The sequence below is a fragment of the Anaerostipes sp. 494a genome, assembly GCF_001940315.1.
Classification (GTDB): domain Bacteria; phylum Bacillota; class Clostridia; order Lachnospirales; family Lachnospiraceae; genus Anaerostipes; species Anaerostipes faecalis.
In genome coordinates, this window is record NZ_MJIF01000001.1 from 15,001 (window position 1) to 937,746 (window position 922,746).

Here is a 922,746-nt window from a genome sequence, read left to right on the forward strand (position 1 = left end):
TCCGAAATCCCAAGCCGCCCAGCAGGATCCAGAGTACCACGAGACACGAGAAACCTTGTGGGAATGAGCGGGGACCACCCCGTAAGGCTAAATACTGCTCAGTGACCGATAGCGCATAGTACTGTGAAGGAAAGGTGAAAAGTACCCCGGGAGGGGAGTGAAAGAGAACCTGAAACCCTGTGTCTACAAGCTGTGGAACCACTGTAAATGTGGAACTGCGTACTTTTTGTAGAACGGTCCGGCGAGTTACCCCGGCCGGCGAGGTTAAGGACTTAAGGTCCGGAGCCGAAGTGAAAGCGAGCGTTAATAGCGCGTATAGTCAGCCAGGGTAGACCCGAAACCGGGTGACCTATCCATGTCCAGGTTGAAGCTTCCGTAAGAGGAAGTGGAGGACCGAACCCACATCCGTTGAAAAGGGTGGGGATGAGGTGTGGATAGCGGAGAAATTCCAATCGAACCCGGAGATAGCTGGTTCTCCTCGAAATAGCTTTAGGGCTAGCCTCATGAGAGTCTGCTGGAGGTAGAGCACTGAATTGCCTAGGGGGCGTCAAAGCTTACCAAAGCATATCAAACTCCGAATGCCAGACAGATGGTTCATGGGAGTCAGACCATACGAGATAAGTTGGATGGTCAAAAGGGAAAGAGCCCAGACCCACAGCTAAGGTCCCAAAGTGCGTGTTAAGTGGAAAAGGATGTGGGGATTCGAAGACAACTAGGACGTTGGCTCAGAAGCAGCCATTCATTGAAAGAGTGCGTAATAGCTCACTAGTCGAGAGTCCCTGCGCCGAAAATGTCCGGGGCTGAAACACGACACCGAAGCTTGGGAATGCGAATGCATTGGTAGAGGAGCATTGCATGAGGGATGAAGCCATACCGAAAGGAGTGGTGGACTTCATGGAAGAGAGAATGCCGGAATGAGTAGCGAGATGAAGGTGAGAATCCTTCAGGCCGAATATCTAAGGTTTCCAGAGTAAAGCTGATCTGCTCTGGGTAAGTCGGGACCTAAGGCGAGGTCGAAAGACGTAGTCGATGGATAACAGGTTGAGATTCCTGTACCACATATGGACAGAACTGTGGGGACACAGACAGGGAATGGAATCCGGGAATGGAGAGCCCGGAGCAAGCGAGGTAGGAGTCAGGCTGGCAAATCCGCCTGATGATCTGAAGACGTGATGCGTACCGAACATAAGTAGGGAAGTCCAGGCCCCTGGCTGTCGAGAAAAGCCGCTATCGTTTCATATGTGCCCGTACCGTAAACCGACACAGGTGGATGAGGAGAGAATCCTAAGGCCGACGGGAGAAGTGTTGTTAAGGAACTCGGCAAAATGACTCCGTAACTTCGGGAGAAGGAGTGCCATGAGAGTGGCCGCAGAGAAATGGCCCAAGCAACTGTTTAGCAAAAACACAGGTCTATGCAAAACCGAAAGGTGAAGTATATGGGCTGACGCCTGCCCGGTGCTGGAAGGTTAAGGGGAGAGGTTAGCGCAAGCGAAGCTTTGAACTTAAGCCCCAGTAAACGGCGGCCGTAACTATAACGGTCCTAAGGTAGCGAAATTCCTTGTCGGGTAAGTTCCGACCCGCACGAAAGGCGTAATGATTTGGGCACTGTCTCAACAACACACCCGGTGAAATTGAAATACCAGTGAAGATGCTGGTTACCTGCGCCAGGACGGAAAGACCCCATGGAGCTTTACTCCAGCTTGATACTGGGATTCGGCATGATATGTACAGGATAGGTGGGAGACTGAGAAGTAAGGACGTCAGTCCTTATGGAGTCGCTGTTGGGATACCACTCTTATCATGTTGGATTTCTAACCATCGGCCGTGATCCGGCCGGGGGACAATGTCAGGTGGGGAGTTTGACTGGGGCGGTCGCCTCCGAAAGGGTATCGGAGGCGCTCAAAGGTTCCCTCAGAATGGTCGGAAACCATTCGAAGAGTGCAAAGGCAGAAGGGAGCTTGACTGTGACACCGACGGGTGGAGCAGGTACGAAAGTAGGACTTAGTGATCCGGTGGTATAACGTGGGATTGCCATCGCTCAACGGATAAAAGCTACCCTGGGGATAACAGGCTTATCACTCCCAAGAGTTCACATCGACGGAGTGGTTTGGCACCTCGATGTCGGCTCATCGCATCCTGGAGCTGTAGCAGGTTCCAAGGGTTGGGCTGTTCGCCCATTAAAGCGGTACGCGAGCTGGGTTCAGAACGTCGTGAGACAGTTCGGTCCCTATCCGGCGCAGGCGGAGGAAATTTGATAGGAGCTGTCCTTAGTACGAGAGGACCGGGATGGACGGACCGCTGGTGTATCTGTTGTACTGCCAAGTGCATGGCAGAGTAGCCAAGTCTGGAAGGGATAAACGCTGAAGGCATCTAAGCGTGAAGCCCCCCTAAAGATAAGATTTCCCATACCATAAGGTAGTAAGACCCCTTGAAGACTACGAGGTTGATAGGGCAGAGGTGGAAGTGTAGCAATACATGGAGCTGACTGTTACTAATCGGTCGAGGCTTTAACCAGAGAAGGCAGAGTGAGGGATGACTTGCAAGAGATCTTGTATGATGTTTTGAAGGCACATTAAATAGGGGCATAGTTCAGTTGGTAGAATAACGGTCTCCAAAACCGCAGGTCGAGGGTTCGAGTCCTTCTGCCCCTGCTAAGAAGTCTAGGAAATAAATTATTTCTTAGGCTTTTTTCTTTTGTAGAAATTTGTGAAAGAAGATATTTTTCCAACGTTAAATGGAAAAAATATTATGAGAGGCTGCCTAAGCAGCCTCATACATACTATTACCAAGGCCAGATATCTCTGTCACGTCTATCTCTGTGCCTATCGAATCTATCATCTCTACGATGATCTTCATGTCTTTCTCTGCGATCGTCACGACGATCACGATCATGATGACATGGGGGACATGGCGGGCAATCACGCCTGCGGCGTTCATCAAAATTATCAGGCATGTAGAAACCTCCTTTTTGTTATAAATATGAATTATAAAACATATTGTGATAAAAAAGAAAAAATGTTACATAAATGTTACAAAAACTCTTTACAATAATTATAAAATATGATATTATTCAATAAAACGTAACAAAAATGTAATAAATTTAACAGAGGAAAAAGCATGGGAAAACAAATGAAAAAAGTTGTAATAATTATTCTGACTTTTTTACTTATATTTACAGCAACTGTTTCAACGTATCCTCAGCAGGAAGTTGCAGCAGCATCTGGTTATAGCGGAAAGATTTTTCGCCACTGGTGTAAATTAAGAACAAAAAAGTCAAAAAGTTCAAAGACAATAATGAAATTAAAAACTGGAACAAAAGTAACAGTTCTTTCAACAAGTGGTCAATGGAGAAAAATTAAAGTAAAAGGGAAAACAGGATATGCATTAAAAAAATATGTTTATATAAATACCAATGCACCACGATTAACTGGGAGTACCTATAATAAAGGGAAAACAGTTGCATCTTTTGCCAAACGTTTTGTAGGAAACCCATATCGCTGGGGTGGTACTAATTTAAACACGGGTGCGGATTGTTCTGGATTTGTAAAGAGCGTTTACAAGGCTTTTGGGTATAGTCTTCCAAGAACTTCTTCATCGCAAAGAAAAGCAGGAAGAAAAGTGTCTTATAAGAATATTCAACCAGGAGATATCATCTGTTATAGTGGACATGTGGCCATTTATATTGGAGGAGGGAAAATTGTTCATGCCAGTACAAAAAGTACTGGAATTAAAATTTCCTCTAATGCAAAATATAGAAAAATATTATCGGTAAGAAGAATTGTAAAATAAGAATCAGATTTTATCTGGTTCTTTTTTTATTGCTCAAATAACAGTAGTCAGATATAATAACAGCAAATCATATAAGGAAGTAGGAATGATATGAGATATGAAGGAATGATTTACAGACCTCCCAGTGAGGCGTACAGTTTGATTTTACAGGTGACAATCGGATGTAGTCAGAATCAATGTATGTTTTGTAATATGTATAAAGAAAAAATATTTCGAATTAGAAAGATAGAAGAAGTTTTAGAAGATCTTGCAGTAGCCCGGGTGACTTATCACCAGGTAAACAAAATTTTTCTGGCAGATGGAGATGCTCTGATCTGCAAAACAGATTATCTGAAAACTATTCTTGAATATATTCGAATGAATTTTCCAGAATGTTATCAGGTTACTTCTTATGCATCACCAAAGAGTGTACTTTTGAAGAATACAGAAGAATTAAAATTATTACGTCAAAGTGGACTTTCTATGGTATATTTAGGACTGGAATCAGGAAATACAGATGTATTAAAATTTATGAAAAAGGGTGTTTCATCAGAAGAAATGATAGAAGCATCTAAGAGGATTCATGATGCTTCTATTAGTCTTTCGGTTACTGCAATTTCAGGATTGGGCGGAAGATATTTATGGAGAGAGCATGCAGAGGATACAGGAAAAGTGCTCTCCATGATGAAACCGGAATATGTAGGACTTCTTACACTAATGATAGAGGAAGATATGCCATTATTTAATGAGATAGAAAAAGGAAAATTTCATTTAATGAGTCCATACGATATTTTAATAGAAACAAAAAAAATGTTGCAGAATATGGATTGCCCAGGATGTATTTTCAGATCCAATCATGCCTCTAATTATTTAAATTTGAGAGGAACATTGAATGATGACAAAAGAAGAATGATTTCTTTGCTGGACGAAGCAATAGAAGGTAATATTCCTCTCAAATCTGAATGGGGAAGAGGTCTCTAAAAAGAAAAAACATCCCTTATTTATGTGTCGAATTGCAGAATAAGGATAATAATAAGAACTAAAAATACACTGAAAGTTATAATTTCAAAAATTCCGGTTTCTGATTTCTAAAAATTGTGTAATAACGAACACCAAGAGAAGATAAATACTCTGGCAATCTGTGAAAATCAAAGGCAATATGTTCTGGACAATGTCCATCAGAACCGATGGTAAGAATTTTACCACCAAGTTCTAAATATCTTTGAAGTATTTCATAATGTGGATTAGGATTAGCCATTCCGTATTTCCATCCTCCGGTATTTACTTCGATTCCTTTTCCATCAGAAATAATCTGTTTTAATATTGCATCAAGAACATCATAATAATCAGCGTATCGAAAATGAAAATCCTGATCTTTAATGTATCTTGCAGCATAATCCAAATGCCCATAAACACAGTAATTTTTATAGTTCCTAACATTGTGTAAGATATCTTCAAAATAGTGTTCTAATCCTTTTTTTGAGGGATAAGTTTCAAAATAAACAGGTTCATATGGATCCATATTGTCAATAATATGGGAAGACCCAATAATAAAGTCAAAGGAATCCTTTAAAGAAAAATCAGCACATTTATCTAGAGTCTGTGGCATAAGACCTAATTCAATTCCATAATTAATCTCAATCTGGTCTTTATATTTTTCTTTTAAATTAAAAAGTCTATCCTTATAAGAAGAAAGATCTACCAAAAAATCAAAATTGTCAGGATTATCAGGATAATCTATATCATGGTGTTCTGTAAAACAAATGGTTTCAAGATTCAAAGAGATTGCCTGACGGATCATAGATTCCATGGGAGCCTCAGAATCAGAGGAAAAACTGGTGTGTAAATGGTAATCTGCTTTTATCATAAATAAACTCCTTTTTTGTATTTATAATGATATTATGATACAAATGTAAAAATAAAGAAAGATATATGTAAAAAGTTCTTTAAATTTTTTCTGCGGTTTGATAAGATATAAAATGAACACAGGAGGATAGAAAAATGAATACACTAACACATGTCGGTAATTTATTTGCATTCATTGGCGGACTTGGAATGTTTCTTTATGGAATGGATATTATGGCATCCGGTCTTCAAAAAGCAGCCGGTAATAAGATGAGAGAACTATTAGGATATCTTACTAATAATCGTTTTCTCGGAGTATTGGTAGGTGCACTAGTAACAGCCATAATTCAGAGTTCATCTGCAACAACAGTCATGGTTGTAGGTTTTGTTAACGCAGGAATCATGAACTTGACGCAGGCAGCGGGAGTAATCATGGGTGCCAATGTTGGAACAACAATTACAGCATGGCTTGTATCAGCAAATGAATGGGCTGGAGCTCTAAAACCAGACTTTTTTGCACCGCTTATTTTAGGTATTGGAGCATTTATTATTACATTTTCCAGCAGACAGAAGTTAACGCAAAAGGCAGAAATAGCCGTTGGATTTGGTATTTTATTTATTGGACTTTCATCCATGTCAAGTTCCATTGGTATGTATCAGGACAGTCCGATTTTTTATAAAGCGTTTCAGGTACTTGGAAATAATCCATTTCTTGGGATTTTAGTCGGAGCATTGGTAACAGCCATAATTCAGAGTTCATCAGCGTCTGTAGGTATTTTACAAACGCTGGCTATGCGAGGAATCGTAAACTGGAGATCTGCTGTCTTTATTACACTTGGACAGAATATTGGTACATGTATTACAGCACTTTTATCCAGTGCAGGAGCAAATAAAACGGCAAAAAGAGCGGCAACTATTCATTTGCTGTTTAATGTAATGGGTGCGGTTATTTATGGAATTATTATGACTATTTTCTTTGGAATTTTTAATGATTTAGCATTACAGCATATTTCCGGTACACAGATTTCAATATTCCATTCAATATTTAATATATCAATTACGATTCTGCTTTTCCCATTTGCAAATGTTCTGGTCAAAATTTCCGGACTTATTATACATGAAGATGCGATAGAGGAAGATGATGATGAAGAAGTGGAAGAAAAAGTTCTTCGGCACCTGGATCCTCGTATTTTGGAAACACCATCATTTGCAGTAGAAAATGCAGTAAAAGAAGTTGTACGTATGGGTGGCATTGCTTTGGGTAATTTAAACAGAATTATGAAGGAAGCAATGAAAGATGAGCCAAGTCAGAAAAAAATTGATAAAGTTTTTCATAATGAACAGGTTATCAATCATTTGGAAACCATGATCACAGGTTATCTTGTTAAAATCAGTCAGCTTGCATTGACAGACAAACAGACTGTAGTTGTTAATAATCTCTTTGACACTATTACAGATATAGAACGTGCGGGAGATCATGTGGAGAATATTGCAGAGTATTTACAGGAAATGAAAGAAGGAAAATCTCATTTTACAAAACAGGCTCAGGAAGAGCTGAAAGAAATGACGGAATATGTGAAAAATGCACTAAATCATGCTATTTGCTCTATTGAAAATGACAGTATAGAGGAAGCTCGCATCGCCACTGAAAATGAAGAAAAAGTAGATAAATTGGAAAAGAAGCTTCGTAAAAGTCATATTCAAAGGCTGAAAACGGAATCATGCGTTCCAGAAGTGGGAGTTTTCTATTTGGATATTATATCAAGTCTTGAACGAATATCAGATCATGCGGATAATATTGCAGGTTATGTTTTAAATCAGAATGATAAATAAAAATGTCAGAATATATAAAGATAATACCTGTAAAAATTTGTTGAAATTGTACAAAAGAATTATATTGTATACATGATAAAATTCTTAAATTTCCCTTGAAATTTTTAGGTGTATTGTTTACAATAAAAAAGAAGTTTGTCAATAGATTAACATTTGGCAAATCCATCAAATTAATTAATCAAGACTTAGGAGGAATTGAGATGGCAGTAAAAGTAGCAATTAACGGATTCGGACGTATTGGACGTCTTGCATTTAGACAGATGTTTGGAGCAGAAGGATATGAAGTTGTAGCAATCAACGACTTAACAAATCCTAAAATGTTAGCTCACTTATTAAAGTATGATTCTGCACAGGGAAAATATGCTTTAGCTGATACAGTAGAAGCTAAAGAATCTTCTATCGTTGTAGACGGTAAAGAAATCGAAATCTATGCAGAAGCAGACGCAACAAAACTTCCATGGGGAGACCTTGATGTAGACGTAGTATTAGAATGTACAGGATTCTATACATCTAAAGAAAAAGCATCTGCTCATATTACAGCAGGAGCTAAGAAAGTTGTTATTTCTGCGCCAGCTGGAAATGATCTTCCAACAATCGTATACAATGTTAACCATGACACATTAACAACAGATGATACAGTTATTTCTGCAGCTTCTTGTACAACAAACTGCTTAGCTCCAATGGCTAAAGCATTAAATGATTTTGCAGCTATTCAGTCTGGAATCATGTTAACAGTACATGCTTATACAGGAGATCAGATGACTCTTGACGGACCACAGAGAAAAGGTGATTTAAGAAGAGCTCGTGCTGCTGCAGTTAACATCGTACCTAACTCTACAGGTGCTGCAAAAGCTATCGGATTAGTTATTCCAGAATTAAATGGTAAATTAATCGGATCTGCTCAGCGTGTACCAGTTCCTACAGGATCTACAACAATCTTAACAGCAGTTGTTAAAGGTGATAACGTTACTGTTGACGGAATCAACGCTGCAATGAAAGCTGCTGCTACAGAATCTTTCGGATACACAGAAGAAGAATTAGTATCTTCTGATATCGTAGGAATCACATATGGTTCTTTATTCGATGCAACTCAGACAATGGTTACTGAAATCGGTGATGGATTATATGAAGTTCAGGTTGTATCTTGGTATGACAATGAAAACTCTTACACAAGCCAGATGGTAAGAACAATCAAATACTTTGCTGAATTAGCTTAATTTGAACAATTTTTGAGGACATGCCTGTAGTAATACAGTGTGATAAGACTCAACGAGGGTCCGGTCTTTTTGGACCGGATCCTCTTTTTTTTAATCAGAATTGCAAATATTTATATTTATATAGGTTGCAATTCTGACCTAATCCAGGAAAATCTTAGGAGGAAACACGAAACATGTTAAATAAAAAATCTGTAGATGACATTAATGTAGCAGGAAAGAAAGTTTTAGTGCGTTGTGATTTTAACGTACCTTTAAAAGACGGAGTAATTACAGATGAAAACCGTCTGGTAGCAGCTCTTCCAACAATCAAAAAACTGATTGCTGATGGTGGAAAAGTAATTCTTTGCTCTCATTTAGGAAAACCAAAAGGAGAACCAAAACCAGAATTATCTCTTGCACCTGTTGCAGTACGTTTAAGTGAACTGTTAGGTCAGGAAGTAAAATTTGCAGCTGATGACAATGTTGTTGGTGAAAATGCAAAAGCAGCTGTTGCTGAAATGAAAGACGGAGAAGTAGTTCTTCTTCAGAATACTCGTTACAGAGCTGAAGAAACAAAGAACGGTGAAGAATTTAGCAAAGATTTGGCAAGTCTGTGTGACGTATTTGTAAATGACGCATTTGGTACAGCTCATAGAGCACACTGTTCTAACGTTGGTGTTACAGAATATGTTGATACTGCTGTAGTGGGATACTTAATGCAGAAAGAAATTGATTTCTTAGGAAATGCAGTTAATAATCCAGAAAGACCTATGGTTGCTATTTTAGGTGGAGCTAAAGTTGCAGACAAATTAAAAGTTATTGATAACCTTCTTGAAAAATGTGATACATTAATTATTGGTGGCGGAATGGCTTATACATTCTTAAAGGCTAAAGGATATGAAGTTGGAACTTCTCTGGTAGATGATGAAAAAATCGACTACTGTAAAGAAATGATGGATAAGGCAGAAAAATTAGGAAAGAACCTGTTCCTGCCTGTTGATACAACAATCGCAAAAGAATTCCCTAATCCAATTGATGCGGAAATCGAAGTATCTGTTGTACCATCTGATGAAATTCCAGCTGACATGATGGGACTTGACATTGGAACAGAAACAGCTGCTAAATTTGCTGAAGCAGTTAAAACAGCAAAAACAGTTGTATGGAATGGACCAATGGGTGTATTTGAAAACCCTATCCTTGCAAAAGGAACTATTGCTGTTGCAGAATCATTAGCAGAAACAGAAGCAACAACAATTATTGGTGGAGGAGACTCTGCAGCTGCTGTTAACCAGTTAGGATTTGGAGATAAGATGACACATATCTCAACAGGTGGTGGAGCATCTCTTGAATTCTTAGAAGGAAAAGACCTTCCAGGTGTAGTAGCAGCAAACGATAAATAGTCATTTAGCATTTAAGTATTTAATGAGAATAAATACAATTACCATATAAAAGTACAATATTAATATTTTAAGAAAGAAGGATAAGTCTCATGCGTAAAACAATCGTAGCAGGAAACTGGAAAATGAACAAAACTCCAAGTGAAGCAAAAGCTTTAATTGAAGAATTAAAACCATTAGTAGCAAGTGAAACTTCTGATGTAGTATTTTGTGTACCAGCTATTGACATTCCAGCAGCTATTGAAGCAGCAGAAGGAAGCAATATCTCTATCGGTGCAGAAAACATGTACTTTGAAGAAAGTGGAGCTTATACAGGAGAAATCGCTCCTAACATGTTAACAGATTTAGGTGTTAAATATGTTATTCTTGGACATTCTGAAAGAAGAGAATACTTTGCTGAAACAGATGAAACTGTAAACAAAAAAGTATTAAAAGCTTTTGAACATGGAATTACACCAATCGTTTGCTGTGGTGAAACTCTTGCTCAGAGAGAACAGGGAGTTACAATTGACTTTGTACGTCAGCAGATTAAGATTGCATTCCAGGGAGTTACAGCTGACCAGGCTAAAACTGCTATCATTGCATATGAACCAATTTGGGCTATTGGAACTGGAAAAGTTGCAACTACAGAACAGGCTCAGGAAGTTTGTGCAGCAATCCGTGCTTGTATTGGTGAAGTATATGATGAAGCTACAGCAGAAGCAATCCGCATTCAGTATGGTGGATCTGTATCTGCAGCTAGTGCTCCAGAATTATTTGCTCAGCCAGATATCGATGGAGGATTAGTTGGTGGTGCATCATTAAAACCAGACTTTGGAAAAATTGTAAATTATAAATAATTTTGATTAATTGATGATGGGTCCCGTAGATACGTTAATCCGCGTATTTACGGGATTTTCTTTTTATGACTCTATATCAGATGAGGGATGACTCCCGCCTCTGTAGGCGGTGAGCAACAATTATGTATCAGTGGCAGGTTTCAATCCCCCCATCTGATATACGCTCCGCGAGGATGCGCAGGAATTCGGATTGGAAGTATGTCTGCTATGCAGACCCGAATTCCGCGCCAAGACTCGCGAGCGAGTCTTGAATCTTAAGTAAAGGATGTATTTAATTTGAGGATATGATAAAATGAAATAAAAGGGGAATCGTATTGATTTATAATCAAGGGAAATGAGGAGAAAAAGAAATGTCATTTTTTGATATGAATGGAGATGGAAAAAAAGATATATGGGATGATATGATAGAAAAAAAGGTCATAGGAGATATATATGAAACGGATGAAAAAATCATATCTGAAACAGTAAAACCCCAAAGGGACTCATTAGGTCTTAGAATATACAATAGTGTATTAATATGTTTTGTTATTGGATTGTGTGCAGTTGTTCCATTGATGCTCTTGCTTATTATATGGCTTAGCAGTCCAAGATACATGATTCCCATATATTTTGTGTGGATGTTATCAACAATAGGATATATATATTTTGGAGAAAAATCAGAAGGAAGGGATTATTTTACCATAGCACTGATTTTTGCTCTAGCATTTACATATGTCTTGATAAAAACTATAATAATTGAAGAGATAACATGGGAACTTTTACATATGTTATATGTTGTGCCCGCATGTTGCATTCCTGCATGGGGATATTTAGGCGTGAAATTATTAAAAATAAAAAAGCCTTATGTTTTGGAAGCCAGGAAGGAAAAAAAGGATGAAGAGAAGGAACCATGGTATTTCAGTTTTCCTGCAGCTATAATTTTCTTAATTATTATGTTTTGGATTACCATTAGAATGAATAATCCTCCCCAATGTGCAGAAGAGGGGTGTTATAGAGATGCGAAAATGGGAAGCGAGTACTGTTATTTGCATGAAGAATAAAAAACTATAGAAATGAAGGGAAATGATATCATGGAAAAAGAGAAAAAAGCATATGAGATTGTTATGGATCATATTAAACAGAAGATCATGAATGAGGAGCTTGTTCTTGGAGAAACTCTCCCACCAGAGAGAGAATTATCAGAACAACTGGGTGTCAGTAGAAATTCTGTTCGTGAAGCATTAAAGATCCTTAGTGTTGTTGGTGTTATTTCCAGTAAACATGGTGCGGGAAATTATATCTCCTGTGATTTTGAATCCTATCTGGTAGATACAATGTCTATGATGTTCAGGTTAAATGAGCTGGATTATGAACAGGTTAATCAGCTTCGTATTGGTCTGGAGATGCAGGCCTATGCACTTGCCATAAAGAATGCAGAAGATGAAGAAATTATGAGGATGAAGGAATATGTTTTAAAACTGGACCAGAGTAAAGATGTTGATGAAAAAACAATGCTGGATAAAAAAATTCATTATGCAATTGCAAAGGCCTCAGGAAATATATTAATTTTGCATATTTTAAATGCGTTATCAAAGGTTATGGATGTGTTTATCAAAGATATGCGTCGTGAAATTTTAAGAACCGAAAGGCGTAAGGGTATGTTGCAGGAAGCACATAAAGAAATGGTGGAATGTCTTATGAAAAGAGATTTAGTTAATGGACAGAAGGCAATGATACGTCACTTTGATATGATTAATAAAATTATTAACAAAGAATTGTAAGGATATGTGAGTAAATCAACATATCCTTTGTTTAATTTTAACAAAATTATAAGAAGATACTAGACAAAAATAGTAATATTGACTATAATAAAACACAGAAATTGGTACTACCAATATAAAAATTAAAATCAGATGCGCGGAGACATCTTTATTTTTTACCATTAAAATTGGTACTACCAATATAGAGAAATGTGAAAAAGTGTTTAAACAGGAGGGAATATTATGGATATTTTAGTATGCATCAAGCAAGTACCGGCTTCCAACAAAGTAGAAGTAGACCCGGTAACGGGGGTGCTATTAAGAAACGGAGCAGATTCTAAAATGAATCCATATGATCTGTATGCATTGGAGACTGCATTACAGATTCGGGAGAAGACCGGAGGAACAATCAGTGTAATTAGTATGGGACCGCCACAGGCAATGGCAGTTATTCGTGAAGCTTTTGCTATGGGAGCAGATAAAGGGGCGTTGCTATCTGATCGTAGATTTGGCGGAGCTGATGTGCTGGCAACCAGTTATACTCTGGCACAGGGTATTCGGAAAATGGGAACATTTGATTTGATCCTATGTGGAAAGCAGACAACAGATGGAGATACGGCTCAGGTTGGATCCGAGGTTTCAGAATGGCTGAATATACCAAGTGTTTCAAATGTTAAAAAAATAAAAGACATCGATTCCAATGGAATTACCATTGAGATGGATCTTCCAAATGAGCTGGAAATTGCAAAAGTTTCTTATCCATGTTTATTGTCAGTGGATAAAGATATCTTCCAGCCAAGACTTCCATCTTATGTGAAAAAAACAGAGACAAAAGATAGGGAAATAGAAGTTTATTCTTTGGATGATATGGAAGACACAGATGAGACTCATTATGGTTTGAACGGTTCACCAACTCAGGTAAAACGCATTTTCCCACCAGAGACAAATGATCATAGAGAAGTATGGAATGAGAATAGCGACGTAATTGCAGATAAATTATTTCATATGATCTCAGAATTAAAATTTATTTAAAAAGGGGGAGAAAGCGATGGCAAAATTAATCATTCATCAGGAAAAAATAAAAGATCCTAAAGAGTTAACAACAATCTGTCCTTTCGGAGCTATGGAAGAAAAGGATGGGAAAGTCAGTATCAATGCTGCATGTAAAATGTGCAGACTGTGTGTAAAAAAAGGTCCGGCAGGTGCTGTAGAGTATGTAGAAGAAAAAGAAAAGAAAACCATTGATAAAAGTCAATGGAATGGAATTGCTGTATATGTGGATCATGTTGACGGAGAAATTCATCCAGTTACATATGAATTAATTGGAAAGGCAAGAGAATTGGCGGCGGTCATTAAACATCCGGTTTATGCTCTTTTTATGGGAAGTAAAATAAAAGAAAAAGCGGAAGAATTACTTCACTATGGAGTTGATAAAGTTTTTGTATATGATAATCCTCAACTGGATCGGTTTAAGATTGAACCATATACAGCGGTATTTGAGGATTTTATTGAAAAACAGAAACCATCTGCCATTTTAACAGGTGCAACAACGGTGGGAAGACAGCTTGCTCCAAGAGTTGCGGCAAGAATGAAGACAGGACTGACAGCAGATTGTACTATTCTTGAAATGGATAAAAATACAGATCTTTCTCAGATTCGTCCGGCTTTTGGCGGAAATATTATGGCACATATTCTGACACCAAATAACCGTCCACAAATGGCAACAGTGCGTTATAAAGTTATGAATGCACCAGAGCGTATGGAAGAGACAAGTGGAGAGATTATTTCATGTGAGATCGATGAAGAGAAACTGAAATCCAATGTGGAGGTACTTGATATTGTATTGAAAGAACAGGAGCAGTTTATTGAATCAGCAGATGTACTTGTTGTTGCCGGACGAGGAGTAAAAAAAGAAGAAGATCTTGCAATGATTCAGGAGCTGGCGGATCTTATGAAGGGTCAGCTGGCATGTACAAGACCATTGGTAGAAGCCGGATGGGTGGATGCAAAACGCCAGGTTGGATTAAGCGGAAGAACGGTTCGTCCTAAATTAATTATTACATGTGGTGTATCTGGTGCAATTCAGTTTGTTGCAGGAATGAATCATTCTGATTGTATCATTTCCATAGATTCTGATGAAAAAGCACCAATTTTCAAAACGGCACATTATTGTCTGGTAGGAGATCTTTACGAAATCATACCAAAGCTCATTGAAAAAGTGAAAGCAGCGAAAGGGGCATAGGATATGGATTATAAGAAATTTGATAAAGCGGATCTGGAAGCAATTCAAAATATTGTAAAGGATTCTGAGAGAATATTATTTGGGGAAAATATCAATGAAGAATATAGCCATGACGAACTAAGTGGTACCAAGAGTTATCCTGATGTAGTTGTAAAAGTATTATCTTCTCAGGAAATATCAGAAATTATGAAATATGCTTATGAAAACAATATTCCGGTAACGCCAAGAGGTGCAGGAACAGGTCTTGTTGGTTCTTCTGTTGCTATGGAACATGGTATTATGCTGGATTCCAGTCTGATGAACCATATTCTGGAGCTGGACGAGGAAAATCTGACGATCACGGTTGAACCGGGTGTTCTGCTTATGGAATTATCAGCCTTCGTTGAAGAACATGATTTATTTTATCCGCCAGATCCAGGGGAAAAATCTGCAACCATTGGTGGAAATATCAGCACCAACGCAGGAGGAATGCGTGCAGTAAAATATGGAGTCACCAGAGATTATGTACGTGGACTGGAAGTGGTACTTCCAAATGGAAATATTGTTGAATTTGGAGGTAAGGTCGTAAAAAACAGTTCCGGATATTCACTGAAAGATCTGATGATAGGTTCAGAAGGAACCCTTGGATTCATTACAAAAGCTATATTAAAATTGCTCCCTCTGCCGAAAAAGGCAATTAGTTTATTGATACCTTTTCCTACTCTTAAGCAGGCAATTGATACAGTGCCGCTAATAATTAAATCAAAAGCAATACCAACAGCCATTGAATTTATGCAAAGGGAAGTCATTATTGATGCAGAAGAGTATCTTGGGAAAAAATTTCCTGATTCCCAGTCGGATGCATATCTTCTGCTAAAGTTTGATGGAAATTCAACAGAAGAGATTGAGGCAGCATATGATAAAGTAGCAAAACTTTGTCTGGAACAGGGTGCACTGGATGTTCTGATTTCTGATACGGAAGAAAGAGAAGAATCCATCTGGAAGGCCAGAGGAGCATTTCTGGAAGCAATTAAAGGGTCAACTACCTATATGGATGAAGTAGACATGGTTGTTCCGAGAAACAAGGTGAATGAAATGGTAGATTATCTTCATAATCTGCATACAGAAGTAGATATCCGAATTAAAAGTTTTGGTCATGCAGGAGATGGAAACCTTCATTCTTATATTCTGAGAGATGATTTAAGCCAGGAGGAATTTGAAAAACGTATGGGAATTGCCATGGAGAAAATATATCGGAAGGCAAAAGAACTTGGAGGAAAGGTATCAGGAGAGCATGGAATTGGTTTTGCAAAGAAACCATATTTACAAGAGTCTCTGAATCCTGAAACAATTGAATTAATGAATGGAATTAAAAAGGCATTTGATCCAAAAAATATTTTGAATCCTCATAAAGTATTTCAGGCATAGTGTTGAACTTTAATAATTAAGTAATTGTTATAATAAAGTGGATATAGTATAATGGACAAACAGAGTAAAATTTGTAGAAAGCGAGGAGTCAAAATGAACATAATCAGTACAGATAAAGCACCAGGAGCCATTGGACCATATTCACAGGGATACGAAGTAAATGGAATTATTTTTGCTTCCGGACAGATTCCTGTAAATCCTGAAACTGGTGAGATTCCAGAAGGAATTGAAGCTCAGACAGAGCAGAGCTGTAAGAATGCAGGAGCTATCATTGAAGCAGCAGGAAGCGGTTATGATAAAGTGGTTAAGACCACATGTTTCTTGGCAGATATTGCTGATTTTACCGCATTCAATGAAGTATATGCAAAATATTTTGTATCTAAACCGGCAAGAAGCTGTGTTGCAGTAAAGGATTTACCAAAAGGCGTTCTTTGTGAGATTGAAGTTATCGCAGTAAAATAGTCTGGATTGGATAAAATTCTTAATTATCAAAAACCGCTTTTGACTGTAATGAGGGTGAAGCGACTCCTCAAAACAGATCAGAAGCGGTTTTTCATTGTAGTATTTACAGACAAATGCTTATTTATTAATGTCTACATAACTGTAAAGGGTGTATTTTGAGATTCCAAAATATTTTGCTACCTTGTCTCCAGATTTCGTAATGAGAAAAGCACCTGCATCATTTAGAAAATGGATTGCTTTGATTTTATCATTTTTTGTCATTAATGGGACTGGTATTCCAACCAATGCTACAGATTGTTCAATTAATTCATCAAGAAGTTCATTAACATTATGAGTATTTTTCGGAGCATAATTTTTTCTTCTTGAATCAGTATTGCACTCGGTAAGAGAATGGATACTTTTTTCTAAAGCAAGAAGATTGGTAATATCAAAATTAATAGAAAAAATGTAGCGTGGTTTTTCGGTATCATCTTTTATATAGATGGTACTGGATTTAAGTATTCTGCCAGTATCAGTCTTTGTTAAATAGGCTAAATGATCCGTTGGAAGATTATTCATATGACGTATATTATTTAAAACGATACCAGATGATTCGTCACCAATTTTCTTTCCGCTGACGTGTCCATTTTCAATGTGTACAATAGAACATTCTGAAGAGTTATGAGCAATATCCTGAATGATAACTTCGCAATTACTTCCAAATTGGGCGGCTAGACCGGCAGCTATTTGTTTTAATATATTTAATTGAAAATCAGCCATATCAATACCTCCTGATTTAGTTTCATTGTCTTTTTAAATTTATAATAGCAGAATAGTCTGAAAAATCAATAAAAAAAATTAGGTGGAAAAAATCTTTTTGAACAAAAAAGCACTATCATTTTTATATAAGATTATCCATAAAATCAATAATACCGGATTCAACATCGTCTTTGATGTCATTATAATTATGAATTTCATGACGGTATCCGGAATAAACTTTAGTTTTTACTGTGTGTCCTGTGCTGCAGAGCCAATTGGTAACCTGATAAATTCCCTCTGCATATTCGCCGACAGGATCCTGATCACCACCAATATTATAAATAGGAAGAGAGGTCGGGATTTTCTGAGCCCACTGGGTTCCCCTGATAGCTTCCATCATTTGGGTAAAATAAAGCATAGACTGGTTTGTGGTTGGCTTTGTAAAGGCATCAAAAGGATCTTGAGCATGGTCTTTCTGAACATAAGGATCTGCACAGATCCATTCATTTCCGATGGATATTTCACCACAACGCTCGCACATCCATCCCATTAAAGAAACTGTGTATTCAGGATTAGATTCCTTTCCTTTCCCTTCCGCAACTGCCTTTTCCAGTTCTTTGGAAGCTTCTGAAGCTCCGCGGAAAATTCCTGTGGTTCCACATATGGTAATACCAGTCAGGTCATGACCATATTTTGCCGCATAATCTCTGGTAATGAAAGATCCCATGCTGTGACCAAACAGGAAATAAGGAAGATCAGGATATTTTTGACACACAATTTCTTTTAAAGTATGCTCATCCTCCATCATGGTATGGAAACCTTTATCACCCCAGTCACCCCAGGTATCATTCATCATAGCGGTTTTACCATGTCCTACATGGTCATCAGCAGCTACGATATAGCCTGCATCCATGAATTTAACGATCATGTGAAGATATCTTCTGGAATGTTCACCGAAGCCATGGATGATCTGGACAATTCCCTTAGGGTTTGCAGCAGGTACATAAATCCATCCCTGTACCATATCACGTTCATTAAAGGACTGAAAACTTACTTCATGTAACATAAAAAGCACCTCCTAATTCTGTATGAAATTAAACCGAACATAATTATATATTTATTATAACGCAATGATATTGTAATATCTACAAAAGGAGAAGAGTTCTTTTAAATAATATATTGAATTCATTGAAAAAAATCGTTATAATATTAACGGACTATAAAAGGATAATTAATTAAGATAAAGGAGATAAAGATGAGTAAAAAACCAACCGTTCTTATGATTTTAGATGGATATGGATTAAATGACAAACAGGAAGCCAATGCAGTTGCAGAAGCAAAAACTCCTGTTATGGATAAATTAATGAAAGAATATCCGTTTGTTCCAGGAAATGCCTCAGGTATGGCTGTAGGACTTCCAGAAGGACAGATGGGTAACTCTGAAGTAGGTCACTTGAATATGGGTGCAGGACGTATCGTGTATCAGGAACTTACAAGAATCACAAAAGAAATTGAAGATGGAACATTCTTTGACAATGAAGCATTATTAGAAGCTATGGAAAACTGCAAGAAGAATGATTCTGCATTACATTGTTTCGGATTATTATCAGACGGTGGAGTACACAGTCACAATACACATCTGTATGGAGTTCTTGAAATGGCTAAGAGAAACGGACTGGACAAAGTATATGTTCATCTGTTCCTGGATGGTCGTGACACAGCACCTACATCTGGAAAAGGTTATGCTGAAGAATTAGTTGCTAAAATGAAAGAAATCGGTGTAGGTAAGATTGCATCTGTTTCCGGACGTTATTATGCAATGGACCGTGACAACCGCTGGGATCGTGTGCAGAAAGCATACAATGCCATTGTTATGGGACAGGGTAATACAGCAGAAGATGGTGTAGAAGCAATCGCAGCATCATATAAAGAAGATGTAACAGACGAATTTGTTGTACCAACTGTTATTATGGAAGATGGTGCTCCAGTGGCAACCTTAAAAGAAAATGATTCTGTAATATTCTATAACTTCAGACCAGACCGTGCGAGAGAAATCACCCGTTCAATCTGTGATGACAAGTTTGACAGCTTTGAACGTCCAAATGGATATTTTAAAACAACATTTGTATGCTTTACAGAATATGATGTAACAATTCCTAACAAATTAGTTGCATTCCATAAAGTGGAAATCAAGAATACATTTGGTGAGTTCCTTGCCAAGAACGGATTGAAACAGCTTCGTCTGGCAGAGACAGAAAAATATGCTCATGTAACATTCTTCTTCAATGGTGGTGTAGAAGAACCAAATGAAAACGAAGAAAGAATCCTGGTAAAATCACCTGCAGTAGCAACTTATGATCTTCAGCCTGAGATGAGTGCTCCTGAAGTTGGAGAAAAACTGGTAGAGGCAATCAAATCTGATAAATATGATGTTATCATTGTTAACTTTGCAAACAGTGATATGGTTGGACATACAGGAATTGAAGAAGCAGCAATTAAAGCTGTAGAAGCAGTTGATACATGTGTTGGAAACGCTGTAGAAGCAATTAAAGAAGTAGATGGACAGATGTTTATCTGTGCTGACCATGGAAATGCAGAGCAGCTGGTAGATTATGAAACAGGAGCTCCATTTACAGCACATACAACAAATCCAGTACCATTTATTCTTGTAAATTATGATGAAGGTGTGAAATTAAGAGAAGGTGGATGCCTTGCTGATATCGTACCTACATTAATTGAAATGATGGGAATGGAAAAACCAGAAGATATGACAGGAACATCTCTGTTAGTAAAATAATAAAATCATTTTGTAAGACAAAGGCGTCTGTGTGATAACACGGACGCTTTTGTTGCTTTGTATTATGAATACAAACATTTTAATAAAGGAGGTACCACTATGGATGTATATGAAATGTTAGAGGAACTGCAGGAAAAAGCGCTACATGATGAAAAGTTAAAAAGCGCTTTGCTAGCAACAAAGGATGACAAGGAACCCATAGTTGCTTTCTGTAAGATTTGCAGGGAAAATGGTTATGAGATTTATCCTATGGAACTGATCAATGCAGGAGAAGAATTTTATGCCACCATGAGGAGAAGTACTAATGGAGGAGGAGAAAATTCTCCAATGCTAGAAGGTGAAGATGATATGTATGAACTATGCCTTGCAGCATTGGAGAGAAATCAATCTATGGAGTTGTCCTGATATTGCCTGTCATATGAAATAGTATAAAAACTACTGCAGATAAAGAAAAATTATCTGCAGTAGTTTTTTTGTCTTGTAATATCTAAGAAAATACCGTAGATGTTCTTTTTTGTATAGCATCTCATATTCTTGGAAATAATAGCAGTATTATTGATGAAGGATGTGATTTTGTTGAAATATCGTTTGTGTATTGAAAATGTAATTGGCAGAGAAGTGCTGGATTCCAGAGGCAATCCAACGGTTGAAGTTGAGGTGGTACTGGAAGGGGGAGCCAGAGGAAGAGCCATTGTGCCATCTGGTGCATCTACAGGAAAATTTGAGGCACTGGAACTTCGCGACAGAGAAAAACGTTATGGAGGATTTGGAGTAGAAACGGCAGTGAATCATGTAAATCACAGGATTGCAGATCGTTTGATTGGAAAAAATGCTTTAAATCAGATTGAAATTGATGAAATTATGCTGGAAGCAGATGGAACACCTAATAAGGGTAAATTTGGTGCCAATGCTATTCTGGGGGCTTCACTGGCTACAGCAAAAGCGGCGGCAAGCGGACTTGGTATTCCTTTTTATCAGTATCTGGGTGGAAGCTTTGCATGTAAACTTCCGGTTCCTATGATGAATATTTTAAACGGAGGAAAACATGCAGACAATACGGTAGACTTTCAGGAATTTATGATTGCACCGGTAGGTGCGGATTCATTTAAGGATGCGCTGATGATGGGAACAGAAATATATCATAATCTAAAAGGCATTTTAAAATCAAATAATTTAAGTACAGGTGTAGGAGATGAAGGAGGATTTGCTCCAAATCTGGAAAGCTCCGAGCAAGCTTTGGAATTGCTGGTAAACGCCATTGAGACAGCAGGTTATAAACCAAAAGAAGAGGTGGCCATTGCATTGGATTGTGCAGCATCTGAAATTTATGATGAAGATGAAGATGTGTATTTTTTTGCTGGTGAAAGTAAAATGGCAGGAAAAGAAATCAGGAGAAATTCAGAGGAAATGGTACAATACTATGAAAAACTGGTGGAACAATATCCTATTTTCTCCATTGAGGATGGCCTGAATGAAGAAGATATGCCTGGTTGGAAAGTATTGACATATCGGCTAGGTGAAAAGATTCTTCTGGTGGGGGATGATTTGTTTGTTACCAATGTAGGCAGGTTGAGAGATGGAATTCAGGAAGAAATTGCAAACAGTATTCTTATAAAACCAAATCAGATAGGAACACTGACAGAAACTCTGGATGCGGTGGAAGTGGCAAAAAATGCAGGGTACAGAACCATCATATCTCATCGGTCTGGAGAAACAGAAGATACTACCATTGCGGATATTGCAGTTGCGGTAAACAGCGGACTAATAAAAACCGGTGCACCATGTCGTTCAGACAGGACAGCAAAATATAATCAGCTTCTGAGGATAGAGGAACAGTTGGGAAGCAGCAGAAGATATGGACTATGTTAGATTTTTGTAAAACGGGAGTTTTTCTTGCATCTTATTTACTTCTATGTTAGAATAATTCACAGTGAATAGAAGATTATTAGGAGGCATATTGTGAAAACAGCATTAACCGTTATTTTTATCATAGCATCAATTTTATTAATTATATTAGTACTAATGCAAGAAGGGAAAGAAGCCGGGCTGGGTTCTTTAACAGGAGCAGCAGATTCCGGGACATACTGGAGCAAAAACAAAGGACGTTCTAAGGAAGGAACATTAATTAAATTAACAACATTTTTTACAGTTATTTTCTTTGTAACAGCAGCTATTTTATGTTCCAGATTTATTTAAGAAATTTGAGCACTTCTTAAACTTGTTTAAGAGGTGCTTTATTATTCTGTGGGAAATAACGTTAAATTTCCTGATATGGGAGAAATAAGATGACAGATAAGAGATTTGAAAGAAAAAAGAGAATAAAGGCATTAATCTACGATAAACATTATAAACCGATGAAACAAAAAGAAATCGGATATCTGATGCAGGTTGATCCGGATGACAGAGAAGAATTTGTCAGTATCCTGAAAGAACTGGTAGAAGAAGGAAGTATTGAGGTTACAAAACGAGGAAAATATAAACCGATTTCAAAGGAAATCCTGGAAGGGACTTTTACCTGTACACAGAATGGTTTTGGGTTTGTAACAGTGGAAGGCATGAAAGAAGATTTTTATATACATGAGAAGAATATGAATGGTGCTTTTCATGATGACAAGGTTCTGATGGAAGTGCTAAATGATCTGCCAAAGACCGGACGCAGAAAAGAAGGAAAAATCGTCAAGATTTTAGAACGGGGAATAACGACTATTGTTGGAACTCTTCAGAAAAATCAGAATTTTGGTTTTGTTATACCGGATAATCAGCGATTCGACAGTGATATTTTTATTTCCAAAGAAGAATGCAAAAATCTTACCAATGGATTTAAGGTTCTTGTGGAAATTACAGATTATGGAGATGAGAGACATAGTCCTGAGGGGAAAATTATTGAAGTGCTTGGGCATAAAAATGATCCAAGAGTTGATATTTTATCCATTGTGAAAGCATATGGTATTCCCACAGAATTTGATGAGGATGTGCAAAGGCAGGTGAAGCAGATTCCTGATGAGGTTCATGCAGCTGATTATAAAGATAGAATGGATATTCGTGGCTGGCCAACAGTTACTATAGATGGGGAAGATGCAAAAGATCTGGATGACGCTATTACATTGACAAAAAAAGGAGATCATTATCTTCTTGGAGTGCACATAGCCGATGTTTCTGAGTATGTTACAGAATATTCTCCGTTAGATAAAGAAGCGTTAAAACGGGGAACCAGTGTGTATCTTGTAGACAGAGTGATACCTATGCTGCCTTATCAGTTATCCAATGGAATCTGTTCATTAAATGCAGGATGTGACCGGCTGGCATTAAGCTGTATTATGGAGATTGATTCAAAGGGAAAAGTGATAGATTATCAGATTGCTGAGACATTGATCAATGTTGATGAAAGAATGACTTATACCAGCGTGGCTGCAATTTTAGATGGAGATGAGCAGGAGCGAAATCGTTATAAAGATTTTGTGGACATGTTTGAATTGATGAAAGAACTTTCTGATATTTTAAGAGAACGAAGACATGAAAGAGGAAGTATTGATTTTGACTTTCCTGAATCTAAAATCATCTTAAATGAAAATGGACGACCGATTGATATTTTTCCACAAGTACGTAATGCAGCAACAAAAATCATTGAAGATTTTATGCTGTGTGCTAATGAAACTGTAGCGGAAGATTTTTATTGGAGAGAGATTCCGTTTTTATATCGTACCCATGATATTCCTGATGGAGAAAAAATAGACAGATTGCAGGCATTTCTGCAAAATTTCGGAATATACCTTAAAATTAACCGTGAAGAGCTTCATCCAATGGAAGTACAGAAATTATTAACAAAGATTGAAGGAACTCCAGAGGAGCCGTTAATCAGCAGGCTGACCCTCAGATCCATGAAACAGGCAAAATATACCGTACAGTGTTCGTTGCACTTTGGACTTTCAACCAGATACTACTGCCATTTTACTTCTCCGATCCGTCGATATCCGGACCTTCAGATTCATCGTATTATAAAGGAAAATCTTCATGGCGATTTTACAGGCAAACGATATGCTCATTATGAAGGAATTTTACCTAAGGTGGCAGAACAGACATCCAAAACGGAACGTCGTGCAGATGAAGTAGAACGTGAAGTGGAGAAATTGAAAAAAGCAGAATATATGAAAAATCGCATCGGGGAAATACACAAAGGTGTTATTTCCGGAGTCACAGGATGGGGTATTTATGTGGAACTGCCTGATACGGTAGAAGGAATGGTTCATGTATCTACACTTCCTGGAGATTATTACTATTATAATGAAGCTACCTATTCTATGATTGGGGAAAGAACAGGAAAAGAATTTAAACTGGGTCAGCATGTAACAATTAAAGTCAAGGGAGTAGATATGCTCCTTAAAAATATTGATTTTGAATTAGTGGAGGATGAGGAAAATGGCCAAAACCAGTGGGACAAAACTAATTGCAAATAATAAAAAGGCAAGACATGATTATTTTGTGGAAGATGCTTTTGAAGCAGGAATTGTACTGCATGGAACAGAAGTGAAATCTTTACGTATGGGGCATTGCAGCATAAAGGAAGCTTTTATTGGTATTGAAAAAGGGGAAGCATACATCCACCAGATGCATATCAGTCCTTATGAAAAGGGAAATATTTTTAATAAGGATCCCCTTAGAGTGCGTAAGCTTCTTCTACACCATTCTGAAATATCCAAAATGGTAGGACAGATGAAACAAAAGGGATACACACTGATTCCATTGAAAGTATATTTTAAAGGAAGTCTGGTAAAAGTTGAAGTAGGTCTTTGTCGTGGAAAGAAATTATATGATAAGCGACAGGATATATCAAAAAGGGATCAGCTTCGTGAAGCACAAAGAGATTTTAAAGTACGTAATTTTGGTTAAACCGGCTGTTGCTTGACAGGAGTTTATTCAAGATATATAATAAGAACCCGAGACTGGATATAAAAATTCAGTCTCGGTAAAAGTTTCTTTATTTCTGGGCCAGTACTGGTTTCGACAGGGATCTAGAAGCTTGAGGAGCCATTGGGAGGGACCACCTTACGGTACAAACTTAAATATAAACGCAGATAATAAATTAGCGTACGCTGCCTAGTTTGCAGCAGTCAGCTCCGGATCACCTACAGTCTGTGAGTCCTGGCTTCAAATAATGTAGGACCCTCATTTGCCTAAGCTTTGCGGCAGATGAAGTATTTATGAAGCTACTAAAGCAGTGATCCTGTCTGTCGGAGCACTGTGGAGGGAATGTAAAAAGACAGACTGTAATGGGAGAGCCTCATGTGGAAAGGTTTTTGGACGCGGGTTCGATTCCCGCCTGGTCCATTATCAGACTCACGTTTTTACGTGGGTCTTTTATTTTTTGTGTTTTTCTTGTACGGCAACAAAAAAGAAAAATGTGTTATAATAACTCTAATGTAACATTAGAGTTATTATGGAGAAAGTGTAAAGAAAATTATATGAGTGATATGGGTGAAAAAAAGCTGAAATATATCGGGATTGGTGAAATGGCGAAGTTGAACCGTACAACAGTTCCAACGCTTAGACTATATGATTCAATGGGGCTGTTAAAGCCATGCTATGTAGATGAGAAGACTCATTACAGGTATTATGATATCAAACAGAATGCACGACTGGATATGATTCAGTACATGAAAGAACTGGGTATGGAACTGAAAGAGATTAAAGAAGTGCTGGATCAGAAAGATATTGATCAGATTGAAAAAATACTGCAATGGAAGAAAGTGCAGACAATACAGCAGCAGAAGGAGTTGCAGTATAAGATGGAAGCAATCAATCGTACCATGTCTAATATTAAAAGATATAAGAAATCTCCTAAAAGCGGAACAATCACGTTGGAATATATACCGGAACGGATTATTTATGCCATGGATGTGGATATGAATTTCTATGATTACATTCAAGACTCGCTCGCGAGTCTTGGCGCGGAATTCGGGTCTGCATAGCAGACATACTTCCAATCCGAATTCCTGCGCATCCTCGCGGAGCGTATATCAGATGGGGGATTGAAACCCGCCACTGATACATAATTGTTGCTCACCGCCTACAGAGGCGGGAGTCATCCCTCATCTGATATACACTAAGATATTTGTATGAGACAGGATGTCAGATAGTCGGTGCCATTGACAGCAATCCGGCAATCGTGGGAATGGATGTTGGTGATTATGCGGGACTTGGCATAAAAACAGGTATTCTGATCAGTGACAATGCGGATGAATTTGAGAAGCAGATTGCACACCCAGAGGAGATAGAGCCTTCTTATGTATGGAATTCCAATGAAGCACTTGCATCTAAGATGGGATGGACGATTAAGAGTCAGACCCAGAAGTGTATACCGTACTTCCATGATACAGATCTTTTCTCATCTACAATGAATGCAACGATTCCAAAAGGAAACTGTATTGGTATGTCTGCTGTTGTGACAACAGAAACATTCCAGGGTCCTGTAATCGAGACAAGCTGTATTGGTAAAGTTTACGGACCAGAAGATGGGGATATGTGTGACTGGAAAATCACAGGTGAACCGGATACAGAGTTTCATGTTGTAAAACCTGCAACAGTTGAGCACACCTGTGCTACGATTGTAAATAGAATTCCATCCGTACTTCGTGCACCTGCAGGATTGGTTACGATGGATCAGCTGGATGAAATCGAGTATCCAACTTCTCCAATGGAATTTTATCTGTAAACAACAAGATAAAAGATAGAAAAACTATGTTTAACATTAAGACATAAACTTAGAAGAGTCTGTTCATATATAAATGAGCAGATTCTTTTTATTATTTTATAGAAAGACTTTATTCTTTCATTAGGAAAGAGCCGGACAGTAAATACTTGAAAAAAAGGTTTAAATGCGCTATCTTTAATCAAAGAATGAGTTTAAGCATTTTTTAATGATGAATAAAGACAATTCAAAGGTATTAATTTATTAGGAGATTTACATGGGACATTTGTATTTTGTACGACACGGTCAGACTGTGTGGAATGTGGAAAATAAGATCTGTGGAGCAACAGATATTGCTCTGACAGAGTTTGGTCATCAGCAGGCCATAGAGACAGGAAAGAAAATCTTAAAGGAGGGAATTACAGCGGATGAGATTTTGTATTCTCCTCTGGTTCGGGCAGCAGATACTGCAAAGCATATTTCTGAGATTACAGGAATACCGGCACATATGGAACCAAGGCTGATCGAGCAGAACTTTGGAAAATGGGAGTCTACCCCAAGAGATGGTGAAGATTTCAAAAAGGCCAAAGAGTTTTTTGCCTGCAGTCATGAAGGTGGTGAATCTACTTTGCGTCTGGCACAGAGAATATACAATCTGCTGGATGATATCAAGGCGGAATCTGACGAAAAAACTTATATTCTGGTGGCTCATAATGGTATTGCACGTGTAGTACAGTCTTATTTTACTGATATGACAAATGAAGAGTATGCAGCTTTTGGAGTAAAGAACTGTGCTATTGTAAGATATGATTTTTAGGAGAGTATGAAAAACAAGGATTTCATATTCAGATAGTTTCATAGATATAAGAAAGCAGGTGAGATCTATTAATAGAGAAAATAAGAGAAATACGACACTTGTTGCATGCTCCAACGGTTTATCAGTGGAAAAAACATTAGAAATACAATTATTAAGAGATACATTAAAAAAACTTGATATTTGCACAAAAACCAGTAAGTATATTTTTGAAAAACAGCAGGGGATTAGTGGAACAGGAAAAGAAAAAGCGGAAAATCTGATGGAATTCTTTTGTGATAAAAAGATAGAAGATATTTTTGATATTTCTGGTGGAGATTTGGCAAATGAGCTTCTGCCGTATCTGGATTTTGAAAAAATTAAGGACAGCAAAGCAACTTTTTGGGGATATAGTGATCTGACAACAATTATTAATGCAATTTATACTAAAACTGGAAAAGAATCTGTTTTATATCAGATAAGAAATTTGATATATGATTATGGAAAGAAGCAAAAGGAAGAATTTTCACAAAGTTTTTTGTATAATAAATCGGATCTGTTTTCAGTGAGAGGGCAGTTTGTTCAAGGGGAAAAAATGCAGGGGATTTTAGTGGGTGGCAATATTCGCTGTTTTCTTAAATTAGCAGGAACGGAATTTTTTCCGGATATGAAAGATAAAGTATTGCTGCTGGAAGCAAGAAGCGGCAAGGTTCCGCAGATGATTACCTATCTTAGCCATCTGAAGATGCTAGGAGTATTTGAAAAAATAAGCGGACTGGTTCTCGGTACATTTACACAAATGGAACAGGAAAAATGTAAGCCTGATATGATAAAAATCGTTTTAGATTATGTAAAGGAAAGTACACCGGTTTTTAAAACAGATCAGATTGGTCATGGAACAGATTCCAAAGCGGTAGTCATTGGCCGGGAAGTATTGATTAGCAGAAACCTGTTTTTACAATAATATAACGAAAATCATAAAAGAACTATAAATTCATATGATATATTAAAGACAACAAAAGAGTACTAGAAAAGAGGGATATATATGAATCATAGTTTAGGTGACACAGAGTTTGATGAAGAATACTATGGAAATACAATTAAGGTGCTTTCTATAGTTACAATGTTTTTAGTTGTAATATTTTTTTCTATGATGTAGATGAAGCAGAATAATAAAAAACTTCTTTCCAGAAAAATGTTTTTTCTGGAAAGAAGTTTTTTATTTCAACAGGAAAGGTTTTAATACACACCAGGATAACTTTTATAATTCTTTATGATTCATAATATGTGTACTGATTATGGCTGAGATGCACAAAACAGCAGCAGATACAAGGAAAAGAATCATAATTAAAGCAGGAAACATCAAGGAAGAAAATGAGTTGATGAATTGATTAAATGAAGCGTTTAATTCTTCTTTTGATGAAACAGATGAAATAACAAATGAAGAGGCAAAAACCAATCCGAAAAAAATCATCAATGCAACCCTGGCACGTTCATTTCCAAATTTTAAGTGTACAGGAATGAAAATGGATAATATCAAAAGTAGCAGAATGTATAAGATAATATGAGATAGCCAGAATTCTGTTATATTTAGCAAAGAGTTTCTTTGAAGTGATAAAGCAAAATATAAAGTTGTGAAAACCAGCCAGATCAGGAAGGAGAATCCTGCTCCCAATATATATTTTTCCTGGATATATATTTTTCTGCTGACAGGTAAAGTGAATAAAAATGAAAAACCATGGTCAAGGTCATCATAACTGATAGTAGAAAGCGCCAGGAATCCGCTGATAAAAGTGAAATATCCCACAGCAAAGGAAGGCCCTTCACCAGGTGAAAATGAAAATATTATAGCAATAATAGCTAAAATATATAAGAAACTTTTCTGATTCTTCAATAATTTTATATCTTTGATTAATAAGCCTTTCATAATTCTTCACCTCGTATCATAATCATCATTAATTCGTCAATGGTTCCATTCTCGATGATAATATCCGGATAATTGTCCAGATAATACTGTTTTTCGTTTGTCAGGCAGCAATAACCAAAAGCTTCTTTTTGTATTTTTAGTATATATTGCTGATCTATCTGATGCAGTTTTTCTTTAGAAACTTTTAAAACAGCATATTCACTTAACAATTTATCGGTGTCTTCATGAAAAATAATATTACCTTCATGAATCATATAGAGATCATCACAAAGTCCCTCCAGATCAGAGGATATATGAGAGCTGATAAGAATCCCGTTTTCTTCATTCTCTTCCATAAAGACACGAAGAAGATTCAGTATTTCATCACGGGCGATGACATCCAGCCCCGCCGTTGGTTCATCTAATATCAGTAAAGATGCATGATGGGACAAGGCTATGATGACTTTTAGTTTAGCTTTCATTCCAGTAGAAAAATCTTTGATTTTCTTTTTTAATGGAAGAGAAAAATGAGAGCACTCTGTTAGAAAGAAGTCTTTATCGAATCTGCTGTACAGGTTACTTAAAATAGGAATTAAATCATAAATTGATAAATAATTACTGAACCCGGAATCAGATAATACTACTCCCAGCTGCTCCCGGTCTTTTGCGGAAAAATCATCAATATTTTTCCCTAATATAGAAATAGATCCGCTATCAATGGGAATAAGTCCCAGGGAAGCTTTAAATGATGTTGTTTTTCCAGAACCATTTTGTCCGATCAATCCTGTAATATATCCAGGTTTAACCTGGAGTGTGCAATCTAGATGGAATTTTGAATAATTTTTATTTACATGATTCATTTTTAACATATCTTAATCCTCCAAAATGAGATAAAACAAATCTGTTAATTCTTCTTTTGTTAATCCGTATCGTTTTCCTTTTTGGATGGCCATTTCCAAATCATTTTCAATTTCTTTTCGTTGTTCCTCCAGTAATAATTCTTTGTTTGTAGCAGCCACATAGGTACCTTTTCCATGAACGGTTACAGTAAAACCTTCCTGTTCCAGATGGTCATAGGCCTTTTTGACAGTTAGAGCACTGATTTTTAATTCCTTTGACAAAGAACGAACGGAAGGAAGCGCATCATTTTCTATCAGTTCACCGTTTCGGATCATGGCTTTGATTTGATCCATGATCTGCTCGTAAATTGGAACCATGGAAGATCCGTTGATTATCAGTTTCATATTACTCCTCCTTGTATTAACAGTATATAACAGTGAATAACTGTTGTCAACTGTTATATACTGTTTGTGAAGAAAAAGTTGATTATGAGAAAATTCTAAGTTATATTATTGAGAGAAGGTGGTGAAAAAATGGAGAAAAAATATTTCTTTTTTGATATTGATGGGACATTGGCAGTAGGAGAGCCTGGAAAGGGGTATATTCCTGAATCTGCCAAAATAGCGTTGAATCAGCTGAAAGAACAGGGACATTTTCTGGCATTGGCAACTGGGAGAAGCCAGGCTATGGCGGAAGGATATCTGAAAGAATTTGGTTTTGAAAATATGGTACATGATGGTGGAAATGGAATTACCATTAATCATAAAATCATAGATATTAAGCCGTTGGATTATGATAAGTGTATTCGTCTGATTGACGAATGTGAAGAAAAAGGATTTGTGTGGGCTTTTCAGCCGGATAATACAACCAGGAGACTGGCACCGGATGATAGATTTTATGAATTGACCAGAGATGTATATATGGATACGGTTGTAGAAAAAGATCTGAATCCAAGAGATTATGATAAAATTTTCAAGGTTTATGTTGTATGTAATGAAGGAGAAGAAGAAAAACTGGAAAATTTAAAAGGTTTGCCATGGTTTAGATTTCACAAAGAATATTTTTTTGTTGAACCTGGTAATAAGTCTGTTGGAATAAAAGCTGTGATGGACTATTTCGGTGCTGATTACAAAAATGTTGTAGTATTTGGAGATAATAGGAATGATTTGAGCATGTTCAGAGATGAATGGATCAGTATTGCCATGGGAAATGCGGTGGATGAACTAAAGGAAAAGGCTTCATACATTACCACCAATGCATGGGAAGATGGAATCTACAATGCATGCAGACATTTTGGATGGATTGAATAAAATGATTTTTTCAGAAAAACTTGAGTTTTATTCCTGCTTTTTATATTATGGAATGAGAATTGAAAATTAAGTGGAAGGAGACAGTACACAATGGAGGAATTTTTACAGGTTGGCGCTATTTCCAATACACATGGGATTGCCGGGGAAGTGAAAGTTTTCCCAATGACAGACGATATCAGACGTTTTAAAAAATTGAAGGAAGTGTATCTTGATACAGGAAAAGAGCGTATTCTGCTGCATGTGGTTTCCTGTAAGTTTATGAAAAATCAGCCGATTCTTAAATTTAAAGAGTTTGATAATATTAACCAGGTGGAAATGTATAAACGCTGTGGTTTATTTGTCACAAGGGATCAGGCGGTACCTTTGGGAAAAGATGAATATTTTATAGTTGATCTGATCGGTCTTACAGTGATTCGTGAAGATAACGGAGAGGTTCTTGGAGAATTGACAGATGTTCTTCAGACAGGAGCTAATGATGTCTATGTAGTTACTATGGAAGACGGAAAAGAAGTGCTTTTGCCGGTAATCCGAGAGTGTGTAAAAAAGGTTGATCTTGATAACGGACAGGTAACTGTCAATGTGATGAAAGGATTGCTGGATGAATAGATTTCATATTTTAACATTATTTCCTGATATGGTAAGAGATGGATTGAATACCAGTATTATTGGAAGAGCGATAGAGTCAGGATGTCTGGATATCCATGCAGTAAATATCAGAGATTATTCAACTAATAAACATATGAAAGTTGATGATTATCCTTATGGAGGAGGAGCAGGCCTTGTAATGCAGCCTGAGCCTATATACCGTGCATATGAAGATCTGGTAAAGCATATGGAAAAGAGACCGAGAGTTATCTATATGACGCCTCAGGGGACGGTTTTTAATCAAAATATGGCAAAGGAACTGGCAAAGGAAGAGGAACTTGTTTTTCTGTGCGGACATTATGAAGGCATCGATGAGAGAGTTTTGGAAGAAATTGTAACAGATTACGTTTCTATCGGAGATTATGTTCTTACAGGAGGAGAACTTCCTGCCATGGTAATGATAGATGCTATTTCCAGACTGGTACCAGGTGTTTTGAATAATGATGATTCTGCCGGTGAGGAATCCTTTGAAAATGGATTGCTGGAATATCCTCAGTATACAAGACCTCCTGTTTTTTTGGATAAGGAGGTTCCGGATGTATTATTGTCCGGTCATCATGAGAATATTCGAAAATGGCGTCTAGAACAGTCAATAAAGCGTACAAAAGAAAGAAGGCCTGATTTGTGGGAAGCATATCAGAAGGAAACAGGAGAAAAAATTGAAACATAGAATAAAGCTGGTTGCAGCAGATATGGATGGCACTTTATTAAATGGGGATCGTGTCATAACAAAACATACCAGAGAAGTGATAGAAGAAGTATTGGATCAGGGAGTACATTTTGTAGCAGCTACAGGAAGAGCCGTAAATGCTCTTCCAGAAGAATTATCATCAATGGGAAAAATTCGTTACGGAATTTTTAGTAATGGAGCCACAATTTATGATATTAGAGAAAAAAAGGTTCTTTATAAAAATCATTTTTCGTCGGAAAGGGTTTTGGAACTGATAAAATATCTTAGACAGTTTGATCTGATGATCAGTGTAAGTCAGAATGGACAATCCTATGGGGAAAGAAAAGCCATGGAGAATCTGGATTATTATCAATTAGATGATAATACAAGGGCTATTGTAAAGGGGTCCAGAAAAATAGTAGAAAATGTGGAAGATTTTATAGAAGAGCATAAAGATACCGTAGAGAAAATGACTTTGATTTTTCGAACAATGGAAGAGAGAGCAAAAGTTTGGGAGGATTTGAAAAGGTTTTCCGATATACAGTATTCAAGTTCATTGCCTAAGAATCTTGAAATTTCTCCAAAAGGATGTAATAAAGGAGATGGATTGAAGCATCTGGCACAGATACTGGGTATAAAGCAGCAGGAAACAATGGCTTTTGGTGATGCAGATAATGATATGGAAATGCTTGAAGAGGCTGGATTATCTGTGGTTATGGAAAATGGCCTGGATTCTGTAAAAAAAATAGCAGATTATATTACCGATACAAATAATCATGATGGTGTGGCAAAAGCCATGGAGAAGTTTATTCTTGAAAAAAATTCTGAGTAGTTTAAAAAAAATCTTGCCATAGACATAAAAATATGCTAAGATATTCGAGTTGTTATAAATAGGATGGTCCTCTGTTACAAAAGGTATTAAGAACATCTAAATCAGTTCAAGGAGGAACAACAATGAACGCACAGGATATTATTAAGAGCATCGAAGATGCACAGTTAAAAGAAGTAGCTGAATTCAGAACAGGAGATACTGTAAGAGTTCATGCAAAAGTAAAAGAAGGAAACCGTGAAAGAATTCAGGTATTTGAAGGAACTGTTATTAAAAGACAGAACGGTGGAGCTCGTGAAACATTCACAGTCAGAAAACAGGCTAGTGGTGTAGGAGTTGAAAAAACTTGGCCAGTTCACTCTCCAATCATCGAAAAGATTGAAGTTGTAAGACGTGGTAAAGTAAGACGTGCTAAATTATACTACTTACGTGACCGTGTAGGTAAAGCTGCAAAAGTTAAAGAAAGAGTATAATCAAAACAGATTACAGGGAAGAGGGATAGGCGTATAGCTTATCCCTGTTTTGTTTCATAGGAGTATGATGATATGAGGAATGGATATACCGTAACTTATCAGATGCGAAAACAGCAGCGTCAGAGAAGGGAAAAAATTATTCAGTATATACTGAAATTTGTAACAGCTGTATTTTTTGCTTTCATTATTGTTCGTTTTATATGTTTTAGTTACACGATTCAAGGGGATTCTATGGCACCGACTTTTGAGAAAGGTGAAAAGCATTTGGTAAATAGAATCATCTATCAAGTGAAAAAGCCAAGCCGATATGATATAATCGTATTTAGATTGGATGATGAGAAGAATAAGAGTTATTATGTGAAACGTGTTGTTGGATTGCCGGGAGAAACAGTGGAAGTAAAGGATGGAAGAATTTATATCAATGGAAAAAGGACTCAGGCATTTTCAAAAGAAAAAATTCTTTCACCAGGACTTGCTTCTGATAAAATCACATTAAAGAAAAATCAGTACTTTGTAATAGGTGATAATTATAATAATAGTGAGGATTCTCGCAGTGCAAGTATTGGAAATGTTAAAAGGGAAAATATTATTGGCAAAGTAAGCTTTAAATACTGGCCATGGGGATAAGTAAAAGGAGAAAGAAACATGGATTTTCAATGGTATCCTGGTCATATGACCAAAGCAAAGCGTATGATGCAGGAAAATATGAAATTAATCGATATTATGATTGAACTGGTAGATGCACGAATTCCTTTGAGCAGTCGAAATCCAGATATTGATCAGCTGGCGGCCAATAAGTTTCGCCTGATTTTGTTAAATAAATCAGATATGGCAGATGAAAAAGTTACAGCTATGTGGGAAGATTATTTCAAATCAAAAGGATTTTTTGTGGCAAAAACCAATTCCAAGGCTGGGAAAGGTGTGAAAGCTACACAATCTATTATAATGGATGCCTGCAAGGAAAAACTTGAAAGAGATCGAAAAAGAGGAATAAAAAACAGACCGATTCGTGCCATGATCGCAGGAATTCCTAATGTCGGGAAATCAACATTTATTAACAGCCTTGTTGGAAAAGCCTGTACAAAGACAGGAAATAAGCCAGGAGTAACCAAGGGAAAACAATGGATAAAGTTAAATAAGAATATTGAACTTCTTGACACCCCTGGAATATTATGGCCTAAATTTGAAGATCAGACAGTGGGTCTTCGTCTGGCATTGATTGGCTCTATACGTGATGAAATTCTGAATCAGGATGAAATGGCACTGGAGCTGATTGAATTTCTTACAATGAATTATGAGGGTATTCTGAATCAGCGCTATCAGGTTGATGAAACAATGGATAGAGTAAAGATTTTAGAAGCAATTGCTCTAAACCGTAACTGCAAGTTAAAAGGAGATGAGCTGGATTATACTAAGGCAGCCAATATTCTGCTGGAAGAGTTCAGAAATGGTAAGTTAGGAAAAATATCACTGGAGATCCCGGAAGAGGAGTAAGGTTTAATATGTCATTTCGCGTCAGAAGACGAAAAAACCGAGACAGAAGAGAGTTGTTTCTCTGGCTGGTTACATTTGCTATGGCGGCAATAGTTGCTGCAGGAGTCATCATTTTTGTCGGTGAGCGTACAAAAATAACAGGAAGCTCCATGGAGCCCGTGCTGTCAGATGGTGATCAGGTTATACTGGATAAACTGACCTATCGTTTCAAAGCTCCGGAAAGGTTTGATATTGTTGTATTTCCGGGACCGGGAGATCAGAAAAGATTATTTGTAAAACGTATTATCGGGTTACCAGGAGAGATAATCAGAATCGCTAACGGTGTTGTGTATATTAATGATAGAGAAATTTCATGGGATTATGCGAAAGATTACTATACTCATCAGGGTACTATGACTAAAACAGTGAAACTGGGAAAAGATGAGTATTTTGTTCTGGGAGATAATCGGGAAAACAGTCTGGACAGCCGTTATAAGGAAGTTGGATCGGTTCGCCGGGATGAAATAATCGGCAGAGTTATTTTCAGAATATATCCGTGGAAACAGGCAGGAAGGATTCAGAAGGAATAAAAATGACAAAAAAAGAAGAAAGAGAAGCAAGAAAAGCTGAAAAATTAAAGCAGGAAAAAGAAAGAATGTATCAAATGTTCTCTTATGAAAGAGAACATGGTGATTGTTCATATATATGTGGAATCGATGAGGTTGGAAGAGGACCTTTTGCCGGTCCGGTTGTGGCAGCAGCAGTGATTCTTCCAAAGGACTGTGATATTTTGTATTTAAATGATTCTAAAAAGCTTTCTGAGAAAAAAGAGAAATGCTTTATGATGAAATAAATGAAAAGGCAGTTGCAGTTGGTATCGGCATGGCATCAGAAAAAGTGATTGATGATATAAACATTCTGCAGGCTACATATCAGGCAATGCGCTCTGCAATTTCAAGTTTGACTGTACAGCCTGATCTTTTGTTAAATGATGCGGTAACAATACCTGAAGTTGATATTCCTCAGATTCCGATTATCAAAGGTGATGCACAAAGTGCATCCATTGCTGCAGCCAGTATTGTTGCAAAAGTAACCAGGGATCGTATGATGAAAGAATATGACGATGTATATCCAGGCTATGATTTTGCAAAAAATAAAGGATATGGAACAAAGGCGCATATTCAGGGTATTAAAGAGCATGGAATCTGTGATATTCATCGAAAAACCTTTGTAAAGAAGTATATATAATGAATCAGAGGAAAAAGGGAATGGCAGCTGAAAAAGTTGCAGCAGAATTTTTGAAACTGCAGGGATATGTGATTCTGGAACAGAATTATGGAATTCGTACCGGAGAAATTGATATTATAGCAATGGATTCAGAGGTGCTGGTCTTTGTAGAAGTGAAATATCGGAAAGATTCCTGTTATGGATATCCCGGGGAGTCAGTTGACCAAAAGAAACAGGCTAAAATAAGAAAAACAGCTATGGTTTATATGAAGCAGCATTCTATTTCATTTGATAAAGCCATACGTTTTGATGTAGTTGAAATATTAGGAAAGAAAATAAGAGTGATAAAACATGCATTTTAAGAAGTCAAATCAAAATCATTCTACGGTGCTTCACCAGGGTGAAGTGCCATATATTACTTTTAAAAAATTAGATAAAGCGGGAGTTACACATGGATTTTCTACCAGAATTGGAGGAGTCAGTAAAGGTATTTTTTCATCTCTGAATTTAAGCTATACCAGAGGAGATGACAAAAATGCAGTAGATGAGAATTTCCGCAGAATTGGAAAAGCTATTGGGTTTGATTCCCAAAAACTGGTTTTTTCAAATCAGATCCATGAAACAAGCATTCATAAAGTTACAGAAGAAGATTGTGGTAAAGTAATGACACATATGGATGGACTGGTGACAAATATAAAAGGAATTCCAATGTATACCAGTTATGCAGATTGTGTTCCGTTATTTTTTTACGATCCGATCAAAGAAGTGGCAGCAATGGCACATTCCGGATGGCGGGGGACTGTCGGAAGGATCGGGGCTAAAATGGTAAGCGTCATGGAAAAAGATTATGGATGTGAGAGAAAAGATATTATTGCAGCAGTTGGACCGTCCATTTGTCAGGACTGTTATGAAATCAGTGAGGATGTTGCAATAGAATTTAAAAAGGAATTTAAGGAATGCCCATGGGAAGATTATCTGATAGATAAAGGAAATGGGAAATACCAGCTGGATTTATGGAAAGTAAATGAAATCATTTTACTTGAGGCAGGGATTTTAAAAGAACATCTGGATGTGACAGATATTTGTACCTGCTGTAATTCTGAATTATTATTTTCTCATAGAGCCAGTCATGGAAAAAGAGGTAATTTAGGAGCATTTATCGTATTGTAATTAAAAGGATATTATTTTATACTATACATGAATATCTGTTTTTTATGAATATTAAGAGAGGAATATAGATTATGAGTAAACCAATTGTAGCTATTGTGGGAAGACCAAACGTTGGTAAATCTACATTGTTTAATGCATTGGCGGGAGAAGATATTTCTATTGTTAAGGATACTCCTGGAGTAACAAGAGACAGAATTTATGCGGATATTTCCTGGCTGGATTATCAGTTTACAATGATTGATACAGGAGGAATTGAACCGGATACAGGAGATTTGCTGTTGTCTCGTATGAGGGATCAGGCGGAGATTGCCATTGAAACAGCAGATGTGATTATTTTTCTGACTGATGTGAGACAGGGTCTGGTGGATGCAGATTATCAGGTCGCAGATATGCTGCGTCGTTCACAGAAACCAGTGGTGCTTGCAGTAAACAAGGTTGATAACTATGAAAAATTTATCATGGATACCTATGAGTTTTATAACCTTGGTTTAGGAACACCGTTTCCGGTTTCTGCAAATTCCAAGATTGGTTTTGGAGATTTGTTAGATGAGGTTATCGCCAACTGTGATCCTGAGAGCCTTAAGGAAGAGGATGATGAACGTCCGAAAATAGCGATTATCGGAAAGCCAAATGCAGGAAAATCTTCTATGATCAATAAGATGCTGGGAGAAGAAAGACTGATTGTTTCTGATATTGCAGGGACTACCCGAGATGCTATCGACACGGTAATCCGCAGGGGAGATAAGGAATATGTGTTTATTGATACTGCAGGTCTGAGAAGAAAAAGCCGTATCAAGGAAGATCTTGAGCGATATAGTGTCATTCGTACGGTTGCAGCGGTAGAACGCTGTGATGTTGCGATTCTTGTAATTGATGCAGAAGAAGGAATTACAGAGCAGGATGCGAAGATTGCAGGAATAGCCCATGAACGAGGAAAAGGAATGATCATTGCGGTAAATAAATGGGATTTAATTGAAAAAGATGATAAAACAATATATAAATATACAAACAAAGTAAGAGAAGTGCTTGCATATATGTCTTATGCGGAGTTGGTATTTGTATCGGCAAAAACAGGACAAAGATTCAATAAGATTTTTGATTTGCTGGATGTTGTAATTGAAAATCATGCACTTCGTGTGCAGACCGGTGTATTAAATGAAATTCTTGCAGAGGCAGTGGCAATGAAACAGCCTCCATCTGATAAAGGAAAACGTCTGAAACTTTATTATATGACGCAGGTTTCTGTAAAACCTCCGACATTTGTGGTATTTATCAATGATAGACAGCTGATGCATTTTTCATATACAAGATATCTGGAAAATCAGATTCGAAATACATTCGGTTTCCGTGGAACTCCAATCCATATTATTGCCAGGGAAAGGAAGGAAAGATAATGATAGTTTGTATGGCAGTATGTATGTTAATAGGATATTTGTTTGGATGTATCCAGACAGGATATATTGTTGGAAAAGTTAATAAAATAGATATTCGTGATTACGGAAGTGGAAATTCCGGAACAACAAACGCTTTAAGAACACTTGGCAAGAGAGCAGCAATCGTGACATTTTTAGGTGATGCGGCGAAGGGACTGGTTGCAGTGAATCTTGCCAGATACATAATCATTCCGGCATTTGGAGTTGACGGACAGGCGGCATTGTGGCTTTTGACTGGATTCGCGGTAGTGCTTGGTCATAACTTCCCATTTTATCTTGGATTTAAAGGAGGTAAGGGAATTGCAACTACCGGAGGTGTTATCTTTGCATTCCACTGGCAGTTAGGACTTTTATGTGCACTTGTTTTCCTTGTTGTGACGATTATTACCAAATATGTATCACTTGGATCCATATGTATGGTATTGATTATCCCGTTTATTCTGTATTTTAATAGCCCACATGATACAGCACTTGTAGTTGTGGGATGCATTTTTACTATTATGGCAATTTGGAGACATCGTGCGAATATTGACAGATTAATTCATGGAACTGAAAATAAATTAGGTCAAAAGGTTGATCGTTAGGAGGAATAAATGAAAAAAGTTAGTGTTATTGGTGCAGGAAGCTGGGGAACTGCCCTTGCTGTACTATTGGCAAACAACGGACATGAAGTAATGCTGTGGTCAGTAGATTCTCATGAGATTGAAATGCTGACAACAAAAAGAGAGCAAGAAGATAAGCTTCCAGGAGTCATACTGCCTGAAAATATTACAGTGGAAGCAGATCTTGAAACCAGTCTGAAAGATAAAGATATTGTCGTAATGGCAGTTCCATCACCGGTTGTTCGTACGATGGCAAAACAGATGGCATCTTTTATTGAAGACGGACAGGTTATTGTGAATGTGGCAAAAGGAATCGAAGATGTCACATATATGACATTATCTGAAATCATCGAAGAAGAAATTCCAAATGCCGAAGTCTGTGTGCTTTCGGGACCAAGTCATGCAGAAGAAGTTGGAAAAGGAATTCCGACAACAGTTGTAGTATCATCCAGAAAAAAAGAAATTGCAGAAATGCTTCAGGATACCTTTATGAGTGAAGTGTTCCGTGTGTATACCAATCCGGATATAATAGGAATTGAATTGGGAGGGGCATTAAAGAATGTTATCGCTCTGGCAGCCGGAACCACAGATGGTCTTGGATATGGTGATAATACGAAGGCAGCATTAATGACAAGAGGAATTGCTGAACTTTCACGCCTGGGAGTTGCTCTTGGAGGAAAACCTGAGACTTTCTCAGGACTGACAGGAGTAGGTGATCTGATCGTAACCTGTACCAGTGTCCACAGCCGTAACCGAAAAGCTGGATATTTGATCGGAAAAGGAATGACAGCTGATGAGGCAATGAAAGAGGTTAAAATGGTAGTTGAGGGTGTATATTCAGCAAAAGCTGCTCTTGGACTGGCTAAAAAATGCGGAGTATCTGTGCCGATTGTTGAAGCTGTGAATCGGGTATTGTTTGAAAATGCAGATCCAAAAGAAGAAGTAACCAACTTACTGGTTCGCGAACCTAAAAAGGAATATAATAGTTTGGAATGGGATAAGACAGAATAGATTATAGGAAGGAAGAAAAAGACAAATGGAATCATTTACGCAAAAAACAAAAGAAGAACTTCAGGTATTAAAAGAAGAAGTTGATAAGAAATATCAGGAATTTAAGGACATGAACCTTTCCTTGGATATGTCCAGAGGAAAACCTGCACCAAGTCAGGTTGATTGTTCCAATGGAATGTTAAAAGAAATGACAGATTTCCACACAGAAGCTGGGATGGACGTACGAAACTATGGTGTGCTGGATGGAATTCCTGAAATGAAAAGACTTTTCAGTGAATTACTTGATATTCCGGCAGATCAGCTGATTATTGGTGGAAATGCCAGCTTAAATCTGATGTTTGATGCAATGATGCGTCTTTTTGTATTTGGTACCATGGGTGAAAAACCTTGGGGACAGCTGGATAAAGTAAAATTCCTTTGTCCGGCACCAGGATATGACAGACATTTTACCATTTGTGAAACCCTCGGAATGGAAATGATTCCGGTTACTATGACAAATGATGGTCCTGATATGGATCAGGTAGAAAAACTTGTAGCAGAAGATGATTCTATTAAAGGAATCTGGTGTGTACCAAAATTCTCTAATCCACAGGGTATCTGTTACAGTGATGAAACAGTAGATCGTCTGGCTTCCATGAAGACAGCTGCAAAAGATTTTAAAATATTCTGGGACAATGCATATGGTGTGCATCCGATATTTGAAGATGTAAAAGTAAAGAATATTTTAGATGCGTGTGAAGAGGCAGGAACAAAGAACCGTCCTTATTATTTCTTCTCAACTTCCAAAATTTCTTTCCCTGGGGCAGGTGTTTCTCTGGTTGCAGCCAGTGATGAAAATATTGCTGAAATTAAAAAAATCATGGGCGCACAGACTATTGGATTTGATAAAATCAATCAGCTTCGCCATGTACAGTTCTTTAAAGATGCTCAGGGACTTCGCAATCATATGCAGATTCTTGCAGATTGTATGAAACCTAAATTTGAAACAGTGTTAAATACTTTGGAAAAAGAGCTGGCAGGAAGTGGTCTGATCACATGGGAAAATCCGAAAGGCGGATACTTTGTTTCTGTTGATGTTCTTCCAGGATGTGCAAAAGAAGTTGTACGTCTTGCCAAAGAAGCAGGTGTTGTTCTGACAGGAGCGGGGGCAACTTATCCATATAAAAACGATCCAATGGACAGTAATTTAAGAATTGCTCCAACCTATCCTACAGTTGAAGAACTCCAGCAGGCAATGGATTTATTCTGTGTCTGTGTAAAGAAGGCTGGAATTGAAAAACTGTTAGAAGCATAATATATACAAATTGCGAAAAAGAAAACTGCGTTTTCAGGTAATCTGAAAGCGCAGTTTTTTCTCTGTGGAATAAAATAGTGCTTGTTATGAATGAGAACAAGAATTGGTAGACTTTAATAATGCCCTTGTGATAGAATAATAAAAAAGTGAAAAAAGGAGTGATTACATGAAATTTACAAAAATGCACGGTTGTGGAAATGACTACGTATATGTAAACTGTTTTGAAGAAACCATAGATGACCCGAACAAGGTGGCAAAATTTGTTAGTGACCGTCATTTTGGAATTGGTTCTGACGGAATGATATGTATTTGTCCATCAGATAAAGCTGATTTTAGGATGGCCATGTATAACTCTGATGGATCAGAAGGTGCCATGTGTGGCAATGGAGTGCGCTGTATTGCCAAATATGTTTATGATTATGGATTGACAGATAAAACAACAATTACCATTGAAACCAAAGGTGGAATTAAAGAATTAGATCTTACGGTGGAAGATGGAAAGGTGACATGGGTTAAAGTTGATATGGAGGCACCTATTACAGACGCTGCTAAAATACCGGCAATTTATGATGATCTGGATGAAATCATTGATCAGCCTGTGATTGTAGATGGAAAAGAATACAATATTACCTGTGTTTCTATGGGAAATCCTCACGGAGTTGTATTCGTAGATTCTGTAGATAATCTAGATCTTGAAAAAATCGGGCCAAAGTTTGAAAATCATCCGATGTTCCCTGACAGAGTCAATACAGAGTTTATTGAAGTGGTGGATGAAAATACCATTAAAATGCGCGTGTGGGAACGTGGAGCAGGAGAGACTCTGGCATGTGGTACAGGAGCATGTGCCAGTGCATATGCATCTTATCTGAATCACAAGACAGGAAAGAAAGTTCTGGTGCATTTATTAGGTGGAGATCTTCAGATAGAATATGATGAAGATAAAAACACTATTTTTATGACAGGACCAGCAACTAAGGTATTTGACGGGGAGATTGAACTTTAATTTTGGAGGAAAAGATGAAATTAAAAGACTTATTAGAACGATCAGAATTTGAATGTATCCAGGGAGATGCAGAAATAGAAATATCTACACTGGTTTATGATTCCAGAAAAGTTGAAAAAGGAAGTGTGTTTGTATGTATTTCAGGAGCAGCTTTTGACGGACATAAATTTGTTGCACAGGTTGCTGAAAATGGTGCAGCAGCAGTGGTGGTAGAGAAAGATACAGAAATGCCGGAAGGGCTGACCGTTATTAAGGTGAAGGATACAAGACTGGCGCTGGCAGAGATGTCAGCAGCATATTTTGGATATCCTGCAGAAGAACTTACCACTATTGGAATTACAGGAACCAAAGGGAAAACAACTATTACTTATATGATTCGTTCCGTGCTGGAGCATGCAGGACAGAAAACAGGTTTGATCGGAACCATTGAGACGATTATTGGTGATGATAAGATTCCTTCTGTAAATACGACACCGGAGTCTTATGTGATTCAGGAATCATTTCGTAAGATGGCAGATGCAGGATGTAAAAATGTAGTTATGGAAGTATCTTCACAGGGACTTATGCTCCACAGAGTTGGTGGATTCACTTTTGATTATGGATTATTTACCAATCTGGCAGAAGACCATATCGGGGAAAACGAACATAAGGATATGGATGATTATATTCATTGCAAGAGCCTTCTGTTTCAGCAATGTAAACAGGGAATTGTCAATGGAGATGATGAGTATGTAGATCGTATCATCAAAGACCATACCTGTGATATTGAGACATTTGGCATGAAAGATACCAATGATGTGTATGCCCAGAATGTAAAGCGTATACAGGAACCTGGATATCTGGGAGTATCCTATGATCTGAAAGGAAAACAGGAATACAATGTTCATGTAGACATTCCGGGAGATTTTACAGTATATAATTCCCTTGCAGCGATTTCTCTTTGCCGCCATATGGGAATTGTAAAAGAGGATGTACTATCTGCATTGAATACCATTCAGGTAAAAGGAAGACTGGAGATTGTAAAAACTCCAGGAGAATATACATTAATGATTGATTATGCTCACAATGCCATGAGTCTGGAAAGTCTTTTGACAACCATTAGAAAATACAATCCAAAAAAGATTTACTGCTTATTTGGATGTGGTGGAAATCGTGCAAAAGCCAGACGTTATGAAATGGGAGAGGTTTCTTCAAATCTTGCAGATCTTACAGTGGTAACTTCCGATAATCCAAGAAATGAAGAACCAATGGATATTATCAATGACATTTTGATTGGTGTTCATAAAGGTCCGGGTGAATATGTAACTATTCCGGATCGTAAAGAAGCCATTCGATATTGTATGGAACATGCTGGAAGCGGGGACATCGTAATACTTGCAGGGAAGGGACATGAAGATTATCAGGAAATAAAAGGTGTAAAACACCATATGGATGAAAGAGATCTGATTCAGGAAATCATCGAAGGAAGATAGAATCATCTCTGCAAAGGAGAATCGTTTATGGAACACAAATATATGATGGCCCTGGATGCAGGGACAACCAGCTCCCGTTGTGTGCTGTTTAATGAAAAAGGTGAAATCTGCAGTATGGCACAACAGGAATTTACTCAGTATTTCCCAAAACCAGGATGGGTGGAACATGACCCTGTGGAAATCTGGGAAACACAAAAAAAGGTTATGATTTATGCTGTAGAAAAAATAGGGATTGAAGCAGAAGATGTGGTTGGAATTGGTATCACCAATCAGAGAGAAACAACTATTTTATGGGACAGGAATACCGGACAGCCCATTTATAATGCTATTGTATGGCAATGCAGGAGAACGTCAGGATATTGTGACCAGTTAAAAAATCAGGGATTGGAAGAAATGATTCAGAGAAAAACAGGACTTCCGATCGATGCGTATTTTTCAGGTACGAAGATTAAATGGATTCTTGATCATGTAGAAGGTGCAAGAGAGAAGGCTCAAAAGGGAGATATTCTGTTCGGAACCGTAGAAACATGGTTAATATGGAATTTAACTGGTGGAAAAGTTCATGTAACGGATTATACTAATGCGGCAAGAACTATGATTTTTAATATCAATGATCTGTGCTGGGATGAGGAAATTCTGAAGATTTTGGATATTCCCAAAGAAATTCTCCCTGAAGTTGTTTCGTGCAGTGAAATTTATGGATATCTGGATAAAGATATTATGAGTTGTGAAATTCCTATTGCCGGTGCAGCCGGAGATCAACAGGCCGCTTTGTTTGGTCAGACCTGCTTTGAACCAGGAGAAGCAAAGAATACATATGGGACAGGATGTTTTATGCTGATGAATACAGGGAAAATGCCTGTAAATTCCAAGAACGGGCTGATAACAACCATTGCCTGTGGAATGGATGGAAAAATTGATTATGCATTGGAAGGCTCAATATTTGTGGCAGGAGCAGCGATTCAGTGGCTGCGAGATGAATTAGGATTATTTGAGAAGGCATCTGAAAGTGAAGCCATGGCAGTATCTGTACCGGATACCAATGGATGTTATGTGGTTCCGGCTTTTACAGGACTTGGAGCTCCATATTGGGATCAGTATGCCAGAGGAAGCATTCAGGGATTGACCAGAGGAGTTAACAAAAAACATATCGTTAGAGCAACTTTGGAAGCTCTGGCATATCAGACGCTGGATGTATTGAAGGCTATGGAAGAAGACAGTGGAATCCATCTTGAATCATTAAAAGTTGATGGAGGAGCTTGTGCCAATAACTTTTTAATGCAGTTTCAGTCAGATATGATCAATGCTCCGGTACATCGACCTGAATGTGTGGAGACAACAGCAATGGGAGCTGCCTATCTGGCAGGTCTTGCAGTAGGATACTGGAAAGATAAAGATGAAATTAAAAAGAACTGGAAATTAGATCAGATCTTTCAACCGGATATGGAAGATACAATACGCAGCGAGAAACTTACTGGATGGCAGAAAGCTGTTAAGAGAAGTTTAGGCTGGGAAAAAGAATAGGAGAATTAGCATAATGGAAGCGAGAATTACAGGAACAACAAAGTTATACGGATTAATCGGGTCGCCAGTAGGACATTCAGGATCACCGGCAATGCAAAATTATGGTTTTCAGGCATGTGATGTGGATGGAGCATACCTTGCATTTGATATTAAAGAAGATCAGGTGCCTGAATTTGTAAAAACCATGCGTTTATTAAATATACAGGGATGTAATGTAACAATGCCATGTAAAACAGCAGCAGCGCAGAATATGGATGAATTATCACCGGCATCTGAACTGATCGGAGCAGTTAACACTATTGTGAATCGTGATGGAAAACTGTATGGACATATTACAGATGGTGAAGGATTTGTTGCCAATTTAAAAGACCATGGTGTAGAAGTAAAAGATAAAAATATCGTGATCTTTGGTGCAGGTGGAGCAGCAACAGCCATTCAGGTACAATGTGCACTGGATGGAGCAGCATCAATTACAATTTTTAATCCTAGAGATCCGTTCTTCGAAAGAGCAGAAAAAATGGTTGAAAAGATTATGGCAAAAGTTCCGGAGTGTCAGGTAGAATTGTATGATCTGGATGCGAAAGATATTATGCGTGAGAAAATTGATGCAGCAGATATTCTGGTTAATGGAACTCTTCTTGGAATGAAACCGAAAGAAGATACAACAGTTATCATGGATACAAGTCTGTTTCATGAAGGACTGGTAGTAGCAGATGTTGTTTATAATCCGAAAGAAACAAGGCTGTTAAGAGAAGCTAAAGAACATGGATGTATCACAGTTCCAGGGAATGGAATGCTTTTATGGCAGGGAGTTGCATCTTTTAAACTGTTTACCGGAAAAGAAATGCCGGTGGAAGAAGTGAAGGCTAAATTTTTCAGTGAAGTATAAAGGATAAAGACAAAAGGGATTTGTTTCTGTGAAAATTGGAACAGGTCCTTTTTGCATAAAGGGAATATTTTCAAAAATCCTGCATATACTGTAACAGTCTATCCAAGGAGGATATTATGGATCAGTTTAATGTATATAAGGATATGAAAGCAAGAACCAATGGGGAAATGTATATTGGCGTTGTCGGACCTGTTCGAACGGGAAAAAGTACATTTATCAAACGGTTTATGAATCTGATGGTACTTCCGAATATGGAAAATGAAAATGAGAGAAATCGTGCAAATGATGAATTGCCACAGTCTTCCAGCGGTAAAACCATAATGACCACAGAACCTAAATTTGTGCCCAATGAAGCAGTTTCTATTAAAGTTGAGGATGAAATAGAATTAAGTGTTCGTCTGATTGATTGTGTTGGCTATATGGTGGATGGAGCTACAGGACATATGGAAGGGGAGGAAGAACGTTTGGTAAAGACTCCGTGGTTTGATTATGAAATTCCCTTTACCAAAGCAGCTGCCATAGGAACCAGAAAAGTTATTACGGAACATTCAACCATAGGTGTAGTAGTCACATGTGATGGATCTTTTGGGGATATACCGGCCAGGCAGTATGAGGAACCGGAAGAGGAAACTGTCTCTCAGCTTAAAAATCTAAAAAAACCCTTTGTAGTATTATTAAATACGGTACATCCATATTCAGAGGAAACTATTGCGCTGGCAAAGGAAAAAGAAGAAAAATATCAGGCGAAGGTAATTCCGTTAAATCTGGAACAGCTGAAAAAGGAAGATATATATTTGATTTTAAAAAGCATTCTGATGGAATTTCCAATTTCCTATATTGGATTTTATGTTCCAAAATGGACAGAAACTTTATCAAAAAGTCATCCTGTGAAAAGGGAATTGTTAGAGACTGCTGCAGAAATCATGAAAGAAAAATCCACTATGAAAGATGTTTATGAGAAAATGACTCCGGAAAATCAGTACATAAAGGCATGGAAACTGGATTCGGTTGCCATGGATACCGGAAAAGTAACAGTACAGGTGACAATAGACGATAAATATTATTACGACTTCCTAAGTGAAACCATCGGATTTCCAATTAAAAACGAGTATGAATTCATTAGGATTATGAGAGAGCTGGCGAGAAAGAAAAAGGAATATGAGGAAGTAGGGGAAGCATTAAATGCTGTAAAACAAAGGGGATATGGAGTTGTAACTCCTACAAAAGAAGATATTACATTAGAAGAACCTAAGATTGTGAAACATGGAAATAAATATGGAGTAAAGATTAAAGCCAGTGCACCTTCTATTCATATGATTCGTGCAAATATTTCCACCGAGCTTGCGCCTATTGTAGGAGAAGAATATCAGGCAAAAGATTTAATGGAATATATTGAAAAAGGATCAGGAGAGCCTGGAGAAAGTATGTGGGATGTGAATATTTTTGGTAAAACACTGGAGCAGCTGGTCGGAGACGGTATGCAGGCAAAAGCTTTGAAAATGACTGATGAAAGTCAGCAAAAGCTCCAGGAAACCATGGAAAAAATTATTAATGAAAGTAATGGCGGATTAGTTTGTATCATCATCTGAGATACATTGACAAATGGAGAAAAAAAGAATATACTTTGATAGACAAAGTAATTTAAAATCAAAAGAATAAATGGAGTTATTATGGCTGTTAAAATATTAGGAACAGGAAGTTTCCTTCCGGAGAGAAATGTAACCAATGATGATCTTGCGAAGGTGATGGATACCAGTGATGAATGGATTTCGTCAAGAACGGGTATTAGATCAAGACATATTTCTGTAGAGGATACAACATCTTCTATGGCAGTAAAAGCTGCCAGGATTGCATTAGAGGATGCAGGAATTTCTCCAGAAGAGCTGGATCATATTTTTGTAGCTACTTTATCTGGAGATCATGCTACACCAAGTACATCCTGTCAGGTTCAGAAGGGAATTGAAGCTGTAAATGCAGTTTGTATGGATATTAATGCAGCATGTTCAGGATTTATTTTCGGACTTCAGACAGCTATGGCATATGCCAAGGCAGGGATGGGTAAGAAAATGATGGTCATTGGTGTGGAAACACTTTCAAAACTTATGGACTGGAATGATCGGAGCACTTGTGTTCTGTTTGGTGATGGCGCCGGATGTGCTATTGTTGAAGCTGATCCTGAAAGAGAAATTTTTATTGAAGCAGGATCTAATGGCAGTATGGGAGATGTACTGACTTGTGGTGAAAGAAAGCTGAATAACCTTCTTGTGAAAGATGATAGTCCTTTAGAGCAGGTTTCCATGAATGGTCAGGAAGTGTTTAAATTTGCAGTGAAGAAAATTCCGGCAAGTATAAATAAAGTCTTGGAGACAGCGGGAATATCCAAAGACGAAATTAAATATTATGTTCTTCATCAGGCAAATCGCAGAATTATTGAATCTGCGTCAAAACGATTGAAAGAACCAATTGAGAAGTTCCCGATGAATCTGGATCACTGTGCAAATACTTCTTCAGCAACAGTGCCTATTCTTTTGGATGAGATGAATAGAAAAGGTATGCTGCAACCAGGAGACAAGATCGTGCTCTGTGGTTTCGGAGGAGGATTAACCTGGGGAGCAGTATATCTGGAGTGGTAACAAAAGATTAAACTCATAAGATGGGATAAGGAATAGTCAGCTTTATGTAATATCAACGAAAGTTGGCTATTTTTCTATGCAAAAATATGTTATAATAGAATGATAAACAGGAGGTTATACATGGAAATACAATTGTGGAGAGAAATGCTTAGCCCATACGAGTTGGCGGTAGATGAACTGGTTTTGAAATTTCACCATATCATTGCAGAATACCGGCAAGCGGGAAGGTATTCGCCTATTGAACAGGTGGATGGAAGAGTGAAGACCATATCAAGTATTCTGGATAAGATGCAGCGAAAAAAAATCAATGTTAACCACATAGAGACGGAGTTGGAAGATATTGCAGGAGTACGCCTTACTTGTCAGTTTGTGGAAGATATCGAGAAAGTTGTTGAGATTATCGAGAATCGTTCAGATATGGAGATTAAAAGCCATAAAGACTATATTTCCCATTCGAAAGATAGCGGATATAGAAGCTATCATCTGATTATTTATTATGAAGTTAATACCATTTATGGCAAAAAACGTCTGCAGGCAGAGATACAGATCAGAACTCTTGCCATGAATTTCTGGGCAACAGTGGAACATTCCCTGCAGTATAAATACAAAGGAAATATTCCCGATCATGTAACAGAAAAGCTGCTTCGTGCATCAAACGCAATTGTTATGCTGGATCGTGAAATGTCTTCTGTTCGTGATGAGATAATGGATGCGCAGAATTCATTTCGAAAGAAGGCCAATGTTGTATCTGAGATCCTTCATACGATGCAGAATCTGTACAAGGTTGCAAATAAGCATGAAGTAATTAAAATACAGGATGAATTTTATAAAATCTACGAGACAGGAGATATGGAAAGCCTGGAGCATTTTAACAAACAGCTGGATATTATAGCAGAGGGTTATCGTGCACAGAGTATTTCATAAAAGAAATATGGAATTACCAATTGAATTTGAAAAAAAAATGAAAGGTCTTTTAAAGGAAGACTTTGCGGAATATGAGAGACATTTAGATGATCCGGCATACTATGGAATCAGAGTAAACACTTTGAAAATTTCAGTGGAAGAATTCTTAAAGATTTGTCCGTTTCATGTTACAAAAGTTCCATGGACCGAAAACGGATTTTATGTTGACAGAGAAGAAAAACCTTCTAAGCATCCGTTTTATCATGCAGGACTTTATTACATCCAGGAACCTAGTGCCATGACACCGGCGGCTTATCTGCCGGTGAATCCAGGGGACAGGGTCCTGGATTTGTGTGCTGCACCGGGAGGCAAATCAACAGAACTGGGAGCGAAGCTTAAAGGAGAAGGTCTTCTTGTATCAAATGATGTGAGCATTTCAAGAACAAAAGCATTAATTCGAAATATTGAAATGTTTGGGATCCGAAATAGTATAGTTCTTTGTACAGAAGCAAAATATATGGTACCGTCACTGACAGGATTTTTTGATAAGATTCTGGTGGATGCTCCATGCTCTGGAGAGGGAATGTTTCGAAAGGGCAATAATGAAATCAAAAACTGGGAGCAAAAGGGAAGTGAACCTTATGCCAGATTACAAAGAGAAATTGTTGATGATGCCATAAAGCTTTTAAAGCCAGGCGGGATGATGTTATATTCCACCTGCACTTTTTCTCCGGAAGAAAACGAACAGGTAATAGAATATTTACTTGAAAAAAATGAGGATTTATCATTGGTTCCAATGAAAATGTGTGAAGGATTTGATCAGGGACATCCTGAATGGACGTTGACAGGAAGAGAGGATATTAAGAATTGTATCAGACTCTGGCCTCATAAGATTAAAGGAGAAGGTCATTTTCTGGCATTACTTATGAAAGCCCCAGGTCAGGAACCGGAATTCACATATGAACGTATTCGAAAACCAAAACTTACAGATGAAACAAAGAAATTTTTTAAACAATGTAAGATGGATATAGACTGGAATCATGTGAGAGAGCATCAGGGGAAACTTTTTTATCTGAAAGAAGATATTCCTGAACTTTCCAAGGTCCGTATTTTAAGAAAAGGATTATTTCTGGGAGAAATGAAGAAAGGCAGATTTGAGCCAAGTCAGTCATTTGCAGTTGCTCTTCGCCCGGAAGAATATCCGGCGTATATATCTTTTGAAGAAAATGATGAGCAGACAATAAAATATTTAAAATGTGAGACTCTGGATGTTGATACCAGCTCTGAAGGAATTCATCTGATTGGAACAGGACAGTTTCCTTTAGGTTGGGGTAAGATAAAAAAAGGAAGAATGAAAAATAAGTACGCATCCAGTTGGAGATGGTTATAATGGGAAAACAGGTACGTTTGGATAAATATCTGTGCAGCTGTCTGGATATTACCAGAAAAGAAGCTAAGGAATTCCTGAAAAAAGGGAAAGTACAGGTTAAGGATCAGATTATAAAAAAACCTGAATATAAAATACAGCCGGAGACAGAGCAGGTTTTACTTGATGGGAAGAAATTATCCTATGAAGAGTTTCATTATCTGATGCTTCATAAACCGGCAGGAGTGGTTTCTGCTACTAAAGACCGGCAGGATTCAACAGTTTTGGATCTGATTAGTGAATCTTATAAAAATAAACTGTTTCCTGTGGGAAGACTAGATAAAGATACAGAAGGATTGTTATTACTGACGGATGATGGAGAATTGGCTCATAATCTGCTTTCACCCAAAAAGCATGTGAAAAAAGTCTATTTTGCCAGAGTTTCCGGGTGTATAGATAAAAAAACTGTGGAGCTGTTTTCAAATGGGATATCCATAGGAAATGGTGAAGTGGCAAAACCGGCGGAACTTAAGATAATTGAGGCAAATGAAAAGGAATCTCTGATTTTAATAACCATAACAGAAGGAAAGTATCATCAGGTAAAGAGAATGGTAAAATCTGCCGGAAGCGAGGTTTTATACCTGAAACGTTTGTCTATGGGAAAACTCGTATTGGATGAGAATCTATCATTGGGAGAATACAGAACATTAACATCGGAAGAAATCAGACAGTTAAAGGAGCATACATGTTAACAGATAAAAAAGCAGTAATATTTGATCTGGATGGAACGTTAGTTGATTCCATGTGGATCTGGAAAGAAATTGATATCCGTTTTCTCGGAAAATATGGAATGACTGTTCCGGAAGGATTAAATGATGCACTGGAAGGATTTAGTTTTCGTGAAACGGCAGTATATTTTAAAGAACACTTTCCATTACCACTTTCTATTGAAGAAATCATGGATACATGGAATCAAATGGCATCTCAGATGTATATACATGAAATTCCTTTAAAAGATGGAGCCCGTGAATTTATTTCCATGTTGAAACAACAGAAATATTCTTTGGGAATTGCAACCAGTAATTCAAGAGAACTGACAAAAGCATGTCTGAAAGCAAATGGTATTATGGATGCCTTTGATTATATCTGTACATCCAATGAGGTTCCCAAGGGAAAGCCGGAGCCCGATGTCTATCTCCATGCGGCAAGGAACCTTAATGTAGAACCAGAACAGGTGCTGGTGTTCGAAGATATTCCTTATGGACTGATGGCGGGTAACCGGGCCAATATGACTACCTGTGCAGTAAAGGATCCTTATTCAGAACGGGTGATGGAACAAAAACTGCAGCTGGCAGATTATTACATAGAATCCTATTATGATGTTCTCAATGGGACATATCAGAAATTATGATTACAGGCAGATTTCAGTGATATGAGGAAAGTAAGATGAAAAAAATTGCAATTGTGACAGGTGCATCTTCCGGTATGGGCAGAGAATTTATTTTGCAGATTGTAAAAAAATATCCGGTACTTGAAGAAATATGGGTTATTGCACGAAGAGAAGATAGATTAATTGCTCTGAAAGAGCAGATAAAGGATGTTGAAATACGTCCTTTTGTTTTTGATTTAAGAAACAATGATAGTTTTGAAAAATTAAAAGTGACTCTACAAAAAGAAAAACCAAGGGTCGGTATTTTAGCAAATAGTTCAGGAATAGGAATCTCAGGAAATTTTGAGACTTTGTCAGAAGAGGAAATAGTTAATATGATAGAGCTTAATTGTACTGCACTGTCCAGAATGACATATATGGTACTTCCCTATATGGAAAAGGGAGCACATATTTTTCAATTTGCTTCATCAGCAGCTTTCTGTCCTCAGCCGGGATTTTCAATATATGCGGCAACAAAAGCTTATGTATTAAGCTTTACCATGGCACTTCGCCAGGAAGTGGCTGCTAGAGGTATCAAAGTAACAGCTATTTGCCCGGGACCTGTAAAAACAGAATTTTTTGAAACGGCATATCAGCATCAGGAAATGAAATTTTACAAAAAATTTGTTATGGCAGATTCAAAAAAAGTTGTAAAAAAAGCATTAGAGGATGGAAAGCGGAATAAAGCGGTTTCCGTTTATGGATTTACTATGAAAGTAATGAGAATCCTTTGTGCGATTCTGCCCGAAGAACTGATTATAAAATTTATTGGTTAGAAGGAACTATATGAGAGAAATACATGTGACATCAAAAGAGGAGGGACAGCGTCTGGATAAGATGCTGGGGAAATATTTAAACCAGGCTCCTAAAAGCTTTTTATATAAAATGCTTAGAAAAAAGAATATAAAATTAAATGGTAAAAAGGCTTCAGGCAACGAAAAGCTGGTCAATGGAGATCTGATACAGATTTATCTGGCTGAAGATACTATTATAAATTTTCAAAAGGAAGTTAAAGTTCAGAAGCAGACATTATCTCTGGATGTGCTTTATGAAGATCAGAATGTAATATTTATTAATAAACCATGGGGTGTTTTATCCCAGAAATCCAAAGCATCAGATGTTTCTATCAATGAACAGATTGCTCCCTATGCATTGGAGAAAGGCCTGATCACAAAACAGGATTTACAGATGGTAACACCGTCAATCTGTAACCGGCTGGACCGAAATACCACGGGAATTATTATCGGCGGGATTTCTCTGGAGGGATTGCAGACAATGGCGCATATGTTAAAAGAACGAACGATTGATAAATATTATCTTTGTATCGTAAAAGGGAGAATCGATCAGTCCAGAAAAGTATCGGGATTTCTTGTAAAAAATCATAAAAATAATAAGGTTATGGTTTCAGGGAAAAAAGGAGCAGATGGCGTTGAAATTGAAACATTTTATGAACCGGTTTTAACAAAAGATGAGTGTACATTGCTTCGTGTTAAACTGATTACCGGAAAAACTCATCAGATCAGGGCACATCTTGCCAGTACTGGACATCCCCTTTTGGGAGATTTTAAATATGGTCATAAATCATGGAATCAGTGGGCAAAAGATAAATATGGAATTACAAGTCAGCTGTTGCACTGCAGTGAATTGAAATTTCCTGATCAGATGGATGGATGTAGAAATCTTCAGGGAAAAATAATTAAAGCTCCTCTGCCGGAAATGTTTTGTAAAATTAAAAAAGATTTATTTGGGAGATAATTATGGGAAGCTGGAATGTAAAAGGGTTGAGAGGTTCTGTTCTGGAAGAACTTATTAATTATACCAATGAAAAATACAGACAACAGAAACTGGCTCTGGTCCAGAAAATTCCAACATCTATTAAGCCGGTTCGTTTTGATAAGACAAAAAGGCAAATAACACTTGCATATTTTGATCAGAAGAGCACTGTGGATTATATAGGTGTAGTACAGGGAATTCCCATCTGTTTTGATGCTAAAGAATGTGCATCAGATGTTTTTCCGCTTCAAAATATTCACGAGCATCAGATTGATTTTATGAAACAATTTCAAGAGCAGGGCGGAATCAGTTTCCTTCTGATTTATTTTACCAATCGACATGCCTGTTATTTTCTTTCTTTTGAAGAGATGATGACCTATTGGAATCGTGGAAAAAAGGGAGGTCCCAAACATTTCAAGTATGAAGAACTGGATATAGGTTTTTTTGTTCCGCTGAAAAAAGGGATGATTCTTCATTATCTGGAATGTCTTCAAAAGGTATTGCAGACAAATGATTGACGAAAAGTCTATATTTGCGTATAATAAAATTCACTGACAAAATTTATAATCCGGAAACCCGGATAGATTACATATAGAAGAAGGATAGATGTATGATAAAGAGTATGACAGGGTTTGGACATGGAGAAATGTCCAATACCAATAATCAAAAAGTCACGGTTGAAATGAAATCAGTAAATCATAGATATTGTGATCTGTCTTTAAAACTTCCAAAAAAATTCTCAATGTTTGAAGCAAAGATTCGAAACATTATGAAAGAATATGTCAGCAGAGGAAAGATTGATATCTATGTATCCTTTGAGGATTTATCTGAAACAGGAGTCGGACTTTACTATAACAAGGAAATGGCTCGTGAATATATGGAAGTTTTTCAGAAAATGAAAGAAGAATTTCAAATAGAAATGGATATTACCGCTTCCAGTCTGGCAAGATTTCCAGAAGTTGTTACAATTGAAGAGAAACAACAGGATGAGGAAGTGTGGTGGGCGCTGATTGAAGGTGCATTACGCCAGGCAGCAGAAAATTTTGTAGAGACAAGAACTGCAGAGGGATCTAATTTAAAAGCAGATCTTCTTGGAAAATTAAAACAGATGGAAGAGGACGTTTTGTTTATTGAAAAACGTTCACCGGACATTATCAGGGAATATCGTGTAAAACTGGAAGAAAAAGTGAAAGATTTTCTGGAGGATTCTGGTATAGAAGAAAGCAGAATTGCTGCGGAGGTAACATTATATGCTGATAAGATTGCAGTAGATGAAGAGATTGTCAGACTGCAGAGTCATATTCGCTCCATGAGAGATGTTCTGGATTCAGATGAAAGTATTGGACGAAAACTTGATTTCATGGCCCAGGAAATGAATCGTGAGGCAAATACAATCCTGTCAAAATCAAGTGATGTTGCATTATCTGAGCATGCAATCGAGTTAAAGACCAATGTGGAAAAAGTCAGAGAGCAGATTCAGAATATAGAATAAGAAGGGATATGAAGATGGGAAAAAGAGGTTCATTGCTGGTAATTTCCGGATTTTCAGGTGTTGGAAAGGGAACAGTAGCAAAAAAGCTGGTTGATAAGTATGGATACAGTCTGTCTATTTCTGCTACAACACGAAGCCCTCGCATTGGAGAAGAGAACGGAAGAGAATATTTTTTTAAGACAGAGGCAGAATTTAAGAATCTTATTGATTATAATGGATTTATAGAGTATGCTAGATATGTTGATAATTATTATGGGACACCTCGTAAATTTGTAGAAGAGGAACTTAAAGCGGGACATAATGTCATTCTTGAGATTGAGGTTCAGGGAGCATTTAATATAAAAAATCAGTATAAAGATGCACTTTTGATTTTTATTACAGCTCCAAGTGCAGCAGCCATTAAAGAACGGTTAGTTGGAAGAGGAACAGAATCTGAGGAAATCATACAGAAAAGACTGAATCGTGCAAAAGAAGAATCCGAAGATATGTCAAAATATGACTATATAGTCGTTAATGATGATTTAGAGGAATGTGTTGACCGGGTTCATGCAATCGTTCAGGCAAAGGAATGTCTGCTTGCAAATAATCTTGAGTTTATTGAAGAAACAAAAAAAGGATTAAATGAATTATAGGAGGAATGATTATGTTACATCCATCATATACAGAATTAATGAAAGTTATCAATGGGGACAGTGAAGATGAAAAGGTTATTTCCAGCCGTTATTCTGTTGTACTTGCAAGTGCAAAACGTGCTAGACAGATTATTGCAGGAGATATGCCACTGGTTGAAGATGCAGATGAAGAAAAACCATTATCGACAGCTGTAGAAGAATTAAGACAGGAAAAAGTCAAAATTCTTGGAGATGACGACGCAGAAGAATAGAACATAGGACAAAGGGTGGTTAGGTTTTCCTAAGCACCCTTGTTTCCACTTTGAAGATTATTACATCTAAGGGAGAAGAATATGGACATTTTATTATTAGTAAAAACAATCATACTTGGTATTGTGGAAGGAATTACAGAGTGGCTTCCAATCAGCAGTACCGGACACTTGATTCTTGCAGATGAATTTATCAAATTGAACATGTCTGCAGAGTTTATGGAGATGTTTAATGTGGTCATTCAGCTTGGGGCTATTATGGCTGTTGTGGTTTTGTATTTTCATAAATTGAATCCTTTTTCACCTAGCAAAAGTCGTACAGAAAAAGGAGAAACCATGATTTTATGGTCAAAGGTTATTTTGGCTGTCCTTCCTGCAGCAGTAATAGGTATTCCTTTGGATGACTGGCTGGATGAACATCTTTATAACCCTCCGGTTGTTGCAGCGATGCTGATTATTTATGGTATTTTGTTTATTGTGATTGAAAACAGAAATCGAAAGAACAGGCGCAGACCGATGAATGATCTTGGCAGACTTAGTTATCCAATGGCTCTGGCCATCGGAGTTTTTCAGGTATTATCACTGATTCCTGGAACATCAAGATCAGGTGCAACTATTCTTGGAGGAATATTGATTGGATGCTCCAGAACAGTTGCAGCGGAATTTTCATTTTTCCTGGGAATACCAGTTATGTTTGGTGCAAGTTTTATAAAAATACTGAAATTCGGATTGAATTTTACAAGTATGGAAGCGATTGTTTTAATAACAGGAATGGCAGTATCGTTCATTGTGTCTGTTATTGCAATTAAATTCTTACTTGGCTATATTAAAAATAATGATTTTAAAGCTTTCGGGGTATACAGAATTATTCTTGGTATTCTTGTGATTGCTTATTTTGCATTAGCATAAAGGGAGATAGTTCATGGATAAAAATGCATTTTTAAAAGGAATGGAAGAAATGTTGGCGGTTGCAAAAACCAATGGCAACCAGATTACAAAAGAGGAACTGATTACATATTTTAGTGATTATTCACTGGATGAAGAAGCGCAGAAACTTTTATTTGACAGTTATGTAGAGGCAGGCATTCGAGTGATTGGTTATGAAGGAACATCCGGGAATTCTGAGAATGAAGAAGCGGAGGAAGAAAGTGCCGCCATTCATTTTTATGAAGAGGAACTGAGAAATATGGATCTTCCAGGTGAAGAAGAACAGAAAGCAATGCTTCAGGCATGGTTTCAGGGAGAAGATAATGGAGATATGGTGATTTCCTGTCTGCTTCCTGCTGTAGTTGAAATTGCTAAAAACCATAGAGGGAAGGGAGTCTTATTTGCTGATTTGATTCAAGAGGGAAATATCGGGCTTCTTGAAGCTATGGCTGCTTATCGTGGTAATGATGAAGAAGGATTTCTCCGTCATGCCAGAAAGGCAATTGAGGATTCCATATTGGATGCTATTGCACTGCAAAGAGGTTCAGATAGTGTAAGCCAGCAGATGGCATTAAAAGCCAATCGGCTGGATGAAGCATCCACTCATTTGTCAAAAGAGTTAGGAAGAGAACCCAAGGCAGAGGAACTGGCTGATTATTTATCCATGACAGTGGAAGAGATTAAGGACATAATGAAAATATCATTAGATGCACTTTCTGTAATGGAAACAGATATTACACCAGATGTGAGATAATTCTCGATTTTAAGGATTCAAAATGCCAGGTGGTGTATGCTATATAGTCAGGAGGGTCCGTGTATGAATATCAGAGAAAAGCAGGAACAGTCTGAAAAAGATTTTTTAAGTGTCTATGCGACATTAAGTATAAATACAAAAGGAAGAAAAAGGCCTGAGGTGGAGTGTGAGATCCGGACATGTTTTCAGCGAGACCGGGATCGGATACTGCATTGTAAGGCTTTTCGCCGTTTAAAAGATAAAACACAGGTTTTTCTATCACCGAAAGGTGACCATTACAGGACAAGACTGACTCATACACTGGAAGTTTCACAGAATGCCAGAACTATTGCCTGTGCCCTTAACTTAAATGAAGTGCTGACAGAAGCTATTGCACTGGGGCATGATCTGGGACATACACCTTTTGGTCATGCAGGGGAACGTGTATTAAATGACATGCATCCAATGGGATTCAAACATAGTATGCAAAGTGTGCGGATAGCTCAGTATCTGGAAAAAAACGGGAAGGGGCTGAATCTTACATGGGAAGTGCTGGATGGTATGGAAAATCATTCAACCGCCAGCAATCCGTCTACTTTAGAAGGAAAAATTGTACGCCTTGCAGATAAGATAGCCTATATCAATCATGATGTGGATGATGCTATTAGAGCAAAAGTAATTACAGAAGAGGATCTCCCTATGGAATACACAGATATTCTGGGTCATACGGTCAGGGAACGAATGAATACTATGATTCTTGATATTGTCAATGAAAGTGAAGGCAGGAATGATATTATCATGTCAGAAAAAGTACATAATGCCATGTTTGGTCTGAGAAGATTTATGTTTGAAAACGTTTATCAGGATCCGGCAACAAAGAGGGAAGAACAAAAGGTTTCACATATTATCGAGCCATTATATGAATATTTTCTCTTTCACATTGAAAAACTTCCAGAATATAATCTTTTAAGAATTGAAAATGAGGGAGAGACAAAAGAACAGGCAGTATGTGATTATATAGCCGGAATGACGGATCATTTTGCAATAGAAACATACAAAGAGATTTTTATTCCAAAATTCTGGATAGGAAAATAGAAATTCATATTTTTATGTAAAATAAAAAGGAAACAGAGAAAATATGTAGAATAATATATATGGAGAGAACTTTTAAGGAGGGACAAATGTGATTTATGGAGAAGATATTATTGAAGAGGTGCGAAGCCGCAATGACATCGTAGATCTTATCTCTTCATATGTATCGTTAAAGAAAAAGGGCAGCTCTTATTTTGGCTTGTGTCCTTTTCACAATGAAAAGTCTCCTTCTTTTTCTGTGAGCAGGGACAAGCAGATGTATTACTGTTTTGGATGTGGAGCCGGAGGAAACATTTATACGTTTCTGATGGAATATGAAAATTTCTCATTTCCAGAGGCTGTCAGATTTCTGGCAGACCGTGCAGGTATGGAACTGCCAGAGGAAGAATTAGATGATGAAGCTAAAAAACAGATGGATGAAAAAGCAAGATTAAGGGAAATGAATAAGCTTGCAGCCAATTATTTCTATTATCTGCTTCATCAGAAGCGGGGAGAAAAGGGACTTGAATATTTGAAGAAACGTGGCATTACAGAAGAGACTATTCGACGATTTGGACTTGGGTATGCAGATATTTATAACGATGATCTGTATCGTTTCTTAAAAAGCAAGGGATATAGTGATGAGGAGTTAAAAGATTCTGCACTGGTAAATATTGATGAACAGCGGGGAGGAAGTGATAAATTCTGGAACCGGGTCATGTTTCCGATTGTGGATGTCAATAACCGTGTGATAGGCTTTGGAGGAAGAGTTATGGGCGATGGAACACCTAAGTACCTAAACTCCAAAGAAACAAAACTCTTTGATAAAAGCCGAAATCTTTATGGATTAAATTTCGCAAGAAGTTCCAGGAAGAATGAAATTATTCTTTGTGAAGGATATATGGATGTGATATCCATGCATCAGGCAGGGTTTACCAATGCGGTAGCAGCATTGGGAACAGCATTTACCAGTGGACATGGAACACTTCTTCGCAGATATACGGAAAATGTCATTTTATCTTTTGATAGTGATGAAGCCGGTCAGAGGGCAATTCTAAGGGCGATTCCTATTTTGAAAGATGCTGGACTGACAGTGAAGGTGTTGGATTTAACTCCATATAAGGATCCGGATGAATTTATTAAAGAGCTGGGCGCTGAGGCTCTGGAAGAGCGAATCAGGAAAGCTGTAAGCAGTTTTATGTTTCAGGTAAAAGTTCTTTCAAAAAAATATAATCAGGATGATCCGGAAGAGAAAACAAAGTTTCAGCATGAAGCAGCCAAGCTTCTGGCAGTAATTGAAGAACCGCTGGAGCGAAAGAATTATATTGATGCAGTTTCCCGTGAATACTATATGGCACAGAAAGAATTTTCTGATTTGGTCAATTATTATGGAACCAGTGGCTATGTACAAAGACAGGAAGTGCAAAAGAAAGAAAATGAAGAAAAAAGTATCCGAAGAGAGGATATCAGAGAGAGTAAAAAGAAACAACCGCAAAAGCTTTTGCTTACATGGCTGGTCAATGAACCAATTCTGTTTGAAAAGCTTCGGGGACTCATAGGTCCGGATGATTTTTATGATCCAATTTATCATGGTGCCGCACTGATGCTTTTTTCACAATATGAAGAAGAGAGGAAAGTAATTCCTGCGAAGATCATGAATCAGTATACGGATCCTGAGGATCAGAATAAAATAGCAGAGCTGTTTAATACTAAATTAAAAATGGAACCTTCGCCGGAAGATAATGATAAAGCACTGACAGATATCGTTCGACGGGTCAAAGAAGACAGCATCGAACAACAGATGAATTCAACCAGCGATATTTTGAAATGGCAGGAGCTGATTAAGGAAAAAGGCAGATTGTCAAAATTGCATATTTCATTATAGGTTGGTTAAAATAGGAGAGAGAAGAAAGGACGAATTATGGAAGGTACAATGGAACAATTCAGTGAAAAACTGGCTGGATTAGTAGAATTAGGAAAAAAGAATAAGAATTTTCTGGAGTATGCACAGATTGAGACATATTTTAAGGATATGAAGCTTACTTCTGATATGATGGAGGCTATTTATGATTATCTGGAGCAGAATGGAATCGATGTGCTGACTCTGGCAGCGGTAGAAGATACTGACGATGATCTGGAAGATAACTTAGATGATGAAACAGAAATCGCTGTGCCTGATGGAATCAGTATTGAAGATCCGGTACGTATGTATCTGAAAGAAATTGGAAAGGTACCTCTTTTAAGTGCAGATGAAGAAATTGAGCTTGCGAAACGTATGGAAGAAGGAGATGAAGCTGCTAAGAAAAAACTGGCAGAAGCAAACCTTCGACTGGTGGTCAGTATTGCAAAACGTTATGTAGGACGTGGTATGCTGTTTCTTGATCTGATTCAGGAAGGAAACCTGGGACTTATTAAAGCTGTTGAAAAATTTGATTATCGAAAAGGGTATAAATTCAGTACCTATGCAACATGGTGGATTCGTCAGGCAATCACAAGAGCGATTGCCGATCAGGCAAGAACCATTCGAATTCCTGTGCATATGGTGGAAACAATCAACAAATTAATTCGTGTATCCAGACAGCTGCTTCAGGAGCTGGGAAGAGAACCATCTCCAGAGGAAATTGCAGAAGAAATGGATATTCCGGTTGACAGGGTTCGGGAAATCCTGAAAATTTCTCAGGAACCGGTTTCTCTGGAAACTCCAATTGGAGAAGAGGAAGACAGTCATCTTGGAGATTTTATTCAGGATGAAAATGTACCAGTACCTGCAGACGCAGCTGCTTTTACTCTCTTAAAAGAACAGTTGGATGAAGTTTTGGGTACTCTTACTGAAAGAGAACAGAAAGTTCTTCGTCTTCGTTTTGGATTAGATGACAGCAGAGCACGTACTTTGGAAGAAGTCGGTAAAGAATTTAATGTAACAAGAGAGCGTATTCGTCAGATCGAGGCGAAGGCATTAAGAAAATTAAGACATCCAAGCCGTAGCAGAAAATTGAAAGATTATTTGGATTAAGGTGTAGAAATGGAATTATCAAACCGTTTAAAAACGATTGCTTCTTTTGTAACAGAAGGTTATTGTGCAGCAGATATTGGAACGGATCATGGATACATACCAATTTATTTGACGGAGATGGGACATTGTCCAAAGGCATATGCTATGGATGTGAATCAGGAGCCGTTAAATCGCGCAAAACAACATATTGCAGAGAGTACTGCAGTAGATAAAGTTACCTGCATTCTTTCTGATGGATTGGATCAACTTCCTATAGGGGAAGTTGATTCTGTTGTAATCACAGGTATGGGTGGAGATCTCGTGGTTCGTATTCTGGAACAGGATTTAGATAAGCTTGATTCGGTGAAAGAGCTTATTCTTTCTCCTCAGTCTCATCTTGAAAAAGTAAGGCATTTTCTTCATGATCATAACTTTCGCATTTTAGAAGAAGAGATGCTTTGTGAAGATGGAAAATATTATATGATCATGAGAGCTGTTCATGGACATGAAGAGTATAAAAAAGAATGTTTTTATTTGTTTGGCCAGAATCTGATTCTAGACAAACATCCAGTACTTTTGGAATACCTGGATCTGGAATATCAGAAATATGAAAAAATATGTGCAACATTAACCGATGAATCAAAGGAACATATAAAAATCAGAAAAAAAGAAGTTAAAACCATGCTTTGTAATATAAGGGAGGCATTGGGATATTATGAAATGTAGAGATGTGGTAGAATTTCTGGAGAGGGAAGTGCCTTTAGATGGAGCAGAAAGCTGGGATAATCCGGGATTTCTTGTGGGAGATATGGAACAGGAAGTAAGGAAAATTCTTGTAGTCTTAGATATAACCAATGAAGTGGTGGAAATGGCTGTAAAAGAAAATGTTGATTTTATTCTTGCACACCATCCGGTAATATTTTCCAAAATTCAAAAATGTACCAGTGATGATTTCCTCCAGAAGAAATTGCTAACACTGATTCGCAATGATATTTGCTGTTATGGAATGCATACCAATTATGATGTTTACAGAATGTGTGATGCTGTAGGAAGACGACTTTGTCTTACTGCAGATGCACCAGTGGAAATTTCATCTAATCCTGCATTGGCATCAGATAATAAAGGAATTGGTTTTATTAGTACATTTAAAGAAAAAAAATCATTACAGGAATTTGCAAAAAAAGTGAAAAATGATTTTGGACTTGATTCAGTTATGATTTATGGAGATCCACAGCAGCAAATAGAGAAAGTTGCAGTTGTTCCAGGTTCTGGAAAAAGTCTAATGAAAGAGGCAATGGAAAAAGAGGCCGATGTACTTGTTACAGGAGATTTTGGACATCATGAAGGATTAGATGCTGTTGATATGGGATTGACAGTTATCGATGCGGGACATTATGGACTGGAACAGGTTTTTATTGATGATATGGAAGAGCTTTTAAAGAAAAAACTTCCGGAATGTGAAATAATTTCTTTGAAAGCAGGAAGTCCGTTTAAAGTTATAATATAAACACGCAAAAAGAAAGTCAAAGACATTCTAAAAAGGGGTGATGTTTATGATACATGTTACAGTCAATCAGACAGTCTATCAGGTAGAGCAGGGGACTACGCTGGCTCAATTGGCAAAGGTCGTTCAAAAACCAGAAGAGTCTGAAATTTTACTGGCCTATGCAGATGGAAAGTTAAAAGAGCTGTTTTATCCGCTGGTAAAAGATAGTTATGTCAGATTTGTAACATTGGAGGAACAGGCTGGATATATGACCTATAAGAGAACAGCAATGTTTATGTTTTTAAAAGCATGTGAAGATGTTCTTGGAAAGGGTGCAGCAGATGATATTGCCATTAATTATTCCATAGGGAACAGTACTTTTTGTGAGTTTTTAATGGATGGAGTGACGGTAGATAAAGAACTGGCAGATAAAATTCAAAGACGAATGCAGGAATTATATAAGGCAGATCTTTCTATTGAAAAGAAATCCGTTGACACATCTCAGGCAAGGAAGTATTTTGCCCAAGCCGGTTTAAGGGAAAAGCAGAGACTGTTTCGTTTTAGAAGAGAATCCAGGACCAATATTTATTCCTTAGATGGATATGATAACTATTTTTACGGATATATGGCACCTTCTACAGGCTATATCGGAACGTTTCTTGTGTCTTCATATCAGGATGGAATGGTACTTCAGACACCGAAGCGTCATCAAACAGAAGAAATTGCCCGTTTTTATCCTCAGCCTAAATTATTTCGTGTTATGCAGAGATCCCGTGAATGGTGTAAGACTTTAGGTGTTGATACGGTTGGTGCATTAAATGAAGTAATTACAGAAGGTAAGACCAGTCATTTGATTCTTCTTCAGGAAGGATTACAGGAAAAACTGCTATCAGATATTGCAGATAAAATTGTCCAGCAGAAAAAACGAATTGTATTAATTGCCGGTCCATCTTCTTCCGGCAAGACCACTTTTTCTCACAGACTATCGATTCAGCTGGAAATTGCAGGAAAACATCCCCACCCCATTGCTTTGGATGATTATTTTTATGATCGTGAAAAATCTCCAAAAGATGAAAAAGGAAATTATAATTTTGAAACTATAGCATCTCTGGATGTGGAATTGTTTTCAGAACATATAAATCGCTTGCTGAATGGAGAAAAAATATCCATGCCAACATATAACTTTATTACCGGAAAGCGTGAATACAGAGGAAATCAACTGCAGATCGGATCAGATGATATTCTGGTAATCGAAGGAATCCATGGATTAAATGGTATTCTTTCTGCCAATATTCCTGAAGAAAATAAATACAAAATTTATGTAAGTGCATTAAGCCAGATAAACCTGGATGAGCACAATCGTATTCCAAGTTCTGATGGAAGGCTTCTTCGGAGGATTGTAAGAGATGCCATGCGCCGTGGGAATGATGCAAGAGACACCATTGCCCGTTGGGATTCTGTTAGAAAAGGGGAAGAAGATAATATTTTTCCTTATCAGGAAGAAGCGGATATTATGTTTAATTCTGCACAGATTTATGAGCTTGCAGTGTTAAAACAATATGCAGAGCCTTTGTTATTTGCTGTGCCACAGGATTGTCCGGAGTATCAGGAAGCCAAGAGGCTGTTGAATTTTCTGGATTATTTTATGAATATTAAAAGCGAGGATATCCCAAAAAGCTCTCTTTTGCGGGAGTTTATTGGTGGAAGCTGTTTTGAAACTTAACTTGCACTAAATGACAAGGTATGTTATGATGACGTTTGTGTTTAGTCAGACAAATGGTCGCGCCATTTCAGACGAAAGGGAAATGGTGAGGAAAGTCCGGGCTTCACAGGGCAGGATGCCGGATAACGTCCGGTAGGGGTGACCCTCAAGCTAGTGCAACAGAAATAAACCGCCATTTTTATGGTAAGGGTGGAAAGGCAAGGTAAGAGCTTACCGCCTGTCTGGTAACAGACAGGGCACATGTAAACCTCATCCGAAGCAAGACCGAAATGAAAACTATAAATTGGCCCGATTTGTTTTCAGGTGGGTCGCTGGAGCTTGCTGGTAACAGTAAGTCGAGATAGATGACCATTCAACGACAGAACCCGGCTTATCGGCTGGCTAAACATATGAAGAAAGGACATCTGCTGAAATAATGGCAGATGTCTTTTTTATTTCTTTATTATATTGGTAAGGTATCAGATAAAAATATTGATAAATTATGCAAATATGCAAGAAACATCTTAGGTAATGGTATTACTTAAGAGGTTTTTTACAAATCGTAGTTTTATCGAAAGAAATTGCAGAAACCGAGAGAATGTTTTATAAAATTCAGCAAAAAATCAGGAGTAAAGTTTATAAAATTTAAAAAAAAGAAAGTACTTTCAGAATTGGCATAAACTATTGAAAATAAAATCAAATATAAATATAATGCAGATAAAGGAGGTAAGAGAGATGAATGATAAAGTAGAACGATTAAAAGGCAAGTTAATCGTTTCCTGCCAGGCTTTGCCGGAAGAACCGTTACATTCTTCTTTTATAATGGGAAGAATGGCATTAGCTGCAAAAGAAGGCGGTGCCGTTGGGATTCGTGCAAACACCAGGGAAGACATCAAAGAGATTCAATCTCAGGTAGATTTACCAGTGATAGGAATTGTAAAGCGAAATTACGAAGACTGTAAAGTGTATATTACACCAACTATGAAAGAAGTCGACGAATTAATGGAAGTGAAACCTGAAATTATTGCATTGGATGCAACTGGCTCAGTCAGACCGGATGGACAAACTATAGATGAGTTTTTTCATCAGATAAAAGAAAAATATCCGGATCAGCTTTTAATGGCAGATTGTTCTACGGTGGAAGAAGCAATCCATGCAGATGAGCTAGGTTTTGATTTTATTGGGACAACTTTAGTCGGATATACAGAACAAAGTAAACATCTGAAGATAGACGAAAATGATTTTGAAGTTTTAAGAAAGATTCTTGAAAATGTAAAACATCGTGTGATTGCCGAGGGGAATATCAATACTCCGCAAAAAGCAAAAAGGGTCATAGATCTCGGTGCCTTCAGTGTAGTGGTAGGTTCTATTATAACCAGACCACAGTTGATTACAAAATCCTTCGTAGAAGCTTTGTAATTTAAACAGGAGAGATGATATGGAATATTATGTGAAATCAGTTGTACCGGTTATTGAATCTAATTATGAAAATTTTACACCAATGGAAAAGGTGATTGCAGATTTTTTTATGAAAAATCAGGAACAAGTTGATTTCTCAGCCAGATCCATTTCGGAGAGGCTATTTGTGTCAGAAGCATCACTTTCCAGATTTTCACAAAAATGCGGATACCGGGGATATCGGGAATTTATTTACCAATATGAACAGACTTTTGTTGAAAAAAATGAGTCCATTGCAAATCATACCAGAATGGTATTAAATGCGTATCAGGAATTACTAAATAAAACATACAGCCTGATGGATGAAGAGCAGATTGTAAGAATTTGTGATAGCCTGAATAAGGCCAAAAGAGTTTTTGTATGTGGTAAAGGAAGTTCTGGAATTGCGGCCAAAGAAATGGAATTAAGATTCATGAGAATAGGAGTGGACATTAATTCCATACAGGATACAGATTTAATGAAAATGCAGGCAGTATTTCAAAAAGAAAGCAATCTTGTCATTGGCATCAGCATTAGCGGTGATACAGTAGGCGTATTGAATATGTTGCAGGAATCGCGCAGGCGAAAAGCAAAGACTATTTTGATTACTGGAAAAAATAAGGAAGACTATAGTGAATTTTGTGATGAAATGGTATTGATTCCGTCATTAAAATATTTAAATTATGGAAATATTATTTCACCGCAGTTTCCAATTTTAATTATGCTGGATTTGATTTATTCTTATTATGTAAAACAAGATAAAATAAAAAAAGCAGCATTACATGATAACACAGTAAAAGCATTAAAAGGAGAAAAAGATGAGAATTATTAAAGCAAAAGATTACAAGGAAATGAGCAGACAGGGAGCAAATATTATTTCTGCACAGGTTATCATGAAACCAGACTGTGTTTTAGGACTGGCAACAGGTTCCTCACCAGAAGGAATTTATGCTCAGCTGGTAGAATGGTATAACAAAGGGGATATAGACTTTTCAGAAGTAACTACAGTAAACCTGGATGAATACAAAGGTCTGAATAAAGAAAATGATCAGAGCTACTACTATTTCATGCATAAACATTTATTTGATAAAGTAAATATTAATTCGGATAACACATATCTTCCAAATGGTATTGCTGAAGATCCAGATGCAGAATGTGTTCGATATGAAAAGCTTATTCGATCTTTTGGCGGAGCAGACCTTCAGTTATTAGGTATTGGACGTAACGGTCATATTGGATTTAATGAGCCATCTGATTCATTTGATAAAGCAGTTCATTGTGTAGATTTATTGGAAAGCACTATTGATGCAAATAAGAGATTCTTTGCTTCTGCAGATGACGTTCCAAAACAGGCTTATTCTATGGGAATCGGAACAATTTTAAGTGCGAAGAAAATTCTGCTGGTAGCAAGTGGTGAAGAAAAAGCAGAAGCAGTGAGAGCATCTGTTTGCGGACCAATTACTCCAGAAGTACCAGGTTCTATTCTTCAGCTTCATCCAGATGTAACATTGGTTGCAGACGAAGCAGCGTTATCTAAAATGCCAAAATAAATGAAAGAACGCCTTTGGCGTTTTTTCTGCTATATGGAATAAAAAATGACTGTGGGGATAGTGAAAATGATTATAAAAAATATAAAAGTATATACAGAAAAAAATAAATTTGAAGACGGAATCATAATCACAAAATCTGATAGAATTGAACAGGTAATGCAGGGGGTTGAACCTCAATGCATAAATAATGAAAATGAAGAAATTATTGATGGACAAGGATGTTATTGTATTCCTGGAATGATCGATCTGCATTTTCACGGATGTAAAGGCTATGATTTTTGCGATGGAACCCTGGAAGCAATAGACCAGATTGCCAGATATGAGGCTTCTATCGGCGTTACCTCCATTGCTCCGGCTACAATGACATTGCCGGTAGCAGAACTGGAACAGATTCTAAAGACAGGGGCAGATTACAGAAAGAAACAGCTGGAAGAGAATATGATTTCCAGAGCAGATCTGGTAGGAATCAATATGGAAGGTCCTTTTATAAGCAAAATCAAAAAGGGAGCTCAGGATGAAAGAAACATTGTTCCCTGTGATATAGATGTATACCGAAGATTTCAAAAAGCTGCAGATGGACTGGTAAAATTCATTGGAATTGCACCAGAAGAAAGTGATACAGATGAGTTTATCAAGACTGTAAAAGGAGAAGTATCAGTTTCTCTTGCTCATACCAATGCAGACTATGATAAGGCAAAAAAAGCATTTGACGCAGGGGCAAATCATGCAGTTCATCTGTATAATGCAATGCCTCCATTTACTCATCGGGAACCGGGTGTTGTTGGTGCAGTAGCTGACAGTAAACATGTAATGGCAGAAATTATCTGTGATGGTATTCATATTCATCCAGCAACTGTAAGAGCAACTTTTGAAATGCTAGGTAAAGAACGAATGGTCTTAATAAGTGATAGTATGAGAGCAGCAGGTATGCCGGACGGACAGTATACTTTAGGTGGGCTGGATGTAAAAGTAAAGGGAAAGCATGCAACTTTAGTATCAGATGGAGCGTTGGCAGGTTCAGTGACTACACTGCCTGATTGTGTCAGAACAGTTGTCAGGGAAATGCAGATTCCGCTGGAAACAGCAATAGCATGTGCAACTATTAATCCTGCCAAGAGTCTTGGAATTGATAAACTGTATGGTTCGATTCAACAAGGCAAAAAAGCAAATCTTGTTTTATGGGATAAAGAGTTGAATTTGAAAGCTGTAATAAAAGATGGAAAATTGTTAGAATAATTTATTTTTCTGTAAGAATATTTTTTTCAAAGATGCATACACTATATTAAAGGAGCGTATGTGATATTGAAGAAAAAAATAGAAATTGCAGCCATTGTATGTTCTATTGGGCTATGCAGTTTTGGACAGAATGTCTGTGCCAGTGAGTTTATGCGGCTGCCTAAGGAAAGTAATGAAAAAATGGAACATCTGGTACAGACGAGACTTTTAAAAGAACAGAGAGATTATTTGCTACATGCACAGCTGATAACAAAAATTAATCTGGAAAAGAAAATTTTGGAAAAACCTGTTTTTATTCCAGGTACCAGTCATCAGATAACTACCAGAGAACGAGCTGTTTTGGAACGAATTGTGGAAGCAGAAGCTACGGACAAAGATATAAAAAGTAAGATTTTAGTTGCTAATGTTATATTAAACAGAGTTCGTTCCAAGGAATTTCCTGATTCTATTGAAAAAGTTGTGTTTCAGAGAGAAAATGGAAAAGTTCAGTTTTCACCTACAGCAGATGGAAGATATGATGCTGTTCATGTAACAAAGAGTTCCAGAGAAAGTGTAAAACGAGCATTAGAAGGAGAAGATTACTCAGAAGGGGCATTATATTTTGTAGAAAAAACAATGGCAAATCCACGAAATGTATCTTGGTTTGAAAACAATCTGACCATGCTGTTTACTTATGAGGGACATTCTTTTTATAAATAATGTAAAAAATTTTCTTGACATCATTCTCCAAAAGTATTATGATTTTAAACAAATAGAAAAAAAACCGTTGAGAAAGAGTAGTAAGCAGGATTTGAAGGAATCTCAGAGAGCTGCAGGTGGTGGGATTGCAGCATGACTTCCCTGATGAATGGACTTTCGAGGGTGATTCTGAAGTAGCAGTAGGAGTCGCCGGGCACCCGACCCGTTATCACAGTGGGCATATATGATAGTATATGATGAGAGTGGACATGTTTTATGATGTCAATTTGAGTGGTACCGCGGATATTTCGCCTCAAGCAGATGATGCTTGGGGCTTTTTATTTTTCTATTTTTCAATTTGATTTAGTAAACTGGAATAAAAAGGAGAACAGAACAATGAGAAATATGAAAAAAATTTTAGCAGCAGGACTTGCAACCGTTATGGCAATGACAATGATGACAGGATGTGGAAGTAAAAAAGAGGAAAGTAAAGATAAGAATTATAAAATCGGAATTCTTCAGTTTGCAGAACATGGATCTCTGGATAACTGTAGAAAAGGATTTGTACAAGGATTAGAAAATGAGGGAATTAAGGAAGGTGAGAATTTAACCATAACCTATAAAAATTCTCAGGCAGATACAGCAACAGATAATCAGATTGCATCCAGCTTTGCATCAAAGGAACTGGATATGATTTGTGCCATTGCAACACCAAGTGCGCAAAGTGCATATAATGCAGTAAAAGATGGAGATACACCGGTTGTTTATACAGCGATTACTTCTCCAGAGGCAGCAGGATTTGTAGACAAAGATGGAAACAACGTTGGAAATATTACAGGAACATCTGACATGGTTCTGGCAGATAAACAGCTGAAATTAATTCGCCAGATGATGCCAAAAGCAAAGAATGTTGGAATTTTATATAGTACAAATGAGGCAAATTCTAAAGCGGGTATTGAAGCTTATGAAAAAGTAGCAGACAAATATGGATTCAAGATCATCACACAGGGAATTTCAGCATCTGCTGATATGCCAATGGCAGCAGACAGCCTGATCAAAAAGGTAGATTGTATAACAAACCTGACAGACAATCTTGTTGTCAGCAATATGCAGACATATCTGGAAAAAGCAAACAAAGCAAAGATTCCAGTATTTGGTTCTGAAGTAGAACAGGTAAAACTAGGATGTGTAGCTTGTGTCGGAATTGACTTCATTAAATTAGGGGAACAGACAGGAGAAATGGCTGCAAAAATCTTAAAAGGTGAAAAAGAAGCAAAAGAAATGAAGTATGAATCTTTTAAAGATGGAGATGTTATTATTAATACAGCGGCAGCTAAAAAAATCGGCATGACCATTGGAAAAGACGTACAGAAACAGGCAAAGCAGACTTTTAATAAAATTGAAGCTGCAAAATAATTAGGAGATGTTGAGCACTATGGAACAATTAATTATCGGCGTATTTGAGCAGGGATTTATCTATGCGATTATGGCGCTGGGAGTATATATTACATATAAAATACTGGATTTTCCTGATCTATCTGTCGACAGCACCTTCCCATTGGGAGCTGCGATTACGACAGTCATGGTATCATCTGGAAAAAGCCCATTTCTGGCATTGCTGGCTGCAACTGCAGCTGGTGCATTAGCTGGAATCGTTACAGGACTGATTCATGTAAAATGCAAGGTACGAGATCTTTTATCAGGTATTATTGTCATGACAGCACTTTATACACTAAACTTAAGGATTGTTGGCGGAAGTGCCAATGTGCCTCTATTTAATTACCAGTCCATTTTTGATAATGATGTTGTAAATGGATTATTTCCTGAAGTATTGATGCCTTATAAGACTGTGATTATTATTTTTATTGTAATGGTAATTGCGAAAGTGCTTTTAGATCTTTATTTAAAAACAAAATCAGGATATTTACTTCGGGCAGTAGGTGACAATCCGACAATTGTAACATCTTTAGCAAAAGATAGCGGATTTGTAAAAATTGTAGGTTTGGCAATTTCCAACGGACTTGTGTCTCTGGCAGGTAGTGTTATGTGTCAGCAGCAGAGGTTTTTTGAAATTTCCATGGGAACTGGAACCATCGTTATTGGCCTGGCTAGTGTTATTATTGGAACCAATGTATTTAAAGGAAATTTATTGAAAGCTACCACTGCGGTTGTGATTGGTTCTGTAATTTATAAAGCCTGTGTAGCAATTGCAATTGAAGTTGGTCTTCCGGCTTCAGATCTGAAAATGATTACAGCGGCATTGTTCCTGATTATTCTGGTTATCAGCATGGACCGCAAGAAGAAGGTGAAAGCATGATTGAATTACAGCATATTGATAAATATTATAATATTGGAACAGTAAATGAGGTTTGTCTATTTAAGGATTTTAATTTAACCATTCAGGATGGAGATTTTATTTCTGTTATTGGAAGTAATGGTTCTGGAAAAACTTCTATGCTGAATTTAATTTGTGGAAGTCTTGAGGCAGAGGCTGGAAACATTATGTTAAATGGAGAAGATATTACTCATCAGAAAGAATTTGTCCGTCAGCGGAAAATAGGGCGCGTATACCAGAATCCTGCTATGGGAACCTGTCCATCGATGACAATTCTTGAAAATATGTCTTTAGCAGATAATAAAGGAAAACCTTTCGGCCTTGGTTTTGGAACAAATAAAAAGCGTATCGATTATTATCGTGAGTTGTTGAGTCAGTTAGGTCTTGGTCTGGAAGATATGATGGGAAGCAAAGTTGGTGCATTATCCGGAGGACAAAGACAGGCGATGGCACTGCTTATGACAACTATGACACCTATCGAATTTCTGATTTTAGATGAACATACCGCTGCGCTGGACCCCAAAACGGCAGAGCTGATTATGGAACTTACTGGAAAGGTTGTAAAAGAAAAGGGATTAACAACCATTATGGTAACTCACAATCTTCGTTATGCAATAGAATACGGAAACCGTTTGATCATGATGCATCAAGGTCAGGCGATTCTTGACAAAGCAGGGAAAGATAAAGATAATCTGAATGTGGATGATCTTTTGGATCAGTTTAATCAGATTAGTATTGAAACAGGAAATTAAAGGAAAGATTTTCATATATGTAAGGAAAAGGCGACAAAGAATAACTCTTGTCGCCTTTTTAAGTGGTTTTTCATTTCATTAGAAAAGACCGTGTTATGCTAAATCATTTCCTGCTGTTTCTTTTTCATATCATCAATGATTGATTGTATTGTAACAGATTTCATACTGTTCTCCATTTCCTGCTGAATAAGTGCAAGGCGGTCATCCAATACAGCATGAATGATATGTCCGACTTTACATTCTGGATTAGGGTTTTCATGGAAATGGAAGAGTGTTTCTTCACCAGAGTATCAGTGGATACACCTTAGCGGGAAGGCAGAATTTGTAGATGATAAAGCAATCAAGGAAGCAGAACTTGAGAACCCGATCGTAAAGAGCAATTATCAGACTGCAGATAATCCGGCATTTGAAGTATTCTATCTTGAGGATGCTCATGGTGTAATTGCAGACTTCTCAGGCAATCCACCTTATGAATTCTAGTCATAGAAGCAGGAAAAATTGATTCATATAGATGCAGGTGAAAGCATGGCATTTGGGTAAATCAGATTTGAGAGGAGCAGGTATATGACATTTCAGGAGTTTTTATGTGGAGTACCCGCAGGAGATTATATTTTTCAGAAAACAGAATATGATGAACAGATTGCACAGGCTGCAAAAGTCATTGAAGAAGCAGACTATATCCTGATCGGTGCAGGGGCAGGTCTTTCTGCGGCAGCAGGTCTTACTTATAGTGGAAAAAGATTTACGGATAATTTTGCTGAGTTTATTGAAAAGTATGGAATGACAGATATGTACAGCGCGGGATTTTATCCATTTCAAAGTGAAGAGGCAAGATGGGGGTACTGGTCTAAGCATGTGTATGTAAATAGGATAGAGCCGCAGGCTTTGGAACTTTATCAGATTTTATATAAACTTGTAAAGGATAAGCCATATTTTGCACTTACCACCAATGCAGATCACCAGTTTTATAAAGCTGGTTTTGGAAAAGACCATATTTTTGCTGTTCAAGGCGATTACGGTTATATTCAGTGTCTTAAAGGATGTCATAAGAAAATCTATGATGATGAAAAGATGATGATCCAGATGCATCAGGCTAGAAAAAACTGCCTGGTACCTTCATACATGGTACCTAAATGTCCTGTGTGCGGGGGACCAATGACTATGAATTTAAGATGTGATCAGTATTTTGTTGAGGATGATACATGGCATCAGGCAGAGGAAAACTTTGAAAAATTCTTAGAGAAATGTGAAAATAAGAAAACCGTGCTGTTTGAACTTGGAATCGGTTTCAATACACCTGCAATTATAAGATTTCCATTTGAGTATCTTGCATCTAGAAAAGAAAATAAGATTCTGATCCGATTGAACAGAGATGAGGCAGTCGTGCCGGAAAGTCTTGGAAAACAGGCAATTGGAATTAATAAGGATATGCAGAATAGTGTGAAAGATATTGCGATTAAAGTCGGAATGAAAAATAAAATTGACAAAAGAGTAAGATAAAACTCTAGCATATTTCAAACAGAAATCCATCGGACATATGATAAGTCTGATGGATTTTTGATTTTCTATAGAATACTTTTATGATAGTTATGTTAAAATATATTGACAGTAGAGGGAAATATATTACATATTATCTATATGACCAAAAAAGACAGTAAATGCAGAAAAATATTAAAAAAATATAGAAAAGAGGATATTATGGAAAATCAGGAAAAGAAGCATAAACGTCGTGTTCGTTATAAAGGGACACATCCACGAAAGTTTGAAGAAAAATATAAAGAATTAAATCCTGAAAAATATCAGGATACAGTTGAGAAGGTGATTCGAAAAGGCGGTACACCGGCAGGAATGCATATTTCCATTTGTGTGAAAGAAATACTGGAGTTTTTTGATATTCATCCAGGACAGGTAGGTTTAGATGCTACTTTAGGATATGGAGGGCATACAAGAAAGATGCTGGAATGCTTAAAAGGAAAAGGACATATTTATGCATTGGATGTTGATCCTATCGAATCGGTAAAAACTGAAAAACGATTAAAAGATGCAGGATTTGGGGAAGATATTTTAACTATTCGACGAACCAATTTTGCTAATATCGATCAGGTTGCCGAAGATGTTGGCCCATTTGATTTTATTTTGGCGGATCTAGGTGTTTCGTCCATGCAAATTGATAATCCGGAGAGAGGATTTTCCTATAAATATGAAGGACCATTGGATTTGAGGTTAAATCCCGAAAAAGGAATATCAGCGGCAGAACGTCTGGAAGATATTACAAAAGACGAATTAGAAGGAATGCTAATAGAAAATGCAGATGAACCATATGCAAAACAAATTGCAAAAAAAGTGGTTCAGGAGATCAGAAAAGGAAAGAAAATCAAAACAACAACACAGCTGCATGATGTTATTTGGCAGGCACTTTCCTTCATTCCTGAAAATGAGCGAAAACAGGCTGTTAGAAAATCCTGCCAGAGGACATTCCAGGCATTGCGAATAGATGTAAATAGTGAATTTGAAGTATTGGAAGAATTTTTGGAAAAACTTCCAGGTGCGTTAAAGCCAGGTGGACGTGTTGCAGTTTTAACATTTCACTCTGGTGAGGACCGTTTGGTCAAATACGCATTTAAAGAAGGGAAAAAAGCGGGAATATATCAGGAAATTGCAAAGGATGTAATCCGTCCGTCGAAAGAAGAATGTATAAAAAACGGAAGAGCTCGTTCTACAAAAATGAGATGGGCTATCAGAAATTATGATTAGTAAATGGAGATATATGAAGTTTTTGTTGCATATTTTTTTGAAAATGAGTAAAATAATCTACTGGAACCTAAAATTTGTAAAAGGTGGATTTGATTATGTTAGAAACATTTGTGAAAAATATTATTGATATGATACAGGGGAATTTATGGATTGGACCTCTTTTTGCATTAATTGCAGGAATCTTTACATCGTTGACTCCTTGTGCAATGTCTAATATTCCGTTGGTAACCGGTTATGTGACGGCTGATGGAGATGAGATTAAAGATACCAAAAGAGCACTATTACTGTCATTGACTTTTGCTGCAGGCTCAGCATTCACTTTTATTTGCCTTGGATTTATTGCATCTATTGTAGGGCATGTGGTAGGTCATTCTGAAATTCTTCATATTCTGCTGGGAGTATTAATGATTTTGATGGCACTGCAGATGTGGGATGTGATTCATTTGATTCCTCATGTTCATGGACTTGCGGGAAATGGAAAACAAGGCTTGGTTGGAGCGTTCTTTATTGGAATGATTGGAGGAATTTTTTCTTCCCATTGCGCAGCACCGGTCATTCTTATGCTTTTGACAATTGCGACACAAAGTGGAAATTATTTTCTTGGTGCAGTTTTGCTGTTCTGTTATTCTGTAGGACATGGAATGATTATTATTGCAGCAGGAACTTCTGTAGGTTTTGCCAATCGATTGGAAGATGGAAGTACAGATATTGCTTCAAAACTTTTCAAATTTGTTCTTGGATTGTTTATGCTTGCAATCGGAATATATATGCTGCTGGGAGATTAAGTTAAAAAGTAATTTTTTAATGACAAAAAATGAAAATAGAATTAAAAAAAATCATCTTTTTTTTCAAAATGTTAAATTTGTTTAGAAATGAATGAAATGATTGACTTTGACTGAAATCATGTTATAATCAATTAAAACAGTAAAATTCACTCATAAATTTGAACAGTAAATGACTGATTTTGATTGTAATTTGAAAAAGGAGGATTTTTATGAGAATTACTGAGTTACTGCAGGATGCAACTATTGACTTAGGTGTAAAAGTTAATAGTAAAGAAGAAGCTATTGATCACTTAGTTGATCTGATGATGAAAGGCGGGAATATTTCTGACAGAGAAGAATACAAAAAGGGAATTCTTGCCAGAGAAGCAGGTGGAACTACAGGTATCGGAGGAGGAATTGCAATTCCTCATGCCAAAAATGCAGCAGTTAAAACAGCAGGACTTGCTTCTATGACTGTTCCGGAAGGTGTTGATTATGAAGCAATGGATGGAGAACCATCTGATGTGTTTTTTATGATTGCAGCACCGGCAGAAGGAAGTGATGTTCATTTAGAGGCATTGTCAAGATTATCAACAATGCTGATGGATCCGTCTTTTAAAGATAGTTTGTTAAAGGCTTCATCAAAAGAAGAGTATTTGAAGTTAATTGATGAAAAGGAAAGCGAAAGATTTCCTGAAGAAGAGAAAGAAGAAGTAAAAGAAGAAAAAAAGGAAGATAAAAAAGAGGGATATCAGGTACTGGCTGTAACTGCATGTCCAACAGGAATTGCTCATACATTTATGGCAGCAGAATCACTGGAAAATAAAGCAAAAGAAATGGGAATTGCGCTGAAGGCTGAAACTAATGGTTCAGGAGGAGCAAAAAATATTCTTACAAAAGAAGAAATCGCAAATTGTGATGGAATTATTGTTGCAGCAGATAAAAATGTTGAAATGGCTCGTTTTGATGGAAAACAGGTACTTCAGACAAAAGTTGCAGACGGAATCAATAAGCCTGAAGAGCTGATTCAGACAATCTTAGATAAAAAAGCTCCTACATATCATCACGCAGGTGGGGCACAGGAAGAAGAAAATACAGAAGGTGAAAGTGTCGGACGTCAGATTTACAAACATTTGATGAACGGTGTATCACATATGCTCCCATTTGTTATCGGTGGTGGTATTCTGATTGCCCTTGCATTTTTATTTGATAATCAGGAAATCAACCCTGCAAACTTTGGAAAGAATACTCCGCTTGCGGCAACATTAAAGACCATTGGTGAACAGGCTTTTGGATTTATGCTTCCAATTCTTGCTGGTTTTATTTCAATGAGTATTGCAGATCGTCCGGGACTTGCCGTTGGATTTGTCGGTGGAGCTCTTGCTAATGGCGGATATACATTTGCTAATATTATGTCTTATGATTCTGCTACAGCAGTTTCATCTGGTTTTGTCGGTGCGCTGCTTGCAGGTTTCCTTGGTGGATATATTATGGTTGCATTAAGAAAAATCTTTGATAAGCTTCCAAGTGCATTAGAGGGATTAAAACCAATTTTATTGTATCCGGTTTGCGGTATTTTGATTATGGGCGTTGTTATGATTGCAATCAATCCTGTGATGGGTGCAATTAATACAGGACTTAATAATTTCCTGTCTTCCATGAGTGGAACAAGTTCTATTTTATTAGGTGCTGTCCTTGGTGGAATGATGTCTGTTGACATGGGCGGACCTTTCAATAAAGCTGCTTATGTTTTTGGTACAGCACAGTTAACAGTAGCAGATGCAGGACCAGAACAATACGCAATTATGGCAGCAGTAATGGCCGGTGGTATGGTTCCACCACTTGCAATTGCACTTTGTACAACTTTCTTTAAAAATCGCTTTACAGAAAGTGAAAGAAAATCAGGTGTTGTAAATTATGTTATGGGATTATCTTTTATTACAGAAGGAGCAATTCCGTTTGCAGCAGGAGATCCTATCCATATTCTTCCTCCATGTATTATTGGTTCAGCAATAGCAGGAGCATTATCTATGGCATTTGGATGCGGACTTCCAGCTCCTCATGGTGGAATCTTTGTAATTGGAGTTATCACAAATCCATTAATGTATATGGTAGCTGTTCTTGTAGGAGCAGTGGTTGGAATGCTGATTATGTCAGTGACTAAAAAACCGTTAAATAAATAAAAATTAAGTAGAGATTGCGATGAAAATCGCAATCTCTGTTTGCTATTTTGCTAAAAGGATGCTATACTTAGTAGGATTAGGTGAATAAGACAGTTCATTCGTACCATCCTGTCTATAAATAAAACTAGGACTTGAAAGAATTTGATTTTTCAGGATACAGGTGCGTTTATCTGTATCTTTTTTATTTTATTAGGAAAGACCTTGCTACACCAAAGTGTAAAAGTCTTTCCTAACGAAACAAAAACGCTCCGCGCGAATATACATTAGAAAAATAAAACAGAAAGGGAATTATATGTACCGATTAACAACACATGCGTCTTTTGACTCGGCTCATTTTCTCGCTGGTTATGACGGAAAATGCAGTAATCTCCATGGGCATCGATGGAAACTGGAAGTGACGGTGGAAAGTGAAAAGCTTGAGGAGAATGGGCAGATTCGAGGGATGATTGTAGATTTTGGCAAGTTAAAACAAGATGTAAAAATGCTGGCAGATGAGTTTGATCACTGTCTGATCGTTGAGAAAAATACATTAAAATCAAAAACCATGGAAGCTTTGCTGGAAGAGAAATTTAAAATTATCACGGTAGAGTTTCGTCCTACGGCTGAAAATTTTGCTAAATATTTCTTTGACAGGATGAAGGCACAAGGATATCAGGTATCATTTGTTAATGTATATGAAACACCAAATAATATGGCGGGATATGGAGAAGGGTAATGGAAGAATATCAGGTAGTAGAAACCTTTATAAGTATTAATGGAGAAGGGAAAAAAGCCGGTCGACTTGCCATGTTCATACGATTGAAAGGATGTAATCTTGATTGCTCCTATTGTGATACAAAGTGGGCTAATGAAAGAAAAGCACCTTTTGAATGGATGACGTCAAAGCAGATTACAGATAGAATTGTAGAATCGGGTGTTCAACTGGTAACTTTGACTGGTGGAGAACCTTTGATGAATGACAATATTGGAGAATTGATCGGAAGTATATTAATGATTCCCCAGGTGGAACTGGAAATTGAAACCAATGGAAGCATGCCTATTCGTTTTTATAAAGAAAGGGATGCCCGACTTTCCATGACTATGGATTATAAACTTCCATCCAGTTTTATGGAAGAGTCTATGTGTCTGGAAAATATGGAATATTTAAAGCCATGGGATGTGGTGAAATTTGTAATAGGAAGCAGAGAAGATCTGGAGCGGGCAAAGGAGATAATTGAACGATTTTCTCTTTGTGAAAAAGCAATTGTCTATTTTAGCCCGGTATTTGGGCAAATAGAACCAGTGGAAATAGTAGAATTTATGAAAGAAGAGCACTTAAATAAAGTTAGATTTCAAATCCAGATACATAAAGTAGTCTGGGATCCGGAAAAAACCGGAGTGTAGGAGGATGTTATGGCAATTGACAGAGAAGCAATCAAAGAGCATATCAAAGGAATTTTAATTGCTTTGGGAGATGATCCAGAGAGAGAAGGACTTGTGGAAACACCAGAACGTGTGGCAAAAATGTATGAAGAAGTGTTTGAAGGTATGAATTATTCTAATCATCAAGTGGCACAGATGTTTTCAAAAACCTTTGAAGATGATCTGACAGTAAAAGATTATCGTGATATGGTCATTGTAAAGGATATAGATATTTTCAGCTACTGTGAGCATCATATGGCATTGATGTATGATATGAAAGTGGCAGTGGCATATTTACCTAATCAAAAAGTTTTAGGATTAAGTAAAATTGCCAGAATTTGTGACATGGTTGGAAAGCGCCTGCAGCTTCAGGAAAGAATTGGAAGTGATATCGCTGAAATTATTATGGAAGTGGCAGAATGTGAAGATGTGGCAGTTTATATTGAAGGATGTCATAGCTGTATGAGTGCAAGAGGAATCAAAAAGAACAATGCGAAAACTGTTACGACTACGTTAAGAGGGGCATTTGAAAAAGATGATACATTGAAATGGCATTTTATGATGCAGGCAGGGAAATAGAATAGCTATAGGGAAGGTGGCAGTTTTATCTTCCTGATTGAGTTTTTTCAAAATTTTTGAGACTGGAGGAAAAGAATCATGAGTAAACCAACGAAAGCAGTGGTAGTCTTTAGCGGAGGACAAGACAGTACGACCTGTTTATTCTGGGCAAAAAAGAAATATGATGAAGTAATCGCTTTGTCATTTGATTATGGACAGAGACATTCTCTGGAGCTTGAATGTGCAAAAGATATATGTAATAAGTATGAAATTGAACATCATATTCTTAATATGGAACTATTAAATCAGCTGGCTCCAAATTCTTTGACAAGAATGGATATGGAGGTGGATCACGATGCACCGGAAAAAGGTACTCCAAATACATTTGTAGATGGAAGAAATATGCTATTTTTAACTTTTGCTGCAGTATTCGCAAAACAAAGAGATATTCACGTTCTGGTGACAGGGGTTTCACAAAGTGATTTCAGTGGATATCCAGATTGTCGTCATGTGTTTATTTCTTCTTTGGAGACGACTCTTACTCTGGCTATGGATTATGAGTTTGAGATTATAACTCCGATGATGTGGATCGATAAAAAGGAAACCTGGGAAATGGCTGATAAGCTTGGGGTTTTTGATATTATCAGAAATGAAACGCTTACCTGTTATAATGGTGTTATGGGAGATGGATGCGGTGAATGTCCATCCTGTAAACTGAGAAAAAAAGGTTTAGATGAATATTTAAAAATCAGAACAAAAAATGATTAGAAAAATATAAAATTTTTGTAAAAAATCACGAAGAATATTGATAATATTTTAACATAAATATATAATGAACCTGTAGCAATAAGAAGGATGAGTTATTATCCAATAAAAAAGGAGATGTTGTTATGGGAAGATTTACATTACCAAGAGATTTGTATTTTGGTGAAGGTTCACTGGAGACACTGAAAACATTAAAAGGGAAAAAGGCAGTTCTCTGTCTGGGCGGTGGATCCATGAAACGTTTTGGATTTGTTGATCAGGTTATTGATTATTTAAAAGAAGCTGGAATTGAAACACAGCTTATTGAAGGCATAGAACCGGATCCGTCTGTGGAAACCGTAATGAAAGGTGCCGAAGTCATGAAAGAATTTGAGCCTGATCTGATTATTGCAATGGGTGGAGGTTCTCCAATTGATGCAGCAAAAGCAATGTGGGTATTTTATGAACATCCGGAAACAACCTTTGATGATATTAAGGATCCATTTACTATACCAGAATTAAGAAATAAGGCAAAATTTATTGCAATTCCATCAACATCAGGTACCGCAACTGAAGTTACAGCATTTTCTGTTATTACAGATTATAGTACAGGAATCAAATATCCATTAGCTGATTTTGAAATTACACCGGATATTGCAATTGTAGATCCGGCATTAGCTGAAACAATGCCACAGACATTGACAGCTCATACAGGAATGGATGCATTGACACATGCAATCGAAGCCTATGTGGCAGGATTACATTCTCCATTTTCAGATCCTCTGGCTATTCAGGCTATAGAAATGATTTTTGATAATCTGAAAGCTTCTTATGAGGGAGATATGGAAGCAAGAGGAAACATGCATATTGCACAGTGTCTTGCAGGTATGGCATTCTCCAATGCTCTGCTGGGAATCGTACATTCTCTTGCACATAAAACAGGAGCTGTGTTTGATACAGGACATATTCCTCATGGATGTGCAAATGCCATTTATCTTCCATATGTTATCCAGTATAATGCAAAAGTGTGTTCAGACCGTTTTGCGATGATTGCAAAAAAATTAGGACTGCCGGGAATGACAGATAAAGCACTTACATTATCACTGATCAAGGCAGTGAAAGAATTAAGAGCAGATTTGAATATTGTTTCCAATCTGAAAGATTTTGGAGTTAAGGAAGATGAATTCCTTGAGAAGAAGCATATGATTGCGGAAAGAGCTGTGGGCGATGCATGTACAGGTTCAAACCCAAGAGAAACTTCTGTAGAAGATATGGAAAAGATCCTGGAATGTATTTACTATGGAAAAGATGTAACGTTTTAATAAAAAGCGGATAGATATATTTTAATTTAAAATTCGCTCATGAGTCTTGGTGCGGAATTTATTTCACATCTGATATAAATTCTCTTTAAGTAGATAAGGTATATAACCGAAATTACTTAAGGAGGATTTATTTTTTATTACATAGGAAATTACTTTGAATTTCCTATGTAACAAAAAACGCTCCGCGCGGATGTGCACGATGTACAAAGGAAAGCAGTTAAAACTGCTGCACATATCGGCACGCAAAGAGGAGCAAGTCCCTCATGATTGAGGGATACAGGGAGTTGATAGCGGACTTGTCCGCTTTCTTCTTACATATAAATGGGATAGCTTCTAAGTTCACGTAAGGCAAATGTGATTGCAAAGACTGCAGCAATGGCATCTGCAATCGGTGCAGAGAACATAATGCCGTCAATTCCCAAGAAAATCGGCAGAATAATTAAAAGTGGAAGAAGGAAGATTATCTGCCTGGTCAGAGAAATGAAAATACCTCGATTTGCTTTCCCGATTGCAGTGAAGAAATTGGAAGTAATCGGCTGAATTCCGTTAATGAAAGTACAAAACAGGAAAATACGGAAAAACTTTTCTGCAAATTGATAATAAGCTTCACTTTCTGAACCGAAAAACCCGATGATTTCTCTTGGAAACATCTGAAAACACAAAAAAGCGATTGTACTGATTGTTGTGGCGGAAACAATGGCTTTTAAATAAGCCTCTTTCACTCTATGATATTTCTTAGCACCATAGTTGAAGCTGATAATCGGCTGGAGTCCTTGGGAAATACCGATATTGACAGAAAAGAAGATCATATTCACTTTCATGATGATTCCGGCACATGCAAGAGGTATATCACTTCCATAAACAGAAGAAGCACCATATAAAATAAGAACATTGTTCATTACAATCTGGACGATCATCATTGCCAGCTGGTTAAAGCAGGGTGCCATTCCTAAAGTGATGATTTTTTTACAATTTTCAGGTTTTGGAATAAGGGTATCTTTTGTAAGGGAAACTGTATGAAACTGCCTTAGATAACCAAGAACCATAAGTCCTGAAATAACCTGTCCAATAACCGTTGCCCATGCGGCACCGGATATTCCCATATGAAAAACAAATATAAATAATGGATCTAAAACAGTATTAATAATAGCTCCTGTAATAGTGCAGATCATAGAAAATCTGGGACTGCCATCAGCTCTTACAAGATTTGTTCCACCTGTGGTCAATATTAAAAAAGGAAACCCAAAAGATGTAATACTGGTATATATTAAAGAATAATTTAAGACATCGGTTGTAGCGCCAAATAAAAGCATCATTGGTTTAAGAAATATTTTTGTGATTATGCATAAAAGAATGCCTAAAGTAAATAGCATAGTAATAGCATTTCCTGCGAATCCTGCAGCTTTATCTTTTTCTCCCCTTCCCATGGATAAATTAAAATTAGCCGCACCGCCAATTCCACACATCAAAGCAATAGCGGTACAGGTCATGACCAGAGGAAAAGCTACGTTTGTAGCAGCATTTCCAAGCATTCCTACGCTTCGTCCTATGAAGAACTGATCTACCATATTGTATAATGCACTGACCAGCATAGCGATAATACTAGGAATAGCAAATCTAAGCAATAAAGTACTGATTTTCTCAGTGCCCAAAGGATTGTTTTTCTTTTCTTGTAACATTTCAATTATATCCTCAACTTTCTATTAATAGGCTGTAAATAAGTATAATATAAAACAAGATTCGACACAACTAACAGAAAAAAATTTTGCAATAAAATGTCTTGTTCTTGAGAAAATAAGAGAAAATTCAAAACATTATCTGAAAACAATATTTATATAATTAAATAATCTAATAATCAGATAACTTAAGAAAATTTCCTCTTTACAAGAGAAGATTATTTATGTATTATAAAAAACAACATAAAGGAAAGAATTTGACGAAAGGATGAAGGAAGATGATGAATCAGGATAAACAGATGCCAGGATTATATGATCCAAGCTTCGAGCATGACAACTGTGGTATTGGTGCATGTGTAAACATCAAAGGTGTAAAAAATCATCAGACAGTTGATAATGCCCTGAAGATCGTTGAAACATTAGAACATAGAGCTGGTAAAGATGCAGCGGGAGAAACTGGAGATGGTGTAGGTATCATGCTTCAGATTTCACATAAATTTTTTACAAAAGCCTGTAAAGAAGCCCAGATTGACATTGGAGATGAGAGAGAATACGGAATTGGTATGTTCTTTTTTCCTAATGATGAATTAAGACTTCGTCAGGCTAAAAAGATGTTTGAAATCATAGTTGAGAAAGAAGGAATGACATTCCTGGGATGGAGAGAGGTTCCTACAGATCCAGGAGTTCTTGGTAAAAAGGCACTGGAATGTATGCCTAAGATTCTGCAGGGATTTGTAAAGAAACCTGCAGATGTGGAAAAAGGACTTGCTTTTGATCGTAAGTTATATATAGCACGAAAGGTATTTGAACAGAGTAATGAAGAATCATATGTTGTCTCTTTATCAAGCCGTACCATAGTATATAAAGGTATGTTTCTGGTTGGACAGCTTCGTACATTCTTTAAAGATTTACAGGATGTATCCTATGAATCTGCTATTGCACTTGTTCATTCCAGATTTAGTACAAATACAACACCAAGCTGGGAAAAAGCGCATCCATATCGTTTTATTGTTCATAATGGTGAAATTAATACCATCCGTGGAAATGCTGATAAGATGCTTGCCCGTGAAGAAAATATGGAATCTGAATATCTTAAAAATGAGATGCATAAACTGATTCCTGTAGTAAATCCAAACGGATCAGATTCAGCGAGACTGGACAATACATTGGAATTTCTGGTAATGAGTGGTATGGACCTTCCTCATGCAGTTATGATTACAATTCCAGAGCCATGGGAAAATAATAAAGTTATAACACAGGAAAAGAAAGACTTTTATCAGTATTATGCAACTATGATGGAACCGTGGGATGGACCTGCATCTATTTTGTTCACAGATGGGGATCAGGTTGGTGCCGTTCTGGATCGTAATGGATTACGTCCATCAAGATACTATATTACAGATGATGATCAGTTGATCCTTTCTTCTGAAATTGGTGTTTTAGATATTGATCCGACAAAAATTGTAGTAAAAGAAAGACTTCGTCCTGGAAAGATGCTTCTGGTAGATACTATCCAGGGAAAAGTAATTGCAGACGATGTAGTAAAAGAAAAATACGCAAAGAAAGAACCTTATGGTGAATGGCTGGACAGCAATCTGTTAGAATTAAAAGACTTAAAGATTCCAAATGAGCCAGTTCCTTCTTATGGAAAAGAAGAACGAGAAAAAATGATGAAAGCATTTGGATATACTTATGAAGAAATCAAAACAACTATTCAGCCAATGGCGTTAAATGGAACAGAAGCTATTGCTGCAATGGGTACAGATACACCATTGGCAGTATTATCTAAAAAACATCAGCCGTTGTTTAATTATTTTAAACAGTTGTTTGCACAGGTTACAAATCCGCCTATTGATGCAATTCGTGAGGAACTTGTAACATCCACCACGATTTATGTTGGTAAAGAAGGAAACATTCTTGATGAAAAACCGGAAAACTGTCGAGTATTAAAAGTTCATAATCCAATCCTTACAGATACAGATTTGTTAAAAATCAAGAACATGAAAAAAGAAGGATTTAAGGTTGTAGAACTTCCTATTATATATTATAAAAATACATCACTTGAAAAAGCACTGGATCGTCTTTTTGTAGAAGTGGACAGAGCTTATCGTGATGGTGCCAATATTATTATTTTATCTGACCGTGGTGTGGATGAAAACCATGTGGCAATTCCATCATTACTGGCTGTTTCAGCAATGCATCAGCATCTGATCAGAACGAAAAAACGTACTTCTGTTGCATTGATTCTGGAAAGTGGTGAACCAAGAGAAGTACATCATTTTGCTACACTTCTTGGATATGGTGCATGTGCCGTGAATCCATATCTTGCACTGCAGAGTATTCAGAAGCTGATTGATGATGAATTGCTTCACAAAGATTATTATGCAGCAGTAAATGATTATACAAATGCCATACTTCATGGAATTGTTAAGATTGCATCTAAGATGGGTATTTCAACAATTCAGTCTTATCAGGGATCTCAGATTTTTGAAGCTATTGGTATTAACTCTGATGTGGTAAATAAATATTTTACAAATACTGTCAGTCGTGTGGAAGGAATTTCATTAAAAGATCTTGAAGAAGATGTGGATGCACGACATGCATCGGCATTTGATCCTCTTGGACTGGAAAATGATATGACTCTTGAAAGTGCAGGAAGTCATAAATATAGAAGTGGAAAAGAACAGCATCTGTATAATCCAAGAACAATTCATACATTACAAACTGCAACAAGAACTGGAAATTATGAGTTGTTTAAAGAATATACACATATGATCGATCAGGAATTAGAACCTGGAAATTTAAGAGGATTAATGGAATTTAATTATCCTAAAAAAGGAATTCCGATTGAAAAAGTTGAAAGTGTTGATTCCATTGTAAAACGTTTTAAAACGGGAGCTATGTCTTATGGATCTATTTCCGGAGAAGCTCATGAAACCCTTGCCATTGCTATGAATAAACTGGGTGGTAAATCTAATAGTGGTGAAGGTGGAGAAAGACCGGAACGTTTAACAATTGGAAGAGATGGTTTGAATCGCTGTTCTGCAATCAAACAGATTGCATCTGGACGATTTGGTGTAACCAGTGAATATCTGGTAAGTGCAAAAGAAATTCAGATTAAAATGGCTCAGGGAGCTAAACCTGGAGAAGGTGGTCATCTTCCAGGAAAGAAAGTTTACCCTTGGATTGCAAAAACACGTCATTCAACAGCTGGTGTAGGATTGATTTCACCACCACCTCATCATGACATTTATTCAATCGAGGATTTGGCACAATTGATCTATGACTGTAAGAATGCAAATAAAGATGCAAGAATTTCTGTCAAACTGGTATCTGAAGCAGGAGTTGGTACTGTTGCTTCTGGTGTTGCAAAAGCAGGAGCACAGGTTATCCTGATTTCCGGATATGATGGTGGTACTGGAGCAGCACCTAGAAATTCTATCTATAATGCAGGGCTTCCTTGGGAACTTGGTTTGGCAGAGGCACATCAGAATCTTATGATGAATGATTTACGTAACAAAGTTATCGTAGAAACAGATGGAAAACTGATGAGCGGACGTGATGTTGCCATTGCAGCAATGCTTGGTGCAGAAGAATTTGGATTTGCAACAGCGCCACTTGTAACACTTGGTTGTGTTATGATGCGTGTTTGTAATCTGGATACATGTCCTGTTGGTGTTGCGACACAGAATCCGGAATTAAGAAAACGTTTTAAAGGTAAACCGGAATATGTAATGAATTTCATGAGATTTATTGCTCAGGAATTAAGAGAATATATGGCAAAATTAGGTGTTGCCACAGTGGATGAACTGGTAGGGCGTACAGATTTGTTAAGACCAAATCATGTAGCCGAGGAAAAACATGTGGATTTATCACGTATCTTAGATCCAACTTTTGTAAATGCAGAAAAGATGGATTACAATCATAAGAAAGTTTATGACTTTAAACTGGAACAGACAGCAGATGAAAAAGTTCTGATGAAACAGTTAAAGACTGCACTGGATAAAAAGCAGAAGAAGAGTATTGAAATTGATGTAACAAACATTGATCGTACATTTGGAACAATGTTTGGAGCTGAGATTACAAGAAAATGGGGAGAACAGACACTGGAAGACGATACATATACAGTAAAATGTAATGGTGCCGGCGGACAGAGTTTTGGAGCATTTATCCCGAAAGGACTGACTTTACAGCTGGTGGGAGACAGTAACGACTATTTTGGAAAAGGTTTATCCGGTGGTAAATTAGTGCTTTGTCCACCAAAAGGAGTGAAATTTAAAGCCGAAGAAAATATTATCGTAGGTAACGTTGCATTATATGGAGCAACAAGTGGTAAAGCATATATTAACGGTATTGCAGGTGAACGTTTCTGTGTACGTAACTCTGGAGCAACAGCTGTTGTAGAAGGTGTTGGTGATCATGGATGTGAATATATGACTGGAGGACGTGTGCTGGTTCTCGGACCAACCGGTAAAAACTTTGCTGCAGGTATGAGTGGTGGAGTTGCATATGTTCTGGATGAAGAAAGCAAGTTATATATGAATCTGAATAAAGAAATGGTTTCAATTGAACCGGTTACCTCTAAATATGATGTTATGGAAGTAAAAGAAATGCTGAAAGAACATGTAGCATATACAAATTCTGAAAAAGGTAAGGAAATTCTCAAGAATCTTGGAAAATATTTGCCAAAATTCAAAAAGATTATGCCAAATGATTACAAGAAGATGCAGAATCTGATCGTGCAGATGGAAGAACGTGGATTAAGTAGTGAACAGGCACAGATTGAAGCGTTTTACATGAATGCCAATGGACAGAATTAGGAGGAGGAAATTATGGGAAAACCAACTGGATTTTTAGATTATGTGAGAGAAGATGCCCAGGCTGAATCTCCAAAAGAAAGAATCAAACATTATAATGAATTTCATGTTCCTCTTCCAAAAGAGGAACAGCAGAAACAGGGAGCTAGATGTATGGACTGTGGAGTGCCGTTCTGCCAGTCCGGACAGGTGTTAAACGGAATGGCTTCAGGATGTCCGTTAAACAATCTTGTTCCGGAATGGAACGACCTGATTTGTACAGGAAACTGGAAGCAGGCCTATCGCAGATTGAAAAAGACTAATCCATTTCCTGAATTTACAGGACGTGTTTGTCCGGCTCTTTGTGAAAATGCATGTACCTGTGGACTGGATGGAGATCCGGTCTGCTCAAAACAAAATGAGTTAAGTATTGTTGAATATGGATATGCCAATGGTCTTGCAAAAGCAATGCCTCCAAAATTCCGTACAGGAAAGAAAGTTGCAGTGATAGGTTCTGGACCGGCAGGTTTATCAGCAGCAAATTCTTTAAATAAACGCGGGCATGAAGTGACTGTATATGAACGTTCTGATCGCTTTGGCGGATTGTTAATGTATGGTATTCCAAATATGAAACTGGAAAAACATATTGTAGAACGTAAATTGAAAATCATGGAAGAAGAAGGGATTCATTTCGTTGCCAATACAAATGTTGGAAAAGACATCAAACCAGAACAGTTAAAGAAAGAGTATGATGCGATTGTACTTGCCTGTGGTTCTTCTAATCCAAGAAATATTGAAGTACCTGGACGTGAAGCAAAGGGAATTTATTTTGCAGTAGATTTCTTAAAGGCAACTACAAAAAGTCTTCTTGATTCTGAACTGAAAGATAATAAATATATTTCTGCAAAAGGAAAAAATGTTATTGTTATCGGTGGTGGAGATACTGGAAATGACTGTGTGGGAACATCCATCCGTCATGGTGCTAAAAGTGTTACACAGCTGGAAATGATGCCAAAACTTCCGGATCAGCGTACAGAAGACAATCCATGGCCAGAATGGCCTAGAATCTGTAAGACAGATTATGGTCAGGAAGAAGCTATAGCAGTTTTTGGACATGACCCAAGAATTTATCAGACAACAGTAAAAGAATTTAAGATGAATAAAAAAGGCGAAGTATGTAAAGCTGTACTTGTTTCATTAGAAAGTAAAAAGGACGAAAAAACAGGAAGAATGGCAATGGTTCCTGTAGAAGGTTCAGAAAAAGAGATACCTGCAGATTTAGTATTAATTGCAGCAGGATTCTTAGGAAGTGAAAAGTATGTTACAGATGCCTTTGGAGTAAAGGTAAATGCAAGAACCAATGTGGAAACAGAGCAGAATAGTTTTGCCACAAGTGTAAAAAATGTATTTGTAGCAGGTGATATGCATCGTGGACAGTCTCTGGTTGTATGGGCAATTCGTGAAGGACGAGATGTTGCCAGAGAAGTAGATTATCAGCTGATGGGTTATACAAATTTATAATCTTTGCCGGGCTTGAATTACCAATCATAATAGTGAACAGCATCTTCAAATGGGAATGTTTGGAGATGCTGTTTTAAAAAATGTACTTTTCTTTAATCGGGGTTTTTGCTATAGTAATATGGAAGAAATTTGTATTTGCAGTAGGAGTTGGATGATATGAATATTCTTGGACATTTTAAAACGATTACACGGCATAAAATACTTGTGGCAAAGGGATGCTTCCGGCTGGGATTATATCGGCAGGGATTGATGCATGATATGTCAAAGTATTCTCCGGCTGAATTTATTCCTGGAATTCTTTATTATAAAGGAACGCAGAGCCCTAACAATGGTGAGCGTCTGAAAAATGGTGTATCTATGGCATGGCTTCATCACAAAGGAAGAAATAAACATCATTTTGAGTATTGGATTGATTATAGTCTTGATGTACATCATCAAGGACTTGTGGGAATGAAGATTCCAAAAAAATACATGGCAGAAATGTTTGTAGACAGAGTAAGTGCCGGGAAGATATACAATGGAAATAAATTTACAAAAGAAAGTCCGTTGGAATATTTTAATCATGGAATAGGAGCAACGATTATGAATGATGCATCCAGGGATTATCTGACTATGCTTCTGACTATGTATGCCAAGAAAGGTGAAGATGAAACCTTTCAATATTTAAAAAGAGATTTGAGAGATGATATTAGTGGTTATGACAGGATATCACCATTTCAGAAAACAAGTACAATTCATATTGGATAGAATTTCATGTATGGGTGTCTTGCAAAATAAACATACTTAAAGTATAATTAATGTAAAGTTAAAAGCCTGGGGTGTGCGATAACTTGCTATTTTGAACCTACATTTACTTGTCACGGGACATCGTATAATGAACTGGATGTCATGCCCTCTTTTTGTAAGGGACGGCAGAAGGTTTGTTGAGATGACCCACCTAGCTTAGCTAGGCGTCAAAATTGCGAGACCGGCATTCCCGGGTATTACAAAAGATAAAATAATAATATGCATAAGATAACAGAGGAGACAGGATACTGTCTCCTTTGATGTTTTCTATCTTTTACAAAAGGAGAATTTAAAAGATGAAATTTTTTAAAGAAAATGATAAAACCCCTTTTCTTGTGGTGGCATTTGGTATCGTTTTATATTTGGGGTTGAGTAATATACAGCTAATGATTAAGGGGATATCTTATGTATCTTCTGTTGCGTTTCCTTTTATTCTAGGAAGCTGTCTGGCATTTATTATAAATGTTCCTATGAGTTTTTTTGAAAGAAAAGTTTTTTCAAAAGTGAAGAAAGGGAAAAGAGCATTAAGTATCGTCAGCGCCATTGCATGTATTATAGGGGTAATTTTGCTCGTTCTTGGACTGATCATTCCGGAACTTGTGGATACTTTATATAAACTATCAAACAGTATTCCGGGATTTGCCAGACAGATACAGGATGTGCTTAATCAAATGACAAAGAATAATCCTGCCATACATAAATATATTGAACAGATGGAAATTGATTGGAATAAGGTTAGTGGAGAGCTGATGAATTATCTGCAGACCTGGGCAACCGGTCTTCTTAATTCTACAGTTAGCGTTATTTCCGGTGCAGTACAGGCGGTGATAAGTTTTGCCTTAGGTCTGGTATTTGCTTTGAATGCACTGCTTAAGAAAGAAATTCTGGCAAATCAGATAAAAAAACTGCTATTTGCGATTCTTCCAGTGAGAATTGTAGAAAACATGATTAAAGTTGGAAGATTATCAGTTCAGACGTTTTCCAATTTCCTGTCAGGACAATGTATGGAGGCTGTTATTTTAGGAATGCTGATATTTATCAGTATGCAGCTTTTTGGAATACCGTATGCAATTTTGATTGCAGTGTTTATTGGAGTTACATCTTTGATACCAATTGTTGGAGGTTTTATAGGCTGCTGGGTAGGTGTATTTCTGATTCTAATGGTAGACTGGAAACAGGCAATTATTTTTATTGTGGTATTTGTGGTTATACAGGAGATTGAAGGTAATCTGATCTATCCTCATGTGGTTGGCAATTCTGTGGGATTACCGGCAATCTGGGTACTGGTTGCAGTTACAGTTGGAGGAAATATTTCCGGAGTTGTTGGAATGATTTTCAGTATTCCAATCTGTTCAGTGCTTTATCAGCTGCTTGCTCAGTTTGTAAATAAACAGATTCGAAAGAGAGGATTGGAAAATATCATAAAAAATGTATAGAAAATCACAAAAAGCCTATAATAGCTTATGAAGTCCTGTAATAGGGCTCTAGATTATAGTTATTAGGAGGTATTGATTATGGACAGAGAACAGATGATTTGTCCTTGTCTGGATGTAACAGCAGGGCAGATTATGGATGCTTATGAAGAAGGTGCAACAACAGTTGATGCAATTAAAGATATAACAGGTGCAGGAAGTGTATGTGGCGCCTGTATAGATCAGATTGAAGATCTGTTAATTGAATTAAAAGGATAATAAGTTTGCAGGGCATATAAATGTATGACCCTGCTGTTTCTTTTTATACACTTTGTGTATCTTTTCGGAATGTTTTTGAGGAAATGGTAATCAAAGGTAATCACTCTTTTAAGAAAGAAAAAAGTGAAATATCCATATAGAATGGACATTTCACCATAACTGACAAATGCCGATGGTGGGACTCGAACCCCATATAATAATTCTAAACATATAGTGTTTAAGCCAAATATTCTATTTTCGTGTTGCATTCGTGTTGCATATTTTTTCAAAATGATTATTTATATCTTTGTTTACTTCTTTTTGCTTATCTTCTAATGCGTGTCTATATACATTTTTCAAAACAGCTTCTGACTTCCAACCTCCACGTTGCATTATGTAAGCATCAGGAACACCTAAAGCGTGTTGAATAGATGCACAGTAGTGACGCAAATCATGAAATCTAAATTTTTTTAATCCGTGTTTTTTTATTAATCGTTCAAATCTTAATGTGATTTGTGCAGGATTTATGCTTACTACTTTTTCTGGGTAATCGTCAAATTTTTCTGCGACAAAATGAGGAAATTGAATAAAACGATCTCCAGCAAAAGACTTCGTTCGTTTAAGAACCCATTCATTTTTATAATTCTGCACCATAGCATATTTAACGTGTACAATATCACCATTAATTTCTTTTTTATGCAATCCACAAATTTCTGACCTTCGCATAGGGCCGAAAGCAGCTAACAATATTGCAATTTCTAAATCTTTGTCTTTTCCTTCATTTGATATAATTTCAATTAGTTTTCTTACATCTGCATCTAATGGAATAGTGAGGTCAATTTGCTCTTTCTGTGGGAGAGTCGTCCTGATCAAGAAGTTTGGTCGATACATTGCAAACACAGAAGAAAGCAATCCGTGTTTGTTCCTAGTTGTCTTTGCAGAGTTTTTTGCTGATATACGATTGATTTCTGCTTGGATTTCGTTTGACGTGATCGAGTTGATATTTTTTTTCATAATTGATTTAAAATCATTTTTTGCTATGCTTTTGTATGCCTTGATTGTAGACGGAGATAGTATGTTTTCTTTTAATTTAATGTAACCATCGAATGCTTCTTTTAATGTGATTTCTATGGGTGCGTTGCCGTTGTCTTTATCTTTGTTTAGCAAAAACTCATTTGCAAGGTTTTCAACTTCTATTTTCCCTTTTCTGGTTTTGTCTTGGCTTGTGAATGATTTATATATTCGTTTTTCTTTTTCGTTTCCGTCTTTATCAGTAGTTTTTTCTGTGTGGCTATAAACCTGACAGCGCCAGGAGCCGCTTGGTAATCGTTTTGCTGTTGGCATATAACATCATCCTTTCTAAAAAAGGGTGCAAAAAATACACCCTATCCATTTGTAATTTGTGTAGGATGTATGATATAATTCTGTTGTTCATGCAGAACTGTATCAATCATCCTTGGTTGATAGGTTTCTAAAATTCCGTCCGGTTGGAAGCTGGGCGGTTTTTTATTTGATAAATTCTTACAAAGCTATAATCTTTCTATATATTTCCAATTCTTTGGAAAGCCCATCTCGTTTAGAATTTCATCTTTTTCTAAAATATCTAATTTTTGATAAAGTATACCAAAATTTCGATACAATTCTTTTGATATGCGTTTAATATCATTTTTTGACAATAATATTTTTAATGCAATGACAGCAGCAAACAAGTCGCGCTTTCCTAATAAAAATTCACCAGACTTATTTTGTTCTATTTGTAAATCACGATGATAAATTGTATCAATAATTGGTCTTTTTGTCCGATAACAATAAAGACGATTATCATGTGCACAGAAGTTTCTAATGCCTGATAAATAAAATAATAAATTTTCTAATTCATTATCTTGTATTCCAAATTGTCTTGATACAGCTTGGCGTTCTTGAGTGTTCATAAGGCTATAAAATTTACTAATCGTTCCAAATGTTAAAATATTGTTCAGGACCCAAAGAGGGATATAACCATATTCCTTAAGATAATGTTGTATGCTTGGGTCGGAACTTCGTGAGGCAATTTGGTTTTGTATATTAGCAATTAAATCTGGAATTTGTTTGTGGGCATTTTTAACATGTGTGTTGAAATTATTATAGATTAAATAGTTTTTGTGCCCATGTTCTTTCGAGAAAAAGTAAGCAATTAAATTTTTGATATGAGTTTCTACACTCAAAATATATTTCATGAATATGCTTCTTAATTTTTTATCAAATTGATATAATGCGTGAATTTCTTGCAAAGTTGTTCCAGAACGATATAAGTCTGTATCCGAGTTGTTTTGTTCTAAAAACATTTTGTTATAGCCGTTTATCAGATTATAGTATCCAATTTGAGACAAAACTTGCTTAGCAAAGGCTATATCTTCATCAGTTGTGATAACAAGACCTCTAGAATTAAGAATTTCAATTAAATCATCATGGGTTCTAAAAATTTTATCTGTCATAAGTACCTCAAAAATAAAAAAAGACCCAGGGCCCGAAGGTCACCTGAGTACGTTCCAAATTAATATATGCAAATAAAAGAAATAAAATTCAAATTACTTGTATATACTATATCATTTTAGGTGTACGGGTGTCAACGAGTTTTTATAAAAGTACAATATACTATACATAAATCTCTTAAATTCCGCCCAGTTGCAGCCGGGCGGTTTTCTTTTTGGTTATTGATTTAATATTTTAATTTTTTCCGCTGTAGCTGCTGGGATTGTTATATTCCCTCCCATAGTTGACTCATAGGTTATAAGTCCAACGGATATTCCGTAAAATCTAATGACATCATCTTCTAACACTCTTGTTTTTATTATACTTCGATTAAAGGCTACAAGAATAACATCATCATATCCATCTTTTGTTGCAAGACGAATTTGCGTTTGATTGTTCGCATCATCTTCCATTACCTGTATTACTTTCCCCTGAAAAGTGATTCGTTTATATTTATACTTATCCGGAGTTCTGGCTAAATCATTATAAGTAATTTGAGGGTTATAGTCCTTTTTTGTAAGCTTTTTCTTTGCTGTAGTTGCTTTTGTAGTTGCCGCTGTAGTTGCTTTTGTAGTTGCTTCTGTGGTCGCTTTTGTAGTTGCTTCTGTGGTCGCTTCTGTAGTTGCTTCTGTGGTCGCCTCTGTAGATGATGAATCTGTACTGTCAGAATCATCGCTTAAATATGATACAAGACAAAAAAATACAAGTAAAACTGTAATTATAATTCTTGCAATTTTGTTAAATTTCTTATACTTCCACATGGTAAAAAGACCAACTGGAAAGAATAAAATAAGAAATAAAACAGTGAACCATGTTTTTTGATAAAATTTTTCTTTTTCCATACCTAAATCCTCCGTTGTAAAAAATATAATTAATTGGTATAATATACTTTGTTTATAGGCAGAGGATTATCCGATGCTTTCATGCCGCCTGGTTGCCGCCGGGCGGCTTTTTATTTTATAGGTTTAACAGCTCTTTTTTCTTTGTTTCAAATTCTTTTTCTGTTATTGCTCCAATGTCTAAAAGTTGTTTGAATTTTAAAATTTCATCTGCAACAGAAATTGTTTTGGCAGGATTATTTTTAGGTAAGCATTTTTCGTTAATCTTATATACTATTTCTCTGTTAGAATCTTCAGTTATATATTCAATTTTATTTATACACAGTTTTTCATTTATAATTTTCAATGTTATATGGTACATTGTTCTTTTAATCCAAAAAATCATTTTTGCTTTCCCAATATCTCCATTTTGTAAATAGTAAATATCACCAAAATAGTTTTTAACTGGTTCAGAAGAAGAATAATCTTTGGTGCGATAATAAAATACTTTTTTGAATTTTGGTTGTTTTCCGGTTTTGGTTAGTGGTACCAATTCAAAATGTGATGGATTTTGACCTGAATATACAAAATCTTCTGGATCTATTTCTAATTTAGGAAGTCCAAGAGAGGAAGTATATAGACTTATAATTTCATTTAATTTTTTAAAATCAGAAATTATATCACTATAATTTAAAGGTAATAATTGAACGTCGTTTGTATTGTTTTCAATATTTTTGTGGGATTTTTTCTTTTTTCGAATTTCTGCCAATTCTTTTTTTGTATCTTTATGCGCTTTGTCCAATAAAGTAAATATAGTTCCCATAAAATTTGATGCCTTAGTTATATCAGGGATGGATACATCTTTTTCACGTATTGATACGTTAGCAAAGACAGGAATCGTTTTTGTATTTAAAAAATCTGATTCAGTAAAATAAATCTTAGCATTAAGTAAATCGTTTCCGTTATTTATTTCGATAATATTGTTGGTAAGGTTTTTGATAAACAAATCATAATTATTTTTTATGTATCGATTATTAGAGAATCCAAAAAATTTATGAAATTTTACAATATCATAAGCAGTGATTGGGATATTTAATCCCAATTTACATAAAAAATATAGTTCTCCTGGCATTTGAAATTCATATTCTTTATCTAATGAGTTCATGAATTTTTTCGCACAGTCTGCTCGCTTATGTATCATTGAAGATAAAATAAGTGCACTGGCAGAGTAATTTTGGAATGAACGATTATTATAAACATCTCTTAATTTTAAGATAATATCAAATGCTTGATCAAAATTTCCATATAAAAGATGACGTTCTAGTCCATAATAAAAAATAAATGCATAACCAATATCATTAGAAGGATTATATGGATCACTTAAAAATTTCCAGTACAGGTATTTTTGTTTTGGTGTTAGTTCACTATAAAAAGGATAATATGGCGGCCTTTCAACTAATTCTGATGGTTCAGGTTGTTCAATTGGAAATTTTAAATAAAGTAAGCTTGGTTCATTAGGACCAAAAGCGGATATTTTGATAGCAAATCCTTCATAAGGATAGGTCATATTTGATTGAGGTTGATTGCTATAGTTTTTGTATTTACCATCTCCGATCCAAACTAAATCGATCAAATCAGGATGTATAGAAAAATTAGATTTTACTATTTCAGTTTGCGACATTAGTTCTTGGCCGGCAGTATTAACTTTGGGTTCATCTGATAGAAAGCTTTTAAATTTATTAAATAACCCCATAATATGTCTCCTTTGTTTAAATAACTTTCATAACCGAAAGATTTGGATTGAATCTCACGACATATTCTTTAAATCGAATTTGTGTGCCATATTTTTGTTCATAGGCTTCCAGAGCATCCCAAACAAATCTTTCTGTTACATCCAGGTATTCTGCCATTTCGTGTATATTTGTGCATCCGTATTCATAACAATCTATGAGCCCCTGGATACCAATTAATTTGTTATAAGCATACATTCTTGCTTGAAATTCTTGTTTCCTGTTCTCGGCAACACGTTGATCTAAAATATCCCCAAAAGATGTTTCATGATGTCCAATTTCTTCAGCAATTAAACATGCTCTTTTTTTAGTAGAACGGACCTTTGGTGATATTGCGATATTATTGTCCATGTATAATGCGTCAAGCCCTTCACCTAGATAGTAATCATGGACAGTAATTTGGTTATCACTAGCTTCTTGTAATAGTTCTTCATAATTATTCAAATTATCGCCCCTTAATTTTTATTTATCTTCACTTTTTATAAATGCTGCAAACGCCTTTATTCTCTCAAGTTGTTCTTCTGTAAATTCAGCGCCGTCAAAATGAGCTGCGACAGTAGAAATTTCAGATTCCCTTTTTTCTATACGCCCATCAACCAATGCATCCGCACTTATATTAAGAGAATTGCAGATTTTTATTAAATTATCAACACTTGCCTTTCTGATACCTCTTTTAAAAATACTATCAAGTGTGGAATATGGCATATTTATTTCATTTGTATATTCCCTAATACTTTTATATTTTGATAAAATCAATTCTTTTAATTTATCCTCTGAAATTCCCATGTAGTACACCTCCTTTATATGGGAATATAATATCATCTAATTAACGAAAATTCAACAAAAAATTATGAAAATTCAAAAATAATTGTTGACATTTACGAAATATCGTGTATACTGAAAGAGTATTAACGAAAATTCGTAAAAGAAAGGAGGGAACGCATTGTATGCAACTTTAATCGGAGAAATGGCAAAGAAGAAGGTAAAAAAAGAAGATGTCGCAAAACTATTAGGAAGACATTGGAATAGCGTAGCAAATAAGCTAAATGGCATTAGCTCTTTCTCCGTAGAGGAATCAATTTTGATAAGAGACAGATATTTTCCTGAATGGAAAATAGAAGACTTATTTAAGAAAGAGTAATGTGATGCTCGAAATTAAAGCAATCAAAGGAAGGAGTGATGTAGATTTTGACCATAAAAGAGATGAATACTCCATTTAGTGATGGAGTAGCCAGAATCATAAAAGAAAAAGGATTAAAGCAAGTTTATGTTGCAAAAAGAGCTGGATTCACATCACAGGAATTATGCGATATGTTGAACGGGCGAAAATTGATTAAAGCTTGTGATATCCCTAAGCTTGCTAATGTACTTGGAGTAACTGTAAACGATATCTATGAAACAGGGAAAGGAGGGGCCTATGCCAAGATTAGCATCTACTGATGTAGAAAAGAAAACAGCTGCAGTAACTGGAACAATAGTGCAGTATATGACAGAAAGAAAAGTTGACTATGACTATATGGCAAAAAAACTAGGAATTACTAAAGAGACATTCTGTAAGAAAATGAAGAACTCTGGGAAATTCACCATAGAGCAGTTGATTATGATCTCTAATATTTTGCAGATACCAACAAGCGTGAATTTCTTTATTGGGGCAAAACCTCAGAATGAGGATCTGGCTTATAGAATAGCAGGATTCATAATGGGAGCAGAAAGGAGCATGAAATGAATAAAAACTTAGGACGAGCATTGATCATTACCGGTATTTTATTGCAGACGTTTGTTGAAACACCGTTTTGGCTGACGATGTGCCTTGTGATAGGTGGCTTTGCATGGATGTCAGAGAAAGATTTTGAGGAGGATGATGATTGAAAAAGAAAATAAAAAAATGCCACGGAAGTGGAAACTTCCAATGGCAAAGTAACATTATAACACACAGACATTATAACACAAGATGGAAGGTAAAACAATGATATGTTACGAATATGAAGGAGAATACATAAAAAAAGAAGATGCGTGGAAGGACATAAAAAACAGATGTTTCGCAAGTTTGAGCGAACGCCAGGCACTAGAGGAAATCATAGAAGATGAAATTTCATGTGACGATGATTTGAGAAAGAGGATTATAGAATCTTTTTACGGATGCCCTGCACACGACGTAGATTTTGAAGATGTTCATCTAGGCAATAGGATAGACAACGACTTTGACATGAGGAGGTGCGAAAATGAAATTTAGAGATCTAAGAGCCGATGAAGTAGAGTGCAGAGTGTCAACATGTAAATCAACCGGATGCAGCTTATTGCTGTACAAGGACGCTCGGTGTGATATGAACATATTAGATGAGACAGTCGGGATCATGGGATGGAAAAGACATCATGAATTAATAAACGGAAACCTGTTTTGCACTGTGGAATTGTATGATTCAGAGAAAGGAGAGTGGATCTCCAAACAGGACGTTGGAACAGAGTCTTATACAGAACGTGAGAAAGGACAAGCAAGCGACTCTTTTAAGCGTGCCTGTTTTAATCTAGGAATCGGAAGAGAACTTTACACTGCTCCATTTATATGGATTCCGAATGGTGCGGTAAAAATGATAAAGCAGGGAGACCGTTACACAACATATGATAAATTCAAGGTCTCAGAAATGGAAGTGATTGGTAAAAAGATTACATCTCTTACAATCAATGGAGAAAAGAGCAACGAAATTGTTTTTAAATGGAGTGAAAAACAGAATGATACATCATCACAGAAGATCACGGATGTAAAACAGAGAGCACTGCTAGATTTTTGTGACGAAAACGGTCTTGATATCAACAAGATTTTGGAATCATACCACTTAAAAGAAATTTGCGACATCACGGAACGACAACACCTTGCCATTATTAAATACGGAAATCAATACAAAGATAAATGGGGTGTTTCATAATGGAATGCATAGGCAGGCTCAAGGGTCTGGGCATCGACTTGATGTCCAGGATATAAAGTTATACTTAAGTATGTACAATAAATATTAAATAAGAATGTACAAATGTTATGATATATGAGTTACAAGGAGGAACTCATAATGATATTAAAGAATCAGATCATAACAAACATAAAAATAGAAAGTGTCAATGACCTGTACAAACTAAAACCATTTTTGGAGGATGGGACATTGAAAATCAATAAAAGTCAAATAGCAAGAGAATTGGAGGTAGACAGACGTACAGTAGATAAATATATAAACGGATATACGAAACCAGAAACAAGGAACTGTAATGATTGCATTACACCATTTTATGATATTATTGCTGAATTGTTATCAGACAGAAACCAACAGGTATTTTACTACAGAAAAGTTTTATGGCAGTATCTTGTAGATAACCATGGCTTTACAGGTGTTTACTGCAACTTCTGCCATTACCTTAGAAAATATCCTGAATTCGATTCATATTTCAGAAAAGGCAGACCTTCCAACACTAATCAGGTAACCGTTCGATATGAAACGCCTATGGGTAAGCAGGCTCAGCTAGATTGGAAAGAGTCGATTCCGTTTACTCTTTCTTCTGGAGAAACTATAGATGTAAATGTTTTTGTTTTATTGCTTTCATATTCAAGATTCAGGGTATACAGAGTATCACTTTCCAAGACGCAGGATATACTCTTCTCGTTTCTTGATGATGCATTTGAAACATTTGGTGGTGTACCGGCTGAAATAGTTACAGATAATATGAAAACTGTTATGGATGAAGCAAGAACAGAATATTCTGCCGGCAAAGTAAATAATAAGTTTCAGCAATTCGCTGATGATTATGGTTTTAAAGTTCAGCCGTGCATTGCAGGGCATCCCCATACGAAGGCCAAGGTTGAGGCTCCTATGAAGATACTTGATGAAATAAGGGCTTATAATGGAAAGTTAAATTACCAAGAACTGGTTGAACTAGTAACAAGAATTAACAATCGTGTGAATGCACAGGTGAACCAGGGAACCGGAAGAATTCCGCTGATGTATTTTAACAGAGAAAAGGCTTTCCTAAACAGCCTACCCGCTGATACCATAAGAAAGCCTTATCAAATCACCACAAATACCGTAAAAGTCAATCATTCAAGCATGTTTTATTACAAAGGATGCCAGTACTCTGTCCCACCAGAGTACGTAGGAAAGATTGTTTCTTTACAGGTATATGATGGTTATATACATGTGTATTGTAACACAGAATTAATAACCATTCATCAATTAAGTTCAAAAAAATTGAATTATATTTCTGAACATTATGCTGCAATTGCTAGAAAATCCCATATTTTCAAAGATGAACACATAATGGACAGAGCAAAAGAAAATCTTGAGATAATAGGAAAGGTTTATGATTATGAGTAATAGTACATACAATCAGTTAACAGCAAATCTGGAATTGTTAAAGTTAACCCAGATGAAACTTCATCTTGATGAAATAAGAGATTTTGTAACAACAAACGGATTATCATTTACGGAGGGTCTGTTAAAGCTCAGTAATTATGAAGTGGATTTTAAAGAACAGAATGCTTCACGGTCTATGATAAAGGCCGCAGCATTTCCATTTGTAAAAGAGCTTAAAGATTACGACTTTGGATTTCAGCCAAGTGTGAATGAACAGGAAATGAGGGAGCTTGCAAGTCTTGGCTTCCTCGAAAAGAATGAAAATATAGTATTTCTTGGACCGAGTGGAGTCGGAAAGACACATCTTGCAACTTCTATCGGTATTGCAGCCGCAAAAAAGCGAGTAAGCACATATTTTATAAAGTGCAATGATCTGCTCCAACAGCTAAAGCGGGCAAAACTGGAAAACAGGCTTGATGCAAGATTAAAGCATTTTTGTCATTACCGCCTGCTTATCATTGACGAGCTTGGATATCTGCCTATTGATAAAGAGGATTCAAATCTATTCTTTCAGCTTATAGATATGCGATATGAAAAGAAAAGCACTATATTAACAACAAATATGAACTTTAATGAGTGGGATGGAATATTTTATGATGCGGTTGTTGCAAATGCCATTATGGACAGAGTTTTGCATCATGCACATGTAATACCAATATCAGGAAAGTCATACAGGTTAAAAGACCACTTAAAACAAACAGACTAATTGTACATTTTTATATAATATTTTTTGTACATTAGGTCTTGACATTTTATATCCAGACACCAGAAGTTGGAGATCGAGGTAGACAGCGATATCCGGAAAGAATACGACAAGCTAAAGGGTAAAGATAAGCTGCGGATCCGTATTGTGCAGTACAGAAAGAAGCGTTCCCTGGATGCCAATGCCTATTATTGGACACTTATTACTAAGTTTGCGGATGTGATAGGATTGAGCAACCCGGAAGCCCACAACATGATGCTTCGTGGATACGGACAATCGGAAATTTTTGACGGAAAAGCGGTCTATGTGACGATACCGGACACCGAAGAGGCGGAGAAGAAGGTAAATAATGCGACAGATTATCATCTTGCACCTACATCTCAGGTAAGAACCGGTAATGATGGAGTGATGTACCGTACATACCGCCTGTTAAGGGGCTCCAGGACCTATGACACAAAGGAGATGTCAAGATTGATTGACGGACTGATTACTTGTTGCAAAGAAGCAGGGATCCCGGAAACAGAGATCGTGACACAAAATGAAAGAGAACTATTAAAAGAAAGGTATGGGATAAATGTCTAAAAGATTATGGAGTGCATTTACAGATAACATGGACTGCTGCATATTCACGGGTTCTTACAATGTCGAACGGCATCATATCTTCGGAGGCGCAAACAGGAAGATATCCGAGAAATACGGCTTCGTTGTCCCCTTTAAGGCCTGACTATCATCCGAATGGAGTTCATTTCGACAGAAGAAACGGGAATGTCGATATCAAACTAAAAGAAATGGCACAGAAATATTATGAGAACCATATCGGCACAAGAGAGCAGTTTAGGAAGGAGTTTGGAAGATCATGGCTATAAACAGTAGGTATAAGGGTAAAAAAGGAGAATTAGAGCTTTCAGGGATACTCAAAGAGCATGGTTATAGTACGCGCAGAGGACAGCAGTATTGTGGAGCTAACGGCGATGCTGATGTTGTAGGACTTCCTTATATACATATTGAATGTAAGAGGGTTGAGAAATTAAATCTCGACAAGGCAATGAAGCAAAGCATAACTGAAGCAAAAGAAGACGAATTTCCATGCGTTATGCATAGGAAGAACCGTGAAGATTGGAAGGTAACAATGCTTTTAGATGACTGGATAGAGCTATACCGGGAATGGGGAGCAGGAAAAGAGTTAGAGGGCAGGTGATAATATCGAGACGTTTATTAAACTGTTCCGGAAATTTACAGAGTGGGAATGGTATGACGATATAAATGTCAGCCGCGTATTTCTACACCTTTTAATCACTGTCAATTGGACGGATAAAAAATGGAAGGGTCAGGTAGTGAAACGTGGCTCGATAGTATCGTCTTACGAAAAACTGGCAGCAGAAACAGGATTATCTGTGATGCAGGTTAGAACCTCTGTAAAAAAATTAAAATCAACAGGCGAGATAACATGCAAAAGTAGTAACAAAAACACCGTATTTACGGTAGTTAAGTATGATTTATACCAGTCTGATAACAAACAGAATAACAGACAGTTAACAGACAAACAACAAACAGATAACAATCAAATAACAACAACTAAAGAAAGAAAAGAAGGTAAGAAAGAAAAGAATAATAATATAAAGCGTTTCACGCCACCTACATACGAGCAAGTCTCCAGTTATTGTTTGGAACGAAACAACAGCGTTGATGCAAATGTATTTATTGATTTTTACGAGTCAAAAGGCTGGATGGTTGGTAAAAACAAGATGAAAGACTGGAAGGCAGCAGTACGGAACTGGGAACGGAATAGGTGCAACGGAGCGAAAGCAGCAGTGACTAACAATAACCCTGGTCACTTAGACTGCGAAAGAAATTATGATTTTGATTCTTTGGAGCAACAGCTTTTGCAGAAGCAGTTTGGAGGATAAGAAAGATGGAGCAGATGAACTTTTTCGGATGCGAGACTGCATATCGGAGCAGTAGGATAACAAAGCAAACAAGAAGAGAATCCAATAGCACAGTAAGCAAAAACAAGTTATACAGCATGATTCTTGAACAGTTAAAGTATCAGGATATGACCGCGAGAGAAATTGCAGTTGTGCTGCACAGGCATAGGTTAGTGCTATCTCCGTCAAGACAGCAGGTACAGCCTCGTCTTACCGAGCTGATGCAGAATGGAAGAGTCGAGGTTGTTGGGAAACGGTTAGACACACTTACTGGCAAGAGAGTTGCAATTTACAGATTGGTGGAGGGAAAAGATGGATAAAGAAGATGCAGTAAAAAGATACATAGCAGGAGAGAAATTAAAAGATATAGCAAAAGATTACGGAGTTGCAGAGTCGACTATTAAAGTGTGGGCGAATAAGTGAGGGTATTACAGAAGAAAGACCGCAAGGAGTTTTAGCAAAGAGGAAAGGCGGTTGGTATGCAAGGACTATGCAGACGGAATGTCTGCTGCTGGAATTGCAGAAAAATATTGTATCTCGAAATCGACCGTAAGAGACTGGGCGAAGCAAAGAGGATTGTACGTAGGCAGGAGAATCAAACATCCGATATCTGTTTTTAGACATGAAGAAACTAAACAAAAAACGAAAAATCTTGAATTTATAAGGACAGAATCCGGAGCAGGATATTGGGGATATCATTATGGCACTAACTGATTGCTGTAGGTCAGTTTTTATATACCACATGTAACTATAGCATAAGAAACAAGCCAATGCATAAGCCATGAGCCTGCTGCCTTTTTGGCAGCGGGCAGAAAGGAGAAAATAAGTGGGGAAAATAGATGCGCAGATGCAGGACAGGATGAATGGCATGGCATACGCTTTAAGGGTAGCACAAAAAGAAGGCGTAGAAGGCTTAGAAAAAGAGCTTAAGCGAAGAGGAATTACTGGAATCAATCTTCCAGTATCGCATAAAGAAATAGACAAGGAACTGGACAAGATTAAGATGCAGGTATTAGACACAGTGCTTGCAATGTCGTTCCTGGTACTCCGGAATGAGTTTTGTTTTGGAGAAAAGAGACTTAATAGATTTAAGGAGCGGTTCAATTTTGAGACATCGTGCTTGGAAGATGGGCATACAACATGGGCAGATGTCTTGGAGATGATCCGGAATGAAACAGGGATAGAACTACAGATTAGGGAAAACAAGTAAATTAAGAAAAGTTAAGGAGAACAATCATGAAGAACAGAGAAAAATTCAGAGAAGAAATTTTAAAACCATACTTAAATTTTTGTGATGATTTTATTAAGAAAGAAATCTTAAACCCACTAGGGGTTATGTGCAGCGACATTATTTGCGAACAATGCCGTTTAATCCGTGAGATGTGGCTGGAAGAAGAATACAAGGAACCGGAGTATGAAGTTGACTGGAGCAAGGTTGCTGTGGATACACCGATATTGGTTAGAGATTCAGAAAACCGTGGATGGCACAAAAGACATTTTGCAAAATATAAGAATGGAAAAGTTTTTACATGGGGCAGTGGTCAAACATCATGGTCAAATTACGATAGATGTATGTATGAGTGGGATTATGCAAAACTAGCAGATATTAAGGAGAAAGAAGAATGGGTAAAGTAAGACAAAGATTAGGTAAAGCCTACATCCATACAAAAGAAATAGGTATCCAGAGTATCATCATTGATGCTCTGGCGAATCACGGTTACGATGTGGACGTTGAAGTAACAGATAATGGAACAGGAAACGAAGTAGTATCATGCGAGATTTACGATGTTGGGGGCAGTAAGAACAATGGTTAATTTTTTAGCAGGAACATTTTTAGGAACTGTATGCGGAGTCGTAGTAATGGCACTGTGTCAGGCAGCGAAAGAGAGGGATGATTAAATGATTTATGAAAAGAGTTATGGAAAATGTCACGAATGTAAGAAATTCGGTACGGTTGACTGTCCTACAAGTTCTAAGTGCTTGGCTTTTGATGAACGTCCTTTCTTTGAACCTAAGAAAGGAACAAAAAAGTGGTGGATGAAATTACTATCGTTATTTAAATAAAGGAGACTATAAAATGGAAAGATTAACAGAGTATCATGCAGGAGTTGCGGTAATCAAAAATAAAGACCTGCTGCCGCAGGCAATGAAAAAACTTGCAGAAATCGAAGATGAAGAAGAAAAAGAAAAGGAGCAAGAAGAGGTGTTGAAAGACTTTGAAGAAGATATTGCGTTTATTGCACACCATTACGGATACGAGTCGCAGAGCCGACAGTTAATTGAAGAAATGGCAGAACTTACACAGGCAATCAATAAAAAGTGGAGAGCAGAGAACAACGGTTTATATCGTGGCTACTATGATGATTTTAAAGCAATTATAGAAGAACTTGCAGACGTACAGATATGCATTGAGCAGGTAAGGTTATTACTTGGCATTAAGGATAAACAGATTGAGAACGCAATGGAATCTAAAATTATAAGAGAAAAAGCAAGGATTCTGAAGAACAACAAAAATAAACCACAATGGAAAGAAAATTTCATGAACCGTTTTGAAAGGAGACAGTAGTATGGCAGGAACAGGACCGTGTTTTAATTGCAAAGACAGACATGTGGCATGCAGCGATACATGCGATACATATAAAAGCTGGATAGCGGACTTAAAAACCGAACATAACAAGAAAAAGCAAAATGCAATGATGTATTCCTACACAAAAGAGAAGAACATTGCCAAGAAAGCAATGAGGAAACGATGAGAAATCCATGTAAAACCTGTGCAGAACCAATCTGCATGGGCATCTGTAAAGATAAAGTCAGATATCGGGAGTACTTAAACAGGATAAGATGGCAGATCATAGAACTTAACAGGAGGGGAGAACGTGGACAAGAGCGTATTGATCCAATATTGCGATATGAAGCAGAGAATCAAAATAATTAGAGAGAGGATAAGAAAGCTTGAAAAAGAAATAGCAGATTTGAGAAAAATGCAGGTTGTAGATACTGTGACTGGTGGATATGGTGGAACGCAGCACTTTGTCATCGAGGGCAGACCTGACGGAATTATTGGTAAAAAAGAACAATTGCTTACGAAACGTTACAATCTGCTAAAAGAGGAAGAATTAGAGCTGCTCACTCTGACAAATGAAGCAGAAGAATATATACATAGCATTGAATCCATAGAGTTGAGGAATATGTTTGATTTTTACTATTTGCAGGATTTAAATTGGGCAAAGGTAGCATATCAGATGAATCTGCTGTATCCGAATCGGAATACACCTTATACAGATGAGAACTGCAGACAGAGAAATAAAAGATATTTTGATAAAAATGAATGAATGTCACGCACTGTCACGAGAAAATGACTTATTATTATACTCGGACAAAGTGTAAAGCAACAGAACACCAGTCCTAGACAAGTTTATCACAATGGAAGTTCTTATGACCTGGAGCTTCCATTGAGGGATTTTCATTGGAATCCTCCCTTACATTTTTCGGCATCCAGTAATGGGTGCTGTTTTTATGTCACAATTTGTAGATTATACTGGTAAATTGTGGTATAATTTATAAAGAAAGTACGGAGGGAAAGTTAATGGCAAATATAATAGCAATCGTTTGGGACTTTGATAAGACATTGGTAGATGGTTATATGCAAGATCCAATATTTAAGCATTATGATGTAAATGCGAAAGATTTTTGGGATGAAGTGAATAGTTTGCCTCATAAATATCAAGAAGAACAAGGAGTATTAGTAAATCCAGATACCATATATTTAAACCAGTTTATTTATTATGCTAAAAATGGGAAATTTAAAGGACTGACTAATAAAAAGTTAGAAGAATTTGGAAAGGAATTAAAGTTTTATCCAGGAGTTCCAGAGATTTTTAAGGAAACTAAAAAATTGATTGAGGAAAATCCAATCTACAAGGAATACGATATTCATGTTGAACATTATATAGTGAGTACAGGAATGACACAGATTATTAGAGGGTCTTCGGTAATGCCGTATGTCGAGCATGTTTGGGGATGTGAATTGATCGAGGGCAAAGATAAGGATGGAGATCCGTGCATTTCTGAAATAGGCTATACGATAGATAACACTAGCAAAACGCGAGCATTATTTGAAATCAATAAGGGGGTTCATCGACAAGATGCTGATGGCGTTGATGTGAATACAAAGATACCGGAAGAAGCGAGAAGAGTTCATTTTATTAATATGATGTATGTTGCGGATGGGCCAAGTGATATACCGGCATTTTCGGTTATAAATCAATATGGCGGGGCGACATTTGCGATATATCCTAAAGGAAATATGGAAGCAATGAAGCAAGTGGAGCAAATGAGAGCTGATGGAAGAATTAATATGTATGCGGAAGCAAATTATACTGAGGGGACAACGGCGTATATGTGGATTTGTAATAAAATAACAGAATTTGCAGATCGGATTAGAGAAGATGAAAAGAATAAACTTGCTAAGTTTGCAGCTGCTGGAACTCCCAAGCATTTAGTTGATAATTAGAACTAAATAATATGTTTTAAGTGTTCCTGTATAATATTAGCGCACCCTTCGGGGTGCTTTTTTCATACGCAAATTTAAGAAAGGAAGGTAAAGAACATGAAATACAGAAAGAAACCAGTAACAATTGAAGCGTTTCAGTATGATGGAGATTTAAAAAGGGCAGATGGTAAATATTATGTTCCAGAATGGGCAGTGAAAGCATTCTCGGAAGGTATTATGTTTTATGATGCCCATGATCCAATATCCCCACCGACAGAATTGTATATTAAAACATTAGAAGGCGTTCATCATGCAAGTGTTGGGGATTACATCATCAAAGGTATGAATGGAGAACTTTACCCATGTAAGCCGGATATATTTGAAAAGACTTATGAAATAGCAGAATAACATTGCCGGTATATCCGGCATAAGGACCATTAGCTCAGTTGGTCAGAGCAGTCGGCTCATACCCGATCGGTCCAGGGTTCGAGTCCCTGGAGGTCCATTTAAAAGAAAGGAGTGAGTCTGAATGACGGAAAAACAAAAAAGATTTTGTGACGAATATCTGATTGATTGTAATGCCACTCGGGCTTACAAGGCAGTTTATAAAAATATAAAAAATGATGGAGTAGCAAGAAGGAATGGAAGTAGATTGCTGACAAATGCTGACATCAAAAAATATATAGATGCCCGAATGGAAGAACTTCACAATGAGAAGACGGCAGATGCTCAGGAAGTAATCGAGTATCTGTCTGCTGTCCTTCGCGGAGAGAGTACCGCACAGGAAATTGTAGTTGTGGGAACTGGTGACGGCTGTAGTAAAGCAAAGACTGTAGAGAAAGCGCCATCAGAAAAAGAACGATTAAAGGCTGCGGAGCTTCTTGGTAAGCGGTATGCGCTATTCACCGACAGGGTTGACATGGATACCGATATGGATCTGAATATCACAATTGATTATGGAGATAATGACAATGAAGAAAGTTAATATTTTAGGAACGTTATATACGATATATTTTGATGCGCCAGATGAAAAACTTCCAGAGGGTTGTGATGGATGTATGGATCAGAGTATTCATCAGATTAGGATCGCGAAGTTAGAATCCAGTAGAAACTCTTTAAGGAATTTGAAAGAGTACAAGAAGAAGGTACTCAGGCATGAAATTATTCACGCGTTTCTGTACGAGTCTGGATTATGGAATAACAGTGGCGGTGCCGAAAGCTGGGGACGGAACGAGGAGATTACAGACTGGATTGCTATTCAGTCACCGAAACTTTTCAAAGCCTTTAAAGAAGCTGATTGCCTGTGAAAATAAATGTTCAAGCTAATCCATGCTTTAAAGAGGTTGACCGCAGTAAAAAACGATACATCGTGATGAAAGGCTCTGCCGGATCCGGAAAGAGTATGGATACAGCACAGCATTATATCCTAAGGCTCATGAGTGATCCTGGCCGAAATCTTTTATGTGTCCGAAAAGCGGATGTAACAAATAGAGATAGCACTTTTGCAGAATTGCAGGGTGCTATTTTTCGTATGTTCGGAGAACAGTATAAACGATACTGGTACATCAATGCATCAAATATGATTATAGAATGCAAGAGTAATCATAATCAGATTATATTCAGAGGTGTGAATGATGAAAGGCAGAGAGAAAAGCTGAAATCAATCACATTCAAGCGAGGAAAACTTACCGATGTTTGGATAGAAGAAGCAACAGAGATTACACAGTCAGATTTTGAAATTATCGATGACCGACTAAGAGGCGAATTGCCAGAAGGACAGTTCTATCAGATTAGAATGACATTTAACCCTGTATCAGCACACCACTGGATCAAGAAAGTGTTCTTTGATCGTACTGATCCTGATGTACTCACACACCAGTCAACTTACGAAAAGAACCGATTCATCGATGAAGCATATCACAGACGAATGCTAAGACGTAAAGAGGTAGACCCAGAAGGATACAGAGTTTATGGCCTTGGAGAGTGGGGAGAAGTTGCAGGTTTGATCCTTAAAAATTATGTCATAGAAGAATTTGATCGTACACCAGAACGCTTTGATTACATGGTAAATGCACAGGACTTTGGATTTAACCATGCAAACTGTATTGGGGAGGTTGGGTTCAAAGATGGCGATCTGTACTTATGCCAGGAACTCTATGTCTACGAAATGGACACAGAAGAAATTATCAAAAAGGCAGCAGGGAGATTCAACAAGAAACTTCGTATGTGGTGTGACTCTGCGGAACCAGATCGTATCAAGATGTGGAAGAAAGCAGGATATAGGGCAAAAGGAGTAAAGAAAGAGCTAAACAGTGTCAGTGCACAGATTGACTATTTGAAACAGCACAGAATACACATCTATCCAAGCTGTGTAAACACAATTAAAGAAATACAACAATGGAAGTGGAAGAAAGATGAGAGAACAAATACTTATCTGGATGAACCAGTTCCATTTTTTGATGATGCAATGGCTATGCTGCGTTATTCGATTGAAGAAGAACGAAAGCAGAAACCAAGACTAAACACAAAAGTGAAAGGAGGAATATGATGCGTAAAGAAATTTATAGGATATCGCCAGACGAAGAACTAACAGATGCGAAGTTGAGTCGGTTTATCGCAAGGCATGCTGCAGAAAGCACGTTTCGGTATAAACAATTACAGGATGCATACGAAACAGATTTCCCAATCTTTCACGAAAAACCAAAACCAGAGTGGAAACCCGATAATCGTATTGCTGTAAACTTTGCAAAATACATTGTAGACACAATGAACGGGTATTTCATTGGAAATCCAATCAAAATCACAGTAGATGATGGAGAGGAAACGATTGAAAAATACATAGAATTTCTTGATCAGTACAATGATCAGGATGACAACAATGCAGAATTGTCTAAGATTTGCTCTATTTATGGAAAAGGGTACGAAATGTATTATAACGATGAAGAAGGAAACGTCGGAATTATATATTTAAATCCAACAGAAGCGTTTATGATCTATGATGATTCGGTACTTAAACGTGAACGCTATTTTGTTCGGCTATATAGGGATGAGGATAATGTCTTGCATGGAAGTGTATCGGACCAAGAAAAAGTTCGATGGTTTACTATAAAAGGGAAGATTGTTTGGAATGAACAAGAACAATTACATTACTTTAATGGAGTGCCAGCAACAGAGTACCGGGAAAATAAAGAATGCCAGGGAATCTTTGAACCAGTGATGTCTATGATCAATGCATATAATAAAGCAATCAGTGAAAAAGCGAATGATGTAGATTATTTTGCGGATGCATATTTGAAAATTATAGGGACTTTATTGGATGAGGATGAATTGAAACATATTAGATCAGATCGCGTGATCAACTTCGATGGAGATGCAGAGAATCTGATGATTGATTTTTTACAGAAGCCGGATGGAGATGTAACACAGGAACATTTGATTGATCGCTTGGAAAAATTGATATTTCAGATTGCTATGGTGGCAAACATCAGTGATGAGAACTTTGGTACAAGCTCCGGTATTGCGATGAGTTATAAATTGCAGGCAATGAATAATCTTAGAAAAACCAAAGAGCGTAAATTTACATCTGGGATGAATCGAAGATACAAACTGATCTTTAGTAATCCTGGAAACGCTATGAAAAAAGATGATTGGGTGAAGTTGCATTATAAATTCACACCAAATGTTCCAGCAAACCTATTAGAAGAAAGTCAGATCGCACAAAATCTTTCTGGTGTTGTGTCACAAGAAACACAGCTCGGAGTCTTAAGTGTTGTGGATAATCCGAAGACAGAGATTGAGCGTATAGACAAAGAAGAGGAGAAGCCAAGAGATGTAGTGATGCAGCAGATGTTTGGAGACAAGACAGATGAGCAGTAAAAATTACTGGAGAGAGCGAGAAGAACGTCAGAGAAAATTGAATATCAAAAATGAAGCTGAGTATCAAAAGAAATTAGATGATATTTATGCGGATATGCTTGAAAATATAGAAAAGGAGATCAACGGATTCTATGTGAAGTATGCTAAAGCAGAGGGAATCACGATGGCAGAAGCCAAGAAGCGGATCGCCAAGATTGATATTGAAGCATATGCCAAGAAAGCAAAACGTTATGTTAAGAATAAGGACCTCTCGAAGAAAGCCAATGATGAGATGCGATATTATAATGCAGCAATGAAGATCAATCGATTAGAATTGTTAAAAGCCAACATAGGAATGCATTTGGTAGGCGGCTATGATGAGATAGAGAAGATGTTTGGAGATGTGTTCACACAGCGAACTGAGGAAGAAATGCGGAAACAAGCAGGTATACTAGGAAAGACGATTAATGATAATGCGAAAAAGGCAAGAGTGATCGTTGACGCATCTTATAAAAACGCAACGTGGTCCGAACGTATCTGGGCGCACCAGTCAATGCTGAAATCAGAAATCGACAAGCTTCTTCAGGAAGGGTTGATCCAAGGGAAACACCCAAGCGTACTTGCGAGACATTTAGAAAAACTATTTGGAGTCAGCAAGAGTAACGCAATGAGACTGATGGTTACAGAACTTGCAAGAGTTCAGACAGAAGCCCAGAAGCAGTCGTACATAGAGAATGGTTTTGATCATTATCAGTATATAGCGTGTCAGAAGTTAGATGCCTGCAGTGAATGTAAGAGACTGGATGAGAAAGTGTTCAAAGTAATTGATATGATGCCAGGAGAAAATGCTCCTCCGATGCATCCGTATTGTCATTGTAGTACAGCGGCTCATATGGATGATAATGATTATGAGAAATGGCTAGATACGTATTCGGAGCATGGACTTGATTTTGAATCGTGGCAGCAGTTGAAAGCACAAAGCAGAAATGATAAAATTCAATTAGATGAAGATGAATTGAGCGCTTTAATGAAATATAAAAGTTTTGAGTCTTATACAATCAATGATCTGCTGAGAAGATGTGAAGACCCACAGAAACTTCCAGAAAAAGATCAACAATTTGTCAGTCATTTAGACTCGGCATTAACGAAAGTTCCACAATACGAAGGGGATTTAGTTAGAGCGGTTGATTTTTCTAGTTATGCAGATTGTGAAGAAAGAATAATAAAATGCGTGGAAGAATTTGTTGAAAAGAAAGAAATCATTATAGATCAATACTGGAGTACATCGAAAGAGGAAGGATATAATGAAGAAGCTAAAATTGTGATTTATATTCAAAATTCAAAGAAAGGAAGGGACATTAGTCAGCTCGGACTAGATGAAAAAGAAGTTTTATATGAACGAAAATCAGGGTTTAAAGTTTTAAGTAAAAAGAAAGTAGATGGAGTTTGGTATATTCTTTTACGAGAGGTATAGATATGGCGTATGAAGATATTTATAAAGGATTAACAGAAGAAGAAAAACAAAGAATGATAAAGGATGACATTCCAAAATTTCGAGTTATAGGAGACGCTAATTTATCGGAAGAAGAGTTGGTACAAGCCGAACAAGATTTAAACAAAATAATTAAAAGACTTCGAAAGAGAGCTAAAAACAAAAAATGATGTTGTCAATATTACTTTACACTTTTTTCTCAAGGATATTCGACCTATGCTGCCTCCTGCAATGAATCATAGTATTGCTGTCTCTTAATCATAGGGGGTAAACCTCCATTAGCAGAACAGATTCTCCTATTGTTCCAATAACTGATGAAGTATCTCCAGATAAGTGTTTTTAATTGTTCTACTGTCATTGTAGTAGTGTTGTAGCGTCCATAGAATAATTCCTCTTTAAATCTTGCCCACATGCTTTCGCATCTGGCATTGTCATGACATCGGCCGCCTGCACTGTTCATGCTTTGCAGAATGCCATATTTATTGATTGCTTTACGGTATAATTCGCTTGTGTACTGTGTTCCTCTGTCGCTGTGAAGGATTGCACCACAAAGTGCCGGATATGCTTTAACAGCATTTTCAAGTGTCTGCTCGCACAGGGTTGCTTTCATGTTTGTATCCATGGCTAACCCCAATACTGCTAGATCATAACAGTCAAAGATGGCAGAAACATAGAGTTTTCCATCAGCGGCTTTTATTTCTGTCATATCAGTTACACATTTTTCAAGCGGTTTTTTTGCTGTAAAGTCGCGTTTTATTAAATCATCTGATTTACGGGCTTTTTTGTCCGCTTTGGTAATGCCGTTTGGCTTGCGTTTTGGTTTATGATTAAGACCAATTTCTTCCATGACGCGATAAACAGTTCTCTCGCTTGGAATATGAACTCCATCGGGCTGTTTAAGCTGTAATGCCTGATACATACGGATTCTTCCATAAGTATCATTGCATTCATCTTCGTTGCAGATATCCAGCATAGCATCTGCTAGTGACTGATATTTCCATGGAGCAACCTTTGTTTTCAGATAATGATTGAATGCCTGCCTGGAAACTTTGAGAGCCTTACAATAGAAAGAAATTTTACCCTTAATCCTGCCGTCATCCGTTTTGAGTGCAATAAACATTAGTCTCTGTTTTTTGCGGACTTCCGACGGCTGGCTGCGAAAAAAGCACTAGCTTCTTCAAGGAATTCGTTTTCTTCCTTTAAATGACGAATTTCTTTATCCTGTTCCTTAACACGCTTTCTAAGCTCGATAAGTTCATCGTTAAGGGATAATGCTGCCTTAGGTGAGTGGACAGCTTCATTTGCGCTGAGTCGCCCTTCTTTGAAGGCTTTTATCCAACAGTAAATAGTTCCATCAGGAACACCTAATTCTTTCGCTGCTTTATGCCCACCTATTTCCTGAGCAAGCTTTACAGCCTGTGCTTTAAATTCGTTGTCATAAGATTTTTGCGTACGTTTTGCTGACATAATAATTCACTCCTTATTCTCTACTGATTATATATCAAAATCCTTGAGAATAGGGTGTCAACTTTTTTTATACCACATCAGTGCGTGATCATGAAATCACAGTAGTAGGCCATGCAAATTATGCAGAGTATGGCAGAGACATTATATGTGCATCGGTGTCGATGTTATTGCAGAACCTAGTAAAGTCAATTCATGATCTAACCGACGACAAAATAGAATACGATTTAAAAGCTGGACAGGCTTTTATCAGATACAGGGATTTATCAGAGAAATCAAAAACTTTGATAGATTCCTTTTTTATTGGCATTTGTAGCGTTGCAGATGCTTATCCGGATTATGTCCGGATCGTGTAACTGTTGTGACCGAAATGTCGTTAAACTAAGTTTTTATTAGCAATGATCTGGAAAGAGACGGATCAGGGCGAAAGGAGCAAATATGGAGAAATACAAGTTATTTTTACAGCTGTTCACAGAAGGAGATGACGGTGGGACCGGTGACGGGAATGGCGATGGATCCGGAGCAGAAGGTGGAAATAATGAACCAATGTCGTTTGATGACTTCTTAGGCCTAGAAGGAAATCAGGCAGAATTTGACCGCAGACTGAACAAAGCGGTAAAAACAGCAGTGACCAATGCAGAAGAAAAATGGAAGGCACTGACTGACGACAAGCTGACAGAAGCAGAAAAGCTCGCCAAAATGACCAAAGAAGAAAAAGCGGAATATCGTGCAAAGAAAGCAGAAAAAGAACTGGCAGATCTGAAAAAGATGAATGCCAGAACCGAACTGGCTAAAACAGCACGAAAGATGTTAGCGGATGAATGCATCAATATTCCAGATGAACTTCTTAGCAATTTGGTAACAGACGATGCAGATGGAACTAATACCGCGGTTAAATCGTTTGCAAAAATGTATAAGGAAGCAGTGCAGGCAGCAGTCAAAGAAGCAATCAAAGGAAAACCACCAAAAGCAGGAACAGGCGGTGGAAATACGATCACAAAAGAACAGATCATGGACATCAAAGACCCGATCGAACGTCAGAAGATGATCCGAGAAAATATCAATCTGTTCCAGTAAAGAAAGGAGAAGAAATGGGAAAATATAAATTAGACCTGCAGTTATTTGCAGCACCAGATGGAATGACTGGACATGGAAACTTAGAAGTAAAGGCAAGGGAAATTGACTTTGTAACATCTTTCGGAAAGAATATTCAGGCATTATTAGATGTACTTGGTATCGCAAGGATGATCAGAAAAGAGAATGGAAGTGCCTTAAAAACAAAAGAAGTAGCAGGAGAACTGAAATCAGGAGATATTGGAGAGGGAGAAGAAATCCCATATTCTCAGTACAAAGTAACAGAAAAGGTATTCGATACGATTAAGATTGAAAAGTATCGAAAAGGCGTATCCTTGGAAGCAATTGCAGAAAAAGGATATGATGTTGCTGTCAATGATACAGACGAAGAATTTAAATCAGATCTTCAAAATAAGGTTAGTGATAAATTCTACAAGCAGTTAAAAGCTGGATCACTCACAGGAGCAGAAACAACATGGCAGATGGCAGTTGCAATGTCCATCGGAAGAGTGAAAGACAAATTTAAGAAGATGAAAAGAACCGCAACAGGTGTAGCCGTATGGGTTAACACACTCGATGTATACAAATATGTAGGTGCAGCAGATATCACACTGCAGACAGCATTCGGATTTGAGTACATGAAGAATTTCTTAGGCGCTGATGTTGTATTCATCAGTTCCGAGATCCCAGAAGGTGTTGTAATTGCTACTCCGCTGAACAACATTGTAGCTTACTATGTTGATCCAGGGGACAGTGAGTTTGTAAAAGCTGGATTATCCTACACAACAGACCCAACGACAGGGTTTATCGGATTCCATGCACAGGGAACCTATGAAAGAGCAATCTCTGACTTATTTGCGATCATGGGGTTACGTCTTTTCTGTGAATATCTCGATGCGATCGCCTATACAAGTGTTGGAAGCAAAGATACGCAGACTCTTGGAGAATTACATCTTACAGCAACAGAAGGTACAAATGATGGCGATACAGTGATCATGGTAGATGAACAGCTTATGTCTATGAAAAATATGTTCAAATATAAGGTAAACGCATCTGCAGCAACAGCCGTAACTTATGGCATGGATGTAAAGAACTGGTCTAAATGGGATGGAGTATCAGAGATCACAGCAGCAAAAGGCAATCATGTGACAATCGTTGAGTGTGATCGTAACTACAAAGCAGTAAGATCAGGGGATGTAGTATCCGCTGCAAAAGAGTAGTGAGGTGTTGATATGACTTATGAAGTAGTAAAAGCATTTCATGATTTGCAGGATTATAAAGATGTCAAAGGCGGTAAAGTATATCATCACTATGATGTCGGGGATACCTATCCAAGACAGGGATTAAGTCCAACACCAAACAAAACAAGAATCGAGGAACTTCTTAGCAGCGGAAACGCTCAGGGAGTTCCTTTAATTGCAGAAGTAAAGGAGAAAGCGAATGCTGGAAAAGCTTAAGACAATGCTTGGTTTTGAGGATTCCACGCAGGATGAAAAACTGATGTTGATCTTAGATTCTGTAGAATCAAGGCTTCGATTACTGCTTGGCGGCACAGATCCACCAGATGAGATGGAACACATCATTATCGAAGTAGCGATCATTCGTTTTAATCGTATCGGATCCGAAGGATTGGCAAGTCACAATGTGGAAGGAGAAACACAGTCGTATGCATCTGCAAATGATTTTGCTCCGTTTATGGATGAAATCGAAGCATATTTGCAGATGCAAAAGGATGCAAAGCGAGGAAAGCTGAGGTTTCTATGAGATATGATACAATGATTTACTTTCAAAAGTTGACACAAGGAGAATATGATCAGGAAACAGGGGATTATAAAGAAGATTCTGTAAGCGAAGATCAAAAACAAGCATCGGTTATGGATACAACAACACAGATGATGCAGGTTGTTTATGGAATGATCAAACAAGGAAGCTTGACAATTCAGTTACAGAATCACTATGATCAGCCATTTGATCAGATCAGAACTGGAAACAAGATCTATAAAGTTGATTATTCAAGGAAACTTCGAACAAAACAGACTTTTATTGTATCGGAGGTGCAGTGATGAGTGGTCTTAAGGTAAATGGATTAGATCAACTTAATGCAAAATTAAGGAAAAACATGGATCCTAATGTAGTAAAGACAGTGGTTAAAAAGAATGGGGCAGATCTTCAGAAAAAGGCACAGAGATATGCGCCAGTAGATACTGGAACGTTAAAGAGAAGCATTGATCTTAATATTAAAGATGGTGGTTTAACTGCGGTTGTAGCACCAACGACAGATTATGCAGAATATGTTGAGTATGGAACACGTTTCATGGAATCACAGCCATATATGCGCCCAGCACTGGGTGAGCAGAAGCAGATTTTTAAAAGAGACTTAGAAAAGATAATGAGGTGATTATGGACCCACAGCAGGAGTTATTTACTGAGCTGCTGTTAGAATTAAAGGAAAAATATCAGGATACGGGAATTGGTGTGTACGATACGTTCTTGCCACCGGATAAAACCCCGTATCCTTTTGTTTACCTTGCAGACAGCACACAGGATGATCAAGCAAATAAAACAACAGTCTTTGGAGCAGTCAGCCAGGTAATCCATGTCTGGCATAACAATCCAAGACAGAGAGGAACACTATCGAAGATATTGTTAGAAATCAAAGATATGTGCTACAAGATCGGAGAAACAAAAAACTTTGGTTGGAGTCTTGTAAGAGTGAACCAAAGAATCCTCTCGGATACAACAACAAAAGAACCCCTTATGCATGGGGTTTTAGAATTAGAATTTACATTTAATTAGGAGGTAGCAATGTTAAATTTACAGCTTTTTGGAAACGAAGCGGTACAAGGTAAGAAGATTGTTTATCTGTATCGAATTTTATCTGAATCAGCAACACAAGCGGGTGCGACACTTGCGTTTACAACAGAAAACGGCCGTACAAAGTCAAAGGATGCAGATTCTACAGCAACAAAGGATGGTTCTATCAGAACACCAGGTGCAGCAGAAGTAGAAATTACTGCAACTTCAATTCTGAAGAAAGACGATGAATTAGTGGATAAGCTTGAAAAGGCTTTAGATGATGATGAACTGATTGAGATTTGGGAAGCTAATTTAGCGGAACCAGTTGGATCAGGAAGTAATAAATTTAAAGGAAAATATTTTCAGGGGTATCTGACAGAAATTGAACGAACAGCGAATGCAGATGAGTTTGTAGAGATTTCTTTAACATTCGGTATTAACGGAACAGGTGTAGACGGAGATGTAACTGTGACAGCACAGCAGCAGGAACAGGCATATGCATTTGTGGATACACCAAAAACAGGAGCTTAGGAGGTAACACATGTACGAATTACAGATTAATGGAACAACATACGAATTTAACTTTGGAATGGGATTTATGAGAGAAATCAATAAAACAATCGCTGTTCCAGTAGAAAATATTAAAGGGAAAACAAAAGATATTGGACTTCAGTATAAAGTTGCAGAAATGTTGGATGGAGATCTTGATGCATTAGAAGATGTCTTACTGGTAGCGAACAAAGGATTTTTACCACGGCTTGAACGAACAGAACTGGATAAGCACATCGAAGATGAAAACACAGATATCGATGAATTATTTGATACGGTACTGGGTTTCTTAGAGAGTGCAAATGCTACGAAGAAAACGACACGAGAACTCAAGGAAGAAGTGGAGAAGCAGAAAAAGAAACAACAGGAAGAATAAAAAATTTTGAAGAAATATACCGGGAACTAGCGATTGACTGTTTCCGGTATTTTGGTTTTACGTCGTTTGATCAAGTAGATCAATTGACGATTGCGCAATATGAGATCATGGCCGAAGCAGCAAGGTTAAAAGAAGTAGACAAAGATTATCGAAATCATTTGCAAGCATTCCTTAATTTTGCGGTACGTGCAAAGAAGAAAGCTGGAAAGAATAAGCAGAAACCAGTTTATCCAACATTTAAGAGGTTTTATGACTATGAAGATGCGATCGAACAGGTAAAACAAAAGAACAAGCCAGATCGCTTTGAAAAGATGAAGAGATTGTTAAGAAGGAGGGAGAGCTGATGGCAGAATCATATAGTGTTGAAGCAATATTAACAGCAAGAGATGCTGGATTTGAAGCCGGAATGAAAGCAGCTCAAAAATCCACACTATCTTTAGGAAAAGTTCTTAAAAGCGGAATCGGTTTCGGGGCAATGGCAGCAGTAGGAAGTAAGGCCGTATCTGTAGTTACTTCTGGTCTTTCAGAAGTTGTAGGTGGTTTAAATGAATCGAGTGCTGCATGGAAAACTTTCGAAGGCAATATGAGCATGAATGGCCATTCAAAAAAAGAAATAGCAAGTACCAAAAAGGAACTTCAAAAATTTGCAGAGCAAACAATTTATAGCTCTTCTGATATGGCATCTACATATGCACAGTTAGATGCAGTTGGAACCAAAAGCACAACAAAACTTGTGAAAGGTTTTGGAGGTTTAGCGGCAGCAGCAGAAAATCCACAGCAAGCAATGAAGACCTTGTCTCAGCAGGCTACACAGATGGCTGCGAAACCTAAAATACAGTGGGAAGATTTCAAATTGATGGTTGAACAGACACCTGCAGGTATTGCGGCTGTTGCAAAAACGATGGGAAGATCTACACAGCAGTTAATTAAGGATGTTCAGGATGGCAAAGTAAAAACCGAAGACTTCTTTGCAGCGATCGCTAAGACAGGAACCAATAAACAATTTACAAAACTTGCAACAGAATATAAAACTGTTGGCCAGGCGATGGATGGTTTAACAGAGACAGCAGCAAATAAACTGCAGCCTGTGTTTGACAAAGTATCCAGCATTGCGATTAAAGGAGTAAGCGATGTAACAAATCTTTTAGATAATGTCGATGGAAATAAGATAGCAAACAAGATCGGTGGATTTGCAACAAAGGCAGGGAAATATTTTTCAGTTTTTAAGGCAGATGCAAAAGAAGTAGGACAAGCATTTGGTTCGGCAGTAGATGCTGTTGGCAAAAGCTTTGGGAAATTAAATGGTTCATTTGGTTCTGCAAAATCTATATCTGGATTTAAAAGTATATTTGGTGGAATTACCGGAGGATTAAAAAGTTTTGCTGGATTTTGTGAAGATCATTCAGATGCAATTGCATCACTGATAACGCAATTACCAAAATTATTAGTAGCTTACAAAGGTTTTAAAATTGTAAAAACTCTTGCACCTGGGATAGGAAGCTTTACGAAATCAATTTTATCGTTAGCTGGAAAAGGAATTACAGGACTTGCAGCAAAGCTTTTTGGGGTAGCTGCAGGTGAGGTGGCTACAGGAAATTCGGCTAAAGTAAGCAATAAGTCAGTTTTAGCGATGGCAAAAAGTACAATGATGTTAGGCGTAGGAGTTTTAATGGTTGCAACTGGATTTGGGATTATGGCACAAGCAAGTATTGCACTAGCTAATTCCGGCGGATTGGCAATAGGGATAATGCTTGGGATGACTGGTGCATTGGCTGCACTTGTAATTGGCGGAATGGCTGCAATGAAGATATTTTCTCAAACACCAGCAAGAGCACAAGCTGGAGCAGTAGCTTTACTCGCTTTAGGAGCAGGAATATTAATGGTTGCAGCAGGTCTAGCAATCATGGCAGCAGCAAGTATCGCACTTGCTAATGCAGGAACACCAGCGATTGCTTGCATGGCAGGAATGGTTGTAGCAGTTGGAGCATTAATGGCAATCGCAGGAGCGGTTGGACCAGCGATGACAGCAGGGGCAGTTGGATTTATAGCTTTTGGAGCAGCAATTGTCCTTGTTGGAGCAGGAGCATTATTAGCAGCTGCATCGTTAGCGGTTGTTGCAGGAGTTCTTCCAACAGTGGTGCAATATGGAACTGCAGGAGCCGTGGCTATAGCATCACTTGGAGCAAGTATGATAGTATTCGGAGCAGGAGCGGCAGTCGCAGGAGCTGGCTGTATTGTACTTGGAGCTGGATTACTAGCAGTTGGAGTTGGTGCAACAGCTGCGGGAGGCGGACTTTTAATACTTGGAACCGTATTGCTTGTAACAAGTAAAGGATTCACAACATTTGCACAAGTGATCAAAACAGTTGTAGATGCAATCAGTGGTGGTCTAAGGACAGTATTAGACGGAATTGCAAATGTGATCAAATCCGTTGGAGACTCCGCTAAGAATGCAGGAATTGGTTTTAAAAGCGTAGCTGAAGGAATCAAGATGATCTCTGGATTATCAATCGGATCAATAGCAAAAAGCCTCGGAGCGGTAGCAATTGGAATTGGGAAGATTTCAAGAAAAGGCTCTGATATCCAACAGACCGCAAATGGCATGAAAACTTTATCCGCAGCGTCTGTTTCTGTAAATTCAAGTTTTGGATCCATGGGAGCGAAAGCAACATCAGCGCTATCTGGAATCAAAAAATCAATGTCCAGTACGGCCAATGCTGCAAAATCATCTGGAAAGAAGATGGGAAGCGGGTTCACCTCTTCCATGCAAAGTGGATTAAGCAAAGGACCAGGTATTGCCTCAAAAGCTGTATCTAGCACAAATTCAAGATTACGTTCAGGACGATCTGGAGCATACAGTGCAGGTGCTTATATCAGTCAAGGGTTTGCACAAGGAATGAGTTCATGTCTGGGACAGATCGAAGCCGCAGCATCCAGAATGGTATCAGCAGCAGAAAAAGCGATCAGGGCAAAAGCTCAGATCCATTCGCCATCCAGAATGACGAAAAAAGATGGTCGTTACATAGCGGCAGGTCTTGCAATTGGTATCAGAAATGGTATCAGCAGCGTGAAATCTGCAAGTAAAACTTTAGCAAAAACAGCGATAAACACAATGAAGAAAGCAACAAAATCTCGTAAATACGAAGATGCAGCAAGTAATGCGATCGACAAATACAAGACATCAATGAACAATAAGGTGTCCAGCATTACAAAATCTTTAAACAATAAGATCAATGCAGGTATCAAGAAGCTTAAGAAACAACATCCGAAATTGAAAAAAGCTTATACGAAGGTTGGAAAAATTCTGAAATCCGATATGAGCAAAACGATCAAAAAACAAGGTCAGAAAGCGATCAACGCAGTAGATAAGGCATTAACAGCTCTTGGAAAGAAGTACCAAGAAAAATACGATGCAATTGCGGAGGATAGAGATAATTATAAGAGCAAATTAGCAGACTATGGCGATCTGTTCAGTTCCGATAATTATGGATATATCTCTTTGGTAGACTTTAAAGCTCAGAAGAAACAGGCTGACCAGCTTGCGAAGAACATGGAGAAACTAAAAAATGTACTTCCATATGATCTTATGAGAGATATTCAGGATCTCGACACAGCGCAGGGACTGAAATATACAAATGAGCTTTTAAAGAAAAGTGACTCTTGGCTGAAGCAGTATGGAAAAGACTACAGCTCATTCATGAGTAGTGCAAATAAAAACGCAAAAGCATACTATAAGCCATACATTGATTCTTTAGACAAGGATTATAATAGCGAAGTTACAAAAGTACTGAAAAAACTTAAGAAGCAGATGAATACGATCGCACAGGATGCCACAAAAGGATTTGTCAAAGGGCTAACATCTAAGTCGAACAAGAAAGCTTTAAATAAGGCGGCGAAAGACTTGGCAAACATCCTTACCAAAGCCGTAAAAGGGAAATTAAAAATCCATTCGCCATCCCGTGTTATGAAAGCCTTAGGAGTATTCGTTGTAAAGGGATTTGTCAATGGAATCTCTTCTATGGCAAATACATTAGATAAAACGATGGATAGTATAATTACAATTCCAAACTTTAACAACCTTGCGATCGCAGGAGATGTTGGAGGAAGTCTTAACAGTGATTATGACTATTACACACAGGCAGAATACACGATTATTGTCCCAGTTGATCTTGATGGGAAAGAGGTTGCAAGAGTAACAGCACCATACACAGAAGCAGAGCTAAACAAACGACAGACAAGGCAGAACAGAAAACTTGGAAGAAAGTAAGGAGGGATAGGAAATGTATAATTTTATTGACACAAACGAATATATGAGTGAAGCAGTCCTGCCCTCCGAAGCCTTAAAAATAAATGGAGAGTATATCGAGGATCTGATTAAAGGATATAGGACACTTTATGTATCCGGAAGAGAAGGACTGGCTCAGGAGCTTAGCACATATGAAGTTGGAAACAGAAATGGATCCGGAGTGAATTACAGGAGATACCCGATACGAACGATTGTTGTCGGGTACCAGCTTGTATCAGACTCTCCTGGTGCGTTTCGGTCTGCTTACAATAAGCTTGCAAGTATCTTAGATACAGAGGACGCAGAGCTTATATTTAACGACGAACCGGATAAATTCTTTACTGGTACGCCGTCTGGATTGGGCGAAGTTGAACCAGGAAAAAATGCAATCACGAGTGAAATTGAATTTACATGCGTGGACCCGTTTAAATATTCCGTCGAAGAATACGAGGTAACTCCTACAATAGACAGTGGCGGTACGTTCGCTGTTGACTACAACGGAACATACAAGGCGTTTCCGACGTTTGAAGCCGATTTTTATCAGGATGAAAGTGGAGAAGAACATGACAATGGACGTTGTGGGTATGTTGCATTTTTCAATGACAATGAAAAGATTCTGCAATTTGGAAATCCAGAAGAATTGTCAGAAGAGGCAATCGAGGTCGTAAATACAGAAACAAATACTTATTTAGTACCAACAACGAAAGTGTTGCAAAATCACGTATTTACAAAATCGAGCAACTGGAACTCTGTAAAGTCAAAATATACATTAAACAATGGAGTTGTTTATAAAAATCACACCAAAACCGGTACGATAGGAGAAAAACACTCATATAACACGACACAGGAAGGCACATATTATCTTGCGGCTACAGGATACGGTTCCGGAAAGTCATGGCATGGACCGACGGCAACATATGCACTAAGCGAGTCAGCAACAGATTTTGAATTTACATACAGCCAGAAACTTGCAGTCGGAAGTGCAAAAGCAGATAAAAAACAGTGCGGTGCATTTCAGATGATTCTATCGGATTCCAGTGGGGCAATTATTGCCGGTGTTGATATATTCAAAGGAGCAGACGGAACCAAAGGAACCTGCAGGATGATTGTGAATGGAAAAGTGATGAAAGAAGCATCACTTGACTTGTCATATCATAATAAATGTTTCGGAAACAACAGGTCTGCAGATAAAAAGAAGAAGATAACAGCAATTAATACAGTAAAGGCATCGAGCATTACAAAAAAAGGAAGTACGATTACTTTTAATATTGGTGGAATCAAAAAAACTTTTACCGTTAGTGCAGTAAAAAGTAAATCAGTAACAAAAGTTACAGTCGCATTTCTTGCAAAAGGAAGCTCAAAAACATTAAGTTTTAACGGTCTTTATCGCATGAAAATGGTTAAAGATTACAAAAAGACTGTGAATGAAACGATAGAAACGATAACAACAGAGTATCACGATGTGCAGAATAAGTTTAATGTGAATGACGTTTTGCTTGTTAATTGCAGCGATGGTAGTGTTACACTTAATGACCTTGACCGTCCTGATCTCGGAGCACTCGGAAATGACTGGGAGGAATTTTGCTTGATTCCAGGGACGAATCAAATCGGGACAAGCTATTCAGACTGGGTAGATTCGTCCTATGCCCCGTCCTTTAAGATGCGGTATCGGGAGGTATTTATATGATTCTTTATTTTGCAAACAGAAAAATGGAAATACTGGGAAGTGCTGCTACAAATCTGCCGAATGGTATTAAGATTCTGGAAGACGTCAAAACTGAAGAAACCGAAACAGGAGTTGCGACATTTAGTTGCAAAATACCGTTTACGAAAAAGACAAGAAAAAAAGCAGAAGAATATACAGAGGTTGGCAATTATCTTTTGCGAAGCAATGGAGACGAAAACGAATTTTATACCATCATCGATGCAGAAATCGATACAGAAACTCGTGATATCTATGTTTACGCAGAAGATGCAGGTCTTGAACTGTTAAATGATATTGCATTAAAGGTTTCTTATGACTCTGCGCATAACCAGACATGGTATGTTTCAGAGACAATAAAAGACACAGGATTTGAAATTGGCATTGATGAGTCGGATGATGCTGAAAAGCAGTTATCCTTTGATGAAGAAACAATTACAAAAAGACTTAATTCCATCACAGAAGAATTTAGCTATGAACTTTCTTTTAGCTTTTCTGTTGAAAACTTATCTATCACGCACAAATACGTGAATATATATAAAAAACGAGGAAAAGATACTGGTATACAGTTAAGGCTAAACAGGGACATCAATAAGATAATTACTAAAAAATCTGTAGCAGATTTGGCAACAGCACTTTTAGTAACAGGTGCTACACCGGACGGAACGGATATTCCGGTAACTTTAGACGGTTATCAATACGATGATGGAGATTTCTATGTTGATGGTCATTACCTAAAATCAAGAAATGCATTTGACCGCTGGGGAAGAGTTGTATGGAAAAACGATTCTGGGAAAATGACAGAAAGTGAACGGCATATCGTAAAGACATTTACATATGACACAGTAAATCAGGAAGAATTGTGCAAGCAGTCCATTGCGGAATTAAAAAAAGTGTGTGATATTTCTGCAAATTACGAGGTAGATATTGCAAAATTGCCTGACGATGTAAAAATCGGCGATACTGTTAATATCGTTGATGACGAAGGTGAACTTTATCTATCTGCAAGGGTTTTGAAGCTAGAAAAAAGTGTTGCAGATAAGTCAAATGTGGCAACTCTCGGAGACTATCTGATAAAAGAAAACGGAATCAGTCAAAAAGTCGAGGAGCTTGCGGCACAATTTTCTGAGATTGCAAAAAACAGGACACTTTATACGTGGATTGCATATGCGGATGACAAATATGGTTCAGGAATTACACTTGATCCGGACAATAAACCATATATAGGTATCACAACAAATAAATTAAAAAAAGAAGTAGATATTTCTGACCCTTCGATTTTTGCGTGGTCTAAAATTGAGGGTGGACAGGGAGAACCTGGAAGAAGTCAGGAAAAAGTAGAGGACCAGTATTATCTTTCTACGTCGAATACAGAAGCAATCGGCGGAGAATGGTCTTTTAAAATGCCGGAATGGGAAAGTGGAAAATATATCTGGAAGCGGTATGCTGTGACGTGGTCAGATGGAGCTGTGACTTATACAAGCCCTGTCCTTGACAGCGCAATTAATCATGCAAACGAAGCATCTGATTACGCTATACAGCAGGCAGGCGTTGCGAAAGATTCGGCAGATAATGCCAAAAACGCAGCAATTTCGGCTGAAAATAATGCAAAAACAGCTTCCGACGCATCAATAAAGGCGCAAAATACAGCGAATGAAGCTAATGCTATTGCATCTACAGCACAAAGTGTTGCAAATGCCGCTCAGAAAGCTGCAGACGAAGCAAATGCAGATGTTGCAGTCATTAGCAAAGAAGTATCAAACATCAGAGAAGATGTTGCTATAGTAAGAGATGACCTTCAAGACAAGGTAACAACTGTAAAAGAAACGATGGAGGCGTTTTATGCGAAGAAAACAGATGTATCTGATACAGAGGCAACAATAAGGGCGGAAATTAGCAAGAGTGTCGCAGAAATCCAGACGACAATGGAATCTGATTACGCAAAGAAAACCGAACTTACAGAAGTCCAGTCAAATTTACAGACTCAAGTAACCCAAAATGCCACAAACATAACTTCCACAGCATCAGCGGTAGAAGAAGTAAGAATTGACGCATCGAATGCTCAAAATAAAGCAGCAGAGGCTACAGTGACAGCAGGTAATGCACAGAGTGCTGCAGACGAAGCAATACAAAAAGCTAATGATGCACAGGTGTCCGCAACGCAGTCTGTACAAGCCGCACAGGCGGCACAGGAAAAAGCTAATGATGCACAGACATCTGCTGATACAGCACAAAAAGCCGCTGAAAATGCTAACGTAATAGCTCAAGCTGCACAGAAAGATTTAGATACTGCAAAAGAAAATCTTGAAACAGTAAAAAATAGAGTAGGTGCTACAGAAGAAGATATTGCAGCAGCACAGGCTGCCGTTGATACAGCGCAAAAAGCTGCGGACTCTGCGAAAGCAGATGCTACAAATGCAAGTTCTGCAGCTGCGGCTGCGCAGAAAGTAGCAGATAAAGCAAAGTCAGATGCCGCAACAGCCCAAAGTGCAGCCGATATCGCACAGAAAAATGCACAAAATGCTAAAACTGCAGCGGATAATGCTCAAAAGTCTGCCGATGAAGCCAATGCCGCTATTGGTAATCTTGCAAATACTGTTACCACAATGAGTACAAAAGTAGACCAAAACGCAGAGGCAATTACTCTTGCTGCGACAAAAAAAGAAGTGGAAAACAAGCTATCTGGATATTCAACTACTTCTGAAATGAACAGTGCGATAAATCAGAGTGCAAGCAGTGTGCTTACGACAGTAGAAGGAATATATACGACAAAGACTGATACGGAAGAACAGATCAATGCTGTTAAAGCATCCTTGGAGTTAAAAGTTGATAAGGATACTTTAATTTCCGAGATCAATGCCAGTGCGGATGTGATCACGCTGACTGGAAACCGTTTTATCGTTAATTCGGATAATTTTAAACTGACAGCTGATGGAACGATGACGGCTAACAACGGAATATTTGGTGGTACTTTAAACGGTGCAACCGGTAGCTTTAGTGGAAATATTTCGGCAAGTAGCGGAATGATAGGAGCAAATGGAGAAGGATTCTATATTTCTAATTCTGGATTATACGCAACATATTCTTCTAATATTCGTGAAAAATCAACAAGATATTTTTCATTTTCAAAACCGTCTACAAATAACTTTGATTTTGTGTTCACGTATGACAATATAGATAATGATATCGTCGATAAAAATAATGGAATAAAAGAATCTCACATAAACTATTTTCGAGTCAACATTGAATATTCATACTCTCGAACAGTAACAAATTCAGAAAGTAAGAATGATTCAAACGGAGATGAAACGGTAACTGATACAGATACAACAGAAACCGTAACGGATTCGATGACAGTTGATATCGATACTAGCAAGTTGGTCTTATTAAGCACAAATGTTTCTGAGTCCGAAAATATCCTTACCTATACACTATCGTATTGTGTGAATTTCGAAAGCGGATACAGTAGTCTTGACGCATATATACAGAGTTTGCTTTCTTCATATTCAAGTGACTATGTATTGCAAGATTATTCTTTTTCTTCAAGTGCTTATGTTGTATTTAATAACATAAATACCTATGCTTGTATTAGTACGAAACAGCTAAAATATGGTCAGGTATTTGAAATCGACGAAGATAAAGTTACTGCTAAAAATCTTAAGATAAAGGACAGTACCATCGCTGTTATAAACAATGGTTATCAATCGGAACTTTCTAACAATTACCTTACGCTACAATCACTTACAGTTAACAGTAATTCTTATAATTCGGTAGGGGTAAATCCGTCTATTTTATTTAAAAATAACAACGGTAGCCAGAATCTTGCACTTATATATACGGATTATGATTCAGTAAAGGCTCCTGCGTCCTTGACTCTTGTCGGAAATCAAGGAGGAGAATATTTTATAGCTCCTAATGTGCAGGTAAGAAATAAGTTGTATGTAGGTAACGGCGGGTCAAATATCTATTACGGTCAATATAATAAAACGAAGAATTTATATTATGCAACGCAAGGATACCATGCATTTTATATAAACGGCAAAGGGGTCGCATATATACAGTACAACGGCATCAACATGAATAAAAATATAATGTTTCGTGACAATCAAGGTATTACTGCTTACGACCATTCAAACTGGTATATGCTTAGATGCTACGATGCTGCAAATCATACGAATACAGTTGCATTGGGTAATTCTCATTTAAGTACATCAGTATATACGACTTCGTCTGTTTGGTACAATGGTTCGTCTAGTACAAAATTATCTACCACTTCTTCGGACAAACGATTGAAAGAGGATTTCGTTGATATTGAAAAATACGAAGATATGTTTATGGATTTGAAGCCTGTTACATATAAATTCCATGATGGATTGTATAATGTAAAAGGCACTAAGCCATTAAGAACATGGGGATTTGTTGCAAATGAGGTTATTGATGCGTTTGAAAAAAATGGGCTTGATTGGAAAGACGAAGAGCTTGTAACAATAGACCGCGATGGTGAATATACGGATGAAGAGTTAAAATATGTTGATAATCATACAATGTTAAAAATGAATTATCAGAACATGATATCCTTAAATACACATATGATTCAAAAGACGCGAAAGGAAATGCTATATCAAACAGGATGCATAGATTTACACGAGACAATCATTCAGGATTTGCAAAATCGAATCTATCATTTAGAAAAGCAAATAAAAGAACTCAGACAGGCAGTAGTTTAGGCTATTGTCTGTTTTTAATTATTTTAAGAAAGGAGCAAGATTATGCTTACAACAAAAAAATCTACAACTTTGACAGGAACAATTACGGTAAAAGACGGGGATATGGAAAAACAGGTGGTTTATTTAAATGCCAGCGTATCTTCTGACGGTGGCTCTGATAATATCAATCAGACTATCCAAGACAAAGATCTGTATGCAGCGAACAAAGCTGAAATCAGAAAAGATATTGCTGCGTTTACAGAAAAATTTTATGCATTACAGGACGCAGAAGTAATTACAGAGTAGGGAAAGAGAGGTATTGAATTATGAATATGAAATTAGGAGAAATCAGAGGAAACTTACAAGGACTGTTGAACATTGCAGGGAAGAGATTCCCTGCTAAAGTTTGTTATGCAATCTCAAAAAATGCTAAAAAACTGGAAAAGGAATATAAGGAATTGGAAGAGCAGCGTTTAAAAATCTGCGAATCCTATGCTGACAAGGATGAGGACGGAAAAGCAATGACCCAGGAGAAAGATGGAAATAAAATATATGTATTTTCCGACGGAAATAAAAAACTTTACAATAAGGAATATGAAGAGTTGCTGGAAGAAACAATAGACATAGATATACATACTGTAGATGCATCTGAGATGGATAAATGTGACGGAAACGAACGCTTTGATATTCCTACTGGAGCAGATTACATGGCTATGGAATTTATGTTTAAGTAGAGGTGAGGAAATGACAATATTAGAGGTAGTAAATAATGTTCGGACAGCTATATTTGGAAAAGATGTCCGAGAATCAATTGCTGCTGGGTTTGAAACAATCGATTCTTTTACGACAGAATCAGTCGAGAAAATGGAAGTATCCGTAAGGGATACACAGCAAAGGCAGGAAGATTTAAATGCCCGCTTTGATGAATATATCAAAAACATGTCCTCTGAAAACCCATCGATTGCAGAGGTTATAGATGCCAGAACCGATGCAGATGGAAACGTGTCTGAAACTTTAAAAATACGTTTGGACGAGATGGATACGCTCATAAAATCCGTAAGAGAGGGCTTATTGGATTCAACATATCCAGTAGGTTCTCTTTTTCTTACAACGTCGGAAATCCCACCGGAAAATTTGCTGGGCGGGAAATGGGAAGTGTATGGACAGGGCAGAACAATCGTGGGTGTGGATCCAGATGTTGAAAAATACAATGTCCCAGGGAAAATGGGAGGAGCAGAAACAGTAACATTGACGGCAGAGCAGATGCCATCTCATGGGCACGATGTAAAAGTGAACAGTAGTGGAAAATGTTCTATTTCTAAGTCCGGAGGACACGCACATAAGTTTAAGGTATTAAAGAATCAAACTAAAACCGATGGTGCACGAGATGTGATTCACGTGGATGGAACCGGATCATCTTGGAGCGGCGTTATCACAGATAATGGGGAGCATACACATACTGTTCCAAATCATACACATACACTAACTCAAAGTAACGTCGGCGATGGACAAGAACATAATAATATGCAACCATATGTAACTGTATATATGTGGGTTAGGATATCGTAGAAAGGAAAGTGAGGGAAATGAAGAAAATGGTGAATGGTGCAATTGATACATATAACATGGTTACTGGTGCTGTTGTAGCTGTTCTGTCCTATATTTTGGGAGAACATTGGATTTTATTTGTAGGATTTCTTATGTTGAATGTGGCGGATTGGCTGTCCGGATGGCTAAAAAGCAAGATTTTAGGTAAGACAAGCTCAAAAACAGGGTTAAAAGGTATACTTAAAAAACTTGGATATTGGTTAATGGTTATGGTAGCATTTGGATCAAGTGCAATTTTTATTGAGATTGGAAAAGTAATTGGAGTGAATCTCGGTATTACGACATTGCTTGGATGGTTTGTACTGGCATCTTTGCTTGTAAACGAAATACGAAGCATCGTAGAGAATTTTGTAGAAGCAGGGTTTAATGTACCAACAGTGCTGGTAAAAGGCTTGGAAGTAGCAGATAAAGTAGTAAATAAGGATACAGAGGGCGAATAATCGTCCTCTTTTGAAAGGAGAAAAGCATGAAAACAGTAGTATTAGATGCAGGACACGGTGGAAAAGACAGTGGTGCAGTTGGATATGGACGCAAGGAAAAAGACGATGTTTTAAAGCTCGTGTTAGCTGTAGGAAAAAAATTAGATGATTATGTAGATGTGGAATATACAAGAAAGACAGATATTTATGAGAGCGTAAGCAAGAAAGCATCAGACGCAAACGCATATAAAGCTGATCTGTTTGTATCGTTTCATCGAAACAGCGCAGATGATAAGAACGCGAACGGGTATGAATCATTAGTGTATTTAAACAGCGGAAAAGCAAAACAATTTGCTGAACTAATGAATCGAGACATGGAAAAGCTAGAATTTAAGAACAGAGGAACAAAAGTAAGAAAAGACTTATGCGTCCTTCGGAAAACAACAATGACTGCGGCACTGTGTGAGTTTGGATTCATCTCGAACGAACACGACAATTCCCTGTTCACGAAATATTTTGATGACATTGTAAAATTAACTGTTAACAACATCCTGGAAGTATTGGGTGTATCAACCAAAAAATCGACTGTAAAGAAAAAGAAAGGATTAGTTAACACGAAGAGCAGTCCTTTAATGTTAAGAGCGAAAGCAAGTACTACAGCAAGCATTAAAGCGAGAATGCAAAAAGGTTGTGTTGTGGAAGTATTAAAAACAGGTGACAAATGGCACAAGGTAAAATACGGAAGCGAGACAGGATACTGTTCTGCGAAATATATTAAGATGCTGTAAATAAAAAAGGCCGGCAGAGATGCTGGTCTTTCTTTTTGTGATTTTATTTCCAATATTTTACATAAAAGTATTGACAATACGCACAATGTGTGATATACTATAACCATAGTAAAGGAAAGGAGGTAAGATAATTGAAGATAAATAACTTAATAGACGTAGTCGCCACTATTATCTCATCTATATGTACTGTAGTCACTACCTACATAGCATACAAGATTTATAAGCGAGATAACGATGACGACAATAAAAAAGCTAAATAAGCAGTCGGGAGTGAAAGCTCCCTTCTGTATCTTCAATTATAAAAGAGTTATGAAGAAAAATCAAATGGTAATCATATTATTAGCTTTTACAATGATATTGGAAGTATTGTTTCTTGTTTCAAGAAATATAATAATTGTTATGGGGCAAATGTGTATTACGGCCACTATGGTGATTTTATATGTAAAAGGCAACAAAAGAAAGGAGTAGGTCAAAAATGTGGAAAGACGAAGTAAAGGCTGCCAGAAAGGCAGCAGGATTGACGCAAGCAAAAATGAATCAGTTTATGAAAGTTCCAATGAGGACAATTCAGAGTTGGGAAGCAGGAGATAGGGTTCCGCCGGAGTATGTTCAGATTCTAGTGCTAGAGAAATTGGGGCAGATAAAAAATGACATAGGATAGGTGGTAGAAGATGTGCCTTGTTCGTGTTGCATTCGTGTTGCATTTTTAATAAATAACATTCAAAATATCGTTTTTATTTCATATATTGAAAAAATTAACGCACGAAAAAATGGCTTAAATACGTTACTTCTGAGAAAACAACGATTTTAAGCCATTCTTCTTTTAATGCCGATGGTGGGACTCGAACCCACACGCCCACAGGAGCAACAGATTTTGAGTCTGTCTCGTCTGCCAGTTCCGACACATCGGCTTATGTAATTTTTTGACCTCGATTATAATATCATTAATGGGTGAACCTGTCAATAACTTTTTGGTTTTTCTTGATTTTTTTATCATTACATTTATAATAGAAGAAAAAATATCAGGATAAGGAGAACAGCTATGGAATTACATAAGGGAAGACCTGAAAATACAGATGGTAGACTGGAACGGGAAGTGAAAGTCTATGATCTGCTGGATGAACTGAATATAAAATTTGAGAGAACCGATCATGAAGAAGCCAATACAATGGAAGCTTGCAATGAAATTGATAAGATTTTAGATACTATTATTTGTAAAAATTTATTTCTTTGTAATCGTCAGAAAACAAAATTTTATCTTTTGATGATGCCTGGAGAAAAACCTTTTAAAACCAAAGAGTTATCCAAACAGATTGATAGTGCCAGATTATCCTTTGCAGATTCGGAGCATATGGAAGAATTTCTTCATATCAAACCTGGAGCAGTATCTATAATGGGACTGATGAATGATAAAAATAATCAGGTGCAGCTTCTGATAGATCAGACAGTACTTGATAGCGAATATATAGGATGTCATCCGTGTGTAAGTACATCAAGTTTAAAAATAAAGACAAGGGATATTTTAGAAAAATTTCTTCCAGCAGTACATCATGAACCAATAGTTGTAGATTTACCTATGCCGGTGAAGTAAAGAACAAAGCGGATAAGTCTGCTACAAACTCCCTATATACCAAAATCATGAGAGATTCGCTCCGCTTTGCGTGCCGATGTGCTATAGCTTTCACTGTTTTCCATTGCACATCATGTACATACGCGCGGAGCGTTTTTTGTTTTAAATGTTTAAAAATTCAAAAGGATGTTCCGGATTGCTATGTAAAAAGTGAAGTAAAAGATAATATGCTTTAACAGATAGGTGTTCTTCTTTTAAAATTCTTTTCGCTTCTTTTTTATCAACGAGATGAACGGATAAGTCTTCGTTTGGTTCTAAATGATCAAGATTAGGTTTTCCGGATGCATATCCGTAAACAGTACAGTTTGTTTCGTCTGTCATTCCGGCAGAAGAAAAATGAGGTCGATTTAAAAAGTTTTTACATTCAACTGGAGTAAAGGAAAGACCAGTCTCTTCCATCATCTCACGTATGGCGGTTTCTCTGGCAGATTCACCTGGATCGATCAGACCGGCAGGAAATTCATAAACATAAGAATTCAGAGGGAAACGGAACTGACGTATCATAATGACTTTGTCATGGTTCTCACCAAAAACACTGTAAATAATACATCCGTCGGGATCTGCTTTTTTAGTGGCAGCCATCATATGTTGGGAATCTTTACGGCTTGCCACATAATATGGATGAGTTTTTCCAAATTTGTTCTCAGCCTCTAATTCATATAAATTCAAATATTTTACATTGGTAAGTGGTGTGATTTTATTAACTTTACTCATAGTGATAACCTCCTGTAGGTTCTATTTTAAATGATTTGAAGATAATTGACAATAGATGGAAAAACAAGTAAAATATCAGAGAGGAAATGTAGGAAAAAGGAGTTGTGTTATGAAAAAAGCAAAATGGCAGATACCAACATGGCTGATTACAGTAGCGGCTCTTGTGGTTAGTATCGTTCTTGCAGCAAATTTTATCAAAGCTAACAAAGACACCATTGAGCAGACTAAAAATTCAGACTCTGATGAAAAAATACTAATCGTTGTAAAAACAAATTTTAAGGAGATTGAAAGTGCACTCAAACAGTACCCGGATGATCTAAGTGCAAAAGAGGCTCTGGATAGTGGTTTTATTGTTGTAGAAAACCGGCAGATGAAAGGGGAAAGTGCAAAACTATGGAAGTCTTTCTGCAATAAGATTAAAAAGAAAAAAGAAGGTGCAGTTCTTATCAGTCAATTTACTGTTGAAGGAGATCCTATTTTAAATTATATTGCATACAAAGATGGAAAGTATTATTACGTCGAGGATACCTCAAGAGACCAATTTGGAGATCAGAGATATAGTCATCATGTATATAATACGATGAAACGTTTTGAGGAAAATGATAGTTATGTGGCAGTTCTGACAACGGAAAATAAACTGTCATATAAGGATGTTCAACAATCAGATGATGATAGCAAAATAGTAGAAATACTTGAAGTAAATGCCGAAGAATTAAAATAGACAGGGAGTGAAATTATGAAGATATCCACAAAAGGAAGATATGCTGTTCGATTAATGTATGATTTGGCCATTCACCATACTGGTGATTGGATTGCTTTAAAAGACGTGTCAAAAAGGCAGAATATTTCAGTGAAATATCTGGAACAGATAGTGCGTCAACTGGGAATTTGTGGATATTTGAAGAGCCTTCGCGGACCTTATGGAGGATATCAGCTGGCAAGAAAACCAGAAGATTACACAATATATGAGATTCTCAAGATTACTGAAGGAAGTCTTCAGCCAGTTGCCTGCTTAGATGATCCTGTGAACCAGTGTGAACGTTACCGTGATTGTCCAACTATTGAAATCTGGGAAGGACTTGGTAAAGTGGTATATGAATATTTAAATAATATTACTTTACAGGAACTTGTGGATCATGCAAAATTGAAGGGTGAAAATGATTTTGTGATTTAATGTAAAAATACAGTTTGTTTTTGGAATCCTATATGTTATGGAATGAAATCCCGTGCATATAGGATTTCTTTGTGTTACAATGTTTCAGAAGAATCGAAAAGGAGATCTCCGGTATGGAAAATAAATTATTATTAATTGACGGAAACAGTATTTTAAACAGAGCATTTTATGGACTTCCTGAAATGACAAACAGCCAGGGACTTCATACCAATGCAATTTTAGGTTTTTTAAATATCATGTTCAAATTTTTAGAAGAAGAACATCCTACACATCTGGCTGTTGCATTTGATTTAAAGGCACCCACTTTTCGTCATAAAATGTTTGATGACTATAAAGGAACAAGAAAAGGAATGCCTGATGAACTTGCTGAGCAGGTTCCGGTTATAAAAGAAGTACTAAAGGCAATGGATATTCCAATGATGATGAAAGAAGGTTTTGAGGCGGATGATCTGCTGGGGACCATGTCTGTTTTGGGGGAAGAACAGGGATTTGATGTACGGATTATTTCAGGAGACAGAGACTTGCTTCAGCTTGCTACAGAAAAAGTTCAGATAAGAATTCCTAAAACAAACCGTTCAGGAACCATCGTGGAAGATTATTTTGCAAAAGATGTGCTGGATAAATATGAAGTGACACCAAAAGAATTTATTGATCTAAAAGCTTTGATGGGGGATGCTTCAGACAATATTCCTGGAATTCCTGGAATTGGTGAAAAAACAGCCACAAAACTCATAAAAGAGTTTAAAAGCATCGAAAATGCTTATGAGCATATAGAAGAAGTGAAACCAAACCGTGCGAAAAATAATCTTCAGGAATATTATGAACAGGGAGTTTTAAGCAAGGAACTTGCTACGATTAAACTGGATAGTCCTGTAGATATAACTATAGAAGAAACAGAAATTCAGGATATTTATACAAAAGAAGCATATCAGCTGTTAAAACAGCTGGAGTTCAAATCTATTCTTAAGCGATTTGACGGGGAAAGTCAGGAAGAATTCAAACTGGAAACAGAAATCATAACGGATCTTGCAGAAACAGAAGAATTATTTGAGCTGACAGTAAAACAAAAGAATATTGGAATTGCAATATACGCAGAAGAAGAAAATATGTGGGTGTCCATTTGCTATGATAAAGGGAAAATAGCATTGATTCCGGCAGAAGGTTTTATAACAAAAGATTTTCTTTTCGACAAAATCAGCATGCTCTATGAAAATGTAGAAAAAGTGGCAATGATGGAAGTGAAGAAGTATTTGTCATTTTTAAAAATCCATGAGAAAACAGAAAGTATTTTTGACGTGTCATTGGCCGCTTACCTTTTAAATCCTTTAAAAAGCACTTATGAATATGATGATATTTCCAGAGATTATCTGGGATTGATGCTGCCTTCAAGGAAAGAGCTTTTGGATAAAAAAACACCGATGGTAAAAAATGGGGAGCTTACCCAGGAAGGCATAAAGATTTTAGGATATGAAGCTTATGTATCAGGAGAAGCTGTTGAAATTCTCATAAATCAGCTGAAAGACAAAGATATGGCCGATTTATATTCTCAGATTGAAATTCCTACTATTTTTGCATTGCATGATATGGAAGTCAGAGGAATACATGTGAACCGGACAGCTTTGAAAGAGTATGGTGATCAGCTGGTTGGCAGAATTGATCAGCTGCAGACATCTATATATAAGGAAGCAGGAGAAGAATTTAATATCAATTCACCAAAACAGCTGGGAGTTGTTTTGTTTGAACATATGAAGCTGGAGGGTGGTAAAAAAACAAAAACAGGTTATTCCACCAGTGTGGATGTTTTAGAAAAAATAGAACATCTTTATCCGATTGTTCCTATGATTCTGGAGTATCGTCAGCTGACTAAGTTAAAATCAACCTATGCAGATGGACTCGCTAATTATATTGGAGAAGATGAAAGAATTCATGGTAAATTTAATCAGACTATTACGGCTACAGGTCGTATCAGCAGTACAGAACCGAATCTTCAGAATATACCGGTCCGCATGGATCTTGGAAGAAAAATACGAAAAGTTTTTCTTCCGGAAGAAGGATATATTTTCCTTGATGCGGATTATTCTCAGATTGAACTGCGTGTACTGGCTCATTTATCAAAGGATGAAAATCTGATTCATGCATATGAAGAAAATCAGGATATCCATGCAAAAACGGCATCAGAGGTTTTTGGTGTTCCAATGGATCAGGTTTCCGGAGGACAGCGAAGAGATGCAAAGGCAGTAAACTTTGGAATTATATATGGGTTAAGTGCTTTCGGATTAAGTCAGGATTTAAAAATTACCAGAAAACAGGCACAGGAATATATAGATAAATATTTTGAGACATATCCGAAAGTAAAAGAATTTCTAGATGGTGAAGTGGAAAAAGGAAAGAACGATGGATATGTGACAACTATGTTCCATCGGATACGTCCGATTCCAGAGCTTAAGTCCAATAATTTTATGCAGAGGAATTTTGGAGAACGTGTTGCAATGAATTCTCCAATCCAGGGAACGGCAGCAGATATCATAAAGATAGCAATGATTCGTGTGAATATGAAATTAAAGGAGAAGCAGATGAAATCCAGACTGATTTTGCAGATTCACGATGAATTACTGATAGAAGCACATTTAGATGAATTGGATGAAGTGAAACAGATTTTAACAGAAGAAATGGTAAATGCAGCCAGTCTTAAAGTACCTTTAGTTGTGGATATGAATACTGGAGAAAACTGGTATGATGCGAAATAGGAGTTGAAGAAAATGATTATTGGAATTACCGGAGGAGTAGGATCTGGGAAAAGTGAAGTACTTAATATCCTAAAAGAAGATTACAAGGCGGATATTATCATTGCAGATCAGGTAGCACATGAACTGATGGAACCAGGTGCTGTAAGCTATAATGGAATCGTAGAGTATTTTGGAAAAACAATTTTAAAAGAAGATAAAACCATTGACAGAGGAATTCTTGGAGAAATTGTTTTTCAGAATCCGGAAAAACTGCAAAAACTTAATCAGATTACCCATAAAAATGTAGATAAGGAAATTCTTAAACGTATAGAAGATATCCAGAAGAAAAATCCGGAAGGATTTATTGTGTGTGAAGCAGCATTGCTGGTGGGGGCAGAATACGAAAGTCTTTTTCAGCAGCTGTGGTATATTTTTACAAGAGAGAATATACGCTTTGAAAGATTGAAGAAATCCAGAGGATATTCAGATGAAAAGATACGTCAGATGATCAGCAGTCAGAAAAGTGAAGAAGAATTCAAGAGACAGGCAACCCATTTAATTGATAATTCTGGGAAGATAGAAGATACCAGAAGACAAATTATGGAAATTTTAGGGGAACCCATGGGATTTAAGTGTCTCTTAACACATCTGATGTACGAAAAATAAAAATAGTAGATTCTCATATACCCTTATGATATACTGTAGATTAAGACAAATTTGTTAAAGAAACATTGAGGTAGATTTAATGAAGTTAACAAGTATTGCAAGCAGTAGTGAAGGTAACTCTATATTTGTAGGGACTGATAAAACAAAACTGCTGGTAGATTGTGGAATCAGTGCTAAAAGAATAGAGAGTGCACTGAAGGAACTGGATTTGACGGTTCCCGATTTTGATGGCATTTTGATTACTCATGAACATTCTGATCATATCAAAGGACTGGGAGTAATATCTCGAAGATATGGTATTCCTGTGTTTGCGACCAGTAAAACCATTGATGCAATCTTTGAATATAAGAATCTCGGGAAGGTTGAAAAAGATTTGTTTCATTCCATTGATGCAGACAGGCCGTTTTTGATTGGCGATATAACAGTGGAAGCATCCAGGGTCTGGCATGATGCGGCAGATCCGGTGTGTTATTCGTTCTGTTCCGATGGGGTGAAAGCAAGTATTGCAACAGACCTCGGAGATTATGATGAATATCTGGTAGAGAAAATATATGGTTCAGATATATTGTTTGTGGAAGCTAATCATGATGTCAATATGCTTCAGGTTGGACGGTATCCTTACTATTTAAAAAGGAGAATTCTGGGAAGACACGGGCATTTATCAAATGAACGGTGTGCTCAGCTGATTGAAGATACAGCTACATCAGATACCCGGAAAGTTTATCTGGGGCATTTAAGTAAAGAAAATAACTATGAAAAACTGGCTTATGAAACTGTAAAAGTATCATTACATAATATGGAAGGACTTCCTTTGGAAGTTGCCAAACGTGATGCAGTTTCAACAGTAACCAGTGTGTAAACAACATTTTAGGAGGAAAATATGGAAAAAACAGTTATTACAGTAGTAGGAAAAGACGGAGTTGGTATTATTGCAAAAGTATGTAATTATCTTGCAAATAATAATGTAAATATCCTGGATATTTCACAGACAATTACAGGAGGATTCTTTAATATGATGATGGTTGTTGATCCTCAGAATTCATCTAAGGAAACAGCTTTGATGTCTGAAGAATTGAAACAGATCGGCGAAGAAATCGGTGTTGTTATCCAGACACAGAACGAAAAAATCTTTGACATTATGCATAGAATTTAGTGAGGTGGCAACATGATTAATCTTAATGAAGTATTTGAAACAAATAAGATGATCCATGAGATGAATCTGGATGTTCGTACAATTACAATTGGTATCAGTCTTTTGGATTGCGTTGCAAATACATTGGATGAAGTAAAAGAAAATGTATATAACAAAATAACAACCGTTGCCAGGGATCTGGTTCAGACAGGAAAAGATATAGAAAAAGAATTTGGAATTCCTATTGTTAATAAGAGAATTTCTATTACACCAATCTCTTTGATCGGTGGAAACGTATGTGAAACACCGGATGATTTTGTGGAACTGGCTAAAACACTGGATAAGGCTGCAAAGAAAGTTGGGGTAAACTTCCTTGGAGGTTATTCTGCTCTTGTAAGTAAAGGTATGACAAAAGCTGATGAATTACTGATTCGTTCCATTCCAAAAGCACTGGCTGAAACAGATTTTGTTTGTTCTTCTGTCAATGTAGGTTCTACAAAGACTGGGATTAACATGGATGCGGTAAAACTGATTGGAGAGATGATCAAAGAAACAGCAGAACTGACAAAAGACAATCAGTGTCTTGGATGTGCAAAATTTGTAGTATTTTGTAATGCACCGGATGATAATCCATTTATGGCAGGTGCATTTCATGGAGTAACAGAGGCAGATGCAATTATTAATGTAGGTGTCAGTGGTCCTGGAGTTGTAAAACGTGCTATCGAAAAAGTCAGAGGAGAGAATTTTGAAGTTCTTTGTGAGACAATTAAGAAAACAGCATTTAAAGTAACTCGTGTTGGACAGCTGGTTGCTAAAGAAGCGTCCAGAAGACTTGGAATTCCTTTTGGAATTATCGACCTGTCCCTGGCTCCAACACCAGCAGCCGGTGACAGTGTTGGTGAAATCCTGGAAGAAATCGGTCTGGAATATGCTGGTGCCCCAGGAACAACAGCAGCTCTTGCCATGTTAAATGACCAGGTGAAGAAAGGTGGAGTTATGGCTTCATCTTATGTTGGCGGATTAAGCGGGGCGTTTATTCCTGTCAGTGAAGACCAGAGAATGATTGATGCTGTTAATGCAGGAGCTTTAACTCTGGAAAAATTAGAAGCAATGACCTGTGTATGTTCTGTAGGTCTTGATATGATTGCTATTCCTGGAAAAACAAAAGCAACTACCATTGCAGGTCTGATTGCAGATGAAATGGCACTGGGAATGATTAATCAGAAAACAACAGCAGTTCGTGTTATTCCGGCAATTGGTAAAGATGTCGGAGATCAGGTGGAATTTGGAGGATTATTAGGATATGCTCCAATTATGCCAGTAAATGAATTTTCCTGTGATGCATTTGTAAACAGAGGAGGAAGAATTCCGGCTCCTATTCATAGCTTTAAAAATTAATTATAGAGGTTTTCTATTAAAAAATATTGAAGAATTTCCATAAAATGTGTATTCTTATATAAGTGACATGGATAAGAAATGAAGGAGTTTAATAGTAAGATGAGTAGAAATGTATATGATATTTTACAGGAACGTGGCTTTATTGCCCAGACAACGCACGAGGAATTAAGAGACCTTCTAGGAAAAGAAAAAGTTACTTTTTATATTGGATTTGATGCAACAGCAGACAGTCTGACAGCGGGACATTTTCTGACGATTATGGCAATGATGCATATGCAGAAAGCAGGGCATCGTCCAATTGCACTGCTTGGTGGCGGGACAACTATGATCGGAGATCCATCAGGAAAATCTGATATGAGAAATATGCTGACCATTGATACAATCAATCATAATGCAGCTCGTTTTAAAGAGCAGTTATCAAGGTTTATTGACTTTGATGATGATAAAGCGATTATTGCCAATAATGCAGACTGGCTTTTGAATTTAAAATATGTAGATTTTTTAAGAGAAATTGCAGTACATTTTTCTGTAAATAAAATGCTGACAGCAGAATGCTATAAACAGCGTATGGAAAGAGGACTGACATTATTTGAATTCAATTACATGCTGATGCAGGCATATGATTTCCTTGTACTAAATAGAAAATATGGATGTAAGCTGGAAATGGGTGGAAATGACCAGTGGTCTAATATTCTTGCGGGTGCCGACCTGATCAGAAGAAAAGAACAGGAAGATGCCTATGGACTTACATTAACTCTGTTAACAAGAAGTGATGGAGTGAAAATGGGAAAAACCATGGCTGGTGCTGTATGGCTTGATCCTGAAAAAACATCTCCATATGATTTCTATCAGTATTGGAGAAATATTGAAGATGTAAAAGTTGAAGAGTGCCTTGGTTTATTGACATTCCTTCCTATGGAAGAAGTTCGCAGATTAGGTGCGTTAGAAGGAGCAGAAATTAATAAAGCCAAAGAAGTACTGGCATATGAAGTGACTAAGATTGTTCATGGAGAAGAAGAAGCCAAGAAAGCACAGACAGCAGCCAAAGCAATGTTTGTCAGTGGTGGAGCCAATGATGATGCACCAACATTTGAATATGAAACAGCACAGTTGGAAGAAGGAATCGATATTTTGACACTTCTTGTTGATTCCAAATTGTGTACGACACGTTCCGATGCAAGAAGAATGGTTCAGCAAGGAGGAGTATCTGTAAACGGAGAAAAGGTTACAGATATAAAAGCAGTCTTTGGAAAAGCTGATTTTGATGATAAAAACAGAATCCTTCTGAAAAAAGGCAAGAAAAAATTCTGCCAGATCATAGAAAAATAAATTTTATGATTAAAAAAATGACAAAAGACCCTGGTTTTCAAAAATCAGGGTCTTTGCTATAATATATAGAAGAAAAGGAGATGATTGTTTGAGGAAAATGTGTATAAGAATTATAATTTATATAATTGGATTGATTACTCTGGCTTTGGGAATTGTCTTAAATACTAAGACATTACTGGGAGTTTCCCCGATTATTTCAGTGCCATATTGTATCAGTCAGATTGGACAGTGGAACTTAGGAATGGTAACATTCTTTTTTTATTGCGTTTGTGTAGCGGTGGAAGCTTTTTTTAAGGGCAGAGAATTTCACTTTTATGAACTTTTGCAGATTCCAATGAGTCTGGTAACCAGTATATTTATCAATATTTTTAATGATTTTCTTGTGATACAGCCGGAAAATACACTGGAAAAAGTGGTTGTGTTAATTGCAGGGATTCTTGTGACGGGAGTTGGAGTGGCAACAATGGTGAATATGAAACTGGTGCCAAATCCGGCAGATGCACTGGCAGCAGTGATTGGAGAAAAATTAGGAAAAGACATGGGACTTGGTAAAAATGTGTTTGATTTTACCAGTTTCTGTATTTCATGTATCATTGGAATTGTAATTACACATCAAATCATCGGAATCGGTGCTGGAACGATTGTTGTGGTAATTTTTACTGGTCGTGTCATTGCTGTTTATAATAAATTCTGTAAAGAAAAAATGCAGAAAGTGGCAGGTTTGGCATAAAGATAAATTTTTTTAAGGACAAGGCTTGTCAAATAATATGGAATGAGTATAAAATAGCAGATACCAGACTGATTTGAAATCGGAAAGCGAAAGGAGAATTTAGGAATGAAAATAGGTATTTTAGGATATGGAAACCTTGGTAGAGGAATCGAATGTGGTATCCGTCAGAACGATGACATGGAATTGGCAGCAGTGTTTACGAGAAGAAATCCAGCGGATGTGACGATTTTAACCGAAGGAGTTCCAGTCTATTCTGTTGACGAAATCGAAAACATGAAAGATCAGATTGATGTTTTGGTACTTTGTGGAGGAAGTGCAACAGATCTTCCAAAGCAAACACCGGAATACGCAAAATATTTTAACGTAATTGATAGTTTTGATACACATGCAAGAATTCCGGAACATTTTGCAAATGTAGATGCAGCAGCGAAAGAAAGCGGACATACTGCATTGATTTCCTGTGGATGGGATCCGGGAATGTTTTCATTAAACCGCTTATATGCAAATGCAATTCTTCCGGAAGGTAATGATTATACTTTCTGGGGAAAGGGAGTTAGTCAGGGACATTCTGATGCTATCCGCCGGGTAGAAGGTGTAAAAGACGGAAAACAGTATACAATACCTGTAGAAGAAGCTTTAGAGGTAGTCCGCAGCGGAAGCAATCCACAACTAACAACAAGACAGAAACATACAAGAGAGTGTTTTGTGGTGCCTGAAGAAGGTGCAGATCTTCAGAAGATTGAAGAAACCATTAAGAATATGCCAAATTATTTCTCTGATTATGATACAACGGTTCATTTTATCAGTGAAGAGGAACTGAAAAGAGATCATAGCGGGATCCCTCATGGGGGATTTGTTTTCAGAACCGGCGTAACAGGATGGGAAAAAGAGCATAAGCATGTCATTGAATACAGTTTGAAATTAGATTCTAATCCGGAATTTACATCATCTGTTTTGCTTGCTTATGCAAGAGCCGTTTATCGTTTACAGACAGAAGGGCAAACAGGATGCAAGACAGTGTTCGATATTGCACCTGCATATTTAAGTCCAAAATCAGGAGAAGAATTAAGAAAGCATTTATTATAAAAATATGAATATTGAAAGGGATGCACAAAATTTGTGTATCCCTTATTTGTTTGGAAAAGAAATAGAAGATTTTAATTTATCTAATGCTTTTTGTGTATAGGGATCTCTTTGATTGATCTGTTTTAATACATGTTGTACTTTTTTGGTTTCTGAGGAATCAAAAGCTTTTAAAGAAGTCACAATAAAGAACAGCAGCAAAAGAGAAAATCCGATTCTGAGTTTTAAAAAAGACCAGTAAGAAGGTTGTTCATTTTCTTCTTGTATGTAATTTTTGCCGGAATTTATTTGCTGGTATTTATTTTGTAATTTTAATCTCTCCAATTCCAAATTTGCATTTTGATTCATTGTATTCCTCCTTCGTTTTATTCTATGAAGAAAGTCAATAAAAATTGCACAAAAAATCAAAAGATTTTGTGGAAATATTTTATATGTCTAAAAATTTAGTTGTAATGATAAAAAAGCAATGATATAATAAAAGGATAAAATATATAGGAGGAAGTAAAAATAGAAAAATTAACGGATGTAGAACAGCTAATTATGCGGTGTATTTGGGAATACGAAGGTGAAATGCCGTTTTTGGAGCTGGGAAAGAAATTAAAAGAAAATTTTCATAAGGATTATAAAAGAACAAGTATTCGAACATATTTATTTCGATTAGAGGAAAAAGGATATATTAATGTCGAAAAGAGAGGAAGGCAGTCTTATATTCAAACTTTGATTCCGGTGGAAACTTATAAAAAAGAGCAGGCAGCGGAAATTCTGGATATATGGTTTGATGGTTCGGCAAAGCAGTTTCTCAGTGCGTTAGGAGGAAGGCTGTCAGAAGATGAAAGTCAGGAACTGAAAGGATTATTAGATGATATGGACTTTGATTAAGATAGTAATAGAAATATTTAGTGCAATTTTTTTATGTGCAGTACAGGGAACGATTTTATATTTATTATGGAAAACTGTTGGAAAGTATATGGAAAGAAAAGATTATGTAGAAGTCAGTTATTGGATGTGGAAAGCTGTACTACTTGTTTTCTTTTTTCCAATTACATGGATTTATATGCTGAATATGGAAACAAAACGATGGCTGTTTTGGCCGACAAAAACATTAGGTATTGTTTTTGGGATTTTAGGAATTCTATGGCTGCTGGGTTGTTTTACAGCGGTGATACAGCTATTCAAACAATACCGGAGAATTCAAAAAGATGTAAGAGAAAGTCTGCCGTGTCTGCCACAGACGGAAGAAGTTTTGGCAGAAGTGAAACGAAAATTGGGAATCCGAACACATATTTCTGCAGTTATACAACAAAAAGCCGGAAGTCCTATGCTATATGGAATTTTTCAGCCGAAAGTCATTCTTCCGAAGGAGTATAAAAAAGAAGAATTGGAGGTTATTTTTTATCATGAATTGATGCATGTAAAACATCATGATCTGATATGGAAACAATGGACGAATGTTACCTGTTGCATCTACTGGTTTCAACCGATGGTAAAAAATTTGTTTGAACAAATGGATCAGTGGGGAGAGACCTATTGTGATATGGCGGTTAGCGAAAGAATCCGGGATATTAAATATTATTTTACCGTGATTATAGATATTTCTATGGAAGTACCGGTATATGGAGTTTATACAACTGCCGGACTGTATGAAAATAAAGAATTGCTAAAATTGCGAATGAAGCGAATGCAGTCTTACCGAAAGCAAAAGGTACATAAAAAAGGAGTGGCAGCACTTTTACTGTTCGTGGTTCTGGGAATCAGTGCAGGAACCGTGACGGTATCGGGGGCGGCATTTGTAGAGGGATATAATATTGTATATGAAAAGACGGATATTGATTTAGAAGAAGCCGGGTTTGTAGAAGTAAAAGACACACCGAGAATCCGGGGCGGGAAAGAACGGAATCATCCGAATCCGGGAATTCGAAAAGTGACGACGCGGAAAGAAAAACCAAGACCGGAAAAGGCAGAATCAGTAGTTTGGGATGTGGTACCGGGAGAAAGAATACAGACGGAACCGGGATATTTGAAAAAAGGAATGGAAGTAGAAATTGCTGTATCGACCGGTTTTGAGGAAGAGAACCCTGAGACGCAGGTATCTATCGGAATTATTGATTCTCAAGGAAAGGAAACTTATGCAGAAAAAGGATTTGACTTTTGTAGAATATTTACAATAAAAAAAGACGGTTATTATAGAGTTTTTATGGAAAATTGGGGAAAACAAATGGGAGATTTTGGAGGATATTATTGCGTCAATGTGAAACAGAAATAAAAAAGGAGATAGGTATGAGGTGGAAAAAAGGATTATGTATTATGATGTCAGTATTATGTTTCTTTGGAATAGGGAATAAGGTAAGTGCAGCGGAGAATTCTAATGCGGATTTGGAGTATTCTTCGGTGATTCTGGAAGATGGATTTACGGAAGAATGGACAGAAGATACAGGGATTTCTCCGTTTGCCGTAAAGACAGGAGTGAATTGGACGGTAAAGCCAAAAACTTTGAAAAAGAGCGGGGGATTTAAGAAAAAGGCAGGAAGCACAATTGAAATTAAAATTAGTGTGAAGCCGGAGAAAAAGGTTTTGATTGGTATTATAAGAGGAAATACACAAAAAATTTATCAATCTACGACAATGGGAGTTTATAAAACATTTAAAATTAAGGAAACGGATACATATCATGTGTTTGTTCAAAATTGCTCATCTGGCAGTATTCAGGCGATTGGATATTATAGGAAATAATGATATAGTACTGTTCAAAATACAACAAGTAAAGTGACTAAAATTTTAGTTGTGTTAACTGGAGGATAATGTTATAATAAAGAAAATAAATGAAATTTAGGAAAGAATGAAGAATATTACGAATAAAATATTTAACTCCTGTGCATTTCAGGGTACCAGTATCATAGATGGAGATGCATTGAAAACCTATGTGAATATAATGAGAATGGTGGAGAATATGAAAGGATTATTAAGAATCAAAAACTGTAAAGGTATTTTTTGTGGTAACGTTTTTATTTATCTGTGGAACTAAAATTGGATTTTTTTGTGATATTTTGATGGAAATTGGGTGCATATGGATTGCCTGAGTGGCATTTTGTTTAGAAGAAGAAAGGAATGGTGATGCATATGATTGATAGAAAATCCATGTAATACAAAGGGTGCCAGCCTATTTTGTATCAAATAGATACAAACAACGTATCACATGGATACTCATATTGTAACAGAAAGTTTGAAAAATACAAATGTAAAAAAGATACTTTTTGACTGTATGATAGGAGAAAGATTATGAATAAGAAAAAATAATATCTTTTATAATAGCTGTATTTGTAAGTTTTACATCTGTGCCAGTTGCAGCAAATGTGGAACAGGAAAACGAGACAATAGTTCAAACAACTCATTCAATAAATACAATTTCTGCTTCTGCGGATTTAGTCTATCAATTAAACAAAGCATCGATTATGTTAGGAAATGGAACTATTAGCGAGGAAGAATATGCAGCCATACTTATTGATATCTATAATTTGGATAATAATATTATTAACAAAGAGAATGTGCTAAAAAGAGCTAGTAGTTCATACTATCCAGAAGTTCAATGTGGATACATTAATTATTCGGGTGTGAAATACTTATATAAAACAGGATTAAAAAAAGCTAAGACTGCTTCAGGTGCTATTTCCTTGTTGATTAGTGCAATACCTGGATGTGGATGGGGACTTTCAGCTGTTGCTGTAGCTTCTTCATATGGGGGCTACTCATCCTTGGAGAAAGCAGTTCATAAAGCTTATAGTAAAAAAAAGGGAATAAAAGTATACTATAAAATTCATAAAGCAGTTACAAGTATGAATAAGGTTAGATATGTTGTTGGATAAGATAGGGAGATGGTTATTATGAAAAATGTATTTAAGTTTAAAACATTTCGAAAAAATAGTATTTTTTTATGTTGTTTTCTAGTTGTGATTTCCTTATTGGACTATTTTGACAAAACAATTCCATCTACTATCGATGAAATCATAACAAAAGACATATTACTTTTTATTCTGTATTTTTTACTATGTTTTATGATTGATGTGGTAAAAGAGAAAAGGAATAAGAAAAATAAAAAAAGTAAAGAATAGAAAATGAAGAAATTAGCTGCCACAGTCCTTGGTTTTAAGGACTGTGGCAGCTTGTTGTATTCTAAAGTTTTATGTCTGAACGCAAATATCATTTTATGCTTCAGAATAGATTAGAAAAATTTCAAAAAAATGTTTAGAAAAGGTTGACAATAAAAAACAAAAGTGATACCTTAAACATAGATGTTAGCACTCAGTGTTATTGAGTGCTAATAACAGGGAGGGAAAGATATGGAATTGAATGATCGTAAAAAGTTAATATTAAAAGCGATTATTGCCAATTATCTCGAAACTGGTGAGCCGGTAGGATCAAGAACCATTTCCAAACATCCGGATCTGAAGCTTAGCTCAGCTACCATTCGTAATGAGATGGCGGATCTGGAGGATATGGGATTTATTCTGCAGCCTCACACGTCAGCAGGTAGGATTCCTTCCGATGCAGGATATCGTTTTTATGTAGATCAGCTGATGATGGAGAGAGAAACTGATCATGAAGAAAAACAGGCATTAATTCAAAAAGTAGATAAGATGGAAGTCTTATTGAAACAGGTGGCTAATGTACTGGCAAGCAATACGAATTATGCAACAATGGTTTCTTCGCCTCATTATCAGAATGTAACATTAAAATTCGTACAGCTGTCTCAGGTAGATCACAGACATTTGCTGGCAGTTATAGTGACACAAGGGAACATTGTGAAGAATAAAATGATTTCTGTAGAGGAACCATTGTCTAATGAAGATGTTTTGAAGCTGAATGTATTGTTGAATACATTTCTGCAGGGACTTTCTTTACGAGATATTAATCTGGAACTGATTCAGACGATGCGTGATCAGGCTGGAATCCGACAGGATGTTTTGGAGCGGATTTTAGAAGAAGTTGCCAAAACGATTCATGAAGCAGACCGAATGGAAATATACACAGGAGGTGCTTCCAATATCCTGAGATATCCTGAACTTGGTAATCCGGATCGGGCAACAGAGATTCTGGACACATTAGTGGAGAAAAAGGCATTAACGAAGCTGGTGGATACTACATTAGGTCAGGATGACAATCATCATGGAATACAGGTATACATCGGAGAAGAATCACCGGTACAGAATATGAAAGACTGCAGCATTGTAACTGCAACCTATGAGCTTGCAGAGGGCGGCACAGGAACGGTGGGAATCATCGGACCAAAACGTATGGATTACCGAAAGGTTGTAAAGACTTTGAAGGATCTTACAGAAGAACTTGACGATATTTTTAGAGAAAAAACCTGAGAAAGGAAGTGAAGGAATGAAAGAACAAGAAAAGAATATTCAGGAAGAAGAAAAAGACGTAGAAGAAACTGCGAAAAATATAGAAGAACCAGAAACAGTAAAAGAAGATTCCAAGGAGGAAACTCCAAAGGAAGAAACTGAGGAAGATCAGACAGCAAAACTGGAAGCAGAAATTGCTGACTGGAAAGACAAATATCAGAGACTGATGGCAGAATTTGAAAATGCTAGAAAGCGTACAGCAAAGGAAGCAACACAGCGCTATGATATGGGCGCTATGGGAGTCCTGGAAAAACTTCTTCCAGTAATCGACAATTTTGAGCGAGGGCTGGATGCAGTTTCTGAAGAAGAAAAAGATACAGCATTTGTTCAGGGAATACAGCAGATTTACAAACAGTTAATGTCTGTATTTGATGATCTTGGAGTTTCTGCCATGGATGCAGAAGGAAAAGAATTTGATGCAAATCTCCACAATGCAGTGATGCATATAGAAGATGAAGCATATGGCGAGAATGTTGTAGCAGAAGAATTGCAAAAAGGATACATGTACAAAGAAAACGTACTTCGCCACAGTATGGTAAAAGTAGCAAATTAAAGCCGTCAGGCGATATATTGTTTTATAAATTTTAGATAGATTTTAGGAGGAAATAGATCATGGGTAAAATTATTGGTATTGACTTAGGAACAACAAACAGTTGTGTAGCAGTTATGGAAGGTGGAAAACCTACCGTTATTACAAATGCAGAAGGAATGAGAACAACACCATCTGTTGTAGCATTTACAAAAACAGGAGAACGTGCAATTGGTGAACCTGCAAAACGTCAGGCAGTTACAAATGCAGAAAAGACAATCTCATCCATTAAAAGACATATGGGAACAGATTATAAAGTAACAATTGATGACAAAGCATATTCTCCACAGGAAATCTCTGCAATGATTCTTCAGAAATTAAAATCTGATGCAGAAAACTATCTGGGAGAAAAAGTTACAGAAGCTGTAATTACAGTTCCTGCATACTTCAATGATGCACAGCGTCAGGCAACAAAAGATGCTGGTAAGATTGCAGGACTTGATGTAAAACGTATTATTAATGAACCAACAGCAGCGGCTTTATCTTATGGACTTGATAATGAAGATGAACAGAAAATCATGGTATATGACTTAGGTGGTGGTACATTTGATGTATCTATCATTGAAATCGGTGATGGAGTTATTGAAGTATTATCTACAGCCGGAGATAATAAATTAGGTGGAGATGACTTTGATAATGTAATTACACAGTATATGTTAGATGAGTTCAAGAAACAGGAAGGTGTAGACTTATCTGGAGATAAGATGGCTATGCAGAGATTAAAAGAAGCTGCTGAAAAAGCTAAAAAAGAATTATCTTCTTCTACAACAACAAACATTAACCTTCCATTCATCACTGCAACAGCTGAAGGACCAAAACACTTTGATATGAACCTGACAAGAGCTAAATTTGATGAACTGACAGCAAGCCTTGTTGAAAGAACAGCAGGTCCTGTAAATGCTGCTTTAAATGATGCTGGAATGACAGCTTCTGAATTAAGCAAAGTATTATTAGTTGGTGGTTCTACACGTATCCCTGCAGTACAGGATAAAGTACAGCAGTTAACAGGAAAAGAACCTTTCAAAGGAATCAACCCAGACGAATGTGTAGCAATCGGTGCATCTATCCAGGGTGGTAAATTAGCAGGAGACGCAGGTGCGGGAGACATTCTGTTACTGGATGTAACACCATTATCACTTTCTATCGAAACAATGGGTGGTGTGGCAACAAGACTGATTGAACGTAATACAACAATCCCTACTAAGAAGAGTCAGATTTTCTCAACAGCAGAAGATAATCAGAGTGCAGTAGATATTAACGTTGTTCAGGGTGAAAGACAGTTTGCAAAAGATAATAAATCTTTAGGAAGATTCAGACTGGATGGTATCGCACCTGCAAGACGTGGAGTGCCTCAGATTGAAGTTACATTTGATATTGATGCAAATGGTATCGTAAATGTATCTGCAAAAGATTTAGGAACAGGAAAAGAACAGCACATTACAATTACAGCCGGATCTAACATGTCTGATGAAGATATCGATAAAGCTGTAAAAGAAGCTGCTGAATTTGAAGCACAGGATAAAAAACGTAAAGAAGCAATTGATGCAAGAAATGAAGCTGATTCTATGGTATTCCAGACAGAAAAAGCTCTGGAAGAAGCAGGAGACAAAGTAGATCCAACAGAAAAAGCAGCAGTTGAAGAAGACCTGAAGGCATTAAAAGACCTGGTAGAACAGACAAAAGATCAGGAAATGACAGATGCACAGGTTGAAGATATGAAAGCTAAAAAGGAAAAATTAATGACAAGTGCACAGAATCTGTTCGCTAAAATGTATGAAGCAGCTGCTCAGGCTCAGCAGGGAGCACCAGAAGGTGCAGCAGATGCAGGGCAGACAGCAGGTGGAGCAGATGATAATGTAGTCGATGGTGATTACAAAGAGGTTTAAGATAAAGAGAAGGTAGACGAATATGGCAGATAAAAGAGATTATTATGAAGTACTTGGTGTAGACCGGAATGCTTCACAGTCAGACATTAAAAAAGCCTACCGAAAACTTGCAAAGAAATATCATCCTGATACTAATCCAGGAGACAAAGAAGCAGAAGCAAAATTTAAAGAAGCTTCTGAAGCATATGAAGTGTTAAGTGATTCTGAGAAAAAAGCGCAGTATGACCAGTTTGGTCATGCTGCCTTTGAACAGGGAGCCGGCGGATTTAACGGTGGCGGATTCGGCGGATTTGATTTCGGCGGAGACATGGGTGATATTTTTGGTGATATTTTCGGAAGTATGTTTGGCGGCGGTCAGAGAGGCGGTGCCAGACAGCAGAATCGTCCTGCACAGGGTGCACATGTCCGTGCAAGAATTCATGTTACTTTTGAAGAAGCCGTTTTTGGTACATCAAAGAAAATTGAAATCACATTAAAGGATGAATGTAGTTCCTGTCATGGAACAGGAGCGAAAGCCGGAACAAGTCCGGAAACCTGTCCGAAATGTGGAGGCCGAGGTCAGATAGTTTATACTCAGCAGTCAATGTTTGGAACTGTTCAGAATGTACAGACCTGTCCGGAATGTCATGGAACAGGAAAAGTCATAAAAGAAAAATGTCCGGAATGTCATGGAACAGGATATACCAGCAGTCGTAAGACCATAGAGGTTACTGTGCCGGCAGGTATCGATAATGGGCAGAGTATCAGAATTCGTGGAAAAGGAGAGCCTGGAGTAAATGGAGGACCAAGAGGAGACCTTCTGGTAGAAGTTATTGTAGAACGTCATCCTAAATTCCAGCGTCAGGATGCAACCATTTATTCTACAGAGCCAATTTCCTTTACGCAGGCTGCACTGGGAGCTACAATAAAAATTCCTACAGTGGATGGCCCATATGAATATACCATCAAACCTGGAACTCAGACGGACACAAGAATCCGATTAAAAGGTAAAGGTGTGCCAGCGGTTCGAAATAAAAATGTTCGAGGAGATCACTATGTTACATTAGTTGTTCAGGTACCAGAACATTTAAGTGGAGAGCAGAGAGCAGCACTTCAGAAATTCCAGGAAGCTATGGGAGAAGTTCCTAAAAAGGAAGAGCATAAAGGATTTTTTGGAAAACATAAAAAATAAACCAAAAGATGATGACTCCTCACAGATATTAATCTGTGAGGAGTTTTATATTTTCATATTATATGATGACATGTATAAATTTCCTTTATATGGAAATAATCTGATGTAAATCATAATTTCTTAAGAAAAATTTTAAAAAGAGATAATCTTTATGACACAAATTGTATACAATAATAGGTTATAATGCCAATAATCCAAAATGAAAGGAGATTATAACGATGTTGCATATAAAAGGAAATTATTATATACAGATTAAGAAGGAAACATATATATTATTAGTCAAAACATATGATGCTGAACTTCATCGAAATATTTATGAAATCATTGGAAAGTATTCATCTATGAAAGCTGCATTTGATGCAGTAATCAAGGAAATGGTTAAGAAAGAAGTCAGGCAGCAGGATCCTGTATCTCTCCATGAAATTGTTCATATTATGAGAAGAAAATATAAAGAACTATATGGTCAGATAGGGCGTTGTAGAATGAACTACATTTAAGGAAAAGAAATTAATTTATTGTTTAAAAATGGTGTGATAATTAAATATCATGCCATTTTTATGTTATAGTTAACATAAGTTGACTTAAGAGCAGACTAGATAAAATGGAGCAAATCTCTTGTTTCCAATTCTCTTTTATGTTACACTTTTAAATTGATATATTATGATTTCGAGAAACTTTAAAGGAGTAATATCTCATGGGATGGAATAAGATTACGATTGATACGCTGACATCAGCAGAAGATATGATTAGTTATGAACTGACTGAATTAGGAGCAACAGGAGTAGAAGTTGAAGATCATGTATCATTGACAGAAGAAGAAATGAAAGTAATGTATGTAGATCTTCTGCCAGATGATATTGCACCTGATGACGGAACAGCTAAAATCAGCTGTTATTTTGATGAGGAAGAGAATCTGGAAGCAATCACTATGGAGATTCGTCAGATGCTGGAACGTCTGAAAGAATTTATGGATATTGGGCCGGGAACTATCTCTTTTGATAAGACCAAAGAAGAAGACTGGGTCAATAACTGGAAAAAGTTTTTTAAACCAATCCAGCTGGATGACCAGATTGTGATAAAACCGACCTGGGAAACTTTGGAAAATGTGAAAGATAACCAGATTGTTGTAGAAATTGATCCTGGAACAGCTTTTGGAACAGGTTCTCATGAAACAACAAAGCTTTGTATCGAAGGAATGAAATCTTATATTAAGGAAGATACAAAGATTTTAGATGTTGGATGCGGAAGTGGTATTTTATCTATTATCGGAATGAAACTGGGAGCCAGTCATGCAGTATTGACAGACATAGATCCTCATGCTATCACTGCCACAATGGAAAACTTTGAAGTGAACCATTTATCAAAAGACTGTTATGATGTATATCAGGGAAATATTCTGGAAGATGATGATTTTGCAAAATCACTGGGAAGTAAATGTTATCCTGTAGTTGTTGCTAATATTTTAGCAGATGTCATTTCTCCATTGATTGAGATTGTAGATCAGTTTATGACAGAAGATGGAGTTTTTGTAATTTCCGGAATAATAGATTCAAAAGAACAGGAAATAGCCGATAAACTGAATACTTTTGGCTTTGAAATCGTGGAAACAAGAAGAATGAAAGACTGGGTTTCCATGACTGCCAAGAAGAGGTAAATGTATGTACCGTTTTTTTATCAAGAAAGATCAGATACAGGATGGATATGTATTGATTCTCGGGGAAGATGTGAATCATATAAAAAATGTTCTTCGAATGAAAGAAGGAGATAAGGTATTTTTAAGCTGTGAAACAGATTTAGAATATGAATGCAGTCTGGAAGAATTTGCATCTGATAAAATCAAGGCGAGAATTCTGGATATTCACGGGATAGAAACAGAATTAGGAACTGAGATAATTTTATATCAGGGTCTGCCTAAAGGAGATAAGATGGAATTCATTATTCAAAAGGCAGTTGAACTAGGAGTGACAAAGATTGTTCCGGTACGGATGAAACGATGTGTTGTAAAGCTGGATGAGAAGAAAGCAAAAAAGAAGACAGAACGTTGGAATGGGATTGCACTAAGTGCAGCAAAGCAGTCAAAAAGAGGAATTATTCCAGAAGTATCTCAGGTAAAATCATATAAAGAAGCCTTGGAGGAGGCAAAAGAACTGGATATGTTATTAGTTCCATATGAAGAAGCAAAAGGAATAACATATTCAAAAGAACTTCTTTTACAGGCAAAAAAGAAGAAATCCATTGGAATCATCATTGGCCCGGAAGGCGGTTTTGAAGAAGAAGAAATTGCTGCAGCAAGAGAGACAGGAGGGAAAACTATGACCCTTGGGAAAAGAATTCTTCGAACAGAAACTGCTGGAATGGCTATGTTATCGATTCTGATGTTTACACTGGAAGAAGATAAATCTTCCATAGGTTTGGAGGAATCAAGATGAGCATTTATTTTGACAATGCGGCAACAACAAAAGTATTTCCAGAGGTAATGACTGCCATGGAGCAGGCAATGGAAGTCACATACGGAAATCCATCTGCAAAGCATTTAAAAGGAATTGAAGCAGAAAATATTATAAAAGGGGCCCAGGATATTATAGCAAAATCATTAAAAGCTAAGCCTAAGGAAATCCTTTTTACATCAGGCGGGACAGAATCTAACAATACGGCCATTATAGGTACAGCAATGGCAAATCATAGAAAAGGAAAGCATATTATCACGACTAGGATTGAACATGCTTCTGTATATGAGCCAATGTTTCATCTGGAAGAACAGGGATTTGAAGTTACCTATCTGGATGTGGATGAAAAAGGAATCGTAAAAATTGATCAATTGAAAGAAGCCATTCGGCCAGATACAATTCTGGTTTCCTGTATGATGGTAAATAATGAAATCGGTGCTGTAGAGCCGATTGAGGAAATAGGGAAAATCATAAAATCCGTAAATCCGGGAACGATTTTCCATGTGGATGCCATTCAGGCATATGGGAAAATACCGGTTATTCCTAAGAATATGAATATTGATCTATTGTCCATGAGTGGACATAAGATTCATGGTCCAAAAGGTATCGGGTTCTTATATATAAAAGAAGGGACTAAGATACAGCCTATTATTTTTGGCGGAGGCCAGCAAAAGGGAATGCGTTCAGGAACAGAAAATGTACCTGGAATTGCAGGACTAGGATGTGCATGCGAGAAAATGATAGCTAATCATTATGAAAATGCTGATAAAATCCGTCAGGTCAAAGAGTATTTTCAGGAAAAAGTTAAAGAGATTGATGATATCAAAGACAATTCAGGTGAGGCTCCTCATGTGGCAAGTATCAGTTTCAAAGGACTTCGAAGTGAAGTTCTTTTACATGCTCTGGAGGATAGAGGTGTCTATGTTTCGTCAGGTTCTGCCTGTTCTTCCAATAAAAAGCAGGCAGTCAGCGGTACTTTAAATGCTATAGGAATTTCTGATGATTTTAAAGATGGAACGTTGAGATTTAGTTTTTCTGTAGAAAATACAAAAGAAGAAGTAGATGAAACCATAGAAGCGTTAAAGGAACTGGTTCCAATGCTTCGAAGATTTGTGAGAAGATAGAAAGGAAGAAAAAATGCAGGTAACAGCCTTTTTGATTAAATATGGCGAGATTGGTATCAAGGGGAAAAACAGATACATGTTTGAAGATGCCTTGATGAAACAGATTCGTTATGCCATGAAACCGGTAGGAGAATTTGAAGTTCGAAAAGAATCCGGCCGTATGTTTGTGGAAGGACGAAGTGAATTTGACTATGATGAAGCTGTAGAAGCTTTACAGAAAGTGTTTGGTATCGTTGGAATCTGTCCGATGGTCGTAGAAGAAACCAAAGATATTGAGAATCTTAGAAAAACTGTACTTACATTTATCGATGAACAATATCCGGTAAAGAATTTTACATTTAAAGTTCATGCAAGAAGAGGGGACAAACAGTTTCCGATGAATTCCATGGCAATTAATATGGATATTGGAGAAAAAATGCTGGAAGCCTTTGATGGTGTTAAAGTTGATGTTCATAATCCAGATGTAATGGTAAATATTGAAGTGCGCAAATATATTTATATTTATTCTCAGGAGATTAAAGGTCCGGGTGGAATGCCGGTTGGAACAAACGGGAAAGCAATGCTTCTGTTATCAGGAGGAATTGACAGTCCGGTGGCTGGATATATGATTGCGAAACGTGGAGTCAGAATTGATGCAACATATTTCCACGCACCACCATATACAAGCGAAAGAGCTAAGCAAAAAGTTGTTGATCTTGCAAAGATTGTTGCAAAATATGCAGGGCCAATCAATCTTCATGTTGTTAATTTTACAGATATCCAGCTTGCAATATATGAAAAATGTCCACATGATGAATTAACAATTATCATGCGACGTTATATGATGAAGATCGCAGAGCATTTTGCAAATGAAAATGATGGTCTGGCGCTGATTACAGGAGAAAGTATCGGACAGGTTGCAAGTCAGACAATTCATAACCTTGCAATTACAAATGAAGTGTGTCATATGCCGGTATTTCGTCCTTGTATTGGAATGGACAAACAGGAAATAGTTGATATTTCTGAAAAAATCGGTACATTTGAAACATCAATCCAGCCGTTTGAAGATTGCTGTACCATTTTTGTTGCAAAACATCCTGTGACAAAAGGAAATATAAAGAGAATCAGAAAATCAGAAGAGCATCTGAAAGATGTTATAGATGATTTGATGAAAAAAGCCATTGAAACGACAGAAGTTATTCATGTAAAATAAAAGGCTGAATAGCACGAAGAATATCATCGGCGTGTTCAGAATCCAGAATAAGTTTTAATGGATTGGAAAGATTCATACTAAGGATATTCAAAAGTGATTTTGCATTTATCACATGATGACCGTCTATGATCTCATAATCGCCAGGAAATTGATTGATGATATCGATAAATGAATATACATCGTTCATGGAATTAAATTTTATAAGTGCGTAACACATAACAAAACTCCTTAAAAAGAAATGCATCAGCAGATATCTTGAATAAGGACAGTGTACTCGTATTTTAAAGAAAAGTCAATAGAAAGGGAACTTATGAATTTACAGGGAAAAAAGGCAGCAATTGTTACTTTAGGCTGTAAAGTGAATCAGTATGAAACGGATGCCATGTGGGGAATGCTTCTAGAAGCAGGAGTGGTTATGGTATCTCCAAAAGAAGCTGCAGATATTTATATCGTAAATACTTGTTCTGTAACAAATATGGCTGAGCGAAAATCCAGACAAATGCTGCATCGGGCTAAAAAGATGAATCCTGATGTTGTAGTAGTTGCAGTTGGTTGTTACGCGCAGGTTGGAAAAGACGAGCTATCAAAAGATACAAATATTGATCTTATTATTGGAAATAATAAGAAAAAGGAGCTTGTGCATATTTTAGAAAGTTATGCTCCGGAAAGGATCCAGAGTCCGGAAGTTCTTGATATTGCAAAGGACAGAGAATATGAGTCATTGCATATTGATCATTTGAATGATCATACAAGAGCGTATATTAAAGTACAGGATGGATGTAATCAGTTCTGTTCTTACTGTATTATTCCTTATGCCAGAGGGAGAGTCCGAAGCAGGAGTCAGGAAGAGATTCTGGAAGAAATCAGTCAGTTATGTGAAAACGGGTGTCAGGAATTCGTGATTACAGGAATTCATGTTACCTCATACGGTGTGGATATCGGGAATACATCTTTAATTGATCTGCTGGAAGCTATTTCAGAGATTTCTCAGGTGAAAAGAATCCGTCTTGGTTCACTTGAACCTGGATTTATTACGCCTGAAGTTGTAAAACGATTAAGCAAAATTCAAAGTTTTTGTCCTCATTTCCATTTATCTTTACAAAGTGGATGCGATGCAACATTAAAAAGAATGAACAGAAAATATACAACACAGGAAATACGGCAGAAATGTAAACTGATTAGACAGTATTTTGATAATCCGGCTTTAACTACCGATATTATTGTGGGATTTCCAGGGGAAACAGAAGAAGAATTTCAACAGACAAGAGATTTTCTGGAAGAGATAAATCTTTATGAAATGCATATTTTTAAATATTCAATAAGAAAAGGAACTAAGGCAGCTCAAATGGATCATCAGGTAAATGATCAGATAAAAACAAAGCGCAGTAATATCCTTCTTGAAATGTCCCAAAAACATCAGCAGGAGTTTGAAGAAGCACAGCTTGATATGACAAAAGAAATTCTGATTGAGGAATCTCTTCATGGTAAAGAGAATTTCTATACAGGTCATACAAGAGAATATATTAAGACAGCAGTTTATAGTGAAATACCATTGGAAAATCAGATCATTCATGCACAATTAAAGAGAATTTCTCCAGATGGATATGTTGAAGGAGATGTAATCTAAAGAGTTTGATATGTAAAAGCTTTGTGAAATTTATGATTACCATTGATATTTTAAATATTTTATATTAGAATGATACTAAATGAAAGGGACGTGATAATATGGATAATAATCGTACACAACATTTTTCAGTTGTAAAAGAAGAATTAGATGTATACATGATTCTGGAACGTGTATACGAAGCTTTACAGGAAAAAGGATATAATCCTGTAAACCAGATGGTTGGTTATATTATGTCAGGAGATCCCACCTATATTACCAGTCATAAGAATGCCAGAAGTATAATTAATAAAGTCGAGAGAGACGAGATCATAGAAGCTTTGTTTGAAAACTATATTGAGACAAAGTTAAAGTAAGACAGGTTGCTATGAGAATATTAGGTTTAGACTATGGAACAAGAACAGTAGGAGTGGCTATTAGTGATGAGCTGGGAATTACAGCACAGCCATTGGAAACCATTGTTCGAAAAGATGCCAACAAACTCCGAAAAACCTATGCAAGGATTGAAGAGCTGGTACGGGAATATGGGGTGGAAACTATTGTTCTTGGTTTTCCAAAGAATATGAATAATACAATAGGCGAACGGGGAAATGATACGATAGATTTCCGCGATGCTTTAGTGCGTCGTACAAACGTAGAAGTTATTCTATGGGATGAACGTTTAACGACGGTAGCGTCAGAAAAAGTACTGATGGAAAGTGGAGTGAGACGAGAAAACCGTAAAAAAGTAATCGATCAGATTGCTGCGTCTTTGATTTTACAAGGATATTTAGATTCTCAACAGGAAGGATGAATTTAAGATGAAAGAAAAAGACAATACAATCCTTTGTCTGGATGAAGATGGAAATGAAATCCAATTACTTGTTTTAGAGCAGACAACACTGGCAGGGATAAATTATCTTCTGGTGGCAGACTCTATGGAAGATGACGGAATCGTTTTAATCATGAAGGAGATTAGTCTGGAAGATGACTATGCATCTTATGAAGTAGTAGATGATGATGAAGAACTAAAGATAATTTCCAGTATTTTTAATGAACTGGTAGATGATTTTGAAGTGAGTTTATAATAAAAAGGAGTTACGACACAGTCGTACAAAACAATCGATTGTCAGAACGGAAGAAAATGGAGGAATTAGTTTGAAAGACAATCAACAACAAAGACAACAGGTTAGACCAAAGAACAATAATACAAAAGACAGAAGAATGTATAGCAGAAACACAGCTAATAATTATCAGTCAAAAGGACGCCGTGGACAGACACCCCGTAAGAAACCAAATTCTGTAAAGATTATACCTTTGGGTGGTCTGGGACAGATCGGAATGAATATCACAGCGTTCGAGTGCAATAACCAGATACTGATCGTAGACTGTGGATTGGCTTTTCCTGATGAAGATATGTTAGGAATTGATCTTGTTATTCCAGATATCACTTACTTGAAGGAAAACGCAAACAAGATTCGTGGATTAGTCATTACCCATGGACATGAAGATCATATCGGGGCCATACCATATTTTGAAAAGGAATTAAATGTTCCTATTTATGCTACAAAACTTACTATGGCACTGATTGACAATAAGCTGAGAGAACATGGATTATCTAATACTGTATCCAAGAATATTGTAACCCATGGTGATAAGATCAAATTGGGTGTTTTTGAAGTAGAATTTATTAAGACAAATCATAGTATCGCAGATGCGGCAGCGTTGGCAATCACAACACCAGCAGGAGTTATTGTTCATACAGGTGACTTTAAGGTGGATCATACTCCGTTATTCGGAGAGGCAATCGACCTTGCCAAATTTGCTGAACTGGGAAGTAAAGGGGTTCTGGCACTGATGGCTGATAGTACCAATGTAGAGCGTCAGGGCTATACACTTTCTGAAAAGAACGTTGGGAAACGTTTGGATGGTATATTTGCGGAACATTTAAAAGGACGCATGATTATCGCAACATTTGCTTCCAATGTTGACCGTGTGCAGCATATTATTAATTCTGCTCATAAATATGGAAGGAAAGTTGCAGTAGAAGGAAGAAGTATGGTAAATATTATTGCCACTGCTTCAGAACTGGGATATATCAAAATTCCAAAGAACACATTAATTGAAACGGATCAAATCAAAAATTATCCGGATGATCAGATTGTTTTAATTACTACAGGCAGCCAGGGAGAGACCATGGCAGCCTTGTCACGTATGGCTAACTCAACTCACAGAAAAGTTTCTATTGTTCCATCAGATACTATTATTTTCAGTTCCAGTCCAATTCCGGGGAATGAAAAGAATATATCAAAAATCATGAATGAACTGGCAATGAAAGGTGCTAAGGTTGTATTTGAAGATACCCATGTATCAGGACATGCATGTCGTGAGGAATTACGCCTTATTTATGCATTAACAAAACCAAAGTATGCGATTCCGGTTCATGGAGAATATAGACATTTGATGCGTCACAGGGAGCTGGCGATAGAAATGGGAATTCCAAAGGAAAATGCATTTGTTCTTGCTGAAGGAGATGTATTGGAACTGAACAAACGTCAGGGAAAAGTAACAGGAAAAGTTCAGGCAGGAGGAATTCTTGTAGATGGACTTGGTGTTGGTGATGTAGGAAATATCGTCCTCAATGATCGTAAATTACTATCACAGAATGGATTGATCATTGCTACGGTAACTTTACAGAGACATGCAACACAGATTCTTGCAGGACCAGATATTGTTTCAAGAGGATTTGTCTATGTAAGAGAATCAGAATCATTAATGGAAGGTGCCAGAGAGGTTGTGCTAAAATCCATTGAAGAATGTATCGATCGTAACATATCAGACTGGGCAAGAATTAAGGCAAGTATTAAAGAAGCATTAAGTAACTATATCTGGACGAAGACAAAACGTAACCCAATGATTCTTCCAATTATTACAGAGGTATAAAACATGAACGATGCTGAAGAAAAAAAGCTTTATAAATCTGAGTCATTTAGGTTGTTTTTTAAAACAATGATAAGGGTATTTTCGATTTTCGTCATATTTCTTGTGTTTTATGGAGCTTATTTTATGGCAGAACAGACCTTTTCAAATCCGGCATATGATGCCAAAGGCACAAACAAAATAAAAATTGTTGTGAAAAGCAATGATTCTGAAAAGGATGTTGCTCAGCAGTTGGAAGAGAAAAAATTAATATACGGATCATATAGATTCAGAGTTCGAAAGTTTTTTTCGAAATATAAAAATCAGGCATTCATCCCTGGGGAGTATCAGTTTACACAAAACCAGGGATTGGATGATATCATGGGAATACTGTGTGGAGATGATGATTCAAAGGAGATCAGGCAATGATAGTGGATCAGAATATAACTGATTATATCCGCTCATTAATGAAAGAAGAGAAAAATTTACTTGGAGAAATTGAATACGAGGCCAGACAAAATCATGTTCCGATTGTTAAACCTGAAACAAAGGAATTACTTAGAATGCTGGTTCTTTTGAAACAACCGATGAAAATCCTGGAAGTTGGTGCAGCTGTAGGATTTTCTTCTCTTTATATGAATAAATATCAGCCGACAGGCGGTAATATTATTACCATTGAGCGAAATGAAAAAAGAATAAAAAAGGCAAAAGAAAATATCCATAAAATGGGAAAAGAGGAGCAGATTACACTTTTAGAAGGAGATGCAATTGAAATTTTAAAATCTCTGGATGGTTCCTATGATTTTATTTTTGTGGATGCTGCCAAAGGACAGTACATTCATTTTCTGGATGATGTGTTAAGACTGCTGTCTCCTAAAGGATTACTTGTGTCAGATAATGTTCTCCAGGATGGAGATGTGGCCAAATCCCGATATGCAATTGAGAGAAGAGACAGAACCATTCACAAAAGAATGAGAGACTTTTTATATACAATTAAAAATCATCCCCAATTGGAAACAACGATTCTTCCAGTTGGAGATGGGGTAGCAATAAGTATGAAGACAGGAGAAACCAATGAGAGAGATTGAATTATTAATTCCTGCAAGTAATCTGGAAGTTTTAAAAGTAGCCGTATTATATGGTGCAGATGCAGTATATATTGGTGGTGAAATGTATGGATTACGTGCAAAAGCTAAAAACTTTTCCATGGAAGACGTAAAAGAAGGAATTGAATTTGCGCATAAACATGGAGTAAAGGTTTATATTACAGCCAATATCGTGGCTCATAATGGAGATTTGGAAGGAATCCGTGAATATTTTAAAGAGTTAAATGAAATTAAACCAGATGGTCTGATTATTTCTGATCCAGGTGTATTTATGATTGCTAAAGAAGTATGTCCATCTATTGACAGACATATCAGTACACAGGCAAACAGTACTAATTATGCAACCTATCAGTTCTGGTATGAACAGGGGGCATCTCGTGTTGTATCAGCAAGAGAATTATCTTTAGAGGAAATAAAAGAAATTCGTGCTAATATTCCGGATGATATGGAAATTGAGTCATTTATTCACGGTGCCATGTGTATTTCACATTCCGGAAGATGCCTCCTGAGCAATTATTTTACGGGAAGAAATGCAAATAGTGGAGAGTGTACTCATCCCTGCAGATGGAAATATGCTGTCATGGAAGAAACAAGACCGGGAGAGTACATGCCGGTATATGAAAATGAGCGAGGAACATATATTTTCAACTCTAAAGATTTGAACATGATTGAATATATCGATCAGATTCTGGATGCTGGAATTGATAGTTTAAAAATTGAAGGAAGAATGAAAACGGCATTATATGTTGCTACTGTTGCAAGAACTTATAGAAGAGCCATTGACGATTGTATGGAATCTGTAGAGAAGTACAGAGCAAATATGGATTATTACAAGGATGAAATCGCAAAATGTACTTATAGACAGTTTACTACAGGTTTTTATTTTGGAAAAACGGATGAAAATTCACAAATTTATGACAGCAACACATATATTAAAAATTATACTTATATTGGAATTGTTCAGGGATATAATGAAAAAGGATATGCACTTCTGGAACAGAAAAATAAGTTTTCAGTAGGAGAGACTATAGAAGTAATGATTCCTGATGGAACCAATAAAGAGGTGGTAGTAAAAGCAATTGAGAATGAAAAGGGAGAATCAATGGATTGTGCACCACATCCAAAACAGATGATATATGTGGATTTTGGAGAAAAAATTGAAGAAGGCTATTTGCTAAGAAGAAAAGAATAGGAAAAGCACTTTTCTAGGCAGGTTATCATATTATGATAAAAAGGCTTAGAAGGGTGCTTTTCTTTTGCAGGCATTTTTGGAACCATTAACACTGGAAGAAGAACAACACTATCTGAAGCTAAGCCATCAAGGGGATATGATAGCACGGAATCTGCTGGTGGAACATAATTTACGTTTGGTTGCGCATATTGTAAAAAAGTATAATAATTTTGATCGAGATAAGGATGATCTGATTTCCATAGGTACCATTGGATTAATCAAGGCAATCAACACATACAATGCGGAGAAAGGACATCGACTGGTCACATATGCATCCAGATGTATTGAGAATGAGTTGTTAATGATGCTGCGTCAGGAACGGAAAACAGCTAAAGATACGTCATTATATGAACCCATAGGTGTTGATAAAGAAGGTAATGAAATTCATTTGCTTGATATATTAGGAGCAGATGAGGTCGATATTGTTCAAAAGATAGATCAGGAAGAAAATATCAGGAAACTCTATAGATGTTTAAATAGAATGGAAGCTTCCAGAGAAAAAGATACATTAATTATGCGCTATGGTCTGTATGGAAGAGAACCTATGACACAAAAGGAAGTTGCCCAAAAACTACAGATTTCCAGATCCTATGTCAGTCGTATTGAAAAAAAAGCAGTAAAAACAGTAAAAAGGATGATGGAGACCAGATTATAAATATATCTGTAAACTCTTCTGATAAGATAAATAATAAGACGACATTAGTTCCCCCCGGCTATGTCGTCTTGTTTTTTTGACAAATTTAGTAGGAAATTATAAAATAGGATAAGAAGTATTTAAAAGGAGCAGAATATGACATTAACACAGTTAAAATATGTAATTACCATTGCAGATACAGGTTCTATGAATGAGGCAGCAAAATCTTTATTTATTTCACAGCCTAGTTTATCTCTTGCTGTAAAAGAACTGGAACAGGAAATAGGTGTAGAGTTATTTCGCAGAAGTAACAGAGGAGTATCTCTGACTGTTGAAGGAAATGAATTTTTAAGTTATGCCAGACAGGTTGTGGAACAATATCAGCTGATGGAATCAAGATATATTGAGAAGAAAGATGTGAAAAAGAAATTTGCGGTTTCCATGCAGCATTATACATTTGCAGTTAATGCATTTGTTGAGATGGTCAAACAATTTGGAATGGATGAATATGAATTTGCAGTAAGAGAAACGAAAACATATGAAGTTATAGAAGATGTAAAAGATTTTCGAAGTGAAATTGGAATACTGTATCTCAACGACTTTAATCGTAAAGTATTAGAAAAGTTATTTCATGAATCAAATCTGGAATTTCATCCGCTTTTGAATTGTGGAATATATGTATATCTCTGGAAAGGGCATCCACTGGCAGATAGGAATGAGATTTCCATTGAGGAATTATCAGAATACCCATGTCTTTCATTTGAACAGGGTAATTATAATTCTTTTTATTTTGCGGAGGAAGTGTTAAGTACCTATGAATATAAGAGACTGATCAAGGCCAACGACAGAGCAACTCTCCTAAATCTTATGGTAGGTCTGAATGGGTATACATTATGTTCCGGCATTATCTGTGAAAGTCTTAATGGATCAGATTATTGTGCTATTAAACTGAAGTCTGACGAAGTAATGACCATTGGATATATTAAGAGAAAAGGAATTGCCATTAGTCCTTTAGGACAAAAATATCTAGAGGAAATCAGAAAATTTGAAAGTATGGACAGCTTGTTATAGTCAAAAACTATAATAGGCTGTATTTTTTATTTATTGGACGAAAGGCATAACCTGTGATAATATACTAGTAAAGAGATAGGAAATATATGATATAAAAATAAGATGAAAGTGAGATGAAAAAATGAAACAGATATTATGCTTTGGAGATTCCAATACCTACGGATTGATTCCGGGAACCAGTGAACGCTACAATTGGAGTGTAAGATGGACAGGAATACTAGATCAGTCATTAAGTCAAAAAGGATATAGAATTATAGAAGAAGGATTATGCGGAAGAACTACTGTATTTGAAGATCCTTTAAGAGATGGCAGAAAGGGAACAGCGATTTTTCCTACTGTTCTGGAGACACATCAGCCACTGGAACTTGTTGTTTTGATGCTTGGCACCAATGATTGTAAAACGGTTTATGATGCGTCTTCCAATGTGATTGGAAAAGGAATGGAACGGTTAGTGGATCAGGTTCATCAGAAACAGCCATAGGCAAAAATTCTGCTGGTTTCTCCTATTCATCTTGGAAATGGTGTATGGGAGGAGGGTTATGATCCTGAATTTAATCAGCAATCAGTGAAGACCAGCAAGGAACTTCCTGCTATATATAAAGAAATAGCCAGGCGTAAAAAAATTGATTATCTTGCTGCTTCAGATTATGCATTACCAAGTGAAGAGGACAGAGAACATTTGAATGTTGAAGGACATGAAAAACTGGCATTGGCGCTAAAAGATTATATTGAAAAAATGATTGCATGATTTGCTATAGAAGAAACTTATAACCAGACTTATCTTTTTCATATTAGACAGGTAGGAAAAACTATGATAATATAATACCTGTAAACAGATAGGAAATAAATGAAAAATAATTATAGAGAAGGAGAATTACATTATGAGCAAAAAGATTTCAAGAGAGGATAGAAACTTAAAATTTGAAACATTACAGTTACACGTGGGACAGGAAACACCAGATCCTGCAAGCGATGCAAGAGCGGTTCCGATTTACCAGACAACATCTTATGTATTTCATAATTCTAAGCATGCAGCAGATCGTTTTGGCTTAGCAGATGCAGGAAATATTTACGGAAGACTTACAAATTCTACACAAGGTGTATTTGAAGACAGAATTGCAGCTTTAGAGGGTGGTGTTGCAGGTCTTGCAGTTGCTTCTGGAGCAGCAGCTATTACATATACCATTCAGGCATTGGCTGCACAGGGAGAACATATTGTTGCGCAAAAAACCATTTATGGGGGAACATCAAACCTTCTTGCCCATACACTTCCTTTATATGGCATCAGTGCTACTTTTGTTGATGCACATAATCTGGAAGAAGTCGAAGGTGCCATTCAGGATAATACAAAAGCGATTTACTTAGAAACCCTGGGAAATCCAAACAGTGATATTCCTGATCTTGATGCAATTGCTGAAATTGCTCATAAGCATGGACTTCCAGTGGTTGTTGATAATACCTTTGGTACACCATATCTGATTCGACCAATTGAACATGGGGCAGACATTGTTGTTCATTCTGCAACAAAATTTATTGGAGGACATGGAACATCACTTGGTGGTGTCATTGTTGATGGAGGAACATTTGACTGGGCAGCAAGCGGAAGATATCCTTGGATTTCTGAGCCAAACCCAAGTTATCATGGAGTGCGTTTTACTGAGGCAGCAGGTCCTGCAGCATTTGCTACTTATATTCGTGCAATCTTACTTCGTGATACAGGTGCTACAATATCTCCATTTAATGCGTTTATACTTTTGCAGGGAACAGAGACACTCTCTCTTCGTATCGAACGTCATAATGAAAACACAAAGAAAGTTGTAGAATATTTAGCAAATCATCCACTGGTGGAAAGTGTAAATCATCCTTCACTGCCAGATCATCCGGATCATGCATTATATGAGAGATATTTCCCTAATGGTGGTGCAAGTATCTTCACATTTAATATTAAAGGTGGTCAGGAAGAAGCACATAAATTTATCGATAATTTGGAAATCTTCTCCCTGCTGGCAAATGTAGCCGATGTAAAATCTTTAGTTATCCATCCTGCAACAACAACACACAGCCAGTGCACAGAAGAAGAATTATTAGATCAGGGAATCAAACCAAATACGATTCGTTTATCTATCGGTACAGAAAATATCGATGATATTATCCAGGATCTGGATGAAGCGTTTAAAGCACTTCAGTAAGAAATGATAAACAGATAAACCATAAGGAGCGGGTATCAGTCCGCTCTTTGCCATTTTTTTAAGAAAGGATTGATACATATGACAAGAGAAGAAGCATGGGATTTACTGATAGAATACAATAAAGATGAATTTCATTTGCAACATGCACAGATTGTAGAAAATACAATGAAATATTTTGCCAGAGAACTTGGCTATGGAGATGAGGAAGAATTCTGGGGAATTGTAGGATTACTTCATGACCTGGACTTTGAACAGTATCCAGAAGAACATTGTATAAAATCTCAGGAAATTATGAAAAAACTTGGAATTGATGAGAAAATCATTCATGCTACAGCCAGCCATGGATATGCGATTACGGTTGATATAAAACCGGAACACGAAATGGAAAAAGTATTATATGCAGTGGATGAATTAACTGGTTTGATTGGAGCTGTTGTTTTGATGCGTCCATCCAAAAGTGTACAGGATCTGACCTTAAAATCTGTAAAGAAAAAATATAAAAGCAAAAATTTTGCAGCAGGATGTGATAGAGAAGTAATTCAAAGAGGAGCAGATATGCTGGGATGGACGTTGGAAGAATTGATAGAAAGAACTATCGAGGCGTTAAAGACGTTTCAGGATTAGTATTTTTAAATGTTTACAGGAAACTGAAAGAATTAAGGATAGAAATATAAAAGGTAAGAGGATATTGTAATTGTAGCAATATCCTCTTACTGTTTATGTTATATTTGTTCTATTGTGTTACAGATTGTGTTCAAAATATAATCTGTACCTAATGATGTATCCAATGTAAGGTGATATTTTTTTGCCAGTCCCCATGCCTGATGGGTGTAATAGTGATAATAATCTGCTCTCTGATGATTCATCTGCTGGATTTTTGCAGCAGCTTCTTTTTCAGAGAGATGCTCTGTGCTCATAATTCTTTTAATACGGTAATCTGATGGTGCATGAAGAAAAACTTTCAGACAGGAGGTATTGTTCTTTAATATGTAATCGGCACATCGCCCCATAATGACACAGTTTCCTTTGGAAGCAATTTTTTGGATGATAGAGCTTTCGGCTTCAAAAATTGCATCTTTTGGAGCGGGATTTTTTGAAGAGTATGCATACATTTGAGTAACCAGATCATAAATAAGACTATTGGTCATGGATTCATCATTTTTTTCAATATAATCTATGGTATATCCTGTGGACTTGGCAGCCTGCTGGATAATTTCATTATCATAAAATGTAAATCCTAGTTTTTCTGCCAGCTTTTTGCCAATCTCTCTTCCGCCACTTCCATATTGACGGTCAATGGTAATGATATAAGAAGTTTGCAGGTTTTCTGTAACTTCATTTTCCATATCAGCTTTTTGAAAGAAAACAGGTTCCAGAAAGGAAAGCCATCTGCCAAATAATCGGGCGATTAAACCTACAAGCAAAGCAGCAATAATGGTTCCTTCCCGTACACCATGAAGCTGCTGGGTAAACAGGAAAGATAATAGTCCTGCAATGACGGTCATGGATACATCAAAGATAATTTTTGTTGTACCAAATTCCGTGTGCCATACAAAAACAACAGCACGTACAAAAGACTCTCCAGGAAGCATGGCAACGTCTGCAAATACTTCGGAAAAAACACCAAAACCAAGGATGATACATCCAATCAGCAGATAAATAATTTTTTGTATATAGGTAGAGGGATTTATAAAACCAAGTAATATCATAGATATGTCAATAAAATATCCAAAAGCAATGGAAATAGGAATCTGAAGCAAATGTTCCAGCTTAAAATTTTTCCGAAGGATAAATAGTTGAAGCAAAATCAGCAGCAGACTGAAATAAATGGTAAATTCACCTAATGTAAAAGGAAAATTAAGACTTAATACATAAGGGATAGATGAAATTGGAGAAGTACCAAGATCTGCTTTTGTGATCATGGCAACTCCTAATGAATTGATAAATAGTCCAATAAAGAAAATAATATATCGTTTTAGTTTCTCGTGCATTTTTTATTCTCTCCTTTTTCTCATATTTTCATATATTTTTGCAAATGTATTCATAAATGCAGTTTTTTCTGCATCGGGAATATTTTCAAATATTTCAGATTCTAAAGTCTCAAAAGAATCTGAAACAATATGTGATAGCTTTTCTCCTTTTGGTGTTAGGAAGACATAGAGGGAGCGACGGTTTCCATTAAGATTTTTTCGGTGGATGATTTCCTGTTTTTCCATACGATTTAATATAGATGTTAAAGATGCAGGCTCAATGTGACATGCAGATGCAATTTCTTTTTGTCCGGCACCGTTATGGTCTTTTAGATAATCTAAAACTTTGGGCTGTCCTAAAGAGAGTTCAGTATTTTTTAAAGATGTAAGCAAATCTTTCTGAAGCATCATATGATTTGCCATAAGAAGATAGTGAAAAGTATAATTCATAAAGGCTCCTTTCAAAATTAGAAAACTAATAATTAGAATTCTAACTATTAACATTTGATATTATAAAATGAAACAAGAATAAGGTCAAGAGAAAAAATTTATAAAGAAAAAAGAACATGATTGAATCATGTCCTTTTTTAAATGGTATTTATATTGAAGGTTTACAGATAATCAAGGTCTGCAAGAGTACTTAAAATGTTGTGTCCTTCCTGCACACCATCAATGATTCTTCTTGCACGAACGCTGTCTCCGATGTTGAGAATTTCAACGTCTGTGTCAGAGAATGCTTCGCGAATTTCATCAAGGATTGGAGTGTTTGCTCTCATACCAAGACACACGAATCCATAATCAAATGGAAGTTCTTTTTCCTCTCCATCTGCTTTTACAACAAAACAGTCACTGTTAACCTGGCAAAGAGCAGTATTTGGCATCTGCTTAACATTGTATTTATTCATTAAAGCAGTGGTACCTGCTTTAGATACAGGATCAAGATCTTTTCCAATCTGTGGCATCATTTCAACGATACTAACCTGAGCACCTTTTGGGGCGAAATATTCAACTACATCAAGTCCTACAGCTCCACCACCGATAACAACAACTTTCTTATCGGAACAATCTTCTGGATAGTTAGAAAGATTGTTAATCATTCCTGAAATAGACGATACTTTAGAACCTTCTTTGTCAATATGATCATGAAGACCTTTGATTGGCGGAAGTAAAGGATTAGATCCTGTTGCATTTACGATAATATTTGGATGTAATGCCTGAATCAGTGGTAAAGTAGCTTCCTGGCCTTTAAAAATAAACAGGTTAGTCAGTTTGGAAGCACGATTAATAAGGTAAGTTGGGAAGTCTCCCAGACGTTTTTTGTCTGGAATCTTTGAAATTTCAACAGATAATCCACCTAAATGATCTTCTTTCTCAAATAAGAATGTTGTACAGCCAACTTCTGCTGCAGTACAAGCTGCTTCCAGACCGGCAGTTCCACCACCAATAACAATAACATTACAAGGTTTATTTATTTTTTTCTTTTTATAATCAAATCCAGAGTTAACAGTTGGATTAATGGTACAACGGATTGGACGGTTAACTCCAATACGGTTTCCTGCACATCCTATGTTACAGGAGATACATTTACGAAGCTCATCTTCGCGTCCTGTGGCAACTTTTTTTACCCAGTGAGGATCAGCAATCAGTCCACGACCCATACCGATAATATCTGCATCTCCGCGACCAAGAATATCATCAGCGATACGAGGATCACGGATGTTCCCCATGGTAACACAAGGTTTTTCAAATTTTTCTTTGACAGCTTTTGCCATATAGGAACGCCATCCGTCTTTTAAATAGTTTGCATCAATCTGGTACTGGATAGAACTGTTTAATCCGGCGGATACATCAAAAGCATCCACTTCATCCTGAAAATAAGAGAGAAGTTCTAAAGTATCTTCTAAAGTATTACCACCTTCTACAAACTCATCTGCACTGATACGGACAAAAATCGGGAACATAGGTCCGACATGTTTTCTGACCTCTTCTATAACTAATTTTGCAAAACGTGCGCGATTCTCTGGACATCCACCAAATTCATCGGTTCTTTTATTAGTTGTAGGGGAGAGAAACTGACTGATTAAGTAAGAATGTCCAGCATGAATCTCAACACAATCAAATCCGGCAGCCTGTGCACGTGCAGCAGCTTCACCGTATTTTTTTGCAATAGCTATAATTTCATCTTTTTCCAGAGGGCGAGGAATTTCTCCACCGGTTTTTGATGGAATATCAGAAGCAGAAACCGGTTGCATATTTGTTCTTTTTGATTGTGCAGATGCTCCGGCATGGTTTAACTGAAGGCCGATACATGCACCGTGAGAATGTACTGTCTCACACAATTTAAAGAAACGAGGCATATAATTGTCATGATCGATACGAATCTGTGTTGTACCATTTGATCCAAGAGGAGAGTCAACACTTGCATTTTCAACCATGATTAATCCAACGCCGCCTTTTGCTCTTTCTGTATAATAATCAATGTGTAAAAAACTCATTTCACCAGTCTGTTCACCATAGTTGGTTCCCATAGGAGTCATCATAATACGATTTCTCATGGTCATTGTTTTAATGGTTAGTGGTGAAAAAATATTCTTATAATTGCATTTCATAAAATAAAAACCTCCAAATAATTACATCTTCCATAAGTGAGGTTGTTATCATTAAATTTGGGTGTGATTTTTAATGATGACTGTATTATACCATCCAGACAAATATTTAACAAATTGATATTTTGTGAGAAATTAATAAAATCTATCTATGGTTTTTTTAACAAAGTCAATGAAATTCTGGACAGATGGAAGCATTATAGAATTTTTCAGATATGCCATGTAAACTGTATGGTATGGTTTTACGTTAGCCAGATGTAGAATTTCAACATTATAGTCACGTAAAGATTCTACATGAGCGACGAATCCAATACCAAAATTCTCAGCTACAAGGGAAGCAATGGCATTTTCATCTGGGGTTTCAAAGGCAATGGAAGGTTTCATGTGATTCTGCCGGTAAATGGAATTGGTAAATCGTCCAAGACCAGAAGTATGATCATATCCTATAACAGGGTAATCTAACAAATCTTCTATTATAATAGGCTTTTTATTTTTGAGAGGGTGTCCTACCGGGGTAATGATAACCATTTCCTGATTAATAATAGGAATAAATTCAATTTCAGGTTCATCGGGAACATAAGATCCGAAAATAATATCATATTTTTCGGACTTTAAACCGGAGATGAGTTTTTTTGTAATATCCTGATTAAGAGAAAAAGTGACATCTTTATTCTGCTCAGTATTTAGAAAGTTGCGAACCATATGAGGAATATAAGATTTTGCCAGAGGAAACACATAACCGATATCAATATGTCCTCCAGAAGCATTTGATAAAGCTTTCATTTTTGTTTCGGCAACTTTTATTTCTTCCAGAATCCGGTTTACATGTTCAAGAAAAATCTGCCCATATTTTGTCAGTTTAATATTACGTCCGTTTTTTTTAAATAAAGGGATTCCAAGTTCATCTTCCAGATTTGCGATAGACCGGCTTAAACTTGGCTGGGATATATTTAATGCAGTTGCAGCCTGATGATAATGCTGTAATTGAGCAACTTTTTGAAAATAATATAATTGATTTAAATTCATAACTCCTCCAGAAAAATATTTCTTTATTATAATGTGAATATCTAATAATATTTTAACACGATTAATAGCAAAAAGCTATCAATTATTTGCAAAAGATATATTAGAAGTATCAATAAAAGTGATGTATAATATAGCCATAAGGTTGTTAAAAAATTAACTTTTGGGTGAACACAACAAACTATAAAGAATTTATAAGGAGAAAAAATATGGCAGAAAGAATCACAGGTCATACAGAATTAATTGGATTAATGGCTTATCCAATCAGACATTCCAGCTCACCAGCAATGCATAATGAAGCATTTGCAACTTTAGGACTTGACTATGCATACCTTGCATTTGAAGTTGATAATGATACTTTGGAAGATGCGGTAAAAGGGCTTCGTGCTTTAAAAATGGTAGGTTCTAATGTATCTATGCCAAATAAAACAGTTGTAGGACAGTATCTTGATGAGTTATCTCCAGCAGCTGAAATGGCAGGAGCAGTTAACACAATTGTCAACGACAATGGAAAATTAATTGGACATATTACAGACGGTATCGGATATATGCAGTCTTTAAAAGACAATGATATTGATGTGATTGGTAAGAAAATGACAATCACAGGAGCCGGTGGTGCAGCAACAGCAATTGAAATCCAGGCAGCATTAGATGGTGTCAAAGAAATGTCAATCTTTAATATTAAAGATAAATTCTGGGAAAATGCGGAAAAGACAGTTGAAAAGATTCGTGCTAACACTGACTGTATCGTTAATCTTTATGATTTGGATGATAAAGAAAAATTAAGAGAAGAAATTGCAGACAGTTATTTATTTGCACAGGCAACTGGTGTTGGAATGAAGCCATTAGAAGGACAGTCAGTTGTACCTGATAAATCTTTCTTCCGTCCAGACCTCATTGTAACAGATACAATCTATGCTCCAAGAGAAACTGCTTTATTAAAAATGGCAAAAGAAGTTGGATGTAAAACAATGAATGGACTTGGAATGATGTTATTCCAGGGAGATGCAGCTTTCCATTTATGGACAGGAAAACATATGCCAATTGATCATATGAAAGAAGTATTAGATATTAAATACGATTAAGAATAAGATAAATATTTACTGAGAGGAAATAATAATGAATAAAAAATATTTACCAAGTGCCCTAATTTTATATTTAAACTATTTTATCCATGGAATCGGTTGTTCCATTTTAAGTCAGCAGGTAGTAAAAGAAATGCTGGCAGCCCAGTGGGGATTGTCTGATGTTATGGCAGTTACATCCATTGCAGCAGCTTTAGGTTTAGGACGTCTGATTTCCCTTCCGTTTGCAGGACCTTTATCTGACAAATTAGGACGTCGTTTATCAGTGATCATCGGATGTGCTTCTTACGTGATCTTCTTAGTGGGAATTGCATTTTCACCAAACACAACAATTGCGTACATCGCAGCAGTTCTTGGTGGTATCGCTAACTCATTCCTGGATACTGCGACATATCCTGCAGTTGCAGAAATTATTGATAAATATACAGGGATTGCAACAATGGGAATCAAATTCTTTATTTCTATTGCACAGTTACTGATGCCTTTCTTCTTAGGTGTTGTTGCCGGATCAAGCCTGTCATACCTGATGCTTCCAGTTGTAGCAGGTGTTGCAATCGGAGTTCTTGGAATCCTTGCAATTTTTGCACCGTTCCCAGCAGCATCTGAAAGTGGAAAATCTGAATCACTGATTCAGAATATTAAAAATGCAAATTTCTCTATTGAAAGTATTGCATTGATCTTAATTGGTTTTACAAGTACAGCTACATTCCAGTTATGGTTAAACTGTGCTCAGACATTTGGAACAGAAATCGCCAAAATCCCGTCAGAATCCGTATCTGTTATGCAGACATACTATTCTGCTGGAACAATGGTAGCACTGGTAGTTACAAGTTTATTAATTACAAAATTTAAACAGGTTCGCTTCCTGGTAATCTATCCGGCAATTTCTGTAGTGATGCTTGCTCTTGTATATGTGATTAAAACACCTGTAATCTGTTATATTGGTGCATTTGTTATTGGTTATTCTGCAGCTGGTGGAGTTCTTCAGATGGCTACAGCAACTGTAAATGACCTGTTCCCTAAAATCAAAGGTACAATTACAAGTTTAGTTATGATTGCATCCAGCTTGTGTAACTATACAATCTTAACAGCAGCAGCAAAAATGACATCTAGTCAGGTAATCGTTATGAATCTTGTAATTACTATTATTGGTGTGGTACTTGCTTTATTTGTAAATATGAGATATGGTACATTATTGAAGAATGTTGATGCAGAATAATAAAGTAAGACAATAGGAGGTATTGTCAATGAATCCGGTAGAAGTAAGAAATATTAAAATCGGCGAAGGGGTACCAAAAATCTGTGTCCCTATCGTTGGTGTAACAAAAGATGAAATTATTGCAGAGGCAAAAACATTTGACAGCATTCCGGTAGATGTTGTGGAATGGCGTGTTGACTGGTTTGAAGGTGTTTTTGATTTTGCTAAGGTTGAGGATGTATTAAAAGATTTAAGAGATGCTTTAGGTGATACTCCAATTCTTTTTACTTTCCGTACATCTAAAGAAGGTGGAGAGAAAGCAATTGAAGCCGAACCATATAAAGAATTAAATATTGCAGCAGCTAAAACAGGATATGTAGATCTTGTGGATGTGGAAGTATTTACTGGAGATGATATTGTTAAAGATATCGTTGCAGCTGCACATGAATGTGGTGTTAAAGTAGTTGCATCTAATCATGACTTTGATAAAACTCCAGACAAAGATGATATTGTAGGAAGACTTCGTAAAATGCAGGATTTAGGTGCTGATATTCCGAAAATTGCTGTTATGCCTCAGAATAAGAAAGATGTTCTCACATTACTGGCTGCAACAGAAGAAATGAGCAACGAATATGCAGATCGTCCGATTATTACAATGTCTATGGCAGGAACAGGTGTAATCAGCCGCCTTTGTGGAGAAGTGTTTGGTTCAGCATTGACTTTTGGTGCTGCGAAAAAAGCATCTGCACCAGGACAGATGGGTGTTGATGATTTGAAGACAGTATTAGAGTTATTACATAAAAGTCTTTAAGGGCCATGTATTTAAATAGACTTGAAAGAGTCAGCAAGCAGTGCTGACTCTTTTGAATATATAGAGAAATATTATGGAAATAATAGATAGGATTTATTTGTGCTGTTTGCATATTCCTAGTATAATTATGTATGGTTGTTAAAAGAATAACTTTTTGGAAAATGATATTTTTTTCAAAAAGGGAGAGAGGAAAAAGATGTTAAAATGGCTTGATGAAAATTTAGAAGAATTTTTAATGGTTATGTTGCTTATAGCTATGACCCTGATTATGGGAATTCAGGTTTTTGCAAGATATGCTCTGGGTGCATCATTATCTTGGTCTGAAGAAATAACCAGATACTTGTTTATCTGGTCAGGATTTATCAGTGTCAGTTATTGTACGAGAAAATGTATTTCCATTAAGATCGAACAGTTTGTTGGAATGTTCTCAAGAAGAGGACAGGCAATTTTTAAAGTAATTAATCATACTATTGAACTGGCTTTGTTCTTCTATTTAATTCCGTACGCAGTACTTTATTTAAAAAGTGCATTTGAAAGTGGACAGGTAAGTCCCGCATGTGGAATTCCAATGTATTATATCCAGGCAGCACCGTTGGTAAGTTTTGTTTTAGTTGCATTTCGTATTATTCAGCGATGGATCATAGAATTCCGTATTGCAATAAAGAAAGATAAGGGGGAAGAAGAATGTCAGCATTAGTTGTATTTATTATCTTTTTTGTATGTTTAATCATTGCGATACCTATTTCCATTGGTCTTGGAATTGTATCTGTGCTCCCTGGAGCTTTTGATCCATCATTTACTGCCAGTGGACAGTTTGTTATTAGATCTATGCTAGGTGGAATTGATAGTTTTCCTCTTCTTGCTGTTCCAATGTTCGTTTTATCTGGAATGATTATGGCAAAAGGTGGAATTTCAAAAAAGATTTTTGATGTATTTGTTTATTTTATAGGAAAATTAACAGCAGGAATGCCATGTGCAGTTATTGTTACCTGTCTGTTTTATGGAGCAATTTCAGGATCCGCTCCTGCAACAGTGGCGGCAGTAGGCAGTATGACAATTCCGATTCTTGTAAAACTTGGATATGACAAAGTATTTGCTACATCCATTGTTGCAGTAGCCGGAGGACTTGGAGTCATTATTCCTCCAAGTATTCCGTTTATTATGTTTGGAATGGCATCTGGAGAATCTGTCAGTGACCTGTTTATTGCAGGAATTGTCCCTGGAGTTTTTATAGGGCTTTTACTAATGCTCTATGCAGTTTTTTATTGCAGAATACATGGTGAAGATAAAGAAAAAATTAGTGAAGCAGTAGATGAGCTTCATCAGAAGGGATTTTTAAAAGTATTTAAAGAAAGCTTTTTTGCTTTATTAAGTCCTGTAATTATTTTGGGATGCATCTATTCAGGAGTTGCATCGCCTACAGAAGCAGCAGTTATTTCTGTATTTTACTCTGTGGCAGTAAGTCTGTTTGTATATAAATCTATTAAGGTAAAAGATTTGTGGCAGGTTATGGTGGAAGGAGTCAGAACTTATGCACCGATTTTATTTATTCTGGCAGCATCAGTTGCATTTTCCAGAGTTTTAACGTTGATGAGAGTACCTCAGTCCGTTAGTGAATGGATTTTAGGAAACTTTACCAATAAAATTATTGTTCTTCTTGTTATTAATATCTTCCTGCTGATTGTAGGAATGGTAATGGATACAACACCGGCAATCCTGATTTTAACACCGATTTTATTACCGATTGCTACTGCTATTGGAATGAATCCGATTCATTTTGGAATTATGATGGTTGTTAACCTTGCCATTGGATTTGTTACCCCTCCGATTGGAGTTAATCTGTTTGTGGCCTCATCTTTGACAGATATCCCGGTGATGGAAATTGCCAAAAAGGCATTGCCTTTAATTATTTGTTTTCTGGTTGCGTTATTGCTGATTACATTTATTCCTCAGATTAGTCTTGTATTATTAGGAGGTGCATAAGATGAAATTATGGAAAAAAGGACTTGTACTTCTTTGTACTGTTGCACTGGTATTTGGAATGACAGGATGCAAGCAAAAGCAATCTTCAGATGAAGTACAAAGATATGCATGGCCTCTGGGAACTTCAAGTCCGGAAGATACAGTAACGCAGATCTATGCAGAAAAATTTGCTCAGGAAGTAAAAAGGTTAAGTAACGGGAAAATGAAAATAGAAGTATATCCCAATAGTACACTTGGTGGAGATCGAGAACTTTTGGAAAGCTGTAAAGATGGAGATATTCCTTTTGTCGTGCAGAATACAGCACCTCAGGTAACATTTTTGCCAGATACTGCAGTATTTGATTTGCCAAGTGCTTTTTCCAATATTGAAGATGCCAGAGCAGCTGTTGATAACCCTCTGTTTTATAGTAAAATGGAAAAGGTGTATGAAAAAGGCGGATATAAATTGCTTGGTTATGCTGATCAGGGATTCCGTGTTATGTCAACGAATAAAGAAGTGAAAGATATTAGTGATTTTAAAGGACAGAAAATTCGTACTATGGAAAATAGTTATCATTTGGCATTTTGGAAATCTTTAGGATCAAATCCAACACCTATGACCTTCAGCGAAGTTTATATTGGACTACAGCAGGGAACCATTGATGCACAGGAAAATCCATATGAAGTTATTGTATCCAGCAAATTATATGAACAACAGGATTATGTGGTAGAAACTAATCATCTGCCTCATTATATTTCTTTAATCGTTAGCGATGAATTTTACAACAGTCTTTCCAAAGAGCAGCAGAAAATCATTGATGAAGCATCTGAAACAGCAAAAGTTTATGCGAGAAAAACATCTGATGCGAGAATTGCGGATCGAATGAAAATTATTAAAGACAGTGGAACAAAAATTATAAAGCTGGATGAGAAGACACAAAAACAGATTCGTAAAGAGGCATCTGGTGTTTATGAAAGTATCAGAAAAAGTGTCTCAGATGATATTGTGAAAGCATACTTAAATGAAAAATAATATATAAGCTGGAAAGATTTTTACACTTTAGAATAACAGATTTTTCCTAATGAAATAAAAAACGCATGTTACAATCAGTGACATGCGTTTTGCTACAAAAAAGAATAAATTTTAATTTGTATTGCACAATAAAGCATACTGTTATAAAATGAAGAAATAAAAGGAAAAGAATGGAGATAAGTAATGTTTCAGAAATTTTATCCATCTGAGGATATAAGAAGTACATATGACATTGATTTTGAACGATATTATCAGGAAGGCTATCGTGGAGTGATTTTTGATGTTGACAATACATTGGTTCCACATAATGCACCAGCAGATGACAAAGCCAAAGCTTTATTTCAAAAGCTGAAACATATAGGTTTTGAGTTTTGTTTTACCAGTAATAACAAGGAACCTCGTGTGAAGAAATTCTGCCAGGATGTAGGAGGGCGGAATTATATATATAAGGCCAATAAACCGAGTGTAAAAGGATACCAGAAAGCAATGAAGAAGATGGGGACCAATAAAAATAATACTTTGTTTGTTGGAGATCAGTTGTTCACAGATGTATATGGAGCAAATCGAACAGGAATTCATAGTATTCTGGTGAAACCGATTCATCCAAAAGAAGAGATACAGATTGTATTAAAACGATATCTGGAAAAAATAGTTTTATGGCAATATCGAAGAAAGAAATAAACTCTGATTTTATTGAGTAATAAGTAAAAAGAATAAAACCGTTGGAATTCATTAAAATTCCAACGGTTTTCACTTTTATATCAATCAAATTCTAAATAAAATTCTGTCTTTCTAAAGCAAGGAGAATATCTCGTCCTTCTTTTACACCTTCGATCATACGACGTGTCTGAGCACTGTCTCCAATATTAAGAACTTCGATTCCTTCATAAATAAAGTGATCATATAATTCTTTCAAAGCAGGAGTTGCAGATTCCATTCCAAGACAGATAAATCCAAAATCAAAATCTAATTCAAGATCTTTATAATCATGTCTTACAATGAAGCTGTTTTCCTTTACTTCCAGAAGAGAAGCATTTGGATACTGATGAACTCCATATTTGCTTAACATTGCAAGTGATCCGGTTCTTGTGATAAAATCAAGATTTTCTCCAAAATGAGCTTTCTGTTCAACAATAGTAACATCAGCTTTTCTTGGAGCAAAGAATTCAACAACATCCAGACCAACATTTCCGCCACCGATGATGACAACTTTCTTTCCAGACAGATCTTCTTCATAAGAATCAACGTTATCAACAAGGTCAAAAATTGTAGATACATTTTTAGCTGCAAGATTATCTTTCAAACCTTTGATGTCTGGAAGACGAGGGTTGGATCCTGTTGCATTGACAACGATATCCGGTTTGAATCCTTCAACAAGATCGATGGATGCTTCCATATTCTTACAGATAAATAAGTTCTTAAGTTTTGATGCACGATGTTCCAGATATTGAGGGAAATAACCAAGACGACGTTTGTTAGGCATCTTACCAACACGTCTTGCAAGACCGCCAAGCTGGTTTGTTTTTTCAATCAGTACAGTTGCACATCCAACTTCTGCCGCGGTACATGCAGCTTCCAGTCCGGCGGTTCCTCCACCAATAACAACCACATTACAAGGTTTCTTTAAAGTATGTTTCTTGTAGTATTCACCAGAAACAATAGACGGATTGATAGTACAACGAATTGGTTCATCACTTAATGTTGCAGTACATCCATTGTTACAGGAAATACAGCGGTTGATATCATCGGTGTTTCCAAACTGAACTTTATTGACCCATTCAGGATCTGCAATCAATCCACGTCCGATAGCGATCAGATCGGCTTCACCATCTTCAAGAATGCGATTGGCAATTTCCGGTTCACGAATATTTCCACTTGTCAGACATGGCTTTCCGGTGGATTCCTTCAATTCTTTTGCCATATAGGATTTCCATCCGTCAGGAAGGTAATCAGCATCATTCTGATACTGGATAGAGCATGTAAGACCGGCAGATACACAGAACACATCTACATAATCTTTGAAAAATTCGACGATTTCTTTTGTATCGTCTAATGTATTTCCGCCTTCAGCAAGTTCATCAGCACTGATACTTAAAAAGATAGGAACATTTTCACCAACTGCCTCACGAACAGCTTTTAAAACCAAAGTTGTAAAGCGGGCACGGTTTTCTTTTGAACCTCCAAATTCATCTGTACGATCATTAGTAAGAGGAGAGAGAAACTGATTTAACAGATAACCATGACCAGCCTGAATTTCAACAGCATCAAAACCAGCTGTAACAGCACGTTTTGCAGCCTGTGCAAATTTATCGACGATAGTATAGATTTCATCTGTTGTCAAAGGTCTTGGAATATCTCCATCTGCACTTGATGGAATATCGGAAGCAGAAACGGGCTGGATATTTGTCAAGCGTCCATTTGCAGCTGCGCCTGCGTGATTTAATAAAATACTGATCTTAGAACCATATTCATGAACTTTTTCACAAAGTCTGTATAGTCCAGGAATATAAGTATCATGGTCAATTCGAAGCTGATAAGATCCAGCTGCACCCTGTGGAGAATAGACACTGGTACCTTCAATAATAATAAGGCTGGCACCACCTTTTGCTCTTTGTTTATAATATTCAATAACTTTTTCGTTTACTTCACCAGTATGTTCAGCAAAATTTGTTCCAATCGGGGTCATGACGATTCTGTTTTTCAAAGTCATGGATTTTACTGTATAAGGTTCAAATAATTTACGAAAATTTTTTGCTGCCATAATTATGATTCCTCCAAATCGTTTTGTAATTTCTTAATAATAATTATAACAAGGTTTGTATACAAATGCAATGAAGAATATGCTATACTATCCATAAAGAAAACTGATAGATTCAAAGGGAAAAGGTTATGAATTTAAATCATTTGTATTATTTTCGAGCACTTGCCAAAGAAGAACATTATACACGTACAGCAGATAATCTTTCTATTACGCAGCCCAGCCTGAGTCATGCCATATCATGCCTTGAAGGTGAGCTGGGAGTGAAGCTTTTTGAGAAACAGGGAAGAAATGCAAAATTAACAAAATATGGGCAGCTGTTTTTAAGGTATGTGGAACAGTCATTGGCTATGCTGGATGAAGGAAAACGAATCTTGACAGAAGCATCGGGACTTGACGGAGGTTATATAGATATAGGATATATTTACACTCTGGGAAGCCATTTTATTCCACAGGTTATTAATCATTATATGGAGAAGAAAGGAGAGAATCATATCCGGTTTTCTTTTGGACAGGGGACAACAAAAAGAATTATACAAGGTTTGAAAGAGGGGAAATACGATTTCGTTTTCTCTTCTTATATAAAGGATGAGGAAAATCTTGAGTTCATTCCGGTTGCAGAAGAAGAACTTGTGCTGATTACTCCAAAGGACCACCCGCTGGCAGATGAGAAATCGGTAAATCTTGGGGATACAACCCAGTATGATTATATTTATTTTTCCAAAAACAGTGGACTTCGAAATGTGATTGACCAGCTGTTTTCAAAAGTTAAGGGTTATCCCAAAATTGCTTATGAAGGAGAAGAAGATTCTACGGTTGCGGGACTTGTGGCGGCAGGATTTGGCATTGCCATTGTTCCTAATATCCCGCTTTTAAATACGATGGATGTATCAGTAATTCCTATCAGTTCACCGGAAATCCATCGTTATATTTATCTGGTAACTTTAAAGAAGAAATATCTTGCACCGGTTGCAGAAGAGTTTGTGGAGTTTGTTAAAAATAACTATTCAGTAAAAGGATAATAATTGAAAAATAACAAGCGCTTATGATATACTTAAAAAAGGAGTGTCTATTTGGCACTTAAAGATAAATAGAAAAGGAAAAACAGCAATGAATCAGTTAGATGAAATCAGAGAGAGACTGGATATTTGTGATAAGAAAATTGTTTCTGTTTTAGAGGAACGAATGGATATCATTAAAGAAATCATGGTCTACAAAAAAGAAAACGGTTTGCCGATTTTGCAGCCAGAACAGGAAAAAAGACAACGAAAGATGTTGTTGACCCATGTTAGTGATAATACATATAAGGATGAGATTCTTGATATTTTTACTTATATTGTTGAAAACAGCCGTCGTATTCAGGCAAGAACATTATTTACCCATAATATTCTGCTGATTGGTTTTATGGGTGTAGGAAAAAGTACAGTATCTGATTATTTAAGTAAGATTCTGGCATCTCCTCAGGTCGAAATGGATCAGGAAATTGTCGATAAAGAAGGGATGTCCATAAATAAGATTTTTGAGGAATATGGAGAGACTTACTTCCGGAACTGTGAAACAAATCTTTTGATTGAACTTCAGAAGAAAAATAATCAGATCATCTCCTGTGGAGGAGGGGTCGCTCTTCGTGACGAAAATGTCAGAGAAATGAAAAAGAACGGAAAAGTTGTACTTTTAACAGCTTCTCCAGAGATTATTCTGGAACGTGTCAGAGACAATGATGACAGACCGCTGCTTCGTGGTAATAAAAATACAGAGTTTATTTCAAAAATGATGGAGGAGAGACGCCCCAAATATGAAGCTGCAGCCGATGTGATTGTTAATACAGATAAAAAGACTGTTGAAGAGATTGCAGAAGAGATTGTTGTGAAATTAACCAGAAAAGTTTAATGATTTATCAGGAATATCTGAGAGTTCTTGAATTTGTTCATTGGTAACTATATTTTATTTAGAAATGGAGGGAAAAATATGCATTCATTTACTCAGTATACACCGACTAAAATTGTTTTTGGTAAGGAAACGGAGAAGCAGGTAGGAGATCTTGCTCTGCAATATGGTGCATCAAAAGTTTTTGTAGTATATGGTGGCGGAAGTGTTGTTAAAAGCGGACTTTTAGATCGAGTAACAGATGCGCTAAAAGAGGCAGGCATAGATTATATGACTATTGGAGGAGTAAAACCTAATCCAAGATTATCTTTTGCCAGAGAAGCGGTGGCAAAAGCAAAAGACTTTGGAACAGATTTTGTCCTTGCTGTTGGCGGTGGAAGTGTTATTGATACTTCTAAAGCAGTGGCTCATGGTGTTGCAAATCCAGATACAGACATCTGGGAATTCTGGTCAAGAGTTAAGACAGTTGAAAAAACAATTCCTGTAGGTGTTGTGTTAACACTTGCAGCAGCAGGAAGCGAAACAAGCAATTCTGCAGTACTTACAAATGAAGAGACAAAGATCAAAAGAGGATTGAGTACGGACTTAAACCGCCCGGTTTTTGCAATTATGAATCCTGAACTGACTTATACACTTCCGAAATACCAGATTGGATGTGGAGTTGTTGATATTATGATGCATACACTGGATCGTTATTTTACAAAAACGGAACATAATGAGATGACAGATGAAATTGCTGAAGGGTTATTGAGAACAGTGATTAAAAACGGAGCAATTGCGATCAACGATTCACATGATTATAACGCCATGAGTGAGATCATGTGGGCAGGAAGTCTTTCTCACAATGGATTGACAGGTCTTGGAGCCGTTACAGACTTTGCAGTTCATCAGCTTGGACATGAATTAAGTGCCAAATTTGATATTGCCCATGGAGCAAGTTTATCTGCTGTATGGGGTGCCTGGGCAACTTATGTGTATCCTGAAAAGCCAGAACGTTTTGCTCAGTACGCAAAGAGAGTATGGGGTATTGATACAGAAGATCCGAAAGAAGCTGCAAAGGAGGCTATTGCTAAAACTGTAGCATATTTTAAATCTTTGGATATGCCAACATGTTTCAGTGAAGCGAAAGAAATCGGGCTGAAAACAGATGAAGAAGTACATAAGATGGCTTATGGATGCTCCTATGAAGGAACAAGAACCATTGGTAATTTCAAAACATGTGATATTGATGATATGTACGAAATTTATAAACTGTCAAATAAATAGTTGAATCTAAGCTACATTTATTATAAAATAATGTAAGATTATGAAGGAGGACGAATAAAAAAATGATATTAGCAGGAAAGATAAGTAATAAACAGACAATAGAATACGAAGGTGCAATTTACGAAGTTATTGAGTTCCAGCACGTAAAACCTGGAAAGGGATCACCATTCGTTAGAATTAAATTAAAAAATATCAAAACTGGAGCAATTGTAGAAAATACATTCCGTCCAGATGAGAAATTTAAGAAAGCTCATATCGAAAGAAAAGAAATGCAGTATCTGTATAATGATGGAGATTTATATTATTTCATGGACAATGAAACATTTGATCAGATTTCCATTGAAAAATCTATGGCAGAAGATTCAATGAAATTTGTTAAAGAAAATGAAAATGTTACCATCGTTTCTCATGCAGGAACACCATTCCAGGTTGAACCACCAATTTCTGTTGAACTTCTGGTTACAGAATGTGAACCAGGAGTAAAAGGAAATACTGCACAGGGAGCTACAAAACCATGTATCGTAGAAACAGGTGCTAAAGTTATGGTTCCATTATTTGTTAACGAAGGCGATACGTTAAAAATCGATACAAGAACCGGAGAATATTCTTCCAGAGTATAATGTCTGCTCAGAAGAACCGAGGGATCATATGTATCATTCTGTCAGCATGTTCTTTTGCTCTTATGAGTTTTTTTCTAAAGCTGGCAGGTGATTTACCATCGATTGAAAAAAGCTTTTTCAGGAATCTTGTTGCAGCTGTGATTGCCCTTATAATGCTGGTGCGCAGTGGCGAGAAGTTCTATTTACAAAAAAAGAATTTACATTGGTTTGTTCTAAGGTCCCTTTTTGGGACCTTAGGTATTTTCTGCAACTTTTACGCAGTGGACCATATGCTGCTTGCAGATGCTTCCTGTCTGAATAAATTATCGCCGTTTTTTGTTATAGTATTTTCTTATTTTATTCTGAAAGAACGTATTACCATACCACAGTTTTGTTGTGTGATTACTGCGTTTGTTGGAAGCATGTTCATTGTGAAACCATCCTTTGCTTCTGGATCTCTCGGAGCATCTTTTATAGGATTTATGGGTGGAATGTTTGCAGGATTGGCATATACCTGTGTCAGAAAACTTGGATTAAGAGGAGAAAGAGGTCCAATGATCGTATTTTTCTTCTCCACTTTCTCCATGCTTGCATGTATTCCGTTTATGATTGCAGATTTTAAACCTATTTCACCAGTACAGCTGATGTATCTCATGTTAACGGGTCTTGCAGCAGCAGGAGGGCAGTTTGGAATAACAGCCGCTTACACTTATGCACCGGCAAAAGAAATATCCGTATATGATTATACACAGATTATTTTCTCTGCACTTCTGGGATTGCTATTCTTTGGACAGATTCCGGATGGATGGAGTTTCCTTGGATATGTAGCAATTATAGGAGCTGCAGTAGTGATGTTTATTTATAATAAAAACCGTGGAGGAAATTAGATGAAATTTATTTCATGGAATGTTAACGGAATTCGTGCCTGCGTAAAAAAGGGTTTCCTTGATTTTTTCAATGAAACTGATGCAGATATTTTCTGTATTCAGGAAAGTAAAATGCAGGAAGGACAATTGGAACTTGATCTGGAAGGATATTATCAGTATTGGAATTACGCTGAAAGAAAAGGCTATTCCGGGACCGGGATATTTACAAAAATCAAGCCTATATCTGTTTCCTATGGAATGGGAATTGAAGAACATGATCATGAGGGAAGAGTTATTACCCTTGAATTTGAAGATTACTATTTTATTACAGTTTATACACCAAATTCTCAAAGTGAATTAAAACGTTTGGAGTATCGAATGAAATGGGAAGAAGACTTCCTGCGTTTTCTAAAAAAACTAGAAGAAGATAAACCGGTTATCGTTTGCGGAGATCTTAATGTGGCGCATTCGGAAATTGATTTGAAAAATCCAAAGACAAATAGAAAAAATGCCGGATTTACAGATGAAGAAAGAGAAAAAATGACTGTTTTTCTGGATGCCGGTTTTATTGATACATTCCGATATTTTTATCCTGACAAAGAAGGAATATATTCCTGGTGGTCTTATCGTTTTAATGCACGGAAGAATAATGCAGGATGGAGAATTGATTACTTTATTGTTTCAGATGTTTTAAAAGATCGACTGCAGGATGCTAAAATATTGACAGATGTTATGGGCTCTGATCACTGTCCTATTGAACTTGATTTCATTTAAGGAGGCAAAAAGTGAATAACAAGCTCAGAAATATTTTCTGTGGAATCGGGGTTATTGCAATATCGCTAGTAGTTGTATTTGGGACTATGCTGATATATTTATCTATTAGGGAGTATAAACCCGAACGGAAAGAGATAATCCAGATAAAAAATCAGGAGACAGGTGAAAAGTTAAAAAAAGATCAGGAGATATCTGTTTTGACATGGAATGTGGGTTATGGTGCATTAAGTGAAACAGAGGATTTCTTTATGGATGGAGGGAAAGATGTCCGTCCGGAAAGCAGGATACTGGTTCAAAATAATTTGAATCAGATGAAAGACGTAATAAAAAAGACTAATTCAAAGGTTGTTTTTTTACAGGAAATCGATAAGAATTCCAAAAGATCCTATCATATAAATGAAGTTAATACACTTGCAAAGGGATGGAAAGGAAACTGGGCATATGCAAGGAATTTTCTCTGTGATTATATTCCATATCCTATGCCGACGATCGGTCAGGTGGATGCAGGTCTTGTTACGCTGAATCGCTTTCAGGTATCAGAAGCTGTAAGATACTCTTTGCCTACACCTTTTTCATGGCCATTGAGAGTATGCCAGCTGAAAAGATGTCTTCTTATGGAGAGGGTTCCGATTAATGGAAGTCAAAAGGAAGTTGTTTTTGTAAATCTGCATTTAGAAGCATATGATAATGGAAGTGGAAAAAAAGCACAGACCAGAATACTGGCAGAAATTCTTCAAAAGGAGTACGATAAAGGAAATTACGTTATTGCTGGAGGTGATTTTAATCAGACATTTCAGCAGGTAGATCAAAGAAAATATCCAATATGGGATGATGAGAATTTCCAGGCAGGAGAAGTTGATGAAGCTGTTTTTCAAAATGGCTGGAAGTTTGCGACGGATGACAGTTTTCCAACATGCAGGCTTTTAAATCGACCATATGACCGAAAAGATGAAAAGACACAGTTTTATGTTATAGATGGATTTATTGTTTCACCAAATGTGGAAATTTGTAATGTGACTACATTAAATGAAGATTTTAAAAACAGTGACCATAATCCGGTACAGATTAAGATAAAATTGAAATAGGAGGCTTTCTTTTATGTATGTGGAAAGTATGTTAGATTTAATTGGAAATACACCTCTCATAAGTTTTGAAAAAACAATGGGATATAAAATATTTGCAAAAGCGGAATTCTTAAATCCGGGAGGAAGTATCAAAGACCGTGTTGCAAAGAATATGCTGGAGGAAGCACAAAAGCAGGGACGATTAAAACCAGGGATGACGATTATTGAGCCAACATCAGGAAATACTGGAATCGGTTTGGCGTTTTGCGGCATTAGAATGGGATATAAAGTTATGATTGTTATGCCGGAAAATATGAGTGAAGAACGCAGGAAGCTGATTCAGGCACTTGGAGCAGATCTGGTTCTTACACCGGCAGAAGAAAATGTTGATGGTGCTGTCAGAAAAGCCCAGGAAATCGCCAATTCTTCTGATGAGTATTTTATGCCGCAGCAGTTTGAAAATATTGCCAATACAGAAGCACATTATAAAACAACAGCACGAGAATTATGTGAGCAGATTGGTCAAAAAGTGGATATTTTCGTTTCCGGAATCGGAAGTGGAGGAACTATGGCCGGTATGGCAAAATATCTTTTGGAACAAAATCCTGATACAAAAATTATCGCTGCAGAACCAAAAGGTGTTTCAGCAATTCTTGGTCAGAAACCAGGGTTGCATCAGATTCAGGGAATCGGTGATGGATTTATTCCTGCAATTCTTGATGTAGATATCATCTCAGAAGTTGTAGAAGTATCTGATGAAGATGCCATAAATACAGCCAGAGAACTGGCGAGAGTCCAGGGAATTCTTTGTGGAACTTCATCAGGTGCAAATATTTATACAGCTAAAAAGATGGCAGAAAAATATGGGAAAGACAAGGTAATTGCAACTGTTCTTCCAGATCGTGCGGAACGTTATTTCAGTGTTGGGTTAGTTTAAAAAGAATAGATATCCGAAAGGAGTATGAAGATGGAACAATTAAAAAATCAGAGTTTATTTTTGAATATGGATCAGACCATTGCAGGAGAATTGTTTGAGCATACTACATATCCATGGGAGATTCTTCCTTTGATCAAAGATTTTATTTTAAAGAAAGGACCAGAACTTCCAGCAGATGAGTATGATCAGGTTCAGGATGATGTCTGGATTGCCAAGACAGCAACCATTGCCAGGACAGCAACCATCAATGGGCCGGCAATCATAGGACCGGGAACAGAGGTTCGTCCAGGAGCTTTTATTCGTGGAAATGCACTTATTGGAGCTGATTGTGTGGTAGGCAATTCAACAGAAATAAAAAATGATATTTTATTTAATAATGTGCAGGTTCCCCATTATAATTATGTTGGAGACTCTATTCTTGGATATAAATCGCACATGGGTGCAGGTTCTATCACATCTAATGTAAAATCTGACAAAACAAATGTAGTTATTAAGTGTGGTGATAAAGGAATTGAAACCGGAAGGAAAAAAATCGGGGCCATTCTTGGAGATCGAGTGGAAGTAGGATGTGGTACAATCCTCAATCCTGGATCTGTAGTTGGACATGATACAAATATTTATCCATTATCCATGGTCCGAGGTTATATTAAACCGGAAAGTATTTATAAGAGGGCAGGAGAAGTTGCAGAAAAATACTAAATCTGGAAAGGAAATGCATATGAAGAATAGAAAGTATGTTTTGACATTTGCAGCCGCACTCTGTTTATCCATAGGTTTAACCGGATGTAAACCTTCGAAAGAAGATGTTGTGGAATCTGATTATTATCAGGAATTAAAAGAAGAAAACAGCAAACTTTTCAATCAGCTGAAAGCAGAAAAGAAACAGACCAGTTCTCTTGAAAAAAAGATTGAAGCGATTCATGAAACCTCTGGTGATCAGAAGCTGGCGGAATACAAAAAAAAGGTTGCGGATAGTAATATTGTTAAAGTTGTATTTGGATCAAAAGAGACAAAAGAGAGGAATTTTGCTGTCACTAATACGCCGGTTTGCAATTATGTGAAAAATATTGTTGCTGATTGTTATCGTATGATCGGTATTTCGGCTAACGACCTGGAAAAGGAATATGATCAGGCTTATTCTTATGCATTGGTTGATGAAGATAATACCACATATGAGTTTAATGTATATGGAAACAGCTATATTGTGTTTGACGCAATTCCGGCGAATGTTTATGCTTTTAATAATGCTTCTGTAGTAGGAGATGGTTTGATAGATGCAAAGCTTCAGAAAAAATATTCAGACATTTGGCAACACATGGCAGATGCGCAGATTGTTGTATCAGATGAAAAAATGAAATTTAACAGTACAGCTATCCGGGTTTCAAAACTTCTTAAAGGAGCCGAAAAGTATGAGTCAGATAATGCTGAACTGAATACAGATGACTGGAATGAATACCGTTTTTATACATACGGAACTGTAATCAAACTTCGGCTGGGAAATGATAATATCATATGTGTTGAGAAAAAAAACGAGAAGAAAAGTTATTATCAGTTATCAGATAAGAACATGAAAAAGCTTGAAAAAATTTTAAAGTAGAATTTCCTATGTAATAAAAAATCTCCAAAAAACTTTGGAGATTTTTATTTTGTCTTATTTTAAGAAAGACGGATTTAATTCCTGAATCTGATCCATTTCATCAACAATTGGCTGAATTTTATCTTTATAATAGCTGCAGGATGTTTTACAGTATTCGCCGTTGAAAACAGTTATGTATTGGCAGTTAGTCTGAGAAAGATTAAAACCATCAGGAATATGTTTTAGTTCTGTACATCTGGTTTTCAGAAGTTCATCTTTTCTATTTTTTAATTCATGCCATCGATTCTTTAAGGATCTTTCGTTGCTGTTTTGATATTCTGGTGTTATCATTTCAATTCCTCCTCACCCTGTCATTTATTATACAGTATATAAAATGAAAAATAAAAGGTTTATACAAAAGAAAGTATTAAATTTTTATTAATTAATCTGATAATTAAAGGTGAAAACTTATTTTTATTGATAAATTAAATATTTAGAAGTGATAATTTCATGAAATATGGAAAAACTTTTATGCTTTAGCGTAATAAGTTCTTTCCTAATGAAAGAAAAATAAAATCGCTTGACTTTAAGAATAAATTAACCATTCCTAAAAGTTAAGCGATTTTTTAATTAAAGATCTTTTCCTGTTAATAATTTGTAAGCCTGAAGGTATTTATCAATTGTTTTATCTACAATATCCTGTGGCAGCTTCCAGTCATGATCATTTTGTTTTAACCAGTCACGGGCAAACTGCTTGTCAAAAGATGGCTGGCCATGTCCTGGTTCATAACCATCAGCAGGCCAGAAACGGGAACTGTCAGGGGTCAGCATTTCATCTCCAAGGACGATATTTCCTTCTTCATCTAAACCAAATTCAAATTTTGTATCAGCAATGATAATTCCACGGCTTAATGCATAATCCGCACATTTTTTGTAAAGTGCGATGGTGTAGTCACGTAGTTTTGTTGCATATTCTTCACCTTTACCAGGGAATTGTTTTTCCAAAACATCAATGCTTTGTTCGAAGGAGATATTTTCATCATGATCTCCGATTTCTGCTTTTGTGGATGGTGTATAAATCGGTTCCGGAAGTTTATCAGATTCTTTTAAACCTTCAGGAAGGGTGATTCCACATACAGTACCATTTTCCTGATAGCTTCCCCATCCGCTTCCTGTGATATATCCGCGAACGATACATTCGATTGGAAGCATATTTAATTTACGGCACATCATACTGTTTCCGTCAAATTTTTCCTGCTGGAAAAATTCAGGCATGTCTTTTACGTCAACGGAGATCATATGGTTTGGAAGAATATCCTGTGTCATATCAAACCAGAATTTAGACATTTGAGTCAGTACAGTTCCCTTTTTTGTGACATCATTTTTCAAAATGACATCAAAACAGCTAATACGGTCCGTTGCAACCATGATCAGGCTATCCCCGTTATCATAGATTTCGCGAACTTTTCCTTCTTTAATAGGTTTCATCTCATTCATTCATTTTTACCTCGCTATTAGATTATTAAAAGTTTAAGAACATGTTTCATTCTTTCCTTAATAATATAATATTAATTGGCAAAAAAATAAAGCCCCGATTGAATTAAGGGCGGAAAAATTTTACATAGGCTTTACCAGATCGTAACAGACAAAACTCCATATATCAGTTCCATCATAAAAACTTATAATGGGAAATAGCCCGTTGAAGAAATTTTTCACAGGAGCGTGTTGTATCCAATTAAAATTACTGTTATAATTTAAAAAGTCGGTTAAGACCGGCCAAGTAACTACATTCTCAAATAAGTATGAAAGATCGGAGGCATATAAAATGAGAAATTTTGAAGAATGGGAAGGCTTTGGTGGCCGTCTTTGGAAAGAAGAAATTAACACCAGAGATTTCATTCAGGAAAATTATGAACCTTATGATGGAGATGAGAGTTTCTTAGCAGACCCTACTGAAGCAACAGATAAGTTATGGGGAATCCTTCAGCAGTTACAGAAGGAAGAACGTGCTAAGGGTGGTGTATTGGATATGGATACAGATATTGTATCATCCCTGACTTCTCATGGCCCTGGATATATTAGTGAAGAAACAAAAGATTTGGAAAAAGTTGTTGGACTTCAGACTGACAAACCTTTAAAACGTGCCTTTATGCCATTTGGTGGAATCAAAATGGCAGAAGAAGCATGCCGAAATTACGGATATGAGCCAAGTCCTGAATTGCATAAGATTTTTACAGAATATGCAAGAACACATAACCAGGGTGTATTTGATACATACACACCGGAAATGAAAAAAGCACGTCATAATAAGATCATCACAGGACTTCCGGATACATACGGACGTGGACGTATTGTTGGTGATTATCGTCGTGTAGCTTTGTATGGTATTGATGTTTTATTAGAAGAAAAAGAAGCAGATTTTGCAAACTGTGGGTCAGGTTCTATGACAGAAGATATTGTACGTCAGCGTGAAGAACTGGCATTACAGAAAAATGCATTAAAAGGCATGAAGGAAATGGCCAAGATTTATGGATATGATATTTCCAGACCTGCAAAAAATGCAAAAGAAGCTTTCCAGTGGGTATATTTTGCTTATTTAGCTGCCATTAAAACACAAAATGGTGCTGCAATGAGTATCGGTCGTGTATCAACATTCCTTGATATCTATATCCAGAGAGACTTGAAAAAAGGTATTTTAACAGAAAAAGAAGCACAGGAACTGGTTGACCATATGACGATGAAATTCAGAATGGTTAAATTTGCACGTATTCCATCTTATAACCAGTTGTTCTCCGGAGACCCTGTCTGGGCAACCCTTGACCTGGCCGGAATTGGAGTAGATGGTCGTTCTATGGTTACAAAAACAGATTTCCGATTCCTGCATACTCTGGAAAATATGGGACCTTCTCCGGAACCAAATATTACAATTTTATATTCTTCTGCATTACCGGAGAACTTTAAGAAATATGCAGCAGATATTTCAATCAAAACAAGTTCTGTGCAGTATGAAAATGATGATGTAATGAAACCTATCTGGGGTGATGATTATGCAATCTGCTGCTGCGTATCTGCAACACAGACAGGAAAAGAAATGCAGTTCTTCGGAGCAAGAGCTAACCTTGCAAAATGCCTGCTTTATGCGATCAACGGTGGAGTCGATGAAAAGACAGGACAGCAGGTAGGACCTGAATATAAACCAATTTCTTCTGAATACTTAGATTATGATGAAGTTATGGAAAAATATGACATGATGATGGACTGGCTGGTTGATCTTTATGTAAATACATTGAATCTGATCCAGTATATGCATGATAAATATTACTATGAATCAGCATTGATGGCATTGATCGATACAGATGTCCGCAGAACATTTGCAACAGGTATCGCAGGATTCTCACATGCAGTAGATTCTTTAAGTGCCATTAAGTATGCAAAAGTTAAAACAATTCGTAATGAATCCGGAATTGCTGTAGATTATGAAATTGAAGGAGATTTCCCTAAATATGGAAATGATGATGACCGTGCCGATGAAATTGCGGTATGGCTGTTAAGAACATTTTTAGCTAAGATTAAAAAACATCATACATATCGTGATTCTGAGCCAACAACTTCTATTCTTACGATTACATCTAACGTTGTATATGGAAAAGCAACAGGAAGTATGCCGGATGGAAGACCGGCAGGAAAACCATTATCACCAGGAGCAAATCCAAGCTATGGTGCAGAACAAAATGGATTACTGGCATCTTTGAACTCTGTGGCAAAACTTCCATATGAGTGGGCATTGGATGGTATTTCTAATACACAGACCATCAATCCGGATGCGTTAGGACATGAAGACCAGGAAAGAATTGACAATCTGGTTCGAGTAATGGATGGATATTTCAATCAGGGTGCTCATCATCTGAATGTAAACGTATTTGGAAAAGAAAAACTGATCGATGCAATGGAACATCCGGAAAAAGAAGAATATGCAAACTTTACAATCCGTGTTTCAGGATATGCAGTTAAATTCATCGATCTGACAAGAGAGCAACAGATGGATGTTATTTCCAGAACATGCCATAAAACAATGTAACGGATGGAAATGAATCATATGACTACAGGGAAAATTCATTCTTTGGAAACTTTTGGATTGGTGGATGGTCCCGGAGTAAGATTTGTGATCTTTATGCAAGGGTGCCATATGCGATGTCAATATTGTCATAATCCGGAAACCTGGGCAGAAGATGCGGGGGAAGAATGGACACCGAAAGATTTGATCGACCGGGCATGTCGATACAAGATGTATTGGGGAGATAATGGAGGAATTACTGTCAGTGGCGGGGAACCGCTACTGCAGTTAGACTTCCTGACAGAGTTTTTCCGCCTGGCGAAAGAAAGAGGGATCCATACAACCATTGACACTTCCGGCAATCCATTTACAAAAGAAGAACCTTTTTACAGCAAATGGCTGGAATTAATGAAATATACGGATCTCGTTATGTTGGATATAAAGGAAATGGACAACCAGAAACATAAAAAGTTAACGGGATGGGAAAATTCTAATATTCTGGAAATGGCAGAAGAATTATCAAAATTAAACATTGATTTATGGATTCGACATGTACTGGTTCCAGGCCTGACAGATGATGAAACAGGTCTGCTGGAATTAAAAGAGTTCATGGAACATCTTCATAATGTAAAGAAATTTGAAATTCTGCCTTATCACACACTAGGTGTGTTTAAATGGAGAAATCTTGGGATATCTTATCCTCTGGAAGATGTACCACAGCCGACAGAAGCCGAAGTCCAGAGCGCACAGAAAATCTTTAACAACTGATAAATTTTCTTATTACATTATAATAAGTGGACAATTAGAAAGAGATTTTATATAATAGGGGTGGTTAGTTTGGACTAATCACCCTTGTTAAAATAAAAAAACAAAGCCAGAAAAATCAACCGTACTTCCTTCCGGTTGATTTTTTATTATTCTTTATTTATAGTATAATGTACAAGAATATAAGGCAATAGAATAAAAAGATATCAGATTCGAGATAGTAAAAAGGCAGGATTTTTATGCAGATAATTACAAAAAAAGATATAATAACAAATCTTAATAAACAATACGGTATAAAAAAAGGGCGACGTGCCAAGATTATGATGGCTTGTGGAGTGATAGTGGCTTTATTGTGTTTATGTACCGGCTATTTTCTTGGAGCCATTTTAGCAATAGTTTTTTTCCTTTGTGGATTGTCTGACCGAATCAGAAGTGATCATAATAGAAAGAAAATCGAAGCAGGAGATTTTGTTGTAAAAAAAGGAATTTGTATTTCGAAGAATATTCATGGAAATGCCAGTGGTATCAGGAGGAATATCTATTTTAATAATGGAGATGTCTATAGAGTTCCTCAGGAAGATAAAATACTATGGGAGAAAGCTAAAAGAGGAGATTTTTTTTATTTGGTCTATTTCCGGGAATCTGGAGAGATTAAGAAGGTATATCCAGGCAGTGTTGTTGTATATGAAGAGGTGGAATAAGATGAAAGACAATTATAACAATATTATTATTAGAAATGCGCAAATATCTGATGCAGAAGAATTATTGGAAATATATAGACCTTATGTTGAAAACACTGCCATATCTTTTGAATACGAAGTTCCTTCTGTTGAGGAGTTTAAAAACAGAATACAAAAAATTATACGAACATATCCATATCTGGTTGCAATAGAAAATGACCATATTGTTGGATATGCTTATGCATCGCCTTTTCATGTGCGTAAAGCATATCAGTGGTCTGTGGAGACATCTATTTATATAAAAGAAGGAGAGCATCGAAAAGGATATGGGAAAATGATATACTATGCATTAGAAAATGTTTTGAAAAAGCAAAATATTTTAAATCTTAATGCATGTATCGCTTATACAGAAAAAGAGGATCAGTATTTAACCAATGGAAGTAAAAGATTTCATGAACAAATGGGATTCCGGCTTGCGGGTCGATTTCATGAATCCGGTTATAAATTCGGAACATGGTATGATATGATATGGATGGAAAAAATCATAGGTGAACATTTAAATTCACCTATGTCTGTTTTAAAATTTTCAGAAATTCAATAGGAAAGGATATTATATGGTCAGAGCGGTTAATTTAATGGATGATATAGGAACTGATAATGGATGTGTTTGTGAACATGGGCTTAGCTTTTATATAGAAACTCCAAAACATAAACTGTTGGTTGATACAGGAGCTTCTGATAAGTTTTTGAAAAATGCAGAAAAATTATCCATTGATTTAAAGAAAGTTGATACTGTAATATTAAGCCATGGACATTATGATCACGGAGGAGGGATACTTTCTTTTGTCAGAATAAATCCTACAGCAAAAATATATATAAGAGAGAATGCTTTGGAGTGTTATTGTCACGGGGAAAGATATATTGGTATTGATTCTGATATCGGGGCATTACCTCAGGTGGTAATGGTGTCTGGAAATTTGAAAATTGATGAAGAACTGTTTTTGTATACAAATGTAACGGAAAGAAGATTGTGGCCCTCAGGGAATCGGGAATTAATCTGTAAAAAAGAGGGAAAAGTGGTACAAGATGATTTTTCTCATGAACAGTATCTGGTAATACAATGTGAAGAAAAAAGTATTCTGATTTCCGGATGTGCCCACAATGGAATGCTAAATATTTTAAAAAAATATGAAAATATTACAGGAGGAGTTCCGGATTATGTAATCAGTGGATTCCATATGGTGAAAAAACATGGATACAAGGAAGAAGATTTTGAAGTAATTATACAGACAGCAGAAGAATTAAAAAAACTTCCTACAAAGTTTTATACGGGACATTGCACCGGAGAAATTCCGTATAATATTATGAAAGAGATCATGGGAGATCAGATTCAATACATACATTGTGGAGAGCCTGTTTTTTAATTTATCCTTTTTTATATTAATCAAAAGCCCAATCATGGTTTATATGCAAATAGTAAATTTTGTATGATCATGATTGGGCTTTTAATAAATAATAGTTAATGATTGATTTAGAAAAATGCGTGTATGTTATTATCAAGGAAAATCTGCTGAAATTCTTTCAGGTCTTCCTCGTGAAGTGCCGGAACATTTTTATAAACATAATCTTTATCAAGCATTTCATATTTCTTTTCTCCAAATTGGTGGAATGGAAGAAGCTGTACCTTATGAGCCCCTAAAGAAAGAAGCAAATGAGAGAATTCTCTGGCGTCAGAAATAGAATTGTTATATCCGGGGATAACAGGAAGTCTTGGAAGAACTTCTTTTCCAGAATCAATAGCCCATTTCAGATTTTGGAGAATATGTTCATTAGAAACTCCTGTTCCTTCTTTGTGTTTGATACAATCCCAGTGTTTTACATCAAAAAGGAAAAGATCGATATAGGGGGTAATCTTCTGAAAAACCTCAGAGGGAGTAAATCCTGTAGTTTCTATGGCTGTATGAATTCCTTTCGTTTTTAATTCTCTTAAAAGTGTCAGAGCAAATGATGGGTGCATAAAAGCTTCTCCGCCAGATAGAGTAACACCTCCTCCGCTTTCTTCGTAAAAATCTACATCCTGAAGACAAATGTTAATGACTTGCTCTACAGACATAAATTTTCCTTCTTTTATATATTCATTTGAAGTTTCATCCCATAAAGACTGTATTGTCGGATCTTGGCTTTCTGGATTTGCACACCACTTACATCTTAAAGGGCATCCTTTAAAAAATACAACGGTTCGAATCCCTGGTCCGTCATTTAAACTAAATTTTTGAATATTAAAAATAATGCCGGATTCATTTTTCTGTTTCATACCAATGATTCCTTTCTTAGTGTGATTTTCAGATTTTTTACATAAGTTTATCATATCATGATAATCAGGAAACGTAAATAAAAAGTTACGAATGAAATAATACTTACTTTTATCTAAAAATATATTGACATAATTGTCAGAAAACAATATCATATACTTACGAATGAAATGTATAAAAGGTTTAAATCGTAAGGAGAAAACATATGAATAATTATTTTGGTGATCTAACTCCAAGAATGGAAGATTTTCGTGAAGAATTACTCAATGTAAAACCACATGTTTGTGTGGAACGAGCTGTAATTACAACACAGACATATAAGGAAAATCAGGATCAGCCATTGGCAATAAAGCGAGCCTTAATGCTGAAAAACGTATTGGAACAGATGACTATTTTTATTGAGCCACAGACTATGATTGCTGGTAATCAGGCATCCACAAACCGAAGTGCTCCTATTTTCCCTGAATATGCTATGAAATGGGTTATTGATGAATTGGATGAGTTTGAACATCGAGATGGAGATGTTTTCTATATATCAGAAGAGAATAAGCAGAAGTTAAGGGATATTGCACCTTTCTGGGAGCATAATACTTTACTGGACAGAGGATTAGCAGCTTTTCCGCCTCATTCTAAACAGTATTATGATCTTGGAATTATCAAATCTGAAGGAAATATTACTTCAGGAGATGCTCATTGTGCTGTTGATTATGGAAAAATGATGCAGGTAGGTTTAAAAGACTATGCTAGAAGAGCAGAAGAAAAATTAGAATCATTGGATTTAACAGATTATAAAAATATCCAGAAAAGTTTTTTTTATCGTGGAATTATAATTGTTGTTGATGCGGTTCGAACCTTTGCCAATCGTTATGCACAGCTGGCATTACAGACTGCAAAAACAGAAGCAGATTCAAAGAGAAAAGAAGAACTTATGGAAATGAGCCGTATTTTATGCAAGGTTCCATATGAACCGGCTGAAACTTTCCGTGAAGCCGTACAAAGTTTGTGGTTGGTCCATTTGATTCTTCAAATTGAATCCAATGGTCATAGTTTATCTTATGGAAGAATGGATCAGTATCTAGATCCTTATTATGAAGCAGATTTAAAATCTGGAAGAATTACAGAAGATGAAGCATGTGAGCTGATGTGTAATCTCTGGCTGAAAACATACACCATTAACAAAATCCGTTCATGGAGTCATACACAGTTTTCTGCAGGTTCTCCGTTATATCAGAATGTTACGGTTGGAGGACAGACAGTCGATGGAAAAGATGCTACCAATCCAATGTCATGGCTGATTTTAAAAAGTGTTGCAAAATGTCATCTGACTCAGCCAAACCTGACAGTTCGATATCACCATGGATTAAGCGATGCCTTTATGAAAGAATGCGTGGAAGTGGTCCGCTGTGGATTTGGTATGCCTGCTTTCAATAATGATGAAATCATTATTCCAAGTTTTATTGAAAAAGGTGTGAAACCGGAGGATGCTTATAATTACAGTGCCATTGGATGTGTGGAAACAGCAGTCCCTGGAAAATGGGGTTATCGCTGTACGGGAATGAGTTTCTTAAACTTTCCCAAAGCACTGTTGATTGCCATGAATGATGGTGTAGATCCGGGTTCAGGTACCAGGCTTTGTGAGGGAATAGGACATTTCAAAGATTTCGTATCTTTTGATCAGGTCCTGGAATGCTGGAATAAAGTTATCCGTGAAATGTGTCGCCAATGCACGATCATTGATGCCACCTGTGATATGGTTCTGGAACAGGATACGGCAGATATTCTCTGTTCTGCACTGACAGATGATTGTATTGAGCGAGGACTGAATATGAAAGAAGGCGGCGCTGTGTATGATTTCATCAGTGATCTTCAGGTTGGAATTGCTAATCTGGCAGACAGTCTTGCAGCGATTAAAAAAGTTGTTTTTGAGGACAAAGAGATTACTCCGGCTCAATTATGGGATGCTTTGCAGTCTGATTTTTCCGGAGAGGAAAATGAAAAAATCCGTAAGATGCTCCAGGATGCACCTAAATATGGAAATGATGATGATTATGTAGACCATCTGGTTGTTGATGCGTATAATATATATATTGATGAAATGAAAAAATATCATAATAACCGCTATGGGAGGGGACCGATTGGTGGAATTTATTATGCCGGTACATCCTCTATTTCAGCAAACGTGCCTCAAGGTGCAGGTACTCTTGCAACGCCAGATGGAAGAAAGGCTGGAGAACCTCTTGCAGAAGGATGTTCCCCAAGTCATGCAGCAGATAAAAATGGTCCGACAGCGGTTTTAAAAAGTGTTGCCAAACTTCCAACCAGGGAAATCACAGGGGGTGTACTGTTAAATCAGAAAGTTACACCACAAATGTTGTCAAAGGAAGAAAACAAGCAGAAACTAATTATGCTGCTTCATACATTTTTTCACAGATTATATGGATATCATATCCAGTTTAATGTAGTCAGTCGTGAAACGTTGATTGATGCGCAGAAACATCCAGAGAAACATAAAAATTTAATTGTCCGTGTAGCAGGATATAGTGCCTTCTTTCATGTTCTTTCCAAAAAGACACAAGATGATATTATTGAGCGCACGGAGCAGACTTTATAAAAGTAAAACTCCACATGTCATTTTTGAAATGGCTTGTGGAGTTTCACTTTCAAGACTCGCTCGCGAGTCTTGGCGCGGAATTCGGGTCTGCATAGCAGACATACTTCCAATCCTAATTCCTGCGCATCCTCGCGGAGCGTATATCAGATGGGGGATTGAAACCCGCCATTGATACATAATTGTTGCTCACCGCCTACAGAGGCGGGAGTCATCCCTCATCTGATATAAACAAGGATTAAACTGTGATAACTTCAATATTCTGTGCGTCTAACTCTTCAGCTGTCTGTTTAGGGAGCTGTTTATCTGTGATTACAGTCTTTTTCTGATTTTTTAAGTTTAATGGAACAATACCATGCTTTGAAAATTTTTCGCTTTCCGTTAAAATCACAACCTGCTCCGCTTGAGGAGCCATATCGCGAACAGCCTGAGCACGCATCTGATCCCGATTGGTAAAACCTGTTCGAAGAGAATAGCCATCAGTTCCAATAAAAAATAAATCCACACAAAAATTTTCAGCACACTGACGAATCATAGGTCCAACCATAACCTGCGCATCCTGCTGATATATGCCCCCAAGCAAAATGATTTGAAAGCTGGATTTTCCACGGATATAATCAGCAATAAATCCGCTGTTGGTAATAATAGTAAGATCTTTTTTTGATGTTGTTAAGACTTCGGCTAATAAAGCACAGCAGCTTCCGCTTTCAATCATGATCGTATCTCCATTGGAAATAAGAGAAGCTGCTTTAACAGCAATATTTCGTTTTGCTTCGTAATGATAAGCGATCCGGCCATTGATATCGTCACTGCTGCGTAAAATAGCAGAACCGTGTTCGCGAATGATAATTCCTTTTTCTTCTAATTCATCCAGATCTTTTCGGATAGTGACCTGGGAAACGCCTAATTTTTCTGATAAGGCAGAGACTTCTATTTTATGTTCATTGGTTAATAATTCCAATATCTGATGCATACGTTTTTTCATCTCGCAAAACTCCTGTATTTCAAAATGATTTAATACTACCACTATATCATGAAAAAATAAATGAATCAAACACGGAATGCTTTCGAATGAAAGTAAAATCTTGACTTATTCTTATCAGTTGTTTCTCATAGAAAAATATATTTTTTTATTGACTCTGGTATAATACTGTAGTTTAATATAAAATAGTACAAAGAGGTACGGGAATACGCTCTTCTCGTGCTTTTTTTGTGCTGTCTCACAAGGAATAAAGCAGATATGTATGATTTGTTGTGAAAGAGAAAGGAATGTATATATGGATTTAAAAAGACAAAATTATTTTTCTGGTGCTCCAATGGAATTGGTAGATGGATACAGCAGAATGGTACAGACCGGGCCTTTTTTGTTTTGTGGTGGAACTACTAGTGTTCAGCCAGATGGTTCTATGGTTGCGGAAGGAGATTCTTACGGACAAGTTAAATATGTTCTGGAAAAATTAATTAAAATAATTGAAAAAGCAGGTGGAACCAAAGAGGATGTCTATTCTGTGAAAATTTATGCAACACCGAAATTTGATGTAAAGGAAGGATTGCTTGCATATTCAGAGTTTTTTAAGGATGTAAAGCCTTTGTTAAATTGTATTACGATTCAAAAGTTGACACGACCGGCTCAGCTGGTGGAAATTGAAATGAATGCTATTGCAGGATGCAGTAAAGGCTTGAAATGGGAAGGCATTTCCATGGAACGTACCAATTATTTATCTGGATTATCTATCGAAGAAGAAGTTGGATACAGCAGAATGGTAAAAATAGGTCCATTTATATATCTGGGTGGTCTTTCCAGTGAACTTCTGGACGGAACGGTTTACGGAAAAGATGATGCCTGCATCCAAAGTAAATATATTTATCGGAAACAGTTCCAGTGGCTGGCCAAAGCAGGTGCTGCTCCGGAAGATATTGTAAAAGTTAAGAAATATATTACAGAAAAAAATATGAGAACATGGAGAAATTCAAAGGATTTGGAAGATCTTCCAAGAAAATCGGCAGTTTTTTCAAGTGCTATTGTGGAAAAATTAAGACATCCTGATGCAATGGTTCAAACTGAAATTTTTGCAATAGAAGGATGTGGAAAGAATAAAATAAGAGAATCCTGGGGAAATATTGATTTTCGAAAAGAACCAGGAAAAACACAAAATCATGGCTGGGCAGATATAGTAAAAACAGGGCCTTTCCTTTATGGAGGAACCATGCGAAGTCTGGATGAAGAAGGTGTTGTGGTAGGGATTGGAGATTCAGAACGCCAGGAATCATATGTTGTAAAAAGTTTTACAGACTTAATGAATGAAATGGGATTTAAACCGGAAGAAATGGTAAAATTCAAAGCCTATTATACTGCGGATTTTGATTCTTTATATGGTGAAACAGAGACACCGTTTTATGAACGGATTTATAAACCTGTCAAACCATTGTATACAGGTGTTTATGTGTCCAGGGTAGGAACAAAAAGCGAAATTTTTGAGATGGAAATGATGGCGGTAAAAGGCTGTGCGAATGAATAAAAAGGAAAAACTGTTTTAATTTGTCCTGTGGTCATGTTATGATAAAATATATCAGAAAAATTTATACAAAAGGAGATTTATATGAAAAAGAAAGGATTTATTAAAGAATTCCAGGAATTCATAAGTCGTGGAAATGTCATTGACATGGCAGTCGGTGTTATTATCGGAGGTGCTTTCCAGACAATCATTTCTTCTTTGGTAAATGATGTGATAATGCCTTTGATTTCTGTGATTACCGGAGGGATTGATTTTACCATGTGGAAATTAAAACTTGGAGCAGGAGCTGATGCACCGGTTGTTCATTATGGAAATTTGATTACAGCGATTATTAACTTCCTTCTGATGGCATTTGTTATCTTTACATTTATCAAGATTATGAATAACTTAAGAGACAGATTCAGTAAAACTGAAGAAGAAGTACCGGCAGCTCCAGAGACAAAGATTTGTCCATTTTGTTTATCAGAGATTCCTGCAGATGCTGTAAAATGTGCTCATTGCACTTCAGATTTATCAGAAGGTGGTGCAATATGAATTTGAGAAAATTAACGGTTGCTGGGATGTTAGTTGCTTTGTCGGTCATATTATCGACATTTTCCATTCCTATTGGTGCATCCAGATGTTTCCCGATTCAGCATATGGTAAATGTCATAGCAGCAGTTTTCTTAGGACCTTTATATGGTGTTTCCATGGCATTTTGTACATCTCTGATTCGAAATATGATTGGAACCGGAAGTTTACTGGCTTTTCCTGGAAGCATGGCGGGTGCTTTTATCTGTGGATTAGTGTTCTATTATACACATAGAGTTTCTTTGACATGCTTTGGTGAAATCATTGGAACCGGAATTATCGGTGGTATGTTAGCATATCCTATTGCATCATTGATGATGGGACAGGAAGCAGCTTTATTTACTTTTGTAGTGCCGTTTTTAATGAGTACAACAGTTGGAACGATCATAGCATCTGTTATTATTGGAGCACTATATAAAACAAAGGCATATCAGGTTATTGAACAAGTTCTCAAAGAAGAAAATCATTAGGTAAATTATACAAATAATGAGTTCAGGTTTTTTGTAATATTAACTAAAAAATAGAAAAGAGAAAAATAATATTAGCAATAAATATAATAATCTGCTAAAATATAACTAAGAAATAAAAAACCGTTTCACATTATGTGGCATGGTTTTTTTATTATTCAGAACAAAGCGGACAAGTCCGCTTCAACTCCCTCTATCTCTCACTTATGAGGGACTTACTCCGTTACACAGGAGTACCTGAAGATCTGTAAATGAAACAAATATGCATAAAAGCAAAGAAAGGAAGAAAACAATGTTTAAAAAAGGTGACTGCATCGTTTACGGAAGTACTGGTATTTGTGAAGTTTTGGATGTAACGACAATGGATATGGAAGGAATTCCAAATAATAAACTATATTATATTCTAAAGCCGTATCTGAAAAAAGGAAGCGAAATATTTACTCCGGTAGATAACAAAAAAACGGTAATCAGAGACCTGATTTCTGTTAAAGAAGCAAAAGAGCTTCTGCAATGTATAGAAAGTTTAGGTGAATTTAAGGTTACCAATGAGAAATTCAGAGAAGATTGCTACAAACAATGTGTGAGAGGAAGTGACTGTATGGAGATCATGAAGTTAATTAAAACATTACATCTCCGTAAATATAGTCGATTGGTTCAGGGAAAAAATTTCCCTTCCACAGATGAAAGATATTTAAAATTAGCAGAAGATAATTTGTATGCAGAACTGGCTTTTGTTCTGAATAAAGATTCAAAACAAATCAGTGATTATATTGAACAACAGATACATTCCTGTATTCCGGTTTAATCTCCAGCTCATCTCCTTCAGGTCCAGAGCAGATTTCTTGACCTTTTCATCCTTTTATGTTAAGATTTTTTTGCTGACAGAATGTATAATAAGGATGGATTATAATGAAAAAAAATATTTTATTGAAAATCGTATCAGCGATTGTTCTTCTTCAGGGTATATTTCAACTGGTGAACACAGCGCTGATTCTTGGAAATGGAACATCAGGAATTAAGATTTCAATGACTATGTTCTATTTAAGTCTTGTATTCACTTTATTGTATGGGATTGTTGCTTTGATTGGAGGAGTAGCAGGACTGTTCCATGGAAGTGAAATGGATGGGTGTAAAAAGAGTTTTTACTGTGGTCTCGGTTTGATTATATTAAATATCGGTATGCTGTTTATTAATTTTGCAACCGGATCTTTTGATGTTATGCAGTTAGAAGCTTTTATTACTCCGGGATTATATACTATTGTAGCTGTAATAAGCGGACGTTCAAATTAGATTGTTATATGATAGACAATAAAAGAAGGTCGTGTTGCAGAAGCTGATTAAAAATCAGCTTCTCACACGTCCTTTTTATTACATAGAAAATTTAACTTGTTGTGCGATTCCAGTTTTATATAGTTGTTCTTTTTTTTTCAATATGATATAATTTTTCATAGTGATTTTGTAAAAATAAGCAAAAGAGGTAAAACAATGAAAAGTTTAAAAGATATGAACAGAGTACTTTTAAAGCTCAGCGGAGAAGCACTTGCCGGAGACAAAAAAACAGGATTTGATGAAGCTACATGTGTTGATGTGGCTCGTCAGGTTAAAACGCTTGTGGATGAAGGATTACAGGTGGCTATTGTTATTGGCGGAGGTAATTTCTGGCGTGGACGTACCAGTGACAGTATGGAAAGAACAAAAGCTGATCAGATTGGTATGCTTGCAACAGTTATGAACTGTATTTATGTATCTGATGCATTCCGCAGTGCAGGAATGGAAACAGAGGTTTATACACCGTTTGTCTGTGGAGCTTTTACAGAGATGTTTTCAAAGGATAAAGCGGTTCGTGATCTGAATGCAGGTAAAGTTGTATTTTTCGCAGGTGGTACAGGTCATCCATATTTTTCAACAGATACTTCCACAGCATTACGTGCAATTGAGATTGAAGCAGATGCTATTTTACTGGCTAAGTCTATAGATGGTGTTTATGACAGTGATCCTGCTGTTAATAAAGATGCGGTAAAATATGATACATTGACAATGGACGAAGTACTTGAACAGAAACTTGGAGTAATCGATCTTACAGCAACCATTATGTGTCTTGAAAATAAAATGCCATTGGCGGTATTTGGTTTAAATGAAGAAAATAGTATTGAAAATTTAATGAAGGGTGAATTTAACGGTACATATGTTACTGTTTCATAATAGGAGGACAAAAGACTATGTTAAAACAATTTGAAGAAAAAATGGAAAAATCATATGACAGTATGATGAGCGACTTTTTAACAATCCGTGCAGGACGTGCAAATCCACATGTTCTGGACAATGTTAAAGTTGATTATTATGGAGTTGCAACTCCTGTACAGCAGGTTGGAAATATTTCTATTCCGGAGGCAAGAATGATTGTAATCCAGCCATGGGAATCAAATTTATTAAAGGAAATTGAAAAAGCCATTTTAACGTCAGATATTGGAATCACTCCAACAAATGATGGAACTGCAATTCGTCTTAATTTCCCTGAACTGACAGAAGAACGCAGAAAAGATCTGGCAAAAGATGTAAAAAAACGTGGTGAAGCTGCTAAAGTCGCAGTCCGTAATATTCGTCGTGATGCAAATGATTTCCTGAAAAAGCAGAATAAAGCCGGTGAATTAAATGACGATCAGCAGAAAGATTATGAAGATGATGTTCAGAAAATGACAGATAAATTTGTAAAGAAAATTGATGCATCAGTAGAAGCAAAATCAAAAGAAATCATGACAGTTTAATATTGAACAGGGTTGGCATTTCCGTGCCCAGCCCTGTTTAAATTTTTGTAGGCGCTAGATGATGAATCAATTCTTTAGACGGAGGTTATATGGAAAATTTAAATGTTCCACAGCATGTTGCGATTATTCTGGATGGTAATGGGAGATGGGCAAAAAAGAAGCATCTTCCTCGAAATATGGGACATGTTCAGGGAAGTAAAACGGTTGAGAAGATTATTGAGGATGCATATAATTTAGGAATAAAATACCTGACAGTTTATGCTTTTTCTACTGAAAACTGGAAACGTCCGCAGAGTGAAGTGGATGCCCTGATGAAATTGTTGCGTGACTATTTGAAAAATTGTATAAAACGTGCCAATAAAAATAATATGAAAGTCCGTGTTATAGGTGATATTACAGGGCTTTCTGAGGATCTCCAGGATAAGATTGTTGAACTGGAAGAGGCCTCAAAAAATAATACAGGAATTAATTTTACCATTGCGTTAAATTATGGAAGTCGTGATGAGATGGTTCGTGCCATGAAACATATGGCAGAGGATCTGGAATCCGGGAAATTATCAAAAGAAGATATCAGTGAAAGAATATTTAATGATTATCTGGATACAAAAGGTCTTCCTGACCCTGATTTGATGATCCGTACCAGTGGAGAGGAAAGGCTCTCTAATTTCATGCTTTGGCAGCTGGCATATACTGAATTTTATTTTACTGATGTACTCTGGCCTGATTTTAATAAAAAGGAACTTGAAAAAGCGATTGAATACTATAATGGAAGAGATCGCAGATTTGGAGGAATATAAGTTTTATGTTTAAACAAAGATTATTAAGCGGAATTGTACTTGTTATTATTGCTGCTGTAGGTTTGTATATGGGAGGTATAGTGACATTTGGTCTGACATTGATTGTTGCATTGATTGGATACAGTGAGATTCTAAAGATTTTCCATATTGAAAAATCTTCTTTTGCAGTTATCGGTTATACTGGTACCATATTGTATTTTGTTGCATTATTTTTTGATTTAGCTCAATGGACTTCATCTATCATTATTTTATTCTTGATTTTCTTATTAGGGTGTTACGTTATACGTTTTCCTAAATATAAAATGGATCAGATGATGGGCTGTTTCTTCGGATTTGTATATGTTGGTGTTATGCTTTCTTATATATATCAGCTCCGTGTTCTTCAAAATGGAGGAGAGTTTGTTGTACTTTTATTCCTTGCCGCATGGGGAAATGATACATTAGCATATTGTACTGGAATGTTAATCGGTAAACATAAAATGTCACCGGTTTTAAGTCCTAAGAAAAGTGTAGAAGGTTTAATTGGAGGAATTGTTGGTGCTGCAGTTCTTGGAGCAGTTTATGGTATTTATCTGAAATCAACCATTCGTTTTTCATTTAATCCTGTTACAATGTTTGCGTTAATCTGCGCAATTGGTGCTGTTATTTCTGTAATTGGAGATTTGGCAGCATCTGCTATTAAACGTGATGCAGGAATTAAAGATTATGGAACTCTTATTCCTGGTCATGGTGGAATTTTGGATCGATTTGACAGTATTATTTTAATTGCCCCGGTTATTTATTATCTTACGGTTATGATTTCAGGAGGAACCATTTAAGATGAAATATATTTCTATTATTGGATCAACAGGGTCCATAGGAACTCAGACCCTGGACATTGTTCGAAATAATAAAGATATCAAAGTAACTGCTCTTGCAGCGGGAACCAATATCGATCTGCTGGAAAAACAGATTCGTGAATTTTCACCTAAAATTGCTGCTGTTTATGATAAACAGAGAGCAGAGGAGTTAAAACTTCGATTAAAGGATATAACTATAAAGGTGGTTTCCGGGATGGATGGACTGTTGGAGGCTGCCACAGAATCTGAATGTTCCATTGTAGTTACAGCAATCGTTGGCATGATTGGTATCCGGCCAACGATTGCAGCTATGAATGCAGGAAAAGATATTGCACTTGCAAACAAGGAGACTCTGGTTACAGCCGGACATATTATTATGCCGCTGGCTAAGAAACTGGGAGTACGGATTTATCCCGTGGATAGTGAACATTCTGCAATTTTCCAATGTCTTGAAAGTGGCAGGAGAGATGATTTGGATTCTCTTATTATCACTGCTTCCGGAGGACCATTCCGTAAAAAAACCACAGAAGACCTGAAGCAGGTAACAGTTGAAGATGCTCTAAATCATCCTAACTGGTCTATGGGTCGTAAGATAACTATAGATTCAGCAACTCTGGTTAATAAAGGGCTGGAAGTAATCGAAGCAAAATGGTTATTTGATGTTGATTTTGATCATATTCATGTAGTAGTTCAGCCTAAAAGTGTGATACATTCCATGATTCAGTTTCAGGATGGAAGTGTCATTGCCCAGCTTGGAACACCTGACATGAAACTTCCAATTCAGTATGCACTATATTATCCGGAGCATCGTCCTTTACCTGGAGAAAGACTGGATTTTGCAGCATTGAAACAGATCGCTTTTGAGGAGCCACCGGTTGATGTGCTAAAAGGACTTCCTTATGCATATGATGCAGGAAGAATCGGAGGAAGTATGCCGACAGTATTAAATGCAGCCAATGAAAAAGCAGTTGCGATGTTTTTAGACAGAAAAATCCGATTTTTAGATATTTATGATATTATTGAGGATACGATGAATGCTCATACCGTTATAAATGATCCTTCTTTAGATGAAGTACTTGAAACAGAGCAATGGGTATACGATCATATACTGAGAAAGTATCCTGTTGACTGATTGAAGTTTCAATTCTATGACATTTTTAAATTTACAAAATAGAAAGCAGGTAGTTTATTGAACATTATTATTGCAATTTTAATATTTGGTATTATCATTATCGTCCATGAACTTGGGCATTTCCTGATTGCCAAGAAAAATGGTATTCAGGTTGATGAATTTTGTATAGGTTTAGGACCGACGATTATTGGAAAACAGGTAGGAGATACTTTTTATTCAATTAAATTACTGCCTTTTGGCGGTGCATGTATGATGGGTGAGGATGAAGAACGACAGGAGAAAAATGCTTTCAATAATAAATCTGTCTGGGCAAGGATGGCAGTGATTTTTGGCGGGCCTTTCTTTAATTTTGTTTTTGCTTTTATTTTATCACTAATTATGATCGGAATATCCGGTGTTGATATTCCAAAAATTTATTCTGTAGAAAAAAGTTCTCCAGCTGCACAGGCAGGAATAAAAGCCGGAGATATTATGACTGCCGTAGATCATAAAAAAATTCATAATTATCGTGAATTTTCTTATTATATGTTTTTGGATTATAAGCAGGGAGATAAAATTCCGATTACTATAGAACGTAATGGAAGAGAAATAGATATTCAGGTTACTCCGGTTTATAATCAGCAGGAAAATAAGTATATGATCGGTATTACATGGCCTGGATATCAGAAAGTGGGACCATTAAAAACGATCGGATATAGTATTCGTGAAGTTGGTCTTCAGGTGAAACTTACAGTGAAAAGTATTAAAATGCTGATTGGACGACAGCTTGGAATGAAAGATCTTTCCGGCCCTGTTGGTATAGTTAAAACAGTTGGAGATCAATATACACAAGCTTCGCATTATGGCTTTTTAGCTGTATTCTTGACAATGATTAATATGGCGATTCTGATTAGTTCCAATTTAGGAGTTATGAATCTTTTACCACTTCCTGCACTGGATGGTGGTCGATTATTATTTCTGATTATTGAGGCTGTTTGCGGAAAACCTGTTCCAAGAAATCTGGAAGCTGCTGTTCATACGGCGGGACTGATGATTTTAATGGCGTTGATGATTTTTGTTATGTATCAGGATATCACAAAGATTTTCCTCTAAAGGAGGTTATATATGTATACAAGGAACCAGACAAAGGTAATACAGATTGGTAATGTAAAGATTGGAGGCGGTCATCCGGTTGCTATTCAGTCAATGACCAATACAAAAACTGAAGACGTTGAGGCGACGGTAAAGCAGATCCTGGCATTGGAAAAAGCAGGATGTGACATCGTGCGCTGTACTGTGCCCACACAGGAAGCTGCAAATGCTTTAGAAGAAATAAAAAAACAGATTCATATTCCTTTGGTTGCTGATATTCATTTTAATTATATGCTTGCAATTGAAGCTATGAAGCATGGTGCTGATAAAATCCGCATTAATCCGGGAAACATAGGCGGGGAAGAAAACATTCAAAAGGTTGTTGAAACTGCCAAAGAATATCATGTTCCAATTCGTGTTGGAGTAAATAGTGGATCTTTGGAAAAACCCCTGGTAGAAAAATATAATGGAGTTACAGCAGAAGGTCTGGTAGAAAGTGCTTTGGATAAGGTTTCTATGCTGGAGAAATTTGATTTTCATGATATCGTTGTCAGCATTAAATCATCCGATGTACTTATGTGTGCAAAAGCATATCAGCTGGTTGCAGATAAAATTGATTATCCTCTTCATGTGGGAATTACGGAAGCAGGAACATTATACAGTGGAAATATTAAATCAGCTGTTGGTCTCGGAATAATTTTAAATCAGGGCATTGGTGATACGATCCGTGTATCCCTCACAGGTGATCCGGTAAATGAAATTGCCAGTGCAAAACTGATTTTAAAAACTTTAGGATTACGTCAGGGCGGAATAGAAGTGGTTTCCTGTCCTACATGCGGTCGTACGAATATTGATCTGATTTCTTTAGCAAATCAGGTAGAAACTATGGCAAGTGATTTTGAACATCTGAATATTAAGGTGGCTGTCATGGGCTGCGTTGTAAATGGACCTGGTGAGGCAAAAGAGGCAGATGTAGGGATTGCAGGTGGTATTGGAGAAGGTCTTCTGATCAAAAAAGGTGAAGTGATTCGAAAAGTAAAAGAAGAAGATCTTTTAGATACTTTACGAAATGAACTTGAACATTGGGGTGAATCATAATGGTAGAACAAGGAAAGCTGTTTTTTCGTGTGTTTCCTGATCTTAAAGTTTCAGATGAATTCCATTCTTTATTTGAATCTGTAAAAATATATGATATTACCCTGAAAAAGAGAGAAAATATGCTCCGTATTTCTTTTATCTGTGATCATCTGATTTCAAGAATTGATACATGGAGAATGGAACAGCAGATCCGTGAACAGCTGTTTTCAAAACGCTTTGTCAAAATACGGTTTCATGAGGTCTATGAGCTTTCTGACCAGTACAATCTTACATATTTGATGGAACATTATATGAAAAGCTTCCTCTTTGAGTTAAAAGGCAAAGGGGAGGTTATTTTTAATGTTGTCAGAAAAGGTGATTACAAAGTTGAGGATAATATACTTACTTTTTATTTTGAGAATACATTTGTAAATAAAAATAAGGCTCCGGAAATTAAAGATTATTTTGAAACAGTTTTAAAAGACAGGTTTCATATGGATATCAAAGTCGGATTTGATTTTTCAAAAAGTATGGACAAAAGCCTGAAAGAAGAAAGCCGTTATCGTTTGCAACAGGAAATACATGCCATTGTGGAACATGCTGATACCATTGAGAAAGAACAAAAAGAGGAAAAGAAAGCACGCAGGAAAGCTGCTGCCGTGAAAAAGGAACAAACCTTTCGGAGAAAACCTAAAACTCAGGATGATCCCACATTATTATATGGACGAAATTGTGATGGTGAACTGACAGAGATAAAAGATATTCAGGATGAAATCGGTGAAGTTGTCATTCATGGTCAGATTACTTTCCTTGAAACAAGGGAAATCAGAAATGAAAAGACCATCATTATATTTCATGTGACAGACTTTACAGATACTATCAGCTGTAAGATTTTTGTCCGAAATGAGCAGCTTCCAGATGTATTGGGAGCATTAAAAAAGGGTGGATTTTATCGAATAAAAGCTGTTGCTATTTATGATAAATTTGACCACGAAATAGGATTAGGATCTGTTGCTGGAATAAAAGCTATCACAGATTTTAGAAAAAAGAGACAGGATAACTCCATGGAAAAAAGAGTAGAACTCCATCTTCATACTGTAATGAGTGATAATGACAGTGTTGTACAGATTAAAGATATTGTAAAACGTGCCCATGATTGGGGACATCCTGCCGTTGCTATTACGGATCATGGGGTTTTACAGGGATTTCCTATTGCAAGACATGCTTATGAAGATTTAAGGCTTCCTGAAGATGATCCGTTTAAGATTATCTATGGAGTGGAAGCATATTTTGTAGATGATTTGGGGGATCTGGTGGTTGACTCAAAAGGACAGTCATTAGATGACACTTTTGTAGTTTTCGATATTGAAACAACAGGATTTAACAGTGAAAATGATCGTATAATTGAAATCGGTGCAGTAAGAGTGGAGCATGGAGAAATTACAGATACTTTTAGTGAATTTGTGAATCCTCAAATGCCAATACCATATAAAATTACTCAATTGACAACCATTACAGATGATATGGTTAAAAATGCACCATCTATTGAAACTATTTTACCAATGTTTTTGGAATTTTGTAAGGACAGTATTCTTGTTGCTCACAATGCTGATTTTGATACCGGTTTTATTAAAGAAAACTGTCATCGGTTGAATCTGCCTTATGATTACACTGTTGTAGACACATTGGGACTGGCACGCTGTTTAATGGGACATCTTGGAAAATATACTTTGGATAATATCTGTAAGCATTTAAATATTGTTCTGGAAACCCATCATCGAGCAGTTGATGATGCAACAGCAACAGGAAAAATCTTTGTAGAATTTATTTCCATGCTGAAAAATAAAGATATTATGAATCTGGATCAGGTAAATGAATATGCAGGCGAAAGTGTAGATCTTATAAAAAAAGGACGAACTTACCATGGTATTATTTTAGTAAAAAATAATACAGGTCGTGTGAACCTGAATCGTCTGGTATCCGAATCTCATTTGAATTACTTTAACCGTCGTCCACGTATGCCAAAATCATTGATTAATAAATACAGAGACGGATTGATTATCGGTTCCGCATGTGAAGCAGGTGAACTATACAATGCTCTGGTAGATCAGCGTTCAGATGAAACTATAGCTAAAATCGTATCTTTTTATGATTATCTGGAAATTCAGCCTGTTGGAAATAATGAATTCATGATTCATTCTGAAAAAATAGAAAATATTCAGTCAATAGAGGATATACAGAAAGTAAATCAACGAATTGTTGATTTGGGAGAAGAATTTCATAAGCCTGTAGTTGCCACATGTGATGTACATTTTATGGATCCTGATGATTCTATTTACCGTGCAATTCTTATGGCGGGAAAAGGATTTAAAGACGCAGATTCACAGCCGCCTCTTTATTTTAGGACCACAGAAGAGATGATGGATGAGTTTGCCTATCTGGGAAGTGAGAAAGCGAAAGAAGTGGTTATTACAAATCCCAATAAGATCAATGAGATGATCGAGAATATTTCTCCAATCCATCCGGATAAATGTCCTCCGGTCATTCCTGACTCTGATAAGACATTACGTGAAATCTGTTATAACAGAGCACATGAAATATATGGACCTGATCTTCCGGAACGTGTTACCAGCCGATTAGAAAGAGAACTGAATTCTATCATTGGAAATGGGTATGCTGTTATGTATATTATTGCCCAGAAGCTGGTGTGGGATTCCAATGACCATGGATATCTGGTTGGATCCCGTGGTTCTGTAGGTTCATCTTTTGCTGCAACCATGTCTGGTATTACAGAAGTAAATCCTCTTCCGGCTCATTACATCTGTCCGGAATGTCATTATGTGGACTTTGATTCAGAACAGGTGCAAAAGTATGCCAAAATGGGTATGTCAGGATTTGATATGCCAGATGCTGTATGTCCAGAATGTGGCACAAAACTGATTAAAGAAGGACAGGATATTCCTTTTGAAACTTTCCTTGGGTTTAAAGGAAACAAGGAACCGGATATAGACTTAAACTTTTCAGGAGAATATCAGGGGAAAGCACATGCTTATGTAGAAGTTATTTTTGGAAAGGGAAAAGCCTTTCGAGCAGGGACAATCGGTACTCTTGCAGAAAAAACCGCATATGGTTATGTCCTCAAATATCTGGAGGAGAGGGGCATTAGTAAAAGACGTTGTGAGATTGAACGTCTGGCTCTTGGATGTACTGGTGTAAAAAGAACCACCGGTCAGCATCCAGGAGGAATCATTGTTGTACCTCATGATAAAGAAATATATGATTTTACAGCAGTACAGCATCCTGCCAATGATACCAGTACACCAATTATCACAACTCATTTTGAATATCATTCCATTGACCAGAACCTTTTAAAACTTGATATTCTGGGGCATGATGATCCTTCCATGATACGACGGATGGAAGATATTACAGGAATTGATGCACATACGATTCCAATGGATGATAAAGGTGTTATGGGGCTGTTTCATGGAACAGAAACTCTTGGAATCAAGCCGGAAGACATTGATGGGACACCTTTAGGATCCTTAGGTGTTCCGGAATTCGGTACGGATTTTGTTATCCAGATGCTTCAGGATACACATCCTCAAAGCTTTTCGGATCTTGTCCGTATTTCTGGTTTGTCTCATGGGACTGATGTGTGGCTTGGCAATGCCCAGACACTGATTGAAAATGGTGATGCAGTTATTTCTACAGCCATTTGTTGTCGAGATGATATTATGGTATATCTGATTAATCAGGGACTGGAACAGGAAGCATCCTTTAAGATTATGGAAGGTGTTCGAAAAGGGAAAGGTCTGACACAAGAGCAGGAACAAATGATGCGTGATAATAATGTACCGGACTGGTATATCTGGTCATGCAAACGTATCAAATATATGTTTCCAAAGGCTCATGCCGCTGCGTATGTTATGATGGCATGGCGCATTGCATGGTATAAAGTGTACTATCCACTGGCTTATTATGCAGCGTATTTTAGCATTCGTGCAAAAGCTTTTTCTTATGAAGATATGTGCCTTGGAAAAGAGCATTTAAATGAGAGAATGCGTCAGATCAAGAATACACCAAAAAATGAAGTGAAAAATGCTGACCTTGATTTGTTAAGAGAAATGAAAATTGCTGATGAGATGTATGCAAGAGGATACGAATTTATGCCACTGGATATTTATAAAGCGAAAGCAAAAGATTTTCAGGTAATAGATGGCAAAATCATGCCTGCATTAACAAGTATCGACGGTATGGGGGAAAAAGCAGCTTTGCAGGTAGAAGAAGCAGCCAAAGGTGAACCTTTCACATCTTTGGAAAACTTTAGAAATCGTACCAAAGCACCACAGACCGCAATTGATAAAATGAAAGAACTTGGAATTATGGGAGATTTAGAGGAAACTGATCAATTATCCTTTAATTTTCTTTAAAATATCAGATAATTTTGAAATAGTCTGATATAATAAAGAAAGGTATTTCATATTGGCACTCAAAAACTACAAGAAAGAGAGGAAGGAAACTATGAATTTGGAAAAAATTTTTCATTTGAAAGAAAATGGCACAGATGTGAAAACAGAAATTATTGCTGGAGTTACCACCTTTATGACCATGGCGTACATACTTGCGGTAAATCCGAATATCTTATCTGCTTCCGGAATGGACCGGGGAGCAATCTTCACGGCTACGGCTCTTGCATCTTTTATTGCCACATGTTTGATGGCTATTTTGTCTAACTATCCATTTGTACTTGCTCCTGGAATGGGATTAAATGCATACTTTGCTTACACAGTGGTTCTTGGAATGGGTTATACATGGCATCAGGCATTGGCAGCGGTATTTTTTCTTTTAAAGGTTCTGTCACAGCAGGAACATTTCACTATGAAGGAATTACGGTACTGTTAGCTTTGATTGGATTGTTGTTAACTGCAATTTTTCTTATAAAAAATATAAAGGGAGGAATTCTTTGGGGAATCCTCATCACTTGGATCCTTGGAATCCTCTGTCAGTTTACAGGATTATATGTTCCAAATCCTGATGCAGGATTTTACAGCCTTCTGCCTGACTTTTCAGGAGGAATTACGGTTCCTAGCCTGGCTCCAACCTTTATGAAGATGGACTTTTCTATTGTATTCACTCTGGACTTCTTTGTTATTATGTTTGCATTTTTGTTTGTGGATATGTTTGATACGCTTGGAACCTTGATTGGAGTTGCATCCAAAGCGGACATGTTGGATAAGAACGGAAAACTTCCTAAGATTAAAGGAGCACTTCTGGCAGATTCTGTTGGAACATCTGTTGGAGCAATCTGTGGAACGTCAACGGTTACAACATTTGTGGAAAGTGCTTCAGGAGTTGCCGAAGGCGGACGAACAGGTCTGACATCTATTGTTGCAGCTATTTTATTTGCAGTGTCCCTGTTCTTGTCACCGATTTTTTTGGCAATTCCATCCTTTGCAACAGCACCTGCACTGATCATGGTAGGATTTCTTATGATTACATCAATTACAAAGATTGATTTTAAAGATTATACAGAAGCAATTCCTTGCTTCATTGCCATTATTGCAATGCCATTCTTGTATAGCATTTCTGAAGGTATTTCCATGGGTGTTATCTCATATGTGGTAATCAATCTGGTTTGTGGAAAAGCAAAAGAAAAGAAAATCAGCCTTTTGATGTATATCTTGGCAGTATTGTTTGTATTAAAGTATGTTTTCTTGTAGGTTTTCATCCAGAGCATCATTGAAGATGGAATCTTTTTCCAAGCCATTCCACCTGGTGCAGAACATATTTCTTTCAAGACTCGCGAGCGAGTCTTGAATTAAAATAGCCGAAATAAGGGGTGAAAAGCAATGAAGCAGGAAATGTTTTCAAATTTCATGAAGCAAGCTGTACTGTATCAAGGAACTTCCGCGCAGGAGTATCATCGGATCCTGGGATGTCTTGAAAAAAATCATATAAAATACAAAAAATGATTTTAGATAATGGCAGTCAACAGAAGCTTCCTCCATATATGTTTTTTCTTATGCCAAAAATGTATTTGGCACCTAGAGCTTTTCGTACGACAAGAAATATAGATGGAGAGTGTTTAAAGAGATATGTGATATTAATTCGAAATAAAGATTTCGAAATTGCAAAAAAATGTATAAATAGGCCGGAAATCAATTAATAAATTGTAAAAACATCTTGTCAAGTACTTTTTTTCGTGGTAGAATAAAAACAGCATAAAAGATTACTTAGGAGTGGGCGCAAGTCCACTCTTATTGTTTGTGTTGAGACAGGAATGCCTGAATGCAGGCGGAAACAAGGCATAGAAAGGATTGATATTTTGGCAAAACGTACAGAAATTGAAGCAAAGGTTGAAAAGATGGTTTTACCTATTATTGAAGAAAATCATTTTGAACTGGTAGATGTTGAATATGTGAAAGAGGGAGCTAACTGGTATCTTCGTGTATTTGCAGATAAAGAAGGCGGTATCAATATCAATGATTGTGTCTTGATCAGTCGTGCTCTGGAAGAAAAATTAGATGCAGATGATTTTATCGAGGAAGCTTATATTCTGGAAGTAAGTTCTCCAGGACTGGGACGCCCGTTGAAAAAAGAAAAAGACTATATTAGAAGCATTGGCAAATCTATTGACATAAAATTGTACAAAGCTATTGATAAGCAAAAGGAGTTTACAGGAATACTGAAAGAGTATTCCAGTGAACAAGTCGTAATTACTATAGAAGATGAAGATGTTACATTTGAAACCAGGAGTATTGCAAGTGCTCGTTTGTCGTTAGATTTTTAAAGGAGGAAAAAGGAAAATGAGTGAATTAATTGCAGCGTTAAATCAATTAGAAAAAGAAAAAGGTATTGATAAAGATGTTATCATGGAAGCCATTGAAAATTCTCTGCTTGCTGCATGCAAAAGAGATTTTGGAAGTGCTGATAATGTAGTAGTAAATATGGATCGTGAAACAGGCGATATTTACGTTTATGCAGTAAAAGAGGTAGTTGATGAGGTGGAAGATCCTGCACTTGAAATCAGTCTTGCCAAGGCAAAAGCAATTGATATGCATTATGAGTTAGGTGATCACATAAGAATCGAAATTACACCAAAAGATTTTGGGCGTATTGCTGCCATGCATGCAAGAAGTGTTATCGTTCAGAAGATTAAAGAAGAAGAAAGAAGAGTTGTTTACGATCATTTCTATTGTAAAGAAAAAGATATCGTTACAGGTGTTGTTCAGAGATATGTTGGTGATAATGTTAGTGTCAGCCTGGATGATAAGACAGATGCACTTTTAATGAAATCTGAGCAGATTAGAGGAGAAGTATTTAAACCGACAGAAAGAATTAAACTGTATATTGTTGAAGTTAAAGAAACCAGTCGTGGACCTCGAATTCTTGTATCCAGAACACATCCTGATCTTGTAAAAAGGCTGTTTGAAAAAGAAGTTGCAGAAATCCAGGATGGAACAGTGGAGATTAAGAATATTGTCCGTGAAGCCGGATCCAGAACAAAGATGGCTGTATGGTCAAATGATGAAAATGTTGATCCTGTAGGAGCATGTGTTGGTTTAAATGGTGCTCGTGTAAATGCCATCGTAAATGATTTAAAAGGTGAGAAAATTGATATTATCAACTGGAATGAAGATCCTTGTATTTTCATTGAAAATGCATTGAGCCCATCAAAGGTTGTCTCTGTAGCAGTGGATGTCGAAGAAAAAAGTGCAGAAGTTGTTGTGCCGGATTATCAGTTATCTCTTGCAATTGGTAAGGAAGGACAGAATGCACGTCTTGCAGCACGTCTGACAGGATTTAAAATTGATATCAAGAGTGAATCACAGGCTCAGAAGGAATCTGCAAAAGCAGTTTCTGAAGATATGAAAACAGAAGAATTACAGGATATTACAGAAGATATCGCAGAAGATATTTTTGACGAGGATATCGCAGAAGAAATTTTAGAATCTGAAATCGAAGAATAGACAGAAAGTGAAGTGATAAAATGAATCGAAAGGTGCCTACAAGAAGATGTATCGGCTGTGGTGAATCAAAAGAAAAAAGAGATCTGGTACGTATCGTTCGTTCAAAGGACGGAGATATTTCGGTAGACGCAACAGGCAAGAAGAATGGTCGCGGGGCATATATCTGTAAATCAACAGAATGTCTGAAAAAAGCGATTAAAACAAAAGGCCTGGATCGTTCATTTAAAACTGCGATACCGGAATCTGTTTATGAATTATTAGAAAAGGAGATGGAAGAACTTGAGTAAAGTACTATCTCTGCTTGGCCTTGCAGTCAGATCAAGAAATCTGGTCAGTGGTGAATTTGCTGTTTGCGAGGCTGTTCGGAAAAATAACGCATATCTGGTCATTGTTTCCAGAGATGCTTCAGATAATACAAAAAAAATGTATCGTAACTTATGTAATCATTATCAAGTACCTCTTTATGTCTGGTATGATAAAGAACAGCTGGGTCATGCCATTGGCAAAGAATTCAGAGTATCGGTTGCAGTAACGGATCAGGGTTTTGCTGATACCATCTGCAAACAACTTGATAAGAAAGAATCAATGGAGGTGTAATATATGGCAAAATTCAGAGTTTATGAAATAGCAAAAAAATTCGGAAAAGAAAATAAAGAAATCCTGGAGATTCTCAAATCCAATCATATAGATGTAAAAAATCACATGAGTACCATTGAAGATGCACAGGTAAAAATTGTTGAAAAAGCCCTGGCACCAAAAAAAGATAATAATGCACCAAAGAAACAGAATATAAAATCAAAAGCTCCCAAAAAAGAGAGTAAAGAGCAGACTAAAGAAAAAACTATGGAAAACAAAAAGAATTTTACAAAGAATGAGAATAACAAGTCTCAGAATAACGAAAATAAGAATAATAAAAACAATAAGAATAAAAAACAGGATGGCGGAAAGAAGATTTTAAGAAAAGAAAATCCTCAGAATTCCCAGAAATTTAATAAGAATAAAAAGAATAAGAAATTTAATAATAAAAATCAGCAGGAGCAGAAAAAGAAGAAAACTGGTCCAGGAGCTTTTATTAAACCTGAACCAGTAAAAAAAGTAGAGGTTGATCTGGATGCTCCAGTTAAAATTCCACCAACACTGACTTTAAAAGAATTTGCTGATGCATTATCTATTCCTGCCAACGATATTATCAAAAAACTGCTGATCAGTGGAGGCGGAATGCTGAATCTGAATTCTGAACTTGATTTTGACAGAGCAGAAGAAATCGCTTTAGAATTTGACCGTATCGTTGAAATGGAAGAACAGGTTGATGTAATCGAAGAAATTCTGAAAGACGATGAAGAGGATGATGAAGAAAACATGATCGTCAGACCTCCTGTTGTATGTGTTATGGGTCACGTTGACCATGGAAAAACATCTCTTTTGGATAAAATCCGTTCTACACATGTAACAACTGGAGAAGCAGGTGGTATCACACAGCATATCGGTGCTTATACTGTAGAAACAGCCAATGGACAGATTACATTCCTTGACACACCGGGACATGAAGCATTTACATCCATGCGTATGCGTGGTGCTCAGTCAACTGATATTGCAATTCTTGTAGTTGCAGCTGATGATGGTGTTATGCCTCAGACCATTGAAGCCATCAACCATGCAAAAGCAGCAGAAATTGAAATTATTGTTGCTGTAAATAAAATTGATAAAGAAAGTGCTAATATTGAGCGTGTAAAACAGGAAATGACTGAATATGAACTGATTCCGGAAGACTGGGGTGGAAGTACGATCTTCTGTCCGGTATCTGCTCATACAGGAGAAGGAATCGACGAACTTCTTGATATGGTATCTTTAACTGCAGAAGTACTGGAATTAAAAGCAAATCCAGATCGTAAAGCAAGAGGTATCGTTTTAGAGGCTCAGCTTGATAAAGGACGTGGACCTGTTGCAACTGTTCTGGTTCAGAAAGGTACCCTTCATGTTGGTGATGCAATTGCCGTGGGAAATGCACATGGTAAGGTTCGTGCCATGATCAATGACAAAGGAAAACGAATTAAATCTGCCGGACCTTCAACTCCTGTAGAAATCCTTGGTTTAAGTGAAGTACCTTTTGCGGGAGAAGTTTGTATGGCAATGGATAATGAAAGAGAAGCAAGATCTGTTGCTGAAAAATTCATTGCATATGGACGTGAAAAAATGCTGTCTGAAACAAAAAGCCAGCTTTCTCTGGATGATCTCTTTAATCAGATTCAGGCAGGTAGTGTAAAAGAACTGAATATTATCGTAAAAGCAGACGTTCAGGGTTCAGTAGAAGCTGTCAAACAGAGTCTTACAAAGCTTTCCAATGATGAAGTGGCAGTTAAGGTTATTCATGGTGGAGTAGGTGCAATCAATGAATCTGATGTAATGCTTGCTTCAGCATCCAATGCGATCATTATCGGATTTAATGTTCGTCCGGAACCTGCGGCAAAAGATGCTGCTACAGCAGAAAAAGTTGATTTACGTCTGTATCGTGTCATCTATAATGCTATTGAAGATATTGAAGCAGCAATGAAAGGTATGCTGGATCCTGAATTCGTGGAAAAAGTTACCGGTCATGCAGAAGTTCGTCAGATTTTCAAAGCTTCCGGAGTTGGTACAATTGCAGGTTCTTACGTTACCGATGGAAATATTCAGCGTGACAGTTCAGCAAGAGTCATTCGAGACGGCATTGTTGTTCACGAAGGAAAACTGGCATCTATCCAGCGTGGTAAAGATGCGGTAAAAGAAGTTCGTAATGGATTTGAATGCGGACTGGTTATGGAAAACTTCAATGATATCAAAGAAGGTGACCAGATTGAAGCCTTCATCATGGAAGAAGTTCCAAGATAAATCCTGAAAAGAGGTATAATTATGAGAAAAAACAGCATTAAGAATACTAGAATCAATGGCGAAGTTCAAAGAGAACTGAGCCGAATTATCAGCAGAGAAATTAAAGACCCGAGAATTGCTCCAATGACATCTGTAGTTGATGCAGTTGTTACATCTGATTTAAAGCAATGCAAGGTATATATTAGTGTTTTGGGAAGTCAGGAAGAAAAAGAACAGACAATGGAAGGATTAAATAGTGCGGTAGGATATGTCCGACGTGAACTGGCACACTCCATTAATCTTAGAAATACACCGGAAATCACATTTATTTTAGATGACTCCATTGAATATGGTGTAGAAATGTCAAGAAAAATTGATGAATTAAATCGTTAGGAGCAGACATGAGCCATTTTACCAAACAGATTCATTCCGCTAAGACAATTGCCATAACAGGCCACATCCATCCGGATGGGGACTGTATTGGCAGCTGCCTTGGTCTGCGACAATATATATTAGATCATGACCCAAACAAGCAGGTTGATGTATATCTGGAATCAGTTCCTGCAGAATTTTTATTCTTAAAAGGAGCGGAAAATATTTTTTTAGAACCGCAGGACAAAGAATATGACTTGTTTTTTGTACTGGATTGCAGTTCTGTAGATCGATTTGTTCCTTTTGCCGATATGGTAGATAAAGCAAAGATTCTTTTTTGTATTGATCATCATATCAGCAATCAGGGTCTAGGCGATTTTTGCCTGGTTGATCCGCAAGCAAGTGCTACCTGCGAAGTGTTGTGTCAGATATTTGATATGAACGAAATATCTCTTTCTTGTGCAGAATGTCTTTACACAGGCATTGTGCATGATACAGGAGTTTTTAAACATTCCAACACAACAAAAGCAACTATGACATATGCAGGTAATCTTTTGGAAAAAGGTGTGAATTGTTCGAAAATTATAGATGAAACTTTTTACCAGAAAACATTTGTACAGAATCTTGCTTTAGGAAAAGCGTTATTAAACAGCAGTCTGGAAGTTGACGGGCAGATTATTGTTTCCTTTTTGACTCAGGAAAATCTAACGGAAATTAGTGCTTCATCTGCAGATTTAAATGGTATCATTGATCAGCTGCGTATTACAAAAGGTGTGGAAACAGCAGTATTTTTATATCCGATGACACCAGAAAGTTATAAAGTCAGTATGAGATCTAATACAAAAGTAAATGTATCTTCTATTGCACAGGAATTCCAGGGAGGCGGACATATCCGTGCTGCCGGATGTACTATGCATGGAACAATTGAAGATATAAAACAGCAGATAATATCCAGAATACAGCAACAGTTATAGAGGTTTATATGTTAAATGGAATTATAAATGTTTATAAAGAACAGGATTTTACTTCCCATGATGTGGTTGCAAAATTGAGAGGTATTCTTCATCAGAGAAAAATTGGTCATACAGGAACTCTTGATCCTAATGCGACAGGGGTATTGCCGGTATGCCTTGGAAGAGGAACAAAGCTATGTGATATGCTGACTGCTACAAAAAAGCAGTATAAAGTCACTTTTATTTTTGGAAAAGAAACGGATACAGAAGATATCTGGGGAACGGTTACAAAAACATTTGAAGAGAAAATTTCCGAAGATCAGATTGAAGATACGATTCTTTCTTTTGTTGGAGATTATATGCAGATACCTCCAATGTATTCTGCAAAAAAAATTCAAGGGAAAAAACTATATGAACTTGCCAGGGAAGGTAAGACTGTAGAGAGAAAGCCTCAGCTGGTGAAAATATATGATATATGTGATATTGTAATTGACTATCCGCAGGTAACAATGACAGTAACCTGCAGTAAAGGAACCTACATTCGAAGCCTGTGCAGGGATATAGGTTATAAGCTTCATAATGGAGCATGTATGACGGAACTGATTCGAACAAAATCCAGTGGTTTTTCCATTGAAAATTCTCATACACTGGCAGAAATAGAAGAAATAATGAAAAATGGGGATATTGAAAATATCATTATTCCAGTAGAGCGGGTTTTCTTAAATTATCAAAAAGCTACGGTAAAAAAGAATCATTACAAATTATTGTACAACGGAAATCCCTTAAAGTATTCATGCTTTCATGAAAGCAATATTGATACTGGAAAGAAAATTCGTGTTTATGATGAAGAAGAACATTTTATTGGAATATACTACTGGAAAAATAATCTGTTCTTTCCTGATAAAATTTTTTATTCTGGTGAATAAAAACCCTTCACGGGGATGTACACGGTGTGCAAAGACAGACAGCTTAAAGCTAACGAGAGGAAATCATGGAATACATTCATAATACAGAAAAATTTCAATTTCATAATACGGTTGTTGCTCTTGGAAAATTTGACGGAATACATAGAGGGCATCAGTTGATTTTTGATCAGTTGTTAAAATATAAAAAAGAGGGGTATCTGGCAACAGTTTTTTCTTTTGACCGTCCCCCTGCTAATATGTTGAAACATAAAGATATTAGTGTAATATATACACACACAGAAAAATCAAAGCTTCTTTCTCAGTATGGAATTGATGTTTATATTGAACATCCATTTACAGATGCATTTTCTCATCTTTCTCCAGAAGACTTCGTAAAAAAAATACTTTTGGAAAAGACAGGAATGAAAATACTCGTGGTAGGGGATGATTGTGGTTTTGGATATAAACGTCGAGGAAATGTTGAACTTCTTGAGAAAATGTCTAAGGAATATAATTTTAAATTAATTGTTATTCCAAAGTTAGAAATGGATGGTGGAATCGTATCCAGTACAAGAATCAGAACCTTGCTAAGAGAAGGGAAAATTACTGAAGCCAACAAACTTTTAGGGGCACCATTTGTAATTTATGGACCGGTGGTTCATGGAAATCATATGGGAAAAGATATCCTTGGAATGCCTACAGCCAATCAGGTTCCTGAAAATGATAAGTTGCTTCCTCCAAACGGTGTCTATGTCTCACGAGTAAAATATAAAGATAAAATTTATATGGGCATCAGCAATATTGGTACAAAGCCAACCATTGAAGGAAAGAAACATATGGGCGTTGAGACATATATTCTTGATTTTCATAAAGATATTTATCATAAAAATCTTAGGGTGGAATTACTATATTATAAGCGCCCTGAGATGAAATTTGATTCTTTAGATGCACTAAGCCAGCAGATGCACAAAGATGCGGATTTCGCAAGAAAATACCAAATGACGGATTTATAAAACAATTGTTAAAATTGACCATTTTGGTTGTGCTATTTCAGAGAATAATGTATAATATACACAAGAAGTAATGACTTGATTTTACCCTTTTTGGGGAAGGGAGCGATTAATATGAGCACAAAAACAATTATTACCATTGAAAGACAATATGGAAGTGGAGGTCATCTGATCGGACAAAAACTGGCTGAAGAACTGGGAATTCCATTTTATGATGGTGAGTTAATTAAAGTAGCAGCAAAGGAAAGTGGTATATGCGAAGAGATTTTTGAGAGTTTTGATGAAAAACCAACAACAAGTTTTTTATATTCTCTGGTTATGGATCCATACTCACTAGGATATAACTCTAATTCTTTTGATCTGCCATTGAATCATAAAGTATTTCTCGCAGCCTTTGATACGATCAAAGATATTGCTTCAAAAGGACCATGTGTATTTGTAGGTCGATGTGCTGATTATGCATTAGAGGATTTCGATAATTGTCTGAGCGTATATATTCATGCACCATTTGAAGATAGAATCAAACGAATTGAGGAAGTATATGAGATTCCATCTGGAAAAAGCAAGGAAGCACTGTTAAAGAAAGATAAACAGCGATCCAGTTACTATAATTACTACAGTTCTAATAAATGGGGAGATGCAAAATCTTATGATTTATGTTTAGATAGTAGCTATCTTGGTATTGAGGGAGCAGTAGAACTTATAAAACAGGTTATCAAGATGAAAGAATCCGAATAATTGAATAATTTAGAGCGACTGATGTAGGATCAGGGTATGAGGAGGAGTATATTATGAATCATACGGGAAATTCAAATAATAAGAAAATCATTGATCCTGATAAGACAAAGGAACTTCAAAAAGACTGGCAGGGTTATGGAAAATCAATGACCTATTTTGGCCTGGTCGTACTGGTTATTTTTATAGTATCTGTTCTATATCATCTTTTATTCTAAATTGATATTATAGTACGTCATAGAGAGGCTGTTGCACTGATTTTATAATTCAGTGTAACAGCCTTTTTCTCTTTTTAATAAACAAAGAATCCCGACTGCTTGTATTTTGAAACAACCTACCATATAATTATAGCAGATATTATAAATAAGATTGGAGTCTGATATGAATACTTTTTACGGAATTATGCTTCCTTTTCTGGGAACAATTCTTGGTGCAGCATGTGTTCTTTTTATGAAAGGGACCTTACATTTTAAAGTACAGAAAGCATTGACTGGTTTTGCAGCAGGGGTAATGGTAGCTGCATCTATATGGAGTCTTTTGATCCCGGCAATGGATCAATCTCAACATATGGGAAAATGGTCTTTTCTTCCTGCCGGAACTGGATTCTGGATTGGAATTTTGTTTCTGCTTTTTTTAGATCATATCATACCTCATATTCATATGAATAGTGATGATATAGAAGGACCTAAGACAAACCTTCCCAAAAATATGATGATGCTTTTTGCAGTCACACTGCATAATATTCCTGAAGGAATGGCAGTTGGAGTGGTATATGCAGGATTGCAAACAGAGAATGCTCCTATATCTCTATTGGGAGCTCTTGCATTATCCATTGGAATCGCAATACAGAATTTCCCGGAAGGTGCTATTGTTTCCATGCCTTTGAAAGCAAACGGGTTAAGCCGGACAAAAGCTTTTTTATATGGGGCTTTATCCGGTGCGGTAGAACCAGTTGCAGCACTGGTTACGATTGCTGCATCAAAATTCATTATTCCATTGCTTCCATATCTTCTTAGTTTTGCAGCAGGAGCCATGATGTATGTTGTAGTTGAAGAATTAATACCAGAAATGTCAGAAGGAAAACATTCAAACATAGGTACTGTATTTTTTGCAGCAGGATTTGTACTTATGATGATCTTAGATGTGGCATTGGGATAAAAGGAATTGAAAAAAATCAATAAATACTTATTGACATATACCCCCCACAGGTATAAGGTAAATATACCTGCAGGGGGTATATATGTTTTTGGAGGTGATAAAATTCTATGGAAGAAAAATTTGAGAATTCATGTTGTTTAAAATCAACCCAGCGTTCTGAGGAGGAGCAGAAAAAACTGATTCATCGCCTGAATCGAATCGAAGGTCAGATTCGAGGAATTAAGAAAATGATTGAGCGTGATGCTTATTGTACAGATATACTGACACAATCTGCTGCCGTAACAGCTGCAATGAATGGTTTTAACAAAGAATTATTAGCACGTCATATTCGTTCCTGTGTTGCTGATAAAATCAGAGAGGGTAATGACGAAATAATTGATGAACTTTTGGATATACTAAAAAAATTAATGAAATAGTATGATTTTACAGAAGGAGTTTAAGTAGAAATGAAACAATATACAGTAACCGGTATGAGCTGTGCTGCCTGTAGTACACGGGTGGAAAAAGCAGTTTCTAAAGTTCCAGGGGTTACATCATGTTCTGTAAGTCTACTGACCAATTCTATGGGAGTGGATGGGAATGCATCTCCAGAAGATATTATTCTGGCTGTAGAGGAAGCTGGATATGGAGCTTCTCTTAAGGATAAGAATTCTGATTCCATACAGTCAGCCTCAAGACATGATGATTCTTTAGACGATAAAGAAACCCCTGTGTTAAAAAGAAGACTGATGGCATCTCTGATCTTTTTGATCATTTTGATGTATATTTCCATGGGACATATGATGTGGGGATGGCCACTTCCTTCCTGGCTTCAGGGAAATCACATAGCCATGGGCTTATTACAGCTTTTATTGTCAGGAATTATCATGGTGATTAATCAGAAATTTTTTATCAGTGGCTTTAAAAGCCTTTGGCACCTGGCACCAAATATGGATACACTGGTTGCCCTTGGATCTGCAGCTTCGTTTATTTACAGCACCTATGCATTATTTGCTATGACAGATGCCCAGGTCAAGGGAGATATGACTGGTGTCATGCATTACATGCACGAGTTTTATTTTGAATCTGCAGCTATGATCCTGACATTGATCACTGTAGGGAAAATGCTGGAAGCACGTTCAAAGGGTAAGACAACGGATGCGTTGAAAGGCTTAATGCAGCTTGCGCCAAAAACAGCTGTTATTATAAAAAACAATAAAGAAATGACGGTTCCTGTTGAACAGGTTAAAAAAGGGGATATTTTTGTTGTCCGTCCTGGTGAGAATATTCCGGTGGACGGAGTCATCATGAAAGGAACTACAGCGGTAGATGAAGCTGCTTTAACAGGAGAAAGCCTTCCGGTGGATAAACAAGAGGGAGATTTAGTATCTGCAGCTACGGTAAATCAATCTGGTTATATTCATTGTGAGGCAACCAGGGTTGGAGAAGATACCACTTTGTCACAGATTATCAAAATGGTCAGTGATGCTGCCGCTACCAAAGCACCAATTGCTAAGATCGCAGATAAAGTTTCCGGAGTATTTGTACCAGCAGTTATTGCTATTGCATTGATAACGATAATCATATGGATGCTTACCGGGCAATCCTTTGGCTATGCGCTTGCAAGAGGAATTTCTGTCCTTGTGATCAGCTGTCCTTGTGCTCTTGGATTGGCAACACCGGTAGCGATCATGGTGGGAAATGGTGTTGGAGCTAAAAATGGTATTCTTTTTAAAACTGCTGTATCCCTGGAAGAAGCCGGAAAAGTTCAGATTGTTGCTTTGGATAAAACAGGAACCATAACAAGTGGTGAACCTAAAGTAACCGATATTCTACCGGCAGATGGTTTTACAGAAAAAACTTTACTGGAAACTGCATTGGCTCTGGAAAAGAAAAGTGAGCATCCTCTTGCAAAAGCGATCATAAAAGAAGCAGATGTTCTTCAGTTGTCTGCCAAAGAAGTGACAGATTTTAAAGCTTTGCCAGGTCATGGGTTATCTGCTGTATCGGAAAACGAAATCTTATTGGGTGGAAGCCTTAAATTCATTTCAGAGAAAATCCATATAGAAGATTCTATAAGGCAAACAGCATATAAGCTGGCTGAATTAGGAAAAACGCCATTATTATTTATGAAAGGTGAACAACTGGCTGGTATTATTGCCGTTGCAGATGTAATCAAAGAAGATAGTCCTCAGGCAATCGCTGAACTTCAGAATATGGGAATTCGTGTTGTTATGCTTACCGGAGATAATGAAAGAACTGCAAAAGCCATCGGTTCTCAAGTCGGCGTGAATCATGTCATAGCAGGCGTTTTACCGGATGGAAAAGAAAATGTCATAAAATCCCTGCAAAAAGAAGGAAAAACTGCAATGGTAGGAGATGGAATCAATGATGCACCGGCACTTACCCGTGCAGATATTGGAATTGCAATTGGGGCTGGTACAGATATCGCCATTGACGTAGCAGACATTGTATTAATGAAAAATGAATTGGGAGATGTTCCTGCTGCCATTCGTTTAAGCCGTGCATCTCTTCGAAATATCCATGAAAATCTATTCTGGGCATTTTTCTATAATGTGATGGGTATTCCTTTGGCAGCAGGTGTGTGGATTCCACTTTTTGGATGGAAATTAAATCCAATGTTTGCAGCCGCTGCCATGAGTTTATCAAGTTTTTGTGTGGTATCCAATGCTCTGCGCTTAAATTTATTCAGATTATATGATGCCCATAAAGATAAAAAAATAAAGAATAACAAAAAAATAACAAAAAAGGAGAAAACATTTATGAAAAAAACAATGAACATTGAAGGAATGATGTGTCCACACTGTGAAGCCACAGTAAAAAAAGTATTAGAATCTCTTCCAGAAGTAGAAGAAGCAGTCGTAAGCCATAAAAACGGAACTGCCGTTTTAACTTTAAATAAAGAGATTACCAATGAAGTACTGAAAGAAACCGTTGAGGAGCAGGGTTACAAAGTTCTTGCGGTACAATAAAAAAGAAAATAAGAAAAGAAAGAAGTCTTATATTAGATTTCTTTCTTTTCTCTTAAAACAACTTTTCCTGCTGCCTGACGACGTCTTGTATCAGACATGGCTGCGTAATGTTTTCTTGTAGTATTGACATCAGAGTGACCTAAAACCTCTGCAACCAGATAAATATCATCTGTTTCCTGATAAAGGGCCGTACCATAAGTACTGCGAAGTTTATGAGGAGTGATCTTCTTTAATGGAGTTACTTCTTTTGCGTACTTTTTAACCAGATTCTGGACTGCCTGTACACCAATCCTTTTTCTTTGCATGGAATAAAACAGTGCATCTTCATGTCCTTCTTTTGGAATGATGTGACTCCTGCTACCTTCGATATATTGCTCTAGTGCATCTGCAACTTCATTACCAAAATAAACGGTCATTTCTTTACGTCCTTTTCGGATCAGATGTAACCCATTGTTTCGAAAATCAATATCATCCAGGTTCAGACCAACTAATTCCGATACACGGATACCGGTACCTAACAGTAATGTGATAATGGCAAGATCTCTTTCTTTTGTTTTTTCATAATAAGCTTTTTTCTGACCGGTCAGATGGTCACCCCCGTGTTCAACAAAGTCCAGAAGGGAAGCAACTTCATCTGCCTCCAGACGGATGATCTCTTTTTCACGGATCTTAGGCATATCGATCAGTAAAGTTGGATTTTTTTCAATCAGCTGACGCTTGTAAAAATAGGCATAAAAGGAACGGAGAGCTGACATTTTACGAAATACACCCTGTTCGGTATTCTGCATATGCTTATCATCATTTTCATATACTTTTAAATACTCCATATATTCTTCCAGATCCACAGATTCTATACGATCCAGATCAGAGACTTTAAAGTCAGTTATCTTATAATTTTTATAAACCGGATTTTCATCCATTAAAAAATGAAAGAAAACTCTCAGATCATAGGCATATGCAATCCGCGTACGAACCTGTGTAGTGGAATCAATAGCCCGAAAAAATTCTTTTGCAAATGGTGGTAATGTTTTGATCAATTCTCTTAATTTTATGGTCTGTTTTGCAGTTAGATCATCGTAGTATGTTAAAGGCTTCATTATATGATTCCTCCAGTCTTTCGTTTTTTCTTTTTATCATAGTATAACATAAAGAATGATAGAATAAATCATCAAATTGTATTATAATAAGAGAAAGAAGATCAGTTGTATCAGTGAAAATCCAAACCTTTTCAATTACTTATTATTTAGCATATACAAATATGCAGAAGGAGGAAGTTATGAAAAATAAAAATGCTATGTACAAATTAAGTTATGGTCTGTTTGTTCTTTCCGCGAAAAATGGAGAAAAGGATAATGGCTGTATTGTAAATACAGTGCAGCAGGTGACCACATCTCCTAACCGTATTCTTGTAGCAGTTAACAAAGGAAACTTTACCCATGATATGATCATGGAAACCGGAACTTTTAACGTTTCAATTTTATCAGAAGAAGCCACGTTTGATACATTTAAACATTTTGGATTCCAAAGTGGAAGAGATGTAGATAAACTGGAAAAATTTGATGATTATCAGCGTGCTGATAACGGTATTATATATCTGACAAAAGGTGCTAATGCATATTTATGTGCCAAAGTATTCCATTCCATCGATATGGGAAGTCACACACTATTTCTTGCTGATGTGACAGATGGTGATGTTCTTAATGATACAGAATCTGTAACTTATGCATATTATCATAAGAATATCAAGCCAAAACCGGAAAAAACCAAAAAGACAGGATGGAGATGTAAAATCTGTGGTTATGTATATGAGGGAGAAGAACTTCCGGCAGATTTCATATGTCCTATCTGCAAACATGGAGCTGAGGATTTTGAAAAGATATCTTGACATTTAAAATCAGATAATTTATTATATATTCAAACAAAGCAAAGACGTTCTGTTAATCTAACAGAGCGTCTTTTTTATTATAAAAAAGACGTTGTTACGCTAAAGTGTAAAAGTCTTTGCTAATTACAAAAAAGGAGGCAGATATATGGACAAACTGGTTCAATTTAAAGATGAAATAAATCAGCTGCTTGCACGATATGGCGTGAAATTCGGCATCTATAAAAACAATGAATTTCATGAGCAGCTATTTCCTTTTGATCCTATTCCAAGAGTAATTGAACATGAAGAATTTCTAGAACTGGAAAAAGGACTGATACAAAGAGTAAATGCATTAAATTGCTTTCTGCTTGATATCTACACAGAACAAAAAATTGTAAAAGATGGTGTAGTACCGGAAGAATTTATTTTTGCTTCTCCTGGTTTTTTGGCAGAATGTCAGGGAATCGTTCCTCCTGAAAATATTTTTGCTCATATTGCAGGAATTGATCTTGTAAAAGGAAAGAATGGTATCTGGTATGTATTAGAAGATAATCTAAGAGTTCCATCAGGAGCTTCTTATCCAATGATTGCCAGAAACTTATGCAGAAAGGCAAGCCCGAATACATTTCGTGAAAACGCTGTAGAAGATAATCGAAATTATGGTTCTCTGCTTCGTAAAGTCATGGATGATGTAAATACCGGAGGTGTTAATGTTGTATTTACACCTGGAAGATACAATGCTGCGTTTTTTGAACATTCTCTGCTGGCAGAAAAAACCGGATCTGTATTAGCCTTCCCTAACGATCTGGAAGTACATGGTGACTATCTTTACTATAAAACATACAGCGGCGTAAAACAAAAGGTTGGAGCGATTTATCGTCGTATATCCGACGATTTCCTGGATCCAATGACATTCCGTGAAGACTCACTGATTGGTATACCTCATATCATGGATGTATATCGCAAAGGAAACGTTGCTTTAATCAATGCTCCTGGAAATGGAATTGCTGATGATAAAGGTATTTACTATTTTGTACCCAAAATGATAGAATACTATTTGAAGGAAACACCAATTCTTCATAACGCACCTACATATCTTCCATTTTTTGAAGAAGATCGGGATTATGTCTTGAAAAATTTTGAAAATCTTGTTATTAAAGATGTTGCAGAAGCTGGTGGATACGGAGTTGTTTTTGGTAATAAATTAACTCCGGAAGAAGCTGTTACCATGAAAGAAAAGATTAAATCTGAATCCAGACGTTTCATTGCACAGGAAGTCATTGATTTTCAGGACATGGAAATCGTTGATGGCGATTCTATTGTTGAAAGAAAAGCAGATTTACGTGTTTTTGTGTTATCAGGAAAAGAAACAAAAGTATGGAAGAGCGGATTGACACGTTATACCAGAGATCCAGATTCTTTTGTTGTTAACTCATCTCAGGGAGGAGGTTTTAAAGATACATGGATATTATCTCAGTAGTTGAAATGAATCACATATACTGGCTTGGACGTTATACAGAACGTGTTTATACAACCATTCGTCAGTATTTTGAAGGAAATGACCGGATGATTGAAGATCCGGGATATTATATTACATATTGTAACAATTTCACAATACCAAACTGCTACGAATCAGCAGAAGATTTTACGCAAAAATACGTTTTTGATGAAACAAATCCGGATTCCATCATTTCAAATTTGGAATATGCATATGATAATGCTATCGTTCTTAGACATAGCCTTGGAACAGAAACATTATCTTATATGGAACTGGCTGTGAATCAGCTGAAAAATTCCAAAGGAAGTTCTGTCATGATGGTAGACTTGCAGAAAGTTCTGGATTATATATTGGCATTCTGGGCATGCATCGATGATTATATCGATAGTGACCAAATTCGCAGCGTTATCAAAATCGGTCGTCACGTTGAGCGTCTGAATTTATATCTGAGACTGCGAATGGATCATGAGCAGCTGATCAAACCTTTTCATATGCTGGTTGCGCGACTGCGCAGAGGATATATTGAATATGATAAAGATGCAGTTGATCACCTGGGAATGATCGTTACATCCAAGGATGATATTGATTATATCGATGCGGTTCAGACAAGTGAAGCAATTATTAAGGAGAAATATCGTTGCATAATTTAAAATTTTCTTATGAACAGAAAATTCATTTTCAAGAAGCAGTGAATCGACATCAGTTCGCTTATCGTTGTACTCCCAAAACAGAACCAAGACAGGAAATCACAGATTTACATGTTGAGGTTTCTCCATGTGATTATTGGTCCTTTGGACAAGATGGTTTTGGAAACAAAACCATCTATGGGACTATGACAAAGCCGCATCGGGAATTTTATATCTGCGTCTCAGGGACTGCCAGGGTAGACTGGAGGATTTATGACGGAGATCAGCATTTCTTAAATCTTCTACGAACACAAACGCCCTTGACTGTTCCGGGACCTTCCATGCTAAGCTATTTGGAACGAATTGCCCCTTATGTAAATAAAAAAATAAGAGATTATGGAAAAGCCTGTGAAATTATGGATTGGACTTATGATTACTTTAGCTACACAAAAGGTGTAACAGGTATTTATACGACAGCCGAACAGGCTTTTACTTTTGGAAAAGGTGTTTGTCAGGATTATGCACATGTGATGATCGGCATGTGCCGTTATTTTGGAATTCCGGCACAATACATTTCAGGGGCCATGATTGGAGAAGGATTTTCCCATGCCTGGGTAGAAATATTCAGTGATGGAAAATGGTACGGGTTTGATCCTACCAATCATCTTCTTGTGGATGATATGTATATCGTATTTGCCCGCGGACGGGATAGTTCTGATTGTGTAATAAACAAAGGAACTTATTTCGGTCTGAGTCAGGAGGCACAAGAAATAAAAGTATTAGTGGAGGAAATCAAATGATACAGACAGTAGCAACGGCCCCGCTTCCGGCGGCCGAAAATTATATTGTAAAGAAACAGCGTTTACAGCCAGAAACATTATCTGGAACCGAAAAAAGAATCAGTGTTGTAACAGGAATTCATGGCGATGAACTGGAAGGCCAGTATGTATGCTATGAAATCCAAAGGCGAATCAAAGAGCATCCGGAATTACTGACAGGGATTGTTGATATTTATCCGGCACTTAACCCTCTTGGAATTGACTCCATTATAAGAGGAATTCCTCATTTTGATCTGGATATGAATCGTATTTTCCCTGGGAACAGTGAAGGATCCATGGCGGAATATATCGCATCTGAAATTATTGATGATGTTAAAGGTTCCGATTTGTGTATTGATATTCATGCAAGTAATATTTTTCTTCGTGAAATACCGCAGGTTCGGATCAACGAGCTATGTGCAGATACACTGGTTCCTTTTGCAAAGCGATTGAATGTTGATTATATATGGGTTCATGGTGCAGCAACTGTATTGGAAGCAACCTTTGCTCATTCTCTTAATACCATCGGAACTCCTGTTCTTGTTGTGGAAATGGGGGTTGGAATGCGTCTGACAAAAGATTATTGCAATGAGCTGGTAGATGGTATTTTCGTAGAAATGAAAGATCTGGGAATCTGGCAAGGTGACGTTATTGAACCAAAGAAAGCAATTGTTTCTACCGATGGAGAAGTCCACTATCTTAACGCTGAATATGCAGGTGTCTTTGTTCCAACAGTGGAACACTGGACTTCTGTAAAAAAAGGTGATAAGATTGGTGAAATAATTAATCCTTTAGAAGGTGTCATCAAAGAAGAAATCTTCTCAGACTGTGATGGGATTTTATTTACTCTTAGAGAATATCCAATTGTAAGTGAAGGATCGTTACTTGGAAGAATTCTGGAAAGAAATGGGGCAGCGTCATGAAGAAAGTACAGTTATACGAATTAAAATCATTATATAGAGATTCTTTAGAAATATTTGGCTATCAGTTTGGTGGCAATGAAAAAACAGTCTGTATTGTTGGAGCAATCCGTGGTAATGAAGTACAGCAGCTTTATATGTGTTCAAAACTGGTTCATATTTTAAGTCTTCTGGAAGAAAGAGGGCAGATTAATAAAAAATTGGGAATTATGGTAGTACCATCTGTAAATCCATATTCCTTAAATACAAATACACGATTCTGGGCAACAGATAATACTGATATTAACCGTATGTTTCCAGGATATGACCTCGGAGAGACAACGCAAAGAATTGCAGGTGGATTCTTTAAACAGGTAAATGATTATAAATATGGTATTCATTTTACAAGCTTTTACCTGGAAGGGAACTTCACTCCTCATGTAAGGATTATGAAAACCGGATTTGAGGATGCCGAACTGGCGAAAGAATTTGGCATGCCTTATATCATGTTAAGAAATCCAAAGCCTTATGACACCACGACATTAAATTATGAATGGCAGTTTTGGGGCACGAAAGCATTTTCTGTTTATACTCCTGGTACGGATCGTATTGATAAGAGCCAGGCAAACGAAGGTATCAATGCTGTGTTACGTTTCCTTGCCAGCCAAGGATTGATCAATATATATCAGGATGGAGGATATCGTTCCAGAATTATTGAAGAAAGCGAACTTGTAACTGTTCGTACTAAAAAATCTGGAATTCTCTTCTTAAGTAAAAAATGTGGAGATCATATTCGTGAGGGACAGATCATGGGAGAAATTCTGGACACCTATGAAGGGAATGTCATCGAACAGATTACGGCACCTTGTGGCGGTAGAATCTTTTACCATGGTTCTAATCCATTGATTTATTCCAATACTGCAGTGGTAAAAATCATTCGTGATCCGGAGGCAGAATATTTTCAACAACAATAGGATGTTGTCCCTATTACTAAGATATAGTATTTGCCGGCAGTGAAATAGCTGCCGGTGTTTTTATTGTATAAGAAATATCAACGATAAAGGATGATTTATTATGAATATTATTTTAACAGCAATCAATGCCAAATACATTCACTCTAATCTGGCAGTTTACTGTCTTCGTGCCTATGCAAAACCATATAAGGAAGACATTCAGATAGCCGAATATACCATCAACCAGCAGATAGACGATATGATAATGGATTTATACAAAAGGAAACCGGATATTCTATGTTTTTCCTGCTATATATGGAATATCGAATATGTAGAACGTGTTCTCAGGGAAATAAAAAAACTTTTTCCATCTTTACCTATATGGCTGGGCGGTCCGGAGGTTTCCTACGATTCCCATAATGTTTTAGAACGACTCCCAGAGGTAACTGGAGTTATAAAGGGGGAAGGGGAACAGACCTTTCTGGAAGTCATGGGTTATTACCATGGAAAAATTCATGATTTATCTGAAATTGATGGTATTACTTATCGGAATCAAGATAAAATCATAGAAAATCCCTGGAGATCCGTGATTGATTTAAGCAGTGTTCCATTTGTCTATGATCATATGGAAGATTTTGAGCATAAAATCATTTATTATGAATCCAGCCGTGGCTGTCCTTTTTCCTGCAGTTATTGTTTGTCTTCGATTGATAAATGTCTTCGTTTTCGGAATCTTTCTCTGGTAAAAAAAGAACTGCAATTTTTTATTGACCATAAAGTTCCCCAGGTAAAATTCGTAGATCGAACCTTTAACTGTAATCATCAACATGCATTGGAAATCTGGCGCTTTATAAAAGAACACGATAATGGTATTACCAATTTTCATTTTGAAGTGGCAGCAGATTTACTTAATGAAGAAGAATTGACATTAATATCAGACATGCGTCCGGGGCTGATTCAGCTGGAAATAGGTGTTCAGTCAACAAATCCAAAGACTATTAACGAAATCCATCGAAAAATGGATTTTCAGAAGGTTGCCAAGATCGTTGACCGTATCAATGCTGGACATAATATCCATCAGCATTTGGATTTAATCGCAGGTCTTCCTTATGAAGATTTGGAAAGTTTTCAGAAGTCTTTTAATGATGTATATGCTGTAAAACCAGAGCAGTTACAGCTTGGCTTTTTGAAAGTTTTGAAAGGTTCTTATATGGAACAGCAAAAAGATGCCTATGGATTAGTTTTTAAAGACATCCCGCCATATGAGGTTTTATATACGAACTGGCTTCCATATGATCAAATGTTGATTCTTAAATCCATTGAAAATATAGTGGAAATCTATTATAACAGCGGACAGTTTTCTTATACAATGAGATATCTGGAACATGAATTTTCTTCAGCTTTTGAAATGTATCGGAAATTGGGAGAATTTTATGAATCAGAAGGTTATCATAAAATGAATCATTCCAGAATATCACGTTATGAAATTTTATTTCAATTTATTAAAAGACATAGTTCAAAAGAAAAACTGCCATTTTATCAGGAACTTCTGACATTTGATTTGTATTTGCGGGAAAACATAAAAAATCGTCCTGATTTTGCAGGAGAATATTCCATAGGAAAAGAAGAATTATATTATTTATATGATGAAGTTTTGTCAAAGGATCCGGTGTTAAATGTATATGCAAAAAAGAATATGCGTAAAATGATGCATATAGAGAAGTTCCATTATGCAGTCCATACAGATGGCAAGCCGGCCGAAACCATTTTATTGTTTGATTATCTGGAACGAAATCCGTTAAATCATCAGGCCAAAATCATTTCTGTGAAATAAATTTATTTTTTATGTGGAGTGCCGCATTATGGTCTTGATCTAATACAAAACCGCAGTCACATTTCATAAATAGCACCACAGCAATGACAGATTTGGCTTGATGGAAATCACTTGACTTAAAAACACCTGGATATCCTTATCCATAGGAAAATTAAACGGTAAGATACATATAGTTTTCTCCTTTCGTAGACTCGGAGTCAGGACTCCTGTATGTATTCTAAATCTGACGCCAGAAAACCCACGGTCTAAAGACCAATGGCATTAAGTTAGTGTGGGTTTAAGAGAAGTTTGTAGTGTAAGAACTGCAAACTTCTCTTTTCTTTTACTGTGCAAATGAGAGATAGATGATTTTTGACACGCCAAATAAGCAAGGATGATTTCCTTGCTGAAAAGGTATATTTTTATAAGAGATTATGCTACTCTATACATGAAGCTGATTGCTTGTTTGATCCGTATATCTCGTGGTCTTGAACGCCCAGGGCGAATAGGCGTTATATATCTTGCAATTATTGCTTCAATATTAGACGGAATACATTTTCCTAATAGAAATTCTCGACAAATATGTGTGGCAACAGAAAAATTCACTTTGTAAGTATGTTTTCTATTTCTCTTTTCTAAGATTACGTGCGAGGTAATCAGTTCAGAAAAGTTGTACATCGTAAGTCGAGCAAAGATTTCTTGGTGATGTTGTCAATATTACTTTACACTTTTTTCTCAAGGATATTCGACCTATGCTGCCTCCTGCAATGAATCATAGTATTGCTGTCTCTTAATCATAGGGGGTAAACCTCCATTAGCAGAACAGATTCTCCTATTGTTCCAATAACTGATGAAGTATCTCCAGATAAGTGTTTTTAATTGTTCTACTGTCATTGTAGTAGTGTTGTAGCGTCCATAGAATAATTCCTCTTTAAATCTTGCCCACATGCTTTCGCATCTGGCATTGTCATGACATCGGCCGCCTGCACTGTTCATGCTTTGCAGAATGCCATATTTATTGATTGCTTTACGGTATAATTCGCTTGTGTACTGTGTTCCTCTGTCGCTGTGAAGGATTGCACCACAAAGTGCCGGATATGCTTTAACAGCATTTTCAAGTGTCTGCTCGCACAGGGTTGCTTTCATGTTTGTATCCATGGCTAACCCCAATACTGCTAGATCATAACAGTCAAAGATGGCAGAAACATAGAGTTTTCCATCAGCGGCTTTTATTTCTGTCATATCAGTTACACATTTTTCAAGCGGTTTTTTTGCTGTAAAGTCGCGTTTTATTAAATCATCTGATTTACGGGCTTTTTTGTCCGCTTTGGTAATGCCGTTTGGCTTGCGTTTTGGTTTATGATTAAGACCAATTTCTTCCATGACGCGATAAACAGTTCTCTCGCTTGGAATATGAACTCCATCGGGCTGTTTAAGCTGTAATGCCTGATACATACGGATTCTTCCATAAGTATCATTGCATTCATCTTCGTTGCAGATATCCAGCATAGCATCTGCTAGTGACTGATATTTCCATGGAGCAACCTTTGTTTTCAGATAATGATTGAATGCCTGCCTGGAAACTTTGAGAGCCTTACAATAGAAAGAAATTTTACCCTTAATCCTGCCGTCATCCGTTTTGAGTGCAATAAACATTAGTCTCTGTTTTTTGCGGACTTCCGACGGCTGGCTGCGAAAAAAGCACTAGCTTCTTCAAGGAATTCGTTTTCTTCCTTTAAATGACGAATTTCTTTATCCTGTTCCTTAACACGCTTTCTAAGCTCGATAAGTTCATCGTTAAGGGATAATGCTGCCTTAGGTGAGTGGACAGCTTCATTTGCGCTGAGTCGCCCTTCTTTGAAGGCTTTTATCCAACAGTAAATAGTTCCATCAGGAACACCTAATTCTTTCGCTGCTTTATGCCCACCTATTTCCTGAGCAAGCTTTACAGCCTGTGCTTTAAATTCGTTGTCATAAGATTTTTGCGTACGTTTTGCTGACATAATAATTCACTCCTTATTCTCTACTGATTATATATCAAAATCCTTGAGAATAGGGTGTCAACTTTTTTTATACCACATCAGAAGCATTATTTTCCAAAAGAGTTGACACAAGAGACTCCTGTGCTCATGGAAAACGGAAAGTATGAGATTTCCTTCGCTCCAATCTATGGTAAGCAAACAAAGACCAACAATCAGGCAGGGACTGTGGAGCAGTCGTTACGAGCAGCGGAGGACGCTGTGGAAGGGGTATCCGTTGAAACATCAAAACAGGAGAAGACAGTGGATGTAAATAGGGAAAGTAATTCGGCTTTTTTCTCCATCAATCAACTGGAACGGTCAGAAGTAGAAGATGAGAAAGTATTGACAGCGGAAGACACAAAAGAAGATCTTCCGGTCAAGGTATCCTATGTATCTAAGGATCAGGGAGTGGACTTTAGCTATCAGTCTCTGGATACTGGGATCAAGGAGACCATCACTCTATCAGAAAAACCAAAAAGTGGACGGATGACATTCAAATTTTATGCCAAAGGTTTGGAAATTAGGGAGAATGCACTTGATGGAGGTATCACGCTGATCGATAAGAAAACGGACGATATCATTGCGTCTTTAGAAGCACCAAACATGAACGATGCCACGGGAAATGCCTATAGTGAAAAGGCATGTTATGAGGTGGAAAAGGCCGGAGGGGAAGAGGATACGTATATCTTGACTCTGGTAGTAGATGAGGATTATCTAAAAGACAAAGACCGGAAATATCCAGTGGCGATCGATCCTACAGTCACATGGAAGGGATCCACGGATTTCTGGGATGTCTATGTGATTAATGGAAGTTATAAGGATACCAACTTTTATGACAGTGGTGTCACGGTGATGATGGCAGGAAATGCTAAACAGGGAGTTTATCGTACCTATCTGAGGTTTAAGGATTTTACAGCAAAGATCAAAGGAAAATATGTAGAATCTGCCACCCTTACCATGTATGAGACCGGGAATAGTCAGAGTTCACAATCGATCCAAGCCAGAAGAGTCACATCTAACTGGTCGAGACCAGGACTCACATGGAGCAACCGACCAGGATATTCAACGACATATGGAAGTGTGATAACGACAGGGACAGCTCATAAAGCAAGGAACATCAACCTGACATCCTATGCAAGGGACTGTGCCAGTGGGTCTATCACATCCTATGGGGTCATGCTTCGCAATGCAGATGAGACCAAAAGTTATGGACAGTTCTACAGTTCCCGTGCATCCAGTACCAGTTACCGCCCCAAAATGAGTGTTACATATTATGATGGACCGACAACACCGGAAGATGCTTTCGTTACACCGGAATATTTAAGGAAAGGAAATATGTTGACGGCACATTGGAAAGGAATTATTTCCAAATCCTTAAACCGTGTAGAATATAGGGTCGCGACCTATGATCCAGTAAAGAAGCAGGAAATCAATTCTTCGTATCGAAAATATGACGATTCAACGAAATTGGATACGGGACCTTCTGGGAGTAAGATAGTAACGGATAGCAAGAACTGGGCAGAAGGGTGTTATAAATTTGTTATCCGTGGAGTGGATAACGGAAAGATTGCAGGTGTTGGAAAAGGCGATATTTTTTACATTGATGGCACAATCCCGGTACTTTCCAATGTTAAGGTCCTTGGAGACGGGACGACAGAAACAACGGAAGATGCACCATCCAGTGATGGAAGCCCAAAACTTTCCTATACATTGAAGGAGACTTATCCGGATAAGGTTCTCTACAGTCTGGATGGCAAAACTTATCTTAATCTGCCATCCGATGGCAATATCCCGGAGGAAACCTTTAAGGGCAGCGGAGAATATACCATTTTTGTAAAAGCGAAAGATAAAGCAGGAAATGAAAGCAGTATTGTGAAGGCAATGTATCATTATATCGATAATTCAAAGGCATCGGATTATCAACCAACAGATGGAAAGGCTATCAAATCTTATGGAAAGGCTGTTATTTCATGGAAACAGGCTCAGGAGACCTTGCCGGGAAGCATCTATTATGAAGTACATCGTGGAAGCACGGAAGATTTCACGCCAAGTGATAGTACTCTGATCCAGAGTGCTATCAAAAATACATACTGTGCAGATACAAAAGCTGGGGACGGAAAAACCTACTATTATAAAGTCCGGGCTGTAAAGCTTGCTAAAACTGGAAGAGTACTGCAAACTAGTACTACCGTTTCTGCAGGAGGAATCAGACAAGATCAAAAGAGCGAATACGAACAGTATCTTGGAAGCAAAGATTACCGAGATACGGCAGAGATCTCCACACCGAACGGCAGCGGAGCCATCGATAAAGCCAGCGGGAACCTGACTTATGCAGTAGATGATTTTGATATCTCTGTGGGACAGATGGGACTGTCCCTTACCCGGACTTATAACAGCCAGACAGATAAGGCGGGAATGCTTGGAAACGGATGGTATGACACCTTCCACAAACAACTGTACCAGGTCGGAGACGATATTGTCTTCCAAGATAGTGACGGGACCTATGTAACCTTTGAAAAAGACGGCGATTCCTATGTATCCAAAGAGACCAAAGACTATGTGTTAAAACTGGAAGACATCACAAACGGCGGTTTTAAAGAAGTATCTCCAAATGAATCCAGTGACCTGGTACTGGCAAACACCGGGGAGACGGAAGAAGCATACCAGCCGAGCCACAATGTAACCGTCGCCGGGGAAGACGGGACCAAAGAAAAAGAGAAGGAAACTTCACAAAAGACGATCGCTGTGGCCTGCACCCTGACAGATAAAAATCATACGGTCTATAAGTTTGATGCCAATGGATTTTTGACGGCACAGGAGGACGCCAACGGAAACTATCTGCTTTATGAGTATGACAAGACCGGACGTCTGGACCGTGTAACGACCAGCAAGAATCAGGTTCTTTCCATGGAATACAACGACCAGGACTTGCTGAAAGAAATTTCCCTGCCGGATGGCACCAAGATGGACTATGTCTATGACAACACCGGAGATCTGACGAAAGCAGAGCATCAATCTTTTGATGGAACTCAGTCTGTCAGTTATCCGTATATCTACGACATCGATGGATGGCTGACCGGAATCCAGGATGCCAAAGGAAACAGCTATCATATCTCTTATGAAAACAACTATAAAATGTCAAGACCTAATGTACAAAAAATATTATATAAAAATGTACAATTAGTCTGTTTGTTTTAAGTGGTCTTTTAACCTGTATGACTTTCCTGATATTGGTATTACATGTGCATGATGCAAAACTCTGTCCATAATGGCATTTGCAACAACCGCATCATAAAATATTCCATCCCACTCATTAAAGTTCATATTTGTTGTTAATATAGTGCTTTTCTTTTCATATCGCATATCTATAAGCTGAAAGAATAGATTTGAATCCTCTTTATCAATAGGCAGATATCCAAGCTCGTCAATGATAAGCAGGCGGTAATGACAAAAATGCTTTAATCTTGCATCAAGCCTGTTTTCCAGTTTTGCCCGCTTTAGCTGTTGGAGCAGATCATTGCACTTTATAAAATATGTGCTTACTCGCTTTTTTGCGGCTGCAATACCGATAGAAGTTGCAAGATGTGTCTTTCCGACTCCACTCGGTCCAAGAAATACTATATTTTCATTCTTTTCGAGGAAGCCAAGACTTGCAAGCTCCCTCATTTCCTGTTCATTCACACTTGGCTGAAATCCAAAGTCGTAATCTTTAAGCTCTTTTACAAATGGAAATGCTGCGGCCTTTATCATAGACCGTGAAGCATTCTGTTCTTTAAAATCCACTTCATAATTACTGAGCTTTAACAGACCCTCCGTAAATGATAATCCGTTTGTTGTTACAAAATCTCTTATTTCATCAAGATGAAGTTTCATCTGGGTTAACTTTAACAATTCCAGATTTGCTGTTAACTGATTGTATGTACTATTACTCATAATCATAAACCTTTCCTATTATCTCAAGATTTTCTTTTGCTCTGTCCATTATGTGTTCATCTTTGAAAATATGGGATTTTCTAGCAATTGCAGCATAATGTTCAGAAATATAATTCAATTTTTTTGAACTTAATTGATGAATGGTTATTAATTCTGTGTTACAATACACATGTATATAACCATCATATACCTGTAAAGAAACAATCTTTCCTACGTACTCTGGTGGGACAGAGTACTGGCATCCTTTGTAATAAAACATGCTTGAATGATTGACTTTTACGGTATTTGTGGTGATTTGATAAGGCTTTCTTATGGTATCAGCGGGTAGGCTGTTTAGGAAAGCCTTTTCTCTGTTAAAATACATCAGCGGAATTCTTCCGGTTCCCTGGTTCACCTGTGCATTCACACGATTGTTAATTCTTGTTACTAGTTCAACCAGTTCTTGGTAATTTAACTTTCCATTATAAGCCCTTATTTCATCAAGTATCTTCATAGGAGCCTCAACCTTGGCCTTCGTATGGGGATGCCCTGCAATGCACGGCTGAACTTTAAAACCATAATCATCAGCGAATTGCTGAAACTTATTATTTACTTTGCCGGCAGAATATTCTGTTCTTGCTTCATCCATAACAGTTTTCATATTATCTGTAACTATTTCAGCCGGTACACCACCAAATGTTTCAAATGCATCATCAAGAAACGAGAAGAGTATATCCTGCGTCTTGGAAAGTGATACTCTGTATACCCTGAATCTTGAATATGAAAGCAATAAAACAAAAACATTTACATCTATAGTTTCTCCAGAAGAAAGAGTAAACGGAATCGACTCTTTCCAATCTAGCTGAGCCTGCTTACCCATAGGCGTTTCATATCGAACGGTTACCTGATTAGTGTTGGAAGGTCTGCCTTTTCTGAAATATGAATCGAATTCAGGATATTTTCTAAGGTAATGGCAGAAGTTGCAGTAAACACCTGTAAAGCCATGGTTATCTACAAGATACTGCCATAAAACTTTTCTGTAGTAAAATACCTGTTGGTTTCTGTCTGATAACAATTCAGCAATAATATCATAAAATGGTGTAATGCAATCATTACAGTTCCTTGTTTCTGGTTTCGTATATCCGTTTATATATTTATCTACTGTACGTCTGTCTACCTCCAATTCTCTTGCTATTTGACTTTTATTGATTTTCAATGTCCCATCCTCCAAAAATGGTTTTAGTTTGTACAGGTCATTGACACTTTCTATTTTTATGTTTGTTATGATCTGATTCTTTAATATCATTATGAGTTCCTCCTTGTAACTCATATATCATAACATTTGTACATTCTTATTTAATATTTATTGTACATACTTAAGTATAACTTTATAAACAACAAAGCTGTGAAATTTACCAAACCAAACGGAGAATATGAATGGGTGGACTATGGAGACGGAACGACATCCGTATCTTCCCATAAAAGTGATGGGACAGAATTAGCGAAAGATTCCATCACCTATGAAAAGAGCACCGGAAAGCTGTTATCCGCAACCAATGCCAATGGGATCAAGACTGCATACAGTTATGGGGATGCTGCGAATCCGTTCTTGCAGACAGGAACAGAAACGAAAGTGTTCTATCAGGACCTGGCAGATGGAACCGTGAAATTTTTATCAGATGCCAAGGTGACGACGACCACGGCCTATGATGCCAATGGAAATGTCACAAAAGAAGTGGATGAGACCGGAGAGACCACGACGACAACATATGGCACCGGGGATGAGAAAAATCTTGTGCAGACCGCAGTCACGACCAACCGTGACGGAGACAAGGTGTCTGATCTCACCTATGATTATGATGAAAATGGAAATACCACGCTGGAGTATGAGGATGTGGCAGATACTTTGAGCGAGTATGTCTATAATGAAGACGGAGAAGTCATCGAGGAGTCTGAGTATGAGGATGCCAAATCTGCAGACAGCAAAGGAGTGTTGGTATCCAAGACTGTCAGCGAACTGGAAGAAGCAGATCATGAAGTAGAAGAATCCAGTACGGTGACACAGGGAAGTGTGGAAGAAGTTTCCACGACCCAGTATGATGCCATGGGCCGGGAGACAGAAAGTACCGATGAGAATACCGGAGAGGTGACAAAGACTTCCTATGATTTCATGGGACGTGCGGTCAAGACTGTGAAAACACTGGACGGGAACAGCCAGACGGAGACCAAAGTTTATGATGCCAATGGAACAATCACATCCGAGACTTCCAGTGCAGGTGTCACGACAGCTTATGTTTATGACAGATTAAACCGTGTGGTGGAAACAAAAGAAACTGCAGACGGGACCACAAAGACGACAGAAACTGCGTATGGATATGCGGATGCCCAAATCCATACGCTGTCCGGCACAAAAGTTTATAAAGATCTTTCGGTGGAAACAACGACAGTGAATGGGAAAATTACTAGAAAAACCTGGACGGACGGGGCAGGAAATGCAGTCCGCACGTTTGACGGCGGGATTTATACTGACCATGTATTTACAGACGATGGGAAAGAGACTGCATCCATCCTCCTTGGGACCGGCACCGGTGGAGAAGAGAAGATCTCCATCAGCCTATTTGATAAGGAGGGAAAACAGACCCATACGATCCAAAATCCAAAAGTGGATCATGGAGCCGTCACCGTGGATGATACATCCATCGTCACAAAGACATCCTACGATGCCAATGGAAATGAGATTTCTGCTATTGATGGAAACGGAAATACGACCGGTTATGCTTACGATGACCAGAACCGAGTGACAAAAGTCACACAGGATAATATCAGTAGCACCATCGCTTACAGCATTGGAGAAGACGGAAAGACCACGACCAGCGTGACCGATGCCAAAGGACACATCAACCGGGAAGTCACCAATGAAGCAGGACTGACAGAAAGCACCACCGATCTCGGAGACGGCAGTGAACGTATCTCCACAACTTATACGTACGATGAAAATGGAAATAAAATAAAAGAAACTTATGAAAACGGCGGATACAAAACCTTTGCTTATGATAAGAAAAACCGTTTGGTGAAAACAGAATCTTATAATGCACCAGATGTGGGAGAGAACACCGGAGAAAGGACACTAAAATCTGTCTATAGCTATGACATCCATGACCAGCTGGTGGAAATGGTGGATTATAAAGTCACAGGAAATACGGAGACTGCTTACCGGTATACCGAATATCGTTATGACAGCCGGGGACAGATGACAGGGTACGCAGAATTAAGTCAGGAAGGACAGCCGACAGCCGATGATGTATCCTCACATCAGATCACCTATACCTATGATGCCGACGGAAATCTGGAAAAAGTCACCTATCCATCAGAAAAGAACGGAGTAAAGAGCCTTTCCTACACCTATAACAAAGACGGATGGCTCACGGAGATCAAAGCAGCCGTAAGATCCGGAAGTTCCACGACAGAAAAGGTGGTCCGCACCTATACGTATGATGCTTACGGCAGAGTCAAAGAGATCAAAGATTATCGGAACATCCTGGGAAGCGGAGACAAGGCCGTAAAGAAAGTCTATGGTTATGACAGCTTTGACCGCGTCAAAGAGATATCTTCTACGGATCTGGAGACCGGAAAAGAGATGGAATCTTACCATTATGAATATGACAAGAATTCCAACATCACGAAAAAGACAGAGATCAACAACTATCCAAAAGAAGATGGAAAGAAGGTCAACGAGACCAAAGCATATACGTATGACAAACTGGGAAGGCTGACAAAAACTGTTACTACAGACCATAAAAATGACGACAGCCAAAAGACGGTTACCTATACTTATGACAATGTGGGAAACCGGATGTCTGAGGATGACGGAACGACGCAGACAACGTATGTTTATAATGGACTGGATCAGATCAAGACTGCCACGAAAGCCAAGGGAACTGCTGTGGATGAGGTGAGACAGTATACTTATGATGCCAATGGAAATCAGATAAGCATCAAGAGTACCAAGACTGGAGAGACAGAGACGTATGATTACGATGCCGAAAATCGCTTGAGTGAGGTATCTGCCACAAAAGATGGGAAAACATCTGTGGTTCAGCAAAATATCTATAATGGAGACGGTCAGAGAATCCAGAAAACAGAAGGAAATCAGACAACCAACTACTATTATCAGGATGGCGTCGTATCTTACACCACCGATGAAACCGGGAAACAGACCAGTCAGAATCTCATTGGAACGGAAGGAAACATCATTGGAACCCAGCGTTATAATGGTGATAACATTTCTTATTATCTGTACAATAAGGATATTCAGGGAAGTACCACAAGTCTTGTAAAAGAAGATGGAAGTGCAGATGCAGTCTATCAATATACGGATTTTGGGGAAACCACAGTCACCGGAGAAAATGCAGCAGGAAATGAAGTATGTTATACCGGAGGAATCTATGACAGTACCACGGGACTGTATTATTTGAATGCCAGATATTTTAATCCGGAAGATGGAAGATTCCTGACGGAGGATACCTATCGTGGAGAAGTCAATGAACCGGATACCTGGCATCTGTATGCGTATTGTAAGAATAACCCGGTGAACTATACGGATCCAAGTGGACATAAAGCTAAAAGAGTAATTTATTATAATAAAAAAGGGCATGGTTTTAAGAAACAAGCAATGCATTCTCCATATTATAAGAATAGCCAAGTTACATTTAAATCTGTGATTAAAAAAGCACAATTTAAAAAAGAATGGAATAAAATACCAAAAGGAACATCTGAATTATATTTATATTTACATGGTGGAGTTAGTTGTTTGTATTTTGATGGTTCTGATTTGAAATTAAAGGAGTTATTAGCTTTAAAAAAGAAGAAAATAAAAAAGAAAATAGTATTGCTTTCATGTAAGGGAGGAATAGGAGACAAGAATAGTGTGGCTAAAATTATGGCTAAAAAATGTCAATGTGTTGTGTATGCATCTAATTATCCATATGGATTATCTTATAGATATGATAAAAAGAAAAAAGTGTATTATCCTAGATATGGAGGAAAACAAAATTATTATAATCATGAAAATCCATTAAAAAAATATAAACCTTAGTGGCGCTATTGAAGCATAAAAAGAGGAGGTACAGAGATGGAGAAAATTGTAATGTATTTAAAAAGAGTAATTATTTTGCTGTGTGGGATTGTACTAGGATATTTAACATCAAAAAGAACAGATATGTCAATCAGTTTAGAATGTATTTTCGGGGATGGTATTTTGATTGTGTTATGTATTACAATCATCATGGTTATAACTAAGGAGAAAATAAAATTAGGTATAAACTGTGCCATATTTGGACTATCATTGGTTATTGGTGCAACATGGATTAAGAATATAGAACTTTTTTGGGGATTTGGAAAACAGAATTATGATTATATTTTATATGGATTAGGTGAAGCAATTATTATTCCTGTAATTTTTTGGGGGCTGGGAATGATTCTATATTATTATCATAAAGAAGGTATTTTATCATTAATTTTATCAGGATTACCTGTCATGTATTGTTCATTTACTTTGATTTCTTATCAGTGGGAGAATCAATTTCTGTTAGGAATTATTATCAATTTATTAACTTTGATAATTGTTTTTTGCTTCACAGGTAAGAAATATATGAAGTATAAAATAATATTCATAGTTTTAGGAGGAATGCTAGGTTTTTTCTATTTTGTTTGAATATATTAGTTGCTTTTTATGTAAAGGAAATACAATAGCTTTTATGAAAGAAGATAGAAAATTATTTACATTATAAGTTATGCTAACTGAAGCAGGAAAATTTAAGAAAATAAAATCACCGGAAATACGGAGACTGTTTACCTCTATACCGAATACCATTATGACAGCTGGGGACAGATGACGGAATTTGCAGAATTAAAACAGGAAGTCCCACGACAGAAAAGACGGTTTGCACCTATACATATGATGCTTACGGCAAAGTCAAAGAGATGTCTCCTACGAATCTAGAGACCGGAAAAGAGATGGAAAGTTTCTTTGTAATCTAACGTGTAAAAAATTACACAAAAAGTAATAAATAACAATATGAAATATCTAAACCTACAATATGCAAAAATATTTACAAGTCAAATCCTTTTAGATATAGTATAAATGTAAACAAGAGATGCAAACAAATTCGTAAATAAATCTGGCCGGATATCTTGCGAACGCACTAAAAAAGGAGAATTCAAAAATGAAAAAATATAACGTATGTATCGTAGGTGGAGGAAGCACATACACACTTGGATTTTTAAAATCTTTTGCACGTATGCAGGAAGAATTTCCATTAAACAGACTTGTCTTATTTGATATCGATGGAGAAAGACAGAAACCAATCGGACAATACGGAGACATCATGTTTGGTGAGAGATATCCGGAATTAGATTTTTCTTATACAACAGACCCAGAAGAAGCATATCAGGATATGGACTTTATCTTCATGCAGATGCGTGCCGGTGGACTTCAGATGAGACAGAAAGATGAACATATTCCACTAAGCTTCGGAAAGATCGGACAGGAAACATGTGGAGCAGGTGGTATGGCTTACGGACTTCGTTCTTGCGTAGACATGATCGAAGCAATTCATCAGATCCGTCAGTATTCCCCAGAAGCATGGATCTTAAATTACTCAAATCCGGCAGCGATCGTAGCTGAAGCACTAAGAAGAGAATTTCCAGATGATAAAAAAATCCTTAACATCTGTGATCAGCCAGAAAACGTTGTACGTTCCACAAGCCGTCTGTTAGGATATGACTGGGAAGATCTTGATCCAGTGTACTTTGGATTAAATCATTATGGATGGTTCACCCATATTTATGATCGTAACACAGGAGAAGATTTACTTCCAAAAGTTCGTCAGATTGTAAAAGAAAAAGGATTCCTTCCGCAGGACGCAGAACAGAGAGATCAGTCATGGCTTGATACTTATGGATTTGTTCAGACAATGTTAGAAGACTTCCCAGATTATCTGCCAAATACATATGACGGATATTATCTGTATCCAGAATATAAAGCAAGTCATTTAAATCCAGATTACACTCGTGCAGATGAAGTAATTGATGGACGTGAAACTCGTGTATTTAAAGAATGTGCAGAAGTCATCAAAGAAGGAAAATTAGGAGATAAATTCCACGCTATTTCTGATGCACATGCAGAAATGATGATCAAAGTTGCAGAAGCAATTGCATTCAACACATTAGGACGTTTCATCCTGATTGTTGAAAATAATGGAGCAATCGCTAATATGCAGGATGACGCGATGGTAGAAGTGGTTTGTGAACTTGGAATCAACGGACCACGTCCAATGAGAGTTGGAAATATCCCTCAGTTCTATTTAGGACTTTTAGTACAGCAGGTGTCTTGCGAAAAACTTCTCGTTGATGCATTCTATGAGAATTCATATCAGAAAGCATTAGAGGCATTTACATTAAACCGTCTGGTTAATGATGCGAAGATGGCAAGAAAGATCTTAGATGCTTTAATTGAAGCAAACAAAGGTATGTGGCCAGAATTAAGATAACAGGATTATTCATAAGAAAAGAGATATAAATGTATTGTAAGACAGGGAATGGTGTTTGATATGAAAAATAAAATTATGAATTTCTTCTCCGATTTAGGAAGAAGCCTTATGATGCCGATCGCAGCGCTTGCTGCGTGCGGTATCGTGCTTGGACTGACGTCTGCGTTAATGAAGCCTCAGGTGCAGGGAGCGCTACCACTGTTAGCAACAGGTGTACCTTTCTTCATTATTTCAACATTAAATAAAGTTTCTGGTATCGTATTTACATTGATGCCTGTATTATTCTCAATTTCAATTGCAATGGGACTTGCAAAAGAAGATAAAGGTGTTGCAGCATTTGCAGGATTTTTAGGATATTATGCTTTTTTAGTAGCCAGCAGCTGTATCATTGGAACAGGTATCATAGATTTCAGTGCAATGAAAATTTCTCCAACATTAGGAGTAGAAACTGTCGATATGGGTGCAACAGCAGGTATTCTTTCAGGACTTGTAACAGCATGGTTACACAATAAGTATCATAAAATACAGTTTCCAGCTGCGATTGCATTTTATGGAGGAAAAAGATTTGTAGCGTTGATCGTTATTGTAACTATGTCACTGATCGGATTAGTAATGCCCCTAATCTGGGAGCCAATCTCCGTTGGAATCAATGGACTTGGTGCACTGATCCATTCAGCGGGAGCATTTGGAGTATTCATTTTTGGTACACTAGAACGATTACTGATTCCAACAGGACTTCATCATGTATTAAACTCATTATTTAGAACAACACCATTAGGTGGGACATTTAAAGGTGTGGAAGGATGCTTAAATATTTTCTTACAATATGTAGATAAAGTACCACTGACAGACCTTCAGCAATATACACAGTTCCTTGGACAAGGGAAAATGCCATTTATGATGTTTGGACTTCCAGGAGCAGCACTTGCAATTTATCAGACTTCTCCAGAGGAAAAGAAGAAAAAAGTAAAAGCATTAATGATCGCCGGAGTGGCAGCAAGTTTTGTATCCGGTATTACAGAACCAATGGAATTCTCCTTTATGTTCATTGCACCAATGCTGTTTTTATTCCATTCCATCATGGGCGGTATTTCTTTCATGCTGATGTCAGTATTAGGAGTTATCGTTGGAAATACTGGTGGAGGAATCATTGACTTCTTCATCTGGGGTGTATTCCAGCCAGGTTCTCACTGGTATTGGATTCCAGTTGTTGGAGTATTCTACGCAGTGATCTACTATGTTGTATTTAAATGGTATTTATCACGCAAAAACATTTCAATTGATGTAGCTGATGATGAGGAAGAAGACGATTCTACAGGATTAAGTGTTGATGAAAAGATGAAGAATCTTGCAACTACGATTATTGATGGTCTTGGTGGATTTGACAACATTGAAGTTGTAAACAACTGCATTTCAAGATTACGTGTAGATGTAAACGATATGTCAATCGTAAATGAAGATACATTAAAGAAAACAGGCTGTCTTGGAATTGTAAAACCGAGCGAATCACATATACAGGTTATTTATGGACCGCAAGTAGAAAAAATAGCTGATGCAGTAAGGACAGTATTAAAATATTAACAAAAAATGCAGGAAGACTATTTAACGAGGGTCTTCCTGCTTTTTGATATTGTGGCGAAGATATTCTACAATGAGCTGGACAACAAGAAATGAAGTCATTTTCGTACGAAGATGAACATGTTCAAGTGGAAGTTCCTGCGTCCAGATATAAGTATCTGAAGGAGCGATCATTGAAGGTTCAATTTCAGAACTAGAGATCCAAATGATATTTGCATGATTGCGATGACAAGAGTCTATGATTGACTGATAGATAGATTTTTCTCCATAGTTTGTAAGAATAATAAGCGTAGCATTTTGGGGTAATGACTTTGAAAGTGCACGAAGAAAATCAATCCAGTCAATATAAATGCACGGAATATCCATGGAATTTAACATGGAATATAAATATTTTGCAGGAAGCGAAGACATATTACGTCCATAGATGTAAAGAGATTCGCTTTCCAAAATCTGAGAACATATATTTTTGATTCTTAAAGAATCAATATTATCAATAAAATCTTTCAAAACAGCAGTGCGACGTTGCAATATCTTCCATGAATTGGAAAAGTCAGAAGAAGAATTTAATTCATTTCGAAGAGTATATTTTAATTCATTAAATCCTTTGAATCCAAGTTTCTGACAAAACCTTACGATGGTTGCATTGGAAAGATATAAATCCTTACAAATATCACTTAATGAAAAATAAGGAAGATGATTTTTATGTTCAATGAAATAATCGAAGATTAGTTTATCGTTTTCGGTAAATTTTGAGGAATCAATCTGATTCAGAAAAGTTTTCATGTTCAAGGCCTTTCTTATAGAAACTAAAGTATTCAATAAATGAGCTCAATACAAAGAAAGAGCTGAGTCTGGAAGTAAGATCCGCACCATCATTCTCATGTTTCTTTGAGAAGAAACGGAGATTATAATTTGATACTTCAGCCAGATCATTATTTTCAATGGACGAAATTGAGATCACGGTCATGCCATGAAGTCTTGCTTCTTTCGCAAGGTTCAGTGTCGATTCAAATCGGCCGGAATTACTGATAAAGATAAAAATACTTTCTTTCTTAGCTGTCTGTATAAAATGTCGTAGAGCTTTGGATGCAGTAGTTTTATATACTTTCTGACAGTCAGAGATAAATAACATACTTTCAAGGTAACTGACAGCAATATCGGTAAGACCTGCAGGACTGTAAAGATAAATTGGTGGATTGCTTGCAAAAAGTCTGGCAATCTGAAAGATATCATCGGAATTTAACAGACTTGAAGTACTTTCAAGATCAGCTTTAATGGAATTCTTGATCGATTCGATTGAGATATCAGAGGATACAGGATTTGAATCTTTTTGAATGTTCAGGTTTTTGAGATAATATTTAAATTCAGGGAAACCACTAAAGCCAATTTTCCTGCAGAAACGAATCACAGTTGATGTGGAATAATTGATTTTTTTAGCAAATGTCTGGATGCTCATAGAAGTAACTTCATCTGAGTGGTCGTGGACGTACTGCATGATCTCAAGCTCTTTGGGTGTCAGTGACTGCAGTGGAAAATTTAAATTCAGATTCATTAGAAAAGGATGCTCCTTTCGGCCACGAATATACAGGATAGTTAAAAATCCTGTGTTATGGACATAAATTTTAATTTAATTATAAGATAATTTTTAGGAGGTGTAAATATGTTTTTTTTCAAGAAAAATAAAAATTTGAAGGCGTTTTTAACAGGAAAATTAGTAAGCATTGATCAGGTAAATGACGATGTATTTTCACAGAAAATGATGGGAGATGGAATAGCAATCAAACCTAGTGATGACAAGATTTATTCTCCTTGTGATGGTACGGTTGAGGTCGTCTTTGAAGGATCAGAACATGCGATAGGAATCGTCATGGATAATGGTGTGCAGGTGATGATTCACTGTGGACTTAATACAGTAAATCTAACAGGGATCTGTAGTTCAAAGGTAAAAAAAGGCGATAAAGTTAAAGCAGGGCAGTTGATCATGACATTTGACAGAGAAAAGTTAAAAGCAGGAAATTATGATGATATTACGATGATGGTTGTTCTTGATCAGGGAAATGCAAAGAAGATTACATTTGTGAATGATCAGGATGTTGTGGCAAAAGAAACAGACATAGCACAGATTATATAAATTTATAATTAAGGATTGATTTAAGAATTTAACAGTGCTATAATGTGTGAGAAATAGGAAAAGCGTTGAAGAGAAGAGTAATCTGCGAAAAACTTCCAGAGAGAGATACATTTTGCTGAGAGTATCTTAAGTGTCATAGCAGATGAAGACCACCTCCAAGTGGCTGTAAACCAGCCCGGCCGACACCGTTATCGTCATAATGAGAGGTCTGTATATATTTACAGATAACCAGGGTGGAACCGCGATGATACGTCCCATGGATTTTTTAATCCATGGGCTTTTTTTTCCTAAAAAACCATATGAAGAAAGGAAGCATAAAAATGAAGATTACATTAAAAGATGGATCCGTAAAGGAATACGGAGAAAGCATGTCAGTCATTGATATTGCAAAAGATATCAGTGAAGGTCTTGCAAGAGTAGCATGTGCAGGAGAAGTGAATGGAGAAGTCGTTGATCTGAGAACTGTGCTTGACAGCGACTGTGAATTAAATATTTTAACCTTTGATTCTGACAAGGGGAAACACGCTTTCCGTCATACAGCCTCCCATATTTTAGCGCAGGCGGTCAAACGTTTATATCCTGAAACAAAACTGGCAATTGGGCCATCTATTGACAATGGTTTTTATTATGACATGGAGAAAGATACTCCTTTCACACAGGATGACCTTGAAAAAATCGAAGCAGAGATGAAAAAGATCGTAAAAGAAGATCTGGAGATTACATGTTTTACAAAACCAAGAGAAGAAGCAATTGCGTTTATGAAAGAACGTAATGAACCATATAAGGTAGAATTAATTGAGGATCTGCCGGAAGATGCTGTCATCAGTTTTTATCAGCAGGGAGAGTTTGTAGATTTATGTGCCGGACCACATTTAATGACAACGAAACCTGTCAAAGCATTTAAATTAACAAGTATCGCTGGTGCTTACTGGCGTGGTGATGAGAAAAACCAGATGCTTACAAGAATTTACGGAACTGCTTTTTCAAAGAAATCTGAATTAAAAGATTATCTGACTATGATGGAAGAAGCAAAGAAACGTGATCATAGAAAACTGGGAAAAGAATTGGGACTTTTTATGATGCGTGAAGAAGGACCTGGATTCCCATTCTTCCTTCCAAAAGGAATGGTTTTGAAAAATACATTGCTGAATTACTGGAGAGAAATCCATGAAAAAGCAGGATATGTTGAAATATCAACTCCTATTATGTTAAGCAGACATTTGTGGGAAACTTCCGGTCATTGGGATCATTATAAAGAGAATATGTATACAACCGTCATTGATGAGGAAGATTTTGCGATTAAACCAATGAACTGTCCGGGAGGCGTTCTTGTATATGAGTCTGAACCTCGTTCTTATCGTGATCTTCCATTGCGTATGGGAGAATTAGGACTGGTACATCGTCATGAAAAATCCGGTCAGCTTCATGGATTGATGCGTGTTCGCTGTTTCACTCAGGATGATGCCCATATCTTTATGACACCGGAGCAGATCAAAGATGAAATCAAAGGGGTTGCAGCATTGATCGATCAGGTATACAGCCTGTTTGGATTTAAATATCATGTGGAATTATCTACACGTCCGGAAGACAGTATGGGAAGTGATGAAGATTGGGAATTAGCAACAGAATCTCTTCGTGGTGCGTTGGATGATCTTGGATTAGATTATGTGGTAAATGAAGGAGACGGAGCTTTCTATGGACCAAAAATCGATTTCCATCTGGAAGACTCCATTGGAAGAACATGGCAGTGCGGAACGATTCAGTTAGACTTCCAGCTTCCATTAAGATTTGACTTAAAATATATTGGTGCAGATGGTGAAAAACATCGTCCAATCATGATCCACCGTGTAGCATTTGGTTCTATCGAACGTTTTATCGGTATTCTGATCGAACATTTTGCAGGTGCTTTCCCAACATGGCTGGCTCCTGTTCAGGTACAGGTAATCCCTATTTCTGATAAACATCTTGATTATGCCAATAAAGTGCTAGATGCATTGAAGAATGCAGGTATTCGTGCTGATATTGATACAAGAGCAGAAAAAATGGGATATAAGATTCGTGAGGCACAGCTTCACAAGATTCCATATATGCTGGTTGTAGGTGGTAAAGAAGAGGAAAATCAGGTTGTTTCTGTCAGAAGCCGTTTCAAAGGAGACGAAGGTCAGATGTCCATGGATGATTTCTTAACAGCGATTCAAAAAGAAATTGACACAAAAGAAATTCGTCCGGTAGAAAAAGAAGAAAAATAAATGTAGTGGTATAATAAATTTGTAACAACTTGATTTGAATAATATAGTATTATATTATTCAAATCAAGGAGGAAATCACTATGTCAGTACGTTACAACGAAGACTTCAAAAAAGAAGTAGTTAGAACCTACATGGCTGGCAATAAATCAACAGTTCAGATTGCTGCTGATTATAATATTGCCAAAAGTACTGTTAGCTAATGGGTTAACCAGTACAAGGAAGAATGCCTTTATACCACTAGCACAACATCTGAATCCAATGAAGCCAAGGAAATCCGAAGATTAAATCAGCTTCTCAACGAAAAAGATAAAGAGATTGCTTTCCTAAAAAAAGCAGCGGCATTCTTCGCGAAGGAAATCGATTAGTGGTATATCGATTCATTGATGAAAACAAAAATGTATTTGGTTTAAGATGGTTATGTAAACAGTTTGGTATTAGTCCCAACTGTTATTACAGTTACAAAAAGGATGCAAAGCGAGAATATCGCAAGCGTTTGGCACACATTTTTGAACTTATAAAGTACGTTTATTACAATAATAATCGTGTTATAGGTTATAGGGCTATGCGCATTTTTATTAAACGCTACGGGTATGAAGTTAGTAATACCACTATGCATAAATACATGAACAAAGAACTTAATCTGTGTGCTGTAATTATGCATTCTAAGCCTGGATATAAAACAGGCAAGAAACACAAAATATTTGATAATCTCTTAAACCAAAACTTCACAGTCGATTGTAAAAACAAAGTTTGGTGTACGGATTTTACTTATATGCGCCAGCCAAACGGAAAATTCAGATATAACTGCTCTATCATTGATTTATTTGACAGATCAGCAGTAGCATCGTTAAACAGTAATTATATAAATACTGATTTGGCAATAGAAACTCTCAAAAAAGCTTTGGAGCAGGAAGCAGGAACATTATCCTAAAGTGATTCTGCATTCAGATCAAGGTGTACAGTTTACTTCATGGGATTTTGTAAATTTCTGCAAAGATAATAATGTTACTCAAAGTATGAGCAAGGCAGGATGTCCTTATGATAATGCACCTATGGAGGCTCGTTACAGTTAAATATTTATCGAACAAAGTGTTACAAAAAAGCTTGACCAGTACAGATGCTATTTTCGATAGTGGCGCAGATGCCGAGCAGTTCTTTTATCGTCTGGGCCTTAAGGATGGAATCCGGTTGCATAAGATTGTAAAAAGCATCGTCAAGGAAATATCTTAAATAAATACAAACATGTTTTTTAAATGATTGACTTGATGAACGAAGTATTATCATAGCTTGAAAAGTAAGTATATGTAATAAGGGATTTTGTGATATACTGTGGTATAAATTGATATTTAGGACAATATGTACACAAAAATAAGAGTGAAGATATCTCTTAATACGAAATTATCTTCACTCTTTTATATTACATTTTTTTATAGGCATTCCCCCACTCAACCATGGAATCAAAGATTGGCTTAAGGGACTTGCCCAAATCACTTAAGGCATATTCTACTCTTGGCGGAACTTCCGGATAGACAGTTCTTGTAATCAAGCCATCACTTTCCATGGAGCGGAGGCTGTCGGTGAGAACCTTCTGGCTGATAACTTCTAAATCCTTCTTAAGTTCATTGAAACGCCAGGGGCGTTCTAACAGATTTCTTATGATAAGCAACTTCCATTTACTTCCAATCAGGGCGACGGTAGTGGCAACCGGACATTCTGGCAATTCTTCTTTTGTCAGCATAGAATCAACTCCTTATATTAGATGCATTTTGATTGTTATATCAAATTATAATGTAGCACTCATAGAACTGTCAATCAGTTACAAAAAGGTGACCTGGGTTACTTTTTTGTGCCTCTGTAATAAAAATGTGCGTACTTTTTTTTGAAGCCCGGTCTTGCTATTCTAAAGGTGCAACAGGGCAAAGCCCCAAAATAATATTGCAGGAGGTAACTAAAATGTCATTAACAAACATTGCAGGATGGAACGAAGACGAGAACAAACAGACAAGCGCAGCATGCGGGACAGCATGTGGAGCAGCTGACAAATCAGAAGACAAGCCAGCAGCATGCGGAAGTGCATGTGGAGCAGCTGATAAGCCAACAGCATGTGGAACAGCGTGCGGAGTAGCTGACAAACCGGAAGAGAAACCGGCAGCATGTGGAACAGCATGCGGAGCATCTGATAAGTAAGTAGAAATCAAGGGAAGGGAGTGAGATAGGATGAGCCAGTATTTTGCTTTTCAATGGCATATTACAGATGAATGTGATCAGCGTTGCAAGCACTGCTATATTTTCTCGGGAAAAGGTTGCAGGGAACTTAAGAGCATGACCTGGGAACAGATGCAGGAGGTGGTAGCGAATTGTGAGGATTTCTGTAAAGTGTACAATAGAGTGCCATACTTCTACATTACCGGGGGAGATCCTATCCTTCATCCTGATTTCTGGAAATTGATGGTATTGTTAAAGAGTAAGGATATACCATTTACGCTTATGGGTAATCCGTTCCACCTAGATTATGAAATCTGCAGAATGCTGAAAGTCTGTGGCTGTGAAAAATATCAGATGTCACTGGATGGAATGAGAGAAACGCACGATTGGTTCAGAAAGCCCGGGAGCTTTGATCTTACCTTGGAAAAAGTTGGCTGCCTGAATCGTGCTGGGATAAAAAGTATTATTATGAGTACTGTTTCAAAGACAAATATGGATGAGATACCAGATGTTATTGATGCAGTTGTAAAAGCGAATGTTAAGGTCTTTGCATTTTCCCGTTATGTGCCGACTGGTGGAGAAGTGGATACCAGCATGACACCACAGGAATACAGAAATCTTCTGGAAATATGCGATGCAAAGTATAAGGTATATGAAGCAGCGGGATGTGAGACCTATTTTAATAAAAAAGACCACCTGTGGACTCTTTACAAATATGAGACAGGACAGTTTAAACTGCCTTCAAATGCAAAAGAAGGGATGATTTACGGCGGCTGTAATTGTGGTAATTGCCATATCACGATTTCGTCAAATGGTCATGTGATGGCGTGCAGAAGGGTTACGAATAGTAAGGTGGCAAATGTGTTTGAAGACAGGTTGGCAGATGTATGGATCTGTCAGATGGAAAACTATAGAGAGTATGATAAATTCACGAAGTGCAGTAAGTGCGAATTAAAATCATGGTGCAGAGGCTGCCCTGATGTTGCCAATGGAACAAATGGAGATTTCTATGGAGCAGATCCGCAGTGCTGGAAAACGAAGAATGAAATAACCGGGGAGGAACTATCATGTTAATGGATTTGATCAAGGCATTCTATCAGAAAATATACGAATGAGCAGATAAGCAGAGAGAAACTTGAGACAATTTTGGAAGCTGGTAATTTTGCTCCAAATGCAGGCGGTGGGCAGAGAAGCATGATGGTTGCGATTCATGACAAAGAACTGGCGTCTCATGTAGGAAAAATGAATATGGCTAATTTTGACCGTACAAATTTAGGCGGAAGCTTTGTCTCGAAAGAGCAGTCGCACAGTAAACCAAGAAAACCCGGCAGAATAAAGGCTATTGAGTAGGAGGTGCCATATGGATCTGGCAACATGTCTTAAGAAAATGGAATTGGTCGGTGTGCTCGCGTTTGCAACAGTAGACAGCGATGGTGCACCTCAGATCAGAAATATCAGCGCCATCCATTATGAACCGGATGCGTTATATTTTTTTACAGCAAAGGGAAAGAATTTTTGTAAAGAACTGCTGGAGGATGGAAGAGTTCAGATACTATGCTATACCAAATACAAAGAAATGATCCGTTTGTCAGGAAAAGCATATGCTGTTCCCGAAGAGGAACAGATTAAGTGGAGGGATAAAATCTTTGAGGAACAGCCGTATCTTGCAAATGTGTATCCGGGAGATACCAGAAACATTGGAATCATCTTTTGCATTGATACTGCTGAAATCGAGTATTTTAATCTCGGTGTGAATCCAATTTTTCGGGAGACATACCGATTAGGAGATGTTAAACTGAAAGAAAAAGGATATTTCATAACCGAAAATTGCATTGGCTGCGGAACCTGCAGGGAAATGTGTCCCCAGAGGTGTATAGAGGATGGTTCTCCTTTTAAGATCCGACAGAATCATTGCCTTCACTGCGGAAACTGTTATGAAAACTGTCCGATAAAAGCTATTGAAAGAAGATGAAGAGATGAATCAGAGTGAAAAACGTTTATTTCTGATTAAGAGATTATTAAAGGAACAGCCGAGATATAGCAATATACAGATACCGGTAGGTACCGATGAGCAGAAAGCTATGCTCCGATCCCTAATGAATATCAGAATGCCTGGCACAATGGATGAAGATTTTTTAAGTGTTCAGGATGAATATTTACGGCAGATTAATGCAGAAAAAGGTGTTGTCACACTTTCGGATATGGAAGAGATACAGCAGGATATCTATATCTGGAAGGGAGATATCACAAGGCTTAAGGTTGGGGCCATTGTAAATGCGGCAAACAGCGGCATGACAGGATGTTATCAGCCATGTCATAACTGTATTGATAACTGTATCCATACCTATGCCGGGATCCAACTGAGGCTTACATGTGCTGAAATCATGGAAGAGCAAGGGTATCAAGAGCCAACCGGTCAGGCAAAGATTACACCGTCATATAATCTTCCATGTGACTATGTGATCCATACGGTAGGTCCGATCGTTCAGGGAAAATTGACGAAAAAGCATGAGGAATTGCTGGAGTCATGCTATAAATCCTGCGTTGAAATTGCAAATGAAAATGGAGTGGACTCCATTGCGTTCTGCTGTATTTCAACAGGGGTATTTATGTTTCCAAATGAACGGGCAGCCGAGATTGCTGTGAAAACAATCAAAGAATATAAAGAGAAAACAAACAGTTCCATTAAGGTGGTTTTTAATGTGTTCAAAGATCAGGATGAAGAAATCTACAGGGAACTGTTAAGATAGAAGGTGATGCTTTTGAAATGGATGAAGTTTCCCAACAAGAAAATGACATTTGAATCTTTCCTCTGCGGGATACCTGCAAGGGACTATATCAATCAATACACCCCTTATGACCAGCAGATAAAAGACGCTGCCGAAATGATACGAAATGCAGAGTATGTTTTGATCGGGGCTGGAGCCGGAATGAGTACGGCTGCCGGAGCACAGTACGGCGGCAAGTTCTTTGAAGAGAACTTCGGAGAGTTTCAGAAAAAATATGGGAAAGGTCCGTACATGCAGGATATGTATTCTGCAGGCTTTTATCCGTTCCCAGATGAGGAAAGCTATTGGGGATACTGGTCGAAACAGGCATTGCTCGCCGGAATAACTCTTAATGTAACACCACTTCATAGACTACTTTTGGAATCGTTATCTGACAAGAAGCTATTTGTATTAAGCACAAATGCAGATGCACAGTTCGTAAAAGCAGGCCTGCCGGATGAAAAGATTTTCTGTACCCAGGGGGATTATTTTCATATCCAGTGTGGCAAAGGCTGTCATGATAAAACTTATGATGCGGTTGAGCTGTTTTGCCAGATGGATCAGGCAAGAACTGACTGCAAGATTCCATCCTCCATGGTACCAAAGTGTCCTGTTTGTGGAGGACCTATGGATATGAATCTCCGTAAGGATAACTTTTTTGTTCAGGATGTTGCCTGGTATGAGGCAGAAGAAAGATTTTCTAATTATTTGTCAGAAGCAATTAATAAGAAGTTGGTTCTTCTGGAACTGGGAGTAGGATTTAATACACCGACAATTATCCGGTTTCCGTTTGAAAAACTTGTAAGAGAACATGATAATATCAGTCTGATAAGACTGAATCTTGACCAGGCAGTTGTACCGGAGAGTTTTGGAGAAAGAGCAGTAGGTATTAATGCGGATATGGCTGAGAGCATCAAAGATATCGTGAAGGAAGTGTTGGGTAAGTGATTATTCCGTCATACAGATTGAAATGACGTTGTTTTTTTAACCTGACAAATTCCAGTGATACCCAGAGCAGAATTTGAAGACTGGTTAAATTACAGAGAGAATATGGAGGCGAAATAATACATGGCATCAATTAAAAAACGGGGAAACAAGTTTTGTGTGATCTATCATTACAATGACAGTGAGGGAAAACGCAGACAGAAATGGGAAACATATGACACGAAGGCAGAGGCAAAGAAAAGAGCGAAAGAGATTGAATATCGAGCGTTTTACAACCGATTTCTGGGCATCAATAGATTCCTTTAATTCTGATTTCTGAGATTTCAGTGTCTTCATTGACAACATCTTTCCGTCAGGATAGAACGCTTTTAACCAGTCGCGGGCTTCCTCATAGGATCTGATTTCTGAAGAATGCTCTTGCCGGAATTTCTTTTTATTTCGTGATTTTAGAAATTCTGCATACACTGATTTGGAAGCAAAATACTGACCGGTGTAGTGGATCTGTGAGTTCAGCGTTTTCATTTTGGAAGTGAGTTCAGAAAGCTGATCCTGAGCATCTTCCATTTTTTCCTGAATATCTGAGGCCTGCTTTTCCAGATCATCTCTGGTGTCATAACCATGATCCTGGATAAAAATCAGGGTATTTGCCATTTGTTGGAGATTGCCGATTTTTACCTTCTGAGCATAAGCCTGATTCTGCATAGCCTTTACATTTGTCTGGAGATCTGTCACGAGACGAAGCTCTGATTTTATGTAAAAGATGAAAAATGGATTTGTATGATAATCGGCTTTTGAAGCACTCTCCGATTTGCGCGTCCTTTCGTGAGAAAGATCTTTCCTGTTTTCATGATTCTGAAATACCTGTTCCAGAAAGTCTTTTCCATAGTTGGCACCCAGAGATTCTGCAGAGATTCGTCTGTCTCTGTCCGGATGAAGGTAACGGTAACTTTCTCTTTTCTCGATGACAGAAATATTGTACCTGTCCAAAAGCAGTGACTGGAATTCATCAAAACTTCTGGATATCTTAGAACATTCATCAATCGCATCCCGCAGAAACTGTTTTTGTGTCTGGAATACGGTGGAAGTCGGTTTCAGTCCGGCAGCACGGATTTTCTCATTCACTTTATCCAGTTCATCCTGCCCATGCGCCTTTGCCCAGTATTCTCCTCTGGTCATTTTTGTGGAAGCCGGAGAAAGCAGATCTACCTGATGCAGTCCTTCCTGGTTGCACATATCCATGACTTCCTGTTTCAGATGATTCAATAATTTGTTTGTGGACCGATGCTTATAACCGGCTTCCTGCTCATGAGGCTTGTCCATGTAGTTTTGTCGTTCAACCGCATATTTGCGGACACTGTTGATGACGATATGGGTATGAATATTACCGGAGCCATTGTGTCCATCCGTATGAGTGACTACCAATGCCTGATAGCCGGGAAAGTTTTTGCGGGCAAATTCCAGACAAAGAGCCTGGGCTTTTTCGCCGTTAAGTCCACATTCTGTTGTATCTGCCGGATCAAAACTGATGATGTAATGATGGCTTTTGATATCTCCTCTTTTCTGATTTTTGTGAAAAAACTGATTAGTCTTCTCGCACTCTTTGTCAAAAGACATCGGATCACAGTTTAGTCCATCCATATAAAATTCTTCCCGCAGGATCTTTCTGCCGGAATCATCCAGAACCGGTTTTCCTGTTTTTTCATTGTGTTGAAAAAGCAAATATTCCAGAGCATCAGAATAGTTCGCATTTCTGCTTTTAATGTGTTTGATTATGGCCATGTAATTCACCTGCCATTCGTAATACTTCTTTTCTCAAAGAGAACAGTTCGGAAATACATTGCCGGATTTCATCCTTTATTTCCTCAGACCATTCTCCGCCGGTGTTAAAATACCTTGCAATCTGATTGAGATTCGATCCGATTTTTCCGTATTCACTGACCAGCTTCCGAAGTTCATCCATGTCAGCTATTACCTCGATCGTGTTTGTAATTTCCTTTTCAAGAAGTAATTTTCTTAGATACTCTGATCTGGAAATCCCAAGCATAGATGCTCCCTGGTCTAAAAGAGCCATCTCTGCATCAGTAAGTCGTACAGCTACAAAATGTGGATGTGTAACTTCTTTTCTTTTATTTTTTCTCTCCATATTCCTCCCTTCCAACGGAATCTTTCATCACATTGTGATGCCAACATAGATATAAATGGCTGTCCCTTCCATTTGTACTATTGTTGCTGCGACCACTTTTTCAGTGGAAGCCAAAAGACATCTGTGATGTCAAAAACGAGGGCATGGGGAAACGGAATCCCCATCAAGATGAAAACCCGTAAGTGTAACAGTTGCCAAAATGGCACTACTGTTAAACACGGGTGGATCTTGCTCTTAGAAAAAGAACCTCTCACTTATATGGGAAAAGAGAGCCCCTTATACAACATGGAAATGAAAAAACCTCGCTATGGTAGAAATATGATTTTGTTGAAATAGTCAAAATTTTGGCTTTGCGGAATTAGAAACGGAGTGGATCAATTTGTTACAATGAAAATTCATGTATTAAAAAGTTTACTTATTAGAGCTACTTTGTTGGAGTACCTGTTCTTGGGCATTGCAAAGGTGTTTGCCTATTGTCGTTGGGAGGATATCTGATATGCTGAAATAGAGGGTACTTGAAATAATGCATAGGAAATTTAAAAGTATATTTCTAGAGATAAGAAACAAGGAGGCAGTATAATGAAGGAATTATATATACCATCCTCAGATGGAAAGAATCAGTTGCATGTTGTTATTTGGGAACCCAATATTACAGTAATTGGAATTGTTCAGATTTCTCATGGAATGATTGAATACATAAAACGCTATGATGAATTTGCAAGGTACTTAAACCAATATGGTATTCTTGTAATTGGGAATGACCATCTTGGTCATGGAGAAACGGCAAAAATAGATGACGATTTGGGGTATTTTTGTCCAAGCAACATGAGTGAAACTGTCGTTGCAGATTTATATGAAGTAACCCGTTTTGCAAAGAAAAATTACCCTAATGTTCCTTACTTCTTGTTTGGACACAGTATGGGGTCATTTATGGCAAGGCGCTATATAATGACATATGGAAATGAGTTGGATGGAGTGATTATTTCCGGAACAGGCAACCAGTCTGGAAGTGTACTGAAAGCTGGTAAAATAATGGTATCGCTGACTAAATTCTTTAAGGGAGACCGCTATAGATCCAAGATGCTGAAAAATATGTTTTTCAGCAAATTTAATAATCATATTCCAAACGTCAGGACATCAAATGATTGGCTTACAAAGGATGAAACTATTGTTGATAGATATAACACAGATAAGTATTGTACATATTCCTTCACGATAAATGGATACCGTACTTTATTGGACGTGCTGTCATTCATACAGAATTCAAATAATATTGCAAAAATACCGAAGAACCTTTCTGTATTTTTGATTGCAGGAGAAGAAGACCCTGTTGGTAATTATGGAAAAGCAGTTAAAAATGTTTATGAAATCTACAAAAAAGCAGGAATTAAGGATATTTCGATAAAACTTTATAAAAATGACAGACATGAATTGATCAATGAGACAGACAAAGAAGACGTTTATGACGATATCAGGCATTGGCTGATTTGTCATTTGTAATTTGATTTATTTTTTGTTCATTGTGGAAAATATGCGAGTTTGGTATAATATTTTTCAAACGAATGGAATGATATACAGAATAGGAGGGATTGATAAGTGTCGGATATTACAAAAAGAGCATTAGAGGCATCTCTTAAAAAGATGTTACTGAAAAAACCGGTTACCAAAATTACAATTAGTGATATTACAGAAGACTGCGGTGTCAACCGTGCAACTTTTTATTATCATTTCAAAGATATTTATGACCTCATTGAATGGTCCTGTGAGGAGGATTCCCGCATAGCAGCAAATGGAAATACTACATATGATACATGGGAACAGGGATTTCTGTATATTTTTCAAGCCGTAGAAGAAAACAAGCCTTTTATACTTAATGTTTACCGTCATGTGAGTCAGGAACAGATTATTCAATATCTGTACAGGGTTGTTTATCAATTGATTATTAACGTTGTTGAAGAATGTGCACAAGGCATGAGTGTCAGGGAGGAGGATAAAAAATTTATTGCCGATTTTTACAAGTATGCTTTTGTAGGTATGATGCTGGACTGGATACGGCAGGACATGAAACCATCACCGGAAAAGATGATTTTCAGACTGAGTAATTTAATAGAGGGAGATATCATTCGTATGCTTGAAAAATGCCGGATTGATAAGCCATATGATAATATCAACAAATGATGGAGTTTGTCGAAAAAAACAACAATATAGCCCTGTCATCGAAGAATTCGATGATGGGGCTATTCTGTTGATTGAGAGTAATTATCATACAATGTATATTGAGGATGTAATTGAAAAACATATATAACGAATTGAAATTCAGGAGGTATGATTATGTATTATTCAAGTGGAAACTATGAAGCTTTTGCTCATCCGAAGAAACCAGAAGGAGTAGATCACAAGTCAGCTTATATTATTGGTACAGGGCTGGCAGCACTTTCAGCCGCATGTTACCTTGTCCGTGATGGTCAGATGAAAGGTGAACGTATACACATTTTTGAAAAAGATCCGATTCCTGGTGGTGCCTGTGATGGGTTTGAGTATCCGGGTGTAGGTTATGTAATGCGTGGCGGACGTGAAATGGATAACCATTTTGAAGTTATGTGGGATTTGTTCCATTCTATCCCATCTATTGAAACCGAGGGAGTCAGTGTACTGGATGAGTATTATTGGCTCAATAAAGAAGATCCGAATTACTCCCTTTGCCGTGCTACTGTCAACCGGGGACAGGATGCACATACAGATAAGAAATTTGCAGTTTCAGACAAAGCACAGATGGAGATCATGAGGCTGTTTTTCACGCCGGATGAAGAATTGTATGATAAACGTATTGATGAATATTTTGACGATGAAGTATTTGATTCAAACTTCTGGCTGTACTGGCGGACGATGTTTGCGTTTGAAAACTGGCACAGCGCACTGGAAATGAAGCGTTACATTAAGCGGTATATTCACCATATTGGAGGGCTTCCTGATTTCACCGCTCTGCGCTTTACAAAATATAATCAGTATGAGAGTATGATCCTTCCGATGGTAAAATATCTGGAAAATGCCGGTGTCGTATTCCACTATAATACAAAGGTTGTAAATGTTGAGTTTGATGTTACATCCAACAGAAAGCAGGCTACCCGTATTGAACTTGAGGCGGAAGGTGAAACACGTTTCGTAGACCTCACAGAGGATGATCTTGTGTTCATCACAAATGGTGGATGTGTGGAAAACTCTGCAATGGGATCCCAGAATACGCCGGCTCCATATAATCCGGAAATTAAGCCAGGTGGCGGATGGGATATGTGGAGACGTATTGCCGCCCAAAGCCCTGACTTTGGAAATCCGGATAAATTCTGTTATGACAGTGAGCTGTGCAACTGGATGAGTGCCACTGTGGAGACACTTGATCAAAGAATTATTCCATATATCACAAATATCTGTAAACGAGATCCGTTTACTGGTAAAGTGGTCACCGGCGGTATTGTATCTGTAAAAGATTCCAGCTGGCTTTTGAGTTGGACGATTAACCGTCAGCCACAGTTCCGTTCCCAGCCAAAAGACCATTGTCTCGTTTGGGTATATGCGCTCTTTAATGACAGACCTGGTGACTATGTCAAAAAGCCAATGAGAGATTGTACAGGAAAAGAGATCTGTATGGAATGGCTGTACCATATTGGTGTGCCGGAAAACGAGATCGAAGAACTGGCTGAGAACAGTGCAAACACAGTTCCAGTTATGATGCCTTATATTGATGCCTTTTTCATGCCTCGTAATGATACGGATCGTCCAAAAGTTGTGCCTGATGGAGCAGTAAACTTTGCATTTATTGGCCAGTTTGCCGAGACCGCAAGGGATACTATTTTTACAACAGAGTATTCCATGCGTACCGGTATGGAAGCTGTTTATACCTTGCTTAATGTAGACCGTGGAGTTCCGGAGGTTTGGTGCAGCACATATGATGTGAGAGATCTTTTGAATGCGACTGTCAAATTGCGTGATGGAGAACCACTGACTCAGATGAAGCTGGGAATCAAGGAAAAGATTGCTGTTAAAAAGGCTTTAGACTTTATCAAAAACACAGATGTGGAAAAACTGCTGAAAGAATATCATGTTATTTGAGTTTGAAAAAATTGAAATAATCATATTCTTTTCCATGATAAACAAATAAGCAAAAGCTTTCCGTTGTCGACATTTATGTCGGCAATGGGAAGCTTTTATTGATCTTGGACTTTGAATGAATCCAGACAAACATGTTAAGATTGCCTAGTTTTTGGATATATAGAAGACGTTTGCCCATAGAAGAAGAATGAAATAGTATGTAGAATTTAGGCAAGAAAAAGAGAATGGAGGTGAAAATATTGAAAAAGATTCGTATGGCAAGAGATGGGTATGTTTTGATTTCAATTATTTTCTATATAGCTGGAATCGTATGTATGACAATACCATCTATATCCCCACTGGTGCTATGTATCACAGGGGGCATCATCTTAGTTGCTTATGGAATTGTTAAGATTATTGGATATCTTTCAGATGATTTGTATGATCTGGCTTTCCAATATGATCTGGCTTGTGGAATATTCCTGATAGTGCTTGGTGTGATAGTGCTTGGATGCAATTTGCGTATCCGTTCATATCTTTCACCAGGACTTGGATTGTTGATTTTGCTTGATGCTGTATTAAAAGTTCAGACTGCAAAAGACGCAAAAGTATTTGGACTTGAAATATGGAAATGGATATTGACACTTTCCATCATTGTAGCTGCTTTTGGTATCTTAATTATAATAAAGCCTTTTCAAGAAAGTCAAATCAGTCATGTCATTATTGGATGCGGTTTCTTTGCAGAAGGTCTCATGAACCATCTCACGGTCAAGGAGACGGTGAAGATTGCAAAACAAATCCAAGGACAGGAAAAGAACGAGGAAGATACTGACTGGGAAGAATAGCATGTTTAAGTAAAATTTATTATTAACAAATATAAAATCTTAGGAGGAACTCTATTATGAACGCATCAAATACTTTAAAGAAACTGGGAATTGAGCAGACATTCAATTATATTTACAAGGACCCGGATAAGCATATGCCGAAGATGATGGACTGGGCGGATAAATTTGCTGATGGTGAATTTATTTCTCAGAGAAAAATAATTCGGGAAGCAATTACAGATCCGGAACATCCTTATTATAGCTATATCCGCCGTCTTTTTGAAGAGGTAGATCCCAATGTGACTAAGACACTTGCCGTGAATCTTTTTATTAATGCCAGTCTGGTTGGCTGGAAGAAGGAAGAAGAACTGAGAAAGAAGTATAACTGTAATATTCCATGGGCTATCCTTCTGGATCCCACATCGGCCTGTAATCTGCACTGTACGGGTTGTTGGGCAGCGGAATATGGACACAAATTAAATCTTACTTATGATGAGATTGATGATATTATCTGCCAGGGAAAAGAATTGGGCGTTTATTTTTATATTTACACTGGCGGCGAGCCACTGGTTCGTAAAAAAGACTTGATTCGGATCTGTGAAAAGCATTCGGATTGCGTATTCCTCTGCTTTACAAATTCCACATTAATTGACGAAGAATTTGCGGATGAAATGCTCCGTGTAGGTAATTTTGTACCAGCCATTTCTCTGGAAGGATTTGAAGAGGCAACTGATGGACGACGTGGAACTGGTGTATATCAGAAAGTACGTAAAGCAATGGAACTTCTCAGAAGAAAGAAACTGATTTATGGAATCTCTTGCTGCTATACCAGCGCTAATTATGATTCAATTACATCAGAGGAATTCTATGATACATTGATTGAAATGGGTGCCTATTTTGTATGGTATTTCCATTATATGCCGGTAGGAAACGATGCCGTTCCAGAGTTGATGCCTACACCGCAGCAGCGTACCGGAGTTTATGAGAAAATCCGTCGTTATCGTGCCACAAAGCCATTGTTTGCACTGGATTTTCAGAATGATGCAGAATATGTTGGCGGATGTATCGCCGGTGGTCATCGCTACTTACATATAAATGCTAACGGTGATATCGATCCATGCGTATTTATCCATTATTCAGATTCTAATATTCGGGAAAAGACGCTTCTGGAAGCACTGCAGTCACCGATGATGATGGCTTACCATGATAATCAGCCATTTAATGAAAATATGCTTCGTCCGTGTCCTATGCTGGAAAATCCTGACAAGCTTCGTGCAATGGTTGAAAAATCAGGTGCTCACTCAACAGATCTTCAATCTCCAGAAACGGCAGAACATCTTTGTGCAAAATGTGACCAGTATGCGAAGAATTGGAAGCCGGTTGCAGATGAACTTTGGAAAGAGAACAGGGCGAAAAAGAAAATTGCAGATTAAAGAAAAACTATAAATTTGAACATTGAAGTATTTATTCAGGTAATCGAAATAAATGAAAGGAAATAAAAAATGAACAAAAGTAAACGATTTTTTACATCAGAGTCTGTCACAGAAGGGCATCCAGATAAAATGTGTGATGCTATTTCAGATGCCGTGCTGGATGAATTATTGAAGCAGGATCCTATGAGTCGGGTGGCGTGTGAGACGATAACGACTACAGGTCTTGTTATGGTAATGGGAGAAATTACTTCCAATGCATATGTAGATATCCAGAAGGTGGTTCGAGATACAATCAGGGAAATTGGATATACAAATGCAGAGTATGGTTTTGATGCAGAAACCTGTGGTGTGTTGACAGCCATTGATGAACAGTCGGCAGATATAGCAATGGGTGTGGATAGGGCTCTCGAGGCAAAAGAACATAATTTGTCAGATGAAGAGATTGAAGCTATCGGAGCAGGGGATCAGGGAATGATGTTTGGATATGCGACGAATGAGACTAAGACGTATATGCCCTATCCCATTGAGCTTGCACATAAGCTGGCCTTGCAGCTGACAAAAGTACGAAAAGATGGAATACTTCCATATTTGAGACCAGATGGAAAAACCCAGGTAACTGTAGAGTATGATGAAAAGGACAAACCATTCAGACTGGATGCCGTAGTGCTTTCTACACAGCATGATCCAGACATAACACAGGAACAGATTCAGTTGGATATTAAAAAATATGTGTTTGATGAAATCCTGCCTGGTGAAATGGTGGACGAGAATACAAAATTCTATATCAATCCAACAGGCCGTTTTGTAATAGGTGGACCGCATGGAGACAGTGGATTGACAGGCCGTAAGATTATTGTAGATACATATGGAGGATATGCGCGGCATGGTGGCGGAGCTTTTTCGGGAAAGGATTGTACCAAGGTGGACCGTTCTGCATCATATGCTGCCCGTTATGCGGCAAAAAACATTGTAGCGTCAGGGTTGGCTGAAAAATGTGAGGTGCAGCTTTCCTATGCTATTGGTGTAGCACAGCCCACCTCAATTATGGTGGACACGTTTGGAACAGGAAAACTTTCAGATGAGAGAATTACGGAGATTGTAAGAGAGAACTTTGATTTTCGCCCAGCTGGTATTATCAAAGAATTGACTTTAAGAAGACCTATTTACAGACAGACAGCTGCTTATGGACATTTTGGAAGGGAAGATGTGGATCTTCCATGGGAAAGGTTGGATAAAGCCAATGAATTAAAGAAATATTTGTAATAGTATAAAAATGGCACAGGAGGATTATGAGATGAACGTTGCGATTGTAACAGACAGCAACAGTGGGATCTTTGAACAAGAAGGAAAGATTCTAGGTGTCCATGTCATTCCAATGCCGGTGATTCTGGAAGGGAAAACATATTATGAAGGCATTGATTTAATTCATGAGGAGTTTTATCAATGCCTTGAGGAAAACAGAGAAGTTTTTAGTTCACAGCCTTCGCCGGCAGAAGTGACAGACATGTGGGATAAGCTGCTATTATCTGAATATGATGAAATTGTATATATTCCAATGTCCAGTGGACTCAGTGGATCCTATCAGACAGCTCAGGCCCTGGCGCAGGATTATGAAGAAAAAGTACAGGTGGTTGATAATCATCGTATTTCTGTTACCCAGAGGCAGTCTGTGTTGGATGCACTGGTGCTGAAAGAAAAAGGGTGTTCTGCAAAAGAAATAAAAGAAGCTTTAGAACAAACTGCTTATGAATCCATTATCTATGTAGGCGTGGAAACCTTAGAATATTTGAAAAAGGGAGGACGTGTTACTCCGGCGGGAGCTGCCATGGGCACATTATTAAGTATAAAACCACTGCTCGTAATTGCTGGAGAACGTTTAGATGCCTATGCAAAAGTTCGTGGAACAAAAAGCTGTAAAAAGCGTCTGCTTATGGAAATGAATACAATTGCAGATGAATTTCTTAAAAATAGTGATGAGATATATGTTGGCGTCGCAGGGAGCTTCGGAAAAAAAGAAGAACATCAGGAATGGATGGAAATGGCCCAAGAGATGTTTCCTTGGGAAGATGTTAAATACGATCCGCTGACTTTCAGTATCAGCTGTCATGTAGGACCAGGGGCTTTCGGTATGGGGATAAGTAGAAAAATAAGAATTTAGAATAAGTGGGGAATCAAATGAAGCGTTCATGGTTTAGAGCATTGCTCTTGAGACGAGTACAAGTATTATATCTGTACGCCATATTTGATTGTCGATGACAGCATGGTATCTGCATTGTGCTTAGCGGCTAAAAGCGGTGTAGATGTGCGGATTATCACTCCTCATATTTATGACAAGGCCTTGATTCATTTGACTACACGATCATTTTACAGGGAATTGATATATGGTGGTGTGAAAATATATGAATATTCAAAAAGATTTATGCATTCTAAAATATTTGTTTCCGATGACCAGATAGCGACTGTAGGAACAACGAATTTAGATTTTAGAAGCCTCTATCTGCATTTCGAATGTGGAGTATGGATGTATAACAGTAAGGCAGTATTACAAATTAAAAAAGATTATTTTGATACATTGAATGAGTGCACGCAGATTACATTAGAAGAGTGTATAGAAAGGTTGCCAATAAGGGTATTTCAGGAAATCTTGAGAATATTTGCCCCACTAATGTAAAGAGCACCGTCAAGTTGAAGCGGTGCTCAATCTAATCGGGTATTATGTCCTTGAAGATTCGGACAATTCAAGAAATGCCTGCTTCAAAGAATCTCCAATCAAATCAGTAATACGAGTAACTGACTTCAAAAGGTCAAAGTTCATGTTTTTGTCCAGCCAATCTAATGTGTATCCAAGAAGGCAACATTTATAGTACTGTATTAGGATAGTTTTATCTTCAGAAGGAATATTCAAATCTTTGGTAACAGTATGTACATATTGAGTTACTGTGTAGAGTATGATTCTTTCTAATTCGCTTTGGAATATATCTCGTTTCACAGAACGGTATATATGGAGCATGGCTTTTTTACGTTTTAAGCAACGCTCAACAATTGGAATCAAGCAATCCGTCGGTGAACCAAAATGTCCGTTAGTCTGGATGATTTGATCTACATCAGATTTTATCGTAGTTTCCAGAAGCTCAGGAATGTCATGAAAATGATAGTAAAAGGTGTTTCGATTGACTTGGCAGAGTTCTACGATATCCCTTACAGTAATCTTGGTGTAGGGACGTTCTTCCAACAACTGCCAGAAAGCATCTATGATGGCAGATTTTGTATGGTTCATATATATCAACTCGCTTTTTGTTTTTTTATATCGTAGCATAAAATGTCGAAGGATACAATGGTGTAGAATAATGAAAAAATTCGGAAAGATGATAAAAGGTATTTTGAGAATATGGTTCTTTTATTTGATAGTATGTCTGGTGATCCCGCCGCTGTATCACAAACGAGCTGATGAAGAAAACAGAGAGTGTGAAAGGGCGTTAAATATGGCTGGACAGGAGAGGATATTAAATATAGAAAATAATGTGGATGCGTTGGTGTGGCGGCTCCGTTTAATCGAATCGGCAAAAGAAAATATCGTGCTTGCAACTTTTGATTTTCGTGACGATAACAGTGGTCAGGATATGATGGCTGCACTATTAAATGCTGCAGATAGAGGTGTAAAGGTTCAGATATTAGTTGATGGCATAAATGGAACATTATATTTGAGAGGAAGTAGAAATTTTCGGGAACTTACGTCGCATGAAAATGTGGAGGTTAAGCTATACAATCCTATTACGCTGATAAAACCGTGGAAAAATAATTACAGAATGCATGACAAATATTTGATTGCAGATGATTTTGCATATATCCTTGGCGGAAGAAACACAGATGATTTATTTCTTGGTAATTATATCGACTCATATAATGAGGATAGGGATATTCTGGTCTATGAAACGGTTCCGGGTGAGGGTAATTCTTACAATCAGATTCAAGATTATTTCAAAAATATATGGAATCTTTCCTGCTGTAGAATGTCTGGAAAACATGAAGGAATTAATGGCAGATTAAGAGAACACTATCAGGAAGTCAGAGAAAAATATCCAGAAGCTTTTTGTGAAATCGATTGGTTTGAAGAAACGATTGAGACAGAAAGTATTGAACTTTGCACCAACCCTTTAGATCCGTATAATAAACAGCCACAGGTTTGGGACAGGATGGTAAATAAGATGAAAGAAGCGGACAACATTGTGATACAAACCCCTTATGTTATATGCAATCAGAAAATGTATGGTGATTTGAAAGCAATATGTTCGAAAAGTGTGAAGACAGAGTTGATAATCAATGCGGTAGAAAGTGGTGCCAATCCTTTCGGATGTACGGATTATTTGAATCAGAAGAAAGCTGTGAGGCAAACAGGAAGTTATGTGTATGAATATGTTGGAACCCAGGCATTACATACAAAGACTGTATTGGCAGGAGATACGCTCAGTATAGTAGGATCCTGCAATCTTGATATGAGGAGTGTGTATCTTGATACAGAAATGATGCTGTTTATAGAATGCAAGGAACTTAATGAAACTCTCCGTGGACATACAGAGAAGTTGAAACTGAAAAGTAGACAAGTTGCTCCGGACGGAACGATTATTGATGGAGAAAATTATCAAATAATAGAACAGAGTGTAGGAAAAAGGATTTTTTATGGAATCCTGCGCATTTTAATTATTCCGTTTCGACATTTGCTATAAAAAGCAGAAATAGTAAATATTATTGATGAATGTGAGAGTTTACTAAAACTGGGAGGAGTAAAATATGAAAACGTTGAAAAAAATAAAGCTGGATATGTGGATAAATGCAATCATGACGGTATTGCTTGGAGTTTTATTCATAATAAAGCCCTATGATTCATTTAAAGTGATTGCAGTGATTGCAGGTATTATGATTTTGTGCAGTGGGATTTTTGATTTGTTCTATGATTTAAAATTTCGGTTGAATACTTATTTTATGCAGGGATTGTTATTTGAAGGCATTTTGAAATGTATTTTGGGAATCTTTATCATTACACATGCTGGAATTACAATAGTGTTGTTTTCTTACGTGTTTAGTATTTTCATCATAATCAATGGAGTAATCTGTATGGAGACGGCTGTTTGTATGAAAGACATATTTCATGTGCGCTGTACATCATATGTTATTCTATCATGTATTATTATTCTGGCTGGAATTAGTATGATGTTCTTTTCACCGGATACAGTTTCAGCCGCTGCATTAATGGCAGGAATTATCTTCATTTTAAATGGCATTATTGACATTATTATATTATACCGATTGAGTAAAATAGGTAAAAAATATGCTCTTGAAATGAAGGATGTGTTTGATGAAGTAAATGGAAATATAATAGACGAATAGATATAAGAAATATCTTGTGATTATAATTATGAATGAGAAAAGTTGGATGAAAATCAGAAACAAAGAAAAAAAACAAAAGAGTGAGAAAAAGTCAGAAATAAAGCTAAAGAAACTCACTCCTTTAGCAGCAATTATTCTGATGACATTGATTCTTTTTGTGATTGTAAGAAAATCAGAAGAACCTTTGTCTGTAAAAACGATATTGAGGTATACACCTGAAAATATGATTTTGGCTGCGTGTGTTTTAGTTTTGTTCTTTGCTCTCAAAAGCCTTACAATTATGTTTCCATTGTCGATTTTATATTTGAGCAGTGGAGTTCTGTTTACACCATTTATAGCTGTGATGGTAAGTATGGTTGGATTGGCGACAACCATTACAATTCCTTATTGGATCGGAAGATACAGCGGTGAGGATATTATACAGTATATTGGGACTAGATATCCCAAGGTTCAACAATTGGCAGGATATCAGAATGAAAATGCTTTTTTTGTATGCTTTATAACCAGAATTGTTGGATTTTTGCCAGGTGACATTGTCAGCCTGTATTTTGGCGCTTGTGGAGTGAAATTCACCACTTATCTGACAGCAGGAATAAGCGGTTCTTTGCTCAGTATTGTTACTACTACTTTGCTTGGAACTAAGTTGAGCAATCCGTTTTCAATAGAGTTTATCATGGTATTATTATTAAGAATTTTGGTTGCTGCCGGAACTGTTGTCTTGAAACACTATATGAATAAAAGAACAGGAGAGAAATGAGAAAAATGAATAGAATATTAAAAGTCAAGAGTATATTGTTTCCATCTCTAGGATTAATCTGTATTTTGTTTTCTGATAGAGTAACTCTTCTGTTGCCTTATTTATTAGGAAGTGCTATGGTACTTGTAGGCACGCTGATGGTAGTAAGCTATTTTAAGGAAAAAAAGTTCTTTGAAAAGCAGGCAGACGAATTAGCATATAGTATTATGATGTTTATTATGGGGATTGCATTTCTACTGAAAGGCTCCAGTTCGTTGGAGGCATTAGGAATTACTTGGGCAATTATCGGTATAAGAAAGGCATCTAAATCATTGAATGCGGCAATTAGGCAGTTCTTTTGTAGAAATAATAATTGTGTTATACCAATGATAGAATTTTTCGTACGAATCACGCTAGCATTACTCCTTCTGTTTAATCCGATTGAAAAGATATCCAATCATGTAATTATATTAGGATTGGAAATAATAGCAGTTAGTTTTCCATTTTGTAATATATCCCATTCAGGATAATTGATGATGATAAGTATATTGATCCTTCGTATGATTCAATTCATACGGAGGTTTCTTTTTGCCCTTTTTCTCATCTTGACATTTTTTTACTAAAACATGTTGTATAAGCCCCTCTGAAACTTTGGATATATAGAGGGACATTTATATCCGCGAGCAACGAGCCAAGCGGACATGCTTGCATGTCCATTTGGCGACTGCCGCGAGAGCCAAATGCCCCGTCACTTGCGGGAGTATTTGGAATGCCGCCTCCAAAATAATGAAATGTGAGGTAATGACATATGTCAGAGAAAAGATGTTATACAGTAAAAGAGTTACAGGAAATTCTTGGAGTCAGCAGACCGACAATATATAACCTTCTGAAGAAAAATGAGTTCCGGTGGATCCAGCTGGATGGCGGAAAGTACCGTATTTCCAAAAAAAGCTTTGATGACTGGCTGGATAAGTTGCCGGAATCTTCCAACTAATCTCCTATCCGGATGAAAAATCGACATCCTAAATTTTTTTGAAAAAGTGCGGTATGGTATGGGAAGAAGGAGGAAAGCTTCATGGATGAGAAGGGAAAAATGAATACCAAGGAATACGAAGAACTGATAAAGGAAGTGAAAGCAAACAGCCCATACAAGAGGCTGTCTTCTGCGAAAAAGAAATGGATGAGTGTTTCTGAGATGGGCGAGCTCCTGGGACTTAAAAAGACGGATCGGTATTGGCTGGTACATAAAAACTTTTTTGAGACCAAAGAGATTGCCGGAAAGATGCGGGTCAATATTGAGAGTTTTGAAAAGTGGTATGCGAATCAGATTAAATATCATAAAGTCAACGGAGAAGAACCGGGAAAGGAATTGAAAGAATGGTCTTATTCTGTTCCGGAACTTGCAGAAATGCTGGAGCTTACGGATGGTGTCATTTATGACCTGATCAAGCAGAATAAGATTGAGGTTGTGATTGTGGACTACTGGAAACGTGTACCAAAAGCTGCATTTCAGAAATGGTATGACGGACAGTCCAGATACCGCACGAAGGAGGATAAAAAGAGGGATGCGGAAATGGAGGCCGCTACTCTCACTATGCCGGAAATGGCCAGACAGCTGGGAATCACCAGAAATCAGGTATATGGCATCCTGAATAGTCAAAAGTATCAGCATTTCTTTGAGCTCGTCACGATCGCTGATCGAAAAAGAATCACGAAAGAAAGCTTTCAGAAGTTTCTGGAAGGGCAGGATGAATATCATCTGGATCCGGCGAACGATTATGAAGAACTGGCAATGGAAGAAAATGTGGCACTGGCGAATTATCGGAGAAAGAAACTGGCACAGACCGGGGAACGAGGAAGGAATGGCAATCTGCAGTATCTTACTATAGATGAAGCAGCCTTTATGGCAAAGGTCAGCCGGTCCATGATAAATGTCTGGTACACAAAAGGATATTTTCCGGTTGTAAAAATAAGGAACCATGTTCGGATCAAACGAAAAGAATTTGAAGCGTGGCTGGAAAAGAGAAATACAGAAAGGGGCTGTTAAATTATGGCATCGATCAGAGAACGAAATGGAAAATTTAATGTAATCTATTCCTATACTGATGCAGACGGGAAACGGAAGCAGAAATGGGAAACTTATGCTACAAAGGCAGAGGCAAAGAAACGCAAGAAAGAAATTGAATATAAAGAAGAAATGGGATCCATGATAATCCCGCAGTGTAAAACCATGAAGGATCTTCTGGCAGAATATGTTGCCCTGTATGGGAAGGACAACTGGGCATTATCTACGTATGATGGAAATGTTTCTCTCATAAATAATTATATCCTTCCGATCATCGGGGATGAAAAACTGTCGGAGATCAATACCCGTTTTATTGAAAAATATTATCAAAGATTGTTGAAAGCTCCGGCTGTGGTCAATCCTATGATTGGGAAAAGAAAGAATGAATATGTATCTACCAGTACCATCAGAGATATCCATAAACTCCTCCGAAGCTGTTTTAAACAGGCTGTCAAATGGGAACTGATGGAGAAGAATCCTTGTATCTATGCGACCGTACCAAAACATAAAACAAAGAAACGTGAGATTTGGACTGCAGAAACTCTGATGTACGCACTGGAAGTATGTGAGGATGATCGGCTAAAGCTGGCAATGAATCTTTCCTTCTCCTGCTCTCTCCGGATCAGTGAGCTTCTGGGGCTTACCTGGGATTGTGTGGACATCTCGGAGGAAGCAATTGAGGAAAACCGGGCATATCTGTTTATTAATAAGGAATCCCAGCGAGTGAGCAAATCCGCTTTAAAAGAGTTGGATGCAAAAGATGTGCTGCTGATATTTCCGGAAAAAAGCAAGACCAATAAAACAGTCCGTGTTTTGAAAACACCGAAGACAGACAGCAGTGTCCGAAAGGTTTTCCTTCCAAAGTCTGTCGCAAAGATGCTGATCGAGTGGAAAGAAAAACAGGATGAGACAAAGGAAGTTCTTGGAGATGAATACATGGACTATAACCTGGTCATGGCAAGTACGTTTGGTCTTCCTTTGGGGGATGGCGCGATCCGGAAGCCATTAAATCAGTTGATTAAAGACTATGATCTCCCACCGGTTGTTTTCCACAGTCTCAGACACAGCAGTGTTACCTATAAGCTGAAACTGAATGGTGGAGATATCAAGGCAGTTCAGGGCGACTCCGGACATGCTCAGGTCAGCATGGTTACGGATGTATATTCCCACATCCTGGATGACGACCGGAAGAAAAATGCAGAATTATTTGAAGAGGCATTTTATGAGAAAAAAGATCTGGATCCGCAGATGCATCCGAATACAGCACAAAACACGGTAGCGGTTCCGGAAGGCGTGGATGCAGAGCTGCTTACAAAGGTCCTTAATAATCCTGAGATGGCAGCACTTCTTACGTCACTGGCGAAGACAATGAAGTGAAAAATAGTGTAATTTTAGTGAAAAAACGGGTTTCGTTAAAAGGAATGTTAAAAATATATCTCCATCATGCTAATTGATATCACCGTCATTTGATGGTAAAATGATGGAGATAATATTAAAATGAAGGAGATTTCGATGAGAAGTTTTGATTATATAAAAACTCCGGAGCAATTGCTAAAACCTGAAATTGTTCAGATGGTCGGAAGCATTCATGAGCATAAAGGTAAGCAGGAATTGTTCCTTGAAGCCAATATAGACGAATTGAAAACTCTGCTGGAAGTTGCTTTGATTCAAAGTACAGGGGCTTCTAACAGGATTGAAGGTATTTATACTACCGACAAACGTTTGGAAGAATTAGTAAGACAGAAAGCCGAACCGCGTGACCGGTCTGAACAGGAAATATCCGGATACCGGGAAGTTCTTGCCACTATCCATGAAAGTTATGAGTATATTAATCCGAGACCCAATATTATTTTACAATTGCATCGGGATTTATACTCATATTCCGGAGGAAATGCTGGTGGAAATTATAAAAATTCGGATAATGTAATTGCAGAAACAGATGCAGAAGGTCATCAAAAAGCGCGTTTTATCCCGGTGCCGGCATTTCAGACTCCAGAAGCTATGAATGAACTTTGTACAAATTTTCTGGAAGCATGGGAAGCAGATCGAATAGATAAGTTGATTCTTATCCCTATGTTTATTCTTGACTTTCTGTGTATCCATCCATTTAATGATGGAAATGGGCGAATGAGCCGCCTGTTAACACTTCTTTTGTTTTATAAAGCCGGCTATATTGTCGGAAAGTATGTCAGTGTTGAAATGCTGATTGAAAAGACAAAAGAAACTTATTATGAGGCATTACAGGAAAGTTCCAATGGATGGCACGAAAATGAAAACAGTTATGAGTCATTTGTAAAATATTATCTGGGAATTATACTGAAAGCATACAGTGAGTTTGAGGGGCGTGTAGAGCACCTGAAAAACAGAAGCCTTTCAAAGCCGGATCGTATAAAGGCAGTGATTGATAATAAGGTAGGAAAAATTACCAAAAAAGAAATCATGGAGTTATGTCCGGATATAAGCAAGGTAACTGTAGAAAGGACCCTGACGGAACTGGTTAAAAGTGGATATATCGCAAAAGTAGGTGCCGGGCCGGCAACTGGATATGTTCGTATTTAAATCGGCTGTCGTGGTCGAAACACCATAGACAAATTTTCAATAACGGTGTATAGTAATAATAGAAATCTGGTCAATTGAATATTGTTTATCATTCCCGCTTGTAAGGGGATGGTAGCCGGAAGATGATATCTGTCAGTAACAACAGAGCTTTCCCCGGATGTTAGCAGCTGCAAAGAATCTGCTAATTTTCAGGTCTTATCTGGTCTTGACAGAAAGGGTATTCAGATTACCAGAATTTGATTCGAAAATAAAAAAAGTCCTTGATAATAAAGGGCTAAATATATCAGTTCTTGACAGGGATTAACAGAACCACAGAGCTCTCCTAATCGCTAGCTGTGGGTTCGATTCCAGCAGGGGACGGTTGCAAACAAAGCGGTAGTGATTAGCAGAAAATGCTATGTCATGAACCGCTTTTTTGTTTTCATCAAATAAGAAAAAAGCAGGTTGGGAACGAATTTCCAGCTAACTTGAAGTGATTTCTGTTAGCTGACAGCTAATCAAAAATAGTGTTTTAAAAACCAATAAAAATGAACTTCCTGCTAACATTGAGGTTCGCTCTTGTTGTTACCTGAGTTCGGCGATGTAAAACAGAGTAAAAAGGAATCAAGTCCTTCTTATTGATGCAGATTCTCAGGGAAATCTAACTTATGTAAATGAAAGAAAAAATCTCGGTTATATGAGTATGAATGGTCATTCCTTTGGAGATGGCTATGGATCTATATGGAATAATTTTCAGCCAGACAGATGCATTGCTAAACCAAAGATTATTGCCATTCATTTAAAGATGTTTATGAAGATTATCCTTTTATGATGATAATTGGTGTGTCATGCGCCATAAAAAAAATAAAAAGACATTCGCATTCATTTATGATAAAGATGAGTTTGTATGGATTAATGTGAAGTGTGATCCGGAGTGGAGAGAATTCTGACGCAATGCTTTCTCATCCGTAGTCCCTGCGTACCATATGAATAAGGCACATTGGAATTCAATCATTTTACATTTTAGATGGAGCTGTTCCAAAAAAGGATATCAGGCGGATGATTGGTGAAAACTATGATCTGGCGAAAAGAAAAGATGGGTGATAGAGAAGAAAAGTTTGAAAAAATGATGGCTGCTATTTTAAACAGTTATGATGATACTATTAAAAAGATGGAAAAGTTAAAATTGGAAGGAAAGGTGAAATTGTGTTACAATTATTTTGATTTCCTGTAAGAAGAAATTGACAAATAAGAATTTGTAGGGGGTGATTTAATTATGAATCCATGGGAAGAAATCAGCCTGTCTGATTATGAAAATCACATGAGCCTTGACTCTGTAAAATAGCTTCAGGCGATGAATGAAATGATGAAGAAACAGTTTGCGGCTTATCCGGTAACAACTGCTATGGTATTTGGAATTGCAGGTGGAAACGGTCTGGAACATGTGAATCAAGGAAAGTATAAGAAAATTTACGGGATTGATATTAACGAAGAGTATCTTGCTACGGTAAAAGAACGATATTCTGATGTGGGGGACATTCTCGAATGCCGCAGGATTGATATTATTGGCGAATCAGACAAACTGCCGGAGGCGGAACTGGTTATCGCAAATCTGTTCATTGAATATGTCGGATACGAGGCGTTTAAGAAAGGTGTTTTGAAATCCGGAGCTAAATATGTGTCCTGTATTATTCAGATAAATACAGACGAAGAAACTTGGGTTTCTGACTCACCATATCTTCATGCCTTTGATGGTCTGGATGTAGTACATCACCAGATGGAGGAAAAAGCTCTTATCAAGGCAATGAACGAAATCGGATTCAGGCCGTTAAAAACGGACGAGTACCCGTTGCCAAACGGAAAGAAGCTCGTTATGCTAGATTTTGAACGCTAAATTTCAGTAAGTCGGTGTGCTTAACTGATAGACGAATTTAAATTTTCTTAATAGATAACAAAGGAAATATTATCATAATTATTATTTATACATCTCAAACTGAATCTACAAAAAATATTTTGACTGGATTGCAGGTGAAATCCGATATATTATTTCTTATGAAAGGATAGAAGATGAAGATACGTTTTATTGAGCCTGGTAACAGACCTTACCGCAGGACAATTTTAAATTATTTTGTATATGACAGATATATCAGGACACCATCGGTAGGATTGAATACGCTGGCGACTATTGTAAAAAGAGAATATCCGGATACCTATATGTATAGTGAAGCTATTTCAAAAATCAATATGAAAGATGTTCTTGATGCCAATATTATATTTATCGGTTTTTTCACATATGCGGCGATAAGAGGATATGAATTGGCAAAATATTTTAAGAATCACACAAATGCAACAATCGTTCTTGGAGGGCTGCACCCTTCCATGAATGCTGAAGAAGCAGTAAACTATTGCGATTATGTGATGCTTGGAGAGGGGGACGAAACAATCCTTCCTTTGATTCATGCTATTTGTGAAGGGAGAAAACCGGATTTTCCTGGAATATCATGGCTGGAGAGGGGCGAGCAAAAGACAACAGGTATGCCGATTCCGCCTGTTAATCTGGATATCGTAGCAGATAGAAGCCTGATTCATAATTATAAGAAGATGACAGGGCACCTTACTATATGGCCACAGGTACATGCATCAAGAGGATGTCCATATCAATGTGATTATTGTGCACTGGTAAGGCATTTTGGAAGAAATGTGCGAACCAGGTCTCCGGAGAATGTTGTGGAAGATATTAAGTATTCCATAGATTTTTTTCACAAAAATAAATTCAGACTGATAAAGGATCTTTGGATTACAGATGACAATTTTTTTGCAGATCGGCAGTGGGCAATGGATGTTCTCCATGCAATAATTGACAGTGGAATAAAGTATCGATTCAATGTACAGGCTCGTTATGAAGTGGGATTTGATGATGAAATGCTTGATTTACTGAAACAGGCAGGCTTTTTTGAGCTTGATATGGGAATTGAATTTGTAGATGATCAATCGTTTTCCACATATCATAAAAAAAGTACGGTTGCAGAGATTGAGGAGTCCATTCGGAATATGCAGAAACATGGTTTAAGTGTCAGAGGGTTGTTTATTCTTGGATCAGATAATCAAAAGAAGGGCTGCGGAAAAGAACTGGCTGATTTTGTAATAAGAAATCACATCCAGGGTGTGTTGATTCAATGTATGTATTTTATTCCGGGAACCCCAGCTTATGAAAGAAACAAAGACAGGCTGTTGCATAAGAACTGGAGTAAATATAACGGAAACACTGTGCATTGGCCTAGAAATATGTCACCCTATGAACTGCAGCTTGAACATATATATGCAAGCGGAAAAATTTATTCGCTCCGAAGATTGATAAAGGCATTGTTTTTTGAAGATCGGGTTCATAAAGTGTTATTTCTGGGTGAATTTCTATGGCATTGGAGTATCCGAAAGGATCTGAAAAAAGAACTGAAGAATCTTCCAAAGGAAAAATTTTGCCAGACAGAAACGTAAAGTTGTAAGGAAAGGAAAAGAAGTCTGCTGATTATTTTGCACCCTTTGATGCCATTATTTATGCGGTTGTTACGAAGTGTGTCATGTATGTGACAGTGCGTTTCTTACAATTTTCTATGTTCTTTGATACACAGCATGCTCGTTCATACTAAGCATTTTGATTGTGCTGTTTTTAGGTATGGCGAGACAGCCGTATGCAATTACCGTAGCGTTTTTGTTGTTTATATTGAAGGGAGTTTTGATTTTAAAATATATTAAAAATGAATGTAATTGCAGTTTATGAAATAGATATTGAACGATAGATTTCTCCACTTTTCAGTGGAGATTATGATTTATCGTTCATTTTTTTCTCATAGTCTTTTAAACTGCTTAATGCATGTCTGGATAATGGAATCAATGCAATCATATTAAAAATTGTCATCAGACCTACCCCGATATCACCCAGATCCCATACAAATGTGTATGCGGCAAGGCCACCAATAAACAGCATAATAAGTGCAACAACTTTATATAAGGTCTGTGCAATCCAGTGATCCCCAAAAAGATATGCAATATTTGATCGTGCATAAAAAAGAATTCCTATAAATGTAGAAAAACTGAACATCCATAAAATAACCGCAATGAAAATGACACCTGTTTCGCCTAGGTGATATCTCATGGCAGTCTGTAATAAATCCATTCCTGCAAGACCTTTTGTTAGTTTTTCTGGAGTTAATAGCATAATCATAGCTGAACAGCTGCAGATTAAAATCGTGTCAATAAACACTCCCAGTGCCTGCAGAAGTCCTTCTTTTGCAGGATGACTGATATCTGCAGCAGCTGCTGCACAAGGTGCTGAACCAGAACCGGCTTCATTGGAAAATAAACCTCGCTTGGCTCCATTCATAAGAACAGCTCCAAAACCTCCCGCAGCTACCTGCCGAAACCCGAACGCTTCTGAAAAAATCCGTTGGAATACACCAGGCAGATACTGAACATTTTTTACAATAATAAATATAGTAATAAAAAAGTAGCATCCTGCCATTACTGGAACGACCACATCCAGTACTTTTACCGTTGCATTCTTTCGAAGAACAATAACTGCGGCAACAAGGACGAGAGCCGTAGTTGTATATATAGGCGGAATTTGAAATGCATTGTTAAAAGCAGATGAAACAGAATTTCCGATGACCTGACTGATCCCGCACCAGCAGATTAATCCAGAAATAGCAAATAGTACTGCAATGAGAGAATGTTTCCTCCTGGATTCTTTTTTTATGAAAAGACTATGAATATAATAAGCCGGTCCGCCTCTGTATCCTCCATATAATGGATCTTTTTCTTTGTAAAGCTGTGCCAGTGTTCCTTCAATAAATGCTGTAGAAGAACCTAATAATGCAGTAATCCACATCCAGAATACTGCCCCTGCACCGCCTGCTGAAATTGCAGCTACTACACCTACCAGATTTCCCATCCCAACTCTTGTGGCAGTTGAAATAATTAACGCCTGTAATCCGGAAATGGAATCTTTATGAGATGCATTTCGTTTTTCTGTTGCAATTCGCAGCATATCTGGAAATAAACGAAATGGAAGAAATTTTGTCCTGATTGTAAAATAAATTCCTGACGGTATCAGAATAAGGACTAAAAGAGATAAGCCGATGGAACTGCCGCCTGGTAATGGAAGTTTAATCAAATCTCCCCATAATAATTCATATATTTTTTTTATCATTTCCATGTTTCTTTTCTCCTCAATACGATTGTTTTTCTCCATAAATTAGTATATAGTAGAAACAAACATCTGTAAAATTGATAATTATAATATAAAGCATCGAAATATTAGATAAATTAAGAAGAGGACAGAATGGATTTTAAAAATTTAAATACCTTTATTCATGTAGCGGAATTAAATAGCTTTACAAAAGCAGCAGAAGTACTTGGCTATTCCCAATCAACGATATCATTTCAAATTAAACAATTGGAATCCGAATTAAATGTACAATTGTTTGAGCGAATCAATCATACCATTGCTTTAACAGAAAAAGGAAAAGAAGTACTAAACTATGCCCATCAAATGAAAAAGTTAACCCAGGAAATAAAAGAAACCATGCAGACCGAACAGGAAATTAAAGGTAATGTTCGACTTGCCATGGCAGATTCTTTATGTAATTCTTTATTTAGTGATAATTTTCTGGATTTTAGAAAACAGCATCCTGGAATTTCTCTTAAAATCATTCCTGCTGGTACAGAAGAAATGTTTCGACTTATCAACCACAATGAAGTGGATGCAATTCTGACTTTGGATAATCATATTTACAATACGGAATATAAAATTGTAAAAGAGGAAAAAGTGGGAGTACATTTTGTAGCAGGTGCGAACTCTTCATTAGCTCAGTCAAAATCAATTTCCATTCCGGAATTGATTCGATATCCATTTATTTTAACAGAAAAAGGTATGAGTTATCGAAGATTAATGGATGAAAAGCTAGCTGAAATATCTTTGGAAATACAGCCGGTATTAGAAATTGGAAGTACAAGCCTGATATGTTCTCTCATTGAACAAGGTGCAGGAATTTCATTTTTACCAGATTATGTCACAGCAAAAAGTATTGCTGATGGAAAGATGGTATATTTAAATGTAGATGATTTTGAAATTGAAGTATGGAAACAATTATTATATCACAGGGATAAATGGGTTTCACCTCAGATGGAATCTGTGATACAGTACTGTGTAACCAGAGAATTTTCCTAGAAAAATACCATTAAGAAGATGTATGTATAATGATTCCAATTTGGGGATAAAGAAGTTGATTTGGTGAAGATTACATTTTATAATAACTTATAAGTGTACATATAGGATGATCAGAAATAATTACTTCTTATGACCATGAGGAGTATAGGAGAGCAGACATGTCAAAAAAGAATCTGATGATAAAGATAAGGATTAATTTACAGATGGGGAAGAAATAGAAAATTGAATTTGGAGGAAATGACAATGTCCGAATGCATTCCAAAAAGAGCAATAAGTGCATTGAGTATAACTGCAGTTTTACTGTTTATGTTACCTGTTATTTTATATCTAAAAAAATGATGGTATCATATATCAGGTGAATTAAAAATTTTTTGACAGAGGGGTACGCAGGATCAAGAGCTGTCTTGCAGAGAGATAAAAGTATAATAAATAATGAATAGAGGTTTTTAATAATGATAGAAAAGACATATCAAACAAGTAAAGGAATCATTCATTACTGGATTTCAAATGAAGTGAAAAAAGAGTTGGTTACACTTGTTTTTTTGCCGGGATTAACGGCAGACCACAGATTATTTGATAAACAGATTAAAGAATTTGAAAATAAGTATAATGTATTTGTCTGGGATGCTCCGGGACATGCTGCATCATGGCCGTTTGAACTGGATTTTTCGTTAATGGATAAGGCCGTATGGTTGAATGAAATTTTGGATTTGGAGAACGTTGACAAACCTGTTATCATCGGACAATCTATGGGCGGTTATGTAGGACAGGCATATTCTGAGAAATACCCGGATAAACTAAAAGGATTTATTTCGATAGACTCTGCACCGTTACAGCGGGAGTATGTTACTGCCGCTGAAATTTGGCTGTTGAAAAGAATGGAACCGGTATATCGGCATTATCCATGGAAATCCCTCTTGAACTCCGGAACAAAGGGAGTTGCAACTACTGAATATGGACGAAAACTGATGTATGACATCATGATGGTATACGACGGAGATCAGGAACGATATGCAAAACTGTCAGGACATGGTTTTCATATGCTGGCGGATGCCATGGAAGCAGATTTGCCTTATAAGATAAAATGCCCTGCCCTTTTGATATGCGGGGAAAAAGATCATGCGGGCTCCTGCATTAGATATAATAAAGCATGGAATAAGAAAACGGGAATTCCGATTCAGTGGATTAAAAATGCAGGACATAATTCTAACACGGATGCTCCTGAGGAAATAAATCAATTGATAGAAAAATTAGTGGAGACAATACATACGAATTGAAATAATCATTTATAAAGATGAAAAAGTATGTAGAATGTTGTGATAGTTGCAGTTAGTGTGGGATTAGGATGGAGTACAGATTTGTTGCGAAGAGATTTGTATCCAGCCAGAGAAGATTTTATGGATGAAAGGTATTAAGTCGTATGGAGATGCAGCTTAGAAAACTTGAAGTTTACAAATACATAATATGACCGGGAAAATGCTCAAATAGTCAAGAGAGTAATTCTTGACAGTGATACACTTGAATAACTTCTCGGAATCTCAATGAATGAGATTCCAACCGAAAATTGACAACTTCAAAAAAGAATCAGAAAAAAGAAGTTGTTACCCATTATGATATTGGAAATGATTTCTACAGGCTTTGGCTGGATGAGACAATGAGTTACTCCTGTGCATATTTCAAGAGCTCAAGTGACTCCCTATATGAAGCGCAGAAGAATAAAGTTGAGCATATTTTGCAAAAGTTATATTTGGAGGAAGGCATGACACTTTTGGATATTGGCTGCGGATGGGGGTTCCTGTTAATAGAGGCTGCAAAAAAATACAAAATTCGCGGGACAGGAATTACATTAAGCAGAGAACAATATAAAGCTTTTAAACAGAAAATACAGGAGGAAAGTCTGGAAAATTACCTTACGGTAGAGTTGATGGATTACCGAGATCTTCCAAAGATGGGAAAACAATTCGACCGCGTAGTCAGCATCGGTATGGTAGAACACGTAGGCAGGGAGAATTACCAGCTTTTTAATGATTGCATAAACAAGGTATTAAAAGATGGAGGGCTGTATCTTCTTCACTATATCAGTGCCTTAAAAGAATACCCTGGAGATGCATGGATTAAAAAATATATTTTCCCAGGGGGAGTGATACCAAGCTTGCGGGAAATGCTATATTGTGCCGCTGAGGATAACTTTCATACGATAGATGTGGAAAATCTGCGCTTGCACTATAATCGTACCTTGCTATGTTGGGAAAAAAATTTCAAAGATCACATTAATGAGGTGCGCAAGATGTTTGATGAACGTTTTGTACGAATGTGGGATTTGTATTTATCGGCGTGTGCGGCAACTTTTCATAACGGTATTATAGATGTACACCAGATTTTATTTTCGAAGGGAATAAATAACGAACTACCGATGGTTCGATGGTATTAATGGATAATTTAAAAAAGAAAATAATAATAAAATGATAAGGAAACTAATATCTTTATTTGGAGCAATGCAATTAATCCCAGAGGAGTCAAATCTTCTGGGATTTTGTTGTTTGGGAAAAAAAGGGATTCGTACAGATAATCTCAAATGAAAAGAACAGAAAAAAGCATTGAAAGTTGAGATAATAAATACAAAAGCATTTAAGAAACTTAACAGGTAGTGTAGGATGTAAAAATGTGGTATGATTATTGTCAAGATACAAGAACATTCAGGGGTGAGTAGATAGTGGATAGAGAAAAAATCTTTGAATATGTGAAGGAGCAGTACGGAACATTGCCGGAGTACTTATGGCGCAGTTCTCCAGATAGTGCTGTGCTACGTCACAAAAATGGAAAATGGTATGCAGCTGTTATGAGTGTTGAGAAATCAAAGCTTGGGTTGGATGGAAATGATATCGTAGAGATCCTGAATGTAAAGTGCGATCCGGAAATGGTAGGCGTGATTATCCAGACCTATGGTTTTCTGCCGGGATATCATATGAATAAGCAGCATTGGATCACGATTTTGCTTGATGGAACAGTAGATGAATCAAAGATTTTGGACTTCCTTGATATGAGTTATAATTTGATTGATGGAATGCGGAAATGATAAGAAGATTTGAACATAATGATTTGGATGAAGTAATGTCCATATGGTTCCATGCCAACACGGAAGCACATTCTTTTATAGAATCAGATTATTGGAGAAGTAATTATGAATTTGTCAAAGAGATGATACCAAAAGCCGAAGTATTTGTGGCAGAAGCAGATGGTAAGATCAGAGGATTTATTGGTTTGATCGATACTTATATCGCAGGAATATTTGTGAAGAATACGGAGCAATCCCAAGGTATCGGAACGGAGCTGCTTCAAGCTGTTATGGAGACAAGAGATATTTTGAGTTTAAATGTCTATAAGAAAAATGCAAGGGCAGTAATGTTTTATCAGTATTGCGGATTCAGAATTGTAAATCAGGTAATAGATGAAAATACATCAGAGGAAGAATATACAATGGAATGGATTAAAAATGCAGGACACAATTCCAATACGGATGTCCCTGATGAGATCAATCGGTCGATAGAAGATCTGGTAGAGAAAATAGACACGAATGACGATAGTAAAAACTAAATATTTTTGAAATCAGTGAAGACTAAGTAAACACTGGAACAAATGAATCGAAAGAATTATTGCCCCAAAAGCATCGGTCTATTATAATGTCTATGAGGTGATTTCATGGAGATTAGAGTATTACGGTACTTTTTAACAGTAGTTCGAGAAGAAAGCATAACAAAGGCGGCGGATGTACTACACATTACACAACCTACATTAAGTCGTCAGTTGTCAGCATTAGAAGAAGAAATTGGTGTGACACTGTTTTATAGAGGTTCAAGAAAAATTACCTTAACGAATGAGGGGCTTTTACTTAGACGAAGGGCAGAGGAAATCCTTGATTTGGTGGATAAGACAACTGAGGAACTTTTGCTACAGGATGATCAGATAGAAGGTAAGATTACGATTGGTGCAGGAGAACTTGCATCCATGCAGGTTGTATCAGAACTAATTGGTAACTTTCAAAAGAAATATCCCAGAGTACAATTTGAGATATATACTGCGACAGCAGACCAGGTTAAAAATCGAATGGAAAGAGGGCTTGTGGATGTAGGACTTCTTCTTGAACCAGTAGATGGGCAGTATGGAAAACTGTAATTGATAATTTTGAAAGCGGGTGTAAAAATGAGCAAAATATTAGTAGCATATTTCAGTGCAAGTGGTACAACGGGTAACGTAGCCAGGAATCTAGCTGAGGCAGCTGGTGCTGATATTTATGAAATCAGACCAGAAGTTCCATATACAAAAGCGGATCTTAACTGGATGGACAAAGAGTCTCGCAGCAGTATTGAGATGAATGATAAGAATTTCAGACCGGATATTGCTGATAAAAACGCAAATATCGCAGATTATGATACAATCTTTTTAGGATTTCCGATTTGGTGGTATGTGGCACCAACAATTATCAATACATTTCTTGAAAGTTATGATTTCTCCGGGAAAAAGATTATCCTGTTTGCTACATCCGGTGGAAGTGGATTTGGGGAAACCATTGATGGATTAAAAAAGTCTGTTGCTACAGATACAGTCATTTTGAAAGGAAAACTCTTGAATGGAAGAAATTCAGCAGATGATCTTAAGAGATGGGTTCAGGAAGTATTATAAAGAAGATAATGGATAAAAATAAGTAAAGGAGAAAAAGAACGTATGTTAGGTGATTTTATTTATGAAAATCCAACGAAATTATATTTTGGAGAGGATGCACTTAAAAATTTAGGATCAGAGCTTGAAAAATACGGAAAGAATGTTCAGCTTATTTATGGTGGAGGGTCCATTAAGAAAAATGGTATTTATGATCAGGTTGTATCAATCCTTAAAGCTAATGGCAAGGAGATATATGAGGATGGTGGTGTTATGCCGAATCCTACAGTCGAAAAGCTGTACGAAGGAATAAAGATTGCAAGAGATAACAAAGTGGATTTACTTCTTGCAGTTGGTGGTGGTTCCTGCTGTGATTATGCAAAGGCGGTATCAGTATCTGTAAACTGCAGCGAGGACCCTTGGGAGAAATATTATATCAAATTTGATGAGCCTGACTGTGAGATACTTCCGGTTGGATGTGTGCTTACAATGGCTGGAACAGGTTCTGAAATGAATGCTGGTGCGGTTATTACAAATCATAAACAGAATCTTAAAATTGGTCATGTGTTTGCTGATCCGAAGATTATGCCCAAATTTGCAGTCTTAAATCCTAAATTCACTTATTCTTTGCCAAAGAAACAGATGGTTGCAGGTATCTATGATATTTTCAATCATATCTGTGAGCAGTACTTCTCCGGAAACGATGACAATACCAGTGATTACATCAGTGAAGGATTAATGAGAGGACTCATCAAATCATCACGTATGGCTGTAGAAAATCCTGAGGATTATGAGGCTCGTTCCAATATTATGTGGACAGCAAAGTACAGTTTACAAGGGACTACACAGGGTAGGTATCTGACGGGAGGGGTGCCGCCAGTCAGATTTTCCATGTGATGTTCAAGCTGTCGCTTGTGGCGGCTATGGTGGTGATCATCAAATCCACCACACGCCGCTTGTCATCAAAAGATACATTCTCCCAGGTATCGAGGTAGCCGGAAATCTGGCTGACCTGTTCCGGGCTGATGGCCTCCACAGTCAACTCCGCTATCCTTGCCAGAAGTTCCTGCTTGCGCCCGTCCAGTTCCGCTATCTTCACATTCACATAGGAGAACAGGACATTGTTTGCCCCCGTCAGACTGTCCACCAGCTTTTCAATCTCGCTGTCTACATGGGCAAGTTCCACTTGCAGGGCGGTGATTTTCGGGTTTGCCTTTGCCGCTTTCTTTTTTCCTGTCAGCGTCTTGTAGCTTGCCAGCTTCTTTACCATCTGCTGATAAACAACCGCTTCCAGTTCCGAAGTGATGATTTTCCCACAGCCAGGACAGCTTTTATTGTCCAGCCGTTTCGTGCAGCGGAGATACTGTTTGCCGGAGGGATTGTAGATACTCATAAGAGCATACCCGCAATTCCCGCACTTGATTTTTCCTGCCAGCCATGTGTGGGTGGCTTTCCGGGCAGACTGGATTTTCATGTTGTTCATCAGCTTCTTGCGGCAGGTCAGCCAGGTGTCGGAGGGGACGATACCCTCATGGGGAGCCAGTACCAGCATTTGGTCTTTTAAGTCGTTTTTCTTGCTGGCCTTTACATCTCGCCCTTGATACAGATAGCAGCCGTTCATGCCCGTAAAATCGGCAACGTCATTGACAATGACTGTACCTTGACTTTTGAAAAATTCGTACACATCAAGGTCTGCCTGCACATAGACAGGATTGCGTAACATCTGCGCCAGCGTGGGGCGTATCAGCTCTTTGCCATGGAACAAAATCCCCTGTTCGGCAAAGTACCGGGTAATGTCCCCGTAGGAAGTTGTGGGCTGGGCGTACATCTCAAACATCAGCCGGATATTGGCCGCTTCCTCCGGGTTTACCACCAGCTTCTTTGTGTTGATACCGTCCATCTTGATAGGCTCCGTATGGAAGCCGTAAGGGGCTTTCCCGCCCATCTTAAAGCCCCGCTGACTGCGGGAGTAGTAAGCGTCCGTTACCCGCTTCTGTATCGTTTCCCGTTCAAGCTGGGCGAACACGATACAGATATTCAGCATGGCCCGTCCCATCGGCGTGGAGGTATCAAACTTTTCCGTAGAGGACACAAACTCCACATTGTACTGCTGGAACAGCTCCATCATGTTGGCAAAGTCCAGAATGGAACGGCTGATACGGTCGAGCTTGTAAACCACGACCTTTGCAATCAAGCCCCGCTTGATGTCCCGCACCAGTTCTTGAAACTTCGGACGGTCTGTGTTCTTGCCGCTGTACCCTTTGTCTGTGTATTCCTTGCAGTTACCGCCTTTCAACTCGTATTTGCAAAATTCAATCTGGCTTTCAATGGAAATGCTGTCCTTTTTGTCTACCGATTGTCTTGCATAGATTGCGTCTATCCGATTGTTCATATTGTCGCTCCTTTTCTTAAAAAAGAAACGGAGCTGCTGACAGTTCTATTATACCGCCAGCAGCCCCGCAAATCAATGATGGGTTTGGAAAACCTTATGTCCCGGCTTCCTCACTCTCCCGCTTGTCGGCGTACTTGCGGAACACCTCATAAAGCTGCTGTTCCAGTTCCCGGCGTTTGGCTGCTTCCTGTTCCGGCGTGAACACCGGGGAGAGATTTTCCAGTGTGATTTCCTTTCCTATAAAGTTATACTTAAGTATGTACAATAAATATTAAATAAGAATGTACAAATGTTATGATATATGAGTTACAAGGAGGAACTCATAATGATATTAAAGAATCAGATCATAACAAACATAAAAATAGAAAGTGTCAATGACCTGTACAAACTAAAACCATTTTTGGAGGATGGGACATTGAAAATCAATAAAAGTCAAATAGCAAGAGAATTGGAGGTAGACAGACGTACAGTAGATAAATATATAAACGGATATACGAAACCAGAAACAAGGAACTGTAATGATTGCATTACACCATTTTATGATATTATTGCTGAATTGTTATCAGACAGAAACCAACAGGTATTTTACTACAGAAAAGTTTTATGGCAGTATCTTGTAGATAACCATGGCTTTACAGGTGTTTACTGCAACTTCTGCCATTACCTTAGAAAATATCCTGAATTCGATTCATATTTCAGAAAAGGCAGACCTTCCAACACTAATCAGGTAACCGTTCGATATGAAACGCCTATGGGTAAGCAGGCTCAGCTAGATTGGAAAGAGTCGATTCCGTTTACTCTTTCTTCTGGAGAAACTATAGATGTAAATGTTTTTGTTTTATTGCTTTCATATTCAAGATTCAGGGTATACAGAGTATCCCTTTCCAAGACGCAGGATATACTCTTCTCGTTTCTTGATGATGCATTTGAAACATTTGGTGGTGTACCCGCTGAAATAGTTACAGATAATATGAAAACTGTTATGGATGAAGCAAGAACAGAATATTCTGCCGGTAAAGTAAATAATAAGTTTCAGCAATTCGCTGATGATTATGGTTTTAAAGTTCAGCCGTGCATTGCAGGGCATCCCCATACGAAGGCCAAGGTTGAGGCTCCTATGAAGATACTTGATGAAATAAGGGCTTATAATGGAAAGTTAAATTACCAAGAACTGGTTGAACTAGTAACAAGAATTAACAATCGTGTGAATGCACAGGTGAACCAGGGAACCGGAAGAATTCCGCTGATGTATTTTAACAGAGAAAAGGCTTTCCTAAACAGCCTACCCGCTGATACCATAAGAAAGCCTTATCAAATCACCACAAATACCGTAAAAGTCAATCATTCAAGCATGTTTTATTACAAAGGATGCCAGTACTCTGTCCCACCAGAGTACGTAGGAAAGATTGTTTCTTTACAGGTATATGATGGTTATATACATGTGCATTGTAACACAGAATTAATAACCATTCATCAATTAAGTTCAAAAAAATTGAATTATATTTCTGAACATTATGCTGCAATTGCTAGAAAATCCCATATTTTCAAAGATGAACACATAATGGACAGAGCAAAAGAAAATCTTGAGATAATAGGAAAGGTTTATGATTATGAGTAATAGTACATACAATCAGTTAACAGCAAATCTGGAATTGTTAAAGTTAACCCAGATGAAACTTCATCTTGATGAAATAAGAGATTTTGTAACAACAAACGGATTATCATTTACGGAGGGTCTGTTAAAGCTCAGTAATTATGAAGTGGATTTTAAAGAACAGAATGCTTCACGGTCTATGATAAAGGCCGCAGCATTTCCATTTGTAAAAGAGCTTAAAGATTACGACTTTGAATTTCAGCCAAGTGTGAATGAACAGGAAATGAGGGAGCTTGCAAGTCTTGGCTTCCTCGAAAAGAATGAAAATATAGTATTTCTTGGACCGAGTGGCGTCGGAAAGACACATCTTGCAACTTCTATCGGTATTGCAGCCGCAAAAAAGCGAGTAAGCACATATTTTATAAAGTGCAATGATCTGCTCCAACAGCTAAAGCGGGCAAAACTGGAAAACAGGCTTGATGCAAGATTAAAGCATTTTTGTCATTACCGCCTGCTTATCATTGACGAGCTTGGATATCTGCCTATTGATAAAGAGGATTCAAATCTATTCTTTCAGCTTATAGATATGCGATATGAAAAGAAAAGCACTATATTAACAACAAATATGAACTTTAATGAGTGGGATGGAATATTTTATGATGCGGTTGTTGCAAATGCCATTATGGACAGAGTTTTGCATCATGCACATGTAATACCAATATCAGGAAAGTCATACAGGTTAAAAGACCACTTAAAACAAACAGACTAATTGTACATTTTTATATAATATTTTTTGTACATTAGGTCTTGACATTTTATACCTTTCCCTGAAAAGTCACGATTTCGATTTCCTTTTTGTATCTGATATTACTTATAAGATCACCTTTCCTTTCCATGCTGCCGCTGTTGCCGTTTCAGTTCCGCTAAAATCTCCGGCGGGATACGGTCAACCAGCCGCCGCATATCGTCCAGTTCGCTTTTTAACTTCGCCCGTTCCATCGTGTCATTCATCTTGCCTTTTTCGCTGGCCTTTGCCCTGACTTCCAGCTTTTCATTTTCCGCTAACAAGTCATTGATTGTGACCTTGTATTTTTTCAGTTGCCCGGAGAAGTTCTCCATCTGCGGAAACCACTTTTTCAGCATGGAGAGGGCTTCCTCTTTCTTCTTTCCGGCGTTCAGCGGGGTAATGCCGGAGAGAACCGCTTCAATGGCCCTCGCCTGTTTGGAGAGGTTGACCGCCTGTTTGAACAGCCGGGTGGGGATATGCTTCCGGCCCGTCTTGCTGGCGCTTTCCCCACGCTCCAGGTCGGGGTACTGCTCCACCATACAGGCGTGAAAATCGTCCTGCCACTTCGTCAGATTGGCCCGGTTGCCGATAATTTCTTTGGCGCACAGGCGGTTGTCCTTTGTCAGCGGCACAAAGACCAAGTGCAGATGGGGCGTTTTTTCATCCATGTGTACCATAGCCGAAACGATGTTCTCCCGGCCCACCCGGTCAATGAGGAAGTCCGCCGCCCTCTGGAAGTAGGCCGCTATCTCCTTTGGGGACTTGCCCTTGAAAAACTCCGGGCTGGCGGTAATCAGCGTGTCCACAAACCGAGTGCTGTCCTTGCGGGTGCGGCATCTGGCCTGCTCGATGCGGCTCTGAATGAAATGGTAGTAGCGGCCATCCGGCTTGACGATGTGGAAATTGTACTTGCTCCGGCTGGTGTCAATGTCCGGGTTGCTGGCGTACTGCTCCTTTTTCCGTTCATGGTGGGCTTCCAGCGGCCCCGCCGGGTGGCCCTTGTGCTTCTCAAATCGCAAAATTGCGTGTTGTGCCATTGAACTCCTTTCCCCATTCCATTCCTTTCCGGCGGGTTTTCCCGCCGAAAATATCTCTGATAGGATTGGAATGGAATGAATGTAAATAGATGGTTTTAATCTCTGTATTTCTATATACCGTCAGATTTCCGTACTTCAAGAGGATTGATTTTCGTACTCGCCAAGTACGGTTTTCAGCCCTCCGGCGTACCATAACCGGATTTCTTGAAGTCGGTGTTTGGAACCGCTTCATAGGATTTCGGGTAAATGCGGTTGGGTTTTCCACAGCCCTGTTTCTGGATTTCCACCAGCCCCGCATACTGCAACTCCCGCAGGGTGTTGACCGCTTTCTGCCGCCCGCAGCGGAGCAAAGCGACCACCTCGCAGATGGGGTAGTACAGGTAGACCCGCCCGTACTCGTCCGCCCAGCCGTTCTTCCGGGACAACTCCGCCCGGCGCAGGACAAAGGCATACAGCACCTTCGCTTCGTTGCTCAAGGGCTGGAATGTGGGTGCTTCAAAAAGGAAATTGGGGAGCCGGGTGAAACTGAACGCCTTTTCCGGCTGGTGAATATAAATCGTGTTTGTCATAGCGTGTTTTGTGGACGGTTAGAGGCCCGTTTTCCGGGGCGAATGATAAATGATACCAGCCGCCCCGGTTGAGGGCTTGCGGAGCCTTGCAAATCAAGGCTTTTCCCGCTCTTAACTGTCCACAGCAGACCTCCTTTTCCGTTCACTTTCTGTTTTCTGCCGCCTGTGAACTCTGGCGGCGCAGTCCGGGCAGTATTTGCCCCGGTATAAAATGTCAAGACCTAATGTACAAAAAATATTATATAAAAATGTACAATTAGTCTGTTTGTTTTAAGTGGTCTTTTAACCTGTATGACTTTCCTGATATTGGTATTACATGTGCATGATGCAAAACTCTGTCCATAATGGCATTTGCAACAACCGCATCATAAAATATTCCATCCCACTCATTAAAGTTCATATTTGTTGTTAATATAGTGCTTTTCTTTTCATATCGCATATCTATAAGCTGAAAGAATAGATTTGAATCCTCTTTATCAATAGGCAGATATCCAAGCTCGTCAATGATAAGCAGGCGGTAATGACAAAAATGCTTTAATCTTGCATCAAGCCTGTTTTCCAGTTTTGCCCGCTTTAGCTGTTGGAGCAGATCATTGCACTTTATAAAATATGTGCTTACTCGCTTTTTTGCGGCTGCAATACCGATAGAAGTTGCAAGATGTGTCTTTCCGACGCCACTCGGTCCAAGAAATACTATATTTTCATTCTTTTCGAGGAAGCCAAGACTTGCAAGCTCCCTCATTTCCTGTTCATTCACACTTGGCTGAAATTCAAAGTCGTAATCTTTAAGCTCTTTTACAAATGGAAATGCTGCGGCCTTTATCATAGACCGTGAAGCATTCTGTTCTTTAAAATCCACTTCATAATTACTGAGCTTTAACAGACCCTCCGTAAATGATAATCCGTTTGTTGTTACAAAATCTCTTATTTCATCAAGATGAAGTTTCATCTGGGTTAACTTTAACAATTCCAGATTTGCTGTTAACTGATTGTATGTACTATTACTCATAATCATAAACCTTTCCTATTATCTCAAGATTTTCTTTTGCTCTGTCCATTATGTGTTCATCTTTGAAAATATGGGATTTTCTAGCAATTGCAGCATAATGTTCAGAAATATAATTCAATTTTTTTGAACTTAATTGATGAATGGTTATTAATTCTGTGTTACAATGCACATGTATATAACCATCATATACCTGTAAAGAAACAATCTTTCCTACGTACTCTGGTGGGACAGAGTACTGGCATCCTTTGTAATAAAACATGCTTGAATGATTGACTTTTACGGTATTTGTGGTGATTTGATAAGGCTTTCTTATGGTATCAGCGGGTAGGCTGTTTAGGAAAGCCTTTTCTCTGTTAAAATACATCAGCGGAATTCTTCCGGTTCCCTGGTTCACCTGTGCATTCACACGATTGTTAATTCTTGTTACTAGTTCAACCAGTTCTTGGTAATTTAACTTTCCATTATAAGCCCTTATTTCATCAAGTATCTTCATAGGAGCCTCAACCTTGGCCTTCGTATGGGGATGCCCTGCAATGCACGGCTGAACTTTAAAACCATAATCATCAGCGAATTGCTGAAACTTATTATTTACTTTACCGGCAGAATATTCTGTTCTTGCTTCATCCATAACAGTTTTCATATTATCTGTAACTATTTCAGCGGGTACACCACCAAATGTTTCAAATGCATCATCAAGAAACGAGAAGAGTATATCCTGCGTCTTGGAAAGGGATACTCTGTATACCCTGAATCTTGAATATGAAAGCAATAAAACAAAAACATTTACATCTATAGTTTCTCCAGAAGAAAGAGTAAACGGAATCGACTCTTTCCAATCTAGCTGAGCCTGCTTACCCATAGGCGTTTCATATCGAACGGTTACCTGATTAGTGTTGGAAGGTCTGCCTTTTCTGAAATATGAATCGAATTCAGGATATTTTCTAAGGTAATGGCAGAAGTTGCAGTAAACACCTGTAAAGCCATGGTTATCTACAAGATACTGCCATAAAACTTTTCTGTAGTAAAATACCTGTTGGTTTCTGTCTGATAACAATTCAGCAATAATATCATAAAATGGTGTAATGCAATCATTACAGTTCCTTGTTTCTGGTTTCGTATATCCGTTTATATATTTATCTACTGTACGTCTGTCTACCTCCAATTCTCTTGCTATTTGACTTTTATTGATTTTCAATGTCCCATCCTCCAAAAATGGTTTTAGTTTGTACAGGTCATTGACACTTTCTATTTTTATGTTTGTTATGATCTGATTCTTTAATATCATTATGAGTTCCTCCTTGTAACTCATATATCATAACATTTGTACATTCTTATTTAATATTTATTGTACATACTTAAGTATAACTTTATACCCCGGTTGGACTTCGGGACGAACACACCGCCGCACTCCGCACAGCGTTTCAAGTCCCTGTCCCGGTAAATCTCCGCTTCCAGCGTCCTGTCCAGCGGCAAGACCGCCCAGCGGAACCACTTGCAGCAGACGGAGAACGAAATCATCTGCGGACAGGCGCAGGTGTCGCCATCGTCCAGCGCAAGGCAGTTTCCGTCCTCGCAGTTGCAGCACTCCCGGCGTATCAGGCCGCTGGCTCGTCTCTTCTGGGGCGGGGTTATGCGGTAGGGGGAGCCGTCCGGCCTGTGTTCCAGCGGCGGCAGGTGTTGATAGGGTCTTTTGCTCATGCGTCCCTCCGTTTTCTTTGGCGTGTTCTGTTTCCAAGGTGCTTGTCCATCGATGAACTATCCCAAGTCTACACCTTTTTGACCGCCTGTGCCGTATATCCAAGAGGTAGGAAATCAGCCTGAAAAACTCCCTATTTCCACGCTCTCGGATTTGTGATATAATCAAAAAAAGATAAAAGACAAATTCAGGTTTCTGGTCTTCTTGCACAAAATAAAGGAGGAGCTATTATGCAAATTGTTTATATTCCAAGCGAATCAATGTCTGTTCAAGGTAAAAAAGATGAAATCTATAAAAGATATGGGAAAGACTGGAATATTAGAGAACAGGGAGGAGGTAACGGAAATTGGTTGTTGACCAGAAAAAGTGATGTGCTTGTAGATGGAAAAAGTTATCGTACTTTTGTACTTGAACACTACGGTAAATCCAAGCTGACAGCGAAGCTTGTTGATAAATTTCGTGAAGATGTAGCAAATGGTAAAATAAAACTGTAAATGCCTATGCCGTTATGCTATGAGCATAGTACATAGCATAACGGCTTCTCTTTCGTTGAGCTAGCAAGGAGGGTGAATATGTCTTTATCCATACAAGAGCGATTAAAAGACCTACGTGTGGAGCGTGGCTTGACGCTGGGGCAGCTTGCGGAGCAGACCGGGCTTTCCAAGTCTGCGCTGGGCAGTTACGAAACGGAAGACTTCAAGGACATCAGCCACTATGCCCTTATCCGGCTGGCGAAGTTTTACGGTGTGACCGCTGATTATCTGCTGGGGCTGTCTGAAATGAAAAATCACCCAAACGCCGATCTTGCAGACCTGCGTTTGAGTGATGAAATGATTGACCTGCTGAAAAGCGGGAGGATAGACAATACCCTGCTGTGTGAGCTGGCGGCGCACCCGGATTTCCCCCGGCTGATGGCTGACCTTGAAATCTATGTGAACGGAACGGCACTGAAACAGGCGCAGGGTGCAAACGCCATAGTGGACACGATGAGCGCAACTGTTATAAAAAAGCATAATCCTGGCATGAGTGATACGCAGTTAAGACAGCTTATCACCGCCCATATTGATGAGGACGAGTTTTGCCGCTATGTGATACAACGGGACATAAACGGGATTGCCCTTGCTCTGCGGGAAACACACAAGGACGATTTTTTCAGCGTCCCAGAGGATAACCCGCTAAAAGAAATGCTGGAAACTGCTGGTGAAATCGTCAGCCAGGACAGCGACACGGAACAAGCGTACTTGGCGTTTATCTGCAAACGGCTCAAGCTGAATTTTAGGAAGCTGTCAGTAGAAGAACGGAAGTGGCTGAAAAAGATTGCGGAAAAATCCGACTTGCTGAAGAATCCAAAACCGCAGAGAGGACGAAGATAAAAAATGCCTGAACGGCGGTTCTGGTTTTTCAGAACCACCATCCAGGCATTTTGTTTAGTAATAGAAAAAGGTGCAGTTGATTATTGCGTATTGTCAATCTCTCTCAAACCGGGTAGTAAAAATACGGCAAGCGCAACGATGATAATGCCAATTCCGCAAATGACAAACCATTTCTCAACTCCCAGCCGCTCCGCCAGAGGCCCGGAAATGACAAGGCCAAACGGCATGGCGAGGGAAGCGGCGCTTGTCAGTAGAGAAAAAACTCTCCCCAGATATTCTGGTTTGACCGTTTCTTGAAAAATCGCATTTTGCACACCGTAAAATGGAGCGGAAATTCCCATAACAGTACAGCACACAACAAAGACAAGAAATGCGTCTGGCGGCAAAAGCCCGGAGAGCATATTGCTAACGCCCATCAGGAGAACGGAAAGACCGATGGTGTACCGCCGTTTCTTAAAACCGCCCCAAATGCTCAGAATGACTCCGCCAAGCAGCATACCAACCGCAAAAGCAATTTCAGCGGCAGAGGCATGGGCCGGTGTTCCTTTGAAGTATGACATACAGATGAGAGGAAAAAGCGTACTGATTGGCATATAAAAGAACATATAAATTACACCAATCCAGAGCAGAGCAAAGAGGCCCCTGTTTTGCTTTAATACCACATACCCCTCTTTCATATCCTGTAAAAACTGTTGTCTTTTCGTTTCTGGACATAGTTCAGGCGTTGGTATGGACGAAATCGCAACAGTCACACAGGCAAGGATTGCACCCACAATATCTAACAATATAATTGCATTAAGAGGCCAAACAGCATATAAAAACGCTGCGGCAGCTGGACTGATAATCGCACTTACTGCTTGCATGGTCTGCGTGTAACCAGCGCATTTTGTAAGTTCCTCTTTTGGCACAATCATAGGTGTTGCTGCGCTGAATGCTGGAGAATGAAAAGCAGTTCCCGCACTTCGGATTAACAGGACAACCATAATAGACCATACGGGCAATTCCATGTAAAACGCCACCAGCGCCAGAATACCGCCAGCGGCGGCAATTATCAAATCCGCACCAATCATTACGCTTTTACGGCTGTGCCGGTCAACAAAAGCACCTGCAAACGGGCCTAAACAGGCTTGCGGCAAAAATCCAATCAGTGTTGCCGCCGTCAATATGATTGCAGAATTAGTTTTCGCAACCAAATAAAAGATAATGGCCATTTGCAAAATACCGCTGCTAATAAAGGATATTGCTTGTCCGGCAAGAAGTGTAAAATAAGTTTTTCTCCATGAATTGTTGTTTTGGGTCATAATGCGAACCTCCTTTTTTATTGCATTGTTCCTTTGTTTCTGCAATAAAAAGCAGGCGTTGTCCCACAGAGAGGGCAGACGCCTGCATAACAACAAAGCACGAAAAAACACCACGATACAGTTCAAAGACTGCTCGTGTCAAACCTACGTGTTCCTTTGCATACGCACGCAAAAAAAGCCCACCATCATGTGGAAAGGTACTTCTACTTTTTATTGCTTATTAGCGTACACAAATTAACACACGTAAGCCTCCTTCCAATCTCAAACTGTCGCACAGTATAACACACATCCGATAGACTTGTCAACCATTTTTAACCTTGTTTTCCATCTTGTTTTTCCATCTCTTACGGGCAGTAGCAAAGCCAGGCGAGCCAGTCAACGGTCAAGATGAACGGCGCTTTCAGCGCCGCCGTTGACAGTCTCGCCCGTCTTTGCTAATGGGTAATCAAGGCGGGAAAGCCATTTTAGGGCTTTCCCGCCCATTTCAATTTTGGGAGAAGAAAGGCCCCAAAATGAACGAGTGCGGCCAAACACTTTTAGGGATTGGCCACCTTGTCCACCCATCCAGCGGGGCGGCGGGGAACGGTCAAGGCCGGGCGTCAGCCCATTCATTTCAGCCTTGACGGTTTCCTGCCGTCCTGCTACTTTTCCCGGAGTGTGGCCACACATCTGGTCACGGTGTCCAGAGCTTTGGGACTTTTTGTCCCATAGGCCGGGGGCGGAGGACGAGGGACGGGGGCTTTCATAATACGCCCTGTCTGCTGCTGAAATCAGCCCTTTGTTTCCGGCTTACCAGCCCCAAACAAAGCCCTGCTTTCCTGCCGCGTCAAATGCCCTTGCCCTCCCCGGCGGCAACGGTATTTTCAGGGCAACGCCGACAGAGCGTATAACACACTACACTTTGCTCCGCAAAGTCGTGTGCCAAATGGGGCGCTGCCCCCTTTGGAAACCCCCGCAACAAACAGGTGCTATGCACCCAGCCGGGAGCATAGCGCCGTTTGTTGTCAGCAGCCCGTTTCACGGTCTGCGTGTAGTTCCTTGTAAACTGACCTAACCTGGGCACTAAATACTTTGGTTTCCAAAGGAAAGAGCACGGACTGGATGGTACATATGATGGGACAGGCTGTAGGAGCATATACAAATGCTACACATGGAATGACACTTTCAGCAGTATCTTTACCGTACTATCGATTTATTATGCCATACGGAATTGCTAAATTTGTAAGATTTGCAGAAGAAGTTTGGAAGGTGGATGGAGAAGGCAAAACAGATACTCAGATTGCAGAGGAAGGACTTAATGCGATGGAGAAATGGATGAAGGAACTTGGGCTTTCTATGAACATTTCAGAACTTGGGGTAAATGTGGAAATGATTGATGGAATCACAGAAGCGACTTTGATTTTAACCGGCGGATATAAGGTACTTGATAAAGATGAGATTGCAGGAATATTAAGACAGTGTTTATAAAATGAAAAAATACTTTGTTCATTAACTTAATAAAGTATTAACAAATAATCATATTTTTTTTATAAACAAAACATATGTAAATCACATGTTTCTGATAAGATAGAACTATCAGAAAGGAGTGATACCTACATGGAGAAACACAACAATCTAACAATTGATGAACTTATGAAAAAAAGTTTAACTTTCGCATTGACAGCAACGCTAATTGCAGGTACATCCAATGTTTCAGTTATAAAAGATAAAATTCAAATCAGTAAGAGTAATCGAGGTACAATTGTTATTCATCAAAGATAAATATGATGAAAGAAACTGTATTATATTGGACTTTAAGATTCATTTATATCAGATGAGGGATGACTCCCGCCTCTGTAGGCGGTGAGCAACAATTATGTATCAGTGGCGGGTTTCAATCCCCCATCTGATATACGCTCCGCGAGGATGCGCAGGAATTCGGATTGGAAGTATGTCTGCTATGCAGACCCGAATTCCGCGCCAAGACTCGCGAGCGAGTCTTGAATTATATATAAAAAATCGCAGGGAAGATTATCCTGCGATTTTTTTCATTAGAAACGATTTTGTTACGCTAAAGCGTAAAAGTTATTCCATAAAATAAAAACGCGCTGAACGGATGTCAATAGAATTTTATGTTTTTTTGAAAAAAGTTATCAAAAACCTGTCATATTCTGCTATAATAGGATACGGTTAGATAGAACTAATCGGATAGGAGGACAAATAATTGAATGATCAGCTTGAATTGAGTCATGGAAAAATCGGAGGTCAGTACATAATTGAACATATGGATCTGCCTATGAATATAGAAAAACGCCTTGAAGCTCTTGGTATGACTCATGGAACATGTATCTCTATTTTAAACAGCAAAAGTCATGGAGTCTTAATTGTTAAAGTCCGTGGAACACGTTTTGCTTTAGGACGGAATATTACAAGGAACATCCAGGTAAGGAGTGAACAATGAAACAGGATTTAACCATCGGATTTATTGGAAATCCCAATTGCGGGAAAACAACGTTATTTAATGCTTATACAGGTGCTAATTTAAAAGTCGCAAACTGGCCGGGAGTTACTGTTGAGCGAATGGAGGGAGCTATTCGTGATCATGACTTAAGTATTCGGCTTGTGGATCTTCCGGGTACATATAGTCTTACTTCCTATACAATGGAAGAACAGGTTTCCAGACAGTTTATTTTAAGTGATGAAGTAGATGTAATCGTAGATGTGGCAGATGCTTCATCTTTGGAGCGAAATCTCTATCTTACATTACAGTTACTTGAACTTGGAAAACCGGTTGTGCTTGCACTGAATATGATGGATATTGTACAAAAAAGAGGTATGGAGATTGATACACATCGTTTACCGGAAATGCTTGGTATTCCGGTTATCCCGGTTTCTGCCAGAAAACGTACAGGACTGGATACATTACTTCATGCCGCGGCACATCATCAGGGAAGAGGGAAAGCAACTGACAATCTGGTTCATGATCATAAAACAGTTTCACATCATGCCCATGATCATCATTCTGAGTATGCCATGGTTTATTCAGATAAAATTGAAGATAAAATCGATCTGATCATGAATTACATGGAAGAACATTATCCTGGACTAGATAATTATCGCTGGCTGTCAATCAAACAACTGGAAATGGATAAAGAAGTTATGGAAAAATATCCAGTTGATATGCCAGACGTTTTAGATAAGAATTATGAGTCAGAAATTATTAATGAAAAATATGACTTTATTCAGGAAATAATAGATGAAGTATTATTTAATAAAAATCGTCAGGAAGCATTTACAGACAAAGTAGACCGATTACTTACTCATCGTATCTGGAGTATTCCAATTTTCCTTGGTATTATGGCATTGGTATTCTTTTTAACCTTTACCATTGGTGACTGGTTAAAAGGATATTTTGAAGCTGGTCTGGAATATTTTTCAGCAACCGTTTCTCAGGCGTTAACATCAATAAAAGTCAGTGCCATGCTTCAATCATTGATTGTAGATGGGATTATTTCCGGAGTAGGAGGGATATTGACGTTTCTCCCTAATATTTTTATTTTATTCCTTGCCCTTGCATTTCTTGAAGACAGCGGATATATGTCAAGAGTTGCTTATGTAATGGATGGAATTATGGGGAAATTAGGTTTATCCGGAAGGGCATTTATTCCTATGATTTTAGGATTTGGATGTACTGTTCCTGCAATTATGGCATCAAGAGCTTTGGAAAATCCAAGAGATCGATATAAAGTCATGCTTATCACTCCATTTATGAGCTGTAGTGCAAGACTTCCAATCTATATTTTATTTGCAGGAGTATTTTTCCCGGAGCATGCGATGATTGTATCATATTCTATGTATTTAATTGGATTAGTGGTGGCAATTATTATTGCTGCAATTATACACTTGATTGATCGAAAAAGCAGTCCAAATTATTTACTGATTGAATTGCCTGAATATAAAGCACCAAGTGCAAGAACCATTGCAATCTATGTATGGGAAAAAGTTAAAGATTATTTAACAAAAGCCGGAACTACCATTTTTATCGCTTCCATTATTATGTGGTTTATATTAAACTTCGGTGCAAATGGCTACACTACGAATATGGCAACAAGTTTCGGTGCCTCCATCGGAAAAATTCTTGTCCCATTTTTCGCACCAATCGGGTTAGGTATATGGCAGATTGCAGTAGCATTGATTGCCGGAATATCTGCAAAAGAAGTAGTTGTATCAAGTTGCGCTGTATTATTTGGAATTCCAAATATTAATTCAGGAGAAGGTATGCTACAGTTCGCAGACGTTCTGGGAAATCTGGGATTTGAATCATTAAATGCATTTTGTCTGATGGTATTTTGTCTTTTATACATACCATGTGCAGCAACACTTGCAACAATAAGAAAAGAGGCAGGAAGTACCAGATGGATGGTATTTGCAGCGTGCTTCCAGTTAGCAACTGCATGGATTTTAACATTTTTAATCTATCAGATTGGTAATATAATTTTATAAAATTTTCGTTTATCAGGAAATTTATCATATATGAATATAACCAGGTTTTTTGTAATATAAAATCCTGGTTATATCTTTTTTTTATACCAAATTCTAAGAAAAAAGTATAATCTTTGGATTTTTTTCATTATTGACATAAACTATCCGTAGAAATATAATATCATATATCATATTTTACATGTGGGAAATATATAGAATTTACAAAAAGGGAGGAGATAAAAATGGATGAAAATTTCTTTAAAGGAGAATTGGGATTGGAAAAGGAGTCCCTTCGAGTAGATGCTTATGGATTTCTCCCAAAGACAAAACATCCTTTTCCTAATCATCCAAACATCGAACGGGATTTTTGTGAAAATCAAATAGAGATTATAACTGATGTTTTCTACAGTATACCAGAAGTTTACCAGCAGCTTTTAAGTATCCAGCAATTTATATTAAAGGAATTAGCTAATTTAAATACAGGGCCTGAATTTTTATGGCCATTTTCAAATCCACCTTATATTAGAAATGAAGATGATATTCATATTGCAACCTATAGTAATCATTGGAAGACAAAAGAAGAATATCGTAAATATCTTGCAAAAAAATATGGGAAAAGAAAAATGCTGTTTTCTGGCATTCATTTTAATTTTTCTTTTGAATCGACTTTTCTGGAATCCCAATTTAAATCAAGTGCTTATGAATCTTTTTTTGAATACAAAAACCAATTATACCTTAATCTTGCAAAAAAAATAACTCAATATGCATGGTTATTAGTATATTTAACATCTGCCAGTCCTGTAGCTGATGGATCCCTCATAAATGATGAGAGTATAGGAAAAGATCTTAAAGGGGAGTATGCATCGTTTCGATGCAGTGAAATTGGATACTGGAATTCATTTGTGCCGATCCTAAACTATAGCTCATTAAAAGATTATATTAATAGTATACAAGTATATATTCAAAATGGGAAGCTGAAATTCCTATCGGAATTGTATTATCCAGTTCGTCTTAAAACTAAAGGAGAAAATAGTCTTGAGCGCTTGCTAACAGATGGTATTAATCATATAGAACTGCGTATGTTTGATTTAAATCCGTTGGATCCGGCAGGTATTAAAGAACTAGACTTTACATTTGTATATTATTTTATTTTTTATCTGACACAGCTTCCTGAGATAGATTTCGGAAGAGAGGAGCAAGTAATTGCAATTGAAAATGAAAAAAATGCAGCAAAATTTCATCCCGATCATATATGGATTAAAGAGCATGGGAAAATGGTTCCTATTCTAAAAGCTGCAGAAGCCTTTCTAATTAAAATGAAAGCTTTCTACAAGAAACATAATAGACTGGATATTTTAGAATGTATTGATTTTCAATTGGATAAAGTTCTCAAACCTGATCATCGTTATAGTGCAATCATAAAAAAACAATATGGCTATGATTTTGTCCATGCAGGAATAGAGCAAATGAAGAAATATACAAGAGAAGCGGAGGGAAGTATGGATGTGTGAAATTTTTGGAGCAAGTTTAAAGTATAAAACCGAAATAAATAGATATTTGAAAGAATTTTTCAGTCATAGTAATCATCATCCTCATGGATGGGGACTGGCATTTATGGATCATACAGATACAATGATTGAAAAAGAACCTTTGCAGGCATCAAAAAGTCATTATTTAAAATCGCGTTTAACAGTACCTATAGTGGTAAGAACAGCACTTGCCCATATCCGGTACGCAACCGTTGGTAATGTAGAATACTGTAATTGTCATCCTTATTCAATGAAAGACAACAGCAATAGGAGATGGACCATGGTTCATAATGGCACGATTTTTGAATTTGATCCACTGAGCAAATTCTATCAATTTCAAACAGGAAATACCGATAGTGAACGTATCTTATATTATATTATTGAACAGATAAATAAAAAAGAAGAATCAGGTACTAAATTAACTTTTAGAGAACGCTTTGAACTATTAGATTCAATTTTTATAGAGTTATCAAAAGGAAATAAAGTAAATGTTCTTTTATATGATGGAGAATACCTGTACGTTCATACAAATTACAAAGAATCCTTATTCTATTTGGAAAAGGAAGAGGGAATTCTTTTTTCAACCAAACCTTTAAGCCAGGAATCATGGAAACCAGTGACATTTACGACATTACTAGCTTTTCAAGACGGAAAACAAATTTTATCAGGAACTAATCATAAAAATGAGTTTATTGAAAGTGAAGAAAATCTTCGATATCTGTATCAGATCTTCTCAAATTTATAAGGAGTTAGTATGATTGAAGAAAAATTAATTGAGGAAGAATTATACAAAAAATATATTGAACCTACAAAGAAAAAACGTAATGATTATATTGGGATTGAAATTGAAATACCAATTTTAAATTACAAGAAGCAAGCTGTTAATTTTCAAACAGTATTTGAAGTGACTGATCAGTTTATGAAAGAATTTGGATTTAGAGCAGAAGGCATTGATGATGAAGGACATATTTATTCTGCTGTAAATCCTCAGAATGGAGATATTTTATCCTATGATTGTTCTTACAATAACTTGGAATTATCTCTTGGAAAAGAAGTAGATCTTCATACTCTTTATCAGAGATTTCAGAAATATTATCGGTTCCTTCAAAAAAAATTTAACCAGAACCAGCATAGATTAACTGGAATGGGTGTAAATCCTTATCGCATCTATAACCATAACGTACCAATTCCAAATGGTCGTTATCGTATGTTATTTCTTCATCTTGGTTCTTATAAAAAATATCAGCTTCCAATGTATTTTCATGATTATCCGGAATTTGGAACATTTTCAAGTGCATCTCAAGTACAATTGGATATTTCTTACGATAAACTATTGGAAACTTTAGAAGCCTTTTCAAAATTAGAGCCAATAAAAGCTTTACTTTTTTCCAACTCCGTTTTGCTAGATTCACCATTTAGTGATTTACTTTGCTGCCGGGATATGTTTTGGGAACAAAGTACACTTGGCATAAATCCGCATAATATTGGAATGTATGACTGCAGTCTGGAATCCATAGATGATTTATTGGCTTATATTGAATCAACGAGTATTTATTGTTTGGAAAGAGATGGAAAATATATTAATTTTTCACCGATTCGCATTATGGAATATTTTAAACAATCAGAGGTGACAGGCGAATATTTTGATGGAAATCAGTATCGAGAAATTCAGATTATACCTAGGATAGAAGATATCAACTATTTAAGAACCTTTAAATTTGAAGATTTAACTTTTCGGGGAACTGTGGAATTTAGAAGTGTATGTTGTCAGCCAATTCAGGATTGCATGACAGTATCAGCGTTTCATCTGGGGCTTAAAAACCATGTAGAAGAGCTGAATTCAATTTTACAAAACGATCATGTTCTTTATCACAAAGGTTATACAGCAACAGAACTGCGGAAAATGTTAGTTAAACGGGAACTTCCTGATTTTGTATGCCAAGATCAATTATATACTTTGGCAGAAAAAATTGTAGATTTATCCAAAAAAGGATTGAAACAGCGAGGATTTCATGAAGAAGTATTTCTGAATCCACTATATGAAAGAATTCAAAATCATACAAATCCGGCAAAAGCGATGTTAGAACATATAGAACAAGGTGGAAACCTAGAAAGTGTAATTGAATCTTATGGAAAGTTATAGTAAATATGTAATTTTCCTCAATCTATAATTTAAATCGGTATTTTGCGTATAGATTGATTTATCTACTTATAGATCTCTTCTTACGCTGTATCTTATCTTGTATGGGAACAAACCTTATTATATTTTTATAATAAAGTTTGCTCCCATCTTTCTTTTTATAAATATCTATTCTGTTTCTTCTACAGGCATTCCGGTGGTTACTGGTTCAATTGTTTGTTTAATAATTTTTGTAAATATAGATGCCAGATTTTTTCCATGAATGCCTGATAAAATCGGATGTTCAGTAATGGATCCGGCAACAGATTCCAGACCCTCTAAAATCAATTCAGCTCCAGGAGATTCCATCCATTGGATTTCCAGCTGCTCCATATCTGAATCATTCCAGAAAAACTTTATGATCCTGTTGGAAGCCTCTTCCAAAAATGCAATGTTCAACTTTAATACTGTCCGATCGTCTTCGTCTTTCGTTGCCTGTACCATAGCAGCTACACGATAAATTTCACCTTTAAGGTTCAATTCTGTTTCTTTCCAGCATAGAATTCCAGCATAAATTGTGTGAGTAAATTCTCCATCTTTTAACTGTATACAAAATTTGTCTTCTGTTTTCATAAAATGAATCATGGAAATTCCTTCTTCAAAATTATTATGAACTACCTGAAGCATTAGAGGAAACAAACTTACGCTGGTATCATTTAATTTATAAGATCTTCCATATAGTTTTCGTATGAGAGCTTCTGTATTTTTTTTCTTATTATTCCATTTTTTCCAACAAGACCATCCATCTTTATAGATTTTAGGCTTCTGCTCTCTCTCCTCCAGTTTTTCTATTTTTTTCTGAAGTTTATGATAAGTATATTTATAATACATCATACTATGATTCTTTGTTATTTCATCTTTTGCAAATATATTATGGATAATGTCTAACATTTCGCATTTTTGAAACAATACACTGTTTCCTGCGTTGGTTACAATTATCATTTGAATATCAGGATATATGAGAACATTTTGACCAAGCATACCATTAAAAACATAGCTGCCTGATCGTTTTCCCATCCATATCTGATAACCATAACCACCAAAACCCATTTCAGAAGGAACCTGGGTTTTAGGACTTGTGGCTTCTTCTATCCATTCCTTAGAAATAATCTGAGTATTATCCCACTTTCCTTTTTGCAGAAAAAGCTGTCCTATTTTTCCAGCATCTTCCGGACATATAAATAATCCCCATCCGCCTTTTGTAATTCCTTTGGGACATGTTTCCCAAAAGACATTGGTTATTCCCAATGGTGCCCACAATCTTTTTCTTAGATATTCCATCATGGTTTCCCCTGTAATTTCTGATACAATGGCTGATAGCATATAGCTATTCATACTGTTGTATTCAAATTGACTTCCGGGTGTGAACTTTACAGATGATTCTAAGAATCCTTTAACCCAATCATTTCCTGTTACTGCTCCAGCTTCATTAAAAGACACTCCACTGGTCATGGTAAGAAGATGTTTTACGGTAATGTCTCTTTGACGAAAAATTGTCATAAAATTCTTCTGACGTTTAAAGATATCCACCAGTCTGTCATCAACATGAAGCTTTCCTTCATCTATCAGCATACCTATAGCGATTCCTGTAATACTTTTGCATAACGAATAGGAAGCATGCCATAGGTTTCTTGTATATGGTGCAAAACCACATTCTGTGATAATCTTTCCGTTTTTTATGATCATTAGCTGATGCATATGTGTATGACTGCTCTCTGATAACTGATCCAATAAATCTATTATGCTTTTTGGTGAAATTCCTTGTGAATAAGGAGTTGCCCTTGGAAAAGCTTCATTTTGTGAAAATTGCGGATATACAGGTTTTTGAGGAAAATAATCTACTTTGCTGATTTCTTTTGTATTCCTGCTGATTAGATTCCATATAAATTCTAAAATTGGCTTTTGTTCCATTGCCACATACTTCTCCTCTTTTATCTTCCTAAAAAGTCTCTATAGATTAACAAAAGAAACATTTTCCTTTACTTATCCCAGTATTGGAAAATGTTTCTTACTTTAATTCTTTTTAAATACATTTACTGATGATGTTTAGAAACTAATTCGATTCTTCTTTCTTAATAAATTAGCTCCGGTTACAATTAAAATGATTCCTGAAACGATCCCAAAAGTAATTGACAGTACTCCTAAAGCAATATTTCCTGCGCCTGATCTTTTCATCGTCAAATAAACTTTTTCCATATCCATGGCCTTACCTCCATTTTTTTATGTTATTTCTTTTACTATACAACGTAATGAAATGAGATACAAGGAATAAAAGATTATTTTTTGGTGTCCTGGTATTTAAAATATTCAGCCTCTATTACAGATTCTCCAGAAGAATAGTGAAAGGACCATCGTTTACCAGGGAAACTTTCATATCTGCACCAAAACTTCCTGTTTCTACAACAGAAAGTTTCTGTTTGCATTCAGCAATCATATATTCATATAAATCTTCTGCATGTTCAGGATCTCCTGCTTCAATAAAACTTGGACGATTACCTTTCTTACAGTTGGCATATAGTGTAAACTGAGAAACCAGCAAAAGCTGTCCATCTACATCTTTAAGAGAAAGATTTGTTTTCCCATTTTCATCCTCAAAAATGCGAAGCCCCAGCATTTTTTTAATATATTTATCAGCAGTATCCTTCGTATCATTCTGTCCTATTCCTATAAAAACCAGAAACCCCTTTTCGATTTGACCGATAACTTTTTTATCTACTGTAACAGAAGCTTCAGTTACTCTTTGTATTACTAGTTTCATATAATCTATTATTCCTCTCTTTTGCTTTTTGTTCGAATTCTTGGGGGATTTTTTTCAGGCCATCCTTGTAAATTTCCATCAATAATGGCTTTAAACATATGATCTTTTGCACCAGGATGATCTCTATCAAGCTGCTTAACAAGATCTTTTGCATATTCTCTCTTGGTATATCCATCCATTGGACAAGGACTTTTTGCAACCGGCAGTTCCATTTTATGCTGAAATCCAATAATATCTTCCTCGTCCATATACATTAATGGACGTATAACCGTTAAGTCCATACGATCCAGATAGGTCACGGGAGAAAAACAATGAATTCTGCTTTCGAAAATCATGGACATTAAAACAGTCTCTACCATATCATTTTTATGGTGCCCATAAGCAACCTTATTGCATCCTAATTCTTTAATCTTTTCATTTAATGCGCCTTTACGCATTTTTGCACAAAGAGAACAAGGATTCGTTTCTTTTCTACGCTTAAATACAATATCTGCTATTTCTGTAGAAACTACAGTATATTCTACATTTAATTTTCTGCACAAATCTTTGATTTTATCCAAATCAAAATTTCCAAATCCAAGATCTACGGTAATTGCATGAATATCGAACTTATTTGGATAAAATATTCTTAAATGTGCTAATGCATATAACAAAGTTAAACTGTCCTTTCCACCAGAAATCCCGACAGCGATTTTATCTCCTTCCTGAATCATTCCATAATCATCAACTGCTTTTCTGACACGGCTTAAAACTTGCTGTAATTTCAATCTTCTTTCCTCCTTCGTTTCCTATTTATCGTATCATATAGAAGAAAGGAGTTCAATCACATAAAGAAATTGATTAATGATGTAAATAATAAATATATATTATAAAAGCCCGAATTAAAATTCGGGCTTTTATGTATCGTATACCAAAATTAGTTGTTGATTAATTTATCTTCATTACTCCAGCTGTATAATTTACGTACTTCTTCTCCAACTACTTCTGATGGATGTTCTGCAGCTAATTTTCTCATAGCTTTAAAGTGTACCTGTGATCCGGCATCAGACATATCTAATAAGAAGTCTTTTGCAAATGTTCCATCCTGGATATCAGTAAGAATCTGTTTCATTGCTTTCTTAGTATCTTCTGTAATGATCTTTGATCCTGTAATGTAGTCACCATATTCTGCTGTGTTGGAAATAGAGTATCTCATTCCTGCAAATCCTGACTGGTAAATCAGGTCAACGATCAGTTTCATTTCATGGATACATTCAAAGTATGCATTTCTTGGATCATATCCAGCTTCTACTAATGTTTCGAAACCTGCCTGCATTAATGCGCAAACTCCACCACAAAGTACTGCCTGTTCTCCGAAAAGGTCTGTTTCTGTTTCTGTTCTGAAAGTTGTTTCAAGAACACCGGCTCTAGCTCCACCAATTCCAAGTCCGTACGCAAGAGCTAAGTCTAAAGCTTTTCCTGTAGCATCCTGTTCAACAGCTACTAAACAAGGAGTTCCTTTTCCTGCCTGATACTCACTTCTTACAGTATGTCCTGGTGCCTTTGGAGCGATCATTGTTACGTCAACATCTTTTGGAGGTGTGATACATCCAAAGTGAATGTTGAAACCGTGAGCGAACATTAACATGTTTCCAGCTTCCAGATTTGGTTCGATGGATTCTTTGTATAATTTTGCCTGTTTTTCATCATTGATCAGGATCATGATAATATCAGCTTTTTTAGCAGCTTCTGCAGAAGTATAAACTTTAAATCCCTGTTTTTCAGCTTTTTCCCAGGATCTGCTTCCTTCATACAGACCAATGATAACGTTACATCCAGATTCTTTTAAGTTAAGGGCATGTGCATGTCCCTGACTTCCATAACCGATGATAGCGATGGTTTTTCCATCTAAAAGTGATAAGTTACAGTCTTCTTGATAATAAATCTTTGCCATTTTTTTGCTACCTCCATTTTTTGGCTTTATAGTAAGGGCAAATTATCCCTGTACTGTCATAATTAATCATTACATTGTTGCAGGATTATCTTCACCTCTTGTTAAACCAGTCATACCTGTTCGAACAATTTCAATAATCTCAAAATCTTCAATCAGATTAATAAATGCTTCAATTTTGTTAACATTACCTGTTAATTCAATTATTAAGCTGTCTTTGGCAACATCAACAACTTTTGCTCTGAAAATATCAGCAATTGTAATGATTTCCTGTTTTTCAGCTTTTGAAGCTCTGACTTTTGCTAAAATTAGTTCTCTGCAAACAGATTCATTACTTTTTAATTCATAAATCTTCACTACATCTTCCAGTTTTGAAATCTGATTTTTGATCTGCATCAAAATCATATCATCTCCACTGACAGCAATAGTCATTCTGGTAAACTTCTCATCCTGCGTTGTACATGCTGTAATACTGTCGATGTTATAACCTCTTCGTGTAAATAAACCGGAAACACGGCTTAATACACCGGGAGTGTTCTCTACTAATATAGAAAGAACTATCTGTTTCATACTGCACATTCCTTTCTGTATACCTCTGTATTGCATGTATACAGGGTATCTATAACTTTTTTTATTCTACCAATTCTACCTATATGTGTCAAGAAATAATCCTGCGCTACAAGATTCTACATAAAAAATTCATTTTAATATTTTTTGTGTATTTTCATTCACTTTATTATACTATTTTTGTTTTTCAGTGGTACTGGATTCTTCAAAAATGCTTCCTGCATCTTCTTCCGCACGGTTACTGTCATAATGAGAATCATATCCAAAAGTCTCAATAGCATCTGTTCCACCATAATTTTTAGCAAAGTCCTGCTGTTTTCCCTGGTTAAACATAAAATATTTCAAAGCTTCCTGATTTGCTTTAAAGTTTACAAAAAACACAAACATTCCACTTTGTGCATTGCCAGGTTTATATGTATTCTCAATAGGAATTCTCAGCTGATCTATCTCTGTTGTTCCCATTTTTGCAACATTATAGATAAGTTTTTTTAGATAAGTGGCATCTATATCTGTGGAAACATCACCTAATGCATCTATTGCAATATCTAAAACATTCAGAGGATTCTGCTGAAGCATTTTATTAAAAGTTGCCTGCATGACAGCTCTTTGTCTTCCGGTACGTCCAAATTCTCCTACCCCGTATTTTTCAGAAGTGACATAGCGCACACGGGCATATCCCAGAGCCTGGTTTCCATTGAGAGTCTGTTTTCCGGCTTTAACATTACGATATTTTTTCTTGGAAATATAATTGGTTGAATTTAGATATTCTGCCTCTTTTTCCTCTAGTGTCATTTCAATGCCGCCTAATCGGTTGATAACCTTTTCGAAAGCTGATAAATCTACTACACAGAATTTATCAATTTTTATATTAAAGTTTTGGGCAAGAGTATCATAAAGCAACTGTTCTCCACCAAAAGCATACGCTGCATTTAGTTTATTTTTCCCATGATCTGGAATCTCAACATACATATCTCTTAAAAAAGAGGTGATTTTCAATTCCTTGGTTTTAAAATTCACTGTAGCAACCATCATACTATCAGAACGTCCATGGTCACCCTCTTCAGCACCTTGTGCACCATGATCAGAACCAATCAGAAGAATATTAACAACGTCTTTATCAAAATTCAGGTTTTCCTTATTTTCTGAAGTATCCAATTTTTTTCCAGGTTCAATCGCTGCCTCAAGTTTTGCATCGTAATAGCCAAGTCCACCACCCAATGTCAATGCAATTACCAGGAAAATACTAAATATAATAGTAAATTTCTTTGAAAACATATTTTATACTTCCTTTTCCTTATTCAGCTTCTGTTGCAGGTGCTTCTGTAGCTGGGGCAGCTGTTGTAGGTGCTTCCGTGGTTGGAGCAGCTGTTGTAGCTTTCGGTCTTGAGGTTGTGGTTGATTTTGAGGTGCTTGTGGATTCACTTCGAGTACTCTGTGTACTGCTGGTACTTCTTGTCTGGGAAGTATTATATGATGTTGAATCACTGTTAGAGGAACCTCCTGATGAAGAAGAATAACCTGAATATCCAAAGGTTTCAACTCCTGAAACTCCTCCATATTCTTTTGCCCAGTCTTCTTCTGTTCCTTTGTTAAACAGGAAATATTCTAATGCAGCTTTATTGGCATCAAAATTAATGAAGAAAACAAACATATTATTCTGTGCACGTCCCATTTTATAAGTGCTTTCCAGTGGAACTCTTAGCTGATCAATCTCTGTGGTTCCCATTTGGGCTACCTTAAGCACCAGACTTTTTAAATATTTTGCTGACATGTCTGTGGAGACATCGTTCAGTGCATCTAAAGCAATATTAGCTATCGTAACAGGATTTTGCTCCAGTACCTTATTAAGTGCTGCCTGCAAAACAGCTCTCTGTCTTCCCGTACGTCCAAAGTCTCCATCACCATATTTTTTAGAAACAACGTAACGTATACGGGCATATCCCAGAGCCTGATTTCCATTGAGGGTCTGTTTTCCGGCTTTAACATTGCGATATTTTTTCTTGGAAATATAGTTGGTTGAGTTAAGATATTCAGCCTCTTTTTCCTCTAATGTAATTTCCACACCACCAACTTTATTGATAACTTTTTCAAATGTTGAAAAGTCAACAACACAATAATGATCAATCTTTATTCCAAAATTCTTTGCAATAGTCTGATATAAAAGATTTACTCCTCCATATGCGTAGGCTGCATTCAGTTTATCATGACCATGTCCTGGGATTTCTACATACATATCACGCATCAGAGATGTTAATTTTAATTCTTTTGTTTTTAGATTTGCTGTTCCAATCATAATACTATCAGAACGTCCATGATCACCTTTGATTGCTCCATGGTCTGAACCAACAAGTAAAACATTGATAACATCTGCATCTGAAAGCAGATCACCTTCATTTTCAACAGTCAGTTTCTTTTCCTGGTTTACAGATGCTTCCAGACGAGCATCATAGTATCCCAAAATGCCTCCGGCAGCGATTCCAATAATTAGAAATATACTTAAAATTATCTTAAATTGTTTGATCCTCATTTGTGTCCTCCTAAAACTATCTACTAATAGTTAATTATTATACCATATAAACCGGGAAATCAATAGATGATTTTATTAAGTTTTCATGAAAAACGTGTGTCCTTATGATTCCCAATAGGTAGGATTCATTGTTAATTTTAATATCAGCCATTGCGGAAGTTCATGATAATTTCTTCCAAGCTTGAATCCTATATACTTACATCCTGTATGGATAATATATTTTGGAATGAGATATGCTTTACCTTTTGACAACAAATGTTTTAACGTTGAAATTACCATTTTAATACCTTCAGATTCGGATTTGACTTTTAAAAACAGTCCTCCATAATCCACCTGAGATACTGCCAGATCAAAATTTCTATGCAGCTGTTCCATTGCTTTGTAGTCATGCCAATGCCAAACTGCTGCATCAGCGACATAGGCAATTGCTTTTCCAGCTTCGATCATTTTAGATGCCATGATCATATCTTCATTGAATATTGTTTTGTGAATAAAACCACCCATAGCATCATAATCACTTTTTCTATAGGCACTACATACATTAGAGCAAAAAAATGTTTTAATTCCCAAAGTATCTAAATCATCTATAGTCTTTAATCTGCTTTCAGATGGATAATTGAAAATTCTGGTATAGTACTCAATATAGTTTTTTTTGGCATCTGCAAGTTGTCGCCCATATGCTGCGCCAACCTGAGAGTTTTCAAAAGCTTTTACCAGGTTTTCTACCACGTGTTTATCTTTTGGAATAGCATCGTCTGTCATAAACATAAGAATATCTGCATTGGATAAGGATGCTCCATAATCTCTGGTTTTTCCATGATCAAAATCTTTTTTTTCAATATGGTGAACTTCTACATTATCATATTCCTCAATCCATTGCTCATGGAAATACTCTTTTTCCGTATTAATGATAATAATTCGATCAGGTCTACGAGTTTGTACAGACAATCTTCGAAGAGATTCTTTAAATTTCTCTCCTGGTTTATAAGTTGGAATAATCAGATCAACTTTCATACATTTGTCATCCTTTCTTATCGTCGGATTTTAGAACCTTTTGTATCTCGTTTAGCAAGCTTTAATTTGTTAAACTCTAATTTTTTCTTTTTATATATGATAGAATTAATATTTTCGATTCCCATGACATAAATATTTGTTATTTCATCATCTTGTAACAATTTCATTCCACGCACACCTAAAGCACCTTTTTTCTTTGTAGGAATTTCATTGAGCAAGAATTTCAGAAAAATGCCTTCTTTTGTTTGAAGGACGATTTTTTCTTCAGGATCTGCTGCAGCTACCGGCACAACTGCAATAAGTTCATCTTCTGATAATTTTGTTGCAGTAACGGTTCTTTTTGTAACCTTAAATTCACTTCCGTCGACAATTTTAAGCATACTTTTTGCCGTTGCAAACAACAGTTTCTCATGAATAATATTTTCTGCAGCTATTACGGTGACAATAGATTCTTTCGAACTGTCATAATTTCCAAGATTATCAATAGGTGTACCCTTATCTCTATATTTTCCAGCTGGAATATCCAAAGCTTTTATCTGATGCATAGTTCCCTGATTTGTAAAAAAACAAATTTTATCTGTATTCATACATGGCACAATGTATTTATAATCTTTCACCACATTTTCTTTATTTCTTTCATAAATCGCTTTATCAAAAGTCTTGGAATACCCAAACCGATCCATTACAAAGTAAATCTGCTCCTCTTTTAATGGTGCTTCCACATACACAGCTTCTTTTCCATTTTCAATAAGGGTCTTTCTTGGACGGGAAAATTCTTTTTTTATTGCATCAAGCTCTTTTCTGATTACCTTCTTCATGGAAGCTGGATTCTCAAGAATATCCTCATATTCTTCTATTTTAGCAAGAATTTCTTCATATTCTTCCTGGAGAGCAAGAATTTCCAGACCAATCAATCGATATAATTTCAAGTCAAGGATTGCTGTTGCCTGTTTATCTGTAAATTTAAGTTTTGTAGCTTCTATCATAGAATCTGAAGATTTAAATCGGATGTTTCCAGTGTCTCCTTTTGTCAGACATGCCTTTACTTCTTTCTGATTCTGGCTTCCGCGGATAATCTCAATAATAAGATCAATCATATCACATGCTTTGATTAAACCTTCTTTAATTTCACGTTGCTCATATAATTTGTTCAGTAATGTAAGATATTTTCTTCTATTAACTTCATAATGAAATTCTGTATGATGAGCAATAATATCTCTAAGGCTTAAAGTTTCAGGTTTACCATCTACGATTGCCAGCATATTAACTCCAAATGTGTCTTCCAGCTTTGTTTTTTTATACAGGAGATTTTTCAGTCGTTCAATATCTGTACCTTTTTTTAATTCCAGAACAATCCGAATACCATCCTTTGATGATTCATTGGAAATATCAATAATATCTGTGGTCTTCTTTGTTTCAATCAGACTTACTACATCTGACAAAAATTTTGAAATATTATTTCCAATCATAGTATATGGTATCTCAGTGATAACCAGTTTATCTTTTTCTCCTCTTTTTTTCCCAGGTTCAAAAACAATTTTTCCTCTTAATTTCAGTTTACCAGTACCTGAGGAATAAATATCAAGTAATTCTTTTTTATTTACTACAAGACCTCCCGTTGGAAAATCTGGACCAGGAAGATATTCCATAAGTTCTTCATTGGTAATACTTTCTTTTTTCATATAAGCTTTTACAGCATCTACCACTTCTCCAAGATTATGAGGTGGAATGCTGGTCGTCATTCCTACAGCAATTCCATCAGCTCCATTTACGAGGAGATTCGGTATTTTAACTGGAAGCACTTCTGGTTCTTTTTCTGTTTCATCAAAGTTAGAGACAAAATCCACAACATTTTTATCTAAATCTGCCAGATAAGCTTCCTGCGTAATTTTTTGAAGTCTTGCTTCTGTATAACGCATAGCAGCTGCTCCGTCACCTTCTATAGAGCCAAAATTTCCGTGACCATCAACCAGTGGAAGCCCCTTTTTAAAATCCTGGGACATTACGACAAGTGATTCATAAATAGAGCTGTCTCCATGGGGGTGATATTTACCCATAGTATCTCCAACAATTCTTGCAGATTTTCTATGAGGTCTGTCGTATCGAAGCCCAAGCTCATTCATTGCATACAATACACGTCGTTGTACGGGTTTCAAACCGTCTCTTGCATCTGGAAGTGCTCTGGAGCAAATAACGCTCATGGCATAATCAATATAAGATTTTTGCATTACTTCAGAAAATTCTGCTTTTATAATCTGTTCTGACATAACAATTCCTTTCTGATCATTTTACAAAAAGACTAGATATCTAAAGTTGCATCATTTGCATTTTCATAGATAAACTGTCTTCTTGGCGGAACATCACTTCCCATAAGCATGGAAGTAACATCGGATGCCATTCGTGCATCTTCTATCTCAATCTGTTTTAATGTTCTTGTTTCAGGATTTAATGTTGTTTCCCATAGCTGCTGGGCATCCATTTCTCCAAGACCCTTATATCTCTGTAATGTAAAGGACCCTTTCTGTCTGGCACGATATTTTGACAGTGCTGCATCATCATACAAATACATTTCCTGTCCTTTTTTAGGGATTACTTTATAAAGAGGAGGTGTTGCCAGATAAATATGTCCATGAGAAATCAGTTCTGGCATAAATCGATAAAAGAATGTTAATAGGAGGGTTGCAATATGCGCACCATCTACATCAGCATCCGTCATGATAATAATCTTGTGATAACGTAATTTACTGATATCAAAATCGTTCCCATAACCTTCTGAAAATCCACACCCAAATGAATTGATCATTGTTTTAATTTCTGCATTTGCCAGTACTTTATCCATAGTTGCTTTTTCAACATTTAATATCTTACCTCTGATTGGAAGAATGGCTTGAGTTTTCCTATTTCTGGCTGTTTTGGCTGATCCGCCTGCGGAATCTCCTTCCACAATAAAAATCTCACATTCCTGTGGTTTACGGCTTTCACAATTGGAAAGCTTTCCGTTACTATCGATAGATAGTTTCTGTTTTACAAGCATATTTGTTTTGGCTTTTTCTTCTGCTTTACGGATTTTGGCAGATTTTTCTGCACATGCAAGTACTTTTTTTAAGGTATCCAGATTTTTATCAAAAAACAGGACAGCTTCTTCTCCGGTTATTTCCCCTACAGCTTTTCCTGCATCAGGATTATCAAGTTTGGTCTTTGTCTGACCTTCAAATCTTGGGTCTGGATGTTTTACAGATATAATAGCTGTCATTCCATTTCTAACGTCTGTTCCCGTAAAATTGGCATCCTTGTCCTTCAGTATTCCGATTTCTCTTGCATATTGATTCATTACAGCTGTAAACTTAGCTTTAAAACCTGTTATATGAGTACCACCTTCAATGGTGTAAATATTATTACAAAATCCTAAAATATTTTCTCCAAATTCTTCTGTATATTGAAAAGCTATTTCTGCCTCGATTCCATCAACTGTTCTCTTAAAATAAATAGGTTTATGAAGGACATTCTTTCCTTCATTCATTTTCTTTACATAAGCACAGATTCCTTCTGGTTCATGATAATCAACAGTAGTTTCTTCACCTTTTCTTCGATTAATATAATGAATTGTTAGCATTGGATTCAAGTATGCTGTCTCATGAAGACGATTTCGTACCATTGCAGCTTTAAAGTAGGTTTTATCAAAAATTTCCGGATCCGGCAGAAATTGTACTTTAGTTCCTGTATCTGATTTCCGGCATGATCCTATGACTTTAAGCGGACTTATTATTTTACCTTGTGCATATTTTTGCTGAAACACTTTTCCATCTTGTTTTATGGTAACTGTAAGCCATGTAGACAGAGCATTTACAACAGATGCTCCCACTCCATGGAGCCCTCCGGAAATCTTATATCCGCCATCACCAAACTTTCCGCCGGCATGAAGCATAGTAAATACCATCTCTACTGCAGGCATTCCGGTTTTCTCATTTATTCCAACAGGAATTCCACGTCCATTATCTGATATTACAGCTGTGCCATCATCTTCCAGTGACACGGTAATATCATCACAATATCCTGCAAGAAATTCATCAACTGCATTATCAACTATTTCATATATTAAATGATTCAGACCTTTTGTAGAAACACTCCCTATATACATACCGGGACGCTTCCTTACAGCTTCCAATCCTTCCAGAACAGAAATACTGTTGGCATCGTATGTATTCTTTACCATTTTAGATAACTCTCCTCCTCACTACTAAAAAAGTAATTTTCAATAGTTTATCATAGAAATTTTAGATTGACAAACCGATGATTATAATCGACTCAAGTTGACATTATACCTCAAAAATTTTATAATTACAAAGGAATAAAAGAAAGGAAAAAGCAAAATGAAAAGTATGATTTTAAAAAAAGCTTTAGCATGTGTTATTTTAAGCTCTCTGCTTTTATTTTCTCTTAACGGATGTGGGGCCAGAAACATCAAAGATCCTGATAAGACTATGGATGCATTTTATCAGATGATGATTTATCAGGACTGTAATGCTATGACTGATCTTGGAATTGATGCAAAAGAATCAAAGGCTACTGTAGAGGAATATCAGTCTGCAATGATTTCAACTTTTCAAAAAGAATTCTCTGCAGCAGGTGTTGCCATTACTAAAGATCAGGCTAATGATATTCTGGATGCTATTAAGGATAAATTCAGTCAGTTGGATTATAAGATCTCTATTCTGAAAGAGGGAAAAAAAGAAGCAACTGTAAGAGTATCAAGCCACTATATTGATTACCTTAAAATCTTCAAAGAAGCTAAAATAGAAACTATCAACCAATTAAAGCCACAGCATATTGAAAAACTCTCAGATGCAAAGAAACAGTTAGTATCAAATATTATAACAGGATTTCATAATGCAGAGATTTCATCTAATATGCACAGTAAAATCTTTCATCTGAAACTTCAAAAAATCAAAACCGGAAAAGAAACGGTGAAAGTATTTTTCCCAACAGATTATGAGAAAACAGGTTCAGATTTAATCAGATTGGTTACAAAACAGTAAGTAAAAAAAGCGGAGTGTTTTTTATTACATAGAAAATTCAAAGAAATTTCCTATGTAACAAAAATAAAGGTCAATGGTATCATTAAACCATTGGCCTTTTGTTTATTCTATATATTCTCCATCTTCAATCAGAAGCTTTTTTAAATTCTTTCTGGCATCATGACACCTGCTCTTTACAGTACGTTCTGACATTTGAAATAAATCTGCAATTTCTTTGCACTTAAATCCGTATACGTATCGAAAGATTAATATGTCCCTATGATGTTCAGGCAATTTTGCAAATTTTTCTTTCAACAGATGCAGATCAATCATCTGAAGATAACCATTGACTGGATCTTCCACATAATCACCTTCATCACCGTCATCATAAACCAGACTCTCATGTGCATTTTTCTTTTCTGATTCGATAAGAGAGTATGCAGTATTTTTGACCATTGCCTTTAGAAAGTATTGTACTTCATTCTCTGGAACATTTAAAATACTATTGGGATATAACAATGCCTTTTCAAATACTGTCTGCACAATATCCTCTGCCAAATCCGCATTCTTCACATATTGTTTTGCAACGTAAAATAATCTCTTTGAATATGAAACATATAATTGTTCTATGTATCTAACTGTCTTTTTACCTACAGGTTTTCTTTTTCTTAGTTTCATTAATAATCTTCTCTCTCATTTTCAATTTTTACACTTATGCACTATCATTATAAAGTTATATGTACTAATTGTAAATAAGCCAGTGAAAAAATCTTCATATTATTACCAGTTTTTTTATATTTATGTTAAGTTCTTAAAAAGATTCAAATAATATTTCGTCAAATATAATTTCCTGATTTTCATCTGAATATTCGACTTCTTTGGAATAAAGCCGTGGGATATCTTCTTTTATTAACCCCATATTATTTAAATCATTTTCCTGAATAATACGAGCAATTATATGACAACTAATAACTGCAAATTTTACTTTATCAATCATGTTTTTATCATTTATAGCATGCATAAAATGTCGATAAATAAAATAAACAAGAAGCTGTTCATAAAAGATGTCATTGATTTGTATATTCTTTTGTGAATCAGTATTCATTAAAAGCTTCTTCCATGTATCATCCAGGATTTCCAGATTTAATAAGATTGTTTTCCATTGTTTCCAGGACTCTGCAGACGAAGCTTTCTTCCAATGCTTTTGTGTGTTGTCCTGTATATTTATTTCAATCAGATCTAAAGAATGTTTTCCCTGATTTACATAATTTTGCATTTTTTGTGTAAATTCCAGCATAAGGTTAATTCTTTGGCTCATATCTAGTTTCCTATTTTGCAGAATCTCAAATATTTTATTCCTGACATAAAAAATAAACATTTCTTCAAGATTTCCCAAATTATTTCCAGTTTCTAAAAAAGAAACAGGTTCTTTTTGATTTAATATAAGATCTGCAGCTACTTCACAAGACAATCCAATGCCTATTTCTTTTATATCTGCAAATTCATTATAAAATCTTGGATGATCTGTACATATCTGACACAGATGATTTTCTCCCAGTTTAGTAAAAATATCACACAAATTATTTTTATTAAGGAAAGCGCAGCGCCCTTTTTTATCCATTTTAAAGTATGCTGAATCTTCATGAATGATATTATCACATAGTCTTTTGCCAAATTCTCCTTCTACCTGATAGTAATCTTTCAGTGTTTTATCATCGATGTCAATTTCCCATCCTATACAACAATTATTTTTACATTTTGATCCAATACACGAAAAATCTTTATAATAATCTGGTACTCTATATTTCATATCGTTCCTCATTTCTAATGAATCTGCTCAAATGCTTCTGAAAAGTGTTTGATAACTTCATCATAAGTATAAAAATCTGCGTTGGCAAGTCCTTTTTGTACACTTGATTGCGTAATTCCAAGTCTTTTTGCACAGGCTGTCTGTCCGTCATGAAATTCCATATAATCTTTTATAATCTCATGTTGTCTTCTACTCCACCTTTGTTTCATGGAAGTCAGCAGCATAAAAGACATATTCAGTACACTGGTTACTGCTTCATTATCTCCATCACAGATAATATGGTAATTACTTCTTGCAGTTGCACTTTTCATATTTTTTTCTTTTAAGTATTCAATTGCTGTCCATGCATTTTTGAAAGCTTTATTATCAGCTTCCCATAAAGCCGTTTGAGACAAAGTATGCGATGATTTTCCTATCCCGATTCCCCAAATGATTTTTAATGGATATATTTCTTCTTCCAATCCCATTAATATTTCCATCAAATGACTTCCACAATTAAGAAGACCATGAAATTCATCTTCATGAATCATCTTCATGGGTTTTACAAAATCTTTTGAATACTTTTTATTATACCTTTCCAGACTTTGGCTGATTTCCTTATGACAGCCTTTTTTTTCTGCTATCCCTATAATTGCAATATATGGCTCAAAATAAAAAAGGAATAATTTTCTTTTATTCATTATATTAAACATAAAGAAAGGGAGCTGGAAATTTCCAGCTCCTTCTTGGATTCATTTTATAATTTATAATGTGTTATAAATATCTACTACCTGTTCTAATACTGTTTCATTATTAATTCCTGAAATCTCTTTCAATGCGTCTTTTACTCCAAGAGTTTTGATCTTATCCTGAAGTTCTACACTCTGAGGATCATCGGCATTATTATATTTTAATGCTGCTGCAATTCCTGTAAGTAATGCATCTACTGGAAGATTATATTCCAATGCTGTCATTGTAGGTTTTGCCAATCTATCTGTTGCACTTAATTTTCTTAATGGTTCTCTTCCTACACGTGCAGTATCATCAACTAAATATGGATTTTTAAAACGGCTGATAATCTTTTCAATATATTTGAAATGTGCCTCTTTATCAAATCCATATTTGTTTACAAGAGCCATTCCACTCTGTTCCATGGCTTTCTTTACAATTGTGTAGATTTCTTCATCTGCAATACTTTCATCAATTGTTTTGTAACCTTTATAATTTCCAAGGTATGCTGTAATACAATGACCTGTATTTAATGTAAATAATTTTCTTTCGATGTATGCCATTAAATTATCAGCAAGATTCATTCCTTCAATTTTTGGAACTTCTCCTTTGAAAGAAGCCTCTTCTACATTCCATTCGTAGTAGTTTTCAACAACCACATCGATTGGATTATCCAGGCGTACCGGAGGTACAATACGGTCTACAGAACAATCAGGGAATCCCACATATTTATCTGCATATGATTTTTCATCATCATTTAAATGCTCATAAACAGCTTCTTTTAACTGAGAACTTCCTTTAATTGCATTTTCACATGCGATAATGTTTAAATATGCTTCGGAACCAGCTTCTTTTCTTGCAATAATTCCTTTTGCAACAGATGGTGCAATAATTGGAAGAATTCTTAATCCTACAGCTGTTGTAATGATTTCAGCTTCTTTGATTTCATCAATCAATTCTGGTTTTGTAGAATTTACACCGCTAATATCTGTAATTACCTGTTCTTTACTTTCCACATCTTTTACAAAGATTGTATATTTTCCATCTTCATTGATTTTATCAATGATTGTATCATTAACATCTGCAAATACCACATGATATCCGGCTCCGGAAAGTAAACCTCCGATAAATCCACGTCCAATGTTTCCTGCTCCGAACTGTATTGCTTTCTTCATTTTGCTCCTCCTTTTTGAAAAAAAATTCTGATTTCAACTTAAATTCAATCATTTTCGGTTATTTTCGTTCAATTTTGATCAATTTTGAGTATATTAAAAGTGCATCTATATAAAGTGATGCACTTTTAAATAAATACGGAAGTTTTTCCTACTTGAAAATTTCCATGATTTCATCAACATTCTTTGTTGTCTTCATCATTTCCAGACATTCTGCATCATCAAGAACTTCTGTAATTCTTCCTAAGATTGATAAATGTTCATCTCCAACACCAGCGATACCGATGACTAACTGTGCTTTTTCTCCGCCAAAATCAACGCCATCTGGATACTGAAGAATAACGATACCGCTCTTTTTAACTTTGTTTTTTGCATCTATTGTACCATGAGGAATTGCAATTCCCATTCCCATGTATACAGAAGCTTCTTCGTTACGTTTTATCATTGCCGGAATGTATTCTTCATCTACATATCCTAATTCATTTAACAACTTACCAGCAGCTGTGATTGCATCATTCATAGGAACTGTTTTTAATCCGGTTTTAATACCTTCTTCTACTAAAATCTTGCTGTTGGCTGTTATTGTTTCTTCTGCTGCAGAAGCTGTTTCTTCTACTGCTGGAGCCTCTGATTCAACTGATGTTACCTGAGCATATAACTGATCTAATTGAGGGTCAGCAAGGAAGTTTCCGATGGTAACCATCTGAGCCTGTGGTGCTGCTTTTACTGCACGATCAACTAATATTTCCTGTACAACTGCAATATCACAATCAGCAGGGATATTATCTACAGATGTGTTTGTAACTGTGATATCAGGACGTTGTCCTTTGATACGATTACGGAATTTTGTTGCACCCATTGCAGATGATCCCATACCGGCATCACATGCAAAGATAATCTTCTTGATTTCACCAGCTTTTTTAGGTTCACCATTTGATGCAGGAACAGTCATTCCTTTTGATTCTGCTTTTGCAGCAGCCATATCATTTTGTGCTTCTTCTAAGCTCTTACCGTTTGACATCTTAATAATTGGTGAAGCAACAAGGAAAGATACTCCAGCTGCGATTAAAACACCAATCAGTGTAAATAAAATCTGACTCTTAGGTGACATTGACAGATAAGTGATAATGGAACCTGGAGAAGCAGGTCCTACAAGACCACATCCTGTAATTGTAAACCATGCAATTGCACAAACATTACCAGCGATTGGTGCAATAATTACCAGTGGATTCATCAATACATATGGGAAGTAAATTTCATGAATACCACCAAATAAATGGATGATAATTGCTCCAGGAGCTGAATCTTTTGTTGTTTTATCTTTACAGAATAACCAGTATGCAACTAATACACCAAGACCTGGACCTGGATTAGGCTCTAACATGTACATGATAGATTTACCAGCCTGTGCTGCCTGTTCGATTGCGATTGGTGTAAAAATACCGTGGTTAATTGCATTGTTCAGGAACAATACTTTTGCAGGTTCGATAAAGATTGCTGCCAATGGAAGCATTTTCGCTTTAATCAATACATTTACACCTGCTGTTAAGATTGCTAAAATAGCACTCATAAATGGTCCGATTAAGTAATATCCGATAATTGCTACAAGCATACCAAGGATACCAACAGAGAAGTTATTGATTAACATCTCAAATCCAGCTGGCATACGAGTTTCCATAAATTTATCAAATTTCTTGATAACCCATCCAGCGAAAGGTCCCATAACCATGGCGCCCATCAGCATCGGCTGTCCGTCTAAACCACCAACACCGGCAATACAACCCATAACGGCAATTGCACCCATAACACCGCCACGATCTCCACCTACCATTTTACCACCAGTATAAGCAATTAATGCTGGTAAAAGGAAATACAGCATATAAGGCTGAATAGATGCAAGTTTTTCATTAGGAAGCCATCCATCAGCAATAAATAAAGCTGTGATAAGACCCCATGCGATAAATGCACCAATGTTTGGCATAACCATGGCACTCAAAAATTTACCAAACTTTTGTACTTTGTTCTTCATGTTTGTGTTCCTCCTTCTTTTCCCTTTCTTCTCATGATCTTTTCATAGTAGTTTCCAAGGCATATTTCCAGCTGTGCCTCAACAGCATTACGATTTTTATTCATCAAATATGTAATAATCTGATCTTTTTCAGCCAGGGCACCGCTGATTTCACTCATAATCTCCCTGTATACTGCATGATTATTTACAGATGGGATCAACATAATAATTGCTCCACAGATTGTCTGTCCTCCCTCACTGAAATCCTGTTTCAATGAAATATATCCAAATCTACAGTGCTTCACACCTTTTGTTTCACAATGCAAAAACAGTATATTTACAGTTGGAATATAGGTTGTGGAAATATCCTCTCTCTTCTTCAAATCCCTTTTGATCATATCTGCAAGTTCCTCACTCCTTGCAAATAAATTTCCAGCACACATAATCAAATTTTCTTTACTTTTTACGGATTCTTCTGAAGATATTTTGATATTATCCAATACCTGTAATATTTCCTGTCCAAGAAGCACCATATAATCAATGTCAGCTCTTCTTATTTTATGTCTGCTTTTTGCCTGTTTTTGCTTCTTTAAAGGTTTTGATTTCTTCACTCCCTTTAATGCTTTTCGAATCAGAAGCTTATCTGGTTCCGGAAGCACTGAATTTACAAATACATTGGGAAATGAAGTCTCTAACTCTGCTGTTGAAATAATAAGGTCAATATTCTGCTCTTCAAGTTTGAATGGATCAATATCTGCTGTTGAAATAATCTGTCGTACCATAATTTCAGGAAATTCTTTTTGAAGATGCACAGAAAGCATATGTGATGTTCCTACTCCATGAGGACATGCTATACAAACTGATACTTTTTCTTCTTCTGCATACTTCTTTTCCATAGCAACAGAAAAATATAGTGCGATAAATCCTAATTCACCTTCTGAAATTTGATCAACTTCCAGTTCATTTTTAAGAAATTCACAAGCTGTAATAGTTGCTTCATAGATTTCTTTATATTTTTCTTTCAGTATTTCAAGATGTCCATTTTCTGTAAACAGATTCATCTTTATTCGATTTAATGCCGGTCTCATATGGTTACATAAACCATCAATCAGCACAGGATTATCTAAAAAATCTGTTTCCAGCAACTTCTCCATGTTCAGAACAATTTTTATTACAATTTGTCTGACATGAAAGTTTTCTTCGTCATATTTACTGTCATTCTTATTTTTCCATATTTTTGCACATAAAAGCTGAAGTGTAATATTATAAACTTCTCCATCAGAAACCTGATTTCCTGTCAGCATTCCGATTTTACTGCCAATCCAATTAGCAACCTGACATTCTGGAAGGTGCATCATGGACAATAAATCTTTTCCGTCTTCCCTGATTTCCCATCCTCTGCTGATCCGGCAAATCGTAAGAATAAAATATAAGGATAAATGAATTTCTGATCGTTCAGTATACTGAATATGCAAAACATTTTGAGTCTCTCTGATAATCAGCTGTACTTCCTGTAAAATCTGTTCACTTAATCCATGAAATAATTTTTCTTCTGGAATTTCATCATTGTCCAGCAAGCTTTTTAAATGTTTATTTGTCAGCATTCTTCTTAAAAGAATGATAACCGTCTGGCGGAAATCTTCTTCTTTGCCTTCCCAATAGATTCCGATTCCTGCTTTTCTATACAGTCTCAGATTATAATGATTTATCCATTGTTCTATCTCATCCAAATCATTAGTAAGTGTTCCATCTGAAATATGAAAAAGGGATGTAAAATAAAAATATTTTAATGGTTGGTTTTCTGACAAAATTTCCAGTAAAATCCTATCCTGGCGTTGACTTTTCGTATAACCAGACTGATTCTGATCCATCTGAAGAAGTTCCTGAAGGAATTGTCTCGTTTCCTTATCCTCGTCTACATAAAGACCTACTCTAGGTTTTTTTACAAGATGAAAATCATTTTCTTCAAACCATGCATCGATTTGATTCATCTCTCTTAGAATTGTACGTGAGCTGAGTTTTAACTTCTCCGAAATAGCTTGAACTGTTACGGGATTATCTGCTGTAAACTGAGCCAGTATTTCAATGATCATTTTTTGTCTCTGGGTTAATCCGGATTTTTTTTTCAATTATTTCCACCCCTTTCATGTATAATTATATATATATGTTCGCATCTGCACAACTAATTGATATAGCAATTTTGTCTGTATAAAATAGTGACATGAAATGGTGACATTTTTGAATCATGACACAAAAAAATCCCCTTTCGCAAAACCAAAAGGGGATTTGAATAAATTTTTTAAAATTTTATTTTTGAAAGAGCTTCCGCAAATGCATTATTAATTGGTGCTTCTGACTCTTTTTGCTGTTTTTTCAGATAGCGATTTACTTCTTTCCTGCTCATTCCAGCTCCTTCTTTTTTCTTTCGTTCCTGGAATGCAGATAATTTTTCTTTGTGTCCACATATACAAACAAATTTCTTATTATCTCCTTCTCCTACCAGTTCCATCTTCTTATGACAAACAGGACAGCGAGCATTAGTTGTTTTAGACACGGTTTTTTTATATCCGCAGTTTCGATCCTGACAAACCAGAAGTTTTCCATGTTTTCCTTGAACTGAGAGAAGGAATTTCCCGCATTCCGGACACTTATGACGGGTTACATTATCATGGCGGAATTTTCCATCAGATGATTTAATGTCCTGGATCAATGCTTCTGTATAATTCCTGATTTCTTTCATGAATTTCTGATCATTTTCTTTTCCTTTGGAAATTGCTGTAAGCTTCTGTTCCCAATCTGCCGTCAGATCAGCTTTTTTCAAATCATCTGGCACCAGCTCAAGAAGCTGCTTCCCTTTAGAAGTAATAATAATATCGTTACCCTTCTTTTCTAATAAATAACTTCGAAATAATTTATCAATGATATCCGCTCTGGTGGCAACAGTTCCCAGTCCTTTTTTATCCATCTGATCAATTAATGTTCCTTCTGTATACCTGGCAGGTGCATTTGTTTTACCCTCTGTCATTAAAATTGAACCTACTATATACTGTTTTCCTTTGGCTGGAAGTTCCGGAATTTCGGTAATGATATTTCCATCTTTTTCTTCTTCCTGATAAAGTTCCTTCCATCCAGGATTTTTCATTAATATTACTTTTGACCGAAGACGTTGTCCCTGGATTTCTCCATAAATCTGAATCTGCTCAGAAATTGAAGGTTCCATAAGAACAGCCATAAATCTTTTTACTACCATATCATATATTTTCCTTTCATCTGCCGACATGGAAGATAACTGCACATATTGTTCAGTAGGAATGATTGCATGATGATCAGATACCTTTGCATTATTTATAAAACGTTTATTAGATTTTATATCTTTTCTCATTAATTTTGCTGCTGCTTTTTTGTATGGACCAACACCACATGCTTTTATTCTTTCTTTTAAGGTATCTGTCATGTCACTGGTCAGATACCTGGAATCTGTTCTTGGATAAGTCAGAACTTTATGATGTTCATAAAGAGACTGCATAAGATTTAAAGTCTGTTTTGGTGAAAATCCATATTTTCTGCTTGCCTCTTTTTGCAAGGTAGTCAGATCATACAGCTCTGGTCCATAGGATTTCTTCTCTTTCCGACTGACTTCTTTTACAGTTAGATTACCGCTTTTTAATACTTTGCCAATCTCTTCTGATTTCTTTTTATCAAATATTCTTTGATTTCCATTGGAATTTTCCCATATAAAGCTCATACCAGAGGCTGTCACTTTCCATCCATAATATATCTCTGGTTTAAAAGTCCGGATTTCCTTTTCACGTTCTTCAATCATTGCCAATGTTGGAGTTTGGACACGACCACAGGATAGCTGTGCATTATATTTGCAGGTTAAAGCTCTGGTTGCATTGATTCCAACAAGCCAGTCTGCCTCTGCACGTGATCGTGCTGCACGAAAAAGCGCATCATAATCTTTTCCGTTTTTTAAATGGGCAAACCCATCCTTGATTGCCTTGTCTGTTACAGAAGATATCCATAAACGATAAATTGGTTTCTTATTACCAGACATCTGCAAAATCCATCTTGCCACCAGTTCACCCTCTCTTCCGGCATCTGTCGCAATAACGATATCAGAAATGTCATTTCTTAATATCAGCTTTTTCACTGCCTGAAACTGTTTTGATGTCTGACGTAATACTGTAAGCTTCCAATGCTTTGGCATCATAGGCAAAGTTTCCAAATTCCAGGTTTTGTATTCATTACCATACTGTTCAGGATCAGCCAGAGATACGAGATGTCCCAGTGCCCATGTGACAATGTAGTTCTTCCCTTCAATATAACTATGTGATTGGTTATTACATCCCAGTACCCTTGCAATATCCCTTGCAACAGATGGTTTTTCAGCTAAAACAAGTCGTTTCATTGTTATTTCCCTTCCTAAACTGGTATTTTTTTATAATCTTTATTATAATAATAGAAATTATAAAAATAATCTACAGAAGAGGTGAAATTTATGAGACTTATGATTGCATCGGATATTCATGGTTCTGCCTATTATTGCCAAAAACTAATGGCTGCTTTTGAAAAAGAAACACCTGATAAGCTTTTGCTTTTAGGAGATCTTTTATATCATGGCCCGAGAAACGATCTTCCCAGAGATTATCAGCCTAAGGAAGTAATTTCCATGCTAAATACACATTGTCAGCAAATTATCTGTGTCAGAGGGAATTGTGAAGCGGAAGTTGATCAGATGGTTCTTGAATTTCCTATTATGAGTGATTCCTGCATTTTATTTCACGAACATCATATGATATTTGCTACTCACGGACATATTTATAATCCACAGCATCCACCAAAACTTCATTCGGGAGATATTCTTTTAAACGGACATACCCATGTATCCTGCTGCAAAGAATATGATGATTTTCTCTATATCAATCCAGGCTCTGTCTCCATTCCAAAAGAAGATACTCCAAATGGATATATTCTTTTCAATGATGAAGAAATCTTATGGAAAAATTTAGATGGAAAAATTTATAAAACATATAGGATTTAAAAACAAAAAAGAGGGCAAAAGCGCCCTCTTTTTAACAAAAATCAATTGATATTAAATACTACTATATAATTACAGTTTACAGATATCAGCTATTGTATCAAATGGAATCCCTTCATTTTCTCCATTTTCATCTTTATGCACAAATACAATATCATCTTCTTCTGTATAGCGTGCATACTCAATCTGCATAAAATCTCCTTTGATTTTTCTTCCGTTTAATGTTTCTACTATAATTTTATCATTCTGAGAAATAAACAGTTCTTCTTCTTTCCCTGTTTCATCCTCTTTTACAATTTTTACTCCTGGCAATACACTTTTAAAATCAATCATTTTATTTTCTCCTTTGTAATTTTTAATATTTTATCAAATGGCGCATGGTCCATTCTTTGATTTTTCCGTAAGGCTGATATCTTACCGGCACATCAAATTTTTGTGATTTCCTGACGATGCTCTTTTTGTGACTGAATGTATCAAAGCTAGATTTACCATGGTAAGCACCCATACCACTTTCTCCAACACCACCAAATCCTAATTCAGAAGATGCCAGATGAATGATTGTATCATTGATACATCCGCCACCAAATGGAATATGCTCCATAATATCTTTTTCCATTTTTTTGTTTTTAGTAAAAAGATATAATGCCAGAGGTTTTGGCTGTGATCTCAAGTATTTTTTTACTTCCTGAATTTTATTGTATGAAAGAATAGGAAGTACTGGACCAAAAATTTCCTCCTTCATGATAGCAGAGTCCTTCTCTATCCGGGTAAGTATTGTAGGTGCAATTTTTCTGGTCAAACCATCTCCATAACCACCTTCCACTATAAAGCCGCTTTTCATAAGTCTGATAATTCGTTGATAATGTCTGGAATTTATAATTCTTGGATAATCAGAATTCGTCAACGGGTTGGCGCCATACATTTTATGAATCCAATATCTTAAATAGACAATAAGCTCTTTTTCCACTTTTTGATTCACCAGGATATAATCCGGAGCGACACATGTCTGCCCTGCATTCAGATATTTCCCAAATACAATCCGCTTAGCAGCCAATTTTAGATTTGCTGTTTCATCCACAATACAGGGACTCTTACCGCCCAATTCTAAAGTAACTGGTGTCAGATTTACAGAAGATTTCTCCATGACTAATTTTCCAACGGCTACACTTCCAGTAAAGAAAATATAATCAAACTTCTGATTCAGCAACTCCTGACTTTCCTTCTGTCCACCAGTGACCACTGTTACAAAACTCTCTGGAAATATGTCCTCTATCATATTCTCTATTACCTTGGATGTATTTTGAGAATACTCTGATGGCTTTAAAATACAGCAGTTTCCCGCCCCGATAGCTCCTATCAATGGTTCCAGTGTCAAAAGTAACGGATAATTCCATGGAGACATAATCAAGACAACTCCGTACGGCTCGGATATAATAAAGCTTTTTGCCGGGAATTGAGCCAACGGTGTTTTAACTGATTTTGGTTTCATCCATGATTTTAGATGTTTCTTTACATAACGAATTTCATTGAGCACCATAGCAATCTCTGTCATATAAGATTCATAAGGGGATTTATTCAGATCTTGTCTTAGTGCTTTATAGAACTGCTTCTCATACTTATGAATCCCATATTCCAAACGATTTAAGGCCCTGATTCGAAATTCGTAGGAATTTGTTTTTCCTTTGTTATAAAATTGTCTTTGCTTATTAATGATATTTTTTATGCTCATAAAACTATTCTAGCATGAATTATTTAATATTCAATGTCCTTTTTATTATTCTGGTTTACTATTTTACAAAACCTAGCTGCCAGAACGCAACTGCACTTGCTGCTGCTACATTCAGCGAATCTACACCATGAGACATTGGTATCCGAATGGTATAATCACAATTAGCAATGGTATCGGAGACCAGTCCATCTCCTTCTGTTCCAAGAATAATCGCCAGCTTTTCTTCAGACATAACTTCTGGATCATTAATTGGAACCGAATGATCACTCAGCGCCATGGCTGCAGTTTTAAAATTCATATTATTCAGCAGGTGAATCCCATCTTCCGGCCATATAGATTGTTCGTCAAAAAAAGTCCAGGGAATCTGGAATACCGTTCCCATGCTGACTCTGATTGATCGTCGATATAACGGATTACTGCAGCCTTTTGTCAGTAAAATTCCATCCATATTCAATGCAGCAGCAGAACGGAAAATCGCTCCTACATTGGTAGGATTCATGACATTTTCTAAAACAACGATACGCCTTGCATTTTTGCATACCTGTTCTACCGTTGGTAATTTAGGACGATACATGGCACATAACATGCCGCGGGTTAATTTGAAACCGGTAAGTCTGGTCAATATATCAAATTCTGCTGTATAAACAGGGATGTCACCGCATCGTTCAATCAAAGTCTTTGCCTGGGTTTCTAAATGTTTCCGTTCACATAAAAACGAAATAGGAACACATCCGGCATCCAATGCAGTTTCAATGACTTTGGGACTTTCTGCGATAAATATCCCCTTTTCCGGTTCATGACGATTTAAAAGCTGTGCTTCGGTAAATCTTGCATAAATGTCAAGTTCTTTTGCGGTAAAATCAGTTATTTCTATAATATTAGACATAAATATCTCCCTTATATGATTCTTATCATCTTTATTATAAAATTATTCTAGCATGATTTACTTAATTTTCAACTTTCTTTGTGCTAAAATATTTTGGATGATAAACATGAAAGGAAAATCTTACAAATGACGATTCAGGAATATTTAAAGCATCATAAACTGATTACCGATGGTGCTTTTGGAACCTATTATTCAAATAAGTACTCTACTCAGGAAATCCCGGAAACTGCAAATATCACACATCCGGACAGAGTTCTGGACATCCATAGATCTTACATAAATGCTGGAGCCAGGCTCATTCGTACCAATACATTTGCCGCAAATACTTTATTACTGCAGACGGACTTGCAAAAAGTCAAAGAAAATATCCGTGCTGCTGTAAAAATTGCAAATGATGCAATTCAGGAATCAGAACATACTGTTTACATTGCAGGTGATATTGGTCCAATTCCAAATTATCAATATGCCCAGGAGCAATATCTGGAAATTGCAAAAACGTTTCTGGAAGAAGGTGTTGATATCTTATCATTTGAAACCTTTGCTGATATGGAACAAATTCTTCCTGTGATTCAAAAGATAAAACATAAAGATTTATTTATCATGGTACAGTTTAGTGTCAATCAGTTTGGTTACAGCAATTCCGGTTTAAGTGCCCGAAGATTAATTCAGGAAGCTTCCTGCGTTGATGAAATAGATGCCGTAGGATTAAATTGCGGTGTGGGTCCCGGACACATGGCACAGATTTTAGATAAAATAAATTTAGATCATGGGAAATTTGCAATTGCTCTGCCTAATGCCGGATATCCAAAACTGATTCGGAATCATATGCAATTTACAGATAATCAACATTATTTTGTCTTAAAAGTCCAGGAGATGGCAGAAAAAGGAATGGATATTGTTGGAGGATGCTGTGGTACCAATCCAGACTATATTCAAAAATTATCTGCAATTCTAGATATTGCCCAAAACCCCAAAAAAACTTCCACAGCACAAAACAAATCGCCGGAAAAACAAATGATAAAACATGGTTTCTTCTGTAATCCGGATGGCTCGTTGAAAAAGAAAAAACTAATTGCTGTAGAGCTGGCTCCTCCAGCTAATGTCGATGATGAAAAAATAATGGATGCTGCTCATATTTTGAAAAAATCCGGTGTAGATGTTGTTACCTTCCCAGATTCACCTTCTGGACGTACCCGTATTGATTCTGTCCTTATGGCAGAAAAAGTCAAACGGGAAACCAATTTAAATGTTATGCCTCATATCTGCTGCCGGGATAAAAATGCTATTGCCATACGTTCTCTTTTAATGGGGGCACAAATTAACGATATAGACAATATGCTGGTTATTACCGGTGACCCTATTCCGGTGGTCATAAGACAAACAGTCAAAGGTGTTTTTAACTTTGATGCCGTCGGACTTATGAACATTATCAAAGATATGAATGAGGAAATTTTTACAAATCATTCGATTGTCTATGGAGGTGCTATCAATCAGGGACGGCCAAATCTGGAAGTAGAAATCAAACGAGTCAGACGAAAAATAGATGCAGGCGCAGAATTCTTCTTTACACAGCCGGTATTCTCCAAAGCCGAAGCTGACCGCATCCATACGATCAAAAAAGAAACCGGAGCAAGAATCCTGTGCGGTATTATGCCATTGATCAGCCGACGAAATGCATTATTTATGAAAAATGAAATTGCCGGAATTGCTGTTACCGATGAAATTGTAAACCGTTATCCGGAAAACGGTACCAGAGAAGAAGGAGAATCTGTCGGAATATCTATTGCCAAAGAAGTCATTTCTTATACAGAAGATTTTGTCGATGGATATTACTTCTCCTTCCCATTCAACAAAGTCTATTTACTTGATAAAATCCTATAATATAAAAACAAGCGATGCTTCATGACTTTATGTTACATCGCTTGTTTTTATTATGACTTTATTTTATTATTTGTTTTTATAAAATATTCTTTCCCAAAATACTTCACCTTGTCAAATTTTCGAAATCCACATATCTTACCCGTAGTAATCGTTTGTTCTGAGCGAATCCCTTTTGTTTGCTGATAGTCGCCTTTCGATATACATTTCTTTACATACAGCCGGTTTGCTTTGATATGGATTGGATTTAATCCTATTGCTATTACACAAGCATCTATATGATGGTCTTTTGCTAATCCCATAGACAGTCTGTTTGCTTTTGTGACCATATCACATCAAACTATTTAACAGAAGCCCATTCCCTTTAGGGGATGGGTAGTTCACTTTCTGGACTATATAATCCTTCTTGGATTATTTGCTCCCATAATTTCTGCCTTACAGCTTTCCAGAGAATATTCAATCATATCACTAACTGCTTCATCGGTAAAAAATGCCGTATGTGGTGTCATTAGAACATTGGGCATTGTACTTAAAATTGCCATATCATGATTGGCAGTTACCGTATACTTATAATCTTTATAATAAATTTTTCCTTCATTTTCAATAACATCCAAAGCCGCTGCTGCAACTTTCCCTGATTCTAACGCCTCTACCAAAGCATCTGTATCAATCAGGGAACCTCGTGCCATGTTAATCAGCATGACTCCTTTTTTCATTTTTTTCAGTGATTCCTGATTTACCATATGATATGTACTTTCCACCGCTGGAGTATGGAAAGTGATGATATCTGAACTTTTCCATATCCCATCTAAATCCACATAATCCGCATAATGTTTAACAGATTCTTTTTCATAAGGATCATAAGCTAAAATTTTACATCCAAAACCACTAAGATTCTGAATTACCATTTCACCGATTTTACCGATTCCTACAACTCCAACGGTCATATTTCTTAACTCTCTTCCACGGACTTCCAATAAGGAATAATCCTGAACCTGATATCTGGTCAGAATTGTTTTCATTTTTCGAATCGTCATTAAAATAGTCATAACCGTATATTCTGCCACCGTATGTGGTGTATAACTGACATTGGATATTGTAATTCCCAGCTTTCTTGCATAATCCAGATCAATATGATCATATCCCACGGTTCTGGTAGAAATCGTACGAATTCCACGCATTTTCCATGCATCTAATAATTCTTTGCCAATTGGTGTGGTAATGACACTGGCTGCCTGACAATTTTCAACGACTTGAAGATTCTCTAAGGTTGGTGGTTCCGATGTTATGGATAATTCTACATGAAATTTCCTTGCATACTCATTAAAAAATTCTTTCTCATCCGGTCGACAACTAAAAACTGCTACTTTCAATGATTTCATCCCCTAATCTCTATATCTCTAATTTTCAATACATGACTCCACAAAAATCTAAAATAATCTTTGTATATCTTTCTTTTGTTTATAAATAAACTCCGGATGCCACTGTACTTGCTTTACCAATAACATATATTATGATAAGATGACATCATAAAAAAATCAATAAGAAGGAAGAATATTATGACACGAAATATCAGATTAACCATAGAATATGACGGTTCACGCTACCAAGGCTGGCAGCGTCTCGGAGGTGATTCCAATGCCAATACCATACAGGGAAAACTGGAAACAGTTCTAAGCAAAATGACAGGAGAAGAAATACAGATCACAGGATCCGGACGAACAGATGCTGGTGTTCATGCATATGGACAGGTTGCAAATTTTCATACAGAATGCACCTTACCCTGTCAGGATATTAAGAATTATCTGGATTCCTATCTTCCAAAAGATATTGGTATTCTAGAAGTATCTAATGTTTCCCAACGTTTTCACAGCCGGTTAAATGCTAAATCTAAAACTTATCTGTATCGTATAGCACTTCCTGGCATTCCTCATGTATTTGATCGAAAATATCTCTGGAATTTTCCGGATTCTCTAAATATCCAACGAATGAAAAAAGCTTCCTCTCTTCTTATTGGAAGTCATGATTTTAAAGGATTTTCCTCATTGAAGAAGACAAAAAAATCTACCATTCGTGAAATATATTCCATTATGATCAAACAGACAGAACGTGAAATCCAGATTACCTATAAGGGAAATGGCTTTCTCCACAACATGGTCCGTATTCTTACCGGAACTTTAGTAGAAATCGGGGCTGGAACTATGGAACCGGAAGATATTCTAAAAGTATTTGACAGTAAAAACAGAAAAGATGCAGGAATCACAGCACCTCCTCAAGGTCTTTTTCTTGTAGATGTAGCCTACTGATTTTATAACAATATTATCTTTTTTATCTAAATTTATTGGTTATTCTGTCTGTTTTTATAACTATCTTCTATTTTAATTCGCTGGACAGTTGTTTCTGACTTTTGCTCCATTAACTGTTCCTCTTTTTTTAGTGCTTCTCTGAATCCTTTCAGTGCATCAAAAGAAGCGAATTGTTTCGCACGGTCTGCGTATCTTTTATAGCCCACTGTTATGCCCTCCGATTTGATGATTTCTAATAAAGGCTGTACTTTTCTCCTGAAGATTCATACCTTTGAAAAGTGCATCCTTTCCATATTTTTTCTGTATCTGCAAAACTGTCTTTTGTATCTGCTGATCTTTTTCCTCCAATGCCGGGTTCATGAAAAAACTGTATTGTTCATAAATATCATTGCGCACATTTTGAAATGCAATGGTAATTCTTCGAACAGGTATGCAGGGATTCACATGCTGTTGATATAACTTTACAAAATACTTCATCAGGATTCTTACAGAACTGGTTATAACAGGGATTTTGCTGGAACACTGGACAGACTTCATTGCATATTTTTTTGAATATCCTACATGAAGCCCGATGGTATCTGTTACCAGACATCTATCCACCAATTCAAGGCACAGACTATCTACCATCTCTTTAACAATCAGCAGCCCATCTTCATATTTATAATCTTCCATCAGTACCTGTCCGCTGGATAATGAATTCTCCTTTGGTTTGTAAGCTTTAATATCAGAAATAGTTGTAGGTTCCCTTCCCCAGGCGTGATCAATCAGCAATTCTGCATCAACTCCAAAAATCTTATACAAACTGCGCTCATCGGCCCTGGTAATATCCCCCATGGTTTCAATTCCCATATTCGCAAGTCTCTGTGCTGTTCCCGGACCAACTCTCCAGAAATCTGTAATAGGTCTGTGATTCCATAAAGTTTCACGATAAATCTTTTCATTGAGAAATCCAATGTTGTCTTTTACATGTTTCGCCGTAATGTCCAATGCAATCTTGCACAGATATAAATTGGTTCCTATTCCGCATGATGCTGTAATCCCGAAAGAATCTTTAATATCATCCATGATCATAACAGCAAGCTCCTTTGCTGAAACATGATAGAAGTCCAGATAATCGGTCACATCAAGAAAAGCTTCATCTATGGAATAAACATGAATATCTTCTTTGGCAATGTACTTTAAATAAATACCATAGATTCCTGCAGAATAATCAATGTATTTCTGCATCTGGGGTGGTGCCGTAATATAATTGATATTCTTTGGAATTTCGAACACTCTGCAGCGATTCCGTACTCCTAATGCTTTCATAGAAGGTGACACTGCCAGACATATGGTTCCATTCCCGCGTTTGGGGTCAGCAACAACAAGATTTGTCGTCATGGCATCCATCCTGCGTTCTACACATTCTACAGATGCATAAAAACTTTTCAGATCAATACATAAATACAGATGCTGCTTCAATCCTTACGCCTCCTTTTTAAAACTAGAACATCTGTTCGATATACCGATATTATATTACTGTTTCAAATGGAAAGCAAGTGGAAAATATAGCTATTACTCTATATACAATTTCTTGTCCGTCATTCAAATACAGATTTCTTTGTTAAAAAGACATTTTTTTTATTGACGTTAATGACTTAAAAAACTATAATGGGTAACATGTTGGTTATAGCTATATAAAAAATAACAAAATAAAATGAAGGAGAAAAATAATGAAAAGCATAATAGCAAAATGGAATAGCTTAGGGCTGATTACCCGAATAGTAATTGGTCTGATTATTGGTGCCATTCTTGGAATTGTTGCACCAAAGGCAACGGTACTTACAATTCTGGGAGATTTATTTGTAGGTGCACTTCGTGCAGTGGCTCCAATCCTGGTGTTCTTCCTGGTTATGTCCTCTTTGGCAAACGCAAAAAAAGGTGCTGCAAAGAATATGAGAACCGTTATGATACTTTACATGACAACAACTTTAATTGGAGCACTGGTTGCTGTTATTGGAAGTTTTGTCTTTCCACAGACAATTATCTTAACCAAGGCTGCTGCAACTGAAGTTGCACCACCAAGCGGCATCGGAGAAGTATTAAAAAATCTGTTATTAAACATCGTATCAAACCCTGTTGATTCTCTGGTAAACGCAAATTATATTGGTATTTTGTTCTGGGCTGTTATTTTAGGAATGGCATTTAAGCATGCTTCCACTGGAACAAAACAGTTTTTACAAGATGCTGCCGAGGCAGTTACAAAGGCAGTTCACTGGATTATTTCCTGTGCTCCGTTTGGTATTTTAGGTTTGGTATTCAATACCGTATCTACCAACGGACTGGGTATTTTCAAAAACTATGGAACTCTTTTAGCTTTACTTGTTGGATGTATGCTGTTTACTGTATTTGTTACAAATCCGGCACTGGTATTTGTATTACTTCGTAAAAATCCATATCCATTGGTATTCAAATGTTTAAAAGAAAGTGGTCTGACTGCATTCTTTACACGAAGTTCTGCTGCCAATATTCCAATGAATATGGCTTTGTGCGAGCGTCTTGGATTAAATAAAGATAATTATTCTGTTTCTATCCCTCTGGGATCAACCATTAACATGGATGGAGCGGCAATTACCATTACAGTTATGACTCTCGCAACCGCACATACTTTGGGAATTTCTGTAGATTTACCAACAGCATTTATCTTGAGTGTCTTATCTGCTATCTCTGCCTGTGGTGCATCTGGAGTTGCCGGTGGTTCTCTGCTTCTGATTCCATTGGCATGTTCTTTATTTGGAATTCCAAATGATGTTGCAATGCAGACCGTCGGTGTTGGATTTATTATCGGAGTTATTCAGGACTCTGTAGAAACTGCTCTGAACTCTTCTTCTGACGTTGTTATGACAGCAACTGCAGAATGGTATCAGAGAAAGAAAGCCGGTGAAGAAGTCATTCTTGTTCCAAAAAACAATTAAGAAAGTAATAGAAAGCAAGGAGCTATGCTTTTTATTAAAAAATCCGGCTAAGAAACCGCGCAGCGGTTCTTTCGCCGGATTTTTGCCGTATTTATACCCGCATTTTAACACAATGCTCTTAATGAACCTTTAATATTGAATATGAAGAATACATATAAATTGAATAAAACATTATTTATGCCTATAATCATAAACATCTCTGTGTATATTCATTTTCTTTTTTGTTAATTTTTCTTCTACTTCTACAATTACGGAATCATCAACAGTCGCCCCTCCTGTTCCATTATATATATTAGCAGTGTATTTGCCCTTAGGAGAATTAACTTTTCGAATTAATTCTCCTTTCTAGCAGAAACCAACATTGTACCAAATTTAATATATTTTTTACTTTTTTTATACAAAGAACTACCTGTTCGATGATACAAAGAATTTCCATATCGTATCATACTTGTATCATGCGGATCATCTCCATAAGATAAGGCATACTTCGTTATCAGCTTTATTATCCCATTACTCATCTATTTTGCAACGCCCCCTTATTCATGAATCGGAATAAACAATATTTCGTTTTTCCCTCCACAAATCATACCTAATTTAGCACTTTCCGAATTGGATAGATCATATGTTTCTTTGCAAATAGTTTTTTTGCTTTTTGCCTCTTCTATTACTGTTTTTTCCAGAATACCTCCTCCTATACTTCCAATAATTCCATCGGAAGTAACTAACATCATACTTCCGACTCCCCTTGGTGAAGAACCTGATTTATTTGTGATAACACACAGAAGTCCATTTTGATCTGTCTCTAAAAGTTCTTTTGTCATAGTACTGATTGTTCCAAGATTTTTACATTGAATCAGCTCAGCGGCAATACTGACAGCAATTTCTTCTGGTGTCCTTGCACCAATTTTCAGTCCAATAGGTGCATGAATGGTTTTTATCTGTTCCTGAGAAAATCCATCCTTTTTTAACGCCTCAAAAGTTGTTGTTACTTTTTTCTTACTTCCAATCATTCCCAGATATTCATAAGAGCGATTTAAAACTTTTTCTACGCAGATTCGATCTGCCGCATGTCCACGGGTTACTACTACATAATAATTCCAGTCTCCATATGGCAATACATTCTCAACCTGATCAAATTCACAACAGTATATTTCATCCGCTTCCGGAAGATTTAAAATATTTGCAAATTCCTCTCTGTCATCGATAACCACCGTATAAAAACCAAGAAACTTTGCCAGTTTTAAAAGTTTACCGGATACATGACCTCCTCCAAAAATAATAAGCTGTGGCTGCAGCTGAAACCATTCTTTCTGAATAACTGACACATCCTTTTCCTCCCGTAAGAATTCAGCCACAATTTTCTCATAAAGAGTATTTACCTGACCGGGACAGATTTTTACTTTTACTTCTGGATATTTTTTTCTTAAAGGTTTCACATATCCTTCCATTGCCAGCTGTTGTAAATGTTTAGGTTCAACCAAAGTTTCTTCTGAAATCTTAAGACATTCTTTTACCAGAGATAACCTGTGACTCACTTTTCCAAACATCTTATCCAGTGCTGAAAGACCGGTAACTACATGGATCTCATCAATTTCTTCTGGAATAACAGGTTCATTTTCTCCAGGGAATTTTATTGGAAGTCCTTTTGACCCGTCTGCTTCTATAAGAACAACATCTGCAATCTGATTAACCTCTTTCAATAATTTCTCAGGTAAAGGTCCTATTTTTCCGTTGGAAGTACAGGTACCTGCCATACAATACCCTTTTGTCTCCAGTTCTCTTTGGATTACATCTAATGAATCTGTAATCAGGGTATCCTCTTCTTTTAACATATGGGTTGTAGTTGTTACAAATACTGTTTTCTCCTGTTTTATATATTCTTCTGCAAGATTATGAATTCTGGTTGTTTTCCCTCCAGATCCTACTACTGCAATTATCATATTGTCCTCCTTATTCCCGTGCCAGCAATTTTAGCATATCTGCAGCATATCTAATTTGATTGGATGTTGTATCATGTCCAAAACTAAACCTGACCATACCTTGTTCCTCTGTATGGAAATATTTATGAACTAATGGAGCACAATGTGCACCAGATCTCGTTTCAATTTTAAATCTCTGCATCAGTTCATCGCTGACTGCAGAAGAATCAATCCCTTTAATGTTACATGAAAGAATAGCTGTCCGTTTTTTAAAATCTGTTAAATTATCTGTTCCATAAATTTGAATTTTTTCTTCATCTTTTATCATCTCATAAAACTGTCTTATATTTTTCTGTTCTTTCTGGCGAATAATATCCATACCGTTTTCATAGATATACTCAATTCCAGCTGTTATTCCTGCAATTCCAGGTCCATTTAATGTTCCAGCTTCCAGTGCTGTCGGCATTTGTACAGGATGAGTTTTTGAAAAAGATTGTACTCCACTTCCGCCAGTTATGAGCGGTCGTATGTTCAGACCGGTTCTTACACACATGCCACCGATTCCCTGTGGTCCCAGCAGACCTTTATGTCCTGTAAAGCATAATACATCTATAAAATCTTTTTTCATAGATACAGGGAATATACCAGCAGTCTGGGCACAGTCTACGATAAACAAAATACCTTTTTCCCGGCAGAATTTTCCAATATTTTCAATATCAAAAACTTCTCCCGTTACATTGGATCCATGTGTCATGACCAAAGCTTTTGTTTTTTCCCCAACAGCTTTCTTAATATCCTCAAGCACCGGATTTGTAATCGTTATTTCTGTGCCTTTTTGTTCCATTTCATATAAAGGTCTTAGCACACTATTATGTTCCATCCATGTGGTAATTACCTGATCCTCTGGATTAATCAACCCTTTTATCGCTATATTAAGACTTTCTGTAACTCCGCTGGTAAAGACAACCTGCTCAGGAGAATCTGCATCAAAAAAATCACAGAGAATCTCTCTTGCTTTATAAATACTTCTTGCAGATTTCAAAGCAGATTCATGAACTCCACGTCCTGCGTTTCCATACTCCATGGCACGCTCCATGGCTTCCTTTACCTGTAGGGGTTTATGGATACTGGTTGCTGCACAATCAGCATAAACCTGTGAAGATTGATCCAAATGAGTACATTTTTCCATCTGAAGAGATAACAAAGCCTCTAAAACTCCTCCAGCTATGCAACGTGCCTTATCAGAAATAGTAAAACAATTATCGTATTCTTCTGCTCTTGGATCAATATCAGCAATTTTAAATCCCTTTGCAACCGGGTATCCATCACGGATTAAACCTCTTAATAATCCATCAATGGTTGCAGGCACCTGTACATTTCCGTTTTTTGTTTCAATCCATGCGATGGATTCTCCTTTTTCCACCATATCTGTTATATGATGGATATTTCGAAGAATTCCTTCTGCCGGCGAATGTATTACACGCTCTTTACTGACTCCTGCAATATTTCCGGGAATTCCCGTATTGGGAATTGCAGATCCTTTATATATCACTCGTCCAAGTTTATGGCCTCTCATGGTTTCAATGACTGCATCCACATCTTTTCCTGCTGTAAACCCAGGCCCCAGACCAATGGTAACAGGTGCCATTTCCCTGCTGGTTCCAAGATTTCTTTTTGCAAGAATTCCATCGATAACAGCCATTGGTTTTATTTCTTCGATACATTTTCCATGGGGATCCACCAGTAATGCGGGATTTCCACAATCCATGATCCTATATGCTTCTTTCAGATTTTCTGCCCGATAACAGGTCATGTCCTCAACCCGCCATTTTCCCTCATATACAGCTTCTGAAAAAGCTACATTCCTTCGGATTGCCGATGGAGAATCAATCTCCAGTACCAATACACGAAATCCACTTTTTACCAGCTTGTAAATGGTACCGGTTGCAATATCTCCGCCACCTCTTACAACAACCAGATTTTTCATTTTTTATCTCCTATGGTTTAATAATTTTATCTGCGCTTTCCATCATTTCTACAATATCATACATATTGCTGACAGAACCAACAGAAAGCTTTTTGGTCAGTTCATAATAATTCAGGCACGTTCCACAGGTGAATATTTCAACACCTTCTGCTTCAAGACTTTTCAAATCTTCCAGAGAGTCAGATCCTTCACAGGATAGAAAAGCCCCTGAATTGTATAAAAGAATTGTTTTAGGGAGTATATCCTGCTTTGTCAAAGCAAAAATAAATGCTTTCATCAGTGTTTTTCCCAGTTCATCTTCTCCTTCTCCCATCTTATTTGAAGATAGTATGACCACAAGATTTTCTCTACGTCCATCAGGATAACAGGAAATCTCTTCATTATTTTGCTTTTCAGGTCCATGATCATAAGTATCTTCCGACAAGGTAATTAAAATTCGATATTCCTTTTCCCCTGCCTTTTCACTGAATACATTTAAATTTTTGCCATTTGCAAATTTGGTTACATTTTGCACTGCGATTTCATTATCGACTAAAATCTCTATCTGAGTTTCACCATTTATCTCATCTAATGCCTTTTTTGTATTAACTACTGGTAACGGACATACCAGTCCTCTTGCATCTACTTTTTTCATGCTATTTTTCTCCTTTTAAATCAATACAGTATAAATTCCTTCCCAAATAATCTTTTGTTTTAACATAAATTCTTTCAGATTTTTTTCTTTTTCAGGTTCTGTACACCATGCCATTCCACATCCTGCCGTGATTTGTTTTGGCACAGGTATCAGTCTGCCTGAAATATTATGTTCTTTACAAAGAGTTTCCATTTTTATGGCGCCTGTGGTAGTTTCAAAAGTTACCACCAGCTTTTTTGTTTTCTCTCTCATATTTCTATCCTATCTTCACGAAAATACTTATGAAAGGCTTCTTGTGCTGCTTTCTCAACTTCTTTTTGAAAAGCCATATATCTTTCCATCATATCCTTTCCCTCCGGTGTCAAAGTTGAATAGCCGCCCTTTTTTCCTCCAGCTTTTCGTTCTACCAAACGTACACCCAGATCATGTTCTGCCCGATTTAAAATTTTCCATGCTTTACTGGCAGCCATTCCCATCTCATTATAGGCAGCAGAAAGAGAACCTTTTTGCTCTATCAGTGCTAAAAGCTGAGTAACACCTTTTCCAAAATCAGGTTCTTCCTTAAATACCCTTAATTTAACATCAAACTGTTGAGGCAGATATTGTTTCATTTTTTACCATCCTTTTCCGAATCCACAATTAGGATAAGTGCATATGTTACAGTTAAGACATAGACCACCTTCTCCAAGAGCTGCCAGTTCACTGGACGTTACCGGATCATCTGCCATAATTCTAGGAAGGACCAGATCAAAGATTGTTCGTTTTGCATACATTACGCATCCAGGAAGTCCTATGATTGGTATATTCTCTTTTGTATATGCCAGCATAAACATAGCTCCCGGCAATACAGGTGATCCATAAGAAACCACCTGAGCACCTGTATTTTTAATGGCAAGAGGTGTTCTGTCATCAGGGTCTACACTCATTCCGCCGGTACATAATACCATCTCTGCACCATCTTCTATTGCCTTTAAAATAGCTTCTGTCACCTTTTCATGATTATCTGGAAGTTTTACATGATGGAATACTTTTGCACCATACTCTTCTATTTTTTGTATGACGACAGGAGTAAACGTATCTTCGATTCTTCCATAAAACACCTCATTTCCTGTAGTAATGACAGCTGCTTTTTTAGGTTTATATGGCAACAATGATAGAATCGGCTGATTACCTGCCAGTTTTTTTACATCATCCATTTTTTCTTTCTCAATCACAAGTGGAATAATGCGGGTACCTGCCAGTTTGTCTCCTTTTTTTACTGGTGTATTCCCATGACGGGCAGCTATCATCATCTGCCCATAGGAATTTATCTGTAGAAGCTTTTCTTTCCTGATTTTGAAAAGACCGTCATATGCAGCAGACAGTTCAATTTTTCCTTCTTTAACCTCAGATTCTATCATACCATCATTTTTACAGATATCACAAAGAATTCTGGCGGCATCATTTTCATGTAGCATATTTTCTCCTGGTTCCCATACATATAAATGATCTTTTCCCAGAGATAAAAGTACTGGAATATCTTCTTTGGTTACCACATGTCCTTTTCGAAATCTTGCATCTTTTGTAACTCCTTTGATAATCTGCGTCATATCATGACAAAGAACAGCACCCTCTGCATTTTTTGTGTCAATTAATTTCAAAAAATATCCCTCCTATTTTTGAATGGTAAAGCCATAATCCTCAAATACTTCTAATGCTTCTTTGGATTGCAAAAATTCTACAAATTTGTCTGCCGCATCCTTATGTTTGCTGTTTTTCAATGAAGCAACAGGATAAATAACAGGTGTTTTTAACATCTTGTCTGAAGCTTCTGCTATGACTTTTACATCCTTTGTACTTGCTGCATCTGTTGCATATACAACTCCACAGTCAGCACTTCCTTTTGCTACCCAGTTTAATACCTCTGTTACGTTGGTACCGAGGCTTGCCTTTTTCTGAACCTGATCCCAGTTTTTAAGATTTTTAAAAACCTCCTGAGCATATTGTCCGGCAGAAACACTTTTAGGATCACCGATGGCAATGGTTTCTGCTTTTGTTATATCTTCATAAGATGTGATTTTTACATTCCCTTCTTTTGGTACGATTAATACCAGTTTGTTTTCCAGCAGATTTACAACATCATTTTTTGCTATGTAATCTTCTTTTACCAGCTGATCCATTTGTTCGGTGGCTGCTGACATGAAAACATCTGCCTCCATTCCCTGTTCAATCTGAGTCTGCAGTTTTCCTGAGCTGTCATAACTTCCTTCAACCTTAATACCTTCATTTTCTTTTTCAAACATGGGGATTAGCTTTTCCGTATAACATTTTTCAAGACTTGCCGCTACTGCAAGAGATAATGTAACTGTCTCCTTTTTCTTCGCTGTTTCTTTTGAACCGCATCCTCCAACACTACAAGCCATAACGGCTGCCAGTAATCCTGCAAATAACTTTTTACCTTTCATCTTTTTTACCTCACTTTCAAATGATATTGATTTATTGTATCTGACCCCTTATGATTTGATATTTCTTATTACAGAGATTATTAATTTCTTTGCTGTTATGACTTACCAATATGGAAGGTCTATGAAAATCTGCAAGCATATTTCGGATTTCATGCTGCAGTTCTTCCCGTAAATCTTCATCTAATGCTGAAAATGGCTCATCTAGCAATATAACTTCCGGTTCATATGCCATTAATCTGGCAAGAGCTGCTCTTTGCTTTTGTCCCCCGGATAGCTGCCTTGGGTAACGATTCTGTAATTCTTCAATATGAAAGCGTTTTAACATCTCCATTGTCCTGTTCTCTATTTCCTGCTTTGACATTTTTCTCGCTTTCAATCCTGTATGTATATTTTCCTCCACAGTCATATTGGGAAATAATGCATATCCCTGAAAAAGGTATCCTATTTTTCTTTCCTGTGGTGTCAAATTAATGTTCTTATCCGAATCAAATAATACTTTTCCATCTAAGATTATTTTCCCTTTGTCTGGTGTTTCAATTCCGGCAATGCATTTTAAAGTCATGCTTTTTCCACTACCAGATGGTCCCATCAGCCCTAAACACTCTGCATCAGCTTTTAATTGGGCTTTTAGAGTAAATTCTTTTAAAATTTTTTCAATGCTGACTACAAGCCCCATAGATTTTCCTCTCATTTTTCCTGTTTTTTCTTTTCTAAAAATAAATAAATATTCATTGCCATTACCATAACAAAACTAATAATTATAATCACCAGCACATACTGATATGCAAGATCCATATTTCCTGCAGCAACCTCTGCATAAACTGCCAATGGCAATGTTCGTGTTCTTCCTGGAATGTTTCCTGCAATCATAGCTGTAGCCCCAAATTCTCCCAGCCCTCTGGCAAATGCCAGAACACCTCCGGAAATAATACCGGGCAAGCCATTGGGAATCATGATTTTCCAGAAAATTGTCCATTCGCCCATTCCAAGTGTTCGCGCTGCATAAATTAAATCTTTATCAATCTGCTCCAATGCTCCTCTGGCAGAACGATACATCAATGGAAAAGAAATAACAACTGCTGCCAGGACTGTCGCACCCCAGGAGAATGCAATCTTAATATGTAAATTGTGGTAAAAAAATTTCCCAACAGGTCCATAAGAGCCAAAAATATATAAAAGAAAAAATCCGGCTACTGTTGGAGGCAATACCAGTGGCATGGTTAAAATCCCATCCAATATTACTTTAGTCTTTTCACTTTTTCGACATAAAACCCATCTTGCAGCCAAAATTCCCAGAAAAAATGTAATAAAGATTGTCACTATAGATGTTTTCATAGATATCCAGATTGGTGATGTATCCATTTTTAAACTCCTTTAGAATGATTTCCGCATTCAGATACTGTTCCCCTTAAAATATTAAGTCCATGTTCCAATTCACTAATGATAAAAGACAAGCTTTCTTCCACTGCTTTTTCGCTTCCGGGAAGATTAATAATCAATGTCTGTTTTCGAATAACAGATACTCCTCTGGATAGCATAGCTCTTTTAGTTATGCTCATGGACCCTGCACGGATAGCCTCTGCAATTCCAGGAACATTTCGCTCTGCCACTGCCATAGTTGCTTCCGGTGTGCAATCTCTTTCAGAAAATCCTGTTCCTCCTGTTGTAAGAATAAGATTTACCTGACGACTGTCACACAATCGAATCAGCTGTTTTTCAATCAATTCTTTTTGGTCAGGAAGGAGAATCTGCTCCACCACATGATAACCTTCCAGTGTTAAAATTTCAGCTGCCTTAGGACCGCTGGTATCTTTCCTTAATCCTGCAGCACCCTTGTCACTAAGGGTAATTACTGCTGCGGTTAAAGGTGTATCCGCAGCAGGCAGTTCCACATACATATGATCTCCTGTGGAAATACTTCCACCAGACAAAACTTCCGCAAACACCCCTTCTCTTGGCATAATACAATCTCCTACTCTTTTATATATTTCGCAATGATTATGACATTCTTTTCCAATTTGTGTCATCCGAAGAATCACATCTTTACATTTCAAAATCGTTCCCACAGGAAGATGTTTAAAATCAATACCTTCCACTAGAATATTTTCACCAAAGGCACCCTCTGCTGCATTTCCCCCTTTGTTATTAAATTCTTCTACTTTATCATAACTTAGCAGACTAACCTGCCGATGCCAATGTCCTGCATGAGCATCTTTATCAATTCCATAATCTTTTATCAGCTTTACTGTCTGAACATTTCTTTTTGCTGTTCCTCGCTTGTCACTGATGCACACAGCTCTTACGATTCCTTCCATTGAAAATCACCACTCTTTCCTCCTGTTTTTTTCAATAAATGAATTTCATTTATCATCATTGATTTATCCACAGCTTTGCACATATCGTAAATTGTAAGTAAAGCTATTTGAACTCCTGTTAATGCTTCCATTTCAACTCCTGTTTTTCCTGTGGTTTTTACTGTGCATTTTGCCTGAATTTCCAGGTCTTTCTCCATCATTTCAAAGTCAACGGTACATTTTGTCAGCATTAGAATATGACACAGGGGAATCAATTCAAATGTCTTTTTTGCCGCCATAATTCCTGCTATCCTTGCAGTTCCAAGAACATCTCCCTTTCCAATTTTTCCTTCTTTAATTTTCGTAAAAACTTCCTGGCTAACCTGAATTTTCCCTACAGCAACCGCAGTTCTCACAGTTTCGTTTTTATTTGTAACATCAACCATTATTGCATTTCCCTGTTGATCAAAGTGTGTTAATTCGCCCATAATCTATCCTTTCATTATCCTCCAATGGAAGACATATTAACTTCAGAAGGTTCCTTTTCAAAATCATGTGATTTTGGTTTTTCATAAATTGCCTTTTTAATTTCCTGCATCATTTCATCTTCATCATATTTATTTCGAATCATATCCCGCAAATTCAAAGTTTCCGGATAATACAGACACGGTTTTAACTGACCGGCAGAAGTAAGCCTGATCCGGTTGCACATATGACAAAACTTACCATGAAGTGCTTCTATGAATCCAATCAATCCATCGTACCCATCTAATTTATAATACGTTGCAGGACCATTTCCAATAGAGGAAGTATCTGAAATTTTTTCAATCCGTATACCTTTTTTAATAATTTTTGTTAAAATCGCTTCTTTATCCAGAATTGAAAAATCTTCATATTCAAATCCCATTGGCATACGTTCAATAAATCGAACAGGAACTCTGTGGTTTTTTACAAAATCTATAAAAGCCCATATATCCTCCATAGAAGTTTCTGATTCCAGTACCGTATTAATCTTCACCGAAAGTCCTGCTTCTGATGCAGCAATGATAGCATCTTTTACAATTTCAACCACATCTGTTCCGGTAATCTTTTTATAGGTTTGTGAATTCAGTGAATCCAGGCTTACATTCACACCATCAATTTCTGACTCTGCTAATTCTTTTATAGAATCTTTCAACTTTATACCATTGGTCGTTAAGGTTACAGAAGATACTCCAGGAAGTTTTTTCAACTGCCTGATAAAAGAAATGCAATCTTTTCTTACTAAAGGTTCTCCACCGGTAATTTTAAATTTATGAATACCAAGTTTTACAAAAATTCTACATAAGGTAAGAATCTCTTCATATGTTAAAATATCATTGTGGGATAAATGATCTATATGATCCGGCCTGCAGTATCTGCAGCAAAGATTACATCGATCTGTAATCGAAATCCTAATATAATCGATTTCTCTTTGAAACTGATCTTTCATAATACCTCCTGAATGGTTATTCTTAAGTGAGAGTAACGACTTTTAAAAAATAACCCTTTCACAGGGCATTTTTTATATGAAACTGACTTTATTATAACATAGAAATTTCTTTAAGCGATTTATAGAGATATTTTTTCTACTCAACTTTAATACTATTTCCTTCTTCCGGGGTTACATAACCAATAATCCTGGCACAAGGTATTTCACTTTGCAGCTGTCTCAGCATGTCTTTAGCCTCATCTTCTGGTACTGCTATCATCAACCCTCCTGAGGTCTGCGGATCATAAAGAATATCCTGCATAGCTTCTGAAATATTTGGGGAAAATGTCACTCCACTCTGGGCATATTTACGATTTCTATAAGCACCTTCAGGTATCATGCCCATCAGCGCCATTTCAAAAGCTTCTGAGTGATATGGTATCTGATCTGCCATAAAGTGAATCGTTACACCACTTCCCTGAGCCATTTCATATCCATGTCCCAGAAGGCCAAATCCAGTAACATCTGTACAGCTGTGAGGATGGAATTTCACCATAATATCTCGGGCCTTCTTATTTAATGTTGCCATTTGTTTATAAATTTTATCCATGATTTTCATATCAATAAATTCAGCTTTTGCAGCTGTAGTCAGAATTCCCACACCTAAAGGCTTGGTTAAAATTAAAACATCTCCAGGTTTTGCCCCTGCATTAGTAAGCACTTTCTCTGGATGTACAAAACCAGATACAGATAGCCCATATTTCGGCTCCTGATCCTGAATGGTATGTCCTCCTGTAATAATAACACCTGCTTCATAGGCTTTTTTGTATCCACCTCGCAATATGCTCTGAATAGACTTCTGGTCCATTTCTTTTGTGACACACATGACGTTTAATGCCAATTTGGGGTCACCTCCCATAGCATAAATATCGCTAATGGAATTGGCAGCAGCAATCTCACCAAACAATTCCGGATCATCTACAATAGGAGGGAAAAAATCGATGGTCTGTACCAGGGCCGTCTCGTCATTGATCACATATACAGAAGCATCATCACTTTTGTCATATCCCACAATCAGTCGTTCATCATATCTGGTGGGAATATCCTGAAGCAATCTGGCAAGAGTTCCTGCTCCTACTTTTGCGCCACATCCTGCACACTGGGCCAGTTTTGTTAATTTTACTTCTGTTTCCATATCTACACTCCTTCTGCCATGTCTCTTGTTACATTTCTCAGCCACTTGTAGCTTTTGAATCTTATCCATGTAACTGGCACTTTGATTAATTCATCACTCATTAAAATCACATATACCACAGGTACACTTGCATGAAATACAAAAGCTGCCAGTGCGCCAAATAAAATAGAGCATCCCCACATTGTTGACATATCTAGAATAAGTCCAAAACGAGTATCTCCTCCTGAACGAAAAGTTCCAACAATCATTGTTGTATTAAAAGCCTGTGCCACAACAAAATAAGACATAACAAAAAACATGAATCTTAAATATTCTTTTGCCATTGGTGTCAATGCAAGGAGAGATGTGGCAACAGGAGCTGCTATCAGAATCATTCCTCCACCTATAAGTCCCATTAGAACACTTAAAACCAAGAATCGCTGTGCATAGGCTTTGGCATGTTCAGGTTTCTGCTCTCCAATGGTTTTTCCAAGATAAATTGCTGTTGCACTTGCCAGTCCAAATGCAACAACTGTTGCCAGCTGCCTTGCAACCTGTGCAACAGAATTTGCTGCTACGGCTGCACTTCCCATATGTCCAAGAATGGCGGTATTGGCTGCAGTTCCCATTCCCCACATAACTTCATTTAAAACTACAGGAAGTGCATATTTCAGAAAGTCTTTTAACAGCACAGAATCCAGATGAAGAAAATATCTGAACCGAAATAAAATATCCCGGTTAAATTTTTTTGCATAAATAAATACCAGAAAAAGTTCCAAGATTCTGGAAATCAGTGTTGCTAAAGCTGCGCCACGGATACCCATCGCCGGACATCCAAACAATCCGAAAATAAAAATCCCATTAAGAATTACATTACATATTAAAGATATCAGATATACTACCGTTGCAACAACTACTCTTTCAACACTGCGCATAATATACAGATAAACCTGTGTAATGCCCATCATAACATAAGAAAAAGCAACGATTTTTAAATACTTGATTCCTTCTGTAATTACCAGAGGATCACTTGTGAAAATTTTCATAAGTAACCCTGGAATGGTCAATGCTGCAATTGTAAAAATCAGGGTAATAGTAACAGCTGCACGGATTCCCATTCCTAAAATTTTCTCAATGGTCTTTTTATCCCCTTTTCCCCAATACTGGGCAGTTAGGACCGTCGCTCCTGAAGTCAGTCCAAAAAGAAACAGTACCATAATATATTGAACCTGCCCTGCAAGCGAAGAACCTGACAGTACTTTTTCTCCAACTTTTCCAAGCATCATAACATCCGCAGCGGTCACTCCCACATTGATTAAATTCTGCAATGCCATAGGAACTACCAGGGCAAATACATTTCCATAAAAAGTTTTCCAGTCTATTCCAAGTTCACGATTATTTTGTCTAATAAACATTTTATATACCTCTCTTTAAAAAATCTGCTTTTATATCTTTTCGTAATTAATATTCCATAAAATCAGATGCTTACTTTTATTATACCTGTATTCGTTTAAATATCTACTATATTTTTTTCGTATTCATAAGAATCAAAAAAGTGAAAATTAATTATCCATAAATTCCCAAAAACTTGATATTCAGGGGCTTCTATGCTATATTTACCAATAGAAATTAATAAGATGTGTATTGGTAAATATACATAGAATTGGAGAAAATTATGATTTACAAATGGGATATTACTATTCCGGAACTAACTGGAGCAGAACCGCGCAGTGCATACATATACCTTCCAGAATCTTATAACGATAATCCAGAAAGGCACTATCCTGTACTCTACATGTTTGACGGACACAATGTTTTTTTTGATTCTGATGCAACTTACGGCAAATGCTGGGGAATGAAAGAATACATGGATCAGACCAGCACCCAGTTAATCGTTGCAGCTGTAGAATGCAATCATAGTCCGGATAACGGGCGTCTGCGGGAATACTCGCCCTTCACATTCAAGGATTCTAATTTTGGTAAAATAACCGGTCTTGGAAAACTGACAATGGAGTGGCTGATTAATGATTTTAAAAAAGATATTGATTCCCGTTTCCGAACAATTCCTGACAGAGAGCATACATATATTGCCGGAAGTTCTATGGGCGGACTTATGAGTTTATACGCTTTAATGGAATACAACAATGTTTTTTCCAAAGCAGCAGCACTGTCCCCTTCTTTATGGACAGCACCAAAAAAGATTATTTCGCTTATAAAAAATTCCATGATCCAGCCGGATACTGTTCTTTATATGGATTATGGTTCCAATGAACTGAATCATCATGATAATATGTTGCTGATTTATGAAAAAATAGCGAGAAATCTTTTACACTGTGGTGTTTTGTTAAACAGCCGGATCGTTCCTGGTGGTGATCATTGCGAAGCCAGCTGGGAACAGCAAATTCCGTTTTTTATGCATACATTATTATACTAACAAGAAAAATTGGAGGTTTTTATGGAAATTCATTATTTTAAACAGTACAGCCCTGCACTGAATCGAGATATGGAATGTAAAGTATATGGACATGGAGGACGTCCAGTCTTATTTATTCCTTGTCAGGATGGGCATTTTTATGATTTTGAAAATTTTAAAATGACCGATGTCTGGTCACCATGGATTGAATCTGGACAGGTCATGGTATTTTCCATTGACACTATTGATGAAGAAACCTGGTCAAACAAAAGCGGAGATCCTCACTGGAGGATTGATCGTTATGAGCAGTGGATCAAATACATTGTTGATGAAATGGTTCCTTTCATGCGTGCAACTGTTAACCAGCGAAACGGATGGGACGGCTATCCTGGTATTATTGCATTTGGCTGCAGCCTTGGTGCAACACATGCTGTAAATCTTTACTATCGCTTTCCTGATATTTTTGATGGACTTCTTGCTTTAAGCGGTATTTACACAGCTGATTATGGATGGGATGGATATATGGATGAAATGGTTTACAACAACTCCCCTGTTCACTATCTTGGAAATATGTCACCAGATCATCCTTATATTGAAAAATATAATTCCGGGAAATCCATCATTTGCGTCGGTCAGGGTGCATGGGAAGAACCTGAAACAACCCGACAGCTTGCTTCTATTTTTGCAGATAAAGGAATCCATACATGGGTAGATTTCTGGGGATTTGATGTAAACCATGATTGGGACTGGTGGTATAAACAGGTAACATATTTTGTCCCTTATTTACTTAATGATTAAATTTCAATGATTTTTAGAAAGAAGGTATATATGAAAAACTTTATTTTTATCTCTCCAAATTTTCCTACAAACTACTGGCAGTTTTGTAAAGAACTAAAAAACAATGGATTAAATGTACTTGGAATTGGAGATCAGCCTTATGATGATTTAAGCAATGACTTAAAGGAAAGCCTGAATGAGTATTACAAAGTAGATAGTCTTGAAAATTATGATGAAGTATATCGTGCTGTTGCATTCTTTATTCATAAATATGGACCAATCGACTGGTTAGAATCCAATAATGAATACTGGCTGGAGCGGGATGCAAAACTTCGTACTGCATATCATATCACAAGCGGGTTCCAGGAAGAAGATATTCCTCGCATCAAATTCAAATCCAAAATGAAGGAATTCTACATAAAAGCAGGAATTCCTGTAGCTCGTTATCATTTGGTTGATACCATTGAGAACTGCAAGAAATTTATTAAAAAAGTGGGATACCCAGTTATTACAAAACCAGACAATGGTGTTGGTGCTGCTGATACATATAAAATCAGTAATGACAGTGAATTAGCTTCATTTTTTGAAATAAAACAGGAAAATGTTCAATATATTATGGAAGAATTTATTAATGCTGAAATAAATTCTTACGATGCCATTATTGACGCTGATGGTAATCCTATGTTTGAAACAGGAAATGTAACTCCAATGTCTGTTATGGATATTGTAAATAATGCTGACAATTCCATTTATTATATCGTAAATAAGCTTCCTGCTGACACAAGAAAAGCAGGACGCGCAACAGTGAAAAGTTTTGGTGTAAAAAGCCGTTTTATACACTTTGAATTTTTCCGTCTTTTGGAAGATCATGAAGGAATGGGGAAAAAAGGTGATATTGTGGCTTTGGAAGTTAACATGCGTCCATGTGGAGGATTCACTCCAGACATGATCAATTTTGCTCACAGCACAAATGTATACAAAATCTGGGCAGATATGATTGCTTTCAATAAATCCACTCTTCCTGTCGGAAACCACTCTTATTGTGCATTTGCAGGATTAAGAGATGGTAAGAAATTTGTAATGACCCACGAAGATATTATGAATAAATACGGAGAGCATATGAAAATGGTAGACCGCATTCCTGATGTTTTTTCAGGAGCCATGGGAAACCAGATGTATGTGGCAACTTTTGCAACAAAAAGGGAAATGAATAGTTTTTACAATAATGTATTAAAATGTGAAGAATAATTCATTTGCAAAAAAGCAGATTATCAGACTTTAGAAGCTTGATATCTGCTTTTTTACTACTATACTACTATCTTTTATACTACTATCTTTTTTTTACAAATTTGATCTTTTCATCCCAGAAATCAGGCTGTACTTTTATTTCTAACTGTTTCCAATCTTTAGGTACCTGGTAAGCAATAATACCATTCATTTTTTTACCTGCACTAAGATCTCCATCTAGCTGATTTTTCTCTTGAAACTCATCTAAAGAAAGGGCCATAAAATCCTGATTTAATGAATAATCATCTATATATGCCTCAAAATTTAATTCTGAACTTATGGCAATATCATGATCAGATTTATTATCAATCTGGAATTCACATACCATAAATATCTTATTTTTATCTGGCTTGTTATATTCTTCCCCTCGTGAAGTCTTCACACTTTTTAATGTAATCTCAATATCATTCTGTGTTGCTGTTTCCCCTATTTTATATGAAGTTTTCTTAGGCTTTTCTTCTTCTCCTCCTATAAAACTTAAAGCAACAATGATTACAATCAGTGTCAACAAAATCCATTTAAGTTTTCCTCCTTGCTTTTTCCTGCAGTTAGGACAAACTTTGGCTCCCGCCGGTATCTCGCTTTTACAATGTCTGCATAGTTTTGTGCCTGTTTTCTCCTTTTTCATATATCTCCTCCTGTGTATTTATTCCTGATAATCATATCAAATATGATTTTCTTCCTGTTCCGCTGACAGCGTAAAAAAATATAACGGCTGTTACAACAATGGAAAGAAAAAAAGGATATTGTTTTAGACAGGCCTAATTCAAATAATATTAATTTTTAATATTTTACTTCTGGTTTATTGAAAACTCTTTTTACCGGTTCAAAGTTTCTTTTTAGCTTTTTCACCATAATATTCCGATCTGAATCTTCCACATATACATCATATTTCTCTTTCAGACTTCCAAAAGTGACTACCTTATGTATATCCAGTATTTCTAAAAGTCTCTCCAGCATATGCTCTCGTGTTGCATCACGATGATACAGCTTAATATAAGTATATCCTGGATAATCCACAGAATCATACATTACAATTCTATACTCGTTTATCCATTGCTGCTCCAAAAGTCTCTGATGCAGCTTTTCAATCTTGCCTCTTTCATCTATGATCGTAAAATAAACTACATTTTCACCTTTAGGTAAAGAATGTTTAATATAATTACGAAAAGGTGATTTTTTCATTTGCTGATAAATTTTCAATACTGCTTCATTGTTTAGTTCTTCATAATAAATAATCAGAGAATCATCGATTACTACATTTGTAAAATATGCTACATGCTCTTCTTTCATAATATCTATAATTCTTTTAGCTTGTTCATATGTCATATGATAAGACATAAGGTATGAATTATTTTCTATATCATATAGAACTGCTCCATTCATTGCAATGATTGGAAGTTTTAAATTCACCCCGTCTAACGATTCTCTTACAGACGCTGGAGTACGAATAGTTGACACTGTAAACATAGCACCTTGTTCAATCATTCGGTTTAATTCCACTTTACTAAATGGTGTTAATTCATCATTCTTCGTCAGTATTGTGTCATCCACCCCTGAAACAAACAGCACATCTCTCCTCTTTTCCCGCGGAAGATGGAAAGAGTTAACTAATATGGCAATTACCACACCAAGCAAGGTGTCCCATACTCTGTCAAGCACGAATAAAAAAGGATTTTTATCAAAAATATGCATAACTGTAATGCTCAGAAAAACCACACAGGAAAAATATGATGCATTTTTACATTCTAATAAAACTGTAGTATATAAAACAACTCCTGTAAAAAATGAAATCATTAAATAGTAGAAAAAACTTCCAAAACTCCAGAGTTGAAGCCCATATACTTCTATTATGATTACAATCAGTCCCCAAAAAGCTCCTATAAAAGTTCCTATGGTTCTTTTTCTTGCCATCTTCATACTGCTACCATGGTAGGGCTGAATACATTGCAGCACGGCTAATGCCGAATAAAAAGGAATTCCTGTCTTTCCCATACAAAAATAGACAGCAAAACATAATATTACAGCACATACAGAACGTACGATTCTCTGTCCCACAGGAGGTATTTTTAAATTAAGTCTCATCTTCTAACCCTTACTTTTTCAGCTATTATAAGCATTCTGTCAATCGTTTTAATACTTCTTTTAACAATTTATAAAAACGTTCAAAGGAGTCCAGCGGAAGGCATTCTTTTGGAGTATGACATTCGTAGATGGCCGGACCGACTGCTATGGCATCCAATCCTGGAAGGGCATCCGAAAACAGACCACACTCCAGTCCTGCATGAATCGCTTCTATTTTCAATTCTTCATGAAATAATTCTTTATAACTTTCTTTAAAAATCTCTCGAATCGGAGATTTATCAACATAACTCCATCCAGGATATTCCCCCATGAAATCACATTGAAATCCGAATATATCTGCCAGTAATATAATCTTCTGCTTCATATTGTCCATTAAAGAAGCTACAGAAGATCTTGGAGAAAAAACTATTGTAACAGAATTTTTTGAAGTTGCTACAATCCCCATATTGGAAGAAGTTTCAATAAATCCATCCATTGTCATATTTCTTTTTTGAACTCCATTCGGAGCCAGATACATGGCATTGACCGCATCTGTTCCATCTTTTTTAGAAAGAGCTGCTGCCTTCCCTTTTTTTAATGATATTTTGCAGGAAAAATCCGGTTCGCTGGCAATAACTTCTTTTGTTATTATTTCTGCCATATCCAATGCCAGTTTTTCGGCTTTTGCAGCTTCCTGATAATCTGTATAGATTAGAACTGCATCACATTTTCTTGGAATAGCATTATCCTTATTACCGCCATTAATACTGACAATATTCCCATCCGTATCTTTTAGTAATCTATATAATATTCTAGCCATTAAAAGATTAGCATTCTCCCGTCCTTTACCAATATCTGAACCCGAATGTCCACCCGTCAGGTGATCTATAGATATCTGTAGCAGTATTCCTTCTAAGGATTCTGTCTCTACATTCTTTGAACAATTGATACGTAATCCTCCGGCACAGCTAACTGTTGCAATTCCTTCTTCCTCAGAATCCATATTAATCATTGTTCTGGCATGGATCAAAGATTTGTCCAGAAATGCTGCTCCATTAAGACCAATTTCTTCCTGTGTTGTAAATACGCACTCTAATGGCGGGTGTACGATATTATCATCATCCATAACCATTAACATCAATGCAACGGCAACACCGTTATCGGCACCAAGAGTTGTTCCTTTTGCCATCAGATTTCCATCTTTTATCATTAAATCTAATCCGTCCTTAAGGAAATCATGGTCTACATCAGAATTTTTTTCACATACCATATCAATATGCCCCTGAAGCATAACTGCCGGAAGATTTTCTTTTCCTTTACTTCCTTCTTTTTTGATAATCACATTATAAAATGAATCCTGATGATACCATAATCCTCTCTCCTGGGCAAATTTGACAAGATAATCACTGATTTCCTTTTCGTTTTCAGATCCACGTGGAATTGCACTGATTTCTTCAAAAAAATGAAATAATTTTTCCGGTTCATAACCTGTGATCTTATAATCCATAATGTATCACCTATTCCTTCCTGGTTTTTGTACTTTTATGTAAATATTTTTTCCTGTTGATAAACTTGCTCCATATTTATGATGTATTATTCCATTATAGACATTATACCTGCAAAAATAAATACAATCAGGAATACAATCAGTATCTGCAGCAGCCAGCTCCATGGTTTTTTATCTTTCCATTTCCCAAGGATTATTGTTTTTATATCCATATAATCCGAACAAAAGAGAATGGAAATAAAAAAACACAAGAAAAGGGCACTTCGTTGTAACCACAATGTTTTTCCTGTCAATATATTACCTGCTACATCTGTAAGTTCTATGGTAAAACAGAACCATCCAAGAAAAAAGTATCCGAAAACAGCAGAAATCATTTTTACTGGATGACCTGATCTAAAACCTGGAAAATTCAAAATATTTCTTTTTTTCTTCATAATCCCCATGGATATTTGAATATCTTTCTGCAATTCCCTCACATCCTGGTATCTTGAATTTACATCAAGTTTTATACATTTTTCTATAATCTTCCTATATTTACCAGATGGTGCTTTTTCATGCGGAAATTTACCAGTCATCATCCTGTGAAATGTAATTCCAGCCGCATATATATCTGAACGTGCATCAGACTGTCCAAAACCATACTGCTCAGGAGCTGCATACTCTTCTGTTCCTAGTAATTCTGTATCTCTGCTTTGCCCTGGTTCATAGTTTCTAGCAGCATTAAAATCAATTAAATATAAAGTTCCTTCATTACTTATCATAATATTTAGAGGCTTTATATCTCTATGAATCACCGAAACTTCTAAATGATGAATCTGATCTAGGATTTTGCAAAGATCTAACATCAGTTTTGCTGCCGTATCTTCATCTAAGGGACCTTCGTTTTTCAAAAATTGTTCTAGATTCCGTCCATGAATATATTCCTCAATAATAATGGCATTGGCTTGATCACAATAAATATGATAAACTTCTGGAATTCCTTTTATATGATTGCCCATTATCTGCTGATAAACTTCTTTTGAATACCAGCTTGTTGTTTTCTTTACAAAAATTTCTCCTGTATCTTTTTGTTTTACCAAATACACTTTCCCTGATTCATCCAATGGTGTTAGTTCATCATAACATGATAATTGGTATTCCTCTTCTATTGTCATAAAACAATCCCCTATCACTCTTGTATAATTACTTCACCTATTGTATCATAACAAAAGATAAAAGAAAAATGCGAGGTAATCATCATGTCAAATCCATCAACAGAACAACTGAATCACAGATTAAAATCTGCAACTTTAGCTTCCTTTCCATCTTATCTAAAAGAATTATCTGCTGCTCCAGATTTACAGGAATTTTTTTCCTGCTATATTTCTCAAAATAATATAACACCTGCAGAGATTATTAGAAATAGCGGCATATCTCAAAGTTATGCCCATGAAATATTAAATGGCAAGAAGCCTCATCCCTCCAGGGATTATCTCCTTGCCCTTTGTCTTGGTGCGAATATGGATTTAAATACAACGCAACATGCGTTAAGAATTGCACAATTAGGTGAATTATATTCAAAAGTTCCAAGAGATGCTGCCATTATGCTTCATATTAACCAGAAACAATGGAATATTACAAAACTTAATCTTTTTCTAACAGAGCATAATCTTGATATCATTCATTATGCCAAAAATCTGACAGACAACTCTGAGTTTTAAATTATTTTTTATTATTATAAATAATATAAAAACCTAATCCGATTCCTGCTCCGGTAATAATCGGTATGATCATTTCATTTGTTATTATTCCAGTTGTCATTCCAATTATAAATATGATAACCAGAGCACATAATGTTCTTAAAACTAATTTGATTATATTCATATTCTGTCTCCTTTTATTGTCCTTCATTAGTTTTTATATCACAACTATTCATGGTCAAAACCAAATACAATAACAATACTTATATAAATAACTGTATGTTTGGTCTCTATTATGTAGTTTAAAATATAAGTTATCTGGATTATAGCATGTGGATTTACAGATTACAATTCTAATTTTATGAAGTAAAAAGAATATCCCTTCTTTTGATTTATACCATCTTTAGTATTTTATTTTACAGATTTAGCATTTGGATAAATTCTTTCCAGACGCTCATCATTATAATGTTCATCCACCCACATCTGCCAGCTGTCACTTGCCTGAATTCCATCCTTTCTTTGAGCAGATCCTGCTAAAGCCATACATGAAACTACAATATTACAACTCATAAATAGAATCAATATCCATGTGAAGATTTTTCCCCATGATAAAGGAAGCTTCTCTATTATTTTAGAAAAGAACGGATAAAGATGTTTGATCCAGACCACAGCTGCAATTCCCCAAAAAAAGCAGTATAGTAGATTAATCCTGCCTCCAAGATTAAAAGGAATCTTGCTGTAATCCCAGAACACAGTACCAAATATCATCTCGGTAAAGACACTGCAGAAATATTCATATGCACCTCCTAAAACGGTTCCTACAATAAACAAAAAACCATCCGAACGGTCTTTATATTTATATAACATTGCAGTTACAGCTGCAATTGCGAGACCCCAGGCACTTGAAGATCATCGCAAACAAATCTGCAGTTATGCTCTTGAGCAAGTAGTTCTGGCAATCGTTGTCACAACCGGAATTGCTTCCATTTTCTTGACCCGTGACTTTACACCTGATTATAACAGTGGTCTTGCCCATGCGATTTTCTATGCTTTGACCAAGTACCCTGTCATAGAGGAAAAGCATCTCCATGGTGAAGTCGTTGGATTTGGAGTATTATTTGCGCTACTCTGTGATGAACAAGAGGAAGAATTTCTCAAAATATATAAGCTCAATAAACAACTTGGTCTCCAGACAAAACTTTCTGAGATTGATATCACACCGGATGAATTTAGAGAAACGATTACACGGATTCCTTTCATGTCTGATGTCAACCATTATCCTTATCCGATTACAGAAGATATGCTTTACCAGGCATGGAACAGATTGAAAAAAATGTCTGTTCTATAGAAGACGGCTCATTTAGGCGACTCACATTTATTTCTATGTTCATACAATTAGAATGACAATCGCAACAAAAAATATGCATAACTTATATAACATAATTTACACAGATAAGTTTTTTGTGTTATACTATTTTTACAAGAAGAGCTTTCGCTCTCCTTGGCTAATGTAATAGCTTGTGGATAATCAATAAGATTATCCCGATGATTAAGTCCGTCAGTGCCTGTCGCAACCAGTCTCTATCGGGCTTTTTCTTTTTAATATCTAAAAAATGGACCATCCAGGACTCGAACCTGGGACCATATATCAGTACTTCTTGAATCAGAAGATCTCTTTTTATTTCTCTTAAGGGATCTTCTTTTATGCTCTTCCATGCTTTAATAAGTACAATTATTTCCAGAATAAGAACCCCGACTATTACTAATTTTGTCATCTATATATTTCATCTTTCTCACTTCCTGGTTATTCAACCAATCCTCTTAATTGAATCTCTATTGAAGGTTTTGGAAATAAAATCGGCGTTCAGAATTATCTAATGTCTACTCGTTTGCTTGAACTATGTCATAAATGGCTTTCTGAACAGCTTTAGCAAAAGTTTTTCAACACCAACTCTTCTAAAATACTTTTTAGTACTTTCACATCTACATCCCTCCTTCCTTTGATTTTTTTATTTATCTCTGATTTGCCTTAACTCTACTCTTTGTAGAGTAGCATGGTAAAAAATATTGTCTTGCAGAATCCTATAGATTCTACTTAACATCTCCATTTCTGGAATCCATGGAACAATTTTTCCTTTTTCCCAAGATATAATCGCGGCCCTTGTAACCTCCTTTTTTTCAGCTACTTTTTCCTGTACTAGTTCAGCATTTACTATTGCTGTAGCTAAACTAACCTGTATTGCTTTCAAATGTTTACCACTTTTCTCAACTTTTTGTAGATATTGTAATTATATAAAAAGTAGATATCAATACATTTTGTAGATTATTTTTACAATTTATATTGTCCTTTTCTACTTAAAGTAGTATGCTTTAAATAAGTTATTTATCTCAAAGAAAGAGGTGAACATATGGGGAACGATTATTATAAAGATATTTTTTCAAAAAACTTAACAAAGTACATGGAACTCAATGAAAAAGATCAAATGGATTTAATTAATGATTTAGGATTTAACAAATCTTCTGTATCGGCTTGGTGCAATGGAACAAGATTACCGCGAATGGATAAAGTTGATGCTCTAGCTAAGTATTTTGAAATTAATCGTTCTGATTTAATAGAAGAAAAGGACGAAAATGCATCAACTTATTATCTAAACAACGAAACAAAACAAATTGCTCAAGAAATATACGAAAATCCAGATTTACGAATTTTATTTGATGCATCAAAGAACGCTTCTCCGGAAGATTTAAAATTTGTAATTGAAATGGTAAAGAGAATGAAGGGTGATGACTAGATGTCCGTACTTTTGGACAGCCAGCGTAAATTACGTTGGAGTGATTTTATTTGACATATGAAAATATAATCGTAATTTACAAAGATATGCCAGCAAAGATAAAAAGTTTTGTTATGCCAGATGGATTAGAAAATTATGCAATCGTTTTAAATTCTTGCCTAAGCTTTGAACAGAAGCGTATATCTACACAACATGAAATAGAGCATATCGAACGCGGTGATTACGATGATATTCAAAATGTAGATATTTTAGAATATTACCGACATAATATTAAAAATTTAAGCTAAATTCAATATTGATAATTTTGACCATGAAAGGGGTTGTGCAATTATGAAATTTGGAATGAGGAAGCCAAGTTTAAAAAAATCCATTAAGGCAAGAACTACAGCTAAAGCCAAACGCGCAATTAAAAGGGCTGTTATTCCTGGATATGGGAAAAAAGGAACTGGCTGGATAAAAGATCCAAAAAAGTCTGCATATAATAAAGTTTATAACAAGACTACATTCGGATTAAAAGATTTACTTAAATGAAATAGAAAACCGCCCGGCGGCAACCAGGCGGCAAAAATAGCAGAGAATAATCCTCCATCTATAAACAAATTATATTATACCAATTAATTATATTTTTTACAATTACAATGGAGGAAAAAGTATGAAAAAGAAACTACTATGTATTCTACTAACATTTGCATTACTATTACCTGTAATGCCAGTTCAGGCAGACGAGACACCTGTGAACATAATTGGAGCAACTGGTCCACAGATTATGAAGCAACATGCGGAGATACAGGAGAAGAATCCCGTTACTGCTATAATTGCTATGAAACTCAAACCAGAGACATTCCCGCCACAGGAAATCATGACTGGGACGATTGGTATGTTGTAAAAAGTGCCACCATCTACAAAACAGGATTGAAAGAACGCGAATGCTGGTATTGCTACACAACACAAACAGCTACAATCCAAAAATTAAAACCTTTTGTTAAATTTACTAAAAAGACCGTAAAGATAAAAGCAGGAAAAACTTATAAATTAAAATTAAAATATGCCAAAGGTGATTCTGCAAAGAAATGGAAATCTAGCAATAAAAAAGTTGTTACTGTATATAAATCAGGAAAAATTAAGGCCAAAAAGAAGGGGACTGCAAAAATTACAGTTACGATGAAATCTGGCAAAAAAGCAACATGCACAATTAAAGTATCTGCAAAAAAGAAGTCTTCTTCAGCTAAGAAATCTAACAAGGGTGGAACTGTTTATTGGGTACCAAACGGATCCGTGTATCATTGTACTAAAAATTGTCCTACATTGAGTCGTTCTCGTACAATTTATAGCTGTTCAAAATCTAAATGCCCTAAAAAGCGAGCATGTAAGGTTTGTTATTAACTTGTTTTTCTGCAAAAGTTAATAAATCAAAATAAAAAACCACCCAGCATAGCTGGGCGACGGAACCTATCAACCAAGGATGTTGATATAGTCCTACTTCGCAACTAGAATTATATCATACATCCTACACAAATTACAAATGGATAGGGTGTATTTTTTGCACCTTCACTAAAAGGAAGCCAGAATGCTTAATGGCAGAAATCATGAAAATCACATAAATTTATACAAAAAAAAGAGCTAAGATATGATATACATTCTTAACTCTTTTTTTGTTTATTCACTTGTAGCAACGAGTTGTAGCAATGTTGTAGTAACGATCTACTTTTCGCTACTTTTTACTACTTTTATCGTTCCAAAAAAACCACGAATTTTAGCGGTTTCTTAGAATTTACCTGCTTTAGCAGCTTCTTCAATGGATACTGCAACAGCTACTGTAGCACCAACCATTGGGTTGTTACCCATACCGATTAATCCCATCATTTCTACATGGGCTGGTACTGAAGAAGATCCTGCGAACTGAGCATCACTATGCATACGTCCCATAGTATCTGTCATTCCGTAAGAAGCTGGTCCTGCAGCCATGTTATCTGGATGAAGTGTACGTCCTGTACCACCACCAGAAGCTACAGAGAAGTATTTTTTACCCTGTTCGATACATTCTTTTTTGTATGTACCTGCAACTGGGTGCTGGAAACGAGTTGGGTTTGTAGAGTTACCTGTGATAGATACGTCTACACCTTCTTTGTGCATGATTGCAACACCTTCTGTTACATCATTAGCACCATAGCAGTTAACCTTAGCTCTTAATCCTTCAGAATAAGATTTTCTGAATACTTCTTTAACTTCTCCTGTGTAGTAGTCCATTTCAGTTTCAACATATGTAAATCCGTTAATTCTGGAAATGATCTGAGCAGCATCTTTTCCTAATCCGTTTAAGATAACTCTTAAAGGTTTCTGACGAACTTTGTTAGCTTTTTCAGCGATTCCGATAGCTCCTTCAGCAGCTGCGAAAGATTCATGTCCTGCTAAGAATGCAAAACATTCTGTTTCTTCTTCAAGAAGCATCTTTCCTAAGTTACCATGTCCAAGACCTACTTTACGCTGGTCAGCTACAGATCCAGGAATACAGAAAGCCTGAAGACCTTCACCGATAGCAGCAGCAGCATCTGCAGCTCTTCTACAATCTTTTTTGATTGCGATAGCAGCACCTACTGTGTAAGCCCATTTTGCATTTTCGAAACAGATTGGCTGAATTCCTTCAACCTGAGCATAAACATCTAATCCAGCAGCTTTTGTAATTTCAGCAGCTTCTTCGATAGAATTGATTCCATACTCTTTTAAAACAGCAAGAATCTGTTTTTCTCTTCTTTCATATGATTCAAATAAAGCCATTATTCGCTACCTCCTATTCCTTTCTTGGATCAATAATCTTAACAGCGTCATCAACGCGTCCATACTGACCTTTGGCCTTGTCCATTGCTGTCTGAGCATCGTCTCCAGCTTTGATGAAGTCCATCATTCTACCAAAGTTAATAAACTGGTATCCAATAATTTCATCGTCAGCATCAAGAGCAATACCTGTAACGTATCCTTCAGCCATTTCAAGGTAACGAGGACCTTTTTTGAGTGTTCCGTACATTGTACCAACCTGAGATCTTAATCCTTTACCTAAGTCTTCAAGTCCAGCACCAATTGGAAGTCCTTCTTCAGAGAATGCACTCTGAGTTCTTCCGTATACGATCTGTAAGAATAATTCTCTCATTGCTGTATTGATAGCATCACAAACTAAGTCTGTATTTAATGCTTCTAAGATTGTTCTTCCTGGTAAGATTTCAGATGCCATAGCAGCTGAATGTGTCATTCCTGAACATCCGATTGTTTCTACTAATGCTTCCTGAATGATACCTTCTTTAACGTTAAGAGTTAATTTACATCCTCCCTGCTGAGGTGCACACCAACCAATACCATGTGTCAATCCTGAGATGTCAGTTACATCTTTTGCTTTCACCCATTTTGCTTCTTCAGGAATTGGTGCAGCTCCATGGTTTACACCCTGAGCTACTGTACACATTTGTTCTACTTCATGTGAATAAATCATGTTGAAACTCCTTTCAGTATTAAAAATAACAATTTTATTTTAGCACATTGTTAAAAATAACACAACCTGCTAAAAAGAAAAATATTTATATCTTTACATATCGTTATATATCATTACATATCATTACATGAAAATCTCAAAAAATGGTGTAGTAATGGTGTAGTAAATATAAAAAACGATACTCATAAAGCAAACATTGTCAGTCAATCAAGTTTTTCCAGCTCTTTTTTTCTGCTATTTTCGTTCGTCAATCTATCAATCATTTGATTTACCCTATCAATTAGATCATTTATTTCTTCCTTCTCTTGTCTCAATTTCTCCACTTTTTGTTCGAGAGCGGCATTTATCACAATGCTTGATGCATCAATGATGACTGTGATTTCTTTAATTGTAAATCCTAACTGTTGATAAAACTTTATTGGTGTAATTCTCAATTTAGCAGTATCATCATAAAATAAATGTCCATACTTATTTCGACCTGTCGTAGTTACAAGTCCTGCTTTCTCATATCCTTGAAGCGCTCTCCTGGATATCTCAAGTGTTTCACAGATTTCCCGTATTTTCATATAATCCATATCTTCCATTTCCACTCTATAACTGCACATTACGTGCAGTCAAAGACTTTTATATTAGAAAAGCAAGCTACATTTCCCACTCTTCCATAAAAAGAAATGTTTTTTTCGCGAGTCCACAATTCAACGAAAATACATAAAATAAAACCCCTGCATCCGCTAATTTCTACCAGGCACAAAGGTTTCAATCGTTTCATGATATTAAATTTTTTTCATTCATTAAAAGCAAAATCCGCCAGTTAATACATTATCACAACTTCAACATCAACATGATTTCTTTGTTAAAAATGCTTGCTTGAATACGGAATTGTTATCTGTTTATTTCCAATTCAACTTAAGCATTATCAAGAAGAAAAAAACTTATATTAGTTTTCTTTACATAGATTTTCTTTTTCTATTTTGTTTAATCCTTGCATTTTTCCCTTCAAAGGAACTGGAATTGTTATATTGAACAGAAACTTGACAAACCAAATCACTACTAGAAATACAATAACTGGAATTGCACAATATGCAATTATAAATAAAGCCATTGTATCAATAAAACTATTCAAAATCTGTTTTGCTTTTTCACTGGCATCTGATGCTCCCTTTTCAATTTTATCGGTAAAAATCTCCCACCATTTTTTACTTTCTTTCTCTTCCTTCTTTGACTTTTCTATCTCTTTAGTTTTCTCTGTCAGCTCCGTCAACATAGTCTCATTTGTTTCATATATCATATCACTAATCTTTAAACTAAACGGGATAATAGTTGCAATCACAAATGCAAATACCACAAATTTTATCCCTAACACTTTTAGTAATGAGCGCTTTGTAAAGATTGAAATAGCGAACAATACACAAGCAAATGGAACCAAAATTTTAAATGCTAAAAACCCCAATACTGTCAGCAACGATTTTTCTAGTACTAATGCACACACCACAATCAACAGATACGAACTGATATCCATAATCTGATTTGCAATTGGAGTTGTCGCATCTCCCGGTATAGCAGCCAGACCTGTTGACACCGCTGCCGCTGTGGCGGTCACTCCCATTACCGTTGCCTTTTTCTCATCAATTGACTGAATTGTATTCTTGTAACTCTCCGGATTTGTTGTGTATTTTGCAACTACAAATATTGATAGTAATGCTATTACCAGACAAACTATCACCATTAGAACTTTCTTCACTATTTTCTTTGATATCCAATCATGTACTTTCATTTTCTTTAGTCTCCTTCCCTTAATTCATCCTTAACTTTCCGAACGAAATTTACAATGCATTCTTCCGATTTATCATTTATGTATATATTACAATATTAACTTTCACCTATCAACTCAGACATTGATTTAATCAATTCAGTATTGTCACACATAGTTTTTTACATATCTTACTCAATGTCTTCGCATTCATATTATTCTCTCCTTCATGTTATAACTGCACGTAACGTACAGTCAACATTTTAGTTATCGAAAGCGCTTAGTTTCGGGATATCAAGAAATATAATTGTAAAAGGTAAATGCTGATTCTCCTAACAAAAAAAGGGCACTTAATGAACCTGTATGGATAATACTTTGATTTTAAGCAACTGATTCTTTACGTTACTTTTTATTATGATATTTATAACGATTAAAACCACGAGAAATCAGTGTAAGTTCCAGAATTACGTTTTTCTTTCCTCTGCGAAATAATCTTTTGTAAGACTTATTCCATTTTAAAACACCAAATGTTCCCTCCGCTTGTATACTGCGATTCATTCTTAAAAATACCCCATATACAGATTCAAGATTCATAATTACTTCCTGATAAATAGAAGTAAGTTCCTGATTCATACGAATCGTTCTGTTGCCTGATGTCTTAGGGCTGCATTCTCTTTTATGTAAAGAACGTTCGCACGATTCTCATTCATAGATTTCTTCGGTTCTTCCATATTTATTCTTATACAGCTGAATGCTTTTTCTGTGGTCACAGCCAAAAACAAAAGTAGCTTCATGACATAGATCAAATGAGATATCTTGTGAAAGACTTTTTCTCGGTTCTTTGTACAGAATCTGTTCCATACTCAGGTATAGTGGTTTACATTAGCTTCGATTTTTTCCTATCAATATAGGCATAATCTAAGTCAACATAATCCTTTTCCAAAATATATGCATTCACATCCATAAAAATCAGTTCTATTGATTCTGTCAGTTCATTTCGACTGAAGTTGCCTTCATACCATCGAGAAGATACATATATCGGATATGGTTTCTACAGAGTTTTTGAATTTTTCTCAAAGAACAGATACCATGTGCCAGAGTGTATCTGGTAATTTATTATTTTCCACCATATTGTCACCTGCTTTCCATATAAGCGATTTCTATTACCAACCAACCTGCTTACCTACTTCATCACCTACAACAAATCCCAGTAATGCTGCAAAATAATTGATGTTCTTAGTCATTAAGCCAATTACGCAAATTACAATAATCGCTCTAGTTCCAACCCATATTGCGAAACTTCCCTGATTATGATTTTTACGTACTTTAAATAACAGCTATTGCAAAAAGGATAGTACTGATAAAAAATCCTACTACATATAAAATAATCTCAAGCATAGCCTACCGCCTTCCGCTAAATCTCATCTGGCTTCAAAAAGTGTCCGCAATTACATCTGATATATGGTCCATACTTGCCTAAACCACCTTTTAACTCGCCACCATCTTTTTTCGGACATTTTACATTATGTGAATTAATATACCAATTCATTAAATCAACCGTAAGATATTTTGTCTCTTTACAAGCTTTATTGGAGCATTTCAGATATGCCGTTCCCCTTACATTTTTTGCAAGCACCATATGACTCTTACATGCAGGGCAAAATTCTTTTTCTTCGACAAATTTTCCAAGTCCATAATTTGCCATTGAGCCACTATCAACACTTCCACCGCTACTTGCTACCATAGGTTTTGTAACTAATATTCCCTTTTTCTTTACTAGTTTTTTTGTATTCTGACCTACTACAATAGTTTCTAATTCTGTCAGTGCCTTAATCATCTCAATAGTATTCTTTCCTTTGATTCTAACCATAGTATGTACAACAGTCATCATTGAAGTAGTCTTGTCCACTTGGAATTTCCATTTTGCTGTAGGAAGTCCATACCATGCAAGCTCATCATCAATTATAATCAATGGGAATGTCGCATTCTCTGTTCCCCAGCAATACTCTTTCCACTGTTTCGGAAGATTTGCGTACTCATTGGACTTCATCAGAATATCAATTCCCCTACTGTCTGCATCATCCAACATTTCAAAAATCTGATTTTCCGTTTCTCTCAATTCTCCACTAGGAAGAGATATTACAACTTGCCATTTTGCCTTCCTCATATCCTGCTCGAACATAGAAATAGCATCCTGTTCATTCATAAATATATTAATCATCCTGTCCGGAGTTATCGACTCAATATATGGCTGAAGAGTTTTATCATAGTTCTCAATCACATGATGTTTTCCATTCTTTATATGCTGTAGCAATTTATAGAATACGTGGTTCGTACCCTTGAATACATTCCCCCAAAATCTTTCGTTTGCAACTGTTATCACCTTTCCCTTACCTCGTGTGATAGCTACATTAATCAATCGAACGACCTGATTAGGATTTTTTCCCATCAAATAGCCAACTGCACTCTTTGGGTAACTCTCAACTGCATCAAACACAATAACATCTGATTCAGAACCTTGGAACTGATGAACTGTTGCGCAGCTTACTATTGTTGTTCCCTTTGTATAATAATCTTTAATCATTGCCCTTATTAATCTGGTTTGTGCTGCGTAAGGAGTAATAATTCCGACTGCTTCTATGTTATTTTGTTCTGCCTTCACCGCAGTTGAAAAAGATATAATTGCACTTAGGATATTAAATCTGGAACCATCGGTATTCTTATCAGCTGCACAATATGTTCCTGCAAGGTTAACAAGATTCATTGCATCTCCTGGTAATGGTTCACTCTTAATAACGGCATCCTCTTTATGTAATACACTTGGATGATTTTTCAACAGCTTGTTATAAATGAATTTATTAGGGAACTCTGAAATTGCTGGTGCCATACGTCTTTGTTCATTAAGCATGACAAGCCAAGGGTGCCAGTACATATTTCCCTTGCCATCCACAATCTGCAAGTATGAGAATATATCTACCTGTAACACATGCGCATCCGGACACTGCGAAATCGGTGCAAGCTGCCTAAAGTCACCTACACACATAAATTTTTCTCTGGCAAGTGCCGCTGCCGAGATCACCTGTGGTACATATGCCATTGAGACCTCATCAAACATTACAAGGTCAAACTGTCTTTTCTCAAACATCGGATCAACCGTTGCTCTTGAAATTGTCGTTCCAATCACCTGTGCTCTCTGCACATATTTTCTCTCTTCTTTTCTTATCTCACTACGAAGATCCTTTATTTTAAGCTCAATGTTATTGTACTCTCTTGACTTTGTACTATTCTGAGCACGAAGTTCATCTCTTTTGGCATTCAAATGTTCAAGCTGCCTCGCATAACTATCGCTCTTACTGAGTGTATAATTGAATGAAGTAGCATACGAATTCTGCGAAAGTTCATCATCTCTTACATAACCAAAACGCAAAATTTTTCCATCTTCAAGATATGACTGCATGTCTGTATTAAGCATTCCCACGACTTTTTTGATTACACCATCCACTGATACATTACTATGAGACACAATAAGTACTGACTTATTCTTTGCAATATACTTCTTTGCAATCTTCGCCATAGTATATGTTTTACCAGTTCCTGGAGGTCCCCATACTGTCACGATATCATCTGTCTCCAATTTTCTTTCTACTGCATCCTGTCCTTTTGGTACACCTGCAATATCTGTATCAGTTGATAAAGCAGGTCCTTGTTCCATAATTTTAATTGCGAGTTTATTGACATTTGGATTAAGAGAAGTCATTCTCTTATTTAAGGCTTCAAGCAATTTCCATGGTTCTACCATCAAATGAGCAGAACTTACTTTATCATTCAGATCGCTATCCAATAATAAAGTCATCTGAAAATCTTCACATAAGAGTACGGTTCCGACAGCCCTAAGACCACCAGAAGTTTCCACAACGATAGGTGCATCATCTGGCAGATGCAATTCAGTCTCCATCTCAAATGAATAAGTATAGATTCCTTTATCACTTCTATTCAGTTTAACACCATTTACAATCTTATATCTCTTACCTTTACCAAGCTTGAGATAGTGAATTTCTCTTCTCAATGCATCGGAATATTCCTTAATATCCGAAGATGTATAAGCTGGTTGCTCATTCGTTGCTGAGTAAGTACTGCTCTCTGCTATTGTCTTTATCACTGGCTTAACCACACTATCCATTGTCTTAAGAAGTAAACCGACAATATCAATCGTTCTATTATATTCTGCTTCCGTCATCTGACAAATTGCTACCTGATTCAACATACTTATTTTAGAATTATTAATCTTGTACGAAGTTGTAATCATTTTATGATTACTGCATAAAAATATAAATTCAATATTTGCTCCAGCAAAATATATCTTTTTATCTTCTACAGGAATACTGATTGTTACATTCTTTGACTTATTATGTGTTAATAATTCATAATCCATCCTTGAAGAATGGATTTTCCCGAATTTATCAGTTATAATACACTTTTCTAATACTGTGTCTACCTCTTCACCCTTGTTGACATATATGAATTTAAATGATGCATCCACTCTGTCTGTAAATTCTTTAATCACTGGCAATGTCATCTTAAAATGTGAATCATTAAAGTTTTTAGAAATTACAGGCTGATATGCACTCTTGACATTAGAATTGACTTCCTTATCCATAAATGCCAATCGCATAACTTCTAATATATTTTCTCTGACACTAATTTCTATTCCCTGTGCCACCAAAAACTTATCGATATTAGAAAGTCCCATTTTAAGCTCTCTTTCATTCTTAAATGGGACTCCTTTCATAGCCTCTCCAAGACCTGCTTGAAAAAGCATCTGCATAATATTCTTTTCAACTGAATAATCGACAAATAAATCATTACATAATGCGACACATAACTTTCTATTCTGATATATATCATATCCATATGCATCTGTCATTTTTTCAAATATCTTCACAAGTTCTGTTGTATGCCACATAAAATTCACTCTCCAATACTTAGTATATTCTAATCCAGTAAGTTCCCACATATTCATTAGGAACCTGCTGAACTTTGACTGTTCTACTCATCCTTCCTGCTGCAATCTTTGCAACAATTCCTGTAAGTTCTGACCTTCTCATTTTCATAAACACACCATCCATCCGAAAATAAAATTTTGTCTGTTCTTGCTCTACAACTTTTTCAATTTCTCCTCACATTGTGCCTTTTGCTTAGCAAAAACACCTATGATGTTATGCGAGAGAACCAATCATGAACTCTTATTTTTTACTACTCTATGTAACAGATACTGGAACAGCACGGTAATCAAAAAGAAGCCGATAGCATAGAATACTATTTTAAAGATATACTTTTCCTCAATAAATCTTTATCCAGCAAGTTCCTATTTTGTCATTTACAATCCGTTTTACTCTTTTTCCTGTAATTTCTTGTTCAGAAAAAAATACAGATATCAAATTATAGATTTCTTCCTCTACATTAGAAGCTTTTCTTCTTCCATCTAACCGAAAGTAAAACTCTGTACATCCTCCTTGCAGTGCTTTATCAATATATGACAACAGTCGTTTTTTCATCCGAAATGTCATTTTATTTGCTGTAAAAAAATTATGTTGCATAAAAGAACACTCCGGTAAGCGAGTATCCGCTTTATGTTCTTTCTCAATCAATTGATCGGTCACATTAAAATAATCATACGGAATCCTCTGAAAAGATGATCCAATAGCACCGATATCCCACGTTACATCCAAATGATACGGATGACCCTCAATATTTACCAAATTCCATGCGTGTGGAACTCTCTTTCCATTTTTGAGTGCATCGCCAAACACAACAATGCATTTGACATCAACTGCATTTAGCAATACCTTAACCGCCTTTGCTATTCCTTCACATTGTGCCAGATGATGGGCGAATACTCCTACAATATTATGAGATGCTATCATTCTCACAGGTTTGCTCTGATCCGCACCATCCATATCATATGAAATATTTCTGCACATCCAATCATGGACTTTCATTTCTTTTTCGTAGTCTGATCCTTCAGTCAGTTTCAATTCAGCAGCAAGCCGGTTAACTTCTTTTTCTATCTTTCGGTTATAATCCTTTACCTTTTCTTTTGAAAAAAAATATTGTGGACAAATTGCATTATGTCCGAACACATCGCTTGCCAAGCTACAGGCTGACTGATTCAAATAATAAATCAGCGGATTATCTTTCGTCACTGCCTCGAAAATTCGTTCAAACGTTTCCTTTGGAAAGTTTCCTTTTACTGGTATAGGAATGATGTCCTGGTGTGCCATTACTCCATCATAAAACGCACGATATACTGCCTGATCCTGTTTATTCAGTTGGTGATAATAATAGCGGTCTACAATCACCAGAACACCTTCTCTCATTTACTCTTTACTAAAATATGCCATGATAACAGTAATATCATCACCACATCCAAGTTCACTGGTTTCAACTAGCCATTTTTTTAAATTGGCCTGTACAATCTGTGCTCCATGTGTCTGGAGCATCTCCAGATAATCGCTGCAGGTTTTCTGAAACTCCGTATCTGTAGTATAGCTGTTTGCAAATCCATCTGTAGAAAGCATATACATACAGGACGTTTCCTCTTCTCCATCTCTTCGTCTTACAGAAGTAACCGCTTTCCGCCATGCATCTGGTTTTGACAAAGAGTGTGTCTCTGTGCCCAAAAACTTTTCTGATTCCACCAATGCAAAAACACCATCTTCCGTAACTAGATTGATATCACCATCTCCAATCTGAAACGAAAAAACAAAAGAATTCGTAATCAGTACTCCTAACAGTGTTGTACCATAGAGCGAATAAACTGACGACCATTTGATATTACCATCTTCATCCACGAGACCTTCCACTTTATTTTTGTAATAAGAGTGCTTTACTCTTGCCTGCCATTCTTCACAAATATCCTGCGCAAATCGCATATCACCTTCCCGATTTAGAAATGTAATCAGATTCGACAAACCATTTTCATCTGTTCCGTAACTTTGCAAATAGTTTTTCATCACTTCACAGAATGTATTTACCGCAATGACCGAACCTCTGTCACTTCTTGGACATTTATCGCTTCCATGACCATCCGCAACTCCAATAATTACAATATCATCCGATATTTCAACGATTTTTTTACTGTCCTGGCAGGGCAATCCATTTCTCTGGTGTGTAGCACCTTTGACGATTCCGTCACATAAATAGCGCTTCATCCAATTCCTCCTTGTCCTTTACCAAACGGCTCCCTCATCAAAATCATCCGGATTGGGGATATTACTCATATCAAGCACTAATGGTGCCCCATTATTCGCAGGTGCAAACGGATCATCTGCAGGTACTGAAGCCGATACAAATGCTGCTGGTGCAGATACTGGTACTGAATTCATCGGTTTACTGGACGGTGCAGATACCATAGATGCTGTAGTAGATGCCCATTTGATCATCTTTGCAAGTGCAGTTGCATTATTTGCTTGAAGAACAAGCTCTTTATTTCCGGTAAACTCAATCAGAACGTCATCGTCCGCATCCTGCCCGATAGAAATCGCAATCTTCACTGCTTTGCGAAACCATGGCATTCCTTTTAAGTTTTCCAAGCTTTTCTTATAATCATCTGTCGGCTGACCATCAGAAAGAAGTACAATAACTGGTGGTAATGCTCTTGCCGGCATTGGAGGTATCGAAAGCTGTGCAGCAAGAAGATCAAACGCCTTTCCAAGTTCTGTCAGGCCACTTGCTTCCATATCCTCCCAACCGTAATTTTCCACCGGCACAGGACTGGTTGTAATCCAGCTTGCTCCAGACGAAAACTGAAGTGACCGGATCAACAGCTGTGCATTTGGGTTATTATCGGCGGAATTTCTCATCTCTGGAATACATTCCTGAATGGTATTATTCACAATCCCTATTTTTTCTCCATACATCGAACCAGAACAATCCACTACCCAAAAGAAATGGATCGGTCTTGTTGCCAGTTCTCCACCTGGTCTTTGTAATTCCTGCATAATCTTATCCTCCTTCATCGATCCTTATCTAAATTCACCCGTTGTCTGCGGGAAAATAATTTTTACTCCTTTTACAATACCTGCTGTCCGCCCAGGTTCCACCGGTATCTGCGTTCCATCTACCTTCTGATATGTCCAGTTCACTTTGTCTTCATTTCGGATTCCCCAAAGGGCTGGATTCTTTGGATTCTGTACCACACTTCCCACTATCGTATCCATATCGAAGTCCTCATACACATGATGATGCAGTAACTTTGTATCCTGATGCAACAATACACGGTTCTTCCCAACAATAAGTTTTTTCGGTACCGGAACAGCATTTTGACAATTCCAACAGATATGAGCTGCCCCTTTCGCCTCCAGGTCTTCATCATAAAAGAGCTGTGCCCCACAGGAACAACGCAGCATCCCACTCATCATATTGGAAAACAAAGTCATCCATTCAGGCTCTGTGATACGTTTGCTTGGCTCATTCAATCCTACCGTAAAGGCTTTTGTAAACATCTGACGGAGCTTTTCCGGATATAATGGCCAATAAATATTAGCATTGTCATGGATTCCTTTTACTGGTCTGTTAGACTTATTATTCGGATCAAAAATGAAAACAGGATCCGTTCCATACAGCTTCACTCTGGCAGCCATATCCATGCATTTGATACTTGCTTCCAGCTTTCCTTCCAGGGGATGATTAACCATAAAAAGGTAAAACAGCAATACAGACAAAGAGTACCGATCTGTATCCTTCGATGGTCTTTTCTCTCCCCGAACAATTTCCGGAGCCATAAAACCAGGTGTGCCAAGTACTCCGCCCGGCTTGCTGTTATCGAAAGAAACATTGTCATTATCACAAATCAGCACATCACCATTATCCGGATTGAAAAACAGATTACCAAATGAAATATCCTGATATTTTGCTCCCATAGCATGTAATTTCTGGTATCCTCTGGTCAGATTAAACGCCGTCCTGCAAAGTGTATAGAAAGATGGATTAACTCTCTTCTTCATCAGATCCACAATGCTCTTATAATTCTTTGGTCTAAGAGGCATTACATATCCAAATAGTTCTCCATGGGCCGGGACAATCATCTCCATGGGCCACAGAAAACACGGATCCGGAGAGCCTTTTGCAACGATGGTTTCCAGGATTTTCTTCTGTCTGGCTGTGGCACTCCCTTTGAAATACCATTTCAGTGCATAATGACTACCACCGCATGTCACATCATACACTTCCCCCTGACCGCCAGCTCCCAGAAGGCTTACAATTTCATATTTATTCCCACATTCTGATGTGAGGATGGTTCCATTTTTTAACTGTCCTTCCATTACGGTATCTGCCTCCTCTGCTTTATCAACTGTAATGCCTGATACAATACATTTCCGTCTGCAACTACCAAGCAATAACTTTTATTTCCAAATTGCATCTCACAGGCATTACTATATGGTGTAATTGCTGTGAGATAACGATACGTCTTATCAAATCCCCATTCCTTAGCCTGAAATACGATCCTCTGGTTGGTTATGTACAGAATTCCCCGGTGCTGCACCAGCTCTGTATGTTCAATGGTTTTTCCCTGACCAGAACTCCATCTTGTCCCTTTAAACAATCCAGGACTGCTGTGCCCATAATGGCGATACTGCTTCACCGTTTTTTCTTCCAGATTGACCGCTTTGTCAATAAAATGAATCTTTTCACCACGTTTCAGGAACAACTGATCTGTATTCAGGATTGGAAGTCTTCCGGACATGATCTCGTTCTTTGCCGCTGCCGGAAGAATAGATGTAACTGTCGGAATCTGATTTTTATTTCCAAACAGGGCATCGAAAAATCCCATACACCTCACCTCTTTCCTCTTATCCTACTGCTTGTTTTATTCAGTATGGCCGCATCACAGGCGACATCTTATACGAGCTGATATTTGATCTTATTCTTTCTAGCATATTCCTCTGCATAAGAGCCAAAGGAACATTGAATAATAAACTGCTTATTCGTTCCGGTAAATGCATCCTGCCCAATTTTAGTTACACTGTCTGGAATAATCAGCAAATCAAGAGAACCGCATCCAAAGAATGCCCTGTCTCCAATCTCATTTAACTGATCACTCAAAACTACCTTTTTTAAGTGCTACATCCTTCAAACATACGATTCGGTATCCGATCCACATTCTCTGGAATAGAAATATTCTCTAATTCCAAACACTCTGCTAAAATACAATCTCCAATCCAATACACGCTCTTAGGGATAGCTAGTGTTTTTAGTCCGCTTCCCTTAAATGCAGCTTCGCCAATACGTTCCAACTGCATCGGTAAGGAAATCGATTTAAAGTTTGGACACTCTGAAAAGGCCGCATCTCCAATTTCTTTCATGGAAACCGGAAGCACTGCCTGATGAAGCCGGTTACATTCTGCAAATGCACTTCTTCCAATATAGGCAATCCCTTCTGTCAAAATTACTTCTTCCACCACTTCCTTGGTGAAACTATTATCTGCAATTTCGATTACCGGTGTATTACCCGACTTATTCTGAAAAATAACCGTCCGTTTATTGTCTCCCCGGAAGCCAGTTACTGCCAGACCAGCGCTATGACTACTTCTGCAATATGTAAAAAGATCTCCATACTGTTTGCCAGAGGTCGGCTGTTCCTCTTTTATCGCTGGTCCTGTTCCCTGCCTTTGCACCGAAATGTCGCATATCTTTCCTAAAACCTTATCTCCATAACAGGAGCACCATACAGATACAATCCAGTCTACATTTACCCGGCTAAGTCCATAATCATCCATCAGCCGCTTCACATACCGATATGCAAACGTATTATTGATTCTTGCTATACTCTGAATATCCTGGGCAATCCCCATGTTATATGCCATCAAAAGCAGATTTACATTTTTCGCCTGATCTGGGAACAGGTCTTTTACAAGAGCTGTAAATCTTTTTTTATCATCCAGTGATGATTCATACTTTCGCAGCATTATTTCAAAATCCTGTTCAAACAACAGGCTCACCACCTCTCATTACTTATTCCACTCCAAGTTCTTTAAACACTGCCTCCTGTGGAGTAGAGTAAAAGATTAAGCTAAATGCACCTACAAGATCGGAAGGCACCGTTCCAATATCTCCTGCAGAAGTAATCGGAAGCAATACTTTCTTTGCCCCACTATCCAGACATACCTGTAGTACATTTGCCAGTTCTTCCACCTTTATCAGCGTTCCTCTGATGCTGATCTCACCAAGTACTGCCAGACTGCTAAGAGTTGGTTTTCCTAAAGCTGCACAACAGATTGCAATCATAACCTCCACTGACAAGTGGAGGTTTGCTCTGTCCCTGTAAGGGACTTTTACCTGCTTAGGTCTCAAAGACCTCTCGAATAAAAAGCCTCAACCGCACCATATTTACATGGCTAATCCTTAAAGGATTTCCTATTTGCCTTTTATTACTGGCTCACCCGTAAACGGGTCAATATATTCTTTTAGACTTAACTGATCATATGCTTGATCATCCTGCAGTTGATTCTTTATATATTCTTGTATTTTTTTCGCATTCTTTCCTACTGTATCTACATAATACCCCCTGCACCAGAATTTTCGATTTCCATATTTATATTTTAAATTCGCATGTCGATCGAATATCATTAGAGAACTTTTTCCTTTTAAATATCCCATAAAAGATGAAATACTTAAATTGGGTGGAATTCTCACAAACATATGAATATGATCTATACAACATTCTGCCTCTATGATTTCGACACCTTTTCTTTTACAGAGTATTCCTAGAATTCTTCCTACATCTTCCCTGATATTCCCATATACAATCTGTCTTCTATATTTTGGTGCAAATACAATATGATATTTGCATTCCCACTTTGTATGTGATAATGTTTTCTTATCCATTTGGATATTCCTCCTTTGTTCTTTTGTGCGGTTTGAGACCCACACAAATTATAGAACATTGGAGGTTTTTTATATACGGCTAAAGCCAAAATCGTGCTCCACCAGCAGAGCTGGTGGTTTATTATTTCGTGCCGGAGCATTCTCCTTCTGAAGAACACTCCAGCACTCAACAGACTAAAGTCACCAATCAAAGTTTGTTTAATATCTTTCCATAGGTTACGCACCACGTTGAAACTGCCCATATAGCATTTTCTTTGCTAATCCCCAGTTCATCGACCATCCGCTTTTCAAAACGATAAGTAAATATATCATTTATTTCAGCAATATGTTCGATTTCTTCGTGAATATTCATTTTATATAAAGCAATCATCAAATTTAATTGTTTAGGATAATCATTTAACAAATCTTTCATAATCCCAATAAACCGCCGTTTCTCTGTTAATTGTGAAGAAAAGCTTTCTAATAATTGTTCAAACTTGAAGTCAAATCCTTTATCCTCATCTTGTAAAACACCGACTGTTATCATCCCTTGCGGATTAGATGCCGTCAACGTTTCAAATGTTTTGATAGAGCTTAAATTGTCATCAAAGAAATCATCAAGAAATTCTAAGACGTATCGCCTCTGCAAAATATCATGAACTCTCTGATTGGAGTAACTTTTCAAACACTGATAGCATGCAGTATCCATCATTGCTCCACCACAAGTACATCCTCTCACAATGCGTCTTGTCTCACTGAGAACCTTCTCAAAAATGTGAGGATTATTCAATCTTTTTACATGTCCAGCTCCTCCTGGGGTCTTATCATATAATATAATCATAAAATTTCCACTTCTCGTTGCCTTATTATAAAAATAGCGCAAACACCCTGCAATATCGTTCTCTTCTATGCTTAGGTAAGAACATGTACCTTTCATAATCCCATACAAAATAGATACAGCCTGTTCATACAATGTAATCTGTGGCCAGCAAAAACGAATCTGTATCACATCAGTCTCAAAACGATAACCCAGCGCATATTTGTGAAGATTCTTATTTTCACATTTCATTCCATTTAATTTGCGATGCTCCTTTGGATATATCGTCCGAAAGCCTTTGCTTGACAAATGTGCATATCCGCATGTATTACAGACATAAAAATTAGATTGGTTTAATACTGCCATTTCGTCATTTTGGCTATATGCTATCTCATATTCTCTATTCCCTTTTTTGAAATGATCATATTGAATATCGTTACGATAACCAACATAAGCCACCTCACTATTGAAGGTTCTCTGTGGTCTTATTAATCCAGCCTTTTCCACTTTTCCAGCTTCAAATCCAAATTCAGGTACAATAAATGTTCCCATGAGATCTTTTGAAAGTTTTTCACCACAGACACGACAATACTGCAAATGCTCCTCGTCTCTATGCTCAATATGTGGCTCAATATTCAAAGTTTTACAATCACAATAAATATAGTCGAAACGTCTCCAATCCATATTGGGAACTTTCTTTATGTAATGGCTTGTAATCAAATTTCCATCTGCTACAATTTGCGATCCTGGAGCATACTCTGATATTGCCATTGCAAGATCTCTTTGAAGATCTAGATCCAATTTGTTTTTTGATTTTGAATCCCAGATTGCAAGTTCAACGGTGTCAATTGGAAAACCGTACTTTGGTAATATGCTTTTTCTTGACAAAAAAGAAAGAACACTTTCTTTTTTATAATTATTGATGCGATAACGCAAGTAATCCACTTTTCCACCAGATATTAACGCTTCCTGTAAAGATTTTTCCAAAATATTAATTTCATATGTATAATCATTTACCGCTCTGGTGAGAGCTCCCTTTTCTTCTAATAATTTCAGCACCCATCCAAAATGTTCTACATCATACTTATTTATCAGTTCTTCCGGTAGAAACTCTATCAGGAATTTTTTTAAATTATCCGGTTGGGTATCCAGATACTCTTTCAACCTTTCTAATCCACTAACTCCATCCTTTTTTTCAATAAGTGTTTCAACTGTCGAAAAGTAATCTGGATATTTCTTCCAGAAAAAGGCAAATGCTGAAGCAAATACATGTCTAATTCCAATCTTATCATTTTCCACTTTAAATACCGGCGGTTTAACATTGCCACGAATCATGGATTCAGGTTGGTTAAAATACATAAAGTCATGATTCCCTTTGTTACAAAATGTAAGAGCATATGCTACTGATTTAATACTTCGGCCTGCCCGCCCCGCACGCTGTGCATAATTAGCCGGCGATGGAGGCATATTACGCATAAATACAGTCTCTAAGCTTCCAACATCAACCCCCATTTCAAAGGTAGTTGAACAACTCAAGACATCTATCTTTTTTTCTTTAAATAGATTTTGGTAATGATATGCTTTTTCCTTACTTAACTGCGCTGTATGCTCTACCACCCTTAACGATCTTATTTCCATATCCTGGTACATTCTATAATAATGATTATCATTAAGCGCAGATTTCAAATCAATTTCCTGAAGTATTCCATTGCATTTGTATGTTGGACAAATATTTTTTATATTATACGGGGTAATCTTTTTGCACACTGGACAACGGTAAAATTTTACTTTTGAATGCAAGTGTATTTTTTTTACATTGACTTTATACTCGACTCCCTCATTTATAATAATTTCTTTTTTTATCATTAAGTTCCAAAAGCTCTCAAGGAAATTTCGTGCATCATCTCTAGTCTTATCTGGAACAATTATCGCAAATAATTTTTCAACAAAATCAATCCGTTTATTGCTCCTTCCACTTTTGGATGGCAAAAAAGAGCTGCACCGTTTATTCTTAGATGAATCCGATAGCGTAAAGCCTCCCTCATGTCCATTGTAGGTAAAAAACTCCTTATCTACCTGATTCAATAAAATGGGATATGCAATCGCTGCATCCTGCATCATACTTTGTATAAAAATATTTATAAGATTTGCAACATCTGTCTGGGACAAATCCATTTTCTGCATTCCCGGACACAAATCCTTGGAAACTGTCATTTCATAAAATCCAAGATTTTGCAATGCATTTTCTGAATAATTGTTTACCATCTCATTCAAGATAGCTTTCCAGGCTTCCTTTTCAGCAGACATTCCTTCATCGGTTAATATATGATTGTTCTCAAATTCTGCCTGTAAAACTCCAGCAAACTGTTGCAAATTTCCAGAAAATTCTGTTTTTCGCAAAGCCTCTACAATCAACCGTTTATACAAAATCGTAGTATATGTTTTTTCAAGGTAACTTGCATAGAATGCTGCTGCTTGTCTACTGTCCGAAAAAGCAATAAACTGTTTTGCACTTTCCTCTTCTTTTTTCACTATATATGTATCTTCTGTCTCTTCATCATCAAACGAAAATTCATTCTGATCCATCACAATTTTTTCTTTCATGATCTTATAAGATGGAAGTTCCTCAAATAATGCTGTTCCTAGGACACTTGTTACAGCCTCCTGTCCAGCAAAAAATTGTCTTAAAATTCCCTTCGTATTCACATTTTCACAAGCTACACATTTAGTCAACACTTTTCCTTTTTTTTGAACGCGAAAGACTTTTATAAAATCATGATTTGTATGCTCACACTTTTCACTTGAAGAGGCATTGAGAGGCATTAGCTTCCCGCAACGAGAACATAGTTTATACTCCTCGACCTTTAACTTCATTTTTTCAAAACTATTTTCATCATCTTCATCCGATATGGTATTTCCCAGATATAATATCTCCTTATCATCAACACTGTCATTCATACTTTTTTGAACAAAATATCCCTGTGCATCCACTCTTCCTATCAGATATACAGAATGACAGAAAGTACATACTGCTATTTCAAACACAGCATATTCCAGTCCATGTTCAAACACTTGACGATTTCTGGTAAGCATTAACTTTTTGGATTTACCAAGTGTTACAAAGGCACTGTCGCAGGCTTTTATAAACATATGATATTTGGCATCAAATAACTGTGCGTTGTTCTTTATAGCATATGCCGCAACTGTCACATAATTTTCTATATGATGATTTTCACAACCCATAGCATTTGCCAAATAATATATTGTTTGTGGCTTCTTTTCTAACAATACGCGAATATCCCAATAATTTGAATCACAAAGTAACAAATCATAAACATCACTATGCAAATTTCCTAAACATTTCCCGCCTAATGCGACAATCTCTTGTGAAATACGATCTTTATCTTCTTCAATAATAGCTTTCGCCAAATTTTCATAATCTGATATATTTCTTTTTAATATTGCCTCCATCATTTTTTCCGGTTGTTGACGAGTAGCACGGATAACGTCATTCTCATTGAATACACTATCGCAGAGCCTGGATGCAAATTCAGCTACTTCTGGATTCTGATTTTCATTTCCAAGCGTTGCACTTGTAAGAATATACTGCAACTTTTTCACAGGAATACTACTTTTTAATCTTCTTAGAAGCATAGAAACTTCAATTCCTGTCGATCCATTATAAATATGTGCCTCATCTAATACAATAAATTTCCAATGATTGGCATATATTCCCTCAAAAAAAGAGTTTTCCTTTGGTCTTATCATTAAATACTCCAACATTGCATAATTTGTAATTAGAATGTTCGGAGGATTATCTATCATCTGTTCTCTGCTAATCAATTCGTTTTTAAGTGGGCTTTTCCCATCATTTAACATACGGTATTCCTGTAATGCTTTGGAATAGTCATTTTTTGTCTGACCTGTGTAACTTCCATAAGTGATTTGCGGATAATTGTATAATACCTCACGCAAACGTTCCATTTGGTCATTTGCCAAGGCATTCATTGGATAAATAATCAGTGCACGTACACCCGAAGATAATGTGCCGTTCTCATCTTCTAAAGTTAACTCTCTCAAAATTGGGATTAAAAAGCTTTCTGTTTTACCTGATCCAGTACCAGTAGAAACAACAATATTTTTTCCTTCTGCACATCTTTTTATTGCCTCTTCTTGATGCAAATAAAGTGGCCGGTCCATAATAAAACCACACTCTTGGAATGATTCTGGAAGAAGTCCACTTTCTATCAACTGTTTTAAGGTTCTTCCTTTTTTAAATGAATCAACCACATCTAAGTAAGGTCCCTTTGCAAAACTCTCTTTTGCTTCCAATTCCTGTTTGAACTGTGCAGAATACTCTTCATCTGCTATTTCAAAAATAGTTCTTAGGTATCTCTTATATTTTTTTGTTATTTCTTCTGAGGCCTTTATAGGGGAAAATTTCATTAGTATAACCTCTTTCTCAAGAATTATGCTTACGCTCCTTGTTCTTTCATTTTTTTTTGATTTCCTGTGTATCTCTTAATTCAAAATTTCTAATCTATAATATTGATTCTTTCTATAAGCTATTATAGCTGTTGCAATATATCAATACTAGATTTTTTAAATAATTGTATCTGCAATCTCATACTTAACTAATCAATAGGTATATCTTCAAATATGAGATCTTTTTTCCAAATACTTCTATTTTCTTTAATGGTCTGATGGTTTTTAATCCAACCATATCCCTTATCCATAATATCTTTATTTTTTTCTATAAACTGCACATTCCACAAATATGCATCACTGTACAGAACATGCTCGTACCTTCTGTATGCCTCCGATTTGCTGTACCTCGGATTCTCATTCTCAACAATTCGCTTAGAATAACTATCATACAAAAATTCATACTCATCACCATCTTTATTATCAACAAACACTATCGTCATGCATGTTGCTACATTCAAATTCGGAATGTCAATCATAACAACTGACGCATTCTTAATATTGTTCTTGTGAAATAGCTCCACCATCATCCCCAAGTATTTGTGACCACTAACTCTTTTTTTAACAAAAAACATATATTCATAACTTAATTCCAAATGTTGATCTTGATTATTTGCTAAAATAATGCTATTGAGTCTAATGCATGTACCTTCTAATTCTTTCGGGTCAACCAATTTAACTGTATTTTCCCCGATAAGAGTATATTCTTCATCAAAAGAAAACTCATCTCCTTCTATCTCATATACCCTAACCATATACATTGCTGAACGAATTGGAATGTTTAATTCTATAGCATTTCCGTCAATATATCTCTTTTCCACCAGTAATTCTTTCTCACATAATATATCTACATAATATTCTCCTTTTCCGATAATATCAAATGTACCCAAGACACAATCTTTTTCATAATCAACCTCCAATAAGGCAGATTTTAGAAAACTCCTCATAACAATACGTAAAACATCATACTCATTTCCTTGGCATACCATCGTAATAGTCTGCATCATTTTATTCTTGTCCAGATAAGTTTTTAATTTTGTAAGATCACACTCAAACAAATCTTCTAAATTTCTATTGAACACAATATATGGTTTATCTTCCTCTCGCCCTCGTATACTTAATGCAATTCGAGTCGCAGGATAATTTATATACACTGTATCCCTCATCTCTGAATGCCAAATGTCCCTTGCCCTTTGCAACGACCATATTTCTTTATCCCAGCTATACAAAAAGACAGGCACTTTAAACTCTGCGTCCACGATACCCTTCTTGAACTGTACAGGCATAACAAGACAGTTTGATTTTATAACATCTAACTCAAAATCATATTTCTGATTTTCTTCTTCTGAATTTGCAAAAATCATTCCCTTTTCCAGTTTTCTATTGAACGATAATGTTCCACGGTTCATATATATGTATGGTGCATCCTCAAACATATACTTAAACTCTGGAAAATAACCAAATTCGCAACAAATTTTTCTGGTACTTGCTGGAAAATCTATTACTATTTTATTTATGCCCTCGCAGATTCCTTCCATTGATTTTAAATCAATATAGTAAAATTTCCTGCTATCTTGCTTTCCATGACTAATACGAAAGAATTTTTTTTCTGAAAGCTTTGTTATTTTATCATTGATGATGACAGCTGTCCCATTAAACTTATTATCTTCAACATCAATGATCAAAGTCGGAAGTCTGTTATAAACTGATACTTTCTTTCCCTCATTTTCAAAAAGCATTCCATCTATTTTGTATTCGTTCAATAATCCTGTAGATTGAATTTCTCCTACATAATAATTCTCACCACCTGCTACACTAATCAGATCTCCAGCAGTCAGATTAAATTCATAAAAATTTAATCCCTGACGAACAGAAACATTTAATAATCCATCTGCCTCGATCTGTGTCCCTGCTTCTGCAAATGCATAAATCATTCCTTCCGGCAAATTCTCTCCCTTGATCCATTCTCCTTCTGCATGAAAAAAATTCAGAATATGCTTTTTCCACACAAAATTTCGAACTTCTTGATTGTTTACAAATAATGTAAACTTAAAAGGAGAGAAAATTTCATTGTTTTCAATCGGTATCGCTATTTCCTTTGTTTTTTTACCCAAATAACCCTCTTGGATATCACATGGAACTGTCCTGCATTTTTTACTGTTTATTTGCCATTCCACCTGAACATCTCCTATATCAATAGGCAAATTCTGTGCAGGTAAAATAACCTGGAATTTTATAGATTCCATATCACATACCAAATGTGGGGACCTGAAATTTTTTATCCTTTTATTAGCGGCTATACTATTCCGCAATTTTCTTTTTTCATCTCGAAAATAGTTCGTTTCTAATTTCCACTTTTCAAAATTATCAATAATTCTACAATTATCAACTTCTTCTATGTATTCATCCCAAAAGCTTTGATCAATCAATTTTAATAGGCTTCCTATCAACTTTTGACAATATATTTGATTTCCTCTTACAGTCAAATACAAATAATTTGACAAAAACTGTTTCCTTTTTGCATATGGATTTTTTATGCTGTCACAAATATACCTACTTTCTTCTTCGACTCCAGATGAAATATCACGTTCCATATCCAAATTATAATACTGGAACAAATATTCGAAAAATTTCGGTAAGAACTTATCAGCCACAAAACAATGCATCATAATATTAGTTACATATTCTGTTTCCTTAAATATAGGCTTCCCAAATCCCATCATTGTTTCCGTGAAAGTACCGCCAATCCATGTTCTCTGATTGACTGGAATATTTTTATCGTCCTTATCCCAGAGAACTTTTGCAATATGTTTCCAGAAATTCCCATCGTAATTTCGTATTCCAATTTGAACCAGGGCAACTGAAAATAAAACATCAATTATCGAATGTCCAACATCCCGTCTTATAAATAAATATTGTTTTTTAAAATAATCACATAGAATTTCATACTCTTTATCATTAATCTCTATCTCACACAGCAGTTTAACATCCAAAAATTCTTGCAAAATGCGATTTCGAAGATGCGTATACTCATTTTTATCCTCCACCATATGAAGAAGTTTTAGATTAATAGAATTGAGTGGATGTACAATAAGTTTAATTTCATCCTGATACATTTTCTCCAATTCTTTTCTACTGTAAGTAGATACATTTTTATCTACAAGTACTTCATCCAGCGTTTTCTCTTCGTCCTTGTGAAAATCTTCCTCAATTAAATCTGTATTTGACTTAGCAATGACTTCCTCATCAAGATCCGCTTTCTCACTAACCATCGCCTCTGCATCACCTACAACGTTTTCTGACGAAAGCAACTTTTCTAGTTCTATTACATCCGAGTTTTTTTGAATTTCAAAAGATTCTATAGGAGTTTCAGAAGCACAGTCATCCATATCAGTCTCTAGCAACATAATATTATCGTCTTCTGGTAACACGGTTTCATTTTTTACAATAAATGTCGAATCAGACTCAATATTTTGAGATACACCAGAATCATTGTCTGAGAAAACTTCTTTTGAAACCGCCAACTGCCTACTATCTTTTACCTTTTTTTCTGTTGAATGCCAAAAAATTGTTTTTATCTTTTTTATTAATTCAAAAATTATAAATGATCTCATTCGTATCCCCCAAAAAGATGTTTTAATATTAACCAATCATATAATTACCTTTTTCTTAAGGTCAATAATAACTCTTACACACCTCTGCCTAACTTGCAATAATTCCTATACTTGACGAGATGTTATAATCTTATTCTTCATCACACTTTCGGACACTCATCAAATAAAATCAAACAAATGCTCATCATCTAATGGGACTAATATCCTAAAAATATCGCCTTTCCTCGCTCGAAGCACGGTTTGCATTTTCCACATACATACAATCTTTTTTTAATCACAAATTTAGCAGTATAACTACTTGTAAACCCTTGATACATCAATGTATGTGTTCCAATCATTTCACGTACAATGGACTTCTTATTCATCATGTATCACTTGGTTTTGTTGAATATAAGAACAGTTCTCTTTTTTACAACACTCCATAATAAAATACGGCGAACTCTCATTCATACACCTTTCAGTCTTATAATTATAATCGTCACAAATTTCTTGCATATCTAATACTTTCGTTGTTAATGTATCTTTTGTACTGATATCATTAAGCTTATCCTCTTCTATGTGGAGAGGATTTAAATCCTTACTAAGGTAAATCTGATAAGTGGCATGAGGAATTCTATATTTATCCAACATTCTTACAATCAAATCGCGAATACTATTTGCACTCAAATTGGTTTCCACAAATATTTTTGTTCCATTAACCAACTCGGCTTCCACATAGTTTCTTTATCTCTTGAAAAATAAGTTCTGGTTTTTCCTGCATAAATTTATCATCCACAAAATTCTAAAAAATACTATAATTTTTTCCCATAACAATTTACACGTTTTCAATAACACTAATTTCCACAAACGTGCCGGATACCTTACCCCATCTAAAGAAGAAGCAGCTGGCCTCATATAGCGAAAATCTGTCATTAAATCATAAGCCACATTCTCATCTACTCGAAAGTTTTCATAATTAATACGTTTTTCCCCGATTGACAATATCTCCATATCATCTTTCAGCAATACGTTTATTATCTCCAATTTTTCTTCCGGACACTCGGCTAAAGCCTGTTCATCATCTAAACCATATTTATTAATCATCTCATTTACATAAGAAAATATCTCTGATACAGTTTTAGACATTTTTACATACTCACTAACAAGGAGTAATTTTTGATGATGTCAACATTTGGGGTTTGCTTTCAATAAAATTAAACACCCTTATCAAATCTTTCGCATTCCATATTCTCTCGAAGAACCTTATCAATTTCTGTGATTTTAATCATACTTTCATATATTTTATGTGTCGTATAGAATCTTGTTATCGCCAATAAATCCTTTCCTCTGTATCCAAACCTTATGTTGCATGACCGTGTCCTGCTACATAGTTTTAGGATTTTTTCCATAATAAAATCCAACCATAATTTTGCGAAATTCCATAAACCAGAAGGAGTGTTTTACTGCACCTGCACTATACTGATTTCTATTCATTCTCATTCCTCCGTATATTTTTCTCATTAGCCTTTGTTTCATCCGGCAGGAATTCACATATATTATCAATCGTACAATTCAGACCCCTACAGATTTTTTCTATTACGGTTACATTATCCCCATTTGCCAATTTACTGACAGTATTGGCACTCACACCAGTCAATTCTCTGAAGTCTTTTTTCTTCATATCCCAATCAATCAGCATTTTAAATAATTTCTTATAAGATACTGCCATATCTTCTCCTTATAATCTGTTATAAACACTTATATTTACGTCTATGGGCTACAAATAAGTTACTGTAAATAGTATATCATAAGGTTATTACAATGAATACAATATTTTTTGCGTTCGGGGATTTTTTTACCGTTTTGAGTAATAATTCAAAACTGATATTCTGGTAAATAAGGAACTAAGGAGTCTAAAACGGTCTAAAATAACGCCGTTCTAGACTCCTCATAAAAGTGTCTATACAGAAATACAAAATTCTTCGTTTTAATCTTCCAGATACATTTTTATCGCATCATAACACTTTACTGTTTCCGAATCTGCATTATTAAAATTGGATGAAAATGTCTGCAGACTACCCGTAGGATCTATTGCTAGATTTGTCAAAGTGAGATACGCATCATACAACTCCGTAACGGCTTCGTATGCATCCTCATATTCATCTGGCGGATTTTTCAGCTTTTTCATCTGAGTATTTACCGTATCCTGATTATCCTCGATACCACTTACCTGAAGACTGAATGAAGAATCTGAGTATAAATTCTGTAATGCATCGTTAAAATCTGATACAAAATAACCATTCGGTCTAGTATATTTATCTGTAGAATCATTCCGTTCTTCATAAATTGCGTTATACCATACCTTTTTGATTAGATTTCCACATTTTTCCGCATCTCCAGCTCCAGAAATCATAGAATACGTTACAAGTTCCAGATTGGAAGAATACTCTTTGATTCTCTTTGCTGCGTCTTCCGCTTCTTTTTTCTTTTGCCCCTGTACAACAGAAACTGCAATCAATGCAGCCATCAATAACGCCATTGCCACAATCGCTATTATTTTCTTTGATTTTCCATCTATCTTTACGCCAGTCACTTCCACCTGTTGCGGTGCTGTTTCACTGTTTTCTATATTTTCTACGGGGCATCCACATTTCGGACATACATCCACTCCATCTTCCAATTCTATCCCACATTCCTGACAGTATCTTTTTTCTTCTGGAATCAGGATTTCTCCACAATGCATACATTTTTTTGCCTTGTCTGATACCTGTTCGCCACAATTCGGGCATTCCATGATTGCCATAATTACTTTCCTCCCTGACTATTTCTCTTATGTTTTACAATTTCCTCTGACCAGTCACCGTCAAACACATCTTCCATGTTTTCTGCCTGTACTGCTTTGGATACCGCCCTACCCACTGCTTTAAAATTGATGGCAACACCCTCCGGATCATTTTCATAAGTCACAGAGCGGTTACGGGCGATACCAATCTTTTCTGCCTCTCTTTCAGCGTCAATATTCGCGCCAAGGAATAGAAATTCCCATCCGCACTCTTTCTTTGCACTGATCATTTTCCGAATTTGCTCGTAGGTATAATTCTCACTAGAATTTTCCAGACCATCCGTGGTAATGACAAATATAACTTTTACTGCTTTGTGGGCTTCTGGCAGATGTTTCTGGACATTATCAATTTTTTCGATAGCAGCACCCACAGCATCCAAAAGAGCCGTACACCCTCGCACATAATACTCTTTTTCCGTTAGAGGTTCGATAATCTCAATCAGAAATCTATCGTGAATAATCTCTACTTCATCATCAAACAACACCGTCGTCACATTTACCTTGTTCCCTTCTGCTTTCTGTCTGGCTATCATCCCGTTGAAACCACCGATCGTATCGCTCTCCAGTCCCCCCATAGAACCACTTCTATCCAAAACAAAAACCAACTCAGTTAATCCTGTATTCATGTGATTACCTCCTTCAATCATTTATAATCACATTTTATATACAGAACCAACTGAGTTGGTCGCATAGCAGGCGACATTGTATTTCGCCCTCTTTTTATTACCCAAATACTGGTTGTCCATAAGCATACAGCACATCATTGATTTCAAACATATCGTATATTTTATTCTGCAGGAAATATGCCACAATGATGTCCATCTTGGAACTTCTAGACAAAGCAAATCCTGCACTTCGAAGTAAATCCTTAGCTTCATCCAACGACAGTTCTAATGCTATGGTAAATGCCAGTACTGTTTTTTTATTTGGTGTATAGTAGACATCTTTGCGAATTTTCGAGAAATGTCTCCGATCCACATAGGCCTTTGTATAAACTTCAGAATCTGTCATTCCCCTCTCATCGATCATACGGAGTAATCTTTGAGAAAATGTCTCTTCCATCTGACTCATAAGGTCATCAATATTTCGGTTTGTCGATATGGTCTGGGACATTCCTTTAGTAATTTTTGTTTTCTTCATACTGGATGAGTCAAATTCTTTTGGTGCTGATACATCCAGTTCATAATCAGCCTGAGAGTCTTGTAGATTCTTTACCTTTTTATCTTTTCCACGTCTTTTGCGAAAGTTAGTAATCTTATCAAATATAGATTTCATTTCTTTATCCATTTTAATATCATCATTTTCTGGTTCATAGTATTTATCTATATACTTTCCAACTTCTTCCATCAGTTTTTCATTTGCCATTTTTTCGACTTCCTCTCTATACATAGTACATTCATTATAAACCACATCTGTAAATTACACATCTATTTTCAATTATCATAATAGTGTTTGCTCATTTCTTGGTCGCATAACAGGCGACATTCCCGATAATTACACATAAAAAATAGCCTAAAGCCAACCATATCAATCTAGTCAGCTTCAAGCTTTACTTCAAAACCAATATTTACGAATTTATACCAGCTTCATTGAGGACAACGATATCACTGACCGATAAGAAATGACCGATATAATCTGCAGGGTGGGCAATATTGAATTTCTCATACAAGGAATCCAGCATATCTCCCTGCCATTGGAGGAATCAAATTATCATTTTCTACATAACTTTTTATCTGTCTGGAGCAGTTTCGTTCTGTGCTGAAAAAGTTCCGAAATATATGTGCTCATGAAAAATGCCTCTTTACATACCGTGCAATGGATATATCTCTGATCTTCCATTATTAAAGCATAAACCCCCGATGCATCTTTTTTATGATAGGGAAAATACCTTTTTCCAGCATCATATGAAAAACTGCTTTATAATATTGTTTTGAGCATCTGTTATTACAAAGATTTCATCAATATTTTCAGGAATCTCTTCAATAAGCTGTTCTATCTTCTTCATATCAATATGTTCCGCAAAACGAAGTAGTGCTTTTGTACAATCCGGATTCTGCATGCTCTCAATATACTGAAAAGGATGAATGTTCTTATCATTTTCATCTGTAAAAAAAGAAACTCCAGTACCCAGTGCATCCTGATATATGTCATTCTTAGGAAACTTTATCATCCATCGTTCGCTATCCATGATAATAGCATATTTTGAACTACTTCTCCCACCATAATAAGTAGAAAAATCACGTTCATATTTATTGAAATTGTCCTCTTGTATACTGAGTCCTAGATTGCTATGCAGGATAATCCCTGATGGGCCAGATACATTCAGACAAGCATTTTAAACAGCTTTAACTATTAATTCGGCCGTCATGTATGAATATAGGTGATGTCTGTGCAGCATTTTAGATTGATTAGAATCTTATTGTTAAGACATCTTTTCTACGATAAATTTTACTGTATGGAACTTTTCGTGTCCACTAATTTATACTAACATCAAGAAGAATTTACTTTTCAAAGCAGAAATAAAAGAAGCTGTGCACCAGCCGATTATAAATCAGATAGTTCACAGCCCTGTAGAGAAAGAAAAATACTTACTTTTTCCAATCTGTTTTTATATTCCTTTTCTTATAGTTTTTTATATTTTAGTTTTCTGGCAAAATACCGTAACGTAAAGAATACAGCAATAAGAAGAGCCACAACATATCCAACAAATCCAAGGACAGGAATGTGTAAAATTTTCGGATTCATGTCTGTCATGCAGATTACACTGGAACTGATCAGCAGTGCAGCTACACACAGCCCGATTACAGTATTGCGCACAGCCCGGTCAATCAGCATTCTAAACTCCAAGGACGCTTTTAAATTCAGATTTACTTCTGTCCTTCCTTTTACGAAATCATTCAGGACATCTGCAGTTAGAGAAGGGATATCAGCTCCTTTTGAAACAGCCCGATACAATTTCTTTCCATTCTTTTCCAGTTCTTTTTTCCAATCTATCTGCTGTAGATAATCTTCCATAAAACGTGATATGGCAATGTCAACCATGTTCAGCTCTGGACTGATTACAGATAAAACTCCTTCCATATGTGCAAGCCCTCTGGCAAGCATCGTCATTCCATGAGGCATACTGATATGATTTTTCTTCATGATTTCCATCAGTTCTCCCAGAATCTCTGGCAGATTGACTCCACCCATGGAAACTGTACCATAATCATCAAGAAACTGTCTAACATCATGATATAGCCGCTCCCGGTCTGGTGTCCCTCTATAGGATCCGAATCCAAGAACTGCATTCACAATCCCCTGAACATCATGTCTGGCCACACTTCGTACGCCTTCTCCCATAATCTTTCGGTCTTTTTCACTCAGCCGTCCCATCATGCCCATATCAATCCAGATAATTTTCCCGTCATGAATTTTCACATTTCCAGGATGTGGATCCGCATGAAAAAATCCATCATCCATCACTTGCTTAATAAAATGATTGATAAATTTCCGCCCTACCTCATCTAGATCATAACCATTTTCTTTCAGGCCATCAACATCATCGATTGATAAACCGTCGATGTATTCCATAACAAGCACATGGCTTGTAGTATACTCTTTAAACAGTTTTGGACATCCAGCATATGCCACTCCTGCATTATTTCTGCAAAATTCCTCCATATTGGAAGCTTCTGTAAGGAAGTCCATTTCCTCCTGTGCCGTCTGCCAGAGTTCATCCAGAACCATCTGCGGATCCACAAGATCCTTTAATCCCGTTGCAACTCCTGCCACTGGCATAATCAGTCTGGCTGCATGTTTTAAAAGACCAATATCACGGGACATGGTATCATGGATCCCTTTTCTCTGAACTTTTATAATCACATTCTCACCAGTCTTCAGCTTTGCCCGGTGAACCTGGGCGATTGATGCTGAACCGAGCGTCTTTTCTTCAATAAAAGAGAAGATTTCCTGGGATCTGCAGCCATATGCCTCTTCCAGCACTTCCTCTACCATATGAAAAGGCATGGGAGGTACATTGGAATTCAGCTTCATAAGTTCTTCACAGTAACTTTTCGGAAGAATGTCTGAGTGCAGTGCCATAATCTGTCCAAGTTTGATATAAGTAGGTCCAAGCTCCTCCAGTATCTGTCGCAGCTTTTCCGGATTTATCCCCTGCATAATCTTGTATTTCCGTAAAATGGCAGTCATCTCAGGCAAGCGGCTTCCAGATTCATTTCTGACTGAATCATTCGTTTTCAGCACGGCTCATCTGCTCCTTTAATTTTGAGAATTCTTCCGGTGACAGACTCTTGACAAACTCTTCGAAATCAACTTCCTTATCCTGCACATCCTCTTTATCTTTTTTCTGTGTTGTTTCACGGACAGTACGTTTCAATTCCTGATTTAGGATTTTTCCCTGTTCCACGGTCAGCTCTCCCTTGCGTATTAAATCATCTAGAATTTCTTCTGATTTTTCCACAGTCGTAGCTGCTGCGCCAATACCTGCAAGCAATAATTTCTTTACTTCTTCACCCAAATTAATCTTTGACATAATCATGACCTCCTTAAAAACGTAATATTTCCAACAGCTTTGGTATAAAAATTTTAAATCCAATGCCTGCTGCAATCATTGCAGAAAAAAGAACTGCCCCCGCTGCTGCATCCTTTGCCTTTTTTGCAAGAGGCTTTCTTTCTTCGGTGACCAGATCAACCACTGCTTCAACTGCTGTATTTACAAGTTCAAGGCTAATGACCAGCCCGAAAAGTAAAAAACAAATCAGCCACTCTATTTCCGAAATTGAAAGAAGAATTCCAAACAGAATAACCAGTACCACCACAGTAAGGTGAATCTTTATATTTCGTTCTTCATGGATAGTTCTTCCAATCCCTTCAAATGCATATCCAAAACTCTTATACAGCGGAGATCTTTTCTTTTTCATTCTCTTTAGTCCCCTCTTCCAATATCATCCATAAATAATTACTATTTTTACATGTCTATTATAACATAGTCATGATTAAATTTATTGTTTTAGTAACATTAAAATCAAAAAAATAATTTATAAATTGCAAGTCTGCTTTCCATATCAGAACCTTACTTTCTTGTTTTCCCCCATACCACTTCATACCCGCCATATCAAATTTTCCGCCAATATAGGCTGGCATAGCCATAAATCTGCAATCCGTATCATTTTTTGACATATTAGGAAATTAGGGTTCATCTTATTGTTTTTCAATCGAAGTAAGAGGAATTTGTTCAATGTCATAACTGCTATCCTTATGAACCGTGATTAATGTTCCGCCTCTTTGCTTTGTATCATTCTCAATTCCCGGCATAGCAAGGTAATCAATACTCATGCCATAAGTTAATCTGATTCCTTTATATTCTAAAGACATATTATTATAGTGATCATGTCCACAGAAAAATGCCTTCGTACTTCCCAGTTTTAAAGCTGTGTCAAAAATCTTACTCGGATAATTAGAAGCACATACTTTATTTATCATTTTCTCATCATTTGACCCAAAATAGTAAGTTACTTCCTTACTGCCCTTTTCATACAATTCATAAGCTGTACGATATTGCTGCAGCGGGATATGGAAAAATAACATAGAAGAAATAGCTTTTCTTTCTTGCTTTTCTAATCTTTTTATATTTTCCTGATACCAATCTACTTGATCATCATGAATATAATCATAGCTATTGATTGATCCCTCTGTATAAGCATTGGAATCTATTAGGAAAATTGCCTGATTGAAAGAACCATCCACATTTCTAAATTCAATTAATTGATTATTTCTACCCGTAACGTGAGGCTGTCTGTAAGGATATAACAAATTTTTAGAAGTCTTATAAGATAAAGCTTCATATAGAGAATTTAAATCTTGTTCCGAATAAGTGGCAATAGATTCTGTATCATGATTCCCATTGGAAAAGTTAGATCTCCAGTTACTATTACAAAATCAGGATCTGTATGGTCAATCAGTTCATATACAGCTTTTAGTGCTTTCATATCCTTCCTGTACGAGAAAACACTACCCCCTAAATGAATATCCGTTAATTGCAATATTTTAAAATCATCTTTATTATCGTTGGTTATTGTATAGACTCCCGTTTCCTCATTATATTCGATTTTATTTGCCTTATCATATATATTGGGAACAGAATTAATATATGGTTGTGTTAGCCAAAAATCTCTTTGCATAAATTGATATCCACTAAAAATAAAGATAATTACGAAATAAATAATTGCTCTTTTTTTATTGATTACAAGATTGTGATAAACAATCTTCTTACGATATATTAAATTATAAACCAGTATTCCTATGGCATAGAGAACAGCGGCAATAAGAAAGACATTAGCATAGTACGCGTTCTGAAATACGATAATAAGAAGCAAAAAAATCATCCAATAAAAAACGGATAAGACAATAATTCTTTTAAGGTGCTGATAGAATTTTTTTACTTTGGCATCTTGAATCATATTGCCAAGCCACCTGGTTAACAGAAGGTTTTTTCCGAAAATCAGAAAAATAATTTCCACATAAAATAGATTCGTATAAACAAACTCTAATATTTCAGATGTTTTAGAATTTTGTTTTAATCCGATAATAAAGACAGCAAAATAGATAAATATTGTTAAGCCAAGAAAAATGCTATTGATTGTTCTCTTGCTATATTGGTCATATAACTTTTCAGGTAAGAAATAGAATCAGCAGAACAATGCCCTGTTTTCTGATTTCGCTTTTTGTAACTTTGATGCACCAAAATAGCCAATCCAGATAATAGAATTGCCATGAATAAATATAAAACATTAAAATCTACTGCTGCATTAAAGAAATAGACAAGAGAAAAAATCACTAGAATTAGAAAAATATAGTAATGCCTTCTTTCCTTTTTAAATTTTCTTTTCAATTCATCTAAGGAAACAACGTCATCACTGATTTTATATTTTGTATTATTCTTATTCAAAATTATCCGATGTCCTTTCAAGTTCATTTTTTAGTTCTCATTATAGCATAATAGAACAATAAATTAAATGGAAAACATTCCAGGTATTTTTCTTCCTGTAGAATCTATTTCCAAGGTCGCCTATTTCCATGCCACCCACGTTCTTCCCAGTAGGAATAGTCCGGGTTCATATGGTCAGAAGATGCTTTGTGCATCAGCCGAACCAGATAAAACCAAAAGCGACCTTTCAGTGTCACACCAGATTTTCCTTTATTTTTTCGTATTTTCTTTGCCAATTGATCGGTCTTCTTATGAATTTTTGATTGAATTCTTTGTGGAATTTCAGCAGGCTTTGTTGCCTGTACTCCAATACCCAAACGGTACACATGAGACAGTCCCCAAAATACAAGACTGTCACCCATATCCTTATTTGTGCTCTTCATTCCTCCGCCTGCTGCAGTTGAAATGCAGACACCCTGCTTGTAAAACATCTTTTCGTTTGGCCGGTGTACCATCCAGCGAGTGCCATAGTGATCAAGAAACGACATCATCTGACCGGTAGCATGAAACACATAGACGGGACTTGCCAGAATAATCAGATCTGCTTCTTCCATAGACTTTGTAATAGGTCGCAATTTCTCATAGTGCGGGCAGTGGTTCATGTCTTTTTTGAAACAAGTCCAGCATCCGAGACATGGCTCATCAAAATCCCTCGGCAGGAAAAACTCTTTAATCTCTCCTCCAACTTTTTCTGCCAGTTCACGAGCAACCATACGAGTGCTGCCCTTATGATTCTGTCCATTGATAATTACGATTTTCATAGGTTTTTCCTCCTTGTCATGATTAAACTATTATTCGTTTTCTTATCTGGTCTGTTCTTTCTTACACCGAAAATCCAATGATGTGGTATAAAAAAAGTTGACACCCTATTCTCAAGGATTTTGATATATAATCAGTAGAGAATAAGGAGTGAATTATTATGTCAGCAAAACGTACGCAAAAATCTTATGACAACGAATTTAAAGCACAGGCTGTAAAGCTTGCTCAGGAAATAGGTGGGCATAAAGCAGCGAAAGAATTAGGTGTTCCTGATGGAACTATTTACTGTTGGATAAAAGCCTTCAAAGAAGGGCGACTCAGCGCAAATGAAGCTGTCCACTCACCTAAGGCAGCATTATCCCTTAACGATGAACTTATCGAGCTTAGAAAGCGTGTTAAGGAACAGGATAAAGAAATTCGTCATTTAAAGGAAGAAAACGAATTCCTTGAAGAAGCTAGTGCTTTTTTCGCAGCCAGCCGTCGGAAGTCCGCAAAAAACAGAGACTAATGTTTATTGCACTCAAAACGGATGACGGCAGGATTAAGGGTAAAATTTCTTTCTATTGTAAGGCTCTCAAAGTTTCCAGGCAGGCATTCAATCATTATCTGAAAACAAAGGTTGCTCCATGGAAATATCAGTCACTAGCAGATGCTATGCTGGATATCTGCAACGAAGATGAATGCAATGATACTTATGGAAGAATCCGTATGTATCAGGCATTACAGCTTAAACAGCCCGATGGAGTTCATATTCCAAGCGAGAGAACTGTTTATCGCGTCATGGAAGAAATTGGTCTTAATCATAAACCAAAACGCAAGCCAAACGGCATTACCAAAGCGGACAAAAAAGCCCGTAAATCAGATGATTTAATAAAACGCGACTTTACAGCAAAAAAACCGCTTGAAAAATGTGTAACTGATATGACAGAAATAAAAGCCGCTGATGGAAAACTCTATGTTTCTGCCATCTTTGACTGTTATGATCTAGCAGTATTGGGGTTAGCCATGGATACAAACATGAAAGCAACCCTGTGCGAGCAGACACTTGAAAATGCTGTTAAAGCATATCCGGCACTTTGTGGTGCAATCCTTCACAGCGACAGAGGAACACAGTACACAAGCGAATTATACCGTAAAGCAATCAATAAATATGGCATTCTGCAAAGCATGAACAGTGCAGGCGGCCGATGTCATGACAATGCCAGATGCGAAAGCATGTGGGCAAGATTTAAAGAGGAATTATTCTATGGACGCTACAACACTACTACAATGACAGTAGAACAATTAAAAACACTTATCTGGAGATACTTCATCAGTTATTGGAACAATAGGAGAATCTGTTCTGCTAATGGAGGTTTACCCCCTATGATTAAGAGACAGCAATACTATGATTCATTGCAGGAGGCAGCATAGGTCGAATATCCTTGAGAAAAAAGTGTAAAGTAATATTGACAACATCAATATTATTGTAATAGTAAAAACTATGGAAAATCACAACCAGAAGAATCGTAATCCAGCGAATATTATCTAAATATAGTTTTCTCATAAAATCACATCTCCTCATTTCCCTTTTTTAAGGCCTTTTGAATAAATTCCATCATTTCTTCTGCTTTTAGTAAAGCAATTCCCTGTGTTTCATCTCCTAACACAACAATGGAATCACCTCCTTCAATATGAAAAATCTCTCGTGCTTTTTTTGGTAGAACAATCTGCCCTCTGGTTCCCACTGTAACAGTTCCAAACAAGTGCTTTCCTTTTGGCGGAAATGGTAAAAGATTTGCCTTTTCATCATAATGAAGCAAATCATCCAGTGTTACCCCAAATGCATTTGCCATCTTGTCGCAGGCAAGCACATCTGGTACGCTTTCACCCGTTTCCCATTTTGAAAATGTCTGTCTGCTCGTTCCAGCAATATCTGCCACCTCTTCCTGGGTCAATCCTGCTCGTTTTCTTAATAACTGGATATTTTCTGCTATCATAAAAATACCTCTTTTCTTTTTTATAAATCATATTTTTCATATCTTTCATGTTTATTGTAATGAAAAAAAGTACTAGTTTCCACCAGTACTTTTAACATAAATTGAATTCGTATGTGAATTATTTTAACATGATCTATCTCGTTATTTCACTGGAAGCTGAATCTCTGTCAGCCAGTCTTCTACTGACTCCTTATTCCAAATTCCGTCGATGTAACACTCGCGGGCAAGACCAGACACTTCGTATCCATTCTCTTCTGCATATTTCATAATATACGCATAAGCTTCACCAATCTGGTCATATGCACCCTTATGGAAAATACTAATGACCTTTGTTTCCGGAATTTCACGAAACTTAATGTTTTCACTTTCTACGCCACGACTTACAACGGCTTCACTGTGTCTAATCTGGATATCTGTTTCCTTATGTTCACCATCTGGATACTCACAAAACTCATACGGTGGTTCTGTACATTTTAAATTCGGATTCAGTTTTCTGCATTCTTCTCCAACTGTAGGAATCCACTGTATGCTGTCGGAATACCTATTCAGAACTGTTTCTGCGTAATAAACGATTGCTGCTGGAATTATTTTTTCTGTAACCTGATACTTCATCTCTTCTTCCTCCAAAATATGATTGATTATGGAGAGGCGAATTTCAATGTCATCTTTTTGTGTCTGCAATGCTTTTGCTTTTTCTGTAAAGATACTTCTCGTATCTTTGCCATTTAATATATCCCGTATCTCATTAATGGAAAAACCAAGTTGTCTATATGACTTGATCTTTGCAGCACTCTTCAGCTGACTAGTTTCATAAAACCGATATCCGTTCCACGAATCAATCGATGCCGGTATCAGAAGGCCTTCTTTCTCATAAAATCTGAGTGCTTTCACTGTAAGATGGGATAGTTTTGAAAATTCACCGATTTTCATCATCTAACATTCACCTCCTCGTTACAAACCCTATTTTGTGGCCTCCTCTAAAGGGAGAGTCAACAGGTATTTTCGTTTTTTTACAGAAAAATATGATTTAATTGCCGATTTTCCTTATCAGAATATTGTTCCTTCATAAAATTCTCTACGATACTGTAATGGAGTCATGCCCTCGTTTTTCTTAAAGACTTTGGTAAAAGCTCTATAATCATTATACCCTACGGAACCCGCAACTTCTGCAATAGGCATAGCAGTGGTCGCTAGAAGTTTTCTTGCCTTCTCCATACGAAGGTTCGTAAGATATGCGAGAAAATTCACTCCGATTTCATTCTTAAACAACTGACTGATATACTGTGCACTCAAATGAAACTGTTCCGCCAAATATGTAAGGCTGATTTCCTCATCCAGATGTTCCTGCAAATGTTTTGTAATATGAACAATCATTCTCATATCCTGTCCATGGTTCTCCTCTTCCACATGAATCTTAGACTTATAGAATGCCATTTTTAATCGGTCAATACATGTCCCGAATTCTTCAAAATTGACTGGTTTTAAGATGTAATCCGTTATCTGCAGACGTAATGCCTGCTGACAATAAGCGAAATCATCATAACCGGATACAATAACAAATGCCATAGATGGATATTTCATTCGGCTCAGCTCTATTACTTTAAGCCCATTCATGATTGGAATATTGATATCCATAATCACAATATCCGGTTTTAAAAGTTCAATCTGATTGATTGCTTCCATTCCATCTGCTGCTTCTCCTACAACTTCACATCCATGTTTTTCCCAGTCAAACAGCTTCTTAAATCCTTCTCTGATTTTGATTTCATCATCCACTAATAATACATTCAACTTCTTCACAGCTTCACCTTCCATTCATAGGGAGCAGCATATGAGCTGTTGCTCCACCGTTTTCATTTTCTGTATACCAAAGACCGTATTCTTTTCCGCAAAGAAGTTTTATTCTCTTCTGTACATTGAGAACACCGATGCTGTTTCCTTCCAGTTTCTGTTCCTTTTCCCTGTAATGTATCAACATATCTTGTATTTTTTCTTTTGTTGCTTTATCAAATCCACTCCCCGAATCTGCAATCTGTATTTCTATAGCAGGAAACTCTCCCTGATGCTCTTTTGCAATAATCTTTAATTCACCATGATATCCTTTATTTTTAAGGCCGTGGAGAAGACTATTCTCCACCAGTGGCTGTAAAATAAAGTTTGGCACCATCACCTCTCCAGTTTGAGGTGCAATATCATAACTTACTTTAAGTTCTGGATAACGATAGCACATCAGTTCCAGATAAGCATCCAAAAGTTCCAGCTCCTCTTCCAACGATACCATTTGTCTGTCGACCTTTACACTCAATCTGAAAAAATCCACCAGATGCATTAATTGTTCCGCTGTTTCCTTGTCATGATTTAGCTCTGCCTGAATACGTATGGTGTCCAGTGTATTGTATAAAAAATGCGGATTAATCTGACTTTTCAGATACAGCATGGATAACTTCTGTTCTGTCAGCTCTCCCCGAAGAATATCCGGATTTTCCAGAGTCAGATAAAAAGACAAGATCATCAGCGTAATACCCATTCCACTAATTAAGCTTGTTGGAAACATAGCCTGAACAACCGATACACATAATTCAACAATCAGAGCCGCCATAATCATCCATTTCTTCTTTTTATTGATCTGCTTCCAGTAAAAAACAAGTATGCCTAAACACAGAGTAAGATAGAAGGTCACACTTATATAAATCACGGATACATGAATCCCATCGGAATAGTTTCCCTGGGAGGTTACTGCATAATGTACCGGTAAAACCATTGCTCCAACCTCGGCCAGAAAAAGAACAATATTTGCCAGCCAGATCAATCGCATTTTTTTACCCGTCTCTTCTTCAATTAAAAAAGATATATACCGGTAAAAGAGATATACAACCACAACCATAGTTCCTATAAAAAAACGGTGCAGAATATCATTGAGCCATACTGGTACACAATCCAAATGATTCACTGTATAAACAGTAGATGCATCTGATACCAGATGTACTAATGCTACAATCAGAATCATTGAAAAGGTCTTATGTAATGATGTATGCTTTTGCCCTGCCAGAAAATAGATAAATGCAATAAATCCTAATATTAAAAAGCAGGCAATTTCCATTCGAATCATAAACTTCCTCCCAGCATAAGTTATCACCTTAGTTCTTAAATAGGATTTTTATAGAACCGATACCTCCGTCAATAGAGATTCTATTTTCACCGTCTCCATATATACTATCATCTGACATTGCTTTCCCATCAAGGTTTGCACTGCCAATTCCTTTATCAAGTTCTATCTGATAATCCTCTTTTTTTCCAATGAGAGAAAGCTTCGTTTCACCTATTCCATAATCAAGTTTGGATTTTCCCGTGAGTCTGCTTTCAAGATTAAGTTCACCGATACCCATATCCATATTTAAATTGTGAAGCTCACCGCCTCTTATTGTAAGTTCTCCTGCTCCTCCATCAATTTTTGCTCTGGATAAAGCACTTAGATGTTTTATATCAACTTCACCTGCACCAAAATTAAGATATATCGTATTCGCACACAGTGTATCCACAGATACTTTACCTGCTCCTGTGGAAATAGCCACATCTTCAAATATAGAATTTTCCGGTATTGTCACAATCAGTTTAGCTTTTGCATAGTTTCTTAATCCCATTTTCTCTTCAGAAATAGAAAGTTTTCCTTCTTTTTCTCTCACCAACAGATCTTTATGATTGCTTTCCACACCAAATCTATCTCCACACACAATTTTCAAGGATGAAGCATTAATATCAAGATCAAGGTTCTTTATATTTCCACTGATTGAATATTTCTGCATATCACCAGAAATATCATCACCAACAAAAAACGATACAGATGAAATTGCTCCAACGATTCCACCAATAATGCTTACTGTTAAAAAGACAGCAAAGGCGATGGCACAATATTTTATAATTTTTTGAATACTTGTCATTTGATATCAACTCCTCCGAACATGCAGGTAGCATTTATATAAATTGTTACAGTTCCTTCTGTTCTAATATTCATGTGTTTATTGGAGACACCTCCAAAAAGAGAATTTGAAGTAACCTTCACATTGACATTTTCAGGTACATAAATATCAATTCCGCCAAAAATCGCAGATGCCTGAATCACTACATCTTCTTGAATCACAGCCCCTCTAAGATCACATTTTGCACCGCCAAAAACAGCATTTATCTCTGCCCCATGAAAAATCTCATTATCATAATTTAAATTTGCACTTGAAAATACAGCTGCTTCGGTTTTCATTTTATCTCTATTTACTTTGTTCATTGCTTCCGTTCTTCTTTTATCAAACATCCCGCCAAAAATCAGTTTGAGACCTACGATAATAATAACAACAGGGAACAGCAGCTTCCACATCAGATCAAAATCCAAAACATCCTGACAGCATAGAAGCAAAAATACCCCGATACAAATGCCAATAATATTTCCTGTTTTTTCATGTTCATTAAACAATCCGATCACACAAGGTATGATAATAAAGAAAGTCCACCAGCCATCAAAGAACAGTTCAATATTTGTAATACCAAATATATTCAGTGCTAAAATGCATCCAATAATAATCAAAATAACACCCAGTAAAATATTTCCGCCTTTTTTCATAATCTCTTACTCCTCCATTTCATTTCTTCTATTATAATAGACCATCTTTTTATGTTCTTATTATAATAAAATTCCACTGAAACAGATAGGTGAATTTTTCACATAAATGTGTCTAAAATATATGTCATCTCTTACGCAGTCAATATTATAATTTTCTATAAAACACCCGTTATAAATATTTCCAGACCTATTACTATTAATATCACACCTCCAAATATGGTTGCTCTATTTGAAAATTTTGTTCCAAATTTCTTACCAATTATTAATCCTGTTATACAGATTACAAAGGTCACGATTGCAATAATAACGACACATACAATTGCCATAGATAGACTATATTCTGCAATGGTAAATCCAACAGATAATGCATCTATTGATGTTGCCACACCTTGTACAAAAAGGGCAGTCAGCCCAACCTCTGGTTTTTCGATTTCTTTATTTTTACTCTTGATTCCTTCCCAAAGCATTTTACCACCAACAAAAAGCAGTAAAATCAGTGCAATCCAAGGAATAAAACTTTCAAATACCTTAAAATATTGAATAATTGTATATACACATATCCATCCAATCATTGGCATTATTGCCTGAAAAAGAGCAAATATTCCTGCAACTCCGCACATCTTTTTCTTTTTCATTGTTGGTTCATTTAATCCGTTTGCAAGCGACACTGAAAAAGCATCCATCGCAAGCCCGACACCTAGCAGTACACTATTAAAGAAAAATAACATATTCCATTTCATCTTTCGTATCTCCTATCTTCATTAAAATTACCGTATACATATGTAAAACATATATATTGCATATAACGCTATCATGCATATACCTTCTTTGCGTTTAAGTCCTTTATTTTTCCATCCCAGGCACCACACTATGATACTAAATACAAAAAGTACAGAAATATCAATTATGTTTTCTGTTATAAATTCAATAGGACTGATGGCTCCTGTTATTCCAATCACCATTAATATGTTGAATATATTAGAACCGATTGCATTTCCCAGTGCCATATCCACTTCATTTTTTCTAGCTGCAACTACAGATGTTACAAGTTCTGGAAGGGAAGTTCCCATTGCTACAATGGTTAATCCGATTATAACAGATGGAACCTTAAGTCTTTTTGCTACACCTGAACTCCCTTCTACAAAAAAATCAGCTCCCTTTACCAAAAAATAAAACCTACTATCAAAACAACAATCGCCATAGGTACATTTTGAATCATCTTTTGCATAATTAATCTCACTTCCTTTAAATTATCTTGTTTTATACTACTTTCTTTTGCACATCCGCGCGGAATTTTTTTATTTCATGGAAAGACTTTTACGCTTTAGCATAACAAAATCTTTCCTAATGAAACAAAAAAGACTCAAGTATATTGCTTTTAACAACATACTTGAGTCTCATTCTGATATTGTCAATATTGGTTTACACTTTTTTCTCAAGGATGTTCAACCTATGCTGCCTCCCGTAATGAATCATAGTACTGTTGACGCTTAATCATCGGAAGCAAACCACCATTAGCAGAACAGATTCTCCGGTTATTCCAGTAGCTCATGAAATATCTCCAGATTAGTGTTTTCAGTTCATCTGTAGTCATCTTCTCCGTATCATAACGGTCATATAACCGTTCGGATTTCATTCTGGCCCACATGCTTTCGCAGCGGGCATTGTCATGGCATCTTCCACCTGCTCTGTTCATGCTTTGCTGAATGCCATATTTATAGATCGCTTCCCGGTAAATCCGGCTGGTATACTGGCTCCCTCTGTCACTGTGGATGATTGCTCCCCGCAGATCCGGATAGGCTTTGCTGGCATTTTCCAGTGTTTGTACACATAACGGGGCTTTCATGTTTGTATCCATTGCCAGTCCGATCACACTGGAATCGAAACAGTCAAAAACAGCGGAAACATATAGCTTTCCATCGCTGGCTTTGATCTCTGTTATGTCTGTTACACATTTGGTCAGCGGCTCCTCCGAACTGAAATCACGTTTTAAGAGATCCTCTGACTTCCTGGCTTCCCGGTCTTCTTTCGTAATCCCGTTCGGTTTCCGTCTGGGATAATGCTTCAGACCAATCTCTTCCATGACACGATAAACAGTGCGTTCACTTGGGATATCAACATTTTCAGGCTGTTTCAGGATCAATGCCTGGTACATCCGGATTCGCCCATAGGTGTCATTGCATTCGTCTTCCTTATAGATTTCTATCATAGCATCTGCCAGCGGCTGATACTTCCATGGTCGGTCTTTATTCGCAAGATACTGATAAAATCCCTGCCTGCTGACATGCAGAACCCTACAGCAAAAGGAGATATTCCCCTTCCATTCGCCGTCTTTCGTTTTTAAGGCAATAAACTTCATTCTTTCGTTTTTGCTGACTTCAGACGGCTCGCAGCGAAAAAAGCGCTGGCTTCCTCTAGAAAGTCGTTTTCCTTCTTTAAACGACGGTTCTCTTTCTCCAGTTCTTTCACCTGCTGGCGAAGACGGATAAGTTCCTCATTAAGTGTCATGGCGCTTTGTGGAGTCTGTGAGCCTGCTCCCAGATCAAGATTGCCAAGCCGGTTGGCTCTTACCCAGCCATACATGGTATTCTTGGGAACCCCAAGCTCTTTGGCTGCCTTAGCTTGTCCGATTTCCTTTGCAAGTTTCACTGCCTGTACTTTGTATTCATGATCATATTTCCTGTTTTCTGCCATTTTTGTTCACTCCTTATTCTCTTGATTATATATCAAATCCTTGAGAATGGGGTGTCAACTTTTTTTATACCACATCAATTGAACCTTTTTCTCCCTTTAGGGACTTCCTAAGAAAACGATCCATATCCTGATAATTTTTCATATCAGAATACAATACCGTTGTAGTTACCGGACATTGTGCATTTTTAATTTTATTCTGCATCTTTAAAACAGTCTCATCAGATAAAACTACATTCAATGCTGTTCCTTTATCTGCAGTTTTATAAAGATCTTTTGTAAGTTCCATGGCTTTTTTACAATCCTGTTCTGATTCTTTCTTTTCTTTATCCTTGATTGGAATATCATATCCCCGTTTCTTTGCTTTTCTTATTTTTTCCTATAAAATAATCTTCCTTGATATTTGTACTTTTTTTGATAAATACATAGGAAAGCACCAGCTATTAGTATTATAATCGATAAAAATACTACTCTCCTATATCTGTTTTTTCTTTTCATTATGACCTCCATTTCTCTTTAAATCTCACATATGTAAGATTTAAATCTGCAAAACAACTAATTTTATCTCTTTCTTTTAATATCTATATCTTACAAGCGTAAGATATGGAAGTCAAGTCATATTTTCTCTTGACTTTTTCTTTATTAATTTTACAATAGTATTATTAAGAACTGTTCTTTTTAGAACTTTTAAGGAGTGGTATCATGCAACGAGCAACAGATTATCTTATGTCGCTACGAAAAACAATTAAATTATATGATCTCAATCTGAAAGAAGCCTGCAAAAGCTACGGGCTTACCCAGATTGAAATTACGATCATCAGCTTTCTTCACAATAATCCTGGAAAAGATACGGCTGCAGATATTGTAGAGTTAAGAATGCTGAGCAAGGGAAATGTATCACAGGCTGTGGAATCCCTAATCAAAAAATCAATGCTGATACGCCATCCGGATGAAAAAGACCGAAGAAAGATTCATCTTTCTCTAACTTCAGAGGCACTTCCTCTGGTGGAGCAAGTAGAAAAAGCAAAGAAAACTTTTCTGGATCAGATTTTTTCTGGTGTGACTTCTGAAGAATATGAACAATATATATTAATAACAGACAAGATTATGAATAATATAAAAAATGATTTAGAAAGGAAAACATCTCACCATGAATGACAACAAAAACTTTTTAGGTACAGAACCAATTGGAAAACTTTTATTTAAACTGGCTGTTCCAACTTTGGCAGCTCAGCTCATCAATATGCTTTATAACATCGTAGACCGTATTTACATCGGTCATATCCCAGGAGATGGTGCTCTGGCCCTGACCGGTGTTGGTGTATGCATGCCTATTATTATGATTGTATCAGCTTTTGCTGCTTTAGTTGGATATGGCGGTGCTCCTAGAGCCTCTATTTTTATGGGAAAAAACGATAATGAATCTGCTGAAAAAACACTGGGAAACTGTTTTACTCTTCAGATTCTGATTTCTCTGGCTCTGACTGTATTCCTTCTTCTTTTCAGCAGAAACCTTCTGTTGACCTTCGGTGCCAGTGAAAACACCATTGACTATGCTGTTGCATACATGAATATCTATGCTGTTGGAACGATTTTCGTAGAACTGACACTTGGAATGAATGCTTTTATTACCACACAGGGGTTTGCAAAAACCGGTATGCTTTCTGTACTGATCGGAGCAATTTGCAATATCATCCTAGATCCTATTTTCATCTATGGATTCCATCTGGGTGTGCGTGGTGCAGCACTGGCAACGATTACCTCCCAGGCAATTTCCTGTATCTGGGTTGTTTCTTTCCTGTCAGGCAAAAAAACAATTTTAAAGATCCGGAAAGCGAATCTCCGATTACGTGCAAAAATCATCCTTCCTTGTCTTGCCCTTGGTCTTGCCACCTTTATTATGCAGGCCAGCGAAAGTGTTATCTCCGTCTGCTTTAATTCTTCTCTATTAAAATATGGCGGTGACATTGCCGTTGGTGCCATGACGATTTTAACCAGTGTTATGCAATTTGCAATGCTACCTCTTCAGGGTCTTGGACAGGGTGCCCAGCCTATTATGAGCTACAACTATGGAGCAAAAAATAAAGACCGTGTAAAAGGGACCTATCATATGCTTCTAAAATCCAGTTTGATTTATTCCACTTTACTCTGGCTGTGCATTATGCTGTTCCCTCAGGTTTTTGTATCCATGTTTACCTCTGACCCAGCTTTAATTGTATTTACAAAAACTGCTCTCAGAATCTATGTGGCATCTATGTTCCTATTTGGTATCCAGATTGCATGTCAGATGACTTTTACTTCTCTTGGAAATGCAAAAGCATCAATTATTGTAGCAGTAACAAGAAAATTCATCCTTTTGCTTCCGCTTATTTATCTGATGCCACACTTATATACAGCCAATCAAACAATTGCCGTATATATGGCTGAACCTATTGCAGATGCCATTGCTGTTACCTTTACTGCAATTTTGTTCTTTTTCCAGTTTAGAAAAGCAATGGAGCAGATTTCAGATAAAAATAATTAATAAAAAAGCTCTTGGCAGTATCAGCACTAGATATGCCATATGATCCATGCAGGAAAGTAAATAAGGGTAGAACGGCTCTTTATGCCATTTAGCCCTTATCTTTTCTTTGATTCCATAAAAAACAATTAATGTCAATGAGATATGTATCGCCATACACAGGATTCTTTCTATCACGTGAACTACCCCCACTTATAGAAGTGGGGGCTTCATGAGAACAGCGCATGGCAATTAAGCCATACATATTCTCATAGGCGTTGCCACGACGCCTCTACTATAAAACGTGAAACCGGTGTATCTAATACAATGCAAAACATATGAACCTCAAGCTCCAGCACTCTTGCGGATACAATAAATCCAATGGCACCAATGAGAATCGGCTTCCATGATACTCTCCTTTTGAGAATATATTCAGGCATTGTCATTTCCTCCAAATTCAATCTTGCTTCTCTTTCTGATCATCTGAGCTGCCATCACCACAACACAGAGTCCGGTGATAATCCATGGATATGCTGCCATAAAAAAATCTTTCATATTTTGTCTCCTTTGTATAATTTATCATTATGGTAACAATAACACGATTCCTATCCTGTTTCTATAAAGTGACGATGAGATGCATGATACGTACGATAACATGCAAAAAAAGATCCTGCATTACAACACAGGATCCTTTAATGTATCTATTATTTCTTTGTAATATGCTCGACTGGCTATAATAGTCTCTCCATTCATCATTCTTAATCTGCCTCTTCCACCCGATTCCGGTATCACAGATGAAATCTTTTTTATACTTACCAGCAATGATTTTGATGCCCTGATAAATGCAAACGGTTTTACTTGTTCCTCTACCTGGTAAAGTCGCTGCCTGATCTCATACACATGCTGCTTCGTATAAGCAAAAACTTTTTCTCCCACTGCTTCAAAGTACAATACAGCATCGAGACGTATTTGAAACATTTCCCTGTCAGCATTATAACCAATGATCATGTTTTTCTTTCCTTTAACATATTCTTCAATCCTTCCTAATTCCTTTATGTTTTGATCCGGTATGGTTTCCACACGTTCATCCTCTGGAGCCTCTAGCTGCATCATCAGCCCTCTGCACACACTGCCCAGACTCCTGCTTATTTCTTCAACAGACATAATACAGGTGCTATTTACCAAAAGAGAGCCGATTCCAAGTGTATAGATTACCATGTTGGTAATAAGCCACCTGGCATCCTGATTATTTAACTCCAAGCTATCTCTGACATAAGGCAAAATTTTTTCTATCTCCACCCTTTCATTAAAAAAATCCGAAGTAAACATATCACATTGGCACATGAAATGAATCCGGTAAAGCTCCGGCTCATCAATAGCAAACTGTATAGTCTTTATTCCATACCCTTTAAAAGGTGGAAACATTTTCAGTCCTGCCTCCATGTATTCCTCATATTTTAATTTTGCCTCTTCCGCATACTTAATTCCACAATAACATCCCTCATCCTTTTTCTATATGTAGTATATCACAGCCCTTGTATAAGATTAAGTATTCTCTTGTATATTGTACAATTCATCTCACAACTATAAAATCAATATGCTATACCTCTCCTTTTTTATTCTTGTTCTAGAAACCCAAATATTTCATTCCAAAATTTTTCAATAGTTTCTTCCGTATCATTAAACAATTCATGCTTTCCCTCATGAAACAATACATATTTTGTGTTATCCTGTCGTATTGCATATTTCATTGTTTCTTTTGGTACAACCATATCATCACACTCAGCAATAAGTATTAACATTTTTACTCTTAATCTAGATATGAATGTAATATCTCTTGTATTTTCTCCGGCAGCTTTTATCCATCCATAGGATGCACCCCATGTCTGAAACAATGTATCATCCAATCTCTTCTCATAATAATATCTCTGTCTTTCTGTCATCTTGCTTTCATAAAGGAATAACTGATCTCATCGTATTTTTCAAGAAATTCACTAAATCCATGAATCACAAGTATGCTCCTATGCGAAAACTCGACTTTATAATGCTTATATCTGAGATGTGATCTATCAGCATTATAAAAATATTGCTCCTCACACCGCTTTGTAATGTATGGATACACCACTTTTTCCATTTTCTTTTCAAAATCACTCATTACAAATACATCTCTGGCTCATTCAGAAAAACATCTGTAATACCAGCCTCCTCTAGTTTTCTTATCTCTATTACTTTCCCTGTCTGTTTTTCCGGATACAAATCTTCCGTCAGCCATGCTCTTACATTGATATCCTCAAGATCTTTTCTATCTAAATCTATGGCACCGGCATATGGATGAATTGCATTGGCCCCGCATTTACCGTTCATTTTATAGATACAATCTGATGCTTTTGTATCCAAGATTCCAATCTCTGCTTTAGGAAGCAGTTTTCTAATCTGTTCAAGGGACTTTGCATAAAAACTAGAGTATACGACTCGATCTTCAAATCCATATTTATTAATAACATTAATGACCTTCTCTTCCATTCCGTGATACATGACTTTACTGTTTTTTAGCTCTATATTAAGTTTTACTCTTTTTTTCTGTAACAGCTCCATAACCTCATTTAATGTTGGAATTGTTTCAGATAATTCATTATTTATCGTTTTAATATGAAATTTCTTTAATTCCGACAGCGTATAGTCTTTTACAAACCCAGTTCCATCCGTTGTTCTATCCAGTTGTTCATCATGTATAATGACTAACCCTCCGTCTTTGGACATCTGTACATCAAGTTCTATTCCTTCAAGTCCATCCAGATTAGCCGCTTTTTCAAAAGCAAGTAATGTATTCTCCGGATAACGTAAACTACAACCTCTATGTGCCCAGATTTTCATAAAACCATCATCTCCTTATATACTAGTTTTCTTTCCTGGAGTTTTCTCTGTAATCTGCATAAATACATATCCTAAAATAAAAAATACTGCCAGCGAAGCAACAGCAATATTTATAGTGCCTCCTACTAACTTTACAAAACCCAAAACGGCCGAACCAAGGAACGAAGCCCCTTTGGAAAAAATATCATAAATACCAAAATATTCCCCTGATTTATCTGCAGGTATTATTTTTGTATAATAGCTTCTTGATAAGGCCTGTATTGATCCTTGAAACATACCTACTGCCAAAGCAAGTATCGCAAATCCGATTAAACTGTGTAAAATAAGTGCATATAAACATATGCATAAATATCCAAGAATGCAAATCTTAATAAGTGTTACTGTTTTGTATTTTTGAGTCAGTCTTACAAATAACATGGAAAAAGAAAATGCAACTATCTGTGTTCCAACAAGCGTTACTACTTGACCCACTGTGTCCAATCCCAGATCTGTTCCAATATTTACGCAATTATCTATAATTGTTTCAACACCGTCAATATATAAGAAAAATGCAATAAGAAAAAATAGAACCTTTTTATCTTCAAAACATATGTTTTGAATGGTGTTTCCAACTCTTGAAAGAGCATTTTTTACAACGCCTTTTTCCCTTTCCGTATAATGAATCTGACGATAATTTTTTATCAATGGATGGTTACAACAAACCGCCATATTGCTGTAATTCCAAAGCCTATTAACATAGACAGACCGTTTGAAATAATATCAAGTATATCAGGTCCCATAATATAAGCTGCCAAAGCAATCAAAAACGGGATACACGATCCAAGATATCCCCATCCAAATCCGTAGGTTGAGACAACATCCAGACGATCCTCCGTAGTAACATCTCCAAGCATTGCATCATATACCAACAGTGATATAGAATAAGCAATTCTACTTATCACATAGACAGCAGCAAACATAATCCATGATGTGACAAACCCTGTTAACAAACATGTCACCGCACCGATAGCAACTGAAGCTACAAAGAATTTCTTTTTCTTACCCTTAAAATCCATAAAAGCTCCAAGTATCGGTCCAAGTATTGCCGTAATAATCGTCACTGCCGATGCAATAAGTGCCCAATATGCTGTTGCCTGATCCGATGTTATCTGACCATTCCCATTACCCATTGCTAATTTCTTAAACCAAATCGGTATCAGTGCGCAAGCCAGCATTGTAAATGCCGAATTTCCAACATCATATAATATCCAGGATATTTCAAGCTTTGTAAGTTTATCTTTCTTGTTTTGATTTTTTCCCACCTATTTTGCCTCCACTTTAATTTTTCCAGCGTATAGACTGACCATGATATAAAAATTCTTTTATATATTACCACTGTACTGTATAATCTAATGTCTATTATTGTAAAATCTATACAAAATTTAAACCCTATTATCTTCCTCTGTTTGGTCTTAAATCAACATAGTATCACGCAAACGAAGAGCGTCAGGAAAATGCATCTGCCCTTCGTGCCGTCTTAAATCAACATAGTATCACGCAAACCCCTTTTATCTCTTATCCCATTTTTTACGATTTTATTTTTAGTTGATATTTGTATGTTTTAGATTAACAATGGGCAAAAAAAATTAAGGCAGACACAATCAGTATCTACCTTAATAGTTAAATATAATATTTAGTTAATGAAATACATAAGTTTATTATAATTATATTTGAAAGTTACATTTTTGGTCAACTTTGCAGAAGGGTACCATTTTTAGATTTGACCAAAAACACTGACCAAAATTTGACCAAAAAGTGATCAATAACTTATGATAATATATGATAGTTTATGATAGCATCGTATATGCCATATATTGATTAAAAAGCTTTAAAAATGGCTTAAATACGTGGTTTCTACGATATATACATAAAATTATATATATTTATGAGTTACTGCATCTGTTTTGCAACTTCTTCAGCGAAGTTTTCTTCTTTCTTTTCGATTCCTTCACCTGTTTCGAAACGAACGAATCCTTTGATTGTTACGTTAGCATTGTTAGCTTTAGCAACCTGCTGTACATATTTTCCAACAGCCTGTTTTCCATCTTCTGCTTTAACGTAAACCTGATCTAAAAGACATACTTCTTTTAATTCTTTGTTCAGACGACCAATGATCATCTTTTCGATGATGTTTTCTGGTTTGTCTGGGTTTTCATTCATAGCCTGAACTTTTAAGATTTCTGTTTCATGATCGATATAGTCTTTAGAAACTTCATCTCTGCTTGTGTATTTAGGAGCAATAGCTGCAACCTGCATTGCAACGTTTTTACCCATTTCTTTGATTTCGTCATTTACTACATCTGTAGCAACTTCAACTAATACACCAATTTTTCCACCAGCGTGAATATAAGAAGCAACAAATCCATCTTCAGCTGCAACTTTGCTGAATCTGCGGATATTTAAGTTTTCACCAATTACAGCGATTTTTCCGTCTAATGCTTCTTTTACAGTTTTTCCAGCTTCTGCTTTAGATTCTTCTGCCATGAATCCTTCAAGATCTGCTGCACCAGTTGTAAGAGCCTGATCTGCAACTTCTGCAACATATGCCTGGAATGTTTCGTTCTTAGCAACAAAGTCTGTTTCAGAGTTAACTTCAACAATTGCTGCTTCTTTTGCATCATCAGACATTGCAACTGCAACTAATCCTTCTGCTGCAATACGTCCAGCTTTTTTAGCTGCTTTAGCAAGACCGTTTTCTCTTAAAAATTCTACCGCTGCATCCATATCTCCTTCTGTTTTTGTAAGAGCTTTCTTACAATCCATCATACCTGCACCGGTCATTTCTCTTAATTCTTTTACCATTGCTGCTGTAATAGCCATGATTTCTTCCTCCTAAACAAATTAAAATTATTCTTCTTCTGCAGCTTCTTCAGCTTCAGCATCAATTCCCTGGTTAGCTTCAATAACAGCATCAGCCATTGCAGATGTAATCAGTTTTACTGCACGAATAGCATCATCATTTCCTGGGATGATATAATCTAATTCTTCAGGATCGCTGTTTGTATCTGCGATTCCAACAAGAGGAATTCCTAAAGTATGTGCTTCCTGAACACAGATACTTTCTTTCTTAGGGTCTACAACAAAGATCATGTCTGGAAGTCCACCCATTTCTTCGATTCCGCCTAAGTTCTTCTGTAATTTGTCTTTTTCTTTGTTAAGTTCTAAAACTTCTTTCTTTGGAAGTACATCAAATGTTCCGTCTTCTTCCATTTCTTTGATTTTCTTAAGTCTTGCAATTCTTGATTCAATTGTCTTGAAGTTGGTCATCATTCCACCTAACCATCTGTTGTTAACGTAGAACATTCCACAACGTTCAGCTTCTGCCTGGATAGAATCCTGTGCCTGTTTTTTTGTACCTACAAACAGAATTTTTCCACCCTGAGCTACACAGTCTTTTACTGCATTGTATGCATCGTCAACCATTCCAACAGATTTCTGTAAATCGATAATATGGATTCCGTTACGTTCTGTGTAGATGTATGGTGCCATTTTAGGGTTCCATCTTCTTGTCTGATGTCCGAAATGAACACCTGCTTCAAGTAACTGTTTCATTGAAATTACGCTCATTATAAAATCTCCTTTAGTTTGTGCTTCCGCTGCTTTCATCGTTTCGGCAAACCTGTCGGCACTTACCGAAATTCCAACAGCGTGTTTATTTTTACCTATGACAGTATATCAGACCTTCTGCTTAATTGCAAGTATTTTCCTGTCTGATAACATCATTATCTTTGTTTTGTGATTTCATCAAATACGAAATCATTGGTTACCTTTATGTATGTTCCTTTCATTCCAGAAGATCTTGTCTCAATAACACCGGCACTTTCAAGTTTACGCAGTGCATTAACTACAACAGATCTTGTAATTCCAAACCGGTCCGCAATCTTACTTGCCACCAGAATACCTTCATTTCCATCCAGCTCTTCTAAAATATGTATGACTGCTTTATGTTCTGTAAAAGATAAAGTACTGATTGCTGAATCAACAATATGTTTCTTTCTGCGCTCCATTTCCATCTCCTCACTGACGGAACGAAGCATCTCAAGTCCAACCACGGTTGTTCCATATTCTGCAAGAATAATATCATCAATAGAATACTGTTTATTCTGGCGATACATAAACAATGTACCAAATCTTTCTCCTGCAATATCAATTGGAGCAATGATTGCAAAATAATCATCAATATCTGATTCAAAGCCCAGAGTTGACAAGCTGACATTTTCATTTGTTGATAGAATTGTCAGCAGTCTCTCATTCAGATAATGATCCACATAATCCTTTACATTTCCTGAAATCAGCTGATGAAGCACCTCAATATGAGGTTCCTCGTTTTTTCCAAGAATTTTCCCTTTTTTACTGATTACAAGAACATTGGAATCCATAACTTCTGTCAGCACTTTACAAATGTCGTTAAAAACCACTTTTTGGGAATTATTGTTATGCAACAGTTTATTGATTTTTCTTGTTTTATCTAATAACTGTATACTACTCATTTTATATACTCTCCTTATTTGGCGGAAACTTCTTTAGAAACCTCTTCTTCATCTGGACGGTTACATACATAACCACATTCTTTGTTTGAACAAACAAGCTTCTTGCCTTTTTCAATCATATAACTTCCACAACGCTCACATTTTACAGTAGATGGCTTCTGCCATGAGATAAAATCACATTCCGGATTATTTTCGCATCCATAATATTTGCGGCCTTTTTTCGTTTTCTTTAGAACAACTTCACCGCCACAGATCGGGCATGGTACTCCTACTTTTTCAAAATGCGGTTTTGTATTTCTGCATTCAGGAAATCCCGGGCAGGCAAGAAATTTACCATATGGACCATATTTTACTACCATGTTTCTTCCGCACTGATCACAGATAACATCTGTAACTTCATCTGCAATATCAACTTTTTCCAGTTCTTTCTCTGCATTTTTTACAGCAATGTTAAAATCAGGGTAGAAGTTCTCAATAATAGATTTCCAATGAACTTTTCCTTCTTCTACCATGTCAAGAAGGCCTTCCATCATTGCCGTAAAATTCACATCTACAATCGAAGAAAATGCTTTTTTCATCATTGAGTTTACGGCTTCTCCAAGTTCTGTTACATAAAGATTTTTCTTTTCTTTTACAACATAACGTCTTGCAACAATGGTTGAAATAGTTGGTGCATAGGTACTTGGACGACCGATTCCCAGTTCTTCTAAAGTTTTAACCAGGGAAGCTTCTGTATAATGTGCTGGCGGCTGAGTAAAATGCTGCTTGCTTTCAAAATCATTTAATGACAGCTGTGTATCTTCATCAATGGATTTTAACATAACATTTCCTTCAGATTTCTCATTATTTATATTATAAACAGATAAATATCCATCAAAAACAATTTTTGAAGCTGATGCTGAAAAACGATATTCACCTGCACTGATTTTTACTGAAGTATTTTCATACTTTGCAGGTGCCATACGGCTTGCAATAAATCGGTTCCAAATCAGCTGATACAGACGAAACTGATCTCTGGACAGCTGATCTTTTATACTTGCAGGAGAATTCTCCATATAGGTTGGACGGATAGCTTCATGGGCATCCTGAACCTTTTTATCGTTTTTCTTAGATATATTTCCATTACCAACATATGCTTCACCATATGTTTTTGCTATATACTCTTTTGCATTGGTATCTGCTTCTTCAGAAATACGTGTGGAATCTGTACGAAGATAAGTTATAAGACCAACGGTTCCTTTTCCTTTAATGTCTATACCTTCATACAGCTGCTGAGCAATCCTCATGGTCTTCTGAGTTGGAAAATTCAACTTGCTGGAAGCATCCTGCTGTAAAGTACTTGTAGTGAAAGGAAGAGGATTTTTCTTTAAACGTTCAGTGACTTTGACCGAATCCACCTTGAAATCTTTTCCGTTCAGGTCATTCAGAATTCTATCAAGTTCTTCTTTACTGTGTATCTCAAGCTTCTTATCCTTTGTTCCTGTAAATTTTGCAACTAAAGGTTTTTTACTGCCTTTCATATCCAGTAAAGCATCCAATGACCAGTATTCCTGAGGAATAAAAAGACTGATTTCTTCTTCCCGGTCACAAATCAAACGAAGTGCTACAGACTGCACTCTTCCTGCACTGAGCCCCCTTTTGATCTTAGCCCATAAAATAGGACTGATTTGATATCCAACAATACGGTCCAATACTCTTCTCGCCTGCTGGGCATCTACAAGATTCATATCAATCTCTCGGGCATGTTTGATAGAATCTTTTACTGCATTTTTTGTTATTTCATTAAAGGTAATTCTACTGCAGTTTTTATTCTCAAGCTTTAATGCATGATATAAATGCCAGGAAATAGCCTCTCCCTCACGGTCCGGGTCAGTTGCAAGATAAACTTTATCAGCTTTTTTCACCGCTTTACGAAGAGTTGCCAGTACCTCTCCCTTTCCTCTGATGGTAATATACTTTGGTTCAAAATCATTTTCCAGATCAATTCCCAAGGTACTTTTCGGAAGATCCCTGACATGTCCGTTTGATGCAATTACCTCGTAATTCTTACCAAGAAATTTTTTAATTGTTTTTGCTTTCGCTGGTGATTCAACGATTACTAGATATTTTGGCATATTATACTTACCCCTTGCTAAGATTTTTATTCAAGAATGCCTCCTTCTAAACAGTTGGCATCTCACATCTTATATATATATTATGGTGTACCTGTTTCACATAGCCATCCGATTCCAAATGAAACAATACTTCCAGGGTTTTTTCAAATGATAGCCCTGATAAATATACGATTTCATTTAAATGTTTCGGATACAAATCTAACACATCATACACCTTTTTTTCTGTAACCGCAAGACATTTTCCCATAAATTGACTGAAATTTCCTGAATATTTTGTGAAATCCGGGAATTCTGTCAGAATATCTTCAACAGATTCTGTTAGCTTTGCACCTTCTTTTATCAATCTATGACAACCCTCATGCTTTTTTTGTGTAACCGGTCCCGGCACTGCAAATATCTCTTTATTTTGTTCCAGTCCACAGTCTGCTGTAATCAATGAACCGCTTTTTTTCTCAGCTTCTACAACAACAACTCCGTCACTTAATCCACTGATCAGTCTGTTCCTTTTTGGAAAATTCCATGAATATGGAGGTACTCCAGGTGGATATTCTGATAGGACTGTTTGGGTTAAATACATTTCATGAAATAACTGATAATTATCTTTTGGATAAATTTTATCAATTCCACACCCAAGAATACCTGTTGTCATTCCGGTTTGAGACATTGCTCCTCTATGAGCTGCTCCATCGATTCCCTTTGCAAGTCCACTTATGACCCCAACGTTATAAGATGCCAGCTCCTTAGCAAATCTCCTGGCAATTTCTATTCCATAAGATGTAGGAAACCTTGTACCAACGATTGCTATATTAAGAGACTTTTCTTTATAAGGTTGTCCTTTTTGAAAAAATACATAAGGAAAATCGTAGATTTTTTTTAGACGCGACGGGTATGTCGCTTCCTGAAACATAGTACATATAATTTCCTGTTTTTCTAATTGCTCATATTGTTCTTGAATAAAAGATATATTTCTTGTTTTTATAAATGTCTCCAGTTGGCTTTTTGAAAACTTTTCTTCTATTATATTAGGTTTTACCAAAAATAATTCTCTGGGATGACAGAAAATCTCCATGAGCTGATGCTGTTTTACGGAACTGATACCAGACAAAGCTGAAAACCAATACCAATATAATTTATCTGTCATCGCCAAGCACCTCTTTTAAAAAGCTATCATTTCGATAAGATAAAGCCTCTATGATATGATATGGCTGAATTTGTTCCTGGTCATCCATAAGTGCAATGGTCATTGATAACTTTTTTATTTTGTCAACACCCCTCTTAGAAATCTTTCCATCTTTGTAAATATTACAAATCAGAGCTTCTCCATCTTTTGATATATTACATAGTTTCTTCATATCAAAAGCTTTTATTTCACTAAAAAAAGAATATCCTGTTTTTCTTAGCAGCTGTTTCTCTTTATTTACATTTTCAACAATTCTGTTCTTTATGGTTTTCGATGATTCACTTTGATTAATTTCTATAGCTGTCTTTTCTTCCACTGCAGATAATATCATATCAAACCTATCCAGAAGAGGCCCTGATAATTTCTTCAGATATCTCCGTTTTTCGTAGTAAGAACACCTGCATTTTCCTTCTTCCAGTCCATATCCGCAAGGACACGGATTCATGATACCAATTAATTGAAAATCCGCTGGAAATATGTAGTTTTTCCCAAGACGATTCATAATAATCTCATTATCTTCCAATGGCTGCTTTAAAGCTTCCAGACATTCAGTCCGAAAATCCATCATTTCATCTAAAAATAAAATTCCCAGATGCGCAAGTGTAATTTCTCCTGCCTTTGGATTTTTCCCTCCTCCTGTAAAAGCAGCCTTAGAAATAGATGAATGTGGAATTCGAAAAGGCCTGTCTGTATCCATGATATTCCTTGGAACACCTGTTGCATCATATATACTTTGTACTTCCAATCTCTCATCATCTGTTAATGGATATAATATAGAAGGAATTCTTTTTACTGCCATTGTCTTGCCTGAACCTGGTGACCCTGCAATTAACATATGATGTTTTCCGGTCACTGCGATCTCAATGGCACGTTTTAAATGTTCCTGACCTTTTATATCAATATAGTCTTCAGGATACTCTCTGTTCTCCCATTCTATCTTTCTTTTGAAATGATTCTTTTTAAGTTTTCCATGAAAAAAGTCTATGACATTTTCCAAAGTTTTCATATAAAATATTTCAATTCCTTCAATGGAATCCAGAGAATCTCGATCATCTTCTGCAACAAAAAATTTCTTTATTCCCTGCTTCCTTGCTTCTAAAATAATGGGAAGACAATTTCCAACACCATGAATTCTCCCATTAAGACCCAGTTCTCCAAGCACACAAAAGTTATGTAATTGATCGGATGGTATTAAGCCCAGACATGCTAAAAAGGCTACAGCAATGGGAAAATCAAATGCTGTGCCGCTTTTTCTGATATTTGCAGGGGATAAATTAACTGTGATTTTCATAGATGGCAATGGATGCCCGATAGATCGAAGTGCAGAGGCAACTCGCTCTCGTGCCTCTGCGGCTTCCTTGGATAAATAGCCTACCATAGTAAAATAGGGAAGACCATTTCTGATTTCAACTTCTACATGAATTAAATGTCCCGTGACACCTGAAACAATGCCACTTTGCACTTCCTGATAAATCATAACTGACTCCTTCTTCTCAGGAAGGTTTTCCAAAATGATAGGATTATCATACCATAATTGGAAATTATTTCAAGAGCTTCTTTAATTCATTCATAAAAGTATTTACATCTTTAAATTCGCGATAGATTGCAGCAAAACGCACATATGCCACTTCATCCAGATCTTTGATTTTGTCCATGACAATTTCTCCTATAAGAGATGTTTCAACTTCCCTGAATCCCAGGTTAAAAATCTTTGTCTCAATCTCATCCACTGCCTGATCAATCTGAGCCATGGAAATAGGTAATTTATGACATGACTGAACAATTCCATGACGTATCTTGTTTCTATCATATAACTGCCTTGTTTTATCCTTTTTGATTACTGATAATGGCTCTGTTTCAATCTTTTCATATGTGGTAAAACGTTTACTGCAGTCATCACATTGTCTTCTCCGACGAATGGCATTATTATCGTCCGCTGGTCTTGAATCAATAACTCTGGAACTTTCACTTCCACAATATGGACACTTCATCTTTCGCTACCTCCGTTTCTTTTGCTTGCAGTATAACATTTTTTATATTCTACTTCAAACATTCTTTTTCATTTATATCTACAAGAATTGTATCATGCCCAATTTTGACAATTTTTTTATATGGTATTCTATATATCTGATTTTTTCCAAAGCAACGGATTAGTTTTTCCGCTTTTGGAACAATTAAAAAGCATATACATCCGTTTTCAAGCTCAAATTCCAGATCAATCACAAAACCAAGTCTTTCTCCAGTCTTACAATTGATTACATCCTTTTGCCGCAGCTCAAGAAAATTCATAAAAACACCTTTTTTTCATTTATATTCAAAACCAAAGCATCTTATACAAAAAGACAGGAAGAAAATTCTCCCTGTCTTGTGCACCCAGACATCTCAAAAGTCTAGGCTTCTTTCTTAACTTCTTTTTTTCCTGTAATAATGCCCTTTGGACATTTATTTGCACATAATCCGCATCCAACACATTTGTCATAATCGATCTTGGCAATATTATTTTCAACGGTAATAGCTCCCAGTTTACAAGCCTTTTCACAGGCTTTACAACCGATACATCCGGCCTTACATACAGACATAACGGCTTTTCCAAAGTCTTTAGAACTACATTGTACTTTACATTTTTTATCATATGGTACAAGCTCAATCAATCCTTTCGGACAGATTTCTGTACATTTACCACATGCAACACATGCTTCTTTGTCAATATAAGCAATTCCGTTTACAATAGAAATTGCATCTTCCGGGCAAACATTTGCACAGCTTCCAAAACCAAGACATCCATATTCGCAGGCTTTTGGTCCCGCACCTGGCACTGTCATAGCTTCAATACAGCTCTGTGTTCCACTATACTTATATTTATCAGCTGCTTTTTCACAAGTTCCGGCACATTTTACAAATGCCACTTTCTTTACAAATTCTCCTGCTTCAACTCCCATGATTGCACTGATTTTTTCTGCAGCTGCTGGTCCACCAACAGGACATCCGTTAACCGGTGCTTCACCATTTGCGATTGCTTTTGCAAGGCCATCACAACCTGCATAGCCACATCCACCACAGTTGTTTCCAGGAAGTTCTGCTCTGATTGCGACTTCTTTTTCGTCAACAGGAACTTTAAATTTCTCAGAGGCAATTCCAAGTAAGATGGCAATTACCAGTCCAGTTCCTCCTACAACGACGGCCGCAAGAATAATTGCTGTAACGTCCATTCCTACTACCTCCTATATGATTCCTGAGAATCCAAAGAAAGCAATTGCCATCAACCCTGCAGTTACAAGAGTAATTGGCATTCCTTTAAAAGATTCCGGTATATTATTATGTTCCATTCTTTCACGAATACCAGCCAGGATTACGATAGCAACGGTAAATCCAATGGAAGTACCAATACCATTTACAACACTGGTAACAAAACTATAGCTGTTCTGCACATTAGTTAAAGCCACACCAAGTACAGCACAGTTTGTTGTAATCAGAGGAAGATATACTCCCAATGCTTCATACAATGCCGGCATGGATTTTTTCAATACTAATTCTACGAACTGTACTAATGCTGCAATTACCAGAATAAATACGATAGTCTGCAGATATTCCAGTCCTGTTGGAACTAAAATAAACGAATAAATTAAATTAGTTACGGCTGATGCGATGGTAATAACGAAGATGACCGCTGCACCCATTCCGCCAGCAGTTTCAACTTTTTTAGAAACTCCAAGGAAAGGACACAAACCAAGGAACTGGCTTAATACGACGTTATTTACCAGGGCGGACCCAATGGCAATTAACAATAAATCCTTCATAATAATCCTCCTTATTTATCATCGACTGTTGTATCAAAAAAGCTTCTGGAGCCACATGCACTATTTCCACAGTTGGCACAATCTCCACATCCTGTAGATGCAGGTGCTTTCTTTCCAGGTTTTTTACTTCTGATCTTATTCTGAGCTGCAACCAGACAAGCTAATACAAAGAATGCTCCTGGAGCAAGAATAAAGATTGTAATTGGTTCATAGGATGCTGGCATAACCTGCATTCCAAAAATCTGTCCTGCTCCCAGTAATTCACGGAAAGCACCGATTAATGTCAATGCAATAGTAAAACCAAGTCCCATTCCAAGTCCATCAAAAAATGATACAATAGGACCATTTTTTGCTGCAAATGATTCAGCACGTCCAAGGATGATACAGTTAACTACGATCAGAGGAATGTAAAGTCCCAATGCTGCATTTACAGATGGCACATAACCCTGAAGTAAAAACTGAACAATTGTTACCAGGGAAGCGATAACAACAATATATCCTGGAATTCTGACTCTGTCTGGAATTATATTTCTTAATGCTGAAATAATCAGATTGGAAAACATTAATACAGCTGTTGTTGATAAGCCCATTCCTGCACCATTGATTGCTGATGTTGTTACAGCAAGTGTCGGACACATACCTAACATTAATACGAAGGTTGGGTTTTCTTTTACGATACCATTAATCAAACGTTCTATTGGATTTGGTTTCATCTTACTTACCTCCCTTCAGGCTCTTTGCATATGCAACACAGCTGTTGACACCGCTTGTTACAGCACGGCTTGTAATTGTTGCACCACTGATAGCATCAACTTTTGCATCATCATTTTTTCCAGAACCATCTTTTACAACTTCAAATTTATCTGCTTTTTTATTTTTGAAATTACTTTTGAACTCATCTTCTGTAGCTTTCATACCAAGTCCGGCTGTTTCACTAATAGATAATGTTTCATATCCATTTACTGTTCCATCATTACGAACACCAACAGATAATGATACATTTCCGCCATATCCTTCCGGATTTGTGACAGAAAATACATAACCAAGTTCTTTTCCATTGCTGTCTACTGCTTTTGCTGCTTCACTGATTGTGTTCTGACCAAGATCATTTGCTTTTAATACTTTCGCAACTTCTTTCTGATCTAACTTCACATTTTCAAATTTTGCTGCATCAGCAAATACTGCTTTATAAGCTTCCTGTTTTGTCTTTTCTTCCTGGGCTGCAATCGGAGCTTTTGTAATGTTATATACAAATCCAAGAAGGAGACCGGCAATCAGAGTGATAACACATAATTTGATACAATCTGTAATCAGATTCTTATTCATTGCTCTTACCTCCTTTTGCTTTAACGATTCCAAATGGAGTAGGAACGGTTACTTTCTCAATCAACGGAACAAGTAAGTTCGCAATAATGATGGAATATGATACTCCTTCAGACATTGGTCCAAACAGACGGAATGTTCCGGTAAGAATACCGAGAAGTAATGCATAGATTACTTTTCCCTTATCTGTAATCGGGGATGTTACGTAGTCTGTTGCCATAAAGATAGCACCTAACATAAGTCCTCCACCAAATAAGTGAGAAGCAATAAAGTTAATATCCAGTCCATGTCCTCCAAACAGCGCCACAAACACTGCTACTGTTGCGATATAGACACATGGAATGATTGGAGAAATAACTTTACGGATAACAAGATAAATTCCTCCAATAATCAGCAGTATTGCAGAAGTCTCTCCAATAGTACCTGGAATGAACCCTTCAAATAATTTTAATACGTCTACAGTTTTTCCTGCTTTTAATGCTGCCATAGGTGTTGCTGTTGTCACACCGTCATATGTAAATGTTGTCATTCTTGCAGCAAAGGAAATCATCAGGAAACATCTTGCACCAAGTGCAGGGTTCATGAAATTCTGTCCTAAGCCACCGAAAAGCTGTTTTACGACAATGATTGCAAAAATACCACCTAAGATTGGAAGCCAGAAAGGAACTTCTGCAGGCAGGTTTAACGCAAGTAATAATCCGGTAAGAACAGCACTAAGATCACTGATAGTCACCGGCTGTTTCATAAGTTTCTGGTATGCATATTCTGCTACAACACAAGTAACAACCGTAATTGCAATTGTAATTGCCGCAGGAACACCAAAGATATAGATACCAAAAATAGTAGCGGGTAATAATGCAATTATTACATCCAGCATAATCTTCTGTGTTGAGCCATTATCTCTTACATGAGGGTTGGCAGACACATGATATAATGATTCGCTCATATGTATCTCTCCTTTATTTCTTTCTACGGTTTGCTAATACCTGTTTACGTCCTGTTTTCATTGACTGTGCAAGATTACGTTTTGCAGGACAAATGTAGGAACAGCATCCACATTCTACACATTCTGCTCCATAGAGCTTTTCAAATTCATCAAACTGGTTGTTGTCTGCAAGAACAGATAATTTTGCTGGCATCAGTTTCTGTGGACAGACTCTGACACAGCGGCCACATCTGATACAGTTACTTGGCTCATTGGCAGCAACCTCATCCTTTGAAAGTGCAAGGAATGATGAAAATGTCTTGACTGCAGGAACATCTGTAGTAAACATTGCCATACCCATCATAGGTCCTCCGGAGATAATCTTTTCCGGCTGAACTTTAAATCCACCGGCAGCTTCAATCAGTTCATTGACATTTGTACCTGTACGAACCATAAAGTTGCTTGGATTTGCAATTGCATCTCCTGTTACAGTTACTAAACGCTGGTATAATGGTTTACCATCTTTAACTGCTTCTTTAATTGCTACGATTGTTGCAACGTTATCAACGATACATCCTGCATCAGCTGGAAGCATACTTGAATTAATACTTCTTCCTGTTGTTGCATAAATCAGAGAACGTTCTGCTCCCTGAGGATATTTTGTCTTTAATGAGGCAACACTGATACGTGAATCTCCTTTTACAAGTGCTTCTACTTTTGCAATTGCATCTTTTTTATTATCTTCGATTCCGATAATTCCCTTTGCTTTAGGGAACATATCCAGGACAATATTCAATCCTTCGATCAATAATTCAGGTGTTTCCATCATAATACGGTAATCTCCGGTAATATAAGGTTCACACTCTGCACCATTTACGATAATATATTCAATTGCCTCTGGATCTTTTGGAGCAAGTTTTACATGTGTAGGGAATCCAGCACCCCCAAGTCCAACAATTCCTGCTTCTTTGATTGCTCCAAGTACTTCTTCTTTTGACATGGATTCATAAGGTTTTGTCTCGAACGCAACCTCTTTAAATTCTCCGTCATTTTCGATTACAATTGAGTTTACTTTCGCTCCTGCTGGAGTAATTCTCGGTTCAATTGCTTTTACTGTTCCTGAAACAGAGCTGAAAATATTTGCAGATACAAATCCACCAGCTTCTGCAACCTTCTGACCTACAAGTACTTTGTCACCCTTGTTTACGATTGGTTTCGCAGGGGCGCCAATGTGCTGGCCTACAGGTAAAACAACATCTCCTTTTGGCAGATATTCGGTGATAGGTGAATCTTTTGCATATTCTTTTCCATCATCCGGATGAACTCCACCGCTAAATGTAAACAATGCCATTTTAAGCCTTCCTTTCTTATTCATTATTTTTCCATTAAACTATATCATAAGTTTTTTCTTAAGGAAAATCAACAAATGTACTGGATTTCAAACAATTTTCTTTTCTTTTCGATAAACTTCTTATGATATCTGATTGTGGTTTTAATCCCATATTTTTTGGAATTATTTCCCAAAACAAAAAGAGTTTCCACCTAGAAACATGAAAACTCCTTTGCACATATGGAAATATAACACAATTTAAAAAATTTTTCAATAGTTTTATTTTCTAATCTGTCCATTACCATAAATAATAAATTTTGTTGTAGTTAAAGCATTTAATCCCATTGGTCCGCGTGCATGTATTTTCTGGGTACTGATTCCGATTTCAGCACCAAAACCAAATTCAAAACCATCAGTAAAACGTGTTGAAGCATTGACATATACCGCTGCTGCATCAATTTTTTCAAGAAATGCCTGCGCATTCTGGTAGGAATCTGTCACGATTGCTTCTGAATGTCCAGTATTATAATGATTGATATGAGCAATTGCCTCATCAAAATCATTCACTGTCTTAACTGAAATGATTGCATCCAGATATTCTGTTCCCCAGTCTTCTTCCACAGCGGAAATCACAGATGAATTTAATGCACAAATCTCTTTGTCGCCTCGAATCTGAACTCCTTTTTCCAGCAACGCCTCGATAATAGCCGGTCCATGACTCTTAACAATATTTTTATGTAAAACCAGTGACTCGCATGTATTACATGTTCCTAATCTCTGGGTTTTAGCATTCACGATTATTTTTACCGCCATATCTTTTTGTGCAAATTCATCTACATAAACATGACAGTTTCCTGTTCCAGTCTCAATAACCGGAACTGTGCTGTTTTTTACCACCGCCTGTATAAGCCCGGCTCCACCTCTTGGAATCAGAACATCAAGATATTCATTTAACTGCATCATTTTTGTGGCAGTTTCCCTGCTGGTATCCGTAAGAAGCTGAATACTGTACTTTGGCATTCCACATATTTCCAGTGTCTTCTGAATCACATTTGTAATGGCAAGATTAGAATTCAATGCATCACTGCCTCCGCGAAGCAGACATGCATTTCCTGTTTTAAAGCAAAGGGCAAATGCATCAGCTGTAACGTTTGGTCTGGATTCATAAATAATACCTACAACCCCCAATGGGACTACCTTTTTTCCTATTAGAAGACCATTTGGAGTTCGCTGCATATGTTCTACCGCTCCAATAGGATCTCCCAGATCAGATACCTGGCGAAGTCCTTCTGCCATTCCTGCAATACGTTCTGCCGTCAGAGTCAGACGGTCAACTAACGCTTCTGTCATTCCATTTTCTCTTGCAGCTTTTACATCTTTTGCATTTTCCAAAAGAATATAATCATGATTTTCCACAAGACTTTTCGCTGCTTCTTTTAAAACGCTGTTTTTTTCCTGTGTCCCGGCTATTGCAAGAATCGCTGCTGCTTCTTTTGCCTGTTTACCTAACTGCTCTAACATAATTTTCCTCCTCTTAATGTTTTCCTTTAGGGCGAAGTGGCGTAATAGTGCCATCTTCATTTTGGATACTGATATTATTTAACTGCCCTCTTAAATTAGCACGAACAGACTGAATATATTCTGCCCGCAGTTTCTTCTGTTCTTTTTTTTGCTCTGCAGTTAATCCTACAGATTTTTCCAAATGATATAATTCATTGATTCTTTGAATTTTCTTCTCGTCCATTTCTCAGCCTTTCTTAAAATATGGTCTTTCTGTCAGATATGTCTTAAAATTAAAATCTTCTCTTTTATGAGCCAGGAATAAAGTCCCAAGATTATTTCCAGCCATCACTTTATTTACATTATTCAAATTGTCACTATTTAAAATGATCATATCTGCTCCGGCATCTGTTACAATATTAGCCGCGGCAATCTTCGTAGCCATTCCGCCGGTTCCAACCTTTGTCACTGCTCCTTTTGCCATGTTTTCAATTGTATCATTGATTACCGGAACCTCAGAAATCAATTCTGCCTCCGGATTTTTATGGGGATCGTCAGTATATAATCCATCTATATCTGTTAGAAGAATTAAAAGATCACCCTGTACCACAGCTGTTACCACTGCAGATAATGTATCATTATCTCCAAATTCAATTTCTTCAGTTGAAACCGTATCATTTTCATTTACGATTGGAATCACACCCAGTTTAAGCAGCTGCTCAAATGTATTTTTTGCATTGCGTCTTCTTTCATCATTAAGCATTGTTTCTTTTGTAATAAGAATCTGTGCAGATCCCTGATTATATTCTGCAAAAAGTTTCTGATAAATCATCATCAGCTGCCCCTGTCCAACTGCAGAACATGCCTGTTTCATCGGCAATGACTCTGGTCGTCCTGATAATCCCAATGCTTTAAATCCTACACCAATTGCCCCGGAAGAAACAAGTATAACGTCTTTCCCACTATTATGTAAATCTGTCAGCACTCTGACCAGTTTTTCCAGACGAAACAGATTAATATTTCCAGTGCTTTTGTGAATTAAAGAAGAAGTTCCCACTTTTACTACAATTCGTTTTTTATCTCTGAGTTTTTCACGATAGTTCATCTTTCTCTCCTTGTAACCTGCATTTAAAGGTATTTTACACTGTTTACCAATGCTTCTGCAACCTTTATTCCATCCATTGCTGCAGAAGTAATTCCTCCTGCATATCCTGCTCCTTCACCACAGGGATATAATCCTCTGATATTACTTTGATAGTCTTTGGATCTTTCCATACGTACCGGTGAAGAAGTTCTGGCTTCAATTCCCGATAAAACAGTATCATTTCTGTTAAATCCCTGAATCTTCCTCTGAAAATATTCCATACCCTCACAGATAGCCTCTGACACTTCTTCTGGAAGACATTCTCTTATATTCGCAAAAATGGTTTCTCCTTTGGAATTTGGAAGAATCTCCCCATATTCTTGAGAAATCCTGTTTTTTCTAAAATCTTCTAAAAGCTGTACCGGTATTTTCCCGTTTCCTGCCTGAAAAGCTTTTTCTTCCCATTTTCTCTGAAATTCCACGCCTGCAAGGGGACTGTTATTACCAAAATCATCTGGAGTAACACTCACAATAATGGCACTGTTGGAATTGGATCCCATACGATCATGATTACTCATCCCGTTTACAGTTAAATGCCCTTCCTCAGAAGACGCATTTACAACAAAGCCTCCTGGACACATACAAAATGAATAAACACTTCTTCCATTTTGTGCATGGTATGTAAGCTTATAAGATGCGGTAGGAAGATCATGCCTTTCATAATCATCACCATACTGCGACTGATTGATCATCTCTCTCGGATGCTCTACTCTGACACCCATGGCAAATGCCTTGGCAGTCATATTCATTCCCTTTTCCAGAAGAGTATAGAAAGTATCTCTGGCACTATGTCCTGGTGCAAGTATGACAGCATCTGCAGGTACTTTTTCGCGACCATTTATAATAACCCCTTTAATAACATCCTTATCTATTATAAAATCGGAAACTTTAGCCCCAAAACGCACCCGTCCTCCCAGTCTCTCTATTTCATGTCTCATATTGGCAACAACATGACATAATAAATCTGTTCCAATATGTGGTTTGTTTTCATATAATATTTCCTCAGGAGCACCAAACTCAACAAATGTTTCCAGAACAAAATGATTTCTTCCAAATTTATCCTTGACCAGTGTGTTCAGTTTTCCATCAGAAAAAGTACCGGCTCCTCCTTCTCCAAACTGAACATTTGATTCAGTATTTAACTTTCCTGTTTTCCAAAAATGTTCCACATCAGCTGTTCTTTGCTCCACAGACTGTCCTCGTTCCAGTACAACAGGATTCATTCCTGATCGCGCAAGCATAAGAGCTGCAAAAAGACCTGCAGGTCCCATACCGATCACTACAGGTGGATTTTTTGTTTTTCTTTTATTTACCGGAAAACAATATTTTTTTTGCTGAACCTTGATAATATTTCGATTTTTATTTTTCTTTAAAAATAATGTTTCCTGTTCATGCCCCATCTCCACATCAACAGCATAAACATATAAAATAGCATCCTTTTTTCTGGCATCAATGGATTTCTTTTGAATAGTCCAGCTCTTAATCTGAATATTATGTAATACCTTTTTAATTTTTTGTTCCAGCTGCCCCTTACTATGATTTACCGGCAGCTTTATCTGATTGATTCTGATCATATTTTTCCTATCTGGCTTCCTGCAATAAATCCGGATGTAAATGCCCATTGCAGATTATATCCCCCGCACGTGCCATCTACATCCAGCAGTTCACCAGTTACATATAGTCCTTTCAATATTTTTGATTCCAGAGTTCCCTGGATAATTTCCTTTGTTGATACACCTCCAGCGGTAACCTGAGCCATATCAAAGCCTTTATAACCGATGATTTCAATTTCAAACGACTGTATCATTCCTATAATACGATGAAACTCATCTTCCGTCATTTTCTTTACAGATTTATCAGGTGAGACATTTAAACGTTTCAAAATCCCAAAAACCAGCTTCTTATTTAAAAATCCCTGAAAAAACTCTTCTACTGTCTTATACTGACAGTTCTTTAAAAACAGCCTTGCCGTTTCCTGCAGGGTCATTTGATCCGGCATGAGATCTAGAAAAATTTTAACCTTTTTTCTCCTCCTCAGTGCATCGATGGCAAACCGACTGATCTGAAAAACAGGTATCCCTGATATTCCATATTTAGTAAACTGAACTTCTCCATATTCCTCTGCAATCAATTCGTTATTGGCAAAAACTTTGAGTCTGCACACATTCCTTACCCCGGAAATCAACGAAAAATAATTTCCCTTTCCTTCTAATGCAACCAGTGCAGGAAAGGTGTCTGTGATTCTGTGATGAAATCCTTTTGCAAGCTTATAACCACTTCCGTTGCTTCCAAGCTTCTCCTGGGCACATCCTCCCGTGGCAAGAATCAGATTTTTCCCCTGAAAAGTTTTTTCGTTGCCATAGACATAAAATGTATCTTTAATTTTCTCTGCTTTTTGGACCTCAAACCCTGTTATAACATCAATTGCTAAACTGTTTATTTTGGCAGTCAGAACATCTACAACAGTGGAAGCCTGAAAAGATGCCGGGTAATAATATCCGTTCTGTTGAGTCATCAGCATTCCCAGTGATTCAAAAAAACGGATTAGTTCCGGCAGACCAAACATCTCTAGCATTCCGTATGGAAAATGCGGAAGATTTCCTCGATATGACATCTGATCCATATGATCATTGGAAAGATTACATCTTCCATTACCTGTAGCAAGGATTTTTTTTCCCAGCTTATCCATTCGTTCTAAAAGAAGCACTCTGTTTCCATTGGACGCTGCTGAAATCGCAGCCATCATTCCAGATGCACCTCCACCTGTAATTATTACATCATACTTCATTTATTTCCTCCCATTTATGTCTATTACGTTTTATTATAATGCTAACTGCTGCAAGACTCAAGAAAATGATACACTTCTTCACGGGTTCTAAATATTTTTTTCCCCTTTAAAAGTTTTAAAACATCCTGAGGCAGTTCATCCTTTTTCAAATCTGTATATTCAAATACTTCTTTTGTCTGATTATTGATTACTACCAGATTCCCATCTCTTACATCCAGCCCATAAGTTGTTTTTGCCTTTTTTTCAATTTTCTTTTCTTCTTTTTCCTGTTGAGTTATAGTAGATTGAACCTGATGAATTAATTTTTCCTTTTCCATATCTTTCCGGTAAAAAGCCACATAATACATATATCCGCAAAGGCCTGTAATTACAAGCATATATATAAGTAAAAATCGATTAATTTTATTCATAGAAACACTCCTTTTGCTTAAGTGTCCCCCCAAATAATATAAAATATACAAAAAGGGAAGTGAAATATTTTCATTCTACCCACTTCCACACACCATTGTACTATACTATATTCCAAAGCAAATCAGAGAATTGCCTCCGTTTATAAGAACTTTATTATCTCGAACTATATAGGAATTCTTATTTCCACGTCCCAATTCCGTATAATCAACATCGTAGGCTGCAATCCATTTGCCATCTTCTTTTCGTAAATCAATATTACATTCAATATTTGAAACATACCAGCTCTTTAATTTGTCATAACTGATTCCAAGAATAGGGACTTTTTTAAAATTCCCCTGATAAGTATCTGAATCGCATTGAAATTTGATATTATAATTTCCCTGCTTTCTTCCAGATAAATCGAAATAGTATGCTCCGTCTTTTTCTTTTACAACAAATTCATTATCTGACTTTTCCCCCTCAAATTGACTTCTAAGAAATAAAGTCGATATGGTATCACACTCTTTTCCATTTACAGTTAAATAGATCTTGATATGGATACGTTCCCTTAATATTAATTCCGGCAGATAAAAAAAGGACAAGAAAACGATCGCAAACAGGCTTATTAATACAAAACTTAAATAAATAACACGTTTCTTCATCATACTATCCCCCTTCGGACATCATCTAACGTCCTGGCAATTATTTTTCCTTATCTAGTAATACCATTTTATCTGGGAAAACATACTATTTATTGTAATAAATCTTACGTTTTTCTGAATATTACAATTTAGAAACGTGTTTTATTTCCTTTATAATAATTTTAGTTTTTTTGCAAATTTAATAATCAAATGTCCTTTTGGCACATTACGTAGTTCTTCTTCCGTAAATACTTTCATTCCAATGATTGCAGCAAAGTATACAATGACTCCCACCGGAATTGCAATTACCAGACAAACAGCAAAGCCCAGACGTCCAAATGGAAGAACTTTCATTAGTACAAAACGAACGATACCAACTACAACCCCCATTATAATTGCACCAATTCCCGGTTTAATAAAGGTTTTAGAAAATTCCTGTTTAAAACCTGTATATTTTTTAATGGACAATGCATTTAAAATGCACATTACAAAAGAAAATGCCATTGTTGCAAATACCAATCCATAAGTTTTGCAGTTTGTAAAACTTAATAGCGCCCACAAAACAACAATATTCACAACAACTGATATTGCCGCATGTCTTACTGGAACTTTCATTTTTCCCATACCTTGAAGAATTCCATTGGTGAGGGTCGATAAGCAATAGAAGATAACAGATACAGCCCCTACTCTTAACATATTTGCACCAAGTCCTTTTCCGTATTTTGCACCAAAAAGCAGTCCATTGATTGGTCCATTTAAAACTCCAAGCCCGACAGCACATGGAATAGCTATCATCATAGTAACTTTAATTGCCATCTGAATGCTATCATTCATTTTATCGGTTTTTCCCAAAGCATATGCACCAGACACATTTGGAACAATGGCATTGGATAAAGCGGAAGCCATAGCTACAGGAACATTGATCAATACATTGTACTGCCCTGCAAAAATACCGTATACAGAAGAAACTGTTTTGGGCACCATACCTTTTCCTGCCATAATATTACTAAAAATGGTCTGGTCTATGGTTGCACTGCAATTATAAATGGCAGTGCTAAAAATAACAGGTGTAATGGTCAGCAGTAGAATTTTTAGTACATTTCCATAAGATTCTACATATTTTGTCCGATCATGACGCATCTGTATTTTGATTTTCGGCTGATATAGCTTGTACACAATCACGCAGAATACAAGTCCTGTTAAAACCCCTACTTCGGTACCAATGGCACTTCCGGCAGCACCATGTCTGGCAATCTGATAGGTAATTTCTTTTGATGGCAGATATGGTAAAATTAATACATAAGCCATTAAAATACTGAAAATAGCATTTAAAATCTGCTCAATGATCTGCGAAATCGAAGTAGGAACCATAGTATTATGTCCTTGGAAGTATCCGCGAAATACGCCAAGAATTCCAGAAAAGAATATGGTCGGTGATATGGTTTGCAGTGCCAGCTGTGCTCCCTTCTGGTGTCCTACAAAATAAGGTGCTCCAAAATACGCTATCAAAGAGGCAGCACCACCTACTATAACCGCATAAATCAAAGCTCCGCGAAAAATACGTTGTGCATTAATATATTCACGCTTGGCTAATCTTGCAGCAATTGCTTTTGATACAGCCAGCGGAATACTAAAAGATGCAATCAGCAGGATAATATTATAAATATTATAAGCAAAGCTATAATATCCCATTCCCTCTTCGCCAATAATGCTAAACAGAGGGCTGCGATATAATAATCCAATGATACGGCAAACTATGGATGCTCCTGCTAAAATCATTCCCTGGACTAAAAATGAATTTTTTCTGCTCTTACTCATACTAAACCTCTTTCATCTCTTGTATATCGGGTTTTTACAAGAATTTCTTCCTGCTTTTCCTCCATCTCTTTTCGTTCATCTTCTTCCATATGGTCATATCCAAACAAATGCAGCATACTGTGGGCAATCAGAAAAGCATATTCTCTTTCTCTACTGTGACCGTATGCATCTGCCTGCTCCCATACTTTATCCATTGATATCACAATATCTCCAAGAAGAAACTCCCCGGTTTCGGGATGAAACAGCATATCATCTTCTTCAATTTCTGAAAAGTCCCCCGGTGCCGGATAATCTGCCATCGGAAATGATAATACATCTGTCGGTCTGTCAATTTCTCTTTGTTCTTTATTGATCTGATGAATGGTATCATTATCAACTAATAATACATTAACTTCACATTCATAAGGACAGTCAACATAATCTATAGCTGCCTCAATTACTTCATGTGCAATTTTTTCATAAGGAATATCAATTTTACCCTGATATTCATTTTCTAATATTATACTCATAATCTACCTGTCTTTTGTTTTCTTCCGACTACTTTTATTTTTTCGTGATTCTTTTGCTTCCTCATATTTATCATAGGCAGCAACAATCTGCTGTACCAGCGGATGACGTACGACATCTTTATTGGTTAAGTGAGAAATTCCTATATCTTTTACTTTTCCCAATACCTGAAGCGCTTCCTCTAAACCTGAAATACTGTCAAATGGCAGATCTTTCTGGGTCATATCTCCTGTTATGATAGCCTTGGATCCGAAACCAATTCTTGTGAGGAACATCTTCATCTGAGCCGGAGTTGTATTCTGTGCTTCATCCAAAATAATATAAGCATTATCCAGTGTACGTCCTCTCATATAGGCTAAAGGTGCCACCTCGATTAATCCCTTTTCCATATTTTTCATAAATGCATCTGCTCCCAGAATCTCATATAATGCATCATATAGAGGCCGAAGATATGGGTCAACTTTGCTTTGAAGATCACCAGGAAGAAATCCTAATTTTTCTCCTGCTTCAATGGCTGGCCTTGTAAGAATAATTCTATTCACTTCATCATTTTTAAAAGCTGTAATTGCCATTGCCATTGCAAGATATGTTTTTCCTGTTCCGGCAGGACCTACTCCAAAAGTAATCATTTTATCTTTTATCTGCTCCACATACTTCTTTTGCCCCAGAGTTTTTGGCTTTACCGCCTTTCCCTGAATTGTATGACAGATTACGTCCTTATCAAGTCCAATTAGATGTGCAGGCTGATCATCCATAGATAAAGATAATGCATAATTAACATTTTGTTCTGTGATAGCATTTCCTCTCCTGGACAGCTCCAATAGCTCTTCAATCACTGAAACAGCGTGGTTTACTGCCTGCTGACTTCCGATACATTTAAGTTTATCACCTCTAAGAATCAGACTGACGTGTAGTGTTTTTTCTATTTTTTTCATGTATACGTCAAACTGCCCAAACACATTTCCGCCGTGTTCTGCAGGAAAATTCATTTCTATCTCTATAGGATTCATTCATGCTGCTCCTTTCCCTATATTCTTATGGTATTTTACCATTAGCATCAAAGTTTTTCAACTACTGGGATGCAGTGGTAGGCATGATCTTTTCTTCCTGCTTCTTCGTTAAAGCCTTAATATTCCTGATTTTCCCGACTTTTTCTTCCTGAATAATATACCCTTCTGCTGTATATCCATTTCCTTTTTTCTTGTAACAAATCTCCTGATGAAGAATTTTGATACCCATATTTTCTTTTTTCTTCAAAAAACCATTCAACCTGCTTTTTAGTTTCATTTCAGCCTGCTTTTTGCTATTTTTCTTCATCACTGACTGATATGATTGCATGGTTTGAAGATAAAATCCTGCCGGAAGATAAAAAGAACTCCCAATTTTTAATGGATATCTTTTTTCTATAATATTTGTATGAATATCCTTTTTCTTTTTAGGAAAATTTAAATGGTATGATCCCATATAAATACTTTTTATATAATGTTTAGTCTTTACAATTTTCTTTTCATAATAATCTTCTGGAATGGTTTCTTTATATGCTTCTCTGGTTTTCATGTAGATTTCTCCATCCGCTGTAATTTTATCAGTTTCTGTAACCTGAAAATCATCACTATAATAATAGATTAATCCAGAAATCAATGTGGTCCCTTTTTTTATTCGATCGCCTGCTGATACCAGTGGTGTCCCGCTTTTCACTGACAATTTAGTAATAATTCCATCTTTGTTTGCCACAATATCACATGGCTTTTTAGAGTTTTGTTTTGTTTCTCGATCCAAAGTTTCTTTTATTTCAATATGAAGTTGTGTTCCCTGAAGAGAGCATGACACCCAGGCTATATCCTCATAATCTTCTCTTAAACGATCTTCCAGCTGATTACAATCTATTTTCTTTTTGTAAGTTCCGGGTTTATAGTAATTGGATGTTACATATTTTAAAATATCATTTTCTGAATAAATTTCACTTCCTGAAACAGTAATCTCCCATATAAACTGACTTAACAGAAAAATCAAAAACAAACCCATTGATACTGAAAAAAAGAATGCTTTACGCTTTCTGTGTTCCAGTAAAAAAAAAGGGAGTCCAGTTCCCCCACAATTTTTCAAAACAGTATGTGTCTTTTGAGCCAGATTCTGAACTGAAGAACTGGCACTTTTCCGAACATAAAAGCAATACCCTTTTTCATCTGGCTTTAAATCCCATAAAACAATATCATTTTTTGCACAAAGATTTAGAAATCTTTCTACATTCTGTCCTGATATTTCATAATAAAGACATCCAAACAAAAAGTGTAAAATCTTTTCCAATTATTTTCTCCCTTTACACATATTCCAATCGTTCAATTCTACCAGTAATTTTCATTCCATTCTGTGAATAATAATCAATGACAAGTTCTTTTCCATAAATACGAAGAGCCACATGATTTCCCTGAACCATAATCTGGTCATCTTCATATGCTAATATCCCCTTATAATTTTCAACAAAAATTTCTCTATTTCCTGTAACTGTTATAATAAAATCTCCAAATATCACATCTCTTGGCAGGGAAAGACCTTGAACAATAGCTTCTTTGGTTTTTTTTCTCATAAAATCTTCTCCTGCGGCATTTGGTTAAATATATGCAGAAAAAAAGCATCATATACCTATTACAGTAAATGATGCTTTATCATCCATTCATTATTTAGATTTTCTCTTACGAGCAGCTTCAGACTTTTTCTTACGTCTTACACTTGGCTTTTCGTAATGTTCTCTTTTGCGGATTTCCTGCTGAATTCCTGCTTTAGCACAGTTTCTCTTAAATCTGCGAAGAGCGCTATCTAAAGATTCATTTTCTTTAACGATTACGTTAGACATTCTTATTCCTGACCTCCCCTCCAGTCTTGTACTTGTGCATAGGACTGTTTGGGTATTATTTTCTTGCACTAGACTATTATACCATATTTTTGCATTTCGTCAACTAGGAAATTTGACTTTCTAAAACTTCTTTTACTTTTGCCACAGCATCCTGAATTCCTGCTGGATTTTTTCCTCCTGCCTGTGCCATATTAGGACGACCTCCGCCGCCTCCGCCAACACATCCTGCAATTTCTTTAATCAGATTTCCTGCATGAGCACCTTCCTTCTGTGCTCCATCTGTCACCATTGCAACAAGGAATACTTTGCCACCTTTAGATGACGCCAGAACAATGACTCCATCACCCAGTTTTTCTTTCAGGTTATCTCCCAGTTCCCGAAGTCCATTCATATCTACATCTTCTACCGCTGTTGCAAGAAGTTTTACTCCATTGACCTCTGTTACCTGATCCATAACATCTCCTAAAGCATCTTTTGCAAGTTTGCTCTTAAGAGATTCATTTTCACTTTTTAACTCTTTTACTTCTGCAAGCAAAGCCTCAATTCTCTTCATTAATCCTGCAGGAGTTGATTTTAACATGGTAGCTGCCATATTCAGCTCTTCTTCAATTTTATCATAATAATCAAAAACGCCCTGATCTGTAATAGCTTCAATTCGACGTACTCCGGATGCTACTCCGCTTTCTGATAAAATCTTAAATGCTGTAATTGTACCTGTATTACTTACATGAGTACCACCACAAAGTTCTACAGAAAAGTCTCCCATAGAGACAACTCTTACCTCATCTCCGTATTTTTCACCAAACAGTGCCATAGCACCTGTTTTCTTTGCATCTTCCATAGACATAACCTTCGTACTAACTGGGAGATTTTCTGCAATTTTACTGTTAACGATTTCTTCTACTTTTTTAATCTCTTCATCAGTCATTGGTGAAAAATGTGTAAAGTCAAATCTTAAATGCTTTGCATTATTTAAAGAACCTGCCTGTTCTACATGAGTTCCCAGAACTTCACGTAAGGCTTTCTGAAGAAGATGAGTTGCACTGTGATTCTTTTGTGCCAGTTTACGGTTCTTTTCATCTACATTGAATACAACCTTATCACCCATTTTAAAGGTTCCTTCAACTACATGTCCCACATGTCCGATTTTACCACCGGAAAGTTTGATAACATCTTCTACTTCAAAAGATGCATTGTCACTTAAAATCACACCTTTGTCTGCTTCCTGACCACCACTGGTAGCATAAAAAGTTGTCTGATCTGCAACGATTGTTCCTACCTGACCTTTTGATAATTCCTCTACCACTTCTTTATCAGTTGTCATAGCTGTAATGGTACCATCACAGGTTAATGCATCATATCCAAGGAAAATAGATGTCATTGCAGGATCCAGCTGCTCATAAACTGTAACATCTGCGCCCATATAATTGGTAACTTTTCTTGCTTTTCTGGCAGTTTCTCTCTGAATCTGCATTTCTTTCTCAAAACCATCCTGATCAACTGTAAATCCTTTTTCTTCAAGAATCTCAATTGTTAAATCCAGCGGGAATCCATAGGTATCATACAATTTAAATGCATCACTTCCAGGCAGTTCTTTCTTTCCTTCTGCTTCCATAGATTTTTCCATATCTGCAAGAATAGAAAGTCCCTGATCGATTGTCTTATTAAACTGTTTTTCTTCCTGAGATAGGTGATTAAAGATAAATTCAGCTTTTTCTTCCAGTTCCGGATAACCATCTTTGGATTCCTGAATGACTACTTTACTGATATCTGTCAGGAATAAGTGATTGATGCCAAGAAGTCTGCCATGTCTTGCTGCACGACGAATCAGTCTGCGCAGCACATATCCACGTCCTTCATTGGAAGGCATAATTCCATCAGAAAGCATGAAAGTTGCAGAACGAATATGGTCTGTGATAACACGTACAGACACGTCTGTATCATAATCTTCACCATAGACTACTCCTGCCACCTGACAGATCTTATCACGAATGGCTTTGATGGAATCTACATCAAAAATAGAATCCACTTCCTGTACCACAACCGCCAGACGTTCAAGACCCATTCCTGTATCAATATTCTTATTTTCCAATTCTGTGTAATTATTATGTCCGTCATTATCAAACTGAGTAAATACGTTATTCCACACTTCCATGTAACGGTCACAGTCACATCCTACAGTACAATCAGGTTTACCACATCCGTATTTTTCTCCACGGTCATAGTAAATTTCAGAACATGGTCCACAAGGTCCTGCTCCATGTTCCCAGAAATTATCTTCTTTTCCAAAACGGAAAATACGCTCTGGTGCAATCCCGATTTCTTTTTCCCAGATTTCAAATGCTTCATCATCATCCTGATAGACAGAAGGATATAATCTATCCGGATCAAGTCCGATTACTTCTGTTAAAAATTCCCATGACCAGGCAATAGCTTCATGTTTAAAATAATCTCCAAAAGAGAAATTCCCAAGCATTTCAAAAAATGTACCATGTCTTGCTGTTTTTCCAACATTTTCAATATCTCCGGTACGAATACACTTCTGACAGGTTGTAACTCTTTTTCTTGGTGGTACTTCCTGTCCTGTAAAATATGGTTTTAATGGCGCCATTCCCGCATTAATCAACAGTAAACTGTTATCATTTTTTGGTACCAGAGAAAAACTCTTCAATGCCAAATGATCTTTACTCTCAAAAAACTCAAGATACATCTTTCTGAGTTCATTCACTCCGTATGCTTTCAATTATTTGTCCTCCTAATGTTAAGTTCTATATCTCCAGACATCATGTGATAGCTTTCTTCTGTTCATAAGAATTCATTTTACGAAATAAAAGAAAACCTTAAATAAGGTCTTCTTCCATTTCCAGAACAAAGCGGACAAGTCCGCTGTTAACTCCCTGTAATCCTCTATCATGAGGGACTATTACGCTTTAGCGTAGCAAGGTTTTTCCTAATGAAATAATAAATAAGTTCAAGCCTGTCACAGGTTATGCTTTATTTCTCTTTTTCTTTGCCGCAAGATATCTGCCAAAGAATGCTCCCCCAACAGACACTGCCAAAAGGAAAATAAACTTTATTCCATATGAGACTAGCTCTGATAAAAATGCTGTCATATCATGCCTCCTTATCTTATAAAGATGATTATATCAAATCATACAGTGAAAGACAATTATTTTCTTTCCATAAGTTCATTGGTTACCTGTTCCCAGGTCATACCTCTTTCTGCCATCAGAACCATCAGATGATACAGGAAATCTGAAATTTCATATTTCATTTCTTCAGGGTCCGGATTCTTAGCTGCAATAACGATCTCTGTACATTCTTCTCCAACTTTTTTAAGGATTTTATCAATTCCTTTATCAAAGAGGTAATTGGTATATGATCCTTCCTTAGGATGAGCTTTGCGATCCATAATAACATCATATACATCCTGAAATACATTCATTGGATTATCATCTTTAAAATCTTTCTTTATTAAATCTGTAAAGAAACAGGAATAACTACCTGTATGACAGGCATTTCCAACCTGTCTGACTTTTGCCAGCAACGTATCCTTATCACAATCTATAGTTAGCGATTTTACATACTGATAATGACCGGATGTATCTCCTTTGACCCATAATTCTTTACGACTTCTGCTGTAATATGTCATAACTCCAGTTTCAATGGTTTGCTCAAATGCCTCTTTTGTCATATATGCAACCATTAAAACTTCGTTTGTTTTATAATCTTGTGTAACTACAGTCAACATTCCGTCACTGTTTAGCTTAAATTCTTCAAAAGGAATCGGACTTTCAAAAGTCTGAACATCAACACCCTGAGCCTGTAATTCCTTTTTCACACCAAGGACTGAAAATGTGCCGGCATCATGAATAGAAATACTTTCTGCATTTGTCACTTCCAATGTTTCCACAATATCATCTGTAGAAGCCACACTTACAATAACAGGAAGAGTCACCTGACTTTTAACTGCTTTCACTGCTTCTTCAGTTTTATCATACCCATGATTGGCTAAAAGTAATAATTCTCCTGCCCCAAGGCGCTCCATTTCTTTTGCAAATTCATCTGGTGCATCCATCTGTTCCAAATCCATGGAAACAATAACCTGACTTTTTCCAAAACGATCAGATGCTTTCTTTACGATATCTTTATCAACAAGAACTGTAGCCCCAAGGCAGATTTTATCAGCCCCTGCATATAAAACTTTTTTAACATCCTCCAGATCTTTGATGCCGCCGCCTGCATATAACGGTACATCTATTACTTCTTTGATTGCCTTGATAGTGTCAATGGACACTTCTTTATCATAATATGCAATAGCATCTGCTCCGGTATGATTATAATGTTTTGCAGACTCCACCGGTCTGGTTATATCAACACATGGAATCATTGTAATTTTGCTCATTTTATAATGCTCCTTTCGTGGATAGCACATCCGTAATTCTTGGATCCATCATAGTTGCCTCATCTAATGCCTTTGCAAATGCTTTAAATGCTGCTTCAATAATGTGATGATTGTTTTCGCCATCCAGTTTTTTCAAATATAAATTCATGGCACTGCTATACGAAATCGCATAGAAAAATTCTTTTACCATCTCTGTATCAAATTCTCCAACACGATCAACCGTAAACTCACAATCCATGTTAAAATACGGTCTTCCAGACAAATCTATGGCACAAAGCATCAAAGTTTCATCCATTGGAAGCATAAAAGAGCCATAACGTTTTATTCCTTTCTTATCTCCAACTGCCTTTTTGATGGCTTCTCCAAGTACAATTCCAACATCTTCAATAGTATGATGGCAGTCAACCCAAAGATCCCCTTCCACCTGCACATCAAGATTAAAAAAACCATGACGGGCAAAACTATTTAACATATGATCAAAAAAACCCACACCTGTATGAATATTCGTTTTTCCATTTCCATCCAGATTTAATGTTAGTTTGATTTTTGTTTCGCTGGTATTCCTTTCAAGGGATGCACTTCTATTCATAAATTCTATCCTTCCTGTTCATTTTCAAATCTAACTTTCATTGAGTTTGCATGAGCTGTTAATTTCTCCTGATTTGCAAAAAATTCAATATCTTTGTGAACCGGCTCCAATGCTTCTCTTGAATAATATATCACACTTGACTTCTTAATAAAATCATCCACACTTAATGGTGAGAAAAATTTTGCTGTTCCATTGGTTGGAAGTACATGGTTTGGTCCTGCAAAATAATCTCCAAGTGGTTCGCAGCTATATTGTCCAATAAAGATCGCACCTGCATTTTTCACTCTTGTCATAACATCAAATGGATTTTCCGTCATTATTTCCATATGTTCAGACGCAATGGCATTGGCCACATCCACAGCTTCTTTCATATCCTTGGCAATAAGGATATATCCAAAAGATTCCAGGGATTTTTCCATAATTTCTTTTCTGGAAAGTTCATTTAAAAATCCATCAATTTCATCTGATACTTTCTGTGCCAGTTCTTCACTTGTTGTCACCAGAATTGCACTGGCCATCTCATCATGTTCAGCCTGAGAAAGCAGATCTGCTGCAACATATCTTGGATTAGCACTATCATCAGCCAAAACAAGAATCTCGCTAGGTCCTGCAATTGAATCGATACTGACATTTCCATAGACAGCTTTTTTTGCCAGTGCAACGAAAATATTACCTGGTCCTACAATTTTATCAACTTTAGGAATAGATTCTGTTCCAAAGGCCAGAGCCGCAATAGCCTGCGCTCCGCCAACTTTATATACTGCAGTGGCACCTGCTTCCTTTGCAGCAACAAGTGTATTGGCAGTTACTTTCCCATCTTTTCCAGGCGGTGTTGTCATAATGATATTTTTAACACCTGCTACATGTGCAGGAACAATATTCATCAATACAGAAGACGGATATACCGCTTTTCCACCAGGAACATAAACCCCGCAGCTTTCCATAGGAGTCACTTTTTGTCCCAGCATAACTCCATCTTCTCTTGTTTCAAACCAGCTGTTCTGAAGCTGCTTTTCATGGAAATCTCTGATATTTTTTATTGCTTTTCGAATAACCTCAATAAGCTTGTCATCAACCTGCTCATATGCTTCTTTTATTTCTTCTTCTGTTACCAGTATATTATCCGCATGAATGTCTGCACCATCAAACTGTCTGGTGTAATCAAACACAGCCTGATCGCCATTCTCTTTTACATTGGCAATAATCCCATCAACTTTTTCCTGAAATCCATCATAGTGATTTGGACTTCTCTTTAACAAGTCAGATAAAATATTATCTATGGAATCCTGATTTACTTTTACAATTCTCATATGTGCCCCCTATTTCTTCTCGTCTAATAATTTCTTTAATTCAAATATGATTTTACTGATTCTTTCCTGTTCCATTTTCTGGCTTACCTGGTTTACCACCATTCTTGCAGACAACGGACATACTTCCTCCAGTACTTCCAGACCGTTTTCCTTTAACGTGGTTCCGGTTTCAACAATATCAACAATAACTTCAGAAAGTCCCACAATTGGTGCTAATTCAACAGAACCATTTAATTTCACAATTTCAACTGTCTGAAGTTTCTGATTATTAAAATATTCTTTCGCAATATGCGGATATTTTGATGCAACGCGAATAATCTCGTTACCATTTAAATACTTCTTAGCCTCTTTAGGCCCGCAAACGCACATTTTACATGCACCGAATTTCAAATCCAGCACTTCATAGAGATTTCTTCCTTCTTCAAGAATGGTATCCTTTCCCACAACCCCAATATCGGCTGCACCATATTCCACATATGTAGGAACATCACTGGCTTTTGAAAGGAAAAACTTTAATTTCAGTTCTTCATTCACAAAAATCAGTTTTCGTGTTTTCTCATCTTTCATCTCTTCACAGGTAATACCAATCTGTTCCAGCAAAGATAATGTTTTTTTAGCAAGCCGGCCTTTCGCCAAAGCAAATGTAATATATCTCATCTATCCTATGTCCTTTCTAAATAAAATATAAAATTTCACCAAGATGATGATCTTTTGCAAATTTTTGATAATCATCTTTGCTGCAGGCAGTATTTTTTCTTTCTAAAATAACTGTCTTTCCCTGTTTACGAAGTTCTTTGGCTTTCAAAATTGCATCCTTTATTAAATCTTCGCTATATACAATCATCACATCTGTATGTCTTGCTTCCATAGGAATTTCCTGTCGGCTTAAAGCCATCATCAATTCATCAAGCACTATGGCAAACCCTACAGAAGGTGCCTTTTTCCCAAACTGCTCTATCAGATTATCATAGCGGCCACCTTTCAGAACGGCATCACCTGTTCCATAAGTATATCCTTTGAAAATAATCCCTGTATAGTAATTGTGGCGATTAAGCATACCAAGATCAAAACTTATATATTTTTCTTTTCCATATAATTTTAAAATTTCATAAACATTACGAAGACGTGCCAAAGCTTTTTTTGAAGTTTCATTTTCAACCATCTCTTCTGCCTGATTAAGAATCGTCACATCTCCATTTAACTCATTGAACCTTAAAAATACAGATTTTACCTTTTCAGGAATATCCAGATTCTCCACATATTCCATCAATCCAAAATAATTCTTGTTAAGAATAAAATCTCTCAATTCATTTTTTATATCTTCATCACAAATAGACTCCGTCAGCCCCTGGAAAAATTCTACTTCTCCGATTGATATACGGAAATCTTTTAATCCTGATGCCAGAAAACAATCCACTGCCATTGCAATCACTTCACTGTCAGCCTGTGCAGAGTCATCATTTACCAGCTCTGCTCCCAGCTGGCATGTTTCTTTTAATTTTAACTGATAGCTGGAATTGTTTAAGAAAACATTCCCTGCATATGAGAGACGGATTCCCATTTTCTCTTCACTAAAATATTTTGCCACGCACCTTGCAATAGAAGGCGTAACATCAGGACGCAGAACCAGAGTATTTCCTTCTCTGTCAAAAAATTTGTACATTTCCCTGGAAGAAACTGTACCTTTTTCACTGTTAAATACATCAAAGAATTCAAAACCCGGAGTACGGATATTTTCATAACCATACAAAGCAAAAACCTTGTTTAACTTCTCCTTCAGTTTAATTCTCTGTCTGCATTCTATTCCATAAACATCTCTTACACCTTCAGGTGTATGAACTCTCTTTTTGTTCATCTTCTATTTCTCCTTGATACTTTATCGAATTAAAGTGCTAATTCGCTAACACACAAAACTATCTAGTATTCTAACAAGCATTTTCTTCTTTGTCAACTATCTCTGTTTTCTAAAAGTTTTATGGTGATATCTTATAAATCTCCATCATACTCATCCAGATGACTGCTTGCACCGTACATATCTCTTCCTGTAACCCTTTTTGCTTCTCGTTCTTCTTCCACCCACTGACTCAGTGTGTCTTTTACATTTTTTGAGTCAGCAATATTTTCCAGTAAAATAACCGGACTGGATGCATCCTTTGTTGTCATTCGAATCGTACCTGTACCACAGATTTTATTTCCCAGAGTTCTTTCAAATGTTATATCCATAATACGATATAAGAGACACTCTTCTTCTTTGGTTGAAAATAATCCGGTTGTTAAATAGATTCTTCCATTTTCAATGCGGTATTTTGTAAAAGTAATAGGCCACCACAGAAAATGTTTACGATCCTCCCAGGTTTTTTTATCTTTATTCAGCATAACTTAGCCTCCTTGATTTCATTCTGTCCTTGTATTATATAAAGAAGTGCCGGAAAATGCAAAAACATTCCCCGACATAGACTTTTTTATAGCTTTGCTGCACGTTCTGCAACATTTTTTTGAAAATCCATCACCTGATGCTGGTATTCTTCATCCATATATTTTGATGTAATCAGGAAATCTGCTGTTGCTTTATTGTTTGCAATGGGAATATCATACACTTGTGCAATCCTAAGTAATGCCTTTACATCAGGATCATGAGGCTGTGCTGTTAATGGATCAGAAAAGAAGATGACAAGATCCACCTTTCCTTCCACAATCTGTGCTCCTATCTGCTGATCCCCTCCAAGAGGTCCGCTGTTATAACCTTTCACAGAAAGACCTGTTTTCATAGAAACCATTCTGGCAGTTGTCCCTGTTCCACAAAGAGAATGTTTTTGTAATATTTCTTTATGCTCTTCACACCACTGTATCAGTGAATGTTTCATTCCATCATGAGCAATTAATGCAATATGTTTCTTTTTGTCTATTTTTAATGTTATAAACTGATCACTCATAAAAAGACCTCCTAATTAAAAATATTAAATATACAGATTTTTCTCCAACCTGTGACACCATCTGAACAAGAATGGAATAAATCACAATAGCAAAACTCACCCCTGATGCATTTTTAGAGTCATTAAAAATACAAGAAGATGCAAAGCACATTCCTCCAAAAAACAACAGTAATCCTATCCATCCAACATTTAAACGTATAAATCCGTTAATATCCAATTCTCCCGGAAACATTATCTGTCCTGTAATTATTATAAGTGCTGTCACATAAAAAACAAGCAGTAAAGTAAAAAATATCAGTACAAACTGCTGGGTCATTGCAATTTTTCTTCTCTTATCAGGACCTGACAGCAGATATACCATGGAGCCTGATCCACATATTTTACAATCAGCCGATTAGTAAGAATTATGATAAATACTCCCGGAAAGTTACATTGAAAATTCCTTTTCCATTTCCATAATCTTTGGTTACACCATGAATTTCAATCAGATTCATCATACCGCTCCTTATTAATATGCCAGAATTTCATATCCATCTTCTGTTACCAGAACCTGCACCTCCCATTGAGCAGAAGGTTTTCCATCATCTGTATAAATCGTCCAGTCATCTTCATCATCCACAAAAATTTTGTCTGTCCCCATATTTACCATAGGTTCAATGGTAAATATCATTCCTGGTGCCATAACCATACCTGTTCCTTCTCTTGAAACATAACTGACATAGGGATCTTCATGAAATTCAATTCCAACACCATGTCCACCAATTTCTTTTACAACTGAATATCCGTTTTTTATTGCATGTTCATGCACTGCATGTCCCATATCGCCAAGAAGACCCCATGGTTTTACATTCTTTAAACCTATTTCTATACATTCCTTTGTGACATCTACTAGTTTCTTCTTCTCTTCTGAAACTTTTCCAATACAAAACATGCGTGAAGAATCTGAGAAATATCCATGGTAAATCGTTGATACATCAACATTTATGATATCTCCTTCTTTTAAAATGACATCCTCTGAAGGAATTCCATGGCAAACCTGTTCATTTACAGATGTACATACACTTTTTGGAAATCCTTCATAATTAAGTGGTGCAGGAATAGCTCCTCTGGATGTAGTCTGCTCATATACCCAGTCATCGATCTGCTGGGTTGAAATACCTTCCTTTATATGTTCTGCTACATAATCCAACACCGCAATATTAATTTTCCCGCTTTCACGAATTCCCTGTATCTGTTCTGGAGTTTTGATTATCTTATGAGGCGGTACAATATACCCTTCTTGCTTCATCTCCTGAATTTTTTCATCAAAATGACTATGGCATTTTTTATATTTTTTTCCACTTCCACACCAGCATGGATCATTTCTTCCTATAGTTATCATAATAATACCAAATCCTTTCATTGATTATTTTTCATTTATTTTAACACACTTTTTATCATTTTTACATTTTTTATCCATATACAACTTAAACCTTTAAATGGTTTCCCTTTATACTTTTCTTTCTATCTGTTATAATTGTGGACGAACAAAAATTCTACAATCAGGAGGTAAGTTATGGCATTTGATGGATTTGTCATTTCAAATATAGTAACCGAATTGAATCAACAGATTATCGGTGGAAGAATTTATAAAATTTATCAGCCGGAAGCTGACGAAATAACTCTAGTAATAAAGAAAGACAGAGATACAAAACGTCTGCATTTATCTGCAAGTGCTTCTCTTCCTTTAGTTTACCTGTCAAGAGAATCAAAATCGAATCCTATGCAGGCACCTAATTTCTGCATGCTTTTAAGAAAACATATCAGCAATGGCCGTATTGTATCCATTAAACAGCCGAATTTCGAAAGAATTATTGAAATTACTGTTGAGCATCTTGACGAGCTGGGAGATCTTTGCCAAAAGCGACTTGTCATCGAGATCATGGGAAAACACAGCAATATTATTTTTGTAGATCAGCAAAATATGATTTTGGACAGTATTAAACATATTTCAGCCAATATCAGCTCTGTTCGTGAAGTACTTCCCGGGAGAATATATACTTTCCCTCCTTCTAAGGGAAAAATACCCCTAAGCAGTTTAACTTATGATTATTATTATCAGAACATCCTGTCAAAACCTTTGAATCTTTGTAAAGCGCTATATACTTCAATTACCGGAATGAGCCCACTGATTGCCAATGAAATCTGTTTTCGATCCGGTCTGGATGGAAATGCTTCTACAGATTCTCTTACAGAAGATGCTATGGCCGGACTATACGGTCAACTGGTCAAACTTAATACTTTAATAGAAGATCATGCATATACGCCCAATATCATATATTCCGGAGAAGAACCAAAAGAATTCTCATGTATCTGTTTAACATCTTTTTCAGATTGTACTCAGAAGAAGTTTGATTCCATATTTGATGTTTTGATTGGATATTATGCTGAGAAAGAAAAATTCACCCGAATGAAACAGAAATCTGCAGACTTAAGAAAAATTGTTCAAACTGCATTAGAAAGAACAAGTAAAAAATATGATCTTCAGATTCGCCAGCTTAAAGATACAGAGAAGCGTGACAAATTCAAAATATATGGTGAGCTCATTCAGACATACGGATATGGTCTTGAACCTGAGGCTAAATCTCTTACATGTATGAATTACTATACAAACGAAGAGGTTACGATTCCTTTAGATCCGACGAAAACACCTTTGGATAATTCCCAAAAATATTTCGCAAAATATAATAAATTAAAGCGGACATACGAAGCACTTTCAGAACTGATTCTCGAAACAAAATCTGATATGGATCATCTGGATTCCATTATGGCATCTTTGATTCTTTCTGAGGATGAAAAAGATTTATCTATTATCAAAGATGAACTAACAGATTACGGATATATTAAAAGCCACGGAAAAAAAGGAAATAAACGTCCTGGAAAATCAAAGCCTCTTCATTATATTTCTTCTGATGGATTTCATATGTATGTTGGAAAAAATAATTATCAAAACGATGAATTAACTTTTAAATTTGCCAATGGAGGAGACTGGTGGTTCCATGCTAAAAATATGGCAGGTTCCCATGTAATCGTCCGTAAAGAACAAGCTGATACCTTACCTGATGCAACTTTCGAAGAAGCCGGTCGTCTTGCTGCATACTATTCAAAAGGCCGCCAGGCTCCAAAAGTCGAAATTGATTACATTCAGCGAAAAGAACTGAAAAAGCCTCCGAAAGCAAAACCCGGATTTGTCATTTATCATACAAATTACTCCATGATGTGCATTCCCGACATCCAGGGAATCACTGAGGCTAATTCATAAAAAACGAAACTGCTTCAATTTTCATGGAAAGACTTTTGCACTTTAGGATAACAATGTCTTTTCTAATAAAAAGGATAGAGCAACATTTTATTTGCTCTATCCTTTTTATTCGTTTTATGATGCGTGTATCTGGTAATCCAGTCTAAGCTTATCTGCTATCAGTGCGATAAATTCTGAATTTGTTGGTTTTCCCTTTCCAGCACTAATGGTATAACCAAACATTTCCTCCAGAAGTTCCACTTTTCCTCGATTCCAGGCAACTTCAATGGCATGTCGAATAGCTCTTTCAACACTGCTTGAGGTTGTCTTATACTTTTTAGCAATAGATGGATATAGAAGCTTTGTTATGTAATTCATCATATTTACGTCTTCAATAGCCATTATTATTCCTTCTCTTATATATTGATATCCTTTAATATGGGCAGGAATACCCAAATCTCTTATAATTTTAGTCACATCCTGACGAATATCATATTGATTAGAAACTATTAGTCCCTGATCTGCTTTTACCTCCATCTGTCCATATTGAATCTGCTGATTTACATAGTGCAATCTGGTAATCTGTTCGATTCGATGACGAAGTATCTCTGTTTGAAATGGTTTCATGATACAGTAATCTATATCCATATGATTAATACATTCAATAAGCTTCTGATTTCCAATACAGGTTGTCACTATAAATGATGGCATTTTTTCATTTTTTAAATCTTCTCTACATTTTTCTATTACCCCTAAACCATCGATTACCGGAAGCATAATATCTATAACCACGACATCCGGACACAATCTCCTGATGGACTCCAATGCCATTACTCCATCAAACACGGTCGCCACAACTTCAAGACTTTGAGAAAGTTCCTCTGCAAGTTTTTCTGTTTCTGTCTGATTACTATCTGCAATTAAAACCTTTAGTTTCCTATCCATATTATTTTATCCTCCTCTGGCAAAATTCACCTAACCACTCATTAATATCTATCTCTATTCTACTGATTTATCTGATTCCCATATTCCAATCTGATTTTGTCAGCAATTAATGCAATAAACTCTGAATTTGTTGGTTTTCCTTTTCCTGCATGTACTGTGTAGCCGAATAAGGCATCAATAGTATCCATCTTTCCTCTTCCCCAGGCAACTTCAATGGCATGTCGAATAGCTCTCTCAACTCTGCTGGATGTTGTTTGAAATTTTTCTGCAATCGCAGGATATAGCTGTTTGGTAATGGAATTGAGAATATCCATATCGTAAATTGCAAGCATAATGGAATCTCTTAGATACTGATAACCTTTAATATGTGCCGGGACTCCTATTTCGTGGATCATGTTGGTCACGATGATTTCCAGCTGATTTTCTGTAATTCCTTTTTGCTGCTCTCTTACAGAAACAAAAGGTTTAGAATGATTCTGCCCATTTTTTATCTGCTTGATCTTTCGTATCATCATTCTGGAATCAAATGGCTTTAAGATATAATAAGATGCCCCAAGCTCCATGGCCTCTTCACATACATTTTCCTGCCCCATAGCAGATACCATTATAATTTCAGGTTTTTTATTCACCGGCTCTTCATTTAATTTTTCCAAAACTCCTATTCCATCTAATTTTGGCATTATGATATCAAGCAATACTACATCCGGCTGTTTCTCCTTAATGATTTCTAATACATCTTCACCATTATCTGTACTTCCAACTACATTTATATCATCTTCCTGCTCTAACAGTCTGGTCATCATTTCAACCATCCTTTGATTATCATCTGCTATTGCCACGTTAATCTTTTCCATTTAAAGTCCTCCAATTCTGTTTTTATGATTAAAATAAAGATAACTTCACACAGAAAACGACGGCTTTCCATGTGACAAGATAATTATATATTTTATTTATCTTTACAAACAACCCACTATCCGTCGCAAGTTTTTGTCAAAAACCAAATGATTCAACACTTTTTGAGAACAATATTTTACAGCAAGGCAAAAATCTGTCGAATAAAGTATTTGATTGTCAAATATAGTTTTCTATACATGGTACCAAGCGGCAAGTCCGCTATCAACTCCCTATATTCCCTAATCACAAGTAACTTTTATGCGCTAGTGTAGCAGAGTCTCTCGGTATAAAATAAAGACGAAGAAGGCTCTTCGTCTTTATTCCCGAATGGATAATTTAATAAATACTGCGGTATTCTTTGTCTCCAAACTCTATACTGCCAAAATATTTTTCGAAATCCATGTTAAGATAATCACTCATCTGTTTCATTTCCTGCACAGTCTTCACATCAACAGCTACACCTTCTGTTTTTGTTCTTTCAATTGCAAGTATTTCTTTTTCACCGTGAGTATAGACTTTATCATGTCCTTCTGCCTTTGGTGTATCTCTTAACTCCTGTAAAAATCTTGAAAAATTCTCTTTGATTGCTTCAGTGTCACCAAAAACTGCTGGATTGATTGCAATAAATCCATGACAGGTTCCACCCTTTCCATTTATATGTGTATGATTTGATGTCAATCCCTGTGACAAGATAGAACAGAAAATTTCACAAATCATTCCATAACCGTAACCCTTATGGCTTCCAGTCAGCTCTTCACTTCCTCCCAGCGGCATAATTCCGCCACCAGCCTTGCTTAAAATATTACCCAGGACATCCGGTGCATCATTGGATGGATTTCCGTCTTTATCAAGTGCCCATCCATCTGGAAGTGGTTTTTCCGCTTTTCGATACATTTCCAGCTTTCCTCTGGTTACAACTGTTGTTGACGCATCAAAGAAAAACGGATATGGATCTGCCGGCATTGCAATAGCTATAGGATTACTTCCCAGCATAGCTTTTCTTGCAAAAGTCGGAACCATAATAGCCTCTGAGTTTGTAAATGACATACCAATTAATCCCTGATCACATGCCATCTTTGCATAATATCCTGCAATTCCATAATGATTGGAATTACGGACACTGACAATTGCCATTCCTGTTGTTTTTGCTTTTTCAATTGCGATTTTCATTGCTTTATTACCGATTAGCTGCCCCATACCATCATGTCCATCAATAACTGCTGATACCGGAGTTTCAAATACCACTTCTGGTTTTGCATCAACTTTAATCAGACCATTTTCAATTCCTTTGTGATATCTTGATAATCTCTGCATTCCGTGAGACTCAATTCCATAAATATCAGACATTAATAAAACATCTGTAATGATTTTACTTTCATCCATTGAAAATCCAAATTTCAAAAATGCCTCATTACAAAAATCTTCCAGTACTTTTACATCAAACTTTAAGTGTGCCATTAAACATCTCCTCTCTTGTGATAGAAATGATTAAATTATACAATAAAGAAGATTATTCTACAAGATTATCCAGCATATTTTCGATAAAAATTCCATATCCTCTAGCTGGTTCATTAACAAAAACATGTGTTATGGCTCCAATCAATTTCCCATTCTGGATAATCGGCGAACCAGACATTCCCTGAACAATTCCATTGGTAAGTTTTAAAAGCTTTTCATCTGTAATCTCTATTTCCATTCCTTTTGTTCCCTGATTTTCAGCATGATTAATTTTTCGAATCATTATTTCATATTTTTCTTTTGTTCCACTTATGTCTGAAATAATATAGGCTTTTCCCTTTTTTATATCCTGTTTGTAACCTATAGGATATTCTTTACTTTTTGTATCTGCTAAACTTCCATAAATTCCCTCATCCGTATTCTTTTCAATAGAACCTATCACATTTTCCTCTTTATAATATAATGTTCCAACTATTTCACCCGGTGACCCGGATTTTCCCTTAACAATCGTGTCAATCTGAGGTTCTAGAAGTAAACCGCCTTTAATATCCATTAATTCTCCTGTATCCATATCGCAGATACCATGTCCCAAACCTCCAAAACTGCTTTTCTGAGTGTAAGTCAGTGTTCCTATACCCTGGGTATTATCCCGGACCCACACTCCTATTTTATATTGATGATCTGTTGATGCCATGACTGGTTTCACTTTAATTCTAATTTTTTTATTTTTTCTCCTGACCATCAACGTTATCTCATTGCCTTCACATTCATTTATCATTTTCATAAATTCAACTTTAGTCTGTACTGTCTTTCCATTGAGAGTAAGAATGTAATCACCTTTATAAAGCTTGTTGTTTCCCGGAGAATGATTTGCTCCATCAATTCCTGTAAATGAATCAGTTTCCAGTACAAGTAACCCTTTTGTTTCTACATATATTCCAATTACTTTTCCGCTTGGAGTTACTTTTTTAGTCGAGGAGACATAAACATGAATTTTTTTCAAAGGGATTTTTCCAAACAAACTTGCCTGCATTTCATAATGTCCTGTTTTTTCTTCTTCTACAACAAAAGGCTCATTAAGTTTAATTGTCTGCCTGTTGACTGTTGCTGTTGCAGGAACATCATATTGTAAACAAGTCTTGGTTCCACGGTGAATATGAATAACCGAAGGAATCTGATTCTTACAATATTTAAAATATGCTGCTGCAATTACGATCAGATTTACAAAAAAAAGCAAAACCAGTATTTTACGATAATAATATTTCCGCATAAATTTACCTCCTAAAAAAGGACGTATCTTCTTTTGTGATACATCCTTTTTATTATGTGTAAATTATCATATTAAAAATCAGTATAATTTTGCGTCATTTGCTAAACTTTTCATTTCCTGTGCGTTATTTAATGATGTTGCTGTACGCTCATTACCACTGATCATTCTGGAAATTTCTTCAAGAGACTCCTGCTCTTTCAGCTCTCTTATAACTGTTGTTGTTTTATTTTGATCTGAATGCTTTTCAATAAAATAATGACTGTCTGCCATTGCTGCAATCTGAGGCAAATGCGTGATTGCAATCACTTGATGATTTCTTGAAATAACTGCCATTTTTTTTGCCACACGATTTGCTGTTTCTCCGCTGATTCCTGTATCTATTTCATCAAAAATCAACGTTCCAACATTATCAACCTGGGCAAGGACAGATTTCATAGCCAGCATTATTCTCGACAATTCTCCTCCTGAAGCAACCTCTTGAACCGGACGAAGAGGAAGTCCTGGATTTGTAGAAATCATAAAGCAGATTTTATTTATACCTTCTGGTGTTATCTGCGCTTCTTCAGTGACCTGAATCTCAAAAACAACAGATAAAAAATTCAAATCTTCTAAAGCATCCGTTATATCCTTTTGTAGCTTTTTAGCAATTGTTTTTCTTGCCAAAGACAATCTCAATGCTTCTGCATTATAGGCTTCTTCTGCTTTATGTCTCTTTCTCTTCAGTTCCTCTATTCTATTTTCTGCATCCTGAAGAACCTCAAGACGCTCCATTGCATTATTCTCATATTGTAAAACAGCATCTATAGTTGAACCATATTTATCTTTTAATCCGTTAATAATGTTCAATCGTTCCTCTGTTTCAAAATACGTCTGTTCATCAAACTCCATCTGGTCCATATATCCTGTAATCTCCTGATGAAATCCGCTTAACAAATCTTCTATCTGGAGCAGTTGTTCATAATATCCCATGACCTCTTTATCAAGATGACTGACTTCCTGAAGCTTTCGAATACTTTCCGTTAACTGATTTCCTATGGATATATCTTCCTCGTAACCAGTCAAGCGTGCTGCAACATCACAAGAGGCTGCGATTTCCCTGCTATGAACCATTTTCCGATAAATCTGTTCTAATTCTTCATCCTCACCTTTTACCAGATTAACTCCCTGAATTTCATGAATTTCATGCTCAAGAAAACCAATTTCCCTTAGTCTCTGTTGATCATCCATTGCTAATTCATCTATTTCTCTGGAAATATCAGAAATTTTTTTATAAAACTTTTTACAATTATCTAAAGCCTGTTTTTCTTTTGTTCCCAGAAAATGATCCAGCATTGCCAAATGATTTTTTTCTTTCAAAAGAGTCTGATGTTCCTGCTGCCCATGAAGATCAAACAAACGATGTGATACTTCCCTTAATGTATTTAACGTTACGGTACTATCATTAATCTTATTTATACTTCTTTTTTCGTTTATTACCCTTTTTATAAAAATCTGTCCTTCTTCAACCGTCAGATCAAAACTTTCAATTTCATGAATAATTTTCTGATCATCGGTCCAAAATAACAATTCAATGACAGCTTCTTTTGAACCAGGACGAATCATATCCTTTGATACTTTTTTACCTAACGCACTCTCTATGGAACCAATTAAAATTGACTTTCCTGCTCCAGTTTCTCCTGTAAGGATATTCAGATGTTCATTGAAAGAAATCTCAACCTCATCAATTAAAGCCAGATTTTTAACATGTAAATACTGTAACATAAATTGCCTTTCTGTTTATTCTTCTGTATTCTTTGTCCATTGTTTTATTTCTGCAATAGCTGATTTTCCAATATTTTTATCTTTCATAACACACATAATAGTATCATCCCCGGCAATCGTCCCAACCATTCCAGTAATCTCTAAAGAATCCAATGCTGCCGCAGATGCCATAGCCATACCGGAAACAGTCTTTACCACCAGCATATTTTCAGCAAGTTCCATTGATATGATTGCTTCTGACAATATCCTCTGATACCTCTTAGCAGTCTTATCATTCTGATTAATCAAACTATAAGTCTGTTTCCCATTAGCTGCTGGACGTTTTGTCAGCTGCAGCTCTCTTATGTCTCTTGAAATAGTAGCCTGTGTTGTTTTAAATCCCAGATGGTTCAGCCTTGAGAGCAATTCTTCCTGTGTTTCAATCGGATATTTCTGTATTAATTCTATGATTGCATCCTGCCTCTTCTTCTTCATTGCTTCCCCCAACTTTCATTCTTAGCGTTTTATAAAAACTATCTCCTTCTAACTTGATTACCTTGGCAATCTTATAGGAAGTTTTTACTTTCAATACATCTCCTGGATGAAGTTTCTGGGCAACCTGCCCATCAAACGTAACATATGCTTCCTCCAGCTGACTTTCACTGACATTTTCTATATAAATCTCAATCTCATCCTGCTGTGAAAGAACAATACTTTTGGCACTCATTGTGTGTGGACATATTGGAGTTAATAAAATTACACTGGCACTTGGATTTACCACTGGTCCCCCCGCAGATAGATTATACCCTGTAGACCCGGTTGGAGTAGAAATAATAACTCCATCTGCAGGATATATATCCAAAAGTTTCCCATTAACTATGATGCGATAAGAAATAATCCTGGAAAACCCGCTTCTAGAAATAACAACATCATTTAATGCAGAATGATGATAGGTTAATTCATTGTTGTGAATAACTCCTCCATCCAGCATCATTCGCTGCTCAATGATGAAATTATCATGTAAGAGGCAGTCCAGTCCCTGATATAATTTTTCCAGTTCAATTTCTGTTAAAAAACCAAGAGTCCCCAGATTCACTCCAACCATCGGTAAATCGTGTTTCACAACAAGCCGGGCTGCATGGAGCATGGTACCATCACCACCTAGAACGATCACGCACTCTGTATCCTTTGTTATACATCCAATATTCTCCTGAATATCCCTGTTAAAATCACACATCCGATAGCTTGTGCCACCTGATTTCCCAATATATTCCTGAATACTCTTTGAAATTCTAAGCCCTGGATCTTTCTTTTCATTGGTTAAAATTAAAAAATTCTTCATGTCTATTCCTTGTTTTTAGCTAAATCCTGATGAGATGCTTCTACCACTTTCATAATCTGTTTCTCAAGATCGTGTGCATTTTCCATAGTTTCTGTTTTCTGCATATGAAGCAGATACTCAATATTTCCTTCTGGTCCTTTGATTGGAGAATAATCCAGGTGTAATAGTTTAAACCCGTTAGAAGAAGCGTAACTGCATATTTTTTCAATCACTTCTTCATGAACTTTAGGATCCCTTACAACTCCTTTTTTTCCTACCTTTTCTCTGCCTGCTTCAAACTGGGGTTTGATCAGCGCAACAACCTGTCCTCCGTTTTCCAGAATACGATATACTGCAGGCAGAATTTTGGTCAAAGAAATAAAAGATACATCAATGGATACAAAAGAAGCCAGTTCATCTATATCCTCCTCGGTCACATATCTCATATTGGTTCGTTCCATGCATACTACACGCTCATCGTTTCTAAGACTCCAGTCAAGTTGCCCATGTCCAACATCCACCGAATAAACTTTTACAGCTCCATTTAACAGCATGCAATGTGTAAATCCTCCAGTAGATGCCCCTACATCCATACACACTTTACCTTCCAATTGAATATCAAAGTTCTTCATTGCCTTTTCAAGTTTTAATCCGCCTCTGCTGACATATTTCAATGTCTTACCCTTTATTACAATTTCCTTACTCTCATCAAAAGTAGAGCCTGCTTTATCTTCTCTTTGCCCATCCACAAAAACAATCCCAGACATAATAATCGCTTTTGCTTTCTCTCTGGATGTGGCCAGTCCTTTTTTTACTAATAATACATCTAAACGTTCTTTCATTTCCTATTCCTTTATCCATTTTTCTATGGATGATGCAATGTTTTCTCCATCAATCCCTAGCATATGACGAAGTTCTTTTACTGAACCATGTTCAACAAACTGATCTTTAATTCCAATATTTCTTATCTTACCAGAATATCCCTTCTGATACAAATATTGCATAACCATTGCACCAAATCCACCATTTAACATGCCTTCTTCCACCGTCACGATTAAAGAGTACTTTTCTGCCAGCTGATCCAGCAGGGTTTCATCCATTGGTTTTACAAACCTTGGATTCACCAAACCAACATCAAGTCCTTTTTCTCTCAGTATTTTTTCAGCTTTATCAGTTTCTGAAATCATGTTTCCAACACTGATAATAACAGCATCTTTTCCATCTTTCAAAATCTGACCTTTTCCATATGTGATTTCATCAAAAGAATCCTCATATAAATGTTCAGCCTCTCCACGGGAATATTTGATTGCTGTTGGTCCTTTTGCTTCTTTTAATGCTTTTAACAGCATCTCTCTTAATTCTTTTCCGTTGATCGGAGCCATAATTGTCATATTAGGAATCAGTGACAGATAAGGAATATCAAATACTCCCTGATGTGTTTCTCCATCTGCCCCAACCAGTCCGGAACGATCCAGTCCAAAAATCACTGGATAATTTCCCAATGCTGTATCATGAAGGACCTGATCAAATCCCCTCTGTAAAAATGTTGAATATACAGCAAACACTGGTTTTAAGCCATTTGCTGCCATCCCGGCACAAAATGTTACCGCATGTTCTTCTGCAATCCCCACATCAAAAAAACGCTCTGGAAATATATCTGCAAATTTCTGGAGACCTGTCCCATCCGGCATGGCTGCTGTCACTGCTGTAATCATATCATCTTCCCTGGCAGCCTCTACTAATGTATCAGAAAAAATATCTGTATTGGATGGTCCACTGTTTTTGGATAATACCTCTCCGGTCTTTAAAGAAAAGGAACTAATTCCATGGAATTTTGCCGGATTTTCCTCTGCCAGACGATATCCCTTTCCTTTTTTTGTTACCACATGAATAATAATTGGTTCAGGTAGTCGTTTTGCTCTCTGAAGAATCTCCACCAGTAATGGTATATTATGTCCATCGATAGGACCGGTATAAGTTAATCCCATATCTTCAAAAAACATTCCTGGAACAAACAACTGTTTAATAGAATCTTTTGCTTTTTTCAAAAATAATGTTACAGGTTTTCCAATTCCCGGAACCTTTAACAATGATTGTTCCAGATTTCCTTTAAATTCCACATACCCCTGCTGAGTACGAACTCTGTCAAGATATGCTGACATTCCTCCTACATTCTCAGCAATGGACATTTTGTTATCATTCAAGATAATAATCAGATTTTTCTTTTCTCTTCTAAGCCGTGACATATTATTCAACGCTTCATATGCCATTCCTCCGGACAGGGCACCATCACCGATCACAGCTACAATGGTCTCATCTGTATGATGGGCATCTCGTGCTGCTGCAAGTCCCAAAGCTGCCGATAAAGACATGGAACTATGTCCACTATGAAAAGCATCACAATTACTTTCTTTTCTTTTGGGGAATCCGCTCATTCCATGGAATTGTCTTAAATGACTGAATCCGTCTTTTCTTCCTGTTAATATTTTATGCACATAAGACTGATGTCCCACATCAAAAATCAGCTGGTCTTTAGGAAAATCCAGTACAAGATGTAAAGCCATGGTAAGCTCAACGATACCAAGATTTGATGCCAGATGTCCCCCTGTCTTACTGACATTTTGAAGTAAAAATCGTCTGATTTCTTTTGCCAGTATTCTATAGTCATCCGGATTTATATTTTTTATATCATTTGGCTGATTAATTTTCTCTAACATCCTAACTCCTCCCCAGATCTCCGGGTATTTTATTCTTTTAGTATGTGCGGTTGATCAGGTATTCAACCAGTTGTGTCAGATATCCGTTCTCTTCATCATAATTTTTTAAAATATCAACCGCTTTCATGGAAATATCTTTGACGTCTTTCTTTGACTGTTCCAATCCTTTCAAAGTTACATAGGTCACCTTGTGATTTTTTTCATCACTTCCTACTGGTTTCCCAATTTCTTTTTCATCTCCAATCAAATCCAGAATATCATCCTGAATCTGAAATGCCAGACCAATGAATTCCCCACAAAGCTCCATCTGTGCTACAGCATCTGCTTTAGCTCCTGCAAGAATGGCCCCGATCATCATACAAGTCTCAATGAGCGCAGAAGTTTTATTTTTATGAATGAAGAGGATCTGATCCATGGTAAGCGGTGTACCTTCCAGTTCCACATCGGCAACCTGCCCGCCGATCATTCCATATATCCCCGGTTTGGAAGATAAAATCTTTACGGCATCAATCACACGAAATACTTCATCACCTTCTGCCATATCAAATGCTTTCGCTGCTGTTTCATAGGCATAATTTAACAAGGCATCTCCTGCAAGAATGGCCATATCTTCTCCGTATACAATATGACAGGTTTTTTGTCCTCTACGGTAATCATCATTATCCAAAGCAGGAAGATCATCGTGAATCAGAGAATATGTATGAATCATCTCAATAGCTGCCATAAAAGGCTCAATGATTTTACTTTCTCCACCAAACATATGATACGTTTCTTCCATAAGCATTGGACGAAGCCTTTTTCCACCTGCTTTCACTGTAGTATTCATTGCTGTCAGCACAGTCTGTTGCAGTCCTTCCGGCTGTGGAAGATACTGATCTAAAATCTGCTCAATATGACAGACTCTTTCTTTCATTCCTTCTTTAAAGCTCATGTTCCTCTCCGTTTTCATCTAATATGATTAATTCTTTTTCTACCTTATCTAATGAATCTTTGCATTTTTTTACGACTGTAACACCTTCTGAGTATAATTTTACTGCATCAGAAAGCTTAATCTCATCGCTTCCAAGCTTTTCTATAATCTGATCCAGTTGTTCAAATCCCTGATCTATATTAAATTCTTTCTTTGCCATAAGATTCTCCTTATTTTTCTAATAATTATATTCCGTTTTATTATAGCATAGAAAAAAGCAGATACAACAATTTAAAATTATATCTGCCAATTCTTTTTTCTTACCATCGCCATCTTTATCTATGGAGGCATCTAAATTTCTAAGCTACAAAAAAGTCAAAAAAATAAGTATGCAATCATCAGATTTTATATTTCCTACATACTTACTCTTTTCATTTCTTTATCAATCCATTGCATAATTACATCCACAATATATTCCTGCTGCCTTGGAGTCAGTTCTCTTCCTGAACGGATCTTATGCCATTTCTGAAGACATCCACGGCAGCAAGTTGCCGTCGCATGCTGAGCAATAAAAACAGGATGACCACGCATAGGAGTCTGCTTCCCATCATTTGGGAGATTTGCTGGCGCAAGTCTCTGACTGACAAAATCCTCTGCGTGATTTCGAATCTTCTCCATACCTTTTTCCTTGATATATTGCTTCTCTTTCTCTTTTAAATGGAAACGGCTGCGGAATGATGACCTGGAAAGCCTTTCCCACAGCTGTTTCATCCACTGTTCTTCTGTCATTGTCTTCCTTCTTATAAAGAGATTTCTTCCATTTGATATGGTATTATATCTTCTACCACTGTTTTTATCAAACCATCAGATACCGTTACCGAGATATGATCTCCCTTTTTTACTTTTTCAGATGAAGTCAAAGGAATTCCTTCTTCATCCTCCAGGTATCCAAATCCATTGATCAGCTTTGCTGTAGGAGATGCCCCGTGGAGACGTCCTGCATATAATTCCAGCTGATGCTTATACCAGGTCATCGTTTCTTTCATTCTGATTGTAAGCTTTTCTTCCAGCTCTGCCAGCCGCATTTTCTGCTCCTGTAGTTGAAATTTAGGATCATATCCGGCAATTATTAACTGATATTGCTTTAATTTTAACTGATATCGCCGCAATACCTGTTTTAATAAGGTGTCTAACGTATAGGCACGATTCTGGATTCCATCGACAATTTCCCTGATATCCGGTACTGCCAGTTCACAGGCTGCCGTTGGTGTGGCTGCCCTTAAATCTGCCGCATAATCTGCAATAGTAGTGTCCACTTCATGACCTGTTCCAGAAATGATCGGTGTTTTCGCTTCATAAATGGCTCTGGCGACTATTTCCTCATTAAATGCCCATAAATCTTCGATGGAGCCACCGCCTCGACCAATGATAATGGTATCAACATTTAACCGGTCCAACGCCTTTATTCCCTTTACAATGGTTTGGGCTGCTCCATCCCCCTGAACTTTTGCCGGGTATAAAATCAGCTGAACATAAGGATTCCTTCTTTTCGCTGTACTGATGATATCATGAATGGCTGCTCCTGTTTTTGCCGTTACAATTCCAATTCTTTTGGGATTTGAAGGAATCGGCTTTTTTATTTCATGGTCAAACAATCCTTCTTCATACAATTTTTGTTTTAATTGTTCATAAATAATATATAACTCCCCAATTCCGTCCAGACGGATTTCATCTGCATACAGCTGATAACTTCCATTACGTTCATACACACTGATATTTCCACTGACAATCACTTCCTGTCCATCTTCCATATCAAATTTCAGTCCCTGAAATCTGGAATTGGCAAACATTACGCAGGATATCTGACTTCCCTCATCTTTTAAGGAAAAGTAAATATGTCCTGACGAATGATATTTACAGTTGGACACCTGACCTTTTATAGAAATTTTTCTTAAAGCATAATCGCTTTGAAACATTCTCTTTATATAAGAATTAATTTGTGTGACAGAGAAAACTCTACTCTTCATCTTCCTTCGTTCCGACCCTTCCAAGGATTCCATTGATAAAAGGAGCTGCCTTTTCATTACAATACTTTTTAGCCAGCTCAACAGCTTCATTGATTGCGACTTTCTGAGGAACATCCTCATCCATAATTATTTCATAGACTGCCAGACGTAAAATTGATAATTCTGCTTTTCCTAATCTGGACAAATTCCATGCCTTTGCATGTTTCCCAATTTCCTGATCAATAGCATCCAGATGCGCTATTAAATCTAAAACCTTATCATATATTTCATTCTGATTTTTTTTATTTATATTTGCATGCCCCTGAAAATATAAATCTACCTGGTCTTTAAATTCATCGATTTCACAAAATTCTACTGAGAACAGAATTCTGAAAATATGTTCTCTTACTTCACTTCTTGTCATTTGATTTCCTTTCTACGATACAAAGACGGAACTGAACCAACAGTCCCGTCTGTTTTAACTAACTACTTCTACAAAGTTTTTATTCATCTTCCATTGCAACTCCTGCAACTCTTACATTTACAGAATTAACCTGAAGACCTGTCATATTCTCAATAGCCGTTTTTACACGATCCTGTACTTTTGTTGAAATTGCAGGAATGCTTACACCATAATCCAGTTCCAATGCCAGATCTACATCTACCTGATTATTCTCAACAGAAACACGAACTCCTTTAGACAGTTTATTCATACCAAGCTTGCTTACAAGTTCATTTGTAATATTACCAGACATTCTTGCAACACCTGTCACCTCTGTTGCTGCCAACGCGGCAATAATTGCTATAACATCATCTGCAATTTTAACTTCTCCCAGCAACCCCTTCTCTTTTATCTTATAACTACTTTTATTTTCCATAAGAAGCCTCCTGTACTTTCACATACTCTTTAATTGATTATATCAAAAATGTATTTTTTATTCAAACTTATTTTATGTATTGTTGGTATCTTATAAACATTTTTTATTTAATCATCCGTTTTAATGGATGTAATAACTATATCTTCCATTTGAAAACCTGTTTTTCGAACTACGATATCCTCTATCTGGCTTCTTTCTATTTTTGACAGATTTTTCTTATTAACTAAAACATCTACATTTCCATTACTGATTGTTACGATCGAATTTAAAAATCCTTTTGCTCCCAGAAGATTTTCCGTTGCAGTCTCCATTTCCATTTGCTCTGCCAAAGAAGATAGTTTGTCTACAGCATCCTGTTTTACACTGTCTTTTACAGTTTTATCATTAATAATTTCTTCCAATGTATCCTTTGCTTTACTATGAGTCTGTTCTCGTTCCAATTTTGCTTTAGCTACATAATTACTAACCTGGGCATTGGTAAGCACAGCTTCTCCTATGTCTGTGATATCATCTTTTACCTGTCCGGAAGTTTCCTTTACTGTGTTCGATACTGTTTTGGTTTTTGATTTTGAAACCGATTCGTATTTTCCACTATAATTTACATAACCTGCAACTGCTATAATAACTGCAAGTGTCATAATGATCATTTGATTTTTTCTGATTATCTTTTTCATTATGAATCCCCCATTTTTAAGACTTTAACTTTATAAGAAGAAATATGAAATAAAACTGACACTGCTTCAACAATATTCTGATTTACAATATCATTTCCTCCTCCCTGTGCAACAACGACCACCCCTTCAACTTCAGGCTCTACTTCTTTTAATACATATGGAATTTTTTCTCCATTTTCTTCTATTAAAACAGTTTCTTCACCTTCCTTTATGGTTTTTTCATTTTCATTTGAACTTTCTTCATAAGGGCTATCTTTATTAATAACTGCCTCTTTTGAAGATTTTACTGTAATCATGACTTTCACCTTACCAACACCTTCCACATGACTTAAAGCTTTTACCAGTCTTTTTTCCTGTTTTTTTATATATAAATCTGTAGAATCACTTTCTTGTGTTATCTGAGTTGTTTTTGTATTTTGCTTTTTTTCTGAAGATGGGAAACTTAAAAAAATGAAAAATAGTCCCAGCACAAATAAAAGTACTGCTTTTTTCATTCCTATGGTCTCTATGAATTTCTGCAGCCTGTTTTTATCAATCATATTTCCTCTACTCACTTATATTTATATTAGATTCTTTCACATTATAGAATTCTAAAAGTATGGTTTTTATCATCTTTTCGTCTTTTTTTGCCTGTCCTGTTTTAATATATATTTCTTTGATTTCATCTTTTTGATCTATTTGTATTTTTATTGACTCAATCTGAATTTTTTTGCTTTTTAAAATTTTTTCCATCTCTGCTTCCAGTTGTTTTTCTTTCTCTTCTAAAGCATCACTCTGAAAAGATATATTCGATTGTTCTTCTGATATTTTAAACAAAGCAGTTTCCACCAGTTTATCATTCCCTGTAAAAGAAAGTATCGGACGAATCATTAAAGACAGTAACATAAATCCTATCACCAGATTTACATACGGTTTATAGCCGGTTCCATCAACCAGCTGTTCAACCAGAGTTGATAATATGCAAAAAAATACAATAGATCTGACCGTTTCCATTCAGTCACTCCTTTCCATTTAACCGGTGTAGTAATTGACATTGGTTGAAAACGCAATGATTACTATGGACAAAATAAACAATACCATTATTGTTATAATCATGCGAAGCATCAGTTTTCCACTTTGAATTATTGCATCTATTGCACCTGTTATCCTTTTATCCGAAATCGGCTGCAATAACACCCCCGCTGCCACATATGAAATTACAACCCCTCCTATCTGAAGAATGGGTGGCACTGTTAGAACTACCAAAATTAAAATTCCAGCTGCCCCGATACTATTTTTTATCACCACCGCTGAGCCAAGAATGGTTGACATTACAGTTGCGATTCCCCCTCCTATCCCCGGTATTGCAGAAAAACCTTTTTTTAACGTATTATTCCTTAATGAATCAATTGCCGGAAGAAGCATTGACTGAATCATTTGTATTCCAAGTACAATAGACAGAAAACTTTTTAAAGCAAGTCCAATTCCCCATTCCAAAGTTTTACAAAGTCTTGAAAAATGCTCTTCATCTGAAATATGATTAATTATTTTTAAAACAAATAAAATTCTTATCATTGGAAAAATAACAGAATTGGTTAATAAAGATATTCCATAAATCATCATTAGATAAAATTCATATATAGCTGTAGATGTTGATACACCTGTTGTTGATACTATTGCCATAGAATAAGCCGTAATCATTCCCTTCATATAATCAATCATCATTTCAACAAAATTTACAGCTGTTTTATTAAGAAAATAAAAAGAATCTGACATAAGTCCAACAAAAATAACATATGTCACATAAAAAGCAGTTTTTCCTGTACTTCCCTGAAAAAAAGCATCTGAAAGATTTTTAAATACTGCTGCAATCATCGCAACAATGATAATCTGTCTTAAAAACCGATAATTCATCATTACAGAATTTCTAATCTTTCCAAAAAGTTCTTTTCCGATAAGTTTCAATACACTTTTAAGTTTTCCCTGCATAAGCTGCTTTACGATTTGCGTATAAGAAATATCACTTTCCTCTTCTCTCAGTACTTTCTCAACACCATTTAACGAATCTTGATTTAATTCTGTTTCCTTTCCATAAACCGGAATCTGAAAAATCATACCAGATATAATCAAAAGAATAATAACCCTGATTCTCATTTTCCATTCCCTATCAGTTTTTGAATGGTTTCCAACAAGGCCTGAAAAATCGGAATACTTACAATAAGAATGGACATCTTTCCAATAAATTCTATCTGCTTTCCAATGGTAGTCTGTCCAGAATCTTTACATATGTCAGATGTAAATTCACACAGAAATGATATGCCTATTAATTTCAGCAGTATCTGAAAATAACTTTTGGGAATTCCTGAATATGCTCGAATGGTCTCGAAAACATTTAAAATCTGTTTCATTTCCTTCAGACCATAAAGTGCCAGTATCAAACTCGCTGCTATTCCAAGAGCAAGTGCGATTTCCGGCCTTATGCTTTTTAATTTTAATATTGCAATACTGGCAATAATTCCGAAAAGAGCTGCCTGTATCATCTTCTACCTCCTTTTTAAGAAATCGTAAAAAGGGTTTGAACACTTTCAAATAAATCATAAATATAAGGAATCACCCAGGACAATACTAGGATCAGCCCTGCAAGAGTAATTAAAAACGCCTGTTCATCCCTCCCTGAATGTTTTAATACCTGAACCAGAATAGTTACAAGAATACCAACTGCTGCAATTCGAAAAATAATATTTACACTCATTTTTTCCTCCCAGACATAAAAAATTTTTTGTTCATAAAAGTATTATTACGATTAAGAGACTAAAGGATATTCCAAAAGAACGATACATTTTACAATTTCTTATTACCTGCTCCTTTATCTGCAAAATAATATCTTCCACCTGCTCTATTGCAAAACTGATGGTCTTTAACTGCATTTCTTTATCCAGGTATCCTATTGTTTCTCCCATTGTCAGTATTGGTTCCATAAAACTTTTTTCTAAGATTATCGGAGACAGATTCTCTTCCATAGAATTTTTCCATATTGATGCAAAAGAATCTTCTGAATGTGTATCCATCCTGTCTGCGGCATTTTGTAGAAAGGGAGCAAACTCCTGTACTGTTTTTTTTGAAATCGCTCGAATAGCTTCTGGAAGAGGTGTAAATCCATATCTGATTTCTCCCTGCAGAAGATATAACATTCTTTTTAATGCAATTCCCTGCTCCAGTTTTTTTTGTTCCTTTGCTGCTTTAATAAATCCAAAAGATATTCCCGAAGCAATAATCATACAGGCACCTATTATCTTAATCATTTAATTCAACCCCGTTTTCATCTAATATTTTTTTTACAGTTCCCGGTTTCCCAAGATTGTCCAGCAAAACGTATCTTTGAAACATTTTTTTATCGGAAATCTCTTTCATGTAAGGATTTCTCAACAATGATTCCCGACTTTTTCCATGAGCAGTTGCAAGCATAGTGCACCCGCGAAATGCACAGAAAATCAATGCTTCCACATCTTCTTTACTCCCAACTTCATCTACTGCAATAACTTCTGGAGCCATAGACCGAATCAGCATATTCATACCTTCATCTTTTCTGCATCCGTCCATAATATCCGTACGTATTCCAAGATCATTTTGAGGAATTCCCTGATAGGAGGCACCAATCTCACTTCTTTCATCTGCCACTCCTACAGTTTGTCCATGCAGGGATATGAGGCGGATTAAATCTCTTAATAATGTTGTTTTCCCGCACCCGGGGGGCGATAAAATCAGAGTTGGAAGTATTTTCCCGTTCTTACTGCATCCTTTGTAAATCGGTAATGCGCAATTTTTTACCTGATGAGCCACACGGATATTAAGACTTGAAATATACTTCAGATTTTTTACTCTTCCACGATCAATGACTGCACTTCCTGACAGTCCCACTCTATGTCCACCACGAACAGTTATAAACCCCTGTTTAATTTGCTCTTCATATGCATACAATGAATAGCTGCTTATGTATTCTAATGTTTGTCTTAAATCTTCTATTAAAAAAATATATCTTTTATTCTTTTCATTTGTAAAACCATTTTTCTCAGATAGAAATATTTCGCATCCGTCATACTTAACGATTACCGGCTGATTGATTCTTAATCTTACTTCCTGTAATTTTGAAAAATCTATATTGGAATTTATGAAGCTTTCCCTGATTTTCAACGGAAGTATCTGAAATATCTCAGAACCTTCTTTCATATACACCTCCAAATAATCTGTATAATCAAATATATGGAAAAGCATTAAAAATATGCATAATAAAAAGAACAAACATCTTATATGCCTGTTCTCTTATAACGAATCTTATTTATTTTTTTTGTAATATGGAGCAATCTGATCAAATGACTGTCTCAATTGATACTGATAATTATTTTGTTTTACGATATTAGTTTTCTGGGATACAAATCTGTCCAGTTTCTCCATATATTCTTCTTCTGTGACAGTTCCTTCTGCAACATACGTTAACCCTTTTTCCCAGCTGGCTGTTAATTCCGGATTCAGCAATGACCCAATGGAAGCACTGACAACATTTACGATCATTTCTCCTGTCAATGTAGGAGTCACGATCTGAGTCTTTTTGTTCAATGCAATATATTTATTAGTGATCAGTTTTTTCACAATTTCTGCTCTTGTTGCACTTGTTCCTATTCCGCTTCCTTTTATCTGTTCCCTGAGATCTTCATCTTCGATCAGCTGTCCTGCATTTTCCATTGCAAGAATCAGAGATCCGGAATTATATCGTTTAGGTGGAGTTGTTGTTCCATTTTTAATTTTATAACTTTTTACAGGAAGTTTCCCTCCTTTTTTTAAGGATGTAATTGCATCCATCTGCTCCTGGGTCAAACCATCCTCTTTTTTAGAATTTCCCGTTCCTGCAACTTTTAAATAACCAGGATCTTTCAATATTTTAAAATTAGCGAAAAATGTTTCTCCTTTTGTTTCTGTTTCCAATTTAATCTTTGTATATACTGCAGGCGGCATAAAAATACTTAAAAATCTCCTGACGATTACATCATATACTTTCTGTCCAAGCTGTGAAATACTTCCCAGCCCGGATATAGCCTGACCAGTAGGAATAATTGCATAATGATCTGTTATTTTTTTATCATCTACATATTTTGTTCTACTGATACCCTGATATATTTTTTGTTCCAGAATCTCAGATGCATATGTACTTAACGGTGCATAACCGGTCAGTCCTTTTATATTCTTATATATTTCTTTGCTAACAGCAGTGGATAATACTCTTGCATCGGTTCTCGGGTAGGTAACAAGTTTTCTTTCATACAGCTCTTGTACGATCTTTAATGTTTCATCGGGACTCAATTTGAACATTTTGGAACACTGATTCTGAAGTTCAGCCAGATTATATAATAATGGGGGATTTTTCTTTTCTGTACGCCTGGTGGATGATTTCACAATGGTTTCTCCATTAGATCCATCCTCCAAAAACTCAATAAAATCCCGGGCTTCTTTCTTGTCTAAAAATCCATTATCCTTATACAGCTTGGAAGATTCATAGTATCTTGAACCTTTCACTGCCTTCCATTCAGCTTCCACTTCAAAGCCCTGACAGTTCAAATGTGCAATCACCCGATAAAAAGATGTTGGAACAAAATTTCTTATTTCTCGTTCTCTTTTTACGATCATCCCAAGAACACAAGTCATAACACGTCCCACTGCGACTACCAGGCTCTTCTTCTGATTAAGATAATTTCCCAAAGTCCATCCGTATTTTAATGTCAGAACCCTGGAAAAATTTATTCCCATAAGATAATCTTCTTTGGCTCTTAAATAAGCCGCAGATGCAAGATTATCATATTCACTGAGATCTTTTGCTTCTCTGACTCCTCGGATTACCTCTTCTTTTGTCTGAGAATCAATCCACACTCTTTTCCTTATTTTATTTTCGACCTTTGCTTCCTGCTCCACCAGCCTGTAAATATATTCTCCTTCACGTCCAGAGTCAGTACAAACATATATAGTGTCAATATCTTTTCGATTTAAAAGCATACTTACAATATCAAACTGCTTCTTTACAGAAGGAATAATTTCATATTTAAATTCTTTGGGTATGAAAGGAATCGTCTCTAAATCCCATTTTTTCAATGCAGGATCATATTTATCCGGATAAGACATTGTAACCAGATGACCGACACACCATGTAATCACTGCCTTCTCCCCTTCCATGTAACCATCTTTATTTTGTGCATTTATATTTAGTGCAGCAGCAAATTCTCTGGCTACACTGGGTTTTTCTGTTATAAATAGTGATTTCAAAACAATACCTGCCTTCGAAAAATTTCTGCAAATCCTGTTCATGCAGACTCTGTTTATGATATACTAAATAACAACATAAATCAAGAAAGGATGATTATATGAGTTTACAAAAAGCAAATGAGCGTAAAGCCGCAACCATTATCAAAAACCTGAAAAAACGGAATATTCAAGGTGTCTATTGTGCTACAAAAAAAGATGCCCTGAAGCAGGCATTATCTTACATAGAAAAAGGGTCTGTTGTATCATGGGGAGGATCTGAGAGTATAATAGAGCTAGGCTTAATGGATGCTGTTACTTCTGGAGATTATAAGATCATTGATCGTTCCGTTGCAAAAAATTATGATGAACAACGTGAAATTTTTAGCAAATCAGTGTTATCTGATTATTATCTGATGAGTAGCAATGCTATTACTTTAGACGGAGAACTGATTAACATTGACGGAACCGGAAACAGGGTTGCCTCTCTAATCTATGGTCCGAAACACATTATCATGGTTATCGGAATGAATAAAGTGGTAAACAATGTAGAAGATGGAGTTGCCCGTGTCAGAAACTTTGCTTCACCTCCAAATACCATTCGTCTGGGACTGGAGACTCCTTGTTCTCTCAATGGACGATGCGGTGACTGCTATGGAGATAGCTGTATTTGCAGCCAGATTGTAGTCACAAGACGTCAAAGTGCAGCTATGAAAGATCGAATTAAGATCATCTTAGTTGGTGAAGAATTAGGTTACTAATTCAATTTTATTATGAGGTGTTTTCATGAAGCAAATTAAACAACATCCGGTTAAATTTGATTTCAACGATAGATCTGTTCCTTCTGAAACATTTTCTTTTGAAGGAAACATATATGATATCCAAACGCTTCCCGGAAAAATTATATTTCCCCATTGGCAGGAGGATTTTGAATTTATTTTTGTGTGTTCCGGTAAATTAGAGTTCCATATTAATCAGAAAGGTTATATCATCTCCAAAGGAGAAGGATTGTTTATCAATGCCGGACAAATTCACTATGCCATGTCCTATCAGAAATATAATTGTTGTTTTCTTTCCATATGTGTTGGAAAGCACATGCTTTATCAAAATGAAAGTGATAGCATTTATCAGAAATACATTTTACCGATTTCTGAAAATCCTTCATTTTCCCATATTCCTCTAATTCCAAGAATTCCATGGCAGAAATATATTCTGGAATTACTAAAAAAAATAACAGCTATATGCGAGACAAAAAATTTTGGCTATGAATTAAAAATCCAGCACTTTGTCCCAGAAATATTTTATTATATTCTTCAAAATATTTCCTCTCTGTCACCTATGGCTAAAAAAGACCAAAAAGATATTCAACGCATAAAAATAATGATGCAGTACCTGGATGAAACTTATTCCCAAAAACATACTTTAGCAGATATAGCTGCTTCCTGTTCTTTGAGTAACAGTGAATGTAGCCGCATATTCCAGCGAATCCTTCCCTACAGTCCTGTTGACTATTTGATTCGTCTTCGAATATGGAAAAGTTTCCCCCTAATTTTAGCTCACGAAAAATCAATGACAGTGATTGCAAAAGAAGTTGGATTTTCTGGAAGCAGCTATTTTTCTGAGACATTTAAAAAAGTTCTTGGATACACTCCCAGAGAATTTTATAAAGTATGGAATTCAAAACAATTTCCTATGTAAAAACAAAGTACCAGAAGGACTCTATAATCCTCTGGTACTTATTTTTTTAATAATGAATAAAGACCGGATCACCAATCTTTGTCAAACGATAGATTGCTTCAGCATTTTCCAATGTGAGATTTACACATCCATGGGATCCTGCAGTTTTATAATATGTAGTAGACCATCTGCCCCAGTCGCCTCGACTGCTGTAATGGTATCCTGTTCCAGTCCACATGATTCTGGTCCAGTATTTTGTTTCTACACTGTAATCTGCTCCTGTTAAAGTTTTGGTCAGCTTCTTTTCTTTAATATCATAAACTCCTGTCCTTGTTATTCTGTCAGGAGTTGCCTTACCGGTAATACAAATACAGCTAAATACCATTTTTCCATTTCTATATACATAAACCTGCTGAGCTGAAAGATCCACTTCACTATAGTTCTTGGTATCCCAGTCATTCTGCTTATTCTGATAATCCATCCGATAACCTTTGTGACTATATACAGGCTTTAATGAAGTTATCAGTGCTTTTTCATTATCCGCAGATGGCTTCTTCTTATAGGCTTCTATAGCTTTCGTGTCAGGAGCTTTTTTCAGGATCTTTAACACCTGTTTAATAACCTTATCGTAATCTATTCTCCATCCGTAATCACCGCCACTGATCTTAATTTTTTTACCGGAATGGGTTTTAAATGTTCTTGTAATTCCCTGTGTCTTATATTTAAGGCAAAATGATTCAATCCATTTTTCAACTGCTTTTTTGCTGATTTTCACTGTGTGCTTTTGAGTATCAATCTTAATACAGTTTTTTAATGTATCTGGTCCTAATGTTTCTGTAACATTATTACCCATATCCCACTGAATCCAGTGAAGAAGAATCTGATTATACGTTTCCTGCATATCCTTTAGTTCTTTATCATCTTCATATAATCCAGGTTTTTTATAAACATTAGGATATTTTTTCTCATCTGTTAGATTTATATTCTCTGACAGAGATTCAACTGCCTGTTTTCCGGCAGAAAGAAATTGTGCTTCATCCAGCTGATTTCCTTCATTTTCTTTCTGAATGACTCCATACTTTTTCTTCTCTGAGTAAACAATAGTCGCATCCTGTGGTTTTATAATCTTATACTGATCACTTCCCTTAAAAATCTGGGAAGATTTTAATATATTGTTTAATTTTTTTTCTGAATATGAAACTGCATTCACAGATGTTTCATCACCACTATCAAAAAATGAAACAATCACACTTTTTTCGTGCTGACCGTCAAACATTTTTTTTAAAACTTCTTCTGATGTAAATGCAAGTTCAATATCTTTTCCTGAAACTGTCAGACTTCCTTTATTTCTTGCTTTTATTTTTAATTTATAATCTGCAACAGATTCTTTAATTTCTCTTACAGACTCCTCGTATGTCATTCCTGATACATCTACCTGATTAAATGTACTTCCCGGAAACCAACGATCCAGATAATATATATGTACTCCTGCTGCAATAGCAATAAATAGAGCCACTATTCCACAGGCAATCATCAGCTTTTGTTTTTTCTTCATTTTATGAACTCCTCCACAATGTAAAAACTTAGTAAAAATCCGATAGGTATTATTCTAACTCATATTGATGACTAATGCAATGGATATTTTTTCTATATTTTGTCTAAAAATATAGAAAAAAACGGAAAGTTCTTTTAAGGAATTCCCGTTTTTTGCTCTATAGGTCATTACAGCGTTTTATCCGCTTCTTTCCTATTCATATAATGGATATTTATCTGTCAGATCTTTTACCATTGCTGCTGCTTCATCCAGCTTCTTATCTAATAATGTCAGACGAATGGCTTTGGCAATCACTGCCATATCTTCTTCCTTCAATCCTCTTGTTGTAACTGCTGGTGTTCCAAGACGTAATCCAGATGTTACAAATGGAGATTTTGGATCATTTGGTACTGTATTCTTATTACATGTAATATGAACAGAATCCAGAACTTTTTCTGCTTCTTTTCCAGTCAGATCATATTTTTTCAGGTCAACAAGCATCAAATGGTTGTCTGTTCCTCCAGAAACGATATCAAATCCTTCTGCGATTAATGCTTTAGCCAAGGCATCTGCATTTTTTACAACCTGTCCAATATATGTTTTATATTCATCTGATAATGCTTCTTTAAAAGATACTGCCTTTGCTGCAATAACATGCATCAGCGGTCCACCTTGAATTCCAGGGAATATTGCTTTGTTAAAGTTATATTTTTCATTAACTTCATTACTACACATAATCATACCACCACGTGGTCCTCTTAATGTTTTATGAGTTGTGGTTGTTGTTACATGTGCATATGGAATCGGGCTCTGATGATATCCTGCAGCTACAAGCCCTGCAATATGAGCCATATCTACCATTAAAACAGCTCCAACTTTGTCTGCAATCTCACGGAAACGCTTAAAATCAATAGCTCTTGCATAAGCACTTGCTCCGGCAATAATCATCTTAGGTTTACATTCCAGTGCGATTCTTTCAACTTCATCGTAATCAATGAATCCTTCATCATTAACACCATATGGTACACAATGATAGTTTTTACCAGACATGTTGACAGGACTTCCATGTGTTAAATGTCCGCCATGATCCAGACTCATACCCATATAAGTATCACCAAGATTCATAACTGCAAAAAATACTGCCATATTTGCCTGTGCTCCAGAATGAGGCTGAACATTTACATATTCACATCCAAATAATTTTTTTGCACGTTCTCTTGCAAGGTTTTCTACAACATCTACGTATTCGCATCCACCATAATAACGTTTTCCAGGATACCCTTCAGCATACTTGTTTGTTAAATGGCTTCCCATTGCTGCCATAACTGCTTTGGACACCAGATTTTCAGAGGCAATCAGTTCCAGATTACTTCTCTGTCTCGTGAGTTCATCTTCCATTGCTGCTGCTACTTCGCTGTCATAATTTTTTACTTCACTAAAATCAAACATCTGTGTTCTCCTTTCGTACTTTCCTATTATTCCTGGAATTGTTCTTTTAATGCTTCAACTGCACGTTCTACACGACTTTCTTTAATCAATACTGTAATTTTAATTTCAGATGTATAAATCATCTTAATATTGATTCCTTTATTATACAATGCTTCAAACATTTTTGAAGCTGCTCCAGAATTGGACATCATACCTGCACCAACAATAGATACGATTCCAACTGCTGTATCACATACGATTTCATCATAATCATCTTCTGAAAAAGCTTTTTTCAGAGTATCAACAGCTGCCTGTGCGTCATCTTTACCTACAACAAAAGAGATATCTTTTTTATCTCCTCGTCCAATAGACTGAAGAATCAGCTCCACATTAATGTGTTCCTCAGCAATTGATCCAAATACTTTCGCTGCAATCCCTGGCTGATTCTTAATTCCTTTAATTGCAATCAGTGCAACATCAGAATTAGACTGAACACCACTAAATAACATTTTCTCCATCTTATTTCTCCTCTTCTTCGCTAGAGAGCTGAATTCCAAGCTCTTCCAACTGTACTTCATCCACAGCTCCCGGTGCTTCTGTCATAAGACATGACGCATCTTTAACTTTCGGGAATGCAATGACATCACGGATACTGTCTTCTCCGGTCAGCCACATAACCAGTCGATCCAAACCATATGCAAGTCCTGCATGAGGTGGTACACCATATTTAAATGCATCCAACAGGAAACCAAATCGACTGTATGCATCTTCCTTGGTAAATCCAAGAGCCTCAAACATTTTTTCCTGTATATCATCCTGATGGATTCTGATAGAACCTCCTCCAAGCTCTGTACCATTTAAAACAATATCATACGCCTTTGCACGGACTTTGCCCGGATCAGAATCAATAAATTCAAGATCTTCTTCAAATGGCATAGTAAACGGATGATGCATTGCTGTATACCGGTTCTGTTCTTCACTCCACTCCAACAGAGGGAATTCTGTTACCCACAGGAAATTATATAGTGTTTCATCTATCATATCATATTTTTTACCAATTTCAAGACGAAGATTTCCTAAAACATCAAAGACTACCTTATCTTTATCTGCTGCAAACAACAGTAAATCTCCTGCCTGTCCATCCATTGCCTGAATCAGTGCATCCATTTCTTCTTCTTTCATAAATTTAGCAAAAGAAGATTTTACAGTTCCATCTGTCTTAAGCTGAATATATGCCAGTCCTTTTGCACCAAAATCTTTTGCAAAGTCAACAAAGGCATCAATTTTCTTTCTTCCAAGATCTCCTAAACCTTTTGCATTTAATCCACGTACGGAACCTCCATTTTCCAGAGCTCCTTTAAATACCATAAAGTCACATCCAGACACTGTATCTGAAACATTAACAAGTTCCATTCCGAAACGTGTATCCGGTTTATCAGATCCAAATCGATCCATAGCCTCCTTATATGTAAGACGCTTCATTGGAAGTTCAATATCAATATCGAGAACTTCCTTGAATACCTTCTGCATCAGACGTTCATTAACATCTATTACATCATCTACATCGACAAATGAAAGTTCCATGTCAATCTGCGTAAATTCCGGCTGACGATCTGCACGTAAATCTTCATCACGGAAACACTTTGCAATCTGGTAATATCTGTCAAATCCTGAACACATCAAAAGCTGCTTAAACAGCTGAGGGGATTGAGGCAGTCCATAAAAATTTCCTGGGTGAACACGACTCGGCACAAGATAATCTCTTGCTCCTTCTGGAGTACTTTTCCCGAGAATCGGTGTTTCAATTTCTAAAAATCCTTCATCTGCAAGAAAATTACGTACAATTCGTGTAACATTATTACGAATCATAAGATTTTTCTGAAGATTTGGTCTGCGAAGATCCAAATAACGATATTTTAATCTCAATTCATCTTTCACAGTTTTATCTGCATCAATTGGAAACGGAGGAGTTTCGGATTCAGAGAGAATTCTCAAGGTATGTACCTTAACTTCAATATCCCCTGTTTTCAAATTTTCATTGATTGCCGCACTTCTCTTTTGAACAGTACCTACTGCCGCAACTACAAACTCACTTCTTAATGAATTAGCTTTTTCATAATCTTCTGCAGAAAGGGTTTCCTGATCAAAAACCAGCTGCAATATGCCGGAACGATCTCTTAAATCTATAAAAATAAGACTTCCTAAATTTCTTCTTTTCTGTACCCATCCCATAACAGTGACTTCTGTTCCAACAAGCTGATTGCTTACTTCTGTACATCGATGGGATCTGGATAAACCTGACATTGATTCTGCCATGATATTTCCTCCTTCATAATTCACTGTCAGTCATTATAGCACAGATAAGTATTTTACTGCAAGTAAAGGCAGAACCTTTTGTAGTTCTGCCTTTAGATTTAAACTTTATGAATCCTGTCTAACTAAAATCTGTTCGATTTCTGCTACGTACATGACATGATAATCCTTACCTGGATACCATTCATCATCCAGATTAGCTCCTGCTTCAACAAATCCTGCCGGATCCATCTGATGTGCATATAATTTCTTACAGATTAAAACAATCTTAGCTTCTTCAAAATATGGAATGCCATTTGCATCTGTTGGTGTCAGACGGGTCTTAGAAATCTTATCTTCATCCTTTCCTGAAACACTTCCAAGATATGATAAATCTTTCTTAAATGTATCATCATAAAATGATAATGTAAAAGAGTCGGACTGATCAATGAATTCTTTTGTATAACGCTGTGGTCTAATCACAGTCACCGCAACGTTCTTTCCCCACATTACACCAAATCCTCCCCAGGATGCGGTCATGGTATTAACTTTTCCTTCCTGATTCTTCGCAGTAACAAGCATCCATTCCTTTCCAATTAATCGAAATGCACTCTGATCAAAATCCTCTGGTGCTACTATTGCATATTCGCTCACGCTTTGCTACCTCCTTTCACTTAACTATATTATTATAAATGATTTTTTGTTAAATGTCACGAAAGACAGTTATTGTTTTACTTTTAATCCAGACAGCTTTGAATATCATCCAGAGAAACCTGAACATTTTCCCCTGTTTCCATATTTTTAACCTGTCCCTGGTTCTTTTCAAGTTCATCCTCTCCAATAATAATCGTATTTTTGGCATGAATTTTATTTGCATATTTCATCTGCGCTTTTACGCTTCTAGAAAGATAATCTGTTTCAACTACATATCCTTTGTTACGAAGTCCGGTAACGATTTTATATGCTTTTGCCTTAGCCTGGTCACCAAGGATTCCAACATACAGATCAATATCTCTATGACATGGAAGATCAACACCTTCTTCTTCCAGGAAATAAATGATTCTCTCCACGCCCATTCCAAAACCAACAGACGGCATAGAAACTTTTCCATCAATTTCATGAACAAGATTATCATAACGGCCACCGCCACATAATGTGAAGCCATCTTCATTGACAAACTCAAACACTGTCTTTGTATAATAATCTAACCCGCGGACAATTCCTGTATCAACCTCATAAGGAATCTCAAGACTTTCTAAAAGAGATTTCAATTCTTCAAAATGATTTCTGCACTCTTCATCCAGATAATCAATAGTTCTTGGTGCATCTTTTACGATTTCCTTACATTCCGGTACTTTACAGTCTATAACACGCAATGGATTTTTTTCCATTCTTTCACGACATGTTGGACATAACTGTTCTTCATGCTCCTTCAGGTATGCCAGCAGAGCTTTATTGTAATCTGCACGACATTTTTCACATCCAATACTGTTAATATGAAGTTTCGCATCTTTTAAACCGATTTTTTTGATAAAAGAAGAGACTAATGTAATTAGTTCAACCTCGGCCAATGGACTTTGAGATCCTACAAACTCTATTCCAAACTGATGATGCTGTCTTAAACGACCACTCTGAGGTTTTTCATAACGAAATGCAGGTGTAACATAAAACATTTTAATTGGCTGCGGTTCATTTTGCATTCCATGCTCAAGATATGCACGAATTGCCCCTGCTGTTCCCTCTGGCTTTAATGTGATACTGCGTTTTCCTTTATCCTCAAATGTATACATTTCTTTTTGAACAACATCAGTAGTTTCGCCCACACTTCTCTGAAATAGTACTGTATGTTCGAATACCGGTGTAATTATTTCATGAATATTATAAGAAGCACACAATTCTTTAAACATGTTTTCCAAATATGTGCGCTGATCCATTTCCTTTCCAAACCAGTCTTTTGTTCCTCTTGGTGCCTGTGTAATCATGATTCATTTTCCTCCTCTATTTCTTCCAGATTTCCTTTTTCAATTACTTTCTCCATTTTTTCAGAAAAAGCAACTCTCTGAAATGCCAGAAATACTTTCATATCAAAATTTTTTACATCATCAATAATAATATCCAGTGCTGTTTCCACATCAAAACCTTTTCTGTAATCTCTGTTGGAAATCAGTGCTCCAAAAATATCACAGACGTGCATAATCCTACCTACCAGCGGTATATTCTTTCCTCTGATATTATGAGGATAACCAGTTCCATCATAATGCTCATGGTGATAAAGAACAGCATCCAGTACTGTCTGATTATATCCATACTCAATCAGCATTGCATATCCGATGGATGGATGCATTCTCATATATCTTGTTTCATCTACAGCCAGAATGTCTTCTTCCTTTTCATTCATATAAAAATTAAGACGGACCTTTCCAATATCATGTACCATTCCCGCTACAGCAAGATCATAACAGGTTTTTTCATCAAGTCCCATCTCACATCCCACAAGATATGCCAGATTACTAACAACAATTCCATGACTGATGTAATCACTTAATTCTGCCTGAATAGGTGTCTCAATATCTGTTTTTCCATATTTGACTGCCATAATACTTACAACTCCTGTCTGAGGTTCATCTTTTCTTCTTTTCTATGAATCATCTCATCAATTCGTGCAGTATAGCGAATTACATCTTTCAGATTTTCAATTCTTGAAATTGAGTTCAGTTTCTGATTGATAATCTTAGATGAAGTACCTGCACCAATTGCTATAATATCATGTAATTCCTCCATAATCAAAATATTGTATAAACATTCTTTTGATTTTTTTGAAAAGCCTACATTTTCTAAATTACCTGGAATATTTTTCTGCCGATACATATAATAAGGACTCATATTCATTTCTCCGGCACAATGATTTGCAAATGAAACCATTTCTTCTGTAGCTCCAAAATGATATTCGTCTCTCATATGATTCAGTTTTGAAGTACGTTTTACCGCTAGTGAATGTACTGTAAGACTCTCCGGATCCAACTTTTTAATTTCCTGACAGGTGGTTTCCAGCTCTTCAATTCCTTCCTCTGGCAGCCCGCAAATAATATCCATATTAATATTATGAAAACCGACTTCTCTTGCCAGATAAAATTTCTCTTTTACATCCTTTACAGAATGATTTCTCCCAATCAGCTTTAATGTTTTATCATTCATGGTCTGCGGATTGATACTAATTCTTGTTACTCCATACCTTTTCAGTACCTGAAGCTTTTCTTTGGTAATACTATCCGGACGACCTGCTTCCACCGTCAGTTCCAGCAACTCTGAAAACGGGAAATACTTATTTAACCTGTCCAATAAATAGTCAAGCTCTGATGCAGAAAGTGAAGTAGGTGTACCTCCTCCAATATACATTGTCTGCAGCTTCTTCCACTTATATCGTTCTTTGACAAAAGCTGCCTCTTTCAACAAGGCTTCCAGATATCCATTTACTCTGCTCTGAAAGGTTTTTACAGGATATGAAGTAAAAGAACAATACAAACAGGTACTTGGACAAAAAGGAATTCCCACATATAAACTATATCCATCCTTGTATGGAAAAGTTTCCAGCAATTTCCGTTCCTTTGCAGCTACTTCTGTGCATAAAGAAGCTTTTTCTTGTGATGCCAGATATTCTGTCTGGAAATTTTCTATGATCTGTTTCCGGGACTTTCCCTGTTCAAAGCCGTCAAAAACAATCTTAGTTGGACGAATACCTGTTAGTGTTCCCCATGGCAGCTCTCTTTTTAATTCTTCTGACAATAAAAGATATACTCCTCTTTTAATTCTGTTCTTAAAGGACTTCTTATCTTTATAATCACCTGGAATCAGTTCCCGGGAAACTTTAATTCCTTTTTTATATAATGTCAAATGCGTTACATCTGTCTGATAGGAAACTCTCAGAATAAAATCATAGATAGAATCAACGGAATCCGTTAATTCTATCTTCTCACCTAACATAAAAGCCAATATTAAACTTCTCAAATCATATTCATATATTGTTTCGTTTTGAATTAATCCAATCATATTCTTATATCAAAAAAGGATTACTCCTGTTTTCCTCTCCAATAGTTGTTGGTGGCGTATGTCCTGAAAAAACCTGTGTCTCAAATGGAAGCTTAAATAATTTTGTCCGGATTCCATGAATCAAAGCCTGAAAATCTCCTGTAGGAAAATCAGTTCTTCCAATACTTTGCTGGAATAATGTATCACCGGAAATCAGCCACTCATCATCTTCAAAATAATAACACACTCCACCTTTAGTATGTCCCGGTACATGAATACATGTAACTTTTGTACCAAGAATTTCTATTTTGTCTCCATCTTTTACAAAATGATTTGCCTTAAATGAAAGATTCATCCCCATCATAGATGAAAGATTCAGATCAGGATTTTCTAATATTTCCTCTTCATCCTCATGAATATAAATTGGCAAATCATCTTTTTGCTGCATTAAATATGGCAAAGCCATGATATGATCAAAATGAGCATGTGTCAGACATACTCCTGCCAGAGAAACTCCTTCCTTTTTCAGAAAATCCATAATTCTGTCTCCCTGATCTCCCGGATCAAAAACAAATGCTTCTTTTGTCTCTGTATTTTCAATTATATAACAGTTTGTCTGCATCTGTCCCAGACAAACACTAATCAATTTTAAATGTTCGCTCATTTTCTTCACCTATCCTGCCGTTCGTTCTATGTCTATTACACCTTCAATATTTCTGATTTTTGCAATAATCCGATTCAGCTGACTTACTCCTGTTATATCAAATGACATACTTAAAGTTGCCCTTCCTTTTTTATTGTTTGATACATTGATCGTAATAATATCAATATCAAGCTCAAGGAAAATACGAGACACATCTGCAAGAAGTCCTTTTCGATTATTAGCATAAATATTAATTTCTGTTGTATATGTCTGTGTTGAATCACCTTCACTGACCTGCCATTCCGCTTCAATAAGCCTGGCTCTGTCTGTCTCAGACATACTCAGGAGATTTACACAGTCAGTACGATGAATGGATATTCCTCTTCCTCTGGTAATAAATCCAACAATCTCATCTCCCGGAACAGGGTTACAGCATTTGGAGAAACGCACTGCTACATCATGGGTGCCTTTTACAACAATTCCTCCTTTAGATTTACCCTCTTTTTCCTTTTCAACTGAAGAAGAATCCAATGTTTTTTCAAACACCTGCTCATCTGTAATAGTACGTTTCTGCATCTTATGGTCTTCATCCAGCATCTTATTGATGACCTGGCCTTCCTTCAGACCTCCATGGCCCACTGCGGCGCAAACAGAATCCCAGTCTTTGAAGCCATATTTCAGCTGAACTTTCTTTATATACTCAGGCTTCATAAGCTTCGGCAGATTAATACTTTTACTTTTACAATATTTTTCCAGAAGTTCTTTGCCTCGTATAATATTTTCTTCTTTAAACTGGTGTTTAAACCATTGATTGATTTTACTTCGTGCCTGAGCAGATTTTACGATGTTAAGCCAGTCTCTGCTTGGTCCCTTTGAATTCTGTGATGTAATAATCTCTACCCGATCTCCGTTTTGGAGTTTATATTCAAACGGAACCTGCTTTCCATTTACTCTGGCTCCAACCATCTTATTTCCGACTGCACTATGAATAGAATATGCAAAATCAATTGGTGTGGAACCATTTGCCAGATTCTTCACATCTCCATTCGGTGTAAAGCAATACACCTGTTCTGCAAATAAATCCAGATTTGTCTTTAACAGGCTGAGAAATTCCTTATTGTCATCCATATCTCTCTGCCATTCCAAAACTTCTCGAAGCCAGCTTAATTTTTCTTCTTCTTTATTTAAACCTGGAGTATTTTTATTTTCTTTATATTTCCAGTGGGCAGCAATACCATATTCAGCCACTCTATGCATCTCAAAAGTTCGAATCTGAATTTCAAAAGGATGTCCTTCCGGTCCAATCAATGTAGTATGCAAAGATTGATACATATTCTGCTTCGGCATAGCTATATAATCCTTAAATCTTCCAGGAATCGGCTTATACATTTCATGAATAACACCTAGCGCCGCATAACAGTCTTTTACCGTATCCACTTTGATTCTTACCGCAAATAAATCATAAATCTGATCAATAGTCTTTTTCTGATTAACCATTTTTTTATATATACTAAAAAAATGTTTTACGCGGCCATCAATCTCGGCTTTAATTCCTGCTCTCTCAATATGCCCGCCCACTTCTTCAACGATTTCTTTAATAAATGCTTCTCTCTCTTCTTTTCTCGAATTAAGTGAACGTTCCAGCTCTTCATATACATCTGGTTTTAAATATCTTAATGACAAATCATCCAGTTCCACTTTAATTTTGGAAATTCCAAGCCGATGGGCAATTGGTGCATAAATGTCCATGGTCTCTCTGGATTTTTCTTTTTGTTTTTCCGGCCGCATAAACTGCATGGTACGCATATTATGAAGACGGTCAGCCAATTTTATCAGAATGACCCTGATATCTTTTGCCATAGCCAGAAACATCTTTCTTAGATTTTCTGCCTGCACTTCTATTTTATCCTTAGAATAGCTCAACTGTCCCAATTTAGTTACACCATCAACCAGTAATGCAACTTCTTCGCCAAACTGACTAACGATATCTTCATAAGTGGTTTCCGTATCTTCTACAACATCATGGAGCAGCCCTGCCATAACTGTTTCCTTATCAAGTTCAAGTTCGGCAAGAATAATGGCAACACAAATAGGATGAATGATATATGGTTCGCCAGACTTTCGCTTCTGCCCATCATGTGCCTTGTATGCCACATCATAAGCTTCCCTTACCTTTTCCACATCTTCTTCTTCATAAATATCCTTCATAGTCGAGATCAGCTGTTCTTTTAGCTCCTCCGGCGGAGTAAAACTCTTTGGACTGCTGATGTCTTTTTTCACCCTGTTTATGCTTGTTTTGTTCTCCTGTTCCATGTAAAACCCTCTTTGCCTTTTAGTTCTTTTTCAATTTTGACTCACAATAAATACAACGATAAATCTGTTTTTCTTTATCGACTAATTTGAACACATGATCGATTTCCTGCTCAATTGATGTGATACATCTTGGATTTTTGCATTTAGCAATATTTTTTATCGTCTGTGGAAGTTCAACTTTATGTTTTGATTTTACTCCACCATTTTCAATAACACAAACTGTTACTTCCGGATCAATATATCCAAGTACATCGAAATTAACTTCAAAATTATCGGAAATTTTAATAATATCTTTCTTTCCCATCTTACTGCTCTTAACATTTTTGATAATTGCAATACTGCAATCAAGTTTGTCCAACCCGAGACTCTTATAAATCTCCATTCCACGACCAGCAGTAATATGATCTAATACAATTCCATTTTTTATACTATCAATGTTCATCTACACTTACCCCCAACAAATCCATAATCAAAGCCATTCTTACATGTTTTCCATTTAATGCCTGTCTGAAGTAACATGCTCTAGGATCGCTGTCAACTTTTACAGATATTTCATTTACACGAGGCAACGGATGAAGAATTGATAAATCTTTTTTTGCATTCTTCAATTTATCCAAATCCAGAATATAACTATCTTTTAGACGAACATAATCTGCTTCATTAAAGAAACGTTCTCTCTGAACTCTAGTCATATAGATAATGTCAAGTTCTGGCATTACATCTTCCATACGCTCAACTTCCCTGAAGGAAATCCCCTTTTTCTCAAAAACATCCTTTTTAAGATATTCCGGTATCTGAAGTTCTTCCGGTGAAATCATAACATAATTAATATTATCATATCTTGATAGTGCCTTAATCAAGGAATGAACTGTACGCCCAAACTTCAAGTCCCCGCAGAACCCGATGGTAAAATTATTCAGACGTCCTTTTTCTCTATGGATTGTAAGCAGGTCGGTTAATGTCTGTGTCGGATGATTATGACCCCCGTCCCCCGCATTAATTATAGGTATATCGACAAACTGTGATGCAACATATGGTGCCCCTTCTTTTGGATGTCTCATAGCAATGATATCCGCATAACAAGCTACTGTTCTGGCAGTATCCGCAATACTTTCCCCTTTTGCTGCTGAAGATGAATCCGCAGAAGAAAAACCAAGTACGCTACCGCCTAATTCCAACATTGCTGCTTCAAAGCTCAATCTTGTTCTTGTACTTGGTTCAAAGAATAATGTAGCAAGTTTCTTATGCTTACACACCTCCTGATATTTTTCAGGATTACCAGAGATATCATCCGCCAGATTTAACAGGCGATCGATATCTTCCATACTTAAATCCATTGGATCAATCAAATGTCTCATAGCAATTTCCTCCTAAAAGCTTATAATTTAATTCTACATTTTTAGACTCTTAGTGTCAATTAATTTACTTATTATTTTGTATTATATGTTAATAAGACTTTACTTAAATCTCAAAAAACCTTTTTCAAGCATATATGCAGGTCGATATGACATCTTTGCTTTACGAAGACCTTCTTCACCAAGATCTTCCTCTCTGTTAACATATTTATAACCTTCCATTTCGTGTATAACGAACTGCTGATTGATCATAGGATATGCTCCCTGAACATTTGCAAAAGCTTTTTCTATATGAACCACAAAGGTGTCCGGATTCAATGCCGGTTCTCCAAGAGAAAATCCCACAATTTTACCATCTGCACGAAGAATTCCTCCTGTCAGTCCAAACTCTTTATAGTAGATCAGACTATTTTTAGACACACATACTTCTTCATGTTTTTCAACATCTTCCGGTGAACAATTCTGCATTTTCCATTCCATTAACATCGTGATTGCTTCCAGCTGATTCTCATCATTCAGTTTTTCATAAGACCACTGATGATTTTCCTTAAACCGGTTAATGTGATTTCTTTTTCCATGCAGTTTTTTCCCTTTCAATGTTGCAAGACTTTCTCTTTCATATATATAATCTGCTTCATCCCGGTCATATTCCACTTTAAAAATATCCCCAAACATAGCTATCATTTCCTCTTCTGCTTCATGGGTAATTCCATGCATAATAAAAGGAATTTCTTTTTCTTTACAATATTTCATGATAGTTTCAACTGCTTTTTTCTTATCTCCATTTCCCATCGGATAGGAAAAGGATGTCCCTTCTTCATCCGTTTTTACTACAACACAGTTCTCAATAATCGTATACTGACATTTATAAAAACTATTCCATAAAATAATGTTTGCAGAATTGAAATCACAGCTTCTTGTCGAATCCTTTAACAAATAATAATCCAGTTCTTTTTTATCTTCCAGCGTTGGTGTCTTAAATTCCATGATGGTCTCCTTATTTATGATATGGTTGATTGTTTATAATGCGGTAAGCCCTGTAAATCTGTTCCAGCAATACAACGACAGTTAATGACGTATTCATAGAAAAAGATGAGATGTTCAATTGCTCTAATGGCTCAGATATATTTCCAATATAAAAATTAAGTTCTGATTCTCCCTGTACGGATAAATCTTTGATTGTCTCTGCAAATTCAGGACTTGTTTTACTTTTTTTCCCTGGTACAACAAGGAATTTCTTTCCGCCTTTTTCTACGTTCTTCTTCATTTGCTTGTCATTCTTTATATAATTTACAGAAACATTTCCATATGCCTGCAGCCTTTTTAAATATTCATCCATGGCCTGCTGATACACAGGTTCTGCTTTTTTCTGAAGTATATAAATATTAAATTTCATCATAATTACTGGCTTTCCTTCAAAAAATCCTTTAGCTTATTGTCTTTTTTTACTGCCCTCTCATATTCCTTATTCATTTTATCCGTCAACTGTCTGACGTTCTGATGATTAAGACTTTTATTTTTGGCATTTATCATCTCGTCTGTATAATGATCCTCATTATTATAAATCATAAAAGAATCACCTTTTTTCACAAGATAATATGGTGTCATACCAGGTGCAGGAGTGTCAATATCCTTTATCTTTATCTGATATGTAACATATACAATAAAAGAAGATTCATCTGCTCCCTGTTCCACATAATATGAAAGATTTTGATACTCTTCTACATATTTGCTCAGACTTTCCTGTTTCTGAAGCAGCTGACTGGTATCTTCCACCATACTTTTTAATGCTTGGACATTATCGCTTTGGATATAATGATAGTATTCTTTCATAAATGCTTTTACATCTGCAAAATCATCTTCTTTTTTCTCTTCTGTATCTTGTTCCAATGTAATATTCTCTTTTGTATTTCCTTCCTGGAATATTTTTTCATTTGTAATCTCTTCTGTATGAATCTGGTCCATTTTCATAAGCAAGCAAAAACATGCCACAAAAAACAAAACCCAGCTTAACACGATGATAACAACAGTTGATCTTTTCAATTTCAAAATAATTCCTCCAGTCTGTGGAAATATCACCTGAGATTTCTCTATATTATATCATTTTTCAAAATAAAGGCAAACATAAATAGTTAAATTGACATTAAGCAGAGAAAAATATAACATAGAGATTATAATAGATATTATACCATTTTTAAATCAACCCAGGAGATTACTATGAAACTTCAGATTATTTGTGTAGGTAAATTAAAAGAAACCTATTTAAAAAACCTTATTACATCATACTCTAAAATCATCCAAAAAAAATATGATTTTGAGATTATAGAACTGCCAGACGAAAAAACCCCGGATCATGCCAGTGAAAAGGAAGAATTAAAAATAAAAGAAACCGAAGGAAAACGCATTCTTTCGAGAATTCCTTCGGACAGTTATGTAATTCCATTATGTATTGAAGGAAAATCCCTTTCCACAGAAGAATTCCATCAGAAATGGCAGCAGTTAAAACATGACTCCATATCCTGCGTTACCTTTATCATTGGAGGTTCTCTTGGATTATCAAAAGAAGTCATTTCCCGTGGTAAACTGAAACTGAGTTTTAGTCATATGACCTTTCCCCACCAGCTGATGCGTTTAATTTTAATTGAACAGTTAAGCCTGCTCTAATGCAGCCTCAAACATCCGGTAAATTTCCGGGTGTTCTTTTTTTACATTGACTGGTTTTAAATCTTTAGACACCATTCCATGAGTTGTTTTTCCTGTTGCAATCAGGTCATTTCCTCGTGTTACTTCATAAGAAAATTCCAGTCTTACCGGTGTTAATCTAGTAAGCTTTGCATGTATCTGAAGACAGTCTTCATATAATGCAGCTATTTTATACTGACATTCAAGACTGGTCAGCGGCGTAATAATTCCCTGTTTTTCAACATCCGTATATGTAATTCCTGCAGCTTTGATAAAATCTGTACGCGCTACTTCAAACCAGATGGGATAATTACTGTGATGTGCGATTCCCATCTGATCCGTTTCCGCATATCTTACCTGAATCTCTGAAATATGCTCCATAATTATTCCTCCTCTTTAAAATAAATCATTAAAAAATTGCATGTATTCTATTTTAATGTGTTTAGCAGACTAATGTCCAGTCTTTCCAGCATATTTTGTACAGAACTGCCATTTTACTGTCTCAGCTCAAATCTAACTTAATAAATCTCATCACCTCTGCACATACTACTCTTGAAAGGAGTGTATGCATATGGAAAAGAAGAAAAACCTTCCACCAGTGGACCCATCTTCCAATGACGGATATGATGATGACAGCATCCCGGAAATTGATCTCCCAAAGAAAACCAACGCAACAAATGTGATTCCGGATGAAATCCCTCGCCATGATGGTCCTGGTGGTGAATAATTCCATCTTCAACCGGTTTTGATTATATTTCAGAACCGGTTGTATCATTTATATTTTTCCTTAAGATTTCTTAACAATCATCTTTTATCTCACATTTCTATTTTCTATGTCATATCATAAAAAAAGGAGATTTGCAATGTACACTAAACCATATGACTGCAGAAAACAGAAACATGTCCATGAAATAACCGGCAGCACCAAGATTTTTAATGAATGTGATGACTGTCACAATCATAGATTCTGCACAGTATCTGGAGAAGCCATATACACAAACGACAAACGTGATCATTTTCACGAAGTTAAATTTCATACTGACTTTTCTGATGAACATTTTCATGAGTTTTGTGGAAAAACTTCTGGTGCCATTAATGTTGGTAATGGCAAACACGTACACTTCCTTAAGGATTTTACGGAAGAAGAAGATGGTCACAAGCATGAATTTCAGGTTGCAACAGTGATTGAAAGTCCTATTGATTTCAAAAAACATTAAAGTGTCAACGTACTTTTAATCCGTACAGCCTGCTGGTAAACATATATAATCGTCACCGGCAGGCTGTAATGTATGTAGCACTGCCTAGTCTGAAATAAATAAAATGTCAGTCTAATTCATCATACAGCACAGTGAGGTGATTTTATGGAATCTTGCAATTTAGTTGTGGCTATTTCTGCACTTGCCTGCTCCATTACCGATGGAAAAACCTCTGAAGAAATTGACCTAATGGCAGCATTTTTTGCACAGCTAGATGATACCCTTGCAACTCTATCGGCACAAAGAGCATTTTGCGAATCTAAGGAGACGGATGAATCATAATCTGTCTCCTCTTTCATTACTATTAATCTTTTTAATCTAAAGATGAGGATTTTTTTGTATCGCACACAACGCCCAGCAGATAATGGCCGTTGCTCCAAAAAATGTTCCTGCTAAAAATGCAATTACGATTACCATATATTTCTCCTTAATTTAACAAGTTGTATTTATAACACATTCTTCCCCATTTTGTTGTTTTAAATACTCAGTTACTTCACAATCTGGATATTACACCAGTCTGAATTTTCATGGCAGATTTCCTGGTTACTTTACCCTAAATGAATAAAATAACATTTATTACATATTCTGAAATGAGGTGATTACTATGAATCAATTAAAAAAGTATACAATTATCGGCATAATTTTTGTTTTAATTACCGGAACCCTTTCTCACTTTATTTATGACTGGAGCGGAAAAAACTTTATAGTAGGTTTCTTCTGTCCTGTAAATGAATCAACATGGGAACACATGAAATTAGTATTTTTTCCAATGTTAGTCTATTCCCTTTTTATGTACAGAAAACTAAGTAAATATTATCCCTGTATTTTTGCCTCTTTATCCCTGGGAATTTTAATTGGAACATTCCTGATTCCAGTTATATTTTATACGTATACCGGAATTCTGGGATACAACCTTTTTATTCTGGACATCACAACGTTTGCATTAAGTTCGATATTTGCTTTTTATTCTATTTATAAAATCACAAAGTCTTATAAAAGAAAGTATTGTATTTCACTATTATGCATCGTTGTATTTGTTGTCATGCTATGCTTTATGGCATTTACCTATCATCCACCTCAAATCGGTTTGTTTGCTGTTCCTGTCACATAGAGGCAAAATAAAAAACCCACGTAAAAACGTGGGTTTTATAATGCACCAGGCGGGAGTCGAACCCGCGGCCAACAGCTTCGGAGGCTGCCACTCTATCCACTGAGTTACTGGTACATAAGCTATATTATATTACAATAACTCTAATTATTTTGCAAGTCCTTTTTCTTTAACCACAATGGACCTTCTCCTGGCACAAAACTTCCATCTCCAATACCCAGTGCTGATTTTGCCAACATATCTGCCATATCATTATACTTGTCATTGGAATGCCCTTTAACTTTTATAAATTTTACCTGCAGTTTCTTTTCTATTTCCTGATAAAACTCCCGATAAGCACGTGTACCCTCTTTGTTTGTTTTCCATTCCCCGATACACCATTTCTCAATACCTTCATAATCATAATAAATGGCAATTTTTTGAAATCCATTCTCCAGTGCATATGTCATAGCAGACTGGGCTCCTTTAATTTCTCCAGCTACATTTCGCATGGTTGCAAGATCTTGATCATTATATTTCTCGGCAAAATATTTTTCATTTCCTTTATATAAAAGAACCATTCCATAGGAAAATGCTTTTACTGTCTGATCAAAACTCCCATCCACATAAGCAATTAAAGTATCATCATCTATTATCATCTGTTTATGAGAATCTATATTCATAAATTCTCTTGCTTCATCCAAAGTTTTAAAACTTTTATAACGAGCACCTTTAAAGCCAGATGTCTGCGCCTTACACTCATCCCATGTTTCATAAATCCCAGGAGTTCTTCCTGCTTTTACTGCATAATATTTTTTTCCCATAATTTCCTTATCCTGTTTTTCTGTAATAAATCGAAAGCTGCAATATCCAATGACATTACAGCTTTATTTTACAGAGAATTCAGTGGACAAATCCACTTTTCCATTCCATTATTACCACAATTTACTTTCCATTTCAGATTAATTGTTAATCCCTGTCATTTCCTCCAAACAGAAGTACCAGTCTTAACAAACTCAGCAATGCTGATGCTGCTCCTGCCACATAAGTTAATGCTGCCGCTGATAATACTTTTCTTGTCTGATCAACTTCCTCACCATACATAATCCCTGTATTACCTAAAATTTTTAAAGCTCTTCCTGATGCATTAAATTCTACCGGGAGCGTAATCAACTGAAAAATAACTGCAAATGAAAATAAAATAATTCCAACATTAATCAATGTCTGATTCATACTCAAAAAGATTCCTGCAATAATAAAAACCCATGACAAATTAGATCCAATATTAACAATAGGAACCAATGCACCTCTAACCGTTAACGGAACATAACCTTTCTGATGCTGTATGGCATGACCACATTCATGAGCTGCAACTCCAATAGCAGCAATGGAATCAGAACCGTATGTTACGTCTGAAAGACGAAGAGTCTTACTTCTTGGATCATAATGATCTGTAAGATTTCCTCTTACTCTTTCCACAGAAACATCATAAATACCTGCCTGGTTTAATATTCTTTCTGCCGCCTGAGAACCTGTTAATCCACAATGACATCTCACTCTTGAATATCTGCGAAATGTTGAATTCATTTTAGAGGATGCAATCATACAGATAACAGCACCAATAATGATTAAAATATACGTTTTATCAAAATAAAAACCATATGGGTAGTACATAATCGTTTCCTTCTTTCTTTAACTTCTTTTGCAATTATACCGTTAGTATATAACTAAATCAATAGAGTTTATACTTATTTTAGAATCCTTTCATATATTATCATAATTTTAATACTTTCATAAAATATTTATATCAAAAATAATCTTCATGATATTCCAATTATTCAAGACTCGCTCGCGAGTCTTGGCGCGGAATTCGGGTCTGCATAGCAGACATACTTCCAATCCGAATTCCTGCGCATCCTCGCGGAGCGTATATCAGATGGGGGATTGAAACCCACCACTGATACATAATTGTTGCTCACCGCCTACAGAGGCGGGAGTCATCCCTCATCTGATATACCATGCAAAAATCAGGTGTGCAAAGCACACCTGATTATGAGCTAATTTTTTAACTTCCCCGATTCTTGATTTCCTGTTCGCTTCGCTCCCCTGCTTCGCAGTGCTCGGTACACCGAGACAGGAAATCAATTATGGTTCCTCGTAATTTTGCCTGCAAATACAACACTTCGTGTTCTGCTTGCGCAAAATTACTCGTCCCAGTTGTGATATACTTCCTGAACGTCGTCGTCTTCATCAAGTAAATCCAGTGTCTTCTGGATGTTTTTGATGTCTTCTTCACTGGTTAATTCTACCATTGTTCCTGGAATCATGGTTACATTGGCATCTGCCATCGGAATTCCTTCTGCTTCTAATGCTTCACGTACAGTGCTGAAATCATCTGGTGTTGTTAATACTTCAAAACTGTCTTCTTCTTCAACAAAATCTTCTGCTCCTGCATCCAGTGCGATCATCATTAAATCATCTGATTCCATTTCGCATTCTTCTTTGTCAATAATGATCTGTCCTTTTTTCTCAAACATATAAGATACACATCCTGGTGTTCCTACATTTCCATTTCCTTTTGTAAAAGCATTTCTAACGTTTGAAGCTGTACGGTTTTTATTATCTGTTAATGTTGCAACGATAATAGCTACTCCGCTTGGTCCGTATCCTTCATATGTAATCTGTTCATAATTAACAGAATCAGCATCTCCTGCTGCTTTTTTAATTCCACGTTCGATAGTGTCATTTGGCATATTATTTGCTTTTGCCTTTGCAATTACATCACGAAGTCTGCTGTTATTATCTGGATCTGGTCCTCCTTCTTTTACTGCAACAGCAATTTCTCTACCGATTACTGTAAAGATTTTTCCTTTCTTTGCATCATTTTTTTCTTTTTTGTGCTTAATGTTTGCAAATTTACTGTGTCCTGACATCTGTATCTTCCTTCCTTTTCCTTTTTTCTACTTTTACCTGTTTAATCATTTTTTCATGGATATCTACAGATTTGAATGAATATCCTTCGTAAATGATTTCTATTTCTTCATTGTCTTCTGGTAAATGTCCCAGCTGATCAATTAAAAAGCCATTTAGTGTTTCAATATCATCTGTATGAAATTCTATATTTAATAATTCTTCAACTTCTTCCAGTCGAGTGCTTCCTCGCATAAGATAAAGATCCGCCCATCCAAGCTTGGTAATATCCTTATCCTCAACATCATACTCATCCAAAATATTTCCTACAATAACCTCCAGCATATCCTCCATAGATACAATTCCTTCGGTCTGGCTGTATTCATCGATAATAATAGCCATGTGAATTTTCTTTGTCTGCATTTCCTGGAATAAATCAGACAAATTCATGGTTTGATGCACATAAAATGGCTCCCTGGCAATCTCAGAAAGCTTTTCTTTTCTTTTATTTAAATATGCATCCATAACATCTTTTAAATATAAAACTCCAATGATATTATCAATATCATCTTCATACAATGGGTATCTGGAATAAGGTTCATCAATCATATAGTTTAAAGCCTTTTCAATAGGCATGGAAACATCAATTGCTGAAATCTTCTTTCTTGATGTCATTACATCTGTGACATCCTTATCTCCAAATTCAAAAATATTTGTTATCATTTTTGCTTCATCTTCCAGAATTGCCCCCTGCTCATGACCTTCATTGACAATATTCATGATTTCTTCTTCAAATTCATTATCCTCTTCTTCGTCATGTTCCTGTTCAGAAGCTTTTACTTTCTTTTTTTGTTCTTTTAAACTGTCTTTTTGCTTCCAAAAAATACACCCCAGTGCAAATCCTATTACTGCAGCTGCCAGTATCAAAATCAATAGCATCGAGGCATTCATTTCTCCCATAATTATTTTCTCCTTCTTGCGAAAAATTAATTTTTGGTATCGGTTACCAAAAGTAAGACTTAGATAAATATACCATTTTCGCAGAAAAAGGTCAATGTTCCCACATTATGTATCAAGACTCAGACTGATTCGTAATGCTCGATCCACCTGGTCCAAAAAAGAACAGCTCAGGTGACAGACCTTTTCCCGAAGTCTGCTTTTATCTATTGTTCGAATTTGTTCCAGCAGAATGACCGAATCCTTTTCCAGCTGACATCTTCTGCAGTCCAGCGGCACATGAGTTGGTAGCTTTGCCTTATTCATCTTACTTGTAATGGCTGCGCAAATTACCGTTGGGCTGTACCTGTTTCCGGCATCATTCTGCAAAATGATTACTGGGCGAATTCCACCTTGTTCAGATCCGATAACAGGTCTCAAATCAGCATAAAATATATCTCCTCGCTTAATTACCATAAGCTATCACACTCTCCATTTCTTTCTTTTTATTATTTTATGAAGAGTATTCTCTTTTCTTTCAAAAGTATTCAAAAAAAACTTTTGATTTTAAAAAATCTTTAATACCGGAACCAATCGACATATTCTTACATATATTCGATGGCTTCTTTCATCTCACCGTTCTGAATATAGACTCTTGGTACTCTCTTACTTATGCCACAAACAAATTCATAGTTGAATGATCCTGCCATATTTGCAACTTCTTCAACAGAAATATGGTTTTCGCCATCATTTCCAACTAAGGTGACATCATCCATAACAGATACTCCTTCAATATCTGTTACATCTACCATAAACTGATCCATACAGATTCTTCCGATAATCGGAGCATACTGTCCATGTATCAAAACCCGTCCTTTGGAAGACAAAGCTCTTGGATATCCATCCGCATATCCAACTGGAATTGTAGCAATCTTTGTTTTTCTTTTTGTAATAAACGTATGATTATAGCTGACTCCTTCACCAGGTTCCACTTCCTTTACATGTACAATATGTGTCTTTAAGGACATAGCCGGTTTTAAATTTAAGACATCCTTAGCCACTTCTTCTGACGGATATAAACCATAGGTAATAATACCTGAACGTACCATATCCATTCTCCACTGATCCATATCAATAATGGAAGCGCTGTTGGAAACATGTTTAACCGGAATATCAATATTCTGTTCTTCCAGCCACCCTATAAATTTATCATATTCAGCTTTTTGTTTTTTTGCAGAATCCTTATTTTCTTCATCTGCACAGGCAAAATGTGTAAAAATACCTTCAATTTTAATATTAGGAAGCTTAGAGATCTTTATAACAGTTTCCAGAGATTCTTTTGTAGGCTTAAATCCAATGCGATTCATTCCAGTATCAAGTTTAATATGCACTTTTGCATCTTTTCCCAGTGCAACTGCTATTTTTGACAAGGATTCTGCCATTTCATAACAAAATACCGTTGGCTGGATTTCATATTGAATCAAAGCACCATATTGATACTCAGAGGTATATCCTAAAATTACGATAGGCTGTTTAATTCCATGATTTCTAAGAGTAATTCCTTCTTCAATGATGGCAACTGCAAATGCATCTACACCAATTTCATTTAAGGCTTTTGCAATAGGCACTGCTCCATGTCCATATCCGTCAGCTTTAATAACTGGCATAACTTTTACATCTGGTCCTATTACTCTTTTTACTTCGTTTATATTATTGCAGATTGCATCCAGATCGATAACTGCATGCACCCGGTAATACTGATTCATATTCTCCTCCTGTTACATCTTTTATGTGTTTTAAAATATCTGACGCTATCATGCTATATGGACCCTTTTCATCTCTTGCGGCATTTCCTGCAAGTCCATGAAGATACACACCCTTTATGGCTGCCTCATAGGAAGACATTCCAGAACCAAGAAGCCCGGCAATCATTCCAGCCAGAACATCTCCGCTTCCGCCTGTTGCCATTCCATGATTTCCACTTTGATTGATATATAGCAAATGAGATTTTTCTGTCACTACTGTTGCTGCATCTTTTAACACAGCCGTTCCATGGTACTTTCGGGCAATGTCCTCTGCTGCCTGACAGATATCTTTTTTTATTTCTTCCAGCGGCTTTGACAACAGTCTGGCACCTTCCATAAGATGAGGTGTCAAAATAAGACCGTATTCATATTGTACATCCATTTGATACCTGCTGATAGTATTCAACCCATCTGCATCGATGATCAATGGCTTTTTCCCATGCTCCATTATATACTGTAGCATATCTCTGGTCTGTTCTGATACCCCGATTCCCGGTCCAAACAAAATACAGTCACACCATTCCAAAGATTCTTTCAGCTGGTTTCTTGTTCCAAAAAGGCACTCTGGCAGCCTTGTTTGTAATATTCCTCGGTTTGATTCGTCAGAAAGAATCTTTACCAGTCCGGCTCCCATTCTTAAAGCAGCTTCTCCTGCAAAAGCCGCTGCTCCTGACATGGTTTCATTACCTGTTATCATAAGGATTTTACCATAAGTTCCTTTATTGGAATCATTGGCCCTCGGCGGCATTATATTCCTTTCATCCGCAAATGTAAAGGCACTTGCATATTCTTGTATGGTCTGATCATGAAATCCAATAGATACCAGTTTTGTAATACCACAATAATCTTTGCCCGGATACAGCAAATGACCTCTTTTTAATCCTCCAAATGTCACTGTTACATCAGCATTCACTGCACAGCCAAGAACTTTCCCGCTGTCTCCGCTGATTCCAGAAGGAATATCAATGGAAATAACTTTCTTTCCAGACTGATTAATCTGTTGAATTACCTCTTTGAAAATGCCTCCTACTTCTCTTGATAGACCCACACCAAAGATTCCTTCAACCAAAAAATCATATTTTTCATATTTCACATCATCAACAGGATAAAATCCTAGATTTTCTAAAATTGAAAGTTGCAGTTTTAAATCTTTTGAAGCCTTTTCTACATTTCCAACAATAGTAAAATCTATCCTATATTTCTGTTCAAGGAGAATCCTTGCCGCAGCCAGTGCATCTCCTCCATTATTTCCTGTACCTGCAATTATCAAAATACGACTTTCTTTTTTCGCATATTCTTTCACCACATTTGCCACAGCCTCTGAAGCTCTCTCCATTAACACTAAGCCCGGAATTCCTATTTGATCAATAGTTTTTCTATCAATATCCTGCATTTCTTTATTTGTCAAAACATATTTCATAAGCACTCTCCTATCGCAAATGCCTGTGTATATTTCCCTGTATTTGTAATGGAAATATGAATTTTTTCAATTTTAAGATTTTCCGCCATTTTTTCTGCCTGTCCATACAATTTTACATATGGTTTACCTTTATGATCTCTAAGTACTTCTATCTCATTTGCTTCTACACCGAAAAAGCCGGTCCCAAATACTTTGGAAACGGCTTCCTTTACAGCAAAATTACCAGCTAAAGTCGTAGCATTATTATTTGCATCGGATAATTCATTTGTCGTAAATATTCGATTCAGAGTTTTATGCCTTGAGATCATTTTCTGAATCCTGCTGATTTCTACCAGATCTGTTCCTATCCCGACAATCATCTTTCTTACTCTCCATTCTCTTCCCGATTATGTATATTGTAAGTCAATGTCATTAAACTTTCAGCAAGATGTACATTTTCTACTGTAACATTTTCCGGAAGATGCAAATCCACTGGAGCGAAGTTCCAAAATCCTCGAATACCCCATTCAACCATCTTTTTAGCTATACTTGGAGCCTGGTCTTTTGGAAGTGTCAATGCTGCAATCTTGATATTATGGTGTTTGATATAATCTTCCATATCATCAATATCCAGCACTTTAACTCCACGAACAGAAATACCTATCAGTTTTGGATTGACATCAAATAACGCCATTACTTTGTATCCATAATCTTCATTGAATGACTGATAATTCGCAAGGGCCTGTCCCAGGTTTCCTGCTCCGACAATGATCATATCATTTCTCTTATCCAGCCCTAAAATTTTTCCAATTTCGGTGTACAGATTTTCCACATTATATCCGTAGCCCTGTTGTCCAAATCCTCCAAAATTATTTAAATCCTGGCGTATCTGAGATGCTGTTACCATCATACGTTCACTCAGTTCCTTAGAAGAAATTCTGGTAATATTTTTTGCCTTTAATGCACCAAGATATCGGAAATATCTTGGAAGACGTTTTATTACAGCTGATGAAATATTTTTATTTGTATTTCCCATTTTATTTCCTCCAAACTTTATTTCTATTTTAATTATATAAGATTGTCTAATAACTGTCAATCTTTCTCATTAGTTTCCAAATGAAAATTATTCCATTTTATATGAAAATATGATATTCTGAATTCTAGTGTCTTCATTGAAAATAATATTTTATATAATAGAAGGAGTTATTGACTTATGATTTTATCATGCCAGAATATTTGTAAAACATTTGTCGAAAAACCTGTTTTACAGAATATTTCATTCCACTTAAATGAAAATGACCGACTGGCGATTATCGGATATAACGGTGCAGGAAAATCCACATTATTAAAAATTCTCGTTGGAGAAATAAGTGCAGATGACGGAGAAGTATCCATGAAAAAAGATACATCTCTAGGATATCTGGCACAGCATCAGAATCATAGCTTTCACCATACAATCTTTGATGAACTGCTTTCCGTAAAGCAGGAAATAATTGAACTGGACCATGAAATGCGAACATGCGAACACGAAATGCAACATTTAAGTGGTGAAGAACTTGAGCAGAAAATGAAACAATATACCAATGCCACCCATCGTTTTGAACAGTTAAATGGATTTGCATACAAAAGTGAAATTACCGGGATTTTAAAAGGACTTGGATTTTGTGAAGAAGATTTCCAGAAACAGATCAGTACATTATCAGGAGGGCAAATGACACGTGTAGCCCTCGGAAAACTTCTATTGAAAAATCCTGATGTTTTATTACTGGACGAGCCTACCAATCATCTGGATGTAGAATCCATTCGATGGCTGGAAAATTACCTGTCCCATTATAACGGAGCGGTGATTATCGTATCCCATGACCGCTATTTTCTTGACAAGATTGTCAACAAAGTTATGGAAATCGAACTGGGAAAATCTATGCTTTTTGATGGAAATTATTCTCAATTTATTCAAAAACGAGATCAGATCAAAGCTATCCGCCAAAAGGAATATGAAAATCAGCAGCAGGAAATTAAACACCAGCAGGAAGTTATCAAAAAACTAAAGCAATTTAATCGCGAAAAATCCATTCGACGTGCTGAAAGTCGCGAAAAAGCCTTAAATAAGATGGAAATTCTTGAGAAACCAATGGAATATAATTCTGATATGCGTCTTATCATTGAACCTGAAGTAATCAGCGGTAATGATGTTCTGACATTAAAAGATGTGAAAAAATCATTCGGCTCAAAGCCTCTGTTTGATCATATCAGCTGTAATATTTTTAGAGGTGAACGTGTTGCTCTGATCGGACCAAATGGTACTGGAAAAACAACATTATTGAAAATCATATGTAAAAAGATCAGTAAAAACAGTGGTCTGATTCAGCTTGGGGCTGGTGTATCTATCGGATATTATGACCAGGCTCAAGATAACCTGGACGATTCAAAAACAATTTTTGATGAAATATCCGACTCATATCCAGACCTTACAAATACAAAAATACGAAATACTCTGGCAGCATTTCTGTTTTATGGAGAAGATGTTTTTCGACCGATATCTTCTTTAAGCGGAGGAGAAAAAGGGCGTGTATCTCTGGCAAAACTAATGCTTTCTCATGCCAATTTTCTGATTCTGGACGAGCCTACAAACCATTTGGATATCCATTCAAAAGAAATATTGGAATCTGCCATGAACGCTTATACAGGAACAATTTTTTACGTTTCTCATGATCGCTATTTTATTAACAAAACATCTACCCGTATTCTTGAAATTTCTGATAGCGGATTGACATCTTATACTGGTAATTATCAGGATTATTTAAAACAAAAAGAAAAAGAAGCCATTATTACTGCAGATAATAACCCGGCAGAAGAAATCACGGAATCCAAGCTTGACTGGCAGCAGCAGAAAGAACTTCAGGCAAAACAGCGGAAAAAGGAAAATCGCCTAAAAAAAGTCGAAGAACAAATCACACAGCTAGAAGAACGCCAGTCTGAGATTGAAGAACAAATGGCACTGCCAGAAATTGCTACAGATGTTGCAAAACTAATGGAGCTCGGTAATGAGCAGGCTTCTATTACTGATTCTCTGGAAGAATTGTATGAAGAATGGGAAACCCTTTGCTAATTTTGTAAAAAGGGGTATAATTAGAGAAATCATAATAATTATATGGAGGTTATCATGAAATTATTATCCTTTGTAGTACCTTGCTATAACTCTCAGGAATATATGCGTCACTGCATTGACACACTTTTACCAGGTGGCGAAAATGTTGAAATTTTAATCGTTAATGATGGTTCTTCTGATCATACTGCAGCAATTGCAGATGAATATCAGAGAAAATATCCTACTATTTGCCGTGCCATCCACCAGGAGAATAAAGGACACGGCGGCGCAGTCAATGCCGGAATTGCCAATGCCACCGGCATATACTTAAAAGTTGTAGACAGCGATGACTGGGTTAATCAGGCAGCCTATGACAAAATCATGGATACTTTATCTAGTTTCTATGAAAAAGGAACTGTTCTTGACATGCTTCTTGCAAACTATGTTTACGAAAAACAGGGTGCCAGAAAAAAAACTGTTATCCATTATCGTCATGCCATTCCTCACAATAAAGTATTCTGCTGGAATGATGTAAAACGATTTCCTATTGGACAGTATATTCTTATGCATTCTGTTATTTATCGTACAGCACTGCTTCGGGAATGCCAGCTAAAACTTCCAGAACATACATTTTATGTTGACAACATTTATGTATATAAACCACTTCCATATGTAAAAAACATGTATTATCTGGATGTAAATTTCTACCGCTATTTTATCGGTCGAGATGATCAGTCTGTAAACGAAATAAATATGATTAAGAGAATCGATCAGCAGTTTTTAGTTACAAAAATCATGATTGATTATATGGCTGGTTTCAACATCACCACCAAACCTCTTGCCCGTTATATGCGGCATTATCTGTCTATCATCATGTGTATTTCTTCTATTATTGCCTTGAAATCAGGCAAGCCGGAGCATATTCAGATGAAGAAAGAATTATGGAAATATCTATATGATAAAGATAAATCTCTTTATCGTAAAATTCGCCACAGCATTGTTGGCTATGCAGTAAATCTTCCAGGAAGAGGCGGAAGAAAAACAACCATTGGTATATACAAAGCCGCGAGAAAATTTATCGGTTTTAATTAATTTTCTCACCCCACATCTGATGTATCCTTTTTCTCTGCTGTACGTATTCTATAATATAACAGTAGGGAGAAATCTATGTTACAATCCATCTCAGAACAAATTCATGCAGATCTTGCTCATAAACAGGGTCTTATGGGAAAAGGAATCGGTATTGCTTTTCTGGATACCGGTCTTTTTCCCCATAAAGACTTTGCTCCAGCTGATCATCGTATTGCTGCATTTATTGACTTTGTTAATCATAAAACCAAATACTATGACGACAATGGACATGGTACTCATATTACCGGAATAGCAGCTTCTTCCTGTCCTTATGGCAATGATATTCTTGGGATTGCTCCGAAATCACACATTATCTCATTAAAAGTTTTAAATTCTTTTGGAAATGGTATTCCATCCGCTTTTATCCGCGGTCTGGATTGGATTCATACAAACTATCAGAGTTATGATATTCGAATCGTAAACATCTCCATAGGCACTGCGCAAACCAACGAAGATGAATCTTCCAGAGAGATTCTTCGCTATGTGGATCAATTATGGGATGATGGTCTTATCGTTTGTATTGCCGGAGGCAATCACGGTCCAGGTCCTCAGAGTATCTCTATTCCCGGAAACAGCAGAAAAATCATCACCGTTGGTTCCAGCGATGACTTTATGAAAATCATAGGTAATTACCGTTTTTCCAGTCACTATTCCGGAAGAGGACCAACTCGTTCTTGTGTTATGAAACCTGATGTTGTAGCACCAGGAACAAATATTTATTCCTGCAGTATCAACAACCACTACACTATAAAAAGCGGTACTTCAATGGCAACCCCTGTGGTTTCCGGTGCAATGGCACTTTTAATCGAAAAATATCCATATTACACCAATAAAGACGCAAAACTAAAATTAAAAAACAATTGCGACCAATTAAAAACCCCCAGACACCATCAGGGCTGGGGGAAAATCAATCTAAAAAAATTATTAGACCTATAACAGGAATTCACACAATACCTGATTGCTGATAAGAATTCCTTTTTCCGTCAATGATAACATATCATCCTTTTCTTTCATCCATCCGCAGCCTATGGCTTTCTCTATTACATTCCTATAAAAATAATTCATAGGCTGATGGAATTTTTGCCTAAATTCTGTTCTTGATACCCCTTTGGTTTTACGAAGCCCCAAAAACATAAATTCTTCTATTTGTGCTTCCAAGGTTAAGGGTTTGGTTTCTTCAAACACTTTTGGAAAATAATCGGTTGCCAGATATTCATTCATAGAAAAAGAATTTTCAAAACGTTTTTCATCCAGATATGAAGCTGCATTAAGTCCTACTCCCAGATAAGGAATCTGTGACCAGTAACCCAGATTATGTATACACTCATAGCCCGGCTTGGCATAGTTAGATATCTCATACTTTTCATAACCATACTCTACAAGAATTTCTCCAGTCATCTTGTACATGGAAACTTCGTCTTCTTCTGACGGCAAATATAATCCAATAGATTCATCTTGTGCAAACCTTGTTCCCTCTTCAATGATCAGACTATATGCAGAAATATGCTCAGGCTTCAATTCTGCTACATTTCTAAGTGTTTCCTCATAAGATTTTATCGTTTGTTTTGGAATTGCACTCATCAGATCTACATTAATATTCTCAAACCCGGCTTTTCGTGCATCATAATAGCTTTCAAGAAACTCCTCATAAGTATGAATTCTTCCAAGATAAGAAAGTTCTTCCTGCCTTGTACTTTGAAGTCCAAAACTGATTCTACTAATTCCCGCATCATAATACATTCTTAATTTTTCAGCATCTACCGTTCCTGGATTAGCTTCTATGGTAACTTCTGCATTTTCCATGACAGAAAAGGATTGTCTGATAATCTGACACAATTTCTGAATATAAACTGCATCAATGGAAGATGGGGTCCCTCCTCCAATAAAAATTGTAGAAATCTTTCTGTCGCCGTCCAAATGATTGCCCCATTGTTCCAGTTCCTGATAAAGCTTTTCCATATATAACTTGACTGTAGTTTCTGATGCCTGAAAAGAACAAAAATCACAATAATTGCATTTTTGTATACAAAAAGGAATATGAACATATAATTCCAATTCTTTAGTCTTCATCCAGTTTTAACACACTCATAAATGCTTCCTGTGGAATTTCTACACTTCCAACCTGACGCATTCTCTTCTTTCCTTTCTTCTGTTTTTCCAACAGCTTTCTTTTTCTTGAAATATCTCCTCCATAACATTTTGCAAGAACGTCTTTTCTCATTGCCTTCACCGTTTCACGGGCAATAATTTTGCTTCCAATAGCTGCCTGAATAGGTATTTCAAATAAATGTCTTGGTATTTCTTCTTTTAATTTTGAACACATCTTTCTTCCACGTTCATAAGCAGTATCTTCGTGAACAATAAAAGATAAAGCATCCACTTCTTCTTTATTTATGAGAATATCCAATTTCACCAGTCTGGCTGTTTCATAACCCTTCATTTCATAATCCAGAGAGGCATATCCTCTGGAACGTGATTTTAAAGCATCAAAGAAATCATAAATAATCTCATTTAAAGGCAGTTCATATCGAAGAAGCGCTCTCGTTTCTTCCATATATTCCATTCCAAGATATACACCTCTTCGTTCCTGGCAAAGTCCCATAATGGCACCAACAAACTCAGAAGTCACCATGATTTCAGCCGTAACAATCGGTTCCTCCATATGATCAATCTCTGATGGATCCGGCAGATTGGATGGATTAGTCAATTCAATCATCGTTCCATCTGTCTTATATACACGGTAAATAACACCTGGTGCTGTAGTCACCAGATCCAGATTATATTCTCTCTCCAGACGTTCCTGAATGATTTCCAGATGTAGTAATCCTAAAAATCCACATCGGAATCCAAATCCAAGTGCAATGGAAGTTTCCGGTTCAAACTGAAGTGCAGCATCATTTAACTGAAGCTTTTCCAATGCATCTCTTAAATCCGGATATTTTGCTCCATCTGTTGGATATAATCCACAGTAAACCATTGGATTGACCTTTTTGTATCCAGGCAACGGCTCTGCACATGGATCATTCAAGTCAGTAATGGTATCACCCACTCTGGTTCCCTGTACATCTTTAAGACTTGCCGTCACATACCCTACCATTCCTGCTGTTAACTCATCACATGGAATAAACTGTCCTGCACCAAAGGTACCTACTTCTACAACTTCTGCAGATGCACCTGTGGCCATCATTTTCATCTTGGTTCCTGCTTTAATTGTCCCTTCCTTAATTCGTGTGAAAATAATAACCCCTTTGTATGCATCATAAATACTATCAAAAATCAATCCCTGCAAAGGTCCCTTTGAATCTCCTTTTGGAGCTGGAATTTTTGTTACAATCTGTTCAAGAACCTGCTCCACATTCAGCCCGCTTTTCGCTGATACCAATGGAGCATCTTCGGCATCAATTCCAATAACATCTTCAATTTCAGCTTTAACTCTCTCTGGATCTGCACTTGGTAAATCTATTTTATTGATAACAGGCATAATCTCCAGATCATGGTCCAATGCCAGATAAACATTTGCCAGTGTCTGTGCCTCTATTCCCTGCGCCGCATCAACAACTAAAATAGCACCTTCACATGCTGCAAGGCTTCGAGATACTTCATAGTTAAAATCAACATGTCCCGGAGTATCAATAAGATTAAAGATATATTCTTCTCCATCATCAGCCTTATATACAATACGTACTGCCTGAGACTTAATTGTAATTCCTCTTTCTCTTTCCAGATCCATATTATCCAGAACCTGTTCCTGCATTTCTCGATCGGTTAATGTTCCCGTCATCTGAATAATACGATCAGCTAACGTCGATTTCCCATGATCTATATGTGCAATAATACAAAAATTTCGAATCTTACTCTGATCTATAGCCATATGTTCCTCCTAAATAAATCAAGTACGCCCCGGCGTACCTGCCGTGAATGGCGTTAACTTATTTAGTATAACACATCATTTAATAATTCAGCAAGTAAACTCATAGATGCTTTTGCCTGCTTTACTGTATTGTTTTGTGCTCCAACCTCTACAAGAAGACTTCTTCCTCGATAATGCAGATTATATCGATATCCTTTAATATATATTTTTCTCGTGAATCCTGGATATTTCCTTGCTGCCTGTGCCTGAAGCTGCAAACTAAATGCAAGATTTTTTTTCTTATTTATATTTTTTAAATACTTTATATCACCATTACTTGCAGTACGGCTAATTCCATTAAAAAACATAATCTGTGCCATTTTTCTGCCATTTTGAGTAGTAATAAGTTTTGTGCTTTCTTTCACTCCATCTCTGTGAAGATCAATGATAACCTGTATTTCAGGATATTTTTTTAAATATTTTTCAATAGATACTGCTGCATAATTATATGCTCTGGAACGCTCTTCTTTTCCATTTTGCATATCATAAATCCTTCGATCATGTATTACACTGATACCTTTCTTTTTTAGATTTTGAGCCAGCGCATCACCTACACCTATTACTGTATCACTTTTTTTCCCTGGCCTGCTGTCTTTATACTGCTCGCTTCCATGAGTATGATAAATAAGGACCTGAGGAGACGAGGTTTTTTTCAGACTTAAATCCATATTCATTAATTGTTTTCCATTTATCTCACTATTTGTAACGGTTGTCGTACTGTCAATCTGATAAATGTACTTTCGCAAATACTGAGAATTTTCCCAATTTTTTATATGAAATTTTTTGCCGGATGTCTCAACCTCCTCTACGTGACCATCCGTTTCCTCATCGTCTTCAAAATAATAATAATTTTCTGATACCAGATCCAGCCCGGATGTTTTTTTATAATCTTCACTAAATTGAAGTACAGGTGCAGCCTCTTCCTTATACATGGCAATAATTTCGGACAATACGTCTCCATACAGGGACTGCTCTTTTTTATAAAGCACTGGAAACATTTCCCTTTCAAGACAATGGTAGAACCCATTTATCACCTCTGATATAAATTCCTGATGAGCGAACACTTTTATAAAAAAAATTATTATGATACACATCAGAGAAAAAATTGTAACTAACTTCCTTTTTTTATCCATATTTTCATTCTATTCATAATTTCCATGAATATGCAGTAATTGGTTAATTCCTTCAGAAATGGTATAGCTGATTCTTCTCATGGACTCATCTATATTTTTAGGAGTCACATGCATAGATATAAATTCTTCATCCAGTCTCTGGTAAGCTTTTTCCTGATTTTCTTCTTCTAATAGATCATTAATAATTGCAGGAACCGATATTACCGTAGGAACTCCTACTGCAAGAACCGGAATTCCTACAGTTCTTCTTGTAATTTCATTGCGGTGATTCCCTACCCCGGAGCCAGGTGCAATTCCTGTATCACTAATTTGTATTGTACGATTTAACCTATATGAACTTCTAGCAGCCAGTGCATCAATGGCTATCACATAATCAGGTTTTGTTTTATCAACCAGTGCCTCTAAAATTTCGCTTGTTTCAATTCCAGTCTGCGCCATCACACCAGGAGCAATAGCACTTAATTCCATAGCCGAATTTAACAGTCCCTCTTTCTTTAAATGTCTTGTTACATAAAGCTGTTCTACCACCTTAGGTCCAAGAGAATCTGCTGTTACGCCAGCATTTCCAAGTCCTGCCACCAGTACCTTGGCATTTCTTGGAATCATTTCCTTCAAATTGTCACATAACGCCTTACTCATTTCACGATGAAAATCACCATCATTTCGCGAAAGATTTTTTGCTTCAATGGTAATATACTGCCCTATAGGCTTTCCCAAAGCTTCTTCACCTTTTTTATTCTTGATAATGATCTTTGTTTCTTTCATATGATTGGCAGTATCAATTCTCGTCTTTACTGCCACTCCTGATAACAAAGATTCTTCTGTCATATCCTCTTTTAATTCCAGTGCCAAATCTGTACGGTTTTGCATACTCTTCTCCTTTTTTGTTAGTATTGTACTTTTTCAAAAAAATATGTGATTTTTAGTTTTTCTTATTGACAAAATTTACTTTCTTCTATAAAATATAACAGTATGTTTGTCTATGGCTTAACCGTGTCTCGCTGTAGACGAATACCGAAACGAATAGATATTATAAAGTTTTTTATATTGGAGGTGCCCACATTGGCAAACATTAAATCAGCAAAAAAAAGAATTAAAGTTATCGAAACAAAGACAGCTAGAAACAAAGCAATCAAAACTAAAGTTAAAACTTACATTAAAAAAGTTGACGCAGCTATCGCAGTTGGAGATAAAGCAGCAGCTGATGCAGCATTAACAGCATGCATTTCAGAAATCAACAAAGCAGCTTCTAAAGGAATTTTCCACAAAAACACAGCTGCAAGAAAAATTTCTCGTTTAACAAAAGCTGTAAACAAAGTAGCTTAATTTCAGATTATATATATAAAAAAAGAAGAGCAACCGTCAGCTCTTCTTTTTTTATTTCATCCCTGATTTCTCTAGCTTTCCTTGCATACTTCAACCCAACTCTTACAATTTGAACATTTCTCCTATTGGCTAAATTCAATTAATAATAGCTCTACTCCAACTCTATCGCTGATAATACCACTCTTAATCTGTTCATCGGTTTTTGCACAAGCTTCCACCATCTGATATAAAGTATCCATTCGAAACAATTTTGCCTGCTCTTTTAATTTTCCAACAACAAATGGCGGTACTTTTATTTTCTTTGCAATTGTACTATTGTTCTGTCCCCTGCTTTCAAGATCCTTAACCTGCAGCAACTGATTACACTGTCTTACCAGAAGAGCCAAAATACCAAAAGGTGATTCCTTTAACTCAATAAGATCATAATACAAAGTCAATACCTTATCCCTTTGTTTTCGGGCAATGGCCTCCAGCATAACAAAAATCTGGTTTGTTGTTTGAGAAGATGTTAATGCATCCAAATCTTTCTGTGTTATTTCAGTTCTGTCATCTGTATACGAAACCAGTTTTTCCAATTCATTTTTTAAAGTAAACATATCAGAACCACATCGATACAAAAAGCTGCGAAGTACAGGAGAAGACATCTGTTTCTGTTCTCTTTTCAGCAGTGACTGAATCCATTTAGCCAGGTCTTTATCACTTGCCGCCTCGAAAGATACAACATGCCCTTCTTTTGATAAATACTTGTAAATTTTGGATCTTTTATCCACATCATCTTCAATAAAAATCATAACTGTTGTATCAGCACATTCCTTCAATTGTTCCAGGAATTTATCATCTGTCTTTTTCCCAAGTCCCGTCTGATCCAGAATGATCAACCTGTGATCACTGAAAAAAGGAAGTGTTTTAGCCAGCTCTGCCACCTCCAGGGAGTCTGTTTTTTTTCCTTCAAAATATGAGTAATTCATGGTATCTTCCTTGGAAACTAGAGCATTTTTAAGCTGTTCCTTCATCTGAGATACCATATACTTCTCACTACCATAGAACAGATAGAATTTCGGATATGTATTTGTTTTAATATGTTCTAATATTTTTTTCATTTCATTCACTCACTTCAACTTTTGTAATAGTATGTTATCATATATTATAGTATTTTTCAGCATCTAATTTCGTCCTTTTATTATAACTGCACCTTCTTGATCCGTTCTTCGAATCTTTATATGATATTCCTTTAATCTTTTCATCACCTCCTGATGAGGGTGTCCATATCTGTTATTTTTTCCACATGAAATAATCCCTGTCAAAGGCTTTACAATATCCAGAAATTCCTTAGAGGTAGAATTTTTTGAGCCATGATGTGCAATTTTTACTATCTCTGTATTTTTAAGTCCTTCTTCCTTCAGTACTTTTTCTCCTTCTTTTTCCACATCCCCGGTAAGTAAAATTTTATATCCAAATACTTCTCCTTGCATCACCAGTGAAGCTGCATTTTTCTCTAGAGAACTATTCTTTTGAGGGTGAATGATATCCAGATAAAAATCCTGACCAGATATCTTATTTCCTTTTGATAAATAAAATACTTTGGCATTCATTCTTTCAGCTATTTTTTCTATTTTCATGTAATTTTGATCTTTCGGCACCGCAGGAAGTCCAAGGTATTCTATTTTCCCCATTTCCAGTAATTCCAGAATCCCAGAATAATGATCTGAATCCAAATGTGTTATAACTGCAATTTTCACTTTACGATACCCATAATATTTCAGACATGGTAACATCTGATACTTCCCAACATGATCCTTACTTGAACTTCCACCATCTATCACTACCATGCCGCCTTTTGTATTCATCATCACACAATCCCCTTGCCCAATATCCATGAAAACAATTGCCGGCATACGGATCATTGGTGTTATCAGAAGAATAAGGATTCCTGAATAAATCCCAATCATTTTAAAAGTAAAATTCTTTTTTAAATTTCCATTGATTATAATGCCTAATATTCCATAATAAATAAACACCCAAAACAATGGTACTTTTCCGACAGTAATCATTCCATATTTCAGCCTTGATAACCAGATTACAAAACGGAACATTGTATCTGATACTCGATGTATAGGAACATATGGTACCCACAAGAAACATACAGCAATTTCAAATGCCATAGATGCAACAGGTATTGCCACACAATTGGAAAGAAATGATAAAACCGGCGATTCATACTGAATGTAAATCATCATTGGCAACATTCCCATCTGAATATACAACGGAAACTTTACACTATTTAGAAATTTCTGAACATAATTTTTATATTGATTTTCCATCTGCTGAATAGATCCGATAGTAAAAACAGCTGTAAATGATAATAAAAATCCTGTATCCAAAATATAAAACGGTCTTTTCAGCAGTAATAAAATACCTGCAAAAGCACCTGCTGATAGAAGATCATATGGTCTCCCTGTTATTTGTGCCAGAAAATATACTCCTAGCATAATCCATGCACGAATTGCTGAAACAGAAAGTCCTGTAAGGATACAATAAAATCCTGCCGTTAAAAATCCTACAAAACTGCTTATAAGAAAGTTGATTCCCATTTTTCGGAGAATATTATAAATACTTCTTCCTGCCATGGAAATATGAAGCCCTGAGACTGCTAATAAATGAATCAATCCACTTTCTCTGAATTCATCTTTCTGGACATCCGAAATTTCTGATTTATCTCCAAGAAGCATCCCCTGTACTAACGGAATCGTATCTTTAGAGTACTGTTTTTGAATTTGATCCTTGAAATACTGCCGGCACTTCATAAAATAGTATTCCATTCCACCGGAACTGTAATTTAAGATTTGAATATGATCTGAAAAAGATGTGAAATAAATTCCCTTGCTAAGATAATAGTTTTTCAACGAAAACTCTCCAGGATTAGAACTGTTCTCCCAAAATTCCAGAGACCCCCATACGCCTATTTTATCTCCAGGATAAATATCTTCATCCCCGGAATAATAAAGGAGAATTTTCCCTTCATATCCCTGCCGTTTTAAAAGGCAGGTGAGACCTTTGTCTCTATTTGTCACTTTAATAACTTCTGACTGATAATAATTCTGCTGTTCATTTAAGACTTTCATCCATTCCTTCTGTGCCGAATATTTCTGCATTCCCATGACTGATAATCCCAGACACAGACCGGCAATGATTAACAGATAATTTTTACTTTTTCTGATAAGAACAGCGAAAACGATAGCTGACAAAAGAAAATAAAAAACCGCTGTTATGGACATTTCATTCCACACAGCGGCCACACCGGTCATACATCCGGCAAATATTAAAACCATCGGTCTGTTTTTCATAAAATCATTTCATTGGCAGTTCACCAAAGACAAAACTGTCACGTCCTAAAGCTCCAATAGCTTTTCCATCCGTATCCAGCATAGCTTTCCCGGAAACAGAAAAAGACACATAATTAATATCCTCCAGCTGAGTCAGTGTATAAACAATCCCTGCACGACAAATTAAATCTTCGTTTTCCGCAATTTTCTTATATCCCGTTGAAAAATCAATAGAAACAACATTACTGCTGACTGTCACGTTGTTCATAATTACTCTTTTGGGAATTGCTGATTTATACATGCTGTCTTTACGGTTGGTCTGCATCTCTTTTAAGAGAAGTTCCACTTTTTGCTGTCGATTATCTGTAGATGAAATTTTCTTTTTCACAGAAATTAAACGAGTACAGTCTTTATCAGTATAGTAAACAGCCACTCCTTCTTGCTTATCTGTTTTCTTTGTTTTCTTCTCTGACCGACATCCCGAAAATACAAACATTAGACAAAGACAGCACAAAAAAGCTATAATTTTTTTCTTTTTCATCATGATGTCATCCTCCTATACGTTGTATTTTAAAGGAATTCTAAAGGTAAATGTTGTTCCCTCTCCCACCTTGCTGTAAAGTTTGATTTCACCATTGTGCATCAGTACAGCATTATGAGCAATGGCAAGACCGAGTCCCGTTCCTCCGGTATCTCTGGATCTTGCTTTGTCAACACGGAAGAATCTGTCAAAAACTTTGTCCTGACAATCTTCCGGAATACCGACACCTGAATCAGCTACCTTCACATAAAAATATTTATGATCAGCATTCAGTGTCACACGTATCCATCCATCATCTTTATTATACTTGATTCCGTTTTCTATAATATTAGAAAGTGCCAGTGTCAATTTTACTTCATCGATTTCTGCTGTTACCGGTCGAAAACTTTCAAAAATCAGCTCGATATTACGCTGCTTTGCAATAGGTTTCAATCGTTTCATGATAATTTCCAGCAGTTCATTGATATTCACATTTGAAATCTCCAGTTTTGCTGCTTTTTTATCCATTTTAACAAGCGACAGCAGGTCTGAAATAATCACATTCTCCCTGTCAATTTCCGCAACAATATCTTCCATAAATTCCCGATACAATTCAACCGGAACCTGATCACCCTGCTGAAGAAGTGAATCCGCCAGAACTTTCATAGATGTCATTGGTGTCTTCAGCTCGTGAGATACATTGGATACAAATTCCTGCCTGGAATCCTCTAAGGTCTGCATCCTGGACAAAATCTCGTTAAAACGATGTACAATTTCCTGGACTTCAGTAAAACCTGACTCCCCGACAGAAGCATCTTCATGACCTGCAGCAATATAGTCAACATCTTTCTGAATCTTACGAAAATCTCTTGTAAGCAAATAACTTAAAACTACAGAAAAAGACAACCCGAAGATAATAAATGCAACCAAAAGCATATTCCTTCTTTCGCTCATGTCAGAAATTGCAGCCATAATATCCTTCTGAGGAACAGTACAGATTACTGCTCCTAAAACATCATCTCTACCTTCTGCCTCTGACACAATAGGAACCATGACTTCTGCATAATCGCCTTTTTCTCTGACAATACGTTTCTTTTTACCATCCATAATCTTCAGAATATCCTTATTCAAAAAATATCTGTCCTGAAAATCTGTATGAGTATCTTTTATGATTTTATAATTACTTTTTATGACTATGATTCGCCCGTTCATACTGGCAGCCAGCTGGTCTGTTTGCGTAGAAAGAGAGTTGGAGCTGCCATCTAAAATAAAATCAACTCCAACTACCTGATTGCCCAGCCATTTACACTGGTTTTCAATATGATCTATCTTCTGATCCAGTACTTTTTCACTATAACCGTCATTTAAGAATTTGCTAAATAATAATGAAATAAACACGGATAGAGAAAATACCGCAATTAATACGATAAACTGCATACTATGTAAGAAGGCGAACCTGTCCTTCTTACGCTTGAAAATAGTAACCTACCCCCCACTTTGTATGTACATAATCCGGTACACCTGGATTAACTTCAATCTTTTCTCTCAGTCTACGTATATGCACATCGACAGTTCTTGCATCTCCCGGATAATCATATCCCCATACAGTATTTAGCAAATCTTCTCTGCTATATACCTTGTTTGGATGAAACACTAATAATTCCAGCAAATCAAATTCTTTTGCTGTCAAATTCACCTCTTTACCATGAATATGAACTCTCCGACTCTCGCAGTCAATCTTCAGACCTCTTGACTCTATAACTTTTGGTGATTCTTCCACATGGGCATCATGATGTGCACTTCGACGCATAATCGCCTTGATTCTGGCTTTCACCTCAAGAATGTTAAATGGTTTTGTAATATAATCATCCGCACCATATTCCAATCCAAGGATCTTATCCATATCCTCACCCTTAGCTGTCAGCATCATAATTGGAACATTAGAAAATTCACGAATTGCCTGACACACTTCAAATCCTGTTAATCCCGGAAGCATAACATCCAAAAGGATAATATCATACTTTTTTTCTTTGGCCATTGCCAATGCTTCTTCACCATCGTAGGCACAATCAACCTGCATTTCATCTTGCTCAAGGCTGAATTTAAGTCCTTTAACGATTGATTTTTCATCATCAACAACTAATACCTTTCTCATTTTTCACACCTCTATATATTTTAAATTGTTATTTTGTCTTTTAATTTATCATAGATTCCCTCTTTTATCCCCTGGATTTTCATAATATCTTCGGCATTTGAAAAAGGACCATGTTCCTCTCTATATGAAATGATGGACTGTGCCTTGGATTCTCCTATTCCAGGCAATGTCATCAATTCTTCCTTTCCTGCAGTATTAATATCGATCTTTCCAGATTTGGATGTCTCTATATTTCCCTGTTTTTCTGGTACACTCTTACTGGTCTCTTTCTTTGATGGTACATAAATCTGCTGTCCGTCTTTCATCTTTTCTGCCTGATTAATGCTTTCTATTGAGGCCTTTGAAGTAAATCCTCCTGCTGCTTCTACAGCTGACACAATCCTTGCATCCTTAGGAAAACGATATACTCCTGGCTGCTTCACCTGACCGCAGATATAGACATAAATCTTCGATTCCTGCACAGACGAACTGGCCGCTGTCGTCTTCTCCTGTCGAATCTTTACATCTGACGTATCCGCGCACCCTGTCAAAAGAGTGAAAAACGACAGTAAAACAATAACTATCTGGACTCTTTTTAACAACATAAACCTCCCGGTCATTACAAAGAGTTCGGAACATGAAAATCTATCTATTATTGTAACTAAAATAATATTACTTTACAAGTGATATTTAAGATTTCCATTTAAATATTATAATACCTGCTACGAACAAAACAACTCCTGCTATTTTCATCCATTGAAAGCCGGACTTTTCAACCCCAAACAGTCCAAACACTTCAATCAGATAGGAAGCAATAATCTGTGATGACACAATCATCATGGCAGACTGTGCCGGTCCAAGTGCAGCAACACTTTTTATGACTGTAAATGTTATACCTGCACCAAAAATTCCTCCCAATAAAAGATATTTAGGTGATACTTTGGCAAGCATCATAAAGCTTTGATCTCTTTCCGTAAACAGCCAAATCAGAATACATGCGAGAAATCCTGTAAATTGCACAAATGTACTTGCTGTCCATATACTGCTTTGTTTTGTTACTTCCGTATTAAAGACCCCTTGTATACTCATTAACATTCCGGAAATCAATGCAATAATAAATCCAAACATAAAAAAAACCTCCATTTCTAAACTCAGACTTTTTTCATATCCATTAGTTTTTCCATGAAGATTTTTTCTATTCATTTCTCTTTATTCAAAACTTTCTTTCAGGATTTCTATCATTTCATCCACATGTTCTTTTTCAATAACAAGCGGCGGAACAAATCGGATTACATTATTTCCTGCCGAAATAAGAATCAACCCTTTTTCCAAAGCTTTTTTAACAATTTCACCTACCGGTTTTTCAGGTGCAAATTCAAGCCCCTGCATCAATGCAATACCACGATGTGCCGTAATAAAATCATATGAGTCTTTCAGCTCTTCCAGTTTTTCAAAAAGATAAGAACCGATTTCCCTTGCATGTTCTGGAATCTTCAATTCTTCAAACTGGTCAAACACTGCATTCACTGCTGCACAAGCCAATGGATTGCCTCCATAAGTTGTACCATGATCCCCAGGAACCAGTGCACCATCTGCTTTTTTATTCACAACAAATGCACCAACCGGAACTCCGCATCCTAATGCCTTTGCCACGGCAAGTACATCAGGTTTTACACCATAAAGATCATGTGCAAACATGGATCCGCATCGACCCATTCCACATTGCACTTCATCAAAAATCAGAAGAATATCTTTTTCATCACAGACTTTTCTTAATCCTTCAAGGAACTCTGGATCAGCAGGATAAATTCCCCCTTCACCTTGTACGACCTCACAAATAATTCCACATGTCTTATCTGTAATTTTTGAAACCACATCTTCCAGATTATTATACTCTGCAAATACTGCACGGAACTGCTCTGGCACAAATCCATCCTGATAATGTGCATTTCCTGTAACCGATAATGCTCCCTGGCTTCTTCCATGGAAAGAATGATTCATTGCAATAAATTCATAATCTTTAGAATTATCTTTATTATATGCATATTTTCTTGCAACCTTCAAAGCTCCTTCAATTGCCTCTGTCCCACTATTGGTAAAAAATACTTTTTCCATCTTAGAAGCTTCCACAATTTTTTTTGCTGCTTCTACTGCAGGAATATTATAATATAAATTGGAAGTATGAATCAGTTTGTCAATCTGATCTTTTAACGCATTATTATAAGCCTGATTTCCATAACCCAATGCAAACACTGCAATTCCAGCACCAAAGTCTAAATATTTCTTATGATCCACATCATATAAATAGACTCCTTCTCCTTTTTCAAAAACCACTGGAAAACGATTATATGTTTTTAATATGTACTGTTCTCCCTGGTTCATATAATCCTTTTGTGTCATAATTCCTCCTAATTAAAATAATGGTTTATCAAATAACGGTTCTTTCAAAATAGCTGTTCCAATACCTTTTTCTGTGAAAAATTCCAGCAACAGACAGTTGTGAACACGTCCATCCAGAATATGGACTCTTGCAACACCATTCTCAATCGCATCAATACAGTTGTTCAGTTTTGGAAGCATTCCTCCTCCAACAACCCCATTGTCAATAAACTCTCTTGCCTGTGCCAGATCCATTTCAGAAATTAAAGTTGATTTATCTTCAGGATCAACAAATACACCTTCTATATCAGTTAAAAATACCAGTTTTTCTGCGTTTAATGCAGTGGCAACTGCACATGCAGTATCATCTGCATTAATATTATATCCTTCATAATTTTCACCCAGTCCGATTGGGGAAATTACAGGGACAAAATCATCTTCAATCAATGCTTCCAGAAGTTCTGTATTAACTTCTGTTACTTCTCCAACATATCCCAGATCTTTTCCTGGCATCTCTTTTTTCTTGACACGAATCATTTCCGCATCTTTTCCTGATAATCCAACTGCTTTTACACCCATTTCTGCCATCATGGCAACAAGCTGCTGATTCACTTTAAAAAGTACCATTTCTGCCACTTCCATAGTTTCTTTATCAGTTACACGTAAACCATGATAAAATTCAGGTTCTTTTCCAGACATACGTACCCACTTACTGATTTCTTTTCCTCCACCGTGTACGATAATAGGTTTCATACCAATCAGTTTTAACAGTGCCACATCACGAATCACACTTTTTTGTAATTCTTTGTCTTTCATTGCACTTCCGCCGTATTTTACAACAACATAGCAGTTATTAAATCTACGGATATATGGTAATGCTTCAATTAAAACTTTCGCTTTTTCCTGGGATTCTTCAATTACATTTAACTGTTTCTGAGTCATCTTTTTTCTCCTTTTTATGATCTATAGTCTGCATTGATGCTGACATAATCATGTGTCAGATCACATCCCCATGCAGTTGCTTCTTTATTTCCATTATGTACATCAATATCTGCTGTTACCACATCTCCTGAAAGAATTTCTGTTGCGTAGTCCTCAGAATAATCTGTGGCTATTCCATCTTTTACAATATCAACAGAGCCTGCTTCACTTTTTAAAGTAATATCAACCTTTTCAGGATCAAATTCAACTCCTGAATAACCTAGCGCACAAAGAATTCTTCCCCAGTTGGCATCTTTTCCATAAATAGCTGCTTTTGTAAGACTGGATGTGACCACAGATTTACTAAGAATCTTAGCATTTTCTTTTGTATCCGCACCTGCCACATGAACTTCAAATAATCTGGTACATCCTTCACCATCTGCTGCAATCTGCTTGGCCAATGCCTGATTTACATATAAAAGACCTTCCTTAAATGCATTATAATCTGCATTTTTCTCTGTAATTTTCGCATTTTCAGCCATACCATTTGCCATAACAAATACAGTATCATTGGTAGATGTATCTCCATCTACGGAAATCATATTAAAAGTATCCTCAATCAATTCTCTCTGCAATTCCAAAAGCAGTGATTTTTCAATATTCGCATCTGTTGTAATAAAACCAAGCATTGTACCCATATTCGGATGAATCATTCCTGATCCTTTACACATTCCTGCAATCGTCACTTCTTTTCCTGCAACCTCAACAACAACTGCTGCTTCTTTCGGTTTTGTATCTGTTGTAAGAATAGCCCAGGAAGCATCCTTACTGCTTTCCCTGTCATGCTTTAGCTCTGGAACCAGCTTCTTGATGCCATCCTCAATGATCTCCATAGGCAGTTGCTGACCAATGACCCCTGTAGATCCAACAACAACTTCCTCTGGTTTGATTTTCAGAAGTTCCGCAACCAGTTCTGCTTCTTTTTCTACATTTCCATATCCCTGTGTTCCGGTACATGCATTTGCGATTCCTGTATTTACCACAGCCGCTCTTACGTTTTCCTGCTCTGCAACAATCTTCTGCCCCCACAAGACAGGTGCCGCTTTTACGATATTCTTTGTAAAGGTACCTGCAATAGCAGCCGGCTGTTCACTAAAAATCATTGCCATATCTTTATTTGTTTTTCCAGATTTAATTCCCACACGAAGACCTGCTGCCAGAAATCCCTTCGGGGAAGTAACCCCACCTTCTATCACTTTCATAGGTTTCTTTTCCTTTCTTTATCCATATCCTCTTTCATATTCTATCTTCTCTTTGACACAAACTATTCTTACAAATCGGATCTGATAAATATTATATTTCTATGGGAACATTGGTACCAGTTCCAGACCCTCTGTTTCTTTCAATCCAAACATAATGTTCATATTCTGTACCGCCTGTCCTGCCGCACCTTTCACAAGATTATCCATAGCTCCCATCATAATGATTCTGTTTGTTCTCTGATCGATTTTGAAGTTTACATCTACATAATTACTGCCTTCTACCCATCGTGTTTCAGGGCAGACATCTTTGTCCAGTACTCTTACGAAATATTCATCTTTATAATAGGAATCGTAAATTGCTTTTACTTCCTCATATGATACATCTTTCTTTAATGTCGCATATGCTGTAACAAGAATTCCACGATTCATTGGTACAAGATGAGGAGTAAAGTTTAATAAAACTTTTTCTCCAGATGCATAGCTTAACTGATCTTCAATTTCCGGTGTGTGTCTATGGGTTGCAACACCATATGCTTTAATATTTTCATTGACTTCACAGTACAGATTATTTACTTTTGCTCCTCGACCTGCTCCTGATGTACCTGATTTTGCATCAATAATAACTGAATTCATATCAATCAATCCTTCTTTTGCCATTGGATAGATTGACAGTGTAGAGCATGTTGGATAGCATCCAGGGTTTGCGATCAATCGAGCTTTAGCCACATCTTTTCTATTTATTTCACAAAGGCCATATACTGCCTCATCTATAAACTCAGGACTCTGATGCTTGATTCCATACCATTCTTCATATCGATTTACATCTTTTATACGAAAATCCGCACTTAAATCAATAATTTTTACTTTAGATAACACTTCTTCTGATACTAAAGAGCTGCACAGTCCCTGAGGTGTTGCCGTAAATATTACATCAACCTTTTCTGCAAGTTCATCCATATTATCATCCAGACATTTATCATCAACAATCTGGAACATATTATGAAAAACATCATAATATTTCTGATCTATGTAACTTCTGGATCCATACCAGACAACTTCTGCATCTTTATGCTGGGTCAATAATCTTACCAGCTCCTGCCCCGCATATCCTGTGGATCCGATAATTCCTGCTTTTATCATCTTAAACTCCTCTTTCATCTTCTATATTATATGTAAATTTAAAGTCATGCAATTTAGTATACAACTCCATTTTAAAATATGCAACACTTTTGTATAAATATACATATATTTTTTGTTTTATGCATATTTCTTTCGTGAATATTCATTGAAAATGTAAAAAACCCCTTGCAAAACGTAAGAATATAACGTATATTATTAATCAGTGATTAGATAACACATTTAGGAGGACATATTTAAGATGAAAGAAAAGGTTATTTTAGCATATTCAGGCGGACTTGATACAACAGCAATTATTCCATGGTTAAAAGAAAATTATGATTATGAAGTTATCTGCTGCTGTGTTGACTGTGGACAGGAAGAAGAATTAGATGGTCTGGAAGAAAGAGCAAAATATTCAGGCGCTTCTAAATTATATATTGTTGATATTACTGATGAATTCTGTGATGATTATATTGTTCCATGTGTACAGGCTGGTGCAGTCTATGAAAACAAATATTTACTTGGTACTTCTATGGCTCGTCCAGGTATTGCAAAAGCATTGGTTGATATTGCACGTAAAGAAGGTGCTTCTGCTATCTGCCATGGAGCAACAGGAAAAGGTAATGACCAGATTCGTTTTGAATTAGGTATCAAAGCACTTGCTCCAGATTTAAAAATCATTGCTGCATGGAGAGATGACAAATGGAATATGGATTCTCGTGAATCTGAAATCGAATATTGCAAAGCTCATGGAATCGATCTTCCATTCTCTGCTGATCAGAGTTACAGCCGTGACCGTAACTTATGGCACATCAGCCATGAAGGTCTGGAATTAGAAGATCCTGCAAATGAACCAGACTATGACCATTTATTAGTATTAGGAGTTTCTCCTGAAAAGGCACCAGATGAAGGTGAATATGTAACCATGACCTTTGAAAAGGGTGTACCTACTTCTATTAATGGTGAAGAAATGAAAGTTTCTGATATTATCCGTAAATTAAATGAATTAGGTGGAAAACATGGTATCGGTATCGTAGATATCGTTGAAAACCGTGTTGTTGGTATGAAATCCCGTGGTGTATACGAAACTCCAGGTGGAACCATCCTGATGGAAGCTCATGATCAGCTGGAAGAACTGGTTTTAGATCGTGCTACAATGGAAGTAAAAAAAGATATGGCAAACAAACTTGCTCAGATCGTTTATGAAGGTAAATGGTTTACTCCTCTTCGTGAAGCAGTTCAGGCTTTTGTTGAGTCAACACAGGAATATGTAACTGGTGAAGTAAAATTCAAACTGTATAAAGGTAACATTATCAAAGCCGGTACTACTTCTCCATATTCTTTATATAGTGAATCTCTCGCATCTTTTACAACTGGTGACTTATATGATCATCATGATGCAGAAGGATTTATCACATTATTCGGACTTCCATTAAAAGTTCGTGCAATGAAAATGCAGGCATTAAAGGAAGATAAATAGTTAACAACTCAAACTTTTTTAATAGCAAAAACCACTAGAAGTCATTTTTTGACCGCTGGTGGTTTTTCTTATCATATAAATTGTAAACCATATTTGTGCCATATGTTTATAAGATTTTATAATGAGGTTTTTCTTCCTGGAACAATTTATATCGCAAATAATCATCCAGCACAATGGCGATACCTGATACCAGAAACCATAATACAGTATAAAGCAGGCATATCTGCCCCATGAAATTATATGGCAGATGTGAATAATCCCATATGTCCATTTTCAGCCAGACATTCACAATTAGTCCAGTAATAAATTCTAATGTTGTAATAATCAAGGATGACAGTACCATCTGACTAATAAAACTCATTTCTATTTTTACATTTTCATTTAAAAGACCGCAGCAAAGGAAACAGGCGCCTCCACAAAGAAACATCGAGTAATGTGAATATCCTCTAACTAAAATTTCCAAAAAGAAATATGCCATTCCACCAATTGCAAACAAAATCACATGTTTTTCGATTTCAAGTTTTTTTTCCATTTTCTCTCCTATACCCGATTTTCTCCAACTAAATTATATTTTGCACTTTTTCATTTACTTATATTCTTAAGAAAATCAAAAAAATATGGTAAACACCTTCTATTTCGTGTAAAATAGTGAAAGTAAGTACATTTATTTTTCAGATGTTCTTTCAACCATAAAAATGATGTAAATCATAAAATAAATATACAGAAAAGAGGATTTTATTTATGGCACAATTATGGGGTGGTCGTTTTACAAAGGAAACTGACCAGTTAGTTTACAACTTTAATGCATCAATCTCTTTTGATCAGAAATTTTATAAACAGGATATTCAGGGAAGTATTGCTCATGTAACAATGCTTGCCAGCGTTGGCGTTCTTACAGATGCGGAACGAGATCAGATCATTGATGGATTACATAGTATTTTAAATGATATTGAGACAGGTGCAGTTGAAATCACCAGCGAATATGAAGATATCCATAGTTTTGTTGAAGCAAACTTAATTGACCGTATCGGGGATGTAGGTAAAAAACTTCATACAGGACGCAGCCGTAACGACCAGGTTGCACTGGATATGAAACTGTATACACGAGATGAAATCGTAGAAATCAAAGGTCTTGTAAAAGATCTGATGGTAACCCTTCATAATATTATGAAAGAAAATATTGATGCTTTTATGCCAGGTTTTACCCATCTTCAGAAAGCACAGCCTGTTACCCTTGCACATCATGTAGGAGCTTATATGGAAATGTTCAAAAGGGATTACAGCCGCCTGTGTGATATCTATGACAGAATGAATTACTGTCCTTTAGGTTCTGGTGCTCTTGCAGGAACCACTTACCCTCTGGACAGAGAACAGACTGCACAACTGCTCGGTTTTTACGGACCTACATTAAACAGTATGGATTCTGTGTCTGACCGTGATTATGTTATTGAGCTCCTTTCTGCATTGTCTACCATTATGATGCATTTAAGCCGTTTCAGTGAAGAAATCATCATCTGGAATTCCAATGAATATCAGTTTGTTTCCATTGATGATGGGTTCAGTACCGGAAGCAGTATCATGCCTCAGAAAAAAAATCCTGACATTGCAGAACTGGTCCGTGGAAAAACCGGCAGAGTTTATGGTGCTCTAACTACAATTCTGACCACTATGAAAGGTATTCCTCTTGCTTATAACAAAGATATGCAGGAGGACAAGGAATTAACATTCGATGCTATTGATACAGTAAAAGGATGTATTTCTCTGTTTAATGGTATGATGAAAACCATGACTTTCAACTATTCTAATATGGAATCTAGTGCGAAAAACGGTTTCACTAATGCTACTGATGCTGCCGACTATCTTGTAAACCATGGTGTTCCTTTCCGTGATGCCCATGGAATCGTTGGACAGCTTGTTCTTCTTTGTATCGAGAAAAATATTTCTCTGGACGAATTACCTCTTATAGAGTATAAAGCAATCAGTCCGGTATTTGAGGAAGATATCTATGAAGCAATCAGTATGAAGACCTGTGTTGAAAAGCGTAATACCATTGGTGCCCCTGGCCATGATGCAATGGAAAAAGTTATCGCACTAAACGAAACATATCTGACTGATTTAAAATAAATAAGGAGTCTTTATGAAAAAAAGATGTCTTCTTGCAGCATTTCTTCTATCCTTAACTTTTTTATGTGGATGCGGCATAGAACTTACAAGCAAAGTAAAACTTAATAAAAATTTTTCAGGTACAAGAATCATGTCTTGTACCTTTTCTTCCAATGATTTCACCCGTTTCTTTCAAGGGACTGAAGAGGATTTAGATCTGCTTATCAAAAATTCCTGTCCATCCCAGCTCAGCTATAAAAAATCTTCCAGGGATAGTCAGAAAATCTACACATTTACGTTGACGTTTTCATCTTTAAAAGACTATAAAGAAAAAACAGAAGCAATCCTTAATTTTGCACCAGAGATTACCTATCAATACGGTGATTCTCCATTTGTACAAGGATTGATTTACAAAGAAAATTTTTCATCTAAAGATTTAATGGCATGGCTTTATACAGCCTTATATGAGAAAAAATATGTTGATAAACAATCTGTAGATGAATTGTGGAATTTGAAAGAAACAACAATTTCATTTTCTGGAAAGACTTATGAAACGGAAGATAAAATTTCTATTGATGAAATGCAATATGCTGAACTTTCTTCCATTCACATCGATACCGAAGTAAAAAGAAATGGACAGCTTTCACGAAAGATTGCATTGTACATTCCCAAAAAAACTTTAGATCAGAATTCCGGAAAAATTCAATCTTACTTTGACAATGAAAATACAACATGGTCCAACTGGAAAGACGGAAAAATATTGATAATTTCGTTTTCTGAAGACAATTTCATGGATCTTGCCGCAAAAACCAGAGAAATCTTTCATTCAAAACAATGGTCTGGAACTTATAATGTTCAATGTAAATCCGGTAATCCTTTTTCTTTTGACTATGATTATAAAGAATCCATGGACTTTTCCAATTTTGTTCAAAAGTCTGGAACAGTTCCTGTCACCTTTACTTTCAATAAAAAGAAAATACTGGATTCTTCTGTGAATACAAAAACTCTCCAGTTTTCATCCAGACAAAAACAGCAGATTATAAATTATAATATTATTACGGTATGGAAAAGCGAAAAAGATATCCGTCGTAAAATTTCCTTTACTTTTGATGCAGGTAGCAATAAACGCCAATTATCCAAATTAAAAAAAGCTTTTTCCGGGAAAACAATTTCTAATGTATCCTTAGTCAAAGAAGATCAAATAATGGTACTTTCAATGATACAATCTGGAACTGTTAAAGATTGTAATGACGATATTTCCAGTATTTTTCATGACTCTTTCATGAATGCTTCTGTAAAAAACTCCTTTTTCCGGGGTAATATGACATATTTTGAAGATACAATTGCCTTTTCTTCTGGAAATAAACAAATTCATGGAACTTATACATTTGTATCTGTAAATCATCAGCAATCTGTTAAAGTATCTGTAACACCAAAAAAACAGGTAAAAAGTACTATATCACAGAACCTTTCCAGCCGGCAGGCATCTGAACTGATTCATTCTGACGAAACTGTCCGGGATTTATACCAGTATCAATTAACCGGAGATCATTTTAAAGTATCTTATCAGGGAAGCAGTGCTGCCAGCTATTGGACATCTTTACTGAAAATTATTATTCCTCTTATATTTCTTGCCGTAACAGGTATTTTCATTTATGTAAAACAAAGCTGGATTTTAATGTATGCACAAAAAATAAAAACTATCATTGAAAATTATATAGAAAAGAGAAAATAAGAAAAAAGGCTTATGATATTTTTTTCATAAGCCTTTTCTCATATTTTCATTTTACTCTTGTATAGAATCTATTTCTGATTTAATACACACATCGAGTTTCTGATATGGAATTTCAATTCCTTCCTCATCAAATCGCAATTTAATTTGTTCATTTAATCTCCATTTTGCAGATATATATTCCTGCGTTGGAACCCAGCAGCGAACTCCTAATGTAACTGCACTGTCATCTAAACTGCTGACAAAAATATCGACTCCTTCCTGATCCATGATTTTCTTTTCCTGCTCAACAATGTCAGATAAAATTTCTTTTGCTTTTCTTATATCTGTATCATAGCTGACACCTACCGTTATATCAATCAGACGACGATCCTGATTTGTATTATTGATTAAATTAGAATTACTTAATGTTCCATTAGGAATCACAATCACTCGATTATCAACCGTCTTCAATTTCGTATAAAAAATATCCATTGCAGCAACCACACCTTCACATCCGGTACCATCAACTACAATATAATCACCTACCTGAAATGGTTTTAATACAAGTAACAAAACGCCTCCTGCAATGTTAGACAGACTTCCCTGCAATGCCAGACCAACTGCAACACCAGCAGAACCCAGAATAGCAATGAAAGAGCTTACTTCTATACCCATATGCGCTACCGCCATAAAAATAACAACAGCACGTAAGGCAATTTTTATGAAAGAACAGGAAAATGAAATCACTCCATAGTCAATTTCACTTTTTTCTAATGTAGTTTTTATAATCGTTATCAATAGTTTAATCAGTTTAAAGCCAATGATAACCATTAAAAATGCTACAACAATTTTCCCTGCAAGTCCTAACCCAGCATCAATATATTTTTCCAATAATCGACTCCAGTCTACATTTGCTTTTAATAACATTCTTATGCTCCTCTTGTGTTTTATAGTATTTTATATTTGTTAAAAAAACGGAGCTTCCGTTTCCAGAATCTCCGTTCTCATCTGCATTTAAAAATTATTTTTTCGTAATATATCCTTTTGCCTTTAATGTTTCAGCACATAAAACAGCTCCACCTGCTGCTCCACGAACAGTATTGTGAGATAATCCTACAAATTTATAATCGTAAACTGTATCTTCGCGTAAACGACCAACAGAAACACCCATTCCATTTTCATAATCAACATCCATGGTTACCTGTGGACGATTATCTTCTTCGATATACTGAATCATCTGTTTTGGTGCACTTGGTAAATCAAGTTCCTGAGGTAAACCGCTAAAGTTCACTAATTTTTCAATCAGCTGCTCTTTTGTTGGCTTCTTTCTGAATTTAACAAATACAGCTGCTGTATGACCATTTAATACCGGCACGCGGATACACTGTGTTGTAATAACTGGAGATTCTGCTTTTACGATAACACCATCTTCAATATGTCCCCATAAACGAAGCGGTTCCTGTTCACTTTTTTCTTCTTCTCCTCCAATGTATGGAATAATATTTCCATTCATTTCAGGCCAGTCTTTAAATGTTTTTCCTGCCCCTGAAATTGCCTGATAAGTAGTTGCAACAACTTCATATGGCTCAAATTCTTTCCATGCAGTCAGTACAGGTGCATAACTTTGGATAGAACAATTTGGTTTAACAGCCACAAAACCTTTTGTTGTTCCAAGACGTTTCTTCTGACTTTCAATAACTTCAAAATGTTCTGGATTGATTTCAGGTACTACCATTGGAACATCAGGTGTCCATCGATGAGCACTATTGTTAGAAACAACTGGTGTTTCTGTTTTAGCATACTCTTCTTCGATTTTTTTAATTTCTTCTTTAGACATATCAACTGCACTAAATACAAAATCAACAGAAGATGCAACTTCCTCAACTTCATTTACATTTTTTACTATAATATTTTTTACTGCTTCCGGCATTGGAGTATCCATTTTCCATCGTCCGCCTACTGCTTCTTCATATGTCTTTCCAGCAGAACGTGGACTTGCTGCCAATGTTTTCACTTCAAACCATGGATGATTTTCCAAAAGTGCAATGAATCTCTGTCCAACCATTCCTGTTGCACCCAGAATACCTACCTGTAATTTTTCAATCATTTTTTCTCTCCTATAATACTCTCACACGAACTACACCATCAATATTCTTCATTTTTTCAATGATTTCTTTTGAAGGTTTTTTCTCAACATCGAGCATAGAATATGCCCAGTCACCCCTTGATTTATTTAACATATTTTCAATATTATAGTTTTCCCCTGCAAGAATAGCAGTCAACTGACCAATCATATTTGGAAGATTTTTATGATGAACTGTAATTCTTGCTGCCACTTCCTTATCGCCTAAATCGCAGTTTGGATAATTTACAGAATTAATAATATTACCATTTTCCAGATAATTCATTAACTGATCAACTGCCATTTCTGCACAATTATCTTCTGATTCCTCTGTAGATGCTCCAAGATGTGGAATTGTGATAACTCCATCTACCCCTGCGATAGTTTCATTTGGGAAGTCTGTTACATACTTGCTGACTTTACCTGATGCAAGTCCTTCAATCATTGCCTCATCTTCAACCAGTTCTCCTCTGGCAAAATTAAGGATTTTTACACCGTCTTTCATTTTGTAAATTGCTTCCTTGTTAATCATTCCTCTTGTAGAATCAATACAAGGAACATGAATTGTAATATAATCACATTTAGAAAAAATTTCATCTAAAGAGCTGCTATGATTAACCATCCGTGAAAGACTCCATGCTGAACGAACAGATACATATGGGTCATATCCATATACTTTCATTCCAAGGCGATTACAAATATTTGCAACCAATACACCAATTGCTCCAAGACCGATGACACCGATACTCTTACCTTTTAATTCATTACCTGCATAAGCTTTTTTCTGTTTTTCAACAACCTTGCCTAAATCTTCAGTTTTTGCATTTTCTTTTACCCAGTTGTATCCTCCGATAATATCACGAGAAGCAAGTAAAAGACCCGCAACAACTAATTCCTTTACACCATTTGCATTTGCACCTGGTGTATTGAATACAGTAATACCTTTTTCGGCATATTCTTCTAAAGGAATATTATTAACACCGGCACCTGCTCTTGCAACAGCAATCATACTTTCTGGTACTTCCAGATCATGCATTTTGGCACTTCTTACCAAAACCGCATCTGCCGCACTTAAATCTTCAACAACTTCAAACTCACTTGTAAACAAATCCAATCCCTGTTTAGAAATAGGATTTAAACATTTTACTGTATACATGACTTCTCCTTATTTGTTCTCTTCTTCAAATTTTTTCATAAATGCAACTAATTTTTCAACACCCTCTTTAGGCATAGCATTGTAAATACTTGCACGCATTCCACCAACTGTTCTATGACCTTTCAGGTTTTCAAATCCAGCTTCTTTTGCTTCTGCAACAAATTTAGCATCTAAATCTTTATCCCCTGTTACAAATGGAACATTCATCAGAGAACGATCTTTCTTTTCAACAGTTCCTCTAAATAATTCGCTCTGATCAAGGAAATCATATAAGATTTTTGCTTTTTCTTCATTGCGTTTCTGCATTGCTTCCAGTCCACCCTGATCTTTCAGCCATTTAAATACCTTTCCACAGATATAAATACCATAACATGGAGGTGTATTATATAAAGAATTGGCATCTGCCTGAGTTTTCCATTTTAACATGGTTGGTGTTCCAGGAAGAACATCATCTGTAATCAGATCTTCACGAATAATACATACAACAACTCCGGCTGGTCCAACATTTTTCTGCACTCCAAAGTAAATGACACCAAAATCTTCAACATTCACTGGTTCAGATAAAATGCAGGAAGACATATCAGCTACAAGAATTTTTCCTTTTGTATTTGGAAGATTCCAGTATTTTGTTCCATAAATTGTATTATTATAACATACATATACATAATCTGCATCTTCTGAAACAGGAAGATCACTGCAATCTGGAATATATGAAAATGTTTTATCTTCTGATGATGCTAAAATATTAGCTTTTCCATATCTGCTTGCTTCCTGGTATGCTTTTTTTGCCCACTGTCCTGTAATAATGAAATCTGCAACTTTGTTTTTCATAAGATTCATAGGAATTGCAGAAAATTGCTGAGAAGCTCCTCCCTGAAGGAATAATACTTTGTAATTATCCGGAATATTCATCAGTTCTCTCAAATCTGCTTCTGCAGTTTCAATAATATCTGCAAACATTTTAGATCTGTGGCTCATTTCCATTACAGACATTCCACATCCTCTATAATCTAACATTTCTTCTGCTGCTTCTTTCAGTACTTCTTCTGGCAGAACTGCAGGTCCTGCTGAAAAATTATAAACTCTTGACATCATTCTCTCCTTTTATTATAAAACTTCTTATTTATTAATTTGCTTCCCTCTCCTCAAGATCCGCTTTATCAAATGCATCTTCAATAGATCCTCCCGGATTAACCATTGGCCATACTTTATCATCTAAATCAATATGACAATCAAGCACAACAGGTCTTCCTGCATCCAGTGCATCTTCAAATGCATATTCAAATTCTTCCATATTTGTAACTTTTTTAGCAATAACGCCAAATCCCTCTGAAACTTTCACAAAATCAACAGGATCCTCAAAAGTCGTATAAGAATAACGCTCTTCATAGAATAAATCCTGCCATTGTCTGACCATTCCAAGTACACTATTATTGATAATAACCTCTATAATTGGAATATTATATCTGGAAGCTGTTGCCAGTTCATTTAAATTCATTCGGAAACATCCATCCCCAGCAATATTAATGACCGTCTTGTCAGGATTTCCCATTTTAGCTCCAAGACTGGCGCCTAAACCATATCCCATGGTTCCTAAGCCTCCAGAAGTTAAAAATTTTCTAGGTTTATCATATTTAAAAAACTGTGCTGCCCACATCTGATGCTGTCCAACTTCTGTTGTGATAATAGCGTCACCCTTTGTTCTCTCATAAATCTTTTCGATAATCTGAGGACAAGTTAATCTTCCCTTATCATAGGTTAATGGATATTTTACTTTATACTCCATAACTTTTTTTACCCAGGCATTATGATTCTGCTGAGTCAGACGTCGATTCATAACGGTCAGTACCGCTTTAATATCGCCCACAATATAAGCGTTTGTCATAATATTCTTATTAATTTCAACCGGATCAATATCAATCTGTAAAATTGTCGCATTCTTTGCAAATGTATTTGGATTTCCTAAAACACGATCACTGAATCTTGTACCAATAGCAATCAGAAGATCTGCTTCCGACACTCCAAGATTGGAGGCTTTGGTTCCGTGCATTCCGATCATTCCAGTATATAATGCATTTGTTCCATCAAAAGCACCTTTTCCCATAAGTGTATCACAAACAGGACAATGTACTTTCTCTACGAATTCATTAACTTCATCGGCTGCATCTGAAATAACCGCACCACCACCAACAAGAACAAAAGGTTTTTTTGCTTCTTCAATCATCTGAATTGCAGTCTGGATATCCAGCTCACGAATATGTTCACTGGATCTGATGATCTTAGCAGGAACAACTTTTTCATACATTGCTTTAGCCGCTGTAACATCTTTTGGAATATCAATCAACACCGGTCCTGGTCTACCTGATTCTGCAATACGAAAAGCTCTTCGAATAGTATCTGCCAGGTCATGTACATCTTTTACAATAAAATTGTGCTTTGTAATAGGTAGTGTTATTCCTGAAATATCCACTTCCTGAAAGCTGTCTTTTCCAAGGAGACTCACTCCAACATTACAGGTAATGACCACCATAGGTACTGAATCCATATACGCTGTTGCAATTCCTGTTACTGTATTTGTGGCTCCAGGACCAGAAGTTGCAAAACATACTCCGACTTTTCCTGTTGATCTTGCATATCCGTCTGCCGCATGAGAAGCTCCCTGCTCATGGGAAGTTAAAATATGTGTAAAATCCTCTTTCTGTTTATATAATTCATCGTAAATATTTAAAATAGCACCACCAGGATACCCAAAAACAGTATCAACTCCCTGCTCCTTTAAACATTCTAAAACAATCTGAGCACCAGTCAATTGTTTCATTTGTTGACCTTCTTTCTATTTATTGATTTCTAATATTGCACCACGATTTCCTGAGGTAACTAAAGATGCATATCTGGCTAAATATCCGGTCGTAACCTTTGGTGTTCGTGGCTGCCATTTTTCTTTACGCTCTTTTAATTCCTCATCTGATACTTTAAGATTTAATGTATTTGCATCAATATCGATTGCAATAATATCTCCTTCTTCAACTAATGCAATAGGTCCTCCTACTGCTGCCTCTGGAGAAACATGTCCAATACATGCACCTCTGGATGCTCCTGAAAAACGTCCATCTGTAATAAGAGCAACACTGGAACCTAATCCCATACCCATAATAGCAGAAGTTGGATTTAACATTTCACGCATACCAGGTCCACCCTTTGGTCCTTCGTAACGAATAACTACGACGTCACCTGGATGGATTTCTCCACCTTTAATGGCTTTAATTGCATCTTCTTCACAGTCAAATACTCTGGCTGGTCCTTCCATCTTCAGCATTTCAGGTGCAACAGCAGAACGTTTTACAACACCTGAATCTGGTGCCAGATTTCCTTTTAATACTGCAATTCCACCAGTTTCACTGTATGGATGATCTATAGGACGAATAATTTCTGGATTTCTGTTAACACATCCTTCAATGTTTTCTTTTACAGTTTTTCCTGTTACTGTAATCAGATCTGTATGAAGCAGATTCTTTTTATTTAATTCATTCATTACGGCATAAACACCACCTGCTTCATTTAAATCTTCCATATAAGTATGTCCTGCAGGTGCAAGATGACATAAATTAGGAGTCTTTGCACTGATTGCATTTGCTTTATCCAGATCAAGATCAATCCCTGCTTCATGTGCAATTGCCGGCAGATGTAACATACTGTTTGTACTGCATCCAAGTGCCATATCAACAGTTAATGCATTTTCAAATGCTTCTTCTGTTAAAATATCTCTTGGTCTGATATTCTTTTCAAGCAATTCCATAACCTTCATACCTGCATGTTTTGCCAGACGGATTCTTTCAGAATATACTGCTGGAATTGTTCCATTTCCACGAAGTCCCATTCCAAGTACTTCTGTCAGACAGTTCATGGAATTGGCTGTATACATCCCAGAACAAGATCCACATGTTGGACATGTTTTATTTTCAAATTCATCCAGCTCATCTTTTGTGATGGTTCCTGCTGCATAAGAACCTACTGCTTCGAACATACTAGATAAGCTTGTTTTCTTTCCTTTTACGTGTCCCGCGAGCATTGGTCCGCCACTGACGAACACTGTAGGTACATTGACACGAGCCGCAGCCATAAGAAGCCCCGGAACATTTTTATCACAGTTTGGTACCATTACCAGTGCATCGAACTGATGTGCAAGTGCCATACATTCTGTGGAGTCAGCAATCAGATCACGAGTTACCAGAGAATATTTCATTCCAACATGTCCCATGGCGATTCCATCACATACTGCAATTGCCGGGAAAACAACTGGTGTTCCACCTGCCATTGCTACACCCATTTTAACAGCTTCTACAATCTTGTCAATATTCATATGACCAGGAACAATTTCGTTGTATGAACTGACAATCCCAACCAATGGTTTTTTCATTTCTTCTTTTGTGTACCCTAAGGCATTAAATAAAGATCTCTGAGGTGCAAATGCATCTCCTTCTGTGTAAGTATTACCCATAACTACCTCCTATTGTGATGGAAAACAGAAAGAAGAAAAAAACTCCCTCTCCATTTTCTATCACCATCTCCTGTATTTATTTGATTTTTTCAATAATTAACTGACCCATTTCTTTACAGCCAACCTGTTTCATACCTTCTGACATAATATCCACTGTACGATATCCATCAGAAAGTACTTCTTTAACAGCGTTTTCAATTTCTTCTGCTTCTTTATCTAGATCAAAAGAATATCGAAGCATCATGGCCGCTGATAAGATTGTCGCTATTGGATTGGCTATATCCTGTCCTGCAATATCTGGTGCTGAGCCATGACTAGGTTCATATAATCCAAATTTACCTTCAGCAAGACTTGCAGATGAAAGCATACCTATAGAACCTGTAATCATACTTGCTTCATCTGATAAAATATCGCCAAACATATTTTCTGTCAAGATAACATCAAACTGTTTTGGATTATTTACAAGCTGCATAGCACAATTATCTACCAGCATATGTTCATATGTAACATCTTCATAATCTTTTGCAACTTCTTCAACAACACTTCTCCATAATCTGGAAGAATCCAAAACATTAGCTTTATCCACACTGATTACATGTTTTTTTCTTTTTCTTGCAATATCAAATGCTTTAATTGCAATTCTGCGAATTTCTTCTTCACTGTATGTCAGGGTATCTGTAGCTACTCTGATGCCATCCACTTCCTCGGTATGCCTTTCTCCAAAATAAAGACCACCAGTCAGTTCTCGCATAATTACCATATCAAATCCATCACCAATCACTTCATCTCGTAAAGGACATGCTTTTTTTAATTCTTCATATAAATATGCAGGTCTTATATTTGCAAATAATCCTAAAGCCTTACGAAGTGCAAGCAATCCTGCTTCTGGTCTTAAATCAGCCGGAAGTTTATACCATGGAGAGGTACTTGTATTTCCACCAATAGATCCCATTAACACTGCATCACTGTTTCTAGCAATTTCCAATGCTTCTTCTGTTAATGGCTTACCATGTACATCAATGGAAGCTCCACCCATCAAAATCTGTTCATAAGAAAATGTATGACCATATTTCTTTCCGACAGCATCCAAAACATTCATTGCTTCGGTAACAATTTCTGGTCCAATTCCGTCACCTTTAATGACCGCTAAATTACAATTCATATTGTCCTCCTTATATTAAGCGGATAATTCCGCATAATTTATATATTATTAAGTCCACTTTAATGTAAACAAGGTTTTTCCTAATAAAATTAAAACACCAGTGTCAGAAAAGCTGCAATACAGCTTACGCATGCCACTGTCACAATATTCTTTTCAAAATATGCAAATATCATTGCTACAATAAATCCTACTACAGATGACTTATAATCTCCAGTTGCATAAAACACCGCCGGCATAATCATAGCAGCTAATACTGCATATGGTACATAATATAAAAACGATCGAAAAAACCGATTTTGAATCTTTTTCTGGATAGCAACCAAGGGAATCATCCTTATTAAATAAGTAGAAACTGCAGTAACAATAATATAAACCAGCAATTTAGTTATGTTCATAATCATCCTCCTGTTCTACCGGAAAAACTGCTGCTCCAATTGTCGCTGCAATCAAAGTACATATGATAATAGAAAATCCACTGGAAATAAAAGATAAAGCTTTCACATAATGGAAAGCCAGGCTTATTACCATGGAAATAATAATTACAATTAAAATGTTTCGATCCTTTTTAGCAGGTGGAATTATAATACCTATCAGCATTCCATATATTGCAATCCCTAATGCATTCCTGATAACAACCGGTAAAATTCTACTTGCTGTTGCGCCAAGAAAAGTACCAAGTGTCCAACTAATCCATGGAATCGTCATCAATGCATAAAAATATTTGGGGGTGATTTCTCCTGGTCGTCCACAGGAAACAGCAAAAATCTCATCTGTTACTCCAAATGCCATGGAAATGCGATTCCAGATATTAGCTTTCTCAATCAATTTTTGTCCTATTGCTATAGACATAATAGAATATCTTAAATTAATAATAAACTGGGACAAAATCAATTCAACAAGGGATCCCCCTGCAGTCATAGAAATAATCGCCGCAAATTGTCCGGCTGACGTCAGACATGTTGCCGAAATCAAAGTCACTGCCCATACTGGAATTCCCTTTGCCACACCTGCAATTCCAAATGCAAATGAGACTGCTACATATGCAAGACCTATTGGAATTCCATCAATCAGGCCTTGCTTAAAGTCATCATGTGCTTTCATTTCTTACTCCTTGATATTTAATTCAGGAATACTCGATTGTTTAGTTAATTTAACAAAATTCCCTAAAAATCGTGCTTATATAATAGAATACCACATTTAATTTCAGAATGGAAACAATTTTTCATGAAAGTATTGGTAAAATCTTCATTTCGTTGAATTCTCACAAAAATTATAATATAATATTTTTATAATTTATAAAAAGGGGAGACATTTTATGTATCAAAAAAAAATTATTTGTATGGGACTTGCTGTCAGTATGATGTTCAGCAGCTGCTGTCAAACATTTGCTTCTATAAAAGCTGGTCAGTATTACAAAATCCAATATACACATAACAAAAAATATTATTCTAAAAAAGCAATTGATGCAAGATATAATAATTCTATTATAAAAACCAATATGCCTGGTTTTATTGAAGGATCTACTTCATTATATTCTGCATACTGGATTTTTGGACGTTGTACATCTCTGGGCACCAAATATACATATAATAGTAAAAATAATTCTGTTGTTCTAAAACGCGGCTCCAATACAATTATCATGAAACTAAATAGTAAAACTGCTACATTAAACGGAAAGAAATTCACTCTCCCTGCAGCACCTCGTAAAATCCGCTATGTGGCAAAGAAAAAAAATTATATCATGGTTCCTGGTGAAATTCTTTCCAAAAAGCTGGGACTGAACTATACCTGGAATAACAGACTGTTATGTGGATTGATTACAAAAAAGACTACTACTTCATCTAACACTACTACAAATTTAAATAATAGTACTTCATCATCCAATTCAATAGTACCTGTCTCTAAGATTACCGCTTCATCTACGAATTATTCAATTCGAATAAAAAAGCCTTCTGGACTGAACAGTTCCAATATAACATCCGATGATGATTATTGGAATAAACGATTAAGACTGATTATTTCCGGAAATTATAAGACACACTTTTCTTCTGCCTCAAATCGTACTATTAAGGATTCCCTTACTTACAGTGTATCTTACAGTAACGGAAAAACATATATTGATTTGAAAACCTCTACTATTAAAGGATTCAGCATCACACAAACAGCTTCGTATATCTATGTGAAATATGCGGCTCCAAAAAGTATGTTTCAACGTGTAATTGTTGTAGATGCCGGGCATGGCGGCTCTGATTCCGGTGCTGTTGGAAGTGGATATTATGAGAAAAACATGACATTAAAAATTGTACAAAGTATGAAGAAAAACTTTGATAACAATTCCACATATAAAGTATATTACACCAGGTTATCTGACTGGTATCCAAGCCTTTCCTACAGATATAAGATGGCAAATGAGGTAAAAGCTGATCGATTTTTAAGTGTACATATTAATTCTGCTTCTCCTTCTGCAAAAGGAACAGAAACACTATATAAAACTTATAAAACCTATGCTTCCAATATACAAGATTATGCATTGCAGGGTATGGGATATACCAAAAAAGGATCTTTTGATCGCGGTTTAAAATATCGTTCTGATCTTGCTGTATTAAATGGTCCAAACATGACAACTGCTCTTGTAGAAATGGGATTTATCACAAACAGCACAGAAGCCAACCGTATTAATTCTCGTACAAGCATTATTGGAAACAAATTGTATCTGGCATTGTGTAATTCTTTTTAAATAAATTATTCAGACAAGTCGTATCTTTTGATACGGCTTTTTTCATTTTTATTGCGAATATATTACATTTATGATACAATTTTGTAAAAGAAAGGAGATTATATATGCGATCAAAAAAAGCAGTATTTATTTTTATTGTTTTTCTATTCATAACAGGCAATTTTCTTTCTGCATCCGCTTATGACTATGCAGTTACCGGCAATACTTATACACTTAGAATTGCCGGAAAGAAACAACAAAAAAAATCCATTGGTGCCGCATGGACTGGAACAACAATTAAAACTCGTGCACCTGGATATATAGAATCTAACACATCTATGTATTCAGCATATTATATTTTTAAACAGACCAAAACTCTCGGTACTTCTTATTCTTATTCTTCGAAGAATAAGAAGATTATACTTAAACGTGGATTAAATACAATTACCTTCACTTTAGACAGCAAATATGCTTATGTAAACGGAGTAAAAAAGGTCCTTCCTGCACCTGCACGAAAAGTCTATTCATATAGAAACAAAAAAAATTATATTTATGTTCCTGGAGAATTTTCTGCAAAATATCTGGGATTAGGATACTATTGGAAAAACAGTAAACGAATCGGTAATTTTTACTCTAAATCTTCAGTAAATCCTGGAAACTATATTAAAGTCAAATATTGCAGTACTGGAAAAATTTATCAAAAAAAGGTAGTTCAGGCACGATATAATTCAACTGTGATTCCTACGAATATGCCAGGCTTCCTTGATGGATCCACATCTCTATATTCCGCATACTGGATTTATGGAAAATATTCATACTTAGGAACAAAATATTCTTATTCAAGTAAAACAAAAAAAATTACAATTAAAAGAGGATCCAACACCATTACTATGACATTGGATAAAAAAACAGCTTATTTAAATGGAAAAGCTTTCTCTCTTCCTGCCGCACCAAGAAAAGTATATTATTATAACCGCATGACCAATTACATAATGGTACCGGGAGAAATTATTTCCAAAAAATTAGGATTAAATTATAGCTGGAATAATAGACTTTTATCTGGAGTTATTTCAAAAACAGCTTCGTCTGCCAGTAATAATACCAGTTCAAGTTCAAGTTCAAGTTCAAGTTCAAGTTCCATTATAAATCCTTATACAAAAATAACAGCTTCATCCAGCAATTATTCTATTCGAATAAAGAAACCATCAGGACTATCCGCATCCAAAATAACAGCAAATGATGATTATTGGAACAAGCGGCTTCAGTTAATTATCCAGGGGAATTATAAAACTCATTTTTCTGCCACTAACAATCGAACTATTCAAGACAGTCTATCATATAGTGTTTCTTATAGTGGTGGCAATACATATATTAATTTAAAGACAGCTACTATTAAAGGATTTAGTGTCACACAAACTTCTTCCTATATATATGTAAAATATGCAGCTCCAAAAAGTATGTTTCAACGTGTAATCGTTGTAGATGCAGGTCATGGCGGCTCTGATTCCGGTGCTGTCGGAAATGGATATTACGAGAAAAACATGACATTAAAAATTGTACAAAATATAAAAAAATACTTTGATGGAAATTCTACATATAAGGTTTATTACACTAGATTATCTGACTGGTATCCAAGCCTTTCATATCGATATACCATGGCAAATGAAGTAAAGGCTGATCGATTTTTAAGTGTACATATTAATTCTGCTTCTGCTTCCGCAAAAGGAACCGAAACATTATATAAGAACTATAAAACATATGCTAACACCGTTCAATCATATGCACTGAATGGTATGGGTTACTCCAGCAACAGCTCTTACAACCGTGGATTAAAGTATCGAACAGACCTCGCTGTTTTAAATGGTCCATCTATGACCACTGCTTTGGTTGAAATGGGATTTATTACAAATAGTACAGAAGCTAACCGCATTAATTCCAGATCATCTACAATTGGATACAATCTCTACAATGCTATCATTCATTCTTTTTAATAATATTTTACTGCCAGATTTATTACAGAAAATTATCTAATTATGAAAAACAGTTTATAACGGAATTGTTGAATTCTTCCGTAGATACCAAAACAAACGATTAACACCCGGTATAGTTTGATTGTTTATAACATAATTCACAAAAAACCTTCTCTTAAAATATCCCTTTGATTATAACTGTGGATAATTAAACAATAGAGAAGGTTTTATTTTTCTTATGAAAGTAATTCACCCGTTTTGCTTCTAGATATCTATATAATAGGGAATAACCAGATACATATCTTCTGTTATAACCTGATCATAAATATGATTTGTCTCACATACTTCATCTATATATTGATCCATAGATTCATATTCATCGCTAATATGCTCTTCTGCAATAGACCACAAGGAATCTCCTTTCTCAACCTGAATACTTGTAAATCTTTTCTCACGGCGATCTTTCGCATCAACAACAGATCTGCTTCTCGTGAACAATACTCCCGATATAAACAAAGCAATAGCTATTAATATGATAAATAAAATAATTCTTCCTTTATTGATTCTCATCTGTATCCCTCCACTCGTATCGAACATTTGTTTGTAGCTTTATTATACAATTCGAACATCCGTTTGTCAATGCTATTTCGAAAATTTGTTCGGGAACACTTGTTTTGATACTATTATTATGGTATTATATTGATAAGAATTTAATGGAGGATATATTATGTCAAGAGAACAGTTAAGTGATAAACAGCAGCAGATTCTTGAATTTATCAAACAACGTATATTAGAAAAAGGTTATCCGCCTGCTGTTCGTGAAATATGCGAAGCAGTACATTTAAGATCTACATCTTCTGTCCATTCTCATCTTGAGACACTGGAACGTAAAGGATATATTCGCAGAGATCCAACAAAGCCTCGTGCTATTGAAATAATTGATGACGATTTTAATTTATCCCGACGTGAAATTGTTCATATCCCGATTGTCGGTACTATTACTGCAGGCGAACCTATTCTCGCCGTTGAAAATATCGAAGATTATTTTCCAATGCAGCCTGAATTCGTCAGCAACAAAAAAACCTTTATGCTTCATGTAAAAGGTGAAAGCATGATCAATGCCGGCATTTTAGATGGAGATATGGTAATTGTTGAACAGCAGTCAACTGCATCTAATGGTGATATTGTTGTTGCCCTGATTGAAGACTCTGCCACTGTAAAAACTTTTTATAAAGAAGATGGATTTTATCGATTACAACCTGAAAACGATTTTATGGATCCCATTATCGTTCAGGAAGTTTCCATAATCGGAATAGTTGTTGGTCTATATCGCTCTATGAAATAATTCAAGACTCGCTCGCGAGTCTTGGCGCGGAATTCGGGTCTGCATAGCAGACATACTTCCAATCCGAATTCCTGCGCATCCTCGCGGAGCGTATATCAGATGGGGGATTGAAACCCGCCACTGATACATAATTGTTGCTCACCGCCTACAGAGGCGGGAGTCATCCCTCATCTGATATAATATTAAAGCCTCAGACATCTGTATTTCAGATATCTGAGGCTTTTACTTATAGGTTATTATTCTCCTATTTCTTCAATATTTACTTCCACTCCGTCTTTCCATATTCTCTCTAAATCATAAAAAAGACGATTTTCCCTATCAAATACATGAATAATAATATCATGAAAATCAAGAAGCACCCAGCTTCCATCTCTGTATCCTTCCATTTGTTTCATGGAATATCCTGCTTTTTCAAGTTCTTCCTGAACATTATCTACCATTGCCTGTACCTGATTTTTATTACTACCATCTGCAATAATAAAATAATCTGCAATTGTAGAAATTCCACGAATATCAATAACCTTAATATCTTCACCCAACTTATCATCCAGTGCCTGATAAGCAATTTTAACCATATTTAATGCCTGTTCCATTATAATCTCCTTATGCTTTTTTTCCGTCATTTATTGATTTGTAATACTCATAGGTCTCCATGGTACTGCCACCAATAGACTGGCCTATATCATTCAGATAACCAATTGTATTTTCAAGAATCTGAAATACACATACATCTAAATCTAAAAAAGCCAGTTTTCGAACTTCTTTTAATCCAGGTATATCTTTACGATTAGGTTCCATATAATCTGCAATAAAAACAATTTTCTCCAGAATACTCATTGCTGGTTTTCCTGTAGTATGGCATTCTATTGCATTTAAAATCTCCGGATCCTGTTCTCCATAATATTCTCTTGCAACATAAGGAGCCAATGCAGAATGTATCAGCTGAGGACTGTCCTTATAAGTTTGATCTATCAAAATTCCATATTTTTCACATAGATCTTTCTGCTGTGCTATAGAATATCCTTTTGCACAGTCGTGAAGCAATCCTGCCCTGTATGCCTTGTGAATATCTATGTCAAACACCATTGCCATAGATGCCGCTGTATAGGCAACACCAAGTGTATGTCGATATCTTTCCGGTTTTAATTCCTTCGAAAGTTTTTCTTCTATTTTATTTGTGCTCATATAATCCATTTCTTTCTATATAACCAATGATACTTTCCGGCAGGAAAAAATGAATGCTCTGACCGGCAATATTTCTTTTCCTTATTTCGTGAGAGGAAATTTCAATACTTGGACTATTTAAATGATAAATTTTTCCATCATATTTATCTTCAAGATAATCAATCTGAGCATCCAGTGCACTTCTTGAATCGTTTCTTGTAGCAACAAGTATATTTGCCATACTAAAAATCTGATCCGGGTCTTTCCATGTCTCAATCTGATACAATGAATCCGCTCCCATAATAAAATAATATTTACTATCAGGATTTTGTTTTGTCAGTTCTTTCAGTGTATCAACAGTATATGTGGTACCTTCCCGTCGTAACTCCAAATCACTAAATTCAAAAAAAGGAAAATCTTTAATCGCCAGTTTTATCATATCTGTTCGGTTCTGCTCCGTAACGCTTCCTGAAATGGTTTTATATGCAGGATTTTTGGTTGGCATTACAAGAATCTTATCCAGTCCGAATTCCTCTTTTGCTGATTGTCCTAAAATCAAATGTCCAAAATGTATAGGATTAAATGTTCCTCCAAGTATCCCTATTTTTTTCATAAATGCCTCCAGTAATTATTTTTTTACCTTTGGAAGTTCAATTCTTTTATGCTTTTTGGATTCCTTATATAATACAATTTTCTTTCCAATTACCTGTACCACCTGGGATCTGGTTCTTTCTGCAAGAATTTCAGCCAGATCTTTGGGATCATCCATGCAGTTCTGCAGAACTCCAATTTTTACAAGTTCTCTGGCCTCCAGTGCATCTCTTACTCCTGCAACAAGTTCAGGTGAAATACTTCCTTTTCCTATGTTATAAATAGGATCAAGCTTCATGGCAAGACTTTTTAAATATGCTCTTTGTTTGCTTGTCATTTTTCCCTCCATTATTTCTCATTATTTATAATAATCAAACTCCAGATCAAACAGACGAACCGTGTCTCCTTCTTCGATTCCCATTTCTGTCAGACGTTCAATAACACCATTTTCTCTCATAAATTTCTGGAAGAAGTCAAATCCTCTCTCAGATTCAAGGTTTGTGTAGCCAAGCATTCTTTCGACTTTAGGCCCTTCCACAGTAAATACTCCTTCTTCCGGATTTTCAATTATAATTCCGCCTTCCTCTTCAGCAAAATTTAATTCATATTCCTGTTCAAATTCCGTGGCTCCTTCCGGAAGTTCATCCAGCATTCCCTGAATATGCCATAATAATTCTTTCAATCCAATACCACTCACTGCTGAGATTGGAAATACTTTAATTCCTTTTGGCTCAAATTCCTCTTTTAAAAGATCTAGAACTGTTTCCTTATCTTCTTCTGTCATCGCATCCATTTTGTTTGCTGCAATAACCTGTGGACGATCAAGAATATCTGCATTATACTTCTTCAATTCATCTGTAATTGCATAAATATCTGCAATCGGATCCCTTCCTTCAACAGATGCAGCATCAACCATATGCACCATCACCTTTGTACGTTCAATATGTCTCAGGAATTCAAATCCAAGACCAACACCTTCTGAAGCTCCTTCGATAATACCAGGAATATCTGCAATAACAAATCCTTTTCCCTGTCCCATATCTACTACCCCGAGATTTGGATTTAATGTGGTAAAATGATAATTTGCAATCTTTGGATTTGCATTGGTAACTCTGGACAGAAATGTAGATTTACCAACATTAGGAAAACCTACAAGCCCTACGTCAGCAATAACTTTTAACTCCAGCATAACCTCAATTTCCTGAGCTTTACCACCTGGCTGAGCGTATTTAGGCGCCTGCATGGTAGGAGTTGCATAATGCTGATTTCCCTTTCCGCCACGTCCACCTTTTAATAAAACAACAGGTTCTTTTTTATTGGACATATCAAGAATAACTTTTCCTGATTCTTTCTCTTTTACAATAGTTCCCGGTGGAACTTTTAAAACGATGTCTGCACCATCAGCACCATGACATCTTCTTCTACCGCCTTCCTGACCATCACCAGCTTTAAATTTTCTTCTGTGACGATAGTCGGATAAAGTATTCATTCCTTCATCAACAACGAAAATAACATCTCCACCACGTCCGCCATCTCCGCCATCAGGTCCACCGTTAGGCACATAAAGTTCCCGGCGAAAACTGACATGCCCATTTCCGCCTTTTCCAGATCTGATAATAATATTAGCTCTATCTGCAAACATTGTTTTTCCTTCCTATCCTGTATAAAGCGCAATGTGTTTTTTCCTCATAAATAATCCCGTTATAGAACCATTTATGAGAAAAAAACGGCCTCAAATATGAATTTGAAGCCGTAATTGCTGCATGTCTCTGTCTCTACATCCGACTGTGATTATGCAACTGGATGTACAGAACACTGTTTCTTATCTTTACCTTTTCTTTCGAAACGTACAATACCATCTACTAATGCAAATAATGTATCATCTCCACCACGTCCTACGTTAACTCCTGGATGGATTTTTGTTCCTCTCTGTCTGTAAAGAATATTACCAGCTTTTACAAACTGTCCGTCAGCTCTTTTCGCACCTAATCTCTTAGATTCTGAGTCTCTACCGTTCTTTGTAGAACCCATTCCCTTTTTATGAGCGAAAAATTGAAGGTTCATTTTCATCATTTTGTTACACCTCCTTAAAAATTACATCTAAATACTGTTCCTGCTCTTCCTCAATTCCACTAAGACCAAGAATCAGTGAATTTAATAACAAACTTCCTTCGGCAGAAAGTTTTTCCGTAAATACTACGTTAATTCTCGCATTCTCCTGATCCACATCTACCTGATAGTTATCATCGGTAAACTGATCCAGTGAGTTAACGAAATTTATTACCAGTGCAGAAACCGCTGAACAGACAATATCTTGTCCTTCAACGTCATATCCTGCATGGTCCTGTGAATCGAATCCAGAAAAAGATCCGTCTTCACTCTGATAGAATGTTATCTTTGTCATAACTCTATCTCCGGATATTATCCAACGATACTATCGATTTTTACCTGTGTAAATAATTGTCTATGTCCGTTTTTCTTATGGTATCCAGTTTTTCTCTTATATTTGTAAACGATGACTTTTTTGTCTTTTCCTTCGCTTACAACAGAAGCTTCAACTTTCGCACCATCAACGGTAGGTGTTCCAACTTTAACAGTATCTCCACCAACTAAAAGTACATTATCAAATGTAACTTTAGCTCCAACTTCAGCGTCAAGTTTTTCAACTTTGATCACATCGCCTTCGCTTACTTTATACTGTTTTCCACCTGTTGCGATAATTGCGTACATCACGGCACCTCCTATTATCAATCTCGCCAGCTATGGTGATTTCCATGCTTATACCTCGCTGTGCGGCATACCTTGTTATAATATCAAAGTTTCTCTATTTTGTCAATATTTATTTGACATAATAATGGATTTCTTTCTTTTTTTCTGGTTAATTCCATTAATCCCAATTTTGTTATATCGACTGCAACAGCTTTTTTGGAGTCTTCATTAAGATATCCCTGCATCACCCGCAGCAATGTGTCCTTATCATATTCAGATTCCATATCAATAAAATCAATAACAATAATACCTGATAAATTTCTCAGCCTGATCTGCCTGGCTGCCTCTTTAGCCGCCTCCATATTGATTTTACGAACATGATCTGCTTTATTTCCTTTTCCAATAGATTTCCCGGAATTAACATCGATTACCGCCATTGCTTCTGTCTGTTCAATATAGAGAAATCCGCCTGATTTCATCCAGATTTTTTTTGATAATGCTTCTTTTAAAAAATGTTTCAAGCGATAACGCCGTTCAATATCATGTGCTTCTTCTGATAATATTTCAACACAGATTTCTTCATTTAGAAACAAATCCTCAATATCTGTCTGATCAGTAATAATTTTATCAATCTGACTTATATCTTTTCCAAATAAAATCAAGTCTTTCATATTCTGATTTGTATCCAGCAATACAAACGGCTGTCTATACTGCTTTTTTCTTATTATTTCCTGATATCTTTCAGCGAGAATTGCAGCCTCTTCCAAAACTGCTTCCTTTGAAACCCTGGCAGCATTTGTCCTTAATATAAATCCAAAATCATCTGTCACCAGCGATTCTGTAAATATTTTCAGCTGCTGTCTGGTTTCCTTTTTCCTTATTTTATTAGAAACACCTATGGATGTTTTATCAGAAGTTAACACCAGATATTTTCCGGTCAGTTCAATCCGATCAGAAAGCATGGGTCTTTTTTCCTCTGTAGCTTCCCTTTTTACCTGAACCAGAATCTCATCATCTATCTTTAATTTATCATTACGAAGAGGAAGGTAACCCAATTCTCCCTTTTGGAATTCAACAAATGCTCCTCGTATATTTTTTACGATATTTTTAACCTTGCCAATATAAATGTTGCCAACAAGACTTTTTTCTTGGGATGATATACATTGAAATTCAACAATTTTATGATTTTCCAGCCATGCACTGACTATCTGATAGTCGATTTTTGTTACAATGATTTCTGTAGACATATCTATCCTTCGATACTTGCTACCGGAACTACCGGATCAACATCTGCTTCATAGTCTACACCTTCTTCATCAAATCCAAACATTTGATAGAAGTCTTCCCAGTATCCATCAATATCAGCCATTTCTTTTACATTATCTGAATTAAGATCTTCCCATCTTCTTTTCACTTCTTCCTGAACATCATCTCTAAGTTCCCAGTCATCCAATCGAATCCATCCATTTTCATCTGTCACTGCATCTGTCAGAAGTTTTTTCTGAGCAAACAGCCTTTCAATCTGTTCGATACATCCTTCATGGACATTTTTTTCTTTCATTACTTTATAGAGAACAGACATATATAATGGAACAATTGGAATCGCTGAGCTTGCCTGAGTAACTAATCCCTTATTAACAGAAACATAAGCCTTCACACCCTGTTCCTTATAATCATCACAGATTTCATCTGCGGTCTTATGTAAATGCTTTTTAGCAGCACCAATGGTTCCTTCAAAATAAATCGGATAAGTCAGTTCAGAACCAATGTAGGAGTAAGCTACTGTTACAGCATTTTCTGCCAGTACTCCTGCTTCACTTAATGCATCGATCCAAAGCTTCCAGTCTTCACCACCCATAACTTTAACTGTGGCATTAATTTCATCTTCATTTGCAGCAGTAATCGTCTTCATTCCAATGGTATTGTCTTTCAGATTCAGATTTTTATTGGTAAAATCCTCTCCTGTTGTTTTTAACACAGAACGGTATGTTATTCCGTCCGGTGCAGTTCTTCTTGGTGCGGCAAGACTGTAAATTACAGTGTCAACCTGTCCCATATCCTTACGAATCGTCTCTATGGTCAGATCCTTTATTTCTTTTGAAAAGGCATCTCCGTTAATAGTTTTTGCGTAATAACCTTCTTTTCCTGCAAATTCTTCAAATGCTGCTGTATTATACCATCCAGGTGTTGCGGTCTTCTTTCCATTAGATGGTCTTTCAAACATAATTCCCAATGTATCTGCATGACATCCAAAAGTTGCTACGATTCTGGATGCAAGTCCATACCCGGTAGAGCATCCGATAACCAGTACTTTTTTTGCTGTTCCAGGAATTGCTGAATTCTTTGAACAGACATAGGAAATCTGATTTTCAACATTCTTTTTACATCCTTCTGGATGAGCAGTCAGACATAAGAAATCTTTTACTTTTGGACTAATAACCATAATATTCTCCCTTTCATTTACTGTAATCATTTATTTTAAATATCAAAGTATTCTATAAAATTATAATATGTTCACCTTTATGCTGTCAAGCAAGAGAAAACCTTATAAACATTAACATGTCTATAAGGTTTCATTCTTTATCTTCTTATTAAAAAATTCTTCTGACTGTAACAATCTTTCTGTATCTTGCATTATTTGAAATTTTAATTCCACCTCTTGGATATGGAGCAGAATTGCTAGCATGAACAATTTTGTTATTTCCAATATAAATCGCCACATGTCCGCTGTAACAAATGATATCTCCTGGTTTAGCATTTTTCAATCCGCCTTTAACCTTCTTACCAACACTTCTCTGTCCACTGGATGAATGAGGAAGTCTTTTCCCAAATTTACGGTATACAGACATTGTAAATCCGGAACAATCTGTTCCTCTTGTTAAACTGGAACCACCATATTTATACTTATTTCCAACAAATTTCTTTGCATAATTAACAACTTTCTGTCCTTTTGATGCTGCCTGTGCATCTGCTTCACTAGTATGTACTGTCATTGTAAAAGTTGCTGCCGCCATCATAACCAAAACTAATGTTTTTGCAAATAATCGTTTCATACTTTCTCCTGATATATTGTTATTCTTGTAGAATTTGTTTCTTTTGTTTCTCTTAACATTTAATATTCTACACTATAACTCAATAATTTGTCAAGAGTTTTTTAAGTTTTTTTCATCATTCGTAACATTTATGTAATATTTATTTCTTTTTTTGTACATTCACATAGCGTTTCATAAACCTTACCTCTTCATCAGTTATATCCAACTGACTGAATTTTGCTTTCTGAATGATTTCATAAGCAAGTCTATTCACCATTTTACTTTGTTTTGCAGCATTTTTATCGTTTAGTCTGCTTTCATAATAAATTATTTTCTCTCGATTATTTAACTTTTTCCACTGATATTTTTTTTGTAACATTTTAGTTATAATAAGCAGAACTGTAATACAACCAGCTATCAAAATAAATGTTACAATATCCTTAACATTACTGATAATTTCTCTTTTTGACCTCCTGATAAACTTTGTTTCTTCCTCTTTTTTTTGTAAACTCTGATAGTTTTTTTCTCCAGTGAATGTACCAGTGACATCTATCGGAATCCATCCCACATTTGTAACATAAACTTCTGCCCATGCATGAGCATCATAATCAGTCACCTGAGCTTTTCCGTTAATCCATTGTTCCTTTCTTATTTTATAACCTTCCACATACCTTGCCGGAACTCCAGCACTTCGCAGGAGAAAGACTGCTGCTGAAGCATACTGGGTACAGAATCCTTTTTTCTTTTCATCTAGAAAGAAAAGAACCGGATCCTTTCCATCAGGTGTCAAACCAGGACGATAGGTATATTGATAATTTTCTTTTAAAAATGTCCGAACATTATCAATGATTTCATATTTGCTGTTTCCAGAAATCTGGTTTAAGTATTTATTCTGAAGTTTTTCTTTAATGTTTTGGGGCACATCCAGATATTTTTCTTCTATATAACACTGATATTCTTCCATAGCGCGAAAATAATTTTCTTCTAAAACAGTGTCTTTTAAATCAAAAATCAGTTCTTCTTGAACCATTCCTTCCTGTTTTACTAAAAGATCCCAGTTTTTCACACTATAATATCTGACATTATACGAGCTTTCTGCTACATTTTTTGTCATCATCCTGTCACCGGATATTTCTCCATTTAATTGATTCAAATCTGCATAATACGGTATCAGCAATGCATGATCATTTATTTTCTGATATTTGATACTAAGATTGGAATCTCCTGTAAATAACTCTCTCTGACTTTTTAAAGGCATTAACTGATTAATCTTTAATTCCGGGAACAAAAACGGAAGTCCTATTGCCGGTTCTCCTGCAAAAATTAATGTGTCTTCCTTTTTCTTCATCCATTGTCCATTTTGATAATCTCCACTTACGAAACTTTTCAAATATAACGTATTTTCATCATCTGATGAAGCCTCAAAAAGTTTGACACCCGATGGAGAAACAGCCCCAACTCCACCAATCTTACCATTTCCAACTCCACCATTCACTTCATAATCATTACCTTGCATCACTTTTCGAATTTTTAATAGCGACCATCGCTTTGCAGATGTTTCTTTTGGAATTGAAATCTGTTCATAAAAATAAAGTGGAATCACAGCCAGTATAAACAAACTGAATATTATAATTCCAAAATATACTTTATTATTTTTCAAATTATAATATCCTATCCATGCACCAAGAAATAACAAAAAAGGAGAAGTTACTCCATATGGGGCCATAATCATTATAATTATCTGAAAAATACATGTAACAATAAAAAGAGGAAAAGGTTTTCGTCTCATAAGTCCTATCAGTAATCCCGCACATACAAAGAAGAAAATAATTGCAATCACACTATCAATTCTGCTATGCTCTAAATCAACAGAAATATAATAATAAAATCCCAAATCCATATTCTGATTAATTGCATCAACTATCTTGTTAATTATAATCTGAAATCCATTAAGCAATTCTGATTTTTTCAAAGCGATCATTCCTGAAATTAAAAATATGTAACACGGAACAATCCATGAAAAATAATCCATCAAAATGCAAGAAACCAAAAGAACTGCCATACCTGAAAAAGCCAGAATCCAGTGATACTGTTTAATAGAAAATCCATCAAAAATACTTTGAATCATTGCAAAAAAAATCAATGCAAACATAATATATTCAGCTATTTCATTTTTACTAATCTTCATTTATATCTCCATGTCGTATGCATAATCTTCAACCGTTTGTCTACCCTTTGAAACAAATATCTGTAATCCATCAGCTTCATCTGTACACTTATCTACCCATAAGTCCTCACAAAAAATTTTTGTAAATAATTCTTCGTATTGATCTATTGATTCCAATTTCATAAATGAATTACCAAAATAAATATTTAAATGAATATTGTAATCAAGGAAAAACTGGGCAACAGAATAAAAAGTTGAAAAATAATCCGAATACTGATTTTGCTTTACTTTTCTAAGACTCAATACAATATTAGCTGTTTCCGATTTTTCTTCTCCTGACTCTCTTACAAACAAATCACCTTTACCTGCAAATATTTTCCAATGAATTCTTGAAAGCTTATCACCAGGGTGATAAGCTCTGATTCCGTCGTATTCAAAAGGACTCTGTTGTTCTTCCTTCATCTGGTATTGATTATTCATGTTTTCCATAGAAAATTTTTTTGGCATCACAAGAAAATCCTCGACGTTATTTATAGTTTTTTTTACTGCATAAAGACCAGTTAGATCTTTCCATTTCAATTCTGTAAATCTAATTCTGTAAAAATCACATTCTGTACATAATTCATCTATGATAACTGGTCTTATTTCACTTTTCCCCCACAAAAAACAAAATTTCCTTTTTTCCTTTTTTTTACCTAAAGAAGATTCTACAATGTATTCTACTTCACAATATCTTGAATTTCGGAAAAGCTTTCCTGTCAGTTCTATTATCATTTCCATTTTTTCTTCTTCGCTAATGATCCGTTCTTTTGGTTCCACCGACAGATTAATAATATTCTTTTCCCGTTTTGCAAAACAGATAGAAAAAAAGAGAACAAGAAACAGGGATGCCGTCAGACATCCCCCAATCAAGTTCCCATATATTACCCAATAAATTATGCAAAGTATCATTATAATGAAATACATAATCTACCTCACTGGTTCCCTTTTGGTAACGGAACCGATTTCATAATTTCTTTTAATATATCTCCGTTGGCCTTTCTCTGAATTTTAGCCTCTTTACTTTTTATCACACGATGACCGGCTGTTACAAAAAACACCTGTTTAATGTCTTCCGGAATCAAATATGTGCGATTGGAGAGATACGCATTCGCCTTGGCCATCCGAAGCAAAGCAATCGTTCCTCTTGGACTTAAGCCAAGATCAAGATTTCTGGAATTTCTTGTGGCGTTGGCAAGAGTAACAATATATCGATATATATCCTCATGAACATATATTTCTTCAACTTCCTGCCGAATTTCCATCAACTCTTCTGCCGTTATCTTTTCTATGATCTGATCAATTGCCACATTGACTCTTCCTTGTTTTAACATGGATACTTCACTTTCATAATCAGGATAACCCATAGAAATACGGATCATAAAGCGATCCATCTGAGATTCAGGAAGAGAATGTGTTCCGATGGAACCAATTGGATTCTGTGTTGCAATAACTACATAAGGCTGTGGTAATTCTCTGGTAATTCCATCGACGGTTATCTTTCCTTCTTCCATGGCCTCCAGAAGAGCTGACTGTGTTTTAGGTGAAGTACGGTTGATTTCATCAGCCAAAAGCAAATTGGTCATTGCCCCACCCTTCTGATATTCAAATGAACCTATTTCAGGCTTGTACACAGAAAACCCTACAATATCCACCGGCATGACATCTGGAGTAAACTGAATTCTCTGGTAATCCAATCCAAGCACTTTTGAAAATGCCAAAGCCAGAGTTGTCTTACCGACTCCAGGAATATCTTCAATCAGAATATGTCCGCTTGCAATAATAGCAGTCATAACCTGACGAATAATCCTGCTTTTTCCTATGATCACTTTTTCTATCTCACCCATGGCTCTTTGGGCCTTCTGACAGATGTATATCTCTTTCATACTCTATCCCCGATCTTTTTTAAATAAAATAACTCCCATAACCAAAGCAAGAAATACTGCCGAAACGGCAAGTCCGATAAATCCATTTAATGTTATACCTGCCGTTACATATCCTGCTGCTGCACATCCCGCAACAGTAAATGCATATGGCATCTGTGTCGAAACATGATCAATATGCTTACATTGTGCTCCGGCGGATGATAAAATCGTTGTATCGGAAATTGGAGAAATATGATCTCCACATACCGCACCTGCTAAAATAGAACCAACACAGACTGACATCATCATCATATTTCCGCCTAAGATTGTAACAGAAATCGGAATAAGAATTCCAAAAGTTCCCCATGAAGTACCTGTTGCAAAGGCAAGACCTAACGCTATAAGGAAAAATGCCAATGGCATAACAACGACCGCCATAGTACTTCCACCAATCGCCGTTTTAACAAATCCCTGAATATTTAAATATTGTTCACTGCAAATTCCTGACAGGGACCAGGCAAGACACAAAATCATAATTGCTGATGTCATAGCCTTAAATCCCTGTACAAAACTTCCGCAATAGTCAACAAAAGCAATGATTTTCCTAGGAATATATAAAATAAAAGTAAAAATCAATGTAAGAAACGAGCCAAGTACAAGACTTCTTGCACTGGAACAATTGGCAAATGCATCAACAACAGACGCCCCTTTAAAAAATCCACCTGTATATAGCATAAATGTAATACAGGATAAAATCAGAAAAGCAATAGGCAAAATTAGATCAATTACTTTTCCCTGTCCCACAATCTGAACTTCATCTTCTTTATTCACTGCAAGTTCTTCTGTCTCATGTGTCATTTCATACTGCTTCATCTTAGAATAATCAGCATTGGTTATAATCATAAATATAAGAAAAGCCAATGTAAGCAGTGCATAATAATTAAATGGAATAGCTTTGATAAACAAAGAAAAGCCATCAATATTACATCCTTCCGGAAGTGAAGAACCAACTGCCGCTGCCCAGCTGGATATTGGTGCAATTATACACACTGGTGCTGCAGTTGCATCAATAACATATGCCAGTTTTGCTCTCGTAATTTTATATTTATCAGTTACCGGGCGCATAACAGTTCCTACTGTAAGACAATTAAAATAATCATCAACAAAAATTACCACCCCGAGACAAACTGTTGCAAACAGTGCCTGTCTTTTTGTCCGGATTGCCCTGGAAGCCCATTTTCCATAGGCTCTGGATGCCCCTGATTTTGTAATCAGAGCAACCAAAATACCAAGCAGTACGAGAAAAATCAGTATATCACAGTTATCCCCAATCTTACCGGACATAATCGTAAAGATTGTGTCCATTGCCTTAATTGGATGAAATCCATGGTACATAAGGGCACCTGATGCGATCCCTATCATCAGGGATAAATATACCTCCTTTGTTATTAATGCCAAAACAATGGCAATTACCGGTGGCAATATTGCCCAAAACGTACCTGTCATTTGTAATTTACTCCTTAATCTCTATAATAGTTTATCAAACATCCTTTCAGGATGATTTCTCTTTCATCATCGGTTAATTCACCGAGTGTCAAAGTAATTTCTTTCATTCCTTCATTTACTACAAAAGCAGGAATTTCTGTCAATTTATCTTCGATTGCTTTCTTAATTTCAGGAATAAAGATATAATCTTTGTTCTTAAACGGAAGTTCTCCTCTCTCAATGGTAAATGGAACCATTCCCCAGTTGATCAGATTTGAACGATATCTCTTTGTTGCATATTCATTTGCAATATTAGCCCATCCGCCTAATACTTTCTGGCAGGATGCTGCCTGCTCACGAGCAGAACCATCTCCCGGTTTTACTGCAAAGATCGTACTTCCAATACCCAGATTTGTATTATCCACATCCGGATATTTTTCTGTTACTGCTGCCATAATATCTTTTACTTCAGGGAATACTTCTGCCGGACATTTTCCTGCTTCAATGGCTTTCTGTGCAGTCTGCACTTCTTTTGCCAAACCTACATATGCAGGATCTTTTCTGGATAATGCAAATTCTGCAAGCCCCAAAGGATTTGAACGATAAGAAGATGTTTCTCCTGATGGAATCAGTTCATCTGTTGTTGTAACAGGATCGTGAATCTCAGAAACAACCTTTAACAGCATATTTTCCGGCAAAGCAGACATTTCCGGCCAGTCTTTGATATTTGGTCCAAACTGAATTTCAACAGATGGATCCGCAACACCTTTACTGTCAAATACACGATTTTCATAAATTGTTTTATCAAAATGGTATTTTGGAATAAAATCGCTTGCTTCAATATCTGTAGCTGGTGTTAAATATCCCTGATTTGCTGCTGTTGCCGCAATAGAACGAGCATCCATCAATGCAACAGACGAAATTTGTCCACTCTGAAGTTTAGATCCTTCTCTGTTAGGGAAGTTTCTTGTAGAATGACGGATACTAAATGCATTATTTGCAGGAGTATCTCCAGCTCCAAAGCATGGTCCGCAGAATGCTGTTTTTACAATAGCTCCTGTAGCCATAAGATCTGCAACTGCTCCATTCTTAACCAGTTCCATATAAATAGGAGTACTTGCCGGATAAACGCTTAATGTAAATTCATTGGATCCGATACTTGCACCTTTCAGAATATTAGCTGCAGCACAGATATTTTCATATCCACCACCGGCACATCCTGCAATAATTCCCTGATCAACGTATAATTTTCCATCACGAATCTTACTCTGAAGAGAGTAATCTACTGCTCCATCCAGACTGACTAATGCACGTTTTTCAACATCTGCAAGAATATCCTCCAGATTTGCATTCACTTCTTCGATTGTATATGTATTACTAGGATGGAACGGCATAGCAATCATAGGTTTTACTTTATCCAGGTCAACTTCTACGATTCCATCATAGTATGCAACAGAACCAGGATTTAATTCTTTATATTCCTCTTCACGACCATGAATCTCATAAAATTCTTTAATCACATCATCTGTTCTCCAAATAGAAGAAAGACATGTTGTTTCTGTTGTCATAACATCCACGCCAATACGGAAATCGGCACTTAAGTTTGAAACTCCAGGTCCAACAAATTCCATGACCTTGTTGTTCACATATCCTTTTTCGAATACAGCACCGATAATGGCAAGAGCAACGTCCTGAGGTCCAACACCTTTTACAGGTTTACCTTTCAGATAAATACCAACAACGCCTGGCATATTGATATCATATGTTCTGTTTAAGAGCTGTTTTACCAGTTCCGGTCCACCTTCACCCATAGCCATTGTACCAAGAGCACCATAACGGGTATGACTGTCAGAACCAAGAATCATCTTACCTCCGCCTGCAAGCATTTCTCTTGCAAACTGATGAATAACTGCCTGATGAGGTGGCACATACATTCCACCGTATTTTTTAGCCGCTGTCAGACCAAACATATGGTCATCTTCATTAATAGTACCTCCAACGGCACAAAGGCTGTTGTGACAGTTTGTTAATACATAAGGAACAGGGAACTTTTCAATTCCTGAAGCTCTAGCAGTCTGAATAATACCTACAAATGTAATGTCATGAGATGTAAGCTTATCAAACTTAATCTGAAGCTTTTCCATATTTCCCGATGTATTATGATCTTTTAAAATGCCATAGGCAATTGTGTTCTTTGCTGCTTCTTCTTTTGCAGGAATATTTCCTAAAATCTGATTTAACTGTTCTTTTTCGGACTCTTTTACAAGTGTTGTTCCATTTACAAGATATGCACCTTCTGAATATAACTGAATCATGTCTCTCTCCTCCTGTGGTAAAATGCAATGTTTCTAGTTATTATAACATAAAAGTTTAAATTAGAAAAGTCCAGAACAAAAAAGCACACGATCTACAGGTAATCATCCTTCAAAAAATTATTCTGGATGTTTTACTTAAACCGTGTGTTTTTTATTATAATTCTTTATGAAAATTCAGATTCTGCCAATATTAAATAATCAGCATATATACTGTTGCAATTGAAATAACAATCTGAATAATAGCAAAACGGAATACAGTCTGTGTATTAGACCACCCGATTGTTTTCCTTACATGATCATGTAATGGCATAGTCGTATTCTTAAAAATATGTATCTTTAAAAATCGAAGAAGTGCTACCTTAATTAAGCCAAGACCACCATCAACAATCAGAACCGCCGCTACCAGCAGAAACAGGAATGGACTTCCTGTTTTTAAAACTGCAATACTGATAAAAATTCCCATGGCACGGGAACCTGCATCTCCCATCATTAATTTACTTGGTGTAGCATTGTACCAAAGATATCCAAGAATACAAACCACAAATAATAATATTATATAAGAAAATTCTGAATAAAGTCCCTGTGGTTTCAATGTTACTTCATTTACCACATAAATTGTCATCAATGTGATAATAGTCAGTGTTCCAGAAAGTCCATCTACCCCATCGGAGCAATTGGTTACATTAATTGCCCCCCACACGAGTATAATGGTTAAAACAAAAAACACTACCGGATGAAGAACCACATCTATGTCAAGTGTAGCAATTTCAATTCTGGTACCATTAAAATGAATATAATTTAATGCAACAACTGCCGCAACCATAAAGTCAAGAATTCCTTTTTTATATTCATTCCATGGCTCATCTGCTGCATCATCCATAAAACCTGTGAACATTTCAACAAAAACAAGCAACAGGTAAATAACTGTTTCCGGTGATATTTCTCCGAATAAAAGAGCTGCTACTGTAAACACAGAAACAAAAATAATGCCTGCGCCTCTTGGTTTTCCTGCAGATAATTTTCCGTTGTGGGCAAAATCTCGTCCAATATCTTTTGGTAAATAATTATTTAATTTTGATGTTAAAATACAAGTCATTACAAATGCAACAAGTACTCCAATAAAAGCCGTAATAGATAAGACATCTCCTGTCATCCAATTTATCATTGGTTTATCCTCCTGTTAAATTTATCCTTCAACATTTCTTTATAACACAATTATTTAGTATATCACGAATTTCCATGAATTTAAATATGAATCTTTTACATATTTTTTTCTTTTAATTTCATCTCTTTTGTGATTTCTAACAATTCTTTTGCAGCTTTTCTAATATTCTTTGCACCGAAAATACCAGAAACAACAGCCACTCCATCTACACCTGTTCCTTTTAACTTCATAATCGTATCTTTATTAATTCCACCAATTGCAACAACTGGAATAGATACCGACTGACAAATTTTACTCATTTCTTCCATTGTAACAACGGTTGCCTCACTTTTCGTTGACGTTGCACAAACAGCTCCGACACCAAGATAATCTGCACCACCTTCTTCGGCTTTCATAGCTTCTTCCACATTATGGGCTGAAACTCCAATAATCTTATTTTCACCTAATAATTTCCTTACTTCTTCCACTGGCATATCATCCTGTCCCACATGGACTCCATCTGCATTAACTTTTCTTGCTATTTCTATATTATCATTTATAACGAAAGGAACCTTATACTGATCGGCAAGTTTTTTGATTTCTACCGCCTCTTTCAGAAAATCTTCTTCTGACAGTTTTTTTTCTCTAAGCTGCAGAAAAGAAATACCTCCTTCAAGTGCTTCTCTTACCTGTTCAATTAATGTCTGATCACCTGTCCATGCTGCATCTGTCACAGCATACAAAGTCATTGTTTCAGAATTTACTTTCAATTTTATTACCTCTTTCTATTTTTTTTGATGTGATGTTACTTATTTCATCGATCAGATTCATTCGAAATGATGATGTTCCTTTACTTTTTTTCTGTGCGTATTCTCCACTGACCCCCATTGTAATAACAGATGTTACGGCAGCCTCAAAAACATACTCCTGATTTGCCCCTGCAAAACTGCCCAGAATTCCATCCATCATACATCCTGTGCCGGTAATCCTTGCCATTTCCGGGGTTCCATTATAAATTACTACTGCCTTATCCTTATTTACCACTAAATCCACAGCTCCAGTAACCACAATCACCGCATTAGTTTCTTTTGATAACTTTCTTCCAATGTGAATCAGATCATCTATATTTTTTTCATCTGTTGCATCTACCTGACTTACATCTACTCCTAAAGCAGTTCCAGTTCCTTCACACACTGTTTTAATTTCTGAAACATTCCCTCGAATCACTGAAAATTTTACTTCTTTTAGTAATCTTTGTACAGCTTCTCTCCGAAATTTCGAAGCTCCGGCTCCCACAGGATCCAGTATCACAGGATGACCCAGAACATTTGCCCTTTTACCGGCAAGTATCATTGCTTCTAATTTATTTTTATTTAACGTACCCATATTAAGAACCAAAGACGTGCAATGCTCAGTGATCTCTTCCACCTCGTGAATATCTTCCGCCATAATCGGGGATGCCCCAATGGCCAAGATAACATTTGCCACATCATTTGCTGTAACATAATTTGTAATACAATGTACCAATGTCGGTCTTTCCTTAATATTTTGTAATAGTTTATCAACTATAAGGGATTCCATTAACTTCCTCCTCCCATTTTCCAATTCTCATATACTTAATGAATTATAGCACACTCACAAAAGGATTCACATCTTTTTCCTTTCCGAATAATATAAACTGTAAATAAATCTAGGAGGATTTAACATGAGTGATTTAGCTGCAACCGGCTGTGGAAGCTCCTGTAGTTCAGGATTCGGAGGAAACGGATGTCTTCTTTTGATCATCCTGCTTTTCTGCTGTGGAGGATGCGGAGATGGCTTTGGAGGAGATGGATGCGGATGCGATAATATCATCTGGATCATCATCCTTCTCTGCTGCTGCGGTAATGGTTTTGGAAGTTCACATGGATGTGGATGCGGATGCTAATTTCTGCAGTAAACTAACAAAAGGGTGTCACCAACAGGTGGCACCTTTCCTTTTTAACAATATCCTTGCATTTCATCAGAAAATCTCTGATTTGAAATTGAAAACAGTCGGAGATTTTCTCCGACTGAAATATTTATCTAAAACATAAAATAATAATCAGTAAAACTAACCATGAAGATTTCTCTATACTTTGACATTTACAGTTACTATTTCTGCTCTTTTTCTGTCTCTCTATCTCCTGATGTTTTTTTCTTAAACATTCTTCATCCATCTCATAAACTGTATTTTCCTCTTCTACAAAAATTTCACTCATATTTTTTCTCACCTCCTAATACTATAGGATATGAGAGAAAAACCTAAGGTTGTGACAAAAATGGATCAAAAAAACAAGTCATGGGATCATTTTTTCCGAAATGACTCTTCAAATATGCTGGAAGACGCCCTTCCTTATCTTCCTTCCAGTTTAAAAAAGACAGCAGCTATCTATATCAAATTAACCGAACTTTTAAAGATCACCAGTGAATTTGATAATCAGCAAACCTTATCTGCCTGTGGTCTGGATCAAAACAATGCATCCATAGAGATGATTTTAAACGCCATGAAATTAAGGGCACCTAAAGAAACTGCTGCTCAAATTGATCAATTGCTTCAAATGATGCAATTGATGAAAGTTTATCAAACCTATCAGAATTTTGTTAACTCCAATCCTAATTTGGCATCATCTCTGTCATCTAATCAGGATAATGACATTCTTTCCAAACTTATGCCAATGCTAATGTCTGGAAACACATCTACTCCAAATTCTTCTACACAAAAGTCTTCCAATACAGATTTTATGGACCAGTTAAATCAAATTCTAAATAAATAAAAGGAGTTTATATTATGATGAATCAATCATGGAAAAATCATCCGGCATTAAAACAAATCGATCCAAGAAAACTGGAAATTATGGAACTTCTGATAAAACAATGTCAGGGAAAATCTCTGGAAACGATTCTCCCTGATTTAATGGCTGCCTCCAGCCGCATGTCTGAACAAGGACTGTCTTTTACAAATGAAGAAACTGCCATCATCATCGATGCGCTGAAATCAAATATGAGTCCTCAGGAACAGCAACGCATCGATATGCTTCGAAATTTTATTATGTAGATTAAATCAAAAAAGAACTGCTAATTCCTCCATCCACAACCAAATCAATTCCTGTAATAAACCTGGCTGCATCCGATGCCAGAAATGCCGCCGCCATACCAAGATCCTTTTCCTGGGTAAAACCTCGCATCGGAGTGCGGTCTTCAATTTCTTTCAATCGTTCTGGAGTTTTTAAATTTGTATTTTTCAGCATGTCTGTATATACAAAGCCAGGATTCAGACTATTCACGCGAATACCATAAGGACCCAAATCACGTGCTAGACTTCTGGCTAATCCTTTCATTCCACTTTTACAAACAGTATATGCCTGTATCTGATGCATACCAAGAATAGCAGCCAAAGAAGAAATAAAAATAATACACCCTGATCTTCTTTCTTTCATATGCTTTGCCACTGTTTGTGATAACATAAATGGTGCTTTTGCCTGAGTTTCAACTACCGTATCGAATTCTTCTGATTTAAAATCAAAATAATCTTTTTTAATATTGATTCCGGCATTATTTACAAGAATATCAATCGCTGATATTTTTTCCACCATCTCAATAAACTCTTCATGCTGTTTTGTATTAGTTACATCAAATTTATGCCAGCTACATCGTTCTCCAAGTTTTGCAGACGCTTCTTTCAATTTTTCTTCTCTGCGACCTACAATAACAATATCAGCTCCTGCATCATACATCTGTTCTGCGATAGCGAAACCAATCCCTGTGGCTCCTCCAGTAATCAGAGCCTTTTTCCCTTTTAAAGAAATTTCCTGAATCATTTGAAATCCTCCTTTATTCTAGTAACAATTCAGCCTGTGAAAGATACCCTCGAACTACATCACAGGAGTGATTAAATTCCTTCTTTTCACTGGAATTTAATTCAATTTCAATAATTTCTTCAATACCATTTCTTCCAATGACTGCAGGTACACCTGCTGCCACATCTCTTTGTCCATATTCGCCCTCCAAATGAACAGATAATGGCCAGATTCTTTTCTGGTCATGAAAAATAGCATTTACAATTTCACAAAAAGCAATGCCGATTCCAAATTCTGTACTCTTTTTCCCTTCAATAACCGTCATCCCCGCTTCACGTACCTGCTGCTGAAGATCCTCCAAAGTTATCTTACCAATCGTATCCGGATGTTCTTCCATAAGTTTATAAAATGGTTTCCCTCCAATGGTTACATGAGATAGTGGCACCATCTGAGAATCTCCATGTTCTCCCATACAAAAAGCACTAATGGAATTACGATCATATCCTGTTTTTTCCTCCAAAATTCGTTTTATTCGAAGGCTGTCCAAACTGGTCCCGGTACTAAAACATCGAAAACGTTCCATATGGAGTTTTTTTCTGAGGCACTCTCCAACCACATCTGCCGGATTGGTAATACTGATCAGAATACCTTTAAATGACACATCTTTTATTTTAGGAATAATATCTTTTAAGCGTTCCATGGAGTCACCAAACATATCCAACCTTGTTTCTCCGGGACGACGGCTTCTTCCAACTGCATTGACAAGAATCTGAGAATCCTCTAAATCCTCATAATTTCCGGCTCGCACAATGGTTTTTGTTGTTAAACATGCCCCCATATCATTTAAATCCAGCGCCTGACTTTCTGACTTTTTAACATCTGTATCAATAAATACAATTTCATCAGCAAGCCCTCTAAACATTAAGCTTGATGCACAGTGGGTTCCTACATGTCCAGCTCCTAAAATCGTGATTTTTCTTTTCTCCATCGTTTTCTCCTTTTGGTCCATTGCTTTTTCTGTCGTTTTTTATTATAAGCACAAAAAAAGCAGAATTCAAGACAGTCCTCTGCCTGAACGCTGCTTATATATTCCTTATTGATATTCTACTACTGCATATGGTTTTCCGTTTTCATCACATAAAGCTACAACTATTCTTCCATCTTCTTTTGCAGTTTTAGGGTATATAACATCCCCTTCCAACGCCTGCTTCTTATATTCCACACGAATCTGGCTGTATTTTTCTTCTACAGATATTTCATTACATGCAATTTTAATATACTCATTATTATTTACATGATGATTACTATCTATCCAGTCCCTTTGAACTCTTAACGGTTCTCGTTTTTCCCATTCTTTTGGCAGTTTAATCTTTCTGGACTGATAATCCATTTCCAGTGGTTTTTCCGGCTGATATATATTAACCTCTTCTTTAGAAGGAATTTCCGGTCTTCCTGTTTTCATATCCACATAGACCCAAATAGAATTGGCATAAGCCAGTATTTCTCCATTTTTTGTTTTTAGTGTAAAATTTCTTGTGGCATGAAATTTATTAAATCCTGATGCCCATGTACTTACCTTGACAATATCACACTCCAAAGGCAACTGCCTGATTACAACCTGCCATGCATTTAACACCCATGTTTTTCCTTTTTGTTCCAGATAATCCACTCCTACGCCCAGCTCTTCTGACTGAAAAGAGCTGCAATCCTGAAAATAATTAAATACTCCCGGTACCGATAATTTCCCTGATGGATCTAATTCACTATATCGAATCCTGCTTTCAAATGTATACATTATATTTCCTCATTTCTACATAAGATTTTAAATAATCATTAACAATGTTCCTGCAGTAATTAAGATTGCTCCCAAACATGACTTTAACGTAAATTGCTCATGTAAGAATACAACAGCCATAATCAGTGTAATCACAACACTAAATTTATCAACTGCTACCACCTTAGATGCTGCTCCAATCTGTAAAGCCTTATAATAACACAGCCATGATGAGCCTGTAGCCAGACCGGACAATATTAAAAATATCCAGCTTTTTCTACTTATTCCCATAATTCCACCCTGTGTATTGGTCAGAAAAACCATTCCCCATGCCATGATAACAACTACAACAGTCCGAACTGCTGTTGCAAGATTAGAATTCACACCATCAATTCCAACCTTGGCAAGAATCGAAGTCAATGCTGCAAATATTGCAGACATAAGTGCAAATATAAACCACATATGAATCCCTTCTTTCTTTTTCTTTTGTTTTCTATTTTATCATAAAATCCTTTTAACTCTCAATCAGGTCAATCCTATTGTTTCTCTTGAAAAGAACAAATCTCAAGTGTATACTTTCAATATGTATTCAAAAGAAACGGAGACAATAACTTATGTCATTTACAGGTATTTTTAAAGCTAAAGATGGATTAGTTGCAGTTGCAGATTCTAAAGCATCCATTGAAGATAACGGTAAGTTAGTAGAAGATATCAATCGAAATCCTGAAAAACTATTTCCTTTTACCAATGGAGTTGCTGTCACATTTGGTTCTAACCAGATTCTGGTTCAGAATTCTACAAAACTTTTTTCAACAAAAATCAATATCGAAGATCTGGTTTATGATTATTTAAACCAGAAACACACTCTTGATATGAATTTTTTTCAAACACTATTAATAAAAATGGGCACCAATCCATCCAATAAAGATCCTGTAAATTTTCTGATCGGACGTAAAATCCGTGCAGGTGAATATCGAATAGAACATCATCAGATTGGATATAACTACTATGCTGAACGCATCGGATCCAAAACGGATTTCTATTTCACCGGAGGAGAGGAATTATACCGCCGAGCATTTGATCAGATTGATTTTTTATCACATATTACTTCTGCAGATATTTTACAGAAATTTGTTGCAGCTAAACTGGAACAATTTATTAATTTCTATGATGAAACTTTATCATATAATCCAGTAGGAGGCATAGTAAAATCCTATATTTTAAGATAATAAAATTTAAAGACAGCGCAGACAATTAATATTAAATATCTGTGCTGTCTTTTACTTTTTCTATTTTACAACAATATTTACAATTCGTCCTGGTACATAGATTTCTTTCACGATATTTCCGGTAATTTTATCTCCAAGAGCTTCTTTTGCTTTGGCAAGAACAGAATCTTTTGCTTCATCTACACCAATAGTAACTTTTCCTCTGGCTTTTCCATTTATCTGAATAGCTATTTCAATTTCATCGTCTTTCATTGCTTCTTCATCATATGTTGGCCATGTTTGAGCGAATACGCTTTCTTCATGTCCCATTGCCTCCCATAATTCTTCTGCAATATGAGGAGCAAATGGTGCCAGAAGCACAATAGCTGCTTCCAGAGTTTCTTTATCAATTCCATTCTTCTTAGCCATTGCTGTCATTGTATTTGTATGTTCCATAAATCCACTGACAACAGTATTCAGGCTGAAGTTATCTAAACGTGTTGTAATATCATAAATCAGTTTGTTACGTTCCTTGATCAGTTCTTTATCTTCAGTAACTTCTTTGTCTTTCTGATCCATTACCAGTTTATAGAATTTTGTCAGGAAACGATATACACCATCAATACCTCTTTCGTCCCATTCTGCATCCAGTTCTGGTGGTCCCACAAATAATTCATACATACGTAATGAATCACATCCGTAATCTCTTACCAGATCATCAGGTGACACAACATTACCCTTGGATTTACTCATCTTAATACCATTCTTACCAGTAATCATTCCCTGATTAAATAATTTGTGGAATGGTTCATCAAAATCTACAACTCCAATATCATACAGGAACTTTGTATAGAATCTTGAATACAGAAGATGTAAAACTGCATGCTCAACTCCACCGATATACATATCAACCGGCAGATACTTGTCTGCTTTTTCTCTTGATACTAATTCTTCATTATTCTTATTATCAATATATCTCAAGAAATACCATGAAGATCCTGCCCACTGAGGCATTGTATTTGTTTCTCTTTTCGCTGGTTTGCCACATACAGGACATTTACAGTTTACCCATTCTTCAATATCTGCCAACGGAGATTCTCCTGTTCCTGTTGGTTCATATTTTTCAACTTCTGGTAATTCCAGAGGCAGTTCTTCTTCTGGTACAGGTACCGCACCACAATCAGGACAATGAACAATCGGAATTGGTTCACCCCAGTAACGCTGACGGCTGAATACCCAGTCACGAAGCTTGTAGTTTGTAGTCTTTCTTCCAACACCCATTTCTTCGATAATTTCAGGAGCTTCTTCCTTCAGTTCTGCTGATTCTCTTCCGTTCCATTCACCGGAATTGATCATTACACCAGACGCATCTGTATATGCTGCTTCCATATTTTCAATTTCTTTTCCATCTTTGGAAATAACCTGAATAATCGGAATATCAAATTTTTTCGCAAATTCAAAGTCACGATCATCATGGGCAGGTACACACATGATTGCTCCTGTACCGTAATCAGCCAGTACATAATCGGATAACCAGATTGGTACTTTCTTTCCATTGATTGGATTGATAGCATAACTTCCTGTAAATACACCTGTTTTTTCTTTATCCTGCATACGATCTACAGAAGATTTTAATGATGCCTGATAAATATATTCTTCAACTGCATCTTTTGTTTCTTCTGTTGCCAGACCTTTTGCAAGTTCATGTTCTGGAGCTAATACCATAAAAGTTGCACCATGTAATGTATCTGGACGTGTTGTATAAACTGTGATTGTCTCATCAGTTCCATCAACTTTAAAATCAACTTCTGCACCGTGGCTCTTTCCAATCCATTCAGCCTGCATTTTTTTAACTTTTTCCGGCCAGTCAAGTTTATTAAGATCTTCTAACAGACGATCTGCATAAGCAGTAATCTTTAACATCCACTGTCTTAAATTCTTCTTTGTTACATCTGCTCCACAACGTTCACATTTTCCATTGACTACTTCTTCATTTGCAAGACCTGTCTTACATGAAGGGCACCAGTTGATTGGCATCTGTTTTTCATATGCCAGACCTTTTTTAAACATCTTTACGAAAATCCACTGTGTCCATTTATAGAAATCAGGATCTGTTGTATTTACTTCCATATCCCAGTCATAAATAGCTGCGATTTCATTAATCTGACGCTTGATATTTTTAATATTTGCTTCTGTGGAAATACGAGGGTGGGTTCCCATCTTGATTGCATAGTTTTCTGCCGGAAGTCCGAATGCATCCCATCCCATTGGATGAATAATGTAATAACCGTTTAATAATTTGTAACGGCTCCATACATCACTGATTACATATCCTCTCCAGTGACCTACATGAAGTCCGCTTCCTGATGGATATGGAAACATATCCAGACAATAATATTTAGGTTTTTTCCCATCATTTACATTAACAGGATTTTCTTCCCAGCGTTTTCTCCATTTTTGTTCGATTGCCTTATGATTATAAGGTGTTGCCATACTTTTGTTCCTCCTAGCCGTAATATATTTATTCAAAAACGTCTGATCGCTTTGATAAGTTTTTCTAACTAATTTATTTTATCATATTGAAAATATGTGTCAACTGCACGGCATGGAAAATATTGAAAAAAGGACGTAATCTTAAAGCATTACGTCCCTGTTTTCTTTATTCTGCTGCTGTCGTTGTTTCAGTCTGTTCCGTTGTTGTCGGTTGTTCTGTTACCGGTTCTGATTTCTTAATATCAATTCTGATTTTGATTTTTTTAGATATCTTAACTTTATTTAATCCCGTAACACAAACTGTCACTTCATATGATCCAGGAATATTCATTTTGTCAGATAATAATTCTAAATCAGAAATAGTAACTTTACCATATAAACTTGTTTTTCCATCATAATCATACGCTGTAATTCCCGCATCCTGCTTTATTTCGTCCACTGTAGGTAAGACTGATCCCTGATCATAAAAAACTGTTGGGTTCTCTATATTCAGCGTTGCATTAGCATATTTAACAACCACTTTAATTGTTTTCTCTGCATAAACAGAAGTCTTATACTTATTGGTTACTTTGTACTTAATATAATAATTTCCTGCTTTCTTAAATTGATAAGCCTTTGCCTTACTATAAGAAGAGAATTTTGTGTACTTAGAAGCACCTGGGGTTTTAATATAAATGCTCATTGCACCGGTTCTTGATGCACCGCTTCTCTGTTTTGCTGTAACTCCAGATACTGCATTGGTTGGAACCGTCTTTCCAATCGTAAGTGTACGGTTCTTAGCTGTAATGATAGGAGCTCGCGTATCTACAACTTTTACTTTAAAGTCTTTGTATACTGTGGTTCCACCCTTGCTGGTAACTTTATATGTAATCTTGTAAGTTCCAAGACTCTTTGTAGAGAATTTCGCTTTTACATATTTCTTTTGCTTGCTGCTGTACTTTTTAACAGAATACTTGATTTTACTTGTTAAACTAACTTTGTTCTTCTGTTTTGCAGTAACACCTGACTTGATGCTGTATTTTTCTCCATATTGAACCGTCTTTTTCTTTTTCTTAGAAATGGTTATAGATGGTTTCAGCTTATTGTATGGATTATTTTTATCCGGATCTGTTGGATCCCAGTACATTTTTCTTGCAGTTGAAACTTTAATCCCTTTTGGTTTTCCAAGAGGGCCTGGATTCTTGCTGCTGTAAATGGTAACTTTAGTTCCCAGTGCACAATGATCATAAATCCATTTGGCATCTATAACAGACAATCTGACACATCCATGAGATGCTGTTGTCCCAAGTTTATTAAATTCTACTGTTGACTGACTTGCCTTACTATGGGAATAATACCAGACAGAATGGAATAATATTCCTCCATGGATTCTTGTACAATATTGTCCATAACTTGGACCATCCAATGTATGCCAGCGATACTTGGCAGGTGTATAAAATGTTCCTGCAGGAGTATTAGATCCTCCACAAGATACCAGAAAAGCTTTTACCGGTTTATATTTTCCGCTTTTCAACTGATAAACAGTAGCTACGTTTGCCTGCTTATTAACCTTGATCCAATATTTCGTTGCCGCCTTAACCTGAGTCTTTGGAGTGACAAATACCAAGCCAAATGCCATAACCAAAGCTAATAGCAATGCGCAGATCTTTTTACTTCGTATAATAAAATCTCTCATATATCTTCCTTTCATATTAATTTTTATCCAAATTTCTTTATCTATTATATATTCCTAATTTGGACTTGTAAATACTAAACAGTGTGATATTATTATTTTAAAAAAATTATATTTTATAAAGGAGGTCTTTATGATCACATTCAATCATTTCAATTTTAATGTTTTAGACCTGGAGAAAAGTCTGAAATTTTATAAAGAAGCATTAAATCTTACTCCTGTTCGTGAAAAAAATGCTTCTGACGGAAGTTTCAAACTTGTTTATCTAGGAGATGGTATTACTGATTTTCGTCTTGAACTGACCTGGCTAAAAGACCGTAAAGAACCATATAATCTGGGAGATGAGGAATTTCATCTGGCTATGGCCGTTGATAATTACGATGAACTTCATACAAAACATAAAGAAATGCAATGTATCTGTTATGAAAATCCTGATATGGGAATTTATTTTATCAATGACCCTGATGGTTACTGGATTGAAATTGTACCTGCAAAATAACAAAACAGACAATGCCGCCGGTTAATCTATCGGCGGCATTACTGGTTCTAATCTATTCACATTTTTTCAAAAAAGCTTCATATCCTTTTTTCACTTCATAAATATCAGATTTACTTGTAATTTCCCAAGGGGCATGCATATTTAATACTGCTACTCCACAGTCAATGACATTCATCCCATAAGCTGCCGGAATATAAGCAATAGTTCCTCCTCCTCCAGCATCAACTTTTCCTAACTCTGCCGTTTGGAATGCTACTTTCTGATCATCAAATATTTTACGAAGTTTTGCAATATACTCTGGACTTGCATCATTAGAACCAGATTTACCTCTTGCTCCTGTATATTTATTCAACACCAGTCCTTTCCCGAAATATGCTGCATTTTTCTTTTCCATTACACTCGGATAATTAGGATCAAAGGCTGCACTAACATCTGAAGAAAGCATAAAAGAATGTTGTAATGTCCTTCTCAATAAAAGATCATTGTATTGTCCAGTTAGTGCAAGAATTTCAGCTACTGTATTTTCAAAAAATCTGGAATGCATTCCTGTTGCTCCCACACTTCCGATTTCTTCTTTATCTACTAAAATACAGCATGCGGTTCTCTTTGGCGCTTCCACATTTAACATTGCTGCCAGAGATGTATAAGCACAGACTCTGTCATCCTGTCCATAAGACATAATCATGCTTCGATCCAATCCAAAATCCCTTGCTTTTCCAGCAGGTACTACCTCGATTTCTGCTGATAGGAAATCATCTTCTTCAATGTTATATTCTTCTTTTAAAAGATCAAGTATCTGTTTTTTCACTGCATCTTTTTCTTCATCTTTTGCAGGCCTGCTTCCAATCAGTACATTTAAGTCTTCACCTTCTACAACAACACTAGCCTTTTTCTCCATCTGTTTAGCGGATAAATGAACCAAAAGATCTGTAATTCCAACTACTGGTTCATCATCTTTTTCACCAATACATACAGAAACTTTTGTTCCGTCTTTTTTCACTACAACTCCATGCAATGCCATAGGAAGTGTTACCCATTGATATTTTTTCACACCACCATAATAGTGCGTATCAAGAAGTGCCATTTCTGTATCTTCGTATAAAGGATTCTGTTTCAGATCCAATCGCGGAGAATCAATATGAGCACCTAAAATATTCATTCCTGACTCCATTGAGTCTTGTCCTAATTGAAACAAAATAATTGCTTTTTCCATCCAGGTACGATAAACCTTATCTCCTGGTTTCAAAACAGTTCCTTCATCAATACATTGATCCAGATTTTTATATCCAGCCTTTCGGGCAAGTATGACAGACTGATCTACACATTCTCTTTCTGTCTTCCCATTGGATAAAAAGTCCTTATAATCTTCTGCCAGTGCAGTTAATTCCACCAGATCTTTTCCTTCATAAGTTGTCCATGCATTTTTTCTGTCCATTACAAAAATTCCTCCCATTCTTTTTCCTTAAATCCTACTAAAACAAAATGATCACCAATAACCAGTGGTCTCTTCACCAGCATTCCATCTGATGCCAGAAGATCATACTGCTCCTCTTCAGACATTTCAGGCAGACGATTCTTTAACTGAAGCTCTCTATATCTCATTCCACTGGTATTAAAAAAACGTTTCAGTGGCAAACCGCTTTTTTGATGCCATTGTTTTAATTCCTCTGCTGTAGGATTGTTTTCCACAATATGTCGATCTTCATATTCTTTTCCATTTTCATCTAACCATTTCTTTGCTTTTTTACAGGTTGAACATTTGGGATATTCTAAAAATAACATTTTTGTCTCCTTTCCATTTTCTTTGTTGTTTATCTTATCACATCATAGAAAAAAAATACAGACAGGAACTATTTCCTGTCTGCTTATATCATAAAGTCTTTCAATAATTCTCCAAAATACCACCAATAATCTTTTCCTGCTATATTTTCCCTTGAAATGATCATAGTCTCATGAACACATTTTTTGTTCTTATTATATTGTATTTTTCCTATGACATCTCCCTTTTTTATCGGAGCATCTATACTTGGTATGATTTTACAGCTGATTTCAATTTTATCTTTTTTCCTGAGAAAAAGTTTGACTTCATCCTCAGATAGTCTGACGGAAACATATTTTTTTGTGCCATGATTCACAGGAATCTTCCTTATTTTGCTAATATCCGGTTTAACATTTCTATATTCATATTGACTTGTTCCATAATTTATCAAACTTTTCACATCGCTCCATTTATAGCTTTTATGAGGCGGCCATCCACTTCCTAAAACTACCACAATCATTTTTATTCCATCTTTTTCCACTGCGCCTACATAACAATAACCAGCTTTTGATGTATATCCGGTCTTTCCGGATATTACCCCATCCATGGATCGCAGTAATGCATTATGATTCACACAGGTGAATTCCCTTTTTCCAGAACTATCTTGAAATGAATAACTTTCCTTCCTTGTAATATTTAAAAAACTCTGATTTTTTATACATTTACTCATAATTATTGCAAGATCATATGCCGTTGTACCATGAGCACCTTCAGCATTAGATGCATCCAATCCATTAGGGGTAACAAAATGTGTAGATTTCGCTCCCATTTTAGTGGCTTCCCTATTTATCTTCTTTGAAAAATTTTCAACACTTCCTGCAGCATACTCTGCAAGTACTACTGCACAATCATTAAATGATTCCAGCATCATGCCATATAGCATATCTTTTACTCTATATTTCTCTCCTGCATGCACACCAAGCCTGACTCTGGGCTGGGATGCTGCGTTGGAAGATACCTTTGCCCAGTCATTTATATTACAGTGATTCAGTATATATATACATGTCATAATCTTTGTTGTGCTTGCGTTTTGCATAAACACCTTTTCTGATTTTCCATACATAATTTCCTCAGTTTCTACTTCCATCAAAATTGCAGACTTGGCATATAATCTGATATCATCTGCATCAACAGGATTAACAGTAAAAAATGTTAAAAAAATAACTAAAAAAAATGAAATGATTTTTTTCATATTTCTTCCTTTCTTCCATCATCAAAAAGCACCTTCATATTTTTTGATGAGAGAGTATCTCATATCTGATATATGAAAAATATCATCTCATTATTCTTATAATTTTATAATAAATACGGGCATTGGAGGACAATTTGATTTATTGCAGAAATCCTGTCGCACAATAAAATATTGTCGGTCGTCAAGATTTTTCAAAAATTCCAATACCTGATCCCTCTCCTCAAATCCACTGTCTCCTCCGCTGTAAATACAAATACTCATGATTCCACCTGTCTTTAACAGACGAAATCCTTCCTGAAATGCCTGGATACTGCTTTCTGCCTTTGTTGCCAGACTATGATCTCCTCCTGGCAGATATCCCAGATTAAACATTATACATTGCACCGTTTCTGGTTCAGCATAGTTTCCCATATTTTCATGCCCATCTTGAATCAGTCTTGCCTCTACCAAATTACGTTCAAGTTTTTCCTTTGTAAGGTTTAGTGCTTCCTCCTGAATATCGAACGCTATAACCTTTCCTTCATTTCCCGTCTTCCTGCATAAAAATAAGGTATCATTGCCCTTCCCCATGGTCGCATCTATGCAAATATCCCCTGGCGAAATATATGAATCCAAAACTTTATGAACCCATTCTGTAATCGTAATTCGCATTTTATCTCCTTTTCTATCTAGTGAAAGAACAAAAAAGCTTCTCTTTCGAGAAGCCTTTCTTCTTAACTGCCATTAATAATATACAACAACAGGGTCTCCCTTTTCCACCATATTATATAGTGCTGATGCTGAATACGTAGGAAGATTTACGCATCCATGAGATCCATTGGAAATATATTCACTTCCACCAAATGAACTTCTCCATGGTGCAGAATGGAATCCAACATTTCCGATAAACGGCATCCAGTATTTTACATCTGAACTATATCCCTGACCAACTAATGTTGCACTAGGATCTTTGTAAAGAATATATGCAACACATTCTGGTGTTTTACGATCAGCTGTCATCTTTCCTGTTACACATGAAGTTGCGAATTTCTGTTTACCATTTTTATAATAGTACACAGTCTGCGCGCTGATATCCACTTCCACATATGTATCACCAATATCACCATTTATTCCATCGTATACTTTCCCCTTTGATCTCCAGTAAGGTTCTCTTGTCTCTTTCGTTCCATTTTGAAGCATCTTCTTAATTGCTGCTTCTTCCTTATCTTTACTGATTCTCCATCCATAAGGGCCGCCATAAATTTTTTTAACACGCCCATCATGAGTTTTAAATTTATGCCATCCATACTGAGTATTATATTTATACATAAATTTCAAAAGCCAGTTTTCCATTGAATTTTTATCAATGGTATATTCTACTTTATTTTTCTTAATCTTCATCCATTTATTATATGTATTCTTATCAAGTACAACTGTCCTCTTTCCAAATTTGTATGTAATACTTCCCTTAATTGCCTGATTCATTTTTTCTGTAAGATCTTTAATTTCTTTACTCTTGCTTGTATATTCAGGATTGTAATAACATTTTTCCTTTTCAAGATCAATGGTACTGATTCCATCACGAATATATTCATCCACTTTCTTTGACGTCTGTGTCAGATTTAACTCTGTTCCTTCTTCTTCTTTTTGAATAATGAATTTACCATCTTTGTATACCGGTTTAGCATCTGCAATTTTTATAATCTTTTTCTCATTAAAACAATTCAGCTTTTTGTATGCTTTTAAGAAAGTGTTCTGATTATAGGAAAACATTGTAACATCATTATATTTTTCCCCTCCCAGCAAACCTTTAATCCACATAAATGAATTCTGCTGGTCTTTGATCAGCTGAATATCATCAGCCCCTTCAAAATTTGCCTGAATCTGATTCTTTGTTAATACTTCTTTTTGATTCTTTCGTTCTTTTATTGTAAGATTGTAAGTCTCTGCTTTTTTATCGAAGATTTCAACAACTTCTTTAACTGTAAGACCTGATACATCAACACCATTAATTTCTGTTCCGCACACAAAACTCTTGCTATAATAAAAAGCAACTATGCAGTAAATCACTACAAGAATACCAAGACCAATCCCTGTATAGTGTTTCCATGTTAATTTCTTCTCTTTCATAGTTAACCTCCTAAATCTAATAAATTATTATAATACAAATAACTTGAAATAACCATAGTTTTTTCCAGTTTCTTTTTTTAGAACATTGATAAATTTTTCACATTTTACTTGTCTTTAATCTTCCATGATGTTAAAATAATTATATTGGGTTAATCAAAGAAACTTAAAGTTTTGTTTTATATTTAGGAGGGACAATCATTATGTCATTTACTCAAGAATATCAGAAGAAATTAACTACAGCTTCTGAAGCAGTAAAAGTTATTAAATCAGGAGATCGTTTGGAATATGGGTGGTGTGTTAATACACCAGTTGCTTTAGATAAAGCACTTGCAGAACGTATGCCTGAACTGGAAAATATTCAGATTCACGGTGGAATTATCATGTGGCCTCTGGCAATTACCCAGATTGAAAATCCTGCTGATCATTTTACATGGAATTCCTGGCATATGTCCGGTCTGGAGAGAAAATGGATTAACGAAGGATTCTCTTTCTATGCACCAATTCGTTATTCAGAACTTCCAAGTTATTACCGCAACTGTCTTCCTAGAACAAATGTTGCAATGATGCAGGTTGCTCCTATGGATGAGCACGGATATTTCAATTTTGGACCTAGTGCATCTCATTTAGCTGCAATGCTTGAAAAAGCTGACTGTGTTATTGTAGAAGTTAATGAAAATATGCCTCGCTGCCTTGGTGGTTTTGAAGAAGGTGTTCATATTTCAAAAGTTGATATGATTGTAGAAGGAGATAATCCTGCTATTGCTGAAATGGGTGGTGGTGGAGCCGCTACTGATGTTGATAAGGCAGTGGCTAAATTAATCGTTGAACAGATTCCTAATGGTGCCTGCCTTCAGTTAGGTATTGGTGGTATGCCAAATGCTGTTGGTTCAATGATTGCTGAATCTGACTTAAAAGATCTTGGTGTTCATACCGAAATGTACGTTGATGCTTTTGTTGATATTGCAAAAGCGGGAAAAATAACCGGTGCAAACAAAAACATTGACCGTTATCGTCAGACATATGCATTTGCTGCAGGAACAAAGAAACTTTATGACTATATTGACAATAATCCTGCCTGCATGAGTGCACCTGTTGATTATACCAACAGTATTGCTACTGTATCATCTTTAGACAATTTCATTTCCATTAACAATGCTGTTGATGTTGACCTTTATGGACAGATTAGTTCTGAATCTTCAGGAATTAGACAAATCAGTGGTGCAGGCGGACAGCTTGATTTTGTAATGGGTGCATACTTATCTAAAGGTGGAAAGAGTTTTGTATGTTTATCTTCAACATTCACAAATAAAAAAGGAGAAACATTCTCAAGAATTCTCCCTACATTACATAATGGTTCTATTGTTACAGATACACGCGCAAATTCTCATTACATTGTCACTGAGTATGGTATGGTAAACTTAAAAGGATTATCCACATGGGAACGTGCTGAAGCATTAATCAGTATTGCTCATCCTGATTTCAGAGATCAGCTGATCAAAGATGCTGAAGCTGCTAACATCTGGAGAAGATCTAACAAATAATCTTAAATAGCCCAAAACATATTTTATGTATATCTATGCCTCCTTTTTTTCATAATAATAACATGGAGAAAAGGAGGCATCTTTATGTTAAATTCAAGAAAAGCAGCCATCATAGGGTGTGGTTTTGTCGGTGCAACAACCGCTTTTAGTCTTATGCACCAGGGATTATTCAGTGAACTGGTTTTAATTGATGTTGATCATAATAAAGCACAAGGTGAAGCCATGGACTTAAGCCATGGAAGACCTTATGTTGATACAGCAAAAATTTATTCTGGTTCCTATGATGACATTATCGACTGTTCTATTATCATCATTACCGCTGGTGCAAACCAAAAACCAAATGAAACTCGTCTAGACCTTGTCCAGAAAAATGTAAAAATATTTAAATCCATTATCCCGGAAATTACAAAAAGAAACTATGAAGGTATTCTTCTTATTGTTGCGAATCCTGTAGATATTCTTACTTACACAGCATATCGTCTGTCCGGTTTTCCAAGTAATCGGGTGTTTGGCTCTGGAACGGTTCTTGATTCTGCCCGTTTCCGCTATCTACTCAGTGAACATCTGGAAGTTGATACAGATAGCATCCATGCTTTCATTATAGGAGAACATGGAGATAGCGAACTAGCCGTTTGGAGTGGTGCTAATATAGCAGGGATTCCAATACATGATTTTTGCGAATTACGAGGATATTACAATCATCAGGATGCTATGGATGAAATCTATCAAAATGTTAAAAACAGTGCTTATCATATTATAGACAAAAAAGGAGCCACATATTATGGCGTTGCCATGGCAATTGGTCACATTGTCGAAAGTATTATAAGAAACAAAAATTCTGTACTTCCTGTTTCAAGCCTGTTAACAGGTCAGTATGGTCTTGAAGATTTATATCTTAGTATCCCGTCAATTGTAAATCGCACAGGCTCAGCACAAGTTCTTGAGATTGAATTAAATCATCAGGAGCAAAAACAATTAGAAGAATCTGCAAAAACTTTAAAATCCATCATAAATAAGCTGGATTTTTCTTAAATTCATGTAAAAATAAAATAAGGATGGATATCATCCTTATTTTATTTTTACTTGTTCAATATTTTTAATAATAATGGTACTTCCACCACCAGGCTCTTCAACAATTTCTATATTGTCTTTTGTATTATATTCTTCCATTGGAATCTTTATCTCAATTCCTGTATCAGTTTCTATCATCTGATATTCCAGCTTTCGTACAGTATTCTCTTTTGCTACTGTAAAAGTATCATATTGCATTTCATATCGTTCAATTTTCTCATCAAATTCCTGCTTCTTTCCCTGATGATCTCCAAATAACTTATCTCCAATCTCACTGACTTTAAATGCCTGATTTTCTTCAAATTCATTCCTTAATCGGCTCTTAGCTTCCAGACGCTTTGCAACACCATCCTCAGGATAACGATTATTAATGTCATTAATTACTTTATTTAAAATCTGAAACTTTTTCTTTGGGGCCATTTCAGCATAACATTGCAAAAACCGTTCTGACAGATAGTTAATCTTGTCTCCATTTAACATTTCATATTTCTTTTCAACAAGTTTTACCTTATACTCCATCAGATCAATAATCACGGCTTCCGTCAATTTTGCCGAATCTGTCGGCATTACCCTCTGTTTTACAATATCATTAACATCATTTTCATCCTGTTTATGTATGTATGTTACTTTATAATTCATCTTCAATAACGCAAGATGAACTACACTTTGCACCTGAAATGTTACACACAATAAATCTGCAGCAGGAATAGTTATGCTATCACACATAATATCAAAAAGATTTTCCGCTAATACTCTAGTTGCCTCAACAAAACTCTCATCATCGGTTTCTTCCATAGTCTCCAGAAGACTCAGCACTGGAGAGATACTTCCATCAAATTGACATTTTTTTGTATCATCACTTTCAAGAATCTTAAAAATATGACCTCTGACAAATTCCATTAAATCTGGCCCCATATCCAGCAAGTCATTGGATAATCCAAGGTAACCATTATGACTGTCTAATATATGCAAAATACCTTTCCTGATAATAATATCATCTCGCTGTATTTTTATCATTTTACACCTCTCCTTTTATCTTTTACACGCAATCATATAATTCATATTAACAATTGAAGAAGCCATGGTTCCCTACTCCATGGCTTCCCGATGTATATGGTTGATTCCCCTAAACTCCCGCTTATTTGTAGAAATGTGACAGATACTTCATGGCCTGTTCCCTTAAGAACATCTTCAAAAAAAGATTTAGGACCCGAGGAATATTAAACAAATTCCATATGATCACTCAGCCATAGTCTTATCATTTGGTATCATTAAATCTCTCTACCTTCCTGGTAAAAAAAATCCATCCCTTGGATTACTCCTAGTGATGGCTACCTTATCAAGATATAATAAATATCCATTCACATCATCAATAATGTGGCAACCGGCTGTCATAGTTAATAACCTTAGACCCTTATGGCTTTGCGTCCTTATCTTTCAATAAGTTTGCCAATGAATATATATGAAAATCTCTACTTAATCATGCTATCATATTAAACTCTTTTTGTCAATTATCTGTTCTTAAACAGCAACATTTATTAATATATTTTATATCATTTTACTGGATTATGTTTTGCAGATATCTGGTCATACTATATACCAGATGTTTTATTATTTAATATAAATAAATAGTCCTGCGGAAAACCGCAGGACTATAAGGATTAAATTCAAAAAGTTGATTATTTAACAACTGCTTTTAACTTTTCTGTAAGTGCTGGAACGATTTTATTTAAATCTCCAACGATTCCATAATCAGCTACATCAAAGATTGGTGCAGTTTCATCTTTGTTAATTGCAATGATGATATCAGATTCTTCCATACCTGCTACGTGCTGGATTGCTCCTGAAATACCAATAGCGAAGTATACGTTTGGACGTACAGTTTTTCCTGTCTGTCCTACCTGGATATCTCTTGGCTGCCATCCGTTATCTACAACAGCACGAGAGCAGCTTACTTCTCCTCCAAGTACTTCTGCCAGTTCTTTTAACATTCCGAATCCTTCTTCACCAACACCACGTCCACCAGATACAAGAATCTTAGCATCCATAATGTCAACTGTTTCAGAAACAGATTTTACAACTTCCATGATTTCAACATATTTGTTATCTGGAGTAAATCCTGGATTGTATTCGATAACTTCTGCTTCAGCTCCTTCGATCGGATCAATCTTCTGCATTACACCTGGACGTACAGTTGCCATCTGAGGACGGTTGTCTGGACAAGCGATTGTTGCGATTGTATTTCCACCGAATGCTGGACGAGTCATTAATAACTGATTGTGTTTCTGTTCTTTTCCTGGGATTGCTACTAATGGGAAATCACCAATTTCAAGAACTGTACAGTCAGCTGTCAGACCTGTCTGAACTCTTGCAGATACGCGAGGTCCAAGGTCACGTCCGATTGCTGTTGCACCTACTAACATGATTTCTGGTTTGAATTCATTGATTACAGATGCCAATGCATGTGTATATGGTTCTGTTCTGTATTCTTTTAATTCTGGATCATCTACTACGATAACTTTATCTGCACCGTATTTTGCAAGATCTCCTGTCAGTCCTTTTACATCAGAACCAACCAGAACAGCTGTTACGTCTGTATCTAAGTCTTTTGCCAAGTCTTTTGCTTTGCCAAGTAATTCAAAAGCGATGCCGCTTAATTCGTTGTCTACCTGCTGTGCAAAGACAAATACTCCTCTATATTCTTCTAAACCCATTTTATTCACCACTTTTCCTTTTTACTAAATTACATGTTTTTCAGCTAATTTATCCATGATATAATCTACTGCTTCTTCTGGATCAAGTGTAACTTTTTCTCCAGCACCTTTTCTTACTTTGTCAGATGCTTTTGCAATCTTAGTAGGAGATCCAGCAAGACCAATGTTAGAATCATCTACATCTTTCAGGTCTTTTCTTCCCCAAACAGTTACTTCTGCATCATATGCATCAAAGATTCCACCTGGTGTCATGTAACGTGGCTCATTTAATTCAGCTAATGCTGTAACCAGACATGGCATTTTAGCTTTTAATACATGATATCTGTCTTCATACTGACGCTGTACGATAACACTGTCTCCTTCAATTTTGATATCTTCTGCATAAGAGATTACAGGGATATCAAGATGTTCAGAAATCTGTGGTCCTACCTGAGCAGTATCTCCATCAATTGCCTGACGTCCTGTGATGATCAGATCATAGTCAAGGTTTCTGATAGCACCAGCAAGAGTTGTGGATGTAGCCCATGTATCAGCTCCTCCTAAAACTCTGTCTGTTACAAGGATTCCCTTGTCAGCTCCCATTGCCATTGCTTCACGAAGAACTTCATCAGCTTTTGGAAGTCCCATTGTTACAACTGTAACTTCTGCTCCATGTTCTTCTTTTAATCTAAGTGCTGCTTCCAGTCCAGCTTTGTCATCTGGGTTCATGATAGTAAGCATTGCACCTCTGTCTAATGTACCATCTGGGTTAAATTTAACTCCACCTTTTGTATCTGGTACCTGTTTTACACAAACAACTATCTTCACGGTATGTACCCTCCTTATTTCAATAAGTTTCCAGAAATAACCATACGCTGAACTTCAGATGTTCCTTCGTAGATTTCTGTGATCTTAGCATCGCGCATCATACGTTCTACATCGTATTCTCTGATGTATCCGTAACCACCATGTAACTGAACAGCTTTTGTTGTTACTTCCATAGCAACTTCTGCTGCATATAATTTAGCCATAGCAGCTTCTACACTGTAAACTTTCTGTGTAGCTTTTGCCATTGCAGCTTTGTATACTAAGTTCTTAGCTGCTTCTACTTTTGTAGCCATGTCAGCTAACTGGAACTGTGTATTCTGGAACTGTCCAATAGAACGTCCGAACTGTTTTCTTTCTTTTACATATTCGATTGTTCTTTCAAGAGCACCTTCTGCAAGTCCAAGAGCCTGAGAAGCGATACCGATACGTCCACCATCAAGAGTATGCATTGCGATACCAAATCCTCTTCCCTGTTTTCCTAACAGGTTTTCTTTTGGAATACGGCAGTCTTCGAAGATTAATTCATATGTAGCTGATCCACGGATACCCATTTTCTTTTCTTTTGTTCCGAATGTGAATCCTGGTGTTCCTTTTTCAACGATGAATGCAGAGATTTCTTTCATCTTTCTTCCACGTTTTTCAACTACACCTGTTACAGCGATTACGATATAAACGTCTGCATAGCTACCGTTTGTGATGAAACATTTAGATCCGTTAATTACCCATTCATCACCATCTAAAACAGCTTTTGTCTGCTGTCCCTGAGCATCTGTACCAGCACCAGGTTCTGTCAGACCGAAAGCACCTAATTTTTTACCAGAAGCTAAATCTGGAACATATTTCTGTTTCTGTTCTTCTGTACCATATGTCATGATAGGATCGATACATAAAGAAGTATGAGCAGATACAACTACACCTGTTGTACCACAAACTTTTGATAATTCTTCTACACACATAACGTATGTAAGAGGGTCACATCCCTGTCCGCCATATTCTTTAGGAACTGGAATACCCATGAAGCCGTTTTTAGCCATTTTTTTCACAGTTTCCACTGGGAACTGTTCATTTTCATCAGTTTCCTGTGCAAGAGGCTTAACTTCGTTTTCAGCAAACTCTTTGAACAGAGTTCTAGCCATTTCATGTTTTTTACTTAATGTGAAATCCATTCTTTATTCCTCCATAAATTTCATAATTACTTGCTGTAATCATAGAATCCTTTACCAGTTTTACGTCCTAATAATCCTCCACGAACCATTTTTCTTAATAATGGATGAGGACGATATTTTGGATCACCAAATTCTGCATAAAGAACTTCCATAATAGCCAGGCATACATCTAATCCAATCAAATCACCTAAAGCTAAAGGTCCCATTGGATGATTTGCACCAAGTTTCATTGCTGTATCAATACCTTCAACAGATGCAACACCATCAGCATAAATTCCGATTGCTTCGTTTACCATTGGGATTAAGATTCTGTTTACTACGAATCCAGCACCTTCTTCAACCTGTACAGGTGTTTTTCCGATTTCTTCAGAAATTGCAATGATCTTATCTACTGTTTCCTGTGGTGTATTGATACCAGCAATAACTTCAACAAGCTTCATAACTGGAGCTGGGTTAAAGAAATGCATACCGATCATTGGACGATCCAGTCCTGCACCAATTTCTGTAATAGATAAAGAAGATGTATTTGTAGCAAAGATTGCTTCTGGTTTACAGATTTCCTGTAATTCTTTGAATGTCTGTTTTTTGATTTCCATGTTTTCGATTGCAGCTTCTACGATCAAATCACAATCTCCACAGATTTCTTTTGTTCCAGTTGTAATTTTAGCTAAAATTGCATCAGCTTTTTCCTGATCCATTTTACCTTTTGCAACACGTTTTTCAAATCCTTTTGCAATTCTTGCTTTTCCGTTTGCAGCAAATTCATCATTGATATCACAAAGACATACTTCATAACCTTCTGTCTGTGCAAATGCCTGGGCAATTCCGCCACCCATTGTTCCAGCACCGATAACTCCAACTTTCATCGTAATTCCTCCTGAAAATTAATAAAATTTAAAATGGTTATCCTGCCGGATATCCGGCAGGAATTTCCTAACCATATGACTTACTATTTATTTTTGAATCCTTCAACTTTTGTTTTATTTAAGAATGCTTCCATTCCAGCTTTCTGATCTTCTGTTTCAAAACAGCTTCCAAAAGCTTTTTCTTCAATAACAATTGCCTGATCCATATCTACATCTAAACCTTCGTTAATTGCTTTTTTACATGCACGAACTGCAATTGGTGCATTTTTAGCAATCTTAGCAGCCATCTTTTTAGCTGCATCCATTAATTCAGCCTGTGGATATACTGCATTTACAAGACCGATTCTTAATGCTTCGTCAGCTTTGATATTGAATGCTGTGTAAATCATTTCTTTTGCTTTTCCAGCCCCTACTAAACGTGCAAGTCTCTGAGTTCCACCGAATCCAGGTGTAATTCCAAGACCTACCTCAGGCTGTCCAAAGATTGCATTATCAGAGCAAAGTCTGATATCACAACTCATGGAGATTTCACATCCTCCACCTAATGCAAATCCATTTACTGCAGCAATTACAGGAATAGGGAATGTTTCGATCTTACGGAATACATCATTACCTACTTTACCAAAAGCTTCTCCTTCTTCAACTGTTAATGTGCTCATTTCTCCGATATCAGCACCAGCTACGAAAGATTTTTCTCCTGCACCTGTTAAGATGACAGCTCTTGTCGCATCTAAATCGATAGCGTCAAATGTTGCTTCGATTTCTTTTAATACTGTACTATTTAATGCATTTAATGCTTTAGGACGATTGATTGTAACAATACCTACAAAACCATCCTGTTCATATGTAACGAATTCCATCTTAGAATTCTCCTTTCCTGAAATTAGTCTCTTTCAACGATTGTTGTACAACCCATTCCACCACCGATACACAGAGTAGCAAGACCTTTCTTAGCGTCTCTCTTCTGCATTTCATGAAGCAGTGTAACAAGAATACGGCATCCAGAAGCTCCTACAGGATGTCCAAGAGCAATAGCTCCACCGTTTACGTTTACTTTACTCATATCAAATTTCAGATCTCTTGCAACTGCTAAAGACTGTGTTGCAAAAGCTTCATTTGCTTCGATTAAATCCATATCATCAATTGTTAAATCTGCTTTAGCTAAAGCTTTTGTTGTAGATGCAACTGGTCCAACACCCATGATCTTAGGATCAACACCACCAAGTGCTCCTGTTACATATGTAGCCATAGGAGTTACTCCTAATTCTTTAGCTTTTTCTTCACTCATTACTACAACTGCTGCTGCACCATCATTGATTCCTGATGCATTACCAGCTGTAACAACACCATCAGGTTTTCCTGAGCAGCATCTTAATCCTGATAAAGATTCTGCTGTTGTTCCTGCTCTTGGTCCTTCATCTGTATCAACAATGATTGTTTTCTTTCTTGATTTAACTTCAACTGGAACGATTTCATCTTTAAATCTTCCGCTTTCCTGAGCTGCTACAGCTTTCTGCTGAGATGAAGCTGCAAATGCATCTAATTCTTCACGTTTCAGATCCCACTGTTCTGCAACATTTTCTGCTGTAATCATCATATGGTAGTTGTTAAATGCATCTGTTAATGCGTCATTTACCATTGTATCAACAGCAACTCCATTGTTCATACGATATCCAAAACGTGCATTCATTAATGCATATGGAGCCATTGACATGTTTTCCATTCCACCTGCAACAACGATATCAGCATCTCCTGCCTGAATCATCTGTGCAGCCATATTTACACAGTTCAGTCCTGAACCACAAACAACGTTAACTGTAACTGCTGGTACTTCGATTGGAAGTCCTGCTTTAATGGATGCCTGACGAGCTACGTTCTGCCCTAATCCTGCCTGGATTACACATCCCATATATACATGATCAACCTGATCAGCTGGAACGCCTGCTCTGTTAAGAGCTTCTTTAATAACGATAGATCCTAAAACTGGTGCTGGAGTTGTGCTTAATGCTCCGCCCATTTTACCAATAGCTGTACGACATGCACCCGCAATAACTACTTTCTTTGCCATATCAATTCTCCTCCATAAATATGATTATTGTGCTGGGGTGGTATTACCACCGATATGTTAATAGTATCACAATCTTTATTTCATTTCAATTAATAATTTAAGAAAAGGCTACGAAGAATTATCTTACATATAAAAAAATCGCATAAAAACGCGGTTTTTAAGTGTATACACCATTCATGCCAGATTGTATTTTTTTTAACACAATTTGCTTTCATTGATAAATATTTTTTTATCAATTAATAAATTCCTCCCATTAGTCCATAATTCCTGCAATATTTTCGTGAAAAAAATAACAAAACATCTTTTCATATGCAAATATATATTTTAGTGTAACAAAGTCTTTCCTTTGCACATCCGTGCGGAACATTTCTTATTACATAGGAAATTCAAAAGAATTTTCTATGTAATAAAAAAAGAGCAGAAAACTGCTCTCTTTTACCGATCCTGCATACTGATGCATTCAATTGCAACCGGACCACCGCGTACAACTTCAATATTAGTAAAACGATCTTTAAATACTTTTAAAATTGAATCATTTTTTGTTTCGGTACGAACTGCTTCTATTAATACGCTATCTTTATCCATGTCTTTGATCAGGAAACGAAAGACTTCTGCCATCTGAAAAATTTCAGCTCTTTGACGTTCAGTAATTCCTTTTACCTTTATATACATAATCTCCTTGGTTCTAATTGAAACATCTGTATAATCTATAACCTTAATTACTTCTACACTTCTGTTGAGCTGTTTTTTTATCTGTTCAAATGTTTTATCATCTGCATCTGTACAGATTGTCATACGTGACATAGTTGGATCTTCTGTCTCTCCAACTGTAAGACTATGAATATTGTATGATTTTCCTGAGAATAAACCAGAAATTCTTGCAAGAACACCTACACGGTTCTCAACAAATAAAGATAACCATTTTCTTTTCATCTTTTCCCCTCCTATCGACTCATGATCAAATCTGTAATTGATCCATTTGGTTTTACCATCGGCATAACCAGTTCTTCATCTTCTATAATAAATTCAATAATCGTTGGACCATCTTTCTTTTCTTTTGCTTTTTCAAACGCAGGGATTATTTCCTCTTTATTAAATACCCGAATTCCCTGTGCACCATAACTTTCAGCCAGCTTTACAAAATCCGGAGTATAAGGAGGGCATTCTGCATTACGATTGCCACAGAAATGTTCACAGCTTTTTCTTCTTCTTAAACATGTACCAGCGTATTTCTTTCCGTAAAACAGATCCTGCCACTGCCGCACCATTCCAAGATATCCATTATTTAAAATACACACTGTAATAGGTAGTTCCTGGATTACCGCTGTTGCAATTTCCTGAGAATTCATCTGAAATCCACCATCACCACAAACAGCTACAACTTCTCTTCCTGGATTTCCAATAGCTGCACCAATAGCCGCTGGCAATCCATAACCCATTGTACCAAGACCTCCGGATGTTAGCATCTGACGTTGTCCAAACAATTGAAGAAACTGAGTTGTCCACATCTGATTCTGTCCAACATCTGTTGTTACGATTGGTTCCGTATAAAACTGGTTAATTGCATCAATAATCTGTTTTGGTATCAGTTTATCTTTTTCCTCCATCACAAGAGGATTTTTTCTATTCCAGCTATCCAACGTCTCCAGCCATCGCTCTGTATCACAAGAAGACTCGTTTTCTGCAACATTTAACATTAGTTCAATTGCTTCTTTAGCATCTCCTACAATCGGTACATCAACTGTAACATTTTTTGAAATAGCGGCAGTATCAATGTCAATATGAATAATTTTTGCTTTTGAAGCAAAGGTTCCCAGCTTGCCGGTAATACGGTCATTAAATCTTGTACCAATGGAGATCAGCAGATCACAATTGTTAACAGCTTCATTTGCCGCATAATTTCCATGCATACCAATGTTACCGAAATATAATGGATGATTTGTAGGCACTGTTCCTCTTCCCATAATTGTAGTTACAACTGGAATTTTCAGCATTTCCATCAATTTTGTCATTTCTTCTGCTGATCCTGAAATCTTCGCTCCACCACCAATTAAAAATAATGGTTTCTTTGCCTTGTAGATCATCTCCATAGCTCTCATAATCTGTCCATGATGAACCTTTGTATTTGGTTTATATCCACGAATATTAACTTCTTCTGGATATTCATCACTTCCAAGCTCTGCCATAACATCTTTCGGAAGATCCAGAAGTACAGGACCTGGTTTTCCTGAACGTGCAATATAAAAAGCTTCCTTAATCAGGCGGTTAAGATCCTCTCTTTTACGAACCACAATTACAAATTTTGCAATATTTCTTGTTACTCCAACAATATCAACTTCCTGGAAAGTATCATTTCCAATCAGACTGGTTGCAACCTGTCCGGTAAAACATACAAGAGGAACACTGTCATAATTGGCTGTAGCAATACCTGTTACAAGATTGGTCGCACCAGGACCACTGGTTGCAAGACAGACTCCAACTTTTCCTGTTGATCTTGCATATCCGTCAGCCGCATGGATCAATCCCTGCTCATGTCTTGGAAGAACCAGCTCTATCTGATCCTGCTTATATATTTCGTCAAATATATCAATAACGCATGCCCCCGGATAACCAAATATTTTTTCAACACCTTCTTCCTGAAGTGCTTTTACCAAAAACTCATTTCCTGTCATTTTACCCATACTACTTCTCCTCCATCATTTCATTTTCTGCTTCTTCCAAAGCATATTTCACTTCTTCCTGTGCCTCCATTTTAAAATCTTCCACTTTATCTTTTTGGATAACCGGAAGTTCTTTCACTGATGACACACCAAAGCATCGTAAAAATTCTTCTGTTGTTTTAAAAAGAATCGGACGTCCCACAGCATCCAGGCGTCCGGCCTCACAGATTAAATTATATTCCAAAAGCTTATTCACCGGATGATCACATTTCACACCGCGAATAGCTTCTATTTCCTGTTTGGTCACCGGTTGCTTATAAGCAATGATTGATAATGTTTCTAGCATAACATCTGTAAGTTTCGGTTTTTTAGGATGTTTTACTATTTTAATCAGCTGCTCATAATATTCCGTTTTTGTACATAGCTGATATCCATCATTTAACTCTAAAATCCGGATTCCTCTTTCTTGTCTTTCATATTCTTTTTTCAATTGATCTATTAGATATGTAAGTACATCTTCATTTATCTCAAGGGCATCTAGCAGCTGCTTTTTTGACACTGTTCCTCCCATAGAAAATAAAATGCCTTCAATCATCCCCTGTTTTTGCTTCATTCTTTCAATTACTCCAATGTCTTTATTATAATATCTCCACCAATACAATCCTGATTGGCATGGATTTTCCCCATTTTCATTAATTCTAAAATCGATAGAAATGTTACCACAACTTCTTCTTTAGATTTCTGACTATCCAGTAATTCCAAAAAGCTGATCTCTCCATGCTGTATAATAAACATTTCCACCTGATAAATCTTATCTTCCAGTTTAATCTCTTCCTGCTGGATTTCACCAAAATTACTTCGGATAGGATCCACCTTATTCTCACGTTTTCGCATAACAAACTGAAAAATCTCCCCAAGTTTTTCCAGTGTCACATCTCCAATAACCTGCGAAGGGTCTATTGGTTCCCGATAGGCAACCACCTCTTCGGGAATCTGCTGCTCTCTAAAGAAACTTTTCCCGGCTTCTTCCTTTTGCTTATTAAGCTCACAGGCTGCATATTTATAAATCTTATATTCTATCAATCTGCGTACAAGTTCTTCTCTCGGATCGCCCTCTTCTCCTTCTTCTTCCTGTACAGGAAGAAGCATCTTGGCCTTGATTTTCAAAAGTGTCGCTGCCATCACAAGAAACTCACTCATAACATCCAGATCTTCCTCTTCCATCTCCCGGATATAATCTAAATACTGTTCTGTAATTTCCGAAATGGGAATATCATAAATATCAACTTTGTTTTTCTCTATTAAATGAAGAAGAAGATCCAAAGGACCCTCAAATACATTCAATTTAACATCAATTGCCATCTGCATTCTCCTGTCTTTTTAATATAATGCAGGATATCTCCGGTTTATTGAATAAGCGCAGTTTAATAGAATGATTTCCAAGTCCCCGACTTAAAATCATTGTACTGTCTCCCAGGTGATATTCTCCTGCATCATATTTGGGAAACAGCTGAAATTGTGGCGAAATAACTCCGCCAATGCCCGGTATACGAATCATTCCTCCATGAAAATGTCCTGAAAGAACAACATCACTTCCCCACTGGGCATATGCTTTAAAATAGTTTGGATTATGTGCAAGAAGAATCCGAAATAACCTATCCGGTTCTTTCCCAATCACTTCCACTATATCTTCCCTGGTCATATCTGGAATCCGGAACCTCTGGTAAAACCTTTTGTCCAGATCTAATGCTGTCAGTGAAATATATCCTCCATCCTGCTCCAATACAATTGTCTCATTGGAAATATGCTGGACACCATACTCTTTCAGCTGATGAACATATTCTTTATACCGGAGGCCAAATATTTCTTCATTGCGCATCAGTTTCATCTCATGATTCCCATCAGCATAATAAACCAGATATTTTTCTGCCAGATTTCTCATCAGCCTCAACGGAACATCTGTAGACTGATTCTCTTTTCCAACAACCATATCACCACCTACTAAAATCAAGTTGGGGCAACATTGATCAATTTTCGCGATCAATCGTGAATTGTCTGTTCCAAATTCATTACAATGCAAATCCGTCAAGAAAACAATCCTGAATCCATCAAAGGATCTGGGAATCTTAATAGATGAAATTGTATAATTCTCCACTGTAAGTTTTTTATTCTCGATGTTACTGACAATTACCATCACCGTAACAACGGATACAAAAAAAACTACAGCAACTACTGTTAATAAAGGAATCATAAACACTCCTTTTCATGTCATTCTTAAATTTTTCGTCTTTTGTTATTGTACTAAATGTATGAAAAAAATACAACCCATAGCCCCTGGCGGATTGATTTTATTATATAGAAAATTCAAAGGAATTTCCTATGTAATAAAAAAGCTGATGAAAAGTAGATAATTAAAACTCATCTACATTTACATCAGCCTATAAAAGATGTTTATTTTCTTTTAAGTCAGGAAAATAGCCTATTCAACGATTGCAATGGTGCTTCCGATATCAAGAGCCGGAAGCTCTGCCTTTTCAACACAGATTGTTCCTGGAAGACATTCTCCATCAATTCCATTAAAGTTATATGTAACATGTCCTAAATTTGCAAGGTTTTCATTTGCAACTTCTCCGACTTTGACAATTTCAAATTCTTTTCCATCAATAACAAGTTTGCAGCCTGGTTTTACTTCTCCATTTACCGGGGCCACATCAATAGAATAACAAAAATCTTTTAGTGTGTCCGGAGCATTATCACCAAATGTAACAAAGATACCTTCGCCACAAAACGCATCAACCATAGCTCCTTTTCCTTTAATCGTTACCTGATACATCATACTATTTTCCTTTCTTTTAACTTAATTTATTATTTACTATAAAGTCCAAAACTTGCTACAAAAGCAACCAAAACTCTAGGTACACCGGTAATAAATCTTGAATATAATACAGATGGAACACCAACTTCTACTGTTTCCGGATCTGCTTCTGCAAGACCAAGTCCTACTGGAACAAAGTCACATGCACACTGTGTATTTATTGCAAACAGCGCTGGAAGTGCCAGACTTGGATCAATATTTCCTTTTCCAATTTCAACACCGATCAAAGTTCCAACGATCTGAGCAATTACAGCTCCTGGTCCAAGGAGACAGCTTAAAAACGGAATAGAACAAATAAATCCAAGAATTACTAAACCAATAATATTTCCGCATAATGGCTGCAAAAGTTTTGCAAACCAGTTTCCAAATCCAGATCCCTGAATGATACCAATCAGAAGAGATACGAATCCCATAAATGGAAGAATTGTATGTAACACTGTATTTACAGATTCTTTAGCGGCACTGTTAAAGGTTGCAACTACTTTTCCTGCGCCCATACCGATTTTCTGAATAATACTTGAATTTGAAGATCCACCCATAGTTTCAGATACCTTTTTATCTGCACTATATTTAAATTCTTTTTCTTCTTTTGCAGGCGCTGCTTCCTTTATTGGTTCGGCTTCTCCATCTGCAGATACTATTTCTTTATTTGTTACTCCAGAAACATAAATATCTTCTGTTATATACTTAGCCATTGGACCAGATTTTCCAACAGGGTTAATATTGATCGTTGGAATTCTCTTCTGAGGATAAATTCCACAACGAAGGGTTCCACCACAGTCAATGATTACAAGAAAAATTTCTTCTTCTGGAACTGTTGTTTTAAATCCATTTACAGGTCGACATCCTGTTAATTCTACGATTTTCTGTAAAATATCTGGTTCAGCTCCACCCCCTGTAATATATAATAATACATCTTTTCCCTCTTGCGGTTTTACAGTTAAAGGTCCACCAAACCCTCCGCTACCTTGTTTGATTGTAATTGCTCTATATTCTGACATAGTTTTCCTCCTATACGATTTGCTCCTATTTCAATTCATTACTTAATTCAATGCCCTGCTGTTTCATAACAATCTTTGTTGTAAAATCAGTTGCCCATCCTGAGAAAAAGTTCATTACCAGACCTACCAGCATATAACGCAGTCCTAATTCTGTCATATCCAGGCCAAGAGTCTGAATTCCCTGAGCAATTCCCAGATAAATAAAGATTTCACCTGGATTAATATGAGAAAAAATACCGCTATTTGTATGACAATGATAAGATGCTGAAGCATAGTAGCTTGGCTTCATTCTCTCCGGTAAAAATTTTCCCATAGATAATGCCATAGGATTTCCCAGCATAAATGCTGAAATGAATGGTAAAACACCATATGCTAAAATAACATTTTTGGAACAAACTTTTGCGAATTTATTGACACGATCCTGTCCAATTAATGCAATAATTGTATTCATCAAAATTAACAGCAGCAATACTTTTGGCACAATTCCAGACACCCAGCTGATAAAAGTTTCAGCTCCTGTATCGAATAATCCCATAAATCCTGACGCAGCTTTTATAATAGCATTCATAAAATAACTCCTTTCATTCAGGCTTTTTTCTTATTTATACCGTAGATTTTATCTCCGATTCTCGTTAAAAGTCCCGGTTTTTCTAAGATTTCGCCTCCACTCATAATCGTGTTATAATTGGAAGAAGCGTCTAAGACAGCTCTTCTTAACGATACTCCGATGGTACTACAATGTTCTTTTTTAATAGATCCAACATTTACTCCGTTAAAGAAACTCCATTCTTTAAATTTTGCCAACATTGTAAATCCTCTCATAAAACAGCCATCCAGTATCATTCCGTCCTGATCGATTGCAAACATGACAATAGCACCAGCATAAAATCCACCTTTTGCTTTACCAATAGCAACCCTTCCCATTTTCCGAAGCTTACTATAATATTTGTTAAAACTTTTCATCTGAATCATCTGCAGCAAAAACTGCAGCATTAATGCGACAAAAAAGCCAACTGCAACGATCATAAAATAAGACATCTTCTTCCTCCTTTTTCATTATCTAAAAATATTATTTTCTTCTGCAATATACAATAATAATTCTCTGTAGCTTTTCATTGTTTGAATTTTTTCTATTATATGATAATCCTTTGTTACGGTCAGAATATCATCATAAAGTCTTACAAGAACCATGTCATTCTCCATTTCTTCCGGAATCCCCAGCATAATAACCAATTTTACATCTTTATATTCTTCATCGGTAAGTTTCTCCGGAAATACACCTAATGCCAATGTTAATTTATTTAACATATTCTTTGTATGAGGGAACGCAACATACTGATCTAAAATCATTGTTGAATACTGTTCTCTCTGATGAATTCTTTCTGCAAAATCCTTATCAAGCTCTCCCTGCATGATTAAAGTTGTAGCCATACTATCAACATTTTCTTCATAAGATTTTTGAGAATCCAGTATAAAAAAGCTTCCATCATCTAATAGATTTAAGAAAAGAGAATCAATTCCTCTCCGGATATCTCTTCCTGCATCAGACAGATATTTAATGTTCTCAAATTTTCTTTGAATATATTCTTTATCAAATACTTCTTCCATAAAAATAACAGGAGCTTTTGTATCCATATCAATTTCTGTTGTTGTAACCACAAAATCAAAAGGATCATTTTTATCTTCCTGAAAATTTCCGTTATAGAAAAACTCAAATTCAGGTTCTACATCAAATAATTTTTTCAACTGAATTTCTAACAATCTTCCAATGATCTTACCTGAACCACAAACAATCGCAATCTTACATCTCTTTTGTTCTGGTTCCTGCTCAATCAAAAATACTCCGAAATATGCTGCAAGAAAAGCCATTTCATCTTCCGTTATCTTAATGCCTTCTCTCTCCTCAATAACCTCTTTCCCTATTTCTGCCATCTTAAAAGCAACACTGTATTTGTCTTTAAAATCATCTGTCATTGAATTATGTATATGAAACCCATATTTTAACCGGTTGATCATGAAAAAAACATGATACACAAAATCATCAAACAATTCATTGGCAATTACCGTTACATTCATTTCTGACTTAATTCTGTCGAGCATCTCAATAATAAGTTCTGCCACATCTTCTGAAATATTAATTCTTTGTTCAATTTCTTTTATGTTTGCCGGTGTTCTCATTCCCGCCACTGAAATACATAGAAAAATCCTTTCTTCTTTTGGTATACTATAGCCTTTAACTTTTTCTATCTCATTTAAAAAATCATCTACGATTTCATATGCCTGATTTTGATATAATTCCAAATACTTATCTTCTAAATTGGTTATTAGGTGTCCACTTTCCATCCGATGTATCATAACAACAAAAAAACGGAAGAAAAAACTAAATCCTAAAGCATCCAGAGAAAGCTTTTTTTGAAATTCAAACAATTTTTCTCTTACTACTTGTCCCAATGGAAAGTTTAAATATAATTGTTCATAAATATTTTCCATCAGGAACATTCGTATTTGCAGTTCATCGCCAATCAAGGTTAATCCTGTATTAGCTTTTCCTTTAATCTTTAACTGATATTTATCGATAATCTTACGAAGCCTGTTCAAGTCACCAATAGTTGTCGTCCGTGCAACTTTCATCTCTTCAGACAAATCATCTGTAAGATATGGTTCTTTAGCATCCATTAGCTGCCAGAACAGATAAGCCATTCTGATCTGTGCTGAATTAAACAAATCATCCTGCTGATATATTTTGTTTCGAATTTCTTTATAACCTTTTTGCTCAAAAACAATTAATTTATAATTACCCTTTTGACTGCTAATACATGCATATCCTCCCAGAAGACAATTCAATTCTTTAATATCATTTCGGATAGTCTTTGACGACACATTCAACTTTCCTGCAAGTGTTTCCACATTACAAACAGACTGCATCTCAATATTTTTTAGAATTGATGATATTCTGTTTTCTTCTAAAAAAAGCTTCATATTTATCCTTTCAGTTAAATTTCTTATCCTCTGGTTTTTCCTCCAGCAACATTGACTGTAACACCATGAACATAAGATGCTCTTTCACTTGCCAGGTATACACACATATCTGCAACTTCAGAAAGTTTGCCTGAACGCCCAAGTGGTGTTGTTGATGTTTTTGCATATCCAGCTCTTAAGTCGTCTACTGTAATACCTCTGGTATATGCCAATGCAGATTCATAAGCTATTGTACGAAGACCTGTAGCTTCCATGATTCCAGGTGCAACTCCAACAACTCTGACTCCCTGTTTTCCAAGTTCTTTCGCCCAAGATCTTGTCAATGAATTTACCGCATTTTTGGATGCTGCATATACACTTTGTCCTTCAGAACCTTCCAGACCACTTTCAGAAGACATGTTAATGATAACTCCTTCTCCCTTTTCTACCAGCACTCTGCCAACGGCCTGTGCACAAAAAAATACACCTTTTAAGTTAACATTACAAACTTTGTCCCAAACTGCTTCATCCAATTCATACTGTCCTTTCGGATCCTTTGGATCAACCAGAAGTCTAGGGATATTAATTCCTGCATTATTGATCAGCACGTCAATTGTTCCAAATGTTTCTTTTGTTTTTTCAACCATTGCCTCAACATCTGCAACTTTTGTTACGTCAGTCTTTACATACAGAAGTTTTCCTTCTGCTTCATCCATTTCGGGAGCCTCAGGAGCCATGTCAGAAATCACCACATTGGCTCCCACATTCAGAAATCCCTGTGCCACTGCTTTTCCAATACCAGAAGCACCTCCAGTAACAATTACTGTCTTACCTTCAAGTTTTAACCAAGATTCGCTCATTATAATCCTCCTTTAAAAACCTGCGTTTCTTTGTTTCATGAGCTTATTATAATGAGCGAATACAGAATAATTAATGTTGTCATTTTCCAGCCAGAAGAAATTTAGTGTATTGTTTTAAAAAAAGTTTTCTGCAACTTTCAAAAGGCAACTAAGGTAGTTCATCTTTTCCACATTTTCAGTAGCTTTGATATCCTTTTTAATTAGAACATCTTCTCCTCTTTTATATATAATTATTCCAATCCTCTGTCCTTTTTTTACAGGAGCTGTTATTGGATATATTTTTATCTCCTTTTTGATTTTCTTTTGATCACCCTTAATATTTATAATTTTTGTTTTAATTTCAGATGGATAGGACACTGTCTCTTTTTTTCCTTTTATGACTGGAATTTTCCCAATTTCTTTTGCTGAAATAGTGTCTTCAACAACCTGACAATTAGCAAATCCATAATCTAGCAGTGCACTTGCATCTTTTATTCTTGCCTTTGAATCATCACTTGCCATAACCACTGCGATCATATCTACTCCATTTCTGGTGGCAGTTGCACTAAGACAGAATTTTGCAACACTGGTACTTCCTGTTTTTAATCCCGTGCATCCATTATACTGTCGAATCATCTTATTAGTATTACTAAGACTAAACTCCTTTGTTCCTTTTCTTGTGGTATGTGTAAAAGAATCCATCCATATTTTTGTATATTTGAAAATATCCGGATGCTTTGTTGTTAATTCTCTTGACATAAGTGCGATATCATATGCAGTTGTTACATGACCTTTCTCATCTAAACCACAGGCATTCTTAAAAGTTGTATGATTCATTCCAAGCTTTTTTGCTTCTTTATTCATTCTTTTAACAAAACCTTCCTCACTTCCTGCGATATGTTCTGCCAATGCAACAACTGCATCGTTAGCACTGGATATTACCACACATTTAATCAGTGTTTCCACTTTTTGTACTTCTGAAGGCTCTAAAAATACCTGTGATCCACCCATAGATGCTGCATGTTCACTGACCGTTACCTCATCTCCAAGTTTCAGACGCCCACTGTCGATTTCTTGAAATATTAAAAGCAACGACATAACTTTGGTTACACTCGCCGGCGGAAGTTTTTTATCTTTTTCTTTCTCATAAATTATTGTGCCGCTTCCTGCCTCCATCACAACCGCAGATTTTGCCGATAAAGATAGCGTTGGTACCGTAGAAGTTACAATTGCTTCTGGCTGATTTCCATAGACAAAGGTGGATGTCATCACTATAAATGCCACAAAAATCCCCATAATTCGTTGTTTCATTCATATACCTCTAACATCTTATGTTACAGTTTAGTATCTGGTAAAATTTTTTATACACACAAAAATATATTTTATGCATTTGTATTTATACGAAATTTTATTTTGTGCTTTGATTATAAAATTTTCGTACTATTTTGTCAATAAAAACAAGGCAGATAAGTTCTTTCCCAATGTAAAAAAACTGCTGTAAAACAACTGATCTGTCAGTTGCTTCACAACAGTTTTCTTAATAATACTATCTGCTTCCCCATCGGTTAGAAGATTTTAACCTTTTATATTCTTCATATGCTTCTTTCAAAATCTCCTTCTCATTTGGGAATTTTAATAAGTGGTAAGCCTCGTGAAATTTGTAGTACCCTGAGTCCACGAAAAACTCTTCTTTCTGCGGTTTGGAATGATAATTTCCCGCTTCCATTAAATACCAGTGAACACTTTTCACAATCTGTTCATGAAAAGAATAAAAAGAATATTCACTTTTTCCAACATATTTAACAATCAAAGCATCCACATCCGTCTCTTCTTTTACTTCCCTGAGAGCGGTCTCCTCGTGTGTTTCTCCTTTCTCAACAGTACCTTTTGGAAGTACCCAGCCATCGTAACGGTTCTTGTAGCTTTTGTACAACAGCAAAATCTTTCCTCTAAATATTACGACACCACCACAGCTCGTTGCCTTTGTCATAACAACCTCCTGTCTTCAGAACATTCTTTTTGGTTCTGACCAATGTGTGTCCTTATCTCTGAGAATATTATACCGTGATTATTAGATGATTTCAACTGTCCATCAGTCAAAAAAAGCATGGAAAACTTTATCAGCCACTGGTGCTGCAACTCGTCCTCCAGAATCACCATCTTCCACAAGTACACTGACAACAATCTTTTTCCCGCTTTTCTCCGCACATCCAATAAACCATGCATGAGAATCCTTTGCACTGTTATATTCAGCAGAACCTGTTTTTCCATAAACCAGATATTGTGATGAATAAGCTCTGGTTCCAGTTCCCTGGGTAATAACCTTTCGAAGCATTTTCTTTAACTTTGTACATTCTGTTTCTGTTAAAGGATTGGATATTTCTTTTGTTTTTGTCTCTTTAATTACACCACCATCAATATTTTTTACCTGATTCAACAGATATGGCTGCATCATAACACCATTATTGGCAATTGCACACATGACCATAGCATTCTGGAGAGGTGTAATCAATGTCTCACCCTGACCAATTGCCGTATGCGCCAACTCATTGATACCAGAATTCTTGTTAAAAGAAAAACGACTTTTATTTGCCAGTAAATTTATTGGTACTCTGGAATCAAACATCAAATCTTTTGCCAGTTCTGAAAATTTTCCTTTATTTAAAGACTGTGCCATATGCACAAATGCAGTATTACAGGATTTCTCCATAGCTTCTTCCAAATCCACTGTTCCATGAACTGCTCCTCCATAACAATGAATAGTCAGATCACCTACCTGTGTTGATCCATTACATGTATATCTGAAATCCTGATAATCGTCTTCATGTTCTCTCATATATTCCAAAGCTGTTACTACTTTAAAGGTGGATCCCGGTGGATAAAGTCCCTGAGTTGCACGATTTAACAAAAGAGAACTCTCACTCTCATTTAATTCCTGCCAGTTTTCCTTTACCAGCCCCGGACGAAAGTCCGGTTTAGAAACCATGGCATATATCTTTCCACTTTCCGGATCCATAGCTACCACTGCTCCTTTTTGTCCCTGAAGAGCATTGTAGGCAGCTTTTTGAACTTTGGTATCCAATGTGGTATATACATTATCTCCAATACTTTTTTGTCCACTTAAATTACTTGTAATCTGTGAAAAAATATTTGCATTGGATGTTAACAGATCAAAGTTACACTTTGATTCCAGCCCCGATTTCCCTTTATCATTGTATCCAACAACATGTGCAAACATTCGACCATAAGGATAATCTCTCACTTCTTCACCATTTTCTGTAATAGTCTGAGCAAGTACCTGTCCATCACTACTGATGATTTTCCCGCGAACAACTGTTTTTTCTAGTTCCTGAAGTCTCAGATTGTGAGAGTCCGTGATAACTTCTTTACTGTCAATTGCAACAAAATGAATAATATAACCAATCAGTGCCAGAAATAATCCAACAAAAATATAGGTTATCTGCAAGATTTGACGGTTAGCTCTTCTTTTCTTTCCTGGTTTTTCCCATTGGTCTTTCTGTAACGGATTCTCTTCCATATTCTTTTGCTTCTTCCGCTTTAATACGTTCATGTTCTTCTTCCTCGCTATCTGCTAACATATGCAATCCCTGAATAATATTCAGAATAATCAATGTACTAACAACTGAAGTTCCTCCATAGCTTACCAAAGGAATGGTAACCCCTGTTGATGGAATAAATTTTGTAACACCACCAATACTTAAAAATACCTGAAACAGAAAACATACTCCAAATCCAAGGCAGAGTAATTTATTAAATAACTTTCTGCTTCTGGTAGAAATATCCATAAATAATATGAAACAGCTAATCAATACAAAAATCAGACATAGTCCAAAAATCGCACCGAATTCTTCGCTAATAACCGAGAATATAAAATCTGATTCTCGTACCGGTATATCAAATGGACGCCCCATACCAAGGCCCATGCCAAACCATCCTCCTGTACCTATGGCAAAAAGAGACTGACAAACCTGTGTTCCTCGTCCTTCAATCATAGAAAAAGGATCTCTCCAGACTGCCACCCGAATCTGAACATGAGAGAATAAAAGATTGGCAATCACTGCTGCCAGTGAGCCTGCCGCCAGTCCTCCTAACAGATAAGATGGTTTTGCAGTGGCAACATACAGCATCATAAGATATATTACAAAATATAATAATGCTCCACCTAAGTCTTTTTCAACTACCAGAACAAGGACATATAACGCAGCAATTACAGTTATTTTGACTAAATCTCTAAACTCTTTTGCCTTTGATAACAGTGCTGCCGAAAAGAAAACAAATATAATTTTTACAAATTCTGATGGCTGAAACGCCAAAGGTCCGATACGAACCCAATTATAGGAGCCATTTTTCTGAACCCCTATTACAAAAACTGATGCAAGGAGTACAAACCCTGCAATAGCATAAAACCATCCCAGTTTACTCCAAAACGATATTTTTTGCATCATTAAAGGAATAAGTGAAGTGACAATAAGACTTATCGCTGCAATAGCAAATTGTTTCATGGCCAGTTCAAATGATAACCTTGTTAAAATAACAAATCCTACTCCAAGCAAAAAACAGGTATTATTAATCAGCAGTCTGGAACATCGCTTATAGATTTTAGGAAATAAAATCATCATAATTTCAAAAAATACGACCTGAGCTGCAAAAAATATTAAAATTTTCAAATCAAAACTTCTTAAAAATAAAACTGCATAGCACAGAAACAGGAAAATAAACATATAAATCACCTGGTTATCAAGAAGATCTCCCTGTCTTTCCCTGTTTTTAGGTCTAAACATAGTAAAACAGGATAATGTATAAACCAGACACATGATTAAAATTAAATATTTTGCAATGACCGTGACAATCTGTATCATACCTTCACCTACAAAATTCCTCTATTCATATGACCCTTTGTATAATCACTGAGTGGAGAAACATTTTTTCCTTTCTGTATTTCTTCTATGGTATTTAAAATATAATCTGCTTCCTCTGGTGTTTCTTTTGTAAAATGAAACCGACATGCTTCTGGCTGCAGATCTTCCACCAATTCCTGCTCTGTTCCAAGCCAAATCGGTTGTCCATTATAGATTTCATTTATACAGTCGCTACAACAAGTCTTAACGTAGAACTCCTTTTGATATCGATCGGTTAAGGTTAACCATTCTTCTTTCTGATCACATCCTAGAAGATTATTTTTTACACACTGGGCTGAAACCATCAACGGAAGATAACCATAAAAAATCAGTTCCCCATTGTAACATTCTAAATCCTTTAATTCCTGTCGATTACATTCCACTGAATATGTGATGCGAACCTCACCTGGATACATTTTCATTAATGTGTCCACTGCTTTTTTATTGTATCCATATACCATATAATCCAACACCAGTTTCCCGTTATAAGACTCTTGTAGAAGCCATGATAATTCCTCAATATTACGTACCACCAATCCTTTGACATTTTTTGAAAAAAGCAGCCGTTTTTTATTTTGAATTTCCTCCATCTGCTGCTTTCTTGCAATTTGAGGTAGCATTATATAACATGATTTTCCTGATTGACATATCTGTTCCACAATCTGCTTTGGCTGTTTCTTCTGTTTTAGATTCATCCATGACAGATACACATTCTGTACGTTAGAATATTTTAAAACAGTCGGAACAAGATTGACATTTTCAAGAGAAACCGTAATCTCTGGCTCAGAATAACAAGATCCCAGCTGTCTGATTACTTCTTCATCCGTTTTTTTGTAACTTCGTCGATATGCTTGTATCTGCTTTTTATCTAATGCATCAAAAGCATCTCTTCTTAATTTTTTCAATAGTGAACCTGGTACAAAAATATCTGAATCCATTTCTACCTGTAAATCAGTGAAATGATAATGAGTTTCTCCTGTTTTGGATAGCTGTTTCATAATTTGCTGTTTATCTGCTGTCTGTTTTTGAGCCTTTTCTATCATTGGTCCTTCTGCACAAACAGCCTTTCTTCCATTTTCTATCCATAATTTAGCACATTCGCCTGAATGAAGTATGATTTTTCCCTTAAGATTTTCTTGCTTTTTTAATTTCAGACTCTTATCAATCTTCTGTGTTAACTGCTGATTTCTGGTTCTGAAAATTTCCATACCACAATACAGTTTTTTCATTTTCTGTCCATTTAGGGTGACAAAACTTCCTTTTTCCCAATCTGATGGACTGGTCAATTCTACCTTCTCTGTAGAAGATATCCTTAATTCCATAATATCTCCCTTGTGTATTTCCTCTTTTGCAGTAAAAGCAAGTTTTCCTTTATTTATTTTTTTAATTTTCCCAACAAGCATTCCCTGATGATCCGGACGCTTCATACTCATCATTTGTCTGCCATGATACTGACCATAGTAACCATCGGTAAATCCGCCACGATTAAACAATTCCATTAAGATTTTTTTGTCTTGATCCTCTACAATATAAGTATTGCCTGAAAGATATAAATCTACATATTTTCTGTAAATCCTTGTTACTTCACCTACATATCTGGCACCTTTCATTCGTCCTTCAATTTTTAAAGAATCAACTCCATGATTCAGTATTTCCGGAAGATTCTCTATGGTACATAAATCTTTCAGACTAAGTGGATACGAATTCTTTGTATGTTTTTTCCCTTTCATCTGAAAAGGCAAACGACACGTTCCTGCACATCTGCCTCGATTTCCACTTCTCCCTCCAAGCATACTACTCATAAAACACTGTCCAGAGTATCCATAACAAAGAGCTCCATGAACAAAGCACTCCATATCCAGCCCTGTATCATCTTTTATTTCTTTAATTTCTTCCAGCGACAGTTCTCTTGCTGGAACGACCCTTTTGGCTCCCATTTTTTTTACTAATCTTGCACCATTTATTCCTGTAATTGTCATCTGGGTACTGGCATGAATTTCCAAATCAGGAAAATGTCTGCGAACAGTTGCAAACACTCCGAAATCCTGAACAATAACAGCATCCAGACCTTGTTCATAGTAAGGCTTTAAGAAGTCTACCAATAAAGGGAGTTCTTTTTCCTTTACTAATGTATTAATTGTCAGAAATATCTTTTTTCCAAATAAGTGTGCATAATCAATAGCCTCACATAATTCTTCCTGAGAAAAATTTCCAGCATATGCTCTTGCACCAAACATTTCTCCACCAAGATATACTGCATCCGCTCCGTTTACAATTGCTGCTTTCATGCATTCCATGGAACCTGCAGGTGCTAATACCTCAATTTCTCTTTTCATTTTTATTTCCCTTCTGGTACGGTTTTTCCAAAATGTTCATATGCACATCTGGTCAGCATTCTTCCTCTTGGAGTCCGCTGAATTAATCCATTTTGAATCAAATACGGTTCATAAACATCCTCTATAGTACCTGAATCCTCACCTATTGCTGCAGCCAATGTATCTAAACCGACAGGTTTTCCTTCAAAAGTATCCATCATTGTCAGCAATAATGTACGGTCTGTCTGATCCAACCCCATTGTATCAACCTCTAAATGATTCAATGCATCAACTGCCACTTCCAGTGTGATCTTTCCATCGTATTTTACCTGCGCAAAATCTCTAACCCTTTTTAACAGCCTGTTGGCAAGTCTCGGCGTTCCCCTCGATCTTCGTGCTATTTCCAATGCCCCTTGCTGGTCTATTTCAATATTAAGTACCTGAGCTGATCTTTGAACAATCGTCTTTAACTCTTCACTATTATAAAAATTCAGACGATTTACTACACCAAATCGATCTCTTAAAGGAGCTGTCAGCATACCAGCTCTGGTTGTAGCCCCAACCAGAGTAAATTTAGGCAGTTCCAGACGAATAGATCTGGCTGCCTGTCCTTTTCCAACCAAAATATCTATTGCATAATCCTCCATTGCCGGATAAAGTACTTCTTCTACCTGGCGATTCAGACGATGAATCTCATCGATAAACAATACATCACCTTCCTGAAGATTATTAAGTAATGCTGCGATTTCTCCCGGCTTTTCAATTGCAGGTCCACTGGTTACCTTTAGGTGAACCCCCATTTCATTGGCAACGATTCCAGCAAGAGTGGTTTTCCCAAGTCCTGGCGGTCCATAAAACAATACATGATCTAAAGACTCACCACGGCTTTTGGCTGCTTCAATAAAAATCTTCAGATTCTCCTTTACTTTTTCCTGTCCAATGTAATCTGTCAGTTTCTGCGGACGCAGATGATTTTCAATTGTAATATCTTCCTCCACTAATTCTGTGGAAATCACTCGATCCATCATATTTCCCACCTATATCATGATATTTTTTAATGCCTTCTTTAACAATTCCTCCGGTTCATAGGATGCTGCGTCCTCAACTTTTTTCACAGCCATCGCAGCTTCTGTTTTAGAATATCCAAGACTAACAAGTCCTTCAATAGTAACCATAACAGAATCATTTTCATCTGCCGGTTCCTGAAATATTTCCATACCAGACCCATCCTCTTCCATCTCTTCAAAATCCAGCTTATCTTTTAACTCTAAAATCAGCTTTTTCGCACCTTTAGGTCCAAGACCTGGTGTAGTAGAAATCGTTTTAACATCTTCACTCATGACCGCTATCTTTAATTCATATACAGTTAACGTAGAAAGAACCGATAATCCCACTTTAGGACCAATTCCATTAACTCCTATCAGCAATTCAAAGGCCTCCAGCTCTTCTTTAGAACGAAAACCAAAAAGACTAATATCATCTTCTCTTACATGCATATGGGTATAAACTTTCATTTCTTGACCAATCCCAGGAAAACGCTCCATATTCATAGGCATCATCAAACGATATCCTATCCCCTGATTTTCAAGAATAATACCATCTGAATGAACAGCCGCCAGTATCCCCTTAATATATGAAATCACAACAGTTCCTCCTTCGCATATAATTCACCCATTCTAGGTATTATACCTTATCGAGCGAAGCGAGTCCAGTCTGAAGGACTATGAATTGCTGTTATGGGATTGCAAAATATAATTTATAAGTCTATAATTAGAAACGCATGTGCAGGAGGAAATCTTTATGTTTAACGAAAAAAAATATTTATTTTTTGATATTGAAACAACCGGTCTTAGTCCTGATGTTTCAGCAATTACTCTCATTGGCTGCTGCCATTTTGATGGTACTATCCTGCAATGGTTTAATAAAGACGGTTTTTCACAAAAGGAGATTCTTAAAGATTTTCTTGATTATATTGTTTCCTATGATACTTTAATATCTTATAATGGAACCACATTTGATCTTCCTTTTTTAGAATCTAAAATCAGAGAATATCATTTGGATAATCCACTGGATCATATGAAACACATAGATCTCTATCAGGTTCTTTCACCTTTTCGCCATCTTTTCCCAATGAAGAGATTCAGACAAAAAGATTTAGAAAATTATTTAGGGATTATACGAAATGATAATCTGACAGGAAAAAAAATCATTAAAACTTATCAGACATTTCTGGAAACGGGGAATACTGAATTAAAAGAACTGCTTTTACTCCATAATAGAGAGGATTTAACCGGTTTAGTATCAGTCTCATCACTGACATGTTATCTCTCTTTAGAAAAAGGTGAATTTCAGATTACCAGATGTAAACAGAAAGAAGATTGTCTGGAAATTAGTATATCTTTAAAACAGCCCTGGTCAAAACCTTTAGTATTAGAAAAGGATTGTATGAACTTATCAATCAAAGATACTTCTGCCACCTTTATCTGCTATTACCAGAATGGATTACTTAAACATTATTATCCAAATCCAGAAGACTATTATTACTTGCCTGAAGAAGATATTGTTCTTCCAAAAGCCATGGGATCAATGGTAGATAAGAGTATCAGAATTCCCGCAACAGCAGATAAATGTTATTCCAAATTTGTCCCTGGAAAAGATTTCGTTAATCATAATGAAGACCTGTATATTTTCTGCAAACACAACATTTACTATTTACTTAGAAAGGAACACAAATGAAACACTTATTTCAATTGAGCATTTTATTTTTTATCTGTATTTTAGGGGATTTTCTTGCAAAACTCCTTCCATTTACATTTCCAGGCACTATCATGAGTATGTTTCTCGTATTATTCTTTTTACTATCTCACATATTAAAAGAAGAACACATTTCAGATGCAGCAGATTTTCTTCTTCAAAATATGGCTTTTTTATTTCTTCCTGCCGGTATTGCCATTATGGAAAAATATGATTTATTAAAAGGAAAAATGATTATTTTTTTGTTTATTTGTTTTATCACTACAATTTTTACATTTCTTGCAACTGCGTATACAATGAAACTAGTTATCAAATTACAAAAGAAAGAAGGTAAATAATATGAATCTTATAAAAGAATTCATGGAAAATCCTTTGTTTTCCATCGGTTTATCCGTAATGATTTTTGAATTATTTTCGCTTATAAATAAAAAAACAAAGCTTGCAATTTTAAATCCTCTCCTTTTAACTATCGGATTTATGATTTTACTGCTTAAGCTTTGTTCTATTCCTTTTAACACATATAATGAAGGCGGACAGTTTATTAGTATGTTTCTTGCTCCTGCAACTGCTGCTCTTGGATTATCCATCTTTCGACAGTTTCCGCTATTAAAGAAAAACCTGATTCCTGTACTGACAGGATGTCTTGCAGGTGCTCTGACTTCCACGTTCAGTGTTCATTTTTTATGTAAATTATTTCAGATTGATGAATCTCTTAGATTCTCACTTCTGCCAAAATCCGTTACAACACCTATTGCCATGGAAATCAGCTCTCAGCTATCCGGAATTCCTTCTATTACAGTTGCTGCTGTTGTAATAACAGGAATCCTTGGTTCTATCCTTTGTCCTTATCTAATCAAAATCTTCAGAATAGATAATGCAACCATCGCCGGTGTATCTATTGGAGCCTGCAGCCATGCAGTCGGTACTTCCAAAGCTGTAGAACTTGGCGATGTAGAAGGTGCAATGAGTGGCATTGCCATTGGCATTTCCGGTATTATAACTGTTATTCTTGCATTAATATTTTTCTAATTATCATAAACCTGTTTTCCAATTTTCCGGATGGTCCTGTGTTTTTGAATCTGTTCCTTTAATGCTTCAACGGAACGATTTACAACCAGTTCCTCCGGAAATTTTGTTTCTTCCAGTAAAACACTAACATGATCAAAAATCCCCACTGCATCTGTAAAATGTGAGTCTGTATTAGCAATAACAGGTACTTTTTTTTCTTCACATAATCTCAGCATAATCTGAAGATTATCCCACGCTCCTACTCTAGAAGACAGACAGTCCAAAGAACTATTATTTAATTCAAGTAATGTATGATTTTCTTTTGCTGCATCAACGATGGTTTCATAATCAATCGGTATTCTTGAATCATCTGGATGACTGATAATATCAATCTGAGGATTCTCAATTGCCTTCACATAAGCATTGGTATTTTGTGCAACTGTACCAACTTCATAGCATAAATCATGAATTCCTGCAATTCGAATATCCAGACAGCGATCAATTAGTTCTGAACTCATACTTAATGTTCCATTACTATCCAGAATATTGATTTCCGAACCAAACATTAATTCAATACCAAACATTTTTCTTGGTATAATGCGCATATTCATAAAATAAATATCATCACATGTACCAGGAATACCTTTAGCATGTTCTGTTATTCCAAGAAGCTCCAGTCCATGATCTGCTGCTGCCTTTGCCATTTCACTAACGGTTCCGTATGCATGTCCACTTGCTACAGTATGTGTATGTACATCAAATTTAAATTTCATCATAAAACCTCACTTTCATTCACATTATACTTCCAAACAAATAGTTTTATCAAGATATTAAATCAGGTGAAAATGTTTTAATCCATTCTTAATTCCATTTTCACTAATCGAAGATGTAACATAATCAGACGCATCCTTCGCTTCCTTTGATGCATTTCCCATAGCAATACCAAATTGCACATAATTTAACATATCAACATCATTGGCACTGTCTCCAAATGCATATGTGTTACTATGGGAAATATCAAGCAATTCACATACTTTTTTAATTCCCGTTGCTTTCGAAAAGCCTTTAGGCACCATTTCTATAATAGTATCTGTATGAAAAATAACATCACAATAATTTCTCATTTCTTTCTGAAATTTATCTTTCTTTTCCAGATTACAAATACCACACATCTTATTGACTACACTCTTTTCATTTAGTGCATCTAGAGGTTTTAGATTTTCTCCTAATTCTTTTTTTAAGTATTCAATATATGCATCTCCACCAAAAGCTTCCACATCTGTATATAAATAACGACTCCCTTCAAAAATAAACGGCATCCGGCATTCCTTAAAAATACAGATGATTTCTTTCAATTCATCATATTTCATTTTTTTATTAAAAATCTCTCGATTTTCATATTCAAAATATGTTCCACATCCTGCAACCATTCCATCAAATCCAATATCAAACAATTTCTGAGATTGAATAGCTGCCCGACTTCTCCCACTGCATAAAAACGCATAATTTCCATCTTCCCTGAGTTTCTTCACTGCTGTAACAGTGCTTTCAGGCACAATCATATCTTCATCCCATAAAGTCCCATCAATATCAAAGAATACTGCATTTTTCATAAAACTGCCCTTTCCTCCTTTTATAAACTGCCTTTAGATTTCAAAATAAAATAGAAAAAAGAAAAAACCCACGTAAAAACGCAGGTTTTATAATGACTCCAACGGGAATCGAACCCGTGACTCGACCTTGAGAGGGTCACGTCTTAACCTCTTGACCATGGAGCCATATGATAAAGGTAACAATTAAGCTACCTCTATCTATTATGAAGATTTTTCAAAAAAAGTCAAGCTTTTTCTACAATTATTTATATATTTGCCAAAGCCTGCTCAACATCAGCAATAATATCGTCTGCATTTTCAATACCAACACTGAATCGAATCAGATCAGGCTGAACTCCTGCTTCCAGAAGTTCCTGTTCATTCATCTGACGATGAGTATGACTTGCAGGATGAAGCACACAACTTCTTGCATCCGCCACATGTGTTACAATTGCAACCATTTTCAAGCTATCCATCATTTTAATAGATGCATCTCTTCCACCTTTTAATCCAAAAGTGATAACGCCACATGTGCCATTTGGCATATATTTCTGAGCTAATTCATAATTTTTATCACTTTCCAAGGCAGGTGTATGAACCCATGCAACTTTTTCATGGTTTAATAAATACTCTGCAACCTTCTTTGCATTTTCACAATGTCTTGGTACCCGCAAATGCAATGTCTCCAGACCAAGATTGAGTAAAAATGCATTTTGAGGAGACTGAATAGACCCAAGATCTCGCATCAATTGTACCGTAGCTTTTGTAATATATGCACCTTTTCCAAATTTTTGTGTATATACAACTCCATGATATGTTTCATCCGGTTCTGTCAGACATGCAAACTTATCTCCATATGCTTCCCAGTCAAAATTACCACTGTCAACAATAGCTCCACCTACGCATGCTGCATGTCCATCCATATATTTTGTTGTGGAGTGGGTAACAATATCTACTCCCCATTCAAACGGACGGCAGTTAATAGGTGTTGCAAAAGTATTATCAACAATCATCGGAACCTGATGATCATGTGCAGCTTTGACAAACTTTTCAAAATCCAGTACATCCAGTGATGGATTAGAAATAGTTTCCCCAAATACTGCCTTTGTATTTTCTTTAAAAGCTGCATTTAATTCATCCTCACTTACATTCGGCTCCACAAAAGTTGCCTCTACTCCCATCTTGCGAATTGTATGGGCAAATAAATTATATGTACCACCATAAATTGCAGAAGAACATACGATATGATCCCCGGCTTCACAAATATTCATAATGGCATAAAAATTTGCTGCCTGTCCAGAAGATGTCAGCATAGCTGCTACTCCACCTTCAAGATCACAAATCTTAGATGCTACTGCATCATTTGTAGGATTCTGAAGTCTTGTATAAAAATATCCAGAGTCTTCCAAGTCAAACAAACGTCCCATCTGATCGCTGGTATCATATTTAAATGTTGTACTCTGATAAATTGGAAGAACTCTTGGTTCTCCTTTTTTTGGTGTCCATCCGGACTGGATACATTTTGTCTCCATTCTAAAATCACTCATATTTTTCCTCTTTTCTTATTCTTTATGATAATAACATTCTATCATTTGCAAATGCCTCGCCACTGACTTCTTCAAATTTCTTCAAAAGATCAGCTACTTTTAGATTTTTCTTTTCTTCACCTTTAACATCATAAATAACTTTACCATCACTCATCATGATCAAACGATTTCCAATATGAATGGCATCTTTCATGTTATGGGTTACCATCAAAGTTGTCAAATTATCTTTTTCAACAATCTTCTGGGTGATATCCAAAACTTTTTTTGCAGTTTTAGGATCTAATGCTGCTGTATGCTCGTCCAAAAGCAACAGGCTAGGTTTCCGTAATGTTGCCATAAGGAGTGTCAATGCCTGTCTCTGTCCTCCTGATAACAAACCAACTTTAGATGTCATACGATCTTCCAGCCCCAGATCAAGCATCATCAGTTTCTCTTTAAATATTTTCTTTTCTTTCTTGGTAATTCCCCAGCTTAAACCTCTTTTTTTACCACGACGATATGCCATAGCCATATTTTCCTGAATTTCCATTCCCGCTGCTGTTCCCATCATAGGATCCTGAAATACTCTTCCCAGCATATATGCTCTTTTATATTCAGGAAGATCAGAAATATCTTTTCCATCTAAGATAATGGTTCCCTGATCAATAGGATATACTCCTGAAATCATATTTAACATTGTTGATTTTCCTGCACCGTTTCCACCAATGATCGTTACAAAGTCTCCTGGATCCAGATGCAGTTCTACACCATTTAGTGCCTTTTTTTCATTTATTGTTCCTTTATTAAAGGTCTTATGGACATTTCTTATTTCTAACATATACATAATCCTTTCTTCTATGCTGGTATTCTTCGCTGTGAATATTTCGCTTTTATTGCAGGAATTCCAAGTGAAAGTGCAACGATAATCGCCGTAAACAGTTTCATATCATCTGTACTTAATCCTAAATGAAGTACCAGAGAAATAATCATTCGATATACAATGGAACCTCCGATAATAGACCCTAAAATATATGCGAAATTAAAACGTTTTCCAAAAATAACTTCTCCGATTACAATGGAAGCCAGACCAATAACGATTGCACCTGTTCCCATTTTGATATCGCCATATCCCTGATTTTGTGCAACTAATGCTCCAGAAACAGCAATCATTCCATTGGAAATAATAAGTGCAATAGCTTTTGTAGTATCTGTATTTCCGCCTAAAGCACGAACCATATATTCATTATTTCCTGTAGCTCGAAGTGCTGAACCTATTTCTGTACCGAAAAACCAGTATAACATGGCAATCACAATGATACCAATTCCAATACCCACAATCAGTGTTGCCAACGTCTGATCAATACCAAAAGTATCCATAATAATTGTAAAAACAGTATCTTCACCAAGAAGAGATACATTTGGCCCTCCCATAACACGAATATTAACAGACCATAAAGCAATCATTGTTAAGATACCTGCCAGAATTGCCGGAATCATAAGTCTGGTATGTAATATTCCTGTTGCCAGACCTGCAACCATTCCTCCTGCCATAGCAATCAGTAATGTTAAAAATGGATTGATTCCCTTTATAATACAAATTGCTGTAATACATCCTCCCAATGCAAAGCTTCCTTCACAGGACAAATCTGCAATATCCATAATTCTAAAAGTAATATACACACCCAGAGCCATAATTCCCCACAGTGTCCCCTGGGCAAGAGCACTGTAAAGATTTGTAATTAAGTTCATATTCTTTTACCTCAATTAATCGTATATTAATAAGCAGTAAAACCGATATTCATACTCCATTTCGTTGTATCCAAATAATGTCAGACAACACACAAAAGTGCCTTCTTTTTTCTAAGAAGGCACCTTGTAATTCATTTAGAGCAGAATCAAATTACTCTTTATCCGTGTTTTTCTGTGTTGTAACCATCTTTGCTTTTTTCTGTAATTTTTCCGGAATTTTGATTCCTAATTTTTTTACAGTATCTTTATTGATGATAAGATCAGCATTTTCCTGATATTCAATCGGCATATCTTTTGGTTCTGCCTTACCTTCTAAGATTTTTACAGCCTGAGCTGCAGTCTGCTTACCTAATTCGTAGTAATTTACTCCATAAGTTGCCAGTCCGCCTCCTACACACATTCCTTCTTCTCCGACAATGAAAGGAATCTTAGCTTCATTTGCTACCATAGATACAGTATTAATACCAGCTGCGATCATGTTATCTGTTGGAGAGTAGATTGCATCTACTTTACCTTTCAGAGACTCTACTACCTGACGAATTTCACTGGATTCAGATACTGTTGCATCTACAGATTGAAGATCAAGTTTTTTGGCTTCTTTCTTTGCGATTTCTACCTGGAATTTTGAATTTGCTTCAGCTGAACAGTATAACATGGCAACTTTTTTTGCACCTGGCACTAATTCTTTTAATAATCCCATCTGTTCTTTTACAGGTGTTAAATCAGATGTTCCTGAAACATTGGTTCCTGGTTTCTCGTTGGATTTAACCAGTTTTGCATCCTTAGGATCTGTAACAGCTGTTACAAGAATAGGAATATCTTTTGTTTCATTTGCCATTGCCTGTGCTGCTGGTGTAGCAATTGCAAGTACAAGATCACATTTGTCATTTGCAAACTGTTCTGCAATTGTCTGACAATTTGACTGCTCATTCTGTGCATTCTTATATTCGATTTTGATCTTATCTCCATCTTTATATCCTGCTTCTTCCAATCCTTCCTTAAACCCTTTGTATGCAGCATCTAAAGCATCATGTTCAACTAACTGAACAACTCCAATCTTCTTCTGATCTTTGCTGTCATCTTTCTTTGAACATCCTGTCAATACTGACATTGCCATTACTGCTGTCATACCCGCTGCTATCACTTTTTTTAAGGTCATACTTTTTTCCTCCTATACCCTGTGCTACGTTGATACTTCAACGCTTTTATGTGCTAAATTATATCACCATAATAGGAGGAGTGTCAAGGAAAAGGCATGGTGTACCTTTTACCATATAGGAAGTATAAAAAGGGAGATATTTTTAAAAAAATTTATATTTGTAATTTTCTTATAATCGTCCATATTTTTAACCGGACTATAAATATAGTATCCTGATGATGCAAGTCCACCTGATTCCAGGCGATGTTTTAAAAACCAGTTTCCAAAAGGATTCGTTGGACGTTTCTGGATCGGATGAGAATCCAGAACCAGATATTTCTTATTTTTGGGGTTAAAATCTGCTATGGTAACATAATGTCCCGGTACATGGGAAACAGCTACACAACCCCTTTTCAGATAATCTTTCATACGTAATGTACTATGCGTTGTTCCCACATAATAGAATCCGTAAGCATCACCATACTGTCTGGCAGCTGCCTGGAATATTCCATCATCTGTTCCTGATCCTATAATCCGATATTCTTTTTCCACTGCATAATCTGCTAAAAGCATTGGATCAATAAATTGTCCATTGAGGGCATAAACTGCATTGGTAATGGCAACAACTCCACAACCTGCTGCAGCCATTTTCCCACTGTAATCACTCACATTACCATAATCTTTTCTTGCCCAGGCAGGATCATATTGTAAAAAATTGCGGTATGGTTTTACATTCTTCCCATTTCTTTTTACTTTCCATTGACATGTTACCGGTCCTTGATCATCTGTCTTTCCGAACCTATTGCTTATATTTTGCTTCAAGCCTACCAGTTTAATTTGGTTCTCCTGGTTTTCTGACAAATATTTTCCTGTTTTTACGTCCTGTATATAAAAATGATCATATTCTCTTACTAACTTCCATTGTTTTAAAGAAAAATCATTCTTATCATCAGAAAAATTTATAACATACTGTTGATTTCCCTGAAATTTCAAGACAGTCTCCAGATCATTATCTGAATTGACATTATAAAAAATATAGGCTCCATCTGCCAACAGCTGCTTTTCAGCACCATTATATAAACTTGAGATTTCCTTATATTTTTTACGTTTCATCCACCCGATTCCATAGCCCTTTTTCTTCTCAAAGATTACCTGGACATAGGCATCTGTTCCACTAACCACCATAACTCCGGAATATTTAGGAGCTCTCCCTATTTTTTCTGAACCATATAAGTCACTATACACAGGAGCACTTTCTTTTAAAAAAGCATATTTCACCTGATACTGTTGGTTATATATCTGCTTCTCAAATTTTTTGTAAATATTATTGGGATTTTCAAAATAATCTGGTGTCGCTCCAACGGCTTCCTGCGGAAATATAACAATCATCATAATACACAGATAAATAATTACTGCTTTTTTCATTATTTTTTTCATTTTCCATTTATTTCCTTGATTTTACTCTAATTTATCCATTAGTTTATATCCATAATTTGTCACTGCTGCTGCCCATTCATCGCCAACACAATAATGGTAATTTACTCCCACAAGACTTGGATTTTCATGGTAATAGACACTTCCAGGAATCAGGTATTTCTCTTTTAATAATTTAGCTGTCATCAATAGATTCTGTTCCTTAGTTTGCGCATTTATTCCCTTTGCACTATCTGACGTTACTCCATATCCTGTCAGGTTATTATCTTCTCTCGCTCTCCTGCTGGTACCCCATGCACTTTCATGAATAGCAATCCCCATAATCGCTACTGCATTTACACCATACACATCTTCACATTTATAAAATGCCGGAGCCAGCTGTTCCAAAGCTGTTCCCTTTAACATCCATTCTATTTCTTCAACAGACAAATTGCTTGGTTCCAGGAGATTGGTCGGACAAAATACTCTGTCTTCTCCCTCTTTCAGATTTCGAATATCCCTTTTTTTCTTTTCAATCTTTTGATTCAGTTGCTGAATTGTCTGTTCTCTTTGCTTCAATCCTCGACCTGTTTCAAAAAACTGTCGATCCAGATACGGTTTCAAATGAATAACCTGATCCTCTTTCATAGCGTTAATACCGGAAAGTCCGCTCTGAAACCCAAATGTATACTTCTTTAATACGGAGTTTAAGTAATCATCTTTCAGTATGGCAACTTTAAACAATTCTCTATTCACATTATAATCAATAGATGTTGTATTTTTCTTTTCCACACCCGTTAAAAGAATTTCCAGCGGAAAAGCTTCCTTTCTGGAAATTGATTCCAGTTTTTGATATAGCCGGCTTATTGCATCATGTACTTCTTTTGCATGTATAAGATTATTTTTTTCTGCTTCCAGTTGTCGAATATCGTTTAACAGTTTTATCTTGATTTTACCTGTCATTACCGAAGATTTCGTAACAGTATTCTCTGGTGCCTGAATATTTCTCTGTGTTTCTTCTTTTTTCTTTTTATTTTTATGTTCTATTCCATCAATTGATTCTACATAAGGATCCATATCTGGAACCTGAATACTTTGTTCCTGCTCTGTAGTTGTACTTCCTATCTGCCCACTGCTTTCTGCTGCCATAACAGGCTGGTTTACAAGGAAAATCAATCCTAGTACAAAGACGAGAATTTTTCTAAGCTTTACTCTTATCATATTTTACTCCTTTTCCTCATTCCCTATCCTTATTCCTTTAACCCAAATACAGTATATATTTATTTCCTTTTAAAATCAAATAATTGCGCAAGCTTTTTTATTACATAGAATATTCAAGGAAATTTCCTATGTAATAAAAAATGACCAAAACACCGCATAAATTCGATGTTTCAGCCATCTATACATTCAAGCTGCTGACGGGAGTTGAACCCGTGACCTCCTCACTACCAATGAGGTGCGCTACCTCCTGTGCCACAGCAGCATAACCGTTGACTAATTTATCATATTTTTTTCTTTATGTCAACGGGTTTCCAAAAGTTTTTTACTCTTTATATATTTTTACATAAAATTGTTCCATATCATTTAAACGCAGACATCCAAGATTCTTTCCATAAGCAGCTCCACAGTCAATACCTATTCTATTATTCCAGAATACCAGATGAAACTGTTTACCGTTTTCCTGCTGAATCTCTGGCAACGTATGACAATATCTGATCAATGCTCCCGTAGGTGTGTGTCCAAAAATAATATAAAATGGAGGTATAATATCTGAATTGAAGAAAGGCTCACGAATCCACAGTGCATCATCTATATCCAGATTCATACAGGTCTCTTCCAATGATTCATTTTTCATCTCCAATCCTGCATGAACAAGAAAATACTCTACTCCTCCTATATTCAGGATTTTAAACAAAGGAAGACTTTTAATATATGCAAGACATTCCGCCTGTTCTCCCAATGACATCTTCTTAAATTCCCGAAGAGTCGTTCCTCCTCCATTAAACATCCATGTATCAATCCATAATTTACTTGTTTCCCTGGCAAAGGATTTTAACATCATATCTTCATGGTTTCCCAGCATCAGTTCCATATTATCCTGATTTTTTATAAATTGAAGAAGTTTGATACCATCAGGTCCACGATCAATCACGTCTCCAATAATATACATCTTATCCTGACTGGAAAAATTTATTTTGTCAAGCATCTGAAAAAATGCTGCCCCTTGTCCATGAAGATCTGATATCACATAAATATTTTCCATACTCATCCCTTACCTTTCCATCCTAAGAATCCTGATTTAACTTTCTTCGAATCCTCTGAATGGCATTATCAATGGATTTATCCGTCCGCCCCAGTTTTTTGGCAATTTGGGTATAATCATCACCATTAAGATAATGCTCCATGACCTGTTTTTCATAATCACTTAACTTTTCATTTATTATATCATAATAATTCCGGATTTTCTCTTTTCTCAACAAAAGTTCTTCCGGATTTTCCAACGAATCCTCCAAAACTTCATTGAGCTTTCCATTTTCTTCTGTAAAACTGCCAAAAATAGAAATATAATTGTTCAACGGGCCATGTTTTTTTCGATTTGATGCAGTCACAGTAGAATAAATCTGTCTGCGTACACAAATCGTTGCAAATGTTGAAAATGCTGCATCTCTCTCTTCCTGATAACTTCGGACAGCCTTAAACAATCCGATCATTCCTTCCTGAATCAAATCTTCTTCGTCCCCACCGGTCAGAAAAAACTTTCTTGCCTCAGTTCTTACCAGGCCCCGGTACTTTTCCATCAGGTATTCCATGGCTTCATCATCACCACTTCTGATTTTAATTAAAAGTTCCTGATCCAAACACTGATCATATTTTTTCATTTTTTATTTTCCCATCCGCTGTCTGACAATTTCAAAAGCAAGAACTCCTGCTGCTACTGATGCATTTAAGGAGTCAATGTCTCCTTTCATCGGGATTGATGTGATAAAATCACATTTTTCTTTAACAAGACGACTCACCCCTGATCCCTCATTTCCAATAACCAAGCCTATAGATCCAGTCAGATTTTGATCATACATAGTATCTCCATCCATATCGGCACACACAAACCACATGCCACGCTCTTTCAACTCTTCCATTGTCCTGGCGATATTTGTTACTTTTACAACTGGTGTATAATTGATTGCACCAGCAGATGTTTTTGCAACTGTTGGCGTCAATCCAACAGCACGATGTTTTGGAATAATAACTCCGTGGGCACCTGCCAGATTAGCTGTACGGATAATTGCGCCAAGATTATGAGGATCTTCAATTCCATCAAGAAGAATGAAAAAAGGAGATTCTCCCTTTTCCTCTGCTTTTTCAAACAAGTCGTCAATTGATGCATACTCATATGCCGCTACCATGGCAACAACGCCCTGATGATGTTCATTTGTCAATTGATTTAAACGATCCTTATCCACAAACTTTAATATAGCATCTGTTTTTTTTGCTTCTCTTACAATAGTTCGAATAGGTCCATCCTGACAACCATCCAAAATAAATATCTTATCAATTGTTTTTTTTGCTCGTAATGCTTCAATCACTGCATTACGCCCTGCAATTAAATATTCTTTATGATTCATGTTTCTCTCCCAAATCAAAACCTTTTCCTACCAGTTCTATCAAACGATCCATCTGTCCATTTAAATACAAGTACCCCATTAATGCTTCAAATCCTGTGGCTTTACGATAATCCATCATTGATGCATTCTTTGCAATAGTACCTGACTTTGCATTTCTTCCTCGCTTGTAAACTGCCACTTCTTCTTCTGTAAGATTTTTTTCAATTTTTTTATATAATGCTGCCTGCGCTGAAGCTTTTGCCATACTACTGGATTTTTTATGATACTTATTTACACTCATATTTCCATCTGCAAGCACAATAGTACGAATAATAATTTCATAAATCGCATCACCGATATATGCCAATCCAAGTGGAGAATAACTTTTAGGATCCAGATTTGAAAGGTCCAGTTTTCCTTGTATCTTCTTAACTAAGCTCTGCTCCATTTTACACCTTCTCTTGTATCTTTTAATACGATTCCCTGTTCAAGGAGCTGATCACGTATTTCATCTGCACGTGCAAAATTCTTTTCTTTACGTGCCTGCTGACGTTCTTCGATCAGCTTTTCAATTTCCTCATCCAGTATTTCCTCTTCTTTTTTTGTTTCAATTCCCAATACTCCGCATAAGGTTTCAAACGTATTAAGAACAGAAGCTGCATATGCTGATCCATATTTTTTCACAGTTGAATTGGACTCTCTTACAATTTCAAAAATTGCTGCCACTGCATCTGCTGTATTAAAATCATCTTCCATGGCATCTTCAAATTTCTTTACAAGTTCTTTTATAATATCCAGATGCTCCAAAGCTTCTGGTGAAATATCATCAGTGTCTTTTTTCGCTGCCGCATCACGACAGATATCTACTGCGTTTAATATTCTTTCCAAACCTGTTTTCGCACTTTCAACCAGAGTATCACTGAAATTTAATGGAGTACGGTAATGTGCGCTTAACATAAAAAATCGAATAACCTGTAAAGGATATTTCTCACTGATTTCTCTTACAGTAAAGAAATTTCCTGCAGATTTGGACATTTTTTTATTATCAATATTTAAAAATCCATTATGCATCCAATATTTTGAAAAACATTCTCCATTACATGCCTCACTTTGTGCAATTTCATTTTCGTGATGAGGGAAAATCAAATCTTCTCCTCCTGCATGAATATCAATGGTATCTCCAATATATTTTTTGGACATTTCTGAGCATTCTATATGCCATCCCGGACGACCTTCTCCCCATGGAGAGTTCCATGCAATTTCTCCTTCTTTTTTAGGCTTCCATAACACAAAATCAAGAGGATCTTTTTTTCCTTCCTCTCCAGTTACTTTAATCTCACGATGCCCTGCTTCCAGATCATCAATATTCTTTTTTGAAAGTTTTCCATAATCTTTAAAAGATCGTGTTTTAAAATAAACAGTTCCATCAACCTCATAGGCATGACCTTTTTCAATCAGTTTCTGAATCATCGCAATCATGCCATCAATTTCTTCTGTTGCTCTTGGCTGATGTGTTGCGGGTTTAATATTCAGACCTTCCATATCCTGTTTGCATTCTTTAATATAACGTTCTGCAATCTCCATTGCACTAACGCCTTCTTCATTTGCTTTTTTAATGATCTTATCGTCTACATCTGTAAAATTTGATACATAATTCACATCATATCCTTTGTACTCAAAATAACGTCGAACAGTATCAAAAATAATCATCGGTCTGGCATTTCCAATATGGATAAAATTATATACTGTTGGCCCACATACATACATACCAACCTTTCCTGGTTTTACTGGAACAAATTCTTCTTTTTGTCTTGTTAGGGTATTATAAATTTTCATCTGTTATTTTTCCTTTCTTATATGTTCAAACTTTTCGCAATGTGCAATAAAAGTCTGCAATGCCTGACGTAATTCAGCATTTTCCTTCGCAAGTTTTTCCAGATCCAGATCAATTGGATTTGGAAGATCCATCTGATCCAGATCAAAACTTTGTATACGATTGACTCTTTCGCCATCTCTCTTAATAACCTTACCAGGTACACCGACAACCGTTGAATTAGGCGGTACATCAGATACAACAACACTTCCCGCACCAATCTTTGAGTTTTCTCCAATTGTAATAGAACCTAAAACCTTTGCTCCGGAACTAACCATTACATTATCTTCAATCGTCGGATGACGTTTTCCTGTCTCATGACCTGTACCTCCAAGAGTAACTCCCTGATACAATGTAACATTATTCCCGATAATGGTAGTTTCTCCTATTACAACTCCATGACCATGATCGATGAAAAATCCTTCTCCAATCTGTGCACCCGGATGTATCTCAATCCCAGTTTTTCGTGCCATTTTCTGTGAAATCTTTCGTGCAGTATAAAAATGTCCTTTTTCATATAATTTATGTGCAATGCGGTACCAATAAAGTGCTTTTACATAAGGATACAGAAATACTTCCTTTTCTTCCTTTAATGCCGGATCCCTCATTTTAATCGTATCGTACTGGCTTTTCGCAAACTTTCGAAAACCCATCATATTACATTACCTCCCAAATTCTGCTTAATAATATTCATGGAAAGACTTTTACTCTTTAGCGTAACAAGGTCTTTCCTGGTAAAAGAACAACACGGACAAGTCTGTTTTCGCAGAGCTTTTTTTATTACATAGGAAATTCAAGGGAATTTCCTATGTAATAAAAAAACTCCGTCTCATAAAAGAGACGAAGTAATCCGCGGTTCCACTCTTTATAGAAGCTCTATCACTACCAGTGAAAAGCTTCCTCTCAAAAATCCGTTAACGCCGGCAACGTACGAAACTACTTTAACTGTTCGTTTCGTCTGCTCCCAGATGCATTCCCAAAATCTTTCCTCAAAACTGCTTTCAGCCGGTGACAGTTTCTCTCTGACAGTTCCAATAATGGTACTAATTCTGCTCTCAGCATTTGACTATGATTAGTTTATGCTTTTTCCAATGAAATGTCAACCGACATTTTGGGTTTTCTATGATGCCATTTCCATTTTGCCAACAGTTTTTTTAACTGCACTTCCCAAAATTACAGCAATGATCATCTTAATAAAATCTCCTGGAAGATAAGGAATCACTCCTTCATAAAGCCCCTGAATAAATGTGAGATGCATCTGATAACATAACCACAAAGTGCCAAATGCATATGTAACAGCTGTTCCAATAATCATTCCTATAACTGATGCCACTGGATTTCCATTAAATTTTTCAACAAACCATCCACTAATAATTGCCATAAATATAAAACCTATCAAATATCCACCTGTTGGTCCTGCCAATTTTGCCAGTCCACCACTGAAAGCTGAAAAAACAGGAAGTCCAACTGCACCTAGAAGCAGATATACAAGATAACTGATGGTACCTCTTTTCCATCCAATGACCATTGCGATAAAATAAATAGCCAGGTTCGTAAAAGAAATAGGAACCGGTGTAAATGGAAGCGTTATTGACAAGGGTCCTAAGATGCATGTCAATGCTGCCATTAAGCCAATGATTGTAATATCCTTTGTTTGTAATTGATGTTTTTCCATAATATTTTTCCTTTCATTTTTTGCCAGATTATATAGTATATCCTGCCTCTAGCAGCATATCAATATCCTGTTTTGTATTATTTCCGCTGGTTGTGAGCATATCACCAGTTAGAGCTGCATTGGCTCCTGATAAAAATGCCCTTTTACCGGAATGTTCCATCAGCAGCCTTCCTGCTGCAAGCCGTATATCAGCTTCCGGATTAATCAGACGAAAAATAGCGATAATTCTTAATATTTCATCTTCACATAAAGATTCTCTATTTTCTAACATAGTACCCTTAATCGGAATCAGCATATTTAAAGGTATAGAATCAACACCAAGCTCCTGCAGGGAAATCGCCATATCAATTCGATCCTGCCAGGTTTCTCCCATTCCGAAGATTCCACCAGAACAAATTTTTAATCCTGCCTTTTTTGCTCTTTTTATATTCTCCACCTTTTCTTCCCATGTATGTGTTGTACAGATATAAGGAAAAAATCTTTTTGATGTTTCCAGGTTACAATGATAATATTTTACGCCACTATTGTAAAGTTCATAAAACTGTTCTTGGGTTAATAAGCCATGAGATGCACACAAATGAATTCCGCAGGTTTCTGCAATCATACGGTAAGCTTCCAAAGCTTTTTCAAACTCATTTCCTGTAAGGCTTCGTCCGGCTGTAACTATTGAATATCGATGAACACCCTTCTCTTCCTGCTTTTTACAGTCTTCTCTAATAACTTCAGGTTGAAGAAATCCATAACTTTCAACTCCCGTATCATGGCAATGAGACTGTGCACAAAATTTACAATCCTCTCCACATCTTCCACTTTTCCCATTAATGATCGTACATAAATTAGCCTGATTACCTTTAAAATATTTTCTTACTTCATCTGCGCATTGACATAACCATTCTAAATCTCCCTCCAGCAAAAAAGATAAATCATCTTTACGTCCAAGTCTTTTTCCTGCTGTTATTTCTTCCACTATTTGTTTATTCATAGTAATTTCCTCCCTGCTTTCTGAAGTATACACAGGATTCGTTATATTGTCAACCTTATTTTAAATAGTGGTTAACAATTATTTAAAATATAAAGCAGTTTTTCACTGCTTTATTTATCCAAAAAAAATAGAATATTCTGTTATATTTTCCGTATCTCTTTACATGGATTTCCTGCTGCAACAACCCCTGACGGAATATCTTTTGTTACAACACTTCCTGCACCTATAGTGACATTATCTCCTATAGTTACTCCCGGAAGAATAGTCACATTTCCACCAATCCATACATTATCTCCTATGGTAACAGGCAAGGCCCATTCCAAGCCCATATTCCTTCGTTTTATATCTGTTGGATGTTGTGCTGTATAAATATTCACGTTAGGAGCAATGTATACATTGCTTCCAATGGTAACCCCTCCTCCATCCAGAATTGTCAGATTAAAATTAGAGAAAAAATTTTCTCCAATTTGGGTTCTGTATCCATAATCAAAGTACAACGGAGATTCTAAATGAAAATTCTTTCCTGTTTTTCCAATTAATTGCTTTATGATTTTTTTTCGTTGTTCCTTGTTATCAATCTGAAGCTGATTGTACTGGTAAGTTAGTTTTTTTGCAGCAGTTCTCTCCGCAATCAATGCCTCATCGTCTGCATGATACATAATTCCCAATAACATCTTTTGCTTTTCTGTCATTTTGTGTCCCTCCGATTATAATATTTTACCATAAATGATTCATTGGCAAAAGGAATTTGACTTTCTTTTAAGAAAATTGTAGGATGAATACAAAATATGAAGAAAAGGAAGGATTACCCATGAAAAAGAACTATACAATTTTATTAGATTCGATTAACAGCGTTAAAGATTTTGCCGATATGATTGCTCGATTTGATTCTGAAATTACCCTAGCCTCAGGAAGATATATTGTTAATGCCAAATCTATTATGGGAATTTTCAGTTTGGAATTAAACGGCCCATTAAAGTTAACTATATATGGTGAAAAAGAGATTGATAAACTAGATGAAGCTATAAAACCTTTTTTATATCATGAAAAAACAAACGATAATTAAAATCAAAGTAATACTTAAATAATTTCCCCCATAAATTAGATATCTGATCTGGTTTATGGGGGATTTATTATTCCTATGCTTTTTTCAGTCTGCATATGATGGCCTTTAAACACTGGATAATCGGAAGATTTAAAAATGCAAGACCATATACCATCAATAATTGCCAGATTCCCAATGTCTGTACTTTAAACATAGCATGCAATCCTGGCACCATAACAACTGTTGTAATCAATATTGTCCCGACTAAAAATGCTCCTGCAAGATATTTATTATTTAAAAATCTTTTTGTAAAAATAACCGGTGAATCTGATTTGCTGTTATAACCATGTACAAGGCGTGACATACACAATGTGGCAAACGCCATTGTCCGTGCAAGCAATGGATTCCCTATTCTTAACCCAATCATATATGCAATCATTGTCATAACAGATATTACAAAGCCTTCCATACCGATTCTTAATAGAAAATCTTTTGTAAGAATAGATTCATTCATCGGTCGCGGTTTTTGTTCCATTACCTTATCGGTATGAGGTTCCAGTCCAAGAGCAATTGCAGGAAGACTATCCGTCAGCAAATTGATAAACAGCAGATGTACTGCTGAAAATGGAACCGGCAAAGCCAGAACAGATGCATACAACACCACAAGAATCCCTCCAAAATTTCCAGATAGCAGAAACTGGATTGAATGTTTTATATTTTCATATACATTCCTTCCATTTTCCACAGCCTTAATGATGGTGGCAAAATTATCATCTGTCAAAATCATAGAAGATGCATCTTTTGATACCTCAGTTCCGGTAATCCCCATTGCCACACCGATATCAGCCTGCTTCAATGCTGGAGCATCATTAACTCCATCCCCCGTCATTGCAACAATATTCCCTTTTTCCTGCCACGCACGGACAATACGGATCTTATGTTCCGGAGATACTCTTGCGTATACAGAGATTCCTTCTACAAAATCCTGCAACTCTTCATCTGATAAAGCATCGATTTCCATTCCCTCACAGGCTTCTTTTTCATCTTTCAGAATACCAATTCGTTTAGCAATGGCTGCGGCAGTTACCTTATGATCACCTGTAATCATGACAGGTTTCATTCCTGCCCTGATACATTCAGCCACTGCCATTTTGGATTCTTTTCTTGGAGGATCCATCATGGAGATGAGACCTAGGAATATATAATCAGTTTCATCTTCATCAGTAATTTCTTCTATGCTATCCATTTTCTTATAAGCAAAAGCCAATACCCTTAATCCTTTTTTTGAAAATTCCTGATTTTGTCTCTGAATTTCTTTTTTATCTTCTTCTGTAATCGGACAGACATTTCCTTTAATCTGTATCTGCGTAAGACGATCTAAAAGTACATCCACTGCACCTTTCGTAATCATAATTCGTCCCTGATTCAGATTATGAAGAGTTGACATTAATTTTCGATCACTATCAAAAGGAACTTCTGAAATTCTCGGGTATTTCCCCCTGATTTTCTCTGCATTTGTTCCAAGTCTATTTCCAAGACTGATCAAAGCTGTCTCTGTAGGATCTCCGATTTCCTTTTCATCTATAACTGTTGCATCAGAACATAAAATACTTGCATTCAGCAACTGTTGTATTAATGGATTTTCTTTTGTCAGAACATCCGCAGAATAACACTTTTTCTCTACATAATAGTGTTCCACAGTCATTTTATTCTGTGTTAACGTTCCTGTTTTATCAGAACATATAACAGATACACTTCCAAGACCTTCAACCGCCTGCAGCTTTCTTATAATTGCTCCTTCTTTTGCCATTTTTCTTGTTCCAAATGACAAAACAATAGTAACTATAGAACTTAATGCCTCAGGAATTGCGGCAACAGCCAAAGCTACTGCAAACATAAATGCATCACCTATTGGTTTCCCCTGCCATACATTGATTCCAAATAAAAGAGCACAGAAAGCCATGATAATAATTGATAATTTTTGTCCGAACTGATCCAGATTCACCTGCAACGGAGTTCTTTTTTCTGATGTATTTTTTAATAAAGCCGCAATCTTCCCGACTTCTGTTTCCATTCCGGTTGCTGTCACCAGGAAAGAACCTCTCCCATATGTTACAAAGCTTCCAGAAAACAGCATATTCTTCTGATCTCCTAATGCTACTGTTTCATCTAAAACCAAATCTTCTTTATCAACAGCAACACTTTCTCCAGTCAATGCGCTTTCATCTACTTTCAGACTTGCACTAGTAAGAATACGTCCATCAGCCGGTATCTGATCTCCTGCCTCAAGGACGATTTCATCTCCAACTGTAACATCTCTGGATGGAATTTTTACAATCTGACCGTTACGCAAAACTTTTGCACTTGGAGATGATAATTTTTTTAACCCTGCAAGAGACTGTTCTGCCTTAAGAGTTTGAACGGTCCCTAAAATCGCATTCACTGTAATAACAATCAAAATAACCAATGCACTTTCAATATCACCTAAAAAGCCGGAAATCACCGCAGCAACTATCAGGATAACTACAAGAAAATCTTTGTATTGTTCCAGAAAGATCTGAAATGTGCTTTTCTTTTTTCCTTCCACCAGTTCATTTTTCCCATATTGCTCCTGATGTGCTTTAACTTGTTCATCTGTCAACGGTTTTAGAGAACCATTGAGCTGTTTTCGGACTTCTGTTTTCGTCTGTTGATAGAACTCTTTCATAAACACTTCTCCTTCTTTCTATATTGTTATTTTTTATTGAACGGTTATCGGTATTTATTACATAGGAAATTCAAAAGAATTTCCTATGTAATAAAAAAAGACCTTTATTGCATCTAAATAAATGCAATAAAAGTCTCGCTGTTTCATTACGATACGGGCAAAAATTCTGCCGAGTTTGACGACACCGCAAACGCCTGCTGCGCCAGCTACTCCCTTTTATTTGAAAATATAATAATCAAATATTTTTCATATGTCAATCATTTTTTCAAAATAATTGACATACAAGTGAGCGTGCGGGGATTCGAACCCCGGACAACTTGATTAAAAGTCAAGTGCTCTACCACCTGAGCTACACACCCTTAAAACTGGGCTAGCTGGATTCGAACCAGCGAATGCAGCAGTCAAAGTGCTGTGCCTTACCGCTTGGCGATAGCCCATTATTATTTTATAAAAAAAAGGTGGGTAATGGGATTCGAACCCACGGCCTCCAGAGCCACAATCTGGCGCGCTAACCAGCTGCGCTATACCCACCGTAATACTTCTTCATTTCTTTCTAAAAAAAGAAAAACGAGCCTGAAGGGATTCGAACCCCCGACCCACGGCTTAGAAGGCCGTTGCTCTATCCAGCTGAGCTACAGACTCAAAAAAAGCGGGTGATGGGAATCGAACCCACGTGATCAGCTTGGAAGGCTGGAGTTCTACCATTGAACTACACCCGCATAATCGGGGTGACAGGATTCGAACCTGCGACCTCTTGATCCCAAATCAAGCGCTCTAGCCAAGCTGAGCCACACCCCGTTGGTATATTTAAGTGTTAACTATTCTTCACTCACAACAAAATTAATTATACGCTAGTTCGAATCATTTGTCAACACTTTTTTTATTTTTTTAATGCGGATAACAGGAGTTGAACCTGCACGTCCTAAGACACTAGAACCTAAATCTAGCGCGTCTGCCAATTCCGCCATATCCGCACATTTGGATAAATCCAAAAGTGAGCGTGCGGGGATTCGAACCCCGGACAACTTGATTAAAAGTCAAGTGCTCTACCACCTGAGCTACACACCCTTAATACTGCTATAAGCATAAATATAAGGTGGGTAATGGGATTCGAACCCACGGCCTCCAGAGCCACAATCTGGCGCGCTAACCAGCTGCGCTATACCCACCATAATATCTGTTCATTTCTTTCTTAAAAAGAAAAACGAGCCTGAAGGGATTCGAACCCCCGACCCACGGCTTAGAAGGCCGTTGCTCTATCCAGCTGAGCTACAGACTCAAAAAGCGGGTGATGGGAATCGAACCCACGTGATCAGCTTGGAAGGCTGGAGTTCTACCATTGAACTACACCCGCATAATCGGGGTGACAGGATTCGAACCTGCGACCTCTTGATCCCAAATCAAGCGCTCTAGCCAAGCTGAGCCACACCCCGGAATTACACTGAGATTTTCTCTCGTTTAACTGTTTTCCTCAACAGCAAGATTTATTATACAGAAGGTCTCTGCAAATGTCAACATTTTTTTTAATTTTTTTATAACTTATAAAAAATGTCGATTTTATGCGGTTTTAACTGCTTTCCTGTCAAAAAAATATAATAGAGCATCTGATTTTTCAGATGCTCTATTGTCAGACTTTTTTATTCTACTTCGTCAATGTCATCTTCCGTTACATCAAGTTCTTCATCATCGAAGAAATCTTCATCAAAATCATCATCGAAATCTTCATCAAAATCATCCATATAATCAGGTGTCAGATATTTATAAACTGCATATGCAATTCCTGCTACGGCTGCAATTGCACCGATAATAGCAAGAGCCCACACAATCTTATTTTCTTCTTTCTCCTTCTTGCCGATCATATCGGATACCTTGGCAACACTTAATAATTCCTCTAAATTTTTCATGTCATTCACCCTTTCTTATGTGTTTTTTTTATTATATCACTTATTCTGTTTCATTACTAACTTTTTTAATGATTTTCATCCACTTTTTTCAATTTTGCAAAAGAGGCAAACATTTTCTTTACTCCACATTTTTCAAAATCTACTGTTACTTCAAAATCACGACCTCCAGAAACAATTTCCGTCACTTTTCCACATCCAAATTTCATGTGCTTAACATAGTCTCCCACATTGTAAGATAGAGATTCTATCTGTGTAGAAGAAAAGGATTTTGCCTGATAGGGCTTTCTAAATTTTTGATTCCTGTTAGAAGAAAACAAAGCTTTTTCCGGACGCTTATCTTTCAAATTAATTCCTTGATCCAGTTTCAAGAGCTCTTTTGGTATCTCATCTACAAAACGAGACACCTTATTAAATTGTGTTCTTCCCTGCATCATTCTTCTCTGTGCGGCACTCAAAAACAATTTATCCTTGGCACGGGTAATACCTACATAACATAAACGACGTTCTTCCTCCATCTCTTCCTCATCTTCCGACATGATCGTCATATATCCTGGAAAAATACCGTCTTCCATACCACAAATAAATACATAAGGAAATTCAAGTCCTTTTGCACTATGTAATGTCATCAGTACCACTCTATTATCTGATTCTTCCAGATTATCAATATCAGCTACAAGGGCTATTTCCTCCAAAAGTCCAGAAAGATCCGATTCTTCAGCTTCTTTTTCATAAGTTACGATTTTATTTAGAAGTTCATTGATATTTTCAATTCTTCCTTCTGCTTCCTCTGTTCCTTCTGCTTTCAATCCTTCTACATAACCTGTCTGCTCAATTATATAATGAAACAATTCCTCCAGAGAACTTTCCTGCTGTTTTCTCCTGAAATCACTTATTAAATCTGCAAAAGTCTGTATCTTCTTTTTAGCATTTCCTAAAGTGGTAATGTCCGCCGCAGAAAAACAGGCATCCAAAAATCCCATATTATGTTCCATAGCATATGTCTGAATTTTATCAATGGATGCGGCCCCAATTCCTCTACGCGGAACATTTATGATTCGTTTTGCTGCCAGGTCATCCATACCATTGTCAACTGCTTTCAGATAACAAATCATATCTTTTATTTCTTTTCTCTGATAGAAATTAGTTCCTCCAACAATTCTATAAGGAATATTTTTCAGCATAAAACGCTCTTCAAATACACGGGACTGAGCATTGGTCCTGTATAATACAGCCATATTTTTAAATTCATAACCATCATTGGATAATTCTTCTATTTTATTTACAATCTGCCCTGCTTCTTCATATTCTGTCCCATACTGATGAAATTCAATTAAATCTCCTTCTTCATTCTCTGTCCATAGTTTTTTTTCTTTTCTTCCCTCATTGTTGGCAATTACCTCATTGGCAGCATTCAGGATATTTTTTGTAGACCTGTAATTTTGTTCAAGCTTTATTGTAACTGCATCAGGAAATACATTCTCAAAATTCAGAATATTCTTAACATTGGCACCGCGAAATTTATAAATTGACTGATCATCATCACCTACAACACAAAGATTACGATATTTCCTTGCCAGCATGCTTATCAGCTGAAACTGAATAGTATTGGTATCCTGATACTCGTCCACCATTATATAACGAAATCTTTCCTGATAATAATCTAAAATTTCCGGATGAAACTGAAACAGTTCAACAGTTTTAAACAGCAAATCATCAAAATCCAATGCATTATTAGATTTTAACTGTTTTTGATACTCTTTGTATATTTCCGCAATCTTTTTCTTTTTAAAATCAAACTGATATTTCATTTCATATTCAGAAGGTGTAATAAACTCATCTTTTGCAGAAGAAATTGCATTCATGATCCGTCTTTCCGGCATCAGTTTAGTATCCACTTTAAAACGTTTGCAAATATCTTTAATTAAAGATTTCTGATCATCAGCATCATAAATCGTAAAGCTATTTCCATAACCAAGTTTATCAATATGGCGTCTTAAGATTCTGACACAGGTGGAATGAAATGTACTGACCCAGATATGTTCAGCTCCATATCCAACCAGATTATCCACTCGTTCTCTCATTTCTCTTGCTGCTTTATTAGTAAATGTTATCGCCATTATATGATACGGGTTTACTCCCTGCTCAATTAAATAAGCAATTCTGTGAGTGAGTACTCTTGTTTTACCGGAGCCCGCTCCTGCCAGTAACAATAACGGTCCTTCCGTACAAAAAACAGCCTCTCTCTGCTGTTCATTTAATGTATCATAATTCCCCATAATTTTATCCCTTTCTAAATTCTAATTGGAATGATTTTTAGTATATCATATCCGTAGTCAAAATGCATCGAGCTCTTGTCAGATAGTTTAAATAACCGTATAATGTAATTACGAAATAAGGAGAAGACTATGGAATTCGAAAACAAATTAGAAAAATGGATGAAACTTGATTATGTACTGCCCGAAGATATTCCTAATATTGATCTTTACATGGATCAGGTTACAACTTTTCTTGAGGAACAGCTTTTAAATACAAAGCGATTTGATACAGATAAAATTTTTACAAAAACAATGATAAACAATTATTCAAAGAATCAGCTTTTACCACCTTCTTACAAAAAGAAGTACTCTAAAAACCATATAATTCTTTTGATTTATATTTATTATCTCAAAAATTTTCTGTCAATATCTGATATTAAATCCATTTTAGATCCCCTCACAGAACATTTTTATGACAGCAAGGACAAGAATGCATTTTATAAAATTTATGAGGAATTATATAGCATAGAACACGATCATACCACGGCCATAAAGCAATCTATTTTAGATACTGCCCAAAAAGCCCAGGAAACATTTTCCGGTATTTCTGAGGACTCTGAAAAAAAATTTTTACAACAGTTTTCTTTTATCGCTTTACTGGGATATGATATTTATCTTCGAAAGCAAGTCATTGAAAAAATGATTGATGAACTGTATCAGCCCGAGGAAAACAGAAAAAAAGGTGAAAAAAAGAAGAAATAGGAAAATCCTATTTCTTCATTTTTTTAAATACCATATCGTAGCCGTCACTTCCATAATTCAGTGAACGATTTACCCTGCTGATAGTTGCTGTAGAGGCACCTGTCTTCTCTGCAACTTCCAGATAAGTATGCTTGTCCCTCAGCATAGATGCAACTTCAAATCTCTGGGCCAACGATTCTAATTCATTTACTGTGCATAAATCCTCAAAAAATGTAAAACATTCTTCTTCTGTCTCCAACGTTAAAACAGCCTGAAACAATCTTTTCACAGCCTCTGTCTTAATCTTCTTACTCATTGGCTTTTACTTCCTTTCTATGCTTCTATTCCAAATATACAGCATCAGCACGCTAAAGTAAAGAAGTATTTTATCCCTTTATATTTTTTAATCTCGTAAAATAACTTTTAGTTTCCGATACCACATCTCCATTTAGAGCCAGCAAGGCAATCAGGTTCGGAAATGCCATCAATCCATTACAAATATCTGCAATTGTCCAGACTGCTTCCAGAGTCATAAATGGTCCAATAAATACAGCCAGAATATACAACCACTTGAATACTGTTACAAAAATTTGTTTTCCATTGGTCAAATATTCCAGACAACGTTCACTATAATAGTCCCATCCAAGAATAGTCGTAAATGCAAAAAATACCAGACACATCATCAGTAAGAAGGTTGATACTCTTTCAGGAAACGGAAGTCCCAAGGAAAAAGCTCTGGTAGTTACATCAACACCATCCAGACCAACATTCCAGCTTCCGGTAATCACAATCGTCAAACCTGTCATTGTACATACAACAATTGTGTCAATAAACGTTCCTGTCATTGATACCAATCCCTGACGCACAGGTTCATTGGTCTGAGCTGCAGCAGCTGCAATCGGTGCAGAACCAAGCCCTGCTTCATTTGAGAAAATCCCGCGTGCAATTCCCTTCTGCATTGCAACCATCATAGCTCCCATTGCTCCTCCAACTGCTGCCCTTAATCCGAATGCAGACTGAACAATTTCCACAAAAGCTCCCGGAACCTGAGGAAGATGTGTTACAACGACCAAAAGACATATTGTAATATATGTAACTGCCATAAACGGCACAATAACTTCAGATACTTTGGAAATACGCTTAATTCCACCAATAACAACCATTCCTACACAAACAGTTAGAATAATTCCTGCAATGATGATGCTCCATGAATAATCCATTCCAAACAGTTTCACTGTATGTACATTATTGGGATCAAAGAAATTTCGCACAGCAGTAGTAATCCCATTCACCTGTGTAAATGTACCAATTCCAAATAAACCAACCATGGTACCGAAGATACAGAATAGTTTTGCCAGCCACTTCCAGTTTTTTCCCATTCCTTTTTCAATGTAGTAAAATGGTCCGCCTAAAGCATGTCCATCTTCATCAATTTCACGATATTTTACAGCAAGCATTCCTTCCGCATATTTTGTAGCCATTCCAAAAAAAGCAGCCAGCCACATCCAGAATAAAGCTCCTGGACCTCCTGCTACAATTGCAGTAGCACATCCTACGATATTTCCAGTTCCAATGGTTGCAGAAAGTGCTGTACATAATGCTCCAAAACTGCTTACTTCTCCCTTTCCATCTTCTTCATTGTGAAAAATATAATGCAATGCTTTTCCAAGATGTTTCACTTGAAGGCCTCTCAAACGCAGCGTTAGAAAAATTCCCGTTGCCAAAATTAATATAATCAGGGGCAGCCCCCAAACAAGGTTGTCAATGCTCACCAGAGCATCATTTAATGTTTTAAACATTGTTTTTCCTCCCAAAAATTAAAATTTATCATACGAATATATTTCTGATAACTTCTTTTACGCATAAAATAACTTTCAAGTCTTCCCGGTTGCCGCAACGCAAAAAAAGAGCTGATAAAACATCAGCCCCTAAAGAGTATCTACACATTACATTGCTTATAAAGCTCTGTCCTTTTGCCTGAGAGATTGGCTGTTCTTTCTTATAGCCGTACACCTTCGGCGCTCACTTATGAGACTCTCCAGAGATTTTGTTTTCATTTTTCTGAAAACCATGTTCATCATTTTTAATCCGCAATGTATACTTTATCGAAAATATACTGTTTTTGCAAGTATTTTTTGTTTTTTTCAACGATTTTTATTCTAATATGTACATATTGTTTAAATACATCCAATTTGCACGAAAAGGGCGCATCAGATTCCAGTATCCTGCTCCCAAAAAACCATAAGATGTAATCAGCTGAATTTTTGCTTCAATACTCCTTACATCTTCAAACCATACTTCATGTTCTATATTATCTGCCTTGTAATGGAAATATGGAGATTTTGCTATTTCATCAAATTCTATGACTGCCTCATACTCCAGTGCACGTTCTACTGCCTGAACATTTCCTATGGTCTCTGCTTTTGTAATACCTGATTCATATGGCAATGGCCAGTCATATCCATAATTTGGAATCCCCATTAAAATTTTTTCTTCTGGTATTTCTGTTACTGCATAATCCAAAACCTGACGAACTTTGTTTAATGGTGCCACAGCCATAGGCGGCCCATATGTATATCCCCACTCGTAAGTCATTAAAAATACAGTATTTGCAGCCTCTCCTAAAGCCTTATAATCTACTCCCTCATATAGCAATCCCGGCTGGTTTTTCGAAATCTTCGGTGCCAGTGCCACTGATACCTGATATCCCTTTGCTGACATAACTTCCCTTAAATTTCTCACAAAAGCAGCATAACCATCTCGGTTTTCTGCCAGAATATACTCAAAATCTATATCTACACTTCTATATTTTTTACTTTCCACTTCTAAAAGAAGATTTTCAATCAATCGTTCCTGCATGGGAAGATCTTCTACTACTGCCTTTACTAGTTGATTACTAAAAGTTCCATTTTCAGAGAAAGGTGTCAAAACCAAAATCGGGTCTACACCCATTTTAATTGCCTTCTGAATCAAACGTTCTTCTCCATGAGGAGGTATAAGATCCCCCATTCTTGTAAATCCATATGAAAAAATCAACAGCTTTCCCACATATAAAAGAATTTCATTTAATATTTCTTCTAAGATAAACGGATATGCATATCCCATAATCTGTAAAATTTCTTTCTTCGATTCCTCATAAGATATAACCAGTACATCTCCTGGATGCAGTGAATCCTGCAATATCCATAGATTATTTCTTAAAATTTGTTTTATTGAAATTCCATACTTCTGGCTGATAGAAAACAAAGAATCCCCAGCAGAAACTTCATATACAATTTCCGGAATTAAAATTAACAGCGCCTGCCCAATAACCAGTTTTTCATTCCTCAATTGATTGTTGAAAATAATACTTTGAGAAGATACTCCATATCTATATGCAATAGATTCTATCGTTTCTCCTGCTTCTGTTACATGTATCATGGAAACATCCTTTTTCTTTCATTCTATAAATATTTTTTAACAACTATACTTACGAAATTCAGATTTTATATATTTTTCAAAAAAAAATTTCACAACATATTTTTATCAAATTATTATCACATTTTTTTCACATTTTATGGTTAAACTATGACTATAGCAAGTAGCTAATATACATTGCTAACTTTGCTAAAACTTTTTTTCATACTTTTTCATAATGCCGGAAGTTAATTCTTCCGGCTCCTCTTTTTTTCTCCGTTAAACACAATTAATAATCTCTTCTATATCCACTCAATAGCTTTTCACATTTTACTCTATTTCTTCATATACTATACCAACGTATATTTTAAGGAGCATTTATGAGATTTCGAAAAATCTTCGCATTACTGCTTTCAGTCTCCATAGTCTGTATCTTTTCTACCGGCTGTGATCCAAAGGATAAAAAAACTGACAAACTGACAAAAGTCACCTTAAACGAAGTTACACACTCTATTTTTTATGCCCCTCAATATGTTGCAATTGAAAAAGGATATTTTAAAGAAGAAGGAATAGATTTAAAAGTTGATACAGGTTTTGGTGCAGATAAAACAATGACTGCCGTTATTTCTGATAATGCAGATATTGGTTTTATGGGACCGGAAGCTGCTATATATCAATATAATGAAGGTAATAAAGACTATGCTGTCTGTTTTGCTCAGTTAACCCAGCGTGCCGGCAATTTTCTCGTATCCAGAAAAAAAATCAAAGATTTTCACTGGACAGATTTAAAAGGAAAAAATTTAATTGGCGGTAGAAAAGGTGGTATGCCACAGATGATTCTTGAATATATTTTAAAACAAAATGGGTTAAATCCAGAAAAAGATGTAAATCTAATTCAAAATATTGATTTTGCCAATACCTCTGGGGCATTTGCAGGAGGTACTGGTGATTTTACTGTAGAATTTGAACCTAATGCAACAGCTCTTGAAAAACAAGGTGCCGGATATGTAGTTTCTTCCCTTGGGGTAGAAAGCGGATTTGTACCATATACAGCCTACTGTGCCAAAAAAAGCTACCTGAAAAAAAATCCGAATATCATTCAGGGTTTTACCAATGCCATTGCAAAAGGCCAATCCTATGTCGAAAAACATTCTCCAGAAGATATTGCAGAAGTCATCGGCAATCAATTTCCTGATGTATCCAAGAACGACCTGACAAAGATCATAAAGCGTTATAAAAAACAGGACACTTATAAAACAACTCCAGATTTTTCCAAAGATGGTTTCAACCTGCTCCAGGATATTTTAAAAGATGCCGGTGAGTTAAAAGAAAATGTTCCATTTGATAAACTTATTGATCAATCTTTTGCAAAAAAAGCATCTTACTGATCATTTTAAATGATAAAAGCCGGAAGTCTCAACAACTTCCGGCAACATTTTAACATTTCACTTATGTTGTCCGGGATATCGTCTCCGCTCCTACACAAGACAATATCCTCTAAACAAACATCCTTGTACCATATTGATTTATGACATACCGTACCGTGGCATCTATACTTTCTAATTCCCCTTTGATGAATTATCCTCCCCTGACGCACATTTATATTATACTTCACTTTATCTATAAAATCTTTTCCAGTTTTGTCATTTTTTTGTCTAATTTTGCATATATTGACTCTCATTGCAAATTTAGAATAAATGTGACTCGAACCACTGCAGATACTTTTCACGTACTTCTTTCTGATATCTGCGGCTGACTGGAATTTTAGTACCATCCTTTACAAGAATCTCTTCTCTCTGGAATCTTATGATATGACACATTCCAACCATAAAACTTGCATGACATCGAACAATCTTCGACTCATCTAGAATTTCTTCCAGTTCCACTATCTTCATTTTTGTCTGAATAACCTTCTTCTCTGTAAAAATATATGTTATTCTGTTCTTTCGTTCTGCATATAAAATATCTTTTAATCGCACAATTTCAAATCCACTGTTCTTTATTGGAATCTGAACTTTTTCATTATATTCCTGATTTAAATGCAGCCATTTCTGGTAGATTTCCGGAAGACGTTGCTTTAATTCATATTTCATTACATAATATATATGATCCGTAGTATATACTTCTGTGGCATATTCCAGATAATTCGTCATATAAACCACAGAACATTGCGGTATAGATTGATTAATGTACTTTACAGTTTCAATACCCGTCAGACCATTCATTTCAATATCAATAAATAATATATCGGGATATATTTTCCCATTCTGGCAATCTTCAACAAGACTTTGTCCACTCCTATATTGTGTAATCTCTATATCTTTTTTTATTTCATCAAAAAATTCCCGAATAAGCCTTGCGGCATCCTCCAGTTCTTTTTTATTATCATCGCATATGACAATTCTTTGGACCACTGATATAACCCTCACTTTATTACTTTAACTCATAGAATCAAAATCTATGTTAATGATAACATATTTTTACTATATTTTCAGTACAAAAAAGAAGTATTCTACATTTTCATGCAAAATACTTCTTTTTCTAATTATTTATCTCTATAATCCTCTGATTTCTGCTCCCTCTAAACTGCAGGGAAATATCTTTTTCTTCTTCAATAAACTGTCCATCTACAAGTATATCAATATATGATAGCATTTCTTTAGTATTTTCTGTATATTTTTTTCCACCTTCCTGCAGATCAGAATCAAATGTGTATCCTGTATAACACCATACAGTTTTATCTGGATAAAAGGTCTTGATCTTCTTTAACAGCTTACACAAAACTTCCTGATTTTCTTCCTCAAATGGTTCCCCTCCCAAAAGAGAAAATCCTTCAATATAATCAGGTCTCAGCATTTTAATAATCTGATCTTCCGTTTCTTGTGTGTAAGGCTGTCCATATTGAAAATCCCAGGTTTCCCTATTAAAACATCCAGGGCAGCAATTTCGACAGCCTGATACAAAAAGGCTGACCCTAACTCCTGGTCCATTGGCAATATCACACTTTTTTATATTCCCATAATACATATTATCACCTTTTATAAATGAAGAACTCTATCTTTTATTTCCTGTGTACGACCCTGATTCCAGAATTGAGTTCCTATATAACCACATGTCCGCCGTGCAACAAACATATGATCCTGATCAGTATTTCCACAGTTTGGACATTTCCAAATTAATTTCCCGGATTCATCTTTCTCTATCTTAATTTCTCCATCATAACCGCATACTTCACAATAATCGCTTTTAGTATTTAATTCCGCATACATAATATTATCATAAATAAACTGCATGACAGTCAGTACTGCCTGAATATTATTCTGCATATTAGGGACTTCAATATAACTGATAGCTCCTCCCGGAGATAATTTCTGGAATTCTGATTCAAATTCCAATTTGGTAAATGCATCGATTTCCTCCGTTACATGAACATGATAACTATTTGTAATATAATTTTTATCTGTAACTCCTTCAATAATTCCAAATCGTTTCTGAAGACACTTGGCAAATTTATATGTGGTAGATTCCATTGGAGTTCCATATACAGAATAACTGATATTTTCTGCTTCTTTCCATTCTTTACATTTATCATTAAGTTTTTGCATTACCTTTAATGCAAATTCTTTTCCAGCAGGATCAGTGTGTGATTTACCCGTCATTCTGACGCACATTTCATAAAGACCCGCGTATCCAAGAGAAATAGTTGAGTATCCATTGTATAACAATTTGTCAATTTTTTCTCCTTTTTTCAAACGTGCAAGTGCTCCATGCTGCCATAAAATCGGTGCAACATCTGAAACAGTTCCTAACAGCCTTTCATGGCGACATCTTAAAGCACGATGGCATAATTCCAGACGTTCTTCTAGAATTTCCCAGAATCTACTCATATCTCCATAAGAAGAACATGCCACATCAACAAGATTGATCGTAACAACCCCCTGATTAAAACGTCCATAATATTTATGACTTCCATCAGGATTTCTCTGTGAATCTTCCACTGTAAGGAAAGAACGGCATCCCATACAGGTATACACATCTCCCTGTTTTAACTGCCGCATTACTTTTGCTGATATATAATCCGGAACCATACGTTTTGCTGTACATTTGGCTGCCAGCTCTGTTAAATACCAGTATTTTGAATCCGGTGTAATATTATCATCATCCAATGCATAAATCAGCTTTGGAAAGGCAGGTGTAATCCATACACCTTTTTCATTTTTTACTCCCTGGATTCTCTGTTTCAGCACTTCTTCAATAACAAGTGCAAGATCGTCTCTTATCTGTCCTTCCGGCACTTCATCCAGATACATAAAAACAGTAACAAATGGTGCCTGTCCATTACATGTCATCAATGTAACAAGCTGATACTGAATAGTTTGAATTCCCTGTTTGACTTCATCATAAAGACGCATCTCAGTAATCTTATCAATAATCGTTTCATCCATGCTTTCACCAGATGCTTTTCTTTCTCGAATAACATTTTGACGAAGTTTCTTACGACTAATATCTACAAATGGGGCAAGATGAGCAAGTGTAAATGACTGTCCTCCATATTGGTTACTTGCAACCTGAGCAACGATCTGTGTAGTCACATTACATGCTGTAAAAAATGAATGGGGTTTTTCAATCATAGTTTCACTAATAACTGTCCCATTCTGGAGCATATCTTCCAAATTGATCAAATCGCAATTATGTTCTTTCTGAGCAAAGTAATCAGAATCATGAAAATGGATGATACCTTCTTCATGAGCTTTGACGATTTCATCTGGAAGCAGAACACGTTTGGATAAATCCTTACTGACTTCTCCAGCCATATAATCTCTCTGCGTTGAATTGATTACTGGATTCTTATTAGAATTTTCCTGATTAACCTCTTCGTTTATGTTCTCCAGCAATGACAAAATTCCATCATCTGTTGTATTTGATTTTCTGGAGATTTCTCTCTTATAACGGTATCTCACATATTTCTGTGCTACCTCATAACCTCTCATCTCCATGATTCCTGTTTCAACCATATTCTGGATATCTTCCACGTTAACCGCGTGGGAAGATGTTTTTACCTGCTGTGCAACATTATCTGCAATGGCAACAATCTGATATTTATTCATTTGATGAATCTTTGGCACTTCTTTATTTGCTTTGCCTATGGCATTACTGATTTTCTCAATATTAAACTCTACCTCTTCTCCATTTCGTTTGATTATCTTCGTTTTTACTTCAGAATTCATATTTTCCACCTCATATATTTTATACCAAATATTGTTATTAGTTCATTCTTCAGACACAACATATTGTGCTGCATCCCTATCATACACCGTTTTATGAAAAAAAGAAAGGAAATCTTTCATCTTTTTATAATTCTTTATAACACTCCTAAATGCTCCAAAAGAATCTTCATACCTAAAAGTATCAGAATTACTCCTCCTGCCAGTTCTGCTTTAGATTTATATTTTGTCCCAAATAGATTCCCGATTTTTACTCCTGCTGCAGATATAACAAATGTGCTGATTCCAATCGTAGAAGCTGCTTCAACAATATTTACCTTTAAAAAAGCAAACGTGATTCCAACAGCTAAAGCATCAATGCTGGTGGCAACTGCTAAAAGAAACATTTCCTTAACAGCCAGCGAATCATCTGCTTCTTCATCTTCAGATTCTGCTTCTTTTATCATATTCATTCCGATCATTCCCAGAAGGATAAAAGCAATCCAGTGATCTACCCTTGTAATCTGCTCTTTGAACTGTGTCCCTAATAAGTATCCTAAAACGGGCATTCCGGCCTGAAAAACTCCAAACCACAATCCTACCACAGAAGCTTTTTCAATAGTTGCCCTTTTCATAGCAAGTCCTTTACAAATCGATACTGCAAAAGCATCCATTGCCAGTCCTACTGATAAAATCAACAGTGTCAAAAAATCCATGTTTTTTCTCCTATCTTATGTAATGTATTATATGATGATTAATTCTTCGGTAAAAAAATGTACTTACTGCCACAGAAGCAATTTCTGCAACTGGATAAGCAAACCAAACCATGGATAATTCCCCAATCCTTGAAAATAAAAATGCTACTGGAAGCAATACTATTAACTGCCTTGCAACAGAAACCATCATACTGTAGATTCCATTTCCCAAAGCCTGAAATACCCCTGATAAAATAACGCAATATCCTGCAAAAACAAAGCTCAGACTAATAATTCTTAAGGCCGGAACACCAATCTGCAACATCGTTTCCGAAGCATCAAACAGCATTAATAGCCTTCCAGGTATCGTTTGGATAATAACCAATCCAACTGCCATAATTCCAACTGCATAACAGACCCGATGGACTGCATAATAAAACATAGCGAGAATCCAAGCTGCATTCTGTCCAATAACAGTTGCAGTTGCTGCTCCTGCTATTCCCATTTTAGGCAAACCAAAATATCCAAAAATAAGAATAGGATCCAGAATAATATTGATCAGTGCTCCCATTCCCTGAGTAATCATAGTATAAATAGTTCTTCCTGTAGACTGAAGAAGTCTTTCAAAAGTCATCTGCCCCATAAGTCCGAAGGAACAGATACAACATATTCTCAGATACATTGTTCCTCCTTAAACAATGGTCGGAATATTTGTTTGCTTTACCATAAATCCATGGACAAAAATAGACCTGTACATAAAAAAATCAAATAACCAATAGACACCAGAAACAACCCATGATCAGCACAGCTATTTACTTTTTCCTGATTCCCTTCTCCCAGACTTCTGGAAAGAAGAGAATTAATTCCGACAGCCAGTCCTGCTACAACAGCAATCATCAAATTCTGTATGGGGAATGCCATTGATACTGCTGTCAATGCATGCTCGCTTAATCTGGATACAAAAATACTATCTACAACATTATATAATGCCTGAACAGTCATTGAAATCATCATGGGAAATGACATAGAAATTACCAGCTTAGATACCGGCATAGTTCCCATTTTATTTTCTTCTATATTCTCTTTTTTCCCTTTCATATCTTTCTTTCCCTTTTTGCCTCTTATCTTATTAATAACCGAAACGTTGCTGCTCATAATACACAACTTCTTATTGTATAAATAAAAGGAATATTATGTCAAGACATAATACTCCTTCTCTTAATAAATCACCTGGAAAAGACGATTAAAGTGCATGTTCCAATTCTAAAAGAAATTCTTTTAAATCCAGTCCTCCTGAATATCCAGTTAAAGATCCATTAATTCCAATTACTCTGTGGCATGGCACCACTATAGCTATTGGATTCTGATTATTCGCCATTCCAACCGCCCTGCAGCCCTTTGGAATTCCAATCTTCTCTGCAATATCCTTATATGTACAAGTCTGTCCGTAAGGTATCTCACACAATGCTTTCCAAACCTTCTGTTGAAATTCTGTTCCATGAAAAGATAAGGGAAGATCAAATTCTGTTCTCTCTCCAGCAAAATATTCCGTCAGCTGATATGCAGTATTCTGAATATTTGGGGTTTCTCTTTTCATTCCGACGTCTCTTCCTTGTGTGTGGAAATGTATGCCACATATGCCATGCCCGTCATCCACAATTGTTAATCTTCCGATTGGAAAATTATAATCGTAATAGTATCTCATATGCCCATCTCCTTTACATATACATTGTATCAGATTGAATAGAGTTGACAAGTCTTAATTTCTTTCGTAAAATTGTGGTAATTGAACATGAAAACAATTTTTTAATTTTATCTAGGAGGGATTTTAATTTGGACCCCAGTGTCATATTCCAGCTTATAGGAATTATTATTTTATTAGCTCTTTCTGCTTATTTTTCTTCAGCAGAAACTGCCTTAACAACAGTTAACCAGCATGCAGTTCGTGCAATAGCAGAAGATGGTGATAAGCGGGCAGAAACCGTTTTGAAGCTTATCGAGAATCCCAGTCAGATGCTTTCCAGCATTCTGGTTGGAAATAACCTTGTAAATATATCTGTTACATCTTTATCTACAACCCTGGCCATTGAAATTTTCGGCAATATGGGAGCTGGTATTGCAACTGGTATTTTGACTGTTCTTGTTTTAATTTTTGGTGAAATTACACCAAAGACTTATGCAACTATTAAGAACACAAAGCTTGCGTTATCTTATGCTTCCAGCATTTATTTTATTACCAGACTTTTAACTCCTGTTGTTTTTATCATCAATAAACTTTCAACAGGGCTGCTGATTCTGCTTCATATTGATTCTAAACAATCCAAACAAATTATGACTGAGAGGGAGCTGCGCACCATTGTAGATGTCAGTCATGAAGACGGGGTTATTGAAGATGATGAAAAGGATATGTTAAACAATGTTTTTGATTTTAAGGATGCAATTGCCAAAGACATAATGATTCCAAGAATCGATGTATCCTTCGTCTCTATTGATTCCTCATATGATGAAGTTATGGAAACATTTACAGAAGCACGTTTTTCCAGACTCCCAGTCTACGAAGGAAGCAAAGATAAAGTTGTTGGCATCGTATATTTAAAAGATGTATATTTTTACAGAACAAAACATCGTGATGAAGTTTTCCAGCTAAAAGATGTTCTAAGAGAACCTTTTTTTACTTATGAAACACAAAAAGTTTCCAGCCTTTTATCTCAAATGCGGGAAAAATCTGTTAGTTTCTCTATTGTATTAGATGAATATGGAATTACTGCTGGACTTATTACATTAGAAGATATTGTAGAAGAAATTTTTGGTGAAATCCGTGATGAATATGACCAAGATGAAATGAACAGTTTCCAGCAGCTGGATGATGGATCCTATCTTGTAGATGCTTCCATGAAACTGGACGATCTAAATGATCTGATTGATACTGATATTACATCTGAAGACTACGATTCACTTGGCGGTTATATGATCGAACTACTGGATCACCTCCCAGAAGAAGGGGAAACCGCTGAAGATCAACAGTTTATTTTTCAGATTGATCATGTTGAAAAAAATCGCATGGAAACGATTCACATGAAAAGAAAATCTCATACTGAAACTGAATAAGAAATATGTTATGTAATGAATAAGACCATGACTTCAATTTGAGAGTCATGGTCTTATTTTTTTTCTATCTAAAATAATCTACACCAGATTCAAAGATTTTCTGATCCTTATCTCCATAGATATTAATTCCAACATAACTATCACGTCTTTCAGAATGTCCCATCTTTCCAAGAACTCTTCCATCTGGACTTGTAATACCTTCAATTGCAAAGTAAGAACCATTTGGATTATAATCTTCATCCATAGTTGGATCTCCACTTAAATCAACATACTGTGTTGCAACCTGACCATTTGCAAAAAGTTCTTCAATAACATCATAGTTTGCTACAAAACGTCCTTCTCCATGAGATACAGGAATACTAAATGTATCTCCTACATTTACTTTGTTAAACCATGGAGACAGATTAGATACAACTTTTGTATATGCAATCTTTGAAATATGTCGTCCAATACGGTTCATAGTTAATGTTGGAGCGTCTGCTGTCTGTTCTACAATCTTTCCTTGTGGAACAAGACCAAGTTTAATCAGTGCCTGGAATCCATTACAGATACCAAGAACCAATCCATCTCTGTTTTCTAACAGATCCATAACAGATTCTTTCAGCTTTTCATTTCTAAATGCTGTTGCAAAGAATTTTGCTGAACCTTCTGGTTCATCACCGGCACTAAATCCACCAGGGAACATAATCATCTGTGATTCTTTAATTGCTTTTTCGAATACCTCTACAGAATCACGAATTCCCTGAGCATCCAGATTCTTAAATACCTTTGTAATTACATTGGCTCCTGCACGCTCAAAAGCTCGTGCAGAATCATATTCACAGTTTGTACCTGGGAATACAGGAATAAATACATTTGGTTTGGCAACCTTATTCTTGCATACATATATATTACCTTTATTGTAAGTACGGGAAATATTTAATGTATCCTGACTTCCTTCTGATTTTGTTGGGAATACACTCTCTAATGGTTTTTTCCATGTATTCAGTGCATCTTCAAGAGTTACCACTTCATCTCCAAATACAAACTCATGTTTTTTAGTTACTTCACCAATCAAAAGTCCTGGAATACCAAGTTTATGAACATCCCTCGTGTCTGTTTCAACAACAAAAGAGCCAAAATGAGGATCTGTTAAATCTTCTAACGTGATTTCACTATCAAAGATAACTCCTAAGTGGTTACCAAATGCCATCTTGGCAACAGCTTCCATTGTTCCGCCTGAGCCAATTGCATAAGCAGATTTAATAACACCCTGTTTTATTAATTTATGAATTCGTCTATAAATCTTCTTCACTTCACTGTAAACCGGAAGGTTATACGCATCCGTTGGAATACATAAGCGTATCAGTCTATTTCCAGGTTTCTTCAATTCTGGAGTAATAACATTTTTTACATTTGCAACATCTACTGCAAAAGATACTAATGTTGGTGGTACATCAATATCATTAAAGGTTCCTGACATACTGTCTTTACCTCCAATGGATGCAAGACCAAATCCAAGCTGTGCCTGATATGCACCTAACAGTGCTGCAACAGGCTGTCCCCAACGTTCCTTATCATTACCAAGACGTTTAAAGTATTCCTGGAATGTTAAACGGATATCTCTATAATCTCCACCAGAAGCAACAATTTTTGCAATAGATTCTGTAATCGCATAAACAGCTCCATGGAACGGACTCCATTTGGAAAGATACGGATCAAATCCATAACTCATCATTGTAACCGTATCAGACTCACCTTTTAACAACGGAAGTTTTGCGATCATTGTCTGAATTGGTGTCAACTGATATTTTCCACCATATGGCATGGTTACTGTTGCTGCTCCGATAGAGCTGTCGAACATTTCAACCAGACCTTTCTGAGAACATACATTCAAATCAGATAATACATTCTTACACATTTCTTTGAAAGATTCAGCTTCATCTTTTCGGTTAAAGTATGATTCCACACGATGAGGAATCTCAACATATACTTCAGTTTCCTGATGTGCACCATTTGTATCCAGGAATGCTCTGGAAAGATTAACAATTTCCTTTCCTCTCCATGATAAAACAAGCCTTGGTTCTTCTGTTACAGTAGCAACTGCAACAGCTTCCAGGTTTTCTTCTGCAGAATATTCAAGGAATTTATCTACATCCTTTGGATCTACAACAACAGCCATACGTTCCTGAGACTCAGAAATTGCCAATTCAGTTCCATCAAGACCGGCATATTTTTTAGGTACTTTGTCCAGATTTACTGTTAATCCATCAGCAAGTTCTCCAATTGCCACAGATACTCCACCTGCACCAAAGTCATTACATTTCTTAATCAGACGGCTTACTTCTTCTCTACGGAATAAACGCTGAATTTTACGTTCTGTTGGAGGATTACCTTTCTGTACTTCTGCACCACATGTTTCTATAGACTCTTCTGTATGAACTTTAGATGAGCCTGTTGCTCCTCCACATCCATCACGACCTGTTCTTCCTCCAAGAAGAATAATAATATCACCAGGATCAGAATTCTCACGCACTACATTCTTTCTTGGTGCCGCACCCATAACTGCACCAATTTCCATACGTTTTGCCACATAATCAGGATGATAGATTTCATTAACCATTCCTGTAGCCAGCCCAATCTGATTTCCATAAGAACTGTAACCATGAGCTGCCCCTGTAACAATTTTTCTCTGTGGAAGTTTTCCCTTTAATGTTTCCTTTAATGAAACTGTCGGATCTGCTGCTCCTGTGACACGCATTGCCTGATAAACATAAGAACGTCCAGAAAGAGGATCACGGATAGCACCTCCCAGACAGGTTGCAGCACCACCAAATGGTTCAATTTCTGTTGGGTGGTTATGTGTTTCATTTTTAAAACTAATAAGCCACTCTTCCTCTTCCTGACCATCAATGGAAACAGGTACAACAATGCTACATGCATTGATTTCATCACTTTCTTCCATATTGTCCAGCATTCCATCTTTTTTCAGACGACGCATGGCCATTAATGCCATATCCATCAGACATACAAACTTATCATCTCTTCCTGCAAAAATACTTTTATGATCTTCCATATACTGATCATATGCATCCTGAAGAGGTGCACGATAAAATCCATCCTGAAATTCAATATTGGTAAGTTCTGTGGAAAAAGTTGTATGACGACAGTGATCAGACCAATATGTATCCAACACACGAATTTCTGTCATAGACGGATCTCTTTTTTCTTCTCCCGCAAAATAATTCTGGATGTGAAGAAAATCTTTAAATGTCATTGCCAGATTCAGTGAATCATACAATTCTTTTAATTTTCCTTCTTCCATCCCCTGAAAACCTTCAATAATCTTAACATCTTCCGGTTCATCAAATTCCATAACCAGGGTATCCGGTTTTTCTTCCCCTGCTTCTCTGGAATCTACAGGGTTGATACAATAACTTTTTATCTCTTCCAACTGCTCTGAAGTTAAATTTCCTTTTACTACATAAGTAGTTGCACTGCGAATGACAGCTTCCTCATCTTCATTTAAAAGTTTTACACATTGTTCTGCTGAATCTGCTCTCTGGTCAAACTGTCCAGGAAGAAATTCCACACTAAAACATACTTCATTCTCACCGCAAGGAAATGTTTCTTCATAAACATCATCGACCGGAGGTTCACTAAATACCGTTCCTAATGCTTTTTGATAACTTGCATCTGAAAGATTCTCAATGTCATAGCGAATCAGAACACGGATGTCTTCGATTTCAAGTCCCAGATACTGCCGTAGTTCTTCCAACAGTTCTTTTGCTTTAACTGCATAGTCTTTTTTCTTTTCTACATAGACTCTTTTAACTTTTCCCATGTTTCCCTCCCATATTTACTCATGTAGTTTCTTTATCACTTGAAATGCTGTCGCATTTTCTAATATTGTTGGCTGGTTCGATGCATAAAAGATAATTCCATCAACACTTGCTCGAACCTCTGACAAAATGGTTCCCTCATAAGGATCTAAGATTTCTCCCAGCAACTGTCCACGTTTTATTTCTTCATTCACTCCCGCAAACCTTCGAAAAAAGCCTGCACTTTCCGCTTTGATTAAAATCATATCCTCTTCTTCTATAATACTCGCAATATACCCATTATGACAATTATATTTTAAAATTCCCATACGGGTCAAAAACCGAAGAACAGCAGATACTGCTTGTTTTGCCAGGACTTCATCTATATTTCCTGTTTCTCCCGAATATATAGAAAAAGCATCTGTCCCATTAATCTGCCAGTTATAATTTAAAGTTGTTTTATCAAAATTCCTTTGTTTACTTGTAATTACATAAGGAAGTCCAAACAAATTTGCAAGACTGGTGCTTTCTTTTCCCGTAGAAGGCATTCTGACATGAGGAATAAAATCACCTTTTCGATAAAAAGATGGAAAATGTATTCCATAACGAAAACCCTTTACCTTATCAAAAAAATTAGCTGCCAGCCGGCTGGTGGGTTCACCATCAAAATTTCCAGGAAACTGCCTGTTAATATCACTATTATCTGACACCCAGTATTTTTTCCCAACATTCATGGAAAAATTATTAATACATGGTATAATCAGAATCTCATTATTACCTACAATTGCCCCGTGGTTTTCCAGTTCTTTCAGTCGCTTTACCAATAAAGAGCAAATATACATCTGCTGATATTCATTTCCTCTCATTGATCCTACAATACAGGCTGCCGGCTCAGACATATCATCATTTTTCCCAAAACGATAAGCTACTATATTAAAGTCGTCTCTCAGATAGCTGCTTGCGGAGTATAATATTTCTTTTTTCATAAATGCTTCCCTCCTGCAATTCTTGCCACAAGAGAACCTTCTGTAACTCCCGGATGTTCTCGTAACGTCATAATCAAACCTTCTACAGGTGCAATTATCTCTTCTTCCACAGCTCCAAATAAAGGATTAGTTATAGTCCCGATAACTTCCCCCTGTTTTACATATTCATTTAGTTTTTTTCTTGATACAAAGATTCCACTGGATTCACAATTCAGATAGGAAATCTCATCTTCTTTTATAATAGGAACCTTTTTTCTCGAATGGCCTTTTCCCTTCCATATTCCTAACTCATTCATTATAGTAAATATCCCATCAATAATCTGCTCACAATAATCATATTTTATACGAAAGGCTCCCCCGGACTCTGTTACAAGAGTCGGTATCCCTTTTTTATTCAATGCGTACGCAAGACTTCCTTCATTAACTGTTGCAGATGGATGAATCCACACCAGATTTGTATTCATCAACCTGGATAAATGCAATAGTCTGTCATCAAAGTCATCATTAAGGCGCACTTGTGGCAGTTCCTGAAGAAAAATATTACTGGAATGAATATCAATACAGCAGGCAGCACCTTCCATATCTTCCATCAGTTTTGCTGCTGTATATTCTTCCATTCCTCCATTAATATCTCCGGGAAAAACTGTACTATAATCTATATCAGTAATAGGCACAACTCTGGTTCGTGCATCTAATCCCAATGGATTAATTGCCGGATAAACATCAACAATTCCTGTCAGCAAAGAATAATCTTCTTTGATCCTTTTTATAACCTGTCCACAGATATACTGTCCCCCAAGTTCATCTCCATATATTCCTGATACCAGACAAATTCTTTTTTCTTGTCCATTCATCTGATCTGGAAGTAAAGAGTTCTTTTTAATTTTTAACATTTCCCCAATTGGTAATTTTACAGATACCACTGTCTCTATCATGTTTAAGCCTCTTTTCTCTATTCTGTAAATAGAACTTTTAACAAAATTGGTGAAAGTAATGTTGTAACCAATACCATAATTACAACCGGTGCAAAATAAGTCTCAGATAATAATCCTACTCCGATTCCCTTCTGTGCAACAATCAGTGCCACTTCTCCTCGACATACCATTCCTGCTCCAATCTGCAGAGATTCTCTGATATTATATCTACATAATAATCCACCAATACCACATCCTAATATTTTACTAGCTACTGCAGCTACACAAAGGATAACGGTAAATATAATCAGAGCATTGCTCATTCCATGAACATCTACTTTTAATCCTATACTTGCAAAGAAAATCGGTGTCACCAGCATATAAGACATAATATCTATTTTTCTATGTATATAATAATTTTGTGGTGTTCTGCATAATATTATACCTGCAAGATATGCACCTGTGATATCTGCAATTCCAAATAATTCTGCCAGGAATGCAAGTCCGAAGCAAAATGCCAAAGCAAATACAGCTACTCTGCGTCGGTTTCTCTGAACACTCTGATCTTTGTATCCAGCCATCCATTCAAAGAATTTCTCCACAAAGAATCCTCCAATTCCTGCAATAGCGAAAAATGCTGCCATCTTTCCTATGATCAGCATAATAGAACCAAGATTAAAACTTCCAGAATTACCCACACTTGTCATCATTGAAAGAAGAATAATTCCCAAGATATCATCGATAATTGCTGCACCAAGAATTGCAGTTCCTACTCTTCCTTTTAATTTTCCCATATCCTGCAAAGTTTCTACAGTAATACTTACGGAAGTTGCCGTAAGCACAACACCCATAAATACAGATTCCATAACATTCTTATCAAGGACATAAGTTACTGCTGCACCCATAATCAGTGGAACCATTACTCCACATAATGCAATAATAAAAGCAGATAGACCACTCCGTTTCAACTCGTTAATGTCTGTTTCCAGACCTGCTTCAAACATCAATACAACCACACCGACTTCCGCCAGATTCAGTATTGTCTCAGAAGGTGTTACAACATCTAAAACAACAGGCCCTAGTATAATACCTGCCAGCAACGCTCCCACTACCGGCGGCATATTAAACTTCCTTGAAATCAAACTAAATGACTTTGTCAGTGCCAGAATAATTGCAAAATCCAGCAAAAATTTGTATTCTTCCATTTTCTTCTCCTTCTTTTCATGTCATCTCTTTTCCGTCATCTTTTTTGTCAATTCTTCTCTACCGTCTCGTATCGTATCATACAAAAAATATGTTGTCAATTATAGACGACACCAGATACTTTTCTTGCTTTTTTCTTCTATATTTAGTATAGTGAAAAAAAAGAAATGAGGTGTAATAATGAGCGAATTTGAAGAAGATGTTTACGTAGAAGAAGAAAATCCTATCCTACATCTGGAACTGGAAGATGGATCTATCCTTGATTGTGCTGTTATCAGTCTGTTTGAAGTAGACGGTCAGGATTACATTGCCCTTGTATCCATTGAAGATCTGGAAAGTGATGAGGAAGAAAGTGCTTTACTTATTTATCGTTATATAACTTCTCCAGATGATGAGGATTCTTTCAGTCTGGATAACATTGACAGCGATGAAGAATACCAGATGGTAACAGATGCTCTGGATGCCATTCTTGATGAAGAAGATGAAGAAGCATAAGTATTCTTCTCCTACTTCCTTACACATCAGCCCTGATTATCGGGGCTTTTTTTCATATTGGATCTTTGTCTGAAGAATCTTATCCAATTCATAAAACTTTTCTTCTTTTCCTTTACCATTTAAAACACAATCCATGGATATTCCCATAGAATCAAGCATCACTTCGGTCAGATCTTCCTTATACTGGATCAATATATTTCGCTTTTCCTGATGGTCTGAGGCATCTAAAAAAGCAGATAACGGCTTTATACTGCTTTCAGCGTCTTGTCTGTCATTCATCTTATTACTGAATTTTTCCTCTTCTGATTTCCATGTATGTATATTTGATTTTTCTTTTACAGCTGAGGAATCCATAGCCAGTTTTTCAAAACGATATTTGGCTTTTACCTCCGGATATTTTTTATGGTCAACTTCACTTAAAAACATGGAAACAGGTCTTGCATATATTTGAAAATCTCCATAAAGAGCCTGATAAATAACCAGCTTCTCTTCCGTCTCAGTATGTGTTGCAACTGTAACAATCTGATATAATTTATCTTTAAAATGCCGATAAAATTCACCTGGTCTTGGTATCTCTCTATCTTCCATCATGTTCCTTCCTCCTTTGATTTTTATACTCATTAAGTTCTGTCAGGAACCTTGATTCATTACTATCTTTATTATACATCTTTTTTACAGAAAGTACATGTAAATTTTTCTTTGTTCTTGTTACTGCAACATAAAACATTCTTCGCTCTTCTTCTATATCCTCTTCTTTTATCGCCTTTTTATGAGGCAAAATACCTTCATTTATATCAGGAAGAAATACCCTGTCAAATTCAAGTCCTTTAGCGCCATGCATGGTGCAAATAACAACGCCTTTTTTCTCCTCCTGGTTGCTTTTTGACTGACGGTTAAGTTCTTCAGTAAATTCCCGGATATATTCAAACCATTCTTCATATGTATCATATCCTCTAGCCGAATCACTTAGCTCTTCCAGCACCTGCATTAATTCTTCTTCACGCAGTTTTCGAAAGCGTGCGTATTCTGCTATATATGCATTATATCCAATGGACTTTCGAATATAAGTTATTGCAGTTGCCGGCGTCATGGTTGATAAAATACGTATATCCTCCTGCATTTCTTCAATATACTCTACAAGCCATGGTTTGTCTTCTGCCTTCTCCAAAAGACTTTCAAAAGAAACTTCCGGTTCTGTCAGTAGTTCTCTGCTAATATAACGCTTGGGACGGTTCATGACCCGTAAAAATGTACTTCGTCTTCTATCCCCTAATGCCAGTTTCATGTAATCCATGATATTCCTGGAAATCCAGTGATCAAATAGATTGGGAACAGTATCTTTCATATAAAACGGAATATTGTATGCCATTAAAGCACTTATCAGCGATCTTGGTCCCTGATTTGTTCTTGTTAGGATAGCTATCTGAGAAAGGGGTTTCTGTTTTGCCATTTCCTCTCTAATTGTATAAACAATATGCTTATTTTCTTCCCTTTGATCTTTAAATGTGCGAATTTCCACCGGATATTCAGTTCCACGATATGATTGCATCTCTTTTGGAAAACGTTTTTTATTGTGTTTTATGATGCATTCTGAAAATTCTACGATTTCTTTTCCCGAACGGTAATTTACATTTAAAATCACCTTTTTTGTTTCTGGAAAATCTTTTGGAAATCCAAGCATCAGCTCTGGACGGGCACCTCGAAACTTATAAATTGACTGATCATCATCTCCCACAATAAAAAGATTTTTCTGTTTTCCCATCATCATTTTGACAATTTCATACTGAATTTTATTAATGTCTTGAAATTCATCTATTAATATATATTGAAATCTCTGCTGCCATGCCTTTCTTATATCTGCTCGTTCTTTTAATAGTTCATATGTATATATGAGAATATCATCAAAATCAATCCAATGATTTTGATGCAGCATTTTCTCATATTCATTAAATACCCATTGAAAAATATCATCTGAACAGCTGGTACTATGATAATATTCCAATGTAAGCATCTGACTTTTCACCAGACTGATCTCCTGTATGATCCCTCTGATAAAATCGCCTTCATCATCAATTTCTAAATGTCTGTTATATATAATCTCACGAATCAAATCATACTTCTTATGTTCGGGCAATATATTATCCACCTGATAATGATATGCATATTTTAGAATTGTAAAGAATACAGAATGAAAGGTTCCAAAGGAAACCGGCAGGAATTTTCCTGCCACCCTTTGGAACCTCTCTTTCATTTCTCCAGCAGCTGCCCTGGTAAATGTAACAACCAGAATTCGCTCTGGTTTTATATGATATTTTTCAATCAGATACTGAACTCTTTTGGTAATAACAGTGGTTTTTCCTGAACCTGGACCTGCCAGAACCATCATTGGACCATTATTATGTTCCACGGCTTCCTTTTGTGCTTTGCTTAAGCCTGACACGGTATCTCTGCCTCCAGTTTTCCAATTGCTTTCTGTATACGTTTTACAGATTCTTCTTTTCCAAGAAGTTCCATTAACTCTGTAGCTCCTCCTGGTGTCATCTGCTTTCCGGAAACTGCAGTACGAACCGGCCACATAACATACCCGTTTTTATATTCATGACCTTTAGCAAAAGCAAGAAGCATCTCATACAGAGCATCATTTGTAAAATCTTCCTGTGCCTGAATAACCGGAAGAATTTCCTTTAATACATCCAAAGAAGATTCTGGTGTTGTTTTCATCTTTTTATGTTTATACATGGAAATATCATATTCTGGAACTTTTTCAAAGAAATCAATATGTCCAGAAATCTCTGTAAACAATTCAATTCTTGTTTTTACCATTGAAAGGATCTTATCAAAATCCATCTCTCTATGGATGGTTTCTTTAACATATGGCATAGCCATCTCTTTAAAACGATCAAAATCCATCGCTTTAATATATTCTCCATTCATCCATGCAATTTTCTTTGTATCAAAAACTGCAGGAGTTTTGGACATGTGAGTATAATCAAAGATTTCTTCCAGTTCTTTTAATGAGAATATTTCTTTTTCGCCCCCTGGACTCCATCCAAGAAGTGCAACAAAGTTTACGATTGTTTCTGGTAAAAATCCCTGATCCAGTAAATCTTCAAAGGAAGAGTGTCCTTTTCTCTTGCTTAATTTATGATGATCCTCATCTGTAATCAGCGGGCAATGGATATAGACTGGCTTCTCCCATCCAAATGCATCGTAAAGCCGATTGTATTTTGGTGTGGAAGATAAATATTCATTTCCACGAACTACATGAGTAATTCCCATTAAATGGTCATCTACAACATTAGCAAAATTATATGTTGGATATCCATCTGATTTGATCAGAATCATATCATCCAGCTCAATGTTATCTACTGTAATTTCTCCATAAATTTCATCCACAAAAGATGTTGTTCCCTCTGTCGGATTATTCTGGCGAATAACATATGGAACTCCTGCATCCAGTTTTTCCTGTACCTCTTCTTTGCTCAGTCCAAGACAATGCTTATCATAATGACTGATAACCACATCTCCTGACTTAACCTTTAAAGTATCCAGACGTTCCTGATCACAGAAACAGTAATATGCTTCCCCTTTTTCAATTAATTTTTTTGCATATTCCAGATAAAGTCCCTGTGCCTGACGTTCACTCTGAACATATGGACCTACTCCGCCATCCTTATCCGGTCCCTCGTCATGATTCATTCCAGCTTTTTCCAAAGTATTATAAATAATCTCTTCTGCTCCCTCGACCTGTCTTACCTGATCTGTATCTTCAATTCTTAAAATAAAATCTCCACCTGCATGACGTGCAATTAAATATGCATATAAGGCAGTTCTTAAGTTTCCAACATGCATCCTTCCGGTAGGACTCGGTGCAAATCTTGTTCTTACTTTGCTCATTGTTTTCTCCTATTCTAAAAATTCTGTAATTAGAACTTTCTATATTAAATTCTTTTCTTATTCTACTGAAATTCTTCTTCTTTGTAAAGAGGAAACGGTTCTAAGCTTCTCTTCAAAATACCCTGAATGGCTGCAATTAACACTCCATAATTTACAATTGGAACACCTGCTGCCTTGACACGGGCAATCCGGCTTTTCATTTCCCTTCGGTTTAAAGTGCATCCTCCGCAGTGAATCACCAAATCATAAGTCTCAAGATCCTCTGGAAATGAATTTCCGCTACTGGTATAAAAATTAAAATCTTTTCCTGTATACTGGCGAAGCCATCTTGGAATTTTGACTGTTCCTATATCATCACACTGTCTGTGATGGGTACATCCTTCTGCAATCAGAATCTTAGCTCCATCATTAAGGGTGTCTAACACTTTAACCCCTTTTATTTCTTCTCCCAGATCTCCTTTATACCGTGCAAAAAGAATAGAAAATGATGTAAGTGGAATATCTTTTGGAACATCCGCAGCAACTTTTGAAAACACCTGGGAATCTGTAATTACCAAAGCTGGTTTTTTTCCAAGATTTTCCAATGTTTCTTTCAGCTCATATTCTTTTACCACGATTGCTGTGGCATCCGCTTCCAGAATATCTCGAATCGTCTGCTGCTGTGGTAAAATGAGCCTTCCCTTTGGAGCAGCTTTGTCGATTGGCACCACCAATACAACAAAATCTGATGGTTGTATCAAATCTCCTACAATCTGAAATTTTTCTTCCTCTTGTGGTAATAACTTCCCTATGTTCTCTTTTAATTCTTCAATTCCTGTTCCATCAGCAGCACTGACAAAAATCGCATGATTCTCCTTCCATGGCATGATTCCAAGATCAATCTTATTGTAAACTTTAATATAAGGCAGATTCTTTTTCTCAATGATTTCTATCATCTGTTTTTCAAAAGATGATATTCCCTGTGCCGCATCTACTACGATTAAAGCAATATCTGCTTTGTTTAATACTTCTTTTGCTTTTTTTACACGTTTTTCTCCCAGCTCTCCTTCGTCATCCAGACCTGGAGTATCAATCATAACAACGGGACCCAAAGGAAGAAGTTCCATTGCCTTATATACAGGATCTGTTGTAGTTCCTTTTATATCTGATACAATTGCAAGCTCCTGATTGGTCAGAGCATTTACAAGACTAGATTTTCCTGCATTTCTCTTTCCTAAAAGTGCAATATGTATTCGATCACCTCTTGGTGTCTGATTTAAACTCATTTACATTCCTCCTTTTCTTATCTCTGTGCCTTACGATACCCTGCTTTTTTTGCCTCTTTCTCACTATGAAAAATTACAAGATACTTGGAATCTGCCATATTCTCATAATCTTTCTGACCAGGACAGTGATAAACTTTAGATCTTTTATTCCCTCGAATAACAACTGAAGAATTATCTGTCGTTTTGCTTTTCTCCGAAGAAAGAGAGCTTTCTCCGGTTTCATAATCTATATCTACTCCATCCTGCACATTATATACGAATACATTGAATTCAATATCTTTTCCTTTATCCTCCACAGACATAGCTTCCATCTGAACCCCTTTAGCAACCAGATTATCACCTTCAAAAACCGGAGTCACACGATAAAGCACATGATTACCAGTTTCACGAACATAATCGCCAACCATTTCCTCATATGGCAGCATTCCGTCCACATTAAAAGATCTGGTTCCTGTAATCAGATTTTTTTCATTGGCATTTTCACCAGTTAACTGGTGTGCGATTAAATGACACCGATTATATAAATATTTTCCATCCACACTATCATATTTTACAGTATGCCATCCTGTTGGTTTAATCATTCCAATAGCTTCACGCTTCTTAGTTGGCATAATATCCTTCCCGATACATGCCTGGGCTGTCTGACATCTTCCCTCGGAATCCAGATTACTGTAGGATTCATAAGAATCTTTTGTCATTTCCTCTTCTGAAAAATCTGGTTCATTATTGTTAAGCGCAATTGTCATCTCTCCTGAATAAGCAGGAATATCTTTTTCCGAAATAGTTTTCTCTGAATTAATATTCTGATGATTACCTGTCTGACTTTCTACTTCACTGCATCCTGTCATGAAAACAGCCAGTAATACTGCCATGATTACAGCATAAATCTGTTTCTTCAACCTCATTTTATAATTCTCCTTTTCACTGATATACTTGTTTTAAAATTAAATGAGAAGATCCTTCTATCTCCTCCTGTTCAATCAGATTCCAGCTTTCCAGATTCAAATCCAGTTTCATATCAGCCGGATATTTCTTTTGCCACCGAAATATGATGAGCTTTTCTATCTTATCCTTCAATGGAGCAATTTTCTGATCTTCTACTATGCAGTAATCTCCATGTTCTGCCTGATAAAGAAAATCTTCGCAAACTTCTGCATGAGAAAAATCCTGATATAATGCCCTGGAATAATTATTCATCCATACTTTATCATCTATGGTCATTTCTTTAATATACTGTCGCAAAGCTCTATCCTGACTCTGCCGCCTATGATTGAACATCATTCCATTTTGATCATCCAGACACAAAATTATCTTCAAAATCCCACTCCTTTCCCTCTTGATAGTATATATCATTTTCTTTAGAAATCCTAGAAATTTTCATGACTTGTCTGTATAATATCATCCAAAGGAGGTTACTTACATGAATGAAACACAAAAAGCCTATGAAAACTTTAAATTAAACGACCGTACAGTGCATCCTTCTTTGATTCAGGCTATCATAACAGTAAAATCCGCTGCAGTACATACTATGAAAGAACTCCAATTAATGGATAGCCAGAAAGCAGATTATATTCTCAGTGCCTGTCAGAATATTTTATCAAAGAATGATATGTCGCCATTTATCACTCACCCTCTGCAAGGTGGAGCCGGCACATCAACTCATATGAATGTTAATGAAGTTCTTGCAGAACATGCGATGGAGTTATCAGGTCATATAATAACAATTGATCCTCTAGATGATGTCAATCGTTTCCAGTCTACCAATGATATCTATCCAACTGCGTTACGAATTGCCTCCATCCAATGGATTCGTAAACTAAGCAAAGAAGTTTCAAAACTTCAGGAAAGTTTACAGCAGAAAGAAAATATGTTTGATTCCATAAAAAAAATGGGGAGAACTCAGCTACAAGATGCTCTTCCTATAACCTTAGGGAATGAATTCGGATGTTATGCCCAGGCTATTTCCAGAGACCGATGGCGCATATATAAAGTTGAAGAACGTCTCCGCCAGGTAAATTTAGGTGGAACCGCTGTAGGAACAGGCAGCAACGCCAACCGAAAATACACATTCAGAGTCATTGAGCATCTGAGAGACATAACAGGCATAGGTTTATCCAGAGCAGAATATCCTATGGATTTAACTCAAAATCAGGACGTTTTTGTAGAAGTATCCGGTTTGCTAAAGGGTCTTGCAGTGAATCTTATGAAGATCAGTAATGATCTTCGTCTTATGAATTCCTCTCCATATGGTGAAATCCATTTAAAACCGTTACAAAAAGGTTCCACCATCATGCCAGGAAAAGTAAATCCTGTTCTTCCTGAAATGATCAGTCAGGTGGCAATTCAGGTTATGGCAAATGACTCTGCCATTTCTATTGCTGCAGCAAATGGACAATTCGAATTAAATGCCTTTTTACCTCTAATTGCTGACAATTTGTTAACCAGCCTGGAACTTCTCACAAATGGCGTCTCACTTTTTCGTGAAAAATGTATTGTCCCTCTTACAGCCAGTGAAAAAGGATGCGAAAAACATCTTCATTCTGTTACGTCTGCCCTCACTCAGCTTGTACCTGTCATTGGTTACGATCTGGCAGAAAAAATCTCCATCGAATGTGATGGAGATCTGGAAAAAATGCATACATTATTAAAAAAGTACCTGACACCTAAACAACAAGAGAATCTTTTAAATTTATGAAACCGCTTTTATTCTATTATTTTCATATTTTGGTTCCGTCATATTTTCCGGCTTCAAAATCTGAATCAATTGGTTTTTTTCTATTAAACCACTTTCTAAAACCAGTTCTGAAACTGTTTTATTAGTTTTTAATGATTTCTTAGCAATTTCTGCTGCCTTTTTATAACCAATATACGGACAAAGGGCAGTAGAAATTCCTACACTTGCTTCAACATACTTTCTACACTGTTTCTTATTTGCTGTAATTCCCACAATACAATGTTCCACAAAAGTTTTTACTGCTTCTCCAAGAGTATCTACAGATTCAAATAAATGATAAAAAAGTACAGGCTCAAAAGCATTTAATTCCAGCTGTCCGGCTTCTGCTGCCATTGTAATTGTACAATCATGGCCAATTATCAGATATGCAACCTGAGATACCACTTCCGGTATGACCGGATTTACTTTTCCCGGCATAATAGATGAGCCATTCTGTCTTGCCGGAAGCTGAATTTCTGCAATTCCTGTCTTAGGTCCGGAAGACAATAGTCTTAGATCATTGGCTATTTTTGATAAATTTACTGCACATGTTTTTAATGCATTGGAGACAGTGACAAAACCATCCAAATTCTGGGTTGCATCAACGAGGTCCTCTGACTGTCTCAATGTCATTCCAGTTATGACATTTAACTGATAGATAATATTGGATAAGTAGTATGAATCAACATTAATCGCCGTTCCTATAGCTGTACCTCCCAGATTCACTGTTTTCATTTCTTCCATAGCTGATTCCAATCGATGGATATCTCTTTCCACAACAGTCGCATATGCATGAAAACTCTGTCCGAGTTTCATTGGTACAGCATCTTGAAGCTGTGTCCTGCCCATTTTTACAACATCATCAAACTCTGTCGCTTTTATCAATAATATATCTTTAAGTCTTCGCAGCCAGTCGATGGTCCCTGGCAAAATCTTCAGAATTGTTAACTTTCCCGCTGTTGGTATAACATCATTAGTTGACTGAGACATATTTACATGATCATTTGGATGCACAATGCTGTAGTCGCCCTTTTCTCCTCCCAGAAGTTCAATTGCTCTGTTGGCTATAACTTCATTCACATTCATATTTGCTGATGTTCCTGCACCTCCCTGAATTGCGTCAACAATAAACTGATCCCGAAACATTCCCTTTAAAATTTCATCACACGCGGTCACGATGGCTGTTTCAATTTCAACCGATAATTTTCCAGCTTTTCTGTTGGTAATTGCTGCTGCTTTTTTTATATTTACAATACAATCAATAAAAACCGGATGCATAGGCTGGTGAGTGATTTGAAAATTTTCTGCTGCCCGCATACTTTGTACACCATAATATGCTTCTTTAGGTACATTTAAAGTTCCAATTGAATCACTTTCCATTCTCGTTAACATCATCATATCCTCTTTTCTGTATACTGTGTTTATGTCTTCATTTCATGTAAACGAGCATATCATCGAAAAATTTTTCCGTAAATACTTTTTCCTCATGAATTATAATTTTAATTGAATTCATAACATTCACTTAATAATTTGAAACAAATTTTGTATACACTTAAAATAATTAAGGAAAGATATTTGAAATCAGCCAAAAACTGTATTATACTTTAAAAGACTTTATATTTTATTTACTTGCAAAGGAGACATCGTATGGACGCTATCGACAGAAAAATCATCAGCATTCTTCAAAAGGATGCACGAACCCCTATAAAAGCTATTGCCTCAGAAGTATTTCTAACTTCTCCTGCTGTTTCATCCAGAATTGAACGTCTGGAGAAAGATGGCATCTTGACAGGATATCAAGCCATTGTGAATCCTCTAAAACTAGGCTATCATATCAAAGCTTATGTAAACTTGGAAATCAGCCCTTCACAGAAACCAGAAGTTTATCCATATCTGGATGCACATCCAAACGTTTTAGAATGCGACTGTGTAACCGGCAACTATTCTGTATTAATAAAAGTAGCCTTTCCAAGTACCATGGAACTTGATCTGTTCATTGGCGAACTTCAGCATTTCGGTAAAACCAACACATTCATTGTATTTTCAACCATTGTAGAAAATCGGGGAGTATCTTCTAGAAAATATAAAAATAAATCTGAATAATTCAAGACTCGCTCAAAAAGTACTTGTTACATTTTAGTGTAACAAGATCTTTAGTAACAAAAAATATCTCCAGCCATATAATATGTCTGGAGATATTTTTCATTTTGTTTGAAGAATTAATATTAGCTTCTTGCTCTTTCCTCTAATAATGCCTTAACTTCGGCTTCTGTATCTAACTGCATTACTTCTTCAGCTAATGCTTTACATTCGTCCATTGTCCATAAAGACATAACTTTTCTTGTTGCAAGAATTGCTGTAGCACTTACAGAGAATTCATTTAATCCAAATGCCAGTAATACTGGAACTAATAATGGATCACTTGCTGCTTCTCCACACATACCTGCCATAATTCCTTCTTTGTTAGCAGCTCCAATAATGTTCTTAATAGAACGAAGAACTGCTGGATTATATGCAGAGTACAGATAAGCAACATCAGGATTACCTCTGTCAGCTGCCATTGTATAACCTGTCAAGTCATTAGTTCCGATACTGAAGAAATCTGCTTCTTTTGCAAGAATATCTGCAATTAAACTTGCAGCAGCAGTTTCCATCATAACTCCGACTTCAATGTCTTTGTCATATGCAATTCCTTCTGCATCCAAATCAGCTTTGATTTCTTCAATCAGAGCTTTTACAGCACGAAGCTCATCAACACATGTTACCAATGGTACCATGATACGAATCTTACCAAATGCACTTGCACGAAGCAGCGCTCTTAATTGTGGTTTATAGATATCCGGTCTCTTTAAGCAGAAACGTACTGCTCTGAATCCTAAGAAAGGATTCTCTTCAGTTGGGAGTCCAAGATATGGAAGAGCTTTGTCTCCACCAATATCTAATGTACGGATGATAACTGGTTTTCCTTCCAGAGTTGTTGCAACTTTTTTGTATGCTTCAAACTGAGATTCTTCAGATGGAACATCATTACTTTCCATAAATAAGAATTCTGTTCTAAACAGACCAACACCTTCTCCGTCGCGTTCTAAAACACCAGGTGCTTCTTCTGGTCCACCAATATTTGCAACCAGTTCCACAACATGTCCGTCTGCAGTCTGAGATTTCTGACCAACAAATTTAGCTAAAGCTGCTTTTTCTTCTAAATATTTTGCTTTCTTAGCCTTATATTCTTCTACAACAGAAGCTTCTGGTTTTACATATGCATCACCAGTAGCACCATCTAATACAACTTCGTCACCGTCTTTAACGATAGTTGTAATATTTTCAATACTAAGAACCGCTGGAATTTCCATAGATCTGCAGATAATAGCAGAGTGAGATGTTTTACCACCGATTTCTGTTAAAACACCTTCTACATTTTCAGGTTTAATTCCTGCTGTCATAGATGGAGTTAAATCTTCTGCTACCAGAATTGTTCCTGCTGGAACTGCACTGATATCAACTTCTTCAATACCAAGTAAGATCTTGATCAATCTTGTCTTGATATCTCCCAAGTCAGAAGCTCTCTGCTGTGTTAATTCATCTTCTGCCATTGCAAAAATCTGTGCAAAGAAATCACATGCTTCTTCTACTGCAGCTTCTGCATTGATTTTTTCGCCATCAATCTTGGCTTCAATCTGCTCTGCGATTGCTGGGTCCTGAATCATCAGAATGTGGCCTTCTAAAATCTCAGCTTCCTGTTCACCTGCTGTGACTTTCATTGTTTCAACTAATGCAGTTGTTTTTTCAATGAATACTTCAATAGCATCACTTAAACGTTTCTTTTCTGCTTCAGTATCTTCAATAGTAACTTTTTTGTAATCCAGTTCCTGTTCTTTGATTACAACGACTTTACCAATACCGATTCCTGCAGATGCGCCTATACCTTTATACATATTGCCACCTGTCCTTTATCAAATATTTGTTCTTATTCACCTAATCCAGATTCGATTAATTCTGTTGCATGTGCAAGAGCTGCTTCTTCATCAGGACCTTCACATACTAATTCGATTTCAGAACCACATTTGATACAAGCACCAATAATGTTCAGTAAGCTTTTTGCGTTGATTTTCTTATCTTCGAATACAATTGTTACATCAGATTCAAATTTAGTAACTGCTTTAGCAAGAACTCCTGCTGGTCTCATGTGTAATCCCTGTTCATTTTCGATGACAAATTTCTTTGATACCATAATTCTTCTCCTTCTCTACTTTAAAATATAATGTATCTTGTGTTTAGATTGTATACATGAAAAAGCACAAAAAAAGACCTATTAACAAATGTAAAACACTTATTAAATAGGTCTTGCCTGCCTTACCAGTCACAATCCAATCTCAATACATAAATAATACCAAATCTATGGTTATAAGTCAATAAAATTTCGTCCTTTCTGGTCTATTTCCAGAATTAATCTTTTCACATAAATAATTAGATACATTTTCTCATCTGCTGACAACTTACACTGATAATGTCCTTCAATATGCTCTACGATTTTCTGACTGCATACATAGGCTTCCGGATATTTTTTCTGATTTCTTTCATAAAATTCTACATCATCTTCTTCATCCTCTTCGACCACATAATTTTGTGACCGAATCCCTGATTCCAGATACTCAAGATGAGTTGCAAATCTCTGATAAGAAGGGTTTTCCGGGTTTAACGGAATCTCATAAAATTCCTGAATAATCGCCATTACCTCCTGTACAAATGGGGAATTTGCTCTCTGATCAAGAGTAAATATTTTTTCAATCTTATTTTTATCCAGCTCATCTCCTGCTTTTTTTCGGAATCCTATTCCCTTTCCCATCAGGATTACTTCTCTATTATTTGTATCAAAAGTGCTGACCACATTATTATTAATCACCTTTTGAATTATCATTTACTCATCCTCCTAAATAACACCAAGAATCTCTTTTGGAATATAGGCTTCAATATAAATTCCATCATCCCTGTATTCTTCTTTTATCAACTGTCCATGATTTCGAATAATCTGTATTTTCCCTGCTTCGTTATATTCATAAAGTTTTTCCAGATACAATTTCTGCTTTTGCAGCATCTGTTCAATAACATCCAAAAGAATATCTGTACCTTCCCCTGTTTTTCCAGAAATTTTTACAACGGCTTCCGCCATCGGATCTTTGAGGATCTCATCCTCTTCTACCAAATCCATCTTGTTAAACGCCGTAATTACAGTTGAATCTTTTGCTCCCAGCTGCTCCAATGTTTCATATACTGCTTCCATCTGTTTGTCCTTCTGCGGATTGGAAGCATCTACAACATGTACGATCAGATCACTGTATTTTGCTTCCTCCAACGTACTTTTAAAGGCGTCTACCAGATGATGTGGAAGCTTTCTGATAAAACCAACAGTATCCGTCATTAAAATTGTCTGTCCACTATCCAGTAAAACATTTTTTGTTGTAGGATCCAAAGTGGCAAATAGCTGATTTTCTTCCAGGACACCTGCATCTGTATAATAATTGAGCAATGTGGATTTTCCAGCATTGGTATATCCAACAATACACACAACCGGCATATGATTTCTCTGTCTTTGTTTCCTTTGGACCTCGCGATGTTTTACAACAGCCCTTAATTCAGCTTTTAAATGAGAAATCCTGGTCCGAATCAGACGACGATCCATTTCCAGTTTCTTTTCTCCCGGACCTCTGGTTCCAATTCCGCCACCTAATCTTGACAACGCTGTTCCCTGCCCTGTAAGCTTGGAAGCTCTATATTTTAGCTGAGCCAGCTCTACCTGAATCTTCCCTTCTCTGGTAAATGCTCTTTTAGCAAAAATATCAAGTATTACCAAGGTACGATCCATGACTTTTGTATCCAAAAATCTTTCCAGATTACTAATCTGTGCCGGTGAAAGCTCATCATCACATACAATTCCTGTAGCATCTGTTCCAAACAGTAATGCCTGAACCTCATCCACTTTCCCTTTTCCAATATACGTCCCGGGATGAGGAGTTTCTCTTATTTGAATTACTCTAGCTGCAACTTCTGCCCCTGCCGTCTTTACCAATTCCGCCAGTTCATCCAGCGATTCTTCCGTATCGTGAACATCTTCAGTTGCAACCGCTACTAATATAACTTTTTCTTTAAACTCTTTTATAATTTCTTCCATCTATAATTTATCCTCTGCCACTGACTCTTCATGTAGTGCTACATTCTTAAAAGAATCACATTTTGTTGAAAACAAAAATAAAAACAAGCTATCTATAACTGCCATGGCTGCCATTCTGGTAAAGCTTACCTGATCATAAAAAATATGTTCTCTTGTTGCTGTGAGAATCGTATAATCGCATTCTTCTGCCAAAGGGGATTTTCCCTGGTTGGTTATACCAATAGTCTTTACGTTATTTTCCTTAGCAATATTTACAATTTTCATCAGTCTTCTGGATGCTCCAGATGCCGAAAGAGCAAACAAAACATCTCCTTCCTGCAAGGTCCTTGCAAAAGCCTCCTGAGTTTCCCATATAGTCGAAGTTACAGCTTTAAGACCAAGCTGATTGAATTTATAAGTCCCATCCAGTGCAATAGGAACAGTATTTCCCATCGCAGCAAATTCTATCATATTTGCATGTAAAATAATGTCTATAATTTCTCTTAATTCCTGCGGATCAAAATTATGAAACGTAGCATTAAGTTCTTCTATCTTACTCCCCAGAATATTCTGTATGGATTGTTCCATATCATTTAAATTGATTTCATTGGAGATTACCTGATCTTCCTGCTGTCTTTGTTCCCCCGCCATTTTTATTTTTAGCTGATGAAATCCCTTACATCCGATTTTCTTACAAAAACGTACGATCGTAGCCTGACTGGCCTCACAGCATGCTGCCAGTTCAGACACCGACATTTCTATTGCTTCTGATGGATGATTGATCAGATAATCTGCGACCTTCTTTTCTGCATCATATAAACTATCATATGTAGAAAAGATTTGATCTCTAACAGATATTTTTGTTTGCATATTTCCCTCCATAGGTTTATCTTGTTTCAAGAAAAGTCAGCTCTTTTTTTCCTCTAGTATCTTTAGGATATTTCTTTACATATTCTTTTGCATATTTATATGCTGTATCATACTGAAACATAGATTCATATGCACTGATTCGTGTAAACATAACTTCGTCTTCATTTTTAAGATTAACCTGTTTCAATGCCGTCTCAAGAACATTTAATCCTTCTTTATATTTCTTCTGCTTTGCATAAATTGCATACTTAGTACAGTAAATATCTCCTGCGTCAGGTATCTCTTTGATACCTTCATCACAAATCTGTTTTGCCTTCTCTTCCTGACCTTTTCCTACATAACAAAATGCTTTAAAAGAATAGGCACGGCTTTCCCCTTTTTTTATCAATTTATCATAAACTTTAACCGCATCATCATATCGTTCCAGCTGATACAATGCTTCTCCCTTATAAAATAAAACATTGGTTTTTTGTTTTGTCCATAATAATGTAAATTTTTCTGAGGCCTGATAAAATTTTTCATAGGCTTTTTGGTATTCTTTTTTGTTTAAATGCTCAATTCCCTGATTTGCCGTTATTTTCTGTGAAATATATCCATACCCACAGAAACCTGTTAAAATCAAAAGAAAAATTATCCCTGCAATTATTAATCCTTTTATTTTACTATTCATAATTACTCTCCCGCTTTTTGTATATCTTATAACATTTGTAGATAAGTATAGCACAAAAAAAGAACTTTTTTAATTGCATTTTTCAAATGCAATTAGATTGGAAGACTCTTCTCCACACAAAGTGCCCCATAACCCACCTGTGAATTGGGATATACCGAAAAACCTCTCATTGCTCTTGCTCCTCTATGAAAATATGCTTTTACCTTTTCTCCATACAAATATAAATCATTTTCTTTCACAATCCCCCATTCCATCAAAAGAGCTGCAGAGCCTGTTACAAATGGTGTCGCCATGGAAGTTCCGGACATTAATGTATCTCCACCTCCAGGAGATGCTCCTAGGATTCCAACCCCAGGTGCCACAAGATCAGGTTTTTCTACACATAGTTCCTCATCACCTCTTCCAGAAAAGACTGCATAGGAGTCATACTGTACATTATAGGCCCCCACCGCAATGATTTTATCTGCTGTTGATGGAATCGTTAACGTCATAGTCGTACTTGGTTCCAAAAATCTTGTTGCTGCATTAGTCCCGCTGGAAACAGGAAGCCAGAAATAATATCTTCCATTGACCAGTCTTTCCGGTGACAAAAGAATTTTCCATTGCCCGCTTTCCATTGCCTTTGTTTTTGGCACAAAAGCAAAAAAAATTTCCTGCCATTGGTTATAAGGCGTTGGTGTCCCGTAAAAAACATATACCAGTGTACTTCCAAAGTCATAACTCATTTTCCCGTTCTGTCTCTGTATCTGATGAACAGTTCCCGATGGCGACATAAGAACTATCGAAAAATCATCCACAAAATGTTTCCATAACTGCAGATTCATATTTTGTTCATATGGAGCAATATTAAATATAATTTCTTCAGAACCTTTACTTAATTTTCCTCTTTTATGTCTTCCGGTATCTCCTTCATTTCCAGTCCCAATACAAATAGTATTCTTCCATTTTCCTGAAATCTGCGTTATAAATGTTTCTAACAGTGATCCTCCTCTATGGTCTCCATAATTATTTCCATAACTGATATTTACTGCAACAGGTACCCCTCTCTTCTGAGCATAATCTATAACAAATTCCAATGCCATCATCAGCTGAGATGTCCTCGGAAATCCACGTTCATTTAAATTTCCAAGTTTTACAACAAGAAGCTCTGATGAAGAAGCAACGCCCTGATTCCCTGCACAAATAGATGCCACATGAGTACCGTGTCCTCCTGGATCATTTCCGGGTATCACTTTCCACTGTTCTGTTCCACGAAGAATTCGGTTAATCTGTTCTTTTTCAACTATTGTTCCTGACGAAAAAGGCTCCGGAGGATTACCTGGAATTGTCTGGTCCCACAAAGCAGCAATCCTTGTATTCCCCTCAGAGTCTATAAAATCCGGATGAAATATATCAATTCCTGTATCAATTACCGCCACATATACCCCTCTTCCTGTCAGAGATAATGGTGCTCTTTTCACAGGCAAAAGACAAGAAGCTGCAATTCCTCTTTCCTGTGAAAGCAGCAATGCTTTTGGCTTTTCCACATATACAATCTGAGGAAGTGAAGCAAAAGCCTGTAATTGCTCTTCCGGCACAAAACCAATAGCATATCCGTTGCTTAACGGTTCTATTTTTATTCCCTGTCCCCTCTTTATATCCTGGAGATTTCCTGTATACTGAAAAATTACTTCCCATACATTATCCTGCATATTATAACCAACATCCAGATCCATTGTTTTTTCCCGTTCCTCAGGGCTCAGGTCCAAAGCCAGATTAAACTGATTTTCCAGTTTTTCATCTTCATCCATATTTCATTTTCTTTCTTTTTCTTTACTCTATGATTTTATTTTTATAAAAATGAATCATTTCTATGAAAAGTCTGCAAAGAGATGATGCCATCATAATACCACAGGCAATAGCTGCAGCTGCAACAATTGTTTTTTGTGAATAAATATAAAACATCACTCCATTTTTTGCAATGGCATATTGCATTGCATAATACAGATATCCTCCTGGAACCAACGGAATGATCGCACTGATCAAATGTACGGTTGCTGGTGTTTTTAAAAATCTTGCCATCAATTCTGCATACAATATAGCTACTACAGCTGCTGCCATATTCATCAGGAAAAAACTATTTGTTATCTGCTCCATGATCAGATAACAAATCCAGCATACCATCCCGCCTAATCCACAGGTCCATACCTTTTTTCCTCTAAGATTATAGAGCATGGCAAATCCAACACTTCCTGCAAAGCTTGCAATAATCTGCAATATTACTTTTTCCATCTGCTACATCCCTCCCAATATCAACAAAGCTGTAAAAGAACCACCGGCAAGAAAAATCGTTAACATGATAGATTCACATACACGCAAGATTCCGGACATGATATCTCCTCCTATCATATCTCGAAGAGCATTGACAAATCCAACTCCCGGAACCAGGAACATAATATTCCCAATGATAACTTTTCCAAAATCACTGGCAACCCCTGTCTGTGCGATGGTCCATGCTAATAAAGCTACAAAAAATGAGGACATAAATCTTAAAAACATATAATTTATCGTAAATTTATTCATATACTGCTCAAAAGATTTTATGAAAGCTCCTGTAAAAGCTGCAACCAATCCTTCCTGTATACCTCCGCCGAAGAAAAGCGCAAAAAAACCTGCGATCATTGCCGAGGCAATCAATTCTCTTTTAAAACCAATTGTTTCTCCATTTTTTATCTCTATCAGCCGTCTTTCAATTTCTTCGATTTCTGGAAGTTCCTGACACATATATCGTGATAAAGAATTTAGCTGATCCAGTTTTGTAAAATCTGTATGATAATTACGGATTCTTTTTGTCTGTGTTATGACAGTTCCATTTTCATCTTTAATGGAAGTTACGATACTGGAAGTAATGGAAAATACGTTGGTCTCACAGGCTCCATATGCCTTACAGATCCGCTCAATGGTATCTTCTACTCTGGACACTCCAGCACCCGCTATTAACATTTCTTTTCCAATTTCCATGGAAAAATTCAATATTTTATTTAAATTCATCTTTCTTCACCTTTGACCAAATTGATATCCGGAGCTATCTTAACACAAAAAAAATCCTTATACTATAATGCATAAGGATTTTTAACTTATTTTTTATTTAATCTTATGTGTCCATGCAACAGCCAGTGCTCCATATCCAATATGGCATGCAACACTTAATGACAATGGATCCATATGGAATTCCATTCCTGGGAATTCCTCCTGAAGTTCCTTTGCCCATTCCATGGCAATCTCTTTATTACCGGTATAAGCAGCCTCTAAATAGGCATGCTCTGCAAAATTGCCATCTGGAAATCGTTTCTCAAGTTCTTTTCGTATTGCAGCAATCATTTTTTTCTTGGCCATTTTAACTCCACGGGTCTTAGCAAAAGCATCCAGTTTCTCTCCATGGATCTGCAGAACCGGTTTAATACTTAAAACAGTTCCTATGGCTGCTGCCCCAGGTGTAATTCTTCCACCTTTTTTCAAATACTTTAAGGTATCAACCACAATATATATTCCCGTGTCAAACTTTTCTTTTTCGAGAATATCTTTTATCTCTTCGGCAGATTTTCCTGTCTCTGCCAGTTTCACAGCATCCAGTACTGACTGCCTCTGTGTAACGGAAATTCTCTGATTATTTACTACCTGAACCCGTCCATCATAATCCTCTGCCAGCATCATTGCTGTTTCACAGGAACTACTTAACCCACTGGACATTGGAATATGCACAATCTTATCATAATCATTCAACAACTTTTCCCATAAGTCAATAACATCTCCAGGTGCTGGCTGTGAAGTTTTAATATCCCTATCTTCCGCAAGCTTTTTATAAAACTCTTCCTGCGTAAGTGTTATATCTTCATAAAATAATTCTTCATCAATATAAAACGGCATTGGAAGCACAGATATTCCCAGTTCTTTCCCTTGCTGCTGTGTGATTCCGCTGTTGCTATCTGTTACAATTGCTATTTTATCCATTTTTGTATCCCTTTCTTTTTAATAGGAATTTTCTCCTATTTTGTATCATATCAAAAATTCAGGGATGCCGTCAAAGGTTTTCCATAGCTTTTTATAATTTCTTTCTATTTTTTTTGTATAAAAAAATTCCAAAACATATAACTGCAAAAATAATTCCAACAGGATATCCGATCTTCGAAGATAAATGGAATCCCTCAGGAGCAATCATAATATATGTAGCTGTTACTGCTGACATAAAGGTTGCCGGAATAACCGTCATGATCCACATCTTTCCGTTCTTAACCAAATACATGGAAGCTGCCCACAACGCAATCATTGCCAGCGTCTGGTTGCTCCATGAAAAATATCTCCAGACAATCTGAAAATCAATCTGTGATAACAATGCACCAACTGCCAAAATAGGAACACTTAATGCTAATCTAGGTTTTGTAGCTTTCTGATCAATCTTAAACCAATCAGATAATGTTAATCTTGCACTTCTAAACGCAGTATCTCCAGAAGAAATCGGACAGGCAATAACACCGATCATTGCCAGTACGGCACCAACAGGCCCTAATAATGTATGACATATTTCATATACAACTCCATTTTGTGTTAATTTTGCAAGAGCTACAGACAAACCTCCTGTTCCGTTATAAAAACTTACACCTGCTGCTGCCCAGATCAATGCAATGACACCTTCAGAAACCATTGCACCGTAAAATATCTTTCTTCCATCTTTTTCGCTGGTATAACATCTTGCAATCATTGGTGATTGTGTTGCATGAAATCCTGAAATTGCACCACAGGCTACTGTTATGAACATAAAAGGCCATATAGACTGATGTGCCGGATGAAGATTTGCAAGCGTCATTTCCGGTAAATGATATCCTTTTACAATTAACCCTCCAGCAACGCCTATTGCCATAATAATCAGGCAGATACCAAAAATCGGATAAAGTTTTCCGATTACTTTATCAATCGGAAGTAATGTCGCCAGAAAATAATATATAAGTACCACTACGAGCCAAAATTTTGCATCAAATGTTTTTGGTGTAAGCATTGCCAGAAGATTTGCAGGTCCCGTAGCAAAGACTGTTCCTACTAAAACAAGAAGGATAACAGAAAAAACTCTCATGACATTTTTCATTCCACCGCCAAGATAAATTCCAACAATTTCTGAAACACTGGCTCCATCATGTCTGGTAGAAATCATTCCAGTCATATAATCATGCACACCACCAGCAAAAATTGTTCCTAAAACAATCCAGAAATATACGATAGGTCCCCATTCAGCTCCAAGAAGTGCGCCAAAAATCGGCCCAAGTCCGGCAATATTTAACAGCTGAATCAGAAAGCAACGCCATGTTTTCATTGGAACAAAATCAATTCCATCCTGTATTCTCAAAGATGGAGTCTGCCGATCATCTGGTCCAAAGTTCTTTTCTACTATCTTTCCATAGATAAGATAGCCTACAATCAGTAACAGTAATGCAATGAAAAAAGTAATCATAATATTTCACCTCTTCTTTCAAAACTTCCTTTTACGGTTCCTTTTTTCTGTTATTAATTGTACGGCTTTTTGTGCAATTTATATATATTATTTGTTTTATCTGTATATATAGAGGTATAAACTGTCAATTTTTGTGCACGAAATGTAAAAAAATCAAGCAGAAAATAATTGTTTCAACTCATGGATTTTATTTCTGCTGACCGGGATTTCCAAATCACCCATTCCTTCCATTTTTACGCTAACTGCATTATGAAAAGATGTTACAATTTCTGTTACATAATTTAAATTAATTAAAATTCCTTTATGGCATCGAAAAAAACCTCTTGGACTTAACTTTTGTTCAAACCATCCTATAGATTGAGATACCTTGTACTGCTCTCTTTTTGTATGTATCAGACAATTTCTCTGTTCCGTTTCAATGTAAATAATTTTCCGAATATCAATTATAATGTTTTTCTTATCAGCCATTACAGCAATCCTGTGATTTCCCTCCCCTTGAAAATTTGTTTCTCTTTTAATATTTTGTTCTGCACGTTCTAGTGCACGTTTAACTCTTGACGGATCAAAAGGTTTCAAAATATAATCTGTTACATCTATATCAAAAGCCTCAACAGCATAATCTTCGTAAGCTGTTGCCATGATAATCTGCACCTCAGAGTCAATTTTTTTCAATGTCCTGGCTATAACAGTTCCTTCAATATCATTCATCTGAACATCCACAAAAACAACATCATATTTTTTCTGAACAGCCATTTGTAAAGCTTCACCGCCACTGGATGCTTCTTCGATTACTGCCTCCTGCAGGATTTTTTCTATTTCATAATTCAATTCACTTCTTGCCGGTTCTTCATCATCAACAATCAATATTCTCATGAATACTCCCTCCTTCATTTCAATCATTTAATATTTTAATACTGATTTTTGTTCCTGTCTCATGAGAAATTATCTGAAATATACACTGATTTCCATATATGCTCAATAAACGATGGTATACGTTCTGCATACCTACATGTCTGCTGTCAATGTCACCTTTGTAAAGCTTTTGTATGACTTCTTTCTCAATTCCCGGTCCATTATCGCAAACAGCAATTTCCACCCCTTGTTTCTTTCGTTTTATTGTAATCCATATTTTCCCAGTCCCCTCCCTGCTTTTTCTTGCTCCATGCTTCACAGCATTTTCTACAATAGGCTGCAGTGAAAATGAAGGAATCATTACCTCCAGATTCTCCTGAATATCTTCATTAATTTCCAGTGAATCTCCAAATCTTGCTTTTTCCAGTTTCAAATAAGCATGGACATGATCCATTTCTTCTTCAATAGTTACCATGGCATTCGGGTGATTCAATGACTTCCGGAAACATTCTGCCAGAGCAATCAGTAATTCTCTTGCCTTATCTGGATCCCTTCTGCAAAATGAACTGATTGTATTAATTGAATTAAATAAAAAATGCGGATTAATCTGACTCTGCAGTGCTCCATACTCAGCTTGTTTTCTTAATTTCTGCTCATATTCCAGTTGGGATAATTCAAGCTGCGTAGAAAAAATACTGGAAAGACCCATCGCGAATTCTTTCATTTGCTCTATATTCCATCGTATTTTCTCACTACATAAAATCAAAGTACCAACTATCTGATTTTCCTTTTGGATTGGTGTACTAAACCAGAAATACTTTTGATTTTCTTTATTGTTTTGAGGCAGAAAAACTTTTGCCAGCCCTGACTTTTGAATTTTCAAATAATCATCATTCAGCTTTACTGCAATACCGGATGCTGTGAGGATCCTGGACGTATCGGCAATCGCAACACCTGATACTGATGAATTACATATAACGATTTCTGACACTTTTTCCAATGCCTTTTTATCATATAAGCCTTTTCTCAGATAAGGCAGACATAACTGTGCAATGTGAAATACATCCTTCACACTTCTGGCATTTACCTGATCCTGTTCATTGCAGCCTGACTCCATCATTGTTATAAATAAAACAACACCTGTAGAATTAACAAGCACCATTGGTACAAAAATCGTTTTCACCAGATAAAGTGCATCTGCGAAAGGCTTTGTAAACAGCAGAATAATAACCATCTGAAGTATTTCTTCAAATACGGTAATAAAAAATATTTCGCAGTGATAAAATCTTATACGTCTCAAATGATGATAAAACAGACCTCCTGTCATTCCTCCTATAATGGTGGATACCATACAGGCAACAGACGTAAATCCGCCAACATCTATAAGGTATCTGTGGATTCCGGCAATCAGACCAGCCACAGTTCCGGTAACCGGTCCTCCGATCAGACCGGCTGACATCACTCCGATCACACGTGTATTTGCAATAGCTCCGTGTATATTGACACCCATATATGTAGATACTATTCCAATTCCTCCAAGTAAGACTGCCACTTCCATTTTTTCTTTTAAACCAGTTTCCCAGGAAATCATCATATGTCGAATAATTGAAGTCTTAGCAAGAAAAAAACCCAAGATTATAATAATACTCACATTCCACAAAACATTTTTAAATAACTCTATCTGCACCCCATCACCTTCTTCATTTCCTGAAGAAATCGGCCAATCGGAAAACCTACTACATTATAATAATCTCCTTCTATACTTTTAATAAACGGTGCTGCTTTCCCCTGAATTCCATAAGCTCCTGCTTTATCCATCGGCTCTCCTGTCTGAATATATGTCTGAATTTCATTCTGGTTCAAAGGATAAAACTGAACTTTTGTTTCTTCATAAAAGTTCCATTCCTTTTCCTTGTAAATAACCGATACTCCTGTATACACCTGATGTGTATTTCCACTAAGCATGGAAAGCATCCTTGCTGCATCCTCTTTATCTTCTGGCTTTCCAAGAATCTTCCCATCATAGGCAACAACTGTATCGGCTCCTACAATGATTTGCTTTCCCCCCGTTTGTTTCCATACATCCCATGCTTTTTGTGATGCCAGTTCCATGACAACTTCCCATGTTTTTTCTTTAGTAATCACCTCTTCCACCTGACTGGGCACAATATCAAACGATAACCCTGCCAGCTCAAATAATTCTTTTCTCCGTGGTGATGCCGATGCCAGTACTATTTTCTCCATAAATTTTTCCCTTCTGCATATATTAACAAATTTCTATTTTAGAACAAAGCGGACAAGTCCGCTATCAACTCCCTGTATCCCTCAATCATGAGGGACTTGCTCCGCTTTGCGTGCCGATGCGCAGCAGCTTTAACTGCTTTCCTTTGCACATCCGCGCGGAGCGTTTTTTATTACATAGGAAATTCAAAGGAATTTCCTATGTAATGAAAAAAGGAAGGTTTCTCTGTTGCAAGAAATCCTTCCTTCTACCTTTCAATAATTAATCATCAATTTTTTCTTCTAATTTCAGGTTAATTCTTCCCATCTTATCAATCTCTAACACTTTTACTGCCACTTTGTCTCCGATATTTACCACATCTTCAACCTTTTCAACTCTTTCTTTTGATAATTTGGATATATGAACCATTCCATCTTTATTTGGAGACAGCTGGACAAATGCGCCAAACGGCATGATTCTTACAACTTCACCTTCATAGATATCTCCCACATTTAATGGTTCCACAATTGACTTGATAATACTGATTGCTTTATCAATCATTGCCTGGTCTTCACTGAGAATATCAATTCTTCCGCTTTCATCAATATCAATCTTAACACCTGTTTCGTCAATAATTGCATTGATTGTTTTACCCTGTTTTCCAATAACTTCAGAAATCTTTTCAGGATCAATGGTGTACTGAGAAATTTTTGGTGCATATTTTCCTACATGATCTCTTGCTGTTCCAATAACAGGATTCATAACTTCATGAAGAATATAAGTTCTTGCTTCTTTTGTTCTTGCAATAGCTTCTCTAATAATCTGCTCTGTCAAACCATGGATTTTAATATCCATCTGAATGGCAGTAATACCCTTATCTGTACCTGCAACCTTAAAGTCCATATCTCCAAAGAAATCTTCCAGTCCCTGAATATCTGTGAGAATAATATAATCATCATCAGTTTCTCCTGTTACAAGACCAACAGAAATACCAGCTACAGGTGCTTTAATCGGTACACCGGATGCCATCAGTGATAAAGAAGATGCGCAAATACTTCCCTGAGAAGTTGAACCATTTGATTCCATAATCTCAGAAACTGTACGAATAGCATAAGGAAATTCCTCTTCAGTTGGAAGAACAGGTACCAGCGCTCTCTCTGCCAGTGCTCCATGTCCAATTTCACGACGTCCAGGACCTCTGCTAGGACGTGTTTCCCCAACAGAATATGATGGGAAATTATAATGATGCATATATCTCTTTCCTGTCTCTGTTACATCAATTCCATCAAGACGCTGTGCTTCAGATAATGATCCTAAAGTTGTCACTGTCATAACCTGAGTCTGTCCACGCTGGAACATTGCAGATCCATGAACTCGTGGCAGACAATCGACCTCTGCATGTAGTGGACGAATCTGTTTAATATCTCGACCATCCGGACGTTTCTGATCCTTTAAGATCATTTTACGAACAGTCTTTTTCTGGAATGCATATACAGCTTCTCTAATCTGCTCTAGCCATTCTTCATTTTCGGCATAACGTTCTTCTAATTTTTCTTCAATTGCACGAATATTAGCTTCTCTGGTCTGTTTATCATCTGTAAATACAGCTTCTTCCATTGCTTCTGGTGTAATAAATGCAACCATGTCATCATACATTTCAGGATTAACCACATGATGTTCATAATCATGCTTTTCTTTTCCACATTCAGCTACAATGGTATCAATAAATTTAATAATCTCCTGATTTACTTCATGAGCTTTAAAAATGGCTTCCAGCATAACATCTTCCGGAACTTCATTGGCTCCAGCTTCGATCATAATAACTTTTTCTCTTGTTGATGCTACTGTTAATGCCATGTCAGAAACTTCTTTCTGCGCTGCTGTTGGGTTAATTACAAACTCACCATCTACCAAACCAACCATTGTTGAAGCTGTTGGTCCATCAAACGGAATATCTGAAATAGCTGTTGCAATTGCAGATCCAAGCATAGCTGTAAGCTCAGGACTGCAATCAGGATCAACAGACATTACCAGATTATTTAACGCAACATCATTACGATAATCTTTCGGGAATAACGGTCTCATAGGACGGTCGATTACACGATCTGTAAGAATTGCATTTTCAGAAGGTTTTCCTTCTCTCTTTAAATATCCTCCCGGAATCTTTCCTACAGCATATAATTTTTCTTCATACTCTACACTCAATGGAAAAAAGTCAATTCCATCCCTTGGTTTCTCAGATGCAGTTGCTGTAGATAAAACAACTGTATCCCCATAATGCATAAATGCTGCACCATTGGCCTGTGCTGCAACACGTCCTACTTCAACCATTAAAGTACGACCTGCCAGCTCCATGCTAAACTGCTTTGTCATCTTTTCGTCTCCTTTAAAAAACATATATTATTTATCATAAGGCGCCGAAACAACTGAAAAAACAGCTGCCCTATTCTGATAACTGGCTTTTCAGTAGTCTCGGGAAACGCCTCAATAACTTATTAAGTATATCATAGTTTTTGTCAAAAGAAAACACCTTTCCTCACACTATGTGAAGAAAGGTGCCTGTTTTTAAAATTATCTTCTTAATCCTAATCTTTCGATTAATGAACGATATCTTTCAACATCTTTGCTCTTTAAGTATGCTAATAAGTTACGTCTTTTACCAACCATCTTTAAAAGACCTCTTCTTGAATGATGATCTTTTGGATGTTTGTCAAAATGTTCCTGAAGTTCCTGAATTCTTGCTGTTAAAATAGCAACCTGAACCTCTGGTGAACCTGTGTCTTTTGCATCTTTACCGTATTCTGCTACGATAGCTGCTTTCTTTTCTGCTGAAATCATGTTTCTTCCTCCTTAAATCTATCCTATGACGCCAGATACCAGGAAAGGGTTGGAGTGCCCAAATCTGAGTATCGGTCAAACAACTTTTATAATATATCATATATGTATCTTATTGTAAACAGTTATTTCCCCATTTCCTTGCTTTTTTCACTGGCACTATTTACTGCTTCGATCACAGCACTACGCATACCCTTCTCTTCTAAAACTCTGACTGCCTCAATAGTAGTACCTGCTGGTGAACAGACAGCATCTTTTAAAGCTCCTGGATGTTCTCCTGTCTCAAGAACCATTTTGGCACTTCCTAAAACTGATTGAGCAGCAAATGTGTAAGCCTTATTTCTCGGAATCCCCTGCATAACTGCTGCATCTGCCAAAGCCTCGATAAACATATATACATATGCAGGTGAACTTCCGCTGACACCTACCACTGCATCCATCAGGTTTTCTGTAACCTCTTCGACTTTTCCGAAGCTTTCAAACAAACTGCGAACTTTTTCGAACTCTTCATTTTCCACATAATCATTGCAACACATACCCACCATAGCTTCCCCCACAAGAGCTGGAGTATTAGGCATTGTACGAATAATCTTTATTTCCTGACCAAACTGTCTTTCTACCTGATTCATTGTAACTCCCGCTGCAATAGTTACAATAATCTGATCTTTTCTTACATCTTCTTTTATTTCTTTAATCACAGTTTCATACATTTGAGGTTTAACAGACAACACCAGTATATCTGCTTCTAATGCTACTCTGTGATTATCTGTTGTTGAAATAATACCAAATTTCTCTTTTACCTGCTCCATTTTAGACGCTGTAGGTCCTGAGGCAATCAATTCTTCTTTTGTAACAACCTGCTGTTTTAAAATTCCTGTAATCATGGCCTGTGCCATATTTCCACATCCGATAAATCCAAGTTTCATTATGCTTTCCTCCTGTTGCTAATCAAGTTTTTCAAGTAGTTCTTTAAAATAATCTGGTAACGGAACTTCAAATTCCATGTATTTCTTCGTTCTTGGATGTATAAAGCCTAAAACTTTTGCATGAAGACATTGTCCCTCCAGAGAATATTTTTGTTTTTTAGGTCCATATACATCATCTCCCAGCAAAGGATGTTTTATGGATGCCATATGGACACGAATCTGATGAGTCCTTCCCGTCTCCAATTGACATTCAATATACGTGAACCCTTTTTTTAAACGACGAAGTACCTTATAATGGGTCACTGCATGTCTTCCAGCAGGATTAACGGCCATCTTTTTTCTATCTCTTTGACTTCTTCCAACGGGAGCATTTATGGTTCCTTCATCTTCCTTTATATTGTCATATACAATGGCATGATATTTTCGTGTTATAGAGTGTTCTTTCAGCTGTTTTGCAATACTCTTATGTGCCATATCATTTTTGCATACAATAAGAATTCCTGTGGTATCTTTATCAATCCTGTGGACAATCCCGGGTCTTAAGACTCCATTGATTCCAGATAATCCATCCTTACAATGAGCCATGAGTCCATTTACAAGAGTTCCTGTATAATGACCTGCCGCCGGATGGACCACCATGTTCTTAGGTTTATTTATAAGAATTACATCCTGATCTTCATAAACAATATCCAGTTCCATCTCTTCTGGCTCTATGGAAAGTTCCTCCGGTTCTGGAATCATCAGACTGATCCGATCACCTTTTTTACATTTATAATTTCCTTTGGAAACTTTTTCGTTTACAAAAGCCTTTTTATCTTTACACAGCTTCTGAATATAGCTTCTGGTAAACTCCTGACATTCCTCACTTAATACCAGATCCAGCCTTTTACCTGACTGTTCATCTGCTATGATGATTTCTATCTTATCTTCCATCTTTCCCTTTCCGACTTAAAAAATCCAGTTCATTATCTTTATAGTAAAACAGCAGCAAAACAATTAAAACTGCCATAGATATTGTCACATAAATATCTGCCACATTAAAAATAGGAAAATCAATCAGCTTAAAATAGAAAAAGTCAATAACATATCCATTCATCATACGATCAATAAAGTTCCCTATGGCTCCCGCTGTCAAAAATACATAGCATCCCTTTAACGGCAAATATCTCCTGTTTTCCGGCAATTTAAAATATATCCAGGTTAATACAGCCAGTGCCATAATTGTAATAATGGCAAATATCCATTGCTGATTTTGAAGAATTCCAAAAGCGGCTCCATGATTTTCCAAATAACGTAATTCAAAAATATCCGGAATCACAGAAATAGCATTTTTATCTTTCAGTTCATTTAATCCCCATATTTTTGAAATCTGGTCTATCATCACCAGTCCTGCCACTGCACCAAAAATCCTTATATGCTTTTTCATCTTTAATTCCATTTATCTAACACTGCTTTCATTTCATCATCTGTCACACTACGATCAATATAGGCTTCCCCGATTTTGTCCAGCAATACAAACTTAATCTGTTTTCCTTCCATTTTTTTATCAGATTTTGTTGCCGCGATAATATCTTCTGCCAATAATCCATCAATAGATTTCCAAAGGCCAAACTCTTTAAATACATGACCGATATCTTCCATCTCCTGTAAGGTAATATTCCCTTTTATCTTTGAAATCATAGCAGCCATTTGACATCCTACACCAACACATTCCCCATGAAGCCATGTGAAATTCTTGAGTTTTTCTATAGCATGTCCCAAAGTATGCCCAAAATTCAAAAGTGCACGTTCTCCTTTTTCCTTTGGATCCCGTTCCACCACTCCGCCTTTGATCAGACAGCTTCTATAAATCATTTCTTTTAAAATTTCATCATCTCTTGCCTTAATTTTCTCAACATGATTTTTAATCCATTGATAATAATTGCTGTCTTTGATCAGACCATGTTTGATAACCTCACCCATACCAGAAAAATACTCCCTTTCTGGTAGCGATTTTAACGTTGAAGTATTAATATAAACAAGCTTTGGCTGATGAAACGCACCAACCATATTTTTGTACTGAAGAAAGTCCACTCCGGTTTTTCCTCCAATACTGCTATCAACCTGAGATAGCAAAGTAGTTGGAATCTGTACAAATTCAATTCCCCTTAAATACGTTGCTGCTGCGAAACCTGTCATATCGCCTACAACTCCACCGCCCAGCGCTACCAGCAAATCCTTTCTATCAAAATGATGTTTAATCAGATGTTCATATAAAGATTCAATAGTTCTTAACTGTTTGTTGGCCTCTCCTGCAGAAAAACTGAAAGTTATCGTTTTTGCTGCCTTTGAAGAAATCCTCTGATACATCTCTTTTAAGTAAATTGGAGCCACATTACTTTCTGTTACTATGCAAACTTTACGATTCTCCAATTCCATAAAATCCATTGTTTCCAGTAAATCACCAAAAGAATCTTTCAAATAGATATCATAAGCCTTTTTTCCTTCATTCTTTATTTCTATTTTATGATTCAATTCCAAATTGCACATATTCCTCATCCTGTTCTTTCTCTTGTTCTCCAGCTACCTGAAACTCCATTTCATACACCGGGTTATTTAATATATCCAGCTGTCCGTTGATAAATTGCAGTATTCTTGATTTATAACTGCAGTAATCACTTTCCAGTTTATGTATCAATTTTTTATAATTATTAATCTGCTGGAGAAATTCAGCTTTTTCCTCCTGAAAATCCTCCTGTGCACTGGTACGGATGTGTTCTGCCTCTTTTTCAGCCTGACGAATCATCTCATCTGATTTAGCAATAGCTTCATTCTCCATCATTTTGGCAGTTTTAGAAGCATTTTCAATAGTTTCCTTTGATGTCTCTTCGGCTAGAACAAGTGCTTTTTTTAGTGATTCCTCAATAGTTCGATAGTGACTGAGGTTTTCTGTCAAAGCTGCCACCTTCTCTTTAAGCTCATTGTTCTCCTTATAAATGATTTCATAGTCTCTGGCAAGTTCTTCCAGGAATTCATCCACTTCAACTGCTTTATATCCAAAGCCTCTTTTTATTTCTTTCCCTAATACTTCAACCGGCGTAATCATGTTATCCTCCTATTTAAAGATCTTTAATACTACAAACTGCCGTCCTTTTTTGGACTGTTTTCCTAATTCCTTTACCAGAAATTTACCATACCCTCTGACTGATATTACATCTCCTGGTTTTATCTTTTGGTCACCCTTTTGCAGTATTTTACCGTTCAAAAATACTTTTTGACTTTTGTAAAGACTTTCGCTGACTTTTCTTGAAATTCCAAATGCCATGGAAATTAATGCATCGAGACGCATGGATGCAACAAATCCTTCTTTTTCCATAAATTTTTGTAAAAATCCCATTTCCTTCCAGGGAATAATTTCTGTTTTTACCTGCGTATGTCGCACTTTCGTGAAATTTTCCTCAAGAAATTCACCTATGTGCCGAAAACAAAACACATATGCAGTCTTTCCATCTACCAGAATATCACCTGTCTGATGTCTTTCTATTCCAAGATTCATCATGGCACCAAGATAATCTCGATGAGACAGATTCTCAGCATATTTATCAAAAAGAGGTGAGACTTTGGCACATGCCAAAGGAATCTCACCTTCATATCCAAACATATCCTCTGAACCAAATACTACAAAAGCTCTGGTATAATACTCATGTCCTCCCTCCAGATGAGAGTCCACAAATGCTAATTCCTTCTGCATTTCTTTATAAATACTCTGTTCATATTCACTTAGGAAATGAGTATACGTATATATATTTTGAGAAAATGCCTTTTCTGCAAGTTCTGAAAGTCTTTTTTTTAATAATTCTTCTTCCTTCATAACTTCCTACTTTAATTGTGGAGAAATAGTATTCTCATTCATAATCTCGTTTTTTAAATCACCACTAACTTCAATACTATCTGGTGCAGCAATAAAAATATTACTGGAAACAGCCTGAAGAGATCCGTTGATCGCATATGTTGCTCCACCAATAAAATCAATACTTCTCTGAGCAACAGTAAGTTCTATGCCTTCCAGATTAATCACAACTGTTCTTCCTTCTTTCAGAAGATCCGCTGCTGTCTGTGCCTCTGCAAAATCCTGAGGTTTTATAACATACACTTCTACTCCTCTTCCATTCATCGAAACCACCTTACTGCTTCCTGCACTGGTAAATCTACGTTTTTTTGCTTCTCTGTTTGGTTCAACAGGCTGGCTGACAACCTCTGGTTCTTCAGCTGCAGATTCTTTTTTCTTAAAAAATGAGAATTTCTCTGGTCTTACTTCTTCCTCATCATCTTCTTCATATTCTTCGTATTCTTCATCATACTCTTCATCTTCTGTCAGCTTCATAAAATTTAGTAATTTGTCGACCGTACCCTTCATTTCTTTTCCTCCGCTATATATTATAATTCCTCTCACCAAAGATTCCTGTTCCAACCCTTATCATAGTTGAACCTTCCTCAACCGCAACTTCATAATCGTTAGTCATTCCCATTGAGAGTATACTCATATCTACATTATTAAAGTTTTTTTCTTTGATGTCAACAGATAATTGTTTCATAGCAGCAAAATAAGGGCGATTTTCCTCTGGATTTTCAACAAAAGGAGCTATCTGCATTAACCCTTTAATCTTTACATGTTCGAGTTTTGATATTTCATTAACCACATCAAATACATCTTTAGGATCTAATCCAAATTTTGTATCTTCTGCAGCAAAATTGACCTGAATAAGAATAGGCACTTCTTTTACATTATGTTTCTGTGCCTCTTTATCAATCTGGCTTGCGAGTTTTACAGAATCTACAGAATGAATCAGGGCAACCTTATCAACAATATATTTTACTTTATTTGTCTGAAGATGGCCAATCAAATGCCAGCGAACCGGCCAGCTGATCTGCTCATATTTGTCTTTCAGCTCCTGAACCTTATTTTCACCAAAATCCATTACCTTATCTTTTCGGAGCTCTTCTACCATACTTAAAGGCTTCGTTTTGCTGACTGCAATAATAGTAACTTCTCTGGGATCCCTTCCTGCCCTTTTGCATGCCAGTTCAACATTTTTCTTTACTTGATTGTAGTTTTCGATTAACATTCTCCCACTTCCTTCTTTGTCAATATATAATTTGGTTTTCCTTAATGGTGGTACTGTCTAATACGATAAAATCATAAAGATCTACCCCATTTTTTGTATTCTCTTTAATAATGGAATAATTATCTTTTCTTATAACCAGTTCTACCGGTCTGAAATCTGCATATCCCTGATTTGTACAATACACTCCATAAAGCGATTTTGTTTTTTCTATCAAAAAAGTCTTATCCGAATCCATTGATTGAAGCATAATATTTTCTCCAACTTCTTCAGGATCCAGATAACAATACTTCTCTGTCTTTTTATAAATCTTATAATCCTTTTGTTCAACTTTAACTTCACCATTATCATTTGTAGTCCGAACGCTAAATCCCTCCTGTTTCCCATCATTTCCCTTAGAAAGGAAAGAGTTTGGCACCTGATAGAATTCCTTTTTTACTAAAGCAGTATTAGGAATCTTCAGCCCTTTATAAGAATCTAACGTAATATCAAGATCCAAATACCGTTCATTAATATAACGAATACAGCAATCATCAAATTTTAGGTATCCATAATATTGACTATTTATTTTCTTCACATTAATATCTGCAGAAGTTGTATTCTGATCCAACATAAATTTCACTGTTACACGATCTGTTTTTTTCAACTGATCATATTGAGATTTTGTAAGTGAAACTACCACTGTCCAGTTTTCACTTTCGCTGACCCTTCCAACCACATTGTTTTTTTTGACTTTATCAGATGAGTTATATTTTATTTTTCGATAATTATCCTGTATAAAGTCAGATTGTCTTATATCATCAGGCTCTTTTCCATCAAAATTGTCTGAATAAAATGTTACAATTCCACTGGCAGGACTCTTTTGTGTTTTAAATTCCTCTGATCCGATTTTTTCCCCTACAGCATCTACAACTTTCTTCATAGATGATTCACTAATATTTAAAATTACATTCTTCAGATCATATTTCAGATCATATACATCCGAAAAATGATTATCATCGTAGACAGACTGATACTCCACAATCTTTTGTCGAACTTCACTGTCATCTGTTACTGTTCCTCTATCATGCATAGCTTCACGCTGTTTCGCAAAAATATCCTGTGCCTTTCCCTCTTTGTCCAAAATAAACACTGTTCCATTTTTTTTGATTCGCCTGCCTTCCTCCACATAATATGTAATATATCCTTTGTGTGATGCTTTTAATAATACTTCCTTTCTTATTGCAATACCTGTAAGCGAAAAAGTATTGGTAATCCTATCCTCTGTGACTTTATAAACTGTCAGCTTCTTCTTTCCAAAAAAAATCAGCACATTGATGATCACATATATAAAAATTATCAAGAAAACTATCATGCCGATATTCCAACGAACTTTTTCCCTTTTTCTTGCCATCTACTCCATCCTCCATCGGTCTAATGCTGCCCCATTGAGATAATTACACTTACAACCTTGAATATACCCCTTATCTTCCATTAATCTGTCAAACATGTCGCGAAGTTTCCACCAGCTGATTCCCCAGTTAGAAAAACTTGCATCCTCTTTTGGAACTCTGCTGAAAAGTCTCTCAATAACCATATCCTTACGAACATGACAGATAAACTCTGTCAAACGGTTTAAATACTCTTCTTCTGTGCATAAAGTTATTTTACCATGTTCATATTCCTCATACAATGTTGAACCTTTTGGAATATATAATGAATGAAGTTTTACAATCTGTACCGGGAGTGCAGAGACTATTTTAGCTGTCTCTATAACATCCTCCATAGAATCTCCCGGCAAATTTAAAATAAGATGAGTACAGATTTCAAAATTGTATGAAGCTGTCATCAGAACAGCATCCAGATATTCCGCAAGAGTATGGCCTCGATTTATCTGATTTAATGTATGATAATTTACAGTCTGAAGACCATATTCCATACTGATTCTAATGTTATACTGATCTGAAATATCACTAAGTACCTGAAGATAATCACGGTTGATACAATCTGGTCTTGTTGAAACAGAAATCCCGACAATATCTTTAACCTGCGCAGCCTCTTCTATATATTTTTTAAAATCAGACAATGGAAGAAATGTGTTGGTATAATTTTGAAAATAAGCAATAAATTTCTTTGCCTTATAACGTCGCTTTATTTTTTCTTTTGTTGTCATTAATTGTTCATTTACAGGAACCATAGCACTCATTGCTTCAAATCCGGTTCCCACACCCCCACAAAAAGTACACCCATTTCCATCCATTCGATTGGGACAGGAAACAGGAAGATTTACTGGAAGCTTATATACTTTTTCTCCATATATTTTTTTCAAATGACTACTGTAAGTCTGATATCGTTCCATTTTAATTTTCCTTTGACAAAATCTTTGACATCGTATGATAGAGAGAAGATTTATCTTTTCCTTTTAATATAACAGAAATAAATTCTTCACCTTTTTTATTTTTGGTTAAAATAATCAGACAAGAACCCGCCTGTGTTGTTGTTCCTGTTTTTCCTCCAATCATAAATACCTGATGAGGCAGTGTATAGTTTCCAAGTATATACTGATTGGTTGCTGCCATATCATATGTCTGCAGCTGATTTTTCTTATTGGTATATTCTATATAACTGCTGGATTTTCCTGCAATATCAAAATATTCATTATGTTTCGTAAGTTCTTTAAATATTAAATACAGGTCATAAGCAGTGGTATAATGATTTTCAAGATGCAATCCATTTGGATTGGCAAAATGCGTATTAGTAGCTCCCAGCTCTTTAGCTCTCTGATTCATCATTTTTACAAATGCTTTTTCGCTTCCTGCAATTTCTTCTCCAAGAGCAATCGCTGCATCATTAGCGGACATAACAATCAAAGCATTTAATAATGCTTCCACCGTAATCTTATCGCCTGCTTTTAAATGCAATGCCACTGCCGCTCCATCTTTAAACTTAATATCTTTTTTTATAGTCACTATCTTATTCAAGTCACAATTTTCCAGTGTCAGTAACGCTGTCATGATTTTTGTTGTACTTGCAGGAAATGCCTGATCAAATACTTTCTGCGCTACCAGAACTTCATTTGTTTCATTATTTACGAGCAAAGCTTCTTTTACATTCGAATATGTGACATGATCTGCATCTTTTTTTGAAACAACTCCAACCTGAGCAGCTTTTGACTGCCACATGGTATCCAATGTTTTTTCTTTAATTTCTGTTTCATTCTTCTCGTAATGGCTCTCATATGAAGTTGTTAAACTTCCATCATTGCCAAATATCTGGCAACCTGAAAGAGTCATTAAAATGACAGACATAAAAATACAAACTAATTTCTTCATATACGTTTTTTTGTAAAAAAAGACCGTCTGATGACAGTCTATTTGTACATATTCCTCCAATCTAAATCTCCTCTGTCCAGCGCCAGGATCAAAACTTCCGCTGTAGGAAGATTTGTGGCGCATGGAATATTATATTTATCACAAAGATTTAATACATTATAGAAATCAGGTGTCCTCTTTTTATTAGAAGGATCTTGAAGAAAAATCAGAAGGTCTATTTCATTGTTGGCAATCTTAGAACCCATTTGCTGCATCCCGCCAAAATGGCCAATTAAAAGCTTATGAATTTTCAAATTTGTCACATCTTCAATGACACGTCCAGTAGTACTGGTCGCATAAATCTTATGTTTCCTTAAAATATCCTGATATGCAATACACAAATTCTGCATAAGATTTTTCTTTCCATCGTGAGCAACTAATCCTACATTCATATTAACCTCCTAATATCTTTTTCCTTGCAAATGAATATTTAACAACAGCCCTATTCCTATAGAAGCTGAAAGTATCGAACTTAAACCGTAACTGATAAATGGTAATGGCAATCCGGTATTTGGCAATGTTCCAGTTGCAACACCAATATTAATAAACGACTGAAATCCCATATAACTGGCAACTCCCGTTGCTACATACATTCCAATAAGATTATCTGCTTTTCTTGCAATCCCAATACACTGGAGAACCAGTATAAAGAGAACCGCCATTACGACGATACATCCCACAAAACCAAATTCTTCACCGACAGCAGAAAAAATAAAATCAGTCTGCTGTTCAGAAACCAGATTTACATCACTGGCTGATACATTAGAAATGGTACTGCTGCCAAATCCTTTTCCAAATAATCCTCCAGATCCTATTGCCATTACAGAATTGCTTGTCTGCAGTGCTGTTGAATCAGCATAATCTTCCGGATGAAGAAAAGAGACAATTCTCTCCACCTGATGAGGTCTTAACAATATCTGTCCAGGCGTCTGAACATACCATAAAAAGATTGCCAAAAGCGGAATTCCAATCGCAAGCACTCTAATAATCAGTTTTGAATCCAGCCCCGCCACAAACACCATGGCAATAATAATAAAACAAATATCAAGTGTAGTAGACAGATTAGGCTGACTTAATATGAGATATAAAGGAGGTGCACATAATAACGCAAGTTTTCCAAGTACCTTTGGCTCATTTAAATCATACTGATGCTTTACGAGATAAACAGCTACTACAATGATCATAATAATTTTTGTCAACTCTGAAGGCTGGAATGTTCCCAGGGGTCCTAAGGAAAACCATCGTTTTGCATTGTTAACTTCTTTTCCGAAAAATTTTACCCCCAACAATAATACAAGATTCAAAATATACAATAATTCTGAATTTCTTGTAAAAAACTGAAAATCAATCATAGAAACAGCTACAATAACTATAATTCCCATCACAATTCCCAACGCCTGTTTTACTACAAAAGAAGGATTTGCACTATGAATAAATACCAGTCCCATGGCAGAAAGGACTAAAACTGTCAAAATAAGTTTAAAATTATAATTTTTCAGTCGATAGTTTCGAAACATTTTTCACTCCATGCTATTTCTTTAGTTCTCGAATCGGAATATTGGCATATAAGGCCGGTCCTTCCGATTCTTCACTGTTTTGCGTAATCTGAATATCCAATCCCTCTGGATCAATTTCCATATATTTTGAAATTACTTTGATAATATCATTTTTGATCAATTCCATAGTTTCAGGTGAACAATTGGAACGATCCGAAACCAATAAAAGTTTTAAACGATCTTTTGCAACTTCTCCTGAACTTTTTTTCTTAAAAAAATTATCAAATATTCCCATATTCCTCGCTTCCTTCCTTATTTCTTAAATACACTGGCAAGCTTCTGGAAAAATGTTGGTCCAGTAATTTCCATAAAAGGGACATTTTCCCCCAGGACACGTTTGCATATATTTTCATAAGCTTTACCTGCCGGAGTTGAAGTTCCCACCAGTGGCTCCCCTTGATTTGTGGAAATAACAATATTTTCGTCATCCGGTACAATTCCAATAAGATTAATTGCAAGAATATCAAGAACATCATCTTTTGAAAGCATATCTCCACGGTTTACCATATCCATACGGATTCGATTGATTACAAGATCAATCTTATGTATTTCATTTGCTTCTAACAGACCAATGATCCGGTCTGCGTCACGAATTGCAGAAACTTCCGGTGTTGTCACCACTAAAGCTCTGTCTGCACCAGATATAGCATTCTTAAATCCCTGCTCGATTCCTGCAGGACAATCCAGAATGATATAATCAAACTCTTCTTTCAAATCTTCCACCAGTTTTCCCATCTGTTCCGGAGAAACAGAAGTCTTGTCCCTTGTCTGTGCAGAAGGAAGTAAAAATAAATTTGGATATTTTTTATCTTTGATCAATGCCTGTTTCATACGACAGTTACCCTCAACAACATCTACAAGATTATATACAATTCTGTTTTCCAGCCCCATAACCACATCCAGATTGCGAAGTCCTATATCCGTATCAATCAGTACTACTTTTTTCCCTTCTTTAGCAAGACCGGTTCCAACATTTGCTGTTGTTGTAGTTTTTCCTACCCCACCTTTTCCGGATGTAATGACAATAACTTCACTCATTTTTATTTCCTCCATTCACTAAACTGTAATCTCACTTAAAAGCGCTTTTGATATTGGTTCAATATATATCTTTCCATCTTCAACAAATGCAATCTGCGCTTCCATTATCTGTGAGTCATTTTTGCTTCTGCCAAATTTCTTTCTCTTCCTATCTTTTTCTTCATCAGAGCATCTGGCTATCATATTTCCTATCCTTACCTGCATAGGCTGCATATCCAGCGCAGCTATAAATGATTTCTCATCTCCATCTGTTCCTGCATAAACATACCCCTTAGCACAACCAAGTATAACCACATTCCCTTTAGCCATCACTGTTGCTCCAGGATTAACATCACCCACAACAACAACACTTGAATCTGATTCAAGACTTTGTCCTGATCGAAGGGTTCCTTTATAAAACTGTCCAGAAGTAACATTAGCCTCTTCCTGCTTTTTTTCTTTTAAATGGATATATTGATCCATTGTTTCTTTAAAAATGTTATCTGCCAGTTTATCATCTTCAATAATATATGCGATTTCTAAAGAACTGTTTTCTGAAATAATATCCAGCAACTCTCTCATTTGTATGGAATTGAGTTTTCTCCCTTCAATTTTAACAGCTATCTGCTTCTTACTGTTAAAAAAATCCTTTGCCTGTATAAACTTTTCTTTTACGACCTGTTTTAATTTTCGAAAATCCATCTCTGAATCCAGTACAATTGTCAGACCATAATTATTTCCCTTTAATAATACAGGATCTTTCATATAATCCCTCACCTTTCCCTTAATCTCCTGCAACACTTGAAGCTGCCTCAGTGGCAATATTATTTTTCTTCTCCAGCTGTGCTTTTTTCTTATCTCCCGCAAAATAATATTCATAAACATCTTTTGCTACAGATGCTGCATTGGAAGATGTATATCCATACGGTATTACCACAGTTACAGAAATTTCCGGATCTTTATATGGCGCAAAAGAAATGAATAACGCATGGTTTGGACGTTTCTTATCTTCCTGTGCCGTTCCGGTTTTACCTGCAATCTCAACCTTTGTTCCATTAAAAATACTGCTTACAGAACTGTCTTTTCCTGTTACTACTCGACGCATACCGGATTGGACTGCATCCCAGTATTCTGTTTTGTATGTTACTTTTCCTTTTTTCTTTACATTATATTTCTTTATGGTTTTTCCATTATCATTTGTAATCTTATCAAGAATACTCAAATCGAAGACTGTACCCCTGTTTGACAGAGTCGTCACATAATTGGAAATCTGACTTGGAGTAAAACTGTTTCGCCCCTGTCCGATAGCCGAACGAACAGATGTCTCATCTGACACCTGAGGTGAAGCTTCATCCAGCTCAATACCTGATTTTTTATTTAATCCAAGTTCCGTTGCATACTTCTCCAGATATTTAAGTCCTTGTTTACTACTGTATGTTCCAGATTTATTTCCTAATTGATATCCTACCTCATAAAAGAAATAATTACAAGATGCTTCTATTGCACCTGAAACATTTTTTGAACCATGCTTGTCCGGATATTTCCAGCACTTAGCTGCTGGAGTAATTTTATCATATAATCCGGTACAATTAATCGTCGTTCCGGTAGTAATCACTTTTTCATTTAATCCCGCCAAAGCGGACAATGGTTTAAATGTAGATCCTGGAGCAGTTTTATGATTTAACACCTGATTATATAATGGTGTTGATGTGGAATTGGCAAGCTGTCTGTAATATCCTGAATCTGTTCCATTTGAAAGCCTGTTACTATCATATCCCGGGTAACTTACCATTGCTTTAACTTTTCCCGTTTTTGAATCTGTAATTACTATAGAACCAGAACAAGGATCTAATCCCAGCTGTGCAGGTGTAATCTCCAGTTTCTTTAATTTATTGTAAATAAAAGAATAACTGCTCAAAGAACCTGACTTAAGTCCTGTATAATCACTATCACCTTTTTTCTTAAGAATTCCCTGTTCATACAGCAATAAACAAACTTCTCTTCCAGATAATTTTCCTGTATCAATCTTTTGTTCACAAACAGTCATATCAAAATCATCTGCTTCTATCAACTGATCTTCAATATATGATGCAAGTGCTTTCATTATCTCTTCAGTATCATTATATTTACTTTTAATACTCAGATTAGAAATATCAATCCATTCCTTATTTATTGCATATCGAAGAAATTCTCCCAAACCTATTTTTTCATTTTTCCATTTCTGGTATGTCTTATCTTTAGTATCAATTGAACTGCTTAATAAAATCTTTTTACTGGTCAGCAATTTATACACATAAGTTGCATATGCCTGTCTTTCATCACTTTCACTCTTGTAAGATTTGTGACTGTTCATAATCATATCAACTGTTGAATCAATAGCTGAATCTTTTAATTTCTGAATCTTTTTATATATTTTCTTCTCATAAGGCGTCGCATCATTGCCATTTAAATTTTCCAGATCAATGATTCCATTTCCAATCAATGCATAGTAAGTATCTTTAATTGGAATTTTAATATTCTCACGATTTGTTCCTTTACTATCGGAAGGTGTCAACTTTGAAAGAACGATTCCGGCAATTTTTTTCTCCAGAAGATTATACACATATTCCTGAAGTTCACTGTCTATTGACAACGTTACATTATTACCTGTCCCTGCCTTAACCGTCTTTGTGGTATCTACAATTTTCCCAATATTATTTACAATAAGTGTCTGACTTCCACTATCTCCATGAAGATAAGATTCCAGTTCCTTCTCAATCCCGGCTTTTCCAACAGTTTCATCCATGGAATAATAATCCTTATCATCTTCGCTTTTTCCTTTATTGTACTCTTCCAGTTCATCTGTATTAACCGTTCCTGTATAACCTACCACATGGGACATTGCCTCACTTTTATTATAAACACGAATAGATTTTGTAGAAATATCTATTCCCGGTAAATTTCCACTTCGTTCCTCGATTTCCGCAATACTCTTGTTACTGATTTCACTGGCGATGGTTACCTTCATATATTGAGAATACCTGCTTAAAAAAGCACTATAACGAACAGACATGATTTTCAGAGCATCTTTATTCGAATACTTTTTATCAATGTCAAACATTTTTCCGGTTCCTGCTGAACCAAGAGTTCCATTTCTTAAATATTCAAACACTTCTTTGGCTGATGCATTCAGCTGTTTTTCTCTTAATTCTTTTTCAGAAGCTGATAAATCGGATGTATCTTTACCAATTCCGAATACATCTCTTTTGAATTTTTCCAGCCGAGATCCGGTTTCTGTGAAACGAAACTTGCCACTGCCTGTAATTTCTATTGGGATATCATTGATAAATGTATCTCCATTACTTTCCAGTATTTTAATCACTTCATAAATAATACGGTTTTTTTCGTAGTTTTCAGAAGTGTCATTTTTTTCTGCAAGAGTCTTAAATGCATTATCATTCTGAAATGTCACTGTATAAACAAGCTTATTATAAGCCAGCAGCTTTCCATTGCTGTCATAGATATTTCCTCTTGTCCCGGAAATCTTCACTGTCTTTTCAACTTTATATGTAAAATCCTGTCTATGAGATTCCCCTTGAACAATCTGGAGAATAAAAACTCTGTAAACAAGAATACAAAAAAGCACTCCAAATAAAACCGTCAGGACTAACAGACGATTTTCCAGTAATTTTTCTGCTTTTTGATAAACTTTTCGTAACATTTAGAACATACTCCTTTTTTCACCATCGCTGATTCGAACATCAATTGCCAAAAGTATTTTATAAATTACCAATGCCACAATCGCTGTATAAACTGCTTCAGGAATCATAATGTGCCACAGATATGAGAAAAAATGAAATCTTCCTCTCAATGCAAAAAAGAAAAAGAAAATCACAACACTGTAAGCCAATGAATTTACTGCCAGAAGCCCCATAGGAAGTAAAATATCATCCTCATAAAAATGTGTATGAAACCATCCATTGGCATATCCAAACAACAAATAAACCAGTGCATACTGTCCCAGAACATCACCTGAAAAAATATCAATCAATAACCCGCATATAAAACCGATTACGATTCCCTCTTTTTTACCTCGGATAAATCCCATGGTAACAGTCAGAATCAATAAGATATTAGGTACTACATCTGCCAGTTTCAGAAAATCAAAAACTGTTGTCTGCAAAAGGAAGCAGGTAATCACTGATATAATATAAAATACAATTCTTTTTATACTCATTTGATTTCACCTGCTATTCTTTCGTTCCTTCGTCTAATGATTCTGTCTTCTTAATATCCGTAATTACCAAAACTTCTTTTAAATGTTTAAAATCAACAATCGGGGTTACTCTGGCTGTTTTTGTAAGCTTTGTTGAATCCAGTTTAATATCGGATACTTTTCCAATGGTGATACCTTCATTAAATTTTGAACTGATATAAGAAGTAACCAGTTCATCCCCATTTTTCACTTTTGCATCTTTATCAATATATACAACTTCCAGATACCCGTCTGCCATAGTATCCAGACTTCCTTTCACGATACAGTTATCTTTTGTTTTTAAAAACATGGCACTTACCATACTTGTATCATTTATGATTGTTCTTACTTTCGCAGAATGAGATGTTACATCATATACGATACCTACCAGTCCGTTATCTGCAATAACGTTCATATCTTTCTTGATTCCATCTTTACTACCTTTGTCTATCGCAAAAATCTCAAACCAGTTTCCTGAACCTTTACTGATTACTCTGGCACCCACAGTGTGATATTTTTTATATTTTGCCTTTAATTTAAGCAGGTCCTGAAGTCTCTCCAGCTCTACCTGATCCTGCTGCAGAATCCGATTCTGCATCTTCATTGCATTAAGTTTTTCCTGGAGCAGTTCATTTTCAGCTTTCAGCTGTTTTTTTGTCTTAATATCTTCATTCCATGAAAACACCGAATTTCCCACTGAATTAATACCTTTCTGCATTGGTGACAGAATCATTGTAACAACATTTTTAACCGGTGTAAGTACACCTCCTGCAAATACACTGACACCAATCAGTAATCCGCAGACAGCAATAAAAATCACCAGATAATGGGTTGAATTCATTTTTTTCCTTTGCAACTTCATACAACTATCCTCGTTTCATTATTTACATTCATCAATGAGTATCTTCAGGCCACGTATAACACTATCTTCTGGTTCTTTCATGCTATGCACCTGAATGCCCAATTCCTCTTCCATCCAGCTTTCTGCTTTGGAAAATGCTGCTCCACCACCTGAAGTATATATACCATGAGCCATAATATCTGAAGCAAGCTCCGGTGGAACAATCTCAAGCAGAGCTTTTGTCTCCATGGTTATTTCATGAATATAGTCCCTGACTTTCTTCTCTGCAGCAAGTACTGGAACCCAGGTTTTTCTAGGTAATCCACTGACCAGATCCCTTCCTTTGATTATCACAGATTTATCATTCTCACATTTGGAATATTGCATTTTTAAACGTTCTGCACTTTTCTTTCCAATATTTATATTATACTCTCGTTTCATCTGATGGACAAGCCATTGATCAATCTGATTTCCCCCAAAAGGAATCAAACGGCTGCTTACAATTCCTCCCAAAGAAATAACTGATATTTCTGTTGTTCCAGCGCCAAAATCAACTATCAGATTTCCAGAGGGTTTAGAAACATCTATTCCATTTCCCATGGCAGCAAGTACCGGTTTGGGAATAAGATGCACTTCTCTCAAATGTCGTACAGATTCCCATATTAAATCAGAAAATGCTCTTCTCTCAACTCCTGTAATATCTACAGGTATAGCAACATTTACCGTATATTTTCGGAAATGGCGAAAATACTTTCGAAATACTGAAGTAAGCAAAAGACGCATATTGGTATAATCCCCTATCACACCACAATGAACAGGCGCGATCATCTGAATCTCCCGCGGTTCCTTCTCCAGCATCAGAAAAGCTTCATTTCCTATTGCAGAAATCTTTCCATAACAATCCATTGCAATTAGATTCTTCATTTTAAGAAACTGTTCTTTGCCCTGTATACAAATTCTCAAATTTCTTGTTCCCAATTCGATTCCTATCTGACCTTTTTTCATATTAATCTCCTTACATCATCTGTTCTTCGCGAAAACTCACATAAGAATGATCTCCGATGATAATATGGTCAGACAGTGGAATTCCGACAAATTCTCCAATTTCTTTCATTCTCTTAGTCGTCAGAATATCCTGTCTGCTTGGAGTAGGATCACCTGACGGATGATTATGGACCATGATAACAGATACTGCTTCACAGCGAAATGCTTCTACAAATAACTCTCTTGGAGATGCCACCGTCTGATTTACTGTACCAACGGAAATCGTTAGCTCTTTGATGACCTTATTCTTCCCATTAAAAAAAATTAAAATCATCTTTTCACGATTCAGGTGTCGCATCTTTTCCATATAATAGTCTGCAATAGATCCAGGCGAATGGAAACTAATCTTATCTTGTGCTTTCGATGCAGAAAGACGTTTAGATAATTCAGCAATACATTGAACCTGCACTGCTTTTACAATTCCTATTCCATCAATCCTTTTTAATTCCTCCAGAGACAAATGGAAAATACCGAGAATTCCCTGATAATATGGATGTAATGATATAATTTCTCTCGCTAGCTCAATTGCCGTTTTATCTCTGGTTCCATTCCTAAGAATCACCGCAAGAAGCTCTGCATCAGACAGCATTTCAGGTCCATACTTTTCACATTTTTCATAAGGTCTTTCAGATACTGGTATCTCTTTTAGGGTTTGATGTTTTTTCTTCATTTTCTATTCCTTTCCAACCGGAAAAGAACACAAAAACATTTCTCATCTATAAATATTACCATAAGTTCCAATGGATGTATAGAAAACCATCTGGGGTTTTCCTTAAAATTTTCTTAGTATTTTATCAAATTTCTAACAACCCTTTTTCTACCATCCTCTGTAATGACATAATAATTCCATATTTTGCATGAGGATAGGTAAGTCCCCCCTGGAAGTATACTGCATATGGCTCTTTCATCGGTCCATCTGCACTTAATTCAATAGACGCTCCTGATACAAATGTCCCCGCTGCCATAATAACTTCACTATCATATCCCGGCATATCCCATGGTACAGGTGTCACATAACTGTCAATTGGAGAGGCTTTTTGAATTCCTTCACAGAAAGCAATCAGTTTTTCCGGATCATTTAATTCTACTGCCTGGATAATATCATGTCTGCTTTCCGTTCCATCAGGAATTACACGAAATCCCAGTTTTTCATAAAGATTCGCCGCAAAAACCGCACCTTTTACTGCTGCATTTACAACAGTCGGAGCCATAAACAGTCCCTGGAAAAACTGTCGGTTTACTCCAAGAGTCGCCCCAACTTCTTTTCCAAGCCCTGGTGTTGTTAATCGATAAGAACATTGTTCGATCAGATCTTTTCTTCCACAGATATATCCTCCAATTGGTGCTAAACCTCCACCCGGATTTTTTATCAAAGAGCCTACGACCATATCCGCTCCTACATTAGATGGCTCTGTTTCTTCAACAAATTCACCATAACAATTGTCGACCATTACAATCAGATTCTTATCTGTCTTTTTTATAAATTCAATTGCTTCACCAATCTGCTTTACAGATAAAGTTGGTCTTGTGGCATATCCTTTAGAACGCTGAATATGAACCAGCTTTGTATTCTTGTTAATCGCTTTTTTTATAGCTTCATAATCAAAACTTCCATCAGAAAGAAGATCCACCTGTGAATATGTGATACCATATTCTGCCAGGGATCCTTTTGATTCCCTGATTCCGATTACTTCTTCCAACGTATCATAAGGTTTTCCAGAAATAGCCAGTATTTCATCTCCCGGACGTAAATTAGCTGAAAGCGCTAATCCTAACGCATGTGTTCCACATGTAATCTGCGGTCGAACCAGTGCATCTTCTGTACCAAATACATCTGCATATACAGCTTCCAAAGCCTCTCTTCCTGCATCGTTATATCCATATCCGGTTGTTGCCCCTAAATGCACTTCTGCAATTTTATATTTTTGGAACGCCTTAAGTATTTTCAGCTGATTTAATTCTGCGATTCCATCAATTTCTGCAAAACGTTCTTTTAACCCATCTTCTATCTTATTTACAAAATCATAAACTTTTCCGTCTACACCTAATTCCTGGTAATATTTCTTTAAATTATCCATGATATATGCCTTTCTCTTTTAATGTCTTTAATATATCTTGTAATATTTCCTTCTCTGACTGATATTGGGATTTATCAATCATAGTTACTTCCTTTTCTCTTCCAAACCATGTTAATTGCCTTTTAGCAAAATGTCTGGTATCTTTTTTTATTTTTTCTATGGTCTCTTTCAGAGACATATTCCCTTCCAGATAGTCAAATACCTGTCTGTATCCTATCCCCTGCATGGAAACCATGGATTTCTCATATCCTTCCTGTTTCAGGTTTTTTACCTCTTCAATCAGCCCTTCCTGAACCATCAAATCCACTCTTTGATTGATTCTTTCGTATAATATTTCTCTTTTATCATTCAGAACAAAATAAGCAAAATTATAAGGTGATTGTTTTCCGGCTTCTTCTTCATTATGTTTGGATATAGGATATCCATTCATTTTATAAAATTCCAATGCCCGAATAACTCTTTTTACATTGTTTTTATGAATTTTTCCGGCAGATACCGGGTCAATTTCAAAAAGCATTTTATGTAAAACTTCTTTTCCCTCTGTTTCCGCTTTACAAATCAGCGATTCCCGATAACTATGGTCTGATTCTTCCTTTGTAAAATCTATATCATATAACAAGCTTTGTATATAAAATCCTGTTCCTCCCACAATCAATGGAACCTTGCCTTTTGCATATATTTTTTTCAATGCATCTTTTGCCATTCGCTGAAATCTCTCCACATGGAATTCTTCCGCCGGATCCAGTTCATCTATTAAATAATGTGGCACTCCTTTCATTTCCTCTGGTCGGATTTTGGCTGTTCCTATATTCATTTTCTTATAAACCTGCATGGAATCAGCAGAAATTATTTCTCCATCAATGGCTTGAGCAAGTCCTATAGATAATTCTGTTTTTCCCACAGCAGTTGGTCCTGTTAAAATTACCATTGGTTTCATTTATTAAAATCCTTTCGGCATTAATTCTGATAATCGATAAACTTCATATCCATTGTTGCTTTGACATATAACTTTAATATCCGGACAAAATTCATGAAGAACCTGTCTGCAGATCCCACATGGATATACTGTTCCTTCTCCATTTGATGCAATGGCAATAGCTTCAAAATCCTGTTTTCCAAAGCTAACTGCCTGTACCACAACAGAGCGTTCTGCACAAATAGCTGCTCCGTAGGAAGAATTTTCTACATTGCATCCGGTAAAAACCTGACCATCTTTCGTTAACAATGCTGCTCCAACCTGAAACTTTGAATAAGGGGCATAAGCATTTTTTTTAGCCTGATCTGCCATTTTCAACAACTCTCTGTCTTCCATATACGCCTCCTAAATAATACGCTTAAACTTCTTTTCAATTTCATATTTAGTCATTTTTATAATCGTTGGTCTGCCATGAGGACACTGATATGGATTTTCCAAAGTCATCAGCTGATCCAGCAGATGTTCAACTTCCCACGATGACATTTTCTGATTCCCCTTTACAGACATTTTACAAGCCATGGAAGCAATTTTATTGGTAATCATTTCTATTCCTGTATTTCCATGCTCCTTACTTATAGAATCCAGAAGTTCTATAAAAATATCTTTTTCACCAAGGCCATATAAATTTGCCGGCACCTCACGGATACAAAATTCATTTCCCCCAAAAGCCTCAATGGAAAAGCCAAGTTGTGCAAAAACATCCTTATATTTCGATAATATTTCTGCTTCTGTCATTGAAACAGTTATAACCATTGGTGGTTCCAGTCCCTGACTGTATATATCTTTATTTTTAAAATCCCTGATCAGCTTTTCATAATTAACTTTCTCATGTGCCGCATGTTGATCCATGATAAATAACTGATCTTCAAATTCAATCAGCCAGTATGTCTGAAACAATTGTCCAATAACTCTTCTGTCCGATCTGGCTTTCTCCTCTAAAATTGATGTTTCATTCAACGTCATCTGAACAGGTGGAGTTTTTTCCATATTTTCTGAAATGGATTGTTTTTGAATATTATAATTTATACCGGCAAAAACTGATTTTTTTTGTTCTTCCTTTGCTCTTCTGACAGATTCAAAAGGTTCTGGCATCTTTTGAATCGAAGAAGTAGTTTTATCCTTTTGGGATAATTCAGTTTTCTTTTCAATCTTCTTTTCTTTTACCACTTCTACTTGAGGGATCAGATCCTGGGAAAGGAGACATTCTCTAATCTTCTCAACTAAAAGATCATATATCTCGCTTCCATTTCGGAAACGCATTTCCATTTTAGTCGGATGGACATTGACATCCAGTAATTCCGAACGGACTTTGATATCCAGACATACAAAAGGATATTTATGAGTCATGGTAAATGTTTTATATGCTTCTTCTACTGCTTTATATATTAATGAACTTTTTATATATCTTCCATTGATAAAATAGCTTTCATAATTTCTATTTCCTCTGGAAATATAAGGCTTACCTGCAAATCCCGATAAGGATACATTTTCCGACTCTCCATTGACCGGAATCAATGCCCCCGCAATATCTCTTCCGTAAATATGGTATATGATATCCTTAACATTCCCATTTCCTGAAGTATATATCTTGTTCTTATTATTATGAATGAATTTAAAAGATACTTCCGGATGACTTAATGCCATATGAACCATGATCTGTTCTACATAACCCGCTTCTGTAGCAGCACTTTTTAAGAACTTTCTTCTTGCCGGTGTATTATAAAAGAGATTTTTCACAAGAAATGTTGTTCCGTCCGGCGCTCCGATATCAGAAAATCCTTCTTCTTCTCCACCATAAATCTTATAAGATACTCCACTAAATCCTTCTGATGTTTTGGTAACCAGTTCAACCTGAGCTACTGCACTGATACTTGATAAAGCCTCCCCTCGAAATCCCAGAGAAGAAACTGTCATCAAATCTTCCACAGATTGGATTTTACTTGTTGCATGGCGCAAAAAAGCAGTTTTTACCTGATCCTTTGGAATTCCACATCCATTATCTGTTACTCTGATTAATGTCATTCCACCGTCTTTGATTTCAACAGTTATAGCATTAGCCTTGGCGTCAATAGAATTTTCCACCAGCTCTTTTACTACAGAAGCAGGACGTTCAATAACCTCTCCCGCTGCAATATTATCAATTGTCTTTTGATCCAGTAATTGTATTTTTGCCATAATTATTCCTCATTTTTCAGCTTATCCTGTAAAAGGTAAAGATAATTCAGAGCTTCTAACGGAGTCATATCAGACAAATCTTTTTCTCTCAATTCTGCCATAAACGGATGTTCCATTGTCGGTTCATCACTTTGCTGGAAAAAGGACAGCTGTTCTGCCTCTCCATAAGGCTGAATATTCTGTGCGGCAGATGCAATGTCATGATCACTTAATTCTCTGGATATTTCTTTCGCTCTTTGAATCACGGCATCCGGTACCCCTGCAAGTTTTGCCACCTGCACGCCATAACTTTTATCTGCTCCACCCTTTATAATCTTTCTCAGAAAGACAATATTATCACCCTGTTCTTTTACTGCGATACAATAATTATTTACACTGTCAATTTTTCCTTCCAATTCCGTCAGTTCATGATAATGAGTTGCAAACAAGGTTTTTGCACCTAATAATTTAGGATTACTTATGTATTCCACTACAGCCCATGCAATCGACAGGCCATCATACGTACTGGTTCCTCTTCCTATTTCATCCAAAATCAATAAACTATTTTTAGTTGCATTTCTCAATATATTGGCAACTTCACTCATTTCGACCATGAATGTACTTTGTCCGGAAGCCAGATCATCAGATGCCCCAACTCTTGTGAAAATACGATCAACAATTCCAATATTTGCTTTTGCCGCCGGGACAAAAGAGCCAACCTGTGCCATCAGCACGATTAATGCACTCTGTCTCATATAGGTTGATTTTCCTGCCATATTAGGTCCTGTAATGATAGAAACTCGATTTTTTCGATTATCCAGATATGTATCATTTGCGATGAACATATCATTCTGAATCATCTGTTCTACCACAGGATGTCTTCCATCTTTTATATCAATAGTTCCACGAATATTTAATTTGGGTCTGACATAATGATTTCGTTCTGCCACATATGCTAGTGATGCCAACGCATCTATCTGAGCAATCACATGTGCTGTTTGGGCAATTCGTTCCATCTCTCCAGCAAGTGTTTCACGAATAATCACAAAAGTCTCATATTCCAGTGCATACAGACGATCTTCAGATCCGAGAATTGTATCTGCAAGCTGATTCAGTTCTTCTGTTGTATAACGTTCAGAGTTTGCCAGAGTCTGTTTACGAATATAGTGATCAGGAACCAGATTTTTATATGAATTAGTTACATCAAGATAATATCCGAATACTTTATTGAATTTTATCTTAAGATTTTTTATTCCCGTTGCCTTCCGCTCTCGTTCTTCCAGGTCAATCAGCCATTGTTTTCCCTCTGTTTTTGCCCTCTTCAATTTATCAATATCTTCTTTAAATCCATCTTTGATAATACCACCTTCCTTAATGGCAATTGGCGGTTCTTCCACAATAGAATCTTCCAGAAGCTGATAAATATCTTCCAATGTATCCAGATTTTCTTTTAAACGAGTCAGCAAAGGATCTTTGCATTCTTCCAATATGGTTTTAATAGGGGTAAGCCAGCGAAGGGAAGTCTTAAATGCTATCATATCTCTTGGATTGGCTGTTTTATAGCTGACTTTCGTCATAAGACGTTCCAGGTCATAAATAGGATTGAGATATTCTCTTAACTCCTCTCTGACAATTGCCTGCTTGGTCAGCGAAGTCAGAGCATCGTAACGCTCTTCTATTTTACTCTTATCAACAAGCGGCTGTTCCAGCATACTTCTCAACATTCTGGCACCCATTGCAGTTTTTGTTTTATCAAGGACCCATAAGAGGGACCCTTTTTTCTGCTTATCCCTCAATGTCTCACATAGCTCCAGATTTCTTCTGCTAGAACTGTCAATAATCATAAATTGACTTGTCTCATAAGGTGTAATATGCATAAGATGATCCAGAGAACTTTTTTGAGTTTCATGAAGATATCCAAGAAGAGCACCTGTCGCAATAATTCCCATAGGATAATCATTCAATCCAAGGCCTTCCAGATTTCCAACCTTAAACTGCTCTTTAATTCTCTCTACTGCCTGATCTTCATCAAAATAGAAATGTTCAATTCCGGAAATCATAACAGACATCTTATCTCTTAGATAATCCAGATCAATCCCGCTGATAAAAAATGCATCGTTACAAATAATTTCTGCAGGAGCAAATTTAAAAATTTCATCCTGCACTTTAGAAAGACTGTCCATAGACGTGGTACGGAAATCTCCTGTTGTTATATCTACCAGTGAAACTCCATAACTTCCATCATTACAAAAAATGCACATTAGATAATTATTTTTTTCATCATCTAAGCTCTGTTGGGAAATATTGGTTCCTGGCGTTACAATTCTAACTATTTCTCTTTTTACGATTCCTTTTGCCTGACTTGGATCTTCTACCTGCTCACAAATTCCAACTTTATATCCCTTTTCCACCAGCTTATTTAAATAGGAATCGGCCGCATGATAAGGAACACCGCACATAGGTGCCCGCTCTTCCAATCCGCAGTTTTTTCCAGTCAGTGTGATTTCCAGTTCTCTGGATGCAGTGATTGCATCATCAAAAAACATTTCATAAAAATCCCCCAGACGATAAAACAGTATGCAGTCTTTATTTTCCTCTTTTATTTTCATATACTGTTGCATCATTGGTGTTAATTTAGCCATTCACCTGTTCTCCCATATAATAAAAGCCTTTTTCTTCCATAAGTTTTACTTTCACAATTGATCCTATCTGCTCCTTACATCCTTTAAAATGAACCAGAAGATTATTTTCCAGTCTACCAGTAATCATTCCATCCTCATGGGTATTTTCCTCTTCCACCAGAACTTCTTCGATAGCTCCAACTTTTTTCTTACAATTTATTGCAGATGTTTCCTTTAACAATGCTAAAAGTCGGTCAAACCGTTCTTTGATGACATCTTTATCCACCTGATGCTCCATAGTTGCTGCAGGAGTACCAGTGCGCTTAGAATATACATAAGTATAAGCACTATCAAAACCTACTTTTTTTACAACGTCTAAAGTATCTTCAAAATCTTCTTCTGTTTCTCCCGGAAATCCAACAATAATATCCGTTGTGAAAGATACTCCAGGAATTCTGTCTTTGATTTTCTGCGCCAGTTTAAGATATTCTTCCTTTGTATAATGGCGATTCATCTCTTTTAACAATCGGGTACTTCCTGACTGCATTGGCAGATGCATATGACTGCATATTTTTTTTGAGTGAGCCATTACATCAATCAGTTCATCTGACAGATCTTTTGGATGAGGTGTCATAAAACGAATTCTTTCAAGTCCTTCAACTTTTTCAATTTCACCAAGCAGCTGAGCAAATGTCATTGGTTTTTCCAGAGTTTTTCCATAAGAATTTACATTCTGTCCAAGAAGCATTACTTCTTTCACGCCTTCTGATACTACCTGTTCTATTTCTTTGATAATATCTTCCGGTTTACGACTACGTTCCCTGCCTCTTACATACGGAACAATACAATAACTGCAAAAATTATTGCATCCATACATGATATTTACTCCACATTTAAAAGAAAATTTACGATCACTTGGTAAGTCTTCCACAATCTGATTAGTATCTTTCCATATATCAACGATCAGACTTCCTGCGTCAACTCTCTCTTTTAACAACTCTGCCAATTTAAAAATATTATGTGTACCAAAAATTACGTCAACAAAACGATAGCTTGTTCTTATTTTCTCAATAACATGCGGCTCCTGCATCATACATCCGCATAATCCTATCATCATATGAGGATTTTTTTCCTTCATCTTTTTTACCTGTCCTAAATGTCCATAAAGTTTGGTATTGGCATTTTCACGGACTGTACAGGTATTAAACAGCAGTAAATCCGCCTCTTCTGTTTCTACTTCCTGATAACCCATGGTTTCCAAAATTCCAAGTAGTTTTTCAGAATCCTTTTCATTCATCTGACACCCAAAGGTTGTTACATGACAAGTCAGTGGACGTCCCAATTCTTCCGTCTTTTCCTGCACCCATTTTTTCATCTCATCCATAAAATGCATCTGACGCTGTGTCTCATTTTTATATTCTAAAATACTCATTTTTATCTCCTTCTGATTCATTGCATACAGATTTAATTATACCCTACCAGGCAAAGTTCGTCCAGCCTGAAAGACCAGAATTTCCTAACTAAACAAAGCGGTCAATATCTTTCCTAATGAAACAAAAAAAGAATCTGAGAAATATTTTCTCAGACTCTTCATAAAATAATTATTATTAATTTGAGGTCAAATTCTTCTATAATTTTTCCTTTACAAATTTTAATGCAGATTCAATAACTTTATCCATATCATAATATTTATATTCACCTAAGCGTCCACCAAACCATACCTTTTCCTCTTTATCTCCAAGAGCTTTATATTTTTCATATAGTTCACTGTTCTTCTCATCATTTACAGGATAATATGGCTCCATTCCATCTTCCCACTCTGCCGGATATTCTTTGGATATAACTGTCTTCTCCTGAGTTCCAAATTCAAAATGTTTATGCTCAATTTTACGGGTATACGGAGTCTCTCCATCTGTATAATTCATAACAGCAACTCCCTGATGATTTTCCTCATTCAATAATTCATGCTCAAATCTTAAACTTCGATATTCCAATTTACCATAACAATAATCATAATAAGAATCTATTGTTCCTGTGTAAACTACCTTTTCAGCCATATCCATATATTTTTCTTTATCTTCAAGGAAATCTTTTCCCAGAACAACATCACAATCTTCATAAAGCTTGTCGATCAATACATTATATCCACCTTTAGGAATCCCCTGATGAGGATCATTAAAATAATTATTATCATAAATATAGCGTACAGGAAGTCTCTTAATAATTGATGCAGGTAAATCCTTACATTCCCTTCCCCACTGTTTCATTGTATAACCCTTAATCAGTTTCTCATAAACATCTGTACCTACAAGACTGATGGCCTGTTCTTCCAGATTTTTTGGTTCTCCTTTGATAGCTTTTCTCTGCTCTTCAATGATTTTTTTAGCTTCATCTGGTTTTGAAATTCCCCACATTTTGCTAAATGTATTCATGTTAAATGGAAGATTATAAGTTTCTCCATAATAATTTGCAACCGGTGAATTGACATAATGATTAAATTCTACCAGATTACATACGTAATTCCAAACTTCTTCATTACTGGTATGGAAAATATGAGCTCCATATTCATGAACCATAATTCCTTCAACTTCTCTACAGTAAATATTTCCTCCTAATACATCTCTCTTTTCTATAACCAGACATTTTTTTCCTGCTTTTTTTGCTTCATATGCTATTACTCCGTTAAAAAGTCCTCCACCTACGAGCAAAAAATCGTATTTTTTCATTATTCTCTCCTTATCGACATGTTAAATATCTCTCATTATTAGTTATTATACTGAATATCCAAAAAAATAACAACGTTTTCCTTGTATCGCCGCTGGTATTAAAGTAAAATATAAGTAAAGTTTACGTTAAGATAACGTTAAGAAGGAGAAACTACATTATGGATTACACAATTATTTTATCAATGATTGGAGGTCTTGGCCTCTTCCTGTATGGAATGAAACTGATGAGTGACGGACTTGAAAAAGCTGCTGGCGCAAAACTTCGCCGAATTCTTGAAATTTTTACAACAAATCGTCTGACAGCTATGATCGTAGGTATCATATTTACCGGTATTATCCAATCATCCAGTGCAACAACTGTTATGGTTGTAAGTTTTGTAAATGCAGGATTAATGAACCTGTCCCAGGCTGCCGGAGTTATCCTTGGTGCTAACATTGGTACTACGGTTACTTCCCAGCTGGTATCCTTTAACCTTTCTGAGGTTGCCCCTGTTTTCTTAATGACTGGTGTCATTATGGTTATGTTTATTGATAACCCCACAATCAAGAAATTCGGAGAAGTTATTTTAGGTTTTGGTGTTTTATTCATGGGATTAACCACAATGTCTGGTTCTATGTCTGTACTGAAAGAATCTCCCATCATTATGAATGCATTGAAAAGTCTTGATAATCATTTTCTGGGAGTATTGTTTGGATTTATTATTACAGCTATCCTCCAAAGTTCTTCTGTTACAGTAAGCATCGTCCTTTTAATGGCCTCTCAAGGTTTATTAGAACTACCAATTTGCTTCTTTATTATTTTAGGATGTAATATCGGATCCTGTGTTTCTGCATTGCTGGCAAGTTTAGGTGGAAACAAAGGTGCTAAGCGTGCAGCTATGATCCATTTTCTGTTTAATATTTTCGGCAGCATCGTTATCTTTATCGGATTGACCTTTGCCCTTGAACCTATCACAAACTTTTTCCTGAATATTTCCGGTGGTAATCTGGGCCGTGGTGTTGCAAATGCACATACAACGTTTAAAGTAATCGAAGTAATTCTAATGTTCCCGCTGACCAATTTTGTTGTTAATCTTACAACTAAGATTATTCCAGGAACAGATGAAAAAGTTCATCATAACGAATTGCAATATATTGGCGAACATAGTATGAATACACCTGCTGCTGTTATTCCGCAAGCAAAAAAAGAAATCAAACGCTTAGCTGATATGGCAAAAGATAATTTGGAATTATCTATGGAAGGCTTTTTGAATGCAGATGATTCAAATATTGAAAAAGTATATAAACGAGAGGAAGATATAAACTTTATCAGTCATGCCATTACAGATTATCTGGTAAAATCCAATCAGCTGACTCTTCCTGTTGCTGACCGTGCAATTCTTGGTTCCATGTTCCATGTGGTAAATGATATTGAACGTATCGGAGATCACGCTGAGAATTTTGCAGATTTCACCAAAACCGAAGTAAAACACAATGCAGCATTAAGTATCAATGCAAAAAAAGAAATTGCTATGATGTATGGTTCTGTTGCCGAACTATTAATTCTTTCCATTGAAGCTTTTATGAATGATGACTCCGATAAATATCTTCCTAGAATTAACGAGCTTGAAACATCAGTCGATTCTATGGAACGAAAATATCAAAAGCATCATATTAAACGTATGGCAAAGGGTGATTGCGATCCACAGGCCGGCCTTTTGTTTTCTGATATGTTATCTGCTTTAGAAAGAATTGCAGATCATGGTATGAATATTGCTCTTTCTATCAATGATGATTATGATAGCGAAGAAGATATTGTAGAATAGTACGAAAAAACATCTGGATTGAATCATCCCTGTCTATTAACAAGGGAAAAGTTCAATCCAGATGTTTTTTATTTTCAGATTAAGCTCCGTCTTTTCATGATAATTCAATTATTTTGTAATCAAATGGGGCTACTTCTTCACGAATCACTTTATTTTCTAAATTCTGAATTAATGCCTTATGTTCTTTTTCTGGCACCCCTTCTTTTTTCATCCGTAAGTCAAATACTACTTTTTCTTTTTGATCTGTGGGATTTACCAACATCAGAAGTGCTTTATTTCCACATTTTTCTCCGAATACATCCTTTTGATTTGCTACAAAACGTACCATAGCGAGAACATTTTTATTAACAGCAAAATACAATGCATAACCAGTTTGTAAAACTTTTTCCTTAGACCTTAAACTGGTTATCTCTTTCAATTCCTGATATATCTGAACATCATTTTTATAAAATGTTTCTCGGTTAAATGGATCCATAAAACCGTGCATTCCATATTCATCTCCGTAATAAATACATGGCATTCCAGGAATAAAAAACTGTATAGCCATTGCAAGACGTGTCAGCCGCGCACCCTGTTTATCCATTTTCGATGTAATAACATATTCAGCCTGTTTTTCTCTTGATGGAAGCGTTTCATTCATTCCAGATGCAAATGTTGTACGTATTCTTGGAATATCATGAGAAGATAACAAATTCATAACAGCATAATAAAACGGTTTAGGATAATTACACTGTTGTCCCAGCAGAAATTCCTGCATGGCATAAGCATCCACATATCCAAGAAGATAATTAGTAGTATTTACCTTAAATGGATAATTCATAGCACTATCCAGTCCATCTCCCAATGCGTACTTTCTTTTGATGCCATAACTTTCTTTTGTGGTAACATCTTCCCATACTTCTCCAAGAAGAACATGATTCTTAAAAACGCTCTTTAGTGTCTTTCTCATGAGGAAAATAAATTCATCTGGAAGTTCATCTGCTACATCCAGCCGAAAACCTGAAGCACCTAAAGACAACCAATGTTTTAAAACAGAATTCTTTCCTGTGATAATATAGTTCACGAATTTATCATTCATTTCCTTCACTTCCGGCAGTGACTGGAATCCCCACCAGCTTTCATAGGTTCCATCTTCATGAAAAGTATACCAGTCATAATACGGTGACTCAGGTCCCTGATACGCACCATACCCTGGATAATTGCCTTTCTTATTAAAATAAACACTATCATCACCTGTATGGGAATATACTCCATCCAAAATTACATGAATTCTTTTTTCTTTTGCAATTTTACAAAGGCGTTTAAAATCTTCATTAGTTCCTAAAAACGGATCCACCTTTTTATAATCAGAAGTATTATATCTGTGATTAGAGGCAGCCTCTCCAATTGGATTTAAATAAATACAGGTTACCCCTAATTTTTTCAATTCATCCAGTTGTGAAATTATTCCTTCCAAATCTCCTCCGAAATAGTCACATGGATCATAAAACTGTTTCCCCGGCAACGGACCAAATAATGGTCGTTCTTCCCATTCTTTATGAATATAGACATCTCTGCCCATTCTTCGATGATGATTTTCACCACGCTCAAGATTTCTTGGATTACCTTTACAAAAACGATCTGGAAAAATCTGATACATAATCCCTTTTGACATCCATCTTGGTGTGTCAAAACCTTTTTCATACACTGTTATCTGAAAACATCCCGGAGACTCACCATATGTTGTTCCTTCTCCCTGTGTAACTCCTGGTTTTGCTCCATAAAAATAGCAATGATCAGCTTCCCAAATACGAAAATAATACCAGATTATACAACACTCTTCTGGCATGGTTATTACCTTTTCACAGCAATCTCCCCTCTGTTTCATCCTAAGCTCCCGATGAAAATTCTCCGAATAATATATGACATCTACACTGTCTGTATTCTTTGGTAATCCAAAAAGGCGAAGTGTAATGTCTTCGCCTTTTTCAACTGCACCAATAGGAGCTCTATATTTTTCTATTGAAGCATTATGAATCATAATTTTGTCTCTACTCTTTTCCTATTTTACAGTCTTAAGTTTCCAAATCTTTTCGTTATATTCTGCAATTGTTCTATCAGATGAGAAGAATCCAGATTTTGCAGTATTAACAACTGCCATTTTAACCCATTCATCATGATGATTTACATAACTGTCATACACTTTATCATAAACTTCGATATATGATGGTAAATCGTACAATACAAAATACTGATCTGGCTGTCCAAATTCACCAAACAGTAGTGACTGATAAATATCAGAGTATTTTCTCTTACCATATCTTGGAAGATCTCCATCAACCAGACAGTTACATACGTCTCTGATCTGAGGATTCTTCTCAAAGATTGTTCCAGGATTATAAGTATGATAACGTTTCATGTTGTTGATCTCATCAACAGTTGCACCAAAGATAAAGATATTATCTTCTCCCACCTGTTCATAAATCTCAACATTGGCACCATCCATTGTTCCCAATGTAATTGCACCATTCATCATGAATTTCATATTTCCTGTTCCTGAAGCTTCCAATCCTGCAGTTGACAGCTGTTCACTGATATCAGCTGCTGGAATCAGCATTTCTGCAACAGATACAGAATAGTTTTCTACAAAAACAACCTGCATTTTATCTTTAACTGCTGGATCGCTGTTGACCATATCACCAATAGAATTAATCAGACGGATAATGTCTTTTGCTCTTACATATCCTGGTGCTGCTTTTGCTCCAAAAATAAATGTAATTGGTGTTGTGATATAATCAGGGTTCTTCTTAACCTGCTGATACATATAAATAATGTGCAGACATTTCAGAAGCTGACGTTTATACTCATGAAGTCGTTTACACTGTACATCGAAAATAGAATTTGGATTAATTTTGATTCCCTGTTTTTCTTCCAGATATTTTGCAAAACGTACTTTATTTTTCTGTTTGATTTCATCATATTTTTTACAGAAGACAGGATCATCTTTTAATGGAAGTACTTCTTCAAAATGATGATAATCTTTCAAAATATCACCTTTTACATTTTCCTGTACCAGTTCACACAATTCCGGATTTGCCAGAGCAAACCATCTTCTATGTGTAATACCATTGGTAATCGCAAGGTATTTCTGAGGATAAATATTATAAGAATCATGGAAAAGCTGCTGTTTGATGATATCTCCATGAAGCTGAGATACACCATTTACACGATGACAAACAGCTACACATAAGTTTGCCATACGAATCTGTCCATTTCCAATAATTGCCATGTATGCAATCTTTCCTTCATCATTTCCATAATAAGTACGAAGCTTATTACAGTATTTTTCATTCATAATACAAATAATCTGGTAAATACGTGGAAGCAGAAGCTTAAACATATTTTCATCCCAGCATTCCAATGCTTCTGACATAATAGTATGATTTGTATAATTGAAAATCTTACTTACAATATCATAAGCTTCATCCCATCCAAAACCTTCTTCATCCATAAGTATTCTCATTAATTCAGGAATAGCCAGAGTTGGATGTGTATCATTAATCTGTACTACTGCATAATCAGGAAGTGTATGTAAATCTCCTCTATGCTCTTTGTGATGTCTTACAGCAAGCTGCATTGTAGCAGATGTAAGGAAATAGAACTGTTTCAAACGAAGCATCTTTCCTTGCATATGATCATCTGCAGGATACAGCACTTTTGAAATAACTTCAGCAAATGCCTGATCTGCCATAGCTTTATCATAAATACCTTCATTAAAGGAATGGAAGTCAAAACGTTGTTTACTTCTTGCACTCCAAAGACGTAAAGTTGCTGGTGTATTACTCTTATAACCAATAACTGGTACATCATATGGAACTGCAACAACTGTATTATAGTCTTTATGTTCAATCTTAAGACCATCTTCTGTCCAGTGTTCTTCAATTGTTCCGTTAAAGTGCACTTCAACACTCAGTTCCGGACGTTCAACTTCCCAGATATGTCCATCTCGAAGCCAGTCATCTTCTACTTCAATCTGTGTTCCATCAATAATTTTCTGTTTAAATAATCCAAATTCATATCGGATACCACATCCAATAACCGGAAGATCCAATGTTGCAAGAGATTCAAGGAAACATGCAGCAAGTCTTCCCAGACCACCATTTCCTAATCCTGCATCCTGTTCTTCATCAACGATTACATCAAAATCAATTCCCATTTGTTCAAATGCGGCTTTATAATCGTTGTATAGACCTTCATTAATCAGATTATTCGAAAAAGCACGTCCCATCAGAAACTCTGCTGACATATAATACAGTTTCTTAGCTCCCGTATCTTCTACTTTTTTTCGGCTTGCTGCCCACTGAGTCATAATATCATCACGTATACATCCTGCTGCTGCTTTATAAATTTCATCATTGGTAGCATCTTCTAGAGTAGTACCCAAGGTGTTAATTAACTTATTCTCTATCTTTGTAACAATGCCTTTTACCTTATTGTTACTGTGTCCTTTCATAGTTTTTCTCTCCTTTCAAACTGATGTATCTATTCTACAAGATGCTTTTATACATTTCAAGATATTTTTTAGCAGATTTTGAAAAACTGTTATCAGATTCCATAGCTCTTTTTATTAATCCCTGCTTTCTTTTTGGACTCTCAAGAGTTCTTAAAGCATAACGAATTGCATTGAGCATCTCATGTGCATTATAGTTTGCAAAGGAAAAACCATTTCCGGTATCTTCGTACTCATTATAACTTTGCACTGTATCTCTAAGACCACCTGTTTCACGAACAATAGGCAATGATCCATATCTTAATGCTATCATCTGTGAAATACCACATGGTTCAAACTTAGATGGCATCAGGAATAAATCACTTCCTGCATAGATCAGATGTGCAATTTCATTGTCATATGCAATATAAGAGCATACTCTGCCTTTATATTTTCCTTCCATATAACGGAAGAATTCTTCATACTCATAATCTCCAGTTCCAAGAATAACAACTGCCACATCTTCTGTACAGACAATTTCATCCAGCATGTATTTAACCAAATCAAGACCTTTTTGCTCTGTCAGACGTGAAACCATACCAATGACCGGTACTTCAGGTGTAATGGAAAGACCAAGTCTACTGATCAATTTCTCTTTATTTTTCTTCTTTCCTGAAAGATCATCTTTATTAAAATGGTAAGGGATCAGAGGATCTGTTTCCGGATCAAACTCTTCAACATTCATTCCGTTTAAGATTCCCCATGTATCTCCAGCTCTTGCATTTAAAATACCTTCCTGACGATAAGCAAAAGCCGGATTCCTGATTTCCTGTGCATAAGTAGGGCTAACTGTACTTAACCGATCTGCAAAGACCAGGGCTGCCTTCATAAAACTTGCACATTCATAATTATGCATGAATTCAGGGGTATCATATCTAGGATCAATTCCAAGCCACTGCTGGAACAGATCAAATCCAAATTCTCCCTGATACATCATATTATGAATTGTAAAAATAGTCTTTGAACGACCAATATCCCAATGTCCATATTGTGTTCTCAGCAGAATAGGAATTAATCCTGTCTGCCAGTCATTACAGTGAATCACATCTGGAATAAATACACGGCTTGCAGCTTCGATTACAGCACGGCAGAAGAAAGCATACTGCTCTCCTTCTGCAACTCCGCCTCTATAAACAGCATCTCCAAAATATCCTTCATTATCAATCAGATAATAAACAACTTCATTATAAACCAGTTCTTCAACTCCCACATAAACATGTGATCCGTTAAATACAATATAAAAATCTGTTAAATGTCTGGTCCGACCTGCATATTTATATTTCATCTGGCTATGAAAAGGCATCATAACTCTGGCATCTGCACCTATTTTGTTTAATTCTTTCGGAAGAGTTCCCATAACATCGGCAAGTCCTCCAAGTTTTACAAAAGGCGCACATTCTGCTGCAACCAATAGAACGTTTACTGCATTACTCATTAATACTAGCTCCTTTCGGAATAAATACAGGATGATTAGATGAACCTGCCAAATGAGCATTAGAGTAAACTTTTACATGACGATCTAATATTGTATGATCAATTTCAGCACCTTTGGCAATGAATCCTTCTGCCATAACGATAGAATTCTTGACAACTGCACCTTCAGAAATCTGAGATCCACGGAAAACAATAGAATTTTCAACTTTTCCATCAATTTCACATCCGCTACAGATGAGGCTGTTACTAACATCAGCTGTTTTTCCATATTTGGCAGGAGAACCATCAGCTGTTCTGGTATAAATTGGTCTTCCATGGAATAATTCTTCAATAACTTCTGGTTTTAATAAATCCATATTAACATTATAATATGCTTCCACTGAAGTAATGCATCCTACATATCCTTTAAATTCATATCCTTGAATTTTCAGACGATCAAAATTAGGAATGATTACATCAAAGAAGAAATGTTTCTTATTATGTGCCACTGCATCTTCAATCAGATCAATCAGCAGTGTTCTCTTCATAATATAAACATCCATGTTTTTCTTATTGGAACGCTGTTTTCCGTCAGAATAGCACATATTGATAATCTGTCCGCTTTCATCATCTGTTTTCATGTAAACTCCGTCATAGTCTACATTTGTTTCATCCCCATCAATATCAAAATACATTACTGAAATATCTGCATCTGATTTGATATGTTTATCCAGCATATCATTAAAATCTGCATTGAAGACCACATAAGAACGTCCCAAAAGCACATATTCTTCCTTTGCTTTTCTCAGGAAGTTCAGTGTTCCACGTAATCCATCCATAACGCTGGTATATTCTCCAGTCACAGATGCTCCTGTAATATATGGAGGGAAAATATACAATCCGTCATTTTTACGGTTTAATCCGTAAGCTTTACCGGATCCAACATGATTTAAAAGAGAATCATAATTTTTTCTTGTTAACAATCCAATATTTTTAATACCGGCATTTACCATATTACTTATTAAGAAATCTACTGCACGGTAACGTCCGCCAACTGGAAGTGCAGATGTACTTCTGCTACGAACCAAATCTCTTAATTTTCTATTTTCTTCCCCTGCATTAATAATTCCTAACATACGATTATTCATATTTCAATCCTCCTAGTGTAAGATGCTATCTGGGTAAACCATTGCACCGTCTTCGATAGTTGCATTTTCCAAAGCTACACTGCGATATCCTATAACAGTTACATTATCACCTTCACCTACAGTGCATCCTTTTTCAACAACAACCTCTTCGTCAATCAGTGCTTTGTCAATTGTACAGTTCTCACGAATTACTGTATTAGACATAATTACACTGTTTTTAACAACACTACCTTTTCCAATTTTAACGCCAGGATGAATAACACAATTTTCAACGTCACCTTCAACTACACATCCATCTGCTAAAATACTATTTTTAACTGTTGCATCTTTTGTAACAAAATGAGGAGGTAATGCATAATTTCTTGTGTAGATTTTCATTTTATCATCATCCAGATCTACCGGAGAATTTGGATCTAGCAATTCCATATTTGCTTCCCATAAACTGTCGATAGTTCCTACATCTCTCCAGTATCCTTCAAAATCATAAGCATACATTTTCTTACCTTCTTCCAATAGACGAGGAATAATATTCATTCCAAAGTCATGTGCAGAATCAGGATCATTTGCATCATCGATCAGGTACTGACGAATCAATTTATAATTGAAGATATAAAGACCCATTGAAGCTTTTGTACTCTTAGGCTCTGCAGGTTTTTCTTCAAATTCATAAATACGGTTATCTTCATCTGTATTCATGATTCCGAAACGTTTTGCTTCTTCATATGTAACATTCAATACAGAAATTGTACAATCTGCACCTTTTTCTTTGTGATATGCAAGCATTTTATTATAATCCATTGTACAAATCTGGTCACCAGATAATACAATAATATATTCTGGATCATAATTATCAATGAAATTAATATTCTGATAAATTGCATCGGCTGTTCCACGATACCAGTTACCCTGTTCTCCTCTTACATATGGAGGTAATACATATGCTCCACCTGTGATACTGTCAAGATCCCATGGTCCTCCAGTTCCAATATAAGAGTTTAACTCTAATGGTTCATACTGTGTCAGAACACCTACTGTATCAATTCCTGAATTGGAACAGTTTGATAATGGAAAATCGATAATTTTATATTTTCCACCGTATGAAACTGCAGGTTTTGCCTTTTTCTGAGTTAAAGCATACAGTCTGCTTCCCTGACCTCCAGCGAGCAGCATTGCAACAATCTCTTTTTTGTTAATCATAACTCTTTTTCCTCCTAATATTTTGATCCTTGATCATTATTTATTTCTTACTTTTAGTAGTTGTTTTATTGCTTTTTGTTTTCTCCTTTTCTATTTTGGCTTTGGCTTCCTGTTCTTTTTTATCATTTCCAGCTGCCGGTGCCTCCTGGATATCATTAGCTGCCTTTTTCACTTCTTTTTTTACTTCCTTTATTTCAGCTTTTTCCTTTTGATTCACCTGTGCTTTTACTGGTTTTTTACTCTTTTTTTCTGCTGCTTTTGCTGTCGCAGCTTTTTTCGTTTCTGTTTTTTTATCTGCCTCTTTTTTTCCTGTAGACTTTTTAGGTTTTGTTTCAACTTCCTCAACTTTATAGAAAACAACACTTAATGGTTTCAAAGAAATCAATGCTGTATCCTGATATGCTGACTTGCCCTTTCCGCCTTTGACTCTGATACGTTTCGTATTTACTTTACCCTCGCTGACATCACCGTCTCCACCAAAACTCAGATCATTACTGTCAAGAATCTTTGTAAGCTTTGCTTTTGTTGCCATCGGAATATGATATTTATCCCGTTCTATCGGAGTAAAATTACATACACACAGAATCTGCTCCTGTTTTTTCCCTCTGCGTTTCTTTCCTTTTCTGATAAATGCAACAACACCATGGTCTGCATCTCTTTGAAGTCTCCATTCAAATCCTTCAGGGCTCATATCCATCTCATATAATGCCGGCTCATCTTTATACAGATTATTTAATTTCATCACATACTGATTAAATGAACGATGCATCTCAAAATCATCGATCAGGAACCAGTCAAGCTGTTCTTTGTCTCTCCATTCAACAAACTGTGCAAACTCTCCACCCATGAATAATAATTTTTTCCCTGGATGTGCATATGTAAATCCATACAGAGTTCTTAAAGAAGCAAATTTTTCATCATATGAACCATACATTTTATTGATCATGGAACCTTTTCCATGAACCACTTCATCATGAGAGTATGGAAGAATATAATTCTCGCTATATGCATAATCCATAGAAAATGTTATTGCTCCATGATTATCTTTTCTAAACAGGGGATCAAGCTCCATATAATACAGAGTATCATGCATATATCCCATATTCCATTTATATACAAACCCAAGTCCGTCCGGATCATCAATATCACTGGTAACTTTAGGGAATGCTGTGGATTCCTCCGCAATAGTTAAAAATCCTTCATAGCTGGTACGTAATGCCTTATTCAGATTTCTAAGGAAATCAATAGATTCATAGTTAATATTTGTTCCATCCTCATTTGGTACAAACTCTCCTTGCTGTTTTCCAAAATCCAAATACAACATAGCACTTACAGCATCAATTCGAATTCCATCAACATGATACACATCTGCAAAAAATACTGCACTGGAAACAAGAAAACTCTGAACTTCCGGCTTACCATAATTAAACAGCAATGTTCCCCAGTCAGGCTGACTGCCCTTTCTAGGATCTGCATGATCATAAATATGAGTTCCATCAAACATTGCCAGTCCATGCTCATCTCTAGGAAAATGTGCAGGTACCCAGTCCAGGATAACTCCGATTCCTGCTTTGTGCATTTCATTTACAAAATAATTAAAATCTTCTGGAGTTCCATATCTAGATGTAACACTATAATATCCTGTTACCTGATATCCCCATGAAGGATCAAATGGATATTCTGTAATCGGCATCAGCTCAACATGTGTATATCCCATCTTCTGCAAGTATGGTATCAGCAAATCTGCAATCTCACGATAATTATAAAACTCCCGATCCTCCTCTTCCGGCATTTTCCATGTTCCCAGATGAATTTCATAAATAGACATTGGCTGGTTCAATGCCTGCCTTTTCTTACGCTGATTAATAAATCTTTTATCCGCCCATTTAAAATCATCAAAATCCCATACTTTAGATGCTGTATCAGGACGACATTCTGAACAGAACGCAAACGGATCACTTTTATAGCGGCATTTTCCGTCATACCCCTCAACATAATATTTGTACAAGTCACCTTTTTTCAGGCCTGCTATTTCAATCGTATAAATTCCATCCTTGTCACGCTTCATCGGATGTGCCAATGGATTCCAAAAGTTAAAATCCCCAACAACGCTTACTGATTTCGCATTTGGTGCCCATACAGCAAATCTGTGAGTCTTGCTTTCTTCTAGATAATGACACCCAAACGTAAGGTACGCTTTCTGTGCTTTCCCAGTCTGAAATAAGTACAAGTCATCACGACTAATAGCTTCATTCATAGTACAAGTTCCTCCTTCTCAATTGTTCATCTTGAAACAAGACACTGTTATCTCAGCTACTGCCTCTCTTTTTATGGCAATAATACTGTGATTCGTTCATACAATAAGGCTGTTAGCATCCAAAACCAAACGGAATACTGTTGTTATATACGAAAAGTCACCCCCGGCAAGTGAAACGTCAACTTCTCATAAAACAAAAAAGCGTAAATGCTCCCTCTGCTTATTCTTGCAAGGGGCATTTACGCCGAAAATCCATCTATGTTTATACAGTGTATAGCAAAGAATGTGACATGATGTCCGATTACAAGACACTACTAATTCCTTATTGTTTCCATATCTTTACTATACCAAATTTCAGAGAATAATTCAACAAATTGCACAAATTTTAAAACAATAAACTAAGAATATTTTGTCAAAAATCTATTATATTAAAATACTGATTTTGAGTCTCTGATTTTAGGTTCATAGCCTTTTTCTTTTAGTGATTCAATAATCTTCTCTTTATGGTCTGTTCCAAAGGCTTCCATGGTAATTGTAAGTTCCACTGCACTGTTTCTATTAATGCTAACAAACTGGTTATGCTCCAGCTTTATTATATTTCCCTGTGCATTTGCTATCACCTGAGAAACCCTTGTCAATTCTCCTGGTTTATCTGGGAGAAATACTGAAACTGTAAAAATTCGGTTTCTCATGATCAATCCATGCTGCACCAGAGATGCAATGGTAATAACGTCCATATTACCTCCACTGATGATTGATACAACTTTTTTATTCTTTACATTCAGGTGTTTTAGTGCTGCAATAGTTAACAGCCCTGAATTCTCTGCCAGCATTTTATGATTTTCCAGCAGATCAAGAAAACAAGGAATCAATTCTTCATCTTTTATGGTTATAACTCTGTCCAGATTTTCCTGAATAAATGGGAAGATCAACTTTCCTGGAGTCTGTACTGCAGTACCATCAGCAATAGTATTTACACGATCGCATGAAACAACCTTTCCTGCTTTCAATGATGCTTTCATACAAGCTGCACCTTCCGGTTCAACACCGATTACTTTAATCTTTGGATTTAAAAGTTTGGCCAGTGTTGAAACGCCTGTTGCCAGTCCTCCTCCTCCAATTGGTACCAGAATATAATCCACTGTTGGAAGTTCCTTGAAAATATCCATAGCAATGGTTCCCTGTCCGGTAGCAACCGTCAGATCATCAAATGGATGAACAAAAGTATACCCTTTTTCAGCCGCCAATGCAAGAGCATGTTCACATGCCTGGTCATAAACATCTCCATGCAATACAACTTCCGCTCCAAGATCCTTGGTTCTGTTAACTTTTAACAGCGGGGTTGTTGTAGGCATAACAATTGTCGCCTTTACTCCCTGTTTAGCGGCTGCTAACGCAACTCCCTGTGCATGATTTCCCGCCGACGCCGTGATCAGACCTTTTTTCTTTTCATCTTCTGACAGTTTACTGATTTTATAATATGCTCCTCTGATTTTATAAGCTCCTGTAAGCTGCATATTCTCAGGTTTTAAATAAACCTGATTCCCTGTCTGTTCAGAAAAATAATCACTTTTGATCAGTTTTGTAGGAAGCACAACCTCCTGTACTTTATCATATGCTTCTTCAAAATCATATAATTCTAACATTTTAATCTTCTCCTCTTTCAAACAATGCATTGACGAACATATCTGAATCAAATTCCTGTAAATCATCCACCTGCTCACCAATTCCAATATATTTTACCGGTATTCCCAATTCAGATTGAATAGCAATGGCAATACCACCTTTTGCTGTTCCATCAAGTTTTGTAAGAATTATACCTGAAATATCCATTGCTTCTTTAAATTGCTTTGCCTGAGCCAGTGCATTTTGTCCTGTAGTTCCATCTAAAACAATCAAAGTCTCAAGATATGCTTCACTATATTCTTTCTGGATAATTCGATTAATCTTGCTTAATTCGTTCATCAGATTCTTTTTATTATGAAGACGTCCTGCAGTATCACAAAGCAGAATATCAACATCACGTGCTTTTGCCGCAGCTATCGCATCATATACTACTGCAGCAGGATCAGCTCCTTCTGACTGGCTGATAATATCAACACCTGCACGATTTGCCCATTCTTTCAGCTGATCTATAGCACCTGCACGAAAGGTATCTGCTGCGGCCAGAAGAACTTTCTTACCCTGTCCTTTCAGTATTGCTGCAAGTTTTCCAACAGAAGTGGTTTTCCCAACTCCGTTAACACCAATTACAAGTACTACACTTTTTTTATTCTGATATTCGTATGCATCTTTATCCAGCTTCATCTGATCCTTTATTGAATCGATCAGAAGCTTCCTGCATTCTTCAGGTTCTTTAATTTTTTGTTCCTTTACTTTAACTTTCAAATCCTCAATGATATTCATGGTTGTATCAATTCCCATGTCACTCATAATCAGAATTTCTTCCAACTCTTCATAAAAATCATCATCTATTCCAGAAAATCCACTGAAAATAGAATCAAATCCTGCCGCAATATTATTTCTGGTCTTAGACAACCCTTGCGCAAGTCTGCTAAAAAAACCTTTTTTCTCTGCCATTCCATTTCCTCCTATTATTCTTCTAGATCCTTTTCTATCAGATTCACAGAAACCTGTGTTGATACACCTTTTTCCTGCATTGTAATTCCATAAAGAACATCTGCTGCCATCATGGTTCCTCTTCTATGTGTTATTACGATAAACTGTGTTTCTTTCGTAAGTTTGTGTAAATATCTTGCAAATCTTGTAACATTAGAATCATCCAATGCTGCCTCGATTTCATCTAACAGACAAAATGGAGAAGGCTTCAGATTCTGAATTGCAAACAGAAGTGAAATTGCCGTTAAAGCTTTCTCACCACCGGAAAGCTGCATCATATTCTGCAGTTTTTTCCCTGGTGGCTGTGCAATAATACGAATGCCTGATTCAAGAACATCATCATCTGTCAGTTCCAATTTTGCAACTCCTCCGCCAAATAGTTCAACAAACACTTTCTGAAACATATCCTGAATATCTTTAAATTTTTCGTCAAACTGTCTTCGCATGGCATCTTCCAGTTCCTTAATCAGAGATGTTAGATGCGCTTCTGCTTTCACAATATCTTCGTGCTGCCGTTGTAAAAATTCATAACGTTCCGAAATTTCCCTGTAATCTTCAATGGCATTGACATTAACCGGCCCCAATGTACGAATATTGCTCTTAATATCCGTTATTTCTTCTTTCAACCGGGTAAGACTTTCTGTTATTTCTTCTGTAATCGTTACCTTTGCCTGATTATAGGTAATTTCATAATTATCCCACATGTAATCCAGCAATTCCTGCTGTTTTTCTTCCTGCTTCTCTTTTGCACCTGTAAGACGAAAAACTTCTTTATCATAACCGCTGGCACGTTCCATAATTTCTTCCCGTTCCTGCATGGTTTTCTTATAAATCTCTGTTCGGGCTTCCACTTCTGTTTTCATCTTTTCCAGATTTTCTTTTTTCATTTCAACAGCATCGGATGTTTCCCGGATGTACATTTTCAGCTGTCTGATCTGATCTTCTATTTTCTGAACTGTTCCAGTGGTATTTCTTGCATTTTCATCATTCAGTTTCAGACCAGATACCAATTTTTCCACTTCAAAACGCACTCTGGCATGATTGCTTTCTTCAAATTCCAGTTTTTGTTTCAGCTGTCCGGATTTCATATGAATTTCTGCGATAATCCGGGACTGCTCATCAGCTTTTTTATGAAGAACAGCAAGTTTATTTTCTATTTCCTCAATTTTTTGCTCGTCCGTTTTATTGGCAATCTCCAAATCATTTTTCTTATCAAGAAGTTCTCTGGCATCAACAACAGCATTTTCTTTTTCTGTTTCCAATACTTCTATCTGCTGTTTAAGAGTTCCAATTCTATTCGTAAGATCTTCCTCCTGATGAGAAAAAGCTGACAGCGACATTTCCTGAGTATTCAGTTCCAATAATATCTGCTGATATTCTTTGTTTAATCTTACCACAGTTTCCTGATATTCTCTGACTCTTTTTTCATTTTCATAACATTTGTCTTCATTTTCCTGAAGTACTACCCGTATTTTTTCAAGCTTTTCTTTTAAATCTTTTACTTCCCGATTTCTCCCAAGCAAATTCCCTTTATTTTTAAATGCGCCACCAGACATGGAACCCCCACGGTTTAATCCGTCACCATCCAAGGTAACAATACGGACAGAATGATGGTACTTATTTGCAATACTAATTCCTGCATCCATATCCTTTACGACCAGCACCTGTCCCAGCAGAGATGCAAATAAATCAGAATACCTTTGATCATAAGATACCAGTTCATTGGCCGGGCCAACTACACCCGGTTCAGAAAGTATCTCGCGCCTGGCAAATGATTTTCCTTTGACAGCATCCAAAGGAAGAAAAGTAACCCTTCCATATCGATTTCTTTTTAAGAACTCTATCAATTCCTTAGCAGTATTCTGCGTATCCGTTACAATATTTTGGATACTTCCGCCTAATGCAGTTTCAATAGCTGACTCATACATAGAATCCACCTTAACAATATCTGCAACAGCACCAATAATACCAGGAACTTTATGTTTCTGCTCCATTACTTTTTTTATGCCATATCCATATCCGTCATAACGCTCTGACATATTTCTCAATGTTTCATAATTAGACTGCATTCGATGAAACTTTTCTTTTTTTTGTGCCAGAATATGATTCAGTTCCTGTCCCTCTTTTTCCAAAGTTTCTGTAATTCTCTGACTATTTCTTATTTGTATTGTCAGTGATTCTTTCTCTCTTTTTAAATCCGCTATTTTATTTTCCAATTGCTGACGACTAACATGTCCACCTGATAATTCCTGCTCAAGCATGATTTTCTGATGTTTTAAATTTTCGATTTGAACCTGTAGTTGTTCTTCTACGGTATGAAATCTTTCCAGCTGACTGGAAACTTTCATCTGATTGCTATTAAAGTCACTGATCTGTTCCTGTAAACCAGATAATTCTTCCTCCAGTTCCTGAATTTCTTTCTGATAAAGAGCAGCTTCACTTTCTCTTTCTACACGTATCCGGGTAGTATCTTCGAACTGCCTGCGAATCATATCAGCTTCTGCCTGGATTTCTTCAATTTGGTGCTTTTTTTCGTTTATTTCTTCTTCAATACGCTCTTTTTCTTCCAAATGATAGGTGTGTTTTGTTCTTTCGGTATTGATTTGTTCTTCCAGAACTTTTATCTCACCTTCATGACGTTGTACATTCACTTTATCTTCAGAAATATCACTGGTTGTCTGAGAGATCTTATCATTAAGATTCTTTAACTGCCGATCTTCCTTTTCATACTTTTCCTTCGCCTTTTCCATTTTAACATTGGCTTCATTCATCTCTCTTGTGGCAATTTCAATTTTTCCATCCAGCAACTGAAGCTCTTCTGATATTTTTTTATTTTCCAGTAAAAAAAGCTTGATATCCCTTTCCTTTAACTGATCTCTATAAATCAGATATTCCTTCGCCTTTTCAGACTGTTTTTTGAGCGGTCCAATCTGACGCTCCAATTCGGTAAGAATATCCGTTACTCTAACAAGATTTTCTCTTTCCGCATCAAGCGATTTTTGAGTTTCTGCCTTATTCTTTTTATATTTTACAATTCCAGCAGCCTCATCAAAAAGTTCTCTTCTATCTTCAGGTTTTCCACTTAAAATCTGATCGATCTGACCCTGTCCAATGATTGAATATCCTTCTTTACCAACACCAGTGTCAAAAAAAAGTTCTACAATATCTTTCCTTCTACATGGACTTCCATTAATCAAATATTCACTTTCTCCTGAGCGATAGACTCTTCTTGCAACTGTTACTTCTTCAAATTGTATAGGTAGACTTCCGTCACTGTTATCCATTGTAATAGCCACATATGCTGAACCCATAGGTTTTCTTAATTCCGTTCCTGAGAAAATAACATCCTCCATTTTAGCACCACGCAACTGCTTGGCACTCTGTTCACCTAAAACCCATCGGACCGCATCTGCCACATTGCTTTTCCCGCTGCCATTTGGACCAACAATTCCAGTAATACCATTATTAAATTGAAAAATCATCTTATGGGCAAAAGATTTAAAACCATTGACTTCAATACTTTTTAAATACATGTCCATCCTCTACTTTTTATATTTATTTATCGCTTCAAATGCCGCATGCTGTTCTGCAGTCTTTTTACTTCCTCCAACACCTGTTCCAATTACTGTATTTCCCAGTCTTGCTTCAATGGTAAACTGCTTTTTATGATCCGGACCTTCTTCTTTTACAAGGACATACTGCAGTGTTTCATTTCCCTCTCCCTGAACAATTTCCTGAAGATGTGTCTTTGCATCAAAAAATAAAACTTTATTTTCCACATCTTTCATTAAATATGTTTCTATAAATGTTCTTGCCGCTTCCAATCCCTGATCCAGATAAATAGCTCCAATTACAGCTTCGAATGCATCCGACAGAATAGAATCCCTTTCCCTTCCGCCTGTCATATCTTCTCCTCTGCTTAAAAGCAGATAATCTCCTAAAGAAATATCTTTGGCACACATTGCCAGTGTTGGCTCACATACAAGGCTTGCACGTAATTTTGTAAGCTTTCCCTCCGGCTCTTTCTTATATATTCGAAACAGATAATCACTTGTAACTAATTCCAGAACCGCATCTCCTAAAAACTCCAAACGTTCATTATTCTTGTCTTTACTCATTTTTCGTTCATTTGCATAAGAACTGTGTATCAAAGCATGAGTAAGAAGTTTCTGATTATGGAATTTTATTCCAATTTTATTCTGTAATTCCTCCACTTTTTTTTCTTTCATTACTTCTGTCCTTTTTCCCTTGTAATTTCAGCCTTTATTTTTTCATTTATCTCCTGTTCTGAAAATGTAATACATTGAATAATTGCATTTTTCATTTCTTTTGCAGTAGCAGACCCATGTACTTTCACTACCAATCCATTCAATCCAAGAAGTGGTGCACCGCCATATTCAGATGCATCAAATCTTTTTAATGTTTTTTTCAATGCAGGCTTAGCCAAAAGAGCACCTATTTTACTTTTTAAAGTACTCATCATTCCTGCCTTAATCTCTTTAACAAGTACTCCTGATAATCCTTCTGATAATTTTAATATGGTATTTCCAACAAAAGCATCACATAATACTACATCTGCCGCACCATATGGCACATCTCTTGGCTCAATACTTCCGGTATAATTTAATCCTTCACAGGCCTTTAACAAAGGAGCTGTCTCTTTTACCAGCTGATTTCCTTTTGCTTCTTCCACACCTACATTAACCAATGCAACTTTTGGAGATTGAACTCCAATTACATGTTCCATATAAATAGATCCCATTTTGGCAAATTCCACCAGATATTCCGGCTTGGCATCCATATTTGCTCCTGCATCAATCAAAAGCATAACTCCCTTAGCTGTAGGCATAATTGCACCAAGAGGTGCTCGCTTTACCCCTTTTATTCGTCCCACCAGGAACTGACCTCCTACCAGTACAGCTCCAGAACTTCCAGCAGAAACAAATGCATCTGCAGTCTGATCTTTAACCATCTTCATTGCAACTACCATGGAAGAATCTTTCTTCTTACGAATCGCTTCCACCGGTGATTCGTCACAAGAAATTTCTTCTTCTGCATTTACCACTTCTATCTGCTCGCTTTTATAACGATATTTTTTTAATTCTTCATGGATTTTTGCTGACTTTCCAACTAGAAATACTTTAATATTATTTCTTTCATTTACTGCATCAACAGCACCTTTTACGATTTCCCCTGGCGCATTGTCTCCACCCATTGCATCCAGTGCAACTTTCACTAATTTCTCCATAATTGATTTACTCCTTTTCTAGAAATCTTTACTAATTCAAAGTGGCAATTTCCTATGAAACAAAAAAGTTCTTTGAGATAAGGAAAGCACCATACGCCTAAACGTATGATGCTTTCACCGAAAGTACGCTTCCACGTACAAATTATTCAGCATGTGCTGCAACAATTTCTTTTTTATTGTAAGATCCGCAGGCTTTACATACTCTGTGAGGCATCATCAGCGCACCACATTTGCTGCATTTAACAAGTGTTGGAGCAGTCATCTTCCAGTTTGCTCTACGTTTGTTTCTTCTTCCTTTGGATGATTTATTCTTTGGACAAATTGACATTGGTTTACACCTCCTTAAAATTCTTAAAAATATCCTGAATAGCTGCCATACGAGGGTCTGCCACCGTACGATCGCAGCCACACTCTTTTTTATTCAGATTTGTTCCACATACCGGACAAAGTCCTTTACAGTCTTCTCTGCATAAAAGCTTTGACGGAAGCTTCGGAACAACTTCATCGAAGATCAGTAAATCCATATCCAGTTCTCTGTCCTCAATATATGAGAACTCGCCATCTTCCTGATTCAGATGATCAAAATCCACTTCTTCCATTACATCTACAGTGACGGTATACAACACTTCATCCAGGCATCGATCACATGGAATCCCAAGAATCATCTCCGTCTTAAAACTCCAGGAAACCGTATTCTTCCCAGTATTCTGAAATGTAACCGGAAACTTATCTTTCTTACGGATGGGATAAGACACACCTTTTAGCTTAATCTCATCCATATCAACATATGCTTCCTGTGTTTCTGCATAATTTGGTGTCGAAATAAATTTTGATAACTGTAATTTCATACTATCTCCTAAAAAATCATACCGTACTATTATACGAATGCAACAACAGTTTGTCAAGGAATTTCCCTTACTTTTTTGTCAGGAAACTATTTTACCAATGCAACTGTATCTCTGGCAATCATTAATTCTTCATTTGTTGGAACACAAAGAAGTGCAACTTTAGAGTCATCAGCAGAAATTACTGCATTTTCTCCATGAACATCATTCTTTTTATCATCCAGCTTTGCACCAAGATATCCAAGATAATCACAAATCGCTGCTCGTGTAATATCATCGTTTTCACCAAGACCAGCTGTAAATGCAATTGCATCTACTCCATTCATTGCCGCTGTATATGCCCCAATGTATTTTGCCACACGATAAACATATGCATCTAATGCTGCTGTTGCAGCTTCATTTCCTTCTGCTCTTGCTGCTTTTACATCTCTGAAATCAGAGGATACTCCTGATAATCCGTATACTCCTGACTCTTTATTAAGAATATTTAATACTTCAGAAGCTGTTTTATTTTCTTTATTTGCAATAAATTCAATAATTGCAGGATCTAAATCTCCGGAACGAGTTCCCATAATCAATCCTTCCAATGGTGTCAATCCCATGGAAGTGTCTACAGATTTTCCGCCTTCCACTGCTGTTACACTTGCTCCGTTTCCAAGGTGACATACAATAATCTTTAAATCTTTAATATCTTTTCCTAACATCTTTGCAGCTTCTGTTGAAACAAACTGATGAGAAGTTCCATGAAAACCATAGCGACGAATTCCGTCTTCATCATAATATTTACGAGGAATTCCATATAAATAAGCTTTTTCAGGCATTGTCTGATGAAATGCTGTATCAAATACTGCCACCATTGGAAGATTTGGCATTAATTCCTGACATGCACGTACACCAATTAATCCGGCAGGATTATGAAGCGGTGCAAATACACTACATTCTTCAACTTCTTTTATAACTTCATCTGTAATGATACAGGATTTTGTAAATTTTTCTCCACCATGTACAATACGATGTCCAACTGCTTCAATTTCATCAAGACTTTCTACAACACCATTTTCCTTATCTGTCAGCTGGTCCAGCACAATTCCGATTGCTGTCTTGTGATCTGGCATTGCAGGTGTAGATTTGATTTTATCTTTTCCTGCAGGCTGATGTGTTAATGCACCATCAATTCCAATTCTTTCACACAGTCCTTTTGCCAGTACAGTTTCTGTATCAGAATCGATTAACTGATATTTTAATGATGAACTTCCACAGTTAATTACTAAAACTTTCATTTACTATTCTCCTTACTTGTCTGATTTCTATTTATCCTCTTCTAATGCCGCTGCCTGCACACATGTAATTGCAACCGCACCTACGATATCAGATGCTACGCATCCTCTTGATAAGTCATTTACAGGTTTTGCAATTCCCTGAGTAATAGGGCCGTATGCCTGAGCATTACCCAGTCTCTGTACCAGCTTATAACCGATATTTCCAGCATCAAGGTCTGGGAATACTAAAACATTTGCTTTTCCTGCGACTTCACTTCTTGGTGCCTTTGTTGCTGCAACTTCAGGTACAATAGCTGCATCCAGCTGTAATTCACCACAAATCAGATACTCCGGATATTTTTCTTTTGCAATATTTGTTGCTTCTACTACTTTAGTTACATCATCATGTTTTGCACTTCCACATGTTGAATGAGAAAGCATGGCCACTCTTGGTACATCCCCAATCAGCTGTTTAAATGTTTTTGCAGAACTTGATGCAATTGCTGCCAGCTGTTCCGGATTAGGATTCTGGTTCAGACCACAGTCTGCAAACACAAAACATCCGTTTGACCCCATATCTTTTGCCTGAGTATCCATTAACATAAATGCAGAAACAATTTCAGTATTTGGTGCTGTTTTTACAACCTGCAGTGCTGCACGAAGTACATTTGCTGATGAATTAATGGCCCCTGCCACCATACCGTCTGCATGTCCTGCGCGAACCATTGTAGCTCCAAAAAATAAAGGATTAGAGAGAAGAATTTCCTTGGCATCTTCCGGAAGTAATCCCTTACTTTTTCTTGCTTCACATAGAGATTCAATATATGTATTGAGATTTTCACAATTTGCAGGATCGACAAAAACAGCTTTTGAAATATCCAATTCTCCTGCTTTTGCCAGAATATCTTCTTTCTTTCCCACTAAAATGACATCTGCAATTCCTTCTTCCAGCACTTCTGCTGCTGCAGTTAAAGTTCTAATGTCTGTTGTCTCAGGCAATACGACTGTCTTTTTGTTAGCCTTTGCCTTTTTCTTGATTTCATCAATAACACTCATTTGCGTTGCTCCTTTCAACTTTCCACAAAGATGAATTTAATCCTTTCAAATTATACAACATCATCATCTTGTATACAACATTTGCATATGTATTTTTCGTTGTACATTTTAGTTCAAACCGTATTTATAAAACCGGTTCCGTTTATTACATAACTATATTCATTCTACATTCTTTTGTTTTATATGACAAGATGTTCAATCTTTATTTTTCATTTTTTGTGCAGTTTTACTTTTTTTTCATTCTCATTTATAATACAATTACTGAAAAAAATATGAAAGAAAGGACAGGTCTATGAAAACCGCCGCAATAATTTGTGAATACAACCCTTTTCATAACGGACATGCATACCATATCCAGAAAACAAAAGAAGAAACAGGTGCAGAATATATTGTTGCATTAATGAGTGGAAACTATGTTCAAAGAGGTACTCCTGCCATTCTGGAAAAACAGATTCGAACCCAGATGGCATTACAAAATGGTGCTGATCTGGTCATTGAACTTCCTTTATATTTCGCATGCGGTTCAGCTCCGTATTTTGCTTCGGGAAGTGTTTCTCTTCTAAATCATTTGGGCATCATTGATACATTATCATTTGGAAGTGAATGCGGAAATATTTCCCTTTTAAAGGAAATCGCTTCTTTTCTACTAGAATACGAAAACACAATTTCATCAGAAACATCCCAGTTAATAAAACTCGGCCATCCGTTTCCAAAAGCACAGGAAATAGCTTTCACCAAACACTGCCCGGATTCATCATGGCTTCCCGTTATAAGAGAACCAAATAATATTCTTGGACTGGAATATCTTAAAGCATTGCTTTCCAGTAAAAGTTCTATAAAACCTTTTAGTCTTTCACGTACCGGCAGTGGTCATCATGAAAATCAGCTGACCTCTAAAATAAGTTCTGCCTCTGCTATTCGAAATATAATAGAAAAAGAGCCTGACAATCCGTCAATTTTTTCACAAATTCCTGAAAACTGTAAATGTATATTAAAAGAGCATCTTCAATCTGATGCTCCAGTTACAATGGATGATTTTTCAGAAATTTTAAAAACATTGCTGATTCTCCACCCCAACCTTACTGATTTCTGGGAAATATCATCGGACTTCCAGGATATGCTTCACAAATATTATCGTCCGGATATTACATGCACAGAGCTAATAGCTGACTGTAAAAGCAAACATCTTACCTGGACACGCATCAGCAGAAACCTGTTGCACATTATACTAAATATTACAAAATCACATTATCAAATAATTAACAATCTGGATTATTCTCTTTACTATCAGATTTTGGGGTTTAAAAAAGAATCCTCCTTTTTGATTTCTGAAATGAAAAGAAACGCTTCTGTTCCAATGGTTCGGCATCTTCGTCCGTGGAAAGATGCTCTATCTCCTGAACAGAATTTTCTTTTAAGTTCCGAAAGACAGGCCGATTCTCTATACAAAATGATTCTAGGTGAAAAATTCGGTATCTGCTGGAAAGATCAGCAAATTATCGTCTAGTTTTCTCTCCTGCCACATAAAATATATTATATGTGGCAGGAGGTTCTATATGAAAAAAATAGTTTCCCAGATTCTTTTTTTATGCTTCACAGCTATTCTTCTTTTTTTCCCGGAACAATCCATTGAAGGTGCCCGAAACGGTCTTCTTCTTTGGTCCGGAACTATTGTCCCTACCTTGCTTCCCTTTTTACTTCTTACCGGTTTCATGAATAAATATCATACTCTTCATTATGTTTCATGGCTGTTTTTCCCGATTTACCGGTTATTTCCTCTTTTAAACAGAGATTTGGCCTACACTCTCATTCTTGGCTTTTTCTGCGGGTATCCTCTAGGCGGAAAAATCATTAATGATCTTGTGCTATCCGGTTCCTACACAAAAAAAGAAGGGCAGTTCCTTCTTGCAGTATGTAACAATGTAAGTCCAATGTTCACCATTGGTTATACTTTAACTTTAATATTACATAGCAGGGTACCTGTCCCTCTTTTCTTTTTTTGCCTTTATGCACCAAATATATGCTTTTTTCTGTTTCTTCTCAACTTAAGCCGAGAAAAGCAATTTCTCTATATCCATCAACAGCCAGAGGGATTTGCCCCTAAAAAAACTACTGATGAAATCATTTTCGATGCTTTACACTCAATTTTTGCTATTGGGATTTATATTATGCTGTTTTCCATTGGTACAAATCTTTTAACTTCCTTTAGACCCTTTGGGGTTTTTTCTGATATTATTATTGGATGTCTGGAAATCACTACCGGAATTACTTACTGGGGATCCCTTCCAATTCCTCTTTCTGTAAAAATCGCCATCCTCTGTGCTATCAGTTCTTTTGGCGGCATCTGTAGCATAATGCAGACCAAAAGCGTATGTAAAGAAAGTCAGCTTTCACTTTTTCCTTATGTGTTCCTAAAATCCTTTTTTGCTGTTATCAGCGGTATCTTAGCTTTATTGCTCTTTTGACAGAAAGTCTTCAACAGTTCTGGTCTTGACACGTGGCATAGTCACTCCTGAAAGCTGTTCATCTATTTCCTGCCCATTAACTTTAATAGATTCCAGATCAGAATCTAAAGTTGATAACAATTGGTCAAAAACACTTTTCTGTGCATCTCTTACACTTTCCACATATCCTTGGACATCTTCCATAATTTCTCTGGCATATTGTAATGCTCCAACACGTATTTGATCAGCTTCTTCATTAGCATTATGAATCAGTCCCTGAGCATGATTCTGGGCGGTTGTTTCAATTTCATCCGCTCTCATTTTTGCCATTTCAACAATTTCATTTTCATCAATCAGAGTTCCTGCCTCCGAAGCAGCCTGATTAAGCATTTCCTGAGCTTTTACTCTTGCATCTTCCAAAATAGACTCTTTATTCATAATAATCTTATGACTTCTCTCAATCTCACCTGGAATCTGTTTTCTCAATTCCTCAATTACAGTCATCAAAACATCTTTATCCATGATAACCTTGCCAGGACTAAATCGTGCAGGCTTTGCCTCATCAATCAGTACTTCAATATCATCTATCATTTCATGTAAATACTTCTCACTCATTTTTTGCAGTCCCTCCTATTTTTCAAACTTCTTTTTCAGACATTTTTCTACAGACGCAGGTACCATATCTGATACATCTCCTCCATATGAAGCAATTTCCTTTACAATAGTCGAACTCACATATGAATAATCAATGCTTGTAGTAAAAAACATAGTATCCAGTTCTTTATTCAGTTTACTGTTAATCTGTGCAATCTGAAGCTCATATTCAAAATCTGTCACGGCACGTAATCCACGAACAGAAACATTGGCATTATGTTCTTTGGCAAAATCAACCAGTAATCCTGAAAAAGAGGTTACTTCAACATTATCCAAATGTTTAGTTACATCTTTAATCATTTGAACTTTTTCTTCTGTTGTAAATAAAGGGGTTTTGGCACTGTTTACCAAAACGGCAATTATTAATTTGTCAAATACCTTTGCAGAACGTTCAATAATATCTAAATGCCCATAAGTTACCGGATCAAAACTTCCGGGATAAACGGCAATACTCATCTTCCTCTTCCTCCTAAGCTTTCCTCAGAAATGTATGTTTGTTTGTTTTATAGTCTTTCTCACGTATAATCTTAAGATTCTCAAACCATTCTTCTGAAATTTCTGTATCAAGAGACGATTCCACGATCACAATAGTATCCTGCCCACAAATTGATGACTGATCTAAAAGTGTCAGAATCTTTTTTTCAAATCCTTTAGCATATGGAGGATCCATAAAAATAAAATCAAACACTTTGCCTGAAAGTTTTCCAATAGCAGAGGACACATCTGTAGCCATAACTGTAGCATACTCATTTAAATGAGTATGTCTCAGGTTTTCTTTAATACACCGGATTGGCTTTCCTGCACTTTCAACAAAATATGCTTCCCTTGCTCCTCTGCTTAGTGCTTCAATTCCTATTCCGCCACTTCCTGCAAATAAATCCAGAAACAAACAGCCAGGGATATCATACTGAATCATATTGAACAGAGTTTCTTTTATTCGATCCTGTGTAGGTCTTGTCTCCATTCCTTCTATAGTCTTTAATTTTAAACTTTTTGCACTTCCTGCTATAACTCTCATCTAACAAACATTCCTTATTTTTTACTTTTCTTTATTTTATTATATACACAGATTTTGTCAACTAAATTTCAGCAGGTTCAATACTTCATACAATCTGTTTTTACAAAAAAGGAAAAGCATTTTTATACTTCTTGTATCTGCCATTACAAAATTTTCTTCCGGGAACAAAACGGACAAGGCCTTTCCATGAACTAAAAATAATTAAGCGGGCTACAGATTTTTCATCTGCAGCCCGCCAGTTTACATAACTGATTTGTCTTTTGTTTTCCTTATCGGGACATTTCTTCTTCCTGTCTGCGGATCATTTTACGGACCATTTCTCCTCCTACAGAACCAGCCTGAGCTGTTGTCAGATGTCCATTATATCCTTCTTTTAAGTCTACCCCGATTTCATTTGCTACTTCAAACTTAAATCTGTCTAATGCCCCTCTTGCTTCTGGCACTTCAACTCTGTTTGATCCTTTGCTTCTTGCTGAAGTTCGTTCTTCCATTTGAATTTCCTCCATTTCTTTTGTAGTTATTTGTTACGCTGATAGTATGTGCCAACAAACAAAAGATACACTAGGAGTTTTTACATAAACTAACATTTTTTTCAAATTTCAATAACGAACTCTAAATCCTTTTTCATTTTCACACAATGGGCTTTCTTCAACTTCAATATCATCCACTCTAACAAATCGATTTCCATATTTAATTGTCTCTAAAAACTGCTGCACCTGAAGTCTTGTCCCTTGAACTTCTGCAGTTACTGAACCATCATACATATTTTTCACCCATCCAGTTAAATGATATCGTTCTGCATTCATATTGACAAAGAAACGAAATCCGACACCTTGAACTCTTCCTGTAAATCTCAAATAATATCGTACCATCTTAATATCCTCCCTATAATTTGTGTGCAAGGCTGATCTGTTTTTCTAAACGACTATTTTTTAACTGTGAAAAATCAAAATTATCTTCCTCCAGTTGTTTCACCGCATCTGATGCCTGCTTCATAATATCTGCATTTGTATATATATCTGCCAGAACAAAATCCATCATCCCGCTTTGTCTCACTCCAAAAAAATCACCTGGTCCACGTAATTTTAAATCTTCATTTGCAATATAAAAACCATCATTGGATTTATTGAGTACTTCCAGCCTTTCCATCGTTTCTTTCTTTTTAGATCCGGTCATAAAAATACAGTAAGATTGATGTTTTCCCCGTCCAACACGACCTCTCAACTGATGAAGCTGAGCAAGTCCGAAACGCTCTGCATTTTCAACCATCATTACTGTGGCATTAGGAACATTAACTCCTACTTCCACTACCGTTGTTGAAACTAAAATATCAATATTTCCTTCTGAAAAGTCATCCATAATTTTCTGTTTTTCAGCTGGTTTCATTTTACCATGTAAATAGCTGATTCGTACAGATGGAGAGAAATTTTTTTCCAGTATTTTTGCATACTGAATGACATTCTCTCCTTCCATTGCTTCACTCTCTTCCACCATGGGACATATTACATATACCTGTCGCCCTTCTTTCACCTGTTTTTCCATAAATCTATATGCCGTAGGGCGATAACTTATATTAACAACACAATTTTTAATCGGTAACCGATTTGAAGGAAGTTCATCTACAATAGATACATCCAGATCACCATACAGAATAATGGCTAAAGTCCTGGGGATTGGTGTTGCACTCATAACAAGAACATGTGGTTTTTCACCTTTCATAGATAATTTTTCTCTTTGTCTTACTCCAAATCTGTGCTGTTCATCTGTAATAACCAATGCCAGCTGGTCATATTCAACCTTGTCCTGTATTAAAGCATGAGTTCCAATAATTATATCAGCCTCATGTTTCTTAATCTGTTCATACCGCTCTTTCTTTTCCTTTTGCTTTGTTGATCCTGTTAAAAGAACTGTCTTTATACCCAAAGGATTTAACAGTTCTTCAAAAGTCTCAAAATGCTGATTAGCCAGCACTTCCGTAGGTGCCATTAAAACTCCTTGATATCCTGCTTTTGCACACATTAAAAGCAAAATCACTGCCAGAATTGTTTTTCCTGAACCTACATCACCCTGAACAAGACGGTTCATAATCTTCCCTGAATTTAAATCCTCTGTCATTTCCTTTAACGCCCGTTTCTGTGCTCCAGTCAGCTGGTAAGGCAAACCTTCTATCAGCTGTTTTACTTCTTTACAAACAGGAATTCTATAACCATGCTCTCCGCCTTCTTCATTTTGTGACAACATTTTCATTGCAGAAATAAAAATAAAAAATTCATCAAATATCAGTCTTTTTTTTGCTGCAATCAGCTGTTCTCTGGATTCAGGGAAATGGATATTCCAAATTGCTTCACTATAATCCATAGGATGATAACAGGATAATATCTGTTCGGGAAGGTATTCTGGGATTGTCCTGATATAACTTTCTGTCTGTTTAACAGCCTTAGAGACAATCTTATTGGTAAGTCCTGTAGTCATTGGATATACCGGTTGTAATGTCTGCTTCTGTGCCTGATAAGTTTCCTGTGTGAAAATTTCCGGGTGTTCCATAGTTAGTCGTCCATTTTTAAAAACAGGAGTACCTGTCAATATATAATCTTCTCCTCGGTGAAGCTGTTTTTTCAAATACGGCATATTAAACCATGTAAAAGTCATTGTTCCCGTATGATCCTTTCCAAGGCATGTTACAATTTTCATCTTTCTGATATAACGTATATTTATCTCAGAACTGATTCTTACAAAAACAGAGGCTCGTTGTCCCACTTGAAGTTCTGAAATATCAATGGGATCTTCATAGGTAAGATAATACCTTGGATACATAGAAATCAAACTGTCAATATTCCTCACGCCAAGCTTTGCAAATGCAGCTCCTGTTTTTTCTCCAATTCCCTTTAATTCTATTATGCTCGTTGTCCCATCCATTAACTTTTCCTCTCTATATTTGAGAACTTTCTCTTCTTTGATACATCGAAAAAAGGAGGAGCCTGACATGCTCCTCCTTTCCTGATTCTTTTACTCTACAGATAACAGGAAATAATAGATTGGCTGTCCACCATACTCAAGCTGAACATCACAATCTTCATACTTTTCTTCAACCTTTTCAAGAAGCGCCTGTGCATCTTCTTCTTTCATATCCTGTCCATAATAAATGCAGATTAATTCACTGTCTTCATCAACCATATCATTAATAAGATCTAATGTAACGGTCTCAATACTGCTTCCCACTTCCTGAATTCCATCATCATCAATTCCCATGATATCATCAATTTTGATTTCTTTTCCATTGATAGAAGTATCACGAACTGCATAGGTTACTTCACCGGTCTTTACACATTCGATAATTTCCTTCATATTTTCTTCATTAGTTTCAACATCCTGTTCCGCCTCGAAACCTATAAACGCAGAAATTCCCTGCGGTACTGTGGTTGTCGGTATAATAATAATATTCTTATCTTCCACCAGCGACTGTGCCTGTGTTGCTGCAAGAATAATATTTTTATTATTTGGTAAAATGAAGATTGTATCTGCGTTCACCTGATCAATGGCATTGAGCATATCTTCTGTACTAGGATTCATAGTCTGTCCGCCTTCAATCAGATAATCAACACCTAATCCACGAAAAATCTCATTTAATCCTTCTCCAATTGAAACAGCCACAAATCCATATGGTTTCCGAGGTTCTTCTTTTTTGGATTCCTCCGCCTGAAGCTGAAGACGTTCTTCATGTTCCTCTCTCATATTATCAATTTTCATACTTGTCAGAGCACCATAGGACAATCCTTTTTCAATAGCCTTTCCAGGATGATTGGTATGAACATGAACTTTCACTATATCTTCATCCCCTACTACAACTACACAATCTCCTATTCCTGACAAATATTTTTTGAAATCCTGTTCGTTCTCATCTGTCCATTCTTTTTCTGTCATGACAATAAATTCTGTACAATATCCAAATTTAATATCTTCTCCCTGAGAAGGAACATCTGAAGTGGACACTTTCCCCGTTGTTTTTGGTACATCTGAAAGATCAATTTCTTTACCAAGCAGAACATCAACGGTTCCCTGTAAAAATTCTACCAGTCCCTGTCCTCCAGAATCCACAACACCTGCTTCTTTTAAAACAGGAAGCATTTCTGGTGTTTTCTTAAGAATATCGTTTGCTTCTTCCATTACAATCTCAGCAAACTTTTCAAATTCTTCTTCTTTTCTCGCGATTCTTACAGCCTTTTCTGCAGTAACCTTTGCAACGGTCAGAATCGTTCCCTCTTTGGGTTTCATTACTGCTTTATAAGCTGTACTAACAGCATGTTTGAATCCTTCGGCTACTGCTTTTGTATCAAGAACCTCTTTATCCTTCACACCTTTATAAAAGCCACGAAACAGCTGTGATAAAATTACACCTGAGTTTCCTCTTGCTCCTCGAAGCGATCCACCAGATAATCCTCTTGTCACTTCTTTAATAGTCACTTCCATGACATTTCCAACTTCTTTGGCTGCTGCCATGGCTGTCATAGTCATATTCGTACCTGTATCTCCATCAGGAACAGGAAATACATTCAGTTCATTGATATATTCTTTATGTGCCTCTAATCGTTTTGCACCGCCAATTAACATCTTTTGTAACAAAGACGCATCTATTTGCTTCATATTCTTTCTGCCTCCATCATTTATCCTATATCTTTTACGCCCTCAACGTAAATATTAATTCTTTCTACTTCCAGACTGGTAAACTCTTCGACTCTGTATTTTACAGATTCCATTAAATTATTAGCTACAGTGGAAATGGAAACTCCATAAGATACAATAATATGAAAATCTATCGTGATCTTGTTATTCTTTACAGAAACAAATACACCTTTTCTTATATTATCTCTGGTAAGCAGTTTTACGATTCCGTCTTTTACATTGACCATGGCCATTCCAACGATGCCAAAACATCCAAGGGCACAAATTCCTGCATATTTTGCAATTACCTGATTTTCAATGGAGATTTCTCCATTTTTTGTATTCATATGTCCTTTCATAAATTATTACCTCCAACCGAGAATTCATATATCATGATTATACATTATCCAGTGAAACTCGTCTAGTCCTGAAGAAATATTGAAATATTACTCCTTCTAAATAATATCGTTCAAAAATAAAAGCAATTTTATTCTTGATTTTTATAATTCAATCTGTTAAAATGAAATAGTTGTCGAGCCCGGAATAAAAAAGGGAAAAGATTTGAAGAAGGAGGTGCTAACATGGCAAAATGTGCTATTTGTGGAAAAGGCGCTCATTTTGGAAATGCAGTCAGTCACTCACATAGAAGATCAAACAAAATGTGGAAATCAAATATTAAATCTGTAAGAGTTAAAACAGAAGGCGGAGCAAAGAAAATGTACGTTTGTACTTCTTGCTTAAGATCTGGTAAGGTTGAACGTGCTTAATCTGTTATGATTTATTTAATATAAAACCACAAAGAACTGGACATTGTCCAGTTCTTTTTTAATGAAAGAACAAACAATATCCAAACATCCAGCTTACCAGACACACCATAACTCTCGTAAACTCCTGATTGATAAAAAAGCCTGTCAGGAGCCCTATCCCAAAGAAAAAAAAAGCAATTCCCCATACCCGTTTCATAAATGCTTCCCCATATTTCCTATCATATAATTTATGCACAACAAAGAAATAAGGAACCTGTCTTTCCACAGATTCCTCAGGTTATAATATTATTATTTACTCTTCTTTTTCTAAATCCTCAACAATATCCTCAAGAGTTTCTTCTTTTTTTGTAAATTTATCGATCACGTCCGGAACCATATCCAGAAGTTTTACGATTGTTTCCTGATTCTTAACATTTACAAGTTTAGTCTGTCCATCACGAATAACTAAAACAGCACTAGGAGTCAGCTTACCTCCGATTCCTCCACCGCTTTTATTCTTCTTGTCAGCTTCAAATGCTCCTGCGCCCATTCCAAAAGACACATCCACCAATGGCAGAATGATTGTATCTTTGATATAAATCGGCTCTCCTACTACGGTCTTGGATGTTAAAAACCCCTCCATTCCGTTAAATAAAGAGCTAACAGTTTCATTAAAATTTTCTTTGCTCATATGACTAACCTCCTATCATTTCTACCACACGATCTTTTTGTTTTAATAAATCTTTATCCCGGAAAACGATCCACGCAAGCTTTAACAATTTATATTTTCTGATTCGTCCTGATATCAGAAGATGACCTTTCAAAATACTCTGAGTAAAATCCGGTGTTATCTCCAGATGATCTTCATACAACGGAATCAACACAGCCAGATAACCAAGGACCTTACCTGTTTCCGCAGGATCATCCAGTCCAAATTTTAAAACACCTTTTACTTTTTGAGGAAGCAGATATCTAATTCCATCTGTTCCATATTTTTTTACTCTGGATAACGCCAGACGAATCTCTTTATCTTCAAAAAAGAATTCTTTCATTGTATAAATCTTGTCTAAACCATCCTGTAACTTCCTTATAAACACTTTACACTTATGATACCATGTTTTTATAAATCTGACGATTCTTTTACCAATAAACTTCTTCTTTTTCTCATTTTCCTTTTTTATCAGTTCCTTTGAATCATTTTCTTCTTCAAACTCTTCATCCCATGGAAGATCCAGAATATCTTCAACAGGACTTTGAGATTTTTGTACAGAGTTCTCTGTTTCACGCGAAATATGATGAGCTATTTTTTCAGAAATATCTTTTTGAGATTTTTTTTCCTTATTTTGAGGTGCTGATACTTCATTTACTATCACCGGCTTTTTTTTATCATTTCTTCCTAAAATCGCCCATTTCCCATCGGTTCGATATACTGGAAGCCCAAAAATCCGGACAATAATCCCTGGTTGTTCCTCATACCATCCTTTTATTCGCAAGAAAAACAACGCCCATGATACTCTTCCTTTTATTTTAGGATTTTCTCCATCAAATTCCCCTTCCAACCGATAACAGATCGGACAGATGAAAAGAATCAGTAGCAATATAACTGGTATTAATAAAATGATTCCCAATATTTTTAAAATCAAAAATATAATACTCATACTTTTTCTCCACAAAAGAATTTCCCTACGTCATTTATCATTCCAGAATGAAACATGTCATCCACCATCCGCCGGAGCAAAACTATTGCATCATCTTTTCCAGCAGCAAGTCCAACAATTATTATATCACATGATTCGTAAAAAGGAGAAATCAAATCCTCATATGAATAAATCTCCAGAATTCCAGACTTCCACTGAGACAAGGTAATACAATACAATCCAGGAATTCCTTTTTTCTCCCTGATTCTACTTTTTATTATTTTTTGTCCAGATCTTAAAATTTCTGATATGTATAACTGCTCAGCTATTTCCATTACTCTCCCTCCCGATACCTTCACATCCGCCAAGAGTATTTTAATTTTAAGAAATTAAAATAAGGGATGTATTACTACATCCCCATTTTACCATATATTACTGTCGATTATTCACCAATTTTAACAACTTTCAGCATGTTTGTAACACCTTTTCCACGGTGATCAGCTGGGCCTCCACCTGTTAATACAAGGATATCATCCTGTTCAGCAAGTCCTGCATCTAATACAATATCTGTTGCTTCATCCAGTAAATCTTTTGTTGTTTCTGCTTTATGAGATTTGAATGGACGTACACCCCAGTATAACTGCATCTTACGCACGATGGATTCATCTGGAGATAATCCGATAATCTGTGCATCTGGTTTGAATTTTGATACGATTCTTGCTGTAAATCCTGACATACTGGAAGCCAGGATACATTTTGCACTGATATTATGTGCTGTCTGTACTGCTGAGTATGCTACAGCAGCAGAGATTCCACGATTCACATAAACAGAACGGTAATCCTGAATCTTTGTATCAAGATGGAGTTCTGTTGAAATTGCGATCTGGTTCATCATACGAACTGCTTCAACCGGATGTTTTCCTTTTGCTGTTTCACCAGATAACATGATTGCGTCTGTTCCATCATAGATCGCATTGGCAACGTCTGTTACTTCTGCTCTTGTCGGACGTGGGTTACGGATCATGGAATCCAGCATCTGTGTTGCAGTAACAACTGGTTTAAATGCCTTATTACATTTTTTAATGATCGCTTTCTGTAAGAATGGTACTTCTTCTGCAGGGATTTCAACACCAAGGTCACCACGCGCGATCATAACACCTTCAGAAGCTTCGATGATGGCATCGATATTTTCAACACCTTCAATGTTCTCGATCTTGGAGATAACCCCAACGTTCATTTTATATTTATCAATGATTGCCTTGATCTCATTTACAGCATCCGCATTACGGATAAAGGAAGCTGCAATGAAATCGATTCCGTTTTCCAGACCAAATTCAATATCAGCTTTATCCTTTTCTGTGATAGAAGGAAGGTTTACTTTTACATTTGGTACATTAACACCTTTACGGCTTCCAAGCAGACCACCATTTACTACCTCACATACGATGTCTGTCCCATCCTTGATCTCTTTTACACGAACTTCAATCAATCCGTCATCAATCAGAATGGTATTTCCTGGTTCTACATCATTTGGAAGTTCAGCATATGTAATGCTTACGATAGTATTTGTACCTTCCACTTCTCTTGTTGTAAGGACAAATTCCTGTCCTTCCTTCAATTCAACATCGCCATCTGTTGAAAGTAATCCTGTTCGGATCTCAGGCCCTTTTGTATCAAGCAGGATAGCAATCGGCAATCCTAATTCTTCTCTAAATTTTTTGATTCTTTTGATTCTGCCTAACTGTTCCTCGTGGTCACCATGAGAGAAATTCAGACGAGCAATATCCATTCCTTCCAGCATCAGCTGTTTTAAAACGGCATCATCATCTGTTGCCGGTCCCATAGTACAAATAATTTTAGTCTTTTTGGTTAGCATAATTTTCTCCTTTAAATCTCATATATAATATTAACAACTCACTTCTTTACGTGTTTATGGGTAAACAAATGATCCTGACAATATTCGTAATCCCCATCACACTTGGAACAATAACGAAATTCCAATGTTGGATCGTCCAGTTCCGTACGATGGCATATAGCACATTCATGCACAGCCCCGTTCTTTTTTCTTCCCTTAGGATTAGTCTTGTTTTTAAATTCCCTGTGCCGTCTCTGTCCAGATACTCTGCTGACAAAAGACGCCCCCCGGCTTCGAATCTTCTTCATTGAGAAAAAGAACAACAGGAAATTTAATAACGCCACTACAATTGATACTTTAACCGAAATTCCGTAAACTGTAAAGCCTGATGTTAAAAAAATGTAGCCCAGATATATCCCATCCAGATACGCAAGCCATTTTACGCGGATTGGCAATATCATGTATAGATATACCTGCATATTCGGAAACATCATGGCATATGCCAGAAACAATGTAATATTCAGATAAAAAGTATCCATATATACTGCAGCTCCTGCCAGTTCACCTTGTGAAAATCTAAGTGCTGCATATGTAAGGAACGCTCCAAGGATTGTTCCTAACACTCCAATAAAATAGTACATATTAAACCGAAATGTTCCCCAGACCTGTTCTAGAGAAGAACCAACGGAATAATAAAACAGAAGAACAAATATAATAAAAATTAAACTTGTACTAGGTCCTACCATTAAAAATGTAAAAAGTCGCCAAATCTGTCCATGCATAATCAGATACGGATTTAATTGCATCAAATCAAATAAATCCGGAGAAATCATCTGAATCACATATCCAATTGCATATAATATTACAATAATCTTTGGAAGATTGGGAATCGCATATTTTCCAAATTTTTCCTCAAGTTTATTCAGCCACATAACAAACCTTTCTTATTTTTTTAAAACATCTTTTTTCTTCCTAATATAAATCCACCAATAACAGTAAGAATTAAAGAAGATATTACCAATATCAAGAAACCATAAGGGGATTTCGCCATAGGAACCGGAACATTCATCCCCCAGAAACTTGCAATCATAGTCGGAATGGACATTACAATGGTAATAACCGCCAAAACCTTCATAACAATATTCAGATTGTTGGATATAACTGAAGCATAGGCATCCATAGTTCCGCTTAAGATATTACTGTAGATATCTGCCATTTCGATTGCCTGCTTATTTTCGATGATAACATCATCCAAAAGCTCTTCATCTTCCGGATACTGCTTAATCTTTTCAATTTTTAATAACTTTTCCAGAACCAGCTCATTACCCCGCAGGGATGTGGAAAAGTAAACCAAACTCTTTTCCAGCTCTAAAAGCTCAATTAACTCCTGGTTCTTAGTGGAGATATGGAGCTGTTTTTCAACCTCATCACTTTTCTTGTCAATAGAACGAAGATACTGCAGATATAATGATGCATTCCGGTACAGCATCTGAAGAATAAACCTTGTCCGTTTAAATGTCCAGAAATTGCGTACTCTGCCATCACGAAAGTCAGATAACACTGGTGTATCCATCAGACAAACTGTAATGATCACATCCTGTCCCAAAATAATACCACATGGTATCGTAAGAAAATACTCTTTCTCTTTACGCTCTTCAGTTACCGGAATATCTACGATGATCAGTGTGTAATCATCTTCCACCTCAATACGTGATCGTTCTTCTTCATCTAAAGGAGCTTTTAAATGATCAAGATCGATTTTATGTTCCCTGGAAATCTGAACCAGCTCTGCAGCAGTGGGATGTATCAACGATATCCAGGTTCCCTCCATAGATTCACTGATTTCATTAATTTGATTGTCCATGGTCCGATAATATTTAATCATCTTTAACTCCTCTCCTGCCAGCGGTGCGTATGCTCCAGGGCAAGGCACCGCTTTTTGCATATCTTATTTCATTATAAATAACTCAATTTGCTTTGTCAATTAACAGTACTGTACCAACTGGAAGGGTCAAATCTCTTATTTTTTTGTTAGATTTTGCTAAATTTTCAACTGTTGTTTTGTTAGATTTCGCTATATCAAGAATGGTATCTCCCTTTTTTACCACATATGGAATAAATGCTCCAGATATAACCGGAGTAAATCCCGGAACACATAACTCATCTCCCGGCTGAAGATTATATACATTGACATAAGGATTTTGACGCATGATATCCTTTACCCGAATTCCATAGGCTCCTGCAATCTGGTATAAAGTATCATTTTCCTTCACAACATAAATACTTCCGTTACACTTTTTCTGATCTGCCATGACATTACCTTTACTTTTTTATTAGACTATTCAAATCTCAATATTTGTTTCCATTATTCTCACCTAAAAAAAATATTCTATTCCTCTTTGCAAATATTTGTTTTTCTATTATAATAAGGAATAATGCAAATTTAGAAAGTAGGTATACGAAAAGATGAAACGATTAGGAATTGATATTGGCTCTACAACAGTCAAAGTCGCCGTTATCGACGAACAACATAATATACTTTTCTCAGATTACCAAAGACATTTTGCAAAAATTCAGGAAACTTTAGCTTCCTTATTAAAAAAAGCAAAAGACCAAATCGGAGAAACAACTTTTGCTCCAACCGTTACAGGTTCTGGAGGTCTTTCTATTTCTTCTTATCTAGAAATTCCTTTCTGTCAGGAAGTGGTCTGTGTATCCACAGCCTTGCAGGATTATGCACCTCATACTGATGTTGCAATAGAACTTGGCGGAGAAGATGCAAAAATAATTTACTTTACCAATGGAATTGATCAGAGAATGAACGGAGTTTGTGCTGGAGGTACTGGTTCTTTTATTGACCAGATGGCCTCTCTTCTGCAGACAGATGCTTCTGGTTTAAATGAATATGCTAAAAACTTTGATACCATTTATCCAATTGCTGCACGTTGTGGTGTATTTGCTAAAACCGATATTCAGCCACTGATCAACGAAGGAGCAACCAAAGAAAATCTTGCAGCTTCTATTTTTCAGGCAGTTGTTAATCAGACCGTCAGTGGACTTGCCTGCGGAAAACCAATCCGTGGAAATGTTGCATTTTTAGGAGGTCCTCTTCATTTCCTTCCAGAATTGAAAAATGCATTTATCCGTACTCTGGAATTAAAAGATGAAGAAATTATTGCTCCAACCCATTCTCATTTATTTGCAGCCGTTGGTGCTGCTTTAAATGCCAAAGAAGATGTTACAACAAATTTTACAGATTTATTAAAACAGTTTGAGAAAAAAATTGAACTGAAACAGGAAGTTGACCGTTTAGAACCACTCTTTGCAAACGAACAGGAATATAAAGGTTTTGTAAAGGATCATAACCGTCATGTTGTAAAACGTGGAAATCTTTCTACATATAAGGGAAACTGTTATCTTGGAATCGATGCCGGCTCAACTACCACAAAAGTTGCTCTGGCTGGTGAAGATGGAGAATTATTGTACAGCTACTACAATAATAACAACGGAAGTCCTTTACATGCAGTTATCGAATCTCTTCATGAAATAGATGAGCAGATGCCGGATACTGCAAAGATTGTATCTTCCTGCTCAACCGGTTATGGAGAACATTTGATAAAAGCAGCATTAAATCTTGATTTCGGTGAAGTTGAAACCATCGCTCATTACTATGCAGCGGCATTTTTTGAACCGAATGTTGATTGTATTCTTGACATCGGTGGTCAGGATATGAAATGTATTCGTATTAAAAACGGTGTTGTAGATGATGTTCAGTTAAATGAAGCATGTTCTTCCGGATGTGGATCATTTATTGAAACTTTTGCAAAGTCATTAAATCATTCTGTTGAGGAATTCGCAAAAGTTGCCCTGACAGCTAAAAATCCAATTGATCTTGGTTCCCGATGTACAGTATTTATGAACTCCAAAGTTAAACAGGCACAAAAAGAGGGAGCAAGTGTTGGAGACATTTCAGCAGGTCTTGCTTATTCTGTTATTAAAAATGCTTTATATAAAGTTATCAAATTAACAGATCCAAGCGATCTTGGAAAACACATTGTGGTTCAGGGTGGAACCTTCTATAATGATGCTGTTCTTAGAAGTTTTGAACGTATTTCCGGATGTAATGCTGTACGACCGGATATTGCCGGAATTATGGGAGCTTTTGGATCTGCTCTTATTGCCAGAGAACGCTATGAAAAGGGACATAAAACATCCATGCTTCCACTGGAAGAAATTTTTGCCATGAGTGTTGATACTTCTATGACAAGATGTAAAGGATGTACCAACCATTGTCTGCTTACCATCAACAAGTTTTCCAATGGTCGCCGATACATTACAGGTAACCGCTGTGAAAGAGGCATTGGAAAAGAGCCAAATGCTGACCATGTACCTAACCTGTATGATTATAAACTCCACCGTACCTTTGATTATGAACCTTTATCTGATGAAAAAGCCGTTCGTGGCGTCATTGGTATTCCTAGAGTTTTAAATATTTATGAAAATTATCCTTTCTGGTTTACATTCTTCACGGAACTTGGGTTCAAAGTTGTGGTTTCTCCGGAATCATCCCGAAAAATCTACGAACTGGGAATTGAATCCATTCCAAGCGAATCAGAATGTTACCCTGCGAAGCTTGCTCATGGGCATGTCATGTGGCTGATCAAACAGGGAGTTAAAGATATTTTCTATCCATGTATTCCGTATGAACGTGACGAAACAGAGGGGGCAAACAATCATTATAACTGTCCGATTGTTACGTCCTATGCAGAAAATATTAAAAATAATATGGAGGAACTTCAAACGAAGGGTATAAACTTCATGAATCCTTTCCTTGCACTGGATAATGAAGATGCATTAAAATCCCGCCTCTTTGAAGAAATGAAAAAGCATTTTACTGTATCATCCAATGAAGTGGAACATGCAGTTACTAAGGCTTATGATGAACTGGAAGCTGTAAGAAAAGACATTCAGACCAAAGGTGAAGAAGTACTGGCATATCTGGCAGAATCCGGAAGAACAGGTATTGTTTTGTGCGGTCGACCATACCATATCGATCCTGAGATTAATCACGGTATTCCGGAATTAATCAACTCCTATGGTATTGCTGTACTAACGGAAGATTCTATTTCTCATTTGTCCAATGTAGAGCGTCCGTTAAATGTATCCGACCAATGGATGTATCACTCCAGACTGTATGCAGCTGCCAACTATGCAAAATCCAACAAACAGTTAGAGGTTATTCAGCTGAATTCCTTTGGATGTGGTCTGGATGCTGTTACAACAGATACTGTAAAAGATATCTTAACTAAATCCGGACGTATTTACACTGTACTGAAAATCGATGAAGTTAATAATTTAGGTGCTGCAAGAATCCGTATCCGTTCTTTGATCAGTGCTGTCCGAGTTCGAAAAAAACACAAAATTACACCAAAACCGGTATCTGCTGCCATTAAACGTATAGAATTTACAAAAGAAATGGCCAAGGACTATACAATCCTTGTTCCTCAGATGTCTCCAATTCATTTTACTTTCTTGGAACCTGCTTTGAAATCATGTGGATATAACGTCAAGATTCTGGAACAAAATGGAATGAAAGATGTAAATACAGGACTTAAATATGTAAACAATGATGCCTGTTATCCTTCCTTGATTGTAATTGGACAGCTGATGAATGCATTATTGTCAGGAAAATATGATACTGACAAAATCGCTCTGGCAATTTCACAGACAGGTGGTGGATGCCGCGCAACAAACTATATCAGCTTTATCCGTCGTGCTCTTGAAAAAGCCGGCTATGGCCATATCCCGGTTATTGGTATCAGTACACAGGGAATTGAGAAAAACAGTGGATTTAAATTAACTCCAAGTCTCCTGAACCGTGCTGTTCAGGCAATCGTTTACGGAGATGTATTTATGAGAGTTGTCTACCGTACCAGACCTTATGAAAAGAAAAAAGGATCTGTCAATCGACTCCACAAACGATGGGAAGCAAAATGTAAACAGGATATTGTCAAAGGAAACTTCTTGACTTTCCAGAAAAATATCCGTGGTATCATCCGTGATTTCGATCGTATTCCTTTAAAAGATATTCAGAAACCTCGCGTTGGTATCGTTGGAGAAATTCTTGTTAAATTCCTTCCAGATGCAAACAATCATCTTGTGGAACTTCTGGAGCGTGAGGGTGCAGAAGCTGTTGTACCTGATTTACTTGACTTCTTCATGTATGGTTTTTATAACAGTAATTTTAAATACCGTTATCTTGGAAAATCCAAGAGTACTGCTATTGTATGTAATGCCGCAATCAAAATTGTGGAAACATATAGAAAAACCTTAAGAAAAGAACTTGCAAAAAGCAAACGTTTTGAAGCTCCTGCCTATATCAAAGATCTGGCTGCTTATGCGAAACCATTTGTATCCATCGGAAACCAGACCGGTGAAGGGTGGTTCCTGACTGGTGAGATGGTAGAACTGATTCATAGCGGGGCACCAAATATTGTATGTACCCAGCCATTTGCATGCCTGCCAAACCACGTGGTTGGAAAAGGTGTTATTAAAGAAATTCGTCAGGCATTCCCTGAAGCAAATATCGTAGCCATTGATTACGATCCGGGAGCCAGCGAAGTCAACCAGGTTAACCGAATCAAACTGATGCTCTCTGCAGCAGAAAAGAATTTAGAATCATAAAGGAAATATAAAAACACATGCCCGCAACCGCCTTCCTGGCCTAACGGCCTGGGCTGGATGGTTTGTGGTCCATGTGTTTTTTATTCTCAACTTTTTCATTAAAAACTTCTAATAATTTGAAAAGATACAAAATTATGATTCTTTGACATACATATATATCGTATATTTTTCCAAAAGACAACTCATACTGTAACCGAGGTGATAGAAATGCATTCAAATAATGAAATGCCTGTGGGACTTGCCATGGAATTAGCAAAGAACTCAAAAGCCATGGAACAGTTTTCTTCCCTTTCTAAATCAGAACAAGATGCTGTTATTGAACAGGCCCGCCATATCAGCAGCAGAGAAGAAATGAGACATTATGTATCAACCCTTGCAGTTTTTGACCATTACAGTTAAAATTACTCTTTTCTGAAAATGGAATATTAGAAAATATGCTCTAAAAAAATTATACCACAGACGTCATATGGCATCTGTGGTATAGTATTTTTATTTTAATATATTGCTATTACTTTTTCAAAATATCTGCCAGAATAGTAGCTGCATCTTCAATACATCCCGGACAGCTTCTTACCATTTTTCCTGTCTCAACACCTTTTAAATCTTTACAGGCAATGGCACCATTTTTCTCCTGAAATTGTTCTACCAATTCTTTAGACAATTTGTAAGTATCAGATTTAGAAACCGGATGTTCTAAATCTCCATTACTGTTTACAGCTCCTAAAACCGCTACTGCTCCTGTAATGGCACCGCAGGTTCCCTGCATACCACCCATTCCCAGCCCATGGCCTTCCATCATACGAAACATTGTCTTTTCATCAATTCCTGTTTCATCACAAAATGCACACGCAACTGCCTGAGCGCAATTATAGCCTTTTTTATGATTTTCATCGGCTTTTTTTGCTTTTGAATTCATATGATCGTCTCCTTTTTTCTATCAAAATTTATCTTCTGACACTGATTCCCCGACCAGCCAGATAATCTTTCAGATCAGTTATCTTTAGCTCATTAAAATGGAACAAAGATGCCGCCAGTGCTGCATCTGCTTTTCCTTCTGTTAAAGTATCATAAAAATGTTCTTTTGTTCCGGCTCCGCCGGATGCAATAACCGGAATATCAACATTTTCAGCAATAATTCTGGTTAATTCATTATCATACCCTGCTTTTGTTCCATCACAATCCATACTGGTCAGCAAAATTTCTCCTGCACCACGACGGTTAGCTTCCATAGCCCATTCCACAGCATCAAGTCCAACATCAATTCGTCCACCATTTTTATAAACATTCCATCCGGAACCATCTGCTCTTCTCTTGGCATCAATGGCAACAACAACACACTGGCTTCCAAACTTATCCGCTGCATCATTGATCAGATTCGGTGTATTGATTGCAGAAGAGTTGATAGAAATCTTATCGGCACCCTCCCTGAGAATTGCCTTGAAATCATCCACGGTACGAATCCCGCCACCAACAGTAAATGGAATAAATACTGTTTCTGCAACCTTTCTTACCATGTCAATCATAATATTTCTTGCATCTGATGATGCTGTAATATCAAGAAATACCAGTTCATCTGCTCCTGCTTTATCATAAGCAGCTCCAATAGCCACAGGATCCCCTGCATCAATTAAATTAACAAAATTTACACCTTTTACAACACGTCCGCCTTTTACATCCAGACATGGAATAATTCTTTTTGTATGCATGCCATTCCTCCTATAGTGAAATAAAATTCTTAAGTATCTGAAGTCCTACCGTACTGCTCTTTTCCGGATGGAACTGGCAGGCAAAGACGTTATCTTTCTCAACAGAGGCGTGAATTGTTACTCCATACTCTGTTGTTGCTGCAACAATGTTCTCGTCATCTGCTTCCAGATAATAGGAATGAACAAAATATACATATGGATCTTTTTCCAATCCTTTAAATAATTTTGCCCCATCTTTTATTTTAATATTATTCCAGCCCATATGAGGTATCTTCATATCTTCCTGTTTAGGAATTCTCAAAATTTTTCCAGGTAAAATACCCAGTCCCTTCACTCCTGGAGCCTCATCACTGCTTTCAAACATCAGCTGAAGTCCAAGACATATTCCAAGAAACGGTATACCCTTTTCTACAACCTGTCCAATTGTATCAACCAGACCATATTTGTGAAGCTTTTCCATGGCATCTCCAAAAGCCCCGACTCCAGGAAGAATCACTTTATCGCTTTTAAGTATTTCATCGTGGTCCCGTGTTATCACTGCTTCTTCTCCCAGAAAATTCAAAGCCTTTTCAACGCTTTTTATATTTCCGGCATCATAATCAATAATTGCAATCATACGCTGCCTCCTCTTATGTTTTATTATTACAGACCCAGAAACTCCTTACTGTCCATCTGTACTGCTATCCCTTTACCTTTTAATTCCTTGTTCATCTGATACAGAGATTTATGTACTCTTACAAAAGTTGCCTTTTCATTATAAAATGCAACTTTCTCAAAAGGCCAGCGGAACAGACTTGGTGTTTCGAACCCTTCCCCTAATTCTAATATAAAAATCTTTTTATTTAAAGTCCCTTGAAGCCATTTTGTATAATTCGCCCAGGAAGTTAAATAAGCACCTTCAATATAAACATCCTTTGTATCTTCTGTGCGGACATTAAAAATAAATTGCTGACCACATTTAGGACATTCCAATGTTTCAATTTTACCGGTTGACTCATAATAGGAAATTAAATCTTCCAGTCCGGGTTTTGCAGGATACAACTGTTCACTACATGGCTTGCTACACTGAAAAAAATCACCGTTTCCACATGGAGATGTAATTCGATCTTTTTTTAATCTGGAATGATAGACAAGACCATCATCGTTACTTGTAACAACAAAATAATTCTTATTCTCCAGCACTTCCTCCAGTGCTTTAAAATAATCTACATCTCCAAGTGTCAGAAGATAATATCTCTCATATACATTTCTCATCCAAACTGATTTCTCATCTTCCTTTCCCAGAAGATTCTGATAATAGGAATTATCTATTTCTTTTTCATAATCAATCAAACGATTGGCATGAAGCTCTTTTCCTATTCCCACCAGTACTAAATCAGCATCTTTTATTTGTTCACAATAATCTTTTAACATTTTATCATCCTATCCTTCAATATTATTCTTATCTAATTCTACTTCAAAATAGAATTCTACGCCACCTGAAATATTAGAAACTCCATAATCTTTTCCATGAGCTTTCATAGTAGCCTCAACAATAGATAATCCAACACCGCTTCCGCCATACTCTCTTGTTCTGGCTTTGTCCACCTTGTAAAATTTTATCCACAGTTTATCCAGATCTTCTTCCGGGATATGTTTTCCACTATTAAATACTTTTACACGGAGATTATCACCATGATAACAATAACTGATTTGAATGACTCCATTTTCACTGACATGATTTCTGGCATTACTTAGATAATTGCTGACCACTTCTTCTATCATAAATTCATCCGCCCATACAGTAACCGGACCTTCATTAAATACTATGGAAACGTTATCTTTTTCCAATAATATTTTATTGGAATCCACCATATTTTGAATCAGTTCAGAGATATTAAATCGTTCCATTTCCACCTGATTATTTCCAAATTCTATTTGATTTAATGTCATAAGTTTCTGAACCATTCGATTCATTTTCTGTGCTTCGTCAGCAATAACATCACAATAAAAATTTTTACTTTCCTCATCATCAAAAATATTATCTTTCAAACCTTCAGAATATCCCTGAATTAATGCAATTGGTGTTTTTAATTCGTGAGATACATGAGACAGAAACTCTTTTCTCATCTCATCAATCTGAATCTTTTGTTCGATATCTTTTTGAAGTTCATTATTAGCTGTTTTTAATTCTGAAATAGTCATTTCCAGTTTCCCGGATAAGTCATTTAAACTATTACCTAACTTACCTATCTCATCTTCTCCGTAAGGTTTAACCCTGACATCAAAATCGAGATTGGACATTCTATTTGCCACCCTTGCCATTTCCTCAATAGGTTCTGTAAAATTTTTACTATAAATGTACATGGCAATTCCGCTTGCAATAATCAGCATTATTCCAACATAGGCAGTAAACCTTCCTGATAGGGCTGCACTGGTTTTTATACTTTCCATGGGAGTATTAAGAATAACCGTATACTGACCATCCAGATATCCTATCAGATTAATACCTGTTCCAGAGCTTTTATTTGATATAGTAGTAACTGCATATCCTTTTTTTTCAACCTGACTTTGAATTCTATCAAAATTCTTTAGGATATTCTTCATATCTTTATACATAACGCCCCGTTCATCCTCAGAACTATATATCATCTGATTCACCGGATCACTGATCAGAACCCTGTAATTATATTTTCGTGCAACCTGGTCAATTTCCTCCTTTTTCACTGTATCCTTTTGAAAAAGCGACTGTATTTCCTCATATGCTGATGTAATATTTTTCTTTTCTTTCAAAATATAATAAGGTTTTAACATTGTAAGATTAATAAGTATTGACATTAATATTGTTACAGTCATAATAATAATCAGCATTAAAGTCATCTTTATTTTTATTGACTGATTTTTCATTATTTTATTCTTCAATTTCTATTCAACCTCAAATTTGTATCCCATACCCCATATGGTATGAATATACTTTCCTTTTTCTCCTAATTTACTACGCAGCTTCTTTACATGTGTATCAATAGTTCTGGCATCTCCAAAATAATCATAGTTCCAGACCTGATTCAAAATATACTCTCTTGTTAACGCCCTTCCCTCATTGGTCATAAAAAACTGAAGAAGCTCAAATTCCTTAAAGCTTAATTCAATTGTTTTTCCGTCAATCAATACATGATGTGCTCCCACATCCATAACAATTCCACCAGATTCAATATTTTCTCCTTCTATCTGACTGGTCCTTCTCAAAATTGCACCTATTCTGGCAACTAATATTTTAGGGCTAAAAGGCTTCGAAATATATTCGTCTACCCCGAGATCAAATCCCTGCAGTTCATCTTGTTCCTGATCTTTGGCTGTTAACATAATGATAGGAACTTTTGATACTTTTCGTACCTCTTTTACAACTTCCCATCCATCCATTTTAGGCATCATAACATCTAAAACAAGTAAATCTATTCCTTTTGTACTAAAAAAAATATCAACAGCCTCTTCACCATCTGCAGCTTCCAATACCTGATATCCCGCTCTTATAAGAAAATCCTTAACCAGTTTACGCATTCTGCTTTCGTCATCTACAACTAATATTTTTAAATCACCCATTTTTTTCTTCCTCCAGTCTACTTTCCCCTTATTTTAAATTTATTTTATCACACTATTATGTAAAAAATGTGAATCTTTCTACTTTTCTGACACTCTTTTTTATTAAATTACATAGGAAATTCAAAGGAATTTCCTATGTAATAAAAAAAGAACCATGCATTAGCACAGTTCTTTCTCAATACTTTTTTATTAGATAAATGGATTTTCCGTTGGATACAACATTCCTTTTGGCTGATTAAATCCAATTTCTGAAACATCGACTCCTATATATTTAAATACTTCAAACAGGGCTTTGCCAAAATGACCAAAAGCAACCGCTCCATGATGTGGGAAATTTTTTTCAATTAATACATGACGATAAAATCTTCCCATCTCTGGAATTGCAAATACTCCAATTCCTCCAAAAGATTTTGTTGCAACCGGTAGAACTTCACCTTGTGCTATATAAGCTCTCAGTTTTGTATCTGCCGTACTCTGCAAACGGAAGAAAGTAATATCACCAGGAATTATATCACCTTCCAGTGTTCCCTGAGTATTTTCTTCCGGCAAAGTTCTTGCCATAATTTTCTGATACTTCATTTCACAGAAAGATAGTTTGCTGGAAGCAGTATTTCCACAATGGAATCCCATAAATGTTTCCTTTTGGTCATATCCATATGTATCTTTGATGCTATCTTCATACATATCCGCAGGTACTGTATTATTAATATCCAGCAATGTTACAGTGTCTTCGCTTACAACAGTTCCAATAAACTCACTCAATGCCCCATAAATATCAACTTCACAGGATACCGGAATACCTTGTGCAGTCAGACGACTGTTAACATAACATGGGACAAAACCAAACTGAGTCTGAAATGCCGGCCAGCATTTTCCCGCTATAGCTACATATTTACGATAACCTTTGTGTTCTTCAATCCAATCTTTTAATGTCAGCTCATACTGAGCCAATTTAGAAAGAATTTCCGGTTTTTTATTTCCCTCTCCAAGTTCTTCTTCCATTTCTTTCACGATTTCTGGTATTCTCTCATCTCTATCATGATTTTTGAAAGCTTCAAATAAGTCAAGTTCGGAATTTTCTTCAATTTCAATATTTAAATTATATAATGCTTTTATAGGTGCATTGCATGCGAGAAAATTTAATGGACGTGGTCCAAAACTGATAATCTTCAGTTCACTTAAAGCCTTGACAGTTCTTGCAATCGGAACAAAATCATGTATCATATCTGCACATTCTTCGGCTGTTCCTACCGGATATTCCGGAATATATGCTTTTATATTCCGAAGTTTCAGATTATAACTGGCATTTAACATTCCGCAGAAAGCATCTCCACGACCATCCAAAAGATCATCTCCACTTTCCTCTGCTGCCGCAATAAACATCTTTGGCCCTTCAAAATGCTTTGCCAGAAGAGTCTCTGATATTTCCGGTCCAAAATTTCCAAGATATACCACCAAAGCATTACATCCTGCCTGTTTTATATCTTCCAGTGCCTGCACCATATGAATCTCACTTTCTACAATACACACCGGACACTCATAGATATCTGATTCATCATATTTTTCCTTATATGCTGCAACAAGTGCTTTTCGTCTGTTCACAGACAAGCTCTCCGGGAAACAGTCACGACTGACTGCAACAATTCCCACTTTAATTTTAGGCATGTTATTCATTCTGCTACCTCCTTGTAAAATACACTCATTATATAATTTTCTTCGTTTACTTTCATTTATTGTCCATAATATGCATTTTCCCCATGTTTACGAAAAAAATGTTTGTCCTGTAAATACTGTGGGGCCTGATTTGCTTCTCCATTTAAAAATTCTGTTCTATATGCCATTTTAGCAATTTCTTCTAATACCACTGCATTATGAACTGCTTCTGCCGCATCTTTCCCCCATGTGAATGGTCCATGATTTATACACAGCACTCCTGGCACAGATTCAGGATTTTTATTTTGAATGGCTTCTATGATAACTAACCCTGTATTTTTCTCATATGCTTCTTCTGTTTCCTTCTTAGTTAAAGATCTCGCACATGGAATTTCTCCATAAAAATAGTCAGCATGAGTTGTTCCATAACAGGGAATATTTCGTCCTGCCTGTGCCCATGATGTTGCCCATGGAGAATGTGTATGTACAATTCCACCTAATTCCTTAAATGCTTTATATAACTCCAAATGTGTAGGCATATCAGAAGATGGATTTAGCTTTCCCTCGACCCTATTTCCAGCCAGATCCATAACAACCATATCCTCTGGAGTAAGCTTATCATAATCTACTCCACTTGGTTTAATAACAAACAATTGTTTTTTTCTGTCAATTCCACTGACATTGCCCCATGTATAGGTAATCAATTTTCTCCGGGGAAGCTCTATATTTGCCTCATACACCTGCTGTTTTAATTGTTCTAACATATTTTACCTTTCCATTATTAATGTATCAACAGCTGCTCTTTCAATTGGTATTCCTTTGATATACTGTTCCATAAATAGATTGAATCCTTTTACATCTTTTTCATCTGGTAGAATCTCCTTTCCTTTATTTCCCGTAAATACCTTCTCTGCAAGATAATCATCCAGAATCTCTCTTTCTGCTTTTCTCATCATATATGAAGCAAGAAGAGCCATACCCCAGGCGCCACCTTCTCCGGCAGTCTCCATTACTGCAACTGGTGCGTTAATTGCTGCCGCCATTATCTTTTGACCTACATCTTTAGTCTTAAACAATCCTCCATGTCCAAAAAGCTGATCAACTTTCACACCTTCCTGCTTCATTAAAATATCAAACCCAATTTTCAGAGCACCAAGAGCGGTAAATAGATGCACCCTCATAAAATTGGCAAGATTAAATCTACTATCTGGACGGCGTACAAATAATGGCCTTCCTTCTTCTAATCCTGTAATATGCTCACCAGAAAAGTAATTGTAAGCCAGAAGTCCTCCACAATCAGAGTCCCCTTCCAAAGCTTTATTATATAAAATTTCAAACAACCTATTTTTATGCAAATTTTCTATTCCAAGACTTTCAGCAACTTCCTTAAACAAATTTATCCATGCATTCAAATCCGATGTGCAGTTATTACAATGTACCATTGCAACAAGATTTCCTGTTGGTGTTGTTACAAGATCAATTTCCTCATAAACTTTGGATAATTCTTTCTCTAAAACAATCATTGCAAATACACTGGTTCCTGCAGATACATTTCCCGTCCTTCTGGCAATACTGTTCGTTGCCACCATTCCTGTTCCCGCATCACCTTCCGGAGGACAAAGTGGCACTCCTGCTTTTAATTTTCCTGAAGGATCAAGAAGTTTAGCCCCTTCTTCCGTCAATGTTCCGGCCCTGTCTCCTGCCATTAAAACTTCCGGAAGTATATCTTTCAGCTTCCATTGATAATCTTTATCTGCTATCAGTTTATCAAATTCCGTCATCATATCTTTATTATAATTATGAGTCTCTACATTGATCGGAAACATTCCTGATGCCTCACCTATACCAAGAACTTTTTTTCCAGTAAGCTTCCAGTGAACATATCCTGCCAGAGTTGTCAGATATGAAATATCCTTAACATGCTCTTCTCCATTTAAGATTGCCTGATACAGATGGGCAATGCTCCATCTCTGAGGAATATGATACTGAAATACTTCTGTCAGTTTTAATGAAGCCGCCTCAGTCATTGTATTACGCCAGGTACGAAATGGTACAAGAATATTGCCCTTATAATCAAAAGCCATATACCCATGCATCATGGCACTAAAACCAATTGCCCCAATAGTTTTAAGTTCCACCTGATACTGCTTTTTAACATCTTCCGACATTTTTTCATAACTATCCTGGAGTCCTTTCCAGATATCCTCCAAACGATATGTCCAGATATTATTTTCCAAACGATTTTCCCAGTCATGACTTCCAGACGCAATTGGTACATTATTTTCATCAACAAGAACCGCTTTAATTCTCGTAGATCCAAATTCAATTCCCAATGCTGTTTTTCCGCTTACAATCGATTCTTTCAGCTCGTTTTTTCCCAATTTGAAGCCTCCTTTTCAGACGTTTTACTACTACGGCATCTCATTCTTTTTTTCATGGATCTTTATCTTCTCATGCAGGATTTTCCAATGATTAACTCCGGTTCAATCAATCGTGGAATTGCAGACTGTTCTTCTGGAATGCCTTTAATTTTTTCCAGTAAAAGCTGTCCTGCCATTTCTCCAAGTTTTTCCTGTGGATGTGCAATGGTTGTCAATGGAATCGAATTAAACTGCGCCAAAAAGGAATTATCATACCCCGTAATGGAAATATTCTGAGGAACGGAAATTCCGTTTTTTTGCAGCTTCATCATAACAGATAATGCAATCTGATCATTGTAACAAACTACCGCATCCATTTCTTTTCCTGATTGCTTCATCTGTAAAATCATATTGGCTGGTTTAATTTCTCTGTCTTCTGTATGAAACCATACGACCATATCAGGATCATAGGCATAACCTGCTTCCTGTAAGGCTTTAACATATCCTTTATGGCGTTCTTTTCCCTGATAATCATCAGCTTTAAAGACACCAGCAATATGTTTGTGTCCCAGTTGTATTAAATAAGCTGTAAGTAAATATCCTCCTTTGCAATCATTCATCAAAATATGTGGTTTATCCTTCATTTCCGCATATACTCCATGAATAAACACATAAGGAATTTCATAACTGTCAAAAGTTTCAAAAAGCTTTGGATGGCGACATATAAGTTCACTTTTACTGGGCTCGATAATCATTCCATCAATATCCTTTGTGAGAACATCTTCCAGACATGCCGTTTCTCCTCTGCGGCTATTTCCAGTCGTTTTAAAAATCAAGCTGTATCCATGCCTGGCAAGCACTTGATTAATTCCCTGAATCAACCTTGGAAAAATATAATCAGATATGTAAGTTGTCACCACTGCAATGTTCATAGATTCTTTTTTATGAATTACTCTCTCTGTACAAAATGTCCCTTTTCCATGTTTGGCTATGATATATCCCTCATCTTCCAAAATAGAAAGGGCTTTTCGAATGGTATGACGACTTACACCAAAAAAATCTACCAGCTGATACTCTGAAGGCATCTTCTCTCCAGGCTGATAAACACCTGACAAAATATCGTTTTTTAAAGATTCTTTTATTGAATAATATTTCATTTCTCCTGATATTTTTTCCATGATATCCTCCTATAAATCCATTATAAAACTTGTACGGTCATAGCGACAAGTTGTTGCATCTGACACTTTTTACAAAATTCTATCATCGATTTTGTTAATAATTTACAAAAAAAAGCGATATGATACACGTATCATATCGCCTTTCTTAAAATTTAATTATCTGTAGAAATTGTTTTAAATCTTTCTAATCCAAATATAATTACTGCTCCAATAATAAAAAATATTGGTTTAAATGTGCTCATATCCATTGCAGGCTTTGTATTCTCAAGAGTAGTAGGACCCATAATAATTGCATATAATGATCCCATCATCATTCCAATAATAAAATAAATCATCTGGGATCTGTGCTTATCCAGAGCATTTTTAATTATTTTAATGACTAATGCAATTCCGGTAAGCACACCAAGTCCAAAAATAATCAATACAGGAAGGTAAGATAAATTCAAATGAAGCAATTCCTTTACCGCTGAAATAATGGGAATATATAATCCAAAGATTAATAACATGGTAGAACCTGAAATTCCAGGTAGTACCATTGCAGAAATAGCAACCATAGCTACAGCAAAAATATAAATTGCCAGTGTAATAGTCAGATGCTCCACGCTAACACTGATTCCTTTTCCAGAAACCGGATTAAAATAAGTAATTGCTGCAACAAGAATAATTCCAAGTATTGCCCATGGAATATTCTGATATTTTCCCTGAAGTGATTCCTTTTCTTCTTTCCAGATAATTGGAATTGCAAAAATAATCAAACCAAGAAACACAGAACTGATTTCATAGATTCTATCATCAAAAATACTTGCCAGAACAGATACTGCTGCACCCATTCCTATAACCCATCCAATACCGATCTTTATGAGAAATTTAATTGCTTCCATCCTCTGCTGCCTGGTTCCAGACATTAAATAATCCAGAGAAGTAATAAACTTATCATAAAATCCCAGCAGAAATGCTATTGTTCCTCCTGATACACCAGGAACACTGTCTGCCAATGCCATACAAAAACCTCGTATAAAATTAATTATCATACTCCTATCTCCTAATTAAAAATTAATAACTCAGTTATTGTATCACACCTTTTTGTCCTATTAAAGTATTTCATTTATATTTTTATTGTCTTTTAACAATTCCCATATTTTATTTTTACTTAAATCAACGCAATAACTATGTAGATTTTTATTTTTTGCTCATTCTATTTTTTATATAATTGAGGATTTCCTGATTTCTTTTTGCATGAATTCTAGGAAACGCCTTAAGCAAACGCTGGTTGTTTTGTTGAATCATTTCAGATATTTCATGATATCTATCTATCAATTCCTGTCTGCGCTGATCTCTCTCCGCTTTCATTTTCTTTTTACGCTGCTCAAATTCATCTGTTATCTCTTTTCTCTTCTGTTCCATACCGTCAGATAACTCTTTAGACTTTTGTTTTATCTCATTATGATGATCCATGGCATCTTTAACATTTTCATAAATATTTTCACCAATCTCATCAGATATTCTATGCAATTCCTGTGCAATTTCCTGCATAGCAGCAAGGCGTTTGTTCATCTTCAGAATAGATGCAACTGTTACATATAGATCAGCAAACATTCCGATCATGAATAAAACAAGAGCTGCACACCCTGCATAATATGGAATCCAAGAAAGAAGCTTCATTGTCACAGGATGTATAAAATCAACAATTAATACACAGGCAACACCCCAGATTAAAGAAAACAACAGGCAAACATATCCTCCAATATTCAAAGGCATCTCCGAATAATCCCACCATCTGGCATGAAAAATCTTTTCCATCAGCCATCCGGTAAGTCCCTCCAGAACTGTTACCAGAACAACTGATGCAATATAAAGAAGCAGAAGATTTTCTCGATACCTTGTCAAAAAAAATACAACTGCTGTTACTCCCAGTCCATAAATCGGGCAAATTGGACCATTTAAAAATCCACGGTTTACAAAATAGCGCTCCTTTACAGCTGCAAATGCAACTTCCGTACACCATCCTAAAAATCCATATACAAAAAATGATAAAACCACATAATAAACTGACATAGATTATCCTCGCTCTTTCTATTTTTATTCGTTAGCGCCTTTCAATATCGTCGCACCTCCCACAACCATGTCATTATCATAAAACACAACTGCCTGACCTGGTGCAACTGCTCTCTGGGGCTGATCAAATAAAACTTTTATTTTGTCAGCATCTACCATAGAAATAGTACATGGAACCTCTGGACTATTATAACGGATTTTTGCATTTACTCTTAATTCCCCCGTAAGTTCCGGTACAGACATAAAATTCACATGATCTGCATACAAAACATTGGAAAACAGTTCTTCCTTTGTTCCGATAATCACTTCATTGGTATCTTTATCAACTCTGATGACATATCCCGGCTGTTTTAGTGATAATCCCAATCCTCGTCTCTGTCCAACTGTATAATAAATAATTCCTTTGTGTTCTCCAAGAATATTTCCCTGAGTATCTACAAAATTTCCTTTTGGAATAGATATTCCTGTATTGTCCTGAATAAATTTGCCATAATCATCTTCTACAAAACAAATATCCTGACTATCTGGTTTTCCTGCAACAGGAAGACCTATTTTGCCTGCTATCTCGCGAATCTCATCTTTTGAATACTGTCCTACTGGCATCAAAGTTCTGGACATCTGATTTTGAGTTAAATTATACAAAGCATATGTCTGGTCCTTTGCCAGTGTTTTTGATCTTTTTAAAGTATATCTGCCATTATCTAACTGTATAATCCGAGCATAGTGGCCAGTGGCAATATAATCTGCTCCAATATCCAGACAACGTTTTAATAAAGATTCCCATTTTACATAACGATTGCATGCAATACAGGGATTTGGAGTTCTCCCATTGAGATATTCATCACAAAAATAATCAATCACTTTCTCTTTAAAATCCTGCCGGAAATTCATTACATAATAAGGAATCTCCAGTGTCTGTGCAACTCTTCTGGCATCGTCCACTGCTGAAAGTCCACAGCATCCGCCGTTTTCTTCCTGAACAATTTCCTCTTCCTCCTGCCAGATCTGCATGGTTACACCAATGACATCATATCCTTGTTCTTTTAACAAATATGCTGCCACAGAGGAATCAACTCCTCCCGACATTCCAACCACTACTTTTTCTTTCACAATCTCCTCCTAATATTCTTCCTCTTCTTCTCCTTCACTGATATCTGACTTAGGTTTATCCAGACCTTCAATTTTTATTCCGTGTTTTTCTGCATAATCCCAAAGTGCTGCATGAATTGCTTCCTCCGCTAATAGGGAACAATGAACTTTTACTGGTGGAAGCCCATCAAGAGCTTCCATTACAGCTTTATTGGTTACCTGTAAAGCTTCCTGAATTGTCTTCCCTTTTACCAGTTCTGTTGCCATACTACTTGTGGCAACCGCAGCACCACATCCAAAGGTTTTGAATTTGACATCCTGGATAATTCCATTATCGTCAATATCCAGATACATTCTCATAATATCTCCACATTTTGCATTTCCAACTGTTCCAACACCACTTGCATTTTCAATTTCTCCAACATTTCTAGGATTCTGGAAATGGTCCATTACTTTTTCGCTGTACATAATCAATTCCTCCTGTTATCTCATACTTATCTTTTTAGCTGTTTTTCTTTACAAAATCTTCATATAAAGGTGACATTGTTCTCAACTTTTCTACGATTTCTTTCAATTTGTCTACAACAAAATCCATATCTTCTTTTGTATTCTCTTCACCCAGTGTCATTCTCAATGATCCATGAGCAATTTCATGAGGAAGTCCAATTGCCAGAAGTACATGGGAAGGGTCTAAAGATCCTGATGTACAAGCAGAACCACTGGAAGCACAAATTCCAGCCATATCAAGCATAATAAGCAATGATTCTCCTTCAATAAACTGTACACTAATATTAATATTATTAGGAAGACGTCTCTTTCTGTCTCCATTCAAACGGCAATATGGTACTTCAGAGAGAATACGGTCAATAGTATAGTCTCTCAGCTCTGTTTCCTTAGCTGTTCGTTGTTCCATTGTATCAAAAGCGATTTCCACCGCTTTACCAAGTCCCACGATTCCTGTCACATTCTCTGTTCCGGCACGACGTTTTCTTTCCTGTGCACCCCCATGAACAAAAGATCTAAGTTTTAATCCTTTGCGAATATACAAAAATCCTATACCTTTTGGTCCATTTAATTTATGACCACTTGCACTTAACATATCAATATGATACTCATCAACATTAATCGGAACCTGTCCATATGCCTGCACAGCGTCTGTATGAAAGATTATACCATGTTTTTGAGCAATTTCACCAATTTCTTTTATTGGCTGTATTGTTCCAATCTCATTATTTGCAAACATTACAGATATTAATATCGTATCCGGACGGATTGCGGCTTCCAGCTCATCCAGCTTTAATATCCCATTTTCATCGACATTAACATAAGTTATCTCAAATCCTTTTTTCTCTAGATATTCACAAGTATGAAGAATTGCATGATGCTCAATGGTGCTGGTGATAATATGTTTCCCTTTGTCCTGATAAGCTTCTGCTGTTGCTTTTAATGCCCAGTTATCTGATTCTGAACCTCCAGCTGTAAAATAAATATTTGCAGCATCTGTTCCCAATGAATCGGCAATAATTTCTCTGCTGTTATCAACTGCCTTTCTATTTTGTGCTGCTGGTGTATACACACTAGATGGATTCCAGAAATTTTCTGTAAAATATGGAAGCATTGCCTCGACAACTTCCGGCCTTGCTGCTGTTGTTGCTGCATGATCTAAATAAATTAATTTACCCATAATTTATATTCCTACCTTTCTGTTTTGCAATTATTATGTATTTCTTTTGACTCTTCTACCAATTCTTTTAAGCAGATGGAATCAACGGTTTCTCTGATACTATCGTTAATCTTCTTCCAGACAGTCTTCGTCACACAATATTTTGATCCAACACACTCTTTCCCATCTCCTGTAATCTCGGAACATTCCACAAGATTCAGATCTCCTTCCAAACTCCGAAGTACATCTCCAACTGAAATATCTTCCAACGGCTTAGCAAGATAATATCCACCTTGTGCTCCACGAATGCTTTTTATAATTCCTGCTTTTTTAAGTTTTGGGAGAAGCTGTTCCAAATATCGTATTGTGATATTTTGTCTTTTTGAAACGGCACTGATTGACACCGGCCCTTCCTCGCTGTAAACAGCAATGTCCACCAATGCACGCAATCCATACCGTCCTTTTGTTGATAATTTCATTGCCTCACCTCAATCCCGACTATTTAACTAGGATTTCCATTGATATAGTATCACTGACATTTTTTAATGTCAACTAAAAATGGTCATATACTATTTTTTATTTTCATACAATTAAAAAAAGTATATCAGGTATCTTTATGAAAAAGTCGAGTCCTTTCATCCATGGAACTTTGATCTTAACTACAGCCAACCTGTTTTCCCGTTTTATTGGATTCTATAATAGAATATTTCTGGCAGGTCTGATTGGTGCTCATCAAATGGGAGTATACCAGCTGATTTTTCCAATTTATCTTGTAGGTTTTTCTGTCTGCTTTCAAGGATTCCAAACTGCCCTTTCTAATATTGCTGCATCAAGAAAAGCTCAGGGACAAGAATCAGAAGGAAGAAAAGTCCTTCAAATCGCAACTATTTTTACCGTTACACTTTCCATTATTTTTTCTATTACTATCTTTTTTACGGCAGATGATATCGGACACATTTTCCTGAAAGAAGATGATTGTATCCCATGTTTAAAGATTGCTGTTTTTGCACTGCCTTTTGTAGGCATCAAAGCATGTATCCACAGTTACTCTCTTGGTATTGGAAAGTCAGAACTGCCTGCTCTTTCTCTATGTATTGAGCAAATATCCAGAGTTCTGAGTATTTTTCTGATTTCCATAACCTTTTATGCCGAACTTCCTGTTCCTGCAATGATTGCTGTTCTTGGAATGGTAATTGGAGAACTGGTGTCTTTCATCCTTACTCTCTATTTTCATTTTTCCAGTAATAATATAAAAAAACAGCCTGTGCATTCATCCGCTTCTCTCTTTAAGGAACTTCTCACTTTAGGTATTCCACTAACCTGTAACGCATTATCTGTCACACTTCTCCAAAGTGTTGAAAGCATTCTTATTCCGATGATGATGACTCGTTTTTGTGGAAATCAGCATAATGCTATTGAAACTTATGGAATCCTCACTGGTATGGCACTGCCTTTTATTTTATTTCCATCAACAATTACAAACTCTCTAGCTGTAATGCTTCTTCCAAAAGTTTCGGCTGCAAAAGCAGAAAAAAATATTCTTTCTCTCCATCGAGCTTCAAAATACCCTCTTCTTTTTTGTACGCTTCTTGGATTCTTCGGCTTTATTGGCTTCTTCACAATGGGGCCATGGATTGGAAAAGTTGTTTTTCACAATAGTTCCTGTGGGGCTTACCTGCGTTCTCTCTCTTTCTTATGTCCATTCTTATATCTTTCAGGAACTTTAACCAGCATCTTAAATGGTCTTGGAAAAACCAAAATTACCTTTGCTCACAATAGTATTTCTTTGATTATTCGAATTATTTTTGTTGTTTTCATTATACCAATTGAGGGGATTTACGGATATCTTTGGGGATTAATGGCAAGTTCCATTACACTTGTTACATTAAACTTTCATTATCTAAAAAAAGAATTATACAATTTTTAGAGTGGAGAAAATCATTCCTCCACTCTTTTTCTTCATCCACTTACCTTATTCTTAAAAACGTTTCATAAAGATTCACTGTTCCATATCCCCACTCCTGATTAGGATAACTCCGGTTCGCATCTCGATCAGCTCCCCGAATCAGATAATTTTTTATCCTGGTTGTATTTATTTCCACATCGTTTTTTTCCACATATCCCCATTCCAGCATTAATGCTGCCATCCCGGCAACAATTGCCCCTGATACACTGGTCCCTGTTTTTCTTCCAAATCGGCCTTTAGGAAGCGGTCCCAATACCTCCACTCCTGGAGCCGCAAAATCTGGTTTTATAGCATTTCTTGGAAATCCACGACTGCTATCAATATAAATACTCTCATTATTCTGATTATAATTGGATACACACATCAGTAAATCCATATTTCCAGGTGCCACCAACGTATTATATGGTGTTGATTCTAAGAAAAATGTATCTTCCGATAAAAAATTAGTCAATGGCAGCCATAAATCAAATTCCCTGCTGCCCATTCCGTCATCACTTACATAAATATTCCATACGCCTTCTGCAGGTTTGCAAAATCTCATAACAATAACCGGAGCCCCTGCAGATGTATCAACAGTAAAATAATCTACATACAGCCTGGTTCTTTCCAGTAAAAATGTTACTTCCCTTTGCCCTCGAATTCCTCCGGCAATTCTTCCTGTTCTCTGTCCAGAAGGTGATTCAATGTCCACATAATATCCATTAGGTGGCATTCCCCACAATTCCAGTGTAAAGCCATATTCTGAACTTCCAACTTTCAGTTCCACTTTACTTGCACTATTTGAAACCGTTCCAGAATAATGATGTCTTGCCTGCCCCTCATTTCCTCCACTTGTTACCACTGCTGCTCCTTTTAACGGGGCAATCGTACCAAGATACTGATCTAGAGGTCCGGTGCCAAGATGGGATGCCTGGCTTGTTCCTATCCCCATATAAATAACCAGTGGTTTTCGCAAAGCTTCTGCTATAATTGATATATACCGGACACCAAGCATTATATCAGTTTCCGAATAAGCTTCAAAAGAAGGATCCAGACAATAATATTCTTTTAAATACTGCCTTGCCTGCCGAAGCTTAACCACAATCAGCTGAACATTGGGAGCAACTCCTGAAAATCCTTCTTCTGATACCTCATTTCCGGCAATTAACCCAGCTAAAAAAGTACCATGTCCGGATTCATCCGTCGATGGTACTTTTGTCATTGGTTTTTCACTTTGAAGTGCTTTTTCGATTTCTTCTTTTGAAAATTCTTTACCATATCCGAGAATAGATTTTTTTTCTTCATCTTTGATAGTCTGATCCCATATGGAATATATTTTGGTTGTCCCATCATCATATTGAAAAACAGAATTCTGATAATCTATTCCTGTATCGACAATTCCTACTAAAACACCATTTCCATATAAATCCAGACCGGATCTTCGAACCGGTGCCACTCCTGCATCTTCCATTACGGAAAGATCCATAAGTCCAAAACACCGTGGGATGGCATTATACTGATAATCGCCACTGCGAAATAAATCCATTCCCCTGCGAGGAACATAAGCAATGGAAAATCGATTATTAATTACCGTTACACATTCTGTCTGCATCTGCTCTTTTACATCTTCCAATACCCCGCTGTATTCTGCAATAAACTCAAAATAATCATCATTTTCCGCTACTCCGTAACAGTCCATTTTCCACCTCATTTTTTTATAAATATATGATGGAATCTTGTCCTTTATATCTGTTCTTTCAAAAGACCTTTCTGATATGCCCAAAGCAGCTGTTCCAGATCTGCCACTTTTCCTTTAATCTCTTTTCCAATATCTGTATCTTCAACACATTTTCGTCTGGTAACTTTTTTTATAACAATTGTATCAGAATGAATATCTGTTTCTTCTCTAATGGCCACACTTCTTGATACAAACGGTTCATGAGCAACCAGCTTCAATCCATATGAATTAGATACCAACGTGTATCCTGCTATCCCTGTTGTTTTTTGATATGCTTTTGAAAACCCGCCATCAATAACAAACAATTTGCCACCACATTTAATTGGGCTCTCGCCTTTCTTCACTGCCACCGGCATATGCCCGTTTACGATTTTCCCTGTTTCAGGATCTAAGCCAAATTCCTTTAAAATCTGATTGATAACTTCTTCATTTTCATACCATTGATAATAATAATCTTTTTTCTCTTTTTTAATATCTGAATCTTCCAGAAAATATCTCTCGAACGTAGCCATCTTGGCTTTTCCATAAACTGGAGAATTCTCATTAGACCAGATAAACCACATAATATCCTGTCCATATCGGCGGGAATCTATGTCTTTATCTTCATAGTATCCTTGTCGTGCCAAATGATCAAGAACATCATACAGGGCTTTCCCTGAATAGCTATTTCCCTGAATCTGGACTTCTCTAAATGTTCCATCCTCATTTAACGGAACACATCCATGATATAACAACATATCATTGCAGACTTTATATAAATTACCCTTTGAAAACAAAAATCTAACGTGCTCCTGAAGATAAGCACAATATTTAAATGCAGTTACCATATGCTCCATAACATATTCTTCTTCTTTTGTCAGCTTATATGGATCTTTAGGATCAATAGTTGGAAAATTTGTATCATTCAGCTTATATTCCTGTCCATCAATCATAATCGTGCCTTTTTTATAATCTACTTTATCTAGCAGCAGACGTTCATCCATAAGAAAATCCGGACGTCTTTTGATCAGCTGTCCTTCTACTTTAAACTGCATAATGGCAATAGCTTTATGCATTTTTTTATTCAATTCCGCTTCTCTGATATTCTCCTGGTTTACTTCTCCGGATACATGGAATACATCACACGGATCATCTTTATAACATTCCAGTGCAAATCTTGCCAACGGAATCAGATTGATTCCATATCCATTTTCCAATACATCCAGATTATTATATCTCGCACAAATTCTTACAACATTACAAATACATGCCCTATGACCAGAAGCTGCTCCCATCCACAGCATATCATGATTTCCCCACTGTATATCCACGTTAGCAGATTTCATAATACAATCCATAATTCGATGTGGTCCTGGTCCTCTATCATATATATCACCTATAACATGTAACTGATCAACAGATAGTTTTTGAATTAAATGTGCCATTGCTGCAATAAACTGACGTACTCTTCCTGTTGTGATGATAGTTTCAAGAATCTGTTCAACATACTTTTTCTTATCTGCTGTTCGATGCTCCACCATCAATTCTTCCATTACATAAGCAAATTCCGGTGACATTGCCTTACGGACTTTAGAACGTGTATATTTATTCCCGACAGCTCTAGCCACATGGACCAGACGCACCATTGTATCATGATGCCATTCTAACAATTCATTTCTTGGAAGTTTTTCTTCCATTATATCCATCTTCTGTTCCGGATAATAAATAACAGATGCCAGATTTTTCTTTTCTTCTGTTGTCAATGTATTTCCAAATTCATCTTCAATTTTACTTCTTATTGCTCCAGATCCATTACGTATAATATGACTGAATTTTTCATATTCTCCATGAACATCTGATATATAATGCTCTGTACCTTTCGGAAGATGCAATATAGCCTGAAGATTGATAATTTCTGTGGATGCTGCCGCAACATTTGGATAACGCACAGCAAGTTCTTTTAAGTACTTGATTTGATCCATAAAGTAACCTCCCATTATTAAAAAATAAAAAAAGCAACAATTGGAAAAACTCACCCTCAAAACTCCTTGCTGCCTTACTTTAATATTATAACATATTTTCATTTAAGAAAAATGAAAATATGTGTAAAAAAACGGACAGGTTTCTGTTATAAATAGAAACCTGTCTGTTTGATATTTTACTGATCTCTCAGCTGAATCACTGGACTTCCATGATTTTCAATATATTCTCTGGTAATGACTACCTTTCCAATAGAATCATCTTTTGGAATCTCATACATTATATCCAGCATAAATTTTTCTATAATAGCTCTCAGTGCCCTTGCTCCTGTTTTCTTTTCCAATGCCCTCTCTGCAATTGCTTCCAGCGCACCATCATCAAATTCCAATTTTACCTCGTCTAACTCCAGTAACTTCTGATACTGTTTTAAAATCGCATTCTTTGGTTCTTTCAGAATCTGGACCAGCATATCTTTCGTCAATCCTTCTAAAGTAAATACCATCGGAAGTCTTCCTATAAATTCAGGAATCATACCGTATTCCCTTAAATCTTCATTGGTTACATTGGCAATGATATTCTCCTCTTTATCAAAACGATCTTTTAAATCAGCCTCAAAACCAATGGATGTTTTCCTTCTCATACGTTTTTTAATGATTCCCTCAAGATTTGGAAAAGCACCTCCACAAATAAATAAAATATTTTTAGTATTCATCGTTGTAAGCGGTACCATAGCATTTTTGCTGGTTGCTCCTACAGGAACTTCAACTTCTGCACCTTCAAGCAATTTCAGAAGTGCCTGCTGGACAGATTCTCCGCTGACATCTCTACTGTTAGTATTCTGTTTTTTTGCAATTTTATCAATCTCATCAATAAAAATGATACCATGCTCTGCTTCTTCCACATCATTATCTGCAGCCTGAAGTAATTTTGATAAAACACTTTCCACATCATCTCCGATATAGCCTGCTTCTGTCAGCGATGTTGCATCTGTAATGGCAAGCGGCACCTGAAGCAGCCTTGCCAGTGTTTTCACAAGATATGTCTTACCACTTCCTGTTGGTCCGATCATCAGCATATTAGACTTATCGATTTCAATCTCATCCATTGTGTTGGTCACCACACGTTTATAATGATTATAAACTGCCACAGACATTACTTTTTTTGCATAATCCTGACCAATTACATATTCATCCAGCATTGCCTTAATTTTATGAGGTGCTGGAATATTCTGAAGATTTAATGGCTGTTTTTCCTTCTTGTCTTTCTTTTTCTTCTTAACCGCAGGTTTTGGCTGCATATTTTGAAAATCTCCCATCAATTTGGAAATATCCATTTGATCCAGATCCATATTTCTTGCATCAATAAAACTGAATTGTCCCTGACTCATTGAGTCTAAAGTCCTTTGCATACAATCAGTACAAATATAAATATCATTTGGAAGTGTCAGCATTTTTCCTGTAACTGATTCCGGACGTCTGCAAAGATAACAGTAATGCTCTAATTCCTTATGATCATCTTCATTGACTACTTCTTCTATTATTTCATTGCTATTCTTTTCTTCTGACATGTTCGGTTCCTCATTTCTTAGTTTAACTGGAATAGTACTTCTTTCATCTTCCTAGTTCCTTCTATGATATCCTTTTTCTCCATTCTAGTAAAGCCTAAAATATACTGTTCTTTTTCCGGTTTCCCCTGGATATAATATTTTGACAATGGATATATTTTTACACCTTCTGCTTCCAGTTTCTGTTGAAAGGATACATCATTGCTTATATTAAAATCAGCAATTACATGCAGTCCTGATCCCTGTCCTGAAATTTTTGTATCCACCAGCATTTCCTTCATACATTTTAATAAACAATCGTGTTTTTCTTTATAAATATTTCTCATTCGATTCAGATGCTTTTCAAAATGTCCTTCTGAAAGAAATAATGTCAGAATCCTCTGGTCTATTCTGGATACAGAACATGAAAATGCACTGCATTTTTCTTTATAAACAGGCACTAATTTTTGGGGAAGCACCATATAACTGATACGAATCGCCGGTGCAATCGCCTTTGAAAATGTTCCCATGTAAATTACTTTATCACTTTGATCCAGTCCCTGCAAAGCTGGTATAGGTTTTCCATGATAACGAAATTCGCTATCATAATCATCTTCTATTATATAACGTTCTTCTTTCTCTTTTGCCCAGTGAATCAGCTGACTACGTCTGCCTACAGGCATAACAACACCTGTCGGATACTGATGTGCTGGCGTGACATAGGCAAGATTTGCACAGGTTTTCTCCAGTTCACTCACACTAAGTCCATCTTCATCCATAGAAACAGGCTGAATTCCAAATCCAAGTTCATTTAATATAGCATATGCATTGGGATAAACAGGATTTTCTATTCCAACAATCTGATGATTTCCAAGCATTTGTCGAAGGTCAAAAAGAAGATTTTCCATTCCTGCACCAAGAACAATTTGATTGGTATTTACATGTACTCCACGAGACTGTCTTAAATAATACATGATAGCTCGACGAAGTTCCAGATCTCCCTGATAGTTTCCTTTTTGAAATAACTCACTGTTGTCATCAATCATTATTTCCTTTAAAATTTTTCTCCATATATGATATGGGAATTGTGTCATATCAACACCATTAGGTGAGAAATCAAAAGGAATGATTTCTTCCTTAACTTCCGTCTCTTCTTCCTCTTTCTTTATTGGAATATTTAAAGCTGCCAGTTCTTCCACCTGACAAACATAAAATCCTCGTTTGGGTTTAGATTCAATATAACCTTCAGCCACCAGCTGTCCATATGCCAGATCCACTGTATTTCTACTTACATCTAAGTGTTTCGCCATCCTTCTAGCAGAAGGGAGCTTCGACCCAAAGGGCAAAGCTCCTGTTCTGATTTCTTCTTTAATACAAGTGTAAATCTGTTCATACAGTGGTTCTTTTTTAGATGGATCCAATCCAACAATTAACATAAAACCACCTGCTTATTTTGCACTTTCAATTGTTATTTTTTCAATTACCACGTCTTTTGTCGGATGACTGACTTCTCCGCTGCCTGAATCCTGTGTCTCAACAGCAGCAATTTTATCCAGTATATCATATCCTTCAATCATCTGTCCAAATACTGTATAGCTTCCTGTAAGTGAAGGATATCCTCCTTGTTCTCTAAACAGTTTTTCCTGTTTTTCTGTTAATTTTATAGTTCCTGCATCTAAAGCTTCTTCTGCAGTATCAGATTTTGCCTGTACAATAAAAAACTGACTCCCATTGGTATCCGGTCCTGCATTTGCCATGCAGATAGAGCCTCTTAAAGGAAGAAGATCACCTGACGTTTCATTTTCAAACTCTTTTCCCCAGATACTTTCTCCGCCTGTTCCTGTTCCCGTAGGGTCTCCGCTCTGAATCATAAAATCATTTATAACTCTATGGAATATCTGACCATCATAGTATCCATTAGCTGCCAATGTCACAAAATTTTTCACTGCCAGAGGTGCTTTTTTCAAAAAGAATTTGAATTTCATTTCACCAAATCCTTTAACTTTCATTACCGCAATGGTTTCTCCTTTTGATACTTCTCCCAGCTGATCTGTCTTTTTTGCACCATTGATTTCAGGAACTTTATATTTATCTAAAACCTTATCTTCCTTCTTTTTTTCCGTCGTTGTTTTGGATGAATCTTCACTTTTTGCTGTACTGCAGCCTGCACAGAATATCATTGTAAACATAAGACATCCTGCAATTAGTCTCTTTTTCATAACTGAATGTCTCCTTTTATTGTTCTCTAATCTTGTCTGCCGGAAAAACAATTCCATTTTGTCTTCTCACTTCATCTGTAATATCCATTTCGATGCAGGAAGATTTCAGGAATTCATGATCCACATTATTTTCTTCAATTAATTTTATAAAATCCATTGTTTCATAAATCATTGGATTGTCTCTTCCTTCAAATTCAAGTTCTTCTCTATTTCCGTCTCTATAAATAATAGTAATTTTCTTAATTATAGGACATTGTTCAATTATCATACATCCCTTTTCACCCTGAATCTGTGTTGGAAGTTTGGAATCTGTAATCTTAGAGTACATTAACTCTGCCTGTTTATCCCCATAAGATGCTATAATACTTCCTGCTCCATCAATACCATTTTCCAGAATAATACTATCTGATAGTATTTTTTCCGGTGCTCCAAAAAGACTGGCAAGGAAATGAATGCAATAAGAGCCTATATCCATCAATGCCCCATTTGACATTTTAGGATTAAATGCATTTTCAATAATCCCATTTTTAAACTTGTCATATCTTGAAGAATATTGACAATACTGAATGGTTGCACGCCGAACAGTTCCTATTTTATGGAGATTATCCATCATTGCATAGAATCCTGGTGAATGGACATTTTTCATTGCTTCCATAAATATAACGCCATTATCCTTTGCAGCCTGAATCAAAAGATCCAGTTCTTTACGATTCGAACAAACTGGTTTTTCACATAATACATGCTTACCATAGTTCATCATTGTAATGGAATGTATATAATGACAGCATGTAGGACTTGCCACATATACTGCGTCAATTTCAGGATCTTTCGCCATTTCTTCATAGTTATCATAAACTTTTTCTACTCCATATTTGGCAGCAAATTCCTTGCCCTTTTCCATACTCCTTGAATATACTGCTACTAATTCAATATCTGGAAGCTCTAAAACTCCTTCCATAAGCCAATCTGTAATAAAATTTGTACCAATAGTTGCCAGACGTACCATAATCATCCTCCTTATATCGAATACTGACATAAACAGTTTTTCTATTCAGACTTTAAGCACTCTCAAACTGACTGTTATAAAGATCTGCATAAAAGCCACCTTTGGCAAGAAGTTCCTCGTGGTTTCCCTGTTCAACAATATCTCCGTGATTCATTACAAGGATAACATCTGCATCTCGAATGGTTGATAATCGATGTGCTATGATAAAACTGGTTCGTCCTTCCATCAGATTATCCATTGCCATTTGAATCCGCTCCTCTGTTCTTGTATCAACAGAGCTGGTTGCTTCATCCAGTATCAGTATTTTCGGGTCTGCCAGAATTGCTCTTGCAATTGTTAATAACTGTTTTTGTCCCTGAGAAACATTATTACTTTCTTCATTTATTACCATATCATATCCACCTGGCTGTGTCACGATAAAATGATGAGCAAATGCAGCTCTGGCTGCGCCCTGTATTTCTTCTTCTGTTGCATCCAGTTTTCCATATCGAATATTATCACGAATGGATGCATTATAAAGCCATGTATCCTGAAGAACCATTCCAAACATCTGACGTATATCACTTCTGATAAATTCTCTTATATCATGTCCGTCAATCTTAATTGCTCCTCCATTAACATCATAAAATCTCATTAAAAGTTTAATCAATGTGGTCTTTCCTGCTCCTGTTGGTCCGACAATGGCCACTTTTTGTCCTTCTTTTACGTCTACAGAAAAATCATTGATAATTGTCTGTTCCGGATTATATCCAAAATGAACATGCTCGAAAGTTACATTTCCATTTAGAGATTCAATTGGCACCAGATTTTCTGCTACCTCTTTTTCTTCCTCTTCCTCCAGAAATTCAAAAACACGTTCTGCTGCAGCTGCAGTTGTCTGCATCATATTCCCAACCTGTGCCAGCTGGGTAATTGGCTGATTAAAGCTTCTTACATATTGTATGAAAGACTGAATCTGTCCTACTTCAATTGTATTTTTAACAACCATAAATCCGCCAAGAATTGCCACCAGTACATAACCAAGGTTTCCTACGAACTGCATTAACGGCATCATTGCACCTGAGAAAAATTGTGATTTCCAGGCAGAATGATACAGCTGCCCATTGACTTCCTCAAAATCTTTAATAACACTTTTTTCTTTATTAAAGGCTTTCACTATATTATGTCCACTGTAAATTTCTTCAACCTGCCCATTTAATTCTCCAAGATGCTTTTGCTGTGCCTTGAAATATGGCTGGGATTTTCCCATTATTGCTCCAATCAGCCCCATAGACAATGGCAATGTTAAAAGTACCACAACTGTCATTGGAATATTAATACGAACCATCATAATAACAACACCTATAATCTGTGTTGCAGATGTAATAATCTGTGTCATACTCTGGTTCAAACTCTGACCAAGTGTATCAATATCATTGGTTACACGAGAAAGTACCTCTCCATAAGTTCTACTTTCAAAATATTTCATCGGCATTCTGTGAATTTTCTCTGAAATATCCTTTCTCATCTGATAAGTAATATTATTGGATACATGAGTCATGATCAGTCCCTGAACAAATGAGAACACTGCACTGATTACATATAATCCCATAAGTGTCATCAGAATCCCGGTTACTTTATCAAAATCAATTCCACCGCTTCCACTGACTTTTCTCATCAATCCATTAAATATTTCTGTTGTAGCATCTCCTAAAATAGTTGGTCCAACAATATTAAATATTGTACTTGCAATTGCGAAAACAATAACAAACAAAATAGGCACATAATATTTTCGAATATATTTCAGCAGCTTCACCATAGTTCCTTTTAGGTCTTTCGCTTTTTCACCTGCCATTGCCGGTCCATGTCCATGACCCATCGGTCCTCTTCTTCTTCCATTACTCATGTGCTGACACCCCCTTTGCCTTCTTAAGATCATCTTCAGACAATTGTGATTTTGCAATCTGCTGATATACCGGACATGTTTCCAGTAATTCCTCATGGGTACCTTTTCCCACGATATTTCCTTCATCAAGAACAATAATCTGATCCGCATGAAGAATGGTGCTAATTCTTTGTGCAACAATTAACTTTGTACTTCCATGGGTTTCCTTCTCCAATGCATTTCGCAGTGCTAAATCTGTCTTATAATCCAGTGCAGAAAAACTATCATCAAAAATATATATTTCCGGATCTTTTGCTACTGCTCTTGCAATAGACAAACGCTGCTTCTGTCCACCAGATACATTGGTTCCTCCCTGTGCAATCGGAGACTTATATTTTTCTTCTTTTTCTTCAATAAAATCTGTTGCCTGAGCAATCTGGGCTGCACGTTTTACTTCCTCTTGTGTTGCATCCTCTTTTCCATATTTAAGATTTGACTCAATAGTTCCAGAGAATAAAACACCCTTCTGAGGTACATATCCGATTTTCTCACACAAATCCTCATGCTTTACTTCTCGAATATCCCTTCCATCAACTAAAATACTTCCTCTTGTTACATCAAAAAATCTTGGAATCAGATTAATCAATGTAGATTTACCACTTCCTGTACTTCCAATAAATGCAGTAGTTTTCCCTGCCGGTGCTACAAAACTGATATTATGTAAAACTGCTTCGTCAGCATCCGGATAGCAGAAATAAACTTCCTTAAACTCTACTTCTCCCTTCTTTTCAGGGATAAACTCTTTTGGTTCTTCTGGATTTTTGATCATAATCTCCATATCCAGCACCTCATTAACACGTTCTGCAGCTACCTGTGCACGCGGCATCATAATGGAAACCATAGAAATAAACAAAAATGACATAATAATCTGCATTGCATACTGGATAAATGCCATCAAATCTCCTACCTGCATCCTTCCGAGATCAATGTTTCCTGCACCTACATACACAATCAAAACTGTCAGTCCGTTCATGATTAACATCATAACCGGCATCATAAAAGTCATTGCACGATTTACAAAAAGATTGGTTTTCATCAAATCCATATTGGCTTTATCAAAACGTTTCTGTTCATGCTTTTCTGTACTGAATGCACGAATAACAGGCAACCCTGTCAAGATTTCTCTTGTTACAAGATTCAACCGGTCAATTAACTTCTGTAGAATTTTAAATTTTGGCATAGCAACCGTAAATAAAACAAAGATTACCATCATAATGGCTGCTACTCCAATTGCTATAGTCCATGTCATCTGTGCATTGGTGGTCAATACTTTAAAAATCCCTCCAATCCCCATGACCGGTGCAAATACAACTATTCGGAACATCATTGTCACAAACATCTGAATCTGCTGAACATCATTGGTACTTCTGGTAATTAATGAAGCTGTTGAAAATTTATCGAATTCTGAATTAGTAAAATCCATAACTTTTTTGAAAATCTTATCTCTTATAATACGACTTAATTTTGCTGCAAGTCTCGCAGACAATAAAGTTACAGATACTGCGGCTGCCATGGCAAGAAGAGCAATACCAATCATTATTGCACCTGTTTTCAGCATATATTTTGTCTGAATATCTTCAAGATTCATTCCAATAGCCTTATATTCTGATTTTACAAAAGAGATGGCTGCCTGACTGATAATACTGTCTGGCATATCATCAACATTCATATTTTCCATCTGTTTCATCATTATTTTCTGACTTTTACTCAAACCTGCTTCTGCCTGAGGATTAGCAGCCATCTGTTTTGCCATCTGAGATGACATTGTCAGCATACCTTTTGCCATAGACTTATCCAGGTTTGCTCTTTCTTTTGCAGAAATTTTTTTACGAACATATAACTTTCCTTCTTTATATGTTTTATATTTTGAATCACTTACCTGCTTTTTACTATAAAGCTCATAAGCTTTTCTCATTTTATCTGCATCTTTCTCTTTCATTACCATTGAAAGTCCCTGAAAAGTTTCTTCTCTCATTACTTCAGGCACCGCATCTTCAATACCACCCTGCTGGATACCTACATTTACTATAGAAGACGTATAGGTTGGCAATGATAGTTCGCATGTTGCCTGCATAATCAACAGAATCACAATTCCTGCAATAGGCAGATATGCTTTTTCTAAATATCGAAATAATTTAAGCATTGTTTTCTTCCTTTCCAAATTCAAGTTCTATTCGCTGCTTTAAACAATCATCTAATTTTGTAAGAAGCCTTCTAAGCTCTTTTTTCTCCTCTTCCGTAAGGAAATCTTCCACATGTGTATTTATGTTATCAGCCCTCTCTTTGATGGACTCCACAATGGATCTTCCTTTTTCGGAAATGAAAATCCGACTCTTTCTCTGGTCATCGGGATCCTGCTTTTTAATAATCATTCCGTTTTTTTCAAGCCTCCCTACCATTACATTTAATGTTGACGGTTTCACACCCAGTTTTCTTGCCAGCTCTCTTTGGACAAGTCCGTCTTTGTTACTAAGGGTAACAAGTAATGGCATCTGACCTGGATGAACATTTTCTCCTTTTAAAAGGCGCATGCCATATACAAAATTTCTATGATTTATTTTCCCTAATAATGAAAAAATACCATCCTTGCGATACATCTTATCTCCTTTCCAAAATTGATTAGGCATCTAATAGTTAGTCGACTAATATACTATCACAGTGTATACATTGTTTCAACTATAAAATTATGAACTTTTTATAAAAAATACACTGTAATCTTTTTTTGATTACAGTGCATCTTTCCTGATAAATTACAATATTATTTACTATTTATGCATTTTTACCGCAGCATTTTTTGTATTTCTTTCCACTTCCACATGGACATGGATCATTACGGCCAATTTTTTTACCTTTTACAACAGTTGTTGAATTTCTTGATTCTTTGTAAAGTTCTTTTCGTCTTTCTTCTGTAAGAATATCATCCCATGCATCTAATGTATATAACCACTCTGCACGGCATCCAACCATATTGTAATACAATTTTTCAAAATCGATATCTAAAGAAACCTGTGTATCTTCTTCCATTGTATCAATTGGGTTTGGTTCTTTTAAACTGTCGTTGATTCCATCTAAAAATCCAACAAACATCTGTAAATCTGTCTCAAACTTTTCTGCCAACTCTTTAACAGTTCCTGTTACAACAACATCTTTATCTGCCAGAATCTTTTCATAGATCCCTTTTTCAATATTAAAATATGTCAGCCAGAACTGCTGTCCTTCTTTTGTTCTGTCATCGAATTTATATGCGTAATCACGCCAATCCTGTAATAATGCCATTAATCTTTCCACCTTTTCTCTTAAAAATGTTATTTACTCTTGCTACTATAACAAATTTTATATATTTTTTCAATACAAAAACCCCTATTCTGCATCTTTGCAGAACAGGGGCTTCTTAAAGGGGAGGATAAGTATTTCTCATCCAATCTCTGATTGGATATTTGTATTATCTCCTCATTTTATATTTCTATACATTTTCTTATCCAGAAACATGGATATATTATAAAAAATATGATAGGATAGCAAAAAGTATGATCTTTACAATATGATCAGCACTGATATGTTGTCAAAATTTAATTTGAAAGGATAAAAAATGAAATCTATTTTAAAACAAATATTTGCAGTTATTCTTATAATATCACTGATCGCAGTCGTTGGCCTGACATTATTTTTTGCCATTACCGGAAACGAATATTTCTGGGGAATGATGGTATTAATGTTTTTCTATCCTATTTTTCTCTGGGCAATGTCCTTTGTTTATAAATGGAGTAAAAACAACAAGGATACAGACAAATAAAAGCATATTATTCATAATCTCTGTTTTTTATAAATTTCAAATATTCTTTGATTTTTTTTTCGTATCCATTTTCTGTCGGCTCATAAAACCGGGTTCCAAGGAGATTATCCGGCAAATATTGTTGTTTCACATAATGATCCGGATAATCGTGGGCATACCGATATCCTATTCCATGTCCCAATTTCGATGCGCCTTTATAATGGGCATCTTTTAGATGATTAGGCACTTCTCCATTCTTATGATTTCTAACACTCTCCAGCGCTTTATCTACTGCCATATATGCAGCATTACTCTTTGGTGCACTGGCAACATAAGTTACTGCCTGTGCAAGAAGAATCCTTGCTTCCGGAAGACCGATTCTTTCCACAGCCTGGGCTGCTGCAACAGCTACCTGAATTGCTTGAGGATCTGCATTCCCAACATCTTCTGATGCACAGATCATGATTCTCCTTGCAATAAATGTAACACTTTCTCCAGCATCAATCATTCTTGCCAGATAATACACTGCCGCATCAGGATCTGATCCCCTCATGCTTTTGATGAAAGCTGAAATCACATCATAGTGATTATCTCCATCTTTATCGTATCTGGTAACCCTTTTTTGAATACACTCCTGTGCAACATCAATATTAATAATAATATCACCATTTTTATTTGGCTCAGTGGTTAATATACCAAGTTCAATTGCATTCAAAGCACTTCTTGCGTCTCCTTCTGCCATATCCGCAAGAAAATCCAGTGCATCTTCGTCTATAGATGCATGATAAATACCCATTCCTTTTTCTTCGTCGTATACCGCTCTACAAATTAACTTTTTAATATCTTCTTTTTCAAGAGAATACAATTGAAAAACATTAGACCTGGAAATCAAAGCCTGATTCACTTCAAAATATGGATTTTCCGTTGTTGCACCTATTAATATAATCGTTCCATCTTCTACAAACGGAAGAAGATAGTCCTGCTGTGCCTTATTAAAACGATGGATTTCATCAATAAATAAAATGGTTTTCTTCTGAAACATACCAAGAGCTTCTTTTGCATCTTTTACCGCCTCCTGCATATCCTTCTTTCCCGAAGTTGTTGCATTCATCTGAACAAAATTTGCTTTGGTCGTATTGGCTATAACTTTTGCCAGAGTAGTCTTTCCTGTTCCCGGCGGTCCATAAAAAATAATTGAACTGAGCTTATCTGCCTGAATAGCACGATACAGAAGTTTATCTTTTCCAATAATATGAGACTGTCCCACTACTTCATCCAGGGTAGCAGGACGCATCCTTCCAGCCAGGGGTGCCTCTTTATCTTTATTTAGTTCTCTTGCATAATCAAATAAATCCATAATATTCCTCCAGAAAAATATCTTAACACAGCACTTTCACAAAATCTATGAATTCTTAAGAGTTTTTTTATAAATAGGACATGATTTTATCATATGTCTCTGATATAATAAAACAAGTAGAAAAACAAGCAATGACGGGAGTTATTATGGGAAAAATATTAGTTGAAAAAATTTCTTATACAGAAGTTACAAAAAACATCAGTCAGACTGAATATAATAAAACTCAGGAAGAATATATTTTATCTAAATCTCCGGAAAAATATATGATCAGTCTTCCAATCCGTGTATTAATGTTTAAAGGAGTCGAAGAGGATCCTCAGTTTGTTTATTACTTTTACGAAGAAAATCATGATGATCTATATCTTGTTCAGCGCCAGCGTAAAGGAGGCGTTGTTTTTAAAACAAAATATTCTTTGACAAAAGAACAAGGCCGTATGATTTTAAATGGCGATTATCAGTTTCTTTTAGACAATGACGATCCGTCTTTTAATTCACTGTATTTTCAATTTACTGTGAATAAACTTCATCCGACTTATAAGAAAGAATGTATCCGTAAAATTTTTCATCAGAATCGTTTTCTTGATGAAATTGTTGATATTTCTATTGTTCGAACACCTTACACAGGAGAAGATTTTTTTGCAGATGAGCCACCAAAACTTAAGTCAGTTAAAGCCAACAGTCTACGTCGTAACACAAGACAATATTTAACCTTATCAAAACCTATGGAGAGTCTTTTAAACTTTCAGAATACATTATTAGCACAATAAAAGTGCCGGACATTGTCCGACACTTTTTTAATACATAACACAGCGGACAAGTCCGCTTAACGCCTCTATTCCTTATTCATTAGAGACCTTTTATTCTTTCTTATTTCTGTAATTCTGGTACTTTTCTTTTGTAGCTAGTCCACCTCTAATATGACGTTCTGATTTATTAAGATCCAGAACTTCCCTGACACATCCTGCCAAAGATCGATTGATCTGCTCCAGACGTTCTGTGACATCCTTATGCACAGTACTTTTGCTGATTCCAAATACTTTAGCAGTTTGTCTCACAGTGGCATTGTTTTGTACAATATAATCAGCAATTTTTACAGCTCTTTGAGCGATATAATCTTTCAAAAAAAATCCCCTGGAAATATTGTTTTTACAATGTATGCTGATATTCCTTCTGGTATGTATAGCATATTATTTCATTATGCATTATACTGTTTTTATATGGTTACAATAAAAAAATGTATTTTTCATAGTAGTCTTATTGTGCTATACTCTCTGAAAAGAAAGGTAGATGTATTGATGAAAATATTATTGGATTTATTTTTAACTTTTGTACAAATCGGTGGGTTGACCTTTGGAGGTGGATATGCCATGCTCCCTATGCTTCAAAAAGAAGTCGTTGATAAGAAAAAATGGGCTTCTGAGGAAGAACTAATGGATTATTATGCAATCGGACAATGTACACCGGGAGTTATTGCAGTTAACACTGCAACCTTTATTGGATACAAAATATCCGGTATTTCAGGAGCAGTTTTTGCAACTTTAGGAGTAATTTTCCCCTCTTTTGTGATTATTACCGTTGTAGCTTTATTTCTTAGAAATTTTGCACAGTACCCAATTGTTCAGCATGCTTTCAGCGGGATTACAGTATGTGTATGTGTTCTGATATTAAATGCAGTCATCCGTTTAGGGAAAAAATCCATAACTGATGCTGCTGGTGTTTTTATTTTCTTATTAACCTTTTTATTATCTATCATTTTTGATTTATCACCAACTTATCTGATTATCATTGCCGGGCTTTTAGGCATTATCTTCAGTCTTGTAAAAACAAAGGCTCTGAAAGGAGGTCATATTTCATGATCTTCCTTCGATTGTTTATTGAATTTTTAAAAGCCGGACTTTTTGCTGTTGGCGGCGGTCTGGCAACTTTGCCATTTTTATATGACATAATGCATGAAACCGGATGGTTTACCATGCAGGATCTTACCAATTTGATTGCGGTTTCCGAATGTACCCCGGGGCCTCTTGGAGTTAATATGGCAACTTATGTAGGAAATCTCACCGCAGGACCTATAGGAGGAATTATCGCCACCATCGGATTGGTTACTCCTTCCATTATCATCATTATTATTGTTGCAAATTTTCTTCAACGATTTAAAGATGCAAAACTTGTACAGAACATTTTTTATGGTCTGCGGCCCGCCTCCACAGCATTGATTGCCTGTGCCCTGTGTCTGGTTGCAAAAACAGCTTTTTTACAGCTGAATGTATTCGAAAAAACCGGACATTATCTGGATTTACTAAACTGGAAACATCTGCTCCTTGGTATTATTCTTTATATTGCTTTGGTTAAATTCAAGAAGCATCCTGTAATCTATATTGCAATTGGGGCAGTTTGCGGCATAATATTCCAGTTATAACAAAGCGGACAAGTCCATTCCAACTCCTGTAACAAAAAGTGTGCCTGTAGTATTTTATTACAGACACTTTTTTTAAAAATAAATTAAAGCTTGTTTTGGCGGTTCTGCTTTTTCGATACGACTTGCATATAATACCGGTGCCTTTCGCCCATATCCATCATTATATTCTATATGAATTTCAGCTGTAACCATCACCCATTCTTTATTTAAAACACGTTTTAACGTTTTAGATTTAGTTTTACTAAGTTTACATAGATATCCAATGAATGTAATATCGTCTTCACAGCAGGTCATTGCTTTACGCCCGGGAATAATCAATCCTCCTGGCATTTTCGGACTTCTTCGGACTTCTCCTTTAAATTCCACTGTCTTTCCTTCATATACTTCTGGTCTCTCCATAGCATCAATGTACCAGATACCATAATCCTCATCCTTTATCTCAATGACGTCTTCATTTAGATCATAAGGCAGGATCTCCTCCATTTCCATTTCTCTTCCATCTGCCCGTTCGAACCCAACCTGAGCTCTTGGATTCACTGCTTTAATACTTCGTCGATAACTTCCAATACTCGTATTATCATCACAGCGATTAAAAATAACCAAATCTGCCATTTTAAACATTTCAACAAAAATCGATCTCATGTTTTTAAGATACATATCTGCAGTAGAAGCATCTACTGTGACAATCGCCTGATATAATTCAAGATCTGTTTCATCGACCACATCCATAAATTCTTCAATGGAATACATACCATTATATTCTACCATCACTCTATCAGGATAATAGTTTTTTTGACAGGATATAATAAAATCTTTTGTAAAATCTTCGATATTATCCAGCTGAATAACAAAAGAATTAGTCTTTTCAAGCATTTGAGCATCATATTCTACTTCTCCTTCTTCGAAGGTCAGTATCATTGTCCTCTCTCCATCATTAAAATAATCCTGACTTAATGTATCTTTAATCAACGTTGTTTTTCCACTTTCCAAAAATCCCCAGAAAAGATAAACCGGAAGTTCATACATATCAATGTTGCCCCCTTATGCTCCTATCATAAACAAAGTTTCCAAATCAGATTCTTTCAATTTTGAACCAATAACACAAATTCTTCCTGTATAGTCAGCACTTCCCTTACGAATTTCATACTCTCCGGGAACCATATCAAATTGAATCCAGCTTCCATCTGTCAACTGTAAAATGCCTTTGGATCTGAGAATGATTCCAAAGTCTTCACTTTGTGATAATTTTTTCAAAATATCTTCCAATTCTTCCTTTTTATATTTTTTTGGTGTTTCTTTACCCCAGCTGATAAATACTTCATCTGCATGATGATGATCGTGGTCGTGATGATGATCATGGTGATCATGATGATGATCGTGGTCGCATCCGCATTCATGGTCATGGTGATGGTCATGGTCGTGATGATGATCATGGTCGTGATGATGTCCACCACACACCGGGCAGATATCCTCTTCCTCCATTAATTCTTTTCCCAAATCGTTTCCTTCTTCCATTACTCCAAGGATCTGTTTTCCTGAAAGTTCTGTCCAAGGTGTTGTTATAATGGCTGCTGTTCCATTATGTTTTCTTAAAAGCGATACACATGTTCCAAGATTATCTTCTGCCATAGCATCAGTTCTGCTTAAAATAATAGATCCGGCATACTCTACCTGGTTATTATAAAACTCTCCAAAATTTTTCATATACATTTTACATTTTTTTGCATCTGCAACTGTAACAAAACTATTTAATATAAGATCTGTGTCTTCTGCAACATCCTGAACCGCTTTTATGACATCAGAAAGCTTTCCAACACCAGACGGTTCAATGATAATACGATCTGGATGGTACTGAGAAACAACTTCTCTAAGAGCTGTTCCAAAATCACCTACCAGAGAACAGCAAATACAGCCTGAATTCATTTCTGTTACCTGAATTCCTGCATCTTTCAGAAATCCTCCATCGATACCTATTTCGCCAAACTCATTTTCTATTAAAACAACTTGCTCTTCTGATAAAGCTTCTTTTAATAATTTCTGGATTAAAGTTGTTTTTCCTGCACCTAAAAATCCTGAAATAATATCAATCTTTGTCATGGATTTATCCTTCTTTCTTTAATTTATTCATCATTTAAAGTTTATTGTACTACTTCTAAGTCTTTCATTTCAAGTGTGGTATACCCATAAAATACATATAATCTTAAATTCGTCCACATTTGTCTGATTTCTTCCACTGTTAATTTATTATACAACTCTTCCTTACTTTCCTGCTAAATATCAGAAAAATAAATAAGATTATCCTTCATTTTTTAATCCTCTACATATTTTTTAAAAGGTCTTGGCGTCATAAAGGTTCCCGTTGCACTTCCCACCAGTTTATCTTCTACATATGCTTTTCCCATAAAATTCATAATCGTTTTCCCTGTGGATACTGCTTCTGCTTTTACACGAACCAGAGAACCTGTTGGAATCCCTTTCAGAAAATTCGTAGACAGCTGTACCGTTGGTGCAACATCATAATCTCCCAGACCTGCAGTTAAAGTTCCAAAGGTAATATCAAACATTCCAGCCAGAGATCCTCCAAACATAATTCCAAAAGCATTTTCATGAAAATCTGTTGCTTCATACTCCATTATCAGGCTTTTATTATCGTAATCATAATCTATGATTTTTCCTTTTAATTCATTAAAAATACTATTATCTTTTATATGATTTATTGCCTCTATTCTTCTTTTAATATTTGTTTCAAATGTCTCTTTACTCATAATCCCTCCAGAAATTTCTGCAAATATTCTATCATATTTCATTTTTATTGTATAGAATCATCCTCCAATTGGCAAACTAATGAAAAAGGAGTGTAATTATGGATAACGAACAATTATTAAACAGCATTTATCAAAATATCCAGATGGTTTTGGAAACAATTCCTGAAATTCGTAAAGTAACTACGGACTGTGATTTTAAAGAGGTTCTTAATTCTCACGAACAAACTTATCAAAATCTACTTTCCGTAACCCGTCAGCGACTGGATGCAGAAGGTTATACACCTGAAGAAATAAATGAACTTTTAAAAAACTATTCTGAATGGATGACAAAACTAAAAGCAATGACTGATAAATCTACCAGCCATCTTTCAGAAATGTGCATTACCGGATATACCATGGGAATGATCCAGTCTATTCAGAAATGGCGTCAATATTGTGATGCTTCAAAAGATACTCTTTTACTTGCTCAGCAGCTTTCTATTCAGCATCAAAAAAGTATTGATAGCCTAAAAAAATATTTGTAAATTATTTCAGGTTGTGCTATGATTGAAACTGTTATTGATAGATGTAATGTTCACGACCGAGAAAGGCTGCATTCAATTCTATGAATGCATAGCTGTAGTATCCGGTTGTATTTTTTTACCCAAAATTTGTTTACATCTTTAATGATCTATCAATTTATAGCAGAAAAAAATGGAGGTACCCAAATGAACACTGGTACAGTAAAATGGTTTAACTCAGAAAAAGGTTATGGATTTATTTCCCAGGCTGAAGGAGACGATGTATTTGTACACTTCTCAGCCATTCAGGGAGAAGGATTCAAAACTCTGGAAGAAGGACAGAAAGTAAGCTTTGATATTGCAGAAGGCCCTCGTGGAAAACAGGCCGAAAATGTAGCAAAACTTGCTTAATGAAAGAAATTTTATAGATTTTCTAAATTATAAGAGCAACTTTGATTTTATATCTGATTCTGATTCAGACACTAATCATCAAAGTTGCTTTTATTTTTTAGATTAACACTCTATGATTTATTTAAATCCACGCAGACGGACTTGCGTCACTTGGCATTCTTAAATCTCCTCTTGGAGATACTGCCACACTTCCAACTTTAGGTCCATCTGGCAGACAGGAACGTTTAAATTGCTGGCTGAAAAATCTCCAGTAGAATTTATCCAGCCACTTTTTAATTGTTTCATCGCCATATACACCATCAAAAGTCTGTTTTGCCATTCGATATAATTTTGATTTAGGGAATCCAAAACGCATCATATAGTATAAGAAGAAATCGTGAAGTTCGTATGGACCAACCAGATCTTCCGTTTTCTGAGAAATCACACCATCTACAGGTGGTAACAGTTCTGGACTTACTGGTGTATCAAGAACATCCATTAATACCTCTGATAATTTCTTATTTTCAACAGTGTCTGCATAATATAATACCAGATATCTCACCAGAGTTTTTGGCACTGAACAGTTTACAGCATACATTGACATATGGTCACCATTATATGTTGCCCATCCTAGAGCCAGCTCTGACATATCTCCAGTTCCAATAACCATTCCATTATACTTATTTGCAATATCCATTAAAATCTGTGTACGTTCTCTTGCCTGGGAATTTTCATAAGTAACGTCGTGCACATTTTCATCATGGCCAATATCTTCAAAATGCTGGCGTACTGCCTTTTCAATATTTACTTCTTTTAGGGTTGCCCCAAGCTCATGAATCAGTGAAACTGCATTCTGATAGGTGCGGTCTGTTGTGCCAAAACAAGGCATAGTAACACAGATTAGATTTTCTCTTGGAATATTCAGCATATCAAATGCTCTGGCTGTAACCAGTACAGCCAATGTGGAATCCAGTCCACCTGATATTCCTACCACCGCATGCTGGCAATGGGTATGTTCCAGACGTTTCTTCAGACCCATAGACTGGAGAGACAAAATTTCATTACATCGTTTTTCTCTCTCCTCTTTATTATCCGGTACAAACGGTGCTCTTGGGAATGTTCTGGAAATATTATTATCTTTAATTTCTAATGAAAAAAGAACTTCTTCATAATCTTCTGTCTCTCCACCTGGGAAAGAAGTCATCTTTCTTCGTTCTGCTGCCAGTTTATGAACATCAATATCCGCATAAATGATTTCATTGGTAAATCTTTCAGCTTCTGCAAGAACAGAACCATTTTCACAGATTAAATGATGTCCGCTATATACAACATCCTGTGTAGATTCTCCCTCTCCTGCATTGGCATACACATAAGCGGCTAAAAGTCTTGCAGACTGATTGGCAACCAGACTTCTTCTGTAAACTTCCTTGGTTGTTGTTTCTACGCTGGCAGATGGATTACAGATTACTGTTGCCCCAGCCATTGCATGAAAAGTGCTTGGCGGCAATGGAACCCATAAATCCTCACAAACCTCACAGGCAATCACTAATTCCGGAATCTCCTCACAGACAAACAACTGATTGGTACAGACACTTACCGGATTATCACCAAACCATATCATTTCATCTATATCTTTTCCAGATGTGAAGTGACGCAGTTCATAAAATTCCCCATAATTTGGCAAATGGGTCTTTGGTACGATTCCAAGAATTTCTCCATCATGCAAAACAGCTGCACAATTATATAATTTATGTTTAACAACCAATGGACATCCTACTACTACGACCATATTCATATCTTTTGTTGATCTGGCTATGTTTATTAACTGTTCTTTACATGCTTTCAACAATGGTTCCTGTAAAAATAAATCGCCACATGTGTAACCACTAATGGTTAGCTCTGAAAACACCAAAAGACTGGCCCCATTGGCTCCAGTCTCTTTGATGATCTTTATAATTTCTTCGGCATTATATACAGGATCTGCTACTTTAACTTTTGGTGTTGCACAAGCAACTTTTATAAATCCATCTTTCATCATACACCTCAGATTTTATTATTCTTAATCTTCATTCATATTTGCAAGCTTTGCTGCCTGATCTGCTGCAGTCAGACTATCAATCAACTCATCCAGATCCCCATTCATAATCGAATCCAGTTTATGGAGTGTCAGCTTAATTCTATGATCTGTAACACGTCCCTGTGGATAATTGTAGGTACGAATCTTTTCAGAACGATCTCCTGTACCAATCTGACTTTTACGTTTTGCTGCTTCTTCATCGTGGGCTTTCTGCTGCTCCAGCTCATACAGACGAGAACGAAGTACTTTTAAAGCTTTATCCTTATTCTTTAACTGGGATTTTTCATCCTGACAGGATACTACGATTCCCGTTGGTATATGAGTCAGTCTTACTGCGGAATCAGTTGTATTGACACACTGTCCACCGTTTCCTGATGCACGGAATACATCAAAACGACAATCATTTAAATCAATTTCAACTTCAACTTCTTCCACTTCAGGCATAATTGCCACTGTAATTGTAGAAGTATGAATTCTTCCTCCTGATTCTGTGGCTGGAATTCTCTGCACACGGTGAACACCACTTTCATATTTGAAACGTGAATATGCACCCTGACCAGAAACCATAAACACCAGTTCCTTAAATCCACCAATACCACTTTCATTAAAACTTAATGTATTGACTTTCCATCTGCGTCCTTCTGCATAGCTTCGATACATTCTTGCAACGTCAGCAACAAACAGTCCAGCTTCATCTCCACCTGCACCTGCACGCATTTCCACGATGATATTTTTATCATCATTTGGATCCTTTGGTATCAGGAGAATTTTTAATTCTTCTTCCAGACGTTCAACATTTGCCTTGGATTCTGCCAATTCCTCTTTTGCAAGTTCTTTCATTTCTTCATCTGTTTCTTCATCCAATAGTTCCAGACTTTCTTCTACATTTTGTTTTTCTGCCTGGTACTCTTTAAATTTTTCCACAATTGGGGTTAAATCATTCTGTTCTTTCATCAAATCACGAAAACGATTTGGATCAGATGCCACATCAGGATCATTTAACTCCTGAAGTACTGTATCCAGACGATCTACCAAACTTTCTAATTTATCAAACATGTTTCTCTCCTTCTCTTGCGTTTCCAAAGACCAGTCGGTCCAGTCCTGCCAGATCTTTCTTTATTGTAACGGAAACAAATCCCTCTGCTTCCATTAATTTCTTCACTGCTTCTCCCTGATCATATCCAATCTCAAAAGCAAGCATTCCTCCTGGTTCCAGATAATCCATTGCTTCTTTTATTATTTTCCTGTAAAAGTACTGTCCATCCTCTTTTCCATCCAATGCCAGCATGGGTTCATGATCTCTGACTTCTGGCATTAATTTTTCACATTCTTTTGTTGTAATATAAGGAGGATTGGAGATAATCAAATCATACGTTCCTGTTACATTCTCAAAAAGGTCACTTTGAATAAATTTTACCATAGGAGACAGATTTTCGCCATTATCTTTCGCAATCTTTAATGCTTTTTCACTTATGTCTGTTCCTATGCATAATCCTGGTTTTAAAATCAATGATAAACTAATGGCAATACAACCAGAACCCGTACACATATCAAGAATCTTCTCAGGGCGAATTCCTGTAGCTATCACTTCTTCTAAAACAGTTTCCGTATCTGCTCTTGGAATCAGTACATCTGGAGTTACTAAAAAAGTATACCCCATAAATTCCTGTGTTCCAATCAAATATTGTAACGGGATTCTTTCTTCTGCACGTTTTCTTATCATATCCTGATATTTTATCAGTCCTTTTTCATCTAATACCTCTTCTGTCATTCCAAACAGATAATCTTCTCTGGATACATTCAGGCAATGGGAAAACATATACCATGCTTCTCCTGAAGCATTGTCGATATTTTGCTCTTCCAGAATTTTCTGCCCATGTTGGACCCATTCTCTTCTATTCATGGTTCTCCCGTTCCTTTTCTAAATATTCTCTCCAGTCAAAAACACCCTCTACCGATGCAATAGCAACTTCTATCATTGATTCATCAGGTTCTCTGGTAGTCAGTTTCTGCAGATATAATCCTGGCTTACTTAATTTTTCTATCACCTTACTGTCACTTCTCCCGGCCAAACGAATAAATTCATAGGATACTCCTGCTACAGCTGGCAAAAGAAGCAATCTTGATACTACCCTAAGCCAGATGGTATCTACACGAATAAAGAAGAAAAACACCATACTGATAATCATAACAATGAACAGGAAGCTGGTTCCACATCTTTTATGAAGCCGTGTATATTTCATAACATTCTGTGGAGTCAGATCTTCTCCCGCTTCCAGGCAATTAATCGTTTTATGCTCTGCTCCATGATACATAAATACACGCTTAATATCCTTCATTTTTGAAATCAGAACAATATAACCAAGGAAAATGCCGACTCTTACTATTCCTTCTATTAATAGTATAATATATTTATTTTTAATCCAGTAACTCACACCTTCTGAAACAAGATATGGAAGTACCATGAATAATCCAATGGATATCGCAAAAGAAATCAACATGATGATTCCCATCATGACTTTTTCACCTTTTCCTGAAAAAAGCTTTTCTACTATTTCTTCAAATTTTCCTGATTCTTCCTCTTCCTCATCTTCAAAAAAAGAAGCAGAATAATTCAAAGTCTTCATTCCGATGACCATGGATTCTACAAAATTTACCATTCCCCGAAGAATTGGCAGCTTAAATAACGGATGCTTATCTGAAAAACTAACACAATCATCCACTTTTGTTTCTATTTCACCATTGGGTTTTCTTACAGAAACAGCATAACGATTCATATTCTTCATCATTACACCTTCCATAACCGCCTGACCGCCAATTAAAACCGCCATATTTTATCTCCCTTTTACTACTAAACAAAGCGGACAAGTCCGCATTAACTTCCTAAATCCTCCATTTTTAAAGGACCTGCATCTAATCGCATCCTCACGGAGCGTTTTTTATTATATAGAAATTCTCTGTACAATAAAAAAAGAAAAGGTTGAGATTAATGATAACCTCAACCTGATTCCTTACTTTTCTACTTAACACCATATTTACGATTGAACTTATCAATACGTCCACGAGCCTGAGTAGCTTTCTGCTGACCTGTGTAGAATGAGTGACATTTTGAACAAATTTCTACGTGGATATCTTCTTTTGTAGATCCTGTTACAAATTCGTTTCCACAGTTGCATACTACTTTAGCCTGATAATAATTTGGATGAATTCCTTCACGCATGTTATCTATCTCCTCTTCTAAAACAAATTCGTTGGATTTTGCCAACGTACACATACTTCGACTTTCGTCACTGTTATTTTACAAACAGCTTTTTTATTTTATCATAGTAATATTTAAATTGCAATGATTTTTTCATTATTATAAAAAAACACTTTTATTTGCTTCGTAATAATGATTTTTTGGTATACTGAACAAATTCTTTGTTATCTTTTGTTCTTTTAAACAGATCCATCATTTGCTCTAAAAATTCTTCGGATTTATTACCGGATAATTCTTTATGAAGAGCCGTTACAACTTCTAATTCCTCATTTGTAAGTAATAATTCTTCTCTTCGCGTACCGGATTTGGCAATGTCAACAGCAGGAAAAATTCTTTTTTCTGCCAGTTTTCGACTTAAAACAACTTCCATGTTACCAGTTCCTTTAAATTCTTCAAAAATAACATCATCCATACGGCTTCCGGTTTCTACCAGTGCTGTTGCGAGAATTGTCAGACTTCCGCCTTCTCTCATATTTCTCGCTGCACCAAAAAATTTCTTTGGCATATAAAGTGCCGCCGGATCAAGACCACCTGTCAGAGTTCTTCCACTTGGCGGAACTGTCAGATTATAAGCTCTGGCAAGACGTGTAATACTATCCAGCAGAATAACCACATCTTCTTTATGTTCTACCAGTCTTTTTGCACGTTCTAAAACCATTTCAGATACACGCTTATGATGCTCTGGAAGTTCATCAAAAGTTGAATAAATTACCTCTACATTTTCTCCTTCAATAGACTCCTTAAAATCAGTTACTTCTTCAGGACGCTCATCAATAAGTAATACGATTAATTTGATATCTTTATAATTATTGCTGATGCTTTGTGCAATTTGTTTCAACAGTGTTGTTTTTCCTGTCTTCGGAGGAGAAACAATCATTCCTCTCTGTCCTTTCCCAATTGGAGACAATAAATCAACCATTCTCATTGGCAATGAAGATTTTCTTGTTTCCATTCCTAATCTTACATCTGGGAAAATTGGAGTCAAATCCTCAAAATGCTGTCTTTTTGCTGCAATATCCGGCTTATAGCCATTTACCGATTCCACAAAAAGTAACGCACTGAATTTTTCACTTTGAGTCTTTACGCGAATTGCTCCTGATAAAATATCTCCCGTCTTCAAATTAAATTTACGAATCTGCGCCGGAGAGACATAAATATCATTATCTCCTGGAAGATAATTTTCACATCGAATAAATCCATAACCATCTGGCATAACTTCCAGAATTCCATTGGCCTTTTCACCGCTATCCAGACTTTTCATATTTTTAGGAAATTCTTTTCCTGTTGTTTTTTTAGGGCTGTTCTTTTTATCATACTCTTCTAAAGTCTCAATCAATTCACTTTTTTTAAGAGCAGATATTCCCGATATGTTTCGTTCTTTGGCAATTTCACGCAGTTCCACCACCGATTTTTCCTGATATATCATAAGTTGTTCTCCTTTGTTTGGGAAAATGGATGAATTATCCACAGACTTGATTAATTTCATACTAATTTATCTTATTCTAACACATTTTCCCTGAATGTCCAACGATTTGTTCTTTCAAACGTCGTAATACCTTTTTTTCCATCCTGGATACCTGAACCTGAGAAATCTGTAGAATTTCTGCAATTTCCTGCTGTGTCTTTCCACAAAAATATCTATATTTAATTAACTTTCGTTCTTCTTCTTTAAGACATTTTAATGATTCTTCAAGCAGCACATGATTTAAAATCATTTCTTCCTGATTTTCATCTTTTGTTAATCGATCTAACAGCTGAATTTCATTCCCGTCTCCTTGAAAAGTTGTCTGATGCAAAGATTCCACTTCTTTATTAGACTCCAATGCTACAACAATTTCTTCTCGACCCAGACATGTTTCTTTCTCAATTTCTTCTATCGTTGCTTCTCTCTGATATTTCATTGAAATCTGTTCTCTTGCCTGTTTTATTTTATATGCATTTTCTTTTAAAGAACGACTGACCTTAATCATTCCATCATCTCTTAAAAATCTTTTTATCTCCCCTGTAATCATAGGTACTGCGTAGGTAGAAAATTTAACATCATAAGCAAGATCAAATTTATCCACTGCTTTTAACAGGCCGATACTTCCAATCTGGAATAAATCTTCAGGATCATATCCTCTGTTGGTGAACCTTTTAACCACACTCCATATTAATCCCATATTATCTAAAATCAATTTCTCTCTGGCATGTACATCTCCATCTTTTGTAAGCCTCAAAAGATTTCTTGTCTCATCCATGTATATTATCATTTCCTCCAAAAGTTTTTGACATCTCTACTCTTGTACCTTTTCCTTCCTTAGAAAAAACTTCTACCTTATCCATAAAAGCCTCCATAAAAGAAAATCCCATGCCTGTTCTTTCATCTTCCGGTTTTGTTGTATACATTGGTTCCATAGCTTTTTGAACGTCCTTAATACCAATACCAAAATCTTCAACCGCAAGATAAAGGGTCTTATCTTTATTCCATAAATCAAATTGAATCATTCCCTCTGAGTCATTATAAGCATGTACAATACAATTTGTCACAGCTTCTGAAACAGCTGTTTTTACATCTGCCATTTCTTCTACTGTGGGATCAAACTTCATTATAAATGCTGCTGTAACCACTCGTGCAATTCCTTCATTCTCAGATTCACTGTTAAATTCTAAATGTACCATAATATTCCTCCCTTATATTTCTATTACCAGTTTCTCAAGACCCGCCATATGAACAATTCGCTGAATAACAGCATTCATATGACTTAAATACACTTTGCCTCCCATTGGCTGAATCTGTTTATATCTTCCAAGAATTACTCCTATTCCTGAACTATCCATAAAATCTGATTTTTCAAAATCAAATTCTATATCCTGAATCGGATAAGATTTTAATATAATTTCACATTGATGCCGGACTTTCTCCGCCATATGATGATCTAGTTCTCCATCAAGCTTAATGCATAATTTCCTGTTTTCTATCTGATATTCTGTTGCCATTTTTCTCTCTCCTTCCAATCTATTATGCTTTAGCATCAGTTCATACAAGTTCTTTCATAGTGAAATTTCCTATGTAATAAAAAAAGATAAAAGAGAAGAAGGATTCTTCCAGATCATCCTTCTTTCTTTTATCTTTTGTGTAGTTCAAATAATGATGTATATTCTTTAACAAAAACAAACTATAAATTCTTGCTTGTTTTCTGCTGTAATGCATTCATACGATTCTGTGAATTAGTAGCACTTCTTGTTCCAGGGAATTTTTTAATTATTTTCTCATAAGTGCTAATGGCACTTTTCGTATTTCCATTGTCTTCATAAGCTCTTGCAAGATAATAATAAGAGTTTACATCTGTACCACTGATCTTGATTGCTTTTTTAAAATAATCAACTGCCTTTTTATAATCTTTTGCATAATATGCATTCAATCCTTCTGTATAAAGCCCTTTTTGTGCATTTGGATAAACTTTAGTTTTTAAATCATCATAAATACTCTTCATATTCTTTGTAGTAAGCTTTTTACGATCTATATCCAAAAGTGCATTTGCAGATTCAGTGTAATTCTTATCACTATACTGCTGTAAAGCTTTTAAAAGAAGATCATAAATACCATCTTTTTTACTGGTACCAATATACTCTTCCAGCTCATCTTCTGCTTTTTTCTGTGCTTCCTGTGCCTCTTTAATCTTCTTTTCTCCTGCTTTAAGCTGTGTGTCCTTTGCAAGAATCTGCTCTTTATAATCTTCCACCTGTGTAGATGTTTTGTGAGAAAAACTTGCTTTTACTGTTGGATAAATCAACGCTACAGATACAATCACTCCAATGATCAGACCTGTTACCATGTAAAACATCGGTCCTTTAGAAGAATCAGTATTATCAAATGATTTTGCTTTAAATGGATTTTTTATTCCTTTTGCAGTCTCTGTTGACTTTTTACTCTTTTCTTTTTCTTCAGACTCATGTTCAACATCTTCTGGATTCTTAATTTCTGCATTAAATTCCTTCATATATTCCTTTGCAGATTCATTTTCCGGATCAACTTTAAAAATATTATTAACAGCTTCCTGGGCTGTTTCAAAATCTTCTGCTTTCACAGATAACAATGCCATTAAAAGATATGCATCTACAAAATTAGGAATCGCAGATACTACATTCTTTAACTGGAGCATTGCCAGGTCATCATTTCCCTGTTTAGCATAATTTAATGCCTGATTATACTTTTTTATAATCTGATTTGCCTTATATAATTCTGTTTTATTCTTTTTAATTTCTTTTAATTCATCGCCATAAATATTTTCCACTGCCTGTTCTAAATCTGCACAAGGCTGAAATTTTTCTAATTCTTCATTAAAATTTAACATATTCTTTCCTCCTGGATATATACTGTTTGGTTATTCCAACCAGATAAAATGATCCTACTACAAAACAAATGGTTTCTTTATCTTTTACTCTTATCATTTCTTCAAATGCGTTCTGAAATTCTTTTTCATCTACAACCCTTCCATTAATGGAAATTGTCTGGAATGATTCTAGTCCATTCATTGATTCCAGAATATGGCGCATATGATCTTCTTCATTCTTATGGGAAGCTCCAAATATTATTCTCTTTCTGCCTTTAAAGTGTTCCTCAACGGTAGCACAGAAAGCTTCAATCCCCTGTATATTATGTGCCACATCCACATAAACCCCAGGCAGTACTTCTTCCATACGTCCTGGCATTCTGATTTTTTCCAATGCATGAAAAATTACCGGTTCTTCAAATGTTCCTAAAATACATTCTGCCGCTTTCAGGGCAAGAGCTAGATTCTCTCTCTGGAATTTTCCCGCAACATTTTTACCAGTAACTCTCTTCTTATCATACGCACTGGAATTTAAAAAATCAATATATTTCCCATATTTTTCTATAAAATTAAGATTATCTTCAGAAAGTATTTCCAACGGCGCATTTTTCTTTTCTGCTTCTTCCTGTATAACTCTCATACATTGCTTTTCCTGTTTTGCAGAAATTACAGGAACTCCTTCTTTTATGATTCCTGCCTTATGATAAGCAATTTTATCAAGTGACTCTCCAAGAAATTCCATATGGTCCATACTGATTGTTGTTAATATACTTACTTTAGGTAAAATCATATTGGTGGCATCATATCTTCCACCCATTCCCGTCTCCACAATACAATAATCCAGTTTTTCTTTTTGAAATGATACCATTGCCATTAAAAAAAGCATTTCAAAAAACGAGGGATGCTGTCTCCCATCTCCTATTGCTTTTTTTACAGCTTCTGATACCTCTTTAAAGACTTCTGAAAATAACTGATTTTCAATATTCTCTCCATTGATACGAATACGTTCATTGACACATAGCAAATGAGGAGAAGAAAACACTCCTGTTCTCATGCCTTTTTCCTTTAGTAACGCTTCCAGGAACATGCATGTAGAGCCTTTGCCATTAGTTCCTGCCACATGAATCAGTCGTAAGCTATCTTGAGGATTTCCAAGACACTCCAGAAGATATTCTATATTATTAATCGGTGATTTCTTGGCGAATCCTGCTGTTTTATTTAAATAATTTATTGATTCTTCATATGTCATGAATCTTCTTCCTTTTATTTTATATAAAACCCATTGGTTTTTCGTTCTGTGATATTTCCAGATTTATCAATAAATCTTACATATACTCTGACTTTTTTCTTTTTGGTCTTATAAGTTACACTATTTCCTGTCTTCCACTTATATCCGGATGCACTTTTTCCTTTTGGTACGATTTTATATTTTGTGCAATATTTGCCGCTTGTTCCATAGGAGGCAGAGAAATATAACTTAATATATTTTTTAAATTTTGTATTGTAACTGTTTTTTGAAGATAGAGATAATGTTTTGATCCCTTTTTTATTTCCTTTGATTTTAGCCGATACAGGTGCCTTGGTATCCACAGTAAATCCCGGCAATTTCATGACTGTTGAGCCAAGAGGTGTCACAAATCTGACATAAATACGCCCACAGAATCCATCCCCTATAGTTACCTGATTTCCATTTTTATAAGACACTTTTGTATTGCTACAGCCTTTATTTACCACTTTATACTGAATTGCCGTCAGGTCAGTAAATGAACGTGCTGTTGCTGAAAAACTCACTGTAACTGGTTTTTTCTCATATAAGTTATATGTATTGGCTGCATCACTTCTTGTAGGATTCAACGTTTTTGCCCCTGTTGTCTTAACATTTACAGCACTTAAAAGCCGTGAGCTTCTTGTTTTTGGTATATATTCTCCATATTCTTCTGCAGTTGACGACTTGCTGCCTTCAATAGAAAGTTTCTTTCCATCAGAAACAACCTTTATGCTTCCGTTATGGCTGGTGGTATATATGTTATACTCTCCAAGATCCCGTACCGTTCTGTCCAGTGGTGATCTGTTTGCGTTTTTATATCCATTACTTACAATAGCCAATGCTCCTTGTGTACGGTCAAACAGCAGCTTATGATCTGATGTGTAATCTCCTTTTTTGTTTTCCTCTGTAACGTCCTGCATACCATGATGAGGTACTTTCAAAACCTGTGCCTGAAGATTTTTACCTTTTGATATCATATCCTGTACAGGCTCTTTCTGTGTATCTCCGGTCATTAAAAACGTATTCGTTCCATATGTCAGTTTACAGACTACTGAATATTTATTTACCTGTCGGGCTACAAGACTTACCGCACGTCCAAAAATAAAATCTGTATCAACCGGTCCAAGTATTTCCATAAGCATACCTTCACCCTCCGGTCCAAGCCATACCTTCTTCCCTGCAACAGGTTCTTCTACAACAAATTCTTCCAGTTTCTTTTCTTTGGATTTCCTCTGTCTTTTTTCTAAAGCTTCATCAAATCTTCGGATAATATCTGTATCATAAAGATTATCTGTTGTAGAAAAATTTGGATTATTCAGATTGATGGTATTTTGATTCACATAAATCTTTTTTATATGGATATCATCATCTTCAAAAATAGATAAAAATCCTCCCATATGATCTACATGGGGATGCGTTACCAATGCAAATTCAAGTTCTGTAATATTATGTTTTTTTAAATAGTTTAAAACTATCTTGCTTGTATTGACCCATGCGTCATCTGTTCTTTCATATTCTATTGGACCTGCATCAATTAAAGCATATTTTGCATTTTCTCCTTCCCCATATTGAAGTAATGCTCCGTCTCCCGCCCCTACATCAATATAATGTACAGTAAATTTTACATTGTCTGAAACTGCTTTCACCTGATTTACTGATAAAAAAGAAACTCCAAATCCAACGATGAAAAGAAATACAAGTTTTAATAATTGTTTCCTATTATTTTTCACAATTATTCTCCCACTTTCTGGCATAATTTTAGATTTACGTCTTCCATGGTTTCCACAATATAATCTGCATTTTCCAGTGCCTGATTACCAAAATCAGGATTTCGATATCCTATTACCTTCATTTCCGCTCTTTTTGCAGCAAGTGCTCCATTATCGGAATCTTCAATCACAAGACATCGATCAGGTCTGATTCCCAGTTTATCTGCTGCCTTTAAAAATACATCTGGAAAAGGTTTCGCATTTTCACATTCATCTATCCCAGATACAATATCTTTAAAGCAATCTCTGATACCGAAATATTTTGTAATTTCTTCAATATCTTTCAAAGCAGAAGAAGATGCCACTGCCATTGGAATCCCTGCTTCATGCAATTCTTTAATCAATGAAACGGTTCCCTTAATTGGAGCATAACCTTCTTCTTTAATAATCTGATTTCGTATTTGCATCATTCCCTGCACGCATTCTTCAACAGAAACATTTTCCAGGGCAAAATCCTTTTTAATGGTTGACCATGCATCATAAGAAGAAACTCCAAAAAATTTTTCATTATATTTTTTATCCATATGATATCCAAATTGATTCAAAAAACCATTAATTGCTCTAAAATAAACAGGTTCTGTATCAACAATAACACCATCCATATCAAATATAACAGCTTCTAACATAATTCACCTCTTAATACTGCTTTTAATACCTGTAACACACCATCTTCTTTATAGGAAGGTGCTATAAAATTAGCAGCAGCCTTTACTTCATCTCTTGCATTCGCTACAGCAAAACTATGACTTGCCCTCTGCAGCATTTCTATATCATTGAGATTATCACCGAATGCCAGCGTTTCATCTGGAGTAATATGATAATCATCCTGAAAATGTTTCAGCGCTGAGCCTTTTGTCACACCTTTATTAGAGCAGTCAATCCAGAACTTCCCTGAGAAAGTTACATGCATAATCCTGTTCCATCGTTCCAGAAAATCCTGTCCAACAACTTTTTCAATATCACGGTGGTGAAACATTGAAATTTTACAAACGTCTTCTGCGTATTCTCCTATATCATCTACCATTTTCCCACGATATCCATAATCATTCACTAAATGATTATAGACTCCATAGTTCTCAAAATAACCCATATTATCTTTGTTAATAGATACTTCGCATCCTGGAAATCTTCTTGCTTCATCAATATAAGCACGTACCACTTCCGGCTGGATTACATCAACATATTGATAATCTTTTGAATGAATACATGTCCCATTTTCTGAAATAAAAGCAATATCATCCTTTACCGGTGTAAACACTTTTGTAATACTTTCTCTCTGACGTCCACTTGCTGCCAGAAATAAAACGCCTCTGCTTCTTAATTGGCGAATCACATCAAAATATTCCGGATTCAAATCCAGTGTTCCGTCTTTTACTAATGTTCCATCAATATCTGTGGCAATTAATCTGATCATAAAAATTCCTTTCATCTACAGCTCATACGGAGTTACCTGATAAACATAATAATTCAGCCAGTTATAGTACATTGCATTTGCATGACATCTCCATGATTTTACCGGTCCCTTTTTCGGATCATCATCTTTATAATAATTTTTAGGTATGTCCGGATTTAATCCTTTTTTCATATCTCTGACATATTCCTGATGAAGTGACATCACATCATATTCTGGATGTCCTGTTACAAAAATCTGACTTCCATCATGATTTAAAATCAAATAAGGACCTGTTTCTTCTGATTCTGCTGCAATTGTAAGTTCTTTGTTAGCTCTGATTGCATCACCATCTACCCCGGTATTCCTTGAATGTGGAACATAAAATTTATCATCAAATCCTCTTACCAAAGGAATTTTATTATGTACCGGATGGTGTTCATATACCCCTGAAATCTTTTTATTCAGAATGTTCTTTTTAATTCCATAGTGATAATATAAACCGGCCTGTGCCGCCCAGCAAATATGTAAAGTCGATGTTACATGGGTTTTGGACCATTCCATGATTTCTGCAACTTCATCCCAGTATGCAACTTCTTCGAATTCTTTTAGCTCAACAGGTGCTCCGGTAATAATAAGTCCATCAAATTTTTTATCTCTGATTTCTGAAAAGTAATTATAAAACTTTTCAAGATGTGATTCTGGAACATGCGTTGGAACATAAGACTCTGTTTGTAAAAAAACAATATCCAGCTGCAAAGGAGTATTAGAAAGACTTCTTAATAGATGAAGTTCTGTATCCAGTTTATTTGGCATAAGATTTAAGATTGCAATGCGCAGCGGACGAATATCCTGTGTACATGCCCTCTCATTGTCCATAACAAAAACATTTTCTTCCTCCAAAATAGCCTTTGCAGGCAAATCACTATCAATACGTATTGGCATAGTGTTTCATCTCCTTCATTTTATAAAACTCTATTTTTCAATCATCTGCAAAAAATCTTCCTCACTAATAATAGGAATTCCAAGATCTTTTGCCTTTTTATTTTTTGATGATGTTGATTCTTTATCATTATTAATTAAAAAGCTGGTCTTTTTAGATACAGATCCTGTTGCTTTCCCTCCAAGAGACTCTATCCTCTCCTGAAGTTTTTTTCTGTTTTCAAAATGATTCAAGGAACCTGTAATTACAAAAATCCGGCCCTCTAGAATCTGTTCCTTGGACTGCTCTTCATTTTTTTCAAACCTGATCCATTCCAGCAGCTTATCTATAACCATCCTGTTGTGCTCTGTTCTAAAATATGCTGTTATGGCTTCTCCAATCATTGGTCCTATCTGATCTATTGCAATAAAATCTTCAACTTCTGCTTTTCTAATAGCATTGAAATCATCCTGAAAATGTCTGCATATAAGTTTTGCATTAGACAATCCCACATTTGATATACCAAGACTATAAATAAAGTTTGCCAGAAGTACATCTCTGGATTTTTCAATAGACTGAATGAGCTTCTCATAAGACTTTTCTCCAAAGCCCTCCATTTCCAATATCTCATCTTTATACTGACTTAACGTGAACAAATCATATAGCTCTTTTAAAAATCCCTGATGAATCATTTTTTCCAGGGTTGCTTCTGATAAGCCATCTACATTCATTGCATCACGAGAAACAAAATGAGAAAAAGACTTTATCTTTTTGGCACTGCAAAATTCATTGGTACAGATTAGAGTTTTGATACCATTTTCATTTTGAACTTTTGTCTCTCCTCCACATGCAGGGCAATGTTCAGGAATATGAATTTTTCCGCTTCTTGTTTTATTTTCTGCCAGCTGCGGAATAATCATATTTGCCTTGTACACTGTAATCTCGTCTCCAATACCTAATTCCAGTTCTTCCATTACACTGATATTATGAAGGCTTGCACGACTTACTGTAGTACCTTCCAGTTCTACCGGTTCAAATATGGCTACAGGATTAATTAATCCTGTTCTAGATGGACTCCATTCTATCTCCTTTAATTTTGTATCTGCTGTTTCATCCGCCCATTTAAAAGCTATGGAATCTTTAGGAAATTTTGCTGTTCTTCCCAGACTTTTTCCATATGCAATATCATCATATGCCAAAACCAGACCATCTGACGGCAAATCAAAACCAGCTATTTTTTCTGCAAATTTCTGGATTGCTTCTTGGATATTATCACGATTTACTCTTACATACTCCACCATATCAAATCCAAGATTTTCAGCCCATTGTATTTTTTCTTCCAGAGAATTGTGAAAATCCACATCTTCCACATCACCAATGCTAAATCCATAAAAGTGAACATTTCTTTTTGCAGTGATTTCATTATTCAGTTGTCTTACTGAACCACTGCATAAATTTCTTGGATTTTTATACTGACTATCCACATTTTCAATTTCTTCATTCATTTTTTTAAAAACAGAATACGGAATAACTGCCTCGCCACGAATAACCAATGTTCCTTGATATTTGATTTTCCTTGGAATATTAACAAATACTTTTGCATTGTTGGTTACAACTTCTCCAACTTCGCCATTTCCTCTTGTTACTGCTTTTACCAGGTCGCCATTTTCATAAGTCAGCACAATTGTCAATCCATCCAGTTTCCACGACAGCAGCCCTTCTTTTTCTCCAAGCCAGGATGCCAGCTGCTGTGGTTCCTTTGTCTTATCAAGAGACAACATTGGAGATGGATGATCTTCTTTTTCCAGCGCAGTCATTAGCTCATAACCAACATGGATGGTTGGGCTGTTAGACAATATTGTCCCTGTATCCTTTTCTAATGCAAGAAGCTCATCGTATAATTTATCATATTCATAATTACTGATAATTTCATGGTTCTCCTGATAATAGGCTTTTCCTGCTTTATTTAGAATCTCTATTAATTCTTTCATTCGTTTTAAATCACTCACGATTAAGCTCCTTTTTTAACTGATGCAATTCGTCAGAAGTTAATTCTCTATATTCTCCTTCTTTTAAATCTCCCAGATGTATATTCATTATTCTAACCCTTTTTAATTTTGTCACACGATATCCAAAATATTCACACATTCTTCGAATCTGACGATTTAATCCCTGTGTCAAAATAATACGAAACTGATTTGGTCCCTCTTTTCTCACCTGACAGCTTCTGGTCACCGCTCCTATTTCATCAAGTGGTACCGGTCTTCTCATTCCATCAATAAATTCTTTTTCAATTCTTTTATTTACCGTTACTTCATATTCTTTTTCATGATAATTTCTTGCTTTCATAATCTTATTAGCAGCTTCACCGTCATTGGTGAGTAGAATCAATCCCTGAGAGTCTTTATCCAGTCTCCCTACAGGATATATTCTTACGGGATAATTTATATAATCGATAATATTATTTTTTTCAATTTTACTTGATGTACATACAACTCCTTTAGGTTTATGAAAAGCCAGAAATACCAGATCTTCCTGTATGGAAATCGGTTTTCCTTCAAATGTCACTTTTTGTCCCGGCAATACCCGGGTTCCACTGACAGCTGGTATTCCATCAACCAAAACCTTCCCTTGTTCAACATAAACATCTGCCTGTCTTCTGGAACAGACTCCCGCCTGACTTAAATACTTGTTAATCCGAACGGATTCTTCTGATTTTCTTTTTGTCTCTTTCATAATCTGCTCCTTTTATACAGAACTTTTTCTTTCTTAATTTATCCTAGCATACCATATTAGATAGTAACACACTCTTTCTGAAAATGCAAAAAGGGTATTACATCCGCAATACCCTTTTTTATTATAATTCTACTCCAGTTCAAATCTCTTCTGCAAAAAACCCCAGGTCTCCAAGAATATCTTTTGCCTTTTCAACATCTTTATCATCACCATCGATGGAAACTGTTTTTTCACTTAAATCAACTTCCACCTGTATTCCTTCATCTTCTAATCCATTCTTGATTCTTTCCACACAATGGTCACACATCATATCTTCTGCTTTTAATACTGTCATATTTAAACTCTTCCTCCTACTGTTCCATAGACATAAAGCATTTACAACATTCCGCCGCCTAACATCATAACAGATTTCTTCCCTTTTGGATAGTCCCATATAAAACTTCCGGCTTTTGATACACGATGTTTCTACCTTTCCCATTTTTCACAAAGAGCCAGAATCTGATCAGCAAATTTGGCAAGATCTTTATTTGTGCCATTTTCATTATGATCAATTACTACCTGAAGCCGTTCTCCTGCAGTTTTCAGACGGATAAATGCACTGCTTGCCGGATGTGCTTTTTTCTTAACCAGTTCTTTTGTTCCCCATGCAATCCATCTTCCTGATATCAAATCAAAAACATCTCCACTGAAAGGTGCCTGGGCATCAATCCCATGTTCATCTTTCAAACATTCTGCGAACATATCACAAACTTTATCTTCACCATGGACAACAAATACTTTTTCCGGTTTCTTTTTAAACTCTTCCACCCATCGAATCAATCCATTTTTATCTGCATGCCCGCTAATTCCTTCCAGACGTAATATTTCTGCTTTTACAGAAATATTTTCTCCGAAGAGTTTTACCTCTTTAACACCTTCCACCAAAGCTCTTCCTAATGTTCCATAAGCCTGATAACCTACAAACACAATACAGTTTTCAGTTTTCCAAAGATTATGCTTCAGATGATGTCTGATTCTTCCTGCATCGCACATTCCAGATGCTGAAATGATTACTTTAGGCTCCTGGTCAAAATTTATGGCTTTGGATTCATCTGTGGTAATGGATAAATGAAGATTTGAAAACGTAATAGGATTGATTCCTTTTTGTACCAATTCCATGGCTTCTTCATCATAGGTGTCTTCCACATCACTGTTAAAAATCTGAGTAGCTTCAACTGCCAAAGGACTATCTACGATTACTTTAAAATCTCCATGATTTTTTACCAGATTATCCTCTTTAATCTGTCTGATATAATATAACAATTCCTGCGTTCTTCCAACTGCAAATGATGGAATCACCACATTTCCTCCCCGATCAAAGGTTCTTTGGATAACTTCCGCCAATTCATCTACATAATTAGGATGTTTTCCATGAAACCGATCACCATAGGTAGATTCCATAATAATATAATCGGCTGAGTCTGTATAGTGCGGATCCTTGATCAGCGGTTGATTATAATTCCCAATATCGCCAGAAAACACAAGTTTTCGTTCATTATCCTCTTCCCTAAGCCATACTTCAATACTAGAAGACCCTAAAAGATGCCCTATGTCGGTAAATCTTATCTCTATTCCATCATACAGCGAAATTTTTTTATCATATGGACAAGCCACAAAATAATTCATGACATTTATTGCATCTTCAACAGTATAAACCGGAACAACTTCAGCTTTTCCTGATCTTCTGGCTTTTCTGTTTCTCCACTCTGCTTCAAATTCCTGAATATGTGCACTATCACGAAGCATAATCTGACATAAATCTGTCGTTGCTTTAGTTGCATATATTTTCCCACGAAATCCTTTTGCATAAAGCATTGGCAACATTCCTGAATGATCAATATGAGCATGGGTCAGAAGAACAAAATCTATTTTTGCCGCACTAACCGGCAGTTCAGCATTTTCATAGATATTCTGTCCCTGCTCCATTCCAAAATCAACAACAAATTTCTTGCCGCAGGCTTCCACATAGTGACAGCTACCTGTAACTTCATGATCAGCTCCAATAAACATCAGTTTCATAAGTCATACCTCCTCGGAAATATAAACTGGACCAACTGGTATTATACTGCGCAGGCATTCATACTGTTCTAAAATTTTTTCCGCATGATACCCAAAAAATACCTGTGTCAAATCACCAATAGATATTTTGGAAATCCCTTCTTTCTCCTCGATTCTTCTAATTGTCATTTTCTGTTCCGTATCCTGATATTCAAATTGGAAAGTTCCCTGATTATCTTTTATCAAAGAATCTTCCACTAATATCTGAAACCGAAAACTTTCGTCTCCTTTCAAGTACTTTTCCCATGATTGTAATGATGTAATTCGTGCCATAATTTTGGGATTATTTTCTCCCTGAAGCAAATTTCCACCTGTTATTTCAATTTCACGACCTGGATAATACATTTGAATCTGTTGTAACATCTTCTCCGGCTTAATTGAAAATGCCCAGCGAAGAAAAACCGTATCCTCTTCCAGCCCCTGTGCGAAAACTCCGGCTATTTCTCCGTTTCTTTTCCAGACCATCAGGCCTCCATCACAGCTATTACTTTCTTTCTCAGTTAATTTTAGATATTTTATATCCGGTATTGTATATACTCCGTATTCTTCCATAAATGAGGTTAAAAAGATTGATATATCCTCATACTCTTCTTTTGCCGCTGGAAGAATTTCTCCCTCTCGTTTTGCTTCTTTTCCTTTTACGACAGTTTCATTCCAATCCATAATAAACACAAAATCAAACGGCTCATAATAAGCTCTATTTGCAGGCATTAAATAAGTAAAAGGCTGCCTTTGTCCTGCCATATCATTCAAACACTTTTTAAGCATTTTTGCCATGATTCCCTGTCTTCGAAATTCTTCTCTGACAGCAACTGCAACAATATAATTTAATTTCTGTTCTTCAATTCCAATCTTTATATTATATGGATTTAAATGTATCATCCCCTTAATTTCATCATCTTCTGCAGCTAGCAAAACCTGATTATGTGGATAAATCTCTCTAAAATAATATTGGGCAAACGCTTCTGGATCTTCAAATATTTGCTGATACATCTGATAAATTGATTCTTTATTTTCTTTCCTGTCATAAAATAAATTCATGTCATTTCCTTTCTGTCAAAAGACAGACTGCATTTGAACTAATTCCCAGTCCTTCTCCTGTAAATCCCAAATGTTCTTCCGTTGTTGCCTTCACATTCACCTGATCTTCTGTCACCTTTAATACTTTACTGATGTTTTTCTTCATATCAGGAATAAATGATGCAAGTTTTGGTTTTTGCGCAATAACTGTTGCATCAACATTTTCTATTTTATATCCTTTTTCTTCCACAAGCCGTACTACTTCTTCCAAAAGCTTCATACTGTCTGCATTATGAAATGCCGGATCCGTGTCTGGAAAATGCTTTCCGATATCACCTAATGCTGCCGCTCCCAGCAATGCATCACTAATGGCATGCAGCAGTACATCTGCATCAGAATGTCCCAAAAGACCTTTTTCATAAGGCACATGAATTCCGCCAAGAATTAAATCTCTGCCTTCAACCAGTTTGTGTACATCGTATCCCATTCCAATCCGCATATTCCTTCTCCTTCTAAATGATTTTTTATATATTTTATTATACCACACATCTACCAATAAAAAGAAAAAAGATGTATTCTTATGAATACATCCTCTGTTAGTAGCGATGAGCAGATTCGAACTGCTGACACTACGGGTATGAACCGTATGCTCTAGCCAACTGAGCTACATCGCCATATTAAATTATAAATCCACTTTCATGGAGTGGGACCAACAGGGCTCGAACCTGTGACCCCCTGCTTGTAAGGCAGGTGCTCTCCCAGCTGAGCTATGATCCCATCGACTTAATGTCTCTCTTGCCTCGCGACAAATAATAATATACATTTTTTTCATTCAAATGTCAACACTTTTTTTCATTTTTTTTAGTTTTTTTAATTTTAATCTTAGAAATGGCAGAAACACGTGGTTTCTGCCATATTTATTTTTATTTCATCCGATTCATTTTATTTGGTTCAATGGTAACTGTTTTTGAAAAAGAACAATTTATAGCTTCTTTTTTTACTTCTTCTATCACATTTTTCAATCCTACATCAAATTTTATTCCATTATGGATGTCGCAAACTATAACTTTATCATTAATATCCAAAGAAGAAACTGTCACAAATTGATCTTCCTGTACCAATTTCCCCTTTTTTAACGGAACAACTAACTGATAATTCTTTTGCAGAACTGATTTCATATCATTATATAAAAAAATAAATTCTTTGCTTGGCTGTTCAGGTATCTTCTTTTTATGTTTCACCTGTTTGAATATTTCCCAGAACGGTCCTCCTGCAGATGCTTCTTTTGCCTGTTTTATAATGCTTTTCAAAGGATATTTATAATTGCATCTCTGTCTGCTGCCTACATCTGCCACTGTAACCTGGTCATTCTTATCAATTCCAACTAAAACAATAAAATGTCCATTATTGGTAAAATATCCCGGACCCATCAATGCTACTACCGGATGTTTTTTTAATAATGCCTTTCGAATCGCTTCATAATCAGTTCCAAGACCTTTACATTTCAGCTTGTATTCTTCGGCCATTTGGGGCACCATCTCATGTACGGCTCCATCACCGCTGTAATAGCCATGCTTATACGCCCAGATAGTTGTATCCAACGGGGTAATCCATTTCCCTGTTAAAGAAGAAATACAAACAGCCATTGCTGTTGGCCCACATCCGCTGCTACGGATTTGATATCCATTTTCATTCCATGCCTGATCTGCCTGATTAAAATAAACAAATCCATTAATATATTCTTTATAATCCTTCATCTTCAATCTTGTATCATTGTAAATCCTAGGAATAACCTTCTTAACTTTTTTGTTATCTTCCTTTGTTTTAACTTTTTTGGTTTTAACTTTTTTTGAAGATGCTATATTGGCTGAATGTTTTTTCCTTTCTGTTGTTTTTGTTTCCGTTGTTACCTTTGATTCTGACTGTGTTGTTGATTCTTTTTTCTGTTCCGTTGTTACCTCTGTTGTGACTTTCTCCTCTTCTGTTGTCTGATATTCTGTTGTTGCATCTGCCTCAGAAATCTCCTGTGCATTTGCAATATATTTTGAGTTTAAAGCCATAATCATGCATAAAGCCAGACATACTCCTGCTTTTAAAAATCTATTCATAAGTCTCCCCCTTGTTTATCAATGGCTATCATACCACTATTACTTTTTCTGTCAAGTTTTCATTGTAATATAATCAACTGCTGATAATCTGACTGCCTTCCTTTTTCTTTTTAATAATAATCTGCCGATCAATTCTTTCTTTTAATTCTTCTACATGAGAAATGATTCCAATCATTCTCTGCTCTCCTGCAAGATGTACTAAAGTATCAATTGCCTGATTCAAACTCTCATGATCAAGTGCACCAAACCCTTCATCTACAAAAAGAATATCTATCTGAATTCCACCTGCATAACTTTGAATCACGTCTGACAACCCCAAAGCCAGACATAACGCCGCTTTAAATGATTCTCCTCCTGAAAGTGTCCGAACAGATCTTTTCTTTCCTGTGTAATAATCCAATACTTCTATTTCCAAATGATCTTTTTTTCTACCGTCGCTGACATTTTCCTGACGATACATCTCATACCTTCCATTTGTCATTTTCCGAAGTCTTAAATTAGCAGCTTTCAATACATCCTTGAAATATGAAATCAATACAAATTGTTCCAAATTAAGCTTTAAATGATTCGAACCATTAATTAATCGATCCACATCTCCTATTATTCCATATTTCTTTTCCAGATTATCTCGTTTTTTTAGTTTTTCTTTTAATGAACTTCCCGCCAGACAAAGTCGATCTAAGTATACCAGTTTTTCTTCTTTCTGTTTTTTTAGCTTAAACTGCTCTTGATGCAATTGCTCTCTCTGCAGTTTTTGATTTTCAACAAAAGACTGTTCAGGAAGTTGTTTTTGCAGATGTTCCAGTTTAAGCTGGGCATCTTCAAGCAAAACTTTTTTCCTTGCGTAATCGACTGTATCATTCTCTGCATTTTTCAAAACCTTTTCAAGTTCCTTTTCAAAAGATTCTATTTCCTTCGATAACTGCGCATCTTCCCTTCGCATTTTATCTTCCTCTTTTAAAAGTTCCTTGATTTCCATAGGAAGTCCATCTATTTTACCGCATAACAGTGCAAACTCTCTTTGTATCTGCTGATATAAAGACTCTTCATCTGCTACATTAAGTTTCTCCCTTCTATTCCATCCATCATTCCATTCTGGTTCTTCCGGTATATCTTTTTGCAGCTCTATTAACATCCGTTCTTCAACTGAAATTTTTTCCTGATATTCCATTAACTTCTGATAACATTCATGAAAATCTTTCTGGATCGTTTCAACCAGGAGAGCCTGTTGTTCCACATCCTTCTGCTTTGGTGCATTCTCAACTGTGTTTGCCTTTTGGGGATGATGAATCGAACCACAGACAGGACAGGGTTGTCCGTCTTTCAATTCTGCTGCAAGAATTCCCACATTTGCTGCAAAATATCTGGACTGCATTTTAGACAGCTTATTTTTTTCTGATAATAAATTCTCATCAGCATTCTGATATTTTTCTTTCCATCGGTCTAACTGTTGTTTGTCTGTTAGCAATTGTTGCTGCATCTGCTGTTGCTTTTTAACTATTTCTTCCCACTTCTGGTGCTTTGCAACAGCACATCGTATTTTTTGCTGTTCCAGTTTCTTTTCTATTTCTCCTTTTTGAACTATCAGCAATTTTCCTTTTTCCACCCGTCTAAAAGCATCTCCTAAAATCATTCTCCGTTCTTTCTTTTTTTGGATTTCAATCATCTCAGTTTTCATTAATTCAGCTTTTTCTTTGGAATGATTTTTTCGGTCCTTAGCCTCTTCTGCCTCAATTTTCAAATAATCTGCTTCAGATTCTGTTTTACGGACCTGCTCTTGTAAGTCTACAACAGATTGACAAAATTGTTCAATTTTTCTTAACTTCTCCTCTGTTTTTTGGAGTTCTTTTTCTATTTTTTGTTCCTCTGCCGAAATCTGTTTTTTAATAACCTGAACTCTGGAAAAAGCACCATAATAGTCCTTCTTTTCCAACTCAGCATGTATCAGAGGGTCTTCTTCAATCCCGGAAACTGCTTCCTCAATTTTATTTTCCAGTTGAATGATATCATTTTTCAGGCTCCTTGCTTTTTCACCTGCCAGAGTCTGCATTTTCTCATAAATCTGTGTATGAAAAATTGAACGAAAGATTTCTACTCTATCTTTTGATTTTGTTATCAGTAAATCCATAAATTCTCCCTGTGCCAGCATAGATAACTGCTTAAACTGCTGATAATCTACTGACAGAATTTCCCGGATTTTCTGATTTACCTGATTAACCCCTGAAATAACAGAACCATCTTCTAGATATAATACCGCATCCTCTTTTTCTGCAATCATTCCTTCGCCTCTTTTTTTCGGTCTCATATATTTAGGATGTCGTTCCACTTTATATACATTTCTTCCATGAGAAAATTCCAGTATCACATATGTTTCGGTCTGAGGCATAGCAAAATCACTGCGGAGACCGTCTTTTAAACGGGTCTTCCCGCTTACCTCTCCATAAAGCGCATAAGTAATCCCATCAAAAACCGTAGTTTTTCCTGCCCCTGTGGGTCCTGTAATTAAAAACAACTCACCCTTTTGTATTTTGGAGAAATCTATTTTATTGACAGACGGATATGGTCCCCATCCAGATAATTCTAATAATAAAGGTTTCATAATTCTTGCCTTCCTTCCTCAAGAAGTGCCTGCAGACATTTCATTCTTTCCTCTTCAGCCTCACCAAATGTTAATTTCAAAAAACTTTCTGCCATTTCCATTGGTGTTTTCTCTTTTCTTCCGATAATATAATCTTTTTCTTCCGATACCTGATTTTTTTCCATGGTTAATTCCATGAGATTCGGATAAACCATTCTCAGTTTTGCTGCAGGATCCACCAATTCTTCTCGATCTGTCAGACATACCCTAAGATAATCTTCCACATTTTCCTGTCCTGACACCTCAGGGTCAAGCAATTTCTTTATGGGGCCTTTTATGGTTCGCATATCATGTAAAAAACTTAAAGATCTGCTATGAATTTCCATGTTTCCCTTTTCCTTTATATTCACTATTACCACAGATTTTTTTTGAAACTCTTCAGAAAAAGAATATTTTAATGGTGAACCACTGTACCGGATTTCTTCTCTTCCGGCTTTTTGCGGACCATGCAGATGTCCCAAGGCTACATAATCAAATCCAGAAAACAACTCATATGAAATCTGTCCCATACCACCTACAAGTATTTCCTGCTCAGATTCTGATGTTTCCATTGTATTTGCCCCAGTCACAAACTGGTGAGTTACAAGAATATTCCTTGTATCCTTTTTCACACTATGCTCCTCTAGCAGCACTCTCATAGCAGTCTCAGGGCTATCTATTTTTTTATCCTGATAATATGCCTTCACCTGAATTGGTTTAAAAAAAGGAAGCAAATGGATATAAATACTTCCATATGCATCCCTCTTTTCTATTACTTTGATTTTACCGGAAAACATACCTTCTATATAAACATCTCTGTTTTCAAAAAAGTGTTTTCCAAAATCCAACCTTTCTCCAGAGTCATGATTGCCGCCAATGCAACAGACAAATATACCTTTTTCCGACAGTTCTGTAAGAAAACGATCAAAAATAACAACAGCCTCTGCCGGTGGAATACTTCGGTCATAAATATCGCCTGCAATCAATATTCCATCAGCCTCTTCTTCCACTGTAATTTTCAAAATCTGCTGTAAAATGTATTCCTGATCTTTTAACAGATTTATTTCATTCACTGTTTTACCCAGATGTAAATCTGCAACATGAACAAGCTTCATACTTCTCCTTTCTGACTCTATAAAACATATTTTTCAATCGCATATGCTACTCCATCTTCATCATTGGTTTTTGTAACAAAATCAGCAATTGCCTTTAATTCTTCCCTTCCATTTTCCATAACAACACCTATTCCTGCCACTTCGATCATTTTTGTATCATTACCGGCATCTCCGCAGGCCATAATCTGATTCATTGGAATATTAAGATATTGTGCCAGATGAGTCAATCCATCACCCTTGTCACACCCAAACTGATTCACTTCGATATTATTTGTCAGAGAGCTGACAACACTGGCAATATTTAATCCGGTTAATTCATCTATACATTTTTCCCGCTCTTCCATATCATCAAAGAAACCTTGAATTTTTTCAATTCCTTCAGGGTCCTTCTCTATGTATTCTCTAAGGTTATCCACTTCCAGACGAGTCTCATGAACCATTTTATAAATATGCTTTTCTACATTGTAATCCTCCAAATGATTCAGGAATCTTCCTTCCATATAACCCTGTCCATTTTTATAAATATCCTGCGTACAATGATATTTATCCATAACATCAAACAGCTGAAATACTGTTTCTTTCGATAGGTGGTTGGTATAAATAATTTTATCTTCTTCCTTATCATATACTGTAGCCCCATTACAACAAAGTGCAAATCGCACTCCTTCTATATTACGCAGCTCTTCTGGAATCGCCTTAAAAATCCTTCCTGTAGCTGGTACTATCTGTACCCCTTTTGCAATAGCCGCTTTCAATACATCCTTAGTATGCTCTGAAATCTGCTTGTCGCTGTCCAGCAAAGTATTGTCCAAATCCATAGCAATTAATTTAATTTCGCTCATAATCATTCCTCCGTAAAAAAGTAGTTCTGAATATTAATCTGAAGGCTAATATATCCCTGATATTCATTGATCACAGGATAATATGTACACGTAATCAATCGCTTATCCCCCATTTTTTCCCGGAAACTGTCCTCTTCCTCAAAAATCATACCATCAATTCTGGTACCTTGGCTACTCTTTAACGATAATTTAATTACATTTTTACCTTTTCCAAATACCATAACCTTTTCAATTCTTAGTTTTCGATGAGCAAACAGTGGTTTTTTATTTTCTTTCCCAAAAGGCTCCAAAATTGAAAGCTGCTGAATCAAATCTAAATTCAGATAATCTATCGGCATATCAATATCAATATGAACTTTTTTTATAAAATCTTCTTCCTTCAGGCTGCAATTCTCATTGATTTTATCGCGAAATATATTAATCATTTCTTTTTCCATAGAACATCCTGCAGCCATTGGATGCCCTCCAAACTTTGTAAAAACATCACCTATTTTCATCATTTCCTCAAACATGGAATACTGTTCGATTGAACGCCCCGAACCTTTGATTCCTTCTTCAGCATCTGTCAAGACAAAAACAGGATGATGTACACGATCCTTTACACGTCCTGCTATAATTCCCGCGATACTCTCATGGCATTGAGGCAGATAAATTACCAATACCTTGTCCCCTGATTCCAGATATTTTTCTGCCTGTTCAAGAGACTGCTCCACTCCTTCCTCTGTCAGTCTCTTTCTCTGTTCATTTAAGTCCTTTAATTCTTGTGCCGTAACAAGTGCCGTCTCCATATCATTTTCCAGGAACAGGTACATGACTCTCTCTGCTGTATCCAAACGTCCGCTGGCATTCATACATGGACCGATAACAAATCCAAGATCATATGATTTTAAATCTTTATGTTCCATCTCATGCACTTTCAGCAATGCTCTCAGCCCTGTATTTTGAGTTTCAGAAATTCTTTTTAAGCCTTCTTTGACAAAAATACGATTTTCACCTGTCAGATCTACTACATCACATACAGTTGCAATTGCGAGAAAAGCCAGTAATGGTTCCAGCTCCTTCTGATCCTTTCCCATCTCATGATACAATGCACGCATAAACTGAAAAGCCACACCTGCTCCGCACAGATAAGGATATGGATAACTGCACTCTTTTTGCTTCGGATCAATAACCACATCTGCCGGCGGCAAAATTTCTCTTCTGCTTCCATCTTTAAGGATTTCAAAAGGAACCTCATGATGATCTGTTATGATCATAGTAAGTCCATTGCTTTTTCCAAAGGAAACTGCCTCTTTTGCAGCTATGCCATTATCACATGTTATAATAGTATCTACCTGATCCTTTAGAGCTTTCTCTATTAAATGTTCATTAATCCCATACCCGTCTGTCACTCTGTTTGGAATCGTAAAATCAATTCTTCCACCCAGATTATCAATTCCTTTTAACAAAATGTAATTAGATACAATCCCGTCTACATCATAATCAGAAATAATCCGAATTTTCTTCTTTTCATGAATTTTTTGTTTTAGGATTTCTATTCCTTCCCGTATTCCCTTCATCAGAAAAGGATTCGAGATTTCAGATAAATTTCCATACAAATATTTTCTGATTTCATCTTCCTGGATAATTTCTCTATTACGTATAAGTCTTGCAATTACAGGATCTATATGAAATTGTTTAGCAATCTTCTGAAAATCTGCCTTTTTTTTATATATAAACCACTGTTCCATTTTTCTTCTCCATCATGTCAGAAAAAGAGCACTTAGATATTTCTAAATACTCTTTCTGATACAATTTTTATTTTCTTTTTTTCTTTTTCTTTTTTTTACGATTAGGATTTGCTGTTATTTTTTTAGGCATTTGCTGTTCATCCTGCTGCTTTTCCGGTCTGGCCTGATATTTATCTTTTTCCTTTCCTATTCTGGTTTTCATAAAATACCAAAGCGGACCTGTAAGAAATACAGATGAAAAAGCTCCGCCTATAACACCTACCATTAATGTCAGAGAGAATTCTTTTAATGAAGAAACACCAAGCACAAATAAAACAAATACCATAACAAATGTTGTCAAAGATGTATTAATTGTACGTGTTAATGTCTGACAGATACTGCTATTTACAACATCTTTAACCTGATATGGTTTTGCAGTCTTCAGATTTTCTCTGATACGGTCAAATATTACAATGGTTGAGTTAATGGAATAACCTATGATTGTCAGCATGCAGGCAATAAAAGTACCTCCAACAGCCAGTTTTCCAATGGAATAGGCTGCAAACACAACAAGCACATCATTAATCAGTGCAATAATCGCACTTGATCCAAACTTCACATCTTTAAATCTGATTGCAATATAAATTAACATACATACTGTAGAAATCAAAACTGAAATAAACGCATCTCTCTGCATCTCACTACTGATTGTTGAGCTGATATTTTCTGTAGCTACAGATGTAGCATTGTAATCGGTTTTTAATGTTTTCTCAATTTGTTTTCTCTGATTTAAACTTAATTCCACGCTTTTGATTACCATCTGATTATTTGCCTTCACCTTCTGGCTCTGAACAGATGAAGATTTGCTTACTTTTTCATAGGCAGCAACCACTTTTTTCTCTAAAGAATCATTAACTTTTTGGTTTTTGTCAAAAGTAATAGTTGAAGCTGTTCCTCCTGAAAATTCCAGATCGTAGTTCAATACAGTACCAATCTGACTTTTATTGATTGGCAAAAATGCCAGTCCTGCAACAATGATAACTGCTGCCACTGCTACATATTTCTTTCCTGCTTTTACAAAATCACGCTTCTTGATTGTTCTTGCTTTTCCATATAATTTTGGATTACGCAATCCAAATGTATATGCCGAATTTATAAGAAGTCTGCTGATCACCAGTGCTGTAAACATGGAAATTGCCACACTCATTCCAAGAGTCTGTGCAAATCCTTTAACTGTACCTGATCCTTTAAACCAAAGTACCAGTACTGCAATCAAAGTGGTCACATTTCCATCGATAATGGCAGAAGCAGCTTTACCGAATCCCGATTTAATTGCTGCGCCAACACTTTTACCTGCTGCAATTTCCTCCTGGATTCTTGCATAAATGATAACATTGGCATCCACTGCCATTCCGATACCTAAGATAATACCTGCCAGACCTGGCAATGTCAGTGTAACATTGAATCCATTTAATGCCAGAAGAGTCATCAGCAGATAAATTGACAGAGTTACACAGGCAATCGCACCTGGAAGTGCATAAAATCCAATCATGATAAGACACACTATTCCAAATCCTATGATACCTGCTTTAACTGTAGTCTCAATGGCATCCACTCCAAGTTTTGCAGATACAACATTTGAGCGCAGTTCTTTTAATTCTACAGGTAATGATCCAATTCGAATAGATGATGCAAGATTCTCTGCTGCCTCATAACTTTCCATTCCATCAATGGTACATTCTCCTTTTGTAATTGCTTCCTTAACATTCGGAGCACTGATAATCTGGTTATCATAAATAATATAGATTGGTTTTCCAATATTTTCTTTTGTAGCTTTTGCAAAGGCTTTTGTCCCTTTAGCATCAAATTCCAATGCAACCAGATATTCTTTCTGTCCTGTAGTCTGATCTTCGTTCGTTACTGCTTTTGCACGTTTAACATTCTGTCCTGTCAATATTGTAGACATTTGATTCTGGGTTGTAGTTTTACCGTTTTCTTTTACTTTTACTTCTTTCATTGTTGCAAAAGAAAGACTTCCCGGTTTCCCCAGCTCATCAAGAATTTTATTTGCATCTGAGACACCAGGAATTTCAATATTGATCCGGTCTTTACCCTCTCTATAAACCTCAGCTTCCGTACTGTATCCTTCCACACGTTTCTGAAGCTTATAAACAGTATCTTTCATATCACTTTCAGATACATTTTTTCCATCTACTTCATAAGTGATGCTAACTCCTCCGGCAAGATCCAATCCAAGTTCAATATTACTTGCACGTCCAATCTTTTCCTTTGTGATACCTTTCGTTGTAATAAAAACTCCAAATGCACATAAAACGATCAAGGCCACGAGACCTGCAATATATCTTCCCTTCTTATTCTGCTTCTTCATTTTCTGTCTCCTCTTCCAGTGCAAGTGCTGCTTTTACCATCAGTGCACATTCCACACGTTTACGCTCCAACTGACATCCAATTTCATAGGTTCCATTAATTGTCCCATTAAAATTATAGGAATTAGCACTGCATCCTCCACTGCAATAAAATCTCGCAAAACACTTTTTACATTCATCTTTTGTATATACACAACTTGCTTTAAAGTCTTTTACGATATCTTCTCTGGAAATTCCATCAAAGACATTTCCCATGCAAAATTCTTCCTGACCTACAAACTGATGACATGGATAAAGATCTCCCCATGGAGTAACTGCAAGATATTCAGTTCCTGAACCACATCCTGATAAACGTTTTGCCACACAAGGGCCGCCTGTCAAGTCAATCATAAAATGGAAAAATGTAAAGCCTCTGCCTTCCTTCTCACGTTTGACCATTTCCTTTGCAAGTTTATCATATTCTTTCATGATTTTTGGCAGATCCTCTTCTGTAATAGCATAGTCTTCCGTTTCAGGTGCAACTACAGGTTCCACAGAAATTTGCTGGAATCCTTCATCTGCCAGATGAAATACATCTTTTGAAAAATCCAGATTATGGTGTGTAAAAGTTCCTCTTACATAATATTTCTGCTGATTTCTGCTATCAGCAAATTTTTTAAACTTGTCTATGACAAAATCATAACTACCTTTTCCATTTCTAAACGGACGCATAAAATCATGAACTTCTTTTCTTCCATCCACACTTAATACTACATTATCCATTTCCTTATTGGCAAATTCCATAATATCATCGTTGAGGAGTACACCATTGGTTGTGAGAGTGAATCTGAACTTCTTATTATTAGCTTCTTCTAAAGAACGTCCATAAGCAACTATTTCTTTTACTACATCAAAATTCATTAATGGCTCTCCACCGAAAAAATCCACTTCCAGATTGCGCCTGTTTCCTGAACTTTTTACAAGAAAATCCAATGCCTTTTTTCCAACTTCTGCACTCATAAGTGCACGACGCCCTTTGTATTCTCCCTCTTCTGCAAAACAATATCTGCATGCCAGATTACAATCATGAGCAATATGAAGACATAACGCCTTTACAACAGTTGGACGTTCTTTAAATTCACAAATATACTGTTCATAACAGTCTTCTGTAAATAAAACTCCTGCCTCTTTTAATTCTGTCACTTCTTTATATGCTTCTCTAATGTCCGCTTCATCATATTGTGTAAGCTTTTCCTGGATCTCTTCCAGGGAATAATCCTCGTATAAAGCAATAACTTCATAACTAAGATCATCAACAACATGAACAGAACCGCTGGCAACATCGAGAACCATGTTGTATCCATTGTTCTTATACTGATGAACCACTTTCTTTATTCTCCCTTTATTCTATATATTCTTACAATAATATCTGTACATAAGGAAATGAGGCGGCCCTCACGGAACGCCTCACCTTACAAATCATTATTTGATTATTTACTGTGTTCGCAAGTCTGATTTCCTACTGTACAAGATGTTTTACAAGCTGACTGGCAAGATGTCTGGCATTCTCCACATCCACCTTTTTTCACAGTATTTTGTAAAGTTTTATTTGTCAGAGTTTTAATATGTTTCATCTTATCTTCCTCCTATTATCTAATAAATAACTTGGAATATTATATCATATCCTTTTATAGTTGACAATGGCTATTTCTTTCTTATAACTTTTTATTGGCAGGTTCCATATTAATGGTTTTCCCTTTTATTTTAGCTCTTTTCATGCTATACATTACCTCTCTGGCAACATCCTTTGGCACTTCTACAAAGGTATATTTATCATGCATATCGATTGCACCTACCAAATCTCCTGAAATATTTGATTCTCCTGCAATTGCACCAAGAATATCTCCTGGTCTTGCACCATTTTTTCTTCCAATATTTATAAAAAGACGGGCCATTCCTGTTTCTGCACCTGTGTCCTCAAATTCATCATAGTTTATTTCTGTATCATTTTCCTGGAGATTTTTCTTCAAAAAGGCAGCGGCTATCTCAAGAGCTGTATAATCACTTTCGTTAATAAACCCATCAACCATTTCTACATATTTGTCCATATGATTATCATCAATAATTCCTGAGATTTCCTGAAGCAGATTTTCAGATTTAGTCATCTGCACATCATTATAACTTGGAATTGGCATCGCTTTAATTTTTGTTTTGCAGTAACGCATAATATCCCGAAGTTTATATATTTCTTTTCCTGCTACAAAAGTAAATGCATTACCTGTTCTTCCTGCACGTCCTGTTCTTCCAATTCGATGAACATAAAACTCATCATCCTGGGGAAGGTCATAATTAAATACCGCATCCACATCATCAACATCAATTCCTCTTGCGGCTACATCTGTTGCCACGAGAATATCCACGCGTCCTGTTCGAAAACTTTTCATAACTCTGTCACGCTGGCTCTGCTTCAAATCTCCATGAAGACCTTCAGCAAAATATCCCCTGTCCTTTAGCTGCTGTGCCACTTCATCTGCCATACGCTTTGTATTACAAAATACTACAGATAACTTTGGAGCATACATATCCAGCAGTCTGCAAAGAACTTCGAGTTTTTTCTTAGGACGAACCTCATAGTAATACTGCTCAATATTAGGTACAGTTAATTCTTTTCGAACAACTTTTATTACCTTGGCATTATTCTGATATTTTTTTCTCAAGTCCATTATTGGTTTTGGCATAGTTGCAGAAAATAACAATGTTTGACGTTCCTCTGGCAATTGTTCAAGAATCGTCTCAATATCCTCACGAAATCCCATATTTAACATTTCATCTGCTTCATCTAAAATGACTGTTTTTATAAAATCTGTTTTTAACGTATGACGCCTCAAATGATCCATAACTCTTCCAGGGGTTCCAACAACAATATTCACTCCATTTTTTAATGAACGAATCTGATTGGTTATATTCTGACCTCCATATATTGGCAACACCTTTGCTCCATGCATAAATTTTGCCAATTTTCGAAGTTCATCTGCAACCTGAATTGCCAGTTCCCTCGTTGGACATAAAATAATAGCCTGCGGCTTTTTCAACTTGGTATCCAGCAGTTCCAATACCGGGATTCCAAAAGCCGCCGTTTTCCCTGTTCCTGTCTGTGCCTGTCCCACAAGATCTTTTCCTTCTAATGCCAAAGGAATGGTTTTTGCCTGAATTGGTGAAGCCGCTTCAAATCCCATTTCTTTCACTGCTCTTAATATTTTCTCATTTAAATTTAAGTCATTAAACTGAATTGTTTCCATAATACCTTCTTGTCTTTCTTATTTGATCGTAAAATAACAAAGCGAATAAGTCCCTAGATGTTCTCCATCTTCCAAACTTTTGAAAATAAAGACTTATCCGCTTTGAGTAACGTTATCAAATATATCATATTATTTTCAGGCACGTCAAGGAAATATCTTCATGCTATCATTCCACCCAGCATACCACCTGCTGTGCATAATAAAAATACGGTTATTTTTTCTCCTGACAACAGCAGTGTATTTTCATGAATCAGCAGAGAAACTCCTAATAAAATCAGAAAATACAGCATACCGGTTATAAGTCCCCATACAAATTTTCTTTTTCCTATCTTTTTACCAACCATGGCTCCCGCTAAAACAGAAGAAATAATATAGGTTATCGTAATACCAACATTTGCAATCTTATCTCCACTTCTTAACTGATACATAAGAAAGGCCAAAATACATAAAATAATCCCTGCAATAATATAAGAAATAACCAGGCTCTGAACTACAATAAAACTTTTTTTTCCTGCTTCCATAAACCATCCTCCTCATATCATCAATTTATGCTATTATTTTGGCATCTATTCCTTTTTGTGTTAGACTAAGAATATAAAATCTAAAATAAAGGAGGCACTATGATAGATTTGCATATTCATTCCACCTATTCCGATGGAACTTGTTCACCTGCTGACATTATTAAAAAGGTAACAGAAAAAGGACTTTATGGATTTTCCCTCACCGATCACGACACTACTGAAGGAATTCCTAAAATTATTGAGTGTAGCATTCCCCAAAAAATTCATTTCCTTCCTGGTATCGAAATTTCCTGTGATACTCCTAAGCATGAAATTCATATATTAGGATATGGAATTAATTATAAAAGTGAAACTTTAAACCAGACTCTCTCTGATCTTCGACAAAAGAGAATGCAGAGAAATCTTGATATGATTGCTCTGTTTCAAAAAGACGGATACCCTATAACTTTAGAAAAATTGCAAAACGGAAATCCTAATACAGTAATTACCCGTGCCCATTTCTCCAGAGTTCTTATTGAAGAAGGTATTTGTAAAAATTCTGATCAGGCATTTAAAAAATATTTAGGAGATACTTGTAAATATTATCTTCCAAAACCTTTTTTTCATCCTAAAGATGCTTTAAAACTTATACTGGATGCAAATGGTATTCCCGTTCTGGCACATCCCTTTCAATATCATTTCTCAAGTCTTGAAATTGAGAATCTTATCAGAGAATTAATGACCTACGGGTTAAAAGGACTGGAAATATATCATTCCACACATCATCTGGGGCAGATAACAAAACTGCTGGAATGGCAGAAAAAATATCACCTTTTAGGTTCCGGAGGTTCTGACTTTCACGGAAACAACAAACCGGATATTGTCATAGGAACCGGAAGAGGTGGTATGTATGTTCCAGATCATCTATTTAATCTTCTGGAGCATGCATCTGCCGGCACCTTATAAATAAAAGAAAAAAAGGAACCTGTTATTTCAGGTTCCTTTTTTCTACGCTTCTTCCTGCTGAGCATTTGCCTTTTCAACTGCGGAAATTGCTGCTTTCTCCATTGGAATTCGACAATGTTTATCATTTCCAAATTCTACGATGATTGTACTATCATCTACAGTATCCACAATAACCCCGTAAAAACCACTAACAGTCAAAACACTATCTCCTACCTCTAGAGATCCCATTAATTCTTTCTTTTCCTGTTCCTGTTTTTTCTGTGGACGAATCATTAAAAAGTACATCATTCCAAACAGTAAAACAAGCATTAAAATTGTTGACCCTGTTCCGTTCATTTGTTTCCTCCATAATTAAAGATATCATTAACCCATCATGCCTTCGAGTTTTTGACTTTTATATTCTTTGTATCTTCCTTCCTCTATGGCATCACGAATCTCACCCATCATTGTATTATAAAAATATAAGTTATGCAAGACACATAATCGCATTCCTAACATTTCTTTCGCTTTTAACAGATGCCGTATATACGCTCTGCTATAACTTTTACACGCCGGACACTGACATCCTTCTTCTATAGGGCGATGATCCAGTTCATATTTCTTATTAAACAAATTCAGCTTTCCATGATTAGTATACACATGTCCATGTCGTCCATTTCTTGTTGGATATACACAATCAAAAAAATCCACTCCACGGTCTACTGCTTCCAGAATATTGGCAGGTGTCCCTACCCCCATAAGATACGTAGGTTTATTTTCCGGAAGGTATGGTACTGTCTCATCCAAAATACGGTACATTTCCTCATGGCTTTCTCCTACGGCAAGACCCCCAAGAGCATATCCGTCCAGATTCATATCTGAAATCGTCTTTGCGTGAGCAATTCTAATATCCTCAAAGGTTCCACCTTGATTTATTCCAAATAACATCTGATTAGGATTTACAGTGCCTTCCAATGAATTAAGACGATTCATTTCTTTTTTACAACGCTCAAGCCATCTTGTAGTTCGATCCACTGAATTTTGCATATACTCTCTTGTCGCAGGATGTGGCGGACATTCATCAAACGCCATGGCAATTGTTGAGCCGAGATTTGATTGGATCTGCATACTTTCCTCAGGACCCATAAATATTTTTCTTCCATCGATGTGAGAAGAAAATGAAACTCCCTCTTCTTTAATTTTTCTAAGTTTTGCAAGTGAAAATACCTGGAATCCTCCAGAATCTGTAAGAATCGGCCGATCCCAATTCATAAATTTGTGAAGTCCTCCATATTCTTTAATCAACTTATCTCCAGTTCGCACATGAAGATGATAGGTATTAGATAATTCAACCTGTGTTCCAATCGCCCTTAGATCATCTGTACTTACTGCACCTTTAATCGCTGCCACTGTTCCTACATTCATAAAAACAGGTGTCTCAATTGTGCCATGAACAGTTTTAAGACGTCCTCGCTTTGCTCTTCCATCTTTTGCTATTAATTCATACATTATTTCACCATTATTCATAAAGTTTTTTTACATTATCCATTGTTGCTGCAAGATTCTTCAATAATCCATCCAGAATTGTAATAGCTGCCATAGATTCTACCACAACAACTGCACGCGGGACAATCATTGGATCATGTCGTCCATGAATCTCAATTTCCACATCCTGACCATCTCTGTTTACTGTTTTCTGAGTCTGTGCAATAGAAGGAGTTGGCTTTACTGCCGCTCTGAATAAAATTGTACTTCCATCACTGATTCCCCCTAAAATACCGCCTGAATGATTGGTACATTTAAGAACATTCTCTCCCTGCATCATAAAAGCATCATTATTTTCTGATCCTTTTGCATCTGCCACCTGAAATCCATCTCCGATTTCAAATCCTTTTACAGCACCAATTGATAAAACTGCTTTTCCAAGCTGTGCACTTAATTTATCAAAGACCGGATCTCCTATTCCTGGTTTCATTCCTGTAATAACACATTCAATGGTTCCACCTACAGAATCCATCTCCTTTATCATCCGATCTGCTTTTTCCTGCACTTTAGCAGCTGCCTGTGCATCTGGCATATAAAAAGGATTATTTTGAATTTCATCTTTATTGAAATGATCACGGGAAATCTTGATTCCGGCAATAGACTCAGCATAGGCTGTAATCTGAATTCCAAGTTCACTAAGGACTTTTGCTGCAATTGCTCCTGCTGCCACACGCCCAATGGTTTCTCTTCCTGAAGAACGACCTCCTCCTCTGTAATCACGGAAACCATATTTCATATCATAAGTATAATCTGCATGTCCAGGTCGATAAACATCCTTTATATTACTATAATCTCTGGATTTCTGATTTTCATTGTAAACAACCATAGAAATTGGTGTTCCTGTAGTTCTACCTTCAAAAACACCTGACAAAATAGAAACTCTGTCCCCTTCTTTTCTCTGAGTTGTATATCGGGACTGTCCTGGTTTTCTTCGATCCAGATATTTCTGTATATCATCTTCACAGAGTTCTAAACCTGCCGGACATCCATCAACCACAACGCCAAGACCGGCACCATGAGTTTCTCCCCATGTGGTTATCTGAAATAATGTTCCAAAACTTGATCCTGCCATATGTAATCCCCTCTATAACTTAATATTAGCCAACAAATCTCCAAGACTTGTTCCTGCTGCCTCTTTCTCTGTATATTCTATACCTGTTTCTTTTGCTTTCTTTTCTTCTTCAGCATCTTCTTCTAAAGCTTTCATGCTCAGACTTACTTTTCCATCAGCAACTTTTATAATTTTAACTGTTACCTTCTGTCCTTCTTTTACCATCTCTTCCGGACTTTTAATTCTTTTTTTACTGAACTGGGAAATATGGATTAATCCGCTGATTCCATCACCAATATCAACAAACGCACCATATGGCATAAGATTTTCTACAGTACCTTCTACCACTGTTCCAACTTTCAGCTGCTGAATTTTTTCCTGTAAAGCTGCATGTTCTTTCTCAATTTCCACAGCCTTTGCTGATAAAACAAGTCTCTGATTTTCTTCTTCAACTGTGATAATCTTTGCCTCTACCTCTTTCTGAAGCCACACATTTAAATCCTCCACATACTTTGTGGATAATAAAGAAGCTGGAATAAATCCTCGAACACCTTCCACGTAAACGATTACTCCTCCATTTACTACTCCACCAACAGTCAGGGAAAGAACTGTACCTTCTTCTTTCATCTGTTCCAGATTTGCCCATACCATTGCTTCACTGTTTTCTGCTTTCTCTAAAGATTCTTCCAGTGCTTTTCCAAAGTCTTCATTTGTTTCTTTTATTTCTTCTGCCATAATTCTTTTCCTCCATCTAATAAAACATACATGAATAATATTATAGCATAGATTTATTAAGATTATAACCTTGTAACTTCCTTTTTTCTAATTCTTACAGCCAGCCACAAAAAAACAAATAATATTACCAATAAGCATCGATCATCATCTTTATGCTGTTTTCTCTGTTTCCCTTTTACCACTTTGACCATCTGTTTTGGCGTAATCTTTTTAACCGCAAACTTCATGGTTAAATTTGTTAGATTTCCTGCTCTGTCTGTAGATTTAACATGAATCAGATGTTTACCTGGTTCTAATATCTTTAAAATCACCAGATTTCTTTTAAACTTTATTGGAACTCCATCTAAAATTATTCTGACAAACTTATCTTCTTTCTTTTTAGTCTGGATCCGAATCTTCTGACCATACCAGCTGTTATGGTTACTATCTATTCCATTCGTCATAATCTCAGGTGCTTCTGTATCATAAACAAATTTCATTTTTTCTGACTCTGCCGTATTTCCAGAGGAATCAATCAATAATGCTTCTATTATATATTTCCCATCACTTTTTATCGGTTCCCTTGCTTCCAGTAAATTACCGTTCCATCTATATTCCTTATTTTCCCCGTTTATTTTATATTTTACTACTTGAACAGGTTCTAGACTTTCCACCTTAAAAGCCGGAATAAATTTTTTCTTTCGAATATAGCTATTTTGAAGATTTTTATCTGATAATTGTATTTTAATTCCCTTTTTATTTACAATAAAATGTCTTTTGACTTTCGAAAAATTCCCTGCATAATCTTTTGCATATATTTCCAGACAATAATAGCCATCTTTTTTTATTGTAGCTGGTATCCATCTGTCTCCATTAAGATAAATTCTTTCACTATCTTTTTTTCGATTGGAATCTGATATCATTATCTTAATTTTTACATTATTTTTATATGAATCATAATCTCTGATTCCATCAAGAATAATCTTAGGTCTCTCATTATCAATTTGAAATTGTTTTTTTATGGTATTGCTTTGATTTCCTGCATAATCTTTTGCTTTGATACTTAAATACTGTTTCCCTTCTGAAGAAAAGTCTACAACAATACTATATCCATTTGAAAAATTTTTCCACTGAGAACCTATTCTCCCAGTTGTCTCTATCTGAACATCTTGTTTATTCAGATTTAAATCTCTGATATATATTTTTACTTTTTGTTTTTTACAATATTCAGAATTTCTAAATGGATATATATATTTCACTTTTATCTGCGGTTCTAACCGATCAATCTTCACATAATCAGTTTCCGACTGATTTGATATATTTCCAGCTTCATCAACGCACCACCCATACCATTTATATATTCCATCTTCTTTCGCTTGTGGAATCTTATTTTTCATAGTACAGGTTTCGCCTGTTGTTACATTTTTCATTTTTGCAAAAAAGAAAACTTCAGGACCTTTTTCCTTTAAAATCCTACATTTTATTTCTGGAATTTTTTGATACCATCTATTTTCCTTAAAATGATTCTGCACAAATTCAGGTGGATCAGGTGAAGTTTTCCACAATCGAACAGGTATTGTAACTATGCTTCCCTCTTGTCCTGCATTGGAAACAGTCCGAAAGGAAATGACACCTTCAAAATTTTCATCAAGAGTCAGCTGACCATCTTTCATAGTTGTCCATGATTGTCCAAAAAATTTATACTCATACCGTGAAACTCCTGACAAAGATTCCCCTTTTCTAGCTTTTATATTAATATTTTTTGAAGTCCACGTTCCCAGATTATAATCCCCAACATCAATTTCCGGTCTTTCCGGAGAATTTATTTCAACATATATGGTTTTTATTTCTTCTTGTCCACTTTCATGCTCTATTTTAATAGAATAGATTCCTTCTTTTTCGAAATACAATTCTGCCATTGTTTCATCCTGCCATTCAACGTCCTGCTCCTGATGATTCACAAACAGTTTAATATCATCTGGTAAAACATTTTCTACTAATTGTATCTCTAATTTTACACTACTTTGAAAATATGGTGCATTTCCACCTCCTGTAAATTTCAAATCCCATAATTTTTCATCCCCTTTCACCTGTATCCCTGTCCAAAAGGCAAGACATAAAACAACGAACAATCCAAATATTATTTCCCCTTTGATCTTTAATACACTCATAATCCCAATCTCTCCTTTAACTTTGATGCCTTATTACCAGTAATATCTGCCTTCTTCTTTCCTTTTCTATATATCTGTTTTGCTTTTTCCCACTGGTTATAACGGCACAGATATATACAATAATCAATATATGCATCTGGAAAATGAGGATACTTTTTTATAAATATTTCATAATCAGAGTATATCTTTTTACCATGTTCTTCTTGAAAAAGCAGATATCGCCGATAATAATTCCATGCCCTGTAAGGCTCTTCTTCCTTTTTCATATATCTTTGAATAAAAGATACAAAAAGCTCTTTCTCACCTTTATTGGCAAGTCTTTCATAAATTTCCACTTTCTCATTCAATAAAAACTCTTTCTCTGACTTTTTTTGTTGTATCTCCATATCTTCAATTATTTTCAGGGCTTTTTTCAATGGACTTCCATACTTTTCAAGATAATCTTCATAGGTAATGTACATTTTTAAAATATATTTCTTCCTGAAAAAACTTTTGGAATCTTTCTCACAAAGATAAAGATTTCTCCATAAATCTTTATAATCTTTTTTACCTTCTTCATCATTTTCCCATTTTTCCAGACTTTTCCATGGTGATATAAAAGAAACATTTTCTTTCTTTTCAGGTTTCCACAAAATCTGAATAAAAATAATCAGAATACCGGCACAAAAAATCTGTTTTTTTACCCTTTCTTTTTTTACCAGTTTTAATAACTCCATTTCCACATCTTTTACATCCTTATAACGCTTATCCAAACTTTTAGATGTACAGATACCTATAATATTCCCCATCTTTTTCCTCATTTTTTCAGGACAGCAGTAATCTAATATTTTCCCTAAGCTAAATATATCTGCCTTTACATCAGCTTTATGTCCTGGAATATATTGTTCTGGAGCAGCAAAACCTTTAGTTCCACAGCCAGTATTATTCTCTCCAAAATAGACAGAAGCACCAAAATCCACAAGATATAGTTTTTTTGAAGAATGTATCATAATATTTTCTGGTTTCAAATCCATATATACTATCTTGTTTTTTCCCTTATGTATCCACTCCAGTATCTGACACAACTGTATGCCCCACTTAAGATACCGTTTGCAATTTGGCATACCATGAACTCTAATGTATTCTCTCATATTCATTCCCTGAAGATATTCCATAATTAAATATAATTTTCCATCTTCTATCTCATAACCGTAATAATCAGGAATTCCATCATTACCTGATACCTCCTCAAAAACACTTTTTTCCTTCCATCCCTGTAAATTATAATCAATAGATTTTATGGCATATTTTTTTCCTGTACCCTGTTCACGGACTAAAAAGACTTTCCCCATTCCTCCTTCTCCCAGCAAAGACAATATTTGAAATCTTTTTAATATTATTTTTCCGGAACTTTTATTAAAATACATGAAAGATTATCCAGCTCCCCCCTCTCCTTTACTTTTTGAAAACATCTTTCCACCCATATTTTCATTATTTCCTCTGATGCATCTACCTGATATATTTCTTCTTCCTCAAGCAAACTATAAAAACCATCGGTACAGAGTAAAAACTCCATCCCAGGTCGAAGTCGTCCATTATAACAATCCACTCGTATATCTTTTGTAACACCAACACATTGTATCAAAATATGTCTTCTTGGATCTTTTCGTGCCTGTTCTTTACTTAAATGTCCTGCTTTAACTTCAAGCTGAACCAACGTATGATCCGTTGTTACATACTTTCTTCTGTGGTCAAACCAATATGTTCTGGAATCTCCCACATTTAATACAAAAAACTGATGATCCATAACAAACAGCAACGTTAATGTACTTCCCATGGCATCCTCTACTCCCTGGCTCATAAGTAAAAGATTGCTATTTGCTTTTTTTATTAAACGAATCAACTCCTTTTGTATATCTTTTATATTTCCATTCTCCAGAAAAGCAGGAAGTGATTCTTCAAACCACTGTTTTAGTATTTCAATAATATATCTGCTTGCTATTTCTCCCCGACGTAATCCTCCCATTCCATCACATACCGCAGCCAGTAAATACAATCTTCCTTTATATTCTCTTTGTTTTAACAAATAAGCGTCCTGATTTGTCGGACGCCCATTTCCAATATCTGTCATTTCAACTGAATGAATCATATATACTCCTTTCAAAGACCAAGGGAAATCATTTTGCTTTCCCTGCATAGAAAAAACCTTGCAAAGAATTACTCTCTGCAAGGTCTTTCTTATTCTTCTGTATCTTCTTCTCCATCGATTTCTTTTTGAAGAATCTCAATATCACCACGAAGCTTTTCAATCAGATTAAATAAATCAATATAATCCGCCTGAGGATAATCCATGGTTTCCTCAAAATACATCTTTCCTACCTGTTGATACAGATCATTGAGCTGTTTTTTTGCTACACGAATATCATTGTGTCTTTTGGCTGAATCAGCTACTTCTTTCGCCTTATTAGCAGCGACCTTCCCTTTTGTGGAAATAGTCTCTTCCAGCCGACCAAAAAAATCTTTTGCCATAAGCGCTCACTCCTATTATTTTTTTCTATTATACCTTTTTCCGCAAGAAAAAACAAGGGAAGCGCCTGCGACGATTAATAGAACAAGCCACGGTATCCAGCTCTTTTCTCCTGTTTTCGGCACCTCGGTATTCTGACCTGAAGTTCCATTTACATAAGATTCTTTTTGCAATTTCACCGTATTTTTTGCACTGACTTTTTTTGTATTATCTCCCTTTGCAGATGCTATATTGATAAGTTTTTTGCTTTTAACTTTTAAAATTTTAACTTTATAAGAAACAACCATTTTCTGATCATAAGAGAGATTCTGCCCTGTCTGGATAATATAACTGTTTTCATCTGCGTTAATTTTACAGTTTTTAGTAATATCTCTTCCTTCAGGATCTGTTACTCGTATTGTATCTGTGCAGATTACTACTCCTTCTTGATATAATTTGTCTGAAATAACCACATTTTTAGCAATGGCATCTTTTATTGTCTGTAACACAGTAACCTGATATTCACTAATATCTCCCTTCTTTAAAACAGATTTTGAAGAGCTCTTAAATATAGATAATTCAGGTACGACAACATCCATTGTAACAATATTTTTATCCTGACACATATCTGCATCTTTTCCATAGGTTTTTGCTGTATTTAATATATTGCCGAAAATCATTTTCTTAAATAGAACACGATAAGTTATCAATATACGATCTTTGTCACTTAAATCTTTTCCTGTATAGATTTGAAATTGATTTTGTCCTTCAGATAAAATAATTTCACAATCTTTTGTAATATCTGTCCCATTATATTTTACTTTGATTCCTGAAATCTCCATTCCTTCTTTCTCAAAAGAATCCTCAATAACAACCTGATGAGCTATCATTCCTTTATTCTTTTGCGTAACTTTGAGCTGATAGATTCCCATCTGTCCCTCTTTGTAAACAGTATTGTCTGAATCTTTCTCAATGTCCAATACAGGCGACTGAAGGGTAACAATATTTTCATCCTGAACTTTTAAAGTATTATCACTTTCTGCAACAGCTGTGTTCTTTATTTCCCCGACAATCTTTTCTTTAAAATATACTTTATATGTAATCTTTAAAATATCATCTTCTCCAAGATTTTTCCCTGTTTCTATACAAAAAGACTGGCTCATATGATTTATTCTGCAATCATCTGTAATATCCTTATCATTTAGAAGCACTTTTATTTCCGATGTCTCCATACCTGTTTGAGCAAATGTATCTGTCACTTTAACATTACAGGCTATCAGATTTTCTTTTTTCTGGGTTATTTTTAAAGTATACAGCCCCTTTTCCCCTACTCCATATTCCTTTTTGTCTGATTCTTTTACAATCTGAAGCTGTGGCGCTTTCACTTTTACAGTTTCCTCTGCTTTCCCTCCGCCTGAAGGAATTTCCTGATCTTCTTTAATAAGATCACCATTTGTATTTTTTGTAGCCGGAGCTACAAAAGTATTTAAAATACTGGCACCTTCTAATCCATCTTTCTCAATCAGTGTCTGATAAGTAACCTGTATATTATCTGATAACCATAAATCATCATAATCTCCTGTACTCCTTCCCGTCTCAGATTCAATAGCTGGAATAGAACCATTTTTCAACTCCACTGGTGTTGAAACACGATAGCTTCTTCCGTCTTTACTATATGAAATGTTACAATCCTTTGTAATATCTTTTTCTCCTGACATAATTGCAAGACTTCCAGGGACAAGGCGAACCCCATCCGTTCGAATCTGATCAGAGAATTCTATATTTTGCATAAAAGTTCCTGGATTTTTATTGGTAAGCTCAATTTTATACGATATATGGTCTCCCTGTTTATAGACCTTTTCAGGAGCAGACTTTACAACTTCTGTCTTTGGTGAATTAATATAAACCTGACAATCATCATATGTCTGTGGAATTCCTGCTGCCCATGCGGACGCTGTATTATCCACTAATGTTCCATTGGTGGACACCTCTGCAACAGCTGTATATGAAATCACAATATCCTTATTCCATGGCTGAGCATAATCTCCTTTTGATTTTAAGATCCATCCGTTTTTCACCTCTTCCAGTATATACTGCCCCTCTTCAATTCCGGTGACTTTAACAGAATCCTTTTGAATTTTCATATTACCCGGCAATGAAATATCCTGAATAGTAAAATATGCAGTGTCAGCATTTTCATTGGTATTTTTTACAGTAACTTTGTAATTCACCTTATCTTTTGCCTGATATTCATACTTAGGTGTTTCCTTAATTATTTTTAACCCCGGAACATCTTTCTCTTCTTCCGGCAATTCAATCTCTGTTATTACCTGATTGGTTGGTGCTGTCCTTTCATCTACAATGGTTTCAGCTTTATTTGTTTCTGTTAATACAGTACTTGTAGAGTCATAATGGCCATGCTGTTTCCATATTTCCCGTAGATTGTCTAACTGTTGCTTCCCTACATTTTCCGGTATATCCATTTTTACTTTAATTTTCATCGTATAAAGACTTTTCTCATAAAAAGAAGGGTCTTTTGGATTTTTTAATAGAGCTGTTACCTGATTATCTTTTGTTTCAATTGAAAAATCATCGGTAACATCTTTACCATCTCCCATTATTTTCACATTCAAAATTTTCAAACATTTTTCAATCTGATCTTTAAACATGAATTTTTTAAAATAATGTGCCTGTGGTATTTCACCTGCTACTGCCTGATCAATTTCATATGTCCATGAATCTCCAAGACTCCTACCCTGATACTTTTCAGTTCTGTTTCCATCTTCATCAGAAATATACTTCCTTGGATCAGGTGAATCAAATTTTACCATATTTTGTCCAGATCCCACATATTGCTCCTGTCTTGTCGGCTGACGATTCAGATTCCTTCCAAAGGTATATTCAAAACAGCTGGAAATAAAAGTAAAACCTGCACACGTGAAATCTTCACTGTCATAATCTGTTTCAAAATCTGCATAGTAAATATTCATACCATTTGTTTTTTTGTAACTGAGTTTTGTATTTCCTGATACATACTGTCCATGAATACTATCTGCTTTCACGCCGATATACTGTTTTGTATCAATATCTTTTAACGTCACATTACTTTTTATTGTCACAGGTGTTTGCGTTCCTGCTTTAAAAAATTGACTTTTCATAGTCATTTCTTCAATACCAATATAGGAACAGCCGCTTATTCCATTTCCTATTGCCACATATCCATCCTGATTTTCATATTTTTCTATGGCGGATACTGTCATCAAAAGATCGATTTTTTCCCAATGTCCCTTACTTCCGTCTGCTTCACATTGATATATTTCCATATTGGTTTTTTTCACTGCTATGCTTCCTGGTTTGTTTTCACTTGTTTTAAACCATGTAAATTTTCTTAGTTCATCCGGAATACTAATATCCGGAAGATCCGTTGTGGTTTTTCCCACTGTTACGATTGTTTTAGTCTCACTGGTCATTTTCAATTTAAATCCATAGGATGCATCGACCTTCAATGCATCTTCATCATCAAACGATGAAAACTGATGATGTTCATCTTTCCATCCTGCATTGATTTTCTCTGCACCATCTGTATTTAACTGAGCATATACTCTGATGGACGAATATAACCATGATAAAAAAACGCCTGCTATCAAAATAAAAACTTTCCATTTTTTCCTTAAAACTTTCATTTTCATAATAAGTCTCCTTTGTTCTGTCTAAACCTCAGTTTTTCCTCATTTCCCGACAGACAAAAGTCTCATAACCCTTTTTAGGCTCCCCTCATTCTTATGACAGGCTGCACTCACCTCCATGACCATGCAGAAGTATCATTATCATATCCATTTTATCGCTCCCCGGACTATCAGATCATGGCGGAATATGTCTAAACAGAATGTATCGAAAAATGGTCTTATTCAATTGTAAAAATCTCCCGGATATCAATCATTCACAGAAATGTAGAACGCATATGCGTTAGAAATGCTGTTATCAATAAGATAAATTGATAAAATTGTATTTATTTCCAAATATTCCCTATCTTCTATACAACAATGTATCATAAGTTAACAAAAAAAGCAACTCATTTTTCATGAATTGCTTTTTCTAACTTATAATTACAGTATAATATTTACAGTCCTAAAATCTTTTTAACTTCTGCTTCCATTTCTTCAGTTTCACATACTGTATTATGTAAAACAGGTGCTGTACGAATTTCTTCAATTGCTTTTGGTATTGCAACTTTTGAAATCTTATTTAATTCATCTACCAGCTCAAAATCAGTCTTAGTATCATATGCCGGATCAATAGCGTCCATTACACTTCTTGTAAACTTATATGGGCTGGCTGTTGAAGCAATAACTGTTGGTGTCTGATCTTTAGTTGCTGTTTTGTATTTTTCGTATGCCACTGCAGCTACTGATGTATGTGTATCCATTACATATTTCTCTGCTTCATAAACTTCTTTTATCTTTGCTGCAGTTTCTTCTTCTGTAGCATAAGCTCCAAAAAATTCTCCCAGCTGTGCTTTCATTTCATCTGAAATAGTATAAGCACCATCTTCTGTCAAAGCTTTCATAAATGCAGAACATTGAACAGGATCATTTCCTGCGATTCTGTAAATCATACGCTCAAGGTTGCTTGAAATTAAAATATCCATAGATGGAGACGTTGTTACAACAAACTCTCTCCTACGATCATATTCTCCTGTCTGGAAGAAATCAAAGAGTACTTTATTTTCATTAGATGCACATACAAATTTTCCAATAGGAATTCCCATCTGTTTTGCATAAAATGATGCCAGAATATTTCCAAAGTTTCCTGTTGGAACAACAACATTTATAGGTTCTCCCGGTTTAACTGCACCATTTCTGAGCATGTCAGCGTAGGCTTTCACATAATATACAACCTGTGGAACCAAACGTCCAATGTTAATTGAGTTCGCAGAAGAAAACTGGAATCCTTTTCCATTCATCACTTCTGCCAGTTCTTTATTAGAAAACATCTTTTTAACACCAGTCTGGGCATCATCAAAGTTTCCTTTGATTCCAATAACATATGTATTTTCACCTTTTTGTGTGATCATCTGTTTTTCCTGAATTGGACTAACACCTGATTTTGGATAAAATACAATAATCTTTGTTCCTGGCACATCAGCAAATCCTGCCAAAGCTGCTTTTCCTGTATCTCCAGAAGTGGCAGTAAGGATTACGATCTCATTTTCCACGTGATTTTTTCGTGCAGATGTAACAAGTAAATGTGGAAGAATAGACAGTGCCATATCCTTAAAAGCAATAGTTGAACCATGGAATAATTCAAGATAGTATGCATCTCCAACTTTTACCATCGGTGCAATCTCTGCTGTATCAAATTTACTGTCATATGCATTATTAATGCAGTTTTTCAATTCCTCTTCTGTAAAATCTGTCAGGAATTCTTTCATAACCGCATAAGCAATCTCCTGGTAAGACATCTTGGTTAAATCTTCCAGTGCTACATTTAATTTTGGAATACTGTCTGGGACAAATAATCCTCCATCACTGGTCAGCCCTTTTAGAATAGCTTCAGATGCAGTTGCTGTTTCTTCACCATTTCTTGTACTGCGATATACTAAATTCATATTTCCCTACCTTTTCTTCTATAATATGTGTTTCTTTTGGTTTCTGATTATATCATATGTTTATCTCTGCTACAATATCTTTTCTTGCTCAATATCTTATACAAAAGCAAATGTCAGCATAAGTTTTACACCCTGAATCAAAGCCTTCTCATCAAAATCAAACTTTCCATGATGGTTTGGATAAGCTCCTCCACCACCAACAAATGCAAAACATCCATCAATTTCTTCAAGATAATTGGAAAAATCCTCTCCCAGCATCATCGCTGGAACATGAACAAATTCTTCTGGTTTAAATACTTCCTGGGCTTTTTTCCTGGCTTCCATTACAATGTTGTAATCGTTTATCAGTGCCGGATGACTCGATGGCTGATAATCCACAATAATATCTGTGTCATACATCTTTGCCGCAGATTCTGCCATGACCATGATTCTTTCTTTCATTTTTTCTTCAACTTTTTTCGAAAAAGTCCGAACTGTACCCTCTAAAACCGCTTCTCCCGCCACCACATTTCTTGCTGTACCTGCAGTAACTTTTCCAATTGTCAAAACAGCACTTTCCAACGGATTTATATTTCGACTGACAATTGTCTGGAGATTCATAATAAGAGATGCTGCAGCTGTAACTGCATCCATACACTCATGTGGCTTTCCTGCATGTCCGGATTTTCCTTCTATTCGAATAGAAAACCAGTTTGTAGCAGCCATTCTCGGTCCTGGTTCCAGGGAAATTTTGCCTGCTTCAATTCCAGAAAAAATATGCAATCCATAAATTGCATCAATACCTTTTAAAATTCCCGTTTCCAGAATATCTCTGGAACCCTGTGCTGTTTCCTCTGCAGGCTGAAAAATAAAAATTATTTTTTTATCAAGTTCATCTTCATGCTCTTTTAATATTTTTGCTGCCGCCATTAAAATGGCTACGTGTCCATCATGTCCACATGCATGCATATATCCGTCATTTCTTGATGTAAAATCTAATCCAGTCTCCTCCATCACTTCCAATGCATCCATATCTGCCCGTAATGCAATGGTTTTCTTTCCACTTCCAACTACTGCAAGAATTCCTGATGGATCAAGAATCCGATAAGATATCCCCCATTCTTCCAGATGTTCACGAATATACTCCATAGTCATCATTTCATGATATGCAGTCTCCGGGCACTGATGAAGATATCTTCGAAATTCTATCAGATCTTTTTCTATTTTAGATGTTGCTTCTATAATATTCATACCTGATCCCTTCTTTATCGATGTAATATCTGATAAATGAAATAAATTACAATTCCTATAATAAAAATTGGCCCTAAAAATGTCAAAACAACTTTAAAAATTGCAATTAATGCCATTAAAATCAGAAATACAGTAATTGCACAACCTATTTTAAACTTTCTGGAATCTGCAGTATATACTCTGGTACGAGTATAAGATTCCTCTTTTTCTTCTGGTTCTTCATCATAATATATCTGCTGATCACCATTTGCTTCAATAATTGATTTCCCAATCAGTCGCGGATTCCCAAGTTCCTCTGAAATTTCTGCCTCTGTTTTTCCTTCTGATATCTTTTCATAAAAATATTTCTCATAATACTGAATATTCTCATGTAACACTGACGCCGGTACCATTCCTTCTAATGTATCTTTCAACTGGCTGATAAATTCTTTTTTTGTCATAATTATCTCCATCTTCTAACTTAAAGAATATCTGATTATATCCTATTTATAAAAAACTTCTGATTCCTTCAAAACTTTACAATCTCCATTGCTAATCTGAATTGTTGTAACACCACAGTTTTGCTGTCTTGGTCCATGCCAGAAATCTTTAATCTCTCTTTGATATAAATATGTTAACATTCCATGAATCCATGCTCCATGTGAAAAAACAACCATATGTTCATACTTTTTTTCTGCTGGCAGAACAACCTGTTCTAAAAATTCTTTTGCTCTTCCAATAACTTCCTTGTGTGTTTCTGCCCCGTCTTTTGGATAATATTTTTCAGGACAATTAAAACAATTCATAAAATCATCTTTTACTGCAATCAGCTCTGCCTCTGATTTTCCTTCATACTTCCCAAAATTCATTTCTTCTATACGTTTATCTTTATATAAAGGTATATCTCTTCCCTCCAGGATGATTTTGGCGGTTTCACTTGCTCTTTTTAAAGGACTTGTATAAGCAATATCAAAAGGTATATCTTTTAATGCCTCTTTTGTTATAAAGGCAAGTTTTCTGCCGTATTCATTTAACTCTATGTCGGCACTTCCCTGCATTCTTCTTTCTTTATTCCAATCTGTCTCTCCATGTCGAATGATATATAATTTCAAAATAATACCTCCTATGACCTGTCCCTTTGGGACATTATATCACATATTTAGACGTTTTATAAAAATTCTTAAATTTTGTCGGGAAACTATAGATTTATTATTTGTATTTGTTATACTATGATTTATATTGATAATATAATGACAGAGGAGAAAATGCTTATGGAAATGAAAGTTGGAGATAGTATCATTTTATCAGAAGAAGTGGTTTCTGATAATACTGCAAGCACATGGGGAAGTGGCAGTCTTCCGGTTTATGCAACACCTGCCATGGTTTTACTGGTAGAAAAAGCTGCTGTAAAACTGCTGTCTGATAAACTTGATGAAGGTTTCACAACTGTTGGTACGAATCTTAATATTGCCCACGTATCTGCAACACCTATCGGCGGAACCATCAAATGCCAGTGTACTTTATCTGAAATTGATCGTAAACGTCTTGAATTCCATGTTGAAATAACAGATGCAAAAGGACGCGTGGGAATAGGAAGACATGAACGTTTCATTGTTGAATCAGAACCATTTATGGAGAAAGCAAAACATAAATTTGATTAAAATCACAACAAACCGTTTGTTCTTAAACAAAAAAGAAACATGAAATCACTCATGTTTCTTTTTTTATTTCTTAATATTTAAGTTTACTCTAACGGTTTGTTCCTTTTAAGATTGGTGATACTCTTTTATAAATAAGAAACGTAATAACCACACTGCATAATCCCTTTACAAAAGTAAAAGGCATATTAAACCAGATCAATGCATCCCAAAGACTGTTAACATTCTTATTAATTGCCTGATATGCACCAAGAATCGCCTCCATTGGCATAAAATTAGTATATACCGGATACACAACAAAATAATTTGAGAAAACACTGATAACTGCCATTAATACAGCTCCTGCTATTGCTCCGATCATTGCATTTTTCTGCGTTTTATTTTTCTTATAAATCAGTCCTGCCGGCAGAACAAAACAAACTCCTAAAATAAAGTTTGACAGTTCCCCTACTCCTCCGGTCTGAGTGTGAAGCAGATTAATAATATTTTTAATGAAGCATACTGCAATCCCTGAAACCGGCCCCATAGAATATGCTGCCAGTAAAGCTGGTAATTCGGAAAAATCAAATTTAATAAACGGTGGAATCAGCATTGGAATCGGAAATTCCAAAAACATCAAAATTGTTGCTAATGCTCCCAGCATTCCTGTCATTGCAATTGTTCTAACATTTACTCTGTTGCTTTTCATTGTCATTGTTTCTCCTGTCATAATATATTCTCCTTTTTTTAATATTATTTTACGAAAACTATTCGCAAAAAAATAAGCCTGTCCGTTTCATTGCATAAAACGACAGGGCTCACAAATGAGAATGGTAAACTTATACCATCCTGCTACTTCTTTCATCCAGACTATACTGTTGGTTCAGGATTCTCACCTGATCGGCTTGCGCTCGTGGACTTATCCCTGTAAAAGGTTATCACCACCAGTCGAGAATTGACATAATCCATGTCTCACTCTGCCCTGAAGTTGGAGAAATATTCTCTTCTCTACTTCAATATTCAATTTACAGAAAATGAAAGTGTTTTCTGTTTCCTTTTTCATTATAGTGAATGTTTTTATATTTGTAAAGTTTTTTTTATCATTTCCTTTCTTTACACAAACTCTATAATTTGATAAACTATAACAAGTTGAATTGTTAAAGTAAAGGAGAAATTGATTATGGGAATGCACAGAATCGCAAAAATGCCTTCTCCAGAGGAATTACGTGAAGAATTTCCTTTGAGTGAAGAACTAAAGAAAGTAAAGGCTGACAGAGATGCAGAAATCCGCAAGGTATTTACCGGCGAGTCTGATAAATTTATTGTTATCATCGGACCATGTTCTGCTGATAATGAAGATGCCGTTATGGATTATCTTGGACGTCTTGCAAGAGTTCAGAAAGATTTACAGGATAAATTATTAATTATCCCTCGTATATACACAAACAAACCAAGAACTACAGGTGATGGATACAAAGGAATGGTTCATCAGCCGGATCCTGAGAAAGCTCCAGATATGGCAAGCGGTCTTCGTTCTGTTCGTAAGCTTCATGTAGATGCATTAGAAGCTTTCCATATGCCTGCGGCTGATGAAATGTTATACCCTGGTAACTGGCAGTATATGGAAGACATTCTTTCTTATGTTGCTGTTGGAGCAAGATCAGTTGAAAATCAGCAGCATCGTTTAACTGTTAGTGGTTTTGATATTCCAGCCGGAATGAAAAATCCTACAGGAGGAGATTTAACTGTTATGATGAACTCCATTACCGCTGGACAGCATTGTCATGATTTCATTGCAAACGGTTATGAAGTGAAAACTGATGGTAACCCTCTGACACACGCTATTCTTCGTGGCTCCGTCAACCGTCATGGAAATAATATTCCAAATTATCATTACGAAGATTTAATTCGTGTTGCATATATGTACGAAAAATTCCAGTTGAAAAATCCGGCAGTCATTGTTGATGCAAACCATTCTAATTCAGGAAAACAGTGGGATCAGCAGCCTCGTATTGTCCAGGAAGTACTCCACAGCAGAAGCTTCCTTCCTGAAATCAAAACTTTGGTAAAAGGTATTATGATCGAAAGTTATATTGAGGATGGAAATCAGTCTATCGGAAATGGAGTTTATGGACAATCCATTACTGACCCTTGTCTTGGATGGGATAAATCTGCCGCATTACTGTACCGTATGGCTGAAAATGTTTAATTCAGCATTTTTATGATTCCTGTCATAAGCCATGGATTTACATAGCTTTCAAGTACAGTTCCGAAAAAAAGAAAAATTAATTCTAACTGAATCGAAAAACGATCTAAGAAGGAATACTTTTCATATAAAAGTATTTCTTCTTTTTTATTTTCCAGAATATTTCTTCTCATTAATAGACCGACTGTTCCTCCATATAAAAGATAATGGGGAAAAAAACTGAAAAAAACAAGAAAAAGACCTTTTAATCCCAGTTGAATTATTTGCAAAGAAAGAACAGATCCAAGAAAAAAAGCAATAGAAAAAGCTCCTCCATACAAAAGTACCAGTGGTTGAAGCAGATACCCCGCAAGAAACAGTATCCCATATTGTTTTCCTCTTTTAAATAATATGTACGGAAACAGGCTTGAACTGGAAACATATAAATCTTTATTACTCAGCACCAGGGCATCCAGTCGTCCTCCATATGCTAAATATTCTTTATATATGCCATTTGTAAACAAACTTCCTAAAATCAGCCCGGTAATCATAAAAAGTCCTAAGAAAAATTTTCTCTTTTCCACCAGTTTCTTCTCCATTTCAATTTTGTAAATAAAGCTAATAATACCGCATAATACATATTATGCGGTATTATTATTATTTATGATACTTTTGAAGATATCCAAGCACTCCTGAGATAGTTTTGGCATCAATAATTCTTCCATCAAAAATCATTTCTTTTATCTGCTCCGGTGTATATTCCTGAACATCAATAAATTCATCTTCATCAAGATTCTGATGGGATAACTTCAAATCAAAGGCTACATAGATTGGAATTTTTTCATCACAAAATCCTATTGCAGTAATAATAGTCATTAAATGTTCCATTCTGCCTGCTCTATAACCTGTCTCTTCTTCTATTTCTCGTGTTACACACTCCAATCCTGTTTCACCTGGCTCAATTCCACCTGCAGGTATTTCCAAGGTTTCCTGATCCAACGCATTACGATACTGTTTTACAAGAAGAATATTCCCTTTATCCGTTACGGGAACTACTGCTGCCGCACCTTTATGTTTTACCAAATCCCATGTTACAACTTTTCCGCTGGGAAGTTTTACAATATCTTCATAAAAACCGACTACTTTTCCCTGATGCATGAGACGCTGTTCTATTTTTTCATATCTTCTCATATTTTTTCTCCTTTTCTCCCCTATAGGAAAAAGCGATAGATTTCTCTATCGCTTTTGTTATTTCGCATAATCTACAACTCGTGATTCTCGAATGACATTAACCTTAATCTGTCCAGGATAATCCAGGTTTTCTTCCACCTGATTTGAAATATCCCTTGCAAGAAGAATCATATCATCATCACTAATCTGTTCAGGAACTACCATTACACGAATTTCTCGACCTGCCTGAATTGCAAAAGTTTTATCAACACCTTGAAAAGAATCTGCGATCTCTTCTAACTGTTTTAATCTTGTTGTATAACTTTCCAATGTCTCACTTCTTGCACCAGGACGTGCAGCTGAAATGGCATCTGCTGCCTGCACAATACATGCAATTAATGTTTCAGGTTCTACATCACCATGATGAGATTCCACCGCATTAATAACGATTGGATTTTCTTTATACTTCTTACATAAGTTTACACCAAGTTCCACATGGGAACCTTCCACTTCATGGTCAATAGCTTTACCAATATCATGAAGCAGACCCGCACGTTTTGCCATTCTGACGTCTACACCAACTTCTGCTGCTAAAAGCCCTGAAAGCTGCGCAACCTCCATAGAATGTTTCAGTGCATTCTGACCATAACTTGTCCGGAACTTCATTCTTCCAAGAAGTCTTACCAGTTCAGGATGAATTCCATGAACTCCAAGTTCCAGTGTAGCCGCTTCACCTTCTTCACGCATCATAGTCTCAACTTCTTTTGTTGCTTTTTCAACCATTTCCTCAATACGTGCAGGATGAATACGTCCATCTACAATCAGTTTTTCCAGTGCGATTCTGGCAATTTCTCTTCGCACAGGATTAAAGCTGGATAACACAACCGCTTCCGGAGTATCATCGATAATCAATTCAACACCGGTGATATTCTCAATAGATCGAATATTTCTTCCTTCTCGTCCGATAATACGACCTTTCATTTCGTCATTTGGAAGCTGTACCAGAGAAATTGTCGTTTCTGCAACATGATCCACTGCACATTTCTGGATTGCTGTCACAACATATTCTTTCGCTCTCTTACGTGCTTCCTCCTTGGCTCTTGTCTCCATCTCTTTGACATACATCGCTGTCTCGTGTTTTACGTCTTCTTTTACTGCTGATAATAATTGCTCTTTTGCCTGATCAGAGGTTAACCCGGAAATTCGCTCCAGTTCCTGTAGATGTTTTGCCTGCAGTTCCTGCAAATGAACTTTTTCAGATTCGATGTTCTTTTCTTTGGCACTTAAAGACTGCTCTTTACGTTCCAGAATCTCAGATTTCTTATCTACTGTTTCTTCCTTAGAAAGAACTCGCTGTTCATACTTCTGCAGCTCTGCCCTGCGTTCCTTTGTCTCTTTTTCGAAGTCATTTCTCGCTTTTATAGTCTCTTCTTTTACTTCCAAAGAAGCTTCGCGTTTCTTGGCATCTGCCGCCTTGATTGCTTCATCTATAATTTCTCTGGCCTTGTCTTCTGCATTCCCGATGGTTATCTCCATGGCTTTCTTACTTCTTGTATTGGCCACATAAACTGATGCAGGAACTGCAACAACTAGAGTTGCGATAATGGCTATTATAATACCAACCACAGGTTTCCTCCTTATTCAATTTTTTGTGTTTTCACACTCCTTTAATTTTATATGTTTTTAACATAAAAGTCAAGAAATGGATACCTCTTCTGTACGAATCATAAATGCCTTTTTCGCCGGAATCAAAAGTCCTCCTCCGAAATCAATAAGTTCTCCTGAAATTAAATCTGTTCCCTGTCCTGCACGTGCATCAAAATGAGCTGTATATTCTTCATTTCCAATGTTAATTGCCACGATAATACGGTCCTCACTGCTCTGACGCTGGAACACCAGCACATCTGGCATAATTGCCAACTGACGGTAATCTCCATATCTTAACGCAGGACTGTTCTTACGAACCTGAGCCAGTTTTCCAATATATGTAGCCAGTTCATTTTCTTTCAGTTCTTCTGGTTTGATTCTTGGACGCAGACTATCATCACTTCCCTGCTCTTTCTTTCCTTCAATTCCCCATTCACTGCCGTAGTAAACACCTGGAACCCCTGGCATACCAAACATCATTGCATAGATAAGCGGCAAAAGATCTTTTTCATTTAATTGACTGGCAATTCTCTCAACATCGTGATTATCCACAAAATTATATAAAGGGATTCCTTTATATAATGTCCATTCTTCAGGACCAAACTGTCGATTCAGTGAATAACCTATCTCATGCATATTATGAGTATTAAAACTGGAATAAAGTCCTTTATAACATTCATAATTTGTAACAGAATCCAGCAGATCCGGATTTGCCAGCTGACTATAATCCCCATGAAGCATCTCTCCGATCATTAGAAAGTCCGGATTCTTTGAGCGGACAAAATCAACCAGACATTTTATAAAATTGCGATTGAGCATATATGCCACGTCTAATCTTAATCCATCAATCCCAAATTCATCCATCCAGAGACTCACTGCATCCAATAAATGCTGCTTAACCTGATCATTATCAAGATTTAATTTAACCAGTTCAAAATGTCCTTCCCATCCTTCATACCAAAAGCCATCGTCATAGCTGCTGTTGCCATCAAAATTAATATAGAACCAATCTTTGTACGGAGAATCCCATTTCTTTTCCAAAACATCCTGAAATGCCCAGAACTCTCTTCCAACATGATTGAACACTCCATCTAAAATAACTTTTATACCTGCTTCTTTTAATGCTTTGCATGCTTCTTTAAAATCCTCATTAGTTCCAAGACGCTCATCAATCACTCGGAAATCTTTTGTATCATATCCATGATTAGATGATGAAAATACCGGTGAAAAGTAGATTGCATTCATTCCTATTTTTTTAATATGAGGAATCCATTCTTTCACTTCCAAAATGCCATGTTCTGTTCCCTCACCAGCAAATGCTCTTAAAGGAAAAATTTGATAAATCATTAAATCGTTCATTTTCATCATTGTTTAAGTTCCTTTCTATTCTGTACTTTTTAGAGATTCTACCATATTAATTTTCTTTAATTGGAAATACATCAAAAAGTTTATGATAATGCTAAATACTACAGTCAATAAAATGCTATACACATAACTCATCGTAAAAATATCTCTTCCAAACATTAAAAGATCTACTTCTACTGTAAGTATAACATATCTGTGAAGAATTTTCCCTAATCCTACACCTGTAATGATACCAATAATAGTTAATAATATATTTTCTCTGTAAACATAAGCTCCCACTTCGATATCATAGAATCCCAGAACCTTTAGGGTAGCAAGCTCCGCTCTTCTTTCAGAAATATTTATGTTATTCAAATTATATAAAACTACAAAGGCCAAAAGACCTGCTGAAACAATCAATACAATCATTACAATATTCAGATTTCCTATCATATCCTCCATTGTACGGATTGCATCCGATGCAAACATCACAGATGCTGCAGCTTTTTCATTCAATATTGCTCTGCCAATCTGTTTTTGGCCTGTTTCTGACGTTCCCTTTGTGTTAAGATATATCTTCGTTGCTTTTGGTATTTTATGATATTTTTTCTGATACAGTCCAGGAGTCATATAAATATTGTGATACATATAATTTTCTGTAATCTCCACAACTTTTACCGACACCTGATTGATTTCATCAGTTTTGACAGAAACGATATCACCCTTTTCTACACCTAATAATGTGGCAGCTTTTTCTGTTATGATAATTCCTTCATCATCAAGATCATATCTCTTTCCACTTTTTCTATCTTTTAGCAAAAAGAAATCTGAAAAATGATCCATAGACAGAGGGACAATCAACGATGCCGTTTTACTGTTCCCATCTGCCTCTATACTAACTGATGTTTCATATACTTTCAGCTTTTCTTTTATTTTCTGCTGGTTATCCAACCAGAGATCAAAGTCCCTGATCTCCCTATTTGAACTGCCTTCTTTGAGAGAAACGCAGATATCATAAGTTGTAATCTTTCTGTACTGATTATCCGAAACCGCAAAAATGGAATCCATTAATCCAAATCCCACTAACAACAATGACATACAGCCTCCAATTCCAAAGACCGTCATAAAAAATCTCTTTTTATATCGGAACAAATTCCGCATAGTAGCTTTCCATATAAAACTCATTCGATTCCACAATCCACCGATATATTCGAGAAAAATCCGTTTGCCCTCTTTGGGAGCTTCTGGTCTCATTAGTTTTGCAGGTTTTTCCCGCAGTTCTTTATAACATGCAGATAAAACAGCCAGGATTACAACACCTACTGCCAGACCTGAAGCAATCATGGTATACTGACCCTCTAAAGGAGTTTTGATATCCCCAAGTCCTGTATACATCATGGTATAGGCTTCTATTATAATTTTAGGAAGTATTTTCTCCCCGGCCACAGCCCCAATGATGCTCCCCAGGAGTGTAGCAGTCAATCCATAAGCCAGATACTTTAATGCAACATCCCATCCGGTATACCCCAAAGCTTTCAATACGCCAATCTGAGTTCTTTGTTCCTCTACCATTCGTGTCATCGTAGTCAGGGTTACCAGTGCAGCTACAAGAAAGAAAATGGCTGGGACCACTTCTCCAATAGCTCCGATCCTTGCTGTATCTTCACCGTATTCAACATATGACTGGGTCTTTTTTCTATTAAGAACGTACCATTCTCCGGCTTTAATATTCTTGATATCCTCTTTGGCATCATCCAGTTTTTTTTGTCCTTCATTCAATTTTTTCTGAACCTTAGTCTCTGATGCCTTTAATTCTTTTTTCCCATCTTTTAATTGACGTTCTGACCTTTTCAGCTGCTCTTTCCCCTTTTCCAGCTGTAAAGACGCATTATTAAGCTCTTTTTCCTTTGATTCCAAGGTGCTTTTCGCTCTTTTAAGGGTTTTCTCATTTTCCTCTAATTCCTTTCTGGAAGAAACCAGTTTCTGTCTTCCAGATAAAATTTTTCTTTTTCCATCCACAATCTGTTTCCTGGCTGCTTCCAAAGTTTTCCTTCCTTCTGAAAGCTTCTGTTTCATAGCCTGAACCTGTGGATGATCTGCCCCAAGAGACTGTTCATATTCTTCAGTCTGTTTCTCCAGCTGATTGAGGGATTCCTCCTGCTGTTTTATGGATAATTCATTGTCAGATAACTGCTTTTCCTGTTCTTTTAGCTTTTTTTCACTTTCTGACAATTTCTTACGTCCAAGACTCAGCTTTCTTTTTCCGCTATAATAAGAATTCCATCCAGCTTTAAGTTCGTTTTTCCCCTGTTTCAGTTTTTCCTCATTCTGAACCAGTTTCACTTTTGCAGCATTTATCTCTTTTTCTGCCTTTTTCAACTTTTTTTCAGCTTTTTTTAATTTCTTTTGGGCTTTCCTTTTCTCTTCTTTATATTCAGATTCCTTTTTAGCAATCTCTTTCAATGCCTCTCCCTGAATCTGTTTTAGTCTTATCAGATTTTGCTCTTTTTCTATATTCTCTATCTGCTTTTCTGTCTTTTTTACAACCCTGTCATATTCTTCCGTATATGCCAGTTCTTTTTTAGCATTTTTTACAGAAATATAGATTTCTGAATAAACATCCTGTTTAAAGTTTTTAGGGGAAATCACAAGAAACCCATTTACTTTTCCAATTCCTATCTCAGTAGTACCTCTTTCACGAGAAAGATATGCCGATGATTTCCCAATTCCTGTAATCACATAATGATCCTCTGTTAATAACTCATTTAAAGGCTCCTCTGTTCCCGAACTTAAGATAAGTTTTTCTCCATTTTTTAAATGATGATCTTTAGCAAAATTTTCATCAACTAAACATTCATTTTCCTTTTCAGGCATACGTCCTGATGTGATTTCAAACTGATTCATACGTTCTGTCTTTGCCAGTACCTTGGTAACATACTCATCATTACTTCCTTCCATACGGCAAATTGTATCCAATGAATAGCTTCCTTCCGCATCTGACACACTGGAAAGGTTTTTCACTGCTTGCAGATTTTCTTCTGAAAGTCCTCTACTTCCAAGAAATTTAATATCCATAAGATTTGTCCGGTCAAACTGGGTATCCGCTGTAATCTTCATGTCTTTTTCGGTTACACGTATACCAGAATAAAATGCGACTCCTAAAATTACGATAAAAAATATAGATAAAAACCTAGGCAAAGTTCTTCTAACCGTCATATATATATCTTTATGAAGAGCTTTTTTCTTCATACGCATCGCCTACCATTCAATTGTTTCCACTGACTGTGGATGTTCATTTATTGTAATCTTGTTAACCTTTCCGTTTTTTATTTCAATTACCCTGTCTGCCATTGGAGCGATTGCCAGATTATGTGTAATAACCACTACCGTCTTACCTTTTTCCTTGCATGTATCCTGTAAAAGTTTTAATATGAATTTTCCCGTCTGATAATCTAACGCACCTGTTGGCTCATCACACAATAAAATCTTGGGATTTTTAGCCAATGCACGGGCAATGGACACCCTTTGCTGTTCTCCTCCGGAAAGTTGTGCCGGAAAATTCCCCAACCGGTCTTCTAATCCTACATCCTTCAGCACTTCTCTGGCATCCAGAGGATTCTGACTAATCTGCAATGCAAGTTCCACATTCTCAACAGCTGTCAGATTTGGAACCAGATTATAAAGCTGAAATACAAATCCTATATTATTTCTCCGGTATTTTGTAAGCTGTCTTTTATTCCATTTTGCAATATCTTCTCCATCTACAAAAACGGCGCCACTAGTTGCAGTATCCATACCTCCCAAAATGTTCAATACAGTTGTTTTTCCTGCACCACTGGCGCCAATGATCAAGGCAAATTCACCTTCCTCCACCGTAAAATCAATCCCATCTGCGGCTTTGGTAATCACTTCCCCTGACGTATATATTTTTTTTACATTTTCCAACCGAATCAATTCCATATTATATTCTCCTTGTATAAAGAATTTTAACATAGAATGTTTTTTTAGGCAAACAATGCACTCTTTTTATTTTCCTGAAAAAGCTGGCTATCGGAACTGATTGATTTTTCTCTGATATTCATATCCGATACTTTTTAATTTTTCTGCAATATCTTCCTGATCAAGGTTAAGACTTTTGCATAATTCTTCAAAACTGTCATAGTAATCTCTTAATTGAGTGTTAATATAACTTAACATAATAACCGGGTCTTTGGGTATCATTTTGTATTCTCCTATACTTCCACAACAAAGAAACATCCATCTTTGCCAATATCATAATAAATCTTATCCTTCTCAATGTGATGTATCATATAAATCAAGCCGAATCCGTGCTCCATACTGTATTCTTCAATTGCCTGAAATATTTCTTTGTCAGAATCTGCCTTTGTTACAAACTCCCGGCTACCATTCTTGTCTTTATAGTACAGTTTCACTGATTCACCTTCTTTCTGAAAAATACTTTAAAAAATACCCAATCATTTTTGAGTTTTATGTATTCTCTTCATCACAGGATATTTTGCAATGATCGAAGAGAAGATGAGCTATTCATTAAAGATGATAGCACAAATTCTTTCAATACAAAATATGCTACAATTGTTGATACAACAACTACGATCAATATCACATATGGTACCACATCTCTATTGGTATCCGGATATGAAACCATCCCTGCTATAAAATAAATATATCCCAAAACGCTTCCAATTACAATTGCGATTAAAGAAAATTGATATAATCCTAAAACAATTCCCAGAATACCAAGAATAAATCCCATGGAAGCACCCAGACTTTTCAATCCCGTAATCTGACAACTCTGAAACCAGTTGATTTCCGCCTTTGCCATAGCTTTCATAAGTCCAAGAACAAGGCCAGAGATAACCAAAGAAGAAATAGCTGAAATCAAAATGCCATAAATCAGAAATCCTCCTGCAGAAGGTGCCTGTGAGCTTACACTGCTTCCTGCACTTGTAAATGCAGATATTCCAGACATTGTCACAGAAATAATTTTATTGATTACAACAAACAAGAAAAGTCCTGATAGCAGTGCTTCAGCTCCCATCAAAATCAATCCGGATTTAGATGTTTCGTCTTCAACAGATTCCAAGAAACCTTCTACCGGATGCTTGATTATATCAAGCACTGTTTTAAAGAAACTAGCTGTAACTACTTCATCTTTCTGACAGCAGTCGCAAGGCTGTCCGTCTACCAATGGTTTCCCACATCTCGTACAAAAATTAGCCATTATTATCCTCTCCTTTTTCTTAATAATAGTAATATGATACTGAATTAATTACCCATTTTCCATTCTGTTTTATCATATATGCCGTCCCACTGATAGACAAAGTCTGTTTCTGATAACTGTTATCCCATCCCTGTGCTTCGTATTCTCTTGTTCCTGAAACATTAACAGGGACACCATCTGCAACAGTTCTATAAGTTGATCCACTAACTGTTGAGCAGTTTGTCAGGTTAATATCTCCAAGTTTCCTTGTAGAACTTCCAGTGTAATATGTATAACGACACAGATAAAATCCATACTGATTTGCCTTTTCTGCAGAAGCAAAATAGGATGCTAATGTGGCTGCACTGTTTCCTCTGATTTTAGCTTCTGTAATTGCAGGAAGATATTTCTTTAATGCCGCTACTGCATCTTGTTTAGATTGTTCAGAATACTGAATCTTACTGATGATAGATGTCGCTGAGGATGTATTAAAAGTGTAGCTATCCTTTTCAAATAATCCATTTGCACCACCAAATGTCAGCTTATGTGTACCGGTAAATACTTTTGCATAATAAGCACTTGTTGATAAAGATGATGAATTCGTATTCTTTGCTTCAATTCCATCAATTTTTACCGTTACTCCTGGAATCTCTGGAATTCTTACTGAAGTTGTTGTCAATCCGGTATCTGTCACACTGACAATTTCATATTTATCAAAAAACAGAAATGTCTTTTCAGCGGATTTTGCTACATTTACAACAAGGTAATCAGATCCTTTATTGATTCTGTATGTGTATGTATTATTACTATTTAGATATCCACCTGTTGGACTTGATAATTTATCAGGATTGCTCTGTTCCATAGTTTTTACAAAACATTCTTCATTAATAAAAGTATCCTCTTCCATATGGTATGCAGAATAAATTTCTGACCATTTTCCATTATTATAATTTTCCACAAATTTATTTACCACTGCTTCAGGTTTTCCACTTCTACTTCCAAAAAACCAGAATGCTCCAATAAGAACCACTAAAACTGCGACCTGAACTGTAACAATCTTTTTAGCTTTTGGGCTCATACCCTCTCCACTTTTTTGCTTTTTTGTAGTTTTTTTCGTTTTAGACGTCGTCTTCTTTGCTGCCTTTTTAATTTTTTCTGATGTTGTTTCTTTCTGCACTTCTATTTTTGCACCACATTCACCACAAAATAATGCGTCATCTTCGACTTTAGATCCACAATTTGGACAAAACATACTGACCTCTCTTTCCTACCTTGCATCTCTTTTTTTCAATTCTGCTGCAAAAGTATTAACATTTTTCTTCTCGTACTTGTTTAAAGAAATATCATCCTGATCATCCACAGATCCTTTGTACCATTTTTTCTTTCCAAATCGTTTCTGATTTTCTTTCTTGGTAAACTTTAATCCATGTCTTGCATAGATTTCATTGATTGCATATTGGATCTGTGATGTGGTCAATTTCTTTACAGCTGACGAACTGATATATGCTGAACCAGAAGTTGGGAACATATATCCATCATCTGCATCCATGACATTATCAGGATTCGTTGCATTTGATGTATTAGAATTACTATCATCGGATACATCAATAGTTTCCGTTGTGGTATCTGTACTGTCACTGACGATCACATCCGTACTGCCATCGTTACTGTCATTGCTGTCATCTGATGAGTCATTCTGCAATTTCTCTTTTACAAGGTTCGTTTTCTGATCCTCATGTTCTGTTCCGCTTTTCAATAAAAAAAACACAAGAACCACTGCCACAAGTACAATAGCAGCTGTCAAAATCATAATTACCTGTTTTTCACTCTTATTCATACTTATCCTCCTTTCCTGCTACTTTTTCATATATATATCAATCCCATCTGCAATTCCATTTGCTAAACGGTTCTGATAATCATCACTTGACAGTTTTCTGTCTTCTTCCGGATTTGACATAAATCCCATTTCAACAATAGTTACCGGAATCGTACACCAGTTTATTCCTGACATTTGATCTGTCTCTATAATCCCCCTGTTTTTAGCTGATGTTTTACGACACAAAGCATTCCCAACAGTCTGTGCAAGTCGCTGGCTTTTCTCAATGACCTCTCTCCCACAATATGGATTGGAGTCTGTCGGACACATGGTTAATGCTCCATCTGCTGATGAACTGTCGTCACTATTACAATGGATCCGCAAAAAAACACTTGCTCCACTGGAATTAGCCATTTGTGCACGTTCTTTATTGCTAAGAGATACATCATTACTTTCTCTGATCATATATACATCATACCCTCTGGAAATCAGTACATTTTTTAATTTTAAAGATACCTGTAAGTTAATTTCATATTCAGGAATTTTTGTTACACATCCTTCTGTTCCGGAAGAGACCATAGGTTTTGTCTCAGATGCTCCCGGTCCAATAGGTTCCTGTTCGGACATCTGCTTCTTCTGATGTCCGGGATCAATGGCTATTTTTATTTTTTTCTCTCTGATTTTCTTCTCTGTAGAAACTTCTGTTGATGTTTCTGATGCAGTGGTCGTTTCCTCAGTCTTTATATTATTATTCTTCTTTTGAAAATTACAGGAAGAGAATATCATTATTGTAAAAATCATCCATATGCAAATAGTATAATATTTTCTATTCATCCTATCTTCTATCCTCTTTAAACTTTATAGCTTTATTGTATCATACTCCTATCCTTATCCACAAGAAAAAAGAAAGCCATTCTGCATTATTTGACATTGATACACGATGGCTTTCCATGATAAATTTCTATGATTCTATGACATTCAATTTTCCCGTAACAGAGTCCATTACATACCCTGATATCTTTACATCTTCTGGAATCAAAGGATGCTTTCTTAACATTTCCACCGAATCTCTTACCGAATTATCAACACAGTCAAATCCTTCTAACCATGTATCAAAATCAATTCCGCAATGACGTATCAGATCAATTTTATCCTGATTGATTCCCCTTTTCTTCATCTGTTCTATCATCATATCACTGTTAATATGCTGAACACCGCAATCAGTGTGCCCGATGACCATAACTTCTTCAATTCCCAGTTCGTAAATACCTACCAGTACACTTCGAACCACACTTCCGAACATATGGCTGATAACACCTCCGGCATTTTTTATCATTTTTACATCTCCGTTTTTGACTCCCAATGCTGCCGGAAGTAATTCTGTCAGTCTTGTATCCATACATGTTATAATAGCTATCTTCTTATCCGGATATTTACTGGTTCTGTATTGTTCATATTTTCCTTCTTCAACAAATTTTTTATTAAATTCTAATATTTGATCTATCACGATTTAGCTCCTTTAATGTGTAATTTGTTCTGTTTTCCCATGACATGCCTTTAAATAATCATCTGGTGTCAGCTCGATCTGTATTCCATTTTTGCCTCCGCTGACCATGATGGTTGTCTGGTCTAATGCACTGCTGTCAAGTACCGTTGGATATTCCTTTTTCATTCCTATGGCAGTACATCCCCCACGAATATATCCTGTAATTTTATTAATGTCTTTCACATGAATCATTTCAACTGATTTTTCATCAACAGATTTTGCTGCTTTTTTCAAATCCAGTTCTTTGTGTATGGGTATGACAAACACAAAAAATCCCCCGTTTTTTCCAACTGTTACCAGTGTCTTAAAAACCTTCTCATAAGGTTCATCCAGCATATCCGCAATGGCTATTCCATCAATAAATTCCTTACATTCATATCGATGAATTTCATATGGAATCTTATTCCTTTCCAGTATTCTCATAGCATTTGTTTTTGCTTCTTTTTTTGCCAAAATATTTTCCTCCTGTCAATCGTTTTATAAATTATACTGTTCTTTTATCTAGCAAATAGTCCGTAAATCATTGATACGTAACAGGCAAAATCACCAATTCTTTTTCTTTGAAATCCCAGCTCAATTCTCCATGCGGTTTTTCTATTTTGAGAAGACATATATTCAGCCAGCTGATCAAGAGATTCAATTACACTATCATGCATTATGGTCCTCTGATCATTATCTCTCTCAGACTTTGGTGTAATCTTCCAGTGTGCTCTCAAATCGGCATAAGCAGTCATTCTTTCCAATGCATAACTCCATGCTGCCTCAAAATCCGGATCATCTTCCGGCGCAGCCGCAATAATATCTTCATAAATTTTCATTGCATCTTCAAATGTTAGATTATATGGTGCTTCCAGATAATTTTTATATATAAAGTCTTTAAACATAGAAAAACCTCCTTAAACAGTCTGTGTGATAATCACTTTTCATATAATATAATTTCTTTTTATATTATATCATTTTTTACTGTAAAAAGGAGTTTTTCTTTCATTATTGATTTAACTCTGCAATTCTGCTTACACCTACATATATTTCACTGATCTTATACCAGGTTGGATAATCCACAACTCCTGTCTGATCTAATCCAAAAACATTCTGAAACTTCCTGACTGCATCTGCTGTTTGTTCTCCATATTGCCCATCTGCGGCAACTTTTGGAATTGATGGATAATCTCGTGAAATCCGATTTAGCTGTTCCTGCATCTGTTTCACTTTATTTCCGCTTGATCCAATCGTCAGATCATATCCTGGCCAGGAAGAAGGAATACCTGCTATCTGCTCAGCTGTATTAATATACATATTTTCCCCATAATAGTATCGGAGAATCTCAATAGGTGAATATCCCTGATCACCTAGATACTTAGATCCCCATTGTGTCATCCACTCAGGGCAAGTTACCCTCTTTCCGTCGCAGTATTGTGTCAAAATAGGTTGTTTTACATTTGGTCTGGAAAGATAATTGGAAAAAATCTCATCTACGATTCTGTTAATAGATTCATAGGTGGTTTTCCCTGGCATCCACTTATGATCATACGCCGTAGATGACGTAATGGTAAAATCGTGTCCTTTATTACGGTACCATTCTGTATAAACACGATTTAAAGTAAAAGACATGATAGCCAGTATATTAGCCTCTAATGTTGCTCTGGGCCATGTGGAATATATTTCGCATGCAGCTACATTTTTAATGTAATCTTTGTAACGTACATAATGGTCTTCTGCTGTTTTATCTCCAACCGGTCCATCATGAACAATAATATATTCAGGAATCACCACACGACTTAAAACAATCTCCCCTGTTTCATTAACAGGCTTAATCTCTGCTTCTGCAATCTTTGGAGGATAATCCCCCCACAATGTATGTGGTCCAATAACAATTGCGCCTGTCTGATTGATTTCTCCCAAGGGCTTCATTCGAATATTCTGAATTCCCTGGGTGTCTGCAAGAATCTGAGCTCCTGCAACTGTTACCATTTCATAATCAGGAGCCGTTACCCTCACAGTATATTCTGAATAGGGCTGATTTTCCCCTGGTGACATACTATATTCTATCGGAGGAGCCGCCAGCTCAACACTCTCCGTCTGTCCATTTTCATCCGTTCTGATTTTTTCTATAACAGAATCGGGATCTCCTGTATAAGAAATTTCCACTTCTGCATTAACAATTGGACCAGCTGCAATCTCTGAATTTACTTGCACTTTCAATCTTCCACGATCAATCTGATCTCTATTTTGTGTATCCGGCATATAAACCTTCCAAAATCTTTTACTTTAATATATGAACAATCTCTATTTATGTTCAAAATGCTGATAATCTTTTGTGATTTCCAGTCACCACTCCAGGTAAAACCTCATATCCCCTTATATACAAAAGAATCCCGTATAAACGGGATTCCACATATTTTTTATTATAAAATTCCACCAATACTTACAAACAAAGGTGCAAACACAAGTGCCACAATAGTCATAAGTTTGATAAGGATATTGATTGAAGGTCCTGAAGTATCCTTAAACGGATCACCTACTGTATCACCTACGACAGCCGCTTTATGAGCATCGCTTCCTTTACCACCATGGTTTCCTTCTTCAATATATTTCTTTGCATTATCCCATGCTCCACCGGCATTTGCCATAAAAATAGCCATCATAACACCTGAAGCAAGGGATCCAACCAGCAATCCTCCCAATGCCTGAGTTCCCAGCAGAACACCGATCAGTAATGGAGCAATGATTGCCATAACACCCGGTAAAAGCATTTCTTTTAAAGCTGCAGATGTAGAAATTTCCACACAGCTCTTATAATCAGGTTTTCCTGTTCCTTCCATGATTCCCGGAATTTCTTTAAACTGACGGCGTACTTCTACGATCATTTCATTTGCTGTCTTACCAACAGACTGCATGGTAAATGCTGAAAACAGGAATGGCAGCATTCCGCCAACCAATACACCAACAATAACATTAGGATCCAGACAGTTGATTCCTTCTTCTAATAATCCTGTTGCCTGAGCATATGATGAAAACAATGCAAGTGCTGTTAATGCCGCAGAACCGATTGCAAATCCTTTTCCCATAGCTGCAGTAGTATTACCTACTGCATCCAGTTTATCTGTAATTTCACGAACTGATTCATCCAGTTCAGACATTTCTGCAATACCACCTGCATTATCTGCGATTGGTCCGTATGCATCAACTGCTACCGTAATTCCAGTTGTTGAAAGCATACCTACAGCAGCAAGTGCAATTCCATATAAACCAGCAAAATTATAAGCCACTACAACTGCAACACAGATACAAATGATAGGAATTGCAGTAGATTCCATACCAACTGCAAGACCAGAAATAATCGTAGTTGCAGAACCTGTTTCAGACTGATCTGCAATTTTCTTGACAGAGGCATAATTACTTGATGTATATACTTCTGTAATCTTTCCAATAATATTTCCTACAATAACTCCGGCAAGAATCGCCCAAAATGAATTCAAACTGCCGAAAAAGTGTTTACTTAAGAAAAAGGTTGCCACAAGTACAAGCACACTTGCAAAATATGTACCTCCATCTAAAGCTTTATGAGGATTCTGGCTCTTTGTATTTACAACAAAGAAAACACCGATGATAGATGCAACAATTCCTGTAGCTGCCAGAAGCAATGGATAAACAGCCCCTGTAATACCAAATGTTACAACGCCAATGGTAATTGCTGAGACTAAAGATCCAACATAAGATTCATAAAGGTCTGCACCCATTCCGGCAACGTCACCTACATTATCCCCTACGTTGTCAGCAATAACTGCCGGATTACGCGGATCATCTTCTGGAATTCCAGCTTCCACCTTACCTACCAGATCAGCTCCAACGTCTGCAGCTTTTGTATAAATTCCTCCACCTACACGTCCGAACAGTGCTACAGAAGATGCACCCAGACTAAATCCTGTCAATACATCTGGCTCACCTGTAATAAAGTAAACAACAGATACCCCAAACAGTCCAAGACCTACAACAGTAAGCCCCATAACAGCACCACCGGAAAAGGCAATCGATAAAGCCTTACTCATACCTCCTGTACTTGCTGCCTGCGCTGTTCTAACATTAGCTTTTGTTGCCGTATGCATTCCAATAAACCCAGCCAAAGCAGAAAATGCAGCGCCAAATAAGAAACAAACTGCTGATGTCCAGCTTTTAATTCCAAACCCGATTAAGACAAATACAACGAGACAGAAAACTACTAGTAATTTGTATTCAGCTCTTAAAAAGGCATGCGCTCCTTCATTGATTGAAGTGGCAATTTCTTTCATTCGCTCATTACCTGCATCTGCTTTATTAACTTTGGTCATAAGTGCAAATGCGACCAGTAATGATGCAATGCCTGCAATAATTGCAACATATAATCCCATAATATTTCTCCTTTCAATATTCTTATATTCAGCGTATGAACAAAATATCACACAAGATGTTATAAATTATAACAAACATTATGTACCTATGCAAGAACAAGGCCGGCAAGGTCTTTCCTATGTAATTAAGAACAAAGCGGACAAGTCCGCTATCAACCCCCTGTATCCCTCAATCATGAGGGACTTGCTCCGCTTTGCGTGCCGATGTGCAGCAGTTTTAACTGCTTTCCTTTGCACATCGTGCACATCCGCGCGGAGCGTTTTTTATTACATAGAAAATTCAAAGGAATTTCCTATGTAATAAAAAAGCCAATATACACTATCGTATATTGGCTTATCTTTTCCTATGATTAGTCGACTTTTACAACCCATCCATGTTTATCTTCAATTTTACCAAGCTGAATTCCTGTTACTGTATCATACAGTTTCTGGCTTAATTCACCAATTCCGCCATCCTGTACCTGCATAACTTCGTCTCCCATACGGAATTTACCAACTGGTGAGATAACTGCCGCTGTACCAGTTCCCCAAACTTCTTCCAGTGTTCCATTCTCCCATGCTTCCTTGATTTCATCAATGGCGATTCGTCTTTCTTCAACTTCCAATCCCCATTCTTTACATAAGTGGATAACGGAATCTCTTGTAATTCCAGGAAGAATACTTCCGTTCAGCATTGGAGTTAAAACTTTTCCATCAATCTTGAAGAAAATATTCATTGCTCCAACTTCTTCGATATATTTTCTATGTACACCATCTAACCAGAGTACCTGAGAATATCCTTCATCATGTGCTTTCACCTGAGATAAAATGCTGGCAGCATAGTTTCCACCAGTTTTTGCTTCTCCGATTCCTCCACGGACAGCTCTTACATAATCATCTTCAATCCAGATTCCTACTGGATCCAATCCTTCCGGATAGTAAGGTCCTACTGGAGATAAGATAATAATAAATTTATAATATGCTGATGTACGTAATCCTAAGAATGGATCTGTTCCAATAATAAAAGGACGAATATATAATGAATGATTTGGTTCACTTGGAATCCATTCTTTATCTAAACTAACTAATTCTTTGATTGCCTGTACATAATCTTCTTCTGGAATTTCCGGAATACATAATCTGTCTGAAGAACGGTTAGAACGTTTTGCATTCATATCCGGACGGAACAGCTGAATACTTCCATCTTCTCCATTATATGCTTTTAAGCCTTCAAAAACGCCCTGTCCATAATGGAAAATTGTAGCAGCAGGTGGCAGTGAAATTTCTCCGTAAGGAACGATTCTTGCATCATGCCATCCCTTTCCTTCTGTATAATCCATAATAAACATGTGATCTGTAAAAATGGTACCAAATAACAATGGATCATCTTTTGCAGGTTTTGCTTTTGGGCTTTCTGTTTTTGTAACTTTAATATCTAACATCCTCAATCTCTTCCTTCCTGTATCTAAGTCTTGCATTTATTATGAAACTTTTTTTTTTCAATGTCAATGCATTCTTTATACTTTTTCATACTTTAAGAATCGGTATTCTATGTCAAAATAAGTTTCTTCCTCACCTATAGAAGTAAGCTTCCATTCTGACATCTCATCCAGATTCGGAAAATAGGTATCTGCATCATAAGCATAATCTGTCCGGGTTACATATGCAACATTACAGTGTGGGAGCATCATTCGATAAATACTTTCACCCCCGATAATAAAAATATCTTCATCTGCATAATTCTTAAGTTCTTCCAATAACTCCTCTTTGCTATGAACTATAACCGCTCCTTTTACCTTGTAATCTTCATCTCTTGTTAAAACTATATTGGTTCGCCTAGGAAGAGGCATACCGTTTGGAAAACTTTCCAAAGTTTTTCTTCCCATTACCACAACTTTATCAATAGTTGTCTGTCGAAACATTTTCATATCATTTGGAATATGCACAAGCAGTTCGTTATTTTTTCCAATTCCCCAGTTTTTATCAGCATTTACAATGAGATTCATTTTTTTCCTCCTAAATTGCAATCGGTATATTTGTAATCTGTTCTCCAGCCTGATAATCTTCAATTCTGAAGTCATCCAGTGTAAAATCATAAAAATCTTTAATTTCCGGATTCATCCAGAATTTAGGTGCCGGATATGTCTCTCTCTTAATTAACTCTTTAATAACAGGAATATGTCTGTCATAAATATGTGCATCTGCAATAACATGAACAAACTCTCCCGGTTCCATATCACACACCTGTGCCAGCATATAAACCAAAACAGAATACTGAACAACGTTCCAGTTATTAGCAGCAAGTATATCTTGTGATCTCTGATTCAGAATCGCATTTAACGTCAGTTTGTCATGTCCCGGTTTCTTGGTGACATTAAAGGTCATACTATAGGCACATGGATAAAGATTCATCTCATGAAGATCCTGATGAACATAAATATTAGTCATGATTCTCCGGCTGTATGGATTATTTTTAAGATCATAGATTATCCGATCCACCTGATCCATCATACCTTCCTTATACTGATGTTTTACTCTCATCTGATATCCATATGCTTTTCCTATAGATCCATCCTCATCTGCCCACTCATCCCAGATTTTGCTTTTCAGATCATTAACATTATTAGACTTTCTCTGCCAGATCCATAGAAGCTCGTCAATTGCTGATTTAATATATGTCTTTCTTAAAGTCAAAGCTGGAAATTCTTTTGAAAGATCATATCGATTCACTACACCAAACTGCTTTATGGTATATGCAGGTGTCCCGTCAGGCCAGTGAGGGCGAACTTTCTCTCCCTCCGTACTTGTCCCATGATCTATAATATCCTGACACATGTTAATAAACAGCTTATCTGCATAACTCATGATTCTTTATCCTCACTTTCTTCTTTTTCACTGTTAATCGTCAGCATCTCTATCCTTTTTCTAAAAAATGCAATCTTACGGTCAAAAATACCAAGTCTGTATAAATTAATAGTAAACATTCCAAGTATCAGAGTCAGAAGCATTCCTCCAAGGCCACCCAGTTTAAACCCTACATAGATCAAAAAGATAGTCGTAAGAGCTGAAATACCCATGGTAGCTCCCATCATCTTTGGCTGCAGAACCTGTTTTAAGATAAGACAGATTGCGTATACAATTAAAAAAATGACTGCTGATTTTATATCCCCTGTCACCAGCTTCACAAGTGCCCAGGGGATAATAACTGTCCCTGTTCCTAAAATCGGGAAGATATCCACAATGCCAATCAATACCGCAAATATGAAAGCATATTGAACTCCTGCCACTTTAAGTCCAATCCATAAAATTGCCATCACGATAAACATGATTTTAATCTGTGCCAGACAATAACTTCCCAATACTCCCAATGTATTATGAACAAAAATATCTATTTTATGTTTTATCACATCTGGTATCATTTGCTGATACATCTTTATAAATTTTTCTTTATCTTTTAAGAAGACATAGGAAGAGAAAAACATTACAACAACACCGATCAATCCATTTGTCATTCCTTTTGCCATACTTCCGGCATGAGATACTCCATAATCTCCAATTCCTGTAGCCATCTTCTGCACCACTTGACCCAATGATCCTGCCACCTTAAGCATCTGATTCTGAAAACCATGGGGGAGCAAATGAACAAAATACTGAACCTTTCCCTGAAATTTTCCTATCTGCTGTGACATCTCCAGACGCAAATCCGGAAATCCCTGTATAAAGTTAATAATCTGTGTTCCCAACAGACGAATGATCAGATATAAGATTGCCAGGATTGCACTGATAACTGCTATAATTAACACAGCTGATCCAAATTTTTTGGGAATCTTTATCTTCTTCTCCAGATATTCAATAACAGGATGTGCGATCAGTGAAATAATCCAGCCAGCTACAAACGGCCATAAAAATCCTAAAACTTTCGGCAAAACAAAAATAATCAGGATTGCTCCTGCGACTATTACCAAAAGCTCCATAATTATATCCAAATAAATTTCCCAACGCTTCATGTAAGTCTCACCTCTTAATGCTAAAACATAATTTCCAGTAAACTAACTCTTGTCTGATATTATACGTTACATAATCTTATCTGGCAATTGTAATCTTATCTGCATTCCGGTCATAATAATAAACATTATCAGATAGTACTTCCTCACGATCTACTACACTTTGATTGGTCTCCCTCACCATTTTAAACAACTCCCCTATATCTTTTGCATCTTCTTCCAACAGGATTATGACTTCATGAATACTGCTTGGAAGAATATACAGATTACAATTCATACGTTCTGCAAATTCCTTTAAAATACCTTTATATATCATTGCCGATGCACCATTCATATAATCACCGTTTGACAATACAAAAACAGGAATATCTCCCTCTTCCACATGTACCGGAATCACTGACTGTATTTTTCTAATGGTTGGCGGGAATATCTTCTTGGTATTTGCTATGGCATCTGCTTTTAACTGTTCTTCCGTTATTCCCCACAAAATCATATCTCTGTATCTGACTATGGCACTTGCCATTCCGTCATGACTGCGGTATGCAATCCACCGGTAGGTTACCGCAAGATCCTCCATACGTTCATACGGACATTCTTGAAGCTGTTTCTGATTTCTCTCATAATTGACAAGACGAAAGAACAGATTCTCTTTGATAAAATCATAATCTTCAATCTTTCCCGGGTCCAGTGGAAAACATCCTTCATACTCCTCATATGCGGATGCAATTTCTGCTAAGACAGTATCAAGTTCCTCTCCTTTAGAATATTTTCTGTAAAACGGTTCAAGATATAAAACAGGAAGTAAGCGTTCCTCTCTTTTCCCTACAGATAATCCAATTCTTGACACCTGATTGTTCTTGGCTGTTTTCTGGACAACCGCTTCTTTCTCTCTGGTATCCTTCATAAATTCCAGAATGTGATGTTCAACATAACTGTAAAACTCTTTTTTACTTAACATGATGCTCTCCTTCCTTCATGGATGAAAACTCATGCATACCCCTGGCTGCTGCCATTCCTCACGTTTTCTATTTTTGTAAATAATTTCCATTTATATTTTATACAAATTCTGGAATAATATCAATATTTTTTTATAAAAAAGCGGACCTCCCATCGTTAGATTTTTAAATCTAATTTTAGGAGGCCAGTTCAGTTTTGTTTCTATCTTCTATTTAATATAGTCTTTAAAAAATTGAAGCAGTGCTTCCATTTCCTCTCGTGTTCCAATAGTGATTCTCAGGTAATTATCAATTCGAGGCTTTTTAAAATACCGAACATAAATCTTGTTCTTCTTTGCTTCAGCAAATAATTCCTCTGCAGGAACTGTTTTGTGAGTTGCAAATATAAAATTAGCCATGGAGTCAGCAAATGAAAAGCCAAGTTTTTTCATTTCTTCTTTAAACCATTCTCTCGTCTCAATAATTTTCTTTCTTGTTTCCTGAAAATATGCTTCATCTTCCAGCACAGCTTTTCCCATTATAATAGAAGGTTCGTTCATTGTATATGAATTGTATGAATATTTCACATCATTCATTGCTTTAATCAGTTCTTTATTTCCGATAGCATAACCTATACGCAATCCGGCAAGAGAACGTGATTTGGAATAGGTCTGAACCACAAGAAGATTCTCATATTTTCTTGTAAGCTCTTTTGCTGTTGTTCCTCCAAAATCAATATATGCTTCATCTACGATTACAACAACATCCTGATTATATTTTATAATGTCTTCAACTGCATCTAAAGACAGCATGGCTCCTGTAGGTGCATTTGGATTTGGAAAAACAATTCCACCATTTTCGCCATAATAGTCTTCCGGGATAATATTAAAATCATCATCTAACGGTTTTGTCTCATATGGAATCTGGAACAGATCTGCCCAGACAGGATAAAATGAATATGTAATATCCGGAAACAACACCGGTTTCTTTCCATTAAAAAAGGTTAAAAATGCGATTGCCAAAACATCATCTGATCCAACCCCTACAAATACTTCATCTCTTGTAAACCCATGATAATCTGCAATGGCATCAACCAGCTCTGCGGCTGCAGGATCCGGATATTTTCGAAGATTTTTAATATTTTCCATGGCTTCTAGAACCTTTGGTGATGGCGGATATGGATTTTCATTTGTGTTTAATTTAATAACATCCTGTTCTTTTGGCTGTTCCCCTGGTGTATACGGTTCCACATTTCTTACATTATCTCTCCAGCTGCTCATAATTCTCTCCCGTCTATTTATATTCATCCATCAGTTTCTGGAACAATGGCAATGCTTTTTCAATACGTTCTGTAGGTACACAATAGGATATTCTCACATGTCCCGGACATCCAAAACTGTCCCCTGGAACGATCAGAAGATCGTACTTCTTGGCTCTCTCGCAGAAAGCATTTGCATCTTCTTCCAATGCTTTCGGGAATAAATAGAAGGCTCCTCCCGGTTCCACACATTCATATCCCATATCAACAAGTGCATTGTAGAATAAATCTTTATTTCTCTGATAAATAGAAATATCAGCAGTCAGATCCACACATTCCCCAACAACTTTCTGATACAATGTTGGAACGCTTACATAAGACAGCAGTCTTCCTGAAGCAATAAATACAGGCAGCAGATTTTCAAAATCTTCTGCTTCTGTCGGTGCAACAATATATCCTACACGTTCTCCTGGAATAGACAAAGATTTACTGAATGAATATCCTACCAATGTATTATTATAATAATGTGGCACATAAGGTACCTCAAAACCATCATAAACAATTTCACGATACGGTTCATCCGTAATAATATAAATACTGTGTCCATATTCTTCCTGCTTCTTTTCCAGTAAAGCAGCCAGACGTTTAATCGTATCTTCAGAGTAAACTACTCCTGAAGGATTGTTTGGCGAATTAATCAAAACTGCTTTTGTATTTGTATTTAAAGCCTTCTCTAATTCATCAAAATTAATCTGAAAACTTGTTGTATCTGCCGGAATCACAGTAAGCTTGCATCCCGCACCTTGTGCATACACCTGATATTCTGGAAAATACGGAGCGAATGTAATAATTTCGTCTTCCGGTCCATCCACAAGACTCTTAAAACAGATTCCCAGTGCTGCCGCTGCCCCGATTGTCATAAAGATATTGGCAGCTGTATAATTTGTTGCAAACCGGCGATTCAGAGACTGTGCAATAGCTTCTCTAACTTCTAAAATTCCTGCATTGCTTGTATATCCGTGTACATCCACAGGATCTAGTGTATTTAAAAACTTTAAAGCGGTTTCATCTACTTCTTTGGGTGCAGGTACACTGGGATTTCCGATACTGAAATCAAATACGTTTTCAGCACCTACTTCTCTGGCACGCTGCATTCCAAATTCAAAAATGTCACGAATGACAGAATGTTGTTTTGATAATTCTAGTACTTCTTTTGATAACATGCTCTCTCTCCTTTTCTTTCATACTATTTTATAGGAAAAAGCAGAAAAATACAATATTACATTCCCTCATCAATTGCATCCCGTAAACTTTTTGTAAATTCATATACCTTTTCAGGACTTTCTTCCCCATATTTACTGATAATTTTTACAATTGCGCTTCCTACAATGACACCATCACAGTACTGACTCATCATTTTTGCCTGTTCTGGTCCGGAAATTCCAAATCCAACAGCACATGGAATTTTGGCACTCTTCTTAATCACACTAAAGAATTCATCAAAATCTGTAGTAAATTTACTTCTTGTTCCAGTCACACCAATGGAAGAAACACAATACAAGAAGCCTTCTGCTTCTTTTGCAATAGTTGCGATTCGTTCATGGGATGTTGGTGTTACCAGACTGATATTATCAACTCCATGAGCTGTAGCACTTCCCTGAATTTCATCCTTTTCCTCAAATGGCATATCCGGAACAATGACACCATCCACTCCACATTCGTTACATAAATCAAAAAATCTCTCTGTCCCAAAACGGTAAATGGTATTTAAATAAAGCATCATCACAAAAGAAGTCTCTTTAATTTCTTCACGAAGCTCTTTTACCATATTGAAGATTCCAACTAAAGTTGTTCCTCCTGCCAGAGAATGCTGGCTGGCTTCCTGAATCACGACACCTTCCGCAATAGGATCTGAAAATGGTACTCCAATTTCAATAATATCTGCCCCGGCACGTACCATAGCTCTGATATTTTCTTTGGTAGTCTCATATCCATAATCACCAGAAACAATATAAGTAATCAGGGCTTTCTGCCCTTTTTCCATTCTTTTTGCAAATGTATCTCTAATTTTCATCTAACTCCACTCCTCTGTATCTTGCTACCTGATATACATCTTTATCTCCACGCCCTGACAGGCAAATGACAATACTTTGATCTTTTCTCATAGTTGGAATAATTTCCATAGCTGCTGCCACTGCATGGGATGATTCAATGGCAGGAATAATTCCTTCTGTTTTAGACAGATATTCAAAAGCTGAAACTGCCTGTTCATCGGTAATACTTACATAATCCGCCCGTCCGATTTCATGAAGATGTGCATGTTCCGGCCCGATTCCAGGATAATCAAGTCCAGCTGAAATAGAATATACCGGATCAATCTGTCCTTCTTCATTCTGCAGGAACAAACTCTTCATTCCATGGAAAATTCCTTTGGTTCCTTTTGCAATGGTTGCTGCATGTTCTAATGTATCCACACCTCTTCCTGCTGCTTCTGCACCTACCAGGCGGACACTTTCATCTTTGATAAAATCATAAAATGCACCCATGGCATTGGATCCCCCTCCAACGCAAGCGACCACACAATCCGGAAGTTTTCCTTCCTGCTCCTGCATTTGCTGTCTGGTTTCTTCTCCGATAATTTTCTGGAAATCTCTTACCATGGTAGGATATGGATGAGGCCCCATAACAGAACCGATACAATAAAATGTTGTTTCAATATTTGTTGCCCAGTCTCTCATCGCTTCATTAATAGCATCTTTTAAGGTTCTGGTTCCACTCTGTACTGCAACAACTTTGGCTCCAAGAAGTTCCATACGATACGCATTAAGACTCTGTCTTTCCACATCTTCTGCACCCATGTAGACCACACATTCCATATCAAACAGTGCCGCAACTGTTGCTGTTGCTACTCCGTGCTGTCCAGCTCCTGTCTCTGCAATAATACGTTTCTTACCCATTCGTTTTGCAAGAAGAATCTGTCCCAGAACATTATTAATCTTATGAGCTCCTGTATGATTCAAATCTTCTCTCTTTAAATAAACTTTTGCTCCGCCCAGATCTTCTGTCATTTTTTTTGCAAAATACAATAATGATGGTCGATTTGCATATTCTCTGTAATATTTGTGAAGTTCTTCCAGAAACTCCGGATCATTTTTATATTTTTCATATGCTTCATTCAGTTCATTGACTGCATTCATAACGATTTCCGGTACATACTGTCCACCGTACTCTCCAAATCTACCTATTTTACTCATTTTTTCCTCCTGTGATTTCCATGATTTTTTTCATTTTATCTAAATCTTTCTTTTTTTCAGTTTCAATTCCACTGGAAATATCAATTCCATAAGGATCAATCCTTTTTATGATATTTCCAGTGTTTTCTATGGTTAATCCCCCCGCCACAAAAAATGGTTTCTCGATGGATGCCTGTTCAATCAATGAAACATTCATTAATTTCCCTGTTCCCCCATAAGCATCTTCTGAGAAACTATCTAATAAAATTTTATCTGCAGAAAGTTTCTGTACTTTTTCAATATCTTCTGCTGCACGGACTCTTGCCGCTTTCCAGATTTCAAGCCCTGTCTTTTCACGAAGTCCGGTAATAACCTCTTCTGTTTCATCTCCATGAAGCTGGATGATATCCAAAGGAACTTCCTTTGCTATCTGAACCATAACGTTCATAGATTCATTAACAAAAACCCCTACGGCTTTGATTTCGGGATTTAATGCCTTTTTTAATTTTACAGCAGTTTCTATACTGATCTTTCGCCACGTATCTGCAAAAATAAATCCGATATAATCTGGTCTTACTTCATTGGCATATTCAATATCTTCTATCCTGCGAAGACCGCACATTTTTACTTTCATAAGCTGCTCCGTAATTCCTGCATAGTTTCTGCAATATTATCTGAACGCATAAATGTTTCTCCAATCAGTACCGCGTCTGCTCCCTGATTTCTTACATTTAACAGGTCCTCTTTCCCTTTCATTCCGCTTTCAGATACCAAAACTGCTTCATATGGTATCTTATCCGCCAGCTTGGAAGTTGTACTTAGATCTACATCAAAAGTTTTCAAATTCCGGTTGTTGATGCCGATAATATCACATCCACAGGAAACAACTTTTTTCAATTCCTCCTCGTTATGTACTTCTACCAGACAATCCATACCAAGGCTCTTCCCTAATTCATACAATTCCTTTAATTTATCTTCTTCTAAAATTGCTGCAATCAGCAGAATTGCATCTGCACCAAGAACTTTTGCTTCATAAATCTGATAAGCGTCAAAGATAAAATCTTTCCGAAGCATTGGAATCTCAACTTTTGAACGAATATCTGCGAAATACTTGCTGCCGCCTTTAAAATAATGTTCTTCTGTCAGGCAGGAAATTGCCGATGCTCCGGCATTTTCATAAGCCACTGCTGTTTCCACCGGGCGGAAATCTTCGGCAATGATTCCTTTGGAAGGAGATGCTTTTTTTACTTCTGCAATGACTGATAACCCTTCTTTTTCCAAAGCCTGTTTAAAACCATGATTTTTATTTGAGGAATTCTGGGCCATCTCTTTCATTTCTTCAAACGGTATATACTCTTTTTCCCTTTGAAGCTGTTTTTCTCTTTCTTCTACAATATCATCTAAAATCATTTAAAACTCCTAACATGCTGCTGTAAATTCTACAAACTCATTTAATTTTTCCATTGCTTTTCCAGAATCAATCATTTCTTTTGCAAGATCTATTCCTGCTTTTAAGGACTCAGCCTTTCCAACCGTATATAATGCAGCACCTGCATTTAATAAAACAATATCCCTTTTGGCACCTTGTTCTTTTCCAGAAAGAATATTTTTGGTAATCTCAGCATTTTCCTGGGCAGTACCACCAACAATATCTTCTTTATTATAAAGAGATAATCCATAATCTTCCGGATGAATCGTATATTCTTTGATTTCTCCATGATCAACTTCCGCCACACTGGTCGTAGAAGAAATAGATAATTCATCCAGTTTGTCATCTCCGTAAACTACCATGGCATGTTTAATTCCCAGATTATTTAATACATTTGCAATGGTATGAACCAATGGTTTTTCATAAACACCAAGAACAATATAATCTGTCTTTGCCGGATTTCCTAAAGGTCCTAGAATATTAAATACTGTACGAATTCCCAGCTGTCCGCGAACCGGACCTGCATATTTCATTGCTCCATGATGTGTTTGTGCAAATAAAAATGCCACACCTACTTCATCTACACATCTTTTATTTTCCTCCGCAGATAATCCGATTTTGGCTCCCAGAGCTTCCAGTACATCTGCAGCCCCGCTTTTGGATGATACACTGCGGTTTCCATGTTTCGCCACCTTGGCTCCTGCTGCAGCAATAACAAAGGATGCTGTTGTTGAAATATTAAAGCTGGCTGCCAGATCCCCGCCTGTTCCTACAATATCAATGGCATCTGTCTCGCCTTCCACAATAACTGCATTATCTCTCATAGCTCTGGCACATCCGGATATTTCTTCCGGTGTTTCTCCATTGATACGAAGTGCTGTAATAAATCCTGCAATCTGTGCTTCTGTTGCTTCCCCTTTAAAGATAATGTTCATTGCTTTGTATGCTTCTTTTTCTGTTAAATGCTTTCCATCTGCAACCTTTGCTAAAATATCCTTCATTGTCTGCTCCTTTTTTCCGTCTAAATTAATGTCTGCAATGTTTTCTAAAAAGTTTTTTAAAATTTGTTTTCCTGTATCTGTTAATATGGATTCCGGGTGAAACTGGATTCCATATACATCGTATTTTTTATGTCGAAGTGCCATGATCTGTCCTGACTCATCAGATCCTAGAACCTTTAAACACTCTGGAAAACTGTCTCCATCCACAATTAAAGAATGATAACGGGCTGCACTGATCTTAGGATTTAATCCCTGAAACAAAGAATCTGTTGTGTCTATATCAATAACACTTTTTTTACCATGCATCAGCTCTTTTGCATGTACGATTTTTCCTCCAAATACTTCTCCAATTGCCTGATGTCCAAGACAAATTCCAAGGATTGGTATTTTCCCTGCAAAGTATTTGATAGCCTTTTTTGATATTCCTGCAGAATCCGGAAATCCAGGTCCTGGTGAAATTACCAATGCTTCCAGATCCATCTGTTCCATTTCTTCTATGGTAATCTGATCATTTCTTACTACTTCTATATTTGGATACAATTCTCCAATGTACTGATAAACATTATAAGTAAAGGAATCGTAATTATCGATTAATAAGATCATAACTTTGCCGCCTCCTTAATTGCATTGATTACTGCCAGCGCTTTGTTTTTCGTTTCCATATATTCTTTTGCCGGAACAGAATCTGCTACAATCCCTGCCCCCGCCTGTACATAGCCTTTTCCATCTTTAAATACAGCTGTCCGAATGGCAATACAGGTATCAATATTTCCGTCAAATGCTAAATAACCAACCGTTCCTCCATAAACTCCTCGTTTTTTGTTTTCCAGCTCATCGATAATCTCCATGGCACGAACTTTCGGTGCTCCGGATAAAGTTCCAGCTGGCAGGACACTCATCAGTGCATCCAGGGCTGTTTTATCATTTCTTAACTCTCCCTGCACATCGCTGACCAGATGTGTCACTTTGGAGTACTGCTCTACCGTCATAAAATTGTTTACTTTTACGGTTCCAAATTTGCTGACCCTTCCGATATCATTTCTTCCAAGATCCACTAACATGGTATGTTCTGCCCGTTCTTTCGGATCATTCATCAGCTGCTCTACCAGTTTCTGATCTTCTTCCTTGGTCTTTCCTCTTGGAACTGTCCCTGCAATCGGCTTTGTTGTTACAATTCCCTGATCGACTCCCACCAGTTTTTCTGGAGAAGATCCGACCACCTGATAATCTACAAAATCAAAATAATACAGATACGGAGATGGATTAGAAGTACGCAGGCAACGATAAACATCCAATGGATCAACATCACTTTCTACTTCCATTCTCTGTGAAAGTACCACCTGGAAAATATCCCCGTCTTTAATGTATTCTTTTGCCTTTCTTACATTTGCCTCATACTCTTCTTTTGTCAGATTGGATTTCACCTGAATATCTCCGGCTTCAAAACGATCCTTTTGTAAAGATACCGGACGTTCCATTTTCTTTAAAATCAGTTCTGCTTTATCTTCCAGATCCTTATAAACCCGTTTTACATCATCACCCTGATAAATGTTTTGAATAACGATTGCTTTACTTGTCAAATGATCATAAGCAATAAGCTCATCGTACATACATAAATGACATTCCGGCATATGAAGGTCATCTTCCGGAACATTGGTCAGACGCTTTTCTACATAACGAATGGTGTCATAACCAAAATATCCGATCAAACCGCCGGTTAAATAAGGCTGATCTTCTATCATCGGTGACTGATACTTCTTTACCAGACTGATTAGATAAGAAATATGATCTTCCACAATTTCCTTGTTTCCATCAATATCAATTTCATTACCCTGAATCTTTATCTCAGATTTTGGATTGACTCCAATAAAAGAATAACGCCCCCACTGATTGCTGTTCTCCACACTTTCCAAAATAAAACATGGAGTTCCTTCTCTTTTTAATGCCCGAAACATACGAATCGGTGTTAAATGATCTGCCAGTACCTCATAGAAAACAGGTACGGTCTGATATTCTTCTAATAATTCATTAACTTTTTCCAATGATGGATATAACATAATCTTGCCTCCTGATCATAAACCGATCGCCAGGTGGAGCATTTTTATTTTCAGGGAATTCAACGAAATCTCCTGGAAATAAAAAAGGCCTATCATCCCTAATCCTAGGGACGATAGACCGTGGTGCCACCCATATTTAAGAAACTCGTCCTGTATGTGCCTACAGAGAGAATTTCTCCTTCTTAAAGTACTCCGCTATTGAAAGCTTTTATACCTCGTTCCCGTAACGTGGGATAACGGCGACAGTTACTTAGTTACTAAAAACAGTTCTCTGTGCTCCTCACAAATCCATTCACTCATATCATATCCATAGTTTTGCACCAACCAACTACTCTCTGTAAGACTGTATTATAAGCTACTTACTTTTGCTCAAAGGATTTATCACTTTAATCTGCTAAATTGTTTTTTATTATTATATGCACATTATTTCAATTTGTCAACTATTTTTTTATACCTGGCAGCTTGCGACAATTTTATATTCTTCCGGAATTCCATATGTATTTTCTACTGGTCCCAGTTTCCACTGAACATTGCAAAGAACCTGTTCAATAACTCCTTCAAAATACAGCATTGCAATTCCCGCATCAATCTGCTCTTCATATTCGTTGGTTTCTTCATCCTCGCGGACTGCAAGAATAATCTTGGCTCCGTCAATAATAAATCTCCATGGCTGGCGGTTTAATGTAGATGGAGCTCTTCTTGCATAATCCATTGGATCGTATAAAGCACGTTCTACCAATGTATCAACATCTGCTTCTTCACCCCATTTGTCAATATATACCATCTGCTGAAGCGGCATTCTTTCAGCACCAGTCTGTGCTTTCTTCTGCATATCAACCTGTGTATAATTTCCTCCAGTCTGTACTCCTCCGGTTGTCAGTTTTCTTGCTTTCTTTCCATATCCCAAAGCAATAATTCCAACGACTTCTTTATCTGTCACGATATTCAGCTTATGAATAATTGTTTTGCTGTCCTCAAAAGTAATCCAGCAGGAATTTACACCTAACTCATGGGCTCTCAAGCAAATTCCTTCTCCCACGTAACCTGCATTCTCAATATAATGATCTTTTTTCTCAGAAAGAAGAATAGCATAATGAGGTGCATTAATAAAAATTCCTTTATATCCTGCAAAACCATCTAACTGGCGATAAACATCGTCATTATCCATAAAACGGATGTCAATTGCTATATCATCTACCAGTTTCGGACATTCTCTTGCATAATCTCTGATTTCCTTTGCTGTCTTCGCATCTACTTTTTTGTCCTTATAATCACGAACGGAATATTTATTTGCGATTGTCTGTCTGTAATCCATACTGATCAGCTCCTTTTTCTGTATCCATCAAGTTTATTGTTTGGTTTTATTATATCATACTCGCATTATATTTCCAAAATAATCTGGAATTCTTTATCTAAATTTATTTAATCCTGATGATTACCGTTTTCTTCTTTCCGCTTCGTGTACCGATGTACAGCAGTTTTAACTGCTTTTCTAATGAAATAAAAAAATAAGTTTGAAAGGTACCCGTCTGCTCCTCATTATGGATACCCTTCAAACCATCCATGTATCAAACCATTGATTTGGTTTCTATAAAAATACTCCCCTTTTCCCGAGCACTTTTATTATAATAAATCATGGGCTTCTTCCACAATATGTGCCAGTAATTGGTCAAAAATATTTACCAGATATTATTGACAATATATTTTTATCACATTAGTATATTAATGTAGTTTTTATACAACAAAAAGGGAAGTGATGATTAATATGAATCAGCTAGCAAATTACTGCAACGAATTATTTTTAGCCGAAGAGACTAGTTTATACCATTTCTGCAAGAGCCACGATTTAGAGAGGACAAGTATTCGCAGATTATTAAAAGGAGAAAGACTTCCAAAGGAGGAAGTCTTTGAAGCATTCGCAAATGCTCTTTCTTTAACACCGGAGGAATCCAGAAAACTTCATGAATTATATCAGCGGCAGAAGCTTGGCACACTGCGTTATGAAAACAGAATTTTTATTAAAGAATTTTTAGATGAGATTGGAGCCAACTATATTTCTGATTTTCAATTTTTTAAAAATGTTTCGTCCAGTTATGATAATAACCTGATAGAACAGACAACTATGAAGATTGATCATCCATTGGAGCTGTCTCGTGTTTTTCAGCATCTTTTATTAATAGAAGGTAACTATTCAGCACCCCTTTGAGATGCCATGATTTTTGGTAAAAACAGAGAAAATAAAATTCTTTTTCACCAATGATTTCCTGCTAAAAGTGGATAACTTTTCAATGTATCACACCTAAAATTACAGGCTGTGGATTACTGAACTGGCAACTCCGATTTATTGCGAAAATACATCGAATTTGGGGATTTCATATAGTTATTATCAGCATTTTCACAGCGAATTTGGAATGTTATCCACCGTCATTTTGACAATGTTCTGTTTTTGTCAAATTCGCTTTTTTCTCCATTTTCCGCTAAAATAGAAGTATCAATTTTAGCGAAAGAAGGTGGTCTGAATGACAAAAGACGAAATGAACGAACAGTTATTACAGCAAGTCAATTCATTGACAGCAACGGTTGATTCTTTAAATGCGACAATCGCTGCACAGACTCAGTTGATTGCTCAGCTCAACCAGACCATTCAGGAACTGAAAGAACAGCTTAACAAAAACTCCAAAAACAGTTCCAAACCGCCTTCCAGTGATGGCCTTAAGAAGCCTGCCCCTAAAAGCCTGCGTAAATCTTCCGGCAAAAAGGTCGGTGCTCAGAATGGACATCCGGGAACAAATCTTGCTGTGACAACTGCACCGGATGAAACCATCAAACATATGCCATCTGCCTGTGAAGGTTGCCCTCACTATAAAATGTGTAAAGGAACGGCTTGTATCTCAGAAAAACGTCATGTCATTGATGCTGTTGTAACCGTAAATGTTACAGAGCACCAGGTGTTGGAAATTCCAATCTGCATGCTGCATGGCGGAACCCGCAAAGGTGAGTTCCCGTCTGATGTAAAAGCAAGTGTGCAGTACGGAGAAAACCTTCAGGCATTATCTGTGGCATTAAATACAGTTGGTGCAGTCAGCATTAAACGAACCCATGAAATACTGTCAGGAGTATTTAACATTCCGATCGCAACGGGAACCATAAGCAACATGGTAAAGCGTTGTGCCGATGGTCTTTGTGATATCGTTGAAAAAATCAAACAGAAAATGCAGGCTTCAGCCCTTGGACATTTTGACGAAACAGGAACCAGAGTGGATAAAAAGCTCTGGTGGGTTCATAATGCCTCAAACTGTGATTACACCTATCTGGACATCAGCCCTAAACGTGGATTTAAAGGCATGGAACAGTGCGGTGTTCTTACGGAATTTCACGGCATTGCCATGCATGACTGCTGGGCTTCTTACTGGAATTATCCAGAAGTAACCCATGCTGTCTGTTGTGCCCATCTTCTCAGAGAATTAACCGGAATTACCGAGAACCATCCGGAGCAGAAATGGGCATCTGCATTTATAGACCTTTTATTGGAAATGAAAAAGGTCAAAGATAAAGCTGTTGCGAAAGGAAACGAAAGTCTCAGCTATTATTACAGTCATAAATTCGATAAGCAATATGATGAGCTTATCGAACAGGCAAGGAAAGAAAATCCGCTTCCTGAAACCACAGAAAAAAAGCGTGGCCGTAAGAAAAAAGGAAAAATCCTTGCACTTGTGGAACGTCTTGCGAATTACAAGGCATCCGTCTGCCTTTTTATCAAAAATTTCGAAGTACCATTTGATAACAATCAGGCAGAGCGAGACATTCGTATGATAAAAGTAAAAACCAAGGTATCCGGCTGCTTTCGTACTGAGGAAGGGGCAAGAGATTACTTAAAAATCATGTCCTATATCGGCACCGCACACAAACAGGGATACAATGCGTATGAAGCAATCAAAAATGCAATTTCAGGTAACCCGGATTTTATCTTTGGCTAATGGGTGTCCTGAATAGATACAATAGAAGAAAAATATATTTACAGTAATATTCCTGTAAGTAAATCTCTGTTTTTTGAATCTGTCCAGCAGATTTTTTATAGCGGAAAACAATCTGTTCCTTTTTATCATTTTCTGACACTCTAAAAAAAAACTGACATCCAATCATATCTTATTTATATCTGCAGATTGCAAGGAGGGTATACTATCTGCAGATCCTGTGCTGATTGATGTTCATCACAGGAAATGCCAAAAAATGATACAACAATCACGACCATTTATCTATCATTCATCCGATCCAACCAACATGATAGAATACTATTATTCTGTTTCAAAAACATCCTCCCGTCCTTTGTTTTCCTTGGACTTTTTTCCATGTTTGTTGAAGATTTATTCCGATGAATTATTTCTTCCTCAACTGACAGAGGCATTTCGCAATAATGAAAAACTGATATGGATATTTGAAACCTTATTCAATGTAAATGCCAACTATCCTCCATATGAAGCGTTTCTATCTTACGAAGGTTTAATACGCTTTGCAAAAACAGGAGAACTCTGTCAAAGCTGCCGTCATATTTTAAAACCATTTTCTAAGGAACAGAGAAAAATCATTTTAGAAAAAGTTGCAAATTATTGTACAGAAGGATTCTATCATCTTCACATTTTACCGAAAAATTATTTTCGCAATCTTCCGGAAATCAATTTGGAAATATTCAGTGATCACCGTGTGACCATGTTTTCCATGAGCCAGGAAAACTTATTCTCATTTTTTTATCTGAAAGAAAACAGTATCTATGATTCCTTTTATGATTATTTTGAAAGTTTACTGGAAAATCCCGATGTATCTTCCCTTAAAGAAACCACAGCGATTTTAAAGGAGATTATAAAAAAATATCTTTAGTATATCGAAAAAGAAAAACTTTTTATACAAATTACGCAAAAAATTCTTGCATTCAAATAAATTTTCTATAATTTTACCAATTTTTCTTTTATCATTCATGTGCTAACATAATATATAGAAGATATTGAAAAGGAAAGGATACAAATTCATGAAAAAGAAATCATCAATTATTACAGTTGTTTCAGCAACCGTATTATTACTTATATTATCAATACCAATCAGCTCCTATGCTGCCGATACAACTTCATCTACGTCAAAATATTCTGTTACAGTAAATAATCATACAGAATTAACATTAACAGATGTTGTTCTGGCTTATGACAATCAGGATCTTCACAACATAGAAGATATTAAATCCGGAGACAGTCATACATTCGTTGTGAATACTACAAAGAATCAGCCAGAAACTGATTTTACAATTTCCGGAAAAACAGATGAGGGAAAATCATTTTCAAAATCTTATCATTATAAGGACTTAGATGATTCCTATATCACTCTATCTCCTGACAGCTGTAAAAATCTTTCTACTTCTTCCTCTTTTTTGGAATAAACAGAAATAAATTTATATTTCCAGTGTGATTTCATATGCCTGCAGCCAGTAATTGACCTGCAGAAGAAATGCAATCATCTGAGGACCAGCCATCAGCTGTCCATACCATGGTTTTCCATAATCTTTTGGACTATTCAGGAAATTTTCAAGCTTCACCGGATCTATCAGCTGGATGATCGGTGAAGTTTTTTTCTGCATAACTTTTTGAAGCTCTACAGACAGCAGTTTCTCATATGTCGGATCATATGTTTTCGGATAAGGGCTCTTTCTTCGATATAAAACTTCTTCTGGAAGATCCTTCTCACCGGCGGCACGAAGCAGTCCTTTTACGATTCCGTCTTTACATTTCATTTCCCACGGAACATTATATAAATATTCCACAATTCGATGATCTGCAAACGGAACTCTGGCTTCCAGTCCTGAATACATACTGGTACGATCCATTCGGTCAAGGAGCGTTGTCATAAACCAATGAAGATTTAAATATGATATTTCCCTTCTTCTGGCTTCTATTTTATCTTCTCCATAAAGCTTCGGTGTTTCTTTTATTGTTCTCTGATAAGCCTCTTTGGAATAAGCCTCCAAATCAACCTTTTCCAGAATATCATCACGAAGCAGCATTTTTCTAGGCTCCATATCCATAGACCACGGAAAATTATCTGCTTCAAAACATTCCTTTTTATGAAACCATGGATAACCGCCAAATATTTCATCGGCACATTCCCCGGTTAAAGTCACCTTATTATAATCCACAACTTTAGAACAAAAATATAGCATAGATGATTCTACATCCGCCATACATGGCAAATCCCTTGCATCTACTGCTTTATAAAGATAGGAAATCAATTCCATATTCCTGCATTCCAGATAAATATGCCTGGTTTCTGCATATTCCACCATCCGGTCCACCCATGGCCGGTCTTCTGACGGCTGAAATGCATTTGCCTGGAAGTACTGATGATTGTTATGAAAATCAAAAGAAAACGTATTCAGCTGCTTTCCCTGTTTATGAAGTTCTTTTGCACAGATAGACGTTACCAGACTGCTGTCCACACCACCGGAAAGAAATGTGCTGATTGGAATATCTGACAGCATCTGCATTTTTACCGCATCATGAATCAGCCAGGAAGTTTTTTCAATGGTATTCTGAAGGGAATCTTCATGAGGCTTCCCTTCCAGCTGCCAGAAAGTATGGTCTTTTAGTCCCTCTTTTTCATATTCCAGAAAATGTCCCGGCAAAACTTCCTTTACATTTTTGAAAACTCCTTTTCCATAGGTCTTTGCCGGTCCAAGTCCAAAGATTTCTCCCAGCCCCTCCCGGTCAATCACCGGCTTTACTCCCGGATATGCAAACAATCCTTTGATCTCCGATGCAAAAATCAAGGTATTCCCCAACTCTGTATAAAACAACGGTTTTACTCCCAACCGATCACGAAACAGGAATAATTTTTCCAGCATTCCATCCCAAATGGCAATGGAGAAAATTCCATTTAATCTTTTTACAAACGATGTTCCATACCTCATATATCCAACCAGAATCACTTCTGTATCGCTATTGGTCTCAAACCTGGCACCTTTTTTCTCCAATTCTTTTCGCAGGGATAGCATATTATAAATTTCCCCATTGAAAATAATCGCACATTCCCTGTAATCTTTTTTCCTTATCATCGGCTGATGCCCATTTTTCAAGTCAATGATGGAGAGCCTCACATGCCCCAATCCACATGTTTTATCCAGATAATAACCTTCATCATCAGGCCCCCGGTGTTTCTGGACCTGATTCATTTGATTTAAAACTCTTTCCCATTTTTCTCTGGAATAAAGATAATTTTCTTCCATATTTGAAAATCCTGCAATGCCACACATATTCTGTCACCTCAATTTCATTTAACTTGTTTATTTCCAATCACAGGCTGATACTGTTTTCCCTCCATGGCTTTTAAAATCGTTGGAATCAGCAATTCCGTATATGCCGTCATGGAGTTAGGCTTCTTTACGGGATCATCCTGACCAAATGGAACAAAAAAGATATTTTTACTATTTAAAAGATACCCGATATTTTTCAGATTCATACCTAATGCATCATTTGTGGAAAGTGAAATCACCACCGGTTTCCCATTTCTTAAATGGGCTTTTGCCGCCATCAGCACCGGTGTATCGGTAATCCCATTGGTCAACTTTGCCATGGTATTTCCCGTACAAGGTAAAATTACCAGAATATCCAGACATCCTGTAGGTCCTATGACTTCTGCCGCTTCAATGGTCTTCATAGGTTCATGTCCTGTCAGTTCCTGTGCTTTTTGAAGAAAATCTGCTGCTTTTCCAAAACGGCTGTCAACCGTCTGGGCCATATCAGAAAAAATCGTCTGAACAATGGCTCCTTCTTCTACCAGATGTCTGATTTCCTGAAATGCTTTTGCATAAGTACAAAATGAACCTGTGATAGCAACACCGATCCTCAAATTTTCAAGTTTCATTTTTCATTCCTCCCTTTCAGCTCCAGCACTTTTTCAGCCAAACGGATTCCCGAAGATTTTGGTGCATAAATACCAGGAAGGCTAGGACAAAGATAGGAACGGATTCCCAGTTCTTTTGCTGCTTTCTGATCAACACCACCTGGAAACGAAGCTATATCCACAATACAGGCATCTTTGGATAATCTTTTCAACACACTGCCTTTTAACACCACAGCCGGAATTGTATTAAAAATATAGTCAAACCGCAAAATGTGCCTGGATAATTCTGAAAAGTCCATACAGTCAAATCCGGCAGCCTCTCCCTGACTCCTGGCTGTTTCCCCTCTGGCACAAATAGTAACTCTGGCATCTAAACCTTTCAATTTTCCTGCCAGAACTTTTCCGCATCTTCCATAACCAAGAACCAGGCAACGACTTTGATGAAGATTCACCGGTTTTAGCTCCATAGCCTTTACGATAGCTCCTTCTGCAGTGGCAATAGCATTATAAATTGCCACATCATCCATTTTCATAAAATCATAAACCTGCACATTTTTTTGTCGGCATGCTTCTAAAACTTCCGCAGAAATACAACCTCCAAATAAACTCTGGCCTTCCTGTAAATTTGCAACCAGTTCCTTTAATCCTAAATTAAGATGCTTCTTTTTCGAAATGATACGTTCCCCGTCTTTGGAAAATAAAACCGGTCCGATCACACACTGTGCTTCCGTAATGGCTTCAAAAAAAGACCTGGCCAGTTTACAATCCCTGTCCAGATCCTTCTCTTCTGTTCCATATACAATAACCCTATATCGACGATTTTTTAAATAATTTGCCAAATATACCTGACGGCGATCTCCGCCAATTACTGCGAAATCATACTGCACCTGCTACCACTCCTGAATATCCTTCTGATAATATATGTATGAATACGTCAAAAGGTTCCTTCTCAGAACACAAAAGGAGACCTTGAATTTCAAAGTCTCCTGATGGCTTCTGCATACTTTTATAACCTATTTCCCATATCCGTTTGGATGAGTGCTATGCCACTTCCATGCAGTTGCAATAATTTCTTCCAGATCTGCATGTTCCGGCTTCCATCCAAGGATTTTTTTAGCCTTTTCACTGGATGCGATCAATATTGCAGGATCTCCGGCACGACGTTCTTCTTCCACTGCTTTGATTGGTTTTCCTGTTACTTTTCTAGCCGTTTCAATCACTTCTTTTACAGTAAATCCAACCCCATTTCCAAGATTGAAAATATTGCTTTCATTTCCCTCCATCAGATATTTTACAGCAAGGATATGTGCCTGTGCCAGATCAGTTACATGAATATAATCTCTGACACATGTACCATCCTTGGTAGGATAATCTGTTCCAAAAATGCTGATCGCTTCTCTTTTTCCATTTGGTACCTGAAGGATCAATGGGATTAAATGAGATTCCGGATTATGTGCTTCTCCGATTTTTCCACTGACATGTGCACCACATGCATTAAAATATCTGAGAGAAACATAACGAAGCCCATGGGCTTTTCCTACCCATTTAAACATTTTTTCCATAGAAAGCTTGGTTTCTCCATATGTATTGGTCGGCTCTGTTCTATCACTTTCAAGAATCGGAACTTTCTCCGGTTCTCCATAAGTTGCGGCAGTTGATGAAAATACAATCTTATCAATTCCATGGGCCACAAGAGATTCCAGCATAGTCTTTGTTCCGCATAAATTATTATCGTAATATTTTAATGGATTGACCATACTCTCACCGACCAGAGAATTGGCAGCAAAATGGATCACTGCATCAATATCTGTCTCCTGATCCAAAACACTATCAACAAAAGCTCTGTCTCTTAAATCTCCCTTATAAAACTTCGCTTCTGGATGAACAGCTTCAATATGACCCGTTTCCAGATTGTCAATAATGACTACTTCATCACCGGCATCCACCAGCTCATATACTGTGTGAGATCCAATATAACCTGCTCCACCTAATACTAAAATTTTCATGTTTCTCACCTTTCCTATAATACTGCAATAAATCTTTCGAAAGCTTTTCTGCCTTCTTTATTACATTTATATACTCCTGCGTCTTCCAAAACTTTAACAAATACCTGTCCGATTTCCTCTTTCAGGATATCCATTACATTATCTTCATTTATCTCATCATATTTTGGCAAAAACTCATGAACCCAGTCAATGTGCTTCTTTAATTCCTCGTACTCTTCAAAAGGTTTTCTTTGTACAAGACATTCTGCCAGTAATTCCATTTCTCCTTTTAGGCGGGAAGGAAGTACCGCAAGCCCCATTACTTCAATTAGTCCAATGTTTTCCTTCTTAATATGATGATACTCATTATGCGGATGATAAAGTCCCAATGGACACTCTTTTGTGGTAATATTATTTCGAAGAGTCAGATCCAGTTCATATACATCACCTTTTTTTCTTGCGATCGGAGTGATCGTATTATGTGGATCTCCATCTGTTTCAGCAAAAATATAAGCTTCTTCATCCGTATATCCACGCCAGCTTTTTAAAATATGATCTGCCAGATCGATCAAACGTTTTTCATCTTTATGCCGGATCCGAATCACAGATAAAGGCCAGTGGACAATTCCTGCTTCTACATCTTCATATTCTGGAATTACAAAGTTTTTTTCAATTTGAGCTCGTTCCATGGCGAATTCATAATGTCCTCCCTGAAAATGATCATGTGTTAAAATTGACCCACCAACAATAGGAAGATCGGCATTAGATCCGAGAAAATAATGTGGAAACTGTTTGACAAAATCAAAAAGCTTGATAAATGTATTTCGATCGATCTTCATTGGTGTATGTTCTCCGTTAAATACGATACAATGTTCATTATAATAAACATATGGAGAATATTGAAATCCCCATTTGCTTTGATTGATCGTGACTGGAATGATACGATGATTCTGTCTTGCCGGATGATTCATTCGTCCTGCATATCCTTCATTTTCCATACATAACTGACATTTTGGGTAAGAACTCTGCTTTGCATTTTTAGCAGCCGCGATCGCCTTAGGATCCTTTTCCGGTTTGGAAAGATTAATGGTAATATCAATGACTCCATAAGGACTATCTACTTTCCATTTCATATCCTTTTTCACACGATATCTGCGGATATAATCGGTATCCTGACTAAAATTATAATAAAATTCAGTTGCAATTTCCGGACCTTGTTTGTAAAGTTTTTTAAACTTACCAATAACCTCACTTGGTCTGGCAACCATGACACCCATTAATTTTGTATCAAACAAATCTCTGGTAACAATATCATTACTTTTGATAATATATCTATCATATGCCTCATCCACAAGCGCATTTAAAATATCTTCTAATATGATCTCTTCTCCGGATATATCCGGTTCTTCATATTCATCCAATTTGAAAATTTCTAAATACTGATTTATGGTATATGTTTTATCTTCCGGTTGAATCAGTTCTTTCTGTAGTCCATATTCCACCAGTTTTGCTATTTCTTTTTGTAATTTCATGACTATTCCACCTCAAATCTGTAGGAGGTAACAGAATGATATTCCTGTCCCCTTCTTAAAATAACTTTGGGATCCTTTTCAATATGAATGGAATCAGGCAAAAACTGAGTTTCCAAAGCAACTCCATCTCTATTTTCATAAGGTTTTCCATTCTTTCCATTGCATCCACCGGCAAGAAAATTTCCTGTGTACATCTGAATTGCAGGAAGACTTGTGGATACGATGAGTTTCCTTCCGGAAACCGGATCATAAAGCACTGCCTGATCAGAGGATTTATTTACCAAAAACGAATGATCATAGCCACCTGCCAATTTTAACTGATCATGTCCGTCGTTGATTCTCTCGCCTATTTCATGAAATTCTCTAAAATCAAACGGTGTATCCTCTACATTGAGAAATTTTCCATTTGTAAGACAATTTTCATCAACACAAGCAATCTGATCTGCCGCCATCTTCAATTGATGGTGATATATTTTATCCTTTCCACCAGTCAAATTAAAATAGGAATGATTGGTTATATTGACCAATGTATCCTGATCGGAAACAGCTTCATACTCTATCTTTATTGTATTGCCTTCTAACCGATAACTTACTTCTAAACGCAAGCTTCCCGGATATCCTTCTTCCATATCCGGTGATAGATAAATAAATCTTACACCGTCATCCAGTATTTCATATTGGAATAATTTTTGATTAAACCCTTCTTTTCCCCCATGAAGATGATTGGATCCATCATTTGCAGCCAATGAATACGTGGTTCCATTTAACTGAAATTTTGCTCCGGCAATACGATTGGCAACACGTCCTACCACTGCGCCCATATAACTGCCGTCATGATGGCAATCTTCAATATCTTCAAAACTTAATACTACATCGTCCTCCGTTCCTTCCCGGTCTTTTGTGAAGATTGAAAGAATATGACATCCAAGATTTGTAACTTTTACCCGCAAATCTTCATTTTTTATTTCAAAAAAAGTAATTCCATTATCTCTTTTTTCTGTAATTTTAACTTCCGTCATTTATAAAACCTTAATTCCGCCATATTTACGTACTTTTAAAATATGGCATGCCCCTTCTCCAAATACATTTTCTATAGTTTCTTTATACATTCCTACAATATCATTTGGTACAAATGCCTGAATGGTTCCTGCAAATCCTCCTCCATGGACACGGCTGACTCCTTTATCTCCTAAAGCTACATCACTAATTGCCAGCCCGATAGACATGCTCTGATTTTGCAACTCATGATTTGAATATACATTCTGCAGATATTTAAATGAAGAATCACCGGATGCCTTAATGAGCTTTTTAAATGTTTCAAAATCTCCATCTTCCAATGCCTTCACCTGTTCATCTACACGTTTATTTTCTTCAAATAAATGCATTGCACGTAAAACCGCACGATCCCCAAGAATTTCTCTTATTTTAGGTAAATTTAAGTAAAATTCATTTTTATCAACTTTTCTAAGTACATCTTCATCAAAGAAATTTGCTACTTTTTTCATTTCCTCCGGAATGGCAGCATAATCATCTGTCAGATCCGCATGAGAACCTTTTGTATCAACAATGCATAAGCTGTGTCCATATGTTTCGAAATCCACATCTACCTGTTTTACGATTGGATTTTTTGGATCCTCAAAATCAATATTGATCAGACCTCCAACAGCAGATGCCATCTGATCCATCAATCCACAAGGTTTTCCGAAAAAGACATTTTCTGCATACTGTCCGACCTGTGCGATCAGTACTTCATCAATTTTCATGTCGTTATAGAGACCGGAAAAAATATTTCCAAGGAGTACTTCAAAAGCAGCAGAAGATGACATTCCTGCTCCATTTAAAACATCACTTGTGATATAAGCCTCAAATCCGCCAATTTCATATCCTTCTTCTTTCAATCTGTAGGCAACACCTCTGGTCAGGCTTTCGGAAGTTCCTTCTTCTCCTTCTTTTGGCTCTAAAGAACTTAAATTTACTTCAAATTTCTCATAACCTTCAGATTTAATGGTAACTGTTTCATCTTCTGTTTTGGCTACGATTGCAATGGCATCCAGATTAATAGATGTTGCAAGAACTTTTCCATACTGATGGTCTGTATGATTTCCTCCAACTTCACTTCGTCCCGGTGCACTGTAAATCTCTATTTCTTTTTCTCCGTATAATGTCTCAAAATTTTCCAACGCTTTTATATAACGTTCTTTCTGATATTCCAGTACATTCTCGTCCACATAAATGTCTTTTAAAAGTTTCTGATATTTCCCCTCTTCAAATTCTTTCATTAATTTCTTTGTGTTACTAGGCATTAATCTGTTTTCTCCTTTCTTCAATGGTTGAGATAACTTGTTTCATGAAACTGTCACTTAATTTATAAAACTTTTTATATACGAAGTACGCAATCAACATGGATACCGCTGGAATCGCACACATTAAGAAACGTATTGAATTCAATGTTAATGCTGACTGCACTGCCTGTGGGTCTGGAATATATCCTGTCTGTTCCAAAGCAAATCCAATAAATAAAGATGTTAATGCTGCTGTAAATTTAACAATTAAAGTCTGCAGAGAAAATACAACAGATTCATTTCTCGTCTTCAATTTATATTCTCCATAGTCTACAACATCAGACAAAAATACTGTTGCACATCCGAGTTCCAATCCTGTTCCAGTTTTCACAATAACCCCTGAAATCGCAGTTAATATAATATTTCCCGGGCATACGAATCCAACAACAAGAAGCAATACTAGTCCAATAAAAGGAAGTACACACGCAAGTAAAAATGATGTTTTTCTAGAAAGTGTTCTTGCCACCTTAGGGAAGATAATTAGTCCAACAACTTCAGCAATCGATGCACTAATCATAAATGCGGACAACATGTTAGCATTATGGCATACATATGTGAAGTAGTATACTGCTACCCCCATAATAAACTGAATTCCAACATTATATAGCAGAATCAATCCAACTGCTGCCTGCAGCTGATCATTTTGTTTGATAATAGAAAAAACACCTTTAAAAGAAATTTTTTCTTTTGGTGCGTTATCTTCTTTTACCTTTAAATTAGCTACAGCCACACCAATTGTAAAAATAAATGTTCCGGCAATAATAATTGCAAATCTATGATATCCTATATACCCGCCTCCCAAAGCAGCTATAATCTGAACACCAAAACCAGCTATGATTAGTGATTGTCCTAAACTGGCAAAAATACGAGGTAAAACAGAGACTACTTCTCGTTCGTGTGGATCAGATGTCAGATTTGGGATTATTGACCAATATGGAATATCCATAATTGTATATGTCATTCCCCATAAAACATAAATAACAGCAACAAATATACAAAGAATATTTCCTTTTAGATTAAAATCTGTGAATAATGCAACAAATACTACTGAATTAATCAAGGTTCCTATAACCAGCCATGGTATGAATTTTCCCCATTTGGTTCTTGTATTATCTACAAGCATCCCCATGAATAAATCATTAAAAGCATCCCACAATTTTGCAACAAAAAATACAATTCCCACAAATCCTGGTGATACCTTTAAAATATCAGTAAAATAAATCATGGCAAATGTTGCCATCATTCCATATATTAAATCTTTACCTAATGCACCAAATGCAAATGTATATTTCACTCTTCCGGGTACCTTCCCTGCTAATTGTTCGTTCATAATATTTCCCTCCTAATTTAGTAATCTTCCAGAAGTGTGTATTTCTTTCAGTTTTCCCTGTCGACAAAATTATAGTAACATTTTTAGTAAAATAATTCAATTTAATTTTACTAAATTATTTACCAAAATATTCACTTAAATTTTAGTTAGTTTTACTAAATTATATTTACTTTTGCTTTTATATAATTTTTGATATAATAAAAAGGAAATAAATTTCAGGAAGGATCATAAATATGGCAACGATCAAAGATATTGCAAAAAAGGCAAACGTTTCAGCGGCAACTGTATCCAGAATCTTAAATCAGGATGATACCTTAAGTGTTACGGAACAGACCAGGGAAAAAGTGCTAAAAGTCGCACAGGAACTGAATTATACAAAAAAAAGAACATCAAATCAGCAAATTACACTTGGTATCTTTCAATGGTATTCTTTATTTCAAGAACTGGAAGATCCTTATTATCAGGCCATCCGAATCGGGATTGAAAATTACTGTGCCTCCCGTCAGATAGATGTTGTCCGCACTTTTCAAAGTGACTCAAATTATATCGATGCATTAAAAGGAGTGAACGCCTTAATTTGTATCGGAAAATTTAATGAACAACAGATCCACTCTTTTGAATTCATTACAAAGAATATTATTTTTGTTGATATGAAAACCTCCAGAATCCACTGTAATACTATTGTTCTTGATTTTCGTCAGGCCGTCATTGATGCCATGGATTATTTGACAAATCTGGGACATCATCATATTGCATACCTGGGGGGCAAAGAATATTTAGAAGACGGTAATATCTATTATGAAGAACGAAAAGATACTTTTGTAAATTACTGTAAGGATCACGATATCATCTATAAACCTTATCTTTTAGAGCAGGAATTTTCAGCAGAATCCGGCTATCAGATGATGATGAAACTCATCAAAAATAATCATATTCCAACTGCTGTTTTTGCTGCCAGTGATCCCATTGCCATTGGTGCAATGAGAGCCTTATATGAAAATGGATATAAAGTTCCAGATGATATTTCTGTCATGGGATTTGATGATATTAATGTTGCCAGCTTTTCAAATCCTCCTTTGACAACAGTTCATGCTCCTGCAGAATTTATGGGTGAATATGCTGCACATTATGTAACTCTATTGACAAAAGACACAGCGGTAGAATATCAAACTCCCGTGCGTTTAACACTTCCTTGCAGCCTCTCGATCCGAAAAAGCTGCTCCATTCCTCGAAAAACAACATAATCAGGAAATCACGGATGGTACAAGTGTTTTGCACCATCCGTTTTTCATCACAGAATTATAAATCCTGGAATGTCTGCATGGTCTTTATCACACCTGGAAGATTTCTATACTCTTCTTCCTTTTCTTTTTCACATATCACGATAATATTTCTGCATCCAGCCTCATAGGCATTGCGGATTCCGGAAAAAGAGTCTTCATAAACCAGTATATCTTCCATAGGGATACCTATTATTTTTGCAGCATCCTGAAACATTTCGACCTTATTTTCATAAGTCCCATCATCATAAACAATGGAAGAAGGTACAATCCAGTAATCAAGGCCAAAAGACTTTCTGAAAAAATCTATGTTTTCTTTTATTGATGCACTTGCAATGGTAAATGGTACTCTTTTTTGCTTTAATTTTGCAAAATAATCTTTTACCCCTGCCACAAGATGAAAAGAATCCTGATCTTCCTGACAAAATTTTCTGTAATATTCTTCTTTTAATAAAGAATATTTTTTTATTTCATCTTCTGATGCTTTTCCATCAGTCATATAACGAATAATCTGATCATTTGGAGTTCCATTAAATTTTTCATGAAGTTCTTCCTCTGTAATCTCTTTGTTCCTCAATTTCATAGAAACAGCATTCCATGCTTTGATATGTTTATCATTATCAAAAAAAAGTGTTCCATTAAAATCAAAGATGACCCCTTTACAACCTTTCATGATCTATACCTCTTTTGTTTCACTAACTTTTTTATACCAATATGCAGATTTTTTCGGATAACGTTCCTGGGTTTCAAAATCCACGTAGAACAGACCATAACGTTTGTTATATCCATTAGACCATGAGAACATATCCATTAAAGACCATACAAAATATCCTTTCACATTTGCTCCTTCGTCAATTGCCTTGGCAATCCATTGTAAATGACGTTTGATATAATCGATTCGCGGAGCATCATCGACTGTTCCATTTTCAAAATCGTCTTTATATCCCATTCCATTTTCTGTAATATAGATTGCCTTATAATTTGGATACTGATTTTTGATTCGAATAATCATGTCGTACAGGCCTTCCGGATAAATTAGCCAATCCCAATCTGTTCGATCAATTCCATCTTTGAACATATGCTCACTGATTCCCTTTAATCGATATACAGATGTTCCTTTTGCTCCAGTACCATTATGATGAATTTGGTTTTCTCCATCATATTGCTGTACAAAATGACTCTGATAATAGTTGATTCCAAGGTAATCATTCTTAGATGCAGCTTTCTTCAAAAGTTCCATATCAGAGACTTTTGGTGTAAATGCTTTATTTTCTAAATTATATATAAAATTGATATGTTCTATTGTTTTTGCTGAATAATATCCCAGTAATGTTGCATCTAATAAAAACTGATTTGTCAATGCATCTTCTCTTTCTGCTGCCAGAACATCTCCCGGTTTTTTTTCATCGAATGGATATTTGGTTTCCAGAGAATGAATGATTCCTATCTTTCCTTTATAACCACCCTCTTTGAATGCGATGACTGCTCTTGCATGAGCCATCATCATTCCATGCATAGATTCCACTGCTTTTATAACATCATATTTTTCTCCCGGTGGAAAAGTTCCTGTAATATACTGTCCGGAAGAAACCGGCCAGATCTCGTTGAATGTAAACCAGTAACGGACATCATCTTTATATTCTTCAAAACAGAACTTTGCATATTTTTCAAAGCAATCAATCGTATGAGGATTCAGAAAATCTCCATTTTTGTGCAATTCATTTGGAGTATCAAAATGATGCAGTGTAATAAATGGTTCAACTCCATTTTCTTTGCATTTTTTGAAAAGTGCGTGATAGAAATCTACTCCTTCCTGATTGATTTCTCCCTCCCCTGTCGGGAAGATTCTGGACCATGCAATGGAAATACGGATTCCATTGATTCCAAACTGCTTACAAAGTTCTAAATCTACCGGATATTTATGATAAAAATCACTGGCTGGATCAGGGCTGAACCAGCCCTGTTTCTCCAGATAATCATCCCAAGCAACCCTTCCTTTTCCATGAGTCTTGGATTCTCCTTCACATTGATATGCTGCTGTAGCTCCACCCATGATAAAATTTTCTGGTAATCTCATGATTATTCTTCTCCTTCCAAAATCTTAAACACAAATTTGATTGCTGCTTCCGGATCTCGTGTCAATGAAATATATTGTTTACCTTCACATGCGACACATTTGATTCCCAAACGATCGGTATCTTTTTTCAGATCCTGATAAAAAGATGCCACCTGCGGAGCTAAGACAACAAGATCATAGTCCTGCATGATATCTGTATGTGCTCCATATGCCCCTGCGGCTGCAATCAATGGAATACCTTTTTCTTTTGCAGCTTTTTTCAGAGCATTCGCTAATAATCCTGAAGTTCCTCCACCAGCACACAGTACAAGGATTCTCTTGGATTTTAATGTATTTGCATCCACTTCAATCTGATGTTCCTCTTCTTTTACTTCGTCCATGCCTTTTTCTTTCTCTTCTTCACATTTCTGGATATCGTAAACCTTAAAGAATGGATAATATACAACAAAGTCAAGTACAAGTAATAATACTGCTAAAATCAATACTTTAATTCCCATTCCACATCCCAGGAATAATCCTAATGGACCTGGAGTTGTCCATGGAAGAATATATAAGAAAGAGTTCATTCCAATGACATCAACAAAAATCTTGAACAACCATACATTTAAAATCGGTGTAAAAATAAAAGGTACAAAGAAAACAGGATTTAAAATCAATGGTGCTCCGAACAGGATTGGTTCATTAACTCCAAACAAAACAGGAACAGAAGAGGCTCTTCCAATTGCCTTTAACTCTTTTGATTTTGCAAGGAAGGCAAACATTAATGTGACGACCAAAGTTGCTCCAGTACCACCAAGAGTAGCTACAAACTGCTGCACACCTGGTGTTAAAATATTTGTTGCATGACTTCCTGCCTGATATAACTGCAGATTGTTTGCGATATTTACATAGTAGATTGCAGATACTGCCGGTTCTACAATGGCCGGACCCTGAATACCAACAAACCAGAACATCGCCATAGCTCCATAGATAATTGCAAGTCCAACATATCCATCAGCTGCTGTAAACAGTGGCTGGAATACCTGGATCACTGCCTGAGCAAAACAAATATCAAACTGTTTTCTGAACAAGAAATCAAACACTGTCAGAATAACAACACAGGCTGCAAACGGAATAACATCTTTGAATGTCTGAGAAATATTTGGCGGAACTGCCTCCGGCATTTTAATGGTAATATTTCTTTTGATAAATATTTTATAAATATTCGCTGTAAAGAATGCCACAAGGAATGCTGTCAATAATCCCTTAGATCCCATATATCCGGATGCAAAGCCATCTTTGATAGAATCAACTGCTACGACCATAAATCCGATCATGGAACACATCATAGTAGAAATTGCATTGATCTGATTATCTACCGGCATATCCCTGTTAAAAGATTTGGTCAAATGGTAACATGTTGTTCCTGCTACAACCAGTCCCAATAATCCCATGGAATAGTTATATGGTTTCATTAAAAATGCTTCCACTGTTTTGCTCCAGTAGAATCCAAAAATATTTGGTACATACGCCAAAAGCATAAATATACTTGAGAATAATACGATTGGCATTGCAGAAATAAATCCATCCTTAATTGCTTTTAAGTATCTGTTTCTTGCTACGGCATCAAAGTAAGGTTTTAATTTTTCTATTGATTTGATTAGTTTATTCATAACTTATCCCCTCTTATCTTAATCTCTATAAACGTCAATCAATGTTCCTATGATGTCCTTCAGCAAAAGTGATGTCATTAAATGATCCTGTGCATGTGTCATAATAAATCCCATATTTACAGTTCCCCCATTTGCCTCTTCTTTCATAACGTCCATCTGTGCATCATGGGCATCATTCAGACATTGATTTGCCTGTTCGATCAATTTATCACACTCTTCAAATTGTTTATTTTTTGCTTTTTCCAATGCCAGTAAAAGTTTAGAGCGTGCATCTCCTGAATATGATACGATTTCAAAACTTATCATTGTTAATTCTTCTTTATTCATAAGTTACCTCTTTCTTTTCTATTTCTGTATAATGGAAACAATCGTAGCAATTTCAATTTCATTAATATATATTTGAAACTCTTGTTCCAAAGGTTCTAATAATTTTTTTACTTCACTAACCAGTTCTCCATGCTTCTTAATAATATCTGAAGCAATAAAATTCACTGATGGCATCTGATGATTCTGAATCTTGTCAATGACACATACAATATGAACGATCAGCCCTATTTTCTTGTCCTCATCTAAAAAAATATTCATCGTATATTCTAATCTCTCGATAAATTCCAATAAATATTTTCTCATTTTATCCATATCCATCTGCTGAAACTGCTCTTTCAAATAATCAAAAGCCTCTTCAACACCATCTTCCTTCTCTTGCTGATTACTAAATAATGTCTCAAGTGCAGTAACATTCTGATGATATACGTTTTTTATTTCTGCAAAAGGATACTGAACAAGATTTGGATCATAACTTCCAACAATCCCTATGATATTTCCCATTTCGGATATACGGTTAATCTCGTTATAAAGAAAATTCATATCATCTGTTACTATCGTATGAATATCTGTTTTCTCAGGATTGAAATGGCCTGTTACATATTCCTTCGCATCGTCAGCCTCCTGCTGTTTGTCTGATAATATGATCAAAATGTCTTTTGTACCAGATTTTCTAAAATACTGAAAGTTTTTAAAATTCTCCTGAAGATACTCAAATATTTCATCCAGACTGTATTTTTCTGCCGCCTTATTGCTACCAACAACGCCAAGAAGAGTAATCGGCATTTCCAGAAATTTCACGGAAATACCTGTTTCATTTGCAATAGATTCCCCCATTGTCCGAATAGATCCCATGTCATAAATCAAGATGATTCCTTTTCCCTGATTTATTTCCATCATCTTTTCTTTCAATTCTTCATAAGCAGTATGGATATTTTTTTCCAGTGACAGATCATATGCATATGTCGTCCGCTCATTTGCCATAACATTGATAACTTCTGCAATAGAACTGGCAGAGCTATTTCCATGCATCGCAATTAGAGTAACTACCTTATTATGCTTTTTTTTCACACTTTGAATTAAGAAAAGCATAATGAAGATTATTTCATCAATATTCATATGAATCTGGAATTCCTGCTCAATTTTTCCGACAAAATCCTTGGCAAGCTGATGTTCCCTTGGATAAGTCGTTATAATCTGCTGAATTTCCTCATTGGATATCCTTTGTTTGGCAGAAACATTTACCAGGCATGCATTTACATGAAGACACAATGCACAGAATAATTTTTCCTGAAAATCTGTTTCCAACTCCTGTTGAACATTATTCAGAAATGCTTCCACCTGTTGTATCAGTTTGTCCGATACTACTTTCTTCAACTGTTCCCTGCCCTGGATTTTCCTGGAAAGTTCATCATAGTACTTTTGAAAATCTTCTCTTAATTTTGTTGAAATAATGGTGTTGATCTCTTCCTCACTTATTTGTTGTTCTTTCAACTCCCTTTTTTGAGCATCTATTGATTGATAAATGTTGAAGTTTCCCTGATTTTTCTGATTTTTCAGTACCGTATCCTCGGTAAAAGCATATTTACAATCACTTGTTATCAAAGCATCCACTTCCTCTTTTTTCCCTCTGTAATAAATAATGCCTTTTCGAACATAGTTGGGAAAATCAGAAAGCAGCACTTCAATAAAGCGATTTCTGCTCTGGTAAGACCTTGCATAACAGTTTGCACATCCTGTATGCACATCATTTTTCAGTCCCCTGATATTTCCTTTCACATCATAAAGAAGTAATGCATGAAGAATACTCGAATCTACTTCCAGATTTCTCTTCATCCTTTTTGCTTCCTCATGGAAAAACTTTTTAAGGAGTAAAAACCTTTCCTGTATCTTTCGTTTCTGCAATGATGGAATTTCTATTACAAAATCTGCATTTTCTTTCATTGACTCATATTCTTCCTCTTCCAGGTCTGCCGCAACACTAAGTAATAAAGTCCCTCTGTTTTTTTCAGAAAATACTTGTTTTCTCTCATAGCTATTCAAATATTGTATATTTTCAAGCAGCAACATACCATTTTCTGATTTTGAGAGCAGTCCCCCTTCCTGTGCACTTCCAAATAATACTCTGATCACATATTCTTTGTTTTCCTTGAATGACTTGCAATCAAATGTCATCATTGATTCTCTTTTTTTATCACACCGGATTTTACAGCGAATTGAAAAGCGGTTTCTGCAAAGTATGTAATCCCACTTCCTCTTTCTGCAGTTAAAAGGATGGTTGATTTTCCTTTGGGATATAAAATTGCAGCCTTAATGGATGCTATAGCTTTTTTTAAAGATTGATCATATCCTATAAGATCTTTGAAACAATCACCCTGTACTGTATTCTCATCAGCATACTGATACAAAACCGGACGTCCATTATGCTTGATCAGTTTTCCTTCTTTCACCAGCTGATTTAAAATACTACTTAAGTTTGTTCTTTGCATGTCCAATTTCTGGGATAAAAAGTTTGTGGTGAATCTTGGATACTCATCATGCTTTAAATCAGATGAATATTCCATAATAAATTCATATACCTTTTCTTTTTTATTTTGTTTCATAACAACTCCTATCCTACGCTGTTCTCACCAGCTGCCTATACTATACTTTTTTTCCTTAACCTTCTCAAACGAAAAAAGGCGGATTTTTTTATACACTCTGGCTATTTGAATTCATAGCGTATATTTTTCTTTGCTGATTTTTTATTATTTTATACACTTATTGTATATTTTATGGTTGAATCTGACAAGTGTATAGTTATTTCCTTTATTCAAAAAAACAATTATACACTAATCCACTTTTAAAATTATAATTTTTGCGAACTTACGTTCGAATACTTCTTGTATCTTTATGAAAAATATGTTACAATTTTTAGAACATAGATTCGATTAGCAGCAAGAACGCCGAGGCGTTCTTGAAGAAAGGAAATGATCATGGAGATTACGACACAGGATTTATCCTTGCAGGAAAAACTGAATATTTTAGCCGACGCAGCAAAATATGATGTGGCATGTACCTCCAGCGGCTCTAATCGAAGAGGAAAGAAAGGATCTTTAGGTAACACCGAATCCTGTGGCATTTGTCACAGTTTTTCATCTGATGGCCGTTGTGTATCATTGCTGAAAATTTTACTTAGCAACGAGTGCATCTTCGACTGCAAATACTGTCTGAATCGTTCTAGCAATGACCGTATAAGGACAACCTTCACTCCAGAAGAAATCTGTACCCTTGTCATTGAATTTTACCGCAGAAATTATATCGAAGGACTATTCTTAAGTTCCGGCATCGTTAAAAGTCCAACTTATACCATGGAATTAATGTATCAGGCGGTCTATCTATTAAGAACCAAATACCGCTTCAATGGTTATATTCATGTGAAAGCTATTCCCGGCGCACCAGAAGAACTGATTACCAGTACCGGCTATCTCGTGGATCGAATGAGTGTAAACCTGGAACTGCCAACTATAGAGGGATTGAAAGAACTGGCTCCCCATAAGAATCCCAGAAAACTGATAGAACCTATCCGCCAGATCCAGCACGGCATTACAGAACATCGGCTTTCCGCAGGTAAAGATCCCCAGATGGAACGTTCCTACGGAAACCGCTACCTTAAGCATACAATTTTTCAGGATTCTTGCAGAAAACAGCTGGAATCCCGCAGATCCATTTCTTCATCCGGCAGGAAACTCCTTCCATCCGGAAAACCGGCTCCTTTTGTTCCCGCCGGTCAAAGTACCCAGATGATCATAGGGGCAACCGGAGAAACCGATCTCCAGTTACTGTCTACCACCCAGAAACTATATCAGCAATATGATCTCAAACGGGTTTTTTTCTCTGCATATGTTCCTTTGAATGAAGATTCTGCTCTGCCAGACCTGGAAACCTCTCCTCCACTTCTTCGAGAACATCGACTTTACCAGGCAGACTGGCTCCTTCGCTATTATGGATTCCACGCAGAGGAACTACTGACCATTGATCGTCCAAATTTTAACATTATGCTGGATCCCAAATGCGACTGGGCTCTCAGACATCTGGAACGTTTTCCTGTGGAGGTCAATCGAGCCAGCTATGAAGATATTCTCCGTGTTCCCGGCATTGGTACAAAATCGGCTTATCGGATCATCAAAGCCCGGCGTCAGGGAAATTTAGACTTTGACCACCTGAAAAAAATAGGCGTAGTCTTAAAACGAGCAAAATATTTTATTACATGTAACGGAAAAATGATGTATCGGATTCCCATTGACGAGGATTTTATAACAAGACAGCTAATTGGCGAAGATGCCAGACAAAGCTGGGAGATTGACCATCCACAGACATTCCGTCAGCTTTCTCTTTTTGATGATTTTCATTTTGAATCTGAGGTGACTGTGGAAGACTCCAGAAAATCCATACTTGGACAAATGTAGAAAGGATGTTTTTCATGACAACAATATTTACTTGCCATGACCAATTTGATGATATGATGACCTGCATCTATGATGCCTGGGCTTCCCGTCTGGGACACTCCAATGTGCGTCTGCTAACAGAACCTGTAGGAAATCTTGAATTATTCTGTGAATACAGACACGTTGATGCTGACTCTGATAAAACAACCAGTGTCGTTCACTCCATACAAAAAAAGATTTCTTTCAAAGCTTACCTTATGGTATATCGGGCAGCCATGTCTGATCAACCGGATAAGTTGGATGCCATATACAGATTTTTAGTCGCAGGTTTTCATTATGGAGCAAAAATCACTGATTATCTTAGAGAACCGGTGGTGATGAGAATGTTTGAATTAAACCGTAAAGTTGGAAATGAAGCTCATTATCACAAGGAATTTATCCGTTTTGCCAACATGCAGGGAAATGTTCTTGTGAGCCATATTGAACCTAAAAGTAATGTTCTTACAATCATTGCTCCTCATTTTGCTGATCGAATGCCTTCTGAAAACTGGATGATCATCGATGATAATCGCTACACAGCGGTAGTACATCCCAAAGATCAGGAATATTATCTGACCGCCCTTTCGCAAAAAGAAATGGACCAGCTGTCCCAAGAGACAGATGACCCATTTGTTGACTTATGGAAAGGTTTTTTCCATTCTATAGGTATTAAAGAGCGTTATAATCCAAAATGTCAGAGAAATATGCTGCCACTGTGGTATCGAAAACACATGACGGAATTTCGTTAAATCTGTTTTTTGTATGAAAGAGTTATTTCGATATTTTAATACCAAACAAATATTATTTTCTATTTTTTAATACATACTCTAAAAATGCCTGACATCCCTCTTTTACATCTCTATAAGTTTCGTCAAAATTTCCTGTATACCATGGATCTGCAATGTTTCCCGGATGTCTGGAAAAATCCAGTAGTAAGTGGATTTTTCCTTCCGGATCACTTCCAACCATACGTTTCATATTTTTCAGATTAAAATGATCCATTCCGATCAGATAGTCATATTCTTCATAATCTTGTTTGGTCATCTGCACAGCATAATGTTTTAAAACAGGGATTCCAACTTCCCGCATTTTCTGAACGGTTCCGTAATGCGGTGGATTACCTATTTCTTCTCTGCTGGTTGCCGCTGAGTTTATGTAAAATTGATCTTGTAAGCCACGCTTATTCACCATGTCCTGGAAAACAAACTGAGCCATGGTAGAACGGCAGATGTTGCCGTGGCATACAAATAGTATTTTTATCATTATTTGAACCTCTTTCTTTTTATCACGTTTTATGAATTTTTGTGAGTTTTTCCTTTATTTACGCACTTTCCAAGCATCTTGAATATTTTTTGTCATTTTTCATTTCTTTACAAATCTTCATATAACTTAGCTTCTATCCATGATAAATCCAATGATAAAATATCATACTCTTTTATAATTTATCATCACTGATATCTGCCGTTTTTTTATGCTTCGATCTGTGTAATTTCTTTAACTCTTTTTTTGCATCATCGTATTGCAAATGTGCATATGTATTTAATGTAACACCAATGTCTGAATGTCCCATTAAATACTGCAATGTCTTTGGATTCATCCCTGATTTTGCCATATTACTACAATATGTATGTCTACATACATGCGGTGTTACTTTCGGCATAGGAATTTTATAAATTTTGTTGTACTTTTCCCTGATATGTTGAAAATACTTTTCCCAATGCATCGCAACCATTGGTCGATCATTCTTATCCAAATATAAAAAGCCTTTCTTTCCATCTACAACAAATTCTGTTTTTGGCTTTTTTCTATTGTTAATGATCGTTTCAAAACATTCATACACTTCCTTACTCATTGGAATCATTCGATTTCCATTGTCTGTTTTGGGTTTCTGAATTACATACTGCATTTGATTTGTACGTTGCAATTGATGATCAATCACAATCCTTTTATTTTTTAAATCAATATCATCCATTGTCAAACCACAAAATTCAGAAATTCTCATTCCTGTTTTAAAAAGAATATAAATCCCCTCATAATATCGTTTAAAATGCTTATCATTTTTTACAAACTCCAAAAACTGACGTTCTTGTTTCCTTGTAATGGATTCCCTAGTAACAGAATCATTCACAACAACTGTTGCTAATTGAAATTCAAATGGATTTTTCAATAACAGATCATCGTCTACCGCCATTTGAAATGCAGGTCTTAAGACTCCTCGAATACTATGAATTGAACTATATCCTCTTCCGCCATCTTGTAAACCAATTAACCAAATCTTAGCATCTGATAATTTTACAGTATCAATTCTTCTACTTCCAAATTCGTCTTTCTTTAATATATTTATTACTGTTCTGTATCCCACTTGTGTTGTATATCTTACACCTTTCTTCTGTAAGGTATATTTATCAACCAATTCCAATACAGTCATTCCACTGCCATGATAAGCAATTCCTTGACTCTGTACCTTATTAAGCTCTGCAATTTGATCTCTTAAGGCAACACATTCTCTTTTTCCTTTGGGAAGTCTGTCCGTTCTCTCTAATTTCCAACTATATAGGCATTTTTGTTTTCCAGACACATAATACGTATAACGATAACGCCCATCTTTGCATTGACTCTCTCTATCTCTTAAAATTCTATTTTTGTTGTCTCTTCTTTTCAAACTCATATGAATCTCTCCTTAAATAAAAGAGAGTCTCTGCCATAGTACCTACCCATTATATCATGACAAAGACTCACTTTCTATATTTTAAATGCTTTCCACGCTATCCAAAAATTTTTCAAATTTTTTTCGCTTAATCTGCGTTTTTGCACCATTATGCAAGATAAAATCTGCACCCTCATGATTTTCAACAATCCAACGTAATTTTCCTTGACCAATTCCAAAATATTCTGATGCCTGTGTTATACTCAGCGAATATTTTTCAGAAATAGGGACTATATTCTTTTCCATATGAACCATCACTCCTCTCCAAACAATCATCATTAAATAAATATGCTTTAAAGACTTCTCCATCCTGATTCACAAACATCCCTTGAATATCAGTATCAATCATATCACTAGCATCTATATTATCTAATATGATTTGTGATAATGTTTTCTCTGCTCTTCCACAGATTCTGGCAGAAATATTGTTCTTTATAGCACCATTAATAACATCTACTGATGGTCTTTGAGTCGCAAGCAATAAGTGAATTCCAAATGCTCGACCAAGTCTGGCAATCATACTCAGTTTTCTTTGAATTATCGCAATCTTATTCTTTTCTTCCTTATTGTATCCTGTCGTGTCCATTAATTCTGCGACTTCATCGCATGCGAACACAATATGCTGTAGTTTATTTTCTTCTCGTTCATTATAGATGTCGATATCTTTATATCCTTTACTTCCGAATATTATTTGTCTATCCAATAATTCTTTACAAATACCATCCAGATTGCTTATTACATCTTCAATTGTTGTCACAAAATGGCAATATTTATCCCATTTATACGAAAAATCAACTTTTCCCTTAAAATCAGCAATATATACAGCATAGTCTTTTTTTATACATTGCATCAATAACAACTTCAATAAGTTTGTTTTTCCCGATCCAGTCGAACCGCCTAATAAGATATGTGGATATACATCTAAATCGACAGATATTTGTTTTCCCATACTTTCCCCCAGAATTAAACTATTTCTTGGTGTTAAATATGAATTTTCCCAGTAAATC

Annotated in this window: 901 protein-coding genes, 20 tRNA genes, 1 rRNA gene, 3 other RNA genes, 19 pseudogenes, 3 riboswitches and 4 other annotated features (2 of these 951 cut by a window edge); of the genes and pseudogenes, 368 read left to right on the forward strand and 576 right to left on the reverse strand. The window is 36.4% G+C overall.

The genetic code is table 11. The features are described 5' to 3' along the window. Window positions 1–2,515 (forward strand): 23S ribosomal RNA (locus tag BHF70_RS00085) (it extends 370 nt beyond the left edge of the window). A gap of 63 nt (window positions 2,516–2,578) precedes the next feature. Beyond that, window positions 2,579–2,651 (forward strand) — tRNA-Trp (locus BHF70_RS00090). Between the two features lie 131 nt (window positions 2,652–2,782). Here BHF70_RS00090 and BHF70_RS12400 read toward each other — a convergent pair. Next, complete coding sequence (locus BHF70_RS12400; RefSeq protein ID WP_158024860.1) at window positions 2,783–2,953, reverse strand: hypothetical protein; 171 nt, start codon at window positions 2,951–2,953, stop codon at window positions 2,783–2,785. A gap of 164 nt (window positions 2,954–3,117) precedes the next feature. On the opposite strand from BHF70_RS12400, the gene BHF70_RS00095 reads away from it, so the two are divergent. After that, entirely contained in the window at window positions 3,118–3,789 is a 672-nt protein-coding gene (locus BHF70_RS00095) for a C40 family peptidase (RefSeq protein ID WP_075758353.1), read from the forward strand. Window positions 3,790–3,879: 90 nt separating this feature from the next. After that, window positions 3,880–4,749: a radical SAM protein gene (locus BHF70_RS00100; RefSeq protein WP_075758354.1), complete on the forward strand. Its 870-nt coding sequence runs from the start codon at window positions 3,880–3,882 to the stop codon at window positions 4,747–4,749. A 76-nt stretch (window positions 4,750–4,825) separates the two neighbouring features. Here BHF70_RS00100 and BHF70_RS00105 read toward each other — a convergent pair whose 3' ends face one another. Then, window positions 4,826–5,635, reverse strand: a complete 810-nt coding sequence (locus BHF70_RS00105) for a histidinol-phosphatase HisJ family protein (protein ID WP_075758355.1) — start codon at window positions 5,633–5,635, stop codon at window positions 4,826–4,828. 134 nt (window positions 5,636–5,769) lie between these two features. On the opposite strand from BHF70_RS00105, the gene BHF70_RS00110 reads away from it, so the two are divergent. From BHF70_RS00110 to BHF70_RS00155, 10 genes are all read left to right on the forward strand, one after another. After that, window positions 5,770–7,446, forward strand: a complete 1,677-nt coding sequence (locus BHF70_RS00110) for a Na/Pi cotransporter family protein (protein ID WP_075758356.1) — start codon at window positions 5,770–5,772, stop codon at window positions 7,444–7,446. Window positions 7,447–7,646: 200 nt separating this feature from the next. Further along, window positions 7,647–8,663 (forward strand): type I glyceraldehyde-3-phosphate dehydrogenase, encoded by a 1,017-nt coding sequence (gene gap, locus BHF70_RS00115; RefSeq protein ID WP_075758357.1) that lies wholly within the window; start codon window positions 7,647–7,649, stop codon window positions 8,661–8,663. A 173-nt stretch (window positions 8,664–8,836) separates the two neighbouring features. Then, window positions 8,837–10,042: a phosphoglycerate kinase gene (locus BHF70_RS00120; protein ID WP_075758358.1), complete on the forward strand. Its 1,206-nt coding sequence runs from the start codon at window positions 8,837–8,839 to the stop codon at window positions 10,040–10,042. Window positions 10,043–10,131: 89 nt separating this feature from the next. Next, window positions 10,132–10,878, forward strand: a complete 747-nt coding sequence (tpiA, locus tag BHF70_RS00125; protein WP_075758359.1) for a triose-phosphate isomerase — start codon at window positions 10,132–10,134, stop codon at window positions 10,876–10,878. Window positions 10,879–11,228: 350 nt separating this feature from the next. After that, window positions 11,229–11,918 (forward strand): hypothetical protein, encoded by a 690-nt coding sequence (locus tag BHF70_RS00130; protein WP_075758360.1) that lies wholly within the window; start codon window positions 11,229–11,231, stop codon window positions 11,916–11,918. Window positions 11,919–11,948: 30 nt separating this feature from the next. Then, window positions 11,949–12,638 carry a FadR/GntR family transcriptional regulator gene (locus BHF70_RS00135; RefSeq protein WP_075758361.1) on the forward strand — a complete coding sequence of 230 codons (690 nt, stop codon included), beginning with the start codon at window positions 11,949–11,951 and terminating at the stop codon, window positions 12,636–12,638. 222 nt (window positions 12,639–12,860) lie between these two features. Further along, window positions 12,861–13,649, forward strand: coding sequence for an electron transfer flavoprotein subunit beta/FixA family protein (locus tag BHF70_RS00140; protein WP_075758362.1), 789 nt, complete (start codon window positions 12,861–12,863; stop codon window positions 13,647–13,649). A gap of 16 nt (window positions 13,650–13,665) precedes the next feature. Further along, complete coding sequence (locus BHF70_RS00145) at window positions 13,666–14,859, forward strand: electron transfer flavoprotein subunit alpha (RefSeq protein WP_075758363.1); 1,194 nt, start codon at window positions 13,666–13,668, stop codon at window positions 14,857–14,859. A gap of 3 nt (window positions 14,860–14,862) precedes the next feature. After that, window positions 14,863–16,266 carry an FAD-binding oxidoreductase gene (locus BHF70_RS00150; protein WP_075758364.1) on the forward strand — a complete coding sequence of 468 codons (1,404 nt, stop codon included), beginning with the start codon at window positions 14,863–14,865 and terminating at the stop codon, window positions 16,264–16,266. A gap of 93 nt (window positions 16,267–16,359) precedes the next feature. Continuing rightward, the gene (locus BHF70_RS00155) at window positions 16,360–16,728 is read left to right on the forward strand and encodes a RidA family protein (RefSeq protein ID WP_075758365.1); all 369 of its coding nucleotides are present in this window, start codon (window positions 16,360–16,362) and stop codon (window positions 16,726–16,728) included. 117 nt (window positions 16,729–16,845) lie between these two features. On the opposite strand, the gene BHF70_RS00160 is transcribed toward BHF70_RS00155, so the two are convergent. Continuing rightward, entirely contained in the window at window positions 16,846–17,487 is a 642-nt protein-coding gene (locus tag BHF70_RS00160; protein ID WP_075758366.1) for a helix-turn-helix transcriptional regulator, read from the reverse strand. Between the two features lie 121 nt (window positions 17,488–17,608). Further along, window positions 17,609–18,532: an alpha/beta fold hydrolase gene (locus BHF70_RS00165; protein WP_075758367.1), complete on the reverse strand. Its 924-nt coding sequence runs from the start codon at window positions 18,530–18,532 to the stop codon at window positions 17,609–17,611. Window positions 18,533–18,721: 189 nt separating this feature from the next. Between BHF70_RS00165 and gpmI the strand changes: the two genes are divergently transcribed. From gpmI to BHF70_RS00220, 11 genes are all read left to right on the forward strand, one after another. After that, window positions 18,722–20,263 carry a 2,3-bisphosphoglycerate-independent phosphoglycerate mutase gene (gene gpmI, locus BHF70_RS00170; RefSeq protein WP_075758368.1) on the forward strand — a complete coding sequence of 514 codons (1,542 nt, stop codon included), beginning with the start codon at window positions 18,722–18,724 and terminating at the stop codon, window positions 20,261–20,263. 99 nt (window positions 20,264–20,362) lie between these two features. Next, on the forward strand, window positions 20,363–20,668 hold the full coding sequence (locus BHF70_RS00175) for a hypothetical protein (RefSeq protein ID WP_075758369.1): 306 nt from the start codon (window positions 20,363–20,365) through the stop codon (window positions 20,666–20,668). Between the two features lie 153 nt (window positions 20,669–20,821). Beyond that, a complete protein-coding gene (eno, locus tag BHF70_RS00180; RefSeq protein ID WP_192846083.1) occupies window positions 20,822–22,132 on the forward strand; it encodes a phosphopyruvate hydratase in 1,311 nt (436 codons plus the stop codon). A gap of 90 nt (window positions 22,133–22,222) precedes the next feature. Beyond that, the gene (gene secG, locus BHF70_RS00185; protein WP_192846084.1) at window positions 22,223–22,459 is read left to right on the forward strand and encodes a preprotein translocase subunit SecG; all 237 of its coding nucleotides are present in this window, start codon (window positions 22,223–22,225) and stop codon (window positions 22,457–22,459) included. Between the two features lie 89 nt (window positions 22,460–22,548). Beyond that, window positions 22,549–24,717 (forward strand): ribonuclease R, encoded by a 2,169-nt coding sequence (rnr, locus tag BHF70_RS00190; protein WP_075758371.1) that lies wholly within the window; start codon window positions 22,549–22,551, stop codon window positions 24,715–24,717. Further along, window positions 24,680–25,150: an SsrA-binding protein SmpB gene (gene smpB, locus BHF70_RS00195; protein WP_075758372.1), complete on the forward strand. Its 471-nt coding sequence runs from the start codon at window positions 24,680–24,682 to the stop codon at window positions 25,148–25,150. The genes rnr and smpB overlap by 38 nt, the downstream gene beginning before the upstream one ends. A 96-nt stretch (window positions 25,151–25,246) precedes the next feature. Beyond that, window positions 25,247–25,591: a transfer-messenger RNA gene (gene ssrA, locus BHF70_RS00200) on the forward strand. A 131-nt stretch (window positions 25,592–25,722) separates the two neighbouring features. Continuing rightward, window positions 25,723–26,229 (forward strand): MerR family transcriptional regulator, encoded by a 507-nt coding sequence (locus tag BHF70_RS00205; RefSeq protein WP_242946273.1) that lies wholly within the window; start codon window positions 25,723–25,725, stop codon window positions 26,227–26,229. 143 nt (window positions 26,230–26,372) lie between these two features. Next, a complete protein-coding gene (locus BHF70_RS00210) occupies window positions 26,373–26,972 on the forward strand; it encodes a hypothetical protein (RefSeq protein ID WP_242946274.1) in 600 nt (199 codons plus the stop codon). 253 nt (window positions 26,973–27,225) lie between these two features. After that, the gene (locus BHF70_RS00215; RefSeq protein ID WP_075758373.1) at window positions 27,226–27,765 is read left to right on the forward strand and encodes a histidine phosphatase family protein; all 540 of its coding nucleotides are present in this window, start codon (window positions 27,226–27,228) and stop codon (window positions 27,763–27,765) included. A gap of 58 nt (window positions 27,766–27,823) precedes the next feature. Beyond that, a complete protein-coding gene (locus tag BHF70_RS00220) occupies window positions 27,824–28,705 on the forward strand; it encodes an LD-carboxypeptidase (protein WP_075758374.1) in 882 nt (293 codons plus the stop codon). Window positions 28,706–29,002: 297 nt separating this feature from the next. Here the strand turns inward: BHF70_RS00220 and BHF70_RS00225 are convergent, their stop codons facing one another. Genes BHF70_RS00225 through BHF70_RS00235 form a run of 3 tightly spaced genes read right to left on the reverse strand, consistent with a single transcriptional unit; the run spans window position 29,003 to window position 30,891 of the window. Continuing rightward, on the reverse strand, window positions 29,003–29,668 hold the full coding sequence (locus BHF70_RS00225) for an ABC-2 transporter permease (RefSeq protein ID WP_075758375.1): 666 nt from the start codon (window positions 29,666–29,668) through the stop codon (window positions 29,003–29,005). Next, complete coding sequence (locus BHF70_RS00230) at window positions 29,665–30,516, reverse strand: ABC transporter ATP-binding protein (protein ID WP_075758376.1); 852 nt, start codon at window positions 30,514–30,516, stop codon at window positions 29,665–29,667. The genes BHF70_RS00225 and BHF70_RS00230 overlap by 4 nt, the downstream gene beginning before the upstream one ends. 3 nt (window positions 30,517–30,519) lie before the next feature. Further along, window positions 30,520–30,891 carry a GntR family transcriptional regulator gene (locus tag BHF70_RS00235; RefSeq protein ID WP_075758377.1) on the reverse strand — a complete coding sequence of 124 codons (372 nt, stop codon included), beginning with the start codon at window positions 30,889–30,891 and terminating at the stop codon, window positions 30,520–30,522. Window positions 30,892–31,020: 129 nt separating this feature from the next. Here BHF70_RS00235 and BHF70_RS00240 point away from each other — a divergent pair, with 129 nt between their 5' ends. The 58 genes and pseudogenes from BHF70_RS00240 (at window position 31,021) to BHF70_RS00525 (ending at window position 84,613) form a co-directional block, all read left to right on the forward strand. Beyond that, window positions 31,021–31,797, forward strand: coding sequence for an HAD-IIB family hydrolase (locus BHF70_RS00240; protein ID WP_075758378.1), 777 nt, complete (start codon window positions 31,021–31,023; stop codon window positions 31,795–31,797). Window positions 31,798–31,887: 90 nt separating this feature from the next. Continuing rightward, window positions 31,888–32,403, forward strand: a complete 516-nt coding sequence (gene rimM / locus BHF70_RS00245; RefSeq protein WP_075758379.1) for a ribosome maturation factor RimM — start codon at window positions 31,888–31,890, stop codon at window positions 32,401–32,403. Further along, on the forward strand, window positions 32,396–33,112 hold the full coding sequence (gene trmD / locus BHF70_RS00250) for a tRNA (guanosine(37)-N1)-methyltransferase TrmD (protein WP_075758380.1): 717 nt from the start codon (window positions 32,396–32,398) through the stop codon (window positions 33,110–33,112). Before rimM ends, trmD begins: the two co-directional genes overlap by 8 nt. After that, entirely contained in the window at window positions 33,102–33,944 is an 843-nt protein-coding gene (locus tag BHF70_RS00255; RefSeq protein WP_230973711.1) for an HAD family hydrolase, read from the forward strand. The genes trmD and BHF70_RS00255 overlap by 11 nt, the downstream gene beginning before the upstream one ends. Before the next feature lie 122 nt (window positions 33,945–34,066). Beyond that, entirely contained in the window at window positions 34,067–34,414 is a 348-nt protein-coding gene (gene rplS, locus BHF70_RS00260) for a 50S ribosomal protein L19 (protein WP_075758381.1), read from the forward strand. A gap of 72 nt (window positions 34,415–34,486) precedes the next feature. Next, on the forward strand, window positions 34,487–35,041 hold the full coding sequence (lepB, locus tag BHF70_RS00265; RefSeq protein ID WP_075758382.1) for a signal peptidase I: 555 nt from the start codon (window positions 34,487–34,489) through the stop codon (window positions 35,039–35,041). Window positions 35,042–35,059: 18 nt separating this feature from the next. Then, window positions 35,060–35,908: a ribosome biogenesis GTPase YlqF gene (ylqF, locus tag BHF70_RS00270; RefSeq protein ID WP_075758383.1), complete on the forward strand. Its 849-nt coding sequence runs from the start codon at window positions 35,060–35,062 to the stop codon at window positions 35,906–35,908. An 8-nt stretch (window positions 35,909–35,916) separates the two neighbouring features. Continuing rightward, window positions 35,917–36,477 carry a signal peptidase I gene (lepB, locus tag BHF70_RS00275; protein ID WP_075758384.1) on the forward strand — a complete coding sequence of 187 codons (561 nt, stop codon included), beginning with the start codon at window positions 35,917–35,919 and terminating at the stop codon, window positions 36,475–36,477. 2 nt (window positions 36,478–36,479) lie between these two features. Then, window positions 36,480–37,135 (forward strand): annotated as a pseudogene (locus BHF70_RS00280) (ribonuclease HII). Continuing rightward, complete coding sequence (locus BHF70_RS00285) at window positions 37,135–37,476, forward strand: YraN family protein (protein WP_075758385.1); 342 nt, start codon at window positions 37,135–37,137, stop codon at window positions 37,474–37,476. Before BHF70_RS00280 ends, BHF70_RS00285 begins: the two are co-directional and overlap by 1 nt. After that, the gene (gene pgeF, locus BHF70_RS00290; protein ID WP_075758386.1) at window positions 37,466–38,284 is read left to right on the forward strand and encodes a peptidoglycan editing factor PgeF; all 819 of its coding nucleotides are present in this window, start codon (window positions 37,466–37,468) and stop codon (window positions 38,282–38,284) included. The genes BHF70_RS00285 and pgeF overlap by 11 nt, the downstream gene beginning before the upstream one ends. A gap of 71 nt (window positions 38,285–38,355) precedes the next feature. After that, complete coding sequence (der, locus tag BHF70_RS00295) at window positions 38,356–39,678, forward strand: ribosome biogenesis GTPase Der (protein WP_075758387.1); 1,323 nt, start codon at window positions 38,356–38,358, stop codon at window positions 39,676–39,678. Continuing rightward, the gene (gene plsY / locus BHF70_RS00300) at window positions 39,678–40,301 is read left to right on the forward strand and encodes a glycerol-3-phosphate 1-O-acyltransferase PlsY (RefSeq protein WP_075758388.1); all 624 of its coding nucleotides are present in this window, start codon (window positions 39,678–39,680) and stop codon (window positions 40,299–40,301) included. Before der ends, plsY begins: the two co-directional genes overlap by 1 nt. 9 nt (window positions 40,302–40,310) lie before the next feature. Beyond that, window positions 40,311–41,330: an NAD(P)H-dependent glycerol-3-phosphate dehydrogenase gene (locus BHF70_RS00305; protein WP_075758389.1), complete on the forward strand. Its 1,020-nt coding sequence runs from the start codon at window positions 40,311–40,313 to the stop codon at window positions 41,328–41,330. A gap of 25 nt (window positions 41,331–41,355) precedes the next feature. Continuing rightward, complete coding sequence (locus BHF70_RS00310) at window positions 41,356–42,624, forward strand: aminotransferase class I/II-fold pyridoxal phosphate-dependent enzyme (RefSeq protein ID WP_075758390.1); 1,269 nt, start codon at window positions 41,356–41,358, stop codon at window positions 42,622–42,624. 166 nt (window positions 42,625–42,790) lie between these two features. Further along, window positions 42,791–43,627 (forward strand): diaminopimelate epimerase, encoded by an 837-nt coding sequence (gene dapF, locus BHF70_RS00315; protein ID WP_075758391.1) that lies wholly within the window; start codon window positions 42,791–42,793, stop codon window positions 43,625–43,627. A 14-nt stretch (window positions 43,628–43,641) separates the two neighbouring features. Further along, window positions 43,642–45,099 (forward strand): UDP-N-acetylmuramoyl-L-alanyl-D-glutamate--2,6-diaminopimelate ligase, encoded by a 1,458-nt coding sequence (locus BHF70_RS00320; RefSeq protein WP_075758392.1) that lies wholly within the window; start codon window positions 43,642–43,644, stop codon window positions 45,097–45,099. A 27-nt stretch (window positions 45,100–45,126) separates the two neighbouring features. Beyond that, entirely contained in the window at window positions 45,127–46,623 is a 1,497-nt protein-coding gene (glpK, locus tag BHF70_RS00325; protein WP_075758393.1) for a glycerol kinase GlpK, read from the forward strand. 13 nt (window positions 46,624–46,636) lie between these two features. Beyond that, window positions 46,637–47,512: a shikimate dehydrogenase gene (gene aroE / locus BHF70_RS00330; protein ID WP_075758394.1), complete on the forward strand. Its 876-nt coding sequence runs from the start codon at window positions 46,637–46,639 to the stop codon at window positions 47,510–47,512. Window positions 47,513–47,628: 116 nt separating this feature from the next. Continuing rightward, window positions 47,629–49,101, forward strand: a complete 1,473-nt coding sequence (gene spoIVA, locus BHF70_RS00335; RefSeq protein WP_075758395.1) for a stage IV sporulation protein A — start codon at window positions 47,629–47,631, stop codon at window positions 49,099–49,101. 81 nt (window positions 49,102–49,182) lie between these two features. Further along, complete coding sequence (locus BHF70_RS00340) at window positions 49,183–50,145, forward strand: beta-ketoacyl-ACP synthase III (protein ID WP_075758396.1); 963 nt, start codon at window positions 49,183–49,185, stop codon at window positions 50,143–50,145. A 120-nt stretch (window positions 50,146–50,265) separates the two neighbouring features. Further along, on the forward strand, window positions 50,266–51,069 hold the full coding sequence (locus tag BHF70_RS00345; protein WP_075758397.1) for a GTP pyrophosphokinase: 804 nt from the start codon (window positions 50,266–50,268) through the stop codon (window positions 51,067–51,069). A gap of 7 nt (window positions 51,070–51,076) precedes the next feature. Next, window positions 51,077–52,438, forward strand: a complete 1,362-nt coding sequence (locus tag BHF70_RS00350; protein ID WP_075760470.1) for an RsmF rRNA methyltransferase first C-terminal domain-containing protein — start codon at window positions 51,077–51,079, stop codon at window positions 52,436–52,438. Continuing rightward, window positions 52,429–53,166: a pseudouridine synthase gene (locus tag BHF70_RS00355; protein WP_083638194.1), complete on the forward strand. Its 738-nt coding sequence runs from the start codon at window positions 52,429–52,431 to the stop codon at window positions 53,164–53,166. Before BHF70_RS00350 ends, BHF70_RS00355 begins: the two co-directional genes overlap by 10 nt. Further along, a complete protein-coding gene (locus BHF70_RS00360) occupies window positions 53,160–53,825 on the forward strand; it encodes an HAD family hydrolase (protein WP_075758399.1) in 666 nt (221 codons plus the stop codon). Before BHF70_RS00355 ends, BHF70_RS00360 begins: the two co-directional genes overlap by 7 nt. Window positions 53,826–53,860: 35 nt before the next feature. Then, the gene (locus tag BHF70_RS00365; protein WP_075758400.1) at window positions 53,861–54,619 is read left to right on the forward strand and encodes an SDR family NAD(P)-dependent oxidoreductase; all 759 of its coding nucleotides are present in this window, start codon (window positions 53,861–53,863) and stop codon (window positions 54,617–54,619) included. A 10-nt stretch (window positions 54,620–54,629) separates the two neighbouring features. Continuing rightward, window positions 54,630–55,598 (forward strand): RluA family pseudouridine synthase, encoded by a 969-nt coding sequence (locus tag BHF70_RS00370; RefSeq protein WP_075758401.1) that lies wholly within the window; start codon window positions 54,630–54,632, stop codon window positions 55,596–55,598. A gap of 2 nt (window positions 55,599–55,600) precedes the next feature. Beyond that, the gene (locus BHF70_RS00375; protein ID WP_075758402.1) at window positions 55,601–56,134 is read left to right on the forward strand and encodes a Holliday junction resolvase RecU; all 534 of its coding nucleotides are present in this window, start codon (window positions 55,601–55,603) and stop codon (window positions 56,132–56,134) included. Between the two features lie 92 nt (window positions 56,135–56,226). After that, a complete protein-coding gene (locus BHF70_RS00380; RefSeq protein ID WP_075758403.1) occupies window positions 56,227–57,108 on the forward strand; it encodes a YicC/YloC family endoribonuclease in 882 nt (293 codons plus the stop codon). Window positions 57,109–57,122: 14 nt separating this feature from the next. Further along, the gene (gmk, locus tag BHF70_RS00385) at window positions 57,123–57,740 is read left to right on the forward strand and encodes a guanylate kinase (protein ID WP_075758404.1); all 618 of its coding nucleotides are present in this window, start codon (window positions 57,123–57,125) and stop codon (window positions 57,738–57,740) included. Between the two features lie 11 nt (window positions 57,741–57,751). Beyond that, window positions 57,752–57,991 (forward strand): DNA-directed RNA polymerase subunit omega, encoded by a 240-nt coding sequence (gene rpoZ, locus BHF70_RS00390; RefSeq protein ID WP_075758405.1) that lies wholly within the window; start codon window positions 57,752–57,754, stop codon window positions 57,989–57,991. 81 nt (window positions 57,992–58,072) lie between these two features. Continuing rightward, complete coding sequence (locus BHF70_RS00395; protein ID WP_075758406.1) at window positions 58,073–58,897, forward strand: undecaprenyl-diphosphate phosphatase; 825 nt, start codon at window positions 58,073–58,075, stop codon at window positions 58,895–58,897. 13 nt (window positions 58,898–58,910) lie between these two features. Continuing rightward, complete coding sequence (locus tag BHF70_RS00400; RefSeq protein ID WP_075758407.1) at window positions 58,911–59,669, forward strand: sigma-70 domain-containing protein; 759 nt, start codon at window positions 58,911–58,913, stop codon at window positions 59,667–59,669. A gap of 63 nt (window positions 59,670–59,732) precedes the next feature. After that, on the forward strand, window positions 59,733–60,743 hold the full coding sequence (locus tag BHF70_RS00405; RefSeq protein WP_075758408.1) for a deoxyguanosinetriphosphate triphosphohydrolase: 1,011 nt from the start codon (window positions 59,733–59,735) through the stop codon (window positions 60,741–60,743). An 88-nt stretch (window positions 60,744–60,831) separates the two neighbouring features. Beyond that, a complete protein-coding gene (gene dnaG, locus BHF70_RS00410) occupies window positions 60,832–62,604 on the forward strand; it encodes a DNA primase (RefSeq protein ID WP_075758409.1) in 1,773 nt (590 codons plus the stop codon). Between the two features lie 36 nt (window positions 62,605–62,640). Continuing rightward, window positions 62,641–63,732 (forward strand): RNA polymerase sigma factor RpoD, encoded by a 1,092-nt coding sequence (rpoD, locus tag BHF70_RS00415; RefSeq protein WP_075758410.1) that lies wholly within the window; start codon window positions 62,641–62,643, stop codon window positions 63,730–63,732. Window positions 63,733–63,741: 9 nt separating this feature from the next. Next, on the forward strand, window positions 63,742–64,437 hold the full coding sequence (locus BHF70_RS00420; RefSeq protein ID WP_075758411.1) for a tRNA (adenine(22)-N(1))-methyltransferase: 696 nt from the start codon (window positions 63,742–63,744) through the stop codon (window positions 64,435–64,437). Beyond that, entirely contained in the window at window positions 64,427–65,218 is a 792-nt protein-coding gene (locus BHF70_RS00425; protein WP_075758412.1) for a Nif3-like dinuclear metal center hexameric protein, read from the forward strand. Before BHF70_RS00420 ends, BHF70_RS00425 begins: the two co-directional genes overlap by 11 nt. 46 nt (window positions 65,219–65,264) lie before the next feature. Further along, on the forward strand, window positions 65,265–66,920 hold the full coding sequence (locus BHF70_RS00430; RefSeq protein WP_075758413.1) for a nucleoside kinase: 1,656 nt from the start codon (window positions 65,265–65,267) through the stop codon (window positions 66,918–66,920). A 41-nt stretch (window positions 66,921–66,961) separates the two neighbouring features. After that, window positions 66,962–67,309, forward strand: an RNA gene (rnpB, locus tag BHF70_RS00435) — RNase P RNA component class A. A 325-nt stretch (window positions 67,310–67,634) separates the two neighbouring features. After that, window positions 67,635–68,318 carry an N-acetylmannosamine-6-phosphate 2-epimerase gene (locus tag BHF70_RS00440; protein WP_075758414.1) on the forward strand — a complete coding sequence of 228 codons (684 nt, stop codon included), beginning with the start codon at window positions 67,635–67,637 and terminating at the stop codon, window positions 68,316–68,318. 19 nt (window positions 68,319–68,337) lie between these two features. Next, window positions 68,338–69,168: a MurR/RpiR family transcriptional regulator gene (locus BHF70_RS00445; protein WP_075758415.1), complete on the forward strand. Its 831-nt coding sequence runs from the start codon at window positions 68,338–68,340 to the stop codon at window positions 69,166–69,168. Then, window positions 69,155–69,886, forward strand: a complete 732-nt coding sequence (nagB, locus tag BHF70_RS00450) for a glucosamine-6-phosphate deaminase (RefSeq protein ID WP_075758416.1) — start codon at window positions 69,155–69,157, stop codon at window positions 69,884–69,886. The genes BHF70_RS00445 and nagB overlap by 14 nt, the downstream gene beginning before the upstream one ends. 66 nt (window positions 69,887–69,952) lie before the next feature. Next, the gene (nagA, locus tag BHF70_RS00455) at window positions 69,953–71,122 is read left to right on the forward strand and encodes an N-acetylglucosamine-6-phosphate deacetylase (RefSeq protein ID WP_075758417.1); all 1,170 of its coding nucleotides are present in this window, start codon (window positions 69,953–69,955) and stop codon (window positions 71,120–71,122) included. Between the two features lie 60 nt (window positions 71,123–71,182). Beyond that, window positions 71,183–71,821 (forward strand): cell wall hydrolase, encoded by a 639-nt coding sequence (locus tag BHF70_RS00460; RefSeq protein ID WP_075758418.1) that lies wholly within the window; start codon window positions 71,183–71,185, stop codon window positions 71,819–71,821. 58 nt (window positions 71,822–71,879) lie between these two features. Continuing rightward, window positions 71,880–72,119: a binding site (T-box leader), on the forward strand. Window positions 72,120–72,196: 77 nt separating this feature from the next. Beyond that, complete coding sequence (locus tag BHF70_RS00465) at window positions 72,197–73,216, forward strand: ABC transporter substrate-binding protein (RefSeq protein ID WP_075758419.1); 1,020 nt, start codon at window positions 72,197–72,199, stop codon at window positions 73,214–73,216. A gap of 19 nt (window positions 73,217–73,235) precedes the next feature. Continuing rightward, window positions 73,236–74,117, forward strand: a complete 882-nt coding sequence (locus tag BHF70_RS00470; RefSeq protein WP_075758420.1) for an ABC transporter permease — start codon at window positions 73,236–73,238, stop codon at window positions 74,115–74,117. Beyond that, window positions 74,114–74,887, forward strand: a complete 774-nt coding sequence (locus BHF70_RS00475; RefSeq protein ID WP_075758421.1) for an ABC transporter ATP-binding protein — start codon at window positions 74,114–74,116, stop codon at window positions 74,885–74,887. Before BHF70_RS00470 ends, BHF70_RS00475 begins: the two co-directional genes overlap by 4 nt. 270 nt (window positions 74,888–75,157) lie before the next feature. Next, window positions 75,158–75,367 (forward strand): annotated as a pseudogene (locus BHF70_RS00480) (pyridoxamine 5'-phosphate oxidase family protein); the annotation flags it as partial. Window positions 75,368–75,451: 84 nt separating this feature from the next. Then, complete coding sequence (locus BHF70_RS00485) at window positions 75,452–76,387, forward strand: Sir2 silent information regulator family NAD-dependent deacetylase (RefSeq protein WP_075758422.1); 936 nt, start codon at window positions 75,452–75,454, stop codon at window positions 76,385–76,387. A gap of 198 nt (window positions 76,388–76,585) precedes the next feature. Then, window positions 76,586–77,641, forward strand: a complete 1,056-nt coding sequence (rsmH, locus tag BHF70_RS00490; protein ID WP_083638456.1) for a 16S rRNA (cytosine(1402)-N(4))-methyltransferase RsmH — start codon at window positions 76,586–76,588, stop codon at window positions 77,639–77,641. A 95-nt stretch (window positions 77,642–77,736) separates the two neighbouring features. Next, window positions 77,737–78,426 carry a cytochrome c biogenesis CcdA family protein gene (locus tag BHF70_RS00495; RefSeq protein ID WP_083638196.1) on the forward strand — a complete coding sequence of 230 codons (690 nt, stop codon included), beginning with the start codon at window positions 77,737–77,739 and terminating at the stop codon, window positions 78,424–78,426. Between the two features lie 209 nt (window positions 78,427–78,635). Then, a complete protein-coding gene (locus BHF70_RS00500; RefSeq protein ID WP_075758425.1) occupies window positions 78,636–80,588 on the forward strand; it encodes a PTS fructose transporter subunit IIABC in 1,953 nt (650 codons plus the stop codon). Window positions 80,589–80,880: 292 nt separating this feature from the next. Further along, window positions 80,881–81,303, forward strand: a complete 423-nt coding sequence (gene queD / locus BHF70_RS00505; protein WP_075758426.1) for a 6-carboxytetrahydropterin synthase QueD — start codon at window positions 80,881–80,883, stop codon at window positions 81,301–81,303. Further along, complete coding sequence (gene queE / locus BHF70_RS00510) at window positions 81,303–81,971, forward strand: putative 7-carboxy-7-deazaguanine synthase QueE (protein WP_075758427.1); 669 nt, start codon at window positions 81,303–81,305, stop codon at window positions 81,969–81,971. Before queD ends, queE begins: the two co-directional genes overlap by 1 nt. Before the next feature lie 9 nt (window positions 81,972–81,980). After that, entirely contained in the window at window positions 81,981–82,568 is a 588-nt protein-coding gene (folE, locus tag BHF70_RS00515) for a GTP cyclohydrolase I FolE (RefSeq protein ID WP_075758428.1), read from the forward strand. A 78-nt stretch (window positions 82,569–82,646) separates the two neighbouring features. After that, entirely contained in the window at window positions 82,647–83,315 is a 669-nt protein-coding gene (gene queC, locus BHF70_RS00520) for a 7-cyano-7-deazaguanine synthase QueC (RefSeq protein WP_075758429.1), read from the forward strand. A gap of 122 nt (window positions 83,316–83,437) precedes the next feature. After that, window positions 83,438–84,613 (forward strand): iron-containing alcohol dehydrogenase, encoded by a 1,176-nt coding sequence (locus tag BHF70_RS00525; RefSeq protein WP_075758430.1) that lies wholly within the window; start codon window positions 83,438–83,440, stop codon window positions 84,611–84,613. A 311-nt stretch (window positions 84,614–84,924) separates the two neighbouring features. Here BHF70_RS00525 and BHF70_RS00530 read toward each other — a convergent pair whose 3' ends face one another. Next, a complete protein-coding gene (locus BHF70_RS00530; RefSeq protein ID WP_075758431.1) occupies window positions 84,925–86,292 on the reverse strand; it encodes an MATE family efflux transporter in 1,368 nt (455 codons plus the stop codon). Between the two features lie 278 nt (window positions 86,293–86,570). Here BHF70_RS00530 and gltB point away from each other — a divergent pair, with 278 nt between their 5' ends. From gltB to BHF70_RS00560, 6 genes are all read left to right on the forward strand, one after another. Continuing rightward, window positions 86,571–91,109, forward strand: a complete 4,539-nt coding sequence (gltB, locus tag BHF70_RS00535; protein WP_143249393.1) for a glutamate synthase large subunit — start codon at window positions 86,571–86,573, stop codon at window positions 91,107–91,109. A 12-nt stretch (window positions 91,110–91,121) separates the two neighbouring features. Beyond that, window positions 91,122–92,606 (forward strand): glutamate synthase subunit beta, encoded by a 1,485-nt coding sequence (locus BHF70_RS00540; protein WP_075758433.1) that lies wholly within the window; start codon window positions 91,122–91,124, stop codon window positions 92,604–92,606. A 156-nt stretch (window positions 92,607–92,762) separates the two neighbouring features. Further along, on the forward strand, window positions 92,763–93,353 hold the full coding sequence (locus tag BHF70_RS00545) for a DUF5662 family protein (protein ID WP_075758434.1): 591 nt from the start codon (window positions 92,763–92,765) through the stop codon (window positions 93,351–93,353). A 60-nt stretch (window positions 93,354–93,413) separates the two neighbouring features. After that, window positions 93,414–93,593, forward strand: a non-coding RNA gene (ssrS, locus tag BHF70_RS00550) — 6S RNA. Between the two features lie 95 nt (window positions 93,594–93,688). Continuing rightward, window positions 93,689–94,828 (forward strand): AI-2E family transporter, encoded by a 1,140-nt coding sequence (locus BHF70_RS00555; protein ID WP_075758435.1) that lies wholly within the window; start codon window positions 93,689–93,691, stop codon window positions 94,826–94,828. A gap of 78 nt (window positions 94,829–94,906) precedes the next feature. After that, the gene (locus tag BHF70_RS00560; protein ID WP_075758436.1) at window positions 94,907–95,083 is read left to right on the forward strand and encodes a (2Fe-2S)-binding protein; all 177 of its coding nucleotides are present in this window, start codon (window positions 94,907–94,909) and stop codon (window positions 95,081–95,083) included. Between the two features lie 231 nt (window positions 95,084–95,314). Here the strand turns inward: BHF70_RS00560 and BHF70_RS00565 are convergent, their stop codons facing one another. From BHF70_RS00565 to BHF70_RS00590, 6 genes are all read right to left on the reverse strand, one after another. Next, window positions 95,315–96,406: a site-specific integrase gene (locus BHF70_RS00565; RefSeq protein WP_075758437.1), complete on the reverse strand. Its 1,092-nt coding sequence runs from the start codon at window positions 96,404–96,406 to the stop codon at window positions 95,315–95,317. A gap of 185 nt (window positions 96,407–96,591) precedes the next feature. Continuing rightward, a complete protein-coding gene (locus tag BHF70_RS00570; protein ID WP_075758438.1) occupies window positions 96,592–97,536 on the reverse strand; it encodes an Abi family protein in 945 nt (314 codons plus the stop codon). A gap of 216 nt (window positions 97,537–97,752) precedes the next feature. Then, on the reverse strand, window positions 97,753–98,415 hold the full coding sequence (locus BHF70_RS12720) for a hypothetical protein (protein WP_083638198.1): 663 nt from the start codon (window positions 98,413–98,415) through the stop codon (window positions 97,753–97,755). Between the two features lie 115 nt (window positions 98,416–98,530). After that, window positions 98,531–100,144, reverse strand: a complete 1,614-nt coding sequence (locus tag BHF70_RS00580; protein ID WP_075758439.1) for a TerB N-terminal domain-containing protein — start codon at window positions 100,142–100,144, stop codon at window positions 98,531–98,533. Between the two features lie 16 nt (window positions 100,145–100,160). After that, window positions 100,161–100,625 carry a hypothetical protein gene (locus tag BHF70_RS00585; protein ID WP_075758440.1) on the reverse strand — a complete coding sequence of 155 codons (465 nt, stop codon included), beginning with the start codon at window positions 100,623–100,625 and terminating at the stop codon, window positions 100,161–100,163. 18 nt (window positions 100,626–100,643) lie between these two features. After that, window positions 100,644–100,967 (reverse strand): helix-turn-helix domain-containing protein, encoded by a 324-nt coding sequence (locus tag BHF70_RS00590; protein WP_075758441.1) that lies wholly within the window; start codon window positions 100,965–100,967, stop codon window positions 100,644–100,646. A 157-nt stretch (window positions 100,968–101,124) separates the two neighbouring features. On the opposite strand from BHF70_RS00590, the gene BHF70_RS00595 reads away from it, so the two are divergent. The 31 genes and pseudogenes from BHF70_RS00595 to BHF70_RS00745 all read left to right on the forward strand — a co-directional run bounded on the left by BHF70_RS00595 (window position 101,125) and on the right by BHF70_RS00745 (window position 117,212). Then, entirely contained in the window at window positions 101,125–101,322 is a 198-nt protein-coding gene (locus BHF70_RS00595; RefSeq protein WP_075758442.1) for a hypothetical protein, read from the forward strand. A gap of 47 nt (window positions 101,323–101,369) precedes the next feature. Then, window positions 101,370–101,621, forward strand: a complete 252-nt coding sequence (locus BHF70_RS00600) for a helix-turn-helix transcriptional regulator (protein ID WP_242946276.1) — start codon at window positions 101,370–101,372, stop codon at window positions 101,619–101,621. Next, window positions 101,599–101,907 carry a hypothetical protein gene (locus tag BHF70_RS00605; protein WP_075758443.1) on the forward strand — a complete coding sequence of 103 codons (309 nt, stop codon included), beginning with the start codon at window positions 101,599–101,601 and terminating at the stop codon, window positions 101,905–101,907. Before BHF70_RS00600 ends, BHF70_RS00605 begins: the two co-directional genes overlap by 23 nt. Next, complete coding sequence (locus BHF70_RS12405) at window positions 101,904–102,050, forward strand: hypothetical protein (protein WP_158024861.1); 147 nt, start codon at window positions 101,904–101,906, stop codon at window positions 102,048–102,050. Before BHF70_RS00605 ends, BHF70_RS12405 begins: the two co-directional genes overlap by 4 nt. Before the next feature lie 97 nt (window positions 102,051–102,147). Next, complete coding sequence (locus tag BHF70_RS00610) at window positions 102,148–102,414, forward strand: hypothetical protein (protein WP_075758444.1); 267 nt, start codon at window positions 102,148–102,150, stop codon at window positions 102,412–102,414. Further along, window positions 102,404–103,105, forward strand: a complete 702-nt coding sequence (locus tag BHF70_RS00615) for a hypothetical protein (protein WP_075758445.1) — start codon at window positions 102,404–102,406, stop codon at window positions 103,103–103,105. The genes BHF70_RS00610 and BHF70_RS00615 overlap by 11 nt, the downstream gene beginning before the upstream one ends. A 138-nt stretch (window positions 103,106–103,243) precedes the next feature. Continuing rightward, a pseudogene (istA, locus tag BHF70_RS00620) lies at window positions 103,244–104,526 on the forward strand (IS21 family transposase). Between the two features lie 2 nt (window positions 104,527–104,528). Then, complete coding sequence (gene istB, locus BHF70_RS00625) at window positions 104,529–105,281, forward strand: IS21-like element helper ATPase IstB (protein WP_075760473.1); 753 nt, start codon at window positions 104,529–104,531, stop codon at window positions 105,279–105,281. A gap of 66 nt (window positions 105,282–105,347) precedes the next feature. After that, window positions 105,348–105,860 carry a hypothetical protein gene (locus BHF70_RS12285; protein ID WP_143249352.1) on the forward strand — a complete coding sequence of 171 codons (513 nt, stop codon included), beginning with the start codon at window positions 105,348–105,350 and terminating at the stop codon, window positions 105,858–105,860. 274 nt (window positions 105,861–106,134) lie between these two features. Beyond that, window positions 106,135–106,476, forward strand: a complete 342-nt coding sequence (locus BHF70_RS00640) for a hypothetical protein (RefSeq protein ID WP_192846085.1) — start codon at window positions 106,135–106,137, stop codon at window positions 106,474–106,476. Between the two features lie 136 nt (window positions 106,477–106,612). Further along, a complete protein-coding gene (locus BHF70_RS00645; RefSeq protein ID WP_075758448.1) occupies window positions 106,613–107,185 on the forward strand; it encodes a hypothetical protein in 573 nt (190 codons plus the stop codon). Window positions 107,186–107,190: 5 nt separating this feature from the next. Continuing rightward, a complete protein-coding gene (locus BHF70_RS00650) occupies window positions 107,191–107,523 on the forward strand; it encodes a hypothetical protein (RefSeq protein WP_083638202.1) in 333 nt (110 codons plus the stop codon). Continuing rightward, the gene (locus BHF70_RS12290; RefSeq protein WP_075758449.1) at window positions 107,516–107,626 is read left to right on the forward strand and encodes a helix-turn-helix domain-containing protein; all 111 of its coding nucleotides are present in this window, start codon (window positions 107,516–107,518) and stop codon (window positions 107,624–107,626) included. The genes BHF70_RS00650 and BHF70_RS12290 overlap by 8 nt, the downstream gene beginning before the upstream one ends. Before the next feature lie 48 nt (window positions 107,627–107,674). Then, window positions 107,675–107,917, forward strand: a pseudogene (locus BHF70_RS13070) (helix-turn-helix domain-containing protein); the annotation flags it as partial. Between the two features lie 112 nt (window positions 107,918–108,029). Then, window positions 108,030–108,413 carry a hypothetical protein gene (locus tag BHF70_RS00665; RefSeq protein ID WP_075758451.1) on the forward strand — a complete coding sequence of 128 codons (384 nt, stop codon included), beginning with the start codon at window positions 108,030–108,032 and terminating at the stop codon, window positions 108,411–108,413. A 26-nt stretch (window positions 108,414–108,439) separates the two neighbouring features. After that, window positions 108,440–108,838 carry a hypothetical protein gene (locus BHF70_RS00670; RefSeq protein WP_075758452.1) on the forward strand — a complete coding sequence of 133 codons (399 nt, stop codon included), beginning with the start codon at window positions 108,440–108,442 and terminating at the stop codon, window positions 108,836–108,838. Then, on the forward strand, window positions 108,826–109,017 hold the full coding sequence (locus BHF70_RS00675) for a hypothetical protein (RefSeq protein ID WP_075758453.1): 192 nt from the start codon (window positions 108,826–108,828) through the stop codon (window positions 109,015–109,017). Before BHF70_RS00670 ends, BHF70_RS00675 begins: the two co-directional genes overlap by 13 nt. Then, window positions 109,010–109,102: a DUF3789 domain-containing protein gene (locus BHF70_RS00680; protein ID WP_075758454.1), complete on the forward strand. Its 93-nt coding sequence runs from the start codon at window positions 109,010–109,012 to the stop codon at window positions 109,100–109,102. The genes BHF70_RS00675 and BHF70_RS00680 overlap by 8 nt, the downstream gene beginning before the upstream one ends. Before the next feature lie 178 nt (window positions 109,103–109,280). After that, window positions 109,281–109,769: a hypothetical protein gene (locus tag BHF70_RS12475; RefSeq protein ID WP_083638206.1), complete on the forward strand. Its 489-nt coding sequence runs from the start codon at window positions 109,281–109,283 to the stop codon at window positions 109,767–109,769. Window position 109,770: 1 nt separating this feature from the next. Continuing rightward, complete coding sequence (locus BHF70_RS00690; protein ID WP_075758455.1) at window positions 109,771–109,956, forward strand: hypothetical protein; 186 nt, start codon at window positions 109,771–109,773, stop codon at window positions 109,954–109,956. Further along, complete coding sequence (locus tag BHF70_RS12550; protein ID WP_075758456.1) at window positions 109,953–110,138, forward strand: hypothetical protein; 186 nt, start codon at window positions 109,953–109,955, stop codon at window positions 110,136–110,138. Before BHF70_RS00690 ends, BHF70_RS12550 begins: the two co-directional genes overlap by 4 nt. Then, a complete protein-coding gene (locus BHF70_RS00700; RefSeq protein ID WP_242946278.1) occupies window positions 110,080–110,535 on the forward strand; it encodes a hypothetical protein in 456 nt (151 codons plus the stop codon). The genes BHF70_RS12550 and BHF70_RS00700 overlap by 59 nt, the downstream gene beginning before the upstream one ends. Window positions 110,536–110,789: 254 nt before the next feature. After that, on the forward strand, window positions 110,790–111,716 hold the full coding sequence (locus tag BHF70_RS00705; RefSeq protein WP_075758458.1) for an HAD family hydrolase: 927 nt from the start codon (window positions 110,790–110,792) through the stop codon (window positions 111,714–111,716). A 96-nt stretch (window positions 111,717–111,812) separates the two neighbouring features. Continuing rightward, on the forward strand, window positions 111,813–112,103 hold the full coding sequence (locus tag BHF70_RS00710) for a hypothetical protein (RefSeq protein ID WP_075758459.1): 291 nt from the start codon (window positions 111,813–111,815) through the stop codon (window positions 112,101–112,103). 23 nt (window positions 112,104–112,126) lie between these two features. Beyond that, window positions 112,127–112,200 (forward strand) — tRNA-Ile (locus tag BHF70_RS00715). A gap of 24 nt (window positions 112,201–112,224) precedes the next feature. Further along, window positions 112,225–112,680, forward strand: a complete 456-nt coding sequence (locus BHF70_RS00720) for a terminase small subunit (protein WP_075758460.1) — start codon at window positions 112,225–112,227, stop codon at window positions 112,678–112,680. Beyond that, window positions 112,667–113,002: a hypothetical protein gene (locus BHF70_RS00725; protein WP_226976426.1), complete on the forward strand. Its 336-nt coding sequence runs from the start codon at window positions 112,667–112,669 to the stop codon at window positions 113,000–113,002. Before BHF70_RS00720 ends, BHF70_RS00725 begins: the two co-directional genes overlap by 14 nt. Then, window positions 112,999–114,243: a PBSX family phage terminase large subunit gene (locus BHF70_RS00730; RefSeq protein WP_075758462.1), complete on the forward strand. Its 1,245-nt coding sequence runs from the start codon at window positions 112,999–113,001 to the stop codon at window positions 114,241–114,243. Before BHF70_RS00725 ends, BHF70_RS00730 begins: the two co-directional genes overlap by 4 nt. Beyond that, on the forward strand, window positions 114,243–115,571 hold the full coding sequence (locus BHF70_RS00735; RefSeq protein WP_075758463.1) for a phage portal protein: 1,329 nt from the start codon (window positions 114,243–114,245) through the stop codon (window positions 115,569–115,571). The genes BHF70_RS00730 and BHF70_RS00735 overlap by 1 nt, the downstream gene beginning before the upstream one ends. Continuing rightward, window positions 115,561–117,024: a minor capsid protein gene (locus tag BHF70_RS00740; RefSeq protein ID WP_075758464.1), complete on the forward strand. Its 1,464-nt coding sequence runs from the start codon at window positions 115,561–115,563 to the stop codon at window positions 117,022–117,024. The genes BHF70_RS00735 and BHF70_RS00740 overlap by 11 nt, the downstream gene beginning before the upstream one ends. Window positions 117,025–117,026: 2 nt before the next feature. Continuing rightward, window positions 117,027–117,212, forward strand: a complete 186-nt coding sequence (locus BHF70_RS00745) for a hypothetical protein (protein WP_075758465.1) — start codon at window positions 117,027–117,029, stop codon at window positions 117,210–117,212. A 44-nt stretch (window positions 117,213–117,256) separates the two neighbouring features. Here BHF70_RS00745 and BHF70_RS00750 read toward each other — a convergent pair whose 3' ends face one another. Then, window positions 117,257–118,162, reverse strand: a complete 906-nt coding sequence (locus BHF70_RS00750; RefSeq protein WP_075758466.1) for an IS3 family transposase — start codon at window positions 118,160–118,162, stop codon at window positions 117,257–117,259. Further along, window positions 118,162–118,509: a transposase gene (locus tag BHF70_RS00755; RefSeq protein WP_242946281.1), complete on the reverse strand. Its 348-nt coding sequence runs from the start codon at window positions 118,507–118,509 to the stop codon at window positions 118,162–118,164. The genes BHF70_RS00750 and BHF70_RS00755 overlap by 1 nt, the downstream gene beginning before the upstream one ends. A gap of 74 nt (window positions 118,510–118,583) precedes the next feature. Between BHF70_RS00755 and BHF70_RS12970 the strand changes: the two are divergent. The 20 genes and pseudogenes from BHF70_RS12970 to BHF70_RS00860 form a co-directional block, all read left to right on the forward strand. Further along, a pseudogene (locus BHF70_RS12970) lies at window positions 118,584–118,862 on the forward strand (ribosomal-processing cysteine protease Prp); the annotation flags it as partial. Window positions 118,863–118,944: 82 nt separating this feature from the next. Beyond that, a complete protein-coding gene (locus BHF70_RS00765) occupies window positions 118,945–119,583 on the forward strand; it encodes a DUF4355 domain-containing protein (RefSeq protein WP_083638208.1) in 639 nt (212 codons plus the stop codon). Window positions 119,584–119,597: 14 nt separating this feature from the next. Next, a complete protein-coding gene (locus BHF70_RS00770; protein WP_230973693.1) occupies window positions 119,598–120,800 on the forward strand; it encodes a hypothetical protein in 1,203 nt (400 codons plus the stop codon). A 12-nt stretch (window positions 120,801–120,812) separates the two neighbouring features. Next, window positions 120,813–121,037, forward strand: a complete 225-nt coding sequence (locus BHF70_RS00775; protein WP_075758468.1) for a hypothetical protein — start codon at window positions 120,813–120,815, stop codon at window positions 121,035–121,037. Beyond that, window positions 121,021–121,344: a phage head-tail connector protein gene (locus BHF70_RS00780; protein WP_075758469.1), complete on the forward strand. Its 324-nt coding sequence runs from the start codon at window positions 121,021–121,023 to the stop codon at window positions 121,342–121,344. The genes BHF70_RS00775 and BHF70_RS00780 overlap by 17 nt, the downstream gene beginning before the upstream one ends. Further along, on the forward strand, window positions 121,341–121,643 hold the full coding sequence (locus BHF70_RS00785; RefSeq protein WP_075758470.1) for a hypothetical protein: 303 nt from the start codon (window positions 121,341–121,343) through the stop codon (window positions 121,641–121,643). Before BHF70_RS00780 ends, BHF70_RS00785 begins: the two co-directional genes overlap by 4 nt. After that, a complete protein-coding gene (locus BHF70_RS00790) occupies window positions 121,643–121,978 on the forward strand; it encodes an HK97-gp10 family putative phage morphogenesis protein (RefSeq protein WP_075758471.1) in 336 nt (111 codons plus the stop codon). The genes BHF70_RS00785 and BHF70_RS00790 overlap by 1 nt, the downstream gene beginning before the upstream one ends. A gap of 2 nt (window positions 121,979–121,980) precedes the next feature. After that, window positions 121,981–122,376, forward strand: a complete 396-nt coding sequence (locus BHF70_RS00795; RefSeq protein WP_075758472.1) for a hypothetical protein — start codon at window positions 121,981–121,983, stop codon at window positions 122,374–122,376. 9 nt (window positions 122,377–122,385) lie between these two features. Continuing rightward, window positions 122,386–122,907 (forward strand): phage major tail protein, TP901-1 family, encoded by a 522-nt coding sequence (locus BHF70_RS00800; protein ID WP_075758473.1) that lies wholly within the window; start codon window positions 122,386–122,388, stop codon window positions 122,905–122,907. Between the two features lie 10 nt (window positions 122,908–122,917). Continuing rightward, window positions 122,918–123,301, forward strand: coding sequence for a tail assembly chaperone (locus BHF70_RS00805; protein ID WP_075758474.1), 384 nt, complete (start codon window positions 122,918–122,920; stop codon window positions 123,299–123,301). Between the two features lie 107 nt (window positions 123,302–123,408). Next, window positions 123,409–123,645 carry a hypothetical protein gene (locus BHF70_RS00810; protein ID WP_083638210.1) on the forward strand — a complete coding sequence of 79 codons (237 nt, stop codon included), beginning with the start codon at window positions 123,409–123,411 and terminating at the stop codon, window positions 123,643–123,645. Beyond that, complete coding sequence (locus tag BHF70_RS00815) at window positions 123,645–127,568, forward strand: tape measure protein (RefSeq protein WP_075758476.1); 3,924 nt, start codon at window positions 123,645–123,647, stop codon at window positions 127,566–127,568. The genes BHF70_RS00810 and BHF70_RS00815 overlap by 1 nt, the downstream gene beginning before the upstream one ends. A gap of 13 nt (window positions 127,569–127,581) precedes the next feature. Next, a complete protein-coding gene (locus BHF70_RS00820) occupies window positions 127,582–129,273 on the forward strand; it encodes a distal tail protein Dit (RefSeq protein WP_075758477.1) in 1,692 nt (563 codons plus the stop codon). Next, window positions 129,270–134,015, forward strand: coding sequence for a phage tail spike protein (locus BHF70_RS00825; RefSeq protein ID WP_075758478.1), 4,746 nt, complete (start codon window positions 129,270–129,272; stop codon window positions 134,013–134,015). Before BHF70_RS00820 ends, BHF70_RS00825 begins: the two co-directional genes overlap by 4 nt. A gap of 42 nt (window positions 134,016–134,057) precedes the next feature. Continuing rightward, window positions 134,058–134,300: a hypothetical protein gene (locus BHF70_RS00830; protein WP_083638212.1), complete on the forward strand. Its 243-nt coding sequence runs from the start codon at window positions 134,058–134,060 to the stop codon at window positions 134,298–134,300. A 20-nt stretch (window positions 134,301–134,320) separates the two neighbouring features. Then, window positions 134,321–134,728 (forward strand): hypothetical protein, encoded by a 408-nt coding sequence (locus BHF70_RS00835; protein ID WP_075758480.1) that lies wholly within the window; start codon window positions 134,321–134,323, stop codon window positions 134,726–134,728. A 10-nt stretch (window positions 134,729–134,738) separates the two neighbouring features. Beyond that, a complete protein-coding gene (locus BHF70_RS00840) occupies window positions 134,739–135,563 on the forward strand; it encodes a phage baseplate protein (protein ID WP_075758481.1) in 825 nt (274 codons plus the stop codon). 17 nt (window positions 135,564–135,580) lie between these two features. Further along, window positions 135,581–136,042 carry a phage holin family protein gene (locus tag BHF70_RS00845; protein ID WP_075758482.1) on the forward strand — a complete coding sequence of 154 codons (462 nt, stop codon included), beginning with the start codon at window positions 135,581–135,583 and terminating at the stop codon, window positions 136,040–136,042. A 26-nt stretch (window positions 136,043–136,068) separates the two neighbouring features. Further along, a complete protein-coding gene (locus BHF70_RS00850) occupies window positions 136,069–136,809 on the forward strand; it encodes an N-acetylmuramoyl-L-alanine amidase (RefSeq protein WP_075758483.1) in 741 nt (246 codons plus the stop codon). Window positions 136,810–137,284: 475 nt separating this feature from the next. After that, window positions 137,285–137,470, forward strand: a complete 186-nt coding sequence (locus BHF70_RS00860) for a helix-turn-helix domain-containing protein (protein WP_075758485.1) — start codon at window positions 137,285–137,287, stop codon at window positions 137,468–137,470. A 166-nt stretch (window positions 137,471–137,636) separates the two neighbouring features. Here BHF70_RS00860 and BHF70_RS00865 read toward each other — a convergent pair. After that, window positions 137,637–137,720, reverse strand: a tRNA-Leu gene (locus BHF70_RS00865). A 131-nt stretch (window positions 137,721–137,851) separates the two neighbouring features. Here BHF70_RS00865 and BHF70_RS00870 point away from each other — a divergent pair. Continuing rightward, window positions 137,852–138,400, forward strand: coding sequence for a prolyl-tRNA synthetase associated domain-containing protein (locus tag BHF70_RS00870; RefSeq protein ID WP_075758486.1), 549 nt, complete (start codon window positions 137,852–137,854; stop codon window positions 138,398–138,400). Window positions 138,401–138,541: 141 nt separating this feature from the next. Here BHF70_RS00870 and BHF70_RS00875 read toward each other — a convergent pair whose 3' ends face one another. Next, window positions 138,542–139,153, reverse strand: a complete 612-nt coding sequence (locus BHF70_RS00875) for an NUDIX hydrolase (protein ID WP_075758487.1) — start codon at window positions 139,151–139,153, stop codon at window positions 138,542–138,544. A 109-nt stretch (window positions 139,154–139,262) separates the two neighbouring features. On the opposite strand from BHF70_RS00875, the gene BHF70_RS00880 reads away from it, so the two are divergent. From BHF70_RS00880 to BHF70_RS00925, 10 genes are all read left to right on the forward strand, one after another. Next, complete coding sequence (locus tag BHF70_RS00880) at window positions 139,263–139,874, forward strand: DUF4362 domain-containing protein (protein ID WP_158024862.1); 612 nt, start codon at window positions 139,263–139,265, stop codon at window positions 139,872–139,874. Window positions 139,875–139,889: 15 nt separating this feature from the next. After that, window positions 139,890–140,327 (forward strand): RrF2 family transcriptional regulator, encoded by a 438-nt coding sequence (locus tag BHF70_RS00885; protein WP_075758489.1) that lies wholly within the window; start codon window positions 139,890–139,892, stop codon window positions 140,325–140,327. 113 nt (window positions 140,328–140,440) lie between these two features. Then, the gene (gene polA, locus BHF70_RS00890) at window positions 140,441–143,074 is read left to right on the forward strand and encodes a DNA polymerase I (RefSeq protein ID WP_075758490.1); all 2,634 of its coding nucleotides are present in this window, start codon (window positions 140,441–140,443) and stop codon (window positions 143,072–143,074) included. Between the two features lie 12 nt (window positions 143,075–143,086). Beyond that, window positions 143,087–143,719 carry a dephospho-CoA kinase gene (coaE, locus tag BHF70_RS00895; RefSeq protein ID WP_075758491.1) on the forward strand — a complete coding sequence of 211 codons (633 nt, stop codon included), beginning with the start codon at window positions 143,087–143,089 and terminating at the stop codon, window positions 143,717–143,719. A 79-nt stretch (window positions 143,720–143,798) separates the two neighbouring features. Then, on the forward strand, window positions 143,799–144,578 hold the full coding sequence (locus BHF70_RS00900; protein WP_075758492.1) for an MBL fold metallo-hydrolase: 780 nt from the start codon (window positions 143,799–143,801) through the stop codon (window positions 144,576–144,578). Window positions 144,579–144,599: 21 nt separating this feature from the next. After that, on the forward strand, window positions 144,600–144,872 hold the full coding sequence (locus BHF70_RS00905; protein ID WP_075758493.1) for an ACT domain-containing protein: 273 nt from the start codon (window positions 144,600–144,602) through the stop codon (window positions 144,870–144,872). A gap of 12 nt (window positions 144,873–144,884) precedes the next feature. Beyond that, window positions 144,885–146,249: a PFL family protein gene (locus BHF70_RS00910; RefSeq protein ID WP_075758494.1), complete on the forward strand. Its 1,365-nt coding sequence runs from the start codon at window positions 144,885–144,887 to the stop codon at window positions 146,247–146,249. A 99-nt stretch (window positions 146,250–146,348) separates the two neighbouring features. Next, the gene (gene tyrS, locus BHF70_RS00915; protein ID WP_075758495.1) at window positions 146,349–147,578 is read left to right on the forward strand and encodes a tyrosine--tRNA ligase; all 1,230 of its coding nucleotides are present in this window, start codon (window positions 146,349–146,351) and stop codon (window positions 147,576–147,578) included. Between the two features lie 97 nt (window positions 147,579–147,675). Further along, window positions 147,676–148,308, forward strand: coding sequence for a YczE/YyaS/YitT family protein (locus BHF70_RS00920; protein ID WP_075760479.1), 633 nt, complete (start codon window positions 147,676–147,678; stop codon window positions 148,306–148,308). Between the two features lie 105 nt (window positions 148,309–148,413). Continuing rightward, window positions 148,414–149,394 (forward strand): diaminopimelate dehydrogenase, encoded by a 981-nt coding sequence (locus BHF70_RS00925; RefSeq protein ID WP_075758496.1) that lies wholly within the window; start codon window positions 148,414–148,416, stop codon window positions 149,392–149,394. Between the two features lie 42 nt (window positions 149,395–149,436). On the opposite strand, the gene BHF70_RS00930 is transcribed toward BHF70_RS00925, so the two are convergent. Further along, window positions 149,437–149,739, reverse strand: coding sequence for a hypothetical protein (locus BHF70_RS00930; RefSeq protein WP_075758497.1), 303 nt, complete (start codon window positions 149,737–149,739; stop codon window positions 149,437–149,439). 159 nt (window positions 149,740–149,898) lie between these two features. Between BHF70_RS00930 and BHF70_RS00935 the strand changes: the two genes are divergently transcribed. The 15 genes from BHF70_RS00935 (at window position 149,899) to thiI (ending at window position 163,205) form a co-directional block, all read left to right on the forward strand. Then, window positions 149,899–150,270 carry a BlaI/MecI/CopY family transcriptional regulator gene (locus tag BHF70_RS00935; protein WP_075758498.1) on the forward strand — a complete coding sequence of 124 codons (372 nt, stop codon included), beginning with the start codon at window positions 149,899–149,901 and terminating at the stop codon, window positions 150,268–150,270. Next, window positions 150,263–151,654: a M56 family metallopeptidase gene (locus BHF70_RS00940; RefSeq protein ID WP_158024863.1), complete on the forward strand. Its 1,392-nt coding sequence runs from the start codon at window positions 150,263–150,265 to the stop codon at window positions 151,652–151,654. Before BHF70_RS00935 ends, BHF70_RS00940 begins: the two co-directional genes overlap by 8 nt. A gap of 14 nt (window positions 151,655–151,668) precedes the next feature. After that, window positions 151,669–152,121: a hypothetical protein gene (locus BHF70_RS00945; RefSeq protein ID WP_075760481.1), complete on the forward strand. Its 453-nt coding sequence runs from the start codon at window positions 151,669–151,671 to the stop codon at window positions 152,119–152,121. Between the two features lie 106 nt (window positions 152,122–152,227). Then, the gene (locus tag BHF70_RS00950) at window positions 152,228–152,413 is read left to right on the forward strand and encodes a hypothetical protein (protein ID WP_075758499.1); all 186 of its coding nucleotides are present in this window, start codon (window positions 152,228–152,230) and stop codon (window positions 152,411–152,413) included. Between the two features lie 310 nt (window positions 152,414–152,723). Continuing rightward, window positions 152,724–153,251 (forward strand): hypothetical protein, encoded by a 528-nt coding sequence (locus tag BHF70_RS12575; RefSeq protein ID WP_242946283.1) that lies wholly within the window; start codon window positions 152,724–152,726, stop codon window positions 153,249–153,251. Between the two features lie 18 nt (window positions 153,252–153,269). Further along, complete coding sequence (locus BHF70_RS00960) at window positions 153,270–153,497, forward strand: hypothetical protein (RefSeq protein ID WP_075758500.1); 228 nt, start codon at window positions 153,270–153,272, stop codon at window positions 153,495–153,497. A gap of 228 nt (window positions 153,498–153,725) precedes the next feature. Continuing rightward, window positions 153,726–154,757: a heat-inducible transcriptional repressor HrcA gene (gene hrcA, locus BHF70_RS00965; RefSeq protein ID WP_075758501.1), complete on the forward strand. Its 1,032-nt coding sequence runs from the start codon at window positions 153,726–153,728 to the stop codon at window positions 154,755–154,757. 16 nt (window positions 154,758–154,773) lie between these two features. After that, the gene (grpE, locus tag BHF70_RS00970; RefSeq protein ID WP_075758502.1) at window positions 154,774–155,349 is read left to right on the forward strand and encodes a nucleotide exchange factor GrpE; all 576 of its coding nucleotides are present in this window, start codon (window positions 154,774–154,776) and stop codon (window positions 155,347–155,349) included. Between the two features lie 59 nt (window positions 155,350–155,408). Continuing rightward, window positions 155,409–157,271, forward strand: coding sequence for a molecular chaperone DnaK (dnaK, locus tag BHF70_RS00975; RefSeq protein ID WP_075758503.1), 1,863 nt, complete (start codon window positions 155,409–155,411; stop codon window positions 157,269–157,271). A gap of 22 nt (window positions 157,272–157,293) precedes the next feature. Next, a complete protein-coding gene (dnaJ, locus tag BHF70_RS00980) occupies window positions 157,294–158,442 on the forward strand; it encodes a molecular chaperone DnaJ (RefSeq protein ID WP_075758504.1) in 1,149 nt (382 codons plus the stop codon). Between the two features lie 218 nt (window positions 158,443–158,660). After that, window positions 158,661–158,939: a hypothetical protein gene (locus BHF70_RS00985; RefSeq protein ID WP_075758505.1), complete on the forward strand. Its 279-nt coding sequence runs from the start codon at window positions 158,661–158,663 to the stop codon at window positions 158,937–158,939. A 197-nt stretch (window positions 158,940–159,136) separates the two neighbouring features. After that, the gene (gene prmA, locus BHF70_RS00990; protein ID WP_075758506.1) at window positions 159,137–160,096 is read left to right on the forward strand and encodes a 50S ribosomal protein L11 methyltransferase; all 960 of its coding nucleotides are present in this window, start codon (window positions 159,137–159,139) and stop codon (window positions 160,094–160,096) included. 4 nt (window positions 160,097–160,100) lie between these two features. Further along, entirely contained in the window at window positions 160,101–160,871 is a 771-nt protein-coding gene (locus tag BHF70_RS00995; protein WP_075758507.1) for a 16S rRNA (uracil(1498)-N(3))-methyltransferase, read from the forward strand. Further along, complete coding sequence (locus tag BHF70_RS01000; protein WP_075758508.1) at window positions 160,868–162,013, forward strand: cysteine desulfurase family protein; 1,146 nt, start codon at window positions 160,868–160,870, stop codon at window positions 162,011–162,013. Before BHF70_RS00995 ends, BHF70_RS01000 begins: the two co-directional genes overlap by 4 nt. 13 nt (window positions 162,014–162,026) lie before the next feature. Further along, a complete protein-coding gene (gene thiI, locus BHF70_RS01005) occupies window positions 162,027–163,205 on the forward strand; it encodes a tRNA uracil 4-sulfurtransferase ThiI (protein ID WP_075758509.1) in 1,179 nt (392 codons plus the stop codon). On the opposite strand, the gene BHF70_RS01010 is transcribed toward thiI, so the two are convergent. Continuing rightward, window positions 163,189–163,422, reverse strand: a complete 234-nt coding sequence (locus tag BHF70_RS01010) for an HPr family phosphocarrier protein (RefSeq protein WP_075758510.1) — start codon at window positions 163,420–163,422, stop codon at window positions 163,189–163,191. The two genes, thiI and BHF70_RS01010, sit on opposite strands and share 17 nt — an antisense overlap. A gap of 93 nt (window positions 163,423–163,515) precedes the next feature. Between BHF70_RS01010 and mtaB the strand changes: the two genes are divergently transcribed. The 13 genes and pseudogenes from mtaB to BHF70_RS01075 all read left to right on the forward strand — a co-directional run bounded on the left by mtaB (window position 163,516) and on the right by BHF70_RS01075 (window position 174,582). Next, the gene (gene mtaB, locus BHF70_RS01015) at window positions 163,516–164,832 is read left to right on the forward strand and encodes a tRNA (N(6)-L-threonylcarbamoyladenosine(37)-C(2))-methylthiotransferase MtaB (protein ID WP_075758511.1); all 1,317 of its coding nucleotides are present in this window, start codon (window positions 163,516–163,518) and stop codon (window positions 164,830–164,832) included. Window positions 164,833–164,930: 98 nt separating this feature from the next. Then, complete coding sequence (locus tag BHF70_RS01020; protein WP_075758512.1) at window positions 164,931–165,185, forward strand: IreB family regulatory phosphoprotein; 255 nt, start codon at window positions 164,931–164,933, stop codon at window positions 165,183–165,185. Window positions 165,186–165,196: 11 nt separating this feature from the next. Next, window positions 165,197–165,622 carry a Holliday junction resolvase RuvX gene (gene ruvX, locus BHF70_RS01025; protein WP_075758513.1) on the forward strand — a complete coding sequence of 142 codons (426 nt, stop codon included), beginning with the start codon at window positions 165,197–165,199 and terminating at the stop codon, window positions 165,620–165,622. Between the two features lie 7 nt (window positions 165,623–165,629). Then, the gene (locus BHF70_RS01030; RefSeq protein ID WP_075758514.1) at window positions 165,630–165,896 is read left to right on the forward strand and encodes a DUF1292 domain-containing protein; all 267 of its coding nucleotides are present in this window, start codon (window positions 165,630–165,632) and stop codon (window positions 165,894–165,896) included. Between the two features lie 136 nt (window positions 165,897–166,032). Next, complete coding sequence (locus BHF70_RS01035; protein WP_192846109.1) at window positions 166,033–167,751, forward strand: ribonuclease J; 1,719 nt, start codon at window positions 166,033–166,035, stop codon at window positions 167,749–167,751. A 123-nt stretch (window positions 167,752–167,874) separates the two neighbouring features. Further along, window positions 167,875–168,156: an endolytic transglycosylase MltG gene (locus BHF70_RS01040; protein WP_242946286.1), complete on the forward strand. Its 282-nt coding sequence runs from the start codon at window positions 167,875–167,877 to the stop codon at window positions 168,154–168,156. Further along, entirely contained in the window at window positions 168,153–168,815 is a 663-nt protein-coding gene (locus tag BHF70_RS01045; protein ID WP_075758517.1) for an O-methyltransferase, read from the forward strand. The genes BHF70_RS01040 and BHF70_RS01045 overlap by 4 nt, the downstream gene beginning before the upstream one ends. After that, the gene (locus BHF70_RS01050) at window positions 168,802–170,025 is read left to right on the forward strand and encodes a peptidase U32 family protein (protein ID WP_075758518.1); all 1,224 of its coding nucleotides are present in this window, start codon (window positions 168,802–168,804) and stop codon (window positions 170,023–170,025) included. Before BHF70_RS01045 ends, BHF70_RS01050 begins: the two co-directional genes overlap by 14 nt. Window positions 170,026–170,089: 64 nt before the next feature. Further along, window positions 170,090–170,719: an RNA polymerase sporulation sigma factor SigK gene (gene sigK, locus BHF70_RS01055; protein WP_075758519.1), complete on the forward strand. Its 630-nt coding sequence runs from the start codon at window positions 170,090–170,092 to the stop codon at window positions 170,717–170,719. Window positions 170,720–170,854: 135 nt separating this feature from the next. After that, window positions 170,855–171,769 carry a LysR family transcriptional regulator gene (locus BHF70_RS01060; protein ID WP_075758520.1) on the forward strand — a complete coding sequence of 305 codons (915 nt, stop codon included), beginning with the start codon at window positions 170,855–170,857 and terminating at the stop codon, window positions 171,767–171,769. A gap of 121 nt (window positions 171,770–171,890) precedes the next feature. Then, window positions 171,891–172,517, forward strand: a pseudogene (locus tag BHF70_RS12975) (GDSL-type esterase/lipase family protein). Between the two features lie 133 nt (window positions 172,518–172,650). After that, on the forward strand, window positions 172,651–173,958 hold the full coding sequence (locus BHF70_RS01070) for an O-acetylhomoserine aminocarboxypropyltransferase/cysteine synthase family protein (RefSeq protein ID WP_075758521.1): 1,308 nt from the start codon (window positions 172,651–172,653) through the stop codon (window positions 173,956–173,958). Window positions 173,959–174,036: 78 nt separating this feature from the next. Next, entirely contained in the window at window positions 174,037–174,582 is a 546-nt protein-coding gene (locus BHF70_RS01075) for a hydrolase (protein ID WP_075758522.1), read from the forward strand. 98 nt (window positions 174,583–174,680) lie between these two features. On the opposite strand, the gene BHF70_RS01080 is transcribed toward BHF70_RS01075, so the two are convergent. The 4 genes from BHF70_RS01080 to BHF70_RS01095 form a co-directional block, all read right to left on the reverse strand. After that, the gene (locus BHF70_RS01080) at window positions 174,681–175,949 is read right to left on the reverse strand and encodes a cytidylate kinase family protein (RefSeq protein ID WP_075758523.1); all 1,269 of its coding nucleotides are present in this window, start codon (window positions 175,947–175,949) and stop codon (window positions 174,681–174,683) included. Window positions 175,950–175,952: 3 nt separating this feature from the next. Beyond that, window positions 175,953–176,378 carry a MarR family winged helix-turn-helix transcriptional regulator gene (locus BHF70_RS01085; RefSeq protein WP_075758524.1) on the reverse strand — a complete coding sequence of 142 codons (426 nt, stop codon included), beginning with the start codon at window positions 176,376–176,378 and terminating at the stop codon, window positions 175,953–175,955. Window positions 176,379–176,539: 161 nt separating this feature from the next. Then, window positions 176,540–178,537: an oxidoreductase gene (locus BHF70_RS01090; protein WP_075758525.1), complete on the reverse strand. Its 1,998-nt coding sequence runs from the start codon at window positions 178,535–178,537 to the stop codon at window positions 176,540–176,542. Between the two features lie 132 nt (window positions 178,538–178,669). Further along, window positions 178,670–179,560, reverse strand: a complete 891-nt coding sequence (locus tag BHF70_RS01095) for a LysR family transcriptional regulator (protein ID WP_075758526.1) — start codon at window positions 179,558–179,560, stop codon at window positions 178,670–178,672. Between the two features lie 206 nt (window positions 179,561–179,766). Here BHF70_RS01095 and BHF70_RS01100 point away from each other — a divergent pair, with 206 nt between their 5' ends. The 7 genes from BHF70_RS01100 (at window position 179,767) to BHF70_RS01130 (ending at window position 186,327) form a co-directional block, all read left to right on the forward strand. Then, window positions 179,767–180,642, forward strand: coding sequence for a shikimate dehydrogenase (locus BHF70_RS01100; protein WP_075758527.1), 876 nt, complete (start codon window positions 179,767–179,769; stop codon window positions 180,640–180,642). Window positions 180,643–180,676: 34 nt separating this feature from the next. After that, entirely contained in the window at window positions 180,677–181,861 is a 1,185-nt protein-coding gene (locus BHF70_RS01105; protein WP_075758528.1) for an MFS transporter, read from the forward strand. A gap of 28 nt (window positions 181,862–181,889) precedes the next feature. Then, window positions 181,890–182,651: a type I 3-dehydroquinate dehydratase gene (gene aroD / locus BHF70_RS01110; RefSeq protein WP_075758529.1), complete on the forward strand. Its 762-nt coding sequence runs from the start codon at window positions 181,890–181,892 to the stop codon at window positions 182,649–182,651. A gap of 196 nt (window positions 182,652–182,847) precedes the next feature. After that, window positions 182,848–183,348, forward strand: a complete 501-nt coding sequence (locus tag BHF70_RS01115) for a TRAP transporter small permease (RefSeq protein ID WP_075758530.1) — start codon at window positions 182,848–182,850, stop codon at window positions 183,346–183,348. Next, window positions 183,336–184,634: a TRAP transporter large permease gene (locus tag BHF70_RS01120; RefSeq protein WP_075758531.1), complete on the forward strand. Its 1,299-nt coding sequence runs from the start codon at window positions 183,336–183,338 to the stop codon at window positions 184,632–184,634. The genes BHF70_RS01115 and BHF70_RS01120 overlap by 13 nt, the downstream gene beginning before the upstream one ends. 1 nt (window position 184,635) lies before the next feature. After that, entirely contained in the window at window positions 184,636–185,646 is a 1,011-nt protein-coding gene (locus tag BHF70_RS01125; RefSeq protein ID WP_075758532.1) for a TRAP transporter substrate-binding protein, read from the forward strand. A gap of 183 nt (window positions 185,647–185,829) precedes the next feature. Then, complete coding sequence (locus BHF70_RS01130; protein ID WP_075758533.1) at window positions 185,830–186,327, forward strand: YqeG family HAD IIIA-type phosphatase; 498 nt, start codon at window positions 185,830–185,832, stop codon at window positions 186,325–186,327. A gap of 91 nt (window positions 186,328–186,418) precedes the next feature. Here the strand turns inward: BHF70_RS01130 and BHF70_RS01135 are convergent, their stop codons facing one another. Next, complete coding sequence (locus BHF70_RS01135) at window positions 186,419–188,407, reverse strand: oxidoreductase (RefSeq protein WP_075758534.1); 1,989 nt, start codon at window positions 188,405–188,407, stop codon at window positions 186,419–186,421. 128 nt (window positions 188,408–188,535) lie between these two features. Here BHF70_RS01135 and BHF70_RS01140 point away from each other — a divergent pair, with 128 nt between their 5' ends. The 10 genes from BHF70_RS01140 to BHF70_RS01185 all read left to right on the forward strand — a co-directional run bounded on the left by BHF70_RS01140 (window position 188,536) and on the right by BHF70_RS01185 (window position 197,394). Next, a complete protein-coding gene (locus BHF70_RS01140) occupies window positions 188,536–189,426 on the forward strand; it encodes a LysR family transcriptional regulator (protein WP_075758535.1) in 891 nt (296 codons plus the stop codon). Between the two features lie 88 nt (window positions 189,427–189,514). Further along, entirely contained in the window at window positions 189,515–190,294 is a 780-nt protein-coding gene (locus tag BHF70_RS01145) for a shikimate kinase (protein ID WP_075758536.1), read from the forward strand. Between the two features lie 78 nt (window positions 190,295–190,372). Next, the gene (locus BHF70_RS01150) at window positions 190,373–191,557 is read left to right on the forward strand and encodes an iron-containing alcohol dehydrogenase (protein WP_075758537.1); all 1,185 of its coding nucleotides are present in this window, start codon (window positions 190,373–190,375) and stop codon (window positions 191,555–191,557) included. A 62-nt stretch (window positions 191,558–191,619) separates the two neighbouring features. Next, complete coding sequence (gene efp / locus BHF70_RS01155; RefSeq protein WP_075758538.1) at window positions 191,620–192,177, forward strand: elongation factor P; 558 nt, start codon at window positions 191,620–191,622, stop codon at window positions 192,175–192,177. After that, complete coding sequence (locus BHF70_RS01160; protein ID WP_075758539.1) at window positions 192,177–193,043, forward strand: DMT family transporter; 867 nt, start codon at window positions 192,177–192,179, stop codon at window positions 193,041–193,043. Before efp ends, BHF70_RS01160 begins: the two co-directional genes overlap by 1 nt. Continuing rightward, window positions 193,044–193,796: an exodeoxyribonuclease III gene (xth, locus tag BHF70_RS01165; RefSeq protein ID WP_075758540.1), complete on the forward strand. Its 753-nt coding sequence runs from the start codon at window positions 193,044–193,046 to the stop codon at window positions 193,794–193,796. 11 nt (window positions 193,797–193,807) lie between these two features. After that, window positions 193,808–194,881, forward strand: coding sequence for an endonuclease/exonuclease/phosphatase family protein (locus BHF70_RS01170; protein WP_083638219.1), 1,074 nt, complete (start codon window positions 193,808–193,810; stop codon window positions 194,879–194,881). Between the two features lie 13 nt (window positions 194,882–194,894). Further along, the gene (gene cysK / locus BHF70_RS01175; protein ID WP_075758541.1) at window positions 194,895–195,797 is read left to right on the forward strand and encodes a cysteine synthase A; all 903 of its coding nucleotides are present in this window, start codon (window positions 194,895–194,897) and stop codon (window positions 195,795–195,797) included. A gap of 30 nt (window positions 195,798–195,827) precedes the next feature. Continuing rightward, a complete protein-coding gene (locus tag BHF70_RS01180; RefSeq protein ID WP_075758542.1) occupies window positions 195,828–196,496 on the forward strand; it encodes an acyltransferase in 669 nt (222 codons plus the stop codon). 19 nt (window positions 196,497–196,515) lie between these two features. Further along, entirely contained in the window at window positions 196,516–197,394 is an 879-nt protein-coding gene (locus tag BHF70_RS01185; protein ID WP_192846086.1) for a hypothetical protein, read from the forward strand. Window positions 197,395–197,448: 54 nt separating this feature from the next. Here the strand turns inward: BHF70_RS01185 and BHF70_RS01190 are convergent, their stop codons facing one another. Both BHF70_RS01190 and BHF70_RS01195 read right to left on the reverse strand, forming a co-directional pair. Further along, window positions 197,449–197,724: a hypothetical protein gene (locus tag BHF70_RS01190; protein ID WP_075758543.1), complete on the reverse strand. Its 276-nt coding sequence runs from the start codon at window positions 197,722–197,724 to the stop codon at window positions 197,449–197,451. Between the two features lie 279 nt (window positions 197,725–198,003). Beyond that, a complete protein-coding gene (locus BHF70_RS01195) occupies window positions 198,004–198,870 on the reverse strand; it encodes a phosphoribosylaminoimidazolesuccinocarboxamide synthase (RefSeq protein WP_075758544.1) in 867 nt (288 codons plus the stop codon). Window positions 198,871–199,198: 328 nt separating this feature from the next. On the opposite strand from BHF70_RS01195, the gene pflB reads away from it, so the two are divergent. The 5 genes from pflB to BHF70_RS01220 all read left to right on the forward strand — a co-directional run bounded on the left by pflB (window position 199,199) and on the right by BHF70_RS01220 (window position 204,296). Beyond that, window positions 199,199–201,451 carry a formate C-acetyltransferase gene (pflB, locus tag BHF70_RS01200; RefSeq protein WP_075758545.1) on the forward strand — a complete coding sequence of 751 codons (2,253 nt, stop codon included), beginning with the start codon at window positions 199,199–199,201 and terminating at the stop codon, window positions 201,449–201,451. A 9-nt stretch (window positions 201,452–201,460) separates the two neighbouring features. Then, window positions 201,461–202,195 carry a pyruvate formate-lyase-activating protein gene (gene pflA, locus BHF70_RS01205; protein ID WP_075758546.1) on the forward strand — a complete coding sequence of 245 codons (735 nt, stop codon included), beginning with the start codon at window positions 201,461–201,463 and terminating at the stop codon, window positions 202,193–202,195. A 236-nt stretch (window positions 202,196–202,431) separates the two neighbouring features. Further along, window positions 202,432–202,893 carry a hypothetical protein gene (locus tag BHF70_RS01210; RefSeq protein ID WP_075758547.1) on the forward strand — a complete coding sequence of 154 codons (462 nt, stop codon included), beginning with the start codon at window positions 202,432–202,434 and terminating at the stop codon, window positions 202,891–202,893. A 1-nt stretch (window position 202,894) separates the two neighbouring features. Next, complete coding sequence (locus tag BHF70_RS01215; protein WP_075758548.1) at window positions 202,895–203,473, forward strand: GNAT family N-acetyltransferase; 579 nt, start codon at window positions 202,895–202,897, stop codon at window positions 203,471–203,473. A gap of 13 nt (window positions 203,474–203,486) precedes the next feature. Beyond that, window positions 203,487–204,296: an MBL fold metallo-hydrolase gene (locus BHF70_RS01220; protein WP_075758549.1), complete on the forward strand. Its 810-nt coding sequence runs from the start codon at window positions 203,487–203,489 to the stop codon at window positions 204,294–204,296. 107 nt (window positions 204,297–204,403) lie between these two features. On the opposite strand, the gene BHF70_RS01225 is transcribed toward BHF70_RS01220, so the two are convergent. Next, window positions 204,404–205,186: a glycyl-radical enzyme activating protein gene (locus tag BHF70_RS01225; RefSeq protein ID WP_075758550.1), complete on the reverse strand. Its 783-nt coding sequence runs from the start codon at window positions 205,184–205,186 to the stop codon at window positions 204,404–204,406. 203 nt (window positions 205,187–205,389) lie between these two features. Here BHF70_RS01225 and BHF70_RS01230 point away from each other — a divergent pair, with 203 nt between their 5' ends. After that, a complete protein-coding gene (locus BHF70_RS01230; protein ID WP_075758551.1) occupies window positions 205,390–207,795 on the forward strand; it encodes a glycyl radical protein in 2,406 nt (801 codons plus the stop codon). A gap of 235 nt (window positions 207,796–208,030) precedes the next feature. On the opposite strand, the gene BHF70_RS01235 is transcribed toward BHF70_RS01230, so the two are convergent. After that, window positions 208,031–208,777 carry a DeoR/GlpR family DNA-binding transcription regulator gene (locus tag BHF70_RS01235; RefSeq protein WP_075758552.1) on the reverse strand — a complete coding sequence of 249 codons (747 nt, stop codon included), beginning with the start codon at window positions 208,775–208,777 and terminating at the stop codon, window positions 208,031–208,033. 292 nt (window positions 208,778–209,069) lie between these two features. Between BHF70_RS01235 and BHF70_RS12820 the strand changes: the two genes are divergently transcribed. The 28 genes and pseudogenes from BHF70_RS12820 (at window position 209,070) to BHF70_RS01375 (ending at window position 237,951) form a co-directional block, all read left to right on the forward strand. After that, window positions 209,070–210,311 (forward strand): Rid family hydrolase, encoded by a 1,242-nt coding sequence (locus BHF70_RS12820; protein ID WP_083638459.1) that lies wholly within the window; start codon window positions 209,070–209,072, stop codon window positions 210,309–210,311. A gap of 81 nt (window positions 210,312–210,392) precedes the next feature. Then, a complete protein-coding gene (gene mscL, locus BHF70_RS01245) occupies window positions 210,393–210,842 on the forward strand; it encodes a large conductance mechanosensitive channel protein MscL (protein WP_075758554.1) in 450 nt (149 codons plus the stop codon). Continuing rightward, the gene (thiW, locus tag BHF70_RS01250; protein WP_075758555.1) at window positions 210,839–211,348 is read left to right on the forward strand and encodes an energy coupling factor transporter S component ThiW; all 510 of its coding nucleotides are present in this window, start codon (window positions 210,839–210,841) and stop codon (window positions 211,346–211,348) included. Before mscL ends, thiW begins: the two co-directional genes overlap by 4 nt. Before the next feature lie 289 nt (window positions 211,349–211,637). Continuing rightward, complete coding sequence (locus BHF70_RS01255) at window positions 211,638–212,150, forward strand: CarD family transcriptional regulator (RefSeq protein WP_075758556.1); 513 nt, start codon at window positions 211,638–211,640, stop codon at window positions 212,148–212,150. 104 nt (window positions 212,151–212,254) lie between these two features. Beyond that, on the forward strand, window positions 212,255–212,635 hold the full coding sequence (locus BHF70_RS01260; RefSeq protein ID WP_075758557.1) for a hypothetical protein: 381 nt from the start codon (window positions 212,255–212,257) through the stop codon (window positions 212,633–212,635). Window positions 212,636–212,848: 213 nt separating this feature from the next. Continuing rightward, window positions 212,849–213,547, forward strand: coding sequence for a UMP kinase (gene pyrH / locus BHF70_RS01265; RefSeq protein WP_075760485.1), 699 nt, complete (start codon window positions 212,849–212,851; stop codon window positions 213,545–213,547). Between the two features lie 17 nt (window positions 213,548–213,564). Beyond that, the gene (gene frr / locus BHF70_RS01270) at window positions 213,565–214,110 is read left to right on the forward strand and encodes a ribosome recycling factor (protein ID WP_075758558.1); all 546 of its coding nucleotides are present in this window, start codon (window positions 213,565–213,567) and stop codon (window positions 214,108–214,110) included. Window positions 214,111–214,199: 89 nt separating this feature from the next. After that, a complete protein-coding gene (locus BHF70_RS01275; protein WP_075758559.1) occupies window positions 214,200–214,907 on the forward strand; it encodes an isoprenyl transferase in 708 nt (235 codons plus the stop codon). A 5-nt stretch (window positions 214,908–214,912) separates the two neighbouring features. Next, window positions 214,913–215,725 carry a phosphatidate cytidylyltransferase gene (locus BHF70_RS01280; RefSeq protein WP_075758560.1) on the forward strand — a complete coding sequence of 271 codons (813 nt, stop codon included), beginning with the start codon at window positions 214,913–214,915 and terminating at the stop codon, window positions 215,723–215,725. Window position 215,726: 1 nt separating this feature from the next. After that, the gene (locus BHF70_RS01285; protein ID WP_075758561.1) at window positions 215,727–216,878 is read left to right on the forward strand and encodes a 1-deoxy-D-xylulose-5-phosphate reductoisomerase; all 1,152 of its coding nucleotides are present in this window, start codon (window positions 215,727–215,729) and stop codon (window positions 216,876–216,878) included. 57 nt (window positions 216,879–216,935) lie between these two features. After that, on the forward strand, window positions 216,936–217,970 hold the full coding sequence (gene rseP / locus BHF70_RS01290; RefSeq protein ID WP_075758562.1) for an RIP metalloprotease RseP: 1,035 nt from the start codon (window positions 216,936–216,938) through the stop codon (window positions 217,968–217,970). Window positions 217,971–217,982: 12 nt separating this feature from the next. Then, window positions 217,983–219,047: a flavodoxin-dependent (E)-4-hydroxy-3-methylbut-2-enyl-diphosphate synthase gene (gene ispG / locus BHF70_RS01295; RefSeq protein ID WP_075758563.1), complete on the forward strand. Its 1,065-nt coding sequence runs from the start codon at window positions 217,983–217,985 to the stop codon at window positions 219,045–219,047. Continuing rightward, entirely contained in the window at window positions 219,047–223,459 is a 4,413-nt protein-coding gene (locus BHF70_RS01300; protein WP_075758564.1) for a PolC-type DNA polymerase III, read from the forward strand. The genes ispG and BHF70_RS01300 overlap by 1 nt, the downstream gene beginning before the upstream one ends. A 91-nt stretch (window positions 223,460–223,550) precedes the next feature. Further along, window positions 223,551–224,749, forward strand: a pseudogene (locus BHF70_RS01305) (NCS2 family permease). A 605-nt stretch (window positions 224,750–225,354) separates the two neighbouring features. Next, window positions 225,355–225,819 (forward strand): ribosome maturation factor RimP, encoded by a 465-nt coding sequence (gene rimP, locus BHF70_RS01315; protein ID WP_075760486.1) that lies wholly within the window; start codon window positions 225,355–225,357, stop codon window positions 225,817–225,819. Window positions 225,820–225,835: 16 nt separating this feature from the next. After that, on the forward strand, window positions 225,836–226,999 hold the full coding sequence (nusA, locus tag BHF70_RS01320) for a transcription termination factor NusA (RefSeq protein WP_075758566.1): 1,164 nt from the start codon (window positions 225,836–225,838) through the stop codon (window positions 226,997–226,999). Between the two features lie 20 nt (window positions 227,000–227,019). Then, window positions 227,020–227,286 (forward strand): RNase P modulator RnpM, encoded by a 267-nt coding sequence (rnpM, locus tag BHF70_RS01325; RefSeq protein ID WP_075758567.1) that lies wholly within the window; start codon window positions 227,020–227,022, stop codon window positions 227,284–227,286. Next, window positions 227,279–227,596 (forward strand): L7Ae/L30e/S12e/Gadd45 family ribosomal protein, encoded by a 318-nt coding sequence (locus BHF70_RS01330; protein ID WP_075758568.1) that lies wholly within the window; start codon window positions 227,279–227,281, stop codon window positions 227,594–227,596. Before rnpM ends, BHF70_RS01330 begins: the two co-directional genes overlap by 8 nt. 3 nt (window positions 227,597–227,599) lie before the next feature. Next, complete coding sequence (gene infB, locus BHF70_RS01335) at window positions 227,600–229,867, forward strand: translation initiation factor IF-2 (protein WP_075758569.1); 2,268 nt, start codon at window positions 227,600–227,602, stop codon at window positions 229,865–229,867. A 21-nt stretch (window positions 229,868–229,888) separates the two neighbouring features. After that, window positions 229,889–230,239, forward strand: coding sequence for a 30S ribosome-binding factor RbfA (gene rbfA, locus BHF70_RS01340; protein ID WP_075758570.1), 351 nt, complete (start codon window positions 229,889–229,891; stop codon window positions 230,237–230,239). A gap of 8 nt (window positions 230,240–230,247) precedes the next feature. Next, window positions 230,248–231,192, forward strand: a complete 945-nt coding sequence (locus BHF70_RS01345; protein WP_075758571.1) for a DHH family phosphoesterase — start codon at window positions 230,248–230,250, stop codon at window positions 231,190–231,192. Window positions 231,193–231,200: 8 nt separating this feature from the next. Further along, complete coding sequence (gene truB, locus BHF70_RS01350) at window positions 231,201–232,097, forward strand: tRNA pseudouridine(55) synthase TruB (RefSeq protein WP_075758572.1); 897 nt, start codon at window positions 231,201–231,203, stop codon at window positions 232,095–232,097. Window positions 232,098–232,162: 65 nt separating this feature from the next. Next, the gene (locus BHF70_RS01355; RefSeq protein ID WP_075758573.1) at window positions 232,163–233,089 is read left to right on the forward strand and encodes a bifunctional riboflavin kinase/FAD synthetase; all 927 of its coding nucleotides are present in this window, start codon (window positions 232,163–232,165) and stop codon (window positions 233,087–233,089) included. A gap of 111 nt (window positions 233,090–233,200) precedes the next feature. Further along, the gene (locus BHF70_RS01360) at window positions 233,201–233,824 is read left to right on the forward strand and encodes a cytidylate kinase-like family protein (protein ID WP_075758574.1); all 624 of its coding nucleotides are present in this window, start codon (window positions 233,201–233,203) and stop codon (window positions 233,822–233,824) included. A gap of 53 nt (window positions 233,825–233,877) precedes the next feature. Beyond that, window positions 233,878–234,039, forward strand: coding sequence for a hypothetical protein (locus tag BHF70_RS12480; protein ID WP_192846088.1), 162 nt, complete (start codon window positions 233,878–233,880; stop codon window positions 234,037–234,039). Between the two features lie 163 nt (window positions 234,040–234,202). Continuing rightward, the gene (locus BHF70_RS01365; RefSeq protein ID WP_075758575.1) at window positions 234,203–234,979 is read left to right on the forward strand and encodes a ZIP family metal transporter; all 777 of its coding nucleotides are present in this window, start codon (window positions 234,203–234,205) and stop codon (window positions 234,977–234,979) included. A 107-nt stretch (window positions 234,980–235,086) separates the two neighbouring features. Continuing rightward, window positions 235,087–235,395, forward strand: coding sequence for a metal-sensing transcriptional repressor (locus tag BHF70_RS01370; RefSeq protein WP_075758576.1), 309 nt, complete (start codon window positions 235,087–235,089; stop codon window positions 235,393–235,395). Window positions 235,396–235,425: 30 nt separating this feature from the next. Next, window positions 235,426–237,951 carry a heavy metal translocating P-type ATPase gene (locus BHF70_RS01375; RefSeq protein ID WP_075758577.1) on the forward strand — a complete coding sequence of 842 codons (2,526 nt, stop codon included), beginning with the start codon at window positions 235,426–235,428 and terminating at the stop codon, window positions 237,949–237,951. 32 nt (window positions 237,952–237,983) lie between these two features. Here BHF70_RS01375 and BHF70_RS01380 read toward each other — a convergent pair whose 3' ends face one another. Continuing rightward, a complete protein-coding gene (locus BHF70_RS01380) occupies window positions 237,984–239,048 on the reverse strand; it encodes a tyrosine-type recombinase/integrase (RefSeq protein WP_075758578.1) in 1,065 nt (354 codons plus the stop codon). A 179-nt stretch (window positions 239,049–239,227) separates the two neighbouring features. Here BHF70_RS01380 and BHF70_RS01385 point away from each other — a divergent pair, with 179 nt between their 5' ends. The 7 genes from BHF70_RS01385 to BHF70_RS01415 all read left to right on the forward strand — a co-directional run bounded on the left by BHF70_RS01385 (window position 239,228) and on the right by BHF70_RS01415 (window position 246,443). Continuing rightward, the gene (locus BHF70_RS01385; protein WP_075758579.1) at window positions 239,228–239,836 is read left to right on the forward strand and encodes a flavin reductase; all 609 of its coding nucleotides are present in this window, start codon (window positions 239,228–239,230) and stop codon (window positions 239,834–239,836) included. A 145-nt stretch (window positions 239,837–239,981) separates the two neighbouring features. Beyond that, window positions 239,982–241,295, forward strand: a complete 1,314-nt coding sequence (locus tag BHF70_RS01390) for a circularly permuted type 2 ATP-grasp protein (protein WP_075758580.1) — start codon at window positions 239,982–239,984, stop codon at window positions 241,293–241,295. Further along, a complete protein-coding gene (locus BHF70_RS01395) occupies window positions 241,277–241,963 on the forward strand; it encodes an alpha-E domain-containing protein (protein WP_075758581.1) in 687 nt (228 codons plus the stop codon). The genes BHF70_RS01390 and BHF70_RS01395 overlap by 19 nt, the downstream gene beginning before the upstream one ends. Further along, complete coding sequence (locus tag BHF70_RS01400; RefSeq protein WP_075758582.1) at window positions 241,951–242,739, forward strand: transglutaminase family protein; 789 nt, start codon at window positions 241,951–241,953, stop codon at window positions 242,737–242,739. The genes BHF70_RS01395 and BHF70_RS01400 overlap by 13 nt, the downstream gene beginning before the upstream one ends. Next, window positions 242,736–243,680, forward strand: a complete 945-nt coding sequence (locus BHF70_RS01405) for a M14 family metallopeptidase (protein WP_075758583.1) — start codon at window positions 242,736–242,738, stop codon at window positions 243,678–243,680. The genes BHF70_RS01400 and BHF70_RS01405 overlap by 4 nt, the downstream gene beginning before the upstream one ends. Beyond that, on the forward strand, window positions 243,677–244,630 hold the full coding sequence (locus tag BHF70_RS01410; protein WP_075758584.1) for a M14 family metallopeptidase: 954 nt from the start codon (window positions 243,677–243,679) through the stop codon (window positions 244,628–244,630). The genes BHF70_RS01405 and BHF70_RS01410 overlap by 4 nt, the downstream gene beginning before the upstream one ends. Before the next feature lie 100 nt (window positions 244,631–244,730). Then, window positions 244,731–246,443, forward strand: coding sequence for a B12-binding domain-containing radical SAM protein (locus tag BHF70_RS01415; RefSeq protein ID WP_075758585.1), 1,713 nt, complete (start codon window positions 244,731–244,733; stop codon window positions 246,441–246,443). 729 nt (window positions 246,444–247,172) lie between these two features. On the opposite strand, the gene BHF70_RS01420 is transcribed toward BHF70_RS01415, so the two are convergent. Both BHF70_RS01420 and BHF70_RS01425 read right to left on the reverse strand, forming a co-directional pair. Further along, window positions 247,173–248,078, reverse strand: coding sequence for an IS3 family transposase (locus BHF70_RS01420; protein WP_075758466.1), 906 nt, complete (start codon window positions 248,076–248,078; stop codon window positions 247,173–247,175). Beyond that, the gene (locus BHF70_RS01425; protein ID WP_242946281.1) at window positions 248,078–248,425 is read right to left on the reverse strand and encodes a transposase; all 348 of its coding nucleotides are present in this window, start codon (window positions 248,423–248,425) and stop codon (window positions 248,078–248,080) included. Before BHF70_RS01425 ends, BHF70_RS01420 begins: the two co-directional genes overlap by 1 nt. A gap of 126 nt (window positions 248,426–248,551) precedes the next feature. Here BHF70_RS01425 and BHF70_RS01430 point away from each other — a divergent pair, with 126 nt between their 5' ends. Continuing rightward, window positions 248,552–251,641, forward strand: a complete 3,090-nt coding sequence (locus BHF70_RS01430; protein ID WP_075758586.1) for a DNRLRE domain-containing protein — start codon at window positions 248,552–248,554, stop codon at window positions 251,639–251,641. On the opposite strand, the gene istB (BHF70_RS01435) is transcribed toward BHF70_RS01430, so the two are convergent. Next, entirely contained in the window at window positions 251,624–252,376 is a 753-nt protein-coding gene (gene istB / locus BHF70_RS01435; RefSeq protein ID WP_075760473.1) for an IS21-like element helper ATPase IstB, read from the reverse strand. The genes BHF70_RS01430 and istB (BHF70_RS01435) overlap by 18 nt on opposite strands. A gap of 2 nt (window positions 252,377–252,378) precedes the next feature. Then, window positions 252,379–253,661 (reverse strand): annotated as a pseudogene (istA, locus tag BHF70_RS01440) (IS21 family transposase). Between the two features lie 135 nt (window positions 253,662–253,796). On the opposite strand from istA (BHF70_RS01440), the gene BHF70_RS01445 reads away from it, so the two are divergent. From BHF70_RS01445 to BHF70_RS01460, 4 genes are all read left to right on the forward strand, one after another. Then, on the forward strand, window positions 253,797–257,450 hold the full coding sequence (locus BHF70_RS01445; protein WP_075758587.1) for an RHS repeat domain-containing protein: 3,654 nt from the start codon (window positions 253,797–253,799) through the stop codon (window positions 257,448–257,450). Window positions 257,451–257,486: 36 nt separating this feature from the next. Further along, window positions 257,487–258,068, forward strand: a complete 582-nt coding sequence (locus tag BHF70_RS01450) for a hypothetical protein (protein WP_075758588.1) — start codon at window positions 257,487–257,489, stop codon at window positions 258,066–258,068. Window positions 258,069–258,579: 511 nt separating this feature from the next. Further along, a complete protein-coding gene (locus BHF70_RS01455; RefSeq protein ID WP_075758589.1) occupies window positions 258,580–259,905 on the forward strand; it encodes a 6-phospho-alpha-glucosidase in 1,326 nt (441 codons plus the stop codon). Window positions 259,906–260,013: 108 nt separating this feature from the next. Beyond that, window positions 260,014–261,486, forward strand: a complete 1,473-nt coding sequence (locus tag BHF70_RS01460; protein ID WP_202816899.1) for a PTS transporter subunit EIIC — start codon at window positions 260,014–260,016, stop codon at window positions 261,484–261,486. A 21-nt stretch (window positions 261,487–261,507) separates the two neighbouring features. On the opposite strand, the gene BHF70_RS01465 is transcribed toward BHF70_RS01460, so the two are convergent. Further along, the gene (locus tag BHF70_RS01465) at window positions 261,508–262,266 is read right to left on the reverse strand and encodes a MurR/RpiR family transcriptional regulator (RefSeq protein ID WP_075758590.1); all 759 of its coding nucleotides are present in this window, start codon (window positions 262,264–262,266) and stop codon (window positions 261,508–261,510) included. Further along, the gene (locus BHF70_RS01470; RefSeq protein ID WP_075758591.1) at window positions 262,241–263,035 is read right to left on the reverse strand and encodes a MurR/RpiR family transcriptional regulator; all 795 of its coding nucleotides are present in this window, start codon (window positions 263,033–263,035) and stop codon (window positions 262,241–262,243) included. Before BHF70_RS01470 ends, BHF70_RS01465 begins: the two co-directional genes overlap by 26 nt. A gap of 108 nt (window positions 263,036–263,143) precedes the next feature. On the opposite strand from BHF70_RS01470, the gene BHF70_RS01475 reads away from it, so the two are divergent. The 4 genes from BHF70_RS01475 to BHF70_RS12215 all read left to right on the forward strand — a co-directional run bounded on the left by BHF70_RS01475 (window position 263,144) and on the right by BHF70_RS12215 (window position 266,936). Then, window positions 263,144–263,614, forward strand: coding sequence for a PTS sugar transporter subunit IIA (locus BHF70_RS01475; protein WP_075758592.1), 471 nt, complete (start codon window positions 263,144–263,146; stop codon window positions 263,612–263,614). A gap of 56 nt (window positions 263,615–263,670) precedes the next feature. Continuing rightward, window positions 263,671–263,874, forward strand: a binding site (T-box leader). Window positions 263,875–263,934: 60 nt separating this feature from the next. Beyond that, a complete protein-coding gene (gene thrS, locus BHF70_RS01480) occupies window positions 263,935–265,863 on the forward strand; it encodes a threonine--tRNA ligase (RefSeq protein ID WP_075758593.1) in 1,929 nt (642 codons plus the stop codon). Window positions 265,864–266,227: 364 nt separating this feature from the next. Beyond that, window positions 266,228–266,794 carry a DDE-type integrase/transposase/recombinase gene (locus tag BHF70_RS01485; protein ID WP_083638222.1) on the forward strand — a complete coding sequence of 189 codons (567 nt, stop codon included), beginning with the start codon at window positions 266,228–266,230 and terminating at the stop codon, window positions 266,792–266,794. Between the two features lies 1 nt (window position 266,795). Then, window positions 266,796–266,936: a DDE-type integrase/transposase/recombinase gene (locus tag BHF70_RS12215; protein ID WP_083638223.1), complete on the forward strand. Its 141-nt coding sequence runs from the start codon at window positions 266,796–266,798 to the stop codon at window positions 266,934–266,936. A gap of 344 nt (window positions 266,937–267,280) precedes the next feature. Here BHF70_RS12215 and BHF70_RS01490 read toward each other — a convergent pair whose 3' ends face one another. Continuing rightward, on the reverse strand, window positions 267,281–267,601 hold the full coding sequence (locus tag BHF70_RS01490) for a winged helix-turn-helix transcriptional regulator (RefSeq protein WP_075758594.1): 321 nt from the start codon (window positions 267,599–267,601) through the stop codon (window positions 267,281–267,283). Window positions 267,602–267,816: 215 nt separating this feature from the next. Here BHF70_RS01490 and acgA point away from each other — a divergent pair, with 215 nt between their 5' ends. From acgA to BHF70_RS01520, 6 genes are read left to right on the forward strand one after another with little or no spacing between them, the layout of a single operon-like run. Continuing rightward, window positions 267,817–268,050, forward strand: coding sequence for an ACGX-repeat peptide (gene acgA / locus BHF70_RS01495; RefSeq protein WP_075758595.1), 234 nt, complete (start codon window positions 267,817–267,819; stop codon window positions 268,048–268,050). A gap of 30 nt (window positions 268,051–268,080) precedes the next feature. Then, window positions 268,081–269,142 (forward strand): radical SAM/SPASM domain protein, ACGX system, encoded by a 1,062-nt coding sequence (acgM, locus tag BHF70_RS01500; protein WP_075758596.1) that lies wholly within the window; start codon window positions 268,081–268,083, stop codon window positions 269,140–269,142. Window positions 269,143–269,163: 21 nt separating this feature from the next. Next, window positions 269,164–269,418: a nitroreductase family protein gene (locus BHF70_RS01505; protein WP_083638224.1), complete on the forward strand. Its 255-nt coding sequence runs from the start codon at window positions 269,164–269,166 to the stop codon at window positions 269,416–269,418. 10 nt (window positions 269,419–269,428) lie between these two features. Then, window positions 269,429–270,040, forward strand: coding sequence for a 4Fe-4S binding protein (locus BHF70_RS01510; RefSeq protein WP_075758598.1), 612 nt, complete (start codon window positions 269,429–269,431; stop codon window positions 270,038–270,040). Window positions 270,041–270,044: 4 nt separating this feature from the next. Further along, entirely contained in the window at window positions 270,045–270,818 is a 774-nt protein-coding gene (locus BHF70_RS01515) for a protein-ADP-ribose hydrolase (protein WP_075758599.1), read from the forward strand. 21 nt (window positions 270,819–270,839) lie between these two features. Then, window positions 270,840–271,784: an SIR2 family NAD-dependent protein deacylase gene (locus BHF70_RS01520; RefSeq protein WP_143249396.1), complete on the forward strand. Its 945-nt coding sequence runs from the start codon at window positions 270,840–270,842 to the stop codon at window positions 271,782–271,784. 126 nt (window positions 271,785–271,910) lie between these two features. On the opposite strand, the gene BHF70_RS13075 is transcribed toward BHF70_RS01520, so the two are convergent. Together BHF70_RS13075 and BHF70_RS01530 are read right to left on the reverse strand one after the other, a co-directional pair. Beyond that, window positions 271,911–273,560 carry a relaxase/mobilization nuclease domain-containing protein gene (locus tag BHF70_RS13075; RefSeq protein ID WP_075758601.1) on the reverse strand — a complete coding sequence of 550 codons (1,650 nt, stop codon included), beginning with the start codon at window positions 273,558–273,560 and terminating at the stop codon, window positions 271,911–271,913. Then, complete coding sequence (locus BHF70_RS01530; RefSeq protein ID WP_075758602.1) at window positions 273,538–273,924, reverse strand: plasmid mobilization protein; 387 nt, start codon at window positions 273,922–273,924, stop codon at window positions 273,538–273,540. The genes BHF70_RS13075 and BHF70_RS01530 overlap by 23 nt, the downstream gene beginning before the upstream one ends. Window positions 273,925–274,503: 579 nt before the next feature. Here BHF70_RS01530 and BHF70_RS01540 point away from each other — a divergent pair. The 9 genes from BHF70_RS01540 to BHF70_RS12990 all read left to right on the forward strand — a co-directional run bounded on the left by BHF70_RS01540 (window position 274,504) and on the right by BHF70_RS12990 (window position 282,938). Continuing rightward, a complete protein-coding gene (locus BHF70_RS01540; protein WP_075758604.1) occupies window positions 274,504–275,424 on the forward strand; it encodes an alpha/beta fold hydrolase in 921 nt (306 codons plus the stop codon). 96 nt (window positions 275,425–275,520) lie between these two features. After that, window positions 275,521–276,102, forward strand: coding sequence for a TetR/AcrR family transcriptional regulator (locus BHF70_RS01545; protein ID WP_075758605.1), 582 nt, complete (start codon window positions 275,521–275,523; stop codon window positions 276,100–276,102). Continuing rightward, a complete protein-coding gene (locus tag BHF70_RS12410; protein WP_158024864.1) occupies window positions 276,083–276,229 on the forward strand; it encodes a hypothetical protein in 147 nt (48 codons plus the stop codon). Before BHF70_RS01545 ends, BHF70_RS12410 begins: the two co-directional genes overlap by 20 nt. Window positions 276,230–276,255: 26 nt before the next feature. Beyond that, entirely contained in the window at window positions 276,256–278,031 is a 1,776-nt protein-coding gene (locus BHF70_RS01550; protein WP_075758606.1) for an oleate hydratase, read from the forward strand. Between the two features lie 239 nt (window positions 278,032–278,270). Then, a complete protein-coding gene (locus BHF70_RS01555; protein ID WP_158024865.1) occupies window positions 278,271–278,855 on the forward strand; it encodes a DUF308 domain-containing protein in 585 nt (194 codons plus the stop codon). Between the two features lie 56 nt (window positions 278,856–278,911). Further along, window positions 278,912–280,267 (forward strand): radical SAM protein, encoded by a 1,356-nt coding sequence (locus tag BHF70_RS01560; RefSeq protein ID WP_075758607.1) that lies wholly within the window; start codon window positions 278,912–278,914, stop codon window positions 280,265–280,267. A gap of 69 nt (window positions 280,268–280,336) precedes the next feature. Then, complete coding sequence (gene metK / locus BHF70_RS01565; RefSeq protein WP_075758608.1) at window positions 280,337–281,530, forward strand: methionine adenosyltransferase; 1,194 nt, start codon at window positions 280,337–280,339, stop codon at window positions 281,528–281,530. A gap of 31 nt (window positions 281,531–281,561) precedes the next feature. After that, window positions 281,562–282,425 (forward strand): DegV family protein, encoded by an 864-nt coding sequence (locus tag BHF70_RS01570; protein WP_075758609.1) that lies wholly within the window; start codon window positions 281,562–281,564, stop codon window positions 282,423–282,425. Window positions 282,426–282,527: 102 nt separating this feature from the next. Then, complete coding sequence (locus BHF70_RS12990; protein WP_083638228.1) at window positions 282,528–282,938, forward strand: phospholipase D-like domain-containing protein; 411 nt, start codon at window positions 282,528–282,530, stop codon at window positions 282,936–282,938. Between the two features lie 42 nt (window positions 282,939–282,980). Here the strand turns inward: BHF70_RS12990 and BHF70_RS01580 are convergent, their stop codons facing one another. Further along, the gene (locus tag BHF70_RS01580; protein WP_075758611.1) at window positions 282,981–283,544 is read right to left on the reverse strand and encodes a TetR/AcrR family transcriptional regulator; all 564 of its coding nucleotides are present in this window, start codon (window positions 283,542–283,544) and stop codon (window positions 282,981–282,983) included. A 70-nt stretch (window positions 283,545–283,614) separates the two neighbouring features. Here BHF70_RS01580 and BHF70_RS01585 point away from each other — a divergent pair, with 70 nt between their 5' ends. From BHF70_RS01585 to BHF70_RS01635, 12 genes and pseudogenes are all read left to right on the forward strand, one after another. Further along, a complete protein-coding gene (locus BHF70_RS01585) occupies window positions 283,615–284,991 on the forward strand; it encodes a phospholipase D-like domain-containing protein (protein ID WP_075758612.1) in 1,377 nt (458 codons plus the stop codon). A 64-nt stretch (window positions 284,992–285,055) separates the two neighbouring features. Beyond that, window positions 285,056–285,652, forward strand: coding sequence for an HdeD family acid-resistance protein (locus BHF70_RS01590; protein ID WP_075758613.1), 597 nt, complete (start codon window positions 285,056–285,058; stop codon window positions 285,650–285,652). A gap of 46 nt (window positions 285,653–285,698) precedes the next feature. Continuing rightward, window positions 285,699–286,409: a TVP38/TMEM64 family protein gene (locus BHF70_RS01595; RefSeq protein ID WP_075758614.1), complete on the forward strand. Its 711-nt coding sequence runs from the start codon at window positions 285,699–285,701 to the stop codon at window positions 286,407–286,409. Between the two features lie 5 nt (window positions 286,410–286,414). Further along, window positions 286,415–286,918, forward strand: coding sequence for a DUF308 domain-containing protein (locus BHF70_RS01600; RefSeq protein ID WP_158024866.1), 504 nt, complete (start codon window positions 286,415–286,417; stop codon window positions 286,916–286,918). A gap of 278 nt (window positions 286,919–287,196) precedes the next feature. Next, window positions 287,197–287,382: a helix-turn-helix domain-containing protein gene (locus BHF70_RS01605; protein ID WP_075671598.1), complete on the forward strand. Its 186-nt coding sequence runs from the start codon at window positions 287,197–287,199 to the stop codon at window positions 287,380–287,382. 81 nt (window positions 287,383–287,463) lie between these two features. After that, the gene (locus BHF70_RS01610) at window positions 287,464–288,435 is read left to right on the forward strand and encodes a helix-turn-helix domain-containing protein (protein ID WP_075758616.1); all 972 of its coding nucleotides are present in this window, start codon (window positions 287,464–287,466) and stop codon (window positions 288,433–288,435) included. Between the two features lie 3 nt (window positions 288,436–288,438). After that, window positions 288,439–289,830 (forward strand): tyrosine-type recombinase/integrase, encoded by a 1,392-nt coding sequence (locus BHF70_RS01615; RefSeq protein WP_075758617.1) that lies wholly within the window; start codon window positions 288,439–288,441, stop codon window positions 289,828–289,830. Between the two features lie 120 nt (window positions 289,831–289,950). After that, on the forward strand, window positions 289,951–291,012 hold the full coding sequence (locus BHF70_RS01620) for a Fic family protein (protein WP_075758618.1): 1,062 nt from the start codon (window positions 289,951–289,953) through the stop codon (window positions 291,010–291,012). A 777-nt stretch (window positions 291,013–291,789) separates the two neighbouring features. Continuing rightward, window positions 291,790–292,095, forward strand: a pseudogene (locus BHF70_RS12995) (MmcQ/YjbR family DNA-binding protein); the annotation flags it as partial. Further along, window positions 292,067–292,225 carry a hypothetical protein gene (locus BHF70_RS12415; RefSeq protein WP_158024867.1) on the forward strand — a complete coding sequence of 53 codons (159 nt, stop codon included), beginning with the start codon at window positions 292,067–292,069 and terminating at the stop codon, window positions 292,223–292,225. The pseudogene BHF70_RS12995 and the gene BHF70_RS12415, both read left to right, overlap by 29 nt. 129 nt (window positions 292,226–292,354) lie before the next feature. Next, the gene (locus BHF70_RS01630; protein WP_330390808.1) at window positions 292,355–292,885 is read left to right on the forward strand and encodes a class I SAM-dependent methyltransferase; all 531 of its coding nucleotides are present in this window, start codon (window positions 292,355–292,357) and stop codon (window positions 292,883–292,885) included. 173 nt (window positions 292,886–293,058) lie between these two features. Then, window positions 293,059–294,486, forward strand: coding sequence for a B12-binding domain-containing radical SAM protein (locus BHF70_RS01635; protein ID WP_075758619.1), 1,428 nt, complete (start codon window positions 293,059–293,061; stop codon window positions 294,484–294,486). Between the two features lie 325 nt (window positions 294,487–294,811). On the opposite strand, the gene BHF70_RS01640 is transcribed toward BHF70_RS01635, so the two are convergent. Further along, window positions 294,812–296,203, reverse strand: coding sequence for an alanine/glycine:cation symporter family protein (locus tag BHF70_RS01640; protein WP_083638231.1), 1,392 nt, complete (start codon window positions 296,201–296,203; stop codon window positions 294,812–294,814). A 126-nt stretch (window positions 296,204–296,329) separates the two neighbouring features. On the opposite strand from BHF70_RS01640, the gene BHF70_RS01645 reads away from it, so the two are divergent. From BHF70_RS01645 to BHF70_RS01680, 8 genes and pseudogenes are all read left to right on the forward strand, one after another. Further along, window positions 296,330–297,217, forward strand: coding sequence for a LysR family transcriptional regulator (locus tag BHF70_RS01645; RefSeq protein WP_075758621.1), 888 nt, complete (start codon window positions 296,330–296,332; stop codon window positions 297,215–297,217). 452 nt (window positions 297,218–297,669) lie between these two features. After that, complete coding sequence (locus BHF70_RS01650) at window positions 297,670–298,494, forward strand: alpha/beta fold hydrolase (protein WP_075758622.1); 825 nt, start codon at window positions 297,670–297,672, stop codon at window positions 298,492–298,494. A 290-nt stretch (window positions 298,495–298,784) separates the two neighbouring features. After that, window positions 298,785–299,648, forward strand: a pseudogene (locus BHF70_RS01655) (class I SAM-dependent methyltransferase); the annotation flags it as partial. A 282-nt stretch (window positions 299,649–299,930) separates the two neighbouring features. Next, entirely contained in the window at window positions 299,931–300,293 is a 363-nt protein-coding gene (locus BHF70_RS01660) for an MmcQ/YjbR family DNA-binding protein (RefSeq protein ID WP_075758623.1), read from the forward strand. Continuing rightward, window positions 300,290–300,811, forward strand: coding sequence for an N-acetyltransferase (locus tag BHF70_RS01665; RefSeq protein ID WP_083638232.1), 522 nt, complete (start codon window positions 300,290–300,292; stop codon window positions 300,809–300,811). Before BHF70_RS01660 ends, BHF70_RS01665 begins: the two co-directional genes overlap by 4 nt. Before the next feature lie 105 nt (window positions 300,812–300,916). Next, entirely contained in the window at window positions 300,917–301,390 is a 474-nt protein-coding gene (locus BHF70_RS01670; protein ID WP_083638233.1) for a LysR family transcriptional regulator, read from the forward strand. A 27-nt stretch (window positions 301,391–301,417) separates the two neighbouring features. Beyond that, on the forward strand, window positions 301,418–301,897 hold the full coding sequence (locus tag BHF70_RS01675) for a flavodoxin (RefSeq protein ID WP_075760489.1): 480 nt from the start codon (window positions 301,418–301,420) through the stop codon (window positions 301,895–301,897). Window positions 301,898–301,939: 42 nt separating this feature from the next. Then, a pseudogene (locus BHF70_RS01680) lies at window positions 301,940–302,707 on the forward strand (iron-containing alcohol dehydrogenase); the annotation flags it as partial. Window positions 302,708–302,753: 46 nt separating this feature from the next. On the opposite strand, the gene BHF70_RS01685 reads toward BHF70_RS01680, so the two are convergent. Further along, window positions 302,754–304,265 carry a recombinase family protein gene (locus BHF70_RS01685; RefSeq protein ID WP_002575864.1) on the reverse strand — a complete coding sequence of 504 codons (1,512 nt, stop codon included), beginning with the start codon at window positions 304,263–304,265 and terminating at the stop codon, window positions 302,754–302,756. Window positions 304,266–304,590: 325 nt separating this feature from the next. On the opposite strand from BHF70_RS01685, the pseudogene istA (BHF70_RS01690) reads away from it, so the two are divergent. After that, window positions 304,591–305,873, forward strand: a pseudogene (gene istA, locus BHF70_RS01690) (IS21 family transposase). A gap of 2 nt (window positions 305,874–305,875) precedes the next feature. Continuing rightward, the gene (gene istB / locus BHF70_RS01695) at window positions 305,876–306,628 is read left to right on the forward strand and encodes an IS21-like element helper ATPase IstB (protein ID WP_075760490.1); all 753 of its coding nucleotides are present in this window, start codon (window positions 305,876–305,878) and stop codon (window positions 306,626–306,628) included. Window positions 306,629–306,738: 110 nt separating this feature from the next. Here istB (BHF70_RS01695) and mobV read toward each other — a convergent pair whose 3' ends face one another. The 6 genes and pseudogenes from mobV to BHF70_RS01730 all read right to left on the reverse strand — a co-directional run bounded on the left by mobV (window position 306,739) and on the right by BHF70_RS01730 (window position 310,959). Continuing rightward, window positions 306,739–307,683: a MobV family relaxase gene (mobV, locus tag BHF70_RS01700; RefSeq protein ID WP_002575862.1), complete on the reverse strand. Its 945-nt coding sequence runs from the start codon at window positions 307,681–307,683 to the stop codon at window positions 306,739–306,741. 173 nt (window positions 307,684–307,856) lie between these two features. Beyond that, a complete protein-coding gene (locus tag BHF70_RS01710) occupies window positions 307,857–308,252 on the reverse strand; it encodes a replication initiator protein A (RefSeq protein WP_002575861.1) in 396 nt (131 codons plus the stop codon). Window positions 308,253–308,363: 111 nt separating this feature from the next. Then, a pseudogene (locus BHF70_RS01715) lies at window positions 308,364–308,456 on the reverse strand (cysteine-rich VLP domain-containing protein); the annotation flags it as partial. Window positions 308,457–308,508: 52 nt separating this feature from the next. Then, the gene (istB, locus tag BHF70_RS01720) at window positions 308,509–309,261 is read right to left on the reverse strand and encodes an IS21-like element helper ATPase IstB (RefSeq protein ID WP_075760490.1); all 753 of its coding nucleotides are present in this window, start codon (window positions 309,259–309,261) and stop codon (window positions 308,509–308,511) included. Window positions 309,262–309,263: 2 nt separating this feature from the next. Next, window positions 309,264–310,546: pseudogene (istA, locus tag BHF70_RS01725) on the reverse strand (IS21 family transposase). A gap of 50 nt (window positions 310,547–310,596) precedes the next feature. After that, a complete protein-coding gene (locus BHF70_RS01730; protein ID WP_075758625.1) occupies window positions 310,597–310,959 on the reverse strand; it encodes a cysteine-rich VLP domain-containing protein in 363 nt (120 codons plus the stop codon). Between the two features lie 228 nt (window positions 310,960–311,187). Here BHF70_RS01730 and BHF70_RS01735 point away from each other — a divergent pair, with 228 nt between their 5' ends. Next, on the forward strand, window positions 311,188–311,451 hold the full coding sequence (locus BHF70_RS01735) for a hypothetical protein (RefSeq protein ID WP_002575859.1): 264 nt from the start codon (window positions 311,188–311,190) through the stop codon (window positions 311,449–311,451). Between the two features lie 78 nt (window positions 311,452–311,529). Further along, the gene (locus BHF70_RS01740) at window positions 311,530–312,330 is read left to right on the forward strand and encodes a helix-turn-helix domain-containing protein (RefSeq protein ID WP_002575858.1); all 801 of its coding nucleotides are present in this window, start codon (window positions 311,530–311,532) and stop codon (window positions 312,328–312,330) included. Window positions 312,331–312,410: 80 nt separating this feature from the next. Here the strand turns inward: BHF70_RS01740 and BHF70_RS01745 are convergent, their stop codons facing one another. Continuing rightward, entirely contained in the window at window positions 312,411–313,631 is a 1,221-nt protein-coding gene (locus tag BHF70_RS01745; RefSeq protein WP_002584949.1) for an MFS transporter, read from the reverse strand. Window positions 313,632–314,684: 1,053 nt separating this feature from the next. Here BHF70_RS01745 and BHF70_RS01760 point away from each other — a divergent pair. From BHF70_RS01760 to BHF70_RS01785, 7 genes and pseudogenes are all read left to right on the forward strand, one after another. After that, window positions 314,685–315,098 (forward strand): annotated as a pseudogene (locus BHF70_RS01760) (iron-containing alcohol dehydrogenase); the annotation flags it as partial. Between the two features lie 129 nt (window positions 315,099–315,227). After that, window positions 315,228–315,392, forward strand: coding sequence for a hypothetical protein (locus BHF70_RS12485; RefSeq protein ID WP_192846089.1), 165 nt, complete (start codon window positions 315,228–315,230; stop codon window positions 315,390–315,392). A gap of 442 nt (window positions 315,393–315,834) precedes the next feature. Then, window positions 315,835–316,071, forward strand: coding sequence for a FeoA family protein (locus tag BHF70_RS01765; protein WP_269145778.1), 237 nt, complete (start codon window positions 315,835–315,837; stop codon window positions 316,069–316,071). Beyond that, window positions 316,068–318,113: a ferrous iron transport protein B gene (gene feoB, locus BHF70_RS01770; protein WP_075758628.1), complete on the forward strand. Its 2,046-nt coding sequence runs from the start codon at window positions 316,068–316,070 to the stop codon at window positions 318,111–318,113. The genes BHF70_RS01765 and feoB overlap by 4 nt, the downstream gene beginning before the upstream one ends. Before the next feature lie 221 nt (window positions 318,114–318,334). After that, window positions 318,335–319,603 carry a hypothetical protein gene (locus tag BHF70_RS01775; RefSeq protein WP_075758629.1) on the forward strand — a complete coding sequence of 423 codons (1,269 nt, stop codon included), beginning with the start codon at window positions 318,335–318,337 and terminating at the stop codon, window positions 319,601–319,603. Next, window positions 319,596–320,366 (forward strand): class II glutamine amidotransferase, encoded by a 771-nt coding sequence (locus tag BHF70_RS01780; RefSeq protein ID WP_075758630.1) that lies wholly within the window; start codon window positions 319,596–319,598, stop codon window positions 320,364–320,366. The genes BHF70_RS01775 and BHF70_RS01780 overlap by 8 nt, the downstream gene beginning before the upstream one ends. A 9-nt stretch (window positions 320,367–320,375) precedes the next feature. Beyond that, complete coding sequence (locus BHF70_RS01785; RefSeq protein ID WP_075758631.1) at window positions 320,376–321,764, forward strand: glutamylcysteine synthetase; 1,389 nt, start codon at window positions 320,376–320,378, stop codon at window positions 321,762–321,764. 165 nt (window positions 321,765–321,929) lie between these two features. Here BHF70_RS01785 and BHF70_RS01790 read toward each other — a convergent pair whose 3' ends face one another. The 11 genes from BHF70_RS01790 to BHF70_RS01835 form a co-directional block, all read right to left on the reverse strand. Next, entirely contained in the window at window positions 321,930–323,711 is a 1,782-nt protein-coding gene (locus BHF70_RS01790) for a serine hydrolase domain-containing protein (RefSeq protein WP_242946374.1), read from the reverse strand. A gap of 135 nt (window positions 323,712–323,846) precedes the next feature. Next, a complete protein-coding gene (locus BHF70_RS12490) occupies window positions 323,847–324,002 on the reverse strand; it encodes a hypothetical protein (protein ID WP_192846090.1) in 156 nt (51 codons plus the stop codon). Window positions 324,003–324,117: 115 nt separating this feature from the next. Further along, on the reverse strand, window positions 324,118–324,558 hold the full coding sequence (gene dtd / locus BHF70_RS01795) for a D-aminoacyl-tRNA deacylase (RefSeq protein ID WP_075758633.1): 441 nt from the start codon (window positions 324,556–324,558) through the stop codon (window positions 324,118–324,120). Between the two features lie 8 nt (window positions 324,559–324,566). Beyond that, window positions 324,567–325,325, reverse strand: a complete 759-nt coding sequence (locus BHF70_RS01800; protein WP_075758634.1) for a tRNA lysidine(34) synthetase — start codon at window positions 325,323–325,325, stop codon at window positions 324,567–324,569. Between the two features lie 149 nt (window positions 325,326–325,474). Then, window positions 325,475–326,491: a ketol-acid reductoisomerase gene (gene ilvC / locus BHF70_RS01805; protein WP_075758635.1), complete on the reverse strand. Its 1,017-nt coding sequence runs from the start codon at window positions 326,489–326,491 to the stop codon at window positions 325,475–325,477. Window positions 326,492–326,560: 69 nt separating this feature from the next. Beyond that, the gene (gene ilvN, locus BHF70_RS01810; protein ID WP_075758636.1) at window positions 326,561–327,058 is read right to left on the reverse strand and encodes an acetolactate synthase small subunit; all 498 of its coding nucleotides are present in this window, start codon (window positions 327,056–327,058) and stop codon (window positions 326,561–326,563) included. 171 nt (window positions 327,059–327,229) lie between these two features. Then, complete coding sequence (locus tag BHF70_RS01815) at window positions 327,230–328,330, reverse strand: LCP family protein (protein ID WP_075758637.1); 1,101 nt, start codon at window positions 328,328–328,330, stop codon at window positions 327,230–327,232. Between the two features lie 19 nt (window positions 328,331–328,349). After that, the gene (locus BHF70_RS01820) at window positions 328,350–329,582 is read right to left on the reverse strand and encodes an LCP family protein (RefSeq protein ID WP_075758638.1); all 1,233 of its coding nucleotides are present in this window, start codon (window positions 329,580–329,582) and stop codon (window positions 328,350–328,352) included. A 102-nt stretch (window positions 329,583–329,684) separates the two neighbouring features. After that, window positions 329,685–330,596: a glycosyltransferase gene (locus BHF70_RS01825; protein WP_075758639.1), complete on the reverse strand. Its 912-nt coding sequence runs from the start codon at window positions 330,594–330,596 to the stop codon at window positions 329,685–329,687. Between the two features lie 17 nt (window positions 330,597–330,613). Further along, window positions 330,614–332,863: a DNA gyrase/topoisomerase IV subunit A gene (locus tag BHF70_RS01830; RefSeq protein ID WP_075758640.1), complete on the reverse strand. Its 2,250-nt coding sequence runs from the start codon at window positions 332,861–332,863 to the stop codon at window positions 330,614–330,616. A 32-nt stretch (window positions 332,864–332,895) separates the two neighbouring features. Further along, window positions 332,896–334,809: a DNA gyrase/topoisomerase IV subunit B gene (locus BHF70_RS01835; RefSeq protein WP_075758641.1), complete on the reverse strand. Its 1,914-nt coding sequence runs from the start codon at window positions 334,807–334,809 to the stop codon at window positions 332,896–332,898. A 157-nt stretch (window positions 334,810–334,966) separates the two neighbouring features. On the opposite strand from BHF70_RS01835, the gene BHF70_RS01840 reads away from it, so the two are divergent. Further along, a complete protein-coding gene (locus BHF70_RS01840; protein ID WP_075758642.1) occupies window positions 334,967–335,632 on the forward strand; it encodes a hypothetical protein in 666 nt (221 codons plus the stop codon). A 102-nt stretch (window positions 335,633–335,734) separates the two neighbouring features. Here BHF70_RS01840 and BHF70_RS01845 read toward each other — a convergent pair whose 3' ends face one another. The 7 genes from BHF70_RS01845 to BHF70_RS01875 form a co-directional block, all read right to left on the reverse strand. Beyond that, window positions 335,735–336,289, reverse strand: coding sequence for an RNA polymerase sigma factor (locus BHF70_RS01845; RefSeq protein ID WP_075758643.1), 555 nt, complete (start codon window positions 336,287–336,289; stop codon window positions 335,735–335,737). A gap of 133 nt (window positions 336,290–336,422) precedes the next feature. Then, window positions 336,423–337,421, reverse strand: a complete 999-nt coding sequence (gene fliB / locus BHF70_RS01850) for a flagellin lysine-N-methylase (RefSeq protein ID WP_075758644.1) — start codon at window positions 337,419–337,421, stop codon at window positions 336,423–336,425. 14 nt (window positions 337,422–337,435) lie between these two features. Next, a complete protein-coding gene (locus tag BHF70_RS01855; RefSeq protein WP_158024868.1) occupies window positions 337,436–338,101 on the reverse strand; it encodes a SatD family protein in 666 nt (221 codons plus the stop codon). 63 nt (window positions 338,102–338,164) lie between these two features. Further along, a complete protein-coding gene (locus tag BHF70_RS01860; protein WP_075758646.1) occupies window positions 338,165–339,304 on the reverse strand; it encodes a mannitol-1-phosphate 5-dehydrogenase in 1,140 nt (379 codons plus the stop codon). Window positions 339,305–339,452: 148 nt separating this feature from the next. Then, window positions 339,453–341,330 (reverse strand): PTS mannitol transporter subunit IICBA, encoded by a 1,878-nt coding sequence (locus BHF70_RS01865; protein ID WP_075758647.1) that lies wholly within the window; start codon window positions 341,328–341,330, stop codon window positions 339,453–339,455. Next, window positions 341,327–343,438 (reverse strand): BglG family transcription antiterminator, encoded by a 2,112-nt coding sequence (locus BHF70_RS01870; RefSeq protein ID WP_075758648.1) that lies wholly within the window; start codon window positions 343,436–343,438, stop codon window positions 341,327–341,329. Before BHF70_RS01870 ends, BHF70_RS01865 begins: the two co-directional genes overlap by 4 nt. Before the next feature lie 170 nt (window positions 343,439–343,608). Continuing rightward, on the reverse strand, window positions 343,609–345,720 hold the full coding sequence (locus BHF70_RS01875) for a DNA topoisomerase III (protein ID WP_075758649.1): 2,112 nt from the start codon (window positions 345,718–345,720) through the stop codon (window positions 343,609–343,611). Window positions 345,721–345,810: 90 nt separating this feature from the next. Here BHF70_RS01875 and yfcE point away from each other — a divergent pair, with 90 nt between their 5' ends. Next, window positions 345,811–346,353 (forward strand): phosphodiesterase, encoded by a 543-nt coding sequence (gene yfcE / locus BHF70_RS01880; protein ID WP_075758650.1) that lies wholly within the window; start codon window positions 345,811–345,813, stop codon window positions 346,351–346,353. Between the two features lie 69 nt (window positions 346,354–346,422). Here yfcE and BHF70_RS01885 read toward each other — a convergent pair whose 3' ends face one another. Genes BHF70_RS01885 through BHF70_RS01895 form a run of 3 tightly spaced genes read right to left on the reverse strand, consistent with a single transcriptional unit; the run spans window position 346,423 to window position 348,965 of the window. Next, entirely contained in the window at window positions 346,423–346,683 is a 261-nt protein-coding gene (locus BHF70_RS01885) for a hypothetical protein (RefSeq protein WP_230973691.1), read from the reverse strand. Window positions 346,684–346,705: 22 nt separating this feature from the next. Next, entirely contained in the window at window positions 346,706–348,079 is a 1,374-nt protein-coding gene (locus tag BHF70_RS01890; protein WP_075758651.1) for an aldehyde dehydrogenase, read from the reverse strand. A gap of 58 nt (window positions 348,080–348,137) precedes the next feature. Next, window positions 348,138–348,965 carry a TrmH family RNA methyltransferase gene (locus BHF70_RS01895; RefSeq protein WP_075758652.1) on the reverse strand — a complete coding sequence of 276 codons (828 nt, stop codon included), beginning with the start codon at window positions 348,963–348,965 and terminating at the stop codon, window positions 348,138–348,140. Window positions 348,966–349,091: 126 nt separating this feature from the next. On the opposite strand from BHF70_RS01895, the gene BHF70_RS01900 reads away from it, so the two are divergent. Further along, the gene (locus BHF70_RS01900) at window positions 349,092–350,846 is read left to right on the forward strand and encodes a bifunctional homocysteine S-methyltransferase/methylenetetrahydrofolate reductase (RefSeq protein WP_075758653.1); all 1,755 of its coding nucleotides are present in this window, start codon (window positions 349,092–349,094) and stop codon (window positions 350,844–350,846) included. Between the two features lie 50 nt (window positions 350,847–350,896). On the opposite strand, the gene BHF70_RS01905 is transcribed toward BHF70_RS01900, so the two are convergent. Continuing rightward, window positions 350,897–351,145: a hypothetical protein gene (locus BHF70_RS01905; protein WP_075758654.1), complete on the reverse strand. Its 249-nt coding sequence runs from the start codon at window positions 351,143–351,145 to the stop codon at window positions 350,897–350,899. A 90-nt stretch (window positions 351,146–351,235) separates the two neighbouring features. Beyond that, window positions 351,236–352,225: a D-isomer specific 2-hydroxyacid dehydrogenase family protein gene (locus BHF70_RS01910; protein WP_330390814.1), complete on the reverse strand. Its 990-nt coding sequence runs from the start codon at window positions 352,223–352,225 to the stop codon at window positions 351,236–351,238. A gap of 177 nt (window positions 352,226–352,402) precedes the next feature. On the opposite strand from BHF70_RS01910, the gene truA reads away from it, so the two are divergent. Then, window positions 352,403–353,149 carry a tRNA pseudouridine(38-40) synthase TruA gene (truA, locus tag BHF70_RS01915; protein WP_075758655.1) on the forward strand — a complete coding sequence of 249 codons (747 nt, stop codon included), beginning with the start codon at window positions 352,403–352,405 and terminating at the stop codon, window positions 353,147–353,149. Window positions 353,150–353,181: 32 nt separating this feature from the next. On the opposite strand, the gene BHF70_RS12420 is transcribed toward truA, so the two are convergent. Then, window positions 353,182–353,355, reverse strand: a complete 174-nt coding sequence (locus tag BHF70_RS12420) for a hypothetical protein (RefSeq protein ID WP_158024869.1) — start codon at window positions 353,353–353,355, stop codon at window positions 353,182–353,184. Beyond that, window positions 353,345–354,610: a Y-family DNA polymerase gene (locus tag BHF70_RS01920; RefSeq protein WP_075758656.1), complete on the reverse strand. Its 1,266-nt coding sequence runs from the start codon at window positions 354,608–354,610 to the stop codon at window positions 353,345–353,347. The genes BHF70_RS12420 and BHF70_RS01920 overlap by 11 nt, the downstream gene beginning before the upstream one ends. A 251-nt stretch (window positions 354,611–354,861) precedes the next feature. Here BHF70_RS01920 and sstT point away from each other — a divergent pair, with 251 nt between their 5' ends. After that, window positions 354,862–356,103, forward strand: a complete 1,242-nt coding sequence (gene sstT, locus BHF70_RS01925) for a serine/threonine transporter SstT (RefSeq protein ID WP_075758657.1) — start codon at window positions 354,862–354,864, stop codon at window positions 356,101–356,103. Between the two features lie 171 nt (window positions 356,104–356,274). Here sstT and BHF70_RS13080 read toward each other — a convergent pair whose 3' ends face one another. The 15 genes from BHF70_RS13080 to BHF70_RS02000 all read right to left on the reverse strand — a co-directional run bounded on the left by BHF70_RS13080 (window position 356,275) and on the right by BHF70_RS02000 (window position 369,420). Then, complete coding sequence (locus BHF70_RS13080; protein WP_158024890.1) at window positions 356,275–356,436, reverse strand: DUF5412 family protein; 162 nt, start codon at window positions 356,434–356,436, stop codon at window positions 356,275–356,277. Window positions 356,437–356,639: 203 nt separating this feature from the next. Next, window positions 356,640–358,043 (reverse strand): selenium cofactor biosynthesis protein YqeC, encoded by a 1,404-nt coding sequence (gene yqeC, locus BHF70_RS01935; RefSeq protein ID WP_075758659.1) that lies wholly within the window; start codon window positions 358,041–358,043, stop codon window positions 356,640–356,642. A 10-nt stretch (window positions 358,044–358,053) separates the two neighbouring features. After that, window positions 358,054–360,009: a selenium-dependent molybdenum cofactor biosynthesis protein YqeB gene (gene yqeB / locus BHF70_RS12830; RefSeq protein ID WP_075758660.1), complete on the reverse strand. Its 1,956-nt coding sequence runs from the start codon at window positions 360,007–360,009 to the stop codon at window positions 358,054–358,056. A 10-nt stretch (window positions 360,010–360,019) separates the two neighbouring features. After that, window positions 360,020–360,643 carry a sulfurtransferase-like selenium metabolism protein YedF gene (yedF, locus tag BHF70_RS01945; RefSeq protein ID WP_075758661.1) on the reverse strand — a complete coding sequence of 208 codons (624 nt, stop codon included), beginning with the start codon at window positions 360,641–360,643 and terminating at the stop codon, window positions 360,020–360,022. Window positions 360,644–360,658: 15 nt separating this feature from the next. Beyond that, on the reverse strand, window positions 360,659–360,895 hold the full coding sequence (locus BHF70_RS01950; RefSeq protein ID WP_075758662.1) for a DUF3343 domain-containing protein: 237 nt from the start codon (window positions 360,893–360,895) through the stop codon (window positions 360,659–360,661). Then, window positions 360,892–361,254, reverse strand: a complete 363-nt coding sequence (locus tag BHF70_RS01955) for a winged helix-turn-helix domain-containing protein (RefSeq protein ID WP_075758663.1) — start codon at window positions 361,252–361,254, stop codon at window positions 360,892–360,894. The genes BHF70_RS01950 and BHF70_RS01955 overlap by 4 nt, the downstream gene beginning before the upstream one ends. A gap of 3 nt (window positions 361,255–361,257) precedes the next feature. After that, the gene (locus BHF70_RS01960) at window positions 361,258–362,283 is read right to left on the reverse strand and encodes a molybdopterin-binding protein (RefSeq protein WP_075758664.1); all 1,026 of its coding nucleotides are present in this window, start codon (window positions 362,281–362,283) and stop codon (window positions 361,258–361,260) included. A 12-nt stretch (window positions 362,284–362,295) separates the two neighbouring features. Then, complete coding sequence (gene modA / locus BHF70_RS01965; RefSeq protein WP_075758665.1) at window positions 362,296–363,087, reverse strand: molybdate ABC transporter substrate-binding protein; 792 nt, start codon at window positions 363,085–363,087, stop codon at window positions 362,296–362,298. Between the two features lie 31 nt (window positions 363,088–363,118). Continuing rightward, entirely contained in the window at window positions 363,119–363,763 is a 645-nt protein-coding gene (locus BHF70_RS01970) for a sulfate/molybdate ABC transporter ATP-binding protein (protein WP_075760494.1), read from the reverse strand. Window positions 363,764–363,774: 11 nt separating this feature from the next. After that, a complete protein-coding gene (modB, locus tag BHF70_RS01975) occupies window positions 363,775–364,449 on the reverse strand; it encodes a molybdate ABC transporter permease subunit (RefSeq protein WP_075758666.1) in 675 nt (224 codons plus the stop codon). Window positions 364,450–364,451: 2 nt separating this feature from the next. Beyond that, window positions 364,452–365,402 carry an MOSC domain-containing protein gene (locus tag BHF70_RS01980; RefSeq protein ID WP_075758667.1) on the reverse strand — a complete coding sequence of 317 codons (951 nt, stop codon included), beginning with the start codon at window positions 365,400–365,402 and terminating at the stop codon, window positions 364,452–364,454. After that, window positions 365,387–365,869, reverse strand: a complete 483-nt coding sequence (gene moaC / locus BHF70_RS01985) for a cyclic pyranopterin monophosphate synthase MoaC (RefSeq protein ID WP_075758668.1) — start codon at window positions 365,867–365,869, stop codon at window positions 365,387–365,389. The genes BHF70_RS01980 and moaC overlap by 16 nt, the downstream gene beginning before the upstream one ends. A 14-nt stretch (window positions 365,870–365,883) precedes the next feature. Continuing rightward, window positions 365,884–366,852, reverse strand: a complete 969-nt coding sequence (moaA, locus tag BHF70_RS01990) for a GTP 3',8-cyclase MoaA (protein ID WP_075758669.1) — start codon at window positions 366,850–366,852, stop codon at window positions 365,884–365,886. Window positions 366,853–366,988: 136 nt separating this feature from the next. Further along, window positions 366,989–368,026, reverse strand: a complete 1,038-nt coding sequence (selD, locus tag BHF70_RS01995; RefSeq protein WP_075758670.1) for a selenide, water dikinase SelD — start codon at window positions 368,024–368,026, stop codon at window positions 366,989–366,991. 2 nt (window positions 368,027–368,028) lie between these two features. After that, window positions 368,029–369,420, reverse strand: a complete 1,392-nt coding sequence (locus BHF70_RS02000) for an MATE family efflux transporter (RefSeq protein ID WP_075758671.1) — start codon at window positions 369,418–369,420, stop codon at window positions 368,029–368,031. Window positions 369,421–369,680: 260 nt separating this feature from the next. On the opposite strand from BHF70_RS02000, the gene BHF70_RS02005 reads away from it, so the two are divergent. From BHF70_RS02005 to BHF70_RS02015, 3 genes are read left to right on the forward strand one after another with little or no spacing between them, the layout of a single operon-like run. Beyond that, window positions 369,681–370,439, forward strand: a complete 759-nt coding sequence (locus BHF70_RS02005) for an alpha/beta hydrolase (RefSeq protein ID WP_075758672.1) — start codon at window positions 369,681–369,683, stop codon at window positions 370,437–370,439. 21 nt (window positions 370,440–370,460) lie between these two features. Further along, entirely contained in the window at window positions 370,461–371,216 is a 756-nt protein-coding gene (locus BHF70_RS02010) for an esterase family protein (protein ID WP_075758673.1), read from the forward strand. Window positions 371,217–371,246: 30 nt separating this feature from the next. Then, window positions 371,247–372,443: an ATP-grasp domain-containing protein gene (locus BHF70_RS02015; protein WP_075758674.1), complete on the forward strand. Its 1,197-nt coding sequence runs from the start codon at window positions 371,247–371,249 to the stop codon at window positions 372,441–372,443. 82 nt (window positions 372,444–372,525) lie between these two features. Here BHF70_RS02015 and BHF70_RS02020 read toward each other — a convergent pair whose 3' ends face one another. The 4 genes from BHF70_RS02020 to BHF70_RS02035 form a co-directional block, all read right to left on the reverse strand. Next, window positions 372,526–373,110, reverse strand: a complete 585-nt coding sequence (locus BHF70_RS02020) for a DUF4352 domain-containing protein (protein ID WP_083638239.1) — start codon at window positions 373,108–373,110, stop codon at window positions 372,526–372,528. 155 nt (window positions 373,111–373,265) lie between these two features. Next, window positions 373,266–374,567, reverse strand: a complete 1,302-nt coding sequence (locus BHF70_RS02025; protein ID WP_075758675.1) for an HAD hydrolase family protein — start codon at window positions 374,565–374,567, stop codon at window positions 373,266–373,268. Window positions 374,568–374,592: 25 nt separating this feature from the next. Then, window positions 374,593–376,053 carry an aminoacyl-histidine dipeptidase gene (locus BHF70_RS02030; RefSeq protein ID WP_075758676.1) on the reverse strand — a complete coding sequence of 487 codons (1,461 nt, stop codon included), beginning with the start codon at window positions 376,051–376,053 and terminating at the stop codon, window positions 374,593–374,595. Window positions 376,054–376,139: 86 nt separating this feature from the next. Further along, window positions 376,140–377,207, reverse strand: coding sequence for a serine/threonine-protein kinase (locus BHF70_RS02035; RefSeq protein WP_075758677.1), 1,068 nt, complete (start codon window positions 377,205–377,207; stop codon window positions 376,140–376,142). Between the two features lie 84 nt (window positions 377,208–377,291). On the opposite strand from BHF70_RS02035, the gene BHF70_RS02040 reads away from it, so the two are divergent. After that, complete coding sequence (locus BHF70_RS02040; protein WP_075758678.1) at window positions 377,292–377,753, forward strand: helix-turn-helix domain-containing protein; 462 nt, start codon at window positions 377,292–377,294, stop codon at window positions 377,751–377,753. Between the two features lies 1 nt (window position 377,754). Here BHF70_RS02040 and BHF70_RS12430 read toward each other — a convergent pair whose 3' ends face one another. Both BHF70_RS12430 and BHF70_RS02045 read right to left on the reverse strand, forming a co-directional pair. Then, window positions 377,755–377,916 (reverse strand): hypothetical protein, encoded by a 162-nt coding sequence (locus BHF70_RS12430; RefSeq protein WP_158024870.1) that lies wholly within the window; start codon window positions 377,914–377,916, stop codon window positions 377,755–377,757. Window positions 377,917–378,143: 227 nt separating this feature from the next. Then, window positions 378,144–378,638, reverse strand: a pseudogene (locus BHF70_RS02045) (putative ABC transporter permease); the annotation flags it as partial. 85 nt (window positions 378,639–378,723) lie between these two features. Between BHF70_RS02045 and BHF70_RS02050 the strand changes: the two are divergent. Next, entirely contained in the window at window positions 378,724–379,080 is a 357-nt protein-coding gene (locus tag BHF70_RS02050; protein WP_192846091.1) for a hypothetical protein, read from the forward strand. A gap of 661 nt (window positions 379,081–379,741) precedes the next feature. Here the strand turns inward: BHF70_RS02050 and BHF70_RS02060 are convergent. After that, window positions 379,742–379,981, reverse strand: a complete 240-nt coding sequence (locus BHF70_RS02060; protein WP_075758680.1) for a hypothetical protein — start codon at window positions 379,979–379,981, stop codon at window positions 379,742–379,744. A gap of 159 nt (window positions 379,982–380,140) precedes the next feature. Between BHF70_RS02060 and BHF70_RS02065 the strand changes: the two genes are divergently transcribed. The 4 genes from BHF70_RS02065 (at window position 380,141) to BHF70_RS02080 (ending at window position 381,907) form a co-directional block, all read left to right on the forward strand. Beyond that, window positions 380,141–380,524 carry a helix-turn-helix domain-containing protein gene (locus BHF70_RS02065; RefSeq protein WP_075758681.1) on the forward strand — a complete coding sequence of 128 codons (384 nt, stop codon included), beginning with the start codon at window positions 380,141–380,143 and terminating at the stop codon, window positions 380,522–380,524. 50 nt (window positions 380,525–380,574) lie between these two features. After that, on the forward strand, window positions 380,575–380,811 hold the full coding sequence (locus tag BHF70_RS02070; RefSeq protein WP_075758682.1) for an ImmA/IrrE family metallo-endopeptidase: 237 nt from the start codon (window positions 380,575–380,577) through the stop codon (window positions 380,809–380,811). A gap of 43 nt (window positions 380,812–380,854) precedes the next feature. After that, a complete protein-coding gene (locus tag BHF70_RS02075; protein ID WP_075758683.1) occupies window positions 380,855–381,055 on the forward strand; it encodes a hypothetical protein in 201 nt (66 codons plus the stop codon). Window positions 381,056–381,193: 138 nt separating this feature from the next. Further along, window positions 381,194–381,907, forward strand: coding sequence for an Ig-like domain-containing protein (locus BHF70_RS02080; RefSeq protein ID WP_083638244.1), 714 nt, complete (start codon window positions 381,194–381,196; stop codon window positions 381,905–381,907). Between the two features lie 381 nt (window positions 381,908–382,288). Here BHF70_RS02080 and BHF70_RS02085 read toward each other — a convergent pair whose 3' ends face one another. The 36 genes and pseudogenes from BHF70_RS02085 to BHF70_RS02245 form a co-directional block, all read right to left on the reverse strand. Continuing rightward, window positions 382,289–383,299, reverse strand: coding sequence for a GGGtGRT protein (locus BHF70_RS02085; protein ID WP_075758684.1), 1,011 nt, complete (start codon window positions 383,297–383,299; stop codon window positions 382,289–382,291). A gap of 13 nt (window positions 383,300–383,312) precedes the next feature. Further along, window positions 383,313–384,005, reverse strand: coding sequence for an iron-sulfur cluster assembly scaffold protein (locus BHF70_RS02090; RefSeq protein ID WP_075758685.1), 693 nt, complete (start codon window positions 384,003–384,005; stop codon window positions 383,313–383,315). 203 nt (window positions 384,006–384,208) lie between these two features. Next, the gene (locus tag BHF70_RS02095; RefSeq protein ID WP_075758686.1) at window positions 384,209–384,580 is read right to left on the reverse strand and encodes a MerR family transcriptional regulator; all 372 of its coding nucleotides are present in this window, start codon (window positions 384,578–384,580) and stop codon (window positions 384,209–384,211) included. A 54-nt stretch (window positions 384,581–384,634) separates the two neighbouring features. Beyond that, window positions 384,635–384,697: a KxYKxGKxW signal peptide domain-containing protein gene (locus tag BHF70_RS13085; RefSeq protein WP_442855741.1), complete on the reverse strand. Its 63-nt coding sequence runs from the start codon at window positions 384,695–384,697 to the stop codon at window positions 384,635–384,637. A gap of 245 nt (window positions 384,698–384,942) precedes the next feature. Further along, the gene (locus BHF70_RS02100; RefSeq protein ID WP_075758687.1) at window positions 384,943–385,779 is read right to left on the reverse strand and encodes a hypothetical protein; all 837 of its coding nucleotides are present in this window, start codon (window positions 385,777–385,779) and stop codon (window positions 384,943–384,945) included. A gap of 378 nt (window positions 385,780–386,157) precedes the next feature. After that, window positions 386,158–386,853: pseudogene (locus BHF70_RS13090) on the reverse strand (transposase); the annotation flags it as partial. Window positions 386,854–387,169: 316 nt separating this feature from the next. After that, a complete protein-coding gene (locus tag BHF70_RS02110; RefSeq protein ID WP_075758688.1) occupies window positions 387,170–390,718 on the reverse strand; it encodes an AAA domain-containing protein in 3,549 nt (1,182 codons plus the stop codon). Between the two features lie 19 nt (window positions 390,719–390,737). Then, entirely contained in the window at window positions 390,738–390,866 is a 129-nt protein-coding gene (locus BHF70_RS12735) for a hypothetical protein (protein WP_278277181.1), read from the reverse strand. A 228-nt stretch (window positions 390,867–391,094) separates the two neighbouring features. Further along, entirely contained in the window at window positions 391,095–392,132 is a 1,038-nt protein-coding gene (locus BHF70_RS02115; protein WP_075758689.1) for a transglutaminase domain-containing protein, read from the reverse strand. Further along, complete coding sequence (locus BHF70_RS02120) at window positions 392,133–392,966, reverse strand: PP2C family serine/threonine-protein phosphatase (RefSeq protein ID WP_075758690.1); 834 nt, start codon at window positions 392,964–392,966, stop codon at window positions 392,133–392,135. Window positions 392,967–392,984: 18 nt separating this feature from the next. Beyond that, window positions 392,985–393,755, reverse strand: a complete 771-nt coding sequence (locus BHF70_RS02125; RefSeq protein WP_075758691.1) for a vWA domain-containing protein — start codon at window positions 393,753–393,755, stop codon at window positions 392,985–392,987. Window positions 393,756–393,779: 24 nt separating this feature from the next. After that, window positions 393,780–395,078: a serine/threonine protein kinase gene (locus BHF70_RS02130; RefSeq protein ID WP_075758692.1), complete on the reverse strand. Its 1,299-nt coding sequence runs from the start codon at window positions 395,076–395,078 to the stop codon at window positions 393,780–393,782. After that, window positions 395,078–395,587, reverse strand: a complete 510-nt coding sequence (locus BHF70_RS02135) for a hypothetical protein (protein ID WP_075758693.1) — start codon at window positions 395,585–395,587, stop codon at window positions 395,078–395,080. Before BHF70_RS02135 ends, BHF70_RS02130 begins: the two co-directional genes overlap by 1 nt. 68 nt (window positions 395,588–395,655) lie before the next feature. Next, window positions 395,656–395,859 (reverse strand): leucine-rich repeat protein, encoded by a 204-nt coding sequence (locus BHF70_RS02140; RefSeq protein ID WP_075758694.1) that lies wholly within the window; start codon window positions 395,857–395,859, stop codon window positions 395,656–395,658. 11 nt (window positions 395,860–395,870) lie between these two features. Continuing rightward, on the reverse strand, window positions 395,871–396,746 hold the full coding sequence (locus BHF70_RS02145) for a leucine-rich repeat domain-containing protein (protein ID WP_075758695.1): 876 nt from the start codon (window positions 396,744–396,746) through the stop codon (window positions 395,871–395,873). Between the two features lie 22 nt (window positions 396,747–396,768). After that, window positions 396,769–397,038 (reverse strand): annotated as a pseudogene (locus tag BHF70_RS02150) (S16 family serine protease); the annotation flags it as partial. A 132-nt stretch (window positions 397,039–397,170) separates the two neighbouring features. Then, the gene (gene tnpA / locus BHF70_RS02155; protein ID WP_075758696.1) at window positions 397,171–397,641 is read right to left on the reverse strand and encodes an IS200/IS605 family transposase; all 471 of its coding nucleotides are present in this window, start codon (window positions 397,639–397,641) and stop codon (window positions 397,171–397,173) included. A 187-nt stretch (window positions 397,642–397,828) separates the two neighbouring features. Further along, window positions 397,829–402,883, reverse strand: a complete 5,055-nt coding sequence (locus BHF70_RS02160; RefSeq protein ID WP_075758697.1) for a DEAD/DEAH box helicase — start codon at window positions 402,881–402,883, stop codon at window positions 397,829–397,831. A 188-nt stretch (window positions 402,884–403,071) separates the two neighbouring features. Further along, complete coding sequence (locus BHF70_RS02165; RefSeq protein ID WP_143249356.1) at window positions 403,072–406,572, reverse strand: hypothetical protein; 3,501 nt, start codon at window positions 406,570–406,572, stop codon at window positions 403,072–403,074. A gap of 321 nt (window positions 406,573–406,893) precedes the next feature. Then, entirely contained in the window at window positions 406,894–407,238 is a 345-nt protein-coding gene (locus BHF70_RS02170) for a hypothetical protein (RefSeq protein WP_143249357.1), read from the reverse strand. A gap of 21 nt (window positions 407,239–407,259) precedes the next feature. Continuing rightward, window positions 407,260–407,661 (reverse strand): hypothetical protein, encoded by a 402-nt coding sequence (locus BHF70_RS02175; RefSeq protein ID WP_075758700.1) that lies wholly within the window; start codon window positions 407,659–407,661, stop codon window positions 407,260–407,262. Between the two features lie 237 nt (window positions 407,662–407,898). Beyond that, window positions 407,899–408,009 carry a DUF1819 family protein gene (locus tag BHF70_RS12590; protein ID WP_242946290.1) on the reverse strand — a complete coding sequence of 37 codons (111 nt, stop codon included), beginning with the start codon at window positions 408,007–408,009 and terminating at the stop codon, window positions 407,899–407,901. Continuing rightward, entirely contained in the window at window positions 408,002–408,244 is a 243-nt protein-coding gene (locus BHF70_RS02180; RefSeq protein WP_075758701.1) for a helix-turn-helix domain-containing protein, read from the reverse strand. Before BHF70_RS02180 ends, BHF70_RS12590 begins: the two co-directional genes overlap by 8 nt. 258 nt (window positions 408,245–408,502) lie before the next feature. Next, window positions 408,503–409,318: a zinc-ribbon domain-containing protein gene (locus BHF70_RS02185; RefSeq protein ID WP_075758702.1), complete on the reverse strand. Its 816-nt coding sequence runs from the start codon at window positions 409,316–409,318 to the stop codon at window positions 408,503–408,505. A 2-nt stretch (window positions 409,319–409,320) separates the two neighbouring features. After that, on the reverse strand, window positions 409,321–409,983 hold the full coding sequence (locus BHF70_RS02190) for a vWA domain-containing protein (RefSeq protein ID WP_075758703.1): 663 nt from the start codon (window positions 409,981–409,983) through the stop codon (window positions 409,321–409,323). 97 nt (window positions 409,984–410,080) lie between these two features. Continuing rightward, the gene (locus tag BHF70_RS02195) at window positions 410,081–410,722 is read right to left on the reverse strand and encodes a helix-turn-helix domain-containing protein (protein ID WP_075758704.1); all 642 of its coding nucleotides are present in this window, start codon (window positions 410,720–410,722) and stop codon (window positions 410,081–410,083) included. 202 nt (window positions 410,723–410,924) lie between these two features. Beyond that, the gene (locus BHF70_RS13095) at window positions 410,925–411,038 is read right to left on the reverse strand and encodes a YodL domain-containing protein (protein WP_083638252.1); all 114 of its coding nucleotides are present in this window, start codon (window positions 411,036–411,038) and stop codon (window positions 410,925–410,927) included. A 219-nt stretch (window positions 411,039–411,257) separates the two neighbouring features. Beyond that, on the reverse strand, window positions 411,258–411,527 hold the full coding sequence (locus BHF70_RS12595; protein WP_242946292.1) for a hypothetical protein: 270 nt from the start codon (window positions 411,525–411,527) through the stop codon (window positions 411,258–411,260). A 452-nt stretch (window positions 411,528–411,979) separates the two neighbouring features. After that, window positions 411,980–413,548, reverse strand: a complete 1,569-nt coding sequence (locus BHF70_RS02210) for an ABC1 kinase family protein (RefSeq protein WP_075760496.1) — start codon at window positions 413,546–413,548, stop codon at window positions 411,980–411,982. 37 nt (window positions 413,549–413,585) lie between these two features. Beyond that, window positions 413,586–413,891, reverse strand: coding sequence for a hypothetical protein (locus tag BHF70_RS02215; protein ID WP_075758706.1), 306 nt, complete (start codon window positions 413,889–413,891; stop codon window positions 413,586–413,588). 13 nt (window positions 413,892–413,904) lie between these two features. Then, window positions 413,905–414,279 (reverse strand): diacylglycerol kinase family protein, encoded by a 375-nt coding sequence (locus tag BHF70_RS02220; RefSeq protein ID WP_075758707.1) that lies wholly within the window; start codon window positions 414,277–414,279, stop codon window positions 413,905–413,907. Window positions 414,280–414,337: 58 nt separating this feature from the next. Then, window positions 414,338–414,508 carry a hypothetical protein gene (locus BHF70_RS12835; protein ID WP_158024871.1) on the reverse strand — a complete coding sequence of 57 codons (171 nt, stop codon included), beginning with the start codon at window positions 414,506–414,508 and terminating at the stop codon, window positions 414,338–414,340. 51 nt (window positions 414,509–414,559) lie between these two features. Next, window positions 414,560–415,171 carry a hypothetical protein gene (locus tag BHF70_RS02230; RefSeq protein WP_075758709.1) on the reverse strand — a complete coding sequence of 204 codons (612 nt, stop codon included), beginning with the start codon at window positions 415,169–415,171 and terminating at the stop codon, window positions 414,560–414,562. Between the two features lie 41 nt (window positions 415,172–415,212). Continuing rightward, window positions 415,213–415,818: a metallophosphoesterase family protein gene (locus BHF70_RS02235; RefSeq protein WP_075758710.1), complete on the reverse strand. Its 606-nt coding sequence runs from the start codon at window positions 415,816–415,818 to the stop codon at window positions 415,213–415,215. Window positions 415,819–415,973: 155 nt separating this feature from the next. Continuing rightward, complete coding sequence (locus BHF70_RS02240) at window positions 415,974–416,333, reverse strand: hypothetical protein (protein ID WP_075758711.1); 360 nt, start codon at window positions 416,331–416,333, stop codon at window positions 415,974–415,976. Between the two features lie 77 nt (window positions 416,334–416,410). Next, entirely contained in the window at window positions 416,411–417,106 is a 696-nt protein-coding gene (locus tag BHF70_RS02245; protein ID WP_075758712.1) for a flavodoxin family protein, read from the reverse strand. 158 nt (window positions 417,107–417,264) lie between these two features. Here BHF70_RS02245 and BHF70_RS02250 point away from each other — a divergent pair, with 158 nt between their 5' ends. Both BHF70_RS02250 and BHF70_RS02255 read left to right on the forward strand, forming a co-directional pair. Continuing rightward, window positions 417,265–417,612, forward strand: a complete 348-nt coding sequence (locus tag BHF70_RS02250) for a transposase (protein ID WP_242946281.1) — start codon at window positions 417,265–417,267, stop codon at window positions 417,610–417,612. Next, window positions 417,612–418,517, forward strand: coding sequence for an IS3 family transposase (locus BHF70_RS02255; protein ID WP_075758466.1), 906 nt, complete (start codon window positions 417,612–417,614; stop codon window positions 418,515–418,517). Before BHF70_RS02250 ends, BHF70_RS02255 begins: the two co-directional genes overlap by 1 nt. Here BHF70_RS02255 and BHF70_RS02260 read toward each other — a convergent pair. From BHF70_RS02260 to BHF70_RS02320, 12 genes are all read right to left on the reverse strand, one after another. Continuing rightward, a complete protein-coding gene (locus tag BHF70_RS02260; RefSeq protein WP_192846120.1) occupies window positions 418,474–418,650 on the reverse strand; it encodes a hypothetical protein in 177 nt (58 codons plus the stop codon). The genes BHF70_RS02255 and BHF70_RS02260 overlap by 44 nt on opposite strands. 4 nt (window positions 418,651–418,654) lie before the next feature. Next, window positions 418,655–419,083: a helix-turn-helix domain-containing protein gene (locus tag BHF70_RS02265; RefSeq protein ID WP_075758714.1), complete on the reverse strand. Its 429-nt coding sequence runs from the start codon at window positions 419,081–419,083 to the stop codon at window positions 418,655–418,657. 141 nt (window positions 419,084–419,224) lie between these two features. Continuing rightward, window positions 419,225–420,016: a MerR family transcriptional regulator gene (locus tag BHF70_RS02270; RefSeq protein ID WP_075758715.1), complete on the reverse strand. Its 792-nt coding sequence runs from the start codon at window positions 420,014–420,016 to the stop codon at window positions 419,225–419,227. A gap of 114 nt (window positions 420,017–420,130) precedes the next feature. Then, window positions 420,131–420,883, reverse strand: a complete 753-nt coding sequence (locus BHF70_RS02275; RefSeq protein WP_158024872.1) for a response regulator transcription factor — start codon at window positions 420,881–420,883, stop codon at window positions 420,131–420,133. A gap of 4 nt (window positions 420,884–420,887) precedes the next feature. Then, the gene (locus tag BHF70_RS02280) at window positions 420,888–422,192 is read right to left on the reverse strand and encodes a sensor histidine kinase (protein ID WP_075758717.1); all 1,305 of its coding nucleotides are present in this window, start codon (window positions 422,190–422,192) and stop codon (window positions 420,888–420,890) included. 28 nt (window positions 422,193–422,220) lie between these two features. Continuing rightward, window positions 422,221–423,021 carry a DUF4097 family beta strand repeat-containing protein gene (locus BHF70_RS02285; RefSeq protein ID WP_075758718.1) on the reverse strand — a complete coding sequence of 267 codons (801 nt, stop codon included), beginning with the start codon at window positions 423,019–423,021 and terminating at the stop codon, window positions 422,221–422,223. After that, the gene (locus BHF70_RS02290; RefSeq protein WP_075758719.1) at window positions 423,018–423,695 is read right to left on the reverse strand and encodes a LiaF transmembrane domain-containing protein; all 678 of its coding nucleotides are present in this window, start codon (window positions 423,693–423,695) and stop codon (window positions 423,018–423,020) included. Before BHF70_RS02290 ends, BHF70_RS02285 begins: the two co-directional genes overlap by 4 nt. A 155-nt stretch (window positions 423,696–423,850) precedes the next feature. Beyond that, window positions 423,851–424,435, reverse strand: coding sequence for a manganese efflux pump MntP (locus tag BHF70_RS02295; protein ID WP_075758720.1), 585 nt, complete (start codon window positions 424,433–424,435; stop codon window positions 423,851–423,853). Window positions 424,436–424,462: 27 nt separating this feature from the next. Further along, window positions 424,463–424,861: a sodium:calcium antiporter gene (locus BHF70_RS02300; RefSeq protein WP_075758721.1), complete on the reverse strand. Its 399-nt coding sequence runs from the start codon at window positions 424,859–424,861 to the stop codon at window positions 424,463–424,465. 284 nt (window positions 424,862–425,145) lie between these two features. Further along, window positions 425,146–426,054 carry an IS3 family transposase gene (locus tag BHF70_RS02310; RefSeq protein ID WP_075758723.1) on the reverse strand — a complete coding sequence of 303 codons (909 nt, stop codon included), beginning with the start codon at window positions 426,052–426,054 and terminating at the stop codon, window positions 425,146–425,148. Beyond that, the gene (locus BHF70_RS02315; RefSeq protein ID WP_075758724.1) at window positions 426,051–426,389 is read right to left on the reverse strand and encodes a transposase; all 339 of its coding nucleotides are present in this window, start codon (window positions 426,387–426,389) and stop codon (window positions 426,051–426,053) included. The genes BHF70_RS02310 and BHF70_RS02315 overlap by 4 nt, the downstream gene beginning before the upstream one ends. A gap of 64 nt (window positions 426,390–426,453) precedes the next feature. Continuing rightward, window positions 426,454–426,759 (reverse strand): DUF6070 family protein, encoded by a 306-nt coding sequence (locus tag BHF70_RS02320; RefSeq protein ID WP_330390966.1) that lies wholly within the window; start codon window positions 426,757–426,759, stop codon window positions 426,454–426,456. A gap of 329 nt (window positions 426,760–427,088) precedes the next feature. Between BHF70_RS02320 and BHF70_RS02325 the strand changes: the two genes are divergently transcribed. Both BHF70_RS02325 and BHF70_RS02330 read left to right on the forward strand, forming a co-directional pair. Then, complete coding sequence (locus tag BHF70_RS02325) at window positions 427,089–427,544, forward strand: MarR family winged helix-turn-helix transcriptional regulator (RefSeq protein ID WP_075758726.1); 456 nt, start codon at window positions 427,089–427,091, stop codon at window positions 427,542–427,544. Then, the gene (locus tag BHF70_RS02330) at window positions 427,537–428,910 is read left to right on the forward strand and encodes an MATE family efflux transporter (RefSeq protein ID WP_075758727.1); all 1,374 of its coding nucleotides are present in this window, start codon (window positions 427,537–427,539) and stop codon (window positions 428,908–428,910) included. Before BHF70_RS02325 ends, BHF70_RS02330 begins: the two co-directional genes overlap by 8 nt. Before the next feature lie 245 nt (window positions 428,911–429,155). Here the strand turns inward: BHF70_RS02330 and BHF70_RS12440 are convergent, their stop codons facing one another. From BHF70_RS12440 to BHF70_RS02540, 45 genes are all read right to left on the reverse strand, one after another. Beyond that, entirely contained in the window at window positions 429,156–429,326 is a 171-nt protein-coding gene (locus BHF70_RS12440; RefSeq protein WP_158024873.1) for a hypothetical protein, read from the reverse strand. Continuing rightward, window positions 429,319–429,441: a hypothetical protein gene (locus BHF70_RS12745; protein WP_269145769.1), complete on the reverse strand. Its 123-nt coding sequence runs from the start codon at window positions 429,439–429,441 to the stop codon at window positions 429,319–429,321. Before BHF70_RS12745 ends, BHF70_RS12440 begins: the two co-directional genes overlap by 8 nt. Window positions 429,442–429,561: 120 nt before the next feature. Next, entirely contained in the window at window positions 429,562–430,329 is a 768-nt protein-coding gene (locus tag BHF70_RS02340; RefSeq protein WP_075758729.1) for a LytTR family DNA-binding domain-containing protein, read from the reverse strand. Window positions 430,330–430,502: 173 nt separating this feature from the next. Next, the gene (locus BHF70_RS02345) at window positions 430,503–430,829 is read right to left on the reverse strand and encodes a hypothetical protein (protein WP_075758730.1); all 327 of its coding nucleotides are present in this window, start codon (window positions 430,827–430,829) and stop codon (window positions 430,503–430,505) included. A 211-nt stretch (window positions 430,830–431,040) separates the two neighbouring features. Beyond that, window positions 431,041–431,760, reverse strand: coding sequence for a glycerophosphodiester phosphodiesterase (locus BHF70_RS02355; protein ID WP_075758732.1), 720 nt, complete (start codon window positions 431,758–431,760; stop codon window positions 431,041–431,043). Between the two features lie 15 nt (window positions 431,761–431,775). Then, complete coding sequence (locus tag BHF70_RS12600) at window positions 431,776–432,444, reverse strand: MFS transporter (protein ID WP_242946293.1); 669 nt, start codon at window positions 432,442–432,444, stop codon at window positions 431,776–431,778. Next, complete coding sequence (locus BHF70_RS12605; RefSeq protein ID WP_242946295.1) at window positions 432,441–433,061, reverse strand: MFS transporter; 621 nt, start codon at window positions 433,059–433,061, stop codon at window positions 432,441–432,443. Before BHF70_RS12605 ends, BHF70_RS12600 begins: the two co-directional genes overlap by 4 nt. A 628-nt stretch (window positions 433,062–433,689) precedes the next feature. Then, window positions 433,690–434,619 (reverse strand): translation elongation factor Ts, encoded by a 930-nt coding sequence (tsf, locus tag BHF70_RS02365; protein WP_075758733.1) that lies wholly within the window; start codon window positions 434,617–434,619, stop codon window positions 433,690–433,692. A 27-nt stretch (window positions 434,620–434,646) separates the two neighbouring features. Continuing rightward, a complete protein-coding gene (gene rpsB, locus BHF70_RS02370; protein ID WP_192846092.1) occupies window positions 434,647–435,366 on the reverse strand; it encodes a 30S ribosomal protein S2 in 720 nt (239 codons plus the stop codon). A 155-nt stretch (window positions 435,367–435,521) separates the two neighbouring features. Next, the gene (gene codY, locus BHF70_RS02375; protein WP_075758734.1) at window positions 435,522–436,289 is read right to left on the reverse strand and encodes a GTP-sensing pleiotropic transcriptional regulator CodY; all 768 of its coding nucleotides are present in this window, start codon (window positions 436,287–436,289) and stop codon (window positions 435,522–435,524) included. A gap of 14 nt (window positions 436,290–436,303) precedes the next feature. After that, window positions 436,304–438,403, reverse strand: coding sequence for a type I DNA topoisomerase (topA, locus tag BHF70_RS02380; RefSeq protein WP_075758735.1), 2,100 nt, complete (start codon window positions 438,401–438,403; stop codon window positions 436,304–436,306). Window positions 438,404–438,449: 46 nt separating this feature from the next. Beyond that, on the reverse strand, window positions 438,450–439,544 hold the full coding sequence (gene dprA / locus BHF70_RS02385; RefSeq protein ID WP_075758736.1) for a DNA-processing protein DprA: 1,095 nt from the start codon (window positions 439,542–439,544) through the stop codon (window positions 438,450–438,452). Continuing rightward, the gene (locus BHF70_RS02390) at window positions 439,534–441,060 is read right to left on the reverse strand and encodes a YifB family Mg chelatase-like AAA ATPase (RefSeq protein ID WP_075758737.1); all 1,527 of its coding nucleotides are present in this window, start codon (window positions 441,058–441,060) and stop codon (window positions 439,534–439,536) included. The genes dprA and BHF70_RS02390 overlap by 11 nt, the downstream gene beginning before the upstream one ends. Window positions 441,061–441,124: 64 nt before the next feature. Continuing rightward, window positions 441,125–441,574 (reverse strand): transcriptional regulator NrdR, encoded by a 450-nt coding sequence (gene nrdR, locus BHF70_RS02395; protein WP_075758738.1) that lies wholly within the window; start codon window positions 441,572–441,574, stop codon window positions 441,125–441,127. 49 nt (window positions 441,575–441,623) lie between these two features. Next, a complete protein-coding gene (locus BHF70_RS02400; RefSeq protein WP_075758739.1) occupies window positions 441,624–441,872 on the reverse strand; it encodes a YlmC/YmxH family sporulation protein in 249 nt (82 codons plus the stop codon). Window positions 441,873–441,973: 101 nt separating this feature from the next. After that, complete coding sequence (locus BHF70_RS02405) at window positions 441,974–442,792, reverse strand: RnfABCDGE type electron transport complex subunit B (protein WP_075758740.1); 819 nt, start codon at window positions 442,790–442,792, stop codon at window positions 441,974–441,976. Window positions 442,793–442,804: 12 nt separating this feature from the next. Beyond that, a complete protein-coding gene (gene rsxA, locus BHF70_RS02410) occupies window positions 442,805–443,380 on the reverse strand; it encodes an electron transport complex subunit RsxA (protein WP_075758741.1) in 576 nt (191 codons plus the stop codon). Between the two features lie 11 nt (window positions 443,381–443,391). Beyond that, a complete protein-coding gene (gene rsxE, locus BHF70_RS02415) occupies window positions 443,392–444,093 on the reverse strand; it encodes an electron transport complex subunit RsxE (protein ID WP_075758742.1) in 702 nt (233 codons plus the stop codon). A 1-nt stretch (window position 444,094) separates the two neighbouring features. Beyond that, window positions 444,095–444,706: an RnfABCDGE type electron transport complex subunit G gene (locus BHF70_RS02420; protein WP_075758743.1), complete on the reverse strand. Its 612-nt coding sequence runs from the start codon at window positions 444,704–444,706 to the stop codon at window positions 444,095–444,097. Beyond that, entirely contained in the window at window positions 444,699–445,649 is a 951-nt protein-coding gene (locus tag BHF70_RS02425) for an RnfABCDGE type electron transport complex subunit D (RefSeq protein WP_075758744.1), read from the reverse strand. The genes BHF70_RS02420 and BHF70_RS02425 overlap by 8 nt, the downstream gene beginning before the upstream one ends. 13 nt (window positions 445,650–445,662) lie before the next feature. Then, window positions 445,663–446,979, reverse strand: coding sequence for an electron transport complex subunit RsxC (rsxC, locus tag BHF70_RS02430; RefSeq protein WP_075758745.1), 1,317 nt, complete (start codon window positions 446,977–446,979; stop codon window positions 445,663–445,665). Window positions 446,980–447,237: 258 nt separating this feature from the next. Continuing rightward, window positions 447,238–448,479: a glutamate-5-semialdehyde dehydrogenase gene (locus tag BHF70_RS02435; RefSeq protein ID WP_075758746.1), complete on the reverse strand. Its 1,242-nt coding sequence runs from the start codon at window positions 448,477–448,479 to the stop codon at window positions 447,238–447,240. Window positions 448,480–448,492: 13 nt separating this feature from the next. Further along, complete coding sequence (locus tag BHF70_RS02440; protein ID WP_075758747.1) at window positions 448,493–448,702, reverse strand: DUF896 domain-containing protein; 210 nt, start codon at window positions 448,700–448,702, stop codon at window positions 448,493–448,495. A gap of 3 nt (window positions 448,703–448,705) precedes the next feature. Further along, window positions 448,706–449,563, reverse strand: coding sequence for a glutamate 5-kinase (gene proB, locus BHF70_RS02445; RefSeq protein WP_075758748.1), 858 nt, complete (start codon window positions 449,561–449,563; stop codon window positions 448,706–448,708). Between the two features lie 23 nt (window positions 449,564–449,586). Then, window positions 449,587–451,176: an NAD(P)/FAD-dependent oxidoreductase gene (locus BHF70_RS02450; RefSeq protein ID WP_075758749.1), complete on the reverse strand. Its 1,590-nt coding sequence runs from the start codon at window positions 451,174–451,176 to the stop codon at window positions 449,587–449,589. Beyond that, on the reverse strand, window positions 451,173–452,390 hold the full coding sequence (locus BHF70_RS02455) for an NAD(P)/FAD-dependent oxidoreductase (protein WP_075758750.1): 1,218 nt from the start codon (window positions 452,388–452,390) through the stop codon (window positions 451,173–451,175). Before BHF70_RS02455 ends, BHF70_RS02450 begins: the two co-directional genes overlap by 4 nt. Before the next feature lie 41 nt (window positions 452,391–452,431). Then, window positions 452,432–452,800 (reverse strand): hypothetical protein, encoded by a 369-nt coding sequence (locus BHF70_RS02460; RefSeq protein WP_075758751.1) that lies wholly within the window; start codon window positions 452,798–452,800, stop codon window positions 452,432–452,434. Window positions 452,801–452,905: 105 nt separating this feature from the next. Beyond that, the gene (locus BHF70_RS02465) at window positions 452,906–453,445 is read right to left on the reverse strand and encodes a hypothetical protein (protein WP_075758752.1); all 540 of its coding nucleotides are present in this window, start codon (window positions 453,443–453,445) and stop codon (window positions 452,906–452,908) included. Window positions 453,446–453,592: 147 nt separating this feature from the next. Continuing rightward, window positions 453,593–455,239 carry a putative polysaccharide biosynthesis protein gene (locus BHF70_RS02470; RefSeq protein WP_075758753.1) on the reverse strand — a complete coding sequence of 549 codons (1,647 nt, stop codon included), beginning with the start codon at window positions 455,237–455,239 and terminating at the stop codon, window positions 453,593–453,595. Beyond that, window positions 455,236–455,748 (reverse strand): rRNA maturation RNase YbeY, encoded by a 513-nt coding sequence (gene ybeY / locus BHF70_RS02475; protein ID WP_075758754.1) that lies wholly within the window; start codon window positions 455,746–455,748, stop codon window positions 455,236–455,238. Before ybeY ends, BHF70_RS02470 begins: the two co-directional genes overlap by 4 nt. Before the next feature lie 3 nt (window positions 455,749–455,751). After that, on the reverse strand, window positions 455,752–456,756 hold the full coding sequence (locus BHF70_RS02480) for a PhoH family protein (RefSeq protein ID WP_075758755.1): 1,005 nt from the start codon (window positions 456,754–456,756) through the stop codon (window positions 455,752–455,754). 61 nt (window positions 456,757–456,817) lie between these two features. Then, a complete protein-coding gene (locus BHF70_RS02485; protein ID WP_075758756.1) occupies window positions 456,818–458,053 on the reverse strand; it encodes a sporulation protein YqfD in 1,236 nt (411 codons plus the stop codon). 13 nt (window positions 458,054–458,066) lie between these two features. Further along, a complete protein-coding gene (locus BHF70_RS02490; RefSeq protein ID WP_075758758.1) occupies window positions 458,067–458,333 on the reverse strand; it encodes a YabP/YqfC family sporulation protein in 267 nt (88 codons plus the stop codon). 90 nt (window positions 458,334–458,423) lie between these two features. Beyond that, window positions 458,424–458,600, reverse strand: coding sequence for a 30S ribosomal protein S21 (rpsU, locus tag BHF70_RS02495; RefSeq protein WP_015530429.1), 177 nt, complete (start codon window positions 458,598–458,600; stop codon window positions 458,424–458,426). Between the two features lie 103 nt (window positions 458,601–458,703). Beyond that, a complete protein-coding gene (alaS, locus tag BHF70_RS02500) occupies window positions 458,704–461,343 on the reverse strand; it encodes an alanine--tRNA ligase (protein ID WP_075758760.1) in 2,640 nt (879 codons plus the stop codon). A gap of 244 nt (window positions 461,344–461,587) precedes the next feature. After that, window positions 461,588–461,713 (reverse strand): hypothetical protein, encoded by a 126-nt coding sequence (locus tag BHF70_RS12750; protein WP_269145767.1) that lies wholly within the window; start codon window positions 461,711–461,713, stop codon window positions 461,588–461,590. Between the two features lie 56 nt (window positions 461,714–461,769). Beyond that, window positions 461,770–463,005 (reverse strand): bifunctional phosphoribosyl-AMP cyclohydrolase/phosphoribosyl-ATP diphosphatase HisIE, encoded by a 1,236-nt coding sequence (gene hisIE, locus BHF70_RS02505; protein ID WP_075758761.1) that lies wholly within the window; start codon window positions 463,003–463,005, stop codon window positions 461,770–461,772. A 1-nt stretch (window position 463,006) separates the two neighbouring features. Further along, window positions 463,007–463,594 (reverse strand): imidazoleglycerol-phosphate dehydratase HisB, encoded by a 588-nt coding sequence (gene hisB / locus BHF70_RS02510; protein ID WP_075758763.1) that lies wholly within the window; start codon window positions 463,592–463,594, stop codon window positions 463,007–463,009. Window positions 463,595–463,599: 5 nt separating this feature from the next. Beyond that, complete coding sequence (gene hisD / locus BHF70_RS02515; protein ID WP_192846093.1) at window positions 463,600–464,904, reverse strand: histidinol dehydrogenase; 1,305 nt, start codon at window positions 464,902–464,904, stop codon at window positions 463,600–463,602. A gap of 9 nt (window positions 464,905–464,913) precedes the next feature. Then, window positions 464,914–465,561 carry an ATP phosphoribosyltransferase gene (gene hisG, locus BHF70_RS12495; protein WP_192846094.1) on the reverse strand — a complete coding sequence of 216 codons (648 nt, stop codon included), beginning with the start codon at window positions 465,559–465,561 and terminating at the stop codon, window positions 464,914–464,916. Between the two features lie 16 nt (window positions 465,562–465,577). Then, window positions 465,578–466,759, reverse strand: a complete 1,182-nt coding sequence (gene hisZ, locus BHF70_RS02520; RefSeq protein WP_075758764.1) for an ATP phosphoribosyltransferase regulatory subunit — start codon at window positions 466,757–466,759, stop codon at window positions 465,578–465,580. Window positions 466,760–466,890: 131 nt separating this feature from the next. After that, the gene (locus BHF70_RS02525) at window positions 466,891–467,280 is read right to left on the reverse strand and encodes a PH domain-containing protein (protein WP_075758765.1); all 390 of its coding nucleotides are present in this window, start codon (window positions 467,278–467,280) and stop codon (window positions 466,891–466,893) included. Between the two features lie 86 nt (window positions 467,281–467,366). Then, on the reverse strand, window positions 467,367–467,837 hold the full coding sequence (locus BHF70_RS02530; protein ID WP_075758766.1) for a methylglyoxal synthase: 471 nt from the start codon (window positions 467,835–467,837) through the stop codon (window positions 467,367–467,369). Then, complete coding sequence (locus BHF70_RS02535; protein WP_143249358.1) at window positions 467,830–468,153, reverse strand: hypothetical protein; 324 nt, start codon at window positions 468,151–468,153, stop codon at window positions 467,830–467,832. Before BHF70_RS02535 ends, BHF70_RS02530 begins: the two co-directional genes overlap by 8 nt. 192 nt (window positions 468,154–468,345) lie before the next feature. Continuing rightward, entirely contained in the window at window positions 468,346–469,218 is an 873-nt protein-coding gene (locus BHF70_RS02540) for a methionyl aminopeptidase (RefSeq protein ID WP_075760498.1), read from the reverse strand. Between the two features lie 174 nt (window positions 469,219–469,392). Here BHF70_RS02540 and BHF70_RS02545 point away from each other — a divergent pair, with 174 nt between their 5' ends. Next, entirely contained in the window at window positions 469,393–471,138 is a 1,746-nt protein-coding gene (locus BHF70_RS02545; protein WP_075758769.1) for an Rqc2 family fibronectin-binding protein, read from the forward strand. A 114-nt stretch (window positions 471,139–471,252) separates the two neighbouring features. Here BHF70_RS02545 and spo0A (BHF70_RS02550) read toward each other — a convergent pair whose 3' ends face one another. From spo0A (BHF70_RS02550) to BHF70_RS02665, 24 genes are all read right to left on the reverse strand, one after another. Then, window positions 471,253–472,062, reverse strand: coding sequence for a sporulation transcription factor Spo0A (spo0A, locus tag BHF70_RS02550; RefSeq protein ID WP_075758771.1), 810 nt, complete (start codon window positions 472,060–472,062; stop codon window positions 471,253–471,255). Between the two features lie 59 nt (window positions 472,063–472,121). Next, a complete protein-coding gene (spo0A, locus tag BHF70_RS02555; RefSeq protein ID WP_075758773.1) occupies window positions 472,122–472,916 on the reverse strand; it encodes a sporulation transcription factor Spo0A in 795 nt (264 codons plus the stop codon). A gap of 376 nt (window positions 472,917–473,292) precedes the next feature. After that, the gene (locus BHF70_RS02560) at window positions 473,293–474,414 is read right to left on the reverse strand and encodes an Ldh family oxidoreductase (RefSeq protein WP_075758774.1); all 1,122 of its coding nucleotides are present in this window, start codon (window positions 474,412–474,414) and stop codon (window positions 473,293–473,295) included. Window positions 474,415–474,466: 52 nt separating this feature from the next. Then, on the reverse strand, window positions 474,467–475,684 hold the full coding sequence (gene spoIVB, locus BHF70_RS02565) for a SpoIVB peptidase (protein WP_075758775.1): 1,218 nt from the start codon (window positions 475,682–475,684) through the stop codon (window positions 474,467–474,469). A 78-nt stretch (window positions 475,685–475,762) separates the two neighbouring features. Continuing rightward, window positions 475,763–477,445 (reverse strand): DNA repair protein RecN, encoded by a 1,683-nt coding sequence (gene recN / locus BHF70_RS02570; RefSeq protein ID WP_075758777.1) that lies wholly within the window; start codon window positions 477,443–477,445, stop codon window positions 475,763–475,765. 15 nt (window positions 477,446–477,460) lie between these two features. After that, complete coding sequence (gene argR, locus BHF70_RS02575; protein ID WP_075758779.1) at window positions 477,461–477,919, reverse strand: arginine repressor; 459 nt, start codon at window positions 477,917–477,919, stop codon at window positions 477,461–477,463. Beyond that, window positions 477,864–478,766 (reverse strand): NAD(+)/NADH kinase, encoded by a 903-nt coding sequence (locus BHF70_RS02580; RefSeq protein ID WP_075758780.1) that lies wholly within the window; start codon window positions 478,764–478,766, stop codon window positions 477,864–477,866. The genes argR and BHF70_RS02580 overlap by 56 nt, the downstream gene beginning before the upstream one ends. A gap of 2 nt (window positions 478,767–478,768) precedes the next feature. Next, window positions 478,769–479,587, reverse strand: coding sequence for a TlyA family RNA methyltransferase (locus tag BHF70_RS02585; protein ID WP_075758781.1), 819 nt, complete (start codon window positions 479,585–479,587; stop codon window positions 478,769–478,771). Between the two features lie 3 nt (window positions 479,588–479,590). Further along, entirely contained in the window at window positions 479,591–481,462 is a 1,872-nt protein-coding gene (gene dxs / locus BHF70_RS02590) for a 1-deoxy-D-xylulose-5-phosphate synthase (RefSeq protein WP_075758783.1), read from the reverse strand. Between the two features lie 37 nt (window positions 481,463–481,499). Continuing rightward, complete coding sequence (locus tag BHF70_RS02595) at window positions 481,500–482,393, reverse strand: polyprenyl synthetase family protein (RefSeq protein WP_075758785.1); 894 nt, start codon at window positions 482,391–482,393, stop codon at window positions 481,500–481,502. Continuing rightward, window positions 482,383–482,592: an exodeoxyribonuclease VII small subunit gene (gene xseB / locus BHF70_RS02600; protein ID WP_075758786.1), complete on the reverse strand. Its 210-nt coding sequence runs from the start codon at window positions 482,590–482,592 to the stop codon at window positions 482,383–482,385. Before xseB ends, BHF70_RS02595 begins: the two co-directional genes overlap by 11 nt. 194 nt (window positions 482,593–482,786) lie before the next feature. Continuing rightward, window positions 482,787–483,161 carry a DUF4186 domain-containing protein gene (locus BHF70_RS02605; protein ID WP_075758788.1) on the reverse strand — a complete coding sequence of 125 codons (375 nt, stop codon included), beginning with the start codon at window positions 483,159–483,161 and terminating at the stop codon, window positions 482,787–482,789. 11 nt (window positions 483,162–483,172) lie between these two features. Beyond that, entirely contained in the window at window positions 483,173–484,399 is a 1,227-nt protein-coding gene (gene xseA / locus BHF70_RS02610; protein WP_075758790.1) for an exodeoxyribonuclease VII large subunit, read from the reverse strand. Beyond that, window positions 484,389–484,802, reverse strand: a complete 414-nt coding sequence (gene nusB / locus BHF70_RS02615) for a transcription antitermination factor NusB (RefSeq protein ID WP_075758792.1) — start codon at window positions 484,800–484,802, stop codon at window positions 484,389–484,391. Before nusB ends, xseA begins: the two co-directional genes overlap by 11 nt. A 79-nt stretch (window positions 484,803–484,881) precedes the next feature. Continuing rightward, window positions 484,882–485,256, reverse strand: a complete 375-nt coding sequence (locus tag BHF70_RS02620) for an Asp23/Gls24 family envelope stress response protein (RefSeq protein WP_075758793.1) — start codon at window positions 485,254–485,256, stop codon at window positions 484,882–484,884. Window positions 485,257–485,363: 107 nt separating this feature from the next. After that, window positions 485,364–485,930 (reverse strand): SpoIIIAH-like family protein, encoded by a 567-nt coding sequence (locus BHF70_RS02625; RefSeq protein WP_075758795.1) that lies wholly within the window; start codon window positions 485,928–485,930, stop codon window positions 485,364–485,366. Beyond that, window positions 485,930–486,469, reverse strand: coding sequence for a stage III sporulation protein AG (locus BHF70_RS02630; RefSeq protein WP_075758796.1), 540 nt, complete (start codon window positions 486,467–486,469; stop codon window positions 485,930–485,932). The genes BHF70_RS02625 and BHF70_RS02630 overlap by 1 nt, the downstream gene beginning before the upstream one ends. Before the next feature lie 7 nt (window positions 486,470–486,476). Further along, on the reverse strand, window positions 486,477–486,923 hold the full coding sequence (locus BHF70_RS02635; RefSeq protein ID WP_075758797.1) for a stage III sporulation protein AF: 447 nt from the start codon (window positions 486,921–486,923) through the stop codon (window positions 486,477–486,479). Window positions 486,924–486,941: 18 nt separating this feature from the next. Further along, the gene (locus tag BHF70_RS02640) at window positions 486,942–488,063 is read right to left on the reverse strand and encodes a stage III sporulation protein AE (protein ID WP_075758798.1); all 1,122 of its coding nucleotides are present in this window, start codon (window positions 488,061–488,063) and stop codon (window positions 486,942–486,944) included. Further along, complete coding sequence (locus BHF70_RS02645; protein WP_075758799.1) at window positions 488,060–488,449, reverse strand: SpoIIIAC/SpoIIIAD family protein; 390 nt, start codon at window positions 488,447–488,449, stop codon at window positions 488,060–488,062. Before BHF70_RS02645 ends, BHF70_RS02640 begins: the two co-directional genes overlap by 4 nt. 14 nt (window positions 488,450–488,463) lie before the next feature. Beyond that, window positions 488,464–488,661, reverse strand: coding sequence for a stage III sporulation protein AC (spoIIIAC, locus tag BHF70_RS02650; RefSeq protein WP_006567206.1), 198 nt, complete (start codon window positions 488,659–488,661; stop codon window positions 488,464–488,466). A gap of 31 nt (window positions 488,662–488,692) precedes the next feature. Then, a complete protein-coding gene (locus tag BHF70_RS02655) occupies window positions 488,693–489,211 on the reverse strand; it encodes a stage III sporulation protein AB (protein ID WP_075758800.1) in 519 nt (172 codons plus the stop codon). Beyond that, the gene (spoIIIAA, locus tag BHF70_RS02660; RefSeq protein ID WP_075758802.1) at window positions 489,204–490,136 is read right to left on the reverse strand and encodes a stage III sporulation protein AA; all 933 of its coding nucleotides are present in this window, start codon (window positions 490,134–490,136) and stop codon (window positions 489,204–489,206) included. The genes BHF70_RS02655 and spoIIIAA overlap by 8 nt, the downstream gene beginning before the upstream one ends. 105 nt (window positions 490,137–490,241) lie before the next feature. Then, window positions 490,242–492,260 carry a DNA topoisomerase gene (locus BHF70_RS02665; RefSeq protein WP_075758803.1) on the reverse strand — a complete coding sequence of 673 codons (2,019 nt, stop codon included), beginning with the start codon at window positions 492,258–492,260 and terminating at the stop codon, window positions 490,242–490,244. 56 nt (window positions 492,261–492,316) lie between these two features. Between BHF70_RS02665 and BHF70_RS02670 the strand changes: the two genes are divergently transcribed. Beyond that, entirely contained in the window at window positions 492,317–492,955 is a 639-nt protein-coding gene (locus tag BHF70_RS02670) for a lactate utilization protein (RefSeq protein WP_075758805.1), read from the forward strand. Window positions 492,956–492,980: 25 nt separating this feature from the next. Further along, window positions 492,981–493,892 carry an AraC family transcriptional regulator gene (locus tag BHF70_RS02675; RefSeq protein ID WP_075758807.1) on the forward strand — a complete coding sequence of 304 codons (912 nt, stop codon included), beginning with the start codon at window positions 492,981–492,983 and terminating at the stop codon, window positions 493,890–493,892. A gap of 46 nt (window positions 493,893–493,938) precedes the next feature. Here BHF70_RS02675 and BHF70_RS02680 read toward each other — a convergent pair whose 3' ends face one another. The 15 genes from BHF70_RS02680 to BHF70_RS02750 form a co-directional block, all read right to left on the reverse strand. Further along, window positions 493,939–495,426 (reverse strand): L,D-transpeptidase family protein, encoded by a 1,488-nt coding sequence (locus BHF70_RS02680; protein ID WP_075758808.1) that lies wholly within the window; start codon window positions 495,424–495,426, stop codon window positions 493,939–493,941. Window positions 495,427–495,618: 192 nt separating this feature from the next. After that, a complete protein-coding gene (glyA, locus tag BHF70_RS02685; protein WP_075758810.1) occupies window positions 495,619–496,854 on the reverse strand; it encodes a serine hydroxymethyltransferase in 1,236 nt (411 codons plus the stop codon). Window positions 496,855–496,880: 26 nt separating this feature from the next. Next, window positions 496,881–497,351 carry an ACT domain-containing protein gene (locus BHF70_RS02690; RefSeq protein WP_075758812.1) on the reverse strand — a complete coding sequence of 157 codons (471 nt, stop codon included), beginning with the start codon at window positions 497,349–497,351 and terminating at the stop codon, window positions 496,881–496,883. Between the two features lies 1 nt (window position 497,352). Further along, window positions 497,353–499,149, reverse strand: coding sequence for an aspartate--tRNA ligase (aspS, locus tag BHF70_RS02695; RefSeq protein ID WP_075758813.1), 1,797 nt, complete (start codon window positions 499,147–499,149; stop codon window positions 497,353–497,355). A 105-nt stretch (window positions 499,150–499,254) separates the two neighbouring features. Continuing rightward, a complete protein-coding gene (locus BHF70_RS02700; RefSeq protein WP_075758815.1) occupies window positions 499,255–499,779 on the reverse strand; it encodes a flavin reductase family protein in 525 nt (174 codons plus the stop codon). Between the two features lie 83 nt (window positions 499,780–499,862). Continuing rightward, window positions 499,863–501,107, reverse strand: coding sequence for a histidine--tRNA ligase (gene hisS / locus BHF70_RS02705; protein WP_075758817.1), 1,245 nt, complete (start codon window positions 501,105–501,107; stop codon window positions 499,863–499,865). Then, entirely contained in the window at window positions 501,104–501,721 is a 618-nt protein-coding gene (locus BHF70_RS02710) for an HD-GYP domain-containing protein (protein ID WP_075758818.1), read from the reverse strand. The genes hisS and BHF70_RS02710 overlap by 4 nt, the downstream gene beginning before the upstream one ends. 5 nt (window positions 501,722–501,726) lie before the next feature. After that, window positions 501,727–503,172 (reverse strand): coproporphyrinogen dehydrogenase HemZ, encoded by a 1,446-nt coding sequence (hemZ, locus tag BHF70_RS02715; protein WP_075758820.1) that lies wholly within the window; start codon window positions 503,170–503,172, stop codon window positions 501,727–501,729. Window positions 503,173–503,176: 4 nt separating this feature from the next. Continuing rightward, on the reverse strand, window positions 503,177–503,815 hold the full coding sequence (locus BHF70_RS02720; RefSeq protein ID WP_075758821.1) for an MBL fold metallo-hydrolase: 639 nt from the start codon (window positions 503,813–503,815) through the stop codon (window positions 503,177–503,179). Between the two features lie 9 nt (window positions 503,816–503,824). Continuing rightward, complete coding sequence (locus BHF70_RS02725) at window positions 503,825–506,107, reverse strand: RelA/SpoT family protein (protein ID WP_075758822.1); 2,283 nt, start codon at window positions 506,105–506,107, stop codon at window positions 503,825–503,827. A gap of 19 nt (window positions 506,108–506,126) precedes the next feature. After that, on the reverse strand, window positions 506,127–506,549 hold the full coding sequence (locus tag BHF70_RS02730; RefSeq protein WP_075758824.1) for an aspartate carbamoyltransferase regulatory subunit: 423 nt from the start codon (window positions 506,547–506,549) through the stop codon (window positions 506,127–506,129). Then, a complete protein-coding gene (gene pyrB / locus BHF70_RS02735; RefSeq protein ID WP_075758826.1) occupies window positions 506,539–507,465 on the reverse strand; it encodes an aspartate carbamoyltransferase in 927 nt (308 codons plus the stop codon). The genes BHF70_RS02730 and pyrB overlap by 11 nt, the downstream gene beginning before the upstream one ends. Window positions 507,466–507,564: 99 nt before the next feature. Next, window positions 507,565–508,449, reverse strand: a complete 885-nt coding sequence (locus BHF70_RS02740; RefSeq protein ID WP_075758827.1) for a DUF2156 domain-containing protein — start codon at window positions 508,447–508,449, stop codon at window positions 507,565–507,567. Between the two features lie 10 nt (window positions 508,450–508,459). Continuing rightward, the gene (locus BHF70_RS02745) at window positions 508,460–508,861 is read right to left on the reverse strand and encodes a 23S rRNA (pseudouridine(1915)-N(3))-methyltransferase RlmH (RefSeq protein WP_075758829.1); all 402 of its coding nucleotides are present in this window, start codon (window positions 508,859–508,861) and stop codon (window positions 508,460–508,462) included. Window positions 508,862–508,863: 2 nt separating this feature from the next. After that, complete coding sequence (locus BHF70_RS02750) at window positions 508,864–509,511, reverse strand: hypothetical protein (RefSeq protein ID WP_143249359.1); 648 nt, start codon at window positions 509,509–509,511, stop codon at window positions 508,864–508,866. A 168-nt stretch (window positions 509,512–509,679) separates the two neighbouring features. On the opposite strand from BHF70_RS02750, the gene rlmH reads away from it, so the two are divergent. Continuing rightward, complete coding sequence (rlmH, locus tag BHF70_RS02755; protein WP_075758830.1) at window positions 509,680–510,126, forward strand: 23S rRNA (pseudouridine(1915)-N(3))-methyltransferase RlmH; 447 nt, start codon at window positions 509,680–509,682, stop codon at window positions 510,124–510,126. Here rlmH and BHF70_RS02760 read toward each other — a convergent pair. After that, window positions 510,112–510,525 carry an acyl-CoA thioesterase gene (locus BHF70_RS02760; RefSeq protein ID WP_075758832.1) on the reverse strand — a complete coding sequence of 138 codons (414 nt, stop codon included), beginning with the start codon at window positions 510,523–510,525 and terminating at the stop codon, window positions 510,112–510,114. The two genes, rlmH and BHF70_RS02760, sit on opposite strands and share 15 nt — an antisense overlap. A 190-nt stretch (window positions 510,526–510,715) precedes the next feature. Between BHF70_RS02760 and BHF70_RS12445 the strand changes: the two genes are divergently transcribed. From BHF70_RS12445 to BHF70_RS02770, 4 genes are all read left to right on the forward strand, one after another. Next, window positions 510,716–510,871, forward strand: a complete 156-nt coding sequence (locus BHF70_RS12445) for a hypothetical protein (protein ID WP_158024874.1) — start codon at window positions 510,716–510,718, stop codon at window positions 510,869–510,871. A 136-nt stretch (window positions 510,872–511,007) separates the two neighbouring features. Continuing rightward, window positions 511,008–511,361, forward strand: a complete 354-nt coding sequence (locus tag BHF70_RS02765; RefSeq protein WP_075758834.1) for a YmaF family protein — start codon at window positions 511,008–511,010, stop codon at window positions 511,359–511,361. 144 nt (window positions 511,362–511,505) lie between these two features. After that, window positions 511,506–511,682 (forward strand): DUF6774 domain-containing protein, encoded by a 177-nt coding sequence (locus BHF70_RS12500; protein ID WP_192846095.1) that lies wholly within the window; start codon window positions 511,506–511,508, stop codon window positions 511,680–511,682. A gap of 322 nt (window positions 511,683–512,004) precedes the next feature. Continuing rightward, window positions 512,005–512,511, forward strand: coding sequence for a DUF6512 family protein (locus tag BHF70_RS02770; protein ID WP_075758835.1), 507 nt, complete (start codon window positions 512,005–512,007; stop codon window positions 512,509–512,511). A 41-nt stretch (window positions 512,512–512,552) separates the two neighbouring features. Here BHF70_RS02770 and BHF70_RS02775 read toward each other — a convergent pair. The 10 genes from BHF70_RS02775 to BHF70_RS02820 all read right to left on the reverse strand — a co-directional run bounded on the left by BHF70_RS02775 (window position 512,553) and on the right by BHF70_RS02820 (window position 520,573). Further along, window positions 512,553–512,625: transfer RNA gene (locus BHF70_RS02775), tRNA-Arg, on the reverse strand. 26 nt (window positions 512,626–512,651) lie between these two features. Next, on the reverse strand, window positions 512,652–513,311 hold the full coding sequence (locus BHF70_RS02780) for a ribonuclease H1 domain-containing protein (protein WP_075758837.1): 660 nt from the start codon (window positions 513,309–513,311) through the stop codon (window positions 512,652–512,654). Window positions 513,312–513,456: 145 nt separating this feature from the next. Continuing rightward, entirely contained in the window at window positions 513,457–514,161 is a 705-nt protein-coding gene (locus BHF70_RS02785) for a zinc metallopeptidase (RefSeq protein WP_075758839.1), read from the reverse strand. Between the two features lie 530 nt (window positions 514,162–514,691). After that, window positions 514,692–515,420 (reverse strand): YebC/PmpR family DNA-binding transcriptional regulator, encoded by a 729-nt coding sequence (locus BHF70_RS02790; RefSeq protein WP_075758841.1) that lies wholly within the window; start codon window positions 515,418–515,420, stop codon window positions 514,692–514,694. Beyond that, window positions 515,404–516,357 carry a transporter associated domain-containing protein gene (locus BHF70_RS02795; RefSeq protein ID WP_075758843.1) on the reverse strand — a complete coding sequence of 318 codons (954 nt, stop codon included), beginning with the start codon at window positions 516,355–516,357 and terminating at the stop codon, window positions 515,404–515,406. The genes BHF70_RS02790 and BHF70_RS02795 overlap by 17 nt, the downstream gene beginning before the upstream one ends. Before the next feature lie 105 nt (window positions 516,358–516,462). Then, window positions 516,463–516,810 (reverse strand): type II toxin-antitoxin system PemK/MazF family toxin, encoded by a 348-nt coding sequence (locus tag BHF70_RS02800; RefSeq protein WP_075758844.1) that lies wholly within the window; start codon window positions 516,808–516,810, stop codon window positions 516,463–516,465. A 128-nt stretch (window positions 516,811–516,938) separates the two neighbouring features. Next, the gene (gene alr, locus BHF70_RS02805) at window positions 516,939–518,099 is read right to left on the reverse strand and encodes an alanine racemase (protein WP_075758846.1); all 1,161 of its coding nucleotides are present in this window, start codon (window positions 518,097–518,099) and stop codon (window positions 516,939–516,941) included. Next, a complete protein-coding gene (locus BHF70_RS02810; RefSeq protein WP_075758847.1) occupies window positions 518,044–519,558 on the reverse strand; it encodes a bifunctional ADP-dependent NAD(P)H-hydrate dehydratase/NAD(P)H-hydrate epimerase in 1,515 nt (504 codons plus the stop codon). The genes alr and BHF70_RS02810 overlap by 56 nt, the downstream gene beginning before the upstream one ends. Further along, complete coding sequence (gene acpS, locus BHF70_RS02815; RefSeq protein WP_075758849.1) at window positions 519,555–519,917, reverse strand: holo-ACP synthase; 363 nt, start codon at window positions 519,915–519,917, stop codon at window positions 519,555–519,557. The genes BHF70_RS02810 and acpS overlap by 4 nt, the downstream gene beginning before the upstream one ends. A 5-nt stretch (window positions 519,918–519,922) precedes the next feature. Then, window positions 519,923–520,573 carry a redox-sensing transcriptional repressor Rex gene (locus tag BHF70_RS02820; protein ID WP_075758851.1) on the reverse strand — a complete coding sequence of 217 codons (651 nt, stop codon included), beginning with the start codon at window positions 520,571–520,573 and terminating at the stop codon, window positions 519,923–519,925. 177 nt (window positions 520,574–520,750) lie between these two features. On the opposite strand from BHF70_RS02820, the gene BHF70_RS02825 reads away from it, so the two are divergent. From BHF70_RS02825 to BHF70_RS02835, 3 genes are all read left to right on the forward strand, one after another. Continuing rightward, window positions 520,751–522,646: an ABC-F family ATP-binding cassette domain-containing protein gene (locus BHF70_RS02825; protein ID WP_075758852.1), complete on the forward strand. Its 1,896-nt coding sequence runs from the start codon at window positions 520,751–520,753 to the stop codon at window positions 522,644–522,646. A gap of 54 nt (window positions 522,647–522,700) precedes the next feature. After that, the gene (locus tag BHF70_RS02830; RefSeq protein ID WP_075758854.1) at window positions 522,701–523,717 is read left to right on the forward strand and encodes a glycosyltransferase family 2 protein; all 1,017 of its coding nucleotides are present in this window, start codon (window positions 522,701–522,703) and stop codon (window positions 523,715–523,717) included. 75 nt (window positions 523,718–523,792) lie between these two features. Beyond that, the gene (locus BHF70_RS02835) at window positions 523,793–524,692 is read left to right on the forward strand and encodes a S8 family peptidase (RefSeq protein WP_075758856.1); all 900 of its coding nucleotides are present in this window, start codon (window positions 523,793–523,795) and stop codon (window positions 524,690–524,692) included. Here BHF70_RS02835 and hemW read toward each other — a convergent pair. The 4 genes from hemW to gpr form a co-directional block, all read right to left on the reverse strand. Then, the gene (gene hemW, locus BHF70_RS02840; protein ID WP_075758857.1) at window positions 524,687–525,826 is read right to left on the reverse strand and encodes a radical SAM family heme chaperone HemW; all 1,140 of its coding nucleotides are present in this window, start codon (window positions 525,824–525,826) and stop codon (window positions 524,687–524,689) included. The genes BHF70_RS02835 and hemW overlap by 6 nt on opposite strands. Beyond that, window positions 525,816–527,627 carry a translation elongation factor 4 gene (gene lepA, locus BHF70_RS02845; protein WP_075758859.1) on the reverse strand — a complete coding sequence of 604 codons (1,812 nt, stop codon included), beginning with the start codon at window positions 527,625–527,627 and terminating at the stop codon, window positions 525,816–525,818. Before lepA ends, hemW begins: the two co-directional genes overlap by 11 nt. A 62-nt stretch (window positions 527,628–527,689) precedes the next feature. Next, window positions 527,690–528,664 carry a stage II sporulation protein P gene (gene spoIIP / locus BHF70_RS02850; protein ID WP_242946296.1) on the reverse strand — a complete coding sequence of 325 codons (975 nt, stop codon included), beginning with the start codon at window positions 528,662–528,664 and terminating at the stop codon, window positions 527,690–527,692. Window positions 528,665–528,808: 144 nt separating this feature from the next. Continuing rightward, window positions 528,809–529,669 (reverse strand): GPR endopeptidase, encoded by an 861-nt coding sequence (gpr, locus tag BHF70_RS02855; protein WP_075758862.1) that lies wholly within the window; start codon window positions 529,667–529,669, stop codon window positions 528,809–528,811. Between the two features lie 192 nt (window positions 529,670–529,861). Between gpr and rpsT the strand changes: the two genes are divergently transcribed. Beyond that, window positions 529,862–530,125 carry a 30S ribosomal protein S20 gene (rpsT, locus tag BHF70_RS02860; RefSeq protein WP_075758863.1) on the forward strand — a complete coding sequence of 88 codons (264 nt, stop codon included), beginning with the start codon at window positions 529,862–529,864 and terminating at the stop codon, window positions 530,123–530,125. A gap of 122 nt (window positions 530,126–530,247) precedes the next feature. Here rpsT and holA read toward each other — a convergent pair whose 3' ends face one another. The 11 genes from holA to argC form a co-directional block, all read right to left on the reverse strand. Further along, window positions 530,248–531,225, reverse strand: a complete 978-nt coding sequence (gene holA / locus BHF70_RS02865) for a DNA polymerase III subunit delta (RefSeq protein WP_075758864.1) — start codon at window positions 531,223–531,225, stop codon at window positions 530,248–530,250. Between the two features lie 63 nt (window positions 531,226–531,288). Further along, entirely contained in the window at window positions 531,289–533,469 is a 2,181-nt protein-coding gene (locus BHF70_RS02870; protein WP_075758865.1) for a DNA internalization-related competence protein ComEC/Rec2, read from the reverse strand. Window positions 533,470–533,473: 4 nt separating this feature from the next. Then, entirely contained in the window at window positions 533,474–533,992 is a 519-nt protein-coding gene (locus BHF70_RS02875) for a GerMN domain-containing protein (RefSeq protein WP_075758866.1), read from the reverse strand. A gap of 12 nt (window positions 533,993–534,004) precedes the next feature. Beyond that, complete coding sequence (locus tag BHF70_RS02880) at window positions 534,005–535,405, reverse strand: sensor histidine kinase (protein WP_075758867.1); 1,401 nt, start codon at window positions 535,403–535,405, stop codon at window positions 534,005–534,007. A 28-nt stretch (window positions 535,406–535,433) separates the two neighbouring features. Then, a complete protein-coding gene (locus BHF70_RS02885; protein ID WP_075758868.1) occupies window positions 535,434–536,123 on the reverse strand; it encodes a response regulator transcription factor in 690 nt (229 codons plus the stop codon). Window positions 536,124–536,143: 20 nt separating this feature from the next. Then, window positions 536,144–536,707, reverse strand: coding sequence for a helix-hairpin-helix domain-containing protein (locus BHF70_RS02890; RefSeq protein ID WP_075758869.1), 564 nt, complete (start codon window positions 536,705–536,707; stop codon window positions 536,144–536,146). Between the two features lie 85 nt (window positions 536,708–536,792). After that, complete coding sequence (locus BHF70_RS02895; protein ID WP_075760500.1) at window positions 536,793–537,230, reverse strand: DMT family transporter; 438 nt, start codon at window positions 537,228–537,230, stop codon at window positions 536,793–536,795. Window positions 537,231–537,311: 81 nt separating this feature from the next. Continuing rightward, a complete protein-coding gene (locus BHF70_RS02900) occupies window positions 537,312–538,502 on the reverse strand; it encodes an aspartate aminotransferase family protein (RefSeq protein ID WP_075758870.1) in 1,191 nt (396 codons plus the stop codon). Window positions 538,503–538,514: 12 nt separating this feature from the next. Continuing rightward, window positions 538,515–539,423 carry an acetylglutamate kinase gene (argB, locus tag BHF70_RS02905; protein WP_075758871.1) on the reverse strand — a complete coding sequence of 303 codons (909 nt, stop codon included), beginning with the start codon at window positions 539,421–539,423 and terminating at the stop codon, window positions 538,515–538,517. Between the two features lie 14 nt (window positions 539,424–539,437). Beyond that, window positions 539,438–540,664 carry a bifunctional ornithine acetyltransferase/N-acetylglutamate synthase gene (gene argJ / locus BHF70_RS02910; RefSeq protein WP_075758872.1) on the reverse strand — a complete coding sequence of 409 codons (1,227 nt, stop codon included), beginning with the start codon at window positions 540,662–540,664 and terminating at the stop codon, window positions 539,438–539,440. Between the two features lie 99 nt (window positions 540,665–540,763). Next, window positions 540,764–541,804, reverse strand: coding sequence for an N-acetyl-gamma-glutamyl-phosphate reductase (gene argC / locus BHF70_RS02915; RefSeq protein WP_075758873.1), 1,041 nt, complete (start codon window positions 541,802–541,804; stop codon window positions 540,764–540,766). A gap of 238 nt (window positions 541,805–542,042) precedes the next feature. On the opposite strand from argC, the gene BHF70_RS02920 reads away from it, so the two are divergent. After that, complete coding sequence (locus tag BHF70_RS02920; protein ID WP_075758874.1) at window positions 542,043–543,263, forward strand: argininosuccinate synthase; 1,221 nt, start codon at window positions 542,043–542,045, stop codon at window positions 543,261–543,263. A 106-nt stretch (window positions 543,264–543,369) separates the two neighbouring features. On the opposite strand, the gene BHF70_RS02925 is transcribed toward BHF70_RS02920, so the two are convergent. Beyond that, the gene (locus BHF70_RS02925) at window positions 543,370–543,795 is read right to left on the reverse strand and encodes a putative ABC transporter permease (protein ID WP_075758875.1); all 426 of its coding nucleotides are present in this window, start codon (window positions 543,793–543,795) and stop codon (window positions 543,370–543,372) included. A 209-nt stretch (window positions 543,796–544,004) separates the two neighbouring features. On the opposite strand from BHF70_RS02925, the gene argH reads away from it, so the two are divergent. Both argH and BHF70_RS02935 read left to right on the forward strand, forming a co-directional pair. Then, window positions 544,005–545,387 (forward strand): argininosuccinate lyase, encoded by a 1,383-nt coding sequence (argH, locus tag BHF70_RS02930; protein ID WP_075758876.1) that lies wholly within the window; start codon window positions 544,005–544,007, stop codon window positions 545,385–545,387. Between the two features lie 13 nt (window positions 545,388–545,400). Continuing rightward, the gene (locus BHF70_RS02935) at window positions 545,401–547,101 is read left to right on the forward strand and encodes a hypothetical protein (protein ID WP_075758877.1); all 1,701 of its coding nucleotides are present in this window, start codon (window positions 545,401–545,403) and stop codon (window positions 547,099–547,101) included. A 51-nt stretch (window positions 547,102–547,152) separates the two neighbouring features. Here the strand turns inward: BHF70_RS02935 and BHF70_RS02940 are convergent, their stop codons facing one another. The 9 genes from BHF70_RS02940 to BHF70_RS02980 form a co-directional block, all read right to left on the reverse strand. Further along, window positions 547,153–548,007 (reverse strand): mechanosensitive ion channel family protein, encoded by an 855-nt coding sequence (locus tag BHF70_RS02940; protein ID WP_075758878.1) that lies wholly within the window; start codon window positions 548,005–548,007, stop codon window positions 547,153–547,155. Between the two features lie 94 nt (window positions 548,008–548,101). Next, window positions 548,102–549,187: an aspartate-semialdehyde dehydrogenase gene (gene asd, locus BHF70_RS02945; protein ID WP_075758879.1), complete on the reverse strand. Its 1,086-nt coding sequence runs from the start codon at window positions 549,185–549,187 to the stop codon at window positions 548,102–548,104. 10 nt (window positions 549,188–549,197) lie between these two features. Next, window positions 549,198–550,358 (reverse strand): phosphoglycerate dehydrogenase, encoded by a 1,161-nt coding sequence (locus tag BHF70_RS02950; RefSeq protein WP_075758880.1) that lies wholly within the window; start codon window positions 550,356–550,358, stop codon window positions 549,198–549,200. A 9-nt stretch (window positions 550,359–550,367) separates the two neighbouring features. Further along, window positions 550,368–551,450 (reverse strand): 3-phosphoserine/phosphohydroxythreonine transaminase, encoded by a 1,083-nt coding sequence (gene serC / locus BHF70_RS02955; RefSeq protein ID WP_075758881.1) that lies wholly within the window; start codon window positions 551,448–551,450, stop codon window positions 550,368–550,370. 34 nt (window positions 551,451–551,484) lie between these two features. Then, entirely contained in the window at window positions 551,485–553,176 is a 1,692-nt protein-coding gene (gene ilvB / locus BHF70_RS02960; protein WP_075758882.1) for a biosynthetic-type acetolactate synthase large subunit, read from the reverse strand. 15 nt (window positions 553,177–553,191) lie between these two features. Beyond that, a complete protein-coding gene (ilvD, locus tag BHF70_RS02965) occupies window positions 553,192–554,856 on the reverse strand; it encodes a dihydroxy-acid dehydratase (RefSeq protein WP_075758883.1) in 1,665 nt (554 codons plus the stop codon). Window positions 554,857–554,932: 76 nt separating this feature from the next. Further along, on the reverse strand, window positions 554,933–556,018 hold the full coding sequence (gene leuB / locus BHF70_RS02970; protein WP_075758884.1) for a 3-isopropylmalate dehydrogenase: 1,086 nt from the start codon (window positions 556,016–556,018) through the stop codon (window positions 554,933–554,935). Window positions 556,019–556,107: 89 nt separating this feature from the next. Beyond that, window positions 556,108–556,413 (reverse strand): AzlD domain-containing protein, encoded by a 306-nt coding sequence (locus BHF70_RS02975; RefSeq protein WP_075758885.1) that lies wholly within the window; start codon window positions 556,411–556,413, stop codon window positions 556,108–556,110. Continuing rightward, window positions 556,400–557,119, reverse strand: a complete 720-nt coding sequence (locus tag BHF70_RS02980; protein ID WP_075758886.1) for an AzlC family ABC transporter permease — start codon at window positions 557,117–557,119, stop codon at window positions 556,400–556,402. Before BHF70_RS02980 ends, BHF70_RS02975 begins: the two co-directional genes overlap by 14 nt. Before the next feature lie 214 nt (window positions 557,120–557,333). On the opposite strand from BHF70_RS02980, the gene BHF70_RS02985 reads away from it, so the two are divergent. Both BHF70_RS02985 and BHF70_RS02995 read left to right on the forward strand, forming a co-directional pair. Then, window positions 557,334–558,755 carry an N-acetylmuramoyl-L-alanine amidase gene (locus tag BHF70_RS02985; RefSeq protein ID WP_075758887.1) on the forward strand — a complete coding sequence of 474 codons (1,422 nt, stop codon included), beginning with the start codon at window positions 557,334–557,336 and terminating at the stop codon, window positions 558,753–558,755. A 104-nt stretch (window positions 558,756–558,859) separates the two neighbouring features. Continuing rightward, window positions 558,860–560,725: an N-acetylmuramoyl-L-alanine amidase gene (locus BHF70_RS02995; RefSeq protein WP_083638257.1), complete on the forward strand. Its 1,866-nt coding sequence runs from the start codon at window positions 558,860–558,862 to the stop codon at window positions 560,723–560,725. A 243-nt stretch (window positions 560,726–560,968) separates the two neighbouring features. Here BHF70_RS02995 and BHF70_RS03000 read toward each other — a convergent pair whose 3' ends face one another. Further along, on the reverse strand, window positions 560,969–561,274 hold the full coding sequence (locus BHF70_RS03000; protein WP_075758888.1) for a LysM peptidoglycan-binding domain-containing protein: 306 nt from the start codon (window positions 561,272–561,274) through the stop codon (window positions 560,969–560,971). A gap of 157 nt (window positions 561,275–561,431) precedes the next feature. On the opposite strand from BHF70_RS03000, the gene lexA reads away from it, so the two are divergent. Beyond that, window positions 561,432–562,049, forward strand: coding sequence for a transcriptional repressor LexA (lexA, locus tag BHF70_RS03005; protein ID WP_075758889.1), 618 nt, complete (start codon window positions 561,432–561,434; stop codon window positions 562,047–562,049). A 236-nt stretch (window positions 562,050–562,285) separates the two neighbouring features. Here lexA and rsfS read toward each other — a convergent pair whose 3' ends face one another. The 19 genes from rsfS to thiM all read right to left on the reverse strand — a co-directional run bounded on the left by rsfS (window position 562,286) and on the right by thiM (window position 580,141). Beyond that, complete coding sequence (rsfS, locus tag BHF70_RS03010) at window positions 562,286–562,642, reverse strand: ribosome silencing factor (protein ID WP_075758890.1); 357 nt, start codon at window positions 562,640–562,642, stop codon at window positions 562,286–562,288. Window positions 562,643–562,652: 10 nt separating this feature from the next. Further along, window positions 562,653–563,234 carry a bis(5'-nucleosyl)-tetraphosphatase (symmetrical) YqeK gene (gene yqeK / locus BHF70_RS03015; RefSeq protein ID WP_143249360.1) on the reverse strand — a complete coding sequence of 194 codons (582 nt, stop codon included), beginning with the start codon at window positions 563,232–563,234 and terminating at the stop codon, window positions 562,653–562,655. Continuing rightward, window positions 563,221–563,826, reverse strand: a complete 606-nt coding sequence (nadD, locus tag BHF70_RS03020; RefSeq protein WP_075758892.1) for a nicotinate-nucleotide adenylyltransferase — start codon at window positions 563,824–563,826, stop codon at window positions 563,221–563,223. Before nadD ends, yqeK begins: the two co-directional genes overlap by 14 nt. Window positions 563,827–563,841: 15 nt before the next feature. After that, window positions 563,842–564,141: a ribosome assembly RNA-binding protein YhbY gene (gene yhbY / locus BHF70_RS03025; RefSeq protein ID WP_075758893.1), complete on the reverse strand. Its 300-nt coding sequence runs from the start codon at window positions 564,139–564,141 to the stop codon at window positions 563,842–563,844. Between the two features lie 21 nt (window positions 564,142–564,162). Continuing rightward, entirely contained in the window at window positions 564,163–565,446 is a 1,284-nt protein-coding gene (gene obgE / locus BHF70_RS03030) for a GTPase ObgE (RefSeq protein ID WP_075758894.1), read from the reverse strand. Between the two features lie 149 nt (window positions 565,447–565,595). Continuing rightward, window positions 565,596–565,877, reverse strand: coding sequence for a 50S ribosomal protein L27 (rpmA, locus tag BHF70_RS03035; RefSeq protein ID WP_008391483.1), 282 nt, complete (start codon window positions 565,875–565,877; stop codon window positions 565,596–565,598). A 4-nt stretch (window positions 565,878–565,881) separates the two neighbouring features. After that, window positions 565,882–566,208, reverse strand: a complete 327-nt coding sequence (locus BHF70_RS03040; protein WP_075758895.1) for a ribosomal-processing cysteine protease Prp — start codon at window positions 566,206–566,208, stop codon at window positions 565,882–565,884. A 17-nt stretch (window positions 566,209–566,225) separates the two neighbouring features. Beyond that, window positions 566,226–566,534: a 50S ribosomal protein L21 gene (gene rplU / locus BHF70_RS03045; RefSeq protein ID WP_075758896.1), complete on the reverse strand. Its 309-nt coding sequence runs from the start codon at window positions 566,532–566,534 to the stop codon at window positions 566,226–566,228. A gap of 83 nt (window positions 566,535–566,617) precedes the next feature. Further along, window positions 566,618–567,760, reverse strand: a complete 1,143-nt coding sequence (locus BHF70_RS03050) for a ribonuclease E/G (RefSeq protein ID WP_075758897.1) — start codon at window positions 567,758–567,760, stop codon at window positions 566,618–566,620. Between the two features lie 2 nt (window positions 567,761–567,762). Then, on the reverse strand, window positions 567,763–568,956 hold the full coding sequence (fabV, locus tag BHF70_RS03055; protein WP_075758898.1) for an enoyl-ACP reductase FabV: 1,194 nt from the start codon (window positions 568,954–568,956) through the stop codon (window positions 567,763–567,765). A 148-nt stretch (window positions 568,957–569,104) separates the two neighbouring features. Then, complete coding sequence (locus BHF70_RS03060) at window positions 569,105–569,566, reverse strand: C40 family peptidase (RefSeq protein ID WP_075758899.1); 462 nt, start codon at window positions 569,564–569,566, stop codon at window positions 569,105–569,107. 139 nt (window positions 569,567–569,705) lie between these two features. Beyond that, window positions 569,706–571,733 (reverse strand): transglutaminase domain-containing protein, encoded by a 2,028-nt coding sequence (locus BHF70_RS03065; RefSeq protein WP_075758900.1) that lies wholly within the window; start codon window positions 571,731–571,733, stop codon window positions 569,706–569,708. Further along, window positions 571,734–572,678, reverse strand: a complete 945-nt coding sequence (locus tag BHF70_RS03070; protein WP_075758901.1) for a DUF58 domain-containing protein — start codon at window positions 572,676–572,678, stop codon at window positions 571,734–571,736. It lies immediately after the preceding gene. Window positions 572,679–572,686: 8 nt separating this feature from the next. Continuing rightward, a complete protein-coding gene (locus tag BHF70_RS03075) occupies window positions 572,687–573,637 on the reverse strand; it encodes an AAA family ATPase (protein WP_075758902.1) in 951 nt (316 codons plus the stop codon). 3 nt (window positions 573,638–573,640) lie between these two features. Further along, window positions 573,641–575,122, reverse strand: a complete 1,482-nt coding sequence (locus BHF70_RS03080; RefSeq protein ID WP_075758903.1) for a Na+/H+ antiporter NhaC family protein — start codon at window positions 575,120–575,122, stop codon at window positions 573,641–573,643. 14 nt (window positions 575,123–575,136) lie between these two features. Then, complete coding sequence (locus BHF70_RS03085; RefSeq protein WP_075758904.1) at window positions 575,137–577,416, reverse strand: hydratase; 2,280 nt, start codon at window positions 577,414–577,416, stop codon at window positions 575,137–575,139. Between the two features lie 190 nt (window positions 577,417–577,606). After that, complete coding sequence (locus BHF70_RS03090) at window positions 577,607–578,581, reverse strand: phospho-N-acetylmuramoyl-pentapeptide-transferase (RefSeq protein ID WP_075758905.1); 975 nt, start codon at window positions 578,579–578,581, stop codon at window positions 577,607–577,609. A 95-nt stretch (window positions 578,582–578,676) separates the two neighbouring features. Beyond that, complete coding sequence (thiE, locus tag BHF70_RS03095; RefSeq protein WP_075758906.1) at window positions 578,677–579,330, reverse strand: thiamine phosphate synthase; 654 nt, start codon at window positions 579,328–579,330, stop codon at window positions 578,677–578,679. Continuing rightward, window positions 579,314–580,141, reverse strand: coding sequence for a hydroxyethylthiazole kinase (gene thiM, locus BHF70_RS03100; protein ID WP_083638259.1), 828 nt, complete (start codon window positions 580,139–580,141; stop codon window positions 579,314–579,316). Before thiM ends, thiE begins: the two co-directional genes overlap by 17 nt. A gap of 124 nt (window positions 580,142–580,265) precedes the next feature. Between thiM and BHF70_RS03105 the strand changes: the two genes are divergently transcribed. Then, entirely contained in the window at window positions 580,266–580,487 is a 222-nt protein-coding gene (locus BHF70_RS03105) for a chorion class high-cysteine HCB protein 13 (protein WP_075758907.1), read from the forward strand. Window positions 580,488–580,620: 133 nt separating this feature from the next. Here the strand turns inward: BHF70_RS03105 and BHF70_RS03110 are convergent, their stop codons facing one another. After that, window positions 580,621–580,800, reverse strand: a complete 180-nt coding sequence (locus tag BHF70_RS03110) for a hypothetical protein (protein ID WP_075758908.1) — start codon at window positions 580,798–580,800, stop codon at window positions 580,621–580,623. Window positions 580,801–580,860: 60 nt separating this feature from the next. On the opposite strand from BHF70_RS03110, the gene BHF70_RS03115 reads away from it, so the two are divergent. Together BHF70_RS03115 and BHF70_RS03120 are read left to right on the forward strand one after the other, a co-directional pair. Continuing rightward, window positions 580,861–581,355, forward strand: a complete 495-nt coding sequence (locus BHF70_RS03115; protein ID WP_242946300.1) for a hypothetical protein — start codon at window positions 580,861–580,863, stop codon at window positions 581,353–581,355. A gap of 14 nt (window positions 581,356–581,369) precedes the next feature. Then, complete coding sequence (locus BHF70_RS03120) at window positions 581,370–581,636, forward strand: hypothetical protein (RefSeq protein ID WP_230973573.1); 267 nt, start codon at window positions 581,370–581,372, stop codon at window positions 581,634–581,636. A 1-nt stretch (window position 581,637) separates the two neighbouring features. Here the strand turns inward: BHF70_RS03120 and BHF70_RS03125 are convergent, their stop codons facing one another. The 4 genes from BHF70_RS03125 to BHF70_RS03140 form a co-directional block, all read right to left on the reverse strand. Further along, window positions 581,638–582,399, reverse strand: a complete 762-nt coding sequence (locus tag BHF70_RS03125; protein WP_075758910.1) for an SDR family NAD(P)-dependent oxidoreductase — start codon at window positions 582,397–582,399, stop codon at window positions 581,638–581,640. Window positions 582,400–582,412: 13 nt separating this feature from the next. Next, entirely contained in the window at window positions 582,413–583,366 is a 954-nt protein-coding gene (locus tag BHF70_RS03130; protein ID WP_075758911.1) for an L-lactate dehydrogenase, read from the reverse strand. A gap of 105 nt (window positions 583,367–583,471) precedes the next feature. After that, entirely contained in the window at window positions 583,472–584,173 is a 702-nt protein-coding gene (locus BHF70_RS03135) for an acyl-[acyl-carrier-protein] thioesterase (RefSeq protein WP_075758912.1), read from the reverse strand. 27 nt (window positions 584,174–584,200) lie between these two features. After that, window positions 584,201–584,614, reverse strand: a complete 414-nt coding sequence (locus tag BHF70_RS03140; RefSeq protein WP_075758913.1) for an EamA family transporter — start codon at window positions 584,612–584,614, stop codon at window positions 584,201–584,203. 152 nt (window positions 584,615–584,766) lie between these two features. On the opposite strand from BHF70_RS03140, the gene BHF70_RS03145 reads away from it, so the two are divergent. After that, window positions 584,767–585,381, forward strand: coding sequence for a hypothetical protein (locus BHF70_RS03145; protein ID WP_075758914.1), 615 nt, complete (start codon window positions 584,767–584,769; stop codon window positions 585,379–585,381). Window positions 585,382–585,441: 60 nt separating this feature from the next. Here BHF70_RS03145 and leuS read toward each other — a convergent pair whose 3' ends face one another. Next, window positions 585,442–587,853 (reverse strand): leucine--tRNA ligase, encoded by a 2,412-nt coding sequence (gene leuS, locus BHF70_RS03150; protein ID WP_075758915.1) that lies wholly within the window; start codon window positions 587,851–587,853, stop codon window positions 585,442–585,444. Between the two features lie 166 nt (window positions 587,854–588,019). Next, the gene (locus BHF70_RS03155; protein WP_083638262.1) at window positions 588,020–589,528 is read right to left on the reverse strand and encodes a L,D-transpeptidase; all 1,509 of its coding nucleotides are present in this window, start codon (window positions 589,526–589,528) and stop codon (window positions 588,020–588,022) included. Between the two features lie 130 nt (window positions 589,529–589,658). Between BHF70_RS03155 and BHF70_RS03160 the strand changes: the two genes are divergently transcribed. Continuing rightward, the gene (locus tag BHF70_RS03160; RefSeq protein ID WP_075758917.1) at window positions 589,659–590,024 is read left to right on the forward strand and encodes a VOC family protein; all 366 of its coding nucleotides are present in this window, start codon (window positions 589,659–589,661) and stop codon (window positions 590,022–590,024) included. Window positions 590,025–590,076: 52 nt separating this feature from the next. On the opposite strand, the gene BHF70_RS03165 is transcribed toward BHF70_RS03160, so the two are convergent. From BHF70_RS03165 to BHF70_RS03185, 5 genes are all read right to left on the reverse strand, one after another. After that, window positions 590,077–591,459 carry an aminopeptidase gene (locus BHF70_RS03165; protein WP_075760504.1) on the reverse strand — a complete coding sequence of 461 codons (1,383 nt, stop codon included), beginning with the start codon at window positions 591,457–591,459 and terminating at the stop codon, window positions 590,077–590,079. Continuing rightward, window positions 591,459–591,806, reverse strand: a complete 348-nt coding sequence (locus BHF70_RS03170) for an arsenate reductase family protein (protein ID WP_075758918.1) — start codon at window positions 591,804–591,806, stop codon at window positions 591,459–591,461. The genes BHF70_RS03165 and BHF70_RS03170 overlap by 1 nt, the downstream gene beginning before the upstream one ends. 83 nt (window positions 591,807–591,889) lie before the next feature. Next, a complete protein-coding gene (locus tag BHF70_RS03175; protein WP_075758919.1) occupies window positions 591,890–593,035 on the reverse strand; it encodes a D-alanyl-D-alanine carboxypeptidase family protein in 1,146 nt (381 codons plus the stop codon). Between the two features lie 96 nt (window positions 593,036–593,131). After that, a complete protein-coding gene (locus BHF70_RS03180; protein ID WP_075758920.1) occupies window positions 593,132–593,686 on the reverse strand; it encodes a class I SAM-dependent methyltransferase in 555 nt (184 codons plus the stop codon). 72 nt (window positions 593,687–593,758) lie between these two features. Next, window positions 593,759–595,144, reverse strand: a complete 1,386-nt coding sequence (locus tag BHF70_RS03185; protein WP_075758921.1) for a L,D-transpeptidase family protein — start codon at window positions 595,142–595,144, stop codon at window positions 593,759–593,761. A 200-nt stretch (window positions 595,145–595,344) separates the two neighbouring features. Between BHF70_RS03185 and BHF70_RS03190 the strand changes: the two genes are divergently transcribed. Further along, window positions 595,345–596,685, forward strand: coding sequence for a butyryl-CoA:acetate CoA-transferase (locus BHF70_RS03190; RefSeq protein WP_075758922.1), 1,341 nt, complete (start codon window positions 595,345–595,347; stop codon window positions 596,683–596,685). Window positions 596,686–596,769: 84 nt separating this feature from the next. Then, entirely contained in the window at window positions 596,770–597,717 is a 948-nt protein-coding gene (locus tag BHF70_RS03195; RefSeq protein WP_075758923.1) for an L-lactate dehydrogenase, read from the forward strand. 36 nt (window positions 597,718–597,753) lie between these two features. Here the strand turns inward: BHF70_RS03195 and BHF70_RS03200 are convergent, their stop codons facing one another. The 25 genes from BHF70_RS03200 to ruvA form a co-directional block, all read right to left on the reverse strand. Continuing rightward, the gene (locus BHF70_RS03200; RefSeq protein WP_075758924.1) at window positions 597,754–598,773 is read right to left on the reverse strand and encodes a nucleoid-associated protein; all 1,020 of its coding nucleotides are present in this window, start codon (window positions 598,771–598,773) and stop codon (window positions 597,754–597,756) included. Window positions 598,774–599,132: 359 nt separating this feature from the next. Further along, window positions 599,133–599,217: riboswitch (cyclic di-GMP riboswitch) on the reverse strand. A gap of 218 nt (window positions 599,218–599,435) precedes the next feature. Then, window positions 599,436–600,470, reverse strand: a complete 1,035-nt coding sequence (locus BHF70_RS03205; protein ID WP_075758925.1) for an electron transfer flavoprotein subunit alpha/FixB family protein — start codon at window positions 600,468–600,470, stop codon at window positions 599,436–599,438. 24 nt (window positions 600,471–600,494) lie between these two features. Next, entirely contained in the window at window positions 600,495–601,277 is a 783-nt protein-coding gene (locus tag BHF70_RS03210) for an electron transfer flavoprotein subunit beta/FixA family protein (RefSeq protein ID WP_075758926.1), read from the reverse strand. A gap of 14 nt (window positions 601,278–601,291) precedes the next feature. Then, entirely contained in the window at window positions 601,292–602,443 is a 1,152-nt protein-coding gene (locus BHF70_RS03215; protein WP_075758927.1) for an acyl-CoA dehydrogenase, read from the reverse strand. Between the two features lie 26 nt (window positions 602,444–602,469). Continuing rightward, window positions 602,470–603,309, reverse strand: coding sequence for a 3-hydroxybutyryl-CoA dehydrogenase (locus tag BHF70_RS03220; protein WP_075758928.1), 840 nt, complete (start codon window positions 603,307–603,309; stop codon window positions 602,470–602,472). A gap of 83 nt (window positions 603,310–603,392) precedes the next feature. Further along, the gene (locus BHF70_RS03225; RefSeq protein WP_075758929.1) at window positions 603,393–604,169 is read right to left on the reverse strand and encodes an enoyl-CoA hydratase-related protein; all 777 of its coding nucleotides are present in this window, start codon (window positions 604,167–604,169) and stop codon (window positions 603,393–603,395) included. A gap of 23 nt (window positions 604,170–604,192) precedes the next feature. Continuing rightward, window positions 604,193–605,377: an acetyl-CoA C-acetyltransferase gene (locus BHF70_RS03230; RefSeq protein WP_075758930.1), complete on the reverse strand. Its 1,185-nt coding sequence runs from the start codon at window positions 605,375–605,377 to the stop codon at window positions 604,193–604,195. A 435-nt stretch (window positions 605,378–605,812) separates the two neighbouring features. Further along, window positions 605,813–606,310 carry an acetolactate synthase small subunit gene (ilvN, locus tag BHF70_RS03235; protein WP_075758931.1) on the reverse strand — a complete coding sequence of 166 codons (498 nt, stop codon included), beginning with the start codon at window positions 606,308–606,310 and terminating at the stop codon, window positions 605,813–605,815. A gap of 11 nt (window positions 606,311–606,321) precedes the next feature. After that, window positions 606,322–608,058, reverse strand: a complete 1,737-nt coding sequence (ilvB, locus tag BHF70_RS03240; RefSeq protein WP_075758932.1) for a biosynthetic-type acetolactate synthase large subunit — start codon at window positions 608,056–608,058, stop codon at window positions 606,322–606,324. 1 nt (window position 608,059) lies between these two features. Further along, entirely contained in the window at window positions 608,060–608,650 is a 591-nt protein-coding gene (scpB, locus tag BHF70_RS03245; RefSeq protein WP_075758933.1) for an SMC-Scp complex subunit ScpB, read from the reverse strand. 8 nt (window positions 608,651–608,658) lie between these two features. Beyond that, window positions 608,659–609,399, reverse strand: a complete 741-nt coding sequence (locus BHF70_RS03250; RefSeq protein WP_075758934.1) for a segregation and condensation protein A — start codon at window positions 609,397–609,399, stop codon at window positions 608,659–608,661. After that, window positions 609,389–610,288, reverse strand: a complete 900-nt coding sequence (locus BHF70_RS03255; protein WP_075758935.1) for a metallophosphoesterase — start codon at window positions 610,286–610,288, stop codon at window positions 609,389–609,391. The genes BHF70_RS03250 and BHF70_RS03255 overlap by 11 nt, the downstream gene beginning before the upstream one ends. A 228-nt stretch (window positions 610,289–610,516) precedes the next feature. Continuing rightward, window positions 610,517–610,873 (reverse strand): PTS glucitol/sorbitol transporter subunit IIA, encoded by a 357-nt coding sequence (locus tag BHF70_RS03260; RefSeq protein WP_075758936.1) that lies wholly within the window; start codon window positions 610,871–610,873, stop codon window positions 610,517–610,519. A gap of 29 nt (window positions 610,874–610,902) precedes the next feature. Then, entirely contained in the window at window positions 610,903–611,913 is a 1,011-nt protein-coding gene (srlE, locus tag BHF70_RS03265) for a PTS glucitol/sorbitol transporter subunit IIB (RefSeq protein ID WP_075758937.1), read from the reverse strand. 25 nt (window positions 611,914–611,938) lie between these two features. Then, window positions 611,939–612,481 carry a PTS glucitol/sorbitol transporter subunit IIC gene (gene srlA, locus BHF70_RS03270; protein ID WP_075758938.1) on the reverse strand — a complete coding sequence of 181 codons (543 nt, stop codon included), beginning with the start codon at window positions 612,479–612,481 and terminating at the stop codon, window positions 611,939–611,941. A 17-nt stretch (window positions 612,482–612,498) separates the two neighbouring features. Then, complete coding sequence (locus BHF70_RS03275) at window positions 612,499–612,951, reverse strand: transcriptional regulator GutM (RefSeq protein WP_230973570.1); 453 nt, start codon at window positions 612,949–612,951, stop codon at window positions 612,499–612,501. An 18-nt stretch (window positions 612,952–612,969) separates the two neighbouring features. Beyond that, complete coding sequence (locus tag BHF70_RS03280; RefSeq protein WP_075758939.1) at window positions 612,970–614,892, reverse strand: BglG family transcription antiterminator; 1,923 nt, start codon at window positions 614,890–614,892, stop codon at window positions 612,970–612,972. Window positions 614,893–614,915: 23 nt separating this feature from the next. Continuing rightward, window positions 614,916–615,731, reverse strand: coding sequence for an SDR family oxidoreductase (locus tag BHF70_RS03285; RefSeq protein WP_075758940.1), 816 nt, complete (start codon window positions 615,729–615,731; stop codon window positions 614,916–614,918). 114 nt (window positions 615,732–615,845) lie between these two features. Further along, window positions 615,846–617,021 (reverse strand): D-alanyl-D-alanine carboxypeptidase family protein, encoded by a 1,176-nt coding sequence (locus tag BHF70_RS03290; RefSeq protein WP_075758941.1) that lies wholly within the window; start codon window positions 617,019–617,021, stop codon window positions 615,846–615,848. A gap of 235 nt (window positions 617,022–617,256) precedes the next feature. After that, window positions 617,257–617,700, reverse strand: a complete 444-nt coding sequence (locus BHF70_RS03295; protein ID WP_075758942.1) for an NUDIX hydrolase — start codon at window positions 617,698–617,700, stop codon at window positions 617,257–617,259. A 102-nt stretch (window positions 617,701–617,802) separates the two neighbouring features. Further along, window positions 617,803–619,281: a peptidoglycan D,D-transpeptidase FtsI family protein gene (locus BHF70_RS03300; protein ID WP_075758943.1), complete on the reverse strand. Its 1,479-nt coding sequence runs from the start codon at window positions 619,279–619,281 to the stop codon at window positions 617,803–617,805. Next, complete coding sequence (locus tag BHF70_RS03305; RefSeq protein WP_075758944.1) at window positions 619,187–620,590, reverse strand: FtsW/RodA/SpoVE family cell cycle protein; 1,404 nt, start codon at window positions 620,588–620,590, stop codon at window positions 619,187–619,189. The genes BHF70_RS03300 and BHF70_RS03305 overlap by 95 nt, the downstream gene beginning before the upstream one ends. A gap of 8 nt (window positions 620,591–620,598) precedes the next feature. Further along, complete coding sequence (locus BHF70_RS03310) at window positions 620,599–622,965, reverse strand: peptidase U32 family protein (RefSeq protein WP_075758945.1); 2,367 nt, start codon at window positions 622,963–622,965, stop codon at window positions 620,599–620,601. A 2-nt stretch (window positions 622,966–622,967) separates the two neighbouring features. Further along, entirely contained in the window at window positions 622,968–623,972 is a 1,005-nt protein-coding gene (ruvB, locus tag BHF70_RS03315; RefSeq protein ID WP_075758946.1) for a Holliday junction branch migration DNA helicase RuvB, read from the reverse strand. A gap of 9 nt (window positions 623,973–623,981) precedes the next feature. Next, window positions 623,982–624,587, reverse strand: coding sequence for a Holliday junction branch migration protein RuvA (ruvA, locus tag BHF70_RS03320; RefSeq protein WP_075758947.1), 606 nt, complete (start codon window positions 624,585–624,587; stop codon window positions 623,982–623,984). A 157-nt stretch (window positions 624,588–624,744) separates the two neighbouring features. Here ruvA and BHF70_RS03325 point away from each other — a divergent pair, with 157 nt between their 5' ends. Genes BHF70_RS03325 through BHF70_RS03335 form a run of 3 tightly spaced genes read left to right on the forward strand, consistent with a single transcriptional unit; the run spans window position 624,745 to window position 626,727 of the window. Then, window positions 624,745–625,680: a ribonuclease H-like domain-containing protein gene (locus tag BHF70_RS03325; RefSeq protein ID WP_075758948.1), complete on the forward strand. Its 936-nt coding sequence runs from the start codon at window positions 624,745–624,747 to the stop codon at window positions 625,678–625,680. Then, the gene (locus tag BHF70_RS03330; protein WP_075758949.1) at window positions 625,677–626,036 is read left to right on the forward strand and encodes a CidA/LrgA family protein; all 360 of its coding nucleotides are present in this window, start codon (window positions 625,677–625,679) and stop codon (window positions 626,034–626,036) included. The genes BHF70_RS03325 and BHF70_RS03330 overlap by 4 nt, the downstream gene beginning before the upstream one ends. A gap of 1 nt (window position 626,037) precedes the next feature. Then, window positions 626,038–626,727: an LrgB family protein gene (locus tag BHF70_RS03335; protein ID WP_230973568.1), complete on the forward strand. Its 690-nt coding sequence runs from the start codon at window positions 626,038–626,040 to the stop codon at window positions 626,725–626,727. Here BHF70_RS03335 and BHF70_RS03340 read toward each other — a convergent pair. From BHF70_RS03340 to BHF70_RS03430, 19 genes are all read right to left on the reverse strand, one after another. Continuing rightward, window positions 626,724–627,479, reverse strand: coding sequence for a phosphatase (locus BHF70_RS03340; protein WP_075758950.1), 756 nt, complete (start codon window positions 627,477–627,479; stop codon window positions 626,724–626,726). The genes BHF70_RS03335 and BHF70_RS03340 overlap by 4 nt on opposite strands. A 57-nt stretch (window positions 627,480–627,536) precedes the next feature. Then, window positions 627,537–628,319, reverse strand: coding sequence for a Cof-type HAD-IIB family hydrolase (locus BHF70_RS03345; RefSeq protein WP_075758951.1), 783 nt, complete (start codon window positions 628,317–628,319; stop codon window positions 627,537–627,539). Window positions 628,320–628,412: 93 nt separating this feature from the next. Continuing rightward, window positions 628,413–628,484, reverse strand: a tRNA-Glu gene (locus BHF70_RS03350). 80 nt (window positions 628,485–628,564) lie between these two features. Continuing rightward, entirely contained in the window at window positions 628,565–629,845 is a 1,281-nt protein-coding gene (locus tag BHF70_RS03355) for an O-acetylhomoserine aminocarboxypropyltransferase/cysteine synthase family protein (protein ID WP_075758952.1), read from the reverse strand. A gap of 22 nt (window positions 629,846–629,867) precedes the next feature. Further along, a complete protein-coding gene (locus BHF70_RS03360; RefSeq protein WP_075760507.1) occupies window positions 629,868–630,662 on the reverse strand; it encodes an ABC transporter ATP-binding protein in 795 nt (264 codons plus the stop codon). 17 nt (window positions 630,663–630,679) lie between these two features. Further along, window positions 630,680–631,573: an ABC transporter permease gene (locus tag BHF70_RS03365; RefSeq protein ID WP_075758953.1), complete on the reverse strand. Its 894-nt coding sequence runs from the start codon at window positions 631,571–631,573 to the stop codon at window positions 630,680–630,682. Between the two features lie 151 nt (window positions 631,574–631,724). Further along, window positions 631,725–632,732, reverse strand: coding sequence for an ABC transporter substrate-binding protein (locus tag BHF70_RS03370; protein ID WP_075758954.1), 1,008 nt, complete (start codon window positions 632,730–632,732; stop codon window positions 631,725–631,727). A gap of 108 nt (window positions 632,733–632,840) precedes the next feature. Then, window positions 632,841–634,148: a hypothetical protein gene (locus tag BHF70_RS03375; RefSeq protein WP_075758955.1), complete on the reverse strand. Its 1,308-nt coding sequence runs from the start codon at window positions 634,146–634,148 to the stop codon at window positions 632,841–632,843. A gap of 21 nt (window positions 634,149–634,169) precedes the next feature. Continuing rightward, window positions 634,170–635,345: a glucosaminidase domain-containing protein gene (locus BHF70_RS03380; protein ID WP_075758956.1), complete on the reverse strand. Its 1,176-nt coding sequence runs from the start codon at window positions 635,343–635,345 to the stop codon at window positions 634,170–634,172. A gap of 189 nt (window positions 635,346–635,534) precedes the next feature. Then, window positions 635,535–635,607 (reverse strand) — tRNA-Thr (locus tag BHF70_RS03385). A gap of 60 nt (window positions 635,608–635,667) precedes the next feature. Further along, window positions 635,668–636,393 (reverse strand): metallophosphoesterase family protein, encoded by a 726-nt coding sequence (locus BHF70_RS03390; protein WP_230973567.1) that lies wholly within the window; start codon window positions 636,391–636,393, stop codon window positions 635,668–635,670. A gap of 16 nt (window positions 636,394–636,409) precedes the next feature. Beyond that, window positions 636,410–637,003, reverse strand: a complete 594-nt coding sequence (locus BHF70_RS03395) for a sigma-70 family RNA polymerase sigma factor (protein ID WP_075758957.1) — start codon at window positions 637,001–637,003, stop codon at window positions 636,410–636,412. 3 nt (window positions 637,004–637,006) lie between these two features. Further along, a complete protein-coding gene (rlmB, locus tag BHF70_RS03400) occupies window positions 637,007–637,747 on the reverse strand; it encodes a 23S rRNA (guanosine(2251)-2'-O)-methyltransferase RlmB (RefSeq protein ID WP_075758958.1) in 741 nt (246 codons plus the stop codon). Then, window positions 637,737–638,174, reverse strand: a complete 438-nt coding sequence (locus BHF70_RS03405) for a Mini-ribonuclease 3 (protein ID WP_075758959.1) — start codon at window positions 638,172–638,174, stop codon at window positions 637,737–637,739. Before BHF70_RS03405 ends, rlmB begins: the two co-directional genes overlap by 11 nt. Beyond that, on the reverse strand, window positions 638,159–639,562 hold the full coding sequence (cysS, locus tag BHF70_RS03410) for a cysteine--tRNA ligase (RefSeq protein WP_075758960.1): 1,404 nt from the start codon (window positions 639,560–639,562) through the stop codon (window positions 638,159–638,161). The genes BHF70_RS03405 and cysS overlap by 16 nt, the downstream gene beginning before the upstream one ends. A 3-nt stretch (window positions 639,563–639,565) precedes the next feature. Beyond that, window positions 639,566–640,252 carry a serine O-acetyltransferase EpsC gene (epsC, locus tag BHF70_RS03415; RefSeq protein ID WP_075760509.1) on the reverse strand — a complete coding sequence of 229 codons (687 nt, stop codon included), beginning with the start codon at window positions 640,250–640,252 and terminating at the stop codon, window positions 639,566–639,568. Window positions 640,253–640,432: 180 nt separating this feature from the next. Beyond that, window positions 640,433–640,665: a binding site (T-box leader), on the reverse strand. A 54-nt stretch (window positions 640,666–640,719) separates the two neighbouring features. Continuing rightward, the gene (locus BHF70_RS03420; RefSeq protein ID WP_075758961.1) at window positions 640,720–641,274 is read right to left on the reverse strand and encodes a biotin transporter BioY; all 555 of its coding nucleotides are present in this window, start codon (window positions 641,272–641,274) and stop codon (window positions 640,720–640,722) included. A gap of 28 nt (window positions 641,275–641,302) precedes the next feature. Then, on the reverse strand, window positions 641,303–642,256 hold the full coding sequence (bioB, locus tag BHF70_RS03425) for a biotin synthase BioB (protein ID WP_075758962.1): 954 nt from the start codon (window positions 642,254–642,256) through the stop codon (window positions 641,303–641,305). A gap of 140 nt (window positions 642,257–642,396) precedes the next feature. Beyond that, window positions 642,397–642,948: a sugar O-acetyltransferase gene (locus tag BHF70_RS03430; RefSeq protein WP_075758963.1), complete on the reverse strand. Its 552-nt coding sequence runs from the start codon at window positions 642,946–642,948 to the stop codon at window positions 642,397–642,399. A 119-nt stretch (window positions 642,949–643,067) separates the two neighbouring features. Here BHF70_RS03430 and BHF70_RS03435 point away from each other — a divergent pair, with 119 nt between their 5' ends. Continuing rightward, a complete protein-coding gene (locus BHF70_RS03435) occupies window positions 643,068–643,322 on the forward strand; it encodes an HPr family phosphocarrier protein (protein WP_075760510.1) in 255 nt (84 codons plus the stop codon). A 73-nt stretch (window positions 643,323–643,395) separates the two neighbouring features. Here BHF70_RS03435 and BHF70_RS03440 read toward each other — a convergent pair whose 3' ends face one another. The 15 genes from BHF70_RS03440 to pcrA form a co-directional block, all read right to left on the reverse strand. Beyond that, a complete protein-coding gene (locus BHF70_RS03440; RefSeq protein WP_075758964.1) occupies window positions 643,396–646,008 on the reverse strand; it encodes a cation-translocating P-type ATPase in 2,613 nt (870 codons plus the stop codon). A gap of 286 nt (window positions 646,009–646,294) precedes the next feature. Continuing rightward, window positions 646,295–646,367 (reverse strand) — tRNA-Lys (locus BHF70_RS03445). 6 nt (window positions 646,368–646,373) lie between these two features. Continuing rightward, a tRNA-Gln gene (locus BHF70_RS03450) sits at window positions 646,374–646,445 on the reverse strand. Window positions 646,446–646,465: 20 nt separating this feature from the next. Further along, window positions 646,466–646,539: transfer RNA gene (locus BHF70_RS03455), tRNA-His, on the reverse strand. 37 nt (window positions 646,540–646,576) lie between these two features. Then, window positions 646,577–646,650: transfer RNA gene (locus tag BHF70_RS03460), tRNA-Arg, on the reverse strand. A 6-nt stretch (window positions 646,651–646,656) separates the two neighbouring features. Next, window positions 646,657–646,727 (reverse strand) — tRNA-Gly (locus tag BHF70_RS03465). A 4-nt stretch (window positions 646,728–646,731) separates the two neighbouring features. Then, window positions 646,732–646,806: transfer RNA gene (locus BHF70_RS03470), tRNA-Pro, on the reverse strand. Between the two features lie 94 nt (window positions 646,807–646,900). Next, window positions 646,901–646,982: transfer RNA gene (locus BHF70_RS03475), tRNA-Leu, on the reverse strand. 21 nt (window positions 646,983–647,003) lie between these two features. After that, window positions 647,004–647,076 (reverse strand) — tRNA-Lys (locus BHF70_RS03480). A 27-nt stretch (window positions 647,077–647,103) separates the two neighbouring features. Further along, window positions 647,104–647,177: transfer RNA gene (locus BHF70_RS03485), tRNA-His, on the reverse strand. Between the two features lie 36 nt (window positions 647,178–647,213). Further along, window positions 647,214–647,287: transfer RNA gene (locus BHF70_RS03490), tRNA-Arg, on the reverse strand. Window positions 647,288–647,291: 4 nt separating this feature from the next. Next, window positions 647,292–647,362, reverse strand: a tRNA-Gly gene (locus BHF70_RS03495). A 4-nt stretch (window positions 647,363–647,366) separates the two neighbouring features. Further along, window positions 647,367–647,441 (reverse strand) — tRNA-Pro (locus tag BHF70_RS03500). Window positions 647,442–647,645: 204 nt separating this feature from the next. Further along, the gene (locus BHF70_RS03505) at window positions 647,646–647,912 is read right to left on the reverse strand and encodes a DUF4366 domain-containing protein (protein ID WP_075758965.1); all 267 of its coding nucleotides are present in this window, start codon (window positions 647,910–647,912) and stop codon (window positions 647,646–647,648) included. A gap of 65 nt (window positions 647,913–647,977) precedes the next feature. Continuing rightward, window positions 647,978–650,188 carry a DNA helicase PcrA gene (gene pcrA, locus BHF70_RS03510; RefSeq protein ID WP_075758966.1) on the reverse strand — a complete coding sequence of 737 codons (2,211 nt, stop codon included), beginning with the start codon at window positions 650,186–650,188 and terminating at the stop codon, window positions 647,978–647,980. A 129-nt stretch (window positions 650,189–650,317) separates the two neighbouring features. Here pcrA and BHF70_RS03515 point away from each other — a divergent pair, with 129 nt between their 5' ends. Continuing rightward, complete coding sequence (locus tag BHF70_RS03515; protein ID WP_075758967.1) at window positions 650,318–650,929, forward strand: DUF1836 domain-containing protein; 612 nt, start codon at window positions 650,318–650,320, stop codon at window positions 650,927–650,929. A 7-nt stretch (window positions 650,930–650,936) separates the two neighbouring features. On the opposite strand, the gene BHF70_RS03520 is transcribed toward BHF70_RS03515, so the two are convergent. From BHF70_RS03520 to BHF70_RS03530, 3 genes are all read right to left on the reverse strand, one after another. Further along, a complete protein-coding gene (locus BHF70_RS03520; RefSeq protein ID WP_075758968.1) occupies window positions 650,937–651,224 on the reverse strand; it encodes a YerC/YecD family TrpR-related protein in 288 nt (95 codons plus the stop codon). A 70-nt stretch (window positions 651,225–651,294) separates the two neighbouring features. Next, window positions 651,295–652,707, reverse strand: coding sequence for an alanine/glycine:cation symporter family protein (locus BHF70_RS03525; protein ID WP_075758969.1), 1,413 nt, complete (start codon window positions 652,705–652,707; stop codon window positions 651,295–651,297). Window positions 652,708–652,863: 156 nt separating this feature from the next. Further along, window positions 652,864–652,960: riboswitch (glycine riboswitch) on the reverse strand. Between the two features lie 102 nt (window positions 652,961–653,062). Continuing rightward, window positions 653,063–654,328 carry a glycosyl hydrolase family 18 protein gene (locus BHF70_RS03530; RefSeq protein WP_075758970.1) on the reverse strand — a complete coding sequence of 422 codons (1,266 nt, stop codon included), beginning with the start codon at window positions 654,326–654,328 and terminating at the stop codon, window positions 653,063–653,065. A 356-nt stretch (window positions 654,329–654,684) separates the two neighbouring features. On the opposite strand from BHF70_RS03530, the gene BHF70_RS03535 reads away from it, so the two are divergent. Then, entirely contained in the window at window positions 654,685–655,692 is a 1,008-nt protein-coding gene (locus tag BHF70_RS03535) for an ABC transporter substrate-binding protein (RefSeq protein ID WP_075758971.1), read from the forward strand. Between the two features lie 300 nt (window positions 655,693–655,992). On the opposite strand, the gene BHF70_RS03540 is transcribed toward BHF70_RS03535, so the two are convergent. The 6 genes and pseudogenes from BHF70_RS03540 to BHF70_RS03565 form a co-directional block, all read right to left on the reverse strand. After that, a complete protein-coding gene (locus tag BHF70_RS03540; protein WP_075758972.1) occupies window positions 655,993–656,718 on the reverse strand; it encodes a LytR/AlgR family response regulator transcription factor in 726 nt (241 codons plus the stop codon). A gap of 127 nt (window positions 656,719–656,845) precedes the next feature. Next, window positions 656,846–657,331, reverse strand: a complete 486-nt coding sequence (gene nrdG / locus BHF70_RS03545; RefSeq protein ID WP_075758973.1) for an anaerobic ribonucleoside-triphosphate reductase activating protein — start codon at window positions 657,329–657,331, stop codon at window positions 656,846–656,848. An 11-nt stretch (window positions 657,332–657,342) separates the two neighbouring features. Continuing rightward, window positions 657,343–659,532 carry an anaerobic ribonucleoside-triphosphate reductase gene (gene nrdD, locus BHF70_RS03550; RefSeq protein ID WP_075758974.1) on the reverse strand — a complete coding sequence of 730 codons (2,190 nt, stop codon included), beginning with the start codon at window positions 659,530–659,532 and terminating at the stop codon, window positions 657,343–657,345. Between the two features lie 134 nt (window positions 659,533–659,666). Beyond that, window positions 659,667–660,224 (reverse strand): manganese efflux pump MntP, encoded by a 558-nt coding sequence (locus tag BHF70_RS03555; RefSeq protein WP_075758975.1) that lies wholly within the window; start codon window positions 660,222–660,224, stop codon window positions 659,667–659,669. Between the two features lie 10 nt (window positions 660,225–660,234). After that, window positions 660,235–661,301 (reverse strand): annotated as a pseudogene (locus BHF70_RS13000) (MATE family efflux transporter). A 145-nt stretch (window positions 661,302–661,446) separates the two neighbouring features. Beyond that, window positions 661,447–661,908: a methylated-DNA--[protein]-cysteine S-methyltransferase gene (locus BHF70_RS03565; RefSeq protein WP_075758976.1), complete on the reverse strand. Its 462-nt coding sequence runs from the start codon at window positions 661,906–661,908 to the stop codon at window positions 661,447–661,449. Between the two features lie 128 nt (window positions 661,909–662,036). On the opposite strand from BHF70_RS03565, the gene BHF70_RS03570 reads away from it, so the two are divergent. Continuing rightward, window positions 662,037–663,311, forward strand: coding sequence for an HlyC/CorC family transporter (locus BHF70_RS03570; protein ID WP_075758977.1), 1,275 nt, complete (start codon window positions 662,037–662,039; stop codon window positions 663,309–663,311). A gap of 64 nt (window positions 663,312–663,375) precedes the next feature. On the opposite strand, the gene BHF70_RS03575 is transcribed toward BHF70_RS03570, so the two are convergent. From BHF70_RS03575 to BHF70_RS03590, 4 genes are read right to left on the reverse strand one after another with little or no spacing between them, the layout of a single operon-like run. Continuing rightward, window positions 663,376–667,134, reverse strand: a complete 3,759-nt coding sequence (locus tag BHF70_RS03575) for a phosphoribosylformylglycinamidine synthase (protein ID WP_075758978.1) — start codon at window positions 667,132–667,134, stop codon at window positions 663,376–663,378. Window positions 667,135–667,149: 15 nt separating this feature from the next. Continuing rightward, the gene (locus BHF70_RS03580; protein WP_075758979.1) at window positions 667,150–668,097 is read right to left on the reverse strand and encodes a M14 family metallopeptidase; all 948 of its coding nucleotides are present in this window, start codon (window positions 668,095–668,097) and stop codon (window positions 667,150–667,152) included. Beyond that, on the reverse strand, window positions 668,094–669,032 hold the full coding sequence (locus BHF70_RS03585; protein ID WP_075758980.1) for a M14 family metallopeptidase: 939 nt from the start codon (window positions 669,030–669,032) through the stop codon (window positions 668,094–668,096). The genes BHF70_RS03580 and BHF70_RS03585 overlap by 4 nt, the downstream gene beginning before the upstream one ends. Window positions 669,033–669,049: 17 nt before the next feature. Further along, the gene (locus tag BHF70_RS03590) at window positions 669,050–670,216 is read right to left on the reverse strand and encodes a cation:proton antiporter (protein ID WP_075758981.1); all 1,167 of its coding nucleotides are present in this window, start codon (window positions 670,214–670,216) and stop codon (window positions 669,050–669,052) included. Between the two features lie 178 nt (window positions 670,217–670,394). Between BHF70_RS03590 and BHF70_RS03595 the strand changes: the two genes are divergently transcribed. Further along, window positions 670,395–670,709 (forward strand): DUF1292 domain-containing protein, encoded by a 315-nt coding sequence (locus BHF70_RS03595; RefSeq protein ID WP_075758982.1) that lies wholly within the window; start codon window positions 670,395–670,397, stop codon window positions 670,707–670,709. Between the two features lie 36 nt (window positions 670,710–670,745). Here BHF70_RS03595 and BHF70_RS03600 read toward each other — a convergent pair whose 3' ends face one another. The 6 genes from BHF70_RS03600 to BHF70_RS03625 all read right to left on the reverse strand — a co-directional run bounded on the left by BHF70_RS03600 (window position 670,746) and on the right by BHF70_RS03625 (window position 677,188). Further along, window positions 670,746–671,297, reverse strand: coding sequence for a DUF1653 domain-containing protein (locus tag BHF70_RS03600; protein ID WP_075760511.1), 552 nt, complete (start codon window positions 671,295–671,297; stop codon window positions 670,746–670,748). Beyond that, complete coding sequence (locus tag BHF70_RS03605; protein WP_075758983.1) at window positions 671,287–673,149, reverse strand: ATP-dependent helicase; 1,863 nt, start codon at window positions 673,147–673,149, stop codon at window positions 671,287–671,289. Before BHF70_RS03605 ends, BHF70_RS03600 begins: the two co-directional genes overlap by 11 nt. Continuing rightward, window positions 673,137–674,606 carry a glutamate--tRNA ligase gene (gene gltX, locus BHF70_RS03610; protein WP_075758984.1) on the reverse strand — a complete coding sequence of 490 codons (1,470 nt, stop codon included), beginning with the start codon at window positions 674,604–674,606 and terminating at the stop codon, window positions 673,137–673,139. Before gltX ends, BHF70_RS03605 begins: the two co-directional genes overlap by 13 nt. Window positions 674,607–674,668: 62 nt before the next feature. Continuing rightward, window positions 674,669–675,871: a [FeFe] hydrogenase H-cluster maturation GTPase HydF gene (gene hydF, locus BHF70_RS03615; protein ID WP_075758985.1), complete on the reverse strand. Its 1,203-nt coding sequence runs from the start codon at window positions 675,869–675,871 to the stop codon at window positions 674,669–674,671. Between the two features lie 17 nt (window positions 675,872–675,888). After that, window positions 675,889–676,776, reverse strand: coding sequence for a DNA/RNA non-specific endonuclease (locus tag BHF70_RS03620; protein ID WP_075758986.1), 888 nt, complete (start codon window positions 676,774–676,776; stop codon window positions 675,889–675,891). A 16-nt stretch (window positions 676,777–676,792) separates the two neighbouring features. After that, the gene (locus tag BHF70_RS03625) at window positions 676,793–677,188 is read right to left on the reverse strand and encodes a hypothetical protein (RefSeq protein WP_075758987.1); all 396 of its coding nucleotides are present in this window, start codon (window positions 677,186–677,188) and stop codon (window positions 676,793–676,795) included. A gap of 103 nt (window positions 677,189–677,291) precedes the next feature. Here BHF70_RS03625 and BHF70_RS03630 point away from each other — a divergent pair, with 103 nt between their 5' ends. Next, complete coding sequence (locus BHF70_RS03630) at window positions 677,292–678,566, forward strand: lyase family protein (protein ID WP_075758988.1); 1,275 nt, start codon at window positions 677,292–677,294, stop codon at window positions 678,564–678,566. Here the strand turns inward: BHF70_RS03630 and BHF70_RS03635 are convergent. Further along, a complete protein-coding gene (locus tag BHF70_RS03635; protein ID WP_075758989.1) occupies window positions 678,561–679,976 on the reverse strand; it encodes an aspartate ammonia-lyase in 1,416 nt (471 codons plus the stop codon). The genes BHF70_RS03630 and BHF70_RS03635 overlap by 6 nt on opposite strands. A 255-nt stretch (window positions 679,977–680,231) precedes the next feature. On the opposite strand from BHF70_RS03635, the gene BHF70_RS03640 reads away from it, so the two are divergent. After that, a complete protein-coding gene (locus tag BHF70_RS03640) occupies window positions 680,232–680,687 on the forward strand; it encodes an Lrp/AsnC family transcriptional regulator (RefSeq protein WP_075758990.1) in 456 nt (151 codons plus the stop codon). A gap of 122 nt (window positions 680,688–680,809) precedes the next feature. On the opposite strand, the gene ptsP is transcribed toward BHF70_RS03640, so the two are convergent. The 44 genes from ptsP to glf form a co-directional block, all read right to left on the reverse strand. Continuing rightward, window positions 680,810–682,519, reverse strand: coding sequence for a phosphoenolpyruvate--protein phosphotransferase (gene ptsP, locus BHF70_RS03645; RefSeq protein WP_075758991.1), 1,710 nt, complete (start codon window positions 682,517–682,519; stop codon window positions 680,810–680,812). Window positions 682,520–682,551: 32 nt separating this feature from the next. After that, a complete protein-coding gene (locus BHF70_RS03650; protein ID WP_006568975.1) occupies window positions 682,552–682,815 on the reverse strand; it encodes an HPr family phosphocarrier protein in 264 nt (87 codons plus the stop codon). A gap of 171 nt (window positions 682,816–682,986) precedes the next feature. Then, window positions 682,987–683,502, reverse strand: coding sequence for a CAT RNA binding domain-containing protein (locus BHF70_RS03655; protein ID WP_075758992.1), 516 nt, complete (start codon window positions 683,500–683,502; stop codon window positions 682,987–682,989). Between the two features lie 12 nt (window positions 683,503–683,514). After that, the gene (gene hflX, locus BHF70_RS03660) at window positions 683,515–684,753 is read right to left on the reverse strand and encodes a GTPase HflX (protein ID WP_075758993.1); all 1,239 of its coding nucleotides are present in this window, start codon (window positions 684,751–684,753) and stop codon (window positions 683,515–683,517) included. Next, window positions 684,754–685,602, reverse strand: coding sequence for a MurR/RpiR family transcriptional regulator (locus BHF70_RS03665; protein ID WP_075758994.1), 849 nt, complete (start codon window positions 685,600–685,602; stop codon window positions 684,754–684,756). It lies immediately after the preceding gene. A gap of 16 nt (window positions 685,603–685,618) precedes the next feature. Further along, entirely contained in the window at window positions 685,619–686,272 is a 654-nt protein-coding gene (locus BHF70_RS03670; protein WP_075758995.1) for a tetratricopeptide repeat protein, read from the reverse strand. 92 nt (window positions 686,273–686,364) lie between these two features. After that, complete coding sequence (locus BHF70_RS03675) at window positions 686,365–688,062, reverse strand: S8 family peptidase (RefSeq protein ID WP_075758996.1); 1,698 nt, start codon at window positions 688,060–688,062, stop codon at window positions 686,365–686,367. A 22-nt stretch (window positions 688,063–688,084) separates the two neighbouring features. Further along, a complete protein-coding gene (locus tag BHF70_RS03680) occupies window positions 688,085–688,543 on the reverse strand; it encodes a threonine/serine exporter family protein (RefSeq protein ID WP_075758997.1) in 459 nt (152 codons plus the stop codon). A gap of 3 nt (window positions 688,544–688,546) precedes the next feature. Further along, window positions 688,547–689,302: a threonine/serine ThrE exporter family protein gene (locus BHF70_RS03685; protein WP_075758998.1), complete on the reverse strand. Its 756-nt coding sequence runs from the start codon at window positions 689,300–689,302 to the stop codon at window positions 688,547–688,549. A gap of 93 nt (window positions 689,303–689,395) precedes the next feature. Next, window positions 689,396–690,262 carry a DegV family protein gene (locus tag BHF70_RS03690; RefSeq protein WP_075758999.1) on the reverse strand — a complete coding sequence of 289 codons (867 nt, stop codon included), beginning with the start codon at window positions 690,260–690,262 and terminating at the stop codon, window positions 689,396–689,398. 91 nt (window positions 690,263–690,353) lie between these two features. Further along, on the reverse strand, window positions 690,354–691,754 hold the full coding sequence (locus BHF70_RS03695; RefSeq protein ID WP_075759000.1) for a carbon starvation CstA family protein: 1,401 nt from the start codon (window positions 691,752–691,754) through the stop codon (window positions 690,354–690,356). 153 nt (window positions 691,755–691,907) lie between these two features. Then, window positions 691,908–692,627, reverse strand: coding sequence for a LytR/AlgR family response regulator transcription factor (locus tag BHF70_RS03700; protein WP_075759001.1), 720 nt, complete (start codon window positions 692,625–692,627; stop codon window positions 691,908–691,910). A 19-nt stretch (window positions 692,628–692,646) separates the two neighbouring features. Continuing rightward, a complete protein-coding gene (locus BHF70_RS03705) occupies window positions 692,647–694,293 on the reverse strand; it encodes a LytS/YhcK type 5TM receptor domain-containing protein (RefSeq protein WP_083638274.1) in 1,647 nt (548 codons plus the stop codon). Further along, window positions 694,284–694,850 (reverse strand): nucleoside triphosphate pyrophosphatase, encoded by a 567-nt coding sequence (locus tag BHF70_RS03710; protein ID WP_075759002.1) that lies wholly within the window; start codon window positions 694,848–694,850, stop codon window positions 694,284–694,286. Before BHF70_RS03710 ends, BHF70_RS03705 begins: the two co-directional genes overlap by 10 nt. Before the next feature lie 259 nt (window positions 694,851–695,109). Then, the gene (locus BHF70_RS03715) at window positions 695,110–697,200 is read right to left on the reverse strand and encodes a polyribonucleotide nucleotidyltransferase (RefSeq protein WP_075759003.1); all 2,091 of its coding nucleotides are present in this window, start codon (window positions 697,198–697,200) and stop codon (window positions 695,110–695,112) included. A 198-nt stretch (window positions 697,201–697,398) separates the two neighbouring features. Continuing rightward, window positions 697,399–697,665, reverse strand: a complete 267-nt coding sequence (gene rpsO / locus BHF70_RS03720; protein ID WP_075759004.1) for a 30S ribosomal protein S15 — start codon at window positions 697,663–697,665, stop codon at window positions 697,399–697,401. Window positions 697,666–697,787: 122 nt separating this feature from the next. Continuing rightward, window positions 697,788–698,588: a pyrroline-5-carboxylate reductase gene (proC, locus tag BHF70_RS03725; protein WP_075759005.1), complete on the reverse strand. Its 801-nt coding sequence runs from the start codon at window positions 698,586–698,588 to the stop codon at window positions 697,788–697,790. Between the two features lie 18 nt (window positions 698,589–698,606). Then, entirely contained in the window at window positions 698,607–699,521 is a 915-nt protein-coding gene (locus BHF70_RS03730) for an RluA family pseudouridine synthase (protein ID WP_075759006.1), read from the reverse strand. Beyond that, window positions 699,511–700,026 carry a signal peptidase II gene (gene lspA, locus BHF70_RS03735; protein WP_242946302.1) on the reverse strand — a complete coding sequence of 172 codons (516 nt, stop codon included), beginning with the start codon at window positions 700,024–700,026 and terminating at the stop codon, window positions 699,511–699,513. The genes BHF70_RS03730 and lspA overlap by 11 nt, the downstream gene beginning before the upstream one ends. Further along, window positions 700,017–701,102 carry a 3-dehydroquinate synthase gene (aroB, locus tag BHF70_RS03740; protein WP_192846112.1) on the reverse strand — a complete coding sequence of 362 codons (1,086 nt, stop codon included), beginning with the start codon at window positions 701,100–701,102 and terminating at the stop codon, window positions 700,017–700,019. The genes lspA and aroB overlap by 10 nt, the downstream gene beginning before the upstream one ends. Then, window positions 701,092–701,673 (reverse strand): DivIVA domain-containing protein, encoded by a 582-nt coding sequence (locus tag BHF70_RS03745; protein ID WP_075759008.1) that lies wholly within the window; start codon window positions 701,671–701,673, stop codon window positions 701,092–701,094. The genes aroB and BHF70_RS03745 overlap by 11 nt, the downstream gene beginning before the upstream one ends. A gap of 9 nt (window positions 701,674–701,682) precedes the next feature. Beyond that, window positions 701,683–702,438 (reverse strand): YlmH family RNA-binding protein, encoded by a 756-nt coding sequence (locus BHF70_RS03750; protein WP_075759009.1) that lies wholly within the window; start codon window positions 702,436–702,438, stop codon window positions 701,683–701,685. Window positions 702,439–702,444: 6 nt separating this feature from the next. Next, window positions 702,445–702,984, reverse strand: a complete 540-nt coding sequence (locus tag BHF70_RS03755; RefSeq protein ID WP_075760515.1) for a cell division protein SepF — start codon at window positions 702,982–702,984, stop codon at window positions 702,445–702,447. 13 nt (window positions 702,985–702,997) lie between these two features. Further along, on the reverse strand, window positions 702,998–703,693 hold the full coding sequence (locus BHF70_RS03760) for a YggS family pyridoxal phosphate-dependent enzyme (protein ID WP_075759010.1): 696 nt from the start codon (window positions 703,691–703,693) through the stop codon (window positions 702,998–703,000). 19 nt (window positions 703,694–703,712) lie between these two features. Then, window positions 703,713–705,083: an HlyD family efflux transporter periplasmic adaptor subunit gene (locus BHF70_RS03765; RefSeq protein WP_075759011.1), complete on the reverse strand. Its 1,371-nt coding sequence runs from the start codon at window positions 705,081–705,083 to the stop codon at window positions 703,713–703,715. Further along, complete coding sequence (locus tag BHF70_RS03770; protein WP_075759012.1) at window positions 705,084–706,028, reverse strand: TIGR01212 family radical SAM protein; 945 nt, start codon at window positions 706,026–706,028, stop codon at window positions 705,084–705,086. It abuts the gene before it with no gap. Window position 706,029: 1 nt separating this feature from the next. Continuing rightward, on the reverse strand, window positions 706,030–707,061 hold the full coding sequence (locus BHF70_RS03775; RefSeq protein ID WP_242946305.1) for a D-alanyl-D-alanine carboxypeptidase family protein: 1,032 nt from the start codon (window positions 707,059–707,061) through the stop codon (window positions 706,030–706,032). Continuing rightward, window positions 707,040–707,432 (reverse strand): methylglyoxal synthase, encoded by a 393-nt coding sequence (locus BHF70_RS03780; protein WP_075759013.1) that lies wholly within the window; start codon window positions 707,430–707,432, stop codon window positions 707,040–707,042. The genes BHF70_RS03775 and BHF70_RS03780 overlap by 22 nt, the downstream gene beginning before the upstream one ends. Before the next feature lie 9 nt (window positions 707,433–707,441). Further along, window positions 707,442–708,557 carry an FtsW/RodA/SpoVE family cell cycle protein gene (locus BHF70_RS03785; RefSeq protein WP_075759014.1) on the reverse strand — a complete coding sequence of 372 codons (1,116 nt, stop codon included), beginning with the start codon at window positions 708,555–708,557 and terminating at the stop codon, window positions 707,442–707,444. 13 nt (window positions 708,558–708,570) lie between these two features. Next, complete coding sequence (minE, locus tag BHF70_RS03790; RefSeq protein ID WP_075759015.1) at window positions 708,571–708,831, reverse strand: cell division topological specificity factor MinE; 261 nt, start codon at window positions 708,829–708,831, stop codon at window positions 708,571–708,573. Window positions 708,832–708,848: 17 nt separating this feature from the next. Next, entirely contained in the window at window positions 708,849–709,634 is a 786-nt protein-coding gene (minD, locus tag BHF70_RS03795) for a septum site-determining protein MinD (RefSeq protein ID WP_075759016.1), read from the reverse strand. 18 nt (window positions 709,635–709,652) lie between these two features. Further along, complete coding sequence (gene minC / locus BHF70_RS03800) at window positions 709,653–710,378, reverse strand: septum site-determining protein MinC (RefSeq protein WP_075760516.1); 726 nt, start codon at window positions 710,376–710,378, stop codon at window positions 709,653–709,655. Window positions 710,379–710,397: 19 nt separating this feature from the next. Next, on the reverse strand, window positions 710,398–713,313 hold the full coding sequence (locus BHF70_RS03805; protein WP_075759017.1) for a penicillin-binding transpeptidase domain-containing protein: 2,916 nt from the start codon (window positions 713,311–713,313) through the stop codon (window positions 710,398–710,400). Further along, window positions 713,314–713,829, reverse strand: a complete 516-nt coding sequence (gene mreD / locus BHF70_RS03810; RefSeq protein ID WP_075759018.1) for a rod shape-determining protein MreD — start codon at window positions 713,827–713,829, stop codon at window positions 713,314–713,316. It abuts the gene before it with no gap. A gap of 13 nt (window positions 713,830–713,842) precedes the next feature. Beyond that, window positions 713,843–714,709 carry a rod shape-determining protein MreC gene (gene mreC / locus BHF70_RS03815; protein ID WP_075759019.1) on the reverse strand — a complete coding sequence of 289 codons (867 nt, stop codon included), beginning with the start codon at window positions 714,707–714,709 and terminating at the stop codon, window positions 713,843–713,845. An 18-nt stretch (window positions 714,710–714,727) separates the two neighbouring features. Beyond that, complete coding sequence (locus tag BHF70_RS03820; RefSeq protein ID WP_075759020.1) at window positions 714,728–715,693, reverse strand: rod shape-determining protein; 966 nt, start codon at window positions 715,691–715,693, stop codon at window positions 714,728–714,730. Window positions 715,694–715,703: 10 nt separating this feature from the next. Then, entirely contained in the window at window positions 715,704–716,402 is a 699-nt protein-coding gene (gene radC, locus BHF70_RS03825; protein ID WP_075759021.1) for a RadC family protein, read from the reverse strand. Between the two features lie 124 nt (window positions 716,403–716,526). Next, window positions 716,527–717,810, reverse strand: a complete 1,284-nt coding sequence (locus tag BHF70_RS03830; protein ID WP_075759022.1) for a methionine gamma-lyase family protein — start codon at window positions 717,808–717,810, stop codon at window positions 716,527–716,529. Further along, window positions 717,803–718,747, reverse strand: a complete 945-nt coding sequence (miaA, locus tag BHF70_RS03835; RefSeq protein ID WP_143249362.1) for a tRNA (adenosine(37)-N6)-dimethylallyltransferase MiaA — start codon at window positions 718,745–718,747, stop codon at window positions 717,803–717,805. Before miaA ends, BHF70_RS03830 begins: the two co-directional genes overlap by 8 nt. Before the next feature lie 3 nt (window positions 718,748–718,750). Continuing rightward, a complete protein-coding gene (cdd, locus tag BHF70_RS12320; protein ID WP_143249363.1) occupies window positions 718,751–719,122 on the reverse strand; it encodes a cytidine deaminase in 372 nt (123 codons plus the stop codon). Window positions 719,123–719,131: 9 nt separating this feature from the next. Continuing rightward, complete coding sequence (gene mutL / locus BHF70_RS03840) at window positions 719,132–720,961, reverse strand: DNA mismatch repair endonuclease MutL (protein ID WP_075759023.1); 1,830 nt, start codon at window positions 720,959–720,961, stop codon at window positions 719,132–719,134. A 2-nt stretch (window positions 720,962–720,963) separates the two neighbouring features. Further along, window positions 720,964–723,582 (reverse strand): DNA mismatch repair protein MutS, encoded by a 2,619-nt coding sequence (mutS, locus tag BHF70_RS03845; RefSeq protein ID WP_075759024.1) that lies wholly within the window; start codon window positions 723,580–723,582, stop codon window positions 720,964–720,966. After that, window positions 723,575–724,993 (reverse strand): tRNA (N6-isopentenyl adenosine(37)-C2)-methylthiotransferase MiaB, encoded by a 1,419-nt coding sequence (gene miaB / locus BHF70_RS03850; RefSeq protein ID WP_075759025.1) that lies wholly within the window; start codon window positions 724,991–724,993, stop codon window positions 723,575–723,577. Before miaB ends, mutS begins: the two co-directional genes overlap by 8 nt. A gap of 196 nt (window positions 724,994–725,189) precedes the next feature. Next, window positions 725,190–726,287 (reverse strand): UDP-galactopyranose mutase, encoded by a 1,098-nt coding sequence (gene glf / locus BHF70_RS03855; RefSeq protein WP_075759026.1) that lies wholly within the window; start codon window positions 726,285–726,287, stop codon window positions 725,190–725,192. 158 nt (window positions 726,288–726,445) lie between these two features. Between glf and BHF70_RS03860 the strand changes: the two genes are divergently transcribed. Continuing rightward, a complete protein-coding gene (locus tag BHF70_RS03860) occupies window positions 726,446–728,092 on the forward strand; it encodes a Na/Pi cotransporter family protein (RefSeq protein WP_075759027.1) in 1,647 nt (548 codons plus the stop codon). A gap of 94 nt (window positions 728,093–728,186) precedes the next feature. On the opposite strand, the gene BHF70_RS03865 is transcribed toward BHF70_RS03860, so the two are convergent. The 15 genes from BHF70_RS03865 to pta form a co-directional block, all read right to left on the reverse strand. Continuing rightward, entirely contained in the window at window positions 728,187–730,112 is a 1,926-nt protein-coding gene (locus tag BHF70_RS03865) for a glycoside hydrolase family 13 protein (RefSeq protein WP_075759028.1), read from the reverse strand. Window positions 730,113–730,133: 21 nt separating this feature from the next. Next, complete coding sequence (locus BHF70_RS03870) at window positions 730,134–732,584, reverse strand: glycogen/starch/alpha-glucan phosphorylase (RefSeq protein WP_075759029.1); 2,451 nt, start codon at window positions 732,582–732,584, stop codon at window positions 730,134–730,136. A 34-nt stretch (window positions 732,585–732,618) separates the two neighbouring features. Further along, on the reverse strand, window positions 732,619–734,055 hold the full coding sequence (locus BHF70_RS03875) for a glycogen synthase (RefSeq protein WP_075759030.1): 1,437 nt from the start codon (window positions 734,053–734,055) through the stop codon (window positions 732,619–732,621). Then, a complete protein-coding gene (glgD, locus tag BHF70_RS03880; protein WP_075759031.1) occupies window positions 734,048–735,181 on the reverse strand; it encodes a glucose-1-phosphate adenylyltransferase subunit GlgD in 1,134 nt (377 codons plus the stop codon). Before glgD ends, BHF70_RS03875 begins: the two co-directional genes overlap by 8 nt. 12 nt (window positions 735,182–735,193) lie before the next feature. Further along, window positions 735,194–736,378, reverse strand: coding sequence for a glucose-1-phosphate adenylyltransferase (locus BHF70_RS03885; protein ID WP_075759032.1), 1,185 nt, complete (start codon window positions 736,376–736,378; stop codon window positions 735,194–735,196). A 40-nt stretch (window positions 736,379–736,418) separates the two neighbouring features. After that, on the reverse strand, window positions 736,419–738,635 hold the full coding sequence (gene glgB / locus BHF70_RS03890; protein WP_075759033.1) for a 1,4-alpha-glucan branching protein GlgB: 2,217 nt from the start codon (window positions 738,633–738,635) through the stop codon (window positions 736,419–736,421). A 428-nt stretch (window positions 738,636–739,063) separates the two neighbouring features. After that, the gene (gene ilvA, locus BHF70_RS03895) at window positions 739,064–740,281 is read right to left on the reverse strand and encodes a threonine ammonia-lyase (protein WP_075759034.1); all 1,218 of its coding nucleotides are present in this window, start codon (window positions 740,279–740,281) and stop codon (window positions 739,064–739,066) included. A 1-nt stretch (window position 740,282) separates the two neighbouring features. Further along, complete coding sequence (gene ftsY, locus BHF70_RS03900; RefSeq protein ID WP_075759035.1) at window positions 740,283–741,215, reverse strand: signal recognition particle-docking protein FtsY; 933 nt, start codon at window positions 741,213–741,215, stop codon at window positions 740,283–740,285. A 14-nt stretch (window positions 741,216–741,229) separates the two neighbouring features. Next, window positions 741,230–744,787, reverse strand: a complete 3,558-nt coding sequence (gene smc / locus BHF70_RS03905; protein WP_075759036.1) for a chromosome segregation protein SMC — start codon at window positions 744,785–744,787, stop codon at window positions 741,230–741,232. Between the two features lie 9 nt (window positions 744,788–744,796). Further along, on the reverse strand, window positions 744,797–745,483 hold the full coding sequence (rnc, locus tag BHF70_RS03910) for a ribonuclease III (RefSeq protein ID WP_075759037.1): 687 nt from the start codon (window positions 745,481–745,483) through the stop codon (window positions 744,797–744,799). Beyond that, the gene (plsX, locus tag BHF70_RS03915; protein WP_075759038.1) at window positions 745,483–746,502 is read right to left on the reverse strand and encodes a phosphate acyltransferase PlsX; all 1,020 of its coding nucleotides are present in this window, start codon (window positions 746,500–746,502) and stop codon (window positions 745,483–745,485) included. The genes rnc and plsX overlap by 1 nt, the downstream gene beginning before the upstream one ends. A gap of 142 nt (window positions 746,503–746,644) precedes the next feature. Next, window positions 746,645–746,830, reverse strand: a complete 186-nt coding sequence (gene rpmF, locus BHF70_RS03920; protein ID WP_075759039.1) for a 50S ribosomal protein L32 — start codon at window positions 746,828–746,830, stop codon at window positions 746,645–746,647. 4 nt (window positions 746,831–746,834) lie between these two features. Further along, window positions 746,835–747,350 carry a YceD family protein gene (locus BHF70_RS03925; RefSeq protein ID WP_075759040.1) on the reverse strand — a complete coding sequence of 172 codons (516 nt, stop codon included), beginning with the start codon at window positions 747,348–747,350 and terminating at the stop codon, window positions 746,835–746,837. An 86-nt stretch (window positions 747,351–747,436) separates the two neighbouring features. Then, window positions 747,437–748,627, reverse strand: a complete 1,191-nt coding sequence (locus tag BHF70_RS03930; protein WP_075759041.1) for an acetate/propionate family kinase — start codon at window positions 748,625–748,627, stop codon at window positions 747,437–747,439. Between the two features lie 27 nt (window positions 748,628–748,654). Further along, window positions 748,655–749,662 carry a phosphate acetyltransferase gene (gene pta, locus BHF70_RS03935; RefSeq protein WP_075759042.1) on the reverse strand — a complete coding sequence of 336 codons (1,008 nt, stop codon included), beginning with the start codon at window positions 749,660–749,662 and terminating at the stop codon, window positions 748,655–748,657. Between the two features lie 292 nt (window positions 749,663–749,954). On the opposite strand from pta, the gene BHF70_RS03940 reads away from it, so the two are divergent. Beyond that, entirely contained in the window at window positions 749,955–751,169 is a 1,215-nt protein-coding gene (locus BHF70_RS03940; protein WP_075759043.1) for a tRNA(Met) cytidine acetate ligase, read from the forward strand. Window positions 751,170–751,218: 49 nt separating this feature from the next. After that, complete coding sequence (locus tag BHF70_RS03945) at window positions 751,219–752,127, forward strand: sporulation protein (RefSeq protein ID WP_075759044.1); 909 nt, start codon at window positions 751,219–751,221, stop codon at window positions 752,125–752,127. Here the strand turns inward: BHF70_RS03945 and BHF70_RS03950 are convergent. From BHF70_RS03950 to BHF70_RS03985, 8 genes are all read right to left on the reverse strand, one after another. Then, window positions 752,113–752,721 carry a hypothetical protein gene (locus tag BHF70_RS03950; protein WP_075759045.1) on the reverse strand — a complete coding sequence of 203 codons (609 nt, stop codon included), beginning with the start codon at window positions 752,719–752,721 and terminating at the stop codon, window positions 752,113–752,115. The two genes, BHF70_RS03945 and BHF70_RS03950, sit on opposite strands and share 15 nt — an antisense overlap. Window positions 752,722–752,736: 15 nt before the next feature. Further along, complete coding sequence (gene coaD / locus BHF70_RS03955) at window positions 752,737–753,216, reverse strand: pantetheine-phosphate adenylyltransferase (protein ID WP_075759046.1); 480 nt, start codon at window positions 753,214–753,216, stop codon at window positions 752,737–752,739. A 13-nt stretch (window positions 753,217–753,229) separates the two neighbouring features. Further along, window positions 753,230–753,778, reverse strand: a complete 549-nt coding sequence (gene rsmD, locus BHF70_RS03960) for a 16S rRNA (guanine(966)-N(2))-methyltransferase RsmD (RefSeq protein ID WP_075759047.1) — start codon at window positions 753,776–753,778, stop codon at window positions 753,230–753,232. A gap of 269 nt (window positions 753,779–754,047) precedes the next feature. Then, window positions 754,048–754,269: an alpha/beta-type small acid-soluble spore protein gene (locus BHF70_RS03965; protein WP_075759048.1), complete on the reverse strand. Its 222-nt coding sequence runs from the start codon at window positions 754,267–754,269 to the stop codon at window positions 754,048–754,050. 108 nt (window positions 754,270–754,377) lie between these two features. Then, window positions 754,378–754,650, reverse strand: coding sequence for an acylphosphatase (locus BHF70_RS03970; RefSeq protein ID WP_075759049.1), 273 nt, complete (start codon window positions 754,648–754,650; stop codon window positions 754,378–754,380). Window positions 754,651–754,663: 13 nt separating this feature from the next. Further along, window positions 754,664–756,763: an ATP-dependent DNA helicase RecG gene (recG, locus tag BHF70_RS03975; RefSeq protein ID WP_278277186.1), complete on the reverse strand. Its 2,100-nt coding sequence runs from the start codon at window positions 756,761–756,763 to the stop codon at window positions 754,664–754,666. 21 nt (window positions 756,764–756,784) lie between these two features. Then, on the reverse strand, window positions 756,785–758,419 hold the full coding sequence (locus BHF70_RS03980; RefSeq protein WP_075759050.1) for a DAK2 domain-containing protein: 1,635 nt from the start codon (window positions 758,417–758,419) through the stop codon (window positions 756,785–756,787). 20 nt (window positions 758,420–758,439) lie between these two features. Continuing rightward, window positions 758,440–758,796, reverse strand: coding sequence for an Asp23/Gls24 family envelope stress response protein (locus BHF70_RS03985; protein WP_075759051.1), 357 nt, complete (start codon window positions 758,794–758,796; stop codon window positions 758,440–758,442). A gap of 222 nt (window positions 758,797–759,018) precedes the next feature. Between BHF70_RS03985 and rpmB the strand changes: the two genes are divergently transcribed. Beyond that, window positions 759,019–759,204 carry a 50S ribosomal protein L28 gene (rpmB, locus tag BHF70_RS03990; protein ID WP_075759052.1) on the forward strand — a complete coding sequence of 62 codons (186 nt, stop codon included), beginning with the start codon at window positions 759,019–759,021 and terminating at the stop codon, window positions 759,202–759,204. A gap of 292 nt (window positions 759,205–759,496) precedes the next feature. On the opposite strand, the gene BHF70_RS04000 is transcribed toward rpmB, so the two are convergent. From BHF70_RS04000 to BHF70_RS04030, 7 genes are all read right to left on the reverse strand, one after another. Continuing rightward, window positions 759,497–759,874 (reverse strand): GerW family sporulation protein, encoded by a 378-nt coding sequence (locus BHF70_RS04000; RefSeq protein ID WP_075759054.1) that lies wholly within the window; start codon window positions 759,872–759,874, stop codon window positions 759,497–759,499. 4 nt (window positions 759,875–759,878) lie between these two features. Next, entirely contained in the window at window positions 759,879–760,841 is a 963-nt protein-coding gene (locus BHF70_RS04005) for a DUF2953 domain-containing protein (protein WP_075759055.1), read from the reverse strand. Beyond that, window positions 760,838–761,155, reverse strand: coding sequence for a hypothetical protein (locus BHF70_RS04010; RefSeq protein WP_075759056.1), 318 nt, complete (start codon window positions 761,153–761,155; stop codon window positions 760,838–760,840). Before BHF70_RS04010 ends, BHF70_RS04005 begins: the two co-directional genes overlap by 4 nt. Window positions 761,156–761,262: 107 nt before the next feature. Then, the gene (gene pyk, locus BHF70_RS04015; RefSeq protein ID WP_075759057.1) at window positions 761,263–762,696 is read right to left on the reverse strand and encodes a pyruvate kinase; all 1,434 of its coding nucleotides are present in this window, start codon (window positions 762,694–762,696) and stop codon (window positions 761,263–761,265) included. Between the two features lie 38 nt (window positions 762,697–762,734). After that, a complete protein-coding gene (locus tag BHF70_RS04020) occupies window positions 762,735–763,607 on the reverse strand; it encodes a rhomboid family intramembrane serine protease (protein ID WP_075759058.1) in 873 nt (290 codons plus the stop codon). Between the two features lie 20 nt (window positions 763,608–763,627). After that, window positions 763,628–764,560 (reverse strand): magnesium transporter CorA family protein, encoded by a 933-nt coding sequence (locus BHF70_RS04025; RefSeq protein WP_075760518.1) that lies wholly within the window; start codon window positions 764,558–764,560, stop codon window positions 763,628–763,630. An 82-nt stretch (window positions 764,561–764,642) separates the two neighbouring features. Next, the gene (locus tag BHF70_RS04030; protein ID WP_075759059.1) at window positions 764,643–764,987 is read right to left on the reverse strand and encodes a LysM peptidoglycan-binding domain-containing protein; all 345 of its coding nucleotides are present in this window, start codon (window positions 764,985–764,987) and stop codon (window positions 764,643–764,645) included. 154 nt (window positions 764,988–765,141) lie between these two features. On the opposite strand from BHF70_RS04030, the gene BHF70_RS04035 reads away from it, so the two are divergent. Continuing rightward, on the forward strand, window positions 765,142–769,359 hold the full coding sequence (locus BHF70_RS04035; protein ID WP_075759060.1) for a 2-hydroxyacyl-CoA dehydratase: 4,218 nt from the start codon (window positions 765,142–765,144) through the stop codon (window positions 769,357–769,359). A 207-nt stretch (window positions 769,360–769,566) separates the two neighbouring features. Continuing rightward, window positions 769,567–769,758 (forward strand): YdeI/OmpD-associated family protein, encoded by a 192-nt coding sequence (locus BHF70_RS04040; RefSeq protein WP_075759061.1) that lies wholly within the window; start codon window positions 769,567–769,569, stop codon window positions 769,756–769,758. 109 nt (window positions 769,759–769,867) lie between these two features. Here BHF70_RS04040 and BHF70_RS04045 read toward each other — a convergent pair whose 3' ends face one another. From BHF70_RS04045 to BHF70_RS04120, 16 genes are all read right to left on the reverse strand, one after another. Next, window positions 769,868–770,275, reverse strand: coding sequence for a C-GCAxxG-C-C family protein (locus tag BHF70_RS04045; RefSeq protein ID WP_075759062.1), 408 nt, complete (start codon window positions 770,273–770,275; stop codon window positions 769,868–769,870). Window positions 770,276–770,303: 28 nt separating this feature from the next. Continuing rightward, window positions 770,304–771,065, reverse strand: coding sequence for an imidazole glycerol phosphate synthase subunit HisF (hisF, locus tag BHF70_RS04050; protein ID WP_075759063.1), 762 nt, complete (start codon window positions 771,063–771,065; stop codon window positions 770,304–770,306). Between the two features lie 10 nt (window positions 771,066–771,075). Further along, complete coding sequence (gene hisH / locus BHF70_RS04055) at window positions 771,076–771,681, reverse strand: imidazole glycerol phosphate synthase subunit HisH (RefSeq protein ID WP_075759064.1); 606 nt, start codon at window positions 771,679–771,681, stop codon at window positions 771,076–771,078. Window positions 771,682–771,707: 26 nt separating this feature from the next. Beyond that, the gene (locus tag BHF70_RS04060) at window positions 771,708–772,478 is read right to left on the reverse strand and encodes a hypothetical protein (protein ID WP_075759065.1); all 771 of its coding nucleotides are present in this window, start codon (window positions 772,476–772,478) and stop codon (window positions 771,708–771,710) included. A gap of 9 nt (window positions 772,479–772,487) precedes the next feature. Beyond that, window positions 772,488–773,951, reverse strand: coding sequence for a sensor histidine kinase (locus tag BHF70_RS04065; RefSeq protein WP_230973563.1), 1,464 nt, complete (start codon window positions 773,949–773,951; stop codon window positions 772,488–772,490). 18 nt (window positions 773,952–773,969) lie between these two features. Beyond that, on the reverse strand, window positions 773,970–774,644 hold the full coding sequence (locus BHF70_RS04070; protein WP_075759067.1) for a response regulator transcription factor: 675 nt from the start codon (window positions 774,642–774,644) through the stop codon (window positions 773,970–773,972). A 189-nt stretch (window positions 774,645–774,833) separates the two neighbouring features. After that, window positions 774,834–776,318: an L-fucose/L-arabinose isomerase family protein gene (locus BHF70_RS04075; RefSeq protein ID WP_075759068.1), complete on the reverse strand. Its 1,485-nt coding sequence runs from the start codon at window positions 776,316–776,318 to the stop codon at window positions 774,834–774,836. A gap of 56 nt (window positions 776,319–776,374) precedes the next feature. Beyond that, the gene (locus BHF70_RS04080) at window positions 776,375–777,061 is read right to left on the reverse strand and encodes an L-ribulose-5-phosphate 4-epimerase (protein ID WP_075759069.1); all 687 of its coding nucleotides are present in this window, start codon (window positions 777,059–777,061) and stop codon (window positions 776,375–776,377) included. A gap of 3 nt (window positions 777,062–777,064) precedes the next feature. Then, window positions 777,065–778,678 carry a xylulokinase gene (locus BHF70_RS04085; RefSeq protein WP_075759070.1) on the reverse strand — a complete coding sequence of 538 codons (1,614 nt, stop codon included), beginning with the start codon at window positions 778,676–778,678 and terminating at the stop codon, window positions 777,065–777,067. A gap of 62 nt (window positions 778,679–778,740) precedes the next feature. Further along, window positions 778,741–779,835, reverse strand: coding sequence for a GntR family transcriptional regulator (locus tag BHF70_RS04090; protein WP_075759071.1), 1,095 nt, complete (start codon window positions 779,833–779,835; stop codon window positions 778,741–778,743). Between the two features lie 152 nt (window positions 779,836–779,987). Then, window positions 779,988–780,866, reverse strand: a complete 879-nt coding sequence (locus BHF70_RS04095) for a DUF368 domain-containing protein (RefSeq protein ID WP_075759072.1) — start codon at window positions 780,864–780,866, stop codon at window positions 779,988–779,990. 148 nt (window positions 780,867–781,014) lie between these two features. After that, on the reverse strand, window positions 781,015–781,890 hold the full coding sequence (locus tag BHF70_RS04100) for a putative ABC transporter permease (protein ID WP_075759073.1): 876 nt from the start codon (window positions 781,888–781,890) through the stop codon (window positions 781,015–781,017). 24 nt (window positions 781,891–781,914) lie between these two features. Then, window positions 781,915–783,000, reverse strand: a complete 1,086-nt coding sequence (gene mnmA / locus BHF70_RS04105; RefSeq protein WP_143249365.1) for a tRNA 2-thiouridine(34) synthase MnmA — start codon at window positions 782,998–783,000, stop codon at window positions 781,915–781,917. A gap of 9 nt (window positions 783,001–783,009) precedes the next feature. Then, a complete protein-coding gene (gene nifU / locus BHF70_RS04110; RefSeq protein WP_075759075.1) occupies window positions 783,010–783,447 on the reverse strand; it encodes a Fe-S cluster assembly scaffold protein NifU in 438 nt (145 codons plus the stop codon). Window positions 783,448–783,481: 34 nt separating this feature from the next. Continuing rightward, the gene (gene nifS, locus BHF70_RS04115; protein WP_075759076.1) at window positions 783,482–784,663 is read right to left on the reverse strand and encodes a cysteine desulfurase NifS; all 1,182 of its coding nucleotides are present in this window, start codon (window positions 784,661–784,663) and stop codon (window positions 783,482–783,484) included. Between the two features lie 11 nt (window positions 784,664–784,674). Next, window positions 784,675–785,121, reverse strand: coding sequence for an RrF2 family transcriptional regulator (locus tag BHF70_RS04120; protein WP_075759077.1), 447 nt, complete (start codon window positions 785,119–785,121; stop codon window positions 784,675–784,677). Between the two features lie 137 nt (window positions 785,122–785,258). On the opposite strand from BHF70_RS04120, the gene BHF70_RS04125 reads away from it, so the two are divergent. After that, entirely contained in the window at window positions 785,259–786,569 is a 1,311-nt protein-coding gene (locus tag BHF70_RS04125) for an oligosaccharide flippase family protein (protein ID WP_075759078.1), read from the forward strand. A gap of 40 nt (window positions 786,570–786,609) precedes the next feature. On the opposite strand, the gene BHF70_RS04130 is transcribed toward BHF70_RS04125, so the two are convergent. The 10 genes from BHF70_RS04130 to BHF70_RS04175 all read right to left on the reverse strand — a co-directional run bounded on the left by BHF70_RS04130 (window position 786,610) and on the right by BHF70_RS04175 (window position 800,252). Beyond that, on the reverse strand, window positions 786,610–788,286 hold the full coding sequence (locus tag BHF70_RS04130) for a S8 family peptidase (RefSeq protein WP_075759079.1): 1,677 nt from the start codon (window positions 788,284–788,286) through the stop codon (window positions 786,610–786,612). A gap of 44 nt (window positions 788,287–788,330) precedes the next feature. Further along, entirely contained in the window at window positions 788,331–790,286 is a 1,956-nt protein-coding gene (locus tag BHF70_RS04135) for a fructose-1,6-bisphosphatase (RefSeq protein ID WP_075759080.1), read from the reverse strand. 176 nt (window positions 790,287–790,462) lie between these two features. Beyond that, entirely contained in the window at window positions 790,463–791,851 is a 1,389-nt protein-coding gene (gene clpX / locus BHF70_RS04140; protein ID WP_075759081.1) for an ATP-dependent Clp protease ATP-binding subunit ClpX, read from the reverse strand. A 17-nt stretch (window positions 791,852–791,868) separates the two neighbouring features. Beyond that, window positions 791,869–793,263: a MocR-like pyridoxine biosynthesis transcription factor PdxR gene (gene pdxR / locus BHF70_RS04145; RefSeq protein WP_075759082.1), complete on the reverse strand. Its 1,395-nt coding sequence runs from the start codon at window positions 793,261–793,263 to the stop codon at window positions 791,869–791,871. Between the two features lie 12 nt (window positions 793,264–793,275). Next, complete coding sequence (locus BHF70_RS04150; protein ID WP_083638278.1) at window positions 793,276–794,046, reverse strand: peptidylprolyl isomerase; 771 nt, start codon at window positions 794,044–794,046, stop codon at window positions 793,276–793,278. Between the two features lie 16 nt (window positions 794,047–794,062). Continuing rightward, complete coding sequence (locus tag BHF70_RS04155) at window positions 794,063–795,052, reverse strand: Gfo/Idh/MocA family protein (protein WP_075759084.1); 990 nt, start codon at window positions 795,050–795,052, stop codon at window positions 794,063–794,065. Window positions 795,053–795,104: 52 nt separating this feature from the next. Then, the gene (locus tag BHF70_RS04160) at window positions 795,105–796,937 is read right to left on the reverse strand and encodes an ABC transporter ATP-binding protein (protein ID WP_075759085.1); all 1,833 of its coding nucleotides are present in this window, start codon (window positions 796,935–796,937) and stop codon (window positions 795,105–795,107) included. Then, on the reverse strand, window positions 796,930–799,119 hold the full coding sequence (locus tag BHF70_RS04165) for an ABC transporter ATP-binding protein (RefSeq protein ID WP_075759086.1): 2,190 nt from the start codon (window positions 799,117–799,119) through the stop codon (window positions 796,930–796,932). Before BHF70_RS04165 ends, BHF70_RS04160 begins: the two co-directional genes overlap by 8 nt. Beyond that, window positions 799,112–799,573, reverse strand: a complete 462-nt coding sequence (locus tag BHF70_RS04170; RefSeq protein WP_075759087.1) for a MarR family winged helix-turn-helix transcriptional regulator — start codon at window positions 799,571–799,573, stop codon at window positions 799,112–799,114. Before BHF70_RS04170 ends, BHF70_RS04165 begins: the two co-directional genes overlap by 8 nt. A gap of 172 nt (window positions 799,574–799,745) precedes the next feature. Further along, a complete protein-coding gene (locus BHF70_RS04175) occupies window positions 799,746–800,252 on the reverse strand; it encodes an SEC-C metal-binding domain-containing protein (protein WP_075759088.1) in 507 nt (168 codons plus the stop codon). Between the two features lie 313 nt (window positions 800,253–800,565). Between BHF70_RS04175 and BHF70_RS04180 the strand changes: the two genes are divergently transcribed. Then, window positions 800,566–800,769 (forward strand): hypothetical protein, encoded by a 204-nt coding sequence (locus BHF70_RS04180; RefSeq protein ID WP_075759089.1) that lies wholly within the window; start codon window positions 800,566–800,568, stop codon window positions 800,767–800,769. A 7-nt stretch (window positions 800,770–800,776) separates the two neighbouring features. Here BHF70_RS04180 and BHF70_RS04185 read toward each other — a convergent pair whose 3' ends face one another. Then, entirely contained in the window at window positions 800,777–802,105 is a 1,329-nt protein-coding gene (locus BHF70_RS04185; RefSeq protein ID WP_075759090.1) for a replication-associated recombination protein A, read from the reverse strand. A 146-nt stretch (window positions 802,106–802,251) separates the two neighbouring features. Here BHF70_RS04185 and BHF70_RS04190 point away from each other — a divergent pair, with 146 nt between their 5' ends. Then, the gene (locus BHF70_RS04190; RefSeq protein ID WP_075759091.1) at window positions 802,252–802,872 is read left to right on the forward strand and encodes a hypothetical protein; all 621 of its coding nucleotides are present in this window, start codon (window positions 802,252–802,254) and stop codon (window positions 802,870–802,872) included. 90 nt (window positions 802,873–802,962) lie between these two features. Here BHF70_RS04190 and spoIIID read toward each other — a convergent pair whose 3' ends face one another. Further along, window positions 802,963–803,226, reverse strand: a complete 264-nt coding sequence (spoIIID, locus tag BHF70_RS04195; protein ID WP_075759092.1) for a sporulation transcriptional regulator SpoIIID — start codon at window positions 803,224–803,226, stop codon at window positions 802,963–802,965. 174 nt (window positions 803,227–803,400) lie between these two features. Here spoIIID and BHF70_RS04200 point away from each other — a divergent pair, with 174 nt between their 5' ends. Together BHF70_RS04200 and BHF70_RS04205 are read left to right on the forward strand one after the other, a co-directional pair. Continuing rightward, the gene (locus BHF70_RS04200; RefSeq protein ID WP_075760519.1) at window positions 803,401–803,961 is read left to right on the forward strand and encodes a chromate transporter; all 561 of its coding nucleotides are present in this window, start codon (window positions 803,401–803,403) and stop codon (window positions 803,959–803,961) included. Next, entirely contained in the window at window positions 803,958–804,521 is a 564-nt protein-coding gene (locus BHF70_RS04205; protein ID WP_075759093.1) for a chromate transporter, read from the forward strand. Before BHF70_RS04200 ends, BHF70_RS04205 begins: the two co-directional genes overlap by 4 nt. 72 nt (window positions 804,522–804,593) lie before the next feature. On the opposite strand, the gene BHF70_RS04210 is transcribed toward BHF70_RS04205, so the two are convergent. The 3 genes from BHF70_RS04210 to BHF70_RS04220 all read right to left on the reverse strand — a co-directional run bounded on the left by BHF70_RS04210 (window position 804,594) and on the right by BHF70_RS04220 (window position 807,286). Then, window positions 804,594–805,547, reverse strand: coding sequence for a TIGR03943 family putative permease subunit (locus BHF70_RS04210; protein ID WP_075759094.1), 954 nt, complete (start codon window positions 805,545–805,547; stop codon window positions 804,594–804,596). A gap of 15 nt (window positions 805,548–805,562) precedes the next feature. Next, the gene (locus BHF70_RS04215) at window positions 805,563–806,618 is read right to left on the reverse strand and encodes a CobW family GTP-binding protein (protein ID WP_075759095.1); all 1,056 of its coding nucleotides are present in this window, start codon (window positions 806,616–806,618) and stop codon (window positions 805,563–805,565) included. Between the two features lie 212 nt (window positions 806,619–806,830). After that, entirely contained in the window at window positions 806,831–807,286 is a 456-nt protein-coding gene (locus BHF70_RS04220) for a PaaI family thioesterase (protein WP_242946307.1), read from the reverse strand. A 98-nt stretch (window positions 807,287–807,384) separates the two neighbouring features. Here BHF70_RS04220 and BHF70_RS04225 point away from each other — a divergent pair, with 98 nt between their 5' ends. Continuing rightward, on the forward strand, window positions 807,385–807,810 hold the full coding sequence (locus BHF70_RS04225; RefSeq protein WP_075759096.1) for an RNA helicase: 426 nt from the start codon (window positions 807,385–807,387) through the stop codon (window positions 807,808–807,810). Between the two features lie 183 nt (window positions 807,811–807,993). Continuing rightward, window positions 807,994–808,197, forward strand: coding sequence for a cold-shock protein (locus tag BHF70_RS04230; RefSeq protein ID WP_075759097.1), 204 nt, complete (start codon window positions 807,994–807,996; stop codon window positions 808,195–808,197). 121 nt (window positions 808,198–808,318) lie between these two features. Here the strand turns inward: BHF70_RS04230 and BHF70_RS04235 are convergent, their stop codons facing one another. The 33 genes from BHF70_RS04235 to BHF70_RS04395 all read right to left on the reverse strand — a co-directional run bounded on the left by BHF70_RS04235 (window position 808,319) and on the right by BHF70_RS04395 (window position 843,606). Beyond that, complete coding sequence (locus BHF70_RS04235; RefSeq protein WP_075759098.1) at window positions 808,319–810,211, reverse strand: NAD(+) synthase; 1,893 nt, start codon at window positions 810,209–810,211, stop codon at window positions 808,319–808,321. A 24-nt stretch (window positions 810,212–810,235) separates the two neighbouring features. After that, the gene (prfA, locus tag BHF70_RS04240) at window positions 810,236–811,309 is read right to left on the reverse strand and encodes a peptide chain release factor 1 (RefSeq protein ID WP_075759099.1); all 1,074 of its coding nucleotides are present in this window, start codon (window positions 811,307–811,309) and stop codon (window positions 810,236–810,238) included. Beyond that, window positions 811,302–812,156: a peptide chain release factor N(5)-glutamine methyltransferase gene (gene prmC / locus BHF70_RS04245; RefSeq protein WP_075759100.1), complete on the reverse strand. Its 855-nt coding sequence runs from the start codon at window positions 812,154–812,156 to the stop codon at window positions 811,302–811,304. Before prmC ends, prfA begins: the two co-directional genes overlap by 8 nt. Next, window positions 812,149–813,084, reverse strand: a complete 936-nt coding sequence (locus BHF70_RS04250; RefSeq protein WP_075759101.1) for a DUF1385 domain-containing protein — start codon at window positions 813,082–813,084, stop codon at window positions 812,149–812,151. The genes prmC and BHF70_RS04250 overlap by 8 nt, the downstream gene beginning before the upstream one ends. Before the next feature lie 188 nt (window positions 813,085–813,272). Beyond that, a complete protein-coding gene (gene rpmE / locus BHF70_RS04255) occupies window positions 813,273–813,473 on the reverse strand; it encodes a 50S ribosomal protein L31 (RefSeq protein ID WP_008390552.1) in 201 nt (66 codons plus the stop codon). Between the two features lie 154 nt (window positions 813,474–813,627). Beyond that, window positions 813,628–814,938 carry a transcription termination factor Rho gene (rho, locus tag BHF70_RS04260; RefSeq protein ID WP_075759102.1) on the reverse strand — a complete coding sequence of 437 codons (1,311 nt, stop codon included), beginning with the start codon at window positions 814,936–814,938 and terminating at the stop codon, window positions 813,628–813,630. Window positions 814,939–815,014: 76 nt separating this feature from the next. After that, a complete protein-coding gene (locus BHF70_RS04265) occupies window positions 815,015–815,752 on the reverse strand; it encodes a SigF/SigG family RNA polymerase sporulation sigma factor (RefSeq protein ID WP_075759103.1) in 738 nt (245 codons plus the stop codon). Then, window positions 815,745–816,173, reverse strand: a complete 429-nt coding sequence (spoIIAB, locus tag BHF70_RS04270; protein ID WP_075759104.1) for an anti-sigma F factor — start codon at window positions 816,171–816,173, stop codon at window positions 815,745–815,747. Before spoIIAB ends, BHF70_RS04265 begins: the two co-directional genes overlap by 8 nt. 12 nt (window positions 816,174–816,185) lie before the next feature. Further along, a complete protein-coding gene (locus BHF70_RS04275; protein WP_075759105.1) occupies window positions 816,186–816,491 on the reverse strand; it encodes an STAS domain-containing protein in 306 nt (101 codons plus the stop codon). A gap of 179 nt (window positions 816,492–816,670) precedes the next feature. Continuing rightward, a complete protein-coding gene (locus BHF70_RS04280) occupies window positions 816,671–817,849 on the reverse strand; it encodes a tetratricopeptide repeat protein (protein ID WP_075759106.1) in 1,179 nt (392 codons plus the stop codon). After that, window positions 817,836–819,077, reverse strand: a complete 1,242-nt coding sequence (locus BHF70_RS04285) for a bifunctional folylpolyglutamate synthase/dihydrofolate synthase (protein WP_075759107.1) — start codon at window positions 819,075–819,077, stop codon at window positions 817,836–817,838. The genes BHF70_RS04280 and BHF70_RS04285 overlap by 14 nt, the downstream gene beginning before the upstream one ends. A gap of 14 nt (window positions 819,078–819,091) precedes the next feature. Further along, on the reverse strand, window positions 819,092–820,825 hold the full coding sequence (locus BHF70_RS04290) for a ComEC/Rec2 family competence protein (RefSeq protein ID WP_075759108.1): 1,734 nt from the start codon (window positions 820,823–820,825) through the stop codon (window positions 819,092–819,094). Window positions 820,826–820,827: 2 nt separating this feature from the next. After that, window positions 820,828–821,490, reverse strand: coding sequence for an HAD family hydrolase (locus BHF70_RS04295; protein WP_075759109.1), 663 nt, complete (start codon window positions 821,488–821,490; stop codon window positions 820,828–820,830). Continuing rightward, on the reverse strand, window positions 821,484–822,293 hold the full coding sequence (locus tag BHF70_RS04300) for a Cof-type HAD-IIB family hydrolase (protein ID WP_075759110.1): 810 nt from the start codon (window positions 822,291–822,293) through the stop codon (window positions 821,484–821,486). The genes BHF70_RS04295 and BHF70_RS04300 overlap by 7 nt, the downstream gene beginning before the upstream one ends. Next, complete coding sequence (gene metA, locus BHF70_RS04305; RefSeq protein WP_075759111.1) at window positions 822,294–823,199, reverse strand: homoserine O-acetyltransferase MetA; 906 nt, start codon at window positions 823,197–823,199, stop codon at window positions 822,294–822,296. A gap of 30 nt (window positions 823,200–823,229) precedes the next feature. Continuing rightward, complete coding sequence (ligA, locus tag BHF70_RS04310; protein WP_075760521.1) at window positions 823,230–825,167, reverse strand: NAD-dependent DNA ligase LigA; 1,938 nt, start codon at window positions 825,165–825,167, stop codon at window positions 823,230–823,232. 10 nt (window positions 825,168–825,177) lie between these two features. Further along, complete coding sequence (locus BHF70_RS04315; RefSeq protein WP_075759112.1) at window positions 825,178–825,912, reverse strand: pseudouridine synthase; 735 nt, start codon at window positions 825,910–825,912, stop codon at window positions 825,178–825,180. A 139-nt stretch (window positions 825,913–826,051) separates the two neighbouring features. After that, window positions 826,052–826,246 (reverse strand): heavy-metal-associated domain-containing protein, encoded by a 195-nt coding sequence (locus BHF70_RS04320; protein WP_075759113.1) that lies wholly within the window; start codon window positions 826,244–826,246, stop codon window positions 826,052–826,054. Window positions 826,247–826,377: 131 nt separating this feature from the next. Then, window positions 826,378–827,970: an MBL fold metallo-hydrolase RNA specificity domain-containing protein gene (locus tag BHF70_RS04325; RefSeq protein ID WP_075759114.1), complete on the reverse strand. Its 1,593-nt coding sequence runs from the start codon at window positions 827,968–827,970 to the stop codon at window positions 826,378–826,380. Window positions 827,971–827,973: 3 nt separating this feature from the next. Then, window positions 827,974–829,050, reverse strand: a complete 1,077-nt coding sequence (locus BHF70_RS04330) for a GNAT family N-acetyltransferase (RefSeq protein WP_075759115.1) — start codon at window positions 829,048–829,050, stop codon at window positions 827,974–827,976. 1 nt (window position 829,051) lies between these two features. Next, the gene (gene ispF / locus BHF70_RS04335) at window positions 829,052–829,528 is read right to left on the reverse strand and encodes a 2-C-methyl-D-erythritol 2,4-cyclodiphosphate synthase (RefSeq protein WP_075759116.1); all 477 of its coding nucleotides are present in this window, start codon (window positions 829,526–829,528) and stop codon (window positions 829,052–829,054) included. A 101-nt stretch (window positions 829,529–829,629) separates the two neighbouring features. After that, a tRNA-Met gene (locus BHF70_RS04340) sits at window positions 829,630–829,703 on the reverse strand. Window positions 829,704–829,733: 30 nt separating this feature from the next. Next, window positions 829,734–829,806, reverse strand: a tRNA-Val gene (locus BHF70_RS04345). A 146-nt stretch (window positions 829,807–829,952) separates the two neighbouring features. Then, window positions 829,953–831,137: a C39 family peptidase gene (locus tag BHF70_RS04350; RefSeq protein WP_075759117.1), complete on the reverse strand. Its 1,185-nt coding sequence runs from the start codon at window positions 831,135–831,137 to the stop codon at window positions 829,953–829,955. Window positions 831,138–831,210: 73 nt separating this feature from the next. Then, window positions 831,211–833,736: an AAA family ATPase gene (locus BHF70_RS04355; RefSeq protein WP_075759118.1), complete on the reverse strand. Its 2,526-nt coding sequence runs from the start codon at window positions 833,734–833,736 to the stop codon at window positions 831,211–831,213. Then, window positions 833,733–834,869, reverse strand: coding sequence for an exonuclease SbcCD subunit D (locus tag BHF70_RS04360; protein WP_075759119.1), 1,137 nt, complete (start codon window positions 834,867–834,869; stop codon window positions 833,733–833,735). The genes BHF70_RS04355 and BHF70_RS04360 overlap by 4 nt, the downstream gene beginning before the upstream one ends. Window positions 834,870–834,886: 17 nt before the next feature. Further along, complete coding sequence (locus tag BHF70_RS04365) at window positions 834,887–835,711, reverse strand: Cof-type HAD-IIB family hydrolase (protein ID WP_075759120.1); 825 nt, start codon at window positions 835,709–835,711, stop codon at window positions 834,887–834,889. 2 nt (window positions 835,712–835,713) lie between these two features. Then, a complete protein-coding gene (recJ, locus tag BHF70_RS04370) occupies window positions 835,714–837,441 on the reverse strand; it encodes a single-stranded-DNA-specific exonuclease RecJ (protein ID WP_075759121.1) in 1,728 nt (575 codons plus the stop codon). A 67-nt stretch (window positions 837,442–837,508) separates the two neighbouring features. Then, entirely contained in the window at window positions 837,509–839,809 is a 2,301-nt protein-coding gene (locus tag BHF70_RS04375) for a protein translocase subunit SecDF (RefSeq protein ID WP_075759122.1), read from the reverse strand. After that, complete coding sequence (gene scfB / locus BHF70_RS04380) at window positions 839,793–841,172, reverse strand: thioether cross-link-forming SCIFF peptide maturase (protein ID WP_075759123.1); 1,380 nt, start codon at window positions 841,170–841,172, stop codon at window positions 839,793–839,795. The genes BHF70_RS04375 and scfB overlap by 17 nt, the downstream gene beginning before the upstream one ends. Before the next feature lie 104 nt (window positions 841,173–841,276). Next, complete coding sequence (gene scfA / locus BHF70_RS04385; protein WP_009203580.1) at window positions 841,277–841,420, reverse strand: six-cysteine ranthipeptide SCIFF; 144 nt, start codon at window positions 841,418–841,420, stop codon at window positions 841,277–841,279. An 81-nt stretch (window positions 841,421–841,501) separates the two neighbouring features. After that, on the reverse strand, window positions 841,502–843,085 hold the full coding sequence (locus tag BHF70_RS04390) for a DEAD/DEAH box helicase (RefSeq protein WP_075759124.1): 1,584 nt from the start codon (window positions 843,083–843,085) through the stop codon (window positions 841,502–841,504). Window positions 843,086–843,243: 158 nt separating this feature from the next. Continuing rightward, window positions 843,244–843,606 carry a TIGR04086 family membrane protein gene (locus BHF70_RS04395; protein WP_075759125.1) on the reverse strand — a complete coding sequence of 121 codons (363 nt, stop codon included), beginning with the start codon at window positions 843,604–843,606 and terminating at the stop codon, window positions 843,244–843,246. Between the two features lie 99 nt (window positions 843,607–843,705). Here BHF70_RS04395 and BHF70_RS04400 point away from each other — a divergent pair, with 99 nt between their 5' ends. Further along, window positions 843,706–844,551 carry a PHP domain-containing protein gene (locus BHF70_RS04400; protein ID WP_075759126.1) on the forward strand — a complete coding sequence of 282 codons (846 nt, stop codon included), beginning with the start codon at window positions 843,706–843,708 and terminating at the stop codon, window positions 844,549–844,551. A 42-nt stretch (window positions 844,552–844,593) separates the two neighbouring features. Here BHF70_RS04400 and yajC read toward each other — a convergent pair whose 3' ends face one another. From yajC to BHF70_RS04465, 13 genes are all read right to left on the reverse strand, one after another. Beyond that, window positions 844,594–844,887: a preprotein translocase subunit YajC gene (yajC, locus tag BHF70_RS04405; RefSeq protein ID WP_075759127.1), complete on the reverse strand. Its 294-nt coding sequence runs from the start codon at window positions 844,885–844,887 to the stop codon at window positions 844,594–844,596. A gap of 27 nt (window positions 844,888–844,914) precedes the next feature. Further along, window positions 844,915–846,039 carry a tRNA guanosine(34) transglycosylase Tgt gene (gene tgt, locus BHF70_RS04410; protein WP_075760522.1) on the reverse strand — a complete coding sequence of 375 codons (1,125 nt, stop codon included), beginning with the start codon at window positions 846,037–846,039 and terminating at the stop codon, window positions 844,915–844,917. Between the two features lie 10 nt (window positions 846,040–846,049). Next, window positions 846,050–847,147: a chorismate synthase gene (gene aroC, locus BHF70_RS04415; RefSeq protein WP_075759128.1), complete on the reverse strand. Its 1,098-nt coding sequence runs from the start codon at window positions 847,145–847,147 to the stop codon at window positions 846,050–846,052. A gap of 12 nt (window positions 847,148–847,159) precedes the next feature. Then, a complete protein-coding gene (locus BHF70_RS04420; RefSeq protein ID WP_075759129.1) occupies window positions 847,160–847,861 on the reverse strand; it encodes a S1 RNA-binding domain-containing protein in 702 nt (233 codons plus the stop codon). 62 nt (window positions 847,862–847,923) lie between these two features. Then, complete coding sequence (locus tag BHF70_RS04425) at window positions 847,924–850,011, reverse strand: hypothetical protein (RefSeq protein ID WP_075759130.1); 2,088 nt, start codon at window positions 850,009–850,011, stop codon at window positions 847,924–847,926. Further along, window positions 850,008–851,417 (reverse strand): serine/threonine-protein kinase, encoded by a 1,410-nt coding sequence (locus tag BHF70_RS04430; protein ID WP_075759131.1) that lies wholly within the window; start codon window positions 851,415–851,417, stop codon window positions 850,008–850,010. The genes BHF70_RS04425 and BHF70_RS04430 overlap by 4 nt, the downstream gene beginning before the upstream one ends. Beyond that, the gene (locus BHF70_RS04435; protein ID WP_075759132.1) at window positions 851,387–852,139 is read right to left on the reverse strand and encodes a PP2C family protein-serine/threonine phosphatase; all 753 of its coding nucleotides are present in this window, start codon (window positions 852,137–852,139) and stop codon (window positions 851,387–851,389) included. Before BHF70_RS04435 ends, BHF70_RS04430 begins: the two co-directional genes overlap by 31 nt. 89 nt (window positions 852,140–852,228) lie before the next feature. Then, window positions 852,229–852,519: a hypothetical protein gene (locus BHF70_RS04440; protein ID WP_075759133.1), complete on the reverse strand. Its 291-nt coding sequence runs from the start codon at window positions 852,517–852,519 to the stop codon at window positions 852,229–852,231. Between the two features lie 15 nt (window positions 852,520–852,534). Beyond that, complete coding sequence (locus BHF70_RS04445; protein ID WP_075759134.1) at window positions 852,535–856,185, reverse strand: isopeptide-forming domain-containing fimbrial protein; 3,651 nt, start codon at window positions 856,183–856,185, stop codon at window positions 852,535–852,537. Between the two features lie 431 nt (window positions 856,186–856,616). Beyond that, window positions 856,617–858,104, reverse strand: a complete 1,488-nt coding sequence (gene thrC / locus BHF70_RS04450; protein ID WP_075759135.1) for a threonine synthase — start codon at window positions 858,102–858,104, stop codon at window positions 856,617–856,619. 96 nt (window positions 858,105–858,200) lie between these two features. Next, the gene (locus tag BHF70_RS04455; protein WP_075759136.1) at window positions 858,201–859,334 is read right to left on the reverse strand and encodes a M20 metallopeptidase family protein; all 1,134 of its coding nucleotides are present in this window, start codon (window positions 859,332–859,334) and stop codon (window positions 858,201–858,203) included. A 14-nt stretch (window positions 859,335–859,348) separates the two neighbouring features. Continuing rightward, on the reverse strand, window positions 859,349–859,774 hold the full coding sequence (locus BHF70_RS04460; protein WP_075759137.1) for a DUF1700 domain-containing protein: 426 nt from the start codon (window positions 859,772–859,774) through the stop codon (window positions 859,349–859,351). Window positions 859,775–859,816: 42 nt separating this feature from the next. After that, entirely contained in the window at window positions 859,817–860,425 is a 609-nt protein-coding gene (locus BHF70_RS04465; RefSeq protein WP_075759138.1) for a histidine phosphatase family protein, read from the reverse strand. Between the two features lie 159 nt (window positions 860,426–860,584). Here BHF70_RS04465 and BHF70_RS04470 point away from each other — a divergent pair, with 159 nt between their 5' ends. Beyond that, the gene (locus tag BHF70_RS04470; protein WP_075759139.1) at window positions 860,585–860,974 is read left to right on the forward strand and encodes a thioesterase family protein; all 390 of its coding nucleotides are present in this window, start codon (window positions 860,585–860,587) and stop codon (window positions 860,972–860,974) included. 88 nt (window positions 860,975–861,062) lie between these two features. Here BHF70_RS04470 and BHF70_RS04475 read toward each other — a convergent pair whose 3' ends face one another. After that, complete coding sequence (locus BHF70_RS04475) at window positions 861,063–861,680, reverse strand: ECF transporter S component (RefSeq protein ID WP_075759140.1); 618 nt, start codon at window positions 861,678–861,680, stop codon at window positions 861,063–861,065. 119 nt (window positions 861,681–861,799) lie between these two features. Continuing rightward, window positions 861,800–861,944, reverse strand: a riboswitch (FMN riboswitch). Between the two features lie 186 nt (window positions 861,945–862,130). Here BHF70_RS04475 and BHF70_RS04480 point away from each other — a divergent pair. Next, window positions 862,131–863,159, forward strand: a complete 1,029-nt coding sequence (locus BHF70_RS04480) for a 3-deoxy-7-phosphoheptulonate synthase (RefSeq protein ID WP_075759141.1) — start codon at window positions 862,131–862,133, stop codon at window positions 863,157–863,159. Here BHF70_RS04480 and BHF70_RS04485 read toward each other — a convergent pair. The 31 genes from BHF70_RS04485 to BHF70_RS04635 form a co-directional block, all read right to left on the reverse strand. Beyond that, window positions 863,156–863,719, reverse strand: coding sequence for a hypothetical protein (locus BHF70_RS04485; RefSeq protein WP_075759142.1), 564 nt, complete (start codon window positions 863,717–863,719; stop codon window positions 863,156–863,158). The two genes, BHF70_RS04480 and BHF70_RS04485, sit on opposite strands and share 4 nt — an antisense overlap. Before the next feature lie 73 nt (window positions 863,720–863,792). Then, entirely contained in the window at window positions 863,793–864,326 is a 534-nt protein-coding gene (locus BHF70_RS04490; protein WP_075759143.1) for an NUDIX hydrolase, read from the reverse strand. A 57-nt stretch (window positions 864,327–864,383) separates the two neighbouring features. Continuing rightward, window positions 864,384–865,931 (reverse strand): ribonuclease Y, encoded by a 1,548-nt coding sequence (rny, locus tag BHF70_RS04495; RefSeq protein WP_075759144.1) that lies wholly within the window; start codon window positions 865,929–865,931, stop codon window positions 864,384–864,386. A 69-nt stretch (window positions 865,932–866,000) separates the two neighbouring features. Beyond that, entirely contained in the window at window positions 866,001–867,317 is a 1,317-nt protein-coding gene (locus BHF70_RS04500; protein WP_075760523.1) for an alpha-amylase family glycosyl hydrolase, read from the reverse strand. A gap of 18 nt (window positions 867,318–867,335) precedes the next feature. Beyond that, entirely contained in the window at window positions 867,336–870,545 is a 3,210-nt protein-coding gene (locus BHF70_RS04505) for an ABC transporter permease (RefSeq protein ID WP_075759145.1), read from the reverse strand. A 9-nt stretch (window positions 870,546–870,554) separates the two neighbouring features. Next, window positions 870,555–871,256, reverse strand: a complete 702-nt coding sequence (locus tag BHF70_RS04510) for an ABC transporter ATP-binding protein (protein ID WP_075759146.1) — start codon at window positions 871,254–871,256, stop codon at window positions 870,555–870,557. A gap of 87 nt (window positions 871,257–871,343) precedes the next feature. Continuing rightward, on the reverse strand, window positions 871,344–871,517 hold the full coding sequence (locus BHF70_RS04515) for a DUF4250 domain-containing protein (RefSeq protein WP_075759147.1): 174 nt from the start codon (window positions 871,515–871,517) through the stop codon (window positions 871,344–871,346). Window positions 871,518–871,528: 11 nt separating this feature from the next. Then, complete coding sequence (locus BHF70_RS04520) at window positions 871,529–871,729, reverse strand: dihydroorotate dehydrogenase (RefSeq protein ID WP_075759148.1); 201 nt, start codon at window positions 871,727–871,729, stop codon at window positions 871,529–871,531. Between the two features lie 71 nt (window positions 871,730–871,800). Further along, window positions 871,801–872,538, reverse strand: a complete 738-nt coding sequence (locus tag BHF70_RS12610) for a hypothetical protein (RefSeq protein WP_230973558.1) — start codon at window positions 872,536–872,538, stop codon at window positions 871,801–871,803. A 19-nt stretch (window positions 872,539–872,557) separates the two neighbouring features. Further along, window positions 872,558–873,769 carry a zinc-ribbon domain-containing protein gene (locus BHF70_RS04530; protein WP_075759149.1) on the reverse strand — a complete coding sequence of 404 codons (1,212 nt, stop codon included), beginning with the start codon at window positions 873,767–873,769 and terminating at the stop codon, window positions 872,558–872,560. Between the two features lie 15 nt (window positions 873,770–873,784). Then, window positions 873,785–874,354 carry a YARHG domain-containing protein gene (locus BHF70_RS04535; RefSeq protein ID WP_075759150.1) on the reverse strand — a complete coding sequence of 190 codons (570 nt, stop codon included), beginning with the start codon at window positions 874,352–874,354 and terminating at the stop codon, window positions 873,785–873,787. Window positions 874,355–874,372: 18 nt separating this feature from the next. Continuing rightward, complete coding sequence (locus BHF70_RS04540) at window positions 874,373–875,167, reverse strand: N-acetylmuramoyl-L-alanine amidase (RefSeq protein ID WP_083638285.1); 795 nt, start codon at window positions 875,165–875,167, stop codon at window positions 874,373–874,375. 127 nt (window positions 875,168–875,294) lie between these two features. Continuing rightward, on the reverse strand, window positions 875,295–875,840 hold the full coding sequence (locus BHF70_RS04545; protein ID WP_075759151.1) for a beta-class carbonic anhydrase: 546 nt from the start codon (window positions 875,838–875,840) through the stop codon (window positions 875,295–875,297). A 12-nt stretch (window positions 875,841–875,852) separates the two neighbouring features. Beyond that, entirely contained in the window at window positions 875,853–876,332 is a 480-nt protein-coding gene (ybaK, locus tag BHF70_RS04550; RefSeq protein ID WP_075759152.1) for a Cys-tRNA(Pro) deacylase, read from the reverse strand. Between the two features lie 44 nt (window positions 876,333–876,376). Then, window positions 876,377–876,763, reverse strand: a complete 387-nt coding sequence (locus BHF70_RS04555) for a hypothetical protein (RefSeq protein ID WP_075759153.1) — start codon at window positions 876,761–876,763, stop codon at window positions 876,377–876,379. Window positions 876,764–876,866: 103 nt separating this feature from the next. Then, a complete protein-coding gene (locus tag BHF70_RS04560) occupies window positions 876,867–878,123 on the reverse strand; it encodes a peptidoglycan-binding protein (protein ID WP_075759154.1) in 1,257 nt (418 codons plus the stop codon). A 161-nt stretch (window positions 878,124–878,284) separates the two neighbouring features. After that, the gene (locus BHF70_RS04565; protein ID WP_075759155.1) at window positions 878,285–880,267 is read right to left on the reverse strand and encodes a sodium-translocating pyrophosphatase; all 1,983 of its coding nucleotides are present in this window, start codon (window positions 880,265–880,267) and stop codon (window positions 878,285–878,287) included. 350 nt (window positions 880,268–880,617) lie between these two features. Continuing rightward, window positions 880,618–881,688, reverse strand: coding sequence for a branched-chain amino acid aminotransferase (locus BHF70_RS04570; RefSeq protein WP_075759156.1), 1,071 nt, complete (start codon window positions 881,686–881,688; stop codon window positions 880,618–880,620). A 75-nt stretch (window positions 881,689–881,763) separates the two neighbouring features. Next, window positions 881,764–882,252, reverse strand: a complete 489-nt coding sequence (locus tag BHF70_RS04575; protein WP_075759157.1) for a dihydrofolate reductase — start codon at window positions 882,250–882,252, stop codon at window positions 881,764–881,766. A gap of 10 nt (window positions 882,253–882,262) precedes the next feature. Next, entirely contained in the window at window positions 882,263–883,111 is an 849-nt protein-coding gene (gene thyA / locus BHF70_RS04580) for a thymidylate synthase (RefSeq protein WP_075759158.1), read from the reverse strand. After that, window positions 883,108–884,253 (reverse strand): AI-2E family transporter, encoded by a 1,146-nt coding sequence (locus tag BHF70_RS04585; RefSeq protein ID WP_075759159.1) that lies wholly within the window; start codon window positions 884,251–884,253, stop codon window positions 883,108–883,110. Before BHF70_RS04585 ends, thyA begins: the two co-directional genes overlap by 4 nt. 76 nt (window positions 884,254–884,329) lie before the next feature. Beyond that, window positions 884,330–885,208 carry a DUF5688 family protein gene (locus BHF70_RS04590; protein ID WP_075759160.1) on the reverse strand — a complete coding sequence of 293 codons (879 nt, stop codon included), beginning with the start codon at window positions 885,206–885,208 and terminating at the stop codon, window positions 884,330–884,332. Between the two features lie 207 nt (window positions 885,209–885,415). Then, the gene (gene hisC, locus BHF70_RS04595; protein ID WP_075759161.1) at window positions 885,416–886,465 is read right to left on the reverse strand and encodes a histidinol-phosphate transaminase; all 1,050 of its coding nucleotides are present in this window, start codon (window positions 886,463–886,465) and stop codon (window positions 885,416–885,418) included. 13 nt (window positions 886,466–886,478) lie between these two features. Continuing rightward, entirely contained in the window at window positions 886,479–887,666 is a 1,188-nt protein-coding gene (locus BHF70_RS04600) for a pyridoxal phosphate-dependent aminotransferase (RefSeq protein ID WP_075759162.1), read from the reverse strand. Window positions 887,667–887,722: 56 nt separating this feature from the next. Further along, entirely contained in the window at window positions 887,723–888,517 is a 795-nt protein-coding gene (trpA, locus tag BHF70_RS04605) for a tryptophan synthase subunit alpha (RefSeq protein WP_075759163.1), read from the reverse strand. Beyond that, window positions 888,507–889,697 (reverse strand): tryptophan synthase subunit beta, encoded by a 1,191-nt coding sequence (gene trpB, locus BHF70_RS04610; RefSeq protein WP_075759164.1) that lies wholly within the window; start codon window positions 889,695–889,697, stop codon window positions 888,507–888,509. Before trpB ends, trpA begins: the two co-directional genes overlap by 11 nt. Beyond that, window positions 889,690–890,310, reverse strand: a complete 621-nt coding sequence (locus BHF70_RS04615; protein ID WP_075759165.1) for a phosphoribosylanthranilate isomerase — start codon at window positions 890,308–890,310, stop codon at window positions 889,690–889,692. Before BHF70_RS04615 ends, trpB begins: the two co-directional genes overlap by 8 nt. Next, the gene (gene trpC / locus BHF70_RS04620) at window positions 890,307–891,086 is read right to left on the reverse strand and encodes an indole-3-glycerol phosphate synthase TrpC (protein WP_075759166.1); all 780 of its coding nucleotides are present in this window, start codon (window positions 891,084–891,086) and stop codon (window positions 890,307–890,309) included. Before trpC ends, BHF70_RS04615 begins: the two co-directional genes overlap by 4 nt. A 9-nt stretch (window positions 891,087–891,095) precedes the next feature. Continuing rightward, complete coding sequence (locus BHF70_RS04625) at window positions 891,096–892,709, reverse strand: bifunctional anthranilate synthase component II/anthranilate phosphoribosyltransferase (protein WP_075759167.1); 1,614 nt, start codon at window positions 892,707–892,709, stop codon at window positions 891,096–891,098. Beyond that, window positions 892,706–894,163: an anthranilate synthase component I gene (trpE, locus tag BHF70_RS04630; protein WP_075759168.1), complete on the reverse strand. Its 1,458-nt coding sequence runs from the start codon at window positions 894,161–894,163 to the stop codon at window positions 892,706–892,708. The genes BHF70_RS04625 and trpE overlap by 4 nt, the downstream gene beginning before the upstream one ends. A 103-nt stretch (window positions 894,164–894,266) precedes the next feature. Further along, window positions 894,267–894,545: a binding site (T-box leader), on the reverse strand. 66 nt (window positions 894,546–894,611) lie between these two features. Then, window positions 894,612–895,478: a nitroreductase family protein gene (locus BHF70_RS04635; protein ID WP_075759169.1), complete on the reverse strand. Its 867-nt coding sequence runs from the start codon at window positions 895,476–895,478 to the stop codon at window positions 894,612–894,614. Window positions 895,479–895,928: 450 nt separating this feature from the next. Between BHF70_RS04635 and BHF70_RS04640 the strand changes: the two genes are divergently transcribed. The 4 genes from BHF70_RS04640 (at window position 895,929) to BHF70_RS04660 (ending at window position 899,588) form a co-directional block, all read left to right on the forward strand. Then, window positions 895,929–896,369 carry a helix-turn-helix domain-containing protein gene (locus BHF70_RS04640; RefSeq protein WP_075759170.1) on the forward strand — a complete coding sequence of 147 codons (441 nt, stop codon included), beginning with the start codon at window positions 895,929–895,931 and terminating at the stop codon, window positions 896,367–896,369. A 313-nt stretch (window positions 896,370–896,682) separates the two neighbouring features. Next, entirely contained in the window at window positions 896,683–898,140 is a 1,458-nt protein-coding gene (gene tnpC, locus BHF70_RS12225; RefSeq protein WP_143249367.1) for an IS66 family transposase, read from the forward strand. 253 nt (window positions 898,141–898,393) lie between these two features. Continuing rightward, window positions 898,394–899,038: a hypothetical protein gene (locus tag BHF70_RS04655; RefSeq protein ID WP_075759172.1), complete on the forward strand. Its 645-nt coding sequence runs from the start codon at window positions 898,394–898,396 to the stop codon at window positions 899,036–899,038. Between the two features lie 148 nt (window positions 899,039–899,186). Continuing rightward, a complete protein-coding gene (locus BHF70_RS04660) occupies window positions 899,187–899,588 on the forward strand; it encodes a hypothetical protein (protein WP_075759173.1) in 402 nt (133 codons plus the stop codon). Between the two features lie 12 nt (window positions 899,589–899,600). Here BHF70_RS04660 and asnB read toward each other — a convergent pair whose 3' ends face one another. The 8 genes from asnB to melB all read right to left on the reverse strand — a co-directional run bounded on the left by asnB (window position 899,601) and on the right by melB (window position 909,233). Next, complete coding sequence (gene asnB / locus BHF70_RS04665; RefSeq protein ID WP_075759174.1) at window positions 899,601–901,454, reverse strand: asparagine synthase (glutamine-hydrolyzing); 1,854 nt, start codon at window positions 901,452–901,454, stop codon at window positions 899,601–899,603. Window positions 901,455–901,471: 17 nt separating this feature from the next. Continuing rightward, on the reverse strand, window positions 901,472–902,065 hold the full coding sequence (locus BHF70_RS04670; RefSeq protein WP_075759175.1) for a dipicolinate synthase subunit B: 594 nt from the start codon (window positions 902,063–902,065) through the stop codon (window positions 901,472–901,474). After that, window positions 902,062–902,931 carry a dipicolinate synthase subunit DpsA gene (dpsA, locus tag BHF70_RS04675; protein WP_075759176.1) on the reverse strand — a complete coding sequence of 290 codons (870 nt, stop codon included), beginning with the start codon at window positions 902,929–902,931 and terminating at the stop codon, window positions 902,062–902,064. The genes BHF70_RS04670 and dpsA overlap by 4 nt, the downstream gene beginning before the upstream one ends. A gap of 126 nt (window positions 902,932–903,057) precedes the next feature. Further along, window positions 903,058–904,050 carry a UDP-glucose 4-epimerase GalE gene (gene galE / locus BHF70_RS04680; RefSeq protein ID WP_075759177.1) on the reverse strand — a complete coding sequence of 331 codons (993 nt, stop codon included), beginning with the start codon at window positions 904,048–904,050 and terminating at the stop codon, window positions 903,058–903,060. 14 nt (window positions 904,051–904,064) lie between these two features. After that, on the reverse strand, window positions 904,065–905,561 hold the full coding sequence (gene galT, locus BHF70_RS04685; RefSeq protein WP_075759178.1) for a UDP-glucose--hexose-1-phosphate uridylyltransferase: 1,497 nt from the start codon (window positions 905,559–905,561) through the stop codon (window positions 904,065–904,067). Window positions 905,562–905,563: 2 nt separating this feature from the next. Then, window positions 905,564–906,580, reverse strand: a complete 1,017-nt coding sequence (locus BHF70_RS04690; protein WP_075759179.1) for an aldose epimerase family protein — start codon at window positions 906,578–906,580, stop codon at window positions 905,564–905,566. After that, window positions 906,581–907,864: a galactokinase gene (locus BHF70_RS04695; protein ID WP_075759180.1), complete on the reverse strand. Its 1,284-nt coding sequence runs from the start codon at window positions 907,862–907,864 to the stop codon at window positions 906,581–906,583. It lies immediately after the preceding gene. Beyond that, complete coding sequence (gene melB / locus BHF70_RS04700) at window positions 907,857–909,233, reverse strand: melibiose:sodium transporter MelB (RefSeq protein ID WP_075759181.1); 1,377 nt, start codon at window positions 909,231–909,233, stop codon at window positions 907,857–907,859. The genes BHF70_RS04695 and melB overlap by 8 nt, the downstream gene beginning before the upstream one ends. A gap of 233 nt (window positions 909,234–909,466) precedes the next feature. On the opposite strand from melB, the gene BHF70_RS04705 reads away from it, so the two are divergent. Beyond that, window positions 909,467–910,477: a LacI family DNA-binding transcriptional regulator gene (locus BHF70_RS04705; protein ID WP_075759182.1), complete on the forward strand. Its 1,011-nt coding sequence runs from the start codon at window positions 909,467–909,469 to the stop codon at window positions 910,475–910,477. A gap of 55 nt (window positions 910,478–910,532) precedes the next feature. Here BHF70_RS04705 and BHF70_RS04710 read toward each other — a convergent pair whose 3' ends face one another. Genes BHF70_RS04710 through BHF70_RS12530 form a run of 6 tightly spaced genes read right to left on the reverse strand, consistent with a single transcriptional unit; the run spans window position 910,533 to window position 917,169 of the window. Next, window positions 910,533–911,186, reverse strand: coding sequence for an HAD family hydrolase (locus BHF70_RS04710; protein ID WP_075759183.1), 654 nt, complete (start codon window positions 911,184–911,186; stop codon window positions 910,533–910,535). A gap of 3 nt (window positions 911,187–911,189) precedes the next feature. Continuing rightward, window positions 911,190–912,590 (reverse strand): 6-phospho-beta-galactosidase, encoded by a 1,401-nt coding sequence (gene lacG, locus BHF70_RS04715; RefSeq protein ID WP_075759184.1) that lies wholly within the window; start codon window positions 912,588–912,590, stop codon window positions 911,190–911,192. A 2-nt stretch (window positions 912,591–912,592) separates the two neighbouring features. Further along, window positions 912,593–914,242 (reverse strand): PTS lactose transporter subunit IIBC, encoded by a 1,650-nt coding sequence (locus BHF70_RS04720; protein ID WP_075759185.1) that lies wholly within the window; start codon window positions 914,240–914,242, stop codon window positions 912,593–912,595. Between the two features lie 18 nt (window positions 914,243–914,260). Further along, entirely contained in the window at window positions 914,261–914,569 is a 309-nt protein-coding gene (locus BHF70_RS04725; RefSeq protein ID WP_075759186.1) for a PTS lactose/cellobiose transporter subunit IIA, read from the reverse strand. An 18-nt stretch (window positions 914,570–914,587) separates the two neighbouring features. Then, window positions 914,588–916,744, reverse strand: coding sequence for a PRD domain-containing protein (locus BHF70_RS04730; protein ID WP_202816900.1), 2,157 nt, complete (start codon window positions 916,742–916,744; stop codon window positions 914,588–914,590). Next, window positions 916,741–917,169, reverse strand: coding sequence for an RNA polymerase subunit sigma-54 (locus BHF70_RS12530; protein WP_202816901.1), 429 nt, complete (start codon window positions 917,167–917,169; stop codon window positions 916,741–916,743). The genes BHF70_RS04730 and BHF70_RS12530 overlap by 4 nt, the downstream gene beginning before the upstream one ends. 372 nt (window positions 917,170–917,541) lie before the next feature. Between BHF70_RS12530 and BHF70_RS04735 the strand changes: the two genes are divergently transcribed. Continuing rightward, window positions 917,542–919,014, forward strand: coding sequence for a putative DNA modification/repair radical SAM protein (locus BHF70_RS04735; RefSeq protein WP_075759187.1), 1,473 nt, complete (start codon window positions 917,542–917,544; stop codon window positions 919,012–919,014). Window positions 919,015–919,028: 14 nt separating this feature from the next. Then, window positions 919,029–919,781: a TIGR03915 family putative DNA repair protein gene (locus tag BHF70_RS04740; protein WP_075759188.1), complete on the forward strand. Its 753-nt coding sequence runs from the start codon at window positions 919,029–919,031 to the stop codon at window positions 919,779–919,781. Window positions 919,782–919,833: 52 nt separating this feature from the next. On the opposite strand, the gene BHF70_RS04745 is transcribed toward BHF70_RS04740, so the two are convergent. The 4 genes from BHF70_RS04745 to BHF70_RS04760 form a co-directional block, all read right to left on the reverse strand. Next, window positions 919,834–920,295, reverse strand: a complete 462-nt coding sequence (locus BHF70_RS04745; RefSeq protein ID WP_075759189.1) for a low molecular weight protein-tyrosine-phosphatase — start codon at window positions 920,293–920,295, stop codon at window positions 919,834–919,836. 172 nt (window positions 920,296–920,467) lie between these two features. After that, complete coding sequence (locus tag BHF70_RS04750) at window positions 920,468–921,700, reverse strand: site-specific integrase (RefSeq protein WP_075759190.1); 1,233 nt, start codon at window positions 921,698–921,700, stop codon at window positions 920,468–920,470. An 81-nt stretch (window positions 921,701–921,781) separates the two neighbouring features. Next, complete coding sequence (locus BHF70_RS04755; protein WP_075760526.1) at window positions 921,782–921,985, reverse strand: excisionase; 204 nt, start codon at window positions 921,983–921,985, stop codon at window positions 921,782–921,784. Next, window positions 921,957–922,746, reverse strand: the 3' portion of a protein-coding gene (locus tag BHF70_RS04760; RefSeq protein ID WP_075759191.1) for an FtsK/SpoIIIE domain-containing protein. The gene runs 290 nt beyond the window's last position; only the last 790 of its 1,080 coding nucleotides appear in the window; the start codon falls outside the window, past its right edge; the stop codon is at window positions 921,957–921,959. Before BHF70_RS04760 ends, BHF70_RS04755 begins: the two co-directional genes overlap by 29 nt.

Coding starts and splice junctions, on each gene's coding strand:
- BHF70_RS01220 (WP_075758549.1), top strand. CDS start 203,487: ATGGTCAGAGCGGTTAATTTAATGGATGATATAGGAACTGATAATGGA.
- BHF70_RS01195 (WP_075758544.1), bottom strand. CDS start 198,870: ATGAATGAGATGAAACCTATTAAAGAAGGAAAAGTTCGCGAAATCTAT.
- BHF70_RS00740 (WP_075758464.1), top strand. CDS start 115,561: ATGAGCAGTAAAAATTACTGGAGAGAGCGAGAAGAACGTCAGAGAAAA.
- BHF70_RS04225 (WP_075759096.1), top strand. CDS start 807,385: ATGGATAACGAACAATTATTAAACAGCATTTATCAAAATATCCAGATG.
- BHF70_RS02455 (WP_075758750.1), bottom strand. CDS start 452,390: ATGAAGTATGATGTAATAATTACAGGTGGAGGTGCATCTGGAATGATG.
- BHF70_RS04230 (WP_075759097.1), top strand. CDS start 807,994: ATGAACACTGGTACAGTAAAATGGTTTAACTCAGAAAAAGGTTATGGA.
- BHF70_RS12430 (WP_158024870.1), bottom strand. CDS start 377,916: ATGAATATAATCAAATTAGTTTTAAGAACATTATGTGCTCTGGTTATC.
- BHF70_RS03805 (WP_075759017.1), bottom strand. CDS start 713,313: ATGTTACGAAAAGTTTATCAAAAAGCAGAAAAATTACTGGAAAATCGT.
- BHF70_RS01745 (WP_002584949.1), bottom strand. CDS start 313,631: ATGACCCAAAACAACAATTCATGGAGAAAAACTTATTTTACACTTCTT.
- BHF70_RS03745 (WP_075759008.1), bottom strand. CDS start 701,673: ATGATTACGCCGGTTGAAGTATTAGGGAAAGAAATAAAAAGAGGCTTT.
- BHF70_RS00420 (WP_075758411.1), top strand. CDS start 63,742: ATGGAATTATCAAACCGTTTAAAAACGATTGCTTCTTTTGTAACAGAA.
- obgE (WP_075758894.1), bottom strand. CDS start 565,446: ATGTTTGCAGATAGAGCTAATATTATTATCAGATCTGGAAAAGGCGGA.
- BHF70_RS02210 (WP_075760496.1), bottom strand. CDS start 413,548: ATGACTGCCATTTTACGGAAATACAAGATTATGCAGGGGATAAATCCG.
- hisB (WP_075758763.1), bottom strand. CDS start 463,594: ATGAATAGAAGTGCATCCCTTGAAAGGAATACCAGCGAAACAAAAATC.
- coaD (WP_075759046.1), bottom strand. CDS start 753,216: ATGAGTATTGCCGTTTATCCCGGAAGTTTTGATCCGGTAACTTATGGG.
- BHF70_RS01365 (WP_075758575.1), top strand. CDS start 234,203: ATGAATACTTTTTACGGAATTATGCTTCCTTTTCTGGGAACAATTCTT.
- BHF70_RS04535 (WP_075759150.1), bottom strand. CDS start 874,354: ATGAATAAGAGTGAAAAACAGGTAATTATGATTTTGACAGCTGCTATT.
- BHF70_RS03750 (WP_075759009.1), bottom strand. CDS start 702,438: ATGAAGGAAGAAGAATTATTAAAAAAAAGACTTTCAGAACTTGCAGAA.
- BHF70_RS01255 (WP_075758556.1), top strand. CDS start 211,638: ATGTTTAAAAAAGGTGACTGCATCGTTTACGGAAGTACTGGTATTTGT.
- BHF70_RS02435 (WP_075758746.1), bottom strand. CDS start 448,479: ATGTTAGAGCAGTTAGGTAAACAGGCAAAAGAAGCAGCAGCGATTCTT.
- dtd (WP_075758633.1), bottom strand. CDS start 324,558: ATGAAACTAGTAATACAAAGAGTAACTGAAGCTTCTGTTACAGTAGAT.
- BHF70_RS02020 (WP_083638239.1), bottom strand. CDS start 373,110: ATGAAAAAGGAGAAAACAGGCACAAAACTATGCAGACATTGTAAAAGC.
- BHF70_RS03090 (WP_075758905.1), bottom strand. CDS start 578,581: ATGATAAATTGGATGACAGGAGATGTCTTATCTATTACGGCTTTTATT.
- BHF70_RS04120 (WP_075759077.1), bottom strand. CDS start 785,121: ATGAAATTATCAACAAAAGGACGGTATGGATTGCGTGCATTGGTGGAC.
- argB (WP_075758871.1), bottom strand. CDS start 539,423: ATGACTCAGAAACAGTTAAATGTAATTGAAGAATCCCAGGAAAAAGCG.
- BHF70_RS00720 (WP_075758460.1), top strand. CDS start 112,225: ATGACGGAAAAACAAAAAAGATTTTGTGACGAATATCTGATTGATTGT.
- BHF70_RS01040 (WP_242946286.1), top strand. CDS start 167,875: ATGGCAGAACAGACCTTTTCAAATCCGGCATATGATGCCAAAGGCACA.
- BHF70_RS02080 (WP_083638244.1), top strand. CDS start 381,194: ATGTATTCTACTAACATTTGCATTACTATTACCTGTAATGCCAGTTCA.
- BHF70_RS02630 (WP_075758796.1), bottom strand. CDS start 486,469: ATGATTGATAAAAACAGGCTGCAGAAATTCATAGAGACCATAGGAATG.
- BHF70_RS04065 (WP_230973563.1), bottom strand. CDS start 773,951: ATGAAAAATCAGTCAATAAAAATAAAGATGACTTTAATGCTGATTATT.
- BHF70_RS03105 (WP_075758907.1), top strand. CDS start 580,266: ATGAGTGATTTAGCTGCAACCGGCTGTGGAAGCTCCTGTAGTTCAGGA.
- BHF70_RS00580 (WP_075758439.1), bottom strand. CDS start 100,144: ATGGGGTTATTTAATAAATTTAAAAGCTTTCTATCAGATGAACCCAAA.
- sstT (WP_075758657.1), top strand. CDS start 354,862: ATGAAAAGCATAATAGCAAAATGGAATAGCTTAGGGCTGATTACCCGA.
- BHF70_RS02655 (WP_075758800.1), bottom strand. CDS start 489,211: ATGATTAAGATAATAGGTGCCTGTATGATTATTGCTTCGGGAATATCT.
- BHF70_RS12445 (WP_158024874.1), top strand. CDS start 510,716: ATGGAAAAGAAGAAAAACCTTCCACCAGTGGACCCATCTTCCAATGAC.
- BHF70_RS04125 (WP_075759078.1), top strand. CDS start 785,259: ATGAAAAAGTCGAGTCCTTTCATCCATGGAACTTTGATCTTAACTACA.
- BHF70_RS12530 (WP_202816901.1), bottom strand. CDS start 917,169: ATGAAACAAAATAAAAAAGAAAAGGTATATGAATTTATTATGGAATAT.
- rnpM (WP_075758567.1), top strand. CDS start 227,020: ATGAATCGAAAGGTGCCTACAAGAAGATGTATCGGCTGTGGTGAATCA.
- istB (WP_075760490.1), top strand. CDS start 305,876: ATGAGTAATAGTACATACAATCAGTTAACAGCAAATCTGGAATTGTTA.
- BHF70_RS01645 (WP_075758621.1), top strand. CDS start 296,330: ATGGATTTTAAAAATTTAAATACCTTTATTCATGTAGCGGAATTAAAT.
- epsC (WP_075760509.1), bottom strand. CDS start 640,252: ATGGGTTTTCGAAAGTTTGCGAAAAGCCAGTACGATACGATTAAAATG.
- ybeY (WP_075758754.1), bottom strand. CDS start 455,748: ATGAGTATAATATTAGAAAATGAATATCAGGGTAAAATTGATATTCCT.
- BHF70_RS03345 (WP_075758951.1), bottom strand. CDS start 628,319: ATGAAAAATGCAGTATTCTTTGATATTGATGGGACTTTATGGGATGAA.
- BHF70_RS02665 (WP_075758803.1), bottom strand. CDS start 492,260: ATGAACAGGATTTGCAGAAATTTTTCGAAGGCAGGTATTGTTTTGAAA.
- BHF70_RS01410 (WP_075758584.1), top strand. CDS start 243,677: ATGAAGAAAGTACAGTTATACGAATTAAAATCATTATATAGAGATTCT.
- hrcA (WP_075758501.1), top strand. CDS start 153,726: ATGGAATTGAATGATCGTAAAAAGTTAATATTAAAAGCGATTATTGCC.
- BHF70_RS02710 (WP_075758818.1), bottom strand. CDS start 501,721: ATGGCAGTCAAATATGGAAAAACAGATATTGAGACACCTATTCAGGCA.
- BHF70_RS00355 (WP_083638194.1), top strand. CDS start 52,429: ATGGTTATAATGGGAAAACAGGTACGTTTGGATAAATATCTGTGCAGC.
- BHF70_RS02890 (WP_075758869.1), bottom strand. CDS start 536,707: ATGTTGTTAAAAAGAGTCCAGATAGTTATTGTTTTACTGTCGTTTTTC.
- scfA (WP_009203580.1), bottom strand. CDS start 841,420: ATGAAACATATTAAAACTCTGACAAATAAAACTTTACAAAATACTGTG.
- BHF70_RS01560 (WP_075758607.1), top strand. CDS start 278,912: ATGAACGCATCAAATACTTTAAAGAAACTGGGAATTGAGCAGACATTC.
- BHF70_RS03600 (WP_075760511.1), bottom strand. CDS start 671,297: ATGGAAGATAGAGAGATACCAAGACCAGGTGAATTTTATCGGCATTTT.
- BHF70_RS01740 (WP_002575858.1), top strand. CDS start 311,530: ATGTCTTTATCCATACAAGAGCGATTAAAAGACCTACGTGTGGAGCGT.
- BHF70_RS03930 (WP_075759041.1), bottom strand. CDS start 748,627: ATGAAAGTTTTAGTAATTAACTGTGGAAGTTCATCATTAAAATATCAG.
- BHF70_RS00775 (WP_075758468.1), top strand. CDS start 120,813: ATGACTTATGAAGTAGTAAAAGCATTTCATGATTTGCAGGATTATAAA.
- BHF70_RS03060 (WP_075758899.1), bottom strand. CDS start 569,566: ATGAAACGATTATTTGCAAAAACATTAGTTTTGGTTATGATGGCGGCA.
- BHF70_RS04155 (WP_075759084.1), bottom strand. CDS start 795,052: ATGGTACGTCTGGCAACTATTGGTACAAATTTTATTACAGATTGGCTT.
- BHF70_RS04175 (WP_075759088.1), bottom strand. CDS start 800,252: ATGGCATTATTACAGGATTGGCGTGATTACGCATATAAATTCGATGAC.
- BHF70_RS02465 (WP_075758752.1), bottom strand. CDS start 453,445: ATGATGAAGAAACGTGTTATTTATTTAAGTTTTGTATTAATAAGCCTG.
- BHF70_RS03690 (WP_075758999.1), bottom strand. CDS start 690,262: ATGGATAAAATAGCAATTGTAACAGATAGCAACAGCGGAATCACACAG.
- BHF70_RS02190 (WP_075758703.1), bottom strand. CDS start 409,983: ATGAATACAGGATTAACTGAGTTGGTTTTTGTTTTGGATAGAAGTGGT.
- rho (WP_075759102.1), bottom strand. CDS start 814,938: ATGATATATCAGGAAAAATCGGTGGTGGAACTGCGTGAAATTGCCAAA.
- BHF70_RS00150 (WP_075758364.1), top strand. CDS start 14,863: ATGGATTATAAGAAATTTGATAAAGCGGATCTGGAAGCAATTCAAAAT.
- BHF70_RS03440 (WP_075758964.1), bottom strand. CDS start 646,008: ATGAAAGAGTTCTATCAACAGACGAAAACAGAAGTCCGAAAACAGCTC.
- BHF70_RS03120 (WP_230973573.1), top strand. CDS start 581,370: ATGATGAATCAATCATGGAAAAATCATCCGGCATTAAAACAAATCGAT.
- BHF70_RS00565 (WP_075758437.1), bottom strand. CDS start 96,406: ATGCCAACAGCAAAACGATTACCAAGCGGCTCCTGGCGCTGTCAGGTT.
- cysK (WP_075758541.1), top strand. CDS start 194,895: ATGTATGTGGAAAGTATGTTAGATTTAATTGGAAATACACCTCTCATA.
- BHF70_RS12720 (WP_083638198.1), bottom strand. CDS start 98,415: ATGGAAAAAGAAAAATTTTATCAAAAAACATGGTTCACTGTTTTATTT.
- BHF70_RS03175 (WP_075758919.1), bottom strand. CDS start 593,035: ATGAAAAAAATCATTTCATTTTTTTTAGTTATTTTTTTAACATTTTTT.
- BHF70_RS01150 (WP_075758537.1), top strand. CDS start 190,373: ATGCATTCATTTACTCAGTATACACCGACTAAAATTGTTTTTGGTAAG.
- spoIVB (WP_075758775.1), bottom strand. CDS start 475,684: ATGCGGAAATATTATTATCGTAAAATACTGGTTTTGCTTTTTTTTGTA.
- BHF70_RS01020 (WP_075758512.1), top strand. CDS start 164,931: ATGGATAATAATCGTACACAACATTTTTCAGTTGTAAAAGAAGAATTA.
- BHF70_RS01010 (WP_075758510.1), bottom strand. CDS start 163,422: ATGTGTTACGCACTTATAAAATTTAATTCCATGAACGATGTATATTCA.
- queD (WP_075758426.1), top strand. CDS start 80,881: ATGTACCGATTAACAACACATGCGTCTTTTGACTCGGCTCATTTTCTC.
- BHF70_RS04615 (WP_075759165.1), bottom strand. CDS start 890,310: ATGAAAGTAAAAATGTGCGGTCTTCGCAGGATAGAAGATATTGAATAT.
- BHF70_RS02920 (WP_075758874.1), top strand. CDS start 542,043: ATGAAAGAAAAGGTTATTTTAGCATATTCAGGCGGACTTGATACAACA.
- BHF70_RS03310 (WP_075758945.1), bottom strand. CDS start 622,965: ATGAAAAGAGAAATTGAGGTATTAGCACCTGCAGGTTCCATGGAATGC.
- BHF70_RS04180 (WP_075759089.1), top strand. CDS start 800,566: ATGAAATCTATTTTAAAACAAATATTTGCAGTTATTCTTATAATATCA.
- BHF70_RS01970 (WP_075760494.1), bottom strand. CDS start 363,763: ATGGGGCTTGTAGTCAGCATTGAAAAAATTTTAAAAGAATTTACTCTA.
- BHF70_RS03375 (WP_075758955.1), bottom strand. CDS start 634,148: ATGAAAAAAATAATGAAAAAAGCAGTAATTATTTATCTGTGTATTATG.
- BHF70_RS04570 (WP_075759156.1), bottom strand. CDS start 881,688: ATGTTAGATATTAAAGTTACAAAAACAGAAAGCCCAAAAGCAAAACCT.
- miaA (WP_143249362.1), bottom strand. CDS start 718,747: ATGAAACCAATGGTAATTTTAACAGGACCAACTGCTGTGGGAAAAACA.
- der (WP_075758387.1), top strand. CDS start 38,356: ATGAGTAAACCAATTGTAGCTATTGTGGGAAGACCAAACGTTGGTAAA.
- asd (WP_075758879.1), bottom strand. CDS start 549,187: ATGATTGAAAAATTACAGGTAGGTATTCTGGGTGCAACAGGAATGGTT.
- galE (WP_075759177.1), bottom strand. CDS start 904,050: ATGAAAATTTTAGTATTAGGTGGAGCAGGTTATATTGGATCTCACACA.
- BHF70_RS02875 (WP_075758866.1), bottom strand. CDS start 533,992: ATGATGAAAAAGAAAAAAATTATAGCTTTTTTGTGCTGTCTTTGTCTA.
- BHF70_RS03675 (WP_075758996.1), bottom strand. CDS start 688,062: ATGGATGAAGATGAAAAACTGGAAAATCAGTTTAATCTGGCTTTGGAC.
- yhbY (WP_075758893.1), bottom strand. CDS start 564,141: ATGACAAGCAAACAAAGAGCATATTTAAAAAGTCTTGCCATGAAGCTT.
- BHF70_RS03180 (WP_075758920.1), bottom strand. CDS start 593,686: ATGCGAATTACGATTACAGAATGGGTTCATAAAGTTTTGGATTCATAT.
- BHF70_RS12750 (WP_269145767.1), bottom strand. CDS start 461,713: ATGACAGCATTTTTATCAGAGCTAGTCTCATATGGAATAAAGTTTATT.
- BHF70_RS02400 (WP_075758739.1), bottom strand. CDS start 441,872: ATGAATTTTCTTGAGCTGCGGCAAAAGGATGTAATCAATTGTAAGACT.
- radC (WP_075759021.1), bottom strand. CDS start 716,402: ATGAAGAAAAAACATCAAACCCTAAAAGAGATACCAGTATCTGAAAGA.
- prmA (WP_075758506.1), top strand. CDS start 159,137: ATGGGATGGAATAAGATTACGATTGATACGCTGACATCAGCAGAAGAT.
- BHF70_RS03715 (WP_075759003.1), bottom strand. CDS start 697,200: ATGACAAAGCAGTTTAGCATGGAGCTGGCAGGTCGTACTTTAATGGTT.
- spoIIIAA (WP_075758802.1), bottom strand. CDS start 490,136: ATGAAAGAAGGTTCTGAGATATTTCAGATACTTCCGTTGAAAATCAGG.
- BHF70_RS04400 (WP_075759126.1), top strand. CDS start 843,706: ATGATAGATTTGCATATTCATTCCACCTATTCCGATGGAACTTGTTCA.
- BHF70_RS02180 (WP_075758701.1), bottom strand. CDS start 408,244: ATGGCAGTATCTTATAAGAAATTATTTAAAATGCTGATTGATTGGGAT.
- BHF70_RS01520 (WP_143249396.1), top strand. CDS start 270,840: ATGAAGTTTCCCAACAAGAAAATGACATTTGAATCTTTCCTCTGCGGG.
- BHF70_RS01855 (WP_158024868.1), bottom strand. CDS start 338,101: ATGAATAAAAGAAAATTATTCCTTTTTTATTTTGAGCCATATATTGCA.
- BHF70_RS00960 (WP_075758500.1), top strand. CDS start 153,270: ATGAAAAATGTATTTAAGTTTAAAACATTTCGAAAAAATAGTATTTTT.
- BHF70_RS03125 (WP_075758910.1), bottom strand. CDS start 582,399: ATGATTCAGGAAATTTCTTTAAAAGGGAAAAAGGCTCTGATTACTGGA.
- BHF70_RS03340 (WP_075758950.1), bottom strand. CDS start 627,479: ATGAAATTTAAATTTGATGTACATACACATACTGTAGCAAGTGGACAT.
- BHF70_RS01885 (WP_230973691.1), bottom strand. CDS start 346,683: ATGATTGATTTTAAAAGTGTATTGCCAGGAGTAAAAATTGTAAAAGAG.
- BHF70_RS01830 (WP_075758640.1), bottom strand. CDS start 332,863: ATGTCAGAACAGATTATAAAAGCAGAATTTTCTGAAGTAATGCAAAAA.
- BHF70_RS01980 (WP_075758667.1), bottom strand. CDS start 365,402: ATGGAAGGAATCGTAAGAGCTGTGTGCATCAGTGACAAGCGAGGAACA.
- BHF70_RS02085 (WP_075758684.1), bottom strand. CDS start 383,299: ATGGCTTTATTTGAATCATATGAAAGAAGAGAAAAACAGATTCTTGCT.
- BHF70_RS04530 (WP_075759149.1), bottom strand. CDS start 873,769: ATGTTTTGTCCAAATTGTGGATCTAAAGTCGAAGATGACGCATTATTT.
- BHF70_RS03700 (WP_075759001.1), bottom strand. CDS start 692,627: ATGAGAATATTGATTGTTGATGATGAAGAACCGGCAAGAAGTGAATTG.
- BHF70_RS02450 (WP_075758749.1), bottom strand. CDS start 451,176: ATGATCAGAATCAATCAGATAAAGCTGCCGGTAAATCATAGTAAGGGG.
- BHF70_RS03430 (WP_075758963.1), bottom strand. CDS start 642,948: ATGACAGAAAAGCAAAAGATGTTATTGGGAATTATGTATCATGCAGAC.
- BHF70_RS00145 (WP_075758363.1), top strand. CDS start 13,666: ATGGCAAAATTAATCATTCATCAGGAAAAAATAAAAGATCCTAAAGAG.
- BHF70_RS01670 (WP_083638233.1), top strand. CDS start 300,917: ATGGAGATTAGAGTATTACGGTACTTTTTAACAGTAGTTCGAGAAGAA.
- BHF70_RS03530 (WP_075758970.1), bottom strand. CDS start 654,328: ATGATACATGTAACAGAAGCAGGAGAAACGATAGAATCTATTGCATAT.
- BHF70_RS04725 (WP_075759186.1), bottom strand. CDS start 914,569: ATGAATAAAGAAGAATTAACAATGATAAGTTTTGAAATCGTATCATAT.
- xseA (WP_075758790.1), bottom strand. CDS start 484,399: ATGAAGAGTAGAGTTTTCTCTGTCACACAAATTAATTCTTATATAAAG.
- BHF70_RS01210 (WP_075758547.1), top strand. CDS start 202,432: ATGCAGATAATTACAAAAAAAGATATAATAACAAATCTTAATAAACAA.
- glpK (WP_075758393.1), top strand. CDS start 45,127: ATGGAACACAAATATATGATGGCCCTGGATGCAGGGACAACCAGCTCC.
- BHF70_RS04430 (WP_075759131.1), bottom strand. CDS start 851,417: ATGTATTTTAATAAAAGTTCCGGAAAAATAATATTAAAAAGATTTCAA.
- BHF70_RS02670 (WP_075758805.1), top strand. CDS start 492,317: ATGAGTTTACAAAAAGCAAATGAGCGTAAAGCCGCAACCATTATCAAA.
- BHF70_RS03820 (WP_075759020.1), bottom strand. CDS start 715,693: ATGAAAAAAGGTCAGATAGGAATCGAATTGGGAACAAGAAATTTGAGA.
- BHF70_RS03515 (WP_075758967.1), top strand. CDS start 650,318: ATGGAATTCGAAAACAAATTAGAAAAATGGATGAAACTTGATTATGTA.
- rpmF (WP_075759039.1), bottom strand. CDS start 746,830: ATGTCAATTTGTCCAAAGAATAAATCATCCAAAGGAAGAAGAAACAAA.
- acgA (WP_075758595.1), top strand. CDS start 267,817: ATGTCATTAACAAACATTGCAGGATGGAACGAAGACGAGAACAAACAG.
- eno (WP_192846083.1), top strand. CDS start 20,822: ATGAAGGATGTGATTTTGTTGAAATATCGTTTGTGTATTGAAAATGTA.
- melB (WP_075759181.1), bottom strand. CDS start 909,233: ATGAACGAACAATTAGCAGGGAAGGTACCCGGAAGAGTGAAATATACA.
- BHF70_RS03305 (WP_075758944.1), bottom strand. CDS start 620,590: ATGATACAGATTGTCACGGTCATTGCAAAATATTTAATTTTAATCATG.
- rpoZ (WP_075758405.1), top strand. CDS start 57,752: ATGTTACATCCATCATATACAGAATTAATGAAAGTTATCAATGGGGAC.
- BHF70_RS01360 (WP_075758574.1), top strand. CDS start 233,201: ATGAGCACAAAAACAATTATTACCATTGAAAGACAATATGGAAGTGGA.
- BHF70_RS03590 (WP_075758981.1), bottom strand. CDS start 670,216: ATGGAAGAATACAAATTTTTGCTGGATTTTGCAATTATTCTGGCACTG.
- BHF70_RS02635 (WP_075758797.1), bottom strand. CDS start 486,923: ATGGAAACGGTCAGATCTATTGTATTTTTTTGCATATTATCAACTCTG.
- istB (WP_075760490.1), bottom strand. CDS start 309,261: ATGAGTAATAGTACATACAATCAGTTAACAGCAAATCTGGAATTGTTA.
- BHF70_RS03370 (WP_075758954.1), bottom strand. CDS start 632,732: ATGACCTTAAAAAAAGTGATAGCAGCGGGTATGACAGCAGTAATGGCA.
- moaC (WP_075758668.1), bottom strand. CDS start 365,869: ATGGGCGAATTAACACACTTTGATCAACAGGGAAATGCAATAATGGTT.
- BHF70_RS03335 (WP_230973568.1), top strand. CDS start 626,038: ATGAATCTTATAAAAGAATTCATGGAAAATCCTTTGTTTTCCATCGGT.
- BHF70_RS00930 (WP_075758497.1), bottom strand. CDS start 149,739: ATGAATCAAAATGCAAATTTGGAATTGGAGAGATTAAAATTACAAAAT.
- BHF70_RS04735 (WP_075759187.1), top strand. CDS start 917,542: ATGGAGATTACGACACAGGATTTATCCTTGCAGGAAAAACTGAATATT.
- BHF70_RS02585 (WP_075758781.1), bottom strand. CDS start 479,587: ATGAAAGAACGTTTAGATGTATTATTAGTAAAAAAAGGACTGGCCACA.
- BHF70_RS04690 (WP_075759179.1), bottom strand. CDS start 906,580: ATGACGGAAGTTAAAATTACAGAAAAAAGAGATAATGGAATTACTTTT.
- BHF70_RS03695 (WP_075759000.1), bottom strand. CDS start 691,754: ATGATTACTTTTTTCATTGCATTACTGTTACTGATTGTAGGCTATCTT.
- BHF70_RS01895 (WP_075758652.1), bottom strand. CDS start 348,965: ATGTCTAATATTATAGAAATAACTGATTTTACCGCAAAAGAACTTGAC.
- BHF70_RS01620 (WP_075758618.1), top strand. CDS start 289,951: ATGAAGGAGATTTCGATGAGAAGTTTTGATTATATAAAAACTCCGGAG.
- BHF70_RS00880 (WP_158024862.1), top strand. CDS start 139,263: ATGAAAAAAGCAAAATGGCAGATACCAACATGGCTGATTACAGTAGCG.
- BHF70_RS01425 (WP_242946281.1), bottom strand. CDS start 248,425: ATGTCAGCAAAACGTACGCAAAAATCTTATGACAACGAATTTAAAGCA.
- BHF70_RS00445 (WP_075758415.1), top strand. CDS start 68,338: ATGGAATATTATGTGAAATCAGTTGTACCGGTTATTGAATCTAATTAT.
- tgt (WP_075760522.1), bottom strand. CDS start 846,039: ATGTATGAATTAATAGCAAAAGATGGAAGAGCAAAGCGAGGACGTCTT.
- nrdR (WP_075758738.1), bottom strand. CDS start 441,574: ATGAAGTGTCCATATTGTGGAAGTGAAAGTTCCAGAGTTATTGATTCA.
- BHF70_RS02340 (WP_075758729.1), bottom strand. CDS start 430,329: ATGGAGGCAGGACTGAAAATGTTTCCACCTTTTAAAGGGTATGGAATA.
- BHF70_RS02540 (WP_075760498.1), bottom strand. CDS start 469,218: ATGATAACTATAGGAAGAAATGATCCATGCTGGTGTGGAAGTGGAAAA.
- BHF70_RS02345 (WP_075758730.1), bottom strand. CDS start 430,829: ATGACAGAAAGACAGAGATATTATTATGAGAAGAGATTGGATGATACA.
- BHF70_RS01120 (WP_075758531.1), top strand. CDS start 183,336: ATGTCAGCATTAGTTGTATTTATTATCTTTTTTGTATGTTTAATCATT.
- BHF70_RS02110 (WP_075758688.1), bottom strand. CDS start 390,718: ATGTGGCATACAACAGAACTTGTGAAGATATTTGAAAAAATGACAGAT.
- BHF70_RS03965 (WP_075759048.1), bottom strand. CDS start 754,269: ATGGAAGAACGAACTTCAGCAAGAAGCAAAGGATCAAACAGAGTTGAA.
- BHF70_RS04095 (WP_075759072.1), bottom strand. CDS start 780,866: ATGATAATTAATTTTATACGAGGTTTTTGTATGGCATTGGCAGACAGT.
- hydF (WP_075758985.1), bottom strand. CDS start 675,871: ATGAGTTTAAATCAGACACCAAGAGGTGATCGAATACATATTGCACTT.
- BHF70_RS01185 (WP_192846086.1), top strand. CDS start 196,516: ATGAAGAATAGAAAGTATGTTTTGACATTTGCAGCCGCACTCTGTTTA.
- nusB (WP_075758792.1), bottom strand. CDS start 484,802: ATGACAAGAAGTGAAGTAAGAGAACATATTTTCAGAATTCTGTTCTCA.
- rpmA (WP_008391483.1), bottom strand. CDS start 565,877: ATGATGAAAATGAACCTTCAATTTTTCGCTCATAAAAAGGGAATGGGT.
- BHF70_RS04500 (WP_075760523.1), bottom strand. CDS start 867,317: ATGAAAATGAACGATTTAATGATTTATCAAATTTTTCCTTTAAGAGCA.
- ligA (WP_075760521.1), bottom strand. CDS start 825,167: ATGAAAGAATTAATAGAGATTCTAAATAAAGCAGGAAAAGCCTATTAT.
- glf (WP_075759026.1), bottom strand. CDS start 726,287: ATGAAAAAATACGATTTTTTGCTCGTAGGTGGAGGACTTTTTAACGGA.
- BHF70_RS01955 (WP_075758663.1), bottom strand. CDS start 361,254: ATGAAACAATATCTGCCTCAACAGTTTGATGTTAAATTAAGGGTATTT.
- BHF70_RS02270 (WP_075758715.1), bottom strand. CDS start 420,016: ATGATGAAAATCGGTGAATTTTCAAAACTATCCCATCTTACAGTGAAA.
- BHF70_RS00780 (WP_075758469.1), top strand. CDS start 121,021: ATGCTGGAAAAGCTTAAGACAATGCTTGGTTTTGAGGATTCCACGCAG.
- BHF70_RS01090 (WP_075758525.1), bottom strand. CDS start 178,537: ATGAAATGCAATTATAAGAATATTTTTTCACCACTAACCATTAAAACA.
- BHF70_RS01135 (WP_075758534.1), bottom strand. CDS start 188,407: ATGGCAGCAAAAAATTTTCGTAAATTATTTGAACCTTATACAGTAAAA.
- BHF70_RS02835 (WP_075758856.1), top strand. CDS start 523,793: ATGTTACAATCCATCTCAGAACAAATTCATGCAGATCTTGCTCATAAA.
- thiW (WP_075758555.1), top strand. CDS start 210,839: ATGAATTTGAGAAAATTAACGGTTGCTGGGATGTTAGTTGCTTTGTCG.
- BHF70_RS03565 (WP_075758976.1), bottom strand. CDS start 661,908: ATGAGATACTATTACGATTATAATTTTCCAATCGGAAGATTAACAATT.
- BHF70_RS12595 (WP_242946292.1), bottom strand. CDS start 411,527: ATGATAAAGTTTCCTAAGAATGACATATATCAGGATGCACTGGGTACT.
- BHF70_RS02785 (WP_075758839.1), bottom strand. CDS start 514,161: ATGTACTACCCATATGGTTTTTATTTTGATAAAACGTATATTTTAATC.
- BHF70_RS02770 (WP_075758835.1), top strand. CDS start 512,005: ATGAATCAATTAAAAAAGTATACAATTATCGGCATAATTTTTGTTTTA.
- BHF70_RS03295 (WP_075758942.1), bottom strand. CDS start 617,700: ATGACAAAGGCAACGAGCTGTGGTGGTGTCGTAATATTTAGAGGAAAG.
- BHF70_RS04480 (WP_075759141.1), top strand. CDS start 862,131: ATGGGAATGCACAGAATCGCAAAAATGCCTTCTCCAGAGGAATTACGT.
- rpoD (WP_075758410.1), top strand. CDS start 62,641: ATGGAAGGTACAATGGAACAATTCAGTGAAAAACTGGCTGGATTAGTA.
- trpC (WP_075759166.1), bottom strand. CDS start 891,086: ATGATTTTAGATGATATTGTAGAAGAAAGAGAAAAACAGCTTCAAAGG.
- BHF70_RS02130 (WP_075758692.1), bottom strand. CDS start 395,078: ATGGAAGGACAGTTAAAAAATGGAACCATCCTCACATCAGAATGTGGG.
- BHF70_RS04695 (WP_075759180.1), bottom strand. CDS start 907,864: ATGCCTAGTAACACAAAGAAATTAATGAAAGAATTTGAAGAGGGGAAA.
- BHF70_RS03970 (WP_075759049.1), bottom strand. CDS start 754,650: ATGGTACGATATTATTTGAGATTTACAGGAAGAGTTCAAGGTGTCGGA.
- plsY (WP_075758388.1), top strand. CDS start 39,678: ATGATAGTTTGTATGGCAGTATGTATGTTAATAGGATATTTGTTTGGA.
- ptsP (WP_075758991.1), bottom strand. CDS start 682,519: ATGTATAAAGGTATAGGCGCATCTGCAGGAATCGGTATTGGTAAAGTC.
- BHF70_RS04640 (WP_075759170.1), top strand. CDS start 895,929: ATGAATCAGCTAGCAAATTACTGCAACGAATTATTTTTAGCCGAAGAG.
- BHF70_RS02925 (WP_075758875.1), bottom strand. CDS start 543,795: ATGGAAAAAAAACTTGAAATCGAAAAACATGTGATTTTGTTTGCAATT.
- ilvD (WP_075758883.1), bottom strand. CDS start 554,856: ATGGGTAATACTTACACAGAAGGAGATGCATTTGCACCTCAGAGATCT.
- BHF70_RS01775 (WP_075758629.1), top strand. CDS start 318,335: ATGGATGAAAATTTCTTTAAAGGAGAATTGGGATTGGAAAAGGAGTCC.
- yfcE (WP_075758650.1), top strand. CDS start 345,811: ATGAGACTTATGATTGCATCGGATATTCATGGTTCTGCCTATTATTGC.
- BHF70_RS00785 (WP_075758470.1), top strand. CDS start 121,341: ATGAGATATGATACAATGATTTACTTTCAAAAGTTGACACAAGGAGAA.
- BHF70_RS02745 (WP_075758829.1), bottom strand. CDS start 508,861: ATGATGAAATTTAATATTTATATACTTCAGAAAAAAGCAGAACCTGTG.
- yedF (WP_075758661.1), bottom strand. CDS start 360,643: ATGAAAAAAGTAGATGCAAGAGGACTGGTATGTCCGTTACCAGTAGTT.
- rpsO (WP_075759004.1), bottom strand. CDS start 697,665: ATGATTTCAGCAGAAAAGAAAGCAGCTATCGTAGCAGAATACGGTAAA.
- BHF70_RS01900 (WP_075758653.1), top strand. CDS start 349,092: ATGACGATTCAGGAATATTTAAAGCATCATAAACTGATTACCGATGGT.
- BHF70_RS00395 (WP_075758406.1), top strand. CDS start 58,073: ATGGACATTTTATTATTAGTAAAAACAATCATACTTGGTATTGTGGAA.
- BHF70_RS01190 (WP_075758543.1), bottom strand. CDS start 197,724: ATGATAACACCAGAATATCAAAACAGCAACGAAAGATCCTTAAAGAAT.
- BHF70_RS01615 (WP_075758617.1), top strand. CDS start 288,439: ATGGCATCGATCAGAGAACGAAATGGAAAATTTAATGTAATCTATTCC.
- BHF70_RS03195 (WP_075758923.1), top strand. CDS start 596,770: ATGTTAAATTCAAGAAAAGCAGCCATCATAGGGTGTGGTTTTGTCGGT.
- BHF70_RS01815 (WP_075758637.1), bottom strand. CDS start 328,330: ATGTTTTCAAAGAAATTTACTATTATATTTAGTATTTTCCTGGTAATT.
- BHF70_RS03215 (WP_075758927.1), bottom strand. CDS start 602,443: ATGGATTTCACATTAAGTAAAAAACATGAAATGGCTAGAACTCTGTTC.
- BHF70_RS03075 (WP_075758902.1), bottom strand. CDS start 573,637: ATGAAAGAGATATACATCTGTCAGAAGGCCCAAAGAGCCATGGGTGAG.
- BHF70_RS01825 (WP_075758639.1), bottom strand. CDS start 330,596: ATGAAAGTTGATCTGATTATTCCAACTTATAAACCAGGAGAGAAATTT.
- hisZ (WP_075758764.1), bottom strand. CDS start 466,759: ATGAACAAAAAGAGAGTTCATACACCTGAAGGTGTAAGAGATGTTTAT.
- BHF70_RS03665 (WP_075758994.1), bottom strand. CDS start 685,602: ATGCAAACAAAAATATCTGTTAGAGATCAAATCTTTTCTACATATGAT.
- BHF70_RS00950 (WP_075758499.1), top strand. CDS start 152,228: ATGAAGAATATTACGAATAAAATATTTAACTCCTGTGCATTTCAGGGT.
- BHF70_RS02120 (WP_075758690.1), bottom strand. CDS start 392,966: ATGAAGCGCTATTTATGTGACGGAATCGTCAAAGGTGCTACACACCAG.
- queE (WP_075758427.1), top strand. CDS start 81,303: ATGGAAGAATATCAGGTAGTAGAAACCTTTATAAGTATTAATGGAGAA.
- hisF (WP_075759063.1), bottom strand. CDS start 771,065: ATGCATACAAAAAGAATTATTCCATGTCTGGATGTAAAAGGCGGACGT.
- clpX (WP_075759081.1), bottom strand. CDS start 791,851: ATGTCAGAAGAAAAGAATAGCAATGAAATAATAGAAGAAGTAGTCAAT.
- minC (WP_075760516.1), bottom strand. CDS start 710,378: ATGAAAGATCCTGTATTATTAAAGGGAAATAATTATGGTCTGACAATT.
- BHF70_RS02740 (WP_075758827.1), bottom strand. CDS start 508,449: ATGGAATTTAAGACACCAACGCTGGAAGATAAAAAAGAACTGGATTAT.
- ftsY (WP_075759035.1), bottom strand. CDS start 741,215: ATGGCAGAGAAAAAAGGTTTTTTTAGCAGACTTGCGCAAGGGTTGTCT.
- BHF70_RS00215 (WP_075758373.1), top strand. CDS start 27,226: ATGGGACATTTGTATTTTGTACGACACGGTCAGACTGTGTGGAATGTG.
- BHF70_RS04575 (WP_075759157.1), bottom strand. CDS start 882,252: ATGAATCTCATTGTAAATGCTGATAAAAACTGGGGAATTGGAAAAAAT.
- BHF70_RS02800 (WP_075758844.1), bottom strand. CDS start 516,810: ATGGTAATTAAGCGAGGAGATATATTTTATGCTGATTTGAGACCTGTT.
- BHF70_RS04510 (WP_075759146.1), bottom strand. CDS start 871,256: ATGGAATTGATTCGGTTGGAAAATGTAAAAAAAATATATACGTCAGGG.
- BHF70_RS01215 (WP_075758548.1), top strand. CDS start 202,895: ATGAAAGACAATTATAACAATATTATTATTAGAAATGCGCAAATATCT.
- BHF70_RS01590 (WP_075758613.1), top strand. CDS start 285,056: ATGAAAACGTTGAAAAAAATAAAGCTGGATATGTGGATAAATGCAATC.
- BHF70_RS01300 (WP_075758564.1), top strand. CDS start 219,047: ATGGTAGAACAAGGAAAGCTGTTTTTTCGTGTGTTTCCTGATCTTAAA.
- BHF70_RS02950 (WP_075758880.1), bottom strand. CDS start 550,358: ATGTATACAGTAAAATGTTTAAATCCTATTTCTAAACAGGGATTGGAT.
- BHF70_RS00680 (WP_075758454.1), top strand. CDS start 109,010: ATGGTTAATTTTTTAGCAGGAACATTTTTAGGAACTGTATGCGGAGTC.
- spoIVA (WP_075758395.1), top strand. CDS start 47,629: ATGGATCAGTTTAATGTATATAAGGATATGAAAGCAAGAACCAATGGG.
- BHF70_RS00795 (WP_075758472.1), top strand. CDS start 121,981: ATGGACCCACAGCAGGAGTTATTTACTGAGCTGCTGTTAGAATTAAAG.
- BHF70_RS00440 (WP_075758414.1), top strand. CDS start 67,635: ATGAATGATAAAGTAGAACGATTAAAAGGCAAGTTAATCGTTTCCTGC.
- rsfS (WP_075758890.1), bottom strand. CDS start 562,642: ATGGAACAGGCATTAAATATGGTTAAAATTGCTTATCAGGCACTGGAT.
- BHF70_RS01345 (WP_075758571.1), top strand. CDS start 230,248: ATGAGCCATTTTACCAAACAGATTCATTCCGCTAAGACAATTGCCATA.
- BHF70_RS00570 (WP_075758438.1), bottom strand. CDS start 97,536: ATGACAGATAAAATTTTTAGAACCCATGATGATTTAATTGAAATTCTT.
- ilvN (WP_075758931.1), bottom strand. CDS start 606,310: ATGAAAAGAAAATGGTTATCTTTATTTGTTGAGAACCGTGTAGGTGTT.
- pcrA (WP_075758966.1), bottom strand. CDS start 650,188: ATGGGGAATTATGATACATTAAATGAACAGCAGAGAGAGGCTGTTTTT.
- BHF70_RS03885 (WP_075759032.1), bottom strand. CDS start 736,378: ATGATTAACAAAAAAGAGATTGTTGCAATGCTGCTCGCTGGAGGTCAG.
- BHF70_RS03575 (WP_075758978.1), bottom strand. CDS start 667,134: ATGGGAAAAGTTAAAAGAGTCTATGTAGAAAAGAAAAAAGACTATGCA.
- BHF70_RS02760 (WP_075758832.1), bottom strand. CDS start 510,525: ATGGAGCATATTTCAGAGATTCAGGTAAGATATGCGGAAACGGATCAG.
- BHF70_RS02220 (WP_075758707.1), bottom strand. CDS start 414,279: ATGAAAAAGAAAAGATCTCCGCTGTATAAGAGTTTTGGATATGCATTT.
- BHF70_RS03050 (WP_075758897.1), bottom strand. CDS start 567,760: ATGTCTACAGAAATCATTGTAACAAAAATCGACTATCAGATAGTCAGT.
- BHF70_RS02595 (WP_075758785.1), bottom strand. CDS start 482,393: ATGAGCTTTAAAGAAGGAATGAAAGAAAGAGTCTGTCATATTGAGCAG.
- BHF70_RS03280 (WP_075758939.1), bottom strand. CDS start 614,892: ATGAAGCTTTTTTTAGAAGAAAACAGAATATCATCAATTCTAAAAAAT.
- BHF70_RS01835 (WP_075758641.1), bottom strand. CDS start 334,809: ATGGTAAAGAATACATACGATGCCAACAGTATTTCTGTTCTGGAAGGA.
- BHF70_RS01380 (WP_075758578.1), bottom strand. CDS start 239,048: ATGAAGCCTTTAACATACTACGATGATCTAACTGCAAAACAGACCATA.
- BHF70_RS02005 (WP_075758672.1), top strand. CDS start 369,681: ATGATTTACAAATGGGATATTACTATTCCGGAACTAACTGGAGCAGAA.
- BHF70_RS04730 (WP_202816900.1), bottom strand. CDS start 916,744: ATGATGACATTTGATTGCAAGTCATTCAAGGAAAACAAAGAATATGTG.
- BHF70_RS03710 (WP_075759002.1), bottom strand. CDS start 694,850: ATGGAGAAAATAGTACTGGCATCGGCATCACCACGGAGAAAAGAATTA.
- BHF70_RS01950 (WP_075758662.1), bottom strand. CDS start 360,895: ATGAGAGAGAAAACAAAAAAGCTGGTGGTAACTTTTGAAACTACCACA.
- BHF70_RS12480 (WP_192846088.1), top strand. CDS start 233,878: ATGAATCATACGGGAAATTCAAATAATAAGAAAATCATTGATCCTGAT.
- BHF70_RS04025 (WP_075760518.1), bottom strand. CDS start 764,560: ATGATTAAATATTATCGGACCATGGACAATCAAATTAATGAAATCAGT.
- BHF70_RS02260 (WP_192846120.1), bottom strand. CDS start 418,650: ATGAGAAAACTATATTTAGATAATATTCGCTGGATTACGATTCTTCTG.
- BHF70_RS00615 (WP_075758445.1), top strand. CDS start 102,404: ATGAAATTTAGAGATCTAAGAGCCGATGAAGTAGAGTGCAGAGTGTCA.
- BHF70_RS02820 (WP_075758851.1), bottom strand. CDS start 520,573: ATGGGAAATACAAATAAAAATATTTCATCAGCTGTAATAAAACGTCTT.
- BHF70_RS00640 (WP_192846085.1), top strand. CDS start 106,135: ATGGCTATAAACAGTAGGTATAAGGGTAAAAAAGGAGAATTAGAGCTT.
- BHF70_RS02830 (WP_075758854.1), top strand. CDS start 522,701: ATGAAATTATTATCCTTTGTAGTACCTTGCTATAACTCTCAGGAATAT.
- modA (WP_075758665.1), bottom strand. CDS start 363,087: ATGAAAGGTAAAAAGTTATTTGCAGGATTACTGGCAGCCGTTATGGCT.
- BHF70_RS00110 (WP_075758356.1), top strand. CDS start 5,770: ATGAATACACTAACACATGTCGGTAATTTATTTGCATTCATTGGCGGA.
- BHF70_RS02440 (WP_075758747.1), bottom strand. CDS start 448,702: ATGGACGAGAAGAAAATTCAAAGAATCAATGAATTATATCATTTGGAA.
- BHF70_RS03000 (WP_075758888.1), bottom strand. CDS start 561,274: ATGAGAATCAATAAAGGAAGAATTATTTTATTTATCATATTAATAGCT.
- BHF70_RS04315 (WP_075759112.1), bottom strand. CDS start 825,912: ATGAAAGAGACAAAAAGAAAATCAGAAGAATCCGTTCGGATTAACAAG.
- BHF70_RS03635 (WP_075758989.1), bottom strand. CDS start 679,976: ATGTTAACGAGAATGGAAAGTGATTCAATTGGAACTTTAAATGTACCT.
- BHF70_RS03945 (WP_075759044.1), top strand. CDS start 751,219: ATGAAAAAAATAGTTTCCCAGATTCTTTTTTTATGCTTCACAGCTATT.
- yajC (WP_075759127.1), bottom strand. CDS start 844,887: ATGAACGGAACAGGGTCAACAATTTTAATGCTTGTTTTACTGTTTGGA.
- BHF70_RS02645 (WP_075758799.1), bottom strand. CDS start 488,449: ATGATACAGGCAGCTCTTTTCGGAATTATTGCCAGTATTGCAATATTA.
- xseB (WP_075758786.1), bottom strand. CDS start 482,592: ATGGCAAAGAAAGAATTTAATATAGATCAGGGATTTGAACAACTGGAT.
- BHF70_RS00610 (WP_075758444.1), top strand. CDS start 102,148: ATGATATGTTACGAATATGAAGGAGAATACATAAAAAAAGAAGATGCG.
- BHF70_RS03670 (WP_075758995.1), bottom strand. CDS start 686,272: ATGAATAGTAAAATAAAAGGATTAATAATTGCAGGGATAATTTTTCTT.
- BHF70_RS01785 (WP_075758631.1), top strand. CDS start 320,376: ATGATTGAAGAAAAATTAATTGAGGAAGAATTATACAAAAAATATATT.
- BHF70_RS00530 (WP_075758431.1), bottom strand. CDS start 86,292: ATGTTACAAGAAAAGAAAAACAATCCTTTGGGCACTGAGAAAATCAGT.
- gmk (WP_075758404.1), top strand. CDS start 57,123: ATGGGAAAAAGAGGTTCATTGCTGGTAATTTCCGGATTTTCAGGTGTT.
- BHF70_RS02810 (WP_075758847.1), bottom strand. CDS start 519,558: ATGAAATATGTTTTGACAAATAAAGAAATGCAGGATATTGATAGAAAA.
- ilvB (WP_075758932.1), bottom strand. CDS start 608,058: ATGGGTAAAATGACAGGAAATGAGTTTTTGGTAAAAGCACTTCAGGAA.
- feoB (WP_075758628.1), top strand. CDS start 316,068: ATGAAACAGGATTTAACCATCGGATTTATTGGAAATCCCAATTGCGGG.
- mobV (WP_002575862.1), bottom strand. CDS start 307,683: ATGGCACAACACGCAATTTTGCGATTTGAGAAGCACAAGGGCCACCCG.
- yqeK (WP_143249360.1), bottom strand. CDS start 563,234: ATGAGCACAAATAAAATAGAAGAAAAACTTTCGAAGGAATTAAAACCG.
- srlE (WP_075758937.1), bottom strand. CDS start 611,913: ATGTCAGAATATAGAGCAATTACAATCAAACAAGGTAGCGGAGGGTTT.
- BHF70_RS00900 (WP_075758492.1), top strand. CDS start 143,799: ATGAAGTTAACAAGTATTGCAAGCAGTAGTGAAGGTAACTCTATATTT.
- BHF70_RS00920 (WP_075760479.1), top strand. CDS start 147,676: ATGTGTATAAGAATTATAATTTATATAATTGGATTGATTACTCTGGCT.
- mreD (WP_075759018.1), bottom strand. CDS start 713,829: ATGAGTATAAAAAGAATTGTATTTTATATTATATCAGTGATTACCTGC.
- BHF70_RS00375 (WP_075758402.1), top strand. CDS start 55,601: ATGGGAAGCTGGAATGTAAAAGGGTTGAGAGGTTCTGTTCTGGAAGAA.
- lepA (WP_075758859.1), bottom strand. CDS start 527,627: ATGGCTATAGATCAGAGTAAGATTCGAAATTTTTGTATTATTGCACAT.
- BHF70_RS12490 (WP_192846090.1), bottom strand. CDS start 324,002: ATGGATATGGAAAAAGTTTATTTGACGATGAAAAGATCAGGCGCAGGA.
- spo0A (WP_075758771.1), bottom strand. CDS start 472,062: ATGGATAGGAAACTAAAGGTTTTAATTGCAGATAGTAATCAGACAGAA.
- nagA (WP_075758417.1), top strand. CDS start 69,953: ATGATTATAAAAAATATAAAAGTATATACAGAAAAAAATAAATTTGAA.
- BHF70_RS00470 (WP_075758420.1), top strand. CDS start 73,236: ATGGAACAATTAATTATCGGCGTATTTGAGCAGGGATTTATCTATGCG.
- BHF70_RS02090 (WP_075758685.1), bottom strand. CDS start 384,005: ATGATTTATTCACATGAAGTAGAACAAATGTGTACAGTAGCTCAGGGT.
- BHF70_RS00425 (WP_075758412.1), top strand. CDS start 64,427: ATGAAATGTAGAGATGTGGTAGAATTTCTGGAGAGGGAAGTGCCTTTA.
- BHF70_RS00835 (WP_075758480.1), top strand. CDS start 134,321: ATGAATATGAAATTAGGAGAAATCAGAGGAAACTTACAAGGACTGTTG.
- BHF70_RS00230 (WP_075758376.1), bottom strand. CDS start 30,516: ATGTTAAAAATGAATCATGTAAATAAAAATTATTCAAAATTCCATCTA.
- BHF70_RS00815 (WP_075758476.1), top strand. CDS start 123,645: ATGGCAGAATCATATAGTGTTGAAGCAATATTAACAGCAAGAGATGCT.
- BHF70_RS00305 (WP_075758389.1), top strand. CDS start 40,311: ATGAAAAAAGTTAGTGTTATTGGTGCAGGAAGCTGGGGAACTGCCCTT.
- BHF70_RS01865 (WP_075758647.1), bottom strand. CDS start 341,330: ATGAAGAACAAAGTACAAAAGTTTGGTAAATTTTTGAGTGCCATGGTT.
- BHF70_RS01085 (WP_075758524.1), bottom strand. CDS start 176,378: ATGAATTATACTTTTCACTATCTTCTTATGGCAAATCATATGATGCTT.
- BHF70_RS02480 (WP_075758755.1), bottom strand. CDS start 456,756: ATGAATCCTATAGAGATAGAAATGAATTTTCCTGCAGAACACGGCGGA.
- BHF70_RS03505 (WP_075758965.1), bottom strand. CDS start 647,912: ATGAAAAATTTAGAGGAATTATTAAGTGTTGCCAAGGTATCCGATATG.
- BHF70_RS00725 (WP_226976426.1), top strand. CDS start 112,667: ATGAAGAAAGTTAATATTTTAGGAACGTTATATACGATATATTTTGAT.
- nagB (WP_075758416.1), top strand. CDS start 69,155: ATGAGAATTATTAAAGCAAAAGATTACAAGGAAATGAGCAGACAGGGA.
- gpr (WP_075758862.1), bottom strand. CDS start 529,669: ATGCAAAACCGTACAGATTTGGCACTGGAATTAAAAGAGGATATGACA.
- BHF70_RS00675 (WP_075758453.1), top strand. CDS start 108,826: ATGGGTAAAGTAAGACAAAGATTAGGTAAAGCCTACATCCATACAAAA.
- BHF70_RS00475 (WP_075758421.1), top strand. CDS start 74,114: ATGATTGAATTACAGCATATTGATAAATATTATAATATTGGAACAGTA.
- truA (WP_075758655.1), top strand. CDS start 352,403: ATGACACGAAATATCAGATTAACCATAGAATATGACGGTTCACGCTAC.
- BHF70_RS01840 (WP_075758642.1), top strand. CDS start 334,967: ATGAAAAGTATGATTTTAAAAAAAGCTTTAGCATGTGTTATTTTAAGC.
- BHF70_RS01790 (WP_242946374.1), bottom strand. CDS start 323,711: ATGGAACAAAAGCCAATTTTAGAATTTATATGGAATCTAATCAGCAGG.
- BHF70_RS00175 (WP_075758369.1), top strand. CDS start 20,363: ATGGATGTATATGAAATGTTAGAGGAACTGCAGGAAAAAGCGCTACAT.
- trpA (WP_075759163.1), bottom strand. CDS start 888,517: ATGAAAATTAGAGATACATTTGCAAAAAGAATGGAAAAAGGGCAGAAA.
- BHF70_RS02075 (WP_075758683.1), top strand. CDS start 380,855: ATGAAATTTGGAATGAGGAAGCCAAGTTTAAAAAAATCCATTAAGGCA.
- smc (WP_075759036.1), bottom strand. CDS start 744,787: ATGTATTTAAAAAGTATTGAAGTCAATGGTTTTAAATCTTTTGCCCAT.
- nifS (WP_075759076.1), bottom strand. CDS start 784,663: ATGGGTAAATTAATTTATTTAGATCATGCAGCAACAACAGCAGCAAGG.
- rpsU (WP_015530429.1), bottom strand. CDS start 458,600: ATGTCTAACGTAATCGTTAAAGAAAATGAATCTTTAGATAGCGCTCTT.
- BHF70_RS04075 (WP_075759068.1), bottom strand. CDS start 776,318: ATGAATAACATGCCTAAAATTAAAGTGGGAATTGTTGCAGTCAGTCGT.
- dxs (WP_075758783.1), bottom strand. CDS start 481,462: ATGTTAGAGAAAATTAATCAGCCAAATGATATAAAAAATATAAATCCG.
- BHF70_RS00525 (WP_075758430.1), top strand. CDS start 83,438: ATGGGAAGATTTACATTACCAAGAGATTTGTATTTTGGTGAAGGTTCA.
- BHF70_RS00670 (WP_075758452.1), top strand. CDS start 108,440: ATGAAGAACAGAGAAAAATTCAGAGAAGAAATTTTAAAACCATACTTA.
- BHF70_RS00545 (WP_075758434.1), top strand. CDS start 92,763: ATGAATATTCTTGGACATTTTAAAACGATTACACGGCATAAAATACTT.
- rpsB (WP_192846092.1), bottom strand. CDS start 435,366: ATGAGCGTAATTTCAATGAAACAGTTACTTGAAGCAGGTGTTCATTTC.
- holA (WP_075758864.1), bottom strand. CDS start 531,225: ATGAAAAAAATATTAGAACATATTAAAACAAATACATATCCGAAATTC.
- BHF70_RS00370 (WP_075758401.1), top strand. CDS start 54,630: ATGAGAGAAATACATGTGACATCAAAAGAGGAGGGACAGCGTCTGGAT.
- rsmH (WP_083638456.1), top strand. CDS start 76,586: ATGGAAAATCAGGAAAAGAAGCATAAACGTCGTGTTCGTTATAAAGGG.
- BHF70_RS01415 (WP_075758585.1), top strand. CDS start 244,731: ATGAATATTATTTTAACAGCAATCAATGCCAAATACATTCACTCTAAT.
- dprA (WP_075758736.1), bottom strand. CDS start 439,544: ATGACAGATAAATTATATTGGTATTGGTTTTCAGCTTTGTCTGGTATC.
- BHF70_RS01595 (WP_075758614.1), top strand. CDS start 285,699: ATGAAAATCAGAAACAAAGAAAAAAAACAAAAGAGTGAGAAAAAGTCA.
- BHF70_RS12475 (WP_083638206.1), top strand. CDS start 109,281: ATGGAAAGATTAACAGAGTATCATGCAGGAGTTGCGGTAATCAAAAAT.
- BHF70_RS03620 (WP_075758986.1), bottom strand. CDS start 676,776: ATGAGGTTGAAGAAACAGATTTATGCTGTAATCATGGCAGTATTACTG.
- BHF70_RS00095 (WP_075758353.1), top strand. CDS start 3,118: ATGGGAAAACAAATGAAAAAAGTTGTAATAATTATTCTGACTTTTTTA.
- BHF70_RS01650 (WP_075758622.1), top strand. CDS start 297,670: ATGATAGAAAAGACATATCAAACAAGTAAAGGAATCATTCATTACTGG.
- BHF70_RS03640 (WP_075758990.1), top strand. CDS start 680,232: ATGGACGCTATCGACAGAAAAATCATCAGCATTCTTCAAAAGGATGCA.
- BHF70_RS04420 (WP_075759129.1), bottom strand. CDS start 847,861: ATGGCAGAAGAAATAAAAGAAACAAATGAAGACTTTGGAAAAGCACTG.
- scpB (WP_075758933.1), bottom strand. CDS start 608,650: ATGAAGCAAAAACAGGGGATGATTGAAGGCATTTTATTTTCTATGGGA.
- BHF70_RS01000 (WP_075758508.1), top strand. CDS start 160,868: ATGAGCATTTATTTTGACAATGCGGCAACAACAAAAGTATTTCCAGAG.
- BHF70_RS00770 (WP_230973693.1), top strand. CDS start 119,598: ATGGGAAAATATAAATTAGACCTGCAGTTATTTGCAGCACCAGATGGA.
- nifU (WP_075759075.1), bottom strand. CDS start 783,447: ATGTACAGCGAAAAAGTAATGGACCATTTCCAGAATCCTAGAAATGTT.
- BHF70_RS03160 (WP_075758917.1), top strand. CDS start 589,659: ATGATCACATTCAATCATTTCAATTTTAATGTTTTAGACCTGGAGAAA.
- BHF70_RS03680 (WP_075758997.1), bottom strand. CDS start 688,543: ATGGAAAAAGTAATATTGCAGATTATTGCAAGCTTTGCAGGAAGTGTT.
- BHF70_RS03860 (WP_075759027.1), top strand. CDS start 726,446: ATGGATTACACAATTATTTTATCAATGATTGGAGGTCTTGGCCTCTTC.
- folE (WP_075758428.1), top strand. CDS start 81,981: ATGGCAATTGACAGAGAAGCAATCAAAGAGCATATCAAAGGAATTTTA.
- BHF70_RS02420 (WP_075758743.1), bottom strand. CDS start 444,706: ATGAATAAGAATCTGATTACAGATTGTATCAAATTATGTGTTATCACT.
- lspA (WP_242946302.1), bottom strand. CDS start 700,026: ATGGAATTAAAGATGAAAAAGCATATAAGGATTTTTGGTGCAGTGGCA.
- BHF70_RS02125 (WP_075758691.1), bottom strand. CDS start 393,755: ATGCAGGAATTACAAAGACCAGGTGGAGAACTGGCAACAAGACCGATC.
- BHF70_RS04670 (WP_075759175.1), bottom strand. CDS start 902,065: ATGAAACTTGAAAATTTGAGGATCGGTGTTGCTATCACAGGTTCATTT.
- BHF70_RS03770 (WP_075759012.1), bottom strand. CDS start 706,028: ATGGAACGATATCAGACTTACAGTAGTCATTTGAAAAAAATATATGGA.
- BHF70_RS01125 (WP_075758532.1), top strand. CDS start 184,636: ATGAAATTATGGAAAAAAGGACTTGTACTTCTTTGTACTGTTGCACTG.
- BHF70_RS04660 (WP_075759173.1), top strand. CDS start 899,187: ATGAAAAAGAAATCATCAATTATTACAGTTGTTTCAGCAACCGTATTA.
- lepB (WP_075758382.1), top strand. CDS start 34,487: ATGAGGAATGGATATACCGTAACTTATCAGATGCGAAAACAGCAGCGT.
- BHF70_RS00805 (WP_075758474.1), top strand. CDS start 122,918: ATGTACGAATTACAGATTAATGGAACAACATACGAATTTAACTTTGGA.
- BHF70_RS04285 (WP_075759107.1), bottom strand. CDS start 819,077: ATGACATATGAAGAATCAATAAATTATTTAAATAAAACAGCAGGATTC.
- BHF70_RS02240 (WP_075758711.1), bottom strand. CDS start 416,333: ATGAACTTGAAAGGACATCGGATAATTTTGAATAAGAATAATACAAAA.
- BHF70_RS04540 (WP_083638285.1), bottom strand. CDS start 875,167: ATGAATAGAAAATATTATACTATTTGCATATGGATGATTTTTACAATA.
- BHF70_RS00405 (WP_075758408.1), top strand. CDS start 59,733: ATGAATATCAGAGAAAAGCAGGAACAGTCTGAAAAAGATTTTTTAAGT.
- BHF70_RS04425 (WP_075759130.1), bottom strand. CDS start 850,011: ATGAGTGTATTAAAGATCAAAGGGGAAATAATATTTGGATTGTTCGTT.
- rsxA (WP_075758741.1), bottom strand. CDS start 443,380: ATGAAGGATTTATTGTTAATTGCCATTGGGTCCGCCCTGGTAAATAAC.
- BHF70_RS02625 (WP_075758795.1), bottom strand. CDS start 485,930: ATGAAAAAGATAATCAGAAAAAATCAAATGATCATTATGACACTTGCA.
- BHF70_RS03520 (WP_075758968.1), bottom strand. CDS start 651,224: ATGAGTAAGAAGATTAAGACAGAGGCTGTGAAAAGATTGTTTCAGGCT.
- BHF70_RS03220 (WP_075758928.1), bottom strand. CDS start 603,309: ATGAAAGTTGGAGTTATCGGTGCTGGAACAATGGGTGGCGGAATTGCC.
- tpiA (WP_075758359.1), top strand. CDS start 10,132: ATGCGTAAAACAATCGTAGCAGGAAACTGGAAAATGAACAAAACTCCA.
- miaB (WP_075759025.1), bottom strand. CDS start 724,993: ATGAGTATTTTAGAATATAAAAATGAGACACAGCGTCAGATGCATTTT.
- BHF70_RS04375 (WP_075759122.1), bottom strand. CDS start 839,809: ATGAAGAAGCAGAATAAGAAGGGAAGATATATTGCAGGTCTCGTGGCC.
- BHF70_RS02935 (WP_075758877.1), top strand. CDS start 545,401: ATGAAAAAAAGATGTCTTCTTGCAGCATTTCTTCTATCCTTAACTTTT.
- bioB (WP_075758962.1), bottom strand. CDS start 642,256: ATGAATAAACAAATAGTGGAAGAAATAACAGCAGGAAAAAGACTTGGA.
- mutS (WP_075759024.1), bottom strand. CDS start 723,582: ATGGCTAAATTAACACCAATGATGCAACAGTATATGAAAATAAAAGAG.
- BHF70_RS02235 (WP_075758710.1), bottom strand. CDS start 415,818: ATGATTCAAGATGCCAAAGTAAAAAAATTCTATCAGCACCTTAAAAGA.
- rlmH (WP_075758830.1), top strand. CDS start 509,680: ATGAAACTTCAGATTATTTGTGTAGGTAAATTAAAAGAAACCTATTTA.
- BHF70_RS00365 (WP_075758400.1), top strand. CDS start 53,861: ATGAAAAAAATTGCAATTGTGACAGGTGCATCTTCCGGTATGGGCAGA.
- BHF70_RS12500 (WP_192846095.1), top strand. CDS start 511,506: ATGGAATCTTGCAATTTAGTTGTGGCTATTTCTGCACTTGCCTGCTCC.
- argC (WP_075758873.1), bottom strand. CDS start 541,804: ATGATAAAAGCAGGAATTATCGGATCCACAGGATATGCGGGGCAGGAG.
- BHF70_RS04280 (WP_075759106.1), bottom strand. CDS start 817,849: ATGTTAAATTTTAATGAAGAATTAGAAAAATTTCAGCCTTGTGCAGAT.
- BHF70_RS01630 (WP_330390808.1), top strand. CDS start 292,355: ATGATGAAGAAACAGTTTGCGGCTTATCCGGTAACAACTGCTATGGTA.
- BHF70_RS02135 (WP_075758693.1), bottom strand. CDS start 395,587: ATGGGATTTTTCGATGCCCTGTTTGGAAATAAAAATCAGATTCCGACA.
- BHF70_RS12990 (WP_083638228.1), top strand. CDS start 282,528: ATGGTATCTGCATTGTGCTTAGCGGCTAAAAGCGGTGTAGATGTGCGG.
- BHF70_RS00130 (WP_075758360.1), top strand. CDS start 11,229: ATGTCATTTTTTGATATGAATGGAGATGGAAAAAAAGATATATGGGAT.
- BHF70_RS01180 (WP_075758542.1), top strand. CDS start 195,828: ATGGAACAATTAAAAAATCAGAGTTTATTTTTGAATATGGATCAGACC.
- BHF70_RS01370 (WP_075758576.1), top strand. CDS start 235,087: ATGGAAGAAAAATTTGAGAATTCATGTTGTTTAAAATCAACCCAGCGT.
- BHF70_RS04740 (WP_075759188.1), top strand. CDS start 919,029: ATGACAACAATATTTACTTGCCATGACCAATTTGATGATATGATGACC.
- nadD (WP_075758892.1), bottom strand. CDS start 563,826: ATGAAAAAAATAGGGATACTTGGAGGAACATTTAATCCTATACATTTT.
- BHF70_RS03355 (WP_075758952.1), bottom strand. CDS start 629,845: ATGAGTGATTTTAGAATGGAGACAAAATGTATCCAGTCCGGATGGACA.
- BHF70_RS04170 (WP_075759087.1), bottom strand. CDS start 799,573: ATGTATCGCAAGGATGGTATTTTTTCATTATTAGGGAAAATAAATCAT.
- BHF70_RS03130 (WP_075758911.1), bottom strand. CDS start 583,366: ATGGAGAAAAGAAAAATCACGATTTTAGGAGCTGGACATGTAGGAACC.
- pflA (WP_075758546.1), top strand. CDS start 201,461: ATGAATCATATGACTACAGGGAAAATTCATTCTTTGGAAACTTTTGGA.
- BHF70_RS00380 (WP_075758403.1), top strand. CDS start 56,227: ATGATAAAGAGTATGACAGGGTTTGGACATGGAGAAATGTCCAATACC.
- BHF70_RS03730 (WP_075759006.1), bottom strand. CDS start 699,521: ATGGAAGATAAGATAGAAATCATCATAGCAGATGAACAGTCAGGTAAA.
- BHF70_RS01610 (WP_075758616.1), top strand. CDS start 287,464: ATGGATGAGAAGGGAAAAATGAATACCAAGGAATACGAAGAACTGATA.
- alr (WP_075758846.1), bottom strand. CDS start 518,099: ATGAATCAGTATTACCGGGTGCATGCAGTTATCGATCTGGATGCAATC.
- pyrB (WP_075758826.1), bottom strand. CDS start 507,465: ATGAGACATTTGATTGATCCAATGGATTTAAGTATGGAAGATATCGAT.
- rpmB (WP_075759052.1), top strand. CDS start 759,019: ATGGCAAAATGTGCTATTTGTGGAAAAGGCGCTCATTTTGGAAATGCA.
- BHF70_RS01600 (WP_158024866.1), top strand. CDS start 286,415: ATGAATAGAATATTAAAAGTCAAGAGTATATTGTTTCCATCTCTAGGA.
- pyrH (WP_075760485.1), top strand. CDS start 212,849: ATGAACAGAGTACTTTTAAAGCTCAGCGGAGAAGCACTTGCCGGAGAC.
- BHF70_RS03300 (WP_075758943.1), bottom strand. CDS start 619,281: ATGAACGTATTAAAGCGGAAGAAGCAAAAGAATATGGAAGAGAATCCG.
- trpE (WP_075759168.1), bottom strand. CDS start 894,163: ATGTTATATCCATCATTGGAAAAAGTTAATGAATTATTAGAAGAATAT.
- rpmE (WP_008390552.1), bottom strand. CDS start 813,473: ATGCGTGAAGGAATTCATCCAAATTATTATCAGGCTAAAGTAGTATGC.
- BHF70_RS00500 (WP_075758425.1), top strand. CDS start 78,636: ATGAGAATTACTGAGTTACTGCAGGATGCAACTATTGACTTAGGTGTA.
- BHF70_RS03595 (WP_075758982.1), top strand. CDS start 670,395: ATGAGCGAATTTGAAGAAGATGTTTACGTAGAAGAAGAAAATCCTATC.
- BHF70_RS12820 (WP_083638459.1), top strand. CDS start 209,070: ATGGATTTAAAAAGACAAAATTATTTTTCTGGTGCTCCAATGGAATTG.
- BHF70_RS00820 (WP_075758477.1), top strand. CDS start 127,582: ATGTATAATTTTATTGACACAAACGAATATATGAGTGAAGCAGTCCTG.
- BHF70_RS02095 (WP_075758686.1), bottom strand. CDS start 384,580: ATGGATTATATGAAAATACGGGAAATCTGTGAAACACTTGAGATATCC.
- BHF70_RS04235 (WP_075759098.1), bottom strand. CDS start 810,211: ATGAAAGATGGATTTATAAAAGTTGCTTGTGCAACACCAAAAGTTAAA.
- BHF70_RS04070 (WP_075759067.1), bottom strand. CDS start 774,644: ATGGGTGATTTAAAAATATTAGTTGTAGATGACGAAAGCAGAATGCGT.
- BHF70_RS01060 (WP_075758520.1), top strand. CDS start 170,855: ATGACATTAACACAGTTAAAATATGTAATTACCATTGCAGATACAGGT.
- BHF70_RS02895 (WP_075760500.1), bottom strand. CDS start 537,230: ATGTTTGGATTTATTATTGCATTGATTTCCGGAATGTTAATGAGTATA.
- spoIIAB (WP_075759104.1), bottom strand. CDS start 816,173: ATGGTACATTTAGAATTTAACAGTGAATCTGAGAATGAAGGAATTGCA.
- BHF70_RS00710 (WP_075758459.1), top strand. CDS start 111,813: ATGAAATACAGAAAGAAACCAGTAACAATTGAAGCGTTTCAGTATGAT.
- recJ (WP_075759121.1), bottom strand. CDS start 837,441: ATGGAACAGTGGTTTATATATAAAAAAAAGGCAGATTTTCAGAAGATT.
- hisD (WP_192846093.1), bottom strand. CDS start 464,904: ATGAGAATTGTAAAAGTAAATCAGGATTCCATAGATAATATTTTATCT.
- BHF70_RS03330 (WP_075758949.1), top strand. CDS start 625,677: ATGAAACACTTATTTCAATTGAGCATTTTATTTTTTATCTGTATTTTA.
- BHF70_RS04160 (WP_075759085.1), bottom strand. CDS start 796,937: ATGAGTAATGGAAGAAGAAGAGGACCGATGGGTCATGGACATGGACCG.
- BHF70_RS04655 (WP_075759172.1), top strand. CDS start 898,394: ATGATACAACAATCACGACCATTTATCTATCATTCATCCGATCCAACC.
- proC (WP_075759005.1), bottom strand. CDS start 698,588: ATGAAACTTGGATTTATCGGATGTGGAAATATGGCACAGGCCATGATT.
- BHF70_RS04000 (WP_075759054.1), bottom strand. CDS start 759,874: ATGAGCAAAGAAAATTTTAATGAAACTGTTAGCTCTTTATTTAACGGA.
- cdd (WP_143249363.1), bottom strand. CDS start 719,122: ATGGAAGACAGAGAGTTGTTGAAAATGGCAGATCAGGCTAAAAAAAAT.
- mscL (WP_075758554.1), top strand. CDS start 210,393: ATGAAAAAGAAAGGATTTATTAAAGAATTCCAGGAATTCATAAGTCGT.
- BHF70_RS03765 (WP_075759011.1), bottom strand. CDS start 705,083: ATGGCAAGAAAAAGGGAAAAAGTTCGTTGGAATATCGGCATGATAGTT.
- BHF70_RS04205 (WP_075759093.1), top strand. CDS start 803,958: ATGATCTTCCTTCGATTGTTTATTGAATTTTTAAAAGCCGGACTTTTT.
- BHF70_RS00360 (WP_075758399.1), top strand. CDS start 53,160: ATGTTAACAGATAAAAAAGCAGTAATATTTGATCTGGATGGAACGTTA.
- BHF70_RS02545 (WP_075758769.1), top strand. CDS start 469,393: ATGGCATTTGATGGATTTGTCATTTCAAATATAGTAACCGAATTGAAT.
- BHF70_RS03285 (WP_075758940.1), bottom strand. CDS start 615,731: ATGAGCGAATCTTGGTTAAAACTTGAAGGTAAGACAGTAATTGTTACT.
- BHF70_RS00320 (WP_075758392.1), top strand. CDS start 43,642: ATGAAATTAAAAGACTTATTAGAACGATCAGAATTTGAATGTATCCAG.
- BHF70_RS02790 (WP_075758841.1), bottom strand. CDS start 515,420: ATGTCAGGACACAGTAAATTTGCAAACATTAAGCACAAAAAAGAAAAA.
- rnc (WP_075759037.1), bottom strand. CDS start 745,483: ATGAAAGAAAAAAAAGTGGAGGAATTACAGAATAAAATTGGAATAAAA.
- BHF70_RS00155 (WP_075758365.1), top strand. CDS start 16,360: ATGAACATAATCAGTACAGATAAAGCACCAGGAGCCATTGGACCATAT.
- BHF70_RS04020 (WP_075759058.1), bottom strand. CDS start 763,607: ATGTGGCTGAATAAACTTGAGGAAAAATTTGGAAAATATGCGATTCCC.
- BHF70_RS12405 (WP_158024861.1), top strand. CDS start 101,904: ATGAATAAAAACTTAGGACGAGCATTGATCATTACCGGTATTTTATTG.
- gltX (WP_075758984.1), bottom strand. CDS start 674,606: ATGAGCAAAGTAAGAACAAGATTTGCACCGAGTCCTACCGGAAGGATG.
- recN (WP_075758777.1), bottom strand. CDS start 477,445: ATGTTACAGTATTTACATGTTAAAAATCTGGCTTTAATTGATGAGGTT.
- BHF70_RS02980 (WP_075758886.1), bottom strand. CDS start 557,119: ATGAAAGCACATGATGACTTTAAGCAAGGCCTGATTGATGGAATTCCA.
- BHF70_RS01470 (WP_075758591.1), bottom strand. CDS start 263,035: ATGAATCTGAATTTAAATTTTCCACTGCAGTCACTGACACCCAAAGAG.
- BHF70_RS00485 (WP_075758422.1), top strand. CDS start 75,452: ATGACATTTCAGGAGTTTTTATGTGGAGTACCCGCAGGAGATTATATT.
- BHF70_RS00400 (WP_075758407.1), top strand. CDS start 58,911: ATGGATAAAAATGCATTTTTAAAAGGAATGGAAGAAATGTTGGCGGTT.
- BHF70_RS04300 (WP_075759110.1), bottom strand. CDS start 822,293: ATGAAAGGAATTTTTATGATCAGATTAATTGCCACAGATATTGATGGA.
- BHF70_RS02825 (WP_075758852.1), top strand. CDS start 520,751: ATGATTTTATCATGCCAGAATATTTGTAAAACATTTGTCGAAAAACCT.
- BHF70_RS03780 (WP_075759013.1), bottom strand. CDS start 707,432: ATGAATGTAGGATTAGTTGCTCACGATGGAAAGAAAAATCTTATGCAG.
- tnpC (WP_143249367.1), top strand. CDS start 896,683: ATGACAAAAGACGAAATGAACGAACAGTTATTACAGCAAGTCAATTCA.
- BHF70_RS00605 (WP_075758443.1), top strand. CDS start 101,599: ATGCCAAGATTAGCATCTACTGATGTAGAAAAGAAAACAGCTGCAGTA.
- BHF70_RS03185 (WP_075758921.1), bottom strand. CDS start 595,144: ATGAAAGAGAAGAAATTAACATGGAAACACTATACAGGGATTGGTCTT.
- BHF70_RS12415 (WP_158024867.1), top strand. CDS start 292,067: ATGATCTGGCGAAAAGAAAAGATGGGTGATAGAGAAGAAAAGTTTGAA.
- thiM (WP_083638259.1), bottom strand. CDS start 580,141: ATGGAATCCCTTATAGTTGATAAACTATTACAAAATATTAAGGAAAGA.
- dapF (WP_075758391.1), top strand. CDS start 42,791: ATGAAATTTACAAAAATGCACGGTTGTGGAAATGACTACGTATATGTA.
- leuB (WP_075758884.1), bottom strand. CDS start 556,018: ATGAATTGTAATTTAGCGGTCATTAAAGGTGACGGAATTGGACCAGAA.
- lepB (WP_075758384.1), top strand. CDS start 35,917: ATGTCATTTCGCGTCAGAAGACGAAAAAACCGAGACAGAAGAGAGTTG.
- prfA (WP_075759099.1), bottom strand. CDS start 811,309: ATGTTTGATAAATTAGAAAGTTTGGTAGATCGTCTGGATACAGTACTT.
- BHF70_RS01910 (WP_330390814.1), bottom strand. CDS start 352,225: ATGAAATCATTGAAAGTAGCAGTTTTTAGTTGTCGACCGGATGAGAAA.
- ilvB (WP_075758882.1), bottom strand. CDS start 553,176: ATGAAACAATTGACTGGTGCTCAGATTGTTTTAGAATGTTTAAAGGAG.
- BHF70_RS03525 (WP_075758969.1), bottom strand. CDS start 652,707: ATGTTTAAAACATTAAATGATGCTCTGGTGAGCATTGACAACCTTGTT.
- BHF70_RS04060 (WP_075759065.1), bottom strand. CDS start 772,478: ATGTTAAAAGATTATTGTGAACAAATAAAAGATGCTGATTTAGTACTG.
- BHF70_RS00845 (WP_075758482.1), top strand. CDS start 135,581: ATGAAGAAAATGGTGAATGGTGCAATTGATACATATAACATGGTTACT.
- BHF70_RS02460 (WP_075758751.1), bottom strand. CDS start 452,800: ATGAATAAAATTAATCGATTTTTACTTATATATATGCTTGTAATTACA.
- rsmD (WP_075759047.1), bottom strand. CDS start 753,778: ATGAGAGTTATAGCAGGAAGTGCAAAAAGTTTAAAATTAAAGACTATA.
- BHF70_RS03255 (WP_075758935.1), bottom strand. CDS start 610,288: ATGATTCCTTTATTAACAGTAGTTGCTGTAGTTTTTTTTGTATCCGTT.
- BHF70_RS03065 (WP_075758900.1), bottom strand. CDS start 571,733: ATGAAGATTAGTAAAAATGAAATAGCTGAATATATTATGTTTGCATTG.
- BHF70_RS02880 (WP_075758867.1), bottom strand. CDS start 535,405: ATGCAGTTTATCGTATTAATTGCGGTATTTTCTCTATCCGTGTTTATT.
- BHF70_RS01280 (WP_075758560.1), top strand. CDS start 214,913: ATGTTTAAACAAAGATTATTAAGCGGAATTGTACTTGTTATTATTGCT.
- lexA (WP_075758889.1), top strand. CDS start 561,432: ATGTCAAGAGAACAGTTAAGTGATAAACAGCAGCAGATTCTTGAATTT.
- BHF70_RS03535 (WP_075758971.1), top strand. CDS start 654,685: ATGAGATTTCGAAAAATCTTCGCATTACTGCTTTCAGTCTCCATAGTC.
- pflB (WP_075758545.1), top strand. CDS start 199,199: ATGAGAAATTTTGAAGAATGGGAAGGCTTTGGTGGCCGTCTTTGGAAA.
- BHF70_RS04100 (WP_075759073.1), bottom strand. CDS start 781,890: ATGTCAGTTTATTATGTGGTTTTATCATTTTTTGTATATGGATTTTTA.
- BHF70_RS00105 (WP_075758355.1), bottom strand. CDS start 5,635: ATGATAAAAGCAGATTACCATTTACACACCAGTTTTTCCTCTGATTCT.
- metK (WP_075758608.1), top strand. CDS start 280,337: ATGAACAAAAGTAAACGATTTTTTACATCAGAGTCTGTCACAGAAGGG.
- rbfA (WP_075758570.1), top strand. CDS start 229,889: ATGAGAAAAAACAGCATTAAGAATACTAGAATCAATGGCGAAGTTCAA.
- BHF70_RS03360 (WP_075760507.1), bottom strand. CDS start 630,662: ATGTTAGAAATAAGAAATGTCCATAAGACCTTTAATAAAGGAACAATA.
- BHF70_RS02215 (WP_075758706.1), bottom strand. CDS start 413,891: ATGTCAAAGATTAATTTGGGTGAAGAAGTAAAGAAATTATTGCTTGCA.
- BHF70_RS01875 (WP_075758649.1), bottom strand. CDS start 345,720: ATGAAACGACTTGTTTTAGCTGAAAAACCATCTGTTGCAAGGGATATT.
- BHF70_RS03585 (WP_075758980.1), bottom strand. CDS start 669,032: ATGATAGAGACAGTGGTATCTGTAAAATTACCAATTGGGGAAATGTTA.
- aroE (WP_075758394.1), top strand. CDS start 46,637: ATGGAAGCGAGAATTACAGGAACAACAAAGTTATACGGATTAATCGGG.
- BHF70_RS02885 (WP_075758868.1), bottom strand. CDS start 536,123: ATGAGAAAGGTATTAGTTGTTGATGATGAAAAATCAATCGTTAAAGGA.
- BHF70_RS03145 (WP_075758914.1), top strand. CDS start 584,767: ATGTCATTTACAGGTATTTTTAAAGCTAAAGATGGATTAGTTGCAGTT.
- BHF70_RS02185 (WP_075758702.1), bottom strand. CDS start 409,318: ATGGCAATCATGGAATGCCCGAATTGTGGCGAACAGGTATCAGACAAG.
- BHF70_RS02730 (WP_075758824.1), bottom strand. CDS start 506,549: ATGAACATTGATAGTATAAAAAATGGAATTGTATTAGATCATATTACT.
- serC (WP_075758881.1), bottom strand. CDS start 551,450: ATGTCAAGAGTTTATAATTTTTCAGCAGGACCTGCAGTTCTGCCAGAA.
- BHF70_RS03070 (WP_075758901.1), bottom strand. CDS start 572,678: ATGTATTTCATTATAATGATACTTTGCATAATTTATTGGGTAATATAT.
- BHF70_RS02010 (WP_075758673.1), top strand. CDS start 370,461: ATGGAAATTCATTATTTTAAACAGTACAGCCCTGCACTGAATCGAGAT.
- fliB (WP_075758644.1), bottom strand. CDS start 337,421: ATGAAATATAGAGTACCAGATTATTATAAAGATTTTTCGTGTATTGGA.
- BHF70_RS03870 (WP_075759029.1), bottom strand. CDS start 732,584: ATGAAAGGACACAGTAACAATAAGGTAAAAGGCATTGTTACAAAGATA.
- spo0A (WP_075758773.1), bottom strand. CDS start 472,916: ATGGAAAAGATTAACGTGGCAATAGCAGATGATAATCAAAGGATGGTT.
- BHF70_RS03785 (WP_075759014.1), bottom strand. CDS start 708,557: ATGTTTCGAAACTATCGACTGAAAAATTATAATTTTAAACTTATTTTG.
- BHF70_RS00120 (WP_075758358.1), top strand. CDS start 8,837: ATGTTAAATAAAAAATCTGTAGATGACATTAATGTAGCAGGAAAGAAA.
- BHF70_RS04165 (WP_075759086.1), bottom strand. CDS start 799,119: ATGCTTAAATTATTTCGATATTTAGAAAAAGCATATCTGCCTATTGCA.
- trpB (WP_075759164.1), bottom strand. CDS start 889,697: ATGAGTAAAATAGGTAGATTTGGAGAGTACGGTGGACAGTATGTACCG.
- BHF70_RS04185 (WP_075759090.1), bottom strand. CDS start 802,105: ATGGATTTATTTGATTATGCAAGAGAACTAAATAAAGATAAAGAGGCA.
- BHF70_RS04030 (WP_075759059.1), bottom strand. CDS start 764,987: ATGGCAGATCAGAAAAAGTGTAACGGAAGTATTTATGTTGTGAAGGAA.
- BHF70_RS00495 (WP_083638196.1), top strand. CDS start 77,737: ATGTTAGAAACATTTGTGAAAAATATTATTGATATGATACAGGGGAAT.
- BHF70_RS01580 (WP_075758611.1), bottom strand. CDS start 283,544: ATGAACCATACAAAATCTGCCATCATAGATGCTTTCTGGCAGTTGTTG.
- hflX (WP_075758993.1), bottom strand. CDS start 684,753: ATGGAAGAAATTATAAAAGAGTTTAAAGAAAAAGTTATATTAGTAGCG.
- BHF70_RS03380 (WP_075758956.1), bottom strand. CDS start 635,345: ATGATAAGAGTAAAGCTTAGAAAAATTCTCGTCTTTGTACTAGGATTG.
- aroD (WP_075758529.1), top strand. CDS start 181,890: ATGAATCCGGTAGAAGTAAGAAATATTAAAATCGGCGAAGGGGTACCA.
- rplU (WP_075758896.1), bottom strand. CDS start 566,534: ATGTACGCAATTATCGCAACAGGTGGAAAACAGTATAAAGTAAGCGAA.
- BHF70_RS03865 (WP_075759028.1), bottom strand. CDS start 730,112: ATGATTCATAATGCTTCAATAGAAAAATATAGAGCTCCTATTGGTGCA.
- BHF70_RS02000 (WP_075758671.1), bottom strand. CDS start 369,420: ATGTTTATTAGACAAAATAATCGTGAACTTGGAATAGACTGGAAAACT.
- BHF70_RS02530 (WP_075758766.1), bottom strand. CDS start 467,837: ATGAGTGATCAGTTTATAACATTAAAAATAGACAAAAAGAAACATATT.
- BHF70_RS04320 (WP_075759113.1), bottom strand. CDS start 826,246: ATGACAGTATTAAAAGCAGAAGATATGATGTGTGACCATTGTGTGGAA.
- BHF70_RS01905 (WP_075758654.1), bottom strand. CDS start 351,145: ATGGGATTAGCAAAAGACCATCATATAGATGCTTGTGTAATAGCAATA.
- efp (WP_075758538.1), top strand. CDS start 191,620: ATGATATTAGCAGGAAAGATAAGTAATAAACAGACAATAGAATACGAA.
- lacG (WP_075759184.1), bottom strand. CDS start 912,590: ATGAGATTACCAGAAAATTTTATCATGGGTGGAGCTACAGCAGCATAT.
- istB (WP_075760473.1), top strand. CDS start 104,529: ATGAGTAATAGTACATACAATCAGTTAACAGCAAATCTGGAATTGTTA.
- BHF70_RS04250 (WP_075759101.1), bottom strand. CDS start 813,084: ATGGCGGTTTTAATTGGCGGTCAGGCGGTTATGGAAGGTGTAATGATG.
- ispG (WP_075758563.1), top strand. CDS start 217,983: ATGTATACAAGGAACCAGACAAAGGTAATACAGATTGGTAATGTAAAG.
- BHF70_RS02310 (WP_075758723.1), bottom strand. CDS start 426,054: ATGAAGTTTATTGCCTTAAAAACGAAAGACGGCGAATGGAAGGGGAAT.
- BHF70_RS02280 (WP_075758717.1), bottom strand. CDS start 422,192: ATGATTCGAATGGAAATTGCCTGCTTTTTAATATTAGGATTTATTGCA.
- acpS (WP_075758849.1), bottom strand. CDS start 519,917: ATGATTGTCGGGATAGGAACAGATCTGGTAGAAATCAGCAGGATTCAG.
- rsxC (WP_075758745.1), bottom strand. CDS start 446,979: ATGGCATTGTTTACATTTAGCGGTGGAGTTCATCCGGATGATGGAAAA.
- BHF70_RS00465 (WP_075758419.1), top strand. CDS start 72,197: ATGAGAAATATGAAAAAAATTTTAGCAGCAGGACTTGCAACCGTTATG.
- BHF70_RS04330 (WP_075759115.1), bottom strand. CDS start 829,050: ATGAATTTATTTTATGACAGGAAAGAAAATAAAGAATCAATTTATCAG.
- BHF70_RS13075 (WP_075758601.1), bottom strand. CDS start 273,560: ATGGCCATAATCAAACACATTAAAAGCAGAAATGCGAACTATTCTGAT.
- BHF70_RS03165 (WP_075760504.1), bottom strand. CDS start 591,459: ATGGACAGAAAAAATGCATGGACAACTTATGAAGGAAAAGATCTGGTG.
- BHF70_RS01140 (WP_075758535.1), top strand. CDS start 188,536: ATGAATTTAAATCATTTGTATTATTTTCGAGCACTTGCCAAAGAAGAA.
- BHF70_RS12735 (WP_278277181.1), bottom strand. CDS start 390,866: ATGAAAATGAGAAGGTCAGAACTTACAGGAATTGTTGCAAAGATTGCA.
- BHF70_RS04295 (WP_075759109.1), bottom strand. CDS start 821,490: ATGTTAGAAGCTGTTATATTTGATATGGATGGTGTTATTGTTGATACA.
- BHF70_RS01260 (WP_075758557.1), top strand. CDS start 212,255: ATGAAAAAAAATATTTTATTGAAAATCGTATCAGCGATTGTTCTTCTT.
- BHF70_RS01115 (WP_075758530.1), top strand. CDS start 182,848: ATGTTAAAATGGCTTGATGAAAATTTAGAAGAATTTTTAATGGTTATG.
- tnpA (WP_075758696.1), bottom strand. CDS start 397,641: ATGGATAAGAAAACATTATCACATACAAAGTGGGAATGCAAATATCAT.
- mtaB (WP_075758511.1), top strand. CDS start 163,516: ATGAATTTACAGGGAAAAAAGGCAGCAATTGTTACTTTAGGCTGTAAA.
- BHF70_RS01130 (WP_075758533.1), top strand. CDS start 185,830: ATGTTTCAGAAATTTTATCCATCTGAGGATATAAGAAGTACATATGAC.
- BHF70_RS04435 (WP_075759132.1), bottom strand. CDS start 852,139: ATGATTCATTCAGTTGAAATGACAGATATTGGAAATGGGCGTCCGACA.
- BHF70_RS02100 (WP_075758687.1), bottom strand. CDS start 385,779: ATGAAAGTACATGATTGGATATCAAAGAAAATAGTGAAGAAAGTTCTA.
- BHF70_RS04710 (WP_075759183.1), bottom strand. CDS start 911,186: ATGAAAGGTTGTAAAGGGGTCATCTTTGATTTTAATGGAACACTTTTT.
- BHF70_RS01635 (WP_075758619.1), top strand. CDS start 293,059: ATGAAGATACGTTTTATTGAGCCTGGTAACAGACCTTACCGCAGGACA.
- BHF70_RS04365 (WP_075759120.1), bottom strand. CDS start 835,711: ATGAGCGAAATTAAATTAATTGCTATGGATTTGGACAATACTTTGCTG.
- BHF70_RS03390 (WP_230973567.1), bottom strand. CDS start 636,393: ATGAGTATGGAAAATATTTATGTGATATCAGATCTTCATGGACAAGGG.
- BHF70_RS02675 (WP_075758807.1), top strand. CDS start 492,981: ATGAAGCAAATTAAACAACATCCGGTTAAATTTGATTTCAACGATAGA.
- argH (WP_075758876.1), top strand. CDS start 544,005: ATGGCACAATTATGGGGTGGTCGTTTTACAAAGGAAACTGACCAGTTA.
- BHF70_RS02425 (WP_075758744.1), bottom strand. CDS start 445,649: ATGAGCGAATCATTATATCATGTGTCTGCCAACCCTCATGTAAGAGAT.
- hisH (WP_075759064.1), bottom strand. CDS start 771,681: ATGATTGCAATTATTGATTATGATGCCGGAAATATAAAAAGCGTTGAA.
- BHF70_RS00985 (WP_075758505.1), top strand. CDS start 158,661: ATGTTGCATATAAAAGGAAATTATTATATACAGATTAAGAAGGAAACA.
- BHF70_RS01235 (WP_075758552.1), bottom strand. CDS start 208,777: ATGAAAAAACGTATGCATCAGATATTGGAATTATTAACCAATGAACAT.
- BHF70_RS01665 (WP_083638232.1), top strand. CDS start 300,290: ATGATAAGAAGATTTGAACATAATGATTTGGATGAAGTAATGTCCATA.
- rimM (WP_075758379.1), top strand. CDS start 31,888: ATGGAGGAATTTTTACAGGTTGGCGCTATTTCCAATACACATGGGATT.
- BHF70_RS00910 (WP_075758494.1), top strand. CDS start 144,885: ATGATTAATCTTAATGAAGTATTTGAAACAAATAAGATGATCCATGAG.
- BHF70_RS03200 (WP_075758924.1), bottom strand. CDS start 598,773: ATGATAAAAATACAGCGAGATGATATTATTATCAGGAAAGGTATTTTG.
- BHF70_RS02680 (WP_075758808.1), bottom strand. CDS start 495,426: ATGAAGAAAAAACAAAAGCTGATGATTGCCTGTGGAATAGTGGCTCTA.
- nrdG (WP_075758973.1), bottom strand. CDS start 657,331: ATGTATTATGGGAATATAAAAAAGTGTGATATTGCCAATGGACCAGGA.
- hisS (WP_075758817.1), bottom strand. CDS start 501,107: ATGATTACACAGGCACCAAGAGGAACAAAAGACTGGTTTGGAAAGGAA.
- BHF70_RS02780 (WP_075758837.1), bottom strand. CDS start 513,311: ATGGGAAAAAAATATTATGCAGTAAAAGCAGGAAGAACTCCTGGGATT.
- BHF70_RS00925 (WP_075758496.1), top strand. CDS start 148,414: ATGAAAATAGGTATTTTAGGATATGGAAACCTTGGTAGAGGAATCGAA.
- BHF70_RS00705 (WP_075758458.1), top strand. CDS start 110,790: ATGGCAAATATAATAGCAATCGTTTGGGACTTTGATAAGACATTGGTA.
- BHF70_RS01465 (WP_075758590.1), bottom strand. CDS start 262,266: ATGAAAACTTTTCTGAATCAGATTGATTCCTCAAAATTTACCGAAAAC.
- BHF70_RS01035 (WP_192846109.1), top strand. CDS start 166,033: ATGTATAGCAGAAACACAGCTAATAATTATCAGTCAAAAGGACGCCGT.
- BHF70_RS00135 (WP_075758361.1), top strand. CDS start 11,949: ATGGAAAAAGAGAAAAAAGCATATGAGATTGTTATGGATCATATTAAA.
- BHF70_RS00160 (WP_075758366.1), bottom strand. CDS start 17,487: ATGGCTGATTTTCAATTAAATATATTAAAACAAATAGCTGCCGGTCTA.
- BHF70_RS03940 (WP_075759043.1), top strand. CDS start 749,955: ATGAAAACCGCCGCAATAATTTGTGAATACAACCCTTTTCATAACGGA.
- BHF70_RS04360 (WP_075759119.1), bottom strand. CDS start 834,869: ATGAAGCTTGTTCATGTTGCAGATTTACATCTGGGTAAAACAGTGAAT.
- BHF70_RS01530 (WP_075758602.1), bottom strand. CDS start 273,924: ATGGAGAGAAAAAATAAAAGAAAAGAAGTTACACATCCACATTTTGTA.
- BHF70_RS04490 (WP_075759143.1), bottom strand. CDS start 864,326: ATGAGAAGATATGAAAAAATAGAACAGCGTCTCATGCATCAGGGAAAA.
- BHF70_RS00905 (WP_075758493.1), top strand. CDS start 144,600: ATGGAAAAAACAGTTATTACAGTAGTAGGAAAAGACGGAGTTGGTATT.
- BHF70_RS00790 (WP_075758471.1), top strand. CDS start 121,643: ATGAGTGGTCTTAAGGTAAATGGATTAGATCAACTTAATGCAAAATTA.
- BHF70_RS03395 (WP_075758957.1), bottom strand. CDS start 637,003: ATGAAAAAATATGATCAGTGTTTGGATCAGGAACTTTTAATTAAAATC.
- BHF70_RS01225 (WP_075758550.1), bottom strand. CDS start 205,186: ATGAAACAGAAAAATGAATCCGGCATTATTTTTAATATTCAAAAATTT.
- BHF70_RS04555 (WP_075759153.1), bottom strand. CDS start 876,763: ATGTTTAAAGACTTTATATATAAAAATTATCTGGAAGCACCATATAAT.
- BHF70_RS03580 (WP_075758979.1), bottom strand. CDS start 668,097: ATGAAAAAAGAAATATTATACTCCGCAAGCAGCTATCTGAGAGACGAC.
- tsf (WP_075758733.1), bottom strand. CDS start 434,619: ATGGCTATTACAGCAGCAATGGTAAAAGAATTAAGAGAAATGACCGGT.
- BHF70_RS00750 (WP_075758466.1), bottom strand. CDS start 118,162: ATGTTTATTGCACTCAAAACGGATGACGGCAGGATTAAGGGTAAAATT.
- BHF70_RS01735 (WP_002575859.1), top strand. CDS start 311,188: ATGCAAATTGTTTATATTCCAAGCGAATCAATGTCTGTTCAAGGTAAA.
- BHF70_RS04035 (WP_075759060.1), top strand. CDS start 765,142: ATGAAACGATTAGGAATTGATATTGGCTCTACAACAGTCAAAGTCGCC.
- BHF70_RS02315 (WP_075758724.1), bottom strand. CDS start 426,389: ATGGCAGAAAACAGGAAATATGATCATGAATACAAAGTACAGGCAGTG.
- BHF70_RS01285 (WP_075758561.1), top strand. CDS start 215,727: ATGAAATATATTTCTATTATTGGATCAACAGGGTCCATAGGAACTCAG.
- BHF70_RS01540 (WP_075758604.1), top strand. CDS start 274,504: ATGAAGGAATTATATATACCATCCTCAGATGGAAAGAATCAGTTGCAT.
- asnB (WP_075759174.1), bottom strand. CDS start 901,454: ATGTGTGGCATTGCAGGATTTTCAAATATGGAAGAAAATTATCTTTAT.
- BHF70_RS01820 (WP_075758638.1), bottom strand. CDS start 329,582: ATGAGGATCAAACAATTTAAGATAATTTTAAGTATATTTCTAATTATT.
- BHF70_RS03830 (WP_075759022.1), bottom strand. CDS start 717,810: ATGGATAATTTAAAGAAATATTACCAGGAATTAGGTGTAGACGGAAAA.
- BHF70_RS00800 (WP_075758473.1), top strand. CDS start 122,386: ATGTTAAATTTACAGCTTTTTGGAAACGAAGCGGTACAAGGTAAGAAG.
- gpmI (WP_075758368.1), top strand. CDS start 18,722: ATGAGTAAAAAACCAACCGTTCTTATGATTTTAGATGGATATGGATTA.
- BHF70_RS01890 (WP_075758651.1), bottom strand. CDS start 348,079: ATGAGCATAAAAAATATCATTAATAAGCAAAGACAATTTTATAACAAA.
- BHF70_RS02525 (WP_075758765.1), bottom strand. CDS start 467,280: ATGCTGAATAAAGATAAAAAAACCTGGGAGGATCGTAAACATTTTCTG.
- BHF70_RS02330 (WP_075758727.1), top strand. CDS start 427,537: ATGAATGACAACAAAAACTTTTTAGGTACAGAACCAATTGGAAAACTT.
- BHF70_RS03985 (WP_075759051.1), bottom strand. CDS start 758,796: ATGAAAGGACATATGAATACAAAAAATGGAGAAATCTCCATTGAAAAT.
- BHF70_RS01105 (WP_075758528.1), top strand. CDS start 180,677: ATGAATAAAAAATATTTACCAAGTGCCCTAATTTTATATTTAAACTAT.
- BHF70_RS12440 (WP_158024873.1), bottom strand. CDS start 429,326: ATGCCTGAATATATTCTCAAAAGGAGAGTATCATGGAAGCCGATTCTC.
- BHF70_RS00840 (WP_075758481.1), top strand. CDS start 134,739: ATGACAATATTAGAGGTAGTAAATAATGTTCGGACAGCTATATTTGGA.
- minE (WP_075759015.1), bottom strand. CDS start 708,831: ATGGGAATATTTGATAATTTTTTTAAGAAAAAAAGTTCAGGAGAAGTT.
- BHF70_RS02720 (WP_075758821.1), bottom strand. CDS start 503,815: ATGAGCGAACATTTAAAATTGATTAGTGTTTGTCTGGGACAGATGCAG.
- BHF70_RS03275 (WP_230973570.1), bottom strand. CDS start 612,951: ATGTCTTATTTTATGATCGTTGCAGTTGGCTTTTTTGTCGCATTAATG.
- BHF70_RS02975 (WP_075758885.1), bottom strand. CDS start 556,413: ATGAACATAACTAAATTGCTGGTTTATATTATTGTTACTGCAGTTTCT.
- BHF70_RS03630 (WP_075758988.1), top strand. CDS start 677,292: ATGAATGAAACACAAAAAGCCTATGAAAACTTTAAATTAAACGACCGT.
- BHF70_RS04080 (WP_075759069.1), bottom strand. CDS start 777,061: ATGTTAGAACAATTAAAACAGCAGGTGTATGAGGCAAATATAGAGCTT.
- BHF70_RS00225 (WP_075758375.1), bottom strand. CDS start 29,668: ATGAAAGGCTTATTAATCAAAGATATAAAATTATTGAAGAATCAGAAA.
- aroC (WP_075759128.1), bottom strand. CDS start 847,147: ATGGCAGGATCAAGTTTTGGAACATTATTTCAGATAACCACATGGGGA.
- rlmB (WP_075758958.1), bottom strand. CDS start 637,747: ATGAATCATAAAGAATATTTAATTGCAGGGCGTAATGCAGTGATTGAA.
- BHF70_RS00165 (WP_075758367.1), bottom strand. CDS start 18,532: ATGTTACATGAAGTAAGTTTTCAGTCCTTTAATGAACGTGATATGGTA.
- BHF70_RS04355 (WP_075759118.1), bottom strand. CDS start 833,736: ATGAAACCTTTATTATTAGAATTATCTGGATGGGGACCATATCCGTCT.
- codY (WP_075758734.1), bottom strand. CDS start 436,289: ATGAGTAGTATACAGTTATTAGATAAAACAAGAAAAATCAATAAACTG.
- BHF70_RS04475 (WP_075759140.1), bottom strand. CDS start 861,680: ATGACAGGAGAAACAATGACAATGAAAAGCAACAGAGTAAATGTTAGA.
- yqeB (WP_075758660.1), bottom strand. CDS start 360,009: ATGAAAAATCTGGTTGTTGTAAGAGGTGGCGGAGATATTGCAACCGGT.
- BHF70_RS03155 (WP_083638262.1), bottom strand. CDS start 589,528: ATGAGAGATTTTATTATACGAAGTAAAAAGATCTGCGCATTGCTATTA.
- BHF70_RS03760 (WP_075759010.1), bottom strand. CDS start 703,693: ATGTTAATCGAAAACTACAATCAAGTAAAGAAAAATGTTGAACTGGCA.
- BHF70_RS04705 (WP_075759182.1), top strand. CDS start 909,467: ATGGCAACGATCAAAGATATTGCAAAAAAGGCAAACGTTTCAGCGGCA.
- modB (WP_075758666.1), bottom strand. CDS start 364,449: ATGGATACATCACCAATCTGGATATCTATGAAAACATCTATAGTGACA.
- xth (WP_075758540.1), top strand. CDS start 193,044: ATGAAATTTATTTCATGGAATGTTAACGGAATTCGTGCCTGCGTAAAA.
- BHF70_RS03755 (WP_075760515.1), bottom strand. CDS start 702,984: ATGAAGGGTACGGTCGACAAATTACTAAATTTTATGAAGCTGACAGAA.
- ispF (WP_075759116.1), bottom strand. CDS start 829,528: ATGCGGATTGGAATGGGATACGATGTACACAAACTGGTTGAAGGCAGA.
- BHF70_RS00650 (WP_083638202.1), top strand. CDS start 107,191: ATGGAGCAGATGAACTTTTTCGGATGCGAGACTGCATATCGGAGCAGT.
- gap (WP_075758357.1), top strand. CDS start 7,647: ATGGCAGTAAAAGTAGCAATTAACGGATTCGGACGTATTGGACGTCTT.
- BHF70_RS01460 (WP_202816899.1), top strand. CDS start 260,014: ATGATGCCGATCGCAGCGCTTGCTGCGTGCGGTATCGTGCTTGGACTG.
- BHF70_RS00745 (WP_075758465.1), top strand. CDS start 117,027: ATGGCGTATGAAGATATTTATAAAGGATTAACAGAAGAAGAAAAACAA.
- BHF70_RS00345 (WP_075758397.1), top strand. CDS start 50,266: ATGGAAATACAATTGTGGAGAGAAATGCTTAGCCCATACGAGTTGGCG.
- BHF70_RS00755 (WP_242946281.1), bottom strand. CDS start 118,509: ATGTCAGCAAAACGTACGCAAAAATCTTATGACAACGAATTTAAAGCA.
- BHF70_RS04265 (WP_075759103.1), bottom strand. CDS start 815,752: ATGGATGAGACAAGAAATCTTTTGAGGCTTACAAAAGATGGAGATGTA.
- BHF70_RS04130 (WP_075759079.1), bottom strand. CDS start 788,286: ATGGACTGTTACGGAGTAGCGGAAAATGATGATTATTTTGAGTTTATT.
- spoIIIAC (WP_006567206.1), bottom strand. CDS start 488,661: ATGAGTGTAAATATTATTTTTCGAATTGCAGCAGTTGGTATTCTTGTA.
- BHF70_RS02030 (WP_075758676.1), bottom strand. CDS start 376,053: ATGGATTATAAGATCACAGGTTATGAACCGGAAAAATTATTTCATTTT.
- BHF70_RS04565 (WP_075759155.1), bottom strand. CDS start 880,267: ATGGGATTATATGTTGCAATTATTGCAGGCATTGCATCATTACTGGTC.
- BHF70_RS02285 (WP_075758718.1), bottom strand. CDS start 423,021: ATGACAAGTATTCAAAAAATTATAAAATATTGTGCCATCGCCTTTGCT.
- fabV (WP_075758898.1), bottom strand. CDS start 568,956: ATGGTTATTAGTCCAAAAGTAAAAGATTTCTTATGTCTGACTGCTCAT.
- ruvX (WP_075758513.1), top strand. CDS start 165,197: ATGAGAATATTAGGTTTAGACTATGGAACAAGAACAGTAGGAGTGGCT.
- BHF70_RS00830 (WP_083638212.1), top strand. CDS start 134,058: ATGCTTACAACAAAAAAATCTACAACTTTGACAGGAACAATTACGGTA.
- BHF70_RS03110 (WP_075758908.1), bottom strand. CDS start 580,800: ATGAGTGAAATTTTTGTAGAAGAGGAAAATACAGTTTATGAGATGGAT.
- BHF70_RS04215 (WP_075759095.1), bottom strand. CDS start 806,618: ATGACAAAGATTGATATTATTTCAGGATTTTTAGGTGCAGGAAAAACA.
- BHF70_RS03325 (WP_075758948.1), top strand. CDS start 624,745: ATGTTTAACGAAAAAAAATATTTATTTTTTGATATTGAAACAACCGGT.
- BHF70_RS04560 (WP_075759154.1), bottom strand. CDS start 878,123: ATGCCGGATACACAAAATAGAGATCAGATTGATCGTGGAAGATTGAAA.
- BHF70_RS04590 (WP_075759160.1), bottom strand. CDS start 885,208: ATGTTAAGTAAAAAAGAGTTTTACAGTTATGTTGAACATCACATTCTG.
- BHF70_RS02690 (WP_075758812.1), bottom strand. CDS start 497,351: ATGGAGAAAATGTTATTTAGTGGTGTTCAGTCTAATTCTGATGTTGCA.
- BHF70_RS02940 (WP_075758878.1), bottom strand. CDS start 548,007: ATGTTATTAAAAGCAAATGTAGACTGGAGTCGATTATTGGAAAAATAT.
- BHF70_RS02160 (WP_075758697.1), bottom strand. CDS start 402,883: ATGAAATTTTCCCCTATAAAGGCCTCAGAAGAAATAACAAAAAAATAT.
- acgM (WP_075758596.1), top strand. CDS start 268,081: ATGAGCCAGTATTTTGCTTTTCAATGGCATATTACAGATGAATGTGAT.
- BHF70_RS04625 (WP_075759167.1), bottom strand. CDS start 892,709: ATGATCTTATTAATCGATAATTACGATTCCTTTACTTATAATGTTTAT.
- BHF70_RS02390 (WP_075758737.1), bottom strand. CDS start 441,060: ATGATTTATCAGGAAGTGCAAAGTGGCATTGTTTCAGGTGTCACGGGA.
- prmC (WP_075759100.1), bottom strand. CDS start 812,156: ATGAATAGAAGAGAATGGGTCCAACATGGGCAGAAAATTCTGGAAGAG.
- BHF70_RS03040 (WP_075758895.1), bottom strand. CDS start 566,208: ATGACAAAGATAACATTCTATCAGAGTGAAGACGGATCTTTTTCTGGA.
- BHF70_RS04515 (WP_075759147.1), bottom strand. CDS start 871,517: ATGATACCCAAAGACCCGGTTATTATGTTAAGTTATATTAACACTCAA.
- BHF70_RS01375 (WP_075758577.1), top strand. CDS start 235,426: ATGAAACAATATACAGTAACCGGTATGAGCTGTGCTGCCTGTAGTACA.
- BHF70_RS03655 (WP_075758992.1), bottom strand. CDS start 683,502: ATGATAATTCAAAAGGTGATTAATAATAATGTGGTCAGCACTTTTGAT.
- BHF70_RS02065 (WP_075758681.1), top strand. CDS start 380,141: ATGGGGAACGATTATTATAAAGATATTTTTTCAAAAAACTTAACAAAG.
- BHF70_RS03650 (WP_006568975.1), bottom strand. CDS start 682,815: ATGGTATCAAAGAAATTTGTCATCGAAAATGAACAGGGATTACACATG.
- BHF70_RS04470 (WP_075759139.1), top strand. CDS start 860,585: ATGGAAATGAAAGTTGGAGATAGTATCATTTTATCAGAAGAAGTGGTT.
- BHF70_RS12745 (WP_269145769.1), bottom strand. CDS start 429,441: ATGAAAGATTTTTTTATGGCAGCATATCCATGGATTATCACCGGACTC.
- BHF70_RS02795 (WP_075758843.1), bottom strand. CDS start 516,357: ATGGGAGAAATGAATGCCTCGATGCTATTGATTTTGATACTGGCAGCT.
- BHF70_RS01675 (WP_075760489.1), top strand. CDS start 301,418: ATGAGCAAAATATTAGTAGCATATTTCAGTGCAAGTGGTACAACGGGT.
- BHF70_RS02355 (WP_075758732.1), bottom strand. CDS start 431,760: ATGAAAATCTGGGCACATAGAGGTTGTAGTTTACGTTATCCGGAGAAT.
- BHF70_RS01510 (WP_075758598.1), top strand. CDS start 269,429: ATGGATCTGGCAACATGTCTTAAGAAAATGGAATTGGTCGGTGTGCTC.
- BHF70_RS02535 (WP_143249358.1), bottom strand. CDS start 468,153: ATGACCCAGCAGTTTGTACTGATATTTTTTACTTTACTGCTTGTTTTT.
- istB (WP_075760473.1), bottom strand. CDS start 252,376: ATGAGTAATAGTACATACAATCAGTTAACAGCAAATCTGGAATTGTTA.
- BHF70_RS01160 (WP_075758539.1), top strand. CDS start 192,177: ATGTCTGCTCAGAAGAACCGAGGGATCATATGTATCATTCTGTCAGCA.
- BHF70_RS04350 (WP_075759117.1), bottom strand. CDS start 831,137: ATGAATAGATTTTTAAAAGCAGGAGTATGTCTGGCTTTATGCATGATT.
- topA (WP_075758735.1), bottom strand. CDS start 438,403: ATGCCAAAATATCTAGTAATCGTTGAATCACCAGCGAAAGCAAAAACA.
- BHF70_RS00555 (WP_075758435.1), top strand. CDS start 93,689: ATGAAATTTTTTAAAGAAAATGATAAAACCCCTTTTCTTGTGGTGGCA.
- BHF70_RS02115 (WP_075758689.1), bottom strand. CDS start 392,132: ATGAGAGAAGGTGTTCTGGTGATTGTAGACCGCTATTATTATCACCAA.
- BHF70_RS04010 (WP_075759056.1), bottom strand. CDS start 761,155: ATGGAAATAGCTGAGCAGTTATACATATCAGAAATTTTAAGATCTGGA.
- BHF70_RS03365 (WP_075758953.1), bottom strand. CDS start 631,573: ATGAACTTAATTACAAATCTTTACAGTGCTCTTGCCCAGGGGACACTG.
- BHF70_RS03435 (WP_075760510.1), top strand. CDS start 643,068: ATGAAAAAGAACTATACAATTTTATTAGATTCGATTAACAGCGTTAAA.
- BHF70_RS01780 (WP_075758630.1), top strand. CDS start 319,596: ATGTGTGAAATTTTTGGAGCAAGTTTAAAGTATAAAACCGAAATAAAT.
- BHF70_RS02580 (WP_075758780.1), bottom strand. CDS start 478,766: ATGAAGAATTTTTTAATTTTAACCAATGAAAAGAAAGATCCAGGGCTT.
- BHF70_RS00205 (WP_242946273.1), top strand. CDS start 25,723: ATGAGTGATATGGGTGAAAAAAAGCTGAAATATATCGGGATTGGTGAA.
- BHF70_RS02620 (WP_075758793.1), bottom strand. CDS start 485,256: ATGGAAAATAAAAGTAGTTATAAGATAAAAGAGAAGGGGTTGCTGGGA.
- BHF70_RS04395 (WP_075759125.1), bottom strand. CDS start 843,606: ATGGAAGCAGGAAAAAAAAGTTTTATTGTAGTTCAGAGCCTGGTTATT.
- BHF70_RS03405 (WP_075758959.1), bottom strand. CDS start 638,174: ATGGAGCAGAGCTTAGTTAAGAAGATACAAGGAAAACTGGACCTTTCA.
- BHF70_RS01845 (WP_075758643.1), bottom strand. CDS start 336,289: ATGAAACTAAGAAAAAGAAAACCTGTAGGTAAAAAGACAGTTAGATAC.
- BHF70_RS00285 (WP_075758385.1), top strand. CDS start 37,135: ATGAATCAGAGGAAAAAGGGAATGGCAGCTGAAAAAGTTGCAGCAGAA.
- BHF70_RS12550 (WP_075758456.1), top strand. CDS start 109,953: ATGAGAAATCCATGTAAAACCTGTGCAGAACCAATCTGCATGGGCATC.
- yqeC (WP_075758659.1), bottom strand. CDS start 358,043: ATGATAATTGCAGTAGTAGGATCTGGAGGGAAAACAACCAGAATTCAT.
- BHF70_RS04005 (WP_075759055.1), bottom strand. CDS start 760,841: ATGAGTATTATATTTTTGATTTTAAAAATATTGGGAATCATTTTATTA.
- BHF70_RS04585 (WP_075759159.1), bottom strand. CDS start 884,253: ATGAAGCGTTGGGAAATTTATTTGGATATAATTATGGAGCTTTTGGTA.
- frr (WP_075758558.1), top strand. CDS start 213,565: ATGTTAAAACAATTTGAAGAAAAAATGGAAAAATCATATGACAGTATG.
- coaE (WP_075758491.1), top strand. CDS start 143,087: ATGATTATTGGAATTACCGGAGGAGTAGGATCTGGGAAAAGTGAAGTA.
- BHF70_RS03080 (WP_075758903.1), bottom strand. CDS start 575,122: ATGACAGGTACGTTTTGGGCAATATTGCCACCGGTAATTGCCATTGTT.
- BHF70_RS00995 (WP_075758507.1), top strand. CDS start 160,101: ATGTACCGTTTTTTTATCAAGAAAGATCAGATACAGGATGGATATGTA.
- dnaJ (WP_075758504.1), top strand. CDS start 157,294: ATGGCAGATAAAAGAGATTATTATGAAGTACTTGGTGTAGACCGGAAT.
- BHF70_RS00810 (WP_083638210.1), top strand. CDS start 123,409: ATGGCCGAAGCAGCAAGGTTAAAAGAAGTAGACAAAGATTATCGAAAT.
- rnr (WP_075758371.1), top strand. CDS start 22,549: ATGACAGATAAGAGATTTGAAAGAAAAAAGAGAATAAAGGCATTAATC.
- infB (WP_075758569.1), top strand. CDS start 227,600: ATGGCAAAATTCAGAGTTTATGAAATAGCAAAAAAATTCGGAAAAGAA.
- BHF70_RS03230 (WP_075758930.1), bottom strand. CDS start 605,377: ATGGCAAAGAAAGTAGTTATTGCGGGTGCATGTCGTACAGCTATTGGT.
- BHF70_RS04600 (WP_075759162.1), bottom strand. CDS start 887,666: ATGTTATCAAAAGAAGTACTAGAATTATCAAAACAACATTCTGTCATT.
- BHF70_RS04045 (WP_075759062.1), bottom strand. CDS start 770,275: ATGAATTCAAAAGCAAAAAAAGCCGATGAAAATCATAAAAAAGGCTAT.
- BHF70_RS00690 (WP_075758455.1), top strand. CDS start 109,771: ATGGCAGGAACAGGACCGTGTTTTAATTGCAAAGACAGACATGTGGCA.
- BHF70_RS02985 (WP_075758887.1), top strand. CDS start 557,334: ATGTATCAAAAAAAAATTATTTGTATGGGACTTGCTGTCAGTATGATG.
- BHF70_RS04040 (WP_075759061.1), top strand. CDS start 769,567: ATGCATTCAAATAATGAAATGCCTGTGGGACTTGCCATGGAATTAGCA.
- BHF70_RS01385 (WP_075758579.1), top strand. CDS start 239,228: ATGAAAAATAAAAATGCTATGTACAAATTAAGTTATGGTCTGTTTGTT.
- BHF70_RS00310 (WP_075758390.1), top strand. CDS start 41,356: ATGGAATCATTTACGCAAAAAACAAAAGAAGAACTTCAGGTATTAAAA.
- BHF70_RS00560 (WP_075758436.1), top strand. CDS start 94,907: ATGGACAGAGAACAGATGATTTGTCCTTGTCTGGATGTAACAGCAGGG.
- BHF70_RS02290 (WP_075758719.1), bottom strand. CDS start 423,695: ATGAAAAAAGGCGGAAATATTTTACTGGGTGTTATTTTGATTATTATT.
- BHF70_RS01050 (WP_075758518.1), top strand. CDS start 168,802: ATGAGAGAGATTGAATTATTAATTCCTGCAAGTAATCTGGAAGTTTTA.
- BHF70_RS00875 (WP_075758487.1), bottom strand. CDS start 139,153: ATGAGTAAAGTTAATAAAATCACACCACTTACCAATGTAAAATATTTG.
- BHF70_RS01685 (WP_002575864.1), bottom strand. CDS start 304,265: ATGAACAATCGGATAGACGCAATCTATGCAAGACAATCGGTAGACAAA.
- BHF70_RS01450 (WP_075758588.1), top strand. CDS start 257,487: ATGGAGAAAATTGTAATGTATTTAAAAAGAGTAATTATTTTGCTGTGT.
- thiI (WP_075758509.1), top strand. CDS start 162,027: ATGCAGGTAACAGCCTTTTTGATTAAATATGGCGAGATTGGTATCAAG.
- BHF70_RS03250 (WP_075758934.1), bottom strand. CDS start 609,399: ATGGCAATTGATGTTAAATTGAATGTATTTGAGGGTCCTTTGGATCTT.
- BHF70_RS01100 (WP_075758527.1), top strand. CDS start 179,767: ATGGCAGAAAGAATCACAGGTCATACAGAATTAATTGGATTAATGGCT.
- BHF70_RS04445 (WP_075759134.1), bottom strand. CDS start 856,185: ATGAAAATGAAAGTTTTAAGGAAAAAATGGAAAGTTTTTATTTTGATA.
- BHF70_RS04210 (WP_075759094.1), bottom strand. CDS start 805,547: ATGTATGAACTTCCGGTTTATCTTTTCTGGGGATTTTTGGAAAGTGGA.
- BHF70_RS02195 (WP_075758704.1), bottom strand. CDS start 410,722: ATGGCAAATGAAAAACTGATGGAAGAAGTTGGAAAGTATATAGATAAA.
- rplS (WP_075758381.1), top strand. CDS start 34,067: ATGAACGCACAGGATATTATTAAGAGCATCGAAGATGCACAGTTAAAA.
- mutL (WP_075759023.1), bottom strand. CDS start 720,961: ATGGCAAAAATACAATTACTGGATCAAAAGACAATTGATAATATTGCA.
- BHF70_RS00540 (WP_075758433.1), top strand. CDS start 91,122: ATGGGAAAACCAACTGGATTTTTAGATTATGTGAGAGAAGATGCCCAG.
- ilvC (WP_075758635.1), bottom strand. CDS start 326,491: ATGGCAAAGATTTATTATCAAGAAGACTGTAACTTATCACTTTTAGAT.
- BHF70_RS03950 (WP_075759045.1), bottom strand. CDS start 752,721: ATGAGTGAGAAGTATTTACATGAAATGATAGATGATATTGAAGTACTG.
- BHF70_RS12590 (WP_242946290.1), bottom strand. CDS start 408,009: ATGAATAGAAATCAGTATAGTGCAGGTGCAGTAAAACACTCCTTCTGG.
- BHF70_RS02640 (WP_075758798.1), bottom strand. CDS start 488,063: ATGAGAATCAGGGTTATTATTCTTTTGATTATATCTGGTATGATTTTT.
- BHF70_RS03140 (WP_075758913.1), bottom strand. CDS start 584,614: ATGTGGTTTATATTTGCACTTATGTCTGCAATATTTGCAGCATTGACT.
- plsX (WP_075759038.1), bottom strand. CDS start 746,502: ATGGAGAAATTAGTGAAAGTTGCACTGGATGCAATGGGTGGAGACAAT.
- BHF70_RS02265 (WP_075758714.1), bottom strand. CDS start 419,083: ATGATAGCAGAAAATATCCAGTTATTAAGAAAACGAGCAGGATTGACC.
- BHF70_RS12410 (WP_158024864.1), top strand. CDS start 276,083: ATGATAATATCAACAAATGATGGAGTTTGTCGAAAAAAACAACAATAT.
- metA (WP_075759111.1), bottom strand. CDS start 823,199: ATGCCAATACGTATTGATAGTGATTTGCCTGCAAAGGCTATTTTGGAG.
- BHF70_RS03190 (WP_075758922.1), top strand. CDS start 595,345: ATGTCATTTACTCAAGAATATCAGAAGAAATTAACTACAGCTTCTGAA.
- ilvN (WP_075758636.1), bottom strand. CDS start 327,058: ATGAAACAGATAGTTCTTTCTATATTAGTAGAGAACACTCCCGGTGTA.
- BHF70_RS12835 (WP_158024871.1), bottom strand. CDS start 414,508: ATGGCTATGCCAGCCTATATTGGCGGAAAATTTGATATGGCGGGTATG.
- BHF70_RS03290 (WP_075758941.1), bottom strand. CDS start 617,021: ATGAAACAACGAATTATGGGGATTTTTGTGGCATTTATAGTGATGACA.
- BHF70_RS02995 (WP_083638257.1), top strand. CDS start 558,860: ATGCGATCAAAAAAAGCAGTATTTATTTTTATTGTTTTTCTATTCATA.
- queC (WP_075758429.1), top strand. CDS start 82,647: ATGAGTAAACCAACGAAAGCAGTGGTAGTCTTTAGCGGAGGACAAGAC.
- BHF70_RS01045 (WP_075758517.1), top strand. CDS start 168,153: ATGATAGTGGATCAGAATATAACTGATTATATCCGCTCATTAATGAAA.
- BHF70_RS00140 (WP_075758362.1), top strand. CDS start 12,861: ATGGATATTTTAGTATGCATCAAGCAAGTACCGGCTTCCAACAAAGTA.
- BHF70_RS00860 (WP_075758485.1), top strand. CDS start 137,285: ATGTGGAAAGACGAAGTAAAGGCTGCCAGAAAGGCAGCAGGATTGACG.
- BHF70_RS04505 (WP_075759145.1), bottom strand. CDS start 870,545: ATGAAGAAAAAAGCTCTTCATAAAGATATATATATGACGGTTAGAAGA.
- BHF70_RS04325 (WP_075759114.1), bottom strand. CDS start 827,970: ATGAAACTGATGTTTATTGGAGCTGATCATGAAGTTACAGGTAGCTGT.
- nusA (WP_075758566.1), top strand. CDS start 225,836: ATGAGTGAATTAATTGCAGCGTTAAATCAATTAGAAAAAGAAAAAGGT.
- BHF70_RS01390 (WP_075758580.1), top strand. CDS start 239,982: ATGGACAAACTGGTTCAATTTAAAGATGAAATAAATCAGCTGCTTGCA.
- BHF70_RS04635 (WP_075759169.1), bottom strand. CDS start 895,478: ATGGATTACAGACAGACAATCGCAAATAAATATTCCGTTCGTGATTAT.
- BHF70_RS02035 (WP_075758677.1), bottom strand. CDS start 377,207: ATGACAATAGAAGAGGAATACCAATTATCATGTTATGATGAACTAACA.
- BHF70_RS04190 (WP_075759091.1), top strand. CDS start 802,252: ATGGGAAAAATATTAGTTGAAAAAATTTCTTATACAGAAGTTACAAAA.
- BHF70_RS04135 (WP_075759080.1), bottom strand. CDS start 790,286: ATGGATCAAATCAAGTACTTAAAAGAACTTGCTGTGCGTTATCCAAAT.
- BHF70_RS12485 (WP_192846089.1), top strand. CDS start 315,228: ATGGAGAAACACAACAATCTAACAATTGATGAACTTATGAAAAAAAGT.
- BHF70_RS02175 (WP_075758700.1), bottom strand. CDS start 407,661: ATGTCTAAAACTGTATCAGAGATATTTTCTTATGTAAATGAGATGATT.
- moaA (WP_075758669.1), bottom strand. CDS start 366,852: ATGAAAGATCAGTTTCAAAGAGAAATCGATTATATTAGGATTTCGATT.
- leuS (WP_075758915.1), bottom strand. CDS start 587,853: ATGGCAACACCTTATAATCATAAGGCAATCGAACAAAAATGGAGAAAA.
- BHF70_RS01395 (WP_075758581.1), top strand. CDS start 241,277: ATGGATATTATCTCAGTAGTTGAAATGAATCACATATACTGGCTTGGA.
- glgD (WP_075759031.1), bottom strand. CDS start 735,181: ATGAATAATCGTATGTTAGGAATTATTAATGCAGGGGAAGAAAATAGA.
- BHF70_RS03115 (WP_242946300.1), top strand. CDS start 580,861: ATGGATCAAAAAAACAAGTCATGGGATCATTTTTTCCGAAATGACTCT.
- BHF70_RS03420 (WP_075758961.1), bottom strand. CDS start 641,274: ATGGAAAAACATCAATTACAAACAAAGGATATTACAATCATTGGCTTA.
- galT (WP_075759178.1), bottom strand. CDS start 905,561: ATGAAATTACAAAAAGAAATAGCAAAACTGGTGGAATATGGACTACAG.
- BHF70_RS01515 (WP_075758599.1), top strand. CDS start 270,045: ATGAATCAGAGTGAAAAACGTTTATTTCTGATTAAGAGATTATTAAAG.
- BHF70_RS01145 (WP_075758536.1), top strand. CDS start 189,515: ATGAATCAGTTAGATGAAATCAGAGAGAGACTGGATATTTGTGATAAG.
- BHF70_RS04460 (WP_075759137.1), bottom strand. CDS start 859,774: ATGACAAAAAAAGAATTTATCAGCCAGTTGAAAGATACATTAGAAGGA.
- BHF70_RS03980 (WP_075759050.1), bottom strand. CDS start 758,419: ATGAAGCAAATAGATGCGTCTTTGTTACAAAAGATGTTAATTGGCGGT.
- BHF70_RS01490 (WP_075758594.1), bottom strand. CDS start 267,601: ATGCTGACAAAAGAAGAATTGCCAGAATGTCCGGTTGCCACTACCGTC.
- BHF70_RS02025 (WP_075758675.1), bottom strand. CDS start 374,567: ATGAGACTTAATTTAAAAATACCTCCTGTGGGACAGAGAATCGTACGT.
- BHF70_RS02040 (WP_075758678.1), top strand. CDS start 377,292: ATGTCAAATCCATCAACAGAACAACTGAATCACAGATTAAAATCTGCA.
- BHF70_RS04150 (WP_083638278.1), bottom strand. CDS start 794,046: ATGAAAAAGAGACTAATTGCAGGATGTCTTATGTTTACAATGATATTC.
- BHF70_RS03225 (WP_075758929.1), bottom strand. CDS start 604,169: ATGGAATTCGTTACATATGAACAGGATGGTTTTGTAGGTATTGTTACA.
- rsxE (WP_075758742.1), bottom strand. CDS start 444,093: ATGAAACCAAATCCAATAGAACGTTTGATTAATGGTATCGTAAAAGAA.
- BHF70_RS12610 (WP_230973558.1), bottom strand. CDS start 872,538: ATGGCTAATTTTTGTACGAGATGTGGGAAACCATTGGTAGACGGACAG.
- hisG (WP_192846094.1), bottom strand. CDS start 465,561: ATGAGATATATTACATTTGCTTTGGCGAAAGGCCGGCTTGCTAAAAAA.
- argJ (WP_075758872.1), bottom strand. CDS start 540,664: ATGAAAGTGATAGAAGGTGGGGTTACTTCCCCGAAGGGATTTCTGGCA.
- BHF70_RS02490 (WP_075758758.1), bottom strand. CDS start 458,333: ATGAGAAAAAAAACCAAAGAAGCTATTGTTCAAGGTCTTTCCCTGCCA.
- BHF70_RS02245 (WP_075758712.1), bottom strand. CDS start 417,106: ATGAAAATCGTAATTATCAATGGACAGAATCATAAGGGCAGCACTCGT.
- BHF70_RS01420 (WP_075758466.1), bottom strand. CDS start 248,078: ATGTTTATTGCACTCAAAACGGATGACGGCAGGATTAAGGGTAAAATT.
- grpE (WP_075758502.1), top strand. CDS start 154,774: ATGAAAGAACAAGAAAAGAATATTCAGGAAGAAGAAAAAGACGTAGAA.
- BHF70_RS02250 (WP_242946281.1), top strand. CDS start 417,265: ATGTCAGCAAAACGTACGCAAAAATCTTATGACAACGAATTTAAAGCA.
- BHF70_RS04220 (WP_242946307.1), bottom strand. CDS start 807,286: ATGAGTAAAGAGACATTTGAAACAAATATTAAAAGAAGAATAGAGGCA.
- BHF70_RS02295 (WP_075758720.1), bottom strand. CDS start 424,435: ATGAAATGGAATATGTTATTTTTCTTTAATAGTGTACTGCTAGGTGTC.
- BHF70_RS12400 (WP_158024860.1), bottom strand. CDS start 2,953: ATGCCTGATAATTTTGATGAACGCCGCAGGCGTGATTGCCCGCCATGT.
- pdxR (WP_075759082.1), bottom strand. CDS start 793,263: ATGTTAATTGTTGGATTGGATCCATCTAAAAAAGAACCACTGTATGAA.
- hemZ (WP_075758820.1), bottom strand. CDS start 503,172: ATGATTGGATTAATTCAAAACGAAACAATATATGAATATGATTTGAGA.
- BHF70_RS01275 (WP_075758559.1), top strand. CDS start 214,200: ATGGAAAATTTAAATGTTCCACAGCATGTTGCGATTATTCTGGATGGT.
- glgB (WP_075759033.1), bottom strand. CDS start 738,635: ATGAATGAAGCTATTAGTCGTGATGACTTGTACTTATTTCAGACTGGG.
- BHF70_RS01030 (WP_075758514.1), top strand. CDS start 165,630: ATGAAAGAAAAAGACAATACAATCCTTTGTCTGGATGAAGATGGAAAT.
- ylqF (WP_075758383.1), top strand. CDS start 35,060: ATGGATTTTCAATGGTATCCTGGTCATATGACCAAAGCAAAGCGTATG.
- BHF70_RS02325 (WP_075758726.1), top strand. CDS start 427,089: ATGCAACGAGCAACAGATTATCTTATGTCGCTACGAAAAACAATTAAA.
- srlA (WP_075758938.1), bottom strand. CDS start 612,481: ATGAATGCTATTATAAAAGCTGCGTCAGGATTTATGGGATTATTCGAT.
- hisIE (WP_075758761.1), bottom strand. CDS start 463,005: ATGAGCAAAATTACAATGATTCCATGTGTTGATATAACCAGACCGGTG.
- BHF70_RS01080 (WP_075758523.1), bottom strand. CDS start 175,949: ATGCACGAGAAACTAAAACGATATATTATTTTCTTTATTGGACTATTT.
- BHF70_RS02405 (WP_075758740.1), bottom strand. CDS start 442,792: ATGGACGTTACAGCAATTATTCTTGCGGCCGTCGTTGTAGGAGGAACT.
- glyA (WP_075758810.1), bottom strand. CDS start 496,854: ATGTTTGATTTTAGTGAAGTAAAAAATTATGACAGCGAAGTAGCAGCA.
- BHF70_RS03925 (WP_075759040.1), bottom strand. CDS start 747,350: ATGAAATTACAGTTATCAAAATTTATTTCGACACCAAATTATGCAGAA.
- nrdD (WP_075758974.1), bottom strand. CDS start 659,532: ATGAATTCTGAAGTAAAAACGAAGATAATCAAACGAAATGGAGAAGAG.
- BHF70_RS01550 (WP_075758606.1), top strand. CDS start 276,256: ATGTATTATTCAAGTGGAAACTATGAAGCTTTTGCTCATCCGAAGAAA.
- thyA (WP_075759158.1), bottom strand. CDS start 883,111: ATGAGTTATGCAGATAAGCTGTTTATTAACATGTGTCAGGATATTATA.
- BHF70_RS02560 (WP_075758774.1), bottom strand. CDS start 474,414: ATGGCACACTTAAAGTTTGATGTAAAAGTACTGGAAGATTTTTGTAAT.
- truB (WP_075758572.1), top strand. CDS start 231,201: ATGTTAAATGGAATTATAAATGTTTATAAAGAACAGGATTTTACTTCC.
- BHF70_RS02900 (WP_075758870.1), bottom strand. CDS start 538,502: ATGACACAAAAGGATTATATGAACCAGGGAGAACAGTACATATTAAAA.
- BHF70_RS00825 (WP_075758478.1), top strand. CDS start 129,270: ATGATTCTTTATTTTGCAAACAGAAAAATGGAAATACTGGGAAGTGCT.
- BHF70_RS01070 (WP_075758521.1), top strand. CDS start 172,651: ATGAGCAAAAAGATTTCAAGAGAGGATAGAAACTTAAAATTTGAAACA.
- pta (WP_075759042.1), bottom strand. CDS start 749,662: ATGAGTGTTATTGATGAAATCAAGAAAAAGGCAAAGGCTAACAAAAAG.
- pgeF (WP_075758386.1), top strand. CDS start 37,466: ATGCATTTTAAGAAGTCAAATCAAAATCATTCTACGGTGCTTCACCAG.
- BHF70_RS01455 (WP_075758589.1), top strand. CDS start 258,580: ATGAAAAAATATAACGTATGTATCGTAGGTGGAGGAAGCACATACACA.
- hisC (WP_075759161.1), bottom strand. CDS start 886,465: ATGAGCAGCTGGAGAGATAATGTAAGAAATGTGGAACCGTATACACCA.
- ruvB (WP_075758946.1), bottom strand. CDS start 623,972: ATGATGGATCGAGTGATTTCCACAGAATTAGTGGAGGAAGATATTACA.
- BHF70_RS03205 (WP_075758925.1), bottom strand. CDS start 600,470: ATGGGTTTAGAAGAATATAGAGGAGTATTTGTCTTTGCACAGCAGGTA.
- selD (WP_075758670.1), bottom strand. CDS start 368,026: ATGGAAACAGAAGTAAAATTAACAAAACTGGCCCAGTGTGCAGGATGT.
- spoIIP (WP_242946296.1), bottom strand. CDS start 528,664: ATGTTTCCAGTGCTTTATAAAAAAGAGCAGTCCCTGTATGGAGACGTA.
- BHF70_RS00340 (WP_075758396.1), top strand. CDS start 49,183: ATGGCTGTTAAAATATTAGGAACAGGAAGTTTCCTTCCGGAGAGAAAT.
- BHF70_RS04455 (WP_075759136.1), bottom strand. CDS start 859,334: ATGAATATTATAGAAGCAACATCTAAAATAGAAAAAGATCTGATAGAA.
- BHF70_RS03555 (WP_075758975.1), bottom strand. CDS start 660,224: ATGGATTTTTTGACACTGTTGATTTTATCAGTAGGACTGGCAATGGAT.
- ilvA (WP_075759034.1), bottom strand. CDS start 740,281: ATGTTAGAATTATATGATTTTGAAGAAGCATATGATAAAGTACAGGAG.
- argR (WP_075758779.1), bottom strand. CDS start 477,919: ATGAAGAAGAAGAGGCAGGATGCAATCATAGAATTAATACAGAAATAT.
- BHF70_RS01710 (WP_002575861.1), bottom strand. CDS start 308,252: ATGACAAACACGATTTATATTCACCAGCCGGAAAAGGCGTTCAGTTTC.
- BHF70_RS04200 (WP_075760519.1), top strand. CDS start 803,401: ATGAAAATATTATTGGATTTATTTTTAACTTTTGTACAAATCGGTGGG.
- BHF70_RS01730 (WP_075758625.1), bottom strand. CDS start 310,959: ATGAGCAAAAGACCCTATCAACACCTGCCGCCGCTGGAACACAGGCCG.
- BHF70_RS01355 (WP_075758573.1), top strand. CDS start 232,163: ATGGAATACATTCATAATACAGAAAAATTTCAATTTCATAATACGGTT.
- BHF70_RS04720 (WP_075759185.1), bottom strand. CDS start 914,242: ATGAATAAACTAATCAAATCAATAGAAAAATTAAAACCTTACTTTGAT.
- BHF70_RS01640 (WP_083638231.1), bottom strand. CDS start 296,203: ATGGAAATGATAAAAAAAATATATGAATTATTATGGGGAGATTTGATT.
- BHF70_RS02765 (WP_075758834.1), top strand. CDS start 511,008: ATGTACACTAAACCATATGACTGCAGAAAACAGAAACATGTCCATGAA.
- BHF70_RS04755 (WP_075760526.1), bottom strand. CDS start 921,985: ATGGAAAAGAATATAGTCCCTATTTCTGAAAAATATTCGCTGAGTATA.
- tyrS (WP_075758495.1), top strand. CDS start 146,349: ATGAGTAGAAATGTATATGATATTTTACAGGAACGTGGCTTTATTGCC.
- BHF70_RS04440 (WP_075759133.1), bottom strand. CDS start 852,519: ATGGCAAAAGATTTTTTTGGTCGGCTGGAAGAGACTATTTCCACAAAA.
- BHF70_RS01405 (WP_075758583.1), top strand. CDS start 242,736: ATGATACAGACAGTAGCAACGGCCCCGCTTCCGGCGGCCGAAAATTAT.
- thrS (WP_075758593.1), top strand. CDS start 263,935: ATGAAGATTACATTAAAAGATGGATCCGTAAAGGAATACGGAGAAAGC.
- proB (WP_075758748.1), bottom strand. CDS start 449,563: ATGAACTATCGTGAAAAACTCAGAGATAAAAAACGAATTGTAGTAAAA.
- BHF70_RS02605 (WP_075758788.1), bottom strand. CDS start 483,161: ATGACAGAAGAACAGTGGATGAAACAGCTGTGGGAAAGGCTTTCCAGG.
- BHF70_RS03170 (WP_075758918.1), bottom strand. CDS start 591,806: ATGTTATTTTTAGAATATCCCAAATGTTCAACCTGTAAAAAAGCAAAG.
- BHF70_RS03685 (WP_075758998.1), bottom strand. CDS start 689,302: ATGAATTTAAATAAAATATTGAATTTTTCCATGGAAATTGGAAAAGAA.
- hemW (WP_075758857.1), bottom strand. CDS start 525,826: ATGAAGACTAAAGAATTGGAATTATATGTTCATATTCCTTTTTGTATA.
- BHF70_RS00735 (WP_075758463.1), top strand. CDS start 114,243: ATGCGTAAAGAAATTTATAGGATATCGCCAGACGAAGAACTAACAGAT.
- BHF70_RS01585 (WP_075758612.1), top strand. CDS start 283,615: ATGAAAAAATTCGGAAAGATGATAAAAGGTATTTTGAGAATATGGTTC.
- BHF70_RS04745 (WP_075759189.1), bottom strand. CDS start 920,295: ATGATAAAAATACTATTTGTATGCCACGGCAACATCTGCCGTTCTACC.
- BHF70_RS01570 (WP_075758609.1), top strand. CDS start 281,562: ATGAACGTTGCGATTGTAACAGACAGCAACAGTGGGATCTTTGAACAA.
- thrC (WP_075759135.1), bottom strand. CDS start 858,104: ATGAATTTAGTATATCGCAGTACAAGAAATGGTGAAGAAACAGCAACT.
- BHF70_RS03875 (WP_075759030.1), bottom strand. CDS start 734,055: ATGAGTAATGCAGTAAACGTTCTATTGGTTGCAGCAGAATGTGCGCCT.
- BHF70_RS00590 (WP_075758441.1), bottom strand. CDS start 100,967: ATGGGAATTTCAGAGGATAAATTAAAAGAATTGATTTTATCAAAATAT.
- BHF70_RS01075 (WP_075758522.1), top strand. CDS start 174,037: ATGACAAGAGAAGAAGCATGGGATTTACTGATAGAATACAATAAAGAT.
- BHF70_RS01095 (WP_075758526.1), bottom strand. CDS start 179,560: ATGAATTTAAATCAATTATATTATTTTCAAAAAGTTGCTCAATTACAG.
- BHF70_RS01860 (WP_075758646.1), bottom strand. CDS start 339,304: ATGAAGAAAGCAATACAGTTCGGAGCAGGAAACATTGGACGTGGATTT.
- BHF70_RS02870 (WP_075758865.1), bottom strand. CDS start 533,469: ATGAAAAACAGACCGATGGTTTTAATATTTGCCGGATGTATGACCGGT.
- BHF70_RS01475 (WP_075758592.1), top strand. CDS start 263,144: ATGTTTTTTTTCAAGAAAAATAAAAATTTGAAGGCGTTTTTAACAGGA.
- BHF70_RS04390 (WP_075759124.1), bottom strand. CDS start 843,085: ATGGAAACAATTCAGTTTAATGACTTAAATTTAAATGAGAAAATATTA.
- BHF70_RS00850 (WP_075758483.1), top strand. CDS start 136,069: ATGAAAACAGTAGTATTAGATGCAGGACACGGTGGAAAAGACAGTGGT.
- BHF70_RS00235 (WP_075758377.1), bottom strand. CDS start 30,891: ATGAAACTGATAATCAACGGATCTTCCATGGTTCCAATTTACGAGCAG.
- BHF70_RS02470 (WP_075758753.1), bottom strand. CDS start 455,239: ATGAGTAAGAGCAGAAAAAATTCATTTTTAGTCCAGGGAATGATTTTA.
- BHF70_RS03085 (WP_075758904.1), bottom strand. CDS start 577,416: ATGATTCAGTTATATTCAGAAGGTGCATATCTTGTAAATGGAACAACA.
- BHF70_RS04750 (WP_075759190.1), bottom strand. CDS start 921,700: ATGAGTTTGAAAAGAAGAGACAACAAAAATAGAATTTTAAGAGATAGA.
- BHF70_RS12290 (WP_075758449.1), top strand. CDS start 107,516: ATGGATAAAGAAGATGCAGTAAAAAGATACATAGCAGGAGAGAAATTA.
- BHF70_RS00945 (WP_075760481.1), top strand. CDS start 151,669: ATGAGGTGGAAAAAAGGATTATGTATTATGATGTCAGTATTATGTTTC.
- BHF70_RS00240 (WP_075758378.1), top strand. CDS start 31,021: ATGGAGAAAAAATATTTCTTTTTTGATATTGATGGGACATTGGCAGTA.
- pyk (WP_075759057.1), bottom strand. CDS start 762,696: ATGCTAACCAAAAAGACTAAAATTATTTGTACTATGGGACCGGCAACA.
- BHF70_RS01230 (WP_075758551.1), top strand. CDS start 205,390: ATGAATAATTATTTTGGTGATCTAACTCCAAGAATGGAAGATTTTCGT.
- BHF70_RS00765 (WP_083638208.1), top strand. CDS start 118,945: ATGGAGAAATACAAGTTATTTTTACAGCTGTTCACAGAAGGAGATGAC.
- minD (WP_075759016.1), bottom strand. CDS start 709,634: ATGAGTGAAGTTATTGTCATTACATCCGGAAAAGGTGGGGTAGGAAAA.
- BHF70_RS13095 (WP_083638252.1), bottom strand. CDS start 411,038: ATGCTGGATTCCTTGTATGAGAAATTCAATATTGCCCACCCTGCAGAT.
- BHF70_RS00870 (WP_075758486.1), top strand. CDS start 137,852: ATGGAATTACATAAGGGAAGACCTGAAAATACAGATGGTAGACTGGAA.
- polA (WP_075758490.1), top strand. CDS start 140,441: ATGGAAAATAAATTATTATTAATTGACGGAAACAGTATTTTAAACAGA.
- BHF70_RS00885 (WP_075758489.1), top strand. CDS start 139,890: ATGAAGATATCCACAAAAGGAAGATATGCTGTTCGATTAATGTATGAT.
- BHF70_RS00350 (WP_075760470.1), top strand. CDS start 51,077: ATGGAATTACCAATTGAATTTGAAAAAAAAATGAAAGGTCTTTTAAAG.
- BHF70_RS02725 (WP_075758822.1), bottom strand. CDS start 506,107: ATGGAACAGGAGAACAAAACAAGCATAAACAGGGTGAAAAAAGACATC.
- BHF70_RS04275 (WP_075759105.1), bottom strand. CDS start 816,491: ATGGCAACAGAATATCAGATAGAAAACAGGAAATTATGCATTAAGCTT.
- BHF70_RS01605 (WP_075671598.1), top strand. CDS start 287,197: ATGTCAGAGAAAAGATGTTATACAGTAAAAGAGTTACAGGAAATTCTT.
- dnaK (WP_075758503.1), top strand. CDS start 155,409: ATGGGTAAAATTATTGGTATTGACTTAGGAACAACAAACAGTTGTGTA.
- gltB (WP_143249393.1), top strand. CDS start 86,571: ATGAATCAGGATAAACAGATGCCAGGATTATATGATCCAAGCTTCGAG.
- recG (WP_278277186.1), bottom strand. CDS start 756,763: ATGTCAGGCTCCTCCTTTTTTCGATGTATCAAAGAAGAGAAAGTTCTC.
- BHF70_RS03260 (WP_075758936.1), bottom strand. CDS start 610,873: ATGATGTATCAGGTAACGATTAAAGGAAAAGGAGCTATGGTTGATGCG.
- aspS (WP_075758813.1), bottom strand. CDS start 499,149: ATGGCAGAATCAATGTCAGGTTTATCCAGATCCCATCGATGTACAGAA.
- cysS (WP_075758960.1), bottom strand. CDS start 639,562: ATGAAAATTTATAATACCCTAACAAGACAAAAAGAAGAATTTGTTCCA.
- BHF70_RS03135 (WP_075758912.1), bottom strand. CDS start 584,173: ATGTATACATTTGAAAGCAGGATTCGATATAGTGAATTAGATCCATCA.
- smpB (WP_075758372.1), top strand. CDS start 24,680: ATGGCCAAAACCAGTGGGACAAAACTAATTGCAAATAATAAAAAGGCA.
- BHF70_RS04090 (WP_075759071.1), bottom strand. CDS start 779,835: ATGGAAAAAATATCAGGAGAAATGAAATATTATTCAATAAAAGAATCT.
- BHF70_RS02015 (WP_075758674.1), top strand. CDS start 371,247: ATGAAAAACTTTATTTTTATCTCTCCAAATTTTCCTACAAACTACTGG.
- mreC (WP_075759019.1), bottom strand. CDS start 714,709: ATGAAGTTGCAAAGGAAAAAAATGAATTCAACCCATTATCTGGTGATT.
- BHF70_RS02255 (WP_075758466.1), top strand. CDS start 417,612: ATGTTTATTGCACTCAAAACGGATGACGGCAGGATTAAGGGTAAAATT.
- BHF70_RS00100 (WP_075758354.1), top strand. CDS start 3,880: ATGAGATATGAAGGAATGATTTACAGACCTCCCAGTGAGGCGTACAGT.
- trmD (WP_075758380.1), top strand. CDS start 32,396: ATGAATAGATTTCATATTTTAACATTATTTCCTGATATGGTAAGAGAT.
- BHF70_RS00430 (WP_075758413.1), top strand. CDS start 65,265: ATGATACATGTTACAGTCAATCAGACAGTCTATCAGGTAGAGCAGGGG.
- BHF70_RS01430 (WP_075758586.1), top strand. CDS start 248,552: ATGGAAAACGGAAAGTATGAGATTTCCTTCGCTCCAATCTATGGTAAG.